Origin of the sequence: Marinobacter sp. MIT932201, from assembly GCF_047123295.1 — a bacterium.
GTDB lineage: Bacteria > Pseudomonadota > Gammaproteobacteria > Pseudomonadales > Oleiphilaceae > Marinobacter > Marinobacter salsuginis.
Genome location: NZ_CP138917.1, coordinates 57672 through 980417 on the forward strand (window position 1 = coordinate 57672; position 922746 = coordinate 980417).

A 922746-nucleotide genomic window follows, 5' to 3' on the forward strand; every position below is an offset into this window, starting at 1 on the left:
GCTGCTTCTCCAGCTTCTTGCGAATCCGGTTACGCTTGAGGGAGCTGAGGTAGTCAACGAACAGCTTCCCGTTCAGGTGATCCATCTCATGCTGGATGCAGACTGCCAGCAGGCCTTTCGCCTCCAGTTCAAACGGTTTGCCATCCCTGTCCAACGCCCGGATCATGCAGTGTTCGATCCGTTCGACGTCTTCGTAGAATCCCGGAACCGACAGGCAGCCCTCCTGCATGGCCTCTTTCTCGCCATCCAGCACGGTGACCTCCGGATTGATAAATACCCTCGGCTCGCTCTTGTCCTCCGACAGATCCATGACAATGATCTGCTTGTGAACGTTGACCTGGGTCGCCGCCAGGCCAATACCGGGCGCATCGTACATGGTCTCGAACATGTCGTCGATCAGCTTGCGGTCAGCGTCTGTCACCTCTTCTACCGGCTTGGCAATGGTGCGCAGACGGGGATCCGGGTATTCGAGAATCTCTAGTATCATAGGTCGATCTTTTGCCTGTATGTCGGGATGCCCGCAGTTTATAGGGCGGCACCCCTCATGACTTTGCTGCTGTTTGTAACAATGTGAAACCGATCTTCGAAATGCGACAGCGTACTGCGCAAATTTTCGCCCTGCCTCTACTATTATCGGGTCAAGGCCCCAGCTTTCAACGGCTGGAAGGGTTATCAGCGCCTATAGGCGTATTATCCAACAATTCGTCGATTGAGTACAAACTGATCAGTTAATAGTTAAAATCTTTCAGCGGCGGGATAGAATTTACTGGAAGAACAAAAGATAACATCACAATTTGCGAGACTTCTTCTATAGTAACTGGAATAACAACGTAATAAGCTGCAGGTAACTGACTGCATCCCAACAGAATGCAAAGAATCAAGGCACGCGATCAAGGACTTACACAATGAGGAAACTGCTGTACGCTCTGGCAGCAACTACGCTGCTTATAACCTCCTGGGCCCATGCTGCACCGGAGCTGCGGTCCGATCATCCCGAGCGTTACACCGTTGTGAAGGGTGACACCCTCTGGGACATCTCGGCCCGTTTTCTGAATAATCCCTGGTACTGGCCGGAAATATGGCATGTGAACCCGCAGGTCGCCAACCCTCACCTTATTTATCCTGGTGATCGCCTTGCCCTGGTTTACATCGACGGCAAACCCCGAATTACCAAGGTGGCCAGCAGCGATGTGGTGAAGCTCTCGCCGAAGGTTCGGTCCGAGCCCATCGACACGCCGATCCCGGCTATCCCGCTGGATGCCATTGGCAGCTTCCTCACCGACACCCGTATTGTCAGCCCGGAAGAAATCAATGGCGCCCCTTACGTTCTGGAAGGGGAAGATGGCCGGATTATTACCGGTGCCGGCGACAAACTCTATGCCCGTGGCGAGAAGCCTGCGGACAAAGTGGGTATCTTCCGCCGCAGCAAGGAGTTCCGCGACCCGGAAACTGGCGAATTCCTTGGTCTGGAGGCCCGGAGTATTGCCCGTGGTGACGTGGCCCGGGAAAACGGCGACGTGCTGACCGTAAATCTGACCAGCTCCAGCGAAGAAGTTCGCATTGGTGACCGGCTGATGGTGAGCGAAGACCGTCGTCTGACCACCAGCTTTGTGCCCAGCGCTCCTGACCAGGATGTGGAAGGACAGATGATCTCCGTCGACGGCGGTGTGAGCCAGATCGGTCAGTTCGATGTGGTGGCCATCAACCGAGGTACCCGCGAAGGGCTGGAAGCGGGCAACGTGATGGCCGTGCTGAAAAGCGGCAATCTGGTTCGCGATCCGGTAACCGGAGAAACCATCGAACTGCCCTCCGAGCGTGCCGGGCTGCTGATGGTGTTCCAGGCCTACGAAAAAATGAGCTACGGGCTGGTACTTCAGGCCACCCGTGCTTTGACAGTGGGTGACAAGGTTACCAACCCCTGATTGACTGATTACCGACAGATGCAACGGCCGGACCAGGAAGGTCCGGCCTCGCTTTTTCCAAGGACGATGCCGTGTTTTCCTCTGCCACAGCCCAATGGCTGTTTCTGACATGCCTGCCAGACGTTGGCCGTGCCCGTCGGCGTGAACTGCTGACAGAATTTCCTGACCTGCCCCGACTCCTCTCAATGAATGCCGCCACCTTGCGGGCCATGGGCATGACTGCAGACGCCACGGCGGCAATCCAGGCCTGGCAAAAGCAGGATGATGCCCATCCGGCGGTACGTGAGGTCCGGGCGATCAGGGACAATTGCTGCAAGCATGGCATCGGGATTCTGACCTGGCCGGATAGTCATTACCCGGAGCAGTTGCGGCACATCCACGACGCGCCCCTGGTGCTGTATACCCTCGGTGATACGGGGCTTATGGCCCGGGACCAGATCGGTATTATCGGCAGCCGGAAGGCCACGCCGGCCGGCCTGGACCATGCCCGACGGTTTGCTGCGGAACTCAGTTCCCGGGAGTTGCTGGTGACCAGTGGTCTGGCGCTTGGTGTTGATGGTGCTGCCCACGCCGGTGCGCTCGATGCCGGGTTTCCGACCATCGCGGTGGTTGGTCGCGGCCTCGACCGCATCTACCCCCATCAGCATCGACGGCTTGGTGAGCGGGTCATTCAGCATGGTCTGATGATTTCTGAGTATCCCCCCGGTACGCCGGCACGAGCCGCCCACTTTCCCCAGCGCAACCGTATTATCAGCGGCCTGAGCCGGGGCGTGCTGGTGGTGGAGGCGGGTCTGCGCAGTGGCTCCCTGATTACTGCGCGAATGGCGTTGGAACAGGGGCGTGAAGTTTTCGCTATTCCCGGGTCGGTGCACAGTCCGGTTGCCCGGGGCTGTCATCACTTGATCAAACAGGGTGCTCGATTGGTTGAGACGGTGGACGACATTCTCGAAGAATTGGGTGCCTGGTGGTCTCCGCCGCTTAAGGCCGGCCCTGACTCGGCGCCAGAGCCAAAGCCGCAGGGCAAAGGACTCCTGGCCGGATTGGACAGCCGGGAAATCGCGGTATTTGAGGCTTTAGGGTATGATCCACAATCAACCGATGCACTGAGTTCAGCGACCGGTCTTCCCGCCGACCAGCTCATGCAGTCCCTATTGCTTCTCGAGTTGCAGGGGCTCATCAGTTCGGCCCCGGGGGGCTATCAGAAAGTCGCGTGAAACCGGTGTGAACATCTACCCTGATCAACCCTGACAGAGGCGCATGCCCGATTCCCATCCCCTTTCTGACTGGCAACTGCATTGTGCCCGCCGCACGATTTTCAGTGGCGGTGTTATCGCCTATCCCACCGAGGCTGTCTGGGGCCTGGGTTGTGATCCCTGGGATCAGGAGGCGGTGGAGCGGATTCTGGAGCTGAAGCAGCGCCCGGTTGAGAAAGGCGTGATTCTGGTGGCTTCGTCTGTCGACCAGATCCGCTTCCTTCTGGAGCCCCTGTCTCAGGCGCTTCAAGACGAGGCAGAGCGCTACTGGCCGGGACCTGTGACCTGCCTCCTGCCCGATGTCGAGCGGCAGATCCCGGAATGGGTGCGCGGGAAGCACACCTCCATCGCGGTGCGGGTCAGCGAGCACCCCGTGGTGGGCGCCCTGTGTAAGGCGGCGGGAATGCCCCTGGTTTCCACCTCCTGCAACCCGGCAGGGCGCCAGCCGGCCCGGCATATCTGGCAAGTCCGGCGCTATTTCGGCGATCAGCTTGACTGGATCGTGCCCGGCGCATTGGGCGGTAATCGCAAACCCAGCCGTATTATTGATATTGTCAGCGGTCAGCAACTTCGTTAGGAGCGTTTATGCCACAGCAACCCGATAGCCAGGCGGTAAAGCAGTATCTGCTGGGATTGCAGGAGTCGATCTGTAGCCGGCTGGAGGCCCTCGATGAGGGCGCATCTTTCATTCGGGATGCCTGGGACCGACCGGAGGGTGGCGGTGGTATCAGCCGTGTTATTACAGAGGGTCGCGTGTTCGAGAAAGGCGGTGTCAATTTTTCCCACGTGATGGGTGACACCATGCCGGCCTCCGCCACCGCCCACCGCCCGCATCTGGCCGGTGCTCCCTGGCAGGCCATGGGGGTGTCGTTGGTTATCCACCCTAACAACCCTTTTGTGCCGACGTCCCACGCCAACGTCCGGTTTTTCATCGCCACACCGAAGGGCAGTGAGCCAGTGTACTGGTTTGGTGGTGGCTACGACCTCACGCCTTACTACGGTTTCGAAGAAGACTGTGTGCACTGGCACCAGACAGCCCGTGACGCCTGCGAGCCGTTTGGAGAGGGCACCTACAAGCGCTTCAAGGATTGGTGCGATGATTACTTTTATCTGAAACACCGGGATGAACCCCGCGGCGTTGGTGGTCTGTTTTTTGACGACCACAACACAGGCGACTTCGAGCAGGATTTCGGCCTGATGAAAGCGGTAGGTGACAGCTACATTGAAGCCTACGAGCCCATAGTCCGGCGCCGCATGGACCATCCATACGGTGACCGCGAGCGGGACTTCCAGCTCTATCGTCGAGGACGGTACGTGGAGTTCAATCTCGTCTATGACCGCGGTACGCTGTTTGGCCTGCAATCCGGCGGTCGGACGGAATCCATCCTGATGTCCCTGCCGCCCCTGGTGCGCTGGGATTACAACCGGACCGCGGAGCCTGGCTCGGAGGAAGCCCGGCTAACCGACTATTTCCTGACCGGCCGGGACTGGCTGGAGGCGCAGCATGACTAACGATCTATACGCTGTGGTTGGCAACCCCATCAGCCACAGCAAATCACCCAGGATTCACAGCCTGTTTGCCAGCGAGACCGGTGAGCCGGTTGAGTACACGGCGATACAGGCGCCGCGGGATGATTTCGCCGGCACCGTAAAACAGTTCTTCGAGCGGGGCGGGAAGGGCCTCAATGTGACCGTGCCTTTCAAGGAAGAAGCCTGGAAGCTGGCGGACCGTCGTACCGAGCGTGCCGAGAATGCCGGGGCCGCCAATACCCTGTACCTGGATGGTGATGGCGTGCTTGTCGCTGACAATACCGACGGGTGCGGTATTGTCCGTGACTTGCTCATAAACCACGGTGTCACCCTGAACGCAGCGCGGATTCTGGTGCTGGGTGCCGGAGGCGCCGTTCGGGGTGTTCTGGGTCCGATCCTGGCGGAGCATCCTGGCGCCATTACCATCGCCAACCGAACCGTTGCCAAGGCTGAGGCCCTGGTTGAACTGTTTACACCCGTGGCTGGCGAGACCAGGCTTTCTGCCTGCGGATTCGAACAGCCCTCTGAGCCGTTTGATTTGATCATCAACGGTACCAGCGCCAGCCTCCAGGGCGATTTGCCCCCGCTGTCACCGAAGGTGATTGCAGAGAAAACCGTGGTCTACGACATGATGTATTCTCTGCAGACCACCACCTTTAACCGGTGGGCACTTGAACAGGGCGCACAGATCGTTCACGACGGGCTTGGTATGCTGGTGGAGCAGGCAGCGGAATCGTTCCGGATCTGGCGCGGGGTGAGTCCTGCCACCCGCCCCGTCATCGATGAATTGCGTAACGACTGAGCCGCTGTGCCCGTGATGGGCTATGCTCATGGTCAACTTCCGTAGGGATTTTCGATGGACATTCTTACCCTTGTCGGGCTTGTCGCCGGTGTTCTTATCGTCATTCTGGCGATGCTGGCCAATGCCTCCTTCCTGACGTTCCTGAATCTTCCGGGGCTGGCCATCGTGTTGGGTGGCACCTTTGCGGTTACCCTGATCAAATTCCGCATGGCATCGGTGATGAGCGCTTTCCGGCTGGCCATGTCTGCTGCCTTTACCGACCGTATGGCGCGGCCAACGGAACTGATCCGGGAAGTGGGCTCGCTGGCCATGGTGGTGCGTAAAGAAGGCATTCTGGGCCTGGAGAACCACCAGACTGACAACGCGTTCCTTCAGAAGGCGATCAATCTGTGTGTCGACGGTCACCCGCCGGAACTGGTGGAAGAGGCGCTGGCCCAGGAAACCCAGCAGACTGCCGAGCGGTACGAAGTGGCCGAGCGGGTGTTCCGTGGTATCGGTGAATCCGCCCCGGCCATTGGCATGCTGGGCACTCTGGTGGGCCTGGTACAGATGCTTAATACCCTGGATGACCCATCCTCCATTGGTCCGGCCATGGCGATCGCCCTGCTCACTACCCTATACGGTGCGTTTATTGCCCAGCTGATTGCCCTGCCCCTGGCCGACAAGCTGCAACTGAAAGCCGAGGATGAGTCCCGGAACCAGATGCTTATCATCACTTCCATCAAGAACATCATGCGCGGCGAGAATCCCCGGGTGATGACCGAACTGCTGTCCTCGTTTGTCCACCCGGAACAGCGCACCGGCCTGGCGCCGGAGCGGGAGGCCTGAGGGTTTGGAACTGGTCCAGAAGAAAAACCGGAAGCGTTTGCAGAACCAGACGCCGGGCTGGATCGTAACCTTCGCCGATCTGGCCACCCTGCTGCTGACTTTTTTCATTCTGCTGCTGTCGTTTGCCGAAATGGACGTTGAGAAGTACCGTGCCATGGCGAATTCCATGGCGGTGGCTTTTGGCTCCAGCAACGTCCTGGCCGAGGATATCGGCGGCTCCCCACTGACCATGATCGAATCGGATACCGTCTCCCTGCCCGAGCCCACCGAGTCCCAGACCCGGGAGCCCGAATTCATCGATGAGCGGGCCGAGGGGGCCGCGCCCACGCAGATTCCCGGTGGTGTGATCGATCTGGCCAGCCGGATGATCCGGGAGCTGGAATCGGAGGTGGCCTCCGAAGCGTTGAGTGTCAATTACGACCAGAACCAGGTGGTGATCCGCTTTTCCGAGGAGGCTACTTTTCGATCCGGTGATGCCGCCATCAAACCGGAAATGATCCCGATCATCGAACGGGTGGTGAACGTGCTCTCGGCGTGTACCGGCGATGTGTTGGTGTCCGGTTACACCGATGACCGGCCGATTTCCAGCGACCGCTACCGCTCCAACTGGGATCTTTCCGCGGCCCGTGCCGTGTCGGTGGTGCACGAGCTGGTGATGAACCGTCAGGTACCGGCTGAGCGGGTGGTGGCGGCCGGGCGTGCCGAGACCAACCCGCTTGCGCCCAACGACACGCCGGAGAACCGGGCCCTGAACCGGCGAGTGGAAATCGCCATCCGCAACCCCGAATGCAGCGATGAGGTTCCCACTGGCGACCTGCCTGTCGAAATCATGCCCTGAGTCTTATAGCCGGTGCGTAGCTTCTCATGAGCAATCCATATAACTGTCCTGCTTTCAGGGCTTTATACTGTGCGACCGATAACTGACTGGCACAGCAAAGCGAGAGAGCAACCATGAGTGGACCGGACAAGCCGAAAGTGATTGGCGAAGAATGGAGCGACGAGCGGGTGAGGAGTTTTCTGGATATCCGCCCCTGGGATGCTGACGAGAATGCTGATTACCATGCCCTGTTGAAAGCCTACCAGGCCATGCGGGCGGAAGACTTTGAACGCTTTATCGGGTTTTTTGTTGCCGAAAATCGGGATCTGAACGCCCCTGGTCCGGACGGAGAGACCATTCTGGACCTGATCTCCCGGCATCGGCGCAGTGTGGATTACGCCAGTGCCCTTGAAAAGGCCGGCGCCAGAACAACGACCGCAGCCGGAAACTGAACCCGGTGCGGCCGTATGTCGCTGACTGAGATTTCCGGCGTTTACTGCACGTCGACCTCAATGGCCTTGGGCTCTTTGGGCTCGGCCTTCTGGAGCGTCAGGGTCAGCATACCGTCCTTGAAGTTCGCCTTCACGCTGTTTTCATCAACGTTCTCCGGCAGCGTGAAGCGACGCAGGAAGCTACCGTAGAAACGCTCAATCCGGTGATGCTTCTTGTCCTTGGTTTCATCTTCACTCTTGCGCTCACCCTGGATGCTCAGAACGCCCTCGTGCACTGTTACCTTCACGTCTTCCTTGGACATGCCCGGCAGCTCGGCCTCAATGGTGAAGGCTTCCGGAGTCTCCTTGATGTCCACGGCCGGAGCCCAGTCGCTGCGGCTGAACAGGTCCTTGCCTTCGCGCTCGCCGCCTGAGCGGGTCAGGCCGAACATGCGGTTATAGCGGTTCATCAGGTCTTCGAACTCATTGACCGGATTCCAGCGGGTAAGATTGCTCATAAGGCAGCCCTCCTTTTTTAAACGAAACGAATCTGAATAGTTGAGCATCAGCTTCGATCGCGGAACTGCTCCATGCCGGTGGCGCCAGCCGGATGGTTATCCGTGAACCTCTGCTATTTCCGAATGTAGGTGCATAGCGGATGTTTTCAAGGGTGAGGTTGATGGAATTTTGATCAGGGTCAAATCGGGTTCAGGGTTGACCGAAATGGCGGTGCAGAAAGGGTCGGAAACGGCTCATTGTGGCTCCGGGTGTTTCCGGATCGGGCCGGATACCGGGTCGAAATCCCGGCAATTCACCGGACAAAAACGGTTCCACCAGTTTCGGGTCTGCACTGACGACATGAACAATGACATCGCGGCTGGCGTCCTCACCCGTGATCAGGGGAGCTGGCTGATGGTCACCCAGGATGATCATCAGCGCGTTCTGGCTCAGATAGTGGGCGGCAAAGCCTCCGGCAACCTCCAGGGCATAGACAATGGCCTGTCCGTAATGCTTGCGGACCCGGTCCGGGTCGCGCCATAGCGAAACCGGTGCCTCGCCAGCGCCTTTCCAGCGCTGGAACACCTCTCCGTTGCCAATGCTTTGCCAGTCATCAAGCACCGGCAGGATTGGAACCCAGGGCGCGTGGCTGCTGATCAGGGCAAGTTCAGCGAACAAAGGACCCTTATGGCTGTCGCGAATTGCCTGGAACCGGTGCCAGGTATATTGATCGGGCATGGTGACCCAGTTGAACGGTGGCCCCTGGTAATCCAGGTCGTCGTGATCGTAGATCCGGTCATAGCGAAACAGTCGTCCCTCGGGCCAGGCCCGGGTGATCGCCGGCATCACGGCCAGGGTTGTGTGTCCGGTACTTCGGAAATCATCGATCAGGGTGGCGTAGCCGCTGCTGAGCAGGGTTTCGTAGGCGAGCTGGTTGTGAATCCACTGGCCACTGAGAACGGAAAGGTGGCCGAGCCAGGACTGGCCACCCTGGATTGGCGACTGCAGTCGGCCTGTGGCGACCGTGAGCCCGGCAGCGTCGAGCGACTGGCCCATCGCTTCGAGTCCCGGGCCGACCAGGGAGCGGTAGCGTTCGTCCGTAACAGTCGAGACGCCATAGGACTCAATGAACCCCAGAATCACATCCGTTTGCGCCAGCTTCGCCAGTGGTGAGGGTTGGCTCTGTCGACCGGGCCCGGCGTTCAGCTCTTTGGCAAAGTTCCGGGTGGTCTGGTGCGTATGAGTGATCAGGGAAGCCTGATTGGCAACGAAGGCCAGCGCCGGGCTGCCAATCCACGGGGTTACGGTCCCGGCCAGGAACAGACCGGATACCAGCCAGAGCGGTTTGCCAAGGCGAGCCGGAGAATGCTGGGCCAGCCCTTCCAGTCCGTACCGAAACAGGCGACCCACCCCGGTAAGTAAGACTGCCAGAATGATGAGGGCCAGCACCGCCAGACCGGCACCCAGGTTGGTATCCAGGAGGTTCCAGGCCGCGTCCAGCAGACCCAACTCCAGATAGAGGTTAAGACCTCGGCCCAGACTTTCCCGCACCAGGGCGTCTGCGAGCACCAGAAACACGAGCAGCCCATACAGGAACGCCAGGGCCTGGCCGACGCGATACTTTTGCTCTGGCTTCCTGAGTCCGCAAATGAGGGCCCAGACGATCAGGGCCTCCAGAGAAAACCAGGGCGTGTTGCCGGGCAAAGCCATGGAAGGCAACAGGAATAATCCGTTCAGAAGCAGCAGCCATACAAGTATCACGAAGCTGCCTCTGCCCATGTCAGGTCTGCTGGCTGGCGGGGCAAGGACACCGGTGCCGGAGGCCTTCGCTCAAGAGACTGGGCCATGCGGACCAGCACCTCCCGCCAGGGTGATTCGTGCAAGGCACGCCAGGCTCGGCAATGCAGCGCTTTCAGGGCTTCAGGATGGTTGCAGATCAGACTGAGTTCCCGGTGACTCAGGGCCTGTTTGCCTTCAATGGCGCAGCGATCAACCAGGCGCGCCAGCGCCCGTGCCTTTTTACCGGTGGCTGGCAGTGCGTCATAGTCTGAAATCCCGGTAAAGACAGGCGACACAACCACCTGTTCAAACCAGCTCAAACGACCCGGATCATGGCTAAGTGGGCCGGTGGTCTCGGCCAGCTCAATCACTCGGGTGGTTTGCTCATCCTCTGGCACTTGCAGCCACGTGCCCAAGCCTGGGGTTCGACCAAGCCAGCAGGCCAGGGCCGGTGCCAGCAACACCGGTGCCATGACCGGCAGGGCCCAGGGCGTCAGCGTTGGCGCATGCCAGTAAATGAGGGTCAGGCCTGCTGCCGCCGAGGCGAGGAGCAGGCCATAGTGCCGGAGACTGAGCCCCGGACTGAGTCCGCCGGACCTGTTTTGCCCCTGCCAGCCCACGTTGAGATTCAGTACAGCCTGAACCACATGGAGCGTGTGAACCAGCATCCTGATGGGCGCCAGTGCCAGGGCCGCGAGTGTTTCGAGGAAGGTATTGGCACAGAGCCTGAACAGACCACCGAATCTGACGGTTCTTCCAGCCAGCCACTGGTCCCCTACGGCCAGAAGTCGTGGCCCAAAGAGTAGCAGTGCGGTCACGGCGACCAGCAGTGCCCCTGCGCTTGAGTCCGCCTCCGTTGTGGCCATCACCCCCGGCAGTGCCGGCGTCGCTGACGGTCCGGCCAACGCCACAAATCCGGACAGGCCCAGGAAAACCAGCCAGAGTGGCGACGCCAGGTAAGAGAGAATGCCGGTTACTAGGGCCATCCGGTGGGCCAGCCGTAGTTTGCCCATGGTTGCCAGCAGCCAGAGGTGCTGGAGATTGCCACGACACCAGCGCCGGTCCCGGACCAGGTCGTCTTCCAGGGTTGGTGGTGATTCCTCAAAACTGCCGGCGATGGCAGGTTCCAGTCACACTTCGTAGCCTGCCCGGCCGAGGAGCGCAGCCTCGATAAAATCATGGCTGAGTACCGGCCCCCGGAACAGGCCCGGGCCCTGAAGCTTTCGCAGACCGCAGTGGGCCATGAACGGGGCTACCCTGATGATCGCATTGTGGCCCCAGTAGGTGGCCTCACCGAGTTGGATCGCGGCCAGCCCGGCGCTGTAGAGTCTGCCATAACATCGGTTGGCAAATTGTTGCAGACGGGCAAACCGGGTTTCTGCTCTGGCCAGGCGGGGTGCGGTCTGGATAATCCCGGCCTCAGGCCGGGCCTCCATCAGTTGAATAAGCCGGGTAATGCAATCGGCACTGAGCAGGCTGTCGGCGTCCAGAACCACCATGTAGCGGTAGCGGCGGCCCCATCGACGCAGGAAATCGGCAATATTGCCGCTCTTGTATTTCAGGTTGACGTTGCGACGCCGGTAGAACAAATGTTGATGGGGGCCAAGCTCCCGACGAATTTGCTCGCAGGTTGCCTGTTCCTCGAGCCAGATGTCCGGGTCCCGACTGTCCGATAGCACGTAGAAATCCACGGCGCGGGCTTGTCCCTTTTGCCCAAGGTCCTGGATGATCGCTTTCAAGCCACCGAGAGTATGTTGCACCGGTTCATGGCAGATGGGCATCACAACGGCGGTTGGGGCCGACAATAACTCCCTGCACCCTTCGGGCTCTACACGCCTGGAAAGGCTCCAGCCGTCCCCGCCGAAGCGCAGGGCGACGAACCCGAAAACCGCCGTCCAGAAACCCACCCCAATCCAGGCAAACAGAACCCCGAACACCGTCAGCAAGGCCGCGATTGATAAGGAACCGGCCTGCTCCGGCACAGTTTGGGAAAACAGCAACATGCCGAAAAGCGTCTGAGCGGCCACAAGGAAGGCAAGCAGCAAGCGCCGCCGCAGGGCAACGGGGCGCCAGGAATCGGAACTACTCACGGGGGTACCCGATACTGGCCCGGGTAATGGGTGGGAGATGATGACCCTGTCTACGCCCGGGCAAGGCGAACCACTGAGGCATCAGCTCCAGCATTTGCTTGGTACTCAGAGCCCGGCGTCCAGCCCCTCGAGCCTGCAGCATGCTCTGCAACCGTGCCCGGGTTTCCGGACCGGTATCGTGGCCTGCCGCGCGCAGGTACAGCAAAGCTCTATCAAAGGGTTCGTCCGACGTGTCCACAAGGGTCTCCGGGATGCGGGAATACCCCGAAACATACGGCTACAGCCCTGAGTTCAGACCACTGGCTTACTGATCGTTAAGGTATTCATCCTTCAGGCGGACGTAGTTGGCGGCGGTGTATTTGAAGAACCCCCGCTCCTTCTCGGTCAGTGCGCGGGCTTTCTTGCAGGGTGATCCCACATAAAGGTGCCCGGATTCCAGGGTCTTGCCCGGCGGCACCAGACAGCCCGCTGCAACAATCACCTCGTCCTCCACCACGGCACCATCCATAATGATGCAGCCCATGCCGACCAGAACACGACTGCCAATGGTGCAGCCATGCAGCAGCGCCTTGTGACCCACCGTCACATCGTCGCCCAGGGTGAGCGGATAACCACCGGGATTGTAGTCACTGGCGTGGGTAATATGCAGAACCGACCCATCCTGGATGCTGCACCGGTGCCCTATGCGGATCTTGTGCATGTCGCCACGCACCACGGTCATCGGCCAGATGGAAACATCATCGCCGGTTTCCACATCGCCAATCACCACGGCACTTGGATCTACCCATGCCCGTTCCCCAAAATGTGGCGTGATACCCTTGTGTGAACGTATATTCGTCATTACATATTACCTGCAAGATTGTTTTTACAAGCGTTAACCCGGAGGCCCGGGGCACTTGTGGGAGAGGTTCTTCCAAAACTGTCTGTCGCCATGGATGGCGACAGTCAAGCGCCACATGGATGTGCCGCCAGGAGCGAGTTTTGGAAGAATCTCTCCCACAAGTGCCTGCCCCGCAGATTTGATAAACCAAACTACCCAAGTTTCGACTAGCTGAGAAGGGGACCTATGAATAACCCGTTACTGACTGACGACCTGTTGCCGAAGTTCGACCATGTTCGCACCGAGCACATGGAAACGGCAATCGACCAGATTCTCAGTGAAAACCGGATGAAAATCAGCCAGCTTGCCGAGCAGGACGATCCCACCTGGGAGACCCTGGCACAGCCCATGCAGGCGCTGGACGACAAACTGAGCAATGCCTGGTCGGTGATTTCCCACCTGAACGGTGTGATGAACAACGACGAGCTGCGCAAGGTATACAAGAACTGCCTCGAAAAGCTTACCGAGTACAGCACCGAGGTGAGTCAGAACGCGGCACTCTGCAACGCCTGGAAGAGGCTTGCCGAACGGGACGATTTCAAGGATTTGAACGAAGCCCAGCGTAAGGCCGTTGAAAACACCCTGCGGGATTTCCACCTCGGCGGTGTCGACCTTCCGGAAGACAAGAAAAAGCAATACGCCGACTTGTCCCGGGAGCTGTCCGAGCTGTCCAACAAGTTCAGCGACAACGTGCTGGACGCCACCCAGCACTGGTACAAGCAGATCACTGACGTGGATGAACTGGCTGGCGTTCCCGAGACTGCCATTGAAAGCGCCAGGCAGACCGCCCGCCAGAAAGAGCTGGATGGCTATGTGATCACACTGGATTTCCCCAGCTTTTACCCCGTGATGACCTATTGCGACAACCGGGAGCTGCGTCGGGAAGTCTACGAGGCCTTTGTAACCCGTGCCTCTGACCAGGGCCCGGATGCCGGCCAGTGGGACAACACCCCGGTAATGGCGGAAATCCTCAAGCGCCGCCACGCCCAGGCCAAATTGCTCGGCTTCGACAACTACGCCGAGCGCTCCCTGGCCACCAAGATGGCCCGCAGCAGCGACGAAGTGCTGGGCTTCCTGAACCAGCTGGCGGCCAAGTCCAAGCCCCAAGCCGAGAAAGAGTTTGCCGAGCTCAAAGCGTTTGCCAAGGACGAGTACGGCGTGGAAGACCTGCAGGCGTGGGACATCGGCTACTACAGCGAAAAGCTCCGCCAGAAGCGCTATGACATCTCCCCGGAAACCCTGCGCCCCTGGTTCCCGGTGAACAAAGTGGTGCCCGGCCTATTCCGGGTGGCAGAGAAGCTCTTCGACGTACAGATCGAAGCGAAACCGGAAGTAGAAACCTGGCACGAGGACGCGACTGCCTACTGCATCAGCCGCAACGGCGAGCCACTGGCCTGGTTCTATCTCGACCTCTATGCCCGCCAGGGCAAGCGTGGCGGAGCCTGGATGGCCGATTGCCGGGTGCGCTGGCGCAACCTTCGTGGCCAGCTCCAGCTGCCGGTAGCCTTCCTGACCTGTAACTTCACCCCGCCGGTGAATGGAAAGCCGTCGCTGCTGACCCACGACGAGGTTACCACCCTGTTCCACGAATTCGGCCATGGCCTGCACCACATGCTGACCCAGGTGGATGTGCTGGATGTCTCCGGCATCAACGGCGTGGCCTGGGACGCTGTCGAATTGCCCAGCCAGTTCCTGGAAAACTGGTGCTGGAACCCGGAATCCCTGGCCCTGATCGCCTCGCACCACGAAACCGGCGAGCCGCTGCCGGAGGATCTGCTGCAGAAACTGCTGGCGGCCAAGAACTTCCAGTCAGGCATGGCCATGGTGCGCCAGCTTGAATTCTCCCTGTTTGATTTCCGCCTGCACGCGGAATTCACCGAAGAGGCGCCCACCAATCCGCTGGATATGCACCGAAAGGTACGCAGCGAGATCGCCGTGGTGGAAGCACCGGAATTCAATCGCTTCCCGAACGCCTTCTCCCATATTTTTGCCGGTGGCTATGCCGCAGGCTACTACAGCTACAAGTGGGCAGAAGTTCTGGCGGCGGACGCCTTCTCCCTGTTCGAGGAGAAAGGCATCTTCGACCCTGAAACCGGCAAGGCCTTCCTTCACAATATCCTGGAGAAAGGCGGCTCACAGGAGCCCATGGAACTGTTCAAGGCCTTCCGGGGTCGAGAACCGCAGGTGGATGCGCTGCTGAAACAAACCGGCATCACGGACGAAGCTGCCTGACCCAATCTGAGCCGGCAGTCGTAATGGCTGCCGGATGTTTTATCGGGAGTTCTACTATGGCGAGTCCAAAACGCTTTATCGCCGGCGCCGTCTGTCCCCGCTGCGCGGAGATGGACAAGATCATGATGTACACCACCGACGACGATGAGCAGATTCGCGAATGCGTCGCCTGTGGCTTCACCGATGCTATGTCGGACTCCGAGCAACCGGCCAATCCGGAACTCGAAACGCGGGTGAACAAGCGCAAGAACGAGGACGATCACACGGTCAAGCAGGTCGTGTTCTTCAAGTCTTCGGCCGACGACGAGTAAGCTGTTCTTCCTAGCCTGCAGGTTTGCGGGCGGAGAGGCCATGGGAATGCTTTTCTTCTGGGGAAAAGCAACTCGCTTCGCTCAGACATCTTTTCCCCGCCAGAAAAGCACACCCACACCCTCTCTACCTGACTCAAGAGATATTTCTTTAGGACAAGGTCTTTTCAGCGATATCCGTGAGTTCTTATGTGAGGGGGCCGGATTATTTTTCCCGCCGGAAATTGATGTCTGAGCGCAGCGAGTTGCCATTTCCAAGGGAAAAATAATCCGGCCCCCTCGCAACTCCCCTCAAACTGAAGGCTACAAAGCCACCTCCGAACTCAAAGAACCATAGCCGCCAACCACCCAAAGCCAAGCAATGGCAGGTTGTAGTGCAGGAACGTCGGCACCACGGTATCCCAGATGTGGTTGTGCTGGCCGTCGGCGTTCAGGCCGGCGGTGGGGCCGAGGGTGGAGTCGGAGGCCGGGGAGCCGGCATCTCCCAGGGCGCCGGCGGTGCCGACCAGCGCCACGATGGCCAGGGGGCTGAAGCCGAGTTGCAGGGCCAGGGGCACGTATAAGGCCGCGATGATGGGGATGGTGGAGAAGGACGAGCCGATACCCATGGTAATCAGCAGACCTACCACCAGCATCAGCAGTGCGGCCATGGCCTTGTTCTCGCCGATCACGCCCACGGAGCTGTCCACCAGGCTGGCGATTTCTCCGGTTTCCCGCATCACTTCGGCAAAGCCGGAGGCGGCGATCATGATGAAGCCGATCATGGCCAGCATCTTCATACCTTCGGTGAACAGGTCATCGGCTTCTTTCCAGCGCACCACACCGGACAGGTTGAAGAGCACGAAACCGGCCAGGGCGCCCAGGATCATGGAGCCCAGCCAGAGCTGCACCACGAAAGCGGTAACGATTGCCAACAGGGCCATAACCAGGGTGCGCGGGCTATAGCTGGTGTCTACCCGCTCGGCCTTGGTGATGGTTTCCAGGTTGTATGTGCGACCACTGCGGTAGCTGAAAAAGACCGCGATCAGCAAGCCGCACAACATGCCCAGTGCCGGCAGCGCCATGGCTTTCATGACGCTCAGGCCGGAGGCGTCGACGCCGTTGGCGTTGATCTTGGCGATCAGGATTTCATTCAGGTAGATACCACCGAAGCCCACGGGCAGGAACATGTAGGGGGTGATCAGGCCGAAGGCCAGCACGCAGGCGACCAGGCGGCGGTCCATGTTCAGTTTGGCCATCACGTACAGCAGTGGCGGAACCACCAGCGGGATGAAGGCGATGTGAATCGGCAGGATGTTCTGGGACGAGATGGCAATGGCCAGCAGCAGGCCGATGATCAGAAAGCGCATGCCATTCACGGCGGCGCCTTCTTCCTGGCGACCAACCAGGGCCAGGGCCTTGTCGGCCAGGGCGTGGGCCAGGCCGGATTTGCCGATGGCAACGGCAAAGGCACCGAGAGTCGCGTAGGACAGAGCCACGGTGGCACCGCCGCCCAGGCCATTATTGAAGGCTTCGATGGTGGCTTCCAGGGACATTCCGGCAATCAGGCCGCCGGATACGGCGCCGATGATCAGGGCAACAACAACGTGAATGCGGCACAAACTCAGGACGAGCATGATGGCAACCGCAGCTACAACGGCATTCATGGCAAAACTCCGGGTAGGAATTAATGGTTTTCCCGGCCCCTTGTGGGGGCCGGCATCATGAAAAGCGCGGTAATGTGCAGGAAATGATCGCGGTAGTCAAAGCGGTTGTGTAACCGTCAGGCTTCGTCGAGGCGGGCAAAGCGGGGTACCTGCTCGCCGGCTACTTCCACGGTTTCGCGGAACATGGTCAGCGGGCGCACCCAGAGGCTGTAGTCACCGTACAGGCAGCGATACACCACCATCTGCTCTTCGGTTTCACTGTGCCGGGCAACGCCAAGGACTTCATAATCCTTGCCCTTGTAGTGTCGGTATTTCCCCGGACGTATTTCGTTCTTGCGCTCGGTCATTATTGGCCTCAATGGATTCGGGCTATGCTGGCCCTGTCGTTACGGAGGACGTAGCATTCGCAACCGTCTAAACTGGAAAAAATTGCAGGGATGCGTACGACTCAGTCAGGGCCTGAAAGTGTAGATCACCAGGACGGGCCCGGAAACCGGAAACAGCTATGGTGCGGCAGTTATACTGCGTCCTTCTGATTATTTTCGCGCTGGCATGTCTGGCCAGCGTGCCTGTTCAGGCCGCTCCCGTTGCATTCGACTGGCTGGAAGCGCCCGCTGATGAATTGGCACTGGAAGACGTTCGCGCCCTGCCGCCCGGCGAATGGCAGAGATCCGGTTCCAGCGAGGTGTTCAATCGTGGTTTCAGTGATGGCAGTTTCTGGCTGAGAGTCGAGATTCCTCCCGAGCCGGCAAACCGGGTAATGGAGATCGGCTACCCGTTGCTGGATGAAGTGTCAGTGCACTGGGTGCTCAATGGCGAGCTGATCCAGACCCACCACACCGGCGACACCTTGCCGTTCGGCAGCCGCCCGATCCACCATCGCAACTTTGTCTTCCTGGTACCGTCAAACACTGAGCCGGTCACGGCTTTTGTTCGGGTAAAGACGCTTGGGTCTGTCCAGATTCCGCTTGAGGTTACGCCCTCGGCCGAATTCCTCGCCAATGAGCAGTTTTCCTACGGCTGGCAGACGGTGTTCCTGGGCATTATCATTGCGATGGCGCTCTATAACCTCTTTCTGTTCGTCATCGTACGCCACTCCACCTACCTCTGGTATGTGCTGACCGTTGTATTCACGGGGCTGGTTCAGCTCAACTTCAATGGTCTCCTGTTCCAGTGGCTCTGGCCTAATGCCCCGGGTATCAATCAGTATTTCACCATTCCGGTTATCTGTGCTGCCCTCTTCGCCGCCATTATTTTCGCCATACGCTTCCTGAACATTCGGCATTACAGCCTGAAAAGCTACCGGTTCCTGCAATGGGTTCTGACAGCGATTTTTGCCTGCTTGGTTTTCGGCCTTTTCGGCAGTTATCAGACTGGTATCGTACTGGTTAGCGGTCTTGCGGCTGTGGTCACGCCAGCGGCCTGGCTTATCGGTTTTCTTGTCTGGCGCAAGGGCCAGGTTCTTGGCGGCTTTTATGTGCTGGCCTGGACGCCGTTGTTGATTGGCCACCTGATTCTGGCAGTCAGCAAGCTCGGTATGATGCCGCGCAGTTTCCTTACCGAGTTCATGCCGCAAATCGGCGTGGCGCTGGAGGTGGTCCTGCTGTCCTTTGCCCTTGCTTACCGCATCAATCTGGAGCGTCGCAAACGCCACGAAGCTCAGGAACAGGCGCTGGCAATCCAGCAACAGGCAAACCTGACTCTTGAACTGCGGGTTCAGCAGCGTACCGACGAACTGGAACGGGCCAACGAGCAGCTCAAAGCAATCAGCCTCACCGATGGGCTGACCCATGTGGCCAACCGGCGACGGTTTGATGAAAAACTGCAGGATGAGTGGAAGCGGGCCCAGCGGCACGGTCATCCGTTGAGCCTGCTCCTGCTGGACATTGATCACTTCAAGCGGGTAAACGATGAGCTGGGCCACCTGGTCGGCGACGATTGCCTGACGGAGGTGGCCGCCCTGTGTGCCGCCGAGGTCCAGCGATCCGGGGATCTGCTGGCCCGCTACGGCGGTGAGGAATTCAGCATTCTGCTACCGGCCACCCCGGAAGAGGGAGCGGTTCGGGTTGCCGAGCGAGTGCGTCAGGCGGTGGCCCGTTTGCCAGTGCACTCACGCGAACGGGTAGCTCCGGTCAACCTTACCATCAGCGTGGGCGTTGCCTGCCTGGTACCAGATCCGGACACGGAGCCCCAGGAGCTGATCCGTCAGGCCGATGAGGCGCTGTACGCAGCCAAGGAGTCCGGCCGTAACCGGGTCATGGTAGCCCGGGACTTCAGGGCCGCGACTGTGCCCGGCACCTGACGTCCCTAGGATACTCAGTTCTTCAGCTTGTACCGCCCCGGCCCAAGGAAGATCACTGCCACCGCCGTGAACAGGAAGAAACCCTGTAGTTCCAGCGCCCATCCGCCGCTGCGCCCAAGGCTTAGGAGTTCGTTGCCATGGACCAGGATGATGGCAAACAGCATGTTGAAAATAATCAGCAACGCACCGATCCGGGTCTGATAGCCAAGAATGACCATCAGGGGCGCAATGATTTCGCCCACGTACACACCGTAGGCCAGGAAGGTCGGCAGGCCATGGCTGGCCAGTTCGCCCTCAATGAAGCCGACGCCGTTCAGCAGCTTCGCTATGCCATGGAACAGCATCAGCCCGCCCAGTGTCAGGCGGATAATCAGTTTTCCCAGATCAGCGTTTTCGAGCAAGGTAGGGTTCTCCGTTCTATAGATTGCGAATGTCAGGGTACAGCGGCAGCAGCCGTTTGATCAGCCGGTTCTGGGCGCCGGTGGGTATGTCGTTCTGTTCCATGGCCAGTATCAGGTTTTCCGCCAGGGCATTGAACTGGGTGTCGGTGATGGCCATGTCGGAATGCAGCTCCCGCATCTCCCGACCGGTATAGCTGCAGGGCCCGCCACTGAGCTCGCACAGCTGATCCGTCAGGTTGTGGTGGAACTGGGCGACATCCATGCCCTTGAACTGCTGGTTGATGCGGTCGTCCTCGACGATCAGGTACAGCAGGTCTTCCACCACGTCGGCAATGCCTTCTCGTTCACCGAGTTGCTGATACAGGGAGGCATCAGCTTGGCCGCTCATACTCTGGCAGCCAACCAGAACCATTGCTATCCCCAGCAACAGGGGGGCAATCAAGCGCTTGGGGTTCAGGTTTTTCATGATCAAAAGCTCCCCTGCAGCGAGAGATACAGACCTTGCTGGTCCTCCAGTGTGGCGACGTCACCAAGGTTGACCAGGGCCCCGGTGACCGCCAGGCGCCGGTCCGGCACCCAGGCCACGAACAGGTCCCACCAGTCATCCTCGGTGGCAAAGCCCAGATTGTCCGGCTTTTGCCGGTACTCCGCACCCACCAGCCACTGACGGTTCAGGAACAGTCCTACGCTGCCCTCCATCATCAGTTCGTGGCTGTTATTCCGGTCACCGCCAAAACCCAGAAGGCCGCCCTGGTTGGCCCTGGTTGCCCGGGCGGTCAGATTAACCAACAGGTTCCTCTCCATCACCGCCGCGAAGAACAGCTTGCTGCCGCTGACAAACACATCGGTGCCACTGTCATCCCGGGCGCCGATGGCCGAAGGAACGGTGAAATCCCGTTGGCGTTTATACTGAATGCCGGCAGACCATTGGCCCCAGGGAGTGTAAAGGACATCACCGGCGAGCCGAACCTTGGCACCGAAAATGTCCTGATTCAGTTCGTCCTGTTCAAGTCCGAAGCCGTCTTTGAGGGTAAACACCAGGCTGTCCAGATCCAGGGTCTGCCGTGCCACGGTGATTTCCAGACGGTTGTTCCAGTTCAGTCCCGCGCCGGTGACCGAGAGCGAGTAATCGTCCACTTCGGCCCGGCTGAGCGCCAGCGTGCCGCCCCACTCTTCATCGCTGGCGTAACTTCCCAGAAGGGCCCAGGGGACCAGGCCACCACCGGCAGTGCCTTCAATGGTAGTGACACCTCCGGTCGCCCAGATCCGGCTGCCGATGTCGGCCACGGCGGTCTGGGCTACCAGAAGCGCCAGGGTCACAGTTATGAAGGGTCTGGCTGTCATTCTGAATACTCCGGGTTGCGGTGGGTCAGTTCCCGTTCTCGGGCGGCCAGGGAGCGGGCAGTCTCTGGCAAATCCTCGGGGGCTACCGGCCGGCTCAGGTAGAAGCCCTGGCCCAGATTGCAGCCCCAGTGTTGCAATAGCCGCCAGGCCTCCAGATTCTCGATGCCCTCGGCGACGACCTTTAGCCCAAGGCCGTGGGCCATATCGATGGTGGAGCGCACGATGAGTTGGTCCTGGGGCTCGGAATCGAGTTTCAAGACGAAGGACTTGTCGATTTTCAGCTCCTGTACAGGCAGTTTGCGCAGTTGGGACAGCGAGGAATAGCCGGTGCCGAAGTCATCTACCGACAAGGTCACGCCCAGCTCACGGAGCCGGTTCAGGGTCGCCATGGCCTCTTCCGGATCTTCCATCAGGGCGCTCTCGGTGACTTCCAGGGTGATCCGCGCCAGATCGTGGTGCCAGTCCTTGAAGGTATCGCGGATGTATTGGATCAGGGCAGGCCAGGTCAGGTCCATGGCGGACAGGTTGATGGCCACACCCGCGTCAACACCCTGGTTATGCCATTGCCGCGCATCGCTGGCCACCCGTTGAAGGATATGGGCTGTCAGATCATGAATCTGCCCGGATTGCTCGGCGAGGAAGATGAACTCCTCCGGGGATATGAATCCGAGCTCCGGGTGAATCCACCGCACCAGGGCCTCTACCTGAACCAGCTCGCCGGTCTGGCTGTCGAGTTTCGGCTGATAGTTCATATGCAACCCGTTATTCAGGATTGCCGCGTGCAGATCGGTGATCAGCTTCAGTTCCCGGAGATGGCTTTCATCCTGGCCGGGCTTGTAGCGGGTGAAGGCATCGGGGTGGGCCTCGGCCTGCTCGAAGGTAAGATTGAGCCTGCGACGCAGGGCATCGGTATCCGAGGCATCTTCCGGCAGTTCCATGGTGACTATGGTGACCCTGAGGGAGAAGGGGGTCTGGTCCACCTGCAGAGGGGATTCAACCAGCTCGTGCAGTTGTCGGATTCGGTGACTGCTTTGCTCCTGGGGCAGTTGGGGAATTAGGGCCAGGAACTCACCGCCCCCGGTACGGGCGACGATACGCGCGTCTGGAAGCTCTTCCTGCAGGCGCCTGGCGATGCCAATAAGGACTTTGTCGCCGAATTCGAGGCCCAGGGTATCGTTTATGTCGGAGAGGTCGTTCAGCCGTATACCTACCAGCGTGCCCCGTTCACCCTGCTCAAAAAGCCTGGCGGCGTCTTGCATCAGGGCGTTTCGGTTTTTAAGCCCGGTGACATCATCATGGGTCGCCGCATACCGGATCTGGGCTTCCCGTTCCCGAAGACCGGACAGCATGTCCCTCAGGGCGTTCCGGAGCTGGGTCAGTTCGCCGCCGGCCCGGATGGCTGGTGCCTGGGGCGTATTGCCCTCACCGATGGCCCGCGCGTAGCTTGCCAGTTGCAACACCGGACGACCCAGATTCCGGGCAATAACCAGGGCAAGCAGGATGGCAAAAACAAGGATGGCGCTCACCAACAGGGCGATTTCCACGGCCCGCCGGTAATAATTCTGGAGCGTTGCATCGCGACTGATCAGCAGCACGGCCTGGATGGCTGCAGGTTCCGAGTCGCCAAGGTTGATGATGCGGGTGAAATAGCCAGCACTTTCGATGAACCTGGCGTTGCCAGGTGCCCCTTTGAGCTCTTGTTCTAGATTGTCGTCGATGCGGGTGGTCGCGGCAAAGCTGCTCAGGCCCTCTGTTTGATCGGATCGCGCCCGGAAAATCACCGAGGTCCCACTGAGACGGGCGATCACTTCCGCGAGGGATTGGTCCAGGGCAAAACCGGTGACCAGCCAGGCCCGAAGGCCTGGTGCCTCAATCGGGGTTATAAGAACCTCAAAGCCCATGCCGTCGATAGCGCGCAATGACCGGGTAAACCCGTTGCGCCGAGTATTGGCTAGCTGTTCGGATGTGATTTCAGGGAACGGGCGCTGTAAGGTCGAGGCCAGGGGCTGCCCCTGACTGTCCAGCAGGAGCGCGAAGTCGGCACCTACCCTTCGGCTGTGGTTCTCAAGAGCGCTGTCGATGGTGGCCGGGTCGCGGCTGGCAATGGCGGAGCGAAAGCCGAAATCCTGAACCACGACGCTGAGCCGGGACAGTTCCAGTTCGGTGCGCCGGTCAATGACTTCGTTGGTCAGCCGCTCACCGATGGCCAGTTGCTCCAGGGCCCGGCTTTTTTCATCCTCGAACAGGTACACCATCAGCAGGGCCACGATCACCAGACTGACCAGGGCCACCAGTGAAATCATGGCGGCAATCAGTCGGCCGCGGAATCCGAGACGAGACGCCAAACCCATCAAAGCTCCCGAAAGCGCTGCTGGAGTCGGTCCAGCGAACCTTCTGCGGCAGGCTCAGGTTCGAGGTTGAGCGTTACGATTGCTGACTCATCGCCAGCCTCGATTTCACGGGTGACCGGGCGGGTGTTGTCCGGCAGTCGTGGGTGCCAGATCTCCAGTGTCACCTTCTCAGGGCTGCCTTCGGTACCCTGCGACTCGATGGACAGGGTGACCTGGCCGGAGGCATCCGTCTGGCCGGTCGCGGCGGTATCAGTAACCACCACAAACCCTTGCATGTGATCGTGAATGTTGCAGCCCAGCTCAACGATGCCTGGTTTATCGAACACGATCGGAGCCGCCGGGCGGTCGGCGTAGAGTTCAATGTTGAAGGTTTTTGCCGGCGAGAAGGAGTAAACGTGGTGCTGGGTATTGTCGCGATTCGGGAAATCCACGCTGGAGCCAACGGGAACCACCAGCACATGAGGATGGAAGGCACGATCCTTCTGATAGATTTCGGCAGAAACCGGGGTGCCCTGACGGCCGCTGTCCACGGAAACCACGGCATTGGCCACGGGCTCGGTGCTGCCATCCAGGGTAACGGTTACAGACAACTCGTAGGCGTTGGCTGTCACTGCCATGGCAGACATCAAAAGGCCCGCCAGTACTGCAATCGCTGATACTCTCATTAATCCTCTGAACCTGTCAGGCCAGACCGGAACCGAGGGAAAATCGAATGTGGTTCCTTACCAGCAGATTTTCCCAGTAATGCCGCATCCAGTCCCAGGCGGCGTTGTTCACCTGCTCGACAAACGGGTCGAGGTTCAGTTCGTAATAGTCCGGCGTGCCTGCTATCTGCAACACGGTTACGGTGATGGAGTCGTCCAACTCATTGGCAAAGGGCTCGCCGATCAGCTGATGAGCCAGAAGGTTAGCACGAGTGGCTTCTATATCCACGATTTCACTGGCCCGGGTACACCGGTTATTTTCGTACATTTCTTCCATCAGCCTGTGGCACAGGTAGGCGCGAATCAGCAGGCCATCAAGGCCGTCATAGCGCACCAGAAGCGCCGACGGCTGGGTGAAATAGCGGATGGCGGCGTTCACGAATGGCTCAAACAGATCGGCTTTCCCCGCCTCACGGGCGCAGGCTTCGACGCACTCAATCAGCCTCGGCGCCATTTCAATGTATTCGACCACAAACTGGAACAGGCAGGTGGCAGGCTGGTAACCCTCGATGGTAACGGCAGACGGCAACACAGCAACCTTTTCATGAAGCTGCCGGAGGAAGGTTCCGGAGCGGGCTTCCTTGCGTCGCGCCTGGTCAATAATCTCTAGGACTACCTGTGGTGTCATTTCAGGAGAAGCCGATGTCTGAACGAATTGAGGTCGCAAGGCGCCTCCCGTTGTTAGCAACTGATAGCAACGAGTTCCCGGGCAGGAGAGGAGGGCTGGCTACCACATCTTGCCTGCCTGTTCAGACAAGTGTAGCCGAGATTTTTCCAACTGCTTTTATGCCATGGTGTAAATAGTGAGCCGTAATGTTACAGATTGAATCCGGGTCACTGGCTCTGGAACCACCGGCCATGACGCGTGTGGGACCAGCAGAGCCACCCCATACTCACGGCCCGTGCAATCATCAGGGAGATCAGTGCGAACCAGAGCCCGTGATTGCCCCAGCCTGTGGTCAGCCACCAGACCGGCGCGAAAACGGCGAGGGCGGAAAACAGCATGGTGTTCTGCATGTCCCGGGTCCGGGTTGCCCCGATAAACACGCCGTCCAGAAGAAAACTCCAGACTGCGGCAAACGGTAGCAGCCAGAGCCAGGGCAGGAAGCGCCAGGCGGTGGCCCTGACCTCTTCGATACCGGTAAGCAGCGAGATCAGCCAGTGCCCTCCGGCGACAAAAACAATGGTCAGTAGCAGGGCGCCCCAGAGTGACCATCTCAGGGCACTGCGGAAGACCACCCGGAACCGGCGCCGGCTGCCTTTGCCAATGGCTTCACCAATCAGCGCCTCGGCGGCATTGGCAAAACCGTCCAGGGCGTTGGAAATCAGCAACAGAAAAGTGATCAGAACTGCATTTGCCGCGAGGATGGTGTCTCCCTGTCGCGCGCCCTGGGCGGTAAAGAACGCCAGCACCAAAAGCAGGGCGATGGTACGAACCATGATGTAGCGGTTCACCCGGAGGATCTTCAGGTAATCCTCCAGCTTGCCAAACAGAGCCCGGGTGAGTGTCTGCCCCTCGGGCATCCGGCTCAGCACGATCAGGAATCCGATCGTGGCGGCACCGTACTCGGCAATCACCGTGGCGATGGCCACGCCTCTGCTGTTCCAGCCAAGCACGGTAACAAAGAGGATATCCAGCACGATGTTCAGGCCATTGGCGGCAATCAGCATGATCATGGGGCCCCGGGGAAACTGGGTGCCGATCAGCCAGCCAACCAGCGTGTACTGGCACAGAACGGCCGGCGCGCTCCAGATCCGGATAGCTGCATACTCGGCTGCCAGCTCGGTAACGCCCTGACTGGGATTCATCAAGGTCAGCCCGGTCTGGATCAGTGGCTGGTGACACAGAATCAGCAGCACGCCAATACCCGTTGCCAGCAGCACCGAGCGCAGCAGTAATGCCACCTGGCTGAAGCTGTCGCGCTTGCCCCATGCCTGGGCCGCCAGGCCGGTCGTGCCCATCCGCATGAAGCCAAAGGTCCAGTACAGGATACTGAACAGATTGGCACCAACGGCCACGGCGCCCAGGTATTCGGGACTTTCCAGATGTCCGAGCACGGCAGTATCCACCAGCCCCAGTAGAGGAACGGTGAGGTTGGTGAGCATCAGAGGCCATGCCAGAGCCCAAAGGCGTCGGTCGGTTGCCGGGAGGTGAAAAGTCATATTCTTTTTGATTCTTAAAATTCCGTGGTTAGCTTTTTTGGATTTAGCCGATTTTTTAGTCTTTTTTTGATCTGTGTCTATACTCGAATCTGAGGTATCCGTAAGCAGGCTTCCACTCTGGTTTTTCCGGTGTATGCGAGCGCCAGAGAGACCGGTGGGATAACGCAAAATCCGACAAGAATAACACTCTGTGGAGACACAGTATGCGCGTGCACGCTCAGCGGGCAGGTGCCCTTTTAGGCGGTCTGATGTTCCCCGCCTGGTCCATGGCGGACTGGACACTGAACATGACCCCGGGGGTGACCGGCACCAGTAATGAAATTTTCAGCCTTCACATGACCATACTCTGGATCTGCGTCGTCATTGGCGTCGTGGTCTTCGGAGTCATGTTCTGGTCTATATTTGCCCACCGAAAATCCCAGGGCGCCAAACCGGCGAACTTTCACGAGAACACCCTGGTAGAGATTCTCTGGACCATCATACCTTTTGTCATTCTGGTTGTTATGGCGATTCCTGCCACGGCAACCCTGGTCGATATGTATGACACCACCGAATCGGAGGTGGACATCAAGGTCACCGGCTACCAGTGGAAGTGGCAATACGAATACATCAATGAGGATTTTGGCTACTTCTCCAACCTTTCCACGCCACGGGAACAGATCGAGAACCGCCAGGCCAAAGGCGAGAATTACCTGCTGGAGGTGGATAACCCGCTGGTGATTCCGGTGGGCAAGAAGGTCCGCTTCTTGCTGACGGCCAACGATGTCATCCACTCCTGGTGGGTGCCGGATTTCGGCGTCAAGAAGGATGCCATTCCCGGCTTTATCAACGAGACCTGGACCCGTGTGGACGAGCCCGGTATCTATCGCGGTCAGTGCACCGAACTCTGCGGCAAGGATCATGGCTTCATGCCGGTGGTTGTCGAGGCGGTTCCCGAGGAGGAATACAACGCCTGGGTCGCCGAGAAGAAAGAGGCCGCGGAGCGTGAACGCCAGTTGACCCAGAAAGACTGGACCATGGCCGAGTTGATGGAGCGCGGCGAGAAAGCCTACCAGACCGCCTGCGCCGCCTGTCACCAGGCAGATGGCAGCGGTGCACCCCCGGCCTTCCCGGCGCTTAAAGGCAGCCAGGTAGTGTTGGAAGACATGGCCGCCCACATCGACATTGTGGTTAACGGTGTCTCCGGAACGGCCATGCAGGCCTTCGGTGGCCAACTCAGTGAAGTGGACCTCGCCGCGGTGATTACCTACGAGCGCAATGCCTGGGGTAACAACACCGGTGAAATGGTCACTCCGAAAGAAATTTTTGATTACAAGAACCAGCAGTAATCAACGCCAGATAACAGATATCACCAGCCACAATAAATGGCGGTAACGGGGGTTTTCATGAGTGCGGTTGCAGATACCCACGCCCAGGATCATCATCACGGCCCGGCCAAAGGCATCAGCCGCTGGCTGCTGACCACGAACCACAAGGATATCGGGACCATGTACCTGATATTCAGTTTCGCCATGTTCCTTCTGGGCGGAACCATGGCCATGGTCATTCGGGCAGAGCTGTTCCAGCCCGGCCTGCAGATTGTGCAGCCCGAGTTCTTCAACCAGATGACCACCATGCATGGCCTGATCATGGTCTTCGGTGCGGTCATGCCGGCCTTTGTCGGCCTGGCCAACTGGATGTTGCCTCTGATGATCGGGGCACCCGACATGGCGCTGCCACGGATGAACAACTGGAGCTTCTGGCTGCTGCCCTGTGCCTTCCTGATCCTGGTCTCCACGCTGTTCATGGAAGGTGGCGCGCCGAACTTCGGCTGGACCTTTTACGCGCCCCTGTCGACGACCTACGGGCCGCCGAGTACCACCTTCTTCATCTTCGCCGTCCACATCATGGGTATCTCCTCGATCATGGGCGCCATCAACGTGATCGCCACCATCCTGAACCTGCGGGCACCGGGCATGACCCTGATGAAGATGCCCCTGTTCGTCTGGACCTGGCTGATCACGGCGTTCCTGCTGATTGCGGTGATGCCGGTACTGGCCGGGGTGGTCACCATGATGCTGATGGACATCAACTTCGGCACCAGCTTCTTTGACGCCTCTGGCGGTGGTGATCCGGTGCTGTTCCAGCATGTGTTCTGGTTCTTCGGGCATCCCGAGGTGTACATCATGATCCTGCCGGCATTCGGGGCGGTGTCCCATATTATTCCGGCGTTCTCGCGCAAACCGCTGTTTGGCTATGCCTCCATGGTCTATGCGGTGGGTGCCATCGCCCTGCTTTCCTTCGTGGTCTGGGCGCACCATATGTTCACCGTGGGCATTCCCATCGTTGGCCAGCTGTTCTTCATGTACGCCACCATGCTGATTGCGGTACCCACCGGGGTGAAGGTGTTCAACTGGGTGGCCACCATGTTCCGGGGTTCCCTCACCTTCGAAGCGCCAATGCTGTTTGCGGTGGCGTTCGTGATCCTGTTCACCATCGGTGGTTTCTCTGGCCTGATGCTGGCCATTGCGCCGGCTGACTTCCAGTACCACGATACCTACTTCGTGGTTGCCCACTTCCACTATGTGCTGGTGCCGGGCGCCATCTTCGGGATCTTCGCTTCCGCCTACTTCTGGCTGCCCAAATGGACCGGCCATATGTATGACGAAACCCTGGCCAAGACCCATTTCTGGCTCTCGTTTATCGGTATGAACCTGGCGTTCTTCCCGATGCACTTCCTGGGCCTGGCCGGCATGCCGCGACGGATTCCGGACTATGCCCTTCAGTTTGCGGACTTCAATATGGTTTCCAGTGTTGGCGCGTTCATGTTCGGCGCGACTCAGCTGTTGTTCCTGCTGATTGTGGTCAAGTGCATCAAGGGTGGCAAAGAGGCTGCGGCCAAGCCATGGGATGGTGCTGAAGGTTTGGAGTGGACCGTGCCTTCGCCGGCGCCTTACCACACCTTCTCGACACCACCGGAAGTGAAGTAACCGGAGGCCGGTGCCATGTCGAACCAGCAGGCAAATAATGCAGGCTCTTCCCGTAGCACCAACCGGGTTGTCGGTTGGTGCCTGGCCGGGGTGGTTGGCATGTTTGCCTTCGGCTTTGCCATGGTGCCGCTCTACGACGTGTTCTGCGAGATTACCGGGATCAACGGCAAGACCGGTGGCCGGTACGAGTCCACCGAGGTGGCCGAAGCGGACATGACCCGCACGGTGAAAGTCCAGTTTCTGGCCTCCAATGGTCCGGGAATGACCTGGAAGTTTCGACCGGTTGTGCGTTCCGTGGAGGTACATCCCGGGGAGCCGACGACCGTGAACTTCTACGCCGAAAACCCGACAACCGAGGCCATGGTCGGGCAGGCGGTTCCGAGCCTTGCCCCGTCGGAAGGCACGTTGTACTTCCACAAGACCGAATGCTTCTGCTTCAACCAGCAACCGCTTGAAGCGGGTGAAAGCACCGAAATGCCGCTCATTTTCATCGTCGACAAGGACCTGCCCGAACACATCACCAAGCTTACGCTTTCATACACGCTGTATGACCAGGGCAAGCAGCCGGCGGTAACGCAAACTTCCCGGAAAGACACAACAACAAACGATAACGGATAAGCCATCGGAGACTGTCATGGCGGAAAACCAGACCTATTACGTTCCGGAACAAAGCAAGTGGCCCATCATCGCGACCGTTGGCCTCGGGGTGACCCTCTACGGGGTCGCCGCCATCATGGTCAACGGCAAGCAGGGCGAGAGCACGACCGGCGCCTGGATCATGTTCCTGATCGGCGCCCTGATCATGGCTTATATGCTGTTTGGCTGGTTCGGGAACGTCATTAAAGAAAGCCGCGCTGGGCTGTATAGCGAACAGATGGACCGCTCGTTCCGCTGGGGGATGAGTTGGTTCATCTTCTCGGAGGTGATGTTTTTCGCGGCGTTTTTCGGCGCCCTCTTCTACGTTCGCGTGTTTGTCGTGCCCTGGCTCGGCGGCGAGGGTGACAAAGGCAGTACCAACATGTTGTGGGAGGGGTTTTCCGCCAATTGGCCGCTGATCAACAACCCCAATCCGGAAGCTTACCCCGGCCCCAAGGAAGTGATCAGCGCCTGGGGTTTGCCGCTGATGAACACCATTTTGCTGGTCACCTCGTCATTCACGATTACGGTGGCTCACCATGCCCTGAAAGTGGGTAATCGGGCGAAAACCAAGCTCTGGCTGGCAATTACCATTGCTCTTGCACTGGTGTTCCTGTTCGTACAGGGCTATGAGTACATGCACGCCTATCAGGATCTGGACCTGACCCTCGCCTCCGGCATATATGGCAGCACCTTCTTTATGCTAACCGGGTTCCATGGTGCGCATGTAATGCTGGGTTCGTTGATGCTCATCATCATGCTTGTTCGCATCAACAAGGGGCACTTCACCGCCGAAAAGCATTTTGGCTTCGAGGCAGCGGCCTGGTACTGGCACTTCGTGGATGTTGTCTGGCTGGGCTTGTTCGTTTTCGTCTACATCATTTGAGGTTTGCGGGTCAGGGCGTCGGATTTAATGTCAGGGCGCCCTGCCACAGAGCGATCAGAATCACTGCCAGGAGCAGTATGCTAAGCGCGACCCGCACGGCAAGGGAGTTGACCACCCGATGGGTCTTGCCGCCATCCTTGATCAGAAAGAAAAGGCCGCTGAACAGGCTCACCACCACAGCAAGCATCAGGAAAACGATAAAGGCCTTGAGCATGAGAGTTCCTGTTTTTATTGGTGTTGTGAATGTACGGGGCGGAACAGGTTCCGGACTCGCTGAGGTCACTATAGCAGAGCATGTCTGATTCGCAGCGCACACACCGCCAATGGCACTTTGACTGGCGGTTGCTGGTGTTCAGCGGCGTATTTCTGCCTTTGCTGGTCAGCCTGGGTGTCTGGCAGCTGAACCGGGCCGAGGAAAAGCAGGTCCTGCTGGAGCAGTGGCAGCAGGAAGCAGAAAACCTGGCATGGCAGGACATGGTGTCCGGAGATCTGACCAGTGGCCGGCCAGTGTCCTTAACCGGCATGTACGGAAGCCGAAACTGGCTTCTGGACAACCGGACCCGGGAAGGAGCTCCCGGGTATGAGGTGCTTACAGAGTTTCGACCGCTTGAGGGGCCGCCGGTGGTCATCAATCGCGGTTGGGTACAGGCGCCGCGAACCCGGGCTGAGCTCCCGGACATCGCAACGCCCGAGGGCATTTTCACCCTGGAAGGGCGGATCAGCGATTACCCGGTACCTCCGGTGCTGGTGGACCAGCCGGCGGCCGAGGATCAATGGCCCCGGCGAGTGCAGAGTCTCTCCGAGCAGGCTGCGCGGCTGGAGATCCCGGAACTTCCCGACAGGATTGTGCGGCTTTCCGGGGAGGGCCAACCGGGCGCTTACCGCGCGGATTGGGAACCGGACCTGATGGGGCCGCAAACCCATTACGGATATGCCACGCAATGGTTTGCGCTGGCCGTGGCGCTGACTATATTGACGGTAGTGGCGAGCTATAGAAAGCGCGAGTTATCGAAAGACAGGAGCCAATAATGACAATGACAATGGCTAACCGGATATCCAACCAGGAACAGAACGAAGGGCCAACCCCGGAGCAGGCCCGTCGCGGCCGCCGCACAGCGTTCCTGCTGTTTGCATTGGGTTTTGGGCCGATGATTGTCGCAACCATCATGTTTTACACCGGCTGGCTGAACCCTGCCGGCCATACCAACAACGGCGTTCTGCTCCAGCCCGTGGCGCCGGTATCGACGCTCAACCTTGAAACCGCGTCCGGCACTCCGCTGGCAGAGCGCTTCGGTCCGGATAAAGCCGACCCGGACTGGCTGATGATCGTGGCTGCCGGACAGTGTGGCAGCCAGTGCGAGGAACTGCTCTATCTGGCCAGACAGGTGAATATTGCCCTTGGCAAGAACGCCAATCGTGTCTCCAGGGCGGCGGCACTGGGGAGTGTGCCTTCTGATCTTCAGGCGCGTTGGTCTTCCGAGTACAGCTCCATGGAACGCCTTGTGCCGGCCGCAGGTGCCCAGCCCAACTGGCCATCCGGTATCAACCCGGACGCCGAGCCCCGCATCCTGCTGGTCGATCCCTTCGGTAATGTGATGATGCATTACGGCTCCGAACATACCGGCAAGGATATGCTGGAGGATCTCAAGCATCTGCTCAAACTGTCGCAGATCGGTTAATGGTCACAGTGGGGATCCAGCCTTGAATCAGTCTCTTCAATCATCCTCCCAAGCCGCCCGGAAGATGGCCAAGTGGGCCACGTTCGCCGTTCTGCTGGCGGTTGTCGTCATCATGCTGGGTGCCTGGACCCGTCTGGTGCATGCCGGGCTCGGCTGTCCGGACTGGCCCGGATGCTATGGCTTTCTGACGGTACCCCAGAGCGAATCCAGCATTGCTATCGCCAATGCCCGTTTCCCGGATACGCCGGTGGACGTGGAAAAAGGCTGGCCGGAAATGATCCATCGCTATGCCGCCGGGACTCTCGGTCTGGTGGTCTTTGGGCTGGCGGCCTATGCCGTTCGCCACCGTCGCGACGGTGTTCCTGTGAAGCTGCCGCTGTTTATTGCCGGGTTTATCATACTTCAGGGTGCCTTCGGCATGTGGACCGTTACCCTGAAACTCTGGCCCCAGGTGGTGGCGTTACACCTCCTCGGTGGCTTTACCACCCTGAGTTTGCTGACACTGCTTACCTTCCGGTTGCGACGGCAGGCCAGCCAGAAGCGGGACCAGGAGCCGCCGCCGTCGACTGCACTGGCCGGTTTCCGGCCCTGGCTGTATGGCGGGCTCCTCCTGGTGGTGATGCAGATTGCACTGGGAGCCTGGACAGCGGCCAATTACGCCGCCGTTGCCTGTACCGACCTGCCTACCTGCCAGGGTCAGTGGTGGCCTGCGGGTATGGATTTCCGGCACGGCTTTGATGTCACCCAGCACGTTGGACCGAACTATCTCGGGGGGCAGCTTACGGCGGACGGGCGAGTCGCCATCCATGTCACCCACAGGCTAGGCGCCATGGTGGTGCTGGTTTATTTCACGGCATTGCTCGCACTGATGTGGCGTCGACGCGGCGACTCGAGACTCGACAACGCCATCAAGCTGGTGGCGGTGGTATTGGCGGCCCAGATCCTGTTAGGGCTGGCCAACGTTATCTTCCATATTCCCCTGTCCATTGCCGTGGCCCATAACGCCATGGGCGCAGGACTTCTTTTGTCAGTGATTCACCTGATCTGGCAGCATCAACTGTTGCCAAAAACGCACACCGCCACAGCACCAAACACAACAACAATGACCCAGGAGGTTACGGCATGAGCGAGCAAGTGGAAGCACTGCCGGCCCAGGCAATTGCGAGCGACTCCAACACATCCATTTCCTGGCGTGACTACCTGGAGCTGACCAAGCCCAGGGTGGTCGCGCTGATGATCCTCACCTCGGTGATCGGCATGCTGCTGGCGGCGCCGGGGGTGCCCGGTTGGGGCGTGCTGATATGGGGTAACCTGGGTATTGCCCTGCTGGCCGGCGCTGCCGCGGTGGTGAACCATGTGGTGGACCAGAAAATCGACACGGTGATGGCACGTACCCGCAAGCGGCCAGTGGCCACCGGCAAGATTGCGCCCATGGACGCGTTCCTGTTTGCGGCCATCCTGGCATGTGTCGGTATGGCGGTGCTGATGTGGCAGGTGAATCATCTCACTGCCTGGCTGACCCTCGCTTCCCTGGTGGGCTACGCCGGTGTCTATACCCTGTTCCTGAAGCGTGCTACGCCCCAGAACATCACCATCGGGGGTCTGGCCGGTGCCATGCCTCCGCTGCTGGGTTGGACCGCCGTGACCGGCCAGGTGGAGGGCCATGCCCTGTTGCTGGTGTTGATCATCTTTGCCTGGACGCCTCCGCATTTCTGGGCACTGGCCATCCACCGCAAGGAAGAATACGCGAAGGCGGGTATTCCGATGCTGCCGGTCACCCACGGCAACAAGTTCACGGAGCTTCACATTCTGCTCTACACGCTGATGTTGTTGGCGGTCAGCCTGCTGCCTTTTGTCACAGGCATGTCCGGCGGCATTTACCTGATGGGCGCCCTGGCCCTTGGCCTGCGCTTCCTGCAGTACGCGGTGCGGCTGTTGAAGGGGGATGACCGGCGCGTTGCCCTGAATACCTTCAAGTATTCCATCACTTACCTCATGGCGCTGTTTGTGGTATTGCTTGTGGATCATTTTGTATTCTTCTGAGTCAGACATTGTGCTGACGCAGGCGGGGATGGCTTTCCGAAACACGCTGTGAATACGTCCGTGTACGCTCGGCTCCGCCATCCCTGGCTCCGCACGGTTTCGGAAAGCCATCCCCGCCTGCTTATCTGATCAACGAAGTGGACCACGCATGAAAAGCTCCAGCTCTATTCGCCTTACCCTGTTCTGCCTTCTGCTAATCGTTGTTCTGATCTTTGGACTGGTTGTGGGTCGGCAGGTATTTCTGGTGGGTAACCAGGAACCGATTCCGGCGCCGGAGCTGACCGATTTCAATACGTATGTTTATGATCAGCCTCGGCAATTGGCAGAGTTCACGTTGACGGATGAGAACGGTGAAACGGTCACCCGGGAAAGCTTGAGGGGTCGCTGGACTTTTGCGTTTGTCGGCTACACCAATTGCCCGGATATCTGCCCGGCGGCCATGGCCAATCTGCGCCAGACCGACAAGCTGCTTTCAAAGGAACTGCCCCAGCCCGATTACCTACTGGTTAGCGCCGATCCCGAGCATGACACTCCGGAAAAACTCAAAGCCTACACCGGTTTCTTCGGTGAGAACTTCCACGGCCTGACCGGCGATCTCGACACCCTCCGGACATTGGCCAAAAGCCTGAGCGCTGTGTTCGTGCACCGGGAGGTGGACGGCGAGCTGCTGGTGGATCACAGCGGCCACTTCGCCCTGCTGAATCCTGATGGCGAACTGGCTGCGGTGATCCAGCCACCCCATAATCCGCACAACCTGGCCGAGGCCTTCGAGCGGATCTACCAGTGGGCGAAAGCCAATCGCGACCGGGTAAGCTCCTGACGCCATAGAACCCGGAACCGATGCTCCCGATTGATGCCATTCTCCCAGAGTTACAAGCAGCTCTGGAGCAGACCAGTACCGTGCTCCTGCAGGCCCCACCGGGCGCCGGCAAAACCACCCGTGTTCCCCTCGCGCTCCTCGATGCGTCCTGGCGTGGCGATGGCAGGATCCTCATGCTCGAGCCCCGTCGCCTGGCGGCGCGGTCTGCGGCCCGATTCATGGCCAGGCAACTCAGTGAAAAGCCAGGCCAGACGGTTGGCTATCGCACACGGCTGGATACACAGGTTTCTCCCGCGACCCGCATTGAAGTGGTGACCGAGGGCATCCTGACCCGGCTGATCCAGGCCGACCCGATGCTGGAGGACTACGCGGCGGTCATCTTCGACGAGTTCCACGAGCGCTCGCTTCAGGCGGATCTTGGCCTTGCCCTGGTGAGGGAGTCGCAGCAGGCGTTGCGGGAGGATCTGCGGCTGCTGGTGATGTCCGCGACCCTGGATACCGCACCCATCGCAAGGGTGCTGGGCGACGTGCCCGTTATTACCAGTGAGGGGCGCGCGTTTCCGGTGGAGGTCCATTACCGGCCGATGTCTCGCAACAGCCGCCCGGTGGACCAGGTTACGTCGGTGGTTCAGGAGGCCTTGAGGGATCAAACCGGCTCCCTGCTGGTGTTCCTGCCCGGTGCCGGAGAGATTCGCCGGGTCGAGCAGCAGCTGATTGGCAACCTGCCAGCCCGTGTGATGGTTGCACCGCTCTACGGCAACCTGAAATCGGAGCAGCAGGATCAGGCCATCTCTCCCGCGCCCGTGGGCCAACGTAAGGTGGTGCTGGCCACGGCCATCGCCGAAACCAGTCTGACGATTGAAGGCGTCCGGGTTGTGATCGACAGCGGCCAGCAGCGCCGGGCGGTGTTTGATCCCAACAGCGGCATGACGCGACTGGTGACCGGTCGGGTGTCGAAAGCGTCGGCGGAGCAGCGCAAGGGCCGGGCCGGTCGGGTCGAACCGGGGGTTTGTTATCGCCTTTGGAGCGAATCGGAACAGTTCGGTCTGGCCGACTACACGCCCCCTGAAATTCTGGAGGCCGATCTGGCGCCTCTTGTTCTGGAGCTGGCCCAATGGGGTGCCCGGGAGGCCGCGTCCGTTGCCTGGATCGATCAGCCACCGGCCGCTCACTGGCAACAGGCGGTGACACTGCTGCAATGGTTGGACATGCTCGAACCCAATGGGGCCATTACGGATCACGGCAAGGCGGCCCGTGACCTGGGAATACACCCGCGCCTGGCACATATGGTGTTGAAAGGCCGCGCTATCGGCCTTGAAGGGCCTGCTGCTGCACTGGCTGCCCTGCTGGAAGAGCGGGATCTTCTGGGCTCTGGTGCCGGGGCAGACATGCACGAGCGGATTCGTGTTTTCTATGGGGAGCGACGTGATCGCACGCTGGATGCTGCTCGCCTGAAGGCTTTGCGCCAGTCCGCCAGGCGTCTTGCAGGGCCTGCTGCGACGGATGCGCCCATGCAGTCCGAGACGGAGGTAGGGCGGTTGCTGGCCCTGGCCTATCCGGATCGTATCGCGCGACGACGCCCGGGCAAGGCGCCCAGGTATCAACTCAGCAATGGCAAAGGCGCCGCACTGAGAGAGGATGATCCCCTGGCGCGGCACGAGTGGCTGGTGGCTGCGGAGCTGGATGGCAGGGCCCGGGAAGCCACCATTTACCTTGCGGCGCCGGTGGATATCCCGGATCTGGAGTCGGATCTGGCTGACCATATCCGCGAGACCGAGGAGGCACTGTGGGACGAGGGCCAGGGCAAGATTATCGCCAGAGAGGTCCGTAAGCTGGGCGAACTGGTGCTGCAGGAAAAACCCATTGCGCAGGTTGACCCGGAGCTGGTTCAGCAGGGCCTGATCAATGCCATCCGGAAAAAGGGCCTGGCAAGCCTGCCCTGGACTGACGATAGCCGTCAGTGGCGGGCCCGTGTGCGGTTGCTCGCCGGGTCTTTCCCTGATGATGGCTGGCCGGACACAAGCGATGTGGCCTTGCTCGAGAATCTGGAGCACTGGCTTGGACCGTTTCTGGCCGGCATGAGCCGGTGGTCTGATCTGGCCCGGATCGACCTGCTGCAGGCCCTGAACAGTCTGCTTGATTATCCGGCCCAGCAGCAGCTTCAGGCCCTGGCGCCGACGCACCTGACCATCCCGACGGGACAGCGGGTGCGCCTGGACTATACCGCCGACAATGGTCCGGTTCTGGCGGCCAAGCTGCAGGCCCTTTTCGGCTGGACGGAGACTCCGACCGTGGCAGGCGGGCGGAAACCGGTGGTGATCCATCTGCTGTCACCGGCCCAGCGCCCCCTGGCGGTCACCGCGGATCTGGCCAGTTTCTGGTGCAACGCCTATCCCGAGGTGCGCAAGGACATGCGTGGACGGTACCCCAAGCATTCTTGGCCTGAAGATCCCCTTACCGCCGAGGCCCAGCAGGGTACGAAAAAACGCCCTGCTCGCTGATCCGATGGCTGACCAAGGCGTGCGGCACCCGCTCAAAATAGACGTTCCGGTGAGTTATCCACTCCCCTTCAGGTGCGTTGAGCTCGTCGGCTGGCATTTCCTCAAGCTCGACCAAACCGGGGTTCGCGTCGCTATTGCGGAAGCTGTCCGCGAGAACCCAGAAAGATTTGCCGGCGGCCCGTGCTGCCAGGGCCAGCAGGTAGGTTCCGCTTTTGTTGATAAAACAGCCATCGTCCAGCCAGGTATCACACCCGGTGATCACCACATCGGCTTCCGGGACAAAGAGGCCCATCTGCGCATCCGTAATCAGCGTGACAGGCACTGAGAGTTCATCCAGGGCACGGGCCAGGGAGTGACCCTCAAACCCCGGACTGCTCTGGGTACAGATAACGGAAAAGCTCTGCTGGTTCTCGGCCATGCTCCGGAACAGGGCCAGGACGACTGAGCTGGCACTGTGGGTCATGATCACGGGGGTTGTCGGCAAATGCTCGCGGGCGTGCCGGGCAATGGTGGTGGTGGCCTCCTGTAACTGATCGCGCGTATCGATGATGGCCGCTCGCGCGGCGTGTGGATCGCTGCTCAATCGCTGTTCGATCATGGCCAGCGCATTGCCGATCACGATCATGCTAGGCCGGGCCGTCCTCAGTTCCGCCAGCAGACGGGAAAGGATCTCGACGTCCGGTCCGACCTCGTCCAGATAGGACAAGAGTGCGTTGAGGGTATTCAGCGCCAGTTGGGTGGCGCCGGACTGAACGTCTGCTCGTAGCGCAGCCAGGATAGACTGTGCTCTGGAATCAAGTTCCTGCATTATGCCTGCCCCCTCACCTTGCATGATTCAAGGGTAGCACCAGTAAGGCTTTTTCCTGATGCCCGGCCGTGAAAATACCGCTTGCCTGAAGTGTATCCCTGTATAAAATACGCGCAATTCAATCCTCGAGTGCGCAGTATCCATGCACCTTGTTTCCTTCGATATTTTCCGGACCCTGGGCTTTCCCAACACCACCGTTCTGAAGCCGGACCAGTTTCTGCGCCATAAAGAATTGTTGCGGGAGGCTGACTGGGTCCTGTTCCCCGAATACTGGCAGCTGAACGCGCTGGTACATGGACTCAAATGCCGGGTATTTCCGAGTGTTGCAAGCTACCGTATCGGCCATGACAAGGTCGAGATGACTCGTGCATTCCAGGCAGTGGCCCCGGAACACACCCCCTGGACCATGATTGAGGCCAACGGACCGGTGGAACGGGATCTGATCTGGGATGCCATGGCTCACCCCTTCGTCGCAAAGCTGCCGAAGGCCAGCATGGGCGAAGGAGTTTGGTTGATCGAAACCCGTGAGGATTGGCGGCGCTATTGCGAGTGCACTGATGTTCTGTATGCCCAGGAATACCTGCCTTTGGACCGCGATGCCCGTGTTGTGGTGGTTGGTGATCGGGTGTTGACGGCCTACTGGAGAACCCAGGCGGACCAGGGTTTTTACAACAACGTGGCCCGGGGTGGCCGTATCGACAACAGCCCGGTACCCAAGGTGATGACCGATCTGGCGTTGAGGCTGGCCCGGGAGTTGGGTGTCGATCATGCAGGCTTTGATATTGCCCTGGTAGACGGTCACCCGTATGTCCTGGAATTCAACCGGCTGTTCGGAAACAAAGGGCTGGGTCAGGGCACGGAACTTCAGGAAGCGATCCTGGGCTATCTGAGGAATCAGACCGAGCCCAGAGATCCCGATGGACCCACCGAACCAACCCCCCTCTGGCCGATCGCTGTTTAAGCATTTTCCACCAGAATTCATGCCATTGGCGGTGCTGACGTCGTTCATTACTTATGGGTAGATATGCTCATATCCGGGCCTGAAAAAAAGCCCGATGATCGCGCCATCTTATGGGTGCTGCAGCCTTGCTGTGGCGCCTTTTTTTATGTCTGTTTGCCCTGTGGAGGGACACACCACCCATGACCGAAGCCGCTAACGCTAACATTGCCGATTACTACGAAGCTGAGACTTTCAAGCGCATCAAGGACTTTGCCGACGGCAAGGAAACCCCGTTTGTGGTGATTGATACCGCAACGATTGATCGTCAGTACGACGAGCTCATCGAGGGTTTTCCCTACGCCAAGGTCTACTACGCGGTGAAAGCCAACCCGGCGCCGCAGATACTGACCATGCTGCGTGATAAAGGTGCCTGTTTCGATATCGCATCGGTGTATGAGCTGGACAAGGTGATGGCCCTGGGCGTGACCGGTGAGCGGATCAGCTACGGCAATACCATAAAGAAGGCGAAGGACATTCGCACCTTTTACGAGAAGGGTGTTCGGATGTTCGCCACAGACTCGGAGGCAGACCTTCGCAATATCGCCAAGGCGGCCCCGGGCTCGAAGGTGTACGTGCGCATCCTGACCGAAGGCACCCTGACCGCCGACTGGCCGCTGTCCCGCAAGTTCGGTTGCCAGACTGACATGGCCATGGATCTGTTGATCCTGGCCCGTGACCTGGGTCTGGTACCTTACGGTGTGTCGTTCCACGTGGGTTCCCAGCAGCGGGAAATCGGCGCCTGGGACGCGGCCCTGAACAAGGTGAAGGTGATTTTCGAGCGCCTGAAGGAAGAGGACGGCATCGAGCTGAAGATGATCAACATGGGTGGCGGTTTTCCGGCCAATTACATCACCCGCACCAACGAGCTGAAGGTGTACGCGGAGGAGATCGCCCGCTTCCTGCACGAGGATTTTGGCGCTGAGCTGCCGGAGATCATCATCGAGCCGGGCCGTTCGCTGATTTCCAATGCCGGTGTGCTGGTGAGCGAGGTGGTGCTGATTTCCCGGAAATCCCGCACTGCCCTGCACCGCTGGGTGTTTACCGATGTGGGCAAGTTTTCAGGCCTGATCGAGACGCTGGATGAGGCGATCAAGTTTCCGATCTGGACCGAGAAGGTGGGCGAAGGCGAGGACTGTGTGATTGCCGGGCCGACCTGTGACAGTGCCGATATCATGTACGAGCACCACAAGTATCCGTTGCCGTTGAATCTGGCGATTGGGGATCGGATGTATTGGTTGTCTACCGGTGCTTATACCACGACGTATAGCGCCATTGAGTTTAACGGGTTTCCTCCGTTGAAGGACTATTACATCTGACCATGTATTAGTTCGGAGTCTGGCCGCGGGGCGGGGGTGTCCTTTCCTCTGGGAAAAACAACTCGCTTTGCTCAGACATTTTTTCCCGGCGGAAAGGACACCCCCGCCCCACGGCCGTTCCGGCTGGATACGGGGAGTCCGCGAAGGGAAAATTGGTATTCAGAGAAGGATCAGCTTTCGGGCTGGTCCTTTTTTCGTTCCAGATTCAGGGTAAAGGCTAGGGGCAATACCAGCAGGCCGTAGGTGATCATCAGCATCAGGGCGTGGCGGGCATCGCCTGTCCAGTCGGCGACGACACCGCCAAGCATGGGCACGCAAAAAGCGACGGTGTAACCGACCAGAAAGGTGCCGGCGGAGAGGCGGCCAGTTTCGGCGGCGGAGACCACCAGCGGAGGTATCGCGACAAGCAGGATCAGGAGCATGCCGGCGACCAAGCTCATGAGGGTGGCACTGACGATGGACCACCAGCCGTTGAGCATGACCGCGCCAATGGCGCCGAGCAGGCTGATGCTGGCCAGTGTGGCGATGACGCCACGACGGCCGACCCAGTAGCGCGCCATTTTCAGCATGATCAGGGAAGCGAAGACCTGGGCAAGGTTGTACCAGAACAGGGCGTCCGGCAGTTTGTCGAACTGGCCCTGATGCTGCAGAAGGTTGCCCATGTACGCGTTGAGGCCAAAAAACAATGAGCCGGAGAGGCCGAGCAGAAGACCGATTCTCAGGGTCAAGGGGTTATGCCAGTCCGGTAGCCAGGCCACTTTTCGCACCGGTTTGGCCCGGTCCCGTTTGGGTAGGAACAGGGCCGCAGCAATCAGCAGCCCCGGGAGTGACCAGGCCAATAGGGTGGCGCGCCAGCTGTTATCCAGCAGGGGCATGAGCACAGGCAGCGTGATGCCGGCACCGATGAACTCCCCCATCAGCATGCCGTTCATGTAGATCGCCGAGCCTAACGCGAGGTGGTGGGGTTCCAGCCATCGGGGCAGCAGTGCCGGCAGTGACGGTTGCATCATGGAGACGCCGATACCCATGACTGCACTGGCAATCATCAGGGTCAGGGTGTCGGGCATCAGGCCGCGCCCGGCGGAGCCGATCACCATGATCACCATGGCCAGAGCCAGGGTATTGCGGGGGCCAATCCGGGCAATGGCCAGTGAGCCGGGCATGGAGCCTATGGCCAGCATCAGGATGGGCAGGGTGGTCAGGGCGCCGGTGAGGGCCTGGGTTAATGCCAGTTCATCACCAATGAACGGCGCCAGGGGCGGTGCAACCAGTACGGGTATGCGCAGGTAAACTCCGGCCAGCCAAAGCAACACCGCCACCGGCAGCAGCCTGGCTGGCGGTGGCGGTGTGGTCGCGGCCTGGGGTTCAGCCACGCTCAAAACGAATCAGTCTTCGCCGGTATCTGGCAGGTAGGCGCCGTCTTCGTCGTGGACTTCACGGCCGGTTACCGGCGGGTTGAAGGCACAGATCAGGCGCATGTCCTCGGTGCCACCGTACAGGGTGTGCTGGTCATGCTTGTCGAGTGCGTAGAGCGTGCCGTCGGTGATCTCGTGAGTTTCACCAGTGGCTTTGTCCAGAATTTTGCCGTTACCGGCGACGCAGTAGACCGCTTCCAGGTGGTGTTTGTACCAGAGGTTCAGTTCGGCGCCTGCCGGGATAATGGTCTCGTGGAAGGAGAAGCCCATGCCGTCTTTCTTGAGCAGCATGCGGCGACTGGTCCAGCCGGGGCCGTGTACTTCGCGCTCGGTACCGATGATGTCTTGCACTCGTACGATTTTCATTCGCATTCCTCATTTTGTGATGGAATAGCCTTTAAGTATAAACATCGTTTTCAGTTGCGGTTCAACCGCCAATCGTCGAAAACAGCCATGGCCTGTTCGATCGAGTTGGCGAATTTTTCCCGCTGATGTTCATCCAGAGGGCGCCGTTTCCGGCTTTTATCGAAGGCTTTCTGAATCTGTTGCCGGCTCGATTTTTCCAGGCGTTCGAGCCAGTGATGGTCTGCCGGCTCGAGGTCCAACAGGTCGCGGCCAGCGTGATTGCGGTGGGAGATGTGCCACCAGTGATCCACTGCCCTTCCTAATACAACATAGCCGAACTGACTGTCCTGTACAGGGCCAAAGGTAGCTGTTTTCAAACCGTCCCGAAGTACCCCGATGTTCAGCGCCGGCAGGGCCAGCCGATCACCGTAGAAATAACTCCCGGCGGCACCGATGAGTCCGCCTACCAGAGCGCCGGTTCCGAGGGAGGAGCCGAAGGTCAGTGCGTCGATCCCGGCACCGCTGACGGCACCGGCGCCGAAGCCGGCGGTGGCCAGGTAGCGTTTGCTGACGGCCCAGGCTTTGCGGCTGTCTTCCGAGAACAGGTCGTGCTCACTGTGCCATTCCAGTTCGGCTTCCTGACGGCGGATGCGCTGGTGCTGATACAGGTGTTCGATATCCACACGCAGCGTCTGCTCCCGCTTCCGCTGATGGCGGTACCAGTTCCGGCGCAGCTGGTCTGCCAGTGAATCGTCACTGGTCCCGGCCGCCTGGCCAGCGGTCAGGGTGCGTTTTTCCTGGAACGACATCATGTCCTCGAGTGCCCTGGCGATCAGTGCAGCGGCTTGTTGGCGGCGCTGTTGGCGCTGGGCAGACAGAAAATGCGTGGCCTGCTCCAGAGGCGCTTCCCAGTCTGGCTCCAGTTGTCCGAATGCGCGTAAAAGGCCGAGATGTTGCTCGAAAGGAGCGCGAACGGCGTCGAAGCGGCGAACAACCTGGAAGAATTGGCCCAGTGCTGACTGCCAGGTGTCACTGTAATCGTCGGCGCCGATGCTGTTGATCAATGCCAGGCTGGGCCGGCCGGTCCAGCGCAGGATGGTCATTTCCGCCTCGTGTTCGGCGCTGTATGGTACCGAGCCATCCACCACGTAAATGATTCCGGCGCCCTCGATCAGGGGCGTCAGAAGCTCGCATTCATCGATGAAACGGCCATCCCCCTGATGTTGCGTCACAAAGGCTTTGACCGTGTCGGCGTGGTCTGACGCGGAGACACTGTGGGCTTCCAGCCATTCCAGTACCCGGCGCGGGCGCTGGAAACCGGGGGTGTCTACCAGTGTGTAGAGGATTTGCCCATCCACTTTCAGGGGATAGGCCTGGCGCTTGCGGGTGGTGCCGGGCTCCAGGGCAATGGCGATGGCATCATTCTGGGACAGAGTGGCAACCACGCTGGATTTGCCTTTGTTCGGGTGCCCAACGACGGCAAACGTAGGTGCCTTTGTCATAAATGCTCCCCGAGTGCTGAATAGGGATCCCGCATCTGGAGGGGCGGTAGCGACACCCGAACGAAATCGCTGCCAACCCGTTCGGCAAATCGGAGCCAGGGCTGAATCTGATGGGCATCAGGCTCCTGGCTGCTATCCGGGGCCAGGGGTACCAGAGCGACCCTGGATCCGTCGGGCCAGATGCCGCGGGCACTCTCCAGAAAGTCCGCCAGTTCACCCGTGGGGGGCTGCCAGCTGCGCACCAGCAGGATAACGGGTTTTGGGCGAGCTCTCAGATGCACAGCGATTGACTGCATGGCCTGATCATCGTCCGAGAGGCTCGCGGTGCCGCCGGCATGAAGTACAAGCTGTTTGCCTGAACGAAGCCCCTCTGGCAATTCCGGTTCGCCGGCGCCAGCCCAGCAAAGCAGGATGTCGCTGTCCGGCAGTGGCAGACAATCGCTTCGAGCGTTCGTATCCGGCAGGTCGTCGGCATCATGGTGGCTGTTTCCGGTGTCGAGGGCAGGCGTTTCCAGACGATACATTAGGGCATGCATGGCCGGGTGACTGGCGAGCAGCCGACGGGCCTTTTGTCGGGTCTGGGTGAGGGCGAATCCCCAGAGAAGCAAACGTGGTAGCAGAATCCAGGTTGTCCAGAGCATGGTAACAAAGGGCCACCACTGGCCCCAGAGGGCCGGGTCCGGATTTGTCGCAGGTTCTCCGGCCCGGAAAAAACGCGTTGCCTCGACCAGGCTGAGATCCGGGGCGGCCGCCGGCCAGAGCCAGGCCCAGGGCATTGCGACCGCGCTCACCAGTTCGTGGTAGCTCGCCGCAGCGGTGTCCAGGGTCGTGCTCCAGCCAAAGGCAAGATCCTGGACCACCACCATGGCCAGCAGGGTGATCAGCCCGGCACAGGCGAACGCGATGCCGCCCAGGTGAGCGGCCCTGGCCATCAGCAGTGGCTGGAGTCTGTTGAATTCCCCATGGCCAGGGTTGACCCCGAAACGCTGTAACAGCCAACGCCAGGGCTGCCATCCGGCCAGGGACTGCACGGTGGTAAACAGGGCAAGGACCAGATGCAGCAAAACGAAGGCCAGAAACACCGTGATGTTGATGCGCTGGCCGCCGTCGTAGAACAGCAGTCCGGCCATGGTCAGCATGCCGGCGATCAGCCCCATGGCCATAAAACCTGTGGCAATCCGGCGCCAGGACCGCAGAATCGGGTCGGCGGATGTCTGGGTTGTTCCGGGTCCGCTGAGCCGGTTCAGGTGGGCCAGCCAACGGGCAGCGTCCGGGGCCACGCCCTGCTCTTCGCACATCAGTGCGAACTTGCGGTCGCGGCGATGCAGGAAGGTGGGGGGCTGTGATCTGTCCCGTTGCGCCTGGTTTTCAAACTCCAGCAGTAATCGGAGGGAGCTGTCGGTCATTCAGAGTTCCGGTGTCGAATTCGGGCAGTCGGGCCCGGTCGGGCTTTAGTGCTAGGATATAGGGATACCCGCACCCGATACCAGACAGCGAGAGTCCATGCCCCACCATCTGATGAACCTGCGCCATGTACCCGATGACGAGGCCGATGAAATCCGGGCTCTGTTCGATGCCCACGAGGTGGCCTACTACGAGACACCACCCAGCCGCTGGGGCATCAGCATGGGCGGTTTCTGGGTTCATGATGACGATGAGGCAGCAAGGGCCCGGGCACTGCTGGATGAGTATCAGCGGCAACGCTACGAAACCCAGCGGCAGGCCTACGAGGAGCACCTGGCCCGGGGCGAATCCGGCGGTTTCTGGTTCATGCTCAGGCAGCGGCCAGTCCGGACCCTGGCCGCCTGCATTGCTATCCTGGTGATCATGGGCCTGAGTCTGCTTCCGTTCATCCGGATCGGGTAGCGGACAGGGTCTTAGCCCTCTTGCTGGCGGGCTTGCTGACCAGCGAGGAACCCGATCGCTGCGTCCACCGCTTCGCCTGCGGTCAGAAAGCTGGTGACGTGCCCCCGCAGGTGCATTTCATACAGTTCGCTGTAAACCTGATGATCCTCAAGCGCTTCCTGAAATCGCTTTGCCTGATCGAATGGCACCAGCATATCCATGGCACCGTGAAACAGGAAAAAGGGCGGTGAGTCGGCGGTCACATGGCTGATTGGTGATGCTTTGCGATAGATTTCCGGTATGTCCTGCTGCTCGCCACCCAGGAATTGCCGGATCAGCTTGCCCGAACCAAAGGCCATCAGATCGGAAGGCAGGCCTCCTGTGACGACCGCATGCAATCGGGTTTCCGGCCCGCCGTGGGGCTGGTTCAGGTCGCTGTCGGAGCTCGCTACCAGGGCGAGGAGCGCAATCAGATGGGCGCCGGAGGAAAAGCCAAAGCCGCTTACCCGACCTGCGTCCAGTTGATACTCGTCGGCGTGCCGGTTCAGCCACTGTCGGGCCAGTTGCAGATCATAGAGTTGGGCCGGGAAGGTGTGTGCCGGGGCAAACCGGTAGTCGATGTTCAGCACCGCGAAACCGTGGCTGGCCACTTCCTCCGCGATCCAGGCCATGTCTTCCCGGGATCGGCGTTGCCAGCCACCACCGTGGACCATCAGAACGACAGGGTGGCGAGCCTCTGAGACCTGCCCGGTCGGGAGGTAGAGGTCGGCGAACAGGGCTTCTGGCCAACCATCGGGAGAGAACCGCAAATCCTGTTCTACCCGGAAGGGTCCTTCATCCGGGAGGCTGGCGGTGGTTGACCCATTGTGATGGGTCGCGCAGCCTGCGAGGATCAGCAGACTCCCGATCAACCCGAATATCCCACCACGTCTCAGTCGTGTCTGGTAGACGGACAATGGAATCTCCTCTATGAAGCGGCTGAAAGCGTCTGTCTGATTTACGAAGCGGCAATGATGGTGGATGTTGGTCTGGCGACTGAGCCGGCCCAGACTCCATTGTCCGACATTCCATACAGCGTCCGGTTTTCAGGACAATCTGCTCAGAGTGCGCTCTCACAGTCTTTCATGCTCATCGATTGGCAAGAGACTGTCCGGAAATCCGGAACAATTGTTCGAAGAAAATCCGAAAGATGGATTAAAGGTATATAAATCAGAAGGATAGCTGGTTGGCACAGGATCCGCATGGCGTTCCCGGGGCCTGGCTTGAGGCCTGGTCTGTTCGTTTACAACAACAAACAAGGAACGATCATGAAACGAATAATGCTCTGCGCCCTCATCGGCGCCACGGGGATGACCCTCACTGCCTGCAAGGATAACCCTCCCTTCAACGAGATCCCTGGTTTTATCCAGGGCGACATAACCCAGACCAGTTACGACGGGATAACCGATGACCTGCTGACCGCCGGCCTCGGTGCCAGCGGCCTGGCCAGTACGCCCGCGCCGGCATTTGCAGATCCCTTGAACCCGACCGCAACGGAACTCCGCCGGTTGGCGATCTATAACAACTACCGTGCATTGGTGGATACCGCGCCCGGCGGAGGGTATGGCACCTTCTTTGGCCCCCAGGTGGGCGTCAGCGGTGAAGGGCTCATTCCGGGCGACGAATACATCGCCTACATGGCGGTTCCGGGTACCGACGTGCCGGTGACGGTCATGGCGCAGGTGCCCGATAGCTTTGATCCCGATCGCCCCTGCATGGTGACGGCGCCGTCGTCCGGCTCCCGTGGCATCTATGGCGCCATAGGTACCGCCGGCGAATGGGGACTGAAAAAGGGATGCGCCGTTGTCTACACCGATAAGGGTACCGGGACTGGCTCCCATAACCTGGCCACCAACACCGCCCAACGCATTGATGGCACGCTGACCTCTGCCGATGAGCAAGTGCAGTTCCGGGCTGATCTTACGGATGAGCAGCGCGCAGAGCTCGACAGCGTCTGGCCGGACCGTTTTGCCTACAAGCACGCACACTCAAAAGCCAACCCGGAAGCCGATTGGGGCCTGCATGTGTTGCAGTCCATTGAGTTCGGGTTCTATGTGCTGAACGAGAAGTTCGGTCGGGAATTGGGCAATGGCGAAACGCTGTTAACCATCAATCCCAAAAATACCGTGGTGATCGCCTCCAGCGTCTCCAATGGGGGTGGTTCTTCCGTTCGTGCGGCCGAGCAGGACACTCGCGGACTGATTGACGGCGTGGCGGTGTCCGAACCCAACTTGAATCCGGAAGTGGACCGCAGCTTTACCATTCGTCAGGGTGAAGGCCCGGTGATTACCGAGCACAGCCGGAGCCTGCTGGATTACACCACGGCCCTTGCCGTATATCAGGGCTGTGCCAATCAGGCGCCGGCGATCCGGGACGATGCGCCATTGAACGCCACCTTCAATCCCCCTCAGATTGGCGAGAACATCTGTAACTCGCTAGCCAACAAGGGGCTGGTAAGCGGCGCCACCCTGGATGACCGGGCCACCGACGCCCTGCGTATCCTTAATGAAGAGTTCGGTATTCAGCCAGAGCAGAATCTGCTGGCGCCCGTGCACTTCGGCCTGGCGGTTGCTCCGAGTATTTCCATGACCTATGCCAATGCCTATGGCCGGGCCGGTGTCGAGGATCGGGTCTGTGATCTCAGCCTGGCGGCCACCGATTCCGCCGGAGCGGTTACCCAGTTGGCGCCAGCTGCAGAGGCGGCCCTGTTTTCGGCCAGCAATGGCATTCCGCCATCGGCCGGGGTAAACATCGTCTACGACGGTGCCGACGGCCAGCCCACCAATCTGCCTGCCAGCGCGTCTCCCAGCACGAATCAGTTGGACTATGGCCTGGATGCACTGTTGTGCCTTCGTAGCCTTGCCCAGGGGAGCGACGCCATCAGCGGCGCTGATTTGCAGGGCTCCGACGCCGAGCTGGCAGCGGCCATTGCCGGCGGTATTGCCGAAGTCCGTGCCTCCGGTGATCTGCAGGGCAAGCCGACGGTCTTCGTTACCGGTCGTGCCGATGCGATTCTGCCAATCAACCACACGTCCAGACCCTATTTCGGCCTGAACCAGCGGGTAGAGGGGAAGAAAAGCAACCTTCGGTATTACGAAATCCTCAACGCCCATCACCTGGATGTGCTCAATGGTTTTCCGGGCGTTGCTGACCGTTATGTGCCGCTGCACCACTACTACTTCCAGGCGCTGGATCTGGTCTGGGCCAATCTGACCGAGAAGCAGGCGTTACCACCAAGCCAGGTGGTTCGGACCGTGCCCCGGGGCAACATCACGACACCGCTGGCAGAGGCCAACCTGCCGGCGATCAACCCCGCGCCGGATGCCGCAGACCGTATCGTCTTTGCTGATGACCAGGTCCGGATTCCGGAATAAAGCAGCCAGCGGCCGGCCCGGTATCGGGCCGGCTTCGTTTGCCCCCGATCCGGGGGCCCAATATACTTCCGTGACTGCACCCGGCCTGCCGGGTGCCAGGGTTAATACCATGAATGACATTCGACCCGTTGGTGCGCGGTACATGACAGAGCTGTTTTCCGACAAGAACAAGAGTGGACTGACCCGGGACCTGATCGAAGCCCTGTTCCCGATGTTTGAGGAAGCCAGTGCCGGAGCGATCGCTGTCGACCGGAGTGCCCGCATCACCTGGATCAACAGCAGTTATTCCCATCTTCTGGGTCTTGGTGATCCGTCTACAGTGATTGGCAAACCGGTGCGCCAACTGATCCCCCATACCCGAATGCCCGAGGTGGTTGAGTCTGGTAAACCCCTGCTGCTGGACATCATGGAACATAACCAGCAACAACTGGTGGTGACACGGCTGCCCTATTTTGACGATGGGGGCCAGATTGTCGGTGCCGTTGCGTTTGTGCTGTACGACGATCTGCAACCTTTGACACCGCTGGTTTCCAAGTACCGGCGACTGCACCAGGATCTGGCAGCGGCCCGCAAGGCTCTGGCCAGGAAATCCCGGGGCACCCGTTACAGTCTTGGCGATTTTGTCGGGGCCAGTCCGGCAGCGTTGGAGGTCAAGCGCAGGGCGCGGCTGGCGGCAGGCCGCGATATGCCGGTTCTGCTGCTGGGAGAAACCGGCACCGGCAAAGAAGTGCTTGCCCAGGCGATTCACACCGTCTCGGGTCGTGCAGAGAAGCCGTTCGTGGGTGTGAATGTTGCTGCGATTCCGGACAACCTGCTGGAGGCAGAATTCTTCGGTGTGGCTCCTGGCGCCTACACCGGCGCCGATCGCCGAACCCGGGATGGCAAGTTTCAGCTGGCCAACGGCGGCACGCTGTTCCTGGATGAAGTTGGCGACATGCCGCTGCCCCTCCAGGCCAAGCTCCTGCGTGCCTTACAGGAAGGCGAGATCGAGCCCCTCGGCTCCAACAAGGTAGTGTCGGTGGATGTGCGGGTTATTGCAGCCACCAGTCGAAACCTCGAGGTCATGATTGCCGAGGGCACCTTCCGCTCGGATCTCTACTACCGTCTGAATGTTCTGGAAATCCCCATTCCTCCGTTGCGGGATCGTCTGGCGGATCTCGGTGTGCTCTGCGAGGCACTACTTGAAGAGATCTGCGAAGGACTGGAGTTGCGCGGCGAGATTACTGACGCCGGCGTCTCGGCTCTGGGCAGTTACGACTGGCCAGGCAACATCCGCGAGCTGCGCAATGTTCTGGAGCGGGCAATGACCATGGGTGAAGAGGGCGGCCTGCTGGATGCCGACGCCATTTTCAAGGTTTTGCCCCGTGGAGGAACGCGCCCGGTTTCTTCGCTGGCTCCACAACCTGTCAGGCCTCTATCCCAGACCCTGGCCGAGGCCGAGGCCCAGGCCATTGAAGAGGCCCTCGTGGCGAGCCGCGGCAATCGCACCCGTGCCGCCAAGCTGCTGGGCATCTCCAGATCCGTCCTTTACGAAAAGCTGGCGAAGCTGTCCTGAATTCCGGACGGCTGTCTGGCAGTCCGTACAACTACCTACGACTGATGTCTAAGATTGTCTGGATATCCGGACATCTCGGTTCGTTTCGATTTCCTCTTCAGTATTTAACCTTCTGAATTATTTGAATAAATATAATCTGGCACGGTGTCTGCTAAATCCGTTACGCAGGACGTCAGAACAATGCAGAGAACAAGGCTGACGCTAACTGTTGGACCCCCAAGACTTACCCTGTCCGTCTGTTCCTGCGTTTTCTGACTATACTCAGATCAGGCCCCGGCTATCCGCGCCAGGCCAGATACAATAACAATGCTAGGAGACTTGCCAATGAAACTTCTCAAGGCTCTCACCGGTGTGGCCGGTGCGATCGCTCTCACCACGGGCTCTGCGTTTGCTGACGATCTGCGCTGGAAAATGCCCGTAGCCTTCGCTACCAACCTTCCGGGCCTCGGTTCTCCCGCTGCCTGGGTTGCAGACAACCTCACTACCGCCTCAGACGGCAGCATCCAGGTCCGTGTTTACGAGCCCGGCAAGCTGGTTCCGCCGTTCGACATTCTGCAGTCCGTATCTGACGGCAAGGTTTCGGCTGGCTACACATGGATCGGCTACGACCAGGGTAAAGTGCCTGCCATCCCTCTGTTTGCGGCAGTTCCCTTCGGTATGAAGCCCTGGGCCTATATCGGCTGGTACTACTACGGCGGTGGCCATGAAATGCTGCAGGAAACATACGCCAACAAGGGCTTCAACGTGCATGCCCAACTGTGCGGCATCATCGGGCCCGAAACAGCCGGTTGGTATGCCGAGCCGATTGAATCACTGGAAGACTATCAGGGTCTGAAGATCCGCTTTGCGGGTCTGGGTGGCAAGGTCCTCGAGAAGCTGGGCGCTTCCGTCACCATGATGCCAGGCGGTGAGCTTTACCAGGCGCTGGAGAAAGGTACCATCGATGCTACCGAGTTCTCCATGCCCGCCATCGACCAGATTCTGGGCTTCAATCAGGTGGTCAAGTACAACCTGTTCCCGGGCTGGCACCAGCAGTTCACCGCTCAGTACATGTTGATCAACCAGGACGAGTGGGATCGTGCCACCGATGCGCAGAAGGCTCTGGTTGAGGCTTCCTGCACCGCGGCCACAACCCGTGGTCTGGCTGAGGGCGAGTACAAGAACGGCAAGGTTCTGGCTGAGTTCCAGGACAAGGGCGTTCAGGCTGACCAGATCCCCCGTGACGTTCTGCTCAAGCTGAAAGACGTAACCCAGGAAGTGCTTGAGGAAGAAGCCGCCAAGGATGCTGACTTCAAGCGTGTCTATGAAAGCCAGCAGGAATTCATGGAATCCTACAAGGTGTGGGATACCCGCGCTTATGTACCGGCGGACCTGTAAGGTTCGGGGCTGACCCAGAGCACCGGATGCAAGTCCGGTGTTCACGTATCTAGTCTGGATGGCCCTGCGGGGCCATCCTTGTTTCATGGCAGGCTTTGTGAACGAGGAACTGTTGTATGACAGTGTCTGATAAAGGCTCACCGCCCGAGGTGCATGCGTCGGCGTCGGACGCCGGTCAATTTATTCATCATCACACCGAGTTCCCCACTACCCGGTTCAGCCGGATCCTGGACGGGGTCATTTCCGCGATTGGCAAGAGCGCTTCCTGGCTCTGGATTGTGGTCACGGGCGTGATTATCTACGCGGTGGTGGGGCGCTATGCCTTCGGCATGGGCTCGGTCACCCTGGAAGAAGTGCAATGGCACCTGGCCGGCGCGGGCTGGTTGCTGGGCCTCGGCTACACCCTGGTAACCGATGATCACGTCAGGGTCGATGTTATCCACGAACGCCTGTCGCTCAAGGGTCAGGCCTGGATTGAACTGTTGGGCCTTGTCTTCCTGTTGTTGCCTTTTCTGGTTCTGGCGGTGTACGAAATGGTTCCCTACGCGTTGAGCTCCTGGGAACAGGGCGAGACCAGTCAGGCACCCGCGGGGCTTCCCTACCGCTGGATTCTCAAGGGCATCCTGGCGCTGTCTTTTGCGCTTCTGATCGTTGCGGCCCTGTCCCGTCTGCTCAAAGTTACCGCTTTGCTTTTCGGCTTTCCAAAGCCAATCCGGGTCGAATCCGGTGAGAACAAGAAAGAGGATGCGTCCTGATGGAGCTTGAAACCCTTTTTGTAATCGGCATGTTCCTCACCTTCGGGGCGCTGTTGATGACCGGTTATCCGGTCGCGTGGGTATTGGGTGGCACCGCGGTTATCTGGACCGTCGTCGGTGTCGTCGCCGTTGAAAATTTTGGTGCCAATCTCTGGTTTGATTACCAGTCTTCAATGGGCCTTGTCCCTGAACGAATATGGAAGGTGGTCAGCAGCGAAACCCTTGTCGCCCTGCCCATGTTTATCTTCATGGGCATCATGCTTGACCAGTCCGGTGTGGCCGAGCGGCTGATGAACAGCATGGTTAAGCTGTTTGGCGCTGTTCGCGGCGGCTATGCCGTCACGGTAATCGTTATTGGCGTACTGCTGGCCGCGACCACTGGCATCATTGGTGCGTCCGTTGTACTCCTGGGCATGCTGTCCCTGCCGGTAATGATGGAGAACAAGTACGACAAGGGGTTTGCCGTGGGTACCGCCTGTGCCACCGGTACCCTGGGTATCCTGATTCCACCTTCCATCATGCTGGTCTTGATGGCTGACCGCCTGGCGGTTCCCGAGGCCTCGGTAGGTGACCTGTTCATGGGCGCGTTCTTTCCCGGTTTGATGCTGGGTGCCATGTATGTGGCCTACGCCATCATCCGTCCCATGCTGCAGCCGAACATTGCGCCGGTGCCGGCAGGCACCGAGAAAGTGAGCTGGGCCATCGTCTGGGAAGTGGCCAAGGCGGTTGTGCCAACGGCGGCCCTGATTCTCGGCGTACTGGGCTCCATTTTCGCCGGTGTGGCAACACCGACCGAGGCGTCTGGTGTGGGTGCTCTGGGGGCCCTGTTGTTGGCATTGATGTCTGGTCGACTGAACCTGAAGGTTCTGAATTCCTCCATGCAGCAGACCACCCGGACGGCTGCGTTCATTTTCGCCATTTTCCTGCGCGGACTGGGTGGCGATCAGGTGATTGAAGACGCCCTGCTGGGTCTGCCGTTCGGGCCTTATGGAGTGGTCCTCACCATTTTGCTTGGCGTTTTCCTGTTGGGCTTCTTCCTGGACTGGGTCGAGATCACCCTGATCATCCTGCCCCTGGTGGCGCCGGTCGTACAGCAGCTAGGTTTTGATCTGGTGTGGTTCACCATCCTGTTTGCCATGTGTCTGCAGACATCGTTCCTGACACCGCCGGTCGGCTTCGCGCTGTTCTACATCAAGGGCGTGGCGCCGCCGGAGATCGCCGTTACCGATATTTATCGTGGCGTTATCCCGTTCATCATTATTCAGCTGGTAGCTCTGGCCATTGTGTTTGTGGTGCCGGAAATCGCAACCTGGCTACCCAGCGTGGCTTACGATTAAGGAGAAAATATCAATGCGTCTGGAAAACCGGATTGCCCTGATTACCGGTGCCGGTCGCGGCATCGGCCGGGCCATTGCCGAAGCCTATGGCCGCGAAGGCGCCAAGGTTGCGGTGGCTGACCTTACCATGGAGGCGGCACAGGATACTGTGGCGGCCATCGAGCAGGCTGGCGGCACTGCGATTGCTCTCGCAATGGATGTGACTGACGAACATGCAGTTGACGTAAACGTCAACTCTGTGGTTAAACAGTGGGGTGGCCTGGATATCGCTATCGCGAATGCCGGCATCCAGCACATCGACCCGGTGCACAAACTTGCCTATTCCGACTGGAGCAAAGTCATGAATGTGCATCTCGATGGCGCCTTCCTGGTGACTCGCGCGGCACTCAAGCACATGTATGAGAGTGGCGGGGGCACCATGCTTTACATGGGGTCGGTGCATTCTCTGGAGGCCTCGCCCCTGAAAGCGCCCTACGTTGCTGCCAAGCACGGCATGTTGGGGCTGTGCAGAGCAGTGGCGAAGGAGGGCGCGGAACACGGGGTGCGAAGCAATATTATCTGCCCCGGATTCGTGCGCACGCCCCTTGTGGACAAGCAGATCCCGGAGCAGGCCAAGGAGCTGGGCATTTCCGAAGAGGAAGTGATCAGTAAAGTGATGCTCAAGAACACTGTGGACGGGGAGTTCACCACCCTGGAAGACGTGGCAGAGCTGGCCGTTCATCTGGCCGCATTCCCCTCTGCCGCCCTGACTGGCCAGTCTATCGTGGTCAGCCATGGCTGGCATATGCAGTAACATTCAGGAGATATGGATGAGCAATGAAGAACAGTCACCCGTAGTCTGGTCTCCGTCGGAAGACACCCTGGCCAATTCCCGCATGGGCCAGTTCAAGGCCTGGCTGGAGCAGCAGGGCTTCGGGCCCTTTGCCGATTACCATGCCTTGCACCAGTGGTCCATTGATGAGCTGGAAACCTTCTGGCAGAAAGTCTGGGACTACTGCGGCCTGGTCTGCGATACGCCGGCCGAGAGAGTACTGGGCAAGCGTGAAATGCCGGGCGCCGAATGGTTCCCGGGTATGAAGCTGAACTTTGCCGCCAACCTGCTTCGGCTAGCGGACGGCGAACACGCAGATCGAGAAGCCGTGGTAGCTTACTGCGAAACCCGTCCCGTGCTGCGTCGCACCTACGCCCAGATCAAGTCAGATGCAGGCGCGCTGGAAGCCTTTCTCCGTGACAAGGGGATTCGGCAGGGCGATCGGGTGGCCGGCGTTGTGACCAATGGCTACGAAGCCCTTGTTGGTATGCTGGCTGCGACAAGCATGGGTGCCATCTGGAGTTCTGCCTCCCCCGATTTTGGCATTGGGGCCATTCTTGACCGCTTTGGCCAGATTGAACCGTCAGCGCTGATCGTGGTGAATGGCTACGGCTATGGCGGCAAGGTATTCGCCCGTCAGCAGGACTTCGCAGAGCTGATTGCCGGGCTGCCCACGCTCAAATCGGTTGTCAGTGTCCAGCAATTGCCGGACGAGCCCCCGATTGCCGGTGACCTGGTGACCACCTGGGAAGACGTACTGGCCTACGGCAAAGGCAATGCGCCCTCATTCACGCCGCTGGCCCCGGACCACCCGGTCTATATCCTGTATTCCTCCGGTACCACTGGCAAACCCAAGTGCATCGTTCATGGCAACGCCGGACTGCTGGTCAATCATGCCAAAGAACTGATGCTCCATGGCGACGTTGGTCCTGAAGATCGGTTCCTGTACTTCACCACCTGTGGCTGGATGATGTGGAACTGGCAGGCCTCCGCCCTGATGACCGGCGCAGCCGTGATCACCGTGGATGGCTCCCCGGGTTACCCGAGCCTGAACTTCTTGTGGAACACTGTGGCGGAGGAAAAAGTCACCCACTTCGGCACCAGCGCAAGATTCATCGCCGGCTGCCGTAAAGGTGAACTTCAGCCCGCGAAAACCCTGGACCAGAGCAAGCTGCGAGTGGTGTTCTCCACCGGCTCCCCCCTGCTGCCGGAAGACTATGACTGGATCTACACCGACGGCGCCCCCGGCGCCCTGCTCGGTTCCATCGCAGGTGGCACTGACATCTGTGGCTGCTTCGTAGGCTCAACGCCGCTATTGCCCGTGCGTCGCGGCGAAATCCAGTGCCGCTTCCTGGGCGTGGACGCCGTGGCCTATGGCGACGACGGCCAGCCGGTCAGCGAGGGCCGCGGCGAACTGGTCTGCCGACAGCCACTGCCGTCCATGCCGGTCAGCTTCTGGCAGGACCCGGATGGCGAGCGTTACAAGGATGCCTACTTCAACACCTTCCCCGGCGTCTGGGCCCACGGCGATTTCATCGAATTCACCGAACACGGCGGCGCCATCATCTACGGCCGCTCAGACGCCACCCTGAACCCGGGCGGCGTCCGCATCGGCACCGCAGAAATCTACCGCCAGGTCGAAACTGTGGCCGAGGTCAAAGACAGCCTGGTAGTCGGACGCCAGATCGACGGTGACGTGGAAGTGGTTCTGCTGGTGGTTCCGGCCGATGGCCAGGAAATCACCGACGACCTGCTGAAACAGCTAAAGAGCCGAATCCGCGAAGGTGCCAGCCCACGGCACGTGCCCAAGCACATCGTGCAGGTGAACGACATTCCGTACACCCGTAGTGGCAAGAAGGTGGAGCTGGCGGTGGCCCGTTTGATCAACGGCTCCAAGAAGGCGGACAACCGGGACGCCCTCGGCAACCCGGAGGCGCTGGATCATATTCGGGAGCGGTTGGCTGAGGTTGGGTTGTTGCCGGGTTGAAGCTCGTTTTGTTGACAATCAATCACTGAAAACGGGCGAGATTCGGCTCGCGGAATCCCACTGAAAAGCTTGAATAGCGGGGCGGGTGGGGCCTCCCAAAACTGTGCGGAGCCATGGATGGCGGAGCCCAAGCGCCACAGGGATGTGTCGCCAGGAGCGTGTTTTGGAAGGCCTTACCCGCCCTGCGTCACCACCGAGTCAATGTTAGAAAGTTTCGTAAATTCCCGCCATTTCATCGTCTTGTAACCGAAGATCAGGCATTTTTAGTCCGTTCTTATACTAAGATCGTAACCAAAATTAACGAAAAAATGGTATCTTAGTAGGTCTATCAAAAGTTCTTAATCAGTCATTGCCCAGGTCGGACGTTCAAAAGACGCCTGACCCCGCCATGACCGTCCTGAACCCACCCATTAGCCTGAGGACGAAAATGACATCATCCAAAGCCAAGATTGTCTACACACTGACCGACGAGGCCCCAGCCCTCGCAACACGGTCGCTTCTTCCCATCCTGGAAACCTATGCCAAGCCGGCTGGTATTGAATTCGAAACCAGCGACATCTCTCTCGCGGCGCGTATTCTGGCGAACTTCCCGGATTATCTTGAGGAAGATCAGCGGGTTCCGGATGCGCTGGCTGAACTGGGTGAATACACCAAGGACCCGGACGCCAACATCATCAAGCTGCCGAACATTTCTGCGTCCATTCCCCAGCTCCGTGCCGCCATCAAGGAGTTGAACGAGCAGGGTTACAAGGTGCCCGAGTACCTCGAGCACCCGAAGACCGACGAAGAGAAAGAAATCCAGTCCCGCTACGCCAAGGTTCTGGGCAGTGCCGTTAACCCGGTACTCCGCGAAGGCAACTCCGACCGTCGTGCACCGACAGCGGTAAAAGCCTTCGCCCGAAAATACCCGCACTCCATGGGCGAGTGGAGCCCGGCTTCCCGTACCCACGTGGCACACATGCGTGGTGGCGACTTTTACTCCAGCGAGCAGTCGGTAACGCTGGACAAGGCCACCAAAGTCAACATCGTGTTCGAGAACAAGCAGGGCAAGCAGACCGTGCTGAAGTCCGACCTGCCCCTGCAGGAAGGCGAAGTGCTGGACGGCATGTTCATGAGCAAGAAGGCGCTGGTGAAGTTCTTCGAGGACGCTATTGCCGATTGCGAGAACACCGGTGTCATGTTCTCCCTGCACGTCAAAGCCACCATGATGAAAATCTCCCACCCGATCGTGTTTGGTCACGCGGTGAAGGTTTTCTACAAGGACCTGTTCGACAAGTACGGCGACCTGTTCGACGAGATCGGCGTGAACCCGAACAACGGTCTGTCCAGCGTGGTCGAGAAGATCAAGCAGCTGCCGGAATCCAAGCAGGAGCAGATTCAGGAAGACCTGCACGCCTGCTACGAGCACCGTCCGGAAATCGCCATGGTGGATTCGGTCAAGGGCATCACCAACCTGCACGTTCCCAGTGACGTTATCGTTGATGCGTCCATGCCGGCCATGATCCGTAACTCCGGCAAGATGTGGGCCCGGGACAACAAGCTCAAGGACACCAAGGCAGTTATGCCGGAGTCCACCTACGCCACCATCTACCAGGAAGTGATCAACTTCTGTAAGACCCACGGTGCCTTCGATCCCACCACCATGGGTACCGTGCCGAACGTTGGTCTGATGGCGCAGAAAGCCGAGGAATACGGCTCCCACGACAAGACCTTTGAAATCAAGGAAGACGGTGTTGTTCGCATCGTTGCCGAAGACGGCACTGTGCTGACCGAGCATAACGTCGAGCAAGGCGACATCTGGCGCGCCTGCCAGACCAAGGACCTGCCGATCCGTGACTGGGTCAAGCTGGCGGTTAATCGCGCCCGTGCCACTGGCATGCCGGCGGTGTTCTGGCTCGACGACGAGCGTGCCCACGATGCGCAGCTGATCAAAAAGGTGAATACTTACCTGAAAGATCACGACACCGAAGGCCTGGATATCCGCATCATGTCGCCGGTTCGCGCCATCCGCTGGACCATGGAGCGTCTGATCCGCGGTCTGGACACCATCTCCGTGACCGGTAACGTTCTGCGTGACTACCTCACCGACCTGTTCCCGATCCTGGAGCTGGGCACCAGCGCCAAGATGCTGTCCATCGTTCCGCTGCTCAACGGCGGCGGCCTGTACGAGACCGGTGCCGGCGGTTCCGCGCCCAAGCACGTGCAGCAGCTGATTCAGGAAAACCACCTGCGTTGGGATTCCCTGGGTGAGTTCCTGGCCACCGCGGTGTCCCTGGACGAACTGGGTGAGAAACAGGACAACGAGCGCGCGCGCCTGCTGGGGCAGACCCTGGACAAGGCCACCGAGCGTCTGCTGGAAAACAACCAGTCGCCGTCCCGCGTCACTGGCGAGCTGGACAACCGTGGCTCCCACTTCCACCTGGCCCGCTACTGGGCGGAAGAGCTGGCCAACCAGGACAGCGATAAGGAACTGAAGGAATTCTTCGCCAAGCTGTCGAAACAGTTGGAGGAGAACAAGGACAAGATCCTGGAGGAAATGACCGTGGTCCAGGGTCACCCCGCGGATATCGGTGGTTACTACCACCCGCCGATGGAAAAGGTCTGCGAAGTGATGCAGCCCAGTGCCACGCTGAACAAGATCCTTGAAGATGCCCGTGCATCCGTAAAGTAAGTCAGCGATAACGCATCCCGGGCAAGGCTCTGGGTGCAGGGAAAGCCGGACAACCCTGACGGGTTCTCCGGCTTTTTTGTGGCCAGCGCCAGGGTCAGTCTTCGTCCGGTTCGTCCTGGTAGCCTTTGCCGGTTTCGCCGGCACGCCGCAACTGGATCAGCGTGAGCGGTGGTCCCACCAGTTCGAAAATCACCGTGGCGCCAATCACCAGAGGCAAAATGTAAGTCAGCTCCGGCAGCCGCTCTGTGGCCAGAAGCGCCAGGCCAAGGGCAACGCCGGCCTGGGGCATCAGGCAGGCACCGATCCGTTTACGGGTATGGGGTTCGGAACCGGCCAGGTAGCCGCCGAACCTTCCGCCTGCCAGCCTGCCTGCAATCCGGGCGGCAACATAGGCCAGGCCCAGCGCACCAAGGGTTGGCAGCATAGCCCATTCAAGCTGGTAGCCGGCCATGAAAAAGAAAAGAGCCAGGAAGGGTTCGGAGATGCCTTCAATCGAGCGGAATGGCCGAACATGATGCCGTGCGCGGTTGGCGACAACGATGCCCAGGGTCATACAGGTAAGCAGATAGGAGAGGCCTAGAAACGACGCAATACCGGCGGCGACGAAGACAAAACCGGCAGACTCCAGCAACATGGGCTCACCGGGCCGCAGTCGGCCGGTGAGCCAGGCCATGGGCCGACCCAGGACCATGCCCAGAAAAACCGCGCCTCCGACATACAGAAATCCGATCCCGAGGGTCGAGAGCCCGGTATCGCCATTTCCAAGTAGCAGTTGGGCGCCGACCAGGGTGACACTGAACAGGATCGCGCCCCAGGCGTCGTCAATCGCGACGACCTGGAAGACCAGACGGGTCAGCGGACCGTTGGCGCCCGCTTCCTTCAACGTGTCCAGGGTTGCCGCCGGCGCCGTTGCCGTTGCGATGGAGCCAAGCAGCAGGGCAGCGGCAAGATTCCGGGTAACCAGCCAGACTGCGACGGCAACAAATGCCGCTGTTACAAGGGTGACGGCGAGGCTGACGATCACCGCCTCGCGCCCCTCGGCCAGGTTCTTCACCGCCATCCGTTCACCCAGCAGGAAGCCGACCATGGCCAGGGTTAACTGGGTAATGAATCCGAAGTGGGCGTCGGCGCCCGGTGGCAGAAGATCCAGCAGATCCGGTCCGGCAAGCGCGCCAAGCAACAGCAGCAGGGTGACTCTGGGCACATGAATGCGCTGGCCGATGCCGTGCGCGGCCAGGGCCAGCAGCAGGGTGCCGCCGATCAATAGCAGGTCCGTTGCGTGGTTCAAGGCTTACTCCTGGTGGAGTGGGAAAAAACCGCCGTTCACCAATGTGGCCAGATCCCGGGGTGCAAGCTCAATTTCCAGGCCCCGGCGCCCGGCGCTGACATAAATCGTGTCGAACTCCAGGGCTGAGTCGTCGATAAAGGTTTTCAGCTTCTTCTTCTGCCCCAGTGGGCTCACGCCACCCAGGACATAGCCGGTGGTGCGTTCAACCGCCTGCTTGTCAGCCATGGCGGCTTTTTTGCCTTGTGCGGCCCGGGCAATCAGTTTCATGTTGAGCATGGCGGTCACCGGCACGATGCCCACTACCAGTTCCTTGCCGTCGATAGACACAACGAGCGTTTTGAACACCCGCGCCGGCTCCACACCGGTTTTCTCGGCTGCCTCGATGCCATAACTCTCGCTGGCCGGATCGTGTTCATATTCATGAATCGTGTGGGGCACTGCGGCCTTGCGCGCCGCGTTAATGCCTGGCGTCATGCTCGACTCCTCCATGGGGGACAGAGATCGGGAATTAAAGCAGCTAAGCGGCACTGCAACAACTGCCAGGGGCCGGGGGGTAACGCACGATTTTACCGAGCATGACATTTGTCACTCGACTTAACGTTCTGTTGTGACTATTTTTCGTACATTATAAATGTTCAAACCCCCATGGCTGTGTGTTCATGGTACCTCAGCGGCCAGACTCTCAAGGAATGACAAGATTGAACGAAAACCGGACACCCCTGCGGCGAGCTGGGTGGGCTGCGCTGGTCTATCTGATTGCCGGCTTTGCATGGATTGCTTTTTCCGATACTGCTGCTGAGGCCTGGTTCCCCGACCCTCAAACCCTGTCCCTGGTTCAGACCTGGAAGGGTTTCCTCTTTGTCCTGACCACGGGCCTTGTGCTGTTTGTGGTCCTTTTGCGTCAGCTTACCAAGGACCGTGCCCTGCTTACTCTGTAGCACAATCAGCGCCAGGCCCTGCGCAAGCGAGAGCGTCAGCTACAGGTCCTGATGGATAACCTCCCCGGCATGGCATACCGGTGCCGGTATGATCCCCATTGGACCATGTTGTTTGTTTCCCAGGGGTGTGCCCGCCTCACTGGTTATGAGCCGGAAGATCTGATCAATAACCGGGTGGCCAGCTATGCCAGCCTGATGGATGACGGGGACAGTGAGCGGATTGTGGCTGAGGTGCAGGCGGCGCTGGACAAGGACGAATCTTTCTCACTGGAATATGCCCTTACCCGCCAGGATGGCAGCCGCATCTGGGTCTGGGAGCGTGGCCGCGGCGTCGAGGAGGAAGATGGCTCGGTTGTGCTCGAGGGTATCGTATTGGACATATCCGATCGCAAGACCCTTGAAAATGAGTTGGAGGAACTGGCCACACGGGATCCGTTGACCGAGCTGTTCAACCGCCGCGAAATGTCCAGGGTTTTGGAGGAGGAGCTGGAGCGGGCCAGGCGTTATCAGAGACCCATGGCTGTGCTCTGGGTTGATTTTGACCATTTCAAGGATGTGAACGACACCTTTGGCCATGCCGCCGGGGATTCGGTTCTCCGGTCCATCAGCCGCTTGTTGTTGGGGAGTGTGCGCAGCGTCGACACCATCGGCCGGTTCGGCGGTGAAGAGTTCGTTATCGTCTTGCCGGAGATGGATCTTGAAGAGGCCCGTGAGACGGCCGAGCGGCTCCGTCGCAGAGTGGCCGACGAGCCGCAGCCGCTTGGGAATGGCCAGACGGTGCCCCTGACCATCAGCGTCGGTATTGCGGTCTATCCCGATCACGGACAGACTGCCTCCGCGCTCTGTGCCGCGGCCGACACGGCCATGTATCTGGCCAAGGAACGCGGTCGCAATTGTGTTGCCATGGCGCACCTGCACGACCGGGTCCATAATCAATAATGAGACCTTCGTTCCGGATAAGATGGAGGTGCTGACGTCCGCCCGATTGCGTCCCGGCCAATGTACAACGGGTCGGTTTCTCTGAAGATAGAAAAACAACAAGTTACTGAAAAAGGTTTGAAAAAAATGAACCGACTTGCCCGCCGTGCCCTCCACACCAGCCAGATTCCCGAGGACCTTGAAACCGTCACTTTCCGTGACACCGCTGGTGAAAACCCGGCTGCTGCAGGCGTCAGCCAGGAAACCGTCGATGCCCTGTGGCGCAGCGTCCAGAGCCTTTACCGGACCGGCGTCCATCCGGGGATTCAGATCTCCATTCGTCACAGGGGCGAACATGTCCTGCACCGGGCCATCGGCCATGCCAGTGGTAACGGCCCTCATGATCCGCGAGATGCGGTTAAAGTCCCGATAACCACCGATACCCCGATCTGCTACTTCTCTGCCTCCAAAGCAGTTACCGCGCTGCTGATGCATATGCTGGCCGAGCAGGGGCTGGTGAACCTGATGGATCCGGTGTCCTACTACTGCCCGGAGTTCGGGGTGAACGGCAAACGGACGATCACCGTTCACCAGATTCTTTCCCACCGTGGTGGCATTCCCGCCATTCCGCGGGAAACGCCGATAGATGTGCTCTGGGACAACGACGAAATCTGGCGCCTGCTTTGTGCCGCGCGACCGGTGGAGGTTGATGGCGCCAAGGTGGCCTATCACGCGATCACCGGCGGCTTCGTACTTCAGCGGGTACTGGAACGCGTGACCGGCGATACCATCGAGCATTATCTCGACAAACACCTGCGTCGGCCCATGGGCATGAAGTGGTTTACCTACGGCATTACGCCCGAGCACCTGAATGATCTGGCATCCAACTACGCCACGGGTCCAACGCCCCGGTTCCCGGTGTCCTGGGTGGTCAACCGGGCACTTGGCGGCGATATCCGCACAGTGGCGCAGGTGACCAACGATCCACGGTTCCAGGAAGCGGTGATTCCGGCGGGAAACCTGTGCGGGACGGCAGAGGAAATGAGTCGTTTCTTCCAGATGATGCTGAACGGCGGGCTCTGGAACGGCCGGAGAATCTGCAGCGAAATCACCATTCGCCGGGCCATTCAGCAGTTCGGTTCCCTGCAGATCGACCGTACCATGATGGTGCCCATGCGTTTCAGTGCCGGCATGATGCTTGGTGGCAATCCGGTGGGGCTCTGGGGCCAGAATAGCCGGTTTGCCTTTGGGCACGTAGGTCTGATCAACAAGCTGTGCTGGGCAGACGCTGCCCGTGATATTTCGGTCAGCCTCCTCAACACGGGTATCCCGATTGTCGGTCACCATCTGCCGGCGCTCGCGAAGTTCGTTTATACCGTGGGTAACCGCTTCCCGCTGATACCGGAACACCGGCGGCCGTTGATCGCCGCCTGAGTCGTTTCGTTCAGAGGGTCCGGAGCTGGGCTTCCAGGATGCCCAGAACTGACGACAGGATGTCGCGGAAATCGGTCAGAGTCTGGGTGCGCTGGATCACGTCTTCGCGGTTTTCATCGAGTCGCTCCAGTTTCGGTACGACCCGGCGGATGCCCTCGGTAATGACCTCATAGGGGTAGTGGTGGTCCTGGATGCTGAGCTTGTTTATCTCGGCCACTTCCTGGCTGAAGATGCTGATGATGTCGTACAGCATGTCCTTGTGGTGAATGCTGCTGGCTTCCCAGTAGGCGTCGTCCAGAAGTTCCAGCAGCGACAGATATTCACGGAGGGTATCCGCCACGGATGTCTGGGTCATGAGAGCTCCTGTCGGTGGGCAATGTTGTATCTACAGGGAACTATAGCAGGGCTTCGGTCGTGTGAATGACAGGAAGACCATCACGACAGAAAACAAAAATGAAACTCTATTCATTTTAATTGCACTCTGTCAGACAGTTGTGCAAACTTGCGTGATGGGATAAGGATCTTTCACGACTCAATGGACGAGAAGCCGAATGGACAAGCCCGCACCCCCCAGCCACCAGCAAGCCTCCCGCGAGGTTAAACTGGACCACCACGACAGTGTCCGTCATCACGTGCATCAGCAGGTGCGCTCGGAAGTCGAACGGCTCGAACGCCGGATTGAAACCCTCCGTCTGGTCAAAGCGCCCCACGCGGCCATCATGATTTCCACCTATGAACGTATGATCGACCGCAAGAAAGGTTTCCTGCAAAACTGGGATCTCAGGGACGGGGGCGCCCGCTAGCGCCCGGCGACAGGCACCGTTGTCCAGCTGGTAATCGCGTCCGCGTCTTCCTGATAGGTGCAATTGTCCGGATTGGCAATGGTGTCCTGCTCGTCTGTTGAATCGGGATCGTCAATGCGGGCGGGCTCGCCATCCGAGGCAAAAATTCTCACCTGCTCCATGTTGTAGTCCAGCTCGATCCTCAGGCAGTCGGGATGGTTGTCCTCCCGCGTGTATCCCGGATAGCGGTCCAGCGCGATGACTTCGGCATCGTCGTTCTTGATAAACAGCGTGTCGGTGTTCTCGTCAATGAAATCCTGGCGCAATTCAATGCTGCCGTGATTCCGGCTCAGGAAGTCGGCCGTGGCGAACTCGGTTGGACTGTAGCCCAGAGTCATGAAACTGTTGGCATCAAACCGGCTTCCTGCCAGCACACTGACCAGTTCCGGCTGGGCCGCCTGTTCGTCTTCCGCCACGCTCCGGCTGACGTACTGGATTGTGCGATACACCTTGTTGTCGAGATCCGACCCCTCCGGGCCATCCGGCAGGTAGCGCCAGTCCAGGGTGGGATAGATCCAGAGTTGATCGTTCAGCGGCAGATCCGCAATCACCGCCGACTGGTCTGTGAACCGGATCTGGGCACCGTTGCCCCGGGTGTTGTAGGTGCCTGCGGCATCATCGGCAATGCGCTGGCTGATGTACCGCTTGCCCTCCTGGAAGTTGGTGACTTCGCCTGAGGCGAGCACCTGGTTCATCAGGTCCAGCGGATTGCGCACGCTGTCATAGCTGGTGCCGGAGTCGGTTGCCGTGGCGCGGGTAAAAATCTCGATGTGACCACGTATTTCGCTGGTGGTCGCCAGGTCGTCAGAGTCTTCTGCCGCGGGCTGGATGCCCCGGTAAAAGTCCCAGAAACGCGTGTAACTCAGGTTGTCCGGGGCCACCTCGGTGTTCTGGAGGTCGAAACTCGAGAAGGTCAGGTCGACATTGGTGGCCGGATTGAACGCGGAAGGGCCGGTATCCTCAAGTCCGCAGCCAGCCAGGGCAAGCGTGGTCATGGAAACAGCGGCGAAAATGCAGGAATGTCTCATTTCAGAAGGCCCCGGGGTGCGGAAAACGGTGTAAACGGCTAAAGTGAGTCACCAGGACGGGATTGCCCGGCGCGGTTACTGACAGTAAAACAAAAAACAGGTATCTACCCTCGCGGAGATCACATTTTGCGGCAATGGCTTGAATTGGCGCTCCCAGCGGTGACGTCTTTTATGGTGGCCCTGCTGCTTCTGGCCACGGCGATGATGCCGTCCCCGGCCAGTGCAGCCGTGCCCTGCCGTGATGGCGAGATTGTCCTTGATGAAGGCGTCGAGAGCATCCGCGATCTGGGCGGCTGTATCTGGTACCTGGAGGATCCCGGGCAGTCGCTCTCACTTGAGGAGGTGCGCCAACTCGAATCGGGTGCCTTTACCCGCCACGAAGGCGGGGTGTTGAACCTGGGCTACACCGAGTCGGCATACTGGGTGCGCCTCGACCTGCGTTCTGCCGGAAGCCTGGAGCAGAACGGCTGGATCCTGGAGCTTGCCCTGCCATTGGTGGATGAGGTCGCCCTGTTCATGATTCGTGACGGTGCCCTGGTCGAGCAACGCCAGGCCGGTTACGAGGACAACTGGCGGGAACGGGACCTGGCGGTGCCCAATCCCACATTCCGACTTTCCCTGGCACCCGATTCGCTGAGCCACGTCTATCTTCGGGTGGTTAACACCAACACCTTCCGTTTACCAATCAGTCTTTGGCACCCGGACAGCTATATTGAAAAAGTCTCTGTGGATGAGCTGGTTCGGGGCATCCTGCTCGGTGCGGTGCTCGCCATTCTCGCCTACAACCTTTTCGTCGCGGTTTCGGTGCGTGAGCGAAGCAATATCTATTACGTGCTCTATCTGATATTCGCGACCACCTTTATCTTCACCGAACAGGTCCACGGTATCCAGTTGCTGGATAGCCGCCCCGCCCTGTTCGACAAGCAGTTCCTGCACTTCCAGATCATCCTGACCTGGTTCTGGGGCCTGTTGATGGCACGGTCACTGCTGGAGACCCGGGAGCGGTCTGCCGACCTGGACCAGGTGATCCGCCTCTGTCTCTATTCGGTGGTTGCGACCTTTGTGCTGTCCCTGTTCCTGCCCTACCACGTGGCCATGGAATGGATTGTGGTTGGCTCCGTGCTGCTGAGCCTGATCCTGATTGTGGTCAGCTACCTGTCCTGGCGTTATTACAACCCGGCGGCCCGTTCCTACTTCTTTGCCTGGACACTGGCCCTGGTGGGCTTCGGTATCTACGCCCTGACGGTGATGGGTATCTTGCCGTTGAACACCTTCACTGCCTACTCGCCCCAGTTTGGTCTGACCGCACAGATTATTCTGTTCTCGTTTGCCCTGGCCGACCGGATCAAACAGGTTCAGGGCGAGGCGCTGGGCTGGAGCCAGCGGGCGTTGTCGAATCTTCAGCGCTACCAGTCGCTGTTCGACAATGCCATTGAGGGTGTCTTCCAGATGTCTCCGGACCGGCGATTTGTTACTGCCAATCCGGCCATGGCGCGCCTGCTGGGCTACAACAGCAGCCGCGAACTGCTCAAACGGAATCCGGACGTGCTGGAAACCTGCATCGCCGATGACCGCCTCCGGCGGCTGGTGATCGAACAGCTGGAGGCCCGGGGGACAGTCAAGGGCATAGAGGCCCGATACCTGACCCGGGACGGCGACGAGCGCTGGGCCACCATCTCGCTCCATACGGTTTATGACAGCGACGGCGATCCAACCCACCTGGAAGGCACCTGCATTGATGCTACGGAGAGTCACAACCGGCAGCGAATCGAGAGGGAGCGCGAGCAGGAGCGGCTCGAAAAGGAGCTGGCCCGAAACTCGGCCGAGGCAAAGAGTCAGTTCCTGGCGAATATGAGCCATGAGATACGCACACCGCTGGCGGCGATCATTGGTTACGGTGAAACCCTGCTTGATCCGGACCTCAGTGATCCGGAGAAACGGAGCAGCGCAGAGACCGTGGTGCGCAGTGGTCGTCATCTGCTGGACCTGGTCAACGACATCCTCGACCATTCGAAGATCGACGCCAACAAACTGGATGTGGATATCGTGTCGGTCAATCTGCCGGAACTCCTCGATGAAATCCGCGCCTTTTTCGCCCCCCGGGCCCGGGAAAAGGGTCTGGATTTCAGTATTATCTGCGAGTACCCCTTGCCGGAGCAGGTCCTCACCGACCCCACCAGGCTGCGCCAGATCATCATCAACCTGTGTGGTAATGCCCTGAAATTTACCGATAAGGGTTCCATCTCCCTTGTGGTCCGCTGCGATCGCGAGCAGGAACTGCTGGTGGCCAGGGTGGTGGATACCGGCATTGGCATGAAGCCGGAACAGCTGGGAAGGCTCTTCGATCCGTTTGCCCAGGGTAGCGCTGCCATTTCCAGACAGTATGGCGGTACCGGTCTCGGGCTCAGTATCTCGAGGCGTCTCGCGGAAATGCTCGGCGGCAGTATCCGGGTCAACAGTACCTATGGCGAGGGCAGTGAGTTTGAGCTGTCGATCCGGACCGGTCCACTGGATTCGGTGCATTTCCTGCGCGATGCGTCTGAGCTGAGCCAGCGCCGCAGGGCCATACCGATGGTGGTCGCTCCGAGACTGTCCGGGCGAATCCTGTGCGCCGAAGACAACGACGTGAACCGGCGTCTTGTGTCCCTGCTGGTGTCGCGAACCGGCGCCGAGCTGGTGCATGTAAGTAATGGCGCTGAAGCCCTGGAGCTTGCCATTCGCGAGCCTTTTGATCTGATCTTGATGGATATCCAGATGCCGGTGATGAACGGCCGCGATGCCACGGCGGCGTTGAGGGAGGCCGGGGTAAATACGCCGGTGATTGCCCTGACCGCGAATGTGATGTCTGAAGACATTGCCGATTATCGGCTGGCGGGCTGCAATGAGCATCTGGCCAAGCCCATCGACAAGCAAAGGTTCTATGAAGCCCTGGCCCGGTATCTCTCGGTTGCCCAGGAGCTTGTCGAGAGCCCCGCGCCGCGCTATCAGGGCAAGGTGCTGGTTGCCGAGGACAATACCGAGAACCGGCAGCTGGTGGAGCGCATGCTACGCCGCGCGGGTCTGGATGTGCTGTCGGTTACCACTGGCGACCAAGCGGTCCGGACGGCGCTGTCCGATACTGTTCATCTGGTTCTGATGGACCGTCACATGCCCGGGATGGATGGGGTCGTTGCAACCAGGTTGCTGCGCCAGGCCGGGTTCCGGCGGCCGGTGATTGCCTTTACGGCTGGTGATCAGCAGGAAACCGATGCCCTGCTCGATGCCGGTTGTGACGGGGTGCTGAACAAGCCCATTGATCAGTCCCACCTGACCTCCCTGCTGGATCGACTGCTTGGTGCTGGTGCGGTTGCCGCTGCGGACGCCAGCGAGGATGACGAAATTGCCCATCTGGTTGCACAGTTTCTTGACGGCCTTGCCGCACGCCGGGCGCGGATGGAAGACGCCCTGGCGACAGCGGATCGGGAAGCAATGAAAACCGAAGCCCACCAGATCAAGGGCACGGCGGGTGCCATGGGCTACCCGCTGATGACCCGACAGGCGGGTGTATTGGAAGACCTGGTGAAAGTCACCGAACCGGACTGGGACCGGGTTCGCAGCGAACTCCGGGGACTCGGTGAAATGATAGATCGTGCCGTCACTTCGGCAAAGGCCCCGGGCTGACGTGTCGAGACCAACCAACAGGAAGAACCCGATGAGTGAATTGCCGGAACGCCGAGAACACCATTCCCTGAGCATGATGTACGGAACCTACGCAGACATCCTGTTTGTGCTGTTTCCGTTTCTGATCATTGGCATGCAAAGGCTGTGGGAAGGTCGGCTGTATGAAACACTGCTTCGACCAGACCTGAGTATCGCCGCCGCCATTCTCGCGGGCCTTGCTATCGGAAAGTTCGTCCTCGGGCTGGTGACCAATCGGGATCTCGGGCGTTACAAGGAACGGATTGTTTTCTTCATCGCGCTGACCCTCTTTGTGGTACTGGGCCCGGCAATCATCCTGATATTGAGTATACTGGGGAGCGCAGATGTGCCCGGTTTCGTGACCTTTGTTCAGCCGATCCTTCTGATTATTGCCATTTCTCTGTACACAACGGCGGTGAGCATCAGCAATATCCTCACACGATTTGGCATGGAAGAGGCGAGAACCGTAAATAACGAGAACTCGGCCTGGTCTGGCGACAGCGAAATGGGTAAACCTCGCCCGGCGCCACTGGATCTGCCCCGGCGCACCGGCAACGACCCGACAGCTTGACAGGAGCAACCCCCATGACGGATCTGAGAGTACTGGTAGTGGAAGATGAGCCGGTGATGCGCGAGCGGCTGGTGGATATGCTCTACAAGGCTGGTGCAACCAAGGTGATCGAGTGTGTCGATGCGGCGTCAGCCAGGGCCGCCTTCAAGGCTGGGGAGTTTCAGATTATCCTGCTGGATCTGGGCCTGCCGGATGGCGACGGCCACGAGCTGATGCTGGAGTTCAAGGATGCCCGCGAGGAGCAGCACATTGTGCTGGTGACGGCGGACGATTCCATAGAGAGTATTCAACGGGCGATCAGTGCCGGCGCTAATGGCTACGTGGTCAAGCCCTATTCCCAGGAAAAGATCCACGATGTGGTGAATAACTACGCCATGGTTCACGGTGGCGACATGGCAATGATGCAGGGTCTGAACCGGCGCCACTGACCGGTTCAGACCTGCAGGAGTCGAATCAGGCGACCTGCTTTGCAATCCAGGAATTGTAGCGGGTAGCCAACGCTCTCACGTACCGTGCCTCTGCGTCGTTCAGGTTGCCCAGAACGCCTTTGAAGATCCAGCCCCGCTCGTAAACACCCAGCACCCGCTGTTCGTCGTCCAGGTTGACGCGCTGATTCAGTTTTTTACAAATTGCATCCAGCAGCGGCAGCTTTTCCGGGCGCTTGATCGGGCCCTGACGATTGTTCATGGGCTGGTTTGCTGCGCGAGTTGTCGGATGTCTTTTCATGATGTTCTCCTTGTCGTTTTGCGGCTGCAAAAACAAAAACCCCGGCGCCTGAAGCAACCGGGGTTTCGCGGAGAATCTGACCCGGTCGCTACGAAGGCTCCCGGGACTGACCGAAAGCCGTTAGATGTCTTTCACCATGGCGCGAACAGACTGCACTGCATGGCAACCTGCTGCTGGGTAAGCAATAAACTGTGGAATCATTCTGGTCATACCGGCTCTTATGTTTCGGTTCGACTACCAGTGTATAGGCTAACGGACGGTTTGCAATAGGTCTTACTCTTCGGCAAACCCCTACAGACGGCGCCAGAAGCGCTTGCCATAATTCGCAGCGTCACGTGTTTTACGTTGTGCAATCCTGACTGCCTGCCGCGCCAGGCAGTCAATGGATCTCTCCTTTCTACGCAGCCTTTATGGCTGCGTTTTTTTTGGGTAGTGGAATCTTCGTAGCCACTACTTCGTACAGATGTTTTTCTCTGTTCTGGCGATAATTTGCACACTATCTTTTAATTCATTGCCAGACAAAGACAGAGGTTGAAACCTAGCAAAATGTCCGACGACGCCGGATCTGCCAGTAAAAAATTCCGTTCGCACGCATTGATCGAGCTCGCCCTGATTGTTGCCCTGGGCCTTTACCTGTTCGCCGCCAAGGAGCAGGTTGTGGGTGAGAATCTGGTGTTTACAGTAACAGGGGCCGCGCTGATGGCGCTGGTCACCTACTGGACGCTGAATACCCTTCGGGACGGTCTTGAAGTCATCGCATTGCGGGTCCGCCACGTCAGGCACTGATCGCCTTAAACCGCCTCAGGCCTGGCGGCTTTGACCCGTTAACGGCACCATGGCTTCTTGGTCTAGGGCAATCCGTTCCCAGGTTTTGTGAAGGATCAGGGCGTCATTTGCCGCCCGGTGCACTGGCAAGCCAAGTTCGGTAATCACCTGCTGGCGAATCGCCGACCACTGGCGTACCTGTTGGGTATCCAACAGGGCCGAAATCGACTCCAGTTGAAATGCCGGAGTGATGCGGGCAGCCCTGAACAACCGGTGCAGCCAGAAGCTGTCGAACGTCCAGGCATCGCAAAAAACCTGCGCCGGCAACAGCTCATTGAGCGCCCTGGCCACTTCACCGACGGCAATGCCGTCCGTTTCCAGAGTCTGGCGGGTAATCCCGTGAATCTGCTCAGCGCTTTCCGACCAGTCCTGCCAGAGGACATGGGGGCAGATTAGCCAGCTATGAAGGGTGCCGTCTGGCATGCAGATCCCCACCTCGATGGGGTAGCTCGCGATCAGATCAAGGCTGGACGCCTCGAAATCGATGAATGCCGGCTGGATAGTGGTCATGGAGTCAGTGTAGCTGATGAGTTGTTTTTCGCTGAGTTTACCCGCCCCGCAACCGAGACGCGAACCCAACCTGTGCCTGCACTGTTACAATATGTCCATTCATTGTAAAAGCCCGATGACAGCAACAGGCAACGGGCGCGACAGTAAACCAGCCCAAACCCAATCGCACCATACGGGGAGCCCGAATGACAGACACCGTGGTTGTAATCTATTCCGGAGGCATGGACTCCTACACTCTGCTGCATCTGGTCAGGGAACGTGGACATAAGGTTCATGCGCTGTCGTTCAACTACGGGCAGCGTCACGTCCGGGAGCTGGAGTGCGCGCGTTCGGTGTGTGAGTCGCTGGGTATTCCCCACAAAGTGATCGACATCCGCGCCATGAGTGAGGTGATGGCCGGTTCATCGCTGACCTCGGATCTCGATGTACCGGAAGGTCACTATGAGGAAGACAGCATGAAAGCGACGGTGGTGCCGAACCGCAATATGATCCTCCTGTCGCTGGCAACCGGTTACGCCGTGACGGCGGGCGCCGGCGCTGTATGGTACGGCGCTCACGGTGGCGACCACGCCATCTACCCCGACTGTCGCCCGGAATTCGTCGAAAAAATGGACGCGGTCTGCCGGGTTGCCAACTACGAACCGGTGGCCATTGAGGCGCCCTTCATGGCCATGGACAAGGGCCAGATTCTGGCCGAAGGTCTCCGTCTGGGCCTGGATTATTCCCAGACCTGGACCTGTTACAACGGCCGTGAACAGGCCTGTGGTCGTTGTGGGTCGTGCGTTGAGCGGCTGGAAGCGTTTGCCACCAATGGTGTGGATGATCCTCTGGAATACGAGGCTGCCAGCTGATGTATCGGGTAAAGGAAGCCTTTTACACCCTCCAGGGCGAAGGTGCCCAGGCGGGGCGGGCAGCGGTGTTCTGTCGTTTCAGCAAGTGCAATCTCTGGACCGGGCGTGAGAAAGACCGTGCCAGTGCGGTCTGCAATTTCTGTGATACCGATTTTGTGGGCACGGATGGCCAGAATGGCGGCCGCTTTGAGACAGCGGAAGCCCTTGCCCGTCACATACGGAATCTCTGGCCGGACGCACCCGGCAAGCCCTACGTGGTCTGCACCGGTGGCGAGCCCCTGCTGCAGCTGGATGCTCCCCTGATTGAGGCATTTCATCGGGAAGGGTTCGAGGTCGGGGTAGAAACCAATGGCACCCTGCCAGCCCCCGAAGGCATTGACTGGCTCTGCGTCAGTCCCAAGGCCGATGCCCCTGTGGTTATCGAGGCCTGTGACGAGCTGAAGCTGGTTTATCCGCAGCCCCTGGCGATGCCGGAGCGATTCCTCGGCATCCGCGCGAGCCATTATTTCCTGTCGCCCATGGCCTCACCTTCAATGCCGGAAACGGCGGTGGATGAGATCAAGCAAAGCAACACCCGCCGCGCTACCGATTACTGTCTTGCTCACCCCCAGTGGCGTCTCACCCTGCAAATGCACAAGATTATCGGGATCGACTGATCACCCGGTGGCCAGTGAACGCTCCGCGGGCGTCGGGGCGGAGCGGGTGGGCGCGCTCCGGTAGTGGCTGGGGCTGGCCCCCGTCCAGCGCTTGAAGGCGCGGGTGAAGTTCGCCGCATCGGCGTAGCCCAGGGCATCTGCAATCTGGCTCAGATTCATGCCGGTGCTGCGGAGCAGATCCTGTGCCCGTTCCAGCCGAACCTGATCCACCAGCTGCTGGAAGCTGGCTTCTTCCTCCTGCAGCCGGCGTTTGAGCGTCCTTTCGGAGACGAACAAGGTGCCCGCAACCCTGGCCAGTTTCGGGGGGAAGGGGTGGCTGGTTTCGATCACCCGCCGAACCCGGCAGGCAAATCCGGCATCCTCGGTCAACTGCCGCAGGGCCTCCTCGCACTGGGCTTTGGATGAGGCCGCCAGTTGATCGTCGGTAAAGCGCACGGGCAGGTCCAGGCGCGCGGTGGGGATCACCAGGGCATTTTCCGTGGCACCAAACTCTACGGGTACCGGGATCTGTGGTCGGAACCGATGGAAATACGCCGGCTCCGGGCCCCGGCGGACAATTCGCAACCCATCAACCACCGAGCCAGTCAGTTGTGCGCCCATGGAAACGCATCCGAACAGCATGGCGTCCATGATAAATCCTTGCAGGGGGCCGAGATCGATGTCACAACTGACAATGTACCAGGCCAGTTTTCCGGTTTCCCGTTTGCAGACCTGAAGATGGGGTACCCGCAGTGTCAGGTACCGGGTCATCAGCTCCATGGCATCGCCAAGGGTCCGGCTGCTCATGACCGCCGTACCCAGGGCGCCGTGCAGTGGCAACTTCAGTTCCCGTGCCAGCATGATCCCGAGCCCCGGTTCGCCGCTTTCGATGATGGCCCGGGTAACAAATTCGCTGGCCTGGGTCTGACTGACCCGCAGATCGGTGGATTGCAGGCGGGCCGGGTCGAGTCCGACCCGAAGCAGAAGGTCCTGTTCATCAACGCCGATGGTATTCAGCAGTTCGGCCAAGAGGTGCAGATAAATGGCCGGCATGCCCAGGTCCTGTGCCGTTGAAACGGAGGCTCGCATGGGGGTTCCTCGTCTTATTCTGTTCTTGTTATGTCGCAGAGCGCGCAGTTTCAACGATTATGGCGGCTACCGGCCCGTTCCCCCATGACTCCACTGACGAAATAAATGGCCTGAAAGGCCAATCAATGGCTGGCAGGCACCTTTGGCCTGACCGGCTTACCGGCCATGGCGGTGGACGAATCGCTCAAGAGTCGCGGCGGATCGCGCGGGTGTCTCCAGCATGGGCAGGTGCCCCACGCCCCGGAATACGTGGATTTCCGCGTCTGGCGTGGCCGAGCCGAACCAGTCGATGCAGCGGGTGGGGGTGATCACGTCCCGATCACCCCACTGAACCTGCAGTGGCGGTGTGTCGGGGCCCAGGTAGCGCGCTGGTGCCAATGCGTCTGCCACCATGTCACTGAAGATGTGACGCAGCGCGTCGGTGCGGCCCAGCAGGTCCGGCCCCAGAAGACCGGCCATGGCCAGCCCGGAGACCGTGGGCTTGCCGGTGCCGACGCTGTTGAACATGCGGTAGACGCCTTTCCAGTCCTTTGGAATCAGGATGCCGTCCCGGTCGGACCTCAGGGGGGCGTGAATGTCGACATCCTTATGTTCCGGGATTCCAGCGCTGTTGAGCAGTGTTACCGAACGGGGCTTCGGATCCAGTGAGTGGGCGAGCACGGCGGCTATAGCACCGCCCATGGAACTGCCAGCCAGATGAATATCGTCGGTGTTAAAGCCCGCAAGCCATTGTTCCAGTCGCCGTGCCTGGGTCTCATAGCGGTAACAGGCGTGGAGCCGGTAATCACTCTCCCCGAAGCCAGGCAGATCCGGTACCAACAGATGCCAGTGTCTGGGCAGCCGTTGCAGCCACAGGGCCCAGTTTTCTTTCATGGCGGCAAAGCCGTGTATCAGCACGACGGTAGGGTTCCCCGAGCCGGAAGCGCCCCGCTCCAGGAAAACCATCTTGTGGTCATCCACGAGCGCTGTGCGGCGGCGAGCCTGGAGAAGAAAACGTTGTCCTGTGCGGGCAGCGGGCCAGAGGTTGGGGGCAGGGATTCTCATGGTTGTCAGCGATCACCGGTTTTGGGTCTTCTCGCCAGTCTACCGGTATCGGCTTCCCGAGCCTTGGCCAACATGCCCACAGGCTCCGGCGGATGGGCAACCAACCGATAGCCCCAATGGACAGGGGGCGGGGCTCAGAGCTCCAGGTCGACAATCACCGGGTTGTGGTCGCTTGATCGCCAGGGCCCTTGATCGTCAACCTCGTAGTCGCTCTGGTAACCGAAAACTCTGGGCTCATCGGCATTGACCAGCCAGGTTCGCGCGCCCACAACCCGTGGCTTCATTTTCTCGGAGGCCAGGGCGTAATCCAGAGACCCTTTCTCGCCACGGTATCGGTAGGTGTACTGGCGACAGCTGGTTTCGGTGCAGGGATGAAAGTGGTGCACCATGCTGACAAAACCCGCCCTTGCCAGCATCGTAATGGGATGCTCCCGGGCGTAGCTGTTCAGGTCACCGATAATCAGGGTGCCGGCGGAATCGAGGCCTTCGCTATCAATGCCGGTCCATTCGGCCAGTGCTTGTGCTTCGTCAGTTCGCCGGCTGGCGTAACAGCCCTGGCCATCCGCCTGATCCCGATTATCCCCCCTTGCACCCCGACAGGATTTTGATTTCAGGTGAGGCACGATCACCCGGACCGTTGTCTCACCATCGACACGACTGAAATTCTGCGCCAGCGGAGGTCGACCGGCGGATGCGAAAGGCCCACTGATAAGCCTTTCAGGCTCACCGATGGTGCGTACACGGTCGCCGCGATAGAGCAGGCCGGTCCGGATCTCGTCGTCGCCGTCCTGGCCCGGCGTGCTGACAAACCGCCAGGGGCTGCCCAGGGCATCGGCCAGGCTGGCGATGGAGCTGTGCGGACCGTAGCCGTCGTTCTCGAGTTCCGTGACTGCAAGAATGTCCGGGTCCGGTGCCAGTAGCGTTTGCACCAGCCGCTGTTGCTGGCGCTGGAACTCTGCCCATGTCTTGGCACCCCGGGTTGTTGGAAACTCGCCGCCGCGACCATCGCTGTTGAAAAAGTTGCCGAGATTCAGCGCCATGATCCGCACGGAATCACCGGGCGGCGACTCCGGCGCAGGTTCTCTCTCGTTGGTATCCAGAAAGACAGGTTCCCGGGCGGGCTGGATTCTCCAGGCATCGAAACGGTAGTCCAGCACCCCGGTGAGCCCCGTAATCTGGTCGCCAGCGCGTACAGATCCTGAGGACAAACCTTCGGGCGGCCAGGGTATGGGCCTGGGGTTTCTTATGGACCGATTGTCGTCCAGCAGTACGCGGTTCTGACGGTTGCGGAGGGATGCCCTGTGGGCGCTCTCGCCCGGCTTAAGGTACTCGGTGGGCTGGATCTGATCGGCGCCGGCCAGCGCCAGCTCGCCGTAGCGGTCGAGGTTGTAGTTGTCGACCACCGTCAGGGGCTGGCGGAAGGTCACTCTCATATTCTCCAGGTGTTCCGGATCCACCGTCCACGGCAGCGTCACCGGAATGGCGGCCGGCAGCGCTTCCTGTCCGCACATATCAATGGTCCGGACCGCTACCAGTTCAGTCAGTCCGTGGTATTCCTTCACCTTGCCGGTAACCCGCAGCCGCATGCCGGTTTTGCCGACCTTGCGGTCGGTATAGACAAACAGGGCCTCGGACGTGGTGGGATCATTGTCGGTCTGGTGGTCGGCCTGCTGAAGATAGAAGCCGCCAAACCCGCCTTCTGATCGGGAATCCTGGGTCAGAATACCCTCCACCGTGACCGTCTTGCCTGTCAGAGGTGAGGCCGGTCCGGTCCCTTGTGTTTCGGAAATTGGTGTTGCGGGTTTGCCACAGGCTGATTCTGCCGTTGCCGCCATAGGCAGGAACGGCAGAATCAGGAAGCAGAGAAAGGAATAGCGTCGAATTTTAGAATTCACATCGGCAGTTTAGCTGAGACCGGCAACGGCCTTCAGAGCCTGTTCACGTTTGCTGCCAAATCCCAGCTGGTCCGGATTGGCCAGTTCAAGCTGCTGTACCAGAGGATCCGGATGCTCGTTGTCGAATGTAATTCCGAGGCGGGACAGTACGTAGGGAGCCAGTGCAGCGCGGGTGGCGACCTCCAGGCGGCCATGTTCCATGCCATAGTCTCGGGCGATGATCTGTTGCTGGGCTTCGGTCAGGCGTCTGTCGGGCGTAACGACCAGGGTAACCTCACGGTTCCAGTGTTCGTCCTGCTCGCGGCTGTGCCTGGCACGCTGCCGCAACGCCTCGGGCGAGGTCCGGAAACGGCTCAGGGCGAAGTCCCGGAACTCCCGATTGGAGTCGCACCAGGCCCGCAAGTGCCAGCTGTTACCGGCACAAACCAGCGTGTGGGGCTCCAGAATGCTTTCCACCGCTTCAGGTCGACTCAGGGAGGCGTAGCTGGCGCGCAACTGTCTGCCCTGGCGTGTGGCGGTCACCACGGCACGCATGGTTTCCGGTGCAATCACCCGGTTCGGGCCCTGAACCACGGTGCTGTCCGGCAGGTCTATATTCAGTGATTCAAAGGTATTGCTCAGGTTCTGCTGGCGGGCCAGCAGGTCCAGATACTCGTTTACCACGCCACGGGTAACCACCGGACGAAATTTCTCGGCCGGCACGTAGCCTTTCAGATGGCGGTCATAAACCAGATTACCCGGCGCCAGTTCGCGCAGATAGGTGTTGATGTCCTTGGACGCCTGCTGGCGACCGATGCCGAAACTGTGGCAGATGTGGTTGGTGGTCAGGCGACCTTCCCACAGGGCAATGGTTTCGATCAGTCGGTAGCGAAGCAGCAGATCCCAGCGTATGGGCCAGTCCGTTTTTTTCATAACCAGGCGCTCACGGTCCAATGAATAGCTCGCTTTCATGTTACCTGCTCCGGCCCTTAGGGTCTGTTACGGCACATTAATGTAAAACCCTGTTAAACCGCTCTGCGGCGGCCTTTGCAGGTTTTTGTGACGCGGTTAACAGGTTTCGGGAAGTGCCTAGTGGTTTCGTTTTCCGCTCCTGATCTAATACGCGGCCGGCAGAGTCCGGTGCTTGCTGCTATTTTGTCTTTCATCGAAACGAAAATACCCTGTTACGCCCGGAGCTGCTGTAATGACCCGAATGGTCACCTCCCTGTCTGCCCTGATTCTGAGCATCATTCTGCTTGTCAGCGGTAATGCTTTCCTGATGACGCTCCTGGGCATACGTCTGAGTATAGAAGCGATATCACCGGACATAATCGGCTGGATTCTGGTCTGCTATTCCATCGGGTTTGTGCTGGGAACGCTGTATGTCCACAGGATTATAGGCCGGGTTGGTCATATCCGTGCCTTTGCCGTGTTCGCTGCGGGGGCAGCCATTACCTCACTGCTCTACCCAATGGCCGTATCCGAGATTTTCTGGGCGGTGTTGCGGGTGCTGTCCGGGTTCAGTATTGCCGGTGTGCTCGTGGTGATTGAAAGCTGGTTCTCAAGCCGGGCTACCAATGCCAATCGCGGTGCGTTGTTCGCGGTTTACCAGATTGTTTTTTATCTGTCCGCGGCCGGCGGACAGCTCATCGTGAACGTTGGCGACCCGGCCAACTTCATGCCGTTCTCGATTGCCGCGATCCTGCTGGCAATGGCCCTGATGCCGCTTGCACTAACCAAAATGGAGGCGCCTGTTATTGAGCAGGTCCAGCGTATCTCTATCTTCACTCTGGCCAGAGAATCCTTCAGCGGTGTGGCCGGGGCTCTCATTTGTGGTGTGATGATTGGCGGCTTCTATGCGCTGGGGCCTGTGTACGCAACCCTGGTGGGGCTGGACGTTGCCCGGACCTCCACGTTCATGGCCAGCGCCATTGTTGCCGCAATGATTCTTGCCTGGCCCCTCGGCCGGCTCTGCGACCGTTTTGATCGGCGCCGGGTAATGTTCTGGATTGCTCTGGTGGCGGCCTCCGCCGCAGGCGGTGTTGGCGTCCTTGGGGCTGGCAATGCGTGGCTGTTGACCCTTCTGGTTGGACTGTTTACCGGCCTGTCCGCGGCCCTCTACCCGGTTGCGGTCGCCATTACCAATGACCGTATGGAAAGTTCCCGCATCGTGGCTGCCAGCGCGACGCTGCTGCTCAGTTACGGGGTGGGCAGCGTCATCGGGCCGGTGGTCATGGCTGAACTGATCAACCTGCTCGGGCCCAAAGGCCTGTTCTTTGGCAATGCGGGCTTTCTGGTGCTGCTGGCGCTGATCACCAGCTATCGGATCAGTCACACCGAGGATGTCGCGGTTGCAGATCAGGAGCATTTCGTGCCGGCCATGCCCGAAGCGTCGCCGGTTCTCGCCGAGATCGATCCGCGAAATACCGAGTTCCACGAGTCTCCGGAAGTCGAGGAGATGCACGAAGAGCAGCGTCAGGCGAGCTGACGCTGCTTTCGGTTTTCCCCAATTTTGTTTTTACTTCCGTATCTGTTTTTATCACAATGGTTAGCATACTATTGGTGACTTTCCGATAATGTGATGAATTGGCCGAGTGCGCGGCAGCGCCCGGCCCGGGCCAGGCCCTTTTTTGAGATGGAGTGACGATAAATGAGAGACCAGTTTCCTTTTGCAGTAGCGCGGGTTACCCGACGCTGGAGAAAAATGCTCGATGAGCGCCTGAAGGATCTGGGCGTCACCCAGGCGCGGTGGAGCACCATGGTGTACCTGGAAAAAGGCGGCGAAGGCCTCACCCAGCGTGAACTGGCCAGCCTCATGGCGATCGAGAATCCGACCCTGGTTCGTCTGCTCGATAGCCTGGAGCAACAAGGTTTGATCGAGCGTCGGCCGTGCCCGCACGATCGCCGGGCCCGGCGCCTGCATCTGACCAGTGCCGGTCGGGCGTTCATGGACGACCTTTCCGAGCGCGCCGAGGTGCTGCGCGAGGAGATGCTTGAAGGCATCAGCGACAAAGAGATCGAGTGCACCGTGAAGGTCTTCCACAAGATCCTGGAAAACGCCGAAAAGCAGAAGTAATCCTTGGCTGATAACTCGGTTGAGGGCCTGAAGGCGCGCTACGGGGACCGCTGGCGCTGGCTGGCGGTGGCCACGGTGATGATCGGCACCATGGCCACCGTTCTCAGCGCCACCGTGGTCAACGTGGCGCTGCACGACATCATGGTGGAGTTCGGTATTCGTCAGGGCCAGGTCCACTGGCTGGCAACCGGCTTTATCGCGGCCATGACCACCACCATGCTCGCCTCCTCCTGGCTGCTGGATCACTTCGGGGTTCGCAAGACCCTTGCCGCAGCCATGTTTCTCTTTACCCTGATTTCCCTCGCCGGTGGCTTTGCCGAGACACCGGGACAGCTCATTGCTGCTCGTATAGGTCAGGGTGCCATGGCCGGCCTGATGCAGCCCATGGGTATGTACCTGGTGTTCCGGATTTTTCCACGTGATCGCCGCGGCCAGGCCATGGGGATTTATGGCATGGGGGTGATCCTGGCACCGGCCCTTGGCCCGGTATTGGGGGGCTTCCTGGTTGATCAACTGGACTGGCGCTATGTGATGTTCGCGCCGGCTCCTGTCACCCTGGTGGGTGTTTTCATGGCCTGGCGATTTCTGCCGTTGCCGGTTTCCCGGCTGGCACCCTATCGTTTCGATCTGCCTGGCCTGATCCTGCTCGGATTTACCATCGCCATGTCCCTCGATACTCTGAACCGGTTACAGCACGCGGCGGGCCAGGAAAACCGGATCCTCGCCGGAACAGTACTGGCGCTTGGCGGGTTGTTGCTCTTCGTGCTGCGCGAGCGACGAACAGCGCATCCGCTGGTAAACATGGCCCTGCTGCGCAAACCGGTCTTTGTCTTCGCCTGTCTCGGTGCCGTGGCCCTGGGGCTGGCGCTGTTCGGGTCCACCTACCTTATTCCTCTGTTCGTGCAAACAGCGCTCGGATTCAGCGCGACCGAAGCCGGTTTGCTGATGCTGCCGGCAGGGATTGTCCTGGGTATGACCTTTCCCCTGGCCGGTCGGCTGGCGGACAGGCATAGCGCCCGGGTTCTGGTGGTCTTCGGCATTGGCGCCTTTGCCCTTTCCGCCATGCTGTTTGCGCTGTCCGACCTTGAGCTGGCTTTCGGCTGGCTGGTGCTCTGGACGGTCCTCGGCCGAATCGGGATCGGCTTCATGCTTCCCGCCCTGTCCACCGGCGCCCTGAATCCCCTCGAGCCTCAGGAGCTGGGGGCCGGCTCCAGCACGCTCAACTTCATGCGCCAGCTCGGAGGCGCCTTTGGGGTCAATCTGGTGGCACTGACTGTGGAATTCGGCGAGCACTCTTCCGGGATGCCCACAATCAACGCGTTCCATTCCGCCTGGTGGCTGGTGGCGGTATTCGTGGCGGTGGCTGCGATTCCGGTATGGAGAATGCGAACCTAGGTTGCGGCCCTGCTCCGGATTCATTACTATGCCGACATCTCTTCAGGGGAGTAGCCTCCGCACCGGAACTGCCGGTCGGATGATAGTCAACATACTTGGGGCCAAATCCCCATGGCTATCATGTTTCACCGAGATTCCGGTGATATTGGCAAGACCTGAGGCGGTTTCACCTCCATTGGGCGGAAGGTGGGCTGCCTCATGTCTGGTTATCCGCCCTGGAGTTTTTCATGGACGCTTTCCTCGCCTCAACGGTTGCTGTTGCCATAGCGGAAATTGGTGACAAGACCCAACTGCTTTCGTTATTCCTGGTTGCCCGCTACGCTACGCGCCTGCCCATTATCCTCGGCATTTTTGTCGCAACGGTTCTCAATCATGCCCTGTCGGCCTGGCTTGGTGCCTGGGTTGCTTCCCTCATTCCACAAGCCTGGTTACCGTGGATTCTGGCTGTCAGTTTTGTTGCGATCGCGCTCTGGTTGCTGGTGCCGGACAAGGATGACAGCGAGGATTCAAAGTTCCTGGGCATGGGGGCGTTCATGGCCACCACCATCATGTTTTTCCTGGCGGAGATCGGCGACAAGACCCAGGTGGCGACTGTTGTTCTCGCCGCCCGCTTCACCGAGACTTTCTGGGTGATTCTGGGCACCACGGTGGGGATGCTGTTGGCCAACATACCGGTTATCATGGCAGGACGCTGGCTGATGGAGAGGTTGCCCCTCGCCACAGCGCGGATTGGTGCAAGTGTGCTGTTCGTTGCGCTTGCCGTTGTAACAGTATGGGCTACCTATGTGAACTCCTGAGGGTACTTGCTGTCACTGTACCCGGTTGCCTGATGCTTTCGGAACGTTTTCTATGTGGTTCAGATTTTTAGCGGTTTTTTCCCTGGCGCAGTTCCTCGTGTTCCCGACCGCGGGGTCGGCGGAGCCCCTGGACGCCGCCAGCGGCCCGGAAGCTCCGGAAGAGCCGGACAGAAGCCCCCGCGTGCCCACCTTCCCGGTTCAGGGTGATCTGGCCGGTGAACTTGGTGTTTTTGAAACCCGCTATGAAGACACCTTTGCCGGCATCGGTAACCGGTTGGCGATGGGCTATCTGGAGCTGGTGAAGGCCAACCCCGGTGTGGATCCGTGGCTACCCGGAGAAGGTACCACCATCACCCTGCCGCGCCAGTATGTGCTGCCGGATGCCCGGCGCGAAGGTATTGTCATCAACCTCGCCGAGTATCGTCTCTATTATTTCACCGATGAGGGTGTGCAAGTTTACCCCGTGGGCGTCGGTACGGCGGAGAACCCCTCCCCCCTGACCGACGCAGAGGTCACCATGCCACTGGAGTCTCCGGCCTGGTATCCGCCGGCGAGCATCCGGGCGGAATACGAGGCGTCTGGTGAGTACTTGCCCCGGATGATTCCCCCCGGTCCCGGCAATCCGCTTGGTACCCACGCCCTGTTGCTGAGTGAAAAAGGCTATCTGATCCACGGTACCAACAAGAAGTTTGGCGTGGGTATGCCGGTCAGCCATGGCTGTTTCCGGATGTACAACGAAGATATCTCCCGGTTCGTGTATCAGGTGGAGAAGGGTACGCCGGTTCAGGTTGTCCACGATGCGGTCAAGATCGGTTTTTCGAACGGTGAAGTCTGGCTTGAGGTGCATCGCCCCCACGAAGACTATCCCCGCGAGGATCGGGATCGGCTCTGGAACCAAGTGTTTGCCGAAGTCGAAGCCTTCCGCAGCCAGCACCCGGGAGTCGAGGTCAAGCGTGGCGCCATTGAGCTGGCAGTAGACCAGGCCGATGGCCTGCCAACCATGATTGGTGAACGTGTGACCCGAATGGCCGCCGACAAGACCGTGGAAGAGAAATCGCCGGAACCGACGGGCGAACCTGAGCAGCGGCTATACTTCTAAGGCAGGCGTCCGGGCACGGGTGCCGTCTTGCAGGGAAAAACCGCGGCCACTAAGCCACCGTATATCCAGGCATTGAAGTTGTTCCGGTCCAGGGAGGCATTATGCAGGCACATCATCCCGTGCGATCACCGAATCCTGCCCGTTTTCGGCTCTGGGCCCTGGTGCTGCTGACAGGCGTTATGCTCGCACTGGGTTCTCTGGCACATCAGGTCCTCGCCCAGCAAAAATCATCTCAAACGGCCCTGGTACTTACTGTCGAGGGCGCCATTGGCCCTGCCACCATGGACTACGTCACCCGCGGCATTCGCAGGGCTGAGTCCGAGGGCGCTGGTCTGGTGATCATCGAAATGGATACGCCGGGCGGTCTGATGGACTCCATGCGGGATATCATCAAGACGATTCTTGCCTCTGAGGTTCCCGTGGCTACCTATGTCTCTCCGCAGGGCGCGCGGGCGGCCAGCGCTGGCACCTATATTCTCTACGGAAGCCACATTGCCGCCATGGCTCCGGCGACCAACCTGGGCTCGGCGACACCGGTCCAGATGGGTGGTCTGCCGGGTAGCCCTGAACCGGAGAGCGATCCGGCCCCCGGCGAGCCAAAATCCAGGGAAGGTTCGGATTCAGACTCCGGTTCTTCATCGGACGGCGAACAGCAGGCCGGCGACGATGACGGCAAACGGCGCGGCGGCACCGCCATGGAGCGCAAGGTTCTGGAGGATGCGGTCAGTTACATTCGCGGGCTGGCCGAACGCCATGGCCGCAACGCCGACTGGGCTGAAGAAGCCGTCCGTGAGGCTGTGAATCTGGGTGCCGATGAGGCCCTTGAGAAGAACGTTATCGACGTGGTTTCGCCCAACATCCGGGATCTGCTCCAGCAGGTGGATGGCCGCACCGTTCGGATGGCGTCGGGCGACACGACCCTGAACACGGCCAGCCTGGAAATTGTCAGGTCCCAACCGGATTGGCGCACGCGCCTGCTTTCCGTGATCACCAATCCGAACGTCGCCTATTTCCTGATGATTATCGGCTTCTACGGCATCATCTTCGAGCTGGCGAACCCCGGTGCGGTGGTGCCGGGCGTGATTGGCGCCATCTCCCTGATCCTTGCGCTCTTCGCTTTCCAGGTCCTGTCGGTGAATTACGCCGGCCTGGCACTGATTCTGCTCGGACTGGCGTTCATTGTGGGCGAGGCCTTCGTGCCCAGCTTCGGGATACTGGGGGTTGGCGGAATAGTTGCCTTTGTTACCGGCTCGATCATCCTGATGGACGGCAGTCACCGGGATATTTCCCTGCCAACGATCGGAGGCACCGCCGTGGTGGCTGCCGGGTTTATCCTCTGGACGGTGACCCGGTTTATCGGTCTGCGTCGGCGGCATCCGGTCAGTGGCACCGAACAGTTGACCCATGAAGAGGGCGTGGCCCTGGATGAGTTCTCCGAAGAACATGGCCACTACCGGGGCCACGTGCGGCTCAGTGGTGAACGTTGGAATGCCATCAGCGAGGGAGCCGTCAAAGAGGGCGACCGGGTTCAAGTGACAGCGATTGAGGGCTTAACGGTAACTGTCAGGGTCATTCCGGACAACGACTGAACCGGCAGACAAAGTAACGGCAATACAAGGAGGCCGTATGATTGGCGATCTGATTCCCTATCTGGCACCTACGGTGGTGTTACTGCTCATTCTTGCTTCGGCGATCAAGATCCTGCCGGAGTATGAACGTGGCGTTGTGTTCTTTCTCGGGCGTTTCCAGGGCGTCAAAGGTCCGGGGCTGATCATTGTTATTCCGGGCATTCAGCAGATAGTCCGGGTAGACCTGCGGGTGATCACCCTGGATGTCCCCAGTCAGGACGTGATCTCCCGGGATAACGTGACTGTGCGGGTGAATGCCGTGCTGTACTTTCGAGTTGTGGATCCCGAGCGTGCCATTATCCGGGTGGAGGATTTCAATTCCGCAACCAGCCAGCTGGCCCAGACCACGCTGCGGTCGGTGCTCGGCAAACACGATCTCGACGAGATGCTGTCAGAGCGGGACAAGCTCAATTCCGATATCCAGGAGATCATCGATGCCCAGACCGAGGAATGGGGCATCAAGGTGGCCAATGTGGAAATCAAACATGTGGATCTCAATGAATCGATGATCCGTGCCATTGCCCGTCAGGCAGAGGCAGAGCGCGAACGTCGCGCCAAGGTCATCCACGCCGAGGGCGAATTGCAGGCGTCCAAAAAGCTGGTGGAAGCGGCGGATGTCATGTCCACGAATTCCGGTTCCATGCAGCTGCGTTACCTGCAGACGCTGGCGGATATGAGTAACACCAACTCATCCACCATTGTGTTCCCATTGCCAATGGAGCTGATTACCACGTTCCTCAAGGACAACAAACCTGCCAGCCCTGACAAGTCCGATCCGGACAAACCGGATACCGGTGCATAAAAAAGGCCGGCAATGCCGGCCTTTTCGTTACGTATCAGCCTTACTTCTGGCTGGCACGCTCGAGCATACGCTTGGCACGCTCGTTTGCCTCATCGGCAGCCTTCTGGGCTGCACGAGCAGCGGCCAGGGCTTCTTCCGCAGTCTGCTGGGCAGTGCGGGCAGAGCTGGCAGCGCTGTTAGCGGTGTTCAGTGCATTTTCTGCAGTGCGCTCAGCGGAGCTGGCGGTTGCATTTGCTTCGTCGATGGCGCCCTGGTCAGTGGTGGCACAACCTGCAGTCAGAGCAGTGGCCAGTGCAATCCCGGCGATCGTCAGTTTACGCATTGTAAATCCCCTTATTGGTCGAGTTATTTCCTGTGATCCGAAAGTCAGTATAGACGACTTCCTGTCAACCTGCGCAGCATCGCTTGTCAGGTAGTGACTACCGGAGTCGTAAAACAGTGTAAAACACTGTAAGCAGGAATGTTAACTAGAGATACGTAAATTTGCTAAGCATATGACAACAACTTAATGCTGCCGTCAGGTTTGCTTCAGGGATGAATGCTGATGGGCGTTCCGTTGGAGACCAGTTGCCAGATTTCGTCCATCTCTTCGTTGGTCACGGCGATACAGCCGTCGGTCCAGTCAAGACCGGCATAAGCAAAAGCCATATCGCCTACGTTATTGGGCAGGCCATGAATCATGATGCTGCCACCCGGGTCCAGGCCCCAGGCAGATGCCAGTTCGCGATCCCGCTCGCTGGGGTACGAGATATGGATGGATTTGTAGAAGTCGCTCTCGGCGTTGCGCCAGTCCAGCGTGTAATCGCCTTCCGGCGTGCGCTCGTCACCTTCGTACAGCTTGTGACCTTCCGGATTGTCGCCAAGGGAAATTCGGTAGCTGCGAATCACCTCCTCGCCATCCATCAGGTACAGGCGGCGCTCTCCCTTGCGAACGACCACCTTGCTGACACTCTCGATATCCGCGGGCTTGTACATGGTGGCAGCCGGCATACGGGTGTCGGCCTTGGCCAGCAGTTCGGTGGCCAAAGCGCTCGGAGCCAATGCCAGACAGAGCAGGGCAATGGTGGCTGGGAGGGCGCGGAAAATGCTCATGTCCTCAACTTACCAATGATTAATGTTTGTTCAGACGTTTTATACCATAGGCCAAAAGGGATCTGTTAAGGGGTTTTGTTAACTTTTTTGGCTATCTGGTTTGCTCTTCACACATTTTGTGAACTGTCCATCTTCAGGCCCACCTTGGTGACCTTGTCGGCGCTGGTAGCCCGGGCAACCAGTGTCACCGGGCCGAGGGTTACTACGTCACCAACAACCGGGTGCCCTTTTGTCCTTTTGGCAAAGCATTCGGCGAGGGAAAGCTCCGGCGGCAGGTCATCGAACTCAATGCCGTAGACTTGCTCCACGTCACCCAGAAGCGCATCGCCGTTGAGTACGAAATCCCCGAAAAACGCACGTTCGGCCAGGTACTTGGGTGCGTGTCTGCCACTCAGGGCCTTGCCGAGTTCAGGCAGAACACTGGGAGTTGCAAACATTGCGACCATGTCGCCACTGGATACTTCCAGGTCCGCTTTTGGCTGCAGACAGACCCGGTTGCGGAAGACCCCGGCCACAGCCGTGTTCTCCGGAAAGCGCAACTGGCCCAGCCGACGTGGCGTTTGCCAGGTTTCGCCGCGCAACGGGAACAGCATCAACTCGTGGTCTCCCGCCGCTGGAGCATCCAGAGGGAGTCTTCGATAGGGGTCCTCGCCGGCCGGCACCTCCAGGCGAAGCTTTCTGGCCAGAGGGGTCATGGTGGTGCCCTGAACCAGAAGAGAGACCAGGACGATAAAGAAAGCGGCGTGGAACACCAGCTGGGCTTCCGGCAAGTCTGCAATGATCGGAAACAGGGCCAGAACAATGGGGACAGCCCCTCGCAGGCCGACCCAACTGATAAACCCCATCTCGCGACGGTTAAAGGCAAAAGGCCAGAGGGTCAGCAAGACCGTCAGCGGGCGGATGACGAAGATCAGAGCCAGGGCCAGTATCAGCCCTCCGCCAGCCAGGGGGATCAGGTCTGACGGAGTGACCAGAAGCCCCAGCATCAGGAACAGGCACAACTGGGCCAGCCAGGCCAGGCCGTCGTGAACCTGCAGGATCATCGGCATCATCCGGACGTGACGGTTACCAATCACCACGCCAGTCAGGTAAATGGCCAGAAATCCGCTGCCGCCGAGAGCGTTGGTGGCGGAGAACACCGAGATGCCCGCGGCCGCCACCAGCAAAGGGTACAGAGAAGGGGTCAGGCGGATTCGATTGGCCAGCTCCACCACGGCAAAACCGCCAATAATCCCTGCAATAGCGCCGATGCCGAACTGCTGTACCAGCATGGAAAGAGCGGCCCAGCCCGCCTGGTCGCCGTCGTTGCCAATCAATGTAACCAGCATGAGCGTCAGGAAAATCGCCATAGGGTCGTTGCTGCCGGACTCAATTTCCAGGGTCGCACTGACTCGCTCGTTCAGGTGCAGCCCCCGTCCCTGCAGCAGGGAAAAAACGGCGGCGGCATCGGTAGAGGAAATGATGGCGCCAATCAGCAGGGCAGTCAGCCAGTGCAGATCGAACACCCACCAGGCCACAACCGCGGCGCCAGCGGCGGTCATGGCGACTCCGAGGGTGGCAAGTACCAGGGCAGGTTTCAGGCCTACCCTGAAAGTCTCCGCCCGGGTGCGCATGCCACCGTCGAGGAGAATCACGCCCAACGCGAGATTGGCAATCAGAAAGGCCAGTTCAAAGTCATCGAACTGGATGCCACCCGGGCCGTCCTCACCCATCATCATGCCCACCACCAGGAAGATCAGCAGCACAGGCATGCCCACCCGGCTGGAAAGCGGGCTGAGCACGATACTGATGACCAGCATCAGGGCGCCAATCAGGGTCAGGGTGGGGTCCATTGTTGCTCCAGACAGAATGCTTGCCCAATGCTGGGCTGACCGCTTATATTGCTTGCGCGGCCCTATTTTTGCGGGTGTAGTTCAATGGTAGAACGGCAGCTTCCCAAGCTGCATACGAGGGTTCGATTCCCTTCACCCGCTCCACTCCCTCGCTGGCCCGCTCTCCCTTTAGTGTAGTTTGAGTCGTGGCTGCATGGCACGGCTGATTTTATCCATCAACCATATGATGCCGGTGCGGAACATGCCGTGCAGGGCCACCTGGTGCATCCGGTAAAGGGACAGGTAGAACATGCGGGCCACTTTGCCTTCGACGTACATGCTGCGGCCGGAAAGATTGCCCATCAGGTTGCCGACGGTGGTGTAGCGGCTGAAGTTGATCAGCGAACCATGGTCGTTGTACACGAAGGGAACCGCCTCACCATTGTCCAGGCGATTGCACAGAGTCTTGAACAGCGTGTCGGCCTGCTGGTGCGCTGCCTGGGCCCGGGGCGGAACCGGCCGGTCGGAATCGGGTTGCGGGCAGGCCGCGCAGTCGCCAAAGGCAAAGATGTCCGCATCCTGGGTAGTTTGCAGGGTCTGCTCCACCACCAGCTGGTTGCCCCGGTTCACCTCCAGGCCCTCAAGCTCCGCCAGGAACGCCGGGGCCTTGATGCCCGCCGCCCAGATGGTCATTTCCGAGGATAGTTCGGTCCCGTCTTTCATCACGACCGTATTCGGTCGCACCTCGCTCACTGGCTGGCCGGTCAGTACCTTCACTCGCTGGTGTTCCAGTTCCTTGGTAGCCGCCGCAGACAGCCGACCGGGCAGAGCCGGGAGAATGCGGTCGGCGGCCTCAATCACGGTAATGGAAACGTCCGAGGGCTGGAGATGGTTCATACCGTAAACTGGCAGCTCGCGGGACGCCAGTCGCAGCTCTGCGGCGAGCTCCACGCCGGTGGCGCCAGCCCCGATGATGCTGATGTTCAGGGTGTGTTCGGCCCCCTGGAACGCCTCATGATTCTTGCGCAAAAAGGCGTTCAGCATCAGGTTGTGGAAGCGCCTCGCCTGATCCAGGCTGTCGAGGAACAGGCAGTTGTCCTGGGCGCCGGGGGTGCCGAAATCGTTTGCGGTGCTGCCTACCGCGATGACCAGTGTGTCATAGGGGATGTGTCGTTCGGGAACCACTTCTGTGCCGTCGACATCGTGAAACGGGGCTATAACCACGTGTTTGTTCTGACGGTCCAGACCGCTCATTCGGCCCAGCTGGAATTCGTAGTGGTGTTTGCGGGCATGGGCGCGGTAGTTGATCTCGTTCGCGCTGGCATCCAGGGAGCCAGAGGCCACCTCATGCAACAGAGGTTTCCAGACGTGGGTCAGGCCGGCATCCACCAGCGTGATCCGCGCCTTGCGTTTTTTCCCCAGTTTGTTGCCAAGGCTGGTAACCAGTTCGAGACCGCCGGCGCCACCGCCGACCACAACAATGTGATGAAGGTTATCCATAACAATCAGACCTGTAAGTGAAGAGAGCCAAGCACTCTTCAGGCAAGAATGCTTGGCTGTCCTCACTGTGGGGACCAGCCGTGTCGCCAGGACTCGGTCGGGAAACAGCGCAGGGTCTGAGCCGGGCGCTAATGTTAACGCGGCCCGGGCTGTGGGCACAATTCTACGGAAGTGCTCATACTTTCAGCCCCGGTGTGTGCTCTCTCACCGGGGTGCTGGAAGGGGAGGATCAGTGCTGGGTGCGGTATCCGTCCAGGATGGCTGCCATATCATCGCCCAGATCCTTCATGGCTTGGGGATCCAGGAGGCGTTCACCCATGGATCTCAGGCCCATGATCTGCGCCTGAATAAGCCGGGCAATACGCCGGCTGTCTGCAGACTGAACCAGCTCACCTTTTACCCGGGCCTGCTCAACCAGGTCCGCAATGGAGTGCTCAATGGCAGCAAGAATGCTGTCGGCCTGCTGGGCCAGCTCCGCGTGGGTGTTTTTCGATTCCAGCAGTGTTTTCACAATCATGCAGGCCCGGGCGGGTGTCGCGTTCTGGTTGCCGCAACTACATGCGATGCCGCGCAGATAGTCCTGGAGACCGTCAACGATCGAATCATAACCTTTGAGGTGCACGGCCAATTCTTTTCCACCCTGTTCGGCGTAGGTGGCCAGTGCTTCTGAAAACAGCCCGTCCTTGCTGCCGAACGTGGCGTAGATGCTACCGGGGCGCATGTCCAGGGCCTGCTCGATCTGTTTCATGGAGCTGCCGTGATAGCCCTTCTCCCAGAAGAGGCCAACGGCTTTTTCCAGGGCGGTCTTTCGGTCATAGCGTGCGTGTCTGGCCATAACAACGATTCACCATTGTCGTGTTTTGAATGACCACTCAATTATATCTTGAATGATCGCTCAATAACAGTTAGCCTGAAATTGTAATTGAGCATTCATTCAAAAATGGAGTTAGCAATGACAGACTTTACCCTTCACGACAAAGACACGGCACCGGAACAATCCAAACCCCTGCTGGACAATTCGCACAAGGCGTTCGGCATGATTCCCGGTTTGCATGCAGTTATGGCGGAAGCGCCGGGTCTTCTCGAGGGCTATCAGCAACTGCATCAACTGGTGTTGGACAGCAGCTTCGACAACGATGAGAAGACCGTGGTCTGGCAGACAATCAACGTGGAAAACGCCTGCCACTATTGCGTTCCCGCACACACGGGGATTGCCAAATCCATGAAAGTGTCTGATGACATTACCAATGCTCTGCGGGACGAAACGCCGCTGCCCAGTGACAAGCTGGAAGCGCTCAGAACCTTCACCCTCGCGGTCATGCGCAAACAGGGCAATGTCAGCAAGGAGGACCTGGATGCCTTCTATGGGGCAGGTTACCGGCATCGCCAAGTACTGGAAGTGATTCTGGTGTTGTCCCAGAAAGTGATGAGTAACTACGTCAACCACATCGCGGAGACGCCGGTGGATGAGCCGTTCAAGAAGTTTGAATGGCAGAAGAAGTAATCCGGGCTTTGCGGCAACGGAGCGGGTCAGCCCGCGTCCGTTGCCAGAATGTTCGCCTGTTTTGACCTCTTTTTACTCTCGAGGCGTTTATCGACGCACCGGCTGTCGTCTTCGAGAATAACCACGCACTCAAGGCACTGAATGCACTCGTCGTAATCGATCCGGCCATCCTTGCGAATGGCATTGATGCCGCATTCGTTTTTGCAGTGCTGGCAGGGGTTACCACAGAGCTCAACCCGGTCCAGCCAGCTGAACAATCGGAACCGGCCGAGCGCTGCGAGGCCGGCGCCCAGCGGGCACAGATAGCGGCAGTAGAATTTATGAATGAACATGCCCAGCACCAGCAGGCCGACGGCGTAGAGCACAAATGGCCAGGAGCGGACGAAAAACAGGGTGATACTGGTTTTGAAAGGCTCCACCTCCGCCAGTTTCTCGGCGATGGTCAGGGAGTAGAAGGCGGTGCCGACCAGACCGAGCAGAATCGGGTATTTGAGCAGAATCAGGCGCCGGTGCCATTGCTCGGGCACTTTGATCTGGCGGAACTTCAGTTTCTCGCCAAGCCAGGCGGCCATTTCCTGCAGGGCGCCAAACGGGCAGAGCCAGCCACAGAAAAGGCCACGGCCCCAGATGAACAGGGTTATGAACGTATAGACCCAGAGTATGAAGATGATCGGGTCCAGCAGGAAAACATTGAGAGAGAAACCTTCCCAGATCGCCAGGAACAGGGTGTAGATGTTAACCACCGAAAGCTGGCCCTGGGTGTAGAAACCGATAAAGAACAGGGTGAAGAACAGAAAACCCCAGCGGAACCGGTGCACCAGCTTCGGGTTTCGGCTAAAGGTTTTCTGGCGGGCGAAGAACACGGTCAGAACGGTCAGGCCGATTACCAGCAGTGAAATTTGCCACCAGCGTTCTTGCCAAAGGCCGATCCATACCGGTTGACGGGTGTCCTCCGGGTTGGGCGCAACCTCGACGGTCTCGAACAGTTCTTCGTTGAATCGAACCGGGATATTCAGGGACGTGCGGTCCACCATCAGGTGATTGCGTGCCAATTCGACGTTGAGCTTCAGATTGGCTTCCGCCCCGGGGTTGAAGCCGGCGTTACCACCCACGCGGAACAGGTTCCCTGCATCGAACGATGGGATGCCGGCGGCCCGGAAATCGATATTCTGGTCCAGCAGGTTCAGGTCGCGCATTTCCACGGCCAGGTTGTTCTGGGTCAGACCAACGCGGTCCGGAGAGCTGCCGGGGACGAACTCCCGGGAAACATGGGGAAAGGCGCCTCGGGACATGACGGCCAGGACCTGTGCGCCGTCATCTATCCGTTGCATGAGGCGCTGGTAACCATCGTCGCCGAGCAGGTTCCGTCCCACCATGGGCGAATTGATGTAGGCGAAGAAAAGCTCGGCAAAAGGTTCGCCGTCTGCGGGCTGAATGTCCATGGGGTAGTCGGAAAGAGGCCGCCCGAGCTCGGCCTCGATGGACTCGGCGGTAATCTGCCAGTGTCCGATGTAACCACGGTCCAGGAGCTGCTGCCAGGACAATGGCTGGTAGTAATCCGGTTTTGCCCTGGTGGGCGCGCTCTGGGCAAAGCCCTCGAGTTTCTTGCGGGCCACCTTGAGGGCGGAAGAAAGCACGGTGTCGTTAATGATCAGGACCGAAACCGTGGCCTTGCTGACACCGTCAAAGTGCACGACGTTGCCGTCGCTGGTTCGTCCGGAACGGCTGGAATTGGAGGTGCTGACAATGATTTGCTCTTGTAACGAATGCCCTTCGTATTGGTCTACAAACTCAAACAGGGGAGCTTCACCCAGGCCATGAAGAAAGACCGGCTCGTGGTGCTTAAGCACTTTGATACCGGTGAAACGGCCTTTGGTGTCCAGGCCAATCAGCATGCTGATCGGTTTGCCGGCAAAGCCCTGAAGGCGGCTGTGATCTATGGATTCGTAGGCATAGCCGAGCAGTTCCTGGAGTTGATACACCGGATACACCGGGAAATCCGGCAGCTTGTCTTCAATGATGGTTGCCGAGGGAAACAGCTCCTGGATCAGCGCCCGCTTGCTGTCTGACAGCTCGGCCTGGACCAGGGGCATAACAAACAGACAGGCAAGAAGGAGCACGATACGCCCTGCCATGGGGTACTCCTGTGGTTCTTTTTGTTTGATCTTCCATGCTAGAGTTTTCGGCCCCGGGCTCAATGCGACCTCGGAGCCAGCTGACTGCTACTTTGTGAGGAGAAATGCCATGACCGACGCTACCTACACGCCGCCCAAAGTCTGGAAATGGGACTCCGAGAGCGGGGGGCGGTTTGCCAGCATCAACCGCCCGATCGCCGGCCCGACCCACGACAAGGAGCTGCCGGTTGGCAAGCACCCGTTGCAGTTGTACTCGCTGGCCACCCCCAACGGCGTGAAAGTGACGGTGATGCTCGAGGAGCTGCTGGAGCTGGGTATCAAAGACGCCGAGTATGACGCCTGGCTGATCAAGATTACCGAGGGCGATCAGTTCGGCAGCGGCTTTGTGGAGGTGAACCCCAACTCCAAGATTCCGGCCATGGTGGACCACAGTGTCTCCCCGTCCATCCGTCTGTTCGAATCCGGGTCGATTCTGCTCTATCTGGCGGAGAAATTCGGGGCCTTCCTGCCCAAGGACGTTGCCGGGCGTGCCGAAACCATGAACTGGCTGTTCTGGCAAATGGGCAGCGCACCCATGCTTGGTGGCGGCTTCGGTCATTTCTACGCCTACGCGCCGGAATACTATGAGTACCCGATCAACCGTTACACCATGGAGGTCAAGCGTCAGCTCGATGTACTGGACCGTCAGTTGGCAAACAACCGATACATCGCGGGCGACGAATACACCATTGCCGATATGGCCATCTGGCCCTGGTACGGCGCCCTGGTGAAAAACAAGGTGTATGACGCGGCCGAGTTCCTGGAAGCCCACACTTACACCAACGTGATTCGCTGGGCCGATGAGATCGCTCAGCGCCCGGCGGTCAGACGAGGCCGGATGGTTAACAGGGCCTGGGGTGAGCCGAGCAGCCAGCTGCACGAGCGCCACGATGCCAGCGATTTCGAGACCCGGACCCAGGACAAAATCGGGGACGGTGAATGAAGGTCGCGGTCTATTGTGGCTCCCGGTCCGGCAACGATCCACTATACGCGGACAAAGCCCGGGAGCTGGGTGATTATCTCGGCCGTAACGGTATCGAGCTGGTGTTCGGCGGTGGTCACGTCGGCCTGATGGGTGTGGTGGCCGATGCCGTACTGGCGGCCGGTGGCCGGGTTCACGGGGTGATCCCGGAGCACCTGCGGGACCGGGAACTGGCCCATTCCGGCCTGACCGAATTGCATGTGGTCAAGAACATGCACGAGCGCAAGGCCCTGATGGCCGATCTGGCCGATGGTTTCGTGGCGCTGCCGGGCGGCATTGGCACGCTGGAAGAGCTGTTCGAGGCCTGGACCTGGGGCCAGCTGGGCCTGCATCACAAGCCTTGCGCCATCTACAACGTCAACGGGTTTTTCGATCCTCTGTTGGCGATGGCGCAAACCATGGAGCGGGCCGGGTTTCTCAAGCGGCAGTACATCGACATGCTGATCCAGACGGACCAACCTGAGGCTCTGCACCGGGCTTTCCTGGACTATCAGAGCCCGGGAGAAAAATGGTCGTGATCGCTCCAGGGCCCGGCGCAGTCGGGCCCTACTCCTCGTTTTCCTTGGCTTTGCGAATAGCTTCCAGCTTCTCGTGCAGCAGGGCTTCCAGTTTGATCAGCTTTTCCCGGTTTTTCTCATTGGGCCGGTTGGTGTAGAGATCGACGTAGGTCTTGGTGACCTCGCTCAGTACCGGATGAAGCTTTTTGTAGTCTTCCTCACTCATGGTCAGCACTCCTGATGAAAACAATGGACTCCATGACAGTAACTATGGATCATCCCCGGCAATCATCAAGGACCTGGATCAACTCCAGAACGGTTTTCCCCCTCATTCCATCCGGCTGACTTTGGCCATCAAGCGACGCCAGTCTATGGGCAGCCGGTTCTCCAGATCTGTCAGCACCGGGTCTTTCGGGTGTACGGACTGAAAGTGCTGTTTGCTGGCATAAACCACGGTGTTGTTGCTTTTGCTTCGAAAGCCCAGAAGCACCGCAAAATGCCTCCTCAGCCTTCGGAAGTAGGCGCCTTCGACATCCGGTGTTCTGTGGTAGTTCAGCACCAGCCAGCCGTCATCGGTTAACACACGGGCACATTCGTCCACGAACTGCTTCTGGGCCTGCGCCGGGCTCATCCGGTCTGCGTTGTACAGGTCAGCGAGAACCATATCGGTGCTTGCGTCCGCCAGCTTTTCCAGGGCATCCCGGGCATCGGCAATGGTGACCTCAAGGCGCTCGCTGTCTGGCAAGTCGAAAAACTCTCTGGCCGTATCCAGTACCGCCTGGCGAAGTTCCACAGCGTGTATTCGGCATTCGGGATAGAGATGGTGAAATGCACCGGCCATGACACCGCCGCCCAGGCCCAGAATGGTCACGTGGCAGGGGTTGGCAAACACCGCCGGCAGCATCATGGCCCGGTTGTACTCGTGTACCGGCAGGTAGGGATAACGACGGTCGATCTTGCTCTGCTCGAATACCGAATTGAAGGTGAGTACCCGATGCTTACGGTAATCGACCACCAGGATGCTGCCCAGGGCATCCCGGGTGTGATGGACAATCTCGCCTTTGTTGAACATGCCGGCTTACTGGCTGTGTTCTTCGAACAGACGTCGCACGCTGTCGTTTTTTGCCAGCGACCATGCAGTGTTACCGTTGCTGTCCTCTGCGTCGCGATCAGCACCTTTTTCGAGCAGCAGGCGCACGGTTTCCGGATGGCCGTGTTTGCTGGCCAGGATCAGCAGGGTCTCGCCCTCGCTGGTGCGCATGTTGACCGGGACTCCGGCATCAAGCATCACGCTGAGTGGCCCGGCTCCGCCGTTGCGGGCAAGCTCGAAAATACCCTGGGCAAAGGCAACCGCGTCCTCGTCTTTCTGGTTTGCGGGCTTTTGCGGCTTTCCAGGTTTCTGTTGGCTCATCGGGGCTCCGTGGTCAGTTGAATCGATTTTGTGTTAAAACCGTATTATCACAGAATGAGACTGTCCCAGACACAGTTAGTGAGCCAACGGCCCAAACGACAGGAGGCAACGCCGTGAAACTTCAGGTTCAAGGCATAGATGAAGGCCAGCCGATTCCCGAGAAATTCGCATTCGGGGTCTACAGTGAAGAAGACCATATGAGTTTTGGTCCCAATCGGAACCCCGAGATCGTCTGGGACGATGCGCCGGAGGGCACCAAGAGCTTCGTGGTGATGATGTTCGATCCGGACGTGCCCAGCGTCGCGGACGACGTGAACCAGGAGGGCAAGACGGTTTCAAAGGACATTCCGCGAGTCGACTTTTTCCACTGGCTGCTGGTGGACGTACCCGCCGGCACCAGTCGTATCCCGGAAGGCGAGGACAGTGATGGCGTCATCCCCAAGGGCAAGGCGCCGGGTCCCGGTCCCATCGGTATCCGTGGCGTGAACAACTACACCCAGTTCCTGGCTGGCAACCCCGACATGAACGGCACTTACGCGGGATACGATGGTCCCTGCCCGCCCTGGAACGATGAGATCATTCATCACTATCACTTCGAGGTGCACGCACTGGATGTGGATACGCTTGCCCTGGATGGTGAGTTCGATGGCAACGACGTGCGTGAGGCCATGGCAGGGCATGTGCTGGCCAGTGCCCGTGTAACGGGGACTTACACCCTGAACCCGGACCTGCGCTAACGGCTGTCCTTCCATGGTCCGGTAACCTGCGGGTTACCGGATTTCCCATTTCCTGCCAATGTTTCCCCTCTAAACGTCACAGAACTGTCTCTTCGTTGTCATTTCCCCGTCACCGGATCTTGCCAAGGTGTCAGCATCCGGACTGGTTGAAAGACGGGAGACACCATGCGGAGCTATCGGAGCGTTTTCATTTCCGACGTACACCTGGGCACGGCGGACTGCCAGGCGGAATACCTGCTGGATTTCCTGAGTCACGTACGCTGTGAAACGCTCTACCTGGTGGGCGACATCATTGACCTGGTCGCAATGCAACGACGGGTGCATTTCCCCGATGCCCACCAGGCCGTTATCCACAAACTCATCGAACTGGCGGCCAGTGGAACCCGCGTGGTTTACGTGCCCGGCAATCACGACGATTTTTTGCGCCGGTTCTGCGGCCAGACGATCGCCGGCATAGAGCTTCGATACAAGGCGGTGCATACCACCGCCGATGGTCGTCGGTTCATGGTCTGCCACGGCGACCAGTTTGATCAGGTGGTGCGCTGCAGCCCGTTGATGCTGCTGGTGGGTGACCGTGCCCATGGTCTCCTGCTGCGCCTGAACCGCTGGTTCAATGCCTGGCGTCGACTGAAGGGCAAGCCCTACTGGTCTCTGGCGGCCTGGGTGAAGAGCCGAATCGGCAAGGCCCGTACCTTTATCCGCCGGTTCGAGCTGGCAGCACTCACGGTGGCCGAGAAAGGAAACTACGACGGCTTCATCTGCGGCCACATCCACTCTGCCGGGTTCCTGCGCAGCGAAGATGGGCTTTATTGCAACGACGGGGACTGGGTGGAGCACTGCACGGCTCTGGTCGAACAGGAGAACGGCAAACTCGAATTGCTGCACTGGTCGGAGTCGCCGGTGGTGCTTGCAAAAGAGCCGGATGCTCCGAACCCGGATGTGTGCGGCGATGCCCGGCCGGTCATCGACACCCTGCCAACCGCGTTTGTTGAACAGGTGAACCGCCTGGCCAGCTAAAAAGACAAGCTGGGATCTCGCCTGCCTCTTTGTTTTCCTCTCTTCGGGGCGACTGTGCGTTCCTTCCAGGTGGCCATTTTTCATAACGCCGCCGTATCCCTTATACTCCCGTTCCCGACCCGCCCTTCATAGGCTCTATGGCTGAACATACGACATCACAAGCAAACGATTTGACAGGCTCCGGTCTTGCAACCGATGGCGCCGGTCGTCGCGCCCACCGTTTCAGCGCCTGGACGGTCAGCACCTTCCTTATTGCGTTGCTGGTGGCCCTGCCAGTGCTGGTTATACTGGCCCACGTGTTTTTCCCGTCCGGTGAGGTCTGGGACCATCTCGTCAGTACCGTTCTCGGCAGATATCTGAGCAACACAGTGGTTCTGAGTTTCTCGGTGGCTATTGGTACCACCCTGATCGGCACTGCCTGTGCCTGGCTGGTCGTCATGTGCCGGTTTCCCGGCAGGCGCCTGTTCGAGTGGGCGCTCTTGTTGCCGCTTGCCGTCCCGACCTATGTGATTGCCTATGCCTATACCGATTTCCTGCAGTTCGCAGGGCCCCTGCAGAGTGCTCTGCGTGACTGGTTTGGCTGGCAGTATGGTGACTATTATTTTCCGGATATCCGGTCACTGGGTGGCGCGTCACTGCTGATAACCATGGTGCTCTATCCCTACGTTTACCTGCTGGCCCGTGCCTCGTTCATGGAGCAGTCGGTGAGTGCCCTCGATGTCGGGCGCACTCTGGGCCTTGGCCCGTGGCGCATGTTCAAGCGCATTGCCCTGCCGCTGTCGCGTCCCGCCATTATCGGTGGGGTCTCGCTGGTACTGATGGAAACACTGAACGAGTTCGGGGCGGTCCAGTTCTTTGGTGTCGATACCTTCACCACCGGTATTTACCGGACCTGGTTTGGTCTGGGAGAGCCGGTTGCTGCTGCCCAACTGGCCGCCTGTCTACTGGTGTTCGTGGTGCTGGTGGTGGTTCTGGAGCGAGTGTCCCGCGGTGGCAGGCAATACCATACTTCGGCGCGCTACCAGGTCTTGCCGGAGTATTCGCTCACATCCGGACAGGCCACGCTGGCGTTTCTGGTCTGTTTCCTGCCCATTCTGATCGGGTTCATTGTGCCTGCGCTCATCCTGCTGGAAATGGCCATTACCACTGGCGATGCACTCTTCGGTACCCGTTTTCTGGAGTTTGCGTTCAACAGCTTTATCCTTGCGTCGAGCGCGGCGCTGGTGGCCGTTGGTCTTGCGGTTATGCTGAGCTATGGCGCACGCCTGAATCCCAGTGCCTGGGTCAGGGGCGCCAACAGGGTCGCGGCCATGGGGTATGCCATCCCTGGTTCGGTTGTTGCGGTTGGCATCATGATCCCCCTGGCCTGGGCAGATCAGCAGTTGAATCTTTTTCTCCGGGACAGCTTCGGATTCATGGTGGGACTGGTGCTCAGTGGCAGTGCATTTGTCCTGATCTACGCCTATACCGTGCGTTTCCTGGCGGTGTCGTTCAACACCGTCGAGGCCAGTCTCGGGAAAGTGACGCCGTCCATGGACGCAGCGGCCCGAACGCTTGGGCAAACGGCGGGTGGCACCCTGCGCAAGGTGCACACACCCATCATGCGCAGCAGCCTGTTGGCGGCCGGCATACTGGTGTTCGTGGATGTGATGAAGGAACTGCCGGCCACGATCATTCTCAGGCCGTTCAACTTTGATACGCTGGCGGTGCGTGCCTACAGCCTGGCTTCCGACGAGCGGCTGGCGGAATCCGCCATGTCCTCCCTGGCCATTGTTGCCGTGGGCATCATCCCCGTGGTGATTCTCAGCCTGGCGATGCGCCGATCCCGTCCGGGCAGTGACCGGGGTTAACGCCAGGTTTCTGCCTCAAACAGGAACACCTGGGACATATCCAGCTCCAGGGAGACGGCCTGGCCTTCCTCTGGCAGAAACACCCCCGGCACTTTGGCGTGCAAATGCATCTCCTGACCGTCTGGTCCATGGGCACAAATATGCAACAGGCTGGTGGGCCCCAGCAGGCGGGACATAATGACATGGCTGGTGCGATCATCAGCGACCTTCCCCTCCAGTGGCGTCACTTTGACGGCCTCAGGTCGAATCAGAATCCTGACATTCGCGCCTTCGTCGAATCGTGACGCGTCCAGTCGGCCCAGGGGCGTCGCTACCTGGCCGTCATGCACAATCCCGACGTGTTCATTCACCTGACCGAAGAAATTGACCACGAAGGGCTCCACGGGGTTGCAGTAGAGTTCCGTGGGCGAGCCGGTCTGCACAATTTCGCCGTCGCGCATCAGGGCGATCCGATCGGCCATGAACATGGCTTCCTCGGGGTCGTGGGTAACCAGCAGGGTTGCTGTGTTCAACTCTTTGAGTACATGAAGCGTGTCGTCGCGGATCTGATCACGCAGGCGAGCGTCCAGGCTGGAAAAGGGCTCATCCAGCAGCATGACCCTGGGCGATGGGGCAAGGGCCCTGGCCAGGGCAACCCTCTGCTGCTGGCCGCCGGACAGCGTGTGCGGGTAAACGTTGGCGGATCCAGCCATGCCCAGACGCTCCAGCAGATCCAGTGCGCGGGCCTGTTTCTGCTTCTTGGGCAGCGTGCTGATGCCAAAGCAGACGTTTTCCAGAACAGTCAGGTGAGGAAAGAGCGCAGACTCCTGGAAGGCAAGGCCGACATTTCGTTTTTCGGGTGGCACCTGGACGCCGCCGGGTGCCGAGACCAGCGACCGGCCCAGAAACACCTTGCCACTGGAGGGCATCTGAAGCCCTGCTGCAATGCGCAGCAGGGTGGTTTTGCCGCAGCCTGATGGCCCAAGCAGGCAAACCACCTCACCCGCTTCCAGGTGTAGACTGATGTCCCTGACAACGGTATCGCCATGGAACTGGCAATGAACACGGTCAAGCATGAGTGAAGGGCCCGACAGACCGTTTTCGAGTTGGTCATTGTAGGTGGGGCTTTGCTGATAAATGCTCATGTGCCGATCCAGCCTTCCGGTACAAACTTTGGTGACGACCACATTGTAATCTTGTTGCGTCTGATTGTGTATTGAATACGTAAAAGCGACTGATTCCTATTCATTGACTTCTACAGGAAAGTTGGGTCTAATCGCCGTAAATACAAATCGTTATCACCATTAATAACGCTCAACAACCAAGGAGATTGATCCCGTGGTATCTCATAAAGCGAAACTGGCGGCCTCTGCACTGGCGACAACCCTGGCGGCAACCAGTGTATCTGCGAGTGAAGTGAACCTGTACTCGGCACGGCATTACGATTCCGACCAGGCCATTTACAATGCCTTCACTGAGGAAACCGGCATCAAGGTTAACCTGATCGAAGGCAAGTCCGACGCACTCATCCAGCGGATCAAGCGCGAGGGCGTCGCCAGCCCCGCTGATATCCTGATCACGGTTGATGCGGGCAATCTCTGGCGTGCGGACCAGGAGGGCATTTTCCAGCCAGTTGATTCTGAAACCCTGAATAGCCGTCTTCCGGACTCCCTGCGTCATCCCGAAGGTCACTGGTTCGGTTTCAGCCAGCGCCTGCGCGTGATCTACTACGACCGCTCTGATTTCGATCCGTCCCAGATCAGCCAATATGAAGACCTGGCAAAGCCCGAGTTCAAGGGCGAGATCTGCATCCGCTCTTCCAGCAACATCTACAACCAGTCCCTGCTGGCCAGCCTGGTCGAGTACCACGGCACTGAAGGCGCACAGGAGTGGGCCCAGGGTGTTGTTGACAACATGGCCCGTGATCCCCAGGGCGGTGACACTGACCAGATTCGTGCCGTCGCTGCTGGTGAATGTAACCTGGCCGTGGGCAACCACTACTACTATGCGCGCCTGCTGAACTCCGACGATGTTGCCGATCGTGAAGTGGCCCGTAAGGTTGGCATTATCTTCCCGAACCAGGACGGCCGTGGCGTACACGCCAACATCGGTGGTGCGGGCGTCGTTGCCACAGCACCGAACAAGGACAACGCAGTTCGTTTCCTGGAGTTCCTGTCCTCCGATACTGCCCAGCAGATTTTTGCTGAAAGCAACCACGAGTTCCCGGCGGTAGAAGGCGTACTGAAGAACCCGGTACTGGACTCCTGGGGTAACCTGAACATTGATGACATCAATGTCAGCGTGCTGGGTACCAACAACCCGGAAGCGGTGAAGATCTTCGACCGTGTAGGCTGGCGTTAATTGTAATGCCGCAGCGCTGATTCGATAACAGTTTCTAACGGCTGCGTCCTGAAGGGCCGGGTGTCAGTATGGCATCCGGCCTTTTGCGTTCTGGAGGGCAATGGTATTGCTTACTGTTTTGGGTATAGCGCGTAGAATAGGCACATGACCCGTTCGCAGTTGGTTTTCCGTTTCTCCCTTCTGGCAATTATCGCGCTGCTGATGGCGGCGATCTGGTTTTTGCTGCGGAACCTCGGCATGCCCGCCAGTTTTACGCCGTCGGTGCTGTCCGACTGGTTTTCCAGCCAGGGCGCTCTTGGGCCGGTATTACTGACGCTTCTGATGATTCTCGCGGTGGTGGTCGGCCCGATCCCCACCTTGCCGATCAGTGCAGCCTCTGGCCTGGTTTACGGTATGTTCCATGGGACAGTGATTGCAGTGGTTGGCGCCCTGGCGGGTTCGCTTGTCGCATTTTATCTGGCCCGGGTGCTCGGGCGTGATGCTGTTCAGCAGAAGCTTGAAAACAATCCGGTATTCTCGGCTCGCGGTTCGCAGCGATTTCTGTTCATCGCCGTTTTCCTGACCCGTCTCATTCCGCTGTTCTCTTTTGCGCTGATCAGCTATGCAGCCGGCGTAACTGCCATACATCTGTGGCGGTATGCCCTGGCCACCTTGCTAGGCATGCTGCCGATGACGTTTGTCTTCGCCGGCCTCGGCCATACCTTCGAACTGAATCCCACCTTGACCGTCGTGGCTGCCGCCACGGTACTGTTGGTGATGAGCACATTGCCTCTGTATCTTCGCCGACGCCCGCAATCCAGGCTGTCCCGCTGGTTACAGCTGGACGGTCGAATATAAGGGTACGCGCCCCATCACTCGTATCCGCCTTCCAGGTCCCATCCGATAGTCACGTTGAGCAAAGAAGACTAGCACGAGCTAACCTTGTTGATATTGCCGAGTTAAACCCTCGATTTTCTCTGTAGGAGCCACTCTATGAGCAAGGTATGCGCAGTTCTCGGTGTAGGTCCCGGCAATGGTGAGGCGTTTGTTCGCCGGTTCAGTGAGGAGGGCTTTCAAGTGGCCATGTTGGCCCGCAGCGAGTCCTATCTCCTGGACCTGGAGGCGGCAATACCAGGCGCCAGTGCCTTTCCCTGTGACCTGATGCAACCGGAACAGATTAACTCTGTACTGGCGGCGATTGAGAGCGAGCTTGGACCGGTATCCGTGTTGCTCTACAACGCTGGCGGAGGCACTTTCAAAACCGTTGAGCAGGCGAGTCTTGAAGACTTCGAGGCGAACTGGCGGATCAATGTGCAGGGTCTGGTGGCCGCCACCAAGGCGGCGCTGCCCCAGCTCAGGCAGCACAAAGCGGCAAGCATCGTTGTAACCAGTGCCTCGGCGGCAACCCGGGGCCGGGCGAATACGGCCCCATTTGCATCAGCCAAGGCGGCACAGCGCAGCCTGGCGCAGTCCCTGGCCCGCCAGCTGGGGCCGGAGAAGATTCACGTGGCCAACGTGGTGATTGATGGCGTGGTGGACTTGCCACGAACGCGCGAAATGTTGCCGGATAAACCGGACGATTTCTTTGTGCAGCCTTCGGCCGTGGCGGAGGCAGTCTGGAGCCTTTGCCAGCAGAACCCCTCGGCCTGGACCCATGAACTTGATATCAGGCCGTTCGGGGAAAGCTGGTAGCAGAATTTACGAACCGTAGACCAGCGATTCGATATCCTGATACACGCTAGCGGCGTCCGTTAGCCTGGCAAGCCAACTGAGGGGAATGCCCGTCTCACCGCCCACCTCATGGGTGGCTGCCATGGCGGGGCCAATTAGCCACGCCCGTCCGCAGGAGTCACCGCCACAATGAATGTTGGCGCGAATGGCTTCGGTGTAGCTGCGGGCGTGGGTGAGTATATGGAAACTGACCGGCATGGCTTCATGCAGATAACAGGTTCGGCCGAAGCTTTCGCCGGCAGCTACACCATCCAGTTTTGAGGTCCTGCGGGCGCGCGCAAGGGAGTCCGGGTCCGGAGCCTCGGTCATGGCCGCATCCATTGACTCGGAAAGCCCCTCGCCCCGAAAGAGCCCATCCAAAAGCACCGCAGCGCACTTCGCCCAGGCGACGGCATCGTCGTTGTGATTGGTTACCCGCACCGCAGCATCCACGACCCCCAGAAGGTTGCTGGTTCCGCAGTAGGAGGCCACCAGTGGCGCCAGCTTGGACACCGCAGGCAACTGCATATCGTCGGCACCACTTTCACGCACCATATGGCGGTCAATGGTTTCTGCCAGGTGAACACCGGCCTCCTGCACTTCCGCGTCTTCATAGGTGAGGCTGATGGCCTCGCGTACCGGCTGGGCCAGTTGGTCGCCACTCAGCCGGCGGGTGTAGGGCATCACTTTCTGCACCAGCACCCGTTTCTGCTTGTCGGTGAGGCTTGCTGGCATGCTGGATTGTGCCTCTTCGACCGCCTTGCGCTCGATCGCATTGAAATTCTCAAGAGTGATCCGCGTCGGGTTATCTATGAAGCCCTGCCAGCGTCCGCCGGGCCCAAAAAAAGAACGGAACCGACGCTGGTAATCCCGGATGTCGAGGTTGCCCTTATTGGCCACTAGGCTATCCGTGAGCACGCCGGTTGCGGCGCCGTAGTGACTCACATCACCGACCTGTTTGCCCTCATGGGCAAAATAGCCAAATCCCTTGGTGTAATAGTCGGCCCGTGGAGGCAGGAACTCGGGTGTCTGGTCACCGATCTCCGCGATGCGTTCGCTGTTGTAGAGCCAGTGAAGGCCCAGGCTTGCGGCGTCGGCGACCCAGCCGCCCGCCAGGGCAGCGGTGATGGCGGCTTTTTTATCGTGCGGGAGGTTAGCGGCCATAGGAGATCCTTGATGTTCGGTGTATCAGTCCGACCTTGAGGCTTATTCGATAACTTCGCTGATCTGGACCGTTGGCTGAACGTTGGTGAAGTTCGGGATGTCGCCAAGAATTTCTTTGGCGTGCGGCCCGAAGGCGGTCTGGAAATCGCCAACTGAATCAAAATACATGTGCCCCATGGCCATATAGGTAGGGCCCTCTCCAGGCGCTCCGCCCGAGAGTCCAGACTCAATTGCAGTTCGCTTGCAGGCATCTCCCAGCTTTTCCCGGACCAGCGCCATGTGCGTATCACGGTAGTAGGAAAGGTCAAAGCTGCTTTCGGCGGTTTTGGGATACATAACACTGACTTTGATCATTTCGGCTCTCGGTTTGTAGAAGTTTGGGATCCTTCTTTTAGCGCCTCGCCCACTCGCTCGTCAATTCTGCGGATAAGCTCCTCATCTGCCTGTCCGGACGAAAGCGCTTTCATAAGCTCGGTACTCGCCCGCAGGTTGCCAATAAAGGTCCGGCAGTCCCTGCACATCAACAGGTGCATTTTCACCGACATTTTCTGGAAAACGGGCAGTTCGCCATCAATGTAATCGCTGGCGATAACCGCGAGATCCCTGCACATCAGCATTCGCCGGTCTCCTGAAAGGTTTCCACCATAAGAAAGATTTTTTGTCTGGCCCGGTGCAGAAGCACCCGCAAGTTAGAGGCACTGACATCGAGAATGTTACAGACATCATCGGATTTGTGCTGATGGGCTTCGTAGAGCATCAGGGCCGAGCGCTGGGCTTCCGGCAGAGCAGAGAGGTGTTTGTCCAGGCAATCACTGAGGGCGCCGTTTTCCATAAGGGTGTCGGCTGAGTCGTGAAACTGCAGTTTTGGGGGCAGATCCCATCGACCCTTGGCGTTAAACCGCTCCCCCAGTTCCGGCTCCAGGGCTTCTGAGAAATCCGTAGAGACCTCTCGTTTGGTTGAGCGAAGACGGTTCTTGCAGCGGTTGGCGACAATTCGATGTAGCCAGGTTTTCAGGCCGGACCGCCCCTCAAACTTTTGGACGGCATCAATAACTGTGACCCAACAATCCTGGACAATCTCTTCTGCACTGGAATTGTCCAGATAAAACCGGGCGACGGCGAGCATACCGGGAGTAAAAGTCCGCACTGCTTCTTTGTAGGACTGCTCGTTTCCGGTTTTCAGGCCCTCGATCAGGGCCTGCTCCTCGTTAAGAGCTGAATGGGCCATCGCTATTCCTTTAAGTGAGCAATTGTTCAAGAATAGCAGTAAGTTTCGAACGCGGCTGAAAAGTTCCCCACACTCGATGATTAGGATGCGTGATTAAATTGTTAGATATTCATGAGCAATCGTTGACACAATGCGTGGCTGAACGACGTACAACATCGTAAAGCAGGTAACGAAAACAGAACTGATGGCCTGATGTAACACTTTCAGAACTCGGGGGTCTCTTCGTTATCACGTTCAAGGTAGGAAGGACGATTTCATGACACTCAAGAAATGGATTCTGGTCGCGCTGATCGCGGCTGTGGTCACCGGGTTTATCGCCAGTGGCGGGAGTGAGCTGCTGACTCTCGAAAATCTGAAAGAAAACCAGCAGTCTCTCGGTAACTGGATTGATCAGAATCTGTTGGTTGCGGTGCTGGGTTTCGTCGCTGTTTATATCGTGGTAACGGCGCTTTCGCTGCCCGGCGCTACCATCATGACCCTGGCGGGTGGTGCCTTTTTTGGCAATCTCTACGGTCTGGCAGCAGTCTCGATTGCTTCAACCATCGGCGCCTCACTCGCGTTCCTCGTGGCCAGGTTCCTGATGCGGGATACCCTGCGCAAGCGCTACGGGGAGACGGTGGCCAAGATGGACCGGGGTATCGAAAAAGATGGTGCTTTCTACCTGGCAACCCTGCGCCTGGTGCCGGTATTCCCCTTCTTCCTGATCAACCTGGCCATGGGCCTTACGGCTATGAAACTCCGTACCTACGCTCTGGTAAGCTGGATTGCCATGCTGCCGGGTACGTTTGTTTACGTGAACGCAGGTACCCAGCTGGGCCAGATCCAGTCCACCGGCGACATCGTCTCGGCTGACCTCCTGTTGTCCTTTGCCCTGCTGGGTCTGTTCCCATTGATCGCCAAGTTCGTAGTGGGTTTTATCCGCCGCCGGAAAGTGTACGCCGGCTGGCAGAAGCCCGAGCATTTCGATTACAACCTGCTGGTCATCGGCGGTGGCTCTGCCGGTCTGGTTTCCGCCTACATTGCCGCAGCAGTAAAGGCCAAGGTGGCGCTGATCGAAAAGCACAAGATGGGGGGCGATTGCCTGAATACCGGCTGCGTGCCCTCCAAGGCTCTGATCCGCAGTGCCAAGGCGGCTGATACCCTCCGCCATGCCAACCGGTACGGCCTGGAATCAGTGCCCGTTAAAGGCTCATTCAAGAACATCATGAACCGGGTCAAGGATGTTATCGCGAAAGTGGAGCCGCACGATTCCCCGGAGCGCTACCGCAAGCTGGGTGTGGACTGCATTGCCGGCGAAGCCAGCTTTGTGTCGCCCTGGGAGCTTGAAGTCAGACACAACGATGGCCGCACCGAACGCCTGACCGCCCGCAGCATCGTTGTTGCTACCGGCGGCAAGCCGGCCGTACCTCCGATCCCCGGTCTCAAGGACATGCAGCCGCTGACGTCCGATAACCTGTGGGAGCTGGAAGAGCAGCCCGAGCGTCTGTTGGTGCTGGGCGGTGGTCCGATTGGCTCCGAACTCGCCCATGCGTTTGCCCGCCTGGGCAGCAAGGTGACTCAGGTGGAAATGGGCGAGCGCATTCTTGCCAGGGAAGATGAGGATGTCTCCGAACTGGTTCTGAAGCAGTTCCAGGCGGACGGCGTGGATGTCCGGCTGAAACATTCCGCCGCCGAGTTCCGTATAGAGGAAGGAGAGAAGGTTGCCTACTGCGAGCACGAAGGCGAGCGGGTACGTATCCCCTTCGACCAGGTTCTCGTGGCGGTTGGCCGTGCGGCCAACACCGCCGGCCTGAACCTCGAACGGATTGGTGTGGATACCCTGCCGAACGGCACCGTGCCGGTGGAGGAGGACATGAGCCTGCGTTACCCGAACGTATTCGCCTGCGGCGACGTGGCGGGACCCTACCAGTTTACCCACGCCGCGGCGCATCAGGCCTGGTACGCAGCGGTGAATGGGCTGTTTGGACAGTTCAAGCGGTTCAAGGTGGACTACCGCGTGATGCCGTGGGTTACTTTTACTTCGCCGGAAGTGGCGCGGGTAGGACTTAGCGAAGCCGAAGCAAAAGCGCAGGGTGTCGCCTACGAAGTGACCCGTTATGGTATCGACGACCTGGACCGGGCCATTGCGGAGAGTGAGGACCACGGCTTCATCAAGGTTCTCACCCCGCCGGGCAAGGACAAGATCCTGGGTGCTGTGGTGGTAGGCACACACGCAGGCGAAATCCTGGCCGAATTTACCCTGGCGATGAAACACGGCCTGGGCCTCAACAAGATTCTGGGCACCATTCATCCGTACCCGACCTGGAACGAGTCGGCCAAATACGCCGCCGGCGAATGGAAGCGCGCCCATGCTCCCGAAGGCATCCTGAAGCTTCTGGAGAAGCTCCATGGCTGGCGCCGGGGCAGGGGTGGAAACGAGCCGACAAAGCAAAAAGAAGTGACGACAAGCTGAGGCCATACGGCGATGACTGAACCAAACAGGCATCGCCCCTGTCTCTGCCCCTGGAATTCTGTACAAGCGAGGAGCATTCATGCCCCTGACTGAAGTTCGACCGGCCCGGAAAAATCGCATTCCGGCCGTGGAAGTCCTGGAACCCCGGGCCCGCGACAGCTGGACCCACACTCGCAACGGCGACCCCCGGGGTTACATCGATGCCGACAAGCTCAAAGAGCTGTGGATCCACACCGGCACCGCCTGCAACCTGGCCTGCCCGTTTTGCCTGGAGGGATCGCACCCCGGCGATGGCCGCATTCCGGGCATGAAACTGAGTGACGTAAAACCGTTTATCCACGAAGCCATTGAGATGGGCGTGGAGCAGTTTTCCTTCACCGGTGGCGAGCCCTTCGTGATCCGCGACTTCGTCAATATCCTGGACTACGCCAGCCAGCACCGGCCCTGCTTCGTGCTCACCAACGCCACCGAGCCACTGCATAAGCGTCAGCATCAGGTGTTGCCATTGTTGGACAACCCCTACCCGATCCATTTCCGGGTCAGCCTGGATTTCCCCGACCGGGCCCGGCACGACAAGGACCGCGGCGATGGCAGCTTTCATGAAGCCCTTCAGGGCATCCGTTGGCTGATTGAGCAGGGCTTCAAGGTGTCCATCGCCCGCCAGACCGACCCGGAGGAAATCCCTGCGGACGTCGAAGGCGCGTTCCGTGAGATCTTCCGGGAATGGGGCATTCCGGAGGACCTGGCGTTTACCGCGTTTCCGGATCTGGGGACGCCGGGCTCGGAAGACGGAAGCCCGGAGATTACCGAGACGTGTATGGAGAAGTATCCGACGAAGGAATCCCGGTCGCACTTTATGTGCACCTATACGCGGATGCTTGTGAAGAAGGGTGATCAGGTTCGGGTTTATGCCTGCACGCTGGTGGATGATGACCCGCAGTATGACCTGGGGGGGACGCTGGCTGAGAGTATGGATGAGCGCATTATGTTGCGGCATCACCGGTGTTTTTCCTGTTACCGCTTTGGGGCCAGCTGTTCGGCTCCGGCTTGATTCTGGTGTGGGGCCGCTCAGGACTGATGGCTAGTCATTGGCGGCCTGGGAGGTGAGATTAATTTCCCTTGGGAAAAACAACTCGCTTCGCTCAGACATCTTTTTCCTGGCGGGAAAATAATCTCACCACCCAGACCGCTGATAGGACTTTGCCATTCGTTTGTTTGGTGGGAAAAACGAGAGGAAAACAGGCTCGAGATAAGGATCTGGCTAAGTGGTTTGAAGGCTGACTCCTTCGCCGGGGAAGCCAAAACTTAGGTTAGACAAGGGGCAGGCCGGTAGGGGGTTCAAAAAATGTGGAGCGCCAGGGATGGCGCGACCAAGCCCCCCATGGATGGGTTTACGGGCGTTTTTTTGAACCCCCTACCGGCCTGACCCGAAAAGCACCAAACCAGAAACCACCGGAAAAATCCCGGAATAAAGAACCAAAGAACAAAGGAACGAAAACATGAACTTCACAGAGGCCTCCCTGTTCTGGGGTTTCCTGCTGGTCTACGGCGTGGTGATGTATGTGCTGTCGCCCAAGAGCAAGAACGCGAACTCTTTTTATAAGGGCGCCGATGACCAGGGTAACCCGGTGGGTCAGTGGTCGTTGACGGCGAGTATTTTTATCAGCTGGATCTTTGCCAAGTCGGTGACCAACGCGGCGAACCTGGGGGCGGCTTATGGCGTGGTCGGGGGTCTGGCTTATGCCAGTTACTGGCTGTCGATTCCGGTGGCGGGCTATGTCATCTACCTGATCCGGACGCAGACCGGGGCCAAGAGTCTGCAGGATTTCCTGACTTCCCGGTTTGGTCGGCTGGCGAGCCTGGCGTTTGCGGCGGCGATTCTGATCCGTTTGTATAACGAGGTCTGGAGTAACACTGCGGTGGTTGGCGGCTATTTCGGGCTGCCCGGTGAGTGGGAGTATTACGCGGCGGCGATGCTGTTTACAGTGTTTACCCTGGCCTACAGTTTGAAAGGTGGGCTGCGGTCGTCGATTTTCACCGATGTGATTCAGGCGTTCGTGTTTGTGTTCTTCGTTGGGGCGGTGTTGTTCCTCATTATTCCCGCCAACGATACCAGTGCCCTGCTGACCAACGGCGAGTTCCGGCTTAATGCCGGGTTTGATTTGCTGTTGGTGGCGTTGCTGCAGCTGTTCAGCTATCCGTTCCACGATCCGGTGCTGACCGACCGGGGCTTTGTGAACAAAGAAAAGACCATGCTCAAGAGCTTTGTGGTGGCCGGGCTGCTGGGCTTCGTGGCGGTGTTTATCTTCAGTCTTGTGGGTGTTCACGCCCGGCTTAACGGCATTGAGGCCATGGGCAACGCGCCTGCTGCAGTGGGCCAGTCTCTGGGGCTGGCGGCGTTGTTCTTCATGAGTGTGGTGATGATGACCTCGGCCGGTTCCACTCTGGATTCCACCTTTACCTCGCTGGCCAAGTCGCTGGCGGTCGATCTGCCCCGGCTGGCGCAACGTGCCTCTGACAAGCTGCCGAGTATGAGGGTGGGTGCTGTGGTGATGGTGATCTTTGCGTTCCTGGGTAACCTGCCGATGTTTGCCGGTACCGATATCCTCAAGGCCACCACTATCTCCGGGACGATGGTGATGGGCCTGGCGCCGGTGTTCCTGTTCTACGGTTTCACCAAGTGGTCGCCCTGGAGTTTCCATTTGAGTTTCTGGACCGGTCTGGGCCTGGGCGTGTTGCTGGCGGTTGGTCTGATTCCGGCAAGCTGGGCCATTGGCGATGGCAAGTACGCCATGTTGCTGGGCGTGAACGCCTATGGCTTTCTGATCTGTACGGCCGGCTTCTTTGCGCCCCTGTTGCTTCGACGGCTTGCCGGGCGCTCCCTGGCAGCGGGTGAGGCCTGAGATTATGAGCGAAGGTCGCAGCTGTCCACTGGCGTACCGCTATTCTGCCGAAGATCTGTGTCAGGAGCCGCGCACGGTCTCCGAGGACGTGCTCTATATCATCGGCGGGCTCTATGGGAATCCCTGGGCCCTGGATGAGATCGAACAGATGGCGCTGGCGGAGGAGCGGCAGGGACACCGGGTGAAGCTGGTGTTCAATGGCGATTTCAACTGGTTCAACGCCAGCGACAGCCTGTTCCGGGCCATCAATAATCGGGTGCTGGATCACACGGTTTCCCTTGGAAATGTGGATTACGAACTGGCGAACCCCAGCGCCGGTGCCGGCTGTGGCTGTGCCTATCCGGATTTTGTTGATCAAGGCATGGTGGAACGCTCGAACCGGATCATGGAACGGCTCCAGGGTATTGCCGTCGAGCATCCGGATATCCAGCGGCGATTGTCATTGTTACCAAGGTATCGCTGCCTGATCTTTGGAGGCCTAAAGGTTTTGGTGGTGCACGGGGACCTGGACTCTCTGGCCGGTTGGGGTCTGGCTCACGAATCCTTTACCGAGGGGAACGACGGCAAGCTTACCGAGTGGTTCCTGGCCTCGGAGGCCGATGTAATTGCCTCCACCCACACCTGCCTGCCGGTGCTCTGGTCCGGGCTGGTGGGTGAGCAGAGCCGGGTGGTGGTGAACAACGGCTCTGCGGGCATGGGCAACCTGCAGTCTGATCCGCGTGGGCTGATTACCCGGATCGGCTTCTCCAGCCCCGTCACTGAGCCTGTTGCCGGCATTGAGCGGCACGGGCTGAATGTGTCACTGCTGCCGGTGTGCTATTCCCTTGAGGCCTGGTTGCCGGAGTTTGACCGGTTATGGCCGGCCGGCTCGCCCGCCGCCGTGTCCTATCGGAACCGGATTCGGAATGGCACCTCCCTGCATGCCGACGATGTGATTTTCCCTTCATCAATTTAACGATTTTGTCACTGGCGAATGCTTCAATCCGGTCTATTCTGAAAGAGTGAGCTGGGGCCTTGCCATGGGCGGGTTCCGGGGCCAACTTGAAATATATTTTGTGGTCTATATAATTCACCACTAACTTTTGCCACGAACTGATCACGTTATGACATCAGAAGGATCGAATACCACCGCCATCACGCTTCGCACACCGGTGAAGGATGATGGCTACAGGCTCCACCAGCTGGTGGCCGAGTGCCCGCCGCTGGACCCCAACTCGATTTACTGCAACTTGTTGCAGTGCAGCCACTTTGCCGAAACCGGCGTGGCCGCGGAGAAGGAAGGCGATCTGGTCGGCTTTATCTCCGGATACATCCCTCCCCAACAGCCCGAAACCGTGTTTGTCTGGCAGGTGGCGGTTCACGAAAAAGGTCGTGGACAGGGCCTCGCCAAGCGGATGCTGAAAGAAATCGTTGGTCGTGATGCGTGCAAGAACGTCACCCATATGGAGACGACCATCACAGAAGACAACGAGGCCTCATGGGCGCTGTTCCGTTCATTCGCCCGTGATATGGGAGCCGAGCTCACCTACCACGAGCACTTCGAGAAAGAGACCCACTTCGGCGGAAACCATGATTCCGAGTTTCTGCTGCGTATCGGGCCTTTCACGAAGCCAGTCTGAGAGCCGCGGTCCAGGATCGGCCCCGTCATCTGATTGCGGGGCTGTGAACGACTGTAAAGCTGTGATTTGAATTAGCCGGCAGACCACTGAGGTAGGTCTGTCAAAAGGCTTTAATCAACGCACGGTGGGCCTTTTGCGAACGCATCCGTAAGTATTGCTAAGCCGCCGCGCATCTACCTCGAACCTGACATGCTAAGAGGCAAGACGATGGAAATTTTCAAGTCGACTGAATCCGAAGTACGTGTATACAGCCGTGCGTTTCCGGTTATCTTCAACCGCGCCAAGAACGCGCATCTGTATACCGAAGATGGCAAGGAATACCTGGACTTTCTCGCTGGCGCCGGTTCCCTGAACTACGGCCACAACAACGATACCCTGAAGAAAGCACTGCTTGAATACATCGAGGCAGATGGCGTAAGCCAGGGCCTGGACATGTTTACCACGGCCAAGCACGACTTCATGGAAGCCTATAAGAAGCACATCCTGGATCCCCGCGGCCTGGACTACAAAATGCAGTTTACCGGCCCCACCGGCACCAACTGTGTCGAAGCGGCCCTGAAACTGGCCCGTAAGGTGAAAGGCCGCAGTGGCATTATTTCCTTCACCAATGGTTTCCACGGCGTCACCATGGGTGCCGTTGCCACCACCGGTAACAAGCACCACCGGGGCGGTGTGGGCACACCGTTGGGTAATGTCGATTTCATGTTCTACGACGGCTACCTGGGTGACGATGTCGATACCCTGGCGATCATGGACAAACTGCTGAGCGACGGCTCTTCCGGTTTCGAACTGCCGGCGGCGGTGATTGTGGAAGCCGTCCAGGGCGAGGGTGGTCTGAACGCCTGTCGCGCGGAATGGCTGAAGGGTCTGTCTGAGCTTTGCAAGAAGCACGACATCCTGCTGATTCTGGATGACATCCAGGCGGGTAATGGCCGCACCGGTGAGTTCTTCAGTTTTGAATTCGCCGGCATCAAGCCGGACATCGTAACGGTTTCCAAGTCCCTCAGTGGCTATGGTCTGCCAATGGCGCTGGTGTTGTTCAAGCCGGAGCTGGATGTCTGGGATCCGGGCGAGCACAACGGTACCTTCCGTGGTAACAACATGGCCTTCATCACTGCCCGTGCCGCGGTTGAGAACTACTGGAAGGACGACGCCTTCGCCAACGAGGTCAAGGCCAAGACCAAGGTGCTGGGCGATGCGCTGCAGGCGATTTGCGACAAGTACCCCGGTCAGTTCAAAATGAAGGGGCGCGGTTTGATGCGTGGTATTGAAGCAACCCACGCGGACATCACAGGCCCGATTACCAAACGTGCCTTCGAGCACGGCCTGATCATCGAGACCAGTGGTCCGAATGATGAAGTCATCAAGTGCCTGATGCCGTTGACGACCAGCCAGGAAGACCTGAAGAAAGGGGCTGCCCTGCTGGCGAAAAGTGTGGACGAAATCATGCAGGAAGGGCTCAGCGAGGCGTCGTAAGGCGCCCGCACTTCCGGACATACATGCTGCAGGATAGCAAAGGCAAGATTATGACCAGCCAACTACATACCGTTGAAAAAATCGGCGGCACCTCGATGAGTAACTACGAGGCCGTCCGTGACAATATCATTATCGGTAATCGCAAGAAGGACAATCTGTACCAGCGCATTTTTGTGGTGTCTGCCTACGGTGGCGTGACGAACGAGTTGCTGGAACACAAGAAGACCGGTGAGCCGGGCGTCTATGCCCTGTTTGCGGATGCCGAGTCGGACTGGGCCTGGGGCGACGACCTCACCAAACTGGTCAAGTTTCTGACTGATATCAACGGTGAGTTGTTCGAAGACCCGATGCTCAAGCAGCAGGCGGACCAGTTCATCACCGACCGTATCGAGGGTGTGCGGGGCTGCCTGATCGACCTGCAGCGCCTGTGTTCCTACGGCCAGTTCCAGCTGGAAGAGCATCTGCTCACTGTACGTGAAATGCTGGCCGGCATCGGTGAGGCCCACAGTGCCTTCAACACCGCTCTGAAGCTCCAGCAGGAAGGCATCAATGCCCGCTTCGTGGATCTGACCGGCTGGCGCGACAACGAGCTGCTGCCGCTGGACGAGAAGCTCAAGCAGGCTTTCGATGCCGTGGACCTGAGCCGCGAACTGCCGATCGTGACCGGTTATGCCCAGTGTAAAGAAGGTCTGATGCGGACCTTCGACCGCGGCTACAGTGAGATGACCTTCAGCCGGGTGGCCGTGATCACCGAGGCCCGCGAGGCGATCATCCACAAGGAATACCATCTGAGCTCTGCCGATCCCAACATCGTTGGCGCGGACAAGGTGGTACCACTCGGCCGCACCAACTATGACGTGGCAGACCAGCTGGCCAACCTGGGCATGGAGGCGATCCATCCCCGTGCCGGCAAGGGCATGCGCCAGAACGAGATTCCGCTGCGGGTGATGAATACCTTTGAACCGGAGCACACCGGTACCCTGATCACCGGCGATTACGTCAGTGAGAAGCCCCAGGTGGAGATCATTGCAGGCGCCAAGGGTGTGTTCGCTGTGGAAGTGTTCGATCAGGACATGCAGGGCGAGCCGGGCTCCGACCGCCGTATCCTGGATGTGTTGAGCCGTTTCAAGGTTCGGTTCATGTCCAAGGACACCAACGCTAACACTATCACCCATTACGTGGGCAGCACGCTCAAACACGTCAAGCGGGTGGTCAAGGCGCTGAAGGAAGAGTTCCCCAATGCCGAGATCAACACTCGAAAAGTGGCTGTGGTTTCGGCTATCGGCAGCGATATGAAGGTTCCGGGCATTCTGTCCCGCTCCGTCAAGGCGCTGGCCGATGAGGAAATCAGCGTTCTGGCGTTGCACCAGTGCATGCGTCAGGTGGATATCCAGTTTGTGGTGGATGAGGATGACTACGAGAAGGCGATCGTTGCTCTGCACGGCGTTCTCATCGAGCCTCATAACCACGAGTACGCTATTGTCGCAGCCTGAGCTGCCATAGCTTTGCAGGCGATGCCCACAGGCCGACCGCTCGTGTCGCCTGTGGGTTTTTACTGACCCTCCCCCGGTAAATCCATCAGCTCCCCCACGTCGTATCTCCTGATGTAAATTTTGACCGGTGCCTTAGCCATGCGAACGACTGAAAGGCTGGGACCGTCTCCGACAACGCCCAACGATGGTGAAAGGGATTCCCTGGTCGGGCTGTACTTCAGGGATGCGTCCCGGTATGAACTGCTGACAGACGAGGCTGAACGTCGCCTCTCCCGCAAACTGACTCTGTGTTACCGTATCATCAGTACCGAACTGGCCCTGCCGAAGGACACCCCGCAGACGTTCCGGGAAGTGATTGGTAGCCTCGGAGATGCCTGTGCGTTTTCCTCCCGATGTCGCCGGGCGTTTCACCTCGCCACAGCCTGCCGGCGCAAGCTTATCCAGAGCAACCTGCGCCTGGCGGTGCATATTGCCCGTCGCTACGGGCAGCATGGCATCCCCATGTCAGACCTGATTCAGGATGCGAATGTGGGCTTGATCAAGGCCGTGGAGCGGTTTGATCCCACCAAAGGCTTCCGCTTCTCGACCTACGCCTACTGGTGGATCAGTGAGGAGGTCAAACGCTGCCTGCAGCGCGGCACCCGTCTGGTGCATACGCCGGAAAACGTGGTAGATGAAATCCGTCAACTGCAGAAGCTGTCTTTGAGGCTACATCAGAGCCTGGGCCGGACGCCGTCCCAGACCGAGCTGGCCCGCGAGATGGAAGCCAGCCCGTCCAGGATTGGCGAACTGAGAGCCCTGGCAACCAGGGAGCTGTCTACGGACGTTCCGCTTGTGGAGGACGGTTCGGTCACCCTTGGCGATAGTCTGGACGCCGGCGATCAGATGGCGCCCGACCATCCAATGTCTGATCGCGATCGTCGACGGACGCTCAAATCCATGCTCAGCGAGCTGAGTGATCGGGAGAAGGACATCCTGTCGCGTCGGTACGGTCTTGGACTGCCGGAGCCGGAAACCCTGCAGGTGATTTCCGATGATCTGGGTATCAGCCGGGAACGGGTGCGCCAGATTGAGAAGACCGCATTGAGGAAACTGCAAAGTCGCTACGAAACACCTGAAGACGCCTTTGGAGCCTGATAGGCCATCAGGCTCCGCACCTCCCGGAAAGACTCAGTGCGCCGTGTGGAGAAGGAAAAACCAGGCGGCCGCTGTAAGCTGACAAACCACAACCACCGAGGTAAGAAGAAGTCGAAGGCGCAAATACCAGGCGGGCCAGTAAACCCTCATCCAACGTACGTCCACCAGGTAGAGCGCCAGATAGGCGATGGTGTAAAGCACAATCTGACCAGTTACCGGCAACAGCAAGCCGAGGCCTGCTGAGACAAAAAATACCTGGCTAAGCAGCATGGTAACGATGGGCGACAAGGGATAGGAGCAGTTGTCCAACTGCATGGCAATGGGCCAGTAGACGCCAGCCATAAAGGCCAGGATTCCTGCACTATATAGATAGAAGTAGCCCAGCAGCGCCACGCTGTGCTGAGGCAGCAAAAACAACCCTGCGAGAAGGCCGATAAAAGGAACGAGGCCCGCGATGCCAACAAGGATGGCGAGTCTTGCTACTGCAATCACGGTTTCTGCCTCTGAACCCGGATTCTCATGGGTTCAACGTCCGAAGGTTCCATGCCAACCATTTCGTGGTAGGCGGAGGGATGCACAACCTGAGTTTCACGAATGTCAAACGAAGCCAGGGTATCCTGGACTTGCCAGGCGCTCCGGAAAAGTGAGGTAGTGCCATTTTTTTCAGAGAGCAGCAGAGGTTGGTCATCAATGCTGAGGCGGGCCATGTAATGCTGGCCTTCGAGCGAAAGGATCTCAAGCAGGTCGATAACTGGACTCTGCAGGCTTCTGAGTTGGTCAAGGGTGATTCGCACAGAAAAGCTCCGGGGTTTGGAACACACCAGAACTTACGACCCCTCAGCCTATTGAGATCATTGGCTCAGTAAATAGCACTCCCGGTGTTGTGGGCACGTCACCAGATGGTCGTTCACCATGCCCGTTGCCTGCATAAACGCGTAGACGATGGTAGGACCGACAAAGGTGAACCCGGCGCGTTTCAGGGCCTTCGACATGGCTTCGGATTCCGGCGTGGCCGTGGGAACCTCGGAAAAGGAGCGCCACCGGTTCTGGATTGGCTGGTGTTCAACAAAGGACCAGATAAAGTCACTGAAACCTTTGCCTTCATCACGTAAATCCAGATAACCCCGGGCATTTTTGATGATGGACTGAACCTTCAGGCGGTTGCGGATAATGCCCGGGTTGCTTAGCAGCGCCTCAACCATGCTCTCGTCGTATTGCACGATCTTTTCCGGATCGAAGTGATCGTAGGCCGCGCGATAGTTCTCCTGTTTTCGCAGGATGGTGATCCAGCTCAGGCCGGCCTGTTGACCGTCCAGGCAGAGTTTTTCGAACAAGGCGAGATCGTCGTATTCGGGGCGGCCCCACACGGTGTCGTGATAGTGCACGTAGAGTGGGTCGTCGCCACACCATGGGCAGCGTTCCGGGGTGTCCATAAACTGACCTGTTTTATTTGTGTCTGGCCCGAGTCACGGGGTTTTGCAACGGATAGTGCGCTGGAACAGTGGCTCCCAGGAGGCTTCGATGGGTTCCGCATCCACCAGTGAGAAATCGTGGGGCGGCGGTTCAAGCAAGGTAATTTCCGGCCATACCGGCTGGCTTCCCCGAAACACCACGGTTACCAGGTAGCCCTCAATGTAGCAGCAGGCGGCTTGCCAGTCCTGTTCTGGCTGGTCGCCGTAGATCTCGAAATTCTTGCGCACCTCCAGGGTCTGGAGGTTGCCGGCAATGCCGCGCCCGGTTGCCTTCAGCCAGGCTTCTTTGAGGGTCCATACCTTGAGGAAGGTATTCGAGTCGTCTTCCCGGAACAGCCACTCCTGTTCGACCGGGGAGAACCAGCGTTTGACCACTTTCTGCCACTGGGCATGGCGCTGGCAGGGCTCGAGATCCAGTCCGATGGGTGAGTCTGCCCGAGTGGCGCAGGCGGACAGACCCTGGCTATGGCTGAGAGACAACCGCCAGCCCTCGGGCGAACCGGAAGCGTTGGGGCGGCCGGCCACCGGGCAGCAATGGTTGGGCGGGACCATGGCGGATTTGCCAATGGCCTGGCGAATAAGCCAGCGACTGGACAGGTATTCCCGCTCCCGGGGGCCACTGAATTTGCCCACGGTCTCGCGTTCATAGTGGGTCAGCCAGGCCGGGTGGGCGATCTCGGGCCCATCTGTCTGGTGGCAAAGCCAGACAGATGGGCGGTCATCAGGGCTGAAGTCGTTGGATGAGCCAGCCATCGCCGTCCCTCACATATTCAAAGCGGTCATGGAGCCGGCTGGGCCGGCCCTGCCAGAACTCGATACGGTCGGGGACAATGCGATAACCACCCCAGAAACTTGGGAGTGGCACTTCGCCGTCACTGAATTTGCGTTTGATCTCAGCCACCTTCTGTTCAAGCAACCCCCGGGAGGTGATGGCCTTGCTCTGTTCGGATACCCAGGCGCCAATCTGACTGCCCCGGGGTCGTGATGCAAAATAGCGCAGGGATTCTGCTTTGCTTACCTTCTCAACGGCGCCCTGGATCCGTACCTGACGATTCAGTCCGATCCAGGGAAATAGCAGGGCTGCCTGGGGGTTCTCTTCCATTTCCCGCGCCTTCCGGCTGCCGTAGTTGGTGTAAAAGACAAAACCCTCGTCGTCGAAGTATTTCAGCAAGACCGTGCGCAGGTCCGGCATGCCATCCCGACCTGTGGTCGCCAGCGACATGGCGTTGGGCTCGAGAATGCCTGCCTCCCGGGCATCTTCAAACCAGACCTGGAACTGCCTGACCGGATTACTGTCCAGCGCATCGCGATCCAGCCCCTCACTCTCGAAATCACGACGCATATCGCCGATATCCATAATGCTCCCTCTCATTCGAGTTCTACTGGCCCGGGATAAATACGATTCCGAAGCATATCGGGTTCAGGCCTGTCTGTCAGCGATGCTTGTGTCGGAGACGGTTACATAAAGCCAACAATAGAATGAGACCCAATTCACACTTAGCCCGTATCTAACCGGACGTTGATGTAGGTCAGCATTGAGCAACCGGGAAATCTGACCCGTTCAAACACACCAATAAAAGGTCGAACGAGATGATGTCCGAATACGATTTGCCCCTTGTGGCTGCTTCCTTTCTGGTCGCTGTTCTGGCTGCATACGCTGCCCTGTTCTTCGGCGCCAGGTTGACCAACGCCAAAGACGGCGAGCGTCGAAAATGGCTGGCCGCTGGTGCCGTGTTGATGGGAACCGGCGTCTGGACCATGCACTTTGTCGGAATGCGTGCTATGCCGATGGATGTCGCCATGACGTTCGATGTCCTGATGACGACGGTTTCGTGGCTCGCGGCTGTGGTTGCCTCCGGCATTGCCCTGCATATTATCGGGCGGGAGCGATTGGGAGCGCCTCTGTTTGCTGGTGCGACGCTCTTCATGGCCGGCGGCATTGTTGTCATGCATTACCTGGGAATGTACGCGATGCGAATGTCTGCGCCGCCGACATTCAACATTGGATTTCTTGCCGTTTCCATCGTGATTGCCGTTGTCGCATCCGGTGTCGCGCTTGCCCTGTGCCGAAAGCTTCAGGGCATGGACGGAGCGGGATCCCTGGCCATTCAGTTTGTGGCAGCCCTGGTGATGGCTGCAGCAATCTGTGGCATGCACTACACCGGTATGATGGCGATGATTTTCCCTGAAGGCGCTGTCCCTGCCGCTGACAATGGCTTGCGCGGTGATTGGATGGGGATCCCTCTGGCCCTCTTCTGTGCAGCCCTGCTCGGCGTTGCATTGGTGGTGACTGTTCTCGATGTAAAACATCAGCGTGACGCCGCCGTACGCAAGGCGGAAGAGGATCAGCGAGTGGCAGAGTTGGCCTTTGTCGACACGGTGACCGGCCTGCCCAACCGTTCAGCACTGGAGGAACGTCTGCTGGATATCCTTGCCCGGGACAACGCCGGCGGTAACCCGTTTGCCCTGATTTATCTGGATATTGCCAACTTCCGAGAGCTTTCCAGCGGCATGGGTGAGGAATCGCTGAATACGGTGGTCAAGGAAATCAGTGCGGCGCTGCTTGACCAGATGTCGGACCCGGTCTATCTGGCCCGGTATTCAGCCAGCGCCTTCTTTGCCCTGGTGCCCGATCATGAGGACAGCCAGCACGCGTTCATGTACAAACGGCTCCGCCAGATCAATGAGCGTATTGGTACTCCGGCTATGCCGGTCACCTGGCGTGTCGGCCAGTCTGCTTACCCGGCAACCGGAAATTCAACGCGCAAGCTGGTCCGCGCTGCCATGGTACCAAGAGACCCCGAAGAGATTGGCCAGTTTTCCAACATGGTCACTGACCCGGAGCTGGTGTTACCGGGTCATAAGCTCCAGAGCTGACAAACCGGCACAAGGCCGACTATCCTTGTGGACAGGCAGGTGGGCAAGATTGCCCCGGGAATCCGCCGGTTATAAGGAGATGTCTGTGGCCCAGAGCCGTAAAAGCAGTCGCATGCCCAGGAATCTGTTGATCGGATTCCTGGCACTTCTGATTCTGTACACCCTGGCAGGGTTCCTGCTGCTTCCCTGGTGGCTGGAGCGGCTGGTGCCAGAGCAGCTGGACCAGCGCATGGGCTGGCAGGCAGAAATCACCGATATCCGTACCAATCCCTTTACCCTTCGGGTAGAAGCTCTGGGACTGTCTGCGGCCGATGCGGATGGCGAGCAGGTGGTTGGCTTTGACCGGCTCATGGTGGACATGAATTTTTTCCAGCTGATTCGCGGAATTGCCGGTTTTGAAGCCATTCAGCTGGACGAGCCTTACGTTCGGGTAGACCTCCTCGAGGACTACAGCGTTAATTTTGCCAGGGACTGGCAGGCGGCCAATCCGGAGGCCGTTCAGGACGAGCCCCCGTCCGCGCAAGCAGAGGAAACCGGCCCGCCCAGGCTCTATTTTGGTCAAATTGCGCTGAATGGCGGCGAAATGCTGCTCCGGGACTTCACCAAGCAGGAAATGGCGGAGTTTCGGATTACCCCGCTGGATCTGACACTGAACGACCTCGCCACCTGGCAACGGGAAGGGCAGGACAGCGATTACTCCCTGCTGGCGGCGTTGGGCAGCCAGACCGTCGAGTGGCAAGGGGATCTGAGTGTCGCGCCATTCTATTCCAACGGTACCCTCAAAGTGTCGGCGGTGGGCTATGAAACCCTGGCGCACTTTCTGGCGCCGTTTTTCCCCTACGACTTGCGTGGCGGCAGCGTTACTCTCAGCTCGGACTATGAAATCCAGGCCGGAGACGCCTTTTACCTGGAAACGACCAACGGTCAGCTGAAACTCGAGAATCTTGCCGTCGCCCTGGATGAGCAGAGTGATCAGGCCAGGCTGACGAACGCCCTGCTGTCGGTGGATGCCATCGGTTTCGACCTCAACCGGAGGGAGGTCCGTATCGGCCAGGTGTCCCTGGACAAGCTCGATCTCGCCCTGGCGCGAAGTGCAGCGGGGGAAATCGACTGGTTGGCGCCGCTGGCCTCCGAACAGGGAGAGGCTGAAAGCGCAGACGACGCATCGTCTGCCGGGCAGCCGTTCCGCTGGTCAGTCGCGGGCATTGCGCTCTCCGACGGGCGGGTTCTCTGGCAGGACAGTCAGCCGGAGACGGCGGCTGAAATTGCTCTTGAGCAACTCTCGGTTTCGGTAGGGCGGATAAGCCACGAGCTGGAGGAACCGGTTACTTACGAAGCCCGGGGAACCCTGGCCAGTGGTGGGCAGTTGTCGCTGAATGGCCAGGTTACGCCCGCCCCATTTACCCTGGAAGCGGCCATATCCGGGAGCGGTGTCGCGTTGGCGGCCTTCGAGCCATACGTGCAGGAGGGCGCCAACCTCGCCATAACCAACGGTACTCTGGGCCTCGATGGCAATCTGGACCTCGATGGCCAACAGGACCCGCTCACCGGCACCTTCAGCGGAACTGCGGAAGTGGCCGGCCTGGACCTGAAACTGCCTGACAGTTCCGGATCGCTGGTGTCATGGCAAACGTTGCGCCTGGCGCCGATTGAATATAACGTCCACCCTGCCCGGCTGGAAATCGGCACCGTGACCTTGGCCCAGCCGAGGATCAACATTGTCCGCAATACCGACAGCGTCCATAACGTGGAGCGCATTGCCAAGGGGGCCGGTTCCGCCGGGGAACAAGAACCGGCCCCGGAGGCCGCAGAGAGAACCGGCGACTCCGAGCCCGAATTCATTTTCCGCATTGGACAGCTGATGCTTGAGAACGGTGAGCTGGCCTACACCGATCGTACGCTGGATCCCGCCTTCACCACATCGTTTGGTGAGCTGAATGGCAGCGTAACCGGATTGAGCAACATTTCCCCGCAGCAGGGCAAGGTATCCATAAGGGGCCGGGTCGGCGGCGTGGCGGACCTGGATTTCGAAGGCACCATTGGGACCCTCGGCACCGAGGATGTCAGCGATCTCCGGTTGATCATGCAGGATCTGTCGCTACCGGCGCTGTCGCCCTATTTCGGGCGATACCTGGGCTACGGCGTGGACAGTGGCAAGCTGAATCTTAACCTGGATTACGAGATTGCCGGCTCACAAATCGATGCCTCCAACCTGGTGGTGATGGATCGGCTGGAACTGGGTTCCGCCATAGCCAGCGACGATGCCGTCAATGCGCCGGTCAAACTGGGTCTGGCCCTGCTCAGGGACAGCAAAGGGGTTATTGAAGTGGACCTGCCGATCAGCGGCGACCTGTCCGACCCGGACTTCAGTGTCGGCAAGGTGGTGATGCGGGCATTCGTAAACCTGTTGGCGAAGGCCGCGGCGTCACCGTTCAGTATGCTTGGTTCGATTGCGGAGCTGGCCGGGTTGAGCGGGGAAGAGTTGGGCAAGGTGAGCTTTGTTCCCGGCAGTATCCAGCTGGCCGAGGGTGAGGCCGAAAAGCTGGCGGCGTTGGCGGACGCCTTGCTGGAACGCCCGGACCTGTTGCTGAATATTCGGGGTAATGTTGAGCCCCAGGCTGACGGACTTGCGCTGTTGCGGGACGATCTGACCGCTGGTGGTGAACAGGAACTGTCCGAGGAGGAATGGCAGGCAGCCCGGGAAGCCTATCTGGCCGGTGAGCGGTCACTGGCGCCGGAAGCGTTGAGTAACCTGGCCTCCTCGCGCGGGGTAACCTTGCGGAATGTCCTGCAGCAAACGCACGGAGTACCGGCTGATCAGCTGTTCCTGCTCGATCCGGCCCGTAATGCGGAGATGGGTGGCGAGGGTAACGTGATCGTCGCCTTCAACCTGGATGTGCGTTGACCTCAGGGTGCCTCGAAGCTGGTCAGAAAGCCGGCTGGTAACTGGAGCCCCCAGTTTTCGACGAGTTGCCGGTATCGGCCATTGTCCACCAGCGGCGCCAACAGTTCGAGCATCTGGTCTGCACTGGCGGCGCCGCCCTTCCGGGCAATGATGCTGAGCTGGTAGCGCTGATCCGGCTCGTTCGATATTAGTAATTTGTCTCGGTCTTCTGGATGCCTGGCCAGGTGCCGCTGCAGGTAGGAGTGGCTGACTATGGCGACCTCCGCAACAGAGGGCCGGTCGACTTTGATCAAATTCATGTTGCGGGCGTGGCTGTCGGAAAACTCGATATTAAATTTTTGTTCGAGCACGGAGTTGTCAGTTTCATACCCGGCAAAACCATAGTAATAGCCGGAAATGGCCACAATAGATCGGTTGTGCAGGTCGTCAAAGAATGAGGAATCTCTGCCGGGTTTCTTGAGAGCGACATAAAGTTCTTCGTCGGCCAAGATCGGGTGGGTAATGTCCACATCCTTCTTTGTCCAACCCCAGTCAGGGCTTTGAAAGAAGATGACGTCGTAGAGACCGGCATCGAAATCCAGGTGGCGGCGTTTGGGGGAGGTGTGGATGATATGGAATGAGACGTCCGGGTGTATCTGCTCAAGCACCTCCAGCAGTTCCCCGAGGAAGCCCTCGACTTTGCCATCGGAATTGACACTGGCGATCGGGGGAAAGTGGTAAACGCCCACAGTGATTTCGGTTTCGTTTGCCCGAACCGGCGCCGTTGCCAGCATAATAGCCGCAACAAGAATGGCCATTAATCTTCGAAATTGGGCTTCAGCGGACACGATATCCCCGGTTATGTAACAATTGAATACGCATTCAGAATAGCACGGGGATTTTGTGCACCTGAAGCAAAAGATTATTAACTTATGCAAAACAGGTCAGTGATTAATGGGTAACGTTGTCAGCCACTTTTTCGCCTATGTCTCCCGCCTGCGTTGGATCAAGCGTTGGGGGCTGATGCGCAATGCCATTGAGGAGAATGTGGCTACCCATTCCTGGGAGGTGGCAACCCTGGCCCATGCGCTTGCCATCATCCGCAACCGGCATTTCGGTGGCCAGGTGAACGCCGACCGTATTGCCGCAGCAGCGCTTTACCATGATGCGACGGAGGTGATTACCGGTGATATGCCGACACCGGTGAAATACCATTCAAAGGTGATGCGAGAGGCATTCGGGGACATCGAGCATAAGGCAGAGGCGGAACTGTTGGCGCTGTTGCCAGAGGACCTGCGAGAGGATTTTTCACCTTATGTTCGGGAGTCTCGGCTACCGGCAGAAGACCGGGAACTGATCAAGGCCGCCGACAGGCTGTCGGCGTGGCTCAAGTGCCAGGCGGAGATCAGGGCCGGCAACAAGGAGTTCGAGCCGGCCGCCCAACAGATCCGCAACCGCCTGGAGGAAGACGGATTGCCAGAGGTTGCCTATTTCCTGAAGGTATTCGCCCCCAGTTACGACCAACCCCTGGACAATCTCCTGGGTTGACGGGTTCTCGGGGCTTAGCTGTTGCCTGCCGCGCCGACCATCCCGCCGCGCAGGCCATCGCGCTGCAGATGCTGGCGAACCGTGTCCTCGGGGCTGCCGGCCAGTTCGCGGAACATGCCCATGGAGCCGAGCAGCGCTGAGGATTCGTAGGGTACGAACACCCGCTCGCCCTCTTTCGCCATATTGGGCAGAACCTTGATATAGCTCTGGCCCAGAAGGTAGCCAATAACCGTCTGCTTGTTCTCTTCAGAGTCGCCCATTGCGCTGAGTACCAGACGGATGGACTCCTGCTCACCCTGGGCCCGGAGAATGGCCGACTCCTTGTCGCCCTGGGCATTCAGAATGGCGGATTCGCGCTGGCCCTGTGCCATGGCGATAGCCGCCGACTTTTCCCCCTCGGCTTCGGTGACCGTGGCCCGGCGCTTGCGCTCTGCAGCCATCTGCAACCGCATGGCTTCTTCCACTTCTTCCGGCATGCTGATGTCCTGGACTTCCACCCGGGTAAGCTTGACGCCCCACTTGGAAGCGGCCTCTTCCATCTCGGCCTGGATGGCGTTGTTCACCTCGCTGCGGGATTCAAACAGCTTGTCCAGCTCCATCTTGCCCACCACCGAGCGCAGGGTGGTTTTGGCCAGAACCTCCACCGCCTGGCTCATGTTGGCGACTTCGTAAACGGCCCGGCGCGGGTCAATGATCTGGTAATACAGGGCGCCGTTGATCTTCACCGTGACGTTGTCGGTGGTCACCACCGGCTGTCCAGGGAAGTCCATAACCGTTTCCCTGCGGTCAATCCGGACCTCATCGCTCATCACCGGATGGTAGTCTTCGCCCATGCGGACGTAGCGAATCATGGTGATTGGGCGTGGCCGCTCGATGAAGGGGATGATGATGTTCACGCCACTTTCAAGAATGCGATTGAAAGAACCCAGCCGCTCAATGACCATGACTTCGGATTGGCGAACGATGACCAGTCCCTTGGCAATGATGAAGATGCCAATAGCGACCAGGATCAGGCTGATGATCAGCCCGGGTGAAAGATACTGTTCCATGCTTACTGTTCCTTGTGTGTGATCGTCTCAACAACGGCGGTCGTGCCGTCAAACTGTTTGAAAATGACGTCGGTTCCTTCCGGAAGGTCGGTTTCTCCGGTGTCAGTGACCCGCAGGCGATAGAAATCGCCGTTGACCTTGATGCCCGTGGCACCATCGAAATCCCGTTTCTGGGTCTGGTAACGCCGGCCCTGCTCCACTCCGGTGCCGGTCGTGCCATAGGCCACGCCTTTGGGAGAGAAGCGCGGTCGTATCCAGCGAATGGCGACAGGCACCAGGATTCCCGAGAACACCCCCATGCCGGCGAGCTGCCACTCAAATGGTACGCCCAGAAAAGCCAGCAAGGCGGTCAGCGCCGCGGCAATGCCCAGGGCCAGAAGTAACAGGACACCCGAGGCCAGTTCAGCCAGGCTCAGCACCAGCGCCAGGATCAGCCAGAAATGCGTAAGACTCCATTCCATAAAGAAAATCCACAGGTTCGGGGAAGGGGGAGGCTCGGTGTCGCACACCGGCCGTCGGCATCGGATTGTACCGGAAACCGGATGCCGCGTCAGAGGGTGGCCGGAGTGCCATGTGGCCTGGTTCACTAAAGCCATATCCCCCGGACAGGCAATTGTTAGAGTATCTGCTTTAATTGCCAGAGCACACAACAAGAGGTCCGTGACCATGAAGAATCTGAAGAACAAAGTTGCCGTTGTTACCGGTGCCGGCTCGGGTATCGGGCGCGCGCTCGCCAAGTCCCTGGCGGACCGGGGCTCCCGGCTGGCGCTGTCTGACGTCAATGAGGCCGGCCTGGCGGAAACGGCGGAAGCGCTCGGGAATGCCGATGTGAGGACCTACCGGCTGGATGTCTCGGATCGGGATGCCATCTTTGCCCATGCCGAGGAGGTTGTAAAAGACTTTGGTCAGGTCAATCTGGTCATCAACAACGCGGGCGTGGCACTGTCTGCAACGGTGCGTGAGATGACCGACGAGGACTTCAAATGGGTCATGGACATTGACTTCTGGGGTGTTGCCCACGGCACCCGTGCCTTCCTGCCACATCTGATTGCCTCGGGCGATGGCCATGTGGTGAATGTGTCCAGCGTGTTCGGCCTGATCGGCGTGCCCAAACAGAGCGCCTACAACGCCGCCAAGTTTGCGGTACGCGGATTCACCGAAGCCCTCAGGCAGGAAATGAAGCTGGAAAACCAGCCGGTGGCGGTGAGCTGTGTGCACCCCGGTGGCATCCGCACCAACATTGCCAATGCCGCGCGTATGGGCAAGTCCGAGAATGCCGTCGCCCAGCGCAAGGGTTTCGACAAGCTCGCCATGACCACGCCCGAGAAAGCGGCGGAGACCATTGTAAAAGGCATACTCAAGAACGAGTCCCGCATCCTGGTAGGCCCGGACGCCTGGGGTATCGACGCCATCAACCGTCTGCTGGGTTCGGCTTATCAGCCCTTGGTGGAGCGCTTCTCCCGCAAGAACCTTTATGTCTGATGCGTGAGGCTGAGTGTCAGGGGCCCGTGAAGAACCGGGCCTGCTGTACATTTTACAAACAGTGTTTCGGGGCTATACTCGGAAGCTGATCCAAGGAAGAGTCAGCATGAATACGCCTCACCATTCCGACCTGGGGGCCACTCTGGAACAGAGCCGCTCAGGTCTGCGCGACAGCCATCGCCGCTCCTTGATGCGGCTGCTTTTTCTGATCACCGGCTCGGCACTGGTGGTTTTCGCATGCCTTCAGATTCTCAATGGTTTCCTCTGGGTGGGCATTGGTGAACTCTGTGCCAGCGCGTTGCTGTTTTTCGGCGTCTGGCGCCTGAAATCCACGCCCCACCTGCAGCAATGGGTTTATGCCTATCTGGTGCCTCTGTTCGCATTTTTCCTCGTGATAATGCTGCTGCCAGAAGCCTCGGTGTCCGCTTTCGTCTGGGTGCTGATGATGCCGGTTCTTGCCTACCTGCTGCTCGGCAAGAAAGAAGGCATGATTCTCAGCGCGCCCTTCATGATCGTCGGCGGTGTTATCTACTACATCCACCTTGGCCAGGTCGGCAGCCCCCACGCGATGATCGATCTGCTCAACATGGTGTTGTGCGGTGCCCTGATGCTGGCCTTCATTCACCTGTATGAGGGCCGCCGCGAAGAGGCCGAGCAGCGCCTGGTGGATATGGCCCAGACTGATGCGCTGACCGGCCTCGCCAATCGCAGCAACTTCCAGGGCACATTGAATCGGACCATCGCCGAGTGTGATCGCAGCGGAGCCGGTTTTGCTCTCGTGGTCATGGACATTGACCACTTCAAGCTTGTGAACGACACCCTGGGCCACGAGGCCGGAGACTATGTTCTCAAAAACATCAGCCGATGCCTGACCGAGCGCCTGAGAAGCACAGACTTTGTCGGCCGCCTCGGTGGCGAGGAGTTCGGCCTGATTCTGCGGGATGTGAAGCCGGCGGATGCGTTTGTCCTGATGGACGAGCTGCGCCAGCGGATTGCTGAACGCGATTTGCCCTATGGTGATGCCCGTATCCGGGTAACCGCCTCCTTCGGGATTGCCCAGTGGCCAGATCACGGCCGGGAAGCCGAAGGCCTGCTCCGGGTTGCGGACCGCTGGCTGTACAGTGGCAAGCGGGCCGGTCGAAATCGGGTGGTCGGCGCCGGCCATAACCCCCGCCAGCTTGAGATTCTGACTGTCGAAGCGAGCTGATTGCGGTATTCTTGGGGCAATCATTTCCCTGCAAGATTGACCTAGCCCATGTGTGAACTGCTGGCCATGAGCGCCAATACGCCCACTGACCTGTGTTTCAGCTTCACCGGCCTCACCCGCCGCGGCGGCCAGACCGGCCCCCACAAAGACGGTTGGGGAGTGGCCTTCTACGAGGGCAAAGGCGTCCGGGCCTTCCACGACGCTGATGCCAGCGCCAGTTCCCGAATCGCCGAAGTGGTCCAGACCCACCCGATCAAGAGCGAAGTAGCCATCTGCCACATCCGCCAGGCAAACGTCGGCGACATCTGCCTGGCCAATACCCATCCGTTCATGCGCGAACTCTGGGGCCGCTACTGGGTGTTCGCCCATAACGGCCAGTTGTCCGTCTTCAGTTCTACGCCGGGCTTCTACGAACCGGTCGGCACCACCGACAGCGAGGCCCTGTTCTGCGACATCCTCAACCACCTGCGCAGCCACTGCGACCGGAACACCCCGACCGACGACATCATTGAGCGCCTGGTGCGCCTGTCGAAGGCTTACGCCAGCCAGGGGGTGTTTAACCTCCTGCTGAGTAACGGCGACTGGCTGTTTACCTACTGCACCACCAAAATGGCCAGCATTACCCGGCGGGCACCGTTTGGTCCTGCCCGTCTGAAAGACGCGGACGTGACGGTAGACTTTGAATCGGAGACGACGCCGAACGATATCGTCAGCGTTGTTGTGACCGAACCGCTGACTACCGATGAAAAATGGGATGTTTATCAGCCCGGTGAGTGGCGGCTTTGGCTGAAAGGGGAAGTCATTCGATCTGGAGTTGCCAGAACGGGCGATTGACCTTGGCCAGATCAAGCGGATGAGTGGGTGGGGAGGCCTTTGTGCAGGGAAAAAGATGTCTGAGCGCAGCGAGTTGTTTTTCCCGGAACAAAGGCCTCCCCACCTGCTTGTCCGCGTAACTCCAAGGATTACTGAAGCGTTCTGCGATTACCTTTCTTGTACTGCGGTGCGATGTGCGACTGGATTTCTTCCTTGAAACGGGCAATCAGGTCGCTGTTGTCGTGATCCCAGGGGTGAAAACCGGGCTTGAAATACTCCAGCCATGTGGGAATCAGGCTGGAAAAGGTTCCGTTGAGGCCCCACAGGCGCCAAAGGCCTGAAGCGGTATCTTTCAGAGAGAAGTTCTTGCGGTCGTTCAGCATCATCCGGCTGGTGAAGTAGGTGCTCATCACACCCAGGGCGGCGGTGCTGAAGGCGAGATAAAAGGTTCTTTCGGCGTAGGTGCCGCCTGCTGCCTGGAATACGTCGTAGGCTACCGCCTTGTGCTCCGTTTCCTCGATTGCATGCCAAACCCATAGCGGGCGCATGGTCTCGTCCATGTCCTGGCGAACATCGTCACGTTCCAGCAGCATGTCGGCCATCATAGCGGTCAGGTGCTCCAGGGCACAGGTGATGGCCAGCTGATGCCGTTTGGGCAGTTTCTTGGCGATGCCCAGAACCACCTCCAGATGCTTTTCCAGCTCTTCCACCGGCATGCCCTGGTCTCGGACGTGCTGGTTCATAGCAATGTGCTCCAGGGAGTGCATGGCCTCCTGGCCAATGAACCCGCGTATCTCCTCTTTGAGCTTGGGATCGGAGATCTTGTCCCGGAACGCCCTTACCGAATCGACAAAGAACTGCTCGCCCTGGGGGAACAGCACCGAGAGCGCATTCATGATGTGGCTGATGGTGTAGCTGTTGTCGACCCAGTAACGGGGTACCTGCTCGCCAAACTCGAACCCCATGCGCTGGGCGGTGATGGTGACGTTGTCCGGGGTGTTTGAGGCCCGGGTAACGGGAGCCGCTTTGTTTTCTGCGGTTTTGTTGCTCAGCATGTGTGTACTCCTCGCTCTGGCTGATGTCATGGCTCCAGTGTGGGGCAGTCAACGTCGGGCAGGAATGCGCAAATGGGACGCCAGTCGATCAGGATGGGACACGGCCCGGGATTTGATTGGCCATGCTGACGGCGAGCATGGTGTACCGGGCCCCACTGTAGCGGCAAGAGGCATCTGATAGAGTCAGTTGAAGTGCTTCAGCCACCCCAATAATAAGGAATGCCAATGAGCCCAACTGGTCCGGACAAAGAACGGCAGATGCTGGGATTGTTCCTGGTGCCGGGCGCTTACCTGCGGGTCTTGGCCGAAACCGTCCGGCAACTGGGGTATAACGACCGGTCACTCTATGAAGGGCTCGAATTCTCCCCGGACGATCTCAAGTCCAACGACAGCCGGGTCTTTGTCACCGATGCCATCATCATGGCCAAGCGGGCCGTGAACCTGGCCGGGCAAGACGGTCTCAGTTTCATGCTGGCCCGCGAACTGCGCCTGACCATTCACGGCACCCTGGGCTTCGCGGCCCTTACCAGCCCCACCTTCGCAGATGCCCTGGATTCCGTGCGCCGTTACCTGCATTTGCGGGTGCCGTTCCTCAGTATGAGCCAGTCCGAAGCAGGGGATCAGGTGCTGGTAAAGCTGTGCACCGAATTCGAAGTGCCCGGCCTCTATCCGTTTCTCGCCGAGACCGTGAGCGCCACCCTGATCCTGCTGACCGAACAGCTCCTGGACCGGGAAGACGCTGCCAGACACGGCTTTGCTTTGGAAGACGGCAAGCTCCCGGGCGTCACCGTTCGCCTGAGCGCGCCGGAGCCGCCCTGCTACCGGCAGTTTGCGAACCAGCTACCGGTCCGATTCGAATACGGCCAGCCGGATGAAATGATGGTGTTCCCCCGGGAGCTTCTGGAAGTGCGCATGCGCCTGGCCGACGCCGAAGCCTCCCGCATGGCCCGAGATCAGTGTGAGTTCGAGCTCCAGAAGGCCCTGAAAGAGCAGGGTGACATTGTCCTGGCTATCCGCAACATGCTCCGGATGATGCCCGGCCCCTTGCCGTCCCTGGAAGCCATGGCCGAGCGTTTCTGCGTCTCGTCCCGAACCCTGAAACGCCGCCTGGCCGACCGCGATACCAGCTACCGTGAAATCCTCGAGTCGGTTCTGAAAGACCGGGCGATCCAGTTACTCCGCTATACCAACCAGTCCGTCAGCGAGATTGCCTATGAGTTGGGTTATGCGGACCTGTCCAACTTCAGCCGAGCTTTCCGAAAGTGGACCGGCAAGTCGGCCAGCGAGTTTCGTGAGGGTGGTCCGGATCCGGCTCCGGAGGTTGGTCCCTGATCTTTCCGGGCCTCTTAGTTTGGAGCGTGGTCGCAGGGTGGGGCATTATTTTTTCGGGTAAAAACAACTCGCTTCGCTCAGACATCTTTTTCCCCGAAAAAATAATGCCCCACCCCACGGCCAGCCCCCAAATCAACCAGGCTAGGGCCATAATTGAAACCAGACACCAACCCAAAAGGATGAAAACGAACATGACCCAAAGGCCAGACACTCACAGCAAACTGATCGGCTACCTGCTCTGGATCTTCGGATTCCTTGGTTCCCACAGGTTTTACTACGGCAAACCCGTTACCGGCACCATCTGGTTCTTTACCCTGGGGCTGTTGTTCATCGGCTGGATCATCGACCTGTTCCTGATCCCGGCCATGGACCGGGAGGCGGACCTGCGGTTCCGGGAAGGTGAAGTCAGTTACAACATCGGCTGGATCCTGCTGACCTTCCTGGGTGTGTTCGGGATTCACCGGATGTACATGGGCAAGTGGATTACCGGCATCATCTACCTGTTGACCGGCGGCCTGTTCCTGATTGGTGTGCTGTATGATTTCTGGACCCTGAACAACCAGATCTCCATCCGCAACGAAGAGCGCCGCTTCGGCTGATCGAGCTGCTTACAAGCCGGCGGCGGTCTCCAGTTCAACCAGGGCTTCCTCCAGGTAGTCGAGCATCCGCTGCAGGCTGGGTAGCGTTCGGCGGCAGCCGATGAGGCCGAATTCCACCTGGTCGCCGTAGCTGGTCAGGGTCATGTTCAGGGCCAGGCGATCCATGGCGATGGAGACCGGGTACATGCCGTCCAGGGTTGCGCCGTTCCAGTAGCAGGTCTCCCGTGGCCCAGGCACGTTGGAGATCACCACATTGAAGGTCTGCCATTTCGGAGCCATGCCGGTGAGCAGATGGAACGCTGCCGGCGCCAGGGTCAGGGCGGTGTAGTTGATGATTTCTTCCGGGGACATGTGGGCGTAGCGGTCCTTGGCGGCTTTCACATCCTCATGGATCTGCATCAGCCGGGTGACCGGGCTGGTGACATCGGTGTGCAGCGAGGCGAGGATCACACCCACCTGGTTACCGCCTGAGCTGTCATCCCGGCGCAGGGATACCGGGACCATAGCGATCAGCGGTTTCTCTGGCAGCGCGTCCCGGTTCATCAGATAGCTGCGCAGTGCAGTAGCACACATAGCCATCACCACGTCATTCACCGTGGTCCTGTAGATCTTACATACCGCCTTTATCCGACTGAGTTCATAGGATTGCGCCGCGAAGCGCCGGGAGCCGGTAATCTTCTGGTTCAGGATGCAGCGGGGTGCGTGGAAGATGGAGGAGTAGGCCGGGTCCTTGCGGGCGTTGTTGATGGTTCTAAGCAGTTCCCGGGCCACGGTGGGCACCGTGCCCAGTTGTTTGCCGGATTCACCCAGTAGATGGCCGACACTGCGCCACAGGGAGGGGCCACCATCCTCCTTTTCACGGGACGGGCGGGGTGGCATGGCCCAGATCGGCGGCATGTCCCGTTCGCCGGTATCCTGGCATAGCATCTGGGTGACCATCCGCATGGCCGATACGCCGTCCACCAGGGCATGATGTACCTTGATATAAACGGCAAACTGGCGCTCCCCCAGCCCTTCAATCAGATGGAACTCCCACAGTGGTCGCTCCCGGTCCATCAGGTGGGAATGTTCCGCCGAAACAAACGACAACAGCTCTCTTACCCGTCCCGGCGTCGGTAGCGCTTCGAAACGAAAGTGGTGCTCCAGATCCAGATGCTCGTCTTCCTCCCAGACTGGCTGGCCGAACCGGTAATCCAGGCGTTGGTTGAACGGCGGCGTTACTTTGGTGAATTGCCTGAGCCGGTCGGCGAGCTGGGCGACGTAGTCATCCGGTGCGTCCTCGGGAAAAGAAAACAGCTGAAGACCGCCCACATGCATGGGCTGCTGCCGCTTTTCCAGCCATAGAAAAAGCTGATCCGTCGGGCTGAGAGGTTTCACGGGGCGTCCTTGTAATTGGTGTTGCCACAATAGTAGCTCAGATAGCTGGCAACGGAATTGACCCCGGTTCGCATTCCCTCGCCCGGATGGGCCAAACCGTGTCCAAGGTCCGGACGGGGTTTTTCAACGTAAGCCATGAACTAAGGTTAGTAACTGCATCCATCAAAATGAATCTTGGAGAAAGGACGTGGGAACTCTCATCAAGAGCCTGCATGGCGTTCTCTTGTTTCTGTGCGGCCTGTTTCCGTTGTCTACCGCTGCCCAGGACCTGCCAGGTGTCCAGCTGGAAACCGTCTCGTCGGAAAATATCATCGAGGAAGTGACCCTCAACGGTACGGTAAATGCCCTGCGGGTCTCCGGTATGTCGGCGGCAGTGGCCGGCCTGTTGGAGGCGGTTCGGGTGGAAACCGGGGACCGTGTTTCCCGGGGCGATGTGCTGGTCGAGCTCGACGATGAGATGGTCACCTGGGAACTGGCGGCCGCGAGGGCCGATGCGGAAGAGGCGCGCAGCCGTCTTGATGAGGCGCAGCGCCGGCTGCGTGAGGCCAGGTCTGTGGGTGCAGGCCGTAATATTGCGGCTACCGAAGTCAGTGCCCGGGAAAGTGAAGTGGCGGCCAGCGAGGCGGCGCTTGCACGCCTGGAAGCTGTCCGCCGACAGGTGGAAGTCCGGGCCGATCGCCATCGCGTGACAGCACCCTTTGACGGTGTGGTCAGCGAACGCTCACGGGATATTGGTGAATGGGTCGCCCCAGGTGACCAACTGCTGACGCTGGTTGATACCGACAACCTGCGTCTGGATTTCCGGGTACCCCAGTCTTTCTACAAACGTATCGACGACAACAGCCGGCTTCTGGTGCAGAACGGGCAGGAGCTGGCCAGAGCAACCATCGATGTTCTGGTGCCGGTCAATGACCCCCAGTCCAGAACCTTTCTTCTCCGCGCGATAAAGCCCGAGTCGGTGAAGCTGTTACCGGGAATGTCGTCACAGGCGGTTCTGCGGGTGACGACCGGTGAACGTGGCCTGACGGTCTCGAGGGATGCCATCAATCGGTATCCCGAAGGGCGAACCACCGTATGGATCGCCGAACCGGAGGATGAAACTACCTGGACCGTGAGCGAAAAGCGGGTGCGTCTTGGTACCGCCTTTCAGGGCCGGGTAGAGGTCACCAGTGGCCTTGAGGCAGATCAGAAGGTGGTGGTCCGTGGCAACGAGTCCCTGAGCGAGGGCATCAGCGTACGTATTGCCGAACGGGAGAGCCGCTGATGTTTGCCGGCATTATCCGCCACGGCACTCTGGTCGCCGTGATTGCCCTGATTGTGGCCATCGTCGGAGCCGCCGCCGCACTTCGAATTCCGGTCCAGATGATTCCGGATCTGGAGGTGCGCACGGTGACGGTGGAAACCAGTTGGCCCGGCGCCACGCCCCAGGACATCGAGAAGGACATCCTGATCGAGCAGGAACGGTTCCTGCGCAATGTTCCCAATCTCAGTCGAATGACCTCCACCGCGTCCAGCGGTGCAGCCGAAATCGAGCTGGAGTTCCCGTTCGGCGTCGATATCACCGAGACGCTGATCCAGATTAACAATGCCCTGAGCCAGGTCCCGGATTATCCGAGAAACGTCGATGAGCCGCGCATCGTGGCGGCGTCTTTCTCCTCCAATGCGTTCATGTATTTCCGCATCGCCACCCTGGAGGGCAACCCCAGGGAACTGGATATCGAACTGATGCGCGATTTTATCGAAGACCGCGTTCGGCCAAGGATGGAGAGCGTGCCTGGGGTTTCCGAGGTCACCGTCGGCGGCGGTGCCGACCGGCAGATGCAGGTTATTGTGGACGAAGCCGCCCTGGCCCAGCGGGGCCTGAGCTTGCTCGATCTGCGTGATGCCATTGTCAGTCGCAACCAGGACATTTCCGGTGGCGAGATCGATGCTGGCAAGCGCCGGTACCTCCTGCGCACGGTTGGGCGCTTTGACGACGTTGAATCCCTGGAGCAACTGGTGGTTCGAAGGCAGGGTGACAGCGTGGTGCGCCTGGGTGAAGTTGCCCAGGTCCGGCAAGGGCATTCACGCATTCGGGAATTGTCCGTTGTTAACGGACAGCGGGTGATTGGCCTGCAGGTTCGTCGCGAGAGTGGGTCCAACGTCATCGATATCAAGCACGCGATGATGGATGAAGTGGCCGCGATCAACCGGGAGGTGCTTGAGCCGGCCGGCATGAGACTGGGCCTGACCGCAGACGATGCCCGTTATGTGGAAGCCTCTGTAGCCAACGTCTGGACCAACCTGGGCATTGGCGCCGCCTTCGCAACCCTGGTGATGTTCCTGTTTCTGCGATCCGGTAGAGCGACGTTTGCGGGGGTGGTGGGCATCCCGCTGTGCGCCATTGCCGCGTTTATCGGGCTGCTGATCACCGGTCGCACCATCAACGTGATTTCCCTGGCGGGCATCGCCTTTGCCATCGGCATGACCGTCGACAACAGCATCGTGGTGCTGGAGAACATCGAGCGACACCGGCGTCTCGGGCTGGACCGTTTCGAATCCGCTCTCAAGGGTGTGCGGGAAGTCTGGCCGGCGGTTCTGGCCTCCACCACCACAACCATCCTGGTGTTCCTGCCGATCCTGTTCATCGACGAAGAGGCCGGACAGCTGTATTCCGACGTGGCAATTGCGATCTCCGCCGCCATTCTGGCGTCCATGCTGGTGGCCATAACCATCATACCCACCCTTTGTGCCCGGCTGGATTTCGGCCGCCGGGGTGTGCAAACGGATGAATACGGCAATGAGACCTCGGGTCGCTGGAGTCGGGCCGCCATGGCGGCGGTGCGCTGGCTGGTGAATGGCGCGGTACGTCGTGTTCTGGTCATAGCGGCAACCGTGGGTGTCAGCCTCTGGGTGATCTTCGTGCTGACCCCGCCCGCCGAATACCTGCCGGAGGGTGAGGAACCCAAGACCTTTGCGGCCATGTCGGCACCACCGGGTTATAACCTGCAAGAAATGGAAGCCATTGCCCGACAGGTGGAAGACTACTTCCTGCCCCACGTGAACGCGGATGGCGAGGCCTATGCGGCTGGCGAAACCCGCGTGCCGCCCATGGCCTATCTCAACATGCAGGTAACGCCAACCCGGATCCGGATCATCGCGGAGACTCTGAACCCGAGGCACATTGAAGCGCTGATGGACGAGATCACCCGTTTCTACGAACAGTTCCCGGGCATGCGCGCCTTCGCGGCCAAAGGCTCCATCATCTCCAGCAACGACGGCGGCACCCGCAGCATCAACCTGGATATCTCCGGCCCGGATCTGGTCTCGGTATACAGCGCCGCGAATGCCGCCTACCAGCGGGCGGAGGAAATCTTCGACAATCCCCGCATCCAGAGCCAGCCCTCCACGCTGTCTCTGGCGCAACCGCTGATCCAGATCATGCCCAACTGGGATCGTGCAGCGGAACTTGGCCTGGGTGCCGAAGGCATTGGCTTCACCGTGGCCTCCCTGACCGAGGGCAGCTACGTGGATGATTTCTTCCTGGACGACGAAAAGATCGATATCTATGTGTATGGCAGCGAGGGTCGCAATCCGTCACTGGACAGTCTGCCCGATGTCATGGTGCACACGCCCCAGGGCGCGACCCTGCCCCTGTCCAGCCTCGCCACCATAGAGGAAACCGTGGATACCAGCACCGTCCGCCGGGTGGATGGTCGCCGCACCGTGACCCTGAACGTGATTCCCCCGGACGATGTGCCGCTTGAGGCCGGCGTTGAACGGGTACGCACGGAACTGCTTCAGTCCATGCGCGAAAGTGGTGCCTTGCCGGCGAATGTGGACGTCGATATCTCCGGTGCCAGCGACCAGTTGAACGCCACGCGGGAAGCGCTGACCGGCAATTTCATCATCGCCATCGCCATTGTCTACCTGCTGCTGGTGGCCATCTTCGCCCACTGGGGCTTCCCGCTGCTGATCATGACCGCCATCCCACTTGGTGTGGCTGGCGGCATCGTGGGCCTGGCCCTGATGAACCTGGTGGGTGGCCTGCTGCCCATGCTCGGCCTGCAGCCTCTGAGGCAGCCCTTCGACATGATCACCATGCTGGGCTTCCTGATCCTGATGGGCACGGTGGTGAACAACCCGATCCTGGTGGTGGACCAGGCCCGCCAGAACCTGCGCCAGAAAGGCGTTACCGTGGTGCAGGCCGTCACCAGCGCCGTACAGACCCGCCTGCGCCCCATCGCCATGACCACCCTCACCACCATCTGCGGCCTCTCGCCCCTGGTGTTCCTGCCCGGCGAAGGCACCGAGCTCTACCGGGGCGTGGGCTCCATCGTTCTATTCGGCCTGCTGGGGGCTGCCATCGTAACGGTGACCTTCCTGCCGTCACTGACCATCTTCGTGCTGGGCTGGCGCGAGCGGTGGCGGTTGCGCCGTTCTGGGGAGGTCTGACCTGGGAGTAGCGCCGTCACGCGCCGGCTTAAGCCGGCATTGTTAAGGGCTCAGGCCGCGATGGATTCTCGCTGGTTGGCCCGGACCTCCAAGCGGATCTGGTTGCCGTCCAGCAGGACAGGGTAGGTTTTGACCCTTACGGCATCGTCTTCCAGACAGACACCGGTGCGCAGGCTGAAATGTTGTTTGTATAGCGGCGAGGCCACCACCGGCTCCCCTTTCAGATCCCCGGTAATCCCCCGGGCCAGCACATTGGCGCCGCTGAACGGGTCCGTGTGGCTGATGGCAAACAGTGCGGGCAGCCGGTGCGGAAGATAAAACACCGCGACCGGTCCTTCGTCTGTCCAGACTGCAACGCCGGATTCCGGTACCAGGTCGTTTACCGTGCAAACTGCTTCCCAACGAGTGCGTGGTTTCATTGTGTTTCTCCTAATCCTTTTGCGTTTATCTCAATGATTTTCTGATGCGATACCACCAAAGCTTGGCGAGCGAGGTGGTATGGAGGTGCTTTTCTGGCGGGAAAAAGATGTCTGAGCGAAGCGAGTTGTTTTTCCCAGAAGAAAAGTATCCCCATGGCGCCTTGCTCAAAACGCCAAACCCGCAGGCTACGCAGACTCAGTCTCCAAAACAGGCCGACGCTGCCCCCGCTCAACAGTCCACTCCTGCACCGGATCGCTCTGCGAAGGCGCATTCACAAACTCCCGGAACCGCTTCCGCTTTTCCGGATCCTCGACGGCCGTCTTCCACTCACACTGGTAGGTACCGACAATCCCCTCCATGTGCTCCTCCAGCTCAGCGCAGATGCCCAGGCTGTCCTCCAGCACCACCTGCTTCAGGTACTCCAGGCCGCCTTCAAGGTTCTCCATCCAGACGCTGGTGCGCTGCAGCCTGTCGGCGGTGCGCACGTAGAACATCACCACCCGGTCAATGGTGCGGATCAATTCCTCGTCCGACAGATCCGTGGCAAACAGGTCGGCGTGGCGGGGCCGCATGCCGCCGTTGCCGCAGACGTACAGGTTCCAGCCGTTTTCCGTCGCAATCACGCCAAAGTCCTTGCTCTGGGCTTCGGCGCATTCCCGGGTGCAGCCGGACACCGCCATCTTCACCTTGTGGGGCGCCCGCAGGCCCTTGTAGCGGTCCTCCAGGCGAATCGCCATGCCCACGCTGTCCTGCACGCCGTAGCGGCACCAGGTGCTGCCGACGCAGGATTTCACGGTACGAAGTGACTTGCCGTAGGCGTGGCCGGTCTCGAAGCCGGCGGCGATCAGCTTTTCCCAGATCTCCGGCAACTGGCTCAGGGTGGCGCCAAACAGGTCCACCCGCTGGCCGCCGGTGATCTTGGTGTACAGGTCGTATTCCTTGGCCACTTCACCCAGCACGATGAGTTTGTCCGGCGTGATCTCACCACCCGGGATGCGCGGCACAATCGAGTAGGTGCCGTTCTTCTGCATATTGGCCATGAAGGTGTCGTTGGTGTCCTGCAGCGGCACGTGATCCGTGGCCAGGATGTGCTCGTTCCAGCAGGTGGCGAGGATCGAGGCCACCGCCGGCTTGCAGATATCGCAGCCGTGGCCCTTGCCATGCTGGCTGATCAGAGTGCGGAAGGTGCGAATGCCATTCACTTTCACAATGTGGAACAGCTCCTGGCGGCTGTACGGGAAGTGCTCGCACAGATCCTTGCACACTTCTACACCGCGTTTTTCCAGCTCGCTGTCCACCACGTTCTTCAGGAGCGCCGTACAGCCGCCGCAGCCGGTACTGGCCTTGGTCTCGGACTTGACGCTGCCAAGGTCTGAGCAGCCGGCGTCGATGGCGCCACAGATATCGCCCTTGGTGACGTTGTGACAGGAACAGATGGAGGCAGTCTCCGGCAGGGCGTCGGGGCCCAGGGCTGGTGCCCCGCCCTGGCTTTCCGGCAAGATCAGGGTTTCCGGATTCTCCGGCAGCGTGATGCCGTTAAGGGCGTATTGTAAAAGGGTGTCGTAGTGGCTGTTGTCGCCTACCAGAATGGCGCCCAACAGGGTTTTACCGTCTTCACTGATCACCATGCGGCGATAATGACCGGCCTGCTCATCGTTGAAGCGGATGTTGCGAGCGCCCGGGGTCTGGGCATGGGCGTCGCCAATGGAACCCACGTCCACGCCCAGCAACTTCAGTTTGGTGCTCATGTCGGCACCTGTGAAGGCCGTCTCGCGATCACCGTTCAGCGCAGCGGACAGGGTGCGGGCCATGGTATAGCCCGGGGCCACTAGGCCGAAAATCTTCTGTTCCCAGAGCGCGCACTCCCCAATGGCGTGCACATGGGGATCGGAAGTGGTGCAGTGATTGTTGATCACGATGCCGCCGCGTTCGCCGATCTCCAGGCCACTGGCCCGGGCCAGGGCATCCTGGGGACGAATGCCGGCAGAGAACACGATAAGGTCTGTTTCCAGGAAGGACTCGTCGCTGAAGTTCATGCGAAGGCGAGCGTCCTTGCCCTCGACAATGGCAGTGGTTGCCTTCTCTGTGTGCACCTGAACGCCCAGTTCCTCGATTTTGTGACGCAGCAGGGCGCCGCCGTCGGCATCAAGCTGAACCGGCATCAGCCGGGGGGCAAACTCCACCACGTGGGCTGCCAGTCCCAGGCTCTTGAGCGCGTTGGCTGCTTCAAGGCCCAGCAGGCCACCGCCGACGACCACACCGGTACGGGCACCTTCGGAGCTGGCGCGAATGGCATCCAGGTCATCAAGGGTGCGGTACACCAGGCAGTGGGGCCGGTCCTTGCCCTCAATCGGCGGCACGAACGGATAAGAGCCGGTGGCCAGCACCAGTTCGTCGTACCGGTAGCTGCTCCGGGGCGTTTCAAGTGTGCGATTTTCCCGGTCAATGCCGGTCACCTGCTCGTTAAGATGCAGTTGAATGCCTTGCTCGGTGTACCACTCCAATGTGCCCATCGCGAGATCGGCGTGGGTGGAACCACCGAAATACTCCGACAGATGAACCCGGTCATAGGCCAGCTGTTTCTCCTCGCCAAACACGATGATTTCGTAGTCGTCGGCCGCCGGACTGGCGCAGAACTGCTCCAGAAAGTGATGGCCGACCATACCGTTGCCGACGACGATCAGGGTTTTCTTGCTCATGGGTCTGTCCTCTTTCGGGGCAGCTGGCTGAAGGCTCATGCCGCTGCTTCGCAGTAGTTCTTGCCGAATGCTATGAAGTCCCGGTACCGGGAAATATCGTCCTGTTGCAGGATGCGCTGGCTGTACCAGGGTCCGTCCCGGGTATCACCAAGCAACACCGCGCCGGTGAGGCGCTGGTTGCGGATAAGTAGTCGGCAATAGTGACTCTGTTCGTGGTCCTGCCAGACCACCGATTCGGTGTCTCCATCGGGGCTGATCTGGCCGCAGGAAAAAATCGGAACGCCGCTGATTTTCAGGCGGGTTGGTGTATCCACCGGCCTGTATTCGGCGTCTGGAGTGTTTCCGCTGAGCACGCCTGCAAGCACCTCGGCCTGCTGGTACCCGGGTTCCACCAGCCCAAAGGTGATGTCTCCCAACTGGCAGCACTCGCCCAGCGCAGAGATTGCCGGGTCGCTGGTACGTAGTTGTCCGTCCACCAGAATGCCGCGATCGCATTCCAGGCCCGCAGCCCGGGCAAGCTCTGCAGACGGTGTGATGCCAGTGGCGAAGAGAACCAGATCGGTGCTGATCAGGGTTTCGTCGTCCAGTTGCACCGCCCTGACCATCGATCGTCCAAGCAGAGCCTTTGGAGCAACCGCGGTGCGAACACTCACGCCGCGTTCTTCCATGTGTTGTTGGAGGATTTGGCCGCCGATCTCGTCGAGTTGGCGGTTCAGGAGATGACTACTGCGGTGCAGGAGAGTGACGGCCATACCGCGTTGGCGCAGACCCTCAGCGGCCTCCAGGCCCAGGAAACCGCCGCCAATCACCACTGCTCGGCGGTGTCTGCGAGCGGCATCGATCAGGGTTCTGGCGTCATCCAGATCCCGAAAGGTCATCACGCCAGGGAGATCCTGGCCCGGCAGCCCCGGTTTCGCGGGACGCGAACCGGTCGCAAGCACCAGGTGGGTATAGCGCTGAACCCGACCGGTTGTGGTGGTCACCGTCCTATCTTCACGGTTGATCGAGACCACCGGTTCGCCAGTGCACACCTCAATGCCGTTGTCCCGAAACCAGTTGTCCTGCTGTAAGGTCAGAGCGGCTTCATCTGTTTCCCCGGCAAGCAGTCCGGAGAGTTGTATCCGGTTATAGGCAGCGGATGCCTCGCCATTGAACACGATGATGCGGGTAAACGGTCTGACTCGCTCACGGCAGAGAGTTTCCAGCAGGCGTTGCGAAACCATGCCGTGCCCGCAAATCACCAGTGTCGATTCAGTGTCTCCTGTCATTTCGCTCGAACCCGTACTTTTTCGACCAAACAAAAAAAGCCGGAGCATCTATTCCCACAAGGGAAATCGATGGTCCGGCGCCAATGCCAACAACAATGATCTGATGGTCCGGCCTGATCCTTGGCCGGGACGTTCGTCCTTGCTTCTTGCAAAGCGATCTTCGTGCCAGTTCTTGGAAGCCTTTAAAATCAGTTGGTTAGCTTTTTACGGGTTTGCTCCGGGCACTGTGATAAGGCGAAAGCTGCCCTGCGAAGGGGCGGATTGCACGGTTTTGGGCCAGATGCGGTGGCGCGGTAATTGCTGAGCAGGGGGTATGAGGCTGGTTACAAGGACAACCGGCCTGAACTCGATTGTCGTAATTGAGGCTGTCTGCCTCCGGAGTCTGTCATGAACACCAAGCGCGTCCCTGCCCCTAATTCGCCCTCGGCAGGTGATTACCTGATTGCCTCGAAAAGCTGCGAGTTGATGAATCTCCAGTACTTCCTGCAGATGGGCAAACTGGTGCAGTGCATCAGCAATCTGGTACATGCACTGCAGTGCGAGCGGGGTGCCTCTAACGTGTTTCTTGGTTCTTCCGGCGAAAAATTTGCCCAGGAGCGGAAACACCTGGTCGCGACGTCGGATCGGCTCCGCTCGGAGTTCGAGCAGGCCCTTGCCGAGATTCACGAGGAGCTGACGGCGCATCCAGTCAGTAGTCGCCTACTTAACCAGCTTGCCAGTGCCCTTCACGGCCTTGAGGGGCTGCCGGAACTGCGGCGGTGTGTGGTTGCCCGGAAAGTCACGGCGGCCTCTGCCACCGAGGATTACAGCACCCTGATCCACAACCTGATTGCGGTGGTCTTTGAGGCTGCGGATACCGCCGTTGACCCCACCATAGCCGGACTCCTGGTAGCCATGGTACACCTGATGAACGGCAAAGAGTTTTGTGGGCAGGAGCGGGCTGTCGGTTCGGCGGGGTTTTCCAGTGGCCGGTTTGATCGTGCACTGTCAGAGCGCATGGCGCACCTGATTGAGGCGCAAGAGCGCTGTTTTGAGGTGTTTAACAGCTTTGCCGATGACGGTTCCCTGGATCTATGGGAAAAACTGCGGGAAAACCCTCGTGAGGCGGAGATTGAAAGGCTTCGTCAGCGAGGCACTGCCATTGGTCGTTATAAAGATCTGGATCCGGCACTGGCCGATGAATGGTTCAGGCTCATGTCTGAGCGGATGGATGAACTCAAAACGATAGAGGATTCCGTAGAGGGCTGTTTTCACGCCCGCTGCACCGAGCGCTTTGCAGACGCCAGAAACTCGCTGGCCCACCAGGAAACCCTGGTTGCCTCCCTGGGTGCCCAGGAACCGTCGTCCCAACCCATGTTGGTGCTGTGCGATTCCGGAAGCGACCAACAGGCCGGCGAATCCTGGGCCAGCGATGGTGTCGGCCAGCAGTTTGGCCGTTCCATCTTCGACCTGGTTCAGGAGCAGACCCGGCGACTCCAACAGATGACCGATGAGCTGCAAAGTGCCAGAGAAGCGCTGGAAGACCGCAAAACCCAGGAAAAAGCGGTGCTGCTGCTGATGGAGCATCGCAGGATCAGCAACGACGAAGCTCACCGGGTATTGCGAAAACTCGCCATGGACCAGGGCCGGAAATTGCCCGAGGTAGCCCGGGCCTTGGTATCCATGGCTGACGTGCTGAAGTGATGGAACAGTCCTAGGCCCTGGCAGCCCGGGCCTTCGGTTGTTTGTCGTCTGAGGCTTCCGGCCTTTCCGGACGGCGTGAAGAGATGTGTTCCAGCTTGCGCTGTTTCTCGTAAAGGAAACGCAGTACCTCCTGCCGGTAATGAACGTACTCCGGGTTGTCCGCCAGAGTCACCCGGTTGCGCGGCCGGGGCAGATCAATGTAGAGATCCTCGCCCACGGTAGCCTCGGGCCCGTTGGTCATCATGATAATCCGGTCTGACAGCAATACCGCCTCGTCCACGTCGTGGGTGATCATGATGACGGTGTTGTTCAACTCCTGCTGAATCTCCATCAGTGAGTCCTGCAGGTGGGCCCGCGTCAGAGCATCCAGCGCGCCGAACGGCTCGTCCATCAGCAGCACACTGGGTTTCATGGCCAGCGCCCGGGCAATGCCCACCCGCTGGGCCATGCCACCGGATACCTCGCCCGGTCGCTTGTCTGCCGCGTGGGCCATGTTCACCAGTTCCAGATTGTGATGAATCCAGTCACGCCGCTCCTGCTTGCCCATGGATTTCCGAAACACTTGCTGCACTGCCAGCTCAACGTTCTCGTACACCGTCAGCCAGGGCATCAGCGCATGGTTCTGAAACACCACTGCCCGTTCCGGCCCGGGCGAATTCACTTCATGGCCATCCAGTACACAGCCGCCCTTGGTGGCCTGAAGCAGTCCGGCGACAATGTTCAGCACCGTGGACTTACCACAACCGGAGTGGCCAATCAGGGATACGAATTCGCCTTTCCGGATTTTCAGATTGATGTTGTCCAGGGCGATGAATGCCCCCTTGGGTGTATCGAACGCCATTTCGACGCCGGTCAGCTCCAAATGTGTTTTGCTCATGTCACTCTCCCATCCAGATATTTATTCGTTCCACGCAACTTTGCGTTGAATCAGGAGCATCACCCGGTCCAGCACAAACCCGATAAAACCGATGGCAAGGACCGCCACCATAATCCGGCTCAGGGACTGGCTGCTGCCGTTCTGGAATTCATCCCAGACGAACTTGCCCAACCCGGGACTCTGGGCCAGCATCTCGGCGGCGATCAGCACCATCCAGGCGATACCCAGCGATACACGCAAACCGGTGAAAATCATCGGTACCGAAGACGGCAACACCACCTTGCGGACATGGGTCCAAAAGGACAGTCGCAGAACTCGGGACACGTTCAGCAGGTCCGGATTGACCGCAGCCACACCAACGCTGGTATTGATCAGCGTGGGCCACAGGCTGCACAGGGTGACCGTGATCATGGAGGTCAGGAACGACTTCTCGAACATCGGGTCATCGCTCACGTAGGTTGCCGAGACCACCATGGTCACCAGAGGCAGCCAGGCCAGCGGCGAAACCGGTTTGAACACCTGGATCAGCGGGTTGACCGCCGCCTGGAAGTGGCGGTTCAGCCCCACCACGATGCCCAGGGGCACTGCGATGGCAGTGGCCACGACGAATCCGGCCAAAACCGTGATCAGGCTGGTTATGATCTGATCGGGAAAGGTTGGCGCACCCGGGTAGCTTCGGATCTTGACCTCAGCATCTGGATTGTCTGCCAGAATGCGGGCGTTCCGCTCTTCCTGCATGGCAATGAATTTGTCGGCCCGTTCGCGCTGGTTGGCATGCTCCTGCCAGAGTTGTCCCGCTTGTTCCCAGACCTGGGCCGGGCCGGGAAAGCTGCCCAGAGAGGTATCAACCTGCGGCGCGGCCAGATGCCAGAAGCCGACGAACACCAGGATCCCGATTAGTGGCAGCAGCATCTGGCGCCCGGTAGTGGCGAGCTGAGCGGGTGTCAGCGATGCACCGATGGACTTGAGTCTCTGGCCCAGCCAGCGCGGCGGCTGGGGTGTGTTTGTGGCCGAAGTGATCGTAGTCATGGTTAAAATCTCCTTGCTAACCCGCTTACGGGGTTTGCGAACCTTTCAGGCCGATGTTGAAACTGTCGATATAGGCGTTGGGTCTTCGGGGAGTGAAGGCGACACCGTCAATCAGCTCGCCCTGGTGCGGGCGCTGGAAGTTTTCGGTCTCGAAATCCGGAAAGTCGGAGGCCTTGAGCGTGCCGTCAGCAATCAGTGAACGGGCCGCCTGCTCGTAGATGTCCGCACGGTAAACCCGGGCTGCCGTCTCCATATACCAGTCGTCTGGCTTGGCCTCGGGTATCTGGCCCCAACGACGCATCTGGGTGAGGTACCAGATGGCATCGGACGGATAGGGGTAGGTGGCGTGATACCGGAAGAAGACATTGAAGTCCGGAACCTCGCGAATGTCGCCTTTTTCATACTCGAAGGTGCCGGTCATGGAGTTGGCGATCACCGCCTCATCGGCACCCACGTAGCTGGGCCGGGCCAGGATTTTTACGGCCTCTTCCCGGTTGGCGTTGTTGTTCTCATCGAGCCAATGTGCGGCCCGAATCATGGCGCGCAAAAGTCGCAGGTGGGTGTTGGGATAGTCTTCGGCCCACTGCCGGGTAACCCCAAAGACCTTTTCCGGGTTATTCGGCCAGATTTCGTAATCGGTGATCACCGGCACGCCGATGCCCATGAAAACCGCTTGCTGGTTCCAGGGCTCACCCACGCAGTAGCCCTGGATAGTGCCCGCCTCCATGGTGGCGGGCATCTGCGGCGGCGGAGTTACTGAAAGGTGCACGTCGGCTTCCAGGGTGCCGCTGGTGTCGCCTCGTTGGGGCGCGTAGTAGCCGGGATTCAGTCCACCGGCCGCCAGCCAGTAGCGAAGCTCGTAATTATGGGTGGACACGGGAAACACCATGCCCATCCGGAACCGTTCGCCCCGATCCCGGGCTGCTTCCACGACCGGCCGCAGCGCGCTGGCGCTAATGGGATGTTCAGGCTTGCCGTCGGCATTGTCGGGGATATGCTGGCTCATGGTGTCCCAGACATCGTTTGAAACCGTGATGCCATTGCCGTTCAGATCCATGCTGAAGGCCGTGATGATATCGGCCCGGGTGCCGTAGCCGATGGAGGCGCCAAGAGGCTGGCCAGCGAGCATATGGGCGCCATCCAGTTCTCCGGTAATGACCCGGTCCAGCAGCACCTTCCAGTTCGCCTGCGCTTCAAGTTCCACGAAAAGGCCTTCGTCCATAAAGAAGCCCTGTTCCCAAGCAATCGCCAGGGGCGCCATATCGGTCAGTTTGATAAAACCGAGCTTGAGGTCCGGCTTCTCGGCTGGACCAATCTCCGCCTGAGTCACCGTGCTGACCGTCCAGAAAGTGGCTGTTAGCAGAATTCGAGTCAGCCAGCGGGTGGTTTGTCGTGTAACTGTGGACATGGATATACCTCATTCTGTGTGGCCCAAACGCAAAAACGCCTGCCCTCCGTTGCCGGAAAGCAGGCGCCTGTGCCTGGGGATCAGTTTTCTGTTGAGTCGTAACGCGCGTCTCTGATTCAGGTCTTGCACGGGGCGTGCCAGATCGGAGTTGCACCTTAAATCAGTGAGTTAGAGGGGCGTTTTCACTGAGCGGCGGGAATGGGCTGTGGTTACAAGTCTGGTTTTAGTGCGTGGGAGAGCGGTTTTGCACCACTTTGATACCGGAGTTGTTGGTTGACCGGGAGCCTCTGTTACGTTGATGAGGGGGATGGAATCGTTGAGAGCCGCCTTATCCGGTATCTGACATCCGCCACCTTCCCCCGTGATCCGAATGGCCCTTTTATTGCAGTCGTAAATGCGACTGTTCACGACAACGTAATTCCATTGGCAAAGAAGCCCGCCCCAGATGCGCTTTCAAGGCATCCGGATTGGCGGGCTTTTTTTATGAAACGCGAGGAGATCCTGTGACCGGTATCAACCAGAGACCGGCGACGGTTAAAACCACCTGTCCATATTGTGGCGTGGGTTGTGGAGTGAATGCGGCGCCGTCTGCAACGCGGGGGGATGAGACTCATCCAGCGAACCTGGGCCGCCTGTGCGTGAAGGGCTCCGCATTGCATGAAACCCTGACTCCGGATGGAAGACTATTGAGGCCCGTTGTTTATGGTCAAGAAAGGACCTGGCCGGAGGCGGTGGCGGAAGTGGCCCGGCAGATTCGTGAATCCGTGGCTCTTCATGGGCCCGGTTCAGTGGCCTTCTATCTTTCCGGTCAGTTATTGACTGAGGACTATTACGTGGTCAACAAACTGGCCAAGGGGTTTATCCGAACGCCCAACGTGGATACCAATTCCCGCCTGTGTATGTCTTCTGCCGTTGCTGCTCATAAAAGGGCCTTTGGCGGGGATCTGGTTCCTGGCTGTTATGAAGACCTGGAGCTGGCCAACCTGTTGGTGCTGGCGGGCAGCAATGCCGCCTGGGCGCACCCTGTGCTTTATCAACGAATGCAGGCTTCGGCGCGCCCCGGTCGCCGGGTGGTGGTGATAGATCCGCGAAAGACTGCAACCAGTAACCTGGCGGATCTCCATCTGGCCCTGCGTCCAGGCACTGATACGGTCCTGTTCAACGGTCTGCTGGTCTGGCTGGCGGACCATCAGGCTCTCGATCAAGGTTACCTCGCGCACCACTGCGAAGGATTTGACGCTAGCCTCAGCGCTGCCAGATCTGAGGTGCCGTCGCCCGAGGAGGTGGCCCGGATCTGTGAACTGCCGGTCGAAGATGTCATTACCTTCTACCAATGGTTCGAGGCAGAGCAGCGCACGGTGACGGCGTTCTCCCAGGGCATCAACCAGTCCTCAGCCGGCACCGATAAAGGCAACGCCATTATCAACTGCCATCTGGCCACGGGCCGGGTGGGCAAGCCCGGCGCCAGCCCCTTTTCCTTGACCGGCCAACCCAATGCCATGGGAGGCCGGGAAGTGGGCGGGCTGGCCAATACCCTTGCCGCCCACATGGACTACGACAGTCCGGGTGCACGGGACCGCGTGGCCCGGTTCTGGGAGACCGAGGCGGTCGCGGATGGGCCGGGCATGAAAGCCGTTGACCTGTTCGATGCGGTTGAGCGGGGTGACATCAAGGTGTTGTGGATCATGGCCACCAACCCTGCGGTCAGTTTGCCGGAGACCCATCGTATCCGGCGGGCCCTGGACCTGTGTCCCACTGTCATTGTGTCTGACTGCGTCAGGAATACGGACACCGCCAGCCATGCGGACATCCTGTTGCCGGCAGCGGGTTGGGGTGAGAAAGACGGCACGGTTACCAACTCCGAACGCTGCATTTCCCGTCAACGGCGCTTTCTGCCGCTGCCCGGAGAGGCCCGGCCGGACTGGTGGATCGTCAGTGCGGTGGCCCGCGCCCTGGGACACCAGACGGGGTTTGACTATGAGTGTCCTGCGGACATTTTCCGGGAACATGCCCGGTTGTCGGGATTCGAGAACGCCGGTCAACGTTTCTTCAATATATCCGGATTGGCGGATCTGACCGACGAACAATACGAGGCCATGGAGCCTGTGCAATGGCCGGTTACCGGGTCAACCTCCGATTTCAGGCGACTGTTCACTGACGGTCGGTTTGCTACCGCCAAGGGTCGAGCCCTCCTGATCCCGATTGCCTCTCGATTACCGGCCGGTAATCCTGGTGAAGCGTTTCCGTTGATCGTGAATACGGGCCGTATCCGGGACCAGTGGCACACCATGACCCGGACAGCCCGATCCAGCCGGTTGCTGGCCCACCGCCCCGAACCGTTCATTGAGGTACATCCCGAGGATATTCGGGCGCTTTCCCTCAAGCCCGGGGCATTGGCGACACTGAACAGTGCCCATGGGCACTTTGTCGGCCGGGTGCGCAGTGCGCCGGAGCAGCGACGTGGCGAGGTGTTTGTGCCGATCCACTGGAACGATCAGTTTACAGGGCAGGGTCTGGCTACAGCGCTTACTGACAGCCTGGTGGACCCGATATCCGGGCAACCGGAGGCCAAGCACGGTCGTGCTACCCTCACCCACTGGCCCGCCCGCTGGCATGGACGTTTGCTGGTGCGACGGGATCGTCCGAAACGCTGGAAGGCAGATTACTGGGCCAAACAGGTCCTGCCCGATTGCGATAGCTGGATCGTTGCCGGGCAGTGCAGCATGGATTGGAAAGGTGCTGTGCCGGACTGGCTCGGCGGCCAGCCGCAGCTGGTGATGGAGGATGTCCGCGAAGGCCGCTTCCGGGCCGCTCGCCTGCGCAATGGCCAGTTGGAGGCGGTACTCATGGTGGATCGTGACCCGGACGCTCTGCCATCGGTGGACTGGCTGGTCAGCTGCTTTAGCCAGCCAGAGCTTGACGAGGCGAGTAGGCGTGGCCTGCTGGCGGCAAAGGCCGTGGATGGGGATGATGCTGGCAACCTGGTTTGCAGCTGTTTCCAGGTCGGGGACCGGCAGATTCAGCGGGCAATCGGGCGGGGAGCCAACAGCGTTGATGCTCTGGGTCGGGAGCTTCAGTGTGGCACCAACTGCGGTTCCTGTGTGCCGGAGATCCGGAGCCTCCTCGATTCGGCTACCGAGGCGGTGTAAGCGGGCTCAGCATCTGCACGGGCACCCTGTAACGAACACCTTTCGAGTGCCCGATACCGTCCACGGTGCAGGTCTTCCGATTGACCCTGATGATCTGCCCGTGCAGTTCCCGCCGGCCGGTACCGAATCGTACGGTATCGCCCACCTGCCAGTGGGCCATCTGTTGCCTTGTGTCGACAGGCTCGAAGGGCGTATCGGGTAACGCCAGACCCTGTTCCCGGGCCTGATCTGCCAGGGCCTTACGGGTCGTTTGCGCAGCCCCGCTCTCGTGCAACTCATCGAGAATGGTGTAGAAATGGCGGTTGTGCACTGATCCCCGATACCGCTGACCGGCACTTTGCTGCAGGAGATGGGCGAACTCATGGCAGCAGGTGTGCGCCAGTAGATTCAGTGTGCTCAGTTCACCATCAAAATACCCACGTTTCCGGATCTCCCGACCCGACAGCCAGCCGCTGGCAGTCTCCGGCTGGTGCTTGGCGGCAATCATGCGGGCGCCGTAGGTAATCACATGCTGTCGATCGCGAGAATCGTAACGGTGGTAGGTGGCTTGGCCTGACCCAACCCGGCAATGCAGGACGCTGCCCGGATTGCGTTCTTGGACCCACTGCTCCGCCGGTTGCCAGAGCCAGTCCCGGGTGACGGTGCACATGAGCTCACCAAGGCTGATGGCGGTCTGGGTTGGTAGGGGCGTTTTCTGCAAACTCGGGTACCTGGCTACTTCACGGATGCTTATGAACAGACAAGCTTAACGTTCGAATTTGGGGTTTGCTATGGTCTAGCTCGGCAATATTATGCGGTGGCACTGATTATCGACCTTGGGAAAGGTCAAGCTAAGTCGATACTTGAATGACATATTCCATTCAGACAAACTGTCACCATATATAAAAAAGTGGTGACGATTTGTCTGGCTCCGACTCCGCCCGATCTTCGAGGTCAGAACTCCAAAGCCTGTTCCGAGAGCACGGCGGCCAGCTCCGCCTGAGCGAGGCGCTGGCTCGCGGCTATAGTCGTTACCAGTTCTACCAGCTCCGGGACGAAGGGCTGATCGAGCCGTTCAGCCGTGGCCTCTACCGGCTGGCGGATCTGCCCCAGGTCGAAAACCCGGATCTGATGGCCGCCGCCACGCGTTTCCCCCATTCTGTACTTTGCCTGATTTCCGCGCTGGACTGGCACGGCATCACCACCCAGATTCCTCACCAGGTACATCTGGCTGTGGAACGGGATGCCCGCCTGCCGGTGCTGGACTATCCGCCGGTGGCAGGATACCGGTTCTCCGGGCGGGCTTTCAGTGCAGGCATTGACCGTGTGGACGTGGATGGCATCGTCCTCAACGTCTACAACCCTGAGAAAACCCTGGCGGACTGTTTCAAGTTCCGCAATCGCATCGGCATAGATGTTGTGCTGGAGGCCCTGGAGCTTTATCGCACCCGTAAAACCTTCCTACCGGGTAGACTAATGGAATACGCCAGAATCTGCCGGGTCGCCAATGTGATGGCGCCCTATCTGGAAGCCAAACGAGAGATGCCGGCCAAGGTCTTGTAGTAGTCTCTTGTCGATTGAGTAAAAAAGGAATATTTTATACTCATGGGCGTGTTTGAATTTGACGGAACCAAAAGCCAGGCCAACCTGGACAAGCACGGTATTGATTTCGTGGATGCCCAGCAGCTGTGGAAAGACCCGTATTTGCTGGAAGTAAAGGCAAAGTGCGTGGATGAGCCCCGATATCTGCTAATTGGCAAGATTGGGGACAAGCACTGGTCGGCCGTTGTGACTTACCGGGCGGGGCGTACTCGCCTGATTTCGGTCAGGCGTTCCCGCAAGAAAGAGGTTGAGCTTTATGAAAGCTAAAGATTTTGACAAGAAGTTTGATGAGGGCCAGGAAGATATTGTCGGGGATCTTGATCTGTCTTCTGCAAGGCGGGTGAATCAGGAACAAAAGCGAATCAATGTTGATTTTCCGGCCTGGGTCGTGGAGTCTCTGGACCGTGAGGCAGCACGTATTGGCGTTACCCGCCAATCGATTATCAAGGTCTGGCTGGTGGAGCGTTTACAGGCTGAGGCGGCTAATAAGCCGCTCAATTAAGACAATGCCAGTGGTGTTAACTAGCGGCAAATATTATTGGTGCCTCTCGTGAACCGTCAGTGTGGATAAAACTTCGTAGAAAACGTCATCATCGGTGCTAATCGTAATCCATGATGACGGGTGGCTCGACGTGGCGATAAACGCAGTGGTGTAGCCGTTTACAGTCGCAGAGAACCCATAGACTCCTTCGCCCAAATCCAGTTCTGTCACGTCACCAGAGGATTTTTGTGCTTCCTTGTAACCCTGTCTGACCTCCTCTAGTGCCGTTGAAAAGTCGGCGTTGGTTTCCATCGTCGCTACAGAGCCCACTAAATCCGAGCCGCGCCAAATCTGTGTTTCAGAAGGTTGGATATCGACAGTATCGAAATGTCTGCTATTGAACTCGAACGCAATACCATTGGAAGTGCGAAACTCGGTGGCTTGTTCATAAAGAGAAGCACAACCCGAGATCAGGCTGATCCAAAAAATCCCGCAAGCGATGAGCGCTTTCTTTGACTCGATGCCAAAGCAGTTCATAGGGCCGCCCCTGCTCTTCGTTCCTTGAAGCTCCAAAGCTGGTGCTCCGAGGACCCTCTGGTCTCCGGAGCACCTATTCCGCTCACTGCGAATACACTTACGCCTCGATTGGCGAACGCCAGTCATCAGCACCGGAAGTACCGGCAACGGCGTGCTCCCAGGTTACCTTGCGGTAGGACAGGGAAACGGTCACCAGCTGGGTGAAGTCGGCGTTGCCGGCATCCTGGCAGTGGGGCATGTTGCAGTTGATGTCGATGATGGTGGCATCTTCGAGGATGGTGGAGAAGAAGTGCTCCTGCTTGCCCTCAACGGAGGTGCGGTACCACTTCAGCTCGACCTTGGGCAGCATCTCGCCGGAGGCGAGGGCGTTGTACATCAGCGGGGTGGCCTTGTTCAGGGCGGAGGTGAACTTGAACGGCTTGTGCACGCGCTGACCGGATGGCTGACCGGACTGGGGATCGGTCGGTACGGTAACAACGTGGCTGAATTCCTGCACCAGCACTTCGTCTTCGTGGCCTTCCACGTAGATGTTACCGACAGAATCGGACGTGAATGCGCCGGCGGTGATGTTGCCCTGGGTCTGGCCTTCGATGCTGATATAACAAGGAGTTGGCATAGTCTGCTCCATGACTTGTGAATGAATAGTGTCCCCGGGTGTTCCCTGGACGCGGACTTTCATTACAAAGCCTGTGCCAGAAGAGGAAATAGTTTTTAAAACAGTGGGTTATCTTTTTTCTCGGAGATGTCCCCGGCGGGCCAGGCAACCGCGCGCCCGAACGCCGGGCGAAGGATTGCTGGTGGGGCAAAAACTTGCTCGGGCAATACCCGCTTCAGCCCAGGCCGAGGGCTGCCAGCAACGCCAGGAGCAATAACGCGGATACACCCTGCCAGAAGGCCACGGGATTGCGCTCCATTAACGGCGGCCGATGACGCTTGTGCCAGTCGACGGATGGGTGTCGCAGGTTGTACAGGTATTCCGAGAGCGCCGGGTAACGTCTGTGGGCCTGAGGGTGAACCGCTTTTTCAATTGTATCGTCGACCCAGGCGGGAAGATTCTCACGTAAGTGTCTCGCGGGCCGGTAGTTCAGCCCGCGAAGCTGGTTCCGGCTATGGATTTTCGGTACTTCCGCGCCATAGGGAAGCTGGCCGGTGAGCAACTGGTAGGTAATCACGCCCAGGGAGAACTGGTCTGATAGCCAGCTGCCGGGCTCGCCGAGAAAGGTCTCAGGGGCACTGTAAAGGGCGGCCCCCCGAGGAACCGCCTGTTCGCCGATCTCAGAGTCCTCAAGGCCGGCGACCCGGGTGGCACCGAAATCAATCAGCGTGACAGTGCCATGGGGATCCACCAGCACGTTTTCCGGCTTCAGGTCCTGGTGCACCATTTCAAGCCGGTGGAATGCCCTCAAGCCTTTACCAATCTGCTCAACGAGATCACGCACGGTATCAAGTGTCGGAGCCGGGTTGTCCAGCATCCATTGCCGCAAGGTACAGCCTTCCACGAACTCTGTGGCCTGGTAGAGAAAGCTGGGTCGTTGGCTGGACTGGAACGGTCTTGCGACATGAGCGCTGCTGATTCGCCTGGCAATCCACTGCTCGGTGGAAAACTGTTCCAGGTAGACCGGATCGTGTCTCTGTTCCAGTGAGGGCATCTTCAGCACCACCCGGGTATCGGTTTCCTCATCCACCGCCAGGTAGACATGGCTGCGGCTGCTGGCGTGAATCTGTCTCAGAATCCGGTAACCGTCCAGATGTTGGCCCGGCTGAAGTTCCGGCGCAAAGGGCAGCTGGGCCAGCTGGTGAAACAGCTCGCTGCTTTCCGGAACCGCGGGAACCGAGTTCACCCGGATGATCTGGGCGGTCAGGTTGTCATCACTGCCCTTTTCGAGGGCCTCGGCTGCCAACCGGCGGGCGGCAGCGTCCAGATCATCGCCAGATTCCCGGATGATACCGGCCACGGTTCGCTCATCCAGGTGCTCATGGATGCCGTCGGTCGTCAGCAAAAAGGTATCGCCGGGCTGGATCGGCAGGCTTCGATAATCGATATCCAGTTGATGGCCAATGCCCATGGCCCGGGTCAGGCAGCTCTCTTCCGGGGAGAGCCAGAGCCGGTGATCGGTGCTGAGCCGTTCAAGCTGGTCGTGGTGAACCCGGTAGATGCGGGTGTCGCCGATATGAAACAGATGTGCGGTGGCGGACCTGAGCACCATCACGCTCAGGGTACAGACATAGCCTCGGTCGCGGTCATAGCGGTATTGGCTTTGCCGGGTCTGGGCATGAAGCCAGGCATTGGTTGCGAGCAGCACCCGTTGGGCGGACTGTTTCACCGACCAGCTTTCCGGAGTGGAAAAGTAGTCGCTGAGGAAACCCGCGACGGCGGACTCGCTGGCAATCTGGCTGACATTGCTGGAGCTGATGCCGTCGGCGATGGCAACGGCGATGCCTTTGGTGATCAGCTGGTGGCCCTCTGGCGCCAGTAAACCGTGGAAGTCCTGGTTAACTGGTTTGACGCCAGCGTCGGAGTACTGGCCGGCGGAAATGGAAAGGGAGCTTGTCATTGAGAAGCGGCGTTTCCTCGATCAAAGAAAACGCAACTCCGGCTGGTGCGGCAGCCGGAGTTGCAGGAAGACCCGACTCAGTTGGTGCGGGCCAGGGCAGCGTCGTTGTAGGTTGCCGCAACCTTGCGCTTGGGCGCGGTGCGCACATGGGTGGTGTAGAGAGTCAGGCCGGTAAAGGCGAGGCCGCCCACCAGGTTACCCAGAACGGTGGGAATCTCGTTCCACCACAGGTAGTCCATCACCGAGAACTCGCCACCCATGATGATGGCAGACGGGAACAGGAACATGTTCACGATGGAGTGCTCGAAACCCATGAAGAAGAACAGCATGATAGGCATCCACATAGCCAGTACCTTGCCACTGACGCTGGTGGAAATCATGGCGCCAACCACGCCCATGGAGACCATCCAGTTGCACAGCATGCCGCGAATGAAAATGGTGGCCCAGCCGGCAGCACCGAACTCCGCGTAGCCAAGCGTGCGCGCTTCACCAACACTGGCGATCTTCGCGCCAACGGCACCGGGATCGGTATTGAAACCGTAGGTGAAGATAAACGCCATCATGAAGGCGACGGTCAGTGCGCCGCCCAGGTTGCCAAGGAATACCCAACCCCAGTTGCGCAGTATGGCTGCCGGGGTCACTCCGGGACGTTTATCAAGCAATGCAAGGGGCGTGAGCATGAACACGCCGGTCAGCAGGTCGAAGCCCATCAGGTAAAGCATGCAAAAGCCGATCGGGAACAGGATGGCGCCGATCAGGAACACGCCGGTCTCGACCGCTACGGTAATGGCAAACGCGGCAGCCAGCGCCAGAATGGCGCCCGCCATAAAGGCCCGAATCAGTGTGTCCCGCGTTGACATGTAGATCTTGGATTCGCCGGCGTCGACCATTTTGGTGACGAACTCCGAAGGCACGATGTAAGACATAATGTTTCCCCTGACTTCTCTCGGATGGCCGGACTTTTCAAGCGGCCAAAAAAAACGGCGGTACCCGGTGCCTGCAATTTGCAGGTGCGAGTAGACGCCGTCGTCTGAATGAATCTGTCGCTGTGAGCAGAACCGACATTGGTTCCGCTAACCGAGTGGTTGCAGAGACTGTGCCAGCTTGGCGGTCTTCCGGAAAAAATATTTGCAAATTAGAAGGTTAGCGTTCTGATAGGGGTGTCGCGCGAAGCGGGTGAGTAAGCGACTGTTGATTTCACGCACCCGATCGGTGCGTGAATGGTTAAGGCCGCTGCAACCTGGCGCAGCCATGGCGAGGCTCAGCGAAGGCTGAAGCGCACTGGCAAGGCGTAGCGGAATTTTTGTCCGGCAATCTCGTCGGGCACCTCAGGCAGAGGTGCTGCCTGCTCCAGCATGGCCAGTGCCGACTCGTCCAGAAGCTGGTGTCCGGAGCTGGTTCTCAGGCTGTGGGCGATCAGCGAGCCATCCCTCTGGAATTCGAACACTATGACAGGAGTGCCTTCCTGACCCAGGCGCCTTGCCCGTCGGGGATATTCATAATACCGGGCAAGGTGGCGGCTGAGTCTGGACAGGTAATTGTCCACTTCTGATTTGACGCCAGCGTTCTGCAATGGAACGGTCGCCTGCGATTGTTGCTCCGTTGCGGTTTCTGCCGGCTCACCGCTCGGTGCTTGCGCTTCGGCGGTCTCTGGCTCGGGCGTGGGTTCCGCTACCGGCTGAGGTTCCGGCGCTGGCTCAGGTTTCGGCTCAGGTTCAGGTTCAGGTTCAGGTTCAGGTTCTGGCTCTGGCTCTGGCTCCAGCTCTGGTTTTGGTTCTGGTTCTGGTTCTGGTACTGGTTTGGGTTCCGGTTGGGGTTCGGGTTCTGCCTTTGGCGCAGCCTCGGGTTTCGGCGCGGTTTCACCGGCCAGCTTTATGCGAATAGCGGGCGCCGTATTGACCGCGGATTCGCCCAAAGTGTTGAGCTCCACCGTCTTTTCGGGAGACGCGAACACCAGGGCGACAAGAGTGATCATGAATGCCAGCAGCAAGAGTGCCCACCGGAAGGGCGGTTGTTGCGGCATCATTGGCCAGGCTCCGTCAACAACAGAATATCCTTGTATCCGGCTTCCTCAAGCAACCGGAACAGTGTCTCCAGGTCCGCCATGGTGATTCGTTCTGCAGCGGCGATTTTCAGGGGCTGCTCTTCGCCAGGTTTTGGCAGTCTGGCAACCAGGGAGTCCCTGTCGAGTAGCTCGCCGTTCACTTTCCACTCGCCCTCGGCACTGACAATCATGTCTGCGTGGGGCGACTGCCGGTCCTCCGCCTGCTGCGTGGCAGGTAATTCCGGAAGTGGGTCATCGGTCAGTTGGCCGGCAACAATGAAAAACATGAGCAGCAGAAACACAAGGTTGATCAACGGCAGAAGTGCATCTTCCACACGTTCCATCAAGGTTTTGCCGGAGGTAAACGGAGGTGGAACCAGATCGCTCATGGTGTTGTTGCGTTCGTCCGCTTCCAGTGGCTGTCGATACCCTGGTCAACCAGGCTGCTGAGCACCCGGGTGAAGGCTCCCAGCGGTGTGTCGCCGGTTGTTGCGAGGTTTACTTCGGTAATACCGGCGTTGCCCAGCTCGGTCATGAGCTGGTCGAGGGCCATGGCCTGTCCCTGCCACTGCACCTTGCCATTGGCAGTCACTGTCAGCTCGGGCAGCGGCTCGCCAGTGATCGGGCTGCGGTTCGAGGTGTTGTTGGCCAGCTCCAGGTAATCCACGGGCAGTAGCCGGGTGGTCAGCATAAAGAACACCAGAAGTATGAACACCACATCAATCAGAGGCGTAATCCGGATCGGAATCGGACGACTTGGTCTCGGTTCAACCAGTTGCATGGGCGAATCGCTGACCCCGGACGGTTGAATAGCGATCAGGCTCCTCGCTGGCTGTCTCTGTATCAAGCTGTTGCGCCGGAGACTGGTACGACGTGTCTGCGGCCTCCAGAGTCTGCTCCGGCACGATATGCAGAACTGAAACCAGGGTGCTGTTGATGGTCTTGTGGATGCGGCGCAGACGGAACTCGATCCAGGCAGCCAGGGCGGCAAAGGGTATGGCGACAACCAGGCCCGCCGCCGTGGTGGTCAGCGCCTCATAGATGCCGCCACTGAGTTGAGTGGCGTTGGCCCGGCCTTCGGTAGCCGCCATGGCGCTGAAAGCTTCCATCATGCCGAGCACGGTTCCCAGCAGACCGAGCAGTGGCGCCAGGGCTGCGATGACTTCAATAATCTTGAGGGGTGCCTCGAACGGCTCGAGAGAATGTTGCGCATCCCGCGCGGCGGTTTCCCGAATCTGGCGATCATCCTGGCCGTTCTGAATGGCCTCAATCGTATCGGTGATGAGCCGCTGCAGCGGATTCATCTGCCGCCATCGTCCGGCCTGATGTCGAATCTCGGGCGGTCGGACTGACGCCGGATCCCTCTGCCAGTTCATTACGGTTTGTTTAAGCCGGCCAGACAAACGCGGTGCATAGAGGGCCCCGAGAAGCATCAGATACACGAAGGTAACGAAGCCAATGACGGCAAGCACCACCAGAACAATCATGACAGGGCCACCCATATCAATAAGTTGGGTGATCGGGCCGGCATTCAGGGGCAAAGCGAAGTCCGTCATGCGAAGAGTTCTCAATGTGCAAAAATGGAACTAAATAATAACGATTATCATTGAATTTGCAAGCATGTAACCTGACTTCGCAAAGCCCTCTGTTAGACTTGAGTTAAATGTAAGAGACGCAAAAGAAAGAGAAAACGGAGGTCAGATCATTACCGGTTGTCGAACCCGCTGCGGGGTCTGGAAGTCATGATGATCAGGAAATGGTTGGGTAGCCTGGCAAATCGGGCTGTTGCCCTGGTGGTTGTTGCGATCATCCTGACGGCCCTGCTGGTAACCGTTGCCGGTTTCCTGCTGAGCCGCTCCGAGCTGGAGCAGCAGGCCCGTAACCAGGTGGAAACGATTGCCACGCTTATTGCGGGGGAGCTGGACGACAAGCTGGCCCTGCGACTGGAGGCACTTAACCACGTAGCCCAGAATCTCACCATGTCCGGTGATGTTCTCAACACCAGGGCCCGGATCCTGATCCGCCGCCAAACCGCCCTGGAGCATCTGTTCGATGCGGTTTACCTGATCGATGAAAACGGTCTGGTCATAGCCGAGAATCCCGAAGATTACCGGCAGGCGGGACTGGATGTCAGTAACCGGGAGTATTTTCAGCGGATTTCCTCCACGCTCACCCCGGTGATCAGCGAGCCCTACATCTCTCACTATCAGGACAAGCCGGCGATCATGGTGGCTGCGCCGATTTTCGACCACCGCCAGCGTTTCATTGGTGTGATTGGTGGTGCCATCGCACTGGATGGCAACAATTTCCTGGATCAGTTCATCAATATCCGTATAGGAACGACCGGCTATCTCGGTGTGGCAACCCGCAGTGGTTTTGTGGTGGTTGACCAGCGGGACCACCAGCCCATGGCGCCGGTGAGGGTTGCGAATCCTGTACTTCGGGATGCGATGGAGGGGTTCGAGGGCACCTTGGAGACCCGTAACAGTAATGGTGAAAAAACCATCATGTCAGTGCAGCAGCTGACCCAGGTGCCCTGGTTTGTTTCCGCCTCCTGGCCTGCCCGGGAAGCCCTTGCGCCAATTACCCGCACGGTGGATGCCTTCGTTTGGATCCTGCTGCTGGTCATCTTGTTGATTGCGCCCGTGGCACTGTGGCGTTTCCGGCGACTGATGGCGCCGCTCAAGACACTGGGCATCCAGATCCGTGAGCGCCACCTGGGTATGCGTTCCGATCCGGTGGATGTCGCCGGGGGTAAGGAAATCCGCCAGGTTGCCGAGATCTTTAACACGGTGACCGATGAGCGTGATGAAGTTCTGGTGTCTCTGGCAGAAAGAGAGGCATTTTTCCGTTCCCTTACCCAAAGTGCGCCCATCGGTATTGTCCAGACCGACGTCTTGGGCCGTATCGAGTTTGCCAACCCGGCTTTCGAGGCGATCGTCGGCAAACCGGCGGAAGATCTCACATACAGTTACCTGGCCGATCGTGTGGACAATGCCGACCGGCAGGAGGCGATTGCCGGTTGGAAGAATGCGATCAGGAGCCAGAGCGTTTTCCGGGGCCGGTTGAGACTGGCGGCTCCGGATCGGGTGATCTGGGCCGATGTGATGACGGCGGCAATCCAGACGCCTGAAAAGGCTCTCGGCACCATCACGGTCGTTCGCGATATATCCCATGAGCTGGAAGTGGAAGAGGCACTCAAGACCGAGCAGCAGCGCGCGGAAACCATACTCCGCGTTCTTCAGGAAGGCGTCCTGATGGTCGATGTCGAGGGGGTTATCCGGTTTGCCAACGATGCTGCCTGCCGCCTGCTGGGCATTGAGGGCGAGTGCGTGCTTAGAAACTTCTTCCAGTTGGTTACCATCGAGACGGAAGAGCGGGAACTGACGGCACAGGAGTTCCTGTCCGGGGAGGACCTGGACAGCCTCTACGTCACCCTGCGGAACTCATTGGGCGTTCCCTTCCCCATAGACCTCACCATGCTGCACATTCGCCAGGGGCGAGAGGATGAGCGTCTGGTATTCGTGCTGAGGGACGACAGCGATCGCCGTCGTCAGGAAGAACGGCTGTCCTGGGAGGCGACCCACGACAGCCTGACCCATTTGCTGAATCGGCGCGCGTTCAATGCGTCGCTGGTCCGTTGCCTGGGCGAGGCCGGGCGCCAGGAAGTCCGTTCGGTATTGATGCTCATTGACCTGGACTACTTCAAACCGGTCAATGATGAGGGCGGCCACCTGCTCGGCGACGATCTGCTTAAACGGCTCGCCGAACTGTTCAAGGAATCGGTTCGCCAGTCCGATACCGTGGCCAGACTGGGTGGGGATGAGTTCGGTATTATTCTACCGGCTTGTGGCATGGCCAGGGCCCAGGCACTGGCGGAACGGATTCGCGCCGATGTTGAAGCGCTTCGGATCGAACATGACGGCCGGTCCTTCGGTGTTACCACGAGCATTGGGCTCACGGAACTGACACCGGAAGATAGCGGCCCGAGAGAGGTCATGGCACGGGCCGATGAGGGTAGCTACATCGCCAAATCCCGGGGGCGCAATACGGTTGTCGTCGTCCCGTCACCACCAGCCGGCTGAGACACTGGCCTGCCACAGCAGACGAATGGCCAGCGCGGTCAGCACGATATTAAAGATCAGTGTGAACTTATGGTTGCTCAGGGACTTCAGTACATGGAGTCCGAGCCAGGTGCCGGCAAAGCCGCAGATGATCATGGCAATTATGAATGGCAGCCATTCGAAGAAGATGAATCCGGCGGCTCCGAATACGAGCGCCTTGGGGGCGTGCTGCAGCGTCATGGCCGTGGCGAAGGTGGCCACCGTTTTGAATCTGTCGTTATGGATCTGCTTGATGAACGCAGCGACCAGAGGCCCGGTGGCGCCCACGAACAGGCTGACAAAACTGGTCAAGGCCGACGCCACAAACACGCCCGGAGCCCCGAACGCGCCTTTTGGCAGAGCCGGCCCCCAGCAAAGGTAGAGAACGAACAGGGCGATGGTCAGCTGCCAGATATGGGCCGGAAGATTCACCAGCAACCAGGCGCCCAGGGCCGCGCCTACCATGACGCCGGGCAGGAACGCGGCAATAACCCGCCAGTCCACGTGTCGCCAGGTCAGTGCTGCCCGACCAACATTGGAACCCAGCTGGATCATGCCGTGAACCGGAATAATGGCGGCGGGCGGCATCCAGCTGGCCATAAGTACCAGCAGCAGAACCCCGCCACCCGCGCCGAGACTGGCAGTGATCATCGAGGTGATGGTGGAACTGGCTAGCAGGAAAACGGCGACTGGAAGGCTCAGGCTTTCGGGTATCAGTTGGTGGAGTACTTCCATTCGCAGAATTCCGTTGATTTCAGTTTGGCCGTGCGACACAGGGCCTCGGTTGCCAGTTGAACGTCGGCCACATAGTAGAGCGACGCAAGACCGAGGCGGTCCCGCCCCAGATTGTGAAAAATCAGGCCGAAGGCAATATCGCCGGCGGTAAAGCGTTCATGGTTGGCGGCAAAATACTCTGCTGGTTGCGACAGCACTGGATCGTCCAACAACGCCTGAACCCGTCCGGCGCCGCCATGATACGCCTGAACCAATAGAAGGGTGAACAGACGGTCCCTCTTGGCTTCTGGCAGATGACCAAACCGTTGCTCGAAAACCGGTGCCAGATTGCGGGCATTCTGGTTCATCAGCCGCAGGGCGCAGTCGATCTGTGCCAGCCGATGCCAGAAATTGTTGGGGGCAATCTGGCAGTCGGACAGAGCTGCAGGTGACAGCTGCAGGATGCCCCTGGCGTTTGCCCGGGAATGGGCTCTTGCCTGTGCGCCACTCTCAATCAGGATCTGGCCCGCCAGGTAGCGGGGCAAGGCTTGTGGCAGAGTCAGGCGGTTCTGACTGCTGCGGTGCTCGTACACGTAGATCAGTGCATCATGAAGGCTTTCCGGAGCACTGCTGTCGGCAAAATTGAGGTCGTCCCAGGCGCCCCAGATCCGGTCCGCCGGCAGGGTGCCAAGATACCGCGCAACGGCCTCGTCGACGTTCACATGGGGTTGGTCGCAGGAAAGGGCGAACGGATAGCCGGTCTGGCCGGTCTCGCCGGCAACCCAGTCTTCCACCTTGTCATTCTCATACAGTGATTTTCGGGTGGTGTTCAGCAGGCGCTGGGTGGCCTCGCGGTCTTCGCCATCACTGATCCAGGCCAGAAAGCGCCCCCGCATATCGTAGAGGACGTGGCGCTCGGCACTGGCGCAATAGCCGGATTCTTTTAATACCCAGCGCCGGATGGTGAGGATGTTTTCAAATACCCCCTGGCTGACCCAGTAGGGCGAGGACCGGACCACGCGAGTCCAGTCGCTGTCTTCACTGGCCGCTGGCGGCGGGTCCTGGGCGGCAACGGCAACCGGCGCTGCCAGGATGAAAATCACGGCAAGCTGGCGTAAGCTCTTGAGAATTCTGACCATAGACGATATACCCGTGACCTTCCTCAAAACAGAATAACAAAGGGAACCTGCCGTGAAGCAATCTGAATATCTTCGTTACGATGCTACCGCACTCGCTGATCTTGTCCGTCGGGGTGAGGTCACTTCAAGGGAAGTATGCGAGGCAGCGGTTGAGCGGGCAACCCGCGTGAACAGCACACTTAATGCGATCTGCTATCCGCAGTTCTCCGAGGCGCCAGCACAGCACTTCCCCGAGCAGGCGGTTTTTGCCGGCGTGCCCCTGCTGCTCAAGGACCTCGCCCAGGAGCAGGCGGGTCACCCGTGTACCTACGGCAGCCGGGGGCTGATAAAGAATATTGCGCCCCAGGATTCGGAATTTGTCCGCCGGGCACGGGACGGTGGGCTGGTTTTCCTGGGGCGAACCGCCACGCCGGAGTTTGGTCTGAAAGCGGTGACCGAGTCTGAGCTCTGGGGGCCAACCCGCAACCCCTGGAACACGGAGCTGACCCCGGGTGGCTCAAGTGGCGGTTCCGGCGCGGCGGTGGCGGCCGGCATTGTACCCATGGCCGGCGCCAACGATGGCGGCGGCTCCATCCGCATTCCCGCAGCCTACAATGGCCTGTTTGGCCTCAAGCCGTCCCGGGGACGCATTTCCTCAGGCCCCTTTATGGGTGAAGCCTGGACCGGTGCGTCTACCGACCATGTGGTCAGCCGGACGGTGAGAGACAGTGCGGCGATGCTGGATGTGCTCAGTGGGCCGGCTCCGGGCGACCCGTTCGAGATTCCCGGGCCGTCTGCGGCCTACTCCGAGCTCATGCAGCGGTCTCCGGGCAAGCTAAGAATCGGCGTGTTCACGTCTTCACCCTACAATACGGAGGTAGCACCGGAGTGCGTTGCAGCCGTGGAGGAAACGGCCCGGGTTCTCGAGAATCTGGGTCACAGGGTTGAGTATGCTGCGCCGGAATTCGACGGCATGGCCCTGGCCCGCTGCTACCTCGGCCTGTATTTCGGTGAAGTGTCGGCGCTGATGGCGAAGGCGAAAGAGCAGTTCGGCGCCACCGACAGCGATTTCGAACTGGATACCCGGCTGATCGGCATGCTTGGTGAGACGATGCCGCTGTCCGACTATGTCCGGCGGCGCCAGCAGTGGAACGAGTTTGCCAGGGCGCTGGGTGCATTTTTCGGGAGTTACGATCTCTACCTCAGCCCGACCACCGGGCAGTTGCCGGCCGCCATCGGCGAACTGGAAACGCCGGCCCACCTCAAGTTCGCTGCCCGCCTGATGCTGAAATTGAAGGCCGGCAAACTGGTTCATCGTACTGGCCAGGTGGATCAGATGGCCCTGGAAAGCCTGGCCCGGACGCCGTTTACCCAGTTGGCAAACCTGACCGGGACACCTGCCATGTCGGTACCGATGCACTGGACTGCCGAAGGGTTACCGGTCGGGGTCCAGTTTGGCGGTCCCCACGGCGCAGAAGCGACTCTCCTTCAGTTGGCGGGCCAACTGGAAGAGGCCAATCCCTGGTTCAGCAACTACGAAAAGCTTGAGGGCGCGTTTTGAGTTATCCGGGGTTGTGATCCGGCTGGGGAAACTCCACGTTTATCTTTGTAGCCGGAACAGGCTATGCTGTTAGTCAGGAAGACCCCTTCTTCCTGAACGACCCTGATGGCATCGAGGAGGCGAGCGTATTATGAACCAACCGATGGCAATCGACGAACTGGTATCAGTAGCACAGGCCGAGGCCATGGGGGAGTTAGACGCCCCTATGATGGCCATCGTACTGTCCAGCGAACAAAGCTATGACTTGCCCATCAATTCCCTTGAAACCGATGCCGACAAGGCCCGCTGGGGGTTGATCCTCCGCGCCGCCCGCGAGCATGTTGAAGCGGATGCCGTGGCCGTGCTGTACCCGGCCTGGACTACCATCCGTCACAAGAAACCTGAAGTGGAAGCCGAAGCGGCCTCAGAGGCAGTCGAGGAAGAAACCGAGGGTGCAGACGATTCAGACGGCCCCATCGACACCCTGTTCGTGCAACTGCACACCCGGGATCACGTTTATTGGCGGGGTTTTGAACAGATTCGGGATCCCAAACATCAGCGTATCATCGGCTTCCGCCGGATCAAGGCGCTGTCCACCGATTATAAACGGGACGAAGCACCCTCCGTAGCCTCCTGGCTGAGCACCCTGTTCGAGCCGTTGCCGGAAGAAGGCGAAGAGACTAACGTAGATCGCGAGCTGGCCGACCTGCTGGAAGAGCCGGAAGTCAGCGCCGCACTTTACCCGCGCCAGATGCGGGCCCTGCACTGAAGAAGAACTGACAGCCGGAACCAGTGGCTCCGGCTGTCAGTGGGTGGACATCAGGGTCAAGCACAGCTGCGCGTTTTGAATAAAGTGGCCGAATGCTGACAGCTGCTCTTTCGAGGGCGTGTAGGTCCCGGCTGCATTGTCGGCGTAAAACAGACCGATAAGGCGTCCATTGGCCTTGATCGGGCCGATCAAGGCCGGCACTTTGCCGAGCCAGCGATCGTAGGGCACTCCCTCGGCGTTCGGTTTGGGCTCGAAGATGCTGCAGTGTGCATGGGGCAGAAGCGAACCCAATGGTCCGGTGCCGTCCTTCCGAATCACAAAGTGCTGGCGCCATTCCTCCGTGCCGCGACCGCCGAGTTTCCGGGGCACCAGTTCGTTGCCAGTGCGGTCACTCATTAACAGGGCGACCCGCTGCATACCAATTGCCCGGTGTATTCCTTCGATGACCAGCTGACAGACTTCGTTGATGTCCGGTTTCTCCGCCAGGCACTGGCTCAGTTCACGCAGGATCTCCAACTGAAGTTCCGGATCCATGTCCGGAGCCTGTGCTCCGGCGTCGCCTGATTTGCCGTCGGCGCCAGGCATCATGGCGGTGACCTGAGGGATGCCGAGAGAAACGGCCACCCGGGTGGCTTCCGAGGCGTTCACCTTGAGTTGATCGCGGACCACGGCCGGGCTCTCACCGATGTCCTTGCCCAGACGCTCCAATACCTTGTCCATGTCCGGGCCGCTCCAGCCCTGTTCGGACAACCGGGCCATCTCCACGGAATTCCGCACCAGGCTTGAGGCCGTGGAATTGGCCTGCCCCGGCGAGACAACATCCTTGATAAAGGGCCCCAGGGACCAGGCATCCACAAGCCCCCGGGTGATTTCCGTAAAGGTTGAGTGCAGCACGGCCTTCTGCGCCTCAACCGGTGGCTCATCAAGGCGCAGGCGTTCCTCCAGTTCTGTCGCCTGGTCGGTCTCGCAGGACCAGAACGCCAGCTCGCCAATGTTCATCAACAATGCTCCGATAAACACCTCTTCCAGCGCCGTCTCGTTGCGTCTGGGCATCAGGCACCGGGCCTGAACCGCGGCGTGGATCGCCCGGGCCAGGCAGCGCAACAGGTGGGGGCGGTCGTTGCGTTTCAGCAGAGCATCGACGATCAGTGAGGAGATGGCCATGGATTTCACCGCGTCAAAGCCGATCAGGGTGATTGCGCGGCTTACCGTGCTGACCTGGGTCCGGGTCTGGTTATAGAACACGGTATTGGACAGCCGCAGCACCTGGGAGGTGAGCTGAGCATCGTTGAGAATGACGTTGGCAAGCTCATTAACCGTGCTGTTCTTGCTGTCGGTCAGCTCATTGATGCGCCGAAGCGTATTGGCCAGTACCGGCAGCTCGACTTTGCTGAGGTAGGTAACCCATGCCTGGGTAGAGTTCATCCTTGAGGGCGTTGGTTGTTTTTCGTTGGTCACGTTAGTGAGTCTCTGGGCAGCGCGTCTCTGGAAGAGCTCCGGGGAAACGTAAGGTTCTTTTGCTTTCCAAGTTTAGTTCACCAGGCTGCGCGGTGTCAGGTAACCGTTTGTGTAAGGATATCTACCCACACTGAGAATCATTCCGGAATTCGGGTTTGCCGACCGTTTGGGCTATAATCGCCGGTTTTAACGCTGCACCCACAAGGCGCTGACCGTGATTGTATTTGACCAGGTACAGAAGTCGTATCAGGTAGGCGGCCGGGCGATCCCCGCGCTTCACCCCACTGATATGACCATTGAAACCGGCGAGGTGTTCGGCATCGTAGGCCATTCCGGCGCCGGTAAATCGACGCTGGTGCGTCTGATCAACCTGCTGGAACCACCCACTGGCGGCCGTATTCTGATCGACGGCGAGAACATCACCGACTACGACGCTGCCGAGCTTCGCGCCTTTCGCCGCAAAGTGGGAATGATCTTCCAGCACTTTAACCTGTTGTCGTCGAAAACCGTGGCGGACAACATTGCCTTCCCCATGAAGCTTGCGGGCATCTACTCGAAGGCCGAGATCCGGGATCGGGTTCAGGAGCTGCTGGCTCGGGTCAGCCTCACAGACCACGCTAACAAATACCCGTCGCAGCTCTCTGGCGGCCAGAAGCAGCGAGTGGGCATCGCACGGGCTCTCGCCTGTCGACCTACTATCCTTCTTTGCGACGAGGCTACCAGCGCCCTGGATCCGCAGACCACCCAGTCGGTGCTGAAGCTGCTGGCCGATATCAACCGGGAACTGGGCCTGACCATCGTACTGATCACCCATGAAATGGACGTGGTGCGCCGGGTCTGCGACCGCGTGGCCGTGATGGACGCTGGTGAAGTGGTTGAAATGGGCCCGGTCAGCGAAGTGTTCCTGCATCCGAAACACCCGACCACACGGGACTTCGTGTTCGAAAGCGAGAGCATTGACCGGGACGAACTTCAGGAAGACCTGAGCAAGGCCAACGGCCGGATCCTCCGCCTGACCTTCAAGGGCGAATCCACCTACAAGCCGCTGCTGGGCAGCGTCGCCCGGGAGTCTGGCGTGGATTTCAGCATCCTTTCCGGCCGTATCGACCACATTAAGGACACCCCCTACGGCCAGCTGACCCTGTCACTGGTGGGCGGTGATCTCGAGGTGGCCATGGAGGCGCTGAAAGCTGCCGACGTTCACGTGGAGGTACTGCGCTGATGGAAGCCCTGTTAAGCAATGTAGACTGGACCGAAATCGGCTGGGCCAGCTGGGATACCCTGGTGATGGTGGGCATGTCCCTGCTGTTCAGCGTCCTGATCGGTCTGCCCACCGGCGTGCTGCTGTTCCTCTTCGGCAAACGCCAGCTGCTGGAACAGCCGGTGGCCTATGCGGTGCTGTCGTTCGTGGTGAACGTACTCCGTTCCGTGCCGTTCATCATCCTGCTGATCGTTATGATTCCCTTTACCGTAATGCTGATCGGCACGTCGCTGGGCGTAGCCGGTGCGATTCCGCCCTTGGTGGCTGGCGGCGCGCCGTTCTTTGCGAGACTGGTCGAAACCTCTCTGCGGGAAGTGGACCGCGGCATCATCGAGGCCACACAGGCGATGGGTGCCAGCGTTAAACAGATCATCTTTGGTGCACTGTTACCGGAAGCGCTGCCAGGCATCATCGCGGGTATCACCGTTACCGCGATCACTCTGGTTTCCTACGCGGCCATGTCCGGCGTTATTGGTGGTGGTGGCCTTGGTGACCTGGCCATCCGCTTCGGCTATCAACGATTCCAGACCGACGTAATGGTTATTACGGTGGCTTTACTGGTCATTTTCGTACAGGTATTGCAGATGGTCGGTGACCGTCTGGTCCTGTACTTCAGCAGAAAGTAGAAAAGCTGATATAGGCCGGTGGTCAGTCGGAGTCCCCTTCCGAAAACGTGGAGCGCCAGGGATGGCGCGACCGAGCCCTACATGGACGTATTCACGGGCGTTTTTCGGAAGGGGACTCCGACTGACCACCGGCCGTACTGCATAGCTAAGTCCAATTTATTCAAAGCGTTTAATAGGAGAATCGATCTATGAATCTGAAGAAAACACTCGCAGCACTGGCTGTAGCAGCTACGTTCTCCGGCGCCGTTGCTGCCGAAGAACTCTCTGTAGCTGCCACACCGGTTCCCCACGCAGAAATCCTGGAATTCGTAAAGCCACAGCTGGCCGAGCAGGGCGTGGAGCTGGACGTGAAGGTATTCACCGATTACATCCAGCCGAACATCCAGGTCGACCAGAAGCGGATGGACGCCAACTTCTTCCAGCACCAGCCGTACCTGGATGAATTCAACGAAGGCCGTGGCACCAACCTGGTGACCGTGACCGGCGTTCATGTTGAGCCGTTTGGCGCCTACTCCAGCAAGATTGATTCCCTGGACGAGCTGGAAGAAGGTGCCGTGGTTGCCATTCCGAACGACCCCACCAACGGTGGCCGAGCGCTGCTGCTCCTGCAGAAGGCCGGCGTGATTACCCTGAAGGATGAAAGCAAGATCACAGCGACACCCCGTGATATTGCCGATAACCCGAAGAATCTGGACTTCAAGGAGCTGGAAGCAGCCACATTGCCGCGGATCCTTAATCAGGTAGACATTGCGCTGATCAATACCAACTATGCCTTGGAAGCGGGTCTTAACCCGACTGAAGATGCACTGGTGATTGAGGGTTCAGATTCGCCCTACGTAAACATCCTGGTAGCCCGTCCCGACAACAAGGACAGCGAAGCCATGCAGAAGCTGGCCGAGGCCCTGAAGTCTGATGCGGTTCGCGACTTCATCATGGAGAAGTATGAGGGTGCCGTTGTTCCGGCATTCTGATTACTGAGGTATCGGGGCCGGGTGAAAGCATTCATCTGACCCCAGTTCCACAAAAAAGGCCGGACAGCGTCAGCTGCCCGGCCTTTTTTTTTGCACTGGAAATTGGTGATCAGTCACCGCTCCAGTTGGCTTTCGGGTCCGGTGTCATCCGCAGGTAGGATTTCACCGCCTTGTAGCCTTTCGGGAAGCGTTGTTTGATTTCTTCCTCGTCCTGCAGGGACGGGACGATAACCACGTCGCCACCACGCTCCCAGTTGCCCGGTGTGGCAACCTTGTGCTCGTCGGTCAGCTGCAGCGAATCGATCACGCGCAGAACTTCGTTGAAGTTACGACCGGTGCTGGCCGGGTAGGTAATCATCAGGCGCACTTTCTTGTTCGGATCAATCACGAACAGCGAACGCACCGTGAGGCTGCTGTCGGCATTGGGGTGGATCATGTCGTACAGCTGCGACACTTTGCGATCATGGTCCGCGATGATCGGGAAGTTCACCGAGCAACCCTGGGTTTCGTTGATGTCCTTGATCCACTCGTGGTGGGAGTCAACGGGATCGACACTCAGGGCGATGGCCTTCACACCGCGCTTGGCGAACTCATCCTTCAGCTTGGCGGTCAGGCCCAGTTCCGTGGTGCAGACCGGGGTAAAATCCGCCGGGTGTGAAAACAGCACGCCCCAGCTGTCGCCCAGCCAGTCGTAAAACGAAATCTTCCCTTCACTGGAGTCCTGCTCAAAATCGGGTGCGGTATCTCCGAGACGTAAAGTCATGTGTACTCTCCTTCGATCATGGTAGTGACAATTTCGTTTGTTATACCGGCGAGAAAGCTGCCGGGTTGTATTCTGCTTGTATACGTCAAACCTTGGTGCCATATGAGGCAATTACAAGGGGCTCAAACCCCCAATGCCTTCTCTTTCTCAAAGTGCTCCCGGGTGAGCTTGAACACGACCGGGCTCAGCATCAGCAGCGCTATCAGGTTTGGCAGTGCCATCATGGCATTCAGGGTGTCTGCCACCAGCCAGACGAAGCCCAGGTTGAGGGTGGCGCCAACGGGGATGGCCAGAATCCATGCAACGCGGTAAGGCACAATCGCCTTTACGCCGAACAGGAACTCGATACAGCGTTCGCCGTAGAACGACCAGCCAAGGATGGTTGTAAAGGCAAAAACCGCCAGGGCGATAGCTACAAGATAGTTGCCAACGCCGGGTAGCGCCTCCTGGAAGGCCATGGACGTCAGGGCAGCCCCGGATTCCCCGGAGGTCCAGGTGCCGGAGGTAATAATCACCAGGCCGGTGATGGTGCAGATAATAATGGTGTCGATGAAGGTGCCAAGCATGGCCACCATACCCTGGTTGATCGGGTTACGGGTTTGCGCCGCGGCGTGGGCAATGGGCGCGGAGCCGAGGCCCGCTTCATTGGAAAAGATGCCTCGCGCCACACCGAAACGGATTGCGGCCCACACGGCTGCACCGGCAAATCCGCCCTCGGCGGCGATGGGGCTGAAGGCGTGCTTGATCACCAGGGAAAAGGCGGCAGGGATGTCGGCGGCGTTAATCGCCAGCACCACCAGCCCGGCAATCAGATAGGAAACCGCCATCAACGGCACCAGGGCACTGGCAACATGGCCGATCCTGCGGATGCCACCAATCAGGACCATGCCCACCAGGACCATGAGCACCAGGCCAGTCAGCCAGTGTGGCAGTCCGAAGTTGGTCTCCATGACATCCGCCACCGAATTGGCCTGAACCGTGTTGCCGATGCCGAAGCCGGCAATGGCGGCAAATACGGCGAACAGGACACCAAGCCAGGCCCACTTGCGGCCCAGCCCGTTGCGGATGTAGTACATGGGGCCACCTACGTGATCACCGCGCTCGTCCACCTCCCGGTAGCGCACGGCCAGCACCGCTTCGGAGTACTTGGTGGCCATGCCTACCAGGGCCGTGAGCCACATCCAGAAGAGGGCCCCGGGGCCCCCAAGGAACACCGCGGTTGCAACACCGGCAATGTTGCCGGTGCCCACAGTGGCAGAAAGGGCTGTCATCAACGCCTGGAACGGCGGGATTTCACCCTCGGATTCGGCTCCGGCGGCAGTACGACCTTTCCACATCAGCCGGAAGCCGGCGCCCAGCTTCAGCACCGGCATCAACTTGAGGCCGAGACTGAGGAACAGCCCGACGCCCAGTATCAGAACCAGCATGGGTGGGCCCCAGACCAGTCCGTTTATCTGTCCTACAAATTCTGAAATAGCTTCCATGGGATCTCCCTTTGTATGCCATGGATTGGTATGGATTTTTGACCCGGGTTGGGTATAACCGGTTGAGTTTAGTCAGATATCTTTCCGTGTAAACCGACGGCCCGGGAAAATTGGTGGATTCGGGTGTGATTGCCTATGCTCATAGCAATGGCGACTATCCAACAAGGGGAGGGAATCTGCCCATGCGTTCACTGAAAGTGTCAGATGTCATGTGGAACCACATCGAGCCGGTCCGCTGTGGCACGCAGCTCACCAAGGTGGTGAAGACGCTGCTCCACAATCACGTAACCGGCCTTCCGGTTGTTGATGACCAGCGCCATGTTATCGGATTCATCTCCGAGCAGGACTGTATCCATGCCCTGCTGGTCAGCGGCTATCACCGTGAGGGCGATCCACTTGTTGACGACGTCATGTTCCGGAAACCGGTGACGATTTCGGCAGAGATGGCCGTAGTGGATCTTGCCCAGAACCTCGGTGCGGGCAAGCCAAAGGTGTACCCTGTTGTGGATCACGGCAAACTGATTGGTATTGTCACCCGTACTGCTATCCTGGCCGAGCTGGCGCGCACCGGTTTCGGTCTCGAGCCGCCAAAGCACGCCAGTGCCCTGGACTGAAACACACCTATTTTCTGAATTGAGGACACTATGGAACTCCTATCCACGAACGTCTGTTTCGAAGGCGAGCACCGCCGCTACCGGCATACTTCCGCTACCCTCGAATGCGACATGGAGTTTGCGGTGTACCTGCCGCCCGTGGCAGTGAGCTCCAACCCAAAGAAGGTGCCGGTTCTCTACTGGCTATCAGGCCTGACCTGCACCGACCAGAACTTCATGCAGAAAGCCGGCGCCCAGAAGCGGGCTGCACAGCTCGGCATGGCGATTGTGTGCCCGGACACCAGCCCCCGTGGGGTAAACCTGCCGGGCGAGGACGACAGTTACGATTTTGGCTCCGGAGCCGGTTTCTACATCAACGCCACCGAGCAACCCTGGGCACCCCATTACCGGATGTATGATTATGTGGTGAAGGAATTGCCGCAGCTGATCGAGAACGAATTGCCGGTTACGGACAAACGATCTGTCAGCGGTCATTCCATGGGTGGCCATGGTGCCTTGATCTGCGCCCTGAAAAACCCCGGCCGCTATGCTTCGGTGTCTGCCTTTGCGCCCATTGCCAACCCCACCGAGTGCCCCTGGGGCCAGAAAGCCTTTAGAGGCTATCTGGGGGATGATCCACGCAGTTGGGAAGAGTGGGACGCCACCCTGTTGATCCCGACCGCCCGGGAGCGCCTGCCATTGCTGATTGATCAGGGCACGGCGGACGAGTTTCTGGACAGCCAGCTAAACCCGGATGTACTGGCAGATACCTGTGAGAAGTTCCACCATCACATCAACCTGCGCATGCATCGGGGCTATGACCACAGCTATTTCTTCATTGCCTCGTTTATTGATGATCACCTGGATCATCACGCCGAAGCGCTGGGGCTGTGAGCCGGCTCTATCGGAGAAGTAAGCAGGTCAGGAACGGAAACCCCAGACCAGACTGAAGTCCATGGAGGGCATGATTTCGGGCTCCTCGAGAGCCTGGATACCAAAGTCAGGCTCGCTGGTATCCCGCTCGAAAGTGCCGGTATAACGGTTGCCGCGAGGGCCGAAAATGGCTTTAACGAATGGCCCCCGGGCCCGCACTGGCCGGCGGGTTACCACGCCCACTTCGTTGTTTTCCAGCCGAACCAGAATGCCGGGCGGGAACTCGCCCAGAACCTGCAACAGGGCCTTGGGTATGGCCGGGCGATACTTGCCGTCTGCAAGATTGGCAATCAGCTTGCGGGCGTTGGCCACGTTCATGCGCTGCCGGTAGGCCCGTTTGGTGATCATGGCCACGTAGCGTTCTGCCAGTGCCAGGATTTCCGCTTCTGGCCGTATTTCGGTGCCACTGAGGCCTTTTGGATAGCCGCTGCCATCAGCCTGTTCGTGGTGTTGGGCGATGATGGTGAGCAGTAGCTTGTTGTCGATGCCTGCGGCCCTGAGGGCCTGGATGCTGCGTTGCGGGTGCTTGCGAATCACGCTCCGTTGCTCGTCGTTGAGGACCGTATTGGACGCATTCAGCTTGTCGGCAATGGGCACCAGTGCAAGATTGGCCGTCAGGGCCGCGGCAGTCAGTACGGCAACCCGGCTCTCCTCAAGGCCGAACTGACGGCCAATGAACTGGCACAGAATGGCATAGAACAGGATTTGCTCGTGAATGACCGGACCGATCGAGTAAAGATGAACCAGCGCCAGGGTTGCGTCGGGTGACTCGGTGCAGGTGCGCTCAATCATCCGGGCCAGGCCCAGCAGGCGTTTCTGTGCCGAGGGGTCGGATTCGGTGATGGCGTTCAGGGTTGCTTCAAGGGAATGCAGCAGATCCGGGTAATCGGCAAACGGGTTGCGATCCCGTGTATCCTCGAAGACCTCTTCCTGGGGACGCTCTATCTTGCGGGGTTTGAATCGGCCCCGTTCGAACAACTGTTCCAGCTGGGAGTTGGTCTGAATCACGTAGCCCTGGCGCAACAGGATATTCCCGTCGGTGTCATAGACATCCCAGGGCAGGGGGCGGCCGATGGTCAGCGCGCCTGGAGCGATTCGAACAAGTTCGGTCAAATCAGGTGTCTCGTGTACAGGTTAATTATTTAGCATGGTAAGTGTAACCCTGAATGCCTGTGGGGCTCCACTTAAGCAGCCACGACTGTGGCCATGGAAAGGCATGGTTTTACCTGATTTTACGGCCTGGCCTGTTCTTTGATAGAAAAAAATGAGCAGACGTTCACACTTTGTCTTTTTTGATAGAGAATGTGTAAAGAATCGTATTCCCGTAACGATCATTCAAGTTGCGTGGGCTATTCTGGAATTCAGGATAATACTTTTATTGGACGAATAAGCTAAATGCTCTACCGCCTAAGAACGGATTTCAGGCTATCCATTATTACCCTGCTCGGTGCCTCTGCCATTCTGGGCATTACGCCCTTTGCGGTCATGCGCTTCATGCAGGGTAATGTGTTGGCGGGACTAATGGATAGCTCGATTCTCCTCGGTATCCTGGCTGCCGTCGTCTATGCCTGGGTGACCGGAGATACCCGTAGAAGCGGTCTGGCGTCTGCGGTCATTGCCTGTTCCGGTGCGGTGGCGGTGGGGACTGTGGTGGGCGAGCCCGGGCTGTTCTGGCTCTATCCATGCCTGGTAACTACCTTCTTCCTTGCCAATCCCCGAATCGCCGTTGTTCTGAACATTTCTTCGGTTCTGGTGCTAATGGTTCATGGCGGTGCCTTCCGCTCTGACGTCCAGATGTGGTCCTTTGCCTCAACAGCCTTCGTGGTCAGCGCCTGCGCCTATGTGTTTGCCCACAGGAACCACGATCAGCGGGAGCGCCTGGAGCACCTGGCAACCATTGATCCGCTCACCGGCATCAAGAACCGGCGGTCAATGGATCAGGAGCTGGATCTGGCCGCAGCCAATGCCGAGCGTACCGGCCTGCCCTACGCCCTGGTTCTGCTGGATATCGATCATTTCAAGAGAATCAACGATGAGTATGGCCATGGTGTCGGCGATGATGTGCTGACCGATCTGGTTGCGCTGCTGAGACAGAACACGCGCAAATCGGATCAGCTGTTCCGGTACGGCGGTGAGGAGTTTGTACTGCTCCTGCCAGGGGTTGATGGCATTGGTCTCAAGGCCGTGATGAACAACCTGCAGCAAGTGTTGCGCAAATACATGAAGCACCCCGGTGGGGCGGTTACCGCTTCATTCGGTGTGGCGTTGCTCCGGCATGGGGAAAGTGTCGATAGCTGGCTGGCCCGGGCCGACACCGCGCTGTACGAAGCCAAGGAAACCGGTCGGGACCGGATCGTATTTGCGGATCTTCATGAGGCGCCGGAACCGGCAGCCGATGCCGTCTGACTGTTATCAGGCGCATAAAGGAACAGTCTCCAGCCCAACAGAATGCTGGCAGATGCCAGTCCACCAGTCAGGCCCACCCAGAAACCGGCAGCGCCCATGGCCGGCACCAGCCAGTCTGTGAACGTCAGCAGATATCCCAGTGGCAGGCCTACACCCCAGAATGAAAACAGCATGATGAACATCGGAATCCGGGTGTCCTTGTAGCCGCGCAACGCACTGATGCAGGTTACCTGGATAACATCGGCAATCTGGAACAGGGCCGCGAACATCAGAAGCCTCACGGTCACCGCCTGAACCTCTGTATCACTGGTGTAGAGTGCTGCGATTTCCCGGGAAAACGCAAACAGCAGTATTGCAAAAACCAGCGCCGTGGCGGCGGCGAGAATCAGGGAACTGCGGGAAATCAGCCTTGCAGTGGCAGGCGCCCGGGCACCCATCAGGAAGCTGACTCGCAGCGTCAGTGCCATGCCTATGCTCAGTGGCAGCATGAATAGCAAAGACACCACATTCAGCGCTATCTGATGGCCGGCCACCACCACCGGGCCAAGGGGAGCCAGAAACAGGGCGATCACCGAGAACAGACTGGCCTCGACGAAAATGGTAAAGCCGATGGGTACGCCGATGCCGAGGATATAGCGCATGCCTGCCAGATCCGGCTTGACCCAATCGGCAATCAGGTGGAACTGGCGGTACACCCGGCTGCGGTTCAGATACACCAGCAAGGCTACTGCCGCGACGCCGTTGGAAATGGAAGTGGCCCAGCCGCAGCCAACCCCACCAAACGCCGGCAGCCCCAGCTTGCCGTAGATGAAGATGTAGTTCATCGGCAGGTTGATCAGTGTACTGAGCACGGAGAAGGCCATGATCACGCGGGTGTGCCCGAGGCCATCGGTCAGGCCCCGAAGTGCTGTCAGTAACAGCAGGGCCGGAATACCCCAGGCAAAGGCATTGAGGTAGCCCTGGGTAATGCGTGCGGTGTTGGCCTCCAGGTTCAGAAGCGCCAGTACCGGATGCACATGGGTCAGCAGCCCTATCATGATCACGGATCCGGCGGCGGCCAGATACAGCCCCTGCCAGGTGGCGGGCATGATTTTCCCCACGTCCCGGGCACCGTTGTAGCCTGAAATAATGGGTTGCAGGGCTCCCAGCATGCCCATGAAAAACAGGAACAGGGGCATCCACAGGCTACTGCCAATACCCACCGCCGCCAGGTCCTCAGCACTGGCGTGGCCGGCCATGATGGTATCGATCACGCCGTTGGCCATCTGGGCGACCTGGGCAATCAGGATCGGCCCGCCCAGAATGGCGAGGGTTCGCCACTCGGTGAGAGTTCGGGCCACCAGCGGCTGTCTGGGTTCCGGTAATGGCTGGTGGATTTCATCCATTGGGTGCTATCCGGTGCTTCTGCACTGCAAGTTTCTCCCAAAACCGTTAAAGTACGCGCCTCGATCACAACAGATGGCAGTGGCGATGGGACTTCTGGTTTTTGTTACCGTTCTGTGGGCGTTTTCTTTCAGTCTGATCGGCGAATTTCTGGCCGGCCAGGTAGACAGCGATTTTGCGGTGCTCAGCCGTGTTCTGCTCGGTGCTCTGGTGTTTTTGCCGTTCACCCGCTGGCGTGGCGTGGCTCCGGGACAGAAGCTGGGCATCCTGGTAACCGGCATGTTGCAGTTCGGTATTACCTACCTGTGTCTTTACCGGTCTTTCAGCTACCTGACTGTTCCGGAAGTGCTGCTGTTCACGATTTTCACCCCGCTGTATGTGACCCTGCTGGATGACGCGCTGTTTCGCCGGTTTTCACCGGTGGCGCTCCTTGCGGCGGCCATCGCGACTGTTGGCGCGGGTATCATACGCTACGATGGGCTCAGTGAGGACTTTATCACTGGCTTCCTGTTGCTGCAGGTGGCGAATTTTACGTTTGCCGCCGGCCAGGTGGGATACAAGCATGTCATGCAGCATTACCCTACCGGCATGCCTGCTTACCGCACCTTCGGCTATTTTTTCTTCGGCGCCCTGATCATTGCGCTGCCATCCTTCCTCATTTTCGGTAACGCCGAGAAACTGCCCACCACCCCGGTGCAGTGGGGCATCCTGGCGTGGCTGGGGCTTGCTGCCTCGGGCCTCGGCCTTTTCCTCTGGAACCGCGGTGCCTGCGTGGTGGATGCCGGTACTCTGGCAATCATGAACAATGCCCTGGTGCCTGCGGGCCTGGTGGTCAACCTGCTAATCTGGAACCGTGATGCCGATTTACTGAGGCTGGCAATTGGCGGTGGCGTGATTGCTTTCTCGCTCTGGGTCAACGCCCGTTTTCATCCCCGGGCCAGGTTGGCCGCTGCAACATAAGTAGCTGCACGGACTAAGGTTCCGGCTGAGGCTGCCGTTACACTCCTCATACGCAGGGTAACCTTTGATGAATATCAATGATGTTCATCGGAGCTTACCCTTGTTCGCCTGTATTTATTCCCGTGGTCAGCTCCGAGTCAGAAGGTCTGTTTATGCGCAAGAATCTCCCGGTCACCCAGCGTGAAATCAAAATGCGGAAAGGCGGGCGTTTGATTACCACCACGGATTTGAAGGGCGTTATCACCTACTGCAATGACGAGTTTGTGGAAATCAGCGGCTTTTCACGGGATGAACTGGTTGGCCAGGCCCACAACATTATCCGCCACCCGGACATGCCCCAGGCCGTGTTCAAGAATATGTGGGATTACCTGAAGGCCGGCAAGGCCTGGATGGGAGTGGTAAAGAACCGGGCCAAGAGCGGCGACCATTACTGGGTCAGTGCTTACGTTACGCCGATCCGTGAGAACGGCCAGATGGTGGGCTACGAATCTGTGCGGGTAGAGCCGACCCGCGAGCAGATCGTCCGTGCCGAGCGACTTTATGCGAGGATCTCTGCCGGCAAGAGTCTTGCTGGTTTCGGAAGCGCGATTGGGTCGGTCGCGAAGTCGGGTTGGCCGTTCGTTGTGTCGCTGGTTGCCAGTCTCGTTGCCCTCTGCTTTGACCAGACATGGCTTGCCGCCAGTCTGGTTGTGCTCGGTCATCTTTTTGGCGCGACCTTTATTCTTCGCTCTGTCCGTTCCCGGATGTCGGGTCTGTTGGCGCTGTGCTCTGACGCCTTCAGGGACCCCATCGTGGCGCGGACCTACAGTGATGAGACCGGCGGGTTTGCGCAGCTCGCCATGGCGCTTCTGAGCGAACAGGCAAGGATTCGTACCGCGCTCGCACGCATCGAGGACCAGGCCGAGCTGCTTTATGACCAGGCCCGGGCCTCCCACGGGTATATCAGTGATGGCGCGTCGGCCATTGCCCGGCAGCGGGCGGAAACCGACCAGACGGCCTCGGCCATTAATGAAATGACGGCCTCGATTCAGGAAGTGGCCGAGTCGGTCACCAGCAATGCCCGGGAAGCCGAAGAGGCCAATCGTCTGGCCGGTGTTGGCAGCGACCGGAGTGCCGAGGCGCTGGTGGCAATCGAGGAACTGGTAACCCGTGTAAACGGGATTGGCGCAACCATCAGCAAGCTGGGTGAGTCCACCAACAGCATCGGTGAAGCCGCCAACCTGATTTCCGAGATTGCCGAGCAGACCAATCTGCTGGCCCTGAACGCGGCCATTGAAGCGGCCCGCGCGGGAGAACAGGGTCGCGGCTTCGCCGTGGTGGCCGACGAGGTGCGCTCTCTTGCTCGCCGCACGCGGGAATCCACCGTGCGCATCCAGAACGTCATCGACGACTTCCGACAGCAGGTGGACTCGGCGGTTCAGGCAACCCGGGACGGCGAAGCCGTGGCCGGCCAGGGGCTCGAGAAGGTGCGGGGAGCCGAGAGCTCCCTCAAGGATATTGTTACGTCCATCCAGACCATTTCCGACAGCTTTATCAGCATGTCCGCGGCCTTTGAGGAACAGAGCCAGGTGTCCGACGAGATCAATCGCCAGATTACCAACATCGCCGAGCTGGCCGATCACAGTGACGCCCAGGCGGACTCTGCCAAGCAGAGCAGCGACCGGCTGAGCGCCATGTCCCGTGGTCTGAAAGACCTGATCGCCAGGTTTATCAGCAAAAACGGCTAGTTAGCTTTTCCTGCCTTGCCCTCCCGCCGGATCTACCGGGTTCGAGAGGGCGCCAGCACTGGCATCGACGCGCCAGTGCTGGCAGAATCCCGCCCCAAATGCCCCGGCAACGCCGTGGCTATCCCTTTTTGAAGACATTCCTCAGCCAAAAGCACAGGAACACAACATGACTCAGTCCAACTCGGTTTCGGGCAACGGTTCAGGGGCCGCTCGTGGTCTCTGGTCCTCCCGGTTGGCGTTTATTCTGGCGGCAACCGGTTCGGCCGTCGGTCTCGGTAATATCTGGAAGTTCCCCTACGTTACCGGCGAAAACGGTGGTGGCGCCTTCGTGCTGGTTTATCTGCTGTGTATCGCAGTGATCGGTATCCCCATCATGATGGCGGAAGTGTTTATCGGCCGGAATGGTCGACATAACCCCATCACCAGCATGCGGCTGGTGGCAGAGCGCAACCTCAGCGCGCCGGGCTGGCGGATCTCGGCCATCATCGGGATGATCGCGGCCTTTGTGATCCTCTCTTTCTACTCGGTGATCGGCGGCTGGGCGGCGTCCTATGTGGGACATGCCGCCATGGGCGACTTTACCGGTGGCACCGCAGACTCCATCGGTGAGTTGTTCGGCGGCCTGCTGGCCAGCCCCGGGCAGCTGCTGCTCTGGCACACGATCTTCATGGCGCTGGTTATTCTGGTGGTGTCCCAGGGACTGAAAGGAGGCCTGGAACGGGCCGTTACCATCCTGATGCCGGCCCTGTTTCTGTTGCTGCTAGTGGCGGTAGGTTATGCCACCACAACAGGCCATTTTGGTGAGGCCGTCAGCTTCCTGTTTACGCCGGATTTTGGTGCCCTGACCATCAACGGGGTTCTGATTGCCCTTGGCCACGCCTTTTTTACCCTCAGCCTCGGTATGGCCATCATGATGGCCTACGGTTCCTATCTGGGTCGGGATGTGTCCATTGGTCGCACCGCTGTCAGCGTGGCCATCATGGATACCGTCGTCGCACTCCTGGCCGGCCTGGCCATTTTCCCGGTAGTGTTTGCCAACGGTCTGGAAGCCGGTGCCGGTCCCGGACTGATTTTCCAGACCCTGCCGCTGGCCTTTGGCAATATGCCCATGGGCGGCCTGTTTGGCACCCTGTTCTTTATCCTGCTGTTGTTCGCCGCCTGGACCTCCGGTATTTCCCTGCTGGAGCCGGTAGTTGAGTGGGTTGAGGAAAAAACCAGCCTGGCCCGTACAGGCAGTTCCATCCTTGTCGGTGTGCTCTGCTGGGCGCTGGGCATTGCTTCGATTCTGTCGCTGAATGTCTGGGCCGACGTCGCGCCGCTCGCTATGTTTGAGCGCTTCGAAGGCAAGACCATCTTTGACCTTCTGGACTTCTTCACAGCCAACGTACTGCTGCCGCTCTCCGGTTTGCTGACGGCAGTATTTGTCGGCTGGTTCGTGGCCAAAGAATCGCTGAAAACCGATCTGGCCCTTCAGGGTGGAGCCTTCACCCTGTGGTACAACCTGATCCGGTTCGTGACTCCCATCGCAGTTGCCATTGTGTTTGTTTATAACCTGATGTCGTGATGCCTGCCTGAGCGGCCTGATGGCTGCTCGCGCACAAAAAAAGCCCGGCGGGTTAAACCGTCGGGCTTTTTGTTTTTCGGCACTCAAGTATCAGTAGTTGCCAGCTTCCCGGAGGGCATCAACATGGGGGCGAACCGCTTTTATGTCCGCCGGAGGCGCATTGCTGGCGCTCTGAATCGCGCCCATGGCGCCCTCCATCATCGCCCGCATCTGGGCTTTTTGCTGGGCGGTCATATTAGGGTTGTTTTCAATCTCGGCCATGGCCGCGTTCATTTCTTGCTGGGCTGCCGGGCTCTGCTGCTCCATCTCGATGGCCATCCAGGCCTGGAAGATCCGGTCGCCGGTTGCCGCCCACTCTTCAAGGCTACCGAAGCCGTGGTCCTGAACCAGATCTTCAAGTTTGCCATAGGCCTGATGTCCTTCCAGCTCGCTCAGTGAGTCTGAAAACATGTTGGAGAAGTCAGGCATTGAGCCATCGTTTGGTGAGTCCATTTCATCGCCCAGATCATCAAATTCGGAGCTCAGTTGCTCTGCGGCTTTCAGGCTCTCGATAAACGATGAGATGGTCTGGTCGGACAGGCCCTGGGCCTGGGTGCCCGCGGAAAACAATGCGAACAGGGTAAACAGGGTTGTGATGACTGCAGTGTGTATGGATGCCGGTAATGGGCCGCGCATAAGCGTCTCTCCTTGTGTTGGGCCCCGGATTCCTTATGCCGGGAGCCCTATGAGAGTAGCGCTTTCACGGATTCACTGCCAAATTTTTGCTGTGCCCCGGTTCAGAAAAACAGATCCGGCAGCCATGTGGCAATTTCCGGGAAGATCATGATCAGGATGATGCCGATGATCTCCACAATCACGAAGGGAATGATCGACTTGTAGATATCCTTCATGGTGATCGACGGCGGCACGATGCCCTTCAGGTAGAACAGGTTGAAGCCGAAGGGTGGCGTCATGTAGCCGATTTCCATGTTGATCACGAACAGGATGCCGAACCAGATCGGATCGAAGCCCAGGGATTCCACGATCGGCATGAACACCGGCAGGGTGATCAGCATGATACCCACCGGATCCAGCACCATCGCCAGCAGGAACACGATTACCATCATGGCGATGATGATGCCCCAGGGCCCGCCGGGCACCATGTTCATCAGGCCCTCAATCAGTTCCTGGGCGCCCATGCTCTGGTAGGCGGCGCTGAAGGCATGGGCGGCAAACAGGATCCACATGATCATGCCGGTGAGCTTGAAGGTGCGGATTGCTGCTTCCTTCAGGATGCTCCACTTGAATTGTTTGTAGACGGCCGCTGAGATGAGAGCGCCCAGAACGCCCATGGCAGCGGCTTCGGTCGGGGTGGTGATACCGCCGATAATCGAGCCCAGAACCATGACGACAACGCCGATAGGCAACAGCACAGCTCGCAGAGCCCGCAATTTCTCTGGCCAGGTGCCTCGCTCTTCCTTGGGCAGCGCCGGCGCCAGCTCCGGCTGCAGGTGGCAACGCACAAGGATGTAGATGGCGGTCAGCACCATCAGCAGAATGCCCGGCATGATGCCGGCAGCAAACATCTGCCCAACGGAAACGCCGGTGATCAGGGCGTAGAGGATCATCAGGATGCTGGGCGGAATCAGTATGCCCCAGCCGCCGCCGGTATTGATCACGCCCAGGGCCATGTTTTTGTCATAGCCCCGTTCCAGCATCGACGGCAGGGCGATGGTGCCCATGGCCACCACCGCAGCACCGCTGATGCCGACCATGGCAGCAAACACCGCACAGATGCCAAGAGTGCCCAGAGCCAATCCGCCTCTCAGGCCCCCGCACCAGAGATGCATCATCCGGTAAAGATCCCGGGCGACACCGGTACGCTCCAGAATCATCGCCATGAAGACGAACAGAGGGATGGCAACCAGGGTGAAGCTTTCCATGGTGCCCCAGATCTGCGAGGCCACCATGTAAAAAGAGTCGAAGCCCCATGTGAAATACAAGAACACCACCGAGACGCCACCGAGAACAAACGCCAGCGGCAGGCCCAGCAGCAGGAAAAACAGTAGCGAACCGAAAAACAGGAGGGTCAGGGCTTCAATGCTCACAGCTGATCTCCTTCAGACTCGGCTTCTTCGGGCGTGTAGTAATCCAGGTTGAAGGCCACGGCGATGTCTTCAAGCAATTTGACCAGTCCCTGCAGAACCAGGAGAGCGGTGCCGACGGGAATGGCCAGCTTCACCGGCCAGATGGGGGGATTCCACGCCGAATAGGAGGTTTCCCAACTGGACATGGATTCCTGCGCCATGTCGATCCCGAACCACAGCAGAGCAAGCGTGAAAATGAAAAAGACCAGGGAGGTAACGATGTCCAGGGCCGCGCGCTTGCGGGGCTTAAGGTGCGAATGCAACAGATCCACGTTCACGTGGCCCCGATGGGCCATGATGTAGCCGCCGGACATCACCGCGTAGATGCCAAACAACATCTGGGTCAGCTCGTTGGTCCAGACCGTAGGGGAGTTGAGCAGATAACGGAAGCCAACTTCCAGAAGCAGGAACACGAACATCGCGAAAATGAGGAGGGCCACCCACCGGCCGATAAAATCATTGAGACGGGTAACCCCCCTCATGAATGCGGCGATCATCACACTCACGGCAATCTCCCACGGGATGCTGGTTTGGTTCGGGGAAAGAAAGGCCGGAGTCGAAGACCCCGGCCCTGGTCAGAACACTGGTCGATCAGAGATAGCCGAGGTCGGCCAGGTAACCTTTCAGCATGTCGAGTGCCTTCTTGGCGTTCTCGCTGCGCTTGCCTTCCTCATCCCACATGGCCTGGGCGGTGGCGACCAGTTTGTCCTGGACTTCGTCCGGCAGAACATTCAGCTGCACACCCTGCTCTTCGATAGCCTTGGCCAGGGTGATGCGCTCTTTGTACTGGTATTCGTTGGTGCGGATCCAGAACTGCTCGTTGAGGGCGTCCTTGACGATCTTCTGCATGTCTTCCGGCAGTTTGTCCAGAGCCTTCTGGCTGACGATGATCACGTCGGTGCCGGCAATGTTCAGGGCAGGCTGAACGTGGTGTTTGGCCACTTCATACAGGCCCATGCTGTAGGCGCCCTGGGCCGCACCCCAGTGGGCACCGTCGACAATGCCGGAATCCAGTGCCGAGTAGAGTTCACTGCCGGGAATGTAGGATGCCGCGGCGCCAGCCTCGGTCAGGAAGGTTTGCAGGGCGCCGGAGGAGCGGATCTTCAGGCTGTTGAAGTCTTCCACGCTTTCAATGGGTTCCTTGACCACCATTTCGGTCGGGTAGACCTTGTCGGTCGCCCAGTAAACTCCGTGCTCTGCGGCTTCGTCACGGAGCATCTGCTCGAACCCCAAGTTCTGGTGGAAATAGGCGGCTTCCCAGACATTACGGAACGCGAACGGCAGACCGGAGGCAATGCCCGCGAGTGAGACCTTGTCCTGGGCATAGGCCGGGGAAATGGTGCCCATTTCCAGGATGCCACGACTCACCGCGTTGAAGGTGTCCGTGGCCTTGAACAGTGCGCCGGCCTCGTAAAGTTGCAGTTTCAGGCGGCCATCGGTGCGCTCTTCGAGCACTCGTTTGATGCGGCCAAGGCTGTCAGTGTAGGAGCTGCTGGATCCGGGCCAGTGGGACTGAACCTTCCAGGTGAAGGTGTCCTGGGCCGCAGCGGGTGCTGCCGAGAGCGCGGCGGTAATACCGAGGGTAAAGGCTGACGCATACACCGTCAGAGTCTTGCGAGCAGTAGCAAAGAGTTTCATGAGCTTGCCTCGTTGATTGTTGTAGTGGCTTTGCTTTGTTTCACTGTGCAGAACTCACAACTGCATGGTGAATTGTATTCTCTGAATTTATCACATCATTCGGGCTTTGCAATAGGATGTTTGTCGTTCCGATTTGCAGCTGTGCGTGGTCGAAGAGTAGCTCAAAAGAACTGTTTTCACCGTCGCGGACCTGCGACATCAGCGCCTGACTCCTGATCATGGAAGGCTGTAAGCGGCTTTGATAGCCAAAAAGTTCCGCCCGCTACTTGTTGTACTTTTCATTTTTCGTCGATCTTTCTCTATTGTGTTTTGCTAGATGAAACAACCTTTCAAATATATTGACTCAAAACCGTAAGGCGTGACAAATTACAAAAACAACAGAACTACAAAGACAACATTAGCCGCCTGGCCCATCTGGAATGAATGTCTGATGAATGAGGAAAGCCGCCACATTACCCACGGGCAGGATCTGCCCGGTTTTCACAGTCTGCTTGGCTACCGTCAGGCGTCCTGGGAGGAAAATGAAGCGGTCATCGAGCTTGAGCTTCGGCCCGTGCATCTGAATCTTGGCGGCGTTATCCATGGTGGTGTGCTGACGTCGCTGTTGGACATAGCCATGGCTCAGGCCGGAACCTACTGTCCCTTTCCGGGCCGGATGCGCAAGGCAGTAACCCTGTCGCTTACCACCACGTTTACCGGCCAGTGTTCCGAGGGAGTTATTCGGGTAACCGGCAGAAAACGCGCCGGGGGGCGCCGGATCTTCAACAGCACCGGCGAAGTGCATGACGACAAAGGCAACCTGCTGGCCATTGGCGAGGGCACCTTTCGTATCCGCTCTGGCAGCGACAAGCCAGAAGGTGTTCCGATCTGACGGCCGGCCTGGCAGCTCGATGGCCGAAGAACCAATACCAACAAGAGGAAGCGGACATGTTCGATCTGTCTGATAAAGCGAAAGCGCTTCAATCGAAGCTCAGGGCCTTCATGGATGAGCACATCTATCCCAACGAGCACCTGCATCACGAGCAGATCGCGCAGGCCGAGAACCGCTGGGCTCCGGTTCCGATCATCGAAGAACTGAAAGCGAAAGCAAAGGCCGAGGGCCTCTGGAACCTCTTTCTTCCCGAGAGCGACTACGGTGCCGGGCTGAGTAATTACGAATACGCCCACCTGTGCGAAATCATGGGCCGCTCGGAGATGGCGCCGGAAGTGTTCAACTGTGCCGCACCTGATACCGGCAACATGGAAACCATTGCCCGCTTTGGCAACGCCGAACAGCAGGAACAGTGGCTCAAGCCGCTGTTGGCCGGGGAAATCCGTTCCTGCTTCTCGATGACCGAGCCCGATGTGGCTTCGTCCGATGCCACCAACATCGCCTGTGAGATCCGTCGCGAGGGCGATGAGTATGTGATCAATGGCCGGAAGTGGTGGTCCTCCGGCGCCATGACCACCACCTCGAAAATTGCCATTGTCATGGGCAAGACCGACCCCACCGCCGAGAAACACAAGCAGCAGTCGATGATCCTGGTGCCCCTGGATACGCCGGGTGTGAAGATGATCCGACCGCTGACCGTGTTCGGTTACGACCATGCGCCTCACGGCCACGCCGAGATTCACTACGACAACGTGCGGGTACCGGCCAGCAATATTCTGCTCGGCGAGGGCCGGGGCTTTGAGATTGCACAGGGCCGGCTCGGGCCGGGCCGGATCCATCACTGCATGCGCACCATCGGTGTTGCCGAACGGGCCCTGGAGTTGATGTGTCGGCGTGCCGGCGAGCGAGAGGCCTTCGGCAAGCCGCTGTCGAGTTTCGATTCCATCCGCAAGGACATCGCCCGCAGCCGCATCGAAATCGAGCAGGCGCGCCTGATGACACTCAAGGCGGCGCACATGATGGATACCGTGGGCAACAAGGTGGCGCGCCAGGAGATCGCCATGATCAAGGTGATCGCACCGAGTATGGCGCTGAAGGTACTCGATCGGGCGATCCAGGTTCATGGCGGTGCCGGAGTCAGCCAGGATACCTTCCTCGCTTCAGCCTGGGCCAAGGTACGGACCCTGCGACTGGCGGACGGCCCGGATGAGGTGCATCTGGACTCCGTGGCCAAGATGGAACTTCGTCAGTATCGCTAATCCACTGGCATGAGGATCGAACCATGACCAATTCGTTGTTTGATATGACCGGCAAGGTCGCTGTCATTACCGGCTCAACCAAGGGCATTGGCCGCGCTATCGCCGAGGAAATGGCACGTCTTGGCGCCCGGGTGGTGATTTCCAGCCGCAAGGCGGACGCCTGCGAGCAGGTGGCTGCCGAACTGAAAGCGCAGGGCTTTGATGCCATGGCCGTGCCCTGCCACGTGGGCCGGAAAGACGATTTGCAGAATCTGGTCGACCGGACCAACGAAGCCTGGGGCCTGATCGACGTGCTGGTGTGCAACGCGGCCACCAACCCGGTCTATGGCACCACCGCCGAGATGACCGATGAGGCCTGGGACAAGATCATGGACACCAACGTCAAGGGCACCTTCTGGCTCACCAACATGGTCCTGCCCCAGATGGCGGAGAAGGGAGAAGGGGCGGTGGTGCTGCTGTCCAGCATTGCCGGCCTTCGGGGTAACACCACAATCGGCACCTACGGGGTGTCGAAAGCCGCCGAGGCGGCCCTGGCCCGCAACCTGGCGGTGGAGTGGGGGCCAAAGGGAATCCGCGTTAACAGCATCGCCCCGGGCCTGATCAAGACCGACTTCGCGAAGGCCCTCTGGGAAGATCCGGTACGTGTCAAACGGGCGGAGGACAAGACCCCGCTGCGCCGGATCGGTGATCCGGTGGATATCGCCGGCCTGGCCGTGTTCCTGTCCACCAGGGCGAGTGCGTACATCACCGGCCAGGTCATCGTTGCCGACGGTGGCGAGACCATTTGCTAACGGAACTTATTGAGACGCTATGACAACAGCACCAGAGCTGGTGGACGTTCTGCCGGCACACAGGTTTGACGAGGAGCGACTGCTGGCCTGGCTTCAGACAGAGCTGCCGGAGGTGGGTGAACGCCTGGACGTTCGGCAGTTCCAGGGTGGGCAGTCCAACCCGACGTTCCTGCTGGATACCGATGGCGGGCAATACGTCCTGCGCAAGAAGCCGCCCGGAAAAAACCTTCCCTCGGCCCATATGGTGGAGCGCGAATACCGGGTTATGAAGGCCTTGGCAGACCACACCGGGGTACCGGTTCCCAGGGTGAGGGTGCTGTGCGAAGACAGCGCCGTTGTCGGGACACCGTTCTATGTCATGGACTTTCTGCACGGCCGGATCATCAGTCATTCGGCATTGCCTGACCTGGTCCGGGAGGACCGCCTGCTGGCCCACCGCTCGGCCGTCGATACGCTGGCGGCCCTGCACTCGGTGGACGTGAACGCGATCGGCCTCGGAGATTACGGCCGTCCGGAAGGTTACGTGGCACGACAGGTAGCCCGGTGGAGCAAGCAGTATCTGGCTTCGAAGACGAACGAGCTGCCCACCATGGACAAGCTCATGGCCTGGTTGCCGGAGAATATTCCTGCCGCGGACGAAACCGCCATCGCCCACGGCGACTACCGGTTCGGCAACCTCATGCTGGCGCCTGACAAGCCCGAGGTGATCGGGATCCTCGATTGGGAGCTGTCGACGCTGGGCCATCCACTGGCGGATCTGGCCTACTTCTGCCTGCCGTATTATCTGCCCTCCGATATGGAAGGCATGCGCGGTTTGCTGGGAGAGGATCTCGAGGCGCTGGGTATTCCGGACGAACAGGAGACCATCGCCCGCTACTGCGCGCAGACCGGGCGCGACGGTATTGATGACTGGCACGTGTTCCTGGCGTTTTCCCTGTTTCGGCTGGCTGCGATCCTGCAGGGGGTCTACAAGCGGGCGCTGGACGGTAACGCCGCCAACGCCAACGCGCTGAATGTCGGCAGGCGGGCCAGCCTGTTGGCGGACATCGGCTGGCAGATTGCCAGCGAGCACCAATGAATAATAGCTGGCTGCACCTGTGGCCGACTGACTGAACCCTGGAGAGCAACACGCATGTTCACACGCCATTTCAAGGTCTGGCCCCGAGAACTGCCCAAGACCATGACCCTGCCGGAAACCAGTGTTTTCAGGAACCTGGAAATATCTGCGCTCCGCTACCCGGACCATAACGCGATCATCTTCTACGATGCGCCCCTTACCTACCGACGTCTTCTGTCGGAAGTGGAAACCATGGCGGGCTACCTGCAGTCACAGGGCGTCGGGAAGGGGGATCGGGTGCTGCTCTACATGCAGAACTCGCCGCAGTACGTGATCGCCTACTACGCCATCCTGAGGGCGGACGCCGTGGTGATTCCGGTCAATCCGATGAACCGGGCCGCCGAGCTCGAGCATTTTATTGCCGACACGGGAGCCTCAATCTGCCTGGCCGGCCAGGAGCTGGCGGACTTCATCATTCCTCTGTTGCCGGAAACGGATCTGAAGCAGGTTGTGGTGGCCTCCTACAGCAGCTACATCAAACCGGATACCGATCTCGATCTGCCAGCAGAAGTTGCGGCCCCGGTCTGGTCCCGGGGTGTACGGGGTGTGGTGACCTGGGAGGCTGCCCTGGCGGCCGGGTACGAGCCGTCAGCCCACACGGCTGGACCTGCCGATCTGGCCGTCATCCCCTACAGCTCGGGTACGACCGGTGCGCCCAAGGGTTGCATGCACACCCATCGCTCGGTCATGGCAACGGCGATGCACCGTGCCTTCTGGAACCTGAGCACACCGGATACGGTGCAACTGTCCACACTGCCGTTCTTCCATGTAACCGGCATGACTGGCTCCATGAACAGTCCCATCTACAGCGGTTCGACGTCGGTGATCATGACACGCTGGGACCGCACTACGGCTGCCCGTCTGATCGAGCGTTACCGGGTGACCGGCTGGACCAACATCGTGACCATGGCGGTGGACTTCCTGTCGAATCCGGACATTGGCCAGTACGACCTCAGCAGCCTGAATACCATCGGCGGGGGAGGGGCGGCCATGCCGGCGGCGGTGGCGGAAAAACTGAAAACCATGACGGGGCTGGACTATATCGAGGGCTACGGCCTGTCCGAGACCATGGCGGCCACGCACATTAACCCGGTCAAGCAACCCAAGGCCCAGTGCCTGGGTATCCCTGTTTTCGATGTGGACAGCCGGATCATCGATGTGGATACCCTGGAGGAAAAGGGCCCCGGTGAAACCGGTGAAATTGTATCGTCTGGCCCGCAGGTCACCATCGGGTACTGGAACCGGCCGGCGGAAACCGAAGCCGCGTTCGTGGAGATCGACGGCAAGCGTTTCTTCCGTACCGGGGATCTCGGCTACTACGACGAGGACGGCTATTTCTTCATGGTGGATCGGGTCAAGCGCATGATCAACGCGTCCGGTTTCAAGGTCTGGCCCTCCGAGGTGGAGGGTCTGATGTACCGGCACCCGGCCATCCACGAAGTCTGCATCATCTCTGCACCAGATCCGAAACGGGGTGAAACGGTCAAGGCCTGCATTGTCCTGACACCCGAGGCGGAGGGTAAAACCTCGGCAGAAGACATCACCGGCTGGTGCCGTGAGCAGATGGCGGCTTACAAGATACCGACCATTGTGGAGTTTGTGGAGGCACTGCCGAAATCCCCTACTGGCAAGCTGATGTGGCGGGCCCTGCAGGAGGAGGAATGGAAGCAGAATGCCTGAACAGGCGGAGAGTCGAGCCTCGTTCGGGCTCCCGCCGATCCGGGCCCGTCAGGCTACATACATCATCAGAGTCTCTGCCACACAGGCAGGCCTGTCTTCACCCCTGATCTCAATAGTGGTCTTGTAGGTGGCTAGCTGTCGCTGATCATCCACCTGATCAACAGAGAGTAGTTCCACGCGGGTACGAATGTCCGAGCCGACTTTCACCGCCGATGGGAAGCGCAGCCGGTTCAATCCGTAATTGATGGTGGCGGACGGCCCGATCACTCGTATTGCCTGGGGGTTCAGTTTCGAGATGAGCGAGACCGTGAGGTAGCCATGGGCGATGGGGCTTTTCCAGGGTGATTCGCGCCTGGCCCGATCCACATCAACGTGAATCCATTGATGATCACCGGTCACATCGGCAAAGGCATTAACCATCTCCTGGGTGATGGTGAGCCAGGGGCTGTGGCTCTCCAGTTGCCCCGCCAGACCTGCCAGTTCCGTAAGATGTATCTCTTTCATGAGCGCTCCCTGGTGATCACCGTTGTCCGCCTCCGGATTAAAAAAGGGGTGGTCTGGCGACCACCCCTCGAAAAGGCCTCAAAATGACAAGGCCCCAGGCTCACTGATTAGGGGATTCTAGCTTGCCTGTAAAAGGGTGGCGTAAGCCTCCAGATGGAAGTCGTCATCGCCGAGCTGATGATTGATCATCACCAGGCGCTTGGCGTAGTGGGCGAAGTTGTACTCCCAGGTCATGCCGATACCGCCGTGGGACTGGACGCCCTGCTCGGAGATGAACTGGCCGCTACGGCCGATCACGTTCTTGGCGGCGGCCAGGATTCGACGGCGCTCGTCGCTCTGGGGCTCGTCGGCCACGCTAGCCGCCAGGATGGCCATGGAGCGGGCCTGTTCCAGCTCGGACATCATGTCCACCATCCGGTGCTGAAGCACCTGGAACCTGCCGATGGGCACGCCGAACTGCTTGCGCTGCTTGAGATACTCCAGGGTCAGGTCACAGGCCACTTCCATGGCGCCCACGGCTTCGCCGCACAGGGCCGAAATGGCGCGTCCGGTCTGGTATTCAATCACTTCGGCAGCCTTGCCTTGCTCGCCGAGCAGGGCTTCGGGACCCAGCTGAACGTTGTTCAGGAACAGGTCACAGCCTTTGGAACCGTCAATCGTCGGATAAGTCCGGCGTTCGAGGCCTTCGGCGTCAGCCGGAATCAGGAACAGGCTGATGCCATCGGCATCGCGGCTGTCACCGGAAGTTCGGGCAGATACCACCAGCACGTCGGCGCAATGCCCGCCGATCACGACCGCCTTGCGACCATTCAGCAGGTAACCGTCACTGGACTTCTCGGCGCGGGTTTCCACATCGTTCAGGTTGTAAAAGCTCTGGGGCTCCTGAAGTCCAACAGCAGCGCGAAGCTCACCGCTGGCAATGCCGCCAAGCCACCGTTCCTGTTGTTCGCTGTTGCCGGCCTGGCTGATCAGCCCGCCGCCCAGAACCACCGATTGCAGATAGGGCTCAACGCAAAGGCCGCGGCCCAACTCGGTCATCACGCTCTGTACTTCAACACCGGTTCCGCCAAAGCCCCCCAGCTCTTCCGGGAAGGGCACGGCCGTCAGCCCCAGTTCACCCAGCTGTTTCCAGAAATCGGCGCTGAAGCCCAGCTCCGATTCGCTGAACTCCAGGCGCTTTTCAAAACTGTATTCACCGCGTACCAGGCGGGCCACGGTGTCCTGCAGCATCTGCTGCTCTTCATTCAGTCGGAAATCCATGGTCGCCTCCTTAAAGCCCGAGAATCATTTTCGACACGATGTTCTTCTGGATCTCGTTGGACCCGCCGAAAATCGACAGCTTGCGGTTGTTAAAGTACTGGGGAGTAACCGGCGCGGCGTTTTCGTCCGACAGGAAGTCGCCCTCGTAATCCAGGTCCAGTTCCTCTTCCACGAAGGGAATGGCGTAGGGGCCAATGGCCCGGCGAGCCAGATCGTTGATGGTCTGGCGAATCTCGGTGCCGCGGACTTTCAGCATGGAGCTTTCCGCTCCCGGCATGCCGCCGCCCTCCACGGACGCGATGATCCGCAGGTTACTGATTGCCGCGGCCATCAGGTCAATCTCAACCTGGGCGATACGCTGGCTGAATGAAGGATCCTCAATCAGCGGGCGACCATTTTTGATCCGGCGGGTTGCCAGCTCCTTCAAGTGCTGCAGCGCAGCCTTGGAAATGCCGATGCCGGCCAGGCCGGTTCGCTCGTAGGTGAGCAGGTACTTGGCGTAGGTCCAGCCCTTGTCTTCCTCGCCCACCAGGTTTTCTACAGGAACCTTCACGTCCTCGAAGAACACTTCGTTGACTTCGTGCTCGCCGTCCAGAGTGATGATCGGGCGCACGGTAATGCCCGGGGTGTTCATGTCGATCAGCAGGAAGGAGATGCCCTCCTGGGCCTTCACTTCGGTGTTTGTGCGAACGAGGCAGAAAATCATGTTGGCGTGCTGGCCCAGGGTGGTCCAGGTTTTCTGGCCATTCACAATGTAGTGGTCGCCCTCGCGCACGGCCCGGGTCTTGAGTGAGGCCAGGTCCGAACCGGCGCCCGGCTCGGAGTAGCCCTGACACCACCAGTCTTCGCCGCTGAGGATTCTTGGCAGGTACCTCTGCTTCTGCTCTTCGGTTCCAAACTTGATAATCACCGGCGCCACCATGTTGACGCCGAAAGGCACGGAACGGGGCGCCCCATAACGAGAGGATTCCTCATCCCAGATGTGCTTCTGAACCGGGCTCCAATTTACACCGCCGTATTCTTCCGGCCAGTGAGTGGCGTACCAGCCCTGCTCGCTGAGTATTTTCTGCCAGCGCTGGTGGTCCTCCTTGGACAGCCGGCGGAACCCTTTTACCTTGGCGGAGATATCCCCCGGCAGCTTTTCATCCAGGAACGCGCGGACCTCATCACGGAAGGCGAGCTCCTCGGTAGTGTAATTCAAGTTCATGAATAGTCTCTCTTGCTTCAAAGCGAAAACATATACCGCGTGGCAGAATATCTACATATTCGGAGATGACAGCGGTACATGTCAATAGGAATGCAAAAGCCTGTACCGCTATGCGGAATATAAAAGCCGGCCATAACGGATGATTGTTCGAAAAAATCGAATCTTTCGGCCCAGAAAACCGTATTGAACCGATGCGGTAATCACGTGACACTCTCTACGACTTTAGTCACACCAAAGGACGCCCATGCAGGACGCCCAACAAAAATGCCGGATGCGAGTTCCAAGCCTCTTGATGATTCTGGCATTGGGCCTGATTTCACTGCCTGCCTATGCCTCTGACGCCAACCCTGCTCCCCTGTTCTGTGAGTCGGGTTTCTCCCCGCTATTGTCGGATGTCACAAGCGACGGAGGTCTGGAGGGCGGGCTCTGCGATGGCAACCGCTCACAGGGTTTCAGTCTTCACCAGAACGGCATTCTTTCAGGTATCAAAGGCTTCTCGGGACTGGTCCATTGCGCCAGTTTTCCGGTCTTGCCGCAGGCGCCACCTGCTACCTGAGCCCCCAAGTCCAGAGGGCATTCCTGCCCTTAGCAACAACCTTTCGACTTAAACGACTTCCATCACCTGGAGGATTTTCCATGGCTATACGGAAGCTGCTGATCGCCAATCGCGGAGAGATTGCGGTCAGGATTGCCCGGGCCTGCAGTGAACTGGGTATACGCTCAGTTGCCATTCATTCGGAGGCCGACGAGTACTCCCTGCACGTCAAGAAAGCCGACGAAGCCTATCAGATCAGCAAGGACCCTCTGTCGGGTTACCTGAACCCCCACCATATTGTGAATATGGCAGTGGAAACCGGCTGCGATGCCCTGCATCCCGGTTACGGATTTCTGTCCGAGAATGCCGAGCTTGCAGCTATCTGCGAGCAGCGGGGCATCACCTTTGTGGGGCCTTCTGCGAACGCGATTTCATCCATGGGTGACAAGACTCAGGCGCGCCAGACCGCCGTTGCTGCGGGCGTGCCGGTGACTCCAGGGTCGGAAGGCAACCTTGCTGATGTTGAGGATGCCGTGGCCCAGGCCGCCGATATCGGCTACCCGGTGATGCTGAAGGCTACCTCCGGTGGCGGCGGCCGGGGTATCCGCCGCTGCGACAACGAAAAGGAGCTTCGGCAGAACTACGAGCGAGTAATCTCCGAGGCCACCAAAGCGTTTGGTAGTGCCGAGGTGTTTCTCGAGAAATGCATCATCGAGCCCCGTCACATCGAGGTACAGATTCTGGCCGATACCCACGGCAACGTTGTCCACCTGTACGAGCGGGATTGCTCCATTCAGCGCCGCAACCAGAAACTGATTGAGCTGGCGCCGTCGCCGCAACTGGAGGAAAGCCAGCGCGAATACATCGGTGATCTGGCCAAGCGGGTAGCGAAGCAGTGCGGGTATGTGAATGCCGGCACCGTTGAGTTCCTGCTGGACCATGACGGCAGTTTCTACTTCATGGAGATGAACACCCGGGTGCAGGTGGAACACACCATCACCGAGGAAATTACCGGGGTGGATATCATCAAGGCCCAGATCCGGATCGCGGCCGGGGAACCGCTGGGCCTCGGGCAGGAAGACATCTCCTACCGGGGTTTTGCTGCCCAGTTCCGTATCAACGCCGAGGATCCTAAGAACGGCTTTCTGCCGAGTTTTGGCCGCATCAGCCGCTACTATTCAGCCGGCGGCCCGGGCGTGCGTACCGATGCCAATATGTACACCGGTTACGAGATTCCCCCTTATTACGATTCCATGTGCGCCAAGCTGATTGTCTGGGCCATGGATTGGGACGAGCTGATTGCCCGCTCCCGGCGTGCCCTCGGGGATATGGGCATCTATGGCGTCCAGACCACCATCCCCTACTACAAGCAGATTCTCGATCACCCGGATTTCCAGGCCGCCGACTTCAATACCGGCTTTGTTGAACGCAACCCCCAGTTGCTTGAGTACAGCACCAAGACCCGTCCGGAATCCATCGCCACAGCCATTGCCGCAGCCATCGCGGCGCAGGCGGGCCTGTAAAAGAACATCGGAGAGATCTCAATGACCAAGTGCAAGATTCACATTACCGACGTTATTCTCAGGGACGCGCACCAGTCTCTGATCGCCACCCGCATGCGTACCGAAGACATGCTCCCGGCCTGTGAGTGGCTGGACCAGGCCGGCTACTGGTCCCTGGAGTGCTGGGGCGGCGCCACGTTCGACGCCTGTGTACGTTTTCTGAAGGAAGATCCCTGGGAGCGCCTGCGGACCCTGAGAAAGGCCCTGCCGAACACCCGCCTGCAGATGTTGCTGCGCGGCCAGAACCTGCTGGGCTACCGCCATTATGGTGACGACGTGGTCGAGGCGTTCGTGGCCAAGGCCGCCGAAAATGGCATGGATGTGTTCCGCGTTTTTGATGCCCTGAACGATGTGCGCAATCTGGAGACCAGCATCAAGGCCGTCAAGAAGGCCGGAAAGCACGCCCAGGGCACCATCTGCTACACCGTCAGCCCGGTGCACAGCACCGATGCCTATCTGGATCAGGCCAAGGCCATGGCCGACATGGGCGCGGACAGCATCGCGATCAAGGACATGGCAGGTCTGCTGACGCCGGCGGTAACCGCCGAGCTGGTCGGACAACTGAAGCAGAGCCTGGATTTGCCGGTATTCCTGCACTCCCACGCTACTTCGGGCATGGCGCCCATGTGCCAGTGGGCGGCCATGGAAGCCGGCGTCGACCATATTGATACCGCCCTGTCGGCCTTTGCCGGCGGCACCAGCCATCCGCCCACGGAATCCCTGGTGGCTGCACTGCATGATGCGGGTCTGGAGACCGGGCTGAACCTGGAGCTTCTGGACAAGGCCACGCGCCACTTCCGAGAAGTGCGCAAGAAGTATCACCAGTTCGAGAGCGCCTATAACGGTGTTGATACCTCGGTGCTCCTGTCCCAGGTGCCGGGTGGCATGATGTCCAATCTGGCCAACCAGTTGAAGGAGCAGGGCGCGCTGGATCGTATTCAGGACGTATTCGAGGAAATTCCATGGGTGCGGAAGGATCTCGGTTACCCGCCGCTGGTAACACCCACCTCCCAGATCGTGGGTACCCAGGCGGTGATCAACGTGCTGGCCGGGAAGCGTTACGAGTCCATCACCAACGAGGTGAAGAAATACCTCCAGGGCTGGTATGGTCAGGCGCCGGCGCCGGTCGACAAATCGCTCCAGCAGCGCGCCGTGGGCAAGGAAGAGCTGATCGAAGAGCGCCCTGCCAACCTGATTCCCCGGGAGCTGGACGAGCTGCGCAAACAGGTGGGCGATCTGGCCACCAGCGAGGAGGATGTCCTTACCTACGCCATGTTCCCGGACCAGGCCAAGGCGTATCTTGAGCAACGGCGTGACGGCACGCTGCAGCCGGAGCCCCTGGAGCCGATTCCCACCGGTTCTTCGGGCGGCTCGGTCTCCAGCAAATTCAAGATCACGGTTCATGGCGAGAGCTACGATATCCACGTCACCGGCGCCAACCCTTCCGGTGAGAATGAGCGTCGTTTCTATATGACCGTTGACGGCGTACCTGAGGAAATCCACCTTGCGTCATTGGGAGAAGATGGCGAGGGCGCCCGCTCCAGCGGTGGCCGGGCGACCGCCACCAAGGAAGGTCACGTGACCACGAGCATGCCGGGCAACATCGTGGATGTGCTGGTGAAGGAGGGCGACGAGGTTCAGGCTGGCGACCCGGTGCTGATCATCGAGGCAATGAAGATGGAAACGGAAGTGAAAGCCACCATCTTTGGCACCGTGCAGAGCGTCGCCATCAAGAAGGGAGACCGGGTTGTTCCCGGCGAAGTGCTGGTGGATATCGCATAGTAGTCGTGCGATTACAGCCGGACGGACACGCCAAGAGTGGCCGTCCGGCGATCGTAATCGTACCGGGCAATGTTGCTGTTGTTCTGCGCCTGCTCGAGTTTCAGTCGCACAGAAACAGTGTTGGTTGCCTGATACTCGCCCTCCAGTCCCAGAGTGAGTCGGTTGTCTTCCCGACGCACAATGAATAATCCCTCCGGCACTTCCAGGCGGTGGGGTGTGCGGTAGTAATTGAATCTATAGCTGGCTGATGTGCCGAGTTCGAGTTTCGGTGTAACTGAGTAGCCAAGCCCCACGGTGAGAGTCTGCCCCAGTGGTGAAACGCTGAAGTATTCCGCGCCGGTATCCAGGTTTTCCCGATCATCGTAGTCAACTCGATAACGGAACTCGCCCCGCCAACGCTCATGCCGGGCCTTGTATCGGCTGTCAATCCGGTAATGCTGCCCGTCGTAGGCCTTGAACCGGTTGCCAGCAAACACCTGCTCAGCATGGAGTGTGATGGAGCAGCTGGCGGACTCCGAACCAACAGCACATTGCCCGGTACTGAGCGCACTGATCAATCGGGCACGCCTCTCCCTGGAGGAATTGCCCTGCCAAAGCTGATCCGCGCCAAGGCCCAGTTTGAACGTGTACAGGTTGCCGGAATGCTTCCATGCGGTTTCAGCACGGGCAAGGTGACTGTTGAAGTCGGTCTCTTCCAGATACTCGCGTCCATAAAGCAGGAGCTTGGCCTGGAGCGCATTGTTGCCTTTACGGATCGGGTACCCCGAAATAGCGTTCACCGATTCCAGAAAACCTCCATCAAGGGCACTTGGAGCAGAGTCGGGAAACAGCGCGATGTTTTCCTGAAAGCCTGCATACAGTGACATCAATGCCTGCCAGCGGGCTGGTGGTGCCGCGCCGATTTTTTCCAACTGTCCGAGCGCCAGTTTTGTCAGATTGTCTTCTGTGCTTTCATTGGCGACTGCCACGAAGGCCTCGCGGGCCCGTGATTCCTGATTCGTGGCGAGGGCGATCAGCCCGAGATTGTAGAGGGCAAGAGCTCGCTGTTTCGTCGACAGCAGCTTGCTGAACATTCGCTCGGCTGAGTCATACTCACCGAGGCGGTAGTAGAGAACGCCAAGATTGTAAGTCAACGCGCGGGAGTCCAGCTGTGTGGCGGCGGCCTCCAAATGCTTGCGCGCCTGTTCAAGTTCGTTCTTTTGAAAGGCGGCAATACCGGCTTTGAACTGTGCCCGGGCATTAGCGAGTGAGTCAGCCTGCAAGGGCGCCGATGCGACCATGAAAAGCGCTACGAAAATCGGCAAGAGTCGACGAGACGGCAAAACGCGTTTCCCTAACCTGGAGAGCTTACAGAGAATCCGGTTCTGTACTCAGGACCAGAACCCGACACCGCGTAAAATGCAGTGCTGGAAGCTTAACCCAGATCAGGTAGGGAAATCATCAAACCAGAGCACGACGCTCCCCGTAAAAAATGCTTTTACGTTTGCGTGCGTCCCAATGTTGCCTATTCGGTCGAACTTTCTAGCGTGGAGGATGGGTTGTCCAACAGGTCGACGTCGGTATCCGGGGTCCCGATATCTGGCAGTTCCGTATTTGGAAGGTCGGGCTCCGGTAAGTCTGTGTCCGGGCGATCAGGCTCTGGTAGGCCCGTGTCGGGAAGATCGCCAGCCGGTGAATCCAAAAGGTTTTCGCCCGGCAGTTCCGTGTCCAATGCGTTCCGCGTTTCTCTGGCCTGCGAGGAAAGGGTCTCAATAAGCTCTTGTGACTCCGCCGAGAGCTCTCCGGCGTCCAGATCATCGAGTTGAGCTGCTCGATCGAGTTCTTCGAGTGACTCTGGAATCTGCATTTCCTGTACAAACGATGAGTCTAGCTCTTCTTCGTCGACGACCATTCTCATGGTAACGTCGTAATCAGTCTCGGCGGCCGCAAAGGTCGGAAAACAGATGCCCACCAACAATATGGCAGGGATGAGACCCGGTGCCCGGCTTTTCAGTACTGTCATGACGATGGCTCCGTTAATTTGCCAATGTCAGTTCTAAAGGTTTTCCGTTTCTCTCCTTCCCCGAGGTGAGCTACCAGACTGCCTTGGCCGGGGAACAGTACGTTTACAGGTAAGGCCAACAGGTTATCTCCGGGTTTCAGACTCACTTTCCAGCTTACTTTATGTCTTCCTGGGAAAGGGGTCAGCTCGAGATTTGGGGGAAGTTCAAGAGTCAAAGTCACGTTTTCCACAGCGTCAGTGGACGTGAACGCCAGTCTCACGGTTTTTTGGGTTATGGCAGGAGGCTGGGAGCCCTCCGCAACCGTCTGAGCAGAAAGCACGTCTTGTTCCGGTTGATTCCACTTTCCGCCAAGAAACACGCCGACAACAAGAGCTGCTGCTACGGCACCAATCCAGGCAGGTGTCTTCCAGTGCTTCGTGGCTGACGGTGAGGAGCCGGCAAGGGCTCGACCCAGAATTCTGGATTCATAATCCGCATCCGGTTCCGGCGCGCGATCCTTGGCTGTCTGTCTGGCAATGAATTTGGCAGTGGCTAGATTTGCAGCGCAGTCTTCGCAGGAGGCAGCATGTTCCTCCATTGCCTGCTTGGCAATGTCTGGAAGCTCGCCTCTCGCCAGCGCGTCCACGTCTTTTTTAAATTCGCTGCATTGCATTCCATTCACCTCATTGGCAGCCACGTTGTTCCGTTTCAGAAGGTTCCATTTCTTCCTGAAGTTTTGTTCGAAGAAGTGCTCTTACCCGATGAAGTCTCGATTTTACAGTACCTAGCGGTATATCGAGAACTTCGGAAATCTCCTCCAATCGCCATCCCTCGGAATCGTGCATCAGTAATAGTGTGCGCTGATCGGGTTTGAGGTCGCTTATCAAGCGCCGCAGAACTATTGCCTGCTGACCATCTTCGGTGTGAGAGAGCGGGTCCGGCGACGCCCCGGGCAGGGTGTCGAGAAATGGCGTTTGCTGGTCGGCTCGATCCAGAGCGCTGGCACTTGTTTCCCGGCCAACAGGCCGTTTACGGATGTTATCGACAAATTGGCGGTAGGTTACCCGGTGCAGCCAAGGGCGTAGCTCATCAACCCGCTCCAGCTCATCGACTTTGGGGACGAGCTTGGTAATTACATCCTGCACGAGGTCTTCCGCATCATGTTGACTGCCGGTCAAGCGATACGCAAAACCATGCAGTGCCCTGAGGTGAGGGCGAACAAGGCTCTCAAATCGTTTTGACTTTGATTGGCGGAATGGAAGCAAGGCCAAATGGACCCCCTGTTGGTCACCTTGCACTTGGCATGTGCATAAAACTTCATGGTTTTTATAGGCAGACCAGAGTCTAACAGTGCCAGTCGTGTAAAGGTATTCCGGTATTGTAAAAAAAGAACGAAAGAAAACCCATTTAAAACATACAGATAAGTAGGGATCTGGGTGGTTCTTGAAGAAAAACTCGAAGACCTTTGGAACTTTTGCAATTAGACCTCCGTGGTGGGCAGCTAAAGGCGACGGATTCGCCGAATACAAGAAACCCAGAGGTGACAGAGTATGTTTATCCGCAATCTTTTAGTTACTGCTGTCTCGGCAGCCACCTTCACGCTCTCTGGTTGTCTGGACAGTTCCAGTCAGACCCAGACCAACGCCGATCCCGACTACCAGATAAAGGGTGGCCAGATTGAACGCGGTACCCACCCCCTATTCGATCCGCTTGAGACGCAATTCGTCATTCCAAGTGATGCGCTTTTTTACCTGAGTGATATCGATGACGGAACCATGCTCAACGGGACCGATCCTGCTAATCCGGTAACGCAGGGTATCGGATTCCTCGATGGCGCTTCTGTGCTGGCGCCAATCGACCTCAAGATCAGTGGTAGTCTGGATAGTCAACAGGTGCTTGACGCTCGCCAGTTCGTTGATATTGACGGAAGTGTGGTTCCCAACCCGGACCAGAATGTCTTTTTGATACCCGTCGACTATGCCGGTGGCGATCCTTTGCAACCACTTGAAAATGAGGCGCCAGGCCTTGCATCGGCGGCGCAGTATCGGCAGGCGCTGCGACTGCAGGAGCAGGGTAATACAGAGGAGGCTGACCGCCTTTTCAGTGAATTGCTGGAAGAAAGAGTACGCGTGGAGTTGCTGGACATTGATGGTGGCCAGAACAACCTTGTGCGGATTTTGCCGCTGAAACCGCTGGCGCCAAAGACTCAGTATATTGTGGCCCTGACCGACGAGATCGTGGACGCAAACGGCGAGCGACTGGTTGGCTCTCCCACTTACCAGTCCGTCGCGGACGGTGAGCGGACTCTGTCGAATCCGCTGTTCCAGCCGTTCCGTCAGGCGATGTTGCCCGCACGAAAGCTTGTGGCCGACTATTTAGACTTCAAGCGTGAGTATCCCGCCTCTGCAGATTTTCCCTCCCGGTTCGAAGACATTACCTATGCAACAGCAATCACCACCACGGCTGTAGAGGATGTTTTATTGGCCAATGCGGCACCGATAACGTTTTACCGTGCCTTGCTGGGCTCGGCGCAGCGCCGGCAGGAACTCCGCAAGCTTTTCGAAGGCTTCTACAACCTGAGCGATCAACCCCTCGGCGAAGGCGTCAGTGCCGCAGAAGCTGATATCAACTCCGCCATCTACAATACACTGACGGATCCGGCGTTTCGTCTGTATGACCCGGAGTTGGCGACCATCCTGATGGATGCCAACTCCAACGGGACGGTTGTTCTCTACGGTGACGTTGTAGCCGATTCCGAGGCGGACCGGCGTCTGGCTCATACGATTCAGGTCGCAACTGCAATGGCCTCGGATACCAACATTGATGTGGAAGCAGACGCTCAAGCTCTGGCCGGCGCGGCGGATGCGGTGCTGGACACCCCGAAACCCCGGCCGGTGAGAATATTCAGTCAAAAGGAAGGTGGCGATGTGAATCCCGCGCTCCGACAGAGTGTTGGTCTGGGAGGTTTACAGGCGGATCTGGATATCAGGGTGTATGAGGGTGAGATTACGCTGCCTTATTTCCAAGCGCTGCCTGAGACCGGCAATGGAACCCCGTTAACGAGCGAAAACTGGAAGGCTGCCGATTTCACGGATCAAGAGTCCCTGGATGCGGCATCATCGGATCGAGTCAGCTATCGCTTTCCGTTTGCTGAAAAGACAGGCGATATCACCATCCCTATAGTCGTTACCGCCCCTGAAGAGGCGCAGGCTACGGAATACCCCTCCGGCTTCCCGGTGATCATCTATCAACATGCAGTGACAACCGATCGGTCTGCCATCCTGCCCATGGCTACGGCGGCAGGCCTGACGTGCCTGGCCGAAACGGCGGATGACTGTTTCGTGACTATCGGCATTGATCAGCCTCTCCATGGTATTTTTGATACGGGGATTGTCGGGCTCGAACCTATTTCGGCCCAGAGTGGCGCTTCGGAGAGTGCCACAGAGCGTCATTTTGGCTTCGCAGCCGATGACAATCTGAACCCGGTTGATGCTACAGCACTGGAAGCTCCGGAGTCTGGCAGCCTGTTCCTGAATTTTGCCAACTATGCCAACACTCGGGACAACATGCGCCAGGGGGCACTGGACCTGCTGAACGTCAATGCCTCGTTGCAGGCGATCGAGGATGCGGTTAATGCGTGTTCCAGTTGTCCTGCAGGCCTGCAGATCGACACCAGCCGCGTTTATTTCATAACGCATTCATTGAGTGGTATGGGTGGTGCTGCCGTGCCCCACATCACGAATGCTGCCATGGACGCTGGCAATACCAACCTGAACCGGATTACGGCCTCCAATTTCTTCAATACCGGTGGTGCTTTCACCAGGCTGGTTGAAAACTCACAGTCTGTTGCGCCGCGGGTATTGCCAGGCCTGGATGAGGCGTCTGATGGCATTCTGGCGCAGGGCAAGACGGAGTTGAACATCTACTTCAATGTGTTTCAGGGGTTGCTGGACTCCGCCGATCCGACAGCATTTGCACCGTTCTATGCCGGTGAGCCTGTCTTGCTGACAGAGATCGCGGGGGTTCCGGCTGACCCAGACCGTCCCACCGACGACACAATCCCCAACGCTGCCGATGATGTTCGGTATGAACTGGGGCCACTGACAACCACCATTCCTGAAACCGGCTTCGTCATAGAGGGTGAGAACATGCCACTGGCCGGCACAGATCCGCTGGCAGCTACCATGACGGCTGAGTCAACACCTCTGGGCTCCAGTCTCCCGCTCATCACTCGCTACCTGGAAGGGTCCCATGGCAATCCCATCTCGGCGGGACAAAAAGAAGCGGATGCGTTCTCGTCCAGCGCGGTCTTCTCCGAGATGACCGCCCAGATGCTGGAGCTGTTCAGCCTCGGCTCGGTGAGCGTGACGAATCCCTGTGTGGTTGAAGATGCCGACACATCTGGCACCGACTGCTCTGCTGACGGCAACTCTGATGCCGGCGATGAGCCAGGTGGTGGCGGTGACACTGGCGGAAACGACTCCGGTGGCCTTCTGGGAGGGGGGCTCGGCCTCTGATCTCAACGGCGGCGGCCCAGAAAATCGGACTGTCGCCGGAAACATCCCTGAAACCAGAAAAATCATGGCGTTAGCCTCGCCATACGGGGAGGCTTTGTCCAAAAAACATGCGGAGCAAACGCAATGACAACAAAAAACACCATTTTCGCAAAACCAGTTCGACTTGCGGTGGCGGTGCACCTGGCGTGTCTTTCCAGTGCCGCAGTGGCGTTCGATTTCGACATCTATGAGATCGATGCATCCTTGAGCACCACGCTCACAGCGGGCATCGGGGTGCGGCTTGAGGATCAGGACAAATCCCTGATCAGCCAGGGTAACCTCGGTCCGGAATTCGCTTACAGTAATGTTGGTGCGTCGTCCAATAACTTTGATGACGGCAACCTGAACTTCGAGAAAAACGAGCCCTATTCGCAGATTCTGCGGGGCCGATCCGAACTCTTTCTGGACTATGCACCGGACAGTGACACCCTGACACGTGTCGGTGCGCTGGTACGTGGCACCTACTACTACGACTACGAGCTCAAGAATAACCCGAGGGCTGTTGATCCCGTGGGCCAGCAGCGCGAGCTCAACCCGGAGGCCAAAGACAATGCAGCCGGGGCCGACCTGTTAGACGCCTATGTGTTCACCGACTGGTACTTTGGCGACACCCCGGTTTCGGTTCGCTACGGTCGCCAAGTCGTCAACTGGGGCGAGAGTACCTTTATTCTGGGTGGTATCAACGCAATCAACCCGATCGACGTGCCCGCCTTCCGGGCGCCCGGTGCGGAGCTCAAGGACGTCCTGCTGCCGGTCGAAATGCTCTATACCTCAGTGGGGGTTACCCCGGAAATCAACCTGGAAGCCTTTGTACAAACGGACTGGGAGCCCTTCCGGATTGACGACTGCGGTACCTTCTTTTCGACGGCCGACGTGGCGGCTGATGGCTGCGGACCCGTTCTCCTGGCTGGACAGGTGCCCGACTCTCAAGCCCTGGCTGAGGGTTTTGTGTCACCGAGATTGGGAGACAAAGAGCCGGGAGACAAGGATCAATTTGGTGTGGCCGCCCGCTGGTTTGTGACCGATCTGGATGCCGAACTCGGTTTTTATTACACGCGGTATCATAGCCGACTGCCCTACATCAGCGGCGTGGTGAATAACCCGTCCGATGCGGATGAGACCCAGCAGTACGATCCCAGTAAGCCCGATGCCCGGTTTCCGAGTTATTTCATTGAATACCCGAAAGGTATCGACCTTTACGGTATCAGCATTAATACGACCCTGCCGACTGGCACATCGCTGGGCGCCGAGTATAGCTATCGCCCGAACCTTCCCATTCAGTGGAACACCTTCGAGCTGATCTACGGTGGCCTTCAACAGCGTGGGCCGGATGGGCAGATAGTTAGCAATCTCGAGCGGCGCCGGGCGGAAAAGGGCGGCACCTATGCAGGCACAGCCGTTGAAGGATACGACCGTTATGGCGTATCCCAGGCCCAGGCGACAGCAATCCATTTTATTGATCGAGTGATGGGGGCGGCACGTTTCATTATTGTTGGTGAAATCGGTGCAACCTATGTCCATGACCTGCCGGGCAAATCCGAGGCGCGGTACGGACGCTCGGGTATCTATGGGTCGGGTCCCGTTCCACTGGATGGTGAGAACTTCACAGGGGATTTCTGCAGCCAGAGCCCGGATCCCAACGACCCGAACAAGCGGCTGAACATCAACCCCACCAACTGCCGCGGTGACGGGTTCACGACATCATTCTCCTGGGGCTACCGCACCCTGTTCGTATGGGATTACCCCAGTGCCTTTGCAGGAGTAAATCTTCGACCAAAGCTCTTCCTGACCCACGACGTTAAGGGCTACGCGCCGGACCCGGGGGGCAACTTCAAGGAAGGCAACAAGTCCGTTGGTCTCGGCCTCGAGGCCACCTATCAGAACGCCTACAAGGCCAACATCAGTTACACCAATTACTTTGGTGGTGACTTCAATGAAACCAATGACCGGGATTTCGTCGCTGCTTCCGTTTCTTATTCCTTCTAACGAACCCAAAAACTGAACAGGAGATGTATTCAATGAACATCATGAGAAATTTGCTATATGGCGCTTTCGCGGGGGCTTTTTTGAGCTCGGGCATGGCTCTGGCTGCTGTTTCCCAGGAAGAGGCGGCCAAACTGGGCGCGAGCCTCACTCCCATGGGTGCTGAAAAAGCTGGTAACGGTGACGAAATACCTTCCTGGGACGGTGGGCTCACCAAAGCGCCCGCTGACTATAAAGACGATGGTCGATACGTAAACCCTTTTCCCGGCGACAAGGAGCTGTTTCGAATCGATCAAAGCAACGTAGAGCAGTACGCGGACCATTTGAGCCCCGGCCAGGTGGCCATGATCGACAGGTATGAGAGTTACTTCATTCCGGTCTATCAAAGTCGCCGGACCGCCACCTATCCGGATGCTGTCCAGAAGCAGACAGTCGAGAACGCCACGAAGGTCGAACTGGTCGAAAGTGGCAATGGGCTGAGGAACTACCAGACGGCAACGCCGTTCCCGATTCCTCAGAATGGTCTGGAAGCCATTTTCAACCACATTACACGGTACCGTGGGGGGTCGTTTACCCGGAATGTGGCTCAGGTTACGCCCCAGCCAAACGGCGATTTCAGCCCGGTAAAGTTCACGGAGTACTTTACTGAGCGGGTCGCTCTGGACGACTACGACCCCGCTGAAGATCCGAATGTGATGTTCTACTTCAAGCAGGCGATCACGGCGCCTTCTCGCCTCGCCGGTAATGTCCTGCTAGTTCATGAAACCATCAATCAGGTAAAGGAGCCTCGTCGCGCCTGGCTGTATAACTCTGGGCAGCGTCGGGTGCGCCGAGCACCGAACGTGGCCTATGACGGCCCGGGTACCGCTGCCGATGGACAGCGTACATCCGATAATCTCGACCTCTATAACGGAGCGCCTGACCGGTATAACTGGGAGCTGATTGGAAAGAAGGAGATGTATATACCGTACAACTCATACCGGCTGGCGGGAGCGGATCTGAGTTATGACGATATCATCCAGCCGGGCCATATTGACCAGAGTCTCGCGAGGTACGAACTGCACAGGGTTTGGCATGTAAGGGCCACCCTCAAGGATGGCGAGCGCCATGTTTATGAAGTGCGGGATTTCTATATTGATGAAGATACCTGGCAGATTGCAGTGGCTGATCACTACGACGGCCGTGGAAATCTGTGGCGAGTTGCAGAGGCACATGCGATGCAGATTTATGATGCCAACATTCCCGCGTACGCTTTTGAAACTCTTTATGACCTGCTTTCGGGGCGGTACCTCGTTATGGGACTGACAAACGAGGAGGATACGCCTTACGAATATGGAACTGAGCGAAGCTCTCGGGAATACACCCCTGCTGCGCTGCGCAGAGCCGGCGTTCGGTAAGCGTCGGGGAGCAAATGTGGCCCCCGGAGCATAAAAGCTCTGGGGGCAATACAAGAAAGGGAGATGCAATCATGTTTGCAGTTCTTCGCACCGGCCCATTATTCGACGTTAAAAGCCGACTGGTCTTCCGTAGCGGGCAATGGCTGGTCCGAACCCGTGAAATAGCTGAACTTGGTCCCTATCCATCGCGTCTTCAAGCCATCGAAGCATTGTACCGCCACGTCGCCATTTGCTCGGGCAAGCTAAACGATGCCGAACCAGAAGTGGCCCGAGAATTTGTCGGGCACAGCGTGACCCAATGCACCACTTCCGACTGTGGTATGTGTGCCGATATGCTCTCGGTTGTACCCCAGTGACCGGATTTTCAGCTGAACGCCTGAATCCCGGTCTGGCCCCGGCCGAGGATAAGCGCGTGGACATCGTGAGTGCCTTCATACGTGTTCACGGCTTCCAGGTTCATCACGTGGCGAATCACGTGGTATTCGTCGGAAATGCCGTTTCCACCATGCATGTCGCGGGCAACGCGGGCAATATCCAGCGCCTTGCCACAGTTGTTGCGCTTGAGCAGCGAGATGGCATCCGGCGTGACGGTGCCGGCATCCATCATGCGGCCCAGTTGCAGTGCGGCCTGCAGGCCGATGGTGATTTCGGTCTGCATATCTACCAGCTTCTTCTGGATCAGCTGGTTGGCGGCCAGGGGTTTGCCGAACTGCACCCGCTCCAGGGTGTAGTTCCGGGCGGCGTGCCAGCAGAATTCAGCCGCACCCAATGAACCCCAGCTAATGCCGAAACGGGCCTTGTTAAGGCAACTGAACGGGCCTTTCAGGCCTTCCACCTCAAGGTGGTTCTCCTCCGGAACGAACACCTCGTCCATGAAGATGGAGCCGGTTTCCGAGGCCCGCAGGGAAAACTTGCCTTCAATCTTCGGGGTGTCGAGGCCCTTGGCGCCCTCACGCTCGATCACAAACCCGTTTACCTTGCCGTCCAGCTTGGCCCAGACCACGCAGACATCGGCAATCGGGGAGTTGGTGATCCAGGTTTTGGAACCGCTCAGCAGGTAGCCGCCGTCCACTTTCTTGGCCCGGGTTTCCATGCCGCCGGGGTCGGACCCGTGATTGGGTTCGGTCAGGCCGAAACAGCCGACGTACTCGCCGGAAGCCAGCTTGGGCAGGATGCGTTTTTTCATCGCTTCCTTGCCGTAGGAATAGATCGGATACATGACCAGAGAGGATTGAACGCTCAGGGCCGAGCGGTAGGCTGAATCCACCCGTTCCACTTCCCGCGCGATCAGGCCGTAGCAGACATGGTTCAGCCCCGGGCCACCGTACTCTTCAGGCAGGGTCGCGCCCAGCATGCCGAGTTCCCCCATCTGGTTGAAGATGGAGCGGTCGAACTTTTCGTGCCGGTTGGCCTCGGTGATACCGGGCATCAGTTGCTCATCACAGAAGCTGCGGATGCTGTCTCGGACCTGACGCTCCGTTTCGTCCAGTTGACCGTCGAAATCGAGCAAATCATTCCAGGGTGCGGAAGCCATTGTGTACTCTCCTGAAAGCGAATATCGAAAGTCCGACGCTAGGGGCGAGGGACCAATCTGTGCTATCTTTGTATCAACGGTGTTTCATTAAGCGAAACACAGTTTTGTAATTTGATGTTGAAAGACTAATCCGGGTGTTATGGAAATGCAAGCAGTGTTCAAGGCTGACCAGGTGCCTCTGTGCTGAACGGCATGCTGCAGTGGTTGGTATCCCTGGCTGTTGTTACAGAGCTGGTGGCCATCTGTCTCGATAGCCGCGAGCTCAGTGCTGTGGCGGGCGTGGCGTTCGTTACTGCCTTTCTGGCAGGGGTCGGGCGCCTGCAGGGGTACGCCCGTATGTTACTGGTTATGGCCCTTCTGATTCTGGGAGGGCTTGCCTGGCGCGGGTCGCTGAACAGCGGGCAGGTGTTGAAGGCGGCATCTGACGCCGCGTTCTATTCCGCGTTTCTGGGCAGCCTGGGCCTGATGCAGTGCCTGGTGCGCCGGTTCGAAGTGTTGCGCCGGATTCACGATGTTCTGCTGGGCGGAAGGCCCATGCTGCTCTATCCCAAGTACGCCCTGGTCAGCTGTGGTGTTGCCACGGTTTTGAGTTTCGGCATGATGAACCTGCTGTGCGGAAGCCTTTCCGACACCCTCCGGGAGCGTGGTATCTTCGGTGAATCCCGCCTGCAGTGGTTGCGCAGTGTTCTGATCAGTGCCCTCAGGGGCTTTGCCCTGGTGCCGCTGGTAGCACCCACCAGTGTGGCCGTGGCCATTCTTACCCGGGAGTTGCCGCAGCTGAGCTGGTCGCAACTGTTACCCTTCGGTGTGGTCGCGGCGCTGGTTATGGTGTTGATTGGCTGGGTGCTGGAGCAGCGCCGGTTCCGCAAGGTCAGCAGCGAGCGTGTTGCTGTTGACGGTTGGCTCCCCGGTACCGGTCGCCTCCTGTTTCTCATCCTGCTGGTATTCACGGTGATGGCGGGCCTGGTGGCCATAACCGGTTTCAAGGTGTCGGTGGCGGCCATGTTGTCGGTGCCGACCGTGACGCTGCTCTACATGTTCTGGCAGGAACAGGGGCTGATGCCGGTTCTCAAGGAGGGTGCCGGCCAGGTTTGGGCCATGCAGAATGAAATGGCCATCTTCGCCGCGTCCGCCATCCTCGGTGTTGCCCTGTCTGCGGTCATTCCGGCGGATGCTTTGGCCGGTCTGGTCGCCACTGGTGGCGGCGTTTTCCTGGTCGCGATGGTTGGCATGCTGATGCTGCCCATGTTCTCCATGGTCGGAATCATCCCCATCACGGTCCTGAGTGTTCAGGCCGGTTTGTTGCCCCAGCTGGTGGCGGAAGGGATGGATTTGCTGCCAGTTGCCGTGGCTCTGGTGATTGGCTTCTCCCTGGCCATGATGCTGTCGCCTTTTGGTCCATCGGTCATGCTGCTGTCCCGGTTCGGGCAGATCTCCCGCTGGGTCGTGGCGTTTCGGTGGAATGGTTTGTTTGCATTGATAGCGCTGCCGGCTCTCCTGGTGCTGACAGCGCTGGTCGCCTGGCTGATACCTGGTCAGTAACCCCGGTCGGTATCCACAATCCCCGAAATGGCGCGCCCGTCGGCGTGATCCCGGATCTTGCCGGTGATCTGTTCAAGGGTGGCATCCCGAAGGGTTCGGGCTGAGATGTGTGGGGTAATGGTGATTTCTTTCCGCTGCCAGAATGGATGGCCTTCGGGCAGTGGCTCCTTCCGGAACACATCGAGCGAGGCACGAAGCAGTTTGCCCTCGTCCAGGGCCCGAAGCAGGTCCTCTTCCACCAGATGTTCACCCCGGCCAACATTGATCAGCACGGCGCCAGGCTGGAGCTGGCTCAGCAGATTATAGTTGATGATGTTACGGGTCTCGTCGGTCAGGGGGAGGGTGTTGACCAGAACCCGGGTGGCTTTCAGGAAGTCGCCAAGCTGGTCCGGGCCGGCAAAAGTATTAACGCCTTCAACGCTATGCTCCCCACGTGCCCAGCCACTCACCTGATAGTCCAGGTTGGCCAGAGTGCGGGCCACTCGCTTGCCGATATGGCCCAGCCCCATGACACCCACTGGCCACTCGCTGCGTTTGATCGGGCGATGAATCTTCCAGAGACTTTGGCGCTGCTGCTCCCGGTAGGTTTCCATCCCGCGACTGGCTTCCAGCAGCTGGTGCAGCACGTACTCCGCCATTTGCACCGACATGCCTGCGTCTTCCAGGCGCACGACCGTTAGGGCTTCAGGCAGGTTGGCAACCTTGAGCAGCCCATCAATCCCGGCACCCAGATTGAATACGGCTTTCAGGTGCGTTTCCCGCTCGAACAGGGCCTCGGGTGGCTGCCACACGATGGCGTAATCCGCGCCAACGGCGGGCCCTTCCGGATCCCAGACGTAAACCTCGGCTTCCGGCAGCAGTTCCTTGATAGGCACTGTCCAGCGCTCGGGTTTCGGGTCGCCTGCCACAAAAAGAATCTTCATTTTGCCTCCAGGGGGTCGCCACAGGGTTTGATGGCTGCTAGTTTGTTTTGCAATGCAGAATTCAGAAACGGCGAAATCTGAAAAACACGGCATGAAATACCGCCATGCGGTTCCTGATTTGAAAAATAAGTGCCAAGTGTTTCATATTTGGTACGAATTTTGACAAGACTTTCTGGTACTTGATTTCTGCAGCGATTAAAATGATGGATTCGCAACTATTCACCATATTAATACACCGGTTACCGGAGCGGGCGACGCGGTTGGAGGACGTCCCATTATGGCAGGAAAAAAGCAGATCTCACCCGAGCTGAAAGTGGCATCCACTGACGGTGAGCCGGTGAAGCCGGAAAAAGACCGCAAGTTCGTCGAAGCCCTGTCCCGGGGGCTGGACGTGCTACGCGCCTTCAGCCAGGGGCCTGTCATCCTGGGTAACCAGGACATTGCACGGATAACCGGGCTGCCAAAGCCCACTGTGTCGCGGATGACCTACACCCTCACCAAGCTTGGATACCTCAGCTACAACACCCAGTTGGAGAAGTATCAGCTGAGCTCCGGCGTTCTGGCACTGGGTTACGCCTATGTCTCCAACCTCAAGGTGCGTCAGCTCGCCAAGCCCTACATGGACGAGTTCGCCCGCCAGACCAATATGTCGGTGGGCCTTACCTGCCGCGATCGCCTGCACATGATTTATGTGGAAAACCGCTTGCCCCCGGAAGCCTCCCTGCTGCGCATGGACATCGGCCTGAAACTCCCCATGGCCACCACCTCGGCCGGCCGCGCCTACTACTGTGCTATCAGCGACAAGGCCCGCCTGGTCATCGACGACGCCATGGCTGCCAAATTCGGAGACGACTGGCCCGAGAAAAAGGCCGGCCTCGACCAGGCCATGAAGGATTACAAGGAGCACGGCTTCTGCCTGTCCATTGGCGAGTGGGACCGCAACATCAACTCCGCCGGCGTACCCATCCACCTGCAGGACGGCACCATCATGGCCCTGACCTGCGCTGCACCGTCTTACCTGGTACCGGCAGAAAAGCTTCGGGGTTCCATTGCTCATCAGCTGGCGATGTTGGCGGGCGATATCGAATCTTTGGGTGTTTGATGACACCGGTGAAGTTACGAAGGGAGGTGGCGAGTAGGCCCTACAGAAACCGTGCGGAGCCATGGATGGCGGAGCCGAGCGTACAAGGACGTATTCACAGCGTGTTTCTGTAGGGCCTACTCGCTGCCTCCCGACAAACTCCAAACCAAAAAACCGCAGAGGAACCCCTGCGGTTTTTTTGTGCCTGTAGTTTAATGGTAGGTTGAAACCACCAACGAACTTCTATTAAATCGTACGAATGTTTCGCTAGTTAAAACCACATTTCAGAAAGAATGCGAGGAGAAATCATGTCTGAGGTCGTTAGCTATAACCGGGAAGGCAACATCGGCGTTATTACCGTGAACTACCCGCCGGTCAATGCCCTCGGCCAGGCTGTTCGTTCCGGTCTGCTCGCAGCCCTGGAACAGGGCCAGAAAGATACCGAGGCTAAGGCACTGCTGCTGGTTTGCGAAGGGCGCACCTTTATCGCCGGCGCCGACATTCGCGAATTTGGCAAACCCATGCAGGAGCCCACGCTGCCGACGCTGGTCAACACCTTTGAAAACAGCGACAAGCCGCTGGTTGCAGCGATCCACGGCACGGCACTGGGCGGTGGTCTGGAAACCGCTTTGAGTTGCCACTACCGGGTTGCCGTCAGCAGGGCCAAGGTGGGTCTGCCGGAAGTGAAGCTGGGCCTGCTGCCCGGTGCAGGCGGCACCCAGCGGCTGCCGCGCCTGACCGGTGCCCAAAAAGCGCTGGAAATGATCACCACCGGTGAATTTGTCGGCGCCAACGACGCGCTGGCCCTGGGCATTCTGGATGCCGTGGAGGACGGAGACGACATCCGCGCTGTCGGCATGGCCTATGCGCAGAAAGTGGTCGACGAAGGCAAGCCTGTGCGTCGTGTTCGCGATATCACCGACAAGATCGAGGCGGACAAAGGCAGCGATGTCTTTGACCAGTTCCGTGACGAACTGAAGAAAAAGGCCCGAGGCCTTTTCTCACCGTTCAAGTGCGTTGATGCCGTGGAAGCGGCCTTCAACCTGCCCTTCGAGGAAGGCATGAAGCGCGAGCGGGAATTGTTCATGGAGTGCATGGAATCACCCCAACGCGCCGGTCTGATCCACTCGTTCTTCGGCGAGCGTGAGGTTTCCAAGGTCAAGGGACTGCCCAAGGATACGCCGGTTCGTGACGTGAAGAGCGTGGGCATTATTGGTGCCGGCACCATGGGTGGCGGTATCGCCATGAACTTCGTCAACGTGGGCATTCCGGTCACCATCGTCGAGGTAAAACAGGAGGCTCTCGACAAGGGCCTGGCGATTATCCGCCGTAACTACGAGAGCTCCGCGAAGAAGGGCAAGCTGACCCAGGAGCAGGTGGAGCAGCGCATGGCGCTGATCACCCCGAGCCTCACCTACGACGATTTCCGGGATGCTGATCTGGTGATCGAGGCGGTGTTCGAGAACATGGCTATCAAGAAGGAAATCTTCGCTAAGCTCGACAAGGTGTGCAAGCCGGGTGCGATTCTGGCTTCCAACACCTCAACCCTGGATATCGACGAGATTGCGTCCGCCACCAAGCGCCCGGAAGACGTGGTGGGTATGCACTTCTTCAGCCCGGCCAATGTGATGAAGCTGCTGGAGAACGTGCGTGGCAGCAAGACCTCAGACGAGGTCAAAGCCACGGTGATGGCGGTTGCCAAGAAGATCAAGAAAGTGGGCGTCATGGTGGGCAACTGTTACGGCTTTGTCGGCAACCGGATGCTCCACAAGCGCGGCACCGAGGCCATGTCCCTGGTGGACGAGGGCGCCACACCGCAGCAGGTGGACAAGGTGCTGACGGATCTGGGCTTCCCCATGGGGCAGTTCGCCATGTCCGATCTGGCCGGGATTGATGTTGGGTACCGCATTCGCGAAGAGCGTCGCAAGTCGGGCGAGAACATTCCTGCAAGCTGGATGGACAAACTCGCCGAACAGGGCCGTCTTGGTCAGAAGACCCAGGCAGGTGTATACAAGTATGAGGAAGGCAGCCGCAAGCCGATCCCGGATCCGGAGGTGGAGCAGCTGATCGAGGAGTTCCGCAAGGAGCAGGGAATCACGCCGCGAGAGATCACCGACCAGGAAATCCTGGAGCGCTGCATGTATGTGATGATCAACGAAGGCGCCAAGATCCTTGAGGAAGGCATTGCCGATCGTCCGCTGGATATCGACATCGTCTGGATCTACGGTTACGGCTTCCCGGCTTATCGCGGTGGTCCCATGTTCTGGGCCGATCAGGAAGGTCTGGACTCCATTCTTTCGGCGGTGAAGAAGTACCAGGATACCGTTGGTGGCGAGCAGTGGGAGCCGGCGGCTCTGCTCGAGAAGCTGGTTGCTGACGGTCGTAAATTTGCTGACTTGTAACATCTGACATAGGGGCTGGTCTGGGGGCGGGGTGCCTTTTCCTCTGGGAAAAGCAACTCGCTTCGCTCAGACATCTTTTCCCGGCGGAAAAGGCACCCCGCCCCCAGACCGGCTTAGCTGAGTGCTTGGCCTGATCTCAACTACAATTTCTCAAATCGAGGGCATTATCATGTCTGAAGCCGTTATCGTTTCCACCGCCCGCACCGGCCTTGCCAAATCCTACCGGGGCTCTTTGAACAACACTCACAGCGTGGATATGGCAGGTCACGTTATCAAACACGCTGTTGAACGCGCGGGCATTGATCCGGCCATCGTTGAAGATGTGATCATGGGTGCAGCTTTCCAGGAAGGCGCGCAGGGCCGGAATATTGCCCGTCTGGCGGCCATTCGCGCTGGTCTACCGGTGACCACCGCCGGTTTTTCCATCAACCGGTTCTGCAGCTCGGGGTTGCAGTCTATTGCCCTGGCCGCCCAACGGGTGGTTTCCGAGAAGGTGCCGGCCATGGTAGCTGGTGGCGTTGAATCCATTTCACTCGTGCAGAACGAGAAGATTAACAGTTTCCACGCCACCAACGAGTGGCTGATGAAGAACAAGCCGGAACTGTACCTTTCCATGATCGAAACGGCGGATATTGTGGCCAAACGCTACAACGTCAGCCGTGAAGCCCAGGATGAGTATTCGCTGATTTCCCAGCAGCGCACGGCGGCGGCCCAGCAGGCTGGCAAGTTTGACGATGAGATTGTGCCTTTCGATGCCACCATGCTGGTGAAGGACAAGGAAACCGGTGAGGTCAGTGAAAAGCAGGTGACCCTGACCGGGGACGAATGCAATCGCCCGAGCACCACGCTTGAGGGCTTGGCGGGTCTGGAGCCGGTGCGCGGCCCGGAGCAGTTCATCACGGCGGGCAATGCCAGCCAGCTGTCGGACGGCGCCTCGGTATGCACCGTAATGAACAGCACCTACGCCGAGAAGCACAACATCGAACCCATGGGGATTTTCCGGGGCTTTGCTGTTGCAGGCTGCGAGCCGGATGAGATGGGCATCGGCCCGGTGTATGCGATCCCGCGCCTGCTCGAGCGCAACGGTCTGACCATGGACGACATCGATCTGTGGGAGCTGAACGAAGCCTTCGCGTCCCAGGTGATTTACTGCCGTGACCGCCTGGGCATTCCCATGGAGAAGCTGAACGTAAACGGTGGTTCGATCTCTATCGGTCATCCCTTCGGTGTCACCGGCGCCCGCCAAACAGGCCACGCGCTGATTGAAGGCAAGCGCCGGGGCGCGAAATACGTGGTGATTACCATGTGCATCGGCGGCGGTCAGGGTGCTGCCGGCTTGTTCGAAGTGGTTTGAAGCCGACCTGTATGAAATCGGGGCCAGAAAAAGCGTTTTTCTGACCCCTTGTTCACCTAAAGGGGAGAAACATGGACAGACAAGCAAAAGCCGTCGTCTGCAGGGAATGGGGCCAGCCTGTTCAGGTGGAGACGATTACGGTGGAAGGCCCCAAGCGGGATGAAATCACCATCAAGATCGCGGCCTGCGGCGTCTGCCACAGCGATCTGTCTGCCACGACGGGCAAGATTCCCTACCCGCCTCCCCTGGTATTAGGGCACGAAGCCGCCGGTGTGGTTGTCGAAGTCGGTGAGGGCGTCACGGCCTTCAAGGAAGGCGACCATGTGGTGAGCACTTTCATCTCCATGTGCGGCAAATGCAGCCAGTGTGCCCGTGGCCGCCCGGTTCTCTGCGAAAACGCCCGCAAGGCCATGTTCAACCTGCCGGATGGGACGGTGCGAACCAAAGGCGCGGACGGCGAGCCCCTGAACGTCTTTGGCGCCTGCGGCGTGATGGCGGAGTTCGCCACCATGCACGTGGACAACTGCGTCAAAGTGGATGAGACCGTGCCGATGCAGAACGCCGCCCTGGTAGGCTGTGCCGTGATGACCGGTGTCGGTGCTGTTTTCAACACCGCAAAACTGGAACCTGGTTCCCGGGCGGCTGTGTTTGGCATCGGCGGCGTTGGCCTTAACGCCATTCAGGGCTGCGTGACCGCTGGCGCCGAGATGATCGTGGCGGTGGACAGCAACCCCGCCAAGCTGGCGATGGCCAAAGAGTTCGGCGCCACGCATACCGTGAATATCAACGAGGTGGAAGACGCAGCAAAGGCCGTGAAAAAAATGACCGGTGGCGTCGACTACGCCTTCGAATGCGTGGGTGCCGGGCCGGTGGTGGAACAGGCGTACAAGAGTCTCGGCCGTGGTGGTACCGCCGTGGTGGTGGGCGTAGCAGATCCGAAGGACAAGACCTCGCTGACCACGCTCACTCTGCCCGCCGATGAGCGCACCCTGAAAGGCAGCTGGCTGGGTTCGGCCCGTCCACAGCACGACTTCCCCAGAATCCTGGGTCTTTACAAGGCTGGTAAACTCAAGCTGGACGAACTGGTTACCCGAACCTACCCCATAGAGGACGCCGTGCAGGCGTTCGATGATATGGTGGCAGGAAAGAACGCCCGAGGCGTTATCGTATTTGAATGAAGGGGGAAGCATGAACGAGCTGAACAGGAACTACATCAACGGCCAATGGGTGAGCTGGGCCGGTGACATGATCGACGTTCACGAAGCGGGCACAGGCGACGTGATTGCTCGCGTTCCCGCCGCTGGCGCGGATGAAATGGAACAGGCCATTGCCGCCGCGGATGCCGCTTTCGAAAGCTGGTCGGAAAGCTCCCTGGACGAGCGGATCAAGGTGCTGGAGCAGCTGCACGCGGGCCTGAAAGAGCGCGCGCCGGAAATTGCCGAGACCGTCTGCCGGGAAGTGGGCATGCCCATCAAACTGGCCACGCCGATCCAGGCCGGCATGCCGGCTGCAGTGACCAAGAGCTACCTGAAACTGCTGCCCGACTATCCGTTTACCGAACAGTCCGGCAACTCCGAGGTGCAGTACACCCCGGTGGGTGTGGTTGGCTGCATTACCCCCTGGAACTACCCGCTGCACCAGGTGATCCTGAAAATCGTCCCGGCGATTGCCGCCGGTTGCACCGTAGTGCTCAAGCCTTCCGAGATCGCTCCCCAGACGGCGTTTATCCTCGCCGAGATCCTCGATGGCACCGACTTGCCCAAGGGCGTCTTCAACATGGTGTGCGGCTATGGCCACACCGCGGGCGATACCCTGATCAAACACCCGGATGTGCGCATGGTGTCCTTCACTGGTTCCACACGCACCGGCAACCTGATTGCCCATGCCGCTGCCGATGACTTCAAGCGTTATGCCCTGGAAATGGGTGGTAAATCGGCCTCTGTGATCCTCCCGGACGCGGACCTCGCGGCAGCTGTCAAAGGCACCATCAACAACTGCCTGCTGAATTCCGGTCAGACCTGCACCGCACTCACCCGCATGCTGGTTCCGGCCGACAAGCACGACGAGGCCTGTGAGCTGGCCGCCGCTGCCGTGGCCAAAATGCCCCCGGGTAACCCGCTGGAAGAAACCACACGGTTGGGCCCGCTGTCGTCTGCCCAGCAGCGTGACAAGGTGATCGATTACATCAAGCTGGGTATCGAGGAGGGCGCCAAGCTGGTCGCCGGTGGCCCGGAAGCGCCCGAGGGATGCGAGAAAGGTTACTTCGTCAAGGCGACCGTCTTTGGTAACGTCAAGCCGGACAGCCGCATCGCCCAGGAGGAAATCTTCGGGCCGGTGCTGTGCGTTATTCCCTACAACGATGAAGCCGAAGCGGTGAAAATTGCCAACGGCACCCAGTACGGGCTATCCGGTGCGGTCTGGTCTGGCGACGATGCCAAAGCCAAGAAAATCGCCAGCAAACTGCGCACTGGTCAGGTATTCGTCAATGGTGGCGCGTTCAACCCGATGGCACCGTTCGGCGGCTTCGGTCATTCCGGTATCGGCCGCGAGTTCGGTAAATGGGGTCTGGAGGAGTTTCTGGAAGTTCGCTCGCTTCAGCTTTAAACGCTAAGTGCCTGGCCTGCTGAGATGCGGGCTGGGCCCGAGGTGGGGTACCTTTTCTTCTGGGAAAAACAACTCGCTGCGCTCAGACATTTTTTCCCGCCAGAAAAGGTACCCCACCCCGGACCTGAGCGAGTTCTGAGTGATCCGCTCTATGCTTTTCCTCCCAGTAGAATCCGCACAGCCGTGCAGGCATCCTCCAGTTCTGCCTCCCTGGGTTCCCGCCCGGCGATTATGTCGCTGTACAGGCAGGACTCCGCCAATCGGATCATGAAGTAGGACAGACTGAAAATGTTCATCGGCGGCTTAATATGTCCGGCCGCAACTTGGTCTTTCAACATGCGCGTGTTGGTCTCCACTGTGCGCGTGTGCAGGATCGACTGAGATGAGGTGAGGATCTTGAGGGCGTATTCCGGGTCCTGGTTGATGAAGCGACGCAGGGGTTCAAAGTTGAGGATGGTAGAATTAGTGCGCCGGTACACTCCGACGATGTAATCCACGCCTACGCCGGAGGTTTCTGCCATGGCCTGGCGCCAGAGGGGTTCATAGAGGGACCAGAGAATCTCGCCGATTAGCAGATCCTTGTTGCCTACCCAGCGAAACAGGGTGGCCCGGCCAATTCCGAGTTCATCGGCCAGCGGCGCCAGGTGAATGCGTTCACCCTTTAGCCACATGCGACGTGCCCGCTTGAACGCCTCGGCCGGTGTTGCCCTGATTACGGTTTTGTCTGCCACTGAAACCTCATGCCCGAATTTGGATTCATTTTAACGGCTAAACCCGGAGCCGGCTATGTGGGCGGTTTCCAAAGGTCGTGATGGTTTTGTGAACTTTTCCGCCTACACTCTGCTCTGAACGCAACGAACGATACAGGGAAGGCAGTGAGCCCCTTACGATGACACGAACGGTACTGATTATTGAAGACAATCCCGGCATCGGTGAGCTGGTGCGTATGCAGGTGTCGGATCTGGGTATGAAGGCGGTTCTGATGGACCGGGGTGATACCGGTCTGGAGCGGTTCCGTGAGGGTGGCATCGATCTGGTGATCCTGGATCTGATGCTGCCCGGCCTGGATGGTCTCGCCGTGTGCCGGGAGATTCGTGCCAGCCCGGGCTACGTACCAGTTCTGATGCTGACGGCAAAAAGCACGGAACTGGATCGGGTTCTGGGCCTGGAAATGGGCGCGGACGATTACCTGACGAAACCTTTCAGCGTGGCGGAGCTGGCAGCCCGCATCAAAGCGCTTTTCCGACGGGTAGACGCACTCTCTCAGGGCTCGTCCGCAAGCAAGGAAGTTGAAGAGATTCAGGTGGATGGGCTAAAAATCGACCCGGTTCGCCGGCGGGTCTTTGTCGATGAGAAGGAGGTGGACCTGACCGCCCGCGAGTTCGACCTACTCTGGCACTTTGCCTCCCATCGGGGCCGGGTTTTCAGCCGGGCCCAGTTGCTTGATGCCGTCTGGGGCTACAACCATGAGGGCTACGAGCACACCGTGAACACCCATATCAACCGCCTTCGCAACAAGATTGAAGCCGACCCCGCCGAGCCCCGATATGTCCAGACGGTCTGGGGCGTTGGCTATCGGTTCATGGATTGATCATGGCGCTGTCTGTCTTCAGGACCCTCTATGCCCGGCTGGCCATTGGTCTGTTCCTGTTGTTGCTGGTGGTAGGAGGCCTCTTCACCTTTCTGAGCCTGTCTTCGGTGCGGGAATACTCGGCCGCGGTGAACCAGCAACTGAACCGGGATCTTGCCCGTAATCTGGTGTCGGACCGCAACCTGGTCACCGACGGCGAGCTCAATCGGGACGCCCTGAAGCAGCTGTTCGAGCTGTACATGACGATCAATCCGAGCATCGAGATCTATCTGCTGGATACTGACGGCAACATCCTTTCCTACTCTGCGGATCCGGCCAGGATCAAGCGCAACCGTGTGTCCCTGGAACCAATCCGGACCCTGATCGAAAACCCTGACGCCTATCCGCTTCCCGGTGATGACCCGCGCAGCCACGACCGGCGAAAGGTCTTTTCGGTAACGCCCGTTCCATCGGCTGAAAACCCGTCAGGCTACCTCTATGTGGTTCTGCGGGGAGAGGAATACGATCTGGCCGAGAGCATGGTGCACAGTAACCGCCTCCTGCAGATGGGCGCAGGCGCGCTGGCGGTGAGCCTGTTCGTCGGTTTGCTGGCCGGCCTGGTGTTTTTCCGGCTGCTGACGCGTCGGCTGTCTCGGTTGACCGAAAGGGTAGAATCCTTCGAGCGGGAAATGTCTCCAGAGAGCACGTCTGCGGTTGCTGGCAAGGGCGATGACATTGATTACCTGGCCGCCCGGTTTGATCAGATGGCGCAGCGGATTGTTGCCCAGCTGGATCTACTGAAGCACAAGGATGCCCAGCGCCGCCAACTGGTTGCCCAGGTCTCCCATGATTTGCGAACGCCCCTGGCGTCCATTCAGGGTTATATCGAAGCCTTGCGGCTGAAACAGGATACGCTTGGCGCCGGTGAGCGTGCCCGGTTCCTGGATGTGGCCCTGGCCGAGAGTCACAGGCTCGGTCGCCTGGTGGAGGAACTGTTCGAGCTTGCGGCGTTGGATGCCCGGGAAAAGCAGCCGACGACGGAACCGTTTGTGGTTGCCGAACTCCTACATGATGTGGTGCAGAAACATCAGCCTGAGGCGGAGCGCGCGGGTGTTGAGCTCTCGATTGTCTCCGTGGCGCCGGTCCAGGTGCTGGCGGACATTGCCATGACCGAGCGAGTGTTGGATAACCTGATCAGCAACGCCATCAGCCATTCGCCAAAGAACTCGGCGATTACGCTGGGCGTTGTCGAAGGGGAGGGCGGTGCCGCGATCACTGTCGCGGACGCCGGACCCGGCATCAATGATGAGGACCTGGAACACATCTTCGAACCTTTCTATCAGGCTACTGGTGCTTCCCGAACAGGACATGCCGGTCTTGGCTTGGCCATCGCCCAGAGAATGGTGTCACTGCAGCAGGGAAAACTCTCTGTTCGCAACGCCGGTGGGGCCGTGTTCACGGTCTGGCTCCCCCTGGCCGCCGAAAAATCCACAACGTTATGAATTCGTAACACCTGATGAACGTTTTCGTGAATCCGCGACCTTACGCTTTAGGAATGGAATCACGTAAAGGAGAAGTCTGATGAAACGTAAAATTGTGGGTATATTTTCGGCACTGGCGCTGGTCTCTGTCGCCGGGTTGCTCACCACCAACGCGGTTGCCGAAAAGTCGGAGTCGCAGATGAGCAAGTATGCACCGGATCAGCCAGGCCTGGCGGTGGCAACTTTCGCTGGTGGCTGTTTCTGGTGTGTCGAAGCCGGGTACGAGAAACGGGTGCCGGGCGTGGTGGAAGCTGTCTCCGGCTATGCCGGTGGCGACGAGGCAAATCCTTCCTACAAGCAGGTTGCCTCGGGGCAGACTGGCCACACCGAAGCGGTACAAGTCTATTACGACCCGAACGAAATGACCTACGAGGGACTGTTGCAAGCGCTTTGGCGGATGATGGACCCGACCGATAATCAGGGCCAGTTCGTGGACCGAGGCCAGCAGTACCGGCCCGCTATTTTCTACCATAACGCCGAGCAGAAGCGCCTGGCCGAGGAAGCCGTTGCAGAGTTAGAGGCTTCCGGCGTTTACGAGAAGCCCGTGGTGATTGAAATCGTGCCATTTGAGAAGTTCTATGAGGCCGAGGAATACCACCAGGATTACTACGACAAGAACCCGGTGCGCTACAACTTCTACACCTTCAACTCTGGCCGCTACCAGTTTATCGAGAAGGTGTATGGTGAAGACTACGAGCTTGATTACACCCGTTTCCAGGAGAACGCCACGGTGGATGCCAGTGACAACCTGGTGGGCAGTGACAGCGGCAATAAACAATCCGGCCAGATGGGCAGTGGCTTTGACCCGGAAAGCTTTGAAAAGCCGAGCCAGGAGGCGCTGAAACAGCGCCTGACCGATATGCAGTACGAGGTTACCCAGGAAGACGGCACCGAGCCTGCGTTCAATAACAAGTACTGGGACAACAAGAAGCCAGGGCTTTACGTGGATATTGTCTCGGGCGAACCCCTGTTCTCATCCCGCGACAAGTACAAATCCGGCACCGGCTGGCCCAGCTTTACCCGGCCGATCACCCCTGATGCAGTGGTGGAACGTGAAGACAATTCGTTCTTCATGACCCGCACGGAAATCCGTAGCGTTCACGCGGACTCCCACCTTGGGCATGTGTTCAATGATGGTCCCGCGCCAACCGGGCTGCGCTACTGCATGAATTCCGCGGCAATGGACTTCATCCCGCTGGAAAACATGGAAGAGGCCGGCTATGGCAAGTGGATTGACGACGTCAAACCGGCATCATAGCCAGAGATCCCCGATACGGGTCTCCCGGCTGAAATGGTGCAACACCTGGGCCTGCAAGAGCTCGGCCGTTGCCACCGCATCAATCAGGGCGTTATGGGCAGCATAATGAGGCAGCCCATAACGCAGCCGGCTGTCTGCCAGTCGAATGGATACGGGCTTTTTACCCAGCAATCGTTGCCAGCGTGACGGATTACGGTCCGGGTGCAGGTGAGCCTCGATGGCCATGGTATCGATTAACGGAAACCGGATGCCTTCCCCGAGTCGCCATCGCAGTGCGACGTCAAAGAACGATCTCTCGATGTTGCGGTAGTGGACCACGGGAATACGACCGTTCAGGCAGGCAAACAGGTCCTTCAGGATATCTTTCATATCGGGTGCCTGGTCGATATCACTGTGGGTAATGCCGTGAATCGTGATTGAGGTCTGGTGCAACGGGAGCTTGGGCCGCACGATCCAGTGCCGGGCCTTGCCCAGCTGGATGCCATCAAGCGTAAACGGCACCAGGCCGATACTGACAATCGAATGCTGACTGGCGTCCAGGCCGGTCGTCTCGAAATCGAGCGCGACAAAAGGCACCTCGGATAAGGGCGTCTCCGGCGACACACAGCCGCTCTCGTAAAAGGCTTTCAAAATCGGTGACTTGCTTTGCTCCGCCAGGGCTTCGAACTGCTCCGGCCATGGCAGGCGTGTAACAGAATTCCCGGCCTGGTCCTCACTAGACATTACGAGCCACCGTGGCGTGATACCGGAATTTCAGGAACTTCTGGGCACCGCTGACCACCTGGAAGGCGTCTTTCAGATGGCTGCGCTCAAACGGTGAAAGGTCCTCGGGCCGAACGTTGTTGTCCGGCTGCCGGCCAGCCTCGATGGCCAGGGCCTGGTGGCGGATGCGAACGATGGAGATGAACTCCAGGGCGTCCCTAAGGTTGCCCAGATCATCCTCCAGCAGCAGCTTGGTGTTGCCGATGGCTTTCAAACGCTCGAACGAGTTCTGTGCGCGGGAGCCGCAGGCCAGGGCGTGGACCCGGATCAGGTCCGACAGGGGCGCCGTACCCCGACGTTTCAGGTTGAAGGTCTTCTGGTGCTTGCCATCTTCTTCCAGCACGAAGGTTCTGAAAAAGCCGATCGGGGGCGTGCGGTTCAGGGCATTGCGGGCCAGCATTGCCAGGAACCGCTGGCTGTTGCTGGCCTTTTCGGCCACCAGAGTTTTCAGTTGTTCGGCAAAGTCGGTTTCCCCGTAGATACCGTCCAGATCAAAGAAGATGTTGCTGTTCAGAAGGGCTTCGGCCTTCGGGTTATCAATCCAGTCGGTGAAGTAGTCCTTCCAGACCCGCAGTGGCTGCCGCCATTTCTGGTTGGTGGCCATGATGTCGCCGGTGCAGTAGGTGTAGCCGCACTCCGCAAGGCCATCGCTGACAAATTTCGCCAGTGCCAGGAAGTACTCATCGTGCTCTTCCGGCACGAAGCTGTCATCCAGAATCATGGCGTTATCCTGGTCGGTAACAACCAGCTGTTCGTCCCGCGCCATGGACCCCAGCGCCATAAAACAATAGGGCACGGGTGGCGGCCCGAGTTTCTCCTCGCCCAGGGCCAGCAGGCGCTGGGTAAAGCTGCGCCCGATCCCGGCCATGGCACTGCCAATCATGTGGGAGTTGGCGTCTTCGTTCACCATGCGAACAAAGCTGTCCCGCACATCCAGGCTGATTTTCTTCAGGCCTTTCACATCCTGCTGGTGGTAGATGTTGCTGACCAGGTAAAGGCTGCTCTGGCTCTCGTACTTCACGATGTCAGACAGCGCAATGACGCCGCGAACCTCATCACCATCCATCACCGGCAGGTGGTGCACATTGTTGTGCAGCATGGTGAGCATGGCCTCGAAGATGAATATGTTCGAACGGATGGTGATCAGATCCTCCGACATGATCTCGCTGATAGGCGTTTCGGAGGCTAATGCCTCGCTGAGGGCCCGGGTGCGCAGGTCGCGGTCGGTGATGATGCCCTTGAGCAAGGGCTTGTCGCCCTCCTCGTCCATCAGCAGCAGTGCCGAGACGCCGTGCTCGGTCATAATCCGCGCTGCTTCCTGCAGTCGGACGGTGTGGGGGGCGGACACCGGCTCCCGGGAAATCAGCCGGGTGACCTTGGAGGTCATGAGCTGGTTGGATTTTTCCCGCCGGGATACAGCGGAGCGCAGGCGGCTTCGGTCCTCGATCTCAACGAAATCGGCAAAGTTGTCGTCGTTTTCCCAGAGGTACTGGAACGTATCGTAAGGAATCTTGTACAGCAGAACGTCTTCGAGGGCTTTGGCGGGAAAGCGAACTTTCCGGTTCATCAGCAGGCCAAACTGGCCGAAGACTTCACCCTCGCTGATCCGGTTGTAGAGTTCTCCGGTGCGCCGATAGATCTCCACTGCACCACTGCGTACGTAGAACAGCCAGCTGCTGGGATCACCCAGTTCCAGAATCTGGCTCCCGGCCTTGAAGTAAACAACCTCTATGTCGCCAACCACCCGGTCGAGCAGTTCCTCGGTCATCTCGTCGAACGGCGGGTATTGAGCCATGTGATTGCGGATGTCGACCAGCTCGGCCTGCATAAAACTCCCTGTTCTGGCGAAGAAAAAGTGATTGTCAGTCAAGGAATATAGCAGTGGCAGAAGCCTGCGACCATGTCGACCTTTGATGGATTTCATTGACCGGTTACCCCGGTGTTGCTAGCCTTGCCACACTTTTTTCAGGTGTCCGTCGCAAAGCGCGACGGGTGAAACGGGAAATCGGTGAGCCTGGCACAGCCAGTGCAAGTCCGATGCTGCCCCCGCAACGGTAAGCAGGACAACGGCAATCTATGCGCCACTGTGTCGCCACGACATGGGAAGGTGATTGCCCGGGAACCCCAGGTTCCGCCTGCCAGCCCGGAGACCGGCCTGGAAAAACACCCGATGTTGCGGTGGGCAACCTGGGTGGGTGATATGCCGGTTCCGCTTTTCTGTTGCCAGTCTACCGCCTGCCCCTACTCCCTGTTCCGCAACGAAAACCAGATTCCCGTGCGGGTGCGCGCGGAGTGCGGAGCAAGCTCTATGTTCAGAATTCAATGCCCTGTTTTGTTGGCCGGCGTTTCCCTGGCCGCCCTGCCTCTGGCCGTTTCGGCCCAGTCTTCTCCAGAATCCGATGCCCTGGATCCGATCGTGGTTACCGCGACACTGGGCCCCAAGACCGTTGGCGAGAGCCTGTCTTCAGTGACGGTCATCGAGAAAGAGGATATTGATCGGCAACAGCCCGCGGAATTCCGCGACCTGCTGCGCGCCCAGCCCGGGATCAACGTGGTGTCGGACGGCAGCTACGGAAAGACTACCAGCGTATTCCTGCGTGGCGCGGGCAGCTCAGGAACCGTGCTGCTTCTCGATGGTATCCGCCTGCGCTCTGCCTCCGCGGGTATCCCACCCTGGCAGTTTTTGCCTCCCGAATTGATGGAGCGGGTTGAGCTGGTGCGGGGCGCGAAGAGCTCCCTCTACGGTGCCGATGCGGTGGGTGGTGTCATCCAGGCGTTCACCCTGGAACCGGAGGCCGGGCGCCAGGGTTGGGGCGAGCTGAAAGGCGGTTCCCATGAAACCCGTGAGGTAACGGCCGGACTGGCTGGCCGGGAAGGCCGTTCGTCGTTCCTGGCCGGTGGCGTTTATTCGGATACCGATGGCACGAACCTGCGTGCTGGCGGCGAAGACAAAGGATTCCGGAACGCTGGGGGCCTGGCCAAACTGAGCCACAGTTTTGACCAGGGCGGCGGCGCAGGGCTGACGGTGTTCCAGTCTGAAGGTAATACCGAGTTTGAAGGCGGTGATACCGATTTCCTGATCCGTGCCATGGGGCTGCATCTGGAAGCGGTTGCCAGTGACTACTGGCGCACACGTATCCAGTTCTCGGAAGCCCGTGACGAACAGGATACCTTCGGAGCCAATCCCAGCACGTTCGACACCCTGTCTCGCTCCGCGCGCTGGGAAAACACCCTGACGGCCGGTGTTCATGAACTGGTTCTGGGTACGGAGGTCATGCTTGACGAAGTGGATGGCACCAGCAACTTCACAGAAGACAGCCGGACCAACAGCGCGGTTTTCGGTCAGGGCCGTTTGAACTTTGATGCCACCGATCTGATGCTCAGTCTGCGTCTGGATGACAACGAGGCCTATGGCAAAGAGGAAACTGGCGGTGTGGCCTTCGGTCACCAGCTGGACCGCGCCCATCGCTTTCGCCTCAGCTATGCGACATCGTTCCGGGCACCCACCTTTAATGACCTTTACCTGACGGTGCCGTTCTACACCGGTAATCCTGACCTCGATGCGGAAGAGGGGCAGATGGTCGAAGCCGGTTTCTCCGGGCGATATGACCAGTGGTACTGGGACATTGCGCTTTATCAGAACGACGTGAAAGACCTGATTACCTACGTGTCGGACCCGGTGACCTTTGAGGGCACCATGGAAAACGTCGAGACGGCCAGAATTCGTGGCGTTGAGGTTTCTTCCGGTATCGAGACGGCTGACTGGAATCTGGCGGCAGCAGTAACCTACGCGGATACCGAGAACCGCGATACCGGCGAGCGCCTACCGCGCCGTGCAGAAAAGAACCTGCGTCTGGATATTGATCGCCTGTTCTCACAGTGGTCTGTGGGCGCCAGCTTTATTGCCGAGAGTGACCGCTATAACGATGCGGCAAATACCAGTCTGCTCCCGGGCTATGGCACGGTAGACCTGAGAGCGGCCTGGAATTTCCAGCCTGGCTGGTCGGCCTCGTTCAAGGTCGATAACGTGCTGGATCGTCGGTATGCCACCAGCATCGGATATGACAGTGCGACCTTCGCGCCCTTTGATTATCTGGCCGCCGGACGAACCTTCATGGCCTCGGTGCGCTATGATTTCCAGCAGTAAATTCATTGATATGAGAGGCTTCCGCCCTCTATGAGGCACCTCTGGCTCGCTGCACTGTGTGTACTGTCTCTGCTTGCGCCCTCGTTGGCGCTGGCCGAGGGACCCTGCGCACGCGATGTACTGAACCAGAAGGTATGCCTGGCCGAGCCAGCGCAGCGTATTGTTTCTCTGTCACCGGGCGCCACGGAGCTGTTGTTCTCCGCCGGTGCCGGCGAAAAGGTCGTGGCGGCGAGTGCCTGGAGCGACTACCCGCCAGAGGCCGAGTACTTACCGCAGGTGGGTGACAGCAATCGTCTGGACCTCGAAGCGATCGTTTCGATGGCACCGGACCTGGTGGTGGCCTGGGTGGATGGCAATTCCCGCAGCCAGCTGGAAAGGCTGTCGGGTCTTGGTATTCCGGTTCTCTGGCTTGCTCCGCGAACCTTCGACGACATTGCGATGGCAGTATCGGATCTGGCATTGCTGACGGGTTCACCCGAACTCGGCAACGAGCGGGCCGAAGCGTTTCGCGCAGAGATGGCCGAACTGAAAGCCCGGTATGCCGATGCCAGACCGGTCAGGGTGTTCTATCAGATATGGGACCAGCCCTTGATGACCGTGAACCGGGACGAACTGATCAGCAAGGCCATAACCCTATGCGGCGGCGTGAATGTGTTTGGCGAGCTGCCACGGCTGGTGCCCCGGATCAGTCGGGAAGCGGTTATGGAAGCCAACCCCGAAGCCATCATCACGGCCGGCTCGTCGGATGACAGGCAATGGCTGGAGGCCTGGCGAGAGTTCCCGGGCCTTGCCGCGGTAGCCGCAGGCAACCTCTTCCTGGAACCACCCGATCTGCTGGCGCGCCCCACGCTACGTATGGCAGACGGCGCCAGGCACCTGTGCCAGACCCTGGAGCAGGCCCGTGCCAATCTCTAGCCCGTACAAACCGCTTTTTGTTCTGCTGCTGGCCGGGTTTATGGCGGCTCTGCTTTCCGTCAGTATCGGCAGCACCGCCATCGGTTTTGAAGACACTTTGCGAGTGATAACCGGCAGTGGCACTGAACTTCAGCAAACGCTGATTCTTGAATTGCGTCTGCCCCGCACCCTGAGTGCCTTTGCAACAGGCGGTTTGCTGGCCGTAGCCGGGGCTTTGATGCAGGTGTTGTTGCGAAATCCCCTGGCCGATCCTTACGTGCTCGGGTTGTCTGGCGGTGCCGCCGTGGGCGCGTTATTGGCCATGCTGGCCGGCGCTGCCGGTTTCCTGGTGTCCGGCTCCGCGTTTGCCGGTGCCATGCTGGCCACCTTGCTGGTGTTTGGTCTGGCCCACGGCAGTGGCAGCTGGACGCCCTCGCGGCTGTTGCTCACCGGCGTGGTGGTTGCCGCCGGCTGGGGCGCCATCATTACCCTGATCCTCTCGATGACCCCGGCCAGTCGATTACCGGGCATGCTGTACTGGCTGATGGGCGATCTTTCCAACGCAGCCACGCCCTGGCCGGGACTGACTATTCTTTTGCTCGTGTGCCTGATGGTGTTTCCGCTGGGCCGGGCCCTGAACGTGTTGGCCCGGGGTTCCCTTCAGGCGGCGGCGCTGGGCGTTTCGGTGCGGCCACTGGAATGGTCGATTTACCTGATGGCCAGCCTGCTGACCGCATCCGCCGTCACCATGGCCGGTTCGGTTGGCTTTGTCGGCCTGGTGGTGCCCCACATGTTGCGGCTGGCGCTGGGGAACGACCAGCGGCTGATTCTGCCGGCCTGCGCACTGGCCGGCGGCACGCTGCTGGTGCTGGCAGACACGCTGGCGCGGGTAATGGTTGCACCGGAGCAATTGCCGGTGGGCGTGATCACCGCACTGATCGGTGTGCCAACCTTCCTTTACCTGCTGTATCGGAGCCGATGATGACACGCCTGGCCACCGAAGCGCTGATCATCGATATTCCCGGGCGAGCCTCAGGCTCCCCCCTGAATCTGGCCATAGAGCCTGGGCAGGTCTGGGGCGTTCTTGGCCCTAACGGTGTGGGTAAAACCACCTTGTTGCATACCCTGGCAGGATTGCGGGAGCCCAGAAGCGGGCAGCTGCTACTCGACGACACCCCGCTGCACGACATCCGCCGCAAGACCGTCTCGCAGCAGATGGGCCTGGTATTCCAGGACCGGCAGGATGGATTCCCGGCCACGGTCCTTGAGACCGCCCTGATCGGCCGCCACCCCTGGTTATCCCCCTGGCAGATGGAGAGTGGCGAGGATCTCGCGATTGCGGAAAAAGCACTGGAAGCGCTGGACGTCATCCACCTGAAGGATCGCCTGGTGAACACCCTCTCCGGCGGCGAACGCCAGCGGGTTGCCATTGCCACCCTGATGACCCAAAGCCCGGAAATCTGGCTCCTCGACGAGCCGACCAATCACCTGGATTTACAACACCAGACCGCCGTTATGAAGCTGCTTCGCCAACAAGCGGCGGAGGGCAAGGCAATCTTTATGTGCCTGCACGACCTGAACCTGGCCGCCCGATGGTGCGACCAGATCCTCCTCCTGTACCCCGACGGCCAGGCCTGCTGGGGCCCGGCGCGCGACATGCTGGTAACCTCTGCACTTGAGAGCCTGTTTGGTCAGCGTTTGCTATCTGCCGAACTGGATGGCTTTCCGGTGTTTGTGCCGGGCTAAAGGCCAAAATCACAGACCACAAAGAGCTTGGGAATAAATGATTAGGGGGCGGGCGAAAAGTCGAAAATTGACGCCTATCCCCGGCCCGTCTACGGTTTAAGATTGGTAATTTTTCGATACACCGTGGAAATCTAGTGCTGTCGAGTGGTGCAAAGGTGACATTTAGACCGATTTTATTTTTCGTCGAATTAGCTGTTAGGCATCAAGGAGGAAATTCATACCATGGACGTTTTTGCGAAATTCAACAGAAAAAACATCCAAGACCGTCAAATCGACACGCTTATAGGTTTGAGCAAGGGTGTTATAGCTGACGGAACTGTAAACCAAGCCGAAGCTGAGTTTCTGATGAGCTGGCTGGTTCAGAACCGCCAATCCAGTGACAACCCAATAATTATCAATCTACTCGAAAAAGTCTCCGCTATCCTTGAGGACGGTGTGCTCGATAAAGAAGAGTCCGAGGAGTTGTTGGGAATACTTCGTAAAATTACGGGCGATTCGGCTGAGATCGGTGAATTAGCGAAGACTTCCTCACTGCCGATCAATGATCCTCTTCCCGAAATAGGGTTTGAGGGAGCATCTTTTCTATTCACGGGAACCTGCGCATTTGGGACTCGGAAGCAATGCCACGAAGCAACCGAGGCTCTCGGAGGAGCTATCGCGAAAAGCGTCAACAAGAATCTTAACTATCTTGTTTTGGGTACCTATGTGACTGACAGCTGGGTCCACGAGACATTTGGTCGAAAGATTGAGAAGGCGATTGAATACAGAGATAGCGGTGTGCCTATCGTTATATTAACTGAGGAGCATTGGGCCCAATCAGGCAAGCTGACCTAAGTACTGCTTACCGGTCAGCCGCTGCTGATTTAGGCGTTCGATATTACGAGGTGCAACTTTGGTTGAAGCCGCAATATTTAACCACGACTGGGTGGACTACCTTTCAGCACTGCTGACCCCGACTATAGCAATAGCAGGGGTAACGATTGGTTTGCTTCAATGGAGAACCAACCGAAATCGGTTGAAGCATGAACTTTTTGATCGTCGCTATGAACAGTTTGAGGCTGTCAGAGACTTCTTGGGCTCAATCATGGGGTCAGGGCGAGCTCTTGATAACAAACAGGCGGATTTCCTTTTCAAAACCAGAGGGCTACAGTTCATTTACGACAAAAAATTGGCCGACTATATCGATAAGAATATTTGGATACCCGCAGTCGATTTGGCGTGCCTTCATTCTGAGCTGGAGGGCGTTCCTGTCGGTGAAGAGAGAACTAGGAATGTGCATAAGCAATCGGAAATCAAGAAAAATCTTTATAGAGAGTTTCAAAACCTAGATCGCTTGTTTTCCAGGTATTTGTAGTTAAGGCACTAGGTTTTTCTAACAATCACAGGCACGGCTAATGCATTGCGGCTTCGTCTCCATTCTGTAACCGCGCGTGCTGCTGGCGCTGTGTTTTCTGGAGTGATCAGTGGCGTCAGCAGAGCACTTAAAGTATCGGAAAATTGAGTTTCATCCTAATGTGCCCGATACACTTTTCTCCGAGGACGAGGTCGAGCTGCTAATCACATATGGCTCTTGGCTGGCAGCTCTCATGCGCGGGGCAATTGCTCCCGAAACACCAGCCCAAGAGCGCTTCGTTGAGGTTTGTAACGGAATCAAAAGCCCGGAAAGTCAGTTCGAAAAGGTCTGGGCAAAGTACGTCAAACGCAAAATCTGGGAGTCAGAAAATCCAGATTATGTGGGCAAGCAAGAGGCTGACTTGCTGGTAAATTTGGGCATAACTGGCCGTGGATGGGGCGTTTACGGCCACTTCAAGTAAAACATAACAAGTGCTCGAGGACGAGCGAGTGGTGAAAGTTCTCAGGCTCTGGAGTCACTACGAATAATGCATAACCAGTAGCTATTGCCGGACAATTTTTCCACTGCCTCGCGGCTCAAATATTGTCGCAAAGCTCCATGTTAGAGGCGGTGCGGCCCAGCCCCCGGTTATAGTTACTAAAATCCCCAACAAGGCCAAAAACATGACCATTGAACGCATTGCGACCAACAGCCGCATGAGCAAGATCGTAAAATACAACGGCACCGCTTACCTGTGTGGTCAGGTTGCCAAGGACCGTAATGGTGACATTCATACCCAGGTAACCGGGATGCTTGAGAAGGTGGACGAGCTGCTCGAGACCGCCGGCTCCAGCCGTGATCGAATCCTGTCGGCAACTATCTACCTGGCAGACATGGCTGATTTCAAGGCCCTGAACGAGGTGTGGGACAACTGGGTGCCTGAAGGCACGGCGCCGGCCCGGGCCTGCGTTCAGGCTCAGATGGCGTCGCCGGAGCTGCTGGTGGAAATCTCGGTGATTGCCGCGACGTCCTGAGGTCAGTCGGAAAGATCTGGCGATTCGGCTGGCTGTGCAGTCTGCCGTTTATTTCTGACAGGAAAAGGAGCACACCATGGCTTCCACACTTGTAACCACCGACTGGCTGCAGGAAAACCTCGATAACGACCGTTTGGTTTTGATCGACGCGAGTATGGCTACGGTGATTGGCAAGGAGCCGATCGTTTACGACCATCCGGTTTGGATACCGGGGAGTTTACAGATCGACCTTGAAGGAACGCTCTGCAATAAGGAATCGTCCCAGCTCCATGCGTTTCCAACCGAAGACCAGTTCACGCAGGAAGTGCGCAGACTGGGGATAACGCCCGAAAGCATGGTGGTGCTTTACGACAACCAGGGAATCTACTCAGCGCCCCGGGCCTGGTGGATTCTGCGGTCGATGGGCCTGGACAATGTTTTCATGCTGGATGGTGGCCTGCCTCTGTGGCTGGCGGAGGGGCGTGAAACGGTGTCGGCTCCGGTTCAAGAAGCGGCTTCTTCCGGCTCCTTGTCGGGCCGTCTGGATCGTGAACGGGTTCGGGATTCCGCGTTCGTGTATCAGCACCTCGACGACGAGCAAGTCTCGGTAATTGATGCGAGATCCCGGGCGCGGTTCCTGGCCCAGGCGCCGGAACCGCGTCCGGGTGTGCGCGGCGGCCATATACCGAACTCTCTCAACCTGCCGTTTACCGAGGTGCTGGATGGTTACCGGTTCAAACCGGTCAGTGAGCTGAAAACAACGTTCAACCAGCTTGCGCCGAATCTTCAGCCTGGAAACGGGCATCAACTGGTGTTTTCCTGCGGCTCCGGCATCACCGCCTGCATCATTCTGCTGGCGGCGGAGCTGGCCGGGTATGACCAGCTCTCTCTATACGATGGTTCCTGGGCGGACTGGGGCAGCGACGAATCGCTGCCGGTGGCTTGAGCCAGGAGGGTTTCCGTTTATTCCGGGCTGTCAGGCCATGCGCTTAATGATCCGGTCGCCCAGCAGGTACTGATGCACCAAAGCGGCCACCACGTGTACGCCGATCATGAGCCACAGCACGTTGGCCAGTACCTCATGGACGTCTTCGCCGCTCTCTTCCAGCCATTCCACTTCCGGGCCGTAGCCAAAGACTGTCCAGCCGAAAAAGGTAACCGGATCGCCCTCGCCGAGGGACGTCGCCAGGCCTGACAGCGGCATCAGAATCATCAGGGCATAAAGCGCCAGGTGTCCCAGTTTGGCCATGGTTGCCCAGTGGGCCGGTGGTGACAGTCGTGCGCGGTTGAGCCAGCGCCAGAGACCGCGAAAGATCACCAGCCCGAAGATGGTCAGGCCCAGGCTCTGGTGCCAGGCCATCAACGACGCCTCGGAGAGGGAATGTTCCAAAGCCTCAAACCAGACTTCGCTGGCAAGCATGACCAGCAGCAGAACCGCCATGATCCAGTGCACAGCCCGGGAAACGGCACCATAGCGGTCGTCAGCGTCCATCAATGTCATCGTGATTCTCCTTGATCAAATGATGGCGGGGCACCCTCCGGGCCCCGCGCCTGCTGATGGTGATCAGCTCCGGTGTCCGCCGCGAACCGGGGCGCCGTACTGGTTGAACTCATGCTCCCGGATCAGATTCTGCTCGGCATCTCGCAGCTGAACCCGGTAGGTGCCATCGGTTGTTTCCTCAACGGACACTTCCACGCCCGGGCCGAAGCGTCTCAATGCCTGGCCATAGGCCATGATGCGCATTTCTTCGGTGCTGTACTGTTTGAGATCGGAACCCATGGCTTTGCCGTGGTGGCGATTCTCGTAACGATCGTCACAGTCACCCCGCCCGTAGTCGTCATCGGCAGACGCAAGTAGTGGCGTGGCGCTGAGCAGTGCAGCGATGGAGAGAGCTGCAATGGTGGTAGTTTTCTTCATGGTCGAACTCCCTGGTTGGTGAAACCCATGACGGAATGTCATCGTTGGTCGGGAGTTATTGCACCAAGGAAACGTCGCAGAATTGTCTCGGTGACCCATCGAGTTTGTCGCAATTTGTCGCAAGGCCGGGATTTGCGACGGTTTTTGACAAGATCACGCCCAAGCGCGAAGTTGACTCCCCTATAATCAGGGCAGACGGTAATTCAACGGAGTAACGAGTGAGCGACTCTCCCACCATTCTGGTCGTCGATGACCATCGAGACATTCGCGATCTGGTCGGCCGCTATCTGCAGGAGCATGGTCTGCGGGTGCTGCTGGCGGATGGCGGTGATGCCATGAAGCGTCAGTTGCGACAGCAGTCCGTCGATCTGGTTGTGCTGGACATCATGATGCCCGGCGACGATGGCCTCACCCTCTGCCGTTACCTTCGCGAGCACACCGAATTGCCGGTGATACTGCTCACTGCCATGAGCGAGGAAACCGATCGCATCGTCGGCCTGGAAATGGGCGCAGACGATTACCTCACCAAACCCTTCAACCCCCGGGAGTTATTGGCGCGCATAAAAGCGGTTTTGCGCCGGACCACAGCGCTGCCACCGCAACGCAGTCCAATGGCCGGGCAGTGTCTGACGTTCGAAGGCTGGAAGCTGGACGTCGACCGCCATCAACTGGTCGATCCGGAAGGTGTTGAAGTTTCACTGAGTACCGCTGAATACAAACTTTTGCTCGCCTTCCTGGAGCACGCCGGTCGCGTGTTATCCCGGGATCAATTGATGGATCTGACCCTCGGTAGAGAGGCGGATGCCTTCGACCGCAGCATTGATAACCATGTAAGTCGCCTGCGCCGCAAGATCGATCCGGACGCCCGCAGCCCCAGGCTGATCAAGACGATCTGGGGCGGTGGCTACCAGTGGATCGCACCGGTCGAAGGGGCAGAGCAATGAGACTCTGGCCAAGGCGCGCCGGTGGGCAGCTGGCGCTGTTGCTGATTCTGGTGCTGCTGGTGGCCCAGGTTATCACCATCGTTATTCTGGCGGGTGAACGCCAGGGTGCGCTGCGCAGTGCGGGCCTGGAACACGTCCTCCAACGGGTTTCTGATGGCTACACCCTGGCTGATACCACGGATCCGGAACGTCAGGAGCGTATCCTGCGGGCACTCTCCAGCCCGACCCTGCGGCTTTCCATCGATTCTGAGCCCTATCTGACCGAGGACCAGGCCTCCGGCATGACGCGCCGGCTGGCCGGGGAGCTGGGGTTGCCCGTTGAGCAGGTTCGAACGGCCATGGAGGCGGACGAGGATGACTGCCGGCCCGATCGCGATGACCACCGGAAACGTGAGCGGCATGACGATGAGGATGATGAGCACCATGAATATGAAGAACATCGTGATGATGACGACCATCGGGATGAACGGCATGAATGCCCCCCGGTCCTGGGGGTTTCCCTGGCCATGTCCTCTGGCCAGTGGTTCAACGCCCAAGCGAGGCCACCAGCGCCTTCCTGGCTCTGGCTAAAGGCCACGCTCACCAGCGTCGGGATTACCGCCGTGCTGCTTACGCTGACCCTGTTGCTGGCGGTCCGTCGAATTCTGAGGCCAATGAATGAGCTGAGCCGGGCCGCCCACGCGTTTGGACGTGGGGAGAAAGTCCGGATTTCTGAAAAGGGGCCAGAGGATGTTCGTGAGGTAACCCGTGCCTTCAACCAGATGCAGGATCAGGTTGGCCGGGCCCAGGAAGACCGGGCAAGACTGCTGGCTGCCCTGGCCCATGATCTCAGGACACCCATCACTTCCATGCGGCTGCGGGTGGAAATGCTGCCGGAAGGCGAGGACAGGGATCGCCTTCTGGATGCCCTCCGGGAGATGCAGCATCTGGCCGAGGCCACCCTCGATTTTATCCGGGGCAGCACCACCGAGCAGCACCGCCGCTATGATCTGGCCACCCTTCTGGACAGTCTGTGCGGTGATCTTCAGGAAATGGGACTGGCGGTCCACTGCGAAGACAGTCCGAGGTGTGTGCTCCAGGGGCAGCCCGAAGCCGTCAAACGCGCCCTGCGTAACCTGATTGAGAACGCGGTGAATTATGGCGAAAAGGCGGAAGTAACGCTGGCAACGACAGACACAGAAGCCGTTGTCACGATCATTGATCAGGGGCCGGGTATTCCGGAAGACGAACGGGAACGGGTTTTCGAACCCTTCTACCGGCTGGAACACTCACGCAGTCGGGAAACCGGTGGCGCTGGCCTCGGTCTGGCCATCGCCCGCACGCTGATCCGGGGTATGGGCGGCGACATCCATTTTGACGCCGGCCCAGACGGCAAAGGCCTCAAGGTGTCAGTCACTTTGCCGCTTTAATCGAGCCATCTGCCTGGGCGGGGCGTGGTAAAGCGTTTGATCCTGTCCGGCGGCGTGCAGCCGGGTTTCATTTGTTCATCGGAAAGCAAAAGGTAGTTGTCACGGTGAGCCGTGCCCACGGGAATGGCACCGTCTTTCGTGAAGCAGGGCAGCTCAATTTGATCGGCCACGAGCAGGTAGCTATCCGGTGTTTCCTTCATCCACAACCAGGCATTGCGGTTCTCCTGTTCCCGACCGGTGAAGAAACTGAAATGGGTGAAATCGCGCTTTGAAAACAGCAGGAACTGTTCCCGGAAGTCGATCATACCGAGCTGACCGCCGGCCGGGATATGCTGTTCTGCGGCGGCCAGAACGTTGCGGGGGGTTCGAAGTGGCTCAAGAATTCGATAGCCCCAGGTGCCCAGCAGCAGCCAGGTGATCATCATGGCCAGGAACAGGCGCCCGATGGCACGGGAGCGCCAGAACCCGAACAGGGTGATCAGCCACGCCAGTCCTATGACGAAGATGAACGTCCCCGCCTCGTGCAGTTTGTCCGGGTCGGTGCTGTAGTCGGCCACCTTTTCAACCAGCTTGGGGTGGTCGGTCCAGGCCAGTATGCCAACTGCCATCAACGCAACACCGAGCAAGAACTGTAAACCCGTCAGGATGGGCGGAAACCAGCGTGCTGGCTTCTGGGCACTGAGAAGCGGGGCGAGAATCAGCGCGAGCATGGGCAATGCGGGCAACAGGTAAACACCGCGCTTGCCGGGGCTGAGGCTGAAAAACACGATAACCAGGGCAATCCAGCCCAGAAGCACCGGAATAATCGGGCGGTACCGGGCGGTTTCAGACAGGGGCCGGATCAAGGCCAGCAGCAACAGCGGAAGCGGAAACCACAGCGAGGGGATTACGCTGGTGAGGTAATAGTACCAGGGCTGGATATGGCCCCATGAGTCGGCATAGCGTTCGCCGGTCTGCTTGAACAGGATATTGTTCCGATAGGCCAGGGCCTCTTCGGTGCCGAGATTGTTAACGTAAAGCACCATGGGAATCAGCCAGGCGGCAACCACTGCCAGCATGGCCAGCGGGCCCAGTGCGCAGCGCCACGTGAGCGTGCCACGGAACAGTGCGCGATCGCGAAGCTTCATGATCAAGATCGGAATGAGCATCAGCGCCGGCAGGAAGCCAACCCCTTTGGTGATGATTCCGAGCCCCATAAACGCCCAGCCAACGAAGTACCAGCCCCAGGCAGGCCCGGTGAAAAAGTGTCGGATCAGGCCGTAGCAGGCAACCGCAATCCAGCAGGCGACCATGGCGTCGATCTGGGCTTTCTGGGCCTGGATCACGAACTGGGGCGCAAGCATCAGCAACATGACGGCAATGGCACCGGTCCGCTGGTTCCACAGGCGGGTGCCCAGATCAAAGACCAGTCCCAGTGTCAGCAGGCTACACAGCGCATTGGGCAGAAGGAATGCAATCTTCAGGTTGCCGGTCAGCCAGTAAAAGAAGGCAATACTCCACATGAACACCGGTGGTTTGTCCGGGTAGAACTCACCACCCCGCATGGGGATAAGCCACTGCCCGGAGGCGACCATTTCACGGGCCACTTCCGCAAACCGCGGTTCGTCGGCAGGCCAGGGGGAGCGCAGTCCGATCCCGGTAAAAAACACGACTGCAGCAATGGCGAGCAGTAACAGCAGGAGTTGATTGCGGGACAGATTGAACAGGGTGTCCGGCAGGTGGCGGACGAAGGGGGATGCAGGCATGGGTCGGTCTCAGAGAGAGTCGGAAACGGAATCGGCCAGCGTCCTGGCCCTCTGGTTGTGGTAGAGAAAGGCACCAATCAGCGAGGCAATAATGAAAAAGCCGATGCTGACGGCAAGCTGATAGGCATTGGCATTGCCGATACCGGCACCGGCCAGGGCGAACACCAGCATCTGGGGCAGGTAGCCCAGTGTGCTGCCAAAGAGAAACGGTGAGAAACGGATCCCGGAGCAGCCGGCGACAAGGTTGGTCACCAGGTTACTGCCCACGGGCAGCAAGCGGACCATGAGAACTTTCAGCAGGGTCTGCTCCCGGAACAGGCGATCAAACTGCTGCATCCGGTGGCTGAACCGCCGGCTCAACGGCGTCCGCAGCAGCCAGCGGGCGGTCATGAAGCAGCCGGTGGCCCCGATGGCGGCGGCCAGAGTCGACAGCAGCGTTCCATTGAGCCCGCCCAGGGCAAAGCCCAGCACGAAGGCGAGCAACTGGCGGGGAGCCCCAAGGCCGGTAAACAACGAACCGGCCAGGGTAATCGCTACCAATCCGCCGACACCATGGCTGTGGAGATAGTTCGCTACTTGATCCTGATCGGCAATGAAGTCGAGCCATCCGTTATGGATGGTCAGATAGCCAACCAGCACAAGGGCGGCGAAGGCCAGCCAGCGGGAACCGTTGATCATGTCAGGAGCGCTCCGCCACCGACCCCTGTGGATCGGCCTGACCGGCACTGCTGATGACAGGAACGCGGGTGCGGTGCAGCAACCACAGCACACCGAGCAGGTCCAGAATGCCGGCCCAGGTCCGGTTCCAGGCGTTGTATTTGGAGATGCCGGCAGTCCGTGGGCGGTGGTTGACCTCCACGATGGCAATGTCACCGCCAATTCCCCGTACCAGAGCCGGGATGAAACGGTGGCCGTGGTCGAACCAGGGCAGTTTGAGGAAGGTTTCCCGTGGAAACAGCTTCAGGCCGCAGCCGGTATCGGGCACGCCATCATGAAGCAGCGCATCCCGCACGCGGTTCGCAAGGCGGGACTGGAAGCGTTTCCAGGCGGTGTCCTTGCGATTCTTGCGATAGCCGGCAATACAGAAATCCGGGTTGCGCAGGGTGTTGGCTTTCTGGAGCATGGCGGGGATGTCGGCCGGATCGTTCTGGCCATCGCCATCCATGGTAACGATGAGCCTGCTCCTTGCCTGCCGGATACCCGATGCCAGGGCACCGCTCTGGCCGATGCTGCGCTCGTGACGAATGGTCAACAAGCGGCCACCGAGGGCCCGGGCGGTTCTCACGGCTGTGTCCAGCGTGCTGTCGGTGCTGCCATCATCCACCAGCACCACCTCGAAGCCGTGATAGTCACGCATCACCCCGTAGGCCTCGGTTAGCAGGGTAGCGATGTTGGCTTCTTCATCCTTGGCAGGGATAACCAGCGACAGTGTTCTTTCCTGACCCATGTAGAGACATCCTCGAAAACGGAATATCAACCGGGCCGTCTGGCGGCCCTGTTCACTTGGGCAGGAGTATCCTCTTCAAACCTTAAACCAACCTTAAGTCTGCCTGCGACGGGAAGCCGCACGGGCCGGCAGCCAGATGCTGACGCACAGGCCCGAGTTGCCATCCGGCCGGTCGCCGAGGGTGAGCTGGCCACCATGAAGTTCCGCAATACGCCGGGCGATGGCCAGCCCGAGACCGGCGCCGCCGCCGAGGCGCTGGTCCAGTCGGACAAAGCGGCTGAGCGCCCGTTCGCGCTCCTCGGCAGGAATGCCGGGGCCCTGGTCGCACACGGTGATGTGGTATCCCTCGCCGGAAGGCGTCAGGTGTGTCTCAATGGTGGTGTGTTCGGGGCTGTACTGGATGGCGTTGGCCAGCAGGGAGCGCATGAGGGTGTTGATCAGTGCGCTGTGGCAGGAGACCAGGGCCTGACCAGCATCGTCCTGGAGTACCGGGTCGATGTGCTTTTTCAGGGCCAGGGGTGCCACATCGGCAATGCTCTGCTCAACGATGGCAGACAGGTTGTGGTATTCCGGCGTGAAATCGGCACCGGAGTCGACGCGGTTGAGCAATAACATCTGTTCAACCAGGTGCACCATGCGGTCCACGGACTGGATCAGGTCACCGTATTGTTCCGGATCCTTCTCGTAGACTTTTTCCAGGTTCAGTCGCAGGGCCGTCAGTGGCGTTCGCAGCTCATGGGCGGCATCGGCAGAGAACCGCCGTTCCCGTTCCAGGGCCTGGTTGAGGCGTCTGAGCAGGCCATTCACCGCCTGCACCAGACCGGCGACCTCCTTCGGTGCCTGGCGGTCGTCCAGGGGATGAATGTTTTCCGGAGCCATGTTCCGTACCGGCTTCTCAAGCTTTCTCAGCGGCTGGAAGCCCACCTGAATTGAGACCAGAACCGCCAGAGCCAGCACGGGCAGCACGATCAGGAAAGGCAGTACGTTGCCAAGCGCGATTTCCTGGCTGAGTTCGTCCCGGACGTCCTCGCGCTGGGCTGTACGGATCCAGAAGCCGGTGGCAGGATCTTCAATGGTGAAGGTTCGCCACTGGAACCCGGCCACTTCCTGCCAGCCGAAGCCGCGTTCAAGGCCCTGGGAATCATTGGCGCGCAGGGTGTCCAGAATCGGTTTCCGGTCCGGCGACCAGACCTCAAACGCAAGCTTCCGCTCGTATTTGTGACCCGCGCCGTCGGGCAGGATTTCGTTCTCCTCCTCCTCGCCCTGATATACGCTGTCTGGCAGTTGGAGGGTCGTTTCCAGGGTATGAGTGATCTGGTCTATCGACTGTGTCGATGAGAGGTGCTCAACCAGGCCCTGGACGATGCGGGTGCTCTGGGCCAGCTCCGCGTCAAAAAGCTCCTCCAGTTGATGGTCGCTGACGTAAAAGCCCCAGCCGGCGGCAATCAGGGTAATGAAAAACACCGTGCTGGTGATCAGAAGGATCAGTTTTCGGGTCAGGCTCATTCGGGAGATACCTCTGCGGCAGCTTTGCTGTCCAGCATGTAGCCAACGCCGCGGACGGTGCGGATGGTCTGTTTGCCAACGCGCCGGCGCAGGTGATGGACGTGTACCTCAAGGGCATTGCTTTCTGCGCCCTGCTCCCAGCCATACAGCTGTTCTTCCAGCCGACGGCGGGTCGCCACCTGGTCCGGGTGGCGCATCAGATAGTACAGAATCTGAAATTCGCTGCGCGGCAGGGTTGCGTTGTCATCGCCAATCTGAAGCTGACCCGAGTCAGGGTCGAGAGTGAGCCTGCCCACTTGCAGTCCGCCGGTTCGGACCCCCGAGCCCCGGCGCGTGACGGCCCGGATTCGGGCTTTCAGTTCCGCCATGGCGAAGGGTTTGGTCAGGTAGTCGTCAGCACCCGCATTAAGCCCCTGAAGTTTTTCGTCGAGATCTCCGCGCGCGGTGAGGATGATGACCGGGGTGTCAATACCCTCGTTCCGGATCTTTTTGACGATATCCAGCCCGTCCACCCGGGGCAGCGTCAGATCCAGGATCGCCAGATCGAAGCTGTCGTTCAGGAGTGCATTGAGCGCCTGCTGGCCATCGTCCAGCCAGTCAACGGTATTCTGTTCGTCGCGCAGCATTCCCAACATGGTGTTGGCGAGCAAATGATCGTCTTCAATCAGCAATATTCGCATGTAGCAGGAATCCGATAGGTGTTCAGCTTAGCGGATGATCGTTGGATGCATTGTAATCGATACCGCCGTTTTTGCTTTTGTCCTGGAAGCTGTTTGCGTTAGTTGTAGCTGACGGTGTCAAGAGAAACAGCTGAAAGCGACGATTCTCAGCAATCGGTGTGGTGACGCCCTCAAGGCGCCGGAGCATCGCTTTGTTGCCTTTCTCGACGGCCAGCGCCATGGGCTTCTCCAGGTTGCTCGATTCAAGTCGATCAATAACAGTAGTCTGCTCCACTGCATGGGCCTCGCCACGGCTGTAAAACCGCGCGGAGAAGGGCGCCTTTCCCAGGTAAAACAGATTGTCTGCACTCATGCCGGGGAGTTGTTCGACTTGCGCGACCAGATCCCGCTCGGTTTTCAGTTGCTCCGGGTGCAGGCTAAGCCAGCCGGCGGCGGCAATTCCCAACATGGGAATCATCAACACTGCGGCCAGGCTGGACGCGGGCATCCGACCGCAAAGTTCCTTCGGCCAGAGGCTGGATGCCAGCACGGCGAGAAATGGTAACCCCGGAAGCACGTAGGTCCATAGAATGTTGCCGGACAGGGTAAAAAAGATGGCCGGACTAAGCGCGGACGCAAGAATCAGTCCGCCCACGCCTTTCTCGAGAGACAGCCACTCCTGCTGTGCCGGTTGGCGGCGCCAGCGGCTGACGCCAAAAGCAGCAACTGCGATCAGGCCCCAGGGAAAACTGGCAGCCAGCAGATAGAGCCAGATGGTACCTCGAGTAAATTCATGTGCGTTGCCATACAGGTCGCCCTGCCAGCTACTGACCAGGAAACGTTTGAAGTGTTCTCCCACGATGAAGTAATCCAGAAACCCGGGGGTCTTCAGTTCGGCGAGGACATACCAGGGAGCAGCAACCACCATCATCAACAGTAAACCGCGGAGCCAGGGCAATTGCTGCCACAGGGTCAGCCACCGCCGGGTCGTCGCCACCCAGAGGAAAACCGGCAGTCCGGTCAGAACCAGAATCAGGGGGCCTTTGGCGAGCAGGCCGATGGCAAGGCCGATGAAGAAGAGCCAGCCCCACACTATCGGGCCGCCCTGAAGACGAATAACAAGGCTGGTCAGCACCAGCGTCGAGCCAAGGGCAAGGAACGAATCGGTCATCACCGTACCGGCCGTCAGAAAGCCCAGTGCCGTGGTGGCATAAATCAGGGCTGCCCAGAGGCCGGCCGACTTGGCCGCTTCGCTGTTGCGTTCCGGGTGCAGGTAACGACGCAGGGTGAAGACAAGATAAACGATGACAACATTGGCCAGCCAGGAAGGCAGCCTGCCGGCGAATTCAGACACACCCAGCAGTTTGAACGACAGTGCCTGCGTCCAGAAAGATAGGGGTGGCTTGCCCCAGAAGGGCACGTCGTAGTCAAACCAGGGGGTGATCCAGTCGCCGGTTTCCGCCATTATGCGGGCAATCTCGGCGTAGCGCGGTTCCGTGGTATCTGCCAGAGGCAGTATCGCCGTCAGTCCGAGGCGTGCGGCAAGCACAGCAAACAGGAGCCAGAGCAGGGTGTTAATGTTTCTGGTCATTTCCGGCTACTCGCAGTTGGGGGAGAACCGGCTGGGCAGTATCGTTGCTGTCTTCCGAAACAATGAAGACCGGGCGCTGTTTGGTCTCCATGTAGATGCGACCCACGTATTCCCCCAACAGGCCAACACACAGAAGCTGAACCCCGGAAAGGAACGTGATCACGACGATCATGGAGGCGTAACCCGGTGTGGAAATGCCGAAAACCAGCGCCCGGATAACTTCCCAGGTGCCGAAAAGGCCACCTGCGCCGGCCGCAAGCAGGCCCAGGATCAGGGCAATCCGCAGGGGGCGAGTGGAAAACGAGGTAATTCCTTCCATGGCCAGGTGCATGAGCTTCAGGTAATTCCACTTGGTTTGGCCTGCCAGGCGGGGATCACGATCGAATTCGAGTGTCACCGTTGGCATGCCGACCCAGGCGAACATGCCCTTCAGGTAGCGGTTGCGCTCGGGTAGCCGGTTGAGGGCATCCACAGTGCGTCGGCTCATTAGTCTGAAATCTCCGGTGTCGACTGGTATCGGTGCATCACTGATGTGGTTGATCAGGCGATAGAAAATGCTGGCAGTGGTGCGCTTCAGCCAGCTTTCACCGGCCCTGGACCGCCGCTTCATCAGCACCACGTCTGCCCCCTTTTGCCATGCTGCGACCATTCTTGGGATTAACTCCGGCGGATCCTGAAGATCGGCGTCCATCAGTACCACGGCATCGCCGCGTGCACTCTCCAGGCCCGCGGTAACGGCCGCTTCCTTGCCAAAGTTCCGGGAGAGCTGAACCACCCGGATTCCGGCGTAGCGGTCCCTGGCCCGAAGTAGCTGGGCAACAGAGTCGTCCCGGCTGCCATCGTCCACGAACAGCAGCTCAACCTGGCCCGGCAGTTGGCGGCAGACCAGACCCAGCCGTTTCAACAGGGTTGGAATCACATCGGCTTCGTTGTGAACCGGGATAATAATGCTCAGCATCGGGTTACTGAACGTTGATTGTCTGTTCTTCATGGAAAACAAACCTCTGTGCAAAGAGATAGTTGGCAAAGGCAACCAGCCCGGTCGTGATTAGTTGCGAGGAGGTGACGCCGAGACCCGCAACCAGGAGTAGCGAAAAGCCCGTTAAATTGAGAACCCAGCCCAATGCAGCCGCGGTGAGATATCGCGGGAACGCAATTCTATGGGGCAGGTTGGAATAAAAAGCGTAGCGATGCTGGCCAACATAATTTGCCAGCAATCCAGCCGTGGCACCGGTGGCGGTTGCGAGAACGGCGTTCAGTCCCCAACCGATCAAGACCAGCATGGTCAGCCAATGCAGCAGGGTGGCGACGCCACCGGCCAGCAGGAAACGTGGCAATCTGCCCCAGCCGGTTAACCGCAATAACGGGAATCTCATACAGCCTCACTTCAGAACCCGGCGTTATCGGAAGAATCCGAATGATGGCCGGCACCTTACCCGACCATTCTTAAGCAAGCCTTAACCGCACCCTCTGAAAAACCTTAAGCCCGCCTTAAGGTTTCTCCTCGCGCTCCTTAAGCCTGGTTTAAGGCTTGGCTCCTAATCTGGCATTCGTGATGAAAGCGCCCAAAGGGAGCCAAACTGGAGAGCCTATATGACAGACCCGCTGATGATGTCCACGTGTTGTCCCCCGGATTCCGGGGAGGTGGTTCCGGTCATCCGTTGTGCCGGTCGCTGGTTTAACGAGATCCGTCCTGACACGGCCATGGCCGAGACGGTTGCGGGTTTTATTCGCCGCCGCTTCCTGCATGCCTATGGCGCTGAACCTTCTTTGCGCATACCTGCGCTCCTGGCCCTGACCACGGCCCAGGGCACACTTCTGGCAGCGGTCGGTGTTCGAAACGCCGCGCTGGAAAAACTGTTTCTGGAAGACTACTTGTCGGTGTCGGTGGAATCGGTGATGCCGGTTGCGGGTGTCGAGCGCCATCGGATTGCCGAGATTGCCCATCTGGCCGGCGTTGAAGCCGGCGTCAGCCGGTTTCTGTTTGCCTCGCTGTCGGTGTGGCTGGATGGGGCCGGCTATGACTGGGTGGTGTGCACCGGCACGGATCAGCTGCGCAACAGTTTTCACCGCCTGGGTATTGCCACCGAGGTTCTGGCGACGGCGGATCCGGCCCGGTTGCCCGATGGGGGAGCCGGCTGGGGGCGTTATTACGACCATCATCCGGTGGTCATGGCCATCCGGGTGGCCGATGGCATGTCCGCCCTCCGGAGTGCGGGTCTGCTCAGGCTGATTCAGCCCGTTGAGTCTGAAGCCGCCGGGAGCGAGGCGATGGCAGGAGGTTCCTATGGCCACATTGCCTGAACTTCTGCAACGCCAGGCCGATAAGCAACCCTCAGGCATCGCGCTTCAGGGGCCCGATTCAGCGTTTAGCTATGCCCAGATGATGCAGGCGGCCGCTGCCCTGGCCGATCAGCTGACACGGTTGGGTGTCCGCCGGGCCGGTTTGTGTGGTGACAATTCCGTGGCCTGGATTCTTGCGGATCTGGCCTGCTTGCTTGCCAGCGTGGTGTGTGTACCGGTGCCGGTTTTTTTCTCCAGAACACAGACTCAGCATCTGACTGAACGTGCTGACCTTGATTGCCTGCTGTCTGCGGACACAATCGATGGCGGCGAACACATCGGCCATGGCGTCTGGTTAAAGCATCTGCCTGTGTCTGCTGCCGGGGCCTGGATGCCGGAGCAGACCGCAAAGATCACCTTCACCTCTGGCAGCACCGGCAACCCCAAGGGCGTTTGCCTGTCGGTGGCACAGATGACAGCCACCACGCTGGCTTTGCAGGAGCGCCTTGAAGGCGTCGAACTTGAGCGGCACCTGTGCATCCTGCCGCTGGCCACACTGCTGGAGAACATTGCCGGTGTTTACCTGCCCCTGCTGATGGGCAGCACGGTGATGGTCGCTCCCTTGCAGGATCTGGGCATGACCGGCAGCAGTGGCCTGGAATTCGGGCGGCTGGTGCAGGGCATCAACAGGCACCAGCCACACTCGCTGATCCTGGTGCCAGAACTGGCCGTGGCGCTGGTGTCCGCCGCCGAACAACAGCATCTTGAGAGTGAGTCTTTCCGGTTCTTGGCGGTTGGTGGCGGACGGGTTTCATCCGACCTGCTTGCCAGGGGCCGAGCGGTCGGTCTGCCGCTTTACGAAGGCTACGGACTTTCCGAGTGCAGCTCGGTGGTTGCATTGAACACCCCCCGGACAGAGCGCGAAGGAACGGTGGGCCAACCACTCAGCCATGTGCAGGTTCGGGTGGACGAGCGGGGCCACATTCTGGTGGCGGGCAATACCCATCTTGGCTACCTGGGGGATGAACCGGCAGGCGATGAATGGCTGGATACCGGTGATCTGGGTGCCCGGGATGACGAGGGCTTCCTGTCAGTCAGTGGTCGCGCGAAGAATCTTCTTATCACCAGCTTCGGCCGCAACATCAGCCCCGAATGGCTGGAAAGTGAGCTGATCCAGGCAATCGGCGCGCGCCAGGCGGTGGTGTTCGGTGATGGCGACCCCCGGCCTTCCGCCCTCGTGATGGTGCAGGATGGCCGCTCACCGGACGCGTTGCGTTCCCAGCTGGAATCCCTGAACGACACCTTGCCCGACTACGCCCGTTTGTCCGGTGTCTATATCCGCCGTCAGCCTCTGAGTCAGGCCGACGGTTATCTGACCGCAAACGGACGGCCTGTACGCCAGCAGATTCAGGACGACCTGCCGAGCCTGCTGGCCGGCGCGTTTCCGGTTTTCATGAATCTTTCCATCTCAACCCCTGATTTTCCAAACACGCCAGGAGGATCTTTCATGGCATTTTTCGATCGACTGCAGTCCGAAACCGCACAAGCCCGCGCCCACGTAACCGGCGCACCCGTTATTGCAGCCATCCGCGAGGGTCGGTTTGATCTGACGGGCTATACCTGGTTCCTGACCCAGGCCTATCACCACGTCAAACACACGGTGCCTCTGATGATGGCCTGCGGCGGCCGTCTGCCCGAGCGTCTGGAATTTGTGCGCAAGGCGCTGGTGGAGTACATCGAGGAAGAGTACGGCCACCACGAGTGGATTCTCAACGATCTTGAGGCCTGCGGAGAAGACAAGGAAGCCATCCGTCATGGCAGTCCGGATACCTCCATCGAGCTGATGGTTGCCTACCTTTATGACCGCATCAACCGCGGCAACCCGGCGGCGTTCTTCGGCATGGTCCAGGTGCTTGAAGGTACGTCGATTGAGTTGGCGACACCGCTTGGTGAGGCCATTCAGAAGCAGCTCGGGCTGCCGGATGAGGCCTTCAGCTATCTGTACTCTCACGGAGCCCTGGACCAGGAGCATTTCGAGTTTTTCCGGAACCTGATGAACGACATCACCGATCCGGAAGACCAGCAGGCCATCATTGAGGCGGCGCGCATGGTCTATCGGCTTTATGGCGACATGCTGCACAGCATTCCCCTGCCCGAAAGCCGGAAGGAGCAACAACATGAGGCTGCATGACCGCGTTTTCCTGCTGCTGGGTGGTACAGGAGGCATCGGCAAGGCGCTGGTCGAACCTCTGGTAAGAGCGGGTGCCCGGGTGATCATTGCTTCCCGGCACCCGGAAAAGCTTGAGCATCGTGAGGGCGTCTCGCTTGCTCACCTGGACCTGTCAGCGCCGGACCTAGACCAGCAGCTGGACCGCCTTGGCGATGCCTATCCGGACATTGATGGCGTTATCCACTGTGCCGGGCAGAACCGGTTTGCCAGCCTGGGCAATATGGCCGTCAGTGACCTGGACGCACAGATCGCCGTCAATCTCCGGTCAGCGATGATTGTAGCCAGGCATTTTGCGCCACGGTTTGAAAGAGCTGGGCAGGGGGCGCTGGTGTTCGTGGGTTCTACCTTTGGCAGCATCGGTTTCCCGGGTTACACCGCCTACTGCGCCAGCAAGTTCGGTCTGCGGGGCTTCACCGAGGCGCTGCGCCGGGAGCTGGCCGATACCCCGGTTCAGGTGATCTATGTAGCGCCGCGCGCCACCGCCACGGATATGAATCCGGAAGCCGTAAATGAGCTTAACCGGGCACTGGGCAATGCCATGGACGCGCCTGAAGCGGTGGCGTCACAGATTCTTGCCGCCATGGAAAACGACGATCGCCGGCGCTTCCTGGGCTGGCCGGAAAAGCTGTTTGTGGTGATCAACGGCATCCTGCCGAGAATTGTCGACAAGGCGATGCTGAAGCAATTGCCGGTCATCCGGCGGTTTCTGAATCCGGGAGTGTTGTCATGAAACGAGTGCTATTGGTGATTCTGTGCCTGGCGGCCCAGCCACTCTGGGCGGCGGCTCTGGAGACCGAACTGGCAGGTATCCAGCATCGCTGGGCGGAGATTCAGTATCAGGTACCGGCGGACGAGAAAGAGAAAGCCTTTGAGGGTTTGGCTGATGAGGCAGAACAGTTCGTCGCCCATTATCCGGGCCGGGCAGAGCCTCTGATCTGGCAGGGTATAGTGTTGAGCACCTACGCCGGCGCCAAAGGTGGCCTGGGGGCCCTGGGGCTGGTGAAGGAGGCCCGTAAATCATTGGAAGCGGCCCTTGAGATTGATCCGGACGCGCTGGATGGTTCAGCCTACACCTCTCTTGGCAGCCTTTATTACCAGGTCCCTGGCTGGCCCCTGGGCTTTGGTGATGATGATAAGGCCCGGCAGTATCTGCAGAAAGCATTGGCCATCAATCCTGATGGCATGGATGCCAATTTCTTCTTTGGCGATTTCCTGCTGGACCAGGGCGAGCCGGAACGCGCCCGGAGTTATCTGCAGAAAGTCCTCGATGCACCCGACAGGGCCGGACGAGACGTCGCCGACGCCGGTCGGCGGGAAGAAGCCAGGAGCCGCCTGGACTCGCTCTGATTCGTCCTCTTCAGAACGGGTTTGCTTCCTGTCAGCGTGGGCTACACTCTTTAATGGAGAGGGGTGAATCGTCCGTCAGGAGGACGTGTTGTCCATGGCGTCAAGGTCCGGTAACGGGCAGCAAACTGCTTTATCTGCCCGTTTTTTTCAGAAGCTGGCCTCAGGGGTTCCTGGAGTCCTCTTCATATATTGGGTGAGTTCGGAAGGAGATTCCCACCGCTGTCCTTTTATCAGCGAACATGTGCAGTCGCTCTTTGGCATTGATCCCGCAGATCTGAGTGATAACGCGGATGCGATTTTCGCCATGATCCATCCGGAGGATGTTGATGCCGTTATGGCCAGTATCCGTGCCTCGGCAGACAGGTTGAATACCTGGAGCTATCGGGCCCGGCTCAGGCTTGAGCATGGCGGTTACGAGTGGTTCGAGGTTAATGCGGAGCCCGAGCGCCAGCCTGATGGCGGCACGCTCTGGTACGGCCAATTCCACAACATCCAGCACTACAAGAACCTGGAGCAGAGCCTGCGCGAAAGTGAGGCGGAGTTTTCCTTCCAGGCCGGGTTCCAGCGACTGATTGCCCGTCTCTCCACCGAATTCATCAATCTGGGATTTGGCACCATTGATCAGTGTATTGATGAACTTCTGAGATCCATCGGAACGTTTTTCAAGGTAGACAGGGCCTACCTGTACTGCTTTTCCGATGACTATTCCGTGATGACCAATACCCATGAGTGGTGCAGGGACGGTGTGCCCGCTCTGATCGACACACAGCAGGAGGTGTCGATCGACAGTTTTCACTGGTGGCAGGAACAGATCGAGGGGATGGTGAGTGGTAGCCGGGTGGTGTTTATTGAAGATGTCGACCGACTGCCCCGGGAAGCTGCTCCCGAGCGGGCACTGCTTCAGGAGCAGGGGGTGTCGTCGATGTTCTGCGTGCCTATCCGGGTACGCGGACGGGTAACGGGCTTTTTCGGCGTTGACTCCCTTCGCCGAAGAACCTGGCGTCTGGACCAGGCCGACCTGTTGATTATTGTTTCCGGCCTGTTATCGGGTGCCCTGGAGCGCAACCGCCTGGAAGAAGAGCTGCTGAACCAGTCCATTCGGGACCCGCTGACCGGCCTGCACAATCGCCGTTACCTGATGCCGAGGCTGGATGAAATGCTCGGCCGGAGCAACCGCCGGGGTGAGCGCTTCGCCCTGGCGATCTTCGACATCGATCACTTCAAAAAGATTAACGACTCCATCGGACACCTCGGCGGGGATTATATCCTGCAGCGGTTTGCCGACATTCTGATCAGCCAGACACGCTCCATGGATGTGGTTGCCCGCTTCGGCGGGGAAGAATTCATTGTTGTCTTCAGCGCTGTAGAGCACGGCGATGTACGACAGCTCGTCCAGCGAATTCTCGAAGCTGTGCATGAGGAGCGTTTTGTCTTTGATGACGATGAGATACCGGTGACCGTCAGCGCAGGTGTGGCCGGAATAGAGGAGTTCGTTGACCGCCCAGCCTCGCCGGACGCTCTCATTGCCGGGGCGGATCACAGGCTTTATCTGGCCAAGCAGGCAGGGCGGGACTGTCTTGTTGATGTATCAGGAACATTGCGCATATAAAAAAAGATCATTTCACCTCATATTACTAAATAGTATATCCTTAGATTAAAAGTGATATTTGGATTGTCTAGAGGTGACTGTCATGAGCAACCCGATCGTTCAGCATTTTTTTGATGAACCCACCAATACGTTCAGTTACGTGGTGCGTGACCCGGACAGCCAGGCCTGCGCCATTCTCGATTCGGTCCTGGATTTTGATTACGCCGCGGGCAAAACCGATGTGCGTTCTGCCGATGAAATTATCGAGTACATCCGCAGCAACGATCTGAAGGTCGAGTGGATCCTGGAAACCCACGTCCACGCGGATCACCTGTCTGCCGCGCCCTACCTGCATGAGAAGCTGGGTGGCAAGACCGGCATTGGTGCGCACATTCGCGACGTACAGGAAATTTTCGGCAAGGCGTTCAATGCCGGTACCGAATTCCAGCGCGACGGAAGCCAGTTCGACAAGCTGTTCAAAGAGGGCGACACTTTTGCTATTGGCGGTCTGGAAGGACGCGTTCTGCATACGCCGGGGCATACCCCTGCCTGTCTCACTTATGTGATTGGCGATGCGGCTTTCGTCGGGGACACCCTGTTCATGCCGGACTTTGGCACAGCTCGCTGCGATTTCCCCGGTGGCGATGCCCGCACCCTGTACCAGTCCATCCAGAAGGTGCTGTCCCTGCCTGCGGAAACCCGAATTTTCCTGTGCCACGATTACAAGGCGCCCGGCCGCGATGAGTACCAGCACATGACCACCGTTGCGGAGCAGCGCGCCGCAAACATTCACGTCCATGAAGGTGTCTCCGAGGAAGAGTTCGTGAAAATGCGCACCGAGCGGGATGCGACCCTGGATATGCCACGGCTGATTCTGCCGTCCGTTCAGGTGAACATGCGGGCAGGCCACATGCCGCCGGCCGAGGACAATGGCCAGGTTTACCTGAAAGTACCGGTTAACCTGTTCTGAGATTCCTGATGAATCTTAAACGTTATCTGCCGATTCTGGACTGGGCGCCAACATACGGCCGTGATCAGGCCACCAGTGACCTGGTGGCCGCGATCATCGTCACCGTCATGCTCATTCCCCAGTCGCTGGCCTATGCTCTGCTGGCCGGGTTGCCCGCCCAGGTGGGGCTGTACGCCAGTATCCTGCCCCTAGTGATTTACGCCGTCTTCGGCACCAGTCGGACCTTGTCCGTCGGGCCTGTGGCCGTGGCCTCGCTGATGACGGCGGCGGCCCTGGCACCGCTGGCCGAGGCGGGAACTCCGGAATACGTGGCCGGTGCCGTTCTGCTGGCCGTTATGTCGGGGCTGATGCTGACGCTGATGGGGGTGCTTCGGCTCGGGTTCCTGGCCAATTTTCTGAGTCACCCTGTGATTTCCGGCTTTATCACGGCCTCTGGCATTGTGATTGCGGCCAGCCAGTTGAAGCATATATTCGGAATTCAGGCCTCCGGCCATAACCTGTTGGAAATCGGTCAGTCACTGTTCCAGTCCATTGGCGATACCAACCTGGCCACCCTGTCTGTTGGCGCCGGGGCGCTGTTGTTTCTGGTGCTGGCCCGCAAACGCTTGAAGCCACTTCTTATGGCGATGGGCCTGGCACCGAGAATGGCCGACATTCTGACCAAAACCGCGCCCATTCTGGCGGTTCTGGTGACCACCCTGGTGGCCTGGCAATTCCAGCTTGATGGCCAGGGTGTGCGACTGGTCGGGAATGTACCCCAGGGGCTCCCGGAGTTCACCATGCCGAGCCTGGACATGGGCTTGTGGCAGCAACTGGCGGTCAGCGCCTTGCTGATCAGCGTTGTCGGTTTCGTGGAGTCGGTGTCCGTGGGCCAGACTTTGGCGGCCAAACGGCGCCAGCGCATCGATCCTGACCAGGAGCTGATCGGCCTGGGGACCGCCAACCTGGGTGCCGGCTTTTCCGGGGGTATGCCGGTTACCGGTGGTTTCTCCCGTTCCGTGGTCAACTTTGATGCCGGGGCCGAGACCCCGGCCGCTGGCGCCTACGCCGCGGTCGGTATTGCCATGGCGACGCTGTTTCTGACACCGGCCATCGCGTATCTGCCACAGGCGACGCTCGCCGCCACTATTATTGTTGCGGTAGCCACACTGATTGATCTTCCGGCCCTGGGTCGAACCTGGCGCTATTCCCGCACCGACTTTGGAGCCATGCTCGCAACCATCGTGCTGACCCTGGTGCACAGTGTCGAGGCCGGTATTATCGCCGGGGTGGCGCTGTCCATCGGGCTGTTCCTGTATCGAACCAGTCGGCCCCACAGTGCGGTTGTTGGCCGTGTGCCCGGTACCGAGCATTTCCGCAATGTGCTTCGTCACGATGTTGAACTGTGCCCGAAGGTGACCTTCCTCCGTGTAGATGAGAGCCTGTACTTTGCCAATGCCCGGTTTCTCGAGGAAACCGTGATGGATCTGATGATCCGGGAGCCAGAGCTCAAGGACCTGGTGCTGGTGTGTCCGGCAGTGAACCTGGTGGATGCCTCTGCGCTCGAAAGTCTGGAGGCCATCAACGAGCGTATGAAAGATGCAGGGGTCAGATTGCATCTGGCGGAAGTGAAAGGCCCGGTAATGGACAAGTTGAAAGGGACGGAACTGCTTTCCCATCTGGGTGGCGAGGTTTTCCTGAGTACTTATGAAGCCTGGCAGCGCCTGACCGACCTCGGCAAACTCGAAAAACAGGTCGCCTGATCAATCTGGGCTCGCTTGCACCGGGGGTGGGGCGAGCCGCTAAGATGTCATTCCCGACCCCGTTGCTGCGGTAAGTTCACTATGGGCATGACTGAAAACCTGCTATCCACCAGCCAGTGGATCATCACGCTTCTGCTCTTTCTGGTGATTCTGGTCCGGGCGCTGCGCTCGATTGACTGGCAGGCCTTTCGCAAGGACAACGCACTCCAGCACTCGTTCTTCGGTGCTGCCGTGGTGCTGGGTTTTGTCTGGCAGTTGCGGGCCGGCATTTCACCCGGCCTCGCCATCCACGTTTTTGGTATCACGGTGATCACGCTGATGCTGGGGTGGGCCCTGGCAGTGCTGGCGGGCCTTATGGCACTGGTGATCACGGTGATCACCGGTCGCGAGCCTCTGATCATGTTTGCCGCCAACGGGCTGATCACGGTGATGGTGCCTGCCATTGTCAGCCACGGCATCATGCTGTGGGAGCGCCGTCGGGATTTTCGGAACTTCTTCGCCTACATCTTCTTCTGCGGGTTCTTCGGTGCGGGCATTTCTGTAGCGGCGGCCGGCACGGTCATGTGTCTGATGCTATGGACCAGCGGCGTCTACACGTTTGATGAACTGGTGCACGAGTACATCCGTTACCTGCCACTGTTCATGATTCCTGAGGGATTTGTGAACGGCACCTTTGTAACCGGCCTGATGGTGTTTCATCCCGACCGGCTGACCACGCTGGACCAGAGACGGTATCGCTAGGGTGATCCGCCCTAGCGACCCTCGCCCCGGGCCACAACGGGATTGAGCATGTCACCGCTCTTGCCGGACTCTGCCTGTGCCCGCCAGTGACGGGTCCAGTCCAGCACTTCACCGGAAGGCATGGGGCGGGCAATGCCGTAACCCTGAACGAAATTGCAGCCCATCCGGCGCAGTGCCCGGGCATGCTCCATGGTTTCCACGCCCTCGGCCAGAACCGGGTGGGCGAACCGCTGGGCCAGGAAGATTACGCTCTCCACAATGGCATGGTCGCTGGCATCCTCAAGCATGTTCCGAACAAAACTCTGGTCGATCTTGATAATGTCCACCGGCAGGGTGCGCAAATAGGTCAGCGATGAGAAGCCGGTGCCAAAATCGTCCAGCGCCACCTGAAGGCCAAGGCTCTGGCAATGCGCCAGAACATTGCTGGCCCGTTGGGTATCCTCCAGGGCGGTTGATTCCAGAACCTCCAGGGTGATCTGGCCGGGCGCTATCTCGGGATGGCTGTGCAGATAACTCTCAAGATAGTCGGCAAAGGAGCGGTCCATCAGGTGCGGAGCGCTGATGTTGATGCTGACCGCCAGATCCTCGCCAGCCTCTTTCCAGGTGTTCATCTGGTGAATTGCTTCTTTCAATACCCACTGTCCCAGTGGTACTTCCAGATGACTGTTCTCCACAATCGGCAGAAACTCGCCCGGTGAGACAAGCCCTTTCTGGGGATGATTCCAGCGGATCAGCGCCTCGAAACCGAACAGCTGGCAATCGGTCACGCGGATCTGGGGCTGGAAAAACAGTTCGAACTCCTCGTTTTCCAGAGCACGTGTGAGTTCCATCAACTGGTTGCGTCGCTTCCGGCGATGTTCGTCCAGCCCGGGATCGAAAAAGTGATACTGGTTGCGGCCTTTTTCCTTGGCGGAATACATGGCCTGGTCGGCGTGACGAATAAGGCCTTCTGCCTCTGATCCGTCTTCCGGGTAGCGGGTGATGCCAAGACTGGCTGTGAGGGTGACGGTTTGATCGCCCACGGCCACGGGGTCGCCTACAGTGGCCAGGATCCGCTGATACACCGCATCGTGGTTGTCGTCCCCCTGCAGAAGGAGGACGAATTCGTCGCCACCGATGCGAGCCACGGTGTCGCCGCTCCTTAGAGCACGGGTCAGTCGCTCGGCAAGGGTTCTGAGGGCCTGGTCGCCCGCCAGATGGCCCCATTTGTCATTGATAGCCTTGAAGCCATCCAGGTCCAGATAGCACACGGACACAGTGCGATGTTGCCGGTCGGCGTGATTACGGGCCGTGCGCAGGCGCTCTTCCAGCAACTGGCGGTTGGGCAGGCCGGTCAGGTCGTCGTAGTTGGCTGCCCGGTCCAGCTCACGCGCATGGTTCTTGAGCGCCGTGATATCAGAGAACGCTGCCACGTGGTAATACTGCCCCGGTTCCTCCAGATGGACACGGCTGATGGAAAGCAGTTCAACATACTCTTCACCGTTTTTCCGCCGGTTCCAGATTTCGCCCCGCCAGTGGTCGGTTTTCTCGATGGTGCGCCACATGGACCGGTAGTATTCTCCGGAGTGGCGACCAGAGCTGAGGATCGCCGGGTTCAGTCCCAGCACTTCCTGCCGGCTGTAGCCGGTGATCCGTGAAAACGCGGGATTCACATCCAGGATCCGATTGGACTGGTCGGTGATCAGGATGGCTTCGTGGCTGCGATCGAACACGCTGGCCGCGATGCGCAGGCCCCGTTCGCCGTGCTTCCGGTCCGAGATATTGTTCTGAATGGCGATAAAGCCGGGTGCGACGCCCTGTTCGTTGCCGATTGGAACGCAATAGGTATGCACCCAGTAAGGTTCGCCGGCCCGGGTGTAATGGAGGATGTCTTCCTCAATGACCTCGGCCTTGTGCAGCTTCTGGTTGATGCGTTTGATGGTGTCAGGGTCTGTGTCCGGCCCGTACAGCACTTCCTTTGGCAGACGTCCGCGCACCTCCTCAAGCTGATACCCCGTGTGCTCCTCAAAACTGGGGTTTACCCATTCAATGCGACCGGCATCATCCAGCATCACCAGAAAATTGGGTGTGACCGACGCAATCATTGCCAGGCGATTGGGGTCGATGTCTGCGGGCGGTGCAATCGTGGTGGGGGATCTGGGCATGAGAGTCAGTAATGTGTGCTCCGGTGTGTCAATTTACGAACTCCCCTCCCTGTGAGACCTGTCGTAAGTGTCAGGGCATGCTACCGGAATAGACCTGAAAAGCCATGGGTAAATGGTCTGGATGAGTTGATAGATGTCAGTTTTGCGCCAATTACCTATCGGTCAGCGCCAGCGCGAGTGTTTCTGGAGTTTGCGTTGCAGGGTGCGGCGGTGCATGTTCAGAGCCCGGGCCGTGGCAGAGACGTTGCCCTCGTTCTCGTTGAGAACCCGCTGGATATGCTCCCACTCCATTTCCTCGACTGAAGGCGGCTCCGCCCGGAGATCGGGTGGTGCATCGATCGGCTCGAATCCGGCCAGCAACTGGTTGACCGTTACAGGTTTGCACAGATAGTTCACCGCGCCCCGGCGCATGGCCTCGACCGCCGTGGCGATACTGCCGTAACCGGTGAGCACCAGTATTTCGAGATCCGGATGCAGGTCCAGCAATTCCGGTAGCAGTTGCAGTCCGCTCTCACCGGCCAGGTTCAGATCCAGAACGCAGCGGTGAAACGTTCCGTTCAGCAGAGCGTTTTTTGCCTCCTGGTGCCCGTGGGCAAGCTGGGCCTCAATACCCTGGCGGGCAAGTGAACGCTGAAGCACTTGCAAAAAAGCGTCGTCGTCATCAATCAGTAGCCAAGCCTGTTGTTTGCTCACGCCTGTTCTCCCCATGGGCTGTTGGTCGCTGACGCTATTGGCAGCTCAATGATGACGGTGGTGCCTTCGGCGCTGCCGCGGGCTTTCAGGTTACCGCCAAGACGCTGGATGGTAGCGTTGGAGAGGAAAAGGCCAACTCCCAGCCCGTTCTCTGAACTGACCACCCTCTCCCCGAGCGTACCTTCCGGGGTGGATTCCAGACCGTCGCCGTGGTCCTCGACAACCAGTTCCATCAGGCCGTCGGCACTTTCCCGGGCGGACACGGCGACCCAGGACGGGCTGGCTGTCACCGCGTTGGCCAACACATTGAGCACGGCCTGATCGAGGGTGGCGTCCACGGCAACCGGGGCGTCCAGTACCGGCTGTCGCCATTGAATGGGGGCACCCGGCCAGAGGAGAGTGGCTGATTCCCGAAGGCGTGCGACCCAGTCCCGGGCGGGGAGGGTTTCCAGTTGCGCGGTCTTGGCCTCAACGGCAGCTCTCGACAGTTGTTGCAGGTGGGCACTGCAAAGACCCAGTTGACTCTCCATCAGCGCAAGATCGTCTGCCATTGGCGCACCCCCCGGAACTGAGGATTTCATTTCCTCCACCAGCAGCGTCATGGTGTTCAGCGGTGTGCCCAGGCGATGGGCGACGGCCGCGGCGGAAAGCCCCAGGGCGATGATCTGCTCATCCCTAAGCCGTGTCTCCCGTATCTGCGCAAGCTGGGCCTGTTGCTGGCGCAAACGTCGGGCGAGAGCGCCGACAACCAGGAGCAGGATGGCGGCGGTTGTGGCGAAGGTGACCCACATGCCTACCAGGTGCAACTGGGCGAGGTTGGCGCTGTGATGTTCATGGGTCACCGGCGTATGCCAGATCACCAGTGAGGTATAGACCGCCACCCCGGCAACGGTGACGGCAATACTCTGGCCCATTGGCACCAGCACAATGGCAACGGCGATGGGCAACAACAGCAGGGAGACCAGAGGATTGGTGTAGCCGCCCGTCAGGTAAAGCCAGGCTCCGATCATCAGCAGATCGACGATGAGCACCAGGCTGACGACCCGGGTCGAGCGGGGCGGGCGTCGGGTAAACCAGAGCCAGGCCAGGGTTGCCAGAACGCCGTATGCCATTAGCAGGATAACCGCTTCGGCACGATGGGCCAACGTGACCATGGTTTCTGCCACGGCGATCGAAATCAGCTGCAGCGCAACAATAGTCAAACGCATGCCCAGCAGATAGCGGGCAGTTTGTTGAAATCCGGTCTGTGAGTGGGTCAGCCATTCCATACCGGGCATTCTAGCCGTTTTTTACGCCGGGATACGCGGTAATACCTCCGAGGGGATGCGGCATTTGGTCTCAGGCGCAAGCGCCGGCTGACCTTTATGATTGGCGCCAACTATCTGAGCTGGTCAGGACAAGGTTGTATGGCGACGGTAATTGGAGCGCGTTTTATCGGATTGTGTGCTGCGGGATTGGTTTCACTGCCCGCCGGGGTGATGGCCCAGGAAATTTCACCCGAGCTACCCGTGATCCGGGTGACCGAAGGGCAAAGCATTGAAGAGGCGTCGAGCCAGTTGGCTCCAGAACCGGTCGAACGTTTGTCTGCCAATCCCTCAGTGTCTCTTTCCCGAATGGGTGGACGCGGGCTGGAGCCGGTTATCCGGGGCCAGAGTCAGGAGCGGGTGGATGTGCTTCTGGATGGCGTTCGCGTTGAAGGCGCCTGCCCGAATCGCATGGACCCGCCCACCAGTCGTCTGAGTTCGGCGCTGGCGCCCTTGCTGGAAGTGCGCACCAGTAACCAGACCCTGCGCTGGGGCCCTATTTCCGGCGGCCAGGTGGTTGCGACCACGGTCGCGCCCGTGTTTGACGGTTCAGGCGCGACGGGTCATCTCACCGTGGGTGGTACAGACAACGGCAATGGCAAGCTGGTCAATGGCAGTGTCGCAGTGGGTAGCGACAGTGCCTGGCTTCGCCTCGCAGGGGGATACGACGAGGCGGACGATTACGAGGACGGCGACGGAAACGAGGTCCGCAGCGCCTACAAGAACTCCGAGGCTCGCCTGGATGCGGCGTGGAAGGCGGATAATGGTTTCTTCATCAAGGGTCTGGTGAGCCGGCAGGAAGAGCGGGATGTCAAATACGCCGGCTCCGGCATGGATGCGCCAAAAACCGATACCGACATCATGCGCCTGGAGCTTGGTTCTCCGGTGGCGAACGGCAACTGGAACCTGCTGGCCTGGCAGGCGGATGTCGACCACATCATGGATAACTTCAGTCTCCGTGAATCCATGATGAAAATGCTGACGGATTCCGAGACCGAAACCCGGGGCTTGCGTCTGACCCTGGATCAGAGCCCGGATGCCCGAACAGACTGGGCCATTGGCGCCGATATTGAGACCAATAACTGGTACGCCGAACGGTTCGGGGGAGCCAATCTTGATGTGCTCACCTCCGTACTCTGGCCCGACGTGGATCGAGACCGCTTCGGCCTCTTTGCCGAGCGCTTCTACCGGGTAACTCCCGAATTGAAGCTTGGCGGTGGCGTGCGCTACGACCGCGTGGAAATGTCTGCAGCGGCAGCCGATGATGTGTTCGGCAGTGGCATGATGGCCATGTCCGCGGCCGACGCCTACGAGTCGATCTACGGCACCACGAACACCGATGTTGCCGATGATAATTTCAGCGGTTTTGTCAGCAGCGATTGGCGATTCTCTCCGGTCCAGTCGATGGTGGTTACGGCCAGCCACAGCGTCCGCAGCCCGGGCGTGACGGAGCGTTACATTGCCAGCTGGAACAACATGGACCCGTCCAGGCGCTGGGTGGGCAACCCTGCCCTGGACCCTGAGACCCACCGCAAGCTGGAACTGGCGATGCCCGGCCAGAGTAACGGCTGGAACTGGCGCCCGGCTGTGTGGGTGGATCAGGTGGATGATTTTGTCCTGCGTACCCGCAATGCTGACCAGGTCAGCGTCTACCGCAATATTGATGCGCGCCTGATGGGCGTTGAAGCACAGCTTGGGTGGAACAACGGCACCTGGAACACCAACAGCAGTCTGGCATCGGTACGGGGTGAAAATCGCGACGATAACCAACCGCTGCCGCAGATTCCGCCGGTGCAGTTTATTCAGACCCTCGGCTGGCAGCACATGGGCCATGCCCTTGAACTGGAGTGGGTGCTGGCCCGCCGCCAGGATCGCGTGGATCTGGAATCCGGTCAGGATCCCGGCACGTCACCGGGTTATGGCGTGCTGAACCTGTCCGGCAGTCACCCTCTTGCAGGCTATCTGAGTGTCACCTGGGCCGTGGATAACGTGTTCGACAATACCTGGGCACCTCACGTCAGTCGGGCCAACACTGATCCATTTAATCCCGAAGCCGTAAGAGTTAATGAGCCTGGCCGGACCCTGCGTGCCGCACTGACAGCCAGGTGGTAAGACCTTGTATGGCGGTTACCCGTTTCTCATAGCTGGCGGGTGACATTGATGCCCCGGGTGGATCCAACTCCTCCACCCGGGGCTTTTTTATGGCTGGTCAAAAATTGCGCTACCTCAATTCCGGAAATGGAATCCTGCACTATGCTGTTTTCATGCAGATCTGGACCAGTAGCGCTTGGCTGCTGAGGATGTGTTCGGCTTCTTGAGGTTCCCGGGCGGGACCTGTCTGCATCATGCGATTGCACTATGCGATTAAGGAAAGGAGACGCATCGTGACTGAAGATGAACAGTTGCCAGAAAACCTCGAGAACGACCTCGCCTCGCGATTCCCCACGGCTTACACCATTCTTTTCGGCCTGATTATTCTTGTTGCCGCGCTGACCTGGATAATTCCCGCCGGGCAGTACGAGCGCGCCATGAATGAAGAAGTCGGACGGGAAGTGGCGGTGCCGGGAACCTACCAGACCGTCGAACCAAACCCGCAGGGCTTCGTTGATGTGATGCTGGCACCGACAGCCGGGTTCTACGACCCCGACAGTTACGTCGCCAATGCCATCGATGTTGCCATGTTCATCCTGTTTCTGGGCGGTTTTCTCGGTGTGATGAATGCGACCGGGGCCATCGATACCGGCATCCGAAGCGCGATGCGGCACCTGAAGGGCCATGAGATCTGGATGATACCGATCCTGATGGTGCTCTTCGCCATCGGTGGCACCACCTACGGGATGGCAGAGGAAACCCTGGCGTTTTACGCCATTCTGATACCCGTGATACTTGCGGCCGGCTACGATGCCGTGACCGGGGTCGCCATCATCCTGATCGGCGCCGGCATTGGTGTGCTGGGTTCCACCATTAACCCCTTTGCCACCGTGATTGCAGCCAATGCCGCGGGCATTCCGTTCACTGACGGTATCTTCCTGCGATTTGTTCTGCTGATTGGTGGCCTGTTGATCTGTATCGGCTACGTGATGCGATACGCGCACAGGGTAAAAACCGATCCGTCGCGATCGGTGGTCGCCAGGCAATGGCCGGCGCACAAGAAACTCTTTCTGCAAGGCGATGATCAGGAGATTCACAGTGCCACCCTGACAACCACCCAGATTGTTGCCCTGGTGATCTTTGCCCTGACCTTCGCCGTGATGATCTGGGGTGTGTCTTCCCAGGGCTGGTGGATGGCCCGGATGGGTTCCCTGTTCTTTGGTGCGGCCATTGTGATCGGCATTATTGCCCGCCTCGGTGAAAAGAAACTGACCGGCAGCTTTGTCGATGGCGCCCGGGATCTGCTCGGGGTTGCTTTGGTGGTTGGCCTGGCACGCGGCATCGTGGTGATCATGGAGCAGGGCATGATTGCCGATACCATACTGCACAGCGCTGAAACCTCCCTGGGCGGCCTGCCGGAACTGGCCTTTATCAACCTGATGTTCTGGATCGAGGTGGGCATGAGCTTCTTCGTGCCCTCGTCCTCAGGCCTGGCCGTGCTGTCCATGCCGATCCTCGCGCCACTGGCGGATTTTGCCAACGTGGGGCGGGATCTGGTGGTGACCGCCTATCAGTCTGCCAATGGCCTGGTAAACCTGATCAACCCGACCTTTGCGGTGGTGGTTGGGGGGCTCGCGATCGGGCGGGTGTCCTACGATCGCTGGCTCGCCTTCATCTGGCCTTTGCTGCTTATCCTGACCGTGTTTATCACGGTAGTCATAAGCCTGGGCGCCATGCTGTGAGCATTCGGCAAAAGGAGCTTTGTCATGTCTGAACACACACTTGGAGTGCACTCTGAAACCGGGAAATTGCGCCAGGTCATCATCTGCCGGCCCGGGCTGGCGCACCGACGTTTGACCCCATCCAACTGCGATGCCCTGTTGTTTGATGATGTCTTTTGGGTCAAACAGGCCCAGAAAGATCATGACGTGTTTGCCAGCGTGATGCGTGGTCGGGGCGTTGAGGTTCTGGACGTCAACGAGTTGCTGGCGGAAACGCTTGCCATTCCCGAAGGCCGTGCCTGGATTCTCGACCACCGGATCAACTGGAACCACATAGGCGTGGGCATGGTGTCGGATTTGCGGGCCTGGATGGATGAACTGCCAGAGAAGGCACTTGCTGAATTCCTGATCGGTGGTCTGGAGGTGGGGGATCTGCCGTTTGATCCGGTCGGTCTGTTCGGCAACCATCTGGGGCGCTTCGGGTTCGTATTGCCACCGCTGCCCAACTTCCTGTTCACCCGGGACAACAGCGCCTGGGTGTATGGTGGGGTGACTCTCAACCCGATGTACTGGGCTGCCCGCAAGCCGGAAACCCTGCTGATGGCTGCCATCTACCGATTCCACCCGAAATTCGCGGGCAAGGTTAAGGTGCATTGGGGCGATCCTCTGGCGGATCACGGTCTGGCCACGCTTGAGGGTGGGGATGTCATGCCGCTGGGCAACAGAACGGTGCTGGTGGGCATGGGCGAGCGAACCTCGCCTCAGGCCATCGGCCAGCTGTCAAAAGCCCTGTTTGATGGCGGCATGGTGGATCGGGTGATTGCCTGCCAGTTGCCCAAAACCCGTTCGGCCATGCATCTGGATACCGTGTTTACCTTCTGTGGCGGCAACGTGGTCACCGCCTTCAAGGAAGTGGCAGATGCCGTGATCTGCTACGACCTGCGCCCCGGCGAGGGAGCGAAAACACTGGCCTTCAATCAGGATTCCCGGCATCTGTTCGAGGTGGTCGCGGAGATTCTGGGCTACCCGGCTCTGGAGGTCGTGGCAACGGGTGGCGACACGCCCGAAGAGCGTGAGCGGGAGCAGTGGAACGACGGCAACAACGTGCTGGCCCTGAGCCCCGGTGTGGTTGTCGGCTACGATCGTAACGACGATACCAATGCGGCCCTGGCGGCTGCGGGCATCGAGGTTCTGGCAATACCCGGTGCGGAGCTGGGCCGGGGTCGGGGCGGCGGTCGGTGTATGAGTTGCCCGACCATCCGGGATGCTGTCTGATAGCCAAGGAGAAACGTTATGGCATTCAATCTTAAGAACCGGCATTTTCTGACGCTGCGGGATTTCACACCGAAGGAAATCGGTTTTCTGCTGAAGTTGTCTGCGGATCTGAAGACCGCCAAGTATGCAGGCACGGAGGTCCCCAAGCTCGAGGGTAAGGACATCGCGTTGATCTTCGAGAAAAACTCCACGCGTACCCGGGTCGGGTTTGAAGTTGCCGCCTTCGATCAGGGCGCGCGGGTCACTTACCTCGGGCCAACCGGCACTCACATCGGCCACAAGGAATCGGTGAGGGACACGGCGCGGGTACTTGGCCGGGTCTACGATGCCATCGAGTATCGGGGCTTTGGACAATCCGTTGTCGAGGAACTGGCGCAGTACGCCGGCGTGCCGGTCTATAACGGGCTTACCAACGAATTTCACCCCACCCAGATACTGGCGGACTTCCTGACCATGCAAGAGCATGTGGAAAAGCCGCTGCGTGACGTGGCGTATGTGTTCATCGGCGATGCTGCCAACAACATGGGCGACAGCCTGCTGATCGGCGGCGCCAAAATGGGCATGGACGTGCGCCTCTGCGCACCAAAAGCCTGCTGGCCTGGCCAGGCCGTTCAGGAGGAGGCCCAGGCGCTGGCGGCTGAAACCGGAGCCCGCATCACCATCACGGAGGATGTTGACGCCGCCGTTGCGGGGGTCGATTTCGTGTACACCGATGTCTGGGTGTCGATGGGTGAGCCAAAGGAAAAATGGGCGGAACGCATAAAACTGTTGATGCCTTACCAGGTCAATGCCGCCCTTATGGCAAAAACCGGCAATCCCCGGGTTCGATTCATGCATTGTCTGCCGGCCTTTCACAACACCGAAACCGTGGTGGGGAAGGAGATTCAGGAGACCTATGGCATCGACGCCATGGAGGTGACGGAAGAAGTCTTCGAAAGCCCCGCTTCGATTGTTTTCGATCAGGCCGAGAACCGCATGCACACCATCAAGGCCGTTCTCGTGGCGACCCTGGGAGGCTGACATGCTGGTTGTGGCAGCTTTGGGGGGTAATGCCCTGCTGAAACGCGGAGAACCGCTGACGGCAGAGGTCCAGCGTAAAAATGTGCAGATTGCAGCCCGATCGCTGGCTGCGGTCGTTCGGGCCGGTCACGATCTTGTGGTGACCCATGGCAATGGGCCACAGGTCGGGCTGCTGGCTCTGCAGGGCGCTTCCTACAAACCGGATGAGGCTTACCCGCTGGATGTCCTGGGCGCGGAAACCGAGGGCATGATCGGCTATATGATCGAGCAGGAACTGGAAAATGCTCTCGGCCATGACCGGCCGGTCGCGACCTTGTTGACTCAGGTCCTGGTGGATCCGAAGGACCCTGCCTTCGAAAAACCGACCAAGTTTGTCGGACCCGTCTATGACCGCGAGGAGGCTGAGCGCCGGGCAGCCGGTGCGGGCTGGAGCATTGCGCCGGACGGTGACAAATGGCGCCGGGTGGTGCCCTCGCCGAAACCGCTGGAAATACCGGACATGCGGGTACTGAAACTGTTGCTCGATCAGGGCGTGGTTGTGGTTTGCGCCGGCGGCGGTGGAATACCGGTGCTGCGTCGTGACGACGGCAGCATGGTCGGCATTGAAGCGGTTATCGACAAGGATGCTGCCAGTGCGTTGCTTGCCCGGCAACTGGGAGCGGATGCATTGCTCCTGTTAACGGATGTGGATGCTGTTCATCGCGATTTTGGTACCGACCAGTCGACGCCGCTTGCCGAGCTGACCGTGGCCGAGGCGCAGGCGCTGGAAATGCCCGCCGGCTCCATGGGCCCGAAACTGCAGGCCGCCTGCGATTTTGCCGAGGCCGGCGGAGTCAGTGGCATTGGCCGGCTGCAGGACGCCGTGGCCATCCTTGACGGCTCCGCGGGCACCCGCGTATCGGCCGGCTAGCTGTTCCTGCCGTGTTTTCCGGGTGCGATCCCTGATAATATCTGGTTATTACCTAATAGCCAGAATTTCCCGGAGGTGCCCCATGTCGCGAATGGCTGCCGCAGGATTGATCGTGACCCTGGGCCTGCTGGCCCAGACGGCGCTCGGCCAGCAGGCGTCGCCTTCCCGACCGGCGACGACAACGGTCGTCGAGCGCAACGAGCTGCACGAAACCGTGCACCTCGATGGCATCATCGAAGCCGTTCAGCAGAGCACCGTCTCAGCCCAGACCAGCGGCACCGTTCAGAGCCTGCCCTTTGATGTGGATGATTCCGTGGCTGCCGGCGACCTGATTGTCCAGCTGGAGGACAGTGAGCAGCGATCCCGTTTGCGCCAGGCACAAGCCGGGCTGGAAGAGGCCGAGGCAGCACTGGTGGACGCACGCCAGCGGTTTAACCGGATTGAGGCAGTCCACGAACGGGGGCTGGTATCCCGGCAGGAGTTCGATCAGGCCCGCAACAACCTGGCCGCTGCCCGGGCCCGGGTAGAGCGCGCCAGTGCCGCCGTTTCCGAGGCGCAGGAGCAGCTTTCCTATACCCGTGTGGTGGCGCCCTATGGCGGCATCCTGACCGAACGCCACGTTGAGGTTGGCGAAGCGGTCAATCCCGGCCAGCCGCTGCTCAGTGGCTTGTCTCTGGAACAGCTTCGGGTTGTCGTCGATCTGCCCCAGAAATACGCCGAACTGGCGCGTACGGAGCGTCAGGCCCAGGTTACCCTGGCCGACGGCCGGGTGCTGGAAACCGGTGAAATGACTTTCTATCCCTATGCGAATCCGCAAACCCATACTTTCCGCCTGCGCATGCGCCTGAGTGAGCCCAACGGTTCCCTGTTTCCCGGCATGCTGGTGAAAGTCAGCGTGCCGGTTGCCACCCGGGAGGCCCTGTGGGTGCCGGCCAGCAGCCTGATTCAACGCAGTGAACTCAGGGCGGTATTTGTGCTCGATGATCAGGATCAGCCCAGGCTGAGGCAGGTTCGCACTGGGGTGCGGGACAATGGCCGGCTGGAGATTCTTGCGGGCCTGAGCGAGGGCGAGCGGGTAGTCACAAACCCGTCTGTACTGGTGGGCAGCGAGCGCCTGAATCCGCTTGAAAGAACGGGCGAGGAGTCGAACCCGTGAGCCGTAATTTGCCGCCCGTTGGTCCATCCGGTGCCATCGCCCGGGTTTTCCAGAACAACCATCTGACACCGCTGCTGGCCATTCTGGCAATTATTCTGGGCATCCTGGCCGTGGTGGTCACGCCCAAAGAAGAAGAGCCCCAGATTGACGTCACCATGGCCGATATCATGGTGGCCTTTCCCGGCGCCAGCACCCGGGAGGTGGAAAGCGCGATTGCCACGCCCGCCGAACAGGTGATGAGTGAGATCAAAGGCGTCGAACACGTCTATTCGGTATCCCGCCAGGGCCAGGCCGTGATCACGGTGCAGTTCGAGGTGGGTATTCCACGGCAGGAAGCCCTGGTGCGGCTGTACAACCAGGTGTACTCCAACCAGGACTGGTTGCCGCCCGATCTGGGCGCGACCCAGCCGGTGATCAAGCCCAAGGGCATCGATGATGTGCCGGTGATGACCCTGACCCTCTACGATCCGGTCAACGGCCACACGGGTGAGGAGCTGACCCGTCTGGCGCACATGCTGGAAGTCGCCCTGAAACGGGTTCCCGGTACCCGGGATGTCTATACCACCGGTGGCATTCCGGATCGCGTGGATATCCGGTTCGATCCGGCGTTGCTGGCGGGGTTCAATCTCACCATCGACGATGTCCGTAACGCCCTGGCGGCGGCCAACACCAGCAGCCAGGAGGCCCGGATTACCCGGGATAACCTGTCGATACCGGTCCAGGCCGGAACGCTTCTGGAAACCGTGGAGGATGTCCGGCGCCTGGTGGTGGGTATGCACAACGGCGCAGCGGTGTACCTGGAAGATGTGGCGGATGTCAGCCGCGGTGGCACCGTGGTGGACCAGAGTGTGATGACCGGATTCGGGCCGGCCCACAAGGACGGCCAGGCCGGCCGGCCCGGTGAGGTTTACCCCGCGGTGACCCTGGCCATTGCCAAGAAGCCGGGCGAGAACGCCATCAACATCACCACGGCCATTGAAGAGCGTCTGGAGCAATTACGCAACCGGGCACTGCCGGAATCTGTGGAGGTTCTGGTGACCCGTGACTATGGTGTGACCGCCTCCCAGAAAGCCCGCAAACTGATAACCGATCTGATCTCCGCCACCCTCTGCGTTGTGTTGCTGGTGCTGGCGGCCATGGGCTGGCGCCAGGCGCTGATTGTCGGCATTGCGGTGCTGATCACTCTGCTGCTGACCCTGGTGTTTTCCTGGGCCTGGGGCTTCACCCTGAACCGCGTCTCCCTGTTTGCGCTGATCTTCTCCATCGGCATTCTGGTGGACGACGGCATCGTGATCACCGAGAACATCAACCGGCGGATCCAGAACACCCGGCGGGCGGTGAAGGACATTATTCCCGTTGCAGTGGACGAGGTGGGCACCCCCACCATTATGGCCAGCCTCACCATCATGGCGGCCCTGATTCCGATGGCCTTTGTCAGTGGCCTGATGGGCCCCTACATGAGCCCGATTCCGATCAACGCCTCGGCCGGTATGGTGCTGTCCCAGATTGTTGCCTTTGTGGTGGCGCCCTGGCTGGCGTTCCGGTTGCTCAAGCACAAGAAGGGTGAGCAGGCCGCCGAAGCCGAGGAGGCTTCCAGCTCTGCCGATGGCGTCAGCCCGGTGTCCCTGCGGATTTTCCGGACCGTGCTCGGGCCGTTCCTGGGGGATCATCCCTGGCGGCGTCGTGTGCTGGCGCTGGGTGTGGTGGGTCTGACTCTCGCTGCAACCTCGCTGCCGGTGTTCCAGGCGGTGATCCTGAAGATGCTGCCGTTCGACAACAAGTCCGAGTTGCAGGTGGTAGTGGATATGCCCGAGCGCACGCCCATGGAGCAGACCCAGCGGGTGTTGATGGAAATGGGCAGCTACCTGGAAACGGTGGATGAGGTGGCCAACTGGCAGACCTACGCCGGCACCGCGTCGCCGATCAATTTCAACGGTCTGGTCAGGCAATACTACTTGCGTGGCGACCCTTACCATGGCGATATCCAGGTCAATCTGATTCATGAGGAGGACCGGGAACGGCAGTCCCACGCCATTGCCCAATCCCTGCGGGGGCCGCTGACCGAGATCGGTAAGCAGTACGGTGCCAGCGTCAAGATTGTTGAGGTTCCGCCTGGCCCGCCAGTACTGTCACCCGTGGTGGCGGAAATCTACGCGGTGGATGAAACCCGCCGGGCGGAACTGGCCCGCCAGGTGGCCGAGGGCATGACCGAGGTGGATGGCCTGGTGGATATCGATACCACGCTGGAAGCGCCCACACGACAATGGGAAGTGGTTGTGGATCGGGACCGCGCGGCAAGGCTTGGCGTGTCCCAGGCCCAGGTGGTCGGTGCCCTCCAGACGGCCCTGGGCGGTACCAGTGTCAGCTTCCTGCACGATGACCATGCCAAGTACCCTGTTCCAATTCGTGTGATTCTGAGCGAAGGTGACAAGGCCCAGCCCTCGGTATTGTTATCCCTGAACGTGCGAAGTCGTGATGGCAACCTCGTCCCGCTGGCGAGTATTGCCGACGTTCGCGAGGCCGACTGGATGGGCGCGATTTACCACAAGGATTTGCTGCCGGTGACCTACGTGACGGCGGATATGGCAGGAGAGGTCGATTCGCCGCTGTACGGCATGTTTGCCATGGTGGAGCGCCTGAACCAGCAGGAGGGAGCGCCAGAGCAGTATTTCATCGATCAGCCCCCGTTGCCGGAAAAAGGCACCCTGAAATGGGACGGTGAATGGCAGATTACTTACGAGACCTTCCGGGATATGGGCGCCGCCTACAGCGTGGGCGTGTTCATGATCTTCGTGTTGCTGGTGGCCCAGTTCCGCTCCTATATTCTGCCGCTGGTGATCATGGCGCCCATTCCCCTGACGATGATCGGCATCATGCCCGGCCATGCCCTTCTGGGGCGGGAATTTACCGCCACCAGCATGATCGGCATGATTGCCCTGGCCGGCATCATCGTGCGCAATTCCATCCTGTTGGTGGTGTTTATTCGGCAGTTGATCGAGGAGGGTGTCGAACTGGACGAAGCGGTGGTCCTGGCCGGCGCGGTGCGCATCAAGCCCATCGCCCTGACGGCGATTTCGGCGATGGTGGGGGCTTACTTCATCCTGAACGATCCGATTTTCAACGGCCTGGCGATATCCCTGGTGTTCGGTCTGGCCATGTCCACGTTACTGACCGTGCTGGTGGTGCCCCTGCTGTATTACACCCTGGCGCGCTGCAAGTGGGTGTGACGCGGGGTGTTTACGCCTGGCATGGCACCAGGACGCTGTCGGAACTGATGATCCGGTTCCGCCCCGCGTCCTTGGCGTTATAGAGGTACTCGTCGGCACGGCCGATCAGGCTGCGAAGGTCGGCGCCGTCCGGACCAAACTGGGCAATGCCGCCGCTGATGGTGAGCCTGATGGCCTGGTCCTGATAGGACACGGGGTTTGACTCGATCTCATTCCGGATCTTTTCGGCCACCCGATGAGCCTGGTCTGCGGTGGTGTTGGTGAGCAGAATGGCGAACTCTTCACCGCCCAGTCGTGTGGCAAGATCGGTTGCTCTCAGCGATGCCCGCAGTGTGCCGGCAACATGCCTGAGCGCCCGGTCGCCCGCCTCGTGACCATGCTGATCATTGACCTGTTTGAAGTGGTCCAGGTCCAGCACCAGCATGGACAGCGGGGTTCCGTTGCGGAGGCTGCGCTTGCGCTCCTGCTCGAAAACGTCGCTCAGGCGTGCGCGGTTGGCGAGACCTGTCAGCGCATCGGTCTGGGCCATTTTCAGCAGGCGCGATTCGGATTGCTCCCGGGTGATCTCGTAAATATGGGAGAAGGCCAGAATGGTCAGGGACATCAGCCCCATGTTGGCAATCGGAAGCGGCTGCATCAGCTCCGGCGCATCGTGGAATTTGAAGAAGAAAATCACTGCCGCCGTAACCATGAACACGGCTGATACCAGAAGACCCAGCCGCCGCCCCATCAGAAGGTGAGAAAGGATGGGAATTAACAGAACCCAGGCGAATACGGTTGTTGTCGCCCGGGGAGACGTGAGCGCGAACATCATGGTGATGCAAAAGGGCAGGATAAACGCCAGGATCCATCGTTCCAGGTGTTTGGTGTTTCCGATTGCCCAGAAAATGAAAACCGAGTAGCACGCCATGCCAATCTCGGCAAAGGCCAGGGGGTAGTTCCCTCTCTGCATGTTGAGCATAAAGAAAAGCAGGCCACTGACGGCGGTCAGTATCAGCAGCGTTTTTAACACCGCTTTGCGGTACGGACGGGCAAGGTGCTTCTGTGATTCCGTATAGCTTTCCATGGGTCTGGTCTGGGCATCCGGTGCACTGGAGTGATGTGTACAAAGTGGTTGCACATGCTGCAAGCTCCGGCCATTAGATCAGAAATCCGGCAATGTAGCCGTCTACCTTAGACTAAAGTCTAGGGTGCAGGGGGTCCTCAACGAGTCGGCCAGTAGCGCTGCATTTCCACGAACAGGAAAGAGGCGCTCCAGGTGATCAGAACCAGTCCGGCCAGCGCCTCTATGCCGGTGAGAAAGCGCAGAATACCGAAAGGTTCGATATCGCCGTAGCCAAGAGTCGTGAAGGTGGTGAAGGAAAAGTAGGCGCAGTCCAGGATGCTGCCGCTGAAATTGCCGGTTAAATGGCCCCAGCCCTCGGCGTGGTGCATGAAATAGAAGGCACTGGCAAAGATCCAGACCTGGAGGGTGTGAGCGGCAAGAATGCCGAAGACGGCAGCGATCAGTCGGAAACGGTGGCTCTGGCGCATTCTCGACAGAAGGCTGCTTAAATTCAGGAGCACTTCGTGATGGATCAGCACCACAACGGCAACGATCAGCCCGTTAATGAGCGTTGCGTTGAGAAGATTGACATGGTGTTCTGCTGCCAACAATGATGCTCTCCGTTGCCATGACTGAAAAAACACTGCGTAAAATTGACGCAGGAATTCGGCTTGTCCGATCCGAAAACGAGCCCTGATTGTATAGTAGTCTGAACCCGACAGCCCAATGGGCTTTATTTACCTTAGCTGGCCTGCAAGTAATGTCCAAAAGACTGATTCCCCTGTTGATTCTCGCCGTCGGTATCGCCGGTTTCATGATTCTCAAAATGACCCGCCCGGAGCCTGCAGAGGTCAGTGCCACCGAGCGCAGTTGGCGTGTCCAGGTTCAGGAAATTGAGCCGGGCACGCATACCCCGGTGCTGCCCCTGTATGGCGAAGTACTGGCCCCGGAGCAACTGACGGTGACAGCAACCCTGGCCGGTCGAATCGGTACGCGGCCCGTGACCGAGGGGCGGCGGGTCAAGGAGGGCGAGCTTCTGGTGGCACTGGACGATGCCGATATCCAGCCTGCGCTGGCCCAGGCCGAAGCACAGGTCAAAGACCTTGAAGCCCAGATCCGATCGGAGCAGGTCCGGTACCGGAATGATCAGACGGCGCTGGCCAGCGAACAGGCCATTCTGGAAAACGCCCGGCGGAAGCTGGAGCGTACCCGGTCGTTGGTGAATCGCAACCTGGCTTCCCGCGAGGCACTGGAAGCGGCCACGGACGCCGCGGCCAGAGCAGAGCTGACGGTAAATGCCAGGCAACGGGCAATCGAAGAGCATCCGGCGCGGCTGCAGAGCCTTCAGGCGAAACTCGCCCAGGCAGAGGCAAACCTGCTCAGCACCCGACGGGATGCCGAACGGGCCCGTATGACGGCGCCTTTTGACGGCATGGCGACCGACATCCGCGTGGCCGAAGGTGACCAGGTCAGCCGTAATGAACCTCTGTTGTCGCTCTACCCCGTTGATGGTCTGGAACTCAGGGCCAGGGTGCCGGAGATGTTCCGGGGCGAACTTCTGGATGCCCTGCAGCGGGGAGAAACACTGATTGCCACCAGTGCCGGAGATCAGCACCGGTTTCAGCTTGCCCGGTTTGCCGGAACCAGTGATCCGTCCGGAACCGAAGCCATTCTCGAACTGCAGGGGGATCCCCGTGGGATCCGTCCGGGCGGTTTAATGCCCGTCACGCTTGAACGGGCGGCACGGAGCAATACCGTGTCGATTCCGTTCAGTGCTCTTTATGGCGCCGACAGCGTTTACCTGATGTCTTCAGACGGCCGGATGCAGCGCGCCCGAATAGAACGTATTGGCGAGGCCCGGGGCAGCAATGGTGAGCGCCGTCTGCTGGTATCCGGTGAAGCCCTGGTATCTGGCGCGCAACTGATTACGACGCATCTGCCCAACGCTGTCACCGGCCTCAAGGTGGATGTGGCAGATTCCGGAGTGGCATCTCAATGAGGCGGAAAAAGGGCGTCATCGGCTTTTTCGTTCATCACCGGGTTGCTGCCAACCTGGTCATGCTGGTGATGCTGCTCGGTGGTGTGCTGGCTCTGACCCGCATGAACATCCAGTTCTTCCCCACCTTTGCCCTGGACGTGGTCAGTGTCCGGGTGGTCTGGAGTGGTGCGTCCGCCGAAGACGTGGAGCAGGGCATTACCAACCCTCTGGAGCAGCGCCTGCGCAGCGTCGATGGCCTGAAAAAAATGACCTCCACCTCGGCCCAGGGGGTTTCCTCCATAACCCTCGAATTCGAGGAAGGCACCAATCCGATCCAGGCCCTGGACGACGTACGCCAGCAGGTGGATGAATTCACCAATTTCCCGGCGGAGGCGGAGGAACCCCAGGTAACCCGCATTGAACGCTACGAGCCGGTGGCCCGGTTGCTGGTGTACGGCGATGTAGACCGCAGTGAGCTGCGGCAGATGACCTACCGTTTTGAAGATGAACTGCTCCAGCGTGGCATTGACCGGGTTTCGATCCGCGGCCTGCCGGAGCAGCAGATCAGCATTGATGTGCCGGTTGAGCGGCTGGAAGCACTGGGGCTGTCACTGGAGCAGATTGCCGAGCGCGTGGCCGCCATCTCCCGGGATCTGCCTGCCGGCATGATGGCGCAGCAGGATGCGACCCGGGAACTTCGGGCCGTGGAACAGCGCCGAAGCCCCCAGGAATTCGAGAACATTCCGGTGCTCAGTGGTGAGCGGATCCAGCTCAATCTGGGCGATGTGGCGATTATCCGGCAGGAGGCCCGCGAGAGCCAGGTGACCCTCGAGAAGGACGGCAAGCCGGCCGTTGAACTCCAGCTGCAGCGATCGGAAAACGGCAATTCGCTGGCAGCGGCCCAGGTACTGGAAACCTGGCTGGCCGATACCCGGCCGGTGCTGCCGCCGACGGTAAAGCTGGAGGTGTATGATGAGACCTGGCAGCTTCTGGATGATCGTATCTCCCTACTGGTGAACAACGGGCTGGGTGGCCTGGTTCTGGTGGTATGCCTGCTTTACCTGTTTCTCCCCGGTCGGGTTGCCATGTGGGTGGCTGTGGGTATTCCGACGGCGTTCCTGGCGGCCATGGCGGTTCTCTGGCTGATTGGGGGTTCCATCAACATGATCTCCCTGTTCGCCCTGATCATGGCGTTGGGGGTGATCGTCGACGATGCCATTGTGGTGGGCGAGGATGCCGACGCCCACTCCCGCATGGGCGAGGAATCCATCTACGCCTCGGAAGGGGCTGCCAAACGTATGGTGTGGCCCGTGCTGGCCTCGTCTCTCACGACGGTTGCGGCCTTTATGCCCCTGCTCGTGGTGGGCGGTGTCATTGGCAACATTCTGGGCGATATTCCGCTGGTGATGATCTGCGTTCTGGTCGCGTCCCTGCTTGAGTGTTTCATCGTATTGCCGGCGCACTTGCGTCATGCCTTCGTGCCCAGACGTAAGAAAAAAGCGGGAGAGGCAGAACCCGAGCCAAAAGCACCGGGTCCCGTGGAGCGCTTCCGGCGGGGGTTCGAGCAGCGTTTCGACCGTTTCCGGGAAGGCCGGTTTCGCCGGTTCTCTCGGTATAGCCTGGAACACCGGGGGGCTACCGTGGCGAGCGCGGTGGCCCTGGCAATCGTAACGGTCGGTCTGCTGGCCGGTGGCCGGCTCGGATTCAACTTTTTCCCAACACCGGAGCCTTCGGTCTTCTACGCCAATGCCAGCTTTGTGGCCGGAACGGATCGCGGCACCGTTGAGGAGTTCCTGACCCAGATGCAGCGAACGCTCAATGAGACCGAAGAGGCGCTTGGTGGTGATTTCATTTTGCATGCAGTCACTACCCGGGGCGCAACCCAGGGTGCCGAGGGCAGTTCCCGTAGCGGCGATGAACTGGGTTCGATGATGATCGAACTGGTGCCCTCCGATCGCCGTTCGGTTCGTAATCCGGAATTTATCACGGAGTGGCGCAGCCGTCTGGAGACACCGGCCGGGCTGGACAATCTGACGATTTCCGAACGTCAGGCCGGGCCGCCGGGCCGGGATGTGAATGTGCGTTTGACCGGCGACAACGCGGAGAATCTGAAGCGTGCCGCGGATGAACTGGGGCAGGCGCTCTCGACGCTGCCCGGTGTGCTGGACGTTGAGGATGACATGCCGTGGGGCAGGGAGCAGCTGCTTTACCAGGTCAGCGCCTATGGCGAGGCACTCGGATTGACCACCTCCGATCTCGGGCGCCAGCTCAGGGCTGCCTTCGACGGCCGGATCGCCCAGATCTACCAGGATGGCCGGGATGAAGTCGAAGTTCGCGTGCAACTGCCCAAGGATCAGCGGGAGCGCTTGTCGACGCTCTCCCGAATCACCGTGCGGGTGCCGGACGGTCGCTTTGTTCCCCTGACCCAGGTCATGAACCTGGACCACCGTCAGGGCTTCCAGGCCCTGCGACACGCCGAGGGCCGGTTGGCGGTTGAAGTCACCTCTGGGCTGAACACCCGGGTCAGCACCACCGACCAGATTCTGACCAGCCTTGAAGCAGACGCACTGCCGGATATCGCCAGTCGCTACAATGTGCGTTACAGCTTCGAGGGCCGTGCGGCCGACCAGAGGGAGACCCTGGGAGACATGCAAACCGGACTGGTTATCGGGTTGGCGCTGATGTACGTGGTGCTTGCGTGGGTGTTTGCCTCCTGGAGCCTGCCGCTGATCGTTATGGCCATCATCCCGTTCGCCCTGGTGGGCGCGTTGCTGGGGCACTGGCTGATGGGGCTGCAACTGACCATTCTTTCCCTCTTCGGGTTGTTTGGTCTTTCCGGGATTGTGGTCAATAACGCCATCATCCTCGTAGCTTTCTACAACCAGCAGCGGAAAAAGGGCCTGGGAATCACCGATGCGCTTAACGAGGCCGCGGTACAGCGGGTTCGTGCGGTTATGTTGACTTCCCTGACCACCATCGGCGGGCTATTGCCGCTGATGTTCGAAACGTCCCTGCAGGCCCAGTTCCTGATCCCCATGGCCACCTCAATTGCCTTTGGCCTCGGGCTATCGACTTTGCTGGTCCTGTTGGTCATACCGGCGTTGCTGTCCTGGCTGGAGCAGTTCCGCGAGTGGCGTGCGCGCCGGCACGGAACCTATGCTGATCCTATCGGGGCGGCGGATTGACCACCTGGTTCTGATTGACCCGGGCAAAGCCGTCGCCTCAACTCGTCAGACAAGGAAACTATGGTGGACTCTCTGCTTTCGGCCCGTGGCCTGAACAAGCAATTCCGCAGCGGTAATGAACCGGTGCCCGTGCTCAGGGGGCTCTCCCTGGGTCTGGAGCGGGGCCAGTCACTGGCGCTGACCGGTCGATCCGGATCCGGCAAGAGTACCTTGCTGAACATTTTCTGTGGTCTGGAGAAACCGGATTCAGGGGTGGTTCAGGTGCTCGGCGAGACATTTGATGCCCGGTCAACGGAGGCCGAGAGCAAGTCTGAACGTCGCTGGGGGACGCTTCGCCGACAACAGATCGGGGTAGTCTTTCAGGAAGCCAACCTGATGCCGGCCCTGTCTTTGCTGGACAACGTCCGTTTTCGTGCCCGGCTTGCCGGCCAATCCGAGGATGGATGTCAGGACTGGCTCGAGCGCCTGGGGATCGGCGAGCTTGCCGACCGATACCCGGATCAGGTGTCCGGGGGACAACGCCAGCGCGCGGCACTGGCCATGGTGTTTGCCATGAAGCCGGCCCTGGTTCTTGCTGACGAACCCACAGGCAGCCTGGACCGGCACACGGCAGAGGCCGTGATCGGGCAGCTTTTCGAATTGCAGGCCCGCCATGGCTGCGGACTGATCCTCGCCACCCACGATCCGGAACTGGCCGCCCGCTGCAGCCAGCATCTGGATCTTGGCCACGTGCCGGAAACCTGAGCCCGACATGACCCTGTTGGCCGCCCTGTTCAGTCATTACCGCCGCCATCCGCTTCAGCTGCTGGCATTGGCTGCCATGATTGTGCTCGCCACCATGCTCTGGACGGGCGTGCACCATCTCACCAGCCAGGCCCGGGCCAGTCTTGATCAGAGCGAATCGGCGGTGGCCGAACGCCAGCAGATAGTCCGCCAGGACGGTAAGCCCCTGACTGTGGATGATTTTGTCGAGCTGCGCCGAGCAGGGCTCTGCGTGATGCCCTGGTGGGAAGTGCCTTCGCCGCAAGGCGGTCGTGTGGTGGGTATCGCCCCTTTGGCGGCCGGATGCTTTGAGAGTCCTGACAGCGAAGAGGCGCCCTGGCAGGGTGAACTGGATGGTCGTCCCTTTGTTGATATCAGTGAAGCGGCTGAACTTGCCGGAAAGAACGAAGGTGGGTTGTCGTTGCTGATCTCCGATGCCCACACTGACGGGTCACTTCCTGACGGGTATCGATTGGCGCCGTTTCGGGTTGGCCCGGATACCGGAGAGCTGGGCGACAGTTTTCTGCTGAATCTTGACGCGCTGGGCGTGCTGGTTTTGCTGATTACCGCCTTGCTGGTTCGCAGCGTGTATCTGCTGGGGATGGCGCAACGTCGAGACAGCTTCGCTTTGCTGCACCGGTTTGGTGTCCCCCAAGCCCGACTCAACCGGCTGCTGGTCGTGGAGATTCTCTTGTTGGCCCTGCTGTGTATCGTACCTGGTATATGGCTGGGTCGCTGGCTGGCGACCGGGCTGGGTAGCGGATTCGGGCGCGCCCTCGAGGGGCTGTTCGATCAGCCGTTGTACGCGGGCCAGGGTGGCAACTGGCTGGTTCCGCTTGCAACCATGCTGACGGTGGTTCTGGTGGCTTGCCTGGCCGATTTTCTCCGTCCATGGGCCCGAGCGTTTGCGGGAAGTAGCCGCCGGTCCGGCGGTTTGGTGGTGTTGGTGCTTATCGCTGGCCTGGCCTTGTCAGCCTGGGTTACGGATCTGCTCTGGCTTTTTGTCGCCGTGGCCCTCGTGTTTGTGGCTGCCGGGATCCTTGCACCGAGATTGATTGCCTGGCTTGCGGATTGGCGGTCCGGGCACGACCGGAATCTGCAGGCCCGCTGGCGCCATCGGGAGCTATCAGTGCTGGCGCGGCGTCTGGCACTGCCATTGGTCGCTCTGCAGTTCGCCATGGCCATGGTTCTGGCGGTTCAGGCTCTGGTGACGACCTTTGAAAGTACATTTGATCGATGGCTCGCGCAGAGACTGGAGGCGGATTATTACATTGAAGTTCCTGAGTCAGCGGATGCGACCCTCGCGGTGGACTGGCTCGCTGAGCAACCGGAACTCGCAGCGTCTGGCCTGTGGCACCGGGTGATTCGCGGCCGTGCAACTTTGCCGGGCAACGGGGATGAGGCAGGCACAGAGGTGGACGTCTTTGCCATCGGCCCTGTAGGCCCACTGGTGACCGATTGGCAGTTGCTTGAGTCAGCGTCACGGCCCTGGCAGCGACTGCAGCAGGGCCAGGGAGTGATGGTGAATGAACAGCTGGCGCGCAGGCAGAATGTACAGGTCGGCCAGTCCCTGGAGGTAACCCTCGGAAGCGGTTCGTTCGAGTTTCCCGTGCTGGCCACCTACCCGGACTACGGTCGCCCCGCTGGCGAAATCCTGATTCATCCTTCGGTGCTTCCTGAAGACTTCGCAACCGGTTTCCAGAGCCTGTCGGTATCGCCCGGAAATCTCGACATCGAGGAAGTGACCGGTGGATTAAAGCGGGTATGGCAGGTGGATGAGCTGACGGTCCGGGACAACCGGGCTATTGAAGAACTCGCCACGGCCATCTTTGACCAGACCTTCCTGCTGACCCGGGCCATGACTACCCTGACCCTGATACTGGCGGCCATTGCACTGTTGATGATGGGCTGGGTCTTCTTCTCCACCCGGGCCTGGTATTTCCGGCTTTTGGTCGTCTGGGGACTATCCGTGCGACAAGCATCGGCCCAACTGATCCGGCTGTCAGTGTCGTTGACCGCTGCAATTACCCTGCTGGCCCTGCCGCTTGGCATCTGGCTGACCTTGGTTCTGGTGCATCGCATCAACCCCATCGCGTTCGGCTGGTCCCTGCCCATGGCGGTCTATCCCCGGTTCTGGCTGGAGCTTGGGGTGCTGAGTCTGCTGATTGGCCTCAGCATCGGCCTGCTGATGATGCGCCAGTTGAAATCACCAACGGTTGCCCCTGTGAACGCCAACGCGCTGGCGGGAGGTGAGCGATGAGACGCTGGATACTGATGTTGTCCATCGTGGTTCTGGCCGGTTGTTCGGAGTCACAACAAGAAGCAGGGTTCGCCGGACTGGCGGGTGTCGCAGAAAACGACGCCGAAGTGCCCTTCCTTCAGCCCGGGCCGGGCGACCGCCTGATATTTCCCGATGATTTCGGCCCGCACCCGCAACACCGGATCGAATGGTGGTATCTGACCGCCAATTTGAGGACTGAAGAAGGTGAGCCGTTGGGCCTGCAATGGACCCAGTTCCGCCAAGCCATTACGCCCAGACCGGCAGATGCTGAACCTCCTGAGGCAGCCGACTGGCCCCTGGAAGCGGCCTGGATGGCCCATGCCGCGGTGAGCTTTGATGCCCGGCACTACTTTGCAGAGAAACTGGCCCGGGGCGATGTCGGCCATGCCGGCGCACAGGCGCAGCCACTGGCCGTCTGGCTGGACGACTGGCAGCTTGAGGCAACATCCGAAAGCGAGTCATGGCGGTTGCAGCTGGCGGCGGATGGCTGGTCCTACGACTTGTCCCTCTCGATCAATGGCAAGCCTGTTGCGCACGGTGATAACGGCTTCAGTGCCAAATCCGCCGATGGTGAGGGTTCGATGTATTTCAGTCTGGTGGACCTGCACATCGAGGGTACTGTCACGCTGGGTAATGAGACACTTGAGGTTGCGGGCAAGGGCTGGTTCGACCGGGAGTGGAGTAGTCAGTTTCTCAAATCGGGCCAGCAGGGCTGGGACTGGTTTGCGCTGCACCTGGAGTCGGGTGACAAATTGATGGCTTTCCAGCTCCGCGAGGAGGACGGCGGTTTTCGTTCCGGAACCTGGATTCCGGAGGATGGCGAGCCCGTAGCGCTTCAGCCCAGTCAGCTTCGCATTCGCCCGGAGGAACCAGACGCCCGGGGCTTTCCCCGCCTTTGGCGTCTGGAGGTTCCGGATTATGGGGTGAGCCTTGAAATTTCGGCTCCCCCTGGAAACTACCTGAATGACGGGCTTTACCCTTATTGGGAAAGCCCTGTCACCGTCGCCGGCAGCCACTCTGGCGAGGGCTACATGGAATTGACCGGCTACGGCGACTGAACACTCAGTGCTTATTCGACCGCGGTTGCCCCGATCCGGTGGATGCTCAGGTCCGCCCCGTTGAACTCTTCTTCTTCGGTCAGACGCAGTCCGGAAATGGCGTTGATAACCCCATAGACAATCAGACCGCCCACAAAGGCCACCACCACGCCGGCCACCGAGCCGATGATCTGGGACATCAGGCTGACGCCGCCGAGACCACCGAGTGCCTCCTGGCCAAAGATGCCGCAGGCAATCGCGCCCCAGACACCACAGACACCGTGCAGGGGCCAGACACCGAGCACATCGTCCAGGCGCTCGATCTTGGCCTGGGCCCACTCGAACAAATACACGAAGATGGCGCCGGCGACGCCGCCCGTTACCAGGGCACCCACCGGGTGCATCAGATCAGAGCCGGCACATACCGCCACCAGCCCTGCTAGCGGACCGTTGTGGATAAAGCCCGGGTCCTTGCGGCCCAGCAGCATGGACACCAGGATGCCGCCGACCATGGCCATCAGGCTGTTTACGGCCACCAGGCCGCTGATGCCGTCCAGGGTCTGGGCGGACATGACGTTGAAGCCGAACCAGCCGACGGTCAGGATCCAGGCGCCCAGGGCCAGGAAGGGAATGTTGGAGGGGGCAAAAGCCACCACCTTGCCGTTACGGTAGCGCCCATTTCGTGCACCGAGGACCAGAACGGCCGCCAGGGCTATCCAGCCGCCCACTGCATGCACTACAACGGAGCCGGCGAAGTCGTGAAAGGACGCACCAAACTGGTTCTCCAGCCAGCCCTGGAAGCCATAGTTGCCGTTCCAGATCAGCCCCTCAAAGAAGGGATAGATAAAGGCAACAATCAGGCCAGAGGCAATCAGCATCGGATAGAACTTTGCCCGTTCAGCGATACCACCGGAGACAATCGCGGGAATGGCTGCGGCGAAGGTCATCAGGAAGAAAAACTTCACCAGATCATAGCCGTTGGCGGCGGTGAGCTCGGCGGCACCGCTCATGAAATGGCTGCCGTAGGCAATGTAGTAGCCGATGAAGAAATAGGCCACGGCAGAGATGCCAAAGTCGGTCATGATCTTCACCAGGGCGTTGACCTGGTTCTTGTGGCGAACGGTGCCTACTTCCAGAAAAGCAAAGCCGGCATGCATGGCCAGCACCATAATGGCGCCGATGAGGATGAACAGCGTGTTGGCGCTTTCAGTCAGGGTGTGTACTGCACTCGTGATGTCCACGGGTTTTCGCTCCTGATGTTGTGTGTCCGGCCTCTAGCGGGCCGCTTTACGTTGAAATGTGCATTGATGAGGTGCAGCTAAAGCAAGAGCTGTTCCAAAATAATGCATTTCAAGCGCGGAAGGGCAGTTGGGTGGTTCTGGACAGATGTGGGAGACGTGTTTTAGAGCCAAAGTGCACTAGCATTGTGCGTTTTGGTGTCGGGCGCACCAAAATAGAGTGCGCTTACCAGCTGATTTCGTTTGATGTCGAGCTGTCGGATTCGATCCCGAGTGCCGACTGGTCATCGTCCGATTCGGACTGGATCAGTTCCCGGAGGCGAACCTCCTGTTCCTGCATCGGGCCGGAGAGATCAATGATGATTTCCACGCGCCGGTTCTTGGCCCGGTTTTCTGCTGAGCTATTCGGAACTCTGGGTTCGGTATCCGCCAGTCCGGTGACGGAAAGTCGCGTGGGTTCAACCTGGTCCCGGGCGACCAGCACGTTGGCCACCGCGGCGGCCCGGGCAGCCGACAGATCCCAGTTGCTGTAGAAGCGGTCGGTACGGATAGGCACGTTGTCGGTGTGGCCCTCAATGGTCAGGTCGCCGGGGATGCCCTCAATAACCTCGGCCATGTCCAGCAACAGGCCCTCAAATTCCCAGGTCAGCTGAGCCGAACCTGAGGGAAACGAACCTTTTTCTTCCACCCGGATCACGATCCGCCGCTGATCCTCGCTTACATTGATGCGCCCATCGGCGATCGCCGGCTCCAGCACCTTGAGGATTTCGTCCATGGTTTCCTGCAGCTGCTCTTCCATGGCAGCCTCCACGGCCATGTCGGTGGGGCTTTTCAGGGTCTGCAGCTCGGGGGCTTCCTCTGTGGTGGTCTGTTTGACCTCGTTGACCACGGTAGGCTCGGGCGGTGCGGGAGAAAACTTGTCGAAAATGGGGCTGGTACCCTTGGGTATTTCCAGGGCCGGCACGTCCCGCTGAACGCCGAAGGCTTTGGAGAGTTCACCGGCGATCTGCTTGAACTTCTGGGCATCAATCTCCGAGAAGGACAGCAGCAACACGAAGAAGCACATCAGCAGGGACATGAGATCGGCGAAGGTAACTACCCACGCCGGAATCCCCGGTTTTTCCTCTTCAGGCAATTCATCCATGGTCAGGCGCCTTCAGCTGCAGCCGCTTTCTCGCGTTCCTTGGGGGGCAGGTAGCTCGACAGCATCTGCTCGATGATCCGGGGATTGGTGCCTTCCTGAATGGCCACCAGGGCATCAATGTACAGCGACTGCATGCGCGCTTCCTCGGTCATCCGCAGGGAGAGCTTGTCGGCAATCGGAGTCGCGATCATGGTGGCAATCATGGCGCCATACAGTGTGGTCAACAGTGCGACCGCCATGGCCGGGCCGATGGACTTCGGGTCTTCCATGTTCGACAGCATCTGAACCAGACCAATCAGCGTGCCGATCATGCCCATGGCCGGCGCCACATCGGCCATGGCCGTGAATACCTTGGCGCCAGAACGGTTGTGGTCGAGGGTCATCAGGCGCTCCTTGTTCAAGAGCTCCTTGATGGTCTTGCCGTCCTGACCGTCCACCAGCATCTGTATACCCTGGGCCAGGAACGGGCTGCTGATCTCTCTATCCTCCAGCCCAAGAACGCCCTCTTTGCGGGCCACGTTGGCGATATCCACCAACTCTTCAATGCTGGCCTGGGTTTCCGGCAGCTTGAACTTGAAGGCCCGGGCGGCCGCTTTGAAGGCGCCAAGAAACTGGGCGACGCTGAACTTGGCCAACACCACGAACATGGTGCCACCCACGACAATCAGCAACGAGGCAGGGTTGATAAATACAGAAGGTGAAACACCAAGAATAACGGCGGATGCAATCAGCAGAATAGCGCCGGCAAGACCGATGAGAGTGGCTAAATCCACGACAACTCCAGATTTGATTCAGGTGTTCCTACAGCAGGGGCGGGAGAATACCGTCAGTTCAGAAATTAATCAATTCGCACTGACCCGGTTTTCAGATTCTTCCTGATGTTCCTTCCACGCAGCGTAGCGGAGCAGATCGGATTCTACCAGTTTCAGACACAGGGCCACGACGCCGGCATCGTCGATAAATCCGAAGCCGAACAAAAGGTCGGGAATGACATCCAGCGGGTTCAGCACGTACAGGAGTGCCCCTGCCACTGCCGCGATTGTCTTCCAGGGTACGCTCCGGTAATTGCCGTACCAGTAGTCGCGGATCATGGAAAACATCAGCTTGATGTCGCCGCTGAAGCGTGCCAGCTTGCCGCTACCCTTCACCTTTTCTTCAATCGCGCGCTGTCTTTCAAGCAGAGTCTCAAGGTCGGACCGGTGTACCTTGCTGGCCTCGGCATCGAGTTGCTCCCGGGCATCTTTCTGGTTGAACACTGCCATTGCGTTGGTTCCTTGCTTGTTACCTGAGTGTTCATGATCGCGCAGCCATGCCGGCAATGCCAATGGTGCGACGCTTACCGATGCTTGTACTGGGTCGGGCAATAGCCCCGACTCACCCCTTCGGGCCGCAACTGGCGGTGTTTGGTGCTGCGTCCGGTTACCCGCTTGCGCCAGAGCCGGAAGCTTGAAGTCTTCAGCTCACGTCGCATCAGGCGGATGACGTCTTTCTCCTGAAGGCCATAGAGGGCTTCGATGGCCTCGAAGGGTGTGCGATCTTCCCAGGCCATCTCGATAATGCGGGAGAGGTCTGCAGAGTCGAATTGCGCGGACATGGGGTGCTCTCGGTTTTGTTCAGGTTTCCGGAGATTACGTCCGCATCGGCCGCTCGTCTCACCCGCATCGGTTTATTGATAATGCTTGTGCAGCCGGGCCGGGATCTGGGCGAGCTGTTTGTCCACCAGTGAGCGCACGGCTCTGGAAATGGGCCGGGTATCCAGGCCCGGCTCGACCACGTTCAGCAGATAGGCAACCGCCTCTGCTGTGGCCAGGTGTTGCTTGCCCGGGGCCTTTCGGATGGCGTAGGCAGACGCCGGAGGTTCCGCCAAATGGAAGCGGGGCAGCGCCGCCAGGGCAGGATTCTGATGCAGGATCTTTGCGGCCTTACGCCAGGTTCCGTCCAGAATGATCCAGTGATGGATGTCATGGAGGTTTGCGCATTCGAGCGTGTCGCTGCCGGGACCGGGGAACAGCAGCGCGGAATGTCCGGCTTCTGTGTGTGGATTGAAGCCGGCCTGGTCAAAATCGTCTGGCGTCTCGCCCTGGAAAACGTCGACTCTGGCGAGGCATTGGGCCAGTATGCGCACGGTACCCTTGGGGTGACCCACCTCGGTTGGGTGTTGAAGGACCGAAACCCGGGTACTGTTCGGCACCGGGGCACAGGCTTCACAGACACAGATATTCAGGTGCATGCCGCAATCGGCACAGATCGGCCTGGGCAACGCCTGTTACCCCACAAAAATACGTTTTGCCAACCCGGCGCCGCGCCAGCCCTGGATGGCCAGGGTGCTGACCAGCCCACCAATCATCGCGCCCACCACGCCGCAGGTAAGGATGTCCTGGCCGGTGAGATAGAGCCCGGGAATGTCGGTTTTTCGGTTTCAGCCAGTCCTGTTCGAAGCGCTCAGGGTTGTGGTCCAGACCGTAGAGCTCGCCCCGACCATAGCGGCAGAACCAGGCGGTAGACAGCGGCGTGGAGGTCTCCACGTAATCCACTTTGCCCCGAAGCTGCGGGAGTTTCTCGTACATCACTTCCAGCAATTGGTCGGTAATTTTCTGCTTAAGGACCTCATAGTCTTCCCCGCGCTTGCCCCAGGTAGTGTCCTGCCAGGGCTCGAACATCTCCCAGGTGGTTGGTGCGACAATCTCTATGGTGGAGGTGCCAGGCCAGCGGTTCTGGTAGTCCGGGTCCTTGGCTGCCGGGAAGGAAATATACACCACCGGAAACTCGGTGTTTTCCGGATCATCCAGGAACTGTTGCACGTTGCTGTCGTGATCGGCGCTCGGGTAGATCCAGAAATTGGTGCGCGGCAGCCCGAGCGCTTCCGGAGTTCCTTTCAGGCCGATGTAGAGCCCGATATGGGGCATGGAGGGAATAATGTGCCGGCGTTTGCGCTTGTAGCCGATTTTTTCTGCGGCCTCAGCCGGCAGCAATTTTTTCAAAGGTGTTGATCACCCCGGCGTTGCTGATGACCATTGGTGCCCGGATTTCCTCACCGTCGGCCATGCGCACGCCGGTTGCCTTGCCCTTCTCGACCAGGATGTCAGTCACATCGGCGTAGGTGAATACCTCACCACCGGGCTGCTGGATGACGGGGATGATGGTTTTTGCGATCTCCGACGCGCCGCCAACCGGATAGAAGCCACCGTAAAGGTAGTGCTTGGCGATCAGCGCATGAACCATAAAGCTGGATTGCTTCGGTGTGACGCCGCAATCGCCCCACTGGCCGGTGATCGCACCGATCAGTTCCTGGTTGTCGGTCAGTTCGCTCAAAACGTCCCAGGTGGTCTTGTTGAAGTAATCCGGTAAGGCCATATCCAGGCCTTTATGAACGAGCGGGCTCAGAAGTCCGGGCGTGAGCTTGGAAAGCGTATACCACTGCATGCCGTCGGCTACCTTCCCCAGCAGTTTTACATACTGGTCGATGGCTCCCTGTTCATCCGGGAAGGCATCCAGCAAGGAGAGCCGAAGGCCCTCCTTGCCGGCACGCAGATTGACGACCTTGTCTCCCAGAAAGAAACGGTCGTAATTCTCATCCATGGGTGCCCATTCCAGTTTGCCGTCGGTAATGTAATCGAACAGTCGCCGGCCCAGGGTATTGGGTGAGCCCATATCGCCAATATAGTGAACGCCCACGTCCCACTCGTAACCGTTGCGGGCGTAGCTGTGGGTGTAGCCGCCGGCGGTGTAATGCTGTTCGAGTACCAGCACCTTCTTGCCGACCTTGGCCAGGCAAGCGGCCGTTGTCAGGCCGCCAATGCCGGAGCCGATTACAATGGCGTCGTAAGGGCCTTTCAGTCGGTTGGCCCGGTAACGGGTACCGATCCGGATCGTACTGGGTTTGAGTTTTCGGGAAGACGGACTGCTCACTTCTGCGCTTTCTACCACCATGCTTTGCCCCACATTTCCGGATTGGCCCAGTTCTCTGGATTGTTCCAGGCCCGCTTGTGGTTGTAAGTATCCAGATTGTAGGTGTACAGCGTCAGTGCACCGTTATCATTTTCCAGTTCGGCATGGCGACGGAAGCCAAGGCCGATGAAGTCCGTAAACGCCCAGTCGGGAGCCTCTCCCACAAGAACCGCAATCTGATGGGTGCCATAGTTCCTGAGTTGTCCCAGCAGAAGGGCGCCTTCGTCGTGGGGCAGATGTTCGAGGGTTTCGGTAACCAGGGCCAAGTCTGCCACCCGGTCCAGGAGCAGGTGGGCATTGGGGTCGATGGTGTCCAGTGTGTGAACGTCAACGCCCTTCTGATATTTCTGCCAGATCCGTGAGACTTCGGTCGCGAGGTTGCCGCAACTGAGCAAGGTAGAGGGAGAGCTGGTATCGATGATGCGAGCCAGGGTCTCACGTGCCGTATTGCCGTTGTCCTTCCTATCCGTCATGGCTGTTCGCCTTATTGCTACAAGGGCCAGTCTGCCGCATCCACTGTGTGTAAACCTACAGGCTGTTCCGCGTGTCCGCCCCAGCGGTCAATGAAGGTGCCGGTGGGATCGTACTGCTGCGTCTGTTTTTCCAGATTGAATTGCCGCAGGCCTCTCGGGTCCGCCCCCACGCCAGCCAGGTACTGCCAGTTGCCGTAGTTGCTCCCTACATCATAGTCGATCAACTGCTCTTCAAACCATGCCGCTCCGTATCGCCAGTCGAGGCCCAGTTCGTTGATGAAACAGCTTGCTACCAGTTGCCGGGCCCGATTGCTCATGTAACCGGTTTCACGCAGCTGATTCATGGCCGCGTTTACGATTGGGTATTCTGTGTTGCCCTGGCACCAGGCCTTGAAACGGTGGCCATAGAAGGTGCCGTGTCGACGCTTGCGCTGGACGCCATCCCGGCGGAACAGGTTGGCGCCGTGTTTCAGGGCGTACCAGTAGAAGTATTCCCGCCAGAGCAGTTCGAACCAGAGCCAATAGGTGGATTCGTTTTTGGTCTCACTGGCTTCGTACTCTGTGATGGTTTCCGCCACTTCGCGAACCGAGAGACTGCCGTTGGCCAGCCAGGGCGAGAATTTTGAGGAGGCGTCCCAGGAGTCCAGGGCGTTGCGGGTCTCCTTGTAGCGGTCAATGTTGTGGTTGCCGTACAGGAATTCCCGAAGCCGCTCCACGCCAGCTGTTTCACCCCCCATAAACTGCAATGGATGCATCGGCTCTGGTATCGGCGGGCAGTCGCCGCGATTGTCCTCCGGGAACCCTGGTGGCGGAGGCAGGGCTGTCAGAGTGCGGATACGCAAACGCTCGGTACAGCGTTCTCCGGTTTTCTCAACCTGCTTGCGGAACTGGGAAAAGGTGTCCGGCAGATCCTGCAGGGTCATGGGCAGGGAGCCCTCGGTAAACAGGCTCAGGGTTTCGAATTGCTGGAACAGGGTCTGTGGCAGTTTGTCCTTGATCGCGCGCCACTGGCCAGCTTCCCGGGTGCCCGGCAACCGCGACCGGACAACCCGGGCAATACGGTGGGCATGCACCAGCTCGGGGACCACGGCTTCCGGCTCGCCATAGGCAATATGCAGGCGCTGGCCAAGCGTCCGCAGGGTTCGCTCCAGCGCCATCAGGCTCTGCCAGAGGAAGCGCCAGCGATGATCGCCCATGGCTTTGCTTTGCAGTGGCCCCGGTGCGAACCAGCGGGGATCAACAACGTAGACACATAAAAGCACGTCGGACTTCGAGGCCGCCAGCAACGCGGCGTTGTCGTGCAGGCGAAGATCCCGGGTAAACCAGTAAAGCGTATGCAAGGTGGATGCTCCTTGGCCTTTTGATTCAACCCTTCAGATACGTACCAGATTCGGAAAAGTTTTTGGGGGCGCAACAATGATATGTGATGTGCGTGGGAACTTCGCAGGTAGGTGGTGATCTTTCGAGGATTTTGATGAGACTGGCCGTGGATCTTTTGCACCAACGCTGCCCTTGCGGGGCAGCATGGTGCAGGGTTCGAGGATCGAGAGAAGTTCTACAGCTCCTGAGCCGTCGGCCGCAGGATGATTTCATTGATATCGACATCCGCCGGCTGCTCGATGGCATAGACAACTGCCCGGGCCACGGCATCGGAATCAATGGCGACTTCGTAGAGCTCATCCGCCGCCTTTTTCGCGTCGGGATCAGTGATGGTGCTGGTGAGCTCGGTGGCGACGGCTCCCGGCGAGATGTTGGTGCTGCGGATCTCGTCGCCGCCTTCCATACGAACGCCTTCGGACAGCGCCTTCACCGCATATTTGGTGGCGCAGTAGACGGCGGCACCGGGGAAGACCTTGTGCCCGGCGACCGACGACAGGTTGAGGATGTGCCCGCTGTGCTGTTCCCGCATGGTCGGCAGTACAGCGGCGATACCATACATCACGCCCTTGATGTTGACGTCTACCATCTGTTCCCACTCATCAACCTTGAGGGCGTCCAGCGGTGCCAGGGGCATCAGCCCGGCGTTGTTGACCAGCACATCGATCCTGCCAAACGCCTCTTTTGCCGCAGCGGCCAGAGACTCAACCTGATTGCGGTCGGTCACGTCGGTGACCTGCCAGATGGCTTCGGCGCCCCGGGATTTGAGATCTTCCGTCAGGTCTTTCAGGCGGTCCTCCCGGCGTGCTGCGAGTACCAGCTTGGCGCCCCGGTCTGCCAGGCGGCGGGCCGTGGCTTCACCGAGACCACTGCTGGCGCCGGTAATAATCACTACTTTGCTGTTGATCGGGTCATTGGTGTTGCTCATGGTTTGTCTCCTTTGGGAATGAAAGCGCTGTTCAGGCGCTTTTTTCGAGTTCTATCAGTGTCGGGTAGTCGGTGTAACCGTGTTCATCACCGCCATAGAAGGTGCTGTCGTCCCAGTCGTTCAGGGGCGCGTTCTGGCGGAAGCGCTCCGGCAGATCCGGGTTGGCGATAAACGGGCGGCCGAAGGTGACCAGATCGCACCGGCCTTCGTCGATACGCTTTCGGGCCTCGTCGGCGGTGTAGGCGCCATTGGCAATGTAGGTGCCCTTGAAGCCGGCGCGGATCGCGTCGATGACTTCTTCCGGGCGGCCGTTCGCGTGATTGCCCTGGAAGGAGTCTTCCACCACTTCGATGTAGGCAATGCCCAGGTCGTTCAGGTGCCGGGCGAAGGTACCGAAGGTTTCGGCCGGGTTGTCGTCGTCCATGGCATTGAAACTACCCGTGGGGCTGACGCGGACGCCGACCTTGTCCTTGCCCCAGACGTCGATAACCGCTTCGACGACCATCAATGGCAGGCGCAGACGGTTTTCCACCGAGCCACCGTATTCGTCAGTGCGATGGTTACTGCCGCTCTTGATGAACTGGTCCAGCAGATAGCCGTTGGCCGCATGGACTTCAACGCCGTCAAAGCCGGCTTCTTTTGCGTTCAGCGCACCCTGGCGGTACTGCTCGACAATGTCGGTCATTTCCGCGGTTTCCAGGGCCCGGGGCTCCGGGATATCCACCATGCCGGAGTCGGCACTGATGAAGGTCTTGGCACCTTCGGGCTTGATGGCAGAAGGCGCAACGGGCTTTTCACCGTTCGGTTGCAGGTCCGGATGGGAAATCCGGCCCACGTGCCACAGTTGCATGTGAATTCGGCCGCCGGCCATGTGCACCGCCCCGGTTACCTTCTTCCAGCCTTCAATCTGTTCCTGCGAATGAATGCCGGGGGTAAAGGCATAGCCCTTGCCTTGCGGCGAAACCTGGGTGGCTTCACTGAGAATCAGGCCAGCGCTGGCCCGCTGCTGATAGTAGCGGGCGTTCATGTCGTTGGGGATATCCCCGGGCTGGCTTGAGCGGGAACGTGTCAGTGGTGACATCAGAATCCGGTTGGGCAGGGCCAGTTCGCCCAGATGGTGCGGTTGAAAAAGTGGATCGTTCTGGTTGCTCATCGGGCATCCTCCTTCAGGATCAAATGATATTAATTAGACCAGTCTACTAGTCGGCAATCGAAAAAAATTTCAGCCGATGTTCAGGCAGTGTTTGAAAAAGACTCGCACGAACCTCTCCATGGGTTCGGTGGACTTGAGGACCTTCGAACGCAGGATGGCGCCTTCCCAGCCGGACAGAAGAAAACTGGCGGCGTCTGCCGCGTCGATGTCGGCGCTGATGTCTCCGGCCTGCTGGGCAGCACGGATGCAATGCTCAAAGCGTCTTTCCCAGCTGGCGAAGACCGAGTCCAGCCTCTGCCGGAAGGCTTCGTTCTGTCCCGCCAGTTCCTGGCCCAGGTTGCCGATCAGACAGCCCCGGGTGTACTCGCAGCTGGTCATGGTTTCAAAGCCGGTGTCGAAGTAGGCGCGCAGCCGGTCGACGCAGGAGCGGCTGGTGTCATTGAGAATCCGATCCAGTTTGGCGTCGTATTCCTCCGCGAAGGTATCAATGACCGCCAGGCCGAAATCATTCTTGCTGCTAAAGTAGTGGTAGAACGACCCCTTGGGTACGCCAGCTGCGGTCAGCACGGCGTTGATGCCTGTCGCACCAAAGCCTTTATGGCCGATCAGGTCGGCGCCGGTGTGAATAATGTGAGTGCGGGTGTCGGTTGACGTCATATTTGCTATAGTAGACCAGTCGTCTAGTAATCGTCAAACCGTCAATCTGTCAATTCATCATACAAAGGGAATCAGCAATGCCCGAGATTCCTGACAGAACCAGAGGAGCATGCCAGTGATCAAATCCCGTGCCGCGGTGGCCTTTGAAGCCAACAAGCCGCTGGAAATCGTTGAAGTGGATGTCGCCCCGCCGCAAAAAGGTGAAGTGCTGGTGCGCATCGTTGCCACCGGCGTCTGCCATACTGATGCCTACACCCTGTCGGGCGCCGACCCGGAAGGCCTGTTTCCGACCATCCTCGGCCACGAAGGCGGTGGTATTGTGGAGGCCGTGGGCCCGGGCGTGAAAAACCTGGAAGTGGGTGACCACGTGATTCCGCTTTACACCGCCGAGTGTGGCGAGTGCAAGTTCTGCACCTCCGGCAAGACCAACCTGTGCGGCGCCGTTCGGGCCACCCAGGGCAAGGGCGTGATGCCGGACGGCACCTCCCGCTTCTCCTACCAGGGCAAGCCGCTGTACCACTACATGGGTTGCTCCACCTTCTCCGAGTACACCGTGTTGCCCGAGATCTCCCTGGCCAAGATTCCCAAGGAAGCGCCCCTTGAGAAGGTGTGTCTGCTCGGTTGCGGCGTGACCACCGGCATCGGTGCGGTGATGAACACGGCCAAGGTGGAAGAAGGGGCAACGGTAGCCATCTTCGGCCTGGGTGGTATCGGCCTGGCGGCTATCATCGGTGCCACCATGGCCAAGGCCAGTCGCATCATTGCCATCGACATCAACCCGGGAAAGTTCGACATCGCCAAACAGCTGGGTGCGACCGATGTGGTCAATCCCAACGACTACGACAAGCCGATCCAGGAAGTGATCGTTGAAATGACCGACGGCGGCGTGGACTATTCCTTCGAGTGTATCGGTAACGTCAAGGTGATGCGCGCCGCCCTGGAGTGCTGCCACAAGGGGTGGGGCGAATCCGTCATCATCGGCGTCGCCGGCGCCGGCGAGGAAATCAGCACCCGTCCGTTCCAGCTGGTCACCGGCCGGGTCTGGAAAGGCTCAGCGTTTGGCGGCGTGAAAGGCCGTACCGAGTTGCCGGGCTACGTGGAAAAAGCCGAAAAGGGCGAGATTCCGCTGGATGTGTTCATTACCCACAACATGCCGCTGGAAGACATTAACAAGGCGTTTGACTTGATGCACGAGGGTAAGAGCATCCGGTCGGTTATTCATTTCTGAGTCGGTCGGGAGCGGGTCAGCGCGGCCTGGCTTGCTCCCTGACTTTGCTCTTGTCAGGCATCCATGAATCGTTCGCTCAACGGGAGGGTCCCTTCTGTCGGGGAAACAACCAGAAGGCGAACCATTTCGTCATTCTGGGCATCAACACATAACTCATTAACCCCATCACCACGATTGTGACGATCATCGTCCGCAGCAATAGTGGCACCTGGGCCAGCAGGTCTCCGAAAATGACGAACACCAGGGTCACAGCGGGGTAAAGTGCCAGCCAACTGACAATAGTCATCTTCCATTTGGGTGGTGGTTGCACCGGGTTCTGGCCGGGCAGGGTGAACCAGGTCACGATGCCGGAGGTGACTTCCCGTTCGCTGGGCTGCACCAGCAGGCTTTCGATCTGTTCCAGCAGCTCGGCGCGTTCTTCCGATTCCTCCCAGGTGGTCAGGGTTTCCCGGTCCCGGAACTTGAAGACAATCCGGTACTCGGGATCGTCAGGGGAAGCTGGCCGGAACATGGCCGTGCCCAGGTAACCTGGAAAACGGGATGCCCGCTCGGTCATCTGGCTACTTAACGCTTCAAACGCTTCTTGCTGGCCCTTCCTGACCCTCCGCGAAACAACTACGGTGAGGGGCGCCGTTGAATCCTGTTCGCCAATGGCAGACTGATTATCGGTCATGTTCGATATCCTCCATAGTCCAAAAAAGGGGCCCGCCGAAGCGGGCCCGAAAGAGGAGCAACAATGATGCCCGGTTAACTGCCCGTGGCGCGCAGGTACTGAACGTTGAACATGTTGGGCGGCGACATTTCAGGATCCACCTGGCCCTTGAACTGGCCAGTGGTGCAGTGGCTGGCCTGCACGTCGATCATGCTGAAGCTGTCGTCGATGGAAACACCGGTGCCCTTGTTCTTGGCCAGGTGATGGTCCGGATGGGCCTGGCCAATGGTGAAGGTTTTCCAGAGGCTGCCTTTACGGTCATAGGAGACGGTGCGCGGAATGGTGAAGGTCTGGGCGTCCATAAAGTGCACGCGCTTGGACAGCGGATGGCTCTCATCGACCGGCACAGACTCGACCTCATAGACCTTGCGAAGCTGCCAGGTGATATCCGGGAAGCATCCGCCCTGGCCGCTGAAGGCAACCACCTGGTAGCCGTCGCTGTCACTGTGGGTTTCAGAGTCCAGCTTGAGCTCATTGTGGTTGTAGAACGGCATCAGCATGTAACGGGTACCCTTGTAGGTCCAATCCATGTCGGAAATCCTGCCGTTGTAGCCTTCGAAGTCCTCGATCATCAGGTCGGAGCCCAGGAAGGCGTCGGTGACCTGACCGGTGGCCAAACGACGGACGCGACGTTGAAAACCGAGGTACAGCCAGGAGTTGTCGCGCTTGAGGTCATCCGCAGCCCGGTGAATGAGCAACTGGGTGTCGCGTACGTCAGCCGGATCCAGTACCTGCACGTAAATTGCACGGAAAAGATCAGATGGGTTCGGTGTAATTTCCGGAGTGGGTTCCTGGTTTACACGGCCTTTATAGTTGAGGAAGTGGAAGTTGAATTTGATCGTCCGTTCCACATCGCCCGAGTTCATGTCACGGTATTTCCAGTAGAACGGAGAGATAGCGGCGCTATCGCCCCAGTTGTAGCCGTATTTGTAGTTCCAGGCCAGCTTTTCACCGGCACGGGGGTCCTCTGAACTGGGTTCTTCCGGAAATGGCCGCCCTGCCTGCCAGCCATTTATTTCGCCGACCTTCTCGCCCAAGGTGACCTGGTCCATGGCCAGCCTTGTAGCTTCCACGTAGCTTGGATGAAGGTCGAACGAGGTGGTCTCGCCCACAACAATGGTGGTCCAGCCCTGCTCAATGAAGCCGTAGAAGGCCGGATCAATGATTTCTTTGAACTGGGCTACGTTGCTCTGGTCGATCACCATGCCTGGTTCGAGCCCCTCAAAGCCTGGTGTCTCGGTCTTGTAGGGGTAAAAAGACTCGGTAATTGTCGCCTCGTCCGCGAACGCGGCGGTGGCCATCAGGCTGGCAGTGCAGCCCGCAACTAGTGTGCGTTTGAAGGTATTCATTGTTTTTTGTCTCATGGTGTTACCTCGTGATCAGAAGCTGTAGCGAACGGTCAGCTGAACTTCGTCTTCTTCCTGGGCCATGCCGATCGGACCGGACTTGAAGCGGCCGAGGGGTTCATAGCCGCCCAGACCGGCGGACTCACCTGGTTGGTGATTGACCACACCCGGTGTCTGGGTGAACGGATCCCAGGGGTTACAGGAACGGCAGTCGTCGAATTTGCGGGCACCGTCCCCGACTTTCACGTTGGCGCCGGCGGTCACCCGGAACCGGTCCGTCACGATCCAGTCAACACTCGGGGCTAGCGTGGTGGCCTGGGCGCGGAAGTCGTGAGCCGTAATCAGTTTCGGGATAAGACGGTTGTTCATGTAGAAGCCCTGAATCAGCAGGGTGCCAATCCAGTTGTGCTCCCAGTCCGGAATGCCGGCCTCACCATAGGTTCTCTGCTCACGCTCGTGATCAAGAATGTGCTGGCCGAAGATCTGGCCGGAGAACAGGAACGACTGGTTTTCGTTCAGGAAGGGAATGAACACGTTCTTGTCTGCGCCAATAACGTAACGTGCCACGTCAGACTCGGAATAGAGTCTCTCGCGCAGGGTGTTGGCAAACTCCTCGCCCGAGGTGTAGGCGGTCTCGAACCGGAATACGGTGTCGATGCCCTGGGAGTAGTAGTCGAGGGAGCCACCCACCAGGTTGACCCGCGGGAAGTGGATATCAAAGGCGATCAGGGACGGATAAACGTCTGTTGTACCGTCAAACGGGTTCTGGGCTGGAATGCCGCCACGAAGCGAGGGCAACTGGGAACGGTAGGTCAGGGCGTTCAGGGAGAAACCCAGGTCGCCATAGACACCTTCCAGTTTCAGGCCCAGCTGGGTATTGGACAGCTTCCAGCTCGGCATATTGGCGCGGCGGATACCGATCTGGCCGGGGCCGAAGTCGGTGGCCAGACCACCATCGGGTGTGGCGCCTGCAAAGTTGGCCACGGTGCTGCCATTTTCCCAGAGGTTGTTCATGCCCCGGAAGAAACAGCCGGCGTCGAGGATCACGTTGGGCTGGCCGCACTGGCCGATGTCGTGGGGACGGAACTCGTCGAAGTTCCACACCACCTGGAAGTTCAGGTCGTCAAAGGCAAAGCCTTCGAACACTTCCGTCGGGCCCATACGGTAGTCCGTTTTCAGGATCCACATGGGAATCCGGATATCTTCCAGCTCGTCGTAGATGTTGTTGCGGGAATAGTCCACCGGGTTGATCACATCCAGGACCCGGAACAGATCGGTGCGGCCCCAGATGACCTGCTGTTTACCCAGACGGGTGCTGAGTACGTTGCCACTGTCGAAGTTAAGATCGAAATCAACATAGAGTTCCCGGATGAAATCCAGACGGTCATTGAACTCCTGGAAACGCAGCTCATCTTCGTCCTTGTCGAGGTAGTCATCGATACAGCCGCGGCTGTCGACGTCACAGGGACGTACGGGTACGCCAAAAGCAACGCCGTTGTCCTGATCATGCAGGTGCTCGCCGAGAACTACCATGCCGTCGTTGGGGTTCTCATTGATGTCGAAACCGAAGAGCGGTGTGGGCGCAATACCGCCTCCGTGAGGAACCGAGCCCTGGGCAATGTCCTGGAGCTGAACCGGCCCGCCGGCTTCACTGCCGTATTCGTCATCATTGAGGTCGTAGACACCGTCGTAAGTACCGCGAAGCGTGCCGTTTACGGAGACATTGCTGAAAATGCCCACGTTCCCTATCCGTTTTTCCCCCTCGAGCTGAATGGTGTTCCGGAATTTGGAGAGCCCCACTCCGTCACGTGCGTAGGTTGCGTTCTCATAGAAGCCATTGATCCTGGTGTCCTCCGCGGCAACAGTGCCGGGCAGCGCAGCCAGGGTGAGTGCAGTGGTGCTGGAGAATACAGCGCACCACAGACTCAGGCCTTTTATTTTTGTTTGCATGGCAGATCCTCGTTTGGGTTGTTATGGAGGCTTGCCCCGGGTCAGGCCCGGGACGTTGCTCCGGCTACGTATCCTTCACCGTCCTGACGGTTGCTGGCCGGTGATGGAGTCGGTTCGGGACGTTGACGGTCGGCATGGAGAATGCCGTCTTCGTCTGCGTAGACGTTGGTAATGAAGCGGGGTTTGAACACCAGCACCCAGGAGGGCACCAGCAGCATGGCGGCGATGCCGTTGATCACGATCATCACGCACAGCAGCATGGCGGCGTCGGACTGGAAGCGCAGGTCAGAGAAAATTACCCACATGATGATGCCGGCCATCAGGGTGAGCGCGGTGAAACTGATGGCCATGCCGGTAGTGGCGATGGCCCGGCGTACCGCTTCGCGCAGCTCGCCACACTTGGCCATCTCCTCGCGTATGCGATCCATCATGTAGATGGAGTAATCAATGCCGACGCCTATGCCGACGGCAATCACGGGCACGGTATTGATGTCGATACTGAGTCCGTACAGGCCCATGTAGGCATAGGTCAGGGTGGTGGCGAACAGCATTGCCAACAGCATCATCAGGCCGGCGTGCCAGGAGGTATAAAACAGCATCACGAAGGCGAAAATGAGCAGGAACACTAGCGGCAGCACGATCATGTTGGTGTCGAACGCCGATTCGTTCATGGCTGCGGCAACGCCGAGCGTTCCGCCGGCCAGCCGGATGGTCAGTCCCTCGACGCTGTCACCGTTTTCGGCGATCCATTCCTTGGCCATGTGAATGGCCCGGCGGATGGTTTCGCCCTGGCGGTCCTTGTAGAAGAACACCAGATTGGCGACACGGTCGTCGGTGTCATTGAACTCATCCAGGGCGCCGGGAATCGGGCTTGATGCCATGTAGGTGAACATCAGGCCGCCCACATAGCGCTGATCGTGGGGAATCTGATACCAGCGTGGATCGTCGTTATGCATCAGCCGGTTTACCTGCTTTACCAGGTCGGGCAGACCCTTGGATCCGCCAACACCGGGATCGGTGAGCATGTGGGCCTGGAAATCTGACAGTGCCTTGAGGACTTCCGGCCGCTTGAGGCCGCCTTTCTCGTCGGTTTCGGCGATCACATACAGCTCCTCGGAGCCGGGGAAGCGGTCATTCACCACGCGGGAGGAGATGTTGTAATCGTGGTCCGGGTACAGGATCGGAGAACCGGGTTCGGAGTCGCCGATCTGGACGTTGGACGCCGCAAGGACGCCGGCACCCATCAAGACTGCCGCCGCTGCCAGTACAATTTTTGCCCGTCCGGGGCGAGTCACGGTTCGTGAGCAGCTGCTGCCGATATAGCGCAGGGCGGTCTCGCGCATCTCGGCATTCTTTGGTGTGGGCAGGATCGAAAGCAGCAGGGGAACACCGATCAGAACCGTGAAGACAACGGTGATGGCCCAGAGAGAGGCATAGATCCCCAGGTGGGTGTTCAGGGGAATCGAGCCAATGGCGATCAGTGACAGGCCGATGGCGTCAGACACCACGCCCAGGGAGCCGGGGCGGAACAGGCTGTCAAAGGTAGCCTTGGCGGCCTTTGGGCCCTCGCCCAGCTCGCGGGTTTCTGCGTAATAACGTTCTACCAGCTGAACACCGTGGCTCATGGCCCGGGCAGCAATCAAAAAGGGGATGACCAGCCCGAGCGGGTCCAGGTTGTACCCGAGCAGGCTGATGATCCCAAGGCCCCAGATCGTGGAGATCAGAACGCCGCCCAGGGGAATCAGCACCCCATAGGCTTTGCGGAAATGGAAAACCAGCAGTGCCAGCATGGCCAGAACGGTGAAGATGAAGATCTGCAGAATCTGGTCCATGTAGGTGTAGGCCCAGCCAACAAGTACGGGCTGGCCTGTGGCGTAGATGGTGACGTCGTCACCGGCCTCCTGCTCGCGGAGCTGCTGCAGTTGCGCGAATGTCTTCTCGTAGTCGAGCTTGCCTTCGATCAATTGTGCTTTGACTAGAGCCATTCTGAAATCCGGAGACACCAGAGGCCCATAGACTCTTGGGTTTGCGGCCACTGCAGCCTTCATTTCACTCAGGGCCTGTTCGGAATACTCGCCTCGGGTGGAGTCGTAGTAGGGCTCGGAGTTAATGCTGCCTACTTCAGTCAGCCAGATCTCCCGGGAATTGCGGTGCGTAACGCTCGCAACCAGGTTGTGGTTCACGCCGGGCAGGTTATCGACCGCCTGTGTTACCCGGTCGATGGTTGCCAGGTTCTCATTGGAAAAGATGTCGCCTTCGGCGAATTCAACACCGACCACCAGAACGTTGGCGCCGCCAAAATCGTCCTTGATGCTGTTGTGCAGCTCGATGTAAGGATGCTGCTGGGGCAACAGATCGGCGAAGTCCGTGAAGATTTTCAGCCCCGGAATCCGTAGCGCGAAAAACAGCGTCAGGATGGCGATCAGCGACAGGACCTTCCGAGGATTCCTGAAAATCCAGAGTTCCAGCTGGTGCAGGAAGTGCGTGAATCTGTGCAGTCCGGCCATGATCAGTTACCTCGGTTGTTGCTGGCCACTGAGGCCACGGGAATGTCGAGTTGAAGGAGCAGACCGCGGCCTCCGGCTACCAGGAGCTGGTTGTCTGCGAGAACCACGCCGTCGCGCAGGTAAAGGGGCTGGTTGGGTGTTTCAAGACCTGTCCAGCTGCCTCCGGACAACGCCAGAACCGTGGCGTTATCACCCAGGGCAAACAGGGCATTGCCGGCCTTGACGAAGCCAAACACCGGCATGCTGGTGTCGGTAGGCTGGCGGTCCCAGGTTTCTCCGCCGTCGGTGGTGTGGTAGATAAAACCGTTCAGGCCACCAACCCAGCCTTCGTCTGCTGATTCGAAGTAAGCTGCATGGGGATAGAATTCGTCCGGTAGATAGCCGGCGTAATCCCAGGTCTCGCCACCATCCAGGGTTTTCAGAACCAGGCCATATTCTCCGGTCGCAAGTGCCGTTTCCGGATCGAGGAACTGGAGGTTGGTCAGAATGGCGTCCTCATTCAGGGAAGTTTCCTGCCAGGTCGTACCCTGATCCGATGAGCTCTGCAGCGTGGTGAAACTGCCGCCCGCCCACCAGGTGCCGTCGGGCGCGCAATCGGCGGTCATCATCTGCTCCTGGCTCGGAAGCTCATGGGCAGTCCACTGGGTACCGGCAGGGTTCCCGTGCCAGAGCTGATTGTTGAAGGTCAGGGCGATGAAACTGCCGTCCGGGCAGGCATCAAGGGAAAGAAAACTCTCGGTGGTTTGCACCGGGACCCGTTGCCAGTCCGAACCGCCGTTCTCGCTCACAAGCAACGCGCCGTTGTTGCCGGCGATGGCGACAATTTGATCGTTCCGGGCGACGGACTGGAAAAAATCGGTTCGCTGAATGGCTTGCTGGGACTGTTGTCGTACCGCTTCAAGATTCAGCGGCGCCTCGCAACCGGTCAGCAGCGCGGACGCACTCGCAAGAGCGAGCGTGACTGGAACTTTGCCGCGAGGATATTCCATGGGGTATGGCATGTTATGTCACCGTCTTTGTTTTTGTGGAAAAGCGACTGACGGTGGTTCAGCAACGGCTGTGCCAGAACGGATTTAAACGATCTAAGCTTTTGAAAATAAAATTAAAAATGCTTTGTGCTTGGCAGGTTTTGATTTTCGATAACGTGGGATTACAGCGTTGATTTTTATCAAATGATCAAGCGCTGGGCTGGGTTGTCCATTTCGTCATAGTCGGTGTGAAGGAGGTGTAACTTCCATGTCGCAGATACTCTTTGAAGAATCAGCTTTCATCGAGAATGCCAGTTTTTTTAAGGCGATAGGCGAGAGCGGGACGGGTCAGCCCCAGAATTCGAGCAGCCCCTGAGACATTCTGATTCGCCTGTTCCATGGCCTGCCGCATCAGCGTTTCTTCCACTTCCTCCAGGCTGATTCCGCTGTTGATGATATGATCAGACCAGCTTTCCTCCTTGCCGGCAGCCTGGCCGACGCAGACATTACCGTCTGCATCAATTCGTTCTATGGGCATTGGCTCCGATGGAGGAGGCGAGACGAACAGGGCATCCTGACTGATGGATTCGTTGTTGTCAGTTAGGATGACACCGCGCTCGATGACATTCTCAAGCTCCCGTATATTGCCCGGCCACTGATAGTTCATGCACAGCGCCAGGGCTTTGTCCGATAACCCCAGAGTGCGTTTTTCATACTGGGCGTGGAATTTTTCCAGGAAGTGGCCGACCAGCAAAGGCAAATCTTCAAGTCGTTCCCGCAAAGGTGGGATTCTCACCGGGAAAACGTTCAGGCGATAAAATAGGTCGGCTCTGAAGCGGCCGTCCTCGACTGCCTGTTCAAGGCTCTCGTTGGTGGCGGCGATCACTCGAACGTTGACCTTTCGGGTGCGATTGTCGCCCACTCTTTCAAGTTCACTTTCCTGTAATACTCTGAGCAGGGTGGCCTGGGCTCGGGGAGTGAGCTCCACAACCTCGTCCAGAAAGATGGTTCCACCGTTGGCGCGTTCGAAACGCCCTTCTCTCGACTGGTTCGCACCCGTGTAGGCGCCTTTTTCAACGCCGAAAAGTTCCGCCTCAATCAGATCCGGCGGAATGGCCGCGCAATTCACGGCGATGAAGGGCCCATCAGCCCTTGCGCTTCGCAAATGGACGCTGCGAGCTATTACTTCCTTGCCGACGCCTGTCTCGCCCAGGAGAAGTACCGATACCTTTCCCTGTGCGGCCTTGTCAATCATCCGGCACACCTTGTTATAGGATGCGGACTGGCCAATGCCGTAATACTGGCCTTCTTGCCGCTGAAAGGAGCTTCGCAAGGAGTTTAATTGTGCCTGAAGATCGTAAAGCTCTTCGATGATCGGATCCGCTTTGAAGTAGCGGGAGAACTCTTTCCCGTCCTTCCATTGCTCCGCAGGTTTACCCTCGATCATGCATTTCTCATCGCCACAGCCCCGGCAGCTGACTTCCCGGAAGATGATTTCCCGGCCCATGAACGATGAGGTATAGGCGCAGGCATACCCCAGCAGTACCCAGCAGGCCGGTTCTTTCATAAGACCCAGCTCGGTCTTGCAGATCTCCACTTCCCAGGAGTCGATCCATTCAAGGCGTCCGTAAAAATCTCCGGTTTCCTGGTCCAGATCGATCTCCAGTGGAACGACTTTCACCATACCCTTCAGCGAGTGAAGTTGCGGACCGGCCAGAAAAATATCCAGCTCACTGCAATGAGGCCTCAGCTTGCGGGCCAGCTCAGCATCCTTGAGCCCAGAGAGATAGCCAAGCCTTAGGAAGAATCCCTTGGCTCTCTCAATGCCCATGCTATTAACGATCTCGCGACGGAATGCTGCCAATGAACTGAGATTCATCAACAGCATACGCTGTTCGCCAAACCAGATTTTGCCCTCCGTGGATTGAAACTGGATCTGGTCCGTGAGATCCCTGAAGTCTGAATAACTCAGCTGTGGCTTGTAGCTTGCAGCCATGGTGTTCACCCCTTTTGTTGTTGTCGGCGGGGACTGCTCTTTTCGGAGAGCCTGTTGGCATTTCGCTTAAATAGTTAATACCTGATCGATGTCACAAATCAACCAAATGATAAAAAACTGCTTGCAGCAGGGCGAGATCAGAGCGTCTCAGCATTTGGTTATTCGGGCGGGGGAAATTGATCATTTAGTAAAAAGATAGCCGCGGAAGCAGCAGGTATTCTCCAAGAACTATTCACGCTGATTCATTTCGAATGACTGATAACTGTTTGAAAAACAGTTGGATGGATATTTGCGCTCGGCTTTTTGACGGGTTTGGCACACGCGTTGCTCGTCCCCTCCCAGACAACAACAAACCCAGTGGTGCAAATCATGACCAGCGAGACACGAGCCAAATCCTTTGACGAGATGACCCGCTATATCCGGGTTCGCAGCGAGCCGGGCGACAAGTTCGTGGAATTCGACTTTGCCATCGGTCACCCGGAGCTGTTCGTCGAACTGGTTCTACCCAGGGAGGCGTTCGAAATCTTCTGCAAGCACAACAACGTGGTCCACATGGACTCCGACATGATCCGCCAAATCGACGAAGACATGGTCAAGTGGCGGTTCGGGGAGCGCGGCCAGCGTTAATGAGCAACATCCATCAACGTTCTGTTCCACAAAAACAACACGGTAAGGTTGATATGACTATCGAAATAAAGACCAACTCGGTGGAGCCCATCCGTCAGACCTACGGCCACATCGCACGCCGTTTCGGAGACAAACCCGCCACCCGCTACCAGGAAGCCAGTTACGACCTGGAGGCGAAAACCAATTTCCACTACCGCCCCCAGTGGGATCCGAATTACGAGCTCAACGACGAGCGGCGTACCGCGATTCGCATGGAAGACTGGTATGCGGTGACTGATCCGCGCCAGTTCTACTACGGGGCATACGTCGGCAATCGCGCCAAGATGCAGGAGGCCGCCGAGACCAGCTATGGCTTCTGCGACAAGCGTAACCTGCTGACCCGTCTGCCGGAAGAAACCCGCACCATGCTGCTGCGTCTGTTGGTTCCCCTGCGTCACCTGGAGCTGGGCGCCAACATGAACAACAGCAAAATCGCAGGTGAGGCCACCGCAACCACGGTATCCCAGATGCATATCTACCAGGCCATGGACCGTCTCGGTATCGGCCAGTATCTCTCGCGAATTGCCCTGATGATTGACGGGACCACCGGTGCCGGGCTCGACGAGTCCAAGGGTTACTGGATGGACGATGCGCTCTGGCAACCCATGCGCAAGCTGGTGGAAGACACCCTGGTTGTCCAGGACTGGTTCGAGCTGACCCTCATTCAGAACGTGCTGATGGACGGCCTGCTGTTCCCGCTGGTTTACGAAAAGATGGACCAGTGGTGGGAAGAGCAGGGTGCCGAAGACGTTTCCATGCTCACCGAGTTCATGCGCGACTGGTACAAGGATTCCCAACGCTGGACCAACGCCATGGTCAAGGTGGTTGCCGGCGAAAGCGAAGCCAACCTCCAGCAGCTCCAGACCTGGGCCGACCAGTGGGAGCCGGAAATCTACAACGCCCTGAAGCCGCTGGCGGAAGCATCCGTTGGCGTGGAAGCCCTCGATGAGGTCAGGGCGCAACTCGCCACCCGTCTCAAGAAGTTCGGGCTCAACACCCAGGGAGTATCGGCATGAGCCAGCTCGTATTCATCGCATTCCAGGACAACGACAACGCCCGCTACATGGTGGAAGCCATTCAGGAAGACAACCCTGAAGCGGAGGTTCAGCACCAGCCGGCAATGATCCGGATCCAGGCCGAAAAGCGCCTGGTGATCAACCGGGAGACCATGGAAGAAAAGCTGGGCCGCGACTGGGATGTCCAGGAAATGCTTATCGATGTCATCAGTATTGGCGGCAACGTCGACGAAGACGATGACCACTTCATCCTTGAGTGGAAATAATCGGGAGACACATCATGGCTGTTAAAAACAAAAAGTTGAACCTGAAAGACAAGTACCAGTACCTGACTCGGGACATGGCCTGGGAGCCCAGCTACCAGAAGAAAGAGGACATCTTCCCGGACGAGCAGTTCGAGGGTATCAAGATCACTGACTGGTCCCAGTGGGAAGACCCGTTCCGTCTGACCATGGATGCCTATTGGAAGTACCAGGCGGAAAAAGAGAAGAAGCTGTACGCAATTTTTGATGCCTTTGCCCAGAACAACGGCCATCAGAACATTTCCGATGCCCGCTATGTCAACGCCCTGAAACTGTTCCTGACCGGCGTATCACCGCTTGAACATGCGGCGTTCCAGGGTTATGCCAAAGTAGGCAGACAGTTCAGTGGTGCCGGTGCACGCGTGGCCTGCCAGATGCAGGCCATTGACGAGCTGCGTCATTCCCAGACCCAGCAGCACGCCATGAGCCACTACAACAAGCACTTCAATGGCCTGCACGATGCTGCCTACATGCACGACCGGGTTTGGTTCCTGTCGGTGCCCAAGTCGTTCTTTGACGATGCTCGCTCGGCCGGCCCGTTCGAGTTCCTGACCGCTATCTCGTTCTCCTTCGAGTATGTGCTGACCAACCTTCTGTTCGTGCCCTTTATGTCCGGCGCCGCCTACAACGGCGACATGGCCACGGTGACCTTTGGTTTCTCGGCTCAGTCTGATGAGGCGCGGCACATGACCCTGGGCCTTGAGGTGATCAAGTTCATCCTGGAGCAGCACGAGGACAACGTGCCCATCGTTCAGCGCTGGATCGACAAGTGGTTCTGGCGCGGGTTCCGCCTGCTCAGCCTGGTCAGCATGATGATGGACTACATGCTGCCGAACAAGGTTATGAGCTGGGCCGAGGCCTGGGAAGTCTATTACGAGCAGAATGGCGGTGCCCTGTTCAAGGATCTGGAACGCTATGGTATCCGTCCGCCCAAATACCAGGACGTGGCCAACGATGCCAAGCATCACCTGAGCCATCAGCTGTGGACCACCTTCTACCAGTACAGCCAGGCCACCAACTTCCACACCTGGATTCCGGAAAAGGAAGAAATGGACTGGATGTCCGAGAAGTACCCGGAGACTTTCGACAAGTACTACCGTCCCCGCTACGAGTACCTGGCGAAAGAAGCCGCCGCTGGCCGGCGCTTCTACAACAACACCCTGCCGCAGCTATGCCAGGTGTGTCAGGTACCCACCCTGTTTACCGAGATGGGTGCGCCCACCAAGCTGAGCCATCGTCAGCTGGTGCATGAAGGCGAGCGCTACCACTTCTGCTCCGAAGCCTGCTGCGACATTTTCAAGGATGAACCGGAGAAGTACGTCCAGGCCTGGTTGCCGGTGCACCAGATCTACCAGGGCAACTGTGAGGGTGCCGACGTCGAGACAGTGGTGCAGAAGTACTACCACATCAATATCGGCGAGGACAATTTCGAGTACGTAGGGTCCCCAGACCACAAGCATTGGCTTTCCATCAAGGGCCAGAAACCGGCTGACCAGAGTAAAGACGCAGCCTGACAGTGACCCGGGAATCGCCCGGCTGCCTGGGGCGTCGGGCGAACCACGCACAAAAACAACAAGGTGACCACCATGAGTGTTAACGCGTTATACGACTACAAGTTCGAACCGAAAGACAAGGTTGAGAACTTCAATGGCATGCAACTGCTGTATGTCTACTGGCCCAATCACTTGCTGTTCTGCGCGCCGTTTGCGTTGCTGGTGCAGCCGGATATGACGTTCGGCGATCTCGTCGAGACCGTTATCAAACCGGCAGCTGCCGCCCATCCGGATGCCGCCAAAGCCGACTTCCTGAATGCCGAGTGGCTGCTGAACGATGAACCGTTCACGCCGCGGGCTGACGCCAGCCTGAAAGACAACGGCATTGATCACAAAAGCATGCTCACGGTCACCACGCCGGGGCTGAACGGCATTGCCGACGTCGGTTACTGAGCGGGGAGAAGTGCCATGAGTCATACCGTGACTATCGAGCCTATCGGCGAGCAGATTGAAGTGGAGGACGGCCAGACCATCCTCCAGGCCGCGCTCCGCCAGGGTGTCTGGCTGCCCTTCGCCTGCGGTCATGGCACCTGCGCAACGTGCAAGGTCCAGGTGTTGGAAGGCGACGTGGAGATTGGCGACGCCTCGCCCTTTGCCCTGATGGACATTGAGCGGGACGAGGGCAAGGTGCTTGCCTGCTGTGCCACCGTTGAAAGTGACGTGACCATCGAAGCAGATATCGATGTCGATCCGGATTTCGAGGGATACCCGGTGGAGGACTACACCGCTACCGTGACAGACATCGTCGACCTGTCGCCCACCATCAAGGGTGTTCATCTGAAGCTGGACCGCCCCATGACGTTCCAGGCCGGCCAGTACATCAATATCGAATTGCCGGATGTGGACGGCCCCCGGGCTTTCTCACTGGCCAACCCGCCCAGCAAGTCCGACGAAGTGGAACTGCACGTTCGCCTGGTGCCTGGCGGTGCTGCCACCACCTACATCCATGAACAGCTCAAGGTCGGCGAAGAGCTGAACCTGTCCGGCCCCTACGGGCAATTTTTTGTCCGCAGCTCCCAGCCGGGCGATCTGATCTTCATTGCCGGCGGCTCCGGCCTTTCCAGCCCGCAGTCCATGATTCTGGACCTGCTGGAGCAGAACGACGAGCGCAAGATCACCCTGTTCCAGGGTGCCCGGAACCAGGCCGAGCTTTACAACCGCGAGTTGTTCGAGGCGCTGGCCAGGGATCATGAGCACTTTACTTACGTGCCCGCACTGAGTGATGCCGACGACGACACCGATTGGCAGGGCTTTCGGGGCTATGTCCATGAAGCCGCCAAGGAGCACTACGACGGGCGGTTTGCTGGCAACAAGGCCTACATGTGTGGACCGCCCCCGATGATTGATTCCGCAATTACCGCGTTGATGCAGGGACGGTTGTTCGAGCGGGACATTTTCATGGAGAAGTTCCTGACGGCTGCAGATGGTGCGGAAGACAACCAGCGTTCGGCGCTTTTCAAGAAGATCTGATGCGGAGGAAGCATGGCGGTATTCCATGTGGTCAACCGCACGACCGGCGACCGGTTCCGGTGTGAGGAGGACCAGAGTGTTCTCAAGGCCATGGAGCTGGTTGGCAAGAAGTGTGTCCCGGTGGGTTGCCGGGGCGGTGGCTGCGGGTTTTGCAAGATCCGCGTTGTTGAAGGCGAGTTCCGGTGCGGAAAGATGAGCAAGGCCCACTGCCCCCCGGAGGCTCTTGATAAAGGGGAAGTCCTGGCCTGCCGGATCTACCCGAGAACCGATTTGATGATCGAGTGTATGCCGCAACCTGCAGCGCCACTCGCCGAACAGACAAAAACAAAACCGTAGAGGTAATCGTCATGAAAAAAGGTGTTATGCGTCCTGGTCACGTTCAGATTCGCGTTCTGGACATTGAAGAAGCGGTAAAACATTACACAGACCTGATGGGCCTGATTGAGACAGACCGCGACGAACAGGGTCGGGTTTATCTGAAGGCCTGGACCGAAGTGGACAAGTTCTCCGTGGTACTGGTTGAGGCCGACGAGCCCGGTTGTGATTTCATGGGCTTCAAGGTTGTGGATGAGGCAGCGCTTGTTCAGCTGGAAAAAGACCTGGTGGCTTACGGGCTGGATGTAGAGCAGATTCCCGAAGGCGAGCTGAAAGACTGCGGCCGCCGGATCCGCTTTACCGTGCCTTCGGGCCACGCGTTCGAGCTATACGCCGACAAACTCTACACCGGCAAATGGGGTGTTACCGAGGTTAATCCCGAGGCCTGGCCCCGTGGCCTTTCCGGCATGAAGGCGGTGCGATTTGACCATTGCCTGTTCTACGGGCCGGAACTGGCGGCTGTGTATGACATCTTCGTGAACGTGCTCGGGTTCCATCTGGCCGAGCAGGTGCTGGACCCGGAAGGCACCCGGATTGCCCAGTTCCTGACCGTGTCCATGAAGGAGCACGACATTGCTTTCATTCACCATGAAGAGAAAGGCAAGTTCCACCACGCGTCCTTCTTCCTCGAAACCTGGGAAGACGTCCTGCGGGCCGCAGACCTGATTTCCATGACCGATACCTCTATTGATATCGGGCCCACACGGCACGGCCTGACCCACGGCAAAACCATCTATTTCTTCGATCCGTCGGGCAATCGCAACGAAGTCTTCTGTGGCGGTGACTACACCTATCCGGACCACAAACCGGTGACCTGGCAGGCGGAGCAGCTCGGCAAGGCCATCTTCTATCACGATCGCCAGTTGAACGAGCGGTTCCTGACAGTTCTGACCTGACACCATCCAGCAACAGGATTTAGCAGCAATGAAAGAGATCAAACACTACATCAACGGTCAGTACGTGGGCTCCGCCAGCGGCAAGCTGTTCGACAACGTGAACCCCGCCAACGGCAAGGTCATTGCCAAGGTGCACGAGGGTGGTCGAGACGAAGTCGACGCCGCTGTGAGGGCAGCCCGGGCGGCCTTGAAAGGCCCCTGGGGCAAGATGACTCTGGACGAGCGCACCCGCATTCTGCATCGGGTGGCCGATGGCATCAACGAACGCTTTGAGGAATTCCTGGAAGCCGAGTGCCTGGATACCGGTAAGCCGAAATCCCTGGCTAGCCACATCGACATCCCCCGGGGTGCGGCCAACTTCAAGGTGTTCGCGGACATGATCAAGAACGTGCCCACGGAATCCTTCGAAATGGCCACGCCGGACGGCGCGGGTGCCCTGAACTACGCCGTTCGCCGTCCCAAGGGTGTGATCGGTGTGATCAGCCCCTGGAACCTGCCGCTGCTGCTGATGACCTGGAAGGTCGGGCCGGCCCTGGCCTGTGGCAATACCGTCGTCGTCAAACCGTCGGAAGAGACACCGACCACCACCGCCCTTCTGGGCGAGGTGATGAGGGAAGCCGGTGTGCCGGATGGCGTCTACAACGTTGTTCATGGCTTCGGTGGTGATTCCGCTGGCGCCTATCTGACCGAGCACCCGCAGGTTGACGGGTTCACCTTCACCGGTGAGACCGGCACGGGTGAAGTCATTATGAAGGCGGCTGCCAAAGGTATCCGGGATATTTCCCTGGAGCTGGGCGGCAAGAATGCCGGCCTGGTATTCGCCGATTGCGACATGGACAAGGCCATCGAGGGCACCATGCGCTCTGCTTTTGCCAACTGTGGCCAAGTCTGCCTGGGTACCGAGCGAGTTTACGTTGAGCGGTCGGTTTTCGACGAGTTTGTCGGTCGCCTCAAGGAAGCCGCGGAAGGTCTGAAGATTGGCCCGCCTGATGATGCAGAAGCCAACCTGGGGCCGCTTGTCAGCCTCGAACACCGCGAAAAGGTGCTCTCTTACTACCAGAAAGCCGTCGATGACGGAGCAACCGTTGTGACCGGTGGTGGTGTTCCTGAGATGCCTTCCGAGCTGGCGGGCGGAGCCTGGGTCGAGCCCACCATCTGGACCGGCCTGCCGGACGATTCGGCGGTCGTTACGGACGAGATCTTTGGACCCTGCTGCCATATCCGCCCGTTCGATACCGAAGAAGAGGCAATCGAGCTGGCCAACAGTCTCCCCTACGGCCTGGCATCAGCAATCTGGAGCGAAAACATCACCCGCGCCCATCGCGTCGCGGGCCAGATTGAAGCCGGCATTATCTGGGTAAACAGCTGGTTCCTGAGAGACCTGCGGACACCGTTCGGTGGCAGTAAGCAGTCAGGGGTCGGTCGTGAAGGTGGTGTGCACTCCCTCGAGTTCTACACCGAAATGAAAAACATCTGCGTCAAATTGTGAGGGCGTCATGAATGCACCTGTAGACAGCCCTGAAATCGGGCGTGAAATTGTTGCCGCAGGCTACCGCACCAACGTGCACGACCATGGCGAAGGCGGTTTCCCCGTGATGATGATTCATGGCTCCGGCCCCGGTGTGACGGCCTGGGCAAACTGGCGCCTGGTGATTCCGGAACTGGCCAAACACCGTCGCGTTGTGGCGCCGGATATGCTGGGCTTCGGCTACAGCGAGCGCCCGGAAGACCAGATCTACAACCGGGAGCGCTGGGTCAAGCACGCCCTGGGCGTGATGGATGAGCTGGGCCTGGAACAGGTCGACCTAGTGGGGAATTCCTTCGGGGGAGGTTTGGCCCTGGCGCTCGCCATTGAGCATCCAGAGCGGGTACGCCGCCTGGTGCTGATGGGCTCAGCAGGGGTCAGCTTCCCGATTACCAAAGGCCTGGACGAGGTGTGGGGGTACGAACCTTCGCTTGAGACCATGCGCCGTTTGATGGACGTGTTTGCCTTCAACAAGGGCCTGCTGACCAGCGAGCTGGCGGAGATGCGCTATCAGGCCAGCATCCGGCCCGGTTTCCAGGAGTCGTTTTCGGCCATGTTCCCGGCTCCTCGTCAACGTTGGGTCGATAACCTGGCTAGTAACGAAGACGACATCCGGGCGCTTCCCCATGAAACCCTGATCCTCCATGGCCGGGAAGATGAAGTCATTCCTCTCGACGCCTCTTATCGACTGGCTGAACTGATCGACCGCGCCCAGCTGCATGTATTCGGTCGCTGTGGCCATTGGACCCAGATTGAGCATGCCGGCCGGTTTGCCCGGTTGGTCAATGATTTCCTGAACGAGGCCGATCAGGCCGCTGCCGGAGGTAACTAATGGAACAGACGAAAATTCACGCCTTTGGCGACGAGCTCTACCAGGCAATGATGAAAAGGGAAGCGGTCAGCCCGCTGACCAGCCGTGGTGAGGATATCACCATTGATGATGCCTACCACATTTCCCTGCGCATGCTGGAACGTCGTCTGGCGGATGGCGCCTCGATTATTGGCAAGAAGATTGGCGTGACCAGCAAAGCCGTACAGAACATGCTCAACGTCCATCAACCGGATTTTGGCTATCTCACCGACGACATGGTGTTCAACAGCGGTGAGGTCATGCCCATCAGCGACCGGCTGATCGCGCCGCGCGCAGAGGGCGAAATTGCCTTCATCCTGAAAAAGGACCTGACCGGTCCGGGCGTGACCAACGCCGACGTTCTGGCGGCCACGGAATGCGTGATGCCCTGCTTCGAGATTGTCGATTCCCGCATCCAGGACTGGAAGATCGCCATTCAGGACACCATTGCTGACAACGCTTCCTGCGGTCTGTTTGTGCTCGGGGACCAGGCGGTATCGCCTCGCAAGGTGGATCTGGTTACCTGCGGCATGGTGGTCGAGAAGAACGGCAGTGTGATCAGTGCGGGCGCCGGGGCAGCGGCCCTGGGTTCGCCAGTGAATTGTGTCACCTGGCTGGCGAACACGCTGGGTGAGTTCGGTATTTCCCTTAAGGCCGGCGAAGTCATTCTTTCCGGCTCGCTGGTACCCCTTGAGCCGGTCAAGGCCGGTGATTACATGCGGGTCGACATCGGCGGCATCGGTAGCGCATCCGTGCGCTTCGCATGACCGAAAAGAACAATGAGGAACAGGCTATGAGCAAGAAAATCAAGGCAGCGATCATCGGCTCGGGCAACATCGGCACCGATCTGATGATCAAGATCCTGCGCAATGGCAAGCACATTGAAATGGGCGCCATGGTCGGTATCGATCCGGAATCGGACGGTCTGGCCCGGGCTGCCCGCATGGGCGTGGCCACCACCCACGAAGGCGTCGACGGACTGGTAAAGATGCCGGAATTCGCCGACATCGATATCGTATTCGATGCCACCTCCGCCAAGGCCCATATGCACAACGAAGTGTTCCTGCGCGGCCACAAAGAGAACATCAAGATCATTGATATGACCCCGGCAGCGATCGGTCCCTACTGTGTGCCGGTGGTGAACCTTGAGCAGCAGCTCCAGGAAGGCAACGTCAACATGGTCACCTGTGGCGGCCAGGCCACCATTCCGATGGTGGCCGCGGTATCACGAGTCGCCAAGGCCCACTACGCGGAGATTGTCGCGTCGATTTCCTCGAAGTCCGCCGGCCCTGGCACTCGCGCCAACATCGATGAGTTTACCGAAACCACCTCCCGGGCTATCGAAGTGGTGGGTGGTGCCCAGAAGGGCAAGGCCATCATCATCCTGAATCCGGCCGAGCCGCCCCTGCTGATGCGGGACACCGTATACGTGCTCTCGGATGCGGCCGACAAGGCCCAGGTGGAAGCTTCCGTGGAAGAGATGGTCAAGGCCGTGAACAGCTACGTGCCGGGCTACCGCCTGAAGCAGAAAGTGCAGTTCGACGACATCCCCGAAGACCAGCCCATGAATGTCCCGGGCCTGGGCCGCTTCAGCGGCCTGAAGACCTCCATCTTCCTGGAAGTGGAGGGCGCCGCCCACTACCTGCCGGCCTATGCCGGTAACCTGGACATCATGACCTCCGCCGCTCTCGGTACCGCCGAGCGCATCGCCGAATCGCTGGTCAACTGAGGAGGGTATTCCCATGACATTCAATCCCGGCAAAAAACTCTACATCTCCGACGTGACCCTGCGAGACGGCAGCCACGCCATTCGTCATCAGTACTCCATCAAGAACGTGCAGGATATTGCCCGTGCGCTGGATAAGGCCAAGGTGGACTCCATCGAAGTGGCCCACGGCGACGGACTGCAGGGCTCCAGCTTCAACTACGGCTTTGGTGCCCACACCGACCTGGAGTGGATCGAGGCGGTGGCCGAAGTGGTTACCCATTCGAAGATTGCCACCCTGCTGCTGCCCGGCATCGGCACCGTCCATGATCTGGACAACGCCTACAACGCCGGCGCCCGGATTGTGCGCGTGGCTACCCACTGCACCGAGGCGGATGTGTCCAAGCAGCACATCGAACACGCCCGGAAGCTGGGCATGGATACCGTCGGCTTCCTGATGATGAGCCACATGCAGACCCCGCAGGGTCTGGCTGAGCAGGCCAAGCTGATGGAAGACTACGGCGCCACTTGCCTGTACGTGGTCGATTCCGGCGGCGCCATGAACATGAACGACATCCGCGACCGGTTCCGGGCTCTAAAAGACGTGCTGAAACCCGAAACCCAGACCGGCATTCACGCCCACCACAACCTCGCCCTGGGTGTAGCCAACTCCATCGTGGCGGTGGAAGAGGGCTGTGACCGGGTGGATGCCTCCCTTTCCGGTATGGGCGCCGGCGCTGGCAACGCGCCGCTGGAAGTCTGCATCGCCGCCTTCCACAAGATGGGCTGGGAGCACGGCACCGACGTGTACGCCCTGATGGACGCCGCCGACGACATCGTGCGTCCGTTGCAGGACCGCCCGGTTCGTGTGGACCGTGAAACCCTGGCGCTGGGCTATGCCGGTGTGTACTCAAGCTTCCTGCGCCATTCCGAAGTGGCGGCGCAGAAGTACGGCCTGAAGACCGTGGATATTCTGGTGGAGCTGGGCAAACGCCGCATGGTGGGTGGCCAGGAAGACATGATTGTGGATGTGGCGCTGGATCTGCTGGCGGCACAGAAGGAGCAGAACGCATGAGCAAGACATTGAGCCGTGAGCAGGTTCTGGCCCTGGCGGAACACGTGGAAAACGCCGAATTGCAGGCCCATGACATCACCAAGGTCACCAACGACTTTCCGGACATGACCTTCGAAGATGCCTACGACGTGCAGTGGGAGATCCGCCGTCGCAAGGAAGCCCGTGGCAACAAAGTCGTTGGCATGAAAATGGGCCTTACCTCCTGGGCCAAGATGGCCCAGATGGGAGTGGAGACGCCGATCTACGGATTCCTGGCGGATTACTTCAGCGTGCCCGACGGTGGAGTGGTGAACACCAAAGAACTGATCCACCCGAAGATCGAGGCCGAGATCGCCTTTGTCACCAAGGAGCCGCTGAAGGGCCCTGGCTGCCACATTGGCCAGGTTCTGGCCGCCACCGATTTCGTGATCCCCGCGGTGGAAGTGATCGATTCGCGCTACGAAAACTTCAAGTTTGATCTGGTGAGTGTGGTGGCAGACAACGCCTCCTCGACCCGCTTTATTACCGGTGGCCAGATGGCTGATGTCGCTGATGTGGATCTGAAAACCCTGGGCGTGGTGGTCGAGAAGAATGGCGAAGTGGTAGACGTTGGGGCCGGTGCCGCGGTTCTGGGCCATCCGGCTTCCAGTGTCGCCATGCTGGCCAATTTGCTGGCAGAGCGCGGTGAACACATCCCGGCTGGCACCTTCATCATGACCGGCGGTATTACCGCAGCCATCACGGTTGAGCCCGGTGACAACATCACGGTCCGATACCAGGGCCTGGGTACGGTATCCGCACGATTCGAATAAGGAGGTTTTATGCCTGTCGCCCAGATCAACATCCTGGAAGGCCGGTCTGATGAGCAAAAGGAAGCGCTCATCAGAGAGGTCACCGATGCGCTTTGCCGGTCGCTAGGGGCGCCTGTAGAGAGTGTCCGGATCATCATCAATGAAATGCCGAAGCAGCATTTCGGTATCGGTGGTCAATCCGCGAAGAAGCTGGGGCGCTGAGTCCCAGCTTCTGGACAGGCCCGTTTTGGAGGAAATCGTGGACAAGCTGCCGGTATTATTTGTCTCATGTGATGCACGAAGCCTGGAGGCTCAGCGACAAGCTGGTTCCGGACCAGCGAGGATGATCTGGGGGCAAAGTGTCAGGAGTGTCTTGCTGTTAAGCACGGACACAAGTCTCCAGGCGCCGGAGGTCACCCACCTGAAAGGGGATCATGAGCGTTCGGAGCGTGTCTTTTCTCTGCTCAGTTCCCGGGGCTTTGCTCCGGGTTTTCAGGATGAAACGTGTGAGGGTAGAGAGAATTTTCTTCGGGCGTTGCTTTCCGAAGAACCGGCGGACCTCTGTGAGCTCCGACTTAATACCGGGATGAGTGAAGGAGAGTACCGGCTTGTCGGGCAATGTCTGGAAACCATTCGGGAGCAGGGTGTCCTCGTGATCTGTCTGGATGACAAGCGCGAAAGCCAGGTATCGCTGCATGACCGGCACCTGCGTGAGATGATCAACGGCTGGGTTCAGGACCAGCAGTGGGGTGCCGCGATCTCGGTCAAGGGCGGCCTGTCCGGTAACAGGCATAACCGTAAACTGGAAGATCCAACCGTGTGCCTCCTCAACGCCGCGTTTACGCTTGGCGGATGTAAATTCCCTCAGCGGATGTTCAGCAGCGGTATGAATAATGCTGGCCAGATGCTGTCCGGATTTGGCTGGATGCGGTAATCCCAATGGCCGGGAAACAGTTGCTGTCGATGCCATTGCGCGATCTTGCTGATGGGCTCCGATCCCGGGACATGACAGCGGAGTCTCTGGTTGAAGCCTCGATAGAAGCCAGCAAGGACTGTGATAACCGAGCCTATATCAGCTGGCGCCCCGAGCCGGCATTGGAACTTGCCCGCGCCGCTGATCAAGTCAGGGCTGCCGGTGGTTCCACCGGGCCTTTGATGGGTATACCGGTATCGGTAAAGGACATGTTCGGGGTGTCGGGTTTTCCCACCTACGCCGGTTGTGCGAGAGCCTTGCCGAAAAGCTGGGAGGCTGAAGGGCCTCTGGTTCGAGCCTTGCAATCCCAACTTGCTCCGGTGGTGGGTAAAACCCACTGCGTGGAGTTCGCTTTCGGGGGGCTGGGAACAAACGCCCATTGGCCAACCCCCCAAAACCCCTGGTGCAAGAATGAGCATCGGGTGCCTGGCGGGTCGAGTTCAGGTGCCGGAGTGTCTTTGATCAATGGAACCGCGGCGCTGGCTCTGGGCACTGATACCGCCGGCTCTGTGCGTGTTCCTGCAGCAATGACGGGTGTGGCCGGCCTCAAGACCACAGGCGGGCGCTGGTCCACCCGCGGAATTGTTCCGCTGTCGAGCACCCTGGATACACCCGGTTTGCTGGCCCGTCGTGTTGAGGATCTGGCCTTTGCGTTCGAGGCGCTTGACCCGATGTTAGCTCGCAGAGGCGCCGGGATACCTGCCAGCCCGGACCTGTCCCATTTGACCCTGGGGGTTCCGGATGGTTTTTTTTGGGAGAATTGCAGTCCCGGCATTGCGGAAACTGTCGAAGCATCCCTTAAACAGCTTGAAGCTGCCGGCGCCCGGCTGGTGAAGTTTGAGTTGTCCGGTCTGGCAACGGTTCATTCAATGTTCCTCAAGGGCGGCGTGGCAGCACCGGAACTGGCGGCTTTAATCAGGGAAGAGCTACCGGATTACAGATCGTCGCTTGATCCCGATGTGGCGGCCAGGCTTCACAAAGCCGAGGGATTACCCGCGTGGGAGTACATTCAACGCCGTACCCTGATTGATCGTTTGTCTGCTCAGGCGGCCGAAGAACTATCAACAGTGGATGCTCTTCTGACACCGACGGTTACGCTTACGCCGCCAACCGTGAGCAGTCTGGCGGACCCTGATGCCTATGTAGCGGCCAATATGCAGGTTCTGCGCAACACAGCCGTGGCGAATTATCTGGGCCTGTGTGGGCTGAGTTTGCCGGTCGGTTTCGATTCGATGGGTTTGCCGGTAGGGCTTCAATTGTTGATGGGGCCCTGGCGGGAAGAGCGGCTGCTGGCAGTCGGTCAGGCCGTTGAGCGCTGCCTCGGCACAGGTCCTGATATAATGGGCCTGGCGCCTGCAGACTAACGGCTTGTCTGCTTCCTCTGGGTGTCAAATTCGGCGGGCATTTTCTGAGCGGTGAGGTTCCCTTGGCAGGTCTGAAGATTTTAATGATGGGTGCCGGTGGCATTGGTGGATATTACGCGGCAAGACTCGCCCAGGCGGGACACGAGCTGGTCCTGACCGCGCGTGGTGATCATCTCAAGGCGTTGAAAACCGGTGGCCTGACTGTGGATTATGAAGGCGAGATTCTGCATCAGGCACTGCCGGCCTTTTCCCACACAGAGCTGATGCAGAAGCATGAACCCGATGACTTTGATCTGATCGTCATCGCCCTGAAGTCCACGGCGACAGCGCCGGTCATGGATGAGATTTCCGATTGGCTGGAGAACGCGTCTGTTCCGATACTGTCGCTCCAGAACGGGGTCGACAACGAGCTGGTGATTGCCGGGGTGGTTGGTGAGGATCGGGTACTGGGTGGGCTTGCGGTGCGCATTGGCGGCCACATTACCGAACCCGGGCATGTGTTCGCCGAGGGCGTTGCCCAGGTTGTGATGGGTGCCTGGCCCAGGCAGCGACCTGACGATCCCCGCGTTTCCCTGCTCAGACGGTTGGAAGCATTGTTCAACGCGGCCGGCATTCCAACCACCGTCTCTGAAAACATCCGTTACGAACTCTGGCGCAAGCTGGTGATCAACAACGGTGTGAATCCGCTGTCCGCCCTGACCGGTCTTGATACCCGGAGCCTCACACACCACCCAGAATTCCGGAAGATTGTCCATGGAATGATGGCGGAAACAGTGGCTGCATCGGAGGCCGACGACGTCAACCTCGGGCCGGAGGATCTGGCCGAGATGTTCGACCTGATCAGCAACTTCAACGCCATCAAGACATCCATGCTGGTCGACAAGGAAAAAGGGCGGCCCCTGGAGCTTGACAGTATTGCCGGCGCGGTCCTGCGACGCTGCGAGCGACTGGGCATTGAGGCGCCCTACACCATGACGGTCAGCGCCCTGCTGAGCCATTCCCAGGGCTAGCGATCCGTCAGCTTGAGCTCGATTCTCCGGTTTCTCTGAAGCGCTTCCGGTGAGGTGCCTTCCGCCACCGGGAAGAACTCGCCAAAGCCGGCAGCCGCCATGCGCCGTTCCGGTACACCCTGCGCTGCAAGGTAGCGCACGACTGCAACCGCCCGCGCGGTGGACAGCTCCCAGTTCGATGGAAAGCGCGGTGTATTGATGGGCAGGATATCGGTGTGGCCGTCGATGCGCAGTATCCAGTCCACGTCCTCGGGTATTCGTTCGGCCACATCCAGCAGCAAATCCGCAAGCTTGTCCAGCTCCTGCCGGCCTTCCTCGCCCAGTTCCGCCGAGGCGGAGGCAAACAGCAGTTCCGAGGGCAGCAGGAAGCGGTCGCCGACAATCCGCACGTTCTCGTTACCCGCCAGAATATCCCGGAGCCGGGCAAAGAATTCCGACTGGTACTGTTCCAGCTGGCTGACCCGCTCGGCGAGCAGGGTGTTCAGCCGTCGGCTCACCTGTTCCAGCTCCTGCTCTTTCTCCGCCGTCATCTGTTCCTGCAGCTCCAGGGCCGAGGCAATCTGTCTGAGTTGTTCCCTCAGTGAGGCGATCTGATTGGATAGCCGCAGGATCATGGCCTGCTGGCTTGCGGACATCTCGTCTTTTTCGTCAATGGATTCTTCCATGCCGGCCAGTCGTTCTGATTGCGCATCGGCGATGGCGGTCTGCTGCATCAGCCGCTCACGGGTAGATTCCAGCTGGTCGACCAGGCTGTTGTTGCGGTCCTGAACGCTGGTCAATTGAGCTTCCAGTGCCTCACTCCGGCTTTCTTCCAGGCCAAGCATCTCCGAGAGTTCGTTCAACTGGGCATTCAGGCGGGCCAGCTGGGTATCCCGGTCAGACAGCGTCTGGGACAGATAGAGCTGGCTGACCACATATACCAGCAGCATGAAGATCACCAGCATCAGCAGTGCCGACAGGGCATCCACATACCCCGGCCAGACGTTGGTGGTGCTTCGGCTTCGGCGCCTGGATCCGATCATGACAGGTCTTTCTCGCTGTCTACGCGGTCTACAAGATTGGTCACGCCGGTCAGCCACTCCTCAAGGCCGTCATAGAAGCGGTTCTGGGCATGGCCGGCCTGGATATCGAGAAAACCAAGAATCAGCGAGCCGCCAAGGCCCAGCAGGGAGGAACTGAAGGCCGTGCCCATGCCCTCAAGCGGTGTGAGCAGGCCTTCCTGCAGTTCGGCAAACACCTTGCCGAAATCCTCCTGGCTCATATCAAGGCCGGTGATCACCTGGCCGACCGAGTTGATGGTGCCGAGCAGGCCCCAGAAGGTACCCAGCAGACCGAGGAAAACCAGAAGACTGATGAAGTAACGGGTGATCTCGCGCTGCTCATCCATACGCGAGTGAATACCATCAAGCACGGTCCGCAGGGAGAGCGTAGACAGAGTGAACCGGTCCTTGGTTGCATCTTCTCCGAGCTGTCTTGCCAGTGGCTTCAGCAGTTTAGGCTCCTGAACCACCGACAGTCCGGCATGCCCGGTCCGGAACTGTGCAATCCACTTCAATTCCGGAAAAAGGACAAATACCTGCCGGTAGGTGAGGGCGATACCGACGATCAATACTCCGAAAATCAGCAGGTTGAAAACCCAGTTGGCCATGAAGGCCGAGATCAGAGGTTTGTGGATCAGGGCGCCGACGATGACGACCACGCCGAGGAACAGCGTCATCCAGAAAAGGGTGTGCTTCGGGTTGCTCATAGCGCTGGCCAGCTTTTTTGAGATATTCCTCAAAACGTTAGCACAGATATGAGAAGCTGTTGGCGTCAGTAACTGAACTTTAATCGGAGCGCTTCATGACTGGTGATCTGCCTTTCCGTTTTCGCTTCCGGGTTCGCTATGGCGAGTGCGATGCCCAGGGTGTGGTATTCAATGCCCGTTATGCGGATTTCGTTGATATTTCAGTGAACGAATACATCCGTACGCTGTTTGGCGATTACCAGCATCTACTGGATCAGGACCTGGATATTCAGGTTGTGAGTCTCACCGTAAACTGGAAAGCCCCGGCAAAGTTCGATGATGTGCTGGAGGCGCGTGTTCGGGCGGGGCGAATCGGCAACACTTCGTTCACGTTGCATCTTGAATTCTTCAGGTATGGGGATGAGGCGTTTATCGCCGATGCCGATGTGACTTACGTGGTGATTCAGCCTTCAGTGATGGGAAAAGTGACGATACCGGATCATATTCGTGAACTGCTGGAGCAGGGCGCTCCTGGCCAGTTGATCAGTCACGCGGGGGAATGAACTCGAAGCGTAAGAAAAAGGCCAGATGAGAATCTCACCTGGCCTTGGGTTCATCTTCCGGTCTTTACCGGATCAGGCCTCCTGCAAAGCCTGCACAACGGCTTTCGCGGCGCCCTCGGAGGATGCCGGGTTCTGCCCGGTGATCAGCTTGCCGTCCACCACGATGTGCGGAGCCCAGTCGTCACCGCGGGTGTAGGTGGCGGTATTTTCCTTCAGCATGTCCTCGAGCAGGAAAGGCACCACACCGCTGAGGCCTACTGCTTCTTCCTCGCTGTTGGTGAAGCCCGTTACTTCCCGGCCGCCAACGATGTTCTGGCCCGGTTTGACTTCCACGTTCTTGAACACGGCCGGCGCGTGGCAAACCGCACCAATGACCTTGTCCTGCTCGTAGGCGGTCTTGATCAGGGCAATGGACTTGTCGTCGTTGACCAGATCCCAGAGCGGGCCGTGGCCACCCGGATAGAAAATCGCGTCGTACTCGTTCATGTCCACATCACTCAGCTTCTTGGTGCTGGCAAGGGATTCCTTGGCGTGGGCATCCTGCTGGAAACGACGGGTGGTTTCCGTGAGTGCCTCTTCCGCCTCGCTGTTGGGGTCCACTGGCGGCTGGCCGCCTTTCGGCGAGGCGATGGTGATGTCTGCACCGGCATCCCGGAAAACATAGTAGGGCGCGGTGAATTCTTCGAGCCAGAAGCCGGTCTTGTGGCCGGTGTCGCCCATCTGGTCGTGTGAGGTGAGAACCATCAGAATCTTCATGGTGTCCGTCCTTATATGTTGACGAATGAATGGCACTTCGACAGCTATTGGTAAATAACGTGTAGCCGGTTTGGTGAACCGCTTCTTAACTGATCTGGTAATCGACCTTGTGCCATGGGTGGTTGATTTCAACCGTGATTACGTAAATCCGACGTTCCCGGATCTTGAACCGTCTATACTGGACACAGATGACCAGACTGCATAAGAACCTGAAAGGCTCACAGGCAAGGACGACAGGAATGCGAGTGCTAACAGCCGCCCTTCTGATGGTGTTGGTGTTTCACGCTTGGGCCCAGCAGGGCACAGAAACTGTGGAACCTCTTACCATCACCGTGGGTGCCAACCATGCACCCCCATACCGGATTCTCGAGGGTGGGGAGAGAACCGGCCTCTACGTGGAGATCTTCGAGGAGATTGCCGAGCGGCTCGGCTGGGAAGTGCACTACCGGGAAGCCCCGTTCAGGCGCGTGTTGAGAATGGTCCAGCAGGGCGAGGTTGATGTCATGCTTGGTCCTCTGGAAACCGAGGAACGGGCCGAATTGATGGAATTTGTGGCGCCGGCGTTTCCGCCAGAACGGCGATTGTTCTTTTATCTGAACAAAGAGCACCGCATTGAACGCTACGCCGATCTTTATGGCAGGGCCATTGGCGTGCTGGAAGGCGCGTCGTATTTCCCGAGGTTTGATGATGATGAGGACCTGCTCAAAGAGCCGGCGCCCCGATATGAAAACCTGATGCTGATGCTGCAGAAGGGCCGGGTGGATGTGGTGATTGCGCCAGAACTGGTGGGTTTGTACGCGGTTGAGAAACTGGGTCTGGATATTGAGGTCTCGCCGTTCTTTGTGCCCGGAGAGCGCTCTTACATCGCCGTTGCGAAAAACTCGCCGGTGATTCAGTACGCCGACGATATCCGGGCGGCGCTGAAACTGATTGAAATGGAAGGCATACACGAGGACCTGGTGTTGAAGTATCTGGACCGAGCCGCCGAATGATTCCTGCGCAGTCTGATCTGTGGTTTCTGCCCCTGGGAGGGACCGGCGAAATTGGCATGAACCTCAACCTCTATGGCCACGACGGTGCCTGGTTGATGGTGGATTGCGGCGTCACCTTTCCAAAGCCTGGCCGTATTGCCGCTGACGGAACCGTGCACCACCGGGGGGAGCCGCCGGTACAAATGGCGGATCCCGCTTTCATCGCTGACCGCCGTGACCGCTTGGCAGGCCTGATTATTACCCATGCCCATGAGGATCACGTTGGAGCCGTACCCTATCTCTGGCCGCTGTTGCAGTGTCCGATCTACACCAGTCGGTTCACTGCGGAAATTCTGCGACGAAAACTGGCGGAGTTCGATCTGCTGCACCGGGTTCCGATCATTGAAGTGGAGACCGGCCAGAGCAAACAGATCGGGCCTTTCAGCGTGCAATGGCTGGCGCTGACGCATTCCATCCCGGACCCCAACGCCCTGATGATTAGAACCGCCGCAGGTAACATCTTTCACAGCGGTGACTGGAAGCTGGATGAGCAGCCGCTGGTCGGCCATGGCTATTCGCCACAGACCTTTAGCGATCTGGCGAAAGAGGGTGTGAACGCCATGGTATGCGACTCCACCAACGCAACGGTGTCAGGTCACTCGGTGTCCGAGGCGGCCTTGCATACCGGATTGTTGCAGGCTATACGATCCGCTGAGGGGCGCGTTGTAGTGACCTGCTTCGGCAGCAATATTGCCCGCCTGCATACGCTCTCTTCGATTGCGCGGGAAACAGGGCGCTATATGGGGCTGTTGGGCCGTTCGCTGATCAATATGAGTGGCGCCGCCAGAGCCGCCGGCCTGTGGGATTCGGCTGACCAGTTGATCAATCCCGCTCATCTTGGCTATCTGCCCCGGGATGAAGTCCTGGCCGTGGCCACCGGCAGTCAGGGTGAACCCAGAACGGCCCTGCGCAGACTGGCTGCTGGTACGCATCCGGATTTCGAGCTGGAAACCGGCGATACAGTTATCTTCAGCGCCCGTGCTATTCCCGGCAATGAAGAAGCCATCGAGGCGCTCGTGGCGAGACTGAAAGAGTTGGGTGTCCGGGTAATCACCGCCGAAGATGCGGATTTGCCAATTCATGCTTCAGGTCATCCTGCGCAGGAAGAACTGGAGTTAATGTACAAATGGGTCAGGCCTGCCATTGCCATTCCGGTGCATGGTGAGGCTGAACACATGGAAACGCACGCTGACATAGCCAAAGCAACTGGTGTACCCCGAGCCATGGTGGGCAGAAACGGCGATCTTTTCATGATCCGGCCAGTGCCGGGGATACGTCGCCAGGTTGTCGAAACCGGCCGTCTGGGCTGGCACAAAGAAGGTCTTGTCAGAGTTGAATAAGCTATTGTTTTCTGTTGTTGGTAAGTCACTTGTCTTTTTTGCAGCCGCGATGATTCTTTCGCCGACTAATGCCACGGCAGTAACCCCGTGCGACACACTCACCGTGAGTGGTAATCCGGAGTATCCGCCCCTGCTCTGGCGAGACGAGCAAAATCCTGGTTTCCTGAATGGCGCCGTACCTGCTTTGCTCCGGGAAATTACCCAACCCCTCGGCGTAACTGTGGAAGTGAAAGATATCGGTTCCTGGGCCCGGGTCCAACGGATGGCGCGCGAGGGGGAGATTGATATGGTAGCCGGGGCGTTCATCACGTCGGAACGCATTCGCTACATGGATTATCTGCTTCCTCCGGTCACGCACTTGCCAACAGCGGTCTGGGTGCCCATCGGGCGGGAGTTCGTCTATCGCCACTGGCCAGACCTGAAGGGCAAGCGCGGCAGTACCCTGATCAACAACAGCTTTGGCCAGAACTTCGACCGGTATGCAGAGCAGAATCTGCGCATTGAAGGTGTCCGGTCCATTGAGCAATCCTTCCAGATGGCGTTGGTTGATCGTGTTGATTATGTGCTCTATGAAGTCCTTCAGGGAGAGGTGAAACTTGAATACATGGGCATTGCTGACGATTTCGTTCCGCTGGAAACGCCGGTTAGCCGTGAGGGCCTGTTTCTGACTTTTTCCAAGGCTTCGCCGTGTAATTCCTTTGAACTAAGAGAGCGCATTGCGGACCGGCTTTATGAGCTTGTGAACTCTGGCAGGGTGCAGTATAAAGCTCGTTATACAAAAGCGAGTTGAGAGGCTACCGTTAGTGCTAGCACATGAACTTTTGAGGCGCACCCGTCGTAACTCAGTACAGGTACTCCCGGTATAAAATAAAATTCATGGGCAGTATTGCTGGGAAGGAGTCCGTAGCAATGGCAAAGGCAGTTACCTCGGGCCACAGGGATTTCGTGTACAGGTTGTCGCTCAACCTTGCCCGCTCGAAGATTGACGAACTGGATGGTTGCATCCACGGGGTTATTGCTGAGCTTGGCGATTGGCTTGGATCTGATCGCGCCTACCTGATCAATTTCGAAGAAGCCACCCAGACAATTTCAATCTCCCATGAAACCTGCAGAGACGGCGTCACACCCCAACGGGATGCCATTCAAAATGTTCCGAAGGACCGATATCCCTGGCTTATGGAGCAGCTTCAGATCCTTCCGGTTCTGGTGATCCCCGAAGTCGAACAACTTCCCCCGGATGCAAAAGAAGAGAAACTGGAATTCCTTCTTGAAAGTATCCGGAGTCTGGTTCTCGTTGGTTTGAAGCTGGAGGGACAAGTCAGCGGTATTCTGGGGTTCGATTTTCTTGACCATTCCTGTGCACTGGATCCGGGTACAGAGGAATTTCTGCTCCAGGTAGGCGAAGTTCTGGGGGCTTCGGTGCACCGACAGATATTGGCCAGTCGCAATGTGCGATTCGAAAACAGCCTCTATCGGTATTCCGACCAGTTTCCGGGGGTTATTTTCCAGTTCAGGATGTACCCCGACGGGCAAACCACGTTTCCCTTCATCAGTGAAAAAGTGAAGGAGCTGTTCGGACTCCCGGCCGATGCACTCAGCCTGGATGCGAAGCCCCTTTTAGACCTCATTGATCCAGAAGACAAGAAATCCTTCGACGAAGATGTAGATGAATCAAGGCGGCAAATGACGCCGTTTGAAACAAACTTCCGGGCCAGGAAACAGGACGGAACAACGGCTTGGATGGAAGCGCGGTCGGTTCCTGCCCGGTTGGCCGATGACAGCATGATCTGGCACGGGTACTTCTACGATGTGAGTGACCGCAAGCAATCGGAATCAGAGATAGAGAAACTGGCGTTCTACGACGCGTTGACGGGCCTTCCAAACCGGCGCCTGTTGCGGGATCGCCTGGCCCAGGCGTTAACTGGAAGCACCCGGGATCATAGCCACGGCGCCCTGGTCTTTATCGATCTGGATCACTTCAAGAACATCAATGACTCGGCGGGCCATATGACAGGAGATGAGCTGTTGATTCAGGTCGGCAAAAGGCTCAAGCAGACAGTCAGGGAGTGGGATACCGTCGCAAGGCTTGGTGGCGATGAGTTTGTTCTCATTCTGAAGGGGTTTCCGGCCGATGCTTCCAGCGCTGCCGCCCGCGTGGAAAAGGTCTGTGAGAAAGTCCGGGAAGCACTGAACGAACCCTATGAACTGAATGGCTTTGAGTACACCGGTACGCCAAGTATTGGTGTCACCCTGTTTTTTGATCACGATGATTCCCTCGAAGAGCTCCTTGGTCAGGCCGACATGGCCATGTTTCGTGCCAAGGAAGACGGTCGCAACTGCATCCGTTTCTACGATGCCATGATGCAGAAAAAGGTGTCCGAACGCCTGGCCATGGAATCCGACCTTCGACTGGCCATTCGGAAGAACCAGTTGGCAGTGCACTACCAGGTTCTTGTTGACGAGAAAGGTAAGCCGATAGGTGCCGAGGCGTTGCTTCGATGGCGTTGTCCGGGCCGTGGCATGGTGTCTCCCGCCGAGTTCATTCCGCTGGCAGAGGAAACGGGCCTCATTGAATCGGTTGGCTACTGGGTACTCGAAGAGGTCATGTCCACGATAGCCAGTTGGAAAAAACGGGGCGGTGTTCTGGCACGGCTCCAGGTGTCGGTAAACGTGAGTGCGAGGCAGTTCCATCTGCCGTCTTTTTGCTCAACTGTGATGGCATTGCTCAGAAAAACGGGGGCATCCCCCAGAAACCTGAAAGTGGAAATCACCGAGAGTGCACTGGCTTACGATCTTGAGTTGGTGGAAGAAACACTGCGAACCCTGAGAAGCATGGGCATACGCATTTCCCTGGACGATTTCGGCACGGGCTATTCATCCCTTGGTTACCTGAAACGGCTCTCGCTGGATGAGCTTAAAATTGACCAGGGATTTGTGCGAGACATCCTCGATGATCCCAATGATGCTGCCATCGCAGAGACCATTCTGGCCCTCGCTTCGTCACTGAAACTATCGGCGGTGGCGGAAGGCGTGGAAACGAAAGGGCAGCTGGAACGCCTTGTTATGATGGGGTGCAACCGGTTTCAGGGCTATTATTTCAGCAGGCCGGTGCCTGTGCGGGAGTTTGAGGGATTGATCGAAAAGGCAGGCGTGGGACACAGAAGAAGGGCTTGGTAGTTCGCATCCTATCTGTATACACTAGCCTTTCCGAGATTTCTTTTCAAACAACATCGAGAGTAATTCCCCCATGGCAATCTGGTCCCGTACCCCGAACCTCGAACAACTTGTCCAGTCCAGTCAGAACACGGCCGTTAGTCACATGGGTATCGAATACCTGGAAATTGGCGATGATTATGTGAAGGGCCGTATGCCCGTGGATGAACGCACAGTCCAGCCGTTTGGCATTCTCCATGGAGGAGCGTCGGTGTTGCTGGCGGAAACCCTGGGAAGCATGGCGGCCAATTGCTGTCTGAAGGATTCGGAAACCGTTGCGGTTGGGTTGGATATCAACGCCAACCACATCCGTCCGGTTACCAAAGGCTGGGTGTATGGCACGGCCAGGGCCATCCATATTGGTAGCGCCACTCAGGTATGGGAAATTCTGCTTGAGAACGAAGAAGGTAAAACCACCTGTATTTCCCGGCTGACCATGGCGGTTACCAGGCGTCCCGGTTGAATTGCCCGGGTGCGTTCAGGGCTTGATTCGCACCCTTCCCCTGCCAAACGCTTTGGATTCGTACATTGCGTTATCGGCCCTGGCCAGAAGATTCTTCAGGCCTGGCTCCTCGGGGTGTAGTTCTGAAATGCCGAAACTGGCCGCTGGCAGGAGACGGACATCACGATACTGGACTGGCATTCCCTGCATGAGCCCCAGCAGTCGTTCTGCCATTTCTGAGGCCTCAGCTGCATGAGCATCGGCGAGAAGGATTGCGAACTCCTCTCCGCCAATGCGCGCGGCAATGTCGGCCTCCCGGACGTTGCGACGGACCAGATTCCCGATGGCCCGCAACACTTCATCCCCGGCCTCGTGGCCATGGTTGTCGTTGATCTGCTTGAAGTGGTCCAGGTCAAACATGATGATGCCCAGAGGCGAGTTGTTGCGGCGGGACTGTTTCAAAAGCTGGTTTCCCAGTTCGAAAAAGGCTCTTCTGTTTCGAAGTCCGGTAAGGTCGTCCTCCAAGGCAGCAGCCCGGGCTTTCTCATGGGCTTCCTTGAGTGCCAGCTCCATTTCTTTTCGTTCGGTGATGTCGGTAGCGATCTCCAGGCGGACCAGCCGGCCATCTATCCAGGGAATCGCCTGGTCCCGGCACTGGTACCAGCGTTGGTCCAGTCGGTTCTGGAATTCCCAGATGTGCGGGGGGGAAGGACTGCCTGCTGAGTCAATCAGCAGGTGGTTGGTGCAGAAGTCGCAGGGGCTGGCGCTATCCTGCAGGACTTCCCAGCACTTTCTGCCATCTATGGACCCCCAGATTTTCCGGCCATAAGCATTCATGTACAGAAGCTCATGGGTTTCAAAGTCTGATACGTAAACCAGGGCGTCCAGGTTGTCGAGCACGGCTCTAAGCCCCTCGACGGGGGTGCCCCCCAGAAGCTCCACGTCTTCTGGTGTGGCGGGAATGTTGAGGGACGGTATGCCGGAATCCATGTCTTTTGTGCCGGAGTCTGTTTGGCCAGCAGTATAGCAAGGCGTTTCGGATTGAAAAGTAACCGACTGTCGCTTTTATGTGGTTTTGGAACCGAGGTGGGGCTTTGGCTTGGTGACAATCAGGTCCTGATCGACAAACTCCTGAAGAACGATCTCATAGGTTCCGTCCGGGACTTCCCGGGCGATACGATACACCTCACCAGCGCCATCTTCCGCGCTGGCCTTCAGGTCGACCGTGCGATAGGGGTTCATCCGGCTTTTATCAGCTTCTCTGACCAACAGAACGCAGGGCTTGAGTTTATGATCTGGCCGGCTCTCGATAACGATGCCAACCTCGCCGTTGACCATTTCCACAATGGAGCCGGGCGGATAAATGCCAATGAGCTGAATGAATTGATCCGCAAGTTCCGCGTCAAACTGGGTGCCCCGGTGTTTGTGGATGATATCCAGCGCCTGCATGGACGCCCTGCCTTTGTCGTAGACTCGATCACTGGTAATCGCATCGTAGGTATCGACCAGCCCCACGATCTTCGCGAAATAGGGAATCTGATGGTCGCTGAGGCCCCTGGGGTACCCTGAACCGTCCATCCTTTCATGATGACTGAACGCAACATCGACAGCCGTATTCAGTGAATGACTGGTGCCCATAAGAATGGTTCTTCCGTGAGTCGTATGGTGCCTCATCAGCTCAAATTCTTTAGGAGTCAGGGCGCCCGGTTTGTTCAGGATTTCGTCCGGGATTTTTGTTTTGCCAACATCATGCAACAGGCCGCAGAGCGCCAGGCTCTCGATTTCCCCATGCAGTAATCCGAGGTGTTTCCCGAATGCCGCGCAAAGAATCGAAACATTGATGCAGTGCTCGGCCGTGTAGGCGTCCTGATGCTTGATCTTGGTAAGGAGCATCAGGGCATTCTCGTTTCTCAGCACGCTCTCAACGCACCCTTTGACAACTTTGCGCGCGTTGTTGATGTCCAGCGTGCGTCCCACGCGCAATCCAGACATGATCGACTTGGCCGTGTCCTGGGCGTCCTTGAACCGGATCCTGGCCGTGGCCATTTCAGTGCCCGCGTCGACCTTATTGATATAGGTGACTCGCTTGCGCGGCACAGGCGGGGTTTTGGGTGTCGGTTCGGGGGCGGACTTGCGTTTGAACAGTCCCAGCAGTCCTGATCGCTGACCGTTCCGCGAGCCGGCCTCCTGGGGAGCGCGCGCTTTTTGGACCCGCCCCTCAATGAAAACGAACGCGCACTGGGCCCGTAGGGCGTCAATGTCCGCCTGGTCCTTGATCACAAAGCCCTGAATCAGAAAATCGGTCTCCTCCCACGGGCGGTCCAGCCGAGTAACATGCATGCCAATGGCAAGCTCGGCGACATCCACCTGTGTTTCAACAATTTCCTGATGGCTTTTGTTCATGGCTCGGTCCGATTACCTACTTTAGCCATTTTGACGGAATGAGTTGGTAAATGAAGAGACTGAATTGCAAAATTTGGTCAAATAGTGTTCGCTAATCATGCTGGGGTCAAGCGCCTGAGCATCGTCGATATTCGTTTCTCGATACCTGAACGGGAATCGTCCATCATGTCGGATCACCGCTTTTTCCACCTCTGGTGGCTTGCACTGGCTGCGGCTCTCATTCCGCTGGTTACGATCCATGTCACCTTTGTTGTTTCGGTGCTGGAGGGCCACGTTGAGCTATGCATTCCCTACTGGGATAGTTGCACCAGCATCAGTCGTACCGGCCGTCACGGAACATCTTACTTCATTTTCAAAGGTACCATGCTGCCGGCGGCCTTGCTCGGGATTCTGTTCTGGTGGCTCAACGGCCGGTGGTTGCGCCAGCTCGGCGTACATTCGTCCGGGGTTGCCTGGATCCCGTGGCTGGGTATGGTGGCCAGTGTGTCGCTTGCCGCCTATACCCTGGCGCTGGGCCATGCCGGCGACGGCTTCAATCTGGTCCGCCGTGTTGGTGTGGTTCTGTATTTTTCGCTCACCTTCATCTGTGAGTTGCTGGTTAGCGCCGGCTTGCGCAGCCATCCACTTTGGAAACACACGGGCATGAGGCTGTTGAATCTCTGCCAACTGACCCTCGCTGTGGGGATTCTTTCAGTGATCCTGAATGGCGTGGCCCCGGAGTTCTATAGCCGCAAGGACGATGCTTTCGAGTGGATCCTGGCTTTCCTGATCAACGCCAATGCCATCTGGCTGGCGCTGCTCTGGCGCAAGAATCGGTTCCGTGTCCGGCTCTGGGCCGATTCCTAGAGCGGGAGCAGGCCGCGAATGAGGGCTGCGGTTCCGGCGATGGCCGCGATGCCGAGAATGACCGGGCGAAGGCCTTCAAAGGGCATGCGGTTGACGAGTTTGCCGGAAAGCCAGAAGCCCAGGAATACGCCCGGGAAGGTCACTGCGAACAGGAACAGCTCCCGCGTTCCCAGGTAGCCGGAAGCGAGCAGGCCTGACAGGCTCAGGACGCTGGCCGCCAGAAAGAACGCGGACATATTGGCCCTGACCAGAGGCCCCTTTTCATTCTGGTAGATCAAGGCGATCGGTGGCCCACCCACTGCGGTAATCGTGCCCATATAGGTCGAGGCGGCTCCGGCCATCACGCTGTTGCGGGCGTTCAGCGCAGGCTTTAGCCCACCAATGCTGAGCGCTACCCCGGCGAGAATCAGCACACCAAAAATCAGCTCGAAGCCCGCCGTCGAGATCACCAGCAATGTCAGAGCCGCCAGAATTGCGCCGACAACTCCGCCCACAATGGCAAAGCGCACTTCCCGGACCTGCAATGCGCCTCGATTGCGTATCAGCATGAAGACAGTAAGCAGAGTGGCATTCAGTATCAGGGGGCCGGGGACCAACACCGGGCTGATAAGAAAAAGCAATGGCGCAGCCAGTGTACCAATGCCATAGCCGGCCACGCCCTGCAGGCAGGCCCCGGCGAGAATGGCAAGGTTGGCCAGAAGAATCTGTAACAGCGATACATCCGTCAAAGGAAATCACCAGGAAGTCGTTGGAAAAGGCCGGAGCAGTACCGGTCAGATATTGATACACTGCGGGGCCAGGAGCAAAGTCGAAAAGAATGATCCCCGATGACCCAGCAGCCTGAACACCAAAGTTGCCCCTGTGGCAGCGGCAAATCCTACCCCGAATGCTGCCAGCCGTTCCATCAGGATAAACCGGCTCCGTCGCCGGAGGCATTGATGCGGTCCCGTTACGCAGCGTTCGTTCTCGATCTTCCGGATTACCTGCGAGCCACCTGGCACCAGAGCACACGACCACAGACGCTCACTCTGGCAGACTCGCCGGAATGGACCGGTTTGCAGATCCTGGACACCAGTGAGTCGGGCAATCGCGGCAGGGTTCATTTCCGAGCGCTCTACCGCCTGGGTAAGGGCTGGGGCTTTCTCGAAGAGAATTCCGATTTCGTTCAGGAGCAGGGCCGCTGGTATTACCTTCGGGGAGACACCAGCGAGGGCCAGTTGAAGCCCGGTCGGAACGACCCCTGCCCCTGTGGCAGTGGCCGGAAGTACAAGGCCTGCTGCCTGTAGGTATCCATTACTCGAACGAGGGCAGTTCCGGCTTGGCGACCGGTTTGCCTGCTTCCTGCCAGGCATCGAATCCACCGGCGATGGACTGCACATGCATGTAGCCCATTTCCTTCAGGGCCTTGGCGCTCAGGGCGGCTCGCCCGGATGTTTTGCAGTAGCAGACAATGTTCATGTCGCGGCTCTCAAACGCCGGATCGTTGGTAAACTTGAACTCCAGCAAGCCGCGGGAAATGTTCACCGCGCCCGGTATATGGCCAGCCCGGTATTCATCCGCATCACGCACATCCAGCAGAAGATCGGCATTCTTGATGGCATCGTCCGCCTGATCCAGGGGCACTTCCTGGATTTCTTTCTTGGCGGCTTCTACAAGGTCATGGGCAGTTTTCATAGCTGAGCTCCTCAAACTGATGGAATAAGGTTATGCCTCAGGATAAGGGTTCGACCGCCGAGCGTCACTCCGCATATGTACGATTAAGCCGCCTCGTTGTTACCGAAGGCGCAGGCGTACTTACGTTCAAAGCGCTTATCTGCCCATCTCCCGTAGATACGCGAGGCAATCTGGAAAATGCCGGGCCACAGCAGGGGCTTGAACAGAAAGCCAAAGGGCGTGTGGGACCAGGCCCGAACGTTTGCAGGCAAGCCGATGACCCATTCCCCGGTCCAGGTCATCAGGTGCAGGCGTCGCAGCAGAGTTTCATGGCTCGGCAAATTGCCGCTGCCATCACGCTGTTCGTGGATGTCTGCGAAGATGAGATTGCCACGCTGCAGTTTGCGCAAGATGCGAATCTCCTTGGCACACAGTGGGCATTGTCCGTCGTAAAACAGGGTGTCATAACGGGGCTCCATCAAGTCCTCCAAGGGTCAGAATCTGTTTCCGGGCGTCCGCTTTACACTCTTCCAGGGTTTCCAGGATCCCGTCGAGGGCAGCGGGTAAGACCTCCGGGGCCGCCTTGCGGAACTGGTCAAGCAGTTCGATCTGAACATGTAGATCCTGGAAGCGGCCATACAGCTTTTGGCGTGCTTTCATCGTTTTCAGCTCGGACTTCCAGGTTTTCGAGTCCAGCTCCATCAGGTAACGGATTCGCTTGAGTTGCTTGCGAAGCCGATGAATATCCTCATCCGGGGAGGTATGCATCAGCTCAGCGGTCAATTTGTTGAACCCTTTTATACGGCTCTCCACCGCCTTTCGGATGTCTTTTGCCCTCAGCGTCTCCGCCAAATTCTGGAACTTTCGGGACTCAATGAGGTTCAGCCAGTGCTCCATGCTGTCGTGATAGCGCTTGCTCTGCAGGCGCTTGACCAGTTTTTTGTGGCGGTTGGCGGCTTCCTGTTCGAACCAGATCTGCAGGGCTGTCCGGATTTCCGAGTTGTCGCCACATAATTCGGGTAAGTCCCGGAGAAATACGTGCAGATCACGTAACGGTCCCGTCGCCCGGGCATGCCGTTTCAGGCTTTTAACGGCCTTCGCTAGCGCCTTGTCACCGGCCACTTCCTGCACCGATTCGGCAACCGCGCGGCTGCGTCGGATGGCAATGCGGTACTGGTGTAGGAATTCGTCATCCAGGCCCAGGATCACACCACGCTCCAGTTGCCGGAGTCTGTTCAGCTGATGGTGAAGGGCCTCGGGAATGTCTTTTGCCGGGTCATCTCCCGCGGTTTTGGCCTTCTTTTTCAGTTTTCGCTGGAAGTGGGTGTAGCTGTAATCCTGTGGCGTCATCAGCGCTACCAGTTTGCCCTTACCCCGGTCTAGCTGATGCCAGTCTTTGATCGAGAGGCGGATGTGAATGAAGCTGGCGGTGGGTAGCTGTTCGGGAGGTTGTTTTAACAGCCACTGGGCCAGTTCCAGCAGGGCCGGATTGTGACCTACAAGCATAACCTGGGAGTCTTCTTCCCGCTCTTTCAGCCAGGCAATCAACCGACGGTAGTCAAACGTATAGAGCTCGCTTTGAGTGTGCCAGTGCTCGGGCATAACAGGCTCGGGCATGGCCCCCTCGAGGGTCGCCAGGGCACGGGTGGCGTTACTGCAGTAAATCTCACCGTGCAGTGCGCCGGCGGCCTCCAGTGCCTTGCCCAGCGGAGCCAGCTGGCTTTCACCCCGGGCATTAAGAGGTCGCTCACGGTCGCACAGAGACTCATCGGCCCAGCTGGATTTGGCGTGGCGTACCAGAAACAGGTGCTTCATTGGCCTACCTTCGTGGTGGTCCTTTAGTCTAACCCTTGCTCAAGACATTTTCGTTACTGCCGATACTCTACTTGTCTGATAACAATGGCGGAAGATCAGTTTGTCCAGAAAGCCGAACGCGCCATGCGTCGGTCTCTGAAACCTCTTTTTACAAACTGGAACAGAGCACCTGAGTGGGTCTGTGGATAATCCGCATCAATAGAAAGTTCCCGGGAGTCTGGAAGCATGAATGTTCTGAGTCGGTTAAAAATCCGAAGCCGCTTACTTATCGCCACACTGCTGCCCGTACTGTTAACGGCGGCAACCCTCGCTTGGATCACCGCCAACCAGATTCAGGCGAACGGCGAAGCAGAGCTCAAACGCCTGGAGACCAGTCTTCTCGAGGCACGCAAGACCGGGCTGCAGAACCTGATTGATGCTGCTGAGGCAGTGGTGTTGGAGGCCAAGAACGACCCCTCAATGACAGAAGCAGAGGCGAAGGAAGCGGCTGCCGCGCGTCTGCGTTCTATCCGTTTTGATGAAACCAATTATGTATTCGCCTACACCAGGGATGTTTTCAATCTGGCGTATGCCCCGGATCCCTCGAAAGAAGGCCCCACGACAAACCCGGTTGTCAGGAAACTGGTTGGCAATCTTTTCAACGCGGCCCGCGGTGAGGGCTTCTATGGCTATGACTGGATGAATCCGGCCTCTGGCAATGAAGAACCCAAGATGTCCTACTCCACGATCATCCCGGACTGGGACTGGATGATCGGTGCCGGCGTCTACATTACCGACATTGATCGCCAGGTGGCAGCGGCTCGAGAAAAAAATCGAAGCCGGCATGGCCGAAACCCTGGGCTTTATCCTGCTGGTGACAGTGCTGGTGGTTGTGATTGCCCTGGTAATCGGCATCTTCGTGGGTCGTAGTGTGACCCGGCCACTGAAGAGTGTCAGCAGCATGATGCAGGAAATCGCCGACGGTGAGGGTGACCTGCGCCAGCGCCTGCCAGATGAAGGCGTTGACGAACTGGCCGAGCTGGGTCGGCGCTTTAACGCCTTCGTGATCAAGATCCAGGACACCATGCGTGAGGTGGGCGCGACCACCGATCAGGTAGCGTCCGCAGCCGAGGAGTTGAGCCGGGTGGCTAATGAAACCCGGGCTTCGGTTCAGGAGCAGGGCTCCGAGACTGACCAGATCGCCTCAGCCATCAACGAAATGGCCGCCACCATCCAGCAGATTTCCGGTAATGCCAATGAGGTTGAGAGCTCTGCCTCAGACGCCGATCGCATGGCCCGGGAAGGTGGCGAAACCATCAGCAGTGCTCAGGGCGCCGTGAACAAACTGTCCGAGGAGATCGAAGATACCGCCCGAAGCATCAACGCTCTGGCGGAAAAGTCCGATGAGATCCAGCAGGTGCTGGATGTCATTCATGCTGTGACTGAGCAGACCAATCTGCTGGCCCTTAATGCCGCCATCGAGGCTGCACGGGCTGGTGAGCATGGGCGTGGTTTCTCAGTGGTTGCGGATGAGGTTCGCCAGCTGGCGAAACGCAGCGCCGAGTCTGCTGATCAGATTCGCACCATGATTGACGGCTTTGTTACCGAATCCAAGGCATCGGTTGAGCAGATGAACAAGTCACGCAACCGCTCGACAGAAACCGTCGAAAGGATCAACCATGCAACCAGCGCGTTGCGAACCATCGAGACCTCGGTCGGCAAGATTCATGATCAGGTGACTCAGATCGCCACAGCCTCAGAGCAGCAGAGCCAGGTTGCCGAAGAGATTAACCAGAACGTCGTCCGCATTGTCGATGCTGCCCAGCGCAGTGATACCGGCGTAAACCAGACCAACGAAGCCAGCCACGAACTGGCGCGCCTGGGTGAGAGCCTTCGGGAGCTAGTTGGTCAGTTCAAGGTCTGATCAGCGGCTGTCGGTCGCGTTGATGAGCTCGCGCAACCTTCGGGAGCGTTTGGCTCGGGCGCGGACCGTGGCCGTCAGGTAGTCGGCGTCGAACGGCTTAAGGACGTAGTCGTCGCCTCCGAGCGCAACACTCAGGGTTTTCTCATCCTGATGAGACTGTGACGTCAGGAAGACGATGGGAGTGGCATCGAATTCACGGTCCTCCCTGAGGATGGCAGCGAGTTCTGTCCCGGAGACGTTGGGCATCACAATATCCAGAATGATGACATCTGGCCTGATCGCCCGCGCAACCGTCAATGCCTGCAGAGGTTCCTCGCAGGCATGTACCTCAAGCCCAACATATTCCAGCTGTATTTTTGCGGCCTGCAGGGCGGTTTGATCATCATCTACCAGCAGTACGCGGTAGGTTGTCGTGTGCTTGCGCTCGGCGAATTCATGGGCGAGGTCCATAAGGCGGTCTTTGGTGACCGGTTTGACCAGATAGCGCGAGGCACCCGCCCGGAGTGCTGCAAGCCTGGCGGGCATTTCGTCATGGATAGAAAGAAAGATAACCGCCGGCATTCTCCCCAGCCGGTTGCGAAGCTGTCGAATGATGTCCGGCCCCGCGCTCATGTCCTCGCCAAAGGCGACGTCCATAATAATCATGTCTGGCCGGGCAAGCGTTTCAAATATATCCAGATAAACCGACGAAGACAGGAAAACTTCCGCATCAAATCCGGCCTCAATAAGCCAGGTAAGCATTTCCTGAGCCACCAACTCGTCATCGTCCACAATGTGGATTTTCCGAGAGCCGCGTTTACTGGGTCCAGGGCTTTCCTCAACCGGCTTCAGGTCGCAATTTCGCATGGTCTCGACCAGCGTATCCATCATTTCTCTTTTCGAGAGAGCGTCGAGAGGATGCGTGTGCCAGTTTTCGGCAAGAGACAGTAACTGCCTTGCTGCTGTCGAAACACACTCAAGACCGAGAGAACCGGAAGTGCCAGCGAGCTTGTGGGCCTCCTGATATAGCAGTCCGAGTGAGGCGTTCAGGTTGTCGAGCCCGACAGCATCATTCGGGTCCGTCGGTATCGCGTCGATGAGCGCTTCGAGACGTTCAAACGTCTCGGGCAACTTTTCCACGTAGGCGGCCCGGAGGGCCTCTAACTGTGCCCGATGTCTGGAAAGCTCGTTGTCTGGCATGGACTGTATCCCGGATCCCTGGAATTACTGCAATCAGTGGTATTCAACATAGCCAATAAACGCCCGGATGACCAGATTTTGGCCTTTTTTAAACTCTCAGGTTACTATCTCCGAGGCATCAAAAATCACAACATAACAATGAAATAGAGGTTCAACGACAATGACCCACCTGCTGAAAGCAACGGTAGCGTCGGCGCTGCTTCTCGCAAGCAGCATCGGCCTCGCCGAGGAAAACTATACTCTGCGCCTTGCGCAAACCTGGGGGCCCAACTCTCCGGTACTGGGAGAGACAGTTCAGCATATGGCGGACATGGCAGAAACCATGTCGGACGGCCGTTTGCAGATCCGCATAGATCCGTCCAACAAGCACAAGGCGCCGTTCGGCATCTTTGATCTGGTGCGCAATGGCCAGTACGACATGGGTCACACCGCGTCCTACTACTACAAGGGCACCATCCCGAACGCCATGTACTTCACCACCATCCCATTCGGGCTGATTGCGCCTGAAATGTACGCCTGGTTCTACCACGGCGAGGGCATGGAACTGATGCAGAAGGTCTACGAGCCGTACGGCATGCTGTCTTTCCCGGGCGGTAATACCGGTAACCAGATGGGTGGCTGGTTCCGCGAGGAAATCAACTCGCTGGAAGACCTGAAGGGGCTGAAGATGCGTACTCCGGGCTTTGCTGGCGAAGTGATGTCCGAGCTGGGGGTTGCCGTGACCAACCTGCCGCCGGGTGAACTCTATACCGCACTTGAGCGTGGCACCGTGGATGCCGTTGAATGGGTCGGTCCTGCCCTGGATTTCCAGATGGGCTTCCATCAGATCGCCAAGTACTACTATTCGGGTTGGCAGGAGCCGGGCGCGGAAGTCCAGTTCCTGATCAACAAGAAGACCTGGGAAGAGCTGCCAAAGGATCTTCAGGAGATCCTGCGGGTCGCCATGCGCACCGCAGCCTATGACATGTACATCCAGAGCACCCACCAGAGTGGCGTAGCCTGGGATCGCATGAAGGAAGACTACCCGGATGTCACCCACAAGGTGTTCCCGCCGGAAGTCATTGATGCCCTGCGCAGCACCACCAACCGGCTGCTGGCCGAGGCGGCAGAGAACGATCCGCTGGCGAAGGAAATCATCGAGTCCCAGCGCGACTACCTTAAGCAGGTTCGTCAGTGGACCAACATTTCGGACAAGGCCTACCTGAACAGTGTGGCTGAGGACTGAAGCCTGACAATACCTGAGAGCCAGCCAAAGGCTTGAGGGCTTTGTCAGTCAAAGGGGCGCCGGGGCTGTAATACCCCAGCGCCCCTTTTTGTTTGCGTCGGTTTCTGGAAAAATAGGCCGCTCATTCTTTGGGCAGCGCCGATGAAACAGACACTGCTATCCCTGAGCAATCTTTCCAAGCAATTCGGTGGCAAAACGGTGCTCGACGGTCTGGATCTTGAGATCTACGACGGCGAGTTCATTACCCTGCTGGGCCCTTCCGGGTGCGGAAAAACCACCCTGCTGCGGCTGATGGCCGGTTTCGAACATCCCGATGAGGGCAGCATCACCCTGGCGGGACAAGATCTCACCCACACTGCCCCGGAAAACCGTCCGCTCAATACCGTATTCCAGCATTATGCGCTGTTTCCCCACATGTCGGTGTTCGACAACGTGGCCTATGGCCTGAAGATGGAAAAGCGCCCGAAGGACGAGATTCGCCAGCGAGTCGATGAAGCGCTGGCCATGGTCCAGTTGCAGGATTTTGCCCGTCGCAAGCCGCATCAGCTGTCCGGCGGCCAGCAGCAACGGGTTGCCATCGCCCGGGCGGTGGTCAAGCGGCCGAGACTGCTACTGCTGGATGAACCGCTCTCGGCCCTGGATTACAAGCTTCGCCGTACCATGCAGGTGGAGCTTAAGCGCCTGCAGCGGGAGCTGGGTATAACCTTCGTGTTCGTGACCCACGATCAGGAAGAGGCCCTATCCATGTCGGATCGGGTGGTGGTTCTCAAGGATGGACTGGTGCAGCAGCTCGGCACTCCACGGGAGGTCTACGAGCGACCGGCCAACCTCTTTACCGCGCGGTTTGTAGGGGAAACCAATTTTTTCCCTGGCACGGTCGAGTCGGTCCAGGACGGCTCCATTACTGTGGATGTCTTTGGTCTCAAACGAACCCTGCGTCGACCGGACTTTTCGGTACGAGAAGGCCAACCCTTGAGCGTGCTGCTGCGGCCTGAAGACATCCGGGTGCTGGATCCTGCCGATGAGCAGGGTGTCGCGGGCAAAATTGTTGAGCGCAACTACAAAGGCAGCACCCTGGATTCTGTCATTCATCTGGACGATGGCACCGAGGTGTTGGCCAGCGAATTCTTCGATGAGGACGATCCCGCATTCGACTACCGCCTGGGCGAGCCGGTCAAGGTCAGTTGGGTGGATGGCTGGGAATGGCTGCTGCCCGGCGAAACCGCAACCGAAGAGGAACTTGCGGCCGATGCATAGCGTTATGCAGCAGCCGTTCAAAACCGCCGTCCTGATCCTGGTCTGGGGTTGGCTCCTGTTTCTGGTGTTGGCGCCGAATCTCCTGGTGGTTGGCGCCAGTGTCATGACCCGGGACCCGGTCTCTTTTCTGTCCCTGCCCCTGAATCTGGATGCCTATCGCCAGCTGTTTGACCCGCTGTATCTGGAGGTTTTTCTCCACTCCCTGTACATGGCGGCGATGACCACCCTGGTGTGCCTGCTGATTGGTTACCCGTTTGCGTGGGCCTTGTCCAAAGTGGGCAAGCAGCGACAACTGATCCTGATCTTCCTGCTGATCGTGCCCTTCTGGACCAATTCCCTGGTGCGCACCTACGCCCTGAAGCTGATCCTGGCTACCAACGGTCTGCTGAACAGCGCCCTGATGTCGATCGGGCTGATTGATGAGCCCCTGCAGCTCCTCTATACCGAGGGCGCGGTGATCATCGGGCTGGTGTATCTGCTGCTGCCGTTTATGATCCTGCCGCTGTATTCGGTGTTCGAAGACCTGAAGCAGGAGTTGCTGCTGGCCTCCCACGATCTGGGCGCGGGTCGGCTGTCCACCTTTATCCATGTGATTGTGCCGCTCACCCTGCCGGGGGTTCTGGCCGGCGTGATGCTGGTCCTGCTGCCCGCCATGGGGCTTTTCTTCGTGCCGGATATTCTTGGCGGTTCGCGCAATCTGCTGGTGGGTAACGTGATCAAGAACCAGTTCCTCGATGCCCGCAACTGGCCCTTCGGGGCGGCGGCCAGCATTGTACTGACCCTGACCATGGCGTTCCTCATGTTCGCCCATCGCCTGAGTAAACGGCGAATTGGCGAGGAGGGTGCCTGATGACACGATGGTTGCCCCGCACCTATCTGACCCTCGTCTACATTTTGCTCTACGTGCCCATCGTGGTGCTGGTGGTGTTCTCGTTCAATGAATCCCGTACCGGTTATGCCTGGGGCGGGCTCAGCCTTCGCTGGTACGAGGCGCTTTTCAATAACCGGGCCATGGTCAATGCCATGTGGAATTCCCTCTGGCTGGCGCTGTCTGCCGCCACCGTGTCCACAGTAATCGGCGCCCTGACAGCCCTGGCCCTGCATCGTTATCGGTTCCGGGGCAAAAAGCTGCTCAACGGCATGCTGTTTGTGGTGATGATGTCACCGGAGATTGTCCTGGCGATTTCGTTGCTGGCCCTGTTTCTGTTGGTGGGGCTGCAGCTGGGCTATGTGTCGCTGCTATTGGCTCATGTCACCTTCTGTCTTCCGTTTGTGGTAATTACAGTGATGGCGCGGTTGAGCGGCTTCGACGAGAGCCTTCCAGAGGCCGCCCGGGATCTTGGTGCTTCTGATTTCACCATGACCCGTACCGTGCTGATCCCGGTGATCATGCCGGCATTACTGGCAGGCTGGTTGCTAGGGTTTACACTGTCCCTCGATGATGTGGTAGTGAGTACTTTTGTGAGTGGCCCGAGCTACGAGATTCTGCCCCTGCGCATTTACTCCATGGTGCGTGTGGGCCTGAAACCCGAGGTGAATGCCCTGGGCACACTGTTGCTGGTGTTTTCACTGATTATGCTGATGTTGTCTCAATGGATTCTGATAAGGAGCAAACGATGAAGAAACTGGCACTGGCCGGCTTGCTGGCAGTGGGATTGACGGGGTGCAGTTCCGAGGAGCCCCAGGTTCTCAACCTCTATAACTGGTCCGAGTATATGCCCCAGGAAGTGCTCGACCGCTTCACTGAGGAAACCGGTATCCAGGTGGTCTACACCACCTACGACAGCAACGAGGCCATGTATGCCCGCTTGAAATTGCTGGATGACAGTGCAGCCTACGACCTGGCGGTACCTTCTACTTACTACGTCAGCAAGATGCGTCAGGAAGACCTGCTGCTGCCGATCGATCGCAGCAAGATCGAGGGCTTCGATAATCTGGACCCGGAACTGGTGAACCTGGATATTGATCCGGAGAACAAATTATCCGTCCCGTACCTCTGGGGTACCACGGGGCTGGCCGTGGACACCGCAGACATCGAAGGTGAGCCTGTCACTGCCTGGGAAGACCTGTGGGAAGACCGTTTCGATGGCCGGGTGATGCTGACCAACGACATGCGGGAGGTTTTCCACGTTGGCCTGCGGGTATTGGGCTATTCCGGCAACAGCACCAATCCGAATGAAATCAAGGCGGCCTATGAAAAGCTGTCCGAGCTCATGCCCTCGGTTCGTACTTTCAATTCCGATGCGCCCCGCATGCCTTACCTGGAGGGTGAGACCGACGTGGGTATGATCTGGAACGGCGAAGCCGTGATGGGCAAGGGCACCATGGAGTCGCTGGAGTACGTCTATCCGGAAGAAGGCATTATCGCCTGGCTGGACAGTTTCGTGATTCCGAAGAACGCGAAGAATCCGGAAGCGGCCCACCAGTTCATCAGTTTCGTGTTGCAGCCGGAAATCTCCGCTTTGATCAGTAAGGAGATCGGTTATGCCACTCCGAACCTGGCAGCGCGGGACTTGCTGCCGGACGAAGTGGCGAATAACCGGGCAAGCTATCCGAACGCCACCGATATGATCAATGCGGAGTTCCAGACCGACATCGGCGACGACGCCCTGCAGGTCTACGCCAAGTACTGGGAAATGTTGAAGTCTGGCCGCTAAGCGCGCGGATTGTTAATGGTCCTGAAAAAGCGGAGGCTGCGGCCTCCGTTTTTTTGCATCGGGTTTCACAAAACTGCAATACATGGTCTATAACTTCCTGATAACAAATGGTTAGCAAACTTCTGAACTTGCCATCAGTAAGGACACGTTATGATCATGCCCTCTCGCTCGACACGGAACCGTGCTTTTTTGCTGTCTGCAGCCCTTGCCACCACAGGTTTTTCTGGCAGTACCCTGGCTGAAGAGCTGCGCCTGATTACCTGGGGTGGCTACGCCCCGGATGATGTGGTCGCCCAGTTTGAGGAGGAGACCGGCATTGATGTGAAGGTGACTCTCTCCAACAACGAAGACATGATTTCCAAGCTCCGTGCCACGGGCGGTGCCGGGTTTGACCTGGCCCAGCCGAGCCAGGACCGGATTGTTGGTGTGCAGCGCCAGTTCAATATCTACAAGCCGATCGATTTCAGCCGGGTGAACACGGATCAGTTGCAGCCGTCCATGGTCAAGGCGACCCAGGATTCCACCGAACTGGATGGCCAGTTTTATGGAGTGCCCTCGGTGTGGGGAACCAGTGGTCTGATCGTGCACAGCTCGGTAGCGGATACCGTGTCTGACTATACCGACCTGTGTGATCCTGCTGTCGAAGGACAGGTCAGCTACCGCCTCAAGCGACCCACACTGATCGGTTTTGCCTTTGCGATGGGTTTGGATCCGTTCGCAGCCTACGATGACCGGGACCAGTACGAGTCGATCATGGCAAAGGTTGAGGACAAACTGATCGACTGCAAAAGCAATGTGAAAACCTACTGGACCGGTGGCGACCAGTTGCTGGCCCTGCTGCGTACCGGTGAAGTGAAAGCGGCCATGGCCTGGGATGCCGGCGGCTGGAAGCTCAATGCCGAGAACCCGGACATCCGGTTTGTGGCCCCCGAATCCGGTGCCCTGGGCTGGATCGATACCTTCGCGATTCCTCGCCGAAGCGAGAACGAAGAAGCCGCCTACAAGTGGATCAATTTCGTGATGCAGCCGGAGATTGCGGCCCGTATTACCAATGCGTCAGGCAACTTCACCGCCTCAAAAGGTGCGGATGAGTTTGTCAAAGCTGATCTGAGGGACGCTTATCGCGAAAGCTTTGATGAAGCCGCCATCAACAATATCAAGTGGTATCCGCCGGTTCCCCCGGGACTGGAAACCATGGAAGGCCAGGTGCTGGATCGAGTCCAGGCCGCGAACTGATCCCTATGGGAATGGATTCGGATCTGTTCTGTGAGGGACTGGTCCGCCGCTTTGGCAGCAATGCCGCGGTGGACCATGTGTCCCTGGACGTGCCTGCGGGCACGTTTTTCTCCATTCTTGGCCCCTCCGGTTGCGGCAAAACCACTCTCCTGCGACTGCTGGCCGGTTTTGACAAGCCCGATGCAGGTGACATCCACATCCGTGGCCAGCGCATGAACGATGTGCCACCAAACCGGCGGCCCGTGAACATGGTGTTCCAGCATCTGGCCCTGTTCCCCACCATGACCGTGGGCGACAACATCGGTTACGGGCTCAAGCGCCGGAAGATGCCACTGGCAGAACGTCGAAAGCGCATTGCCCGGGTGCTGGAGCAGGTTGGCCTGCCGGATCTTGAGCACCGAAATCCACAGGAGCTATCCGGCGGACAACGACAGCGGGTGGCGCTGGCGCGCTGCCTGGTACTGGAGCCCACGCTTCTGCTGCTGGACGAACCCCTCGGCGCCCTCGATCTGAAACTCCGTGAGCAGATGAAGGTGGAGCTCAAGCACCTGCAGAAGCAGTTCGGCACCACCTTCGTGTACATCACCCACGACCAGTCGGAAGCCATGGTGATGTCGGATCAGGTGGCCGTCATGCGGGACGGGCGGTTTGATCAGGTGGCGCCACCGGAGGAACTTTACCGGGAACCGGCCACACCCTTCGTAGCCGGGTTCGTCGGCGATAACAATCGCCTGTCCGGTGAGCTGGTAGCGGTGCGGGATAATCTGGCAGACATCCGTCTGGATGACGGTGTTCTGGTTCAGGGACGGGTGGCATCGGACAACCTCAGAACCGGCCATCGGGCCGAACTGTATATCCGGCCCGAATCGCTGGTGCTGTCAGGTGATGCCCTCAGTGCCGGTTTCTCCTCGATGCAGGCGAAAGTGCGAACCACCCTGTTCGATGGTGCCAACAGTCGGATTGAGGCAGAGAGCTGTGGCCAGCCGGTGTATGCCCGCCTGCCCCAGGATGGCTCGGCACCGAGGCTGTCTTCCGACAGCTCCATCCGGCTGGCATGGAATCCGGCTTTGGCCAGGGTCTTTGGAGCCGACAGTCCGTGAAGTCATCGGTCAGTCGCTTATCCCTCTGGTTGCTGCTTACCCCGTTCCTGCTCTGGATCGTGTTGCTGGTGTTGTTGCCTCACCTCCAGATGTTACGGGTGTCGTTCCAGGTGCGGGAAAGCTGGGACACCATTGCCTGGGGCATTGAGCAGTATCGAAACTTCTTTACCGAGTCCTATTACTGGCGAACGTTCGTGCGTACCGGGGTGATGTCGTTGTTCACTACCTTTTTGACGCTGATCATCGCCTTCCCCATTGCCTGGTACATAGCCCGTCTTGCGAGGGGGCGCTCCAAGGGCATTCTGTTTCTGGCCTGCCTGATTCCGTTCTGGGCGAGTGAGTTGGTACGTACTTACGGTTGGATGATCCTGCTGCGTGAAAGTGGCCTGTTCAGTTCCTGGCTACAGGCCCTGGGCTGGGTGGATGGTCCGGTGGAAATGCTCTATAACGACGTGGCGGTCATTATCGGTCTGGTCTACAACGGGCTTCTGTTCATGGTGGTGCCACTGGTAACCACCCTCGATGGCATGGATGAGAACCTGGTGGAAGCCGGCTACGACCTGGGTGGCGGCCACGGTACCGTATTGCGCGAAATCGTTGTGCCCTGGGCCATGCCCGGCATTGTTTCCGGCTGCATCGTCGTGTTCATGCTCACCCTTGGCAGCTATCTGACTCCGGTGCTCATGGGCGGGAAGGATAGCGCCTGGTTTACCGAGCAGATCTTCACCCAGTTCATTACCCGCTTTAACTGGGAGCAGGGCGCCGCACTGGGTGTTCTGCTGCTGGTACTGTCGTCGGTCATCGTCTGGCTCGGGCTGAAAATCTCCGGCCAGTCGTTGCGGAAGGTGATGGGATGAAGGTGAGGGTGAAGCCATGATCCGTTCCGTCCCCCGGTCCCGTCTGTTCGATTGCCTCTACCTGGCGTACCTGGTGGCGTTTTTCGTTTACCTGGCCTTGCCGCTGCTGGTGACCGCCGTGTTTGCCTTCAATGACGCGCCTTTCCCGTCTCTGCCATGGAAAGGCTTCACCCTGGACTGGTATTTCGCCGACGGCAGCGAGGGCCGTACCGGACTCTTCCACGATGATGGGCTGCTCACGGCGCTCTGGGTCAGTGCTAAAATTGCGTTCTGGGTAACGCTGGTGAGCGTTGCCCTGGGGTGTGTTAACGCCGTGTTGTTCGAACGGGTACAGTTCCGGGGCAAGGAGTTCCTGTACCTGCTCATGCTGCTGCCTTTAGTGATTCCCGGGGTCATTCTGGGGGTGTCGATACTGGTGTTTTACAGCGGCATGGCCAATGATATGTCGGCCGCCTGGGGCATCGAACTGGATCTGTTCCGCCCCGGGATGACTCTGGTGGTAATGGGGCAAGTGACCTTCATCGCGACTCTGAGTACCCTGGTGATTGCCGCACGCCTGCGCAAGTTTGATCCCCAGCTGGAAGAAGCCGCCCTGAACCTGGGCGCCACGCCCCTGGTGGCCTGGTTTACCGTTACCCTGCCATGGCTGTTGCCATCCATTTTCGGAGCGGCCGCAATGGCCTTCCTGATGTCATTTGAAAACTTCAATACCACCGTTATGCTGACAGGTAGCGATACACCGTTGACGGTGGCCCTCTTCAATCGCCTTCGGGAAGGGTCGACGCCCGTGCTCAATGCGGTGGCACTGTTGCTGATGGTGGGCTCTGCGCTCCTGGCCTTGCTGGTGATGGGCCGCTCCTCACGTTAACGGTGTTCGCCGCCATCATGGGATAACGCGACCCGATTGAGCCGGCAGTCACCGGGAGGTCTCATGAAGTTTATTTTCGAAGTGCATATCCGGGAAGGCCATACTGCCGAGGAATATGCGGATGCCTGGGTAAGAGCGAGCGAAATTATCCAGCAGGCGCAGGGGGCCCGCGGCACCGAGCTGCACCGCAAGATTGGCGACCCCAATACGCTGATTGCGATTGCTTCCTGGGAGAGCAAGGAACAGCGGGATGCCATGGAAGGGCAGCATAACCCCGAGGTGGCCGCGATCATCCGCAGCGCTGCGCCTTTCGTGGATATCACACCCATCGGTGAGTTTGAGGACCCGGAATGGGTGGTGGAGCCGCCTCGATCATCGCATAGTCACGAATCACCTTGAGCGCACCGGTCGTATGCCCCGAAAGAGTGCTCCGGATTTGCGGGGACTGGACTATAATCAGATCTGATCGCCCCACAACTCAGGTTTGCCTTCCTGATGCCACAGATTAGCCTGCTTCGTCTGGTTACCGCGTTTCTGGCCTTGATACTGCCTGCACTTACCTATGGAGCGTCTCAGCCGGTAGCCGAAGGTTGGGAGTATCGCTGGGGTGATTCTCCCTTTACCGAGGACGGTGTTCCGGAGTGGGTGGTGCAGGATGCACCCGAAAAATGGCAAAGCATTGGTTTTCCCTCCAATCCACCCGGCCGTGAAGGGCGTGAGAATGTCTGGTTCCGGGTCACCCTGCCAACCGGCGAGTGGCAGGAGCCCGTCCTTTACATCTTCAGTGTCGATCTGATCGTTCAGGTCTGGGTTGAGGGTGAAAAAATCTACCAGTATGGCGAGTTTGATGACCAGGGCCGGGGCCGGTTTGAGGGCTGGCCGTGGCATGAAATCGTGCTGCCGGAGAACTATGAAGGCAAGCCGGTGTATTTCCGGATTTTCTCCAATTACACGGATATTGGGCTGTGGGGCGAAGTCTCCATCATGGATCATCCGGATCTGGTTCTCTACATTCTCAAGAATTCCCTCGAAGCACTGGTCATTGCGGGTTTCGCCACCTTGATTGCGTTGTTGGCGATCATCTTTGCGCTGTTGCAGGCGGAAAAGAAAACTTTTGCGACTATCTCTCTGTTCACTCTCTCATCTGCCCTGATGCTGGTTTCTGAGAGCCAGGCCAGTCTACTGATTGCTTACCAGCCGTTGATGTGGGATTACCTGGCTGCCGGCTCCTATTACATGCTGCCGGTGGCCCTGGCACTGCTGCTGGAGCAATGGCTGACCAATCATCGCCCCTGGGTGATAAATCTGATCTGGAAAGTTCATCTTGGTTACCTGGTGGGTGCATTGCTGGGCGCGCTGACGGGCGTGTTTGATCTCTCGTCTACGTTCCCGCCATTTGATGCCATGTTTCTCGTTTCTCTGGTTATTATTTTTGCCGTCGTGCTTCGTCGTATCGGTAAAATGTTGCGCGAGCAACAGGTACTGCTTTTGGCCTTCGGCTTTTTCTGCGCGTTGCTGATTGTGGATATGGCAGTGGCCCATGGTGTGCTTCCCTGGGGCCGAGTCCCGGTCAGTTGGGGAATGCTCCTCTTCTCTCTGGCGGTGGTGATTATTTCACTGTGGCATTACGCAGGCACCCAGGAGGCGTTGAAGCGGCTGAACGTGTCACTGGAAGAAAAGGTTGCCGAACGTACCGCCAAGGCGGAGGCTCTGGCCCGGCGCGAGCAGGCGCGGGTCCGGATGCTGACCTTTGAAAATGAGAAAAACCGGATTCTGGGCGACGTGATTACCGAGCTGCAGGACTGTCTGGGCCTGAAGCAGGCGTTCGGGTTGCTTGTCCGGGCGCTCCCGGATATTTGCAGCCCGCTTAAAGGCGCCTTTTATCAGCGGGGCTCGGGAGAGCGGTATGATCGGGTTGCCGTCTGGGGATTCAGTCGCCCGGTTCCGCTTCCGGTGATCCTGGATGCCCGCAAAGGCCTCCCGGAGCCCTCCAGGCTGCCGCAACTGAAACAGTGGCAGGGCGCCGATGGGGAGGGGAGAGAGGCCGAGAGCGGTACCTTGTGTTTCTGGGTAAATGTGGAGTCGGCCAGTGCCGGCAATGTGACTGAAGGTGTGCTTCTGCTCGAGGGCGATGGCGTTTTCGGAAAGGCAGAGAGCGAGTATGGTTCGGCACGTCTGCTTACGGCGCTGGATCAGGCCATCCAGAGAATCGGTATCACCCTCTCAAGCATTGCCCTGCGGGAAGAGTTGCAGAAGTTTTCCTACGAGGATGCACTCACCGGTCTGAAAAACCGCCGCTACTTTGATCAGCTTTTCGAACATGAAAGCGCCGTCGCGCAGCGTAACGATTTGTCGCTATCCCTGTTGATTGTCGACATCGATCACTTCAAACGGTTCAACGATACCCACGGCCACGAAGCGGGAGACCATGCCCTGAAGATCGTCGCTGGCATTCTTCAAAAGCAGTTCCGGGAGAGTGACATAGTTTGCCGGTACGGCGGTGAAGAGTTTGTGGTGCTCATGCCGGGAGCAACCTCCGAAGCAGCCCGGGATAAAGCGAACCAGCTGTGCGAAGCCGTTCGCAAGGTAGCTATTATTCATCGGGAGCAGGATCTTGGGGCACTGACGGTCTCGGTGGGTGTTGCCAGCTGGCCTGACGATGCTGAAAAGCCACTACAGATTCTGACCCTGGCCGACAAGGCGCTGTATCGCGCCAAGGAAGCCGGCCGTAATCGGGTCGAAATCTCGGTTTAGACGGTCACACCACCAGAACCGGGCACTCGGCGTGGGATGCAACCCGGTGGGAAACGCTGCCAAGGAACATGCCATCCTTGTCGCTGTGCGTTCCTTTGGTGCCCACGACAATCAGGTCTGCGCCCTTGTCTTTGGCAAAGTCGATGATAACTCTCGACGGCCTGCCCGCCTTCACGAAGCCCCGAACGTGGGTGGCGCCACGTTCCTTGGCAAGTTCCTTTGCGTGATTAACGACTTCCTTGGCGTATTCCGACAGCACCTTGTCCGGAATATCCATGTCGTCCGGGCGTCCTATCGACAGCGACGCCTCAAACAGGCTGTGGTGTTTGTAGACGCATAGGAGAAAAATCTCTGCGTCGGTCAGTTTTTGCAATTCGATGGCCTTGTTCAGAGCATCGAAGGAGGTCATCGAGCCATCGACTGCCACCAGAATCCGTTTGAACATCTTGCTCTCCTTTGTATTCACCCTTCAGGGTGATCAGATCACCTGAAGGCCAGGTCGCGCAGGAACAACGCAATTTGCGGGAACGCAATCAATAACCCGGCAGCGGCTATCAGCATGATTACGAACGGCGGTGTGCCGCGAATAACCTCCAGATAGGGGCGCTTGAATATCGCGATGGCGGTAAAGATGTCACAACCAAACGGCGGCGTTGCCGAGCCGATGGCTACCTGCAGGGTAATGAGCACGCCGACCAGTACCGGGTCGATGCCAGAGGCCTCGATGGCCGGTGCAAAGATTGGCGTCAAAACCAGGATCACCACAATCGGGTCAACGAACATGCAGGCAATAAAGAAGGCGATACAGATGGTAATCATCACGCCAATCGGGCCCATGTCACTGATTCCGACCGCGTCCAGAATAGCCTGGGGGATTTGGGCAAAGGAAATAATCCAGGAGAAGCCGGTGCCCACGGCTACCAGAATAAATACGACAGCGGTGATCAAGCCTGTGGACTTCGCGATTCGATAGATATCAGCAAGCTTGAGTGATCGGAACACCACGAACTCAAGCAGGAAGGCGTAGAGTACGCAAACTGCTGCAGCCTCTGTCGGACTGAAGATACCTCCGTAAATGCCGCCTACGATAATGACCGGGAAGAACAGCGGCCACAAAGCCTCGCGCATGGCTACGGCTCTCTGGCTCCAGGTGGACTTCTCCTCGGTCGGAAGGTTGTTGACGCGAGCATAGATCAGGCAGTAGATCGAAAACATTATCAGAATCATCAAGCCTGGCCCGATACCGGCAATGAACAGCTCGGCAATGGAGGTCTCGGAAATAACCCCGTAGATAATGAAGCCGATGCTCGGGGGTATCAGAAACGCAATGTCACTGGAGTTGATAATCAGCGCGAGCGAGAACGGATCCGAATAGCCGGCCTTGAGCAGCTTGGGCCGCAATGGCGAGCCAACCGCCACAACCGTTGCCTGGGTAGAACCTGATACGGCACCGAAAAGGGTGCAGGAGGTGGCGGTACTGATTGCCAGCCCACCCTTAACGTGGCCAATGAAGGCCATAACCATATTGATCAGGCGGTCGGCAGACTGCCCGCGCGTCATGATGTCCGCAGCCAGGATAAACATCGGAACAGCAATCAGTGAGGCTGGCCGGATACCCCCCATCATCTGCTGGACGAAGGTGCCCATCTGGCCGAAGCCATCAAACATCATTACAAAGCCGACCACAGCGCCGGTGATCAGGGGAATCATCATCGGGAAGCCCAGCAGCAATAGCCCGATCATGATCAACATCATTATAGTTGCCATGATTTCTTATCCTTCCTTTATGTCAGCTGCAGGGTTCATACTTCCGATTCGGTATCCGCGTAACCGTCTACCACCCCGGTAGAGAGGTACACGTCCTTGCTGGTGAAGTTCTTGATGGCCGTGAGGAGGTACTGAATTCCCGTAATGGCAAAACCGATGGGCACCCAGATATAGATCCACCAGATTTCAAAACCCAGCGCAGGCAGAATGCGGCCTCGGCTGTACAGGGTCTGGATATATTCGAACGAGTGGTAGCAAAGGAAGAACATAACCACAGAGGTGAACAAAGCGATGATGATCATCAGCACTTTTCGCCCCTTGACCGGAATGGCGTCGTAAATTGCAGACATCCGGATATGCCTGCCATGGCGGGCCGCATAGCCAATGCCGGCAAAGGTGATCAGGATAATGAGAATCCGGTTGATTTCACCGGAGAAGAAAAGGCCTTCGCCGAACACATACCGCGCAATAACATTCACACAGGTATTGATGGCCATCAGGATGACGCCAACGGCCAGCATGAACGCCTCGACCTTGGCAATTATTTCATCGATGGTTCCAAGAAATCCGGGCAGGCCGGACTCGTAGATGCCGGTATCGTCTTCAAGATCCGGGGAATTCTCGGACATGGGGTCTGCTCCAGAGAATGTCGCTCCCGGCCGGTAGGAAGTCCCCGGCGGGGCGGGGTTAGTACAGCTACCCGCCGGCCGGAGCCGGCGGGAGTAGTTCCATCAGGTTCAGTTGTTCTGAACTTCTTCCAGGTCTTCCTTGAACTGGTTCAGCAGTTCTTTGCCGCTCTCGCCAGTCATTTCGATGAACTTCTCTTCAACCTGGGGCGCACGGGCCTTGAAGGCTTCGATCTGCTCATCGGTCAGACGGGTAACGGTGACCTCATCGCTGGCTTTCTGGATCTTGGCCAGGGCTTCATCGGCGAGACCGTCGATGTGCACGATGATCTCTTCAAAGGCATAGTCAGCGGCGTCTTGCACCAGTTTCTTGTCTGCATCAGACAGGCCGTTGTAGAAATCCTGGTTGGCCATCATGGCGGTGGTGAACCAACCGTGCTTGGTGAATACCAGGTTCGGAGACACTTCGTACAGACCGCCGGACTCGATCCAGAAAATAGGGTTCTCCTGACCCTGGATCATGTTGGTCTGCAGTGCGCCATACACTTCACCCCAGGGCAGCGGGGTCGGTGTGGCGCCAAAGGCAGAATAGGTCTCGGACAGAAGCGGGTTAGTCATGACCCGGATCTTCTTGTTGTTAAAGTCCGCAGGTTCAGTGACCGGCTCGTCCACGGTCACAACCATTTCACCTTCCGGGTACATCTTCAGAAGCTCAAGGCCCTTCTCTGCGTAGAGCTCCGGGAAGTCTTCGTTGATGGCTTCACTCGTGCGGAAGAACTCGATAACCGTATCCATGTCGGTCGGCATCAGGTAAGGAATGAAGAAGATCTGGGCTTCAGGAATCAGGGAACCGGTAAAGCCGGGCGACTGGTTAACGAAGTTGAGGATGCCCGCCTGGGTCTGCTCCATGATGTCGTCGGACTCACCCAGCTCGCCAAAACGGTAAACCTGCAGGGTGTGGTCGGAATTTTCCTCAATGTATTCTTTGAACTTGTAGGCGAACACATCCTGTACGTCGCCCTCGTATTCCTCGTGCGCGTACCGCCAGTTTGCGGCGTTTACAGAATTCGCCATGGTCATCGCAGCGAACGCGAACGCTGAAATTCCGGCCAGTTTTTTGAACTTGCTCATGCTGCTCATCGGGTTTTCTCCGTTCGTTTTTTTGCTGAAATTTATTGTTACATTAATAAAGACTGGCAAAACAAAGAGGTTTTCGCAAGAAAATGGCCAAAACAATAAATTCCGAGGCGGTCGTTTTCGCGATTTCGCAAGTTCATGAAATCACGGCTGATTCACATCTGAAAGGCAGGTTTGGAGGAATCCGCGGAACTCGCTGACAACCCGATCGAGACTGTTTTCCAGCCTGTGGCCATCGGGCACAACCAGTATGGGAAGGCCCTGGTCCCGTGCCAGGTCTAGCACCGGCGCGACCGGTACCACGTCGTCCTCCCAGCCGTGGATGATCTGGCAGTGGCGGGCCCGGATGATCGGGCTGGACTGGGGGTACCTGGCCATGGCAAGGGCTGGCGCCAGGATAAAGCAGCCCCGAACCGGGGTGTCGGAGCTGGTTTGAGCGCACACCCAGCCGCCCATGCTGGATCCGGCCAGTATGGTGTTTGCCGGATTGGCGCCGCTCTGAGCCATGGCCGCCTGCATTTGTTTCAGGCGGGTAGAAGGATCCTTGGTACTCCTGTGATCAATCGCATGGGCCTTGATGTTCGGGAAGGTTTCGGCTTCGGCTTTCATGGCCTGGATTTTCGTGCTGCCCGGGCCGCTTTCCAGGCCGTGGGAGAGGAACACATGGATCGGGGTATCGGTCATGATGAAAATGGCTCCTGCTTTGAACACTGTTTACCCAGGATGATGAGCAGCCAAACCCTTTCTGTCCACTTTGCAGGCTGAGCCAGCCGTCCGATCGGCGCGTATAAAAAAATCAGCGAAGCGAACAGGGAAACGGGATCCATGAAACACCTTAAAAGCCTTCTGATGATGCCGGTATTGATTGCCAGCCTTGTGGGCGCGCCTGTGGCGCAAGCCGATAGCTGCCCGGCGTTTCTCGATCATGAAATGCGCAAACTGCACTCCTCCGACACCGTTAATCTCTGCGACCTGGCGGCCGGCAAGCCGATGCTGGTGGTCAATACCGCCAGCCGTTGCGGTTACACCGGCCAGTTTGAGGGGCTCGAGGCCCTGCACAAGCAATACGCGAAGGATGGGTTGGTGGTGGTCGGTTTTGCCAGCGACGATTTCCGGCAGGAGGCAGATTCGGAAGCCGAAGCAGCGACTGTCTGTTTCAAGAACTTCGGTGTGACCTTCACCATGATTGCCCCGGGTGCTGTTACCGGACCCGAGGCAAACCCTGTGTTCCAGGCCATTAACGAGCAGAGTCAGCCCCCGCGCTGGAATTTCACCAAGTATGTGATTGATCGATCAGGCACGGTGGTGGAGAGCTTTCCAAGCCGGGTGCGTCCCCAGGATCCGGAGCTGATCGATGCGGTGGAGTCTGTGCTCTAGGAGAGTGCCTGCGGGGCCTTTCTGGTTTGAGCAAGGATATCGAGCGCATGCCTGCGCTTCGCGGGATCGTAAATGTCCACGGTAAACATCAATTCATCGACCTCAATGCCTGAAAGGATCTGTTCAAGCTGGCGCTGGATGATGTTGGCATCGCCGAGCAGCTGGAGCCCGAGAAAATCCTTTACGCTGGCTTTTTCGCCGGCGTTCCACAATCCCTCCATGGTGTCCACGGGAGGCTTCATCCAGAGTGGCTGGCCCCGGAACAGCGCGAGAATACGCTGGTAGCTGGTTGTGGCCAGATGCTCGGCTTCCTGCACCGAGTCCGCCGGAATGGCCGGCAGTGCGAGCATGGCGTAGGGCTTTTCGAGCCGCTCCGAAGGTTGGAAGTTGTCGCGGTAGACTCGCAGGGCTTCCCGATACAGTCTGGGGGCAAAATGCCCGGCGAAGGCATAGGGCAAGCCTCGCATGGCGGCAAGCTGGGCACTGTAAAGACTTGAACCCAGCAGCCACAGAGGCACGTTGGTGCCGGCCCCCGGTATCGCCTTCGCGGGCTGGCCAGGCTGCAGAGGGCCAAGCAGCGACTGAAGCCGTGCGACATCCTCCGGAAACTGTTCTGCCCCCAGGCCATCACGCCTGAGAGCCCGTGCGGTTACCGGGTCAGTGCCAGGTGCGCGGCCGAGTCCGAGATCAATCCGGCCCGGATACAGACTTTCCAGCGTTCCGAACTGCTCGGCGATCACCAATGGGGGATGGTTTGGGAGCATGACGCCGCCAGAACCGACCCGGATAGCTTCCGTCTTGCCCGCGATGTGCCCGATCAACACTGAAGTAGCGGAGCTGCTGATGCCCTCCATGTTGTGATGTTCGGCCAGCCAGAAGCGCTTGAAGCCGAGTTTCTCAGCCCGTTGGGCATAGGCCACACTGTTGGCAAGCGTGGTGCCGACCGAATCGCCTTCGCGGACGGAGGCCAGTTCGAGCAGTGAGTATTCAGGACAGTCAGGCATGGAGCTCCCGTTGCAGAAAAGTCATTCGCGAGCTTGCAACCATGGTGCCTGTGGGCGCTTGTTTCAAGATTAGCCCCAATAGGTGCTACAGATCGATCACAATCGGCGGGTTCAGAGGCTTGAAGCTCCCGTTACAGGTGCTGGCGTTCACGTAGAGGCAGTCACCGATCTGTTCCCGACCGTGGTCTTCGTGAATATGGCCGAAAATGTGCAGTTTCAGAGTCAAGCTGGCTACGCGTTCGGCCAGTGCCTCGCAGCCGGGACGAATAATACCCGTGGGCGAATCGATTTTGTCCCGGATACCCGCCGGAGGACCGTGGGTGATCAACACGTCGGTGTCTTCGGGAATACGGGCCCAGCGCTCGGCAAGAGCATCGCCCCGTTCAAGGTTGAACGCCCAGTTGAAGAACACTGGCGTCCATGGGCTTCCCCAGAACTTCAGGCCTTCCAGTTCCACCGGGCTGTCCTGCAAATAATGAGCATGGCGTATCAGTTCGCGAGCTTCGGCCGGCTCATCCTGGAAACACCAGTCGTGATTGCCGGCAATCAGGATTTTGTTTCTGTGGGGTAACTCGGAAAACCACCGGTCGAGATCCTCCAGTTCATCCAGGGTCCCGACGCCGAGGCAGTCGCCGGCGTGAATCAGCAGGTCGCCGTCAGGCACCTGGATCTGGCGATGCATGCTGTGGGTGTCGGAGATGCAGACTATTCTCATGGTGTTGAAGGTTCCGATCGGTGGCATTCGCGCATTATTGTTGAAACTACGATAGCATTTACGGCCCGTTCAGCCCTCATGATTTTCCAGTGATGCCATGCGATTGATTCTGAGCCGGAAGGGGTTCGATTCTTCTGCCGGTGGTTGTCCCAGCCCGGTTTTACCGGACGGTTCCCTGTGTGTACTGCCCATTCCGGATGCCCAATCCCGAATTCGCTATGCCGAAGTCGTTTTCGAAGAACGCCGTCTGGGCAAAATCGCCCGGGATCTCACCGGCGGCAGAATTCGAGGCGGGCATGGCGCCCACCTGGACCCGGACCTGGTGGCCGATGCCTACCCACGTGAGAATGGCTGGCGACCTTTATTAGGGCAAACCGGTTCTGCCCAGGGGCATTTGCGTAATCAGGGGGTTGAGCCCGGTGACTTGTTCCTGTTCTTCGGGGTCTTCCGGCACGCTGAGCTGCATAACCGGCGCTGGCGCTTTGTGCCTGGTTCACGCCCGTTTCATGCCATCTGGGGCTGGCTGCAGATTGGCCAGATACACGTTATTGATGAACTGGCACCCGATGCGTTGCACTGGGCCCGATATCATCCCCACTTCCACGGCCAGCCGGACGCTGGCAACACGCTCTATGAGTCTTCTGATGCCTGCCAATTGGCAACCGGGACAGCGGTCTTTCCCGGCAGTGGCGTGTTCCCGATGTTGCGGGATGATCTTGTTCTCACGGACCCGCAAAGCCGGCTGCCGACCCGATGGCGTCTGCCGGCTGCATTTTTTCCGGGCGAGGACCGCCCGCCCCTGAGCTATCACGCCAGAGCGGACCGCTGGCAGCCCGGGTCACCCTGGTGCTACCTGAATTGCGCAGCCCGCGGACAGGAATTTGTGCTGGATCTGGATGCCTATCCGGATCTGATCGACTGGCTTGCGAGCCTGCTCAGAACTGGCCGTGGCGGCCAGCCCCCTCTTTGAATTTCCGGGCCCCGGCAATGGCCTCTTCGAAAACTACCGGGTAGCCCGCGCCCCCCTCGGCTTCCAGGGCTTCCCGGGTATCCAGATCCCATTGATGAATGGCAGACGCCCTGTCTGCCCGCATGCAGCGTTGCGGGAACCCGGCAATGGTTGCTGCCAGTTCCTGGGCCGCTTGCAGTGCCCTCCCGTCCGGAACGACCCGGTTTGCCAGTCCCATCCCCAGGGCCTCCTCTGCGTTGACGGGGCGCCCGGTCAGTATCATGTCCATGGCTCGCCCATGGCCGACAATGCGGGGCAGGCGGACGGTGCCACCATCAATCAGGGGAACGCCCCAGCGCCGGCAGAAAACGCCAAATACCGAAGAGGCTTCCACAACCCGCAGGTCGCACATCAGGGCCAGCTCCAGACCTCCGGCCACGGCATAACCGGAGACGGCAGCGATCACCGGTTTGGAAAAGTGCATGCGGGTCGGGCCCATGGGGCCATGGCCGGTGCCGTGGGGGTCAATCCGGTTGCGCCGCTGCTCATCGCCGATCGCTTCCAGGTCGGCGCCGGAGCAGAAATTTCCCCCGGTGCCGCACAGCACCGCAACCTTCAGGGCATCGTTTTCCTCAAACTCGATGAATGCCCTGCGTAGCGCATCGGCTGTCGGGCCGTCCACGGCGTTGCGTTTGTCGGGCCGGTTGAGCGTGATGGTGCAGATGCCGTCATTGCTACTGGTCAGAACCGCGTGCTCGGTCATTGCGTTACCCTGCAGTTGATCTGTCTGTGTGATCTTCACCTAAGATAGTAGAACAAGGCGTCTCAGGGAGAGGGATATGTATCGGTACAGTCTGGGTGACCGGCGCTGGCAGTTCGCAACGCTGGCGGAATTGATGGCCAGGGCCACGCCGGCGCGTTCCGGTGATCGCCTGGCAGGCGTCATCGCGCATACGGCGGAGGAAAGGGTGGTGGCCCAGATGGCTCTGGCGGACCTGCCTCTGAAAACCTTCCTGAGCGAAGCGCTTATTCCCTATGAGCAGGATGAAGTCACCCGACTGATTTTGGATGACCATGATCCTGTGGCGTTCGAGCCGGTGTCGCATCTGACCGTTGGCGATTTCCGCAACTGGCTTCTCAGCGACCACGCCACTCCGGAGATGCTCGCAAGCATCCGGGCGGGTATCACACCGGAGATGGCAGCGGCGGTCTCCAAGATCATGCGCAACCAGGATCTGATCCTGGCGGCGGGCAAATGCCGAGTCCAGACTGCCTTTCGCAGCACCATCGGTTTACCCGGGCGAATGTCCACACGACTCCAGCCCAACCATCCAACGGACGACATGACCGGTATAGCGGCCAGCATCCTGGATGGATTGCTTTACGGCAGTGGCGATGCCGTTATCGGGATCAACCCCGCGACTGACAGCGTGTCCCAGAGTGTTCGGCTGTTGCAGATGATGGATGAGGTGATCCGACAGTACGAGATTCCCACCCAGTCCTGCGTCCTCACTCATGTTACCAACACCCTGGAAGCCATCGAACAGAAGGCGCCTGTGGATCTGGTGTTCCAGTCCATCGGCGGTACCGAGGCGACTAACCGCAGCTTCGGATTTGATCTGGCGACTCTGGCCGAGGCCCGGGAGGCGGCGCTCTCGCTGAACCGAGGCACGGTGGGCAACAATGTGATGTATTTCGAGACCGGCCAGGGCAGTGCGCTGTCCGCTGATGCTCATCACGGTGTGGACCAGCAGACCTGCGAGGCCCGGGCGTACGCTGTGGCCCGCAAATTCCAGCCGCTTCTGGTGAACACGGTGGTTGGATTCATCGGCCCCGAATACCTGTTTGACGGCAAGGAGATTACCCGGGCCGGCCTGGAAGATCATTTCTGTGGCAAGTTGCTGGGCCTGCCCATGGGGTGTGATATCTGTTACACCAATCATGCAGAGGCCGACCAGAACGACATGGACAACCTGCTCACGCTGCTGGGCGTAGCCGGCTGTAACTTCATCATGGGCATACCCGGCTCGGACGATATCATGCTGAATTATCAGACCACGTCGTTTCACGATGCCCTGTACCTGCGACGGGTTCTGGACAAGCGACCGGCGCCGGAGTTCGAGCAGTGGCTGACCAGGATGCAGATCTTCCGCGATACCGAAGGCAAGGTGCCCTCAGAGGGCTTGCCAGAGTCCTTCCGGGAGAGCCTGGGCCGGTTGCCCGAGGGGCAGGGCCATGACTGAGCGCAAACCGGTAGTTATTGAGAACCCGTGGCGCCGGCTGTCAGCCTGGACCGATGCCCGGATTGGTCTGGGTCGCGCAGGTGTGAGCCTGCCCACCCGGGAGATGCTGGCGTTTCAGTTGGCTCATGCCCAGGCCAGGGACGCGGTACATCTGCCATTGGACACGGCTGCGTTAATGACGCAACTGGCGGAACTGAGCGAACCAGGAAAATCACTGCTGCCACATCAGCCGGTTCATCTGCACAGTCAGGCCGACGACCGGGTAACCTACCTGCAGCGCCCGGACCTTGGTCGCAGGCTCAGCGCTCAGTCCTGTGAGGAGCTGGATCGGTTGGGCCACACCGGCGACTCTCCCGTCGACCTGGCACTGGTGATCGCAGACGGCCTGTCTTCCTTCGGTGTGCAGCAAAATGCCCTCGGCCTTCTCGATGCGCTACTGACTGATCTTGAAGCCGACGATCAGACCTGGGAACTGGCGCCTCTGATCGTTGTCTCTCAAGGACGGGTCGCGATCGGGGACGATGTGGGTCACCGGCTCAACGCCCGCTGTGTGGTGGTGCTGATTGGCGAGCGTCCCGGCCTGAGTTCTCCGGACAGCCTCGGGCTTTACCTGACCTGGGCGCCTGAGCCCGGGCTGACCGAGGCCAGCCGGAACTGCATATCGAACATTCGGCCGGCGGGGCTGTCGTGCGCAGAGGCGAGCCGGCGGCTGATGTATCTGCTCAAAGAGGCCCGCCGACAGCAGGTTTCGGGGGTGCCGCTCAAGGATCGCTCGGAAGAGACGGTTATTGATCAGGGCATTGGCAACTTCCTGTTAGGCTAGCGATAACCGTTGAACCATTCAGGGTAGGAGAATTCCCTTGCAGCAAGCCGCGTACTATGAAAACGACACCACCCTCGCCCAATACCTGGAATTTCACTTTGGCGAACGGTGGCATGGTGAGGCCAACTTTCCCAAGGCCCTGGCCGACGCTGCCATGCATGTCATGGATGGCCGCCCGCTTGAACGCGCACTGGATATTGGTTGCGCCGTTGGTCGCACCAGCTTCGAGTTGGCCCGGCATTTCCGGCACGTGGACGGCATTGATTTCTCCAACGCCTTCGTTAACAAAGGTCAGGAAGTGGCCCGAGATAAACGAGTGCGCTATGCCCGTCCGGAAGAAGGTGAGCTGGTGAGTTTTCAGGATCAGAGCCTGGCATCCCTCGGGCTGGAGGAGGCCGCCGACCGTGTGTCTTTTCACCAGGGCGATGCCTGCGATCTGCCATCGCAGTTCACGGGGTATGATCTGGTGCTCGCGGGCAACCTGATCGATCGGCTGTACCAGCCATCGCTGTTTCTGGAAACGATCCACGAACGGATTAACGAGCTCGGGCTTCTGGTGATTGCCTCACCCTACACCTGGCTCGAGGAATACACGCCCAGGGAACACTGGGTCGGTGGTTTCAAAAAGGATGGTGAGGACTTCTCGACGTTCGACGGCCTGAGGGAGATGCTGGCGCCACATTTTCGACTGCTGTTCGAGCCCTGGAGTCTGCCGTTTGTTATACGGGAAACGAGAAACAAGTTTCAGCACAGCTTCTCCGAGCTGACCGTCTGGGAGAAGGTAAGTCAGTGAACAGGGAAAGTTTGACGATGGCCTGCAGGCTGTCATCAAACTGTCACCGGAAAAGCCTAACCTGAGATCTCATCAGGACGACATGCATTGTGTTGTGCATCGTGTGAATGCTTTAACCGGGGACTTCCCCGGTTTTTTTATGCCTGGATAAAAGGATCTGACAGGATGAGGACCATTGCGTTTTACAGTCTGAAGGGCGGTGTTGGCAAAACCGCCGCTGCCGTGAACATCGCTTATCTGGCCAGCCAGGCCGGGTATTCGACACTGTTGTGGGATCTGGACCCCCAGGGCGCCTCCAGCTGGTACCTGGCCGGTGCCGACAAGATCAAAGGCCACAAGCTCTCGCACTTGCTCAAAGGCAAAACCCCCATCGCTGAATTTATTCACGAGAGCGACTATGAAAACCTGGACTTTATCCCGTCCCACACGAGTTTCCGTAATCTCGACGTCAAACTGGACCAGGAGGATGGCAGTAACCTGATCAAACAGTGGCTGGCGCCGCTATCAGAGGAGACCAGCCTGGTAATTCTGGACTGTCCGCCGTCGCTGTCCCGGCTTTCGGAGCAGGTGCTGAAAGCGGCGGACGAGGTGTTTGTGCCGGTGATTCCCACCTGGTTGTCCTTGAATAGCTGGAAGCAGCTGGCGGAGTTTGCCAAGGACAAGAAACTGAAGCCGGGTAAGCTGCACCCGTTTTATTCCATGGCCGATCGGCGCAAAGGCCTGCACCGGGAACTGATCAATGCCCAGGATGAGATCCTGCCCAAAGGCCTGAAAACCATCATTCCCAATGCCAGCGTGGTGGAGAAAATGGGCGAGGAGGGCACGCCGGTGGAACTGCTCGCGCCCAGCTCCGTGGCTGCCGATGCCTATCGCAGACTGTGGAAAGAGATCAATCGAATGCTCTGAACACCGGCTGGGGGTTGTTCAGGTTCGCGCCAGTTTGTCCCGCCGCAGGGACCTCTCCAGCCGACGGTTATTCTCGCTCCGTTCCGAGAGCACCTGCTGAACGTACAGAATGTGCTTGCCGGCCAGTTCCCGGGCTTCGTCGGCCCTACCTTCCGTGATGGCCTCGTACAGCATTCGATGCTGCTCCACCAGGCCCTGACGGGTCTCCGCCTCCCTCTGGTACATGCCGCCAATGTTGGTCACCACATTGCTCTTCAGCATGTTGAAGAGGTTGCGAATGGTATGCAGAAGGATCACGTTGTGGCTGGCCTCGGCAATGGCCAGGTGAAAGCGTGCGTCCGCCGCGCCTTCGGCTTCCAGATCCCGCTCCTTTTCGGTGCTGTAGCAGGCTTGCAGCGCCTCATAGGCGGTTTTCAGGTGGGCGCGGTCCACCTCGGTGGCCCGCAATGCCGCGTAGTAGGCGCAGTCCGCTTCCAGGGTGCGTCGGAACTCCAGCAAATCCCGTTGTGCATCCGGCCGGTTTTCCAGCAAGGGAATCAGCGGGTCACTAAAACTGCCACCCAGGGACTCGGTGACATAGTTGCCGCCGCCCTGGCGGCTTACCAGCAGGCCCCTGGCCGTCAGTCGCTGAATGGCTTCGCGCAGCGACGGTCGAGACACGCCGAATTGCTCCGACAACACCCGTTCTGGCGGCAGTCGCTCGCCCGGCTGCAAGGTGCCCTCCAGAATCATGGTTTCCAGCTGTTCAACAATGGTGTCTGCGAGTCTTTTCGGCGCGATCTGTCCGATGGCCATTCCTGATGTACCCGAATCGAAAATTTATTGGTAATACCAATATCACAAGTGACTCTCTCGGCCAAGGGTTAGCCTGAAGATGTCCTTAAAAGTGTGCCTTTTGCATCAAAAACTTTTGACATTTGCGGTCTTTTTCTCATACCTTGGTTAACTATTAATGTCAATTGGTATTACCAATTTCTAAATCGGTTAGTTTGAGAGTGTATTGAGGCACCAGCCAATGAGCGACCTGTTTTACGATGCCGCCCCCAATGCCACCCGGGTAGCCCCTGAGCGGGAACCGGATAGGCATTACCCGGAAAAGCCCGAGGCCGTCACCCTGTTTGGCACCTGCGTGGTGGATCTGTTCTTCCCGGAAGCCGGGCTGGACGCCATTCGTTTGCTGGAACATGAAGGCGTTCGCGTGCATTTCCCTCAGGAGCAGAGCTGTTGTGGGCAGCCCGCCTGGACTTCCGGGTATAGGGACGAGGCCAAGGCAGTGGCCCGTGCCCAGCTGGATATCCTAGATCGATCAGGCCTGCCTGTGGTGGTGCCGTCCGGTTCCTGCGCGGGCATGTTCCGTCATCACTACCGGGCGCTATTCGCCGATGAGCCCGAGACGCTCAAGAGGGTGGAAGCGCTGGCTGAGCGTACTTTTGAGCTGACCGAATTCCTGCTGAAAGTCTGCAGGGTACAACTGTCGGACCGGGGTGCGCCCAGCAAGATCGCCCTGCACACTTCCTGCTCGGCCCGGCGGGAAATGAACACACACCTCCATGCGCGCGAGCTTCTCCAGCAGCTCGAAGGGGTCGAGCGTGTCGATCATGACCATGAGAGTGAATGCTGCGGGTTCGGCGGCACCTTCTCGGTTCGGATGCCGGAAGTCTCGGGTGCCATGGTCAAGGACAAGACGCGCTCGCTGATGGATTCCGGCGCGGTGGAAATGGTTACCGCCGATGGCGGCTGCCTGATGAACATCAATGGTTCCCTCGAAAAACAGAAAGAGCGCTTCCGGGGACGGCATCTGGCCAGCTTCCTGTGGGAGCGAATCAATGGCGCCAGCGAAGGGGAGGTGGCATGAGCCAGCGTATTCCGGTGACCGAGCTGACTCCGGACTTCCGGGGCCGTGCCGAAGAAGCCCTGGCGGATGGGCAGCTGCGCAACAATTTCCGGGTGGCCATGGACTCGCTGATGACCAAACGGGCCAACGCGTTTCCCGATGCCGATGAGCGTGAGGGGCTAAGGGAGCTGGGCAATCGTCTCAAGGCCGGGGCCCTGTCGCGGCTACCGGACCTGCTGGAGCAGCTGGAACAGAAACTCACTGAAAACGGCGTCAAGGTTCACTGGGCGGAGACCGTCGAGGAAGCCAACGACCTGGTGCATGGCATTATTGAAGCCCGCAAGGGCAATCAGGTGGTGAAAGGCAAGTCGATGGTCAGCGAAGAGATGGAGATGAACGACTACCTGGCGGAGCGGGGCATCGAATGCCTGGAATCCGACATGGGCGAGTACATTGTCCAGCTCGATAATGAAAAGCCGTCACACATTATCATGCCGGCGATTCACAAGAATGCCAGACAGGTGTCCAAACTGTTTCACGACAAGCTGGGGGAACCGGAGACTGAAGACGTCAATCAACTGATCCAGATCGGCCGGCGGACCCTGCGTCGGAAATTCATGGACGCGGATGTGGGTGTATCCGGAGTGAACTTCGCCATCGCCGAAACTGGCACCCTGTTGCTGGTGGAAAACGAGGGCAACGGTCGCATGAGCACCACGGCACCGCCGGTTCACATTGCGGTAACGGGCATTGAAAAAGTGGTGCCGAACCTGAGGGATGTGGTGCCGCTGGTTTCCCTGCTCACCCGTTCGGCCCTGGGGCAGCCCATTACCACCTATGTGAACCTGATATCCGGTCCCCGCAAACCGGACGAACTGGACGGCCCGGAGGAAGTGCACCTGGTGCTGCTGGATAACGGCCGCACCGGCGCTTTTGCCGATGCCCAGATGCGTCAGACCCTGAACTGCATCCGCTGCGGCGCCTGTATGAACCACTGCCCGGTGTATACCCGGGTGGGCGGCCACACCTACGGTGAGGTATACCCCGGCCCCATCGGCAAGATCATCACACCGCATATGGCTGGCCTCGACAAGGTGCCAGACCACCCCAGCGCCTCCTCCCTGTGCGGGGCCTGCGGTGAGGTCTGCCCGGTCAAGATTCCGATTCCCGAGCTGCTTCAGCGTTTACGGCAGGAAAATGTGAAGGATCCGGAGCAGCCGCAGCAGGTGAAAGGTGGCGGCGCCAAGTATTCCCGGATGGAGCGCTGGATCTGGCGCGGCTGGCAGATGCTGAATACCCGGCCGGCGCTGTATCGCAGTTTCCTCTGGGCCGCGACCCGCTTCCGGGCGCTGGCTCCGAAAAAGGCCGGCCCCTGGACCGAGAATCACAGTGCACCGGTGCCCGCCCGTCGTTCCCTGCACGATCTTGCGGCTCAACATCTTGACCAGAAGGGAGGCCGGCCATCATGACCGCCCGCGCGAATATCCTTGGTAAATTGAGAAACAGCCTTGCCGGCACGACACCCCGCCCGGACGAATTCGACGAGGGGCTGGTAACCCGGCCCTGGCGCTACGCGCCGGAAGACCGCGTGACCCGGTTGCGCAGCCTGATGGAGGCGGTCCACACGGAAGTGCACCAGTGCCATTCTGACAGCTGGCCGGACCTGGTGACGCAGCTGCTGAACAAACGCAATCTCCGAAATCTGTTGTGCGCACCCGGCACAGACCACGGCCGCGCCTTGCAAGCTCACTTTGAGGCCACGGAGCAGACGATCGAGTTACTGGCCTACGATAAGCCGGTGGAGGCCTGGAAGGAAGAGCTGTTCTGGAATGTGGATGCCAGCCTGACCGGCACCCTGGGTGGTATTGCTGCCACTGGCACAGTCGTGCTCTGGCCGGATCGCCACGAACCACGACTGATGAGCCTGGTACCACCGGTGCACATTGCCCTGCTTAAGGCCAGCGAGATTCACGACAATCTGTATGACATGATGGTGTCTCAGGACTGGGCGGCCGGGCTGCCCACCAATGTCCTGTTGGTGTCCGGCCCGTCCAAGACCGCGGACATCGAACAGGTGCTGGCTTATGGCGCTCACGGGCCTCGTGAGCTCATCGTGCTGGTTCTAGAGGATCTATGAGCTTTTCCGCAGCCACATTGGCCGATATCCGGCAACGGATTCCGGAAAACCGGGTGTTCAACGATCCGGTGTCCACCCTCGCGTTCGGAACCGACGCCAGTTTCTACCGGCTGATCCCCAAGGTGGTGGTGCGGGTTCAGGAAGAGGCCGAGGTGGTCGATCTTCTGGCGATTGCCCGCAACCACAAGGTGCCGGTGACTTTCCGGGCCGCCGGTACGAGCCTTTCCGGGCAGGCCATCAGCGACTCCATCCTGATTGTCCTTGGCGACCAGTGGAACGGCCACGACATCCGCGCTGAAGGCCGCCAGATTCGCCTGCAGCCGGGTGTGATCGGCGCCCAGGCAAACGCCTGGCTTGCGCCCAGGGGCTACAAGATCGGCCCCGATCCTGCTTCCATCAATGCCTGCAAGATCGGCGGCATTGTTGCCAATAACGCCAGTGGCATGTGCTGTGGCACGGCCCAGAACAGCTACCACACCCTGGCTGGCATGCGCCTGGTGCTGGCAGACGGCGCCGTGCTGGATACCGAGGACCCCGCGAGTGTGGCGGCGTTCCACGACAGTCATGGCGAGTTGCTGGCGGCCCTGAAAAAACTGGCTATCAATACCCGGGAGAATCCGGAGCTGGCGGAACGAATCCGCCACAAATACCGCCTGAAAAACACCACAGGGTTGTCCCTGAACTCCCTGGTGGACTTTGAGGATCCCATCGACATTCTCACCCATCTGATGGTGGGCTCCGAAGGCACCCTGGGTTTCGTGAGTGCTGTCACCTACAACACCGTGCCGGAATACCCCGACAAGGCCACGGCGCTGCTGGTGTTCCGTAATGCCGAGACCTGCTGCCGGGCGGCGTCGGCGTTGCGGTCGCAGCCTGTGGCGGCGGTGGAGCTGCTGGATCGCCGCAGCCTTCGCTCGGTGCAGGACAAGCCCGGCCTGCCTGACTGGATTCATGATCTGTCGGAGGATGCCTGCGCGCTGCTGGTGGAGACCCGGGCGCCCTCCTCGGAGAGTCTGGATGAACAGCTGGCCCGGATCAGTGCGTCCCTGGCGGATTTTCCGCTTGAGCAACAGGTGGATTTCACCCGCGATGCCAAAGTCTCTGACCAGCTCTGGGCCATTCGGAAGGGCACTTTCCCCGCTGTGGGCGCGGTGCGACCGAACGGTACCACCGTGATCATCGAGGATGTGACCTTCCCGATCGATCAGCTATCTGAGGGTGTTACCCGTCTCCAGGAGCTGTTTGTTAAGCATGGCTATGACGACGCGATCATCTTTGGCCATGCTCTTGAAGGTAACCTGCACTTCGTGTTCCCCCAGGGCTTTGACGACCCCGCGGAAGTCGCACGCTACGAGGCCTTCATGCAGGATGTGGCGCAGCTGGTGGCGGTGGAATTTGGTGGTTCGCTGAAGGCGGAACACGGTACCGGCCGCAACATGGCGCCGTTTGTGGAGCTGGAGTGGGGGTATGATGCCTGCCAGCTGATGTGGCAGATCAAGCGGCTGCTGGACCCGGAGAATCTGCTCAATCCGGATGTTGTGCTCTCGGAAGACACGCAGATCCACCTCAAGAATCTGAAGCCCCTGCCGGAGGCCGATCCTCTAGTTGATAAATGCATTGAATGCGGTTTCTGCGAGCCGGTGTGTCCCTCGGAAGGGCTCACCCTTTCGCCTCGCCAGCGCATCGTGATCTGGCGGGATATCCAGGCCCGCCGCCGTGCCGGTGAAGATACGGCTGAACTGGAGAAGGCCTACCAGTATCACGGCCTGGATACCTGCGCCGCCACCGGTCTGTGTGCCCAGCGCTGTCCGGTGGGTATCAATACCGGTGATCTGGTGCGTAAGCTGCGTAGCGAGAAAGCCGGCGGCCTGTCCGTGGCCAATCAGTTGGCAAGACACTTTGCCGGCGCGCTGAAAGCCACCCGTTTTGTCCTTGCCAGCGCCTCCATGGCCGAAAGGCTGATGGGCGCGCCAATGCTGACCCGTCTCAGTGCGGGCGTGCGCAAGGCCTCCGGAGGCAAGGTCGCCCAATGGGATCCGAGTCTGCCCCAACCGGTGCGGTTTGTGTCGCCGGCAGCACAGGAGGATCCGGCCGATGGTCGGCCCCGGGTGGTGTATCTGGCCGCCTGTGTGTCCCGGACCATGGGCCCGGCCCGTAGCGATAAGGCGCAGGAGCCGTTGATCAGCGTGACCCGGAGGCTGCTGGAGAAAGGTGGCTACCAGGTGGTGTATCCGGAGGCGCTGGACAGTCTGTGCTGCGGCCAGCCTTTCGCCTCCAAGGGCTATCCGGAGCAGGCCGCGACCAAAAAAGATGAGCTGATTTCGGCGCTGCTGCGGGCCAGCCGCAACGGCGTCGATCCGATCTATTGCGACACCAGCCCCTGCACCCTGCAGATCCGTGAAGCTGCCGAAGAGGCCGGGCTCACTCTGTTCGACCCGGTCCGGTTTATTCGTGATCATCTATACGAGCGCCTGGATTTCGAGCCGGAGCAGACCCCGCGAGTTATTGTCAAATCTGGTGTATGACCATCAGGCAGCGCTCCTGTCAGATTGATCCTCCACCGGTATTCCATCCTGAAACTGCACGTTGTCCACGACCAGCTTCAGTTGGTTGAACCCCTTGATCCGCTTCCAGCGTTTCTGGGCGGATTGGAGCAACTTGAACACCATCGATAACGTGGTGTCGCGATTGCCACAAGACCGGCTCCGCTTGGTTCTCAGCCGTACTGTGGCGAAGGTGGATTCAATCGGATTGGTGGTCCGTAAGTGAATCCAGTGAATCGCCGGGAAATCGTAGAAGGCCAGCAGCTCATCCCGGTCCTTCTCCAGGTTTTCCATGGCCTTCGGGTACTTGTCCCGGAACCGCCGCAAAGCGCTGTCAAACGCCTTGTGGGCGCTGTCACGAGTCTCTGCCAGGTAGATCTCATGCAAGGCTGACTTCACCTTCGGTTGCACCGACTTGGGCAGCTTGTCCAGCACATTGGCCGTCTTGTGCACCCAGCACCGCTGGTGCCGGGTGTCCGGAAACACTTTGCTCAGAGCCTTCCAGAAGCCCAGTGCGCCGTCACCCACAGCCAGCCTGGGCGACGGCTCCAGACCACGTTCCCGCAAGTCCGTGAGCAGCTCTCGCCAACTGGCCTCGGACTCCCGGTGGCCATCCTCGACAGCCACCAATTCCTTGTGGCCATGCTCAGTCACGCCGATGATTACCAGCAGACAGAGTCGATCGTCCAGCCGGACGTTGCTGTACACGCCGTCGGCCCACCAGTACACATAGCGTTTCTGGCTCAAGTCCCGGCGCTGCCAGTCCTTGTGCTCATCCAGCCACTTCGCCTTGAGCCGGGAGACCGTGTTCGCCGACAACCCGTTGGCCTGCTCGCCGACCAGCGCGCTCAGGGCCTCCTGGAAGTCACCGGAGGAGACGCCCCGCAGGTAGAGCCAGGGAATCAGTTCCTCCAGACTCCGGGCACGCTTCAGGTAGGGTGGCAGCAGGTGGCTGTTGAAGCGAATGCCAGAGCCACTGCGGTCCCGGACTTTGGGAACCTGGACTTCTACGTCGCCGACGCCGGTCTGAACAGTGCGTTTGGGAAGGTGCCCATTGCGCACCACAGCACGGCGGCCATCCGGTGTCTTGACGTCTGCGCACTGCTTCAACAGGCTCTCCAGCTCCGTCTCGACAGCCTGTGCAATCAGATCACGGGCACCCTGACGGATTAACCCGTGCAAGGGATCGTTGCCGGCTACCTCTGGTTGTGAAAGAGCATGCAGGTTAGACTTGGACATGGCGTATCATTCCTCTGTTGGTTGTGATCGTCGCGGTGATCAACCAACAGGATACGCCACCCCTTCAACCTGCTTCCATACACCAGAAATCACCATAACTCAGACCCCGCTGGCCGTGCACGTCACCTGCAGTACCCAGCATCTTGGGGAATCACAGGGTCTTATCGATATCGCTCGCCGCTGCAGTAGTAATGTGGTGATCCCCGAGGGCATCCACTGCTGTGGCTTTGCCGGGGATAAAGGCTTCAACGTGCCGGAGCTGAACGCCCATTCCCTGAAAACCCTGGCTGAACAGACGGCCGGCTGCGAGGAGGGTATCTCCACCAGCCGCACCTGCGAGATCGGCCTTAGCCGACACAGCGGCATCGACTACCACGGCCTGGTGTATCTGGTGGATCGGGTCACCCGGCCAAAAGCCACTGCCTAGCGGCTATTTCATCTCGAAGCCGCATTTGCGCAGGAAATCGCGCATATGCGGCCGCAGTTTCGAGGTGAACAGCGGCTTGAGCTGCTCGGACCAGGTGGTGTCCTTGTTGCCTCCGGTCCGCTCCCGGTAGTACTCGTTCATGGTGCGATCAAAGCCGGCCACCAGTTCTTCGTCACGGGCATCGGAGTAGTAGTCTTCCCTCAGGATGGCCTCCACCGGCAGCCGGGGTTTCACCTCCGGGTTCTGGTCCGGGTAGCCCAGACACATGCCGAACACCGGATAAACGTGTTCCGGAAGCCTGAGAATCTCGCTGATTTGGGCCGGGTTGTTGCGGATGCCACCGATATAGCACAGCCCGAGCCCTTCGGATTCCGCGGCAATCGCCACGTTCTGGGCCATCAGACTGGTGTCGATGGTGGCAACCAGTAACTGTTCCGTCATCCCTCGCACCACGTCAGCCCCGGCCCGTCCTGCGGCATCGGTTGAGCGCCGCATATCGGCACAGAACACCAGAAAGTCCGAGCAGTCAGCAATGTAGCTCTGGCCCCCGGCAAGTTCCGCGATTTTCCGGCGGTTGTCGGGGTTGATCACGTGAATGATCGAATAGGCCTGCACATGATTCGAGGTGGCGGCGCACTGGCCGGCCCGAATCAGTTCCCTGAGCAGGTCAGGCGGGATCTTTTCACCGGTGAATTTGCGGATGGAGCGGTGGGATTTGAGCAGTTCTATGGTTGGATTCATGGGGTCTCGCAGTGAGTTCATGGATGTCGCGCCAGTCTGTGACAATTATCATACCAAACGCTACACATTACTCGCGCATGTGCGGAAGCCAAACTGATACGCTGACAGATCATACCGTCTAGCCTGGAACGCTTTGCCTTTATGGACCTGAACCTGCATCTGCCAACACTGCTGGTCACTTCGGTCATGATCAACCTCCTGATCGGCGGCATGCTCTGGGCGATCTATCACCTCCGCCATCGGGAGCGCTGTTTTCTGCTCTGGGCCCTAGCCTGCCTGACCTTTGTGTTGGGTACCGCATTCGCAGTAGCCAATGAGTGGCCCGGCGCTCCAGGGGGGCTGATATTCGTCGCCCACCTGTTTCTTGGTGCTTCACCGCTGTTGGTCCTTGCGGGTATCCACGCACTGATGGGGTTGCCAATAGCGGGCAAGAGACGGTCATCCCGTCTTATCCATGGCGCCTTGCTACTCTATCTGTCTGGCCTGGCTGTCAGCGCGGGTTGGGATCCGGTGGTGGCCAGATTCCTGACTGCGCTGTTCTCGGCATTGATCTTCAGCCTGGCGATCTACCGGCTGGGCTCAATTGGGCACAGGCCCAGACTGCCCCTTCGCATTCTGCAAACACTGTTCGGCATCCACGGGACGCTGATGATGACCCAGGTACTGGTAATCGCAGTCTCCATGAGCGGAAGCGTACAGCTGGATCTTCAGGGGCTGTTGAAACTCATTCTGATGAACCACCTGCTGCTGGTGAGTGCCACGGCCATGGCGCTTCCGTTATTGGCATTCACCCGTTCCGAACAGGCTCTGGTGGTGCTGGCGGAGCGGGATGGGCTTACCCAGCTGTACAATCGCCGGGCGTTCTACCGGGAAGGTGAGCTGGCATTTGAAAAAGCCCGGCGGGCCGGGGACCTTGTCACCGTGCTCATGATCGATCTGGATCACTTCAAGCAGATCAACGACCGCTGGGGGCATGCCACCGGCGATGAGGTATTGAAGGTCGTTGCCAGTCTGATGAAAGCCGAACTCAGGGATGACGACATCGTTGGCCGCGTTGGCGGTGAAGAGTTCGCAGCCGTGCTTCGCAACAATAATCGCGAAGCGATCGAGGCGATAACCGGGCGCCTGTTGCAAAGAATCGTTGAGACTGGCCGGGAGGTCCATGGTGTTCCGGTGCATCTTTCGGCCAGCATCGGTGGTGCGACTCTTACCCGGGACCATGGCTCTTTTGAGGACGTTATGGCGTCGGCGGACAAGGCGCTTTACCGGGCCAAGCACAATGGCCGCAACCGGGCCGAATTTGTTCCGACGTCAACGGCCGCGAAACTCTGACGGCCGTTTGGCCAGAAACGCCGAAACACCTTCCGCGAAGTCTTCAGTACGGGTCATTTCGAGGAACGCAGCACGTTCCGCTTCCAGATGGTTGGCCAGCCGGTCACCGTTGGCCTGATCGACCAGTTTACGAAAGGCGCCATAGGCTCGGGTTGGTCCCTGGGCGACTTTGTCGATCATCCGGTTCAGCCGGTTGTCGAATTCGCTGTCGGGGGCCACTTCGTTGACTATGCCCCAGTCCCGGGCTTCAGCAGCGCCCAGTGTGCGGCCCAGCAGCATCAGTTCGGCCGCCCGGCCGGCGCCCAGTTTGTGGGCCAGGGCCCAGCTGCCGCCACAGTCGGGAACCGCGCCAATGCCGTTGTAGGCCACCAGGAATTTTGCCTCTTCATCGGCGATCACCAGATCGGCCATCAGGGTGAGACTCAGCCCTGCGCCGGCCGCCACGCCCCTGACTGCGGCAATCACAGGCGCATCCATACTGCGCAGAAGCAGGATGGCGGGGTTGACCGCCTCCAGGATGGCGCTGATGGCAGCGCCAGCCTGCTCAGAGGTGCCCGCCATACTGGATACATCTCCGCCTGCCATAAAGGCTCGCCCCGCGCCTGTCAGAACGATGCAACGAACACCGGAAAGATCGCGGATCTCCCGCACCGCCGCAAGGAAGGCCTCTGCCAGGGGCACATTGATGGCGTTGAGGGCCTTCGGGCGATTGAAGGTCAATCTGGCGACCCCTGTTTCGGCATCAAATGCGGTGGTTACCAGTGAATCTGCCATGGTCACATGCCCTCCCGGTAATGCAGGTCTCACGGTCAGAAACCTGCGTACTGATTTCGTGGTCTTTGGGATAACAAGATAGAGCGGTTTGCCTAAAGTTGCCCGAATGGACTACTTTAAATCTGAATCGGGGTTCACCCCGACGACAAGAAAAAACAAAAAATTACAATCATCTTCGGGCGTGGGATGGGTACTGTCAGGGCGTGATCGCGTGCCTGTGTGCCCGGCGCCAGGGGTGCCGGGAGGAAGTTTGAGCATCCTTGAAATCAGTAACCTGTCTCTGTCGTTTGGTGGTGTGAAGGCGCTGCAGGACGTGAGTTTCCGGGTGCCTGAGAACACCGTAACCACCATTATCGGCCCTAACGGCGCTGGCAAGACGTCGCTGTTCAACTGCATCTCCGGGTTCTACAAACCCCAGCAGGGCACGATTCACTATCAGGGGCAGCCACTGCCGGGCAGCATCAAGCCACCGAAGCGAGCCGCAATGGGGCTGGCCCGAACCTTCCAGAACATTGCCCTGTTCCGGGGCATGACCGTGCTCGACAACATCAAACTGGGCGCCCACGTGCATATGAAGAGCGGTCTGCTCAGCGCCCTGGCCTATTTCGGCCCGGCCCGACGCGAGGAAATGGCCGTTCGTAAAGATGTGGAAGAGCGGATTATCGATTTCCTGGAGATAGACCATATTCGCCGCCAGCCTGTGGCAAGTCTTTCCTATGGTCTACAAAAGCGCGTTGAGCTGGCCCGGGCGCTGGCCATGCAGCCGAAAGTACTGATGCTGGATGAGCCGGTGGCGGGCATGAACCGGGAAGAAAAGGAAGACATGGCCCGCTTTATTCTCGACATCCGGGAAGAGTGGGGTGTCACCGTGCTGATGGTGGAACACGACATGGGTATGGTGATGGATATTTCCGACCACATCGCGGTGCTCAACTTTGGTCAGGTCATCACCGAAGGCATGCCCGCGGAGGTTCAGAACAACCCGGAGGTGATCAAGGCCTACCTGGGCAACAGTGATATCGAGAGCCTCCGCAAGAAGCTCAACGCCGAGGGGGAGGCCGCCTGATGGATTGGTTGTTCTTCGGCGAAATCAGCCTGGCGGGCCTGGCCATGGGCGGCCTTTATGCCCTGATCGCTCTGGGTTTCGTGATCATCTATAAAGCCACGAGGGTCATCAATTTCGCCATCGGCGAGATCATGATGTTCGCGGCCTACCTGTTTCTGGCATTCGCCGGCGGCATGGAGCTGTCGCCCTGGCTTGCTCTGCCGATGGCGGTGATCGGCGGTAGTATTCTCGGCGGTGTCATAGAGAAAACCATGATCCGGCCGATGCTGGGGGAATCGCCGATTTCCGTGGTGATGGTCACCATCGGTATTGCCAGCATTCTGGTGGGTCTGGTGGAGTTTATCTGGACCGCTGATCCGCAACTGCTGCCCAACTTCCTGCCCCGGGAGCCGGTGTTTATCGGGGAACTGTATCTGGCACCCAAGATCGCTTACGGCTTTCTCATTGGTTCCGCCCTACTGATCATTTACCTGCTGTATTTCCGGTTCTCCCGGGGTGGTGTAGCCCTGCGAGCCACGGCCTCGGATCAGGCGGCAGCCTATTCAATGGGTATCAACGTGCGCCGTGTCTTCAACATGGCCTGGGTGTTCGGTTCGCTTGCGGCGTCCCTGGCCGGCGTGCTGGTGGCGGCCACCGGTGGGCTGAGCCCGCAATTCGGGATCATCGGCCTCAGTGTACTGGTAGTGGTGATCGTGGGCGGCCTGGACAGCATTCTCGGCGCCCTGGTGGCCGGCGTATTCATCGGCTGGCTGGAAACCGTGGCGGGCGCCTATCTGGGCGGCGAGTACCGGATGCCGGCAACCTTCCTGGTGCTGGCGATCATCCTGGTGATCCGCCCCTACGGCCTGTTCGGCACCCACGAAATAGAGCGAGTGTAAGATGCGCATCGGTGACGCGAAACAGAGTTACGAGGCCGATGAGGCAATCTGGACCAGCCAGACCCAGAAGCTGTGGTTGGGGCTGTTCCTGCTGATTCTGCTGGTTTTCCCGTTTGTGGTGAATTCTTACCTGCTTTACCTGGGGTGCCTCGTGGGGATTGCCGTGATCAGCACCACCGGCCTGAACATCCTGACCGGTTTTACCGGCCTGATTTCCCTCGGGCAGGCCGGCTTCATGGGCGTGGGCGCCTATACCGTGGCCTGGTTATCCCTCAATACCGCCCTGCCGTTTCCGGTTACGCTTCTGATGGCCGGGCTGATGGCCGCCGCCGTGGGCATTCTGGTGGGCCTGCCCTCGCTTCGGGTCAAGGGCCTGTACCTGGCCATCGCCACCCTGGCGGCGAGCGTGTTCCTGCATTTCATTTTCGCCGAGTGGGAATCGGTGACCGGCGGGATGGGCGGTTTGAGCCTGGAGCCGGCGCACCTGTTCGGACTGACTTTCCAGAGCGATTTCAGGATGTATTTCATCATTGTGCCGCTGGCGGTGCTGATGGTGCTGGCGGCCCGCAATGTGTTCAGGACCCGGATTGGCCGGGCGTTTATCGCCATTCGCGACCGGGATATTTCCGCCGAGATTCTCGGGATCAACTTGCTGCGTTACAAGCTGATGTCGTTTGCCCTCAGCTCGTTCTATGCCGGGATCGCCGGTGGCCTGTTCGCCTATTTCTATCGGGTGGTGACGCCGGAAAGCTTCCCGCTTTCCATGTCGATTTTCTATCTGGCGGCGGTGATCGTCGGGGGCATGGGCAACCTGCTGGGGGGCATTCTCGGCGCCGCCTTCATGACTTTGGTGCCGGAAGCCCTGAAACTGCTGACCGCTGCGCTGACGCCTTTTTATCCCAACGCCCCGGTGTTCATGTCGCCGATGCTGGAAATTATCTTCGGTGCCCTGATCGTGGGCTTTCTGATCTTTGAACCCCATGGCCTGGCGGAGATCTGGCACCGCATCCGCCGGTTTTTCCGGCTGTGGCCATTCAGGAATTAACCGTGTTTCAACGGGCCTGGTACACAGAGCCCATGCACCACCAACAACAAGAAGCAGCAAGGAGAAGAAACATGTTCAGAAACATCCTCGAAAAAGGTCGCCGGCTTGCCGGGCTTGGTAGCCTGGTCGCTGCGCTGACCGTTGCTGCCCCGGCGATGGCTCAGGACAAAGAGCCCATCGTGTTCGGTGGCTCGATCCCGCTCTCTGGTGTTTTCGCCTTTGCAGGCATTCACCTGCACGCCGGCCTGACGGATTACACCGACTGGATCAACAGCCAGGGCGGTATCAATGGTCATCCGGTGGAATACGTGATGGAAGACACCGCCTATGAGGTGGACAGGTCAGTCGCAGCCTTCAAGAAGATTTCCGGCAGCAGCTCCCCGGCCACCTACTACGGCGACAGCACCGGTTTCATGAAAGCCATTGCCTCGGAGCTCAACAGCCAGGGCAATACGCTGATGAGCGGCGCGTCTTTCGCCACCGTACTGACCGACAATGAAACCTATCCGTACCAGTTTATCCCGGGCCCTAACTACAGCCAGATGTTCGGGATCATCCTGGAGTACATCGCCTCCCAGGGTGAGGATGGCGAGATGCCAAACGTGGCGTTTGTCTACAGCGATACCGAATTTGGCAAGGACCCGATCGAGAATGGCAAAGCCCGCGCGGCTGAGCTGGGTATCGAAGTGGTGGAAGAGATCGTCACCAAGCCGGGTAGCGTCGATGTCTCGGCCGAGGTGCTGAAGTTGCGCCGGGTGCGCCCGGATTACGTGGTATTCCACGGCTATGTGCTGTCACCGATCAACGAGTTCATGGTGCAGATGCGCCAGATGGGCCTGGACACCCAGTTCATGGGCACCTTCTGGTCCTCCGACAAGCTGATCATCGACAAGATGGGCGCGGATGCCGACGGCTACATGGGTGTGATGCCTTACAACTACTACGACAGCGAGGAAAGCGGTCCGATGCTTGATGCCCTGAGGGCTCAGGCAGAGAAAAGTGATCCGGAGGCTGGCTATCGTCCGACCGGCTATATTCAGGGCTGGTTCAACGCCATGGTCTGGACGGAGGTGATCAAGCGCACCCTGGATGCCGGGAAAGAGCTCAACGCGGACAACATGGCCGAAGCCCTGGCTTCCATTGAGGACTGGGACACGGGAGGCATCATAGGCATTCCGGTCACGGTGAAGGATATGTCGTTCCCGGTGGGCCGTATCTGGCGTGTGAACGCCGAGGCGGGCCGTTATGAGCCGGTATCGGACTGGATCCACCTCGACTGAGGGGCTGTATGGAAGCCTTACTGGAAATCGATAATATCGAGGTGGTCTACAACAAGTCAGTGCAGGTCCTCCGGGGCCTGTCACTGCGGGTGCCGGAGGGGGCCATTGTGGCGCTCCTCGGCTCCAATGGTGCTGGTAAATCCACCACCCTCAAAAGCGTCTCGGGGCTGCTGACCCTGGAAGACGGGGAGGTCACGGCCGGCGAAGTACGCTTCAGGGGTAAGGATGTAAAAGGCGTTCCGCCGGAGCGGCTTGTGCGCGACGGACTCTTCCATGTCATGGAGGGTCGACGAGTCTTCGAGGACCTCACGGTGGAGGAAAATCTCATCGCCGCCACCTACGCGCTCAGTGGCAGTAAGCCTTCCCTGAGTGACAGCTACGAGTTGGTTTATAACTATTTCCCGAGATTGAAGGAGCGCCGTAAGCAGCTGGCCGGTTATCTCTCAGGCGGCGAGCAGCAGATGCTGGCCCTGGGTCGGGCGCTGATTGCACAGCCGGACCTGATCATGCTGGATGAGCCCTCGCTTGGTCTGGCGCCGCTGCTGGTGGAAGAGATATTTACCATCGTGGCCAGAATCAACCGGGAGCAGGGCACTGCCATCCTTCTGGTGGAACAGAACGCCGCAGTGTCACTGGCAATCGCATCCTACGGTTACATCATGGAAAACGGCAAGATCGTGATCGACGGCCCGGCGGACAAACTCACGGCCAATGAAGATGTTCAGGAATTCTATCTGGGTGTGGGTGGCAAGGAAGGTGAGGCCCGCAGTTATCGAGACATCAAGCACTACAAACGCCGTAAACGGTGGCTTTCATGACAATGCCTTCCATCCCTGACCTGACGCTGACCCAGATGCTACGGGCCCATGCCCGGGAGCGCCCGGACGCCCTGGCCCTGCGCCAGAAGGACTTCGGTATCTGGCAGGCCTATTCCTGGCAGGATTATTACCGGCGGGCCCGGCACTTTGGGCTGGGGCTTCGTGCCATGGGGCTCGAGCCAGGTGGCCATGTGGCCATTATCTCGGAAAACCGGGTGGAGTGGGTCATCGGCCAGATGGGCATCGGCCTGGTGCAGGGCATCTGTGTCGGGGTCTATCCCACCAGTCCCTGGAACGAGGTGGCCTATGTTCTTGAGCACAGCGACGCGGAGTTCGTGATCTGCGAAGACCAGGAACAGACTGACAAGGTGCTGGAAGCCTGGCCAGAACTTCCCAAACTGAAGCACTGCATTGCCATCGATATGAAAGGCCTGCGCTACTACCCGGAGCCGCCGGCAGCGTTCGAGGATATCGAGGCCAGGGGCCGGGAATTCGAAAAGCAACATCCCGGGTTGGTGGATGAACTGCTGGACAGCCAGCAAATGGATGACACCGCCCTGATGATCTATACATCCGGATCCACTGGTCGACCGAAAGGGGCGATGATCAGTTGGCACAATCTGCACGCCGCGGCGCCGGGGCTCATCAAGCTTTTACAGGCCGATGAACATGGGTCCACTCTTTCTTACCTGCCCCTGTGCCATGTGGCCGAACAGGCATTTACCAATATTGCTCCGGTTTATGTGGGCAGTACGGTCAGCTTCGGTGAGAGCCTGCGGACCATTCAGGAGGATCTGCGCGAGATAGCCCCGACCTTTTTCCTGGGCGTGCCGAGGATCTGGGAGAAACTGCACTCGTCCATCTACATCAAGATTCAGGAGACAGGGCGATTGCGGCAGGCATTGTTCAACTGGGCGATTAGGGTGTGTTCACCCATGGCCACCAAACCTCGCTCAGCGTGGAGCCTGAAGGAGAAATGCCTGTACGGCATCAGCTACTGGCTGGTGTTGCGTGCATTGCAGAATTTTATCGGCCTGCGCCGATGCAGCATTGCCCTCACCGGGGCGGCTCCTATATCAACGGGCATACTGGAGTTCTTCCGGACCATCGGCATTCCCCTGGTAGAGGTTTATGGCCAGACGGAGAGCACCGGCGTTGCCACGGCGCAACCCGTTGATGACGTGCGCTTGGGAACGGTGGGTGTCGCTGTGTCCGGGGTTGAGGTAAAACTCGGCGAACACAACGAGATCATCATGCGTGGTGGCAGCATGTTCAAAGGCTATTACAAGAACGACGAGGCCACCGCCTCAACCCTGAAAGACGGCTGGCTGCACACCGGCGACGTGGGTGAATGGCGGGATGGCCAGCTCAAGATTGTCGACCGCCTGAAAGACATCATGATTACCGCCGGCGGCAAGAACCTGTCACCGACGGAAATCGAGAACACCATCAAGGCCAGCCCCTACATCAAGGAATGCATTGTGATCGGTGAGGCCAGAAAGTACGTGTCTGCGCTGATCCAGATTGATTTCGATACGGTGGCCAAGTGGGCAGAGCAGGAGCGGATTGCCTACACCACCTTCCGGAGCCTGACCGAACAGCCACAGGTGAATGAACTCATACAGGCCGAGGTGAACAAGGGCAACGAGCAGTTACCGCAGGTGGCGCAGATCAAGCGTTTCCATTTGCTGACCAAGGAGTTGGACCACGACGACGACGAGGTGACAGCGACCATGAAAGTCCGCCGCAGCAATATCTACGAGAAATACACCGAAGTAATCGAGTCGCTTTACGCCTGATGGGAAGGCGCCTAGAAACGGGCGCCTTCTTCCACCCGGATACGTTCCATGTGCTGGGTCAGGGCGGCATTGAGTACCGCCAGAACCAGGAACAGCAGGATGCCCTTGGGGACCAGAGCATGGATTTCAGGGTTGGGTGCGGTGCTGGCGGTTACCAGGATCAGGCCCAGGATATTGCGGGCCAGACGCAGGGTGAGCATGGCGCACAGATACCCGGACTGAAACGCCGATTGCGCGCCCTTGAGCAAACGGCCGAAAGCCGGCATCAGGTGCACGGTGTTGAGCAACAGAACAGAAAAGATGATTAACTGAACAACACTTAAAATGGTCATGACCAGAGACTACCAAACGACTCAGCTGGTTAAAAAACGGGCCGAATTATCCCCGATTGGGCAAATTTAATCCAGTTCAGGGTCCGGTTGCTTAATAACTGCTGTTCAGAAGGTCGTGATAGTCGCTTCGAAATCGTTGGAAACTCAGATAGTTATTTCGGTGGTCCACCAAACCTGCAGAATTGAACGCTTCCACAAAGGCCCGGGACTCTCCGGTGCTGACCTCGCCGTAGAAACCGCCGTCCCAGTCCAGCAACTGCACCATTTCCAGCAATACCGTCATCGCCAGGGCGCCGTTGGCTTTTTCCAGGTACCGGTACGCCAGTCCGTAATGCTCGAAGCGATACGGTGTGTTTGCAGCGTCGGCGGCGGAGATATCCCAGAGGGGGTCGTAGTCATAGTGCTGATACACCGGAGCAACGGTCTCCCCTGCTGCAACGACGGCCTGTCCCTCCGCGAACCAGTAGGGCAAAAGGCTGTAACCCGCATCATACCGGGACAGGTTTTCCTGGACGAAATGGGCCAGCTCGTGGGCAACAAACTGGCCGGTCTCATGGGGCCACTGACCGTAATACGGGTTGAACGCCACGGCGGCCATTGAGGCCGACACAAACTCAGTGTGTGGCACCTCTGGGCTGAGGCAGCCGATAACCTGTCTGGGATAGGGAACTGCCGCGCTGCGGTCCTCGACAAAATCGGGCCAACGCAACTGGAACCGACTCAGCACACCGTCGACCCTGCGTTCAAGCTCCGACGCGGCAGCCCGGAACGAGGTCTCGCTGTAGGCCGGTGAGCCATAGACCCGCACCCGGCCGCTGTGGGTTTCGAAATACAGAGGTTCGTTCCGACAGGCCTCAGTGTCTCTGCCCAGTGCCCAGGAGCTCGTGGGGTAGTGCCGGCCGGTATCCCGTGCGTCATAGAAGAGCCCGGATACAAAGCCATCGGAATCCGGGTAATGGAGACTGTCAGAGGTAGTGACCTTGCAACCGGTCAACGTCAGCACAAGAACACTGAGTACCAGCGTGGCTTTACTGGTTGTCATAAGAGACTCCCGAAACGATCCTGTTGTCCAGAATGATCGCAGGGTTTTCGTGGAGGCTCCGTCAACGGGGTGTAAAAATCAGGTAAAGCGAGCTAGCTCCTGGGTCGTCGCAGCGAAGAAAGTCATAGCGATTAACTGTTCGACGACATCACCGGCGTTGAGATCCGGGCAGCTTGCGTTTCCGGGCTCATTTCTTGAGGATGTGCCGTGACACTCGCCAACGAAGCAAAGGAGGCATTACATGTCATTGAAAGACGAACTGATCAGAAAGGCGGAAACGCAGCTGGAGGAATGGGAAAAGCAAGCCGATTCCCTGAAAGCCAAGGCGAAAGCGAAGGAAGCCGAAGCCGAGAACGAGAAGGCGAGCGCCGATATCCAGCAGAGTGCATCGGACGCGCTGCGCTCGGTAGAGAACAAGATCTCGGATGGCCGTAAAAAACTGGATGAGCTCAAGCAGAGCGGTGAAGACAACATCGACAGCCTGCGCAAGCAGCTCTCCGATCTGGTTGGGCCTGACGATAAACGCTAGGCCGCCCCTCTGCGGAACGCCGGGCTGCTTTTACTGGAATTGGGTATAGCAGCGCTGCCGTTTCGTCTGCCAGTCCCGCCATTGGGGCTCCCGGTGGTGGAGCTGGTAACGTTCCATCACCGCCATAAACCTGCCCATGTAGTCGCATTGACCGGATGTCGGCAGCCACTCGCCGGGACCACGTCCGTTCCGCAGAACACTGTCAGGCTGACTCAATCTGATCTGGTTCTCCGGGTCGCTCAGAAAGCGTTCTTTCTGCGAGGTTGGCCACTTATCGGCTCCACGCTTTTCGGCAAATGCCAGGGGTACCACCTGAGTCGAGGCCCAGCTTTCCGAAGCAGCCGGGTCCTCCCGTGTCACCGCAGCCAACACAATCAGGATCGCTGCGATCAGTAATGCCAGCCTGGTGTCCTTCATGCCTCACCTTGTTCGTGCGTTAAATACACCAGAACCTACGAGCAGGATGGGCAAAGGGCTTACCTCGATCCGGGCAAAACTTTGTGACCAGGCAACTCTGAATCGCCGGTCTCAACGTACGGTTAAGCTCACCTGTGATGCACACAGACCGGTCAGCAGCGGAGACGAGTATGCCCGAGGGTCCTGAAATACGGCGCATGGTGGATGACATTCACAAGGCCGTTGGCGGCAAGGCAGCGCAATCGGTATTTTTTGCCTTTGAACACCTGAAGCCTTTCGAAAGCGCTCTTCGGGGGCGCAGAGTTGAGAGGGTGGAAGCGCGAAGTAAAGCCGTGTTGGTGTTCTTTGAGGCCACGGACGAAGACGGCCCATGGTGCGTTTACAGCCATAACCAGCTGTATGGCAAGTGGCGCATGGGCAAATCCGATCGGGAGCCGAGCACCAATCGGCAACTGAGATTTGCGATTATAGGATCGAAGAAAGCCGCCCGGTTATACAGTGCGTCCGATATCCAGCTGGTTCGGCCCGACGAATTAAGTGCGGTGCCCTATCTGTCCCGACTTGGACCAGACCCTCTCAATCAGGATGTCAGTGTCGATCAGCTTCTGGCGGTGTTTGACGACAGGCGTTTCCGGGGCCGCAACCTGGGTGGCTTGCTGCTGGACCAGGGCTTCGTTGCCGGTATTGGTAATTACCTTCGCTCGGAAATCCTCTTTGAGGCTCGTATCTCACCGAAGGCCCGCCCTCGCGATCTCGATGTCGATCAGCAGGTGAGATTGGCCGAGGCGTTTTTGACACTGGTGCAGCGGACCTACCGGTTGAAGGGCGTCACCAATTCGCCCGAGCGGGCAGAGCGGCTAAAACAGGAAGGATGGACGTTCGGTCAGCGCCGGCACATGGTGTTTAACCGCGATGGCCAACGCTGCCACGATTGCGCGTCGCCGCTTGTCAAAACCATGATGGCCAGCCGGCGGCTGTACTATTGCCCCGGGTGCCAGGGTGTGCCCGCTTAACCGAACTGTTCGGTACAGGCCCGTCCCAGCCGATCGTGGACGGCCAGCCACCGGCTTTCCCTTGGCGGAAGCTCGATGACGATTCGATCGACATTCGCCTGGTCCATTGAGTGCATCGCGGTGTAGAGCATGCGGGCATACTCGTTCGGATCGGCGCTGAGCATGATGGACTCGGAGGCCAACTCGCCCGGTGCTGACTGCCACCAGATCACGCCAATCCTTTCGCCTGACGGCGTGATTTCTGGTAGAAGCCGCGCGAATTGATCCGTTGCTACGCCAACGGTGTGCGTGACCGGCTGGTAGTGGCGCTTTACGCTTCCCGGTACCACCTGGCTGGCGCCTTTGCCCGGTGCCAGTGTGATTCCGAGGCAGGCTTCGATGTCGCTCTGGCTGATCTGCCCCGGTCGCGCGATGACCGGGGTTTCGCCGGTCAGGTCGACAATGGTGGATTCAATGCCCACCGAACAGTCGCCACCATCCAGAACCGCCGCGATTTTCCCGGATAACCCCCCGAGCACGTGCTCTGCGGTAGTCGGACTGATCCGGCCATAGGGATTGGCGGATGGGGCTACCAGATCCCGACCAAGCTTCTCCATGGTTGCCACCGTGGCCGGGTGCGCCGGCATCCTGACCGCCACGCCGGGATTGCCGCCGGTGATGAAATCGCTGACGTCGCTTTTCTTTGGAAGTAGCAACGTGAGCGGCCCTGGCCAGAAGGTGTTGATCAGCTTTTCGGCCGCCTCTGGCACCCGATCGACCCAGTATCTGATGCGTTCGGGCGAGGCTACGTGCACGATCAGCGGATGTCCGACAGGGCGCTGCTTCGCCTCAAACACTTTTCTGACCGCCTGTTCGTTGCTGGCATCGGCCGCCAGTCCATACACAGTTTCGGTTGGCATAGCCACGAGGTGGCCGGCAAGAAGCAGCGAGGCGGCTTTCTCGATGTCAGTCGTTTGTGTTGCGTCTAGTTTGATGGTTTCGGGCATAGGGTCTCACGGGTTGCTGGTCGGGCTGACCGCAATGGCTTGCCATTGATTCTTGTAAAAACGCTCGATCGAGGTTTGCTCATCGTCAATCCGGAACAGATACAGCCAGTCGTTGTCGATGAGGTCCTGAACGACCTGGTGCTTCTGGGCAATCTCGGCAATGGCTTCTTTCGGTGCGGCCAGATACACGCTCAAGCGGAGGGGTTCGTGAACCCAGCGTTCGCCATCGTGTACGGACTGCAGCGGCAAACCGATCCGCAGATCACCGCCGTTTCCTTCAAACACACCCAGGTGACCGCCAACCACGTTGTGCAGCACTTTATTGCCGCTGCCGTAATGCAGGTTGTCGGTGACCGACATGAAGTACTGCAGGTTGATCCAGTGGGTGACCACCATGGGCGCCGTCATGATCAGCTCGAGAATCTTGAATCCTTCATCGTTCTGCCAGCGATAATCGTGCAGGAAGCTGCGTCCACCAAGATCCAGGTGCCGGGTGGCCGAGCGAGGCGCCACGATAAAGCTGGCGTTGCCGGCCAGGCCCCATTCCGGGCGTACTTCGGACCAGTCCTGGCTGCGTTTTCTGATGGCGCTGTCTACGTCGTTCTCGCTTGCGACCCCCAGACGAACGGCGCGTTCGCGACGGGCCTGGGCTCCAGCCTTGGCCAGGAATTTCCGGATGTCGTCGGGAACCTCACCGGCGCACTCGACCTCGTCGGTGGTGGTGTTATGCAGTGCTCCCACGAAGCGGGTTTCGGGAGGAATCGAGAGGCCCTGTTCCGCCAGGGCCGCACGCACGTTCTTGTCGTTCAGTATGTCGGCAAGCACACGAACATTCACCGAGCCGGTCTGGCCGCCGCAGGCGCCACAGTCCAGGCCGGCGGCGTGGGGGTTGTTGCGGGTGCTGCTGCCGTGCCCAACCAGCAATACTGTGGGGGCAAACCGGTCGGTCAGGGTCATGGCCCTGAGGATACCGCCAGCCAGTTCCGCTTTCTCTTCAGCTCCCAAAAGGGCGCCATTCTGGCGGATCTCGAAGTTGGTATGTCCTTTATGGAGCTGGTCCACCGGCTTGGCTGATGATTTGCCGAAGAAGGTCTTGCGCACCATGCGTCCCAGACCGGCCAGCCCCATGCTCTCGATAAAGCTGAAACTGGCCGGCCCCGCGTTGGAAAACTGTGACCAGTGGGTATGGTTAGCCAACGATTGCTGGCTGAAGCGGCCGGAGGATTCGGCCTCTGTGACCTCAAGCGCGGGTGCCAGCAGTCCCGGCAGTTGGGGCCGGGAAAATTCAGTGCCCTTGGGGCGATACGAAATCGGCAGCCCGAAGAAACCGGCGAACCCGAGTGTCTGGATCGCAGGGTCCTGGGCTTCCAGTGCACGGCGAAAGACCTCCGAGCGAACATCAATGCAGAATGCGGCCTGCAGTTTGAGGGGCTCGTCGTCCGGCAACGGTTTTTCCGGCTTTGACAGAAGCTTGTCAGCCAGCTGTGACTGATAGGCGGCCTCCGCTTCTCTCAGTTGGTGCCAACCTGTGGTTTGAGACTGCTCATGGATTTCCTGCATTTCCGGCCAGGCGTCCCACTGTTTCAGCCAGTCCCGTTTCAGCTCAGCGAAGATGGCGCCGCCAACGTGCTGGACATGCCGCCAGATGGCCAGCTCCCAGGCCAGCCGGATGGCCAGAAGGCCCGGGAGAAGGTCCTCCTCGCTGCCACGCAGCCGTGCCTGCCAGCGCAGGTAAGCGGCCCAGGATGACCACCCGTTGATATCCAACAGCAGCGCGTGGGCATAATCGGCAGTGTAGGAGGGTTGCGCCGCGAGAGCGTTGAAAGCGTCGGTGATCAGTTTTTCATGATCATCGGGCAGAACCTGAAATTGGGAAGGCAGGGATGGTTCTTCCATAACAATGGCAATGCCACGGTCCGCGCGGGTCATCTCCAGCCAGCTGTGATACAGATCCTGTGCATCCGCTTTGAAATCTCCCGCATCGAGGCGCTGGAAGTAGTCGCCGCAGAACTGGCTGATCTGGTGTACAACCTCATCCTGCCAACCCACGTGATGAGCGGTATCGCGGTTGCGATCCAGTTGCGCGCTGAGGTTCTGCCAGTGCTCCGGCATGCTGGCGGTCTCGGCGGCGACTACGCCATTACCCTGATGATCAAGCGCTGCCTGATTCTGGCAGCAGGTGCCATTGAGTGCCGCCATACGAGAGGCGACTCTGGAAAAGGGCAAGTCCCGCATTTCCCAGAACGGGTTGACCGCGATCATCTGGTCCAGGGGCCAGGACGGTGCGATTCGCCGGCAGGCATCCGAGACAGCTGCCTGCCAATCCGGTGTCTGTCTGTTCTGTTCAATCGATGGATCGAGTTGCCTTGCTTGCATTATGCAGACTCCCTGGAACCGGAAGTTGAAGAAACGCTGACCATGGCCCTGGGACGCACCACATCAGGCAGTTTTGCTGGCCAGATTTTCAGGGTCAGGCGTGTGGACCACTCATCAAGGTAGCCCGCGGCAAACAGAAATCGGTAGAGCCTGGCGCCTGCGGAGGTGAACCGGTGATAGCGGATCTGGTAATAGCCGCGCACGAGCAGAGCGATAAGAACAGCGACAAACCCCACGGCTTCCAGGCCCGCCTGACTATCGGGTGGTGTCAGCACCAGACCAAAGAAGGTTTTCTGCAGCCAGTACAACGCCCAGAAAACCGCTCCAAGGAGTAAGCCCCTGCCAAGGGTAAGAACGCCGCCTGATGCAGACAGGAACTCTGAAAGCAGAATCGTCAACGCGATGCCCGGCACGACCCATGAAAACAGATCCGCCGGCGCTGACTCGTTGGCCAGGAAAATCGTCGGCAGCATAAACAGGGCCGCAAAAGAAGCAGCTGTTAGCCACTGCCGCGGCCCGGGCTCGTTGATCGCAACCAGTCGTTTCTTCATCGACAACTCAACCGTGTTGCCGGCATTGAGGAAGGTGTGGGCTTTGTAGGCGGAATGGGCCACCAGGTGCAGGAGTGCCAGCTCGTATAGACCCAGAGCGCATTCAACCAGCATCCAGCCCATCTGGGCGCAAGTCGACCAGGCCAGTTTCACCTTGATGGAAATGCGCGTCATCATGACAAGGCTGGCAAAGACCGCCGTGGGGCCCGCTACCAACAGCAAAAGCCATTGTGCAGCGCTTGCCTGGACAATCAGAGGCGCCATCAGAATCATCAGGAAACCACCCAGGTTCACAACGCCAGCGTGAAGCAGGGCGGAGACCGGCGTGGGCGATTCAACCACCTGGATCAACCAACCGTGGAAAGGCATTTGCGCGCATTTGAAGAGGGCCGCCGCCGCCATCAGGATCGCGGCAGCGTGCGCTGCGGCGGGCAATTCTGGTGACGCTGAAACCTGTGCCAGGATTCGATCAATGAACGGCGTGTCGTACTGAACATAAAGCAGTAGGAACCCCGCGCCCAGGCAGAGCTCCGCAATGCGCGCAAAAATGAACTTCTTGTGGGCGGCGAGGGCGGCACGCGGACGATCGGGGAAAAACATCAACAACTGATGCAGGCTGATGCTGATGGCGATCCAACTGATGAGGAACACCAGCAAATGGTTGGTGATCGCGATGAAGGCAACACTGGCAAGGATCACCTGCAGCCAGACCATAAAGCTGCGCTGGCCCGGATCCCCCGCAAGATACCGTTCCGAGAAACGCCCCAGCACCATTCCCAGCAGAGTGATCAGCAACAACATGATAGAGGCCAGTGGCCCGTGGCTGAACCAGACGCCAGCTACGGGCCACAACCAACTTGTAATGGCGGCGGCCACAGCGGAAACGAAGGCGAGTTTGAAGGTCAGCGATCGTACGAGAAGGTTGTTCGGTTTGGTTGCAAACCCCGTCGCCACGGCCCCGGCGCCGTAAAGCAGCGGGACCAGCAGGTAGAACAAGGATTCGATCGCCTGAACGTCGAACATGTGAGGGCCTCGGAATCAAACGTGTGTGTACGCGTAGTATCCGAAAGTTTTTATGTGAACAAAAATATATATATCCGATCGAAGCGTTCTAAAATTAAGAACAGTTTGCCTGCGGTTTGTAAAACCTTTCTTCAAACACCATCTTTTGGCCTCGTTAAAAGAGACAGCCACCGGGGGTTGGCGGCAGTAACCCGGTCGCCGTTCCTCGAAAAGGCGTTTTAGCAGTGAAAACCGGAAAAGACCGAGGCAAAAGAAGTGGATCGTGAAAACAAGGGGGCATTCCTGGCTCGAAGGAAAAAGCACTCCACATTGACGGCCGGGCTATACCATCCCACGCCCGAAGCCATGATGACCGAATACTGGGGTGTGTTCGTGGATAATACGCCATACATCCTACTGCTATCTGACAACCAGCGGAGCGCTCGCGAGAAAGCTGAGCGGCTGGCCAAATCTGCCAATTTCCGGACGCTCCTTGAAGCAACGCTGACAGCCTGCAAGGCAATCGAAGCGAGGGCCGTCGACGGACGCACGGTGAATTGGGGGGAGCAACTCACCGTGATCAGCGCCAGTCGCTCTGGCGATGTGGAAACGGGGACCAGGGAAATCGGCGAGATCAGGGCAATCCTGATGCCCGGTTGTCATCAGGCCATAGCGGATACCCTCTGCATAGACACCACCCTCGCGACCATCATTGATGCGGATTTTCCCCAGGTGTCAGATTTTGAAGAGTTGCCAGAACTGTCCGAGCGTGATGTGCAGATGTCGCTGGGGAATCTGGAGGCCCGCAAACATCCCCGTGGGGGCCATTAAAGATGCGTTCTTTCTACGAGCTTGAGGTGTCTTCCGAAATCGGCCATCAGGCGAGGCGAATTCGATAGCGGGTAACGCCGTGGCTTTCTTCCCGAGTCCACTCAATCCGGTGGCCAGTGATCTTACACAGGGCTTGCAGGTCTTTGCGGCCGGTGGGGTCGTCCGCCAGAAAATCTACCTGTGTACCGCTGGGCAGGTCTTTGATCCGTTTTTTGAAGCGCAGGACGGGAAGGGGGCATACCAGACCGACGGCGTCGATCTGGTATACCTCAGACTGATCAGTCAAGGCGAACGCTCTCGGCGCTGGTTTGTGCGGCCGACGACCAGCCAAACTGGTTAAGCACCAGCGGTGCCGCCGTAGCAATCAGCAGAGCTGCGACAAACGCGGAAATCATGACCTTCACGATGATCCTCCTTTGCCTTGTTTGGCCTCAACTTCAGCTACCCACAGGTCGTGGTGCTGGCGAGCCCACTCGAGATCAACCTGCCCGTTGCCCATGGCGTCGAACGCGCCTTCCATACCGACGGAGCCGATGTAGATATGGGCAATGATGGCCAGCATCATCACAAACGCCACAATCGAGTGCCAGATGTTCGCGTATTGCATCTCTTCATGGGGCGCGAGATCGGTCGGGAAGCTGGTTCCCAGAACGCTGTTGATCACCGCGAATGTGTCGGCAAACATCGGCATCTGGAACGGAAACAGAAGGGACAGTCCGGACAGGGAAACCGAGAAACCCAGCACCATGACGGCCCAGAAGACGATTTTCTGACCGGCGTTGAATTTCTTCGCTGATGGATGGGACTTGGTGAATATACCGCCACCCGCCTTGAGCCACTGCCAATCCAGCTTGTTAGGGATGTTGTGGACCACCCACATGCAGAAGGTCAGTACCAGCCCCAGCATAAAGGCCCAGGCGATATTGTTGTGAAGCCATTTGGAGCCGGTGGCCAGCGTCGAAAAGGCGTCCAGTCCGATCACCGGGATCAGAAACGTTCGCCCCATCAGGGTGATCAGCCCAGTCAGAGCCAGTGCGATGAACGAGCCGGCCAGCAACCAGTGACCAAAGCGCTCGACAGCCTTGAACCGCTCAATGGTGGTACCCGCAGGCCCGCCATCAATCATGATTCTGCCTCGAACGAAATAGAACACCACCAGTAGGCCGATGATCACGAGCAGTGCGCCACCACCATAGGTGATCACGGGACCTTCGCGCAGCTTGTACCAGGCAATGCCTTCATCCTGAATCATCACGCCATTGGCGGGACCGGGTGACTGAACGGTGGGATCGATCTTGTTGTAGCGAACCGAGCGCCAGATGTCTGCGTCAGAGCGCCCTCCCAGGGTACCCAACGCTCCGGTGATCGGCGCCGCATTGGCGGGATTGCCCAGGTTTTCGGACCGAAAGGATTCGTCGACCTTCAATTGTTCCTGACGGCGCATGATGTCTTCGAGGGTTTGAGCGCCACCTGTCGAGGAGCGATCAACGGTCGGGGCCTCTTGCGCCCAGACAGGATTGAACAACAGAGCTGCCAGTGCGAGGACGGCGACACTCAATAGTCTTGCTTTCATGAGAGCACTCCAACGGAATAAACAAGAAGGAATCGTTGCCGCAAAGCATTCCGGGACCCCCGAAAGGCCCCGGAACCCTCATGCGAACTCACGCACCCTTCTTCTCGTAAGCTGTGCCCCACCCCCAGGCGCCGGAACCGAATCCCCGGTTCACCACGCGCTGGCGATAGATGTCCGCCACCTCGTTGCCGTCACCGGCCAACAAGGCTTTGGTCGAGCACATTTCCGCACAGAGTGGCAATTTGCCCTCTGCAATACGGTTGCGGCCGTACTTCTGGAATTCGGCCTGGGAATTGTCTTCTTCCGGACCGCCCGCACAGAATGTGCATTTGTCCATCTTGCCCCGGCTGCCGAAGTTGCCCGCCTGCGGGAACTGGGGCGCGCCGAATGGGCAGGCATAGAAGCAGTATCCACAACCGATACACAGATCCTTGGAGTGCAATACGATCCCGTCCTCGGTCTGGTAGAAGACATCCACCGGACAGACGGCCATGCAAGGCGCGTCTGAGCAGTGCATGCAGGCTACCGAGATCGAACGCTCGCCGGGGGTACCATCTTCGATGGTCACCACGCGGCGACGGTTAATGCCCCAGGGAACCTCATTCTCGTTCTTACAGGCCGTTACGCAGGCATTGCATTCGATGCAGCGTTCGGCGTCGCAAAGAAATTTTGCGCGTGCTTGTCCTTCAAGTGCCATGGTCTACACCTCTTGTTATGCCGGCTTAATCGCACACAGGGTTGCCTTGGTCTCTTGCATCTGCGTGACCGAGTCATACCCGTATGTCTGAACCGTGTTAGTGGATTCACCCAGAACGATTGGGTCGGCGCCCTTGGGATACTTGTCCCTCAGGTCTTTGCCCTGGTAGTGCCCGCCGAAGTGGAAGGGCATAAAGGCAACGCCTTCACCCACACGTTCCGTCACCATGGCCTTGACCTTGATCTTGGCTCCTTCTGGACCATGAACCCAGACGTCGTGACCGTCACGGATGTTCAGATTGTTGGCGTCGCGGGGGTTTACCTCGATGAACATCTCCTGCTGAAGTTCCGCCAGCCAGGGGTTCGAGCGGGTTTCGTCACCACCACCCTCGTACTCAACCAGACGGCCGGAGGTGAGGATCATCGGGAACTCCTTGCTGAAGTCCTTCTGCTGGATTGACTCATAAAGGGTCGGCACCCGCCAGAAGGTCTTGTCTTCGTAGGTCGGATAGTCGGGGACCAGATCACGGCGGCTGGTGTACAGCGGTTCGCGATGCAGCGGTATCGGATCCGGGAAGTTCCAGACAACGGCGCGCGCTTTGGCGTTACCGAACGGAGCGCACTCGTGCTTGATTGCCACTCGCTGGATGCCGCCGGAGAGATCGGTTTTCCAGTTGGTGGAGGGGCCCGCCACTGCTTCGATGCTGGCTCGCTCCTCGGCGGTGAGGTCACCATCCCAGCCCAGATCCATCAGCATCTGCATGGTGAATTCGGGGTAGCCGTCCTTGATCTCGGAGTTCTTCGAGTAGACGCCTTCCGCCAGCAGGTTTTCGCCATCACGTTCGACACCAAAGCGGGCCCGGAACGTAAGGCCGCCTTGGGAAACCGGCAACGACATATCATACAGATTGGCGGTGCCCGGATGGTTCATCTCCGGTGTCCCCCAGGAAGGCCATGGCAGGCCATAGAAATCCCCATCACAAGGTCCACCAACTGCACGCAGGGTAGTCTTGTCGAAGTGGTGCTGGTACTTCATGTGTTTCTTGAGGCGTTCCGGGGACTGGCCGGTGTAACCGATGGTCCACATACCCCTGTTGAACTCGCGGGTAATGTCTTCAATCGACGGCTCATCGCCGTTGATGGCGATGTTGCGGAACATACGATCGGTGAAACCGAACTTGTCCGCGAACAGCTTAATGATTTCATGGTCGACCTTGGAGTCGAACAGCGGTTCAATCACCTTTTCCCGCCACTGAAGTGAGCGGTTGGAAGCGGTTACCGAGCCGTAAGTCTCGAACTGGGTCGTGGTGGGCAGCAGGTAAGCGCCCTCCTTACGATCATGCAGCACCGCAGAGACGGTCGGGAAGGGATCGACAACGACCAGCAGGTCGAGCTTTTCCATGGCTTCCTTCATTTCCGTCATCCGGGTCTGGGAGTTGGGCGCGTGGCCCCACAGCACCATGGCACGGGTGTTATCGGGCTGCTCGAGGTTTTCCTTGGCTTCCAGAACACCGTCGATCCAGCGGGAGACCGGAATGCCCTTCTCGTTCATCATGGCCCGGGACTTGCCGTCTTTATCCCAAACTGCAAAGCGGCCCTTCAGCCAGTCGAGGTCCTCTTCCCAGACTCGAGCCCAGTGGGCCCAGGAACCAGCAGACAGTCCGTAATAGCCCGGCAGTGTATCGGCGAGCACGCCGAGGTCGGTAGCGCCCTGAACGTTGTCGTGACCGCGGAAGATGTTGGTGCCGCCGCCGGCTACGCCCATGTTGCCGAGTGCCAGCTGCAAAATGCAGTAAGCGCGCGTATTGTTGTTACCATTAGAGTGCTGGGTGCCCCCCATGCACCAGATGACGGTGCCCGGGCGGTTATTCGCCAGGGTGCGGGCGACGCGCTCAAGCTGTCCGCCCGGCGCACCGGTGACCCGCTCGACCTCTTCCGGGTTCCAGCGTTTCACTTCTTCACGGATATCGTCCATGCCCCATACCCGGGTGCGGATGAACTCCTTGTCTTCCCAGCCGTTCTCGAAGATGTGCCAGAGAATGCCCCACACCAGCGCAACGTCTGAGCCCGGACGGAAACGTACAAATTCGTCGGCATGGGCTGCTGTGCGGGTGAAGCGCGGATCGCAGACGATCAGCGGAGCGTTATTCTCTTCCTTCGCCTTCAGCACGTGCAACAGCGATACCGGGTGCGCTTCCGCGGGGTTGCCTCCAATGATGAAAATCGCCTTGGACTTGTGGATGTCGTTGTAGGAGTTGGTCATCGCACCGTAGCCCCAGGTGTTGGCTACGCCGGCAACCGTGGTCGAGTGACAGATACGGGCCTGGTGATCAACGTTGTTGGTGCCCCAGTAGCCGGCAAACTTCCGGAACAGGTAAGCCTGCTCGTTGTTGAACTTGGCGCTGCCGAGCCAGTAAACGGAATCGGGACCACTCTCCTCACGGATTTGCAGCATCTTGTCGCCGATTTCGTTGATGGCCTGGTCCCAGGGAATCTTCTGCCACTGGCCGTTGACCATCTTCATGGGGCTCTTCAGACGGCGCTCGCCGTGAGCGTGCTCCCGAACGGATGCGCCCTTGGCGCAGTGGGCGCCCATGTTGAAGGGGCTGTCCCAGCCGGGTTCCTGGCCGGTCCAGACGCCATTTTGTACTTCCGCTTCGACGGTACAGCCGACCGAGCAGTGCGTACAGACGGATTTCTTGACGACTACTTCACCGCCACCGGTGGCTGGAGCTGCAGCTTCAACCCGACCCGATGTCAGCGACAGTGCCGCCAGACCACCCACTGCCACGCCAGACGTTGTCAGGAATTGACGACGATCCAGAGTCTTGGCAGCGAGCGAAGAAAGCAAAGAGCCTGCACGGGGGCCTTTCGCTACCCCGTTGGTCTTCTTCCTTAACATGTCGTATACCTCTCTCTTTTATTATTCTCGTTTTTCCGGAAAGCTCAGTCTCTCAAGGGCCTTTCGCAACCTTGATCAACTCAGACCACCGTTAAAAGCGAGCCGATTCGAAATATTTACGTGTGTGTTCGGTATCACGTAATCCGCGGCTTTTCGGCGCGTCTGTTCTGACGACCTCGGCTGCGGCGTTCGGTGCAACCGTCACTGCCACCGCAGCTGGAGCTGCGAAAGCGGCCATTTTCAGGAAATGGCGACGGCTGTTTTCACGCTTCGGGTTGTCCATTGGACACCTCCCCCTGGGTTAAGGAACCTGTCGGTCCCGGTTACTGAATTGCAAAGGCTTCGGCTTCCACTGCCATGAAGGCCCGGCCAAGCGAGCCCACCGGCGCATAGAAGATGGCACTTTGCGCTTCTTCCAAGTCGGTAAAAAACAGTTCAGCCCACTTCGCCAAATGGGCATCAAAAAAAGCTTTCTGAGAGGCCACACCGCTGTCGCAGGGAAATTCGCCGGTGATAATCCCGGCCATGATTTCGCACAGGGTGCAGATGTGGTCTTCCGGTTCCTTGACGTCGCTGCGGGCTTTAATACCACGTGACCTCAAATCGCTCCTGAGCTCGGCCAGGGGCTTTTCGTTGAGGAAGCCGGTGAGGTAGTAGCTGGCATAGGGAAGGAGCTCACCGCGGCCCAGACCGACGAACAGGTTGTTGAACTCCCGCTCGAGATCGTAGGGGTTGGTGCGCTCTGCGAGCTTGGCCAGGTTCTTCGAGGCGGTGCCCAGTGGCGTGTCGTCGCCCTGCAGCGAGGACAGGCCTTGCAGCAATTCCGCCGAGGGTGGTCGGTCAAGCAGGACACCCAGCAGCTGATAGATTTGGGCCCGCGCTCTATCTTCGTCAGTGATTGAGCGCGGGCACTGGATTTCGGCCGTGTCAGTCAAGTCGTTTTCCTTCTAATTATTATGTGCGCTCTCTCACACTATCTTAGTACACAATCAAGAATAGTGGGGTAAGCCACGTTTATTTCGCCAATAGGTGAAATGTATTCTGCTAATCGTCAAAACGCATGCGAGGGCGGAATCGCGGTTCCGGCACCTCTTCTGATTGACTGTTCTCCGGTTGTGCGGGCACTCGGTTGGTCAGCTCCGCCTGCTCGGTATGGTCGTCCTGCTCAATGGCTGCCTGTTCATCCTCATGCCCGTCAGCTTGCGCCTGCCCGGTGACCGTGGATTCGGCATCGGTCGGGGAGGGTTGGGCCAACGACTGTACAGGTTCATCAATGACATCCGCCGCCTTCTTGGCTTTATCCACCAGCCCTTCGCCGACCCGATAGAGTGATTTCACGGTTTGCCCGGCCGTCGACGCCAGGGTGTAATCCTCGTCGTAGTCATTCAGCCCATCGAGTACCGCCAGCACCGGGTTGGATTTCCAGAGGCTTCTCAGGGCCTTTCGGCGCAGGAACTCCGGTATTTCCTTGCGCATGAAACCGGTGATGTCCGTTCCGATCTCAATGGACGACGGATCAGGCAGTCCGTACTTCTCCAGAAGCTCCGGTTCTGACAGGCCCTCGTTAATGGCGAGTTCCTGTTCCTCCGGGGCCGGTTCGATTTGCTCCGGCACCGGAGGCGGCGTGGGTTCTACCGTTCTGTTGGCTTCGGCCTTTTTGCGCGCCCAGCGCTGCCAGCGTGATTCGACCATTACTGTAACCTGGGTTTCTTGATGTTGGCGGGAGCCCGGTATACGTCGCTTTCCTGCCGGATTCGTGGATCACCCTTGGCGTCTTCCACCGCGTCCACGCGCACCTCATCCCGGCGCCGTTTCTTGAACGGCTCCTCGATGTAATGCATGTCGACAAATTCCTTGATCCAGGCGGCCAGGGATTCCGGGATGGGGACGGCTTCAACAATGCTTTCGCCGCTGTCCAGGGAATCCAGAGCCTCGTGGGCGCTGGCGGTAACGGTGCTGACCGCCCAGCCTGAGGGCGACTGGCCGGTGACGTCACGGTCCAGGATGATCCAGACGGAAGGCGTGCTCATGTTGAGGGAGACGAGATAACCTTCGACATCGGCACGGAACAGCTCCATAGTGACCGTGCCGGCGTGGTAATCGACCACCTCGCCCTCGCGTACCAGTTCTTTCCAGAAGGCGTCCGGTGCCCCGGGGATGACAGCAACAGGTTTCCAGACGTGTTTCGCCCACCGCGTTACCCCCGGCGATCGGCGAACAACGGCACCCACCTGCAATGCTCGTTTCCAGTGATCGGTTCTACTGCTCATGATGTGTCTCTTTTTGTTATAGATAAAAGCTAGCAGGGCTCCAACAATTATCCAATTGTCCGAAAGTAGATGGCTGTGGCATGCTCGAAATAAGAGAGTGATTCGTATATGTATAACAACAACGAACAGAGTAAAGTTCCTGATGACATCAAAAAAATCTCTATTGCTGTGCACCTGCGACAAGAGCCAGGGCTTCAATTCCGAGGCCCTTCAGGCGGTTGCGGGTGCCGAGCAGGTCGTCGCGGTAGACCAGCTGTGCGGCAACGATATGAAAGTCGCAGCCGAGCACCTGGGCGCCAGCAACGACGTGCTTATCGCCTGTGGCCAGCAGGCAGCGCTGTTCGAGCGCCTGGCCGAGGACATTCACGCCGAGATCCAGCATGTAGCGCCACTGCACACCATCGATATACGTGACCGGGCGGGTTGGAGTTCTGCCGATGCCAACCCCAAGCGGTTGGAAGCCAAACAGGCGGCCCTGGTGGCCGCAGCCCAGTTGCCGGGGCCCACCGCCCCGGCTAAAACCATCCAGTCCAACGGCGTCTGTTGCATCGTGGGCCCCACCGAGCAAGCCATCCGCATGGCCGGGTTGGTACAGGATGAGCTGGGCGTTACCTGTGTGGTCAACGATGCCGGCCCCATCCAGTTGCCATCGGCCGCCTACGACGTGGCCAAGGGTCAACTGACTAGCGCTTATGGCGCCCTCGGCAACTTCAAGCTGGAGTTCGCCGGGTTGCAGACCCTGCATCCGGCCGGTCGGGGTGAGCTGGGTTACACGCCGGCGCAGACAACGGCTCGCAGTGAGTGCGACGTGTTTATTGATCTGCGCGGTGGCGCGCCGGCCTTCCCCAGCCACGAGAAGCGCAATGGGTATTTCTGGGCCGATCCGAACAAAGCCGGCGAGCTGGAACGCATTGCCCTCACAGCCAGGGAAATGGTGGGCGAGTTCGAAAAAACCGTCTTTTTCCGGCTGGAAGAGTCCCTGTGTGCCCATTCCCGGGCTAACAAGCCGGGCTGTACCCGGTGCCTGGACGTTTGCCCCACGGAAGCGATCTTCTCTGCCGGCGACCACATCCAGATCGATTCTGACATCTGCGCAGGTTGTGGCTCATGCGCGGCGGTTTGCCCCACATCCGCAGTCACCATGAACGAAACGCCCTACGAGGCTATAGTCAAAGTCATGGACGTGATGGCGAAGACCTATCGCGAGCAGACCCACGAATCGCCACGCCTGGTATTCCATACCTTGGGCGCCGGCTCGGAAGCCATCACCTACCTGGCTCGCTACGACGATGGCCTGGCCGACGATCTGATCCCACTCGGACTGGAACATGTGGACCGTATTGGCCACGCCGAGATCATGGCGGCGTTCGGTGCCGGTTATGCCGAAGTGCTGATTCTGGCAGACAACGAACTGGATCGTCGGGCCCTGGCGGCCGAAGTAGAACTGGCCCAGGCCATGCTCAAAGGCACCCATAACTCGCCAAGCCGGGTTCGGGTGATTGATGCCATCGAGTTGTCCGCGCCGGGCGACAACGCGGGACGGGTCAGCGAGCCGGTGCTGCTGGTGGGCGGCCGTCGCGACATTACCCGGGTGACCGCCACAGCCATGGCGGAGAAGGTGGACGAGCCGATCCCGCTGCCGAAGGGTGCGCCATACGGTGCCATCGAGATTGATTCAGACAAATGCACTCTGTGCCTTGCCTGCGTTTCCCTGTGCCCCACCGGCGCACTGGGGGATCATCCGGACCGGCCGGAAGTGCAGTTCACCGAGAACGCCTGTGTGCAGTGTGGTATCTGCGACAGCACCTGCCCCGAAACGGCGATTACGCTCAAGCCGCAGCTGGATCTGTCAAAGGCCGCGCTCAGCCCGAGGGCTTTGCATGGCGAAGAACCGTTCGAGTGCATCCAGTGCGGCAAACCGTTTGGTGTGGCCAGTACCATCAACCGGATTGTAGCCAAGCTGGAAAATCAGCACTGGATGTACACCAAATCTGATAATGTCCAGCTCATCAAGATGTGCGACGACTGTCGGGTGAAAGCGCAGTTCCATGGCGACACGGCGCCCATGGCTGGCGCCGCCAGACCCAGGGTTCGTACCAGTGATGACTACCGGGACAATTGATTGATAGACAGGAATTTCCATGGTCCAGTACACCGAAGTAGGAAAAAGTAACCTGATTGGCACCGATGCGCCCCGGCCACAGGACAAGAACCCCAGGGGCGTGGATCGTATTATTGCGGTTGCCTCAGGCAAGGGCGGGGTGGGGAAATCCACCGTGTCCTCCAATCTGGCCGTGGCCATGGCGTCCAAGGGCCTGAAAGTCGGCCTGCTGGATGCCGACGTCTATGGCCCCAGCCAGCCGAGGATGCTGGGTGTGTCGGGCCGACCTTCCAGCCCGGACGGCAACACCATCCTTCCGCTTCGCAACCACGGCGTGACCCTTATGTCACTCGGGCTGATGACCTCCGAAGAGGAAGCCATTGTCTGGCGCGGACCCATGCTGATGGGCGCTCTGCAGCAAATGATGAACCAGGTGGACTGGGGAAGGCTGGACGTGTTGCTGGTGGATCTGCCGCCGGGCACGGGCGATGTCCAGATGACCCTGAGCCAGAAGTTTTTCGTGGCCGGCGCCATCGTGGTGTCGACGCCCCAGGACATTGCCCTGATGGATGCACGCAAAGGCATCGACATGTTCAAGCGCATGGACGTGCCATTGTTCGGCTTGGTGGAGAACATGGCTTCTTTCATCTGCGATGGCTGCGGCAAGGAGCATCATCCCTTCGGCCACGGTGGTGCCCGGGCTGAGGCCGAGAAGCTGGGGGCACCGTTCCTCGGTGAAATTCCTCTGGATCTCGATATCAGGATCGGCTCCGATGGCGGGGTGCCCATTGTGGTGTCCAAGCCCGACAGTCCGCAGGCCCAGGCTTTCCAAAGACTGGCCGATGAAATCATTGCCTCTGAACAATACGCCCGGGCCGTCCAATGATCATCGAGTCTCCCCGTTTCCCACCGCTACTGAGCGGCGAGGTTGTGCCCCCGCATACGGATCCTTTCGATAAGGCCGTCAGCCGCGCCATCGCCGGCGTGGATTCCGGCACCATTTTCTATTCCGAGGCCGTGGATACTCTACGGGCGGCACTGGTGCTGGCGCCCGAGACGCCGTTGGAAGAGGCCATTCAGGCGGTGTACGTGGCCCAGATTGGCCTCGCCGAGAGCCTCGGGGCCCTGGCGCCGCCCGAGGTGCCGGTGCAGTTCCAGTGGCCTGACCGCATCAAGGTCAACGGGGCCCTGTGTGGCAGCGTCAGGTTTGCGGCCGATGTGTCCGACCCCAAAGAAACGCCGAACTGGCTGGTGATCGGTATCGTGGTGCCCTTCACCCATCCTGGCGGCGAGCCGGGTGAAATGCCGGATCAGACATGTCTGTACGAAGAGGGCTGTGTAGAGATAATGCCCATGGCGTTGCTGGAGAGCTGGTCCAAACATACGCTGTTATGGCTGACTTATTTTCTGGACAGCGGGTTCGAGCGGGTCCACAACGAATGGCGTCCGCGCTGCGACACCATTGGAAAGCGCATTGAGGAACCCAGAGCCGGCCTGTTCGTGGGTCTGGATGAAAAGGGGCGCATGCTGTTGCGCCAGGATGTGATGACCGAAACTGTTAGCCTGATTGATTATGCGGAGCACCTATGAAACTGGCCCGAACCCTGAGACTGGACATTTCCGATGAAAACGTCTTCGAGCGGCCGGCACCCAGTGGGGAGTGGGCCATTTCCGGCGGCTTCGAGTTTTCCAACTGGACGGAGGCGGACCTGACAGGCAAAGCCCGGCAAGCCTTCACCAATGGGTGGTACAGCATTGAGTCGGGTGGTCGTGCCAGCTTTGTTGGCGTGTGCGACATTACCGAGCCGGAGCTGGAGCGGCTTCGCCAGACGCTCGCGCAGACTTTTGTGGAGATCTATGGCGCGCCGGATATCGAGGCGGCTTACCCGGTGGCCTGTGAAGAAATCGACCAGATGCGCAGTATGTGCGAGGACTTTGAGGACAACACCCTGCTGATGGTCAGCCGCACACTGACCGATCTGGGCGTTGAGGAAACCTACCGCTCCCGTGGCCCGCAGGATGCCTCACTGGAGGCCTTTGCGGTCCACGGCAGCGTTGACTGATTACAGGCCGAAGCTACCGTAGGGAATAAACCGGACGGGGGTGCCGGGCTCGATCTGCTGGGCGCTCTCATCCAGTTCCACCAGACCCTCGGACCAGGCCAGACCGGTCACCCGGCCAGAGCCTTCCGACCCGAATACCTCGACCTTCCCATCGCGAACCCGTGCCCGCAGCATCTCGCTGCGCCCGGGTTTTTTGTTCTTCGAGAAGTCAGCCGGCATGGTATACGCTTGGGGCTCGAACCATTCGGCCCCTGCCAACAATGCCATGGCAGGCGCACCAAACCTCAGCGCACAGACCCAGGCTGCCACCGGATTACCCGGCAGACCGACTACCGGCGTGCCCCGGAACATGGCAAGCGCCAGAGGACGGCCGGGTTTGATGGCAATGCGCCAGTTACTGATGTCACCGTGTTCTTTCAGGGTTTTCGACACATGATCCTCGTCGCCGGCGGACACGCCGCCGCTGGTCAGGATCAGGTCACACTGCTCCGCGCCCCGCTCCAAGGCTGCCTTGACCTCCTCGGCCCGGTCCAGCACATGGCCAAGATCCACGAGTTCGTAGCCGAGTTGTGATACCAGGGCACTGAGCATAGGGCGATTGGCGTCATAGATCTGCCAGTCTGTGACGGGTGCGCCCACCGGCTTTACCTCATCACCGGTGGACAGCACGCCCACCCTTAGCCGCTGATAAACATCAACGGCTTCCACGCCCACGCTGGCAAGCACTGAAATCTGGGTCGGACTGAGCCGCGTTCCGGCAGTGAGGATCCGGTCCTCGACTTTGATGTCTTCACCGGCTTTGCGGGCATTGGCGCCTGCTTTTAGCGTACCGTTCAGATGCAACCGGCCATCCCGGACTTCGCAGTCTTCCTCCAGAACCACAGTATCCGTGCCGGCGGGAATAACCGCGCCTGTCAGAATCCGGATTGCGTATCCCTTGGGTACCTGCCCCATGTAAGGCTCACCGGCGGCGCTGCGGCCATCCACCAGAGGCAGGGTGCAGGGCACGTCCGTTAACGGCCCGGCAAGAGCATAGCCATCCACGGCGGAATTGGTGCTTGGGGGATGAGCCCGAGGCGCATAGACATCACTTGCCAGGATTCGGTCGTTCACCTGTGACAGCGGAACCTCACGCTCCACCTCCACCACGGGATGCAACCTTGAACGCAACCGCTCAAGGGCTTCTTCGACCGGCGTCCAGTTCACGCCCGGGGGAAGGGCAAAACAGTCATTGCGAAGCGGCTTCATGACTCTCTCGCTGGTGGCTGTACATGATCAATAATAAAATCGGCAATGCCGGTGACGTCATTGATATCGAACAAAGGCCCGGAAAAATCGGCGGCATAGTCGCTGGCAACGGCGATGATGTTGGCGTCTTCCCGGTAAAGGGGCGATCGGCCCGATTCCTGCCGGTGTACTTCAATCTTCGGGTGCGCGTGGGTTTTGTAACCCTCTACCACGACCCAGTCGCAGGGCGACAGGCGGGCCAGCAAATCCTCCAGTGAGGGCTCACCTGCGCCCCGCAGCTCGTGCATGATGGCAATGCGCTGGCCCCCGGCCAGAATCACTTCGCGGGCACCGGCTTCACGGTGTTTGTAACTGTCCGTTCCGGGCTGATCCACGTCCACCATGTGGTGGGCGTGCTTGATCGAGCTGACCGTTAAACCCCGGCCGGAAAGTTCGCGAATCAGAGCGGCTGCCAGTGTGGTCTTGCCGGAGTTTTTCCAGCCTACGATGCCTATAACGTTCACTTCAGATGCTGCTCCGCCCAGGCCAGATCGTCCGGGGTGTTGATGTTGAAAAAATCGCCCTCGTCAAAAACCACCAGAGTTTCGCCCTGGGCCTGTGTCCACTGGCGGATCTTGCGTACGCCCTCGTTCAGGGCGGCTCTCAGATCGTCCCTCAAAGCGACCCGCCAGCGCCCGAAGGTCGGCTGTGGCAGTCGGCCGCGCTCTGGGTCTGGCGTGGCTGCCAGCACCACCGGGGTATCATGTTCCGCCAGTCTGGCAGCCAGATCCCTGGGAAAGGACGGTGTGTCGGCGGCCACGCTGATGAGCCATTCGTGGCCCTGTTCGGCGGCCCAGTCCATGCCCGCGAGTACGCCGGCAAGCGGGCCGGGGAAGCCTTCGATGGAGTCCGCCACCACCGGCAGATCCAGGTCGTCGAACCGGCTTAAATCCCCGTTGGCATTCAATACCACGGCATCGACCTGCGGGGTGATCCGTTCGATTACCCGCTGGATCAACGACTGGTCGCCGAGCATGAGCCTGCCTTTGTCGCCACCACCCATGCGGGTTGCCTGGCCGCCGGCCAGGATAACTGCACATTGGCTCATGCAGTGCCTCCGTCAATCATGTTGAGCGCCTTTTCGACGTAGCTTCTTGTCTTCATCGGGTACCTGCGACAAGTCCTGATCGAACACCAGGCGGTGCTGGCCGCTCAGGCAGGTGAATTTCTTGCCACGCATCCGGCCGATCAGGGTCAACCCGACCTGGCGGGCAATGTCGACACCCCAGGCGGTGAAGCCCGAGCGGCTGATCAGAGTGGGAATGCCCATCAGGGATGTTTTAATCACCATCTCTGAGGTCAGGCGGCCGGTGGTATACAGAACCTTGTCTGCGGCCGAAATGTTGTTCAGGTGCATCCAGCCGGCAATTTTATCGACCGCGTTGTGCCTTCCAACATCCTCCATGTACGCCAGGATTGTTTGTCCCTGGCAAAGCGCGGTGCCGTGGATGGCGCCGGTTTCCATGTACAGGCTCGGCGTGTGGTTGATCTGATAGGAAAGATCGTAAAAGGTGCTGGTGTGCACCGGCGTATCCGGCAGTGACAGGCCTTCCAGCCCGGCCATCATGTCACCGAACACCGTACCCACGGCGCAACCGGAGGTGCGGGTTTTCCTTTCCAGCTTGTCCTCGACATCGGTAACGCCTGACGTGCGCACCACCGCAACCTCGAGTTCTTCGTCAAAATCGATCCCGGTGACCGTGTCTGTTTCTTTCAGCATGCCCTGGTTGAGCAGGAAGCCGAGGGCCAGATACTCCGGATGGTCGCCGATGGTCATGGCTGTGACGATCTCCTGGCTGTTCAGGTAGATGGTCAGGGGGCGTTCCTCGATCACGCTGATCGATTTGGCCTCGCCGTTCTCGTCCACGCCCTCCACTGGGCGGGACAGACGGGGATCCTTGGGATCGGGAAGTATGGGATCAATCGTCATTTTTGTTATAGCCGTTTCCTGGTCGTACTGGAATGGATGTTGTACGGAGATTGCCAGAGATTAGCCTATTTGGCATTGAGGAAAAACAGCTGCTTTTTGCCAATAAAAAACCCCGGCAATGCCGGGGTTCGATCTGGGCAGGGTAAACAGACGCTCAGTTCAGTCGCACTAGATCCTTTTGCCTCACTGGGCGTTCGGGAAGAACAGTTGCTGCCCGTCCACTTTGAAGTCGGCAATCGCCTGCTGGCCTTCTTCCGACAGAAGCCAGTTGTGCCACTGGGCTGCCAGGTCGTGTTTGAGGTGTGGGTGCTTTTCTTCGGAGAGCAGCAAGCTGCCGTACTGGTTAAAAAGTACTTTGTCGCCCGAGAACAGCAGCTCGAGATTCTGGCGATTTTCGAACGCGACCCAGGTAGCACGGTCGGACATCACATAGGCGTCCATGCCGGCGGCGGTGTTCAGGGTCGGACCCATGCCGCTACCCAGTTCCCGGTACCAGCTGCCGCCCGGCTCCACGCCGGCGTTTTCCCAAAGCCTGAGCTCGGCCCGGTTGGTGCCGCTGTCATCGCCTCGCGATGCAAACGGTGCCTCTGCTTCGGCGATGGCAGAGAAGGCTTCGGCGGCGCTTTCCGCGTTACGGATTTTGGCGGGATCGTCTTTCGGGCCGATCAGCACGAAGTCGTTGTACATAACGTCTGCCCGCTCGGTGGCAAAGCCGTTCTCGACAAACCGTTTTTCCCCGGCGGTGTCATGCACCAGCAGGCTGTCGGCGTCGCCCCGGCGGGCGAGCTCAAACGCCTGGCCGGTGCCGACGGCTACAACGCGAACTTCAATACCGGTCGCCTCCTCAAACTTGGGCAGGATCGAGTCGAATAGGCCGGAGTTCTGGGTGGACGTGGTTGAGGCCAGCGTAATGTAGTCGTCGGCCTGGGCACTGAAGGTCAGGCCCATGGTCGTTACGGCTGCCAGAACCAGATTCAGGGTTTTTTTCATCTTGTTCTCTCCTTTGTCGTGTCTTATTCGTAGAGCGAGCGATGGTTCGGTACGTTTATTTTCTTGGTGGGTGATCAGGCCACGAGCTCTCCGCTCAGGAAGGCTTGTGCCTGGCGCGAAGCAGGGGCGCTGAAAAAGATGTCGGCAGGCGTGTGCTCCTGCACTTTTCCGCCGGCGAGAAACAGCACGTCCCCGGCCAGCCTCCGGGCCTGATGCAGGTCATGGGTTGTCATTACGATGCGTGTTCCTCTCTCGTGAAATTCCTGAACGGCGGCTTCCACGTCCTTTATGGCAGCAGGGTCCAGTGCAGAGGTGGGCTCGTCCAGAAACAGTACCGAGGGTGAAAGTGCCCAGGCCCGGGCCAGTGCCAAGCGTTGCTTCTCGCCACCCGATAACACCCGGGCGGGCGTGTCGGCACAGGCGGACAGGCCGAAGCGTGCCAAGGCTTCCCGTGCCAGTTCTGCACGCCGCTTGCGTGGGATGTTATTGACAGCCAGCGCGTGGGTGAGGTTGGCCAGTGCGGAACGGCGCAGAAGAACCGGGGTCTGGAATACCATGGCCTGGCGGGGTGTTTCGTCACCGGACCAGGTTATGGCTCCCTCCGTTGCCGCGAGCAGCCCGTGAGCCAGGCGGAGCATCAGGCTCTTGCCCGCGCCATTGGGGCCCATCACCAGTGTGGGGCCGGGGCCGTCCAGCGTGAATGAGCAGGGGCCAAAAAGCTGGTGGCCGAGAAGGTTGAACTCGACGTTGTCAAAGCGCAGCGACGGCGGTGCACTGAGTTCGATTGGTCTGTTAACGGGCACGTTCAACGATGTCATCCCATGCGCCTCTTGGCCGTTTCACTCAAAATGTACGCAGTAGCGTTGATCGCCATGACAAGCGTCAGCAGGACAATGCCGAGGCCTAACGCCAGGGGCAGGGCGCCCTTGCTGGTCTCAAGCACAATGGCCGTTGTCATGACCCGGGTGACGCCGTCGATGTTGCCGCCAACCATCATGACCGCGCCGACTTCCGCGCTGGCCCGGCCAAACCCTGCGAGCAGAACGGTCAATAGGGCAAAGCGGGCGTCCCACAGCAGTGTGGGCATCATGCGAGCCTTCGACATGCCTAGCGAGACGAATTGCTCGCGATATTCGCCCAGCAACTCCTCCACTTTTTGCCGCGAGAGCGCGGCGAGAATCGGCAACACCAGTATCACCTGCGCAATTACCATGGCCCCGGGCGTGAACAGAAGACCCAGTTCGCCAAGCGGTCCGGCCCTCGACAGCAGCAAATAAACGCCTAGCCCTGCCACAACCGGCGGCAGTCCCATCAGCGCATTCAGCGCGACAATAACCCCGCCGCGTCCGGGGAACTGCCATAACGCAACCGCAGCGCCCAGTGGAAAACCCAAAAGCGCCGCTATCAGGACCGCAACGAGCGAAACCTGCAGCGATAGCACCACGATCTGGTACAGCGAAGCATCGAGATTCACCAGTAGCGAGAGCGCCACGTAAAGCGCGTTTTCTTCCACAGCTGCGTCTCCTTAGTCTTGAGCATCGTGGCGTTTTTAACTACGCTTTGCGATGCTTGCCGTAAATAATGCAGCTAAAAACAGCATTATGCGTATCAATTGACTCCGGAGGTTCGATGTCTCTGCCTGACTATCTCACTACGGCCGAGGCTGCCGAGTATCTGCGCCTGAAAGAACGCAAGGTCTACGATCTGGTGGGCCAGGGCGTGATCCCCTGCGTGCGGGTGACGGGAAAGCTTTTATTTCCGCGCCAGCGTATAGATCTCTGGTTGATGAATCATCTGGAGGGTGACGAGGGCGTCAGCGCGCCAACGCCACCTGTGCTGGTGGGTAGCCAGGATCCGCTGCTGGAGTGGGCGGTGAAGGAGAGTAATGCCGAGCTGGCGATGCTGTGCCAGGGCAGCGGAGACGGGGTGCAGCGCCTGGTTGACGGTCGCGCCATGGTTGCTGGCATGCATATCTGGCACGCGCAGACTGAGCGTTACAACGACCCGGTGACCCTGGGCTTGAGCGGCATGCGTGACCTGGTACTGATCCGCTGGGCCAAACGCCGGCAGGGCCTGCTTCTTGCGCCGGATAATCCCCACGGAATCGTGCAGCTGGAAGACATCGCCCGGCCGGGCCTGCGTCTGGCCCGCCGCCAGCCCGAGGCCGGTGTCAGTCATCTGCTGCAGAGCCTGCTCGCCAGCTACCGAATTGATGGCAGCAAGCTTGCCTGGGCCGAACATCCCTCGCTCAGCGAGGACGATCTGGCATTGGCTGTTCGTCAGGGGGAAGCGGATGTGGGTGTGGGTATCGAGGCGGCGGCCAGGCGCCAGGGCTTGGCGTTTATCCCCCTGCAGCAGGAGCACTTCGACCTGGCCATGCGCCGGCGCCATTATTTCGAGTCGGCCATGCAGCGTTTGCTGGCCTTTGCCGGTAGCGAACGATTCGCGCACCGGGCCGAGACATTGGGCGGGTATGATGTCAGTGAACTTGGTAAAGTAGTGTATAACGCTTGAACGACAACAATAAGCAGACCATTCAGGCAGGAGCCCTAATGGGTTCGACAATGAAGAAGGTGATCAGTGAAAGCAGCGGCGCGCTGGGTGATATTGGCACATTGCTGCCCTTGACTCTCGGTGCCATTGGCGTGGCCGGACTTGCTCCAGTACCGGTACTCCTGGGTTTTGCCGTGTTTTACATCGTGACAGGCCTGTATTACCGCCTTCCTGTTCCGGTACAGCCCATGAAAGCCGTGGCCGCGTTGCTGTTGACCACCCAGGTCAGTGCCCAGAGCCTGATCGCCAGTGGCGTTCTGATCGGTGCCATCCTGTTGCTTCTGGGGTCAACCGGATGGATCAACCGGGCGGCCCGCCTGGTGCCAGGGTCGGTATTGAGCGGCCTGCAACTGGGGCTGGGGTTGTTGCTGGCCAGCATGAGCCTGGAATTGATGGCTACATCCCTGCCGCTGGGCCTGGTTGTGCTGGGGTTGCTGGCGGTCACCCTGAAACTGTTCCCCAGTTGGCCGGCGGCGCTCATGGGACTGGCGCTGGCCATGGTCCTCGGTGCGCTGCTGGGTTCACCCGGGCTGCCATTGCCGGCGGATCCTGCCATCTTCTCGATGCCCACCTTGCCCTCGATGGATGAATGGCAGCAGGGGTTCTCTATCCTGGTGCTGCCGCAACTGGCGCTGACCATCACCAACGCCATCGTTCTGACGGCTCTGGTGGTGGGGGATTATTTCGGAGAGCAGTCCCACCGGGTCTCACCGGCAAGGCTGTCCGTCACAACCGGCCTGGCCAACCTGTTCCTGGTACCGTTCGGTGCCTTGCCCATGTGCCACGGCGCAGGTGGTGTTGCGGCCCATTATCGCTTTGGCGCCCGCACTGGTCTGGCTCCAGTCCTTCTGGGTGCAGGGTTACTCCTGGTGGCGATCGTGCCCGGTGGTCTCTCGTTCATTGCCGCCGTGCCCGCGGCGGGTCTTGGCGCTCTGCTCATGGTTGCTGCTGTTGAGCTGGGCCTCACCAAACGTCTCTGGTCCGCCAAACCCTCCTGCTGGCCGGTGATTGGCATCACGGCTCTGATCACCTTCTGGGCCGACCCGTTTTTCGGATTCCTCGTCGGGGTGGCCGCGGAGACGTTCCGGTCAGCCTGGTTGCGTGGACGTTTCAACGGTGTGCATCAGGATTGAGGATATCGTCCGATTCGACTGATACACTCCCCACACCACACCCAGTGAGGGTTCAGCACCCGTTATTCTGAACACTTCATCTTTTGAAATGATATTCTCGTACACCGCTATGAGGGACGCACATCAATCCTGAATGCCGACCTCTTCGAAGCAATCGTTAACTGGAAACCCGGAGCTTTAACCGTACCCATGAGAGTTGTTATCCGTTATTTTTTCCGAACGCTGCGCCTGATACTGACACCATTCATGCTGCTCAGTGAAAAACTCAGCACGCCGGAAAGCGTCAGCCGTAGCGCTGATGAGCAGGCCCGCGCTAACGAGGCCAGCAAGGATCTGGCTCTTTACCAGTTCAAAGCCTGCCCGTTCTGTATCAAGGTAAGGAAGGAAATCGCCCGGCTGGGCCTCAACATCGAAACCCGCGACGCCCAGCATAACCCGGAGCATCGTGCAGAGCTGGAGGCCGGCGGCGGTCAGGTCAAAGTGCCCTGTCTGAAGATTCAGCAAGAGGATGGCAGTGTCCGCTGGCTGTATGAGTCTGACGATATCAAGGCGTGGCTGCAGGAGCGGTTTGAGCCGGCCTGATCGCCGGTACTGGTTGGATCGTCCTCGTCATTTATCCCGCATTATTTCTCTGGGGTGGCAGAGTCCAGGGAAATATCGATAAGTTCATGCTGCAGCTTTTTCAGAAGGTGCAGCAGGCTTACGCTGTCATCAAAACTCATCCCCTGCATGGCCTGCCGGTAAAACTCGGCAATCGAGTCCTGCAGCCGATCCCAGAAAGTCCGGCCAGATTCGGTCAATACCACCAGTCTGGCCCGCCGATCCTGGGGATCCGGTACCCGAACAACGTGCCCGTCCCGTTCCATTCGTTTGAGCACGCCGTCGAGGTTCTGGCGACTGACGTACAGGTACTCTTTGAGCTGGTTGAACGAGGTGCCTTCCTCGAAACCCTCCCGTGACAGCGCCCCGAGCACCGCCCACTGGACGGCGCTGATGCCCATTTCATTCTGAACCTGACGCTGGAGAATGTTTCCGGTCTGGAACAGGCGGAAAAACAGGCGGTTGGGAATGCCTCCGGATTCGTTGACGATCATCTGTGCTCCTTTGGTGCCCCGCTGGCGGTTGGGCCGGCGAGGGCGGTTCTCGGCGTCCTGAATCACGGAAGGCATGGGACGCGTCACTTCGGCAGGTACTCGCGGGCGATAATGTTCTTCATGATCTGCGCTGTACCGTCACCAATCTGCAGCCCCAGGACATCCCGTAAGCGCTGGGCGAACGGTAAATCCTCTCCCCACCCGGTGTGGCCATGGGCCAGCAGGCACTGTTTCACCACATCGAAAGCGAGCCTCGGGCCCCACCACTTGTTCATGGCCGCCTCGGCATTATGGGGCAGGTTGTTGTCCTTGAGCCAGAGCGCATGGTAGCACTGCATGCGCGCGGCATGAACGTAGGTCTGGTATTCCGCCAGCGGATGAGTCAGGCCCTGGAAGGCGGACAGGTTCTGGCCAAAGGCAGTACGCTCGGTCAGCCACTGCCAGGTTTCTTCCAGGGACTGCTGGGCCACCGCCAGGCACTGCAGGCCGATCAGGGCGCGGCTGTAATCAAAGCCCTGCATGACCTGTTTGAAGCCTTTACCCTCGTCGCCCATCATGTGGCTGGCGGGCACCTCCACGTTGTCGAAGAAGATCGAACCGCGGCCGATGGCACGCTGACCGTTGTCCTCGAACCGGGTGGTGGTGATGCCCGGGCTGTCCATGGGCACCAGGAACGCGCTGATGCCGGAGGCCCGTTGCTCCACCGTGCCGGTGCGGGCGAACACCACCGCCACGTCAGCCTGGTCGGCCATGGAGATGGAGGTTTTCTCGCCGTTGAGCACATAGACGTCGCCCTTTTTCTCGGCTTTCAGGCGCAGGTTGGCAGCGTCCGAGCCACCATGGGGTTCGGTCAGGGCAATGCAGGCCACCTTCTGGCCGGAGGTCATGCCGTGCAGCCATTCCTTTGCCAGGTCCGGCGCGGCGTGGCTGGCGATGATCTGGCCGTTCAGGGAGGTCAGTAGAGGAATGTAACCCACGTTGAAATCCCCTTTCGAGATCTCCTCGATGATCAGGCCGCTGGTGACGCAATCCATGCCGCTGCCACCGAACTCCTCAGGCAGTTCACCACCGAGCAGGCCCATCTCGCCGAGCTGGCGGATCACGTCCCGCTCGATCACGCCTTCCTGGTCCCGCTTGCGATAGCCCGGGGCCAGCACCTCGGCGCTGAAGCGGGCCACAACCTCGCGGATCGCGTTTTGTTCTTCATTGAATGCGAAATTCATGGTGTTCTCCGGGCTATCGGGCCGTTACTTGTAGTACTTGCGGAATTCCGGCTTGCGCTTTTCCTTGAAGGCGTTGACGCCCTCTTTGGACTCGTCGGTGTCGTAGTACAGGCTCAGGGCCTGCATGCCCAGGGCACCGATGCCGGCGATGTTGTCGCTGTCGGCGTTGAACGAGCGCTTGGCGATGGAAATGGCGGTCGGACTCTTATCGAGGATCTCGTCACACCACTTGCGCACTTCCTCGTCCAGCTGCTCCGGGGGTACAACGGCGTTTACCAGGCCCCATTCCAGTGCCTGTTGGGCGGAATACTTGCGGCACAGGTACCAGATTTCCCGGGCCCGTTTCTCGCCCACAACCCGCGCCAGGTAGGCGGTGCCGAAACCGGGATCGACGGAGCCGACCTTGGGGCCAACCTGACCGAAAATGGCGGTTTCCGAGGCGATGCTCAGGTCACAGATCACGTGCAGCACGTGGCCGCCGCCGATGGCGAAGCCGTTGACCCGGGCAATCACCGGCTTGGGTACTTCCCGGATCAGGCGCTGCAGTTCTTCCACCGGCAGGCCGATCAGGCCGCGACCGTCGTACTGGCCCTCGTGGGCGCCCTGGTCGCCACCGGTGCAGAAGGCCTTCTCGCCGGCGCCGGTGAACACGATCACGCCGATGTCCTTGTTCCAGCCGGCACGGTGGAAGGCGTCGATCAGTTCCATGCAGGTCTGGCCGCGGAAGGCGTTGTAGCGGTCCGGGCGGTTGATGGTGATGGTGGCGACGCCATCGGTTTCGTCGTACAGGATGTCTTCGTAATTCATGCTGTGTTCTCCGTGTTCGTGAAAGTGGGCGTTAGCCGGCCATGGTCAGGCCGCCGGACACACTGATGACCTGGCCGGTGATGAAGTTGGCGTCGTCACTGGCGAGCAGGGCGATGATGCCGGGGTAGTCCTCCGGTTGGGCCAGGCGCTTCATGGGCACCGCGTTGCGGAAGGCTTCCAGCAGCTTTTCCGGGTTGGGCGCGGATTCCGCGACACCCTTGAGCAGGGCGGTGTCGGTGGGGCCGGGACAGACCACGTTCAGGCACACGTTTTTGGTGGCCAGTTCCCGGGCCACGGTCTTGCTGAAGCCCACCAGCCCGGCCTTGCACGCGGCGTAGACGGATTCACCGGAGGAACCGACCCGTGCGGCATCGGAAGCCACATTGATGACCTTGCCGCCACCGGCGGCCACCATCTTCGGCAGCACCACGTGGTGCATGTTCAGGGCGCCGGTGAGGTTCACTGCGATCAGCTGGTCCCACAGTTTTGGTTCGGTCTTGAGGAACGGCATGAAGCGGTCGAAACCGGCGTTGTTCACCAGCACCGTGGGCACGCCAAGATCGCTCTCGATGGCCGCCACGGTCTCGGTGATGGCGGCGTAGTCGGTAATATCCGCGGCATAGGCGCGGGCAGTGCCTCCGGCTTCGGTAATAAGGTCAGCCGTGGCCCGCGCGGCATTTTCGTCCCGGTCCAGGACGGCCACCAGGCTGCCTTCCCCGGCAAAGCGCTGGCATACGGCGCGGCCGATGCCGCCCCCGCCGCCGGTCACGATGACTGTTTTTCCATTAAGGCCTCTCATGTGGACTTGCTCCTGTTGTTGTTCAATCAATGGGATCAACCGCGCCTTGCCGGTTCCAGGCGAACCTCTTTGGCCTGTTCGCGCAGCTTGAATTTCTGGATCTTGCCGGAGGCGGTGCGAGGCATGGCCTCAATCACTTCCAGGTATTCCGGCAGGTAGTTTTTGGACAGTTGCTGTTCGGTCAGGTAGGCCTTGACCTGGTCCAGGGTCAGGTCGGTGGCGTTCTCGTCGAGGGTCACGTAGGCACACAGGCGCTCACCCAGGCGTTCGTCGGGGCAGCCCACCAGGGCAACATCGACGATGCCCGGGTACTTGTAGAGCAGGTTTTCTACCTCCACCACCGGGATGTTCTCGCCACCACGAATCACCACGTCTTTGGTGCGACCGGTGATGCGGATGTAACCGTCCTTGTCCATGCGGGCGAGGTCACCGGTGTTGAACCAGCCGTCCTCGTCCACGCCATAGAGTTCCGGGCGCTTCAGGTAACCGATAAACAGGCTGGAGCCGCGAACCAGCAGGCTGCCCTCTTCTCCGGCCGGCAGTTCGTTGCCCTGGAAGTCGGTGACTTTCACTTCCATCCAGGGCAGGGCCTTGCCGTCGGACTGGCTGGCCCGCTCGGCCGGATCTTCCGGGCAGGTCATGGTGACGGCGCCGTTTTCAGTCATGCCCCAGGCTGAGACAATTTTGGCTTTCAGCACCTTGCCGGCCTGCTCGACCACAGCGCTGGGGATGGGGGCGCCGGCGGAAACGAAGATGCGCAGCGAATCCAGTTCGCCCTCGTGCTTGGGCGCGGTCTTGACCAGGTCGGCCAGGAAAGGTGTGGCCGCCATGGTGAAGGCCGGTTTCTCGGCACCTATTACCTTGCAGACGTAGTCCGCGTCCCAGATGTCCTGCAGGATGGCGGTCGTGCCCAGGTAAATGGGCATCATGATGCCGTACATGAAGCCGGTCTGGTGGGCCAGCGGGGAGGCCATCAGTACCTTGTCATCCGGGGTCAGGTGCAGGCGCTCGGCGTAGGGTCGCACATTGGAAAAAAGTGTGTTGGAGCTGTGCATGACGCCTTTAGGCTCACCGGTGGTGCCGGAGGTGTAGAGGATCTGAATGGCGTCGTCGGCGGTGAGCTGGCGCTCGGCAAACAGGGCCCGGGTGTCCTGCTGTTCTTCCCAGGCGGTCTCCATCAGGCGCTGCTCGAAGCTGCGTTCGCCTTCGCCGCCGATCACCAGCAGGGTTTCAAGATTGGGCAGTTCGTTGAGGATTCCGTCGATCATGGCCTCGTAGTCAAAGTCCCGGAAGACCTTTGGAATCACCAGCAGTTTGGCTTCGCCATGCTTGAGCATGAAGCGCAGTTCCCGCTCCCGGAAGATCGGCATGAGGGGGTTCAGTATGGCGCCGATGCGCATGCAGGCCAGGTGCAGGGCTGTGGTCTGCCACCAGTTCGGCAACTGGCAGGCCACAACCTCGCCTTTCCCGATGCCCATGGCTGCCAGGCCCGCTGCCATGCGGGTGACCTTGTCATTGAGCTGGCGATAGGTGAGAGCGGTGCGGGTGTCACCGGTGACCTGGTAACCGACGATGGCTTCCCGGTCTGGGGTGCTGGCCACGGCCTGGTCCAGATAGTCGGTAATGAGCTTGTTGTTCCATGCGCCAATCTCGACCATGGCGGCGCGGCGTTCCGGATTGAGAGTGATGCCTGTATCCATCTGATTCACCTGTTGTGTCCGGTTTGTTTTTGTTAGGAGGGCTGGCCATGAGCTGACGCAGTATCCAGCCGTATCAGTTTAAAAAATACGCTTTTCCAAAATAATATGTCAACATATTGCTTTATAAATTTTTATGCGGAACTTCAGGGTTTGAGAAGATTGTATTGGGTTGTTTGGGATCGTAAGGCGGGCCTGGGAGGCAGCTCTATCGATATTTGACAATATGTTGTTTTAAAGGTGGTGGGTCGCAGCAGGCTCAATGGCCAGTTTTTCTGAGCAATCTACTATCTTGGCTGGGAGGCGGGTGCCACGTTGGCGGGTCATTCCAGGTTTGCCAATTCCAGAACCATGGAACGCAGTTCAACTGCTGCAGGGGAAAGGGGTCTCCCGCTGCGCTGCAGGAGACCATACCGGGTCTGTAGAGTCTCAATCCCTGTTACCGGAAGGGTTTTCACCTTTCCGCTATCGAGTAAGCCGGCCACGATCGGTCTGGGTGCGATACTGATGGCCTCGCTGCCAGAAACAATGGCCGCGAGCATGGCAATATTGTCGCACTCGATTCGCCGTTTCAGCCCCCCTTGTTGCGCACTCATGGTCTGAACCTTTCTTTCCATATCTTCAGGCAGACGAGTCATGGCCAATGGATAATCCAGCAAATCTCCCCATACCACCCCCTCCTCCCGAGTCAGCGGATGGTCGTGGCGACAAAACACAACAACCTCGGGCTGTGGCAAGTGGGTTATTTCCAGGTCCGGATCGCCCGACAATTCGCCGGTATCGGCCACAAACAGTTCTATCTCATGATCCAGCATCGCAAGGCGTAGTTCCTGCCAGTTATCTGTTCGAATATTGAGGCGAATGGCCGGGTACCGATCAACAAATCTGGCACAGACCCTGTCCATCAGGGCGAGCGCCGGATAAGGCCCGGTGCCGATATTCAGCTCCCCTGTCTCAAGCTCATCGATGGCTTCAACTTCTTGTCGCAAAGACTCTGCCGCGGCCAGCAGGCCTCGGACATGAGGCAGGGCTGCTCGCCCGTGCGCGGTCAAAACCACACCGAAGCGCCCCCGATCGAACAGCCTTGCACCGAGTTGGCGCTCCAGCTCCTGGATGCTGCGGCTCAGGGCAGGCTGGGACAGGTGCACGACTTCACAAGCGCGGGCGAAACTGCCGCACTCAACCAACGCCATGAAATGCCGAATGTGTCTTGTATCCATAACCTGAACTATGCGTCAGGCGCATGGAAAGTCAATAAACATTGCATTGGATAAGCTCAAAATCCCGCTTCAAACTGCAGTTACCTGGCGCGCCATGCACAACCAATAAAACCCGGATGCCGCCAAAAACAGGAGATTTCGCATGTTACCCCTACTCAAGAAGGCCGCGCTGTCGGCGTTAAGTGCCGGTTTGCTGTTCCCGATGATTGCTCATGCCGACATGTCCAAGCCGGCTACCGAGGCGACGGTGCAGTTCAATCAGGCGGTGCTGAATGCACTGCCATTTTCTGACACTCAATCGTTTGAAGATGCGCGCCGGGGTTTTATGGGGGCGTTGCCCAATGGCAGGGCTCTAGATAAAGAGGCACATGTGGCTTGGGATATGGCGCCCTATGCTTTTCTGGAGGCCGATGCAGCTCCGGATTCGGTCAATCCGAGCCTTTGGCGCATGGCACAACTGAATGCTATTCATGGGCTGTTCGAAGTGGTCGAGGGCATGTACCAGATCCGAAACATGGACCTGTCAAACATGACCATCATCGAGGGCGACAGCGGACTGATTGTTATCGATCCCCTTCTGACACCTGCCACGGCCCGCGCGGCTCTGGAACTCTATTACCAGCACCGAAGCAGGAAGCCGGTCGTGGCCGTGCTTTATACACACAACCATGCGGATCATTTCGGGGGTGTGAAAGGGGTGGTAAGTGAGGAGGATGTCCGGGCCGGGAAGGTTCGGGTCTACGCTCCGGAAGGGTTCATGGAGCATGCCATTGCCGAGAACGTGATTGCCGGCAATGCCATGACCCGTCGCGCCACCTATCAGTTTGGTGCCGGCCTGACGCCGGGTGTGAGAGGTCATGTCGATACCGGGCTCGGCAAGGCGCTGGGTAGTGGACCGCTGAGTTTGATTGCGCCCACAGATACGGTGCCGGACGACGCCACCCTGACCATCGATGGTATCGAAATCGAATTCCAGATGGCCCATGGCACCGAGGCGGAATCGGAAATGATGATGTATTTCCCCCAGTTCCGGGTGCTCAACACCGCCGAGATCACCAGCCAGCAATTGCATAACATCTACACTATCCGCGGAGCCGCTATCCGGGACGCCAGCGCCTGGTCCCAGTTCATCGACAGGGTACTGGTACGCTTTGGTGATCGTGCGGATATTCTGGTGGCCCAGCACCACTGGCCGATCTGGAAGCCGCAGGAGATCACGCACTTCCTCGAAGTTCAAAGGGACCTGTACAAGCACATTCACGATCAGACGGTTCGTATGATGAACCGTGGCATGTTGCCCGGCGATATTGCCGAAAACCTGCAGTTGCCAGAAAGCCTGAACCAGGAATGGTCGGCGCGCGGCTATTACGGCACCGTCAGCCACAATGCCCGCGGCGTGTATCAGCGCTATATGGGCTGGTACGACGCCAATCCCGCCAATCTCAACCCGCTGCCGCCGCGTGAAGAATCCAGGCGCACCATCGACTACATGGGCGGTGAGGCAGAAGTGCTCCGCAAGGCCCGCAAAGACTTCGCCAACGGCGACTACCGCTGGGTTGCATCGGTCATGCGAGATCTAGTGTATGCCAACCCCGAGAACCGCGAAGCGCGAGAGCTGGGGGCGGACGCTCTGGAGCAGCTTGGCTACCAGGCTGAGGCGGGAACCTGGCGTAGCGCCTACCTGGTTGGCGCGCACGAGCTTCGCCACGGAGTGATTACGCCAAAACATGTGGGTCTGCAGCCGGATCTGATGCAGGCACTGGAAACCAGCATGTTTTTCGATGCGATGGCGGTCAAGGTCGACCCGGAAAAAGCGGCTGGAAAGCACCTGGTTATCAACTGGTCGATCACTGACCAGGGTGAGGATTTCCGGCTCAACCTGCAGAATGCCACGCTGACTCACCGGTCAGGGGAACTGGACGAAGGAGCGCACGCCAGTGTAAGCATGCCCAGGGCGGTACTCGATAAGATCCTTTTGCAGAGAACCAGTTTCCCGGAGGCAGTGCAGGCAGGTGAAATAAAGGTTGAAGGCTCGGTAGATGCCTTCTTTGGCATGCTGCAAATGCTAGAACAGCCGCAGGCAAACTTCGCCATCATTGAACCGGTGGAGCAGCAATGATGAACGAGAGCTTCGATTACATCGTGGTCGGTGCCGGCTCTGCCGGCTGCGTACTGGCGGATCGTTTGTCAGCTGATGGTCGATATTCGGTTTGTGTGCTGGAGGCAGGGTCGGGCAAGGGTTCGTTCACCATCAGCACACCCGGCGCATTTGCCGCCCACATGTTTCTCAAAACCTACAACTGGGCATTCAACGCCAGGCCCGACCAGAAACTGCGCGGTGGTCAGCCTCTGTTTACCCCCAGGGGAAAAGGGCTGGGTGGCAGTTCGTCAATCAACGGTATGCTCTACGTGCGCGGCCAGCAAGAAGACTACGACGAGTGGCAGGCGCTTGGCAATGAAGGCTGGTGTTATCGTGATATGTTGCCCTACTTCATTAGATCGGAACACCACGAGACGCTGGCTGGAACTCCCTACCACGGCAAAGGTGGCAACCTTCATATCAGTGCCCCGGAATCGGCCGAATACCCGATGTCTGAGGCTTTCGTGGACGCGGCGCGGCAGGCCGGTTTTGTCTACAGCAGCGATTTTAACGGCGCCAACCAGGAAGGCGTGGGCTATTTCCATCTGAACATCAAGAATGGCCGCCGGTTTGGTGCGGCCGATGCCTATCTGAAGCCGGCCATGAATCGCCAGAACCTGACCGTGCTTACGGACGCACACGTCAAAAAAGTGGTGTTCGAGGGCAAGCGCGCTGTTGCAGTGGAGCTACGCCACAAAGGCCAGGACCGGGTGTTGCGCGCAGATCGGGAAATCATTCTTAGCGGTGGCGCCATCAACTCGCCCCAGTTGCTTCAGCTTTCCGGAATCGGCGAGAGAGAGGCGCTGGAGGGCCTCGGCATTAGGTGCCTGCACAAATTACCGGGCGTGGGCAAGAATCTCCAGGAGCATGTAGACGCCTGCGTGCTGGTCTCAAGCCGAAAGAACAATGGCTTCACCGCCTCGGTGTTGGGCCTGCTGAAAATGCTCCCCGATACGATCCGGTACATGGTTAATAAACAGGGCAAACTGGCCAAGTCCATCACCGAGGCCGGCGGGTTTATTCGATCCCGCGAAACCCTTGATCGCCCGGATGTTCAGCTTCACATGCTACCGCTGTTGTTCGATGACAGCGGCCGTAACCTGAAACTTATGTCCAAACCCGGTTACTCGGTGCATGTCTGTGTGCTGCGGCCCAAGAGCACAGGCACCGTTAGCATCACCTCAGCCAACCCCTTTGCAGCGCCGGAAATTGACTACAACTTCTTTGCCGAACCCGATGACTGCAAAGTGATGGTGGACGGTATCCACCAGGCGCGCCGGATCCTTTCCGCCAAAGCCTTTGACGAGTACCGGGGTGAGGAAATCCACCCCGGCTCAGATTGCCAATCGGACGAGCAGATTATTGAAAAGGTAAAGGAAAAAGTAGGCCTCGTTTACCACCCGGTGGGTACCTGCAAAATGGGCACCGACAGGATGGCAGTGGTCGACCCGCAGCTCAGAGTGCACGGGCTCGAAGGGCTGCGGGTAGTGGACGCGTCCATTATGCCGCGGCTGATCAGTGGCAATACCAACGCACCGACGATCGCCATTGCTGAAAAGGCGGCCGACCTGATTCTTGAGGCGGCGGAGGGCTGCTACATCTGATTGTCAGCTTTAAACAAAAGCGAACATTCGAGTCAGAGCTTTCCTCCACAGCCTCTAGGCTCATCACCGCCATTTCATCCAGTATGATTATCGGGGCAAATTGCAGACGCTGAATGATTACATGGCAGAGATGGCCATGCTCAGCTAAGCTATTGTTTTATCGATTTATGTGCAGCGCGATTGATGATTCAGAGTCATTAATAATGACGCAGTCAAATTTTTGCAATGATAAAGCGCGCTGCCTAATTGCTGTAAAGGGTCAGGGAGAACCATGAACAACATTATGGAGATTGATCTCAGCAAACGGCTAGAGATCAAGATAAATAACAAAAAACCGGTTGGCCTTGAAGACCTATCTCTGTCCCTTTTGGCCTTTAATCATCAGTTTCACAAGTTTGTTGAATCTGAAGCAAATAAAGAAACTGACATCAGTTCCGAGCTGCTTATCAAGGAAGTTCGGAGCGGCTCAATCATTGTCGAATTGATATCTCATGCCGCTCCTATAGTCCCGTTACTTTGGGAAGGCGGCTCACTAGCGCAGTGGTCGAAAATCGCACAAGAAATTTGTGGGTGGTTGCTAGGAAAAACCGAGAAGCCACCGAAGGAACTAACGAAGCAGGACCTTCAAGATTGGAACAAGTTTGTTGAGCCGGTGGCCAAGGACAACGGCTCGCAAATGAATATCAACGTTTCTGACAACGGAAAGGTAATCCAGCAATTCATAATTAACTCAACAGAAGCGAATGCTATGCAGAATCGAATCGGGAATCTAATTTCCGATTTGGATACGCCGGAAGGGAATGTCCATACCAGAAAGGTGATGTACTGGTACCAGGCGAAATTCGATCAGAACTCAGATACTGGAAATCGGGCAATCATTGATGATCTGTCAAAATCTGCCTTGAAAGTCATCTTTGATAATAACGCCGTGAAAGATGAGATGCTTCATCCTGATCCAAAATTCGGGAAGCCCTGGCATGAACTTGCCTATGTTGTAGATGTGGAGGTTGAGACTGTTAGAGGTAAGCCGAAAATGTACAAAGTCTTGCGATATTACCCTGAATACACCTTCGACCCCGAGGCAGAATGACCTTTAACCAATGCGTCAACGGGACCGTGGACTTCCCCCACTTCAGTAGACACGCATCGATAACTCCGAAGAGGGAGAAGAACGATGCCTGCAATGAACACGGGGAAGAAGACCCAAAGGTACAGCATTGAGTTCAAGGTCAAAGCGGTGGAATGGAGCTACCAGGCGCACCGGAGCGTGAAAGGCGTAGCGGAAGCGCTGGATATACACCCCTTCATGCTGTCACGCTGGCGAAAGGAATACCGAGAGGGAAAGTTCGCCATGAAACGGGTCAAGAAAGCGCCTGATGAAGCCAAAAAGCTGATGAAAGAGAGGGATGAAATCAACCGTCTGAAACGCCGGATAGCGGAGCTTCAGGAGGAAAATGACATCCTAAAAAAGTTTCAACGTTTTCAGGCAGAGGAACGACGGAAGCGTTCAGATTCGTCTGGAAACACCGAGGACAACACGGAGTAAAGGCGCTGTGTCGTCACCTGAACATCTCTCGGTCTGGCTACTACGCCTGGGCAAACCGCAAGCCCAGTCAGAGAGCTGCTGAGAATGCTGATTTACTGTTGAAGGTTCGAAGAGTCTACAACGACAGCAAAGGCCGCTATGGCAGTCCACGGGTCTACCAGGCTCTGCGTCGAGAGGGGCTGGTTGTCGGCGAGAACCGGGTTGCGAGGGTCATGCGGGAATGGGGAATGAAAGCCCGTGTTGCTCGCGTGTATCGCCGAATGAGGAAGCTGAGGGAAGACCTGAAAGCCTTGCCCAATCATCGACTGGAGGCCGACAAACCGGTCGCAGCGAATTTGCAGTGGAGCAGCGATGTCACCTACATCAAGCTGGGCAAGAAATATGTGTTCCTGGCGGTTGTGCTGGATCTGTATTCCCGACGCATCATCAGTTGGCGGCTTGGTGAGAATCTGAGCGCAGATTTTGCCAGGGCAACGCTCAGGGAAGCCTTCGCGAGCCGGAAACCGTCCCCGGGCCTATTGTTCCATACGGATCGTGGTATCGAATATCGCGCTCATAAGACCCAAGCTCTGCTGAATCGATACTTGGTACGGCACAGCATGAACCGCCCAGGACAGTGTACGGATAATGCTGAGGTGGAGTCCTTCTTCAAGACACTGAAGGGCGAGTTGCTGCACGCCACTAGCTTCGTGACGATGCGGCAATTACGGAAACATATAAGTAACTATATTGAGAGCTTTTATAACAGCCAAAGGCTGCACAGTGGTCTTGGTTACCGGACTCCGATAGAGTTCGAAGGAATCAATTGATGGGGCGTGTCCATTTTATTGGGGGAAGTCCACCGGCTTTCCGCTGGCGCTCCAAACCGGCCCGTTATGCCAGCGGTAGGAATTTATGAGACTAGATCAAGCATTAGCCCAAAAGTTTAGAGAAAGCCCTATCACCGATATTTCGTCGGGGGTTATCTACTATGTGCACACGGGGCGAAACGCATGGCACAGTACTTGGATCACGCGGTATTCCAATGGATGCATGCATACGACTATGGAGTCAGCGACAGATTACGCTGAAGGGATGAGGACTAAAGGCACTGTCTTCTATATCAAACAACTGCCGTGTCTCGTTTTCCGGACTAACAATTGGTCGTTACTTGTGACTGAGATTAACTCCCGGAATCCGCTGTCAGGTTACTCGCCTGATGCTACCTCCAAAGAGACTCCTTCTGGTGCTACCAGGATAAATGGCGCAATAGACAACTATATGGTCATCGGTGCTCCACTCAATGGAGTAGCTCTCTCGTTTATGCCGAATAGCCGATTTTGGAACGTAAGGCCGGCACCTAAGAACTCCGTTATTTTGCTCTCATGTTTTGATTCTGGTTTACAAGTTGAAGCGCTCCCCTCAGGAGGCTTGAAAGCCTTCAAGTCGTTTTCAAATGGAGGAAATTACTACTTGGGCTGGGCCAAGAAAGAGTCTGACATTAAAAGTGTGGGCATTTTAAGCTTGGCAAAAAAAGTACAGCCTAACCAATAGTTGCCGTTCATTCCGTGCCTATGGCCCTACACCGGACGCACTAACGTGCGCCTCGTTATGCACGAATATGGAAGGTACTGATGTTTAAGAAGCTGAAAAATTTAATCTTTGGTCGCTCTTCCTATGATGTGAGTGCAGCAAGGGGCGAGTCAGCGCAGAAACAAGTTCGCTTCACCATGCGAGCTGGAAAACTCGTTGAGACCGATGCGGTGTTCGACGCCTGGACGTCCGGTGATATAGCCCGCATGCAAGCGGCTTTGGCGGAGAAAACGAACCTTGTAGATAGGCACTTTCTATTGATGAGCCTGGTTGATCAATCCTACAAGTATCGTAAAGATGACCCGGAACTGGAAAAGCTCTGCGCAGAAATATCGGAGCAACATATCCAAGAATTCCCAGAGATCAAGCCGGCGCTTGTCAAGAGCCTTGACGGGCTACTCCCAAGGGTTACAACCTTTCAAAAATATGCAACTTTGCTCACGGAGCAAAATAATTTCGACCGTGCTGTCGAGGTATGTGATATAGCTATTTCTCACGGCCTCCATGATGGAACGAAAGGCGGTTTCGAAGGGCGTATAGAGAGGATTAAGAGAAAGGCGGCGAAGCATAGTGCATAACCCGCGCAGGAGCGGCAATGCCCACTGAATTGCGCCCTCGGCTTCATTTAATGGGTAGGGCCAGCAAGCGATTAGTCCGATAATTTAGGGAAATACTAAAATGTACGAAGATGTTTGTTACAAGAGCCCTTTTCTCAAAGAGGTCATTTTTAAGGCGGACTTCCCAACCCGAGTGCAAGGTGTTGAGAAAGGGCTGTCGGCAAAGTTAAGCAACCTGATTCTGAGAAAGTTCCCGTTATCTGAACCTCAAAAGGCCCATGCGCAAGAATTTCAATTCTCTGGTGGAACAAACTTCCAAGCAAAAAGCACTGAAATAATGCAATGGCTTTTTCACAGTCAAAAACGTGATAAAACCTTGGCGGTAACTCAAGATTCTTTTTCGTACACCAATAGAGCATATAAATCTTACGAAAATCTATTAGAGGATATCGATGAGCCATTGAAAGCTTTCTATGGCGACTACAAGGGAATTACTGCCGGGCGGCTTGGGCTACGTTATGTGAACGTAATCGATATCCCTAATGAAGATCCACTTGAGTGGCGGGATTATCTACATGAAGATATGCTCGGGATTATCGATTTCAATCAGGATAAAGACTATCTAACGAGAATGTTTCACATCCTTGAGTATAACTATGATGGCTTGGCCATTAAGTTCCAGTTCGGCATCGCTAATCCGGATTATCCAGCAACTATAAGAAAGAAACAGTTTGTTTTAGATATTGATGCATATTCGCATGGGGTGCGTAAACCGCTGAAGGTTGCCACCCATTCCACGTGAAGCCTGCCACCCGGACCGGAGCAAGGCTGCCACCCATCGGAGCGTAGCGACGCGGGGTTTCTCTTCTTACTCCGAAGTCTCAGTGCCCGTCAACTTTGCCTGCTGTTTTCGCATGGATTCGCCCCGCAGATTGATCTTGTAGGCGTTGTGTACGAGCCGGTCCAGGATGGCATCTGCCAGAGTGGCGTCACCGATGATGCCGTGCCATTCCTCGATGGGTAATTGGCTAGTGGCGATGGTGGAGCGCCGGCCATGTCGGTCTTCCAGCACCTCCAGCAAGTCCCGCCGGTTCTCCGCGCTCAGCTTCATCAGCCCCCAGTCATCCAGGATCAGCACGTCGACCTTGGCCAGGCTGGTCAGGAGCTTTGAGTATTGGCCATCGCCCTTGGCGATGGTCAGCTCTCGTAGCAGCCGGGTCAGGCGGACGTACTGGGCGGTGTAACCCTCCCGGCAGGCCTTGTGTGCCAGAGCACAGGCCAACCAGGTTTTCCCGACGCCAGTCGGGCCGGTGATGAGCACGTTCAGGTGTTCCTTCACCCACTGGCAGCTGGCCAGACTCTGGACAAGCCCTTTATCCAGGCCCCGTGAGTTCCGGTAATCAATGTCTTCGAGGATGGCGGCGTGTCGCAGCTTGGCCCGGCGCAGGCGGCTGCTCATGCGTCGGTTGTCCCGTTCCGTCATTTCCCGGTCGACCAGCAGGCCAAGGCGCTCCTCGAAGCTCAGGTCGGTAATGTCGGGGGTGGCCGATTGATCCGCCAGGGCGGCGGCCATGCCGGTCAGTTTGAGGGCGTGGAGCTTATCCAGCGTGGGATGTTTCAGCATGTCAGGTTCCTTCAGTGGTAGTAGGCGGGGCCACGGATGTTGTCGTGTGTGTCGGGTAAGGCCAGTTCTTGTTGCTCTTCCAGGGGCTGCTCATCCAGGCGGTGCTTGAGGATGGATTCGATGCTCTTGTATCGGCAACTGCCCAGCATCAGGGCGCGTTGGCAGGCACGTTCTAATCGTGCCTCGCCGTAGCTCTGGCCCAGCCGGAGAATGCCCAGACAGGACCGATAGGCCTGTTGCGGATGCTTTCTTGCCCCCAGCGCGGTACGGATAAGCTTTTCAGTTGCCGGTCCAGTCTTGGCTGCCCAGGCGGTCAGTCGCTCTGGGGTCCACTCGCCGGCTTGGCGATGGGACTCCGGCATGTGAGCGGCGATGGTGCTATGCCGACCCTTCTGATCCGAACGCCGGTGGCTGGCGATCCGGTTGCCCCGGTGGAAGCATTCGATGGTGTTGTGGGTGATCCGGACCTCCACCTCTTTCTTGATCAGGGTGTAGGGCACCGAGTAGTAGTGCCCATCGATGGCCACGTGGTAGTCGATGTGTACCCGGGCTTTTTTCCACTCGGCGTAGACATACGGCTCGGCGGGTAGCGGTTGTAGAACCGGCTGGTCCAGCTGTTTGAAGTGATCAAGCCGGCACCCGGGCAACTTGCGGAAGGGGCGGCTATTGAGCTTCTCCAACAGCTCACGGATGGTGGCGTTGAGCTGCCCCAGGGAGAAGTGCTGACGATGGCGCAGGGCCGCCAGGATCCAGCGCTCAACGATCAATACGCCACCTTCCACCTTGGCCTTGTCACGGGGCTTGCGAACCCGTGTGGGGACAACGGCCACGCCATAATGGCTAGCCATATCCTGATAGGTCGGATTGAGATCCGGCTCGTAGCGATGGGCCTTGCTGACGCCGGAACGGAGGTTATCCGGAACCACCAGTTCCGGCACGCCGCCCAGGAACTCGAAGGCTCGGATGTGAGAGCCGATCCAGTCCGGCAGGGTCTGGCTCCAGGTGGCCTCGGCGTAGGTGTAATTGGACGCACCCATCACCGCCACAAAGACTTGCGCCTCATGGATCTCACCGGTGGTGCGATCAATGACGGGCACCGTGTGCCCAGCATAGTCCACGAACAGCTTTTCACCGGCTCGGTGGTCCTGACGCATCACCAGATCCAGCTTGCCCTGCCAGGCCCGGTAGTGCTCGCAGAACCAGCTGTACTGGTAGCCATCCGGATTGGCTTCCCGGTACTCCTGCCAGAGCAGGAACAGGGTGACGTTCTTGCCCCGGAGTTCATCGTGGATTCGCTTCCAATCCGGAATGCCTCGGGCCTGTGCCGGCAGATCCGGTGGTGGCGGGAACAGCCGTTGCTCCAGCTGGGCTTCACTCAGATCCTCTGGCAGCGGCCAGCCAAGCTCCGCCTCAGCAGCACGCCGCAGATACTCGCTCACAGTGGGGCGACTGATGCCGCAGGCTGCGGCAACCTGCCGGTTACTCAGCCCTCGCTCCCACTTGAGGCGAAGGACTTCTTTGATTTTACGCATGGATAACCTCATCGCTGGCATCTGGCCCTCTCCGGATGAAAAGGAGCAGAGTACCGTTAGTTATCCCGCGCCGGACGTTTTGATGGGGAAATCAGGCAGCCTGCCAGGGTGGCAGCTTTGCCGTGGAATCAGTGGCAGCTTTCGCGTGGAATGGGTGGCAGGCTTCGTCTGGAATCAGTGGCAACCTTGGTCTGGAATACGCACATGGGGCATTTGAATATTCAGATTTCCACGATTTTATTGAGCAGGCCCATAGTAAAATACAATCACTTTTCGAGAGCAGCATTACAGATAAAACAAGAGAGCTGATGAGGCCAGTTGAAAATGGCTGATGATATTTTTGATTCTTCTTATGTCGGAGAGAAGACCGACACTAAATCGGATAGGCAAGGTTCCTCGGTCAAACGCTTTTTGAAGGAGCCCGTGGACAAGAAAGACATGGATAAATATGGTACTTCTAAGCCTAGGCGCGTAGTTATCAAGGCTAGGATTAAAAATGGTTAAAATAAAAACTGGGAAAGAGTCCAGGGTTTGTCAGGGGGACATTGTAAGAGATGTTGAATACATTGAGTATTTTTCAGAAAAAGACGGAAATATAGAGGTTTCTAAAATAATCTTTCCTTTATCGATTGTCTTGACTCAAGATTGCGATCTGTCTCAGGATTACAAATTTAGATGGTCTAAAGCAAGTACGCCAAACGAAGACAAATGGCTAATGTCAGTGATCGTGGCCCCAATATACAACTTGGAACACGTCTTTTCAGGTGAGCACTTGTCTGAGCTAGAAATGACCATGGCTCAGATTAGTCGAAATAAAACTCCAGGAAAGAACCTAAGAAATAACGAAACGCCACGGTATCATTTCTTGGAATTTCCTGATCGGCTGACTTTGCCTCCTTCTGTTATTGACTTCAAACACTATTTTTCTGTTAATGTGGCTTATCTAAAAAAGCACAAAAGAAATAATTTCGTTTGCCAAGTATCAGATTTATATCGCGAGGATATTTCTCATCGCTTTGCATCATATTTGTCTAGAATAGGGCTTCCTTAAACGAATAATATTCAGTTGCACAGTGATATGCACTTGCCCCAATGCGTATGGTATCCCCATAAAATAAAAAGAGTCCACATCATGTGCACTTGAATGTTCGCTTTGCGACCGGGCCGATCTCCCCAACCTCCTAAACAAAAGCGAAAATTGGCGGGCCAGCTGGAGAGATGCACGTTTCCAATGGATATGGGTAGTGGGATACCGAAACCTACCTGAGGCAAAGGAGATATTGGTGACTATCTAATGGACTGTTCCTAACGGCAGCGACCTCACACTTTCAACAACGGCATTTGGCCTAATGTAGCTGAGGGGTACCTTAAAATACTGTCCGGAATTAGTTGACCACTACACTGGCGTGGTCATTAGCCTGTTTTTTACGAGAAATTAGTCGACAAGCCAGTTAAACTAGAAATTTGACCTGCAACGTATTCAACTAATGAAATACCAATGTCACCCGAATAAGCCTTGAACTCTTCCCACTCATTATCAAAGTCTTCATCTTCTTCGTAATACTCGAAATTGCACTCTATTTCAAGATCGTAAAAGGTAAATCGACTTTTCCCACCAGGAAAGGAAACGTCAACGATCTTCCCTTCGGCTGAGTCAATAAGAGATGGGGAATAGTGCTCTGGAAAAAGGCTAATAATGTCCAAACCATCGATCCAACTGGACTCCTCTGCATCTATTTTTATAAATAAAATGTCAGTCATCCTTTAACACCTATTTAGCAAATCTACTTTTAGCGTTAGCAATATAAGCAATTTCTTTACCCGGAAGATTAGACTCATCTTCGAGAAGTTTTATATCTTGCTTTTGAACTTGAAATATCGATTTTATTGCGCTGGACCATTTAAACTTTACTAGATCTTCAGCAACAGAGGCTGTAGTAGTCACAACAACTTCAAATGTGCCGGTCTGTTGTTTCAGCTTATGCAGGCTCATACTTTTATCGTAATCATTAATTAGTCCGCGAAGCTCATCTTGAACTTCGTACTGCTTAAGGCCTGACTTTCCAGCCTTGTTCATCCATTTCTTAAGTTCCCAAAATCGATCTCTCGCTTCTTTATCCGCTCTAAATTCCTGAATACCCTCCCAAGGAGTAAGATCAGACGGAACAGGAAATTCTCTGAGCGTTAGTCTCACGGCAGAATCTCTAGTGATGTCAGAATCTATATCAAGATCTTCATATGGATTACTAATGGGGACTGCATCAATGCCCTTCGATCTTAATTTTTTTGCATTGAACCTCTCTGGTGTTACAACATTTGAGTCCAACGTTTGTCTCGCATTTAGCATTGAACTCTCAGAGGGGATTAACTCGTTCGATGCAAGTAGGCCGGACAACAAAGTGAGCATCTCTTCTTTCATTAAATACGATATCTCTGGCATCATTTCTCTAACTATCTCGTTCTCGCGTGGACTGAGCCCGGAGCCCCCTAAATTAATTGCTATAGCATCAAACATGAGCAAAAGCTGTTTTGGATAGGATAGATTTTCGAAAGCAAGAGCTGGAACCACTCCAACAAATTGCCCAACATAGTTTTTGTTCATTTTTTTCCAAATCCATAATTTATTTAGCGATTCTGAAAAGCACGGCAACAACTAGAGCAATATCCACGGAACTGACGCAATTTGACTAGCTGAGATCGCGATTTCCAGATCACTAGTAACCCATCGAATGTGCTTTAAATTAGTAGCTTAGCGCATCAATCAAACCCCCGCCACGTATTCATTTGAGCCTTACGGTTCCACAATCAAAGATCTTGATGCTTCATCTGGAGCCAGATTTAATCGGCTACTCGTTTAAACAGCAGGCGGGGCTTTTCGATCATATCAAATACCAAGGCGGGTAAATCTGTAACTTGAGCTTCCGAATCAAGGCCCCCGCCTTAAGGACGATGCCCCACTTCGTTTAGAAACAGAATCTGCGAGCCTGAAGGGCGGCGGACGGACCTCGAAGAAAAGGTGCGCTTGAGGACAATAGGCTACGGGTGCCCAGTGTACAGAGGTAATTCCAGGCTGATTTTATCCAATGGCAAGTCGTGGTCTATCCTCCTGACTGTTCGCTTTGCGACCAGGGCATACTCCGGACCCAGCTAAACAAAAGCGGACATTCGAGTCAGGGCTTTTCTGCAGGGCCTCCAAGCTAATCACAGCCATTGCGTCCAATGTGATTGGCAGAAAGGATGCTAGCGAATCGCCAGCAGATGCCGGATGGCATCCTGCACGTGAAAAGCACTGTATTACAGCCTTATGCAGTAGGAACCGTTGACGAGCAACCCGAACGGGCATCATCCCTATGGCCGACCGAAGGATGTACTTACTAACCTGTCGACTCCGAAAACCACGATTTTTTGATAATACGATGAGTTAGAATCCGCTTTCCCGGATCAGCACAGCAGCCGCATATCGAAAAAAACGACCCAGAAGGCTTTCTGCCGGCGCTTCTATGCTAGCCCTCCCTGAGAGCTGCCAAGCAGTAGCTATATGGCGCTCAGTTGCGACCAGACGTACCCGATAGACACCTTCCTCAAGCGCCGGAGCACCTTCGGCACCATTCTGCTTTACAGCCAGCGGCCCGCCATAAGTACTTGCCAATGATAGATGCGAAAGGCGATCGGAGCCCATTTCTTCAACGGCCACCACCTTTACGTTCACAGCTTGGTGTGTACCGTCGTCTGAAATAAATCGGCCCTCGGCACCCACTTGAATTCGTGAGCGTTGCTGTTCAGAAACGTACGCAGTGACCTGAATACCTGTCTGACCTATCACCTCGGCCAGCAACTGATCGCGTCCCATCCACTGGCCCGGACTCAAATCAGCCAGACTTGCGACTTTGCCTGCCAAAGGGCTCCTTACAACCAGAGCGGCAATACGCTCCTGGAGACCAGAAAGGCGCACGCGCTGTTCTGCTAACTGGCGTCGCAAGGTTCCCTCTGAAGCAAGGTCTTGGAAAGATCCAGCCCTGCGATCAAGCCGCGCTTGGATAACGGCGATACGATGTCTAGCCTTCTCTACTTCCATGGTAAGGGAGGGTTTTTCAAGATCCACGAGAACATCACCCTTGGCGACATCGTCTCCTGACGAAACCGATACAGAAACAATCCGGGCTGGTTCTGGCGGATGTACCCGTGAATACGAGGAAGCCTCAAGGACAGCCGGCAGGGGTAAAGTCGAGCGCCATGGGACCAGCAACAGCCCCAGAATGAAAGCGGATACGAGTATCGTGCGCACAACACGTTTATTCCAGCCCCATTGGTGACGGATCACTGTAGACATCTCCTGAAGAACCGGCCGGACAATAAACCATCCGATTTCAATGAAAAAAAGAACAATGCCGAGTGCCTTGAATGCAAAATGGTAAATCAGTAACGCAATGCCCAGGAAAAGGAAAAAACGGTAGATCCAGGTAGCGACCGCGTAGGTCACTAGAAGCCGCCGCCGACGGGGTCGAAAAATTTCTGGCGGTGCCTCACCAAACCCGAAAAGGGTCTCCCGCAATTGCCAGCGTGCCAACTCGAAGGCACGTGGTTGCAGATTGTGAATGCCCCAGACATCGCTTAACGCATGATACCCATCGAAGCGCATGAATGGGCTGATATTAATGAGTAGCGACGTAACCCAGCTTGTCGTCGCAAGAAAAAAAACCGCATCACGCAAGCCACCGGAAGGCAGAAAGCTCCAGGCAAAGGTGGCCAGCAGGGCTATCGCCAGTTCTGTTTTAACACCTGCGAGGGCAACCTGAAGACGATCCCGGGGGTTGGCAATGCGCCAGGTATCCGTGGCATCGGTGTACAAAACCGGGAATAGAACCAGAAACGCCACACCCATCGAAGGAACTCTACAACCAAAATGGCGGGCAACAAAAGCATGACCCAGCTCGTGAGCAGTTTTGACGCCAATCAGGGCCAGCGCAAACCAGGCAACGCCCTCCCAGTTCAGAAAACGCATAAACGTACCCGTGAACGCGTCCCACTGACGGAGCGCCAGAATAATCCCGATCAACCCAAGCAGTAACGTCAGCTTTGCGAACAGACGGCTACCTATAAAACGCACTCGATTCAGGTTACGGGCAAGGAAAGGGTCGGGACGAACCAAAGGCACCCGAATGAAAAGGTAACGGTGCAACAGCCATTGATACCAGTGGGTACGATTCTGGGACCACTGTTCTTCCAGTCGAGCGCTATCTGCAGAGGTTCGTGCTTCAGTCAGACCGTTTGAGACCAGAAACCGCGCAACGCCCGTGACATCCTCGGCATCAACTTCAACACCATGATCGGAAGCAGACTCAGCAATCTCTTCCGGGGTTGCACCTGTGCGCCAGTGACGAAGCACGCGAAGCCCGCGTACATGAAGATGGAAATAACGGTTGCGAACAGGATCGAAAAGCATCCACATAGGGCTGCCGTCAGCTTCACCACTGCCTTTGAAAAGACGTAAGTCTGCCCGCATTGCCGGTAGCATAATCTGATCCATTGTGCTTTCACCACCGATCACTCTCTAGCCGTCTGTTGCATCGTCAGATCCCTACCATCTGGCGTAATGCCGTGATCGGGCGACGGAACAGGTAGAACGCAAGGGATACGCGCGGACCATCGAGCCTCGCGGTTCCACTCAGCCCCACCCGCAGATAAGGGCGCTCTTCGGTAAGCTTTGCCGTAACCCGGTAAACCAGCTCGCCCTGTTCACTCACAACTGGCTGATAGGCTGCTCGTAGTACTTCTCCGGGCACGGGTTCAAGAGGATGCGCATCCAGAAAGAGCTTCAAAGGTGCTCCAGGCTCTAAGACGACCGCGTCACTTACCGGTAGAGTCACACTCAACTCGAAGCTGGTCGGGTCAGCCAACAGCATGACTCGCTCGCCGGTCTGGACCGGCTTACCGGCCCACTTGCTGCGATCATCGAAAACTGCGATACCAGAATGCTCCGCCTTGATGACGACCTTTTCAAGTCGACGCTCTGCGAACTGCAATTCCGTGCGTCTCAGCATTGCTTCAGCCTCAAGAGTCGCCAGCGCTGCACGGCTTTCGGCACTATCGAAGGACTCCTGTTGCGCACGACGATAGCGGGCCTGCGCCACTTCCAACGCCTCTCTGGCTACTTCAAACCGATTGCGCGCTTCTAGGTCCTCAAACCGGACCAATGGTTGGCCCGCTTCAACCCTCGCGTTTGGTTCGACCAGTACACTCTTGACCACCCCCTGCATCGGGGCGGCAACAACTGTGGGATTCAGGGCGACAACTTCTGCCGGTGCGAGCGCCGTTAGTTTAACCGGCAGCGACAGCACAAGGGCAATCAATAGCATGACAGAAAACCAGAGTGACCGGCGTTTCAGCCAGCGTCTTGCATCACCACGCTTGCGCTTCGGATTGAGTGCGCCAAGTGCATGTCCGTAGACTTCGCCCAGGTGTTCAAACAGGTAGCGTTCGTTCTGGGAAAAAGCCGCTTCACGAGCCACCCATAGCCATCCGACCGTATCGCCATCGGGTGGCGCCAGGGGCACAAGGATCGCTGTGGGCGGGCTGAGATCCGACCAGGCATCCCGATCCCAGTCAGAAAGATCATCGGGAACGACCGGCACTGAGCCATGATGGTCTACTGGCAAACTTTGTGCCACCCGCTCCAGCCACTGAACATAGGGTGTACTGCGATCCACCGCAGGGACATCTGAAATCGCTGAAACGTGAAGGCCTCGGAGATCCGGCTCAAGTATCGCGGCGTGACGATAGTCAACAACGCTTCGAGTTTCATTAACAGCTACAAACCGTAGGCCGGCCAAGGAATCAGCTGCCCGAGCCCGCCGTTCAACGTCGAAAAGAGCCGACAGACTTGCGGAGCTAAGCGGCAACTCACTTGCCATCAGGAACTCCATTCATGGGCGATTCGATCATTGCGATTCTTCCCCCGGTCGTCCCGGAAAACGGGCAGTACCACTCATGCCGGGGCGTAAATCCCCATTGTCGCTACTCAAACGAGTCCAGACAGGCAAGGTATGACTGACAGGGTCTACCGCCGCTCCGATGCGGACAACCTGACCTTCAACCATAGTGCCGGTTTCCTCCACTGAGAAAACGACTTTCTCACCGTTTTCGAGCCATGTCAGCCACGTAGCCGGAATGATTATTCTTGCCTCAAGTTGCTGCCCAACAACTTCCAACAACTTTTGTTGAGGCTGGACGCTCTGATATTCGCTGATATGTTGCTTAACAACTCGACCATCAAAAGGGGCTTTTACAAGGCAACGATCGGTGTTAAGACGGGCGATTTCTAACTCTGCAGCTTTTTCCTGGACCGCCAGATCCGCCAAATTAACCTCAAGCGTGCCAACGGCATCAAGGTTCGACAGCCGCTGCTTATTGTCCAGAACACGCTCTGCTTGCCTCAAACGGATAGCCACCTTTTGCCGCTCTGCTTCGTACAGTGCGCAACCTATCTGCGCCAGTGTCTCGCCTTTACTAAAGCTGTCACCCTCTCGCTTGGGCAACGATGCCACCAGACCACTCAGCTCACTGGACAGAACAGTGCGCTGAGCCGCCTCAACGACGCCTCGGGGCAACTCGGCAAAAGCAGTACCACTGGTCAGCGACACAAGGGTCAGCAGAAAAAGCAATCGGGCGCAGAGGCTCATCTGGACTCCATCTAATTGATCAAACGGTGAAAATTGCTTAACGACATCCAGTGGGCATGAACAGCCTCAAGCAAACCACTCCGGGCCCAGTTGGCCAACGTGGCATCATTGAGACTGGTAAGCCGGTCCCGGTTAACCAGGCAAACACCGGTTATGCGCCTGGCAACTTTGCCATCCTTTCTGAGGTCGAGATGACGTTCAATCAGAACACCAGAATCGGTGAGCGCCTGGAAGTGTCCTGGAACGGCATTGGCCTCTTTCTGAAAACGCTTCAAAAATGCGATAGCCTCTGCGACAGAGCCTTGCGTCACCACGCTCTGACCATCAAAAAGAGGCTCGCCTTCTTCGACACTGAAATGGGGGGCCTTCGGATCAATCAATACAGCGTGTTGTCCATCCCGGGCCTCCTGGGGAGCGAGTGCAAAGGGATATTTGCGAATAAAAGCCGGCAGATAACCGGCTGTCCAACGCCCGGACTCGTCTACAAACCGATTGATTCCATCGCTGTCACCAAGAATGGCCACCGGGCGCTGGGGCGAGGCCGCCGGAAAAACAATGGGGAAGTGCCTGGATGCTTCCCGCATTTCGCTGAACATCAGTGGCACCTGGCTGATCGCGCCTGCAAACCGGTAGTCCGCGACCTTTCTCAGACACAAACGGCCGTGGCGGCTTGCGCTCATGGTCTCAAGTTGCTGGAACAAACATAACTCCTGCCGTGAGGCTAGTCATTACCGGCATGTCCGGGTTATTGACGCCCCAGAACACGAAGCTCAACCCGACGATTCCGCTCACGTCCAGTCTCCGTATCATTGGCCGCCCGGGGTTCACTCTCGCCATATCCCTGTACGGTCAATCGAGCTGGATCGATGCCATTGTCCACGAAAAAATCACGCACAGTGCGTGCCCGTCGCAGGGACAGATTACGATTGTATTCACTTGCACCCTGAGAGTCCGTATGGCCACCAATTTCTACCCGCAGGTCCCCACGGCGAAGAATGCCCAACTGATTTTCCAAAGCCTGCTCCGCCCCCGGAAGTAGGTCGGCGCTATCGAGAGCAAACACCACACCCTTGAGCTCAACCTGCTCACAACCATTGGACAATACATCAGCGCCTGCTGGAGAGTCAGGGCATTCATCCAGGCTGTCAATGACGCCGTCATTGTCTGAATCGTTTGGCTCCGGTTCCGGTCTGGGCTCACTTCGTTCGCTTGCCTCGACCCCGGGTCGCACGCCGTCAAGTCCACAACGCCGGGGCTCGCCCGGAGCCGCAAAATGCACGTTCTCACAGGTACGACAATCGTCGCCCATATAGGCTGTCAGCCCTGACAGTTCCGATGTGCAGGCTCTGGGCACGGGCAGATCCTCACTACTACCGGTTGCACAGCCGGCAGTGACGCCTGCCACTCCAACGATAACGAAGGCGAATAACGTCCGATGAATCCTAAGGGTCTTACCCGGCATCATATTGAGGCTCCCGTTTGAAGCGTAAAGAAGTCACGGGCAAAGACGCCGCTGTCGTGTTGTGCACGAACCATGAGACTGACGGGCTCAGCATTCGATGAGTCCTCTGCACGGAAAGTCCGCGTGTCCGGGTCAAAGCTGAGCCACTCCGGCAACGCATCGCCGTTGGCCAGCTGGGCCGTGTATTGAACGGTTCCCTCAACAGAGAAGGTGTCTTCGGCAAAGCGAAATGAGGCCGCACCCTGGTCATCGGCAACTAACCGGGGGTTTTGATCATCAATAGGCAGTACAACCGCTGCGATATGCCCCTGCTGCCACTGTAATTGGCGCTCCTCAATCGCTTCAGCCAGACGCGCGGGCGTCTTGGCCTCGGCCGGATACGGATCAAGCCCCATGCTCTTGAAGATGCGAGCAAAGGCATTCTGGATCTGGGCGTAGGCCAGGTCCCTGCGCAATTCTGCAACCAGGGCGTTGAGGCGCTCTTTGATGACCTGCAATTGTCCGCTGCTGTTTGACTGCTCCTCACGCTGAACGAGATCGGAAATTCCACGGGATACATCGAGATAGGTTTCCGCCGTTTCCAGCTTGCGCCTGGAACTTTCGAACTCCAGCAACGCCAGATGCAGCTGCGTCAAAACGGCGATTGAGGCGGCAAGACGCTTTTCGCGAGCCACTTCAACACCCATTTCAGCCGCCTTACTTTCGCTGTTGGCCTTGAAAATGTTGAGCAGGTCCCAGCTCACTGCAGCGCCAACGCTACCCCATTCATTGAAGCGCAGAAACCGGTTGCTATCGTATTCATACCCGGCGCTGAGGCTGAGGTTCGGGAACATTTTCAGGAAGGCTGCTCTCACTTCCTTACGGGAGATTCTTTGTTCGTATTCTGCAGTCCGGATTTCAGGACGTAACAGAAAAGCGGTCCGCTCCATGGTGGGCAAATGCATTGGCAGCGATGGGGCAGCAATGTCATCGGTGTCATAATCCGGAAGCGGGATTTCCGTGCTTGGCGGCAAGCCCATCAATCGGGCCAGACGCTTTTCAGCACCAATCAGCTCCTCCTGCAGACTTGCCAGCGATCGTTTAATATCAAGCAGGCCGCGCTGGTAAGACAGCGTATCCATGGGGTTTGCCAGGCGCTCTCGCTGGATCTGGCGACTGCGCTCAAGCGCGGCATCGACTTCATCCATGAGCGGACCGACCTTGCCCAGCAAACGCTCGGCTGACACCGCTTTCCAGTAGGCAGTACGTACATCCTGAGCGAGATTCTGAACCGCTTTACGTTCCTGCTCCTGGGCAATCAGGTACTGATCAGCCTTTTGCTGGGCGCGCACGTAGGACAGGCCAAAGTCGAGAACGCTCCAGGTAAAGTCGACACCGTAGGTGGTGCGCTCCTTTTCCTGCGATACCGAAAAGGTCTGACCGCCGCCACCGCCTTGGGGTTCTCCGTTGATAAACGGCACGCTCTCTGTTGCGGCGTATTCGGTGCGCTCGGTATACCCAGCCCGAGCCGTGAGGGAGGGCAGCATGTCGAAATTGGCCACATCAAGCTGACGGTATCTCAAGGCCGCACGCATCGCGCTGACGCGCCGGTCCCGATTATGCAGTAGAGCCCTCGCGATGGCTTCTGAGGGTCGCAGGTCGTGCTCGATCCTGTTCTGGGATTTCTCAAGAGCGATGCGATCACTTCTCGCCTGATCGTCAAGCTCAACGCGCTGAACCGGACTCGGTGTCACCGCGCAACCTGCCAAAAGGATCACAGGCACGATCATCCCTGCTCGGGCGGAGCGTTTCTTGGCATGGGTTTTCATTTGGTCAGACAACCGTTTTCTCCCTTTTACTCTGATAACCACTGTTTGGTGTTGCCGGGCAGCCATGGTCAACGCTCCCAAGCATTCAAAAGGCCAACGTTTTCAATGACTTATACCTAGGGCGGCCAGCATTTTATGGCCGTGTGGCGCTTCATAAGCATCGCCTGTGGCGGCCAACGCAGATCGAACCTGATGCTCAAACGGCTGCCAGTCACCGCTGTTTGCTTCGGCAGGCCTATCCAGATTCAGGTCGATCTGAAGTGTTCGGTTTTCTCCATCAGACTGTTCGGCAATGATCTGAATGGACAGCTCTTCAGTTCCCTCGGGCACGGTACCGGTAATCTGGCCAGTGGCTGGATCAACCGTCAGACCCTGGGGCAGAGGCTCACCGTCAGACAGACGCCCGACATAGCGAGTCACCTCTGCCGCGTTAGTGTCCGCAATCGTAATATCAATCCGCCTTGCCGCAACTTCCATGGATTCCGCTATCAAGCCAATCCCTGACTCCTGGCCGGAATTGACCGTGACCTGCCCGTCAATGCCAACCGAGACTTCCATGCGATGATAACCCGAGCCAGCGTCAGGCAATCTTTGGCTCTGGGGATCGACCACATTGCCCTGTTGATCAATGATCACTTCCCGGGTCAACGTATTACCGTCCTGATCCACTCCGATAACACGAATCTGGGCCCTGTCAGTCCCCGGCGGCAGCTGACCTTTGATCTCACCCGTGTCCGGATCAACGGTCAGTCCTTCCGGCAGAGGACTGCCATCCGCCTGGGTTGCCTGGTAACGAAGCTGACCGACTATCTGGTCCGTACCGTCAGTGAACGGCGATAAGCCTGTGTCCAACGCATCCCTGAATAGCATGGGGCCTGCGCCGGTTTCGAGACCTGTATCGCTAATCACCCCCGCTGCTGGCGGTGTCTCGGTGATACTGATAAATACATCGTCACCACCGGCTGGTGGCTCGCCACCGCTGTCACCCGGAACTACCGGGGCATCCGGTATGGATGCTGGAGGCGTCACCGAAAGCTCAAACGGCTCGCTGACGGTTTCCCCCGTCAGATCCGTTGCAGTAATCGTCACGCCAAATGCGCCAGACTCCAGTGGTCTACCGCTGATTTCCCCGGTTTCAGGATCAATCGAAAGCCCCTCAGGAAGCCCTTCAGCCGAGTAGGTCAGCTCATCACCCTCGTCGATGTCATCGAAGGAGCCGGACACATTATTGGTGTAGTCGGCACCAAATGGTGTCCGATCATCGGGTATATCGATGGCCGTCGGCGCGTCGTTCTGACCGTTGACGGTCACTTCCAGCGTCGCCGTGTCGGTGCCGCCGTTACCATCGCTGACCCGGTAGGTCACTGAGGTGGTGCGGCTTTCGCCCGCTGCCAGGTCATCAAACTCACCGTTGGGGTCAAAGTCGTAAGAGCCATCGGGATTGAGGGTGAACTGGCCGCCATTGCTACCAGTGACCGCCGAACCGACGTTGCCCGGTACACCGTCAACCTGGTCAACGGTCAGGTCATCACCGTCTGGCCCGGTATCATTGTCATTGGCCAGCACATCGCCGGAGACTGGCGCATTCTCGGTCGAGCTGTTGGTATCGTCCGCTGCCACTGGCGGCGGATTACTGACCGTCCAGGTGAAGGTGGCGTCTTCGGTGCCACCGTTGCCATCGTCAACGGTCACCGTGACGTTGTACGGGCCACCCTGTGACGCGTTGAAATCAATGGTGCCGGTGATTTCACCGGTGGCCGGATCAATCGACAGGCCCGGCGGCAGATCCGTCGCCGAGTAGGTCAGGGTGTCGTTGGTGTCAGGGTCCGAGAAGGCTGTGGAGGTATCCAGAGCAACGGTTTCGCCGTCATCTGCGCTCTGATCCCCCAGGCCGGTGGTGACCGGCGAGTCGTTTTGACCGTTCACGGTCACTTCCAGCGTTGCCGTGTCCGTGCCGCCGTTGCCGTCGCTGATGCGATAAGTGATGGACGTCGAACGGGTCTCTCCCGCCGCCAGATCGTTAAAGTCGCCGTTGGGATCGAAGTCGTACGAACCGTCCGCATTGACGGTGAACTGGCCGCCGTTACTGCCGGACACAACCGCGCCCACATTGGCTCCTGACCCTTCGACCTGATCCAGCGTCAAGTCATCTCCATCCGGTGCCCCGTCGCTGTCGTTGGGAATGAGAACACCATTGGTGGCATCGCGGCTGATCGCGGTTTCTTCATCGGTGGCGTCAGTATCGTCAACCGCGACAGGCACCGGGTTATTCACCGTCCAGGTGAAGGTGGCGTCTTCGGTGCCACCGTTGCCGTCGTCAACAGTTACGGTGACGTTGTACGGACCACCCTGTGACGCGTTGAAATCAATGGTGCCGGTGATTTCACCGGTGGCCGGATCAATCGACAGGCCCGGCGGCAGATCCGTCGCCGAGTAGGTCAGGGTGTCGTTGGTGTCAGGGTCCGAGAAGGCTGTGGAGGTATCCAGAGCAACGGTTTCGCCGTCATCTGCGCTCTGATCCCCCAGGCCGGTGGTGACCGGCGAGTCGTTTTGACCGTTCACGGTCACTTCCAGCGTTGCCGTGTCCGTGCCGCCGTTGCCGTCGCTGATGCGATAAGTGATGGACGTCGAACGGGTCTCTCCCGCCGCCAGATCGTTAAAGTCGCCGTTGGGATCGAAGTCGTACGAACCGTCCGCATTGACGGTGAACTGGCCGCCGTTACTGCCGGACACAACCGCGCCCACATTGGCTCCTGACCCTTCGACCTGATCCAGCGTCAAGTCATCTCCATCCGGTGCCCCGTCGCTGTCGTTGGGAATGAGAACACCATTGGTGGCATCGCGGCTGATCGCGGTTTCTTCATCGGTGGCGTCAGTATCGTCAACCGCGACGGGCACCGGGTTATTCACCGTCCAGGTGAAGGTGGCGTCTTCGGTGCCACCGTTGCCGTCGTCAACAGTTACGGTGACGTTGTACGGACCACCCTGTGACGCGTTGAAATCAATGGTGCCGGTGATTTCACCGGTGGCCGGATCAATCGACAGGCCCGGCGGCAGATCCGTCGCCGAGTAGGTCAGGGTGTCGTTGGTGTCAGGGTCCGAGAAGGCTGTGGAGGTATCCAGAGCAACGGTTTCGCCATCATCCCCGGTCTGGTTGTCCAGCCCCGTGGTCACTGGCGCATCGTTCTGGCCGTTCACCGTCACTTCCAGCGTCGCCGTGTCGGTGCCGCCGTTGCCATCGCTGACCCGGTAGGTCACTGAGGTGGTGCGGCTTTCGCCCGCTGCCAGGTCATCAAACTCACCGTTGGGGTCAAAGTCGTAAGAGCCATCGGGATTGAGGGTGAACTGGCCGCCATTGCTACCAGTGACCGCCGAACCGACGTTGCCCGGTACACCGTCAACCTGGTCAACGGTCAGGTCATCACCGTCTGGCCCGGTATCATTGTCATTGGCCAGCACATCGCCGGAGACTGGCGCATTCTCGGTCGAGCTGTTGGTATCGTCCGCTGCCACTGGCGGCGGATTACTGACCGTCCAGGTGAAGGTGGCGTCTTCGGTGCCACCGTTGCCGTCGTCAACAGTTACGGTGACGTTGTACGGACCACCCTGTGACGCGTCGAAATCAATGGTGCCGGTGATTTCACCGGTGGCCGGATCAATCGACAGGCCCGGCGGCAGATCCGTCGCCGAGTAGGTCAGGGTGTCGTTGGTGTCAGGGTCCGAGAAGGCTGTGGAGGTATCCAGAGCAACGGTTTCGCCGTCATCTGCGCTCTGATCCCCCAGGCCGGTGGTGACCGGCGAGTCGTTTTGACCGTTCACGGTCACTTCCAGCGTCGCCGTGTCGGTGCCGCCGTTGCCATCGCTGGCCCGGTAGGTCACTGAGGTGGTGCGGCTTTCGCCCGCTGCCAGGTCATCAAACTCACCGTTGGGGTCAAAGTCGTAAGAGCCATCGGGATTGAGGGTGAACTGGCCGCCATTGCTACCAGTGACCGCCGAACCGACGTTGCCCGGTACACCGTCAACCTGGTCAACGGTCAGGTCATCACCGTCTGGCCCGGTATCATTGTCATTGGCCAGCACATCGCCGGAGACTGGCGCATTCTCGGTCGAGCTGTTGGTATCGTCCGCTGCCACTGGCGGCGGATTACTGACCGTCCAGGTGAAGGTGGCGTCTTCGGTGCCACCGTTGCCGTCGTCAACAGTTACGGTGACGTTGTACGGACCACCCTGTGACGCGTTGAAATCAATGGTGCCGGTGATTTCACCGGTGGCCGGATCAATCGACAGGCCCGGCGGCAGATCCGTCGCCGAGTAGGTCAGCGTGTCGTTCGTGTCCGCGTCCGAAAAGGCGGTGGAGGTATCCAGGGAAACGGTTTCGCCGTCATCTGCGCTCTGATCCCCCAGGCCGGTGGTGACCGGCGAGTCGTTTTGACCGTTCACGGTCACTTCCAGCGTCGCCGTGTCGGTGCCGCCGTTGCCATCGCTGACCCGGTAGGTCACTGAGGTGGTGCGGCTTTCGCCCGCTGCCAGGTCATCAAACTCACCGTTGGGGTCAAAGTCGTAAGAGCCATCGGGATTGAGGGTGAACTGGCCGCCATTGCTACCAGTGACCGCCGAACCGACGTTGCCCGGTACACCGTCAACCTGGTCAACGGTCAGGTCATCACCGTCTGGCCCGGTATCATTGTCATTGGCCAGCACATCGCCGGAGACTGGCGCATTCTCGGTCGAGCTGTTGGTATCGTCCGCTGCCACTGGCGGCGGATTACTGACCGTCCAGGTGAAGGTGGCGTCTTCGGTGCCACCGTTGCCGTCGTCAACAGTTACGGTGACGTTGTACGGACCACCCTGTGACGCGTTGAAATCAATGGTGCCGGTGATTTCACCGGTGGCCGGATCAATCGACAGGCCCGGCGGCAGATCCGTTGCCGAGTAGGTCAGCGTGTCGTTCGTGTCCGCGTCCGAAAAGGCGGTGGAGGTATCCAGGGAAACGGTTTCGCCGTCATCTGCGCTCTGATCCCCCAGGCCGGTGGTGACCGGCGAGTCGTTTTGACCGTTCACGGTCACTTCCAGCGTCGCCGTGTCGGTGCCGCCGTTGCCATCGCTGGCCCGGTAGGTCACTGAGGTGGTGCGGCTTTCGCCCGCTGCCAGGTCATCAAACTCACCGTTGGGGTCAAAGTCGTAAGAGCCATCGGGATTGAGGGTGAACTGGCCGCCATTGCTACCAGTGACCGCCGAACCGACGTTGCCCGGTACACCGTCAACCTGATCGACAGTCAACACATCGCTGCCATCGGGGTCCGTGTCATTAGGGTCAACAAGACCGTTGGGTGCATCACGGCTGACGACCGTGTTCTGATCGGTGGTATCAACATCGTCAGTTGCTGTCGGCGCATCGTTGGCACCGTTGATCGTAATCGTGAATGTCTGGTCACTTCCGGTGTCACTGCCACCGTTAGCGGTACCGCCATTGTCTGTGACACCAACGGTTAAGGTGACGGTTTCGGATTCACCTGCCGCAAGAATGTCGCTAGGTGTGAAGGAACGCGTGTTATTGCCATCCGTTGCCACCGTGAAGGCGGGCAGGCTATCGAACAACTCAGCAGCGGTGTATGTCGCGCCGTCGGAGATATTCGACACATTAAACGTAATGGTCTGAACATCTTCATCAGATCCACCACCCTGCTCCAACGACTCCATGAAACCGACGACCGTCTGGGTGCCATCATCTTCACCAACCGTGAAGTTCTGGGATGACGTAGCCGATGGTGCATCGTTAACAGGGTTTACGTCGGTTGACAGCTCACTGACTGTCGACCAGGTCGAGTCGTTACCAAGGTCGCCGGACAAATCCTGGCCCGTCGCCTCCACTTGCGCCGTATCGGCGAGGCGTACGTCCAGGCCTCCCGGCAAACTGATGTCGCTGTTGTAATCGCCGTCCACCGGCACAAATCGCAGGCGTGTATCGGCATCGTTTGCGAGTGTGACCGCATCGCTGTCGCTGACACTCGTTGAAATATCATTCCAGTTAGCGCCGCCATCAGAGCTGTACTGCCAGGTTCCCTGGGCAGCGGTCGCGTCGTTACCGACAATGGCAATGCCGCCAAGGGCGGTCGAGCTGTTACCGCCACCGGGAATCGCGCTCTGGTCATCCGTGGCATCGTCAAAAACACCACCGAACAGGTTGCCAATTGTCTCACCGGACGGGGCGAGGTTGCCCTCATCAATGGGGGCGAGCTGTGCATCATCGCTTTCCGGCCGGTCATTCACCGGGTCCACCGACGTCTGGATCGTCACAGTATCGGCCGACCAACGGCCCGTCTCCCCGGTACCGCCCTCGCTCGACAGGTCTTTCAGGTCGCCAGCGCCGGTACTTTCAGTGATCGCATCGATACTATCGCCATCGGCCAGACGCACGTCCAGCGTGCCCGGCGTACCGTGGAAATCCGGGGCCGGATCAAAGCGAATCTCGCGGCCCGCGTCGATAACCAGTGCATTGTCCGCGTCCAGACCCGTCGCCGGTACGTCTATCCAGCCTCCCGCACCATCACTGACCTGCCAGGTACCTTGGGCAGGGTCATAGTTGTTGGAGCCGGTAATGGCAATAAAGCTGAGCGCCGTCGAACTATCGCCGCCGTCAGTGATTGCTGTCTGGTCGTCGGTGTCATCAGAATAATTGCTTCCAAGCAGCGAGGAGAGCATCTGGCCCGCGCCAGTCTGATCTTCGTCCGTCGCGTTGACAGTGACGGGGCCGCCCGTGGCGTCCGGTTGATCATTGATCGGGTTGACCGTGATGTCGGCAGTCTGGGTGTCTTCTTTGGCACCCCCCGTACCTGTATTGCCATCGTCGTTCAGCGTCACCGAAATCTGATCGGAACCATGAAAATCTGCACCGGGTGTGTAGATCAGTCCGTCAAGCGCAGCGTTGATTTCCGCTTCACTGCCGGTGATGGTCAGAGTCGCGGTGTCATTGCCAGAAAGCGAGGCACCAGAGCCTGTGGCAGCCGAGACCGTGCCATGCTGAACGTCAACGGTGGCGATCATATCGGCGCCGAAATCATCCGGATCGGAAACCGTAAAGTTATTACCGTCGCCGCTGTTGAATGAAAGACTGGCATCCTCGTCAACGTCTTGCTGGCCAGGCGCTACGACAGTGGGGCCTTCGTTGACGCCTGAAATCTGGACATCAATGGTCCCGGTTGTGGTTTCGGCGGCGCCGACACCTTCAGCCAGTTGGGTTCCGCCGTTGGCAAGATCATTCAGCTCGACCGTAATCGTGACGACCCTATCCGCGTTGGGGTCTGTCGGCGTGAACACCAGGCCATCCAGAGCGTCATTCAGATCGCTGAAGTCTCCTTCCAGCACCAGCACTTCATCGTTGCCATCCAAGTCTGTCAAGCCTGTCGACCCAGACGCTGTCAGCGTTCCCTCACCCGGCTGGACGCTGACTGTCACTCGCTGGTTGTCATTGAACGGCGCATTATCGGCGTCGAGGTCATCTGCCAACGTTATGGCATTGCCGTTAGCGACGCTGAACGTCACGGAATTGCCACTATCCAGCGTCTGAGTTCCCGGCACCCCGACATCTGGCGCATCATTAACGGGATTAATGGCAATGCTGGTAGACGTTCCCGCAATATCAGTACCGCCGCCGCTGCCACTGTTGCCACCATCGTTGATGGTGATGGAAACGGTGTCATCATCCGCCAGGTCACTGGTGCTGCCATCCCGGCTGTGGAAATTCTCGTTGGCAATGTAGGTCAGGTTGTCCAGTTGGCTGTTGATCTCAGCGATTGAGCCGGTCAGAACCAGCTCGGCAGGGTCACTCGTTGAAGCATTGCCGTCGACGCTCAGATGGCCGTTGTTAACCGACACGGTGACCGTGACGTCCTCACCAAACGCATCCACATCCTCAAACTGATAGCCGGAAAGATCGAGCACCGTGTCTTCGTTGACCTTTTTGTTACCAGGGCTGGCTGTTTCAGTCGGATCATCGTTGTTGTTAGACGCCCGGAAATCCACGGTAACGGAAGACGTATTGTTGGCCTCGTTGATCGGCGTTCCGTCTTCGTTTTCGGTACCGCCATTGGCGCCACCCGTAAGATTGCCGCTAGCATCACGCGACCGATCATCGATGGTGACGTCCAGAGAAACGGTATCGTTGTAATCCTGATTGGCCAGCTCGATCTCAAGATTGGTCAGCGCAGCCTGTACATCGGCAAACGTACCCTGAATAATCAACGAACCATCGCTGTCGTCACCATCGACCTGGTTCAGCCCACTGGTGCTGCCGAGCGTAATCCCGCCGCTGGCAGAAAGGTTAAGCGCCGTGCCGTCGCTGTCTGTCAGCGCAATGGTGGCCTGGATAAAATCGGTTTCGCCGGCTGCCGCATCTACGTTGCCATCATCCACATCGGCATCGGCGATGGTCAGGGAATTACCGAAATTATGGGTAAAGGTCCCGAAAAGGTCGATGATTCCGTCGCCGTTGTTATCGATCTCCGGGGCATCGTTTCGGGCGGAGTCGACATTAATATTAAATGTCGATTCCCCGCCAGTTCCACCTTCGCTGTAGACATGGCTGTTAACCGAATCACTGATCTCGAATTTGAACTGGTCAGCAGACGATTCCGAGCCGTCTTGCTCATAACTCAGCGAACCGTTGTTGATGTCTGCCTGGGTAAACGTCGAACCGACGCCAAGACGACTGCCATTCAGTGTCAGGAACCCGTTTTCTGGCGCCTGTGTCAACCGGTACTGAAGTACTTCCGGGTCCGTATTGTCCGGGTCGACCGCCCTCAGCAGCGTGTCATCGATGACACCGGTACCACCTTCTGCGACGCTGAGCGGATTGTTGGCCGTGGTCTGTTCATCACCGTTCTCATCGGTAATCGTAGTATCAGCACCGGACTCATCTTGCGGAAGAATGGGCGCATCGTTCTGCGGCGCAACCGTAATATTCAATGTCTCGATACCGCTGACATTACCGACCGACGCCGAGCCCTGACCACTCTCGCTCAACGAGCCAAAAGTACCGGGAGACGTCAAATCGTCCCTGACTTCAACACTGAAACTGTCGGCGAAATTTTCGGTGCCATCGTGGGTATACCGAAGGCCACCAGCGCCCCCGTCCGCGGTTGCTGTCAGCAGGTCTGCCGACAGCAAATCGTCCGTTGTGACGCTAACCCAGTCACTGCCATTGAAGCGCTCCAGCAAACCGTTTGTTGGCAGGTCCGTGATCCGGAACATCAAATCATCCGCAACGGCTTCTTCGTTCGGATCATTCACGTCCCCGTTTTCGCCCGTCTCGTTGTCCACATCAACGTCGTTCAGGGCGATTTGGGCGTCCGTAATCCGGGTTGTACCGCCCTCAGGAAGCAGTGGCAGGTCATTCGCGTTGACCATGGGCGCGTCGTTGGTTGGAATGGCTTCCAGGGCGAAAGTCCGATCGAAGGTGTCGTTGGTGCCCGCCGATACGCTAAATCCGAAGCTGTCCTGGTGGTTCTCCGAACCATCATGGAAAAAGCTGAGCTTGCCGTCGTTGATATCCTGCTGGGTAAAGGTGTCAAACAGCCCAAGATCGGTACCATCCAGCTGCAGGGTTCCGTTGCCCGGCAACTGTGTCAGCCGGTAAATCGTTTCCTCCGCCGGAACTGCAATTGAATTCCCACCGCCGCCAGCGGTCCGCAGCTCGAAGGCAAGCTCACTGTCGGTAATAATTCGCGTGTCGTCACCACCGGCCAAGCCGTCATTTTCTTCAACCGCAGTGCCATCGTCACCAGTCAGGCCATTAACGGTTTCTGAGCCAACGACCACAGGGCCAACCAGCGACGGATCAGGCGCCCCAGGGCCGGTCCCACCCGACTCATCTCCGGAGAAATTGATCGTGAAAGTGTTGGTCTTGATGGAGCCATCCGGGTTTCGGACGGCTCCGTCCTTGCCTGGCTCGTTGAATGCCTTCTGAGTGGAATCGCGAACCTCGAAGTCAAAAGTATCGGTGTCACCGTCTGAAAAACTGTCTGTCTGGCGATAGTCCACGCGCCCGGCATTGATATCGGCCTGAGTAAAGCGGCCGCCAACGCCAAGGATCTGACCGTCAAGGCGCAACTCTCCCAGGGCCGGAATATCGGTAACCGTATAGACCACCCGATTCGCAGCGGTATCAATATCTGACGCATTGAGTTCACCGCTGGTGATCGGGATGACGTCGTCACCACCCGCGACGACGGTCACCGGCGAATTGTTGGCCAGCTCAGGGTCATCGTTGTTGGGCTTGACCTGAATATCAATGGTCTGCGGCCCGGAGCTCTCAGCATTTGCGCCACCAGCGCCGCCGCCAGCGTCCGTCACTTCGATATCAAAACTGGGGTTGGTCGCGTCGACTTCGTCGCCGTCATGGGCGAAACGCAGCCGCCCCGCCGCCAGCTCGCTGGCCGCAAACGTTTCGCCGCCCGTCAGCGCCTCACCGGCGTCCAGCTTGCCATTATCGTTTGCATCCCGGAAAAGGGTTCCTTCACCCGCATTGTCGATGTTGGTGATGGTAACCATCGAGTCGGCGATTGCGTCATCCGGGTCAGTGATGCTGAGACTGCCGCCAATGTCTGCCGAATCCATTACGGTGCCAGGGTTGCCGAATTCAGCTTCCGTTCCCTGACCTTCAAATACCTCGGGCGACCCGCCGATGGAAGGCGCGTCGTTCACCGGTTGAAGACCCACGACAATGTCGGTTGGACCAACATCCCCACTGCCGCCGCCATCATTGACGGTGACGCTGAAAGCATCCGTATCGCCTGGCGACACCTGACTGCCACTATGGGAATAGGCCAGACGGCCGTCACGCACATCCTGCAAGGAGAAGGTACTGCCTGACAGTAAAGTGTTGCCATCGAGTTGCAGAACGCCTTCGGATGGCAAAGTACTGCCATCGAGCCTGAACACTATTTGCTTCGCAAGCTGGGGGTTGGCGTTGCCCGGGTCAAGATCGGGATCCGTTATCCCGAAATCTGCTTCGGTCAGCGTGGTTGTACCGCCTTCATCGGCAGTCGGATTTCCCGGCGACAATGTCGGGGCGTCGTTGACAGAAGCAACCTCAATTCCGACGTTTTCACTGGTTGTGCTTTGACCATCGTCGGCCGAAATTGTCAGCGTGTCAGAACCGTTAAAATCACTGTCGGCCCTGTAAGTCAGTCCAGTCAAAGCATTATTGATGTCGGCTGCGCTACCACTGACGGAAACCGACCCGGTTCCGTCGCCCGATACCGTAAGGTTCGTCGTCTGCGCCAGCGTGATCGTGCCGCTACTGACATCAAGCGTTACATCAAGGTTATCCCCGTCAGCGTCGTCGACCGACACATCATTAATGACCAGATCCGTATCTTCAGAGGCACTCAACGCATCTTCAGGCACAATGACTTCCGGAGGGGCGAGGAGTCCGCCAAAAGCCTGTGCACTGAGGCTCGCGGCCTCGATATCGCCCGAGGTAACTTCCAGTATCCAGTCACCACCAAATTCTGCTGAGCCGGTCGCATCGACCGACGCAGCAACATCAATGCCTCCTGCAGCCTCTGACAGCTCATCAACAAAGGCACGACCTGCTGGCCCCTCGGCGACATCGCAGCCATAGAGCAAAAGGTCACCGTCCGGCCCAAGCGCGTCACCAATCGAGTTCAGGCTGTCGGCGTGCTGTTCCATGTTTTCGCTGCCAAGCGACGATGCTCCCAGCGTGATCTGCCCCGAATCGCCGTGGCCAAGAATATGAACACTGCCGTAGTCTCCTCCCTGGACTGTCTCCGCGATGCGGGCGAAACCGTCCTCGGCGGCATCAATCATGTAGACATCGGCGTCGGCGATGCCCATGGCCGCATCAACCAGTGCCTCGTGATCTTCTACACCGGAATCGATAAAAAATGCAGAGCGCTGATTTTCAGCTTTCGAGGATTCAGCTGCTGCACGTGCTGCATCAAGCGCACGACTTATGGGAGATCTTGCGGCAGGCGGTGTATCGTTGTTCGCAGGCGGCGTTGCGTCAGATGACTGACCAGAGAACGACTGATCGGTGGCGGCGTCAGCCGCCACACCAACGGCGGCGCCATCGAAAAGGATACGGGGCTCAAGAGCGCGAATAAGGGGCTGGCGGGGCGATTTGTCTTTTTTTAACATTAGGCTTAAATCTCGAGTCAGGAACTACTTCAGGGTCAACGAAACATTAATCAAACCCGAATCAACTAAATCTTTAGCCGAATACAAGAATGCTGAAGGACCGCTAATCGCGGCCCATCTCAAGCGTAGCGTTACCCGCCTTATTTGAATTCAACGTTGAGCCCTGCCGTGCTTTTCCCTGAGGCTTATAAAAGCAGTGTAACAGGGGCATTCAGCGGAGGTACTTAGGCAGCTCTATTCTCAACATACGCTCGAATTAAGTCAACCCGAAACGGAGCCTGTTTGAATGAGTCTCGGAACCTATGCCAAGACCAGTAAATATTTAAAGGGCAGTTGCCCCTTCTCCGGACGATTCTTTTGATGCGCGGCCAATGGCTGGCGTCATGATGCTCATATGAACGTTCGCTTTGCGACCCCTGGTCACATTCCGGGCTCTGAACAAAAGCGAACGTTCACCATCCTCCACTGCGAAGCGGTTTTTAATCTAGTCCTGAAGAACAATGAGCCGCTTCAATCGTTCGGCAATGCAAAACCATTAGTTAACGAAATGGCAGCCCCATTTGTTCATGAAACCTGTTTATACGCAGTATTTGAGTATGAAGCCATGGACCGCTCCCTGTAGTTTGGCTGTAGGAAGCTCAACCAAGCCTTCCGAGAACCGGAAACGTCGACAACATCCACGACGCAAAGAGTGTCATCCGACCGGTGAGCACCATTACTCCCATTACAACGAGCACCAAGCCAGCAAGCGCTCTCAGTAGTCTACTCCAGCGACTGAGCCAGCGTACTCGTTGCCGAAAGTGTTCAATAAACAGGGCAGTTCCGAGAAAAGGGAGAGCTAACCCGAACGAATACGCCGCCAGATACAGCATGCCAGCCTCAGCATTGGCATGGGTGGAGCTGAGCGCCAATATGGCCCCGAGTATGGGGCCTATACAGGGTGTCCAGCCGATGGCAAACGCGATGCCCAGGAGGAAGGCGGCAGTGGGGCGCCCGCCTTCAAGAGACTGCCCAATGCGCCAGTCCCGCTGTAACGCCGGCATGCTCCACCAACCCAACATAAACAGGCCCATTAACACGATGAGCACGCCAGCCACCAGGTTGGCCTCTTCACGATAAGCCATCAGCCATTGCCCAAGAACACTGGCGCTTGCTCCCAGGGCAACGAATACGAGACTGAACCCCATCACGAAACAAAGACTCAGCCAGAACGCCTTCAACCGATTTGAAGCCTCAGTCAGAGCGCCTCCGGTAACAACCGACAGGTAGCCGGGAACCAAGGGTAAAGTACAGGGTGAGAAAAACGACACGAGACCTCCGGCAAACGCGGCGGCAATTCGCCAGGTTGCAAGATCAGGCATTCAGCCCCCTAAGTTTTGTTAGTTCGTTAAACCGCCCAGAAATCAAATTTGATGCCTTCCTTGGACGTGCCGTTGTCAATGATGGCCCGTGCGCGCCATAGCATTTTGCCGGTACCGCATTCCGGCAGGGTAATGGTTCCCTGGTAAACACCCTGGGTATGCGGTAACAGCTGGGTGCGGACCACGCCCATGTACATTTCAAGCCCTTCGAAATCCACGATCAGGGAGTCGGCTGTCACGTTGCCGAGATACACACGGATGGGAATCTCTGTCATCGATTCGATGGCTTCATTACCTAAGCCGACTGTGATGGTTTGATCGCCCTTTCGCCCGATACACTGACCTTTGAAAGGTGCGCATCCCTCGGTGGCGTAAAAGGTAACACCGGCATCCAGATCAGGCTTCAGGTACTGTGGCAGCACGAAGATTGCTGTGACCACAATGCTGAAACCGATGAGGCCGAATAACCATGACCACTTCTTAAAAAGCTGTTTCAATGCCATTTTCCAGTTACCAAAGACTTGAGGGAGGGTTGTTCGTTATTCCTGACTTTCGTTAGGTTGATAGCGGCGCTGGTCCTCGGTCCAGAGTGTTTTCAGGTAGTTGATCACCGACTGAATTTCCTGGTCGGTGAGGGTGTCCTCAAATGCTGGCATGGTCAGGCGGTCTGTTTTGTTGAAGGGATGCCGCCATCCCTCGGCAATCATCCTGAACAGCATGGCATCACTGTGGCGCCAGGTGTGGCCTGTCTCATCGTGAGGCGGTGGCGGCATTTCGCCTTTCTCATCCGGTTTGTTCCAGTCGGCCGCACCTTCACCCTGCCATCCGTGGCAAGCGGCGCAGTATTGCTCATAAATCTGGCGGCCCTCGGTTACTCCGGCCGGCACGCTGCCACTGTCTGTTGGCGCGCCCCCCGCCATCACAAGGGCCGGGGCAACGAGCAAGACCAGCGGGAAAGACCACTTATTCATAAACAGGAACCCATTCGCCAGAGGCGTTCTGCGAAAGCAACTCTCCGTTTTCAGTGCCGACCACGAGTCTTTCCGTGGGCGAGAACGTCAGAGCGGTCACCGCTTGGGGTATCTCAAGGCCAGCCCAGGTTTCGCCACCGTCAGAACTGCGGTGAAGTTCCCCCTCGATCACGGCGTAGACGTTTTCCGGGGCCCAAGGATCGTAATCAATGGCGGAAACAGTTCCTCGCAATTCGCCGGCATCGCCCCAGAAGCAGAAACAGTCCATGGATCGGGCCACACCGCGGGTGGTGCCGGCGAACAGCCAGCCACTTTCCATGCTGCCTGGCATATCGGAGTGCAGGAAGGCCTGCACCGGCTCCCGAGGGCCATTGTCTACCTTCACCCATTCGGCACCGTCGTCCCTGGATCGGAACATGCCGCCGTCACCGAGATAGGCGTAGAGCGTATCCGGTTGGGTGGCGTGGGCGGCAATCGCCGTGACACCCAGGTCCGGCAGGGTGTCATTGAGGGATTGCCAACGCTTGCTGGCCTCGTCATAGCGCCAGATGCCAAGGCCAGGCCCTGCCAGGTACAGGCTTTCGTCTCCGCCCTTTGCCATGGACCGGGGCTGGGCGCCGGAATCGGACGGTGGCAGGGGGATCTCGGTAGTGTTCTGGCTATCCAGGGCAAACAGACCGCTCTGCCGAAGCACCAGCAAAGCGCCAGATGAGTCCGTCGTCAGCGCTCTCACTGCTTGGCCCTCATTCACAGACTGGGCTTGAACCAGGGTCGGCATGACAGCCACGAACGCGAACAGAAAAAGTCTGGAGACTGCTGAATTCAGGCGGGAAACCATTGCTCTCATAGGGCTGACCTCAGTAATCCTTGTGCTCACGGAAAACCTGTTGCTGGCCATTGGCGTTAAAGGCAATGACCTGGTAATCGTCCTTCCGGCCGGTTTCCATGCCAGGGGTGCCATGGGGCATTCCGGGTACAGACAAGCCGGCCGTGTTGAATTGCGGATCCTCAAGGTAGGCCAGGATGTCATTGGCCGGCACATGCCCCTCAATCACCAGATCATCAACCAGTGCGGTGTGGCAGGACGCCATATCGCGTGGCACGCCATGCTGCTGTTTAATTTCATTAAGGTTGTCGGTTTCAACGATTCGGGTGTCAAAGCCATTGGTCGCGAGGTGCTCGGCCCAGGACTGGCAGCAACCGCAATTGGGGCTCTTGTAGATGGTGATGGTTTGGCCTGCCTCTTCACTCTCGGTTAGAGAAGCCGACGGCTGGGCGGATTCGTCGGCCTGGAGGGCCAATGTGGTGGCGCCAGCGCCGATAACGATAGCGGCTATACCCGTATACAGGGCGAGTTTCTTGGTCTTCATGGGAAATCCTCGTTTGTAATCGCTTATGGGCAGTGCAGGGCTCGGGGGTGCACATGCATCCCCGGCCCAGAGCTTCAGTTCATGAGGGTGCCCAAATGGTTATTTGGCGCCGGTGTCTTTGTCTTTCATGCCACCAGGCATGCCATCGTCGCTATGAGCCTGCATCATCTTCATGCAAGCCTCGGTCATGGCTTTACGGTCTTCCGGGGACATATCTGACATCATGTTCATCATCCCCATCATGCCGCCCATACCCTCCATACCGTGCGAGGACATCATGCGGCTGTGTTCGGAATGACCAGCCATCATGCCGGCGCCTTCGCCATGGGCAAGGGCAGAGAAAAGGGCGACGCTGCCGGCCAGAACGGCGGCGGTTACGGTGAGCTTGAGATTTGAATTACGCATTTGATTCACTCCAGTTAAAGCCTCGTTACGGATGAACGGAAGTACGAGACTTTGTTGCAAGAATTAACTTCAAAGAGCTTGCCGCGATGGGCAAAAACCCGGGTTAAAACTCAGGAGTGATGTTCTGGAGGGGGTGTAATAGAGGCCAGGAACGGATTCTGGTAAAGGGCCGCTCGGCCGATCAACACCGTTTGGGAACCGGTGTCGGTAAAACCGATAGAATGCCCCGGTAGTAGGGCAAAGCTTACGTTGACGCCGCATTTGACCGGCCCAGTGGCGCTTGGACAGGCCATTTCCGGGGCGGAAACACAATCCGGTTCTGTGTCTGAGGAGTAAGCGGTGTCTTCAGTCTGGTCCATCATCATGGTGCCGCAATCCGCCATCGCTGGCTCCGCCTGGCCGCCTGCTACTTTTGACAAAGCAAACGCCGGCGCGCTGATCACAAGAAGCAGTGATAGCAATAGGGAGATGATTGGGCGGTTCTTTGCGGACATCCTGATCTTTAGCACCAAGCTTTGAGGACATGAGCTCTGACATGCAATTACTCTGTCAGTTCCGAAGATCTTAGCACTTTTCTATTCCCAAAACACACTCGCCCGGTCGGAAAGGGAGTGGACTTTCCGATGACTAGCTGAACGTCTTATTTTGGCGCGGAGGAGGACTGGCAACAGTGGCGTTTGGCTAATCGGGCGAATACGACGGAGTGTCATCTCGCAGACATTCAAAGGCTCGACGAAGGATTACGCGTGGTTGAAGGGATGGGGGACAGAATGGGGTCAGCTCACGAAACGGAAAAAATCGTACGCTAAGACCTCTGCAGTGTTCGTAACGATCGGTACTTTCCTTGTTCGACCTGTTTGTCCTGCTGCCAGATATAGTCGCCGGTCAGGTTGATGTGCTCCCAGCCCAAGGGAGAAAGATGCCGCAGAAGCGTCTCGTCGATATCCCGGCCGTCTTCGCGCAGTGCTTGAACCGCCCGCTCCATATAAACCGTATTCCAAAGGATAATAGCGCTGACGACGAGATTGAGTCCGCTTGCACGGTAGCGTTGATTCTCGTAACTGCGATCGCGGAGTTCACCGAGCCGGTTCAGGAAGACGGCACGAGCCAGCGCGTTCTTAGCCTCGCCCTTATTCAAACCAACCTGCACGCGGCGACGCAGTTCGACGTTTGCAAAAATTGCCACGACTATTGAAATCGTTTTTTGGCCATCCGGATTTGGCTTATATCTCCGGGTAATGTTCGCTTACTTTATTTCGAATTAGTAAGTGCAAGGCTGTCCTTGCCCACCCTTAAGGCCACACCTTGAATTGCTGCCCGTTTCCAGATCCACCCCACCATAGTCAGCACCTGGAAGCGCGACCTATTGGAGAGCGCGTCCGACCTCCTCGAAGGCAAGAGTATAGTCGGTAAGCAATTCGATGAACTCAGCACGGACGAACTGTACCGTGAGATTCGCCGACTGACGGTGGAACGCAATTTTTGTTGCTTAAGCTCCTGGGTGGCTCGTTCCACTTTGGCTGAGCTCCATGTATTTCACAGAGCCCTTCGGAAAATCCTTGCGAACCAAAAGCACTTCATCAACCTGTCACGTCAGTGACACGACAGTGTCATCTCTCAGCTTTACCGTTCAATTGTAACTCGCAATACGGCGAGCTTATTTATTGCAAAAGGTGATCCTGTGGCGCCAACTCAATCAACCAATGTGATGCTTCGAGTCGAGAGTATGGGCGTAACCTACCCGGGAAACGTCCTCGCGCTCAAACCCACCAACGTTCACTTTCACAAGGGCGAATTCACCGTGCTACTGGGACTTTCAGGCGCGGGTAAATCCACTCTGCTTCGTTCACTGAATCACCTGGTTAAGCCCACAACCGGGAAGGTTGTGTCTGGCGAGTTTGGTGAACTGACCAACCGTAGAATCCTGCGACAGCACCGCAGCCGCACCGCCATGGTGTTCCAGCATCACCAGCTGATCGAACGATACACCGCGTTACAGAATGTGCTGACAGGCAGACTTGCGTATCACGGTACTTGGCGAAGCCTGCTTCCCCTGCCCCGGCAGGACCTGGAGTTGGCTCTGCAATGCCTCGACCGCGTAGGTCTGGCTGACAAAGCGCTTTCCCGAGTAGATCAGTTGTCCGGCGGCCAGCAGCAGCGGGTTGGAATCGCCAGAGCATTGGTGCAGCAACCATCCATGATTCTTGCCGATGAGCCCGTTGCCAGCCTGGATCCGGCCACTTCTGAAAAGGTACTCGGCCTACTGCGCGATATTTGTCAGGAAGATGGAATCACCGCGGTTATTTCCTTGCACCAATTGGAATACGCCCAGCGTTTTGCAGACCGGATCATCGGCCTTTCGAACGCTCATATCGTTTTTGACGATGCTCCTGAAAACCTGAAATCGAAACACCTGGACGAGATTTACCACCGTTCACCCAGCGTGGTAGCTGCGGAAGGCAAACCAGCCATCCATAAACCTAAGACCACCCCGATAACGACAGACGTACTGGAGATAGCACAATGAAGACAATGATTCACTCTTTGCTGGCTCTGATAATGATGCTCGGCATCCATTGGTCAGCCCATGCCGCAGATACAGACCCTGATCTTTTGAAAGTTGCCTTGCTGCCGGATGAGAACGCGTCAGAACTGATCAAGCGAAACCAACCTTTGAAGGATTACCTGGAAACCACTCTTGGTAAGGAAGTAGAACTGATTGTTACCACCGATTACTCCTCCATGATCGAAGCCATGCGTTTTGGCCGAATTGACCTGGCTTACTTTGGTCCGTTGTCCTATGTGATGGCCAAGAGTAAGAGTGACATTGAACCCTTTGCCGCCATGGTGGTAGACGGGAAGCCGACTTATCGCTCCATCATTATTGCCAATGCGGACTCTGGCGTTGGCTCCTTCGCGGATATCAAAGGCAAGAAAATGGCCTACGGTGACCGCGCATCCACTTCCAGCCACCTGATCCCCAAGACCGTACTCCTTGAGAAGGCAGAGCTCGAAGCCGGAAAGGACTATGAGGCTCATTTCGTCGGTAGCCATGACGCTGTTGCGGTTAACGTCGCCAATGGCAATGCCGACGCCGGAGGGTTGTCCGAAGTTATCTTCGAGCATGTGATGGACCGCGGTTTGATTGATCGGAGCAAGGTCAAAGTGCTGGGCTACAGCGGTGACTTTCCTCAATACCCCTGGGCCATGCGTTCGAACCTGGCCCCTGAGCTGAAGAGCAACATTCAGAAAGCCTTTCTGCAGATCGATGACCCGGAGATTCTCGACAACCTGAAGGCTGAGGGATTCGCGGCAATTACCGACGAAGATTACGATGTCATCCGCGCTATGGGTGGCCTGCTCAATCTTGATTTCGCAAAAATGTGAGGAGTGCCCCATGAACTATACAACGACGGAACCGGCGACTCTGTCGCCGGCCCCGTCGGCCTCCGTGCTGGATGAGCACGCGAAAGGCTGGCGGAAAAAACTCGGACAGTCGCTGTTAGTGCTGCTCATCATTTTTGTCGCAAGTTGGTACGTAGGGCTGCTCAATTTCAATACACTTGCCAATGGCGTGCCAGCCATAGGCACACTCATTGGCGAATCTCTTCCACCTGACTTCACCAATGTGGCCAGCTGGGTGTCGCCGTTAATCGACACGCTTGCGATGAGCATTGCCGGTACTGCCATTGCAGTAACCTTGTCTGTGCCACTGGCATTCCTGGCTGCGCGCAACACCTCTCCACATCCGGTGGTGTTCCAAGTAACTCGAACCCTTTTAAACGGTTTGCGTTCAGTCCCGGAACTGATCATGGGCATCATCTTCGTGGCTGCTGTTGGTTTTGGGGCGTTGCCTGGCGTACTGGCGCTCGGTCTTCACTCCATTGGCATGGTTGGAAAGTTTTTTGCCGAAGCGATTGAGCATGTAGATGAGGCGCCAGTGGAAGCGGCCGATGCTGCCGGCGCTACTCGCTTGCAGGTGCTCTATCACGCCGTGCTGCCACAAGCACTTCCTCAATTCGCGGACGTGTCCATTTATCGCTGGGAATACAATTTCCGTGCCTCGACCGTAATGGGCATGGTGGGTGCCGGTGGTATTGGCTTCGAATTGATGGGCTCGCTGAGAATCATGCAGTATCAGGAAGTCAGCGCCATTCTCATTGTCATCTTGTTGATGGTCACCGTCGTGGACAGTCTCAGTGGCCGCCTTCGTAAGAAATTCAAATAAGGAACGTCGATGAAACCCAAGGTTGTGATAACCCATAAGATCCATGACAGTGTTCTGGATGAACTTGCCCAAGATTGCGAGCTGGTCACCAACCAATCCGGCGCCACGTTGCCCCAGGAGGAAGTGGCTGCGCGCGTTGCAGACGCTGATGCGATGATGGCGTTCATGCCAGACCGAGTTGGAGTGGAGTTCCTACAGGGGTGTCCGCGCTTGAAGGTGATTGGTGCAGCCCTGAAAGGCTATGACAACTTTGATGTGGATGCCTGCACGCGTCATGGGGTTTGGCTGACATTTGTACCGGATTTGCTAACCGTGCCTACTGCAGAGCTAACGGTCGGGCTGACGATCAGTCTCACCCGACAAGTCAAGGCGGCGGACCACTTCGTTCGATCCGGTGAATTTACTGGCTGGACACCACGCTTCTATGGGCAGGGGATCGAAGGCTCACGGATTGGTATTGTGGGTATGGGGGCCATCGGCCAAGCGGTGGCGCAGCGCCTGAACGGATGGGGAGCGGATTTAATCTATTCCCAGCCGGAACGTTTACCCGTGCAGCATGAGCAGGCACTGGGTTTGTCCCATACTCCCCTCAAGATGCTGCTGGCCCAGTCAGATATTGTGATCCTGGCACTGGCGCTCAATGAGCAAACCCTCCACACCATTAATCGCGAAACGCTAACAGGAATGAAACCGGGCGCATTCCTTATCAATCCCTGCCGTGGATCTGTGGTGGATGAGGGTAGTGTTCTGCAAGCGCTTCAATCCGGTCAGTTGGGGGGGTACGCCGCTGATGTGTTTGAGATGGAAGATTGGGCGAGAGAAGATCGTCCGAGGGAGATCGCCCAGGGGCTCAGGGCCCACCCCAACACGCTGTTTACTGCTCACATCGGATCGGCAGTCAGCCAGGTGCGTCTGGCTATCGAGCAACGCGCTGCTCGGAACATTCTGCAAGTGCTTCGGGGTGAGCGGCCGGGTGATGCGATCAATGATCCCAGTGGCCGCGAGAGCGGCCCATGCTGAATCTTGTCTGGCTGAAGAGTTTCGTGGCGGTGCTGGACCACAACGGGTTTCAGGCCGCAGCCCGCCAGTTGGACATCGCACAACCCACACTGTCCCAGCACCTTCAAAAACTCGAAAACCAACTTGGCGTTTTATTGGTCCACAGGGGGCGCTCTGGCTGTGAGCCAACCCGGGCTGCCTTAACCTTGTTGCCTTTTGCCCGAAGTCTGCTCCGGCTGGAGGAGCAGGCGAGATCTTCCATTATGGAGGCTCGACTTCGCGTTGGGGCGAGCTCCAATATTGGGATTTATATGCTCCAGCCCTACATCCGTCGTTACAAGGAGCTGGGCGTAGGGCCCGAGGTGGATGTGGTAATAGATTCCAATCCGACTATTGCACGGCATTTATCGGACGGTGAGCTGGACGTGGCGATTATGGAGTGGTGGCATGATCTACCCGGATTCCATGCTCAGGCGTGGCGTAACGAGCCCGTTGTTCTAATCGTTCCGCCTGGTCACCCGTTAGCCCGTCGAACCGATATCGACCGCGATACGCTGTCTAACATGGCTCTGATCGGCGGCGAACCCGGCACCGGCACTGGCCGGCTTTTGGCGACCTACTTCGGTGAGCATGGGCCATTTCCGACGGTATCTATGCAGCTGGGTAGCACCGAAGCCGTCAAGCAAGCGGTTAAGGTCGGACTTGGCGCATCGTTGGTGCTTGAAAGTTCTGTACGGGAGGAGGTCCAAAATGGAAGTCTGGTGGCTATTCCCGTGAGTGAGCCTGGCCTTAGCAAGGAGCTGATGGTGATTTATCCGAGCAGCCTGGACAAACACAGGCCAGTATACTCGTTTGTTGGGCATCTCTGTGAATAGCTATTGGGTCCACCTCACGCATATCTAGCTGGGAATGCAGATACTGAGCCTCACGCTCACTTCGACAACGCAGTATTCCGTCATCTGCATATCGGCAGAATGGGATATCCGGATGACGAACGGTCAGCCAACGATCCAATGCATAATGCAGAAACAGGTTTGCCAGAACTGGCGATAACGGGCCACCTTGTGGTGTGCCAACGTTCCGTCGTTCCTGCTTACCATCTTTCGTCTGCATCGGTGCCGTTAGCCAGCGCCTCACATACAGCAGCACCCAGGATTCAGAGCAATGGTGGTCAAGAGCCTTGAGCAATAGCTCATGATCAATATGATCAAACAAGCCACGGATGTCATACTCCAGCACCCAGTCCCTTTCCCAGCACCGCTTTCGCGTGATCACAAGCGCATCATGCGCGGATTTCCCGCACCGATACCCGTACGAGTCCACATGAAAGACAGGTTCCAGGATAGGTTCCAGCGTCATAGTAACCACAGTTTACGCTATACGATCGCTAACCGTGGGTACCCCGAGCAATCTTTCTCCTCCACTTTTCTTCGGAATTGGAACTGCTTTGACGGACGGTGGGAAATAGCTGCCGGAGGACATCCGATTCCAAATTAGATAGAGGTTCTTACTCAAGTCTCGATCAAAGTCCTGAATCGTCTGGCCATCTACACCGGCCGCACCTCGATTTGATTTAACGCGCTGATACGCCTTCCATACCTGGCGCTTGGAATTTTTTTCTCTAATTGCGGAAATACCGAAATTAGATAAAACACAGCACGCCCCTCAGTTAGTAATATGGCTGCCCGATATCCCGGAATGATTATGAAGCGGAGATTGGTGTTGGCTTCATTTATGTTTTTTGATGCGCCTTAATAGAATGATGGTACCAATTCAGCCGAAGGCGAAACTGGAAATGAATACAACGGCAAAGCAGGCCGTCAGCCTGCTTTGCGTCTGCGTGAAGATAGGAATTAGTGCCCCTGCCCTCCAGCAGCGCCATGCACGCCCTCTATATAGTGAATGTAATTGACGTAGTCAGCGACAAAGGCACGCCCCTTATCGCTGCTTTGATCAGCCATGGCCCTTGCACGCTGAGCCTCATGATAACGCTCACGAATACCGTTCTCGATCTTGCGGGTTATATTTGCCACGAGGCGATCAATTTGCCCGTTTTCCAACGCCGCATCCGCCGCCATTAAACCCGGATCAATCTGTCCGGAAGGCTTGATGCCGGTAAAGGGTGCGCCTTCGGAGGCACGATGAACCTCAACGAGCGTCGAGAACAGATGCTGATCGGCAATGTTTTTCGCAGTTTCGCTTTGCCCGCGGACTTGGCGCACATCGGCGAATACCCTTTTGATTTCGGCCTCATCCTTTGCCGGCACCCATTTGAGCAAGGGCTTAACATTGCCTGACTCCAGTGCCGCACGGGCTTCGGTAATCACGGGACCGTCCAGAGCATCACAATGAGCTTGGGCGCTACCGGCAAACATCAGGCTGAAGATTGCTGCGGCCACTGCGGGAACAGCGGTTTTGCGTAATTTGGTTTTCATACATGACCTCTTCATATTGCGTTGAGCTTCACGAGCACCGGGTTTGGTGTCGCTTGGCAATCAGAGTACGGAAGGGAGGTCAAAGAAGCGTTCTCAGGTACGAAACCGAACCGATTCCATGGTTTGGAAATAAAATATATAATTCAAAAGGATAGAGGTTTCAGTATCGGGTGAGAGCGTACTCGAACGCCGGGTAGCCAGGTTCAGGATCGTGGCTAGGGTCGGATATCGCCCTGCAGGGCTCGTCGGCGATATTCACTGGGGGTAAATCCTGTCTCTTTCTTGAAAGCAGTGTTGAATACGGACTTCGAGTTGAAGCCAGAGTCATACATAGTTTGCAGAATATTTGCCTGATTGGCTGCATCGGCCAGGCGCGATTTCGCCTCGTCGATGCGATAGCGACTGACGAACTCAAAGAAATTGCAGCCAAAGCCTTGGTTAATGGCCCGTGAAACCTCTCTTGAAGGGGCGCCCAATTTCCGTGAAAGTTGTTCCAGGGTCAGGTTGGGGTGCAAGTGGGGCTTTTCCTGGTGCATTAACTGTTGGAGCCTGACCTTTAAAGTTTGATCAAACTGCGGCGTGGGCTCTTCTTCCAGCAAGGCGGCCTGGTCTGCTGCCAATCCAGAGAAAACAACGGGTTGGCGAAGAGAGTTTATCATCAGAAAATTGATGAAAATGAAGCCCGTTACAGCGCCAGCGCCGGCCACCCACTCGGTTCCAGGCACGCTTCTAAACACATGCGCTGTAAGGCAGTACATCATGCTCACGGTCCAAGCCACTGCATAGCCGATCAGAAGCGTCCGTAACCACGCAAGTTGTTTGTTTTCAATACTCGAGAAAATCTGTCGAATACCAAGGCCGAAACGGTTAATCGCACGAATCGTCGCGTACAGGTAGCCCAGAAAGACCGCGTGAATAGCGACTGCAAGAAGGGGAGAGGTAAGTACGCCCGGGTGGTCCCGTTCAAGCAGAATCTGAACTTTGGTCTCGCTTGGCTGTAAATAATATTCAATCAGAAAAATTGCGCCGACCACCCAGAAGAGCAACGTGTGCACGAGATGCTTCCCGCGTAACTGGAAATTCTGATACATCAGCGATTGCGCATATAGATAGAGCGAGCCGGCTTGTAGAAGTCCGATGAGTGTTCCGAGGTAGGCGAAGTTTGGGTACTGGAGCGCAAGCCCGCTGCCATAGAGGAAGATCTCTCCCAGCCCGGCGGCGAAGAACACCAGAGTGGCAACCAGGAGTCGGTTAGATATGAGCCCACTGTTGGATGGAAGTAGGAGAAAAACGGCAAGAGCCAGCGATTGAATGATGCTCGTCAGCAGCACAATGTCGGTGAGTGTCAGATACATGCCAGATTCAGCTCCGCTTCAAAACCATCCTGCCGTCCTGTTGCCGGCGATCTGAGATGCAGGGTCATGCCGGCACCTTTAGCAATCGCATCGGCAATCGCGAGGCCCAGGCCAGAACCTGCAGCGTCCGTTTTGGCGCGTGCAAACCGGTTTCTTAAAAGAGCGAGCTGTTCCGGTGGCACTCTTGCACCGCCATTGCAGACCCTTAAAACCCCATTATCGTTCAGGTTGATCTTCACCGGCTCGCTACGGGAACCATGCTTAAGGGCATTCTCGATCAGGTTACGCACCAGGATGGCGAAGGCATCGGGATCAAGAAAGGAGTTCACTTCGCGCTCCGGCAGGGATAAAACAACTCGCCCGGGTGCCTGGGCCTCAAAATCCCGGGCAATCATCGCGAGGATGGGCACAAGATCCTGCTGACTTTGTGAGAGTGCACCGCCACCTTCTGCTTTTGCCAACTCGAGCAGTTTTCCGGACAGCACCGAGAGACTGCGTAACGCTTCTTCAATTTCTGCAACATCATTCTTGAGATAATCATCGGGCATTCTGGTTTTCAGTCGCTGCACTTTGGCAAGCGCTGTTGCCAGGGGAGTTCGCAGTTCATGGGCACTGTTGGCGGTAAAGCTGCGTTCTGATTCGAGAGCACGATGCAAACGCTCAAGCAGCCGGTTGATGGCACCGGCGATTGGTTCAAATTCACGGGGTAACTGCTCTTCTACAACAGGGGACAGATCTCCCGCGCCGCGGGATTCAATGTCTTGCTGAAAATCGACCACCTTACGAAGGGAAAGCCGGACAATCCACCAGACACCCAACAGGCTGACCGGAATCAGCACCAGTAAAGGCAACAGTAAGGCTAATCCCGCCTCCAGAGCGGATTCACGCCGGTGCGCCAAGGGTTCGGCCACTTCAAGATAGATGGTATAGCTGACTGCAGATACGCCATATAGCCGGTGGGTCAGAGTATCTGAAAACCCTTCCGCGGGGGTCCTGCTAAACACGCCAGGGTCGGCATCGTGGGACTGGAGCAGAATATTTCCAGCTTCGTCCCGTACCAGATAGGTCAGGTATTCGTCATGGTCTTTCAGGGCTGGGGCCTTTTGATTGCCCGCGCCGTTCTCACGGTTCAGGATGTCGGTGACCGCCAGTGGCAGTATGCGCTGGGCGGTTTCTTCCAGGGCACTGTCGAAGACCTCGTTCATTTCATGCTGTGCCACCAGTCCCGAAGCGGTCACGCCCAACAGCCAGAGTAGGGTGACACCGAGTGTCAGGCCGATACCGAGTGTTTTTTGCAGGCTGGTTCTAGTGGTCATGTGTTTCCAGGCGATAGCCCATTCCCCTGACGGTTACGATAGCGTCCCGCCCCAGCTTTTTACGCAGACGGCTGACATAAACTTCGATGGTGTTACTTTCGATTTCGGCCCCGAAAGCGTATAGACGATCCTCCAGTTGCGATCGCGATAACAGCATTCCGGGTCGCTGGATAAAGCCCTCAAACAATGCCCACTCCCGTGCCGTAAGTTCTACCGGCAGGCCGTTGCGACTGATGCGGTGATCGCCAAGATCAATCATCAGCTCGCCCACTTGTATGATCGGGCTTGGATTGCCGCGATATCGGCGAGCCACCGCGGCCACGCGGGCCGACAACTCCGAAAGATCAAAGGGTTTGACCAGGTAGTCGTCAGCACCGGCATTCAATCCTTCAATCCGGTCAGACACCTGATCCCTGGCGGTCAGAATGATCACCGGTGTTGTTATTCCGGTAGCCCGGATCGTTCGCAAAAAGCCGAAGCCATGGCCGTCGGGCAGCATCAGGTCCAGCAGAATCAGGTCGTAGGCTGTGGTCCTGATACTCGCCTCAGCAAAGCGCAGAGTTTGCACCCAGTCCACGGCGTGGCCGTCGTCCGCAATCTGATCCCGGACCGCCTCGCCCAATCCCGCCGTATCCTCCACCAAAAGAACCCGCATTGTTCACCTCTGACCCAGCCCTGAAATCAAGATACTACAGCTCGAACCTGACAACAGCCTGAATGGTCAATAACGCTTCGATCTCTCTTCACCGACCTTCAGCTGGCTGTCAGGTTTGGGCGCTAGCCTTCGGGGGAATATTCCAGGTACCGATCGCAGGAGATGTGATGATGCGGATGATTTTTCCTTTCGTTGTGTTGGTTTTGGGCCTATGGGCCTGGAACCTCTTTGCAGGTCCTGGGGCCGGTTCTCCCTGGGCAGTCTATGACCAGAGCCTGCTGCTCAGTGGGCTGTTATCCATTGCTCTGATGTCACTAGCCATGATGTTGGCACTGCGCCCAGCCTGGTTGGAGAGACCGCTGGGCGGGTTGGATCAGATCTATCGCACCCACAAATGGGCGGGCATTCTGGCAGTGGTATTCGCCGCCGCCCATTGGCTGATTGAAATGGGTGACGATGTAATAGAGTCGGTGTTCGGAAAAGCCGGCAAGCTGCACGATCAGGATTATTCCGGGTTCATCGACACCATGCGCGATGCGGCGGAAGAGGTAGGGGAGTTCGCCATCTATCTGCTGTTCGCCATGCTGCTGATCACCTTGTTGCGCAAGTTCCCCTACAAATACTGGCGCTATTTGCATCGCGGCATGCCGGTGCTTTATCTGTTGCTCGCTTTCCACGCGGCGTGGCTTACTCCGCTGCAATGGTGGCAGCAGCCAATCGGTGTGCTGATGGCCATTTTGCTCTTTGGCGGCAGCATCGCCAGCGGGCTATCCCTGACCGGCAGAGTTGGTCGTCGTCGCCAGGTTCGCGGCATGGTCACCGCGATCAAAACACCAGACCGGGACGTCACCGAAGTTACCTGCCACATGGGGCCGGCATGGCCCGGTCACCGTGCGGGGCAATTCGCCTTTGTGACCTTCGACCGACTAGAGGGCGCGCACCCGTTCACGATTGCCAGTGCCGATAGGGAAAATGGCACGGTTACGTTCATCATTAAATCGCTCGGCGACTTCACCCGCAATCTGAGCCAAAAAATCAGCGTGGGGCAAACCGTAAATATAGAAGGCCCTTACGGCTGTTTTAACTTCGATCGCCGCAACCGCAAATCCCACCAGATCTGGATAGCCGGTGGCATCGGGATCACGCCGTTTCTGGCCTGGCTCGAAGCTCTAAGCAGCGCCACCGACGCCACCGTGCCTGAAGCCGATCTGCATTACTGCACGCGCAACGCCGGCCAGGATCCCATGGTGGATCGACTTCGGGCGCTTTGCGATGGCTTTCCCGGGATACACCTCGAGATTCATGACAGCAGCAAGGGGCAGAGGTTGTCTGCCGAGACGTTGTCTACCAACGGACGCTCGGCAGCAGGCGCAGAGGTCTGGTTCTGCGGCCCGGCAGGGCTGGGGGAAGCCATTAGAAACGGCTTGCGGGCAGCACCCTTCCGCCTGACTCGCTTCCATAAAGAAGCTTTTCAGTTCCGCTGAAATGGCCTCGTTTGTTCAGGTCGTTGTCAGGTTAGCGCCTTAGAGTGGATTTAACACAACCAGCAGGAGAGACACCATGAAGACCAAACCCATTATTCTGAGCCTGTCTTTGTTACTTCTGAGCGGTACCGCAGTGGCCGATGACGACTGCGATGATCCGGTGGCGAGTTGGCAGCCCCGTGAAAATCTGCGTGAAAAGCTGGAAGCCGAAGGCTGGACAGTTCACCGAATAAAGGTTGACGACGGTTGTTATGAAGTCCGGGGCCTCGATGCCGATGGGGTCAGGGCAGAAGCCTCTTTCGCGCCCGCTTCATTGACCATGATGAAATGGGAGCGTGAAGACAGTGACGATGAGGAGAGGGACCGCGGCAACAGGAAAAATGGACAGGACAATCCCAAAAGTCAGGCGCCACGCAACGGCATCGTCAAGGGGCGTCCCACGGTTACCGTTGAGTAACTCAGCGAATTTGCCCTGTTCCTTTAACGTTCATCAGGTTTTTGGAGACCATTTATGAAAACGTTTGTTCTCACTTGCAGCCTTTTCGCCGCCTTGGCTTTACCGGTATTCGCCCAGGCCCGTGACGTGACCTTCACTACGGAACTACAGAATTACGGCGGCGATGGAGCCTATCTGGCGCTGTATCTTACCGATGCCGCCGGAGAGTATCAGGGTACCCTTTGGGTTTCCGGGAAGAAATCTAAATACTACAAACACCTGGGAGGCTGGGCCCGGGGCAGTGGGCTTGATCCTGCAGAGTATGACGGCTTGACTGGCGCCAGTGTTACCAGTGGCCGCACGCTGAAAGTGACTCTGAACCTCGATGATTCGCTGATCGACAACGGCTATGAGGTTCGAGTCGACTCTGCTGTTGAAGATATGCGCGATATCAGAGCCGATGTGATAGCCCCCCTGACCACCGAAGGGTCCGGAAAGCCGGTTTCAGGACGTGGTTACGTGCGCGCTCTGACCTACGAGCTTCAATAATTCACCAGGAGCATCGACTATTATGTTGCGCAAGTTCCACAGTTTACCGGGTTTGCTTGCAGGCGTGTTCCTGATCGTTCTCTCGGTCACGGGAGCTGTGTTGGCTTTGGCTCCGACGCTGGATAGAGTGTCAGCGGTCATTCCGGCTTCCGGTGAAGTCAGTATTGCCGAGCTGGCAGACCGGGTCGTTGCTCACTATCCCGGGACTGAGCAGATCGTGCGAGAGCCTTCTGGCAAGGTCATTGTCTATTACAGCCGTGACGGCCAGGCCGGTGCGGATCTGGTGAATCCGGTAACAGGTGAGGGCACCGCACCCTACGAACCTTCCGCATTTTTTGGCTGGGTCAAGGACCTGCACCGTGCGTTTATGCTGGATGATGCCGGTAGAGCGCTGGCCGGCGTATTAGCTGCTTTGATGGTACTTCTGTGTCTTTCGGGAATATTGTTGATAGCCCGGCGTACCGGGGGTTGGAAGAATATACTAAGACCGCTTTCCGGCTCAGGCGGGAAACGAATCCATGCCGAGCTGGCCCGGTTTGCCGTGCTCGGCCTACTGTTATCCGCACTGACCGGTAGCTATATGTCGGCACAGCGCTTTGGTTTGCTGCCGGAAGCGCCTGACACAGGGCCAGGGTTTCCGGCTGAGGTCTCGGGCGGGCAACCATCGCCTGTGGGCACCTTAAAAGCGCTAGGCAATTTCGATCTTGGCGAACTCCGGGAACTGGTGTTTCCCTATCCCGGTGATCCGCAGGACGTCTATTCGCTGTCAACCGCCGGCGGCTCCGGATTCGTGGACCAGGCTACGGGCGAGTTGCTGCAGTTCCAGCCGCGCTCTGACAGCGGCGTATTGCAGGACTGGATTGTACGTTTGCACACCGGTGAAGGCCTATGGTGGCTTGGCCTGATTCTTGGCGCTGCGGCACTGACTGTGCCAGCTCTCTCGATAACAGGTGCAACCATCTGGTGGCAGCGTCGCCGGTCTTCAGGGCAGCTTCCTGACAACGCCGATGCCGCTCAGGCGGATACAATTATTCTGGTCGGCTCCGAAGGTAATGCCACCTGGGGATTTGCCCAGGAACTCCATAGCAGCCTGAATAAGGCCGGTTTCCGCGTGCATTGCAGCGAGATGAATGCCCTGGCTAAGCAGTATCCGCAGGCTTCCAGGCTGTTCGTGCTGACTTCGACATACGGTGATGGTGATGCACCCGCATCGGCCCGGCAGTTTATGGCCAGGCTCAAAGAATTCCGGGCTGAGAAGAACCTGCGATACACGGTACTGGGTTTTGGTGACCGGCAGTTTCCGAACTTCTGTCAGTTTGCCTTGTCGGTGGATGCTGCGCTCGCCGGTAAAGGCGTCAGCCGTTTGCACGCCATTGAACTGATTGATCGGTGTTCTGCCTCGCAATTCAGTGAGTGGGGAAACCGGGTTGGTGAGGTTATCGGTACTCCGCTTTTCTTGAACTACTGTGCATTGCAGCCAGCAACGGTCAAACTGGAACTGGTAGAAAGGGCGGATTACGGGATTGCGGTTCAGGCGCCCACCAGTATCTTCCGGTTCAAACCGGCGGAGCAGGGCGGATGGCTAACGGCTTCTCCAAGAAGATTTAAAGCGCTGCCACCGTTCGAGGCGGGAGACCTTTTGGGGGTTATTCCCCCACACGGTCAACCCCCGCGGTTCTACTCGCTCGCGTCCTCGGCAAATGACGAAATTGTTGAGATATGCGTCCGTAAGCAGGCCGGCGGTCTTTGCTCCGGTTATTTGCATGACCTCAAGCCGGGTGATTGTATCGATGGCTTCATCCGCCCCAATCCAGGCTTTCGGCCAGCTACCGGTAACCGACCAGTGATTCTTGTCGGTGCAGGTGCCGGGATTGGTCCGTTAACCGGTTTCATCAGAAACAATACCAGTTGCAACCCTATGTATCTGTACTGGGGCGGTCGCGATGCCAGGTCAGATTTTCTCTACCAACCTGAGCTTGGGCGCTATCTTGAGGATCATCGACTGAGCGGGCTGAACACAGCCTTCTCAAGAACAGACGAGCGCGCCTACGTGCAGGATAAGCTCAAACAGGATGAATTAGCCGTGCGACAGATGGTTAACACCGGTGCGCAGATACTGGTCTGTGGTGGCCGGGATATGGCGGCGGCTGTGCGGCAGGTTATAGAAGACATTATCAAACCCTTGCACATCGATATTGAAACTCTGAGAGGCCAGGGACGTTATCTTGAAGATGTATATTGACAGATAAAGTGACAAGGTCGAACTGAGCCTATAATCCCAAAGCACCAAATCGCGTCCTGAACAGGAAGCTGAAAGATGCCATCCACAGAAAATGAAAGACTGCTCAGCGAGCACCAGCCTAATGCCGTTCGTGCACGGCTTGCTGGTCCCGTTAAGGCCTCGACGCTACCAGATGCTGTGCTTGGCGGCATCGATGGCTGCGTTACAACGTTTGCGGTTGTATCGGGTGCGTTCGGCGCAGGTTTCTCGCCACAGGTTGCGTTGGTACTCGGCTTTGCAAACCTGATTGCAGACGGCTTCAGCATGGCGGTAAGTAATTACGAAGCGGGCCAGGCGCAGTTGAATCAGATCAAATTTGCTGAACGCACAGAACGTGAACATATCCGTGCTGTGCCAGAAGGTGAACGTGAGGAAATTCGCCAGCTGTTTCAGGCGAAGGGATTCGACGGCGAATTGCTGGAGCAAGTAGTGGAGGCTATCAGTCGTAATCCCGATGTGTGGGTAGCAACCATGTTGCGAGAAGAGTACGGACTCTCGGGTGCCGGACTCAGCCCACGCCGAGCCGCGTTGACTACCTTCGCCGCATTTTTGTCGGTTGGTGCTTTACCTTTACTGCCTTATGCCATCCCGGGTATGGAGAGTCAGATTCAGTTCCTGACGAGTCTTGGTTTGGCAGGCGTCGTCTTCTTGGGTATCGGAATGCTTAAAAGTATCGTCTATGGCTTACCAGCAATGCGATCAGGACTCCGGACTTTGATCATGGGTACGGCCGCAGCGGGGCTGGCGTTTGCTACTGGGCATTTTGCGCAGGGGTTATTGGGGGGTTAGTTCTTCAGCGGTGAATAGACAATTTAACATAATATTCCCCTAAGAGCTGATATTCATTCGCGTACCCGCTATTGGAATTAACGGCGGATTTCTCGCTCTGTTCGCCCAATGAGTGTAGTTGCAGAATTGAATTTTTAAAGCACAACTCATGCTGAAATGAAAATTATTTAGCAAGGGCCAGTCGTCGACTAATTACTGCGCAACTTTATGAATTGTGGAAAAAATGGTGTCGATATCATTGATGCCAAAGGCTTAGCGTACAATTTTTTCCGTTTCGTGAACTGACCCCAGAATGTTCGCTTTGCGACCAGCACCTAAACAAAAGCGGACATTCAGAAACAATCGAATTGACCAAAAAGCGGTATACGTCCGGTGATCCCATCTTGAGCCGCGCGCTGAAAAGGTCTTTCTGGTTTTCAATTACTGCACCGGGGTAAGTCCACGGACGTTTTAAAGCCGTCCTTGGAAACCGGGTAGAACCCAAGAGGTTGATTGGTTCAGAAGCTAACCCTTTTGGCCTCTTGTCCCAATACCTCCCTCATGTAACGAAGCAATGAGCGGGCACGAGATGCTGTCCGGCTGTGCGTGGCATTGACTGACCATATCGCTCAGAGCCATCTCAATTTTGACCAGCCTTTCGATCTTTTCACGCACATCCTTCAGCTTGTGCTCGGCGAGCGCACTGGCTTCCTCACAGTGGGTGCCATCTTCCAGCCGTAGGAGGTCGCTTATCTCATCGAGACTGAAACCCAGGTGCTGCGCCGTTTTCACAAAGGTCAACCGATCAATATCGGCGAAACCGTAGCGTCGAATGCCACCCGGAGGCCGCTTGGGTTCCGATAACAGACCACGCCGCTGGTAATAGCGGATCGTCTCTACATTTACGTTGGCCGCCCTGGCCAAGCCGCCAATAGTCAGTGAATTAGCTTTATCCAACATGATGCTTGACTCCGTACTTGACTACGGAAGTAACCTTATCTCATCAAGTCCATGGGCAACAGGTGTAAACGTCATGTCGAAATTCAAATCTAAATCCGGAGGTGCTTCTCTCGCTGTCGGGGGGGTTGCTGGAATTCTCGCCTCGGCTTGCTGTCTCGGGCCATTGGTACTTATCACTCTGGGCGTTTCCGGTGCCTGGATCGGCAATCTGACAGCTTTGGAGCCCTATCGACCGCTGTTCATTGGCGCGGCCATCGTCGCCATGTACCTCGCCTGGCGACGAATCTATCGCCCTGTAGAGCAATGCTCACCCGGTGAAACGTGTGCGATCCCTCAAGTCCGAAAGACCTATAAGATGATCTTTTGGGTAGTTACGGCTCTGGTACTGGTCGCTTTAGTGTTCCCTTACATTTTGCCCCTATTCTACTAAACGGAGATTTTCCTCATGCGTAAACAGCTTGTACTTGCCATGTTCCTCACTTTGCTCAGCATGTCCACCTGGGCTGCGTCTCAAAAAGTGACTCTCTCGGTGCCTGACATGACCTGTTCTGCGTGTCCGATCACCGTCAAGCTGGCCTTAAGTAAGGTGGAAGGGGTGTCGCAAGTTTCCGTGAGCTACCCTGATCGAGAAGCCGTCGTCACCTTTGACGATGCGCTCACTTCCATAGAGGCGCTCACCGAGGCCACGAGCGACGCTGGTTACCCCTCCACTCCCACGGCCTCAGAGGCGACCCCGGAGGGGCAATGAAGAATCCGAAGAACCTGCTCAGAGTTGGCATAGTAGGCACTATTCTGGTTGCACTATGCTGCTTCACACCGATTCTGGTCATTCTTATGTCCACCGTGGGACTGGCCGCCCTGACGGGCTATCTCGACTATGTGCTTCTTCCGGCACTGGCGGTATTCATCGGCCTTACGGTCTATGCGTTCTGGCGGAAAAAACACTATGACGCCAGCTACGAGAGCAATTCCAAAGCTCCAAGGAGTTTCCCGAGTGAAAAATGACCAAAAACTGCATATTGCTGTAATCGGCAGTGGCGGAGCCGCCATGGCGGCTGCCTTGAAGGCAACAGAGCGCGGTGCCCGCGTCACCCTGATTGAACGTGGGACCGTCGGCGGCACCTGCGTAAATGTTGGCTGCGTGCCCTCGAAGATTATGATTCGTGCAGCACATATCGCGCATCTTCGAAAAGAAAGCCCTTTTGACGCGGGCATCAGTGCTGCGGCTCCTGAGGTAGACCGAGCGAAACTGCTTCAGCAACAGCTGGCACGAGTGGAGGAGCTGCGTGACACCAAGTACGAAAAGATACTTCGAGAACACAAGGACATCACAGTCCTGAACGGTGAGGCCCGGTTTCTCGACACCAATAGCCTGTTAGTCACGTTGGCTGAGGGTGGTGAAAAACCGGTTCATTTTGATCGCGCCTTTATTGGAACCGGAGCCAGACCGGCAGAACCGCCAATAACGGGGCTGGCAGACACTCCTTACCTGACATCAACCAGTGCCTTGGCGCTGGATACCGTTCCCAAACGGCTGATCGTGATTGGTGCCGGTTTCGTTGCCCTGGAATTGGCTCAGGCATTCGCCAGACTGGCCAGCAAGGTTACCGTTTTGGCCCGGAGCCGTTTGTTGTCCAGTGAGGACCCCGCAATCGGGGAAGCTATGGATGCAGCGTTCAAGCGCGAAGGTATTGAGGTGCTTAGCCAGACCCTGCCCAGCAACGTGGACTATAGCGACAACGAGTTCATCGTCGAGACGCCTGCCGGCACCTTGCGAGCCGATCAACTGCTGGTGGCGACCGGTCGAACTCCCAATACCGAGGACCTGAACCTGGCGAGCATTGGCGTGGAAACCTCACGCGACGCAATTCAGGTGGATGAGCATCTGCAAACCACGGTCCCCGGAATATACGCTGCCGGAGACTGCACCAATCAACCGCAGTTTGTCTATGTGGCCGCTGCCGGGGGCAGCCGGGCCGCCATCAACATGACGGAAGGCGAGGCCAAACTCGACCTCAGTGCCATGCCCGGGGTCATGTTTACCGATCCTCAAGTCGCCACCGTTGGCCTCTCTGAAGCCGAAGCAGTTGCTCGGGGTTATAGCGTGGACACCAGGCTGCTCGACTTGGAAAACGTGCCGCGTGCGCTAGTAAACTTTGACACCCAAGGATTTATTAAAATGGTGGCAGAGCGCAACTCAGGCCGTTTGCTTGGGGTGCAGATTGTCGCAGCGGAAGGCGGTGAAATTATCCAAACGGCAGTGATGGCGTTACGAGCAGGTTTGACCGTTCAGGAAATCGGCGATGACTTGTTCCCTTATTTGACCATGGTTGAAGGACTCAAGCTCTGTGCGCAAACGTTCACCAAGGATGTAAAACAGTTGTCCTGCTGTGCCGGATAAATGATGTGAGCACGGCTTTAAGCTCTGGTGATGGGTTCCTAATGACCAATCGTTCCGATGCCATATCTTGCACGACCATCATTGAAAGAGCCTCATGGCCGAGCACGTGGATCATTACCTGACTGCCCAGGTTGTCCTTTGCTGTGGCAGCCAGTTGGCTACTTCCACTTGGTGTAAGTTTCAGCCAAATAGCCCCCTCAGAGATAACCGCAGCTTCAATGGCCTCGCTGGTTAAATTAACCGTCAGGCCTTCGCTCTCTTGAGCGTTCACGGGTTGCGATTGGACACTGCAAGCAGCCCCGATAATCACCAGGGTGAAAACACACAGTCTTAGTAACATGGATTGGGTGGCATCCCTTCAGTCCAAGTTGATTCGACACCATATGAAACGATGAATGCATCAGATTTTGTTGATACTTCACCTGCTTGAACTCATTTTCAACTTGTTTAGAACCAGACCGGTCTAATGGTTCAACGATTCTGGGCAGGCCAGCAGTTTGATTAAATGCTTGGGACCGGTTAGAGAATGAGCAATAGTTGGCGAATCTCTAACAATTGATTATGGTTTTGCGCTCCGACTGAACGTTCGCTTTGCGACCTTACCGAACGATGAATTGTTGACCAAAGAAGGGAGGGAAAGCCGGGGCTAGATCAGATTAATTTTCGCGGTTTCGTTGAAAATTCAGAGCTAACCAAAGCTGAAAATGTCTGCTTGAATGGCGCAGCGCGGCTGTGCCATGAAGAGAGTCAGGTGAAAACAGTGCGAAGGTCACATCGGTAGGTTGCGATGCATTCACCTAAATTAACTGGGCACTGCCAGGGCACCATTTGGGCACAGGCGCAATAATCGAGACAAATTCCCGCTTTTAGTCTTCCCGTGCAAAGGTCACTGATTGAATCGGAGGTGTTCGGACTGGTCAGGCGAGAGCGATACAGGTGAGGGTGTTGCCTTGGTGATAACTTATTGATTTGCCATGTAAATGGCCCGCCCGTCAGGATTCGAACCTGAGACCTTCGCCTCCGGAGGGCGACGCTCTATCCAGCTGAGCTACGGGCGGAAAGAAAGCCGGCAGCGGTGTGCCGATTTCGAGTGCGCAATCTTACGTGCGAAGCGGGTCGCTGTCCAGCCCCTGCGGGCAAGTCCCGGCGTCAGCTTTGGATGAGTCGCTGCTCCGGGGTGATTGTCACCAGATTGCTGTCGTTGCTGAAGGTGACTTCGCCGTCCTGAATGGTTACCTGGAAGCTCATGGAACGGTTGGCGAGCTTGGCCAGGGCTTCGGTGCTGTCGCCGGGCAGTTGAAAGATGGTGAGGTTGTCGAAACGCTCCAGCTTGCCATGATGTTTGTCCCACCAGACGGGGAAAGCCCGATCGCCATAGGTGTACAGGATCACTTTGCCGGCGCGGTTACAGGCCTTTCTCAGTCGATCCTCTTCTGGCAGCCCCAGCTCAATCCACACTTCAATCTCGCCGGTCAGGTCTTTCTGCCAAAGCTCGGGTTCGTCATCGGTGCTCAGCCCCTTGGTGAATTCCGGGGTCTCGCTGGCGTTCAGGGCAAAGGCGAGCAGCCGGATCATCATTCGCTGGTCGGTTTCTGACGGATGTTGGGCCACAGTCAGATGATGATCCGCGTAGTAGTGACGGTCCATGTCGGCAATGTTGAGCGTCGCCTTGTGGATGGTTGCTTTGAGCGCCATGGGCTTCCTGCATTGGTATCTATGTGGTGGTTTGGGCTAGTGTAATGCAATTCTTTCCCGGGTGAGTGTAAGCGCATGCCGATGTTGCGTGGTTTTCTGGTTCTGGTGCTGTTTTTTATTCTTGGCGAGTCTGTGCGCCTGCTTCTGGCGTTGCCGGTGAGTGGCGGCGTGCTGGGTATGGTGGTCATTACGTTTACCCTGATGGTTAAAGGCAGTGTCAGTGATGATCTGGCCCGGGCCAGCCAGGGGCTGATTGCGGTGCTTGTACTCCTGATCATGCCGGGGGTTGTGGGGGTGTTTTTCACGGCGGACCAGTTCTCGGGCCAGTGGCTGGCGGTTGCGGCGGCGCTGTTGGTGGGCACCTTCCTGAGTGTTCTGACGACTTTGCTGTTAATGAAGGCTGTGACCGCCAGGGGAGTGAGCGATCGTGAGTGAATTTTTTGCCCGCTTCCAGGCGTTACCGGACACGCTTGCCGCCACTCCAATCCTGGCGATCGGTTTGACGCTTGGTGCCTTCTTCGCCGGCAACTGGCTTTTTTCCCGCATCGGGCGGCCCCTGTGGTTGCCGCCGGTGGTCCTCTCTGCGTGCCTGTTGTCCGGTGTTATCGCAGCGTTGGCGGTGGATTACCAGGATTACCAGCAGGGCGCGCGCTGGCTGACGGTATTGCTTGGGCCGGCCACCGTGGCGTTGGGGATTCCGCTGTACCAACAGATGCACCATATCCGTGCCATGTGGCGCCCGATTGTGGTCACCCTGCCGATTGCCGCCACCATGGCCGCCGTGTATGCGGTTGTGATTGGCTGGGCGCTGGGGGCCACGCCGGAGGTGCTGGCGTCACTGGCGCCCAAGTCGGTAACAGCGCCTATCGCCATCGGAATAACGGAGCAATTGGGTGGTTCCGTGCCCCTCATGATGGGTGGGCTTCTGATTACCGGTGTGGTGGCAACCCTCTTCGTTGACCTGCTTGCGCGGCTTTTGCCGGTTAAAGACGAGCGTATCCTCGGGTTTGCCCTGGGTTTGAATGGTCATGCGATTGGCACGGCGCGGGCGTTTGAAATCAGTCACGCCGCCGGTGCCTTTGCCTCGCTCGGGATGGGGCTCACTGGCGTGTTTACGGCCCTGATCCTGCCTCTGGTTTTCCGGCTGTAAGTCTGCGCGAAATCAGGTCATTCACCTGGCGTATAGCCCCTTGTCGTAATTTCGATTGCCCTAAGTGTTTTCCGAGACTAGCTTGTTGGCCAGGCATTCGGCGCCGTTCTGCGCCGATGTTCCGTGAAAATTCCTAAAACAGCGACGGAAAACGCGATGAAAAAACTGATTGCAGCATTTGTCGGTTCCATGGCCCTGGCATCGGCACCGGTAGCCCTCTCTGCCGAGGCGACCAAGGAACTGAAAATGGCGTACGACGCCGACCCCGTGACCCTCGATATTCATGAGCAGCTGTCTGGCGGCATCCTTCAACTGTCCCATATGACCTTCGATCCGCTGCTGCGCTGGACCAAGGATCTTGGCTTTGAGCCGCGACTGGCAGAGAGCTGGGAGCGGATTGACGAAAACACCATGCGCTTCAAACTGCGTGAGGGCGTTAAGTTCCATTCCGGCAACGAGCTGACGACCGCCGATGTGAAGTTCACCTTCGATCGCCTGAAGCAGAGCCAGGATTTCAAGGCCATCTTCAAGCCTTTCAGCAGCATTAACATCATCGATGATTACACCTTCGAGCTGGTGACCAGCGAGCCGTATCCGCTGCTGCTGAATACCGCCACCTATATTTTCCCGTTCGACAGCGAGTTCTACACCGGCCAGACCGAAGACGGCAAGGACAAGAGTGCCATCCTCAAGCATGGCAACTCCTTCGCGTCCGAGAATCTGTCGGGTACCGGTCCGTATACCGTGACTGAGCGCAAGCAGGGTGTGCGCGTTGAATTCGAACGCTTTGACGACTACTGGGACACCGAGTCTCCGGGTAACGTCGGCAAGATCGTGCTGACTCCGATCAAGGAGAACAACACCCGCGTTTCTGCCCTGCTGTCTGGTGGCGTCGACTTCATCGCGCCGGTTCCGCCCAATGATCTGGAGCGTATCCGCAACGACAAGAACGCCAACCTGGTCACCATGAGCGGTACCCGCATCATCCTGTTCCACATGAACCAGGAGCGTGTGGAAGCCTTCAAGAACCCGAAGGTTCGCCAGGCAATCGCCTATGCCGTCAATCAGGAAGGCATTGCAGCCAAGATCATGAAGGGTTTCGCAACCCCGGCCGCCCAGATGTCCCCAGAAGGCTACCAGGGTTATAACGAGTCCCTGAAACCGCGTTTCGATGTGGCCAAGGCCCAGCAACTGATGAAGGAAGCCGGTTATGAGGATGGCTTCACCATCACCATGATGGCGCCGAACAACCGCTACGTGAACGACGACAAGATCGCTCAGGCAGTGGCCGCCATGCTGGCGCGCATCAACATCAAGGTGGATCTGAAAACCCTGCCGAAGGCCCAGTACTGGCCGGAGTACGACAACCGTGCGGCGGACATGATGATGATCGGCTGGCATGCGGATACCGAGGACTCCGCCAACTTCTACGAGTTCCTGACCTTCTGCCCGGATGCCGACAGCGGCGCTGGCCAGTACAACGCCGGCAACTACTGCAACCCGGAAATCGACGCCCTGGTACAGAAGGCCAACGTCGAGACCGACCTGGACAAGCGCGCGGCCATGTTGCAGGAAGTGGAGCAGCGTCTGTATGACGACGCCGCCTTTGTTCCGCTGCACTGGCAGGACCTGGCCTGGGCTTCGAAGAAGAATGTGAAGATTGAGCCGGTGCTCAACGTCATGAACTTCCCGTACCTGGGTGACCTGGTTATCGAGTAATCGCCTCTAACGGCAGGCCGGTGCTGGAGTGATCCGGTGCCGGCCTTTTGTTTGCAAGCCTTATCCGGAAGCTTTCCATGTTAGCGTTTTTGGTTCAGCGGATTTCCCAGGCGTTTCTGGTCATGTTTGTGATCAGTGTGATTGCCTTTGCCATTCAGGATGGCCTCGGGGACCCGCTTCAGGAAATGGTGGGGATGTCCGTCTCCGAGGAGGAGCGGGAAGCCATTCGAGACGAGCTTGGCCTAAATGACCCGATGGTGGTGCAGTACCTGCGGTTTGCGGGCAATGCGCTTCAGGGTGACCTGGGCAACTCCTACTTCTACAGCAAACCGACCCTGGAAGTGATTGCCGAGCACCTGCCGGCAACACTGGAACTGGTCATCGGTGCCAGCCTGATTATTGTGTTTCTCTCTGTGCCGATCGGTGTCTATGCCGCGATCCGGCCCCAGGCATGGCTATCCAAATTCTTTATGGGCGTCAGTACCGTGGGTATCTCCATCCCGGTGTTCCTGACGGCTATTGTGCTGATTCAGCTGTTCTCCATTGGTGTTACCGTGAACTGGTTTCCGTCAGAGACCGGCTGGGGCCAGTGGCTGAACGAGTTCTTTTCCACCGAGGGCGGGTTGCCTTCCTATGGTCGTGGTGATGAGCTGACGCACCTGTTCGGCACCTGGGAATCGGGCTTCTTTTCAAGCGGTGGCCTGATGCACCTGATCCTGCCATCGGTGTCGCTGGCCTCGATCATGCTGCCGCTGTTTATCCGGCTGATCCGGGCCGAAATGATGGAAGTGCTGCAGAGCGACTACGTCCGCTACGCTCGGGCCAAAGGCCTCAGCGCCGGCCGCATCAACTTCCTGCATGCACTCAAGAACACCATGCTGCCGGTGATCACCGTCGGCGGTGTGCAGATCGGCATCATGGTGGCTTACACCATCCTTACAGAAACCGTGTTCCAGTGGCCGGGCGTGGGCCTGATGTTCCTGGAGGCGATTACCCGCAGCGACATTCCGCTGATCGTGGCTTACCTCATGGTGGTGGGCCTGATCTTCGTGATTACCAATACCCTGGTGGATCTGATCTACGGACTGGTGAACCCCACCGTCAAACTGACAGGAAAGAAAGCATGACAACGGCAACGGTTTCCCGCTGGGACCGCTTCCGCGAGTCCTTCTTCTGGTACAGCTTCAAGCGCGACAAGGTGGCGATTGTCAGCTTTGCCGTGCTGCTGCTGATGGTGCTGGCGGCGGTGTTCGCGCCCCTGCTGGCGCCCGCCGATCCCTACGATCTGGCGCAGATCAACATTATGAATTCCGAACTGCCCCCAGTGGGCATGAGCGGTGCCGATCCGGCCTTTCCGCTGGGTACCGATGCCCAGGGTCGGGATCTGCTGTCCACTATTCTGTACGGCACCCGGGTGTCGCTGATGATCGGCTTCGGGGCAGTGGTTCTGCAGGCGTTTCTGGGCATTCTTTTTGGCCTGCTGGCAGGCTACCTGGGCGGCAAGGTGGATGCGGTGCTGATGCGCATTGCCGATGTTCAGCTGTCGTTCTCCACTCTGATGGTTGCCATCATCGTGGGCGCGGTGTTCAAGGCCAGTTTCGGCAACCTGATGTTTGGTGAGATTGCCATCTATATGCTGATCTTCATCATCGGTGTTGCCGAGTGGCCGCAGATTGCGCGGACCGTTCGCGCCTCGGTGCTGGCGGAGAAGAAAAAAGAGTATGTGGATGCGGCCAAGGTGATGGGCTTCGGGACACGTCGGATCATGTTCCGGCATATCCTGCCCAACACCCTGTCGCCAATCTTCGTTATTGCCACGGTCCAGATTGCCAACGCGATCATTTCCGAGGCGGCGCTGTCGTTCCTGGGCCTTGGTATGCCGGAGACCCAGCCGTCCCTGGGATCGCTGATCAAGTCCGGCTTTGACTACATCCAGAGCGGTTCCTGGTGGATCACCCTGATCCCGGGCCTGGTGCTGGTGGTGCTCGTTCTGGTCATCAACCTGTTGGGTGACTGGTTGCGGGATGTGATGAACCCACGGCTGTACAAGGGGTAACACCATGGCATTGTTGGAAGTAAAAGATCTTGATGTGCGCTTTGCAGTGCGTGGCGGCGACCTGACGGCCCTGCGAGGCATCAGTTTTAACCTGGACAAGGGGGAGCGACTGGGCCTGGTTGGTGAATCCGGTGCCGGCAAGTCGGTGGCTGCTTTTTCCATCCTCAATCTGATTGCCAAGCCGGGCTACATTGCCGGCGGCCAGATCCTGTTCGAAGGCAAGGATCTGGCGGCCATGAGCGAGCGGGAACTGCGGAAAATCCGCGGCAACCGCATTGCCATGATCTTTCAGGATCCGATGATGACCCTGAACCCGGTGCTTACCATTGGAACCCAGATGGTCGAGGCCATCCTGGCGCATCGGAAGATCAGTAAAAAAGAAGCCCGCGCCATTTCCCTGGACCGGCTTCAGAAGGTGCAGATTCCTTCTCCGGAGAAGCGTCTCGATCAATACCCCCATGAGCTGTCAGGGGGTATGCGCCAGCGGGTGATCATTGCCATTGCCCTGCTGCTGAACCTGTGCGAGCAGGAGAATGTGGCGCTGATGCTGATTACCCACGATCTGGGCGTGGTCTCCCAGGTGACCCAGCGGATGCTGGTCATGTATTCCGGCCGGATCATCGAGCAGGGCCCGACCCGGGAAATTATTAACGATGCCCAGCACCCCTACACCCAGGGGCTGATCAACGCGTTGCCCCAGATGGGCGAGCCCGGCGAGCGTCTGTTCCAGATTCCAGGTTCCATGCCGTCCCTGAAGAACGTGCCCTCGGGCTGTCCGTTCCATCCCCGCTGCAAGTTCGCCACCGAACAGTGCAAGCAGGCGATGCCCGAGTATGTCCGCTCTGGCAATGTGAATGTGGCCTGTTACGAAGTCGCCAACCTGATTGAGCAGGAGAAACGCATGCAGGAGGCCGAATCATGACCTCCCCGTTGGTAAGTATCCGCGGTCTTGAGAAACGCTTTGACCTGTCCGGCAGCCTGCTGGAGCAGATCACCTTCGAGGGTGGCCGTTTCCGCCGCAAACAGGAAGCCGTCCATGCTATCAACGGCGTGGACCTGGAAGTGCAGAAGGGCGAGGCTCTCTGCGTTGTGGGCGAATCCGGCTGTGGCAAATCCACCGTGGCCCGTACAGTTATGGGCCTGCTCTCGCCCAGCGCCGGTGAAATCCACTACGACGGTCAGCGCATCGACAATCTGGAGCAAAAGGATTCTCTGTCCTACCGTCGCAAGATGCAGATGGTCTTCCAGAACCCCTACGCTTCACTAAACCCGCGTATGACCATCCAGCAGACTCTGGAGGAGCCGATTCGGTTCCACCATCCGGACTGGTCGCCGGTGCAGGTGCGGGACAAGATTCACGAAGTGATGCATTCGGTGGGCATTGATCCGGACTGGGGTAGCCGCTTCGGCCATGAGTTTTCCGGTGGCCAGCGCCAGCGGATCGCCATTGCCCGGGCCCTGGCGGTGGATCCCGAATTCATTGTGGCGGACGAGCCCATCTCGGCTCTGGACGTGTCCATCCAGGCCCAGGTGCTGAATCTGCTCATGGACGCCCAGGAAAGCCGCGGGCTGACCTAACTGTTCATTACCCATGATCTGGCGGTGGTGGAGCATTTCGGCACCCGGGTGGCGGTGATGTATCTGGGGCGTGTTTGCGAGCTGGCGGATACAAAAACACTGTTCTCCGCCCCCCGGCATCCATATACTCAGGCGCTGCTTTCTGCGATTCCGAAACTGGAGGACGACCGTCCCAACCACATCCGGCTGAAAGGGGAAGTGCCCACTCCCGTGAATCTGCCGTCGGGCTGCGTGTTCCATGGGCGCTGCCCCTATGCCAACGAGCGATGCCGGCAGGAAATTCCGCAGCTGATCACCACGGATGGCGGTACCCAGGTTGCCTGCCACGCGGTGGAAGAGGGCCGGTTGTAACGGCGCCGCTGCGATAGGCTATGATGCCAGCAGCAGAACTCGCATCGATACAACGACATACCCTCAGGGGACTCCATGGAAGTACGCTGGTTGGAAGATTTTCTGGCGCTGGCCCGAACGCGCCATTTCTCACGTGCTGCCGAATTGCAGCACGTGAGCCAGCCTACGTTCACCCGACGGATCAAGCTGCTGGAAGAGGCCATGTGTAGCACGCTGATCAATCGTCAGACGCTGCCCCTCTCATTGACGCCTGCCGGAGAGATATTCCGGGAACTGTGCGAGCGGATTACCCGGGATGTACGGGATACCCGTGATCGCATTACCGCCCTTGAAGCCGAGGTGTCTGCCAGGATCAGTGTGGGCTCCACCCAGGGCCTGTTTTCCCATTTCTACCAGAGCTGGGCCCAGGACGCTGGCATCGCTGAACGTCTGCAGCTAAACCTGAACGCTACCAGTTGGGTGGGGGAGCAGTTCCTGGAGGCGCTGGACAGTGGTGAGTGTGATCTGGTCCTGTGTTACTGGCATCCGGATCTGCCCTGGGGCGGCAGGCTGACTGCCGATAGTTACGATTGGCTGGTGCTGGCACGTGAACACCTGGTCCCGGTCAGCGTTTCTGACGATCAGGGGCATCCCCGATTTGCCCTGCCGGGTAGTGCTGAACAACCGGTACCGCTGATTGCCTACCACAGTCGCGGTTTCCTGCAATCGGCGATTGAAGGCCATCTTGTTCGCAGCAGGCTAACCGCCAACCTGTTGCCACTCAATGAGAATACCCAGTCCGCCAGTATCAAGGCTCTGGTCAAACAGGGTTTCGGCATGGGCTGGTTGCCGAGGCGCATGACCGAAAAAAGCGAACAATTCGGCAGTCTGGTGCGTGCTGGTGATGAGAGCTGGGACGTGCCCCTGGAAAGCCGCCTGATCCGTCTCCGGGATACCCGCTCGGAGGATCTGTTAACCCTCTGGAAAACACTGGAAGATGGCTATGCCTGATGATGCCCCGTTGCACCTGCAGATCGATCACCTCAAAGAACTGCAGGCCCGATACGAATCGGCGCTGGCGGAGCATGGTTACGACAGCCTGCTCATCTCATCCGGCGCCGCGCCATACCGCTATGGTGATGATCAGGCGTGGCATTTTCAGGGTTACGGTCCGTTCCTTCACTGGACCGGCCTGGCCGGTCGCGAACACTGCTGGCTCTGGATTCGGGCGGGGCACAAACCCGTCCTGTGGCTGTATGAGCCGGTGGATTTCTGGCACGCCAATTCGCCTCTGGCGGAAGAACCCTGGCAGCAGTTTATCGAGGTTCGCAGCAGCGACTCACCTGAGGCGCCGTTGTTGGATGATCCCGACAGCCTGGCGGTGATCGGCGACCCCGCACTGATCAGTAATATTCCCGGAGACACAAACCCGGACGATCTGCTCCGGGAATTGGACGAAACCCGGGTGCGCAAGACTCAATATGAAATCGAGTGTCTGGCGCAGGCCAATGGGCTGGCTCTGGAAGGCCATGCCGCCGCCAGGGAGGCGTTCCTGGCCGGTGAAAGCGAGTTTGGCATCAACCTGGCCTACCAGCAGGCGACCCGTCAACGGGAAGCTGAGGCGCCGTATCACAGCATTATCGGGCTGAACGAGCACGCCGGTACGTTGCACTACCAGTATTTCGATACGCAGCCGCCGGGGCAGCCCCGCAGCCTGTTGATCGATGCTGGCGTCCGTTTTCGGGGCTACTGCTCCGATATCACCCGTACCACGGCAGGTCTGGAAGAGTCGCACTTCGCAGCGCTGATCCACGGTCTCGACCGGCTTCAGGTCAGGCTCTGCGACATGGTCGCGCCCGGGGTGGACTACATCGACATCCATCGCAAGGCGCATCAGGGGCTTGCCGCCCTGCTGTCGGCCACCGGTCTGGTTACCGGCCTGGATGACGAGGACATTGTCGAAAAGGGCATTACCCGTGTGTTCTTCCCCCATGGCATCGGTCATTTCCTGGGCGTACAGGTTCACGATGTGGCTGGTAAACCAACGCCGCCTCCGGAAGACGCGCCGTTTCTCCGCCTCACCCGCAGGCTGGAACCCGGTATGGTGGTCACTATCGAACCGGGTCTCTATTTTATTCCTTCCCTGATGGATCCCTTGCTGGAAGGGGAGTTGGGGCAGTACCTGAACCGCGAGTTGATTAGCCGTTTGAGGGAATGCGGGGGCATTCGTATCGAGGACAACGTGGTGGTCACCGAAAACGGCTCCCGGAATCTGACCCGAGGCTCATGAGCCTCGCAACACAAAAAGTTGCACAAAATTAAGCCAGAAGGCTTGCATTTCGAGATGCCAATGACAATAATTATCACTAACTTTTATTGTCATTGGTGATTCACTGCTATGTACGTTTGCCTTTGCCACGGCGTAACCGACCGGGAAATTCGCGAAGCTGCCGATAACGGCGTGTCATCCATGCGTCAGCTTGGCAAAGAGCTGGGTGTTGGCACGCAATGTGGACGCTGTGCGTGCACCGCCCGCGAAATCTTGCGCGAGAGCCGTACGCCCGACTACCTGGCCATGGCCAATATGCTCGCCCAGCCTGCCTGACCGGCACGATTGTCCGGTTCTATTTTTCTCTTGTCCGATAAGGGGCTATCCTAAGAGACTGATACATTCGGCCATCAGGGAGCCCTATCATGAAAGGCGATAAAAAGGTCATCCAGCACTTGAACAAGGTCCTCGGAAACGAGCTGACCGCGATCAACCAGTACTTTCTCCATTCCCGCATGTACAAGGATTGGGGTATCACCAAGCTGGCCGCCAAGGAATACGAAGAATCCATCGACGAAATGAAGCATGCGGACCAGCTCATTGAGCGGATCCTGTTTCTCGAAGGGCTGCCCAACCTCCAGGATCTCAACAAGCTGTTAATCGGCGAGAACGTCGAGGAAATGATCTCCTGCGATCTGAAGCTGGAAGAAATTGCTCACAGCGATCTGAAAGAAGCGATCCTCTATTGCGAGGAAGTTCAGGACTTTACCAGCCGTGAGCTGTTCCGCAGCATTCTCGATAGCGAAGAAGAACACATCGACTGGCTGGAAACCCAGCTGGAAATGATTTCCCAGATGGGCGTCCAGAACTACATCCAGCTTCAATCATCCGCCGCGGAGTAATTCCAGACAATGGACTTGTCATGTTTTAAGGCCTACGACCTGCGAGGCCGGGTGCCGGATCAACTGAATCCGATCCTGGCTGAGAAAATTGGCCGCGCCTACGTGGAAATAACCGGCGCGAAGAAAGTGATCGTCGGCTACGACATTCGTCTCTCAAGCCCGGACATTGCTGAAGCGCTTAGCTCCGGCTTGATGGCCGCAGGGGCGGATGTGTTCGATATCGGCCTGTGCGGCACCGAACAGGTGTATTTCGCCACCAGCCACTACAAGATGGACGGCGGTATCATGGTGACCGCCAGCCACAACCCCAAAGATCACAACGGCATGAAAATGGTCGGCCCCGAATCCCGGCCCATCAGTTCCGATAATGGGCTGAATGAGATCCGAGATCGGGTGCTGGAACCTTTTGCTGATGCTGCAGAACAGGGCCGGTACGAGCCCCTGGAAGTGATGAGCGCCTACGTTGATCACCTTCTGGGGTACATCGATGCCGGTTCTCTCAGCCCGCTGACCATTGTCTGCAACGCCGGTAATGGCGGTGCCGGCCTGGTTATCGACGAACTCGAACAGTACCTGCCTTTTGAATTCGTCAAAGTGCACCATCAGCCAGACGGCCATTTCCCGAACGGCGTACCTAACCCGATCCTCCCGGAAAACAGGGCGGCCACGGCCGACGCGGTTATCGCAGAAGGTGCCGCCATGGGCATCGCCTGGGACGGCGACTACGACCGCTGCTTCTTCTTCGACGAAAACGGCCGCTTTATCGAGGGCTACTACATCGTCGGCCTGCTGGCGGACCAGTTCCTGCGCAAAACCGGCGGCGGCAAAGTCATCCATGACCCCCGCCTGACCTGGAACACCCTGGATCTGGTGAAAGCCGCCGGCGGCGAAGCCATCGAAAGCAAAACCGGCCACGCCTTCATCAAACAGAGAATGCGTGACGAGGACGCCGTGTACGGTGGCGAAATGAGTGCCCACCACTACTTCCGCGACTTCGCCTACTGCGACAGCGGCATGATCCCCTGGTTGCTGGTTGCCGAACGCCTCTGCCAATCCGGTCAGACCCTGTCATCACTCATCGATGCCCGAATCGAGGCGTACCCTGCCAGCGGCGAAATCAACCGCACCATCAATGATCCCCCCAAGGTTATTGCCGCGATTGAAGCTAAATACAGCGTTGGCGCCAAAAGCGTCAGCCACGTGGACGGCGTCAGCATCGAATTCGACGACTGGCGTTTTAACCTCCGGATGTCCAACACCGAGCCGGTTGTCCGTCTGAATGTGGAATCGCGGGCAGATATTCCGTTGATGGAAAAGAAAACCGAAGAATTATTGGCTGAAATGGATCGGTTGAACAAAGAAGGCTGAACCAATGGCTCGCTCTGACCGTCGCTTAACCAGAGCGGTCAGAGCCAGTCATTCAGCATAATCCCGATACCAAACCGCTGAATTCGATGGTTGTAGTCAATCAGGCTCTCCCCATACCCGTTGTAGTACTGGAAAAACCCCTTAATCGTATCCCCCATCGGAAAGCTGTACCCGAACTCCACCGACGTCTTGTTGTTCTCGGATCTCAGGTTATTCATCAGCCGTAACGAAAACGTGCGGTCTTCTGACAGCTTGTACACCGCGTAATAATTCGCATGGCCCAAATAGCTTTCGATATCGGCGTTATCATCGTCACTGCTCTCCGGAATCCGGTACCAGGGCTGAACCATAAACAGCCATCGATCATAGCTGTAGGCGGCAGACCCCATGATGCGGTTCCAACTCCGGGAGCGCGGCTCTGACTGGCCGTTTGACTGGTGGTTGAACCCCAGAGTCACGCCATTGAGCCGGCCCGGTCCAATATCCCAGTCAGTCTGGTATCGGGCGAATATCTCTGGCTCGTAATTGGTCTCCCGGAATGGCGCCGAATCATCCTGGTTATATACCTGCCAGAACGAGGTCTGGGTATAGCCGAACCAGAGCGTTGTACGGTCATCCAGAATGCCCGTCAGCAGCGGCACCTTGAAGCTGATCTGGTACTTGGCTTCTTCCCGTTCCAGATCATAATCATAGCCGATGGACCCCAGCCTGGGGCTGGAAGGGGATTCGTTCGGGTTTTTCACCCAGCTTACGGGCAGGATATAGGTGGGGCGGTGGCCCACAAAACTGCCAGAGAACGAAAATACGGCCTTTTCAGCCGCCACATATCGGTCCACCAGGGCCGCCATGACGCCCGCATCGGAATCGCCTTCCAGCCCATTGCCGGCTACGGCATCGAGATCTTCGCCATTCGGTGCCAGTTGCTCTGCACTTTTCTCGGCCTGCTCTTTGGCGCTTTCGGGGGCCTGGGCCTGACGCTCCTTTGGCTTGTAGAGGCTGTCAAAGCAGGCCAGGCGCTTGATTCCGTCGTCAATCAGCGCGCATTGCTCCGGTGAGTCAATCGAGGGTCTCTCTTCAGTCTGCGCCTGTACGATAGTGGGCGCTGACAGCAATGCGAGAGCAATGAAAGCCGACGATCGCGTCAACAGGTAGGCGGGTGTCATGGGGCGGTCTCCTAGCTGGCAGTCAGGCTGAACCAGGTGTTGGCAATGCCGTAGATCCAGACGCCGATCAGGGTGACGGCCAGAAGCGAGAAAACAAGCTTGTGCCTGAACCGGTTGCCACTGTTTGCCGAGGCAACCCAACGAAGGTACATCAGACCGATAAAGCTTATGAAAACCCCCAGACTGGCAAAGGCCGGGATGAGCAGCCAGGCGGCGCTGATTGTCTGGCCGCTACTGGTCTGGCTGGAAAACCACCCCATGGATCCAAGCAAAACCGCCAGCGCCGTGAATTCGGCGATCAGCAGTGGTTTGCGCAAGGGGTGGGGCGAAGTCGGTTCCGTATTGGTCATGAACACAGGTCCTGGATGGTAGAACGTCGGCGAACACCATGGTAACCGGATTGCTCGCGAAACACCCCCAGACTTACGAAATCGCAATTAAAATGGTTGAAATCAATTTATGATTTTGCTGTTTGGTTTTTTTGCCAGGTTTCAGTCGCTATAATGCGGCGACCGAAGATTATAACGCTCAAATGCGAGGTGCATTGTGAAGATGAAGAGAGTCCTGGCTGCTGTATTGGTCGTTGCAGGCCTGACAGCTAGCGCCGTAATGGCAAGCGTCGAAGATGAAATCCGCGCACGTATCAGCCCGGTCGGTGAAGTATGTCTGCAGGGTGAAGAATGTGGCGAGGCTGCGGCGGCCACCGAAACTGCCAGCTCTGGCCCTCGCTCCGGCAGCGAAGTGTATGATGCTGTGTGCATGGCCTGCCACACTACCGGCGCCGCTGGTGCACCTGTGATCGGTGATGCCGATGCCTGGGCTCCCCGTATCGACAAGGGTTTGGAAACCCTGGTGAGTCACGCAATCAATGGTTTTAATGCCATGCCGGCGAAAGGCGGCTGTGCCAGCTGCCCAGACGAAGAAATTCAGGCAGCCGTTGAACACCTTGTCGAGCAAAGCCAGTAAGCACCGCGGTTTTGTTTGTTGAAAAAGCCCCGTAAAGGGGCTTTTTTGCATCTGGGTATCCGGGCATCTGGATAGAAACTAGAGGCCCAGGTCACCCAACAGGGCGCTGAGGGTCGCCTTACCTTTTTTCTGGTTCGCCTCCGCATCCAGGTCACCCATGCCTTCCCACTTCAGATCTTCTTCGGGCAGTTCATCCAGGAATCGGCTCGGGATGGTTTCCAGCTTTTCGCCATACTGCTTCCGGGTCGCCGCATAGGTCAGCGTCAATGTCTCCCGGGCGCGGGTAATGCCCACGTACATCAGTCGCCGCTCCTCCTCGATGTTGCCTTCCTCGATGCTGCTGCGGTGCGGCAGGATTTCTTCTTCAAGCCCCATGATGAAGACGTGCGGGAACTCCAGGCCCTTGGAGGCGTGCAGGGTAAGCAGCTGGACCTTGTCGCTGTCGTCCTCTTCCTCCCGCTGCTCCATCATGTCCCTCAGGATCAGTTTGGTAATGGCATCTTCGATACCCAGTTCGTCGGCGGTCCCCTTACCGTCATCAAGCATGCGCTGGATGGATTCCACCAGGTACCAGATGTTTTCCATCCGGCGCTCGGCCTGCTTGGGTGTCCCGGAATGCTGATGAAGCCACTCTTCGTATTCGATGTCCGTGAACAGCTGCTTGATGACGGGAACCGGGTTCTCGCTGTGCAGTCGCTCGCAGGTGGCATCCACCCAGTGGGCAAAGCGCCGGAGCCGATCCAGCCCCTTTTCCGTCACATGGGTTTCTGCCCCCATGTCGCCCAGAGCCTTGAACAGGCTCACGTTGCGTGAGCGGGCGTAGTGGCTAAGCTGTTCCAGGGTGCGCGGACCGATTTCCCGGCGCGGCACGTTGACCACTCGCAGGAACGCCGCATCGTCATCCGGGTTGATCAGCAGGCGCAGGTAAGACATGGCATCCTTGATTTCGTTTTTCGAGAAAAACGACTGGCCGCCTGAGATCCGATAGGGAATCTGGTAAGCCTGCAATTTCATTTCCAGCAGTCGAGCCTGGTGGTTGCCGCGGTACAGCACCGCAAAGTCCCGGAAATCGAGGCCTTTCTTGAGCTTCTGGTCGAGAATTTCCGTGGCGACCCGGTCGGTTTCCGCGTCCTCGTTGCGGCACCGGACAATCCGGATTTCCTCGCCGATGGTGTGATCACTCCACAGTGCTTTCTCGAACACGTGGGGGTTGTTGGCGATCACCGTGTTGGCACTGCGCAGGATCCGTGCCGTTGAACGATAGTTCTGCTCCAGCTTGACGATTTTCAGGCTCGGAAAGTCTTCTTTGAGCTGGGCCAGGTTCTCCGGCCGGGCGCCGCGCCAGGCGTAGATTGACTGGTCGTCGTCGCCGACCACCGTAAACGCGGCCCGCTCGGCTACGAGGAGTTTGACCAGTTCGTACTGGCAGACGTTCGTGTCCTGGTATTCATCCACCAACATGTAGCGGATTTTCCGGCGCCACTTGGCCAGCACGTCCGGGTGTGAGCGGAACAGCATTACCGGCAGCAGGATAAGGTCGTCGAAGTCCACTGCGTTGTAGGCTTTCAGGTATTCGTTGTATTTCTTGTAGATTATGGCGATACGCTGTTCCCGCTCATCGGTAGCCTTGCTAAGGGCCTCTGCCGGGCCGCGCATGGCATTCTTCCAGGACGAGATGGTCATCTGGATGTCGTTGAGCTCGTCGCCGGCCTCGGCACTGGCCTCCCGGAGCATCAGATCCTGTAACAGGGCTTTGGCATCTTCGGCGTCGAAGATGGAAAAGCCGGGGTGGTAGCCGAGGTGCGTGTGCTCCTCCCGGATCATGTTGAGGCCAAGATTGTGAAAAGTGGATACAATCAGACCCCGGGTCAGCTTTCGGTCAACGATCCGGCCAACCCGCTCCTTCATTTCCCGGGCGGCCTTGTTGGTGAAGGTGACTGCGGCAATATGACGCCCCGGAATTCCGAGCTGCTCGATCAGGTAGGCGATCTTGCGGGTGATCACGCTGGTCTTGCCGCTGCCTGCGCCGGCCAGCACCAGCATGGGGCCGTCGGCATAGCGCACTGCTTCGCTTTGTCTCGGGTTGAGCTTGTTCACAAATACATGGCCAGAATGGAACGAAATGGGGATAACGGACGTGGGCTTATTCTACACCAGTCAGAGTTCCTGTACCTTGGGGATCTATAGACTATGATTAATAGAATGGACTCGGTTGTTCACGCATAAATGGATCCTGCTTGATGACATTGCCACTGGAAACCATGAGGCCCGGACAGTTGCGCCTGTTGGTTCTGACACCAGATTATTCTGATTTTCTCTGGCTGAATGCTCTTCTGGCGGGCGACGTCGAAATCAGTGCGGACGCAACCTGGTGCCCGGATCTGGTGGATTGCGATGATCTGATCCGCAACGCCAGTTTTGATGTTATCGTCTGGGATTGCGTGTTCCACAGTGGGTCTGAGGCCTCCTTCCTGCAGTACCTGGCGGTCGCCAGCAATGAAAAGCCCGTACTTGCCCTGAGTGCCGAACCTCCCGGGGAGCGGGCGCCCGAATTGCTTGCTGCCGGCGCCGCTGACTACCTTTGCCGCCAGAATCTGGACCACTGGAATTTCCGTCGGGCCCTGAAATGCCTCTGGTACCGCGATCAGTTATCCGAATCTGCCCACGGACAACTGGGCCGTGAGGTGGCCACCGGTTTCATCAATCGGGATCTGTTCTTCGATCGCCTTCAGCAGGCCTTGCTGCGGGCCGAGCGGGCAGGCCATCGGCTGGCTTTGCTGCACCTCAACATTGATGACTTCCGCAGCATCAACGAATCGTTTGGCTATCAAAAAAGTGACCAGTTGATGATGAAGCTGGCAGAACGGCTTCGTCATTCGCTGCGGCGCGTGGATTCGCTGATGCGAATCGGCGGCGACGAGCTCGCCATCATTGTCGAGAAGGTTGAGGACTCCCTGGATATCACCCAGATCATCCGCAAGGTGGTTAACGCCCTTGACGAGCCGGTCACCATAGACGGCCAGACGGTCGTGGTCAGTGCCAGCCTTGGCGTGGCAACCTACCCGGAAGCCGGCGACACCGCCGAGAACCTGTTGCGTCGGGCCAATCGTGCCATGTTCGAAGCCAAGCGTGACCCTGGCACCAGCTACCGCTTCTACGACCGCCAACTGCACATTTCCGCCGGTTACCAGCTCCGCCTGGAAGCAGATCTTCGCAATGCTTTACGAGGCAAGGAGCTGGAGCTGTACTACCAGCCGAGGATTGACCTGGCCACAGAGGAAGTCCGGGGTGTGGAATGCCTGCTGCGCTGGAATCATCCGGAGCGGGGGCTTGTAGGGCCGGACGAATTCATCCCGGTGGCCGAGCGCAGTGGGCTGATCGTGCCCATCGGTTACTGGGTGATCGAACAGGCCTGCAAGCGTTTGCAGGAGTCGGCCGAGATGGGCTTCCCGGGCCTGGTGTTCGCCGTCAATCTGTCGTTCCGGCAGTTCCACGACCGCAAGATGACCGAGACCATTTTCCGCATCATCTTCAATGCCAATGTGGATACCAGCCTTCTGGAACTGGAGCTGACGGAGAGCGCCATGATGCACGATCCGGAATACGCCCAGCGCTGCCTGCGGGAGCTTAATCAGCTGGGTATCAGTTTTGCCCTTGACGACTTTGGAACCGGCTTTTCGTCCCTGAGCAATCTTCAGCACTTGCCGATTTCCCTGGTGAAAATCGACAAGTCGTTTGTACAGGAGCTGGGTAACTCGGCAGACGCCGAACACATCATTCGGGCCATCATCAGTCTGGCCCACAGTCTGCAGATCAGCGTGGTGGCCGAGGGAGTGGAAACCGAAGGCCAGTTGGAGTTCCTGCGCCAGCAGCATTGCGATGAAATCCAGGGCTATTACTACGCCCGGCCCATGCCCTGGGCCGATCTTGTGCAATTCCTGAACAAGCGGGGCCAGGCCGCTTGCCTGCAGCAGTAAGCCGCTGTACCTTTGCTGGTTTATTGGCAAAGCATCAGACAGAGGTTGCATGAACAGTATCTCCAGGCGCATCGCCGAGGAACTCGGTGTCCGCGAGCAGCAGGTTAATGCCACCGTCGAACTGCTCGACGAGGGCGCGACCGTTCCGTTTATCGCCCGCTACCGGAAAGAGATCACAGGCTCACTGGATGACAGCCAGCTGAGGAACCTGGAAGAACGTCTGCGCTATCTGCGGGAACTGGAAGACCGTCGTGCCACCATCCTCAAAAGCATTGAGGAGCAGGGCAAACTGACCGACGAACTCAAGGCCACCATCCAGGAGGCCGACACCAAGAACCGTTTGGAAGATCTTTACCTGCCCTACAAGCCCAAGCGCCGGACCAAGGCCCAGATCGCCCGGGAGGCGGGTCTGGAACCGCTGGCTGATGCGCTCTACGACGATCCGACTCTGGATCCTGAAACGACGGCCCAGGGCTACCTGAATAAAGAAGCCGGTGTGGAAGACACCAAGGCCGCTCTGGATGGCGCGCGCTATATACTCATGGAGCGCTTTGCCGAGGATGCCGAGCTGTTGGGCAGCCTGCGGGACTTTATCTGGCAGGAAGGCCAGCTGAAAGTGACCGTGGTGGAAGGCAAGGAGAACGAGGGCGCCAAGTTCCGGGATTACTTCGATCATGTCGAGCCCCTGAAAAAGGTTCCGTCCCACCGGGCCCTGGCCATCCTTCGGGGCCGGAACGAAGGCGTTCTCGGCTACACCATCGTGGTCGGCGATACCGATGACGACCGCCGCGCACCCCATCCGGCCGAGCAGCGTATTGCCGCACGCTGGAACATTCGTGACAACGGTCGCGCCGCCGATAAATGGCTTTCGGAAGTCGTTCGCTGGACCTGGCGGGTGAAGCTATCCACCCAGATTGAAACCGATCTCATGGCGCAGGTGCGGGAGGCCGCCGAAACCGAAGCCATCAACGTCTTTGCTGCTAACCTCAAGGATCTTCTGCTGCTGGCGCCGGCCGGCCCCCGACCCACCCTGGGCCTGGACCCCGGGTTGCGTACCGGGGTGAAGGTGGCTGTTATTGATGGCACCGGCCAGGTGGCCGGCCACGGCGCCATTTTCCCCCACGCACCACAGAACCAGTGGGACCGTTCCATTGAGCAACTGGCGGCCTGGTGTCGGGAGTACAAGATCGAGCTGGTGGCCATTGGCAACGGCACTGCCTCCCGGGAGACCGAGAAGCTGGTCGCCGATCTCAGCAAGCGTTATCCCGAATTGAAGCTGGCACGGATAGTGGTCAGTGAGTCTGGCGCGTCGGTTTACTCTGCGTCCGAGTTCGCCTCTAAAGAACTGCCTGATCTGGATGTCACCATCCGTGGCGCGGTATCCATTGCCCGGCGGTTGCAGGATCCGCTGGCAGAGCTGGTAAAAATCGAGCCGAAATCCATCGGGGTAGGGCAGTACCAGCACGATGTCTCCCAGGTGCAGCTGTCCCGCAGCCTGGATGCGGTAGTGGAAGACTGTGTGAACGGCGTGGGCGTGGACCTGAATACCGCCTCAGCGCCATTGCTTGCACGAGTTTCGGGCCTGAACCAGACCATCGCCCAGAACATCATCGAGTTCCGCAATCAGAACGGCATGTTCCGCAACCGGAAACAGCTGCTGAAGGTCACCCGGCTGGGCGACCGCACGTTCGAGCAGGCGGCGGGCTTTCTGCGTATTGCCGGCGGCGAGAATCCCCTGGACCGGTCGTCGGTTCACCCCGAAGCCTATGGCGTGGTCGAGGCCATCGCGAAGAAGAATGGCCGCAAGGTGGACGATATTATCGGCGATTCTGCCTTCCTGCGTGGTCTGAATCCCCAGGATTACGTAACAGAACAGTTCGGTTTGCCGACTATCAAGGACATTATCTCGGAACTGGAGAAGCCGGGGCGGGATCCTCGGCCTGAATTCCGCTTTGCCAGCTTCGAGGAAGGGGTTGAGACCCTGGGTGATCTAAAGCCGGGTATGGTGCTGGAAGGCTCGGTGACCAACGTTACCAATTTTGGCGCGTTCGTGGACATTGGCGTGCACCAGGACGGACTCGTGCATATCTCCGCGCTGTCACACACGTTTGTCAAAGATCCCCGCGAAGTGGTCAAGGCCGGGGATATCGTCAAGGTCAAGGTGATGGATGTGGATATCCCGCGCAAACGAATTGCCCTGACCATGCGCATGGATGACCAGCCCGGCGAGAAGAACGAGGGCAAGCCGATGGCCGCCAATCGCTCCGGGGCCAGCCGTAAAGGCGGTAATCGGAACACCAGCAACGGTGGTTCCGGTCAGAAATCCCCGCAGGGCGCCATGGCTGGCGCGCTGGCCCAGGCGCTTGCCTCGGCGCGCAAGGACAGCTGACGGGTTTACAATCTTTTCATCGGCCGGTTGTTCAGAAGAGCAAGCCGGCCGCAGCAGGAGTCGACCATGGCTGAATCCCGCCATTCCGTATTTCGTCAGTTCGCTGCCAGCGACTGGGATGGTTTTCTCAAGGGTGTCGAAAAAGAAGGGCTGCGGGTGGATCGCAATGGCTTCATCGCCCAGACCCCGCATCCCGAAGCCCTGGGTTCGGCACTGACCCACCCGAGAATTACCACCGATTATTCAGAGGCCTTGCTGGAGCTGATCACGCCTGTGTTCAACAGCACCGGGGGTATGCTGAAGTCGCTGCGTGACATCCACACCTTCGTGCAGCAGAACCTCGGTGATGAGGTCTTCTGGGCAGCGAGCATGCCCTGTGAACTGGTTGGCGATCCGAGCATCCCCATCGCCGAATACGGCAGTTCCAACATTGGCCAGCTCAAGCACGTTTACCGGCAGGGGCTGGCGGTAAGGTATGGGCGGATGATGCAGAGCATCGCCGGCGCCCACTACAACCTGTCGCTACCCGATAGTTTCTGGCAAAAGTGGCAGGAATTGCTGGGCAACGAACAAAGCTTGAAAGACTTCAAGTCAGACCAGTATTTCTGGCTCATCCGCAACTTCCGCCGCCGTAGCTGGCTGCTGATGTTGCTGTTCGGAGCCTCGCCAGCGCTGGATGCCAGCTTTGTTGCCGGCGTAAACCATGATCTCTCGCGATTTGACCAACGCACCTGGTACGGTGAGCACGCCACCTCCTTGCGGATGGGCGATCTGGGCTACCACAACAATGCCCAGGCCTCCCTGAATATCTGTTTCAATGAGCTGAGCACCTATACCCAGACTCTGGACCGTGCTATCCACACCACCTGGCCGGCCTATGAAGCCATCGGCACCCGCCGGGGCGACCAGTTCATCCAGATCAATACCAGCGTCCTGCAGATCGAAAACGAGTATTACAGCGCCGTGCGCCCCAAACGCACCACGCAGCGGGAAGAAAAACCCATCCAGGCTCTGGAAGCCCGGGGTGTGGAATACATCGAGGTACGGTGTCTGGACCTTGATCCTTTCTCACCGGTGGGCGTGAACGAGGCCCAGATCGATTTCCTCGATCTGTTCCTCCTTGATTGCCTGCTGTCAGACTCGCCCCGTATCGGCGATGAAGAGTGCGAGCGTCTTGATGACAATTACAAGGATGTGGTGGCCAGCGGACGTTACCGGGAATTGAAGCTTTGCCGAGGTGGATCACGTACCCCGGTGGCAGAGGCCGCTAACGACATTCTGGCACAACTGGAACCGCTGGCCGAGTTGCTGGATAGCTGGCGGGGGGATGATACCTACCGTCGCGCCCTGGCTGCCCAGCGCGAGACCTTAAGCGGTGAATGGACGGTACCCTCTGCCCGGGTGCTGGACGCCATGCGCTCCTCAGGCCTGGGCCACCGGGAGTGGGGCATGGAAATGGCCCAGCAGCATCAGCAAACCCTCCGGCAGGAAGGCCTGGACGACAGTGTGCGCCAGGCCTTTGAGGCCATGACGGCGGAGTCCCTGGCCGAACAGGCGCAGATGGAGCGTGCCGATACCCTGCCGTTCAGCGAGTTTCTGGAACAGTACCTGAGTTCCTGAGCAGTTAGCTGGTGCGCCGTCTCACAAGTCTGCGGACCTGACGCACAGAAACCGAACAAAGATTTGTCTCCTCCCGATCCGGCTGTTAATTTTTGTAACATCAGGATCGGGAGAAGCAGCTATGGCAAGGGATATCAAACTCGGCTGGGATGTGGAAGCGCTCAACAAGGCGTACCGTCAGGGCTACATGGCTGCGACCATGGGCATGGATAAAGCCCGCTGCCCCTATCGGGGTGAGGTTGTCATCGCCGCCTGGGAAGCCGGCTGGGACGATGCCGATCAGGTGGCCCGGGATGACCGGGACCAGGCAGACGATCTGTTTTCACGGATCGCCTGATTCACTGGCCGGGCCCGGCCTTACTTCTGCACCACGAATTCTGTAAACAGCACACCGGCTATGCTCTCGCCGGTTTGTTGTTCCTCCAGCACCGCATTGATTCTCTGTTTGGCTTCTTCACGCAACGCTTCCTGCCCTTCCATAGATGTAAGACGATCCGTATTGGTTTGTTCACCAAACAGCATGACCAGTTCGTGTCTCAACCGTGGCATATGCGCTTCCAGCGCGGGCCGGGTGCTGGTACTCCGGGCCCTCAGTGTAACCGCAGCTTTCAGGTAGGTTGGCTTGCTACCGGGAGTGCCCACATGGGTCACGAACGGTGGATCCATGCTGATGTAATCGGTAACGCCGCTTTCCTCTTCAGCCACTTCCTCTTCGGTATTTTCCTCATCCTGGGAAACGGCGGGTAAGGGCATCATGACAAACAACAGAAACAGAAGTGTCAGAACGGATTTTGGCTGGCGAGTCATAGGCTTGAAGTTGATCGTGGTTTAGGGTTAAGTGACGAGAATAACAGGCCCTGTGGCCGCTTGCAGTTTCAATTCACGATTCGAGGTGTTCTTTTGACCAGCAGATGGGTGTTCGGGCTTGTTTTCCTTGTTTGTGCCGTGCTTCTGGGTGTGGCGTTCTATATGGAGCACGTGATGGGCCTGGAGCCCTGCCCGCTTTGCTGGCTGCAGCGCTTTGGCTTCATGGGTGCCGGCCTGGTGAGTTTCCTGGCGTTGCTCCAGGGGCCCACCGGGTTCGGTGTTCGCATTTACGGCTTTCTTCTGGTGCTGACTTCCGGAGCCGGGCTGGGTATCGCAGGGCGGCAATTGTGGCTGCAGAGTCTTCCGGCGGACCAGGTGCCTGCGTGTGGCCCTTCTGTTGACTACATGCTTGATGTCCTGCCCTGGTTTGAAGTCCTGTCTACCGCTCTCCGGGGTACCGGGGACTGTGCCGAGGTGGTTTGGCGCTTCCTGGGGTTGAGCATCCCCGGCTGGACGGCGGTGTTTTTCTCACTGCTGGTCATCACTGGTCTGGTGTTGATGTTTCGCCGGCAAAAAGCCCGGGAATGGATTCGGAGCTGAAACGGTTGCGGGCGACCGCAGCCATGGGGTAACTTGATCCAAACCTAATAAAAATCAAAACCGACACAGAAGTACCGAAGACAAGTGGAGAACAGGCGTCATGTTGGAAAATTGCAGAAATGCCAGGGAGCGCTGGGGTGGCGTCAGCGAACTGATTGATCGCTGGCTCAAGGAACGTCAGGAGCTGTTGGTGCATTACTGCGACCTGTCCGGGGAGAATGACTTCTCGCAGACAGAAGCGCTGAAAGAAAAGTTCGTGCGCCTGTGTGAAGTGTTGGTGGATTATGTCTCCACCGGCCACTTCGAAATTTATGAGCAGCTGGTCCGCGAAGCCCGGGAATTCAACGATGGTGGCCTTGAACTGGCTGCCAAAGTTTACCCCCGGATTGAGCAGACCACCGAGGTGGCCCTCAACTTCAACGATCGTCTGGATGGCCGGGACTTGTCGGAAGAAGATGTCAAAGAGTTGTTTGGCGAGCTGTCGAAGCTGGGTGAAACCCTGGAGACCCGGTTCGAGATGGAGGATTTCCTGATCGAGCACCTTCACAATGCCCATGCCGGCAAAGTGGCCTCTGCCTGAGAAATCTCGGAATCTAAAAAAGCCCCAGCCGGTCATGCCGGTCTGGGGCTTTTTTGGTGCGCCCGGCATGGGCGCACTCCTGGAGGTGCAAGTCCTCCCGTGAGCTGGCCACAGCGAACGAAGTGAAGCGCAACTGCGGAAGGGTGACCGACCGTGGGGAGGAAGCGTGGAGCGTAAACCGTGAGCCGATGAACAAGAATCGGATATGAGGCACTGCCAAGCAGGGCGAGCGGGCCAAAAGCCGCGAAGCTCTTGTGGCCAAGGCGAAGTGGTGTAAATCCGGCGGTTGTGCGGCGAAGGAGTGTGTTCTTACCCGGGGAGATCTCGCCTCATGCCTGAAAGGGCGACGTGGCAACACGGAGCGAGAAGTCAGCAGAGGCCATAGTAACCGCTAACACAGGGCGAAGGGCCGAACGAGAAGGAGCGTCAAACGCCTTGTCGATGAGCACTGTACGGCATCAGATGCCCGCGCCAGCGGGGCGGATCGCGCAACGGACAGGTGAAGCCTTGCCGAAGGCGATGAGCGATGAAGCAGGACTCCCGCGACAAGAACCGGAAGGCGCAGGGCGAAGCCTGCTTGAGCAGGCGTTCGCACGAGAGAATATGCAGCGGGCATGGAAGCGCGTGAAGGCCAACAAGGGAGCGGCAGGTGTGGACGGGTTGGACATTGCCCAAACCGCGGAACACCTGCGATGGGCGTGGCCTGAGCTTCGCCAGCACCTGCTGAGCGGCGCCTACCAACCACAGCCCGTCCGTCGGGTAGGCATCCCGAAGCCGGACGGCAGTGAGCGGGAACTGGGCATCCCCACCGTCACTGATCGTCTGATTCAACAGGCACTGTTGCAAGTGCTGCAACCTCTGATTGATCCCACCTTCAGCGAGCACAGCTACGGCTTCCGCCCGGGCCGTCGGGCCCACGACGCCGTGTTGGCTGCGCAGCGTTACGCCCAACAGGGCCGCCATATCGTGGTGGACGTCGACCTGTCGAAGTTCTTCGACCGGGTCAACCACGACATCCTGATCGACCGCCTGAAGAAACGCATAAACGACCCCGGCGTTATCCGGCTGGTTCGTGCGTACCTGAACGCGGGCATCATGGACGGTGGTGTGGTCATGGATCGGCACGAGGGCACGCCGCAAGGCGGGCCATTGTCGCCGTTGTTGGCCAACGTTCTGCTGGACGAGGTGGATAAAGTGCTGGAACGCCGGGGGCACTGCTTCGCCCGTTACGCCGATGACTGCAACGTCTACGTTCGCAGCCACAAGGCGGGAGAACGGGTCATGCAGTTACTCCGCCGCTGTTATGGAAAGTTGCGTCTGGTGATTAACGAAGCCAAGAGCGCGGTGACCAGCGTGTTCGGGCGCAAGTTCCTCGGCTATGCCCTGTGGCAAGGGAGGAACGCTGAGGTTCGACGCGCGGTATCCACCAGGGCGTTACAGGCGTTCAAGCTCCGGATCCGGCAACTGACCCGGGGATCAGGGGGTCGCAGTATTGAACAGGTGGTAGAGCAACTCCGCCGATACCTGCTCGGCTGGAAAGGGTACTTCAGGCTGGCGCAAACGCCACGCATCTGGCGATCACTGGATGAGTGGATACGTCGTCGTCTGAGAATGCTCCACCTCCGGCAGTGGCGGCGGGGTAAGACGATCTACCGGGAGCTGGTCCGGTTGGGTGCCAGTTCCTGGGTGGCTGAATCTGTGGCGGCTCTGAGTCGCCGCTGGTGGCACAACAGTCGCTCTGCCATCCACAATGTCCTGACGATTGCCTACTTCGACCGGTTGGGAGTGCCGAGACTCTCGTGAACCCTCAACGTCTCGAACCGCCCGGTGCGGACCCGCATGCCGGGTGGTGTGGGAGGGGTGGAGCCTCATGGCTCCCCCCTATCCCGATTGGCAGGGCCAGAACTGACCGCTGCCTGTCCGGAACTTAGACTTAGTCTCCTGAGCCCGGGTTGATCTCCAGCAGCTCGACATCGAACACCAGGGTTTCGTTGGGACCGATCGCCCGGTTGCCGCCCGGACCGTAAGCCAGATCTGATGGAATGTAGAGCTTGTAGCGGGCACCCTCGTTCATCAGCTGAAGACCCTCGGTCCAGCCGGGAATGACCTGGTTCAGGGCGAAGGTAACTGGCTCACCACGCTCGCGGGAGCTGTCAAACACTTCGCCAGACAACAGTTCGCCGGTGTAGTGCACCTGAACCGTATCGGTCGCTGCGGGCTTTTCGCCGTCACCCTGTTCAAGGATCTCGTACTGGAGGCCGGACTCGGTGGTTTCTACGCCATCACGCTCGGCATTTTCTGCCAGGAAGGCCTCACCCGCTTCAAGATTCTTCTGGGCCAGTTCTTCCATCTGCTTGCCCTGTTCTTCCTGCAGCTGCTGCTGATAGGTCATCAGAGCCTGCTGGATTTCCTCGCGGCTCATACGCTTGGCTTCCTCGTCGCCGGCGTGGCCATGCTGGATGCCCTGAAGGAACTGGTCCATCTGCAGGTTCGGCAGGTCGTTGCCCATGCGCTCACCCAGAACCAGGCCCATGCCATAGCTAACCTTCTGGTCCGTTGAATCCAGTTTCGGTTGTTCCGGGGCTTCGGGCGGTGTGGAACAGCCGGCAACAAGGCCGGTCACTGCCAGTGCAAGGAGTGTTTTCTTCATTGCATTATCCTTTAACGTCGGTGCTCGGGGTGTGGCCCCGCGATGTGTTTATCAGAACGCAGAAGGTAACGGGTTCCGGCGCCAGATGCCACTGAACATGTGTTAAGAAACCGTACGCGTCAGCTCAGCTGCCGTTGGTTCCGGCGGCGGATGGTCCCAGAGAGAAAGGGGCGCTATAGGGGGATCGCCAGTCTGTTTCCGGCTCCGGGGATTGGAGGCGCGGGAAAGCCTTGTCGCGCCGCTCAATGGCGAGGGTGTTCCAGCGGCCCTGCTCCGGCGGCTGGTCAGCATAGTGCCAGTTGCCATCGGTGTCCTGCCATTTGAACACGATCTCGGGGCCCTCGGTGGGAATCGGTGAGGGTACCAGACCCTCGAAAGCAGGAATTTCCGGTTGTTCCTCTTCGGCCACTGGTTCGGAGACCTGCTCTGGATCGTTCAGGCCGAAGAAAATCAGCAATAACAGTAATCCGAGAGCCGGAAACGAGAGCCGTATTAGCCATTTCATGATCATGGCTGGTGGTCTCCCTTGGGGAAGTGGGCCAGGGTGTCGGCCAGTGTATTCAGCAGGAGCCTGGCACTGTCATCAACCGGTGATGTCGGTGCCGCCGCAACGAGATTGGATATGATCAGCGTGTCGCGTCCCTGCATGTCATTGTGTTCCGGGTTGTTGGTCATTAGCGTTCGCCAGCTCAAGGCCAGTTCGATCTGTTCGGCTTCAAGCTCCAGGCTGGCGATGCCGGTTCGGAGCTTCTGACAATTGTCGGCGTCTCGGGGCAGTGACTTCCTCGCCCTGCGCAGCGCACCGGTTACACGGTCGCGCCACTCTGTTACCGTAGCGTCCTCGACCCCGGTGAAGGCCCTTTCAGAGAGAGCCAGCCAGGCCGCACTGAGAATGCGCGTTACGCTCCAGCCCTGATCCTGAAGCGCCAGGCAGCTGGTCTGAACGTCCGGGTATTTCCAGAACGCCAATGCAAAACGCCAGAGCGGGTTCTCCGGTTCCAGGTCTTCCGGCAACTCAAGCGGCGATGTCGAAAAATCCGGGATGGTAGCCGAGCCGACCGACATAGGCGCTGTGCCTTCCCTGAACACTATACGTTGATAAAATGAAAACATGTTAACGATAACCGATCTCAGTTTACAACGGGGTGGCGTCTGGTTGCTAGAATCCGTCGACCTTACCGTGCAGCCCGGACAGCGTGTCGCGATCGTCGGTGCCAATGGTGCCGGCAAGTCCAGTCTTTTTCAGCTCTTGCTGGGCCAGTTGGCCCCGGAGCAGGGAACAGTCTCACTGCCCGGTGGTTGCCGCATTGCCCACATGGCACAGGAAGTCGAGGCAACCGACCGGAGTGCCCGGGATTTTGTCCTGGATGGCGATCTGGATCTGCGCCGCCTGGAAGCCGAGCTTGCCAGGGCGGAAACGGCGGGGGATGACCATGCCATTGCCCGCATACACGGAGAGCTAGATGTGCACGAAGCCTGGTCTGCAGCACGCCGGGCGGAGGCGTTGCTGCGTGGGCTGGGCTTTTCGGACGAGGACGCCGACCGACCGGTGTCGGCGTTTTCCGGTGGCTGGCGGATCCGGTTGAATCTGGCCCAGGCCCTGATGAGACCGTCCGATCTATTGCTGCTGGATGAGCCCACCAACCACCTGGATCTTGATGCCTGCCTGTGGCTGGAGAACTGGCTGCGTCGCTACCCCGGCACCTTGCTGTTCATCTCTCACGACCGTGATTTCATGGATCGGGTTGCCACCCATGTGGTGCATTTCGATCAGCGCAAGCTGGAGTTGTATACGGGTAATTACTCAGCCTTTGAAGGCCAGCGCAGTGAACGTCTTGCCCAGCAGCAGGCCGGTTTCGAACGCCAACAGGCCAGAATTGCCGAAATCCAGCGTTTCATAGACCGGTTCAAGGCCAAGGCTACCAAGGCCCGCCAGGCCCAGAGCCGGGTCAAGGCGCTGGAGCGGATGGAGCGCATCGCCCCAGCTCATATTGATTCGCCCTTCAGCTTCGAGTTTCCAGTGGCGGAAAAGGTCTCCAACCCGCTGTTGTCGATACGCAATGGCAAGGCCGGCCACGGTAATACCCCGGTCCTCGATGGTATCAATCTGACCTTGTTGCCCGGCAGCCGGATTGGCCTGCTGGGTCCCAATGGCGCCGGCAAATCCACGTTGATGGATGCGCTTCGGGGTGAGGGTACCTTGTTATCCGGGGATCGCACCTGTGGCGAACATCTGGCCATTGGTTACTTTGCCCAGCATCAGCTGGAGTCGCTGGATCTTGATGCCAGCCCTTTCCTGCACCTGCAGCGGCTGTCGCCAAAGGCGTCAGAGCAGAGTATCCGGAACTTTCTCGGCGGTTTCGATTTCCATGGCGATGAGGCCCTGAGTGCCATCCGCTCGTTCTCCGGCGGTGAAAAGGCCAGGGTGGCGCTTGCCGTGATTGCCTGGCAGAAACCGAACCTCCTCCTGCTCGACGAGCCGACCAACCACCTGGATCTGGAAATGCGCCAGGCCCTGACCATGGCGCTGCAGAACTTTGAAGGCGCCATTGTGGTGGTTTCACACGATCGCCATCTGCTGAGAAACACGGTGGACGAGTTCTGGCTGGTCAATGATGGCCGGGTGACGGAATACCAGGGCGATCTGGAAGACTATGAGCGTTGGCTGGCGGACCGCCGGAAAGACGACACCGAAGCACCGAAACGAATACCTGCCGGGCAGCAGACTGCCGAAGAGTCCTCCGAGGCAGTGGGGGCAGTAGGAGAGAGCGCCGAGGATCGAAAGGCCCGCAAGCGGGCAGAGGCGGCCCTGCGCCAGAAACTGAGTCCCTATCGCAAGAAGCAGGGTGCGCTGGAAAAGGAAATGGAGCAGCTTCAGCAAACGCTGTCGGCTCTGGAGGAGCAACTGTCTGATCCGGGTCTGTATGACGACGGCGGCAAGGCGCGCCTGAAAGAACTGCTGGGCGAGCAGGCCGCTGCAACCGCGCGCCTGGAAGAGGTGGAGGCCCAGTGGCTTGAAGTCAGTGAAGAGGTGGAATCCCTGGAGGCGGAGCTGGCTGGCTGAATGCCGTCAGCCGCCGTTCAGCTCCAGGACAAAATCCTGTTTGGCGAGGTAGTCTCGCTCGTTCTCCAGGTCGGCCAGGGTCAGTGGCCTGTCGTCGAGCCAGCCTTCTGGAAACTCCAGCACCAGCTTGTCCTTGTGGGCAGTCAGGGTAAAGGCCGGAGGTAGTTCCATATTGCGCGGGTGTTGGATCAGAACGGCCAGACGGACCAATACGCACAGGTAGCGCAGCCTTGCGATGTCTTCCGGGTCCAGGCCTTCGAAGATAGCCGAAGCGAACTTGCGTCGGTGGCCACGCACCAGGGTGGCCAGGTCCCGCTGGAACTGTTGGGTGAAGCCGGGCAGGTCCGAGTAGCGCAACAGGTAGGCGCCGTGCTTGTGATACTGGCTGTGGGAGATGGTCAACCCGATTTCGTGCAGGCGGCAGGCCCAGCGCAGGACCTCTTCATCGGCCGCCGTGTTCAGGCCCCAGGCGTCGGCCACCTGCTGCCAGGCGGCGACGGCGGTTTCCTCAACGGCGGCACCGTGTTCCTGGTCCACATGGTAACGCTCCTGTAGCGCGGATATGGTCCGCTCCCGTACGTCCTCATGCTGGATGCGCCCGACAATGTCGTAGAGCAGGCCTTCCCGCAGTGCTCCGTCGGCGAACGCCATATCCCGGATGCCAAGAGACTGGAATGCCCCCATCAGTATGGCAAATCCCGCCGGGAAAATGCTCTGGCGGTCCGAGCGTACACCCAGGTCTCCCAGTTTTTCCGTCTTACCCATATCCACCAGCCGCTTGCGAAGCTCCTGCATGGCCGCGAGCGTAATGGTGCCGTCAGTGATTTTCAGGGTCGCCAGGACGCTGGCAATGGCCTTGATCGAACCGGACGAGCCCACCGCGCTCTGCCAGCCCACCGAACGGTAGTGCTGTCGGATGTTGAGCAGCTCCTGTTCGGCATGGGTCACGGCCTTGTCCATCTGCCGCTTGGTGATCTTTCCGTCCGGGAAGTACCGGTTGCGGAATGACACGCAGCCCATGTGCAGGCTTTCAAGCTCCTGGGGTTCGAACCGTTGCCCGATGATGAATTCGGTGCTGCCACCGCCAATGTCGATCACCAGTCGGCGGCCGATATCGTCAGACAGTGTGTGGGAAACGCCCAGGTAAATCAGGCGTGCTTCTTCGCGACCGGCAATGATCTCCACCGGATAACCCAGGACCTCTTCAGCCCGGGTCATGAACTGATGGGCGTTTCGGGCAACGCGGAGCGCGTTGGTACCCACAATCTGTACCGCCTCCGGTGGCATGCCCTTGAGCCGCTGTGCGAAGCGTCCGAGGCACGCCAGGGCTCGCTCCTGAGCCTCTTCCGTGAGCCGATTGTATTGATCCAGCCCGGCCCCGAGTTGAACCTTTTCACCCATCTTTTCGAGGGTCCGGATTTCCCCATGCACTAGTCGGGCAACCACCATGTGGAAGCTGTTCGAGCCCATGTCGATGGCTGCCAGTACCTCGGGTGAGGCGGCAGCGTTTTCGGCGGTGGATGCGGCCGTCACGTGGTCGGAATCCTTTTAAGGTGAACGTGCGAGGTACTATAAGCGAAATCCCTCAGGGCTGTCAGTAACCGGAAAACCGCGTATTTGACCAGGGTCAGGCGCGGATCGTTTCTTACCGCTTCACATCCGGCTGATCAATCGCGTAAAGTATGTCTTACCGTGATTTGGGTGAAAGGCTGCTTGCAACACCGGGCGGCCTTCAACGACAGTCAACAGCACCTGTGCCCCGGTATGGTTATCCCGGAAGAAAATACCGTTGTGCAGCAGTAGTGCATGAATCAGGAAAAGGTAATGAGCGGAAATATCGTAAATGTAACCGACGCTTCTTTTGAGCAGGATGTACTGCAGTCAGACGTTCCCGTACTGGTGGACTACTGGGCTGAGTGGTGCGGTCCCTGCAAGATGATTGCGCCGGTGCTTGAAGAGATTGCCGACGAATACGACGGCAAACTGAAAGTCTGCAAGCTCAACATTGACGAAAACGAGCAGACCCCGCCGAAGTTCAACATCCGTGGTATCCCTACTCTGATGCTGTTCAAGAACGGCAATGTGGACGCCACCAAAGTCGGCGCCCTTTCCAAGTCCCAGCTGGCGGCTTTCCTGGACAGCAATCTCTGATTGCCGTCGGGTCACCAGAAAAACCGCCTCTGAGCCAAGGCTCACGGGCGGTTTTTTTATGGCACTTACTCCCAGTCCCGGGATCGCGCCAAATCCGAGTCTTTCTGTTCCACCCAGTGTTCTCCGCCTGAAGTAATCTCTTTTTTCCAGAACGGCGCCGATGTTTTCAGGGCGTCCATGATGAACTGGCAGGCTGCGAACGCGTCTCCGCGGTGAGCGCTGCACACACCGACAAAGACAATCTGGTCGCACAATGCCAGCCGCCCCACCCGGTGGATCACGCGGGCCTTGCGCACGTCCCAGCGTTTCGAGGCGTCATCGATAAGCCCCTGAATGACCTGTTCGGTCATGCCGGGGTAGTGCTCAAGATAGAGACCCGTGACGCCCTCCAGGTCACCGCTGTCGCGAACCAGGCCGGTAAACGTGGCAATGGCACCGGTGCCGGCACCGCTGTCACGGAGGGCGGCGTATTCGGCGGCTACATCAAAATCCTCAGACTGGACCGAAATCATCTCAACCTCCGGTTACCGGCGGGAAGAAGGCCAGTTCATCACCCGGTTTGACCTCAGAGCCCGGCTTCGCCATGGCCTGGTTGATCGCAATCATCACCGGCTGGTCGCCCTGTAACTGGCTCCAGGCCCCGCCCTGATTCGCCAGCTCGGCCAGCACATCGCCGGCCGTCAGGCCCGGTTTGGCTTCGATGGCCAACTGTTCGGTTTTCAGTTCCTCGCGCAGGCGGGCAAAAAAAACGCACCGTAATCGTGTTATCACTCATGCTCAGCTCAACAGTTCCGCAAACGAATAGTAGGTTAGCAGGTCGCCGGGGTTCACCGTGGTGTTTTCGGGCACTACGGCCAGACCATCTGCCCAGCAGGTAGAGCTCAGGATACCGGAGCTCTGATTGGGGAAGGCGGCGACCACAGGCTCCGATCCCCGGATTTCCTTTCGGGCCCGGACAAACTCCCGGCGCACCGATGGCGACGAGACGGAAAAGTCTGCCGGTATCCGCTCGCCCGAGAGAGGTTTGGGGCTGCGGCCCTGGCGTTTCCGTATGTAGGGCATGCCCACCATCAGGAAAGTGACCAGCACAGATCCGGGATTGCCAGGCAACCCCAGTACGGGCGTGCCGCCGATCGCACCAAACGCCACGGGTTTACCGGGCTTGATCGCCATTTTCCAGAGTGACAGGCCGCCGGATTCCTCCAGCACCGCGCGCACATGGTCTTCTTCACCAACGGACACGCCCCCACTGGTGATGATCAGATCGGCCGACTCCGCCGCACGCAGCAGCGTTTCCCGGGTCGCCTCGCGTTTGTCTTTGAGGGTCTCGCACAACACCACCTCGCAGCCGGCCTCGGCAAGTAGTCCCATCAGGGTGAAGCGGTTACTGTTGTAGATCTGTCCCGGCCCGAGGGGCGTTCCGGGGTCTACAAGCTCGTCGCCGGTGGACAGAATGGCGACTCTCAGCCGCGCCAGAACATCGACCCGGGCAACGCCCATGGAGGCCAGCAGACCCATCTCATTGGGGCGCACCTTTGTACCTTTTGCCAGCGCAAGGTCGCCCCGTGCCAGATCCTGGCCCCGGCGACGTATATTCTGGCCCTCTTCCACCTCCGCCTGCACAACGATGCCGGCGTCAGTCACCTGGACCCGTTCCTGCATCACCACCGAGTCTGCCCCTTCGGGAATCTCCGAACCGGTGAAAATTCGGGCGGCGGTGCCGGGCGCAAGGGCGTTTGGCGCCGCACCAGCCGGAATCCGTGCCGATACGGGTACGGGTTGGTCGCCACTCAGGTCCTGCTTCCGCAGGGCGTAGCCGTCCACGGCACTGTTGTCCGCCGGCGGAACGTCCGCTGGAACATAGTGGTTTTCTGCAAGTACCCGGCCCAGGGCGTCGGCCAGGGCGACGGTTTCAGTTTGCGCAACCACCGGCGCTTTCGACAACAGGTGTTCCAGGGCATCTTCCAGGGGCGTGAGGTTTGGGTTGGCCATCAAATCTGAGCTCCGGTCGGTATGTCTTCTCGCCTCAGCGCTTGGCGCGCTGTCCAATCACTTCGTTGAGTCGCTCCGTGGGCTTCTCGGGTTTGCGCAACACGAGCCCGGAAAAATTGCACGGTGTGTGACGGCTGTCCAGTTGACTGAGAAGAATGCCTTCCCAGCCGGTGCGGCAGGCACCGGTCGAGCCGGGTAGGCAGAAAATCACCGTATGGTTAGCCATTCCCGCCATCGCCCGCGATTGCACGGTAGAAGATCCGATCTCGGCGGCAGAAAGGCGACGGAATTCCTCGCCAAAGCCTTCTACGGTTTTGTCCAGCAATGGCCTGACGGCTTCCGGCGTACTGTCCCGTTCAAGCAGGCCGGTGCCACCGGTAATGATCACCACATGCACCTGGGAATCGGCGATCCAGTTCGATATCAATGCCCGCACCAGATACACATCGTCAGGCAGGATCCGGCGGGCCACCAGGTTGTGGCCGGTCTCGACCACGCTGTCCTCCAGAAACTGCCCGGAGGTGTCCTGTTCAGGCCCACGAGTATCGGACACGGTCAGCAGGGCAATGTTAAGGGGTTTCATCTCGGTGCTGGGTACACTGCTCATGGAAGGGCTCCAGATTCATTGAAAAGTGGTTATACGCCAGTATCGCCATCACAGCCTTTCAATGGAAGGGAGTAACCAATCAGGGGGAGGTGCCAAAGGCCTGTTGTGGCCGGTTTGGCGTGAAATTGCCGTTAATTTGTGCAGTGCACTTGACATTCGCCAGTCAGGTGGCCGATGATCGCTCTTGCCCGGCGAACGGTTGTTCCCACTCTCTGGCTAAAGTACCTTATTCCGGACTCCATCTACACCGGTTGCTCCAACTGGCCAGCACCAAGTTCAGCGTTTTACTACGATCAATACGTTCAGGGGCACCCCTGTCATTCCAATATTCGTTTACTTCCATTCCTGAAAATCCAACAAACTATGAATCTTACTGAACTCAAGCAGAAATCCGTGCCCGAATTGCTCGATATTGCGCAAGAGATGGGCCTCGATAACCTGGCTCGTTCGCGCAAACAGGATGTGATCTTCACCATTCTGAAGAAGCACGCAAAAAGCGGCGAAGACATCTACGGCGACGGCGTACTGGAAATTCTGCAGGACGGCTTCGGCTTCCTCCGTTCCGCCGATGCCTCCTACCTGGCAGGACCTGACGACATCTACGTGTCTCCCAGCCAGATCCGCCGTTTCAACCTGCGCACAGGCGATACGGTTGCCGGCAAGATTCGCCCGCCCAAAGACGGCGAGCGCTATTTTGCCTTGCTGAAGGTCAGCGAGATCAATTTCGACAAGCCGGACAACGCCCGCAGCAAGATTCTCTTCGAGAACCTCACGCCGCTGTTTCCGGACGAGCGCCTGAAGCTCGAGGCCGGTAATGGCAGCACCGAGGACCTCTCCTCCCGAGTACTGGATCTGGTGGCGCCGATCGGTAAAGGCCAGCGCGGCCTAATCGTGTCTCCGCCCAAGGCCGGTAAGACGCTGCTGATGCAGAGCATCGCCCAGTCCATCACACGCAACAACCCCGAGTGCCACGTGATGGTGCTGCTGATTGATGAGCGGCCCGAGGAAGTGACCGAGATGCAGCGCACCGTGCGCGGCGAAGTCATCGCCTCCACCTTCGACGAGCCGCCCGCCCGTCACGTTCAGGTGGCCGAAATGGTGATTGAGAAAGCCAAGCGTCTGGTCGAGCACAAGAAAGACGTGGTTATCCTGCTGGATTCCATCACCCGCCTGGCTCGTGCCTACAACACGGTAATCCCGTCATCTGGCAAGGTCCTGACCGGTGGTGTTGACGCCCACGCCCTGGAAAAGCCCAAGCGCTTCTTCGGTGCCGCGCGTAACGTGGAAGAGGGCGGAAGCCTGACTATTCTCGCCACGGCGCTTGTCAACACCGGCTCCAAGATGGACGAGGTGATCTACGAGGAGTTCAAGGGCACCGGCAACATGGAGATCCACCTGGATCGCAAGATTGCCGAGAAGCGGACTTATCCGGCCATCAACATCCGCAGCTCCGGCACGCGTCGCGAGGATCTGCTGATGAGCGAGGCGGATATCCAGCGGGTCTGGATCCTGCGCAAGCTCCTGCACTCCATGGACGACGATACCGCGGCCATCGAGTTCCTGCTGGACAAGCTCAAGGACACCAAGACCAACGACGAGTTCTTCCAGTCCATGAAGCGTCGTTGATGTCTTCCCAGTCAGAGCGCCTTGTGAATAACTGGTGATCTGCTGAACGAGGTGGGGACCTGCTTTCCCAGACTGTGTCTTGCCATGGATGGCAAGACCAAGCCCCCAGGGATGGGTTCACGGCGTGTCTGGGAAAGCAGGTCCCCACCTTGTTCTAACTCCGAAAAAAGCAGTCCAGCGAACAAAGACCTCCGTAGTACTGGCATATCTGAACGGAGTACCCGATGAAATACAACGACCTGCGAGACTTCATCGACCAGTTGGAAAAGCTGGGCGAGCTGAAACGGATCAGCGTTGAGGTCGACCCCCACCTGGAAATGACCGAGATCTGCGACCGCACCCTGCGAGCAGGTGGTCCTGCGTTGTTGTTTGAGAATCCCAAGGGCTATGACATGCCGGTGCTGGCCAACCTGTTCGGAACACCGAAACGGGTGGCGCTGGGCATGGGGCAGGATAACGTCACAGCGCTTCGGGATATCGGGAAGCTGCTGGCGTTTCTCAAGGAACCGGATCCTCCCAAGGGTTTCCGCGATGCCATCGAGAAGTTGCCGCTGTTCCGGCAGGTGATGCGCATGAGTCCGAAGGTGCTCCGGTCTGCGCCCTGTCAGGACGTGGTGATCGAGAAAGACCAGGTGGACCTGTACCAGATTCCGGTTCAGCACTGCTGGCCCGGCGATGCCGGCCCCCTGGTAACCTGGCCACTGGTGATTACCCGTGGGCCCCATAAAGAACGCCAGAATCTTGGCATCTATCGGCAGCAGGTCATCGGCCGCAACCGTCTGATCATGCGCTGGCTGAGCCATCGCGGCGGTGCGCTGGATTTCCAGGAATTCCAGAAGGCCAATCCGGGGCAGCCCTATCCGGTGGCGGTGGCTCTCGGCGCCGATCCCGCGACGATCCTCGGGGCCGTAACGCCCGTACCCGATACCTTGTCGGAGTACGCGTTTGCCGGGCTGCTGCGAGGCAGTCGGACCGAGCTGGTGAAGGCAGGTCTGAGTGATCTGCAGGTGCCGGCGAGCGCGGAGATTGTGCTGGAAGGCTTTATCTATCCTGACGACATGGCGCCGGAAGGGCCGTTTGGCGATCACACCGGTTATTACAACGAAGTGGATCATTTCCCGGTGTTTACCGTGGAACGGATCACCCATCGCAGGGACCCGATCTATCACAGTACCTACACCGGTCGCCCGCCGGATGAGCCGGCAATTCTCGGGGTGGCTCTGAACGAGGTGTTTATTCCGATTCTGCAGAAGCAGTTCCCGGAAATCGTGGATTTTTACCTGCCACCGGAAGGCTGTTCCTATCGCCTTGCAGTGGTGACCATGAAGAAACAGTACCCCGGCCATGCCAAACGGGTGATGATGGGCGTATGGTCATTCCTGCGGCAGTTCATGTACACCAAGTTTGTGATTGTCACGGATGACGATGTGGATGCCCGTAACTGGGAAGACGTGATATGGGCGATTACCACCCGGATGGATCCCACCCGTGATACCACCCTGGTGGACAACACGCCCATCGATTATCTGGATTTTGCCTCGCCGGTCTCCGGCCTGGGTTCCAAGATGGGGATGGATGCCACCAACAAGTGGCCCGGTGAGACAACCCGTGAATGGGGTGAGCCCATCACCATGACGGATGACGTCAAAAAGCGCGTCGATGAGTTGTGGGATACCCTGGGCATTGAAAGTCCGGCATCCCGCCCCGACTGATATGGGCAGTGAACACAGGGCAGTGCGGATTTTGCCCTCTGGTATCGCTTTCACAGCAGCACCGGAGGCAGATTTGCTCAGCGCTGCCGCGCAGGCTGGCATTGCAGTGCCGGCGGCCTGCCGCAATGGGGTATGTGAAATCTGCGAGGCCCGATTGCTGGCTGGCAGCGTACTGAATACCCGAAACCAACAGATTATAGAGGTCGGCGAGCGCTTGATGATGTGCCGAAGCGTCGCGCTCACGGACCTGGAACTGGAGATATCCGCCGTTATGGCAGCTGGAAACAATCAGCCTGGCAAGTTTCAGGCAAAGGTCGTGGACGTACGTTCCATCAGTCACGATGTCTATCGCGTTGAGCTGCAGCTCCCGCGGCGTCGGGAACTGTCGTTTCACGCCGGGCAGTATCTGTCGGTCAATCTACCGGATGCCGACCCCTGCTACTTTTCCATCGCCAGCAGCCCATCGGCCCAGAACATCGAATTGCACATTCAGGCGACCCCGGAGTGGGTGTCGGCACAGAAAGTCATTGATGCCCTGACGTCGGGCGGTGAAGTGACGGTGGAACTCCCCCACGGCAAGGCATGCCTGGCTTCGGCGCCAACGAAACCTTTGCTGCTGGTGGCCGCGGGTACCGGTTTTGCCCAGATGAAAAGCCTGGTGGATTACCTGCGGGGAACGTCCTACGATCAGCCGGTCAAGCTCTACTGGGGAGTGCGCCGGCACGAGGATATGTACCTTCGCGCCCTGGCACAGCAGTGGCAGGAGGAGTGGCCCCGTTTCACGTTCCTGCCGGTGGTAGGGGACGATGAAGACAACGATTGGGCAGGCCATCACGACCAGCTGGTTCGGGCTGTTCTGGCTTCCGGAATGGACTGGAACAATGTCGAAGTCCATGCCAGCGGTTCGCCCACCATGGTGTACACACTGATGGATGCGCTGGTGGATGCGGGTCTGCCTGAAGAGGCGTTCTTCTCTGACGTGCTGGAATACGCGCCAAGGACCTGAATCAGGCCCTTGGCATCGGCAGTTCCGGCAATCCGTTATCCTTGGCCAGTCCCTGCATAAGCAGTTTGACGCTGGCCTCTTCCTCGCCCATGTGGGCATTCAGACGGCTCAGCTCAGCCAGAGCCTCCCGGCTGCGCTTCAGCCGCAGGCTGGTTTCGAAATATTCCCGGGCCTTGCCCCAGAGTTCGTTGCGCAGGCTCAGCCGGCCCAGGGCCAGCAGAAGCTCGGGGTTGTTCGGCCGGTCTTTCAGCCATTGTTCTGCCAGCAATAACTGTTCATCTGGCTTCTGGCCTTTTACCCGCCCATAGAGGTTGATCAGCTCGTCACTCCAGTGGTTGCGCAGCACCTTGCGCAACAGCGTTTCGGTCTGAACCTCGTCGCCAAGGCCGGCCAGCAGGCGGGCATAATCCCGAATAGTGTATTCGTCGCGGCGCAGGAAGCCCGGTAGTTCGTCCCAGAGGCGGGTTAGCGGTTCCAGCGACGCATCGGGGTCCTGTTGCTGCTGGCGCCGACAATCCTCGGCACCACGCTCCAGCAGGTTGTGCCATACCTGACGCTCGAGATCATTGAGTTCGGCTTCCGACAGCACGCTGCGTTTGCGCAGCTCGGGCAGTAGCCGGGACAGTTCGCGCCAATCCTCCAGGCGCAAATAGGTGTTTTTCAGCAGCTTGAGCACAAAGGGGTGATGGGGTGACTGTTTACGCAGGCGAACCAGCGTGGCCAGGGCCTGCTCCAGCCGGTTGCCGGCCAGCTGCAGTTGGGCCTGGGTAATGCCAACCGCCATGTCGGAGCCGGGGGTGCTGTCGAAGGCTTTGCGCAATAATTCATCCACCGCCTCGTGATCACCGGATTCGAACGATGCCTGGGCCGCGGCCAGATAATTGATCAGGGGCGTATCGGCATGGCTGGCGGAGGATGTCAGCAGTTTTCGGGCTCTGGGCCAGTTGCCTTCGGCCAATGCCAGAAGCCCCTGGGTGGTCCGCCGCCGGGCGCGGCGTTCGTTGCCTCGGGCAATCCAGCCAGCTACCAGGCCGGTACTGGTTCTGAGTCGGCGGATAAGGTTGATGGTCAGCACGGTCAGCACGATGAGGGCCACGATCAGCCCCAGCCCCACCCAGAAGTTGGTCTCAATCAGGTAATGGCCCAGGCTGATTCGGATGTAGCCCAGATCGTATTGCAACCCGAGGGACAGGCCGGTGCCGATCAACAGCGCCAGCAGGATGATGAGTAACAGGCGAATCATGAATCGTCGCCTCCATTGCCACCGCCGGTATTATCCTCGCCGTCGCCGTTGTTGGCGTTCAGGCGCCCGGCCAGCCGTTCCTTGAGGAGGTCCAGGGACTGACTGATGTCGGGCAGCTCGGGATCCACGTTTTTCTGCGCCAGCTCAGCCAGGGTGTCACTCAGTGCTGCTACCCGGGGATTGCTGGCGTTGTACCAATCATCAATGGTGGTCCGGGCTTTGGTCAGCGCCCGCTCATACAGGGGCTGATTGCCCCGCAGGACCGCCATCTCGGCCTCTTCCAGCATCAGCTGCAGGTTGAGGCGGGCATAGGCGCTCTGGTCCGGCGACAACAGGGGTTTTACCGGCTCGTCCATGCGACGCACAACCACCACTTGCATCAGGGTGGCTTTCACCTTGTTCCAGGCCTGGAGAAGGGCACCCGGCTTGCCGCCGGCGTCAGCTTCCTGTTCCGCGCCGGCGTTGACAATAAAGCCGGGGGCGTTTTCGCTGATCAGGGCCTGGTCGGTGAGCTGGTGAATGCTGTCGATGGCGGCTTCCAGTTTCAGGTAAAGACCGGTCCGATCCACGCCGGTAAGGCCCTTGAGCGCCAGGATTTCACGGGCGAGCTGCTGGCGCACCGGGTAAACACCGATGTCATCGGATTCCGCCAGTACTTCATCGGCCGCTTCCAGGGCCGACATGGCGCCGCGAATGTCTTTTTCGATCATCAACCGTTGATTGGCAATGCGCAGCAGGTATTCCGCCTCTGCCAGTAGCCAGTCTGTGCGTGTGCGGTTGCCGGCTTCCAGCAGTTCACGGGCGTTGTGGTCGATCTGGCGCTGCTGGGTGGCAATCAGCTCCCGCTGGCTTGCCAGTTTCTCTTCCAGGGACTGCAGACGCTGGCTCTGCTGGCTGCCGCGGTCGCCATATCGGTCTTCAAGCTGGGCGGTGTCCTGTTGCAGGCTCTGAAGTTTCTGCATCACGGCCTGGTGATTGTTCCACTGCTGCCAGCTCCAGAGGGCCAGGGCGACAGCGATAATCAGCGCAATGATGGCGACGAGCCCTATTGGCCAAAGTTTCTGGCGGGCGGATGGTTCCTTGGAAACGGTTGCGGGCAGTTGATTCGTAGTGTCTGTCACGGGCGTCCTTACTTGGCTTTTCCGGAGCCACCGTCCCGGCCGGCAAGTTGCGCTGCAACCGTGGCCACGATGTCGTTATCGGCAAGGCTTCCTGGTATACACGGATTTGTGAATCCCGCGGCCCGGGCCTGTTCGGCAACCCGATCTGCGGGAACAATCAATAACCTATCGTATAGATTATGGCTGCTATTCGCACATAGTGCGATGAGATTGTTCAAGGTTTCTCCGGACAGGGCGACGATGGCCTCCGGAGCAAAGGTGCCGAGAGTGGCCCGGATCTGCTCCGGCGAGTGGTCCGGGCGAAAGCGGCGATACAGAGGCAGGAGGGTGACCCTGGCGCCCCGGGATTCGAGTGTTTCCCGGATCAGTTCCCGGCCGGTTTCACCGCGGGCGAGCAAAACCCGTTCGCCTTCGAGGTTTTGCAGTGACGGAAGTGCCAGAAGCGCCTCGCTGGTCCAGCCCTCTGGCGGTCTGCGCGGACTAAGGCCGTGCTCGGCAAGCACCGATGCGGTGCCAGCGCCAACGCCATACCAGCGGATGCCCATGGGCAGCTGGGGCCACCAGGTGTCAACCTCCTCAAGCAGAAGGCGGGCGGCAAACGGGCTCACGGCGATCACATGGGAGAATTCATCCAGACTCAGGATAAGCGTCCGCCGCTCGGGTGTTTCCGGCAGAGGTTCCCGGTCAATCAGGGGCAGAATCTGTACGTCGGCACCTGCGGAACGAAATCGGCTGGCCAGGCGCGAGGCCTCGGGTTCAGGCCGGCAGATCAGAATCCGCCGGCCGTTCAGGTCAGGCTCAGGTTGGTGTGTGGCCATAGATTTCAGCCAGCACCTTGTCGGCACCGAGAGCCAGAAGGTCCTCGGCCAGTTCCCGGCCCAGGCGCTCGCCTTCGGCCCTTGGTGCGCGGCCCTCGACCCGGAAGATCAGGGTGCCATCAACGGCGCCCACCAGGCCCCGCAGCCAGATCGTGTCATCATCCTCAAGCAGCGCATAGGCGGCGATTGGAACCTGGCAGCCGCCCTCAAGGCGACGGTTCAGGGCCCGCTCGGCAGTGACACGATCCCAGGTGTCTTTGTGCTTCAGGGGTTCAAGCATGGCCAGGAGGTCCTGATCATCCACCCGGCATTCGATCCCGAGCGCCCCCTGGCCGACCGCCGGCAGCGAGACGGTGTCCGGCAGGCAATACCGGATGCGCTCGTGAAAGCCCAGACGCTTCAGACCTGAGCTGGCCAGCACAATGGCTTCGTATTCGCCGGCATCAAGCTTGGCCAGCCGGGTGTTGACGTTGCCGCGCAACACGCGGATTTTCAGATCCGGGCGATAGGCCCTGAGTTGGGCCTCACGGCGCAGGCTCGCCGTACCGACCACGGCACCCTCGGGCAGGGCGTCAACGTTGTCGTAGTGGTTGCTGACGAAAGCGTCGGTCGGGTCTTCGCGCTCACAGATCGCCACCAGTCCCAGGCCTTCCGGAAACTCCATGGGCACGTCTTTCATGGAGTGCACAGCCAGATCGGCGCGGCCGTCGAGCATGGCTTCTTCCAGTTCCTTGACGAACAGGCCCTTGCCGCCGATTTTGGCCAGTGGCACGTCCAGTATCTTGTCACCCTGAGTCTTGATCTTGACCAGTTCCACGGTGATGTTGTCGTGCAGCCTTTCCAGCTCGGCCTTGATGAATTCCGCCTGCCACAGCGCCAGTGCGCTGCTGCGGGTTGCAATGCGAAGGGTACGTTTGGACATGACACTCACTGTCGGTTCGAAAAAAATGTCCGCCAAGGTTACCTTGTGGCGGCAGAAAAGTCCCGCGGCGACCAACTCTGGCGAGCGCTACGGATTCACCCCGGCTGGTGTTCCTGAAGCCACTGGCGCACGTTGCTTGTATGGCGGCGGCTTACCGGCAGCTCGCCCTGACCATCCCTGAGCACGACCAGGTTGTGGCCATCCGGTGTCCGTTTCAGTGCTTGGATAAACCGGACACCCACCAGCGTGTTCCGATGGATTCGCAGCAGGATGCTCGGGTAACTGTTTTCCAGCTCCTTCAGGGTATAGTCGCATACGGTTTCACCCCGAGTGTGGTGGATGGTGACGTACTTCTGATCCGCCTCGCAGTAGAGGATTTCCGACAGATCGATCAGCTCGGTGCCCCGGTGGGTGCGCACCGCCAGCTGCTCCTGGTTCTGTGCCGCCTGTCCGTTCAAGGCCTGCAGTTGTACCCGGTTGATCCTGCCGGCCCGGGCCAGGGCATCCGCCAAGGCCTCCTTGCGAACCGGTTTGAGCAGGTAGGCGATGGCCTGCACGTCAAACGCCTGGATGGCGTAATGGTCGTAGGCCGTGCAGAAAATCAGGGCAGGCGGATTGGCCAACTGGCTCAGGCGGCTGGCAGCCTCCATACCGTCCATGCCGGGCATTCGAATGTCCAGCAACAGTATATCCGGCTCAAGTTCCGCCACCTGCTTCAGAGAACTGTCACCGTCGGCAGCTTCGCCACAGACCCGATAACCCGGGAGCGCCTCCACCAACCGGCGGATTCGCTCGCGGGCCAGGGGTTCGTCATCGGCGATCAGGACACTGCGGGTATCAGGCATGACTGGTCTCAATTCCCTTGTTCATGAACTCATGTCTTTGGGGCTTTCTGTTCGCCGGCCTTTTGCCGGGGCAATCTCAGGGTAACGGTATACACGTCGTTCTGGTGGCTGTGTTTCAACACCGCCGGTTCGCCGAACAGCGCCCGCAGCCGGGACTGTATATTCGCCAGCGCCATTCGGTTGCCTTCGTGTTGCCGGTTATTCTGGTCCGGCTTGGGATTCTGTACCAGCAAATAGACAAACTCGCCTTTGGCCTGGGCTTCAATTCGCACGGTGCCACCTTCCGGCCGGGGTTGAATGCCGTGGTAGATGGCGTTTTCCACCAAGGGCTGCAGCGTGAGTGGGGGAATGGCCTGTTGCTCCAGACCCCCTTCAATTTGCCACTCCAGCCTCAGGCGGTCGCCCAGGCGCAGTGCCTCGATGGCCAGGTAGCGTTGGCACAGTGCCAGTTCCCTGGACAGCGGGATCAGCTGGTCGCCGGTGCGGAGGCTGGCGCGAAACAGTTCCGACAGATCCAGGACCGCCTCTTCCGCCCGTTCCGGGTTGGTGGCAATCAGGCTGGCAATGGTATTCATGCTGTTGAACAGGAAATGGGGCTGAATGCGGGCCTGAAGAGATGCCAGATGCGCCTGCATTTCCGCTTCACGCTGCTGTTGCCACTGGTGCTGCAGGTAAAAATAACGCAGCACCATGAGCACGATCAGTAGTGCCAACAGCATTTTTTTGGCCACGCCCTGCCACACGGCCACGCCATCCTGAGGGTGCAGTACGCTGTCGGCAAACAGGCTGAACGCCAGCACATCCAGCAAAACAATGGCAACAATGGTGGTGGTCGCCCCAGAGACGGACATCCGCGCAAGCCGTGCGCGCAGGAGGCAGATCAGGGCAGCACTGGTGAGGGTGGTCCACTGCACGAACAGCGACAACAGCCCGAAGTAATTCCAGTCGATCCAGCCCCGCTCTGCCTGCACGATGGCGAGCACCAGAACCAGCAGTTCACTGGTGACCAGCAACAGAAACACGGCCCTCACCCGGCACAGGTCCGGAACGAAGAACTCGCTCTCTGTCACACCTTTGTCCCCGTTACGGGGTGTCTCCTTTACCCGGGTCAGAATGGTATACTCCCGCCATGTTCAATGTACCCAGTTCCCGCCAGATGATGCCGGGCTGTCAGCAGGAAAGATAGACCATGACGGATCAGAAAAAGTCTGACCAGACCACAAGCTCTGAAAAACCCTGGGGCGGACGCTTCAGTGAACCCACCGATGCTTTCGTTGAAAAATTTACCGCATCAGTGGGATTTGACCAGCGCCTGTACCATCACGACATCACCGGCTCCATTGCCCATGCCACCATGCTGGCCGAGGTTGGCGTGCTCACCAATGAGGAGCGGGACCAGATCATCGAGGGCCTGAAAGGGGTCAAGGCAGATATCGAGGCCGGCAATTTCCAGTGGTCCGTGAGTCTGGAAGACGTGCACATGAACATCGAGGCACGCCTTACCGACCGTATTGGCATCACCGGCAAGAAACTCCACACCGGCCGCAGCCGCAACGATCAGGTGGCCACCGACATCCGTCTGTACCTGCGGGACGAAATCGATGTCATCGCCGAGGAACTGAAACGCCTGCAAACAGGTCTGCTGGACCTGGCCGAGCGCGAGGCGGACACCATCATGCCCGGCTTCACCCATCTGCAGACTGCCCAGCCGGTGACCTTCGGGCATCACCTGCTCGCCTGGTATGAAATGTTGGTGCGGGATGCCGAGCGCCTGCAGGACTGTCGCAAGCGGGTGAACGTAATGCCCCTTGGCGCGGCTGCGCTGGCTGGCACCACCTATCCAATTGATCGGGCAATGACTGCCCGGCTGCTTGGCTTTGACCGGCCCACCGAGAACAGCCTGGACTCCGTCAGCGACCGGGATTTCGCCATCGAGTTCTGTAGCTTTGCGGCGCTGCTGATGACGCATCTGTCACGGTTCAGCGAGGAATTGGTGCTCTGGACTTCCGCCCAGTTCGATTTCATTGATCTGCCCGATCGCTTCTGCACCGGCTCGTCCATCATGCCCCAGAAAAAGAACCCGGATGTTCCGGAACTGGTCCGGGGCAAGACCGGTCGCGTTAACGGCCATCTGATCAGTCTGCTGACCTTGATGAAGAGCCAGCCCCTGGCCTACAACAAGGACAACCAGGAAGACAAGGAGCCCCTGTTTGATACCGTGGATACCATCAAGGGTTGCCTGAAAGCCTACGCCGACATGATTCCGGCCATTCGCTCCAAGGCCGACAACATGCGAGTGGCGGCCAAGCGCGGTTTCTCGACCGCTACCGATCTGGCGGATTACCTGGTGAAGAAAGGCGTGCCCTTCCGGGACGCCCATGAAATCGTTGGCAAGTCTGTGGCGTTCGGGGTGGCTGAAGGCCGGGATCTGTCTGATATGGCCCTCGAAGAGCTGCAGCAGTTCTCTGATCACATTGGTGCTGATGTCTTTGATGTGCTCACCCTGGAAGGCTCGGTCCAGGCCCGTGACCATCTGGGTGGCACTGCCCCGGACCAGGTACGCGCGGCGGTCGGTAGAGCCCGCGCTCAACTGGGCTGAAGCGTTTCCCCGGGGCGGAGCGGCTAGCCGCCGATTCGCCCCGTTGTCAGGTCTACGGCCGCGGGGGTTAGTTCGTCAAGCGGTTGTGGGCGGAACAGCCGGTACCCCTGCCCGTAATGTATGCCCAGGGTCCGGACCTTGCGCAGGGCGTCGTCGCTCTCGATAAAGGTGGCCACGGTGATTTTGCCGGCGGCCTCGGCAATCCGGTGCAGGGCTTCAAGCATCACCTGTTGCACCGGGTCCTCCTCCAGCTGCTGAACCATCCTCCGGTCCAGTTTGATGATGTCCACCGGCAATCTGGCGGCCAGGCTATAGCTTTCAACCGACGCACCGGCGCCGTCCAGGGCGACACGGAAACCGGCCCGATGCAATGCGTCGCACAGAACGGCCACGTCATCGGGGTACTGGGTGGCATGGGCTTCCCTGATTTCCAGGCAGAAACAGCCGGGGTCAAACGCTGATTCACTGAGCACATCGGTCATAAAGTCAGCGAAGGTATCGTCCAGAACGCTGGCCAGGGACAGGTTGAAGCCGCAGTACTTCAAGCGTGGTTCCAGCAACGGCTGATTGCCCAGCCAATCCAGGGTTTGTCGGATCACCTGGCGATCCAGTCGTTTGGCCAGGTCAAAACGTTCCGCGATCGGCAGGAAGTCGTCGGGCTTCAGTGCTGCTTCATTGTCTGCGGTCGTCGGAATCCGGCAAAGGATCTCAATATGGTCGCCCCAGGTGGGGCTGGCCACCGGTCGCATTGCCTGGTATTCAAGAATCAGGTTGTGATTATCCAGCGCGTCGCGGATCTGCTCGACCCGTTTGCTGGCAGTTGATTCGTCGGTCTGTCGGGCAATGGCCCTGGCGGCGTGCACCCGGTTTCGCCCGGATGTCTTGGCGGTATGGCACAGATCGGCGGCCTGGCTCAGAAGCTGCTCCGGGTCTCCGGGAAGGTCCCTGTCCAGAATCAGAAGACCCCCTGAAGCGGTGGTCTGGAGCTTGTGCCCCTGCCAGTCGAAAACAAAGTCGCCGATCAGATTGAGGGTTTCCTGGGCAATCTTGCGGGCCCGCGCTTCCGGACAATTCTCGATCAGAAGTGCGAAGGTGTCGCCGGCAAGCCGGGCGAGGGCGTCTCGTTGTCGAACCCGTACGCCCAGGTTGCCGGCCAGTTCCCGGAGATAGCGGTCACAGGTTCCGCTGCCGGCCAGATCGTTGAAACGCTCGAATTCGTCAAGATCCAGGTAGAGCAGACTGTCGCAGGATTCCCGATGGGTCTTCTGCTCCAGGGTTCTCAGCAATCGGGCGATGAATGCCTTGCGGTTCATCAGGCCGGTAACCGGATCGTGGCGTATCCGGTATTCCTCGCTGGAGGCATGATTCAGCTTCGGTTCTATGCGACGGGCCACGTGCACGGCGCCGGTGACGTCGCCCTGGTCGTTGGTCAGACGCTGGTAGTGGAATTCATGCACCGGCAACTCACGGGATTGCTGGGCCATGGGCATCTCAACCACAAAGCTGTCGCGTTCGAAGGCCCGGTGCCAGAGCCGCTCCATCAGCCTTCGTTCGTTCGGGAATTCGTTCAGAAGGTCGCTCAGATTATCGCCCACTTCGGGGTGCCGGCCGAAGGTCTCGTAAAACTGCCTGGCCCAGGGAGTATTGAAATGGAGCAGGTTGAATGAAGCATCGACGGCAACAACCAGATCCGGGGTGGCGCTGGTGGTGGCTGCGAGCATGGTGTTCGCATGCTGGCGGGCTTTGTCGAGTTGCATGTCGGCGGTCCGGTCCACCAGGGTGCCGCCGAGCCGGGGAATCCTGCCACCCTGCTTCAGTGCCCGACAACTGAGCGTCACCCGCCGCTGGTTCTGCCGCGAGGTGACGATATCAAGATCGAGGGAAAACGCCTCTCCCGTTCGGAGGCAGCGACGGAACATGGCTCGCACCCGGGGCTGTCCGGTCTGGCAGTAGAACAGCGCCTGCTCGGGGGTGATCTCGGCGCCAGGTCTCAGTTCCAGAAGCTGGAACATACCCTCGGTCCAGGTCATCTCATTGCTTCGGGTGTCCAGTTCCCAGATCCCGAAACCGGCACTGCTCTCGGCGATGCGCAACAGCCGGGAATCCCTGTTGGAGCTGTCGCACAGAGTTATCGTGGCGCTGGCCGCCTTGTCGGAGTCTCGCATGTCGAGCCGCAGGGTCAGGCTGGCGGTATAGAAAAAGCCCTCCTTGTGCCGGAAGGTCACCAGAACATTCTGGCCTCTCTCGATTCGATGGCGGTTGGCGGGTGCGAAGGGGTCGTCCTGGCGTGATGCCAGTATGCGGTGCACCGGCTGTCCCTCCAGTTCGCTGGCGTCATAGCCGAGAACCGCCTCGGCCTGATGGTCGGCGAACAGCACTTTGCCTTCATCGTCGATGCGTAAAACAGTCTGGCGCTCAGACGCCGGGGACTGTTCCGAACGGTAGCGGCGGATGATGAATTCTTTCACAGCGGATGAGCCTCGCGCGTTCTCCAGCTTTTATTTTTCTAAAGGTTTTGCCACGATGCCGACATCATACTCATACTGATGCTGAAAAGAACCTCTCTGCGGAGCCGCCTTGACCGCCCATGTTGCCCCGATTTCCCTCGACTTTGAGGAGGGAATAGATCGCAAGACCCTCCGTCGTCTGAAGGACCGGTTTCTACTGGTCAATCAGCAGCGCTGGAATCGCGCCCATTCGGCGTTGTCCTATCGCCAGCAAATGGTGCTGGAGATTCTGCCCCTGGCGTTTCATCTCAACCATCCCGCATTGCCCGGTTATCTGGACAGCGATTGCCCTTATGGTTTCAGTAATTACAAACCTTCGCCGGCTACGATCAATGCGGCGCGGCGGCTGGCCCGAACCTTTTCGCTGAAGGATGAGGGCAAGCGCAAGCCGGATCTGGATGCCGTATTCCTGATGGGCAGCCCGGGAACCCTGGGCCACTCCGTGGCCAGTGATCTCGATGTCTGGCTCTGCCACCGCAGCGATTTGCCGGAGCGGGGCATCCGCTGTCTTGAACGCAAGGCCACCAAGCTGACCCGCTGGGCCGAATCGTTTGGTGTGGAACTGCATGTTTTCGTTTTCTGTGCCTCGGACTGGCGGGCCGGCCGACAGCGGGCAGAAGTAACCGGCGAGAACTGTGGCAGCGCCCAGCATTTCCTGCTTCTGGATGAGTTCTACCGGACCAGCATCCATCTGGCCGGCGCGTGGCCCATGTGGTGGCTGATTCCCCCGGAACAGGAGCAAAACTACGACGACTGCATGCGCAAGCTGGTCGATTTCCGGTTTGTGCGCGCCGAGGATTACATCGATTTTGGCCCGGTACCGGGGATCCCCGAGGCAGAATTTCTTGGTGCCGGTGTCTGGCAGCTGTACAAGGGAATTGACGCGCCCTGGAAGTCGATCCTCAAGCTGCTTCTGATCGAATGCTACGCGCACACCACCGGCGAGGTCTTGTTGTCCGCCGAGTTCAAGCGCGCCGTGTTCCGGGGAGAGACCGATGCCGACAGCCTCGACCCTTACGTCATGCTTTACAGCCGCCTTGAAGGCTGGCTTGCCGGGCCAGAAGTGGCCTCGAGACTGGACCTGATCCGTCGGAGCCTGTACCTGAAAGCCGGTTTGCCGCTGACCCGGTCCGAGGCTTCAGGGGAGCAGTGGCGCGCTCGCCTGTTGCGCCAGCTAGTGACAGATTGGGGCTGGTCCGAGAGTACGCTGTCAGAGCTGGACGAGCGTCAGCGCTGGCGGGCGGAGGATGTCACCACCTTGCGCCGAACCATTGTCAACGAATTGACTCATAGTTACCGGTTGCTGTCGAAAATGGCCAGGGAGCATGGCCAGCGTGCCGCCATCAGCGCCAACGATATCAACCTCTTGGGCCGCAAACTCTATGCGGCATTTCAGCGCAAAGCCGGCAAAATTGAGCAGATCAACCCCGGACTGGCCCCTTCACTGGCCGAGGAAAACCTGGCGTTCCATCATCAATCGGAGCAGGGTGGCGATTCCAATGGCTGGCTCCTGTATCGGGATCTGGAAGATCCGGCCGATGCGTTCTGGCAACCTGTTATTCGTCGCTCGGGTAATCTGGCGGAGCTGATGGTCTGGTGCTACTGCAATGGTCTGCTGACAAGGTCGACGCGACTGAACGTGCGTTCGGGAACCAGCATTGCCTCGGTCAGCGAATTGCGGGAAATGCTGGATGCGCTCTCCGCGTTCCTGCCGTTTCCGGTTCCGCCGGCCGAGCGGGAGGCGCTGTCCCGGGGTGTTCGCCCCCTGAGAAACCTGCTGCTGGTGAACGTGGGTGTCGATCCCCAGGCGCACCTCACGGAAAAGGGGCTCCACAAGCTCAGCTCACGACATGATTCTCTCGGTTTCAGCGGTGGTCGTGAGAATCTGGTGATCAGTATCGACCAGATCACCTTCAACAGCTGGCACGAGGTGAGTCTGCAACACTACGCGGCCGGCGATACCCTGATCCAGTGCCTGAAGAATATCCTCGCCTCGGTGGCAGCAAATCCGGCTGAACTGCCCGGCGTTCAGGTGCACTGTCACAACCGGGGCCACGGCTCTGCGATTGCCCGCCGGGTTCAGGAACTGTTTGCCGATGTGCTCAGACCCTTCTTCGCTGGCGGTGCCGGCCCGCATCCGCTGCGTTATGTCATCGAGATGGATCGACGCTACTTCCTGCTCCAGTTCAATGGCCTGGAGCCGGGATTCGTGGCCCTGGAGAGTTTTGAAGCGCTGATGGAGCACCTGGCAATGCCCCAGGAACGCTACCTGCCGGTGGTGTTCGATCGCTATGCGCTGCAGGAGGAGCCGGCCCTGCGGGCGGTTTGCCTGGCCAGCGAACCGGATAATATCCAGGTGTTCTACCGGATTATGGGCGAACGGGCGCGGCTCTGGGTGGTTGATGAGCTGGGTTCGGTGTTCAGCTGGGAGCAGGCGGTGACCAGCCGCCGGCACCTTCTAGTACCGGTTCTGCGGTTTCTGGATAACCTGATTGAGCGGCGGCTGCTGCGCCACACCGACTCGGCCGGAGTAGTTGCAGGCGTTCAGTGTTACGAAATTATCCGGCGTGACGGGACCTGGCGCGCCGAATACCGTCCCGAATCGGATTCGGGCGTACCCCTGCCCGGGTTTGAGGTTCAGGCCGTGGGTATCCATGAGGGGGACAGTCGGCTGCGCTTCGACATCTTTTGCGGTGACCAGGAATTCAGCGTACAGGAATATGGTGACCAACTGATTCCGGCGGTGGCCCACTACATCCGCTCCCTGCGCCAGAGTGGCGAGGTTTACCCGGTGTACCTGACCGACGTCCATTTGCCTCACGACCTCGACCCACGGGTGTATCAGCAGGACATCCAGACCAGTCAGTACCTCTACTACCGGTCTGTACTTGAGGACTCTTTGAACCGGCACCTTGCAAACGCGCGCTGACCTCGCGGCCCGGGGCGGGTGTCAGGTATACTGCGTCCATAGTGAACTCAGGGGTAGGAAGCCGATATGCGAGCGTGGACTCTGCCGATCATGGTGCTGATGCTGGCTCTGATTGTGAGCGGTTGCGGCCAGAAAGGTCCGTTGTACCGTGACAGTCAGACCGCATCTGCTGATTCCGGGGTGGACTCCGCCCAGGACCCGTCAGACAGGGAAGAAAACCGCGAGTAGCACGCCGGCCTCCCGACCCCGTACAACGAATCAGGAAACTCATGGATCATTTCAACTACCGCGACGGCGAGCTCTACGCCGAGGATGTCCCTGTCTCTGCCATTGCCGATCGTTTTGGCACTCCGGCTTATGTCTACTCCCGCGCGACGCTCGAACGGCACTATCGGGCCTACGACGATGCCCTTCGGGATCATCCGCATCTGGTGTGCTACGCGGTAAAAGCCAACAGCAATCTGGCCGTGCTGAATGTTCTGGCCCGGCTCGGTGCCGGCTTCGATATTGTTTCGGCCGGTGAGCTGGAGCGGGTGTTGAAAGCCGGTGGCGACCCATCCCGGGTGGTCTTCTCCGGCGTCGGCAAACAGGAGTGGGAAATGAAGCGGGCGCTCGAGGTGGGCGTGCGCTGTTTCAATGTCGAATCCGACACCGAACTGGACCGGCTCAATGCCGTGGCGGGCGAGCTCGGCGTGAAGGCGCCGGTTTCTCTGAGGGTGAACCCGGATGTTGATGCCGGTACCCATCCCTATATTTCTACGGGTCTGAAAGAGAACAAGTTCGGCATCGACATTGCCGAAGCCCCACAGGTGTATGCCCGTGCCGCCGGTATGCCGAATCTCGAAGTGAAGGGAGTTGACTGCCACATTGGTTCCCAGTTGACCAGTGTGTCACCGTTCCTGGACGCCCTTGATCGTGTGCTGGCCCTGATTGATTCCCTGGCGGAGCAGGGCATTCACATCCATCATCTGGATATGGGCGGTGGCCTGGGTGTTACCTACAATCAGGAGCAGCCGCCGCAGCCATCGGACTATGTGAAAGCGTTGGCCGAGCGCCTGGGTGACCGGAGGCTGGAGCTGATTCTCGAGCCGGGCCGTTCCATTGCCGCCAATGCCGGCATTCTGTTGACCAGGGTCGAGTTCCTGAAGTGCACCGAGCATCGGAACTTTGCCATCATTGATGCCGCGATGAATGATCTGATTCGTCCGGCTCTGTACAGCGCCTGGCAGGCGATCATTCCGGTCAGGCCGCATCAGGAAGGCGAGGAAAAGGCCTGGGATCTGGTCGGCCCGGTGTGTGAAACCGGCGACTTCCTGGGCAAGGATCGTCATCTGCGCCTCCAGGCGGGGGATCTGCTGGCAGTTCGCTCTGCCGGTGCCTACGGCTTCGTCATGAGTTCCAATTACAACACGCGGAACCGGCCGCCGGAACTGATGGTCGATGGCGACCAGGTGCATGTGGTTCGTCGCCGTGAAACTCTCGAAGACCAGCTCGCACCCGAGAGCTGCCTTCCTGAATGAGCGGGGGCGAGGAGATGACACAGCAACGCCGGAATCAGGGCCCCACGCTTCGGTTCACCAAGATGCATGGGCTGGGCAACGATTTTATGGTGGTGGATGCCATCAGCCAGCCGTTCCGTCTGCGGCCGGAGATGATCCGGGAACTCGCCAACCGGAATTTCGGGATTGGCTTCGACCAGCTGCTGGTGGTGGAGCCGCCTGGTCTGCCGGATGTTGATTTCCGTTATCGAATTTTCAATGCGGACGGATCCGAGGTGGAGCAGTGCGGCAATGGGGCCCGGTGTTTCGCGCGATTCGTTCGCGACCAGCGCCTGACCAATAAAAAAGTCATCCGGGTTCAGACCGCGAAAGGCGTGATTGAGCTTCGCGTGGGGCGCGAAGGCATGGTCATGGTTAACATGGGTGTGCCCGAGTTCAATCCGCCGGCGATTCCGTTTGCCGCCGACCGCCGCAAGGACGTCTACACCGTGGATGTCGATGGCCAGACAGTGGAACTGAGCGCCCTGTCTATGGGTAATCCCCATGGCGTATTGCTGGTTGAGGATGTGGAACAGGCGCCGGTGGAAACGCTGGGGCCCAAGCTCGAGCGCCATCCCCGATTCCCGGCCAGGGCCAATATAGGGTTCTTGCAGATCCTCGACCGCACTCATGCTCGCCTCCGGGTATTTGAGCGGGGCTCCGGCGAGACCCTGGCCTGTGGCAGCGGCGCCTGTGCAGCGGTTGTTGCCGGCTGCTTGCGTGGTCTGTTGGACTCCCGCGTGGAGGTGGAGTTGAGGGGTGGCAAGCTGGTCATCGAATGGCAGGGTGAGGGGTCCCCTGTTATGATGGAAGGGCCTGCAACCAGTGTATTTGAGGGGCAGTTGAGGCTGCCGGGTGAATCTGGTGGTCGCCGCCGCAGGAGCGGTCGCCCCCATAAACAAAGATCCTGACAGCCAGGAGTACTCCATGACAGAACAAACGGCCCGACAGAAGGCCGGTGAGCTCACGCGGGAAGAGGTGGCGGACTACCTGCGAGCCAACCCCGATTTCTTTATTGATCAGGACGAACTGCTGCGCAGTCTTACCCTGCCACACGACAGTGGTCGGGCGATTTCCCTTGTGGAGCGCCAGGTGCATCTGTTTCGGGAGCAACGGGACACTCTGCGCAGGGAGCTGGTGGAGCTGGTGTCCATCGCCCGCCACAATGACCGGTTGTTCGAGAAGAGCAAGCGCTTACTGATGCAGGTGATTGAGGCGCGGACCCTCAACGACATGGCCTCGGCCATTGACGACAGCATCCGCGGCGATTTCGGCCTCGACGCTGCCTCCGTACTGTTGTTCACCGATGTCGAACTGCCCGAGGCCTCCCAGGGTGCATTGCATGTGGTGAGTCCCTCCGTGGCCCGTGAGCGACTGGGTAGCCTGCTGGAAGGCGAGAGGGCCGTATGCGGCCAGTTCCGTGAGAGCGAGCGGGAGTTTCTGTTCCCGGACCGGGAAGAACCGATTGCCTCCGTGGCGCTGGTACCGCTCAGACATGATGAGCTGGTAGGTGTGTTTGCGGTCGGCAGCTGCCAGCCGGGCTATTTTGACCAGAGCATGGGATCGCTGTTTCTGAGTTACATCAGTGATACGCTCAGCCGCCTCCTGCCCCCCATGGTGCAGCGCCACACCATGGCTGCGCCGGTCACCGATATGGCGACGGAGTCCCGCTAAGGTGTCAGCGGTTCCGGAGCGTCCTTCGGTGCCCCAGGAGCTTGTCGGGCCGCTGACGGAATTTATCCGGCATCTGGCTTCTGAAAAACGTCATTCCCCCAGAACCTGCGAAAGCTACCAGCGCGATCTGCAACGTCTGGCAAGCTGGCTGAGCCAGAGCGGGTTAACCGCCTGGCACCGGGTGACCAATCACGATCTGCGCCGCTATGTGGCAACGCTCAGCCGGGAGGGTCTGTCAGGCCGGAGCATTGCCCGGCACCTTTCCGCGACCCGACGTTTTTACCAGTTCCTGCTCAGGGAGAAACTTGCCTCGGATAATCCGGCGCTGGATATCCGTGCCCCCAAGAGTGGTCGGCGCTTGCCTCGAGTGGCAGACGTGGATCAACTGCATCATCTGCTTGACTGTCAACCGGACGACCCTCTGGAGGTCCGCGACCTGTGCATGTTCGAGCTGATGTACTCCTCTGGGCTGCGGCTGGCGGAGCTGGCAAGCCTGGACCTCGATACCGTCGATCTGCGCGGTGGAGAAGTCCGTGTGCTGGGTAAGGGCGGCAAGGAGCGGCTGCTGCCCGTGGGGCATAAGGCAATTGCCGCCATTCAGGCCTGGCTGCAGCACAGAGCCGCGCTGGCCAGTGACGGTGAAGCCGCGTTGTTTGTCAGCCAGCGGGGCGAGAGGCTCAGCCACCGCAGTATCCAGGCCCGCCTGAGCCGCTGGGGGATCAGCCGCGGTGCCGACCAGAAACTCCATCCCCACATGCTGCGACACTCCTTTGCCAGCCACATGCTTGAATCCAGTGGCGACCTGCGGGCCGTACAAGAGTTACTGGGGCACGCCGACATTGCCACAACCCAGGTCTATACTCATCTTGATTTTCAACATTTGGCACGGGTTTATGACCAGAGTCACCCCAGGGCGCGTCGCGATAAGTATCATGGCAAGACCAGTGACGAGAGTTCCTGAAACCGGCAACAGGCAGTTCAGGCGTTTTCAAACATCAACAGTACAGCAAGGATAAGCGGGAGCGCTTCATGGCATCGGATCAGTCCTGGAAGGATAAATACCTTCGGGAACTCGAGTCTGCAGAAAACCGGGAAAAGCAGTGGAAGGCCGAGCGTAATACCCTTGAGCGCATGTTGGTTCGAACCAGTCTGGCATCGGAAGGCCAAACGCCGGAATTGGACCGCCTGTTGGTGCGAATTCGCAAGGACCTGCGGAAGAACCGGGTGGATGTGGAAGCCTGGAAGGAATTGCAGGATCAGATTGACCGTCAGGTCGCCCTGCTCGACGAGCGTCAGACGGCCAACGACAGGAAGCCTTCCTTTTTCACCCGCAAGGCCCGGGAGCCAGAGCCACAGCAGCAGCAACAACAGACGGTCCCCGAATCTCAGCCCGAGAGCCCTGAACAGGCTGAGGCAGTGCCGGGCAATGCCCGGGATATCGAGGACAATGCCCAGCGATTGCGCATTGCCCGCCGGGTAGGCCAGCTGTTGGGTCAGATGCTGACCCAGGTCTCTCTGGAGCCCGCAGCCGAGTCACGGGCTCGCGCTCTGCAGCAGTCTCTGCTGGCCAGTAATGATTGGGATGAGCTGCGGGAAGGCCTGAACCAGGTGGCAGAGCTGGTGATAGCCGCCGTTACCCGCAGTAAGCGTGAATTCGAGGCCTTCCTCAAGCGCCTGGATGAACGACTGGAGCTGCTAAGGGAGCACTTCTCTGCCCAGTCTTCGGCCCAGTCCGGTCGGCTGGATGCCTCCGAGCATTTGGATCGGGAAATCCGTGAGGAAATCGAGCGGGTAGGTCAGCGGTTGCAGGAAAGTGATGATCTGCAGGATCTCAAACAGTCGGTCAGCCGTCACCTTGAATCCATCGGTCAGGCCGTCGGTCGCTTTCGAACCCAGGAGTCAGAGCGCGAGCGTGCGCTCTCCGAGCAGCTTGAGGCGATGCAGGAAAAGGTGGCGGCCATGGAGGCCCATTCCGAGCAGATGCAGGAGCAGGTACGCAAGGAGCGATTGCGCGCCATGACCGATCTGCTCACCGAGTTACCCAATCGCGAAGCCTGGCAGGAACGCCTCTCATTCGAGTACAACCGCTGGCAACGGTACAGCCATCCGCTGACCGTGGGTGTGCTGGATATTGATCTGTTCAAACGGATCAACGACTCCTACGGCCATAAGGCTGGAGACCGGGTATTGCAACTGGTGGCGCGGGAGGTCAGGGAGCGATTACGCACCACAGACTTTGTGGCCCGGTTTGGCGGCGAGGAGTTCGTGGTGCTGTTTCCGGAAACCGAGCCGGCAGACGCCAGCGTGGTCGTAGATAAATTGCGGGAGCATGTCCGCAAGCTGCCGTTCCATTTCCGGGGCGAACCGGTGAGCGTGACCTTCTCTGCCGGTCTGGCCGGGTTCGTTGCCGGCGATACCGAGGAATCAGTGTTTGACCGAGCAGACCGCGCCCTCTATCAGGCCAAGGACGCGGGCCGCGATCAGGTCATGATCGGCAAAAGTGCCGCCGGTCAGTGACGCATCATCGCGTCCAGTTCATCGATAACCTCTGCCCAGTCACTGTCTTCCTCTAGCCCCTCTTCAAGGAAGTGAGACTGGCTTTCGGACCAGATTGGGGCGTCCTGGATGGCGACCTCGCTTGGCAGGGGTGAGTATTTGGCGACGAAATCCTCAATGCTTTTGGCGTCAGACGCCAAGCCAAGTTGTTCGAACAGAGTGCTTAGGGTGTGTTTGCTGGTATCCATGGAATTCGTCTCCCGTTGGCCGTTTGCTTGAATGAAATCAATGGCGTTTGCAGGTATTGTTCCCTGAAATGTAGCGGAACCCCTAAGGATATCCAGTGAAGGTTACCCTTGCCTTTGTACTATGCTGCCTGTTGGCGCTGTTTCAATCCCCGGTGCGGGCGGAACCGCCGCAAGTGTCGCCCGCACCAGTTCTGGGCACAGAGGAGCTGACCTGGCTGGAAGAGCAGGAGCGGTTTCGCATTGGCCTGCGGAGTGACCAGGTTCCGCTGGTTTTTGATACCGGTAACGGTGTCCTGGCCGGAACTTACATTGATTACCTCGCCCGGCTGTCGGATAAGCTTGGTGTCTCCATGGAGCCTGTCGTTCTGGGATCCGTGCAGGAAACCGGCCCGGTTCAGAGCGAGCTGGCAACCGATGCGGTTCTGACCACCAGGATGCCCGGAATGCCAGTGGTGCCCGGAAAACGTTTTACAGATCCGTTGATGTCGCTCACTTACGGCCTGTTCGTCAGTGCTGGCGATGCTGCCATTCGAACCCTGGCCGATCTGGAAGGCAGCCGGGTTGCCGTGATCTCCGGTGACCCCAATCAGTACCCCATGCTGGATCCGGTTGAAGAGTTCACGCCGGTTCCGGTTGGCAATGTCAGCGAAGCCGTCGGGCGGATTCTTTCGGGGCAGGCTGACGCCTTTCTCGCGCCAGTGCCATTGGTTTCCGATTACTTGCAGTCGGCCATGGTGAACGGCATTGGTCTGTCGGTCCTGCTCGATAGCAGCCCGGTGGATGTGGTGCTGCAGGTGGATACTGATCGGGATCGTCTTTATCAGGTGCTGAACAAAGCCATTGCTGCGATCAGTCATAATGAGCATCGAACTATCCGCCAGTCCTGGCTTCAGGCAGATCAGCCGGCGATGGAGCGAAGCGGGCTGGAGCTTTCCGAATCGGACATCGACTGGCTCAAGCGCCACCCTGATCTGAAAGTCGCTTTCCGCTCGGACTGGCCCCCGTTTGAATATACCCAGGATGGCAGGCCTACCGGCCTGGTTCCGGACCTGCTGACACGGCTCGAAACCGAGCTGAATGTCCGGTTTACCCGTGCAGTGGCGGGGAGCCGCATGGAGGCTGAAGAACAGCTCCGATCAGGTGAAGTGGATATACTCCCGGGATTGTCCCGAACACCGCGGACGGAAGACGCCTTTTTGTTCACCCGGGCCTACCTCACAGTGCCCATTGCTCTGGCCATCCGGGATGACGGACGCTTTATCGGGGACCTTCGCGAACTCCGTAGCGAACGGGTGGGTGTGGTGAACCGGCATGCAGCCCATGACTATCTGCTGATTAACCATCCAAACCTGGACCTGTATCCGATGGATAGCGTGGAGGAAGGTCTTCTGGCGCTGTCCAATGGCGATCTGGACGTCATGGTTACTCACATTCCGGCGGTCAGTTACACCGTTGCAAGGCTGGGGTTGTCGAATCTCAGAATCACGAGTATCACGCCCTACCAGTACGATTTGAGGCTGGCCGTGCGCAAGGACAGTCCGGAACTCCACCGGGTGCTGAACAAGGCGCTGGGCAGTCTCGAGGCCAGCGAAACAGAGTCCATCTACAATCGCTGGATCCACCTGGATATCGAGCAGGAAACGGATTACACCGTGGTTCGGCGGGTGGTGCTGATTGCCATTCTGGTGGTGCTGATTTTCCTGTATTGGAACCGGAAACTTTCACGGGAGGTGGATGAGCGTATCCGTTCCGAGAATGCTCTGCGCCGGAGCGAAGACGAACTGCGCGCCGCCAAACTGGAAGCCGAACGACTGGCCCGGGAAGCGGAGGCGGCCAGCCTGGCAAAGAGTGAGTTCCTGGCCAACATGTCCCACGAAATCCGCACGCCGATGAACGCGGTGATTGGCTACAGCGATCTGCTCAGCAACAGTGTTACCGACCCGCAGCAACGGAACTACCTGGATGCTATCCGGGCGGGAAGCCGGAGCCTGCTGATGCTGATCAATGACATTCTGGACCTGTCCCGGATCGAAGCAGGAAAGATGAGGCTCGACTATTCGGCGGTGTCGGTGCGTCGTCTCCTGGACGATGTTCGCCATATCTTCGATCTGCGGGCCCGCGAGCAGGGCATCACTCTGGAAGTGAGTGTCGACTCACGTATGCCCGCTGCCATGATGCTGGACGAGACCCGTCTTCGGCAGGTCCTGTTCAACCTGGTCGGCAATGCGATCAAGTTTACCCATGATGGTGGTGTGACGGTTCGAGCCACCGCGAAGCCGCTCAAAAAACGATCCGACAGCGTGGAACAGAGCACAGAGGCCCCGGAACGCCAGTTCTACAAACTGGTGGTCACGGTCAGCGATACCGGTATTGGCATTCCACCGGACCAGGTTGACCGGATCTTTGATGCCTTTGAGCAGCAGGAGGGGCAGAATACCCGGCGCTATGGTGGTACCGGTCTCGGATTGGCCATCAGCCGGAAACTGGCCCGGATGATGGGCGGGGAGCTGGAGGTGGAGAGTGAACCGGGTACAGGGTCGGTCTTTACGGTAACGCTGCCACGGGTAGAAGCGACGGTGGAGCAGGCGGAAGACGAGGGAGCGCCGAAGGAGTCCGAACGACTGCTGGCCCAGACCCTCAGCATGCAGGAACGGGGTTGGCTCAGAGAACAGCTGGCGGCTGACTTCGGTGATGAGTGGGAGTCCGTCAGGGAAAGTGGCGATCCGGAACAGATGAAAGACTTTGCCCGACGGGTGCTGGCCTGGGGCCAGCGGTTCCGCTCAAGGTCGGTGACACGATACGGGGAAAAGCTGCTGGCGGACGTTGAAGCGTTCAACCTGGATGCGGTCAACAACGCCCTGGAAGCCTTCCCGAAACTGCTCGGCCGGGAAGAATGAGCTACCGGGCGCCTCAGAGGCAGTCGAACTGCGAACGACGATCGAAAGCGACAGAGACCATGTCATAGCCGGAATCCGACAGCTGTCGGATCAGCTCGCGGTCCTTGAGCAGGGTCATGCAGACCTTGTGTACACTGGCCTGAAGTTGTTCCGATTCCATCTCATTCGACGCCAGTCGGAAATCGACAATCAGGTACTTCCGGTCAACCGCGGCGCTGGCAGGGATATCCTGTCGTTCAACGCTCTCGTAACCGATATAAGTCGCCTGGGCTTCCGGGAACACCCGGCTCATGAGCACGTCGAGGTTTTCACCATGAGCGAGAGGTGCCGACAGCAACAGGGCTGCGACGACGAGGCGAAGCGAATGTTTTATAGTCATTGGAGGCCACTCCCTGGTGACAATCCGGTCAGTCTGTAACCAAGTGTAAAGTTTGGTTACTGATGATTATTGCAGAGTCTGTCGCATTTTGCGTGATATGTGACATAAATTTTTCAATTGTTTGCACTCTCGATACAGTGATGGAGGGGGGCTCGGGCTCCCTGTGCGCGACACGATCAACTATGATGTAAAAAAGAAGGACGTTAAGAGGAAAACGCATGTTTCAGCTTGTCTTTAAAGGGGAATGCGTTCCCGGAACGGATCTGGAAACCGCGCGCAATAACGCCCGCACGCTGTTCAAGGCCTCGCTTGAGCAGGTCGACCGTATGTTCAGTGGTCAGCCGGTGGTTATTCGTAACAAGCTGGAAGAGGTTCAGGCCGAAAAGTACCGTGCGGTTCTGAGGAAGCACGGCATGGTTGCTTACGTCCAGCCGATGGCTGACGCCCGCCCTGCCTCCAATACTGCACCCAAGCCCAGACCTGCGGCGCCGGCGGACCAGCCCAATCAGCAACAGGAGTCTGTAGCTCCGTCGACGGAAGCAAAGCGCGGTGGAGTCCCCGAAACCGAACCCGGTGATCGCCTGCCGGTGGCGGGCGAAAAGGTGGATACCATTCTCACCGGCTCCGGCCTGAGCCTGGATCCGGTCGGAGTCACCCTGGCAGAGAGTACCGAAGTGGAACCTCCCATGTTCCAGCATCTGGACGAGTGGAGTCTGGCGCCGCCCGGCAGTGACCTGGGCGTAGACCGTGATCTGCCCCCGCCTGTGGTACCCGATGTGTCCCATCTCTCGCTGGCGGACGACGATTCCCCCGAGCGGAAATGAGCCAGCTGTGAATCGGCGCAACCGTTGGGCAACGATTGCGCCCTGGCTACTGACCGCGATCCTGCTTCTTCTGGCACCATTGGCGCCGGCTGAGGAACGGCCCCGGGTGGGGCTGGTGCTCAGCGGCGGTGGCGCCAAGGGGATGGCCCATGTGGGCGTGCTCAGGGTGCTGGAGGAAATGCGGATTCCCGTTGACCTTGTGGTAGGCACCAGTGCCGGTTCTGCGGTGGGCGCCCTTTATGCCAGTGGTATGCCGGTCAGTGACATCGAGCAGCGCTTTATCGAGATGGACTGGCTTTCCAGCTTTCGAGACGACCCTGGTCGAGTCTACAAACCGGTTCGGCGAAAGCAGGATGACTGGCGGTTTCCGGTGGTACCGGGAATTGGTGTTCGCGCCGATGGCCTGCATGTCGGTGGTGGGCTGATCGCCGGCCAGAACCTCGGGTTCATCCTCAACGAGTTGACGCGCAACGCTGCCCTGGTTGAGGATTTTGACCGGCTTCCCATTCCATTCCGGGCCGTTGCCACGGACCTGGAAACCGGCGAGCAGGTGGTTATCGGTGAGGGCAACCTGTCCGAGGCCATTCGGGCCAGCATGAGCATTCCAGGCGTTTATTCGCCAGTGGAGCGTAATGGCCAGCTGCTGGTGGACGGTGGCGTCGCCAATAACCTGCCAGTCAGCGTTGCACGGGAAATGGGCGCTGACGTCATCATCGCCATAGATATTACCGACAGCCTGATGCAGACCGACGAACTGCGGGGCGCCTTTTCCGTGGTCGGTCAGCTCACAACCATCATGACCCGACGAAACACCGATCAGCAGCTGGATTTGCTGGCTGAAGGTGATGTTCTGATACGACCGGACCTGGAAGGTTACACCTCTGCCGATTTCTACGATGCGCCGGTACTGTTTGAGCTGGGTGCCAGCACCGCCAGGGAGCATGGGGTCGAATTGCGGCCATTATCCGTCTCCCGCAAGGCGTGGGCAGCCTGGCGAGATAGCATAGCGGCGCAGGACGCCGGCGTAGAGATTATTTCACGCATCGAGATCGAAGACAGTCGTCGGCTGGCTCGCGACTTTCTCAAAGAGCGAATCCGACAGAGAACCGGCGAGCCCCTGAATACCGCGCAGCTGGAGGCCGATCTCAAACGAATCTATGGCCTCGGCTACTACGAAATCGTGTCGTACTCCACGTCCTCGTCGCCCGACGGTACGGTTCTGAGCATCCGTGTCCAGGAAAAAAGCTGGGGGCCGAACTATCTGTCTTTCGGGCTTAACTATGAGGATAACTTCGACGGTGAAACCCGTTTCAATCTGGCCTCGTCGCTTCGCATGACCGAGTTGAACGCGCTGGGTGGGGAGTGGCAGACCGGTGTTCAGCTCGGCACCGAACCCTGGCTCCGCACTCAGTGGTATCAGCCCCTGGATTACGGCTATGAACGATTCCTGGTGCTCGGTGGCGAATATTCCCGGGATACCTTCAGCCAGTTCGACGCCTCGGGCACGCGAATAGCAGAGGTGGACGTGACCTTCCGAAAAGCGGATCTGGCTCTGGGTATGGAAATCGGCGGCAATGCCGAGATCCGGCTGATCTATGCCCGGGGCTATGCCACGGTGGATGAGCAGATCGGCCAGCGGGTGGCCCCGGAGGGGTCCGTGCATCAGGGTGGAATGGCCCTGCAACTGGTTCATGATTCGCTGGACGATACCTTTTTCCCGCGGGCCGGTGCCTTCGCCGGCCTTCGGGGGCGTTTTGAGCGAGAGGGTCTGGGATCCGACCGGGAATTCGATTCGGTAACCGGTCTGGCGTTGGGTACCGAGAGTTGGAAGGGGCTGACGTTGACCGGGCTGGTGTATGCCCATGCGGTAACCAAGGGTACGCCAGGCATTGAAAACGCGGTTCGCCTGGGAGGTTTTCGCCGCTTGTCGGCGTACGCGCCCGGCGAAATTACCGGAGACAATGCCCTGATGGTCTCCGCCTATGCCAGCCAGACGTTTGGTGGGCCACTTCTGCCCTGGTTTGTGGGTGCCGGATTCGAGGCGGGCAATGCCTGGTCTTCGCTGGATGCTGCCAGCTGGGACAGCTCGGTTAAATCCTCCAGTGTGTTTGCCGGTGTGGATACCTTCCTAGGTCCGGTACAACTGGCCGCCGCCTACAACAACGAGGACAATTGGACGGCCTACCTCAATATCGGTTTCTCGTTCACCCAGCTGTTTTACTGAAGCCCATCACGCGGTCTTGTTGCCGGTCTTTTCGATGGCGGTGAGAACCTGCTGACACTGTTGCAGAGCGAAGCGGTGCAGTATTTCCGCCAGGCGGTCTTCATCCCGGTCCTTGATAGCGCTGATGGATTGCTCCATGTGCGACAGGTTGTCTTCAAGCACCTGGTTGCCTCCCTGTTGGAAGGCGACGAAGGCACAGCGCTTGGCCGACGGCCAGAGGTCATCAATGGCGGAGACAATAAAGTAGTTGTCGGCATAGGCCAGCGATGCCTTGGTGTATTCAATGCCCAGTTCCAGGAAGGCCATCAGATCGTTTTTATCGTAGCAGGCCTTCATCTGGTCATAGAGACTTTCCAGCCTGGCCATATCATCAGCCTGCCAGCTGCGAACCAGCTTGCGGCCAGTGTGGGTGAGATACAGTTCCAGGGTTTCGTAGAGGCTGCGAACGAAAAACTCGTCCAGGGGTGTCACGAACGCGCCCTTGCGCGGAACGTTCCGGACGAGGTGCCGCTTCTCCAGCAGCAACAGCCCTTCCCGGATGGATCCGTGGCTGACATCCATCTGCTTGGCCATGGCGCCCTCGTAGATCCGTTCTCCGGATCGGAGCTGGCCAAAGGCAATCAGGTTCTCAATGTGGCGGGCGACCTGTTCGGTCAGTGTTTCTCTGGGTTTGAAGGCATTCATGGTGATCTGTCGCTACTGCGTACTGGCTGAATCGTGTAGGCATAGTCGCACATCGGGTATTCCGGAGCCAGTGATCAGAAAGTCTAGAGCAACGGTGCCAGCAGGCGGACTGCACGGCAAGCCAGGCGGAACAGTATGGAGCGGTCCTTGTAATCCCTTTCGGTCATCAGCCGGGAGCTGTCGAGATCCTGTTCCAGCATGGATTCGACGCTGCGAATGAAATGCCGTGCTGTGGTAATGGCGGTGATCTCGAAATTCAGTCGCATGGAGCGGTTATCCATATTGGCCGTTCCTACTGCCGCATAGCGATCATCCACCAGGATCACTTTCTGGTGCATGAAGCCCGGCTGGTAGCGATAGATGCCGATTCCGGTCTTGCAGGCCTGGACCAGGTAGGAGTAGGCGGCCAGACCGATCAGGCGGCTGTCTGATTTCTCCGGAATCAGGATCCTCACGTCTATGCCCCGAAGCGCCGCCAGTTGCAGCGCATTCATGATCTGGAAGTCCGGCACGAAGTAGGGCGAGGCGATCCAGAGCCGGGATCGGGCGTTGTTGATGCAGTTCAGGAAGAACAGGGTACAGGTTTCCCAGGTGTCGGCCGGGCCGGTTGGTAGCATCAGCACCTCGTCATTCCCGGGCTGATTGGCGACCGGCTCCCAGTCAAGGCTGGGAAAATCGTTGCTGGCCCAATTCCAGTCCTCCAACCACGCCAGCTGCAAGCCGGTAACGGCCGGACCTTCAATCCGGCAATGGGTGTCGCGCCAGGGCTCCTGATCCATGGCGGTGCCAAGGTACTCGTCTCCCAGGTTGATGCCGCCCACAAAGCCGACCTTACCGTCGCAGACCAGCAGTTTGCGGTGGTTCCGGAAATTGATCTGGAATCGTCGCCTGCGGATGTTACCGTCCCCGAACGAGGCAATCCGGGTGCCGGCGGCGGCGAGCTGCTTCAGGTAGTTCCTCGGTAGCCAGACGCTGCCAATATCGTCATACAGGAACCAGACCTCCACACCCTGGGCCAGTTTGCGTTCAAGAATCGATTTGATTCGACGGCCAACCCGGTCTGACCGCACGATGTAGAATTCCAGCAGGATGTAGTGCTCGGCGTCTTCCATGGCTTCGAACAGGGCGTCGAAGGTGGCTTCGCCGTCCCGCAACAGCGTGCATCGATTGCCGTCGGTAAACGGTTGGCGTCCCAGCCGGCAGAGCACCTGGAGTTCGTCTGTGAAACGGTCGCTGGTAGGGACCGGGATGGAGGTGGTCTGTTGCTCGAACCGGTTCAGCAGGTTGGTCAGTGACCGGTCTCCGAGACGACGAGCCTTCACGTAGCCACCGAAACGATTACGTCCGAACAGGACGAACATGGGGACCGCAACGTAAGGGACTGCGATCAGGCCAATGATCCAGGCGATGGCACCCTGGGTAGTGCGATAGGTCAGCAGAATGCGGTAGACGCAGGCGAATGCGCCCAGGTAAAGAATGCCAACGGCAATCGCAACCAGAGACAGGTCGTCCACTATCGCTCTCCTTTGCTGGTGTCCGGCTCCTGGTGTTCTGCCTCTGGGCTTGCCAGGTGTCTCGCACGGTACTCGGCCGGCGAGGTGCCGGTCCAGCGTTTGAACGCCCGGCTGAAGGCGCTGAGTTCAGAGAAACCGAGCAGGAAGGCAATCTCGCCGAGGGCATACTGATCCCCCGCCACATACCTGAGCGCCTTGTCTTGCCGGACCTGTTCCACCAGGCCCTGAAAGCTCAGACCCTCCTTTTTGAGTTTTCGGTACAGAGTCTGTCGGCTCATGTGGCACTGCCGGGCCAGCGTGTCGGCATCAATCTTTTCGGTTGCCATCTGCTTTGATATCAGCCGGTGAATCTTGCGGCCAAAGGAGCGACGGCTCTGCAGCCTGGCCAGCAGGGAATTGACCTGTTTCAGCACAGCTGAATAGACATACGGGTTACGGCGGGGAATCGGATGCCCCAGGTGCCGGCTGTTGAAGGCGAGTCTGGTGATGCCGCAGTCAAACCGGACTGGCCCGCCGAGAAGCTTTTCGTATTCGTGCGCGTACACGGGCGCCGGGTGGGCAATTTCCACCCATTCGGCCTGAATGCCCGGGTGGATGAAATGACGGGTGCGGGTGATAGACGCGGCGAGGGTGCGGTCCATATCCTGCCGGCAGTAATGTTCGGCCCTGTCTGGCTGCCAGCATAGGATGGCCTGGTCAGCGGTCTGCTCAAAGCTCAGGAATACCGACTCATTAATCAGCCGATGCAGGCGGACATATTGGGTAACAGCCTCACCCAGTGTGTCGCAGTTGAAGAATACATGCCCCACCAGTCCCATCCGTTCCGGATCCACAACCTTGCCGGCATGCAGTCCAACGCCAGGGTCGCCCGTAACATACTCTGCGTGCTCCCAGAGCCGGTAGTGGGCATCCGCGGGGACTCGACGGTCCGGGTCGGTAAGTTCCGACATCGTCAGCCCGGTCAGTTGTTCAACGTGTGGGGCATTGAACACGCCCTGTCGCTCAAGGTAATGAACCAGTGCCAGCGTGCTTGAGGCAGCGACCAGGGGAGTGCTGGTGGAATCCGGTTGGGCAGATGTCACGGTATACGGCCTGATAGTTAACGAGCTGTCATGAGGACTGATACAAAATGTCAAGTGTATGCAACCGCCTGTCAACGGTCACCCGTGGCTTGAACGATAACATCAGGGTATCAGGTTGAAGCAATGGAAAGGCAATCAGGAGGTGTTTTATGGAACAGGAAATCTTTGTACCCCATACCGAGCTTGAGCGGAAAAACGTCATCGAGCTTGCAGAGTACCTGAACAGCATCTTCTATTGCTGATTTCTCAGGCTTAACGTCTATGACCTTCATGCCGGGCTTTGCCCGGCTTTTTTTCGTCTTCGGAAAATGATCGTCAATACCGGTACTTGCTCGCAAGGCTGGCAGTGGTAATGTATCCGGTTTGAGAACGCAGACCAATCCGGAGACTGACTGCCCATGACTGTTGAGCTGAATCACCGTATTACCGGCGAAGGCCCGCCCCTGGTCCTGTTGCATGGGCTGTTCGGATCCCTCGACAATCTTGGTGGCATCGCCCGCCGTCTCGAAGATCAGTGGCAGATCCACGCGTTGGACGAGCGGAACCACGGCAGCTCACCGCACACCGACACCATGGATTATCCGGCCATGGCGGCAGATGTACTTGCCTATATGGATGCACAGGGGCTGGATAAGGTCAGTCTGCTGGGTCACTCCATGGGCGGCAAGGTGGCTATGCAGGTCGCCTTGCAGGCTCCTGAGCGTGTGGACAGGCTGATCGTGGCGGACATTGCCCCGGTTAACTACAAGCCACGGCATGATGCCATTCTGGAAGGGTTGACCAGCATGGATCTGACTGACGTACGTTCCCGACAGGATGCCGACAGACTGATGGCCGACTTCGTTGAAGAGCCGGGTGTGCGTCAGTTTCTCCTGAAGAACCTCGAGCGGATTCCCCGGGAAGAGCAGCAGGAGGGTGGGCCGGTGTTTCACTGGCGGCTGAACCTGCCGGTTATTGATGCGTGCTACGGGAATCTGGCCAGAGCGCCCGAGGGCGCTGGCCCCTTCGAGGGCCCTGTGCTGTTTCTCAAGGGAGCCGACTCCGCCTACATCCAGGAAAAACACAGGGATGATATTCAGCGACTGTTTCCGCGGGCGCAGTTGCGTATTATCCAGGGTACCGGCCACTGGCTTCACGCAGAAAAGGCCGACTCGTTTGCTGCCCTGTGCCGCCGTTTCCTCAGTGCCGAAGACTGACAGCGCTCGTGTCAGGTATTTTCCTGCCCACCGGCCGGTCTGCTAAGGTAACTCAAACGCTGACACACGGAATTGATAGAACAACAGGCGGGCAGAGTGTATGAAATGGATGGTGGGGTTGCTGGTTGTTTTCCTGCTATTGGGCAGCTTCCTGCTGACACCTTCGCCTGTTGACAGTAAAGCGTGGAGTCCGCCCTCACCGCCGCCCCTCACCGGACCCATTGCGCCGAACGAGAGATTGAGGTTGGCGGACCTGCTGGCCCGCGGCCAGGTGTACGGTCCCGAGGATACGGCCGTCAGTGAGGATGGTGTGCTCTACACCGGCACCCAGGATGGTTACATCGTGCGGGTGTTCCCGGATGGTCGGGTTGAAAACTGGTTGTCCACCGATGGCCGGCCGTTGGGCATGGTGTTTGATAAGCAGGGTAACCTGATTGTGGCGGATTCCTGGCGGGGGCTGCTTTCGATCACTCCTGAAGGGGAGATTACCGTATTGGCCCGGGAAGCAGAGGGTACGTTGTTCCGGTTTACCGATGATGTCGATATTGCCGATGACGGACGAATTTACTTCACCGACGCCAGCTCGAAATTCCGTCAGCCGGAATACCTGCTGGATCTGCTGGAAATGCGCCCCCACGGCCGTTTGCTGCGTTACTCCCCGAAAACCGGCAAGGCCGAAGTCCTCCTGGCCAACCTGCATTTTGCCAATGGCGTTGCGGTGTCTCCTGAAGGTGACTACGTGCTGGTTAACGAAACCTGGAAATATCGCATCCTGAGGTACTGGATTCACGGACCCAAAGCCGGGCAGGCAGAGGTGTTTGCCGACAATCTGCCCGGTTTTCCCGATAACCTGGCGGTGGATGAGCAGGGCCGCTACTGGGTCGCATTTCCTACCCTGCGCAATCATAAAGTGGATGCCATGCACCCACGGCCCTGGCTCAAGGATCTGGTGGCAAAGCTGCCTGACAGCCTGAAGCCCACCCCGCAGGAATATGGTCTGGTGATCGCCTTCGACCGGGACGGCAAGGTTATTACCAGCCTCCATGACACCCGGGGAACCCATTTGCAGGAGATTACTTCGGTGAACCCCCACGATGGCAACCTGTACTTTGGTTCACTTCACAATGATCGTATTGGCCGGCTACCGTTGCAGGCCATTCCCGGTCTTGGAGAAAGCAACTGATGCAGCAGCACGACATTGCCTGGGATCTGCCCGCGCCTTTCACCATTGATATTACGGTGCGCGCTGAGGATACCGACAGGCTCGGACATGCCAATAACGTTGTCTATGTGCGCTGGCTTGAAGACGTCAGTTGGGCCCACATAGAGAGTCTGGGAATGACCTGGGCCCTGCATGAGAAAACCGGCAAGGCGATGGCCATCACCCGCACGGAGATCGATTACCTGGCCTCGGCCAATACCGGGGACCAACTGGTGTTGGGAACCTGGCTGACCGACTACGACGGTCGTTTCCGGTCTGCCCGGCAGTTCCAGCTGGTGCGTCCGTCGGATGGCAAAACCCTGGTCAGGGCGGTGTCCACTCACGCCTGTGTTGATATGAAAAGCCAGCGGCCCGCCCGCGCGCCGAAAGAATTTGCCGAGATCCTCGGCTCTGCTGTTGTGGCCGGAGGCAAGGGGCTCTAGGTCCCCCGAGCACTTTTGTGCTTTACTTCAGCTAGTCTTGTTCAAAGCCAATCCCGTTTAACCTGTTGTCCGGAGATCCCCATGGAAAATACTGCTGATCAGAATGCTGAAGCCACAATGCGCCATGTGATCTACGATCGATTTGGGGAGCGTGATGTCCTGCAGGTGGTAGAGGCTGACGTACCCGTTCCCGGAGACGAACAGGTGCTGGTCCGGGTGCACGGAGCCGGTCTCAATCCCATTGACTGGAAAACCCGGAAGGGGTTGGGGTTTGCGGCCAGGCAGATCGAGAATTCGTTGCCCTGGACACCAGGATACGACGTGGCCGGTGAGGTTGTCGGGGTTGGTGCCAACGTGACCACCCTTGCGCCCGGCGATCGGGTCATGGGGATGGTGGGATTTCCGGCCGGCGGTGGCGGTTATGCGCAGTACGCCCTGGCGGCGGCCGATGAGTTGGCTATCGTGCCGGAAGAGTTGGACCTGGTGTCTGCCGGTGCCTTGCCCCTCGCGGCGCTGACGGCTTGGCAGGCGCTGTTTGAAATGGCGAAACTGGAGTCTGGCCAAAAGATTCTGATCCACGCCGGCGCCGGTGGCGTTGGGCATTTTGCGGTTCAGTTTGCACTGGAGCGCGGTGCCCATGTCATCGCCACCGCTTCGGCCGGCAACCGGGATTTCCTGGCGGAACTCGGGGTGCACGAAGTGATTGACTACCGCACCACGGATATCGGCGAGGAATGCTATGGCCTGGACGTGGTGCTGGATCTGGTGGGCGGCGATACGGGTAAGCGCTCACTACACACCCTGGGTGAGCACGGAGTCCTTGTTACCATCCCCACCGTTACCGCCGATGACATCATCAGTGCGGCGGAGGAAATGGGATTACGCGCTCACGGAATGACGGTGCGTCCCGACATTTTTCACCTGGATGAGATTGCCGAGCTGATCGAGGACGGTGACGTCAAGGTGCACATCGAGAAGGCCTTTTCGCTTGAGGATGTTGCGCAGGCCCACGAACTGCTTGAAGGTGGGCACGTGCGCGGCAAACTGGTGCTAGATTGTCGATGAAGGATTTTCCCCGGCCGGTGCATCCTCGCCGGCTGATGGCTGTTCGGCTTCTTTCTCCTTGCGTTCCTTCCTGGCCTGGGGTGGTACCAGGCTGATCAGGATCCAGTCGTTTTCCGGCTTAAGGTCTTTCATGCTGCAAACCGGAGCGACGTGCTCCTTGCTGTCGAAGGTGAACAGTACCAGGGCCTGGTTCTGGTACTTGTTCAGGAACTCCTCGTAACCAAACTCTTCACTCAGTTGCGTGGTCTTCACCGTGAAGCCCTGACTCACCAGACTGGCTAGCTTGGCGTAGCTGACGCCGTCAAACAGGCCTCTGGTCATCTGGATCTTTTCAGCCGTCTGGTGGCGCGCCTTCTGATCCTGATCACCCTCTGCCAGACTGAACACACACTTGTTTCCGAACCAGTCCAGGAAGTGGTAGGTGGCCAGGGAATTCATGTGCTTGTAGGGGGAGATGACCAGCAGCTTGCCGATGCCTGTCAGGTCCAGATGAGTTGATGCATGCTCAGACACGGGGTTGCCGAAGTAAACCTGCAGGTTTTCCATGCGGGCCTGGCGTACGTTCTCCCAGTTGGTATCGGCCAGGGTCACCGGCACCTCATACTTTTTCAGGGCCGTGCCAATCATCCGGGCCACCGGGTTTGCACCTAGAATCAGGAAGCCGTATTCCGCCGGTTCCGCGACTCTCAGCAGGCGGGCTATCGGCCGGGCTGTCAGGCTTTGCAGGGTGACGGTGGCGATGATCAGCATGAAGACCAGGGGTACCAGAGCACCGGCGCTTTCATAGCCAAGCTTTTGCAACTGGAATGCGAACAGCGCCGACACCGCCGCGGCAACAATGCCCCGAGGGGCAATCCAGCTAAGGAAGAGCTTTTCGCGCCAGTTCAGGCTTGTACCGATGGCAGACAGGAAAATGCTCAGCGGACGGGCTACCAGCATCAGCAGGGCCAGCACGGCCACCAGGCCCCAGCCCAGCTCGGCAATGGCGGCAAACTCAACCCGTGCTGCCAGGATGATGAACAGGGCGGATATCAGCAGAACGCTCAGGGATTCCTTGAACTCCAGAATGCTCTCGATGGGCACCTGCTTCATGTTTGCCATCCAGATGCCCATTACAGTGACCGTCAACAGGCCTGACTCATGGGCCAATTCGTTGGAGATGGCGTAAACGCCGAGCATAAAGGTGAGGGTGCCGGCGTTATGCAGATACTGGGGAATCCAGTGCTTGCGCAACACGATGCCATTGAGATACCCGGCAATGGCACCAATCAGGAAACCCACCGCCAGGGTCTTGCCGAAGATATAGAGCGAGTGGCCAAACACGTTGCCCTGTCCCCAGGAGACAATCCCTTCGAACACCAGAACCGCCAGCAGAGCCCCGACGGGGTCAATGATGATCCCTTCCCAGCGAAGGATGTTGGCCAGTTTCGAATCCGGCCGAACCGAGCGCAGCAGCGGTGCGATTACGGTGGGCCCGGTAACGATGGAAATTGCGCCAAATAGCAGGGCAACAGCCCAGGAAACGTCCAGAAGCCAGCGTGCAGCCAGGGTGCCGATGATGCAGGTGACAATCGAGCCCACAGGAATCAGGTTGCGGACCATCTTGCCGTGGCCGCGTATTTCTTCGTAACGCAGGGTCAGGCTGCCCTCGAACAGGATGATGGCAACCGCCAGGGAAATAACCGGGAACAGCAGGTCGCCAAAAACCACTTCCGGGGCCAAAAAGCCCAGGACAGGCCCGGCGGCAATGCCACCTGCCAGCAGGAACAGGATCGCCGGCATGCGGACGCGCCAGGCAAGCCACTGGCAGAAAAGTGAGAGAACGCCAATGCTGGCAAGAAGCAGGACAGTACTGACTGGCATATTGGTTTCAGTTCCGTTGATCTATTGGTTGGCGCGTCTGGCGATCCGATTCAGAAGTCGGGAGGCCGCAAAAAAACCGAAGCTGGCGGTTACCGGACTGGCGGCGCCAAAGCCTGAGGCGCAATCCAGTCTTACCGGGCCGTCGGTGGCCGGTTTCTGAAGGCAGACTTCACCGTCACCGGCAGGATACGTCAGCTGCTCCAGGGAGTATACGGCCTCAATACCAAAGCGACGCTTCGGGTTCCGGGAAAAACCGTATTCCCGGCGCAGCAGGTTGCGTACTTTGGCCAAAAGTGGGTCTTGGGTGGTTTTGCTCAGATCCGCCACCTGAATCTGGGTTGGGTCGATCTGCCCGCCAGCGCCGCCGGCACAGACCAGCGGAATCTTCCGGCGCTGGCAGTGGGCAATCAGGGCAGCCTTGGCCTTGACGCTGTCGATGGCGTCGACCACCCCGGTCATGTCCTCGGTGATCAGCTCGCTGACATTCTTGGTGGTCAGGAAGCCGAAATGCACCTGAATGTTTGCCGCCGGGTTGATCGCCCGCAACCGGTCTGCCATGGCATCGGTCTTGGTGCGCCCGTATTGGCCTTCAAGGGCATGGAGCTGGCGGTTGGCGTTGGATACACAGACATCGTCCATGTCGATCAGCGTGATTGTGCCAATGCCGCTTCTGGCCAGGGCTTCCGCGGCCCACGACCCGACACCACCAAGCCCGACCACGGTCACATGGCTGCTACGAAAGGCTTCCAGGGCACGGCGCCCGTAGAGTCGTTCGATACCGCCAAAGCGGAAAGCGTAATCGTCGGCGTTCATGGTGTCCCCGTGTTGGTCCGTTCAAAAGCCGGACAAAATCAAAGACCGCAATTGTAACCCAGTGACCGCACAGACAAAAAAGTGGCCATAAAAAAAGCCACGCAGGGCGTGGCTTTCAAAATACCCAGTCCGACGGGGAGCTGGGCAGGACTAGTTCAGAGACACTAATCAACGTAATCATTATCAAGTCTCGGAGTGTCGCGCTGAAGGTCACAAGCTGTCATTGATCGGTCATTTCCGGCCAGAGTGTCTGGTCTCTGGCCGGAATCGGGATCACGCTGCCCAGTGATCGTCCGAGAACGCCATCAGGCTGTCCTTGCCGCTCTGGATATCACCCAGCAGCCAGTCCACTTCCGGCAGCAGCTTTTCAAAGTAGAAGCGTGCAGACACTACCTTGCTTTCCAGCAGCGGCTTGTTGCCCTCGCCCGCGGCAAGCTGTTCGTTGGCCACGTTGGCCATCCGGGACCAGAGGTAGCCGATCACGGTCAGTGCCATAAGGCGCAGATACGGCGTGGCGGCAGCGCCCGCCTGCTCCGGATCCTTCGGTGCATTGGTGGCCAGCCACATGGTGGCGGTTTCCAGCGCTTTCATGGCGTTTTTCAGTTCTTCCCGGTGCGGCGCCTCCGGATTGTCCTTGAGGTATCCGCTCAGGGTTCCGAACAGGGTGCGCACCAGTTGACCGCCTTTCAGGCTCAGCTTACGGCCCACGAGGTCCATGGCCTGAATGCCGTTGGTGCCCTCGTAGATCCTGGCAATCCGACCATCCCGTACCAGCTGTTCCAGCGGCCAGTCGGTGGTGAAGCCGGAACCACCCAGTACCTGTAGACCGGTGTTGGCGTTGTTGAAGCCCTCGTCCGTAAGGAAGGATTTCACGACCGGTGTAAGCAATTGAACCAGGTCATCGGCGGATTCCCGGACGGTTTCGTCCGGATGGGCAACCGACAGATCCAGCTGGTGTCCTGCGAACAGGGCCAGGGCGCGCATGCCCTCGTTAAGAACTTTCTGCCGCATCAGCATACGGCGCACATCCGGGTGTACGATGATCGGGTCAGCGGGGCCGTCCGGGTTCTTCGGGCCGCTCAATGAACGGCTCTGCAAACGCTCACGGGCAAAGCCAAGACTTTCCTGGTAAGCCATTTCCGCCAGGCCGAGACCCTGCATGCCCACCATCAGGCGTGCTTCGTTCATCATGGTGAACATGGCACGCATTCCGTCGTTCGGCTCGCCGACGAGCCAGCCCTTGGCGCCTTCAAAGTTCATGACGCAGGTGGCGGAGCCCTTGATACCCATCTTGTGCTCAAGGCCGCCGCAGAACGCCGGGTTGCGCTCACCGGATTCGGGCAGGAACTTGGGCACCACAAACAGCGAAATGCCTTTGGTGGTATCAGGTGCCCCAGGTAGTTTGGCCAGCACCAGATGCACGATGTTGTCCACCAGGTCGTGCTCGCCACCGGTAATCCAGATCTTGGTACCTTCTATGGCGTAGCTGCCGTCATCGTTCGGCGTCGCGCGGGTGCGAATCAGACCCAGATCAGTGCCGCACTGGGGTTCGGTCAGGCACATGGTGCCGGTCCACTCGCCGGAGATCAGTTTTTCCAGGTAGACCTTTTTCAGTTCGTCGGAGCCGTGCGCATGCAGGGCACTGATGGCGCCGTGGGTCAGGCCGGGGTACATGCCCAGCGAAAGATTGGTGGAACAGACCATCTCGTCCACCACAAACTTCAGGGTGTGGGGCAGGCCTTGGCCGCCGTATTCAAGTGGCGCGTCCAGCGCGGTCCAGCCGCCCTCAACGAATTTTTTGTAGGCGTCCTTGAAGCAGTCCGGAGTTGTCACTGAGCGGGTTTCCGGGTCGTAGGTGCAGCCCTCCCGGTCGCCTGCCTGGTTGGTGGGCTGGATGACTTCCGCAGCGAGTTTGCCGGCCTCGTCAATAACCGCAGAAATCAGATCCGGAGTGGCATCGGCGTATTTTTCCAGCTCATGCAGCCGGTCTGCGCCCAATACATCAAACAACAGAAAGCGAAGGTCATTCGCCGGAGCCTGGTATTGCATGGATACTCTCCTACGTGCGCTTTTTAATGGGGTTCTGCGCGGAATGGCAGGACCCCGAAGATGATTTGAACACTGGTTTCATACGGTTGTTTTAATTTGCTGGTTCACCGTTTTGCAGTCTGGATGACAGAATTTTCGTATGTCCTCCGGAACGCAGGAGGTTTTTCATGAAACGAGTAGTGATAGCTGGGGTTTCCGGCGCCATTGGGGGCGCTCTGGCCGCGCAATTGATCGAACGGGATTCGCAGATCCGTGTGATCGGCTTGTGTCGTGAGCCGGAGAGGGCGCCGGAGGTTTTGCGGGCCCATGAGCGAAGTACAGTGTTGCCATGGGATGCGCAGGATGCGGAATCGCCAGCGGCTGTTGCAAAGGCACTGGACTCGTTGCTGGACCGAAAGGAAGGTATTGATGGTTTCATCTATGCCGCCGGCTTGCTCCACGGGCCGGAGATGTTCCCGGAGAAGCGGCTTGAGGATCTGGACGCCGGGAGCATGGCGCGAGCGTTTGCCGTGAACGCAACCGGGTTCGGGTTACTCTCTCAGGCACTGTTGCCGTGGCTCCGTCACCGGGAGTTCAAGCGGGTGGCGGCGATTTCCGCGAAAGTCGGATCGATTACCGATAACGGATTCGGAGGCTGGTACGCCTATCGCAGCTCGAAGGCGGCACTGAACATGCTGGTGCGAAACCTGTCCATCGAGTTGCCCCGACGGTGCAAACCGCTCGCCTGCGTGTCCCTGCATCCGGGCACCACCGAATCGGCGTTAAGCGAACCGTTCAGTCAATCCCTTGCAAAGCTGAAAGTGCATACTCCTGACGAAACGGCCGCCAACCTGCTGGCGGTGCTCGACGGCGTTGAGGAGAAAGATAACGGACGATTTCTTAGTTGGGATGGTTCGGAATTGCCTTGGTAATCGGGGGTACTGCTGATTCAGCCAAGAAAAAAGGGGCGATGATCAATCGCCCCTTTTTTGCGTTCTGTAAAAGTCGGTGCAGCATCACCGGATGAACGGGTTGAGCATCCGCGTAAACGTGCCAGTGAGCTTGACCGGGGCACTGAGCACAGACAGGGTAATACAGTCTTCACAGCCAACCGCTACCGGCTTGTGCTCGTCTTCGTCGGTCAATACCACGAAGTCCCACTGATTGAACACACCTTTCTGGTCAGCAAATGCGCCCTGCAGAACGATGGTTGTTTCCTCGCCACGATGGGTGTGTGCCGGAGCTTTCCCGCCTGCAGCGAGTTTTTGGAGAACAACCTGCTCTTTCTGCCCGGGGAACCGGTCCGTAATGTCCAGCACACTCACATCCCCAAGCTGACGTTTCCACGGCAAACTGTTGAGGTCTTCGCCAAGAAGCTTCTGAAGCGCGCTTACCCTTGGGACGGCAGGTGCTGCAGGCTCAACTGACGGCTCACTGTCGATCTTTGAAAGGATGTTGTCGAACATGCTCTCAGAGACAGTGACCTTCGGTTGCTGTTCCATCATCACAGCACCCAGACTGTCCAGCGTGTCCACACGGCTGCGGCAGTGGGAACACTTGTCCAGGTGGAGCTTGATGCACAGAGCATGGGGCTCGCTCAGGTTACCTGCGCTGTACTCCATCAGGCTCAGGCTGTCGGGGTGGTGCCGTGTCATACGTTCTGGTCCTGCAGTATCACTTTCAGTTTGTTCAATGCCAGCCGCACCCGGCTTTTGACGGTGCCGAGTGGGATGTCCAGCTCGTCCGCCACCATCTGGTGCGACTTGTTTTCCATGTACACCTTGGCGATCACCGTGATCTGTTCTTCCGGCAGGTGACTCAGTGATTCCCTGATGCGCCTCTCCGACATAAGACGGTGCAATGACGTGACCGGCTCGTTCTCGTTTTCACCAGGAATCTGCCAAAGGTCTTCTGTCTCAACCGGCATTTCGGCGCTGGTGCGTTGCATCTTTCTCAACATGTCGATGCGCTGGTTACGAGCGATGGTGAAAATCCAGGTGGAAGCAGCGGCCTTGCGCCAATCGTAGAGGCACGAACGCCTCCAGATGGATACAAATACCTCTTGCACGAGCTCTTCCGCGTGACTTGCCAGGCCGTTGGCCATGGCGTAGTACTTGATTTGCGGGCCAAAATGCTCGAACAGCGCGTGATATGCTTCGCGATCCTGGTTCTTACCCACTTTCTGCAGCATCTGGCTCCAGGGGTCTTTTCGGCCCTCAGAACTGGCTGGCTTTTGATCCAGTGTGGTCACCGGACGCTCCTTGACAGTCGCATGATTTGAGCTTGTTCTGGTCATCATTCTATGCACTCGTCCCGGGTTTGTCAGTGTCAATGTTTACGGATCGGTTTGCCCGGTGGATCAGCCAGTTTGAAAAAAATCAGAAATCTGGCGCCAGCGACGGTCACCGGTCGTCTCGTCGGTGATTGCCGGAACCTGAAGGGCGGTCTAGTCTGGACAAGACACCGATACCGGAAGACCATCTCCCATGAATGCACCCGGCATTACCGGAAACCTGCCCGTTATCCGGGCCCACTATGCGGACATTCTCTGCCAGTTGGCGGAGGACCGTGGGCTGCAACGGTCCCGGTTATTGGCGGCCTCCGGAATCCGGCCTTCCATGCTTGGTCACCCGGAGAATTTCATTACCGTTGATCAGTTCAGCGCCCTGTGTCGTGAAAGCCTGGTCCAAAGCCGCGATCCGGCCCTCGGGCTTGAATATGGCAAACGACTGAAATTCACCACCCACGGCTCCCTTGCCCAGGCCGCCATCAGTTGCGACACCCTCGAGCAGGCGCTGACGGTGTTGATCAAATATTTCCAGATCCGTTTTGTTTACATGAAGCTGTCTTTCTTCGTGGAGGGCCGCGAGGCGGTGATACAGCTGGATCTTGCCCACAGCATCGAAGACCTGTACCGGTTCAATGTTGATGTGGTGATGGCGTCGTTGATGGACGTTAATCTTTTGCTGTTCGGACACCGGCTTCTGGATGGCGGGCGCTGCCTTCTGGATTTCCCGGAGCCTGAAAATGCAGCCGCCTATCGCCAACTGTTCGGCAGTCAGATCTCCTTCGCCAGCGGCGTGAATCAGCTTCGGTTCAAGCGGGTTTTTCTTGATTCGCCCATGTCCCTGTCGAACCCGGTGACCCGTCGGATTGCCGAGGCCCAATGTGAAGAGGAAATGCGGTTCATAGAGGGCGCCACGTCGGTCTCGGACCGGGTAATACGCCTGCTCGAAACCGGGCGGAGCCAGCGTTTACCAGCGCTGGAGGAAGTGGCCGCGCACCTGAAGATGTCCACAAGGACGCTGCGCCGACAGCTGGCAGCCGAAGGGGTTCGGTTCCAACAACTGCAGGACTCGCTCCGACATCGCCGTGCCCTGGACCTGCTGCGGCGTAATGAGTTGACGATCGACGAGATTGCCGAGGCTCTCGGCTACAGTGATCCCTCCAACTTTGGCCGGGCCTTTCGCAAGTGGGAAGGCGTTGCCCCGAGCGCCTGGCGTCGCGGACATCAGAAACTCTGATTCTGGCTATTCTTCCAGGTAGGTGTAGCCATCCAGACCTGCGGCGAGCTCAGTCATGAGCGCTGACTGGGTCTCAGGTGCCATGCCAGAGGTGGCGAACTTGCGTCGATAGGCATCCATCAACGTATCCGGCTCGAAGTTCACATAGCGCAATGCCTTGGCCACGGTATCGCCGTTGATGGGGGCGCTGATCTGGTAGCCACTATCTGCCGTCAGGCGCACATCTACAGAATGGGTGTCGCCAAACAGGTTGTGCATGTCGCCCAGAATCTCCTGATAGGCGCCGGTCATGAAAAAGCCCATAAGCAACGGCTCACCGGCCTTTTCCTCGGGCAGGGGCAGGGTGGTCTCGGTACCCTGGCCATCCACGTATCGGTCGATGCGTCCGTCAGAATCGCAGGTGATGTCCTGGATGACTGCCCGTCGGTTCAGGGGGCGGTCGAGGCCATTGATCGGCATAACCGGGAAGATCTGGTCGATGCCCCAGACGTCGGGCAGTGACTGGAACAGGGAGAAGTTCACGAACAGCTTCTCCGCCAGTTTCTCGTTGAGCTCGTCGATGATTTCCCGGTGGGCGCGATTGCTGCTGTCCAGTTGATCCCGCAGCAGTCGGCAACAGCGGGTGTACAGCGTTTCGGCATCGGCCCGTTCCTGCAGCGAGAGCACCCCGTGGGCAAACTGGACATGAACATCGGCCATGGCGTGCAGCACGTCATGGTAGATCTCTGCCAGCGAGCGCGGCGTGCTGGCATCCTGCAGGCTTTCAAGGTCGCGCCAGAGGTCGTGCAATGGTGCCGACGCCGCATCGTCCGGCTGCTCCGGCGACCGGTTTTCCGGCGCTTCGCGGTCAATCACGTTGGTCACCAGCACCGAATGGTGGGCGGTCAAGGCGCGCCCGGATTCGCTGATCAGGTCCGGATGGGGAATGCCATGGCGATCGCATTCGGCCTGGAGTACGTGCACGACATTGTAGGCGTACTCGTACACGCTGTAGTTCATGGAGCAGCTGCTGCGGGAGCGAGTGCCCTCGTAGTCTACGCCCAGGCCACCGCCGATATCCACGGTGCCCACGGGGGCGCCCATCTGACGCAATTCGCTGTAAAAGCGGGCGCATTCCCTGAGCCCGGTCTGGATATCCCGGATATTGGCGATCTGGGAGCCAAGGTGGAAATGCAGCAACTGCAGGGTATGGAGCGCTCCTGCGTGACGCAGTGTGTTGACGACATCCAGCACCTGGCTGGCAGACAGGCCGAATTTGGACTTCTCACCACCCGTGTTCTGCCAGTTGCCTTTGCCGATGGTCGCAAGTCGCGCGCGCACCCCGATCAACGGCGATACGCCGAGGCGCTCCGCTTCCTCCAGGATCAGTGGCAGTTCCGACTTTTTCTCAACGACGATGAACACCCGGTGGCCCAGGGTCTGGCCAATCAGGGCCAGGCGAATATACTCCCGATCCTTGTAGCCGTTGCAGACGATCACCGATCCTGGTTGCTGTGACATCGCCAGCACCGCCATCAACTCCGGTTTGCTGCCTGCTTCGAGGCCGATCTGGCCTTTCGTGGCGGCCGGCTCGGTGGCCAGCAGTTCCTCGACGACGCGTCGCTGCTGGTTAACCTTGATCGGATAAACCGCCGTGTAGCGTCCCTGGTAGGCGTGCTCCCCAGCGACCTTGTTAAAGGCATTGCACAGTTTGTTAACCCGGTCGTGCAGGATATCAACGAAGCGAACCAGCACCGGCAGTTGAACGCCGGAGTCGGTGAGGGCCCGGGTCAACTCCGGCAGGTTGATTCGGGCGTCGCTGTGGCCGCGATCCGGGCGGATCAATACCTCGCCCTGATCATTGACACCGATATAGCCATCGCTCCAGTGGGCAATGTTGTAGACCTTGTGGGCCGGGGTGGCGCTGGCTTCGTTCATGCTTGCTATCCTGTCAGGAAACACTGGCCGCCATTGTATGGATTCCCACTCCGGGCTAAAAGCACCCGGTGCGGAAAAAACCTGGCCATTCACCGCGATTATCGCTTTAGCTCACGAGGGGGCACCCCTACAATACGCCCTTTCAATTCAGCCCATGGCCCACAGCGGGAGGCAAGACATGACAGCACTCAACGACGGCTGGTTTACTGAGGTATTCCAGGACCAGGGGACGGCGTTTTCCCTGCAGGTGAAAAGGAAGCTTCATGAGGAGCAGACACCGTTCCAGAAACTGGAAATCTACGAGACCGAGACCTTCGGTAACCTGATGGTTCTGGATGGCTGCGTGATGCTGACCACCCGCGATAATTTCCTGTACCACGAGATGATGACCCATCCGGCCCTGTTCACTCATCGGGATCCCAGAAAGGTGGTCATTGTCGGCGGCGGTGACTGCGGCACCCTGAAAGAGGTGCTCAAACATCCGGGCGTCGAAGAAGCCTGGCAGGTGGAAATCGACGAGCGCGTCACCCGTATGTCAGAGGAGTATTTCCCGGAGCTGTGCGAAGCGAACAGTGATCCGCGCGCCAATTTCTTCTTCGGGGATGGCATCCAGTGGATGCGGGACATTGAGCCGAACAGTGTCGACCTGATCATCATCGACAGCACCGATCCGGTCGGTCCCGCCGAAGGCCTGTTTGCCCTGGATTTCTACCGGGATGCCATGCTGGCGCTTCGTGAAGGTGGCATCATTGTCCAGCAGAGCGAATCACCGCTGTTGCACACCGACAGCATCATCAAAGGCATTCACGAGGACATGCGCAAGGCAGGATTCGAGCACGTGCAGACCTTGCCATTCCCGCAGCCGGTCTATCCGACCGGCTGGTGGAGTTGCACCATGGCCAGCAAGGAGAACCCGGTCAAATACTTCCGTGAGGAAGATGCCAACAATCGGCCATTCGTCACCCGCTATTACAATGCCGGCGTGCATCGGGGTGCGTTGGCAATGCCTCAGTTCATGGTGGACGCACTGGAAGATGAGGTTCGACCGGAAGAAGGCTGAGTAAGGTCTGCAAAGAAAAAAAGGGGCGCCAGATGGCGCCCCTTTTATTCGTGCTTTGTGTCAGGGCTTACTGCTTGCCGCTGACAAACTCCGGATAGGCTTCCATACCGCACTCGGACAGATCCACACCTTCGTACTCGTCTTCTTCGCTGACCCGAATGCCCATGACGGCTTTCAGGATGCTCCAGACGATCAGGCTGGTAACGAATACCCAGACGAAGATGGTGAGCATGCCGACCAGCTGACCCATGAAGGTAGCGTCTGCGTCGGACAGGAGAACCGCGAAGATACCCCAGATACCAACCACGCCGTGCACAGAGATGGCACCGACCGGGTCGTCAATGCGCAGCTTGTCCATGGTCACGATGGAGAACACAACCAGGGTGCCACCGATGGCGCCAATGATGGTGGCGAGCAGGGGAGACGGGTCCGCCGGCTCGGCAGTGATGGCAACCAGACCAGCCAGGGCGCCGTTCAGGGCCATGGTCAGGTCAGCCTTGCCGAACATCAGGCGAGCTACGATCAGGGCAGCAATCAGGCCACCGGCTGCAGCCGCGTTGGTGTTCAGGAACACGTTGGCAACTTCGTTGGCAACACCGATACCACCCAGCTTCAGGGTAGAGCCACCGTTGAACCCGAACCAGCCCATCCACAGGATGAAGGTACCAAGCGTTGCCAGGGGCAGGTTGGCACCCGGGAAGGCGCGGATCTCGCCTTTGGCGCCGTACTTGCCTTTACGGGCGCCGAGGAGGATAACGCCAGCCAGGGCTGCAGCTGCGCCGGCCATGTGAACGATACCGGAACCGGCGTAGTCGCTGTAGCTCAGCTCGTACATGCCGAATACCGCGTCGCCGTTCCAGGTCCAGGAACCCTGCATCGGGTAGATGAAACCACACATAACAACCGCGAAAGCAAGGAAAGCCCAGAGCTTCATGCGCTCGGCCACGGCACCGGAAACGATGGACATGGCGGTCGCAACGAAGACAACCTGGAAGAAGAAGTCGGAAGCGCCACTGTACTCACCCATGTCGCTGAAACCAGCTTCGGTAGAGGCTGCAATGACACCGGCAATGGCTGCGTCGTCCATCTCGGCCACAGTTGTGACGCCGCTCAGGAAGATGCCACCGTCGTACATGATGTCGTAGCCGACAATCAGGTACATGGTACAGGCGACCGCAAACAGGGCCACGTTTTTGGTCAGGATTTCGGTGGTGTTCTTGGCACGCACCAGGCCAGCTTCCAGCATGGCAAAGCCGGCGGCCATCCACATGACCAGGGCACCGCAAATCAGGAAGTAAAAGGTATCCAGCGCATACTGGAGTTCAAAAATGTGATTTAGATTGCTTTCCATATGAAGCCCTCCGCACGAGGCTTTTCAGGTTATAAAAATTTTTTGCGTTGGCTGTTCGAATTATCAGAGCTGGTTCAGACCGCTTCTTCGCCGGTTTCGCCAGTCCGGATCCGGATGGCTTGAGCCAGTTCAGTCACAAAGATCTTGCCGTCGCCTATCTTGCCGGTGTTGGCTGCCTTGGTGATGGACTCGATGACCTGGTCCAGCAGGTTGTCGCCAATGGCAACTTCCACCTTCACTTTGGGCAGGAAGTCCACTACATATTCCGCGCCACGATAGAGTTCTGTATGGCCTTTTTGCCGACCGAAGCCTTTGACTTCAGTGACGGTTACGCCTTGTACGCCAATCTCGGATAGTGCCTCACGGACATCATCCAACTTGAAAGGCTTGATGATCGCTGTCACAAGTTTCATTGCTTTCTCCTTGGTAAAGCCGTCCCAACAGTGAGGGCCCGTCGGCCGATTGTTGAGTTCGGGATGCTGCCACCTCGCACACCAATTGTGCGGATTGCGTACGAGAGCTTTAGCATCGGGTATGCCAACGCAAAAAATTACAATAAAAACAATTATATATGATATCCGCGTACCAGAATGGCGCAAAGTTGTGCACCAAAATAGAGCGGGTAGCTGACCAGTGAGCCAAATTGGAGCGGGCTCTCTGGCCGGGCAGCCCCCATTATAGGGTCCGCAACCTACAGTATGGCAGGGGCTGCGATGTGATACACTCCCGCAGACCGGCAACAGGCCCTGTCTTTTAGTCGAAGCCGGACATTTCAGTGATTCGTGAGGTGATGTGTGAAAGGTCCACAGGATATTTTTGCTCAGCTGCAGGGCCAGTTTGGCCAGTTCGTACCCGACATGGCCCGCGCTGCACGGGAAGATTTTGAAACCCAGGCCCGGGCGACTGTGATGGCTGTACTGTCCCGCCTTGAGCTGGTGACACGAGAGGAATTCGATGCCCAGCAGGCCGTCTTGCTGAAGACCCGTGAAAAGGTGGACGCGCTCGAGAAGCGGGTGGCCGAACTGGAAAATTCCCTGCCAAAACAGTAAACCACGGACACGCCCGGCAGGACGCCGGGCCAGCAGTTCCGCTCATTACCATGGAAGGTTGTCATGCTTGCTATCGTTCATTCCCGCGCCTCAATTGGCGTGTCAGCGCCGGCCGTTACCGTCGAGGTCCATCTTTCCGGCGGTCTGCCGGCGCTATCGATCGTGGGCCTGCCGGAAACCGGTGTCCGAGAAAGCAAGGAGCGCGTTCGGAGCGCTCTCCTGAACGCCGGCTTCGAGTTTCCTGCCCGCAGAATCACCATTAATCTTGCGCCTGCCGATCTTCCCAAGGAGGGAGGTCGGTTCGATTTGCCCATCGCTCTGGGCATTCTGGCAGCCTCGGGACAGATCCCGGTGGAGAGTCTTTCCGATTGCGAATTTCTGGGCGAATTGTCCCTTGATGGTGCATTGAGGCCGCTCAAGGGTGTATTGCCGGCTGTGCTGGCGGCCCGGCAAGATCAGCGGAGTTTGCTGGTTCCGCATGGCAATGCCGAGGAGGCTGCCCTGGCCAGCCAGGGTGACGTTCTGGCGGCCGGCCACCTGCTGGCGGTGTGCGAGCATTTGAGTGGCCGCGCCCGCCTGGTGCCAGTGCCGCGATCCTCGCTGGAACAGCCGCCGGCCACTCAGGGTGAGGTGCCGGATCTGTCGGATGTGCGTGGCCAGCGGGTACCCCGAAGGGCTCTGGAGGTCGCGGCGGCTGGCAACCACAATCTTTTGTTCTTCGGTCCACCGGGAACCGGCAAGAGTATGCTCGCCAGTCGGTTGCCCGGCATTCTTCCGGGGCTGGAGGATGCAGCGGCCATGGAAGTGGCCAGCGTCCATTCGGTGGCCGGGCTTCCGATTCGTTCCGGGGGCTGGCGGGAGCCGCCGTTCCGATCGCCTCACCACACCGCATCGGCCGTCGCTCTGGTGGGCGGTGGAAGCAGCCCGAGGCCCGGTGAAATCTCCCTCGCGCATCGGGGCGTACTGTTTCTCGACGAGTTGCCAGAATTCGAGCGTCGAGTGCTCGAGGTGTTGCGGGAACCGATGGAAACCGGCGAGATTTCGATCAGTCGCGCGGCGCGGCAGGTGAATTTTCCGGCCCGATTTCAGGTGGTGGGTGCAATGAATCCTTGTCCCTGTGGTTATAGCGGTCATCCCACCATCGAGTGTCAGTGTACGCCACAACAGGTCGCGCGGTACCGGTCGAAAATCTCCGGGCCGCTTCTGGACAGGTTCGATCTCCACGTTGAAGTGCCTGTGCAGGGTGGGGACGTACTGATGCGGCAGGGCGGCGACGGCGAAACCAGTGCCACCGTCCGGGAGCGTGTACTGGCTGCGAGGGCCCGGCAAGCAGAGCGGGGTTGCCTGAATGCCGCACTGTCCGGGCGTGATCTGCAGTCCGCATGCCGACTTGATGGCACCGGTGAACGACTGCTCACCGGTGCGATGGAAAAGCTGGGCCTCTCTGCCCGGGCGTTGCACCGCATATTGCGGGTTGCCAGAACGCTTGCGGATCTGGAGGGCTCTGAAGAGCTAGGCCAGAGCCATCTGGTTGAAGCGCTGGGTTACCGGCAACTGGACCGACAACAGGGCCGCAACTCGGTGGTATCCGCCTGAGCGACGACACTCTGGTAAACTGTTGGCAAATACCGTTAAACAGACCCGCTGCCTGCGGTTAAGGATTGCAGATGACAGACCAGAAAGAACCGCAAGATCCCAAAGATTCCGCCGATTCCCCGGTCACGACCCGTCGCGGTGTGCGTAGCTTCGTTCTGCGCCAGGGCCGCATGACGGAAGGCCAGAAAAAGGCGTTTGAACGGAGTTGGCCGAAGTACGGCCTGACCCGCGAGAACGGAATGATCGACCCTCGTGAGGTTTTTGGCCGGGACAACATGCTTAACCTGGAAATCGGTTTTGGCATGGGACGGTCCCTGGCAGAGATGGCCGAAGCGGCTCCCGAGCAGGATTTTATCGGGGTTGAAGTTCATCAGCCCGGTGTCGGTGCGCTGCTCAAAGAGATCGAGGATCGGGGCCTTGAAAATGTCCGGATCTACAGTATCGATGCCAACGATGTCATTGATCTTTGCCTGCCGGACGCCTGTCTTGATCGCGTGATGGTGTTCTTCCCGGACCCCTGGCACAAGAAAAAGCATCACAAGCGTCGCCTGATTCAGCACGAGTTCGTCCAGCGGGTCCGTCACAAGCTGAGGGTCGGTGGCATCCTGCACCTGGCGACCGATTGGGAGAACTACGCGGAGCACATGCTTGAGGTAATGAACGAGTCCGAAGGCTTTGCCAACACCCAGGAGTCCGGTGGTTATTCACCGCGCCCTGAGGACCGCCCTATTACCAAGTTTGAAAAGCGTGGCGAAACCCTGGGTCACGGAGTCTGGGATCTGTTGTTCTACCGGACCAATTGATGTCCGGTAAACGGGGCTTCAGTGGTGCGCCAGCGGATGGCGCCGGGATGCCCGGATAATCACCAGGCCTGCAATGCCAAGAGTCAGCGCCGTGAACTTGATCAGCGCACACAGCGTCGCAGACAGACTCACCTCATCGGTGGGTGGGTTGAAATTGTTCAGCAACAGGATGTTTTCCGCGCCATCGCTCAGCCCGGCGGTTGCAAACAGGGCCCTTACCCAGCGGGCTCCCACGCGTTCGCGAATGCCGGGGCGATCGCGGGTAAAGTGTCGGGTGAGATGGATCAGAGCGAGCATATAGGCGGGGATGAAGAGGAAGTCCAGCCACAATGAAACCTTAGCCCAGGCAACGCCCTCACTGCCCCAGCTGCGAAAAATGGCGTGGGCCTGATCTGCGGTGCCGGCCAATTGGTAGCTCACGATGCCCTGGGGTGCTGATGCGGTCTGCAATGGCTGGTTGACCATCAGCAGGGCGAACAGCAGCACGGCAGCCACCAACAGGCTGGCTTTCAGGCTTTTCGGAAAGGCTGCCACTCCGTGTGCAGGGTCCATTACAGAAAACGCTCCAGCAGGCTGTTCAGGTATCGCTGGCCCAGGTCCGTTGCCTGCAACCGATCGCTTACCAGCAGCTTTTCATTTCGCAGTTGTTCAAGTTTTACCCCAACTGTAGTCAGGGGTAAACCCGTCCGGCCTGAAAAAAGGCTTTCATCCACTCCTTCTTTCAGCCTCAGGGCATTCATCATGAATTCCAGAGGCAGATCTTCCCTGGCGATGAGATCGGTGCCGGCAGTGCGGCTGCCGATCCGGTTCAGATAGGCGTCCGGCTGGCGCGTCTTCCAGTATCGCCGGATACTGCCGTCGGCGAGGCTTATCTTGCCATGGGCGCCGGCCCCCAGGGCCAGATAGTCCCCGAAGGTCCAGTAGTTCAGATTATGTCGAGAGGCTTTTCCGCGAAGGCTCCAGGCCGAGACTTCGTAATCCTGGTATCCCCGTTTGTGCAGCAGCTCAACCCCCTGGCGATAGATGTCCCACAGGTGGTCGTCGTCTGGCAGGTCCGGAGGTCGGCTGTAAAACTCGGTATTGGGTTCCAGGGTCAGCTGGTACCAGGACAGGTGGGGTGGCTCATACTGCAGAGCAGTCTGGATGTCGTCCAGGGCCTGCTCCGGGGTCTGTCCCGGCAAACCATGCATCAGGTCGATGTTGAAATTGTCGAAGCCGGCCCGCCGTGCAGCGTCTATCGCCCGATGGGCGGCATCGGTGTCGTGAATGCGCCCGAGGTTTCTGAGATGGTCGGGGTTGAAGCTCTGGACTCCGATGGAGAGACGGTTTATCCCCGCTTCTCGAAACGCTTCGAAGCGGCCGGCTTCAAGCGTGCCCGGGTTGGCTTCCAGGGTGATTTCGGCATCCTCCTTGAAGGTAAGTCTTGCCCGTAGTTCCCGGAACAGGCGGTCGTAGAATTCGCCACTCATCAGGGACGGGGTGCCACCGCCAATGAACACGGTTTCTATCGGTCGCTCGGCTGCAAAGGCCAGATCCTGGTCGAGATCTTCGAGCAGGGCCTCCAGATAGGCAGACTCGGGTATGGTCCCGGTAAAGGCATGGGAATTGAAATCGCAGTAGGGGCACTTTCGCACGCACCACGGCACGTGGATATAAAGGCTCAGGGGCGGCCTGACCGCAGTTGGCTGCTGATCTTCCCCAGGGTTGGTATTGCTCAACTGTCTCAGGCCTCGGCCTTGAGTTGATCCAGCAGAATCGTCAGGGCTCGTCCGCGGTGGCTGATGCTGCTTTTCTCGGATCGGGACAGTTCGGCTGCACTGCAGCCATGCTCCGGTGCGAGGAACACCGGGTCATAACCAAAGCCGCCGCTGCCTCGAGGTGATCTGAGGATCGAGCCCGGCCAGCGGCCATGACAGATGATGGGCGTGGGGTCATCGGCGTGACGCAGGTATACCAGTACGCAATGAAACTGGGCGTTCCTCTGGTCGTCTGGCACGTCGGCCATGGCGTCCAGTAGGGCGTTTACGTTGTCCTGATCGGTCGCATCCGCGCCGGCAAAGCGGGCGGAACGGACCCCGGGACGGCCTCCCAGGGCATCCACCGCCAGGCCACTGTCGTCTGCCAGGGCCGGAAGGCCGGTTTCCCGAGCGGCGTGGCGGGCCTTGAGGATGGCGTTTTCAACAAAGGTAACCGCCGGCTCCTCGGTTTCGTCGACACCCAGGTCGCCTTGGGCAACCGGCGTCATGCCCAGAGGCGACAGCAGCTCCGTCAATTCGGCGATTTTCCCTTTGTTATTGCTGGCGATGACAAGTCTGTTGGTCATATAGCATTAATCGCTGAACAGTGTGTGAGCAAACCGCACCGCCAGGTCCTGCTGGTGTCCGGTAGGGCGGGCCGTGACATTGAAGGTCATCAGCTCACCGGATGAGTACTGGTACTCGGCGATAAAGTACACAGAGTCGCCTTCCTGGATGCGGCGGAACGCCAGGAAACGAACCTGCTGGACATCATTGGTGACCTTGCCTTCCACCTGGCCACTGACCGGGGACATGGATCCGTCCTCGTTTTCCTCCATGATGGAAATATTGACGATGCCGATGCCCTTGCTGCGTTGGAGATTGTTCGCCTTGGCAACTTCAGGGGCGAGGAACGTGCTGGGCAGGACACTCCAGAGCACCGTGTACTCCCCGAAATCTTTCGAGCCAGCGTGTGCCTGCAGGCTGAACAGGCCAATCAGGGCAATTCCCAGAAGGTTACGGAATGTGGAGAAGGTTTTCGCAATCATCGCTATGTCTCCCGTGTGATTCGGTAAATGGCGATTTCACCCAACAAATTCGGCCACAGCCGCGCGAGCCAGCTGTTTTGGTGCTGGCCGTCGACCACCCTCCGGCTTTTGATTCTGATGCCTTTCTGCCGGCACAGGGCCTCAAAATCCTTGAAAGTGCACAGCCTTATGTTGGGCGTGTTGTACCATTTATACGGCAGTGCTTCGGATTCGGGCATACGTCCGCTCAAAGTCAGTCCCCAACGCAGTCGCCAGTGGGCAAAGTTCGGGAAGGTAACGATGCCTTCTTTGCCAACCCGGAGCATCTCATCCAGCACCTTGTCGGGGCGCCGCACCGCCTGGAGCGCCTGGGTCATCAGAACAACATCGAAACTGCCATCATCAAAGTTGCCCAGCCCCTGAGTGTCCAGGTTCTGTTCGATGACCGCCACTCCCCGGCCCATACAGGTGGTGATGTGGTCCGGGTTGATTTCCAGGCCGAAGCCACTGGCCCCGCGCTCCCTCTGGAGGAAGTCGAGCAGGGTGCCGTCGCCGCAGCCCAGGTCCAGGACATGGTGGCCCGGCTGAACCCATTGCTGGATGATTTCGAGATCCGGTCTCATGCGCCGACCTCCCGTGCAACCCGGTCCATGTAGGCGTTGAATATGTCAGTGTACCTCGGGGTCGGAATCAGGAATGCGTCATGGCCCCAGGGAGCATCCACCTCGGCGTAGCTGACCTTCCGGCGGGCGGCTATCATGGCGTTGACCATTTCCTCGGAGCGGGCGGGCGTGAAACGCCAGTCGGTGCTGAACGACAACACCAGGTATTCACAACTGGCCCCCGACAGTGCTTTCGAAAGGTCACCGCCAAACTCGTAGGCCGGGTCAAAATAATCCAGCGCCCGGGTCATCAGCAGATAGGTATTGGCATCGAAAGACTCTGAAAACCGCTCGCCCTGGTAACGAAGGTAGCTTTCTACCTGAAATTCCGCGTCGTAACCAAACTTGTAGGCCTGGTCACGTAGTTCGCGGCCAAATTTTTCGCCCATGGAGGCATCTGACAGGTAGGTGATGTGCCCCACCATTCGAGCCAGCATCAGGCCACGCCTTGGAACAGTCTCAAAGTCGTAGTAGCGACCGTCGTGAAACTCCCGGTCGGTGGTGATGGCCTGGCGTGCCACCTCGTTGAACGCAATATTCTGCGCCGTGAGTCTGGGCGTGGAGGCAATCACCACGGCGTGCCTCAGCCGGTCGGGATAATCCAGGCTCCACTGCAGGGCCTGCATGCCGCCGAGGGAGCCGCCAACAACTGCCGCCCAGCATTGAATGCCAAGCCGGTCGGCCAGCAATGCCTGGCTCTTGACCCAGTCGCCCACGGTGATGACCGGAAACTCCGGGCCGAAAGGTTTTCCGGTTTCCGGGTTGATACTGTTTGGCCCTGTGCTGCCGTGACAGCCGCCCAGGTTGTTCAGGCTGACAACAAAAAAACGGTCGGTATCGATCGGTTTGCCTGGGCCAATGCAACTGTCCCACCAGCCCGGTTTCCGGTCGTCAGCGGAATGATAGCCGGCGGCATGATGGTGGCCACTCAAGGCATGGCAGATAAGAACGGCGTTGCTGGCATCGGCATTCAGGGTGCCGTAGGTTTCCACGACCAGGTCGTAGTTTTCCAGGGTCTGACCACAGGCCAGATCGATGGGAGCGTCGAAATGATAGGTCTGCGGGGTGACAATCCCGACAGAATCCGCAGGCAGGGTATCAGGCATCGGCGCGATTGGTTCCTGGTTCGATCCGTAAGTGTCTGGAAACGCAATGGCAAAGCCATCGCCAGCCCAGCAGTTTAAAGCCGGGGCGTGATGGCTGCAACCGCCTGAATAGTTGCTATCGCGGGGCTCAGACGGCCCCGGAGATATTCACCACTTTTTGCTGGATCAGGGTAGGGGCCGGTTTGCGAATCTGGCGCTGCATGGCATCGGCCAGTTCCAGCTGTTTGCGCAGATCAGCAATGGTGTTGGTGAGGCGCTGGCGCTCGGTTCGGCTGTCCCGGTCATTGCGCACCATGTCGCGAAGGCGCCGGATCTGGTGCTCCAGCAGCTGTTTCTGCTCCATGGAGTACTGCATGATCGGCAAGAGTGCCTCTGACGGCCAGCGTTCAACGTCGTGGCGAACGCGAGCGTGCAGGGTGCGGGCTTCCCCCACCATGACGTTGAAGAAACGGCGAACCAGAACCGACTGTTCGGTCAGAAGGTTCTTCGGGCTGATACGGAAGCGTCGGGCCTTCTTGCGCAATTCACGAATGGCGATGACGTGGCGCCCTGCGCGGAGCGGGATGGGCTCGAGATGACGGGCCCGGTTGTCCTCGTTGTAGCGACGGTAAATGGCGCCAACCATCTTCTCGGCCAGGTGCCCTTCGCTCAACAGGTTTGTCAGGTCGCTTTCAAGCAATTCGAAGAACTGGTCCATGGCGCGGTTCATGCCGGCGGTGGTCCAGCTTTTCGACATACTGGTGCGGACACGTTCAGCATGTTCTTCGAAACGGTCTTCGCTGACCAGTTTCTTCAGCAAGTCACCCTGGGAGTCCATCAGGCGCCGGCTGGAGCGCAGTGTAATCAGCTTCTTGTAATAAAAGTCGTAGTCTTTCTGGGCGCGCTCTGCCAGCCGGCCCAGCGCTGCCTTGTCCATGGTAACGCCTGCGCACGCCTGGAGTTCTTCCTCCAGGGATTCCAGCCGGTACTGCATCGCTGCCTGGCTGTTCTGGAGCATGCCCAGGAGGTCGTTGATCAGGCTCTGGGTGATCAACTGTTCCTTGTGCATCAGGATGCGCTGGATAATCAGTTGCTCAAGCTGGCCGATATTGGATCGGTCAAACAGGTCGCTGTCTTTCCTGACCCTGGCCACCAGACCCTGTTTGGCGGAAACGGGGATAACATCATGCTGCCGCATGCCGAGGTGATCGGCGGTGTAGCCACGCACCCGCTCGATTGCCTCGTTGGTGTGGCGTTCACCCTGCAGGTCGTCCCAGAGCACATCGATCTTGTTCAGGACGGCAAAACGACCGGCGCGGTGATCGGCGTGTTGAGTGTCGATATGCTCCTTCCAGATGGTCATATCGCTGGCGGTCACACCGGTGTCGGCGCTGAGCACAAAGATGACCGCATGGGCCCGGGGCAGCATGCTGATGGTCAGTTCCGGCTCTGAACCCAGGGCATTCAGGCCTGGAGTGTCGAGGATGCGCAAACCGCGTTCGAACAGAGGGTGACGGATACTGATCTGGGCATTACGCCAGGCCGGCACGAGGACGTTGCCGGGGTTGTTGCGGTCGTGCTCCAGCATATCCTCGTCGAAGCCCAGTTTCCGGGCTTCATCCGGTGATACGCTTTTCACCCGGGCAACTTCGGCCAGCACTTCCCGCATGATTTCCGGGTCACGCTCATCAAGCTCATGCTTTACCCACCGTTCCGGCTGTTTGCGCAGTTGCTGCAGGGACAGGTCTCCGTTTCGGGTTTCAATGGGCAGCAGGAGCAGGTAGTTCTCGTTGGCGCTGCGATCAAAAAACAGCTCGGTGGGGCACATGGTCGTACGCCCTGCCTGCGAAGGCAGCATGCGCTGGCCATATTCCGAGAAGAACAGGGCGTTGATCAGCTCGGTTTTCCCGCGGGAGTACTCGCCGACAAAGGCAATGGTAAGCTCATCCTCAATCAGCAGTTCCAGTCCATGGCGGATGCGGGTGCTGACATCGTCGGAAAACAGATTGTTATCCTGCAGCCACAACCGGTATCGGCCGATCTGTCGGATCAGCTCTTTTTTCCAGTTGTGATAAGCCTCTACCTGCTGCGACAGAGTTCCCTGTTGGTTCATCGGATTTTCCTTCTGCGCGACTTCCGGGTATCCCGGTTCAAACGGGGTGCTCACGGGTGACGGATTAATTACCGTTAATACTATCCTGTTCTATCTATGTTTGCGGCAGAGCGGCACGGAGAGGATTGGAGGAAGTTGGAGGGTTTTGAGATAAAGGACTGCAAAATCAGTCGCTTGACGTTGCAGTCCGGAGATTATGGATTTCGTGGCTAAGTGTTACAAAGTGTATATTTGAGACGGGGTTTACATACCCAGCCCGATAGAGCCAAGGCCTGCGGCCATTTTCATATGCTCAATCACCACCGAAATTACGTTCAGAATCAGGAACACAATAATGGGTGACAGGTCCAGACCGCCCATGGAGGGCATGATATTGCGCACTGGGCGCATCACCGGTTCCGTGATCTGGGCGACCAGCTGAATCGCCGGGTGGCCGCTGCCGGGAGCTATCCAGCTGACGACCACCACCGCAATCACTGACCAGAAGTAGATCTTTACGATCAGGTCAAGAACGTTCAGCACGGCCCATACGAGCAGAGTGATCGGATTCACGGCGGGGATGCCGCCATTCAGGGCAACCAGTATCAGGAAGAAAGTGATGCCCTGGATGATGACCGCAAGCACCAGCGAAGCGCCATCCACACCGCCCCAGCCGGGAATGAAGCGGCGCAGCGGACGCAGCGGCGGATTGGTGGCCTTGACCACGAATTGTGAGATCGGATTATAGAAGTCTGCCCGGGCCAGTTGCAGCAGGAACCGGAGCAGCACAATGGTCATGTAGAAGGTGGATGCGATCAGCAGGATGGTAATCAGAATGTCTGCCAGCATGAAGCCGTGTCTCCGTTATCGGTTACTGTTTGCCTGCCAGTTCTTTGGCCATTTCTTCCGAGCGTTTGAACGCCGCTTTGTAGGCTTTGGATACCAGCTCGCGCATCCCACCTTCCTCAAAGGTGTTGATTGCCTGCTCGGTCGTTCCGCCGGGAGACATCACGTTGCGCTTGAGTTGGCCGGGGTCGTGCTCGCTTCTCGCGGCCATTTCGGCGGCTCCTGCCATGGTCTGGATGGCCAGTTCTCGCGCGGTTCCGGCAGCAATGCCTGCTTCGGTGGCAGTCTCTTCAAGCGCCTCGAGCATCAGGAAAAAATAGGCCGGGCCGCTACCGGAGAGAGCGGTAACCGCATGGAGCAGGTTCTCGTCCTCAACCCAGAGCGCTGAACCGATGCTTTCGAACACCGATTCCACCATTTTCTTCTGTTTGTCTTTCACCTCTGCGTTGGCGAACAGGCCCGCGGCCCCTTTGCCAACGAGGGAGGGTGTGTTGGGCATGACACGGACCAACGGCAGCCCGCCTCCCAGCCAGCCGTCCAGTGTGTCAGCTGTCAGTCCGGCGGCAATGGATACCATGAGGGGGCGGGTATTTTGAACGACCGGCGCGATATCGCGACAGACATCCGCCATTACCTGAGGTTTTACCGCGAGAACCACCATGTCGGCCTGCTGGGCGCAGTAGCGGTTGTCTGTCGTTACGCTCACGCCGAAGCGCTTGCGGATTGTTTGAAGGTGCGCGTCATCCGGCGCGCTCACCCAGATATTGCCGGCCTGATAGCCGTTATCCAGCATACCGCCAATGATGGCGCTGGCCATGTTGCCGGCACCAATAAAAGAAATGGTTGGTGATGTGCTCAAGGTTAACTCCCCGGTTGATCGTTTTAACGTCCGGCCCTGATCATAGCAGGAACCGGCAGATTCAGCGCTTTACTGGGCGTTGGCCGAAAAGTGCGGTGCCGACCCGTACCCAGGTGGCGCCCTCCGCAATAGCAACTTCCAGGTCGCCGGACATTCCCATGGACAGCGTGTCAAGCGGCCCGGCGTCGGGATGATCTGCCCTCAGTTGCTTCAGGGTATTGGCCAGCTTCCGGAAGCTGGCTCTCAACCCGGATTCGGGCTGATCCGGATCCGGAATGGCCATCAACCCTCTCAATGTAAGGTTTGGCAGTTCGCCGATCTCAGCCACCAGGTCCGGCAACTCCCCAAGCGTGCACCCGGATTTGCTGTCCTCTTCATTAATATTGACCTGAAGGCAGATATTCAATGGTGGCAGTGCAGGGTCACGCTGTTCGCTGAGGCGACGGGCAATCTTGAGGCGGTCGACGCTGTGCACCCAACTGAAGGCAGAAGCCATCTGCCGGGTTTTGTTGGACTGGATCGGGCCGATGAAATGCCACTCGAGGCCATTAAGGTCAGACAGCGCCTCGATCTTTTTCAGGGCTTCCTGCAGGTAGTTCTCCCCAAAGGCATGCTGACCGGCCGCGAAGGCTTCCCGCAGATCTTCCGGCGGTCGGGTTTTACTCACGGCGAGCAAATGCACAGCCCCCGGCTCGCGCCCAGCCTGCAATGTTGCTTTTTGTATGCGTCGGGTTACGCTCCCGATGTTGTCTGCTATGCTGCTCATAGTGTGAGATTGCCACGCTCGGTCTGTCACTTGTACGGTGACACGTTACCCGCAGGTCACTGAAATGCCAAGTGAACCGCGCCGGGGCCCCGCCGGGCGGAAGCTACCAGGATAAAAGAAAAAGCCTTCCGAGGATTCCTATGGATATTACTGAACTGCTTGCCTTTTCGGCGAAACAGGGCGCGTCTGACTTGCACCTCTCTGCCGGCCTCCCCCCTATGATTCGTGTTGATGGTGATGTGCGTCGCATCAATCTGCCGCCCATGGAGCACAAAGAGGTCCACGGGCTGATCTACGACATCATGAACGACAAGCAGCGCAAGGACTACGAGGAATTCCTGGAAACCGACTTTTCCTTCGAAGTGCCCGGTGTTGCCCGTTTCCGTGTTAACGCCTTTAATCAGAACCGTGGCGCCGGTGCCGTGTTCCGGACCATCCCTTCCAAGGTGCTGACCATGGAAGACCTGGGTATGGGGCAGGTGTTCAAGGATATTTCGTCGGTGCCTCGCGGCCTGGTGCTGGTAACCGGCCCTACGGGTTCCGGTAAGTCCACCACCCTTGCGGCGATGATGGACTACATCAACGACACCCGGTACGAGCACATCCTCACCATCGAGGACCCCATCGAATTCGTGCACGACTCCAAGAAGTGCCTGGTCAACCAGCGGGAAGTTCACAGGGATACCCTCGGCTTCAACGAAGCACTGCGTTCAGCCCTGCGGGAAGACCCCGACATCATCCTGGTTGGTGAGCTTCGGGATCTGGAAACCATCCGCCTGGCACTGACGGCCGCGGAAACCGGCCACCTCGTATTCGGCACCCTGCACACCACCTCTGCTGCCAAGACCATCGACCGTGTGGTCGACGTGTTCCCGGCGGAGGAAAAGTCCATGGTTCGGTCGATGCTGTCCGAATCCCTGCAGGCGGTTATCTCCCAGACCCTGATGAAGAAAATGGGCGGCGGTCGGATTGCGGCTCACGAGATCATGATTGGCACCTCGGCGATCCGGAACCTGATCCGGGAAGACAAGATCGCCCAGATGTATTCGTCGATCCAGACCGGCGGTTCTCTGGGTATGCAGACCCTCGACCAGTGCCTGGAGCGGCTGCTGCAGAAGGGCCTTATTTCCCGTGAAGCAGCGCGGGCCAAGGCCAAGATGCCTGATAACTTTTAATTGGATTGCTCCCGGCCGTGTCGTTGGTGCCAGGAGCAGACGGGGAATTCATAAGACTCCCCGAATACAGTTTGACGGGTGGGGCGGGTTCCGCTTCCCGGGACTGTCTGCAGCATGGATGCTGCAGTCAAGCGTACATGGACGTATTCACAGCGTGTCCCGGGAAGCGGAACCCGCCCCACCCAAGCACCAAACGATGAAGATTGGGTACAAAAAATGGAATTCGAAAAACTGTTACGGCTGATGGTGGAAAAGGGCGGCTCGGACCTGTTTATTACGGCGGGCGTTCCCCCAAGCATGAAGGTGAACGGGAAAGTGCTCCCGGTCACCAAGAACGCGCTGACGCCGGAGCAGACGAGGGAGTTTGTCTACGGCGCCATGAACGACAAGCAGCGCGCCGAGTTTGAGGAAACCCACGAGTGCAACTTTGCCATCAGTGCCCGGGGCATTGGCCGGTTCCGGGTGTCTGCGTTCTTCCAGCGGAACCTCTGTGGCATGGTGCTGCGTCGGATCGAGGTGAAGATTCCGCAGATTGACGACCTGTCGCTGCCGGAGGTGATCAAGGAACTCGCCATGACCAAGCGTGGTCTGATCATGTTCGTGGGCGCCACCGGTACCGGTAAGTCTACGTCCCTGGCGGCCATGCTGGGGCACCGGAATCGCAACAGCCGGGGCCACATCATTTCCATCGAAGACCCGATCGAATTCGTGCACCAGCACCAGGGCTGTATCGTCACCCAGCGTGAGGTGGGTATCGATACCGAGAGCTTCGAGGTGGCCCTGAAGAACACGCTGCGTCAGGCGCCCGACGTTATCCTGATCGGCGAGGTGCGGACCCGGCAGACCATGGAGTATTCCGTGCAGTTCGCCGAGACCGGTCACCTGTGTCTGGCCACCCTGCACGCCAACAACGCCAACCAGGCGCTGGACCGGATTATCCAGTTCTTCCCTCCGGAACAGCACAACCAGATCTGGATGGACCTGTCCCTGAACCTCAAGGCCATTGTGGCCCAGCAACTGGTGCCAACGCCCGATGGCAAGGGACGCAAAGCGGTAATCGAAGTGCTGATCAATACCCCGCTGGTGGCGGATCTGATCCGCAAGGGCGAGGTGCATCGTCTGAAGGAGCTGATGTCGAAATCCAACGAGTCTGGCATGCAGACCTTTGACCAGGCCCTGTATCAGTTGTACGCAGAGGGCTCCATTACCTACGAAGATGCCCTGGCCCATGCGGACTCTGCCAACGACCTGCGCCTGATGATCAAGCTGGGTGCCGACGCTCAGGGGGCGGACAAGCTGTCTTCCTCTGTGGACAAGCTCTCGATACAGGACGACTGATACGATCAGGTTCTTTTTAGACTTTAGTTGTAGAAAGGTAGGCTCCTGAACCGTTAGGGATGGCATTTGAGGCCAGTAAGGGGTGGTGCGTATACTCCGGGCGATTCAATAAGGAGATACCATGCACCACCGATCTTCAATGCTTGCACGAGCCGTACGTTTTGCCACCCTCGCGGCGCTCGCCGCACCTGCCAGCACTCTCGCAGGCGGTTTTTCCCTCAATGAACAGAGCGCCAGCGCGATGGGTACCGCCAATGCAGGTGCCGCTGCCAATCCCGAGAACGCGACCACGGTTTTGTTCAATCCCGCCGGGATGAGCCAACTGTCCGGCACCAATATTTCTTTTGGTGCGGCGGTTCTGGATATTGATGCCGAGGCCAAGGAAGCTGAAGCGCGCCGCAATCTGCCGGGTCAGAGTCCGATTATGGCCGATGGCTCGCTGGGCGGTGATATTGCTGGTCCAGCCGTTTTGCCGAATTTTTACATGACTCACGAAGTCAATGAATCCATAGACGTGGGGTTTGGAATCCATGCGCCGTATGGCCTGGCTGCGGACTACAACGATGACTTTGTCGGGCGTTTTTTTGCTGACGAAACCGAATTGACAGCCATTGCCTTCACTCCGTCAATCTCAGTAAATAATGGGAATGGCCTTTCAATGGGGGCGGGCATCAACCTTATTTATGCAGAGGGGCGCCTGACCCGTTATCAGGACTTGGCAGCCCAGGTCTACCCAAATGCTTTTGCTGCAGCCATTGGCCAAGGCGCAAGTCCCGCACAGGCTGATCAGGCAGCACGACAAGCAGTGAGTGGATATCAGGATCCTTACGCTGACATTGAGGGTGATGATATCGGGGCGACGTTCAGAGTTGGTTTCCTGTATGAGCTCTCGGATAAGACCCAAATTGGGTTGAGTGCCCAGACTGGAACCGAACTTGATTTGAAAGGCAATGCGACGATTTCCGACTTCCCGGTTCCCGGAGTGCCCGGTCAGACCACTACTCTGTCGGAAAAAGTCAGAGTGCCACTAGCTATCCCAGAGAGTGCAACCTTTGGCATTCGGCATAATCTTTCCAATCAAGTGACGCTTCTCGCAGGTGCGACTTACGCTAAATGGAGTCGTTTTGAGGAATTGGACATTGTCAGTAGAGAAGCGAATGGTCAGATTACAGCGGCACCACAGGAGGGCGCCATTCTCAGTCATGTGACTGAAAAGTGGCAAAATACCTGGCAATTCAATCTAGGTGGGATTTGGCAGGCAACGCCGGAATGGGCTCTAAAAGCAGGCTATGCGTGGGACGAGTCGCCTGTCGATGAGTATCTTACCGCACGTATCCCGTCCAGCGATCGGCATTGGCTGACATTAGGTGCTCAGTGGAAGGATGCCCAGAGTGGCTGGACGCTTGACGCGGCAGTAGGAACACTGCTTTTTACGGATGATCCAGCTTTTACAGAACGCAACTACCAGCACAGTAATCCGGATGAAGTAGCCGATCTGGCGCCGGGTGTCGAAGACCCGAGCTATTTCAAAGGTAAATATGAGCTCAGTGCCTGGAGTGCGTCCATTGAGGTAAGCAAGTCCTTCTGATCTCTCGTGAATCTGGTTGGCCAGCCCAAGGGCTGGTCAGCCAATAACCTGTCCTCGGTAAATCACCTTCTTCTTCCGTGGCGGGTCCAGCTTCCTTTCTTCCTGGTCGTCCGCCGATGCCGATGGGGCATCCGCTATCACCTGACCCCGATAGTTACGCTTGAAGCCGTCATCTTCCTCCTCGGGTTCGATGTTCAGCTGTGGAACCTGTTCCTTGAGAGTTTCCCAGGTACGGGTCAACTGGCTTGAGCGGGTTTTTCGCGCGTAATCGGCCAGTTGTTGTTCCAGGTGCTCTTCCGTGAGGTGCAGTTTCACGCCGAATTCCGTGTGAATCAGGCGGCGGCACTGGTGAACCAGTTTCAGCACGCTGGGGTCCAGCAGCCAGCTACGTTCAGATGCCAGAGAAGTCATGGTTTGAGCCTCGGAGATGGATGTCACAACATGGCGCTGCCCGGATAATGTGGCAGGGCAGGGCGCCGACTCTACTCAAGTAGCGAATTTCGTGCCGTGACGGTGTCGATTCCGAAGAGAAGGCGTGTTTACGGCCTGCCGTGGAGTCCGGAGACTCACAGGCAGGTTCGGGGGGTGGTACTGCGGTTGATTTCGGTGCGTTTTTGGCTTCCATGCCCTGTTCTGGGGCGAATCAGTGTGCTTCGTCCCAGTTGTCACCGGCGCCGGCTTCTACCAGCAGGGGAACGTCCAGTTCGGCTGCTGCCGACATGCGCTTCTCGAGTCCCGAACGGATCTTGTCGAGGGCCGACTCCTTCACTTCCAGAATCAATTCGTCGTGAACCTGCATGGTCATGCGGGCCTCATCAGCGTGATCCTTGAGTAGCCAGTTCTCCACATCCACCATGGCCCGTTTGATGATGTCCGCGGCTGTGCCCTGCATGGGCGCGTTGATAGCCGTTCGCTCGGCAGCCTGCTGCAGCTGTTTGTTGCGGGCGTTGATTTCAGGCAGGTACAGGCGCCGGCCAAAGAGCGTCTCGACGAAACCGTCGTCATGAGCCTGCTTGCGGATGTTGTCCATGTATTTCAGGACGCCGGGGTAGCGCTCGAAGTAGCGGTCGATGTACTGCTGGGCGACCTTGCGCTCAACGTCCAGTTGCCGGGACAGTCCAAAGGCAGACATGCCATAGATCAGGCCGAAGTTGATGGCCTTTGCGCTGCGCCGCTGATCTGAGGATACTTCCTCCAGGCTGACGCCGAAGACTTCCGAGGCTGTCGCCTTGTGGATGTCTTCCCCTTTTTCAAAGGCCTTCAGCAGCCCCTTGTCGCCGGAGAGGTGGGCCATGATCCGCAGCTCGATCTGGGAATAATCGGCCGCCACCAGTTTGTAACCCTCAGGCGCGATAAAGGCCTGCCGTATGCGGCGTCCCTGCTCGCTGCGAATGGGTATGTTCTGCAGGTTGGGCTCGGAAGACGACAATCGGCCGGTGGCGGTGACAGCCTGATGGTAGGAGGTGTGAACACGGCCGGTGCGGTGGTGAATCAATTCCGGCAGGGTGTCGGTGTAGGTGGACTTCAGCTTGCTAAGGCTGCGGTGCTCAAGAATCAGGCGCGGCAACTCATGCTCGTGGGCCAGTTCCTGCAGCACCGGTTCCGCCGTTGATGGTGCGCCCTTGGGGGTTTTCTTGATGACCGGCAGCCCCATCTTGTCATAGAAGATTGCCTGCAACTGTTTGGTAGAGCCCAGATTGAAGGTCTCGCCGGCAACATCGTGAGCCTCTTTTTCCAGTTCCGCCATGCGCTCGGCCAGTTCCTGGCTATGCTGGCGCAGCGTACTGGCGCTGATCAGGGTGCCCCGCTGCTCCATGCGTGAGAGCACCGGCACCAGTGGCAGATCGATTTCTTCGTAGACCGAAGCCAGTTTCCCGGTTGCTTTCAGCTGTGGCCTCAGGGTCTGGTGCAGGCGCAGGGTTATGTCTGCATCCTCGGCGGCGTAGGGAGCGGCTTTTTCCAGCTCGATCTGGTTGAACGTGAGCTGTTTGGCGCCTTTGCCAGCAATGGATTCGAAGCTGATGGTCTTCTCGCCGAGGTAGTGCATGGCGAGGCTGTCCATGTCGTGGCGGGTAGCGACAGAGTTCAGAACGTAGGATTCCAGCATAGTGTCCTCGGCAATGCCCTCCAGGGTGATGCCGTGGTTAGCCAGTACGTTCTTGTCGTATTTCAGGTTCTGCCCGACCTTGGCCAGTTGGGGATCCTCCAGCAACGGCTTGAGCTGCTCGAGAACCTGGTCACGATCCAGCTGTTCGGGGGCACCCATGTAGTCGTGGCCCAGGGGGACGTAGGCGGCTTCGCCCGGGTTGATCGCGAAGGAGACACCCACTATTTCAGCGTCGATATAGCGAAGACTGGTGGTTTCCGTGTCGAAGGCAAACAGATCGGCCGATTTCAGGCGCTCCAGCCATTGATCCAGCTCTTGCTGGTCGGTGATGACGCTGTAGTCTTTTTTACTGGTCTCTTTCTCGGGTTTGTCTTCTCTGGATTGGGTGTTGCTGGAGGATGAAGTCTCTCCCTGCTCCAGTTCGGCAATCCAGGTGCGGAACTCATATTCCTTGAACAGTTCGAGCAGCTGCTCGTCATCCTGCTCCCGAAGCTTCAGGTCTTCCAGGCCAAAATCCAGTTCCACGTCCGTGCGGATGGTGGCCAGTTCGCGACTCAGGGGCAGTGTTTCTGTGGCCTCGCGCAGGTATTCCCCGATCTTGCCCTTGATCTCGTCCGCGTGCTCGATGACGTTGTCCAGGTTTTCGTAGCTTTGCAGCCATTTGACCGCGGTTTTCGGGCCACACTTGTTCACCCCGGGGATGTTGTCCACCTTGTCGCCCACCAGGGCGAGGTAATCGACAATCTGCTCCGGGGTCACGCCGAATTTTTCCACCACGCCGTCCCGATCCATCCGCGTCTCGGTCATGGTATTGATCAGGGTGACGTGATCACTCACCAGCTGTGCCATGTCCTTGTCACCGGTAGACACCACCACATCAATGCCCTTGCTGGTCGCTTCGTTGGCAAGGGTGCCGATCACATCGTCGGCCTCAACGCCAGTCACTGTCAGCAGCGGCAGTCCCATGGCCTTGACGATCTCGTGAATGGGCTCGATCTGGCAGGCGAGATCCTCAGGCATGGGCGGCCGGTTAGCCTTGTAGTCTTCATACAGGTCGTGCCGGAAGGTCTTGCCCTTGGCGTCGAAGACCACCACCATTTTTGAGCCGGGGAAATCCTGCTCCAGGCGTCGGATCATACTGATAACGCCCTTGATGGCACCGGTCGGATGGTTCTTGCTTGTGGTCAGTGGCGGAAGTGCATGATAAGCGCGAAAAAGATAGGACGATCCGTCCACAAGAACCACGGGTGGGGTGTTTTTGCTGGTCATGTCAAAACAGGTCCGGAATCTGATTGAAGCGTGGGTTGGCTTGTGCAACTCTGTACTGAAATCGATGGACGAAAGGGTATCACGAAAATGAAACGAATCGCCTGCCCGGCTTTGTTGCTCGCCTGCCTGCCTCTGGCTGCCCTGGCGCAGGAGCAAGGCGCCCTGGATGAGACGCCGGTGGCAACCCCCAAGGAGCCGGTGGTGATCTCGGATTACCAGCCGGCGAGCGAGGGCCCGGAGATTGTTATCCGGCCGGGTGAAAAGGAAGTGTTCTACGAATACCGGGTTAATGGACAACTCATGGAAATCAAGGTCGTGCCGGAGGCCGGACCGGAGTATTACCTGGTGCCGGCAGACGGTGGCGGCTGGATCCGGGAAACCGAGTCCGACATGCTGGTGCCCAGCTGGGTGATTTTCCGCTGGTAAACCGCAATCAGATCAGGTCGATGGTGACCGGCGATGAACGTCGGCTCTCCAGCCCCTCGATATCCACGGTGGTAATTGCAAACTCGTAAGCACCCGGGGCCATCTTCGCCAGAGAGAGACTCGTCGTAGCGGGGCTTTCAATGCGGATTACCTTGAAGTTTTCCTGATGCCTCAGGCGGTAGTAAATTCTGAATTCGGCGATTTCTCCGGGTTTCAATGAGGAGCCATCTTCGCGCGTCAGCGGAGCCGTCCACCTTAGCTCTCTCCCCTCGGTCGCCGAGTATCCGGATCCTTGGGAATCTCCTCTGCAGCCAGCAAGAAGGAAAAGCGTGGCCAACAAGGGCAGAAGAATGCGGGCCAATGGCAGATGTCTTGGTCTACAGGTGATCATCGTTACTCACATACGTGCCGGAAATCGGCCTGATTTTGGGAAAAGCGTATGGAGCCAGAATAAAACGGGGAGACGGGCTTCTTTAACAGCCCGGCATTATGCCAGTCCGGTTTTCAGGATCAAGTGAATAATCCGTAAAACCCCTTATCCGTGCACCTCCTGCTTTTAGTATGAACATTCTAATTTTAGGGCGTAACTTTGATTGTGAGATTAAAGAAAGGCCCTCGTTGCACTGGTTTCGACAGGGTCTTGAAACCTTCAGGAAACCAAGGAGATTCATCATGGGTAAACTCAAGTCCTATCAGGAACAGCTTCAGGAAATCGTCGACAAAGGCATCAATGCCGCTGAAGAGCAGCAGAAAAAACTGGCTGCCAAGCCGTTCGACTACGCAGAAAAGCTGGAGTCCGAAGCGCGTGAATACAGCGTGAAGACCCTGCGCAAGCGCTACAACGGCTACAGCGATAGCCTGTTCGAGCAACTTCGCAACCTGAACAGTCGTTTCGGCAGCTTCGCTGGTGACCTGGTCGCCAAGCTGGAGAAAGAAGCCGCAGAAGGCGCGGATGCCGTGGCAGAAGCCGCTGAAGACGTATCTGACGCTGCCAAGGATGCCAAGAAATCAGTTGAGCCGAAGAAGCCGGCTGCCCGCAAGACCACTGCGCGCAAGACCACTTCTACTGCCAAGAAGAGCACCGCTTCCGCCTGAGCTGCGGATAGCGTCTCACCGACAGGTGAGTGAAATGAAAAAGGCCGCCGGGTAAAACCGGCGGCCTTTTTGTTGTGCGCCAGGCATGGCGCGTAGCGCCTCGACGGCGCTGTTCCGGTCCAGGTGGTGCTGACCGGATGACTTGGGGGTGTAAGTCCCCTGTGGACCCGGCAAGGGGAACCACTAGCCGGACGGCAAGGGTGTCCACCGCGAGGTGGAATCTGAAGGAAGCCGCAGGCAAAGCACTGGCCTGACGAACAGGAATCGCATAGGAGGCGGTCACACCGGGTGAGACGGCAACGATCGTCAAAGCCCCATACTTGCACGGACGGTGTGGACGTAAATGCGGCAGGCATAAGTGTGAAGGTCACGCGTCTTACCCTGGGAAGTCTGGCTCTCTGCCACTGTGCTACCTGCCCCGTGAGGGGTGGGGATGGGGCGCCAGAACTCAGCAGAGGCCATAGTAGATGCGTCACCGCGTACTGAAGGGCCGAACATGGTTAGCCGTTAGTAGGCGATGAGTTCTCGTGATGTGCTTATGAAGACAGAAGCGACCCGAATGGGTCAGGGTATTCAGGGAGGCGCCGGACAGTATCCGGCAGAGACTGAAGCCCGTGTCGAGGCAGGCGCGGGGGCTCACTCGTGGACGAACGCGGAGCCGAATACGCTGATGGAACAGGTGCTTGAGCGCCCGAACCTGATGCATGCGTATCAGCGGGTGGTGTCCAACAGGGGCGCCGCCGGCGTCGATCAGATGCCGGTCACTGCCCTGAAGGGCCACCTGCAACAGCATTGGCCAACGCTGCGCGAGCGGCTGTTGGCCGGAGACTACTACCCTCAGCCGGTACGCAGGGTCAGTATTCCCAAGCCGCAAGGCGGCGAACGGGTGCTGGGTATTCCGACGGTACAGGATCGCTTGATTCAACAGGCACTACACCAAACGCTGAGCCCGATGCTGGAGCCGACCTTCTCGGACCACAGCTACGGGTTCCGCCCCGGCCGGAGTGCTCATCAGGCGGTCAAGGCGATGCAACGGCATATCAACGACGGCCATCGTTGGGTGGTCGATCTGGATTTGGCCCAGTTCTTTGACCGGGTCAACCACGATGTGCTGATGGGCCTGCTGGCCCGTCGCATCACCGACCGACGGATACTCACTCTGATCCGACGGTACCTGCGAGCCGGCATGCTCGAAGGTGGGCTGGTCAGCCCGAGAAGGGAAGGGACGCCGCAAGGTGGCCCTCTCTCACCCTTGCTCTCCAACGTGCTTCTGACCGAACTGGACCGGGAGCTGGAGCAGCGGGGACACCGGTTCTGCCGCTACGCGGACGACTGTAATATCTACGTTCGCAGTAAAAGAGCCGGTGACCGGGTGATGGCCAGCATGACCCAGTTCCTGGCAACGCGCCTGCGCCTAACCGTGAACACAGACAAAAGTGCTGTGGATCGCCCATGGCGTCGGAGCTTCCTGGGGTACAGCGTAAGCTGGCATAAAAGGCAGGTACGGTTGAGGGTTGCACCGAAGAGCCTGAAGGCCTTCATGACCAAGCTGCGTCCGCTGCTTAAGCGATCTCGCGGGCAGTCGCTGACGACGACTATCCAGAAGCTGAACCCGGTCCTACGGGGCTGGGCGAATTACTATCGCCTCACCGCCTCGAAGCGCCCGGTGGCAGCGCTGGATGGCTGGATACGCCGACGGCTCCGCTTGATCTTGTGGCAGCAATGGAAACGGCCCCGCACGCGGGCACGCTGTCTAATGCGGTTGGGTCTGCCAGCACCGAGGGCCTGGATGGGTGCCACGAATGGTCGTGGGCCTTGGTGGAACAGTGGCGCCTCTCACATGAATACGGCGCTGCCCAAGAGGGTGTTCAACGGTCTGTCTCTGGTAAGCTTGCTGGATACGATGAATCGGCTTCCGAGCCAACCATGAACCGCCGTGGTACGGAACCGTATGCCCGGTGGTGTGAGAGGACGGGGGAGGTAACTCCCCCTCCTACTCGATTTGCAGGGGCGTTCCTGTGAAAAATCAGTCTTCGGTTTCGTTGTGATCGAGTGGTACGGTCCGCGCCTCGCCAGTGACCTCTTCCAGGCGCTCTATGTCGGCCTCGAAGGCCTTGCGCAGCTCTTCGATTTCCTGGGTTTGTGAGGTGATTTCCCGCTCAATATCCCGTATCTGGGATTCCAGGCGCCGGATTTTTTCCAGCGTGGCCTCTGGAATCTCGCGACCGGCCCGCTCCATGTTGGCGGCGCGGCTTTGTTCGCTATCCAGCTGGCTGGATATCACCGAGATGTTGCCTCGCTTGAGTTGTATCAAGCCCTCAAGCTCCCGGATTTTCCGATGCATGGCTTTTACCGCCTGATCCGGATGGCTGAAGCGCTTCAGTAGCGCGCGGTCCTTCTCGCGTTGCTCCGCGAGTTCCTTCTGGCGCTGCTTTTCCGCTTCCCGGGCGGCAATCTCTTCCTCGGTTGGCGCTGGCGGAATGGTCTCAATGACGCGGCCATTGTTGCTCAAAATGTCATAGCCACGTTTGGTGGCTTCCTGGGGAATGGTGCTGCTGATGACGATCTGGCCGTTTTCATCCGTGTAACGGTACATATTGGCCGCGACCTGGGCAGAGAAACCCAGGGCAAGCGCCAATGCCGTAGCTTTGACAGATATTGCGGTCAGACGATTGGCCATCAATCAGACTCCGTAACGATCCCGATAACTGGCCACCTTTTCGGCATGCCCGGCGAACTCCGGGTTGGCTTTGAGGTAGTCCAGCACTTGCTCAAGACGAATGATGCTCACCACCGGGATGCCGAATTCCTTTTCCACTTCCTGGATGGCGGACAGTTCGCCATTACCTTTTTCCTGACGATCGAGGGCAATAAGCACGCCTGCCGGTTCGGCCCCGGCAGCCCGGATGATGTCGATGGATTCCCGGATCGCTGTTCCGGCAGTGATTACATCATCAACAATCAGTACCTTGCCCTGTAACGGTGCGCCAACAATGTTGCCGCCCTCACCATGATCTTTCTTTTCCTTGCGGTTAAACGCAAAGGGTTTGCTGTTACCGTCTGTAGCCAAGGCCATGGCGGTAACGGTGGCCAACGGAATGCCCTTATAGGCAGGGCCGAAAATAATGTCATAATCCAGCCCGCTGCGTGCTATCGCGGCGGCATAAGCCTTGCTTAACTGAAGCAGGTCGTCCCCGGTATTGAACAGACCGGCGTTAAAAAAGTAGGGGCTGGTTCGGCCCGACTTGAGCGTGAACTCACCAAAGCGTAGTACATTCCGGCGGATGGCAAATTCGATAAATGTTTGCTGATAGTCGTGCATGACAAGGCTTCTGGCGGGTGTTGATCTTTAATTAGCGCGTAAAAACGGTATCATACACACAAACCGAATCAGGGAACACGTATGCGGGTAGTATCAATCAGCGTCAATGGCCTCGCCCAGGCTGTTGAAAAAGGCTTTTTCGACTGGCTGGCAGAGCAGGACGCTGACGTGGTCTGTGTCCAGGATCACCGCATGCGCGCCTACGAGATTGAAGACTACAACCTGATTCCGGAAGGGTACGAAGCCTATTTCATCGATGGTGAAAAAAACGAGGATGGCGGTGTCGGTATCTACACCCGCCATTTCCCGAAAGCCATCATGTACGGGTTCGCCAATGAACAGGCAGATCGCGAAGGCCGTTTCATTCAGGCCGATTTTGACAAGGTGTCTGTCGCCTGCGTGCTGGCGCCCTGCGCCCTTGGCCGAGAAGAAGAGCTGATCGGCGAGGACGACCTCACTGTGCTGGATCACAAGGACGAGTTCATGGAGTCCTTCGGCCTGCACATGCAGAAAACACTGCGCAAGCGTCGGCAGTTCATCTTCTGCGCCAACCTTCAGACCGCCCATCACGTAACCGATGCCAGCCCGCTTTACCACAAACTGGATTTCTCCGGCTTTCTGCCCCACGAGCGTGCGTGGCTGGATCGCCTGTTCGATGAAATGGGCTGCGTTGACGGTTTCCGTGAGATCAACAAGCAGAGCAACCAGTTCACCTGGTGGCCCGAGCAGGCCGAGGGTTCCCGCAAGAATGCCGGCATCCGTGTGGATTACCAGCTACTGACACCTGGCATCCGCAAGACCATCGAAGATGGCTGGATTGACGACTCGACCCGCTTCTCCGATCACGCCCCAGTGATCATGGATTACGACATCGAAATCGGCTTCTAAGTCTGGGGGAAGGCGCCTGCGCGGCAACGCTTTCCCAGACACGCTACAAGCACTTCCCTGTGCGCTTGAATCGGGCCATCCATGGCCCTCAACAGTATGGGAAAGCGTCACCACGCAGGCGCCCCATGCTTGTGAGGTTTTTCGAACAGTAGCGTGTTCCGGAAAGGTTTCCCCCTCCGGACACGCGGGCTGCTTAATCAGCAGTCGTCAGGCCTCCAGAGCAGCCTTTTGAATCTCAAACAACTGCTCGATACCTTGTTTGGCCAGAGTCAGCATGCTGTCCAGCTCTGACTGGTCGAACGGAGCTCCTTCCGCTGTTCCCTGAATCTCAATGAAGCCGCCCTGGTCAGTCATGATCACGTTCATATCGGTCTCGGCTTCGGAATCTTCCGGGTAGTCCAGATCCACCACTGGGGTGCCTTTGTAAACACCGACTGATAGTGCAGCGACCATCTGCTTGAGGGGCGATTTCTTCAGGCGCTTCTCGGCGACCAGGTGGTTCAGGGCGTCCACCAGCGCCACGCAGCCGCCGGTGATCGCCGCGGTGCGGGTGCCGCCATCGGCCTGGATGACGTCGCAATCGATGGTAATGGAGTGTTCGCCAAGGGCGGTCAGATCCACCGCAGCACGCAGGGAGCGACCAATCAGGCGCTGGATTTCGACGGTGCGACCACCCTGTTTGCCGCGGGCAGCCTCCCGACCCATTCGGCTGCCCGTGGAGCGGGGCAGCATGCCGTATTCGGCGGTGATCCAGCCCTTGCCTTCGCCCCTGAGAAATGGGGGAACCTTGTTTTCGACGGAGGCGGTGCAGATGACTTTGGTATCCCCGAATTCCACCAGCACCGAGCCTTCGGCATGACGGGTGTAGTTGCGGGTGATTCGAACATCTCTGGGTTGCTCGGGCGTTCTGCCGCTTGGACGCATAGTATTTCCTGAAATCATTATTGAATGTCCGGGCGCGTGTCCCGGTCGAACGTTTGTCGAAAAGGCCGGTCAGTATAACACGTTGGTGTTGGGCTTTTGTCCGGTTCGCCGACGCTGTTAAGAGCCTGTTAGACTAGGTTTATCATTATCTATCGAAGCGGAGCCAACATGATCCGAAGTATGACCGCATTTGCCCGCAAGGATGTCCAGGGAGACTGGGGTACGCTGACCTGTGAAATCCGGACCGTCAACCATCGATATCTGGAGCCCTCATTCCGGTTGCCGGAGGCTTTCAGGGAACTGGAAAACCGGTTTCGGGAAGAGCTGAGAAAACAGCTGAAACGGGGCAAGGTGGATGTGTCCATGCGCCTGCAGTCTGCAGAGAAGGCGTCCCAGAGCTTCGAGATCAGCGAAGACATGGCCCAGGCGGTGAATGAGGCGGCCAACCACATCAACCGGATGCTGGATAATCCGGCCCACATCAATGCCCTGGATATCCTCAGATGGCCGGGCGTGCTGTCCGTGCCGGAGCAGGATTACAGCCCTGCAAAAGAGGCTGCCGTAGGACTCTTCGAACAGACCGTGTCCGACCTGGCCTCGGTACGCGAGCGTGAGGGGGAGCGCCTGCGGCCTCTGTTCGAGGATCGCCTCAATACCATGGGCAGTCTTGTCGCCGATGTGCGTAAACGCATGCCGGAATTGCTGGATGCCCAGGAAAAAACGCTTCGGGAGCGGTTTGAAAAAGCCAAAGTGGAGCTGGATGCCGAGCGGGTGGCTCAGGAGATGGTCATGCTGGCCCAGAAGAGCGATGTTGCCGAAGAATTGGATCGGTTGGACGCGCATATTGGCGAGGTGACGGATACCCTCAAAAGCGACGACGCTATAGGCCGGCGGCTCGACTTCCTGATGCAGGAGCTGAACCGGGAGGCCAATACCCTGAGCAGCAAGAGCATCGATGCCGGCGTCACACGCATCGCGGTGGATCTCAAGGTGCTCATCGAGCAGATGAGGGAGCAGGTGCAGAACCTGGAATAGCCCGGGCTTCTGTTTTAGTGGTCAGCTCTGGTTCTGTCCCAGGGTGTCCAGCTCTGCGGGCAGTTCGAACACCATCTTGCGTTTGTTGAGGGGGCAGTCGAATTCGAGATAGAAGGCCAGGAGCTGCAAGGGAACGCCCGCGGCCCGACCATACAGGCGATCACCGAGTATCGGGTGCCCGAGGCCAGCCAGATGGCGGCGGATCTGGTGCTTCCGACCGGTCTCGATACTGACCTGGAGCAGGGAAGTCTGCTCAGCCTCATTGGTCGCCAGTGTCGAAACATGACTGACCGCCGGTTTTCCCTCAACGGGCGCATCAACCACCTGGTCTTGCGTCTCCATCACGCCACACACTCGCGCTTTGTAACGCTTGGTCATGGTTCTGCCTGAAAAGCGCTGGGAAAGGGCGCCTGCGGCTTTCGGGTCATGGGCAATCAGCATCAGCCCGGCGGCATCGGCATCAAGTCGGTGGATCAGGTGGCAGGGGCGCTGGAGCTGAAGTTCCGCCAGGCGAAGCAGGCTGCAATGGTCACCCCACTGTGAGCCCTGGGCCAGCAGGCCGTGAGGCTTGAACCACACTGTGTAGCGCTCCAGATCCTCCAGTAGAACCGGACCCTCCGGTTTTCTCGCCAACACCTTTTCATCGTAGTAAAGCTGCAGCCGGATGCCCGGCTTGAGTTCCTTGGTGGCGCGGCGCAGTCGAAGGCGTTTGCCCTTGTGCGTCCACCAGCAAGCACCCTTCGCCATGGCATCCTTGATTTTCTGTCGGGAGAGCCCCGGCGCCGCCTCACTCAGGGCGTCTATGGCTTTGCTGGTTTGTTTCAGGGTGATATCGATGGTGGTTCGCATGGGATTTTGCAGTCACTGAGCGGATGTATAGGCAAATGGTATCAGCTGGCTCGCCTCTGGGGTGCGGTGTTTTGGCAAAGTCCGTATAATTCCCGGCTTTACCGGTCGAAACAGGCGGCCGTCGCGTTCAGGTTTGGAGTTCTCGGGTTATGAGTCAGGCAGTTGAGCAGGGTACTCTGTACGTTATCTCCGCGCCATCCGGTGCCGGCAAGACCAGCCTTGTGGCGGAAATGCTCCGCAATGACGAGAAACTCGGCGTGTCCGTTTCCCATACCACGCGCACTATGCGAGAAGGTGAGCAGGACGGGGTGAATTATCATTTCGTGGGCAGGGTCGAGTTTGAGGCGATGATCGCCCGGGGCGATTTTCTTGAGCACGCCGACGTCTTTGGTAACTACTACGGTACCTCTCAGGTCTGGGTTCGGGAAACCCTGTCAAAGGGCCAGGATGTGATCCTGGAGATTGACTGGCAGGGCGCCGCCCAGGTGCGCCGACTGATTCCCGAGTGTGTCAGCATTTTCATCGTTCCTCCTTCGCCTGAAGTGTTGCGCCAGCGACTGGTCGGCCGTGGCACCGATGCGCCGGAAGTGGTGGAGCGTCGTTTGGCAGAGGCTGAGGAGGAGTGCCGTCACGCGGTGGAGTTCGATTACCTGGTGGTCAACGATGACTTCGCCGCTGCGCTCGCTGATCTGCTGGCCATTGTTCGCGCCCAGCGCCTGCGCATGGAGGTTCAGCAGCCCAGGCACCGGGCGCTCCTGGCGGGGTTGTCGGGCCCGCGCTGATACGGGGGTTTCCTGTATACAAATTGAACCGGTCACAGTAAACTGTGCGGTCTGCTGAAAACAGTCATTTTATGAGTCGGGGAAGTTATGGCACGAGTTACCGTTGAAGATTGTCTGGAAAACGTTGATAACCGCTTCCAGCTGGTAATGCTGGCAACCAAGCGTGCCCGTCAGCTCGCTACCAAGGGTGCCGAGCCGATGGTGGCTGAAGAGAATGATAAGCCTACGGTAATTGCTCTGCGCGAAATTGCCGAAGGCAAGGTTACTCGTGATCTGCTCAAGGAAGACGACGACGAGTAAGGCACCTGCGGCCAGGTATATAAGTATCTGTCCGCAAGTGAGAAGCATTGAAATCTGTCCCCGCGGTTTTATAGTGTAACTATAGAACGTTGCTGGAAGGACTATGGAAGGACCCGGATGCGTGCATTCGGGTTTTTTTGTCCCTGAATTTCATGGAATTGTGGAGGCGCGGTGTCGGCAGAGGCTACGGTTGAAGGACTGGCTCGAGAGCTCAGCTCCTATCTTGATACCAATCGCATCAACCAGGTGCGACGGGCCTACTATTACGCCGAGCAGGCCCATGAGGGCCAGATGCGCAAGAGCGGCGACCGCTACATTACCCATCCCCTGGCTGTTGCCCATATTCTCGCCGACCTGCGGCTGGATCATCAGAGTCTGATGGCGGCCATGCTCCATGATGTGATTGAAGACACCGGTATTCCCAAGGACGCTCTGGCGGAACAGTTTGGCGAGGACGTTGCGGAACTGGTGGATGGGGTCAGCAAACTGACCCAGATCGAGTTCCGCTCCAGGGCGGAAGCCCAGGCCGAAAACTTCCAGAAAATGACCCTGGCCATGGCGCGGGACATCCGGGTCATTCTGGTGAAACTGGCGGACCGGTTGCACAACATGCGCACGCTCGGCCCGATGCCCTACGAAAAGCGCCAACGCATCGCCACCGAAACACTCGACATCTATGCCCCCATCGCGAACCGCCTGGGCATGCACTCCATCTGCACCGAGCTTGAGGACCTGGGCTTTACCTCCCTGTACCCCATGCGCTCCAAGTACATTTCCAAGGCCGTGGACAAACTCCGGGGCAGTCATCGGGAAATTATCGAGGATATCCGCGGGAAGCTGCAGGAAAAGCTGGAGGAGCGAGGCCTGCCGGGCCGGATTCTGGGCCGGGAAAAACACCTGAACAGCATCTATAACAAGATGAAGTTCAAGCAGAAGTCCTTCCATGAAATCATGGATGTGTATGCCTTCCGGATCATCACCGACACCGAAGATGACTGCTACCGCATCCTTGGCGCCGTTCACAGCCTGTACAAGCCGCTGCCTGGCCGGTTCAAGGACTACATTGCCATGCCCAAGGCCAATGGCTATCAGTCGCTCCATACCACTCTGTTCGGTATGCATGTGAACATCGAGATCCAGATCCGTACGGAGGAGATGGAGCACATCGCCAATAACGGTATCGCGGCTCACTGGATGTACAAGAACGAGCCCAGCAGCGTAACCAGCGTGAATCAGGCGCGGGTGGACCGCTGGGTGAAGGGGCTGATGGAAATGCGGGAGCGGGCCGATGACTCCATGGAGTTCATCGAACACGTGAAAGTGGATCTGTTCCCGGATGAAATCTACGTGTTCACGCCCAAGGGCCGCATCATGGAGTTGCCCAGCGGGGCAACGCCGGTGGACTTCGCCTACGCCATCCATACCGATATTGGTAACGCTACCGTCGCGTGTCGAATCAACCGCAACCTGGGCTCATTGAGTCAGCCTCTGCAGAGTGGCCAGACCGTTGAGATCATTACCGCACCCGGGGCCCGGCCTAACCCTGCGTGGCTGAGTTTTGTGGTGACCGGCAAGGCGCGCAGCAGTATCCGTCATGTGCTCAAGAGCCAGAAGCGGGCGGAATCGCTGGAGCTGGGCCGCACATTGCTCAAGAAGTCCCTCAAAGGCTTTGGCGCGAAACTGTCAGAGATAAGCGACGCCCAGAAGCAGGCGGTCGTGAATCATAATCAGGTGAACAGTTTTGATGATCTGATCAGTGACATCGGCCTGGGCAATCGTATGGCCTACCTGGTTGCCCGTCAGCTAGTCAGCGGCTCCGAAGAAACTGAGGCAGCTGAGGGGCCTCGCGATATCGAGGGTGGCAATCACAGCCCCGTGACCATCCGTGGCACCGAAGGTTTGCTGGTCCGGTTCGCCAGCTGTTGTAAGCCGATTCCGGGAGATCCGGTGGTTGGGGTGATGGATTCCGGCAAAGGCATGGTGATTCACTCTGATACCTGCTCCCGCTTGCCGGAGGATGACGAGGGCCGGGCCCGCCTGACCCACCTGAAGTGGGCCAAGGACATTACCGATGAGTTTTCCGTTGAACTGCGGGTAGAGCTGGAGCGCCAGCGTGGTGTGATTGCCGAGATGGCCAACGCGGTAGCCATGGCTGACGGAAACATCGAGCGCATTAATGTGGAAGAGCAGAATGCCCGCTTTGGCGTTGTCAGCCTGGTGGTGCACGTCAATGGTCGGCGGCACCTGGCTCGGGTAATGCGTCGAATCCGCAACATTCGTGCAATTACCCACATCAGCCGCGTACGGCACTGAACCCGACCAAAGCCCGGTTGACAGGCGCGCGGCGCAAGGGCGACGATTGGCGTTTTGGATGAGAGGAAACCAAGGGTCATGACCAACAAATCTGTAATTCAGACCGAGAATGCGCCCCAGGCGATCGGTACCTACTCCCAGGCGGTCAAGGCAGGGGACACCGTGTACCTGTCTGGCCAGATTCCGCTGGTACCGGAAACCATGGAAGTGGTCGCCGGCGATTTTTCTGCCAAGACCCGCCAGGTGTTTGATAACCTCAAGGCTGTCTGCGAGGCCGCCGGTGGCGAGCTGAAGGACATCGTGAAGCTGAATATCTACATGACTGATCTGGCGAATTTCGCCACGGTCAACGAGATCATGGCCACCTATTTCCAGGAACCCTATCCGGCCCGTGCGGCGGTGGGTGTCGCGGCGCTGCCCAAGGGTGTGCCCATTGAAATGGAAGCGGTGATGGTGCTCAGCTGAGACCTGATGACAGCAGAATTCAGAAAAGGCGGCCTCGGGCCGCCTTTCTTATTTAAATGCTGAGGGCTCAGCTCAGCCCTGGTCGATCATGGCACGGTAGCCGGCCCGGAAATCCGGATAGCGGAACTGAAAGCCGGTGCTCAGCAATCTTTTGTTGCAGCAGCGTTTACTGCCGGCCCGCCCGCCTTTTCGGGCATCGGGCTTTGGCTCGGCACAGGGTGTTTGCTGCCGGACCCAGTCCACCACCTCATCAAGCCGCACCGGCTCGCAGTCGCTGGCAAGGTAGCAGGTTTGAAGAGCCGCTCCCGAAAGTGCCAGATTCACCAGATGGGCCGCCGCGTCTGCGGCATCGTCTTCATGAATCCGGTTGCTGAACGGTGCTGGCTTGGTCGGATTCATCCGTCCCGCCTGAACCTCCTCAAGAAAACGCCGCCGGGAGGGCCCATAAATGCCGCTGTAACGAATGATCGTTGCCGGATGGCCGCTTTCCAGCGCGGTCTGCTCACCGGCCAGAACCTGCTCGCCGCTGAACCGGGCGGGTTTGGCAGGGCTGAGTTCATCGACCCAGCTATCGTCATCCTGTGAATAGACACTGCTGCTACTGACAAAGAACAGGTGCTTCAGCGATTGACCGCCCAGGGCTTCCAACAAGTTTGCCAGGCCGGTCACGTAGGCGTCCCGATAACCCTGCTCATCGTAGCTGGAGGGCGTCAGGCAATAGAGAACGATGTCGAGCCCTTCCGGCAGTTTACCGCTGAGGGTTTCCGGTTGGGTCAGGTCGGCGCCGATGCCTTGAATGCCCTCGGGAACCCGGTCGGGGTTTCGGCGCAGGCCGTACACGGTGGCCGAGGTTTCCAGGCGGCTGGCAATGGCACCCCCGAGTTTGCCGCAACCGGCCACCAGAATTCGGGGCGCCTTACTACCTTCGGTGATTGCCATAGACAATTTCAATCCTTATGCTTGACCTCATAAATTCGTGAAACTTCGACCCGCATCTTTCTGACCGGAGCTCACCATGACTCTCACCGAGTTACGATACGTCGTTACGCTGGCCCGCGAAAGGCATTTTGGCCGGGCCGCAGAGCGTTGCCATGTCAGTCAGCCAACGCTCAGTGTTGCCGTTAAAAAGTTGGAGGATGAGCTCGGAATCCCTCTGTTCGAGCGAAGCAAAAGCAGCATCCGTGTCACCGAAACCGGCCTACGCATTATTGAGCAGGCACAGCGTGTCCTTGATCAGGTAGGCCTGATCAAGGACATGGCGCAGGATGGCAAGAACCAGCTCAACTCACCTTTGAAAGTGGGTGCCATCTATACCATTGGTCCCTATCTGTTCCCGCACCTGCTGCCGGAACTGCGGCGTGCTGCTCCGGAAATGCCGCTTTACATTGAAGAGAATTACACTGCCAACCTGAGGCAGAAACTCCGGCAGTCCGAGCTGGACGCCATTATTATTGCCCTGCCGTTTGAAGAGCCGGAAGTGGTTACCCTGCCGCTGTACGACGAGCCGTTTGTTGTCCTGCTGCCTGCCGGACACCCGCTGGCAAGCAAGGAGCAGTTGACGGCCGATGAACTGGCTAAAGAGCAATTGCTATTGCTGGGGCCAGGCCACTGTTTCCGGGATCAGGTGCTGGAGTCCTGTCCACCCCTGGTGGAGGCGGTAACGCATCGGGCCAACAACGGCTCACCGGCTCTGGTCACCGAAGGCAGTTCCCTGGAAACCATTCGCCATATGGTCGCCTCCGGTCTGGGCATCACGGTACTGCCACTCTCGGCCGCCACGGCCATGCAGTACCATGAGGACATTCTGGCCGTTCGGCCGTTCGCGCCGCCGGTGCCGTTCCGCACGGTGGCTCTGGCCTGGCGGGTTACCTTCCCCCGGCCCAAGGCTATTGATGTGCTGTCCCTGGCTGCCAGTCAGTGCCGGGTCATTGAAAAGGCGAAAACGGATACGCCGGCTGTGGCCGAAAGCGCCTGAGCCTGACTATGACGTCACTGGATGACATACCGGTCACCCAGCTCAAGGGCGTAGGGAACGCCCTGGCGGAGAAACTCGCCAAGCTGGGTATCACCTCCCTGCAGGATCTGTTGTTCCATTTGCCCCATCGGTACGAAGACCGCACCCGTATCGTACCCATGGGAAGCCTTCGCATTGGCGATGTGGCGGTGGTTGAAGGGGAGGTGATGAAAGCCGATCTCGTGATGGGGCGCAGGCGCAGCCTGCAGGTGACTCTGCGGGATAACAGCGGCTTCCTGGTGATGCGTTTTTTTCATTTCAACGCCGCCCAGAAGAACCAGCTGAGCGAGGGCGCCAGGGTTCGCTGCTTTGGCGAGGTTCGTCCGGGCCGTGCAGGTTATGAGTTTTACCACCCGGAATACCAGGTTAATCCACCGCCTATGCCAGCTGAAGGTGAGGCTACCCTGACGCCGGTTTACCCACTGACCGAGGGGATTCAGCAGCCCCGGGTGCGCTCGCTGTGCCAGCAGGCCCTGGGCTATCTCCAGCGGTTCCCGATTCGCGACTGGCTGCCGGAGAATCTGCTGGCCGAGTACCAGTTGCCCGGAATCACCGACGCCGTGCAGCTTGTGCATTCCCCTCCTGCGAGCGCACCGGTAAATCTCCTGATGGAGGGGCGTCACCCGGCTCAGCAGCGCCTGGTAATGGAGGAGTTGCTGGCGCACCAACTTAGCTTGCTTCAGGTACGCGAACAAATCCAGGCCAGGGAGGCGCTGCCACTTTTGCCCACGGGGGATCTGCCCGACCGTTTCCTGGATTCCCTGCCTTTCACGCTCACCGGTGCCCAGCGTCATGTGCTGGCCGACATCCGTCAGGACCTGAGTCAGCCGCTGCCAATGCTCCGGCTTGTCCAGGGGGATGTTGGCTCCGGCAAGACCGTGGTGGCGGCGCTAGCCGCCTTGCAGGCCATTGGTGCCGGTGCCCAGGTGGCATTGATGGCGCCCACCGAAATCCTCGCTGAACAGCATTTCCAGAATTTCCGGGCCTGGCTGGAGCCACTCGGTATTCGCCTCGCCTGGCTATCCGGGAAGGTCAAGGGTAAGGCCCGGGCTGAAACACTGGACGCGGTCCAATCCGGCAATGCCACCGTGGTGATAGGCACCCATGCCTTGTTCCAGGAAGACGTCGAGTTTCACCGCCTTGCCCTGGTGATCGTGGACGAACAGCATCGTTTCGGCGTACACCAGAGGCTGGCCTTGCGGGAAAAGGGCGTGGGTGGGTCGCTGGCACCCCACCAGCTGATCATGACGGCAACGCCGATTCCCCGAACGCTGGCCATGAGCGCCTATGCAGACCTGGATACCTCAGTTATTGACGAACTTCCGCCGGGCAGAAAGCCGATAGAAACCATCGTGATTCCCGACAGCCGCAGGGAAGATGTGATTGAACGGGTTCGCAGCGCTTGCCATGAAGGGCGACAGGCCTACTGGGTCTGCACTCTCATAGAAGAATCCGAAGCCCTGCAGTGTCAGGCGGCAGAGGTCACCGCTCAGGAGTTGGCCGAGCGATTGCCGGATCTGAAGGTGGGGCTGGTGCACGGGCGGCTAAAGGCTCAGGAAAAGGCGGCGGTGATGGAGCAGTTCAAGGTAGGCGAATTGGATCTGCTGGTTGCAACCACGGTTATTGAGGTCGGCGTGGACGTACCGAACGCCTCGCTGATTATCATTGAAAACCCTGAACGGCTTGGGCTGGCACAGCTGCATCAGCTTCGCGGTCGTGTTGGCAGGGGCGAGCAGGCCAGTTTCTGTGTGCTGATGTATCACCCGCCGTTGTCTGTGAATGGCAAGGCACGACTACAGGCCCTGAGGGACAGTCAGGATGGCTTCTTCATCGCCGAGAAAGACCTGGAAATCAGGGGGCCGGGAGAGGTGTTGGGGACCCGGCAAACCGGTATGATGCAGTTTCGGCTGGCGGACTTTGAACGGGACAAGGGCTGGATCGAGCCGGTTCGGGAAATGGCGCCAGGCCTGATGGCTCACCCGGAGATTGTCGGCGCTCTGGTTCGACGTTGGCTTGGTGAAAGAATCCGTTACGGGGATGTATAAAACGTCCATTCGGTCGCTGAGTGCGTATGAAAGCGGTCTGGAAATAGAGTTCGGTCAACGTCAGGGTAATTTCTTTGCCCTATACTGAGTTTAGTGTGAATTTCAGGCTCGGCGTATACGACGGAAAACAGGAATATTCGGGAGAGATTTATGGAATTACCTGTCGCAGTTCAGCAGGCTCTGGGGGAGACAGCAGCTGGTGTATCCCTCAGGGATGCAGGCCAGGCGAGCCAGAAAGAACTGTTGCGAATGGTTCTGCTCAGTGATGAGCAAGGGAATCTGCAGGTAATCTGCCGGCGCGACGATCTGATTGATCTGGAACAGCTGAACAAGCAGCTTGGCCGCGATCTTTGCCTGATGAAACGGCGTGAACAGTTGCGGGTTCGGGAAAGGGCCGGTCTCAAGGCGCTTCCGGCTCTGCCGTCTCTGACAGGCTGGCCAACCGTGGTCGATGAACGCGTGGATGACCTGCCGGCGGTTGCCCTGGAACTGGGCGAGCAGAATCTGGCGATGGTCATGCCAGCAGAGGATTTCCGGGCCCTGACCGCCAAGGCGGATCGGCGTTCCTTCGCCGTTGCTCCGGAATCCATCAACGTGAATCTTGATGACCACGGCAGGGATCGGGACCAGTTCCATTCCGCCATCAAGAAATTCACCGGCCTGAGAATACAGCAGCGACTGGAAGACACTCTGGAGCTGCCGCCGCTGCCGGAAACGGCCCAGCGGATTATCCATCTCAGGGTCAATCCCAACGCCGTCATGGGTGACCTCGTTGATATTGTCGAGAGTGACCCGAGCCTCGCGGCACAGGTGGTCAGCTGGGCATCCTCTTCCTTCTATGCGGCGGCAGGCCAGGTAAAGTCAGTGCACGACGCCGTTTCCCGGGTACTCGGTTTCGATCTGGTCATGAACCTGGCGATGGGCCTTTCACTCGGGCGGGCACTAAAACAGCCCCAGGATCACCCGGAGGGCTACGTTGATTACTGGCAGCAGGCAATCTGGCAGGCTCAGTCAGCGGGCATCCTGGCCAGCATGATGCCTCGTGGTGAGCGACCAGTGTTCGGCCTTGCCTACCTCGGCGGACTGCTCCATAACTTCGGTCATCTGGTTCTTGCACAGGTGTTCCCACCCCATTTCAAGCTGGTGTGCCGGTCACTGGAAGTAAATCCCGATATTGATTCTTCGGTTATCGAGCACTATCTGCTTGGCATTACCCGGGAACAGATCGCCGCCCAGTTGATGGAGAACTGGGGCATGCCGGATGAGGTCACCCTGGCGATCCGCTACCAGAAGAACCCCTCCTTCGATGGAACTCACAGCGTCTATGCCAGGTTGCTGTGGTTGGGCCGTCAGTTGCTAACGGCCAGGGGCGTGGCTCTGGGCGCGGGAGAGGAAGTCAGTCAGGGGTTCTATGATGGGCTCGGGCTCGATCGGGCGCAGGTTGAAGAACAGTTTGATGAACTGGTTAACAGCAAGGACAGTGTGATGGCCATGGCCGGCATGATGAGCCAGTAACAAGCGATCTCTTCCAGATTCATACCAAAAAAAGCCGGCCCCAAGGCCGGCAAGCTCACCCGCTTTATTGCAGTGTCGTCCAAACTTATCAGGAGAAAACAACGTTAGGTGGCACCTTCCGCAGATGATAGGTGCGTCCCTGATTTCAATTTAGACCCTGATAGAAAAAAGAAAAGTCAACAGTTGTAACTGTGAAGGAATGAGCAGGGTGTCAGTTTTTCGAATCTACAGAACCTTTTGATTTGCTGAACTAAAATATCTGTTTTACCACTATTCAAGTTACAAAATGTTACAAAAATGAGGTCTGACCAGTTGCTGCGAGCGCGTAACTGCGGTCAAAAAGAATGGTGTCGGACAGCCGTTGCCGCTCTGCGAATCTCGTCGGCGTGTTTCTGCTCAACCTCGAATCGTTCCTTGTCCATTTTATCCACGAACTTCGTTTCCGTTGCCTGACGGGCCCGATGGGTGGGCATGTGCTGCAGTTGGTCGTGTACTTCCTGAAAAATCCTGAAAGGCGCCTGATCCAACAACTCCGGGGCAATGTGGTCGAGGAGGCCCTTTAGCCTGAGGCAGGCTTCCGAGTATTCGATCTGGTCCTCTTCAACGGCCATAGCTATGACCCGGATACTGCGGATCATGTCTTTTCTGCGGTTGGTCTGGAACTCCTCGGCCTTGGCCTGCCGCTTGCGATTTTCCGAGAGCAATCCTATTTGACGGCGGATAAACACCAGCAAAAGGATGATGGCGACCAGGCCAGCGATGATCAGACTCCATTGCAGCCACTGGGGCATTATCGACTCCTTTTTTGAATCAAGCCCGTTTGCGTTGGCGCTCCGGGCGCCAGACTTTGACACTGACGGGTTGCCCATTCAATACGGAAGTACCGGAGAGCGGATCAATATCGCCGTCGCTGAGCACGTCGTTGATGCTGGCGCCAGCGTGGGCTGTAGCCACCGACTGGCCGGTGCCGTCCCGGTCATGGCCCCAGCCATGGGGAATGGACACCACGCCCGGCATGAGATCCTCGGTAATCTCGACCGGTAAAACAATCTGCCCGGATTCGGATGCAATCTCGGCGGAGTCAGCCGCCTGCAAACCCAGGCGACTGGCATCCCTGGGGTGGATCATCAAAGTGCAACGGTCCTTGCCTTTTACCAGCCGCTGACTGTTGTGCATCCACGAGTTGTTGCTTCGGACATGGCGCCGGCCGATCAGTTGTAGGGAATCTCCTCCGGGAGCTGCCAGGGTATCGCGCAGCCTCCCTAGATCGTCAAGGTAGCGCCTGGGGGCAAGGTTGATCTTGCCGTCGCGTGTAAACAGCCGCTCTGGCAGGGATGATCGCAGCGGCCCTAGATCGACCCCATTTGGATTATCCTTCAGGGCGCTCAAGGACAGTCCTTTGGGTAGTTCGTCCCAGTGGCGGTTCAGGGGGCTGAGTTTGGCCAGGCCACGAAGCGGGTTTCGCTTCGGCAGGATGTCAATGGCGAGATCAACTGCGGGCTGCACAAAGCCCCGGGCGCGTCCGGCATCAGCGCCATAGGGACCTGAGCGCAACAGCAGATCAAGAACGGGATCGGGGCCAATCTGTTTGAAAGCGCGCCAGCCCAGCTCCGTGCGCATGGGGAGCTTCCCGCCCTTCTGGAGCTTTTCCAGCCGATGGGCCAGTTCCAGCAAGATCTGCCAGTCATGGCGGGTGTCCGGGCCGGCATCGAACAGTGCTTCGCTGTATTTGGCGAAATTGCGCACCGCAAACATGCTGAAAATCAGGTCGTAGTGGCTGCGTTCCAATGCCGCTGTTGGCGGCAGAATGATATCGGCATGACGGGTAGTTTCGTTCAGGTAATAGTCCACCGATACCATGAAGTCGAGGCCGGCGAGAGCCTCTTCCAGGCGTCGCCCGTTAGGGCTGGAAAGCACCGGGTTGCCGGCAACGGTGACAAAGGCCCGGATCTGCCCTTCACCGGGTGTCAGCATCTCATCGGCCATTGTGCTGGCCGGGTATTCGCCGGCAAACTCAGGCAACCCCTTAACGCGGCTGTAGCGCTTGCCGAAGTGGCCTTTTTGACCGGCCATGGCGCCGAGTTCCACCAGATCGATCGCCGGTTGCGAAAACAGAACTCCGCCCGGCAGATCCAGTTTCCCGGTCAGGATATTAAGGCAGTAGGCCAGCCAGGTAGCCACACCGCCAAACGTCTGGGTGCTGGTGCCCATCCTGGTATACAGGGCTGCCTTCCGGGTATTGGCCAGTTGCCTGGCCAGCGCCCGGATGTCCTCTGCGGAGATGCCGGTGGGCTCGCTGACGGCCTCTGGGGTGAAGCTGAGGGCGGCCAGACGCAGAAGGTCTACGTCCTTCACCAAGCGCTCGGCCGGTCCAGGATCCACCAACCCTTCTTCAAACAATGTGTGCACCATGGCCATCAGCATCAGGGCATCGCTTCCGGGCCGGATGAAATGGAACTCGTCGGCCAGCTTCGCGGTCTCGGTGCGGCGCGGGTCAACCACGATCATCCTGCCACCGCGCTGTTTCAGGGCCTTCAGCCGTCCACGAAAGTCCGGAACGGTCATCAGGCTACCATTGGATGCCATGGGATTGGCGCCAATGCAGATAAACAGATCCGTGTGATCGATATCGGGAATGGGAAACAGAACCTGGTGCCCGAACATCTCCAGGCTGGCCAGCATGTGAGGTAGTTGATCGTTCGAGGTTGCCGAGAACCGGTTCTGGGTTCCGATTGCCCGCAGCAACGGCATGGTGGCAACCAGAGAGCCGTGGTTGTGGACATTCGGGTTGCCCAGATAGACGCCGATGCTGTTGCGACCGTGGTCCTGACGGGTCTGGTGGAGTTTTTCGGCAACCAGATCAAACGCCTCGGCCCATTCCATTTCCTGCCAGCCGCTCTGGGTCTTCCGGACCGGCTTTTTCAAGCGGTCCGGATCCTCGTGCAGGTCTTGCAACGCAACCGCCTTCGGGCAGATATGTCCCCGGCTCAGTGGATCATTTTCATCACCCTTGATGGATGCGATCCGACCGTCCTTCAGTTCGATTGCGACACCGCACATGGCCTCGCAAAGGTGACAGGTACGATAGTGGGTGCCGTTTTCCATGAGGAGGTGCTCCTGGCGGGTTGTTATTGTGTTATCGCGGTTTCAATGTGAAACCAGATTAGCAGCAAATGACTGAGAGGGGGAATGGCCATGGGGTATCCTCCTTTGCAAAAAGGGCCAACCCGAAGGCTGACCCTTTGTGCGGACTCCAGAGCTCTTCAGTGGTCCACCGGTATCTCTTTGACCGGGTTGGAGATGAAGTTGAGGTAGACGCCCTGTTCGGGAATCTGAAGAGGCAGATCAATCGTCACAATTTCACCGCCGGGAACGCCCAGGGCTCGCGCCCGAACGTTGATGTCCACCAGATTGGAGTTGCGTTGCTCAATCTGCATCCGGCCGTCATCGAAAAAGGTGATATTGCCTTCGAGTTCAAGCACAAATTCCCTGCCATAAAGATCGTGACGGCCCCCGAGAGGAATTTCCATGTCCGGTGCATCCAGCATAAGTTCCGCCCGGGTCTTGAATACCGGTTGGCCATTGTCGCCTTCGGTGATCACCCCGGGTATCAGGCTGGAACGGCTGCAGGCTGGGCCCGAACACGCCGGATCGTCCTTGGCGTAGCGCATGCGGAGAACCTGGGTATTGGTAATGGATTCCTCCTGAAGTGGGATAAATCCAAAAACCCTGAGTTCTGTGAACACGCTGATCGAAGTGGTCGCCAATTGCGTGGGATACAGGTTCACCAGAATCCCTTCATCGCCGGTTGGTTCATACACGCCAGGGCCAACCACCTCCGTGTTCAGGGCATAGGTCTGATAGATGAACTTGTCTTTCGGGCAACGCTCGCCGGTTTCGCAGCCGACCCGGGCATCGGCAGTACTGGCGACAATAACAGGCGGAGAAGCGGAGGCCTCGTTATTGCGCACCCTCAGTTTGGTTGAATTGGCTGAAGCGGCCCAACCGTCATTGTCGCTGCCCTCGTGGGCGAAAGGCTCAAGACACTCCGGATTGGTATTTGAGTCGCAATCCACCAGGAAGTTTGCGTTGGTATCGCGAACGGGCAGGTTCCGCAGCGGTGTGAACACGCTGTCCAGCGGCTCTGTTCCAGTGAAATAGATCACCATGTCATCGGGACCGTTGTTGCTGCCGCCGTCATCCAGCCCTTCAAGCAGGTCGGTTTTCAGGGCTAATCCATCGCTGTCGCAAATCGAACCGTAGTTTCCGGCTGTGCAGGTACCGGCGTCTTCGGATGATTTCAGGGTGTAGCGGTAGTGTGCGCCAGGCTCCCAGGGCTGGTCCGGGTAGAAGCGGATCCGCTGAAGGTTTTTCTCAAGCCGACCAGGCACATCGCTTTCCAGGACTGTCACCGAGCCATTCGGTTCCTGACTCACTTTTTCAACCATAAACGTGTCGCCGGGAACAATCGAATCCAGATCCATGGACTTTGAGAAGACCACGGTGATGGGGCGATCTGACGGCATGGTACTGACTGGTAGAATGTCTCCGACACCGCCATCCGAATAGCACTGCCCAAGTACGCCAGCGGAGAGGTCCAGAAGGCTGTGGTCGGTTTCGCATGGGTAGCCCGGATAGGTGGTCAGGGCCAGGGCAGGGCGTCTGGTTACGGAGGAGTCCCCGATGTCTTCCAGTGAAAACTGCAAGGGAGCGGTGGTGGCCGGGTTGCCGGCGAGATCGGTCAAACCATCAACAACGACTTCATAGTCGACTCCATGGCGAAGGCCACCGTCGGGATTGAGGATGATCGCCGTTCCGTCCAGCTTGGTCTCAAGTGCCTCGACGGGAACACCATCAGCGAACAGCGAGACGCCGGAATCAATGGAGTCCTTGGACAGGGGCTCATCAAAGAAGAGAATGACCGGATCCCCCGGCCGCTGCATGGACTGGCGCGTGTCTGGAATGGCATTGTCGGGGCCGGGCATCCAGCTGACCAGGCTCGGTGGCGTGCTGTCCAATTCACGGAGCATTTCTGCATCCAGTACCGAGTCGGCATCGGTCGCCGCCTGCAGGTGGAACGCGATGGTCGAGTCAGTGTACTCCTGCCCCAGAAGATTGGGCTCCACCATGCCGATGGCGTCGATGGTCAGTACACCATCCTGCACCAGGGCAATGCCGCGCAGTTCCACACCCATCAAATCCTGAGACAGCGCCGCATTGGGCTGTGCGTTTTCGGTGTTCATGGAGACATCCATAAACAACGTAATGTGCCTTGGTGCGTTGATGTCGTCGGTATAGGGGTTAGGGCTCAGGTAGCCCGAGGCATCTGAGAGCATGGTGACCTTGATGTTGCCGGTTGTCTGGAGTTGGCCGGTGGCGGCATCCAGAACCGGCACCTCCCCGCCCACTAGAACATCAAGACTGGTGCTGTTCAGCACGCTGCCGCGGGCAATGCGCAACGGCAGTGCTTCATCGGCCCCGAACGCTGGTGCATAGGCCAGCTCCGCAAACAGGTCGCCGGTCTGTTGGGATGGGCCGGCTTCACCTTGCAGTACGGAATTGAGAGTTACGCCGTTGATGACCTGTCCGTTCAGAACTGACCGGGTTGCGTTCTCTTCCACTGCACCTGACGCCAGGCCGGAGTCAACAGCCGATTGCTGCAGCACCACGGTGGGTCCGGTTTCTGTAGGCGTGAATGTAAACTCGTGACTGAACGGATCGGTCTGCGGGGAGTTGAGGCTGGCCAGGTTTTCGAGTTGTAGCGTGTAGGTCTGGTTGGTATCTAGAACATCGTCCTTGCTGCCACATTCCCGGGGATCCTCGACCACGCAGGGATCCACGGTTATCCGGTTGCCTTTTACCCGAACCATCGCCGGGACTTCATCGCCGTTGCCATCGCGAAGCTGGATCGACCCGCCCAGGGCCTCCCACTCTGGGTGGACGGGATGGGTCATGGCCAACCGGAAGGTAGAGAAGATCATGGCCTTGAACGGACCATCATTTGCCGGCACCTGCCAGGCAATACCAAAATCCTCGGCTGAGTTGGTTGTGCTCGCCGGCCCGGAGAAGCCGCCCCGGGTCTCGAACTGGATGCCGGCGTCGCCCACCGCGTTGGGTGTGACTATTTGTCGACCGCCTTCGGCCACCAGGGGCTCGCTAAAGGTCACCGTGTACGCGCCGAGTTGGTCGAGCTCTGAGGTAGGGGACAGCTTCAGGCTCTTGCCCCCGTCCACCCGGCTGATCGAGAAGGGCACAGGTTGGCCCTGGGATTCCACCAGGATCTTTTCTTGCAGGCCCGCATCCTCGTCGGTCAAGGCGTGGCTGAAGCGAAGAACGATGTCTGCCTTCGGGCTGACCCCCGCCTGCCCGTCGGTCGGATAGGAATAGATCACAGAGCCGGGAGAGACTGTCTCTTTCATGGTCTGTTCGTCGCCGCCACAGGCAGCCAGTAACAGGGCGGGAACCAGTGCCAGTGTTTTGTTGTACTTCATGGCGTGCCCTCCTTAAAACTTCAGGGTAATGGAGCCGCTGACAACGTGAACGTCGCCGTCTGCCGTAACCGGTGTTTCGTTGCCATCAAAATCCACCAGCGTAAAATCCCGTTCCTGAAGCTGCTGGTACTGATAACCAATGTCCAGGCGGACGGGGTAGGCCAGCAGACGGGTGCGGTCGTATGTGGCGCTCAGGCCCAGGCCGACGACGATCTTGTCGGTATCGAGATAATTGATCTCCGGATTGCGAGTGGACTTGAGGGGGGATTCCTCGTACGCCACGCCGCCACGGACGGAGAAGTTCTTGTTGAGCGCGTACTCGGCGCCGATTCGGGGAATCAGCACGTCGTCGAACTGAATCCGGCTGCCCGCTGGCACCGACTGCTGGTCCTTGATGGTGTCGGAAGAAAACTCGTTCTCCAACTCTGACCAGTTCTGCTGCTCCACGCTGCCACCGATCCGCCAGTTTTCGCCCCTGAACTGGGCACCAACACCAAAGGTTTCCGGCTGGAAGGAGTCAATGGTAGAGACCGCCAGACTCAGGCCGGGATCCGGTATGGTCTGGGTAACAATAATGTTGGAGTCCACCGATGTAGAAGCAGCTGACTTGGTGCGATAGGTAAATGCGGTTTCCCATCCGTTCAGGAAACAGTCGCTGTCAGGGCAAAGCGTGCTTCCCAGGTCGATGTTGGTGCCCAGGATCGTTTTCAGTGAGGGTTCAGCGTTGACTGCCAGTCGCTCGCGGCTGGTTTCGCCACCAAGGGTCGAGACCGCATCAAGGTTTGCCTGGGCATCCAGGGTAACGCGCACCGAGGCTCCGGCGGAGATGCCGCGCCAGATCGGCGTAGCGCCCCCGATATTCAGGAACAGGGGTTCTTTACCGTACTGCAGGAACTGGCCGTTCTCCGTGGTTTGCGAATCGAAGGCCAGCATTTCCTTGCCGTATTTCTCGACGCCGGCAATAAAGCCCAGATAGATTGGATGCTTGAAGCGAGTCAAAGAACCCAGATTGGTTTTCATGCCAATAAGAACGTGCTGGCTTGGCGAGTTGGCCAGGATATCGCCACTGGCATTCGGGTTGGCAGAACGAAGCTCCTGCTCGGCGTGCAGAATGCCGGCGGTCAGCTCACCACGCTCATCTTTGGTCAAGTAAGCGGGGTTGTAATAGGTGGCGGATACCTGATCGTTAAACATCGACAGGGACTGGGCCGTGGCGACATCCACCGGCATGACACCGTAGGTGGTGCCAAGGTTGCCCATGCTGGCATTAACCGGAAGAGAAAAACCGACAGAGGCGGTGGCGATGGCAAGAGACAGTGCCCTTGACCGGGAAAGGGAGGAAAAAGCCATTGATACACTCCATTACTTCGTTGTTTTTATACTCGTGCCGTGAGGTGTCCTTGCACGGCTGGTATTTTTGTTCAGGAGCTAGTGTATTCGGCTTGTCTTTTGGGGACGTTGGCTTTTTTGACAAAAATTAAGGGCGGGAGAACCATGTATCGATAAACGATTGACACTTCGTATGGATATTCTTTGTCATTGCGGATACAGGAAGTGGTGGGCCCAGCTGGACTCGAACCAGCGACCAAGGGATTATGAGTCCCCTGCTCTAACCAACTGAGCTATAGGCCCGTTCAGCGAATGCTGTTTTGAAAGGTGTTTCCTGGGGGGAAACAAAGCGGGCGCCATTATACCGGTGAGGTAAGGCGCCCGCTACTGTTGTAGTGCTTATCCGTTGCCCTGGTCGTCGATAAAGCCGCGCAGGTGGTCGGAGCGTGACGGGTGACGCAGTTTGCGCAGGGCCTTGGCTTCGATCTGACGGATCCGCTCCCGGGTTACGTCGAACTGTTTGCCGACTTCTTCCAGGGTGTGGTCAGTGTTCATCTCGATACCAAAACGCATCCGCAGTACCTTGGACTCGCGGGCGGTAAGGCCAGCCAGTACCGAGCGCGTGGCTTCGCGCAAGCCTTCGGCGGTGGCAGAATCCACCGGGGAGAGAGCCTGGATATCTTCGATGAAGTCGCCCAGATGGCTGTCTTCGTCGTCGCCGATCGGGGTTTCCATGGAAATAGGCTCTTTGGCGATCTTCAGTACCTTGCGGATCTTGTCCTCGGGCATTTCCATGCGCTCGCCCAGCTCTTCCGGCGTCGGCTCGCGGCCCATCTCCTGCAGCATCTGGCGGGAGATACGGTTGAGCTTGTTGATGGTTTCGATCATGTGCACCGGAATACGGATGGTGCGGGCCTGGTCCGCGATGGAGCGGGTGATAGCCTGACGGATCCACCAGGTCGCGTAGGTCGAGAACTTGTAACCCCGACGGTATTCGAACTTGTCGACAGCCTTCATCAGGCCTATGTTGCCCTCCTGGATCAGGTCCAGGAACTGCAGGCCACGGTTGGTGTACTTCTTGGCGATAGAAATAACCAGACGCAGGTTGGCTTCAACCATTTCTTTCTTGGCACGGCGAGCCTTGGCTTCACCGATGGAGACGCGACGGTTGATTTCCTTGATATCGGCAACGTCCAGATCCACTTCAGTCTGCACGTTCTGGATGCGCTTCTGCAGGCGAACAATCTCGTCAATACGCTCGGCCATCGGCGCTGCGTAAGGCTTCTTGCTCTTGGCGATCTTGTCGGCCCAATCCAGGTTGGTTTCATTGCCCGGGAATGACTTGATGAAGTCCTTGCGGGGCATTTTGCACTCGCGAACACAGATCTGCATGATCGCGCGCTCGTTCTCGCGAACCAGATCATTGGTGGAACGAACCACGTTGACCAGTTCGTCAAATGCCTTGTTGGCGAGCTTGAACGGAGCGAATACCTGGCCCAGCTCGTTCAGGGCTTCCTGGGTTTTCTTGTCGGAACGACCGTGCTTGGCCAAAGCCTTGTTGGCTGCATCCAGCTTTTCGTTGAGCAGTTCGAAACGAAGCCGGGTCTCTTCCGGATCCGGGCCGTTATCGGTTTCTTCTTCCGAGGAGTCGTCGTCATCGTCTGAATCAGAGTCGGAATCATCAGAGCTTTCGGGGGTGGTGTCCTCACCCATGAACGGCTCGGCATCGTCCGGATCCAGGAAGCCGGTTACGATGTCGCTGATACGGCCTTCGTTTTCAAGAATGCGGTCGTAGGCCTGGATAACGGTGCCAGCGGTGCCTGGGAAGTGGGCAACGGCGGCCATCACATCACGAATGCCTTCCTCGATGCGCTTGGCAATGACGATTTCGCCCTCGCGAGTAAGTAGCTCGACGGTGCCCATTTCGCGCATGTACATGCGAACTGGATCCGTAGTGCGGCCGGCGTCGGTTTCAACAGCGGCCAGAGCAGCGGCGGCTTCTGCGGCGGCGGCTTCGTCAGCGGTGGAATCACCCTCGGTCATGAGCAGGGTATCGGCGTCGGGTGTTTCTTCGCACACCTGGATACCCATGTCGTTGATCATGCGGATAATGTCTTCGACCTGATCCGGGTCGGCGATGTCTTCCGGGAGGTGGTCGTTTACCTCGGCGTAAGTCAGGTAACCTTGTTCCTTGCCTCGTGCAATGAGGTCTTTCAAACGTGATTTTTGCGAATTGCCTGACATAGACACCCTGTGAACTCGCTTTTAGACGGAAAAAAGTTAAACAGCCATTATAGCTGTCGCTCGGTTGCTCTGCCACCGAATGGTTAGATGGTGATCAGAGCGTCAAGTTTCAAGTGCTGCTAGTCCCCGGTGCCACCACTCAGGGCTCTCAGCTCCTGTCGTTCCTCGCTCGTGAGGTTGGACAGGTTTCTCAATAGTGTGGCAAGCCTTTGCTGGCGGGCAGCCTCTTCATTCGGGCTCAGCAGCTCTCGGGCGGCGGCCAAGGTGCTTTCCCTTGCCGGAATGTGCTCGATCCCGTCAAACAGGTGGTAAAACCGCGCGCGAGCGGCTGAATCAAGCGCCATCCCGCGCACCAACGTTTTCCGGTCCCGAATGTCGCTTGCCAGAATCCACTCGGCAAAATTCCGGGCCTTATTGAACAGCCGGGAGCTGCGGGCCAATTCGGTCACCTCGGTGGCCAGGTCCGGTGCTTCCAGCAGGGCAAGGCACAGAATGCTGTCCTTGCTGAGCTTTACATCAATCCGATCTTCGGAAACCCGGTCCCGTCGCTCGCCGTTCCACCGGCCTTTCTGTCCCTGCTGGCGGTTCTGCCACTGGTTCCGGCCGCCGCACAGGCGCAGCATTTCGTGCCACATGGCATCCCGGAGGGTGCTTCTGGGCATTTTGTTCAGCAGGGGTTCAACCCTGGCTCGCAGTTCGCCCCGGTGCTCCGGTAGCTGCAGGTCCAGTCCTTCACTCTGCCGGTCGAACAGGTACCGTGACAGAGGTGTTGCGCCTTCAATGCGCTTCTGGAAGGCCTGCGCTCCCTCCTCGCGCACCAGGGTGTCCGGATCCTCGCCCTGAGGCAGCATCAGAAACTGCAGGTGCAGGCCGTCGGCCATCAGTTCCAGCGCGTTTTCCATGGCCTTGTCGGCGGCCCGGAAGCCGGCCTGGTCGCCGTCGAAGCAGAACACTATGTGCCTGACCTGCTTTAACAGTGCCTGCAGACTGTCCTGATTCGTCGCGGTGCCCAGTGTCGCAACTGCATAGTGAATGCCGTGTTGGGCGAGGGCGATCACGTCCATGTAACCCTCAACCACCAGCAGCTTGTCTAACTGCCGGATGGCCTGCTTGGCTTCGAAAAGCCCGTAAATCTCGCGACTCTTGTGGAATACATCTGACTCCGGAGAGTTGATGTATTTTGCCTTGTCGTCACCAAGCGTGCGCCCACCAAAGGCAACGGTTCTGCCGCGGGTGTTACGGATCGGGAACATGACCCGGTTGCGGAACAGATCTCTTGGCCTGCCGTATTTGTCAGACACCGTTCCGGTCTCAATCAGCGGGCCTTGCAGGTCCTTGCTGGCGGCATCAAACAGGGCGGTACCGGTTGAGGGGGCATACCCCACCTGATACTGCTCAATGATGGCGTTATCCAGTCCCCGTTGTTTCAGATAGTCCCGGGCGTAGGCGCCTTGCTGACCCTTGAGCGCCGATTGATAGAAACGGGTGGCAAAGTCCAGCGCGTCGGTTAAAGTCCGCGCCTGCTGCATTTCCTGCTTTGCCGCCCGGTCATAGGGGACTTCAAGCCCCACTCGTTTGGCCAGCTCCTCAACCGCTTCGGTAAATCCCAGGCCTTCAAACTCCCTGACGAAGCTGATGGCATCGCCGTGGGCGCCGCATCCGAAACAATGGTAAAAGCCTTTGTCTGGCCGGACGTTGAACGAGGGCGTTTTCTCGTCGTGGAACGGGCAGCAGGCCTTGTAGTTGGCCCCGGCTTTCTTGAGCGTAATGCGGGAACCGATCAGCTCCGCCAGATCGATACGATCCAGCAGGTTTTCAACAAACTGTTGAGGGATCAGTCCGCTCATGGGGGCTCCACATCAGGCCGTCATCGGAGTTGGCCAATAGCCAAAAATGCCGCCGAAGCCAGGCCTCGGCGGCATTTTTGAGTCGCTCTGTGCAGCCTGCGGCTGGACAGGCAATCAGTGCTTTGCAGTCAAGCGGCGTCAGGTAAAACTCAGTACAGACGCTCGAACTTGCGCTGTTCCCGCTGAAGCTTCTTGAGATGACGCTTAACGGCAGCGGCTGCTTTGCGCTTACGAACAGCGGTCGGCTTCTCGTAGTGCTCGCGACGACGTACTTCAGAAAGTACACCCGCTTTTTCGCAGGAACGCTTGAAGCGACGCAGTGCTACGTCAAACGGCTCATTCTCTTTCACTTTAACAGCTGGCATTCGGAAATCACCTACCTGATAGATTCGGTTTCAATTTTGTCCGTCTGGCGTGGCCAGATCGGTTCTCGATCCCTGGTCAGATTGGCTAAAACTCGACCAGTGCATATTTTAGGGCGGCAATGATAGCGCCTGCGTTATAGCAAGGTCAATGTTTGTTCGATGAATCTGCCAGTGGGTTTCGGGTTTCTGCTAAAATGCGCGTCGTTTTCATTTCTGCCAACCAACATGGCCCGACATTATGCTGATTCTAGGTATCGAAACGTCCTGTGATGAGACCGGCGTGGCGCTGTATGACACCGAAGCGGGATTGCTGGGACATGCCCTGTTCAGTCAGATCGACATGCACGCCGATTACGGGGGGGTCGTGCCTGAGCTGGCGTCCCGGGATCACGTTCGAAAGCTGCTGCCCCTGTGCGACCAGGTACTTTCAGATGCGGGCAAACGTCGGTCAAATATAGAGGGTATTGCCTACACTGCAGGCCCTGGGTTGGTGGGCGCCCTGATGGTGGGCGGCTCGGTGGCCCATGCCCTGGGTTTTGCCCTGGGTGTTCCTGTTCTGGGCGTGCACCACATGGAAGGGCACCTGCTGGCGCCCATGTTGGAAGACAACCCGCCCGGATTTCCGTTCGTCGCATTGCTGGTCTCGGGTGGTCACACCCAACTGGTCAGGGTTGATGGCATTGGTGAGTACGAGATGCTGGGCGAATCGGTGGACGATGCTGCCGGTGAAGCCTTTGACAAGACCGCCAAGATGCTTGGCCTGGATTATCCGGGTGGTCCCCGGGTGGCGGCGCTCGCGGAAAAGGGAACAGAAGGCCGTTTCCGGTTCCCCAGGCCAATGACCGACCGGCCCGGGTTGGATTTCAGCTTCAGCGGGCTGAAAACCTTCACCCTCAACACCGTCAATGCTGCACGGGGGGCAGGCGGGCTGGATGAGCAGACCCGGGCGGATATCGCCCTGGCGTTTGAAGCTGCTGTGGTTGATACACTGACTATCAAGTGCCGTCGGGCCCTGGAGCAGACAGGTTGCAAGCGTCTGGTCATTGCCGGGGGTGTCAGTGCCAACAAACGCCTTCGGGCGGGCCTGGAGAAAATGACCGCCAAGCTAAAGGCCCACGTGTTCTATGCCCGGCCGGAATTCTGCACGGATAACGGTGCAATGATCGCCTACGCTGGCGCCCAGCGCATGAGGGCTGGCCAGCAGGATGGTGAGCGGATTGTGGCTGTGCCCCGATGGCCAATGAGCACGCTGCCACCGATCAACGAACCGCGATCCAGCGGTCTGGTGGACTGATCGCTAGAGCCCGGCTTCGCGTCCCTGGGCCAGCCGGATCAGATTGTTCCGATGGCGAACCACAATCAGCAGGGCGAGCAGCCCGAACAGGGGCAGGGTTTCCGGTTCAAGGAAGGCGCTGATCAACGGGCCACTGATAATCGCCACCAGGGAGGCGAGAGCTGAGATGCGCCAGCGCCAGATCACCAGCATCCAGATAGCGGCCATCATCAACGTTGTAACCGGAGCGAGGGCAAGGCCGGCTCCGAGTGCGGTTGCAACCCCTTTTCCACCCTTGAAACGATAGAACATCGGGATCATGTGGCCGGTGACGGCGCAAAGGGCAACGACGGCCTGAACCATTACCGAAAGGCCGGCGGCATGAGCCAGCCATACGGGCAGCCAGCCTTTGGCCGCATCCAGTGCCAGAGTCAGCAGTGCTGGCGGCCAACCGCCTGTGCGGTAGACGTTGGTGGCACCGGGGTTGCCGGAGCCCTGGGCCCGCGGGTCTGGCAGTTTCCAGAGTTGACATACCGGCAGCGCAAACAGCACCGAGCCTGCCACATACGCGGCGGCGCAGAGTAAAACCGTTAACACCGGGTCACTGAGAAGCATGCTGTGGGCTCGGAAGCAAAGACGACTATGGCCAATATGTGCGAAAATGCCCGCCCTGAAAACGCAGGTGGGCTTGATCACAGTATCCCCTGGCTGTGCGTTATTCAATCACCAAAGAGTGGAAGAACCCGGGAGCACCCTTGGCAGACACCGTATTGATCGAAGGCCTGGTTGTGGAGACTGTGGTCGGAGTTTACGACTGGGAGCGGGAAGTCACCCAGAGCCTGGTGATTGATCTGGAAATGGCCTGGGATAACCGGGTACCGGGCAAGACCGACGATGTTGCTGACGCCCTGGATTACGCGGCTGTGAGTACCCGGGTCGAGTCCTGCCTGCAGGCGCTCAGGCCGAAACTGCTTGAGTATGGGGCGGAAGTTCTGGCCAAAACCCTGCAGGATGAATTCGATATAAGCTGGCTGCGACTGGCTATCCGCAAGCCTGGCGCCGTTCCCGCAGCAAAGGCGGTGGGCGTGCGGATCGAACGGGGAGAGAAAACTGAGACAGGAGCACGTTAATGGCAGCGGCCGCCCGGGTATACATCAGCATTGGCAGCAATGTGGACAGGGAGCGCTACGTCACTGCGGCACTTGATGCCCTGTCTGGGTGGTTTGGCGAGCTGATTATCTCCCCGGTCTACGACAGCGAGGCTGTCGGATTTGACGGGTCTCCGTTCTTGAACCTCGTGGTGGGTGTAGAGACGTCCTTGTCGGTTGCCGAGCTGTCACAGCGTTTTAAACGGTTGGAAGCCGACAACGGCCGGCGGCGGGATGTCCCGAAATTCAGCGCGCGGACCCTTGATCTGGATATTCTCACCTATGGTAACGCGGTCGGTCGGATAGACGGCGTCGAGCTGCCCAGAGGGGAAATCCTGAAAAACGCTTTCGTGCTGCGGCCGCTCGCCGACATCGCGCCGAAGGAGGTGCATCCGGTGTGCGGTAAATCCTACGGGGAGTTGTGGCGGGAATACAGCACCGGCCAGCGGCTCTGGCCGGTGGATTTCAACTGGCAAGGCCGGCAGATCTCAAGCGCTGCCGGCTGAGCGGAACCGTTCAATAAGGTGATCGGTCGAGCTGTCGCTGCCCTGGTTGCCTCCTTCATCCCCAAGCAGTCGCGGCAAAATACCCTTGCCCAGTTGTTTGCCGAGTTCCACGCCCCACTGGTCGAATGAATCCACATCCCAGATTACCCCCTGAACAAAGGTGCGGTGTTCGTAGAGCGCGATCAGGGCACCCACGGTCTCCGGGGTAACCTTTTCCATGGTCAGGGTATTGCTCGGCTTATTGCCGGGGATGACCTTGTGGGGTGCGAGCTGGTCGATTTCGGTTTCGTCCCGTCCTTCGGCTTTCAGCTCTGCTCTGGCTTCTTCCAGTGATTTTCCGGCCATCATGGCCCGGGACTGGCTCAGGCAGTTGGCAAACAGGTCTGCGTGATGGGTGGCCACTGGATTGTGGGTTTTCAGGGGGATGATGAAATCCGCCGGAATCAGTCGGGTGCCCTGGTGGATCAGCTGATGATAGGCGTGTTGGCCATTGGCGCCGACCCCACCCCAGATGACCGGTCCGGATTGCCATGTCAGAGCTGTGCCGGCCTGGGTCACGCTCTTGCCGTTGCTTTCCATGTCCAGCTGCTGGAGGTGGTCCGGCAGGCTGCGAAGGTAATGATCGTAGGGCAGGATTGCGTGGGTTTCGGCACCCCAGAAGTTGTTGTACCAGACGCCAAGCATGGCCATGACGACAGGCATATTTTCTGCCAGTGGCGCTTCACGAAAGTGCTGGTCCATGGCATGGGCGCCGGCCAGAAGAGCCCGGAAGTTGGCCATGCCAACGCTGAAGGCTATGGGAAGTCCGATGGCAGACCAGAGCGAGTAACGCCCGCCCACCCAGTCCCACATCGGGAAGACGTTGTCCGGATCAATGCCGAAGTCCTGGGCCGCCGGTACATTGGCGGTCACTGCCATGAAGTGCCGCGAGACAGCCTGCTCATCACCGCAGCGGTCCAGAAACCACTGTCGCGCCACCTTGCTGTTTTCCAGGGTTTCCTGTGTACGGAAGGACTTCGACTGGATCAGGAAAAGGGTGGTTTCCGGGTTTACCTGGCGAAGCGTCTCACAAATCTCTGTGCCGTCGATGTTGGCCACGTAATGGCAGCGGATACCGGCCCGGGCGTAGGGCTGAAGGGCTTCGCCCACCAGCTTCGGGCCCAGATAGGAGCCGCCGATACCGATGCTGACCACATCGGTGAAAGGCTTGCCGGTGTATCCGGTGCGACGTTGGTGCAGAACGTCGTTTACCAGTGTTTCCATGCGATCGAGAGTGCTCTGTACCACGGCGACCACGTCCTCGCCGTCAACCGTGATGGCCTCATTTCCCGGATGGCGCAGGGCGGTATGCAGGGCAGGGCGATCCTCGGTAATGTTGACCCGCTCCCCCCGCAACAGGGCCTCCCGCCTGGCTTCCAGGTTGCAGCTGCTGGCCAGAGCCAGCAGTGCCTCCAGCACCTCATCCGTAAGCCGATTCTTGGAAAAATCCAGTGACAGACCTGCGCCCTCGATAAAGTAGCGCTTTGCCCGCCCCGGATCTTTTTCGAACAGATCCTTCATCAAAACGCCTTCCAGGCGTTCCCTGTGCTCCTTCAGTGTCTGCCATTCGGGTTTCGAGGTCAGTACTGCAGGATGTGCGGGCATCAGAGGTTCCTTTTCTGTTGGCTTATCGGGTGAGGGACAGGTTGTCGATCAAGCGGGTTTTGCCCAGGAAGGCTGCTGCCAGAATGGTAATCTCCCTGTCCTCCGGTGTGGCCGGTTTAAGGGTCTGGCTGTTGACGATGTTGAAGTAGTCCGGCCTGAGACCAGCATCCCCGAGACTCTGCTCAGCTTCGCTTTCCAGTGCCTGGAAATCTGTACGACCTTCGTTGATCTTGGTCGCTGTGGCCTGCAGGGTCTGGTGGACCGCTGGCGCAATCTGCCGCTCCTGGGGTGTCAGGTAACCATTGCGTGAGCTTTTGGCCAGCCCATCGTCCTCTCTCACCGTGGGGGCGCCCACCACGTCCACCGGAATCATCAGGTCTCGGACCATTTTCCGGATCACAGCGAGTTGCTGGAAATCCTTCTCGCCAAATACGGCAAAGTCTGGCTGAACCATGTTGAACAGCATGGTAACCACCGTGGCTACGCCCTCAAAGTGACCTGGCCGGCTGGCACCGCAGTGGCCATCGCTGACATCAGGCACAATAACCTGGGTCTGCTTTGCCAAGCCTTCCGGGTAGATTTCTTCGGCGGCCGGCGCGAATACCAGGGTGTTTCCGGCGGAAGCAAGCTTTTCCTGGTCTTCGGCCAGTGTTCTCGGGTAGGTATCCAGGTCCTCGCCGGCTCCGAACTGCATAGGGTTCACGAAGATGCTGGTTACCACCACATCCGCCATTTCAGCCGCCTTGCGAACCAGTGAAATATGACCTTCGTGCAGGTTGCCCATGGTGGGTACCAGGCCGATGGTTTTGCCCTGCTGCCGGTAGCCGCGAAGGATGGTTCTCAATTCTTTCAGGGAATGTACGGTTCTCATGCCTTGAACGTGTGCTCCTCAGCAGGGAATGTGCGCTCGCCCACGGCTTTCACGTAGGCCTGCAGGGCTTCCTGTATTGAATCTGTCTCTGCCAGGAAGTTCTTCACGAACCGCGGCTTGCGGCCAGTGGTAATGCCCAGCATGTCGTGCAGGACAAGAATCTGGCCGTCAGTGTCCGGGCCTGCGCCTATTCCAATGACCGGTGCTTTGACGGCCTGGGCGATTCGCGCCGCCAGAGGCGCGGGGACGCATTCCAGAAGGATGACATCGGCGCCGGCTGCCTCCAGTTCGCAGGCATGCTCGATCATCATTTCGGCCGCCTTTTCGTCGCGGCCCTGCACCTTGTAGCCGCCAAATTTATTGACGAACTGCGGCGTCAGGCCAAGATGCGCGCACACGGGGACGGCCCGTTCGGTCAGGGCGGTAATGGTCTCTTTCATCCAGTCCGTGCCCTCAAGTTTTACCATGTGGGCGCCTGCCCGCATCAGTTCGGCGGCATTTTCCAGGGCAGATTCAACGGTGCCGTAACTCATAAAGGGCATATCTGCCATGATCAGGGACCCGCGGTTGCCTTTGGCCACGCAGCTGACGTGATACACCATTTGATCCATGGTGACCGGCAGAGTGCTGTCGTGTCCCTGGAGTACCATACCCAGGGAATCGCCAATCAGGATGACGTGAACGCCCGCTTCGCTGACCACCTGGGAGAAGGTGGCGTCGTAGGAGGTAAGGGCAGCGAAGGCTTCGCCCTTCTGCTTGAACTCACGCAGGGTATTGATGGTAACAGCCATAGAATCCTTGCCTTTTGGGTGGATGGGCCTGGGCGTGCCGGGGTATCGGCGTTGAAGTGTTAAGGGTAATCCGCCGGCGGAAGCTTGCGCAAGCCGTTGTCGGGGCATTGGCTGCGCAGCGCGGAAATGGCGGTGCCATCCGGCAGAGCGAGGTTGGCCTTCAGGTCCAGTAGGGGTTGGAGTACAAAGTCCCGGTTCCGCAACTCTCGATGAGGGATGGTGAGGCGATCATCGTCGAGTACCTGGTTGCCGAACAGCAGTATGTCCAGATCGAGCGTGCGGGGTCCCCAGTGCCGGAGCCGCTCCCGGCCGTGCTGTTGTTCGACGTTTTGCAGCTCGTCAAGCAACTGGTGTGGCGCCAGGGATGTCCTCAACCACGCGGCCCCATTAACAAAGTCGGGCTGGTCCTGGGGCCCCACCGGGCGGCTGGCATAAAAGGGCGATTGGGCCACCAGAACTGTCTCTGGAAGGCTGGCCAGGGCAGAGACTGCCCGGGCCAGTTGGGCTGCAGGGTCTTTCAGATTGCTGCCAAGACCGATAAAGACGTCTGTCATCATTACTGGGCGGGGCGTTTGACCGGCTTGCGGCGACGCCGACGCTTTTTGGGCGCATCGCTGCTTAATTGTGACAGCATCCGTTCCTGGCCACGTTCGTCTTCTTGCTGGAACTCGGTCCACCATTGGCCCAGTCCCGGTTCAATCTCGCCCGACGCCTCTCGAACCAGCAGGAAATCGTAAGCCGCGCGAAACCGCGGGTGGCTCATGGTGGCAAAAGCCCGCTTGCCCTGGCGGCGGGGCAGGCGCATCTGGAGTTCCCAGATTTCCTTCATGGGGCCGGAGAAGCGCTTGGGAATCGATGTCGCCTGAACCTGGCGGCCAATCACCTTGCCAATGGCACCGTGCAGGGCGGGCTGGACCGGGTCACCGTTATCCTGCCTGCGGTGCCATTCTGCTTGCAGCGCCGGCCAGAGCATGGCGGCAAACAGGAAGTAGGGTGTGACCGACTTGCCCTGGGCAATCCGGGCATCGGTGTTTCTCAGGGCCTGGCGAATAAGCTCATCCGGCTCTCCGGCCTGAATGGCTCTGACCGTCTCCGGAAACAGGGGCTCCAGCAGGTTGTAACGGGTCAGTAGATCGTAAGTGGCTTCACCATGGCCTGCGGAGAACAGTTTGAGTACTTCATCAAACAGGCGCGCGGGCGGGATATGGGTTAACAGAGGGGCTAACTCACCGATTGGCGCTTCGGTTTCCGGTTCAATATCGAAGCCCAGTTTGGCGGCAAAGCGAATAGCACGAAGCATACGCACCGGGTCCTCCCGGTAGCGGGTTTCCGGGTCGCCAATCAGGCGCAGTTGCCGGTTGCGCAGATCTTCGATGCCGTTGGCAAAGTCGATAACGGTGAAGTCGCGGATGCAGTAGTACAGGGCATTGACGGTAAAGTCGCGCCGCAGGGCATCCTCTTCCTGGTTGCCGTAGACATTGTCGCGCAGCAGCAGACCGTGTTCATTGGTCCTGCGATCGTCATCATCTGTGTCGGTATCCGCTTCCGTGGCGTTGCCCCGGAAGGTCGTTACCTCAATTACCTCGCGGCCAAACACCACGTGGACAATCCGGAACCGGCGTCCGATCAGCCGGGAATTGCGGAACAGGTCGTGAACTTCCTCCGGCGTGGCATTGGTGGCAATGTCGAAATCCTTGGGCTTTCCACCCAGCAGGATATCCCTGACGCCGCCGCCTACAAGGTAGGCTTCATAGCCCGATTTGTTCAGACGATGCAGGACTTTCTTTGCAGGCTCGCTGATCACCGAGCGTGAGACATTGTGTTGGTCCCGGGGAATTTCCCGTCGCTGGTAGGTGCGGGCTTTCTTCTTTCCGTTGCCGGGCATAAAGGAACGGAGTTTTTCGACGAGTCGTTTAGGCATTGAAATCCGTGGTTGCGATGAGCAAAAACCGAGAGTTTAACGGTTTGAGCAGGATTTGCACACGTTTGCCGTGGATTACCGTTCCGGGGCCCAGAAAATCAAAAGGCGGATCCGATTTCACGAATCCGCCCTCAAAGCGTTGACGATCTGCATTGTTTTTGTTTTTGCCGGGATTTTTCTTGGTTTTTGTACCCCACTGCATATCCCCATTGAGGGGCATCTCAGCAGCGCAAACGGAAAGCTTTGAATACACAGAGCGGTCAGAGACATCGGGCGGGTCTGGGGTAGCTGCAGCGTCACCTCAAAGGCGATTCTTCTCTACATCTACAACTCGCACGTGCCGTGGGACCACTAAAAAGCAAAGTACCCAAAACACTCAGTTCGCTCACGTTCTGTTGTTGTTTTTGTTACCGAACGTTTCCCGCAGCTTTTTGTTCTTGTTGTTGGCGCTGCTTTGTCACTCTTGTTTTTGTTGTTGTGCGCCGAATAGATTGCAGTCCGTGTGCCAGTTTTTGAATGTTCTTTATTAACAGTGCCTTACGATTTTGTAGGCCATAAGTGTTACCCCGTATTCAACCTAAGTGTTACCCAGATCACGTTACTTTAGTGGGGAGTGTTACCGACAGGAACATGGGGTAACAACTGAGTGCCGGTTCACACTTTGGCGAGCTCAGTTGCCCGAGGATTTTTTCCGGGGGATGCCGAGCCGCTGCCGACGTTCCCAGAGGGATTTTCGGCTGATGCCCAATTTTTGAGCCAGCTCTGTCTCGCTCATGCGATCCTGGTTCTCCAGGACAAAATGCTGGAAGTAGTCTTCCAAAGAGAGATCGTTGGAGGAATCCACCTCGCGGGTGTGAGTCTGCTCGTTGTTGCCTTCCACGAGGGTCTCAGGGATGTATTCGTCGTTGCCTTCGCTATCAAGGTCCAGCAATGACGGCGTTATCACATCCCCGTCGCAGAGGATGGTGGCGCGCTCAATGGCGTTTTCCAGCTCCCGTACGTTACCCGGCCAGCGATGGCGTTCCAGGGCGCGCATGGCCTCGGGGCTGAGGTTGAGATCGGGTTTGCCCATTCTCTCCCCCTGGCGTTTGAGGAAGCGGCGAGCCAGTCCCAGAATATCGCTCTGGCGCTCGCGTAAAGGCGGTATCCGGATCTGCATAACATTCAACCGGTAATACAGGTCTTCCCGGAATTCCCCGGTTCGGGTCATGGCCTTCAGGTTGCGATGGGTGGCCGCAATCATTCGCACATTTACGGTGCGGCTCTGGGTTGAACCCACTTTCCGGATCTCGCTCTCCTGCAGCACGCGAAGCAGGCGGGCCTGGGCTTCAGCCGGCAGTTCGCCGATCTCGTCCAGAAACAGGCTACCGCCATCAGCCGCCTCAATCAGACCCGTTCTTGCCGAAACCGCACCGGTGAAGGCGCCTTTCTCATGGCCGAACAGTTCCGATTCAATCAGGCTTTCCGGGATGGCCGCGCAGTTTACCGAAATCAGCGGTTTCGCGGCGCGGGGGCTCAGCAGGTGCAGGGCGCGCGCGGCCAACTCTTTGCCGGTACCGGATTCGCCCTGGATCAGTACGGTGGTTTCTGTCGGAGCCACCTTCCGGATCAGGGTAAATACCCTCTGCATAGGCTCGCACTGGCCGAACATGATATTGGCCGGATCGCTACTCTCGGGCGTTTCCGAGGGTGCCGCCGAGTCATCACCCGCATTGCGGGCAGAGGGCTGGCGGGCCAGGATATTCTCCACCGCAGCAAGCATTTCATCATGGTCGAACGGTTTTGCGATGTACTCAACGGCCCCCATTTTCATGGAATCCACGGCTGACCGGAGGCTGGCATAGCTGGTCATGATCAGCACCGGTGTATTGGGTGCGCGGTTGATCAGTTCCGTGCCTGCTGCTCCTGGCAAGCGCAGATCCGATATGATCAGGTCAAACTGATCCGGCTCGTGGTGCTGTTCGGCTTCCTCCACGGAAGCCGCATCGGCGACTTCATAGCCGGCATGCAGCAGCAGCTTGCGAACTGCCGAGCGAATAATGTCTTCGTCTTCCACGATCAGAATGCGAGGCATAGGAGTCTCAAGACCTTTGGTTCTGGCTGATGGCAATGTTGCCGGTTTCCGGTTCGTAGGCTGGCAATCTCAGCCTCACACAGGTTCCCCGGCCAGTGTCGGCGTCCGCCGGGCTGTCTACCTGAACGTTGCCATAGTGCTCTTCAATAATGCTGTACACCAGCGACAGGCCAAGACCGGTTCCCTGGTTGGGGGCCTTGGTGGTGTAAAACGGCTCGAAGATATGATCGAGCTGATCCCCGGGGATTCCGGAGCCCTCATCAACGACTTCGATGATAGCGGAGTAGCCATCGCCCTTTCCACTGACCCGGATGGTGCCTCCTTCGGGCGAGGCATCCCGGGCGTTGGCAAGAAGGTTAACAAACACCTGCACCAGGCGCTGCTCATCGCCCAGCACCTGCAAGGAGGGTGGGCAGTCGTTTATGTAGTGAATGCCCAGGCCCTTGTCGCTCAGGGAGAGCAGGTTGATAGACTCTTCCACGCAACGATGTATCGTCACCGGTTCGTACCGGTTGGCCTGGGCGTGGTTGCCGGTGCGGGCAAAGTTCATCAGCGACTGCAGTATGGTGGAGATGCGCCGCGTCTGTTGCTGGATCTGGTCTGCCGTATCAAGAATATCGGGGTTATCGGTTTCCAGTTTCAGGTTCTGGGCCAGCGATGAGATGCCGGTTACCGGGTTCCCGATCTCGTGGGCGACGCCGGCCGCCAGTCTACCCACCGACGCCAACCGTTCGCTGTGCATCAGCTCATCTTCCAGCAATCGGGTTTCGGTCTGGTCTTCCACCAGGATGATGCTGCCACCTTCGGTGTGGTCCGGCCCACTCAGGGCGGCTTTGTGAAGGTTCAGCCAATGGGGCTTGCCACGCAGATCCAGCCGGTGCTTGTAGCGATGCAGGTCGGGCCCGCGGTTGAAATCCTCGAGCAGCAGATGCCAGTGCTCCGGCAGTGCCATCAGCCGGGCGCCGACCACATCATCGGCGGTAATGCCGGTGAGCGCCTCCATGGCGTGGTTCCACATCAGGATTTCACCGTCCTCGCCCACGGAGCAGGCGGGAATCGGCAGGTTTTGCAGTGTCTGGCGGTAATGTCGTCGCAGGTTGTCCAGCTCGCCGGCCAGGCCGGTAAGGCGGTTCTGGTAGTCGCCGAGGGCCCGCTCGACATAGCGAATGTCCTGGGCGGTGCCACCCTGGGCCATAGGCTTGAAGCCGAGATGGCGTTTGACCATGTCCCGGGCGACAGAGGGTCCGAGCAGACCCGACAGATTGATCTCCACCTGATCCCGCAGTCGTCTGAGCTGGTAAGGCCGGTATTCCACGTTGGGTAGCTTCAACTGGCTCAGTGCCCGCTCCACTTCCCGCCGTGCGACGCCATAGCCCAAAGGCTCCGCCAGTTGCCGCACAAAATCACTGGAGGATGTCGCCAGCAGTTCACGGCGTTGAGGGCGGGACAGCGCACCCAGCGAGCAGGCCTGGGCGGCACTGTTCTCTTCACTGGTACTGGTGCTGAGGATGGAAATCAGCGCGAACACAGTAATGTTGGCGGTCAGGCTGACGAACGTGAAAATATGCCAGTTGGTGTAATCCGGTATCAGCGGCGCGTCTATCCAGGCCAGCAGATTGGCCGTATGGGAGAAGGGTAGTACCAGGGTAACCACCCAGATGGTCAAACCGACAATCAGGCCGGCAATCAGGCCGCGGCGGTTGCCCTCCGGCCAGTAAATCACGCCCAGGGCGCCCGGGAGAAGCTGCAATGTGCCTGACAGGGAAATGGCGCCGAGAATGGAAAGGTCAAGGTTCTTGCCAACGGCCTCGTGAAACAGCAATGCCAGGAAAATGATCACGGCGATGAGCAGACGTTTGATCCACTGCAGCCAGCGATAGATGTCGCCCTGGTCTTTCGGGGTTTTCAGCGGCAGGACCACGTGGTTCAGGGCCATGCCCGCCAGTGCCAGCGTGCTGACGATCATCAGGCCGCTGGCTGCGGACAGGCCGGCAATGTACATGAACAGCGTCAGTACAGGGCTCTCCAGCGCTTGGGCAGCGCCGATAGCGAAGAACCCGGGGCCGGTAGTGACGGCCAACTCCTGCCCGCCCCACAGAATCAGGGGGACCGGCAGGCCCAGCAGTAACAGGTACAGTGGCAGGCCCCAGCTGGCCTTGGCCAGTGCCTTCGGGGAAGGGTTCTCGCTGAAGGTCATGTGATACATGTGCGGCAGCACTAGTGCGGCGGCAAAGGACATCAGCATCAATGCCCGCCAGCTGCCGTCGTCAATGCTCAGAGTCATGGTGGTGGCTGGCGAGGTTCGGTTGTCCAGCCAGCGCTCCAGACCGTTCATGCCATCGAAGACCCCGAACAGGATCACGCCCCCGAGCACCAGCAGCGCCGCCAGTTTGACCAGAGAATCAAAGGCAATGGCCAGTACCAGGCCCTGGTGGTTATCGGAATTCTGGTTACGGCGTGCTCCGAACAGCATGGCAAACAACACCACGATCATACTGAACATCACACTGATCAGCTTGGGAGAGGTGTCCGGCGCCAGGATACTGGCGGAGGTGGCGACGGCCTGGATCTGCATGCTCAGCAGCGCCAGTATGGCGCCGCCGGAACACAGGGTGACCAGGGTTCCTGCCCACTGGCTCCGGTAGCGGTAGGCGAACAGGTCGGCCAGGGAGGTTAACTGATAGGCGCGGCCAATCCTCATGACCGGGTTCAGAAGTACCGGTGCCAGCAAAAAGGCGCCACTGATGCCCAGGTAGTAGGCGAGGAAGCCGTAGCCGGATTCGGCGGCCATGCCAACGGCGCCGTAGACCGCCCAGATGCCCGCGTATACCCCCAGGCTGAGCACGTAAACCAGCGGGTGGCGAACCCAGCGCCTCGGCACCATGCCCCGCTCGGTAAACCAGGCAATGCCGAACAGCAGAATCAGGTACAGCAGGCTGGCGAGCAGCAGACCGGAGGCACTAAAACTCATTGGGGTCCCGCCGCCATTCCAGCCAGAAACCGATGGCAATCAGCCCGGCCCAGATAATGTAGGGGCTGTACCAGACGTTTCCCGGCGAAGTCCACCAGTCAAGGATGTTGGGCGAAAAGATATAGATGGCCAGTACCAACAGGAAGACCAGACGGTAGATATACATCAGGCATGCTATCCGCGCTGAGGTGTGAGAAAGGCTTTATACCATGTCCCTCACCGGGATGTCAGGTGGATGGCGCCCCGGTGCCAGTTCTCCCGGCCCCATTCCAGCAAGGATTCCGGGGAACCGGTTGCCAGTTCCGAAGGAGGATTCTGACCAAGGGCAACGAGGGCTGCGAACAGGTTGTCGACAGGCACTTCGTCGTTTAGCGCCGGGGCGTGGGTCTGCTTGCTGAGTTTCTGGCCGTGTTCGTTCAGTATGACCGGGATGTGTAGCCAACGGGGAGGGCGGGCGCCCAGAGCCCGGTAGATCTGCTGCTGTTGCGCTGTCATATCCAGCAGATCCGACCCGCGCACCACGTCCGTGATGCCCTGATCAATGTCATCAACAACCACCGCCAGTTGATAGGCGTAGAACCCCTCTTTACGGAGGATCACGGGATCATCAAGCTCAGCCCGCACGGTTTGATGCTGTGGGCCCAGGAGTTGATCCTGCCAGTGGCAGTCCTCATCTTCCAGGGCAAAACGGATGGCGTATGGGCGGTCACTGTCCAGGGCTTTGCGGCTGCGGCAGTGATTGGGGTGGCGCCCCTCGTTGGCTTGCAGTTCTTTCCGTGAGCATTGGCAGCGATAGGCGTAGCCGCTTTCGAGTAATTGATCGATGGCGGCCTGATAGGCGTCGTGACGTCTGGATTGAAACCGTACCGGTTCGTCGGGGAACAGGCCATGGGCGTCCAGGCTGGCAAGAATCTGGCCGGTCGCTTCCGGCGGCTCTCTCAGCGGATCGAGATCTTCCAGGCGAATAAACCATTGGCCGCCCTGGCTGCGGGCTTCCAGGAAGCTGGCAAGCGCAGTAACCAGTGAGCCGAAATGTAGCGGGCCGGTCGGAGAGGGCGCAAAGCGGCCCCGATAGGAAGAGTTGTTCATGATCGTCAGTCAGCCGGCGGGGCAGGAATAGCCCGCGGCCGGCAGCTGTTGAAGGTTCGGCTCAGATGCCGGTCTGGCGTTCGCGAATCTCGGCCAGAGTCTTGCAGTCGATGCACAGGGTCGCAGTCGGGCGCGCTTCGAGACGGCGGATACCGATTTCCACGCCGCACTGATCGCAGAAGCCGTAGTCGTCCTTGTCGATGCGGTCGATGGTCTGGTCAATTTTCTTGATCAGTTTCCGCTCCCGGTCTCGGGTACGCAGTTCCAGGCTGAATTCTTCTTCCTGGGTTGCGCGATCGCTGGGATCCGCGTAATTTGCGGCGTCTTCCTGCATGTGGTGCATGGTGCGGTCAACTTCTTCCATCAGCTCCTGCTTCCATTGCAGCAGCAGATCCTTGAAGTGCTGAAGCATTTCCGCACTCATATACTCTTCACCCTTCTTCATTTCATAGGGGGTGAAGTTGGTAAAGCGTTCGCGTGGTTGTTCTGCAGTCGTTGCCATTGAACCCGGCCTCTTGTTTGTACTTCACAAGAACGGTTGCTTCCCTCCGCGTGAGCCCCCGTGGCTGTGCGGTTATACCCTGGATGAAGCATTCGTCCTGAAACGGGAATTTGCGGAAAATAGCAGATTAGTCACGGGGGTGCCAGCCTTGTGACATCGACTTTTGTACGGAGATCACATGAAGTTTCCAGAACCTTTGGTTGAAGGCCGGCTTATCCGCCGCTACAAACGCTTCCTGGCAGACGTGCGGCTGCCGGATGGCTCGGAGGTAACCGCCCACTGCCCGAACACCGGCTCCATGCTGGGCTGTCAGCCAGAGAATGCCCGGGTTTGGCTCAGCCGCAGCAATAATCCCAAGCGCAAACTCCAATACACCTGGGAGCTGGTGGAAACCTCGCCGGGACAGCTGGCATGCGTGAACACGGCCCGGCCGAACAGCCAGGCCAGGGAAGCGGTTCAGGCCGGCACCGTGGTGGAGTTGGCCGGTTATCGCGAGTGCCGCGCCGAGGTGAAATACGGTGCGGAGAAAAGCCGGATCGATCTGTTGCTGTCTGGTCACGAGTCCGCGGCCGATGCCTGGGTGGAGGTCAAGAACGTTACCCTGGCCGAGGATGACCAGGGCTTTTTCCCGGATGCGGTAACCGAGCGTGGCCAGAAACACCTTCGTGAGCTGATGGCCCAGGTTCAGCAGGGTGATCGGGCGGTGCTGTTTTTCGTGGTCAATCACACCGGCATTCAGACCGTTCGCCCGGCGAACCACATCGACCGCAAATACGGGGAGTTGCTGCGCGAAGCCTGTGATGCGGGTGTGGAAGTGGTCGCCTACCGGGCCGACCTGAGTGAGAGTGATGGTACTCCCACGGGGGTGCTGACACTGACCGAGTCGGTGCCGGTTATTCTGGAAGTCTGATCTCTATCTGGCCGTCGTGCTCTCTCAGATCCAGCTGGGTAAGCGCATCGCCCTGGCAGGGACCGGCAATGCATTCGCCGTCGCCAGGCTTGAACAGGGCGCCGTGGGTGGAGCACTGGATGAACAGATTGTCGGAATCCATAAACCGGCCCGGCATCCAGTTCAGCTCAACACCGAGATGCGGGCAGATATTCAGGTAGGCGCGGGGCGTGGTGCCGTCGAGGAACAGGAAGCCGGTAAGCGGCATGCCTGCAGGCTCCCGGGCCTTCTCCCGGAGCCGAAACTCGACGAATTGGCCCGGTGTCAGCTCGGACGCGGGACACACGGGCTGCCAGGAATGCGGGTTGTTGCTCATTTCGGCAATATGGCGTAGCGCATGCGGGTCCCGTGGTTCAGGGACATGACGATCTCATCGGCGTGCAGGCGGTGTGGGAAGTAACAGCCTGAAATCTTCGCGCTGGCGATGCTTGAGCCTTCCATTCTGGACTTCGAAAAGTCCACGCCTCTCAGGTCGGCACCGCGGAAGTAGGCATGGCGGAAATCCAGCCCCTTGGCGTCCATCCCTCTCAGATCCAGGCCCCGGAAATCGCCATGGGCGAAACTGGGGAACTCTGTAAGCTTTGCCTTCTCGGCATTGAACGCCTGCATATCCTCGCTCCGAAGAATATCGTAGAGCGGGTGGCTGATCTGATGTACTTCGTGTTCGCTTTTATCGTCCATATCTAACCTCGCGCTCGCCAGTGGGAGCCAGATGTTGTTCTTACCCGGCCTTGCCGCCGGGGATACCCAGATGTTGACGGATACGGTCGGCCACGGCTTCGGCCACATGCTCCTGATCGGTGTGCAGATGAATGGTGTGGGTCTTCTCTTCGGCCGTTAACGGTTCAAACCAGGTTTGCTGGGCGTCCAGAAGCTCCTCGGTGGCCTCGGAGGCATCGCCCTTGCGATTGCGGATCCATTCCCGGCGCAGATCTTCGGGCGCCTCGCAATGGATCAGGGCAAAGGGCACGCCCTGGGCTTCGGCGACGGATGCCAGCAGGGACCGCTCCTTTTCTTTCAGGCTGGCGGCGTCCACGATCACCGGGAACCCGGCCGCCAGAACCTGACCGGCCAGCTCGGCCAGCCGCTGATAGGTTTTCTCGGTCGCGTCCTCGGTGTACAGGTTGCCACCGGTCGGTGAGCGCGAGCTTTCCAGCGGCGCCAGACCGTGTAGGCGCTTGCGCTCGACATCGGACCGCAGGCGTATCAGCCCCAGCTCGTTGGCCATCGCGGCGCTGACGCACGTTTTGCCGCTGGCAGAAAGGCCAGTGGTAGCCAGCAAGTAGTGGTTAGGAATGGAGCCGTAATCCTCGGCCAGTTGTGCGTAGCCGCGATAGCGCTGCATAAGGTCGGCTTTTTCGGTGTCCGTGATGCCGGGATTGCCCATGGTGAATAGCGCAATCTTGGCGCGGACCATGGCGCGATAGGCCTTGTAGAGTGGCAGCAATGGCAGCGCTTCGAAGTCGTCCCGATATTCCAGATAAGTATTGAGCACCTGATTGGCAAGAGCGCTCTCCCCGCGAGACTCCAGATCCATCAATAGGAAAGCGAGGTCGTTGATAACATCAATCCAGCGAAACGGCTCGTTGAATTCGATGCAATCGAATACGGTGACCTCGCCGTCGAAGCGGGTGATATTTGCCAGATGGAGATCGCCGTGGCATTCCCGGACCATGCCGTTGGCCCGGCGGTGGGCAATCAGGTCCCGGTGCCGCTCGAAGGTGGATTCGGTCCAGGCCTGAAGGTTGTCCAGCTGCATGAGCAGATCCGGATCGTCAATCAGTGGACGGATCTGGTCAAAATTCTCTTGCATGGCTGCAAACACAGCCTCTGGTGTTCCTAACGGCTTGTCATCCGGCACGGGCGGCAACTGATCGTGGAAGCCGGCGACCTGGCCGGCAAGGTCGGTCAACAAGTCCGAGGGCAGTTTACCCTGCTCCTGCAGGCGATCGAAAAGCTGGTCCTGGCCAAACTGGCGCATCTTGATGGCGTATTCAAAAGCCTCGCCCTCGCCGCCGAGGATCGGGGCATCCGGTGTTCCGGTAATGGGTACCACTTCCAGATACAGCTTTTCTGCCAGCCGTCGGTTGAGTCTCAGCTCCTCTTCGCAGAAATGCTTCCGGCGATCGAGAGTGGAGAAGTTCAGGAAGCCGAAATCCATGGGCTTCTTGATCTTGTAAGCGTAGTCACCGGTCAGGATCACCTGTGAGATGTGAGTTTCGATAACCTGAAAGCCATCCACCGGATGGTCGTACAGGTCCGGATTCTGCATGGCCAGAATCAGATTGCCTGGGGATGTCTCACTCACCGTGTTCTCCTCGCGTTCCCTGAACCCATTGATTTTTCTTGCCCTATCATAACGGGCAGATTACAGAAATAACACATGGATGGCCTGCCTTCCTTACCGCTCCCTTCGTTATAATCGCGCCATGAAAAAATCCAAAGCATCTTCCAGTCCCAAGCGAAAGCCCTCCAGGCGTTCTTCGAACAACGGCCGTCGGCCGTGGTTCTGGCGTTTCATGTTCCGGTTATGTGCCATTGGTCTCGTTTTATTGGCCGGCTGGATGGTGTATCTGGATGCCGTTGTAACGTCACGTTTTGAGGGGCGGCGCTTTGAAGTACCTTCCCGCGTCTATGCCCGCCCGCTTGAGCTTTTCGATGGGGCCAGTGTCAGTGCCAGCGCGCTCGAGCGAGAACTGAGCCTCTCTGGTTTCCGAAAAGGGGACGGCGAGAAAGCGGGTAGTTACCAGCGCAGTGGCCATCGCTTCGTCATCAGTACCCGGGGCTTCTCGTTCCCGGACGGTGATGAGCCCCGGCGCCGGATCTCTTTGTCGGTCTCGGGCGATCGCGTTCAGGGCTTTTCGGTGATTCAGGGAGAAAGCGCCCCGATCGTCCGGCTGGAGCCAGCGCAGATTGGCGGTATTTATCCAGCCCACAAGGAAGATCGGGTGCTGGTTCAGCTGGACGAGGTGCCGGCGTTGCTCCCCACTACACTGATGGCGGTGGAAGATCGCAATTTCTACGACCATTTCGGTATCGCGCCTCTCTCCATCGGCCGGGCCATGCTGGCCAACATCCAGGCCGGGCGCATCGTCCAGGGTGGCAGCACCTTGACCCAGCAGCTGGTGAAGAACTTCTTCCTGACTCGCGAGCAGACACTGGTGAGAAAGGCCAATGAAGCCCTGATGTCGGTATTGCTGGAGTTGCACTATGAAAAAGACGACATCCTGGAAACCTATCTGAACGAGGTCTACCTCGGGCAGGCCGGCACACGCAGCATTCATGGTTTTGGCCTGGCCAGTCAGTTCTATTTTGGCGAATCCCTGAAGGATCTGGATGTGCACCAGATCGCTTTGCTGGTGGGCATGGTCAAAGGCCCCAGTTATTACAATCCGCGCCGTCATCCCGAGCGTGCAACCGAGCGACGGAATCTGGTTATCTCTGAAATGGAAGAGGCGGGCCTGATTGAACCCGGCCGCGCGGCGAGGGCCCGCGGCCTGCCCCTTGGGGTCAGTGAGCGCCCATCCTACTCAGAAAACCGCTACCCCGCGTACATTGATCTTGTGCGGCGGCACCTGGCCCGTGACTACAAGGAAGAGGATCTGCGCAGTGAAGGACTGCGAATCTTCACCACTCTGAACCCCGCTATCCAGTACGCGGCAGAGTACGCAGTAACTGAGACCCTCCCGAGGCTGGGCAGCGGCCAGAGTTCGGAAGCCCTGGAGGCGACACTTGTGGTTACCGCGAAGGATTCCGGCGAGGTGCTGGCCCTTGTCGGTGGCCGGGATCCGCAATTCGCCGGATTCAACCGGGCGCTGGATGCCAATCGCCCCATCGGATCTCTGATCAAGCCGTTTATCTATCTGTCTGCTTTGCAGGAACCGGAAAGATACACCCTGAGCACACCGGTGCTGGACAAGAGCTTCACTCTGGAGTTCGACGACGGTAAACGTTGGCAACCCAAGAACTACGATGGCGAGGAGCGGGGTGAAGTGCCTTTGCATAAGGCTCTGTCTCGTTCCTACAACCTGCCGACCGTTCGCGTGGGGCTGGATATCGGCGTGGACGTAGTGCGGGAGACTCTGACCGCCTTCGGCGTGGATACCCCCATTTCCCGTTACCCGTCCATGCTCCTGGGGTCGGTGTCTATGAGCCCGGTGACGGTCGCCCAGATATACCAGGGACTGGCGACCTCGGGCTTCAATACCCCGTTGCGCACGATACGGGAAGTAACGGATGCCGGCGGTGAGGCGTTATCCCGTTACAGTCTTGAGGTTGAACAGGTGGCTGATCCCGCAGCCGTGCACCTGGTGCAATACGCCATGCAGGAAACCATGCAGGAGGGGACGGGACGCTCGGCTTACTACACCGTTCCCCAGGAACTCACCCTTGCCGGAAAAACAGGCACCACCGACGATGGCCGGGATTCCTGGTTTGCCGGCTTTAGTGGCGATCTGCTTGCGGTCGCCTGGGTTGGGCGCGATGATAATGGCCCCACATCGCTGACCGGGGCGAGTGGCGCCCTGCCGGTGTGGTCGAGGTTTATGGCTCAGGTTCCCCAGCATGGTTTTTCGCCCGTGGTGCCAGACGGTGTCAACTATCACTGGGTGAATTCGGAACGGCAGGCACTGACGGACGAATACTGTGACAATGCACGGCTGTTGCCTTACATTGCCGGCAGCGAACCCACGCAAACAATTTCCTGCTCCGGAAATCTGGAACGTCGGATCCGGGGCTGGTTTGAAGGACTGTTTCAATGATTGACCGATTTTCATTCAAGGCCGCCCTGATGACCGCACTGCTGTCACTGGCCGGCTGTGTCTCCGGACCGGGCGGGGGAATCTATGTGCCCGTCGGTGGTGAGCCGGCCAAGGCGCCCGAGCCACCAAGAACCAGTACGGACATCGAGGAGAGCGAACCCCCGGTCTGGCGCAAAAGTGAACAGCCGGAGGCGGCGCAGGAATCCCGTGAGCCTTCCCGCTCCAGTTCCCCAAGCTATCGTGAAACCGGTGATGGCCTCTCGCCGGCCGCGCTCAGCCTGGTGCGTGAAGCCGAGCAGCTGCTGGCCCAGGGTAACGTATCCGGCGCCATCGCCCGTTTGGAGCGTGCACAACGTATTGCGCCTCGATCGGCCGAGGTGTATTTCAAGCTGTCGGAAGCCTATGTGGCTGGCAATCAGCTGGGCTCTGCCGAACAGTTCACGCTGAAAGGGCTGTCGCTGGCGGGCAGTGATATCCGGCTGCAGCGAGCGGGATGGTTGCTGCTGGCGGATATCCGCCGGGCTCGCGGGAATGTCGCTGGTGCGGACCAGGCGGAGGCTAGGGCTGCGGCGTTATAAATGCGGTGATGAAAAAAGAGGGGCTGATGCCCCTCTTTTTTGGTGCGCCCGGCATGGGCGCACTCCTGGAGGTGCAAGTCCTCCCGTGAGCTGGCCACAGCGAACGAAGTGAAGCGCAACTGCGGAAGGGTGACCGACCGTGGGGAGGAAGCGTGGAGCGTAAACCGTGAGCCGATGAACAAGAATCGGATATGAGGCACTGCCAAGCAGGGCGAGCGGGCCAAAAGCCGCGAAGCTCTTGTGGCCAAGGCGAAGTGGTGTAAATCCGGCGGTTGTGCGGCGAAGGAGTGTGTTCTTACCCGGGGAGATCTCGCCTCATGCCTGAAAGGGCGACGTGGCAACACGGAGCGAGAAGTCAGCAGAGGCCATAGTAACCGCTAACACAGGGCGAAGGGCCGAACGAGAAGGAGCGTCAAACGCCTTGTCGATGAGCACTGTACGGCATCAGATGCCCGCGCCAGCGGGGCGGATCGCGCAACGGACAGGTGAAGCCTTGCCGAAGGCGATGAGCGATGAAGCAGGACTCCCGCGACAAGAACCGGAAGGCGCAGGGCGAAGCCTGCTTGAGCAGGCGTTCGCACGAGAGAATATGCAGCGGGCATGGAAGCGCGTGAAGGCCAACAAGGGAGCGGCAGGTGTGGACGGGTTGGACATTGCCCAAACCGCGGAACACCTGCGATGGGCGTGGCCTGAGCTTCGCCAGCACCTGCTGAGCGGCGCCTACCAACCACAGCCCGTCCGTCGGGTAGGCATCCCGAAGCCGGACGGCAGTGAGCGGGAACTGGGCATCCCCACCGTCACTGATCGTCTGATTCAACAGGCACTGTTGCAAGTGCTGCAACCTCTGATTGATCCCACCTTCAGCGAGCACAGCTACGGCTTCCGCCCGGGCCGTCGGGCCCACGACGCCGTGTTGGCTGCGCAGCGTTACGCCCAACAGGGCCGCCATATCGTGGTGGACGTCGACCTGTCGAAGTTCTTCGACCGGGTCAACCACGACATCCTGATCGACCGCCTGAAGAAACGCATAAACGACCCCGGCGTTATCCGGCTGGTTCGTGCGTACCTGAACGCGGGCATCATGGACGGTGGTGTGGTCATGGATCGGCACGAGGGCACGCCGCAAGGCGGGCCATTGTCGCCGTTGTTGGCCAACGTTCTGCTGGACGAGGTGGATAAAGTGCTGGAACGCCGGGGGCACTGCTTCGCCCGTTACGCCGATGACTGCAACGTCTACGTTCGCAGCCACAAGGCGGGAGAACGGGTCATGCAGTTACTCCGCCGCTGTTATGGAAAGTTGCGTCTGGTGATTAACGAAGCCAAGAGCGCGGTGACCAGCGTGTTCGGGCGCAAGTTCCTCGGCTATGCCCTGTGGCAAGGGAGGAACGCTGAGGTTCGACGCGCGGTATCCACCAGGGCGTTACAGGCGTTCAAGCTCCGGATCCGGCAACTGACCCGGGGATCAGGGGGTCGCAGTATTGAACAGGTGGTAGAGCAACTCCGCCGATACCTGCTCGGCTGGAAAGGGTACTTCAGGCTGGCGCAAACGCCACGCATCTGGCGATCACTGGATGAGTGGATACGTCGTCGTCTGAGAATGCTCCACCTCCGGCAGTGGCGGCGGGGTAAGACGATCTACCGGGAGCTGGTCCGGTTGGGTGCCAGTTCCTGGGTGGCTGAATCTGTGGCGGCTCTGAGTCGCCGCTGGTGGCACAACAGTCGCTCTGCCATCCACAATGTCCTGACGATTGCCTACTTCGACCGGTTGGGAGTGCCGAGACTCTCGTGAACCCTCAACGTCTCGAACCGCCCGGTGCGGACCCGCATGCCGGGTGGTGTGGGAGGGGTGGAGCCTCATGGCTCCCCCCTATCCCGATTCTGGTCATTAGGGAGTTGAGGCTTCGAAATTGACTGTATAGGTCTCGCCGCTCTCTACAGTCGCCTGACTGTCACCAATGATGAAGGTGAGGTCGTCATCGGAAGGTTCGCCCTCTGCCGTTTCGATCTGATCGTCTCCACAGGTATACGAGACTGTATATTCACCTTCCGGTATGAACGCAGCAGTGTAAACATATTGGTCGTTCTCGTAGTTCACCGGTACGGCAACCAGCGGTTCCTGGTCGCTGCCAATGTCATCAGGCTCAACATCAAAGCCTTCGTTGATATACACGCTGCCATTGAAGGTGTCGGTTGACCCCGCGTTTTCTTCGCTGCACTGATTGGTGATAACTTCTCCAGCAACCGTGCCGGCAATGGTGCCTACCTCGGAGTTGTCCACCAGACGAATTACAGGTTTGAGTCTGTAAACGTCAGGATTGTTCTGGGGATTCACTATCGATTTCCTGACGTCGAAGTCGATGGTGAGATTGATCTCGCCGCCTGCAGGCACAATGAAGCCACTCGTTTGGACGCCTCGTGCTGAGGGGGTTGTCAGGTCATATACGCCACCGTCAATCACAATGGTATTTCCATCACCGAGCTCCAGGCGCATCCAGGAATAATCGCCCGCAGCTACCTCTTCATCGGCCAGCAGGGACATTACTGTTCCACCGGTGAGGGTCAACAAGTTCACAGGCTCGGCCATGTCGAACTCGAACCGGCTTCGTTCACCATTGGAGTGTTGCAGCACCAATGCATCGACCTCTATGTTCACCTCTTGTGCGCTATCGACCGGCGCATCGGTTAAGCCTACGTTAACTGTACCTGTAGAGTCGGCGGTACCAGTGCCGTCACTACCCCCGCCACACGCGGCAATACCGGCAGCCAGAGCGGACACGGTGAAAAGACGGATCGAACGTTTCATATAAACCTCCAAGGCTTATTTGTATTTTCGTAGCGGCTTGAAACGCTACCCAACACTCCTATCACGAGCAGGCAAGCGGCATCGTTCCAGACTTTTTGTTAACGTGTCTTAATGACGCAGATCGAACTGGCGAAGCACTTTGAGAAACGGACAAATGCATCGGCCCGGCAACTTGATATAGACTGCGCCGCTGGCATGAACCCACGCAGGTAAACAACGGCTTTGGCAATCTTTCCTTTCAAGCCCTCCAAGTCCCGGCGGTTTGACGCCCTGGTGCAGCCTCATCTGGACGCCATGTACCGGTTTGCTTACCGTTTGGCCGGCCAACAACAGGATGCTGAGGATCTGGTTCAGGATGTTGTGGTCAAGCTATTCCCAAAGCTTGATGAGCTGGAAAGCGTTGATCAGCTGCGGCCCTGGCTGAACCGGGTGGTATACAGACAGTTTATTGACCAGGTTCGGCGCAAGAACCGTCAGGGTGATCGCCCGTTGACGGAGCTGATCGGCTCTGAGGGCCAGGCTGACTGGCTGGACAGTCTGGAATCGGACAGCGTTGGCCCGGACCTGCAGCTCGATCACTCGCGCCTGGGACCGGCATTGGACCGGGTGATGATGACCCTGACGCCCGATCAGCGAACCCTTCTGTTGCTGCATGACGTGGATGGTTGGCGCCAGGAGGACATCGCGGAGGTGCTGGACATTCCATTGGGAACCGTGAAATCGCGGTTGCACAGGTGTCGGGCCGCGCTGCGAAAGAAATTGCAGCGTGAGCTGGAACCAACCGAGCCGGCCGGACGTGTGGGGGAGTGAGGTGAAGACAATGTCCTGCAACGAAATCCGGGTGAACCTGCCCGCCTACATTAATGATGAGCTTACCGCCGCTGCCAGTGAGCGGGTGCAGAAGCATGTTGCTGCCTGCCCGGCGTGCAGTAAGAGGCTTGTCTCAGAGCGTACCCTGAAACGGGAGTTGCAGGAGCAATTCAGCGTTCCTTTGCCTTCCCCGGACTTTCACAGCCGTGTTTTGAGCTCTGCCCGAGGAACCGTCAGTTCTGGTTCTGGATGGAGTCACAGTGCGTTGGGTGGTGCCATCGCGGCGGCACTGGCGCTGGGCATCGGCCTTGGTATCTTTTTGAATCCGGGCAGCGTTATTGACGAAGATGCTCCTGTCGTCGCGTTGTCGCAAAGCGATGCGAATGAGTCCGAAACAGGGATTGCCGAGCCGGTTGAGAAAACCGTGCGTCTGGCCTTCCATTCCGGCGAAGCCCTGGAAAATGTAACGCTGACTCTGGAACTGCCGCCCAATGTCGAGGTGGCCTCCTGGCCGGGGCAGCACCAGCTTAGTTGGCAGGTAAGCCTCGATGCGGGCGAGAACGTTCTTTCGTTGCCGTTGAAATTGCTTTTCCCGGGTTCTGGCGAGCTGGTGGCTCGACTGGAGACCGGAGATCGCCAGAAAACGTTCCGAGCCCCGATTCCAGACTACCCACAGCAGACCGCCGAGGATCCAGAGTCATGATCAGAGAGAGACTTGCATTGAGCGCCAAGCTGGTCGGATTTCTGATGGTCGGATTATTAATGCCGGTAACAGCGCTGGCCAACGAGGATCTGGATGTTACCATGCGTATGGTAACTGACGACGCAGAGCTCACCGATTCCGTGGTGCGGGAAATCGAGTTGCCCCGCGCTATCGAAAGCCCCGAGAATCCAGGCAATGCTGGCTCCCGGGGTCTGGATGCGGCGAGTGAGGCCCGAGAAAGGGGGCGCGAGTTTGGTGAGTCCATGTCTGAAAAAGCCAGGCAGTCCCGGGAGTTGATCGAGGGCAAGCCTGAGTTGCCGGAGCGGCCGGAACGCCCAGAGCTGCCGGATGCACCAGGACTGGATCGCTGAAGCCGGATACGTAACCGGTCCTCCGCTGCGTGGATTAATCCGGAGAGACCTGTTTGCTGGTATTTTGGCGCGCGCTGTATCTGAGTTTATTGTTATTTCCCACAGAGATTCTCCTGGCGGCTGAAGCAGAAGTCGGTATGGAGGATTTTCGTGCCGGCGTCGAAGCCTTCGAAGCAGGTAAACTGAACGTTGCCAAACAGCACTTTCAGAGTGCTGTTGATGCTGGTCTGGAATCGTCCTCTCTTTTCTACAATCTCGGTGTTGTTTGTTATCAGTTGGGCGATTATGCAGCCGCCGAAGCGGCCTTTCGTACATTGCTGGACGGCTCCAATGGCGCTCTTGCGCGCTATAATCTCGGCCTGGTTGCGCTTGCCAGGGAGAAACCTCTGGACGCCCGTCACTGGTTCGAACAGGCCTCGGCCGGGAGCGCCCCAGCCAAAATCCGGACATTGGCCCTGACCCAGCTGGATAAACTCGATAGCGGAGTTCCGGCGTCGGCCAGTGACTCTCTCGTTCGCGGCTATCTGGCCATTTCCGGTGGTTACGATTCCAATATTGCAGGCTTGCCCGAGGATACAGTGTCCACCGAGGGTGGAGGCTTTCTCGAAGCACTGGCCGCTGGAACCTACGAAAGGCCGGTCGATTCCCGATCCCGGATCACTCTCGACGTAGCCGTTTATTCTCGTGAACACCCGTCCCACGAAGAATACGATACTCAGATCATACAGGGACGCCTGGGCTGGTCCGAGAGCAGGGTTGGCGGGGAGCGTGGTGCATTCGTGTCGTTGGTAAAATCCTGGTTCGACAATGAATCTCTTGAAACCCGATACGGTATTGAAGGTTTTTATCGTTGGAGGACGTGTTTGCCAGGGTTTGCCCCGGACCAGTGTGAAATATCCCTGGCAGCGGCGACGGTGAATGGTGGCTCCGGGTTCGAAGCCTATGACGGCCAATGGTATCGGGCACGCGTTCACGCAAGGAAGTACTTAGGGGGCTGGCAGTTCGACGGTGAATACTCGCTGGAAATCAATGACCGGCGGGATCTGCAAACTGCCGATGAGTTTGTCAGTGTTTCTCCTACCCATCACACCTTGGAGTTTGCCGGTCGCTACCGCTGGCATCCTGACCTGGTTCTTGGCACGACTGGCACGGTTCGCCATAGTCGATACCAGGATGCCCACCAAGTGGTCTCCACCTCGGGTGAGAGTGGTCGTAGGGAGGATAACCGTCTGGAAGTCGGATTGCTGGTGGAAAAAAACCTGGACAGCCGTTGGCTGGTCCGTGGCGAGTGGCTGGTTCGGGATAACAGGAGCAGCCTTTCGCAGTATGATTATCAGCGCCAGACGCTGATGTTGACCTTGGAAGGGGCCTTCTAGCTCTGCAACGCAAAGCCAGAAGGCGGGCTACCCATTACAGTCCGGCGTTCCTCAAACGATTGGCGTGTTGTTTGAAAACCGCTTTCGGGTCCGTCTCGAACAGGCTGTGCAGTCCCAGGGCCTGATTCACTTCGTCCAGATGGTTCATGAAGTAATTGTCTCGGATTACCTTGCCAAACCGGCTACTGCAGCGGCCCACCAGGCCGTCATTCTGGCTGAATCCGAAAGCGAGGCTGGTGGTGCCCAGAAGCGCGTCGGAGGGATCCAGTACGTTGGTCAGAACCCCGGTTCCACCCCAGGAGTAGAAGCGGACGCCGTTAGCCGAGTAGGCACCTTCGCCACAGGCGGTGGTGGGAATGCCGGCCGGGGCAAAATTGTTGAACTCGGCGCTGCCCTGGGTGGTCAGAGACTGCAGGCTCGAGCGCAGATCCTGGTTGTAACCGCCACCGGACAGCAGGTCGATCAGCCCACCCAGCGCATTACCCAGACTGGCTGCGAGGCTTTCGGCCGGGGAACCGTAGATAAGGTCGGCGACCGGCGACCCTTTATGGGGCGAGCCAACGGACGTCACCGAGGCGACCAGATCCGGCCGTACCCTGGCAATGTAACGGGCCGTGGGGCCACCGTGGCTGTGGCCAATCAGATTGACCTTGCCGTGCACTGCGGCAATGGCCTGCACCTGAGGTAGCAGGGCTTCACCGCGAGCGATGGTGCTGTCCAGGGCCGGTACCTGGGTGGTGTAGACATCGGCGCCGTATTTACGAAGATCTTCTGCAACACCGTACCAGTAATCCACGCCGGCAATGGAGTCAAAGCCGAACATTCCGTGCACCAGTACAACGGGGTAACGGGTATCTGTGTAGTTTGAAGGAGTAGAGTCCCACCACCAGGCGGCAGAGGGGGCAGACCAGGCCACGGTGAGGGCCAGGGCCAGTGCTTGGATCCAGAGTTTCATTGTCGTTCCTACAGTTTGATGTTGTGTTTGTTATTCAAACTGCGGCTCAACCTAACGGGTTGCTCCAGAGACTGTCTTCTCGTACTGCATCTGCAAGGTGGCAGATCGAGTGCTTCCGTGCGCTGACTAGGTTCTTGTCATTGTTAGATTGGTGCCGTCAGAGCATCTCGGTAGAGATTAGATCAACATTTGATCAGTAGGGCTGGGAAGTCAACGGCGCAAGAGGCCAGGTAGGTGTGTTCGCTGTGGAAGTGTGATGCCTGTCACGTGGATGGCCCCGCAGGACATGTTGCGCCTGCGGGAACATCCGTCAGATGAGCAGAAAGATCAGAGCGTGGCCATGACCTTTTTTGCCGCTGCGATGGTGTCGGTGATGTCCTGCTCTGACAGCGCGGCCGTGGTGAAGCCGGCCTCAAACGCCGAGGGTGCGAGGTACACACCTTCCTTCAGCATGCCCTGGAAGAACTTCTTGAAGCGCTCGACATCACAGGCCATTACCTGGTCAAAGCGGGTGACAGAACTTTCCTCTGTGAAGAAGAACCCGAACATCGCGCCGGCACTCTGTACGGTCAGCGGGATGCCGGAGGCATCGGCGGCTTCTTTCAGGCCATCGCGAACGGCATTGGTTTTCTCGGTCAGTCGGTCATGGAAGCCGGGTTCGGAGATCGCATTCAGCGTGGTCAGGCCGGCACACATGGCCAGGGGATTGCCGCTCAGGGTACCTGCCTGATAGACCGGGCCGAGTGGCGAGATGTGCTCCATGATTTCCCGCTTTCCGCCAAAGGCGCCAACCGGAAGGCCGCCACCGATCACCTTGCCAAGTGCTGTGAGGTCCGGGGTAACGCCGTAGAGCCCCTGGGCACCACCGAGGGAAACCCGGAACCCGGTCATTACCTCGTCGAAGATCAATACAGTGCCGTGTTCGTCGCAGACTTCCCGCAGTCCTTCCAGAAAGCCCGGAACCGGCGGGATGCAGTTCATGTTACCTGCCACTGGCTCAACGATAATCGCGGCGATCTGGTCGCCCATCTCCCGGAAGCACTCCCGGACACTGTCCATGTCGTTATAGGTAAGCGTAATGGTGTGCTCGGCCAGGCTGGCGGGAATGCCCGGGGAGTTCGGCACGCCGAGGGTGAGAGCGCCGGAACCGGCCTTTACCAACAGTGAGTCCACGTGGCCATGGTAACAGCCCTCGAATTTTACAATCTTGTCGCGACCGGTGTAGCCCCGGGCGAGCCGAACGGTGCTCATGGTGGCCTCGGTGCCTGAATTCACCATGCGGACCAGTTCGATGGAGGGCACCAGTTCGCAAACCTTCTTGGCCATTTCGGTCTCGAGGGCTGTGGGTGCGCCATAGCCAACGCCAAGATCCACTTGAGCGTGCAGGGCATCCTTGATGCGCTGGTCACCGTGGCCAAGAATCATGGGGCCCCAGGAACCGATGTAATCGATGTAGCGCTGATCGTCTTCGTCGTACAGGTAGGCGCCCTGAGCGTGCTTGAAGAAAATGGGCGTACCACCGACACCGCGAAACGCCCGGACCGGAGAATTCACGCCACCGGGGATGTATTTCTGGGCCTGTTCAAACAGGGTTTCGGAGTGCGTCATGGATCTGGGCTCCTGTTATTCGGGAATTGAAAAAAGTGGGTGATGGCTTGCGAACAAGCGCTCGAAGGCTTTGGCTCGCAGCTCAATCTCGTCGGCAGTACCGCCAAACAGGCCACCAACCACGGCAAGCATATCGGCCCCGGCGCGGATCAGTGGTTCTGCGTTTTCTGCAGTGACGCCGCCAATGGCCGTCAGTGGGCGACCGAAACTCTTGGCTTCGGTTAACACGCTTGGGGCTGCAGCCGGTGCTCCGGGTTTGGTCGAAGACGTATAAAAGCGCCCGAAGGCCAGGTAGTCGGCGCCTGCTTCCAGCCCGGCGCGCGCCAAAGCCAGATCGGCGTGGCACGTTATGCCGATAATCGCCTCCTCGCCGAGAAGCGCGCGGGCAGCTGCCAGTGAGCCGTCGGTTTGCCCCATATGGACGCCGGCAGCGCCCACACGTTTTGCCAGATCCGGGTCGTCGTTGATCAGCAAAGGCACACCGGCATTCCGGCAAACAGCTTGCAGGTCATTTGCCTGGGCAAGTCGTACCGCCATTGGCGCGTGTTTCTCGCGATATTGTACCATGACGGCACCGCCGCGAAGCGCTGCCTCGACCGATTCGATCAGTGTTTCGGGTGGTGTGAGCACGCTGTCGGTGATTGCGTAGAGGCCCGGACGAAGCCCTTTGCTCATCGTTCCCACAGAATCCCTCGGTCCGGTACCGGTTGGCCTTTGCCTACGTCCAGCGCGTGGAGTATGGCGCGATGGACGTAGTTCTGGGCCTGCGAGATGGCCGCGCGTGGAGAGAGGCCCGAGGCCCTTCCGGCCGCAATGGCCGCGGCCAGCGTGCAGCCCGTGCCATGGTACTCGCCGCCGATACGTTCGACCTCCCATCGCATGGGGTCAGGTGCGTGATTGTAGAGGGTGTTGATAATGTGAACACCGGTGCCGTGCCCGCCGGTGGCCAATACCGATTCGCACCCGCTTTCCAACAGGTTGTTGGCAGCCTGGTCCGGGTTATCGCTGCCCCCGAGCATCGCCAGTTCAATACCGTTTGGCGTAATCATTTCTGCCAGGGGAAACAGCTTCTCTTTCATGGCGCTAACCAGCTCGTCATCGGCCAGGTCGCCGCCACCCGCAGCTTTGATCACCGGATCGGTAATCACGGGTACGCCTGGGTGTTCACGGATGAAATCCACCAGCACATCCACCACTGCCGCATTGCCCAGGGCGCCGGTTTTGATGGCGTGAATGGGGGTATCGTCAGCAAGGCACCGGAGCTGCTGGCGAATCAGCTCGGCGGAGACCGGCTCGGCGCCATAAACGTTGCGCGTATCCTGAACCGTGAGGCAGGACAGAACGGGCAAGGGGTGGCAGCCCAGCGAGGTGACTGCCTGAATGTCGGCCTGGATGCCGGCGCCGCCGGAGGGGTCGAGGCCGGAAAGAATCAGAACCTGGGGTCGGGTATAGCGTTTAATGACTCAGCTCCTCAAAACGGTTTGACAACAGCCAGGATGACGACGGCCAGAAGGATCAGGACCGGCAATTCATTGAACCAGCGGTAAAACACATGGCTTCTGGTGTTCTGGTCGTCCCGGAAGACCTTTACAAGGTGCCCGCAGTAAAAATGGTAAATGATCAGAATGGCCACCAGAAACAGCTTCGCATGCATCCAGCCCTGGCTGAAATAGCCGGTTGCATTGTAACTGATCAGCCAGACACCGAAGACGACGGTTGCGATCATCGAAGGTGTGGTAATGCCCCGGTACAGCTTCCGCTCCATGATCTTGAAGCGCTCACGGCCGGGCTCGTCCTCGCAAGCCGCATGGTAGACGAACAGTCTGGGCAGATAGAAGATGCCGGCGAACCAGCACACCAGTGAAATAATATGGAAGGCTTTCACCCACAGCATTCGTCAGCTCCGTCGGTATTGGTAGTAACTCTCGATATCGGCTTTCAGAACCACGCCATAAACGCGTTGGATCATTGGCGCCACGTGACGTTGTACGTAAAGGGCCTCGGCATTGGTTGCATCGAACTGGTCCAGGGCCTCCTCCAGAGTGGCCTGGTACTGCACCGGGGCAACGTCGCGACGATTGGCGGGAATGTCCACCAGGTCAATGGACTCCGGTGGTTCGATTTCCTCGTCGGCCACCAGTTTTTCCGTGTCTTCCAGATATCTCGCCAGGTCGACTGCCGGCAACAGTGCCGTGGGTCCGCTGCTGCCCTCAACCACCAGCCACTTTGGTTCCGATTTCAGGACCTTACGCGCCTCTTCCACCGTCAAGTGTCGTTCAGTACGCAGGATGCTGCGATCCATGATGGCGCCGACCGACACCCGGCGCAGGGCCTGTATGACGGGAGAATTCTGGTAGCTCAGCCCCTGGTTCTTGAGAATGGTGAGGAACAGCGATTTCTTGCCGAAGGCCTCGCTGGTCACCAGGCTCGACGTGGTAATAATAAGCATGCCCGGAAGGATGATGTTGGGGTTCCGCGTGAGTTCCATGAGTGCCATCAGGGCTGCGAGTGGCGCCTGGAGCACGGCCCCCATCATGGCGCCCATTCCGAGCATCGCGTAAAAGCCAACCGACGAGGCGTGTTCCGGCAAAATCTGTGCGCCGATCAGGCCCATGGCGCCGCCCAGGGTTGCCCCCATGAACAGCGTCGGGCCAATCACGCCGCTTGGCATGCCCAGGCCGATGGAAAGCGAGGTAATGACAAGCTTGGCGGCGCCAGCACCCAGCAATAGCCAGAACGCCAGCTCACCGTTAATGGTTTCGTTGACGGTGTCGTACCCGATACCCATGGTTTCCGGAATGAAAATGGCGAAGGGCACCATCAGAAGGCCCGCAATGGTAATGCGCAACAAAACCGGACGGTGGTGGTGCTTGCCCATGGTGTCGACCAACTGGATAAACAGCGCGGCGGCGATGCCGATAATGACGGCAATGGCCAGTATCCAGGGGATCTCCATCAGCGAGTTCATGGTCAGCGCCGGCACGCTGAAGGCCGGTTCCGCGCCATACACTGCCTGAGTCACAATCGCTGCGCTCACGGCCGCCAGAATGATTGGCGTGAAACCCGCAATGGTGTATTCCATCATCACCACTTCCATGGCGAAAATAACCCCGGAGATCGGCGTGTTGAACGACGCTGAAATGGCCGCCGCACAGCCGCAGGCCACGAGTGTCCGGATGCTGTTGTTCGGCAGGCGCATCCATTGTCCCATCAGGCTCGAGAAGGCGGCACCCAGGTGCACTGCCGGCCCCTCGCGCCCCGCCGATTGGCCGCTGACCACCGTGGCCACCCCCGAGATAAACTGCACCAGGGCGCTACGCATGGAAATGTAGCCCTGGTGGTAGTTCAAACGCTCCATAACGTGAACGATCCCGACCTTGCGGTCGTGGGTAGCCAGCCGATGCATCAGCAAGCCCAGCCCCAGGGCGCCGGCCAGGGGGAGAAGCCCCCGGGTCAGCAGGTCCAGTTCCTCGAAGGATTCGGAACCCTCTCCCGGCAGGAAATGTTCGAGCGGCCACTCGATGGCCAGGCGGAATACGAGTATGACGCCTCCGGTAAACAGCCCGGAGAGAAGGCCGAGCACGGCCAGTTGCGGCAATGCATCAACACCGGACAATCGGCGCCGGAAAACGGGAATCAGATGCTCGGTAATCTGGTGCCAGATTTTCTGCATGAGGCCAGAGTTCCCGTGGATTTGGATGGACGGTCAGAAAGATTCTGACAACATTGTAACGGTCGCCTTGAGGGCTGCAATAAGTCATTGGTTTATCATGGTAGACTACGGCGTCAAAGCTATTAATTCTGATACGACGTCGCTGGAGAAGATGGTGATTAAAGTAGGCATCGTTGGTGGCACCGGTTACACCGGTGTGGAACTGCTGAGAATCCTCGCGGTTCACCCTGAAGTTTCGGTCAGCTGTATTACCTCCCGGTCTGAGGCGGGCATGCCGGTAGCGGACATGTACCCGAATTTGCGTGGCCACTATGACCTGGCGTTTTCTGAGCCGGATGTAGCCGTGCTTGGAGCCTGCGACCTGGTTTTCTTCGCCACGCCTCATGGTGTGGCCATGCGAATGGTTCCGGAACTGATGTCGGCCGGCGTGCGTGTGGTGGATCTTTCTGCGGATTTCCGGCTTAAGGATCTTGATGTTTGGGCCAACTGGTATGGGATGGCTCATGAAAGTCCGGAATGGGCTGAAAAGGCGGTTTATGGTTTGCCGGAAGTGGTGCGAGATGAAATCCGGACAGCCCAGTTGGTTGCCAACCCCGGTTGTTATCCTACAGCGGTTCAGCTGGGCTTCCTCCCATTGCTGGAAAAGGGGCTGGTGGATCCTGCCCGGCTGATCGCGGACGCCAAATCCGGCGCCAGCGGCGCAGGCCGGCAGGGCAAGATTGGTATGCTGCATGGTGAGATTGGTGAAAGCTTCAAGGCCTATGGCGCCTCAGGGCATCGCCATCTGCCAGAGATTCGCCAGGGTCTGTCCGGGGCGGCCGGAAGTGATGTGGGCGTGACCTTCGTTCCCCATCTGATTCCAATGATCCGCGGTATTGAGGCGACGCTGTACGCGGAGCTGAAGAACCCGGCCGATTTTGATCGGCTGCAGACGTTGTTCGAGGAGCGCTTTGCGGACGAGCCGTTTGTCGATGTCATGCCGTTTGGTAGCCATCCGGAGACCCGAAGTGTGCGCGGGGCAAACCAGTGTCGTATGGCGCTGCACAGACAGGAGCATAGCAACATCGTGATTGTCTCTTCTGTCATCGATAATCTGGTGAAAGGCGCGGCAGGGCAGGCGGTTCAGAATATGAACATCATGTTCGGCCTTAAAGAAACCATGGGGCTTGAAGCCCCGGCGCTGCTGCCTTGATGCCCAGGGAAAGATCGTGAGCGAACAGCGAAAGCCGGCTGAAGAGTATGTCGTTATTCGCCATCGTCCCGGGTATCGCCTGCGCAGAACGGCCATCCTGCTGATTTTTACCGTTGTTGCGGCAATCGCTGGATATGCAACCGGCCTGGCTCAGGGTGGTTTCCGGTTTTCCAGCGCTGAGGAGTCAAACCAGGTGTTGGAGGATGAAGTCGAGGCCTTGCGAGAGGATTATCGCAAGGCCCGGCAACAGCTGATCAACCTGGAGCGAGGACGTGTCATAGATGAGCAGGCCCTGAATCAGGCTCGCAAAACCATTGTCGAGCTGGAAACCCGGATTGTGTCACTGCAATCGGACCTGACATTTTATAAAAATATCATGGCGCCATCGGAGACCAGCAAAGGCCTCCAGGTTGACAGTTTCACGCTGGTTCCGACCCGTAATCAGGATAGCTACGACTTCAAGTTGGTGCTGACTCAGGTCGGCAACAACAAGAGCTACATTTCAGGTGTCGTAGCGGTCAATGTCATCGGTTTGCGTGATGAAGAGAAAGAGGTCATCGCTCTGCGCGACCTTTCGGAGGACATAGCCGATCTCGGCGTGAAATTCCGTTTCCGGTATTTTCAGGACGTCGAAGGTTCCCTGAAACTGCCGGAAGAATTTGAGCCGCTGGAAATCCAGGTGGTAGCCCAGGCGGAAGGAAGAAAATCCTCGCAAGCCGAGCGCACCTTTAACTGGGACGATTTAACGGAGAACTGACATGCTTGGCAAGAAAAAGCAGAAGCCGCGCCGGCCCACTGGCCACTTTGACACACTTATTTCCTCACGAACGACTGTGGAAGGCGATGTGCATTTCAGCGGTGGGCTTCATGTGGATGGCCGAATTCGCGGGAAGGTGGTTGCCGATGAGGGCACAGATGCAGTACTGAGGGTCTCGGAGGTGGGCGAAGTTACGGGCGACATCAACGCGCCTCACGTCATCATTAACGGTACGGTAAATGGTGATGTCTACGCATCGGCACATCTTGAACTGGCGGAAAAAGCGGCCATCAATGGCAGCGTTTACTACAACCTGATCGAGATGGCGATGGGCGCCTCGGTGAACGGCAACCTGGTTCATCAGCGGGAGCCCGTCGGGCTGCTCTCCCAGGATGCCAAATCTGCCGGTGCCGGCCCTAAACAGGCTCCTGCCGGTGATCAAACAGCGGAGCCCGAGGCATCGGGCGATGGTGGAAAGTCCGAATAGTTGATTGTTTTAGTCGGGAATACCATAATCGCATAGTCGTTCACGAATATCCGGAGGCGAACTTGAGCGCAGTTCAGCAACAAATGGCGACACCGCTGTTCTTCAGTGACAATGCCGTTGCCAAAGTACGTGAGTTGATCGAGGAAGAGGAAAACCCCGAACTGAAACTTCGCGTCTTTGTCACAGGTGGTGGCTGCTCCGGATTTCAGTACGGCTTCTCGTTTGATGAAAACCAGGATGAAGAAGACACCGTGATCGAGCGTGATGGCGTGTTCCTGCTGGTTGATCCGATGAGTTACCAGTATCTGGTGGGCGCCACGATTGATTATCAGGAAGGCCTGCAAGGGTCACAGTTCGTGGTCCAGAACCCTAATGCCAGCTCCACTTGCGGCTGTGGCAGTTCCTTCTCCATTTGATCCGGAAAACGTCAGGCGGGGTAGATGGCGCCCAGAATGCGTGGCCCGGCTGCTCCGGTGACTTCCGGGAGATTCCCGGGTTTTCCTTCCAGCGCCTGTTTTGCCAGCCATGCAAATGCCACAGGCTCTACCATCTGCGGGTCTAGCCCCAGTTCCGAGGTCAGTGAAAGTTGGGCCTCGGGCAGTGCCTTACCCAGCTCTTCCATCAAAAGCGGATTTCGCGCCCCGCCTCCGCAAACGTAAACCCGAAGGCCCCTGGTCACAGGCAGTTGGTCTACGACGCTCGTAACGGTCAGTTGCAGCAATGTCCTTTGAATATCTTCCGCTGGAATCTCCGGATGGCGACCTACCAGTGTTCTGACCCAATCAAGATTGAACCTTTCTTTCCCGGTGCTCTTCGGGGGCGTCTTCGAAAAGTAGGCATCAGAGAGCATGTCTTCGAGAAGTTCCTGGTTGACCGAGCCCTCGAAGGCCCAATGGCCATCGCTGTCAAAAGGAAGTCCTGTCTGGTCCAGGCACCATGCGTCCATCAGTGCATTGGCCGGGCCGGTGTCGAAGCCGGTGGCCGACGTGTTTTCACTGGCGGGGAGCCAGGTGATGTTGGCGATGCCACCGAGATTCAGAATGCAGCGGTTTTCCGTATTCGAGCTGAAAAAGGCCTTGTGGAAGGCAGGAACCAAGGGTGCCCCCTGGCCTTTCGCCGCCATATCCCTACGCCGGAAGTCGGCGACCGTCGTGACATTCGTAGCTTCGGCAACCACGGAGGGATTCCCAATCTGGATTGAAAAAGGAGCCGTGCCGGAGGGTTGGTGCCGTATGGTTTGTCCATGGCTGCCAATGGCGCGAATCGCGGTTGGGTCAAAACCTGACTTTTGGATGACTTCGTTCGCGGCCTCGGAAAACAGCGTCCCGACGAGGGTGTCCAGCTCACCGACCTCGTCCGGTGCAGCCTGATTCTGGCTGGCAGCAAGCAGGCGATGGCGAATCTGGTCGGGGTAGGGAGTGGTATGCGAGGCGTGAATCGTTACGGTGTTGTTCTGGAAAGACACCAGCACGGCATCAATGCCATCCATGCTGGTGCCCGACATCAACCCTATCCAGGCTTCCATTCTGCGTTCAGTCGTCTGAAGCCAGTGCGAGTTGCTGGTAGCTCTCGCGGAAAACGTCAAATTGGGCGATGCGTTGCTCTGTGAACTGCTTGAATCGGGCCATTTCGGAGGACGGAATGGGTTTGGCATCCGGCAGCTTGACGGTGCGCGAGTTGCGCGGCGACCCGTTCAGCCTGAACTCGTAGTGCAGGTGCGGACCAGTGACCATGCCGGAGGAGCCGACGTGGCCGATAGTCTGGCCCTGCTTGACCCGTGTACCGTTCTTGATACCTTTGCCCAGGCGGCTCATGTGGGCATACAGGGTGGTGATGTTGTCACCATGCTGGAGGATAACGGTTCGCCCGTAGCCACCTTTCCAGCCGGCAAATTTAACCCGCCCTGAACCTGCAGCCTTGATGGGCGTTCCGGGAGGCGCCGCGTAGTCGGTGCCTTCGTGCGGGCGGACAACGTCCAGCACTGGATGTCGGCGCTGCAGATTAAAGGGAGAGGAAACCCGGGCATTAATCGGGGTCCGCAGGAAGGCTTTGCGCATGCTTTTGCCGTCCGGCGCGTAGTAATCGGCATCGCCATTGCTGTCGGTGTAGAGCAGGGCGAGGTTTTCTTCGCCACGGTTAACAAATCGGGCAGACAGGATTCGACCGGTATCGAATTTCTCGCCGTCCAGGTAGAGTTCTTCGTAAACCACTTCGAACTGGTCGCCCTTGCGGACATCGTAGACGAAGTCGATATCCCAGCCGAAGATACCGGCCAGCTCCATGGTCAAACGGTCATTTAGGCCGGCTTCCCGTGCAGCCAGATAAAGAGAGCCGTCAATGGTGCCTGATGCGAAAGCCGGTCGTGCCTCCGGTTTGCGAATTTCGGTCTCGCCGGTAAAGCTCTCACCGTTCTTTTTAATCTTCAGGGTTTCCAGGCGATTTCTTTGCAGATCAATCGCTGCAAGTGAGCCGTCATCGGTTGTTGCAAAGCGAATAGTCTCGCCCGCGTAGAGGCGCTGCAGCTTGTCTGCCTCGCCATCACCGTGAATAACAGAAAGCATGATGCCGTCATTGAAGCCCGCCTTCTTGAACAGGGAAGAAAGGGTATCGCCGGACTTGATCGCGAAGGTTTGCCAGTCGAATTCGGGCTGCTTCGGAGCGGCAGTCTGTTCCGGCTCTGCAACGCTTACCTGTTTGCTGGCTTCTACAGCCATTTCTGGCGCGGATGCTTCCGGCTGGGTTTCTTTGGCTGCACCGGCTGGCGGTGTTGCTTCCACAGTTGCTGCGCCGGTTTCGGAAACAGTGCCCTGCTCCAGATCCAGGGAGTAGGACATCCGCTTTGCTTCAACGTTGCTGCTGGGGCTCATAAGAATGGCAGCGGTAACAACAACCGTGGCCGCAGCAGCAATGGTAATGTGAGTTTTGGGAAACATTTTCAGCACGTATCGCACCCGTTTTAATCGGCATTACGGCAGCTTGTACTACCTAATTAAAGCTGTTGTTCAAGTATAGTCCAACAGATTACCGTATAAAATGCATGCGGGACAGCGTGGAACATTACGGTTACTGTTCCATCCTCCGGATTTCTTTCGACAGCGTTGTTATAATACGCCGCCCTGTAAACTCGGTGTTGGTCAATTTCTGGTCAGCTAACTTTAGCAGGGGAACAGGTAACTCACAGATTTCTTTTGTTGAACTCTGTAACTGACAGAATTTTTTCAGAATCAAAGCGGGGACGTGTTGTTCATGGCATCCATTGATGAAGCGTTGGCGATAATCAAGCGAGGCGTAGACGAGCTCATTCCGGAAGATGAGCTTATCGAGAAATTGAAAGAAGGTCGTCCGCTCCGGATCAAGGCCGGTTTCGATCCCACTGCGCCGGATCTTCATCTTGGGCACACGGTTCTTATTAACAAACTTCGTCAGTTCCAGGATCTGGGGCACGAAGTGATGTTTCTGATCGGTGATTTCACCGGGATGATCGGTGATCCGACCGGCAAGAGTGCAACGCGTCCTCCTTTAACAGAGCAGCAGGTCGCCGAGAACGCGGTTAGCTATAAAGAGCAGGTGTTCAAAATCCTGGATCCTGAAAAAACGCGCGTCATGTTCAATTCCGATTGGATGAGCAAGATGAGCGCTGCAGATATGATTAAGCTGGCGGGCCAGTATACCGTCGCCCGCATGCTTGAGCGGGATGATTTCACCAAGCGCTACCGGGCTGAGCAGGCGATCGCAATTCACGAGTTCCTCTACCCTTTGGTGCAGGGTTACGACTCAGTTGCCATGGAAGCTGATGTTGAATTGGGGGGTACCGATCAGAAGTTCAACCTCCTTATGGGTCGTATCCTGCAGAAGCACTATGGGCAGTCGCCTCAAGTGATCCTTACCATGCCAATTCTGGAAGGGCTTGATGGTGTTCAGAAGATGTCCAAGTCTCTGGGGAACTATGTGGGCGTTAACGACTCACCTGGCGAAATGTATACCAAGCTGCTCTCCATGCCGGATGATCTCCTGTGGCGCTACTTTGAACTTTTGAGTTTCCGGCCGCTTGCCGAAGTGGAAGGCTTTCGTGAGGCTGTTGCTGGCGGAGCGAATCCCCAGGACTATAAAAAGCTGCTCGCGGAAGAGATCATTACCCGCTTTCACGATGAGGAGGCAGCCCGAACTGCTCACAAGTCCGCCGGTAACCGGGTGGCGCTCGGCGAGATCCCTGATAATGTGCCGACTGTTGAGGTGTCTTTGGAGGGGCAGGCCGAGATTCCGATGGCGGCAGTGCTTCGCCTCGCCGGTTTGGTAAAGAACGGGGCGGCGGCCCGGGATGTCCTGGGGCGCGGAGCGGTATTTGTCGACGGCCAACAATTCGAAGGCGATCGGATGTTTGTAGAGGGTGATGATTGCGTAATCCAGGCGGGCAAGAAGAAGATCGCCCGTGTTCTGATTACTGCGTGACCGATTTTGGGCGATTTTGAGTTTTTTTCAGAATCGCCGTTGACACCCCCGGGCAGGTCTGTAGAATGCGCATCTCCTTCGAGGGGCAAGCCACTTAAGCGGCTCCAAATTTGAAGGGCAACTGCTTGAAAGTGTTGAAGAAATTGAGTTTAAAAATTCTTCAGAAAGCAGTTGACAGGCAAGCAATTCGCTGTAGAATGCGCGCCTCGAAATAAGCAGTAAGCCGGGTGATTTTTCGGCGCTTTCCGGGGACGGAAAACATCGAAAAATAAACGGTTGACAAGGCAGCGGAACGATGTAGAATACGCGGCCTTGATTGAGCAACAGCTCAAACGCTCTTTAAAAAGTTAACCAAGTAATTCGTGTGGGCGCTGGCCGAGGTATTTCGGATATGAAATATCAGGACAGTGACTCGTCGAAATTGAGTTTTGTCTTGAGCATGATTTTTGAAACCTTCGGGTTTCAGTATGATTTAAACTGAAGAGTTTGATCATGGCTCAGATTGAACGCTGGCGGCAGGCTTAACACATGCAAGTCGAGCGGTAACAGGGGGTGCTTGCACTCCGCTGACGAGCGGCGGACGGGTGAGTAATGCATAGGAAACTGCCCAGTAGTGGGGGATAGCCCGGGGAAACCCGGATTAATACCGCGTACGCCCTTCGGGGGAAAGCAGGGGATCTTCGGACCTTGCGCTATTGGATGTGCCTATGTCGGATTAGCTAGTTGGTGGGGTAAAGGCCTACCAAGGCGACGATCCGTAGCTGGTCTGAGAGGATGATCAGCCACATCGGGACTGAGACACGGCCCGAACTCCTACGGGAGGCAGCAGTGGGGAATATTGGACAATGGGGGCAACCCTGATCCAGCCATGCCGCGTGTGTGAAGAAGGCTTTCGGGTTGTAAAGCACTTTCAGTGAGGAGGAAAAGTTGGTCGTTAATACCGGCCAGCCTTGACGTTACTCACAGAAGAAGCACCGGCTAACTCCGTGCCAGCAGCCGCGGTAATACGGAGGGTGCAAGCGTTAATCGGAATTACTGGGCGTAAAGCGCGCGTAGGTGGTTTGATAAGCGAGATGTGAAAGCCCCGGGCTTAACCTGGGAACGGCATTTCGAACTGTCAGGCTAGAGTATGGTAGAGGAGTGTGGAATTTCCTGTGTAGCGGTGAAATGCGTAGATATAGGAAGGAACACCAGTGGCGAAGGCGGCACTCTGGACCAATACTGACACTGAGGTGCGAAAGCGTGGGGAGCAAACAGGATTAGATACCCTGGTAGTCCACGCCGTAAACGATGTCTACTAGCCGTTGGGACTCTTGAAGTCTTAGTGGCGCAGCTAACGCACTAAGTAGACCGCCTGGGGAGTACGGCCGCAAGGTTAAAACTCAAATGAATTGACGGGGGCCCGCACAAGCGGTGGAGCATGTGGTTTAATTCGACGCAACGCGAAGAACCTTACCTGGCCTTGACATGCAGAGAACTTTCCAGAGATGGATTGGTGCCTTCGGGAACTCTGACACAGGTGCTGCATGGCCGTCGTCAGCTCGTGTCGTGAGATGTTGGGTTAAGTCCCGTAACGAGCGCAACCCCTATCCCTAGTTGCTAGCAGTTCGGCTGAGAACTCTAGGGAGACTGCCGGTGACAAACCGGAGGAAGGTGGGGATGACGTCAGGTCATCATGGCCCTTACGGCCAGGGCTACACACGTGCTACAATGGCGCGCACAGAGGGCTGCAAACCCGCGAGGGGGAGCCAATCTCACAAAACGCGTCGTAGTCCGGATCGCAGTCTGCAACTCGACTGCGTGAAGTCGGAATCGCTAGTAATCGTGAATCAGAATGTCACGGTGAATACGTTCCCGGGCCTTGTACACACCGCCCGTCACACCATGGGAGTGGATTGCACCAGAAGTGGTTAGTCTAACCTTCGGGAGGACGATCACCACGGTGTGGTTCATGACTGGGGTGAAGTCGTAACAAGGTAGCCGTAGGGGAACCTGCGGCTGGATCACCTCCTTAAACGAAGCCGAATGCTTCGGTCAGAGTCCACACGAATTACTTGGTTGGCTGAATAAAGAGAGCAGATGGGTCGTTGCAGGCCCGTGTTTTTGGGTCTGTAGCTCAGGTGGTTAGAGCGCACCCCTGATAAGGGTGAGGTCGGTGGTTCAAGTCCACCCAGACCCACCAGAATTATCCAGCTCGGCGTTATCGAATGACTTGCATAGCAGGCTATGCGGCGCCCTTCGATGCCTTGATCTGAATAATTCTTGTAATAGCTTTTATGGGGCTATAGCTCAGCTGGGAGAGCGCCTGCCTTGCACGCAGGAGGTCGGCAGTTCGATCCTGCCTAGCTCCACCAAATTACTGACTAACTTCGGTTAGCAGTGTGCAGAAACAAGTGTTTCAACTTGATGAACAAGTTCGAAGCCCTTCTTTCTGATCACTGGGTCAGATTTGCTCTTTAACAAATTGGACGAGATAGAACACAGATTTTTTTCTCTCATTATCTCCGAGAGAAAAGTTCAAAAGTGATAGCGATTTCAAGCGTTATCCGGTGTTGTCGTTGAAGTGGTTGTTATATCGCTTCAAGGAACTGTCTCCACTTATTGATGCCCTGGTTTGCCAGGTTGTCGATGGATGGAACACAGTTGTCTTGGGGTTATATAGTCAAGCAACTAAGCGCATACGGTGGATGCCTTGGCAGTCAGAGGCGATGAAAGACGTGGAAGCCTGCGATAAGGCTCGGGGAGCTGGCAAACAAGCTGTGATCCGGGCATCTCTGAATGGGGAAACCCACCGACTTTCGGGTCGGTACCTTACACTGAATCCATAGGTGTAAGGGGCGAACCGGGGGAACTGAAACATCTAAGTACCCCGAGGAAAAGAAATCAACCGAGATTCCCTAAGTAGCGGCGAGCGAACGGGGACTAGCCCTTAAGCTAGACAACTGGTAGGAGAAGGCTCTGGAAAGTGCCGCCATAGTGGGTGATAGCCCCGTATCCGAAACCTGAGTCTGGTGAAATCGAGTAGGACGGGACACGTGATATCCTGTCTGAACATGGGGGGACCATCCTCCAAGGCTAAATACTCCTGACTGACCGATAGTGAACCAGTACCGTGAGGGAAAGGCGAAAAGAACCCCTGTGAGGGGAGTGAAATAGATCCTGAAACCGTATGCGTACAAGCAGTCGGAGCGGACTTGTTCCGTGACGGCGTACCTTTTGTATAATGGGTCAGCGACTTATGTTCAGTGGCGAGGTTAACCGTTTAGGGGAGCCGTAGGGAAACCGAGTCTGAATAGGGCGATTTAGTCGCTGGGCATAGACCCGAAACCGGGCGATCTATCCATGAGCAGGTTGAAGGTGCCGTAACAGGCACTGGAGGACCGAACCCACTGTCGTTGAAAAGCCAGGGGATGACTTGTGGATCGGAGTGAAAGGCTAATCAAGCCCGGAGATAGCTGGTTCTCCCCGAAAGCTATTTAGGTAGCGCCTCGGACGAATACCACAGGGGGTAGAGCACTGTTTCGGCTAGGGGGTCATCCCGACTTACCAACCCGATGCAAACTCCGAATACCTGTGAGTACTATCCGGGAGACACACGGCGGGTGCTAACGTCCGTCGTGAAGAGGGAAACAACCCAGACCGCCAGCTAAGGTCCCCAAGTACCAGTTAAGTGGGAAACGATGTGGGAAGGCTCAGACAGCTAGGAGGTTGGCTTAGAAGCAGCCATCCTTTAAAGAAAGCGTAATAGCTCACTAGTCGAGTCGGCCTGCGCGGAAGATGTAACGGGGCTCAAACTGGTCACCGAAGCTGCGGCTGCATACGTTGTATGCGGGGTAGGGGAGCGTTCTGTAAGCCTGCGAAGGTGTGTTGAGAAGCATGCTGGAGGTATCAGAAGTGCGAATGCTGACATGAGTAACGACAATGCGGGTGAAAAACCCGCACGCCGGAAGACCAAGGGTTCCTGCGCAACGCTAATCGGCGCAGGGTGAGTCGGCCCCTAAGGCGAGACCGAAAGGTGTAGTCGATGGGAAACGGGTTAATATTCCCGTACCTTGGATAGCTGCGATGGAGAGACGGAGAAGGCTAGGTGAGCCGGGCGACGGTTGTCCCGGTTTAAGCGAGTAGGGAGTGGACTTAGGCAAATCCGGGTCCACAATCCCGAGACGTGACGACGACTGCTCATAGAGCGGGAAGTCATTGATGCCATGCTTCCAGGAAAATCTTCTAAGCTTCAGGCTATTCGAGACCGTACCCCAAACCGACACAGGTGGTCAGGTAGAGAATACCAAGGCGCTTGAGAGAACTCGGGTAAAGGAACTAGGCAAAATGGTGCCGTAACTTCGGGAGAAGGCACGCTGGCAGTAAGTGAAGCCCCTGCGGGTGGAGCTGAGACCAGTCGAAGATACCAGGCCCCTGCGACTGTTTATTAAAAACACAGCACTGTGCAAACACGAAAGTGGACGTATACGGTGTGACGCCTGCCCGGTGCCGGAAGGTTAATTGATGGGGTTAGCGCTTGCGCGAAGCTCTTGATCGAAGCCCCGGTAAACGGCGGCCGTAACTATAACGGTCCTAAGGTAGCGAAATTCCTTGTCGGGTAAGTTCCGACCTGCACGAATGGCGTAACGATGGGGGCGCTGTCTCTACCCGAGACTCAGTGAAATTGAAATCGCCGTGAAGATGCGGTGTATCCGCGGCTAGACGGAAAGACCCCGTGAACCTTTACTATAGCTTCACAGTGAACTTTGAGCATGTTTGTGTAGGATAGCTGGGAGGCTTTGAAGTGGGAACGCCAGTTCTCATGGAGCCAACCTTGAAATACCAGCCTGACATGTTTGAGGTTCTAACTTGGTCCCCTTATCGGGGATGAGGACACTGTGTGGTGGGTAGTTTGACTGGGGCGGTCTCCTCCCAAAGCGTAACGGAGGAGCACAAAGGTGGGCTAAGCATGGTCGGACATCATGCGGTTAGTGTAATGGCACAAGCCCGCTTAACTGCGAGACAGACACGTCGAGCAGGTACGAAAGTAGGTCATAGTGATCCGGTGGTTCTGTATGGAAGGGCCATCGCTCAACGGATAAAAGGTACTCCGGGGATAACAGGCTGATACCGCCCAAGAGTTCACATCGACGGCGGTGTTTGGCACCTCGATGTCGGCTCATCACATCCTGGGGCTGAAGCCGGTCCCAAGGGTATGGCTGTTCGCCATTTAAAGTGGTACGCGAGCTGGGTTTAGAACGTCGTGAGACAGTTCGGTCCCTATCTGCCGTGGACGTTGGAGATTTGAGGAAAGCTGCTCCTAGTACGAGAGGACCGGAGTGGACGAACCTCTGGTGTTCGGGTTGTGACGCCAGTCGCATTGCCCGGTAGCTATGTTCGGACAGGATAACCGCTGAAAGCATCTAAGCGGGAAGCCCCTTCCAAGATGAGATCTCCCTGGACCCTCGAGGTCCCTGAAGAGCCGTTCAAGACCAGGACGTTGATAGGTCGGGTGTGTAAGCGCTGCGAGGCGTTGAGCTAACCGATACTAATTGCTCGTGCGGCTTGACTATATAACACCCAAGACAATTGCGGATAACGCAGAGCGCAAGCTCAAACGAAATCAAACATCACTGTCAGTCCAACTGACCGTTCTATCCCGTCCCCCAGTGATCAACCGTTTTGCCTGACGACCATAGCGGTCTGGAACCACCTGATCCCATCCCGAACTCAGAAGTGAAACAGACCAGCGCCGATGGTAGTGTGGCGTTGCCCATGTGAGAGTAGGTCATCGTCAGGCTCCTAATACCAAAACCCCAGCATCTTCGGTGCTGGGGTTTTTTATTGGTGCGCCAGGCATGGCGCGTAGCGCCTTGACGGCGCTGTTCCGGTACAGGTGGTGCTGGCCGGATGACTTGGGGGTGCAAGTCCCCTGTGGGCCCGGCAAGGGGAACCACTAGCCGGACGGCAAGGGTGTCCATTGCGAGGTGGAATCTGAAGGAAGCCGCAGGCAAAGCACTGGCCCGACGAACAGGAATCGTATAAGGCGGTCACACCGGGCAAGGCGGCCAATATCGTCAAAGCCCAGTACTTGCACGGAAGGTGTGGACGTAGATGCGGCGAGCATAAGTGTGAAGGTCACGCGTCTTACCCTGGGAAGTCTGGTTCTCTGCCACTGTGCTACCTGCCCCGTGAGGGGCTGGGATGGGGAGCCAGAACTCAGCCGAGGCCATAGTAGGTGCGTTACCGCGTACTGAAGGGCCGAACATGGTTGGCCGCCAGTAGGCGGTGAGTTCTCGTGATGTGCTTATGAAGACAGAAGCGACCCGGATGGGTCAGGGCATTCAGGGAGAGGCCGGACAGTATCCGGTCGAGACTGAAGTCCGTGTCGAGGCAGACGCGGGGGCTCACTCGTGGACGAACGCGGAGCCGAACACGCTGATGGAACAGGTGCTTGAGCGCCAGAACCTGATGCGTGCGTATCAGCGGGTGGTGTCCAACAAGGGAGCTGCCGGTGTCGATCAGATGCCGGTGGCAGCCCTGAAAGGCCACCTGCAACAGCACTGGCCAACGCTGCGTCAGCGGCTGTTGGCCGGAGACTACCATCCTCAACTGGTACGCCGGGTCAGCATCCCCAAGCCGCAAGGCGGCGAACGGACGTTGGGCATCCCGACGGTACAGGATCGCCTGATCCAACAAGCGCTTCACCAAACACTGAGCCCGATGCTGGAGCCGACGTTCTCGGATCACAGTTACGGGTTCCGTCCCGGTCGGAGTGCCCATCAGGCGGTTAAGGCGATGCGGCAACACATCAATGATGGCCACCGTTGGGTGGTCGATCTGGACCTGGCTCAGTTCTTTGACCGGGTCAATCACGATGTGCTGATGAGCCTATTGGCTCGTCGCATCCCCGACCGGCGGGTTCTTGCCCTGGTCCGGCGTTACCTGCAAGCCGGCATGCTCGAAGGTGGGTTGGTCAGCCCGAAGCGGGAGGGGACGCCTCAAGGCGGCCCCCTGTCACCCCTGCTCTCCAATGTGCTCCTGACCGAACTGGATCGGGAGCTGGAGCGGCGGGGACACCGGTTCTGCCGTTACGCTGACGACTGTAATATCTACGTCCGAAGCGAAAGGGCTGGCCACCGGGTCATGGCCAGTATTACCCGCTTCCTGGAAACGCGCCTTCGCCTGAAGGTGAACACGACGAAAAGCGACGTGGATCGCCCCTGGCGTCGGAACTTCCTGGGATACAGCGTAAGCTGGCACAAACGGCAGGTGCAGTTGAGGGTCGCTCCTAAGAGCTTGAAGGCCTTCATGACCAAGCTGCGTCCGCTGTTCAAGCGGTCACGGGGCCAATCACTGGCCACGACCATCCGGACGCTGAACCCGATGCTCAGAGGCTGGGCGAACTACTACCGCCTGACCGCTTCGAAGCGCCCGGTGGAGGCCCTGGACGGCTGGATAAGAAGGCGACTCCGTCTGATCCTGTGGCGACAGTGGAAGCGAGCCAGTACGCGGGCTCGCTACCTGATACGGCTGGGTCTTACCGAGCTGAGAGCATGGGCGAGTGCCACTAACGGTCGCGGTCCCTGGTGGAACAGTGGTGCACCACACATGAATGCGGCGCTGCCCAGGAAGGTATTCGACCGTCTGTCCCTGGTCAGCTTGCTGGATACGATGACCCGGTGTCAGCAACAGTGCTAAAGGTCCGTAAAGGGGTCAATACTCACCGTTGTTGACACCGGCTTCAGAGCCATCCATGAACCGCCGTGGTACGGAACCGTATGCCCGGTGGTGTGAGAGGACGGGGGAGGTAACTCCCCCTCCTACTCGATCCTGAAATCTGAGAAATCCCAAAATCATGACGCCGCGCACAGTGACAACGTGTAACCAGCGTTAAACTTCTGTAAAAGAACTGGCGAAAACAACACCAAAAACCGAAGCCAGCCTCAGAGACGCTCATCAGTCATCTTTTAATCAGCCGCCAACAATAAGAAGCGGCAGCGGTGAGATGTGACTATGAGTAAAACAATTTCCTCGCTTCTCCTCCTGCCTTTACTGGCCTCGGGGGTCAATGCCGATTTGCGCCCGATTTCGGACCAACAGATGTCTGAAGTTACAGGGCAGGCTTTTATATCGGTTGATCGCCAGTACCATCCTGATGCCAACGACAATACCGCCTATACCCGGGTCAATCTTGGAATGGATATTGAAATCCAGACCAACGTAGATGTCCTGGAAATGGGTCGTTACGACCGGGAAGGTGAAAAGCCGGGCACCTCGGACGTCTATATTGAAGATTTTGCCCTTGGTTATATCAATAATCAGGCCTATTTTGACGCGAATCCCGAAGCCCCCAGGCAGCGAAAGGCTAACGGCAGTGCTTATGGCGAGGGTGAGATAGTCCCTTTCCACATCCAGAATCCCTTCCTGGAATTCGCCTTTGATGAAGACACCGACGAGGTGGTCGGCTTTCGGCTTGGGTTCGGCGAATCCATGGGCGTTCTCTCAGGGAAGATCGAAACCCTGACCGGCAATGTGAATGTGGATATCATTGATCGAGGTGAGGGGCTCTCAGAGGCAAATTCCTCCGGGAATCTGTTTGATCAACTGATTGTTCTCCTGACGCCACTCCTTGAGGGTGGTAGTCCGCTCTCCACCAAAGCCGAGCTGGTTTATGGTGCGGAGGGTGATCCAAACATTGGCGAGCTGGATCCCATAAGAGCCGAATATATTGGCATTCCGAACGGTGAGCGATTCGTGCTTGAAGGCGCCAGTGGATTTACCCGTTGGTCGGTACAGAACCTGATCGGCTGGGGATCGAGCTCCCGGATTGAGGTTCCTGACTGTTCCTTTTTCAGCTGTTCCGGCGGTGACATTTATGTCTATGCCCAAGATTGCCTTGTCCTGGGGATCGACTCTTGCTTCGACCTGGATATCTACAACAGCTTCCCCGTGGGCGAAGTCGGTGAGGTGAACGGCGAGAGGCGAATCACTGGCCCGGCTGATGGCGCCTTCATTTCCTTCCAGACCAAGGATCTGGACTGGTTGAAGGATGTAAAGAAAACAGACTTCACGCCCGAGGATTTCATCAGGGCAACCTCGGGTGCATTCTTCAATATCCCAAACGGAGCGACTGAGGTGAATCTCAACGAGGCGCTCTATGGCACCCAGCGTTACCGTACCGAGTACATCGACCGCGGCAAAGGCCTGTTCTGAGGAGCGCTTTATGACATGGTTCAGTTCCAGACAGCTTCTTGTTTCCGTATTTCCTCTTCTTACAGTTTGGAGCGTACTGGTCATGCCTGGTTATGCCGAGGCAGAGCTTCAGGGCCTCTCGGAAACGGAAATGGCTGGAATTGACGGTGCTGGTATCGGCCTGGTCTTGGAGAATTTTAAATTTTCCCACGGAACAGACGAGCCGGATGCATCGGGTGGGCAGGCACGCATTTTTCGGATCGGAGGCATCAAGAGCACTGATGGTCGTGATGTCGATATAACGGTGAACCACCTCTATATCTCTGGCGCCAATAGCAACTATGGCCAGGCCTTGGGTCCGGTGAACCTTGGGCGGCTTCTTAACCCTTGGCGAATCGATGTTGTAGATGGCAACGAAATCGGCATCGCCAACAAGGCGGTTCTGGAGTTTGCGGCCAGTTCCAGGGTTTCTGCCGGCCAGGGCTACGATTGCATGGATTCCAGTGCCGGTTTAGGCAGCGGCACCTGTTCCAGTCGCCCGGCCACTGTGGATTACATTGGGGAACGTGCGGATATTGGTATGCAGATGAACGTCGCGGTGGGTGACGACCGGTCTGCCAACATCAATATTCACGCCAAGAGCGCTGTTATCGACGGAAGTTATCTGCGTCTCTGGGGAGACGACGATCGGCGCCAAATGGTTGGACAGTTCAAGCTCAATTTTTATTCTCCGGAATTGTCGATAAACGCCTGCGCACAGGATGGCTCCAGCTGTGGCTCACGAATTCTGATGAGTAATTTTGCGCTTGAGCTTGCGATTGGTAATCAGCTTCAGCCGGTGTTCTTCGATGTTGATGGTAGTGGAAACTTTGTGGTGGAGGTGGCCGCGATTCGGCGTCCTCAACCGGGCGAGATCGGTGCGGACGGCCTGAGAAGTAGCAGCGATGGTGAAGCCTGGGATTTCTACGAGTCCTATTACACCAATCCGGAATTCCGCAGCAATCTGAAGATCGGGAATTTCAGTGTAGGCGACCGTGATTTTGGCTCAGCCCGAGTCCAGGGCATGCTCATACAGCATCTGAATATAAAAACGAGGGATCTGAGCCAATGAAAGCCATCCTGTGCAGAACGTCTCTAGCCCTGGCTATTTTGCTGCTTGCTCCGCCGACCCTCGCGGAGCTCTCCCGACTTGGTGATGAAGCCCTTTCAGACATCTCGGGCCAAGGCGGGATCTATCTGTCCGGCGACATCAGTATCAACGAGATGGGTGGTCCCGTTGAGAACAGCTATTTCGGACGCTGTGACGATGCCGACAAAAAGTGCGGTGCCCGCTTTGCCTACCGCCTTAAAGAAAATGGGGGGTGGATGGTCCTTGATGATATTCGCGGTAATTTCGCGTTTGAGGGGCTGACACTACGGGTCCGCACCGTTGATTCCGGGTTCGGGGGTGATGGAGGGCAGTTCAACCGGGATGTTCTGGAACTGGGTTTGCCAAACACCGTCCGGTTCAATGACGTCCAATTCAAGATCTCCGCCAGCAGTACAGCGCGGCCAACCGACCCGGGGTTTCAACAGACCGACATATTCTCAGTGGATATGCGAGGAGAAGTTGTCATGGAAGGCAACCTGCTTGTGTTTCCTGCCGGTAATCCGTAATGGGCAAGAGGATGATGATTATGTGGGCTCCGGACAGTGGCAGGCCATTTACCTCGACGGCTATCGGGCTGGCGTGCCTGATCAACGCCTCCTGGGTGTTTGCCGATATGAAAAGCCTCGACGACACCGCGTTGGCCAACATCAGCGGTCAGAGTGGCTTGACCATGGAGCTGGACCTTGCCTTGACAGCAGATCGTTTGTCCTACTATGACGATGACAAAGGCATTCATCTGGAAGGCTTCCGGGTTGGTTCAGCCATCGATTCGGCAGGTCAGGCGTTTCATCTGGTTCGGATCGACATCGAGGACGATGCGTCCCTGAACCTTGATTACCTGGTCGAGGATCGGAGAGTGGAGTTTGGAGATATCCGCCTCGCCGGGGCGCCGGGAGTCAGTATGGGTGGCGTCTTTTTCGACCATGCCCTGGAGGGATATCTGAACATCAGCCAGGGTGGTTCCGTTGGCGGGGCGGGCTATACGTTCGACTCGGCCTACACCATGACCGGCGGCCGCCTGGGTTATCGCACCAACGGTAATGAAGTGTTCCTGGATGATATCACCATGAACGTGGAGGCACTGGGGGTAACCTTGGAGTTGGTTGGCGACACTCTGGCCCTGAATGCCCCCAGGGTTACCGGGGATTGGGAAGTCGGCGCAATTCGCTACAGCAGTAACCCTCTGAATCATGGCGTATCGCTCGATTCCGGCACCGGCCAGCCGTTGCCCAGTTATGGCAGTCTTGCCGGTAGCTACGACCTCTCATCCAGTACTGGCATTACCGCCGGCGGGCGCTCCGGGGAAGGCCTTCGCATCGATAACGAGACGGTTATTCACTCGGCGACCTTCCTCTATATGGATGACGGCAAGGCTCTGGCCCTCAGGGACATCACCGGAAGCTATCGAATCAACGACCTCAGGCTTGATGTGACAACCGACTGGAGGAATCGTCCGGCCCTTGCCCTGACCCTTGGCTCCCTGGACGGGCAGTTTAATATCGGTGCCATTGAGGTTGGCGGCAGTGGGAGAAGCATCGGAGAGGTGAACGTCAGCTTTCTGCTTAAGGACCAGGTGTTCAATGGACGCAACTATTCCAATGCGGTCTATCTCCAGGGCGGTGGTCATCGGGATGCCGGCCCCCAGGGCTTGCGGCTCGCTACGGAATGGAGCTTGCGGCTTGCCGATTTCAGCTACACGGAAGACGGGAACAGGGTGATCTTCAGCGGCCTTCAGTCGTGGGGGCAGGGTGATGTTACGGTTAACGTGACTCGCAATGAGATGATCAATGGCACCCAGTTTTTCGATGGCCTGCGCATCGGGTTTGAGGATGTCCGGGCTGGATACCGGATCAACGGTCTGCGGGTGGGCAGTGAGGATGCTCCCTTGCAGGGTGGCACTGAGCTGCTGCTGGCGCTGGGCTTTTATCCTGCCTATGAGTTTGAACTGGATGGCCATATGACGCTTGGCCCCGGTGGTGCCTCGGGTGAGGGGATTACCATCAACTCGGATGTCCGGATTCATGATGGCAAGGCCGCCATTATCGCGGTGCCCTACGATCAGGGTAACGGCGAGGTTCCGCAGAAGGGGCTCTGGATCACCGAGCTGGATTATGATTCCCACGTTCGGGGCATGACAGTCGACGTCACGCAGGAGGGGCTTGCGATTGTCAAAAGCGAAGCCTGGAGCACCATGGACATCGGCAACCTGAGGATTGGTGACAAGGAATCAGGCCGGAGTTTTGGGCGATTCGTGGTCCAGAAATATGAAACCGGGAGCAGTATGACGATCGTGCCGGGAGGCGCCGGTAATGTCTGCGCCGGTGGCGTTGGTGACAGTCCATCGTCCTGTGCCAGCTCTGGAGGTGTCTGGGAAGCCCGGGGTGAGGAAGGGCTGACTGTGCGCCTGAAGCAGGTGTTTGCAAAGGCCGCCGGTGAGGACCGAAAAAACGCGCTGACCTGGGAAACCAACCGGGAAACCAATGGCGTTGGCGAAGCTGTGAATGGAACGGGCACGCGTCTGGTTCTGAACGATATCCATACCAGCGATGGCGGTGACTTCGATGGTGATGGCGTGGAAGACAATTCGTTTGGCCTGCGCACCGACCTTTCCGTGGATGTCTACCAGACCCGGGTCGTAAAAAAGACGGACGGTCCTGACGCTCTGGGCGTGGTTGGCAACCGGGGTGACGAGAAAATCATGGATGGCGCATCAGCTTCGGGTTATCGCTATGTGGCCAATCCGACCCTGCAGGAAGCCGAAAATCGCCCGCTGGGTTTTGCCGTGAAAGCGAGAAGTCAGTTCAAGGAGCTCTCCATCAATAATATTGATCTGGTCCACCCCGTTGGCGGAGCACAAACCGCGGTATACGGTGTGAAAATGCAGAACTTCGATATCAAGGCGAACCTCACCGCGACACCGATTCCCTGATCTGTCGGCAGCCAATTCGCAAAGGCAGGCTGCCGACTTTGTCTTTTTCCTTCCCCTGGTGTTTAATCCGGCCTTACCCACTCTCATGGCTGGATGCGTGTAATGAAATCCAAGGCACTTATAGAGCTGCTCAGTGACGGACAGGTCCATTCGGGAGCTGCGTTGGCCGAAAAACTCGGGGTCAGTCGCACGGCAATCTGGAAACAGATCCGTCGCGCAATGGACGAAGGTGCGGATATTGCCACGATCCGTGGGCGCGGCTACCAACTGGTGTCCCGGGTCGACTTGCTCGACCCTGCGGCAGTGCTTGATGGAATTGCCTCCGGGCGGGAAGAGGAACTGGCGCTGACCGTGCTTGATGAAGTGGATTCGACCAATGCCGAAGTGATCCGACAGATCACGGCCGGTACCCGGGGTATTCCGGTGGTCATGGCCGACTGCCAGACCTCCGGGCGCGGGCGACGTGGACGTGTGTGGCAGAGCCCTCGGGGTGAAAACCTGTATCTGAGCATGGGCCTGACGTTTCACGGTGGTTTCGGGGTACTGGACGGGTTGAGTCTCGTACTGGGGGTTGCGGTGGCCAATGCCCTGGAGCGACTGGGAGTGCCCGAGGTGGGGCTCAAATGGCCGAACGATATTTTTCTGCCCGACGGAAAGCTTGGCGGCATTCTCGTGGAGCTGCAGGGCGAACTCGAAGAGGGCGTTGTGCAAGTGATTGCCGGCATTGGTCTGAACGTTCACATGTCCCGGGCCGAGGGTGTCGATCAGCCCTGGAGCAGTCTTGCCAGGGTATGCCCGAACGTCGACTGGTCGCGGAATCAGATTGCCGGCGCCATTATCGATGCGGTTCTGGATGCGGTGCCCCTGTTTTCGGATGTCGGTTTCGCGGATTTCCGCGAGCCCTGGCAGCGAAGGGATATCTTTATGGGGAAGCCGCTTCAGGCTCGGGGTGGTGATGTTGAAGGCGTCGGCTGTGGTATCGATGACGCCGGAAACTACCAGATACGGACCCAAACCGGGACTGTTCCGGTACGCGCAGGGGAAATCAGTCTGCGAGTGGTGTCATGAAGCTTTTTATTGATGCAGGCAATACCCGGTTGAAGTGGTGTCTGGATGACCAGGATTGCACTCTGGCAACAGGCACCGGATCACTGGAAGATGAGAACCCTTTGAGCTCAGCAGGAGAGCTCATAAGGCAGGTAAGGGGTGTTGCCATATCCACCGTTGCTTCCGAAGAAAGGCGCACTCATCTGATGGATTCGCTCGCAAAGCTCTGTCCGGCGCCGGTGAAGTTCTACTGGTCCGAGCAGTCCCGTAACGGACTTGTAAACGCCTACCAGGATGTATCGAGAATGGGGGCAGATCGTTGGCACGCAATGTATGGCGCCTGGCTCGATCACAAGCAGGGCTTCGTGGTGGTGGATGCCGGCAGTGCGGTTACCATCGACTATGTGGATACGAGTGGCCAGCATCTCGGTGGGTATATCCTTCCGGGGTTGCAAATGATGCTGCGGAGTCTCAGGACGGACGCGGCGCGAATCTGGTTCGACCCTGATCAGGGATTGGCGACAGACCCGGGACGGAATACCGGGGAATGCGTGAACCATGGTCTTGCCTGGCTTTCCGGTGCCATGATCGAGCGTGTTATCGCTGACGCCCAAAAGTACGGGCTGTCTGATCTGTTGGTGACTGGCGGTGATGCGAATCGCCTGCTTGGCCTTGGGCTGCCTGGTACCCATCGGCCCGACCTGGTGTTGAGCGGCCTGCGTGCGATTCATGCCGAGGACTCGTCAGAATGAGGTGGTTGGCACTGGTGCTGGTGCTGGTCAGTATTGGCATCTATTACCTGCCAGGCTTCGTCGGTCCATCCGGCGGAATGGCCAAAGTTGCCAGTGGTAGCTTGCCGCGGGTGGCCAGCCTGAAGTCTCCGGATCCTCGTAATGATGCGGTGGCGATACCGTCAGGGCGCTATGACTCGTCTTGTGTGCGCCTTGGATGGATCGAAACCGCGGAGCGTGCGCGAAGGCTAGTGGCCAAGCAGCCCCTTGCCGAGGAAGCCGGCTTCAAGGTCGAGGAAGTCGAGCGAGAGTTGCCGCCCTTGCACTGGGTCCTCATCCCGCCCCAACCTGAAGCCGTGGCGTTGCGCCAGTTCCGTGACATTCAGCGCCAGGGGATTGATTCCTATCTGGTCACCGAGGGCGAGAACCGCAATGCGATCTCCCTGGGGCTATTCGAGTCCAGGGAATCTGCAATATCCGTGCTGGAAGAAAAAAAACGTCAGAATCTTAATGCGGTACTGGTCAACTTCCCCCGAAATCAGATAAGCTACGCGCTCTCTTTTGAGGCGGAACCGGAACTCGCTGAAGAACTGGTTCAGGCGGTGAAAGCGGATTACGGCAGCAATTTCGATTTCGTTGAAATCAGGCCTTGTGAAGGTGTTGCAACGCCAGAAAAAAATCCGTAGTATACCGCCCTCGCTGACGAGGCGAATGTGAGCTGGCGTAGCTCAGTTGGTAGAGCAGCTGACTTGTAATCAGCAGGTCGGGGGTTCGATTCCGTCCGCCAGCTCCACTTTAAGTTTTGACGGATTTGCGTAAGCAGGTCCGACTCGGAGGGGTTCCCGAGTGGCCAAAGGGATCAGACTGTAAATCTGACGGCATCGCCTTCGCAGGTTCGAATCCTGCCCCCTCCACCACTAAATTGCTCGCGGGCATCGTATAGTGGCTATTACCTCAGCCTTCCAAGCTGATGACGCGGGTTCGATTCCCGCTGCCCGCTCCAATTTGTTTTGTAATGCTCATGTAGCTCAGTTGGTAGAGCACACCCTTGGTAAGGGTGAGGTCGGCGGTTCAAATCCGCCCATGAGCTCCATTATTTATCCGGTCAACGTCACGATCCTGGTTGATTAGGGAGATTGGTCAAATGTCTAAGTCTAAGTTTGAACGTAATAAGCCGCACTTGAACGTGGGCACCATTGGTCACGTTGACCATGGTAAGACCACTCTGACCGCAGCGCTGACTCGTGTATGTCACGAAGTGTTCGGTACCGGTGAGAGTCGTGCCTTTGACCAGATCGATAACGCACCGGAAGAGCGTGCGCGTGGTATCACCATCGCCACCTCTCACGTTGAGTACGATTCACCGACCCGTCACTACGCTCACGTAGACTGCCCGGGCCACGCTGACTATGTTAAGAACATGATCACTGGTGCGGCACAGATGGACGGCGCGATCCTGGTTTGCTCCGCAGCTGACGGCCCCATGCCGCAGACCCGTGAGCACATCCTGCTGTCCCGTCAGGTTGGCGTACCTTACATCGTTGTGTTCCTGAACAAAGCGGACATGGTAGACGATGAAGAGCTGCTCGAGCTGGTCGAGATGGAAGTTCGTGATCTGCTGAGCCAGTACGACTTCCCGGGCGACGACACTCCGATCATCACTGGTTCCGCGCTGATGGCGCTGGAAGGCAAGGATGACAACGAGATGGGTACTACCGCTGTCAAGAAGCTGGTAGAAGCTCTGGATGACTACATCCCTGAGCCGGAGCGTGCGATCGATCAGCCGTTCCTGATGCCGATCGAGGACGTCTTCTCCATCTCCGGTCGTGGTACTGTTGTAACAGGCCGTGTTGAGCGTGGCATCCTGAAGACCGGTGATGAAGTTGAGATCGTTGGTATTCGTGATACCCAGAAGACCACCTGCACCGGTGTTGAGATGTTCCGTAAGCTGCTGGACGAAGGTCGTGCTGGTGAGAACATTGGTGCGCTGCTGCGTGGTACCAAGCGTGACGACGTTGAGCGTGGTCAGGTTCTGGCGGTTCCGGGTTCCATCACTCCGCACACCAAGTTCGAGTGCGAAGTGTACGTACTGTCCAAAGAAGAAGGTGGTCGTCATACCCCGTTCTTCAAGGGCTACCGTCCGCAGTTCTACTTCCGTACTACCGACGTAACCGGTTCTTGCGAGCTGCCGGAAGGTGTGGAAATGGTTATGCCGGGTGACAACGTCAAGATGAGTGTTACCCTGATTGCTCCGATCGCCATGGAAGATGGTCTGCGCTTCGCGATTCGTGAAGGCGGCCGTACCGTTGGTGCCGGTGTAGTCTCCAAGATCATCGAGTAATTGACTCGAGAGTAAGTGCGCTGAGTTGTTTCGGTGCAGGCCAGTAGCTCAATTGGCAGAGCAGCGGTCTCCAAAACCGCAGGTTGGGGGTTCGATTCCCTCCTGGCCTGCCATTTTTTAACATCCGGATACATAAGTTGATTCCTATGGAGTCAAAAGCCGTTCAGTCAGCCAGCCGTTTCGATTTCCTGAAGTGGCTGGTTGTTTTCGTTCTGATCGCCATCGGTGTGGTGGGGAATCAGTATTTTAGTGCCGAGTCTCTGCTGTATCGGGTTCTGGCTCTTGTAGGTCTCGCCATTGTGGCGGCGCTTGTTGCCCTCCAGACCGACCGCGGTCGTCGTTTCGCGACGCTGCTGAAGGAAGCGAGAGTAGAGATCCGGAAAGTGGTATGGCCCACCAGGCCCGAGCTCGTGCAGACGACAGCGATTGTTGTGGTGTTTGTGCTGGTTGTGGCGCTTTTGTTGTGGGGTATGGACTCGCTGATCAGCTGGCTGGTCGCCGGGTTTATCGGTTAACAGGAGTGGGCAATGGCTAAGCGCTGGTACGTCGTTCATGCGTATTCTGGCTTCGAAAAGCAGGTAATGCGCACTCTCAAGGAGCGCGTTGCGCTGCACGAGATGGAAGACCGTTTCGGCGAAATCCTGGTTCCGACCGAGGAAGTCGTTGAGATGCGAGAGGGAAAGAAGCGCAAGAGTGAGCGCAAGTTCTATCCCGGGTACGTACTGGTCCAGATGGAAATGGACGACGCGACGTGGCACCTTGTAAAGAATACTCCGCGCGTCCTTGGCTTCATTGGTGGTACCAAGGATAAGCCTGCGCCAATCACCGAAAAGGAAGCGGAAGCAATCCTGCGTCGGGTAGAGAGTGGCGCTGACAAGCCCAAGCCGAAGACTCTATTCGAGCCGGGTGAGATTGTTCGTGTTATTGAAGGGCCGTTTGCGGACTTCAATGGCGTGGTTGAAGAAGTTGACTACGACAAGAGTCGAGTCAAAGTTGCTGTTCTGATTTTCGGGCGTTCAACTCCGGTAGAGCTGGAGTTTGGGCAGGTCGAGAAGGACTGACCGGCAACGAGGAATCTGAAAGCTCGCGCGCTCAAGCGACGCGGGCTTTTTGTGTCTGCTCTTGGCAGTTGTAATAACCGGGGAGCCGAAAGGCGTTTGAACCCATAGGAGATCTATCATGGCAAAGAAAATTGAAGCGTACATCAAGCTTCAGGTTGCTGCCGGTAAGGCCAACCCGAGTCCCCCCGTTGGTCCTGCACTGGGTCAGCGCGGCGTAAACATCATGGAATTCTGTAAGGCGTTCAACGCCCAGACCCAGGACATGGAGCCTGGTCTGCCGATTCCAACTGTGATCACCGTCTACAGTGATCGTAGCTTTACCTTTATTACCAAGACCCCGCCTGCACCGGTTCTTCTTTTGAAGGCTGCTGGTATCAAGAGCGGCTCTGGTCGTCCGAACACCGAGAAAGTCGGTACCGTGACCCGCGAGCAGCTTGAAGAGATCGCCAAGACCAAAGAGCCGGATCTGACTGCTGCCGATATGGACGCAGCGGTGCGTACCATTGCAGGAACCGCCCGCAGCATGGGCCTGAACGTGGAGGGCCTGTAACATGGCAAAGCTGAGCAAGCGTCAGAAGCTTATTCGTGAAAAGGTAGACTCTACTCGCTCTTACTCGGTTGACGAGGCAGTTGCACTGCTGGTCGAACTGGGCCAGAACGTGAAATTCAAAGAGTCTGTCGACGTGGCCGTCAACCTGGGCGTTGACGCGCGTAAATCCGATCAGGTTGTTCGTAGCAGCACCGTGCTGCCGCACGGTACCGGCAAAACCGTTCGTGTTGCTGTGTTCACCCAGGGTGCCAATGCCGAAAAAGCAACCGCTGCTGGTGCAGACGTTGTCGGTATGGACGATCTGGCGGATGAAGTGAAAAAAGGCAACATGGATTTCGACGTGGTTATCGCCACTCCGGATGCCATGCGTGTTGTTGGTCAGCTGGGCCAGATCCTTGGTCCCCGTGGCCTGATGCCGAACCCGAAGGTCGGCACCGTGACCCCTGACGTTGAGACCGCGGTCAAAAACGCCAAGGCTGGTCAGGTTCGTTACCGTACCGACAAAAACGGCATTATCCACGCTCCGCTGGGTAACGTTGAATTCTCTGCCCAGAACATCAAGGAAAACCTTGAGGCTCTGGTGGCAGATCTGAAAAAGGCCAAGCCCTCGTCGGCGAAAGGTGTGTATCTCAAGAAGATCACCATTTCCTCGACTATGGGTCCTGGCCTGACTATCGATCAGAGCGGTCTCGCTATTTGATCCTTTGATTGGTGGTTGCTTTGTAGTCTGGGCGGAAGCCAAGGCTGTCAAAGACCGCAGGCCCCCGAGACCCTCTGCGTGCAGAGGGTCACAAGGGTTAAAGCAACGCCTGCGCAGACGGTGTGAAGACGTTCTCTCTGAACCCAAACACCGTTAGGAGCCCCGCGAGGGGTATATGTGGGTTTGCCGGGAAGACCCGGCGAAATCGAGGAGAAATCCAGTGGCAATTAGACTCGAAGACAAGAAAGCGATCGTCGCTGAAGTCAACGAGACTGCCGGTGGTGCTCTGTCTGTGGTTATGGCTGACTACCGTGGTGTTACCTCTGGTGACATGACGGCGCTTCGTGCCAAGGCTCGTGCCGAAAACGTGCGTCTGAAGGTTGTTCGTAACAACCTCGCCAAGATCGCGATTCGTGGTACCGAGTTCGAGTGCATCGACGAAGCCCTGGTTGGTCCGACCATTCTGGCATTCTCTATGGAAGATCCGGGCGCGGCAGCGCGTCTGCTGAAGGATTTTGCCAAAGAGAAAGAAGCGTTCGAGATTAAAGGCCTGGCCGTCGGCGGAGAGCTGATGGGTGCAGACCAGATCGACCGTCTTGCCAAGCTGCCAACACGTCACGAAGCGCTGACAATGCTGGCCGCTGTAACACAGGCACCGATCACCAAGCTGGCACGGACACTGAACGAAGTTCCTTCGAAAGTGACTCGTGCTGTAGCGGCAGTTCGCGACCAGAAGCAAGAAGCTGCTTGATTCTGTTGAACACCATTTTTTATATTTTTGGGAGAAAGTCATGGCTCTGTCTAACGAAGACATTTTGAACGCAATTGCTGAAATGAGCGTAATGGACGTTGTTGCGCTGGTTGAAGCAATGGAAGAAAAATTCGGTGTATCCGCCGCTGCAGCCGTTGCCGCTGCTCCGGCCGCTGCTGGTGGTGGCGAAGCCGCTGCTGAAGAGCAGACCGAGTTTGACGTTGTACTTACCGGTCCTGGTGAGAAGAAAGTAAACGTAATCAAGGCCGTTCGTGAACTGACCGGCCTGGGTCTGAAAGAAGCTAAGGAAATGGTCGACAGCGCTCCTTCCGTTATCAAGGAAGGCGCTAGCAAAGACGACGCTGAAGAAGCCAAGAAGAAGCTTGAGGAAGCAGGCGCTTCTGTTGAGCTCAAGTAAGAGTCGGCTGTTGATCGAAACCGTGCAATAAGCATGGACAGGCTGGTGGCTTTGGGCCACCGGCCTTTTTCTGTTGTATATGCTATAGAGTCTGGTGAGCAATTGCAGGTTGATGTCAGATCTATAACCTACAGCCAGAGTCTTGTTCAAGACGGCGCGACAAGCCGAGCAATTCGGCCCCGAAGCAGAACATTGGTTGCTTCTTGATACCAGGTATCAGGTCTAAAGCTGGGGAATGCAGATGACTTACTCCTACACTGAGAAAAAGCGGATTCGCAAAGATTTTAGTAAATTGCCTTCCGTGATGGACGTCCCCTATTTGCTGTCTATTCAGCTGGATTCGTTCCGGGACTTCCTCCAAATGGAAGCCGCTCCTGAAGACCGCCGGGAAACCGGTCTTCACGCAGCATTCAAATCCGTATTCCCGATTGTCAGTTACTCTGGCAATGCCGCGCTCGAATACGTCAGTTATCGTATTGGCGAGCCGGTTTTTGATGTCAAGGAATGCCAGCTTAGGGGCGTAACCTATGCAGCGCCGCTGCGGGTGAAGGTCCGCCTTATCATTTACGATAAGGAATCGTCCAACAAGGCGATCAAGGACATTAAAGAGCAGGAAGTCTACATGGGCGAAATGCCCCTGATGACCGAGAACGGTACCTTCGTTATCAATGGTACCGAGCGTGTTATTGTTTCCCAGCTCCACCGTTCTCCAGGTGTGTTCTTCGATCACGACAAGGGCAAGACCCATTCCTCAGGCAAGCTTCTGTACTCGGCTCGGGTGATTCCTTACCGTGGTTCCTGGCTGGACTTCGAGTTCGACCCGAAGGACTCCGTGTTCGTTCGTATCGACCGTCGCCGTAAGCTTCCGGCGTCGATATTGCTTCGTGCCCTGGGCTATACCTCCGAGCAGATGCTCGATATGTTCTTCGAAACCAGTAAGTTCAGCCTGGGCGCGGAAGTGTGCAAGCTGGAGCTGGTGCCGAGCCGTCTGCGTGGTGACATTGCGACCTTCGATATCAAAGACAATGACGGCAACGTGATTGTTGAGGAAGGCCGCCGGATTACTGCTCGCCACATCAAGCAGTTGGAAAAAGCCGGTATCAACGAGCTCGAGGTGCCAACCGAGTACCTGTACGGCCGTGTACTGGCCAAAGACATGATCGATCAGGCTTCTGGGGAAGTGCTGGTTGAGTGTAACTCCGAGCTGACCGAAGAGCTGGTTACCAAGATCCTCGACGCTGGCGTGAAGGAAATCGAAACCCTTTACACCAACGACCTGGACTGCGGACCCTTCATGTCCGACACCCTGCGTATCGATCCGACCCGCACGCCGCTGGAAGCGCTGGTTGAGATCTACCGTATGATGCGCCCGGGTGAGCCGCCCACCAAGGAGTCGGCTGAGAATCTGTTCAACAACCTGTTTTTCTCTGAAGAGCGGTACGATCTGTCTGCGGTTGGCCGGATGAAGCTCAACCGTCGTCTGCGCCGTGAAGAGAGCACCGGTGAAGGCACGCTGACTCACGAAGACATCATCGATGTTCTGAAGACTCTGATCGATATCCGTAACGGCCAGGGCAATGTGGACGACATCGATAACCTGGGTAACCGTCGTGTTCGCTGTGTTGGCGAAATGGCCGAAAACCAGTTCCGTGTCGGGCTTGTGCGCGTTGAGCGCGCGGTTCGTGAGCGTCTGAGCCTTGCTGAAAGTGAAGGCCTGATGCCGCAGGATCTGATTAACGCCAAGCCGGTGGCTGCCGCGGTTAAAGAATTCTTCGGCTCCAGCCAGTTGTCCCAGTTCATGGACCAGAACAACCCGCTCTCCGAGGTCACGCACAAGCGTCGTATCTCTGCGTTGGGCCCTGGCGGTCTGACCCGTGAGCGTGCAGGCTTTGAGGTTCGTGACGTACACCCGACCCACTACGGTCGTGTATGCCCGATCGAGACGCCGGAAGGTCCGAACATCGGTCTGATCAACTCGCTGGCGACTTACGCGCGGTCCAACTCCTACGGTTTTCTCGAGAGCCCGTACCGGAAGGTCGAAAATGGCGTGGTCACCGATGAAGTGGTTTACCTTTCCGCTATCGAGGAGAGCAACTACGTCATTGCCCAGGCCAGCGCAGCCATGGACGAGAAGACCAAGCGTCTGACTGACGAGCTGGTTACCGTTCGCCATCAGAACGAATTTACCGTTACTCCGCCGGAAAGCGTCAACTTCATGGACGTCTCTCCGCGCCAGGTAGTTTCGGTGGCTGCGTCTCTGATTCCGTTCCTCGAGCACGACGACGCCAACCGGGCACTGATGGGTGCCAACATGCAGCGTCAGGCGGTTCCGACCCTGCGTTCCCAGGTACCTCTCGTAGGTACGGGTGTAGAGCGTACGGTGGCGCAGGACTCCGGTGTCTGTGTCACGGCCCGTCGTGGCGGTGTGATTGAGAGTGTCGACGCGGCCCGTATCGTAGTTCGTGTCAATAACGAGGAAACCGAAGCGGGTGATGCAGGTGTGGATATCTACAACCTGACCAAGTACACCCGTTCAAACCAGAACACCTGTATCAACCAGCGTTCCATCGTGCGTCAGGGTGACGTGATTGCCCGTGGCGACGTGCTGGCCGACGGTCCGTCCGTGGATCTGGGTGAACTGGCCCTGGGGCAGAACATGCGCATCGCGTTCATGCCCTGGAACGGTTACAACTTTGAGGACTCCATCCTCATCTCCGAGAAAGTGGTGCAGGAAGATCGCCTGACCACCATCCACATCCAGGAACTGACGTGTGTGGCTCGGGATACCAAGCTGGGTAGCGAAGAAATCACCGCGGATATTCCGAACGTTGGTGAAAGTGCGCTGTCCAAGCTGGATGAGTCCGGTATTGTTTACATCGGTGCTGAAGTGGGCCCCGGTGACATTCTGGTAGGCAAGGTCACACCGAAGGGTGAGACCCAGCTGACGCCGGAAGAGAAGCTGCTGCGTGCCATCTTCGGTGAGAAGGCGTCCGATGTTAAGGACACCTCCTCCCGCGTGCCGACCGGCACCCGCGGCACCGTTATCGACGTGCAGGTCTTTACCCGCGACGGTATCGAGAAGGATCAGCGTGCCCAGTCCATCGAGAAAGAGCAGTTGGACCAGTACCGCAAGGATCTGAAGGACGAGTACCGGATTGTCGAAGGTGCCACATTCGAGCGTCTGATGAGTGCTCTGAAAGGGCAGGAAGTGATCAGTGGGCCGGGCCTGAAAAAGGGCGCTACCCTGGAAGAGAGCTACCTGGCCGAGTTGCCGCGTTCCGACTGGTTCAAGCTCCGGATGAAAGACGAGGGTTTGAACGAACTGCTGGAGAAATCCGAGCAGGGTCTGGAAGACCGCAAGAAGGAGCACGAAGCGCGCTTTGACGACAAGAAAGGCAAGCTTCAGCAGGGCGACGATCTCGCACCGGGCGTACTGAAAATCGTCAAGGTATACCTGGCTATCAAGCGTCGTATCCAGCCGGGTGACAAGATGGCCGGTCGTCACGGTAACAAGGGTGTTATTTCCTCGGTTATGCCGATCGAAGACATGCCTTACGACGAGCACGGCAACACGGTTGACGTAGTTCTGAACCCGCTGGGTGTTCCCTCGCGGATGAACGTAGGTCAGGTGCTTGAGACTCACCTGGGCGCGGCAGCGAAGGGTCTGGGTGAGCGTATCAGCCAGATGCTGGACGAGCAGCGCAAGGTAGCTGAATTACGCAAGCTCCTGGATGAGATCTACAATCACTCAGACGAAGTGTTCAAGGTGGATCTGGATTCCCTGTCCGACAAGGAAATCCTGGAGATGTGCCACAACCTTCGGGGCGGCGTGCCCATGGCAACGCCGGTATTCGACGGCGCCAAGGAAGCCGAGGTCAAGCGTATGCTTGAGCTGGCGGGTATGAGCACAACGGGGCAGACCAAGCTTTATGATGGTCGCACCGGTGACGCGTTCGACCGCCCGGTGACGGTTGGCTACATGTACATCCTGAAGCTGAACCACCTGATCGACGACAAGATGCACGCTCGTTCCACCGGTTCTTACAGCCTGGTTACCCAGCAGCCGCTGGGTGGTAAGGCGCAGTTCGGTGGCCAGCGCTTCGGTGAGATGGAAGTGTGGGCCCTTGAGGCCTACGGCGCAGCTTACACGCTGCAGGAGATGCTCACCGTCAAGTCTGATGACGTGAACGGTCGGACCAAGATGTACAAGAACATTGTCGATGGCGATCATCGGATGGAGCCGGGCATGCCCGAATCCTTCAACGTTCTTGTCAAGGAAATCCGCTCGCTGGGTATCGACATCGAGCTGGAATCCGAGTGAGCCGAATAGTTTTTGGCAGCGTGAGCGGGCACGCGAAGTGCCCGCCCGAGATTAACGCCATCCGGAGCTTTTACTGATGAAAGATTTGCTGAATCTTCTCAAGAGCCAGAACCAAAGCAAGGAATTCGACGCCATCCGCATTGGCCTGGCGTCGCCTGACATGATTCGTTCCTGGTCCTTTGGCGAAGTGAAGAAGCCTGAGACCATTAACTACCGTACCTTCAAGCCGGAGCGCGACGGTCTTTTCTGTGCCAAGATCTTCGGCCCGATCAAGGACTACGAGTGCCTGTGCGGTAAGTACAAGCGCCTCAAGCACCGCGGCGTCATCTGCGAGAAGTGTGGTGTTGAGGTTGCACTGGCCAGCGTGCGTCGTGAGCGCATGGGCCATATCGAGCTGGCCAGCCCGGTCGCCCACATCTGGTTCCTGAAGTCACTGCCGTCCCGCATTGGCCTGATGCTGGACATGACCCTGCGTGATATCGAGCGGGTCCTGTACTTCGAATCCTTTATAGTGATCGATCCGGGGATGACCACCCTGGAGAAAGGGCAGCTGCTGAACGACGAGCAGTATTACGAAGCCCTGGAAGAATTCGGTGACGAGTTCGACGCCCGCATGGGTGCCGAAGCGGTCAAGGAGCTCCTCGAAGGTATCGATCTGCAGGAAGAGGTTGATGCACTGCGTGAGGAAATCCCGCAGACCAACTCCGAAACCAAGATCAAGAAGTTCAGCAAGCGTCTGAAGATTCTTGAGGCGTTCCTGTACTCCGGCAACAAGCCGGGCGACATGGTGATGACCGTGCTGCCGGTTCTGCCGCCGGATCTGCGCCCGCTGGTACCGCTGGACGGTGGCCGCTTCGCGACTTCTGATCTGAACGATCTTTACCGTCGGGTGATCAACCGGAACAACCGTCTCAAGCGCCTGCTGGAGCTGAACGCGCCGGACATCATCGTGCGCAACGAGAAGCGGATGCTTCAGGAAGCGGTTGATGCGCTGCTGGACAACGGTCGTCGTGGCCGTGCCATCACCGGCACTAACAAGCGCCCCCTGAAGTCCCTGGCCGACATGATCAAGGGTAAGCAGGGTCGTTTCCGTCAGAACCTGCTGGGTAAACGTGTGGACTACTCCGGTCGTTCGGTGATCGTGGTAGGTCCCTACCTGCGCCTGCACCAGTGTGGTCTGCCCAAGAAGATGGCTCTGGAACTGTTCAAGCCGTTTATCTTCTCCAAGCTCGAGCACCGCGGCCTGGCGACCACCATCAAGGCCGCCAAGAAGATGGTTGAGCGTGAGGAAGGCGTGGTCTGGGATATCCTGGACGAAGTCATCCGTGAGCACCCCATCATGCTGAACCGTGCGCCGACCCTGCACCGTCTGGGTATCCAGGCGTTCGAGCCGGTTCTGATCGAAGGTAAGGCCATCCAGTTGCACCCGCTGGTGTGTGCTGCCTACAACGCCGACTTTGACGGTGACCAGATGGCGGTGCACGTACCGCTGACCCTGGAAGCCCAGCTCGAAGCCCGTGCGTTGATGATGTCCACCAACAACGTACTGTCGCCGGCTAACGGCGAGCCGATCATCGTGCCGTCCCAGGACGTGGTACTCGGGCTGTACTACATGACCCGTGAGCGCAAGAGCGCCCTGGGCGAGGGTATGGTGTTTGCCGACGTCAAAGAGGCGCATCGTGCCTACGGCGCTGGCAAGGTCGACCTTCAGGCGATCGTCAAGGTTCGTGTGAAGGAAGTGGCGATTGCTGAAGATGGCTCTCGCACCGAAGAATACAAGATTGTTGATACCACGGTTGGTCGGGCGCTGTTGTTCGATATCGTGCCGGATGGCCTGTCCTACGAGCTGATCAACAAGCCGATGGTCAAGAAGGCGATCTCCAACCTGATCAACACCTGCTATCGCGATGCGGGTTTGAAAGACACCGTCATCTTCGCGGATCAGCTGATGTACATGGGTTATCACTACGCCACCGTTTCCGGCATCTCGATCGGTTTCAACGATTTCGAGATTCCGCCGGAGAAGTACGAGCTGGTAGACGCCGCCTCTGCAGAGGTGAAGGACATCGAGACCCAGTACGCGTCCGGTCTTCTGACCCAGGGCGAGAAGTACAACAAGGTGATCGATATCTGGTCCCGGGCCAACGACAAGGTCTCCAAGGCCATGATGGAGCGTTTGTCCAAGGAGCAGGTGATTGGTCCGGACGGCCAGCCGGTGAAAGGTGAGGACGGCGAGGATCTCATGCAGGAGTCGTTCAACTCCGTGTACATGATGGCGGACTCCGGTGCCCGGGGTTCCGCTGCCCAGATCCGTCAGCTTTCTGGTATGCGTGGCCTGATGGCCAAGCCGGACGGCTCCATCATTGAGACGCCGATTACCGCGAACTTCCGTGAAGGTCTGAACGTACTGCAGTACTTCATTTCCACGCACGGTGCCCGTAAGGGTCTGGCGGATACCGCCCTGAAGACCGCGAACTCCGGTTACCTGACCCGTCGTCTGGTCGACGTGTCCCAGGATCTGGTGGTTACCGAGCCTGACTGTGGCACCGATGAAGGTCTGCTGATGACGCCGCACATCGAGGGTGGCGACGTTGTTGTGCCCCTGGGTGACCGGGTTCTGGGTCGAGTGACCGCGCGTGACGTGTTTACACCGACCGACAAGGACAATGCTGTTGTGCCTGCCGGTACCCTGCTCGACGAGAAAACCGTCGAGATGGTGGAGCGCGCGGGTGTTGACGAAATCTGGGTCCGCTCTGCCATTACCTGTGAGACCCGCCACGGCATCTGTTCCAAGTGCTATGGCCGCGACCTCGCCCGTGGCCATGAGGTCAACGTGGGTGAAGCTGTTGGTGTTATCGCGGCTCAGTCCATCGGTGAGCCGGGTACCCAGCTGACCATGCGGACCTTCCACATCGGTGGTGCCGCGAGCCGGGCTTCCGCTGTAGATAACATCCAGGTCAAGCACGGCGGTACCGTGCGCCTGCACAACCTGAAGTCCATCGAGAAGATCGATGGCTCCCTGGTGGTGGTTTCCCGTTCTTCTGCCCTGGCCATTGCGGACGAGCAGGGTCGTGAGCGCGAGTGGTATAAGCTGCCGTACGGCGCTGTGCTCTCCGTGAAGAATGGCGATCAGGTAGAGGCGGGCGTTGTAGTTGCCAAGTGGGATCCGCATACGCACCCGATCATCGCGGAAGCCAAGGGTACAGCCAAGTTCGTCAACATGGAGGAGGGCATCACTGTCCGTACCCAGGCGGACGAGCTCACCGGTCTGTCCACTATGGAGGTTATTGACTCCAAAGAACGTCCAGCCGCTGGTAAGGACATTCGTCCGGCCATCCAGCTGGTGGACGACAAGGGCGAAGAGGTTGAGCTGCCGGGCGGCGGCACGGCGATCTTCTTCCTGCCGGCGAACGCCTTGGTCACCATGGCCAACGGCGCCAATGTCGAGCTGGGTGATGTGGTAGCCCGGATCCCGCAGGAAAGCTCCAAGACCCGGGATATCACCGGTGGTCTTCCGCGGGTTGCCGACCTGTTCGAAGCCCGTCGTCCGAAGGAATCGTCCATTCTTGCTGAAATCAGCGGCGTGGTGTCCTTCGGCAAGGAAACCAAGGGCAAGAAGCGCCTGGTGATCACGCCGAAAGACGGCGACGCTTACGAAGTGCTGATTCCGAAGCACCGTCAGCTCAACGTCTTCGAAGGTGAAACGGTTGAGAAGGGCGAGGTGATTTCTGACGGCCCGTCCAACCCGCACGACATTCTGCGTCTGCTGGGTGTGGTCGAGCTGGCCAAGTACATCACCAACGAGATCCAGGACGTTTACCGTCTGCAGGGCGTTGTCATCAACGATAAACACATCGAGGTTATCGTTCGACAGATGCTGCGCAAGGTCGAAATCACCGATCCGGGTGATACGACCCTGCTTTCCGGTGATCAGGTGGAAATCACCCAGGTGCTGGAAGAGAACGAGAAGGCCGATGCAGCCGACAAAGAACCGGCACGGTTCGAGCGTCTGTTGCTGGGTATCACCAAGGCTTCCCTGGCCACCGAGTCGTTCATTTCTGCGGCTTCGTTCCAGGAAACCACCCGGGTGCTCACCGAAGGTGCGGTTACCGGTAAGCGTGATTACCTGCGCGGCCTGAAGGAAAACGTTGTGGTTGGTCGACTGATTCCGGCCGGTACCGGTCTGGCATACCACAACGAGCGTCGTCGCAAGCGCGATCTGGAAGAGCAGGGCGTGACTGCGGCCGACGTGGAAGAAGCTCTGAGTGCCGAGCTCAACCGCGAAAGCTGAGTTGGGCCGGCGCACTGCCTCCGGGTAGTTACCTACCCGGGAGGTGGTCAAAAAGAGACCAGTCATCTTGACTGTCCGGGGGCGCAGGCTTACACTTGCGTCCCTTAAATTTTACCCCCTGCACAGGGGGTAAGTTTCATTGATATGGTTTTTTGGAGTTTGCTTACATGGCAACGATTAATCAGTTGGTGCGTAAGCCTCGTAAGCGCAAGGTAGCCAAGAGCGACGTTCCTGCTCTCCAGGCCTGCCCTCAGCGCCGTGGTGTGTGCACTCGTGTATACACCACAACGCCGAAGAAGCCGAACTCAGCACTGCGTAAAGTGTGCCGTGTTCGTCTGACCAACGGCTACGAGGTTTCCTCATACATTGGTGGTGAAGGTCACAACCTTCAGGAGCACAGTGTTGTGCTGATCCGTGGTGGTCGAGTAAAAGACCTTCCCGGTGTGCGCTATCACACTGTTCGCGGAACGCTGGACACCCAGGGTGTGCAGAACCGTAAGCAGGGCCGCTCCAAGTACGGTGCAAAACGACCCAAGTCCTGATGTCCCGAGCGGGTGTCTTTTATCGTTGCTTGTCAGAACGGTAAGAGTAAGGCTGAGTAGCATTTGCTATCTCAGGGGTTCCTGAAGACCTTTTAGATATATAAGGGCTTATCGATGCCTAGAAGAAGAGTTGCAGCTAAACGGGAAATTATCCCGGATCCGAAATTCGGCAGTGCACGTCTTGCCAAGTTCATCAACCACGTGATGGAAAGTGGCAAGAAGTCTACCGCAGAGCGCATTGTTTACGGCGCTCTGGATATTGTTGCCGAGAAATCCAAGGAAGAGCCGATCGACATGTTCGAGAAGGCCCTGGAGAACATCCAGCCGATGGTTGAGGTTAAGTCCCGTCGTGTGGGTGGTGCTACTTACCAGGTGCCTGTCGAAGTACGGCCTTCCCGTCAGAACGCGCTGGCCATGCGCTGGCTCGTCGAATATTCACGGAAGCGCGGTGAGAAGTCCATGGCTCAGCGTCTGGCTGGTGAAATCCTGGACGCCGCTGACAGCAAAGGCTCCGCTGTTAAGAAGCGTGAAGATGTTCACCGCATGGCAGAAGCCAACAAGGCGTTCTCTCACTTCCGTTTCTAATCAGCCGAGGTTTATACAGTGGCACGCAAGACTCCTATCAAGCGTTACAGAAACATTGGTATTTGTGCGCACGTTGATGCGGGCAAAACCACAACCACCGAGCGGGTCCTGTTCTATACAGGTATTTCCCACAAGATCGGTGAGGTCCATGATGGTGCAGCTACCATGGACTGGATGGAGCAGGAGCAGGAGCGTGGTATTACCATCACCTCTGCTGCGACTACGACATTCTGGCAGGGTATGGACAAGCAGTACCCTGAGCACCGGATCAACATCATCGACACCCCGGGGCACGTTGACTTCACTATCGAAGTAGAGCGCTCCCTGCGTGTGCTTGATGGTGCGGTTGTTGTGTTCTGTGGTTCCTCCGGTGTTGAGCCCCAGTCCGAGACCGTATGGCGCCAGGCCAACAAATACGAAGTTCCCCGCATGGTGTTCGTCAACAAGATGGACCGTGCCGGTGCCAACTTCCTGCGCGTTGTTGAGCAGATCAAGAAGCGTCTGGGCGCAAACTGTGTTCCCATTCAGCTGCCGATCGGTGCTGAGGACAACTTTGCCGGTATCGTGGACCTGATCCGTAACAAGGCCATCTACTGGAACGAAGCTGACTCCGGTGCGACCTACGAGCAGAAAGATGTTCCCGCGGAAATGGCAGACGAAGTCGCCATGTACCGCGAGCAGATGGTTGAAGCGGCCGCAGAAGCCAACGAAGAGCTGATGGAGAAGTACCTCGAAGAAGGTGAGCTGTCCATCGACGATATCAAGAAGGGTCTGCGCATGCGCACCCTGGCCAACGAAATCGTTGTTGCTACCTGTGGTTCTGCGTTCAAGAACAAGGGTGTTCAGGCGGTTCTGGACTCTGTTATCGAGTTCCTGCCTGCGCCGGACGAAGTCAAGGCCATTCGTGGTGAAGTTGACGACGAAGGCACCGAGGAAACCCGTCCGGTTGACGACGATGCACCGTTCGCCGCTCTGGCGTTCAAGATTGCTACCGACCCGTTCGTAGGTACTCTGACCTTCTTCCGGGTTTACTCCGGTAAGCTTGAGTCCGGTAATGCCGTCTACAACTCGGTGAAGGGCAAGAAAGAGCGCGTCGGCCGTATGGTTCAGATGCACTCGAAGGATCGTCAGGAAATCAAAGAAGTTCTGGCGGGCGACATTGCCGCAGCTATCGGTCTGAAGAGTGTGACCACTGGTGACACCCTGTGCGACGAGAATCACAAGATCATTCTCGAGCGCATGGAATTCCCGGAGCCGGTAATTTCCGTTGCGGTTGAGCCGAAGTCCAAGGCCGACCAGGAAAAGATGGGCGTTGCTCTCGGTAAACTGGCTCAGGAAGATCCGTCTTTCCGTGTCCGTACCGACGAGGAGTCCGGTCAGACCATCATCTCCGGTATGGGTGAGCTTCACCTGGACATCATCGTTGACCGTATGCGTCGCGAGTTCAAGGTAGAGGCCAACATCGGTAAGCCGCAGGTTGCCTACCGTGAGTGCATCCGCAAGCCGGTAGACGTCGAAGGCAAATTCGTACGTCAGTCCGGTGGTCGTGGTCAGTACGGTCACGTCAAGCTGAAGCTTGAGCCGCTGCCGCTGGATGATGAAGATGGCGAAAACTTTATCTTCGTGAATGAGATTGTTGGTGGTGTTGTTCCCAAGGAATACATCCCGGCAGTTCAACAGGGTATTGAAGAGCAGATGCAGAACGGCTGTCTGGCCGGGTATCCGCTGCTGCGTATCAAGGCAACCCTGTATGACGGTTCCTATCACGACGTCGACTCCAACGAGATGGCCTTTAAGGTCGCCGGTTCCATGGCAATGAAGAAGGGTGCCCTTGAGGCGAACCCGGCACTGCTCGAGCCGATCATGCGTGTTGAAGTTGTGACGCCGGAAGACTACATGGGTGATGTTGTTGGCGATCTGAACCGTCGTCGTGGTGTCATCCAGGGCATGGACGAAGGTCCTGCCGGTAAGGTCATCCGTGCAGAGGTTCCGTTGTCGGAAATGTTCGGTTACGCCACCGACCTGCGTTCTGCAACGCAAGGCCGGGCGTCCTACGCGATGGAGTTCTCTGGCTATTCAGAGGCGCCTTCGAACATTGCCGAAGCGATCATTAAAAAGGGTTGATCCCCAGGACTTAAGAAACAGGAAGAGGTGTAACCGTGTCTAAAGAAAAATTTGAGCGTAGTAAACCGCACTTGAACGTAGGCACCATCGGTCACGTTGACCATGGTAAGACCACCCTGACCGCAGCGCTGACCCGCGTATGTCACGAAGTTTGGGGTACAGGTACCGCCAGCGCATTCGATCAGATCGATAACGCGCCGGAAGAGCGTGCGCGTGGTATCACCATCGCCACCTCCCACGTTGAGTACGATTCACCGACCCGTCACTACGCTCACGTAGACTGCCCGGGCCACGCTGACTATGTTAAGAACATGATCACTGGTGCGGCGCAGATGGACGGCGCGATCCTGGTTTGCTCCGCAGCTGACGGCCCCATGCCGCAGACCCGTGAGCACATCCTGCTGTCCCGTCAGGTTGGCGTACCTTACATCGTTGTGTTCCTGAACAAAGCGGACATGGTAGACGATGAAGAGCTGCTTGAGCTGGTCGAGATGGAAGTTCGTGATCTGCTGAGCCAGTACGACTTCCCGGGCGACGACACACCGATCATCACTGGTTCCGCGCTGATGGCGCTGGAAGGCAAGGATGACAACGAGATGGGTACTACCGCTGTCAAGAAGCTGGTAGAAGCTCTGGATGACTACATCCCTGAGCCGGAGCGTGCGATCGATCAGCCGTTCCTGATGCCGATCGAGGACGTTTTCTCCATCTCCGGTCGTGGTACCGTAGTAACTGGTCGTGTTGAGCGTGGCATCCTGAAGACTGGCGATGAAGTTGAAATCGTTGGTATTCGTGACACCCAGAAGACCACTTGTACTGGTGTCGAGATGTTCCGTAAGCTGCTGGACGAAGGCCGTGCCGGTGAGAACATTGGTGCGCTGCTGCGTGGTACCAAGCGTGACGACGTTGAGCGTGGTCAGGTTCTGTGTGTGCCGGGCTCCATCAAGCCGCACACCAGGTTCGAGTGCGAAGTGTACGTACTGTCCAAAGAAGAAGGTGGTCGTCATACTCCGTTCTTCAAGGGCTACCGTCCGCAGTTCTACTTCCGTACTACTGACGTAACTGGTTCTTGCGAGCTGCCGGAAGGTGTGGAAATGGTTATGCCGGGTGACAACGTCAAGATGAGTGTTACCCTGATTGCTCCGATCGCCATGGAAGATGGCCTGCGCTTCGCGATTCGTGAAGGCGGCCGTACCGTTGGTGCCGGCGTAGTCTCCAAGATCATCGAGTAATCTCCTCGTTTGATCAGGAAAAAGGGGCTGATTCTTCAGCCCCTTTTTCTGTTTCAGTCGCAAAGCCTGCCTGACCTGGTCAACCAGCATTGTTGTTGACAGGGTTGGGTATTATGCATACAATGCGGCTCCTTTTTTTGAAGGTCGGCTAACAAGTAGCTGCTACGAGTGGAGTTTGGTGCATCATGCAAAGCCAAAAAATTCGAATCCGGTTGAAGGCGTTTGATTATCGCCTGATCGACCAGTCCACGCAGGAGATCGTCGATACCGCCAAGCGGACCGGCGCTCAGGTGCGTGGCCCTATCCCTCTGCCGACGCGGAAGGAAAAGTACACCGTATTGATCTCTCCGCACGTCAACAAAGACGCGCGTGATCAGTATGAAATTCGTACGCATAAGCGTTTGCTCGACATCGTTGAGCCGACGGAAAAGACAGTAGATGCTCTGATGAAACTGGACCTGGCAGCAGGTGTAGACGTTCAGATCAGCCTCGGCTAATACCGCCCGGTATTAGTCTGTGTAACTGTCATAAGGCCATAGAGGGTGAGAGCCCCGTACACTTAAGAGGTGAAACATGGCAATTGGTGTTGTCGGTCGTAAGGCCGGTATGACCCGTATTTTTACGGAAGATGGGCAGGCGCTGCCCGTAACGGTAATCGAGGTTGAGCCCAACCGCATTACCCAACTGAAAACTCTTGAAAGCGATGGCTACCGCGCCGTACAGGTGACAGTCGGTACTCGTCGATCCTCTCGTGTTACCAAGAGCGAAGCGGGCCATTTTGCCAAGGCTGGCGTTGAAGCCGGTCGTGGTATGTGGGAATTCCGTCTTGCTGATGGCGAAGGCGAAGACCTGGCCGCCGGTGGCGAAATTACAGCTTCTGTATTTGAGGACGGTCAGGTGGTTGATGCCATCGGTCAGTCCAAGGGTAAAGGCTTCCAGGGCGGCGTAAAGCGCTGGAACTTCTCAATGCAGGACGCCACTCACGGTAACTCTCTGTCTCACCGTGCTCCGGGTTCCATTGGTCAGAACCAGACTCCGGGCAAGGTATTCAAGGGCAAAAAGATGGCGGGCCAGATGGGTAACGCTCAGGTAACTGTGCAGAACCTGAAGATCGTCCGTGTCGACGCCGAGCGCAACCTGCTGCTGGTAAGTGGTGCCGTTCCCGGCGCAACTGGCGGCGATGTTGTCATCAAGCCTGCAGTTAAAGCCTGAGGAGCGGTGCGATGGAATTGACTATTACAGGTAGCGGCAAAGGAATTTCTGTTTCCGACGCCGCATTCGCCAAAGATTTTAACGAGTCGCTGGTTCACCAGGTTGTGACTGCCTACATGGCAGGCGCCCGCCAGGGTACCAAGGCTCAGAAGACGCGTTCTGAAGTAAGCGGTGGCGGTAAGAAGCCATGGCGTCAGAAGGGCACCGGTCGTGCCCGAGCTGGTACCATCCGCAGCCCGATCTGGCGCTCCGGTGGCGTTACCTTCGCTGCCAAGCCCCGTGGCTTCGAGCAGAAGGTTAACCGCAAAATGTACCGCGCAGCGATGCGCTCCATTTTTTCCGAGCTGGTTCGCCAGGAGCGTCTGGTTGTTGTTGACGACATGAACGTTGACAGCCCGAAGACCAAGGCATTCAACGCCAAGCTGAAGGACATCGGTGTGACCAATGCGCTGATTCTGTCCGACAACGTCGAGCAGAACCTGCACCTGGCCTCACGCAACATCCCGCACGTTGATGTGCGTGATATTGCTGGCCTGGATCCGGTTAGCCTGGTTGCCTTCGAGAAGGTCGTTGTGACCGTTCCCGCTCTGAAGAAGATCGAGGAGATGCTGGGATGAATCAGGAACGTATTTACAAGGTCCTGCTTGGACCGCACGTATCGGAAAAAGCGTCTCTGGCAGCAGAGCGTGGTCAGGTTGTGTTTCGTGTAGCACCCGATGCCACCAAGCCCGAGATCAAGAAAGCCGTTGAGCAGCTGTTCAACGTCACCGTAGAAGGTGTTCAGGTTCTGAACCGTAAGGGTAAGCTCAAGCGCACTATCCGCGGGTTCGGCAAGCGTAATGACATTCGTAAGGCTTACGTCAAGCTGGCAGAAGGTCAGGACATCGATTTTCTGGATGTGGAATAAGGTAAAGGGGTCGTAATATGCCGATCGTCAAAACCAAACCAACATCTGCCGGACGCCGTCACGTTGTAAAGCTTTACAACCCGGATCTCCATACTGGGCGCCCCTACGAGCCGTTGGTAGAAAGAAAGAACAAGACGGGTGGTCGTAACAATGTAGGCCGCATCACAACCCGTCACACGGGTGGTGGCCACAAGAAGCACTACCGTGTCATCGATTTCAAGCGGACCAAAGATGGTATCCCGGCGGTCATTGAGCGCCTGGAGTACGATCCGAACCGCTCTGCGCACATTGCACTGCTGAAGTATGCCGATGGCGAGCGTCGCTACATTATCGCTCCCAAGGGTATGCAGATCGGTGATCCTGTGCGCTCTGGTATCGACGCGCCAATCAAGGTGGGTAGCACTCTGCCGCTCCGGAACATTCCGGTCGGTTCTGTGATCCACTGCGTCGAACTCAAGCCTGGCAAAGGTGCACAGCTGGCTCGCTCTGCGGGCGCATCCGTACAGCTGGTTGCCCGGGAAGGTGCATATGCCACCATCCGCCTGCGCTCAGGTGAAATGCGTAAGGTGCTTGTAGATTGCCGTGCAACGCTGGGTGAAGTATCCAACAGCGAGCACAGCCTCAAGCAGCTTGGTAAAGCGGGTGCATCACGTTGGCGCGGCAAACGGCCAACAGTACGTGGTGTTGCTATGAACCCAGTTGACCACCCGCATGGTGGTGGTGAAGGGCGTACCTCTGGCGGGCGTCACCCGGTTACTCCGTGGGGTGTTCCGACCAAAGGGCATAAGACTCGTAAGAACAAGCGTACTGACAAGATGATAGTACGTCGTCGTTCGGCCAAGTAAACGACTACATAGAGGTAATTGCTGTGCCACGTTCTTTGAAGAAAGGTCCTTTTATAGACCTGCATCTGTTGAAGAAGGTCGAGGCAGCTCTGGAAGCTAACGACAAGCGGCCGATCAAAACCTGGTCCCGCCGGTCAACAGTCTTTCCAGAGATGGTAGGCCTGACCATTGCAGTCCACAACGGCAAGCAGCACGTGCCGGTTTATGTCACCGAAGATATGGTTGGACATAAGCTGGGTGAGTTCGCGGCAACGCGTACTTATCGTGGTCATGCGGCCGACAAGAAAGCTAAACGCTGATTCTGAGGTAATCGAAATGGAAGTAGCAGCCAAGTACAAGGGCGCTCGCCTCTCAGCTCAGAAAGCACGTCTTGTCGCTGACCAAGTACGCGGCAAGGCTGTTGAGGACGCCCTGAACATTCTGACTTTCAGCCCGAAGAAGGCGGCGGTCGTGATCAAGAAAGCTCTTGAGTCCGCCATCGCCAACGCTGAGCACAACGAAGGTCTGGACGTTGACGAACTGCGGGTTTCCACCGTCATGGTGGATGAGGGTCCGACGCTCAAGCGAATCAAAGCTCGAGCCAAGGGGCGCGCTGACCGTATTTTCAAGCGCACCTGCCATATCACCGTCAAGGTCGCCGACAAGTAGGAGATGCTCAGATGGGTCATAAAGTAAATCCAACCGGCATTCGCCTGGGTGTGATCAAAGAGCACAACTCAGTCTGGTATGCCGACAAAAAGGAATACTCCAAGAACCTGCTGAATGACATTCAGGTTCGTGAGTTCCTCGACAAGCGTCTGGTTAAGGCGTCTGTCAGCAAGATTGTGATCGAGCGCCCTGCTCAGAACGCCCGTATCACGATCCATACTGCCCGTCCCGGTATTGTTATCGGTAAGAAGGGTGAAGATGTTGATCGTCTGCGTCGCGAAGTCAGCGACATGATGGGTGTGCCTGTGCACATCAACATCGAAGAAGTCCGCAAGCCGGACCTCGATGCCCGCCTGGTAGCGCAAAACGTTGCCGGCCAGCTGGAGCGTCGTGTGATGTTCCGTCGCGCTATGAAGCGTGCGGTACAGAACGCCATGCGCCAGGGTGCCAAGGGTATCAAGATCCAGGTAGGCGGTCGTCTCGGGGGTGCTGAAATCGCGCGTTCCGAGTGGTATCGCGAAGGTCGTGTTCCTCTGCACACTCTGCGTGCAGATATTGATTACGCAACCTACGAAGCGCATACCACTTACGGCGTAATCGGCGTCAAGGTATGGATCTTCAAAGGTGAGATTCTTGGTGGTATGGAGCAGGTCCGTGCTGACAAGAAAGCCTCTGGGAAGAAAGGTTCTAAGTAAAGGGGCACTCTTATGCTGCAACCAAAACGCACCAAATTCCGCAAGGTAATGAAAGGCCGTAACACCGGTCTTGCTCACCGCGCCAACAAGGTGAGCTTCGGTGAATACGGATTGAAGGCGACCAGTCGTGGGCGTATAACTGCGCGCCAGATTGAGGCGGCACGTCGTACCATGACTCGCCGCATCAAGCGGGGCGGAAAGATCTGGATCCGGATTTTCCCGGACAAGCCGATCTCCAGCAAGCCGCTTGAAGTTCGAATGGGTAAAGGTAAAGGTTCTGTCGAGTATTGGGTGGCTGAAATCCAGCCAGGCCGCATGCTCTACGAGATGGAAGGCGTTGCTGAAGACGTAGCACGCGATGCGTTCACTCTCGCCGCGGCCAAACTGCCGGTACAGACCACCTTTGTAACGAGGACGGTGATGTGATGAAAGCAACAGAGCTGCGTGAAAAGTCAGTCGAGGAGCTGAACAAAGAGCTGATCGACCTCCTGAAGGAGCAGTTCAACCTGCGCATGCGTAAGGCGACAGGTCAGCTGAATCAGTCTCACCTTCTCGGCAAGGTGAAGCGCGACATCGCTCGCGTGAAAACAGTATTGAACGAAAAGGCAGGACAGTGACATGACCGAAGCTACCCAAACTGCCAGAACTCTGAGCGGCAAGGTCGTGAGCAACAAGATGGAGAAATCCATCGTGGTGCTGGTCGAGCGTCAGGTGAAACACCCGCTGTACGGTAAGTACATGAAGCGTTCAACCAAGATCCACGCTCACGATGAGAGCAATCAGTGCAACATCGGTGACACTGTGACCATTCAGGAAACCCGTCCGGTCTCCAAGACCAAGAGCTGGGCCCTGGTGGAAGTCACTGAACGTGCATCCAAGGTGTAATTCGCCCGGAGAACAACCATGATTCAGACTCAAACAATGCTTGAAGTCGCGGATAACAGCGGTGCGCGTCAGGTGATGTGCATCAAGGTCCTGGGCGGTTCACACCGGCGTTATGCCAGCGTTGGGGATATCATCAAGGTGACCGTCAAGGAAGCCATCCCCCGCGGTAAGGTGAAGAAAGGCCAGGTCCTGAAAGCTGTCGTGGTGCGCACTCGCAAGGGTGTTCGCCGTCCCGACGGTTCGCTGATCCGTTTCGACGGAAACGCGGCAGTACTTCTGAACAATCAGGACGCTCCTATCGGTACCCGTATCTTCGGACCGGTTACCCGTGAACTGCGTAATGAGAAGTTCATGAAAATTATCTCACTGGCACCCGAAGTACTTTAAAGGACCAGAGGCCGGTTATGAAAAAGATCAAACGAGATGACGAAGTAATCGTCACCACGGGGAAAGACAAAGGCAAACGTGGTAAAGTCCTGAAGGTTCAGGACGATGGCCGCATGGTTGTTTCAGGGATCAATATGATCAAGAAGCACACCAAGCCGAACCCGATGCTGGGCACCCCAGGTGGCATCGTCGAAAAAGAAGCACCTATCCAGGCTTCCAACGTGGCTATTTTTAATCCGCAGACCGGCAAAGCCGATCGCGTAGGCTTCCAGACCAAGGAAGACGGCGCGAAAGTGCGGATCTTCAAGTCCACGAATGAAGCTGTCGATAACCAGTAAGCGGTGGTGGTTACGATGCTTAACATGAAAGAGCAGTACAGTAAGGAAGTGGTACCCGCCCTGCAGAAAGAGTTCAGCTACAAGAACATCATGCAGGTGCCGCGTATCGAAAAGATCACCCTTAACATGGGTGTCGGCGAAGCGGTTGGTGACAAGAAGCTGATTGAAAATGCCGTGGCGGATCTTGAGCGCCTGGCAGGTCAGAAAGCCGTTGTTACCAAGGCACGTAAATCCGTTGCGGGTTTCAAGATCCGTGAAGGTTGGCCTATCGGCTGTAAGGTTACCCTGCGCGGCGAGCGTATGTGGGATTTCTTTGATCGCCTGGTTCACATTGCGGTTCCCCGCATTCGTGACTTCCGGGGTCTGAATCCCAAGTCGTTCGACGGTCGTGGTAACTACAGCATGGGTGTGCGTGAGCAGATCATTTTCCCCGAGATCGAGTACGACAAGGTCGACAAGATCCGTGGTCTGGACATCACCATTACCACCACTGCCGGTACCGACGATGAAGGTCGCGAACTGTTGAAAGCCTTCGGCTTTCCGTTCAAGAAATAAGGAACGAGTGTAATGGCTAAGGTTTCCATGAAAAACCGTGAGCTCAAGCGCGAAAAGACCGTTGCAAAGTTTGCAGCGAAGCGTGCCGAGCTCAAGGCGATTATCAAGAACCCGAATACCAGCGATGAAGAGCGTTGGGATGCACAGATGAAGCTTCAGCAGCTTCCTCGCGATGCTTCTCCCTCACGTCTTCGTAATCGTTGCCAGGTGACTGGTCGTCCCCACGGCGTTCTGCGCAAGTTCGAGCTGTCACGGATCAAGCTCCGTGAATACGGCATGCGCGGTGACGTTCCGGGCCTGACCAAGGCAAGCTGGTAAGATAGGCATCCTGACTTCGGTCAGGTGCCTGTTGGTAAGCGGTGCGGCAAGCCGCTGCACAACTAAAAAGATCAGGAGCCTCATACCAATGAGTATGCAAGACACGCTTGCGGATATGTTTACCCGTATCCGTAATGCACAGATGGCATCAAAAGCAGACGTTACGATGCCGTCTTCAAAGATGAAGATCTCCGTAGCCCAGGTCCTCAAGGACGAAGGTTACGTTGACGATTTCTCCGTTTCAGCCGACGCGAAGCCCGAGCTGACGATTACTCTGAAGTACTTCGGCGGCAAGCCGGTTATTGAAGAGATCAAGCGGGTCAGCCGTCCGAGTCTGCGCCAGTACAAAGGCGCTGGGGAACTGCCGAAAGTATCCGGTGGTCTGGGAGTCGCGATTGTCTCAACGTCCAAGGGCGTTATGACAGACCGCGCCGCACGAGCTGCTGGCGTGGGTGGCGAAGTCATCTGCACCGTATTCTAGGAGATACACATGTCCAGGGTTGCCAATAATCCTGTCGTGCTGCCTTCCGGTGTTGAGGTTAAGCTGAACGGACAGGAAATTAGTGTGAAGGGTTCCAAGGGGGCGCTTCAAATCACCATTCACCAAGCGGTTGAAGTAAAGCAGGAAGAGAATGTTCTGCGCTTTGCGGCCCGCGATGGTGCTACAAAGTCCCGCGCTCTTGCTGGTACTACTCGTGCACTGGTCAACAACATGGTGACCGGTGTTTCCACAGGCTGGGAACGTAAACTCCAGCTGACGGGCGTAGGTTACCGTGCCCAGGCGCAAGGTAAGAAGCTCAATCTGACACTGGGTTTTTCCCACCCGGTCGAGTACGAGCTGCCCGAGGGGATTACCGCAGAAACTCCGTCCAATACGGAAGTTGTAATTCGCGGTATCGACAAGCAACAGGTTGGCCAGGTCGCTGCGGAAGTCCGCGCGTTCCGTCCGCCCGAGCCTTATAAGGGTAAGGGTGTTCGTTATGCGGATGAGCAGGTCAGACGCAAAGAAGCCAAGAAGAAATAAGGCGGGACTATGAGCGCGAATAACGAAAGATTGCGTCGCGCACGCAAAGTGCGCATGAAGATCCGTGAACTGGGTACCAATCGTCTGTGCGTTCACCGCACACCGCGTCACATGTATGCCCAGGTCACGACTGCAGACGGCAGCAAAGTGCTGGCTTCTGCCTCCACGTTGGATAAGGAACTGCGCCAGGGTGCAACCGGTAACGTGGACGCTGCCAAGAAGGTTGGTCAGCTGATTGCTGAGCGTGCCAAGGCAGCAGGTGTTGAGCAGGTTGCTTTTGACCGCTCCGGTTACCGTTATCACGGCCGTATTCAGGCTCTGGCCGACGCAGCCCGTGAAGCTGGCTTGCAATTCTAAGAGGTGGAGAAGATGAGCGTTAACGAACAGAAGGCGCCTGAGCTCCAGGAAAAGCTGGTTCAGGTCAATCGTGTCGCCAAGGTTGTTAAAGGTGGCCGTATTTTCGCCTTCACCGCACTGACAGTAGTGGGTGATGGTAAAGGTCGCGTTGGTTTCGGTCGTGGCAAGGCGCGTGAAGTGCCGGTCGCCATCCAGAAGGCCATGGAAGCTGCACGCAAGAACATGGTAGAAGTTCCGCTTGACGGCACTACCCTGCAATACCCGGTCAAGGCTCAGCATGGCGGCTCCAAGGTCTACATGCAGCCAGCTTCTGAAGGTACTGGTATCATCGCCGGCGGTGCGATGCGTGCGGTACTGGAAGTGGCGGGTGTTCAGAACGTACTGTCCAAGTGTTACGGGTCTACCAACCCGGTGAACGTGGTACGTTCCACCATCAAGGGTCTCCAGGCAACTCAAGCGCCTGAAGATATTGCAGCCAAGCGCGGTAAGACCGTGGAAGAGATTCTGGGTTGAAGTCATGGCGAACGCAAAAACGATCAAAGTAACTCTGACCCGCAGCCCCATCGGCTGCCAGCCCAAGCACAAGCTGTGCGTCAAGGGCCTGGGTCTTCGTAAAATCGGTCACACCGTGGAAGTGGAAGATACTCCGTCTATCCGCGGCATGATCAACCGGGTTGATTACCTGGTTCGGGTTGAGGAGAACTAAGATGCGTCTGAACGAACTTAGTCCGGAACCCGGTTCACGCCAGGCACCCAAGCGTGTCGGTCGTGGTATCGGTAGCGGTCTCGGTAAAACCGGCGGTCGTGGTCACAAAGGCCTGAAATCCCGTTCCGGCGGCAGCGTAGCGCCCGGTTTCGAGGGTGGTCAGCAGCCGTTGGCCCGTCGTCTGCCGAAGTTTGGTTTCACCTCCCGTCAGCAGCGTTACGTTGCAGAAATTCGCCTGAACGAATTGGCGAAGGTTGAAGGCGATGTGGTGGATCTGGAAGCCCTGAAGAAGGCGGACATCATTCGCGGGGAAATTCGCGAAGCCAAGGTTATCCTGTCTGGTGAATTGAGCCGGCCGGTAACCGTGAAGGGACTTCGGGTAACCAAAGGCGCGCGCGAGGCAATTTCTGCCGCGGGTGGTAAAGTCGAAGACTAAGGCGAGTCGAGGACTAAATGGCCAAGAACGCATCATTGCCTGCGGGCGCGGGTAAAGGACTGGCAGAGCTGCGATCGCGGCTCTGGTTTGTCTTCCTGGCATTGCTGGTGTACCGGATCGGTGCCCACATCCCTGTGCCGGGTATCAACCCCGACCGTCTGGCGGCACTGTTTGAACAGAACCAGGGCACAATCCTGAGCATGTTCAACATGTTTTCCGGTGGTGCGCTTGAGCGCATGAGTATCTTCGCTCTCGGTATCATGCCGTATATTTCGGCCTCTATTATCATGCAGCTCATGACTGCGGTCAGCCCGCAGCTTGAGCAGCTGAAAAAAGAAGGCGAAGCTGGTCGTCGTAAGATCAGCCAGTACACGCGGTATGGTACGGTTATCCTGGCCCTGGTTCAGGGTTTTGGTATTTCTGTCGGCCTGGCATCACAGGGTGTCACCTTCAATGACAGCTTCAGCTTCCACTTCGTGGCAGTTGTGTCGTTCGTAAGTGGCGCCGTGTTCATGATGTGGCTTGGCGAGCAGATCACCGAGCGGGGTGTCGGTAACGGCATTTCTCTCCTGATCTTCGCCGGTATTGTTGCCGGGTTGCCCGGCGCTATCGGTCAGACGCTCGAGCAGGCCCGTAATGGTGAGATGAGCCTGCTGGTCGTCCTGGGTATTGGCGTTCTTGCGGTTGCTGTAATTGGCTTCGTGGTGTTCATGGAGCGCGGTCAGCGCCGGTTGACGATCAACTACGCCAAGCGGCAACAGGGGCGCCGGGTGTTTGCTCAGCAGTCCAGCCATTTGCCTTTGAAGGTGAACATGGCGGGTGTCATTCCGCCGATCTTCGCTTCATCCATTCTGCTGTTCCCTGCATCTCTGGGTCAGTGGTTCGGCCAGGGCGAGGGTATGGAATGGTTGAGTGATATCTCCCAGGCCCTGGCGCCAAGCCAGCCGTTGTACATTATCTTGTTTGCGGCAGCAGTGGTTTTCTTCTGCTTCTTCTACACAGCGCTGATGTACAACCCGAAAGAAGTTGCGGATAACCTCAAGCGCTCTGGAGCGTTTATTCCGGGCATTCGTCCTGGTGATCAGACTGCCAAGTATATCGATGGTGTTCTGACCCGTCTGACGCTGTTCGGTGCAATGTACATTGCAGCAGTTTCCCTGTTCCCTCAGTTCCTGATGGTGGCCGGGAATGTTCCGTTCTATCTGGGCGGTACCTCACTGCTGATTGTTGTAGTCGTGGTGATGGATTTCATGGCGCAGGTTCAGTCGCACCTGATGTCCCATCAGTATGAATCACTGATGAAGAAGTCCAATCTCAAGGGCTATGGTCGGAACGGTTAACCCCGTTCCCCTTGAAAACTGGAGTCGACAATGAAAGTACGCGCTTCGGTAAAGAAAATTTGCCGTAACTGCAAAGTAATTCGTCGCAATGGCTCGGTACGAGTCATTTGCTCGGAGCCTCGTCACAAGCAACGCCAGGGCTGATTCCTGAAGGAATCCTTCCTGACATTGTAGGGTTTCGAAATGATGGCGCTTGACTCCATGCGGGGTCAGGCGCTATTATTTCGCGCCCTTTTTGTGGCGGAAAATTCACACAGCAAAGCTTTGAACGCGGAGTAATTTGGATGGCACGTATAGCCGGTGTCAATATACCCGATCACAAACATGCTGTTGTCTCGCTGACCTACATCTTTGGTGTTGGCAAGACCACAGCCCAGAAGCTTTGCGATGCAACCGGCGTCAAGCCGGACGTCAAGGTCAAAGACCTTAGCGATGAGCAGCTTGAAGCACTTCGTACCGAAGTGGGCAAGGTGTCTGTCGAAGGCGATCTGCGTCGTGAAGTACAGATGAACATCAAGCGTTTGAAGGATCTCGGATGCCACCGTGGTCTGCGTCATCGTCATGGCCTTCCGGTCCGTGGCCAGCGCACCAAGACCAACGCACGCACCCGTAAAGGTCCACGCAAACCTATTCGTAAGTAACAGGTAGGCAAACATGGCAAAGCCAGGTACACGTACCCGTAAAAAGGTGAAAAAGACGGTTGTTGATGGCGTCGCGCACATTCACGCGTCCTTCAACAACACTATCGTGACCATTTCTGACCGTCAGGGCAACGTCCTGTCCTGGGCCACCTCCGGTGGTTCCGGTTTCCGTGGGTCACGCAAGAGTACACCTTTTGCTGCGCAGGTAGCAGCTGAAAGAGCCGGTAATGCGGCTGCTGAATACGGCCTTAAAAACCTGGACGTAGAGGTTAAGGGTCCTGGGCCCGGACGTGAATCTGCAGTTCGCGCGCTGAACGCGTGTGGCTACAAGATCACCAACATCACAGATGTGACGCCGATTCCCCACAACGGCTGTCGTCCGCCCAAGAAGCGCCGCGTCTAACACAGGAGACAGTGAATTATGGCTCGTTATATAGGCCCGAAGTGCAAGCTGTCTCGTCGTGAAGGGACAGATCTTTTTCTGAAGAGCGGTGTTCGCGCGCTCGATTCAAAGTGCAACATCGAGACTCCGCCGGGTATGCACGGCGCGCGTCGCGGTCGTCTGTCCGAGTACGGCGTACAGCTTCGTGAAAAACAGAAAGTTCGTCGTATCTACGGCGTTCTCGAGAAGCAGTTCCGCAACTATTACAAAGAGGCCGCCCGAGGCAAGGGTGCAACTGGTGAAAACCTGCTGCAACTTTTGGAAGGCCGTCTTGATAACGTTGTATACCGCATGGGCTTTGGTTCCACCCGTGCAGAAGCCCGTCAGCTCGTCTCTCACAAGGCGATCCTGGTTAACGACAAGTCGGTGAACATCCCGTCTTACCAGGTCCGTCCGGGTGATGTTGTGAGCGTGCGTGAGAAGGCGAAGAACCAGCTGCGTGTTAAAGGCGCACTGGATCTGTCTGCAAGCCGTGCACCGGTGAGCTGGGTAGAGGTCGACGCCAACAAGATGTCCGGCGTTTACAAGTCAGTACCTGAGCGTACTGAACTGCCGGCCGACATCAACGAGAACCTCATCGTCGAGCTTTACTCCAAGTAAAGCCCAGTTAGCAACGATAGCAGATAGGGGCGTCTATGCAGCGTTCAGTACATGAGTTATTGACACCTCGTACCATTGACGTGAAGGAATCAAGCGCCACGCGTGCCAAGGTTACGCTTGAGCCTCTGGAAAGAGGCTTTGGTCATACCCTGGGCAGTGCACTGCGCCGGATTCTCTTGTCTTCGATGCCGGGCTGCGCCGTGACTGAAGCGCAGATCGACGGTGTCCTGCACGAGTACAGCGCCATTGAGGGTGTCCAGGAAGACGTCATCGAGATTCTTCTGAATCTCAAAGGCGTAGCCGTAAAAATGAACGGTCGGGACGATGCCGAGCTTACGCTCAGCAAGAAAGGCCCGGGCGTTGTGACAGCAGGTGATATCAAGCTGGATCATGACGTCGAGATTGCCAACCCGGAGCACGTGATCTGTCACCTTAGCGAGAATGGTGAAGTGAACATGCGTCTCCGTGTGGCTCGCGGTCGCGGCTATGAGCCGGCAGACCAGCGTGGTCTCGACGAGGACGAAACTCGCGCCATCGGACGTCTGCAGCTGGATGCAACATTCAGCCCGGTTCGTCGCGTGGCTTACGCCGTGGAAAGCGCACGGGTAGAGCAGCGGACCGATCTGGACAAGCTGGTTATCGACCTGGAGACCAATGGCACCATCGACCCGGAGGAAGCGATTCGTCGGGCGGCCACCATCCTCCAGCAGCAACTGGCGGTGTTTGTTGATTTCGATCATGAGAAAGAGCCTGAGCGCGTTGAGGAAGAGGAAGAAATCGATCCTATCCTGCTGCGCCCGGTTGATGATCTGGAATTGACAGTGCGTTCAGCTAACTGCTTGAAGGCTGAGAACATTTACTACATCGGCGATCTTATCCAGCGCACAGAAGTTGAGCTGTTGAAGACGCCTAACCTTGGTAAAAAGTCGCTGACCGAGATCAAGGACGTTTTGGCGTCCCGTGGTCTGTCACTGGGTATGCGTCTTGATAACTGGCCGCCGGCTAGCCTTCGTGGCGACGACCGGGTTCTGGGCGGTTAATCGCCGATTAGTTTAAGGTAAGGAATAAGAGCAATGCGTCATCGTAAGAGTGGTCGTAAGTTCAGCAGGACCAGTGCGCATCGCAAGGCCATGTTCCGTAACATGACTGCGTCACTGGTTGAACACGAGCTGATCAAAACAACGCTGCCGAAAGCCAAAGAGCTTCGTCGGGTAGCTGAGCCTTTGATCACGCTTTCCAAGAATGATTCGGTCGCGAATCGTCGTCTGGCGTTCTCACGCCTGCGTGACGATGCAGCGGTTGCCAAGCTGTTTGATGAGCTGGGCCCCCGTTACAGCGAGCGTCCGGGTGGATACCTTCGTATCCTGAAGTGTGGCTTCCGTGCCGGCGACAATGCCCCGATGGCATTTGTTGAGCTGGTTGGTCGTCCGCTGGATATTGAAGCGGAAGAGGTGGACGAAGACGAGGATTAATTTCTTCGGCTTTGGCCAACCACGAAGAAACCGGGTTCCGTGAGGTTCCCGGTTTTTTTGTGTCTGGGTTTTATATGTGACTGGCAGTCTGAGAGCTTGGGTGGCTGGCGCGGGGGTGAGGGTGTATTTTCTTTGGGAAAACAACTCGCTTCGCTCAGACATCTTTTCCCGGCAGAAAATACACCCTCACCCCCTCGCCGACAGAGCTCTTAGTTGCCCGCCAATTATTTGGTCAGCATTGGTTTGAGATAACGTCCTGTGTGGGAAGCAGGGTTCTTGGCAACCTCCTCCGGGGTTCCCTCAGCAATGATCTGCCCGCCGCCAGACCCACCTTCGGGGCCCAGATCGACGATCCAGTCTGCGGTCTTGATGACGTCCAGGTTGTGCTCGATCACCACGATGGTGTTGCCGTGGTCGCGGAGCCTCTCCAGGACATTCAGAAGCTGCTGGATGTCGTAGAAGTGCAGGCCGGTGGTGGGCTCGTCCAGAATGTACAGCGTTTTGCCGGTGTCTCGTTTGGACAGTTCCTTAGCCAGTTTTACCCTTTGGGCTTCGCCGCCGGAGAGGGTCACGGCGCTCTGACCGAGGCGGATGTAGGACAGGCCGACGTCGATCAGGGTTTGGAGTTTGCGGGCGATGAAGGGGACCGCATCGAAGAACTCACGTCCCTCTTCCACGGTCATTTCCAGCACTTCGTTGATGTTCTTGCCCTTGTACCGGACTTCCAAGGTTTCGCGGTTGTAGCGTTTGCCCTTGCAAACATCGCAGGGTACGTAGACGTCTGGCAGGAAGTGCATTTCTACCTTGATCACGCCGTCGCCCTGGCAGGCTTCGCAGCGGCCGCCCTTGACGTTGAAGGAGAATCGGCCGGGCTTGTAACCCCGTGAGCGGGCTTCCTGGGTTCCGGCGAACAGTTCCCTGATCGGCGTGAACAGTCCTGTGTAGGTCGCGGGGTTGGAACGCGGTGTGCGGCCGATGGGGCTCTGGTCGATATCGATGACCTTGTCCAGATGGTCGAGCCCCTTGAGTGACTGGTAGGGCGCGTGGTTCAGACTGGTGGCCTTGTTGAGTTTCGCGGCGGCGACCGGATACAGGGTGCTGTTGATCAGCGTGGACTTGCCGGACCCGGACACGCCGGTGATGCAGGTCATGATGCCCAGAGGCAGGTTCAGGGTTACATCTTTCAGGTTGTTACCGGTAGCACCAGCAAGGGTCAGTGATTTTCCGCCGCCTTTGTTCCGCGTACTGGGTACGGCTATCTCCCGGCTGCCTTTGAGGTATTGGCCGGTCAGAGAATCCGGGTTGTCGATAATCTGTTGAGGCGTGCCCTGGCCGATGATGTGGCCGCCGTGGACGCCGGCGCCCGGGCCGATATCAATCACATGGTCGGCGGCTCGAATGGCGTCTTCATCGTGCTCGACGACAATTACCGTGTTGCCCAGATCACGCAGGTGGGTGAGGGTGGCCAGCAGGCGGTCATTGTCCCGCTGGTGGAGCCCGATGGAGGGTTCGTCGAGAATGTACATGACACCAACCAGTCCGGCCCCGATTTGGCTTGCCAGGCGAATACGCTGGGCTTCGCCCCCGGAGAGGGTGTCGGCGCTTCGCTCCAGGGTGAGGTACTCCAACCCCACGTTCACCAGGAACTGGAGCCTTTGACGGACTTCTTTCAGAATTTTCTCGGCAATTTCGCCCTTCCGGCCCGGTAGGGCGAGGGTTTCGAAGTAATCATGGGCCTCGCCAACCGGCAGATGGGTAACGTCCGAAATATTGTGTTCTTCAATAAACACATGGCGGGCGCTACGGCGCAGACGGGAACCCCCGCACTCCTTGCAGGGCTGTGTGCTGAGGTTACGAGCCAGTTCCTCTCGCATACTTTGAGAGTCAGTTTCGCGGTAGCGCCGCTCAAGGTTGGGGAGAATGCCTTCGAACGGATGGGCCTTTTCCATGATGTGGCCACGGGAATTCACGTAGCGAAAAGGAATGTCTTCTTTCCCCGAGCCGAACAGCAGTACATTTCGGAAATCCTCGGGAAGGTCCACCCAGGCCGTTTCCAGATCAATGCCGTAGTGATCTGCCACGCTGCCCAGCATCTGGAAGTAATAGACCGCCCGGCGATCCCAGCCCTTGATGGCGCCCGATGCCAGAGTGGCCTCTGGGTGCTGGACGATTTTCTCTGGATCGAAGAATTGTTTGACGCCAAGCCCGTCGCAGGTAGGGCAGGCGCCTGCGGGATTGTTAAATGAAAACAGTTTTGGCTCGAGTTCGCTCAGGGCGTAGCCGCATTGGGTGCAAGCGTAACGGGCGGAGAATGTGTGTTCTTCGCCTTCACCGGTCATCGGCGCTACCAGGGCGATTCCGTCCGCGAGGTGCAGCGCCGTTTCAAAGCTTTCTGCCAGGCGCTGTTCAAGGCCCGGCTTCACCTTGAATCGATCAACGACCACATCAATCTGGTGCTTGCGTTTCTTGTCCAGGGCCGGCACATCGTCAATGTCGTAAACCGTGCCATCCACCCTCAGGCGGATGAAGCCCTGGCTGCGCATGGTTTCGATAACCTGCAGGTGTTCGCCCTTCCGGTCCCGTATCACCGGCGCGAGGATCATCAATTTGCTGTCCTCTGGCATGGCCACCACCTGATCCACCATCTGGCTTATGGTCTGAGCTTCCAGGGGCTGGCCATGGTCTGGGCATCGAGGCTCACCGGCACGGGCAAAGAGCAGGCGCAGGTAATCGTATATTTCGGTGATGGTGCCAACGGTCGAGCGCGGGTTGTGGGAGGTGGATTTCTGCTCAATGGAGATGGCGGGCGACAGACCTTCGATGTGGTCTACGTCCGGCTTTTCCATCATCGAAAGAAACTGGCGGGCATAGGTGGAAAGCGATTCTACATAGCGGCGCTGTCCTTCCGCATAAAGCGTATCGAACGCAAGGGACGATTTCCCGGAGCCGGAAAGGCCGGTGATCACGATCAGCTTGTCCCGTGGCATATCCAGGTCGATGTTTTTCAGGTTGTGGGTCCGCGCCCCTTTGATCTGGATATGGTCCATAACACCTCGCTCGGATAAAAAACGAAAATTATACCGCGTTGGGTCGGCTGCGGCGAAAATGATCCCCGGATCAGCATCACGCGACCTGTCCCCCGTCAGCGCCCCTTCTGCTACAATGCGCCGCCTGCGAAGGGTATTTGCCCTCAATCTGACCGCTTTCAACCCCGGCTGAGGTACGTAATTGCCATGAACGCGCTGGAAAAACGCTCCGTACTCGCACTGGCGTCCGTCTACGCCATGCGCATGCTCGGACTGTTCATGGTGCTGCCGGTGTTCATGCTGCTTGGTGAAGATCTCAAAGATGCGACGCCGGCCCTGCTCGGTTTTGCCATAGGGGCATACGGCCTCAGCCAGGCCCTGTTGCAGATTCCCTTTGGCATGCTGTCTGATCGGGTCGGTCGTAAGCGCATGATCTACATCGGGCTCGTACTGTTTGCCGCGGGCAGTTTGCTGGCCGGGGCCACGGACTCCATATACGTTGTGATTGCCGGTCGGATTCTTCAGGGTGCCGGCGCTATCGCCAGTGTTCTGATGGCGTTGCTCAGTGACCTGACCCGTGAAGAGGAGCGGACCAAGGCCATGGCGACCGTTGGTATCACGATTGGTCTGTCGTTCTCGGTCTCCCTGGTGCTTGGCCCCCTTCTTGGGGCCTGGTGGGGGCTGTCCGGAATCTTCTACGCGACCGCAGCGCTGGCAATTGTGGCGCTGGTGATCGTCAACCGCCTGGTCCCGACGCCCCATCAGCACAAGACGAGCCCCGACACCCATCCTGCCAGGGACATGCTGGGCCGTGTGCTTTCAGACGGTCGTCTTCTCCGGTTGGATTTCGGCATCTTTGCCCTGCACCTGGTGCTCACCGCCCTGTTCCTGGTCTTTCCCTCCATGCTGCAGGAGCAGTTTGGTCTTGCCAGCAGGTCACACTGGTGGTTCTACCTGAGCGTGATGATCACGTCTTTCTTTGCCATGGTGCCCTTCATCATCATCGGTGAGAAAAAGCGTCGGATGAAGCCGGTGCTGTGCGGGGCGATTGCGTTACTGACGTTGGCCACTGCCGGGTTTACTGGTGTGTCCGGCAGCCTGGTTGCGGCCTGGGCCGTGCTGTTTTTCTTCTTCATGGCCTTCAATCTGCTTGAAGCCAGCCTGCCGTCACTGATCAGCAAAGAGGCACCGGCGGCAAGCAAAGGAACAGCGATGGGGGTCTATTCCACCTCCCAGTTCATGGGTGCGTTTCTGGGCGGCGCCCTGGGCGGCTATCTGCTGGAGAGTGGCGGAATCCAGGGTGTGCTCTGGTTCATGGTGGTGGTGCTTGGCCTCTGGTTACTGGTAGCGCTTACTATGCCAGCGCCCGGCCACACCACCAGTTTCGTGGTACAGTTGCAGCAGGTAATGAACAACCAGTACGACGATATCGATGACAATCTCCGTCGCCTTCCCGGCGTTCAGGACGTGGTGATTGTTGAAGAGGCTGCCACTGCCTATCTTAAGGTGGATCGTCAGCAATTTGATGAGGCGTTACTTGCGGACTTTTCCTTTGTCCGGCAGGCTAAACATTCTTGAAATCCGGAGGCCCGCACGGAACGCGGGAGTCCCTGAAAAAAGAGTCAGGAGCAGAGCATGGCACGAGGCGTAAACAAAGTAATTCTGATCGGTAACCTGGGACAGGACCCGGATACCCGCTACACCCCTAACGGTAATGCCGTTGTGAACCTGAATCTGGCAACAGACGAAAGCTACAAGGATCGTCAGACCGGGCAATTGGTGCCGAAAACCGAATGGCACCGGGTTGTCATGTTCGGCAAGATCGCCGAAGTGGCGGGCCAGTATCTGCGCAAGGGCTCGAAGGTCTACATTGAGGGCAAGCTGCAGACGCGCAAATGGCAGAACAAGGAAGGTCAGGATGTCTACACCACCGAGGTTGTGGTGGATATCAACGGCCAGATGCAGATGCTCGACAGCCGTGGCGGCGAAGGCGGTATGAATCAGGGCGCCCCGGCAGGGCGGCCTCAGCAGTCCGGCTATAATGCCCCGGCGGGCCAACAGAACAACCCGCCACCGCAGTCTGGTGGTTACAGCAATCAGCCGTCGCAGGGCAGCATGCCGGAGCCGGTAGACGACTTTGACGATGACATTCCGTTCTAGACACCACTTTTTGCAAAAGTGTTCAAAGGTAAACGAGAGGCCCTGTATTTCGGGGCCTTCTTGTTTTATCGGAAAAAATTACTGTCCAAATTGCGCGACAAGTAAATTAACTTAAAAATTGTCCAAAAACTGCAAAGTTTGCTTCTGAAACGTTGCCCCCCATCGTTCTGAGATGACCGCCTCAGGTCTGCTCGAACTCCGAACGAGTTTGTTCCTGCAGTTACAAGATCACCCTCGACTAGACTCTTACTAAACCCAGAGCTTGCAAAACGCCCCGAAAAAAGTGCCACCGTTTGTCCAAAAAAATGAAAATTTATAGGTTCTAATAGATCTATGGGGGCAGAAGTTCCCGTTAGAACTTATATATTTGGTGAAGAATGAAGACGGTTAATGCAAAACTTTCCAGTGGAGAGCGATTTCCTTTATTAATCGATGATTCCGGAATCCCGGATTTGTGGGTTACCACCTATACCGTGGTTAAATGCAGACCAAACCACGACTTCAATACTATGAGAAACATTGTATGTCGTTTGCGTAGCTTCCGTTATTTTGAGCAAATTTCTAACAGAAACATTGAGGCTGAGTTCTCCAGAGGCATATTTCTCTCAGAATCAGATTGCGAGAAACTCCGCAGTTTTAGCTGGGTTAATCAGTCTACGGTGAATATTAATAAAGGGAGTAATGATCTTACAAAACTATTTTCCGGCGCACGGTATGTCTCAGCGGAAGTTTGCGCTCAACGACTACGTGACATTCGGAAGTTTCTCGTATTCATCGCTGAATCCATAAATAAAAATAATGTCCATAAGAGTGAGGTACGTCAGTCAATAAAAGATATGGATAAAAAGTTGTGCGCAATTACTCCGAAAACTAGCCCTTCCCGGGGCTCCGTCGACCCCTCTCAAAAAGCACCGAGTCCAGAGATTTTTCTTAAGATTTTGGAATTGGCTGATCCGGATAACCCCAGAGTCCCATTTCGAAAGGCTGTTCGAAAAAGGAACTCTTTAATGTTCAAAATCCTTTTTTCAACTGGTATGCGGTTAGGAGAGCTCTTATGTCTTAGAACAGACAGCAAGCATCTGGATCTCACTGCGGAACCGCCAATGATTCATATCAGGAAGCCAAGTGCTGGAGAAATCCATGTTGATGAGCGTTATCTACCACCTTCTCAAAAAACTATTGAGCGTTCGATATTCATTAGCCGAGAACTTGCTTTAGAGATCGAAGAGTACATTAAAATTCATAGAAGGAAAGTACTGCCAGCAAGAAAACATAGTTGGTTATTTGTAAATCACAGGAAGGGTGATCATTGGGGAAGCCCGATCTCACTGAACAACTGGATAAATTCTGTAGACAGGTTAAGGAAAGTTGACCCGGACCTTTATCATGGAGTGAAAAGTCACGGTTTTAGGCATACATTCGCGTACCTCTGGAACGAAAAGGTAGATGAACACAATTTAAAAGCAGCTGCTAGACCTGAATTAAAAATGAAAATCATTGGTGATAAAGAGCGCCAAGACGCTTTCATGAATATCATGGGATGGACCAGTATAAATAGTGCTAAGCCATATGAGCTAAGGCGTATAAAGAAGATCGTTGACTCGGTGACTCTGGAGGGAGTTCAAGATTTATCTAAATATATTGATGTTTCGATAATCGGTGGAGGTTAAGTCAGCGATGCTTGCTAAAGATATTAGAAAATCAGGACCCTACTTAACGCAAGAGGGCTTAAGGACAACAAAGCTTGGATACCAATACGACCTATCTTCTGACGTCTGGGAGGTTGATGCAGAATGTTTTATCTCTTTTAAGTCGGAAGCATGGAATATATTTAAAAACAAAACTAGCTTTAAACGCTGCCTTGCAGGGTATTTAGAGACGCACTCAGTAAGTTATGCCGTAAATATCCATAGTTTTTTTTCAAGGTACTTGGAGGATCAAAAGGTTGAAAGTATAAGTATTAAAACCCTAGCATCTTGGAGAAAGGTTCTTGGCCAAAAACGAGAGTATCAATTGGGTGCAATCAGAGGTTTTATATATCAATGGGAACAACTTGGATTGCCGGGAGTTGGTAGCAATGTTGCGTCTTGGTTAGAGGAGCAAATAATAACCGGAAATGAGAAGGGCCGCGCAGTAAGGCAATGGTGCCCCTATAGTGGGCCATACTCAAAAACTGAGCTAGGGAGTATTCTTGAGTGGACAACTGATGCTTTTCGTGATGGTTTCATAGATTACGAAGTGCACGCGCTCATATATCTCCTTGCGACAACCGGTCAGAGGGGGATTCAGTTGCAGAAGTTGCGTGCGAAAGATTTAATTGCATCATCCACCAAAAAAGAAAATCGAAAGGAAGAAAATTTTGTTTTAAATATACCTATGGCTAAAGAGCGTCTTGCCGCTAGTTTTCGGGGTGAATTCATAGCCAAGCCAGTGACTAGAGCGATATATCTTGTTGCTGCAAATTTGCGAGATCAGACAAGGCGGCGAATAAGTGGAATGCTTGGTAAGGAGCTCTCTGATGAAGAGGCAAGCGAGCTTCCTTTGTTTCCGAGTTGGATTCGAATCAAAAGATTTCTACGAAAGGAAGGTAAGTCCAAGAAAAAATTCCTGCGGGAGCATGCAGATCGTCCGAATACATTTCATGTTACAAGGTATGAACTAAGAAAGCTTCTTACCTACGAGTTTAACCGAACATGTCCCTTGGTTTGTGAAGTGACAGGTGAACCACTTATGCTCTCGGCCCGCCGATTCCGTTACACCTACGGAACCAACTGCGCTCGTCAGGGCTTAGTTGGTAGATATTTAGCGAGAGCTCTCGGACATCGGGATGATCAAAATATCCATTGTTATGTTGAGACTTCCCCAGAAATTGGGGACCGGATAAATCAGCTAATGTCCGGCCCTCTTGTGACAGTCAGCCAGGCACTGGCCGGCCAGTTGGTTTCCTCCGAAAGAGATGCAGTAAGAGGTGATGATCCTCGATCCAGGATAAAGAACGACGTAATGCAGAACGTCGGTACCTGCGGAAGTTACGAATTTTGCCCTAGTGGATGGCGGTCTTGCTATACCTGCAGTCGCTTTCAGCCTTGGTTAGATGCCCCTCATGCACATGCGTTGGAAAATCTTTTGGAGGAGCGGCAGACAATGGTCTCGGCGGGGTGTAGTGATCTGGTGATCCAAACAAGCGACAGGCTAATTAACGCGATAAAAAAAGTTATCGAGTTATGTGACGCTGAGAATGAGAATAGATCGACAATTGATATGCCCAATAAATAAGTGAGGATTTATGACGAATATTGCAAACTTCACTTCTAGGGCTGATCTCTCGGCTCAGGAAAATATGAAATTATTTGTGTCGCACTGCCGAGATGAGCTTGCACTGTATGATTGGTCGAAATTTCAGTGGAAGCATACTCGCACAGGAAAGAATGTCGCGACATTCACTCGATATGATGTGTGGGCGGCCAACTATCCATCACCCAACGACGTTTTCCTAGAGCCCTTCCTGTCTCAAATCAAGGCATATGTCCGTTACAAGCAAACCATAAGTGAATCGACGGCTATGGGCGGGGCCTCGAGTGCTGCGATTAAAATTCTCTACGATGCTATCCAAGTTGTGCATGAACACAGGGCACCCGACTTATTGGCTCTCGATGGCACAGTTCAGCAGAAATCAAGCGAAATTCTTGTTGAGCGTTATGGCGAACCATCGGCGAGATATAGAGTTGGCGCTGCGCTTGCGCGAATTTATGACTTTTTTCGAGGTAAAGGTATTTTGCCTTCCTTGCCTCACTGGGGTAACCCACACCCAAGGGATAAACCAAAAGCTACTCGCACGGATCCGGACTCTCTCGAGTGGCAGAGCCAAAGACTTCCGACGCTGGACCAAATCACAGCTTTGGCGGATTGTTTTGCCCGGGCCGAGTCTTTAGAAGACCAGTTTTGGTCATCGGTAATAGTACTGTTGATGTTTGCGCCCAGTCGGGCAGGTGAACTGCCATCCCTGGCAATAGACTGCCTTATCGAACGTGATGGTCACCTATATGTGCGGTGGTATGGCAAAAAAGGGTTTGGTGCTTATCAGAAACTTGTTCCGAAACCAATGGAGGCCGCGGTGCGTTTGGCCGTTGAGCGTCTGACTTTAATTGGAGAGCCGGCTCGAGCGGCGGCAAGATTTGCATGGGAAAGCCCAGGTATATTCATGCATCACCCGGGGTGTGCGACAGCAGTTGACTATGCTCCTCAACAGCGTCTCAATTCAACCCAGGTTGCTGCCGCAATGGGGTATAAGACGAATGGGCGACCAGTTGATTCGCAGGGAGCGTGGGGGCCGCTTAAGACAATAGTGAAGAACGCATCCACTAGCAAAGGTGACGTAACCTACGAATCGCTGGCTATTTATACGAGTCGCAAATATGGCCGACAAGGCTTGATACCCTCTGAAAAAGGTGGGCAGACGTATCAGAGAGCCGGAGATTCGGATCGGCCAATATGGGACTCCCTGATTTTGATACGTGATCGTGAGTTTCATAGGCAGCAAGGACTCGTTCCATTCTCTTGGATGACTATTTCTGTAGATGATCTGAATACCCAACTCGCCGGACGCAAAACTGATACTGGTAAGGTTTCTTCAATCTTTGAGCGAATGGGACTCTCCAATATAGATGGGAGCCCGATAGAGCTTACTTCGCATCAGATTAGAGTTTGGCTTTCGACCGTCGCAGAGCGCGCGGGTATGGACGATTGGACAATTGCCCATTGGGCCGCCAGAACTGATATGCAGCATAACGAACATTATGACCTGCGGACTGCAGAAGAAATCCGAAACCCATCCAAGACCATCATGGCTCCGGAGTTCAGCAATGACCCGGGTGTCGCATTAGCCGCCCTGAAAGAACGTCCATCCGCGCTAGAACTCGTGCGGATGAATCAGCCCGTGGCCTATGTCGACTTGGGCAAAAATATGATTGGTGCAGCACAATCGACTTTATACGGGTTTTGCACAACTGACTGGGCGCAGAATCCTTGTTCCAAGGCGCATCAATGCATCACCTGTCGAGAACACAAGTGCATAAAGGGCGATGATGCAAAGCTCCAGAACCTTCGGCGCCATAGGGACTTTCTTGAGAAGCAATTAAGTCTAGCCAGAGACGCGGTCGCTGAAGAGTATTACGGCTCCGCAAAATGGGTAGAGCGCCATCAGGAAGATTTCGCGGAAGTGGCAAAGAAAATTCAGGAACTCACTCTTAAACTATCCACTGCGGAGACTGTTGTGCAGATTTTGGAGGACCCGGCTGTGCCTGAAGGTGCTGTGATTTCAGTCCCGTCAGAATTTGATCCTGATCCGGTTGAGAGAGCCTTAGTATCACAAGGAGCTTCGACTACGGTTCGCAATGAGGACCTTACAGAAAAAGCTGATATTTTTGATTTGGTTGGGATACCGCATGGGTAAGATCACGAAGAATGACATTAAGGTTATAGAGCGTGTGCTCGATCAATGGGAAGGCAAGGTCAGTGTTGCCGCTGTGGTGTCGGAAGCGAAAAAGATTTTGGGAGCACGGGGATTTAGCCGTGGTACTTTTTATAATCTTTGCGAACAACATGCTAGCCTTAAGCAACGTCTCGAATCTGCTCGTGAGAGGTATCGGGAGTCAAAATCCGGCCCTCTGAACCAGAGTACCGGTGATAGGCAGCTTGATGATGCACTGAAGAAGATTGAAGCTCAAAAAGTTGAAATAGCCTCTTTAAAAAAGGACATAGAGACGCTTCGGGAAGGCTACCTCAAGGTGGCTTACAACGCGTACTATGGAAACCTTCGGATTGAGGAACTATCTAGATCAGTCTCGCAGCAGGACCTGCAAGATACTCTCCATCGAAGTGATTTTGGGGACCGAGTCGCGTTTCTTAAACGGCCATTACCGCCCGGAAAGCTCCCATAGGCTTTTAAAGTTGGGTGCAGGTCACTTCAGGCCTATGTAACTCCTATAAGTTGAGATTTCTCTCACCTGCTTAAGTCAATAGAATGGCTAACGGTCAGCGAAAGGAAGAATCAAAATGATTGCCTCTGTATGGCTAATGCTCTAGAGTAGGTTGTTGTCTTCCATCGCACTCGGGTGCCTCTTTGTGTCCGTTGAGCACGCATCGAAACTAGAAAACTACGCCTATGCTCAACGAGAGCGTCTGGCCTTTATTGATTTCCGGCTCCAGTATCAAGGCTCCATTGCTCGTGGTGAGTTGATGGAGCATTTCGGAACGGCAGTAGCTTCTAGTACCCGAGATTTCACTCTGTACCGCGAGCTGGCCCCTGACAACCTGGTGTTACGCCACGAAAACAAGCGATATTACCGAACAGAGCAGTTCGAAGCCTTGTTTCATCATGACACCTCTGCGGCTCTCAATACGTTGGCTCATGGCTTCGGCGATGGTGTGACATCACCCCGAGAAGTGTGCGGATTCTGTGAGGATGCCCCTGACCTTATTGTACCGCCGCGAGACATCCTGGCGACGTTGAGTAGGGCCATTAGTCAGGGGAAAGCCGTTACGCTTACCTACCTGTCTCTCAGTTCTGGTTGCAGCCAGAGAGTGATCGTACCGCATAGTATGGTCAATAATGGCCAGCGCTGGCACGTGCGAGGTTACTGCCGCAAACACAGGCAGTTTCGCGATTTTGTTTGTACCCGCATAACTGACAGTTGCATCGTCAATTCAGATGTAGCTGAGAACGAATTGCAAACCGCAGATACCGAGTGGAGCAAACATCTCACGTTGGAGTTGGTACCCCATCCGGGGCACGATCACCCGGAGGCCATTGCACTTGACTTCAGTATGTCCCGAATGGGCACTTTATCAAAGAATGCGCAGCCAGTGCGGCGAGTAACCATCCGTGCTGCTCGCGCGGGCTATCTCTTGAAACACTGGAGTGTGGATTGTAGCTCCGATTACCGGTTACCAGCCAACGAGTATCATTTGTGGCTGCGTAACCACGAAATACTTAAGCACTGCTCAAACGCCATCCTCGCCCCTGGTTATGCCCCAGAGCCCAAAGGCAGTCCGAAAAATTCTAAGGTTTCACGATGAAATTGACGCTTTCCCATCTCGAATCCCTGCTCTTGCGCGCATGCGACGATCTGCGCGGCAGCATGGATGCCAGCGAATACAAGGAATACATCTTCGGCATGCTGTTCCTCAAGCGCGCCAGCGACTTGTTTGATGAACGGCGGGATGAACTGCGGAAAAAGTTCAAGGCTCAGGGTTTGTCTGATGAGGACATCGCCATAGAGTTGGACGATCCAGATCATTACTCTGGCAAGTACTTCTATGTGCCGCCCCGTGCTCGCTGGAACGACGCCTGGGAGGAGGAGATTGTTGAGGGCGGTCGAAAACAGACTATTCAGCGCCCAGCGCTCAAGCACATCAAAGAGAACGTAGGTTCAGCCCTCAACAAAGCACTTGGTGAGATTGAAGATTACAATCCGGACGCCCTCCAGGACGTGCTCAGCGGCATCAACTTCAACCGCAAGATTGGCCAGCGCACTCTGGATGATGACACTCTTGCAGACTTTGTTCAGAACTTTGAGAAAATCCCCCTTCGTGATGAGGATTTCGAGTTCCCGGATCTTCTCGGTGCCGCCTATGAATGGCTGATCAAATACTTTGCCGATTCCGCCGGTAAAAAAGCCGGTGAGTTTTACACTCCCTGGGAAGTGGTTCGACTGTGCGCTGAAATCTGCGATCCGGAAGAAGGCATGAGCGTCTACGACCCGACCGTTGGGTCCGGCGGCATGCTGATCCAGATGCGCGACTTTCTGCGGGAAAAAGGTGGCGATGCTCGAGAGTTGGCGCTGTATGGCCAGGAAAAGATCGGCACCACCTGGTCGATCTGCAAGATGAACATGCTGCTGCATGGCATTTCCCACGCTGATATCCGCCAGGAAGATACCATTCGCGAGCCACAGCACCTGGACGAGAACAACGAACTAAAGCGGTTCGATCGGGTGGTCGCGAATCCTCCCTTTAGCCAGAACTACATCAAGAAAGATCTCAAGTTCACGGGGCGCTTTCCGGTCATGATGCCAGATAAGGGCAAGAAAGCTGATCTGATGTTCGTTCAGCACATGCTCTCTGTGCTCAAGCACGATGGCCGTATGGCGACGGTGATGCCTCACGGTGTGCTATTCCGTGGCGGTGAGGAGCGAGAGGCGCGTAAGTACTTCATCGAGCAGGGCTACTTGGAGGCCGTGATCGGCCTGCCCGGCAACCTTTTCTACGGCACCGGCATTCCCGCCTGTATTTTGGTACTGAACAAGGCCGGTGCCCGGGAGCGTGACTCAGTTTTATTCATAAATGCCGATCGCGAATACCGTGAAGGCAAAGCCCAGAATCATCTGCGTCCCGAAGATATCGATAAAATAATCTACGCCTATCGTCAGGGGCAGGAGATTCCGGGCTACGCCCGCCCGGTACCTTTCGCTGAGCTGCGTGAGGAAGAATACAACTGCAACATCCGCCGGTACGTCGACAATGCTCCGCCACCCGAGCCTCATGACGTGCGCGCACACCTCCACGGCGGCGTGCCAATTGTGGAAATCGACAGTCTCGATAACTACTGGCGCAATTACATTGATCTCAAGGGTGCTCTGTTCATTCCACGAGACACCGACTACATGGACTTTGCGCTGGCTTTGACAGACAAGCGAGAGATTGCCGGGCTTATCAACCAACATCCGGGCGTAGCCGCTGCTAACAAGCGAGTAATGGACGTGCTGGAGGCCTGGTGGGATGACAACTTACCAGTGGTCGAGGCGCTGGCACCGGATGCCGCCAATCAGCAGGCCAGGCCGCGCAATGTCTATGTGATGCGCAGCCAGTTGTTGCGAGGCATTGAAGCGGCCCTGGCGGATAACGGCTTGCTCACGCCCTTCCAGGTGCGTGGTGCTCTCGCCAGCTATTTCGATAGTCTCAAATCTGACTTCAAATCTATCGCAGCCAGTGGCTGGGGACCGGAATTAATTCCGGACGACGAAATTCTGGAGAGTCAGTTCCCCGAGGTTCTTACTGAACAGGAACAGGCTCAATCCCGTCTGGCCGAACTTCAGGAATTGTTTGCCGCCGCCAGTGAGGAAGAATTTGAAGACAACGACGATACCGGTGTCATGCCCGTTGACGAAGTCAAAATCAAAAAGGACGAACTCAAAGCCTTTACCGCAGACTTGAAGGCCCAGCTCAAAGTCATCAAGAGCCTGGCCGCCAACCTGTTCGCGGAACTGAAAGTGGCTGATAAACTGCCGCCCGGCAGCAAGAAGGGCTATTACTGCACCGAAGGTCTGGCTGGAAAAGATCCCACCTTCGAAAACGGCCTGCGTATTGTCGAATTGGCCGAGCAGCAGGGCTTATTTAGTGAATGGATTGCACCACTGCGTGATGCCGTAAACCAGGGCCGCCACGCCTGGAACAGCGCTCAGCGAATCGAAACCAGCCTGGCCCGCCATAAGGCACTGGAGGATGAGGTTAAGGCGCTGAAAGCTACCCTCAGAGGAATAGAAAGCAAACGTGATGAGCTCGTTGACAGTGCTCGAAAGAAGATTTCTATCGATGAGGCCCGCACTGTGATTATTGCCCGTCTCAAGGCGCGACTGCTGGGCATCTACAGTGCCTATCTGCGTGCCGAGCAACAGGCCTGTACTAAGGCCATCGAAAATCTCTGGACCAAGTACGCCATTACAGCTCTTCAGATCGAAACAGAGAGAGAAGAGGCGTCGAAGCAGCTGCGAGCGTATTTGGTGGAGTTGGGTTATGAGTGAGTGGATCGAATGCCCTTTGGAGACGCTCGCAGACATTTCCAGTGGCGGCACACCGTCACGAGCTAACCCCAGTTTTTGGAATGGACATATCCCTTGGGTGACTCCGACTGATATAACCGCTTGCCAGACGAATTACTTGTTCGACACAAGGGATACAGTGACAGAGACCGGTGTCTCCTCCTCATCAGCTAAGTTGTTGCCGGAAGGAACACTCTTGCTTACCTCGAGAGCCACCATTGGTGAGTTAAAGATAGCGGCGAGGCCGTTGACAACCAACCAAGGCTTCAAGAACCTTGTTCCGAGGCCTGCCGTTGATGGCGGCTTTCTTTTCTATCAGTTGTCTCGCAGCAAGGCGAAATTTGAACGCTACGCAGCAGGTAGTACCTTTCTGGAAATCAATCGCCGAGATGTAGGACGGGTGACGATAATGTTGCCTAGGTCTACTGAGGTGCAACAAAAAATCGCTAGAATTCTACAAACCATCGATCAAGCCATCGAGAAGACCCAAGCCCTGATCGATAAGTACAAGCAGATCAGGGCCGGACTGATGCACGACCTTTTTACCCGTGGCATCGGCCCGGATGGCAAACTGCGACCGCCTCGCGAGCAGGCCCCGGAGTTGTATCAGGAAACTCCGATGGGGTGGATACCCAAGGAATGGGATCTCCTGAGCATTGGAGACTTATGTTCACAAATAGCTGATTGTCCACACTCGACTCCGAAATATAGAGATTCGGGAATACCTTGTATCCGGACAGCCGATATGTTGCCCGGTAAACTCATGTTGGATAAAGCCTACTACGTGGACGAGCATGATTATATAAATCGGATACAGCGACTGAAACCGCGCGAGGGAGATATTATTTATTCACGGGAAGGTGAGCGGCTTGGAATTGCCTCGCCGGTAGGGAGTGAGCCAGTTTGTTTAGGGCAGAGAGTAATGATTTTGCGCCCTTCCGAACATGTGGATCCTGATTTTCTGCTTTGGATGATGAATCATATTGATTTTTATCGCAGGGTGACAAAAGGACTTGGTGCAACAACCTCTCCTCACATAAATGTTGGTGACATTCAGCGTACACATGTGTTTGTCCCTAATCTAAGCGAGCAAGTTGCAATAGGAGGTAAACTAAAATCAGTGCAAGCTCGATTAGATAATGAAGAAGCTTTTAAAGCTAAGGTGGACAGGAAAAAATCCGGCCTAGTGCACGATCTCCTGACCGGCGAGGTTCTTGTACATGTTGAGTCCAAGGAAGAGCGTGCTGTCGAAACCGCCTAGCTATCGAGGAGCGATAATCCGTGACAGCAATTAAAGAACAAAAGCTGCTTTATCACCTGACAAGCCTGAATAATATTGGGTCGATCTTGGACAATGGCCTACAGCCACGAGCTGGCTTGGAAGAGTTCCATGATGTGGCTGATGCGGAAATTTTAGTCGGGCGAGGCGAGCATGGACTGGAGAACTATGTCCCTTTTCACTGGTTTTCGCGAAACCCCTTTGATGGGAGGGTTCAAAAAGACCGGTCAAACGAAGATTTTGCCTTGATAACCGTTCGGCGGGCCCTCGCCGTTGGGAACAACTGGAAAATACTGCCAAGGCACCCTTTGTCCAAGCAGGAGTTCAGACTTTACGACTATCAAGAGGGCTTCGATCTGATTGACTGGAAACTGATGGAGTCGCGGGACTACAAAGACAATGAATGTAAGAGTGTCTGTATGGCTGAGTGTTTGTCACCTGGACCGGTCAGCGCTTCTGATTTTTTCAAGATCTTTGTTCCAACAGAGCAAGTGAGAGATATCGTGCTTGGTGAAGTTACAGCACGCGGACTACCTCTTGAAGTGACCGTGAACCAGTACATGTTTTGCTAATGGTCTATACGAATCTGAACCCCAATAAGGCTCTGATCTGGCGGATAACCCACCGCCGGAACCTGCCGTGGATTCTGGTTAATGGTCTGCATGCGGGCAACAGCACTGCACGTTCATCAGACTGGGTGACCATCGGTAACCAGGAACTGATCGACCGTCGAGCACATCGTGTGGTGCCGCTGCCACCGGGAGGCATGCTGAACGACTACGTGCCCTTTTACTTCACGCCGTTTTCGCCAATGTTGTACAACATCTATACCGGTCGGGGCGGAGTCGCCCGCGTAGTGAATGCGGATATCGTGATTCTGGTTTCCAGCTTGCACCGCGTTGCGGAGTTGGGGCTGCCTTATGTGTTTACCGACCGCCATGCATACACCGTGACGGCAAATTACTACAATGACCGTATAAACCTGAATGCCATCGACTGGCCGTTGTTGCAGCAGCGCAACTTCCAGCGCGACCCGAACGACCCAGAGAAGGTCGAACGCTATCAGTCCGAGGCTCTGGTTCATGGGCAGATGCCGATTGAGGCGCTATTGGGCGCAGTGTGCTATACCCCGCAGGTACAGAAGGAATTGCAAGAACAGGCGGCCAGATTAGGTGTCCAATTGGATATCCACTGTATGCCTCAGTGGTACTTTTGAGTCGAACGGTCATTCTTGGGAGAGTGCAATGATTAGTTACACCACCGGCAACCTGCTCGACGCCGACGTAGAGGCGCTGGTGAACACCGTCAATACGGTTGGTGTGATGGGTAAGGGCATCGCACTGATGTTCAAGGAGCGTTTTCCAGCCAACATGGCTGCCTACGCTAAAGCGTGTAAAGACGGAGAAGTTCAGACTGGACGGATGTTTGTCACTGAAACCGGCGAACTGATGGGTCCACGCTGGATTGTTAACTTCCCGACCAAGCAGCATTGGCGCGCCAAGTCCCGGATGGAATGGATCATCGACGGTCTTGCTGACCTGCGTCGTTTCATCGAAGACAATCAAGTACGCTCCATCGCCATTCCTCCCCTGGGCGCCGGTAACGGCGGCCTGAAATGGGCAGATGTGAAACCTCATATCGATCAGGCACTCGGTGATCTCGAAGATGTGGAGATTGTCGTTTATGAGCCGACCAGCCGATATCAGAATGTCGCCAAAAAAAGAGGTGTGGAAAAACTGACGCCGGCCCGCGCCCTGATTGCTGAGTTGGTACGCCGTTACTGGGTGCTGGGGATGGAGTGCAGCTTTCTGGAAATTCAAAAACTGGCCTGGTTCTTGGAACGGGCCATTGAGGCCGAAGGCCTAGATAACCCCCTGGATTTACGTTTTGAGGCCAAACATTACGGCCCTTACGCCGACCGGTTGCGCCATCTTCTGGACGCACTGGACGGCAGCTATCTCAAAAGCGAAAAGCGCATCAGCGACAGTGACCCTTTGGATACGATCTGGTTCAACGATATCAAGCGTGACAAGGTGGCGCTGTATCTGAAAACGGAAGCCAGCGCCTACTTACCAGCGCTGGAAAAGACCACACGTTTGATTGATGGCTTTGAGTCGCCATTCGGGTTGGAGCTCTTATCCACGGTGGACTGGCTGTTAGCGCAAGAGCATGTCGAGCCGGAGCCGAAGGCGCTACTTAAGGGTGTAAGCCACTGGTCAGAGGGAGAATTTGCTGCCCAGCGCAAGCTTAAATTGTTTGACCTTCCGAAACTTGAACTAGCCCTGAACCGTCTGCAACAGGTTCCGTTGCAGCAAGCCGTGTGAAGAATGTATCGGAAGAACAATAATGAGTGAGTACACGGAGGTTGAGCAGCCGTTTCTGCAGCAATTAAAAGCACTTGGTTGGGAGATCATCGACCAGGGCCAGGAGATTCCGTCCGAACCGACCCGTAGTCACCGAGCAAGCTTTCGCCAGTGGTTGCTACCCGATGTATTCACCAAGGCTGTGGCATCGCTGAATCCCGGGGCCAGCGGCCATACCTGGCTGACCGACAAACAGCTTGTGGACTTGCAGGAGCAGATCCTGCGACAGCCGAGCCGCACCTTGCTTGAAGCCAACGAAGCGGTACAGAAGCTGCTATTCAAGGCCCAGGTGGATACCAACGAAGAAACCGGTGAGCAGGATCCAGTCGTCAGATTGATTGATTTCGATACACCGGCGAACAATCACTTTCTGGCTATCAATCAATTTCGTACAGACACTCCTGGTTGCGTTAAGCAGTTCATCATCCCTGACATCGTATTGTTCGTGAACGGGATTCCGCTGGCCGTTGTAGAGTGCAAGAAGGGTGGGCCCACCTGCGCCAATCCTATGGCCGAAGCCTTTGCTCAGTTGCAGCGCTATATGAATCGGCGCGAAGAAACCGCACGCCAGGGCCTGAAGGAAGGCGAGCCACGCCTGTTTCACAGTAATCTCCTGTTGATTCGATCCAGTGGTGTGGAGGCCGACTATGGCACCATCACCTCTGGCGAAGAGCACTTCTACCCGTGGAAAACTCTATGGCCCCGCGATGACTCCGACGCTGAGGGGATGAATGCCCAGCATCGGCTGATCGAGGGGATGCTCAATAAAACGAACCTGCTGCGCATTCTGCGTACATCGTCGGTGTATATGGATACTGACGGAGGGCCGCGAATCAAGGTGGTATGCCGCTATCAGCAATTCCGCGCCGCCAATAGAATTATTGAGCGCCTGCGCCACGGCGAGACAGCAGAAGACAGGAGCGGGGTGGTCTGGCACACGCAGGGTTCGGGTAAGAGTCTGACCATGGTGTTTGTAGCGCGCATGCTGCGGGCGTCGAAAGACCTGAATGACTACAAATTGGTGCTGATCAATGATCGTACCGACCTCGAAGAACAGCTGGCCAAAACGGCGACGCTTATCGGCGGGCGCGTCAACGTGATTGAAAGTCGGCAGGCGCTCCGCTGGGACCTGGCGTCGGACCAGTCCGACATCAACATGGTGATGGCACACAAGTTCCAGATTGCCGACCAGAGCCTGCCGATTTCCGTAGCTGAGGCCTTGGGTACCTATCAGGCGATTCCGGGTAAGGAGACCTTTGGTGTGGTCAATCGCACCTCCCGCATCGTTCTGATGATCGATGAAGCCCATCGTACCCAGAGCTCTGAGTTGGGGGAGAATATCTTCGAGGCCTTCCCCAATGCCGCTCGCATTGCGTTCACCGGCACGCCGCTGATCACTGAACGCCACGGTGAAAAGCGCACGGTGAAGCGCTTCGGTGAGTACATCGATAAGTACAAACTGATGGACGCTGTTGAAGATGGCACCACGTTGCAGATTCTCTATGAGGGTCGAACGTCAGATGCCGCGTTGAACGAGAAACATGCCTTCGATACAAAGTTTGAAAACCTCTTCAGAGATCGCTCTGAAGAGGAACTGTTGGCTATCAAGAAAAAATACGGTGCCACCGGCGACATTTTGGAGGCCGAACAGCGTATCGAGGCTGTTGCCCGGGACTTGGTGGCTCACTACCTGGCTCATATCTTTCCTAATGGTTTTAAGGCGCAGGTAGTTTGCCACTCCAAACTGGCAGCGGTGCGCTACCAGAAAGCTATTCATCAGGCCTTGGCCGATACGCTTGAGGTGATGAGAGCAGAGTCGGCACCGGATGAAGAGCGAATTCGCCGTATCGAGGTTCTGAAGGCAGCAGTGGTGATTTCCGGGGATGGCACGAACGAGGCAGCCTATATCACTGAGGCCCGTAGACAAGCTCGTGCTTGGAATGCGGTCGATAATTTCTGCAAACCCTTTGCCTTTGATGACCCCGACAAACCCTACACTGGCATCGCATTTTTGGTGGTCTGTGACATGCTGCTTACTGGCTTTGATGCGCCCGTTGAGCAGGTAATGTATCTGGACAAAAAGATCCGTGAGCACACCCTACTGCAAGCCATTGCGCGCACCAATCGGGTGAAAAAGGGCAAGCAACGAGGCTATGTAGTTGATTACGTTGGCCTGACGCATAAGCTCACTGAGGCTTTGACGCTGTACGCTGCTACGGATGAACAGCAGGAACTGGCCAGTGGGCTGAAGAACATTACCTCTGAGGTTCCGGTGCTGCAGGAGCGGTACCAGCGGCTTCTAAACCTGTTCACCGATAACAAGGTCCGGCAGATTCAGGCGTTCGTTGAGGGGGAGCTACCTTCAGTTGAAGATGATGCGGCTGTGGTCCATGGGGCAGTGAAGCTGCTAAAGGACGAAAAGCTTCGGGCGGACTTTGACGTTTACCTCAAAAAGTTCCTGAGCAGCCTGGATATCATTCTGCCCCATACCGCGGGCCAGCCATATCGGGTTCCCGCAAAGCGAATGGGTTACATCCAGCGGGTGGCAAAGGAACGCTACAAAGACGATACGTTGAGCTTAGGCGATGCCGGACAGAAGGTGCGGGATCTGATCAACGAACACCTGATCAGCCTTGGGATCAACCCTAAAGTGCCGCCGGTGGAGTTGTTGTCAGAGGATTTTCTCGATCAGCTCAATGCGCACGCCGGGGGAAATGCCGAAGCCAAGGCCAGCGAGATGGAGCACGCAATCCGCAAGCACTGCACCGTGCACCATGACGAAGACCCAGCCTTCTATAAAAGCCTTTCTGAAAAGGTCGAGCAGCTGATCGATCGCTATCAAGGGGAATGGGAAAAGCTGGCTGAAGAGCTGCAGAACCTTCGTAAAATAGCCGTAGAAGGCCGTCAACAGGGCGAAGCTGGCATGAGTAAAGAAGCGACGACCTTCTATGAGCATATCGCCAATGAAGCCTTCGAGGATGGTGTTGTTCCTCAGGAAGCGAACGCTAAGATGAAAGCCCTGATGGAAGCAATTGTCGATACGCTTCAGCACAGCATCGGCAGCATCGACTTTTGGAACAATGCCGATAAGCAGAAGAGGACACGTAGCGAGATCAAGACCGCGCTTACCCTCACCGGAATCTCCGAGCTAAAATCCCGCCGGGAACGCATCGCTGTCGAGATCATGAAGCTGGCTAAGAACCGTCACGATGCCCTGCTGAAAACCTCAGAGAATCAATAAGGAAACCGATGACACCAAGACGCGTCCGAGACATTGAGTATCAATTATTGCCAGGAAGCCAGCGTAAAACGACGGATATCGTTATTGAGCGTAATGGGCAAATAGTCGTACGCCCGCCAGTGGGCTACACACCGGAACAAGTGGACTCGCTGGTAGAAAGTAAACGCCTTTGGATCTACCGAAATTTGGCCGAGTGGAAGGATTTGAACGCCACGGCGGTGGCGCGAGAGTGGGTCAATGGCGAAACCTTTCTCTACCTGGGTGGTGCGTATCGGCTGAGTCTGGTGTCTAGTCAGGACGAATCTCTGAAGCTGAAAGATGGACGTTTCTGCCTCAATCGTGACTTGATTGAGCAAGGTGGCACACAAGCGGCACGAACCGCTTTTGAACAGTTCTATGCCGACAAGGGACAACAACGGTTTGCCGACCGGGTAGCTTATTTCGCCCCGAAAGTGGGTGTTGAAATCAGCTCAATCCGGGTTAAGGACATGGGCTACCGTTGGGCCAGCTGCGGGCGCAGCGGCTCCTTGAATTTCCACTGGAAGTGCATGATGGCACCGCCGAAGATCATTGATTACTTTGTTGTTCATGAGCTTTGTCACTTCCACTATCGCAACCACACTGATGCCTTCTGGAATGAGGTGGACAAGGTCCTATCGGACTGGCGCGAGCGAAAGGAATGGCTGCGAAAGCGGGGTGCCAGCCTCGACATTTAAGGCGTCATTATGGGTCATAGTTGTTGATGCAAACCAAACAGGAGTTTTCACAGGATCCCGAAGTCAAGGTCCGAGTTTACCGCGGTAAACTCGGACCACCTCAAGCTCAATAAAGCCTGTTATGAACCTTTCCCAGCAACCAAAATTGGTCAGTTAGACCGCTTCTGCGACAATTTAATTTAATACTCAAACGTTGTTCCGCTGAGGTTGCCGTAAACGTAAAGGAAGGATTAGCTGAAATCTCCGTATTCAATCTTACGTAGAGTTTGCATAACCCATCGTCGACCCTCAAAAGTATCCATCAAGTTAAGCGGGCTGTTGTCTGCCAGCGCTGGGACTGAGCTGACTAACCACTCGATAGACTTCTCTTGCGAACCCCAAGTGGCTTCTCCCGCTTTTAGTACTCTAGCTACGTCGAGCATACTCTCCGTTGTTCTTCGGCTTAATGCGTCCGATTGGCAAGCCAAAACTAATTGATCTGGATTCATTGCAAGCGCATTGCCTATACCTTCTTGTAGACCAGTCGACTGGATCATAGAAGCTAACCATTGTCCGGGTGCGCCGGAGCGCACTGCTGAGATGAAAGCTTCTGGGTTTGAAAAAAGCTCGTCGGGGATGCAGCCAAATAAAAGCTTCCGCGTCATTAAAGGAGTCCGCGCAGGAGATGGTTCAACGGCTGGGCGTGACGACCTCGAACCATCGTTATCGTTGATACGTTCATCCTATCTATATTTAGGAGATTTCTCATCATCAGGGGGAATTGAATTGCCCTCCGTGCTACGTTCAGCCGAAGATGAAAAATCTGGCTCCAGTTTTTCTGTTTTCGTCGGGAAACTGCATGTTTCCTAGTAGTAAGGCAGTTATAGGGCGTGGGCCGCTTCTACGGAGAGTGGGGTCGGAATTGGTTGTAGAAGATCCTCCGCGCTTCAAGCCCCCTCTGCGAACAGATTTTGAGTGACCTCCAAATGCGATCGTTGCAAGAATTCAACTGGCTGAAGATGAATCAAAAAAACTGGGTGCAGGACGGCGATTTTAAACCCAGTTGCCCCAATGACCGCATTTGGAGGTCACTCAAAATCTGTTCACTTGGCTTTCCGGCCTACACCAAACGACCCGCCCAGATTTAAGCCAAAAATGGGAACCGCAACCGGATTGGCGCCATATCGATGGGTGCAGGGTAGGTCGATTCTTGGCGTCAGCGTGGATGGTCCAGCGAGGCGCTACACCTTTCATGACCATCAATTCGATTGAATCACCACACCCGCAAGGACACAGCATGGCAACTGCATAAGGACCATCATCTTCAAGCAGAATTAGACGCCTCTTCGGTATCTTGTTGGGGAACAGATCATCGTTGATTACCACCATTTTGATTGGGAAAAAATCCAAAAAGCGTTGCCTTAGGGCCACAAAAAAACGTTCTAGGCAGCGCATTTAATGTCTCCGAGCATTGGCAGTCCTAATAACGGCGAGGATAGCCCCGCTGCATATCGTTCACAGCGAACTGGCTGAAATTCATCCTCACCAAAATATTCTGTTTCCTCGATCGCTAGAGCAAACATGGTTCGTGCATAAGGACGGTTACCGTCCAGTCGGTACCGAAATGTTCGCGCAATAAACTCCTGAACAACCATACTTGCAGCGCGCATGTTGACACTAATTACCGAGGGCGCCTCCTCGGTGCTGCCTGGCATATAACCTTCTTGGACTTGCCTGCTGAATCTCTTGGGGTCGGTGAGCCGCAACTCCTCGGCAGCAATATCTTCTGCTGAATATACGCCTCGAGTAAGTAGAGTTGATCCGCCGGGTTGCAGATAATCTATACGCCCCTGGATATCCTGAATAACATTCTCGCCTTGGCGATTCTGTCGCACCGGGATGACTACTCCGACATCGAAAAGTGGCAGAAGCAATGACGATGCAAGGCGTTGACATATATCTCGACCTATAACTGAATCAACGCAGCAAAAGAGAACGTCAACTTTTGATAGTGCCTCAATAGCCTCACGGGAACCGACCTCATGGCAGACGGCATTGACAACGGTTTTTGGAGATATTGCTGAGGCTGCTCGTTGAAATAACTCAACCTTAGGTAGCGCAGATTCTGCATCATGTAAGGTAGAGTTGAGTATTCGATTTAGGTTTTTCGGCTCAAGGGTGTCATGGTCGACCACGGTCATTTCATCCAATCCCAGCCTGAGTAGCTGTTCGGCAACAATGCTGCCCGTGCCCGATACGCCCACGACTCCAACATGAAGCCGCTCAAGCTCGCTGCGCATGCCAGCAGAAAATGCCATCGGAACTGAGTTTCGCGGATTGTTGGCCCAGTAAAGTGAGATATCATCCCCGATTACAGTTACCAAGGATAAGTCGCTCGACTTCTGTTTAAGGTTATAGACTCGCGCACGGATCCAGCCATTAGGCAACATGATGGCAGATCCATGCAGCATTTCCCCGGACCTGCCAGAAGGTCTTGCCAAAAAGAGGGAGTCCAGCAACTCCAAATCCGAGTCATTATCGGTTTGAGAAAACTCGCTTCCTCCTTGAGGGTGGGAATGCACTAGGATCAAGGAAAGGTCATCCTTTTCAGCTTTTTCTAAGCAATCCTCGATATGTTGTCCCGGCCACGTAACCCAGTTCTGCAACCGCTCACATTCACTGTGTGGTACGCAGTGCACTTCTTTGACCATAATGCGCACACGAGCTCCCATAACCCTAGAACACAAAAGTATAGCTGCGGCCTCCAGACCATCGCCGGGAAATAGGTGGTTCTGTAGTTTCGTGTAGTCGGTGGCAGACATCCCAAGCGTTGAATTCGATTGACTCATTGCTCGACCTCCCGACAGATTGACTCATCAACAAGCGCCATATGAGTACGAATCGAGTCGCTGTCGGCATTCCATGGTGCCGTCGGGTGACGAGACCAGCGCTGGTATGCGTTGCCCTCAATAGTTTGCCGGGACTGGGTTTGAGGGATTTCTTGATTGTCTTTCCTCTCCAACCACGGCGAACAGTAGAACATGTCCAGCTTTGCCGCCGGATAATTCTGAGGAATGCCAATTGCGATTGTGCAGAAAGCCAGCTTGTAACCTTTAGGTAACGGATAGCCGCGCAACAGAAGCCAACGCCCTGAATCCTCCTGCACCGTTTCCCACTTTATTCCCAGTCCATCAAGATAAGGGTAGTCTTTAGGCAATAAATCGAACTCCCGCCTCAAGACTCCAGAATCTCCGTTGTTGACCTGTCCCTTCAGCACCCGAAGGCGCTCCAGGCCTGGATGACAGAGGTTGATCGTGCTTTCCAGCTCAACAGGCTTCTTCTTTTCACCCGCAACTTTTACGGTAAGGATCCATTTCTGATTCAGATCGTATCCAGCGCGCTCCAATGCTTCCCGGACAGTAATTTCAGGTTTGTCCCATTCAAAGCGCTCTCCTTGAACATCCAAGATCCAAGGCTTCTCAGAGGGCTTGCCATTCTGTTTCTTGCTATCGGTCATAACAATCACCATATTCAGTAACGTTTGTGTTCGGTACACCGAACGATAATTGAAGCTTCACACAGCAGAGCTATACTGTCAACAGGTACTAAAGTGTTCGGTAGGGAGGTACAATCCTGCACCCCACAATTGAGAGGTGTTAAATGACGTCACCACTAGGCAAAAAAATCCGGGCTCGCCGAAATGAACTTAAGATGAGCCTAGAAACTCTCGCGACGCAGACTGATTCGAGCAAAAGTTACATCTGGGAACTTGAGAACAGGGATAACCCGAAGCCCTCTGTTGAAAAGCTCAATCGAATTGCTGAGGCATTGAAGGTTACGATTGAGTATCTTTGGAATGCAGAAGAAGAATCTCCTGATGAGTCGGTTAAAGATCGAGCATTTTTCCGCAAGTACCAAAACCTGTCCTCTGATGACAAAAAAAGGCTTCAGAGGATGCTAGATGCCTGGGATGAAGATTAATGAGTGCTGCCCCCAAAGCAGAAGCTAACCGCATCTCCACACTTCTAAACCACGCCTTCGGACCTAACCGATTTCCTGTTGATGTCGAACAAGTAGCGCGCGATTATTCAAAACAGATATCGCCGGAGTCTTACATAACTGACATCAAGCCTATCCCTATGGATGGATTTGAGGGGTGCCTGAAAGCCAAGCCAGATCGAAGCAAATGGATGATAGCCTACAATCCTGACCAAGGCTCTCAGGGTAGATCACGTTTTACCTTGGGGCACGAACTCGGCCATTTTGTTTTACACAGGAATCTGCAGCAGACCTTTGAGTGCACCGAAAGAGACCTTTACGACTGGGATTCACCATTCCGGCAAATGGAATCTGAGGCGGATATTTTTGCATCTTACCTATTGATGCCTCTGGACGATTTTCGTGCGCAACTTGCTCCTGGCAATGAATTGGATGTAGAGGTGCTCAGACACTGTCGCGACCGCTATGGGGTATCGTCAATGGCTGCAGCCTTAAAATGGATTGAAATAGCACCAAGACGTACGGTTGTTGTCGCGGTGCGGGATGGTCACTTGCTATGGGCTCGTTCTAATGACAGGGCTCTCAAGAGCAGATGCTACTTTGCAGCCAGTAAACAAACCATTGCTGTACCACCTGAATCCTTGTTGGCCAAGAGTGAAGAATGCGGCCAGTCTGGTCAATGGACTACCCACGCAAGGATTTGGTTTCCAAATGAGCCCCACGACATGCCGATGAGTGAAACGGCAATCTGTATTGATAACCCTGCATTTCCATATGTACTCGGCATTCTTCAGATGCCAGAAGCAGAGTTTCACTGGACGAGTAGCAGCGAGGAGGATGAAGCAATGTTTCCTCTTACCGGAATGCAATGGTGACCACAATGCCAAGAACACCGGGGAAATAAAACGAAGACGCAATTTGGCGGGCTTCGTAGTGCCTGTACTGATTATTTGATGCTTCTGCGCTGAACTACGGTTTTATTGGTGATTCGTCGATTGATCTTTTGCTTCCAAGCGATTTGCTTGGGAGACAGTTTACGCTTTGGTCGCAAAGCGAACGTTCAGATGGTGCGATAACGCCGGCGCACACTAAGCGTCCGGTGATCCCAAATTGATTCGATGACCACCATCGGGCCAATTAAACCCAGTCAGTAACTTGTAGGTACTCCTCGCACCTTTTGACTGAGAGCGGCTTAGCATATAGATAGCCTTGTCCCGCATCACAGCCAAGGATTCGGAGATGGTTTTCTTGCTCTTTGGTCTCAATTCCCTCGGCCAGTACATCGAGTCCTAGGCTATGTCCCATCTGAATAATCGCTTTGGCAATTGCTCCACTTTCCTGGTCGTTAGGTAAGCCCCGGGTGAATGACTGGTCACTGTGGCCATCACAGCTGGGCTGGGCGATTCTGTATCTCCTGCTCTACAGCAGAGCTTGTGGGAGGGCCAGAATCCCCCTGCAGCTGGATATGCTCAGTCACGAGGCTCGACACATAGAAATCTCAGAGATGAGAATGAGCTGCATCCCATCTCGCTTACACTTACCCGGAGAGAGCTTTAGATAGCTTGGCTTGCCGGGTGGGAAGATTGACCGTTTCAGCTGCGATCATCCGGTCTCCGGAAAAGAGCCAGAATTCACAGGCATTGTCACTCTCTGTGGGACGCCGCTGAATTCGGTCGTATCCAGTGGCGATTCCAATACACTGGACTTTCATGCCGTTGAGATCTGACCAAAAACGAGGAGGAGAGGCAGGCGGAGACGGTTTACCACAAATATGAGCCGCCGCAATTTGTGCTTGAAGCATGGCATTGTGAATAGTTTCTATTCGGATGGGTGTATTGGTGGAAACGTTGACGGCTTTAGCGCAATCTCCGATCGCAAATATGTCAGGGTCGGAGCTACGCATGCCGCTGTCTACTATAATACCACCGTCGCAATCCAGGTTTGCGTCTTGCGCAAGTTCGGCATTGGGGATGGCTCCTATACCGATAACAACGACGTCTGCGGGTTTGGTAGTGCCGTCGGACAAACGGATACCGGAAACTCGGTCTCCCTCAGTGAGAATCTGGTTGACGCTAGCATTGAAGTAGAACATTACGCCGGCGGAGGCCATGCGGTTTCTGACAAAATTACTTGTTAATGGTGACGCTACTCGACACATCGCTCGGCTGTTGGCCTCAAACACAGAGACTTGTTTTCCCTGTAGATTGGCAGCGGAGGCGACTTCAAGCCCGATAACACCCGCGCCGAGAATGGCCACCTTCTCGCATTCCGGGGCTAACAGGGCATTACGTAATGCGGTGGAGTGGTCAAGATTCCTGAGATAGAAAACATTTTTTGCGCTCTCACCAGGTAAATCAATAGGACGTGGCCTCGCTCCTGTTGCCAAAATCAGCGTGTCGTATTTAATTTTCCTGCCGCCTTGAATCACTACTTGCTTTGCCGATCGTTCAAGCGCTATTACTTTACCGCCTTGTTCAAATTCAACTTTGTTGTCCCGAAAGAAATTAGGAGAACGGATCGGAGTTGGCGAGGGCAACTCATCTGAGGTCAAATAGGCTTTGGACAACGGGGGACGCTGGTAAGGCAGCGTGTTTTCCTCGCCCAAAATGGTAATCGTTCCGTCGAATCCATTCTGGCGGAGAGCCTCTGCGGCGGTCAGGCTGGCTATTCCAGCGCCAATGATAACTATTTTTTGCATATTCGCTCGATTCCTCTTTTGTTTTTGTAGCACTATAAAAGTCCGCGCAGTCGAGCTTCAGTGACTGCCTGAACCCGGTTGGTTACTTTAAGTTCGCTGAAAATCTTCTTCATATGCCATTTGACGGTATCCTCCGTCACAAGAAGCCGTTCAGCGATTTCTCTGTTGGTCATTCCGTTGCTTACGCATTTCAACAGAGAAATCTGCTTTATCGTGATGGTTGAGTGGGCATTGCCGGGCACAGGTGGCACGCTGGAGTCTTCTATTCTGACATCGGGATCCTTCGTAGCTTTAGCTTCAGAGTCGTCTGGCAGATCGTTAAAAAGATCCTGAGCAAGGGGGCTAAGAGAAAGTAGCGCTTCTTTGATCCAGAGCCGTGTGAAGTGACAGTTCAAATGTTCCGAAAGTAGGTTTGCATCAAGAATCATGCGCTTCGCCGATTTTGATGAACCGAGGGCAAACGCTGCCAGGGCCTGACAATAGTGGGCGGCGATCCTGGTTCTAGCGTCTGAAATTGCGCTGGCGCTTTGTAGTGCTTGTTTGGCATATTTTTCGGCGACACCAAACTGTTTCCCAAGCCGTAGTCTATACATTGAGGTTACCAGGGCCATACGTGCTTGAATGGCCTGGTTTTGATTTGGCAGGAACGTCAGCTCACATTCATCGGGGAGTATAGGTGGACCCAATTCCTCGTTGTTCAGGAGAGTAAACTCAGCTAACTGAACTTTAGTCAGGATATTTAGACGAGAGAGCTCTCGCTCGCAGGAGGCTAAGCGGGATTGTTCCAACAAGGCCATGGCTCTATCTCGGAACCCTTGGTGGTACAGAAAACGGCTGTAGGCCTGTGTACACCCCCACAGAATATCTGTAACGCCATAGTTCAAAGCGAAATCGAACGAAGCCTGTGCAGATTCCTGGGTAACCAGGTGATGGTTCTGTTCGTGCAGGATTTGTAACTCAAGGGTGCCAAACATTTTATTTAAAAAAGTTTTTGGCACCTGAATCTTTTCTGCTGTTTTATTCGCTTGAAGCAACACACTCCTTGCTCGGGCGATGTCCCCCTTGAACAGTTCACCCTGAATTTCTGCAGTTTTAAGCCAAATAAAAGCGTAATGTTGATTGGATGACTGGATGGCCACAGCCGCTCGATGGGACAATCGCTCCAACTCTTCAAAATGGCGTCCACTGGAGGCAATGAATGCCTGGCAAGTAAGTGCTGCGCCTTTGCCAACCATGTTACGGTCGCCAAAGGCGTCTATCCATTTTTGACAGAGAACCTGACTCTCCAGTAATTTATCCTGTGTAGCTTTGCCTATCGCATTAACCAATTCCCGCCATCCTTCCTCATCAAGATCGCCCACCCCCCTGGAGCTCGGATGAAGCGAACTAACCAGTATTTCCTCTGCTTGACGAGCTTGTTGGCTGAAATACAAAATCCACGCGTAACCTATGCTCAAGGCAGCGATTTTTTTTATCGTACGAGCCGGTACTTTTCCAAACCAGGTACGAAGTACTTCGATTTCACCCTGTCTGAGTGCCACGTCCAGGATAATGCTGTCACTTACGACGCGAGCCCATCGATGGTCACTGGCTTCCAGAGCTGCATTGATTGAATGGAGGTACTCTCCCCTACGCCAATGCCAGAACGCGACCCGTTTCAGTACATACGAGCGACGTTCTCGTTGGGTGGTGTTAAATAAACTACGCAAATACTCTCGCAGCACAGGGTGCATATCCATACGATCAGCAGAAGTCCCGGTGGGAGCTGCGTAAACCGCTGAAGGTTGCCACCCATTCCACGTGAAGCCTGCCACCCGGACCGGAGCAAGGCTGCCACCCATCGGAGCGTAGCGACGCGGGGTTTCTCTTCTTACTCCGAAGTCTCAGTGCCCGTCAACTTTGCCTGCTGTTTTCGCATGGATTCGCCCCGCAGATTGATCTTGTAGGCGTTGTGTACGAGCCGGTCCAGGATGGCATCTGCCAGAGTGGCGTCACCGATGATGCCGTGCCATTCCTCGATGGGTAATTGGCTAGTGGCGATGGTGGAGCGCCGGCCATGTCGGTCTTCCAGCACCTCCAGCAAGTCCCGCCGGTTCTCCGCGCTCAGCTTCATCAGCCCCCAGTCATCCAGGATCAGCACGTCGACCTTGGCCAGGCTGGTCAGGAGCTTTGAGTATTGGCCATCGCCCTTGGCGATGGTCAGCTCTCGTAGCAGCCGGGTCAGGCGGACGTACTGGGCGGTGTAACCCTCCCGGCAGGCCTTGTGTGCCAGAGCACAGGCCAACCAGGTTTTCCCGACGCCAGTCGGGCCGGTGATGAGCACGTTCAGGTGTTCCTTCACCCACTGGCAGCTGGCCAGACTCTGGACAAGCCCTTTATCCAGGCCCCGTGAGTTCCGGTAATCAATGTCTTCGAGGATGGCGGCGTGTCGCAGCTTGGCCCGGCGCAGGCGGCTGCTCATGCGTCGGTTGTCCCGTTCCGTCATTTCCCGGTCGACCAGCAGGCCAAGGCGCTCCTCGAAGCTCAGGTCGGTAATGTCGGGGGTGGCCGATTGATCCGCCAGGGCGGCGGCCATGCCGGTCAGTTTGAGGGCGTGGAGCTTATCCAGCGTGGGATGTTTCAGCATGTCAGGTTCCTTCAGTGGTAGTAGGCGGGGCCACGGATGTTGTCGTGTGTGTCGGGTAAGGCCAGTTCTTGTTGCTCTTCCAGGGGCTGCTCATCCAGGCGGTGCTTGAGGATGGATTCGATGCTCTTGTATCGGCAACTGCCCAGCATCAGGGCGCGTTGGCAGGCACGTTCTAATCGTGCCTCGCCGTAGCTCTGGCCCAGCCGGAGAATGCCCAGACAGGACCGATAGGCCTGTTGCGGATGCTTTCTTGCCCCCAGCGCGGTACGGATAAGCTTTTCAGTTGCCGGTCCAGTCTTGGCTGCCCAGGCGGTCAGTCGCTCTGGGGTCCACTCGCCGGCTTGGCGATGGGACTCCGGCATGTGAGCGGCGATGGTGCTATGCCGACCCTTCTGATCCGAACGCCGGTGGCTGGCGATCCGGTTGCCCCGGTGGAAGCATTCGATGGTGTTGTGGGTGATCCGGACCTCCACCTCTTTCTTGATCAGGGTGTAGGGCACCGAGTAGTAGTGCCCATCGATGGCCACGTGGTAGTCGATGTGTACCCGGGCTTTTTTCCACTCGGCGTAGACATACGGCTCGGCGGGTAGCGGTTGTAGAACCGGCTGGTCCAGCTGTTTGAAGTGATCAAGCCGGCACCCGGGCAACTTGCGGAAGGGGCGGCTATTGAGCTTCTCCAACAGCTCACGGATGGTGGCGTTGAGCTGCCCCAGGGAGAAGTGCTGACGATGGCGCAGGGCCGCCAGGATCCAGCGCTCAACGATCAATACGCCACCTTCCACCTTGGCCTTGTCACGGGGCTTGCGAACCCGTGTGGGGACAACGGCCACGCCATAATGGCTAGCCATATCCTGATAGGTCGGATTGAGATCCGGCTCGTAGCGATGGGCCTTGCTGACGCCGGAACGGAGGTTATCCGGAACCACCAGTTCCGGCACGCCGCCCAGGAACTCGAAGGCTCGGATGTGAGAGCCGATCCAGTCCGGCAGGGTCTGGCTCCAGGTGGCCTCGGCGTAGGTGTAATTGGACGCACCCATCACCGCCACAAAGACTTGCGCCTCATGGATCTCACCGGTGGTGCGATCAATGACGGGCACCGTGTGCCCAGCATAGTCCACGAACAGCTTTTCACCGGCTCGGTGGTCCTGACGCATCACCAGATCCAGCTTGCCCTGCCAGGCCCGGTAGTGCTCGCAGAACCAGCTGTACTGGTAGCCATCCGGATTGGCTTCCCGGTACTCCTGCCAGAGCAGGAACAGGGTGACGTTCTTGCCCCGGAGTTCATCGTGGATTCGCTTCCAATCCGGAATGCCTCGGGCCTGTGCCGGCAGATCCGGTGGTGGCGGGAACAGCCGTTGCTCCAGCTGGGCTTCACTCAGATCCTCTGGCAGCGGCCAGCCAAGCTCCGCCTCAGCAGCACGCCGCAGATACTCGCTCACAGTGGGGCGACTGATGCCGCAGGCTGCGGCAACCTGCCGGTTACTCAGCCCTCGCTCCCACTTGAGGCGAAGGACTTCTTTGATTTTACGCATGGATAACCTCATCGCTGGCATCTGGCCCTCTCCGGATGAAAAGGAGCAGAGTACCGTTAGTTATCCCGCGCCGGACGTTTTGATGGGGAAATCAGGCAGCCTGCCAGGGTGGCAGCTTTGCCGTGGAATCAGTGGCAGCTTTCGCGTGGAATGGGTGGCAGGCTTCGTCTGGAATCAGTGGCAACCTTGGTCTGGAATACGCAGGGAGCTAAAAGAGCATAATGTTCGTTAAGAAACGTAATTTCCCGGTCGGCCTCTTCTGTCTTATAGACATAGCCATAGCATTCAGCGCTGATTACTTCGAGCATCGCTGCATTGCAAAGAAAGGTCCTCGTACTATTGGGTAACGCAGTTAAGAGGTTGTCCCTGAAATACGAGCGAGTTTCCGGCCAAGTCGCTGCGGGGAGATTTGGGTTTGGGGTTCGGCACATAAGCCTGACAAGTGCTGGCCATCCACCGGTCGCTTTTATGATGTTGCTGGCTTCGGGGCCACCCATACCCGATAATTCACTAACCTCCTCTTCTGTAAATACAAGTTCATCAGCACCATACGTTACAACACCCGCCATCATAGACAAACGTGGCAACGCCCCGACGCGACTCGGTGCAATGAAAAATTTCACATTGCTCGGTGTTTCACAGATTAAATCCTCAATCAAATCCGCGGTATGTTTAGCCTCGCCAACCCCATCAAGGCAAATTCTTATCGTCTTTTTTGCATTACACAGTGCGTTTCGAAGAACTTCGATGGTGTCGATGTCACTTTTTATCGTGCGCCAGGATTCAACTCCTTCGAGTTGATATAAAACTAACGCTGCAAACAAACTGCCATTAACGTCACATGAGTCAGGGCACGACCGGGTATTGATATAAACGGCGCTCTCAAGTTCCAGTTCGCGAGTGTTTGCTGCCAAGGCCACTTGTACAGATTTTCCATAGCCTGGCGGGGCCCGATACAGAACTACCTTTGATTCAGGCGTAGCAGAAGCGCTCAGGCAATAGCGGTCTAAACACCCTTGAGTAATGAAACACTGACGAGCCCACATCCTTTCAGACATCCTCCGACACCAGTCTTCCAAGCTATGGCGGGTCATGACAATCCGATCTCCTGCTTCGTCTCCCCGAAACGCGAGGGCGCTATGGGGTGAAAGCATATTGATAGATGTCTAGTGCGAAAACTACCCCTTAGAGTAGTTGTTTGATCTCCGGTTCTGGCCAAACCTGTTCATGCCTACAACTTGTCCGTTCACCTGAGGGACTCGGTGTTCGCACAATGTAGAAAAATGATCAAGCTGAAAAACAATAAGGTGATCCTAATGTCAATGTCAGAAAATGTCTTAACAACAGAGTCTCTTCAGAGAGACCCTGATGCCGAAGGTTATGTGGACAGAAAACGCCACCTGTGGGTCCTTTCTGTGCTGTGGCCAGCGACGCCTCTTATTGGCCTTTATTTGGTATCCCAAACTGGATGGAGCATTTGGTACGGATTGGTGTTGATCCTTTGGTATGGCGCAGTTCCCTTGATTGATGCCATGTTTGGAGAGGATTTTTCCAACCCCCCCGAGTCGGCCGTGCCTCGGCTTGAACAGGATCGTTACTACCGGGTACTGACCTACTTAACTGTTCCTATTCATTATGCGGCCTTGATTGTCAGTGCCTGGTGGGTATCCACGCAACCAATGAATGTTTTCGAGTTTCTGGCATTGGCCCTTTCCCTGGGAATCGTGAATGGTCTGGCTCTGAACACAGGCCACGAACTTGGCCATAAAAAAGAAACGTTTGACCGTTGGATGGCGAAGCTTGTCCTCGCCGTGGTCGGATATGGTCATTTCTTCATTGAGCACAATAAGGGGCATCACCGTGATGTGGCTACGCCGATGGACCCGGCGACATCCCGCATGGGTGAGTCCATTTACTCATTCTCACTGCGTGAAATTCCCGGTGCTTTCAAGCGGGCATGGGATTTAGAGGAACAGCGCCTCAGTCGTTGTGGAAAAAGTGTCTGGAGCCTGGAGAACGAAGTTCTTCAGCCTATGATTTTGACCGCTGTGCTTTATGCGGGATTGCTGGCGTTTTTTGGTCCCTTAATGCTGATCTTTTTGCCCATTCAAATGGCCTTTGGCTGGTGGCAGCTGACCAGCGCCAACTACATTGAGCATTACGGATTGCTGCGCGAGAAGATGTCGGATGGACGTTATGAGCGTCAACAACCGCACCACTCATGGAACTCAAACCATATTATGTCGAACCTGATTCTGTTTCATTTGCAACGACATTCCGACCATCACGCCCATCCTACAAGGTCCTATCAATCGCTTCGCGACTTCAAAGACCTGCCTTCCTTACCATCGGGATATCCCGGGATGTTCCTGGCCGCAATGTTTCCCTCATGGTTTCGTTCGATAATGGACCACCGGGTGCTGGATTGGGCTAAAGGAGATCTCGATAAGATTCAGATTCAACCCGGCAAGCGTGAATTCTATGAGCGTAAATTTGGTGGGACTGATTCTGAATCAGTCGATACCGCCGCGGCTAAATGATCGGCTAATCGGAACTTATATACCTCGTTTACTTTATTTACGTTGCAGAAAAAGAGCCTCTGACGTGCACCTGAAAGAGGGTGCGCGTCGGGCGCTACCAAAACAAAGACAATAATATCGTTTGAAAGGTGCTCTAAATGGCTAAGTATCAATGCCCTGATTGTGGTTATGTATACGACGAAGTGGTTGGTGATCCGCACGAAGGCTTTCCTGCAGGAACGACATGGGAAAAAATTCCTGAAGACTGGTCCTGTCCAGACTGTGCCGTCAGGGATAAGGTTGACTTCGTTGCGCTTCAAGAAGCGAACCCGGAACTTTCGGTGTCCGCAACCAATACAGCGGTCCGCCCTGCCAGCCAAGCTAAGACCGAGGGAGCATCGCAGAAAGCAACGGGCGCATCTACTCCTTCAGCTAAAAATAAAACAAAGCCCAAAGCGAAACCCAAGCCTAACTCTTCAAAATCGCCGAAAGACTCGACTCAAAAAGATACCTATCGGAAGTGGGTCTGCATCACTTGCGGCCATATCTACGATGAAGCTCTCGGAGATGAAGCCGAAGGCTTCCCTGCCGGCACTCGTTTTGAAGATATTCCAGACGATTGGTGCTGTCCGGACTGTGGTGCCACAAAAGAGGACTATGTCCTCTATGAAGACTAGTAATCCGATGGAAAATAACAACAGTCTCGTTCGGCAAGAGGTGATTTTATAATGCAGATTGCTAGTCTGGCGAAGGTTGGGCTGCCCAATGTGTCAACCAGCGATACGATTGATTCAACGTTCGCGGCCCTACAGCGGGCACAACTTGCGCGTCGCGGAAGTTTTACCTTGGAGGCTCGAATAGCGCAGCTCGACCAGCTGCGGGATTCAATTAAACGCTACGAATCAAACATCATTGCGGCTTGCGCGGCGGACTTTCGAAAACCCGCTCCAGAAGTCAAATTAACTGAACTCCTGCCGGTGCTTCAGGAAATTCGACACACTAAAAAACACTTGCGTAAATGGATGCGTCCGAAGCGAGTGGCTGCATCCGTTGGTGTTCTGGGCACGAAATCTTATGTTCGGCCAGAACCAAAGGGAGTGTGCCTGATTATTGCACCGTGGAATTATCCGCTCAATCTTGCGCTCGGACCTCTCGTCTCAGCGTTGGCTGCAGGGAACGGAGCCATCATTAAACCCTCGGAAATGACACCACATACCTCAAAGGTGATTGCCAACATTGTCGCCGAAACCTTCCCTCCCGATCTGGTTTCCGTGATTGAGGGTGATGCCGCGGTAGCGCAGAAACTGTTGGCCTTACCCTTCGACCACATATTCTTCACGGGCAGTCCTGCGGTAGGCAAGGTGGTCATGGAGGCTGCCGCCAAGAACCTTTCCTCAGTGACACTGGAATTGGGGGGTAAGTCCCCGACCATTGTTGGCCCAGATGCCAACATAAAGAGGGCTGCGAGAAACATTGTCTGGGGTAAGTTTGCCAATAATGGACAGACCTGTATCGCCCCAGATCATGTTTTTGTGCACGTTAATATCGCAGATCAATTCAATGAAGCACTTAAAACGGAAATTGGGCGAGTCTATGGAAAAACACCAGAAGCCCAGAAATCGACCGCCGACTATTGCCGGATTGTAAATCGACGTCATTTCCAGCGAGTTTCAAACCTGATAGATGATGCCAAAAACAAAGGTGCAAGAGTCTTTGAAGGCGGTGTTACAGATGCTGAAGAGAATTTTATTGCTCCGACGTTGATTTCAAATGTATCGAGCGACATGGATATTTCACGTGAGGAGTTATTCGGCCCGATCTTACCCGTTATTGAATTCGACGATATTGATCTGGTTATCAAGAAAATCAACGATAACCCTAAACCGCTTGCGCTTTACATATTCGACAAAAACGAGGCTTTTGCCACGGATATTATCGAGCGAACGAGCTCCGGCGCTGTAGGAGTCAACCTTACAGTTGTGCATTTTCTACATCCGGGCCTGCCGTTTGGTGGAGTTAATAATTCCGGGATAGGGGCGGCACACGGTGAATACGGTTTCCGCGCTTTTTCGCATGAAAAGGCGTTGATGGAGGATAAACATTCTCTTATGCATCTTCTTTTTCCACCCTATACAGCCTGGGTCCGGCGTCTTATAGAGGCTGCTGTTCGTATTCTGGGCTGAGTATAATCAAATAATAAGAGAGTTATTATGTACGATTACATTATTGTCGGTGCGGGATCGGCGGGCTGTGTATTGGCCAATCGGCTTACGGCGGACTCTTCAAAGCGAGTAGCGTTGCTAGAAGCGGGCCCAAAGGATAAAAATCCACTCATACATATGCCTATAGGTATAGCACTCCTTTCCAATAGTAAAAAGCTGAATTGGGCTCTTGAAACCGAACCTCAAGAACATCTGAAGGAGCGCCGCCTGTTTTGGCCTCGTGGGAAAACACTTGGCGGGTCCTCTTCTATCAACGCTATGGTCTATATCAGAGGTCACAAAGCCGATTATGACCACTGGGGTCAAGTTGCCGGGACCGACCTCTGGGGATGGGATCGCGCTTTAAAATTGTTTCGTCGACTGGAAGATAATAAACGTTTTGGCGCAGATTCTTACCATGGGGAGGGCGGTGAGCTCACCGTAAGTGAACTCAAATCAGTCAATCCGTTGAGTCGAGATTTTGTTCGAGCGGCACCTCATGTAGAGCTCCCGATAAACACGGACTTTAATGGAGAGACGCAAGAGGGATTGGGACTCTACCAGGTGACACAAAAAAATGGTCGCCGTTGGAGTTCAGCGCAGGCATTTCTGCGTGTCGCGGAGAACCGGCCTAATCTTGATGTGCTAACGGACGCGCGGGTAACCCGGGTGGTAATGGACGGTAAGCGGGCAGTCGGCGTGACACTGAACCAGGGGGGCGAATATCGCCAGCTTAGACTCAATAACGGCGGTGAAGTCATATTGTCTGGTGGTGCGGTTAATTCACCACAACTACTTATGCTTTCGGGAATCGGTGATAGCGAAGAGCTTGGAAAACACGGGATCCCCCTTGTGCATCATCTTCCTGAGGTCGGCCAGAATCTGGTTGATCATTTGGATATTACGATCATGCACGCGGCAAACTCACGTTTGCCCATTGGCGTTGCTCCCAGTTTCCTGTTTCGGGGCGTGAGCGCATTATTCTCATATATCTTTGCGCGACGTGGATTTCTTACCAGTAATGTTGCCGAGTCCGGAGGCTTTGTTAAATCCGAGCGCTCGTGCGAACGGCCAAATGTGCAATTCCACTTTTTGCCAACTTACCTGAAGGATCATGGACGAAAAGTGATGGCCGGGTATGGGTACACCTTGCATATTTGCGATCTAATGCCCAGAAGCCGCGGTTTTATTGGTCTCAAAAGCCCTGACCCATTGGCCGACCCGTTGATTCAACCCAATTATCTCAGTAACCCCGAAGACATCAAAACAATGATCTCGGCCGTTAAATTTGGACGACGGATACTCGGGGCACCAACAATGGCTTTACATAGTAAACGAGAAATTAAGCCCGGAAACTCGGTGTCTTCGGACAGTCAGATTGCGGACTTTATCCGGGAAAATGCAGAGACTATTTACCACCCCGTTGGCACTTGTCGTATGGGCGCGGATCCGGATTCAGTCGTTGATCCGGAATTAAAAGTCAGAGGGATTGAAGGGCTAAGAGTTGTCGATGCCTCGATAATGCCCAGTTTGGTTGCCGGTAACACCAACGCACCCACCATGATGATTGCCGAAAATGCAGCCGACATCCTCTTGGGAAATGTTTAGGTTCAAACCCGGATTATGCCTTCTACATTGGACCTTAATGACGCCAGATACTCGCGTCAACCAACTACAAAAACGACAGGAGATAAACGTGCTTGGCCAAATGATGAACATGGAGCTCACCGTGAATTCCTTGATCGACCATGCTGCTCGCTACCATGGAGACGCTGAGATTGTGTCGATAGGAACGGATGGAAATCCCAGTCGATCTGACTGGGCAACTGTTTCGGAGCGGTCGCGACAACTTGCGTCAGCGCTTCGAACGGCAGGCTATGTCCAGGGGGATCGGTGCGCGACCATTTGTTGGAATAACGTGGGGCACCTGGAATGTTACCTTGGCATCTCTGGTGGCGGGATGGTGTGTCACACCATTAACCCGCGACTGTTTCCAGAACAACTCGTTTACGTTATCAACAATGCTCAAGACAAAGTCATATTCTTTGACAAAACGTTCCTTACCATTGTTTCAAATATCCGAGACCGACTGGAGACGGTTGAGAAATTTGTATTGATGTCCGAACCGGACGAAGAAATTGCAGCGCAATTTCCAGGCTTGTTGTTTTATGAAGAGTTTCTCCAGCGAGGAACGCCTAACGCGAATTGGCCTGAAATCGCCGAAAACCAGGCCTCAAGCCTCTGCTATACATCGGGCACCACCGGAAATCCCAAAGGGGTGCTCTATTCACACCGCTCCACCGTTCTGCACGCGCTGGTAGCTGCTCAACCCGACGCACTGAATTTATCGGCACGGGACGTGGTGATGCCGGTTGTTCCTATGTTTCACGTAAATGCGTGGGGGGTACCCTACATTACGGCGATGGTTGGAGCCAAACTGGTGTTGCCTGGTCCTGGCCTGGATGGGCAAAGTTTGGTCAAGCTGATCGATTCAGAAAGCGTAACGATTGCGCTGGGTGTGCCTACGATTTGGCAGGGACTTCTCTCGGCTTTGGACGAGCTTGGCTCCTCGGCACAGTCGCTTAAACGGACGGTGATAGGGGGTAGCGCTTGTCCGCCCTCAATGATGTCGGAGTTTCGTGGTAAGTATGGCGTAGAAGTTGTCCATGCATGGGGAATGACAGAAACATCACCGATCGGGACCGTCAACGCACTGCTGTCGAAACACAATACTCTTTCGGAGGAAGGAAGAAACAAAATCCGTGAAAGCCAGGGACGGCCTCCCTACGGGGTGCAGCTCAAAATTGTAGGAGAAGACGGTCATCAACTGCCCGAAGATGGCATTGCTCAGGGAAATCTCCGCATCCGTGGTCATTGGGTGGTAGCCGATTACTTCGGTGTTGAACCAAATCAGACTCTTGAGGAAGACGGTTGGTTCGAGACAGGTGATGTTGCTTCGATCAATGATGATGGATTTATGACAATACGTGACCGCTCAAAAGATATTATTAAATCTGGTGGTGAATGGATATCTACAGTCGAATTGGAGGGAATCGCAATGGGCCATTCTGCCATCAATGAAGCTGCCGTAGTGGCGGCCTCCCATGATAAATGGGACGAACGACCGATCCTGTTGGCAGTAAAAATACCCGACGCAAATATTACTGAGGAGGAACTTCTTGCTCATTATCAGGGGAAAGTCGCCAAGTGGCAGATCCCGGATCGCGCGATCTTTGTGGAAGGATTGCCACGCAATGCCACTGGGAAAGTATTAAAAAACAAGCTGCGTTCTGAGTATGGGGAAGTATTAGTCAGTAAACCGGCAAGCTAGCATCAATGAGTGACATTTGTGTTACGAAAAATTGCAGTTTTACCTAAAGCCAATTTGTTTTAATACCAAAAAGGATAATAAAAAAATGAAACCTAAAATAATTAGTAAAGTCTCGTTAGTGGCGTTCCTTTTACTTTCACTTGCTGCGAGCCTGGCCAACGCTCAATCTGAGCCGGTTTACAGTAGAGGCGACTGGGTGGTTGGGCTGAATGCCACTAGAGTTCTAACCGATGAAGATTTGCGATCAGCCTCTGCGGGGGGTGCCCCCGTTCCAAATTCCAACCTGTCTATTAACAACGATACGACCATATCATTCGACGTGTCGTATTTTCTGAGTAATCAGCTGGCATTCAACATTTTTGGCGGCATTCCCGCTAGTGCGGACCTCCAGGGCGAAGAGTCTCTCTCCGGTCTTTTTCTTGGTCAAACAGATTATGGTCCGGTAATTCTTTCGCTTCAGTATCATGTCTTGACGGGTAGCAACTTCTCTCCGTACTTTGGAGCGGGTGTAGGACGGATTCTCTTTTTAGATGAAAAGGATCGCGCACTAACCGACTTCGACGTCGAAGATACATGGGCCCCTGCGGTTCAGGCTGGTTTTCGCTGGAAGATACACAATAACTGGTCGGCAAATTTTGACGTTAGATATGCACCCTTCAAGGCGGATATCACCGGTAACCTGGGCCCGGCCCCTGTTCAGGCAGAAGTGGAAGTGGACCCCACTATCGTGAGCATCGGAGTCGCATATCGCTTTTAAATGCCAAGTATACCAACCGTCTGCATTTGCTGGTCGCTTTCAGCAACCTGCTGATTGATAAAAAACCTGCAGCGTAAGACCAATGCGCCCCTTTTCCGCCAAGATTGCGGAAAAGGGGCAAAAACCAGCGGTTATTCAGATCTTCCTTAGGTATATAGCCCCAGCCTTATACATCATTTAAAGGTCTCGTATCGTTTAGTCGAGTAGTATATAGCCATCAGGACCGGCACGTCCTTACTATAGAAAACCTTTTCAGTAGTCCCGCAAGTTTCATTTAATCGAGCAAGTGTCTTAACATTAATACCGCTCGTAACTATCGGTTCTTGATGTCCACCATCAATAAGCCGGAATCTTACTGTGTTTGATTTACACACCGCTTGAAGCTTGCAGTCTGAAAAGCCCTGTCTTGGCTGCCACCACCCATCCGCATGAAAAAGCATATGCTCAGATGAACCAAAACAAGAGGTCGACACCGAATGGGCGATGTTGCTTATGAAGGATTGAGTGATCGGAACCTCTACCCATAATGGCCGATAGAGACTTCGCTTTATCTTTGTGGATAAAATCAAGTTCATATTTTCGTCGGTAATTGCAAGGTGAGGTTATTAGTGGGATATATAGAGAATTATTTCACCGCTATGGTGCTCTCGGTTTACCAGAGCAACAGTAATGTGTCTGGCTACGGGAAATTCCGCCGGTTGTGGCTCACGCATTCTTTGCGCTCACTGAAAGCTGTCGGTCGTAGGATATGATATCCATAGGCCGTATGAGTTGTGCATTGCTTTCGCAATTTTGGGCAAACTAAGGGCACAGCTCTACTCGGTCGTCAATTTCAATTTATGGACTGACCGCTCACCAAGGACTTCAGTTCAATATCCGGATCCTTCAACATTTCAGGATTGACCTGCCTGCGTTGTTGAACGAGGGTCTTGCCGACCATAAAAGCGATGGGCAGGTTAACCGCATCAACAGCAATGACACAGCCGTCGCGGAGATAAAACACCGCAAATCCCTTGTCTTCCGGGCTTCCGCGCAGCACACGCTGATCATGATATTGCGACAACCCCACCATCTGCAGACGCACGTCATACTGGTTCGACCAGAACCATGGAGCGCTATTATAGGGTTTCTTCTCGCCCATCAGGGTTGCCGCCACTGTCCGGGCCTGATCAACCGCGTTGGCGACAGATTCAAGGCGCTGCATCTTCTCGAAGAAAAGATTCCGGTGGCGGGTACAGTCGCCGATCGCCAGGATGGCTGGATCTTCTGTGCGGGTAAACTCGTCAACAATAATGCCGTCATCACAGGGCAGGCCGGCGGCCTCAGCCAGGGCGGTTTCTGGCGCCACACCCACTGAAACGAGCACTATGTCGGCCGGTACAGTGCCGCCGCTCGCCAATGTCACGCCAGCCACATGCCCCTGATCGCTAGCTTCGAAACCGGTTACCGCCGTGTTCAGGCGTAGATCCACGCCAGCGTTACTGTGTTTGGTGTAAAAAAACTCCGACATTTCCGGGCCTGTTACACGCTGCATAAGACGCTCGGCCGCTTCCAGTACCGTGACATCAACGCCTTTTTTGGTAGCGCTGGATGCCACTTCAAGGCCAATGTAACCACCACCCACGATGACCAAGCGTTTCCCCGGAACCAGTTGTTCACGCAGGGCATCCGAGTCAGCTATGTCATGTAGGTAATGAATGCCCTTCAAGTCAGCCCCGGGTGCGTTCAGGCGTCGAACGTGTGACCCCGTGGCCAGGACCAGTCGATCGTATTTCAATGTGCTCTGGTCCGACAAACTGATGGTCTTGTTGTCCCGATCAATTTGTTCGGCACGTACACCGAGCCGCAACTGATGGCCGGCGTTCTCGTACACCGAGCGCGGCTTGAGGTACAGCGACTCCTGATCCACCTCGCCTGCCAGGTAGTTCTTGGACAGGGGCGGCCGCTGATAGGGTGGATGTGGCTCTTCGCCCACCAGGACCACTTCATGTTGATATTTCTTTTGCAGCAAGGTTGTCAGGAGCGCACCTGCTGCGTGCCCGCCGCCAACGATGACTGTCGTCTCTTTCTGTTGGTTTGCCATAGCCTGTCTCTTTCTACTGTTCTTTGGAATCAGATTGATCAGAAGTCCAGATGCCAACTGAGCCCTGTGACGCCCGCGCGCGCGGAGCTCAGCCGACCATCTCCCCGGCATCCTCAAGTATCATCGCGGCACCTTTCTCGCCGATCATGGTTGCCGGCTGATTGGTGTTTCCGCCGACCAGCGTCGGCATGATGGAGGCATCGACCACCCGCAGGCATTGCAGGCCATGCACGCGCAGGCGCGGATCGACCACCGCCATCGGATCAACACCCATCTTGCAGGTGCCAACCGGGTGGTACGCTGATTCACCGCTGCGCCGTACCCATGCGGCGAGATCGTCGTCATTCTGCAGCGCCGGCCCGGGCAAGACCTCAACCTCGTGGTGCGGGGCAAACGCCGCCTGCGCCAGGATCTTGCGCACCAGGTGGACACCGCGCACCAGTCGCTCGACATCGGCGGACTCGGCCATGTAGTTGGGGTCGATCAGCGGCGCGGCAAACGGGTCGGCACTGTGCAGACCGACGCGCCCGCGCGACGACGGCCTGAGCCCGTAGATCATCACCGCGTAGCCATAACCGCTCATCGCGGTCTTCAGGTCTCGCCCGTGATCGTCGTACAGCATTGGCGCGAAGTGCAGCTGCAGGTCGGGTACCGGCTCCTCGGGCCGGGAGCGGATGAACCCGCCGGCCTCGGCGCCGTTGCTCGACAGCACGCCCCGCCGGCCGCTCAGATACGTCAGAGCGCCCCACAGCCCCTTGAGCCAGTAACTCGGATGCATCGAGATGCTTTGGCGGCTGCGGGCGCTGACGCGCACGAACACGTCGATATGATCCTGAAGATTCTGCCCGACGCCCCCCAACGCATGGCGCAGTTCTATGCCATGCCGGGACAGTTCCTCCCGCGGACCGATCCCGGACAGCATCAGCAGTTGCGGCGAGTTGAACGCGCCGCCGCAGAGCACAACTTCGCGCCCGGCACGGACCTGCGTCAGCCCCTTTGTATCGCGGTATTCGACACCGGTGGCGCGGGTGTCTTCGAGTAGCACCCGGGTGACATACGCGCCGCTGCAAACCGTCAGGTTGGAACGCGCCGTGGCGGGTTCGAGATAGGCCCGCGCGTTGCTACAGCGTGTGCCGTCTTTCTGGTAGGCGTAGTAGAAGCCCACGCCCTCCTGCTCACTGCCGTTGAAATCTGTATTGAGCCGGTACTTTGCCTGGGTCGCCGCCTCGACAAACGCCGTGCTCAGCGGATTGGTATAGCGGCGCTCGGCAACGTTCAGCGGACCACCCTGACCATGAAATTCTGCCTCATTCGGCGTAAGTTTGGGCTCGAAATGTTCCGATCGGCGGAAGTAGGGTAACACCTCGGCGTATGACCACCCTTTGCACCCCAGCCGTGCCCACTCGTCGTAGTCCCGGGCATGCCCGCGAATATAGACCTGCGCGTTCATGCCGCTGGAACCGCCAAGCATCTTGCCCCGCGGCTGAAAAAGCGCCCGGTCGTGCATGTGACGCTGCGGTTCGGTATTGAACTGCCAGTTGTAGCGGCGGCTGAACATTAGCTGCAGGAAACCCAGCGGCATGTTCACGAAAGGGTTGCGGCGGCTCTCCGGACCGGCTTCAAGCAGCAGCACAGAATGGCGACCGCTCTCCGACAGGCGGCTGGCGACAGCACATCCGGCCGAGCCCGCGCCAACCACGACATAGTCAAATTGTTCGGTCGTCATCCTGGTTAGCCTGTTCATTAACTTTTTGGTGTCAGCTGGACCATCAGCTCCGAATAGCCCCGCACGAAGTTGGACTGCACGCGCTCCGGCTCGCCGACGACTTCGATCTTGTCAAAGCGTTTGAGAATCTCTTCCCATAGGATACGCAGTTGCAATTCGGCCAGGCGGTTGCCCATGCAACGGTGAACACCGTAGCCAAATGACATATGGTTTCGTGCGTCCTTGCGATCGATAATGAAGTGATCGGGGTCCTCGAACTTGCGCTCGTCACGGTTGCCCGAGGCGTACCACATCACAACGCGATCGCCCTTTTTGATGGTCTGGCCGCCCAGCTCAACATCTTGCTTGGCGACTCGGCGCATATAGGCCAGCGGCGTTTGCCAGCGGATGATTTCCGACACCATGTTCGGAATCAGTTCCGGTTTTGCCTTCAGTTTTTCGAACTCCTTTGGGAATTCGTTCATGGCCACCAGGCCACCACTCATTGAGTTGCGAGTGGTATCATTGCCGCCAACGATAAGCAGCGTCAGATTGCCGATAAACTCCATCGGGCGATTGATCAGATCTTTGGTGTCGTCGTTGCTCTGTAGCAGGCTGATCAAATCGAAACCGGGCTCTTCGCCCGCCGCGCGGCGCGCTTCCTTATCCCTCCAGAGCCTGGAGAAGGACCAGGCCATGTCAGCCGCGTCGTCAAACATGATCTCTTCTTCGGCATACTCGCCGCCGGTTGCCGATGCTGCCCCGGCCATCCGATCCGACCACTCAACCAGCTTGTGACGTTCCTCGTAAGGAAAATCCAGAAGGGTTGCGAGCATGCGACCGGTGAGTTCCTTCGATACAGTGGGCACCCAGTTGAAGGGCTGGCCCAGAGGCAGGCTGTCAAGCACATCGCCGGTACGCGATCGGATCAGCTCCTCCATTTCCTTCAGGTTCTTCGGTGCCACCACGCCTTGAACCGAGCTGCGCTGCACATCGTGTTTTGGCGGATCCATGGCTATGAACATTTCCACCGACAGCCCCTCTGGAGGGTCGCCTAATATGATTTGCGGCTCGGCGGAAAACAGGTCGTGACTCTTGTCTACGAACATGATGTCCTCAAAGCGAGTCACCGACCAAAAGGGGCCGAAGGGGCTGTTCTTCTGGTAATGCGCCGGAGCCTCATCGCGCAACCGTTTGAAATAGGCGCGCCACTGATCCTGCCGATACAAAAATGGATTGCTGACATCGATGTCCTCAAGGGCCAGCGTGTTAACGTCCGGGATGACTGATTCAACAAATTCGGGCACCGGCCGGCGTGGGCCGAAGGCCTTCTTCTTGGCGCTCATTAACAGTTTCAGCCCCTGGATCTGCCTGTGCATCGGTACCACCCTGGAGGTAGCATTGATCACTCGGGATTGAATGTCGTCAAATGTTTTAGACAGTGTTGGCATGCGTCCTCCTATGTTCACATCTGGAACTCGGGTAAATGCACGGTCATGCCGTCCATTTCATCAGTAATGACCACCTGGCAGCCCAGGCGCGAAGTGCTCTCCCGCTCCGGGGTCATTGACAGCATTTGCTCTTCCTCACCACCAGGCGTACCTGTCTTTCTGAACCAATCGTCCGAGACGATGACGTGGCAGGTGCCACAGGCACATTCCCCCCCGCAGTCCCCGTCAATACCGGGGATCAGATTGTCAACGGCGATTTGCATTACCGAGGAACCAGTTTTGAACTCAGCGACATGTTTAGTTTGATCATGTTCTATAAAAGTAATCTTACCCATTGTTGTTCTCCTGCCCGTAGTATTCACCGATAGATATTGGCTGTCTGGCGATACTTCTGTCAGGTCATTTCTTGACAACATAGAGTCATTTAAAGACAAAATAGTGGTCGTTCAGGACGGAGATGATCAATGATGACGACGCAGAAGGCGGGTGATTTGCAAAAAACCGGTCCAGGTATTCCATCGAATTACTCACGGCTAATTGCGCGTGAGCTTGATTTAACAGCCAAACAACTGCCACGTCTGCTGCTCGGCACCGGGCTTGGTGTGGCGCAATTATTGAGTGAGGAAAGCCTGCTTACCGCAGCTCAGCAGATGCGGATTCTGCGCAACGCACTGGACTTGTCCGGCCTGCCGGAATTCGGGTTGCGGCTCGGCAAGCGACTGACACCGGCAACCCATGGAGCAATGGGGTTCGTTGCTTACAGCAGCCCCGACTTTCTCACTGCGCTGCAGGCGATTCATACTTTTCTGCCCACGCGTGCTAGCTTCATCCACCTGCATTTGCAGCAAGTCAACGAGCGCCTGGAGTGTATTCTGGACTATCAGGAGTCGCTGGACGATGACATACAGCAGTGCCTGTCGGATGCGATGATTAAGGCCCTTTTTGAATTTGGCGAATTTATAATTGGTCGCCCTTTGCATGAGGCTGAAATATACTTCGCTCATCCTGAACCAAAGTATAAGGCAATGTATGCCGATTTTTTATCCGGGCAGATTCACTATGATTGCGATCAGGTAAAACTTACGTTGCCGATGTCATTGTGTCGGGAACCGAATGCGTCCGCCAATCACGAAAACTATCGTCTGGCCTTGCAACAGTGTGAATCGATGCTTGTGCAACTTCAGTCGGATCAACCGAGCTATCAGACCCAGCTGAAGATGATGATGTTGTCCCGACCGCCCGGAACGCTCAGTGAAGACGAAGCAGCGGCCTCGTTGTTCATGAGCAAACGCACTCTGGCACGCAAACTCAAGCAGGAACGCAGCGGTTTTCGGAAAGTTCGCGACGAGATTCTGTCCCAGCAGGCAGCGACCTATTTGCGTGAAAGCCAACTGTCAATCGAGGCCATTTCCGCGTTGATGAACTATCACGACATTGCCAATTTCAGACGCGCCTTCAAGCGCTGGTTTGACCAGTCGCCTGAGCAGTTCAGGCAAAATGTCAGATGACAAACCGTGCATCCGCATGATTAGCGATCATAAACAGAGGCTACTTGCTTGCGTTTGTGAAGCCAGAACCTATGCCTGCCCCCCTTTATTGATCACACCGTCCATCGCGATCTGCCAGATCAAGTCGCCAATGGCGTCGAGTGAATGAGCCCCGTTCGGGTCGAACCAGGTTGCAACCCAGTTGAGCGCCCCAAGGCCGATCAGGCGGAGCAAACGGCCGTCAACATTCTTCCGGATCACGCCCTGTGCAATCATCGTTTCGAGGATATCGGCCCACAAGGACTCGTACTGGTCACGCAGTTCGATGATTTCCTCGCGGGCCTCCGGGCCCAGCGCTCGCCATTCAAACAGCAGCACGTAAACCGCGTCCGAATCGACCAACAGGGCTCGCAGATGCGCGTTGATACAAAGACGCAACCGTTCAACCGGGTCATCCGAACTGGCGTAAGCCGACTCGACCTCTGCGGTAACCAGGTCCACCCCCCGGCGCATCAGCTCGACAAGCAGCGCTTCCTTGCTGTTGTAACGATAATACAGACTTCCGGGCAGCATATTGCAGGCCTCGGCAATCTCCTTGAGCGACGTCCTTTCAAAGCCTTTCTCACGAAAAAGCCGGGCTGCGTTAGACAAAACGTCGCCCTGGTCGCCCAGTTTGCTTGCAGGAGTCATCTGTCTGTTAACCATGGCTTAAACATCTCCTCAGCAAGCCAGCTATTTGTTCATCAGAGCGGCAACCACCTGACTCATTGCATTGGTGGTGCGCCATCGCACGGGTGGCGTGCCATTTGCCACAACAGATTCTTGACATTTGGTTGGTTAACCAACCAAAATCCAGCAACAATGTTATTCGGAAGAAACTGACATGGCAATGACCTATCAAAATCAGCTGTTTCCCCCCACTTCCACCCCTGCGCGAAATGCAAACCGGGGTGGGCAGATCTGATGACGGAGTCGAACAGAGCTCAGCACAGTGACGCTGTGACGACGGCGTGGCAGTTCACCGAACAGGTTCCCCACGGCAGGGATCTGGGTATGCAGGTTGTCTCTGTCGATAAGGGCCAGGTCTGTATGCGCCTGACCCCACAGCCATGGATGTTCGCCGAAGAGGATACAAAAGAAATCTGCACCAGCGTGCTCTACTCACTGGCAGACTCCGCCGGAGGCCTGGCGGTATTTGCGGGGGCCCTGGAGCTGATGCCCATTGCCACGCTGGATCTGCGCATGGATTATCTGCGGCCTGCCAGCGGCGACCGTGCCCTGGTAGCGGTGGCCACCTGTCGTCATTTAACGGACGAGGTCGCGTTCATCCATTGCGACATCCTCAGCGAGAGTGACAGTGAGCTGTTAGCGACGGCAAGCGCCACCTTCATGCGCAACACCCAGGGCCAGCAATTTCAGGCCGGTGGACGAAAAAAGGAGGGCGCATGAGTACGACTGGCGATTCGGCACAACCCATCTCAGGCCCTTCCGAAAGCGGGCAAGAAAGCGGGAAAGAATGTTCCGACTGGCAGGCCCTGCTGGAGCGCACTCCCTACGCACGGCACCTTGGTCTTGAGGTTCAACGCGACGATGTAGGTCTAGTGGTTCATATGCCGTGTCGTGAAGCGCTGATTGGCAACTTTATGCTACCTGCTCTCCATGGCGGCGTGCTTGGCGCCCTGATGGAGCTTACCGCGCGGGTCGCTGCGCAACGCCAGGATACAGACAAACGTTGCCCACGCATTCTCGACAGCCACATTAACTACCTCCGCTCCGCGCAGGCCCGATCGACGTTCGCCAGCGCCGAAATTGTCCGGCAAGGCAGGCGGAGCAGCCTGGTCCGGGTGACCTGCTGGCAGGGCGATAAGCGCAAGCCGATCGCCAGCGGTCAGGTTCAGTTGTTGCTCCCGACAATGGCGGCCAAAGAAGCAGATCTTCATGGACAATAAGCACAACAACCCTGAACGCGACCAATTCCAGGCGCCGGATGGCGCGGAGATCGCCCTGTGGCGCTGGCCGCAATCCAAAGCGCGCCCCACGTTGCACTGGGCGCATGCAACGGGTTTCCATGGCCGCCTGTACCGCCCCCTCCTTGATGAGCTTGCCACGGACGTCAATGTCCTGGCCTGGGACATGCGGGGGCACGGGGCCAGCGCCGGTGCGGCGAACTTTTCGACATTCCGGGGCTGGGAAACCTACTATCGCGACATGACCGCTCTGCTGGATAGCCTGGATGAGCCGGTCTGGCTTGCCGGCCACTCCATTGGGGCCACCACCAGCATCATGGCCGCTGCCCGACGGCCAGACAAAGTGCTGGGCCTGATTCTGGCGGAACCCGTAATCATGGATCCGGGGCAGGGCCTGAGGTTGTGGCTGGCCAAGCTGCTACGCCAGTCACATCGGTTGTCACTGGCCGCCGGAGCCGCACGTCGGCGCCCGGTATTCGACTCGCACGCTGCTGCGTTGGACAACTATCGGGGCCGCGGTGGCTTCAAGACCTGGCCCGAAGCATGGCTGGAAGCCTATATCCAGCACGCCTTCGAACCGCAGGAAGATCAAGTTCAGTTGGCGTGTGCGCCGGAGTGGGAGAGCACCACTTTTGCCCATACCGAACACAACCCCTGGCCCGGTATTCGTCAGTTGCGGTGCCCGGTTATCGTGCTGGCGGCGGAACGCGGGTCAACCTTCTCGCCGGCCGCGCGAAAACGCCTGCAGATCCTGCTGCCTGAGGCTGACGTAAATGTCCTCGGCGAGGCGACTCATTTTCTGCCTATGGAGCGGAGGGAAACCGTTCGCGATGCCATCCTGCAACTTGTTTTGTCCGGCTACCGTGAGAGCTGATACTCAAATCTGGATTTTGCCAATCGGGACACCTGCCATGCGCTGTATGCTGACCCTGTTTATCTCGCTGCTCATGCTGTCTGGTTGTCAGCAGTCTTCGGAACCGCCCCCAGATGCCCGCGCCCCTATCCCCTGGGTAAAAACAGTTGAACTAAAGGACGCCGGCCCAACAGCGCAGAGATTTTCAGGAACCCTGCGAGGCCGCCACGAAGTTCCTCAGGCCTTTCAGATCGCCGGTCGGATTCAGCATCGTTATATCGATGCCGGTCAGCGCGTGGAAAAAGGCGACTTACTGTTCAAGCTCGATACACGGGACCTGGTGGCAGCCGCAGGGGTCGCCGCCGTGGATCTTAAGCGTGCAAAAGCGGCCCTGGCAATTGCCACCAATGAACTCCAGCGCCAGCAGCAACTTGTGGCGCATCAGTTTGTCAGCGAACAAACCCTGCAACGCCTTGAGTTGGCAGAGCGTGAGGCGCGCAGCCAGGTGCAAACCGCTTCTGCACGCAATCAGCAGGCTCAGAATGCCCTGGGGTATGCGGAACTGAAAGCCGCCCATGCAGGCGTGGTCACTGAGGTCATCGTTGAACCTGGCCAGGTTGTGGGTGTCGGACAAACCCTTGCCGTTCTGGCCGAAGATCAATCGCTGGAAGTCGAGGTTTTTTTACCAGAGGGCAGTAACCCGTCCATGCGCGGTTATGTCCCTTTACCCAATGGCGAACAGCTTGCTGTGAGCTTGAGAGAGATTGCCGGGGCTGCCGACCCCGCAAGCCGGAGCTGGCGTGCCCGATACAGCCTGGAGGGGCCCTACCCCTCGTCTTTAACCCTGGGGTCGGTGGTGAGTGTGCGGTTAGCGCAGAAGCAAACCGCCCCCAGCCATCGCGTACCGCTGGGTGCCCTGGATGAGAGAGGGCAAACGCCGCAGATCTGGTTGGTTTCCGACGGCACGGTAACGCCCCTGGCGGTCGAGGTGATCGATCTGGGTGAGGAGTATGCGAAGATCAAGGTCGACATCAAGGCGGGAACGCCCATCGTCGCGTTGGGGACACACCTGCTCACGCCTGGCATGGCAGTGCGGGAGCTGGTTCAATGAGCTTACCGAATCTTTCCGCGCTGGCAGTGCGCGAGCGTTCGGTCACCCTCTTTTTTCTTTTGCTGTCCGTTGTTGCCGGTTTCTACGCGTTCTCGTCCCTGGGTCGGGCGGAAGACCCTGCGTTCACCGTCCGGGCGATGGTGGTTTCTGTCGTCTGGCCAGGGGCAACCCCCGAGGTGCTGCAGAACCAGGTCGTGGATCGTTTGGAAAAGCGAATCCAGGAGGTGGTGTATTTCGATAATATTGAGACAACCATTCGGCCCGGGCAGGCCGCCATGGTTATCCGATTCCTGGATTCTACTCCGAGTGAAAAAGTGTCGGACCTCTTCTATCAAGTCCGCAAGCGCATGCTCGATGAGCGACCCAACCTCCCCCAGGGTGTGATCGGCCCCATCGTCAACGATGATTTCGCGGATGTGTATTTCTCCCTGCTGGCGCTGACGGCACCCGGGATGCCAATGCGTGAACTGACCCGCGAGGCAGAATCGATACGGGATCGCCTGCAACGGCTGCCCGGCTTGCAAAAAGCACAGCTCCTGGCGGAGCGTCCTGAGCGGGTGTATCTCGAATTTGATCAGGACCGGCTCAACAACCTCGGTTTGTCGGCAGAAGAGGTGTTGCAGGCGATAGAGGCCAACAACCGTCTTCAGCCTCTTGGCTTTGTTGATCTTGCCGGCCCGCGGGTTTATGTCCGCAGCAACATCGACCTGTCTGACCTTGAGCGCCTCACCTCAGTACCTCTCCGTATCGGCGACCAGCTTATTACCGTATCTGATCTGGCCGAGGTGCGTTTAGGGTATGAAGATCCTTTGAGCTACATCGTCCGCTCCAACGGTGAGGATGCGATCCTCCTGGGTGTGGTCATGCGTGCGGGTGAAAATGGCCTGGAATTTGGCGCGCGGCTGCGCGAGTTTGTCAGTACCGAACAGGGCAGGCTGCCGCTGGGAATGTCAATACAGACCCTGACCGATCAGGCGGAAGCCATCACTCAGGCGGTTGATCTTTTTCAGGTCAAGTTTCTGGTTGCGTTGGTCGTGGTGATGGGGGTTAGCATACTGGCGATCGGTCTGCGCGCGGGTTTGGTGGTGGGCATTGCGATTCCTGTGACCCTCGGCCTGACTTTCTTGTTGATGAAAATGGCGGGCATAAACCTGGACCGCATCACCCTGGGTGCGTTGATTATCGCACTGGGTCTGTTAGTGGACGATGCGATCATCGCCATTGAAATGATGATCGTGAAGATGGAGAGCGGCTGGGACCGGGTACGGGCAGCCAGTCATGCCTGGAGCGTAACCGCCGCGCCCATGCTGTTCGGTACGCTGGTGACGGTGGCCGGATTTGTCCCCATCGGATTTGCCCAGTCCGGAGTGGGAGAATACACCGGCAACATCTTCTGGGTGCTGGCTTTTTCGTTGTTGATTTCCTGGGTGGTGGCGGTAACTTTTACGCCTTATTTGGGCGTCAAGCTCTTGCCCGATTACACCGGGCATATGGGCCAGGACCTTTACCAAAGCGCGTTTTATCAGCGGTTGCGTGGGGTGATCACAGCGTGTGTTCAGTACCGGAAAACCGTCGTTTTTATCACAGTGGGTTTGCTGGCGATCAGTGCTTTCGGGATGGCAACCCAGGTGCAGAAGCAATTTTTTCCCAGTTCTGATCGCCCCGAAGTTCTGATCAGTGTCTACGCTCCGCAGGGGAGCGCTATTGCCACCACGGATCAAAGTGTCAGACGCCTGGAAGCGATTCTGATGGACATGCCGGAGGTGAAAAGCCTTTCCGCTTACATCGGTGCCGGTGCGCCCCGATTCTTCGTATCGGCCAACCCCGAGCAGCCGGACCCGGCATTTGCCAAGTTGATTGCCATTGGGCAGGACGTTAAAGGGCGCGATCGCATCATCTCGGCGCTGGAAACCAGAATCGCGGCGGGTGAATTTCCGGAGGCACGAGTGCGGGTGACGCGTTTGCTGTACGGTCCCCCGGTGGTCTGGCCGGTCAGTTTTCGTGTGCTGGGTCCGGAATCCGATCAACTCAGAGAGATCGCGCACCAGATCCGCACTCTCATGACCGGGCATCCGAACATCGTCATGCCGCATCTCGAATGGGATGAGCGTGTGCCCACTCTCTATCTTGATATGGATCCGGAAAATCTGGGTTGGATGGGCCTGACTCCGGCAGAGGTTGCCCGGCAACTGCAGTTCCAACTCCGCGGAGTGGCCGTCACCGAACTGCGCCAGGGCATAAGGAGCGTTCAACTGGTGGCGCGTAATGCACGTGGCGAAGTGATCATGCCGGAAGATCTTGAGATCAAAACCCGCGACGGCCGCAAACTTTCCGTACAGCAACTGGGCAAGTGGCAGGTTCGTTACGAGGACCCCGTCATAAAGCGTTACAACCGTGACCCCTTCCTGGCCGTTCAGGCCGATGTAGAAGGTGCCCAGCCACCGGATGTCACCAAGGAGATATGGAGTGCGATGACGGGCCTGCGCGAACAGTTGTCGGAGGGTTACCGTATTGAAATCGGCGGTACGGTGGAACAATCAGCCAAAGCCAATGCTTCAATCCAGACATTACAACCGGTGATGTTGGCGTTGATGCTGATCTTTATCATGCTTCAGATGCGTTCCTTTATCGGCACATTGACTGTTCTTGCCACCGCGCCACTGGGGCTGATTGGGGCTGTGCTGGCTTTGCTGCTGTTTAATCAACCCTTTGGCTTTACCGCGCTGCTGGGGCTGATTGGCCTGGGCGGCATCCTGATGCGAAATACCATGATTCTGACGCAGCAGGTGCAGGACAACTTCAAAGCAGGAATGGCTGCCCGGGAAGCCGTTGTCGAAGCGGCAGTCCAACGTGCCCGCCCCGTGGTACTCACCGCCCTGGCGGCCGTTCTGGCGTTTGTACCTCTGACCTTTGACCTGTTCTGGGGGCCGCTGGCTTATGTCCTTATCGGTGGCGTGGCGGTCGGCACTCTGATCACGCTATTGTTTGTGCCGGCGCTTTATGCCCTTTGGTTTCGATTAAAGAACGAACGCTGAGATTAGATCGGCCCCACAGTTTAGACTGGTTCAGGCATCCCAAAGCTAGCTGAAACCCCTGACCTGCACCCAGCTTCCTTTCCATGTGATCGTCTGGCGTCCGTGATTTGCTCCATCAATTAGGCTGTATGAAGCATAAGTGATTTGCTCGTCGGCCCTGAGCGGAGGCTAACTTGAATGTCCGCTTTTGTTTAGAAACCTGGGAAGGCAGCACGGGTCGCAAAGCGAACATTGGCAGCACCAGAACTGAGTGCTTTTTGGGCAAAGGACTGTCTAGGTCCGAGACCCATTTAATCGAGCAAGATAATCACCGACATCCACTGATCAGCGAACCTTCCTACCTACGGACTGAAAATTAATACAACGTAAACGAAAAAGACGACTAGGTGTACCGCCCCCTCAAGAACCGTAGTGCGTGGTCCTGAAAACGTGAGCAAGCTGAGCACTAGTGTCAGAGCCAGCAGGGTCATGCCAGTCGGATCCAGGCCCAGAACCATGGTTTTGCCGGTTACCAGTCCCACCCCGAGAATTGCTGGTACGGTAAGTCCAATTGTTGAAGCCGAAGCCCCGAGGCACAGGTTAATTGATTTTTGTAACTGATTCGAAAGCGCCGCACGCAGAGCAGTTACGGCCTCTGGCGCAAAGACAATCAAGGCTATAAGCACCCCGCCCAACGCTGGGGGAGCCCCGAGTACTACGATTCCATGGTCAATCAGCGTGGCGAGCTTCTTTGCCAGGAGGACGATGGGAAGCATCGTAATGACGAGCAAGAACGTGTGCATACCGATTGCACCGGCTTTTGACCCGTGCTCCCCTTCTTGTGCACTTTCCGATCCGGTCGGTTGAGTCGCTTGCTCGGATATTACGAAAAAGTCCCGGTGCCGCCCCGTCTGTATGGCGAGGAAGATGCCATACAGCGCCACCGTAAACAGAGAGAAAAAGACAGCTTGTGCGGTCGTTAGGCTGCCGATGGGCTCGGCCGTGGTGAAGTTCGGCAGGATGAGTGCAATCACCGCCAGAGGTATGATGACTGCAAGATAGGCGACGGCACCCTGAAGATTGTAAGACTGCTCGTGGTGGCGCAAGCCTCCCAGAACCAACGCCAACCCCACAACCCCATTCAGAACGATCATCAAGACGGCAAACATCGTATCCCGCCCCAACGTCGAGGCAGATTCAGTCCCAAAGATCACCGCGGCGATCAATACGACCTCGACAATGACAATTGAAAGCGTAAGAACGAGCGTGCCGAGAGGCTCACCAAGGATCTCTGCCAAGTGGTCTGCTTCTTCGACGACCCCGGAGGCGCACCACACAATGACAGCCAAAAGCCAGATGAAGAGCGCGGTTGCAATAAGAGGGGAGCTGAGATCAGACAGCCAGGATTCGCCGAAAATCAGGAACAACGCCACCGTTGCCCATGCAATTGCCAAACGTACGATAACAGCCATCATTCTCACCCCGCTACCAGCTGCGATGCCCGACTTTGCGGGCGAGATAAAAGCGTAGCAGAGCATTCGGCGGATCTGGGACTTCTTGCCCAATCTGCCTCAAGAAAAACCGCAAAGACGGGACCCAAGAAATTCATAACGACTCCTTTGTGAGGGGCCGTCCCCGGGCAATTTCGCAATCTCAGGGTCGTCCCCGAGAAGTTTCCTAATACTGACACATTGGAGATCTTCAGGACAAGCAGCTCCGAAGGGAAGACGAGGCCCCTTGGTGCAGTTCGAATGTTCGCTTGTGTTTAAAAGTTTGGGAAGCTCGGCCTGGTCGCAAAGCAGACATTGAGGTGGCTATGTAACCATCCCCCACACGTCGGTGCATGCGTAATTAGAGTTCTCCGGCCTACAATGAGGTAAACGTAGGACTGGATGAAAAAGTCACGATACAACATGGTTTGCACTGCGCTCCAAGAAACCTCAGCTGTTTCCCGCTCGCGTTTTTCTAAATACTAGGCATACAGGCTCCAAGCAGTTAATAGCCCGACGCAACTAATACCGATTTCCCTGGCTCGAAAAGAGCACTTTTTATCGATGAGCTCTTCTCCTCATGCAGGGCCATCCAAACTGTTAATGGAAGATAGCGCTGTGCAAAATCCGGGGTACATTCGCAACCATTATGGAATGCCGTTGCTAGTGTGCTGTATCACTTTGACCCAAGCCACTTGGAACTCCCGCCTGCCTGCACGGGCATGAGTTGAAAAATGGTTTGCACATCGCTTTGAATATATTGGTGGGACTCTGCAACTGGATACCTCGGGTCGGCCTTTGCGCTTCGCTATGGTTGGGGAGGGTATCAGTAGGAGGCTTTTAACGGGGCAATGAGTGATTTCTTCGGTCGGTTGATAGTCGACGTATCCTATGCCTACAATAGAAACTCATAATGAGGCGCTGCCTCGAAAATGGTCGCTGGCCGAAAACAGCACAGAAATGGCAAGTTGCCGGATAGCAACAGTCGACTGGCTTAGTATATCTCTGCGCCAACAAGTTTTGCTCCTGAGTACGCCATATGGCGCTCCAGCAGTACCGACCGATTTCTCTTACGTATATCGTGTTCCCGACATTTACACAGTTTGGCGGCCACAGCTTAATTAGCTAGTAGGTTACAACCCTTTGGGTTACGTCGGCGGAGTAAATGATCAGGGTGCTGATGCGTGATGGTAGAACCCGCCTTAAGGCAGGTTGATGAACAGAAATTTCTATGGAAGCAATCCGCCAGTGTCCAAAGAATTGGATAAGTCCTTGGGGCGTCGGGGATTGAACAGTTTCTATGGATTGGTCAGAAACGGGATAAGTGGTTACTCCCGTTCTAAATTTCCCGTGAACAGAAACGGAATCTGAGCATCCAAAGTGACTTAAGCCCCCGCCTCGCGGGGGTTTTTTGGTGCGCCCGGCATGGGCGCACTCCTGGAGGTGCAAGTCCTCCCGTGAGCTGGCCACAGCGAACGAAGTGAAGCGCAACTGCGGAAGGGTGACCGACCGTGGGGAGGAAGCGTGGAGCGTAAACCGTGAGCCGATGAACAAGAATCGGATATGAGGCACTGCCAAGCAGGGCGAGCGGGCCAAAAGCCGCGAAGCTCTTGTGGCCAAGGCGAAGTGGTGTAAATCCGGCGGTTGTGCGGCGAAGGAGTGTGTTCTTACCCGGGGAGATCTCGCCTCATGCCTGAAAGGGCGACGTGGCAACACGGAGCGAGAAGTCAGCAGAGGCCATAGTAACCGCTAACACAGGGCGAAGGGCCGAACGAGAAGGAGCGTCAAACGCCTTGTCGATGAGCACTGTACGGCATCAGATGCCCGCGCCAGCGGGGCGGATCGCGCAACGGACAGGTGAAGCCTTGCCGAAGGCGATGAGCGATGAAGCAGGACTCCCGCGACAAGAACCGGAAGGCGCAGGGCGAAGCCTGCTTGAGCAGGCGTTCGCACGAGAGAATATGCAGCGGGCATGGAAGCGCGTGAAGGCCAACAAGGGAGCGGCAGGTGTGGACGGGTTGGACATTGCCCAAACCGCGGAACACCTGCGATGGGCGTGGCCTGAGCTTCGCCAGCACCTGCTGAGCGGCGCCTACCAACCACAGCCCGTCCGTCGGGTAGGCATCCCGAAGCCGGACGGCAGTGAGCGGGAACTGGGCATCCCCACCGTCACTGATCGTCTGATTCAACAGGCACTGTTGCAAGTGCTGCAACCTCTGATTGATCCCACCTTCAGCGAGCACAGCTACGGCTTCCGCCCGGGCCGTCGGGCCCACGACGCCGTGTTGGCTGCGCAGCGTTACGCCCAACAGGGCCGCCATATCGTGGTGGACGTCGACCTGTCGAAGTTCTTCGACCGGGTCAACCACGACATCCTGATCGACCGCCTGAAGAAACGCATAAACGACCCCGGCGTTATCCGGCTGGTTCGTGCGTACCTGAACGCGGGCATCATGGACGGTGGTGTGGTCATGGATCGGCACGAGGGCACGCCGCAAGGCGGGCCATTGTCGCCGTTGTTGGCCAACGTTCTGCTGGACGAGGTGGATAAAGTGCTGGAACGCCGGGGGCACTGCTTCGCCCGTTACGCCGATGACTGCAACGTCTACGTTCGCAGCCACAAGGCGGGAGAACGGGTCATGCAGTTACTCCGCCGCTGTTATGGAAAGTTGCGTCTGGTGATTAACGAAGCCAAGAGCGCGGTGACCAGCGTGTTCGGGCGCAAGTTCCTCGGCTATGCCCTGTGGCAAGGGAGGAACGCTGAGGTTCGACGCGCGGTATCCACCAGGGCGTTACAGGCGTTCAAGCTCCGGATCCGGCAACTGACCCGGGGATCAGGGGGTCGCAGTATTGAACAGGTGGTAGAGCAACTCCGCCGATACCTGCTCGGCTGGAAAGGGTACTTCAGGCTGGCGCAAACGCCACGCATCTGGCGATCACTGGATGAGTGGATACGTCGTCGTCTGAGAATGCTCCACCTCCGGCAGTGGCGGCGGGGTAAGACGATCTACCGGGAGCTGGTCCGGTTGGGTGCCAGTTCCTGGGTGGCTGAATCTGTGGCGGCTCTGAGTCGCCGCTGGTGGCACAACAGTCGCTCTGCCATCCACAATGTCCTGACGATTGCCTACTTCGACCGGTTGGGAGTGCCGAGACTCTCGTGAACCCTCAACGTCTCGAACCGCCCGGTGCGGACCCGCATGCCGGGTGGTGTGGGAGGGGTGGAGCCTCATGGCTCCCCCCTATCCCGATTTACTGGTTTGCAAAAACGGTGTGAAATTGGCCAAAAAAACGTGGAGTTACGTTCGCTTTCTCATCTATCATGTCATTCGATGTAAAAAGCGCCTGTTTTTTAGGCAGCATAATAATAGCTTGATGCTGGCGAGTTGGCTTCGGATCCTTTTTTAACGGACTCCATGACAAAGATACCAATCTTCAAAAGACTGACGGGTCTGTTCGGACGTTCCGGGGCTCGCCTGCGGGTAAGTCTTGAAATTCGTCCCGACGGTATTGCCTGGGCGGAATCGGGGCGGCCGGATGCCGGTAGGTGGGGGTTCATTGATTGCCTCCCTGCGAGGCGTCAGGCGGCACTGGTTGAATTAGTCGACAAGCACGGCTGGTCGGGTGCAGCGACAACGCTCGTGCTGCCCCTGGACCAGTATCAGGTTTTCCAGATGGATCGCCCGGAAGGCGTCGAGGAATCGGAGCTGGGGGATGCCCTCAAGTGGAAACTTAAGGATTTTCTCGATTTCAGCCCGTCCGAGGCGGTTTCTGATGTTTTCCCGTTTCCGAAAGACGCATCCCGGGGCCGTGGCGAACTGGTCAACGTGGTCGCCGCCAGAAAAGTTCTGGTCTCTGAACTGGTTCGGCTGGTTCAGGAAGCCGGCCTGGAACTGGAGCGCATTGATATCGCCGAGCTCGCGTTGCGAAATCTGGTATGCAGGCTGGATGAAAACCGGCGTGGTGCCGCGCTGGTCCACCTGAAAGAAAACTACGGCCAGATGGTGATCTGCAAGGACAACACGCTGTATTTGTCCCGCCGGCTTGATGTGACTTCCGACGATCTTCGAGATGCCGCCCGGCAGGAGTCGGCGGTGCAATCACTGGCCCTGGAGATGCAGCGTTCACTGGACTATTACGAAAGCCAGTTGGGCCAGGTGCCGCCGGCAATGATCCACCTCGTTGCCCATGACAGCGTGCTACCTCTTGCCTCGATGCTTTCTTCCTATGTGGCCGCCGGCCTTGAAACCCTCGATTGGCGTGCCTTGGGCTTTGAGTCCGATCTGGACAGTCGTTGCCTGCCGGCCTGGAGTGCAGGCTTGCCATTGCCGGAGGACGGGCGTCCATGATCCAACAGGTCAATCTCTACACAGACGAGCTGCGTCCGAGAAAGGAAAGACTCCAGGCGGGAACGGCGGTTGGTTTTCTGGTTGTCGGATTGGTGCTGGTTGCGTTCGTGGCTGGTTTCCTGACCTACGAGAATTCGGTGATGGCAAACAAGGCCTCACGCCTTGATCAGCAGAACCAGCAGCTTGAACAGGCTGTGGCGCAGCTTTCTGCCGCGGTTCAAGCCCGACAGCCGGATGCCGAAGTGAAGGAGGCTCTGGAGCGCGTCACCCAGACCCTCGCGCGCCGCCAGCGATTACTGGAACGGGTGGAAAGCCTGGTGCTTTCCGAGGACCGCAATTTCTCGCCACAGCTGGCAGCATTGGCCCGACAGATCCCGGAAGATGTCTGGCTGACAGGCGTTATCCTGGAGTCAGGCCCGGACAGAGTCACTATCGAAGGGCGTAGCCGCGAAGGCGCTCTGGTGCCTCTGTACCTTGAAAACCTGGGCGAGGAACCAGCGTTTACGGGACGAACCTTTGGTGTGTTCCGATTGTCGCGCCCGGAGGAAGGCCGCTGGATTGACTTTCATGTTTCAAGCGAGCGTGACGGGGAGGGTAACTGATGGCGGACGCACCCAACACTTCCCTTGCCCGGGCTGCGCAGTGGTATAACCTGCGACCGATTCGTGAGCGGGCCCTGATTCTGCTGACTGCACTCGTGCTGGTTGTGGTGCTGGTCTGGGAGCTTGGGGTTACGCCATTACAGCAACGACACCAGAGTCTGGAGAATCGGATCCAGGCGCTTTCCGCTAGCCGGGACGACCTGCTGGCGCAGCAGCAGACGCTCAATCAGCAGCTTGCCACCGATCCCTCCCGGGAAATGCGGGATCAGTTAAATGCCCGGCAGCAGAGACTGGAACGGCTCAATCAGCAGATTGCGGAGACCACCGGACAACTGATCGCGCCCAGGGCGATGGTGGCGCTGTTGCGGGATATCCTGGCCGCCCAGGATGCACTGAAGCTGCAGGCTCTGGAGCTACAGACTCCGACCCCGGTTTTCGCTCCGGATGCCCCCGATCAATCCTCACAGGAGCAGTCAGAGGCGTCGCAACCACTGCTTTATGCCCATGATGTCGAGCTCCGGATCATGGGAAGCTATCTTGATGTGCTGAACTATCTCGAGCGGCTTGAGGCACTGGATGAGCGTCTCGGGTGGATAAAGCTGGAGTACAGTGCGGGCGACTGGCCCTCCGGTGAAGCGATCATCAGGGTGCAAACACTGAGCCTGGATCAGGCGTGGCTGGGGGTGTGAAGTGAGCAGGAACTTGGGTGCCTCAATAATCCGGTGGTCTTGTGTGGCAATCGGTTCGCTGTTGCTGGTGGTGGGAAAAACCCATGCACTGCAGGATCCGACCCGGCCACCGGGCCCGCAGACAACTGTGGCCAAGCCGGCCCCAGAGCGGGCTCTTGCTCTGGATTCCATACTTTTCAGCAAGGACAGGCGTGTCGCCGTCATCGAAGGTGAGGCCCTCAGGGAAGGCCAGGGTTTTGACAACGTGCGGGTTATCCGGATTTTTGCCAACCGGGTTCTGGTAACGGATAACGGCCGCGAACGGGTGTTGTACCTGGAGAGACTTCCGCAGGTTCGGGGAACTCAATGACAGATAATCGGATACTCATGACCACGATCAAAACAACCAGTGCACTGATTCTGAGCCTGGTATTGGCGGCCTGCAGCAACAATCCGTTGATGCGCTCAGCAACGGCCACCTCAACCGATGCTGCCGATGCCATTGATCGAAGCCTTGAAGAGGCTTCGCAGGCAGAACCGGCAGCGCCGACCGCGAGTCAGGCAACTGCAACTCTGCCGGCTGACGTTAGCGCAGCACTGCTGCCGCCACTCTCCAACGAGGCTGATCTGGACGAACGTTTTGACGTCAATGCCCGGGGCGTGCCGGCAGCAAGCTTCTTCGAATCTCTGGTGGAAGGAACCCGCTATAACGTGGTGGTTCATCCCGATGTAAATACCAGTATCGATCTTCGGCTGGGGGACGTCACTGTACCGGAAGTGATGGATATCGCAGGCGACCTGTACGGGCTGGATATTCGACGCAGTAGCCGACTGTTCCGCGTTCAGCCGGATCAGATCCAGACCCGGCTGTTCCCGATTGATTACTTGCACTTCAAGCGTAAGGGCGGCTCGGAGACCAGGGTAAGCTCCGGTCAGGTTACCGGTGCTCGCAGTGGCGGCGCTGGTAGCGCTGACAATAATGGCGACAGCACTGGTTCCGGCGAAATCCGCAACCTGGTTGGTACAACCATTTCCACAGAAACAGCCTCGGATTTCTGGCAGGACATCCAGAGCGCACTGAGCATGATTGTCGGTGGCAGTGATGGCCAGCAGGTGATCGTGAATCCTGGCGCAGGGCTGGTAATGGTTCGTGCCGGTTCCGAGGATTTGCGGATGGTTGAGGAGTATCTGCGCCGCACCGAGCTGATCATGCAGCGTCAGGTCATTCTGGAAGCCAAGATCCTGGAGATCGCGCTCAACGAGGGCTACCAGCAGGGCATCAACTGGTCGGATATCCAGAGTGCGTCCAGCATCACGGCCTCGGATGGTCTGCCCGAAGATTTCACCGCGCAGGCGTTGGCCGGCCAGGCCATTCAGACCTCCGATATCGGAGGTCTGTTCTCCGCCAGCGTGCGGGCCGGCGACTTTACCGGCCTGATTGAGCTGCTCGGGGAACAGGGCAATGTGCAGATTCTTTCCAGCCCACGTATTTCGACCGTGAATAATCAGAAAGCCGTGATCAAGGTCGGTACCGATGAGTTCTTTGTGACCGACATTGATTTCGACGACAACAACTCGGCCGTTACGGCCACGGATTCGACCTCTACCTCAGTGGAACTGACCCCGTTTTTCTCTGGCATTTCACTGGATGTGACGCCTCAGATTTCCGAAAACGGCGTCATCACCCTGCACGTGCATCCGTCGGTCAGTGAGGTTAACGATCAGGAGAAGGTGATCACCATTGGCGAGCGTGACGTCACGCTGCCTCTGGCCAGCAGCACCGTTCGTGAAACCGACAGCGTTATCCGTGCCGAAAGCGGGCAGATCGTGGTTATCGGTGGTCTGATCCAGAACTCCAGCGAAGACAACAATTCCGCGGTTCCCTTCTTCAGCGAGATTCCGCTGGTGGGTGAACTGTTCAAGCAGCGGAGGTTCCAGTCCCGCAAGAGCGAGCTGGTTATCCTCCTGCGCCCGGTTGTCGCCGGAATGCCCGAGATGAATGCGGATGTTTCTGCCAGCCGTGAACGCATGAATGTGCTGCGTGAGTTGCTGCAATCGTCTGAATCCGTCACCCCGGAACCGGAGAAAGCCGTTCGATAGCATGTACGAAGCCCATTTCGGACTGCAGGAAGCACCGTTCGCATTGACGCCCAACACCCGCTATTTCCTGCGGGTGCCCAGCCATGGTGATGCGCTGGAATTATTGCTGGTGGCGTTGAAAGAGCGGGAGGGCTTTATCAAGATCTCCGGAGAGGTGGGCACGGGCAAATCCCTGCTGTGCCGGCTCCTGCTGAACGAACTTGAGCCGATTGCGCACACCGCCTATATTCCGAACCCGCACCTGACCCCGGATACCCTGTACGAAGCCGTGGCTGAAGAGCTGGGCGTGGAACTGTCCGGATGCACCAACGCGCATCAGGTGCTCAAGGCCATCAACGAAAAATTGATTGCCCATGCCATGGAGCAAAAGCCGGTTGTCCTCGTGATTGATGAGGCCCAGGCGATGCCGGAAGAGACCATCGAGGCGTTGCGACTGCTCACCAATCTGGAAACCGAGAGCGTCCGGCTGCTGCAGGTGGTCCTGTTTGGCCAGCCGGAACTGGATGTGCTGCTTCAAAAGCAGAGCCTGCGCCAGCTAAACCAGCGCATAACGTTCCACTATCGCCTCGCCCCCCTGGACCGCCATTCGGTTGCCCAGTATCTGCGCCATCGCCTGGCCCAGGCCGGCTACAACGGCGCCGATCTTTTTGCACCGGGTGCGCTTCGGCTGATTACCCGGGCCTCCGGTGGCATTCCGAGGCTGGTTAATATTCTGGCTCACAAGTCCATGTTGGCGGCCTGGGGCAGGGGTGACCGTCTTATTGAGCGGGGCCATGCCATGCAGGCCATTCGCGACACCGAGAGCGTTCGCTTGCCGGGACTGATCGGGAGGTGGTTATGAGCCTGCTGAACGATGCCCTGCGTGCGGCAGAGCAGCGACAGAGTCGGCCGGAAGTGGCCGCGGCCTATGCAGGACAGTCGCAATCCCGACCTCGTCCGCGTTACGGGCTCTGGGTCGTCATCGTTTTCCTGGTAGCAGGCGCAGTGGGCGCATCTGCCTTCTGGTTGATGACCGGAACCGGTAATGAAGACATACCTGTGCACGTGAGTGCCCCTCCGGCGCAAGAGGCCGGAACAGAACTGCAACTCGAGAGCGTTGCCGAAAACGACAACACCGCAGAGGCCTCGCAGCCCGCCCCCGAGCCCCCGGTTGTGGTTCAGTCGGAACCGGAAGCCAGGGAAGTAGCCGAGGCGGTTGAGCCACAGAAGCCGGAGCCTGAACCTGAACCGGTTAGAGCCGAAGCCCCAGAGCCTGAACCCGCCGTCACTACACCGGTGGTGGCCGAAGCCGAGACTGCCCAGGAATCCGAAGCGCCAACGCCACCCATAAAACAGGTTCGTGAGACGCCCGAAGCCATCGATCGTCGAGTCAGCCGGGAGTTGGCCTCGCTGCTGAGGAGTGGTGAAACCCGTCAAGCTGAGCAGACGTTGCAGGAGCTGGCTAGTGCTCAGGCGGCGACTGCCAGCCGCGAAGTTTTCGCGCGTCAGATGCTGGTGCAGGAAATGCCTGACAGGGCTCTGGCCTGGCTTCCGGAATCGGTGACGAGCGGCGATGCCGGTCTGCGACTTCTCAGGGCCCGGGCACTCCACGCCAAGGGCAGTCTGCCCGAAGCACTCGCCACCCTTGAGAGTAGCGTGCCTGCAGTGCGCCAGGCCGTTGAGTATCGGGTAACCCTGGCGACCTTGCTGCAGCAGGCAGGCCGCACCACCGACGCGGCCCGACACTGGTCGGCCCTTATTGCCGAGGACGACAGCCGCGCGGCCTGGTGGGTGGGCCTTGCGATTGCCCTGGAGACAGGCGGCGAGACCAACAGCGCGGTCCGGGCCTACAGCCAGGCCGCCCAGTTACCCGGGCTTTCGCCGTCCCTGGCGAATTACGTTCGCGAACGACTGAAAGCTTTGCAGGCGGGATGATGACGACAGAGCCGAAAAAGAAAGTCCGGTTAGGCGACCTGCTGGTCCAGAATGATGTCATCACTGAACAGCAGCTGATGACGGCCCTGCGCGAGCAGAAAAGCACCGGGCGTAAGCTTGGTAAAACGCTCACAGACCTTGGTTATGTGGACGAGGACAGTCTGCTCAATATCCTGTCCCGCCAGCTGGATGTTCCCTTTGTGCAGCTGCGTCACTACCAGTTCAACAACGAACTGGTGAAAAAGCTACCGGAGGCCATGGCCCGACGGTTCCGCAGTATCGTGCTGGCGGAGCATAGTGGCGAGCTGCTGGTGGGGATGGCCGATCCTCTGGATATCTTTGCCTACGATGAGTTGGTTCGCATTCTGAAGCAGCCCATCAAACAGGCGGTGGTGCGTGAGAGCGAGCTGCTGAGCACCCTGGACCTGGTCTATCGGCGTACCGATGAAATTGCCTCGCTGGCGGAAGAGCTGGAAGACGAGCTGGGTGAGGATGCCTTCGACCTTGCGGACCTCTCGGCCGAATCCGAAAGCGCTGAGGCGCCGGTGGTCAAGCTTCTGCAAACGCTGTTCGAGGATGCAGTTCAGGCCCGCAGCTCGGACATCCACATCGAGCCGGACGAGACCGTTGTTCGTATCCGGCAGCGGGTGGATGGCGTGCTTCAGGAGCAGGTGATGAAGGAGAAGCGGGTCAATTCCGCGCTGGTCCTGCGCCTGAAGCTGATGGCCGGCCTGAACATCTCCGAGAAGCGGATGCCCCAGGACGGGCGCTTCAACGTCCGGGTGAAGGGCCGCAGTATCGATGTGCGGGTATCCACCATGCCCGTTCAGTATGGCGAATCGGTAGTCATGCGTCTGCTGGACCAGAGCCAGGGCATGTTGAACCTCGATGGCACCGGGATGCCGGCGCAGCTGTTGGAACGATTCCGCGGGATGATCAAGAAACCCCACGGGATGATTCTGGTGACCGGTCCCACCGGTAGCGGTAAAACCACCACGCTCTATGGCGCCTTGACGGAACTGAACCGCCCGGAAGTGAAGATCATCACCGCCGAGGACCCGGTGGAATACCGCCTACCCCGGATTACCCAGGTGCAGGTGAACCCTAAAATCGGTCTGGAATTCGCCAATGTACTTCGGGCCGCCCTGCGTCAGGATCCCGACGTGATCCTGGTGGGCGAGATGCGGGATCGCGAGACCGTGGAAATCGGTCTGCGGGCGGCGATGACTGGTCACCTCGTGCTTTCCACCCTGCACACCAACGACTCCATCAGCAGCGCCATGCGACTGATCGATATGGGTGCCGAACCCTTTCTCGTGGCCAGCTCGTTGCTCGGCGTGGTTGCGCAGCGCCTGGTCAGGCGGGTCTGCGATAACTGTGCCGAGGCCTACAAGCCGACGGAACAGGAAATGGTGTGGCTGCGCAGCTTTGATCTGGATCCTCTGGATATGGAAGCCGGGTTCGTGCATGGCCGAGGTTGCTACCAGTGCAGCAACACTGGCTACAAGGGCCGGGTTGGCGTTTACGAGATGCTTGAAATGAACGAGGCCATGCTGGACGCTTTGCGGCGCCAGGATGTCTCGGAGTTCACCAAAGCGGCTCGCCTGAGCGCCCTGTACCGACCGCTCGGACAGTGCGCCATGGATTTTGCGTTACAGGGCACCACCACGTTGGACGAAGTGGCCCGGGTGGCGGCGACCTCCGAGGGTGATTTCTCGCCCGACGACGAGATTCCCTTGCCGGATGACCCTGTTGGTGGAGGTACCTGATGCAGTTCAGCTACCGGGGCAAGGATAATCGTGGCAGTGTCCAGCAGGGTTTGCTGGGCGCTCCCAATGCCGATGCTGCTGCTACTGAGCTGATGCGCCGGGGGATAACCCCGCTTTCCATCCGGGAGGCGGAGGACACGGAGTCGGTTGTTGATCGATTGAACCGGCTGCCGATATTCCGGAAGAAGGTCACCCTCGATGAGCTGATTGTTTTCTGTCGCCAGATGCATGCCCTGACCAAGGCGGGCATCCCCCTGATCCGCACCATGCGCGGCCTGGCCGAAACCACCCGTTCACCGGTGCTGGCGGAAGTGCTGGAGGATGTCACCACCCGACTGGAGGGCGGCACAACCATGGCTACGGCCATGCAGGCACACCCGAAGGTTTTCTCGGAGCTGTTCATCGCCATGATCCACGTGGGCGAGAACACCGGAATGCTCGACGACGCTTTCCGGCGCCTGTCAGAAATCCTCGAGTTGGAGCGGGATACCAAGCGGCGCCTCAAACAGGCCATGCGCTATCCGATGTTCGTCATCATTGCCTTGTTATCGGCCTTGATGATCGTGAACTTTCTGGTTATCCCGAAATTCGCGTCGGTGTTCGATAAGCTGGGAGCGGACCTGCCGTTCCTGACCCAGGTATTGGTTGGAACCTCCAACTTCCTTCTGGCTTACTGGTACGTGATGCTCTTTGTGGTCGCTGCTGGCGGCCTCATGCTGCGGCAATGGAAACAGACGGAACAGGGCCGGCTGACCTGGGATCGTTATAAACTCCGGTTGCCAATTATCGGACCATTGCTGGAATTGATCACGCTCAGTCGGTTCGCGAGGAACTTTGCTACCATGCTGTCCGCCGGCATGCCGGTAACGACGGCGTTAACCGTTGTGGCCGACACCACGGACAATGCCTGGATCTCGACCCACATCAAGGATATGCGCGGCGGTATCGAGCGGGGTGAAAGCCTGCTCCGAACCGCCAGACACAGCGAAATGTTCACGCCGTTGATTCTACAGATGATTGCGGTGGGCGAGGAAACCGGTTCCGTGGACGACATGCTCAACAATGTCGCGGATTTTTACGATGAGGATGTGGACTACGGCCTCAAGCGGTTGGCAGAGTCGATTGAACCGATACTGATTGTGGCCATGGGCATCCTGGTATTGATTCTGGCGCTGGGCGTGTTCCTCCCGATCTGGGACCTGGGGGCCGCCGCCATGGGGCGGGGCTGAGTGCCAGCGGCACGGGTTTCAGACGCCAGCGGACTGGCGATGTCGCGCAGGTTCCGCTTCGCGGTGGTGTTGGCCGTGCTGGGAGTGCTCTGGTGGTTTTTGCTGGGCGTGCTGGAACGAGAAAGCCGAAATGCCGAAGAACGGGCCGCCAACATGGTGATCGGCCAGCTCAGATCGGCCCTGGTGGTCAAGGGTGCAGAGGTAATGCTGAGCCGTGACGGCCGTCTTGCCGAGCACAGGAACATCAACCCATTTGAGCTGGTGGAGCACCAGTGGGGTAATTACGCTGGGCGATGCCAGGCCGAAGAACTGGCGCCGGCAACCTGGTGTTTCCGGGTAAGCGAACAAAAAGAAACAGAATACGGGCCTAAAGGCTGGTTAATTTATAAACCGGGGCAGCCGATAACCATAGACAGTCGGCAAGCCAACCAGGAGCAGCCTCTGGCCTGGGCAGTGACAACGGAATTTGCAGACCGCAACGGGAATGGCACGCGGGAGCAGGAAGAACGGCTGACGGGGCTAAAACTGGCCCCGGTGTCGTTGACAGAAGACGCAGCGCAAACGCAGGATGCCCAACGCTGACCAGACGGACGAATGAAACCGTAAAGAGGTCGATGTAATGAAACGGGATTGCAGGCAGAACAAACAACAGGGGTTCACCCTGATCGAGCTGGTGGTCGTTATTGCCATACTCGCGATCTTGGCGGCGTTCGCATTGCCACGGTTCGCCCAGCTGTCCGAGCAGGCGCATCAGTCCAGCATTCGCGCAACTGCTGGGGCCTTGGCAGCGGGTGTGGCGTTGGCCAAAACCCAGTGGGTATCCAACGGCTTCACCGCAGCAGAAACGGATGTGGTGGGCTTTGGCAACGACAATGTCGATGTCAGTGATGACGGCTGGCCGACTTCCGTTGCTTCAGACGACACGGGTACTACGATGGATGCCACCAAGTGCGGGGAAGTCTGGCTGGGTGTTCTGCAATCCAACGCACCCACCGTGAACGGCACCAATCCTGAATATGCGATATCGATCAGCAGCGGAGACTGCGTATTCACCTATCAAGCAGACAACCAGGGCAGCACCATTGCGTATGATGCGGACACTGGCGAAATAACCACAACCATTAACTGATAAACCTCGAAGCCAACGGGCGATAAAAACGGAGTAATACCATGAAAGCGATGACAGCTATTGCGGCAAGAAAAGAAAAGGGCTTCACCCTGATCGAACTGGTTATGGTGATTGTAATTCTGGGTATTTTGGCGGCGTTTGCTTTGCCAAGATTTGCGGATTTGGGTGGTGAAGCAAGGCAAGCCTCACTTGAGGGAGCGCGGGGCAGCATTAAATCTGCCTCCGCCATTGCACATTCAGCGTTTTTAGCAAATGGCAACAATCCAGTCAGTCTGGAGGGGACAGACATCACACTTGTAAATGGTTATCCGCAGGCTGATGGTGCGGTAGTTACTGCCTCAGCAACGACAAATGGTATTGCAGCCGCTGCGCAGCTTGACGCAAACGATTTCGGACTAACCGTTTCTGGGGCAACACCCAATGTACTGACGGTCACGAATGGTGCTTGCTCTTTCACTTACACTGAGGCTACCGCTTCGGCAGCATCACAAATAAGCGCAATAACGGTGCCTTCAACCGGTTGTTAATTCATCTTTTGTAGGGAAGTCTGGGTATTCCCCAAATTGCCTAGTCTTGAGTGAGGTGGAAGGCATGCGAGTTGTCATCGCCCCTGACGCATCGGGCTTCACCCTCGTTGAGCTGGTAATGGTCATCATCCTGATCGGATTGCTCTCCGCTCTGGGCATTGGCCTGTTTGCCAGCCGCTCGGCCTTCTCCCCCTTGCTGGCTACCCAGCAAATTGCCTCCGCCACGCTGCTTGCTCAACAGGCAGCGCTGGCGGGGAATCCCGCCAACACCCTCACTATCGAGCAGGGTGGAGATAATTTCCGATTTATCGTGGGTGCCGGTTCCGGCAATCCGCGTACCTTCGAGATACCCCGGGAGGGCACCAGCCTTTCAGCACCGGGCGGGTTGCCATTGACGCTGACCTTTGACAGCAAAGGAGCGCCTTCAACCGGCACCAATCTGCAGTTCACTTTTTCGGGCGACAGTACCTTCCAGACGTGTCTCAGTTCATTGGGCGCGGTATACGCCGGGAGCTGCCAGTCATGAGGCCTACTCAAACCGGCGCAACCCTAGTGGAGCTGGTGATCACAATCGTGATTATCAGTGTGGCCATTGCCGGTGTGGTTGGTGCGTTCGCGCTTATCACTGGGCGCAGCGCGGATCCGTTGAATCAGACCCGGGCCGTGGCCCTCGCGCAGCTCTATATGGATGAAATTCTCAGCCGAAAATACGATGACAATACACCCGTCGGGGGCGTTCCGAAGCAAGCCGGCTGTACGATCAACACAGAGGAAGCCAGTCGGGCTGACTATGATGATGTCGACGATTACAACGCCATCGACGATGCTGCGCCCGAAAATGCTGAAGGCGTCCCTCTGACATCGGATTATTCCGGCTTCCGGATTTCGATCACGGTGCAATGTGCTGGTGGAGAGGTGGGGCTGGCCCAGGCGGATGCCAAACGTGTCGACCTGACAGTTACCGATCCGGGCGGCCAGGGTTACAGTTTCTCTGTCTACAGGGCGAATTTCTGATGCACCAGCGAGCCGGTTTTACCCTGATCGAGCTGCTGGTGGTCATCGTATTGCTGGGCATTGTTGCCACGGTCTCTGTCCGATTCGTGAGCCTCTCGACACAGGGCGCTCTAGATGTCAGCGCTCGCCAACTGCGGGCGTTTCAGGGCGTGGTGGTTTCGGAGCAAATCACGCGCGAACTGAGGGAGGCGTTCCCTCTGTCCGTTCGGACTTCAGGTGATTGCATCGAGTGGTTGCCCTTGGAGGCAGGTACCAACTACGTCAGGCTTACCCGTGGCCCGGCATTTGACGGGATAGAGGTCGCCGCGTTTGCTAACCTTCCAGCCGTGGGAACGACCCGTGCTGTGGTTTATGGTTATGGAACGAGTACCGCCGATCTTTATAGTGGCGCGAATCCTGGACCCGTTTCGTCTTTGATTTCCTCAATTGACAACACCGGCTCGCCGGCCAGTATCGAACTCTCCTCTGGCCATCGGTTTACCTCAACATCACCCGCCCGCCGATTGTTCGTGGTAGGTCAGCCCGTCAGTTTGTGCCAGAGCGGTCGATTTCTTTATAGGTATGATGATTATTCGCCGAGCTCCACCCAACCATCACCTCCAACGGGGGACAGGGAGGTGTTGGCTGCCAATCTGTCTGGCAATGTCGATTTCCGGTTTTTGCCGGCAACTCTGCAGCGGGCGGCAGTCGTTCAGTTCTCGTTCACTTTGATTAGTGAGGATGGTTCTGAAACAACGACTGTCAGCCAGGAGGTGCAAATCCGAAATGTACCCTGAACAAGGCATCAAGCAGCAAAGGGGGGCGGGGCTTCCGGTAGCGCTGTTCATCATCACCGTTTTGGCACTCATTGTTACCAGCATGGCGCAGCAGCAGGAGAGCGCGGGCGCTTCGGTCAGCCAGCAGATTCTTTCCCAGAGGGCCTTTTACGCAGCAGAAAGTGGTGCCCAGGTTGCCGTGACGGAGGCACTATCTGGCGGCAGCTGTGGAGCTGTTTCTTCTTCGATCAATTTTTCCAGCGGCGGCCTCTCAAGCTGCTCCGCAGGTATTACCTGTACGTCGGTGCAAGCCGATATCGATGGCAGTCCAGCGCCCGAAACTGTGTTTACTTTACTCAGTAATGGTCGATGTGGCAGCGGGCCTGAAGCTGCGTCCCGAACGATTGAGGTGCGAGTGCGATGAGGCAGTTCACGGCGCTGACAAGGTTAATCCTGTTTGTGATCCTGCTGGCCCCGTGCCTGGCCCATGCCTGGAAGATGGAAGCTGGCACTTTGGATCTACCGGCCACATCGGGGGAAAATGAGTTGTTCTCTTTCAGCTTCAGGCAAACCTATGCCTCCCCTCCTATCGTTGTAGCCTTGCCAACCGATGATGGCCCCAATGCTTCTGCTTTACGGATCAGAAACGTTACTGCAACGGGCTTTGAGATAGCGCAGGTAGAGCCATTTTCTGAGGATGGCCCGCACACCAATATGACCGTAAGTTATGTGGCCGTAGAGCCGGGTGTGCACCAACTGCCCGATGGCACTCGCATTGAAGCTGGCCTGCTCAGTACCCGGGAGACCGGGTCCGGTAACAACAAGGATTTTGTCCAGTTTGGCGGTAACCCTCCCGGCCAGAAGCGTTGGGGAAACCACGCATTTACAGCAGGGTTTTCAGGCGCTCCGGTAGTCATTGGTGACATCCAGACGATGACCAATGAGAGAAATGCGAATGTGCCAGATGACGTTTCGGAGCCATGGTTGACTACGGTTTTCGATGCCGTGACGGCGTCAGGTTTGAACTATGCTCTGGAATTCAGTGAGGCCTATGATGCGTCTGACAATAAGTTCTACGAACTGGCAAGCCCTGAGCAAATCGGTTTTATCGCGATAAGTGCAACGGCGACCAGCACATTTAATGCGATCGGTAATCTGAATGTGCGCTATGAAGCTCAGAGTATCAATAACGGGCCTCGTGGTTGGGATGACGGGTGCGACACATTTAGCTTTAGCAGTGTGTTTGGAACCAGCCCGATCGCGCTTGCCAGTAAAACCAGCCGACGGGAAGACGACGGTGGTTGGCTGAGACAGTGCCAACTTTCCAGTTCCGGCATCGGATTGTTAATTGACGAGGACACCGCCCAGGATAACGAGCGGAATCACGGCAGAGAGAGTGTGGGGCTAGTCGCTTTTTCTGAGGCTTTTGCCTACGACTCTGAGGTCCGCCCGCCCGAGCCTGAGCCCTTGATGATGGAATCGCGCTCAGTCACCGTCAGTCCTGGCACATTTACCAGGGTTTCCTTCCAGCAGGTATACCCATCACCTCCAGCCGTATTTGTTCTGAGCGACGACAACAATCCGGAACCATCGGCAGTTCGGATTCGCCAGATCACTGAAGATGGCTTCGATATTGTGCCGCTGGAACCGCCCACCCGCTACAGTGATGTAGGCGATCAGACTACAACGGTGCATTATCTTGCGGTGACCTACGGAGAGCATGCCTTCCCAGATGGAACAAGGCTTGAGGTTGGCCAGGTACCGCTGCAATCGGAGCAGGGCCGGTTTGTATCCGGCTCGAATTGGTCACGCCTGAACTTTCTGACCGCATTCGGCGGAACACCGGTCTTCATAAGTAACATTCAAACCCTGGAAAACGAAACGTCTTCTCCCGGTGAACGATCGGTTCCCTGGTTGACGATGGCGCACAACCGCCTGGGAGTCTCGGGAATAGATCTTGCCCTGGAACGTGCAGAGACGAGGTCTGGGGCTGTTGTACGACCGGAGTCGGTCGCATACCTGGCAGTCGAACCGGGCGTTATCGGTCGTTTTGTTGATAATGACGGTAGAACGGTTCTGTCTGAAGCCCAGGTTACGTCGGACAACATTTCTGGAACGAACAGCTGTGACAGAGCTGCGTTTCTGCAATCGTATCCCTCTCCGCCCCGGGTTGTCGGGTCCCAGCTGACCCGCGATGGTGGCGACGGGGGTTGGCTGCGCCGTTGCTCGGTGTCCAACGATGCTGTTGAGCTGAAGATTGAAGAGGACTGGGCAAATGACCGGGATCTGAGCCACACCACGGAGCGGGCAGGGTTTCTGGCATTTTCCGGTGATTTTGTTGTCGACTTCTCTCTGCGGGCAGTCTACGGCCTCGAGGGGCCTCGATGGCAAGGTGATCCTGGAGAGGTTGTTGAGCTCCGCGGCACGGGGCTGGATGGACGAGCCGTCAATGGAGCGAGGGCGGAGCCAGCCAAAGTCTGCTATGGCGCCACCCTTTCGGGCGGCTCGTTCATAGACATCCCCCATGATGATGACTTGTCCAGCGCCGATGAGCTTACCGTCATGGCCTGGATAAATGTCGATGCTTTTCCAACTGGCGGTGGCATCAAAACCATCGTGTCGAAAGACGAAAACTATGAGTACCACGTTGACAGCAACCGCGAGATCTACTGGTGGTGGACGAACGAATCTGGTGTTTCGCGATCCTTTACCTCGGGCTATCAACTGCCATTGAACACCTGGGTTCACACAGCCATCACCTACTCGAAACGAGATGGGATACAGCGCATCGTTGTTGACGGTGTGGAACGGGCAAGGCAGTCGTTTGCCGATGAGTCGTTGCTCCTGAACGCTGATCCATTTCAGATAGGCGCCGATCAGGGGTTCGGCGGCCGAGAGTTTGAAGGCCAGATCGATGAGGTTCGCCTCTATGCCCGGGCGCTATCCGATGCGGCCATTCTTCGCGAAGCAAATCGCAGTCGTCCATGTGCCCAGGTACTTGATCATTTCCGTATAACTGTGCCTGCGACTGCCAGCGTTTGCGCACCGGTCGATGTCAGAATTCAGGCAGAGGATGCCGGCGACAACGTGCTGACTGGGTATCAAGGTTCCGTGCGGATCACAACAAGTGCGGGCCATGGCAACTGGCAGAGGGTCGCAGCGTCGGGCCCCCTGTCGCCCAATCCGGATGTTGATGATAATGGTCAGGCCATCTACGAGTTTGTTGTCGCAGATAACGGGGACATCACCCTGGGACTGGAAAACACCCGCGCCGATCGACTGACCATCCGTGCCGAGGACACAACCGGTGGGCAGTTTGGAGTTTCCAGTGTGGTCGAATTTCGGGAGAACGCCCTGGTCATCAGTCTGGCTGATAGCCTGGGCAATGATGTCATAGCCGGGCGACCACACGGCTTGCAGGCCGAGGTATTGAGGCGAGATCCGTCTACTGGTGAGTGCGGTCGCGTTGAAGCCTACGATGGTGCAGTGGATCTCAGAGCCTGGCTGAATCGGGAATCAGACGATCCCGGTGGCGCTTCACCCGGCGTTGACGCCGGCGCTGGGGTCCTATCGCCGCCATCGTCCCGGCCAGCCACTCCCAACCTAACGGTCGACTTTAACCTTGGCCTTGCGGACCTTGCGCTCAGTCCTACTGATGTCGGTCATTATGCCCTAGAGCTGGAAGACTCCGAGTCCGGGCTCATCCTGGACGAAAATGACAATCCCATCGCCATCGCAGGCACCGGCCCTGAATTAACGGTCAGGCCTTTTGCTTTTGCCGTGACAGTGGCTGGCAACCCAGCGACGGAGTCGCCCAGCGGAGCCGCCTTCAGGGCGGCGGGGCGACCGTTCGATGTTTCGGTTCGGGCCGTTCAGTACGACAGCGCTGACGATGCAGATGCAGACGGCCAACCGGATGGTCACGGAGATACTGATGCCGGCAATAACTCCGATCTCACGGATAACGCATCCGCAGACAGCTTTGATGCGGCCGTTAGTGTCGCCAGTTACCTGGTTGCGGGGCCCACCGGCGCAGCTGATCCGGGGCTTACAGGTCTGAGTGGCGTGAGCGGCTTCAGCTCTGGGTTGGCCACTGGCTCAGCATCCTTTAGCGAGGTTGGCTCGGTAGAGGTCACGACAGGTCTCAGCGGCACTTTCCTTGGACGCTCTGTTGCGGTGGTCGGGGATTCCGGGCCCGTAGGCAGGTTCCACCCTGAGACGTTCACTCTCGAAAGTGCTATGGACGGAGTACTTGATCCTGTCTGCAATGGTTTCAGTTACACCGGTCAGGGCTTCGGCTACAGTCTTTCGCCAGAGTTTACCCTTGCTGCAAGAGCATACAGTGTGAGCGGTTCTGGGCCTGTTACCCGAAATTATCGAGACAGCTGGCAGAAGCTGACAGTCGCGGACATCGCCCGGACTGATCCGGCAACAGACGCCGATGAGATTGGCGCTCAGAGCACCGCAATTGATGTGACCACTATTGCTGGTACACCAACTCTTACAGCGAATGGCAATGGCACGCTCATTTATCAGGCGGGACCGGATAACTTTACATATGACCGCAATGCAAACTCCCTGGTTGGTCCGTTTGATGCCAGACTCGAGACTGTGTTCACGAATATTTCCGATTCAGATGGGGTATCAATGCCGGCGGCGGAGCTGCCTACGCTGTCTTCCGCTGGCGCCTCGATTCGTTATGGTCGAATGATTCTAGAGAACGCCTACGGACCTGAAAACCTCGATCTGGAGATGCCGTTTGAAGTCCAGATCTGGACCGGGGCTGATTTCGAGCTGCATGGTGATGAGACATGTTGGGCCTATAATACCGCCGATGCAGTGATAACAGGCACGCCCCCGAACACCTCGGTGAGTGCCAATTCCGGAACTATTAGCGGTGGTCGGCCGGAGCCGGCAGCACTGCTGGTGCTCGCTGCGCCGGGCGAGGGCAATACTGGCAGTGTACAGGTTGAATACCCGGTACCGCTCTACTGGCAGTATGATTTCGATGGCGACGGTGTTGAGGAGAATCCGAAATCAACCGCGACATTCGGCGTCTATCGCGGCCACGACCGCGTGATCTACTGGCAGGAACGATAAAAAAAGGGCAGGACGCGAGTCCTGCCCCAAAACATCAACGAACCCCGGTGGTTCGCCAATCGTCAGTCTTCCTCGTGTTCCGGATGATCCATCCCCAGCTCGTTGATTTTCCGGGTGAGCGTGTTCCGGCCCCATCCCAGCAGTATGGAGGCATCCCGTCGACGGCCACCCGTGTGCTTCAAGGCCGTTTCAATCATGATTTTCTCGAACTCGGGCACGGCCGTATCGAGAATTCCCCTCTTGCCACGCTTCAGTTCCTGTTCGGCCCAGTTTTTCAGGCCTTCCTGCCAGGTTGCTCCGGTGGTTGGTGTCTCGGCCTGGTGTAATAACTCGGGTGGCAGGTCATCAATGTGGATCTCGCGACCGCTGGCCATCACTGTCAGCCATCGGCAGGTGTTCTCCAGCTGGCGGACGTTGCCGGGCCAGGGCAGGGTGGTCAGGTATTCTTCGGCCTCTTCGCGCAGGATCTTGGGCTCGACGGCCAGCTCTTTGGCCGCCCGTTTCAGGAAGTGCTGCATCAGGCGGGGGATGTCTTCCCGGCGCTCGGCGAGCTTGGGCAAGTGCACGCGAATGACGTTCAGGCGGTGGAACAGGTCTTCCCGGAACGTGCCTGCCTGCACCAGTTTTTTCCAGGTCCTGGTGGGTTGCCGCGATGATGCGCACATCCACCTTGATCGGGGTTGTGCCTCCTACCCGGTAGAATTCGCCATCGGCCAGAACCCGCAGGAGGCGGGTCTGAGTGTCAGCGGGCATATCACCGATTTCGTCCAGGAACAGGGTGCCACCGTTGGCCTGTTCGAACCGGCCCTGGCGAGCGGCGCCAGCGCCGGTGAAGGCACCCTTTTCGTGGCCGAAGAGTTCGGATTCAATCAGGTCTTTGGGAATTGCAGCCATGTTCAGGGCAATGAAGGGATGGTTCGCCCGGGGGCTGTGGTTGTGCAGCGCCTGGGCCACCAGTTCCTTACCCGTGCCGCTTTCGCCGTTGATGAGGACCGTGATGTTGGAGTGCGAAAGCCGGCCAATAGCCCGGAAGACTTCCTGCATGGCAGGCGCTTCACCGATGATTTCGGCGTTGCGCTGGGACATTTCGGCCTGGGGTTCACCACTGGCACGCTTCTCATGGCTGTGGGCCACGGCGCGCTTGACCAGTGCGACCGCGTCATCCACATCGAACGGCTTGGGAAGGTATTCGAAGGCACCGGTCTGGTAGCTGGTTACGGCGCTCTCCAGATCCGAGTGCGCGGTCATGATGATGACAGGCACGTCTGGGTGAACGTCCACAATCTGGGACAGCAGGGTGATGCCGTCGACGCCCGGCATTCGGATATCGCTCACGATGGCATCGGGCTGTTCGTGTTCCAGCCGCATCATGATGCTTTCACCACTGTCAAAAACTCGGGGCTGCATACCGGCCTGGTTAAGGGCGCGCTCCAGCACCCAGCGAATACTGCGGTCGTCGTCTATGATCCAGACGTTCGCCGGTTGGCTCATGGGGTGTCCTCCAGAGGCAGGAAGATGATGAAGTCGGTTCGGCCTGGTTCGCTCTCGCATTCAACCAGTCCACGGTGTTGGCCGATGATGCTCTGGGTAATGGAAAGGCCCAGGCCGGTGCCACTGGCACGGCCACTGATCATCGGATAGAAAATGTTCTGCACCAGCTCCGGCGGAATGCCGGGGCCGTTGTCGATAACGTCTACCCGGCACACGAGCCTGTGGCGTCGGTTGCCAATGGTGAACTGGCGCAGGGTGCGGGTACGGAAAGTAATGGTCGGCGGCTCATCGGAACTGTGGCTCGCCTGGTTTTCGAAGGCTGCTTCCATGGCGTTCCGTGCGATGTTCAGGAACGCCTGAATCAGTTGTTCCTTGTCACCCTTGAACTCGGGAATGCTGGGGTCGTAATCCCGTTCGAAATTCAGTCGTCCCTTGCTTTCGGCCTCAAGCAAGGTGCCTACCCGTTCGAGGATTTCATGAATATTGGTCGGCGCCAGCTTCAATGCCTTGTTCGGGCCCAGCATCCGGTCCACAAGGCTCCGGAGCCGATCCGCCTCGTCGATGATGACCCGTGTGTATTCCCGTTGATCCTCACTGTTGAGTTCCCGATCAAGAAGCTGCGCCGCACCACGGATACCGCCAAGCGGGTTCTTGATCTCGTGGGCCATGCCGCGGACCAGAATGCGAGTGGTCTCCTGCTGGGAGATGATGTCTTCCTCACGGCTAATCCGCATCAGCCTGTCTCTCGGCTGGATCTCGATCAGGAGTTCCGTCGGTTCCAGGCTGATGGGGGTGACGGAATAATCGACCGTAAGCCGGGAACCGCTGGTGAGGAGGAACTCGGCCTCGCGGCGAGTATAGGATTGTCCGTTCCGTACAGCGGCAAAAAGCGTTTTCAGGGCGTCTTCGGATTCCACCAGAATGTCCTGGAAGGGTTGGCCCTGACTGCGGGTCATGCTGGTTTCGAACAGGCTTTCGGCGGCGGGGTTGAGATACCGGATGCTGAGATTGTCCTCGAGCACCAGGACAGCGGTAGTGAGGCTGTCGAGAATGCTCTTGTATCCGGTTTGATGGGCCGAAGGCAGTGCCATGCGTGAATCCCGTTGGTTCGACATAGTGTGACCTCCGGAGTTTTGCAAAAAGCGAACCACTTTGAACCCGGTTCACGAATGAGTGGGCAAAGTGCGGGCAGAGGGGCTTATTGGCGCTGAAAAGTGCCGTAAGCTGGTGCAAATGGGAGAAATCCCTCTGACCAGTCCGGAAAATGCGCCCCGTTGCTGATCAGAGTATGGCTTTTTTCTGGTGCGTGCGCACCAAAATAGTGCGGATTGTTAGGCAGGTTTGGTTAGTTCAATGCGGAAGGGCGGTGAACGGTGAAGGTGATCGGAGAGCCGGTTTTCACCTGAACTCCGTTTTCATCCACGATGTGGACGCGGGCTTCATGGGTTCCACGGAAGACGTTGTTGACGGTGATCGAGCCAGAAGTACTCTGGCCGACTGGCTGCCCGTCCAGCGTAACTTCGTATTTGTGACCAGGCTGGAGCCCGGGTGTGCTACGGACCTCGAACTGTACGTCGCCACTGCCACTATGGAACGCCTGATTGTTGTCCGGATAGGCGAACGAGACGCTGTCGTAAGCTGCGCCTTCCCGCTGCACTTCTTCGCGCAGCTTTTCGGTTTCCTGAACAACTTCTGGCTTGGGCAATGTGATGGTCGTGACTGGCTTGACCTGGACCGCTTCAGAGCCCTCGCTCGGCTCGTCAGAGTATGTGACGTTGCCGTAGGCATCGACATTTCGGTAAACCTCGGCAGAGACGGGAACCGCAAGCAAAAAGAAAAGGCCGGCAACCAATCCAGACTTTGGACTCATAAGCTCACCTGTTATTGGGTTTCCTCGATTATCGGCGGCGCCCGGAGTCTTTTCAACGCCTGCAGAGCCTGATGTTGGTTACATATCGTTAAGGGCTCCAGGCACTGTGCGGCTGCTCACAAAAAAGCCCCGCACGAAGGCGGGGCTTGTCTGCTTTCCTCTAAAGCGAGGTGTTAGCAGGAGTAGTACAGGTCGAACTCGATCGGGTGAGTGGTCATGTTCAGTTTCTCGACTTCACCGCGCTTCAGATCAACGTAGCCTGCGATCATGTCTTCGGTGAATACGCCACCACGAGTCAGGAACTCGTGATCTGCTTCCAGGCAGTCCAGGGCTTCGGACAGAGTCTCGGCCACGGTCGGAATGCTCAGGGCTTCTTCTTTCGGCAGGTCGTACAGATCCTTGTCCATGGCATCGCCAGGGTGGATCTTGTTCTGAATGCCGTCGAGGCCAGCCATCATCAGCGCTGCAAACGCCAGGTACGGGTTGGCAGACGGATCAGGGAAGCGAACTTCGATACGACGCGCTTTCGGGCTGTTCACATACGGGATACGGATAGAGGCTGAACGGTTACGGGCAGAGTAGGCCAGCATAACCGGAGCTTCAAAGCCCGGAACCAGACGCTTGTAAGAGTTGGTAGAGCTGTTGGTGAAGGCGTTGATGGCCTTGGCGTGCTTGATCACACCGCCGATGTAGTACAGAGCGGTTTCGCTCAGGCCAGCGTAGCTGTCACCGGCAAACAGGTTCTTGCCGTCTTTGCTCAGGGACATGTGAACGTGCATGCCGGAACCGTTATCGCCAACCACCGGCTTGGGCATGAAAGTGGCGGTCTTGCCGTAGGCGTGGGCCACGTTGTGCACGCAGTACTTCAGGATCTGAACTTCGTCTGCTTTGCGGGTCAGAGTGTTGGCGCCAACGCCGATTTCACACTGGCCAGCGGTGCCCACTTCGTGGTGGTGCACTTCGATTTCCAGTCCCATGGACTCCATGGCCGCACACATGGCGCCACGCAGGTCGTGGAGGCTGTCAACCGGCGGAACCGGGAAGTAACCGCCTTTTACGCCCGGGCGGTGACCGATGTTGTTGCGATCGAAATCTTCGCCAGAAACCCAGGCAGCTTCTTCAGAATGGATGTGGTACATCGCACCCTGCATGTCGACGTTCCATTTTACGGAGTCAAACACGAAGAACTCGGGCTCGGGACCGAACAGGGCGCCGTCTGCGATGCCGGTAGACTTGAGGTATTCCTCTGCGCGACGGGCAACGGAGCGTGGGTCACGCTCGTAACCCTGCATGGTAGAAGGCTCTACGATGTTGCAGGTGATGTTTACTGTGGTCTCTTCGGTGAACGGATCGAGTACGGAAGTCTCGTCGTCCGGCATCAGGATCATGTCGGATTCGTTGATGCCTTTCCAGCCCGCGATGGAGGAGCCGTCAAACATCTTGCCGTCTGCGAAAAAGTCTTCATCTACTTCGGTGGCAGGCAGTGTAACGTGCTGCTCTTTACCGCGGCTGTCAGTGAAGCGCAGGTCAACCCATTTGACTTCGTGTTCTTTGATCAAATCAACTGTCTTGGACATTGTGCATGCTCCGTAAGTTATACCGCACAGGCGGCTGTATTCATGTTCGTGGCGCCGGATCGCCCGGGTTACCGGGTTCCGATCTGTTTCTCAGGTTTGCGCAGCTTAGCAAATGCCGTTGCGTCTTACCTGTAAATTTCGGCTGATTTCGATAAAGCAAGGCGCTTGCCAATTTTTAGGGCATGCTCCAGAACGGCGCAACTGCAAGGGTTTGGGGCATATTAGAAGGAAATGATGCGCCCTCCACCGAAAACCTGCACTCAAATGGTGCACCTTGTTGGTGCATTTATGGGGTGGTCGCCCCAATGAGGTGCGAGCCCCCTGTATGAAGAATAGGCGTTTTTCTTCATATTAACGACACAGACTTTTCGCTATACTGCGCGCCGCTTCATTTTTTACCCTGTCTTTCCGGATCAATGATCGGAAAACACCATGCAGGGTGCCGGGCAGCCAGCTCCGGTGAATGAGTTCATTTTACGGATTTGAGACGGCATGTGCTGGGATTCCCCTGCGAACGACCTTCTCAGGTCATTGAGTGCATGCCGCAGGAATATTTTTGTGATTGAGAAACTTCGTAATATCGCCATCATCGCCCACGTTGACCATGGAAAAACCACGCTTGTCGACCAGCTTTTGCGCCAGTCAGGTACGTTGGAGCGCAAAGAGCTCGATAGCGAGCGGGTCATGGATTCCAATGATCAGGAAAAAGAGCGTGGCATTACCATTCTCGCAAAGAACACTGCTCTGAAATGGAATGGCTACGACATCAATATTGTAGACACGCCGGGCCACGCTGATTTCGGTGGTGAGGTTGAGCGGGTTATGAGTATGGTGGATTGCGTGCTGCTGGTGGTTGATTCCATCGACGGCCCCATGCCCCAGACCCGTTTCGTTACCCAGAAGGCATTTGCGGCGGGTCTGCGCCCGATCGTGGTGGTTAACAAGATCGACCGTCCTGGCGCCCGTCCGGACTGGGTTGTAGATCAGGTATTCGACCTGTTTGACAACCTGGGCGCGACCGATGAGCAATTGGACTTCCCGATTGTCTACGCCAGTGCCCTGAACGGCATTGCCGGCATGGATCACGAAAAGCTCGATGACAACATGGATTCCGTATTCCAGGCGATTGTTGATCACGTGCCAGCTCCGAACGTTGATCCGGACGGCCCGTTCCAGATGCAGATTTCCCAGCTGGATTACAACAGCTTCCTTGGTGTGATAGGCATCGGTCGAATCATGCGCGGCAAGATCAAGACCAACTCGCCGGTAACCGCCATTGGCGCCAACGGCAAAAAGCGCAACGGCCGAATCCTAAAGATCATGGGGCATTCCGGTCTGCAGCGGGTCGAGGTGGACGAAGCCCAGGCTGGAGACATTGTCTGTGTCAGCGGTATGGATGAGCTGTTCATCTCCGACACCCTTTGTGACCAGGCCAACGTTGAAGCGCTGCCGGCACTGACGGTGGATGAGCCGACCGTATCCATGACCTTCCAGGTCAACGATTCGCCGTTTGCCGGCAAGGAAGGCAAGTACGTTACCAGCCGGAACATCAAGGAGCGTCTGGAAAAAGAACTGCTGCATAACGTTGCGCTGCGTGTTGAGGAAGGCGACTCTGCCGACAAGTTCAAGGTGTCCGGTCGTGGCGAATTGCACCTCTCAGTTCTGATCGAGAACATGCGACGCGAAAACTTTGAGCTGGCCGTTGGCCGCCCCGAAGTGGTTATCAAGGAAGTGGATGGCGAAAAGCAGGAGCCGTACGAGAACGTCATCGTGGATATCGAAGAGCAGCACCAGGGTGCCGTCATGGAGCAAATGGGGCTGCGCAAGGGCGACCTGACCAACATGGTGCCGGATGGCAAGGGCCGCATGCGTCTGGATTACACCATTCCCGCTCGCGGCCTGATTGGTTTCCGGAATACCTTCCTGACCATGACCTCAGGTACTGGCATCCTTACGTCCACGTTCAGCCACTATGGCCCGATCAAGGTTGGGGACGTTACCAGCCGCCAGAACGGCGTCATTGTGTCGATGGCTACGGGTACCGCGCTGACCTACTCGCTGGAAACCCTGCAGAGCCGCGGCAAGCTGTTCCTGGATCCGGGGCAGGAGATCTATGAAGGGCAACTGTGTGGTATTCATAGTCGGGACAATGACCTGGTGGTGAACCCCACCAAGGCCAAAAAGCTCGACAACATGCGTGCCTCCGGCAAGGATGAAGTCATCGGCCTGGTGCCCCCCATCAAGTTCACGCTTGAGCAGGCGCTGGAGTTTATTGACGACGATGAGCTGGTGGAAGTGACGCCGAAGTCCATCCGGCTGCGCAAGAAGCTTCTGACCGAGAACGAGCGTAAGCGCGCCAGCAAGAAGTAACGTCAGTAAGGGGTCAGATGAACGCTTTCATCTGACCCCGATTTCATTTGCCCCCACTCTATGCCCCTTTCTTTTCGCTTAAGCTAAACTCCCGGTAAATCCTGTAAACGGAGCGTTCCATGCTCACCCTATACCCGGAAATCAAACCCAACGCCCAGCACCGCATTGCGGTTGATCCGCCTCATGAGCTCTACGTTGAAGAAAGTGGGAATCCTGACGGGATACCGGTTCTCGTCGTTCATGGTGGTCCAGGTGGCGGCTGTGAAGACTATCACCGACGTTTCTTCGACGCTGAACGATTCCGGATCATCCTGATGGATCAACGCGGTGCCGGGCGATCTACCCCGCTGGCAGAGCTTGAGGGCAACAGCACGGACAAGCTGGTTGCGGATATGGAAACGGTGCGTTCGTTTCTTGGCATCGACAAGTGGCTTCTGTTCGGCGGAAGTTGGGGATCAACGCTGAGCCTGGTCTACGCCCAAACGCACCCGGAGCGAGTCTCCGGGCTTGTGCTGCGAGGTATCTTCCTTTGCCGTCCCCGGGATATTCACTGGTTTTACCAGGACGGTGCCAGCCGGGTTTTCCCGGACTACTGGGAGGACTTTGAAGCTCAGATTCCGGAAGCTGAACGGGATAATTTGGTCGCAGCCTATTACCGCAAACTGACCAGCACCAATGAACTGGAGCAGATCCAGGCTGCCAAGGCCTGGTCGATCTGGGAGGGCCGGTGCGCGACGTTGCACCCGAACCCCAGGGTGATAGAGCACTTTGGCCATCCCCATGTCGCCATCGCTCTCGCTCGTATCGAATGCCATTATTTCATGAATTCTTCTTTTCTTGAGCCAGACCAGATTCTGCGTGATGCCCACCGCCTGGCGGACATTCCCGGAATAATCGTCCACGGCAGATACGATATGGTCTGCCCTCTGGAGAATGCGCTGGCACTCAGCAAGGCCTGGCCGGAAGCGGAATTCCAGATCATTCGCGACGCCGGCCACTCGGCTTCCGAGCCGGCGATTGTTGATGCCCTCATTCGCGGTGTTGAGTCCGTTGTCGCGAAAACTGAAAAAAGTGCTGGCTGAATCCCGTTTTCAGGGTTGCGGCCCGTAATGGCCACGGATACACTCTTGCCCGACCTTAATGTTCGCCTGTTCAAACGTCCTCAAGGCAGTTGATGAAAGGATTGATCCAGCGAGTTTCGCAAGCCAGTGTTACCGTGGGCGGTGAGCAGATAGCCTCGATCGACAAAGGCCTTTTGCTGTTGCTGGGCGTCGAGAAAGGAGATAGCGAGCGTGAGGCAAGGGAACTTTGCCGAAAAATCCTCACTTACCGTGTGTTTCCCGATGATGCCGGGCGGATGAATCGCAGTCTGCTGGATATCGGTGGTTCCCTCCTTGTTGTTCCACAGTTCACTTTGGCGGCTGATACGTCTTCCGGAACCAGGCCCGGTTTTTCCCTGGCTGCGGAGCCGGATGACGCCAACAGGCTTTACGAATCGTTTGTGGCAGACGCAAGTTCACGCCTGGGGCCGGATAGAGTAGGGGATGGAAGGTTTGGCGCGGATATGAAGGTTGGGTTAACGAATGACGGGCCTGTAACCTTCATGCTTGAGAATAGACAAAGGCGTGAATAGGTCGCTGCACTAGTATCGAGCGCAGGCCGTCATGCTGGCCTGCAATGGTGCCAAAAGAGCTAAAAATGCAGCGCAGTTAATTTGCAAAATGAGAATGATTGTTTAAAAAACCTCCATTATTCAGCACTTTAGGAAGGTCCTGTAAGTGATTGAGCTGTATGGTCCTGGAGTGTTTCAGATTTATTCGAAGAAGAAGAAAAGTTACTTGTGTGTCATCAAGCTGACGCAGGGGTAATGCAGAAACGGCCTCATCCAGCCTGACTGGTGAAGCCTTACAAAATCGGGATAAGAACCCGTCGCTAAAACCTGAGTTAACTCAAAAAGGAAGACGCAACATGAAAAAACGCTCATCGCATCTGCTATTGCAGCCGCCACCTTCTCTGGCAGTGTTTTCGCACAGGCTGAAATGTCAGCGTCCGAGCTGGCGGCCAAGATGGACTCCATGCCTTCTGTATACGGCAACATCCAGTACGTGCTGAAGCACACCAACGTTGATGGCGGTGGCTCCGAGGTTGAGCACGCTGACAACGGTTCCACTCTGGGCGTTAAGCACGACCACCAAATTGCTCCGGGCATCACCGGCTTCTTCAAGTTGGAGCTGGAAGGCATCAATGCTGACGACAAGTCCAGCAGCAGCGGTATCGACTCTCTGGATGAAGCTTATATCGGTGTTAGGGGCGACCACTTTGGTCAAATCTGGGTTGGCTCTGACGACTCCGTTTATGAAAGTGCCATCGTCAAGATCGGCAATTTCCACGAAGTGGGTTCAGATATCTTCGGCAACTACGAGACCGGCGAAGGCGATCTGGTTCAGTACATGTCTCCGTCTTTCGGCGGGGTGACTCTGTCGGCAGCGGTTCAGGTTAATGGTGACGGTGAATCCGCTACTTCTACAGCGCTTGTCGCTGATCCTAACTCACCTTCTGGTTTTGCACTTGAAGAGCAATCAACTAGCGGTGAAAAATCTTACCCCTACCAGCTGGTTGCAACCTATGCTGTAGATGCGCTTGAAGTATCAGTCGGTATGGATAGTAACGACGGCTCTGCTGGTAACAACGAAAACAGCTACGGTCTGACTGCGACCTACAGTGCTGGCGACTTCAGCGTGATTGGCGAATATCAGACCCGCAAAGACGTAAACGACATCGTTGGCGTAATGGGTGTGTACACCATGGGCGCGAACCAGTTCGCTCTGTCTTACCAGATGCTGGAGGACGATGCTTCTGGCGACAAGAAAGACACCGTAATCCTGCAGGCTCTGCACAGCGTGTCTGATCATATGTACGTTTACTTCGAAGGCTACCTGTCTGGTTCAGACGCAGCTAACGAGTACAGCCTGGAAGGCGCCTCTGGCGACGAGCAGTCTATTGCAGCAGTTGGTGCTGTCTACTATTTCTGATCAGCCAACCGGCTAATCCTGTAGTATGAAAACCGGCGACCTCAGGGTCGCCGGTTCTTGCGATTATGAACATGAGAAAAGGTCGTGGAAATGGCAACCGAACTGGAAATCAAGCTCAGTGTTTCTGAAGCTGCCCAGGCGCAGGCTTTGCAGTGGCTTTCAGCCCGCCCCGAGGTTCGACCTGGAAAAAACAAATCCCTGGTCAATCGCTATTTCGACACCCCCAAAGCCGACTTGAATCGCGCCAAAGCCACTTTGAGAATCCGCAAAGCCGGTAATGACTACATCCAGACTCTGAAAACCCGGGGTGAATTTGTCGATGGCGCCCACCGGCGCGAAGAGTGGGAGTGGCCGGTATCAGGTCCGGATCTGGATTTGTCGCTTCTGGAAGACACACCGCTGAATACCGATCTGGATCTCGGCAGTCTGCGGGTGGTGTTTGAAACCAACTTCCAGCGTAACGTGCTCTGGTTGGAAGAGGGGCAGAGTGTCATCGAGATCGCCGTCGATTCTGGCAGTGTGGCTGGCAATGAAGCCAGGTGGCCACTGCACGAGGTGGAGTTTGAGCTGAAAAGCGGTGAAGGCAGGCATTTGGTCGCTCGGGCACTTGAACTGGCCCGGGAAGTTCCCGTTTTTCTGAATCTCGTCAGTAAGGCCGAGCAGGGGTATTTTCTTGCGGGCCTCTACCGCCCGGAGATTGTTTGCAAGACTGAACCGCTAACCGTAACCGAGTTCCTTCAGGCGTTGGGGAGCTGTTGGCTGCTTGACGAGCCCTTCCCAGTCGACCGTTTGGATCTTTCGCAAGTAGCAAATGTAGCTGCTGCCGCGGGGTGCGAGGAGCTTTGGGAGCGTGTGGTCGCTGAGCTGGCTCGCGGATCGACGGTTCGTGATCTTTCCGAAAACGCTATAGAGCTGGGTGTTCTCCAGTTGCAGCTGGCCAGTGCGGGGCAGTAGCTGGCGGATTGTGGAGCCCGGTGGTTTCTAGCCGGGAGACTTGTTTTTTTCTGGCTCTGCTTCGCCCGTTTCCTGAGCGGCGGAGTGGGCTCGCCACTGCTTCAGGAAAACCCGGTATCGCTCCAGGGCTTCCTCCACTACTGACACCTCTGGTGTGTCAGTGGATTTAACAAGCACAATCAATCCCTTGCCTTCAATTTCCTCGTTGGTCGGCGGATGACATATGACTTCATTGTCGTCATCAATGTAAGCGAGCGCAGTCCCTATGCCATGACGCACCAGGGCGCTGACTATGTCCGCCCAGTTCAGGTCGTCCAGCTTCAGCTCGTACCTATGGGGATGGTCGTGCTCGTAGTTGAAAAGATCCTCCAGAACCTTTTCCGAGCCGGGCGCAACCACGGAACGCACCATGATTTCCGGATAAGTTCGAACAGGGCGGATGATGGTCCTCACACCGAGCGCCTTGAAGCGTCCCCGGTTCTGGTCGTTGACGCATTCGACAATGGTGTGACTGCCGAGATTCAACTCCGTCAATCGATGAGCGATGTCGAAAGTCAGGCTATCTGAATAGGGGTCTGCTTCGTCTGCTGCGAGCACGATGATATGTCTGGCACTGCCGGCGTGAACTGCTTTTAGCGCCTCGGGGTCGAACCCTGCACCGTGATGGTGCACGACTCCAATGTCGGAGAGTTCTGTGGGCAGTCCCATCGGAAACTGGCGAGTCAGTATCATGATAGGAATGGTTTCATAGCCCGGGATTTCCCGAATCTGGGAAGCAAACCTCATGAAATACTGCTCGCCCCCGCACTGGGGCGTGTTAACAATAATGATGTGGTCATTCATTTTATAGATCCACCTTCCTGTCAGAATCCGTTCCCGTCGATAGAACCGGTACTCGATATAGTCGCTGACGATCAGGGTCAGCAACGTAATGGAGGTAATAAACATCAGCACAATCGTGCTGAACCGACCGATCATGGTCTGGGGTGCATAATCGCCATAGCCAACGGTGACCAGTGTGGTCATTGTCAGCCAGGCAGCTTCAAATAATGAAAGGTCTTCGGCTGCCCAGATGATCAGAATCTGTACCGAAAGCAGCACGCCCAGTATTGCGAACAGGCGCTTCATTCGGCTCCGAATCAGGCCGCCCATGGGCAGATGGGTTTCCTGATGTTCCGGATTCAATGGGCGGCGGTTTCGTTGCATCCGTGTCGGCGGCCTGTTCAGTTGCGGGGAAGTTCGTTATACAGTACCGGAAATATAACAGAGAGACAGGGGTTTGCATTATGTCCGAGCCGTGGCACAGCCTTCCGAAACCGCTGGCGGATGATGTCGCAGGGTGCTGGAAATCGGTGTTTCCGGAGGGAGTTCCGGCCTGGTTAACCTCAGCGGAAGGTATGGATGACGCGGTGGTGGCTACGGCAATCTCCCGCAGCCTTTTCCTGCGCCAGACACTGGAGCGCCATGCCGGGCAGATTCAGGCCCTGGTGGTTTCCCGTTCGCTGTCGGAGCCGACCACCCCTGAATACCTGCAAGATCGTTGGCAGGATTATCTCTCCGAGGTCGATAGCGAATCGGCGCTGCATTCGGCCCTCAGGCAGTTCCGCATGGAGTCCCAGTTCCGGATTATCTGGCGGGATCTGATGCGGTGGGCGGATCTGGCAGAAACCATGGCGGCGACCAGCGCCTTCGCCGATATCTGTATTGATGGCGCCCTCAGCTGGCTTTACAGCGACGCCTGCCAGCAATATGGCACACCTCGCGGGGCTGATCCGGTGACCGGCAAGGAAGCAGACCAGAAAATGGTGGTCCTTGGCATGGGTAAACTGGGTGGCCGGGAGTTGAACGTTTCCTCGGACATCGACCTCATTTTCGCCTTTCCAAGCAAGGGGGAGACTGTTGGCGGGCGTCGCTCACTGGATAATCAGCAGTTTTTTGTGCGGTTGGGGCAGCGGCTGATCCAGGCACTGGATCAGATAACGGCGGACGGCTTTGTCTTCCGTGTGGACATGCGGCTTCGGCCCTATGGCCAGAGCGGTGCTCTGGCTCTGAGTTTCGCGGCACTGGAGACCTATTACCAGGACCAGGGCCGTGACTGGGAGCGCTATGCCATGGTCAAGGCCCGTGTGGTGGCGGGCGACCAGAGGGCCGGCCAGGTTCTGATGGAGAGCCTGCGTCCTTTTGTCTATCGCAAGTACATCGATTTCAGCGCCTTCGAGTCCCTCCGGAGCATGAAAGCCATGATCGGTCGGGAGGTGCGCCGAAAGGGACTCGAAAATAACATCAAGCTTGGTAGCGGCGGTATCCGCGAAATTGAGTTTGTGGTCCAGGCATTCCAGCTCATTCGTGGTGGGCGGGATCGGGAGCTTCAGCAGCGGGAACTGCTGGTCATCCTGAAGGAACTCGAGGAATTGGAGCTGTTGCCTTCATCGGTGGTGCGTGAGCTGCGCGAAGCCTATGTGTTCCTGAGGAACCTGGAGCATGCGCTTCAGGGTATGGAAGACAAGCAGACTCAACTTCTGCCGGAGGATGAGCTGTCCAGGGCACGGGTTGCCACAATCATGGGGTTCGAGACCTGGCAGGCGTGTGAGCAAAGTCTCACCGAGCACAGGGCACGCGTGGCCACCCATTTTGCCAATATCATCGCCACCGAGGATGAAGAGGATGACGGTGAGAAGTCGCTTGAAGAAGGCTGGTTCGAACTCTGGCTCGCTGAAATGGAAGAGGGCGCAGCCGTCGACTGGCTGAAATCCCGTGGCTATGAAGCCCCCGAGAATACGTTGGCGGAACTGGCGGATCTACGTGACAACCGGACCGTACAGAACCTTCAGACCCAGGGGAGAAGACGGCTCAATCAGTTCATGCCTATGCTGCTTGAGGCGCTTACCCAGGTCGATAACCCCTCCGAAACTCTGTCGAGGGTGTTGCAGCTGGTCGAGGCCATCCTCCGTCGAACCGCCTATATGGTGTTGCTGATTGAGAACCCGGGCGCCTGTACCCAGTTGGTCCGGTTGTGCAGTGAGAGCCCCTGGATCGCCCGGCAGCTCGCAGAAACGCCGCTGTTGCTGGATGAACTCCTTAACGCCGAGAGCCTTTACAGTCCGCCTGCAAAGGCAGAGTTGCAGGATGATCTGCGCCAGCAGATGTTGCGGATTCCGTTTGAGGATCTGGAAGAGCAGATGGAGTCGCTGCGGCATTTCAAGAAGGCCCACATTCTGCGGGTAGCGGCATCGGAGCTAAAAGGCACGTTGCCGTTGATGAAGGTCAGTGATTATCTGACCTGGATCGCAGAGGTGGTTCTGGACCACGTCGTGGACGTGGCCTTCGCCAATCTGGTCAGCCGCCATGGCTACCCAAGAAGGAAAGATGGTTCCGCCTGTGAGACCGATTTCGCCATCATTGGTTATGGCAAGTTGGGTGGGATTGAACTTGGCTACACCTCCGACCTTGATCTGGTATTTGTGCATCAGGCTGATCCGGAGCTGGCGACCGATGGCGAAAAGCCCATCGATAACGCGGTCTTCTACACCCGGTTGGGTCAACGGATTGTTCACATCCTCAATACTCAGACTCCGTCAGGCCAACTCTACGAGGTTGATATGCGCTTGCGGCCCTCTGGCAACTCGGGGCTTCTGGTAAGCACATTACAGGCGTTTGAAAAATATCAGCGGGAAGATGCCTGGACCTGGGAGCATCAGGCGCTGGCACGCGCCCGGGGTGTCGCTGGCTGCAGTGAAACTCTCGAAGCCTTTGAATCCATCCGCCACGATATTCTTTGCCAATCCCGCGACCGTGAAAAGCTTCGCAAAGAGGTGGTCGACATGCGTGAGAAAATGCGCGCCAGCCTCGCCACACCAGAGAACCGGCAGGCCGAGGTGTTCCATATCAAGCATGATACCGGTGGTATCGTTGATATCGAGTTCATGGTTCAGTATCTGATGCTGGCCTGGTGTGCCGAGCATCCGGAGCTGACCCAGTGGTCCGACAATATTCGGCAGATGGAAGAACTCGGCCGCGCCGGTGTGATGGCTGTGGAAGATGCCGAGAAGCTCCGGGAAACCTTCATCGCGCTTCGCTCGACCATCCATCGACGGGCGCTTCAGAATCTCAATAGCCAGGTGGAAGGCGATGCCTTTGCCGAGGAGCGTGACTACATCCGCGCCATGTGGAAAAAAGTGATGATTGATGCCTGAGGCAAATTCAATTCCGGCAGATTTTCCTGCTAGAATGCCGGTTCCCCGAAAAAACGCTTTTTTAGGAGCAATGAAGAATGTCGATGGCTGATCGCGATGGCGTTATCTGGCTGGATGGTGAAATGGTTCCCTGGCGGGAAGCCAAGACGCACGTCCTGACTCACACCCTGCATTACGGCCTCGGCTGTTTTGAAGGTGTGCGGGCCTACAATACCGCGAACGGCCCGGCCATTTTCCGCCTGAAGGAGCACACCGATCGTCTTTTCCGGTCTGCCCACATCCTGAACATGAAAATGCCGTTCAGCAAGGACGAGATCAACGAGGCGCAACGCGCCGCTGTCCGTGAAAACAACCTCGACGAGGCTTACCTTCGCCCGATGGTGTTTCTCGGCTCTGAAGGCATGGGACTGCGAGCAGATAACCTGAAAGTGCACGTGATGGTTGCAGCCTGGAGCTGGCCCTCCTACATGTCCCCGGAAGCAAAAGAAATGGGCATCAAGGTGCGCACATCGTCTTACACGCGCCACCATGTGAATATCACCATGTGTAAGGCCAAGGCCAACGGCAACTACATCAATTCCATGCTGGCGCTGAATGAGGCCATTTCCGGCGGGGCCGAGGAAGCGCTGCTGCTGGACAACGAAGGCTACGTTGCCGAGGGCTCCGGGGAAAACATCTTTATCATGCGTGATGGTGTGCTGCACACGCCTGAACTCACCTCTTGCCTGGAAGGTATCACCCGCGCCACCATCCTGGACTTCGCCCGCGAGCTGAACATTCCGGTCAAGGAGCGCAGGATCACCCGTGATGAGGTCTATATCGCAGACGAAGCCTTCTTTACGGGCACCGCGGCCGAGGTATTGCCGATCCGCGAGCTGGATGGCCGAGTGATCGGCGCCGGCAAACGTGGCCCGGTGACCGAGAAGCTGCAGGGCATGTACTTTGATGCGGTCAAGGGCAAGCTGGCTGAGCACAGTGGCTGGCTGACTCACGTAAAAGGCTGATTCCAGAAAAAGTCGCAAGCCGCCGTTGACTGTTTCAGCCCGGCGGCTTTGTTATTTAACACACCCTGTTTACTGGCGGGACGAGCACATGGCAGACGTTATCAAGGTACCGGTGTCTTTCGGCGAGGTGCTGGACAAAATCACCATCCTCGAAATCAAATCCGAGCGCATCAAGGATGAAGCGAAGGTCAAGAACGTTCGTCTCGAACTGGACGAACTGAGCGCCACCTGGGATGAGGCGGTAAAGGACAAGGCTGCTGAAATTTCCGATCTTCGCAAGCAGCTGAAGGCGGTGAACGAAGAGCTGTGGGTGATTGAAGACGACATTCGTGATCAGGAGGCCGCCCAGGATTTTGGCCCGAAATTTATTGAACTGGCCCGCGCAGTGTACGTCACCAACGACAAGCGTGCTGCCATAAAGAAAGAGGTCAACCTGGCCCTGGGATCACGTTTCGTGGAAGAGAAGTCCTACCAGGACTACACCGCCCGTAAGTGAAGCCCGGGGCAGATTAGCGCTCAAAAACGGCGCCCGCGTCAGGTAGACTCGGGCCCCGTTTCTGGATTGGGCGTTACGTGCGCTTCAACCCACCGATCCAGCATCTCCGTTGCATCCGCCACCGTAATCAGTTCCATTGCCCCCTCGAACTCTGCTTTGGCCCCCCATCGAGCCTGTTCCACCGTTTTATCAGTGAACTTTTCAAGTGCTTCTGGATACCGGTTCACACACCACTCAAGAGAATTGTAGGGGCCTGACCGGTACGGATTGCTGGCGGCAAACAACCCAAGCACATCGGTACCCACTGCACTGGCGATATGTGCCGGTCCGGTATCGGGGGCCACCACCAGGTCGGCGTGAGTCATCAGCGCTGTGAGCTGTTTGAGGGTGTCCTTGCCGCAGATGTTGTGGGCTTTCTCCTTCATCGCGGCTTCAATAGCAGCGCAATACTCGGCCTCGAACGGGGCAGGGCTTCCGACCAGGATCACCTTCATACCGTGCTTTTGAACTGCGTGATCGGCCAGCTGCGCGTAACGCTCGGCAGGCCAGTTACGAAGGGTGTGGCTGGCACAGGGGCTGATCACAAGGTTTCTGCGATCAGGCGCCAGTTGATCGCTGGCAAACTCGTGGTCTGATTCACTCAAGGGAATCTGCCAGCGCGGTGGTGCCGGGTCTAGCCCCAAAGGCTCCAGGAAGCTGGCCAGGCAGTCGCGAACATGCTGTTGCGGAGCCGGTTTGATCCGGCGGTTTATAAACAGACTGTGAAGATCCTTGCTGCGGGCCTTGTCATAACCAATTCTGGTGCGAGCGGGAATACACGCGGCAGCGAGGTTGGCTCTGAATGCCACCTGCATATGCAGCAGTGCGTCGAATTTGCGACCCTGCATCTGCCTGCGAAGCTCGGCGTAGCCTTTGCGTCCGGCCCTCTTGTCGAAAACAATGAACTCAACACCGGGCAGATCACCGATCAGCTTGGCTTCGATCTTGCCGATAACCCAGGTGATCTTTACCCCGGGAAGCTGCTCCTGCAGGCTCAGCACAACAGGTATCACGTGGGTTACGTCACCGATGGCGGACAGGCGAAGAATGCAGATGGAGTTCATCAGATATTGATCCGGTTCAGGTTGTGGCCTGGGGCTGTGGAGCTTAGTCGGCAATCATTGGTAAACTGGCCGCCATTCTAACGCACTCGCGCGTGTCCGTCCTGGCGTGAGCGCGTAAGGTGTGTGTTCTTTCAGTTTCGGTGGCCGGGGACCCAGCATGGTGGAGTCTGAAATCTGTATTCGGGAAAGGGCTTCGGCAATGCTGATTCATCCCGATTATGAGGGCAGGGTTACCCAGGACTGGTTCAATGCCGCCACCTGGGGCGATCAGGCGAGGCCGGTGAGTAGCGGCGGTCGCGGCGGCGCCTGGTTCTTGCAGGCCGGAGAAGACAAGCTGGTGCTTCGCGAATATCGCAGGGGTGGTTTGGTGGCGAAATTTGCCCGATATGCCTATGCCTTCACTCGTGAGGCCGATGTGCGATCCTTTGCTGAATTCCGCCTGCTGAATGCAATGCTCAGCAAGGGGCTTCCCGTACCCCGTCCGGTGGCAGCCTGGTATCGGAAACTGTCACCGATTCAATACCGGGCCGCCATCATCATTGAGCGACTGGAGAACACTTCACCATTAGCTGATCTTATTGCCGAACTGGACGGTGATGCCTGGGAGTCCATCGGAGAAACGATTCGTCGATTTCACGACGCGGGTGTCATGCATGCTGACCTTAACTGCTTCAATGTACTGGTTCGGGGCGACGAATACTTTCTGATTGATTTCGACAAGAGCCGACTTACTGCAGACAGTGCGCCAGCCCGCTGGAAAGAGGCGAATCTTGATCGCTTCTCGCGGTCACTGGTGAAAGTGGCCGGAGAACACGCCCGGGCGAAGGTCTGGAGTTATTTCATGAACGGATATAACAGGGGAATGGCCGCTTGACCAATCCACGACAGGGCGGATCGCTTCCGTCAATACTTTGCCTTACGGATGCCTGCGATCGTCCGGAAACTGAACTTTTTATCGGACTCAGAAAAGCCGGATTTGACCTCGACGTCATGTGTAACCCCAAGGGCAGGAATTATCAGCGTCTTGTCGACGAGGGCATGGTTGCCAGTCCCATGGCCCTGAAGAGTCGCTTCGACAAAGAAGGCACCGAGGCCATCCGCCAACAACTGGCCAAGAAAAATTACGAGGTCATTCATGCCTATAATCCCCGGGCCCTGGCCTGCGGATTACGGGCTTCCCGGGGCACCGATATCAAGATCGTCGCCTATCGCGGTGTGATCGGTAATATCAGCTTTCTCAATCCGGAGTCCTGGATTACCTTCTTGCACCCACGCGTCAGCAAGATTGTCTGTGTCGCCGATGCCATCAAGGATTATCTGGCGAGCCTCCGGCTTTTGTGGATGCACATCCCTGAGCGCAAGCTTCAAAGAATCTACAAGGGGCACGATCTGGACTGGTATCAGTCGCCCAAGGCCGATCTCACCCAGTTTGGTGTTCCCGAAGGTGCCTTCGTGGTGTGCTGCACCGGACGGAATACCCCACGAAAAGGCTTCGATGACCTGATAGAAGCAGTCGACAAGCTGCCTGCGGATGTGAACGTACATTTGCTGCTGGTCGGAGACGTCATTGATAACGAAGAGATTCAGGCGCAGGCCGCTGCCACCTCTCACCCCGAGCGGATCCACTTTACAGGCTACCGCACCGATGCCCCGGCCATCGCCGCCGCCAGTGACGTCTTTGTGCTTCCCTCCAAAGAAAGAGAAGGGCTGCCCCGGGCCGTTATTGAGGCCATGGTCTATGGTGTGACGCCGGTGGTGACCAGTGTCGGCGGCATGCCGGAACTGGTGGAAGACGGTGTCAGCGGTATTGTGGTTCCACCGAAAAATGCCACCGAGCTGTCGGCAGCTATCGAGCGGCTTTACCGCGACAGAGAGCTGTCGGCCAAGCTTGGGCAGGCAGCGCGGCAAAGGATCGCCCAGAATTTTCACACCTCACAGACCGTCAGCGAGACGGGTGAGCTATACAAAACACTCACGGGCAGGGCTTGAATGCGGCGGTATCTGTTTTTTGTCAATCAACCCTATTCCTATTCGATTCTGCGACCGCTGCAGGAAGAGATACTGCGCCGGGGTGACGAAGCGGCCTGGTTTGTCGCGGGTTGCTCAACGGCGCCGCTTCGGTCCGATGAGCGTCGTCTTGGCAGCGTAAAAGAGGTTATGGAATACAACGCCGATGCTACCTTTGTCCCCGGGGACTGGGTGCCCTATTTCTTCCCGGGGATCAAGGTCGAGGTATTCCATGGCATGGCTCGCAACAAGCGCGGCCATAGCAGCGAGGACGAAAGTGATCATTATCGCATTCGCGGATGGTTTGATCTCTACTGCACCCATGCCATGAAAGATACGGAAAAGTTCCGTGAGCTGGCGGCCCAATACCAGCATTTCGGGGTTGCCCACACTGGCTGGCCAAAGCTGGATCCTCTGCTATCGCAGCCTGGTGAGGGGAAGAGAAAGCGCTCGGAAAATGAGCTGCCTGTCGTATTTTTCGCCTCCACGTTCAGCCGCTCCGTTACGTCCGCTCCGGATCTGGTGGAGAAAATCGGCGAACTGTCCCGGAATGGTCGGTGGAAGTTCATTGTAACCCTGCACCCAAAGATGGATCCTGCGGTAGTGGATCAGTATCGCGAGCTGAGCGGCGATAACCTCCGTTTTGTCGAAAGCGATGAGGATCTGTTACCCCTGCTTCCGCAGGCAGATGTGATGCTGTGCGATACCTCGTCCATCATGTTCGAATTCATGTTCCTGGATCGCCCGGTGGTTACCTTCAGGACGAAAATGCCGGGCCCCTATCTGATCGACGTCCACGAAGTTGAGGACGTCGAGTCAGCCCTGGAAGAAGCAGTGCAGTATCCCGACACCCTGATGCAAGAAACACGAGCCCTTTGCGACCAGTTGCACAGCTTCAGGGATGGTCGCTCCAGCGGACGGGTACTGGATGCGGTTGAGGATTTCCTGATCAACAAGCGAGGCGAATTGAAACGCAAGCCGATGAATCTGTTGCGCAAACTGAAAGTCAGACGCCGTTTGCGCAAGGAACTTGCACGCATGGCACCGGAAAGCTCAGGATAGATTCTTCGAAGGTCCAAACCGGGAAACGAGTGATTTGAACTGCGCCGCCAGTCCTATTAACGTCTTTGTTGCGAGCACGCCCCTCCAACTGATCAGTTGCTCCGAGGCTCGCTACCATTATGGCTGCAGCGCTGAAACCACGCTTCTTGTCATTGCCAGGCCTGATAACCGGGAGACCGAGGGGCAAATGGCTTTTCTCGCCGAGGCCCTGGGCTGGCAGGGCATCGAAACCATCTATCTTAAGAAAAGTTCGTTTTATCTGCGTCTGGGGGCGGTCGCCAAGGGTCTTTCGCGACGCAAAATCGAAAGGTTGTTCATCGGGAACAAATCCAGCTGGATCCACGAAGTGTTCTATCGGGGATTCGACAGCGAGCAGCTGATTTTTGTGGATGATGGCCTGGCGACAGTAACCTACTACCATGCCATTCATGATGAGGGGATCGCCTCCCGGATCTCACCGGCCAAGAAACGGCTCCTCAGAACCATGGGTATCCGGATTCACCGCGTTGTTCCGGATGTGATCGCCTTCTTTACCTTCTTTCCGTTACCGAGCTCCGGGCTCGTTCAGGTGCAGGTTCACGATTTTCCGGTGTTTCGTAGAACCTTTAAAACATCAGCCCGTGACAGCAGCCAGACGCCCATGGTGGGGTTCCTTGGCCAGCCCTTTGGTGGTGAGGATCGGCTTGCGCAACTGAAATTGCAAATTCAGCATATGGTGGAACGTCATCCTGATAGCCGCGTCGTGTACTTTATGCATCGAAAGGAAAGCCGGGAAGAGTTGGAGGCCTTGCTGGCGGAATTTCCGCTCGAGATACGGCAGGCCGGTCGTCCGATAGAAGTGGAGGTAGCCCTGTCCGGAGAAACGTATCTGGCGTTCTACAGCTTTGCTTCGACCGCTCTGTTTACCCTGAAAAAGATTTTTCCGGAGATCCGGGTGTTCCAGATTGATGACGCCGCACTGGGCGCGCGGCTACCCTATTACGAGGAAATACGGTGTATGTTCAGGAGCATCGGTGTGGAAACGACGCTCCTCCGGGGATCACGAGTCTTCAAAGCGGGCCGGCCGGTCCAGAGTCCATAACCCCGCATACTTATTGAAGGTTACCTGCGCATAGGTCACGGCCGTCAGATAACCCACAGCGCCATCCAGAAAACCGAACCGAATAAAGTACACCTGCACAAACGTCATGAGGCCCCGCAAAGTAGGGTAGATCATGGTTCGGGTTTTCTTGCCTTTACGATGCTTCTCCAGAGAGCCAAGCCAGGCGTATTTCGCGCTTTTCTCCAGCGAATGGCCGAAATCCCGGTGTGTGTAGTGCGTCAGGCGGCCTCTAAGGGTTTTGGTCTTGCGCCCCGATGGAATCAGTATCCGCTCATGTACCAGAGCGTCTGAAAAGCTGACGCCTTCCCTACGGAACAGCCGGAGCGGGGCTCGACCGCTGCGGCCGAAATCCAGGCGGCTGCCGTAAATCGTTACCGCCCAGGGAAGCTTGTAGGCGTCCGCGTCAGGATCTGCCAGGTGATCGTTGATCTCCCGTGCCAGCTCCGGTGTGACACGTTCATCGGCATCCAGTGACAGCACCCACTCTCCGGTCGCTTTCTCGAGAGCGCGCTGTTTCTGGATGCCAAACCCCGGCCAGTCAGTCACTTCAACCACATCGGCCAACTCTCTGGCCAGTTCCACCGTCCGGTCAGTACTGCCGCTGTCCAGAACAATAATTTCGTCGGCAACCAGCCTTGCGGATTTCAGACAGTCGGTAATATGGTCTTCTTCGTTTTTCGTGATGATGGTCGCTGAAACCTTGCGGGCCCTGTTTCGAACGTATGAGGCGCTTAACTCTGTGAACATGGCCGAGGCGATTGACGCATTAGCCAGTAGGTAGAAGGTCAGGAACAGGGTTCGATTGAACGTGGCTTCTGTAAGCCCGAACAGGAAGTAGCCGATGGAGACCATGCAACCAGCCGCCGCAAGGTGGGCTGTGGCTGAGTGTCTGCTAGTCAGGTTACGGGCAAAGATGGCCAAAGGAATGAAAATCAGCAGGGCCCAGCTGAGAATGCCCGGAATACCGCTGGTGGCAGCATTATTGAGCAGGTCGTTGTGAGCGTGCCCGGTGCAACAGTCGAGGAAGTGCGCTGGCAGATTGCCGGCCGCGACTTCTGCCTCAATGCGGTGGGTATACCCCCCCAGACCTGCCCCGGACCAGGGGCTTTCTCCAAGCATGTTCAGTGCCTGTTCCCAGACCTCCAGACGGATTTCCATTCCTGAGTCCAGGTGGCCGTCATGGAGCAAGCCATTGAGCGAATTCGACATGCGGTCGCTGGTAATAATTGCGCCGGCGACGAGAGCTGGCACAACGATCAGTCCGGCAACGCGAAGCCTTTTTCTGAGTAGTGGTACTAGCGCAACCAGAAGAAATGGTAAGGCGACCAGGTTGCTGCGGGTCTCCGACAGCATCGAAATCAGGACGGCAGCCGTTCCACCGATAAAAAACAGTATCGCCAGCCCCAGCCGTTTGTCGCGGACAAAAAACATGGCGCCAACGATGGTTAACATCCCCCCCAGAAGAGCAAGATTTCCAAAGCTGATGGGGTTAATTCCGCCACCAAAACGGGAGTTCATCACCTGACCAAGGGCACCCTGGCGGGCAGCGATGGTCACGAGAAATATCCCGATGACAGATACGGAAACCAGTCCTATGGCCGCAAACGTCGTGCGTGCGCCGACCCGCGCATAGCTGATGGCAATGATCAGAGGCCAGAACAGGATAAACCGGGCGTGCGTACCAAACGTTTTTCCACCCTCGTAGTCAAAGCCTTCCAGGGCCCAGGACAGAAAGCTCACCAGTACGAAGAACCAGAAGGAAAAGTGCAGCAACCTGAGCTCTTTGGGCTTGTCCCAACCGGTTTTGTACAGAGATTTCCTGGCACTGAGCACCATTCCGGCAATGGCGAGCAACAGAGTGGCGCCGGCCAGGATGCTCGACGACAGGAGCGCGCCGCCAAGCCCGATGATCAGCAGTGCATGGAGGGCCAGTGTCGGGTTCAACATACGCGATCCGGGTTATAGGGATTGATTTCGCCGGGCGGTCGATGGCGCATGCGTTTGTATTCCCACTGATATTGCTCAGGGATTTCCCGCACGCATTGCTCGATGGCGTGATTCATTGCTGTGGTTGCGGCAACAGGGTCTTTGTCTTCGAGGCCCGGGCCAGTCTCCCGAACGACAATCCGGAACCCGGAGGCATCGGGCAGGCGCTCGGCGTAGGTGATCAGCACGTTGGCGCCGGTACGCTGGATCAGCTTGGATACCAGCGTCATGGTTTTCACTTCCATGCCGAAGAAAGGCGCGAAGGCATTGCCTTTGCCCCGGGGTGACTGATCCGGCAGGATCCCTGCGACACCGCCTTCCCGCAGAATAGAGGCGAGCCGGGCCAGACCCCGACGGTCGCCCCTGACCAGTTCCGAGCCAAGGCGCCCACGCACCTTGATCATGTAATCTTCGAACTCGGGCATATTCGGCGGGCTATAAAGGGCTGCCATTTTGTAGCGGGATGAGAAAAACAAACCCGCCAGTTCCCAGTTGCCGAGGTGCGGTGCAAGGAGAATCAGGCCCTTGTCTCCAGCCATGGCCTCGTCGATCAGGTCCAGCCCCTCGGTTTCCCGGATCAGACCCAGGCATTTCTCTACCGGCCACTCCCACATCAGGGGGACCTCGAGCATGGTCATGCCGGTCTGGGCCAGCGAACTTTTTGACATAGCCGCGCGTTCGGTGTCTGAAAGCTCTGGGAGGCAGATGGACAGGTTAATATCGGTGACCTGACGCGACTTGGTGGGCAGTCGCCATACCAGATAACCCACGAACCGACCCACCCGCTGGGCGCCGGCAAGAGATAACCAGCCGGCAATCCTGAGCAGCCCGGCAATGACGAAATACTTGAGCTTGCTCATTTGCGGCCGTACCGATCCTCGTAGCGGACGATGTCATCCTCACCCAGGTAGGAACCCGACTGGACTTCGATCAGTTCCAGATCGATGACCCCCGGATTCTCCAGCGAATGCACCTGGCCAACCGGAATGTAGGTGGACTGGTTTTCGGTGACCAGATAGGTTTTCTCACCGTTGGTGACCCGGGCGGTGCCACTGACCACGATCCAGTGCTCGGCGCGATGATGATGCATCTGCACGGAGAGCTTGGCTCCGGGTTTTACCGTGATGCGTTTGACCTGATAGCGGGCGCCGTTGTCGATGGAATCGTAAACACCCCAGGGCCGGTAGACTTCCCGATGGTTCATGTGTTCGTGGCGGCCATCGGTTTTGATTCGTTCCACTACGGTTTTGACGTCCTGGACACTGTCTTTGTGGGCAACCAGCAGGGCATCCTTGGTTTCGATAACTACCAGGTTGTCCACGCCAACGGTGGCCACCAGCCGGCTATCGGCACGGACCAGGGTGTTGGCTGTGTTGTGGGTAATCACGTCGCCAGTCAGGCTGTTGCCGTCGGCGTCCTTGTCACTGACTTCCCAGAGCGCGGACCAGGAGCCGATATCGCTCCAGCCGGCATCCAGGGAAACCACCGCGGCCTTGTTCGTCTTCTCCATGACGGCGTAGTCCACCGAGTCCGACGGGCATTCCGCGAAGCGCTCGGCATTGATCCGGGTGAAGTGAAGGTCATCGGCTGTATCTGCGATGGCGGTACGGCATGCGGCGAGGATATCCGGGCGATGGGTTTCCAGTTCCTCAAGGTACTGGCGGGCACCAAACAGGAACATCCCGCTGTTCCAGAGGTACTCGCCGGAATCCAGGTAGCCATTGGCGGTCGCCTGGTCCGGCTTTTCGACAAATTTGTCCACCAGGTAGCTGTCAGGGCCCAGTTCGGTGCCCCGGTGGATATAGCCGTAGCCGGTTTCCGGATGGTTCGGGACAATGCCGAAGGTGACCAGTTTTCCTTCCCGCGCCAGCGGAATAGCCTTCTTCACCCCTTCCTGAAAGGCGGTAACGTCCTTGATGAGGTGGTCCGCTGCCAGCACTAGCATTAGGGGATCGTCGGCGCCGTTTTCTGTTGCCTCTGCCAGCTGTAACGCAGCCAATGCGATTGCCGGGGCTGTATTGCGGCCGCAGGGCTCCAGAATGATCCGCGTCTCTTCGTGGCCGGATTGCCGCATTTGTTCAGCAGCCAGGAACCGGTGTTCCTCGTTGCAAATCAGAAGAGGGTTTGCTGCATCCATGCCCTCAAGCCGCGCAACGGTGGCCTGCAGCATCGACAGGGGGCCGTTGGTCAGTTTCAGGAACTGTTTCGGATTCAGCTGGCGCGACATTGGCCAAAGGCGTGAGCCGGTACCGCCAGCCATAATGACGGGGTGAATCATCTGTACACTCCGGGCTTGAGTTAAAGAATGCCAAGAAAAACATCAAAATCAGGCGCGTCATCTTATCATAAGGCAACCATGATATTGTTCTGACCAGTCCGTAAACCGATTGCCTCGACACCAGGAATTTTGATGAAGCTACCGTTATCCGTTTATTACATCACCCAGGATGAAGAGCTCCGATTGCCGGAATCCCTCGCAAAGGTTTCCGGCTGGGTTGATGAGATTATCGTAGTCGATTCCGGGAGCACTGACCGAACCCGCGAAATCGCTGAAGCGGCCGGTGCAAGGTTCGTGCATAACGACTGGCAGGGATTTGCTTGCCAGAAGGCGTTTGCCGCCAGCCTTTGCCGGAATGACTGGGTGTTGGATCTGGATGCAGATGAGGTGTTGTCAGACGAACTTGTCGCCAACATCAAGGCCCTTTTTTCAAAGCCGGTTGACCCGGACATTGCGGGATTCCGTATGCGCTGGGTTCTGTCGCAGCCGGACCCACGGCATCCATTCCGCCATGATAAATCGAAGAAGATCCTCAGGCTCTACAATCGCAACAAGGCGGTGATCGAGCCCGAAAAAGACAGCAACAATGACCGGCCGCAGGTGAAAGCTGGACGGGTTGTTGAGCTCAAGGGCGATGTGTTGCATCGCACGCTGATTTCCCTGGAGCAGATGGAGCGCAAGTACTGCCAGTTGTCGACGGAGCAGGCCCGCTTTCTGGCCGCAAAGGGGCGACGAATTTCCAGTGCCCGCCTGTTCGCCGAGTTTCCCGTGAAGTTCCTGAAATATTATCTGCTTCATCGCCAGATCCTGAACGGCTGGTTCGGGCTTAGCGTTTCCATTACTGCAGCCAACAGGAACTTCATGCGCCTGGCCAAGGCTCGGGAGATGCAGATGCTGTCTGAATTCGAGAAGGAAAATACCCGCTAGGTCGCCACCGGGCATAGCCGCCATCAGTTCGCCCGGCGCTCGCCCATCGCCCTCAGGTAGAGCGCTTCCGTTTGCTCTGCCATGGCAGTGATCGTGAGTTTTTCGCGGGCAAATGCCATGGCCGGTTGCTGGCTCCGCTTCAGTGCCTCCAGATCAGCGAGCGCTTGTGCCATTAAATCGGCGAGGTCCCGATCTCGATAACCTGCGCTGAGAGCCGTTTCCGGAAGAATATCCCGTGGTCCAGATACCGGAGTTGAGACAACAGGGCAACCACCAAGAAGGGACTCCGCCAGCACATAGGGAAAACCTTCCCGCTCGGAACTGATTACCGTCAATTGGGCCTCTTCGTAGATGGGTGCCAGATTTTCCTGGAAACCTGCCAGAGTGATCGAGTTTTCCAGTTTCAGCTGGCGAATCAACTGTTCAAGCTGTGACTGCTGGCTGCCCTCGCCAAAAATGGTCAGATGACAGTGATCTGCGGTGCTGCCGAGCATGGCCCAGGCTCTGATCAGCGCATCAAAGCCTTTGACGGTTTCGAGTCGTCCCACGGCGATGACATTGGTGACTCCCGAGGGGAGCTTTGGGCCAGCGACGGTTGCCATTCGTTGGTCCCCGGGCGCCACACCGTTGTAGATCAGGTGTTTTCTGGGGTGTCGCAGGGACGCCAGAATCCGGGGGCTTACGGCAATGACTTCGTCGAGTCGATCAAATGCCTTGTGACTGGACTTGGTGCCGTGCACTGTACCCACCCGTGCGCTGGCAAGTTTTCCGGTTTTGGCTACCAGTTGCGCAGCCTTGTTGCCCTGGGCGTGAACAATATCGGGTGACAGTTCGCGAAGGCGCCGTCGGAGGGCAAGCTGAAGCCAGAGATTCCGTCGCCCGAGTTGAACCGGCAGTGGATGAAACTGGACGCCGGCAGGGAATCTGTCCCGATAGGTTTTATGGCCGATCACATGGACGCTATGCCCACGGTTGGCCAGCGCTTTCGCCAGATCTGCAGTGTGCTTTTCCATGCCGCCCCAGGTTGTGCCGGGCGTGGCAATCAGCAGGGCAATCGTTAATCGGCGTGGTGACGTCATGATCGACCGGCGCCGCTCTTCAGAACCATCTCATAAACTTTCAGGCTCGCTTCGGTCTGTGCTTCCAGACGGAACCGGTAGGGAATCTCGATGACCGGAGGCTCGGTATCCAGCATGCGCAAAACGGCCTGAGCGAATTCTTCGACGTTGTCTGGCGTCACCAGTCCATCCCTGAAGCACGCCTGCAGGGTTTCCGCCGCGCCGCCCCGGTTGTAGGCCACAACTGGTGTTCCTGAGGCCAGGGCTTCGGTCACTGTCCGGCCAAAGGGCTCGGGCTTGGTGCTCATATGGCAGACTACGTCGGAGAGCAGGTACAGGTTGGTCATGTCATTGCGCTGGCCCAGAAAGCTGACATTTTCGGTCAGGCCCAGGCGCGACCGTTCCTTCTCCAGTTCATCCAGGAAATGCTCTTTGCCGGGTTCTGCGCCACCCACAATAATGCCGTGGCAATCAGGCCGCGCCTTCACCAGCTTCGCCATCATGGCAAGGAAGTCCAGCTGGCCTTTCCAGCGGGAAATCCGCCCCGGCATCATGATGATTTTTTTGCCGGCAAGCTGCGGATACTGACGGAACCAGCGGTCCAGCCATTGCTGTGGAAGCTCCCGCTGATGAAAGGCATCCACATCCACACCTCTCTGGATGACCGTCAGTTTTTCCTCGGGAACCGGGTAATTGTTCATCACGTAATCCCGCACGCACTGGGAGACTGCGATTATGTGATCGGCGCGGGTCATGATGGCGCTGTAGGGTGTTACCGAGTACATGCCGTGGAAGGTTGAGACAACCGCCGGTCGCTCGTGCCTCGGGATGCTTTTCAGGGCCAGGAAGATAATCCAGGCGGGCATGCGCGAACGAACATGAATGATGTCTGGCTTCAGTTCGAGGAGCAGTTTTCGCATCGGCAGGATTTGCCCGAAGGAGGCGGGATTCTTCCTGTGGATCGGCATGAAAATATGCTTCGAACCTTGCCCCCGCAGTTGCTCGGCCATGGGGCCACCCTTGGAGACAACAAAGGATTCGTGGCCACGTTTGACAAGATCGGCGGCAAACTCAACGGTGCCTCGCTCCACCCCGCCACTGTAAAGTGCCGGAAGTGCCTGAAGAATTCTCAAGGTTGGTTCCCCTTGTGCAGGCGTTGACTGGTTTTCTGGTTCTTTGCGAGCAATCCGTTTTCAATGACCCAACGCGCCGCGCAGTTGGCTTCCCAGAGCGACCGGTCGTGGTCGGCCCGGCCTGCCATAACGCTGGCGTGGTCGGTCCACTGGGCAACATACCCGCTCCGTACCAACCGTTCCACACCTTCCACAACGCGGCTCCCGGATCTCGCAGGCAACTCGAAAAGGCCCGTTGGCACCCCGGAGGTTGCCGCCTCACAAACCATGGACATGCTGTCCGGGGTGACCCAGACCGCTCGCGAGGCCGACAATTGATGGCTCAGCCAGTCCTCGTGGGTCTGGTCCGGATGAACAACGGTAATCCGCAGCCCGGCCATTTCGTCAAGGCGTTCCTGCATGGGCTCTGGTGTTCTGCGGGAGGTGCCGATGGTCCACCGCCAGTCGGGGTAATGACCGATCAGGTGGGATATCTGGCCGAGGACAACATCGTCGTCCCAATCGAAATGGGGGGAAGGCCCGCCAATCAGGAGCAGTGCTTCCCGTTTCTCGGTGATTCTGGCCAGTGGGGTGATGGTATTCAGAACGCCCTCGGTTAGCAGGACCCGCGGGCCTGGATGGACGCGATCATGGGCCGGAATAATTGCGCCGCTGACCAGAGACAGCGGGAATGTGGGCTTCATGATGACCAGTGACCGGCTTCCACGAAGTTTTCGCAGCGCAAGCAGCAGTCGATGCGTGCCCGATCCTGCTGCGACGACAAGATCGGGGCGCGGCAATGACTCCTCCATTCGCGGTGGGGATCCCAGAACGGCTCGCCAGAGCGGAATTTTCATGGCGGAGGTTTCGACCCAGTAGGTGCTTGCGCCGGTCAGGACGCGAAGTCGGTTGCCAAGCCCCTTCAGTTGGTTCCTGTGGCCAGGTTTGCTGTCTGTCAGAAGCCACACCACCGGTGTGGATGCATCCTGCGTTCTGGACTCTGATTTGGCCATGGTGTTCCGGCATACACTGCCGGCCTCCGTATTGCCAGGGTTCTGGGTTACCGGCGTTTGTAGAAGCCAGGGTCGTTCTCGTCCGGACGGGTCTTGAATCGTCGATGCATCCAGAGATACTGATCAGGCGCTCGCCGCACCTCTCGCTCGATAGTCTGGTTGATCAGTGTTGCATCCTGAAGATCATCCCCACTGGGGAAGTTCTCAAGGGCCGGGTGGAAATATATGTCGTAACCCGGTCCATCGTCGCGCCGGAAATGGCTGAACGGAACCACTTTGCATCCGCTGCGCTCCGCAATTCTGGATGTGGCGGTAATAGTGCCCGCCGGTATACCGAAGAATGGAGCAAAAACAATATCCTTACGGCCATAATCCTGATCGGTGGCATACCAGACCGCACGGTTCTTCTTGAGGCTGCGGAACAACCCTCGGAGGTCTCTCGCGCCCAGCACAGTTCCGTATCGGCGTTCCCGGGCCCTCGTCATGACCGCGTTCATCAGCGGATTGTTGTGATCCCGTTGCATAACGTCTGCTTCAATGAATTCGGTTACCAGGCTGCCGCCGAGATCCAGGGTGCTGTAATGCCCCCCCAGTAACAAAACGCCTTTGCCATGGGCCAGGGCTTCCTCGAAGTGTTCAAGGCCATGGACCCGGGTGATGCCCGTGAGTTTCGCCGGATCACGAAACCAGGCGATGCCAAGTTCCAGCAGGCCGATGCCATTGGCAATAAAGGCATTGCGAACCAGCGCTGATTGCTGGGCGGCTGTAAGTTCCGGGAAGCACAGACGGATATTCACCTGGGCGATGTGCCGACGACTGCCGGCAAGGCGGAGTGCCAACAGTCCCGCCAGTTTGCCCAGCCACCACTGAACGCGGATCGGGAGCCGGGACACACACCACATGAGGGATACGGCTATCCACGTAGGCCACCATCGGGGATGACGGTAGGCGGAGTAATCTGTGTTTCGCGGCAATTTGCGGTATTTCTTTTTCACGTAAAGAGGGTCCTGCCAGGTCTCAGTCGATCAACGGTGACACAATGGCCCAAGCGATCAATCGGAAGCAAATCAATAGGTTTTGCGCTATGATAGCGCACTGTTTTGCCCGGAGTCCTGTGTGCTGCAATTTATCTATTCCCAGCTTATTCGGCTGATTCTGCCGTTCATCCTGCTACGCCTGTGGTGGAACGGACGTCGAGCTCCGGATCTCAGGCGCAACTGGTACCAGCGCCTGGGCATTGTGCCCAAGGCAAGCGGCACGGTGGTTTGGGTTCATGCCGTCTCGGTGGGTGAAACCATCGCGGCTGCGCCAATGGTCCGACGTTTGCTGATCCGGAACCCGGGCATCACCATCCTCATGACAGCCATGACTGACACGGGCCTGGCCCAGGCGCGCAAGATGTTCGGTGATCAGGTGCAGTACGCCTACGCACCCTATGACACGCCCGGTTCCATCCGACGCTTCCTCGACCGTGCCAATCCCCGAATTCTGGTGATCATGGAGACCGAAATCTGGCCGAACATGATTCGCCAGTGCCGGGCCCGACGGGTTCCAGTGTTCCTCATCAATGCCCGCCTTTCAGAGCGATCCGCGCGGGGATACGAGCGTATTCGCGGCCTTGCCGCTCCTATCATGCGCAGTATCAGTTGGGTGGCGGCTCAGGCGGAGAAAGACGCTGAGCGATTCCGGCGGATCGGCGTTGCACCTGCCAAAGTGGCTGTCACCGGTAGCGTGAAGTTTGACGTTGATATCCCGGAGGACGTGCGGGCAGCTGCCACGGCGCTCCGGCAGAAGCTGGCGGGTAGACCGGTCTGGATTGCCGGCAGCACCCATGGCAACGAAAATGATCAACTGATTGCCGCCCATGTGAAGGTGTTGGAAAAGCATCCGGACGCGCTGCTTATCCTGGTCCCCAGGCATCCCGACCGTTTTGAGCCGGTGGCTGAAAAGACCTTGAAGGAAGGACTGGTGCTGGCCCGGCGGTCGATGGGAGAAGATCCGGCCGGGGCTCAGGTCTACCTCGGTGATACCATGGGGGAGTTGATGATGCTCTACGGCGCCAGCGACCTGGCGTTTGTTGGCGGCTCGCTGATCGAGCGCGGTGGCCATAATCCACTGGAACCCGCCGGTTGGGGAATTCCCGTGTTTTCAGGCCCTCACTTCTTCAATTTCGAGACAATCTACCAGCGTCTGCTGGATGACCGGGGCGTAAAACTGGTTTCCGATGCAGACGATCTGGCCGCTCATGTGTCGTCGCTGTTTAGTGATCACCGGGAGCGCGAGGCGATTGGTCTTCGGGCATTGGAGGTTGTTAACAAAAACCGTGGGGCGCTCGACAAAGTGGTGGATGGTATTATCGAGCGGGTCTGACCCGTATGTCTGGAAGGGAACGAGCCCGCAGGCTCGCCCTGAGGGTCACTGGGTTGGGTCGTTCAGGGTTTCTTCCTCATTTGCCAGGGCTTCGATCCCGGGTGCGGCCGCGCTCAGCCAGTTGTTCAGCTCGATCAGATCACGAGGGGTCAGGATTCCGGCGACCTGTTTGAGCTGAAGCGAGTTGATCACATAGTCGTAGCGCGCGTTGGCATAGTCCTGAAGCGCAACGTAATAGGCCCGTTCCGCATCCAGCACTTCCACGATATTGCGCGTTCCAACCTCATAGCCTGCGCGGGTAGCATCGAGTGCGCTACGGCGGGAGATGATAGTCTGTTCCAGCGCGGAAGCGGTTTCTATATTGTTGTTAATCGTTAGGAACAGACTCCGGGTGTTCACCCGGACGTCCCGGCGCACCGTGTTCAGGTCCTGTTCAGAGGTGGTGAGCAGCGAACGCTGTTCCCGGACGCCAGCCTGGGTGCCGCCACCCGTGTATAGCGGGACAGTCAATGACAAAGAGGCAATGGCTTGGCTGCCTTCTTGCTGAGTAAAGAGGGCATTCTCCAGGCTGGTCTCTTGGTATGAGGCGCTTAACTCAAGGGTTGGTAAATGTCGAGACTTTGCCGCTTTGAGGGCCGCTTCGCTGGCATTGAACTGGCTCAGGGCTGCCTGAATAGACCAGTTTTGCTTCACGGCGGTTGTTTCCCAGGATGTCGGATCCATGGGCTCTGGGTGTCCGAGCGGGAAATTTTGCCTGAGGTTTTCCATGAGAACCGGGTATTCTCCGGTTAACCGGGCCAGTCGTTCTCTCGCGACATTTAAATCGTTGTCAGCGGTGATGCGCTTGCTCCTGGCATCGTCGTAACTGGCCCTTGCTTCATAGACCTCGGTGATGGCAATCAGCCCCACGTCAAACCGTTCCCGGGCCTGCTCATACTGGCGTTGAATGGCCGTTTCAGTCGCTTTTGCAGTTGTGACGGTATCTTTAGCGCGCAAGACATCGAAATAGGCGGTTGCCACATTCAGAATCAACTGTTGCTGGGCCAGGTTGTATTGGGCCTCGGCCGCATCGGTCTGAAACTGGCTGGCCTCGTAGCTGAACCAGTCCTGCGCCCGGAACAGTGGCTGAGTCAGTTCGACGCCGTAGCGGTATGTTCGATAACTATCTCCTGAGAAGAGTTGCCGTGTCAGATCATCAGCGTTTGCCCCCCCGGGTACATTCCCGGGCTCGAAATCTGTATGGCTTGCTGTCCCAAACGCGGCGATTTGGGGCAATAGAGAGCTCTTGCTGACATTGCTAGTTGCCTGCTGCGCCTGGAACTGTGCCAGGGATGAAGCAATACCGGAATCGTAGGAAAGCGCCTTCTCATACGCCTCTATCAGATTCATGGACAGCACCGGCTGTGCCGCCAGAAGGCCAACGAGTCCGGAAAGCAGTCGTTTTTTCATTGTTTCTCCTCAGTACCTGTTCGCGTTCGTCTCTAGCTTCGGCGCGCTGTCTTGGCAGCCGGACCACATGACCTGGGTGGAGTATGCAGTCGACGGGGCGTTGAAATGCCATTATGGACAATAAATGCCCGCAGCTCTACACTTGCAAATGGCACCCATTCTGGGTGTCATGCTTTACAGATTCGCGTCTTGACGGGGTGCTGGTCTGCTTTCCGAAGAATTGAAAGCAACCGGCTGAGATTGCATCGCAGAACCCGCGACCTGATCCGGATAATACCGGCGTAGGGATTTAAGACCACAGTGCTGACCGACCTTAATTCCTCCGGGGAGGAAGAGTGTCCACGGCTCCGTCATACGCGACCCGAAATCCAAAAATTGTTCCGGGAGCGAATGATGACCAACTTGCCCGATTACCTCAGCGATTCTGCCCAGGTGGATTCCGCAGCGATCAAACCCCTGCCCAGTTCCCGTAAAATCTACGTACAGGGTAGCCGACCCGATCTACGGGTGCCCATGCGGGAAATTACCGTGCAGGACACGCCCACTGAAATGGGCGGTGAAAAGAATCCGCCGGTGGTGGTGTACGACACCTCAGGCCCCTACACCGATCCGGAAGCCACCATTGACCTGCGCAAGGGCCTCAAGCCTCTGAGGGCCGAGTGGATTGCCGAACGGAGTGATGTGGAGCAACTGCCCGGCTATTCTTCAGAATTCACCCGCCGCCGCATGAAAGATCCGCAGCTCGACCCGCTGCGGTTTATGGATGAGCGCAAACCGCTGCGTGCCAAACCCGGCCGGAACGTCTCCCAGATGCATTACGCCCGCCAGGGCATTATCACCCCGGAGATGGAGTACATCGCCATCCGGGAGAATATGAAACTGCAGGAAGCCCGGGAACAGGGGTTGCTGAAAGATCAGCATCCCGGTCAGTCCTTCGGCGCCAATCTGCCGCCGGAAATTACGCCTGAGTTTGTCCGCGACGAAGTGGCCAGAGGGCGCGCGATTATCCCCGCCAATATCAACCACCCGGAAATCGAACCGATGATCATCGGCCGCAATTTCCTGGTGAAGATCAACGGTAATATCGGCAACTCCGCCGTCAGTTCTTCCATCGAAGAGGAAGTGGAGAAGCTGACCTGGGGCATCCGCTGGGGCGCCGACACCATCATGGATCTGTCCACCGGCAAGAATATCCACGAAACCCGGGAATGGATCATCCGCAACTCCCCGGTGCCCATCGGCACCGTGCCGATTTACCAGGCTCTGGAAAAAGTTGGCGGCGTGGCTGAAGACCTGACCTGGGAAATCTTCCGGGATACGCTGATTGAACAAGCGGAGCAGGGGGTGGATTACTTCACCATCCACGCGGGCGTACGCCTTCACCATGTGCCCATGACTGCAAAACGCACGACCGGCATCGTCTCCCGGGGCGGCTCTATCATGGCCAAGTGGTGCCTGGCTCACCACAAGGAAAGCTTCCTCTACGAGCACTTCGAAGACATCTGCGAAATTATGAAGGCCTACGATGTGTCATTCAGCCTTGGCGACGGTCTGCGGCCCGGCTCCATTGCCGATGCCAACGATGCGGCCCAGTTCGGCGAACTGGAAACTCTGGGTGAACTCACCAAAATCGCCTGGAAACACGATGTGCAGTGCATGATTGAAGGGCCGGGGCACGTGCCGATGCATCTGGTGAAGGAGAACATGGACAAGCAGCTCGAATGCTGCGACGAAGCGCCTTTCTACACCCTGGGGCCGCTGATCACTGACATCGCCCCCGGATACGACCACATCACCTCCGGCATCGGCGCCGCCATGATCGGTTGGTACGGCTGTGCCATGCTCTGCTATGTCACACCCAAGGAGCACCTGGGCCTGCCGAACAAGGACGACGTGAAAACCGGCATCATTACCTACAAGATCGCCGCCCACGCGGCTGACCTCGCCAAAGGGCATCCAGGCGCCCAGATTCGCGACAATGCCCTGTCCAAGGCCCGCTTCGAGTTCCGCTGGGAAGACCAGTTCAATCTGGGGCTGGATCCGGACACCGCCCGCGCCTACCACGACGAAACCTTGCCGAAGGAATCCGCCAAGGTGGCGCATTTCTGTTCCATGTGTGGTCCGAAGTTCTGCTCCATGCAGATTTCCCAGGAAGTCCGGGATTATGCGAAGGAACATGGACTGGATGAAGTGTCCGCGGTGGATGCCGGTATGCAGGAGAAATCCCGCGAGTTCGTGGAGTCCGGGAGCAAGCTGTACGATAAGGTTTGAACTTGAAGTAATACCCAACTAAAGGCTATCGTTCCAAATCGATTCAACGACCGGACGAAAAATGGCCAAACCGTTCCAGTTCACCGCCAACGACGTCAACGTCGAGAAACGTGAAACCGTCTTCCAGGGCTTCTTCCGCATGGATAAGCTCTGGTTGACCCATCCGCGTTTTGACGGGCGGGACATGCCGGTGTTTACCCGAGAACTCTTCATTCGTGGCGATGCCACCTGCGTGCTTCCCTTCGATCCGGAGCGGGATGAAGTGGTTCTGCTGGAACAGTTTCGCCTGGGTGCCCTGGGCCGCGACCAGTCGCCATGGCTTCTGGAGCTCGTAGCCGGGATGAACGAAGATGGTGAGAGTCCGGAAGAAGTGGCGCAGAGGGAAGGTCAGGAAGAGGCCGGGCTTACCTTTGAACCGCTGGAAAAAATCTGCGATTACCTGGTGTCCCCGGGCGGCAGCACCGAGATGATTCACCTTTACTGTGGCCGAGTGAGCACAGAAGACGCTGGCGGGCTCTATGGTATGGAGCATGAGCACGAGGACATACGCGCCCATGTGGTATCTTCGGACGAAGCTATAGCGATGATCCACGATGGCCGTATCAACAACGCGGCCGCCATTATTGCTCTCCAGTGGCTCGAACTGAATCGGGCCCGTTTGAGGAAAGGGTGGCAGTAATGGGTGAATGGACCATGAAGCCCAAGCGGTACGTTCCGGATCTGAGGCAGCTTGGCGCCCTGTGTGACGGGAACTATCAGCGGCTCCAGAAATTGCGGCAGCTGGAGGTAGACGGTAAGCCCGTCTGCGAGTTCGAGCTGCATCGGGAAAACCACTATCTGGGACGAGTCCGGATTCAGGTGCTCCAGACTGCAAGATTTACGGAAACTCTGTTGCTTGAGCAGGTTCACAATTCCGGGCGCTGGCTCAATAACCCTCAAATGACCGTGCGGGTCTACCACGATGCCAACATGGCCGAAGTGATCAGCTGTTACCGTGATCGTCAGATTGCCCCCGTCAATGATTACCCCAATCGCTTCATGCACCATCCCGACGAGAAGGTGCAGGTCAACGGTTTCCTGGCCGATTGGCTGGATTACTGTCTTCGGTTTGGACACCTGCCCATGGAACATGCCGCCTGGTCCGCCGGTGAAGGCGTCGACTGAGACGGTCTCAGTGCCTTATCCCGTACTAAAGTGGTGTGGCTATGGCGCGCCGATGTGCCATAGTTGTCAAAAATTGCAATATTTCGCCAAAGTCTGGCCAGAATGTGACTCCGGTTCGATTCCAATGTGATAAATCCGCCAACCGGCGTCGTACACTTGGGTGAATCCCACGCATTGCCAGTGAGTAGATCCAGAAAGCCATGACCACAAAGGAAGAAGCCCGGCCACTGCGGGTGCTGCAGCTGACTGATCCACACCTTATGGCGCGTGCCGATGGAGATCTGTTGGGCGTCAGAACCCGTGAAAGCCTGCAGGCGGTTATCGCGGAAGTGCTGAAGGTACACGGTCAGCCGGATCTGATTCTGGCTACCGGGGATCTTGCCCAGGATGGGTCGGTGGAGGCGTACCGCGAATTTGGCGAAAGCCTGAAGGTATTTTCCTGTCCATCAGTCTGGATCGCCGGTAATCATGATCATGCGGATAACCTGCTCACAGTTGCTGGAGAATATGATGCCAGCGACCGGCAAGTGATCCTTGGGGGATGGCAGTTTGTCATGCTGGATTCCTCCGTGCCTGGCAAAGTTTTCGGAGCCCTGGCCGATTCAGAGCTGGAATTCCTGGCCGAAGCCCTGGAGCAGCACCCGGATCTTCCGGCAGTCGTTGCCTTGCATCACCACCCGGTAGATATCGGTTCTGACTGGATGGAAAAAATAGGGCTTACCAACCGGGATGCCTTTTGGCAGGTGGTTGATCGTTTTCCTCAGGTTCGGATCGTGCTGTGGGGGCATATTCATCAGGAACATGAGCGCGAACGCAATGGCGTGCAACTGTTGGCCACGCCGTCTACGTGTATCCAGTTTACCTCCGGTTCCAGCAAGTTCTCCGTCGAGGATATTCCCCCCGGGTACCGTTGGTTCGAATTTCACGAATCAGGGAACTTCTCTTCGGAAGTTCGCCGGGCAAAGGATTTCCAGTTCGAACTGGATCAGAACAGTACCGGCTACTGAGTACCTTCAGCCAATTCCCAGGCGGCAGCGACGGTGCCCGTCAAGGCAGGAAAGCCTCTTCCTGTTGGCCATATATGGAGTATTTATGATCGAGCGGAGCCACCTGGAGATTCTCAGGGCGGTCAATCAGCAGGGTTCGCTGACTGCGGCGGCGGAGAGCCTGCATCTTACCCAGTCTGCACTCAGCCATTCCATTCGTAAGCTGGAGCAGCAGCTGGGTACCGATATCTGGGTGCGGGAAGGGCGGCAGTTACGACTGACCCAGTCGGGAGAATACTTGCTGTCACTCGCCAACAGGCTGTTGCCGCAGATGGAACATGCGGAGATGCTGATTGGTCAGTTTGCCAAGGGACAAAGGGGGACGCTGCGTATCGGGATGGAATGCCACCCCTGCTACCAATGGCTGCTGAAGGTGGTCGGGCCCTATCTTGAGAGCTGGCCGGGCGTGGATGTGGACGTCAAACAGAAATTCCAGTTCGGTGGCATTGGAGCACTGTTTGGTCACGACATCGATATGCTGGTAACTCCGGACCCTCTGCATCGTCCGGGTCTGGTCTTCGAACCGGTGTTCGACTATGAGCAGGTGCTGGTGGTGGCTGAGGACCATGCTCTGGCGGGCAAGGCATGGGCGGAACCTTGGGATCTGGAGAAAGAAACCCTGATTACCTACCCGGTTGAGATCGAGCGTCTGGATATCTACACCCGGTTCCTGTTGCCGGCGCATGCCAGTCCGGCGCGGCATAAAACCATTGAGACCACCGACATCATGCTGCAGATGGTCGCCGCAGGCCGCGGTGTAGCGGCGCTTCCGCGGTGGCTGGTTGAAGATTACGGTGCCCGGATCCCGGTTCGAGCGGTACAACTGGGCGAGGCTGGAATTCCCAAGCAGATTTTCCTTGGGCTTCGGGAGCGTGATAGGGAGGTGGATTACCTGAATTCGTTCATGAAGCTGGCACGTGAGGTTCGCTGGAGTTAACGTCTTCAGTTAAACTGCGCAAAAAATTCGTTCAGGAAACCAGATTATGAGTGAGATACCCGCAGACCTGAAATACATTGAGACTCATCAATGGGTTCGCGTGTCTGATGACGGCACGGCGACGGTTGGCATTACCGATTTTGCCCAGGAGCAACTGGGTGATGTGGTCTATATCGGTGTTCCGGATGTGGGCGTCACCGTTAACGGTGGAGAGGAAGCTGGCGTAGCGGAGTCTGTGAAGTCGGCTTCGGACGTGTTCAGCCCGGTGACCGGAGAGGTGATCGAAGTGAATGAGAGCCTGGAAGATGAGCCGGAGAAGGTCAATGAGGATCCTTATGGCGACGGGTGGTTGTACAAGGTGAAGCTGGCGGATGCGGGCGAGCTGGATGGTCTGATGGACTCCGCCGCTTACGCGGAGCATGTGGCTGCCGAGGAATAATCCCTCGTTAATTCTTTCCCAGGTCATCTCTATGAATTTTCCGGTTCTGTATCTTCGAAAAGGCGCGGAGCGCCGTCTCCGTGCTGGCCATCTCTGGGTATACAGTAATGAAGTGGACACCCGTCGCAGCCCGCTGACGGATTTCGAGGCTGGTGTCCAGGCGGAGCTTCGGGCCTCCAATGACAAGCCTTTGGGGACGGTGTTCGTGAATCCCCATGCGCTGATTTGCGGCCGGCTGATCAGTCGGGACCCGGGCCATGGTATGACGCCGCAGCGGTTAACCCAGCGGATGGAAGCTGCGCTTGAGCTGCGGGAGCGGCTTTTCGACAAGCCATACTATCGCTGGGTGTTTGGCGACAGTGATGGTCTTTCAGGGCTGGTGGTCGACCGTTTTGATTCCACGGTGGTGGTTCAGATCTCCACGGCTGGTATGGAGGCGATGAAAGACGCTGTTGTTCGGGCTATTCAGCGCTTGGCGCATCCGGAGGCGATCATCCTTAAAAACGACGGCAAGATGCGCAAGGTCGAGGGGCTGGATACCTACGTGGAGCAGGCCCATGGTGCTGAAGTCAGTCTTCTGGAAGTGGAGGAGAACGGTGTCCGGTTCGAGGTACCTTTGGAAGGTGGCCAGAAAACGGGGTGGTTCTATGACCACCGGATGAATCGCGCCCGTCTGCAGGCCTACGCGCCGGGTAAGCGGGTTCTGGATGTGTTCAGCTATGTCGGTGGCTGGGGCATCCAGGCAGCCTGTGCCGGGGCCGCCCAGGTGACCTGTGTGGACAGCTCCGCCGGTGCCATTGATTCGGTGCACCACAACGCCAGGCTCAATGGCCTGGACAATGTGGAAACCATTGAGGGCGATGCCTTCGAGGCGCTGAAGGCGCTGGCTGATGAGAAAGAAAAGTTTGATGTGGTGGTTCTTGATCCGCCGGCACTGATCCCCCGGCGCAGGGACCAGAAGGCAGGGGAAGAGGCTTATGCCCGCCTGAACCAGTTGGGGCTGCGTTTGCTGGAGCGCGATGGAATTCTGGTAAGTGCCTCCTGCTCGATGCACCTGTCACAGGAAAAACTGATCGATATCATCCGGGGCAGCGGCCGGAAGATCGACCGCTTCGTCCAGTTGCTGGAGCAGGGGCATCAGGCGCCGGATCATCCCGTGATTCCGGGCATTCCCGAAACCGATTACATCAAATCCTGCTTTGTACGCTCCCTGACCGGATTTTTCTGAGGCAGTTGAAGTCGGGGTGAGATGAACGCTTTCATCTGAGCCTCTGTTTACGTCTCAACCCCGCAGAGACATCACTTTCCAGCCGGCATCCCGGGCATATTGCTCCAGGGTCGGGTCCGGGTCTACGGCTACCGGATTGTCCACTTTCTTCAGCAGCGGCAGGTCGTTGTGGGAGTCGCTGTAGAACCAGGCTCCCTCGAGTGTCCTGTTGTGTGCAGCGAGCCAGTCATCCAGCCGCGTGACCTTGCCACCCTGAAAGCTAGGGGTACCGGCCACTTCGCCTGTATAACGGCCATTGACAAGCTCGGGCTCGGTGGCGATCAGATGTTCGATGCCGAGGGCCTCGGCAATGGGTTCAGTCACAAAACGGTTGGTGGCGGTAATGATCATCAGGGTGTGACCCTGTTCCCGGTGGCTGTCCAGCAGCTTATCTGCAGTGGCCTGCATCATGGGGCGCACTTTTTTCTCCATAAAGGCTTCCCGCCACGCGAGTAGCTCTTCCATGTTGTGACTGGCCAACGGCTGAAGGGCAAACCCGAGGTAGTGCAGGATGTCCAGCTCGCCGTTCAGGTATTCCTGATAAAACCGGTCGTTCGCCCGGCGGTATTCCTCGGCATCAACAATGCCTTCCTCTACCAGAAATTCGCCCCAGGCGTGGTCGCTGTCGCCGGCCAGAAGGGTGTTGTCCAGATCAAAAATTGCGAGCGTCAAGCGGTTACCTCCGGTGATCACAGGGCTTGCGGTAAAGGGACAAGTCTATCATGACCTGTCCCCAACGGCTCCGTTTGCCGAACCCTTGGGATTCTGTAAGAATGAGAGCAACTTGGACAATTCCGACCGGTGAATTTTTGACCGGTCCACCGACTTTTGAGAGGACTGTGCCGTGATCGATTCAGACGGTTTCAGACCCAACGTCGGAATCATTCTGGCCAATCACAGAGGAGAAGTTCTCTGGGCAAGGCGAATAGGGCAGGACTCCTGGCAGTTTCCCCAGGGAGGCATCAAACATGATGAATCCCCCGAGGACGCACTGTACCGGGAGCTTGGAGAGGAAATCGGCCTGTGTGCAAACGATGTGGAAATCATCAGTTGTACCCGAGGCTGGCTGAGGTATCGACTCCCGAGGAGGATGGTACGCCAAAACTCCCACCCCGTCTGTGTGGGCCAAAAACAGAAATGGTTCCTGCTGAGGATGTTATCGCCGGACGCGCAGGTTTGCGTGGACGGTACGGATTCACCGGAGTTTGATGGCTGGCAATGGGTAAGTTACTGGTATCCATTGGGCCAGGTGGTCTCATTCAAGCGAGAAGTGTATCGACGCGCGCTGAGAGAGCTTGCCCCGCGGCTGTTCTATAACATGGAGCAGTGGCACAAAGCAGAGCAAAACCAGCGTTTACAGGAACACCAGAAATGACGGACGGACACCGCCATGCTGAGCATTCTGCGAAGTCTAGTACAAGAGGTAAACAGCGCCCGCGATCTGCAGGAGGCGCTGGATATCATTGTATCGCGGGTGCAGAAGGCCATGGGCACCGAGGTCTGTTCCGTTTACCTGTTGGATCCAGCCACCAACCGCTACATTCTGATGGCCACCGAGGGCCTTTACCGCAAGGCGGTTGGCCAGGTGAGCCTGGCCTATTCCGAGGGTCTTGTTGGCCTGGTTGGCTCCCGTGAGGAGCCCATCAATCTGGAAGACGCTCCGTCTCATCCACGCTATCGCTATTTCCCGGAGACAGGGGAGGAGCGGTTTCGTTCTTTCCTCGGTGTTCCGATCATTCACCATCGCCGGGTACTGGGCGTTCTCGTTGTTCAGCAGCGGGAGAGTTCCCGGTGTTTTGATGAGGGTGAAGAGGCCTTCCTGGTAACCGTTTCCGCGCAGCTGGCAGGAGTTATCGCCCACAGTGAAGCCACCGGTGCCATCAGCGGTCTCTCCCTGACCGGTGAGGAGGCTCATGATGTCAGCTTCAATGGCGTTCCGGGTGCACCGGGGGTAGCCATTGGCAGTGGTGTTGTCGTTTATCCATCTGCGGACCTTGATGTGGTGCCCGAAAAGCCCACCGACGATATTGATCAGGAGCTGGCGCTTTTTGAAGCTTCCGTCAAAGCGGTCAGGGGGGATATTGAGCGGGTGGCAAAGCGTCTGGCTTCACAGCTACGTCCCGAAGAGCAGGCCCTGTTCGATGTCTACCTGAGAATGCTGGGTGACGATGCGATGCCCGGTGAGGTGGCAAACAAGATCCGGGAAGGTATCTGGGCCCAGGGTGCGCTGAAGCAGGTGGTTCAGCAATATATCCGTCACTTCGAAATGATGGATGATCATTACCTCCAGGAACGCGCTGTTGATATCCGGGATCTCGGCCGTCGCCTTCTGTCTCACCTGCAAGAAGGTGAACAGAAACACCTGAATTATCCTGAGCGCACAGTTCTGGTCAGCGAGGAGCTGACGCCCGCCATGCTTGGTGAGGTTCCAAAAGGGCAACTCGTTGGTCTGGTGTCGGTCAAGGGGTCCAGTAACTCCCACGTGGCCATCCTTGCCAGGGCCATGGGTGTTCCTACGGTTATGGGGCTGGTGGACATTCCGGTAAACCAGCTCGACAGCAAGGAACTGGTTGTCGACGGCTTTGAGGGCCAGATATTTGCATCACCGTCTGCTGATCTCCGCTCTTATTACCAGGCGATCTGCGATGAAGAAGACGAGCTGATTCGGGGGCTTGAGGTACTCAAGGACAAGCCCTGTGAAACGACCGATCACCATCGGGTTTCACTTCTGGTGAACACCGGGCTGATGACCGACGTTGTCCGCTCACTTTCCCACGGCGCTGAGGGTATCGGTCTGTATCGGACTGAAGTGCCTTTCATGATCAAGGATCGGTTTCCCTCCGAGCAGGAGCAGCGGGAGTATTACCGTGAGCAGCTCGAGGCCTTCGCTCCCAGCCCGGTGACCATGCGCACGCTGGATATTGGCGGCGACAAGGCGCTGACTTATTTCCCCATCCAGGAGGAGAACCCGTTCCTCGGCTGGCGCGGGATACGGGTTACCCTGGACCATCCGGAAATCTTCCTGGTGCAGGTCCGGGCCATGCTCAAGGCCAGCGAGGGGCTGAACAATCTACAGATCATGCTGCCGATGATCTCGAATATCTCGGAAGTGGAGGAGTCCCTGCACCTTATATATCGGGTGTACCACGAGGTTCGCGAAGAAGGCTACGACATTCATATGCCCAAAGTGGGTGTGATGGTTGAGATCCCAGCTGCCGTTTACCAGATTCGGGAGCTGGCGGACCGGGTGGACTTCCTCTCGGTTGGCTCCAACGACCTGACCCAATATTTGCTCGCGGTGGATCGTAACAATCCGCGGGTAGCTCAGCTCTATCACTCGTATCACCCGGCGGTGCTTCAGGCGTTGGTCCGTATTGCCCAGGATGCGCATTCGGTCGGTAAACCAGTTGGCATCTGTGGCGAGTTGGCGGGTGATCCCGGTGGCGCGCTGCTGCTGATGGCCATGGGCTACGATTCCCTGTCCATGAACGCGGCCAGTCTGCCCAAGGTCAAGTCGGTGATTCGCAGTGTCAGTCGGGAGTGGGCCATCCAGTTGCTGGAAGATGTGCTATTGCTGGATTCGCCTCACGTTATCAAGAGCTGCGTTGATCTGGCGTTGAGGAATGCCGGTTTCGGCCGCTATCTGCGACCGGGGAAGTCGACGGCCATGGCGGTGTCGGAGGCCGCCGTCTCCTGATACAGGGGCAGGCTTCAGCAATATAGGGTGTGTACTCTAAATACCGTTGTTATCTTGAGTACTGAAGTATCCGGCGGTCCACATAACGGGCCCGCATTCTTTATCCGTAAAAGGGAAGTCTATGAGCTCGCCAGCTGATCATAAACCCGCTCCCCGCATAGGGCTTGCCCTTGGTGGCGGTGGTCCTCTGGGCGGCATTTATGAAATCGGAGCGCTCCGGGCGCTGGATGAGGCGCTCGATGGTCTCGATTTCAACAACATCGATGTCTATGTCGGCGTTAACGGCGGCTCTTTTGTGGCGGCGAATCTCGCCAACCAGATGACCACGGCGCAACTTTGCCGGATTTTCGTGCGCAACGAGGCGGAAGTACACCCGTTCCATCCGGAAGTATTCTATCGCCCGGCTTTCCGGGAGATTGGCAGTCGATTGCTGGCAATTCCCGGGCTGGTTTCGACCGCAGTGAGTCGCTTCGTCAACAACCCCTACGATCAGAGTCTGCTGGAAGCCATGACCATCCTGGCCCAGGTAGCGCCGGCTGGATTGTTTGATAACGAGGGCTTGCACGAGTATCTCAAGCGGGCCTTCACCATGCTTGGGCGCACCAATGATTTCCGTCAGCTCAAGCGCAGCCTCTACATCGTGGCTGCCGATGTTGAGAGTACCGAAGCGGTCTGCTTTGGCGCTCCGGGTTTTGATCATGTGCCCATTTCCAAGGCTATTCAGGCCAGCACTGCCTCGCCGGGGTTGTATGTGCCAGTGGAAATCGATGGGCGGTATTATGTGGACGGTACACTGCGTAAGGGTTTGCACGCCTCTGTGGCTTTTGAAGACGGTGCCGACCTGGTTTTCGCCGTGAATCCCCAGGTGCCGATCGATGCCAGTGCGGCGGTCCGGGCCGGTTCCATGAAGCCGGGCGAACTGACCCGCTCAGGTATGCCAAACCTTCTGTCTCAGACCTTCAGGACCATGGTGTATTCCCGGATGCAGTCCGGCATTGCCCAGTATGCCCGGGACTATCCGGACAAGGATATTCTGCTGTTTGAACCCACCCGAGACGACGCCAAGCTGTTTTTCTCCAACGTATTCAGCTTCCAGTCCCGCAGGATGGTGTGTGAGCACGCTTATCAGATGACACGGCGGGATCTTTTGAATCGCGCAGACCAGTTGGAGCCCAAGCTGGCGAAATATGGCATCAAGCTTCGCCGGGATCGCCTTGAAGACGAGCAGAGGACGATTAGCACCAGTCTATACGGCGAAATGCTGCCGCTGTATGTGGCCAAGGGCAGAAAGAAAAAATCGGAGAAGGGCCGGCTGGCAGCCGGTCTGGACAACGTGTCACACCTCTTTTCGAAGGCGCAGTAATATTGAGGGGCTGGATAGGGGTCAGATGATCGTTTCATCTGAACCCTTATTCACACTTACAGGATATACCGGCTCAGATCCTCGTCTTCGGACAACTCTCCAAGCTTTTCATCCACGTATTCGGCGGTTACCTCAAAGCCATCGGTAACCTTGTCGCCGGCATCGAAGGACAGTGTCTCCAGCAACCGCTCAAGGACGGTATGCAGCCGACGGGCACCGATGTTTTCTGTGCTCTCGTTTACTTTCCAGGCAACCTCGGCAATTCGGGCAATGGCATCTTCCCGGAAGGTCAGTTTTACGCCTTCCGTCAGCATCAACGCCTCGTACTGCTGCACCAGGGAGGCATCCGGCTCGGTCAGGATGCGTTTGAAGTCCTCCGGTGTCAGTGCCTGGAGTTCAACGCGGATCGGCAAGCGGCCCTGCAGCTCCGGAATGAGATCCGAGGGCTTGGATAGGTGGAACGCGCCGGAAGCGATAAACAGAATATGATCGGTGCGCACAGACCCGTATTTCGTGCTCACGGTGCTGCCCTCGATTAATGGGAGCAGATCACGCTGGACGCCCTCCCGAGAGACATCCGACGAGGTGTTCTCCGATCGCTTGGCGACCTTGTCGATCTCGTCCACGAATACGATCCCATTCTGCTCGACGGCCTGAATGGCTTTCTGTTTGATCTCTTCTTCGTTGACCAGCTTGGCAGCCTCTTCTTCTTTGGCCCGCTTGAGGGCGTCTGAAACCTTCATCTTCCGTGTTTTTCGCTTGTCGGAGGACAGGTTTGAGAACATGCTCTGGAGCTGGTTGGTCATCTCCTCCATTCCCGGGGGCGCCATGATTTCCACCCCGGCGCTGGAGTTGCGCAGGTCGATCTCGATTTCCTTGTCATCCAGCTCGCCCTCGCGGAGTTTCTTGCGGAATAGCTGGCGAGTAGAGGAATCGGAGCTGCGCTGGCTGTCCTCGCCGAAATCCCTGGGCGGCGGGATCAATGCGTCCAGAATACGCTCTTCCGCGGCATCCAGTGCCCGCTCCTCGTGGCGTTTCATCTCTGCTTCGCGCAGCATTTTGACGGCCATATCCGCCAAATCACGAATGATGGATTCCACGTCACGGCCGACGTAGCCGACTTCGGTGAATTTGGTAGCCTCCACTTTCAGAAACGGGGCATCGGCCAATTTTGCGAGGCGCCGGGCAATCTCGGTCTTGCCCACACCCGTGGGACCGATCATCAGAATGTTCTTGGGTGTGATCTCATCGCGCAGGCTACTGTCGAGCTGCATCCGGCGCCAGCGATTTCTCAGGGCGATAGCCACCGCCCGCTTGGCTTCTTCCTGGCCCACGATGTGTTTGTTGAGCTCGTGGACAATCTCACGGGGAGTCATTGCAGACATGGTCGCTCCGGATCAGTCGTTTTTGGAGAGCACTTCAAGGGTGCGATTGTGGTTGGTGTAGATACAAATATCGGCGGCGATATCCAGACCTTTTTCAACAATCTCGTGTGCTGACAGGTCGGTGTTTTCCAGCAGGGCCCGGGCTGAGGCCTGGGCAAAGGGACCACCCGAACCGATGGCAATCAGTCCCTGCTCCGGCTCGATCACATCGCCGTTGCCGGTGATGATCAGTGAGGCGGTTTTGTCCGCAACGGCCAGCAGGGCCTCGAGCCTTCGCAACGCCCGGTCTGTTCGCCAGTCTTTCGCCAACTCCACAGCGGCTCGGGTCAAGTTGCCCTGGTGCTTCTCAAGCTGGGCTTCAAAGCGCTCAAAAAGGGTAAACGCATCGGCGGTGCCGCCCGCAAAACCGGCGATCACCTTGCCGTTGTATAGGCGGCGTACCTTCCGGGCATTGCCTTTCATTACGGTGTTGCCGAGGGAAACCTGGCCGTCGCCACCCATGGCAACTTCGTCATCGCGCCTGACGGAAAGAATGGTAGTCATTTGGGCTCCAATTGCCTGATTGAAATTGGTATCCCGTTGTTATGGTGGCTTGCGTGGCGAATTCAAGGTGTTCGTGCGCGGCCCGGAAAGATCAGCCTTCCTTGGGGATCTTCCGGACCAGTGGCTGGATATTCAGGGAGACCAGTTTGTCGATAGCGGAGTTCATCTGGCTTCGGGAGGTGAAGGGGCCAACATTGACGCGATACCAGACGGAGCCATTGTCCAGGTCAATCCTCTGGGTGCTTGCCCGCAAACCCTGGAAAGCGATCTGGGCCCGCTGTCGTTCCGCGTCTTCCTTGCTGCGGAAGGAGCCGGATTGAAGCAGATAATTGAAATCTGTTTGCGTTGGTCCGGGCGTGTATTCTTCGACTTTGGGCGGCACAACCTCGGATTCCGGCAGCATTTCGTAGAAGCGGAACCCGGGTTTATCTTCTGCTTTCGCGGTCTCTGCAGGCGTTTTCGCCGGTTTCTGGGCCGGCTTTTCGGTGACTGCCGGCTGCTGGGAATGCGGGCTCGTTGGCAAAGAGTTCAGGTAGACGATAAACCCGATAAAGCCGCCCACGGCTGCGAGGGACAGTATCCACTTGAGTGACAGGCCGCCGTGCTGGGAGCGGGCACTGGCCGCTGGCTTTGGCCGGGCGGCCTTCGGCTTTGCCTGTCTCGCGGGCTTTTTGCGCGAAGTGGCCGAGGCCTTGGAAGGTCTGTCCTTGCGGGCGTAATCTCGGGACATTCGTTTTACATCTCTTCCGGTGCGCTGACGCCCAGCAGGTCCAGACCGTTGGCGATGACCTGCCGGATGGCAAGGTAGAGGCTGACCCTGGCATCACGAACGGCGGTATCTTCAATCAATACCTTGTGGGCGTTGTAATACGTGTGGAACTGGCCTGCCAGATCTCGCAGGTAGTGCGTGAGGTGGTGTGGCTCACGTTGGGCGGCGGAGTTGGCAATGAGCTCCGGATACTTGGCAAGCTGATTGGCCAGGTCCTTCTCCTCATCAAGCGTCAACAGTGAGAGATCGCCGAGGCATTCGTTTCGGTCACGCTCCACGCCTTCCTCTGCCAGTTTTCGAAGCACGCTGCAGATTCGGGCGTGGGCATACTGGACGTAATAGACCGGGTTTTCATTGGTCTGGGAGCGAGCCAGATCGATATCGAAGGTCAACTGGGAATCCACCCGACGCGCGGCCAGGAAGAACCGGGTTGCATCGCGGCCAACTTCATCAATCAGGTCCCGAACGGTCACGTAACTGCCAGCGCGTTTGGAGATTTTTACCTCCTGGCCTGAGCGGGTCACCATGACCATTTGGTGCAGTACGTAGTCCGGCCAGCCTTCCGGAATGCCGGCATTCAGCGCCTGCAAGCCGGCGCGAACGCGGGTAACGGTAGAGTGGTGATCGGCACCTTGTTCGTTGATAACGGTGGTAAAACCCCGTTGCCACTTGTCCAGGTGATAGGCAACATCCGGCAGGAAGTAGGTGTAGCCACCGTCCTTCTTGCGCATGACCCGGTCTTTGTCATCGCCAAACTCGGTGGTTTTCAGCCACATGGCGCCATCCTGCTCATAGGTGTAGCCATTTTCCTGCAGCCGCTTGACCGTGGCTTCAACCTTGCCGTCCTCATACAGGGAGGATTCCAGGAAATAGACGTCGAACTGAACACCAAAGGCTTTCAGATCCAGGTCCTGCTCCCGGCGCAGGTAGGCGACAGCGAATTCGCGGATGGCATCGCGGTCTTCCGGGTCCGCCTTGGCGGTCACTTCCCGGTCGTCCGCGGTAACGGTGTCGGCCGCAAGGTAGGCATTGGCAACATCGACGATGTAATCGCCCCGGTAGCCATCGGCCGGCCAGCTCTCGTCGTCCGGCGTCAGACCTTTCACACGAGCCTGGACGGAGAGCGCCAGGTTATCAATCTGGGCGCCGGCGTCGTTGTAATAGAACTCCCGGGTGACATCGTACCCGTTGGCTTCCAGCAGTCGGCACAGGCAGTCACCGATCGCCGCGCCACGGCCGTGACCAACATGAAGGGGGCCTGTGGGGTTGGCCGAAACAAACTCCACCTGAACCTTCTCACCCTGACCCTGATTGTTGCGGCCGAAACGGTCGCCTTCATCCAATATGGTGTTGACCACTTCAAAAGCACTGGCAGTGCTCATAAAGAAGTTGATGAAACCGGGCCCGGCAATTTCCACTTTTTCCACCGCATTGCTCTCGGGCAGTTTCCCGATGAGCGCCTCCGCCAGCTTTCGAGGCGGGCAGCCGGCGGCCTTAGAGGCAACCAGAGCAATATTGCAGGCATAGTCGCCATGGGACTTGTCCTTGGTATTGCCCACCTGTGGAGTGAAGGATTGGTCCGCAGGCAGGGTGCCATCGGCTTGGAGTGCTGCCAGTGCGGACTGGAGCAGATCGGAAACGGTCTCTTTCATGCTGTCAGATGACTCGGTTTACAGAAGAATTGGGTTCGGGGCAGGAGGCCCTTTGAAAACAGAAGGCGGCTATTATCGCGGAAAGTTTGGCTGCAAGCAAAAAGCCCGGCGGGTGCCGGGCTTGGTTGGATTTAGAACAAGGGAGTAAATGCTTCTACGACGTCTCCGCCGGGAGGCGTAACCACCACATTGAGCCTCGGCGGCTCAGCTGGATCGTTATTTGCCTCTGCAATAATGCAGGTCCGGAATTCGGAATCGAATACCAGAGCTGATCCCGTTCCGATGGTTTTGGATGCCTGGCTTTCGTTGATAATGGTGCCCTCTGTCGCGCTGAAGTCGATGGTTGTTCCAGAGGGCGGGACAACTTGCGAAGTCGAAGATCCGTCCCTGACTTCTACGAACGTTGTTGCGCAATACTCGTTGCCGCCAGTGTTAGAGATTGACACATTTACTCCGTCAGAACTGGATTGGACGATGGTTGCCAATTGTTCAACAGTTGCCTGTTCATAAGTGCAATTGCTGGTTGGTAGGTAACAATCAGTGCCGGAGACGACTTTTTCACCCTGTGTGTAAGCATAAATTTTTGGGCGCGCCTCCCTGGTGGCAAGGCTGCTCCAGGTTACGTTGCATTTGCCGGCATCATCAAGCACGCAATCGGGTGTGATCGAGCCATTGGAGGTGGTGAAGTTGACTATAGTGTTACCCCTGATCGCGTCTCCATATCGGTCGGCAGCTGCAATGCTGACACCTACCGTGACTCCGTCAATATTCATGGCGTTTGGCAGGAAGTTGTCGATGCTCAAGGAGAAATTGGCGTCAGTCGGGATGTAAGAGTTTACTGCGATAGGAGCTGACGTGGTTGAGATAGATTCTCCAGAGGCGCTGGTAGTCGTTGCAACTACACGAATCACCGCATTGGTTGTGCCGGCTTCTACGCTGGCTACCACTTGGCCCGAATCGTCTGTTTCACCCGATGTTTGAGTGAGTGTTACATCCGAGTCCGCTGGGAAAAGAGAAAACTCGACGATTGAGCCAAGGACACCATTTTCGGACTCGTCTTCTAGTGTGAACGTAACCTTGGCAACGCTTTTCCTGCCCTCTATTGACTGTCCTTTCGGAGCAATGGAATTTGGTTGAGGCTGAGATGCAACTAAATCTACTGCCTCAGGGGGCGCGATGTTAAGAAGCACGTTGGCTTCAGCTCCATTACCGGCAACCGAGGCCGTTATCAGGTCTTGCGGAGCGCAACCCAGTGCGGTGTAGGTTGTCCGAGCGACGCCTGACGATACAGTCACTGGGTTTGCAGAAAGAGAGGCTCTCGAATTGTCCAGACAAGAGGAGCTAAAACTTATCTCTACATTTTCTCCGGTCACCAACCCGTTTGCGCTGTTTTGGTCAACGACAGACACCTCCAGGTAGGACTTTCCGCCGGAGCCAAGATTTTCGGTCGAAGCGGATATTTGGCCATCAATAAAGGAACTGCCTGAGCTAGTGCCGATCGCAATGGATCGGCTTGGCGTGTTGCTGTCATTAGTCGAGTCGCCACCTGTGTTGGTGTTGCCTGTTGGGCTCGAGCTGTCACCTGTTCCGACGTTTACGATTGGTGCGGATGCGTCATCGCCGCCACAGGCGGCAAGTGTTAAAACCATCGACAAAGTCGATACCCGTGCAAGGAATTTCCCTGACATTTCCAATCTCCATGTTTTCCATTTTGGTGTAGAAGCTATCCATAAAGCGGATTCCCTGCACGAGAACCGCATATATGATTTCTGCAATTAAAAATCATTTAATAGATCGAATGGATCTTAGCACAGGGCATACAAATGCAAATTGAGAGAGCCCGGATTTGTGTAAAAAACTGTGAAATGATGGAGGGTTACGTCGCAAATTAGCCGGTTTCCTGAGGATCAACATCAATCATCCATTTTGTGCCGGCAGGTAGCTTTCTCTGGTCCAGCTCCTGGCAGATTCCGGTTAACAATTGATTCAGTTTTTTCCTGTTTCGGGCGTTGAGGACAAGCTGGGCCCGGTGCTTGTCGGCACGCCGGGCAATCATGGCGGGCAGTGGTCCCCAGGTTTCGATGCCTGCAGCGTTGGTGAGAGGTTTTATCGTGTCCAGTACCTGAAGGCTCTTCTCCATGGTATCGGCTTCTGCCCTGAAGATAGCCATAGCCCGGAACGGCGGAAACTGACCTTCTTCCCGCTCTTTCAGGAGTTGGTCGGCGATATCGAGATACCGGCCTTCGCAAAGCGTCCGCAGTAAGGGGTGGTCGCTGTGGCAGGTTTGTACCAGGACTTTGCCGGGCTTTGTGCCGCGGCCGGCGCGGCCGCTGACTTGCAAAAGGGTCTGGATAAGCTGTTCGGGTGCGCGAAAATCCACGCTGAAAAGTCCGCCGTCGGCGTTGACCACGACCACGAGTGTGACGTTCGGGAAGTCGTGTCCTTTGGCCAGCATCTGGGTACCGACGAGCACGCAGGGTTTACCGCTGTTCACCTGCTTCAGAATGCCCTGAATGCTGCCTTTGCGCTGAGTGCTGTCGCGATCCACCCGTACCACAGGAGTGTCCGGGAAAGCGCTGGCGAGTATGTCTTCGGTCCTTTCTGTGCCCTGGCCGACAGGTTTGAAGGCATCGCTGTGGCATTTTGGGCAGTGTTCTGTGGCAGCCGTTTGGTAGTCGCAGTGGTGGCACCGCATGGCCCGGTCCCGGCGGTGGTAGGTCAAGCGGGTATCGCACCGGGGGCACTCGACCATGTGGCCGCAGTCGAAGCACATCATCACCGGGGCAAAGCCCCGTCGATTGACAAAGACCAGCGCCTGCTCGCCTTTTGTAAGGGTCTGCTCTATGGCGGTCAGGGCGGGCCGGGACAGGCCGCCCTCCAGGGGGCGGCTGCGAATGTCCAGCAGACTGATGTCGGGTGGAGCTGCATTGCCGGCCCGTTCCTCAAGCCTCACCAGATGATATTTCTTCTGCTCCGCGTTATGTACGGATTCCAGTGACGGAGTCGCCGATCCGAGGATGATCGGGCAGTTGTTCAAGTGCGCCCGATAAACCGCCAGGTCGCGGCCCGAATACCGGAAACCTTCGCCCTGCTTGTAGGAACTGTCGTGTTCCTCATCGACAATGATGGTGCGAAGGCTGGTGAAGGGGAGTAACACAGCTGATCGGGTGCCCACCAGGATGACCGGCTCACCGTTGCGGACTTTTAGCCAGGTAGACAGGCGCTCTCCGTCGTTCAGGGCTGAGTGCCAGACAACGATTCTCTCGCCGAAATAGTGCTGGAAGCGGGCAACGGTCTGCGGCGTGAGATTGATCTCTGGAACCAGCACAAGGGCCTGATCCTTGGCCCCGAGATGTTGTTTCAGATAGTGCAGGTAGATCTCGGTTTTTCCGCTGCCGGTGATGCCGTATAAGAGTGAAACGCCAAACCTTTCACCGGGAACAGCCAGCTCTTCTGCGGCTGAAGCCTGGGCCGCGGACAGTTCGGGTCTTCGAGCATCAAGCTCAGAATCTTCTGCAAGTGAATTCGGCTGGGGCGGCAAAATCGGCTCAATCAGCTGCTTCTCGCGTAGTGCATTGAGCTGCGCCCGGGCGAAACCGGCCTGCAGGATATCCTTTGTCGGGGCACCCCTCGGCTGTTGGCGTAGCCAATCGAAAAGCGCCTTCTGTTTATAGGCTTTCGCAGGCAAGGTCGCAGTGTTGTCACGTGTATACCACCACTGCTCCGTTTTCTCTTCGGCGATTCGCCCCCGCCTGAGGGCGGGGGGCAGGGCGGTGAACAGGCATTCGCCCAAGGGGTGCTGATAATAGCCGCTCGCCCAGCTGAGAAGTTTGAACGTTTCTTGCGGTAATGCCGGCCACTCCTCCATAGCCGAGGATAGCGGCTTGAGCTTTATGCCAGGGGGCGGCTCAACGCCCCACCTCTACAACCAGACCCGTTGTCTGCTGTCGCCCAAAGGGGATTCGCACTCTCTGGCCCGGCGTCAACTCAAGGTCTTCTGGAATAATGTAATCAAAGAGTCGACGCAGAGGACGATTCAGGGCGATGCGTGCAATCAATGGCACTGAGTGCTCCACTGGATGAGAGGTGTCACGGTTTTTTTCCTTATCCTGTTTTCAGTCGGCGCTCAGCCGCGAAATCCGGAATGGGCGGGTCCGGAAGTCAGGGTGGTGCTTGCCTGCGACACTAATTGCAAGTAAGATTCGCGGTCTGTTTTCCGGCTGGGCATGATTGTGCCCCGTCTTCTCAATTGATTCAAACGTGCGGTGCCTGGCGCCTGGGTAATCAAGATGCCCCGCGATCAGGTAGCGGCATGACCTAACGAGGTTCACCATGAAAGAAGGTATCCACCCCAAGTACGAAGAGATTACCGCCACCTGTTTCCTGCGGTAACACGTTCAAGACTCGCTCTACCTACACCCATGATCTGCAGCTGGACGTATGTTTCCCAGTGCCACCCGTTCTATACTGGCAAGCAGAAAGTTATGGATACCGGTGGTCGTATCGACCGTTTCCAGAAGCGTTTCGGTGGCCGCATCGGCGGCAAAAAAGACTGATCGCACTGGATGTAAGAGAAAGCGCCTTCGGGCGCTTTTTTTTGGTGCGCCCGGCATGGGCGCACTCCTGGAGGTGCAAGTCCTCCCGTGAGCTGGCCACAGCGAACGAAGTGAAGCGCAACTGCGGAAGGGTGACCGACCGTGGGGAGGAAGCGTGGAGCGTAAACCGTGAGCCGATGAACAAGAATCGGATATGAGGCACTGCCAAGCAGGGCGAGCGGGCCAAAAGCCGCGAAGCTCTTGTGGCCAAGGCGAAGTGGTGTAAATCCGGCGGTTGTGCGGCGAAGGAGTGTGTTCTTACCCGGGGAGATCTCGCCTCATGCCTGAAAGGGCGACGTGGCAACACGGAGCGAGAAGTCAGCAGAGGCCATAGTAACCGCTAACACAGGGCGAAGGGCCGAACGAGAAGGAGCGTCAAACGCCTTGTCGATGAGCACTGTACGGCATCAGATGCCCGCGCCAGCGGGGCGGATCGCGCAACGGACAGGTGAAGCCTTGCCGAAGGCGATGAGCGATGAAGCAGGACTCCCGCGACAAGAACCGGAAGGCGCAGGGCGAAGCCTGCTTGAGCAGGCGTTCGCACGAGAGAATATGCAGCGGGCATGGAAGCGCGTGAAGGCCAACAAGGGAGCGGCAGGTGTGGACGGGTTGGACATTGCCCAAACCGCGGAACACCTGCGATGGGCGTGGCCTGAGCTTCGCCAGCACCTGCTGAGCGGCGCCTACCAACCACAGCCCGTCCGTCGGGTAGGCATCCCGAAGCCGGACGGCAGTGAGCGGGAACTGGGCATCCCCACCGTCACTGATCGTCTGATTCAACAGGCACTGTTGCAAGTGCTGCAACCTCTGATTGATCCCACCTTCAGCGAGCACAGCTACGGCTTCCGCCCGGGCCGTCGGGCCCACGACGCCGTGTTGGCTGCGCAGCGTTACGCCCAACAGGGCCGCCATATCGTGGTGGACGTCGACCTGTCGAAGTTCTTCGACCGGGTCAACCACGACATCCTGATCGACCGCCTGAAGAAACGCATAAACGACCCCGGCGTTATCCGGCTGGTTCGTGCGTACCTGAACGCGGGCATCATGGACGGTGGTGTGGTCATGGATCGGCACGAGGGCACGCCGCAAGGCGGGCCATTGTCGCCGTTGTTGGCCAACGTTCTGCTGGACGAGGTGGATAAAGTGCTGGAACGCCGGGGGCACTGCTTCGCCCGTTACGCCGATGACTGCAACGTCTACGTTCGCAGCCACAAGGCGGGAGAACGGGTCATGCAGTTACTCCGCCGCTGTTATGGAAAGTTGCGTCTGGTGATTAACGAAGCCAAGAGCGCGGTGACCAGCGTGTTCGGGCGCAAGTTCCTCGGCTATGCCCTGTGGCAAGGGAGGAACGCTGAGGTTCGACGCGCGGTATCCACCAGGGCGTTACAGGCGTTCAAGCTCCGGATCCGGCAACTGACCCGGGGATCAGGGGGTCGCAGTATTGAACAGGTGGTAGAGCAACTCCGCCGATACCTGCTCGGCTGGAAAGGGTACTTCAGGCTGGCGCAAACGCCACGCATCTGGCGATCACTGGATGAGTGGATACGTCGTCGTCTGAGAATGCTCCACCTCCGGCAGTGGCGGCGGGGTAAGACGATCTACCGGGAGCTGGTCCGGTTGGGTGCCAGTTCCTGGGTGGCTGAATCTGTGGCGGCTCTGAGTCGCCGCTGGTGGCACAACAGTCGCTCTGCCATCCACAATGTCCTGACGATTGCCTACTTCGACCGGTTGGGAGTGCCGAGACTCTCGTGAACCCTCAACGTCTCGAACCGCCCGGTGCGGACCCGCATGCCGGGTGGTGTGGGAGGGGTGGAGCCTCATGGCTCCCCCCTATCCCGATTGCCCGAAGATCATACTGTATTGATTGCATACATACGCAATTAGCACTATTGACTGTTCACAAAATGTTCATGAGCCACTTGTCGTTTCGGGTCTGGCGGGCCATAATGGCGCGCTCCGCTGGATGGGGAGGTTCCCTGGCTCCGGCGGTTCATTACCTTTAAACGTGACAAACGGAACAGTGGCAATGTCTCAAGATCTGAAAGAAGCAGCCCTTGAATATCACGCCAAGCCGCGGCCTGGTAAGCTGAGTGTTGAAATCACCAAGCCAACCAAAACTTCCCGCGACCTTTCCCTGGCGTATAGCCCCGGGGTTGCCGAACCGGTCCGCGAGATCGCAAAGGACCCGGAGAACGCATACAAGTACACCGCCAAGGGCAACCTGGTGGCTGTTATCTCCGACGGTTCTGCGATTCTTGGTCTGGGTAACCTGGGTCCGCTGGCAAGCAAGCCGGTTATGGAAGGCAAGGGCGTACTGTTCAAGCGCTTTGCCGGAATTGATGTTTTCGATATTGAGGTCAATTCCGAAAGCCCGCAGGCGTTTATTGAAACAGTTGAGCGGATTGCAGACACCTTTGGTGGCATCAATCTGGAAGACATCAAGGCGCCTGAGTGTTTCGAGGTCGAGCGCGCGCTCATCGAGAAGTGCAACGTGCCGATCTTCCACGATGATCAACATGGTACTGCTATCGTAACTGCAGCCGGCATGATCAATGCCCTAGAGCTGCAGGGTAAAAAAATTGAAGAGGCGAAAGTGGTGTGCCTGGGTGCTGGTGCCGCCGCTATTGCCTGCATGAAGCTGCTGATCAGCTGCGGTATTCGCTCTGAGAACATCTTCATGCTCGACCGCAAGGGTGTGATCCACTCTGGTCGTGATGATCTGAATCAGTACAAGGCGATGTTCGCCAACGACACTGACAGGCGTACCCTTGATGATGCTATTGATGGTGCTGATGTATTCCTTGGCCTGTCTGGCCCGGATCTGCTGACTGCCGACCAGCTCAAGAAAATGGCTCCGAAGCCTATCGTGTTTGCCTGCTCCAACCCTGATCCGGAAATCAGTCCGGAAGTTGCCCTGGCAACCCGCGATGACCTGATCATGGCTACAGGCCGGTCCGATTATCCGAACCAGGTTAACAACGTATTGGGCTTCCCATTCATTTTCCGTGGCGCGTTGGACGTTCGTGCAACTGCCATCAATGAGGAGATGAAGGTGGCGGCTGTCAATGCGATTCGTGAGCTTGCAAAAGAGCCGGTGCCTCAGGAAATCTGTGAGGCCTATGGCGTGGATAGCTTTGAGTTCGGAAAAGAGTACATCATTCCCAAGCCGATGGATGTGCGCTTGCTTGAAGTGGTGCCCGCAGCCGTTGCTCGCGCTGCTGTAGATTCCGGGGTTGCCCGCAATGCCTACCCTGCGCACTACCCGCTCAAATCCATGGACGACATTATCTGATCTGTTCCTCTGGATAATAAAAAAACCGGCGGTGATCCCGCCGGTTTTTTTGTGCCGGTTTGCAAATCAGAAGATTCTGCGTGACAGATCGTCTTCCTCAGAACCTCCGTTCCGATCACCGTCGGTGTCTGACGTCAGCGGCGGTGGTGCGTCCGCTTCCCGGAAGACCTCAAAGACACCGTCCTCGCCAGGTCTGGCGCGCTGCCCAGTCTCGGGATTGATGCGGATATTTACGATCCCGTTCGGGCGGGGCATAAAGGAAGAGGGCGCCCCTTCGAGTGCAACTTCCATGTAGTCCAGCCAGATCGGTAGCGCAGTGCTGGCGCCGAATTCACGTCTGCCAAGCGGTGCCGGTTGGTCGAATCCAACCCAGGTTGTCGTGGCGATATCGTGATTGAAGCCGGCGAACCAGGTGTCCTTCTGCTCGTTGGTGGTGCCGGTTTTGCCGGCGATGTCGTCCCGGCCCAGGGCCAGCGCACGCCGGCCAGTACCGCGGCGAATTACATCCTGCATCATCGAGTGCAGAATGAAGACGGCGCGCTCGTCCGCCAGTCTGGGCATCACGCGAATCTCCGGCGGCTCTTCGTTGCCTTGCGATGCATTTGCCGGCGTAGCGGCGTCGCTTTCGTCCGTTTCCGGGATCGCTTGTTCTGCAACCTCATTGCAGTTTTCATCGCACAGGATGGTTTTCGGGGCCTGGTAGATGATCTCGCCGCTGAAGTCGCTGATCGTCTCGATCAGGTAAGGTTCGACGTCATAACCGCCGTTGGCAATTACAGCCATGCCTCTGGCCAGTTCCATTGGCGTCAACTGGCCGCTGCCGAGCGACAATGACAGGTTGTCGGGCATGTTTTCGGTAGGGATTTCCAGTTGTGCGAGGTAATTGAGCGTTTTTTCAATACCCAAGTCTCGCAGGAGTCTGATAGAAACCAGGTTTCGTGAGCGATAGAGCGCTTCGCGAAGCCGGGTCGGGCCATAAAACTGTCCGGAGGAGTTCTGCGGCCGCCATGCGGTCTCCAGTTCGGAGTCGTCGAACACGATGGGCGCATCGTTATAAATAGTGGCTGGCGTCATGCCGCTTTCAAGGGCGCTCAGGTAGAGAAACGGCTTGAAAGTCGAGCCCGGCTGTCTGCGCGCCTGAATGGCCCGGTTGTATTTGCTTTGACCGAAGCTGTAGCCCCCTGCCAGTGCCTGTATAGCACCGGTTTTGGCTTCCAGTGAAATCAGTGCGCCTTCTACCCTCGGGATCTGGGCAAGTGCCACGGTCGCAGCAGTCGGCTGCTCCGGATCGTCAACCTGCGGACTGCTCTCGTCGGCATCAGCTTCTGAGGAAGCCTGGACTGGCTCCTGAGCGCGCACATAGACCACGTCGCCAGGCGAAACAACATCCGAAGGTTTCTCGGGTTCTGGTCCGGTCAGATTTTCGGTTTTGTAGCGCCTCGCCCAAGTCATGGTTTCGAACGGCATAATGGCGGGGCCGACGACGCGTGCGTAAACACGTACTTTGCCCGATTCGTCGTCAACCTCCTCGACGATTGCCGGCAGCAAGGACTCGACCCTGGGGTAATTCAGGATGACGTCGGATAATTCGCTCGTAGCGAGAGTGTCCTCTTCGATCTGCCCGATTGGGCCGCGAAAACCGTGGCGTCGATCATAGGCTTCCAGGCCGTTCCTGAGCGCTTTGGTGGCAATCTGTTGCTTTTCGCCGTCAACCGTCAGAGTGACGGTATAGCCATCAGTGTAGGCGTCTTCGCCAAACCGCCGAACCATTTCAGATCGTGCCATCTCAGCAACATAGTCGGCGTCGACTTCCGTTTCCGTGCTGTTATAGCTGGCGGTGATGGGGGCCGAAACGGCAAGTCCATGGGCGTCCGGAGTGATGTACCCCAGGTCTCTCATGCGCCCGAGGATCCAGTTCCGGCGAATCATTGCACGGTCCGGGTTGGCCAGCGGGTTGAAGGCCGAGGGCGCCTTGGGTAGGCCGGCCAGCATAGCCATCTGGGCCAGCGACAGTTCGGATACTGGCTTGTTGTAATAAACCTGTGCAGCGGCAGCTATGCCATAGGCTCGATTGCCCAGATAGATCTTGTTCAGGTAAAGCTCGAGAATGCGGTTTTTGTCCAGTTCACGTTCAATCTGAAGAGCCAGAAGTATCTCGTTGAACTTCCGGATAAAGGTTCTGTCCCGTGACAAAAAGTAATTTTTTGCAACCTGCATTGTGATGGTGCTGCCCCCGGACTGGATCTCGCCGGTTGAGACCAGTTCGATGGCAGCCCGCGCCAGGCCTTTGATGTCGACCCCAAAGTGCTCATAAAAACGCGCGTCTTCAGCTGCCATAAAGGCTTGTAACTGAATTGTTGGGATCTGTTCGATTGTGATGGGTGCCCTTCTCTTTTCACCGAATTCTGCTATTAATCTGTTGTCTTTGCTATAGACCCGTAATGGAGTCTGAAGCTTGATGTCCAGAAGCTGATGTACCGGCGGAAGGCCAGGGCGAAGGTAAAGATAAAAGCCTGAGGTTACGATAACGGCGACACTCAGTCCGGTAAGAAACAACCAGGCAAAAAGGCGAGATGTGCGCAACAAATGAGACATTTTTTTCTGACAACTGTTGGATATAGGTCTATCATTTGAGAAATTGCTTTAGGAAGGAAGAGTCGCTTCACCGTCGCAATGGTTCTCAATTAAAGAAGAACAGGCATTGTAGACGGAATGGTGAAGAAATTCTCTTAAATAAAAAACACATAAGTTACGTAACCGGGTGCATCTAACCAGGTATAGGGTGAGCGCGTGTTTGGATTAGGAAAGAAATCCAGTGCAGTGCTGGGCGTGGATATAAGCTCCAGCTCGGTCAAACTTCTGGAGCTGTCGAAGCAGGGCGACCGTTATAAGGTCGAGAGCTACGCGGTTGAGCCATTGCCGGCCAATGCCGTGGTGGAAAAGAACATTACCGACGTGGAAGCCGTGGGCGAAGTGATGAAGCGCGTGGCTTCCAAGTCCCGTTCCGGCGTAAAGCAGGTAGCAGTTGCGGTATCAGGTTCGGCGGTAATCACCAAGGTCATCCAGATGGATGGTGGCCTCAACGAATTCGAGATGGAAGATCAGATTGCCCTCGAGGCCGATCAGTATATTCCATACCCGCTGGATGAAGTGGCCATCGATTTTGAGGTTCAGGGACCTTCCGAAAGTAACCCCGACCAGGTAGATGTGCTTCTGGCAGCATGCCGAAAGGAAAATGTCGACATTCGGGAAGATGCACTCGAGATTGCTTCACTCACCACCAAGGTGGTTGATGTTGAGGCCTATGCCCTTGAGCGCGCCTACGCTTTGATCGAGCCGCAGCTGGACTCTCAGGGCGAAGAATTGGTGGTGGCGATTGTTGATATCGGCGCCACGATGACCACGCTGAGCGTTTTGGCCGGCGGCAAAACCGTTTACACCCGCGAACAGATTTTTGGTGGCAAGCAACTGACCGAGGAAATTCAGCGTCGCTATGGTCTGTCTCTGGAAGAAGCTGGACTTGCCAAAAAGCAGGGCGGACTGCCCGATGACTACGAATCCGAAGTGCTGACCCCGTTTCGCGAGGCCGTGGTGCAGCAAGTGGCCCGAGCGCTTCAGTTCTTCTTTGGTGCCAGTCAGTACAATGCAGTCGACTATGTGGTTTTGGCAGGTGGTACTGCCTCGATTCAGGGCCTGACGGAGATGGTCGAAGAAAAAACGGGAACACCGACTATGGTCGCGAATCCTTTTGCAGACATGGCGGTCGGGTCACGGGTCAACGCATCGGCACTCAGTAACGATGCGCCGTCTCTGATGATTGCCTGCGGCCTGGCAATGAGGAGCTTCGACTGATGGCAAAGATTAACCTTCGACCGTGGCGCGAGGAACTTCGTGCCGAGAAACAGAAGCAGTTTGTGGTTATGATTCTTGGCGCCGCCATTATCGCCGGTGGTTTGGTTTTCCTCTGGAAAACCGACATGGACAGCCGGATTGCGTACCAGCAATCCCGGAATGCCTATATCGAAACGGCCACGAAAAAGCTTGATCAGCAGATCAAGGAAATCGAGAACCTTAAACGCAAGCGTGATGAGCTTCTAGCCAGGATGCAGGTCATTCAGGATCTCCAGGGTAAGCGCCCCGTGATCGTGCGCGTGTTTGATGAGTTGGTGAGAACTTTGCCTGATGGTCTCTTCTATACGGACCTCAAGCGAACTGGTGAGCGCGTCGCCATCGTTGGGATGGCTGAGTCTAATAGTCGGGTTTCTACGCTGATGCGTCAGTTTGAAGAGTCCGAATGGTTTACCGATCCCAACCTCTCCAATGTGTCAGCTGCTGACAGTCGCCGGGCCGGTTATAGCCAGTTCAATCTGTCGGTTAAACAGAAAACGCCCGAGCCCGAAGGGGAGGATAAGTAATGAGCCTCGCGGACTCTCTCAAAAGTCTCAATGAATTTGATATCAACGACCTTGATGTCAACAACGCGGGTATATGGCCTGCGCCCATTAAATTCATCGTAATCCTGATTATCTTCGGGCTTATCGCTGGCGGTGGGTACTGGTTCTTTATCAAGGATCAGTACGCTCAGCTTGAGCGTGTCGAGCGCACTGAGCAGGATCTGCGCAAGACCTATGAAGAAAAGGCCTACCAGGTGGCTAATCTTGAGGTCTTCAAGGCCCAGATGGCTGAAATGGAAGAAACCTTTGGTGCTCTGGTAAGGCAGCTTCCGAGTGAGACCGAAGTGCCGGGCTTATTGGAAGACATTACGAATACGGCGCTGGGCAATGGCTTGGCGCTTCAGGAAGTGAAGCTGCAGTCGGAGCAGCGGCGGGACTTCTATTCCGAGCTCCCAATCAACATCCGGGTGTCTGGTTCCTACCACGAGCTGGCATCTTTCGTCAGCAGTGTGGCGAGCCTTCCTCGGATCGTGACACTGCACGACTTGACCATAAAACCAACTGGCGGAGACGGAGAACGGCTTGATATGCAGGTTGTAGCTCGTACTTACCGCTACCGGGCTGGAGAATGAGCATGACAGGAAAGCATGCGGTAAAAGCCTGGCTGGGTGTTTGTCTGGTGTCGCTCCTGACAGCCTGCTCCCAGGGCAGCGGATTTTCAGATCTTGATCAATTCATGGCCGAGACCAGGGCAAAACCGAGAGGGTATGTTGAACCCTTGCCGGAGTTCAAAGCTTACGAGGCATTCAGTTACTCCGCGGCAGACCGGCGGGCGCCATTCGAGCCGCCTATCGACGTACAGCTCACTATGGTTGACGAGCAGCCGATCAGTGATGTTGAGCCGGATCTGGATCGGCCTAAGGAAGTTCTCGAGAACTTTGATCTGAAAACGCTTGAAATGGTCGGTACGCTTCAGGGGGCATCGGGTAACCTTTTCGCCCTTATCGAAGACGATACCGGTGGAATTCACAGAGTCCGTACCGGAAATTACATGGGGCAGAACTACGGTCGCATTGTGGGCGTCAGTGAAACCCGTGTCGAGCTTATTGAAATCGTTCCCAATGGCCGGGGTGGCTGGGTTGAGCGTCCTCGCTCCCTGACCCTGGAAGAGGGCGCAGGCTAAGGAGCGGCTGGATGAAAGTTGAAAGAAACATGCACGTACAAAAAAGTTTAGGGTCGAGGCTAGCGATGTTCAGAAAACTCAATGTATACGTCAGCGTGATTGCTTTTGGGTTGTTATCCGGCCTGGCCAACGCGGTCACGCTGGAAGACGTGTCGTTTTCCTCGCTACCGGGCGAGCGGCTTGAAGTCACACTGCAATTTGATGGGGCGCCACCGGAACCCTCTGGGTATACCATTGAGCGTCCTGCTCGCATTGCGGTTGACCTTCGAGACACGACCAGTGGCCTTAACAGCCGGAGCGTTCCGCTCGGCTCAGGCAACGCCCAGAGTATGACCGTAGTAGAAACCAAGGATCGCACACGGTTGATTTTCAATCTGGTTGAGTTGGTGCCTTACGAAACGGTCCGTTCGGGCAACTCCCTGGTTATGACGATTGGCGGGCAAGCCGGGGCTGTTGCTACTACGTCCACCTCTTCTTCGGCTCAAAGCAGCTCAGCTACGGGCACGGTGTCCTCCGACGCTCTTGCCGGGGTGGATTTTCGCCGTGGCAAGGATGGTGAAGGTCGGGTTCTTGTCGAGCTGGGCAGCTCCAGCACACCGGTGGATCTGACCGAACGCGCTGGCAAGATCCGCTTGACGATGGATGGGCTTGAAGTTCCATCGAACCTGCGTCGCCGGCTCGATGTGACTGATTTCGCCACCCCGGTTACCCGTATCGACACCTTTGTCGAGGATGGCAATGCCGTGGTCGAGATCACCTCAGAGGGCAATTACGACTACATTGCTTACCAGTCCGGCAGCCAGTTTACTGTGAGTGTCGAGGAGCTGAGCCAGGAAGAGGCGGAGTCTCGCAGGGAAGAGAAGTTCCCGTACACCGGTGACAAGTTGTCCCTGAACTTCCAGGATATTGAAGTCCGGTCGGTCCTGCAGTTGATTGCCGACTTCACCGGTCTGAACCTCGTGGCAAGTGACACTGTCGGCGGTAGTATCACTCTACGCTTGCAGAATGTTCCCTGGGATCAGGCCCTGGATCTGATTCTCAAGACTAAAGGCCTCGATAAACGTCAGATTGGCAACGTATTGCTGGTAGCGCCTGCCGATGAAATCGCGGCTCGCGAGAAGCTTGAGCTTGAGACGAACAAGCAAATCGCTGAACTGGCACCGGTCCGTCTCGACATTATTCAGGTTAATTACGCCAAGGCGGCTGATATTGTTGCGTTGATCAAGGAAGACGAAGAGCTGATTTCCGATCGCGGCTTTGTCTCCTCGGATGTGCGAACAAACACCATCAGCGTTCGTGAAACGGCCGAGAAACTTGACGAAATTCGCCGTCTGGTATCGACATGGGACGTTCCGGTACGGCAGGTTTCTATCGAGGCCCGTATTGTGCGTGCGCAAACCAACGTTGCCGAGAACCTCGGTGTTCGCTGGGGTGGCGCCGCTTACGATGTGAGTGGAGATAATGTATTTACCGTAGGTGGTTCGCAGCAATCTCTGCAGGAAGCGCGGGACGCGGCTGCCGGAAACAGCAACACCATCACCTTCCCGGGCGCCCTGGCGGTTGACCTCGGCGTGACAGGTGAGGGCGCATCGTCCTTCGCCATCGGCTGGGGCAGCGATGACTTCCTGGTGGACCTCGAGCTGTCGGCTCTCGAGAGCGATGGTCAGGCCGAAGTTGTCTCCCAACCCCGCGTTGTGACTGCTGATCGCCAGACGGCGTCTATCAAGTCTGGTGAGGAAATTCCCTATCAGGAAGCGTCTTCGAGCGGTGCTACTTCTGTTTCTTTCAAGGAGGCCGTGCTCTCCCTTGAAGTCACTCCGCAGATTACGCCGGATGACAAGATCATCATGGATCTTGTGGTCAACCAGGACTCTCGTGGTGAGGTGACTGCTGGTATTCCATCAATCAATACCAATGAAGTGACCACCCAGGTTCTGGTTGGCAATGGTGAGACGGTTGTTCTGGGCGGCATTTTCCAGTCGGAAGTGGCGACTCAGACTACCAAGACGCCGTTCCTTGGAGATATTCCCTACCTGGGTCGTATTTTCAAGCGTACCGAGCATATTGATGAGCGCAGCGAATTGTTGATCTTCATTACTCCGAAGATCATCAAGAACGACCTGCTTCGTTAAACGGTGCAGTTCAAAAGCCGCCGCTTAATACCGGCGGCTTTTTTGGTGCGCCCGGCACGGGCGCACTCCTGGAGGTGCAAGTCCTCCCGTGAGCTGGCCACAGCGAACGAAGTGAAGCGCAACTGCGGAAGGGTGACCGACCGTGGGGAGGAAGCGTGGAGCGTAAACCGTGAGCCGATGAACAAGAATCGGATATGAGGCACTGCCAAGCAGGGCGAGCGGGCCAAAAGCCGCGAAGCTCTTGTGGCCAAGGCGAAGTGGTGTAAATCCGGCGGTTGTGCGGCGAAGGAGTGTGTTCTTACCCGGGGAGATCTCGCCTCATGCCTGAAAGGGCGACGTGGCAACACGGAGCGAGAAGTCAGCAGAGGCCATAGTAACCGCTAACACAGGGCGAAGGGCCGAACGAGAAGGAGCGTCAAACGCCTTGTCGATGAGCACTGTACGGCATCAGATGCCCGCGCCAGCGGGGCGGATCGCGCAACGGACAGGTGAAGCCTTGCCGAAGGCGATGAGCGATGAAGCAGGACTCCCGCGACAAGAACCGGAAGGCGCAGGGCGAAGCCTGCTTGAGCAGGCGTTCGCACGAGAGAATATGCAGCGGGCATGGAAGCGCGTGAAGGCCAACAAGGGAGCGGCAGGTGTGGACGGGTTGGACATTGCCCAAACCGCGGAACACCTGCGATGGGCGTGGCCTGAGCTTCGCCAGCACCTGCTGAGCGGCGCCTACCAACCACAGCCCGTCCGTCGGGTAGGCATCCCGAAGCCGGACGGCAGTGAGCGGGAACTGGGCATCCCCACCGTCACTGATCGTCTGATTCAACAGGCACTGTTGCAAGTGCTGCAACCTCTGATTGATCCCACCTTCAGCGAGCACAGCTACGGCTTCCGCCCGGGCCGTCGGGCCCACGACGCCGTGTTGGCTGCGCAGCGTTACGCCCAACAGGGCCGCCATATCGTGGTGGACGTCGACCTGTCGAAGTTCTTCGACCGGGTCAACCACGACATCCTGATCGACCGCCTGAAGAAACGCATAAACGACCCCGGCGTTATCCGGCTGGTTCGTGCGTACCTGAACGCGGGCATCATGGACGGTGGTGTGGTCATGGATCGGCACGAGGGCACGCCGCAAGGCGGGCCATTGTCGCCGTTGTTGGCCAACGTTCTGCTGGACGAGGTGGATAAAGTGCTGGAACGCCGGGGGCACTGCTTCGCCCGTTACGCCGATGACTGCAACGTCTACGTTCGCAGCCACAAGGCGGGAGAACGGGTCATGCAGTTACTCCGCCGCTGTTATGGAAAGTTGCGTCTGGTGATTAACGAAGCCAAGAGCGCGGTGACCAGCGTGTTCGGGCGCAAGTTCCTCGGCTATGCCCTGTGGCAAGGGAGGAACGCTGAGGTTCGACGCGCGGTATCCACCAGGGCGTTACAGGCGTTCAAGCTCCGGATCCGGCAACTGACCCGGGGATCAGGGGGTCGCAGTATTGAACAGGTGGTAGAGCAACTCCGCCGATACCTGCTCGGCTGGAAAGGGTACTTCAGGCTGGCGCAAACGCCACGCATCTGGCGATCACTGGATGAGTGGATACGTCGTCGTCTGAGAATGCTCCACCTCCGGCAGTGGCGGCGGGGTAAGACGATCTACCGGGAGCTGGTCCGGTTGGGTGCCAGTTCCTGGGTGGCTGAATCTGTGGCGGCTCTGAGTCGCCGCTGGTGGCACAACAGTCGCTCTGCCATCCACAATGTCCTGACGATTGCCTACTTCGACCGGTTGGGAGTGCCGAGACTCTCGTGAACCCTCAACGTCTCGAACCGCCCGGTGCGGACCCGCATGCCGGGTGGTGTGGGAGGGGTGGAGCCTCATGGCTCCCCCCTATCCCGATTGCCTGAAACAGACTCGGGGCGGTCCTGAACTTATGCAATCACGGGGCCTGTGATATTCTCACCCGCCTGAACAAAACTGAGCGGAAGTTATGTCTTTGCCGAAACGCGTTGTCCTGGTTGGCCCAATGGGAGCAGGGAAAAGCACGATTGGCCGTATGCTCGCCAAAGAGCTCGGCTATCGTTTTCTTGATTCTGATCGCATCATTGAAGAGCGATGCGGGGCCAATATCCCGTGGATTTTCGACGTTGAGGGGGAGGATGGCTTTCGTTTGCGGGAAACGGCCATGCTGGACGAGTTGTCCCATGAGGATCATACCGTGCTGGCCACGGGCGGCGGCGCGGTCATGCGCGAGGAAAACCATCCTATCCTGAAAAGGGATGCGACGGTGATCTATCTGAAGACCTCGATAGAGCAGCAGGTGGAGCGAACACGTAAGGACCGAAATCGCCCTTTGCTCCAGAACGATAACCCGGAGGCGGTTCTGCGGAAACTGTTCTCGATCCGGGATCCCCTGTATTCCAGTCTGGCAGACATCATCATGTTCACGGACAGGAAGAGCCCTAGGCTGGTCGTTCGCCAGTTGGTTAACCGGCTGAACCCGAAAACACCCCGTCATAAAAGGCAGGTCCGGAAGGAGGGGCGCAATCATGTCTAATCGGTATCGCGAACTCTCGGTGGAGCTCGGCGAACGCAGCTATCCCATTTTTATCGGCCAGGACCTTCTCGGTACTCAGGATCTGTCATCCTACGTCTCCGGTGCGCAGGTCATGATTGTCACCAATGAGACGGTTGCACCGCTCTATCTTGATCGGGCGAAAGCCTGTTTTCCCGGGAAGCGAGTCGATACCGTCGTTCTTCCTGATGGCGAGAAGTTCAAGGACTGGCAGACTCTCAATATGATCTTCGATTGTCTCCTTGAGCAACGACACACCCGGAAAACTACTCTGGTTGCGCTCGGCGGAGGCGTCGTTGGTGATATGGCCGGTTTTGCCGCAGCCTGCTATCAGCGGGGGGTTCCATTCATCCAGATTCCAACTACCCTGCTTTCCCAGGTGGACTCTTCCGTCGGGGGTAAAACCGGCATCAATCACCCGCTTGGCAAGAACATGATTGGCGCATTCCACCAGCCGCAGGCGGTTCTTATAGATACTGCCAGCCTGCAAACCCTTCCTCCTCGTGAGGTTTCAGCGGGGCTGGCCGAGGTTATCAAATATGGGCTGATTCGTGACGAGGACTTTCTCGCCTGGCTTGAAGATCACATGGATTCTCTGGTCAGCCTTGATCCGGAGGCACTGGCAGAAGCTATCTTCCGCTCCTGTGCATGCAAGGCCGAAGTTGTAGCTCTGGACGAGCGCGAAGGAGGTCTGAGGGCGATACTGAACCTTGGTCACACTTTCGGACATGCGATCGAAACCTTTGCAGGTTACGGCAACTGGCTCCACGGAGAGGCGGTAGGCACTGGTATGCTCATGGCCGCCGAACTGTCTGCGCTTGAAGGTATGATCAGCCGTGAGGATTGCGCCCGGATTAATCGACTTATCCTGCGGGCCGTATTGCCGGACAAACCTCCGGTCGGAATGACCGCAGACGACTTTATGAGCTTGATGGCTGTCGACAAGAAAAACGTGGATGGCCTGCTCAGGCTCGTCCTGCTTCGTTCGATTGGCGATGCAGTCGTCACATCCCAGGCAAAGCCTGAAAACCTGGCACTCACGTTTGCCCGTTTTTGCCGCTCAACATGATGTTGGCCCGAAGGCTTCAATAATTTGGTAACGGACCAGCAACCAAGGAAGACCCGTGACTGAAGAAAGCTTGAACAGTCTTGATGGCGGCGGCCTGTTTCCCAGGCTGCAACAACGCTACAGCCTCCGTGCCAACCCCCTGGAGATGGAAACACCGTTTTTCCCGGACGCAATGCGTCATCACGCCCTGGAGGCATTGCGCCATCTTTGCGGCTTTGGTGACATGGCTCTGCTGTTGACCGGTGCTGCGGGTGCGGGCAAAACCCGGATACTGGCGGAGCTGGTCCGCAGCGAGTCGTCCAGGCTTGATTTTCACCGGATACCGGCTGCAGCGTTGACCAGCGCCCAGGCGCTTGCCCGGGACCTGAAAGCCGTCGCCCGCTCCAGTCTCGGCCAGGAAGCCAGCCCGCGAGACCTGGTTTATCAGTTCTTCAGATGGTCGGAGTCCAGGGTTCGCAAGGGGCAGCGCATGGTCCTTTTGATTGACGATGCGGATAGAGCGCCGACGGAGTTGCTCAGACTGATTTTGTCTGCTTATCTGGCTTCTGAGCGCGGGTCTTCTGCGGTTCCGGTGTTTGCGGGTACCGATAACCTGGTGCAGATGCTGGGTCTGGATAATTCAAGCACCAGCGTGCACCAGATTCATCTCCGCCCACTGACAAAAGACGAAATTGTGGCTTACCTTGAGCCAAGAGTTCATGCAGCTGGTGGTAAGACAGGCGAGCTACTCAGTCCGGCGCGGGTTTCGAAAATTCATGCCTTGAGCCAGGGTAGTTTTTCGAGGCTTAAGCGGGTAACGCCAGGCGTCTGGTTGGATATGGTATCCGCGCCAAGCAGTGCCGGCTCTCGGGCATTGCCCTGGAAAAGGCTTCTCTGGCCGGGGTTCGCTCTGGTTCTGCTCGCGGGCTCGTGGTGGTTCGTGTCTCGCCAGTACGATGAGTCGGTTGCCGAGGAGGTCGTGAAAGCGCCGGAGCCGGTGCGAAAGAGCATTACCATTGGCCCTGAAACGGAGGAATCCGAGCCCGTCTCCGATGAGCCGCTCGTGGCGGCTGAGCCCCTGTTGACAGGGCCGGTAACCGAGCCCGACCCTGTAGAGCCAGAGCCAGAGCCAGAGCCAGAGCCAGAGCCAGAGCCAGAGCCAGAGCCAGAGCCAGAGCCAGAGCCAGAGCCAGAGCCAGAGCCAGAGCCAGAGCCAGAGCCAGAAGCCGCGCCGGAGTTCGTTCCTGCCGATCCGCAGTATTTTGCAGCCATCGACAAAGTTCGCGCGCGAGGAGGCTGGACCATACAGCTGGTTGCCGGCAACCTGGAGCAGACCGCATTAAATGTCATATCCAGCTATTCAGAGCTTGATGATCTGGTGTATACCCGAGGGGAAAGGCAGGGCCAGCCATGGTTTATGGTATTCTATGGCGAGTTCCCTACCCGGGAGGCGGCGAACGCCGCAGCATCTGGTTTGCCGGAAGAACTGGCTTCCCGGTCGCACTGGGTGCGTCCAGTCGACAATTTATAGCGCCGCTCTTTTCGGCTCTAACTTGTTGTTCCGTAACCTTGTCGATTGGTAATTCCGGTTTCGGCTTCCCACAATAACTCCACGCCGATTTGAGTACGTATTTCTACGTGTGTAAAATAGCCAGCCCCCATTTTCAGTGTCAAAGGGTGGTTGTATGGCTGTGCGCCAATTAACTCTTTGATTGAAAAGCATTTCTACGTGAGAGAACGCTTATGATGACAGGTTTGTATCATCCCGATGAATTCAGGGACAACTGTGGATTCGGTCTGATTGCCCACATGAAGGGCGAGGCCAGTCATAAGTTGTTGCAAACTGCCATCGAGTCTCTGACCTGCATGACCCACCGAGGTGGTATCGCTGCAGACGGAAAGACCGGCGATGGTTGTGGCCTGCTGATCCAAAGCCCGGATGGCTTTCTGAAGAAAGCTGCCAAGGCGGCGTTTGGCAAGGAGCCAGGCGACCTCTTTGCCGTGGGTCAAGTGTTCCTTAACCCCGACGAGAACAAGGCTGCCGCCGGTCGTACAGCGATTGAAAAACGGCTGACCGAACAGGGTCTGGAAATCCTTGGCTGGCGTGAAGTGCCGGTGGATGACAGCTGCCTGGGCCCGATGGCGCTGGATTGCCTGCCTCGCATTGAGCAGGTTTTCGTGGTGCCAGCCGGCAAGGAAGAGCGTGACTTTGCAATCAGTCTGTTCGTGGGTCGCCGGCATGCTGAAAGCGACATGGCCGAAGATCCGGAATTCTATATCTGTAGCCTGTCTCACCGTACTTTGGCCTATAAGGGCCTCATGATGCCGGCGGACCTGGCCAACTTCTACAAGGATCTCGGTGATCCGGATCTTGAGACCGCTATCTGTGTATTCCACCAGCGGTTTTCCACTAACACCATGCCCCGGTGGCCGCTGGCACAGCCGTTCCGGTATCTGGCTCATAACGGTGAGATCAACACCATCGACGGCAACCGCAACTGGGCCATCGCCCGGGCCGCCAAATTCAGCTCCCCGGAACTGCCCGATCTGCAGACCCTTCAGCCACTGGTCAATCTCACTGGTTCCGACTCCTCGAGCATGGACAACATGCTGGAAGTCCTGCTTGCCGGTGGTGTAGACCTTTTCCGTGCCGTTCGCATGATGATTCCGCCGGCCTGGCAGAATGTCGACAGCATGGACTCCGAGTTGCGGGCGTTCTATGAGTACAACTCCATGCACATGGAGCCCTGGGATGGTCCCGCAGGTCTGGTGATGTCGGACGGTCGTTATGCGGTCTGTATGCTCGATCGAAACGGGCTGCGTCCTGCCCGGTGGGTTATCACCAAAGATGATTTCATCACGCTGGCTTCAGAGATCGGTACCTACGGGTACCAGCCCAACGACGTGGTTGCGAAAGGCCGTGTCGGGCCGGGGCAGATGCTGGCTATCGACACCGAATCTGGTGAGGTCCTGCATACCAAAGACATTGATCAGCGTCTGAAGACCGCGCAGCCCTACAAGCGCTGGCTGCGCGAGAACGCCTTGCGCGTGGAAACCACGCTGAACCAGGACACACCTGACTTCAGGCTGATGGACTCCGACGAGCTTCTGGTGCATCAAAAAATGTTCATGGTCTCCTTCGAAGAGCGTGACCAGGTGTTGCGTCCGCTGGCAGAGAACGGCCAGGAAGCGGTTGGGTCCATGGGTGACGATACCCCGATGGCCGTGCTCTCCAGCAAAGTGCGCCACGTAGCGGATTATTTCCGGCAGAAGTTCGCTCAGGTGACCAACCCGGCGATAGACCCCCTGCGTGAGGCGATCGTTATGTCTCTGGAGACCTGTCTGGGGGCCGAGCGTAACGTGTTCGAGGAAACCGCCGATCACGCGGATCGAATCATCCTGACCACGCCGGTACTCTCGCCGGCCAAGTTCCTGAAGATCGCCAACAACGAGCGTCCCGGGTTCGAGGTGGCGCGGATCTCCATGAGCTACCGCCCGGAGCAGGGTCTGGAGCAGGCGATTCACCAGGTTTGCGAGGAGGCGGAGCAGGCTGTCCGGAATGGTAAGGTGCTTCTGATCCTCACAGACAAGGATTTGAAGGAAGGAGAGCTGCCGGTCAACGCCCTGATGGCAACCGGTGCCGTTCACCATCATCTGGTCCAGAAAGGGTTGCGCTGCGATTCCAACATCATTGTTGAAACCGGTTGGGCTCGTGATCCCCACCATTTTGCGGTGCTTTTCGGTTTTGGTGCGACAGCGGTGTACCCGTACCTCGCTTACCAGGTCCTGAACGATCTGATCCGCACCGGCGAATTGCTGATGGATCCGATTGACGCCAAGAACAACTACCGGAAGGGCATCAACAAGGGGCTGCTGAAGATCCTCTCCAAAATGGGGATCTCGACCATCACCTCCTACCGGGGCGCCCAGCTGTTCGAGGCGATCGGGCTGGCTGACGACGTCGTTGACCTGTGTTTCAAAGGTGTGCCCAGCCGTATTCAGGGGGCTGGCTTCTACGACTTCCAGCAGGACCAGGAGCAACTGGCTTCCGTGGCCTGGAAGCCGCGCAAGCCGATTGTCCAGGGTGGCTTGCTGAAGTACGTCCACGGCCAGGAGTACCACGCTTTCAACCCGGATGTCGTCGGCAAGCTGCAAGAAGCAGTAACCAGTGGCGACTACGGCCACTACAAGGAATACGCCGGTCTGGTCAATGAACGGCCGGTGGCAACCCTGCGTGATCTCCTTGGCTTCCGCAAGGACCTCAAACCGATTGATCTCTCGGAAGTTGAGCCGGTTGAGAATATTTTCCCGCGCTTCGATTCCGCGGCCATGTCGCTCGGTGCGCTGTCACCAGAGGCCCACGAGGCCCTGGCGGTCGCTATGAACACACTGGGTGGTCGCTCGAACTCTGGCGAGGGCGGTGAAGATCCTGCCCGCTATGGCACCGAGAAACGGTCAAAGATCAAGCAGGTGGCTTCCGGACGTTTCGGCGTGACGGCTGAGTATCTGCGTAGCGCTGATGTCATGCAGATCAAGGTGGCTCAGGGCGCGAAGCCTGGTGAGGGGGGCCAGCTGCCCGGTGGCAAGGTCAATGATCTGATTGCACGTTTGCGTTATTCCGTGCCCGGAGTGACCTTGATTTCGCCGCCGCCCCATCACGATATCTACTCTATCGAGGATCTGGCCCAGCTGATTTTTGATCTCAAGCAGGTCAACCCCCAGGCCCTGGTGTCAGTGAAGCTGGTTTCCGAGCCGGGTGTGGGTACTATCGCGGCCGGTGTTGCCAAGGCCTACGCCGACCTGATCACCGTCTCCGGTTACGATGGCGGTACGGCAGCAAGTCCGTTGACGTCCATCCGCTACGCGGGTTCTCCCTGGGAGCTCGGCTTGACGGAAACCCAACAGGCCCTGCGGGCCAACGATCTGCGTGGCAAGATTCGCCTGCAGACCGATGGCGGTATCAAGACCGGTCTGGATGTTGTGAAAGGTGCGATCCTGGGTGCAGAGAGTTTTGGTTTCGGTACCACGCCGATGGTGGCTTTGGGCTGTAAATATCTCCGAATCTGCCACCTGAACAACTGCGCGACCGGAGTTGCTACCCAGAATGATCACCTCCGTGAAGAGCACTTCAAAGGCACGGTGGAAATGGCCATGAACTTCTTCCGTTTTGTGGCTGAAGAAACCCGTGAGTGGATGGCGAAGCTGGGCGTGCGCAGTCTGGAAGAACTGGTTGGTCGCGTTGATCTTCTGGAGCGGCTGCCGGGCGATACCGAGCGCCAGAAGAAGCTGGATCTCAGTCGCCTGTTGTCTAATGACCATATTCCGGCGGACAAGCCTCAGACCTGTCAGGTGGAGCGGAACCATCCGTTCGACGAGGGCAAACTGGCGGAACAGATGGTTCAGGATACCGCTGCAGCCATCAAGGAAAAGAGTGGTGGCGCCTGGTCGTACCGGGTCACCAACTGTGACCGCTCCATCGGTGCCCGTTTGTCTGGCGAAATCGCTCAGCTGCATGGCAATCAGGGTATGGTCGATGCGCCCATTACCCTGGATCTAACCGGTACCGCGGGCCAGAGTTTTGGTGTCTGGAACGTGGGCGGTCTCAACCTGATCCTTGAAGGGGATGCCAACGACTACGTGGGTAAAGGTATGACCGGTGGCAAGCTGGTCGTGAAGCCGCCCCGCGGTAGCGCCTTCAAGACCCAGGAAACCTCCATCGTCGGTAACACCTGCCTCTATGGAGCGACGGGCGGCAAACTCTTCGCTGCTGGTACTGCAGGTGAGCGTTTCGCGGTTCGTAATTCTGGCGCCCACGCGGTTGTGGAAGGCGCTGGCGATCACTGCTGTGAATACATGACCGGCGGCCTGGTGACGGTACTCGGATCAACCGGGCACAACTTCGGTGCGGGTATGACCGGTGGCTTTGCCTACGTTATGGACCTCAACAATACCTTCGTGGACAAGTACAACCACGAGCTGGTCGAGATCCAGCGCATTTCCAGCGAAGACATGGAGTCCTACCGCAATCATCTGCGTGGTGTGATTCGGGAGCACATTTCCGAGACCGGCAGTGAGTGGGCTGAGCACATTCTTGAGAATTTCGACGACTACATCGGCCGCTTCTGGCTGGTGAAACCCAAGGCTGCCAACCTGCGCAGTCTACTGGCCAGCACCCGGGCGCGCCCGGAATAAGAAGCTGAGAGGGTTCGGGGCGAGTGGCCTGGCTGCCGCCCTTGTCGAAATTGAGTTGATGAGAGCATCCAGATGAAAGAACGACTGAGTAACGACTTCCAGTTTGTTGAAGTAGGGCGGGTCGACCCCAAGAAGGTCCCGGCCAAGAAGCGGAAGAAAGAGTTTGGCGAAATCTACCACCCCTTCACGGCAGATAGTGCGGCGTCCCAGTCTCACCGTTGTCTTGAGTGTGGTAACCCCTACTGCGAGTGGAAGTGCCCGGTACACAATTACATCCCGAACTGGCTCAAGCTGGTTTCCGAAGGCAATATCATGCGGGCCGTCGAATTGTGTCATCAGACCAACTCCCTTCCAGAGGTCTGCGGTCGAGTGTGTCCGCAGGATCGTCTCTGTGAGGGTGCCTGTACGCTGAACGACGGCTATGGTGCGGTTACCATTGGGTCTGTCGAGAAATACATTACTGACACCGCTTTTGCCCTCGGCTGGAAACCGGACATGTCCGCCGTGAAGTGGACAGACAAGAAGGTTGCTGTCATCGGTGCCGGTCCAGCCGGGCTGGGTTGTGCGGACGTCCTGGTTCGCAACGGCGTCAAGCCGGTTGTCTTCGATATCTATCCGGAAATCGGCGGTCTGCTGACCTTCGGCATTCCAGAGTTCAAGCTGGAAAAATCCGTCATGACCCGCCGCCGCAAGGTGTTCGAGGAGATGGGTGTGGAATTTCGCCTGTCCACCGAGGTGGGCAAGGACGTTCAGCTGCAGGACATCATTGACGAATACGATGCCGTCTTCATGGGAATGGGCACCTACACCTATATGAAGGGCGGCTTCCCGGGTGAGAACCTGCCGGGCGTGTACGATGCACTGCCGTTCCTCGTTTCCAACGTCAATCGTCGTCTCGGCTTTGAGAAAGACGAAGCCGATTTCATCGACATGAAAGGTAAGCGGGTTGTTGTTCTCGGCGGTGGTGACACGGCTATGGACTGTAACCGCACCTCAATCCGTCAACAGGCCGAGAGCGTCACCTGTGCCTACCGCCGGGACGAAGCCAATATGCCGGGTTCCCGCCGTGAAGTGGCCAACGCCAAGGAAGAGGGCGTCAAGTTCCTCTTCAATCGTCAGCCCATCGCCATTATTGGTGAAGACCGGGTTGAGGGTGTGAAGGTGGTTCAGACTCGCCTGGGCGATCCTGATGAAAATGGTCGTCGCCGTCCGGAAGTAGTCCCGGGTAGTGAGGAGGTTATTCCTGCTGACGCGGTTCTGGTCGCCTTCGGTTTCCGCCCGAGCCCGGCCGACTGGTTCGATGAGCTGAAGGTTAATACCGACGATTCGGGCCGGGTAACCGCGCCGGAAGAGTCCGAGTTCATGTTCCAGACCAGCAACGAGAAAATCTTTGCCGGCGGGGACATGGTCCGCGGTTCGGATCTGGTCGTAACCGCTATCTGGGAAGGCCGTCAGGCTGCCGAAGGTATCATGGATTACCTGGATATCTGATTGCAGGATTGATCCTGATCAGAAGGGCGGTTTCCTAAGGGAAAGCCGCCCTTTTTTATTCCCGCAAACCGGGTATTATGGCCTCCATCCAATTTTCCCCTTTGTACAGAACACGCTGGATTTTCTATGACCGAGCTGAAGAATGATCGTTTCCTGCGCGCCCTGATGCGCCAGCCCGTGGACCGCACACCGGTCTGGATGATGCGTCAGGCCGGGCGATACCTGCCGGAGTACCGTGCGACCAGGGCCAAGGCGGGGGATTTTCTCAGCTTGTGCAAGAACACGCCGCTGGCCTGTGAAGTCACACTCCAGCCCCTGGAGCGCTTCCCGCTGGATGCGGCCATCCTGTTTTCAGACATCCTGACCATTCCCGATGCATTGGGTCTGGGCCTGTACTTCGAAACCGGTGAAGGCCCGAAATTCCGGAATACGATTCGCTCCGAGGCCGATGTAGCGGCTCTGCCCAAAATTAACGCTGAGGTGGATCTGGATTACGTGATGAACGCGGTTTCCACCATTCGCGGAGCCCTGATCGGCAGCGTTCCCCTGATCGGCTTCTCCGGCAGCCCGTGGACCCTGGCGACCTACATGATTGAGGGCGGCTCTTCCAAGGATTTCAGGGAGGCGAAGAAGCTCATGTACGGCCAGCCGGAGGTTATGCACCGCTTGCTGGACCATCTGGCGGATTCGGTTATTGATTACCTCAACGGCCAGATCAAGGCTGGTGCCCAGGCTGTCCAGATTTTCGATACCTGGGGTGGCGTTTTGAGCAGCTGGGCCTATGAGGAGTTCTCCCTTCGCTACATGAAGAAGATCGTCGACGGCCTGATTCGCGAGAACGATGGTCGCAGGGTGCCGGTGATTCTGTTCACCAAGAACGGCGGTCAGTGGTTGGAATCCATTGCCGGTTCCGGTGCCGATGCCGTCGGCCTCGACTGGACCACCGATATCGGCAATGCCCGGGCCCGCATTGGTGACCGGGTGGCCCTTCAGGGCAATATGGATCCGGCAATGCTGTATGCGCCACCTGAGCGGATTCGCCAGGAAGTGGCCGATATCCTCCGGCGCTTTGGTTCCGGTACTGGCCATATCTTCAATCTTGGCCACGGGATTACGCCGGATGTCGATCCGGAGCATGCCAAGGCGTTCATCGAGGCCGTGGTGGAACTTAGCCCCGAGTATCATCGCTGAGTATTAGAGTTCGTTTTTTCCAGCCTGCTGATCATGTTGGCTGGGCCGTGATGGGGCCCTTTCCAAAAACCGCTACGAGCACATCCATGTGCGCTTGTCCTCGGCCATCCTTGGCCTCCGACATTTTTGGAAAGGGCCCCACCACGGCCCGAGTCTTACCTCAGGGATATATCCTTTCGAGAGTCCCGTAGGTCGGATTAGGCGCGCAATGCGCACCGTAATCCGACAACCGAAGCTCCCTCAAAAACTCCTCTGGATGCAATCTCCTGTCCGGTCTATAGTCAGGTAAAACAAGACCGGTTAACAGGAGTAACCCGTTGCCCGCTAAAACCCCCGAAAAACGCAGGTTCCACCGAATCGAATTCGATGCGCCCTGTGAACTCCACTGCCAGGAATCCGTCTGGACGACGGAGGTGCTGGATATTTCGCTAAAAGGTGTTCTGGTCAAGCGGCCGGAGGGTTGGCAGGTCCCGTTAAAGCAGCCCTGTGAGGTGATTGTACATTTGGACGACCATGAGGCTGGTATTGTCATGGCCGTTGAGTTGAGGCACGTGGAACCGCACCGGCTGGGCTTCAAATGTCAGTACATTGATCTTGATAGCGCCACCCACCTTAAACGCCTAGTGGAACTGAACCTGGGCGACCAGGCGCTGTTGGAAAGAGAGTTTGCACATCTGATTGATTAAAGCCGTTTGACGTCCGAGTCTTGCAACTTCGTTTGCAGGACAGTCTGTTATCGGTGTTTCCAAAAATGTCGGAGGCCAAGGATGGCCGAGGACAAGCGCACATGGATGTGCTCGTAGCGGTTTTTGGAAATACCGATAACAGACTGGCCGTCGACTCCAGAAAACTCAGGCTTAGAGTTCTTCGAGGGCAGTAAGCGCATCACTCAGTTTGGTAACGGGAATCACCTTCATGCCATCGATGGCCTTCCTTGGTGCATTGGATTTCGGCACTAGTGCCCGGGTAAAGCCGTGCTTCGCAGCTTCGTAGATTCGTTCCTGGCCGCTAGGTACCGGGCGGATCTCGCCGGACAGGCCGACTTCGCCGAAGATGACCAGGTCCTGGGGCAGGGCGCGGTCTCGGAAGGAGGAGACGATGGCGGCCAGCAGTGCCAGGTCGGCACTGGTTTCGTTGACCTTTACGCCGCCAACCACGTTTACGAACACGTCCTGATCGGACACGTGCATGCCTCCATGGCGGTGCAGTACGGCCAAAAGCATGGCTAGCCGGTTCTGGTCCAGGCCAACGGCAACACGCCTTGGGTAGCCGCCCTGGGCCATATCCACCAGTGCCTGGATTTCCACCAGCATGGGGCGGGTGCCTTCCCAGACCACCATCACCACGCTTCCCGGGGCGGCGTCTTCGCCGCGGTTCAGGAAGATCGCGCTGGGGTTCTTCACTTCCTTCAGGCCCTGTTCCAGCATCGCGAACACGCCCAGCTCATTGACTGCGCCAAACCGGTTCTTGATCCCGCGTAGTGTGCGATAGCGACTGTCGCTGGAGCCTTCCAGGAGGATAGAGCAGTCAATCATGTGTTCCAGGACTTTAGGGCCTGCCAGGCTGCCGTCTTTGGTCACATGGCCAACCAGGAACAGGATGGTGCCAGTCTGCTTGGCGAACCGGGTCAGGTAGGCTGCGCTTTCCCGCACCTGGGAGACACTGCCGGGGGCGGACTCGATATCCGCCATGTGCATCACCTGAATACTGTCTACCACAAGAATCCGGGGCTTTTCTGCCTCGGCCACCTGCATGACGCGCTCGACGCTGGTTTCGGACAGCATCTTCAGGTCTTTGGTGGGCAACCCCAGGCGTTTGGCGCGCATGGCGACCTGTTGCAGGGATTCCTCACCAGTCACATACAAGGCGGGGACCGATGCGGCCAGATGGCAGACCGCCTGGAGTAGAAGGGTGCTCTTGCCTGCACCTGGATGGCCGCCCATCAGAACAGCTGAGCCCTCCACGAGCCCGCCGCCCAGAACCCGATCGAACTCCTGCATGCCGGAGCTGATACGGGGCTGCTCGGCCAGGCTGACGTCGTCCAGGCTCTGAACCTCCGAAAGGCTGCCGGCGAATCCCTCAAAGCGGGCGCCGCGGGCGCCTTTGGCATTGCTGCTGACGCCGCGAACTTCGCTGATGGTGTTCCAGGCCTGGCAGGCTGTGCACTGGCCCTGCCATTTGGAATAGTCTGCACCGCATTCGGTGCAGACGTAGGCGGTCTTGGCTTTTGCCATCAGGCCAGCTTCTTGTACTTCATGCGCTGGGGCTGCATGGCAGAATCGCCTTTGCGCTTCTTGAAGTCCTCATCGTACTCCGTGAAGTTACCCTCGAAGTAAACGACCTCGCCATCATCCTCGAACGCCAGGATATGGCTTGCCACACGGTCGAGGAACCAGCGGTCGTGCGAGATAACCAGGGCAGAACCCGGGAAGTTCAGAAGGGCTTCTTCCAGGGCGCGGAGGGTTTCCACGTCGAGGTCGTTGGTCGGCTCGTCCAGCAGCAGCACGTTGCCGCCCTGTTTCAGTAGTTTGGCCAGGTGCAGGCGGTTGCGCTCACCACCGGATAGGTCGCCAACCCGCTTCTGCTGGTCGCTGCCCTTGAAGTTGAAGCGGCCAACGTAGGCTCGCGAAGGCGTCTCGTAGTTGCCCACCTTGATGATATCGTTGCCGTCCGAGAGTTCCTCCCAGACGGTTTTGCTGCCGTCCAGATCTCGCATCTGGTCCACGTAGGCCAGTTCCACGGTTTCGCCGACGGTGATGTCGCCAGAATCCGGTTTGTCGAAACCGGCGATCATCTTGAACAGGGTGGATTTACCAGCACCGTTGCCGCCGATGATGCCCACGATGGCACCGGGCGGTACGCTGAAGGACACGTTTTCATACAGCAGTCGGTCACCGAAGGACTTGCTGATACCGTCCACCTCGATCACCTTGTTGCCCAGCCGTGGACCAGGCGGAATGTAGAGTTCGTTGGTTTCGTTGCGCTTCTGGAATTCCTGGGAGCTCATCTCCTCAAAGCGGGCCAGACGAGCCTTGCTCTTCGACTGGCGCCCTTTCGCGTTGCTGCGCACCCACTCCAGTTCCTGCTTGATGGCTTTCTGGTGAGAGGCTTCCTGCTTGGATTCCATCTCCAGACGCTTTTCCTTGTTCTCCAGCCACTGGCTGTAGTTGCCTTCAAACGGAATGCCATGGCCACGGTCCAGTTCCAGGATCCAGCCAGCGACGTTGTCCAGGAAGTAGCGGTCGTGGGTGATGGCAACGACGGTGCCTTCGTAGTCGTGGAGAAAGCGCTCGAGCCAGGCCACGGATTCGGCATCCAGGTGGTTGGTGGGTTCGTCCAACAGCAGCATGTCCGGCCCCGACAAGAGCAGGCGGCACAGGGCTACCCGGCGGCGCTCACCACCGGAAAGAACGCTGACTTTCTGGTCCCATGGTGGAAGGCGCAGTGCATCGGCCGCAACTTCCATCTTGCGTTCAATGTCGTGGCCATCGGTGGCCTGGATGTAGGCTTCCAGTTCGCCCTGCTTCTTGGCCAATGCGTCGAAATCGGCGTCCGGTTCGGCATAGGCTGCGTAAACCTGATCCAGTTCGGCAAGGGCGTCGTGGACGCCGGAAACCGCCTCGTCGACGATCTCCTTGACCGTTTTGTCCTCGTCCAGCTCCGGCTCCTGGGGCAGATAGCCCACGTTGATGCCGGGCTGCGGGCGGGCTTCACCGATGTAATCCTGGTCCACGCCCGCCATAATGCGGAGCAGGGTGGATTTACCGGCACCGTTGAGGCCCAGTACGCCGATCTTGGCGCCGGGGAAGAAGCTTAACGAGATGTCTTTCAGAATCTCGCGCTTGGGCGGGACTACTTTGCCCACCCGGTTCATGGTGTATACGTATTGGGCCATACTGGCGTAAACCTCTTGATATAACAGGTTCGTGAATTCGAATACTGGTGACTCGGGCGGCGGGGCTGGCCTTCCGGGATACGCTGTAAATACGTCCATGTACGCTCGGCAAAATCATCCCTGATTTTGACGATCCCGGAAGGCCAGCCCCGCCCCCCTTGATCGGAGCTCGTGTTATTGATCCGGTAAGGTAACGAAACGCACCAGTGATAGCAATTGAGCAGAAACCGGAGGTGGCCGTATGCCGGTATCTGCGGACGGTATAAAGGGTGATTTTTCACCCCTTTGTAAGATAGAATAGCGGCCCAATTTTTCAGGGGGGCTGCGGAGTGCCAAAGCTCTCCGGGCCAGCCAAGCACACAGAGGCAGCGCATCCATGTTTAATCGTGAAATGAAAATCGCCGGCTTTGACGACGAACTCTGGAACGCCATGCAGGCGGAAGAGAAGCGCCAGGAAGCTCACATCGAGCTGATCGCATCCGAGAACTACACCAGCCCTCGGGTGATGGAAGCCCAGGGCAGCGTGCTGACCAACAAGTACGCGGAAGGCTATCCGGGCAAGCGCTATTACGGCGGCTGCGAATTCGTGGATATTGCCGAAGATCTGGCGATTGAGCGTGCCAAGGAGCTATTTGGTGCTGCCTACGCTAACGTGCAGCCGCATTCCGGTTCCCAGGCCAACTCTGCTGTCTTCATGGCCCTGCTCAAGCCCGGTGACACTGTTCTTGGTATGAGCCTTGCCCACGGTGGTCACCTCACCCACGGGGCTAGCGTGAACTTTTCCGGCAAGATCTACCACGCCGTGCAGTACGGCCTGAACCCGGAAACCGGCCTGATCGATTACGACGAAGTGGAAGCGCTGGCTGTTGAGCACAAGCCGAAAATGATCATTGCCGGCTTCTCCGCGTATTCACAGGAGCTGGATTTTGCCCGTTTTCGCGAGATTGCGGACAAGGTTGGTGCCTACCTGTTTGTGGACATGGCCCACGTAGCTGGTCTTGTTGCCGCTGGTGTTTATCCGGATCCCGTTCCCCACGCTCACGTGGTTGCAACCACGACGCACAAGACTCTGCGCGGTCCCCGTGGTGGTCTGATCCTGGCCTGCGACGACGCCGATCTGCAGAAAAAACTGAACTCTGCTGTCTTCCCGGGTGGCCAGGGCGGTCCGCTGATGCACGTGATTGCCGCCAAGGCCGTGTGCTTCAAGGAAGCCATGAGCGATGAGTTCAAGGCCTACCAGCAGCAGGTTGTTAAGAACGCTTCTGCCATGGCCCAGGTTTTTGTGGATCGCGGGTACGACGTGGTTTCCGGTGGCACGAAGAATCACCTGTTCCTGGTCAGCCTGATCAAGCAGGACATTACCGGTAAAGATGCTGATGCGGCGCTGGGTCGTGCTCACATTACCGTGAACAAGAACGCGGTTCCCAATGATCCCCGGTCACCGTTCGTCACTTCCGGTCTGCGTATTGGCACCCCGGCGATCACAACCCGCGGATTCGGTGAGTCCGAGTGTCGTGATCTGGCCGGCTGGATCTGCGATATCCTCGATAACCTGGACGACGAGGCGGTCAACAGCCGTGTTCGCGAGCAGGTCGGTGCGCTTTGCGCCCGTTTCCCCGTCTACGGCTGATCGTTTTATAGCTAGACTACAGGCATGACCCGCCGGGCCGACATGTTGGCCCGGCTTCCTCTTCGGAGTTCCTGATTATGCATTGTCCCTTCTGTGGTGAAGCAGATACCAAGGTGATCGACTCCCGGCTGGTGGCTGAGGGTGATCAGGTGCGTCGCCGCAGGGAATGCCTGTCTTGTCGGGAACGGTTTACGACCTTTGAGTCCGCCGAACTGGTGATGCCACGGGTGGTCAAGCAGGATGGCACCCGGCAGCCGTTTGATGAGGAAAAGCTGCGCGCGGGGCTGATGAAAGCGCTCGAAAAGCGGCCTGTAAGCATTGAACAGATTGATGCGGCCCTGAACCGGATCAAATACCGGTTGCGGGCGACCGGCGAGAGGGAAGTGAAATCCATGCAGCTGGGCGAGGAGGTCATGACCGAATTGCGCCAGTTGGACAAAGTTGCCTATGTCCGCTTCGCTTCGGTGTATCGCAGCTTCCAGGATATCAACGAGTTCAAGGAAGAAATCGAGAGGTTATCGGCAAGCAATGGCGAGGCTGCTGTTGATGTCGCCAAAGCACTGGCGGATAACCACGCCCCCAAAGGCAAGGCATGATCGAGAACCGCGACAGGGCCATGATGGCACGGGCTGTCCAGCTTGCCTGGCGCGGTCGGTACTCCACCCATCCTAATCCCAGAGTTGGCTGTGTCATTGCCCGGGGAGATCTGGTGCTTGGTGAGGGCTGGCATGAGCGCGCCGGAGAGGCCCATGCCGAGACTCGTGCTCTGAGTCAGGCAGGCACTGACGCCCGAGGCGCGACGGCGTACGTAACACTGGAGCCCTGCAGCCATTTCGGTCGCACGCCGCCCTGTGCCAGAGCGCTGATCGATGCCGGGATTGCTCATGTGTACGCCGCAACCAAGGATCCGAATCCGTCGGTGTCAGGTCGTGGGCTGGACATGCTCAGGGAAGCGGGTGTCCGGGTTACCGAAGGCTTGCTGGCGGAAGAAGCTGCGCGCCTGAATCCGGGGTTCATGAAGCGGATGAACACCGGGCGGCCCTGGGTGCGCCTGAAAATGGCCGCGAGCCTTGATGGCCGTACTGCGATGGCTTCCGGTGAGAGCCAGTGGATAACCGGTACAGAGGCCCGTCGCGACGTTCAGCGCTTGAGAGCGATCAGTGATGCGATTCTGACAGGTGTGGGTACGGTGCTGGCCGATGACCCGTCCCTGACAGTCCGGCGCGAAGATCTGGGGGATATTGGCGACGCGACGGAACCGTCCAGGCAGCCACTTCGGGTGATTGCAGACCGGGATGCGCGCACGCCGTGTTCGGCGAAGATCCTTCATGGCGGTAACGTGCAGGTGTTCTGTGCGTCATCAACACTGGCGACCGCGCCGGCACAGGATCTGGCGGCGCTGGGCATCAGTCTTACCGGCGTTGCCTGGAAGGACAACGGCATCGACCTGGCTGAGCTGCTGGATTCGCTAGGCGAGCTTGGTATCAACGAACTGCTGGTTGAAGCGGGGCCCACTCTGGCTGGCACATTTATCAGCGAAAACCTGGTCGATGAACTCTGGCTCTACCAGGCGCCGGTTTTCCTCGGCAGCACGGGGCGTCCGACCGCACATCTGCCGCTGGAGACCATGGCAGATAAAGTACAATGGAAAGTTCTGGACCGACGTCAGGTAGGTGAGGATCAGCGTTTGATCCTGGCCCGCCAGTAATCCATAAACTCAGGACGTTCTGCAAGCCAACACTTGCCGGAACGCCGCAAGGGTGCAAAACCATATGGCACTGAACAGCATTGAAGACATCATTGAAGATATCCGTCAGGGCAAAATGGTCATACTGATGGATGACGAGGATCGCGAGAATGAGGGCGATCTCGTGATGGCTGCTGAGCATTGCACGGCCGAGGCCATCAATTTTATGGCCCGTTTTGGGCGCGGCCTGATCTGTATGCCCATGACCCGGAACCGCTGCGAACAATTGGGTTTGCCGCTGATGGTCCAGCAGAACGCCTCCGGTTTCGGGACCAAGTTTACCCTTTCCATCGAAGCCGCAGAGGGCGTGACGACTGGTATCTCAGCGGCAGATCGGGCTCGCACGGTTCAGGCAGCGGTGGCCCGAAATGCCAAGGCCAGTGATCTGGTCCAGCCTGGCCATATTTTCCCGTTGATGTCTGATCCCGGCGGCGTGCTTAGCCGTGCGGGGCACACGGAAGCATCCTGTGACCTTGCGGCACTGGCCGGTTGCGAGCCGGCGGGTGTGATCTGCGAGATTATGAATGACGACGGCTCCATGGCCCGCCGGGAAGATCTGGAGCGGTTTGCCGAAGAGCACGATCTGAAGATCGGAACGATTGCCGACCTGATTCATTACCGCACCATGAACGAGCGCACTGTAGAGTGTGTGGAAGAGAATGACCTGGATACCGAGTACGGCGTATTCAAGCTTCGAACCTATAGAGACAACATCCAGGGAGCCACTCATCTGGCCATGTTGATGGGGGATATTTCTCCTGACGAGCCAGCGTTTGTTCGTGTTCACATCACCGATACCCTTCGGGATCTTCTGGGCGCCCGCCGTAAGGACTCCCGTAGCTGGCCTCTGCACCACGCCCTGGAGAAAGTTGCTGAGGAAGGCAAGGGTGTGGTTGTTCTCCTGAACAGCGCAGAGGACAGCTACAACCTGGAAGACCGGATCCAGGAATTCTTTGATGAGGGTAAGGGTTCCTCCGGCAAGGGCAGCTCGGGCGTCTACTTTACCGTAGGCACCGGTTCCCAGATTCTCCGGGATATCGGTGTTGGAAAGATGCGTCTTTTGAGTCCGCCGATCAAATTCTCGGCGATCTCCGGTTTTGATCTGGAAGTTGTTGAATACGTTCCCTATACCCCTGAATGATTAACCCGGTCGTGGCCTCGATGCCGCGACACGTGAAGGAGCCATCAATGGCAGATATCAGAGTAATTGAAGGTGATTTTACCGAGTGCAGCGGACGTTATGCGCTGGTCGTGGGCCGTTTTAACGGCTTTGTTGTGGAAAGCCTGGTTGAAGGTGCACTGGACACACTTCGCCGCCACGGGATTTCCGATGACGATGTCACCATTGTGCGTGTTCCGGGGGCCTATGAAATGCCCCTCGCCGTCAAACGCGTTGCCGAAACCGGCGACTACGATGCGATTATTGCCCTGGGTGCGGTCATCCGTGGTGGCACGCCCCATTTCGAGTATGTTGCCGGCGAGGCCTCCAGCGGGCTCGGCGCTGTCAGCCTTGATACCGATGTACCGGTAACTTTCGGGGTGCTGACGGTGGATTCCATCGAACAGGCCATCGAGCGTTCCGGAACCAAGGCTGGTAACAAGGGTGCGGAAGCCGCGATCACTGCCCTTGAAATGGTCAGTCTGTTCAAGAAGCTGGGTGAGTAATGAGCGAAACTGAAGGTACATCACCGCAGCCGGCTCCGTCCGGCCAACCGAAAGCCGGTGATCGACGCCGTGCCCGGGCCCTTGCCATGCAGGGGCTCTATCAGCGTCATTTCAGCAAAACGGCGATTTCTGACATTGAAGCCGAGTTCATGGTCGACAATGATATGAGCAAGGTCGATCTGCTGTATTTCCGTGATCTGCTTCGCGGTGTGCATCGCGAACAGGGTGAACTGGACAAGCTGATCGAGCCTTTCCTTGATCGTCCTATCAACGAGGTTGACCCGGTGGAACTGGCGATTGTTCGTCTGGGAGCCTATGAGCTCAAGCATCGGCTTGATGTGCCCTACAAGGTGGTGATCAACGAAGGCATTGAAATGGCCAAACGCTTCGGTGGCACCGAGGGCCATAAATTCGTCAACAGCATCCTCGACAAGCTCAGCGGCCGACTCCGCCTTGCCGAGACTCGCGCCCGCTAGGCGATGGGCGAGTTCGAGCTGATCCGGCGCTTCTTCCTGCCGCTCGGCGAGCGGCAGGAAGCCGGTTCTCTGATACTGGGGCCCGGAGATGATTGCGCGATTCAGCGGATTCCCGCTGGCCGGGATCTTGTCTTTTCCGTGGATGCTCTCGTGGAGGGTGTCCATTTTCCCCGAAATTATCGCCCGGATTACCTGGGTTGGCGTGCTCTCGCTGTCGCAGCCAGTGATCTTGCTGCCATGGGCGCCGACCCGGAGTGCTTCACGCTTGCGCTGACGCTGCCAGCCGTGGATGAGCAGTGGCTTGAAGATTTCTCGGCCGGGTTGAGACGAGCCAGCGAGGCGTTCGGTCTCCAATTGGCTGGCGGGGATACAACCTCCGGGCCACTCACTCTGAGCCTGCAGGTGCATGGCACTGTAGAGCAGGGGGGCGGGGTCCGACGCTCAGGCGCCCGTGCGGGGGATCTGATTGCCGTGTCGGGCACCCTGGGTAACGCGGGGGCTGCCCTCGATTATCTCTCTGAACCTGCCCCTTCTGCTGACATCCTCGCAGTGCTTGAGCATTACCATCGGCCCTGGCCAAGGCTAGATCTGGCAGGGGAGGTGCGCCGGTATGCCAGCGCCGCGATTGATATCTCCGACGGTTTGTTGGCTGATCTCGGCCATATTCTTGCCGCATCGAGGGTCGGTGCCAGGATCGCGAGTGATCGAGTACCTCTTTCGGCCGCGCTCTCGCGGCTCAAAGGTAGCAAGGCCCTAAACTACGCGTTGCGTTCGGGGGACGATTACGAACTCTGCGTCTGTTTTGCCCCGGAAAGCTGGGAGTCTGCACCGGAATCACTGAAGAGCCAGCTTACCGTGATTGGGGCTGTTACCGCCGAGTCGGGCCTGTATCTCGATGGCGTTGATTGCGGTCTGGAAGCGGTGCCAGCGGGGTATGACCATTTCAGGAGTCAATCATGAGTCAGGAAGGTCAAACTCCGGAGCCCGACGCGCCGGCAGTGATACTGCCACCCGGTTTTTTGCGAAACCCCGTGCACCTTTTGGCCTTTGGGTTTGGCAGCGGCGCAACCGCGAGGGCACCCGGTACATGGGGGAGTCTGGCAGCCATACCACTCTGGTACGGTTTTGCCTGGTTACCGCCGGTGGGTTATTGGCTGGTGATCCTGGTTGCGTTTATCGTAGGTATCTGGCTTTGCGGAAAGACGGCCCAAGACCTGAAGGTCCATGACCATGGCGGTATTGTCTGGGATGAATTCGTCGGGATGTGGATTGCCCTGGGACTGTTTCCCGACAATATTTACGGGGTTCTGGGCGCCTTCGCTCTGTTCCGGCTCTTCGACATCGCCAAACCCTGGCCCATAAACTGGCTGGACCAGCACCTGCCGGGCGGGCTGGGAATTATGGTCGACGACGTGATCGCCGGTTTAATGGCCCTGGCCTGCCTGTGGGCAGTGGACGTGTGGCTCGTTCCCGTAATGGTCTAGCGAGCCAGCACTGACCCCGTCAGTGAAGCTGCTGCTCTTCCGGCAACAGCCGGACAACGTGCAGAAACCGCTTCAGGCCTGTCTCCGCTCGCTCCCGGGAAGCAAACGGGCCACTATCAAACCCCTCCCGGGTAGTGAAGTACCATTTGCTCCCTACGCAGAAGAATCGACTGCTGCGAAAGGGAACCGGCCCTTCTTCTCCGGTCCTGCGTTGGGTGTCCATGGCATCTCCTGTACTGCCCGCTTTTCGCTCTTGCTTTTCGGGCGCCGCGTTAATATCTGCCGATCTGTTTAAAATTAACCCAATCCAGGGCGAATTCAACATTTTTTTACAATTTTACGGGTTGCGTCTCACTCGGGATCATCAGTGAAAAATACAGAATGCGGTGGTAAAGCCCGCCGTTGTCTTGCCCTTGTCAGATGCACTCGTCAGAATGCTAAAAAACTGGCGCCAGCCTGATGTTATATCCATCCTCATGCCAAGGAGACTTAATGAACATTTCTTATCTGATCCGTGTTTTCCAATCCACAGGACAGCGCTGTCGTCGAGGCGTAACTTGTTTGCGTGCCGGGCTGGCTGCCGTGCTCGTAGTGTCTCTGGTGGGATGTGCTTCCAGTGTCAGCGTCGTTGAAACCTGGGAAGGCAATCCTGCGGCCGCGTCTAACGCCGCTACTTTGCAAACACCCGGTGAAATCCGCGTGACCCGGGTGAACGGCCGCGTCATGACCAACTTCCTGATGGATGACCTGGCCCTAGACTATGCCTTGCTTCCAGGCGAAAACGAGGTTGTGTTTGTCTACAAGACCATCTGGGCGAAAAGCACTGTGGTCAGAAACGGGGAATCGAAAGTTCACGTGATTGAGAGCGAGCCCCAGGTTGCTCGCTTCGAGGCCGCAGCCGGTGAGACTTATCGGTTCAAGTTCGATCAGCCGGAGTCACGCCAGGAAGCTGAAGAAGAAATGCCGGAATTTTCCGCCCAGATTGTCTCTTCGGCGGGAGCAGCCGTGGCGACTTCCACCGTTTGGGATCCGAAAGAGCAGATGACAACCTCCCGTACGCCGATCCCGGCGTCTACTTCCGAGATCGCTCCGGCAACCGGCGAAAATGCACTTGAACAGCTCAAATCCATTTGGGAAACAGCGAGTGACGAGGAAAAGAAGGCGTTTCTTCGTTGGGCCTTCGAATAATCGAATCCTTGCCTGAACGTTTCCGGGCCTGCCTGTTCAGGCCCGGAAGCGTTTAAAGGCCTTCTTCAGAAGTCCCTCCATCGCGTTCATCGCATCATCCGCCAAAGTCTGTGTTGGCGAGGCGGCAATGGGCTCTTTGGCATCCTCGGCCCCGAGCTGTTGCATGGCCGATTCGATGGCGCTGAGGCTTTCAGTCACGTGAGCTTGCAGGGACTCCCCATGTGCCACCACGTCTGGACAACTGGTGAAATTGAGGGTCAGTCTCCCTTCATAGCTTACCGCAACAATAACCAGCCCCATGCTGTCGAACAGCGGCGCCGTGTTGTACTGCTGAACCAGCCTTGCGCCCTGCAGGTAAAGTGGCACCTGCGGCCCCGGAACGTTGGTGATGGGGAGGTTGAATACTGGCTGGTAACGCTGGGCAATCTGCAATTCCGAGTAAAGTCTCGCTGATAGTGCCAGCATGGTGGATGGCAGGAGCTCCGTCAGCCGATCGGCGGCAATGGCCTCCCGGTAAGGTTCGGAGGCAACCGCATTCCAGTGTATCCGTCGAATCCGGCGAGCAGGATTGGTTTCATTGGTTGCCAGATCCAGCAGCATCGCGGACATCTGGTTTCCGGTTGCCCGACGCAAACTGTTGGAACGCACCGAAATCGGTGTCATCGCCACCAGCGACTTTTCGGCGTTGGCGCCTTCGCTGATCAGATAGCGTTTCAGGGCTTCGGCACACAAACCCAGAACAACATCGTTCAGGGTTACATCACCGAGGAATGCTTTGATCGCTTTCAGCCTGGAAAGCTCCACGCTGGCCGCAACGATCTGTCGGTTTGCTGTAATCTGGCGGTTGAAAGGGCTGTGTGGGGCCGAGAACAGCGGCAAAGGGAGCGGTAGTTTGCGCAGTTGTTTCTGGACCAGACCGCGGGCTGTGGCCTCGGCGGCGTTGAAGGCCAGAGAGGTGAATTGCAGAGGTGTTCGTATGATGTTCGCGCCGGCCTGCAGTACCACCCGCTCTTCGGACGGTTCAGGTCTCGGCTGCCAGGGCCGCGGCGGAGCGATCGGGCTGGGCTGGGGGGTGTACTCAAGAAGCTTGCCGATTATTTCTTCGCCGCTGAAGGCGTCAATGGCGGCGTGATGCAGTTTGACGATCAGTGCAAAGCCTTCGCTGCCGGTGTTTTCATCGTCCAGTTTGAAGCCGTCTACGAAGGTGATGTGCCAGAGGGGGCGGTCCCTCTTTAAGGGCTCTTCCAGAATCCGGGAGGCCAGGGTCATCAGGCTTGCCTTACGGCCATGTTCGCCCAGATTGACGTAGGCAAGGTGGCGTTCAATGCTGAAATCCGGGTCGTCAATCCAGTAAGGCCGGCCCAGGCGAAAGGGAATCTCTTTCAGGCGCTGACGAAATACCGGCACGACATGCAGGCGGCTTCGAAGGTAAGCGACAAAGGTACTGAAGGCCAGTGGCTTTTCCCGCTCGCTGGCATCGAAGAGATAGATGCCGCCGATGTGCATCGGTGTTGTTTCAGATTCCAGGTACAGGAAAGAGGCATCCAGTTCCGACAGTTGCCGCATCAGAGAGCTCCCTTCGGCGTTGGTTTCAGCTGCAGTATAAACGAAGTGTGCTGGCAAGCGGTTGACTCATTTGCCTGACTTTATTCCAAGTTTAAGTCATATCATTTTCTTTATTTTCAGCCTGTTAGCCAGTTTACGATGGCGTCATTCGCGCTGAGCCGCTCCCAGAACCACATCAAAGCCTTGCCCTGATCCTCGGCATGCCTGGCTATGTGGAGCGTTATCGGCTGGCGTGATTCCTGGACCTCTTTAATGATCAGTTTCCCTTCTTCCAGCTCTTTACTGATTCTTGCCCTCGGTAACCATCCCACGCCAAGACCGGCCACCTGAATGGCGATCTTCTGATCAATGTTGGCGACGGTCAGGGTCCGTTGCCTGTGAAATATGCCGGCATGTCCCGGTGGTAATGAGCGTGAAGTGTCTGCCGCCACGGCTGCGGGAAAACGTGAGATGTCTTCCTCGGAAAGCGGTGTGTCGGCATCAGCCAGGGGATGATCCGTGGCAACCGCAAAGACAAAGGGCATGTCTCCCAGCGGCTTTGTAGTGTAGTTTCCGGCAGGCTTGCTGAAATTATCGGCACCAATGATCAGGTCCACTCTTCGGCTCTGTAGCGCATCCCAGGTGCCGGCGAAAACCTCCTCCACGATTTGAACATCCACCGGCACGCCCAGCTCATAGAATTCCTGGATTGTCGGAAACAGGCATTCTGCTGGCAGCAGCGAGTTGAACCCGATTCGTAGACGCGTTTCCCAGCCCTGGGCGACCTGGCGCGTGGTGTGAGCCAGGTTTTCTGCCGCTTCCAGCAGGGTGCGGCCCTCCTCCAGAAGGTACCGGCCGGCCGGCGTCAGTCGGGCGCGATGTCCGGTGCGGTCGTAGATGGCCACGTTCAGGTCTTCTTCCAGTTTCTGCACGGTGTAGCTGATGGCGGAGGGAACCCGGAACAGTTCGTTAGCGGCCCCGGCGAAACTGCCTTTGCGGTCAATGGCGTCAAGGACTTTGAGGGCGTCTATGGTGATGGCTGTATGCATGTTCGAATTATCTGAGGTTGTTGGCCAGAAATGCTTGTTTGAGAGCGTAGCAGGGTCCCCGGTATTCTGCCCGTATTGATTTCATCATGTTCAGGAATTTTAACGGGAGGGCTATATGGGCCTGCTGATTGATGGCAAATGGCACGACAAGTGGTATGACACCGACAAGACCGGTGGCAAATTTGAACGGGAGGCGGCCCGCTTCCGTAACTGGGTGACCGCCGACGGCTCGCCGGGGCCGGAAGGCGAGGGTGGCTTCAAGGCCGAGTCCGGTCGTTATCACCTGTACGTATCCATGGCCTGTCCCTGGGCGCATCGCACATTGATCTTCCGAAAGCTCAAGGGGCTGGAAAAGCACATTTCAGTTTCCGTGGTGCACCCGGACATGGTGGAAAACGGCTGGGAGTTTCGGCCGGACAGCGAGCAGCATCGGGATCATCTGCATGACTTCCGCTTCATGCACCAGGTTTATACCAAGGCGGCCCCAGAGTATACCGGGCGGGTGACGGTGCCAACGCTGTGGGACAAAAAGAAGCAGACAATTGCGAGCAATGAATCCGCCGAGATTATCCGCATGTTTAATTCGGCGTTTGATGGTCTCGAAGATGTTCGCGCTGACTTGGATTTCTACCCCAGGGAGTTACAAGGGGAGATTGATGAGGTAAATACCCGGGTGTATGACTCGGTTAACAATGGCGTTTACAAGGCGGGCTTTGCTACAGCGCAGGATAAATACGAGGAAGCCTACAACGCGTTGTTCGATTCCCTCGACTGGCTTGAAGAGCGATTGTCTGGAAAGCGGTATCTCGTGGGTGGCCGTTTAACGGAGGCAGACTGGCGTCTGTTCACTACGTTGATCCGGTTCGATGCGGTGTATTACAGCCACTTCAAGTGTAACCGACAGCGTATCAGTGATTTCCCGGCGCTTTCTGCCTACGTTCGGGATCTCTACCAGGTGCCGGGTGTGGCGGAGACTGTCGATATCGATCAGATCAAACGCCATTACTATGTGAGCCAGAGAACCATCAACCCGACTCAGATCGTGCCGGTCGGGCCGAAACTGGACTTCGATTCACCTCACGGTCGTGAGTCGCTCAGCTAACCCTGGCAACGGCGACTTCGGTCAGCAGTTCCATGGCCATTTTATGGCCGGAGTCGGGTAGGGATTGAAGGCAGGCCTTCGCCAGGTCTGCCTGCTCCCGGGCCTTGCTCATGGTGTATTCGATGGCGCCTGAGCGCTCAACGATCTCGAGGATGCGTGGCAGATTGTCCAGGCCGCCCTTGCGAATCGCCTGGCGGATCAACTGCCGCTCATCCTCTGTTCCATGGGCCATGGCGTGGATCAGCGGCAAGGTCGTTTTGCCTTCCGCCAGATCGTCGCCAACGTTTTTGCCCATGGCTTCGGCGTCGCCCCGGTAATCCAGGACATCGTCTACTAGCTGGAACGCCAGGCCCAGGTACTTGCCGTAGTTTTTCAGGCTTAGTTCCTGCTCGTCACTGGCCTCGGCAAGCAACGCGCCGGTGTGAGAGGCGGCTTCGAACAGCATGGCGGTCTTGTTGTGGATGACCTTCATGTACTGCTCTTCGGTCAGATCCGGGTTTTTCACGTTCATTAGCTGCATGACCTCGCCTTCGGCGATTACCGCCGTGGCGTGGGACAATACGTCCATAATTCGCAGGCTTTTTAGCTCCACCATCATCTCGAACGCCCGGGCATAGAGGAAATCACCTACCAGTACACTTGGCGCGTTGCCCCAGCGGGCGTTGGCGGTGCTCCGGCCCCGGCGCATGTCCGAGGTGTCCACCACATCGTCGTGCAGCAGGGTGGCGGTGTGCAGGAATTCAATCACGGCGGCAAGTTTCAGATGATCGTCTTTATTGTAGCCGGCGGCCTGGCTGGAAAGCAGAACCAGTAATGGTCTCAGGCGCTTACCGCCGCTTTCGATGATGTACTGGGCTATTTTCTCTACCAGAGGAACATCGGAGGAAAGCCGCTGGATGATCAGGTCATTAACGCGGCTGAAGTCGTCGGCCACGGTGTCGTAAATGCGCTGGGCTGTCATGCGGCTTTTGGATCCCTTGCTGGTGTTGTCGCCGTTGCGATCATTGATATTAAAGGCAGGTCGCGGCAATGCTAGGTATTGCCGAAGGTAGTGTCAACTTGGCTTGTGTTGCGGTGCGTCTTTTCGTACAATCACGCGCCCAACTCATCCCAACCTGCGCTCCCTGCTATAGGGTCGCCAGAGCGCCTCCCTTAGAACCAGGTGGATAAGAGCAGGGATGGGTCAATCGTGGAGAGCGAGTGAATGTACGCAGTTATTGTTAGCGGTGGTAAGCAGCACCGTGTAAAAGAAGGCGAAACCCTGAAGCTGGAAAAGCTGGAAGTTGAAACCGGTGGCAACGTTGAGTTTGATCGCGTTCTGCTGATCGCCGATGGCGACAAGGTTCAGGTAGGCGCGCCGGTAGTTGATGGTGCCAAAGTGACTGCAGAAGTGGTTAGCCACGGCCGTCACGACAAGGTCCAGATCATCAAGTTCCGTCGTCGTAAGCATCACATGAAGCGTCAGGGCCACCGTCAGTGGTTTACTGAAGTCAAGATCACGGGTATCAAGGGCTGAGGCTCTCGAATTACCCCTTAAATAAGGAGGCTGGTAATGGCTCATAAAAAGGCAGCAGGTAGTACCCGTAACGGTCGCGATTCCGAGTCGAAACGACTTGGTGTGAAGCGCTTTGGCGGCGAGACTGTATCTGCAGGCAGCATCATCATCCGTCAGCGTGGCACCCGTTTCCACGCTGGTAGCAATGTTGGCATTGGTAAGGACCACACCCTGTTTGCGAAAGCAGACGGCCAGGTGAAGTTCGAAACCAAAGGCCCGCAGAGCCGCAAGTTCGTGAGCATCGTTCCGGCTGCGTAAGCAGCGGCGATCCGGTTCTGTCGAACCTTGGGTGGCGCTGATATCCTGATATCATCAGGGAGTCATAGCCGTCCGGAGCCCCGCAAAGCTTCCTAGAGGCTGCGGGGCTTTTTAGTTTATGCGCATGGCGCAAAGGGTTGATTCATGAAATTCGTAGACGAAGCCACCATCATTGTGGAAGCCGGCAAGGGCGGTCACGGCTGTCTGAGCTTTCGACGTGAAAAATACGTTCCCAAGGGTGGCCCCGACGGCGGCGACGGGGGCGATGGTGGTTCCGTATATCTGGAAGCCGAGGAGTCGCTGAACACGCTGATCGACTATCGGTTCCAGCGCAAGCACAAGGCCCAGAATGGTGAGCCGGGCGCCGGTCGTAACTGCACTGGCAACAAGGGGCAGGATCTGGTTTTGCCGGTTCCCGTTGGTACCACGGTTGTTGATATGGATACCCATGAGGTCCTGGGAGATCTGACTCACGCCGGCCAGCGCCTTAAGGTGGCCCAGGGCGGGTTTCATGGTCTTGGCAACACCCGCTTCAAATCCTCAGTGAATCGCGCCCCCCGCCAGACTACCAAAGGCTCTGAGGGCGAGCTGCGCAACCTGAGGCTGGAGCTGAAGGTGCTGGCAGACGTGGGTTTGCTGGGCATGCCCAATGCCGGCAAGTCTACGTTTATCCGCTCGGTGTCGGCGGCCCGCCCGAAAGTGGCAGATTACCCGTTCACTACGCTGGTGCCCAATCTTGGTGTCGTCAGCGTGCAGGCGCACCAGAGTTTCGTGATTGCCGATATTCCGGGTCTGATTGAAGGTGCCGCCGAAGGTGCCGGCCTGGGTATCCGCTTCCTGAAGCATCTCGTGCGCACCCGGCTACTGCTGCACCTTGTGGATGTGGCGCCGTACGATGGCTCGTCGCCCGCCGATGCGGTTAGAGCAATCGAGCATGAGCTTGAGAAGTTCAGCGAAACCCTGGCCAACCGTCCGAGATGGCTTGTGCTGAACAAAGTCGACATGGTGGCCGAAGAAGATCGCGATGCTCATTGTCAGGCCATTGTCGATGAGCTCGGATGGGAAGGGCCGGTTTTCTGGATCTCTGCGCTCAGTGGCGAGGGCACCAAGTCCCTGGCTCAGGCCGTTATGCGCTGGATCGAAGAGCAGGCTGAGGAAGAGGCCCAGAATCCGGAATTTGCCGAGCGGGAAGCTGAGCGGCGCAGGCAGATGGACGACGAAGCTCGCGCCCGCATTGAAGCTGAGCGCAAGGCACGCCGCGCGGCCCGCGAAGAGGACGATGACGACGACTTTGACGATGATGATTACGATGTCGAAGTGGTCTACGCCCCGGAGTAAACGAAGGACTGATACCAGAGAGATCACTCAAGCACCATGACTGAACGCCTACAGCTGCGCCAGGCCCGTCGCCTGGTTATCAAGATCGGAAGCGCTTTGCTGACCAACGATGGCCGTGGCCTGGATGTGGCGGCCCTGGGTTTGTGGGTGGATCAAATTGCAGAGCTGATTGAAGACGGCGTGGAGGTGGTGATTGTTTCCTCTGGTTCCGTGGCGGAAGGGATGAGTCGTCTGGGCTGGACGGTTCGGCCTGAGCAGCTTCATGAGCTTCAAGCCGCTGCAGCTGTTGGTCAGATGGGGCTGGTGCAGACGTGGGAAGCCCAGTTCAAGCGGCACGACATCCATACTGCGCAGATTCTGCTGACCCATGATGATTTGTCCGACCGAAAGCGATATCTGAACGGCCGAGGCACACTGCGGGCCTTGCTGAACTTTGGTGTGGTACCAATCGTTAATGAAAACGATACCGTTGTTACAGATGAGATTCGGTTTGGCGACAACGACACCCTTGGGGCATTGGTTGCCAATCTGATTGAGGCGGACGGCCTGATTATCCTGACCGACCAGCTGGGCCTGTTTGACAAGGATCCCAGGAAGCATTCGGACGCCCGCCTGGTGACGGAGCGGCGGGCCGAAGACCGCGAACTGGACGCCATGGCCGGTGGTGGCGCTGGAGTTCTTGGTCGTGGTGGCATGCAGACCAAGTTGCGGGCGGCACGGCTTGCGGCAAGGTCCGGGGCTTTTACTGTGATCGTCGGTGGCCGAATCGAGGGTGTGATTGGCCGGTTGAGGCAAGGCGATGTAATCGGCACCTTGTTGTTGCCGGAGCAGGGCCGGATTGCTGCCCGAAAGCAATGGCTCGCCAGTCATTTGCAGACCCGTGGCAGGCTGACCCTGGATGATGGTGCTGTGAAAGTGCTCTGTCTGGGAGGCCGCAGTCTTCTGCCGGTTGGGGTCAAGGGCGTGGCAGGGCAGTTCCGGCGTGGGGAGATGGTGTCTTGCTTCGATCAGAGTGGCCGTGAAGTTGCCCGGGGTCTGGTGAATTACGATGCCGATGAGGCCAGGGCCATTGCCGGCCGGTCCAGTGATCGGATTACCGAAATCCTTGGCTATATGTCAGGCGAGGAGATGATCCACCGGGACAATCTGGTGATTGTTTGAGCGTAATTATCGCTTGCCCATAAAAAAACCGGCCGTCTGGCCGGTTTTTTGTACCTGCATCGAGCGAATCAGGCGCTCTTCAGGGCCTTGATCTTGGCGCTCAGGCGGCTCTTGCTACGAGCGACCTTGTTCTTCGCGAAGATGCCTTTGTTGACCATGCTGTCCAGAATCGGCTGAGCCTGCTGGAAAGCGGCCTGGGCTTCTTCGTAGTTGCCGGCTTCGATCTTGGATTGGATCTTTTTCACATAAGTACGAGCCATGGAGCGCAGGCTTGCATTGTGCTTGCGGTTCTTCTCGTTCTGACGTGCGCGCTTCTTGGCTTGCGGGGAATTTGCCACCGTAAAACTCCTGAAAATCTCAAATTCGTTGCTGAATGATTCGTTACATCGCGGGCGCGCCAAAACCAGCGCGTCGAAATAAATGACGCGGAACTATGCCGCTCAAACCTTCAAATGTCAAGGCTAAAACCCATTTCATGCCCCGACACAGAAGGCCTGTGGTAAACTCGCGGCTCACTGAACGCGGGCTTGACCGGGAAGCAGGTAATTCCCGAAATACGAGCGCCAAAAGGATATTCAGAATGCCAAGCAAGGGCCTGCATGTCGTCGGAACCTGAATCAACGCCTGAACAGAAGCAATTACCCAAGCCGCCAGGACTGCTCAGATCGTCGGGGCTCGTCGGTATTATGACCATGCTGTCCCGGGTGCTGGGTCTGGTTCGGGATATGGTCATCGCTCGCTATTTCGGTGCCGGTGCCGGTGCCGATGCTTTTTTTGTGGCTTTCAAGATTCCGAATTTCCTGCGTCGGCTATTTGCAGAAGGCGCCTTCTCCCAGGCGTTCGTGCCGGTATTGTCCTCCTACCGGGAGAATCAGTCACTATCGGACGTTCAGCGGCTGGTCAATGCGGTGGCTGGCTCCCTCGGCTTGGTGCTGTTGGGCGTCACGCTGGTGGCCATTCTCGGGGCGCCGGTGCTGACGGCGGTCTTTGCCCCTGGTTTCCTGGATGATGAGGTGAAATTTGCGCTGACCAGCGATATGTTGCGCATCACCTTTCCGTACCTGTTGCTGATATCCCTGACAGCCTTCGCCGGCGGCATCCTCAACAGTTACGATCGCTTTGCGGTACCCGCGTTTACCCCGGTTCTTCTCAATCTGGCGATGATTGCGGCAGCCATCTGGTTGACGCCGTTGATGGATGAGCCCGTGATGGCCCTGGCCTGGGGCGTTTTCATTGCCGGGGCTCTGCAGCTCTTTTTCCAGTTGCCATTTCTGATGCGTCTGGGCCTGTTGCCAAGGCCTCGAGTGGACTATCGCCATGAAGGCGTCAGCCGGATTCTTAAGCTGATGGCGCCGGCGCTGTTTGGGGTGTCAGTCAGCCAGATCAACCTGCTGCTCGACACGGTTCTGGCGTCCTTTCTCCAGACCGGCAGCGTTTCCTGGTTGTACTACTCCGATCGGCTCTCGGAATTGCCCCTCGGCGTGTTCGGTATAGCCATTGCCACGGTGATCCTGCCGAGCCTCTCACGTAAACATGCTGCAGCATCAGCGGACCAGTTTGCGGCCACTCTGGACTGGGCAGTCAGGGCGGTTCTGCTGATTGGTTTGCCAGCGGCGCTGGCGCTGGCGCTGCTGGCCGAGCCGCTGATTGCGACCCTGTTTCACTATGGGGCGGTAACGGACCGGGATGTTGCCATGTCGGCCCAGAGCTTGCGGGCCTATTCCGCCGGGTTGCTGGCGTTCATGCTCATCAAGGTTCTGGCGCCGGGGTTTTTCGCAAGAGAAGACACCAAAACCCCGGTCAAGATCGGCATCATTGCCATGGTGGCAAACATGGTGTTCAACCTGATTCTCATTTTCCCGCTGGCCCACGCCGGTCTCGCGCTGGCTACCTCAATATCGGCCTGGTTGAATGGCTACCTTCTTTGGCGCGGACTGCGTAAGGAAGGGGCCTGGCAGAGCCAGCCCGGCTGGCCCCGGTTTCTGCTACAGCTGCTATTTGCCAACGGTGCCCTGGCGGCCGTCATTGTCTGGCTCAACGCCCCGGTGTCGGTGTGGCTGGCAAACGAAGGCTATCAGCGTGCAGCGGACATGGCGATGCTGGTAGGGGCGGGTGTCGCCGTGTACTTCGTTGCACTGGCGCTGGCCGGGGTTCGGGTAAGACATTTCCGCCACAGGTAAGGTATAATCGCGCGTTTTCTCACCAGCGTTGCGGTAAAAGTGAGCGCTGAAAGCTAGCTGGCAATTGAAGGTTCGCATTGCATGCGTCTGATCCGGGGCCTGACCAACCTGAAAATGCTTTCCCGTCGGGAGGATTCACCGCTCGCCAACGGGTGTGTCGCCACCATCGGTAACTTCGACGGTGTGCACCTTGGGCACAAGACCATTATTGATCAGGTCAAAAGTAAGGCCAAGGCCCTGGGCGTGCCCTCGGTGGTGATGATTTTCGAGCCCCAACCCCGGGAGTTTTTTCAGGGCAGGGAAGCGCCGCCGAGGCTGATGGGATTTCGTCAGAAGTTCGAGGCCCTGCTGGCGGAAGGCATTGATATTGTGCTGTGCCTGCGCTTCAACCAGGCGTTCCGTAGTTATTCGGCCATGGGCTTTATAGACGATGTTCTGATCCATGGATTGGCGGTTCGTCACCTTGTGGTCGGCGATGATTTCCGTTTTGGCTGTGATCGGGCGGGCGATTTCGCGCTTCTCGAGAAAGTTGGATACGACGCCGGATTTTCCGTCGAGAATACCCTGACAGTAACCGTCGACGGCGAGCGAGTAAGCAGTACACGTGTCAGGGATTTACTCACGGTGAATGGGCTCGAGAAAGCCGAATCGCTGCTGGGCCACCCCTATCGAATCCGGGGGAGGGTCGTGTATGGCCGCCAACTGGGGCGCCAGATTGGTGCGCCAACCGCGAATATTTTGTTACATCGGACACCCGCCCTGCGCGGTGTCTATGTGGTTGCCGCCACCCTTGACGATGGCGCCCGATTCGATGGCGTTGCCAATATTGGTGTGCGTCCGACCGTTGACGGCAAGCGGCCCTCACTGGAAGTGCACCTGTTTGACTTTGCTGGCACACTTTATGGTCAGCACCTGGAGGTTGTGTTCCGGCATGGCCTGCGGGACGAGGAAAAATTCGGTTCTGTGGATGAGCTGAAAGATCAGATTGCCCGGGATTTTGACCAGGCTCGAGCGTGGATTGCCGAAAACGGCTCTGTGAAAAGCGCGGATTGAAACGCCCGGCTGCGCCCCAACGAATAAATGACCGACCCAAACTGACCAAGACCAAAAGAGTACGCACACAAACCATGAGCGACTACAAGCACACCCTGAATCTGCCGGAAACCGCCTTCCCCATGCGCGGCAACCTGGCCAAGCGCGAGCCGGAAATGCTCAAGCGCTGGCAGGATCTCGACGTCTACGGCAACCTGCGCAAGCAGCGTGAAGGGCGGGAAAAGTTCATCCTTCATGATGGCCCTCCTTACGCCAACGGCAGCATTCACATTGGTCACGCGGTCAACAAGATTCTCAAGGACATGATCGTCAAGTCCCGCAGCTTCATGGGCTATGACGCGCCTTACGTGCCGGGCTGGGACTGTCATGGTCTGCCGATCGAGCACAAGGTGGAGCAGGAGATTGGCAAGGCCGGTGTGAAGGTGGATTACAAGACCTTCCGCCAGGCCTGTCGCGACTACGCCACCAAGCAGATTGCCGGTCAGAAAACCGATTTCATTCGCCTGGGCGTGATGGGGGAGTGGGACAAACCCTACCTGACCATGGATCCCAAAGTTGAGGCGGGTATTGTTCGTGCCCTGGGCAAGATTGTCGCCAAGGGCCACCTCGTGCGTGGTTACAAGCCGGTTTACTGGAGTGTGGTGGGTCAGTCCGCACTGGCAGAGGCCGAGGTTGAATACCAGGACAAGACCTCGACCCAGATCGATGTGCGCTTTACCGCGGTTGACCAGGCAAAAGCCCTGTCACTGTTCGGCACCGATAATGGCAATGGCGATGTGTCCGTGGTTATCTGGACCACCACGCCCTGGACCATTCCGGCTAACCAGGCCGTTTCCCTTAATGCCGATCTGGACTATGCATTGGTACAGACCGATGTCGGGCACGGCCCGGAGCGGATGATCCTGGCTGCCGACATGGTCGATGGCATCATGGCCCGCTGGCAGGTTGAGAGCTACGAAGTGCTGGCAACCTGTGCTGGCGCGGCTCTTGAGAATCTGATTCTCCAGCACCCGATCTACGACAAGCAGGTGCCGGTGATCCTGGGTGATCACGTGTCCACCGATGCCGGTACCGGCGCGGTTCATACCGCGCCTGACCACGGTATGGAAGACTTTGAGGTGGGCAAGGCCTACAACATCGGCACTATCAACCTGGTTCAGGCGGATGGCACCTACACTTCGGCCGCCGGTGAGCTGGCCGGTGTACACGTTTACAAGGCCGATGAGCCGGTTTGCAGCGCCCTCGAGCGCGAGGGCAAGCTGGTCCGCTCCGAGAAGTTCCGTCACAGCTATCCCCACTGCTGGCGTACCAAGACCCCGCTGATCTACCGGGCCACACCCCAGTGGTTTATCAGCATGGATAAGGAAAACCTGCGCGCTGATGCCCTTGAAGCGATCCAGGGTGTACGTTGGGTGCCGTCCTGGGGTAAGAACCGTATCGAAGCCATGTTCAACCAGTCGCCGGACTGGTGCATCTCCCGTCAGCGGACCTGGGGCGTGCCCATCACCCTGTTTATCCACAAGGAAACCCAGGAGCTGCACCCGGACACCCAGAACCTGATTGAGCAGGTGGCCCAGCAGATCGAAGAGGGCGGTATCGATGCCTGGTACGAGCTGGATGCGTCGTCCCTGCTGGGTAGTGATGCCGAGCAATACGAGAAGGTAACGGATACCCTGGATGTCTGGTTCGATTCCGGTGTCACCCACGAGTCTGTCCTGCGGGTTCGCGAGGAGCTGGGCCAGTTCCCGGCGGATATGTACCTCGAAGGCTCAGACCAGCACCGTGGCTGGTTCCAGTCGTCCTTGAAAACCTCCATCGCCATGAATGGCGTGGCGCCTTACAGGCAGGTTCTGACCCACGGCTTTACCGTCGATGGCAAGGGCCACAAGATGTCCAAATCCCTGGGCAACGTGATCGCGCCCCAGGAAGTCATGAACGAGCTGGGCGCCGACATCCTGCGCCTGTGGGTGGCCGCAACCGACTACAGCGGCGAAATGACCGTGTCCAAGGACATCCTGCGCCAGACCGCCGATGGTTACCGCCGGATCCGGAACACCTCCCGCTTCCTGCTGAGCAACCTGACCGGATTCGATCCGGAGCAGCATATGGTCGCGCCGGAAGACATGATCGCGCTGGATCGCTGGATGGTGGACCGTGCCCTGCAATTGCAGGAAGAGCTGCATGAGGACTATGGCAACTACGCCTTCCTTCGGATTTACCAGAAGGTGTACAACTTCTGTGAAGCCACCCTGGGCGGCTTCTATCTGGATATCATCAAGGATCGCCAGTACACCACCCAGGCTGACAGTCTGGCTCGTCGTTCCTGCCAGACAGCCCTGTACCATGTGGCCGAAGCGCTCGTTCGCTGGATTGCCCCGATTCTCAGTTTCACCGCTGATGAAATCTGGCAGCACCTGCCTGGCAAGCGCAGCGATACCGTGTTCTATGAAACCTGGTATGAAGGCCTTACTGCGTTGCCGGATAACGCCGAGCTTGGCCGCGACTACTGGCGCGAGATGTACAGTGTGAAAGAGGCCGTCAACAAGTGCCTGGAGGAAGCCAGGGCACGGGGTGAAATCAAAGGCTCTTTGAGTGCCGAAGTCACCCTGTTCTGTGAAGGCGATCTGGCAGCTGATCTGAAGCACCTCGGTGAAGAGCTGCGCTTTGTTCTGATCACTTCAGAGGCCAGCGTTAAGCCAGTTTCAGAAGCCGGCGATGCGGAAATGACTTCCCACGAGGGTCTTCGAGTCAACGTAGCACCGGCTGCCCATACCAAGTGCGAGCGCTGCTGGCACCACCGGGAAGACGTCGGCCGCAATGCCAAGTACGACGACCTCTGTGGTCGCTGTGTGACCAACGTGGAAGGGCCCGGCGAAGCCCGCGCCTACGCCTGATGGAGGCGACCATGGCTGAGCAGGTCACCGGGAGCAAATTGAAGTGGCTTTGGCTGGCGGTACTGGTGATCGCTCTGGATCTCGGCACCAAGGCCATGGCCACCGCCATGCTGACTTACGGCAACCCGGTTCCGGTGATTCCGATGTTCAACCTGACGCTGCTGCATAACACTGGAGCAGCGTTCAGCTTCCTGGCCGGCGCTTCTGGTTGGCAGCGCTGGTTCTTCGTAACCCTGGCGCTGGTGGTCAGTGTGGTACTGATCTACTGGCTGAAAAATCTACAGCGCCATGAGACCTGGACCGCTGTTGCCATCGTACTGATACTCGGCGGCGCCTTGGGCAACGTCTACGATCGGGTGGTGCACGGCTACGTGGTCGACTTCCTGCACTTTTACTGGCAGGACTGGCACTTTCCCGCCTTTAACCTGGCCGACACCGCGATCACTATCGGTGCCGCCATGATGATACTTGATATGTTCCGCAAACCCGCCGATTCGGACGGGGATGCGTAAAGGAGTGAGTAACTCTTATGAATGAACTGCCTGTCGACAAGGGTACCCGGGTAAAACTGCACTTCGCCCTGAAGTTCCCGGATGGCGAAGTGATTGATTCGACCTTTGAGAAAGAGCCGGCGTCCCTGGAAATCGGCGATGACAACCTGCCGGAGAATTTCGAGGCCTACCTGATGGGTATGAAAGCTGGTGATAAAGGCAGCTTCCAGGTGCCGCCCGAGAAAGCCTTTGGCCAGCACAACCCGAATAACGTACAGACGTTCAAGCGCCATGAGTTCAGCCCCGATATGGTGCTGGAACCCGGCGTAATGATTTCCTTTGCCGACGCGCGCCAGAGCGAGTTGCCCGGTGTTGTCAGCCGTGTAGAAGGTGACGAAGTGGAGGTGGATTTCAATCACCCCCTGGCAGGGCGTACACTGACGTTTGAAGTAGAAATCATCGACGTGGAACCGGCAGGCCCGGCCCACTAACCAGAATAGCAGGTTGATATGCAGATCCGACTCGCCAATCCCCGAGGTTTTTGTGCCGGCGTGGACCGCGCCATCGAAATTGTAAACCGGGCGCTGGACGTGTTCGGGGCGCCTATCTACGTTAGGCACGAGGTGGTCCACAATAAATTCGTGGTGGATAACCTGCGCAACCGTGGCGCCATTTTCGTGGACGAGCTGGACGAAGTGCCGGACGACAAGCTTGTTATCTTCAGCGCCCACGGCGTCTCCCAGGCAGTGCAGAATGAAGCAGCGCGCCGTGGCCTGAAGGTCTTTGACGCGACTTGCCCGCTGGTCACCAAGGTTCACCTGGAAGTCATGCGCTACAGCCGCGACGGCCGGGAATGCGTACTGATCGGCCACCATGGCCACCCGGAAGTGGAAGGCACCATGGGGCAGTACGACCACAGCAATGGCGGTGAGATTTACCTCGTGGAAAACGAGGAGGATGTTGCCAACCTCGAAGTTAAAGACCCCGGCAAGCTCTCCTACGTTACCCAGACCACCCTGTCCATGGACGATACCGCCCGCGTCATTGACGCGCTCCGCGCAAAGTTCCCGGAGATCCAGGGCCCTCGCAAGGACGATATCTGCTACGCAACCCAGAACCGCCAGGATGCTGTGAAGCAGTTAGCGGGCGATTGTGATTTGATGCTGGTGGTAGGCTCGCCGAACAGCTCTAATTCAAATCGTCTGCGTGAGCTGGCGGAGCGGATGGGCACGCCGGCCTATCTGATTGATGAGGCCTCCCAGATCAATGCTGCCTGGCTGGAAGGTAAGACTTCGATTGGGGTTACTGCGGGAGCTTCTGCCCCCGAGGTTCTGGTGAACGAAGTTATTACCCGTCTGCGAGAGCTTGGCGGCAGCGTTCCGGAGGAAATTGCCGGGCGTGAGGAGAATATTGTGTTTTCTATGCCGCGGGAACTCAGAATCGATGCAGTCGATCTTAGCTGAACTCTCCAGCATCGATCCCGAGTTTGCACTGCTACCAGCAATTAGCTATCGCTGCCCCCCGATTGCCCTGCTCATCCAGTGTTAGTGTGCCACAGTCGTCATTGGCTTGCGCGGCAGTAGGTGCTGCTTGGAGTGTGTACGTATCCCTGGTTGCGTTCCCAACGAAACTTATGTCGTAGAAGGCCGTTCCCTCCTGGGGTGATTGGGTAAAGGGAAGCACAGGATTGGCGCCAGCGTCCCGGTAATCGAACCCGTTCGAGTAGCGTCGTTCCATCCACTGACTCAACTCCAGCAGGTCGGCTTGGGCCGTGGTTCGCCGGGTTTGCTCTACCTGATTTTGATACAGTGGAAACGCGACTACTGCGATAATGCCAATGATCGCGACCACGATCACTAACTCAATGAGGGTGAAGCCGCGATTTGCGCTGGGTGAAATTGTACTGACATCCTGTATACGTAGCATTAACAAGCCTCGTTCATTCGAAAAAAGTCGTCAATCTCGGGACCGAATTGAGATGATGCGTAGAGTTCTCCCTTTGGCCTCAGGATCCACCTCAAAATAGATCTTCAGCCCTTCATCCAGCTCCTTGACCAATCTCTCTCTGGACCAGGAGGCGCCGTTGAACCTTACTACAGCGGCGAGCTCAACAAGCTGGTCGTCGATAACTACAGCTCGCCCATCTTCTGAAACTCGGTTTACCACCCCGGCCAGTTCCCCAGAATTATCCTCGCCCGCCCCGACTACGAGAGGGGTTTGAATCGTCCTCTCAGCACTGGAAGAAGGTCCCGTGAAAAGCAGGGATGCCAGAGCCATGGACAGCACCAGCACAAATTTGTTGCGTTTGGATTCTGAATCACGCATAGCAATTCCCTTTAAGTAAGAGGGGGCAGCTCCTAGCGGAGCTGCTCCCAGGTTTGCCTACCAATGTTGTTTTCTAAGGCCTTGCCACAGAGTGCTGTCGTGCAGGGATCATCGCTGTCTATCTTGTTGGGATCAGTGATGAATGCTTCTGTATCGCCCTCGGTTATAGTCCGGACTTCTGCGCCTTGACCAATGTTTATACCGCTGGGAGCGTCGCCGCCGCCGCCGCCGCCGCCGCCGCCGCCGCCGCCGCCGCCGCCGCCGCCGCCACCGCCGGAACCGCCGCCGGAACCACCAGATCCGACTAGATCTCCCGTAGTGAACTCGCCATCACTGTCGAGATCGAAGACTGGATCAGTCGGAGCCGCGCCGGAAATGAGGTTAAGATCCATAATGAAGCCGGTCCGGCCACTCCCGCAAGGGTTTGAATCTGGTATCAGGGTGCTGAATCGAACCCGATCCGGGAAAATGCCGAACGGATAACTGGATCGACTGACTACTCGTTCACCCGTTTTCTGAGAGTTGTAGATTAGGTCGAGATACCAGCCTTGCTCGGATGTCAGCACGTTACTGGAGGTTTCCCGAACGATATAGCTGTTGTTGCCCGTTCCATCAGTACGAGCGACCTGCACACCGTTTTGAGAGGTGATGGTTTGTTCGAGTAAGTCGCCGCGATCAAGCCCAGACTGATTGAGGTCGTCCCTGATTGCGTAAAGGCTCTGAACCTGGTCTGTTGTATCATCGCCAGTTTGTATAAAACTGCCCGTTCCGAAGGTAAGAATCAGTTCGTCAAGATCAGACGGGTTTACGGTCAGTCGAGGCGCTGAGGTAATAGGTTGAGGGGTTCCGGATTGATCAGTAGCTGTGAACAGCTTCGTAACTGACCAGGAACTGACTTGCTTCTCAACGAAGCTGAACCGCCAGATGTTACCTTTCAGGTCGCCGGCATACGCATACTGGGAAATGGCGCCGCCGTCGGGAAAGCTGGTCAGGACCGGTGCCGCGAGGCCGTTTGAATTGCCGCTCCCCCCTACACCGGTCTCAAACTGCTTGAGAAGCGCTCCATCCGAAAGGCGAACGACGAATAGGCTGGCAGAATCGTCAGTACCGTTGTAGCCATTGCCGAAGACAGCCGCCCATTCGCCGTTGGGAAGGCGTGCTATTTCAGCATTACTGACGCCATACCCTAAATCTGGATGACTGAATTCCCAAAGGACGCTATTTTCGGTTACAGCGGTTGGGTCCGTGATATCAATGGCGAAGACACTGCGTCCACCGGCACCCATGGTCCCTACCAGGATTGTTCTCCATTGACTTGAGCCATTAATATCAACGTAGGCATCGAGGGCCGTCGGCGTACCATCTACGAAGTAGCGGTGGTCGTAATCCGATTCGATAAGGGAGGAAATTTGTGCGTGGGTTTTGCCCGGTCCCGGGCGTAAGAGCTCACCCGGCATGAAGGCAAACAGCTCGTCACCGGTTTCACTGTCGAAAGCATGCAGCATGCCGTCGTTTGCGGCGACGTACAGTGCTTTGGTTCGGCTTTGATAGTCTGTAGAGGAACGGAACGCCCCATAACTTGTACCCTCATTGCCAGGTAAGCGACGGAATCCATAGTTGGGGTTGCCGACGAACAGCGGATTTGCGTTCACTATATCGCCGAGCAAGCGGCGGACCGTTGTGCCGGATTCGTTAGTGAAGCTGCGATCGCGGAAAGTCGGGTGAACGTTGGCGGCACCTCGAAGCCAATTGATTCTGTCGCTGCCAAGGTTGTCTAGCTGGCCAGGATTCTCTGGGTCTGCATTCAGCGCCGCGATCTGGGCCGCCGCAAGATCCTGAATATCCTTGAGCTGGACCGCGTTACTGCCATTGAAAGTAAAGATGTTGCGGTTGGCTGGCAGAGTCTGGCGCAACTGCTCTTCAGCATCCCAGATCTGGGATCCCGAATCGAAGTTGAAGCCAATTAGGGTGCCTGACCAATCCTCGCTGCGGAACCCTGCGAAGAAGCCAGCGGAGTCGGTTCTCAATACCGCAGAGCTCACCGCAGCAGCGGATGATGAGGTTTCTGCTCGCGCGATTACCGTGTCAAGAAACCCGGAGATTTCTCTCGAGAACTCATCAGGATTTTGGGCACTTGCGAATCCTCCACGTCCATTAACCGCAGCGTGGAGCAAATCATCAATGTTCTGTGAGCCAGCGTTTGAAGAGGGCTCTGGCCAGTTAATGGTGTTCCCGTTGCTGATTGCAGCGAAAGCATCTGATTCGCTGACGGAGCCCTCGACACCCAAGCCGATGGTGAAGGTGGTCATGTGCTGCCAAAAGGCTTCATCAATCCCGGCCGTCGGTACCTTATCGTCGAGATCGGGGCGGAGGTCGTTTTTCCAGTACTCCATGGCAACGTCTGCCAGAGTGTTAGAGTGGCCATCGCTGAATGGGGACACGGCTTTATAGTCGAAATCGTCCCCGGTGGGGTCTGGATTGGTATGGGAAGGCCCGGGTGTCCCGTCGGAGTTTCCGACAGAGGGGCTGCTTCCGTTCCAGATGCCGTCCGTCATCAAAATGGCGTAGCTCGGACGACATTCCACATGCGAATTGGTGTCGTTGGTACCTGGTGTATTCCCCCAGGGCCCGGGATTGTCTGTTCGCGAGTAGTATGTGCCCACATCTTTAAGAGCCGTCCGCAGCGGTGTTCCACCCGATACGTTCTTGGTTTGCAGCCAATCCAGGAATTGTTCCCGGCGGTTTGTGTTAAACGGCCGAACGCCACTGATGAGTGTGTTACCGGTAACTCCATCAATCGTGTTGTTGTTGGAGTTTATTGCACCGTATCCAACCCGGATATTTTCGGGGAGATCAAAGAATGCCTCACTGATACCGGCACGTGATGCAAAGTATCGGAGCCGGTAGTACGAAAACCAGTTTGCAAAGTTCTGTTGTTGTTCAGCGCTTTCGTTCGCCAGGAAAACCAGAGAGTAGCAACTGTTGTTCTTTGGGTTGGTGTCGCAGGAGGCGGACGAATTGAACTGGTAGTAAAATGCGCCATTCCGAAAATCGAAACGTGATGTCTGGTACCTGTTGGCCAAGTCGACCGAACCGGTTTGGGAGTACCCATTGACCCAGGCACTAGTGAAGTTCGAATCTGGCCGTCGACCAGTTCCGTCCGGTTTGAACGGTGGGCGGTAGGCTATGTTCGGATCGTAATAGACGGTATTAACAGCGCTACTATAGTACCAGTAATTCCGAACACTAATGGATCGGAAGTTACCGTTTCCATCGCGGTAGGTAAACGGGCCGTTGTTATCGATGTAAAGGCCCAAATCGGACCCGACGCTGTCAGGCATATACTCCCAACCCATCGACCCAGAATCATCGAAAACGAAAACCAGGTTCGGGTCCACGGATTCTTTGAGAAAAACCGGCGCGGAAGCAAGGTTCACATTTGCGACGGCGGCATTCATTGTCCCTGCAGACAGTGCGAAGGCCAGAGCGGCATGTCCAATCTTGCTGGCGCGCCGCGAAAAACGAGGGCTGGTAATTTTCATAACATCTCCTCCTGTTGGGAGAAATAAATCAAAAAATGCCTATTGGTTCGCTCCCGCGAAACGGTCATTCTGGAGGCAGCAGCGCGGTTGACTGAAGAACTGTAACCGCTTCTGCGCTACCACCTTCAGCCCGGCTCGTAATCTGGAAGCGCTCAAAACACGGTTCCGTTGGATCGATGGAGCAAACATCTGCCAAGCGTGCCTGGTGGTAAACTGGCTCAGAATTCACTTGAACGCCGACATTGCCATTGCCTGATGGGGCTGGGTTTGCACCATCCCAGTCCCAGGCCGTTGTCAGCCTTGCGGTTACAGTCGCTGCCTGACGAGTTGCCAAGGTGTTCAGAATATCGGCCTCACCCTGTCTCAAGGCAGTTTCTGCGGCCTGGAAGGAAATTGATCCATCGTGGGCATTGCTCGCCATGCGCTCCTGCATGATCGAACCTTGCATACCGCCGACAGCCAGCAATGAGATCAGAAGCAGCATAACCAGTGCCACTATGAGCGTGGCTCCACGCTCACGATGAGATGGGTGGTTAACTTTGGGTGCACTGGAAAGGTTCTGGAAACTAGCCATTACATTCTCCCCCGGATCGCGGTTGTTCCGACGGACACCAGTCTCACACGACGATCCCCGTTGTTAGCTTGCGCAACTTGGCTCCCAAGCATGTCGAAGTTCCGATTATTTGGTTCGTCCAGTACCTCATCCTGGCTCCGGGTCATTACCGAGAAACGCACGCTCACGACCGTGTTCCAGTTGGCGATCTGGTCGGCAGGAAGGTAGTCGTCGGCTGCATTAGTTCCGGCGGTGTCGACGCCGTAGAGGATCTGCAGTGTTTCGACGCCTGAAACCATTTCCTGTGGCGCCTCAAGCGGCGTGAGTAGCCGACGGAACAGCGCAGGCTCCCCGTTCGTGCCCTGACCTATGTAGTAAGCGGTTGAAGTGAATTCGTAAACTCGGGTTTGAGGTTCGTATGTTAGGTTAAAGTTATTTCCGTTATTGCCCGGGTTTACGTTTCCGCCTGCCATGGTGATTGAGCTGGAGTTTGCGTTGTTGGACTTTTGGAAAAGCTCTCCCGCAGAGCAGTCTCCGAGTGTTGCCAGTACCACCCTGTTGACGGGGACTCCTGAATTGTCGACCAAGTTGATACTGTTGCCATTCTGTGGATTTGCGGCATTGACTGGTACTCCGAGCGGGGTCATCGCGTTGACCACGAGGACATCCGAATTCGTCACCACAGAACCAGCAAGATTGGCAGGCAAGTTCGCTCCTGCCGTCCCTGATGCCCAGTTGCCCGCACCTGGTGTCGCCATCGCGTCCGCCAGAGTTACATTATCGCCCGGTCCAGTATTATTGTACTCCCATCCTTGAAGGGCCTGCGCAAGCGGAACTGTCAAGCCGCCGTTGAGGCGGTTGTCAACAACCTGGTCCAGGGGCCTCCCCATCTCAGCCAGACAGCCAAAACTACCCGCTGACCGAAGGTCCGGTGCCATGATAGCTGACACGAATCGTGTGCTTTCCTGGGCATGAGCTAAGCCCTGAGTCTGGCGATAGGTTTCATTCCCGCTCAGGTATATCTGGGTAACTCCGAGTGTCAGGATAAGGCCAAGGGCCGTTGCGATCAGAAGCTCAACCAGGGAGAGGCCAGATTGCGCCGACACGAATAGCTGCTGAGACTGGGTTGATGATGAAGTGATCAAATCTGGGTCCTCACTACAACAGGATTCATGTTCGCGTCGTTCTGGTCCCAATCAATGGTGACCGTGACAACGTTGCCGTTGACTGTAACCGCGCGAGTAGCTTCCGGCAGCAGGCAGGCCAGGCTGTTTTCCCAGGCAGCAATGTCATTGGCTGCTACCGTTGCGTTCGCGGGGACGAAGGAAGTGGCACATCCGCCATTGTTTGCCCCTTGTGCATCGCCCTGTGCCAGTGCGTAGTCATTCGGCGTGTCAGGATTAGCTCGAATACGGTCGAACAGATCTTCTGCCAACAGAACCGCCTGGCTTCTGCTCTGTGATTGGGTGTTCATCTGGAGAGAAACGACCTGTGTCGATGCCACGCCGAGAATGCCAATACCCAGAATGAGCACGGTAATCAGGATTTCAATCAAACCCAGTCCGCACTGGCTAGTAATGCAAAATGGATGTTGTTGCCGTTTCAGCATCATCAAGGGTGTTACTGGTGTCACGGGCATACTCCATCTTCTATTTCAGTTCTTCCGACAGGGCTGATACGTAAGGTACGGAACGTTATGTCGCCAGAGGCGCAGCCATTCGGGGCCACTGTGAAGGTCTGGGCATTTTGGGGAACTAAAAAACCACGTCTGTCGAAGACCAGGTCGCCAGTTGTCTCTGTAAAGGTAAGGTCAGCAGGAGCCTCGAAGCGACGGATCTGGTCGTTCGCACAGTCCCCCGCCGCATCGCCGGCATGCACGCACCATCCCGTCTCAAGTCCGCCATCGGTACTAAATGTGACATTGGTGCCGCGTTTGATTGCCTCGGCTCGTGCAAGCTTTATCGAAGAGGCAAGAAGGTTAGTGCCCGTCATCAGCCTGTTGCTTTCAATCAAACGACCAAAGCCCGGAATCGCGACCGTTGCAATAATCACGAGGATGACCATCGTGATCAACAGTTCGATAAGCGTAAAACCCTCATCTTTCTTCAACATGCCATGTCCTGTCAGTGAGCTCCACTCTAGTTAATCAAAGGCCTTGGTTACATTCACTACCCGCGCGACGAGCGGTCCAAGATCTGGATTAAGCGGTCTTCTGCTGACAGTGTTGTGATAAGGGTCACGTTTCTGGGGGTTCATGGATTGCCCTGGTAGGCGCTTACGGATTCGGGCAAGCGACACTTGCACCCCAAGGAAGGCGGATTTTTCCGTCGCCGTCATCGTCATGGACCACGCGAATTCTGCCCCCGATATTCAGGGCTAGATAACTCATCTGAGTCCGCCCGTCGGCTCTCCGGGAGCATGCGATCAAACTGCCCATAGTGCCGTGACTCATAGCATCTGCTGCCAGCTGAAAGTAGCCTCTTCCGGCGGTCCGGGAATATATATTGGAATGCCCGTTGTTTAGCTTGAAGATTTGGTGGATGTGGTCGTCGTCAGGGCGCTTGTCGTTGTTGCGATCCGGGAATACCGCGACCGGTAACGTCCAATCGTCGGTGCATCTGCGCTCTGGGGACAGCGGGCATATAGTCGTCAGCGTTTTGCTGTGAATGGCATGCGATCTAGCCGTGGCAAACATGCGCTGAATGTCTTGAGTAAGATCCCTATGGCGGTTTGAAACCAGCAATTGAGTCCAGGATGTCTGGGCAAGACCTGCCAGTAGGGTAACCAGACTGAGGGTGACGACTAGCTCGACCAGAGTAAATCCTCTGGTTTTGATATGGTTGTACATGTTCTGACTTCCGTGTCGGTTTGCAAACACTTTTCACTTCCTGTGAAAAGCAGAATGTTGCCTTTTAGTGCTGAAACCTTATCAGGTTTGGGTCCACTATGCCGATGAAATGCTATTTATTCCATTCCAAGCTTTTTTAGTCGATAACGAAGTGCCCTGAAGCTGATTCCCAGCCGTTTAGCAGCCGCCGTCTTGTTCCACCGGGTAGCTTCAAGCGCCTTCTCAATCGCTTGTCGTTCAATCTTCTCCAGGTATCCCTCCAGGTCGATTTCCCCATCAGGCACAGCAACACCCTCTCGCTCACCAGCCTCTCCCTCGGCAATAATCTGCGTGGCGGAGGCCGCGTGCTGCACGCCATTCCCCAGATGGAGATCGTTAGCATCAATCAGGTCGGCGTCGCAGAGGGTAAAGGCCCGCTCCAATACGTTTTCTAGCTCCCTGACGTTGCCGGGGAAATTATATTCTCGCAGTCGTTCCACGGCCTTTGGCGTTAACGAAGCGGGGTCGCATTCATATTCTTTCGCAATCCTCTCAAGGATGTGATTGGCAAGCAGGGGAATATCATCCGGTCGCTCTCTTAAAGGAGGTACCGCCAGTTCGATTACGTTAATCCGGTAGAAAAGATCCTGGCGGAAGCTGCCTTCCTGAACAAGTTCCGGCAGGTTCTTATGGGTAGCGCTCAGTACCCGGATGTCCACGGGCACCTCTTTGGTATCGCCAACCGGACGAACTGCCTTTTCCTGGATAGCCCGGAGCAGCTTTACCTGCATGGCGAGGGGCAGGTCTGCCACCTCATCAAGGAATAAGGTGCCGCCGTTGGCCGAACGGAATAAGCCGTCTTTATTCTCCACGGCCCCGGTAAAGCTGCCTTTTTTGTGGCCAAAAAATTCGCTTTCCATCAGCTCTGAGGGAATTGCGCCGCAGTTAACCGCGATGAATGGTCCCTCGCGGCGGGGGCCCTGCAGATGGATCATTCTGGCAACCAGTTCCTTGCCGCTGCCGGACTCGCCGCTGATAAAAACGGGCGCTTGGCTTCTGGCCAGTTTTCGGGTCTGGTTACGGAGTTTGCGTATCTCTGGCGATTTACCCAGCAACAGGCCTGGCTCGTCGGCTGTATCTTCTGTGTCTGCCTTTGGCTCGGCTAATTTGAGGGCGCTATTGACCAACTCCCTTAAACGGGGCAGTTCCACCGGCTTGGATACGAAATCAAAAGCCCCGGCTTTGAGAGACTCGATCGCGGTATCCATGTTGCCGTAGGCTGTAATCACAGCAACAGGCGTGGCGGGAGAATGCTTCTGAATCCACTGCACGAGTTCGATGCCATTACCGTCTGGCAGGTTCATGTCGGTCAGGCAGAGGTGGGTGGTGTTCTGTTCCAGCAATTTCCGGGCGCTGGTGAGGTCGGGTGCCGTGAGGGTTGTTATGCCCATCCGGGTGAGGGTGATCTCAAGTAACTCCCGGATGTCCGGTTCATCATCAACGATCAGCGCTGTGTATGTGGTCATCTTGTGTCGTCGGTTCCATGTCGTTGTTCAAGCGCCCGATATCCGCCGGCGCCGGTTCAGATCATTCGCCCCGGGTGAGCAAATGTAATGCGAAAACAGCAGCCGGGCTTGTTATCTTCTACCAGGGAAAGATGGGCCTGATTAGCCTCGCACAGTTCCCGGGCCAGATAAAGCCCGAGCCCGGTCCCGGTCTTGTCTGTGGTAAAAAAGGGTTCGAACACAGAGTTTCTGTGCTCGGGTGCAATGCCTGGCCCCTGGTCACGGACATCGATATAGGCCCGCTCGCCATCTTCGGTTGCACCGGCATGAATGCCGATCTTTCGCTGTCCCGAGTGCTGTTCACTGTAGCGTAAACCGTTGTCACAAAGATTCACCATCACCTGTTCAATCTGGCTTTTGTCGAAGCGCGCCGGAGGCAGTTGCGGATCGATTTTCAGAACGATATTCGCCGTGGTGCAGTCCTCGTCCTGCGTTTGCAGGAAGTCTTCCCGAAATTCCTGGAGCCAGGGTGCCACTTCGATCAGATCGGCATTTGCGGCCCGGCGCCTGGAAAGATCCAGTACATTCTCTATGATGCCATTCACCCGTCGGGAGTGGCGTCGGATGATCTCCAGCATCTGGCGGTCGCCGGGTTCGAGGTTGGGGGATTCTTCCATCAGTTGGGCCGCGTGGCTGATCGCGCCCAGTGGATTGCGGATTTCATGGGCGATGCCGGCCGTCAGTCGGCCCAGCGATGCCAGTTTCATCTGCTGGGCCTGTTGGGTGACTTTGCTCATGTCCTCAATGAACACAAGAATCTGGTCGCCCCGCTCCTGGTCCAGCTGTGTGAAATTGGCTTGCAGCAGCGGCGAGGTCGGTGAGGGCTGAAACGGTTCAATGCGCTGTGTTGGGTCCTTCAGCCACACGTCCAGGCCCTGCTTGAGCGGCTTGGGCAGCACGGTTGCGCGTTCCTGAATCGGTAATGAGGTTTTTGGCGCGCCATATAAAAGCTCCTCGGCAGCAGCGTTGGCAAGACGGATCTGGCCGAAACGGTCCAGCACCAGAATGCCGGTTCGCATGCGCTGAATAATCTGCTGGTTGATCTTCTCCAGCTCGGCAATGCTGCGCGCCCGGCTGCTGGCCAGTGCCTCGCTGCGCATCATTCGGCGGGAGATGCTTTGCAGGACGAAAGCCGCGGCAAAGTAAAGGATGCCCAGGGAGCCGGCCCGGACGATATCATCGGCGGACTCACCCAGCGCCAGCACGGCCCATCCGGAGATGCCCAGGGAGCAGATCGCTGCCAGAGCCGCGTAGAAGGTTCCCATGCGACTCGGGGTCAGGATGTTGCCCGCCGCAACAGATACAATCACAAGGTTGGCCAGGCCGTTGGTAATGCCTGTACTGGCAAGCAGCAGGCCGTGCATGATGAGGATATCCAGCAGGATCGAAAGCGTTATATGGCGCTGGCTGGGGTGAAAGCCGGCCACAAGAAGCAGGGCGATGAAGGCATTCAGGCCCAGGTAAGCGGAGACGCCTGCCTGGTAGTAATCCAGCAGCCGGAAACGCATGTCAAAGTTGACTGGGTCCACGAATAACAGCGCCACCAGCATCAGGCTCACCACCAGGCGGTAGTGGTTGTAGATCCTGAATAGCTTTGCCTGCTGCACACCGGACGGTGTTGAAGGGGGGTGGCCGAGCGTTTCGGTCGATTGTGCTGGTGTATCTGCTGCCATGATTCACAGGAATCCGCTGTTGGTCGGAAGAAATCCACGCCTATGCGGGGTTATAATAGCCTTTTCATGGCAATGAGTTACAGGAGCCGATTTATGTCCGTGTCCGGAAATCAGGCAGCGACCGGGGTGTCTGCCAGAAAACTGCGGGTGGTGATGGCCCAGCTGGATTTTCTGGTGGGGGACATACCCGGCAATACCGAGCTTATCCTTGAGGCTGCCCGCCGGGCATCGTCCGAGCATCAGGCGGACATTGTGGTTTTTCCCGAGCTTTGCCTGACCGGCTATCCGCCGGAGGATCTGCTGTTGCGCCCGAGCCTGGAAGTGCGGGTCAACGAAGCGCTGGAAAGGTTGCAGGCGGAACGGCTGGACCCGGTGATCGTTATCGGTGCTCCCCTTCGTCATGGCCCGCTGTTGTATAACGCGGCGGTTGTGATTGACGGTGGCGAGATTACCGGCCGGTATTTCAAGCGCTTCCCGCCCAACTACCAGGTGTTTGACGAGAAGCGTTACTTTGCCGAAGGCCAGGATGTTCTGACTCTGGATATCCGGGGCGTTCCTGTAGGTATCACCGTGTGTGAAGATCTTTGGAAGGAGGGGCCGGTAGAAGACTGTGCGGCCGCAGGCGCCCGTCTGATTCTGAATCTCAATGCGTCACCGTACGATATCGACAAGCAGGCACGTCGCAAGGCCCTGTTGGAGCGAAAGTCCCGGGAGAATATGGTCAGTATCGTGTACGTGAATCTTGTGGGTGGCCAGGACGAACTGGTTTTCGATGGGGGCTCCATGGTGTTCGACCATTCGGGTGTGCTTATGGCGGAGGCTCCTCAATTTGGCGAGGGCCTGTACCCGGTTGACTTCCTCTGCGAGCACCATTGCCAGCCGGTATCCCGGCCGCTGCCGGAAGAACCGTCGTTGGAGGCCAATGTCTATAGCGCCCTGGTGACCGGTGTTCGGGATTACGTCAACAAGAATGGATTCAAGTCGGTGGTTCTGGGGCTCTCAGGCGGAATCGACTCGGCCGTTACGCTGGCGGTCGCAGTCGATGCCCTGGGCAAGGATCGGGTTCGGGCGGTGATGATGCCGTTCCGTTACACCTCCAGCATGAGCCTTGAGGATGCCGAGGCTGAAGCCGTTGCCCTGGGCGTGCAGTACGATGTGTTTTCCATTGAACCCATGTACGACGCCTTCATGGAAACTCTGGCAGCGCCTTTTGAGGGCACCAAACCGGATACAACCGAGGAAAACCTGCAGGCGCGTCTCCGGGGTGTTCTGCTGATGTCGCTTTCCAACAAGTTTGGTTCCCTGGTGCTGACCACTGGTAACAAGAGCGAGATGGCGGTGGGCTATTCAACGCTTTATGGCGATATGGCTGGCGGCTTTGATGTGCTCAAGGATGTGCCCAAAACCCTGGTATTCCGCCTGGCCAAATACCGCAACACGCTTTCGGAGGGAGAAGTGATCCCCGAGCGTGTGATCACCCGGCCGCCATCGGCAGAACTGGCGCCGGACCAGAAAGATGAAGACAGCCTGCCCGGTTACGATGTACTGGATCAGATTTTGAATCTGTATGTAGAGCGGGATTTCAGTGCCGATGCGATCGTTGCGGAAGGTTTCGAGCGAGTCGACGTTGAGCGGGTTATTCGTCTTGTAGATATCAACGAATACAAACGTCGGCAGGCGCCGATTGGTGTTCGAATTACCGAGCGAGGATTTGGCAAGGACCGGCGTTATCCGATCACCAACGGCTGGAAGAGTGGCAAATAGTTGAAGTATTCGGGGTCAGATGAACTTTTCATCTGGCCCCAAATTCAGCTGTTTGAGCCCTTACTCGTCGCCCATCAAACCGAAGGTAACAACGTTCGTCAGTGAACGGTTTTCACCCTCCAGCAGATCCACCTCAAAATCGCCGTCGGCATTGAATGCCTCACTTTCCGGGAAATTGGTACGGAGCATGGCGATTGCGTCCTGTGAACCTTTTTTCAGATCCAGGAAGCGAAAGGTTTCTGCCAGGATAATCAGAGCCTCTTCAGTAACCGTTGCGGTCGGATAATTCTCGATGATGTACCGCGCCCGGTTGTTGGCCGCCACATAGGCCTGGCGTTTGACGTAATAGCGGGCAGCGTAAAGTTCCAGCTCAGCCATGCGATTGCGCACTGCGATCATTCGCTGTCGGGCATCTGCGACGTACTGGCTTTCCGGGTAGCGGCTCAGCAGTTCCGAAAAATCCCGGAAAGACTGCAGCTGCTCGCCTGGATCCCGGGCCGCAACGTCGATCGGAAAGTAACGGGCAGCAAGGCCGATATCCAGGTTGTAGGAGGCGAGGCCACGCATATAGAGCGCATAATCCCCGTGGTCACTTTGCGGGTTCAGACGCAAAAAACGGTCGGCAGCTGCGCGGGAACCTTCCAGGTCCAGGTTCTGGTAGCGGGCATAAATCAGATCAAGCTGGGCCTGTTCGGCGTAGCGACCGAAGGGATAGTAGGTTTCCAGGGCATCCAGGTTCTCCTCTGCCTCGTTGAAATTCCCGGAGGTCATGGCCTGGCGTGCATTCTCATAGTAGGTCTTCTCCGGAAGTACTTCCTCCTGCTTGTTGGAGGCGCAGGCACTGACCAGAACAACCAGTGTGGAAAGTAACAGCAAACGAAGACCTGATCTCATTCCGGAATCCCGTATAATGTCGATTAATTCAAGGGCAGTCATTGTAGCGGGGAAGTGGCTCCATGTGCAGAGCAATGCCTCGCTGTTTCCAATAATCTGACCGAAACGTAACACACACAGGCCCTGGGGGCTTAATGTCATCTGAAAAACGAATCATCGCCAACTTTGTCGTGCCGCCGGAACTGAGTGATCGGCGCCTTGACCAGGCCGCGGCAGAACTGATGCCCGAACATTCCCGTTCCCGCCTGCAGTCCTGGATCAAAAGCGGCGCGTTGACGGTGAATGGTGAGACGCGAAAGCCTCGGGACAAAGTGATGCTGGATGATCGCCTGGCGCTGGATGCCGAGCCGGAAGCCCAGGTGAGCTGGCAGGCCGAGGAAATCTCCCTCGATATTGTCTATGAGGACGAGCACTTGCTGGTCATCAACAAGCCCGCGGGCCTAGTAGTGCACCCGGCGGCCGGCCATGCCGATGGAACCCTGGTCAATGCCCTGCTGAACTACGCACCGGAGGTCGAGAATCTGCCCAGGGCGGGTATCGTACACCGCCTCGACAAAGACACCTCGGGCATTATGGTCGTTGCCCGTAGCCTGATTGCGCACACGTCCCTGGTCGACCAGCTACAAACCCGAACCATGGGCCGCGAGTACGAGGCCGTCGTCGTTGGCACCCTCACCGGCGGCGCAACGGTTGATGCGCCCATCGGCCGGCATCCTCGGGAGCGCAAGAAAATGGCGGTCGTCGCCTCCGGCAAACCGGCGGTCACCCATTATCGTCTGGTGGAACGTTTTGCCGCCCACACTCACGTCCGCTGCAAACTGGAAAGCGGCCGAACCCATCAGATCCGGGTTCATATGGCCCATGTAAAACACCCGCTGGTCGGAGATCCGCTCTATGGAGGTCGGCTGAGACTGCCCAAGGGAACCACTGACGAGCTTAGAGAGGCCCTCTCGGCGTTCAACCGTCAGGCCCTCCACGCCCGGCAATTGACCCTGGAACACCCGGAAACCGGTGAAATCCTGACCTGGGAGGTTCCCTTGCCTGAGGATATGGTTGCGTTGATTGAAGCTCTGCGCAAACACGCCCGGGAGCTGGAAACCCGTGACTATTGAAGGTAACGCCCTGAAACCGGACTGGCCTGCGCCCGATAGAGTGCGGGCGGTCAGCACAACTCGCGTCGGGGGTGTCAGCGTTCCACCCTGGAGCAGTCTTAACCTCGGTAGTCACGTCGAAGACAACCCGGAACACGTCCAAGAGAATCGGCGAAGACTCGCCGAGTCCTTGAAGCTGGATAGCGCCCGTATTGGTTGGCTCAACCAGGTACACGGTACCGCGGTCGTTGAGCTAACCCCGAACAACGTCGGACAAACGGCCGAGGCTGACGCCAGCTACACCTGTCATCCGGGCATCGCCTGCGCCATCCTTACCGCCGACTGCCTGCCCGTTATCCTTGCCGATCGCGAAGGAACGGTTGTTGGCGCCGCCCACTGTGGCTGGCGAAGCCTGTGTGGCGGTGTTATCGAGAATCTGGTGAGCGAGATGGCGGTTGCGCCCGAAACCCTGCAAGCCTGGCTCGGCCCGGCCATCGGTCCGGACAGCTTCGAGGTCGGCCCGGAAGTGCGTGACGCCTTCCTTGATCATGGTCCCAAAGCGGTCCTCGCCTTTAGAGCCGAAGGCGCTCGGCCGGGTCATTTCATGGCAGATATCTATGCCCTTGCCACTCTGAGGTTAAATCATCTCGGTGTTTCCAGCGTGACTGGCGGTGCCCTGTGTACCGTTCAGGATTCAGATCGGTTTTTTTCATACCGCAGGGATGGCCAAACAGGGCGGATGGCCACGCTGGTCTGGCTAACAAGCTAAGTGGCCAACTTGAAGTGGCCGTGGCAAGGCGGTTGCTGAAAAGTCCGGTGGCTGGTGCGAGGCTGCTTTCCAGAACTGTCTGCAGCATGGATGCTGCAGCCAAGCCTACAGGGATGTATTCACGGCGTGTTCTGGAAAGCAGCCTCGCGCCAGCCTTGCACCCAGCACCAAACTCAAACCTGACGGCCGTCAATTTTCTGACGAATACACCGCCGCCCCGCTTGAAGTCCCTCTACTTGCCCCTACATTAACTGTCAAAGCAATCGAATATCCGCCACCCAAGGCACCATGGTATTCGCAGAAATTTGGGGAAAGTACACATGAGAATCGACAAGCTGACCAGCAAGCTGCAGACCGCCCTCGCGGACGCACAGTCCATCGCGGTCGGAAAGGATCACAACTTCATTGAGCCGGTGCACCTGATGCAGGCACTGCTTGATCAGGAAGGCAGCGCCATCAAACCCTTGCTCAAGCAGGCCGGCGCAGAGCCCGGACGCATTCGCCAGGCGATCGCCCGGGAGATCGAAAACCTGCCCGAAGTGCAGGGATCGGCCGGCGACGTCTCCATGTCCAATGACATGGGCCGGCTGTTCAACATTGCCGACAAGCTCGCCCAGAAACGCAAAGACCAGTACATCTCCAGTGAGCTCATGTTGCTGGCCGCCCTGGAAGATCGGGGTACTTTGGGTCGCGTACTTCGGGAGCAGGGTGTTGATAAAGCTGCCCTGGAAAAAGCGATTGACGACGTTCGCGGCGGTGAAGCCGTCAACGACGCCAGCGCCGAAGAAAACCGTCAGGCTCTGTCCAAATACACCATCGACCTTACCGAGCGAGCCGAGGCCGGCAAGCTGGACCCGGTAATCGGCCGCGATGATGAAATTCGCCGTACCATTCAGGTATTGCAGCGCCGCCGGAAGAACAACCCGGTTCTCATCGGTGAGCCCGGCGTTGGTAAAACCGCCATCGTCGAAGGGCTGGCCCAGCGTATCGTCAACGGCGAGGTGCCCGATGGCCTCAAGGACAAGAAGGTTCTGTCACTCGATATGGGTGCCCTTATTGCCGGCGCCAAGTTCCGGGGTGAGTTTGAAGAACGCCTGAAAGCTGTTCTGAACGAACTGTCCAAACAGGAAGGTCAGATCATCCTGTTCATCGACGAGATTCACACCATGGTTGGTGCCGGCAAGGCCGAAGGCTCCATGGATGCCGGTAATATGCTCAAGCCGGCGCTCGCTCGTGGCGAGCTGCACTGCGTGGGCGCGACTACCCTGGACGAATACCGTGAAAACATCGAAAAAGACGCCGCTCTTGAGCGTCGCTTCCAGAAAGTACTGGTCAGCGAACCCAGTGAGGAAGATACCATCGCCATCCTGCGGGGCCTGAAAGAGCGTTATGAAGTTCACCACGGGGTTGAGGTGACAGATGGCGCCATTATCGCCGCCGCCAAACTGTCGCATCGTTACATTGCCGACCGTCAGCTGCCGGACAAGGCCATTGACCTGGTGGACGAGGCCGCTTCCCAGATCCGGATGGAAATGGATTCGAAGCCCGAGGCCCTGGATCGTCTCGAACGTCGTCTGATTCAGTTGAAAATCGAGCGTGAGGCGCTCAAGAAAGAGACCGATGCTGCCTCGAAAAAACGCCTGTCGGAACTGTCCGATGTGATCACCGGTGTCGAGCGTGAGTACGCCGATCTGGAAGAAGTCTGGAATACCGAAAAGGCGGCATTGCACGGGTCCCAGAAGATCAAGAGCCGGTTGGAACAGGCCCGCATTGATCTGGAGAATGCCCGTCGTGCCGGTGACCTCGGCAAGATGTCTGAGCTCCAGTACGGGCAGATTCCTGAGCTTGAGCGCCAGCTGGATATGGCCAGCCAGGCAGAAATGATGGAAATGAAGCTGCTTCGCAACCGGGTAACCGACGAGGAAATCGCCGAGATTGTCTCCAAGTGGACCGGCATCCCGGTGTCCAAGATGCTCGAAGGTGAGCGCGATAAGCTCATGCGCATGGAAGAGGCGCTTCATGGTCGGGTTATCGGCCAGGATGAGGCGGTTGAAGCTGTTTCTAACGCGGTGCGTCGTTCCCGGGCCGGATTGTCCGACCCCAATCGTCCAAACGGTTCGTTCCTGTTTCTCGGCCCGACGGGTGTGGGTAAGACCGAGCTGTGTAAGGCGCTGGCGTCCTTCCTGTTCGATACCGAGGAAGCCATGGTTCGCATCGATATGTCCGAGTTCATGGAGAAGCATTCCGTGGCTCGCCTGATTGGTGCGCCCCCGGGCTACGTCGGCTACGAGGAAGGTGGCTACCTGACCGAAGCGGTCCGCCGTCGGCCGTATTCCGTGTTGCTGCTGGATGAGGTGGAAAAAGCCCATCCGGATGTGTTCAACATACTTTTGCAGGTACTTGAGGATGGTCGCCTGACTGACGGGCAGGGCAGGACCGTCGACTTCCGGAACACGGTCATTGTCATGACCTCAAACCTCGGCTCGGACATCATCCAGCAGAAAGCCGGCGAGGAGAGCTACGAGGTCATGAAGAATGCCGTCATGGAAGTCGTCGGCACTCATTTCCGCCCCGAGTTCATCAACCGCGTGGATGAAGTGGTGGTGTTCCACCCGCTGGCGGAGAGTCAAATCCAGGGCATTGCCCGGATTCAGATCGAGTCTCTGAGCAAGCGCCTGAAAGAGCAGGATATGAAGCTGGAGCTGGATGATGCTGCCATGGAGTTGTTGGCGGAAGTGGGCTATGACCCGGTCTACGGTGCCCGGCCGCTGAAGCGGGCCATCCAGCGGATGATCGAGAACCCGCTGGCCCAGAGGCTGCTAAAGGGAGAGTTTGTGTCGGGTGATGTCATTCGTGGCACAGTGAAGGACCACCACCTGGATTTCACCAAAGCCTGACCCGAGAGTCGGAGCTGAAGTCGGGGTCAGATGAAAGCTTTCATCTGACCCCATTTTTACATGTTCACATCGGTTCGCAATTATCTTCCGCCATTCGCTCAAGTTCTGCCCGTTTCTCGGCAAGCTCTTCCGGAGTCAGATAGCGCAGTTCGCCGTTTTCCTCAATCCGGATGCGGGCGTGGTTGGCAATTACCTCCAAGTTGGACCGGGCTGTCGCGCAATTTGCGTCGCGCTGTTTCCGGCGGGCCTCCTCAACGGCGGTCTCCTGGCGCTGCCTTGCCTCATCTTCCTGGTGTTCCTGCATATTCTGCAGACGCTCCTGGGGGCTCTGCCTGTTGCCAGACGCGTCGGAAGAGGTGCCGGAGCGAACATTGACTCGTTCGGCCTTTGAGCCCGTAGGCTGCCGGTCCCCAAAATGGGTAACCCCGTTTTCATCGGTCCATTTATAGACAGAGGCGCTCATGGCGACACCTGGTACAACGGCCAGTAATAAGGTCAGCGTCAGGATTTTTCTGTTCATGGCTCTACTCGCGTGTGTTCACTGCTCCCGGGCAGGCAGACAACCTGGATAAACCGGGCCCGTTTTTTCTCAGCTTATTATTCCCTATCATGCCACCAGTGTTGCGGATTTTCTTCTGTCTGGTTCAAATCTTTGTATCGGATTTGTGTCAAGTATGGCAGACCTTCGGCCAGTATAGGCACAGAAACCTGCAGCGGCTATTGACAGGGAGTTTCGCGCTGTCAGAATTACCGATTGCCTGAAGACTGGGGTCAATACGGCAGGCAATCCCGAGCGAGTATCCCCCATCAATTACCACACTGAACGCGCCGCGTATCCGTCGCGGGATGGTTGTTGCTTACGTGCAACCCGTTGATTGGCCGTTCTCCGCAACCCTCAGGAGGGCGGCTGGCCAGGAGACAACCTCTTAACAAGGTGTGGAGGAGCAGCCGGTTCCGCTTTCAAAAGAAGCATGGACACCGTGAATCCAGGCAACCGGGAGCCTTCCCGGCTCATTCACTCGTAGAAGAGGGTAGAAAATCGTGGAGTTATTGTCTGGCGCCGATATGCTGATCCGGTCCCTTCAAGATGAAGGTATCGAATACATATACGGCTATCCGGGTGGTGCAGCCCTTCATATTTATGATGCGCTGTTCAGGCAGGACAAAGTCAAGCACATTCTGGTAAGGCACGAGCAGGCGGCGGTCCACATGGCCGACGGTTATGCCCGTGCGACCGGAAAACCAGGTACCGTACTGGTGACCTCGGGTCCTGGAGCCACCAACACCATCACTGGCATTGCCACCGCATTCATGGATTCCATCCCCATGGTGGTTCTGTGCGGCCAGGTTGCGTCCACCCTCATCGGCGAGGACGCGTTCCAGGAAACCGATATGATGGGTGTCTCCCGTCCGGTGGTTAAGCACAATCTCAGTGTCCGTCATCCCGAGGAAATCCCGGAGATTATCCGTAAGGCGTATTATATTGCCGCGACCGGTCGCCCCGGTCCTGTGGTCGTGGATATTCCCAAGGATATGACCACGCCGAACGAGCGTTACGAGTACGCCTATCCCAAGAAGGTCAAACTGCGCTCCTACAACCCCGCTATTCGCGGCCATGCCGGTCAGATCAAGAAAGCGGTCGACATGATGCTGGCGGCGAAGCGCCCAATTATCTACGCAGGCGGTGGGGTTGTTCTGGGCAAGGCATCGGATCAGCTGACTGAGTTGGTACGGCTGCTGGGCTATCCGATCACCAATACCCTGATGGGCATTGGTTGTTACCCGGCCAGCGATAAACAGCACCTGGGCTGGCTTGGCATGCACGGCACGTACGAAGCCAACATGGCCATGCACCACTCGGATCTCATTCTCTGCGTGGGAGCCCGTTTTGATGATCGGGTGACCAATGCTACCGAGAAGTTCTGTCCGGGCGCGCGCATCATCCATATCGACATCGACCCGGCCTCGATTTCCAAAACCGTGGATGCCGATGTGCCCATCGTTGGCCCGGTTGACGCTGTGCTCAAGGAAATGCTGTCGCTGGTGAAGGAAGCCAAGGAAAAGCCGGACGCGGACGCAATTGCTTCCTGGTGGAAGCAGATTGACGAGTGGCGAGCATTCCATGGCATGCGCTATGAGACCAGCCCGGATGTGATCAAGCCCCAGGAAGTCATCGAAATGCTGTGTCGCTTGACCAACGGCGAAGCCTTCGTGACTTCCGATGTTGGTCAGCATCAGATGTTCGCGGCCCAGTACTACAAGTTCGATAAGCCCAACCGCTGGATCAATTCCGGTGGTCTCGGCACCATGGGCTTCGGCCTGCCGGCGGCCATGGGGGTAAAACTGACCCATCCGGACGACGAAGTGCTGTGCATTACCGGTGAGGGCAGTATCCAGATGAACATCCAGGAGCTGTCGACCTGCAAGCAGTACAACCTGCCGGTTAAGATCATTAATCTGAATAACCAGGCTCTGGGTATGGTCAAGCAATGGCAGGACATGAACTACGAGTCCCGTCATGCCGAGTCCTACATGGAATCACTCCCAGATTTCATCAAGCTGGCGGAAGCCTATGGGCACAAGGGTGTCCGGATTGAGAAGAAAGAAGATCTGGAAACCAAGCTGAAAGAAGTGCTGGCAATGAAGGACGATCTGGTGTTCGTGGATATTTACGTGGACCGCTTTGAGCACGTGTATCCGATGCAGGTTGCCCGGGGCTCCATGAAGGATATGTGGCTCAGCAAGACGGAGAGGGTCTGATCATGCGTCGAATCATTTCTGTTTTGCTTGAAAACGAGCCCGGCGCCCTGTCACGTGTTGTTGGTCTGTTTTCCCAGCGCAACTACAACATCGAAACGCTCACCGTGGCGCCAACCGAGGACGAGACCTTGTCCCGTCTTACCGTGACCACGACGGGTTCGGACAAGGTGATCGAGCAGATCACCAAGCAACTGAACAAGCTGATCGAAGTTGTCAAGCTGGTAGATCTGACCGAAGGTGCCCACATCGAGCGTGAGCTGATGCTGGTCAAACTGAAGGCCACTGGTTCCCAGCGTGCCGAGATCAAGCGTACGGTAGACATTTTCCGCGGCCAGATTGTAGATGTGACGAGTTCGGTCTACACGGTTCAGCTGGCAGGTGACAGCGAAAAGCTGGACGGCTTCATTCAGGCCGTTGGCACGTCGGGCGTTCTTGAAGTAGTCCGCAGCGGTGTATCCGGTATCGCCCGAGGCGAGAAGGTGCTCAGCCTTTAAGAATTTCAAACACGTTTTGAACATTATGGCCCCTCGGGGTCATCACAAATAACAGAGGTTTCTCATGCAGGTTTATTACGATAAGGATTGTGATCTTTCCATCATCCAGGGCAAGAAAGTTGCCATCATCGGCTTCGGTTCCCAGGGCCACGCGCACGCGTGCAACCTGAAAGAGTCTGGCGTTGACGTAACCGTGGGTCTGCGCCCGGGTTCCTCCTCCATCGCCAAAGCCGAAGCCTATGGCCTGAAGACCAGCGACGTGCCGTCTGCGGTTGCCGCGGCTGACGTTGTTATGGTTCTGACCCCGGACGAGTACCAGGCTCAGCTGTACAAGGCTGAAATCGAGCCGAATCTGCAGCAAGGCGCCACTCTGGCATTCGCCCACGGCTTTGCGATCCACTACAACCAGATCGTTCCGCGCAAGGATCTGGACGTCATCATGGTTGCTCCAAAGGCGCCGGGTCACACGGTTCGCACTGAATTCGCCAACGGCGGCGGTATTCCCGATTTGATCGCCATCTTCCAGGATGCCTCCGGCAATGCCAAGAATCTGGCCCTCTCCTATGCCAGCGGTATCGGTGGCGGTCGTACTGGAATCATCGAAACCAGCTTTAAAGACGAGACTGAAACCGATCTGTTCGGTGAGCAAGCCGTTCTGTGTGGCGGCACGGTGGAGCTGGTCAAGGCAGGTTTTGAAACTCTGGTTGAAGCCGGGTACGCACCGGAAATGGCCTATTTCGAATGTCTGCACGAGCTGAAGCTGATCGTAGACCTGATGTACGAGGGCGGCATTGCCAACATGAACTACTCCATCTCCAACAATGCGGAGTATGGTGAGTACGTGACTGGTCCGGAAATCATCAACGAGCAGTCTCGCGAAGCCATGCGCAACGCCCTGAAGCGTATCCAGAGCGGCGAGTATGCCAAGATGTTCATTTCTGAAGGCGCTCTGAACTACCCGTCCATGACTGCACGTCGCCGCCAGAACGCTGCCCACGATATCGAAGTGGTTGGTGAGAAGCTGCGTGGTATGATGCCGTGGATCTCCGCGAACAAGATCGTGGATAAGGACAAAAACTAAGCGGAATTCCGCCTGGTTTTGAAAAACGCGGCCCGTGAGGCCGCGTTTTTCGTATATACTCCGCCCAAACGCTTTCCGGAGTAATGGAGATGACTGAAGAAAGAAAAACCGCCGACGGCAAGCAGAACCCGGACTACGAAGTCGAGGCCGGGGAAGTGGTTGAAGAAGAGCTGGTTGAGGGTGCACCGGTTCGCCGAAAAGGTATCTATCTGCTCCCCAATGCGCTGACAACGGCTTCGCTGTTTTCAGGTTTCTACGCCATAGTCTCTGCCGCAAACGGCGTGTTTGATAACGCCGCGATTGCCATTTTTGTCTCTATGATTCTGGATGGACTGGATGGCCGTGTTGCCCGGATGACCAACACCCAGAGCAAATTCGGAGAAGAGTACGACAGCCTGGCCGACATGGTGGCCTTTGGTGTTGCCCCTGGCCTTGTTGCCTTCTTCTGGTCGCTGAACGCCTTTGATAAGGTCGGTTGGGCCGTTACTTTTATCTACGTGGCTGGCGCTGCACTTCGTCTGGCCCGCTTCAACACTCAGATTGGTTCAGTTGACAAGAAGTTCTTTGTTGGGTTGCCCAGCCCCGCAGCCGCGGCGTGCGTTGCTGGCCTGGTCTGGTGCTTCCATCTCTTTGAACCAGCTGCCTGGCTCACGTTGCTTACCATGGTGGTGGTTGCCGGTACGGGCGTGCTGATGGTCAGCAATATTCTCTATCGCAGTTTCAAGGATCTGGATCTGCGTGGTCGGGTGCCTTTTGCTGCGATTCTGCTTGTGGTCCTGGTGTTTGTAGTGATCGCGCTGGATCCGGCTACCGTACTCTTTACCGGATTTCTGATATACGCGTTGTCCGGCCCTGTTCGTGCGCTGTTTCGTGGTAAGCCCCGAAAAGCTTCAGGCGCCGCTGACTGAGTTCTTGCTGCCCGGGCCTTCTCATCGAGGCCCGGGAATTTTCACCACAGTCTCCGGTCAACGCCTTAGCTGGCTGACGCCCTGACGGAGACTTTCCATGTTTATCAAGAATCGCCCATCCTGGGTGTTGCCCCACTCAGAAGTTACCCCCGAAGCTGTTTTTCTCAATCGAAGGAAATTCATGTCTGGAGCTGCGGCCGTCGCCGCGGGCCTTTCAGTGCCGGGTCTTTTATCCGCTGCGAAGCTGCCGGTGCCTGGGGAGGCGCTGGATTACGTTGCAATGCCCGGCTTTTCTACCGATGAAGAGAAAACACCGTTCGAGGATGTGACCCGCTATAACAACTTCTACGAATTTGGCACCGGAAAAGGCGATCCGGCCAAGTACGCCGACGAAATGAGCGTTGATCCCTGGTCCATAGTGGTTGAAGGTGAATGTGGGCGGCCCGGTAAATATGCCTTGGAAGACCTGCTAAAACCTCATGAATACCAGGAGCGGGTGTATCGCCTGCGTTGTGTCGAGGCCTGGTCCATGGTTATTCCCTGGATTGGCATTCCACTCGCCGACGTTATAAAACGGCTTGAACCCAATTCCGGAGCGAAATACGTCTATTTCGAGACCCTGTATGATCCGGATCAGATGCGGGGTCAGCGCTCATTGTTCAGCACCATCGACTGGCCCTACCAGGAGGGCTTAAGGATGGATGAGGCCATGAACGAGTTAAGCTTCCTGGCGGTCGGGCTTTATGGCAAAACCATGCCCAATCAGAATGGTGCGCCTATCCGGCTGGTTGTTCCCTGGAAATACGGATTCAAGAGCATCAAGTCGATCGTCAAGATGCGTTTCCAGGAGGAGCGCCCGAAAACCACCTGGGAAATGCTCGCGCCCCAGGAGTACGGATTCTATGCCAATGTTAACCCGGAGGTGGACCATCCAAGGTGGAGTCAGAAGCGTGAACGTAGACTGCCTTCCGGTTTGCTTTCGCCTAACTGGATGGAGACGGTCAAGTTCAATGGTTATGGGGAGCAGGTGGCCCACCTGTACAAGGGTATGGACCTGAGCAAGTTCTATTGATGAATGGTCCTCGAATAGTGGATCGACCTGGCTTTGTCTTGGCTTTTCGCCTTCTTGCAGCCTTTCTTGCCTGCGTTCCACTACTGATATTGGCCATCAGCATCGCAACGCAGTCTCTGGGGCCTGACCCGGGCCAGGAGGTGACGGAGTCACTCGGCCTTGCGGCGTTCCAGTTGTTAATCGTGACCTTGGCGATGACTCCCCTCAAGCGCTGGTCTGGTTGGGCAGGCTGGATCCGGGTTCGCCGAATGCTCGGCCTGTTTGCATTCTTTTATGCTGTACTGCATGTGTTGGCGTTTCTGCAATTCATACTCGGGTGGAGTGATCTTTGGGCGACGTTCACCAAGCGGCCCTATATTGTTGCGGGCGCACTTTCCTTCCTTATGCTCGTGCCTCTGGCTGTGACCTCAACCAGGGGGATGGTGAAGCGGCTGGGTAAAAGCTGGAAGCCGCTGCACAAGCTGATCTACCTGATCGCCATCGCTGCTTGGGTCCATTTTATTTGGCAGGCAAGAAGCGATGTTGGCGAAATGGTCGCTTACGGCCTGGTCATCGTGGGTTTGCTGGCATTGCGCTGGAAATGGAACGGCGTTCGAGGGTTGATTCCCTTTGCCAGGGGCTGATTTTGGTCTAAGGATTGATCAAAGTGATCGATTGGTGATCAGCTCACTACGTGGAAACCGAAACCGCTAGAAATTAATTCAAAAACCTCGTTGACAGTTTTCCTGACGCCTGTAGAATGCGCACCACTTCTGAGGGACAAGCCACTCACGGCGGTCTTCCGAAGCGATGCAACTGTTTGAAAGTATTGAAGAAAACGAGTTTTAAAATTCTTCAAATAAACGGTTGACAAGGCAGCGGAACGATGTAGAATACGCGGCCTTGATTGAGCAACAGCTCAAACGCTCTTTAAAAAGTTGACCAAGTAATTCGTGTGGGCGCTGGCCGAGGTGTTTCGGATATGAAATATCAGGACAGTGACTCGTCGAAATTGAGTTTTGTCTTGAGCATGATTTTGAAACCTTCGGGTTTCAGTATGATTTAAACTGAAGAGTTTGATCATGGCTCAGATTGAACGCTGGCGGCAGGCTTAACACATGCAAGTCGAGCGGTAACAGGGGGTGCTTGCACCCCGCTGACGAGCGGCGGACGGGTGAGTAATGCATAGGAAACTGCCCAGTAGTGGGGGATAGCCCGGGGAAACCCGGATTAATACCGCGTACGCCCTTCGGGGGAAAGCAGGGGATCTTCGGACCTTGCGCTATTGGATGTGCCTATGTCGGATTAGCTAGTTGGTGGGGTAAAGGCCTACCAAGGCGACGATCCGTAGCTGGTCTGAGAGGATGATCAGCCACATCGGGACTGAGACACGGCCCGAACTCCTACGGGAGGCAGCAGTGGGGAATATTGGACAATGGGGGCAACCCTGATCCAGCCATGCCGCGTGTGTGAAGAAGGCTTTCGGGTTGTAAAGCACTTTCAGTGAGGAGGAAAAGTTGGTCGTTAATACCGGCCAGCCTTGACGTTACTCACAGAAGAAGCACCGGCTAACTCCGTGCCAGCAGCCGCGGTAATACGGAGGGTGCAAGCGTTAATCGGAATTACTGGGCGTAAAGCGCGCGTAGGTGGTTTGATAAGCGAGATGTGAAAGCCCCGGGCTTAACCTGGGAACGGCATTTCGAACTGTCAGGCTAGAGTATGGTAGAGGAGTGTGGAATTTCCTGTGTAGCGGTGAAATGCGTAGATATAGGAAGGAACACCAGTGGCGAAGGCGGCACTCTGGACCAATACTGACACTGAGGTGCGAAAGCGTGGGGAGCAAACAGGATTAGATACCCTGGTAGTCCACGCCGTAAACGATGTCTACTAGCCGTTGGGACTCTTGAAGTCTTAGTGGCGCAGCTAACGCACTAAGTAGACCGCCTGGGGAGTACGGCCGCAAGGTTAAAACTCAAATGAATTGACGGGGGCCCGCACAAGCGGTGGAGCATGTGGTTTAATTCGACGCAACGCGAAGAACCTTACCTGGCCTTGACATGCAGAGAACTTTCCAGAGATGGATTGGTGCCTTCGGGAACTCTGACACAGGTGCTGCATGGCCGTCGTCAGCTCGTGTCGTGAGATGTTGGGTTAAGTCCCGTAACGAGCGCAACCCCTATCCCTAGTTGCTAGCAGTTCGGCTGAGAACTCTAGGGAGACTGCCGGTGACAAACCGGAGGAAGGTGGGGATGACGTCAGGTCATCATGGCCCTTACGGCCAGGGCTACACACGTGCTACAATGGCGCGCACAGAGGGCTGCAAACCCGCGAGGGGGAGCCAATCTCACAAAACGCGTCGTAGTCCGGATCGCAGTCTGCAACTCGACTGCGTGAAGTCGGAATCGCTAGTAATCGTGAATCAGAATGTCACGGTGAATACGTTCCCGGGCCTTGTACACACCGCCCGTCACACCATGGGAGTGGATTGCACCAGAAGTGGTTAGTCTAACCTTCGGGAGGACGATCACCACGGTGTGGTTCATGACTGGGGTGAAGTCGTAACAAGGTAGCCGTAGGGGAACCTGCGGCTGGATCACCTCCTTAAACGAAGCCGAACGCTTCGGTCAGAGTCCACACGAATTACTTGGTTGGCTGAATAAAGAGAGCAGATGGGTCGTTGCAGGCCCGTGTTTTTGGGTCTGTAGCTCAGGTGGTTAGAGCGCACCCCTGATAAGGGTGAGGTCGGTGGTTCAAGTCCACCCAGACCCACCAGAATTTCACTGCTCGTCGTTGTCAAAGCACTTGCATAGCAGGCTATGCGGCGCACTTTGACGCCTAGATCAGCAAAATCCTGGTCTTGGAGACGATAGCAGAGCGCAGGACAGATTACGTTAATCTAGGCGCAGCTTGAATGAGTGAAGGAGTGACCCTCGATGGGTCATGACTGATGCGAATGAATGCTGCAACGACGAGTAACGGAAGCTGGACAAGTTCTGGGGCTATAGCTCAGCTGGGAGAGCGCCTGCCTTGCACGCAGGAGGTCGGCAGTTCGATCCTGCCTAGCTCCACCAAATTACTGACTAACTTCGGTTAGCAGTGTGCAGAAACAAGTGTTTCAACTTGATGAAGTTCGAAGCCCTTCTTTCTGATCACTGGGTCAGATTTGCTCTTTAACAAATTGGACGAGATAGAACACGACTTACTGATTCCATTATCTCCGGAATCAGTGGTCAAAGTGATAGCGATTTCAAGCGTTATCCGGTGTTGTCGTTGAAGTGGTTGTTATATCGCTTCAAGGAACTGTCTCCACTTATTGATGCCCTGGTTTACCAGGTTATCGATGGATGGAACACAGTTGTCTTGGGGTTATATAGTCAAGCAACTAAGCGCATACGGTGGATGCCTTGGCAGTCAGAGGCGATGAAAGACGTGGAAGCCTGCGATAAGGCTCGGGGAGCTGGCAAACAAGCTGTGATCCGGGCATTTCTGAATGGGGAAACCCACCGACTTTCGGGTCGGTACCTTACACTGAATCCATAGGTGTAAGGGGCGAACCGGGGGAACTGAAACATCTAAGTACCCCGAGGAAAAGAAATCAACCGAGATTCCCTAAGTAGCGGCGAGCGAACGGGGACTAGCCCTTAAGCTAGACAACTGGTAGGAGAAGGCTCTGGAAAGTGCCGCCATAGTGGGTGATAGCCCCGTATCCGAAACCTGAGTCTGGTGAAATCGAGTAGGACGGGACACGTGATATCCTGTCTGAACATGGGGGGACCATCCTCCAAGGCTAAATACTCCTGACTGACCGATAGTGAACCAGTACCGTGAGGGAAAGGCGAAAAGAACCCCTGTGAGGGGAGTGAAATAGATCCTGAAACCGTATGCGTACAAGCAGTCGGAGCGGACTTGTTCCGTGACGGCGTACCTTTTGTATAATGGGTCAGCGACTTATGTTCAGTGGCGAGGTTAACCGTTTAGGGGAGCCGTAGGGAAACCGAGTCTGAATAGGGCGATTTAGTCGCTGGGCATAGACCCGAAACCGGGCGATCTATCCATGAGCAGGTTGAAGGTGCCGTAACAGGCACTGGAGGACCGAACCCACTGTCGTTGAAAAGCCAGGGGATGACTTGTGGATCGGAGTGAAAGGCTAATCAAGCCCGGAGATAGCTGGTTCTCCCCGAAAGCTATTTAGGTAGCGCCTCGGACGAATACCACAGGGGGTAGAGCACTGTTTCGGCTAGGGGGTCATCCCGACTTACCAACCCGATGCAAACTCCGAATACCTGTGAGTACTATCCGGGAGACACACGGCGGGTGCTAACGTCCGTCGTGAAGAGGGAAACAACCCAGACCGCCAGCTAAGGTCCCCAAGTACCAGTTAAGTGGGAAACGATGTGGGAAGGCTCAGACAGCTAGGAGGTTGGCTTAGAAGCAGCCATCCTTTAAAGAAAGCGTAATAGCTCACTAGTCGAGTCGGCCTGCGCGGAAGATGTAACGGGGCTCAAACTGGTCACCGAAGCTGCGGCTGCATACGTTGTATGCGGGGTAGGGGAGCGTTCTGTAAGCCTGCGAAGGTGTGTTGAGAAGCATGCTGGAGGTATCAGAAGTGCGAATGCTGACATGAGTAACGACAATGCGGGTGAAAAACCCGCACGCCGGAAGACCAAGGGTTCCTGCGCAACGCTAATCGGCGCAGGGTGAGTCGGCCCCTAAGGCGAGACCGAAAGGTGTAGTCGATGGGAAACGGGTTAATATTCCCGTACCTTGGATAGCTGCGATGGAGAGACGGAGAAGGCTAGGTGAGCCGGGCGACGGTTGTCCCGGTTTAAGCGAGTAGGGAGTGGACTTAGGCAAATCCGGGTCCACAATCCCGAGACGTGACGACGACTGCTCATAGAGCGGGAAGTCATTGATGCCATGCTTCCAGGAAAATCTTCTAAGCTTCAGGCTATTCGAGACCGTACCCCAAACCGACACAGGTGGTCAGGTAGAGAATACCAAGGCGCTTGAGAGAACTCGGGTAAAGGAACTAGGCAAAATGGTGCCGTAACTTCGGGAGAAGGCACGCTGGCAGTAAGTGAAGCCCCTGCGGGTGGAGCTGAGACCAGTCGAAGATACCAGGCCCCTGCGACTGTTTATTAAAAACACAGCACTGTGCAAACACGAAAGTGGACGTATACGGTGTGACGCCTGCCCGGTGCCGGAAGGTTAATTGATGGGGTTAGCGCTTGCGCGAAGCTCTTGATCGAAGCCCCGGTAAACGGCGGCCGTAACTATAACGGTCCTAAGGTAGCGAAATTCCTTGTCGGGTAAGTTCCGACCTGCACGAATGGCGTAACGATGGGGGCGCTGTCTCTACCCGAGACTCAGTGAAATTGAAATCGCCGTGAAGATGCGGTGTATCCGCGGCTAGACGGAAAGACCCCGTGAACCTTTACTATAGCTTCACAGTGAACTTTGAGCATGTTTGTGTAGGATAGCTGGGAGGCTTTGAAGTGGGAACGCCAGTTCTCATGGAGCCAACCTTGAAATACCAGCCTGACATGTTTGAGGTTCTAACTTGGTCCCCTTATCGGGGATGAGGACACTGTGTGGTGGGTAGTTTGACTGGGGCGGTCTCCTCCCAAAGCGTAACGGAGGAGCACAAAGGTGGGCTAAGCATGGTCGGACATCATGCGGTTAGTGTAATGGCACAAGCCCGCTTAACTGCGAGACAGACACGTCGAGCAGGTACGAAAGTAGGTCATAGTGATCCGGTGGTTCTGTATGGAAGGGCCATCGCTCAACGGATAAAAGGTACTCCGGGGATAACAGGCTGATACCGCCCAAGAGTTCACATCGACGGCGGTGTTTGGCACCTCGATGTCGGCTCATCACATCCTGGGGCTGAAGCCGGTCCCAAGGGTATGGCTGTTCGCCATTTAAAGTGGTACGCGAGCTGGGTTTAGAACGTCGTGAGACAGTTCGGTCCCTATCTGCCGTGGACGTTGGAGATTTGAGGAAAGCTGCTCCTAGTACGAGAGGACCGGAGTGGACGAACCTCTGGTGTTCGGGTTGTGACGCCAGTCGCATTGCCCGGTAGCTATGTTCGGACAGGATAACCGCTGAAAGCATCTAAGCGGGAAGCCCCTTCCAAGATGAGATCTCCCTGGACCCTCGAGGTCCCTGAAGAGCCGTTCAAGACCAGGACGTTGATAGGTCGGGTGTGTAAGCGCTGCGAGGCGTTGAGCTAACCGATACTAATTGCTCGTGCGGCTTGACTATATAACACCCAAGACAATTGCGGATAACGCAGAGCCTAACCGCTCAAACGAAATCAACTTCACTCCGTTCTATCCCGTCCCCCAGTGATCAACCGTTTTGCCTGACGACCATAGCGGTCTGGAACCACCTGATCCCATCCCGAACTCAGAAGTGAAACAGACCAGCGCCGATGGTAGTGTGGCGTTGCCCATGTGAGAGTAGGTCATCGTCAGGCTCCTAACACCAAAAACCCCAGCATCCTCGATGCTGGGGTTTTTTATTGCCTGAAAATCACGCCCTCACTCACCACAACCCGGTGATATACTTCCTCCACAAAGAACAAACTCTGACAATGGAGTCACCCAATGCCTGCCACTGATCATCTGGTCATCTTTGATACAACGCTCCGCGATGGTGAGCAAAGCCCCGGTGCCACAATGAATAAAGCGGAGAAGCTCCGCATTGCGAAAGCGCTGGAAAAGCTTCGGGTCGACGTTATCGAGGCAGGATTCGCGATTGCGAGCCAGGGTGATTTCGAGGCGGTGAAAGGGATAGCAGAAACCATTAAGGATTCCACGATCTGCAGTCTCGCCAGAGCGCTTGATAAGGATATCGACCGCGCAGCGGAAGCTATCCGGCCGGCACAACGCGGTCGTATACATACGTTCATCGCCACGTCGCCTATTCACATGAAGCACAAGTTGCAGATGCAGCCGGATGAAGTGATTGAGCAGGCGGTTCGATCAGTAAAGCGTGCTAGAAGCCATGTGGATGACGTTGAGTTTTCGTGCGAAGACGCAGGGCGCTCGGAGTTGGACTTCCTGTGCCGGATCATTGAGGCAGCCATTGATGCAGGCGCCACCACGATCAACATTCCCGATACCGTGGGCTACGCGATCCCAGAGCAGTTCGGTGAAACCATCCGTCAGCTCATGAACCGGATCCCCAACGCCGATAAAGCCATTTTTTCGGTACATTGCCATAACGATCTGGGTCTGGCTGTCTCAAATTCACTAGCGGCGGTCTCCCAGGGCGCTCGCCAGGTTGAGTGCACCATCAATGGGTTAGGTGAGCGAGCCGGTAATGCGGCGCTTGAGGAAATCGTGATGGCGGTCCGTACCCGTCAGGACCTGTTCAACATCGACACTCGCATTGATACCCAGCACATCGTGCCCGCGTCGCGGCTGGTTTCCACCATCACCGGGTTTCCTGTTCAGCCCAACAAGGCGATCGTGGGTGCCAATGCCTTCGCCCATGAATCGGGCATTCACCAGGATGGGGTACTGAAGCACAGGGAAACCTACGAGATCATGCGGGCGCAGGATGTGGGCTGGCACACCAACAGTCTTGTGTTGGGTAAACATTCGGGGCGTAACGCGTTCCGTACCCGTTTGCTAGAACTCGGGATCCAGTTTGAGACCGAAACCGAACTGAATGAAGCGTTCACACGGTTCAAGGCACTCGCTGATCTCAAGCACGAAATTTTCGACGAGGATCTGCAGGCGATTGCCAGCGATACTCGCCAGAAAGAGGAAGACGGCCGGTATGGGCTGGTCTGCATGCAGGTATGCTCTGAGACCGGTGTCGTGCCCAAGGCCAATCTGACGCTCACTGTGGACGGCAAAGAACATAAGGTCGAGGCGGAAGGTAGCGGTCCGGTCGATGCGACCTTCAAGGCAATCGAATCTCTGGTGGATTCAGGCTGCAATCTCCAACTGTATTCCGTAAACAACATCACCAGCGGCACCGATGCCCAGGGCGAAGTGACTGTGCGCCTGGAACGCGGTGGTCGGATCGTTAACGGCGTGGGTGCGGATACTGATATCATCATTGCGTCCGCCAAAGCCTACATAGAGGCTCTGAACCTGATTAGTAAGGGCGGAATTCGACAGCATCCCCAGGTTGCTGATGTGTGAGCGTTTGAATTCGGTGAGTTCCGACAGGCGAAGTGAATGATTGGATCGGAAGCAGAGCGTCAGTTTTACCTGGGAGCGGCGGGGATACGGATGTGGTATGCCCGGCAGCCGCTCCCGGGTGCGGCGCCCAGTCCAGGCTTTGTGTATCCAGAGGAGGACGCAGCTCCTGAGACAGTTCCAGGGCAGCCAGAGCCGGTAGCCCGTCGGGCAAGTGGTTCGGGCCGCGCTGGCATGGAGAAGCCGACTGTTCCGGATCGCACCGAAGGCGTCGCCCGAATAGCCGATCTGCAGGCATTGATGGGTGGTAACGCTGGCGTTCCGGAAAAGGCGCCGCCGCAGTCCCCCGCAACGCCCTCTTTGCCAGAGGTGCCAACCGAAGCTCCGAATTCAGGGTTTTCTGAGGAAGTGTCGGTGCGACCGTCCCGAATCCCAACCGTGAGTGCCAATCTCATGATCTGGGCGGGGAGCAATGTGGTTCTTATCGGAGGCATGTCCGAGGATGCCAGCGGTCGTCTGCAGGAGACCCTTGCGATGAATATTCTCAAGAGCTTGGGAGAGCATAAGCCCCGGGTTCTGGGCCGTGTGGTCTGGCCCATCTTCAACAATCTGCTGGTCCCCGGGAACTCCGGTCATGACCTTGTTGAGGTGATTCGCCACATTCTGTCGGGTCTGGAGCGTAAGCCTGTTGTTGTTCTGCAGGCCGGAGAAGATTCGGAGCAGGGCTGGGTGGAAGCAGCTCTCGGCCGTGATGCGGCAGTTCGGTTTCCGCACACCCTCGCGGAGATTGCCGGTAACCCGACGCTCAAGCGATCCCTGTGGCAACAAATACGGCCTATGGTCGCCCGTTAATGCCCTATCCGGAAGCCTACCAAAAAGTTCTCAACGCCGATCTGCTCATGCGTCCTCTGGCGCCTGAGGATGTGCCGGCAGTGCTTGATATAGAGCGCCAGGGGTATTCCCATCCCTGGAGCGAATCGGTGTTTCTGGATTGTTTCAAGGACAACTATCGGGTCTGGGGTGCCTGCCATGGCGGCGATCTTGTTGGCTACGCTGTCCTGGCTTACATCGTTGATGAAGCGCATTTGCTGAATATTTGCGTGCACCCGAGAGCCCGCGGCGAGGGCGTGGGACGCTATCTCCTGAGGTACGTTCTGGCAACCGCAGCCCATGAGGGGATGTCCCAGCTGTTGCTCGAGGTCAGGGTCAGCAATCATGCCGCTATCGCGTTGTACCAGGATGAGGGTTTTCGCGAAATCGGTCTGCGCCCCGGGTATTATCCGGCCGCCAATGGACGGGAGGATGCACGCGTTATGATGCGTGCTCTCGGCCAGTGAGTGCTCAAGAGCGAGTTAGCGTCACAGAGGCATAGGGCCTATAATGGCCGCCTTTTCCAGAACATCAGATTCAGGTTGCTTTTCGATTATGTCTAACCTTTCCCAGGAAGTGGCCAAGCGCCGCACCTTTGCCATTATTTCGCACCCGGATGCCGGTAAGACTACGATTACCGAGAAGGTGCTGTTATTCGGCCAGGCCATTCAGAAGGCTGGTACCGTCAAGGGAAAGAAATCCGGTCAGCATGCCAAGTCTGACTGGATGGAAATGGAAAAAGAGCGGGGTATCTCGGTTACCACCTCCGTAATGCAGTTCCCCTATGGTGGCAAGCTGGTGAACCTGCTGGATACGCCGGGCCACGAGGATTTCTCCGAGGATACCTACCGGACCCTGACAGCGGTCGACTCCTGCCTGATGGTGATTGACAGCGCCAAGGGTGTCGAGGAGCGAACCATCAAGCTGATGGAAGTTACCCGCTTGCGGGATACCCCCATTCTCACCTTCATGAACAAGCTGGACCGGGATACCCGGGATCCAGTGGAGCTGATGGATGAGGTTGAAGAGGTCCTGAAGATCGCCTGCGCGCCGATCACCTGGCCTATTGGTATGGGCAAGAGCTTCAAGGGTGTGTATCACCTGCTGCGGGATGAAGTCATCCTCTATCAGTCCGGTCAGGGACACATGATTCAGGACAAGCGAATTATCTCGGGGCTCGATAACCCGGAGCTGGACGAGGCGATTGGCGCCTATGCTGACGACCTGCGCGATGAGATTGAGCTTGTAAAGGGCGCTTCCCACGAATTCGATCAGGAAGCCTTTCTTGCTGGCGAGTTGACGCCGGTGTTCTTTGGTACCGCACTGGGCAATTTCGGTGTCGACCACATGCTGGATGGACTGGTGGAGTGGGCTCCGGCGCCACAGCCCCGCGAAACCGACCAGAGACTGGTCCAGCCTGCAGAGGACGCCTTTTCGGGCTTCGTATTCAAGATCCAGGCAAATATGGACCCGCAACACCGTGATCGCGTTGCGTTCCTCCGAATCGTCTCTGGCAGTTACAACCAGGGCATGAAGGCCCGTCATGTTCGTATTGGAAAAGAGGTCCGCTTTTCAGATGCACTGACCTTTATGGCCGGCGACCGTGAGCATGCCGAGCAGGCCTTTGCTGGCGATATTATTGGCTTGCATAACCACGGGACCATTCAGTTGGGGGATACCTTTACCGCGGGTGAGGATATGAAATTCACCGGCATCCCGAACTTCGCTCCGGAACTGTTTCGCCGGATTCGCCTGAAAGACCCACTCAAGGCCAAGCAGCTCCAGAAAGGCCTTATCCAGTTGTCAGAGGAAGGGGCTGTTCAGGTGTTCAGGCCTCTGCGTAACAATGACCTGATTGTCGGGGCCGTGGGTGTTCTGCAGTTCGACGTGGTGGTCAGTCGCCTGAAAAGTGAGTACAAGGTAGAGGCGATTTATGAGCCGATCAATGTGGCCACAGCTCGTTGGGTGACCTGCAGCGATGAGCGCAAGTTGGACGAGTTCCAGCGCAAGAACAACGACAACCTGGCTCTTGATGGCAGTGACCGGCTCGCCTACATCGCTCCGACCATGGTAAACCTGAATCTGGCTCAGGAAAGGTATCCGGACATCCAGTTCCACAAGACCCGGGAGCATTAAACGTTCCGGGCGGAGGTGACCGTGCAGCTGATCGACGCCCATTGCCATTTTGATTTCCCTCAGTTCGATGGCCGGCGCGAAGCGGAGCTCGAGCAGGCCCGATCGCTCGGACTCCGCCGACTGGTCATACCCGGTGTCCGGCGGCCAGACTGGGACAGTGTCCGTGACACAGCGCTTGCCCATAATGGCCTGTTCTACTGTCTCGGGATTCATCCCTGGTTTGTTGACGAGCATTCCGAAGAGGATCTGACGGAGCTTCGCAGGCGACTTGCGGCACGGCCCGAGCGCTGCGTCGCCCTAGGGGAGTGTGGACTCGACCGCCTCAAAGGCAGTCTTGAAGTACAATGGCCCTGGTTTGACAGCCAGGTGGCATTAGCGAACGAGTTCGGCATGCCGCTGGTGATCCATTCCGTTAAGGCCCATGACGAAGTACACAGTCTGCTCAACCGTAGGCAGTGGACGGGACGGGCCCTGATTCACGGCTTCAGTGGCAGTTTTCAGCAGGGCGAAAAGCTGGTCGATCTGGGGTGCTTCATCGGCGTGGGAGGCGTAATTACTCACCCCCGGGCCCGAAAGACCCGCGATGCAATCGCAAAGTTGCCACTGGAGGCGCTGGTGCTTGAGACGGATGCGCCGGACATGGCGCCGGAGGGTGTACCGCAGGGGCAGAATTCTTCCCGGTATTTGCCGGATATTCTGAAGGCGCTTGCAGAGATTCGTGGCGACACGCCAGAGCAGCTGGCGCCGGTGTTGCTGGATAATGTGTCCCGGCTTTATGGTTGGTCCGTCGCGGATATAGGGGAATAACGAAACGAGCCGACACAGGGTTGGCTTTCCCGGGTGGTTCGAGTATACTTCGCGCCCTGGCTTTTCAAGGCGATGTCATTATCTCAGCCCCGAATGATGGCAGCGCAACACAGGTATGGAACCTCCTCCGGATGCCTTGCATTTACCGGTGGTGGTTTTTAACGTTTCTTATATAGCGTTCAAGGCGGAATCAATGAAGACTCTGAGTGCGAAACCAGAAACAGTAAAACGTGACTGGTACGTTGTAGACGCAGCCGGCAAGACGCTGGGTCGTCTGTCAACCGAAATCGCCCTACGTCTGCGGGGCAAGCATAAGCCTGAGTACACCCCTCACGTAGACACCGGCGATTACATTGTTGTGATCAACGCGAGCCAGGTGCGGGTTACCGGCAAGAAGGCATCTGACAAGATGTACTACAGTCATACCGGCTTTCCGGGTGGAATCAAGTCCATCAACTTCGAGAAGCTG

General features: G+C 57.8%; 817 protein-coding genes, 12 tRNA genes, 6 rRNA genes, 11 pseudogenes and 3 riboswitches (2 of these 849 running past the window's edge). Of the genes and pseudogenes, 499 read left to right on the top strand and 347 right to left on the bottom strand.

What is annotated here, in order from left to right:
* A protein-coding gene (gene def, locus SIC15_RS00215) for a peptide deformylase (protein WP_069182443.1) crosses the window boundary here: on the bottom strand, positions 1–487 show its 5' portion. Its footprint begins 17 nt before the window's first position; 487 of the gene's 504 nt are visible here — the first part of the coding sequence; its start codon is at positions 485–487; its stop codon lies beyond the left edge, outside the window.
* A 418-nt stretch (positions 488–905) separates the two neighbouring features.
* Here def and SIC15_RS00220 point away from each other — a divergent pair, with 418 nt between their 5' ends.
* The 8 genes from SIC15_RS00220 to SIC15_RS00255 all read left to right on the top strand — a co-directional run bounded on the left by SIC15_RS00220 (position 906) and on the right by SIC15_RS00255 (position 7604).
* Positions 906–1922 carry a LysM peptidoglycan-binding domain-containing protein gene (locus SIC15_RS00220; protein WP_069182444.1) on the top strand — a complete coding sequence of 339 codons (1017 nt, stop codon included), beginning with the start codon at positions 906–908 and terminating at the stop codon, positions 1920–1922.
* 71 nt (positions 1923–1993) lie between these two features.
* Positions 1994–3136: a DNA-processing protein DprA gene (gene dprA, locus SIC15_RS00225; protein WP_412536815.1), complete on the top strand. Its 1143-nt coding sequence runs from the start codon at positions 1994–1996 to the stop codon at positions 3134–3136.
* Between the two features lie 43 nt (positions 3137–3179).
* Positions 3180–3752 (top strand): L-threonylcarbamoyladenylate synthase, encoded by a 573-nt coding sequence (locus SIC15_RS00230; RefSeq protein ID WP_069182446.1) that lies wholly within the window; start codon positions 3180–3182, stop codon positions 3750–3752.
* A gap of 8 nt (positions 3753–3760) precedes the next feature.
* Positions 3761–4687 (top strand): oxygen-dependent coproporphyrinogen oxidase, encoded by a 927-nt coding sequence (gene hemF, locus SIC15_RS00235; RefSeq protein ID WP_291904977.1) that lies wholly within the window; start codon positions 3761–3763, stop codon positions 4685–4687.
* Positions 4680–5507 (top strand): shikimate dehydrogenase, encoded by an 828-nt coding sequence (gene aroE / locus SIC15_RS00240; protein ID WP_412536816.1) that lies wholly within the window; start codon positions 4680–4682, stop codon positions 5505–5507. Before hemF ends, aroE begins: the two co-directional genes overlap by 8 nt.
* 54 nt (positions 5508–5561) lie before the next feature.
* The gene (locus SIC15_RS00245; RefSeq protein ID WP_069182449.1) at positions 5562–6335 is read left to right on the top strand and encodes a motility protein A; all 774 of its coding nucleotides are present in this window, start codon (positions 5562–5564) and stop codon (positions 6333–6335) included.
* Between the two features lie 4 nt (positions 6336–6339).
* Positions 6340–7173 carry a flagellar motor protein MotB gene (locus SIC15_RS00250; protein WP_069182450.1) on the top strand — a complete coding sequence of 278 codons (834 nt, stop codon included), beginning with the start codon at positions 6340–6342 and terminating at the stop codon, positions 7171–7173.
* Positions 7174–7286: 113 nt separating this feature from the next.
* Positions 7287–7604, top strand: coding sequence for a PA4642 family protein (locus SIC15_RS00255; protein WP_412536817.1), 318 nt, complete (start codon positions 7287–7289; stop codon positions 7602–7604).
* Positions 7605–7645: 41 nt separating this feature from the next.
* On the opposite strand, the gene SIC15_RS00260 is transcribed toward SIC15_RS00255, so the two are convergent.
* The 6 genes from SIC15_RS00260 to SIC15_RS00285 all read right to left on the bottom strand — a co-directional run bounded on the left by SIC15_RS00260 (position 7646) and on the right by SIC15_RS00285 (position 12791).
* The gene (locus SIC15_RS00260) at positions 7646–8101 is read right to left on the bottom strand and encodes an Hsp20/alpha crystallin family protein (RefSeq protein ID WP_069182452.1); all 456 of its coding nucleotides are present in this window, start codon (positions 8099–8101) and stop codon (positions 7646–7648) included.
* A 190-nt stretch (positions 8102–8291) separates the two neighbouring features.
* On the bottom strand, positions 8292–9860 hold the full coding sequence (locus SIC15_RS00265) for a sulfatase (protein WP_412536818.1): 1569 nt from the start codon (positions 9858–9860) through the stop codon (positions 8292–8294).
* Positions 9839–10873: a hypothetical protein gene (locus tag SIC15_RS00270; RefSeq protein WP_412536819.1), complete on the bottom strand. Its 1035-nt coding sequence runs from the start codon at positions 10871–10873 to the stop codon at positions 9839–9841. The genes SIC15_RS00265 and SIC15_RS00270 overlap by 22 nt, the downstream gene beginning before the upstream one ends.
* A 117-nt stretch (positions 10874–10990) precedes the next feature.
* Positions 10991–11950 carry a glucans biosynthesis glucosyltransferase MdoH gene (mdoH, locus tag SIC15_RS00275; protein ID WP_412536820.1) on the bottom strand — a complete coding sequence of 320 codons (960 nt, stop codon included), beginning with the start codon at positions 11948–11950 and terminating at the stop codon, positions 10991–10993.
* Positions 11943–12188 (bottom strand): hypothetical protein, encoded by a 246-nt coding sequence (locus tag SIC15_RS00280; RefSeq protein WP_305965400.1) that lies wholly within the window; start codon positions 12186–12188, stop codon positions 11943–11945. Before SIC15_RS00280 ends, mdoH begins: the two co-directional genes overlap by 8 nt.
* A 66-nt stretch (positions 12189–12254) precedes the next feature.
* Complete coding sequence (locus tag SIC15_RS00285) at positions 12255–12791, bottom strand: gamma carbonic anhydrase family protein (RefSeq protein WP_209399356.1); 537 nt, start codon at positions 12789–12791, stop codon at positions 12255–12257.
* Between the two features lie 225 nt (positions 12792–13016).
* On the opposite strand from SIC15_RS00285, the gene prlC reads away from it, so the two are divergent.
* From prlC to SIC15_RS00300, 3 genes are read left to right on the top strand one after another with little or no spacing between them, the layout of a single operon-like run.
* Complete coding sequence (gene prlC / locus SIC15_RS00290) at positions 13017–15062, top strand: oligopeptidase A (protein WP_412536821.1); 2046 nt, start codon at positions 13017–13019, stop codon at positions 15060–15062.
* A 56-nt stretch (positions 15063–15118) separates the two neighbouring features.
* Complete coding sequence (locus SIC15_RS00295) at positions 15119–15373, top strand: YheV family putative zinc ribbon protein (protein ID WP_136630982.1); 255 nt, start codon at positions 15119–15121, stop codon at positions 15371–15373.
* Positions 15374–15413: 40 nt separating this feature from the next.
* Complete coding sequence (locus SIC15_RS00300; protein WP_136630981.1) at positions 15414–15605, top strand: hypothetical protein; 192 nt, start codon at positions 15414–15416, stop codon at positions 15603–15605.
* Positions 15606–15693: 88 nt separating this feature from the next.
* Here the strand turns inward: SIC15_RS00300 and SIC15_RS00305 are convergent, their stop codons facing one another.
* Both SIC15_RS00305 and SIC15_RS00310 read right to left on the bottom strand, forming a co-directional pair.
* The gene (locus tag SIC15_RS00305; RefSeq protein ID WP_412536822.1) at positions 15694–17016 is read right to left on the bottom strand and encodes a Na+/H+ antiporter family protein; all 1323 of its coding nucleotides are present in this window, start codon (positions 17014–17016) and stop codon (positions 15694–15696) included.
* A gap of 116 nt (positions 17017–17132) precedes the next feature.
* On the bottom strand, positions 17133–17363 hold the full coding sequence (locus tag SIC15_RS00310) for a DUF1653 domain-containing protein (RefSeq protein ID WP_069182458.1): 231 nt from the start codon (positions 17361–17363) through the stop codon (positions 17133–17135).
* 158 nt (positions 17364–17521) lie between these two features.
* Between SIC15_RS00310 and SIC15_RS00315 the strand changes: the two genes are divergently transcribed.
* On the top strand, positions 17522–19318 hold the full coding sequence (locus SIC15_RS00315; RefSeq protein WP_412536823.1) for a diguanylate cyclase: 1797 nt from the start codon (positions 17522–17524) through the stop codon (positions 19316–19318).
* 14 nt (positions 19319–19332) lie between these two features.
* Here SIC15_RS00315 and SIC15_RS00320 read toward each other — a convergent pair whose 3' ends face one another.
* The 7 genes from SIC15_RS00320 to SIC15_RS00350 all read right to left on the bottom strand — a co-directional run bounded on the left by SIC15_RS00320 (position 19333) and on the right by SIC15_RS00350 (position 26281).
* Entirely contained in the window at positions 19333–19719 is a 387-nt protein-coding gene (locus SIC15_RS00320) for a DoxX family protein (RefSeq protein ID WP_136630979.1), read from the bottom strand.
* A gap of 16 nt (positions 19720–19735) precedes the next feature.
* A complete protein-coding gene (locus tag SIC15_RS00325; protein WP_136630978.1) occupies positions 19736–20185 on the bottom strand; it encodes a group I truncated hemoglobin in 450 nt (149 codons plus the stop codon).
* A 2-nt stretch (positions 20186–20187) separates the two neighbouring features.
* Positions 20188–21063 carry a DUF3034 family protein gene (locus tag SIC15_RS00330; RefSeq protein ID WP_412536824.1) on the bottom strand — a complete coding sequence of 292 codons (876 nt, stop codon included), beginning with the start codon at positions 21061–21063 and terminating at the stop codon, positions 20188–20190.
* The gene (locus SIC15_RS00335; RefSeq protein ID WP_291905017.1) at positions 21060–23414 is read right to left on the bottom strand and encodes a putative bifunctional diguanylate cyclase/phosphodiesterase; all 2355 of its coding nucleotides are present in this window, start codon (positions 23412–23414) and stop codon (positions 21060–21062) included. Before SIC15_RS00335 ends, SIC15_RS00330 begins: the two co-directional genes overlap by 4 nt.
* Positions 23414–24079: a methylamine utilization protein gene (locus SIC15_RS00340; protein WP_291905018.1), complete on the bottom strand. Its 666-nt coding sequence runs from the start codon at positions 24077–24079 to the stop codon at positions 23414–23416. The genes SIC15_RS00335 and SIC15_RS00340 overlap by 1 nt, the downstream gene beginning before the upstream one ends.
* Positions 24080–24095: 16 nt before the next feature.
* A complete protein-coding gene (locus SIC15_RS00345) occupies positions 24096–24746 on the bottom strand; it encodes a hypothetical protein (RefSeq protein WP_291905804.1) in 651 nt (216 codons plus the stop codon).
* Between the two features lie 206 nt (positions 24747–24952).
* A complete protein-coding gene (locus tag SIC15_RS00350; RefSeq protein ID WP_291905020.1) occupies positions 24953–26281 on the bottom strand; it encodes an MATE family efflux transporter in 1329 nt (442 codons plus the stop codon).
* 203 nt (positions 26282–26484) lie between these two features.
* Between SIC15_RS00350 and coxB the strand changes: the two genes are divergently transcribed.
* Genes coxB through SIC15_RS00370 form a run of 4 tightly spaced genes read left to right on the top strand, consistent with a single transcriptional unit; the run spans position 26485 to position 30772 of the window.
* On the top strand, positions 26485–27609 hold the full coding sequence (coxB, locus tag SIC15_RS00355; protein WP_153637109.1) for a cytochrome c oxidase subunit II: 1125 nt from the start codon (positions 26485–26487) through the stop codon (positions 27607–27609).
* A gap of 57 nt (positions 27610–27666) precedes the next feature.
* The gene (ctaD, locus tag SIC15_RS00360; RefSeq protein ID WP_069182467.1) at positions 27667–29250 is read left to right on the top strand and encodes a cytochrome c oxidase subunit I; all 1584 of its coding nucleotides are present in this window, start codon (positions 27667–27669) and stop codon (positions 29248–29250) included.
* A 15-nt stretch (positions 29251–29265) separates the two neighbouring features.
* Positions 29266–29868, top strand: a complete 603-nt coding sequence (locus SIC15_RS00365; RefSeq protein ID WP_153634174.1) for a cytochrome c oxidase assembly protein — start codon at positions 29266–29268, stop codon at positions 29866–29868.
* 16 nt (positions 29869–29884) lie between these two features.
* The gene (locus tag SIC15_RS00370) at positions 29885–30772 is read left to right on the top strand and encodes a cytochrome c oxidase subunit 3 (protein WP_069182469.1); all 888 of its coding nucleotides are present in this window, start codon (positions 29885–29887) and stop codon (positions 30770–30772) included.
* Between the two features lie 10 nt (positions 30773–30782).
* Here the strand turns inward: SIC15_RS00370 and SIC15_RS00375 are convergent, their stop codons facing one another.
* Positions 30783–30986: a twin transmembrane helix small protein gene (locus SIC15_RS00375; protein WP_069182470.1), complete on the bottom strand. Its 204-nt coding sequence runs from the start codon at positions 30984–30986 to the stop codon at positions 30783–30785.
* 80 nt (positions 30987–31066) lie between these two features.
* Between SIC15_RS00375 and SIC15_RS00380 the strand changes: the two genes are divergently transcribed.
* From SIC15_RS00380 to hrpB, 6 genes are all read left to right on the top strand, one after another.
* Positions 31067–31801 carry an SURF1 family protein gene (locus tag SIC15_RS00380; RefSeq protein ID WP_291905028.1) on the top strand — a complete coding sequence of 245 codons (735 nt, stop codon included), beginning with the start codon at positions 31067–31069 and terminating at the stop codon, positions 31799–31801.
* Between the two features lie 11 nt (positions 31802–31812).
* Positions 31813–32451: a hypothetical protein gene (locus tag SIC15_RS00385; protein WP_069182828.1), complete on the top strand. Its 639-nt coding sequence runs from the start codon at positions 31813–31815 to the stop codon at positions 32449–32451.
* A 64-nt stretch (positions 32452–32515) separates the two neighbouring features.
* The gene (locus SIC15_RS00390; RefSeq protein WP_412537644.1) at positions 32516–33577 is read left to right on the top strand and encodes a COX15/CtaA family protein; all 1062 of its coding nucleotides are present in this window, start codon (positions 32516–32518) and stop codon (positions 33575–33577) included.
* Entirely contained in the window at positions 33574–34494 is a 921-nt protein-coding gene (cyoE, locus tag SIC15_RS00395; RefSeq protein WP_412536825.1) for a heme o synthase, read from the top strand. Before SIC15_RS00390 ends, cyoE begins: the two co-directional genes overlap by 4 nt.
* A gap of 148 nt (positions 34495–34642) precedes the next feature.
* Positions 34643–35314, top strand: a complete 672-nt coding sequence (locus tag SIC15_RS00400; protein ID WP_412536826.1) for an SCO family protein — start codon at positions 34643–34645, stop codon at positions 35312–35314.
* A gap of 20 nt (positions 35315–35334) precedes the next feature.
* Positions 35335–37815, top strand: a complete 2481-nt coding sequence (gene hrpB, locus SIC15_RS00405) for an ATP-dependent helicase HrpB (protein ID WP_412536827.1) — start codon at positions 35335–35337, stop codon at positions 37813–37815.
* Here the strand turns inward: hrpB and SIC15_RS00410 are convergent.
* Entirely contained in the window at positions 37769–38623 is an 855-nt protein-coding gene (locus tag SIC15_RS00410) for a translation initiation factor eIF-2B (protein ID WP_291905036.1), read from the bottom strand. The two genes, hrpB and SIC15_RS00410, sit on opposite strands and share 47 nt — an antisense overlap.
* Before the next feature lie 142 nt (positions 38624–38765).
* Here SIC15_RS00410 and SIC15_RS00415 point away from each other — a divergent pair, with 142 nt between their 5' ends.
* Both SIC15_RS00415 and SIC15_RS00420 read left to right on the top strand, forming a co-directional pair.
* Positions 38766–39584: an ATP-grasp domain-containing protein gene (locus SIC15_RS00415; protein ID WP_412536828.1), complete on the top strand. Its 819-nt coding sequence runs from the start codon at positions 38766–38768 to the stop codon at positions 39582–39584.
* A 179-nt stretch (positions 39585–39763) separates the two neighbouring features.
* Positions 39764–40939 (top strand): type III PLP-dependent enzyme, encoded by a 1176-nt coding sequence (locus tag SIC15_RS00420; protein ID WP_069182477.1) that lies wholly within the window; start codon positions 39764–39766, stop codon positions 40937–40939.
* A gap of 170 nt (positions 40940–41109) precedes the next feature.
* Here SIC15_RS00420 and SIC15_RS00425 read toward each other — a convergent pair whose 3' ends face one another.
* From SIC15_RS00425 to SIC15_RS00440, 4 genes are read right to left on the bottom strand one after another with little or no spacing between them, the layout of a single operon-like run.
* Positions 41110–42312 (bottom strand): CynX/NimT family MFS transporter, encoded by a 1203-nt coding sequence (locus SIC15_RS00425; protein ID WP_136630970.1) that lies wholly within the window; start codon positions 42310–42312, stop codon positions 41110–41112.
* Between the two features lie 12 nt (positions 42313–42324).
* Positions 42325–42720 (bottom strand): ectoine synthase, encoded by a 396-nt coding sequence (locus SIC15_RS00430; RefSeq protein ID WP_069182478.1) that lies wholly within the window; start codon positions 42718–42720, stop codon positions 42325–42327.
* 50 nt (positions 42721–42770) lie between these two features.
* Positions 42771–44201 carry a GTPase/DUF3482 domain-containing protein gene (locus SIC15_RS00435; protein ID WP_412536829.1) on the bottom strand — a complete coding sequence of 477 codons (1431 nt, stop codon included), beginning with the start codon at positions 44199–44201 and terminating at the stop codon, positions 42771–42773.
* Positions 44198–45607 (bottom strand): DUF2868 domain-containing protein, encoded by a 1410-nt coding sequence (locus SIC15_RS00440; protein WP_412536830.1) that lies wholly within the window; start codon positions 45605–45607, stop codon positions 44198–44200. Before SIC15_RS00440 ends, SIC15_RS00435 begins: the two co-directional genes overlap by 4 nt.
* A gap of 97 nt (positions 45608–45704) precedes the next feature.
* Here SIC15_RS00440 and SIC15_RS00445 point away from each other — a divergent pair, with 97 nt between their 5' ends.
* A complete protein-coding gene (locus SIC15_RS00445) occupies positions 45705–46067 on the top strand; it encodes a DUF6164 family protein (protein ID WP_069182481.1) in 363 nt (120 codons plus the stop codon).
* Positions 46068–46078: 11 nt separating this feature from the next.
* On the opposite strand, the gene SIC15_RS00450 is transcribed toward SIC15_RS00445, so the two are convergent.
* Complete coding sequence (locus SIC15_RS00450; protein ID WP_412536831.1) at positions 46079–47002, bottom strand: alpha/beta hydrolase fold domain-containing protein; 924 nt, start codon at positions 47000–47002, stop codon at positions 46079–46081.
* Positions 47003–47353: 351 nt separating this feature from the next.
* Between SIC15_RS00450 and SIC15_RS00455 the strand changes: the two genes are divergently transcribed.
* The 8 genes from SIC15_RS00455 to SIC15_RS00490 all read left to right on the top strand — a co-directional run bounded on the left by SIC15_RS00455 (position 47354) and on the right by SIC15_RS00490 (position 59952).
* Complete coding sequence (locus SIC15_RS00455; protein ID WP_412536832.1) at positions 47354–49459, top strand: 3-hydroxybutyrate oligomer hydrolase family protein; 2106 nt, start codon at positions 47354–47356, stop codon at positions 49457–49459.
* Between the two features lie 142 nt (positions 49460–49601).
* Positions 49602–51014, top strand: a complete 1413-nt coding sequence (locus SIC15_RS00460; RefSeq protein ID WP_069182832.1) for a sigma-54 interaction domain-containing protein — start codon at positions 49602–49604, stop codon at positions 51012–51014.
* A 324-nt stretch (positions 51015–51338) separates the two neighbouring features.
* On the top strand, positions 51339–52391 hold the full coding sequence (locus SIC15_RS00465) for a TRAP transporter substrate-binding protein (RefSeq protein WP_136630966.1): 1053 nt from the start codon (positions 51339–51341) through the stop codon (positions 52389–52391).
* Positions 52392–52507: 116 nt separating this feature from the next.
* On the top strand, positions 52508–53146 hold the full coding sequence (locus SIC15_RS00470) for a TRAP transporter small permease subunit (RefSeq protein ID WP_412536833.1): 639 nt from the start codon (positions 52508–52510) through the stop codon (positions 53144–53146).
* Positions 53146–54483: a TRAP transporter large permease gene (locus SIC15_RS00475; protein WP_412536834.1), complete on the top strand. Its 1338-nt coding sequence runs from the start codon at positions 53146–53148 to the stop codon at positions 54481–54483. Before SIC15_RS00470 ends, SIC15_RS00475 begins: the two co-directional genes overlap by 1 nt.
* A gap of 13 nt (positions 54484–54496) precedes the next feature.
* Complete coding sequence (locus SIC15_RS00480; RefSeq protein WP_136630965.1) at positions 54497–55276, top strand: 3-hydroxybutyrate dehydrogenase; 780 nt, start codon at positions 54497–54499, stop codon at positions 55274–55276.
* A gap of 16 nt (positions 55277–55292) precedes the next feature.
* The gene (locus SIC15_RS00485) at positions 55293–57281 is read left to right on the top strand and encodes an acetoacetate--CoA ligase (protein ID WP_153637104.1); all 1989 of its coding nucleotides are present in this window, start codon (positions 55293–55295) and stop codon (positions 57279–57281) included.
* Between the two features lie 427 nt (positions 57282–57708).
* On the top strand, positions 57709–59952 hold the full coding sequence (locus SIC15_RS00490) for an NADP-dependent isocitrate dehydrogenase (RefSeq protein ID WP_136630964.1): 2244 nt from the start codon (positions 57709–57711) through the stop codon (positions 59950–59952).
* Positions 59953–60046: 94 nt separating this feature from the next.
* Here the strand turns inward: SIC15_RS00490 and SIC15_RS00495 are convergent, their stop codons facing one another.
* Together SIC15_RS00495 and ybaK are read right to left on the bottom strand one after the other, a co-directional pair.
* Positions 60047–61240 carry a cation:proton antiporter gene (locus SIC15_RS00495; RefSeq protein WP_153637103.1) on the bottom strand — a complete coding sequence of 398 codons (1194 nt, stop codon included), beginning with the start codon at positions 61238–61240 and terminating at the stop codon, positions 60047–60049.
* A 3-nt stretch (positions 61241–61243) separates the two neighbouring features.
* A complete protein-coding gene (gene ybaK, locus SIC15_RS00500) occupies positions 61244–61714 on the bottom strand; it encodes a Cys-tRNA(Pro) deacylase (protein ID WP_069182490.1) in 471 nt (156 codons plus the stop codon).
* Between the two features lie 215 nt (positions 61715–61929).
* On the opposite strand from ybaK, the gene SIC15_RS00505 reads away from it, so the two are divergent.
* The 3 genes from SIC15_RS00505 to SIC15_RS00515 all read left to right on the top strand — a co-directional run bounded on the left by SIC15_RS00505 (position 61930) and on the right by SIC15_RS00515 (position 64530).
* On the top strand, positions 61930–62178 hold the full coding sequence (locus tag SIC15_RS00505; RefSeq protein ID WP_227549332.1) for a hypothetical protein: 249 nt from the start codon (positions 61930–61932) through the stop codon (positions 62176–62178).
* A 51-nt stretch (positions 62179–62229) separates the two neighbouring features.
* On the top strand, positions 62230–63117 hold the full coding sequence (locus SIC15_RS00510) for a GGDEF domain-containing protein (protein ID WP_412536835.1): 888 nt from the start codon (positions 62230–62232) through the stop codon (positions 63115–63117).
* A gap of 126 nt (positions 63118–63243) precedes the next feature.
* Positions 63244–64530: a serine hydrolase domain-containing protein gene (locus SIC15_RS00515; protein ID WP_136630963.1), complete on the top strand. Its 1287-nt coding sequence runs from the start codon at positions 63244–63246 to the stop codon at positions 64528–64530.
* A gap of 10 nt (positions 64531–64540) precedes the next feature.
* Here the strand turns inward: SIC15_RS00515 and SIC15_RS00520 are convergent, their stop codons facing one another.
* Complete coding sequence (locus SIC15_RS00520; protein ID WP_008176786.1) at positions 64541–64885, bottom strand: hypothetical protein; 345 nt, start codon at positions 64883–64885, stop codon at positions 64541–64543.
* A 196-nt stretch (positions 64886–65081) separates the two neighbouring features.
* On the opposite strand from SIC15_RS00520, the gene SIC15_RS00525 reads away from it, so the two are divergent.
* On the top strand, positions 65082–65333 hold the full coding sequence (locus SIC15_RS00525) for a hypothetical protein (RefSeq protein ID WP_069182493.1): 252 nt from the start codon (positions 65082–65084) through the stop codon (positions 65331–65333).
* On the opposite strand, the gene SIC15_RS00530 is transcribed toward SIC15_RS00525, so the two are convergent.
* On the bottom strand, positions 65330–66400 hold the full coding sequence (locus tag SIC15_RS00530) for a hypothetical protein (protein ID WP_069182494.1): 1071 nt from the start codon (positions 66398–66400) through the stop codon (positions 65330–65332). The two genes, SIC15_RS00525 and SIC15_RS00530, sit on opposite strands and share 4 nt — an antisense overlap.
* Before the next feature lie 171 nt (positions 66401–66571).
* On the opposite strand from SIC15_RS00530, the gene SIC15_RS00535 reads away from it, so the two are divergent.
* The 3 genes from SIC15_RS00535 to SIC15_RS00545 are packed head-to-tail and all read left to right on the top strand — an operon-like array spanning position 66572 to position 71077.
* On the top strand, positions 66572–70060 hold the full coding sequence (locus tag SIC15_RS00535; protein ID WP_412536836.1) for a response regulator: 3489 nt from the start codon (positions 66572–66574) through the stop codon (positions 70058–70060).
* Between the two features lie 31 nt (positions 70061–70091).
* Positions 70092–70649, top strand: coding sequence for a hypothetical protein (locus SIC15_RS00540; protein ID WP_412536837.1), 558 nt, complete (start codon positions 70092–70094; stop codon positions 70647–70649).
* A 14-nt stretch (positions 70650–70663) separates the two neighbouring features.
* Positions 70664–71077 (top strand): response regulator, encoded by a 414-nt coding sequence (locus SIC15_RS00545; protein WP_069182497.1) that lies wholly within the window; start codon positions 70664–70666, stop codon positions 71075–71077.
* Between the two features lie 25 nt (positions 71078–71102).
* On the opposite strand, the gene SIC15_RS00550 is transcribed toward SIC15_RS00545, so the two are convergent.
* Positions 71103–71375, bottom strand: a complete 273-nt coding sequence (locus SIC15_RS00550; RefSeq protein WP_069182498.1) for a hypothetical protein — start codon at positions 71373–71375, stop codon at positions 71103–71105.
* 531 nt (positions 71376–71906) lie between these two features.
* Between SIC15_RS00550 and SIC15_RS00555 the strand changes: the two genes are divergently transcribed.
* Entirely contained in the window at positions 71907–72161 is a 255-nt protein-coding gene (locus SIC15_RS00555) for a hypothetical protein (RefSeq protein ID WP_412536838.1), read from the top strand.
* Between the two features lie 15 nt (positions 72162–72176).
* On the opposite strand, the gene SIC15_RS00560 is transcribed toward SIC15_RS00555, so the two are convergent.
* The gene (locus SIC15_RS00560; protein ID WP_412536839.1) at positions 72177–72710 is read right to left on the bottom strand and encodes a hypothetical protein; all 534 of its coding nucleotides are present in this window, start codon (positions 72708–72710) and stop codon (positions 72177–72179) included.
* Positions 72711–72895: 185 nt separating this feature from the next.
* Here SIC15_RS00560 and queC point away from each other — a divergent pair, with 185 nt between their 5' ends.
* Positions 72896–73561 (top strand): 7-cyano-7-deazaguanine synthase QueC, encoded by a 666-nt coding sequence (gene queC / locus SIC15_RS00565; protein ID WP_412536840.1) that lies wholly within the window; start codon positions 72896–72898, stop codon positions 73559–73561.
* On the top strand, positions 73561–74217 hold the full coding sequence (gene queE, locus SIC15_RS00570; protein WP_412536841.1) for a 7-carboxy-7-deazaguanine synthase: 657 nt from the start codon (positions 73561–73563) through the stop codon (positions 74215–74217). Before queC ends, queE begins: the two co-directional genes overlap by 1 nt.
* On the opposite strand, the gene SIC15_RS00575 is transcribed toward queE, so the two are convergent.
* The 4 genes from SIC15_RS00575 to SIC15_RS00590 all read right to left on the bottom strand — a co-directional run bounded on the left by SIC15_RS00575 (position 74218) and on the right by SIC15_RS00590 (position 79175).
* A complete protein-coding gene (locus tag SIC15_RS00575) occupies positions 74218–75285 on the bottom strand; it encodes an AraC family transcriptional regulator (RefSeq protein ID WP_412536842.1) in 1068 nt (355 codons plus the stop codon).
* A 156-nt stretch (positions 75286–75441) separates the two neighbouring features.
* Complete coding sequence (locus SIC15_RS00580; RefSeq protein WP_412536843.1) at positions 75442–76329, bottom strand: alpha/beta fold hydrolase; 888 nt, start codon at positions 76327–76329, stop codon at positions 75442–75444.
* Between the two features lie 134 nt (positions 76330–76463).
* Positions 76464–78224 (bottom strand): ExeM/NucH family extracellular endonuclease, encoded by a 1761-nt coding sequence (locus SIC15_RS00585; RefSeq protein ID WP_412536844.1) that lies wholly within the window; start codon positions 78222–78224, stop codon positions 76464–76466.
* 9 nt (positions 78225–78233) lie between these two features.
* A complete protein-coding gene (locus SIC15_RS00590) occupies positions 78234–79175 on the bottom strand; it encodes a helix-turn-helix transcriptional regulator (RefSeq protein ID WP_069182504.1) in 942 nt (313 codons plus the stop codon).
* 232 nt (positions 79176–79407) lie between these two features.
* Between SIC15_RS00590 and SIC15_RS00595 the strand changes: the two genes are divergently transcribed.
* The 7 genes from SIC15_RS00595 to SIC15_RS00625 all read left to right on the top strand — a co-directional run bounded on the left by SIC15_RS00595 (position 79408) and on the right by SIC15_RS00625 (position 87000).
* Positions 79408–80691, top strand: coding sequence for an MFS transporter (locus SIC15_RS00595; RefSeq protein WP_069182505.1), 1284 nt, complete (start codon positions 79408–79410; stop codon positions 80689–80691).
* Positions 80692–80853: 162 nt separating this feature from the next.
* On the top strand, positions 80854–81279 hold the full coding sequence (locus SIC15_RS00600) for a MarR family transcriptional regulator (RefSeq protein ID WP_305965430.1): 426 nt from the start codon (positions 80854–80856) through the stop codon (positions 81277–81279).
* Positions 81280–81282: 3 nt separating this feature from the next.
* Positions 81283–82674 (top strand): DHA2 family efflux MFS transporter permease subunit, encoded by a 1392-nt coding sequence (locus SIC15_RS00605; RefSeq protein ID WP_412536845.1) that lies wholly within the window; start codon positions 81283–81285, stop codon positions 82672–82674.
* A 35-nt stretch (positions 82675–82709) separates the two neighbouring features.
* Positions 82710–82896: riboswitch (yybP-ykoY riboswitch) on the top strand.
* 5 nt (positions 82897–82901) lie between these two features.
* Complete coding sequence (locus SIC15_RS00610; protein ID WP_412536846.1) at positions 82902–83471, top strand: TMEM165/GDT1 family protein; 570 nt, start codon at positions 82902–82904, stop codon at positions 83469–83471.
* A gap of 52 nt (positions 83472–83523) precedes the next feature.
* Positions 83524–84570 carry a L,D-transpeptidase family protein gene (locus tag SIC15_RS00615; RefSeq protein ID WP_412536847.1) on the top strand — a complete coding sequence of 349 codons (1047 nt, stop codon included), beginning with the start codon at positions 83524–83526 and terminating at the stop codon, positions 84568–84570.
* Between the two features lie 101 nt (positions 84571–84671).
* Complete coding sequence (locus SIC15_RS00620; protein WP_412536848.1) at positions 84672–86159, top strand: NfeD family protein; 1488 nt, start codon at positions 84672–84674, stop codon at positions 86157–86159.
* Between the two features lie 37 nt (positions 86160–86196).
* Complete coding sequence (locus SIC15_RS00625; RefSeq protein WP_153634198.1) at positions 86197–87000, top strand: slipin family protein; 804 nt, start codon at positions 86197–86199, stop codon at positions 86998–87000.
* A gap of 40 nt (positions 87001–87040) precedes the next feature.
* On the opposite strand, the gene SIC15_RS00630 is transcribed toward SIC15_RS00625, so the two are convergent.
* The 3 genes from SIC15_RS00630 to SIC15_RS00640 form a co-directional block, all read right to left on the bottom strand.
* Positions 87041–87322 carry an Lpp/OprI family alanine-zipper lipoprotein gene (locus SIC15_RS00630; RefSeq protein ID WP_064229359.1) on the bottom strand — a complete coding sequence of 94 codons (282 nt, stop codon included), beginning with the start codon at positions 87320–87322 and terminating at the stop codon, positions 87041–87043.
* A gap of 206 nt (positions 87323–87528) precedes the next feature.
* Positions 87529–88092 (bottom strand): L,D-transpeptidase family protein, encoded by a 564-nt coding sequence (locus SIC15_RS00635; RefSeq protein WP_209399329.1) that lies wholly within the window; start codon positions 88090–88092, stop codon positions 87529–87531.
* A 107-nt stretch (positions 88093–88199) separates the two neighbouring features.
* Positions 88200–89924, bottom strand: a complete 1725-nt coding sequence (locus SIC15_RS00640) for a potassium/proton antiporter (protein WP_069182513.1) — start codon at positions 89922–89924, stop codon at positions 88200–88202.
* A 70-nt stretch (positions 89925–89994) separates the two neighbouring features.
* Here SIC15_RS00640 and SIC15_RS00645 point away from each other — a divergent pair.
* A tRNA-Gly gene (locus tag SIC15_RS00645) sits at positions 89995–90068 on the top strand.
* A 24-nt stretch (positions 90069–90092) separates the two neighbouring features.
* Here the strand turns inward: SIC15_RS00645 and SIC15_RS00650 are convergent.
* Positions 90093–91403 (bottom strand): NAD(P)/FAD-dependent oxidoreductase, encoded by a 1311-nt coding sequence (locus SIC15_RS00650; protein WP_412536849.1) that lies wholly within the window; start codon positions 91401–91403, stop codon positions 90093–90095.
* Between the two features lie 229 nt (positions 91404–91632).
* On the bottom strand, positions 91633–92238 hold the full coding sequence (locus SIC15_RS00655) for a TetR/AcrR family transcriptional regulator (RefSeq protein ID WP_412536850.1): 606 nt from the start codon (positions 92236–92238) through the stop codon (positions 91633–91635).
* A 117-nt stretch (positions 92239–92355) separates the two neighbouring features.
* On the opposite strand from SIC15_RS00655, the gene SIC15_RS00660 reads away from it, so the two are divergent.
* Complete coding sequence (locus SIC15_RS00660) at positions 92356–92907, top strand: carboxymuconolactone decarboxylase family protein (RefSeq protein ID WP_412536851.1); 552 nt, start codon at positions 92356–92358, stop codon at positions 92905–92907.
* Positions 92908–92933: 26 nt separating this feature from the next.
* Here the strand turns inward: SIC15_RS00660 and SIC15_RS00665 are convergent, their stop codons facing one another.
* Positions 92934–95042, bottom strand: coding sequence for a 4Fe-4S binding protein (locus tag SIC15_RS00665; protein ID WP_412536852.1), 2109 nt, complete (start codon positions 95040–95042; stop codon positions 92934–92936).
* 109 nt (positions 95043–95151) lie between these two features.
* Here SIC15_RS00665 and yghU point away from each other — a divergent pair, with 109 nt between their 5' ends.
* Both yghU and SIC15_RS00675 read left to right on the top strand, forming a co-directional pair.
* Positions 95152–96024, top strand: a complete 873-nt coding sequence (gene yghU, locus SIC15_RS00670; protein WP_412536853.1) for a glutathione-dependent disulfide-bond oxidoreductase — start codon at positions 95152–95154, stop codon at positions 96022–96024.
* Positions 96021–96581 carry a TIGR00730 family Rossman fold protein gene (locus tag SIC15_RS00675; RefSeq protein ID WP_412536854.1) on the top strand — a complete coding sequence of 187 codons (561 nt, stop codon included), beginning with the start codon at positions 96021–96023 and terminating at the stop codon, positions 96579–96581. Before yghU ends, SIC15_RS00675 begins: the two co-directional genes overlap by 4 nt.
* A 28-nt stretch (positions 96582–96609) precedes the next feature.
* On the opposite strand, the gene SIC15_RS00680 is transcribed toward SIC15_RS00675, so the two are convergent.
* The 3 genes from SIC15_RS00680 to SIC15_RS00690 form a co-directional block, all read right to left on the bottom strand.
* Positions 96610–96786, bottom strand: coding sequence for a hypothetical protein (locus SIC15_RS00680; protein ID WP_228290042.1), 177 nt, complete (start codon positions 96784–96786; stop codon positions 96610–96612).
* Positions 96787–96888: 102 nt separating this feature from the next.
* Positions 96889–97632, bottom strand: coding sequence for a spermidine synthase (locus SIC15_RS00685; protein WP_412536855.1), 744 nt, complete (start codon positions 97630–97632; stop codon positions 96889–96891).
* Positions 97633–97638: 6 nt separating this feature from the next.
* Positions 97639–97971 (bottom strand): ankyrin repeat domain-containing protein, encoded by a 333-nt coding sequence (locus SIC15_RS00690; RefSeq protein ID WP_209399322.1) that lies wholly within the window; start codon positions 97969–97971, stop codon positions 97639–97641.
* Positions 97972–98084: 113 nt separating this feature from the next.
* Between SIC15_RS00690 and SIC15_RS00695 the strand changes: the two genes are divergently transcribed.
* From SIC15_RS00695 to SIC15_RS00705, 3 genes are all read left to right on the top strand, one after another.
* Positions 98085–98708, top strand: coding sequence for a YbhB/YbcL family Raf kinase inhibitor-like protein (locus tag SIC15_RS00695; RefSeq protein WP_136631454.1), 624 nt, complete (start codon positions 98085–98087; stop codon positions 98706–98708).
* Between the two features lie 165 nt (positions 98709–98873).
* Positions 98874–99725, top strand: a complete 852-nt coding sequence (locus SIC15_RS00700; protein ID WP_412536856.1) for a UDP-2,3-diacylglucosamine diphosphatase — start codon at positions 98874–98876, stop codon at positions 99723–99725.
* 170 nt (positions 99726–99895) lie between these two features.
* A complete protein-coding gene (locus tag SIC15_RS00705) occupies positions 99896–101575 on the top strand; it encodes an ABC transporter permease (RefSeq protein ID WP_412536857.1) in 1680 nt (559 codons plus the stop codon).
* Here SIC15_RS00705 and SIC15_RS00710 read toward each other — a convergent pair.
* Positions 101572–102699, bottom strand: coding sequence for an ABC transporter ATP-binding protein (locus tag SIC15_RS00710; protein ID WP_069182525.1), 1128 nt, complete (start codon positions 102697–102699; stop codon positions 101572–101574). The genes SIC15_RS00705 and SIC15_RS00710 overlap by 4 nt on opposite strands.
* 193 nt (positions 102700–102892) lie before the next feature.
* Between SIC15_RS00710 and SIC15_RS00715 the strand changes: the two genes are divergently transcribed.
* The 3 genes from SIC15_RS00715 (at position 102893) to SIC15_RS00725 (ending at position 105586) form a co-directional block, all read left to right on the top strand.
* Positions 102893–103915 carry a Fe(3+) ABC transporter substrate-binding protein gene (locus SIC15_RS00715; RefSeq protein ID WP_349342069.1) on the top strand — a complete coding sequence of 341 codons (1023 nt, stop codon included), beginning with the start codon at positions 102893–102895 and terminating at the stop codon, positions 103913–103915.
* A gap of 144 nt (positions 103916–104059) precedes the next feature.
* The gene (locus SIC15_RS00720; protein ID WP_412536858.1) at positions 104060–104752 is read left to right on the top strand and encodes a TVP38/TMEM64 family protein; all 693 of its coding nucleotides are present in this window, start codon (positions 104060–104062) and stop codon (positions 104750–104752) included.
* A gap of 135 nt (positions 104753–104887) precedes the next feature.
* Positions 104888–105586 carry an SDR family NAD(P)-dependent oxidoreductase gene (locus SIC15_RS00725; protein WP_412536859.1) on the top strand — a complete coding sequence of 233 codons (699 nt, stop codon included), beginning with the start codon at positions 104888–104890 and terminating at the stop codon, positions 105584–105586.
* Positions 105587–105592: 6 nt separating this feature from the next.
* Here SIC15_RS00725 and SIC15_RS00730 read toward each other — a convergent pair whose 3' ends face one another.
* Genes SIC15_RS00730 through SIC15_RS00745 form a run of 4 tightly spaced genes read right to left on the bottom strand, consistent with a single transcriptional unit; the run spans position 105593 to position 107996 of the window.
* Positions 105593–106768: an ADP-ribosylglycohydrolase family protein gene (locus tag SIC15_RS00730; RefSeq protein WP_412536860.1), complete on the bottom strand. Its 1176-nt coding sequence runs from the start codon at positions 106766–106768 to the stop codon at positions 105593–105595.
* Between the two features lie 42 nt (positions 106769–106810).
* Positions 106811–107122 carry an EthD family reductase gene (locus SIC15_RS00735; RefSeq protein ID WP_412536861.1) on the bottom strand — a complete coding sequence of 104 codons (312 nt, stop codon included), beginning with the start codon at positions 107120–107122 and terminating at the stop codon, positions 106811–106813.
* Complete coding sequence (locus SIC15_RS00740; protein WP_412536862.1) at positions 107119–107385, bottom strand: anti-sigma factor family protein; 267 nt, start codon at positions 107383–107385, stop codon at positions 107119–107121. The genes SIC15_RS00735 and SIC15_RS00740 overlap by 4 nt, the downstream gene beginning before the upstream one ends.
* Entirely contained in the window at positions 107379–107996 is a 618-nt protein-coding gene (locus SIC15_RS00745) for an RNA polymerase sigma factor (protein WP_209399311.1), read from the bottom strand. Before SIC15_RS00745 ends, SIC15_RS00740 begins: the two co-directional genes overlap by 7 nt.
* A gap of 256 nt (positions 107997–108252) precedes the next feature.
* Between SIC15_RS00745 and SIC15_RS00750 the strand changes: the two genes are divergently transcribed.
* From SIC15_RS00750 to SIC15_RS00785, 8 genes are all read left to right on the top strand, one after another.
* Positions 108253–110448 (top strand): FAD-dependent oxidoreductase, encoded by a 2196-nt coding sequence (locus SIC15_RS00750; protein ID WP_412536863.1) that lies wholly within the window; start codon positions 108253–108255, stop codon positions 110446–110448.
* 79 nt (positions 110449–110527) lie between these two features.
* The gene (locus SIC15_RS00755; RefSeq protein WP_412536864.1) at positions 110528–111499 is read left to right on the top strand and encodes a radical SAM protein; all 972 of its coding nucleotides are present in this window, start codon (positions 110528–110530) and stop codon (positions 111497–111499) included.
* Between the two features lie 448 nt (positions 111500–111947).
* Positions 111948–113351 (top strand): sodium:solute symporter family transporter, encoded by a 1404-nt coding sequence (locus SIC15_RS00760; protein ID WP_153634210.1) that lies wholly within the window; start codon positions 111948–111950, stop codon positions 113349–113351.
* Between the two features lie 4 nt (positions 113352–113355).
* Complete coding sequence (locus tag SIC15_RS00765; RefSeq protein ID WP_209399307.1) at positions 113356–114306, top strand: hypothetical protein; 951 nt, start codon at positions 113356–113358, stop codon at positions 114304–114306.
* A gap of 148 nt (positions 114307–114454) precedes the next feature.
* Positions 114455–114970, top strand: a complete 516-nt coding sequence (gene ectA / locus SIC15_RS00770; protein WP_069182533.1) for a diaminobutyrate acetyltransferase — start codon at positions 114455–114457, stop codon at positions 114968–114970.
* Between the two features lie 207 nt (positions 114971–115177).
* A complete protein-coding gene (gene ectB / locus SIC15_RS00775) occupies positions 115178–116446 on the top strand; it encodes a diaminobutyrate--2-oxoglutarate transaminase (protein WP_412536865.1) in 1269 nt (422 codons plus the stop codon).
* Between the two features lie 50 nt (positions 116447–116496).
* On the top strand, positions 116497–117939 hold the full coding sequence (locus SIC15_RS00780) for an aspartate kinase (RefSeq protein ID WP_069182836.1): 1443 nt from the start codon (positions 116497–116499) through the stop codon (positions 117937–117939).
* A gap of 138 nt (positions 117940–118077) precedes the next feature.
* On the top strand, positions 118078–119076 hold the full coding sequence (locus tag SIC15_RS00785; protein WP_412536866.1) for an RNA polymerase sigma factor RpoD/SigA: 999 nt from the start codon (positions 118078–118080) through the stop codon (positions 119074–119076).
* Between the two features lie 33 nt (positions 119077–119109).
* On the opposite strand, the gene SIC15_RS00790 is transcribed toward SIC15_RS00785, so the two are convergent.
* From SIC15_RS00790 to pdxH, 5 genes are read right to left on the bottom strand one after another with little or no spacing between them, the layout of a single operon-like run.
* On the bottom strand, positions 119110–119568 hold the full coding sequence (locus SIC15_RS00790; RefSeq protein WP_209399306.1) for a DUF3429 domain-containing protein: 459 nt from the start codon (positions 119566–119568) through the stop codon (positions 119110–119112).
* Positions 119565–119870 (bottom strand): DUF6482 family protein, encoded by a 306-nt coding sequence (locus tag SIC15_RS00795; RefSeq protein ID WP_412536867.1) that lies wholly within the window; start codon positions 119868–119870, stop codon positions 119565–119567. Before SIC15_RS00795 ends, SIC15_RS00790 begins: the two co-directional genes overlap by 4 nt.
* Positions 119871–119927: 57 nt before the next feature.
* Positions 119928–120509, bottom strand: a complete 582-nt coding sequence (locus SIC15_RS00800; RefSeq protein ID WP_412536868.1) for a DNA-3-methyladenine glycosylase I — start codon at positions 120507–120509, stop codon at positions 119928–119930.
* 33 nt (positions 120510–120542) lie between these two features.
* Positions 120543–121301: a 4'-phosphopantetheinyl transferase family protein gene (locus SIC15_RS00805; protein WP_412536869.1), complete on the bottom strand. Its 759-nt coding sequence runs from the start codon at positions 121299–121301 to the stop codon at positions 120543–120545.
* Complete coding sequence (gene pdxH, locus SIC15_RS00810) at positions 121270–121905, bottom strand: pyridoxamine 5'-phosphate oxidase (protein ID WP_153637125.1); 636 nt, start codon at positions 121903–121905, stop codon at positions 121270–121272. The genes SIC15_RS00805 and pdxH overlap by 32 nt, the downstream gene beginning before the upstream one ends.
* A 233-nt stretch (positions 121906–122138) precedes the next feature.
* Here pdxH and SIC15_RS00815 point away from each other — a divergent pair, with 233 nt between their 5' ends.
* Positions 122139–123425: an MHYT domain-containing protein gene (locus tag SIC15_RS00815; protein ID WP_412536870.1), complete on the top strand. Its 1287-nt coding sequence runs from the start codon at positions 122139–122141 to the stop codon at positions 123423–123425.
* A gap of 79 nt (positions 123426–123504) precedes the next feature.
* Entirely contained in the window at positions 123505–126330 is a 2826-nt protein-coding gene (locus SIC15_RS00820) for a DUF748 domain-containing protein (RefSeq protein ID WP_412537577.1), read from the top strand.
* Positions 126331–126332: 2 nt separating this feature from the next.
* Here SIC15_RS00820 and SIC15_RS00825 read toward each other — a convergent pair whose 3' ends face one another.
* Positions 126333–127127 (bottom strand): substrate-binding periplasmic protein, encoded by a 795-nt coding sequence (locus SIC15_RS00825; protein ID WP_412536871.1) that lies wholly within the window; start codon positions 127125–127127, stop codon positions 126333–126335.
* A gap of 136 nt (positions 127128–127263) precedes the next feature.
* On the opposite strand from SIC15_RS00825, the gene yfbR reads away from it, so the two are divergent.
* Positions 127264–127857 carry a 5'-deoxynucleotidase gene (yfbR, locus tag SIC15_RS00830; protein ID WP_412536872.1) on the top strand — a complete coding sequence of 198 codons (594 nt, stop codon included), beginning with the start codon at positions 127264–127266 and terminating at the stop codon, positions 127855–127857.
* A 14-nt stretch (positions 127858–127871) separates the two neighbouring features.
* Here yfbR and SIC15_RS00835 read toward each other — a convergent pair whose 3' ends face one another.
* Together SIC15_RS00835 and SIC15_RS00840 are read right to left on the bottom strand one after the other, a co-directional pair.
* The gene (locus tag SIC15_RS00835) at positions 127872–128906 is read right to left on the bottom strand and encodes an SPFH domain-containing protein (RefSeq protein ID WP_136630425.1); all 1035 of its coding nucleotides are present in this window, start codon (positions 128904–128906) and stop codon (positions 127872–127874) included.
* Positions 128907–128908: 2 nt separating this feature from the next.
* A complete protein-coding gene (locus SIC15_RS00840) occupies positions 128909–129367 on the bottom strand; it encodes an NfeD family protein (RefSeq protein WP_069182545.1) in 459 nt (152 codons plus the stop codon).
* A 205-nt stretch (positions 129368–129572) separates the two neighbouring features.
* Here SIC15_RS00840 and SIC15_RS00845 point away from each other — a divergent pair, with 205 nt between their 5' ends.
* From SIC15_RS00845 to SIC15_RS00855, 3 genes are all read left to right on the top strand, one after another.
* A complete protein-coding gene (locus SIC15_RS00845) occupies positions 129573–130388 on the top strand; it encodes an SDR family NAD(P)-dependent oxidoreductase (RefSeq protein ID WP_412536873.1) in 816 nt (271 codons plus the stop codon).
* Positions 130389–130494: 106 nt separating this feature from the next.
* The gene (locus tag SIC15_RS00850) at positions 130495–131595 is read left to right on the top strand and encodes a GGDEF domain-containing protein (RefSeq protein WP_136630423.1); all 1101 of its coding nucleotides are present in this window, start codon (positions 130495–130497) and stop codon (positions 131593–131595) included.
* Positions 131596–131643: 48 nt separating this feature from the next.
* The gene (locus tag SIC15_RS00855) at positions 131644–132429 is read left to right on the top strand and encodes a class II glutamine amidotransferase (protein WP_412536874.1); all 786 of its coding nucleotides are present in this window, start codon (positions 131644–131646) and stop codon (positions 132427–132429) included.
* Positions 132430–132557: 128 nt separating this feature from the next.
* Here the strand turns inward: SIC15_RS00855 and SIC15_RS00860 are convergent, their stop codons facing one another.
* Positions 132558–133463, bottom strand: a complete 906-nt coding sequence (locus SIC15_RS00860) for a metal-dependent hydrolase (RefSeq protein WP_412536875.1) — start codon at positions 133461–133463, stop codon at positions 132558–132560.
* Positions 133464–133688: 225 nt separating this feature from the next.
* Here SIC15_RS00860 and SIC15_RS00865 point away from each other — a divergent pair, with 225 nt between their 5' ends.
* Together SIC15_RS00865 and SIC15_RS00870 are read left to right on the top strand one after the other, a co-directional pair.
* On the top strand, positions 133689–134795 hold the full coding sequence (locus tag SIC15_RS00865; RefSeq protein ID WP_136630420.1) for a helix-turn-helix domain-containing protein: 1107 nt from the start codon (positions 133689–133691) through the stop codon (positions 134793–134795).
* Positions 134796–134986: 191 nt separating this feature from the next.
* Positions 134987–135394, top strand: coding sequence for an NINE protein (locus SIC15_RS00870; protein WP_069182551.1), 408 nt, complete (start codon positions 134987–134989; stop codon positions 135392–135394).
* 9 nt (positions 135395–135403) lie between these two features.
* Here SIC15_RS00870 and SIC15_RS00875 read toward each other — a convergent pair whose 3' ends face one another.
* The gene (locus SIC15_RS00875) at positions 135404–136771 is read right to left on the bottom strand and encodes a WS/DGAT/MGAT family O-acyltransferase (protein WP_412536876.1); all 1368 of its coding nucleotides are present in this window, start codon (positions 136769–136771) and stop codon (positions 135404–135406) included.
* 187 nt (positions 136772–136958) lie between these two features.
* Here SIC15_RS00875 and SIC15_RS00880 point away from each other — a divergent pair, with 187 nt between their 5' ends.
* Together SIC15_RS00880 and SIC15_RS00885 are read left to right on the top strand one after the other, a co-directional pair.
* The gene (locus SIC15_RS00880; protein WP_412536877.1) at positions 136959–138035 is read left to right on the top strand and encodes an efflux RND transporter periplasmic adaptor subunit; all 1077 of its coding nucleotides are present in this window, start codon (positions 136959–136961) and stop codon (positions 138033–138035) included.
* Positions 138035–141205 (top strand): efflux RND transporter permease subunit, encoded by a 3171-nt coding sequence (locus SIC15_RS00885; RefSeq protein ID WP_412536878.1) that lies wholly within the window; start codon positions 138035–138037, stop codon positions 141203–141205. The genes SIC15_RS00880 and SIC15_RS00885 overlap by 1 nt, the downstream gene beginning before the upstream one ends.
* Before the next feature lie 50 nt (positions 141206–141255).
* On the opposite strand, the gene nirD is transcribed toward SIC15_RS00885, so the two are convergent.
* From nirD to SIC15_RS00900, 3 genes are all read right to left on the bottom strand, one after another.
* On the bottom strand, positions 141256–141624 hold the full coding sequence (gene nirD, locus SIC15_RS00890; RefSeq protein WP_069182555.1) for a nitrite reductase small subunit NirD: 369 nt from the start codon (positions 141622–141624) through the stop codon (positions 141256–141258).
* 186 nt (positions 141625–141810) lie between these two features.
* Entirely contained in the window at positions 141811–144324 is a 2514-nt protein-coding gene (nirB, locus tag SIC15_RS00895; protein WP_412536879.1) for a nitrite reductase large subunit NirB, read from the bottom strand.
* A 35-nt stretch (positions 144325–144359) separates the two neighbouring features.
* Entirely contained in the window at positions 144360–145592 is a 1233-nt protein-coding gene (locus SIC15_RS00900) for an NAD(P)/FAD-dependent oxidoreductase (RefSeq protein WP_412536880.1), read from the bottom strand.
* Positions 145593–145979: 387 nt separating this feature from the next.
* Here SIC15_RS00900 and SIC15_RS00905 point away from each other — a divergent pair, with 387 nt between their 5' ends.
* Positions 145980–147275: a nitrate- and nitrite sensing domain-containing protein gene (locus tag SIC15_RS00905; RefSeq protein ID WP_412536881.1), complete on the top strand. Its 1296-nt coding sequence runs from the start codon at positions 145980–145982 to the stop codon at positions 147273–147275.
* A 10-nt stretch (positions 147276–147285) separates the two neighbouring features.
* On the opposite strand, the gene SIC15_RS00910 is transcribed toward SIC15_RS00905, so the two are convergent.
* From SIC15_RS00910 to SIC15_RS00920, 3 genes are read right to left on the bottom strand one after another with little or no spacing between them, the layout of a single operon-like run.
* Positions 147286–148152 carry an ABC transporter ATP-binding protein gene (locus tag SIC15_RS00910; RefSeq protein ID WP_069182558.1) on the bottom strand — a complete coding sequence of 289 codons (867 nt, stop codon included), beginning with the start codon at positions 148150–148152 and terminating at the stop codon, positions 147286–147288.
* 21 nt (positions 148153–148173) lie between these two features.
* Positions 148174–149181 carry an ABC transporter permease gene (locus tag SIC15_RS00915; RefSeq protein WP_412536882.1) on the bottom strand — a complete coding sequence of 336 codons (1008 nt, stop codon included), beginning with the start codon at positions 149179–149181 and terminating at the stop codon, positions 148174–148176.
* 25 nt (positions 149182–149206) lie between these two features.
* Entirely contained in the window at positions 149207–150589 is a 1383-nt protein-coding gene (locus SIC15_RS00920; RefSeq protein ID WP_412536883.1) for a CmpA/NrtA family ABC transporter substrate-binding protein, read from the bottom strand.
* A gap of 503 nt (positions 150590–151092) precedes the next feature.
* Here SIC15_RS00920 and SIC15_RS00925 point away from each other — a divergent pair.
* Positions 151093–153738, top strand: a complete 2646-nt coding sequence (locus tag SIC15_RS00925) for a molybdopterin-dependent oxidoreductase (RefSeq protein WP_412536884.1) — start codon at positions 151093–151095, stop codon at positions 153736–153738.
* Here SIC15_RS00925 and SIC15_RS00930 read toward each other — a convergent pair.
* Positions 153722–154387, bottom strand: coding sequence for a hypothetical protein (locus SIC15_RS00930; protein ID WP_412537578.1), 666 nt, complete (start codon positions 154385–154387; stop codon positions 153722–153724). The two genes, SIC15_RS00925 and SIC15_RS00930, sit on opposite strands and share 17 nt — an antisense overlap.
* 251 nt (positions 154388–154638) lie before the next feature.
* Between SIC15_RS00930 and SIC15_RS00935 the strand changes: the two genes are divergently transcribed.
* The 3 genes from SIC15_RS00935 to brnA are packed head-to-tail and all read left to right on the top strand — an operon-like array spanning position 154639 to position 155821.
* Positions 154639–155280, top strand: coding sequence for a type IV toxin-antitoxin system AbiEi family antitoxin domain-containing protein (locus tag SIC15_RS00935; protein ID WP_291905238.1), 642 nt, complete (start codon positions 154639–154641; stop codon positions 155278–155280).
* A 42-nt stretch (positions 155281–155322) separates the two neighbouring features.
* On the top strand, positions 155323–155586 hold the full coding sequence (locus tag SIC15_RS00940) for a BrnT family toxin (RefSeq protein WP_412536885.1): 264 nt from the start codon (positions 155323–155325) through the stop codon (positions 155584–155586).
* A complete protein-coding gene (gene brnA / locus SIC15_RS00945) occupies positions 155576–155821 on the top strand; it encodes a type II toxin-antitoxin system BrnA family antitoxin (protein ID WP_136630415.1) in 246 nt (81 codons plus the stop codon). The genes SIC15_RS00940 and brnA overlap by 11 nt, the downstream gene beginning before the upstream one ends.
* Positions 155822–155854: 33 nt before the next feature.
* Here the strand turns inward: brnA and SIC15_RS00950 are convergent, their stop codons facing one another.
* From SIC15_RS00950 to SIC15_RS00985, 8 genes are all read right to left on the bottom strand, one after another.
* Positions 155855–156337, bottom strand: a complete 483-nt coding sequence (locus tag SIC15_RS00950; protein WP_412536886.1) for a hypothetical protein — start codon at positions 156335–156337, stop codon at positions 155855–155857.
* A gap of 97 nt (positions 156338–156434) precedes the next feature.
* Positions 156435–156953, bottom strand: a complete 519-nt coding sequence (locus SIC15_RS00955; RefSeq protein ID WP_008176957.1) for an Hcp family type VI secretion system effector — start codon at positions 156951–156953, stop codon at positions 156435–156437.
* Between the two features lie 214 nt (positions 156954–157167).
* The gene (locus tag SIC15_RS00960) at positions 157168–158892 is read right to left on the bottom strand and encodes a bifunctional protein-serine/threonine kinase/phosphatase (RefSeq protein WP_136630413.1); all 1725 of its coding nucleotides are present in this window, start codon (positions 158890–158892) and stop codon (positions 157168–157170) included.
* 77 nt (positions 158893–158969) lie between these two features.
* On the bottom strand, positions 158970–159818 hold the full coding sequence (locus SIC15_RS00965; RefSeq protein ID WP_412536887.1) for a formate/nitrite transporter family protein: 849 nt from the start codon (positions 159816–159818) through the stop codon (positions 158970–158972).
* A 335-nt stretch (positions 159819–160153) separates the two neighbouring features.
* Positions 160154–160918: an energy transducer TonB gene (locus SIC15_RS00970; protein ID WP_153634232.1), complete on the bottom strand. Its 765-nt coding sequence runs from the start codon at positions 160916–160918 to the stop codon at positions 160154–160156.
* On the bottom strand, positions 160915–161325 hold the full coding sequence (locus SIC15_RS00975) for an ExbD/TolR family protein (protein ID WP_136630411.1): 411 nt from the start codon (positions 161323–161325) through the stop codon (positions 160915–160917). The genes SIC15_RS00970 and SIC15_RS00975 overlap by 4 nt, the downstream gene beginning before the upstream one ends.
* Positions 161322–161717 (bottom strand): ExbD/TolR family protein, encoded by a 396-nt coding sequence (locus tag SIC15_RS00980; RefSeq protein ID WP_008176970.1) that lies wholly within the window; start codon positions 161715–161717, stop codon positions 161322–161324. The genes SIC15_RS00975 and SIC15_RS00980 overlap by 4 nt, the downstream gene beginning before the upstream one ends.
* Entirely contained in the window at positions 161704–162492 is a 789-nt protein-coding gene (locus tag SIC15_RS00985; protein WP_291905261.1) for a MotA/TolQ/ExbB proton channel family protein, read from the bottom strand. Before SIC15_RS00985 ends, SIC15_RS00980 begins: the two co-directional genes overlap by 14 nt.
* Positions 162493–162678: 186 nt before the next feature.
* On the opposite strand from SIC15_RS00985, the gene SIC15_RS00990 reads away from it, so the two are divergent.
* Positions 162679–165021, top strand: a complete 2343-nt coding sequence (locus SIC15_RS00990) for a GGDEF domain-containing protein (RefSeq protein WP_412536888.1) — start codon at positions 162679–162681, stop codon at positions 165019–165021.
* Here SIC15_RS00990 and SIC15_RS00995 read toward each other — a convergent pair.
* Together SIC15_RS00995 and SIC15_RS01000 are read right to left on the bottom strand one after the other, a co-directional pair.
* Positions 165004–165774, bottom strand: coding sequence for a sulfite exporter TauE/SafE family protein (locus tag SIC15_RS00995; protein WP_053113583.1), 771 nt, complete (start codon positions 165772–165774; stop codon positions 165004–165006). The genes SIC15_RS00990 and SIC15_RS00995 overlap by 18 nt on opposite strands.
* Complete coding sequence (locus SIC15_RS01000) at positions 165753–166892, bottom strand: hypothetical protein (RefSeq protein WP_069182571.1); 1140 nt, start codon at positions 166890–166892, stop codon at positions 165753–165755. The genes SIC15_RS00995 and SIC15_RS01000 overlap by 22 nt, the downstream gene beginning before the upstream one ends.
* A gap of 52 nt (positions 166893–166944) precedes the next feature.
* Between SIC15_RS01000 and SIC15_RS01005 the strand changes: the two genes are divergently transcribed.
* A complete protein-coding gene (locus SIC15_RS01005) occupies positions 166945–168432 on the top strand; it encodes an amidase (protein WP_412536889.1) in 1488 nt (495 codons plus the stop codon).
* Positions 168433–168562: 130 nt separating this feature from the next.
* The gene (locus SIC15_RS01010) at positions 168563–169180 is read left to right on the top strand and encodes a hypothetical protein (protein WP_412536890.1); all 618 of its coding nucleotides are present in this window, start codon (positions 168563–168565) and stop codon (positions 169178–169180) included.
* A gap of 36 nt (positions 169181–169216) precedes the next feature.
* Here the strand turns inward: SIC15_RS01010 and SIC15_RS01015 are convergent, their stop codons facing one another.
* Positions 169217–170638: an HDOD domain-containing protein gene (locus SIC15_RS01015; RefSeq protein ID WP_153634239.1), complete on the bottom strand. Its 1422-nt coding sequence runs from the start codon at positions 170636–170638 to the stop codon at positions 169217–169219.
* A 214-nt stretch (positions 170639–170852) separates the two neighbouring features.
* On the opposite strand from SIC15_RS01015, the gene SIC15_RS01020 reads away from it, so the two are divergent.
* The 3 genes from SIC15_RS01020 to SIC15_RS01030 all read left to right on the top strand — a co-directional run bounded on the left by SIC15_RS01020 (position 170853) and on the right by SIC15_RS01030 (position 173496).
* Entirely contained in the window at positions 170853–171860 is a 1008-nt protein-coding gene (locus SIC15_RS01020) for a methionine ABC transporter ATP-binding protein (protein WP_291905293.1), read from the top strand.
* On the top strand, positions 171860–172525 hold the full coding sequence (locus SIC15_RS01025; protein WP_412536891.1) for a methionine ABC transporter permease: 666 nt from the start codon (positions 171860–171862) through the stop codon (positions 172523–172525). Before SIC15_RS01020 ends, SIC15_RS01025 begins: the two co-directional genes overlap by 1 nt.
* Positions 172526–172713: 188 nt before the next feature.
* Positions 172714–173496: a MetQ/NlpA family ABC transporter substrate-binding protein gene (locus tag SIC15_RS01030; RefSeq protein ID WP_412536892.1), complete on the top strand. Its 783-nt coding sequence runs from the start codon at positions 172714–172716 to the stop codon at positions 173494–173496.
* Positions 173497–173605: 109 nt separating this feature from the next.
* Here SIC15_RS01030 and SIC15_RS01035 read toward each other — a convergent pair whose 3' ends face one another.
* On the bottom strand, positions 173606–174259 hold the full coding sequence (locus tag SIC15_RS01035; RefSeq protein WP_069182577.1) for a peroxiredoxin: 654 nt from the start codon (positions 174257–174259) through the stop codon (positions 173606–173608).
* Positions 174260–174381: 122 nt separating this feature from the next.
* Complete coding sequence (locus SIC15_RS01040) at positions 174382–175743, bottom strand: alanine/glycine:cation symporter family protein (RefSeq protein WP_064229278.1); 1362 nt, start codon at positions 175741–175743, stop codon at positions 174382–174384.
* A 182-nt stretch (positions 175744–175925) separates the two neighbouring features.
* Here SIC15_RS01040 and SIC15_RS01045 point away from each other — a divergent pair, with 182 nt between their 5' ends.
* Positions 175926–176357 carry a CBS domain-containing protein gene (locus tag SIC15_RS01045; RefSeq protein WP_008176998.1) on the top strand — a complete coding sequence of 144 codons (432 nt, stop codon included), beginning with the start codon at positions 175926–175928 and terminating at the stop codon, positions 176355–176357.
* A 30-nt stretch (positions 176358–176387) separates the two neighbouring features.
* Positions 176388–177230 carry an S-formylglutathione hydrolase gene (gene fghA / locus SIC15_RS01050; protein WP_412536893.1) on the top strand — a complete coding sequence of 281 codons (843 nt, stop codon included), beginning with the start codon at positions 176388–176390 and terminating at the stop codon, positions 177228–177230.
* Positions 177231–177257: 27 nt separating this feature from the next.
* Here the strand turns inward: fghA and SIC15_RS01055 are convergent, their stop codons facing one another.
* On the bottom strand, positions 177258–178382 hold the full coding sequence (locus SIC15_RS01055; RefSeq protein ID WP_412536894.1) for an HD-GYP domain-containing protein: 1125 nt from the start codon (positions 178380–178382) through the stop codon (positions 177258–177260).
* Between the two features lie 282 nt (positions 178383–178664).
* Between SIC15_RS01055 and SIC15_RS01060 the strand changes: the two genes are divergently transcribed.
* Positions 178665–179675, top strand: a complete 1011-nt coding sequence (locus SIC15_RS01060) for a GGDEF domain-containing protein (RefSeq protein WP_412536895.1) — start codon at positions 178665–178667, stop codon at positions 179673–179675.
* Here SIC15_RS01060 and SIC15_RS01065 read toward each other — a convergent pair.
* Positions 179639–181060 carry an MATE family efflux transporter gene (locus tag SIC15_RS01065; RefSeq protein ID WP_412536896.1) on the bottom strand — a complete coding sequence of 474 codons (1422 nt, stop codon included), beginning with the start codon at positions 181058–181060 and terminating at the stop codon, positions 179639–179641. The genes SIC15_RS01060 and SIC15_RS01065 overlap by 37 nt on opposite strands.
* 85 nt (positions 181061–181145) lie before the next feature.
* Between SIC15_RS01065 and SIC15_RS01070 the strand changes: the two genes are divergently transcribed.
* From SIC15_RS01070 to SIC15_RS01080, 3 genes are all read left to right on the top strand, one after another.
* Positions 181146–182018 (top strand): carboxylate/amino acid/amine transporter, encoded by an 873-nt coding sequence (locus tag SIC15_RS01070; RefSeq protein WP_412536897.1) that lies wholly within the window; start codon positions 181146–181148, stop codon positions 182016–182018.
* A gap of 152 nt (positions 182019–182170) precedes the next feature.
* Positions 182171–183745, top strand: a complete 1575-nt coding sequence (locus tag SIC15_RS01075) for a PAS domain-containing methyl-accepting chemotaxis protein (RefSeq protein WP_412536898.1) — start codon at positions 182171–182173, stop codon at positions 183743–183745.
* Between the two features lie 166 nt (positions 183746–183911).
* The gene (locus SIC15_RS01080; RefSeq protein WP_412536899.1) at positions 183912–185309 is read left to right on the top strand and encodes a sodium-dependent transporter; all 1398 of its coding nucleotides are present in this window, start codon (positions 183912–183914) and stop codon (positions 185307–185309) included.
* A 90-nt stretch (positions 185310–185399) separates the two neighbouring features.
* Here the strand turns inward: SIC15_RS01080 and SIC15_RS01085 are convergent, their stop codons facing one another.
* From SIC15_RS01085 to dctP (SIC15_RS01100), 4 genes are all read right to left on the bottom strand, one after another.
* Positions 185400–185984, bottom strand: coding sequence for a hypothetical protein (locus SIC15_RS01085; protein ID WP_273095741.1), 585 nt, complete (start codon positions 185982–185984; stop codon positions 185400–185402).
* Between the two features lie 101 nt (positions 185985–186085).
* Entirely contained in the window at positions 186086–187396 is a 1311-nt protein-coding gene (locus SIC15_RS01090; RefSeq protein WP_412536900.1) for a TRAP transporter large permease, read from the bottom strand.
* Positions 187393–187932, bottom strand: a complete 540-nt coding sequence (locus SIC15_RS01095; RefSeq protein ID WP_153634439.1) for a TRAP transporter small permease subunit — start codon at positions 187930–187932, stop codon at positions 187393–187395. The genes SIC15_RS01090 and SIC15_RS01095 overlap by 4 nt, the downstream gene beginning before the upstream one ends.
* Before the next feature lie 94 nt (positions 187933–188026).
* The gene (gene dctP / locus SIC15_RS01100; RefSeq protein WP_069182587.1) at positions 188027–189073 is read right to left on the bottom strand and encodes a TRAP transporter substrate-binding protein DctP; all 1047 of its coding nucleotides are present in this window, start codon (positions 189071–189073) and stop codon (positions 188027–188029) included.
* 430 nt (positions 189074–189503) lie between these two features.
* On the opposite strand from dctP (SIC15_RS01100), the gene SIC15_RS01105 reads away from it, so the two are divergent.
* The 5 genes from SIC15_RS01105 to SIC15_RS01125 are packed head-to-tail and all read left to right on the top strand — an operon-like array spanning position 189504 to position 194791.
* Positions 189504–189944: a PaaI family thioesterase gene (locus tag SIC15_RS01105; protein ID WP_153634249.1), complete on the top strand. Its 441-nt coding sequence runs from the start codon at positions 189504–189506 to the stop codon at positions 189942–189944.
* Positions 189945–190000: 56 nt separating this feature from the next.
* Positions 190001–191203, top strand: coding sequence for an acyl-CoA dehydrogenase family protein (locus SIC15_RS01110; protein ID WP_412536901.1), 1203 nt, complete (start codon positions 190001–190003; stop codon positions 191201–191203).
* A 23-nt stretch (positions 191204–191226) separates the two neighbouring features.
* Complete coding sequence (locus tag SIC15_RS01115) at positions 191227–191994, top strand: SDR family NAD(P)-dependent oxidoreductase (protein WP_412536902.1); 768 nt, start codon at positions 191227–191229, stop codon at positions 191992–191994.
* Positions 191995–192013: 19 nt separating this feature from the next.
* Complete coding sequence (locus SIC15_RS01120; protein ID WP_412536903.1) at positions 192014–193072, top strand: phosphotransferase; 1059 nt, start codon at positions 192014–192016, stop codon at positions 193070–193072.
* A gap of 54 nt (positions 193073–193126) precedes the next feature.
* Complete coding sequence (locus SIC15_RS01125) at positions 193127–194791, top strand: long-chain fatty acid--CoA ligase (protein ID WP_412536904.1); 1665 nt, start codon at positions 193127–193129, stop codon at positions 194789–194791.
* 48 nt (positions 194792–194839) lie between these two features.
* Here the strand turns inward: SIC15_RS01125 and SIC15_RS01130 are convergent, their stop codons facing one another.
* From SIC15_RS01130 to SIC15_RS01140, 3 genes are all read right to left on the bottom strand, one after another.
* Complete coding sequence (locus tag SIC15_RS01130) at positions 194840–195295, bottom strand: MaoC family dehydratase (RefSeq protein WP_412536905.1); 456 nt, start codon at positions 195293–195295, stop codon at positions 194840–194842.
* Positions 195296–195412: 117 nt separating this feature from the next.
* A complete protein-coding gene (locus SIC15_RS01135; protein ID WP_412536906.1) occupies positions 195413–196555 on the bottom strand; it encodes an acyl-CoA dehydrogenase family protein in 1143 nt (380 codons plus the stop codon).
* Between the two features lie 10 nt (positions 196556–196565).
* Positions 196566–197762: an acyl-CoA dehydrogenase family protein gene (locus SIC15_RS01140; RefSeq protein ID WP_412536907.1), complete on the bottom strand. Its 1197-nt coding sequence runs from the start codon at positions 197760–197762 to the stop codon at positions 196566–196568.
* Positions 197763–198006: 244 nt separating this feature from the next.
* On the opposite strand from SIC15_RS01140, the gene SIC15_RS01145 reads away from it, so the two are divergent.
* From SIC15_RS01145 to oadA, 3 genes are all read left to right on the top strand, one after another.
* A complete protein-coding gene (locus SIC15_RS01145; RefSeq protein WP_412536908.1) occupies positions 198007–198318 on the top strand; it encodes a hypothetical protein in 312 nt (103 codons plus the stop codon).
* A gap of 80 nt (positions 198319–198398) precedes the next feature.
* Positions 198399–199820 carry an acetyl-CoA carboxylase biotin carboxylase subunit gene (locus tag SIC15_RS01150; RefSeq protein ID WP_412536909.1) on the top strand — a complete coding sequence of 474 codons (1422 nt, stop codon included), beginning with the start codon at positions 198399–198401 and terminating at the stop codon, positions 199818–199820.
* A gap of 21 nt (positions 199821–199841) precedes the next feature.
* Positions 199842–201641 (top strand): sodium-extruding oxaloacetate decarboxylase subunit alpha, encoded by a 1800-nt coding sequence (gene oadA / locus SIC15_RS01155; protein WP_412536910.1) that lies wholly within the window; start codon positions 199842–199844, stop codon positions 201639–201641.
* Positions 201642–201652: 11 nt separating this feature from the next.
* On the opposite strand, the gene SIC15_RS01160 is transcribed toward oadA, so the two are convergent.
* The 4 genes from SIC15_RS01160 to SIC15_RS01175 all read right to left on the bottom strand — a co-directional run bounded on the left by SIC15_RS01160 (position 201653) and on the right by SIC15_RS01175 (position 204894).
* Positions 201653–202963, bottom strand: a complete 1311-nt coding sequence (locus tag SIC15_RS01160) for a tetratricopeptide repeat protein (protein ID WP_412536911.1) — start codon at positions 202961–202963, stop codon at positions 201653–201655.
* A 182-nt stretch (positions 202964–203145) separates the two neighbouring features.
* Positions 203146–203643: a hypothetical protein gene (locus tag SIC15_RS01165; protein WP_412536912.1), complete on the bottom strand. Its 498-nt coding sequence runs from the start codon at positions 203641–203643 to the stop codon at positions 203146–203148.
* Positions 203640–204320 carry a zf-HC2 domain-containing protein gene (locus SIC15_RS01170; protein WP_412536913.1) on the bottom strand — a complete coding sequence of 227 codons (681 nt, stop codon included), beginning with the start codon at positions 204318–204320 and terminating at the stop codon, positions 203640–203642. Before SIC15_RS01170 ends, SIC15_RS01165 begins: the two co-directional genes overlap by 4 nt.
* Positions 204307–204894, bottom strand: a complete 588-nt coding sequence (locus SIC15_RS01175) for an RNA polymerase sigma factor (protein WP_412536914.1) — start codon at positions 204892–204894, stop codon at positions 204307–204309. Before SIC15_RS01175 ends, SIC15_RS01170 begins: the two co-directional genes overlap by 14 nt.
* A 279-nt stretch (positions 204895–205173) precedes the next feature.
* Here SIC15_RS01175 and SIC15_RS01180 point away from each other — a divergent pair, with 279 nt between their 5' ends.
* From SIC15_RS01180 to SIC15_RS01195, 4 genes are all read left to right on the top strand, one after another.
* Positions 205174–208140, top strand: coding sequence for a hypothetical protein (locus tag SIC15_RS01180; protein WP_412536915.1), 2967 nt, complete (start codon positions 205174–205176; stop codon positions 208138–208140).
* A gap of 123 nt (positions 208141–208263) precedes the next feature.
* Positions 208264–210165: a DUF1302 domain-containing protein gene (locus tag SIC15_RS01185; protein WP_291905356.1), complete on the top strand. Its 1902-nt coding sequence runs from the start codon at positions 208264–208266 to the stop codon at positions 210163–210165.
* A 41-nt stretch (positions 210166–210206) separates the two neighbouring features.
* Entirely contained in the window at positions 210207–211559 is a 1353-nt protein-coding gene (locus SIC15_RS01190) for a DUF1329 domain-containing protein (protein ID WP_412537579.1), read from the top strand.
* A 71-nt stretch (positions 211560–211630) separates the two neighbouring features.
* A complete protein-coding gene (locus tag SIC15_RS01195) occupies positions 211631–211915 on the top strand; it encodes a hypothetical protein (protein WP_412536916.1) in 285 nt (94 codons plus the stop codon).
* An 8-nt stretch (positions 211916–211923) separates the two neighbouring features.
* Here the strand turns inward: SIC15_RS01195 and SIC15_RS01200 are convergent, their stop codons facing one another.
* Positions 211924–213093 carry an acyl-CoA dehydrogenase gene (locus tag SIC15_RS01200; RefSeq protein ID WP_412536917.1) on the bottom strand — a complete coding sequence of 390 codons (1170 nt, stop codon included), beginning with the start codon at positions 213091–213093 and terminating at the stop codon, positions 211924–211926.
* A gap of 183 nt (positions 213094–213276) precedes the next feature.
* Between SIC15_RS01200 and SIC15_RS01205 the strand changes: the two genes are divergently transcribed.
* The gene (locus SIC15_RS01205; protein WP_412537580.1) at positions 213277–214635 is read left to right on the top strand and encodes a hypothetical protein; all 1359 of its coding nucleotides are present in this window, start codon (positions 213277–213279) and stop codon (positions 214633–214635) included.
* Here SIC15_RS01205 and SIC15_RS01210 read toward each other — a convergent pair.
* Positions 214629–215558 (bottom strand): 2-hydroxyacid dehydrogenase, encoded by a 930-nt coding sequence (locus tag SIC15_RS01210; RefSeq protein WP_412536918.1) that lies wholly within the window; start codon positions 215556–215558, stop codon positions 214629–214631. The genes SIC15_RS01205 and SIC15_RS01210 overlap by 7 nt on opposite strands.
* Positions 215559–215835: 277 nt before the next feature.
* Here SIC15_RS01210 and SIC15_RS01215 point away from each other — a divergent pair, with 277 nt between their 5' ends.
* From SIC15_RS01215 to SIC15_RS01235, 5 genes are all read left to right on the top strand, one after another.
* Positions 215836–216660 (top strand): IclR family transcriptional regulator, encoded by an 825-nt coding sequence (locus SIC15_RS01215; RefSeq protein ID WP_014579059.1) that lies wholly within the window; start codon positions 215836–215838, stop codon positions 216658–216660.
* 287 nt (positions 216661–216947) lie between these two features.
* The gene (locus SIC15_RS01220) at positions 216948–219041 is read left to right on the top strand and encodes a 3-hydroxyacyl-CoA dehydrogenase NAD-binding domain-containing protein (RefSeq protein ID WP_412536919.1); all 2094 of its coding nucleotides are present in this window, start codon (positions 216948–216950) and stop codon (positions 219039–219041) included.
* Between the two features lie 169 nt (positions 219042–219210).
* Positions 219211–220395: an acetyl-CoA C-acyltransferase gene (locus SIC15_RS01225; RefSeq protein WP_136630645.1), complete on the top strand. Its 1185-nt coding sequence runs from the start codon at positions 219211–219213 to the stop codon at positions 220393–220395.
* Positions 220396–220466: 71 nt separating this feature from the next.
* Positions 220467–221573 carry a zinc-binding dehydrogenase gene (locus SIC15_RS01230; RefSeq protein ID WP_153634261.1) on the top strand — a complete coding sequence of 369 codons (1107 nt, stop codon included), beginning with the start codon at positions 220467–220469 and terminating at the stop codon, positions 221571–221573.
* A 10-nt stretch (positions 221574–221583) separates the two neighbouring features.
* Complete coding sequence (locus tag SIC15_RS01235) at positions 221584–222999, top strand: aldehyde dehydrogenase family protein (RefSeq protein WP_291905371.1); 1416 nt, start codon at positions 221584–221586, stop codon at positions 222997–222999.
* Between the two features lie 149 nt (positions 223000–223148).
* Here the strand turns inward: SIC15_RS01235 and SIC15_RS01240 are convergent, their stop codons facing one another.
* Positions 223149–223730 carry a QsdR family transcriptional regulator gene (locus SIC15_RS01240; protein WP_412536920.1) on the bottom strand — a complete coding sequence of 194 codons (582 nt, stop codon included), beginning with the start codon at positions 223728–223730 and terminating at the stop codon, positions 223149–223151.
* Between the two features lie 158 nt (positions 223731–223888).
* Between SIC15_RS01240 and SIC15_RS01245 the strand changes: the two genes are divergently transcribed.
* The 3 genes from SIC15_RS01245 (at position 223889) to msrB (ending at position 227368) form a co-directional block, all read left to right on the top strand.
* The gene (locus SIC15_RS01245) at positions 223889–224590 is read left to right on the top strand and encodes a response regulator transcription factor (RefSeq protein WP_412536921.1); all 702 of its coding nucleotides are present in this window, start codon (positions 223889–223891) and stop codon (positions 224588–224590) included.
* Positions 224591–224592: 2 nt separating this feature from the next.
* A complete protein-coding gene (locus tag SIC15_RS01250; RefSeq protein ID WP_412536922.1) occupies positions 224593–226071 on the top strand; it encodes an ATP-binding protein in 1479 nt (492 codons plus the stop codon).
* 79 nt (positions 226072–226150) lie between these two features.
* The gene (gene msrB / locus SIC15_RS01255; RefSeq protein WP_412536923.1) at positions 226151–227368 is read left to right on the top strand and encodes a peptide-methionine (R)-S-oxide reductase MsrB; all 1218 of its coding nucleotides are present in this window, start codon (positions 226151–226153) and stop codon (positions 227366–227368) included.
* Here msrB and SIC15_RS01260 read toward each other — a convergent pair.
* Positions 227363–228091 (bottom strand): 3'-5' exonuclease, encoded by a 729-nt coding sequence (locus tag SIC15_RS01260; RefSeq protein ID WP_412536924.1) that lies wholly within the window; start codon positions 228089–228091, stop codon positions 227363–227365. The genes msrB and SIC15_RS01260 overlap by 6 nt on opposite strands.
* On the bottom strand, positions 228084–229958 hold the full coding sequence (locus tag SIC15_RS01265; RefSeq protein WP_349344027.1) for a putative nucleotidyltransferase substrate binding domain-containing protein: 1875 nt from the start codon (positions 229956–229958) through the stop codon (positions 228084–228086). Before SIC15_RS01265 ends, SIC15_RS01260 begins: the two co-directional genes overlap by 8 nt.
* 122 nt (positions 229959–230080) lie before the next feature.
* Positions 230081–230304, top strand: a riboswitch (cobalamin riboswitch).
* A gap of 134 nt (positions 230305–230438) precedes the next feature.
* Here SIC15_RS01265 and SIC15_RS01270 point away from each other — a divergent pair.
* The 9 genes from SIC15_RS01270 to SIC15_RS01310 all read left to right on the top strand — a co-directional run bounded on the left by SIC15_RS01270 (position 230439) and on the right by SIC15_RS01310 (position 238209).
* On the top strand, positions 230439–232277 hold the full coding sequence (locus SIC15_RS01270; protein WP_412536925.1) for a TonB-dependent receptor plug domain-containing protein: 1839 nt from the start codon (positions 230439–230441) through the stop codon (positions 232275–232277).
* A 30-nt stretch (positions 232278–232307) separates the two neighbouring features.
* The gene (locus SIC15_RS01275) at positions 232308–233192 is read left to right on the top strand and encodes a cobalamin-binding protein (RefSeq protein ID WP_069182613.1); all 885 of its coding nucleotides are present in this window, start codon (positions 232308–232310) and stop codon (positions 233190–233192) included.
* Entirely contained in the window at positions 233179–234153 is a 975-nt protein-coding gene (locus SIC15_RS01280; RefSeq protein ID WP_412536926.1) for a FecCD family ABC transporter permease, read from the top strand. Before SIC15_RS01275 ends, SIC15_RS01280 begins: the two co-directional genes overlap by 14 nt.
* Complete coding sequence (locus SIC15_RS01285; protein WP_305965518.1) at positions 234153–234917, top strand: ABC transporter ATP-binding protein; 765 nt, start codon at positions 234153–234155, stop codon at positions 234915–234917. The genes SIC15_RS01280 and SIC15_RS01285 overlap by 1 nt, the downstream gene beginning before the upstream one ends.
* A gap of 222 nt (positions 234918–235139) precedes the next feature.
* Positions 235140–235751, top strand: a complete 612-nt coding sequence (locus SIC15_RS01290; protein ID WP_412536927.1) for a BRCT domain-containing protein — start codon at positions 235140–235142, stop codon at positions 235749–235751.
* Positions 235752–235809: 58 nt separating this feature from the next.
* The gene (locus SIC15_RS01295; protein WP_412536928.1) at positions 235810–236271 is read left to right on the top strand and encodes a hypothetical protein; all 462 of its coding nucleotides are present in this window, start codon (positions 235810–235812) and stop codon (positions 236269–236271) included.
* Between the two features lie 109 nt (positions 236272–236380).
* Positions 236381–236731 carry a DUF413 domain-containing protein gene (gene maoP, locus SIC15_RS01300; protein ID WP_412536929.1) on the top strand — a complete coding sequence of 117 codons (351 nt, stop codon included), beginning with the start codon at positions 236381–236383 and terminating at the stop codon, positions 236729–236731.
* A gap of 202 nt (positions 236732–236933) precedes the next feature.
* Complete coding sequence (locus SIC15_RS01305) at positions 236934–237284, top strand: RidA family protein (RefSeq protein WP_412536930.1); 351 nt, start codon at positions 236934–236936, stop codon at positions 237282–237284.
* Positions 237285–237360: 76 nt separating this feature from the next.
* A complete protein-coding gene (locus SIC15_RS01310) occupies positions 237361–238209 on the top strand; it encodes a sulfurtransferase (RefSeq protein WP_412536931.1) in 849 nt (282 codons plus the stop codon).
* A gap of 30 nt (positions 238210–238239) precedes the next feature.
* On the opposite strand, the gene SIC15_RS01315 is transcribed toward SIC15_RS01310, so the two are convergent.
* Positions 238240–238764 (bottom strand): cytochrome b, encoded by a 525-nt coding sequence (locus SIC15_RS01315; protein ID WP_412536932.1) that lies wholly within the window; start codon positions 238762–238764, stop codon positions 238240–238242.
* A 63-nt stretch (positions 238765–238827) separates the two neighbouring features.
* Positions 238828–239181, bottom strand: a complete 354-nt coding sequence (locus SIC15_RS01320) for a hypothetical protein (protein ID WP_069182618.1) — start codon at positions 239179–239181, stop codon at positions 238828–238830.
* A gap of 218 nt (positions 239182–239399) precedes the next feature.
* Here SIC15_RS01320 and SIC15_RS01325 point away from each other — a divergent pair, with 218 nt between their 5' ends.
* Both SIC15_RS01325 and SIC15_RS01330 read left to right on the top strand, forming a co-directional pair.
* The gene (locus SIC15_RS01325; RefSeq protein ID WP_136630662.1) at positions 239400–240125 is read left to right on the top strand and encodes a response regulator; all 726 of its coding nucleotides are present in this window, start codon (positions 239400–239402) and stop codon (positions 240123–240125) included.
* A complete protein-coding gene (locus tag SIC15_RS01330) occupies positions 240122–241534 on the top strand; it encodes an ATP-binding protein (RefSeq protein WP_412536933.1) in 1413 nt (470 codons plus the stop codon). Before SIC15_RS01325 ends, SIC15_RS01330 begins: the two co-directional genes overlap by 4 nt.
* Here SIC15_RS01330 and SIC15_RS01335 read toward each other — a convergent pair.
* From SIC15_RS01335 to SIC15_RS01370, 8 genes are all read right to left on the bottom strand, one after another.
* A complete protein-coding gene (locus SIC15_RS01335; protein ID WP_412536934.1) occupies positions 241531–243279 on the bottom strand; it encodes an ArnT family glycosyltransferase in 1749 nt (582 codons plus the stop codon). The genes SIC15_RS01330 and SIC15_RS01335 overlap by 4 nt on opposite strands.
* Positions 243280–243288: 9 nt before the next feature.
* The gene (locus tag SIC15_RS01340; protein WP_136630665.1) at positions 243289–243957 is read right to left on the bottom strand and encodes a TVP38/TMEM64 family protein; all 669 of its coding nucleotides are present in this window, start codon (positions 243955–243957) and stop codon (positions 243289–243291) included.
* Between the two features lies 1 nt (position 243958).
* Positions 243959–244726 carry a glycosyltransferase family 2 protein gene (locus SIC15_RS01345; RefSeq protein ID WP_136630666.1) on the bottom strand — a complete coding sequence of 256 codons (768 nt, stop codon included), beginning with the start codon at positions 244724–244726 and terminating at the stop codon, positions 243959–243961.
* A gap of 93 nt (positions 244727–244819) precedes the next feature.
* Entirely contained in the window at positions 244820–246232 is a 1413-nt protein-coding gene (locus tag SIC15_RS01350) for an ATP-binding protein (RefSeq protein WP_412536935.1), read from the bottom strand.
* The gene (locus SIC15_RS01355) at positions 246229–246912 is read right to left on the bottom strand and encodes a response regulator transcription factor (protein ID WP_069182625.1); all 684 of its coding nucleotides are present in this window, start codon (positions 246910–246912) and stop codon (positions 246229–246231) included. Before SIC15_RS01355 ends, SIC15_RS01350 begins: the two co-directional genes overlap by 4 nt.
* Positions 246913–246934: 22 nt before the next feature.
* The gene (locus tag SIC15_RS01360) at positions 246935–248482 is read right to left on the bottom strand and encodes an ArnT family glycosyltransferase (protein WP_412536936.1); all 1548 of its coding nucleotides are present in this window, start codon (positions 248480–248482) and stop codon (positions 246935–246937) included.
* Positions 248466–249440 (bottom strand): glycosyltransferase family 2 protein, encoded by a 975-nt coding sequence (locus tag SIC15_RS01365; protein WP_083231744.1) that lies wholly within the window; start codon positions 249438–249440, stop codon positions 248466–248468. Before SIC15_RS01365 ends, SIC15_RS01360 begins: the two co-directional genes overlap by 17 nt.
* 4 nt (positions 249441–249444) lie before the next feature.
* The gene (locus tag SIC15_RS01370) at positions 249445–249819 is read right to left on the bottom strand and encodes a GtrA family protein (protein ID WP_412536937.1); all 375 of its coding nucleotides are present in this window, start codon (positions 249817–249819) and stop codon (positions 249445–249447) included.
* A gap of 256 nt (positions 249820–250075) precedes the next feature.
* Between SIC15_RS01370 and SIC15_RS01375 the strand changes: the two genes are divergently transcribed.
* From SIC15_RS01375 to SIC15_RS01410, 8 genes are all read left to right on the top strand, one after another.
* Positions 250076–250786, top strand: a complete 711-nt coding sequence (locus SIC15_RS01375; protein WP_194838957.1) for a thermostable hemolysin — start codon at positions 250076–250078, stop codon at positions 250784–250786.
* A complete protein-coding gene (locus SIC15_RS01380; RefSeq protein WP_069182629.1) occupies positions 250770–252956 on the top strand; it encodes an AMP-binding protein in 2187 nt (728 codons plus the stop codon). Before SIC15_RS01375 ends, SIC15_RS01380 begins: the two co-directional genes overlap by 17 nt.
* On the top strand, positions 252943–253725 hold the full coding sequence (locus SIC15_RS01385) for an SDR family oxidoreductase (RefSeq protein WP_136630669.1): 783 nt from the start codon (positions 252943–252945) through the stop codon (positions 253723–253725). The genes SIC15_RS01380 and SIC15_RS01385 overlap by 14 nt, the downstream gene beginning before the upstream one ends.
* Positions 253722–254342, top strand: a complete 621-nt coding sequence (locus SIC15_RS01390; protein ID WP_136630670.1) for a tetratricopeptide repeat protein — start codon at positions 253722–253724, stop codon at positions 254340–254342. Before SIC15_RS01385 ends, SIC15_RS01390 begins: the two co-directional genes overlap by 4 nt.
* Positions 254343–254583: 241 nt before the next feature.
* Positions 254584–255951, top strand: coding sequence for a diguanylate cyclase (locus tag SIC15_RS01395; protein ID WP_412536938.1), 1368 nt, complete (start codon positions 254584–254586; stop codon positions 255949–255951).
* 82 nt (positions 255952–256033) lie between these two features.
* On the top strand, positions 256034–256900 hold the full coding sequence (locus SIC15_RS01400) for an MBL fold metallo-hydrolase (protein WP_069182633.1): 867 nt from the start codon (positions 256034–256036) through the stop codon (positions 256898–256900).
* Positions 256901–256908: 8 nt separating this feature from the next.
* Positions 256909–258642 (top strand): SulP family inorganic anion transporter, encoded by a 1734-nt coding sequence (locus SIC15_RS01405; protein WP_069182634.1) that lies wholly within the window; start codon positions 256909–256911, stop codon positions 258640–258642.
* Between the two features lie 81 nt (positions 258643–258723).
* Positions 258724–259383 (top strand): energy-coupling factor ABC transporter permease, encoded by a 660-nt coding sequence (locus SIC15_RS01410; RefSeq protein WP_069182635.1) that lies wholly within the window; start codon positions 258724–258726, stop codon positions 259381–259383.
* Positions 259384–259394: 11 nt separating this feature from the next.
* Here SIC15_RS01410 and SIC15_RS01415 read toward each other — a convergent pair whose 3' ends face one another.
* The 3 genes from SIC15_RS01415 to SIC15_RS01425 form a co-directional block, all read right to left on the bottom strand.
* Positions 259395–261527 (bottom strand): EAL domain-containing protein, encoded by a 2133-nt coding sequence (locus tag SIC15_RS01415; RefSeq protein ID WP_412536939.1) that lies wholly within the window; start codon positions 261525–261527, stop codon positions 259395–259397.
* Positions 261528–261689: 162 nt separating this feature from the next.
* On the bottom strand, positions 261690–262220 hold the full coding sequence (locus SIC15_RS01420; protein ID WP_069182637.1) for a response regulator transcription factor: 531 nt from the start codon (positions 262218–262220) through the stop codon (positions 261690–261692).
* A complete protein-coding gene (locus SIC15_RS01425; protein WP_412536940.1) occupies positions 262217–263488 on the bottom strand; it encodes a sensor histidine kinase in 1272 nt (423 codons plus the stop codon). Before SIC15_RS01425 ends, SIC15_RS01420 begins: the two co-directional genes overlap by 4 nt.
* A 138-nt stretch (positions 263489–263626) precedes the next feature.
* On the opposite strand from SIC15_RS01425, the gene SIC15_RS01430 reads away from it, so the two are divergent.
* The 7 genes from SIC15_RS01430 to SIC15_RS01460 all read left to right on the top strand — a co-directional run bounded on the left by SIC15_RS01430 (position 263627) and on the right by SIC15_RS01460 (position 274924).
* The gene (locus SIC15_RS01430; RefSeq protein WP_412536941.1) at positions 263627–265636 is read left to right on the top strand and encodes a TonB-dependent receptor domain-containing protein; all 2010 of its coding nucleotides are present in this window, start codon (positions 263627–263629) and stop codon (positions 265634–265636) included.
* A 272-nt stretch (positions 265637–265908) separates the two neighbouring features.
* Positions 265909–267357, top strand: a complete 1449-nt coding sequence (locus SIC15_RS01435; protein WP_136630676.1) for a YfcC family protein — start codon at positions 265909–265911, stop codon at positions 267355–267357.
* A 24-nt stretch (positions 267358–267381) separates the two neighbouring features.
* Positions 267382–268611, top strand: a complete 1230-nt coding sequence (locus SIC15_RS01440; RefSeq protein ID WP_136630677.1) for an arginine deiminase — start codon at positions 267382–267384, stop codon at positions 268609–268611.
* Between the two features lie 18 nt (positions 268612–268629).
* Entirely contained in the window at positions 268630–269631 is a 1002-nt protein-coding gene (locus SIC15_RS01445) for an ornithine carbamoyltransferase (RefSeq protein ID WP_136630678.1), read from the top strand.
* A 1-nt stretch (position 269632) separates the two neighbouring features.
* On the top strand, positions 269633–270541 hold the full coding sequence (arcC, locus tag SIC15_RS01450) for a carbamate kinase (RefSeq protein WP_153637089.1): 909 nt from the start codon (positions 269633–269635) through the stop codon (positions 270539–270541).
* Between the two features lie 82 nt (positions 270542–270623).
* Positions 270624–271697: an efflux RND transporter periplasmic adaptor subunit gene (locus tag SIC15_RS01455; RefSeq protein ID WP_405417954.1), complete on the top strand. Its 1074-nt coding sequence runs from the start codon at positions 270624–270626 to the stop codon at positions 271695–271697.
* A complete protein-coding gene (locus SIC15_RS01460) occupies positions 271694–274924 on the top strand; it encodes an efflux RND transporter permease subunit (RefSeq protein ID WP_405417956.1) in 3231 nt (1076 codons plus the stop codon). Before SIC15_RS01455 ends, SIC15_RS01460 begins: the two co-directional genes overlap by 4 nt.
* 10 nt (positions 274925–274934) lie before the next feature.
* Here SIC15_RS01460 and SIC15_RS01465 read toward each other — a convergent pair whose 3' ends face one another.
* Together SIC15_RS01465 and SIC15_RS01470 are read right to left on the bottom strand one after the other, a co-directional pair.
* Positions 274935–275990 (bottom strand): GGDEF domain-containing protein, encoded by a 1056-nt coding sequence (locus tag SIC15_RS01465; RefSeq protein WP_069182641.1) that lies wholly within the window; start codon positions 275988–275990, stop codon positions 274935–274937.
* Between the two features lie 137 nt (positions 275991–276127).
* Entirely contained in the window at positions 276128–276577 is a 450-nt protein-coding gene (locus SIC15_RS01470; protein WP_136630730.1) for a potassium channel family protein, read from the bottom strand.
* Between the two features lie 152 nt (positions 276578–276729).
* Here SIC15_RS01470 and SIC15_RS01475 point away from each other — a divergent pair, with 152 nt between their 5' ends.
* Genes SIC15_RS01475 through SIC15_RS01495 form a run of 5 tightly spaced genes read left to right on the top strand, consistent with a single transcriptional unit; the run spans position 276730 to position 285233 of the window.
* Positions 276730–277968, top strand: a complete 1239-nt coding sequence (locus SIC15_RS01475; protein ID WP_412536942.1) for an efflux RND transporter periplasmic adaptor subunit — start codon at positions 276730–276732, stop codon at positions 277966–277968.
* Positions 277965–281132, top strand: coding sequence for an efflux RND transporter permease subunit (locus SIC15_RS01480; RefSeq protein WP_136630681.1), 3168 nt, complete (start codon positions 277965–277967; stop codon positions 281130–281132). Before SIC15_RS01475 ends, SIC15_RS01480 begins: the two co-directional genes overlap by 4 nt.
* Before the next feature lie 60 nt (positions 281133–281192).
* Positions 281193–281876, top strand: coding sequence for an ABC transporter ATP-binding protein (locus SIC15_RS01485; protein WP_136630682.1), 684 nt, complete (start codon positions 281193–281195; stop codon positions 281874–281876).
* Positions 281877–281883: 7 nt separating this feature from the next.
* Positions 281884–284154, top strand: a complete 2271-nt coding sequence (locus tag SIC15_RS01490) for an ABC transporter permease (RefSeq protein ID WP_136630683.1) — start codon at positions 281884–281886, stop codon at positions 284152–284154.
* A complete protein-coding gene (locus SIC15_RS01495) occupies positions 284151–285233 on the top strand; it encodes a lipocalin-like domain-containing protein (protein WP_136630684.1) in 1083 nt (360 codons plus the stop codon). The genes SIC15_RS01490 and SIC15_RS01495 overlap by 4 nt, the downstream gene beginning before the upstream one ends.
* Before the next feature lie 11 nt (positions 285234–285244).
* On the opposite strand, the gene SIC15_RS01500 is transcribed toward SIC15_RS01495, so the two are convergent.
* The 12 genes and pseudogenes from SIC15_RS01500 to SIC15_RS01555 all read right to left on the bottom strand — a co-directional run bounded on the left by SIC15_RS01500 (position 285245) and on the right by SIC15_RS01555 (position 296130).
* On the bottom strand, positions 285245–286453 hold the full coding sequence (locus SIC15_RS01500; protein ID WP_069182647.1) for an ammonium transporter: 1209 nt from the start codon (positions 286451–286453) through the stop codon (positions 285245–285247).
* 223 nt (positions 286454–286676) lie between these two features.
* Complete coding sequence (locus SIC15_RS01505) at positions 286677–287594, bottom strand: flagellar motor protein MotB (protein WP_069182648.1); 918 nt, start codon at positions 287592–287594, stop codon at positions 286677–286679.
* Positions 287595–287596: 2 nt separating this feature from the next.
* On the bottom strand, positions 287597–288367 hold the full coding sequence (gene pomA / locus SIC15_RS01510; protein WP_069182649.1) for a flagellar motor protein PomA: 771 nt from the start codon (positions 288365–288367) through the stop codon (positions 287597–287599).
* 69 nt (positions 288368–288436) lie between these two features.
* A complete protein-coding gene (locus SIC15_RS01515; RefSeq protein ID WP_069182650.1) occupies positions 288437–288856 on the bottom strand; it encodes a YkvA family protein in 420 nt (139 codons plus the stop codon).
* Positions 288857–288930: 74 nt separating this feature from the next.
* The gene (locus SIC15_RS01520; protein WP_136630685.1) at positions 288931–289188 is read right to left on the bottom strand and encodes a TIGR03643 family protein; all 258 of its coding nucleotides are present in this window, start codon (positions 289186–289188) and stop codon (positions 288931–288933) included.
* Positions 289189–289260: 72 nt separating this feature from the next.
* On the bottom strand, positions 289261–289824 hold the full coding sequence (locus SIC15_RS01525) for a tRNA-uridine aminocarboxypropyltransferase (protein WP_083231745.1): 564 nt from the start codon (positions 289822–289824) through the stop codon (positions 289261–289263).
* Between the two features lie 36 nt (positions 289825–289860).
* Positions 289861–291524 (bottom strand): annotated as a pseudogene (locus SIC15_RS01530) (phytoene desaturase family protein).
* Entirely contained in the window at positions 291515–292015 is a 501-nt protein-coding gene (locus SIC15_RS01535) for a DUF6231 family protein (protein ID WP_069182653.1), read from the bottom strand. The pseudogene SIC15_RS01530 and the gene SIC15_RS01535 overlap by 10 nt, the downstream one beginning before the upstream one ends.
* 17 nt (positions 292016–292032) lie before the next feature.
* The gene (locus SIC15_RS01540) at positions 292033–293355 is read right to left on the bottom strand and encodes a DASH family cryptochrome (RefSeq protein ID WP_069182654.1); all 1323 of its coding nucleotides are present in this window, start codon (positions 293353–293355) and stop codon (positions 292033–292035) included.
* Between the two features lie 215 nt (positions 293356–293570).
* The gene (locus tag SIC15_RS01545; RefSeq protein WP_069182655.1) at positions 293571–294320 is read right to left on the bottom strand and encodes an SDR family oxidoreductase; all 750 of its coding nucleotides are present in this window, start codon (positions 294318–294320) and stop codon (positions 293571–293573) included.
* Between the two features lie 31 nt (positions 294321–294351).
* The gene (locus SIC15_RS01550; protein ID WP_069182656.1) at positions 294352–295473 is read right to left on the bottom strand and encodes an alkene reductase; all 1122 of its coding nucleotides are present in this window, start codon (positions 295471–295473) and stop codon (positions 294352–294354) included.
* 69 nt (positions 295474–295542) lie between these two features.
* On the bottom strand, positions 295543–296130 hold the full coding sequence (locus tag SIC15_RS01555; RefSeq protein WP_069182657.1) for a TetR/AcrR family transcriptional regulator: 588 nt from the start codon (positions 296128–296130) through the stop codon (positions 295543–295545).
* A gap of 115 nt (positions 296131–296245) precedes the next feature.
* Here SIC15_RS01555 and SIC15_RS01560 point away from each other — a divergent pair, with 115 nt between their 5' ends.
* Positions 296246–297358, top strand: coding sequence for an S-(hydroxymethyl)glutathione dehydrogenase/class III alcohol dehydrogenase (locus SIC15_RS01560; RefSeq protein WP_069182658.1), 1113 nt, complete (start codon positions 296246–296248; stop codon positions 297356–297358).
* A gap of 76 nt (positions 297359–297434) precedes the next feature.
* On the opposite strand, the gene SIC15_RS01565 is transcribed toward SIC15_RS01560, so the two are convergent.
* The 6 genes from SIC15_RS01565 to SIC15_RS01590 form a co-directional block, all read right to left on the bottom strand.
* Positions 297435–298031, bottom strand: coding sequence for an antibiotic biosynthesis monooxygenase (locus tag SIC15_RS01565; protein WP_069182659.1), 597 nt, complete (start codon positions 298029–298031; stop codon positions 297435–297437).
* Between the two features lie 74 nt (positions 298032–298105).
* Positions 298106–299434: a DUF1329 domain-containing protein gene (locus SIC15_RS01570; protein WP_069182660.1), complete on the bottom strand. Its 1329-nt coding sequence runs from the start codon at positions 299432–299434 to the stop codon at positions 298106–298108.
* Positions 299435–299449: 15 nt separating this feature from the next.
* Positions 299450–301366 (bottom strand): DUF1302 family protein, encoded by a 1917-nt coding sequence (locus tag SIC15_RS01575; RefSeq protein ID WP_136630686.1) that lies wholly within the window; start codon positions 301364–301366, stop codon positions 299450–299452.
* 41 nt (positions 301367–301407) lie between these two features.
* Complete coding sequence (locus tag SIC15_RS01580) at positions 301408–303873, bottom strand: efflux RND transporter permease subunit (RefSeq protein ID WP_069182662.1); 2466 nt, start codon at positions 303871–303873, stop codon at positions 301408–301410.
* Positions 303874–303875: 2 nt separating this feature from the next.
* Positions 303876–304874, bottom strand: a complete 999-nt coding sequence (locus tag SIC15_RS01585; RefSeq protein WP_083231746.1) for a WD40/YVTN/BNR-like repeat-containing protein — start codon at positions 304872–304874, stop codon at positions 303876–303878.
* Between the two features lie 259 nt (positions 304875–305133).
* The gene (locus SIC15_RS01590) at positions 305134–306837 is read right to left on the bottom strand and encodes a sigma-54-dependent Fis family transcriptional regulator (protein ID WP_136630687.1); all 1704 of its coding nucleotides are present in this window, start codon (positions 306835–306837) and stop codon (positions 305134–305136) included.
* 369 nt (positions 306838–307206) lie between these two features.
* Between SIC15_RS01590 and SIC15_RS01595 the strand changes: the two genes are divergently transcribed.
* The 18 genes from SIC15_RS01595 to SIC15_RS01680 all read left to right on the top strand — a co-directional run bounded on the left by SIC15_RS01595 (position 307207) and on the right by SIC15_RS01680 (position 322387).
* Complete coding sequence (locus SIC15_RS01595; protein WP_136630688.1) at positions 307207–307464, top strand: phenol hydroxylase subunit; 258 nt, start codon at positions 307207–307209, stop codon at positions 307462–307464.
* A gap of 53 nt (positions 307465–307517) precedes the next feature.
* Positions 307518–308519 (top strand): aromatic/alkene monooxygenase hydroxylase subunit beta, encoded by a 1002-nt coding sequence (locus tag SIC15_RS01600; protein WP_069182665.1) that lies wholly within the window; start codon positions 307518–307520, stop codon positions 308517–308519.
* Entirely contained in the window at positions 308516–308785 is a 270-nt protein-coding gene (locus SIC15_RS01605; protein ID WP_069182666.1) for an MmoB/DmpM family protein, read from the top strand. Before SIC15_RS01600 ends, SIC15_RS01605 begins: the two co-directional genes overlap by 4 nt.
* A 14-nt stretch (positions 308786–308799) precedes the next feature.
* Positions 308800–310335, top strand: coding sequence for an aromatic/alkene/methane monooxygenase hydroxylase/oxygenase subunit alpha (locus SIC15_RS01610; protein ID WP_136630689.1), 1536 nt, complete (start codon positions 308800–308802; stop codon positions 310333–310335).
* 72 nt (positions 310336–310407) lie between these two features.
* Entirely contained in the window at positions 310408–310767 is a 360-nt protein-coding gene (locus SIC15_RS01615; protein ID WP_069182668.1) for a phenol hydroxylase subunit P4, read from the top strand.
* Positions 310768–310782: 15 nt separating this feature from the next.
* Positions 310783–311844 carry an NADH:ubiquinone reductase (Na(+)-transporting) subunit F gene (locus SIC15_RS01620; RefSeq protein ID WP_136631159.1) on the top strand — a complete coding sequence of 354 codons (1062 nt, stop codon included), beginning with the start codon at positions 310783–310785 and terminating at the stop codon, positions 311842–311844.
* Positions 311845–311856: 12 nt separating this feature from the next.
* A complete protein-coding gene (locus SIC15_RS01625) occupies positions 311857–312180 on the top strand; it encodes a 2Fe-2S iron-sulfur cluster-binding protein (protein ID WP_136630691.1) in 324 nt (107 codons plus the stop codon).
* A gap of 11 nt (positions 312181–312191) precedes the next feature.
* A complete protein-coding gene (locus tag SIC15_RS01630; RefSeq protein WP_136630692.1) occupies positions 312192–313115 on the top strand; it encodes a catechol 2,3-dioxygenase in 924 nt (307 codons plus the stop codon).
* 28 nt (positions 313116–313143) lie between these two features.
* Positions 313144–314604 carry a 2-hydroxymuconic semialdehyde dehydrogenase gene (locus SIC15_RS01635; RefSeq protein WP_069182671.1) on the top strand — a complete coding sequence of 487 codons (1461 nt, stop codon included), beginning with the start codon at positions 313144–313146 and terminating at the stop codon, positions 314602–314604.
* Between the two features lie 7 nt (positions 314605–314611).
* Entirely contained in the window at positions 314612–315472 is an 861-nt protein-coding gene (locus SIC15_RS01640; protein WP_136630693.1) for an alpha/beta fold hydrolase, read from the top strand.
* Positions 315472–316257 (top strand): 2-oxopent-4-enoate hydratase, encoded by a 786-nt coding sequence (gene dmpE, locus SIC15_RS01645; protein WP_069182673.1) that lies wholly within the window; start codon positions 315472–315474, stop codon positions 316255–316257. The genes SIC15_RS01640 and dmpE overlap by 1 nt, the downstream gene beginning before the upstream one ends.
* Before the next feature lie 26 nt (positions 316258–316283).
* Positions 316284–317219 carry an acetaldehyde dehydrogenase (acetylating) gene (locus SIC15_RS01650; protein ID WP_069182852.1) on the top strand — a complete coding sequence of 312 codons (936 nt, stop codon included), beginning with the start codon at positions 316284–316286 and terminating at the stop codon, positions 317217–317219.
* Positions 317220–317232: 13 nt separating this feature from the next.
* Positions 317233–318270: a 4-hydroxy-2-oxovalerate aldolase gene (gene dmpG, locus SIC15_RS01655; protein WP_136630695.1), complete on the top strand. Its 1038-nt coding sequence runs from the start codon at positions 317233–317235 to the stop codon at positions 318268–318270.
* Complete coding sequence (dmpH, locus tag SIC15_RS01660; protein ID WP_069182675.1) at positions 318267–319061, top strand: 2-oxo-3-hexenedioate decarboxylase; 795 nt, start codon at positions 318267–318269, stop codon at positions 319059–319061. The genes dmpG and dmpH overlap by 4 nt, the downstream gene beginning before the upstream one ends.
* A gap of 9 nt (positions 319062–319070) precedes the next feature.
* Positions 319071–319262 (top strand): 2-hydroxymuconate tautomerase, encoded by a 192-nt coding sequence (locus tag SIC15_RS01665; RefSeq protein ID WP_069182676.1) that lies wholly within the window; start codon positions 319071–319073, stop codon positions 319260–319262.
* Between the two features lie 151 nt (positions 319263–319413).
* Positions 319414–319974, top strand: coding sequence for a hypothetical protein (locus SIC15_RS01670; RefSeq protein ID WP_069182677.1), 561 nt, complete (start codon positions 319414–319416; stop codon positions 319972–319974).
* A gap of 5 nt (positions 319975–319979) precedes the next feature.
* Positions 319980–321377: an amidase gene (locus tag SIC15_RS01675; RefSeq protein WP_069182678.1), complete on the top strand. Its 1398-nt coding sequence runs from the start codon at positions 319980–319982 to the stop codon at positions 321375–321377.
* 62 nt (positions 321378–321439) lie between these two features.
* On the top strand, positions 321440–322387 hold the full coding sequence (locus SIC15_RS01680; RefSeq protein ID WP_227549319.1) for a ketopantoate reductase family protein: 948 nt from the start codon (positions 321440–321442) through the stop codon (positions 322385–322387).
* Here the strand turns inward: SIC15_RS01680 and SIC15_RS01685 are convergent.
* Complete coding sequence (locus SIC15_RS01685; protein WP_136630696.1) at positions 322384–323409, bottom strand: peptidoglycan -binding protein; 1026 nt, start codon at positions 323407–323409, stop codon at positions 322384–322386. The two genes, SIC15_RS01680 and SIC15_RS01685, sit on opposite strands and share 4 nt — an antisense overlap.
* On the bottom strand, positions 323406–324134 hold the full coding sequence (locus tag SIC15_RS01690; RefSeq protein WP_136630697.1) for a MotA/TolQ/ExbB proton channel family protein: 729 nt from the start codon (positions 324132–324134) through the stop codon (positions 323406–323408). Before SIC15_RS01690 ends, SIC15_RS01685 begins: the two co-directional genes overlap by 4 nt.
* 95 nt (positions 324135–324229) lie before the next feature.
* On the opposite strand from SIC15_RS01690, the gene SIC15_RS01695 reads away from it, so the two are divergent.
* On the top strand, positions 324230–324676 hold the full coding sequence (locus SIC15_RS01695; RefSeq protein WP_305965565.1) for an acyl-CoA thioesterase: 447 nt from the start codon (positions 324230–324232) through the stop codon (positions 324674–324676).
* A gap of 72 nt (positions 324677–324748) precedes the next feature.
* Here SIC15_RS01695 and SIC15_RS01700 read toward each other — a convergent pair whose 3' ends face one another.
* Positions 324749–325432 (bottom strand): type 1 glutamine amidotransferase domain-containing protein, encoded by a 684-nt coding sequence (locus tag SIC15_RS01700; protein WP_041645947.1) that lies wholly within the window; start codon positions 325430–325432, stop codon positions 324749–324751.
* 239 nt (positions 325433–325671) lie between these two features.
* Here SIC15_RS01700 and SIC15_RS01705 point away from each other — a divergent pair, with 239 nt between their 5' ends.
* From SIC15_RS01705 to SIC15_RS01725, 5 genes are all read left to right on the top strand, one after another.
* Positions 325672–326424: a substrate-binding periplasmic protein gene (locus tag SIC15_RS01705; RefSeq protein ID WP_136630733.1), complete on the top strand. Its 753-nt coding sequence runs from the start codon at positions 325672–325674 to the stop codon at positions 326422–326424.
* Positions 326421–327803, top strand: a complete 1383-nt coding sequence (locus tag SIC15_RS01710) for a ribonuclease J (protein WP_136630699.1) — start codon at positions 326421–326423, stop codon at positions 327801–327803. The genes SIC15_RS01705 and SIC15_RS01710 overlap by 4 nt, the downstream gene beginning before the upstream one ends.
* Positions 327796–328593: a substrate-binding periplasmic protein gene (locus SIC15_RS01715; RefSeq protein WP_412536943.1), complete on the top strand. Its 798-nt coding sequence runs from the start codon at positions 327796–327798 to the stop codon at positions 328591–328593. The genes SIC15_RS01710 and SIC15_RS01715 overlap by 8 nt, the downstream gene beginning before the upstream one ends.
* A 119-nt stretch (positions 328594–328712) precedes the next feature.
* Positions 328713–330980 carry a putative bifunctional diguanylate cyclase/phosphodiesterase gene (locus tag SIC15_RS01720; RefSeq protein ID WP_405417984.1) on the top strand — a complete coding sequence of 756 codons (2268 nt, stop codon included), beginning with the start codon at positions 328713–328715 and terminating at the stop codon, positions 330978–330980.
* A gap of 70 nt (positions 330981–331050) precedes the next feature.
* Positions 331051–331479, top strand: a complete 429-nt coding sequence (locus SIC15_RS01725) for a hotdog fold thioesterase (RefSeq protein ID WP_405417987.1) — start codon at positions 331051–331053, stop codon at positions 331477–331479.
* Between the two features lie 15 nt (positions 331480–331494).
* Here SIC15_RS01725 and SIC15_RS01730 read toward each other — a convergent pair whose 3' ends face one another.
* Together SIC15_RS01730 and SIC15_RS01735 are read right to left on the bottom strand one after the other, a co-directional pair.
* Positions 331495–332448 carry a GGDEF domain-containing protein gene (locus SIC15_RS01730; protein WP_412536944.1) on the bottom strand — a complete coding sequence of 318 codons (954 nt, stop codon included), beginning with the start codon at positions 332446–332448 and terminating at the stop codon, positions 331495–331497.
* Between the two features lie 75 nt (positions 332449–332523).
* Positions 332524–333861, bottom strand: coding sequence for an HD-GYP domain-containing protein (locus tag SIC15_RS01735; RefSeq protein ID WP_412536945.1), 1338 nt, complete (start codon positions 333859–333861; stop codon positions 332524–332526).
* Between the two features lie 165 nt (positions 333862–334026).
* On the opposite strand from SIC15_RS01735, the gene SIC15_RS01740 reads away from it, so the two are divergent.
* Complete coding sequence (locus SIC15_RS01740; RefSeq protein ID WP_412536946.1) at positions 334027–334707, top strand: hypothetical protein; 681 nt, start codon at positions 334027–334029, stop codon at positions 334705–334707.
* Here the strand turns inward: SIC15_RS01740 and SIC15_RS01745 are convergent.
* Positions 334704–335435, bottom strand: a complete 732-nt coding sequence (locus tag SIC15_RS01745) for a sulfite exporter TauE/SafE family protein (RefSeq protein ID WP_136630705.1) — start codon at positions 335433–335435, stop codon at positions 334704–334706. The genes SIC15_RS01740 and SIC15_RS01745 overlap by 4 nt on opposite strands.
* A gap of 99 nt (positions 335436–335534) precedes the next feature.
* Here SIC15_RS01745 and SIC15_RS01750 point away from each other — a divergent pair, with 99 nt between their 5' ends.
* Positions 335535–335993 (top strand): YchJ family protein, encoded by a 459-nt coding sequence (locus tag SIC15_RS01750; RefSeq protein ID WP_227549318.1) that lies wholly within the window; start codon positions 335535–335537, stop codon positions 335991–335993.
* A gap of 7 nt (positions 335994–336000) precedes the next feature.
* Here the strand turns inward: SIC15_RS01750 and SIC15_RS01755 are convergent, their stop codons facing one another.
* From SIC15_RS01755 to SIC15_RS01765, 3 genes are all read right to left on the bottom strand, one after another.
* Positions 336001–336381, bottom strand: coding sequence for a rhodanese-like domain-containing protein (locus SIC15_RS01755; protein WP_136630706.1), 381 nt, complete (start codon positions 336379–336381; stop codon positions 336001–336003).
* Between the two features lie 83 nt (positions 336382–336464).
* A complete protein-coding gene (locus SIC15_RS01760) occupies positions 336465–336839 on the bottom strand; it encodes a thiol-disulfide oxidoreductase DCC family protein (protein ID WP_153637086.1) in 375 nt (124 codons plus the stop codon).
* Positions 336823–338175 carry a CHAD domain-containing protein gene (locus SIC15_RS01765; protein WP_412536947.1) on the bottom strand — a complete coding sequence of 451 codons (1353 nt, stop codon included), beginning with the start codon at positions 338173–338175 and terminating at the stop codon, positions 336823–336825. The genes SIC15_RS01760 and SIC15_RS01765 overlap by 17 nt, the downstream gene beginning before the upstream one ends.
* A gap of 225 nt (positions 338176–338400) precedes the next feature.
* Here SIC15_RS01765 and SIC15_RS01770 point away from each other — a divergent pair.
* Positions 338401–340078 (top strand): annotated as a pseudogene (locus tag SIC15_RS01770) (methyl-accepting chemotaxis protein).
* On the opposite strand, the gene SIC15_RS01775 reads toward SIC15_RS01770, so the two are convergent.
* Positions 340079–341257, bottom strand: coding sequence for a response regulator (locus tag SIC15_RS01775; RefSeq protein ID WP_412536948.1), 1179 nt, complete (start codon positions 341255–341257; stop codon positions 340079–340081).
* Between the two features lie 160 nt (positions 341258–341417).
* On the opposite strand from SIC15_RS01775, the gene SIC15_RS01780 reads away from it, so the two are divergent.
* From SIC15_RS01780 to SIC15_RS01830, 11 genes are all read left to right on the top strand, one after another.
* Entirely contained in the window at positions 341418–342482 is a 1065-nt protein-coding gene (locus tag SIC15_RS01780; RefSeq protein ID WP_136630709.1) for a TRAP transporter substrate-binding protein, read from the top strand.
* 141 nt (positions 342483–342623) lie between these two features.
* The gene (gene potA, locus SIC15_RS01785; RefSeq protein WP_412536949.1) at positions 342624–343739 is read left to right on the top strand and encodes a spermidine/putrescine ABC transporter ATP-binding protein PotA; all 1116 of its coding nucleotides are present in this window, start codon (positions 342624–342626) and stop codon (positions 343737–343739) included.
* Positions 343732–344589: a spermidine/putrescine ABC transporter permease PotB gene (gene potB / locus SIC15_RS01790; RefSeq protein ID WP_209399189.1), complete on the top strand. Its 858-nt coding sequence runs from the start codon at positions 343732–343734 to the stop codon at positions 344587–344589. Before potA ends, potB begins: the two co-directional genes overlap by 8 nt.
* Positions 344589–345359 (top strand): spermidine/putrescine ABC transporter permease PotC, encoded by a 771-nt coding sequence (potC, locus tag SIC15_RS01795; RefSeq protein ID WP_412536950.1) that lies wholly within the window; start codon positions 344589–344591, stop codon positions 345357–345359. The genes potB and potC overlap by 1 nt, the downstream gene beginning before the upstream one ends.
* Positions 345356–346396 carry an extracellular solute-binding protein gene (locus tag SIC15_RS01800; RefSeq protein ID WP_412536951.1) on the top strand — a complete coding sequence of 347 codons (1041 nt, stop codon included), beginning with the start codon at positions 345356–345358 and terminating at the stop codon, positions 346394–346396. The genes potC and SIC15_RS01800 overlap by 4 nt, the downstream gene beginning before the upstream one ends.
* A gap of 156 nt (positions 346397–346552) precedes the next feature.
* Positions 346553–347632: an extracellular solute-binding protein gene (locus SIC15_RS01805; RefSeq protein WP_370686230.1), complete on the top strand. Its 1080-nt coding sequence runs from the start codon at positions 346553–346555 to the stop codon at positions 347630–347632.
* Positions 347633–347637: 5 nt separating this feature from the next.
* Positions 347638–348732, top strand: a complete 1095-nt coding sequence (locus SIC15_RS01810; protein ID WP_412536952.1) for an ABC transporter ATP-binding protein — start codon at positions 347638–347640, stop codon at positions 348730–348732.
* On the top strand, positions 348729–349589 hold the full coding sequence (locus SIC15_RS01815; RefSeq protein WP_412536953.1) for an ABC transporter permease: 861 nt from the start codon (positions 348729–348731) through the stop codon (positions 349587–349589). Before SIC15_RS01810 ends, SIC15_RS01815 begins: the two co-directional genes overlap by 4 nt.
* A gap of 16 nt (positions 349590–349605) precedes the next feature.
* Entirely contained in the window at positions 349606–350457 is an 852-nt protein-coding gene (locus SIC15_RS01820; protein WP_136630714.1) for an ABC transporter permease, read from the top strand.
* A gap of 63 nt (positions 350458–350520) precedes the next feature.
* Entirely contained in the window at positions 350521–350856 is a 336-nt protein-coding gene (locus SIC15_RS01825; RefSeq protein WP_412536954.1) for an antibiotic biosynthesis monooxygenase family protein, read from the top strand.
* Positions 350857–350952: 96 nt separating this feature from the next.
* The gene (locus SIC15_RS01830; RefSeq protein ID WP_412536955.1) at positions 350953–353211 is read left to right on the top strand and encodes a diguanylate cyclase; all 2259 of its coding nucleotides are present in this window, start codon (positions 350953–350955) and stop codon (positions 353209–353211) included.
* 4 nt (positions 353212–353215) lie between these two features.
* Here SIC15_RS01830 and SIC15_RS01835 read toward each other — a convergent pair whose 3' ends face one another.
* The 5 genes from SIC15_RS01835 to SIC15_RS01855 form a co-directional block, all read right to left on the bottom strand.
* Positions 353216–353656, bottom strand: coding sequence for a universal stress protein (locus SIC15_RS01835; protein WP_412536956.1), 441 nt, complete (start codon positions 353654–353656; stop codon positions 353216–353218).
* A 38-nt stretch (positions 353657–353694) separates the two neighbouring features.
* On the bottom strand, positions 353695–354978 hold the full coding sequence (locus SIC15_RS01840) for a TRAP transporter large permease (protein ID WP_069182709.1): 1284 nt from the start codon (positions 354976–354978) through the stop codon (positions 353695–353697).
* Positions 354979–355013: 35 nt separating this feature from the next.
* Positions 355014–355607, bottom strand: coding sequence for a TRAP transporter small permease (locus tag SIC15_RS01845; RefSeq protein WP_069182710.1), 594 nt, complete (start codon positions 355605–355607; stop codon positions 355014–355016).
* Between the two features lie 108 nt (positions 355608–355715).
* Entirely contained in the window at positions 355716–356744 is a 1029-nt protein-coding gene (gene dctP, locus SIC15_RS01850) for a TRAP transporter substrate-binding protein DctP (RefSeq protein ID WP_136630718.1), read from the bottom strand.
* Positions 356745–356885: 141 nt separating this feature from the next.
* A complete protein-coding gene (locus tag SIC15_RS01855) occupies positions 356886–357425 on the bottom strand; it encodes a YqiA/YcfP family alpha/beta fold hydrolase (protein WP_136630719.1) in 540 nt (179 codons plus the stop codon).
* 141 nt (positions 357426–357566) lie between these two features.
* Here SIC15_RS01855 and SIC15_RS01860 point away from each other — a divergent pair, with 141 nt between their 5' ends.
* On the top strand, positions 357567–358118 hold the full coding sequence (locus SIC15_RS01860) for a glutathione peroxidase (protein ID WP_412536957.1): 552 nt from the start codon (positions 357567–357569) through the stop codon (positions 358116–358118).
* On the opposite strand, the gene SIC15_RS01865 is transcribed toward SIC15_RS01860, so the two are convergent.
* Both SIC15_RS01865 and SIC15_RS01870 read right to left on the bottom strand, forming a co-directional pair.
* Positions 358115–359122 (bottom strand): LLM class flavin-dependent oxidoreductase, encoded by a 1008-nt coding sequence (locus SIC15_RS01865; RefSeq protein WP_412536958.1) that lies wholly within the window; start codon positions 359120–359122, stop codon positions 358115–358117. The genes SIC15_RS01860 and SIC15_RS01865 overlap by 4 nt on opposite strands.
* 85 nt (positions 359123–359207) lie before the next feature.
* Entirely contained in the window at positions 359208–359837 is a 630-nt protein-coding gene (locus SIC15_RS01870; RefSeq protein WP_194838955.1) for a metallophosphatase domain-containing protein, read from the bottom strand.
* Between the two features lie 97 nt (positions 359838–359934).
* Between SIC15_RS01870 and SIC15_RS01875 the strand changes: the two genes are divergently transcribed.
* Complete coding sequence (locus SIC15_RS01875; protein ID WP_153637084.1) at positions 359935–360807, top strand: hypothetical protein; 873 nt, start codon at positions 359935–359937, stop codon at positions 360805–360807.
* Here SIC15_RS01875 and SIC15_RS01880 read toward each other — a convergent pair.
* The gene (locus SIC15_RS01880) at positions 360773–361549 is read right to left on the bottom strand and encodes a crotonase/enoyl-CoA hydratase family protein (protein WP_136630722.1); all 777 of its coding nucleotides are present in this window, start codon (positions 361547–361549) and stop codon (positions 360773–360775) included. The two genes, SIC15_RS01875 and SIC15_RS01880, sit on opposite strands and share 35 nt — an antisense overlap.
* 76 nt (positions 361550–361625) lie before the next feature.
* Between SIC15_RS01880 and SIC15_RS01885 the strand changes: the two genes are divergently transcribed.
* The 4 genes from SIC15_RS01885 (at position 361626) to SIC15_RS01900 (ending at position 365551) form a co-directional block, all read left to right on the top strand.
* On the top strand, positions 361626–363029 hold the full coding sequence (locus SIC15_RS01885; RefSeq protein WP_136630723.1) for an ethanolamine ammonia-lyase subunit EutB: 1404 nt from the start codon (positions 361626–361628) through the stop codon (positions 363027–363029).
* Positions 363022–363852: an ethanolamine ammonia-lyase subunit EutC gene (gene eutC / locus SIC15_RS01890; RefSeq protein WP_412536959.1), complete on the top strand. Its 831-nt coding sequence runs from the start codon at positions 363022–363024 to the stop codon at positions 363850–363852. Before SIC15_RS01885 ends, eutC begins: the two co-directional genes overlap by 8 nt.
* 37 nt (positions 363853–363889) lie before the next feature.
* On the top strand, positions 363890–364645 hold the full coding sequence (locus tag SIC15_RS01895; RefSeq protein WP_136630725.1) for a putative 4-mercaptohistidine N1-methyltransferase: 756 nt from the start codon (positions 363890–363892) through the stop codon (positions 364643–364645).
* 165 nt (positions 364646–364810) lie between these two features.
* Entirely contained in the window at positions 364811–365551 is a 741-nt protein-coding gene (locus tag SIC15_RS01900; RefSeq protein ID WP_412536960.1) for a ParA family protein, read from the top strand.
* An 18-nt stretch (positions 365552–365569) separates the two neighbouring features.
* Here the strand turns inward: SIC15_RS01900 and SIC15_RS01905 are convergent, their stop codons facing one another.
* Positions 365570–366346, bottom strand: a complete 777-nt coding sequence (locus SIC15_RS01905) for a GntR family transcriptional regulator (RefSeq protein WP_069182721.1) — start codon at positions 366344–366346, stop codon at positions 365570–365572.
* A gap of 220 nt (positions 366347–366566) precedes the next feature.
* Here SIC15_RS01905 and SIC15_RS01910 point away from each other — a divergent pair, with 220 nt between their 5' ends.
* From SIC15_RS01910 to SIC15_RS01925, 4 genes and pseudogenes are all read left to right on the top strand, one after another.
* On the top strand, positions 366567–367406 hold the full coding sequence (locus SIC15_RS01910) for a (Fe-S)-binding protein (protein ID WP_412536961.1): 840 nt from the start codon (positions 366567–366569) through the stop codon (positions 367404–367406).
* Positions 367403–368854, top strand: coding sequence for a LutB/LldF family L-lactate oxidation iron-sulfur protein (locus SIC15_RS01915; protein WP_412536962.1), 1452 nt, complete (start codon positions 367403–367405; stop codon positions 368852–368854). The genes SIC15_RS01910 and SIC15_RS01915 overlap by 4 nt, the downstream gene beginning before the upstream one ends.
* Complete coding sequence (locus tag SIC15_RS01920) at positions 368851–369522, top strand: LutC/YkgG family protein (protein ID WP_136629998.1); 672 nt, start codon at positions 368851–368853, stop codon at positions 369520–369522. Before SIC15_RS01915 ends, SIC15_RS01920 begins: the two co-directional genes overlap by 4 nt.
* Positions 369519–372020, top strand: a pseudogene (locus SIC15_RS01925) (FAD-binding and (Fe-S)-binding domain-containing protein); the annotation flags it as partial. The gene SIC15_RS01920 and the pseudogene SIC15_RS01925, both read left to right, overlap by 4 nt.
* Before the next feature lie 30 nt (positions 372021–372050).
* Here the strand turns inward: SIC15_RS01925 and SIC15_RS01930 are convergent.
* Positions 372051–373304, bottom strand: a complete 1254-nt coding sequence (locus tag SIC15_RS01930; protein WP_412535857.1) for an IS256 family transposase — start codon at positions 373302–373304, stop codon at positions 372051–372053.
* 106 nt (positions 373305–373410) lie between these two features.
* Here SIC15_RS01930 and SIC15_RS01935 point away from each other — a divergent pair.
* Positions 373411–373731, top strand: a pseudogene (locus tag SIC15_RS01935) (4Fe-4S ferredoxin); the annotation flags it as partial.
* Positions 373732–373734: 3 nt separating this feature from the next.
* On the opposite strand, the gene nfsA reads toward SIC15_RS01935, so the two are convergent.
* Positions 373735–374472 (bottom strand): oxygen-insensitive NADPH nitroreductase, encoded by a 738-nt coding sequence (gene nfsA / locus SIC15_RS01940; RefSeq protein ID WP_222466180.1) that lies wholly within the window; start codon positions 374470–374472, stop codon positions 373735–373737.
* A gap of 141 nt (positions 374473–374613) precedes the next feature.
* Here nfsA and SIC15_RS01945 point away from each other — a divergent pair, with 141 nt between their 5' ends.
* The gene (locus tag SIC15_RS01945; RefSeq protein ID WP_412536963.1) at positions 374614–375804 is read left to right on the top strand and encodes a diguanylate cyclase; all 1191 of its coding nucleotides are present in this window, start codon (positions 374614–374616) and stop codon (positions 375802–375804) included.
* On the opposite strand, the gene SIC15_RS01950 is transcribed toward SIC15_RS01945, so the two are convergent.
* Entirely contained in the window at positions 375784–376578 is a 795-nt protein-coding gene (locus SIC15_RS01950; protein ID WP_222465982.1) for an enoyl-CoA hydratase/isomerase family protein, read from the bottom strand. The genes SIC15_RS01945 and SIC15_RS01950 overlap by 21 nt on opposite strands.
* A gap of 250 nt (positions 376579–376828) precedes the next feature.
* On the opposite strand from SIC15_RS01950, the gene SIC15_RS01955 reads away from it, so the two are divergent.
* From SIC15_RS01955 to SIC15_RS01980, 6 genes are all read left to right on the top strand, one after another.
* Positions 376829–377644 (top strand): ABC transporter ATP-binding protein, encoded by an 816-nt coding sequence (locus tag SIC15_RS01955; protein ID WP_412536964.1) that lies wholly within the window; start codon positions 376829–376831, stop codon positions 377642–377644.
* The gene (locus SIC15_RS01960) at positions 377644–378522 is read left to right on the top strand and encodes a branched-chain amino acid ABC transporter permease (protein WP_305965593.1); all 879 of its coding nucleotides are present in this window, start codon (positions 377644–377646) and stop codon (positions 378520–378522) included. The genes SIC15_RS01955 and SIC15_RS01960 overlap by 1 nt, the downstream gene beginning before the upstream one ends.
* A gap of 1 nt (position 378523) precedes the next feature.
* On the top strand, positions 378524–379567 hold the full coding sequence (locus SIC15_RS01965) for a branched-chain amino acid ABC transporter permease (RefSeq protein ID WP_069182730.1): 1044 nt from the start codon (positions 378524–378526) through the stop codon (positions 379565–379567).
* Between the two features lie 71 nt (positions 379568–379638).
* A complete protein-coding gene (locus SIC15_RS01970; RefSeq protein WP_069182731.1) occupies positions 379639–380847 on the top strand; it encodes an ABC transporter substrate-binding protein in 1209 nt (402 codons plus the stop codon).
* 8 nt (positions 380848–380855) lie between these two features.
* Positions 380856–381665, top strand: a complete 810-nt coding sequence (locus SIC15_RS01975) for an ABC transporter ATP-binding protein (protein ID WP_069182732.1) — start codon at positions 380856–380858, stop codon at positions 381663–381665.
* A complete protein-coding gene (locus tag SIC15_RS01980; protein WP_412536965.1) occupies positions 381662–383464 on the top strand; it encodes an AMP-dependent synthetase/ligase in 1803 nt (600 codons plus the stop codon). The genes SIC15_RS01975 and SIC15_RS01980 overlap by 4 nt, the downstream gene beginning before the upstream one ends.
* A gap of 11 nt (positions 383465–383475) precedes the next feature.
* Here the strand turns inward: SIC15_RS01980 and SIC15_RS01985 are convergent, their stop codons facing one another.
* Both SIC15_RS01985 and SIC15_RS01990 read right to left on the bottom strand, forming a co-directional pair.
* On the bottom strand, positions 383476–383796 hold the full coding sequence (locus tag SIC15_RS01985) for a hypothetical protein (RefSeq protein WP_412536966.1): 321 nt from the start codon (positions 383794–383796) through the stop codon (positions 383476–383478).
* Positions 383797–383887: 91 nt separating this feature from the next.
* Positions 383888–384838, bottom strand: a complete 951-nt coding sequence (locus SIC15_RS01990) for a hypothetical protein (protein ID WP_412536967.1) — start codon at positions 384836–384838, stop codon at positions 383888–383890.
* A gap of 241 nt (positions 384839–385079) precedes the next feature.
* On the opposite strand from SIC15_RS01990, the gene SIC15_RS01995 reads away from it, so the two are divergent.
* A complete protein-coding gene (locus tag SIC15_RS01995) occupies positions 385080–385367 on the top strand; it encodes a hypothetical protein (RefSeq protein WP_136629978.1) in 288 nt (95 codons plus the stop codon).
* Positions 385368–385397: 30 nt separating this feature from the next.
* On the opposite strand, the gene SIC15_RS02000 is transcribed toward SIC15_RS01995, so the two are convergent.
* Positions 385398–385784 (bottom strand): hypothetical protein, encoded by a 387-nt coding sequence (locus SIC15_RS02000; RefSeq protein WP_069182738.1) that lies wholly within the window; start codon positions 385782–385784, stop codon positions 385398–385400.
* A gap of 170 nt (positions 385785–385954) precedes the next feature.
* On the opposite strand from SIC15_RS02000, the gene nei reads away from it, so the two are divergent.
* Positions 385955–386797: an endonuclease VIII gene (gene nei, locus SIC15_RS02005; RefSeq protein ID WP_412536968.1), complete on the top strand. Its 843-nt coding sequence runs from the start codon at positions 385955–385957 to the stop codon at positions 386795–386797.
* On the opposite strand, the gene SIC15_RS02010 is transcribed toward nei, so the two are convergent.
* Genes SIC15_RS02010 through SIC15_RS02020 form a run of 3 tightly spaced genes read right to left on the bottom strand, consistent with a single transcriptional unit; the run spans position 386794 to position 391733 of the window.
* Positions 386794–387783, bottom strand: a complete 990-nt coding sequence (locus tag SIC15_RS02010) for an L-threonylcarbamoyladenylate synthase (protein ID WP_412536969.1) — start codon at positions 387781–387783, stop codon at positions 386794–386796. The two genes, nei and SIC15_RS02010, sit on opposite strands and share 4 nt — an antisense overlap.
* A gap of 6 nt (positions 387784–387789) precedes the next feature.
* Positions 387790–390159: a YbcC family protein gene (locus SIC15_RS02015; RefSeq protein WP_412536970.1), complete on the bottom strand. Its 2370-nt coding sequence runs from the start codon at positions 390157–390159 to the stop codon at positions 387790–387792.
* A complete protein-coding gene (locus SIC15_RS02020) occupies positions 390159–391733 on the bottom strand; it encodes an NADH-quinone oxidoreductase subunit L (RefSeq protein WP_349343938.1) in 1575 nt (524 codons plus the stop codon). The genes SIC15_RS02015 and SIC15_RS02020 overlap by 1 nt, the downstream gene beginning before the upstream one ends.
* A 255-nt stretch (positions 391734–391988) precedes the next feature.
* On the opposite strand from SIC15_RS02020, the gene SIC15_RS02025 reads away from it, so the two are divergent.
* Complete coding sequence (locus SIC15_RS02025) at positions 391989–392543, top strand: hypothetical protein (RefSeq protein WP_412536971.1); 555 nt, start codon at positions 391989–391991, stop codon at positions 392541–392543.
* A gap of 46 nt (positions 392544–392589) precedes the next feature.
* On the opposite strand, the gene SIC15_RS02030 is transcribed toward SIC15_RS02025, so the two are convergent.
* The 9 genes from SIC15_RS02030 to SIC15_RS02070 all read right to left on the bottom strand — a co-directional run bounded on the left by SIC15_RS02030 (position 392590) and on the right by SIC15_RS02070 (position 399984).
* Positions 392590–392829, bottom strand: coding sequence for a sulfurtransferase TusA family protein (locus tag SIC15_RS02030; protein WP_412536972.1), 240 nt, complete (start codon positions 392827–392829; stop codon positions 392590–392592).
* Positions 392822–392947, bottom strand: coding sequence for a hypothetical protein (locus SIC15_RS02035; RefSeq protein ID WP_264754179.1), 126 nt, complete (start codon positions 392945–392947; stop codon positions 392822–392824). Before SIC15_RS02035 ends, SIC15_RS02030 begins: the two co-directional genes overlap by 8 nt.
* The gene (locus SIC15_RS02040) at positions 392944–394116 is read right to left on the bottom strand and encodes a formate dehydrogenase subunit gamma (protein WP_412536973.1); all 1173 of its coding nucleotides are present in this window, start codon (positions 394114–394116) and stop codon (positions 392944–392946) included. The genes SIC15_RS02035 and SIC15_RS02040 overlap by 4 nt, the downstream gene beginning before the upstream one ends.
* An 88-nt stretch (positions 394117–394204) precedes the next feature.
* Complete coding sequence (fdh3B, locus tag SIC15_RS02045; RefSeq protein WP_136629273.1) at positions 394205–394813, bottom strand: formate dehydrogenase FDH3 subunit beta; 609 nt, start codon at positions 394811–394813, stop codon at positions 394205–394207.
* Between the two features lie 15 nt (positions 394814–394828).
* A complete protein-coding gene (locus SIC15_RS02050) occupies positions 394829–397714 on the bottom strand; it encodes a formate dehydrogenase subunit alpha (protein WP_412536974.1) in 2886 nt (961 codons plus the stop codon).
* 91 nt (positions 397715–397805) lie between these two features.
* On the bottom strand, positions 397806–397997 hold the full coding sequence (locus tag SIC15_RS02055) for a twin-arginine translocation signal domain-containing protein (protein WP_069182751.1): 192 nt from the start codon (positions 397995–397997) through the stop codon (positions 397806–397808).
* 40 nt (positions 397998–398037) lie between these two features.
* Positions 398038–398649 carry a molecular chaperone gene (locus SIC15_RS02060; RefSeq protein WP_136629270.1) on the bottom strand — a complete coding sequence of 204 codons (612 nt, stop codon included), beginning with the start codon at positions 398647–398649 and terminating at the stop codon, positions 398038–398040.
* Positions 398650–398758: 109 nt separating this feature from the next.
* Positions 398759–399406 carry a DUF3306 domain-containing protein gene (locus SIC15_RS02065; RefSeq protein WP_412536975.1) on the bottom strand — a complete coding sequence of 216 codons (648 nt, stop codon included), beginning with the start codon at positions 399404–399406 and terminating at the stop codon, positions 398759–398761.
* Positions 399406–399984, bottom strand: a complete 579-nt coding sequence (locus SIC15_RS02070; RefSeq protein ID WP_069182754.1) for a DUF3305 domain-containing protein — start codon at positions 399982–399984, stop codon at positions 399406–399408. The genes SIC15_RS02065 and SIC15_RS02070 overlap by 1 nt, the downstream gene beginning before the upstream one ends.
* Before the next feature lie 142 nt (positions 399985–400126).
* Between SIC15_RS02070 and SIC15_RS02075 the strand changes: the two genes are divergently transcribed.
* From SIC15_RS02075 to SIC15_RS02090, 4 genes are read left to right on the top strand one after another with little or no spacing between them, the layout of a single operon-like run.
* Positions 400127–402106, top strand: a complete 1980-nt coding sequence (locus tag SIC15_RS02075; RefSeq protein ID WP_412536976.1) for a 4Fe-4S binding protein — start codon at positions 400127–400129, stop codon at positions 402104–402106.
* A 19-nt stretch (positions 402107–402125) separates the two neighbouring features.
* The gene (locus tag SIC15_RS02080) at positions 402126–402971 is read left to right on the top strand and encodes an Mrp/NBP35 family ATP-binding protein (protein WP_136629940.1); all 846 of its coding nucleotides are present in this window, start codon (positions 402126–402128) and stop codon (positions 402969–402971) included.
* A complete protein-coding gene (locus SIC15_RS02085; RefSeq protein WP_412536977.1) occupies positions 402968–403675 on the top strand; it encodes a biotin/lipoate--protein ligase family protein in 708 nt (235 codons plus the stop codon). The genes SIC15_RS02080 and SIC15_RS02085 overlap by 4 nt, the downstream gene beginning before the upstream one ends.
* Positions 403672–404148 carry a DUF6505 family protein gene (locus SIC15_RS02090; RefSeq protein WP_136629941.1) on the top strand — a complete coding sequence of 159 codons (477 nt, stop codon included), beginning with the start codon at positions 403672–403674 and terminating at the stop codon, positions 404146–404148. The genes SIC15_RS02085 and SIC15_RS02090 overlap by 4 nt, the downstream gene beginning before the upstream one ends.
* Here the strand turns inward: SIC15_RS02090 and SIC15_RS02095 are convergent, their stop codons facing one another.
* From SIC15_RS02095 to SIC15_RS02125, 7 genes are all read right to left on the bottom strand, one after another.
* Positions 404149–405396 carry a molybdopterin-binding protein gene (locus SIC15_RS02095; protein ID WP_412536978.1) on the bottom strand — a complete coding sequence of 416 codons (1248 nt, stop codon included), beginning with the start codon at positions 405394–405396 and terminating at the stop codon, positions 404149–404151. It lies immediately after the preceding gene.
* Positions 405393–405899, bottom strand: coding sequence for a molybdopterin-guanine dinucleotide biosynthesis protein B (gene mobB, locus SIC15_RS02100; RefSeq protein WP_069182758.1), 507 nt, complete (start codon positions 405897–405899; stop codon positions 405393–405395). Before mobB ends, SIC15_RS02095 begins: the two co-directional genes overlap by 4 nt.
* Positions 405896–406483, bottom strand: a complete 588-nt coding sequence (mobA, locus tag SIC15_RS02105) for a molybdenum cofactor guanylyltransferase MobA (protein WP_412536979.1) — start codon at positions 406481–406483, stop codon at positions 405896–405898. Before mobA ends, mobB begins: the two co-directional genes overlap by 4 nt.
* Before the next feature lie 12 nt (positions 406484–406495).
* Positions 406496–407365: a formate dehydrogenase accessory sulfurtransferase FdhD gene (locus tag SIC15_RS02110; protein WP_069182760.1), complete on the bottom strand. Its 870-nt coding sequence runs from the start codon at positions 407363–407365 to the stop codon at positions 406496–406498.
* 183 nt (positions 407366–407548) lie between these two features.
* Entirely contained in the window at positions 407549–408355 is an 807-nt protein-coding gene (locus tag SIC15_RS02115) for a substrate-binding domain-containing protein (protein WP_136629944.1), read from the bottom strand.
* 74 nt (positions 408356–408429) lie between these two features.
* Positions 408430–409173, bottom strand: coding sequence for an ATP-binding cassette domain-containing protein (locus SIC15_RS02120; RefSeq protein WP_412536980.1), 744 nt, complete (start codon positions 409171–409173; stop codon positions 408430–408432).
* Positions 409170–409868, bottom strand: a complete 699-nt coding sequence (locus tag SIC15_RS02125) for an ABC transporter permease (protein ID WP_412536981.1) — start codon at positions 409866–409868, stop codon at positions 409170–409172. The genes SIC15_RS02120 and SIC15_RS02125 overlap by 4 nt, the downstream gene beginning before the upstream one ends.
* Positions 409869–409984: 116 nt before the next feature.
* Between SIC15_RS02125 and SIC15_RS02130 the strand changes: the two genes are divergently transcribed.
* The 3 genes from SIC15_RS02130 (at position 409985) to SIC15_RS02140 (ending at position 412623) form a co-directional block, all read left to right on the top strand.
* Positions 409985–410869, top strand: a complete 885-nt coding sequence (locus SIC15_RS02130; protein ID WP_412536982.1) for a substrate-binding domain-containing protein — start codon at positions 409985–409987, stop codon at positions 410867–410869.
* A 38-nt stretch (positions 410870–410907) separates the two neighbouring features.
* Positions 410908–412041 (top strand): putative sulfate/molybdate transporter, encoded by a 1134-nt coding sequence (locus SIC15_RS02135; RefSeq protein WP_412536983.1) that lies wholly within the window; start codon positions 410908–410910, stop codon positions 412039–412041.
* Positions 412042–412230: 189 nt separating this feature from the next.
* Positions 412231–412623, top strand: a complete 393-nt coding sequence (locus SIC15_RS02140; protein WP_153634363.1) for a glutaredoxin family protein — start codon at positions 412231–412233, stop codon at positions 412621–412623.
* 41 nt (positions 412624–412664) lie between these two features.
* Here SIC15_RS02140 and SIC15_RS02145 read toward each other — a convergent pair whose 3' ends face one another.
* The 6 genes from SIC15_RS02145 to SIC15_RS02170 form a co-directional block, all read right to left on the bottom strand.
* Positions 412665–413135, bottom strand: a complete 471-nt coding sequence (locus tag SIC15_RS02145) for a MarR family winged helix-turn-helix transcriptional regulator (RefSeq protein ID WP_136629948.1) — start codon at positions 413133–413135, stop codon at positions 412665–412667.
* A gap of 83 nt (positions 413136–413218) precedes the next feature.
* Entirely contained in the window at positions 413219–414358 is a 1140-nt protein-coding gene (aliB, locus tag SIC15_RS02150; protein ID WP_412536984.1) for a cyclohexanecarboxyl-CoA dehydrogenase, read from the bottom strand.
* A 24-nt stretch (positions 414359–414382) separates the two neighbouring features.
* Complete coding sequence (locus tag SIC15_RS02155) at positions 414383–415165, bottom strand: enoyl-CoA hydratase-related protein (protein WP_412536985.1); 783 nt, start codon at positions 415163–415165, stop codon at positions 414383–414385.
* A gap of 31 nt (positions 415166–415196) precedes the next feature.
* Positions 415197–415964, bottom strand: a complete 768-nt coding sequence (locus SIC15_RS02160) for an SDR family NAD(P)-dependent oxidoreductase (protein WP_222466001.1) — start codon at positions 415962–415964, stop codon at positions 415197–415199.
* Positions 415965–415999: 35 nt separating this feature from the next.
* Positions 416000–417664 carry an AMP-binding protein gene (locus SIC15_RS02165; RefSeq protein ID WP_412536986.1) on the bottom strand — a complete coding sequence of 555 codons (1665 nt, stop codon included), beginning with the start codon at positions 417662–417664 and terminating at the stop codon, positions 416000–416002.
* A gap of 320 nt (positions 417665–417984) precedes the next feature.
* On the bottom strand, positions 417985–418881 hold the full coding sequence (locus SIC15_RS02170) for a LysR family transcriptional regulator (RefSeq protein WP_412536987.1): 897 nt from the start codon (positions 418879–418881) through the stop codon (positions 417985–417987).
* Positions 418882–419023: 142 nt separating this feature from the next.
* On the opposite strand from SIC15_RS02170, the gene SIC15_RS02175 reads away from it, so the two are divergent.
* From SIC15_RS02175 to SIC15_RS02200, 6 genes are all read left to right on the top strand, one after another.
* The gene (locus SIC15_RS02175) at positions 419024–421000 is read left to right on the top strand and encodes an alkyl/aryl-sulfatase (protein WP_069182773.1); all 1977 of its coding nucleotides are present in this window, start codon (positions 419024–419026) and stop codon (positions 420998–421000) included.
* The gene (locus SIC15_RS02180) at positions 420997–422625 is read left to right on the top strand and encodes a GMC family oxidoreductase (protein ID WP_083231751.1); all 1629 of its coding nucleotides are present in this window, start codon (positions 420997–420999) and stop codon (positions 422623–422625) included. Before SIC15_RS02175 ends, SIC15_RS02180 begins: the two co-directional genes overlap by 4 nt.
* 271 nt (positions 422626–422896) lie before the next feature.
* A complete protein-coding gene (locus SIC15_RS02185) occupies positions 422897–423715 on the top strand; it encodes a hypothetical protein (protein ID WP_374816124.1) in 819 nt (272 codons plus the stop codon).
* An 84-nt stretch (positions 423716–423799) separates the two neighbouring features.
* Positions 423800–424980, top strand: a protein-coding gene (locus tag SIC15_RS02190; protein ID WP_412536988.1) for an IS3 family transposase whose coding sequence is annotated in 2 segments (ribosomal slippage) — positions 423800–424096 and positions 424099–424980 — 1179 coding nt in all. Because the reading frame shifts where the segments join, the coding sequence is not laid out codon by codon here.
* An 804-nt stretch (positions 424981–425784) separates the two neighbouring features.
* Entirely contained in the window at positions 425785–426321 is a 537-nt protein-coding gene (locus SIC15_RS02195) for a hypothetical protein (protein ID WP_412536989.1), read from the top strand.
* Positions 426322–426421: 100 nt separating this feature from the next.
* On the top strand, positions 426422–427102 hold the full coding sequence (locus SIC15_RS02200) for a TIGR04255 family protein (protein ID WP_412536990.1): 681 nt from the start codon (positions 426422–426424) through the stop codon (positions 427100–427102).
* 66 nt (positions 427103–427168) lie between these two features.
* On the opposite strand, the gene istB (SIC15_RS02205) is transcribed toward SIC15_RS02200, so the two are convergent.
* Both istB (SIC15_RS02205) and istA (SIC15_RS02210) read right to left on the bottom strand, forming a co-directional pair.
* Complete coding sequence (gene istB, locus SIC15_RS02205; protein WP_008170042.1) at positions 427169–427924, bottom strand: IS21-like element ISSpu5 family helper ATPase IstB; 756 nt, start codon at positions 427922–427924, stop codon at positions 427169–427171.
* Positions 427925–427935: 11 nt separating this feature from the next.
* Positions 427936–429477, bottom strand: coding sequence for an IS21-like element ISSpu5 family transposase (gene istA, locus SIC15_RS02210; protein WP_053114397.1), 1542 nt, complete (start codon positions 429475–429477; stop codon positions 427936–427938).
* A gap of 475 nt (positions 429478–429952) precedes the next feature.
* On the opposite strand from istA (SIC15_RS02210), the gene SIC15_RS02215 reads away from it, so the two are divergent.
* The gene (locus SIC15_RS02215) at positions 429953–430507 is read left to right on the top strand and encodes a hypothetical protein (RefSeq protein ID WP_412536991.1); all 555 of its coding nucleotides are present in this window, start codon (positions 429953–429955) and stop codon (positions 430505–430507) included.
* A 374-nt stretch (positions 430508–430881) separates the two neighbouring features.
* Here SIC15_RS02215 and SIC15_RS02220 read toward each other — a convergent pair whose 3' ends face one another.
* The 17 genes and pseudogenes from SIC15_RS02220 to SIC15_RS02300 all read right to left on the bottom strand — a co-directional run.
* Positions 430882–431217, bottom strand: a complete 336-nt coding sequence (locus SIC15_RS02220) for a hypothetical protein (RefSeq protein ID WP_412536992.1) — start codon at positions 431215–431217, stop codon at positions 430882–430884.
* 10 nt (positions 431218–431227) lie between these two features.
* Complete coding sequence (locus SIC15_RS02225; protein ID WP_412536993.1) at positions 431228–432058, bottom strand: hypothetical protein; 831 nt, start codon at positions 432056–432058, stop codon at positions 431228–431230.
* Positions 432059–432877: 819 nt separating this feature from the next.
* Positions 432878–434458 (bottom strand): HlyD family efflux transporter periplasmic adaptor subunit, encoded by a 1581-nt coding sequence (locus SIC15_RS02230; protein WP_412536994.1) that lies wholly within the window; start codon positions 434456–434458, stop codon positions 432878–432880.
* A 568-nt stretch (positions 434459–435026) separates the two neighbouring features.
* Positions 435027–436367 (bottom strand): efflux RND transporter periplasmic adaptor subunit, encoded by a 1341-nt coding sequence (locus SIC15_RS02235; RefSeq protein WP_412536995.1) that lies wholly within the window; start codon positions 436365–436367, stop codon positions 435027–435029.
* A 27-nt stretch (positions 436368–436394) separates the two neighbouring features.
* Positions 436395–437135: an efflux RND transporter periplasmic adaptor subunit gene (locus SIC15_RS02240; RefSeq protein WP_412536996.1), complete on the bottom strand. Its 741-nt coding sequence runs from the start codon at positions 437133–437135 to the stop codon at positions 436395–436397.
* An 11-nt stretch (positions 437136–437146) separates the two neighbouring features.
* Positions 437147–437836, bottom strand: a complete 690-nt coding sequence (locus tag SIC15_RS02245; RefSeq protein ID WP_412536997.1) for a SapC family protein — start codon at positions 437834–437836, stop codon at positions 437147–437149.
* 44 nt (positions 437837–437880) lie between these two features.
* On the bottom strand, positions 437881–438600 hold the full coding sequence (locus SIC15_RS02250) for an OmpA family protein (RefSeq protein ID WP_412536998.1): 720 nt from the start codon (positions 438598–438600) through the stop codon (positions 437881–437883).
* Complete coding sequence (locus SIC15_RS02255; protein WP_412536999.1) at positions 438597–440417, bottom strand: TolC family protein; 1821 nt, start codon at positions 440415–440417, stop codon at positions 438597–438599. The genes SIC15_RS02250 and SIC15_RS02255 overlap by 4 nt, the downstream gene beginning before the upstream one ends.
* A 90-nt stretch (positions 440418–440507) precedes the next feature.
* Complete coding sequence (locus SIC15_RS02260; protein WP_412537000.1) at positions 440508–452564, bottom strand: Ig-like domain-containing protein; 12057 nt, start codon at positions 452562–452564, stop codon at positions 440508–440510.
* Between the two features lie 638 nt (positions 452565–453202).
* On the bottom strand, positions 453203–453925 hold the full coding sequence (locus SIC15_RS02265; protein WP_303293666.1) for a cytochrome c biogenesis CcdA family protein: 723 nt from the start codon (positions 453923–453925) through the stop codon (positions 453203–453205).
* A gap of 26 nt (positions 453926–453951) precedes the next feature.
* Complete coding sequence (locus SIC15_RS02270; RefSeq protein WP_011784773.1) at positions 453952–454428, bottom strand: hypothetical protein; 477 nt, start codon at positions 454426–454428, stop codon at positions 453952–453954.
* Between the two features lie 36 nt (positions 454429–454464).
* Positions 454465–454896, bottom strand: a complete 432-nt coding sequence (locus tag SIC15_RS02275) for a c-type cytochrome (RefSeq protein ID WP_011784774.1) — start codon at positions 454894–454896, stop codon at positions 454465–454467.
* Complete coding sequence (locus SIC15_RS02280) at positions 454889–455743, bottom strand: WD40/YVTN/BNR-like repeat-containing protein (protein ID WP_011786664.1); 855 nt, start codon at positions 455741–455743, stop codon at positions 454889–454891. Before SIC15_RS02280 ends, SIC15_RS02275 begins: the two co-directional genes overlap by 8 nt.
* Before the next feature lie 10 nt (positions 455744–455753).
* Positions 455754–456266 (bottom strand): DUF411 domain-containing protein, encoded by a 513-nt coding sequence (locus SIC15_RS02285; RefSeq protein WP_011786663.1) that lies wholly within the window; start codon positions 456264–456266, stop codon positions 455754–455756.
* A 99-nt stretch (positions 456267–456365) separates the two neighbouring features.
* On the bottom strand, positions 456366–456671 hold the full coding sequence (locus tag SIC15_RS02290; RefSeq protein ID WP_011784777.1) for a hypothetical protein: 306 nt from the start codon (positions 456669–456671) through the stop codon (positions 456366–456368).
* 110 nt (positions 456672–456781) lie between these two features.
* Positions 456782–457090, bottom strand: coding sequence for a hypothetical protein (locus tag SIC15_RS02295; protein ID WP_223268882.1), 309 nt, complete (start codon positions 457088–457090; stop codon positions 456782–456784).
* A 386-nt stretch (positions 457091–457476) separates the two neighbouring features.
* A pseudogene (locus tag SIC15_RS02300) lies at positions 457477–457842 on the bottom strand (Tn3 family transposase); the annotation flags it as partial.
* Between the two features lie 510 nt (positions 457843–458352).
* Between SIC15_RS02300 and phnC the strand changes: the two are divergent.
* Genes phnC through SIC15_RS02325 form a run of 5 tightly spaced genes read left to right on the top strand, consistent with a single transcriptional unit; the run spans position 458353 to position 462773 of the window.
* Positions 458353–459198 (top strand): phosphonate ABC transporter ATP-binding protein, encoded by an 846-nt coding sequence (gene phnC, locus SIC15_RS02305; protein ID WP_011784779.1) that lies wholly within the window; start codon positions 458353–458355, stop codon positions 459196–459198.
* The gene (gene phnD / locus SIC15_RS02310) at positions 459195–460058 is read left to right on the top strand and encodes a phosphate/phosphite/phosphonate ABC transporter substrate-binding protein (RefSeq protein WP_011784780.1); all 864 of its coding nucleotides are present in this window, start codon (positions 459195–459197) and stop codon (positions 460056–460058) included. Before phnC ends, phnD begins: the two co-directional genes overlap by 4 nt.
* A 10-nt stretch (positions 460059–460068) precedes the next feature.
* The gene (phnE, locus tag SIC15_RS02315) at positions 460069–460899 is read left to right on the top strand and encodes a phosphonate ABC transporter, permease protein PhnE (protein ID WP_011784781.1); all 831 of its coding nucleotides are present in this window, start codon (positions 460069–460071) and stop codon (positions 460897–460899) included.
* Between the two features lie 9 nt (positions 460900–460908).
* The gene (locus tag SIC15_RS02320) at positions 460909–461919 is read left to right on the top strand and encodes a phosphonate dehydrogenase (RefSeq protein WP_011783502.1); all 1011 of its coding nucleotides are present in this window, start codon (positions 460909–460911) and stop codon (positions 461917–461919) included.
* Positions 461913–462773 carry a LysR family transcriptional regulator gene (locus SIC15_RS02325; protein ID WP_011783503.1) on the top strand — a complete coding sequence of 287 codons (861 nt, stop codon included), beginning with the start codon at positions 461913–461915 and terminating at the stop codon, positions 462771–462773. Before SIC15_RS02320 ends, SIC15_RS02325 begins: the two co-directional genes overlap by 7 nt.
* Here SIC15_RS02325 and SIC15_RS02330 read toward each other — a convergent pair.
* From SIC15_RS02330 to SIC15_RS02350, 5 genes are all read right to left on the bottom strand, one after another.
* On the bottom strand, positions 462688–463257 hold the full coding sequence (locus SIC15_RS02330) for a reverse transcriptase domain-containing protein (RefSeq protein ID WP_081432065.1): 570 nt from the start codon (positions 463255–463257) through the stop codon (positions 462688–462690). The two genes, SIC15_RS02325 and SIC15_RS02330, sit on opposite strands and share 86 nt — an antisense overlap.
* Positions 463258–463751: 494 nt before the next feature.
* A complete protein-coding gene (locus SIC15_RS02335) occupies positions 463752–464333 on the bottom strand; it encodes a DUF6448 family protein (RefSeq protein ID WP_011784782.1) in 582 nt (193 codons plus the stop codon).
* A 215-nt stretch (positions 464334–464548) separates the two neighbouring features.
* Entirely contained in the window at positions 464549–465688 is a 1140-nt protein-coding gene (locus tag SIC15_RS02340) for a helix-turn-helix domain-containing protein (protein WP_011784783.1), read from the bottom strand.
* On the bottom strand, positions 465679–467004 hold the full coding sequence (locus tag SIC15_RS02345) for an ATP-binding protein (RefSeq protein WP_019677803.1): 1326 nt from the start codon (positions 467002–467004) through the stop codon (positions 465679–465681). The genes SIC15_RS02340 and SIC15_RS02345 overlap by 10 nt, the downstream gene beginning before the upstream one ends.
* On the bottom strand, positions 466994–467659 hold the full coding sequence (locus SIC15_RS02350) for a response regulator transcription factor (protein WP_011786648.1): 666 nt from the start codon (positions 467657–467659) through the stop codon (positions 466994–466996). The genes SIC15_RS02345 and SIC15_RS02350 overlap by 11 nt, the downstream gene beginning before the upstream one ends.
* A gap of 167 nt (positions 467660–467826) precedes the next feature.
* On the opposite strand from SIC15_RS02350, the gene SIC15_RS02355 reads away from it, so the two are divergent.
* The 5 genes from SIC15_RS02355 to SIC15_RS02375 all read left to right on the top strand — a co-directional run bounded on the left by SIC15_RS02355 (position 467827) and on the right by SIC15_RS02375 (position 473198).
* On the top strand, positions 467827–469143 hold the full coding sequence (locus SIC15_RS02355; RefSeq protein ID WP_011784786.1) for a ferric reductase-like transmembrane domain-containing protein: 1317 nt from the start codon (positions 467827–467829) through the stop codon (positions 469141–469143).
* Between the two features lie 76 nt (positions 469144–469219).
* On the top strand, positions 469220–469600 hold the full coding sequence (locus tag SIC15_RS02360) for a PepSY domain-containing protein (RefSeq protein WP_011784787.1): 381 nt from the start codon (positions 469220–469222) through the stop codon (positions 469598–469600).
* Positions 469601–469654: 54 nt separating this feature from the next.
* Positions 469655–470128 (top strand): DUF2271 domain-containing protein, encoded by a 474-nt coding sequence (locus SIC15_RS02365; protein WP_011784788.1) that lies wholly within the window; start codon positions 469655–469657, stop codon positions 470126–470128.
* A 22-nt stretch (positions 470129–470150) separates the two neighbouring features.
* Positions 470151–472370 carry a PepSY domain-containing protein gene (locus SIC15_RS02370; RefSeq protein WP_011784789.1) on the top strand — a complete coding sequence of 740 codons (2220 nt, stop codon included), beginning with the start codon at positions 470151–470153 and terminating at the stop codon, positions 472368–472370.
* A 75-nt stretch (positions 472371–472445) separates the two neighbouring features.
* The gene (locus tag SIC15_RS02375; protein WP_011784790.1) at positions 472446–473198 is read left to right on the top strand and encodes a VIT1/CCC1 transporter family protein; all 753 of its coding nucleotides are present in this window, start codon (positions 472446–472448) and stop codon (positions 473196–473198) included.
* 504 nt (positions 473199–473702) lie between these two features.
* Here the strand turns inward: SIC15_RS02375 and merR are convergent.
* Positions 473703–474137: an Hg(II)-responsive transcriptional regulator gene (gene merR, locus SIC15_RS02380; protein ID WP_412537001.1), complete on the bottom strand. Its 435-nt coding sequence runs from the start codon at positions 474135–474137 to the stop codon at positions 473703–473705.
* 73 nt (positions 474138–474210) lie between these two features.
* Here merR and merT point away from each other — a divergent pair, with 73 nt between their 5' ends.
* Genes merT through merA form a run of 4 tightly spaced genes read left to right on the top strand, consistent with a single transcriptional unit; the run spans position 474211 to position 476538 of the window.
* Positions 474211–474567 carry a mercuric ion transporter MerT gene (merT, locus tag SIC15_RS02385; protein WP_273167695.1) on the top strand — a complete coding sequence of 119 codons (357 nt, stop codon included), beginning with the start codon at positions 474211–474213 and terminating at the stop codon, positions 474565–474567.
* Between the two features lie 15 nt (positions 474568–474582).
* Positions 474583–474885 (top strand): mercury resistance system periplasmic binding protein MerP, encoded by a 303-nt coding sequence (gene merP / locus SIC15_RS02390; RefSeq protein WP_062785075.1) that lies wholly within the window; start codon positions 474583–474585, stop codon positions 474883–474885.
* Entirely contained in the window at positions 474882–475142 is a 261-nt protein-coding gene (gene merF / locus SIC15_RS02395) for a mercury resistance system transport protein MerF (RefSeq protein WP_014575810.1), read from the top strand. The genes merP and merF overlap by 4 nt, the downstream gene beginning before the upstream one ends.
* Positions 475084–476538, top strand: a complete 1455-nt coding sequence (merA, locus tag SIC15_RS02400; RefSeq protein ID WP_412537002.1) for a mercury(II) reductase — start codon at positions 475084–475086, stop codon at positions 476536–476538. Before merF ends, merA begins: the two co-directional genes overlap by 59 nt.
* Here the strand turns inward: merA and SIC15_RS02405 are convergent.
* The 3 genes from SIC15_RS02405 to SIC15_RS02415 form a co-directional block, all read right to left on the bottom strand.
* Positions 476498–476878: a hypothetical protein gene (locus SIC15_RS02405; protein WP_273167690.1), complete on the bottom strand. Its 381-nt coding sequence runs from the start codon at positions 476876–476878 to the stop codon at positions 476498–476500. The two genes, merA and SIC15_RS02405, sit on opposite strands and share 41 nt — an antisense overlap.
* 641 nt (positions 476879–477519) lie before the next feature.
* A tRNA-Arg gene (locus SIC15_RS02410) sits at positions 477520–477596 on the bottom strand.
* Between the two features lie 91 nt (positions 477597–477687).
* On the bottom strand, positions 477688–478233 hold the full coding sequence (locus tag SIC15_RS02415; RefSeq protein WP_412537003.1) for a YaeQ family protein: 546 nt from the start codon (positions 478231–478233) through the stop codon (positions 477688–477690).
* 75 nt (positions 478234–478308) lie between these two features.
* On the opposite strand from SIC15_RS02415, the gene SIC15_RS02420 reads away from it, so the two are divergent.
* From SIC15_RS02420 to SIC15_RS02475, 12 genes and pseudogenes are all read left to right on the top strand, one after another.
* On the top strand, positions 478309–478668 hold the full coding sequence (locus tag SIC15_RS02420; protein ID WP_412537004.1) for a CidA/LrgA family protein: 360 nt from the start codon (positions 478309–478311) through the stop codon (positions 478666–478668).
* Positions 478658–479383, top strand: coding sequence for an LrgB family protein (locus SIC15_RS02425; RefSeq protein ID WP_136630869.1), 726 nt, complete (start codon positions 478658–478660; stop codon positions 479381–479383). Before SIC15_RS02420 ends, SIC15_RS02425 begins: the two co-directional genes overlap by 11 nt.
* Before the next feature lie 156 nt (positions 479384–479539).
* Positions 479540–481102: an ABC transporter substrate-binding protein gene (locus SIC15_RS02430; RefSeq protein ID WP_222466015.1), complete on the top strand. Its 1563-nt coding sequence runs from the start codon at positions 479540–479542 to the stop codon at positions 481100–481102.
* Between the two features lie 77 nt (positions 481103–481179).
* Complete coding sequence (locus SIC15_RS02435; RefSeq protein ID WP_412537005.1) at positions 481180–482229, top strand: ABC transporter permease; 1050 nt, start codon at positions 481180–481182, stop codon at positions 482227–482229.
* Positions 482226–483158, top strand: a complete 933-nt coding sequence (locus tag SIC15_RS02440; protein WP_014575818.1) for an ABC transporter permease — start codon at positions 482226–482228, stop codon at positions 483156–483158. The genes SIC15_RS02435 and SIC15_RS02440 overlap by 4 nt, the downstream gene beginning before the upstream one ends.
* A gap of 4 nt (positions 483159–483162) precedes the next feature.
* Positions 483163–484080 (top strand): ABC transporter ATP-binding protein, encoded by a 918-nt coding sequence (locus SIC15_RS02445; protein ID WP_412537006.1) that lies wholly within the window; start codon positions 483163–483165, stop codon positions 484078–484080.
* Positions 484077–485087 (top strand): annotated as a pseudogene (locus tag SIC15_RS02450) (ABC transporter ATP-binding protein). The gene SIC15_RS02445 and the pseudogene SIC15_RS02450 overlap by 4 nt, the downstream one beginning before the upstream one ends.
* A gap of 75 nt (positions 485088–485162) precedes the next feature.
* A complete protein-coding gene (locus SIC15_RS02455; protein ID WP_412537007.1) occupies positions 485163–486077 on the top strand; it encodes a LysR family transcriptional regulator in 915 nt (304 codons plus the stop codon).
* Positions 486070–487356 (top strand): Xaa-Pro dipeptidase, encoded by a 1287-nt coding sequence (gene pepQ / locus SIC15_RS02460; protein WP_412537008.1) that lies wholly within the window; start codon positions 486070–486072, stop codon positions 487354–487356. The genes SIC15_RS02455 and pepQ overlap by 8 nt, the downstream gene beginning before the upstream one ends.
* A 108-nt stretch (positions 487357–487464) precedes the next feature.
* Positions 487465–487671, top strand: a complete 207-nt coding sequence (locus SIC15_RS02465; RefSeq protein WP_012139146.1) for a bacterioferritin-associated ferredoxin — start codon at positions 487465–487467, stop codon at positions 487669–487671.
* A gap of 89 nt (positions 487672–487760) precedes the next feature.
* Positions 487761–488237 (top strand): bacterioferritin, encoded by a 477-nt coding sequence (gene bfr, locus SIC15_RS02470; protein WP_209399074.1) that lies wholly within the window; start codon positions 487761–487763, stop codon positions 488235–488237.
* A 9-nt stretch (positions 488238–488246) separates the two neighbouring features.
* Positions 488247–489605 carry a phosphomannomutase gene (locus SIC15_RS02475; protein ID WP_412537009.1) on the top strand — a complete coding sequence of 453 codons (1359 nt, stop codon included), beginning with the start codon at positions 488247–488249 and terminating at the stop codon, positions 489603–489605.
* Positions 489606–489643: 38 nt separating this feature from the next.
* Here SIC15_RS02475 and SIC15_RS02480 read toward each other — a convergent pair whose 3' ends face one another.
* Both SIC15_RS02480 and SIC15_RS02485 read right to left on the bottom strand, forming a co-directional pair.
* Positions 489644–490768, bottom strand: coding sequence for a phospholipase A (locus SIC15_RS02480; RefSeq protein WP_412537010.1), 1125 nt, complete (start codon positions 490766–490768; stop codon positions 489644–489646).
* An 11-nt stretch (positions 490769–490779) separates the two neighbouring features.
* Positions 490780–491118 carry a hypothetical protein gene (locus SIC15_RS02485; protein WP_412537011.1) on the bottom strand — a complete coding sequence of 113 codons (339 nt, stop codon included), beginning with the start codon at positions 491116–491118 and terminating at the stop codon, positions 490780–490782.
* 202 nt (positions 491119–491320) lie between these two features.
* On the opposite strand from SIC15_RS02485, the gene SIC15_RS02490 reads away from it, so the two are divergent.
* Complete coding sequence (locus SIC15_RS02490; RefSeq protein WP_069184706.1) at positions 491321–491734, top strand: c-type cytochrome; 414 nt, start codon at positions 491321–491323, stop codon at positions 491732–491734.
* A 78-nt stretch (positions 491735–491812) separates the two neighbouring features.
* Here SIC15_RS02490 and rep read toward each other — a convergent pair whose 3' ends face one another.
* Positions 491813–493831 carry a DNA helicase Rep gene (rep, locus tag SIC15_RS02495; protein ID WP_412537012.1) on the bottom strand — a complete coding sequence of 673 codons (2019 nt, stop codon included), beginning with the start codon at positions 493829–493831 and terminating at the stop codon, positions 491813–491815.
* A 143-nt stretch (positions 493832–493974) separates the two neighbouring features.
* On the opposite strand from rep, the gene SIC15_RS02500 reads away from it, so the two are divergent.
* From SIC15_RS02500 to rmf, 4 genes are all read left to right on the top strand, one after another.
* Positions 493975–495711 (top strand): putative bifunctional diguanylate cyclase/phosphodiesterase, encoded by a 1737-nt coding sequence (locus SIC15_RS02500; RefSeq protein WP_069184708.1) that lies wholly within the window; start codon positions 493975–493977, stop codon positions 495709–495711.
* Positions 495712–495760: 49 nt separating this feature from the next.
* Complete coding sequence (locus SIC15_RS02505) at positions 495761–498100, top strand: Tex family protein (protein WP_412537013.1); 2340 nt, start codon at positions 495761–495763, stop codon at positions 498098–498100.
* A 66-nt stretch (positions 498101–498166) separates the two neighbouring features.
* Positions 498167–499720 (top strand): glutamate--cysteine ligase, encoded by a 1554-nt coding sequence (gene gshA / locus SIC15_RS02510; protein WP_412537014.1) that lies wholly within the window; start codon positions 498167–498169, stop codon positions 499718–499720.
* A 121-nt stretch (positions 499721–499841) separates the two neighbouring features.
* On the top strand, positions 499842–500057 hold the full coding sequence (gene rmf, locus SIC15_RS02515) for a ribosome modulation factor (RefSeq protein ID WP_069184711.1): 216 nt from the start codon (positions 499842–499844) through the stop codon (positions 500055–500057).
* A gap of 20 nt (positions 500058–500077) precedes the next feature.
* Here the strand turns inward: rmf and fliL are convergent, their stop codons facing one another.
* Positions 500078–500527: a flagellar basal body-associated protein FliL gene (fliL, locus tag SIC15_RS02520; RefSeq protein ID WP_412537015.1), complete on the bottom strand. Its 450-nt coding sequence runs from the start codon at positions 500525–500527 to the stop codon at positions 500078–500080.
* 93 nt (positions 500528–500620) lie between these two features.
* Between fliL and SIC15_RS02525 the strand changes: the two genes are divergently transcribed.
* The 3 genes from SIC15_RS02525 to ltrA (SIC15_RS02535) all read left to right on the top strand — a co-directional run bounded on the left by SIC15_RS02525 (position 500621) and on the right by ltrA (SIC15_RS02535) (position 503510).
* Entirely contained in the window at positions 500621–501127 is a 507-nt protein-coding gene (locus tag SIC15_RS02525; RefSeq protein ID WP_412537016.1) for a disulfide bond formation protein B, read from the top strand.
* A gap of 100 nt (positions 501128–501227) precedes the next feature.
* The gene (locus tag SIC15_RS02530; RefSeq protein ID WP_069184714.1) at positions 501228–501707 is read left to right on the top strand and encodes an Rsd/AlgQ family anti-sigma factor; all 480 of its coding nucleotides are present in this window, start codon (positions 501228–501230) and stop codon (positions 501705–501707) included.
* 435 nt (positions 501708–502142) lie between these two features.
* Positions 502143–503510, top strand: coding sequence for a group II intron reverse transcriptase/maturase (ltrA, locus tag SIC15_RS02535; RefSeq protein ID WP_053115127.1), 1368 nt, complete (start codon positions 502143–502145; stop codon positions 503508–503510).
* A gap of 130 nt (positions 503511–503640) precedes the next feature.
* Here ltrA (SIC15_RS02535) and SIC15_RS02540 read toward each other — a convergent pair whose 3' ends face one another.
* The 3 genes from SIC15_RS02540 to SIC15_RS02550 form a co-directional block, all read right to left on the bottom strand.
* Entirely contained in the window at positions 503641–504357 is a 717-nt protein-coding gene (locus SIC15_RS02540) for an FKBP-type peptidyl-prolyl cis-trans isomerase (RefSeq protein ID WP_153634841.1), read from the bottom strand.
* A 124-nt stretch (positions 504358–504481) separates the two neighbouring features.
* The gene (locus tag SIC15_RS02545) at positions 504482–504868 is read right to left on the bottom strand and encodes a DUF4124 domain-containing protein (RefSeq protein ID WP_069184716.1); all 387 of its coding nucleotides are present in this window, start codon (positions 504866–504868) and stop codon (positions 504482–504484) included.
* Positions 504865–505422, bottom strand: coding sequence for a TIGR02444 family protein (locus SIC15_RS02550; RefSeq protein WP_153634842.1), 558 nt, complete (start codon positions 505420–505422; stop codon positions 504865–504867). The genes SIC15_RS02545 and SIC15_RS02550 overlap by 4 nt, the downstream gene beginning before the upstream one ends.
* 46 nt (positions 505423–505468) lie before the next feature.
* On the opposite strand from SIC15_RS02550, the gene SIC15_RS02555 reads away from it, so the two are divergent.
* Entirely contained in the window at positions 505469–507421 is a 1953-nt protein-coding gene (locus SIC15_RS02555; protein WP_412537017.1) for an ATP-binding cassette domain-containing protein, read from the top strand.
* A 6-nt stretch (positions 507422–507427) separates the two neighbouring features.
* Here the strand turns inward: SIC15_RS02555 and ppx are convergent, their stop codons facing one another.
* Complete coding sequence (ppx, locus tag SIC15_RS02560) at positions 507428–508954, bottom strand: exopolyphosphatase (protein ID WP_305965686.1); 1527 nt, start codon at positions 508952–508954, stop codon at positions 507428–507430.
* 291 nt (positions 508955–509245) lie between these two features.
* On the opposite strand from ppx, the gene trxA reads away from it, so the two are divergent.
* Positions 509246–509572: a thioredoxin TrxA gene (gene trxA, locus SIC15_RS02565; RefSeq protein ID WP_008169901.1), complete on the top strand. Its 327-nt coding sequence runs from the start codon at positions 509246–509248 to the stop codon at positions 509570–509572.
* A 65-nt stretch (positions 509573–509637) separates the two neighbouring features.
* Here the strand turns inward: trxA and SIC15_RS02570 are convergent, their stop codons facing one another.
* From SIC15_RS02570 to moaB, 4 genes and pseudogenes are all read right to left on the bottom strand, one after another.
* Entirely contained in the window at positions 509638–510084 is a 447-nt protein-coding gene (locus SIC15_RS02570) for a molybdenum cofactor biosynthesis protein MoaE (protein WP_412537018.1), read from the bottom strand.
* Position 510085: 1 nt separating this feature from the next.
* Positions 510086–510347, bottom strand: a pseudogene (locus SIC15_RS02575) (MoaD/ThiS family protein).
* A gap of 2 nt (positions 510348–510349) precedes the next feature.
* On the bottom strand, positions 510350–511564 hold the full coding sequence (glp, locus tag SIC15_RS02580; protein WP_412537019.1) for a gephyrin-like molybdotransferase Glp: 1215 nt from the start codon (positions 511562–511564) through the stop codon (positions 510350–510352).
* 34 nt (positions 511565–511598) lie between these two features.
* Positions 511599–512171: a molybdenum cofactor biosynthesis protein B gene (gene moaB, locus SIC15_RS02585; protein ID WP_136630849.1), complete on the bottom strand. Its 573-nt coding sequence runs from the start codon at positions 512169–512171 to the stop codon at positions 511599–511601.
* 363 nt (positions 512172–512534) lie between these two features.
* Here moaB and rho point away from each other — a divergent pair, with 363 nt between their 5' ends.
* The 3 genes from rho to SIC15_RS02600 all read left to right on the top strand — a co-directional run bounded on the left by rho (position 512535) and on the right by SIC15_RS02600 (position 516515).
* Positions 512535–513797, top strand: coding sequence for a transcription termination factor Rho (rho, locus tag SIC15_RS02590; RefSeq protein WP_069184724.1), 1263 nt, complete (start codon positions 512535–512537; stop codon positions 513795–513797).
* Positions 513798–514021: 224 nt separating this feature from the next.
* Positions 514022–515509 carry a 4-hydroxy-3-polyprenylbenzoate decarboxylase gene (gene ubiD / locus SIC15_RS02595; RefSeq protein ID WP_412537020.1) on the top strand — a complete coding sequence of 496 codons (1488 nt, stop codon included), beginning with the start codon at positions 514022–514024 and terminating at the stop codon, positions 515507–515509.
* 1 nt (position 515510) lies between these two features.
* Positions 515511–516515, top strand: a complete 1005-nt coding sequence (locus SIC15_RS02600; RefSeq protein ID WP_412537021.1) for a 2Fe-2S iron-sulfur cluster-binding protein — start codon at positions 515511–515513, stop codon at positions 516513–516515.
* A gap of 1 nt (position 516516) precedes the next feature.
* Here SIC15_RS02600 and SIC15_RS02605 read toward each other — a convergent pair whose 3' ends face one another.
* From SIC15_RS02605 to SIC15_RS02630, 6 genes are all read right to left on the bottom strand, one after another.
* A complete protein-coding gene (locus SIC15_RS02605; RefSeq protein WP_412537022.1) occupies positions 516517–517758 on the bottom strand; it encodes a heme biosynthesis HemY N-terminal domain-containing protein in 1242 nt (413 codons plus the stop codon).
* Positions 517755–518879: a uroporphyrinogen-III C-methyltransferase gene (locus SIC15_RS02610; RefSeq protein ID WP_412537023.1), complete on the bottom strand. Its 1125-nt coding sequence runs from the start codon at positions 518877–518879 to the stop codon at positions 517755–517757. Before SIC15_RS02610 ends, SIC15_RS02605 begins: the two co-directional genes overlap by 4 nt.
* Before the next feature lie 8 nt (positions 518880–518887).
* On the bottom strand, positions 518888–519697 hold the full coding sequence (locus SIC15_RS02615) for a uroporphyrinogen-III synthase (RefSeq protein ID WP_412537024.1): 810 nt from the start codon (positions 519695–519697) through the stop codon (positions 518888–518890).
* Positions 519678–520619, bottom strand: a complete 942-nt coding sequence (hemC, locus tag SIC15_RS02620) for a hydroxymethylbilane synthase (RefSeq protein WP_412537025.1) — start codon at positions 520617–520619, stop codon at positions 519678–519680. The genes SIC15_RS02615 and hemC overlap by 20 nt, the downstream gene beginning before the upstream one ends.
* 95 nt (positions 520620–520714) lie before the next feature.
* Entirely contained in the window at positions 520715–521464 is a 750-nt protein-coding gene (locus SIC15_RS02625) for a LytR/AlgR family response regulator transcription factor (protein ID WP_412537026.1), read from the bottom strand.
* Between the two features lie 29 nt (positions 521465–521493).
* Positions 521494–522534 (bottom strand): sensor histidine kinase, encoded by a 1041-nt coding sequence (locus SIC15_RS02630; protein ID WP_412537027.1) that lies wholly within the window; start codon positions 522532–522534, stop codon positions 521494–521496.
* Between the two features lie 119 nt (positions 522535–522653).
* Here SIC15_RS02630 and argH point away from each other — a divergent pair, with 119 nt between their 5' ends.
* The gene (argH, locus tag SIC15_RS02635) at positions 522654–524063 is read left to right on the top strand and encodes an argininosuccinate lyase (RefSeq protein ID WP_412537028.1); all 1410 of its coding nucleotides are present in this window, start codon (positions 522654–522656) and stop codon (positions 524061–524063) included.
* Positions 524064–524086: 23 nt separating this feature from the next.
* Here argH and SIC15_RS02640 read toward each other — a convergent pair whose 3' ends face one another.
* A complete protein-coding gene (locus SIC15_RS02640; RefSeq protein ID WP_412537581.1) occupies positions 524087–524812 on the bottom strand; it encodes an EAL domain-containing protein in 726 nt (241 codons plus the stop codon).
* Between the two features lie 165 nt (positions 524813–524977).
* A pseudogene (locus tag SIC15_RS02645) lies at positions 524978–526405 on the bottom strand (diguanylate cyclase domain-containing protein); the annotation flags it as partial.
* On the opposite strand from SIC15_RS02645, the gene SIC15_RS02650 reads away from it, so the two are divergent.
* The 8 genes from SIC15_RS02650 (at position 526354) to SIC15_RS02685 (ending at position 535228) form a co-directional block, all read left to right on the top strand.
* A complete protein-coding gene (locus SIC15_RS02650; RefSeq protein ID WP_412537582.1) occupies positions 526354–526518 on the top strand; it encodes a flagellar protein FlhE in 165 nt (54 codons plus the stop codon). The pseudogene SIC15_RS02645 and the gene SIC15_RS02650 overlap by 52 nt on opposite strands.
* Before the next feature lie 122 nt (positions 526519–526640).
* Positions 526641–529499 (top strand): class I adenylate cyclase, encoded by a 2859-nt coding sequence (locus tag SIC15_RS02655; RefSeq protein WP_412537029.1) that lies wholly within the window; start codon positions 526641–526643, stop codon positions 529497–529499.
* Between the two features lie 66 nt (positions 529500–529565).
* Positions 529566–529727, top strand: a complete 162-nt coding sequence (gene lptM, locus SIC15_RS02660) for an LPS translocon maturation chaperone LptM (RefSeq protein WP_412537030.1) — start codon at positions 529566–529568, stop codon at positions 529725–529727.
* Positions 529728–529768: 41 nt separating this feature from the next.
* The gene (gene lysA, locus SIC15_RS02665) at positions 529769–531019 is read left to right on the top strand and encodes a diaminopimelate decarboxylase (RefSeq protein WP_412537031.1); all 1251 of its coding nucleotides are present in this window, start codon (positions 529769–529771) and stop codon (positions 531017–531019) included.
* 14 nt (positions 531020–531033) lie between these two features.
* Entirely contained in the window at positions 531034–531948 is a 915-nt protein-coding gene (dapF, locus tag SIC15_RS02670) for a diaminopimelate epimerase (protein WP_136630843.1), read from the top strand.
* Between the two features lie 16 nt (positions 531949–531964).
* On the top strand, positions 531965–532711 hold the full coding sequence (locus SIC15_RS02675; RefSeq protein ID WP_069184736.1) for a DUF484 family protein: 747 nt from the start codon (positions 531965–531967) through the stop codon (positions 532709–532711).
* A 28-nt stretch (positions 532712–532739) separates the two neighbouring features.
* A complete protein-coding gene (xerC, locus tag SIC15_RS02680) occupies positions 532740–533672 on the top strand; it encodes a tyrosine recombinase XerC (protein ID WP_136630868.1) in 933 nt (310 codons plus the stop codon).
* Between the two features lie 68 nt (positions 533673–533740).
* On the top strand, positions 533741–535228 hold the full coding sequence (locus tag SIC15_RS02685) for a GGDEF domain-containing protein (RefSeq protein WP_136630842.1): 1488 nt from the start codon (positions 533741–533743) through the stop codon (positions 535226–535228).
* On the opposite strand, the gene SIC15_RS02690 is transcribed toward SIC15_RS02685, so the two are convergent.
* Entirely contained in the window at positions 535222–535455 is a 234-nt protein-coding gene (locus SIC15_RS02690) for a DUF2789 domain-containing protein (protein WP_069184830.1), read from the bottom strand. The two genes, SIC15_RS02685 and SIC15_RS02690, sit on opposite strands and share 7 nt — an antisense overlap.
* Positions 535456–535550: 95 nt before the next feature.
* Here SIC15_RS02690 and SIC15_RS02695 point away from each other — a divergent pair, with 95 nt between their 5' ends.
* Entirely contained in the window at positions 535551–538352 is a 2802-nt protein-coding gene (locus tag SIC15_RS02695; RefSeq protein WP_412537032.1) for an ATP-binding protein, read from the top strand.
* Between the two features lie 13 nt (positions 538353–538365).
* On the opposite strand, the gene SIC15_RS02700 is transcribed toward SIC15_RS02695, so the two are convergent.
* Positions 538366–538731: a hypothetical protein gene (locus SIC15_RS02700; protein ID WP_136630840.1), complete on the bottom strand. Its 366-nt coding sequence runs from the start codon at positions 538729–538731 to the stop codon at positions 538366–538368.
* Between the two features lie 218 nt (positions 538732–538949).
* On the opposite strand from SIC15_RS02700, the gene SIC15_RS02705 reads away from it, so the two are divergent.
* Positions 538950–539555, top strand: a complete 606-nt coding sequence (locus SIC15_RS02705) for a hypothetical protein (protein WP_136630839.1) — start codon at positions 538950–538952, stop codon at positions 539553–539555.
* A gap of 142 nt (positions 539556–539697) precedes the next feature.
* Positions 539698–541779 carry a patatin-like phospholipase family protein gene (locus SIC15_RS02710; RefSeq protein WP_412537583.1) on the top strand — a complete coding sequence of 694 codons (2082 nt, stop codon included), beginning with the start codon at positions 539698–539700 and terminating at the stop codon, positions 541777–541779.
* Between the two features lie 6 nt (positions 541780–541785).
* Here the strand turns inward: SIC15_RS02710 and SIC15_RS02715 are convergent, their stop codons facing one another.
* The 3 genes from SIC15_RS02715 to SIC15_RS02725 form a co-directional block, all read right to left on the bottom strand.
* Complete coding sequence (locus SIC15_RS02715; RefSeq protein ID WP_136630838.1) at positions 541786–542463, bottom strand: GntR family transcriptional regulator; 678 nt, start codon at positions 542461–542463, stop codon at positions 541786–541788.
* Positions 542464–542546: 83 nt separating this feature from the next.
* Positions 542547–543977, bottom strand: a complete 1431-nt coding sequence (cls, locus tag SIC15_RS02720) for a cardiolipin synthase (protein ID WP_136630837.1) — start codon at positions 543975–543977, stop codon at positions 542547–542549.
* On the bottom strand, positions 543977–545059 hold the full coding sequence (locus tag SIC15_RS02725) for an AraC family transcriptional regulator (RefSeq protein ID WP_291905748.1): 1083 nt from the start codon (positions 545057–545059) through the stop codon (positions 543977–543979). Before SIC15_RS02725 ends, cls begins: the two co-directional genes overlap by 1 nt.
* A gap of 398 nt (positions 545060–545457) precedes the next feature.
* On the opposite strand from SIC15_RS02725, the gene SIC15_RS02730 reads away from it, so the two are divergent.
* The 4 genes from SIC15_RS02730 to SIC15_RS02745 all read left to right on the top strand — a co-directional run bounded on the left by SIC15_RS02730 (position 545458) and on the right by SIC15_RS02745 (position 548964).
* Positions 545458–546255, top strand: a complete 798-nt coding sequence (locus SIC15_RS02730; protein ID WP_136630835.1) for an alpha/beta fold hydrolase — start codon at positions 545458–545460, stop codon at positions 546253–546255.
* A gap of 100 nt (positions 546256–546355) precedes the next feature.
* Positions 546356–547438 carry an SMP-30/gluconolactonase/LRE family protein gene (locus SIC15_RS02735; protein WP_136630834.1) on the top strand — a complete coding sequence of 361 codons (1083 nt, stop codon included), beginning with the start codon at positions 546356–546358 and terminating at the stop codon, positions 547436–547438.
* Positions 547438–547899, top strand: a complete 462-nt coding sequence (locus SIC15_RS02740) for an acyl-CoA thioesterase (RefSeq protein WP_069184746.1) — start codon at positions 547438–547440, stop codon at positions 547897–547899. Before SIC15_RS02735 ends, SIC15_RS02740 begins: the two co-directional genes overlap by 1 nt.
* Before the next feature lie 81 nt (positions 547900–547980).
* Positions 547981–548964: an NADP-dependent oxidoreductase gene (locus SIC15_RS02745; protein ID WP_069184747.1), complete on the top strand. Its 984-nt coding sequence runs from the start codon at positions 547981–547983 to the stop codon at positions 548962–548964.
* Here SIC15_RS02745 and SIC15_RS02750 read toward each other — a convergent pair.
* The 3 genes from SIC15_RS02750 to SIC15_RS02760 all read right to left on the bottom strand — a co-directional run bounded on the left by SIC15_RS02750 (position 548950) and on the right by SIC15_RS02760 (position 553689).
* Positions 548950–550827, bottom strand: coding sequence for a cation:proton antiporter (locus tag SIC15_RS02750; RefSeq protein WP_069184748.1), 1878 nt, complete (start codon positions 550825–550827; stop codon positions 548950–548952). The two genes, SIC15_RS02745 and SIC15_RS02750, sit on opposite strands and share 15 nt — an antisense overlap.
* 21 nt (positions 550828–550848) lie before the next feature.
* Positions 550849–551640 (bottom strand): tRNA cyclic N6-threonylcarbamoyladenosine(37) synthase TcdA, encoded by a 792-nt coding sequence (gene tcdA / locus SIC15_RS02755; protein WP_136630833.1) that lies wholly within the window; start codon positions 551638–551640, stop codon positions 550849–550851.
* 273 nt (positions 551641–551913) lie between these two features.
* On the bottom strand, positions 551914–553689 hold the full coding sequence (locus tag SIC15_RS02760) for an acyl-CoA dehydrogenase C-terminal domain-containing protein (protein WP_069184750.1): 1776 nt from the start codon (positions 553687–553689) through the stop codon (positions 551914–551916).
* Between the two features lie 167 nt (positions 553690–553856).
* On the opposite strand from SIC15_RS02760, the gene SIC15_RS02765 reads away from it, so the two are divergent.
* Positions 553857–554600: an SDR family oxidoreductase gene (locus tag SIC15_RS02765; protein ID WP_412537033.1), complete on the top strand. Its 744-nt coding sequence runs from the start codon at positions 553857–553859 to the stop codon at positions 554598–554600.
* Between the two features lie 84 nt (positions 554601–554684).
* Here SIC15_RS02765 and SIC15_RS02770 read toward each other — a convergent pair whose 3' ends face one another.
* The gene (locus tag SIC15_RS02770) at positions 554685–555323 is read right to left on the bottom strand and encodes a ChrR family anti-sigma-E factor (protein WP_069184752.1); all 639 of its coding nucleotides are present in this window, start codon (positions 555321–555323) and stop codon (positions 554685–554687) included.
* On the bottom strand, positions 555320–555919 hold the full coding sequence (locus tag SIC15_RS02775) for a sigma-70 family RNA polymerase sigma factor (RefSeq protein ID WP_064228420.1): 600 nt from the start codon (positions 555917–555919) through the stop codon (positions 555320–555322). Before SIC15_RS02775 ends, SIC15_RS02770 begins: the two co-directional genes overlap by 4 nt.
* 235 nt (positions 555920–556154) lie before the next feature.
* On the opposite strand from SIC15_RS02775, the gene SIC15_RS02780 reads away from it, so the two are divergent.
* Positions 556155–557192 carry an AraC family transcriptional regulator gene (locus tag SIC15_RS02780; RefSeq protein ID WP_136630831.1) on the top strand — a complete coding sequence of 346 codons (1038 nt, stop codon included), beginning with the start codon at positions 556155–556157 and terminating at the stop codon, positions 557190–557192.
* Between the two features lie 6 nt (positions 557193–557198).
* On the opposite strand, the gene speA is transcribed toward SIC15_RS02780, so the two are convergent.
* Positions 557199–559109 carry a biosynthetic arginine decarboxylase gene (gene speA / locus SIC15_RS02785; protein ID WP_412537034.1) on the bottom strand — a complete coding sequence of 637 codons (1911 nt, stop codon included), beginning with the start codon at positions 559107–559109 and terminating at the stop codon, positions 557199–557201.
* A 178-nt stretch (positions 559110–559287) separates the two neighbouring features.
* Between speA and speE the strand changes: the two genes are divergently transcribed.
* Complete coding sequence (speE, locus tag SIC15_RS02790) at positions 559288–560169, top strand: polyamine aminopropyltransferase (RefSeq protein ID WP_412537035.1); 882 nt, start codon at positions 559288–559290, stop codon at positions 560167–560169.
* A gap of 67 nt (positions 560170–560236) precedes the next feature.
* On the opposite strand, the gene SIC15_RS02795 is transcribed toward speE, so the two are convergent.
* Positions 560237–561520 (bottom strand): ammonium transporter, encoded by a 1284-nt coding sequence (locus SIC15_RS02795; protein ID WP_069184756.1) that lies wholly within the window; start codon positions 561518–561520, stop codon positions 560237–560239.
* A gap of 74 nt (positions 561521–561594) precedes the next feature.
* Positions 561595–561933, bottom strand: a complete 339-nt coding sequence (glnK, locus tag SIC15_RS02800; protein ID WP_008173268.1) for a P-II family nitrogen regulator — start codon at positions 561931–561933, stop codon at positions 561595–561597.
* A gap of 381 nt (positions 561934–562314) precedes the next feature.
* On the opposite strand from glnK, the gene SIC15_RS02805 reads away from it, so the two are divergent.
* From SIC15_RS02805 to trmB, 3 genes are all read left to right on the top strand, one after another.
* The gene (locus SIC15_RS02805) at positions 562315–562569 is read left to right on the top strand and encodes an accessory factor UbiK family protein (RefSeq protein WP_069184757.1); all 255 of its coding nucleotides are present in this window, start codon (positions 562315–562317) and stop codon (positions 562567–562569) included.
* A gap of 63 nt (positions 562570–562632) precedes the next feature.
* Positions 562633–564165 (top strand): YifB family Mg chelatase-like AAA ATPase, encoded by a 1533-nt coding sequence (locus SIC15_RS02810; RefSeq protein ID WP_412537036.1) that lies wholly within the window; start codon positions 562633–562635, stop codon positions 564163–564165.
* Between the two features lie 71 nt (positions 564166–564236).
* Positions 564237–564968 carry a tRNA (guanosine(46)-N7)-methyltransferase TrmB gene (gene trmB, locus SIC15_RS02815; RefSeq protein WP_136630829.1) on the top strand — a complete coding sequence of 244 codons (732 nt, stop codon included), beginning with the start codon at positions 564237–564239 and terminating at the stop codon, positions 564966–564968.
* 18 nt (positions 564969–564986) lie between these two features.
* Here the strand turns inward: trmB and SIC15_RS02820 are convergent, their stop codons facing one another.
* The 10 genes from SIC15_RS02820 to SIC15_RS02865 form a co-directional block, all read right to left on the bottom strand.
* Entirely contained in the window at positions 564987–565520 is a 534-nt protein-coding gene (locus SIC15_RS02820) for a hypothetical protein (protein WP_412537037.1), read from the bottom strand.
* Positions 565520–566686, bottom strand: coding sequence for a radical SAM family heme chaperone HemW (hemW, locus tag SIC15_RS02825; RefSeq protein ID WP_412537038.1), 1167 nt, complete (start codon positions 566684–566686; stop codon positions 565520–565522). Before hemW ends, SIC15_RS02820 begins: the two co-directional genes overlap by 1 nt.
* Positions 566687–566691: 5 nt before the next feature.
* Complete coding sequence (gene rdgB / locus SIC15_RS02830; protein WP_291910114.1) at positions 566692–567291, bottom strand: RdgB/HAM1 family non-canonical purine NTP pyrophosphatase; 600 nt, start codon at positions 567289–567291, stop codon at positions 566692–566694.
* 6 nt (positions 567292–567297) lie between these two features.
* The gene (locus SIC15_RS02835) at positions 567298–567753 is read right to left on the bottom strand and encodes a DUF4426 domain-containing protein (protein ID WP_412537039.1); all 456 of its coding nucleotides are present in this window, start codon (positions 567751–567753) and stop codon (positions 567298–567300) included.
* Positions 567754–567755: 2 nt separating this feature from the next.
* Positions 567756–568355, bottom strand: a complete 600-nt coding sequence (gene metW, locus SIC15_RS02840; RefSeq protein WP_069184764.1) for a methionine biosynthesis protein MetW — start codon at positions 568353–568355, stop codon at positions 567756–567758.
* Positions 568352–569500: a homoserine O-succinyltransferase MetX gene (gene metX, locus SIC15_RS02845; RefSeq protein ID WP_136630824.1), complete on the bottom strand. Its 1149-nt coding sequence runs from the start codon at positions 569498–569500 to the stop codon at positions 568352–568354. Before metX ends, metW begins: the two co-directional genes overlap by 4 nt.
* 127 nt (positions 569501–569627) lie before the next feature.
* On the bottom strand, positions 569628–571592 hold the full coding sequence (locus SIC15_RS02850) for a dynamin family protein (protein WP_136630823.1): 1965 nt from the start codon (positions 571590–571592) through the stop codon (positions 569628–569630).
* Positions 571593–571835: 243 nt separating this feature from the next.
* A complete protein-coding gene (locus SIC15_RS02855) occupies positions 571836–572420 on the bottom strand; it encodes a YggT family protein (RefSeq protein ID WP_064228405.1) in 585 nt (194 codons plus the stop codon).
* A 22-nt stretch (positions 572421–572442) separates the two neighbouring features.
* On the bottom strand, positions 572443–573276 hold the full coding sequence (gene proC, locus SIC15_RS02860) for a pyrroline-5-carboxylate reductase (protein ID WP_069184767.1): 834 nt from the start codon (positions 573274–573276) through the stop codon (positions 572443–572445).
* Positions 573277–573337: 61 nt separating this feature from the next.
* Positions 573338–574042 carry a YggS family pyridoxal phosphate-dependent enzyme gene (locus SIC15_RS02865; RefSeq protein WP_412537040.1) on the bottom strand — a complete coding sequence of 235 codons (705 nt, stop codon included), beginning with the start codon at positions 574040–574042 and terminating at the stop codon, positions 573338–573340.
* Positions 574043–574182: 140 nt separating this feature from the next.
* Between SIC15_RS02865 and SIC15_RS02870 the strand changes: the two genes are divergently transcribed.
* The 3 genes from SIC15_RS02870 to SIC15_RS02880 all read left to right on the top strand — a co-directional run bounded on the left by SIC15_RS02870 (position 574183) and on the right by SIC15_RS02880 (position 578143).
* Positions 574183–575217 (top strand): type IV pilus twitching motility protein PilT, encoded by a 1035-nt coding sequence (locus tag SIC15_RS02870; protein ID WP_058091364.1) that lies wholly within the window; start codon positions 574183–574185, stop codon positions 575215–575217.
* Positions 575218–575433: 216 nt separating this feature from the next.
* Positions 575434–576555 (top strand): PilT/PilU family type 4a pilus ATPase, encoded by a 1122-nt coding sequence (locus tag SIC15_RS02875; protein ID WP_069184769.1) that lies wholly within the window; start codon positions 575434–575436, stop codon positions 576553–576555.
* A gap of 121 nt (positions 576556–576676) precedes the next feature.
* Positions 576677–578143 carry an OmpP1/FadL family transporter gene (locus tag SIC15_RS02880; protein ID WP_412537041.1) on the top strand — a complete coding sequence of 489 codons (1467 nt, stop codon included), beginning with the start codon at positions 576677–576679 and terminating at the stop codon, positions 578141–578143.
* 36 nt (positions 578144–578179) lie between these two features.
* Here SIC15_RS02880 and SIC15_RS02885 read toward each other — a convergent pair whose 3' ends face one another.
* Both SIC15_RS02885 and polA read right to left on the bottom strand, forming a co-directional pair.
* Positions 578180–578554, bottom strand: coding sequence for a hypothetical protein (locus SIC15_RS02885; protein WP_412537042.1), 375 nt, complete (start codon positions 578552–578554; stop codon positions 578180–578182).
* A gap of 232 nt (positions 578555–578786) precedes the next feature.
* Positions 578787–581519, bottom strand: coding sequence for a DNA polymerase I (polA, locus tag SIC15_RS02890; RefSeq protein ID WP_412537043.1), 2733 nt, complete (start codon positions 581517–581519; stop codon positions 578787–578789).
* A gap of 87 nt (positions 581520–581606) precedes the next feature.
* Here polA and SIC15_RS02895 point away from each other — a divergent pair, with 87 nt between their 5' ends.
* The gene (locus SIC15_RS02895) at positions 581607–581945 is read left to right on the top strand and encodes a DUF2782 domain-containing protein (RefSeq protein WP_136630818.1); all 339 of its coding nucleotides are present in this window, start codon (positions 581607–581609) and stop codon (positions 581943–581945) included.
* A gap of 7 nt (positions 581946–581952) precedes the next feature.
* Here the strand turns inward: SIC15_RS02895 and SIC15_RS02900 are convergent, their stop codons facing one another.
* Positions 581953–582162, bottom strand: a complete 210-nt coding sequence (locus SIC15_RS02900) for a fibronectin type III domain-containing protein (RefSeq protein WP_412537044.1) — start codon at positions 582160–582162, stop codon at positions 581953–581955.
* Between the two features lie 455 nt (positions 582163–582617).
* Here SIC15_RS02900 and SIC15_RS02905 point away from each other — a divergent pair, with 455 nt between their 5' ends.
* Both SIC15_RS02905 and ltrA (SIC15_RS02910) read left to right on the top strand, forming a co-directional pair.
* Positions 582618–583040 carry a hypothetical protein gene (locus tag SIC15_RS02905; protein WP_136630816.1) on the top strand — a complete coding sequence of 141 codons (423 nt, stop codon included), beginning with the start codon at positions 582618–582620 and terminating at the stop codon, positions 583038–583040.
* 538 nt (positions 583041–583578) lie between these two features.
* On the top strand, positions 583579–584970 hold the full coding sequence (ltrA, locus tag SIC15_RS02910; RefSeq protein WP_412536508.1) for a group II intron reverse transcriptase/maturase: 1392 nt from the start codon (positions 583579–583581) through the stop codon (positions 584968–584970).
* Between the two features lie 96 nt (positions 584971–585066).
* Here the strand turns inward: ltrA (SIC15_RS02910) and SIC15_RS02915 are convergent, their stop codons facing one another.
* Both SIC15_RS02915 and pyrE read right to left on the bottom strand, forming a co-directional pair.
* The gene (locus SIC15_RS02915; RefSeq protein ID WP_412537045.1) at positions 585067–585720 is read right to left on the bottom strand and encodes a DUF4124 domain-containing protein; all 654 of its coding nucleotides are present in this window, start codon (positions 585718–585720) and stop codon (positions 585067–585069) included.
* 3 nt (positions 585721–585723) lie between these two features.
* Positions 585724–586362, bottom strand: a complete 639-nt coding sequence (gene pyrE, locus SIC15_RS02920; RefSeq protein ID WP_069184776.1) for an orotate phosphoribosyltransferase — start codon at positions 586360–586362, stop codon at positions 585724–585726.
* Between the two features lie 81 nt (positions 586363–586443).
* Between pyrE and SIC15_RS02925 the strand changes: the two genes are divergently transcribed.
* Positions 586444–587250: an exodeoxyribonuclease III gene (locus SIC15_RS02925; RefSeq protein WP_209399032.1), complete on the top strand. Its 807-nt coding sequence runs from the start codon at positions 586444–586446 to the stop codon at positions 587248–587250.
* Between the two features lie 207 nt (positions 587251–587457).
* Here SIC15_RS02925 and rph read toward each other — a convergent pair whose 3' ends face one another.
* Positions 587458–588174 (bottom strand): ribonuclease PH, encoded by a 717-nt coding sequence (rph, locus tag SIC15_RS02930; protein ID WP_136630813.1) that lies wholly within the window; start codon positions 588172–588174, stop codon positions 587458–587460.
* A gap of 168 nt (positions 588175–588342) precedes the next feature.
* Between rph and SIC15_RS02935 the strand changes: the two genes are divergently transcribed.
* Entirely contained in the window at positions 588343–589209 is an 867-nt protein-coding gene (locus tag SIC15_RS02935; protein WP_412537046.1) for a YicC/YloC family endoribonuclease, read from the top strand.
* Positions 589210–589230: 21 nt separating this feature from the next.
* On the opposite strand, the gene SIC15_RS02940 is transcribed toward SIC15_RS02935, so the two are convergent.
* Positions 589231–590058 (bottom strand): RluA family pseudouridine synthase, encoded by an 828-nt coding sequence (locus tag SIC15_RS02940; RefSeq protein WP_412537047.1) that lies wholly within the window; start codon positions 590056–590058, stop codon positions 589231–589233.
* Positions 590059–590207: 149 nt separating this feature from the next.
* On the opposite strand from SIC15_RS02940, the gene gmk reads away from it, so the two are divergent.
* The 4 genes from gmk to SIC15_RS02960 all read left to right on the top strand — a co-directional run bounded on the left by gmk (position 590208) and on the right by SIC15_RS02960 (position 593918).
* A complete protein-coding gene (gene gmk, locus SIC15_RS02945; RefSeq protein ID WP_136630810.1) occupies positions 590208–590840 on the top strand; it encodes a guanylate kinase in 633 nt (210 codons plus the stop codon).
* A gap of 87 nt (positions 590841–590927) precedes the next feature.
* On the top strand, positions 590928–591140 hold the full coding sequence (gene rpoZ, locus SIC15_RS02950; protein ID WP_069184782.1) for a DNA-directed RNA polymerase subunit omega: 213 nt from the start codon (positions 590928–590930) through the stop codon (positions 591138–591140).
* Between the two features lie 171 nt (positions 591141–591311).
* A complete protein-coding gene (locus SIC15_RS02955; protein WP_136631405.1) occupies positions 591312–593453 on the top strand; it encodes a RelA/SpoT family protein in 2142 nt (713 codons plus the stop codon).
* Positions 593454–593531: 78 nt separating this feature from the next.
* Positions 593532–593918, top strand: a complete 387-nt coding sequence (locus tag SIC15_RS02960) for a RidA family protein (RefSeq protein WP_008169589.1) — start codon at positions 593532–593534, stop codon at positions 593916–593918.
* A gap of 72 nt (positions 593919–593990) precedes the next feature.
* On the opposite strand, the gene SIC15_RS02965 is transcribed toward SIC15_RS02960, so the two are convergent.
* Entirely contained in the window at positions 593991–594857 is an 867-nt protein-coding gene (locus SIC15_RS02965; protein ID WP_412537048.1) for an NAD-dependent epimerase/dehydratase family protein, read from the bottom strand.
* Positions 594858–594933: 76 nt separating this feature from the next.
* Here SIC15_RS02965 and SIC15_RS02970 point away from each other — a divergent pair, with 76 nt between their 5' ends.
* The 3 genes from SIC15_RS02970 (at position 594934) to SIC15_RS02980 (ending at position 599492) form a co-directional block, all read left to right on the top strand.
* The gene (locus SIC15_RS02970) at positions 594934–595893 is read left to right on the top strand and encodes a hydrogen peroxide-inducible genes activator (protein ID WP_069184785.1); all 960 of its coding nucleotides are present in this window, start codon (positions 594934–594936) and stop codon (positions 595891–595893) included.
* An 8-nt stretch (positions 595894–595901) separates the two neighbouring features.
* Positions 595902–597977, top strand: coding sequence for an ATP-dependent DNA helicase RecG (recG, locus tag SIC15_RS02975; RefSeq protein ID WP_349343865.1), 2076 nt, complete (start codon positions 595902–595904; stop codon positions 597975–597977).
* A 150-nt stretch (positions 597978–598127) separates the two neighbouring features.
* Positions 598128–599492 (top strand): HDOD domain-containing protein, encoded by a 1365-nt coding sequence (locus SIC15_RS02980; protein ID WP_412537049.1) that lies wholly within the window; start codon positions 598128–598130, stop codon positions 599490–599492.
* Positions 599493–599827: 335 nt separating this feature from the next.
* Here SIC15_RS02980 and SIC15_RS02985 read toward each other — a convergent pair whose 3' ends face one another.
* The 8 genes from SIC15_RS02985 to rpsU all read right to left on the bottom strand — a co-directional run bounded on the left by SIC15_RS02985 (position 599828) and on the right by rpsU (position 611768).
* The gene (locus tag SIC15_RS02985) at positions 599828–600283 is read right to left on the bottom strand and encodes a DUF2489 domain-containing protein (protein ID WP_136631303.1); all 456 of its coding nucleotides are present in this window, start codon (positions 600281–600283) and stop codon (positions 599828–599830) included.
* A gap of 19 nt (positions 600284–600302) precedes the next feature.
* The gene (locus SIC15_RS02990) at positions 600303–602597 is read right to left on the bottom strand and encodes a molybdopterin oxidoreductase family protein (protein WP_412537050.1); all 2295 of its coding nucleotides are present in this window, start codon (positions 602595–602597) and stop codon (positions 600303–600305) included.
* A gap of 158 nt (positions 602598–602755) precedes the next feature.
* Positions 602756–605983, bottom strand: a complete 3228-nt coding sequence (locus tag SIC15_RS02995) for an Ig-like domain-containing protein (RefSeq protein ID WP_412537051.1) — start codon at positions 605981–605983, stop codon at positions 602756–602758.
* Positions 605984–605995: 12 nt separating this feature from the next.
* Positions 605996–607333, bottom strand: coding sequence for an alkane uptake protein AupA (aupA, locus tag SIC15_RS03000; protein WP_412537052.1), 1338 nt, complete (start codon positions 607331–607333; stop codon positions 605996–605998).
* Between the two features lie 205 nt (positions 607334–607538).
* Positions 607539–607615: transfer RNA gene (locus SIC15_RS03005), tRNA-Ile, on the bottom strand.
* A 96-nt stretch (positions 607616–607711) separates the two neighbouring features.
* Positions 607712–609556, bottom strand: coding sequence for an RNA polymerase sigma factor RpoD (rpoD, locus tag SIC15_RS03010; protein ID WP_069184791.1), 1845 nt, complete (start codon positions 609554–609556; stop codon positions 607712–607714).
* A 119-nt stretch (positions 609557–609675) separates the two neighbouring features.
* Entirely contained in the window at positions 609676–611403 is a 1728-nt protein-coding gene (dnaG, locus tag SIC15_RS03015; RefSeq protein ID WP_412537053.1) for a DNA primase, read from the bottom strand.
* 149 nt (positions 611404–611552) lie between these two features.
* Positions 611553–611768 carry a 30S ribosomal protein S21 gene (gene rpsU / locus SIC15_RS03020; protein ID WP_007153483.1) on the bottom strand — a complete coding sequence of 72 codons (216 nt, stop codon included), beginning with the start codon at positions 611766–611768 and terminating at the stop codon, positions 611553–611555.
* Positions 611769–612006: 238 nt separating this feature from the next.
* Between rpsU and tsaD the strand changes: the two genes are divergently transcribed.
* The gene (tsaD, locus tag SIC15_RS03025) at positions 612007–613062 is read left to right on the top strand and encodes a tRNA (adenosine(37)-N6)-threonylcarbamoyltransferase complex transferase subunit TsaD (RefSeq protein WP_412537054.1); all 1056 of its coding nucleotides are present in this window, start codon (positions 612007–612009) and stop codon (positions 613060–613062) included.
* A gap of 3 nt (positions 613063–613065) precedes the next feature.
* On the opposite strand, the gene plsY is transcribed toward tsaD, so the two are convergent.
* Positions 613066–613656: a glycerol-3-phosphate 1-O-acyltransferase PlsY gene (gene plsY, locus SIC15_RS03030; protein WP_153634891.1), complete on the bottom strand. Its 591-nt coding sequence runs from the start codon at positions 613654–613656 to the stop codon at positions 613066–613068.
* Positions 613657–613796: 140 nt separating this feature from the next.
* On the opposite strand from plsY, the gene folB reads away from it, so the two are divergent.
* The gene (folB, locus tag SIC15_RS03035; protein WP_412537055.1) at positions 613797–614171 is read left to right on the top strand and encodes a dihydroneopterin aldolase; all 375 of its coding nucleotides are present in this window, start codon (positions 613797–613799) and stop codon (positions 614169–614171) included.
* Complete coding sequence (folK, locus tag SIC15_RS03040) at positions 614171–614695, top strand: 2-amino-4-hydroxy-6-hydroxymethyldihydropteridine diphosphokinase (protein WP_412537056.1); 525 nt, start codon at positions 614171–614173, stop codon at positions 614693–614695. The genes folB and folK (SIC15_RS03040) overlap by 1 nt, the downstream gene beginning before the upstream one ends.
* On the opposite strand, the gene pgi is transcribed toward folK (SIC15_RS03040), so the two are convergent.
* The 11 genes from pgi to dksA all read right to left on the bottom strand — a co-directional run bounded on the left by pgi (position 614678) and on the right by dksA (position 626558).
* A complete protein-coding gene (gene pgi / locus SIC15_RS03045) occupies positions 614678–616339 on the bottom strand; it encodes a glucose-6-phosphate isomerase (protein WP_412537057.1) in 1662 nt (553 codons plus the stop codon). The two genes, folK (SIC15_RS03040) and pgi, sit on opposite strands and share 18 nt — an antisense overlap.
* A gap of 22 nt (positions 616340–616361) precedes the next feature.
* Positions 616362–617210, bottom strand: coding sequence for a pantoate--beta-alanine ligase (gene panC / locus SIC15_RS03050; protein WP_412537058.1), 849 nt, complete (start codon positions 617208–617210; stop codon positions 616362–616364).
* A complete protein-coding gene (panB, locus tag SIC15_RS03055; RefSeq protein WP_412537059.1) occupies positions 617207–618001 on the bottom strand; it encodes a 3-methyl-2-oxobutanoate hydroxymethyltransferase in 795 nt (264 codons plus the stop codon). The genes panC and panB overlap by 4 nt, the downstream gene beginning before the upstream one ends.
* 59 nt (positions 618002–618060) lie before the next feature.
* Positions 618061–618558 carry a 2-amino-4-hydroxy-6-hydroxymethyldihydropteridine diphosphokinase gene (gene folK / locus SIC15_RS03060; protein ID WP_412537060.1) on the bottom strand — a complete coding sequence of 166 codons (498 nt, stop codon included), beginning with the start codon at positions 618556–618558 and terminating at the stop codon, positions 618061–618063.
* The gene (pcnB, locus tag SIC15_RS03065) at positions 618558–619922 is read right to left on the bottom strand and encodes a polynucleotide adenylyltransferase PcnB (RefSeq protein ID WP_069184801.1); all 1365 of its coding nucleotides are present in this window, start codon (positions 619920–619922) and stop codon (positions 618558–618560) included. The genes folK (SIC15_RS03060) and pcnB overlap by 1 nt, the downstream gene beginning before the upstream one ends.
* On the bottom strand, positions 619915–620175 hold the full coding sequence (locus SIC15_RS03070) for a hypothetical protein (protein ID WP_412537061.1): 261 nt from the start codon (positions 620173–620175) through the stop codon (positions 619915–619917). The genes pcnB and SIC15_RS03070 overlap by 8 nt, the downstream gene beginning before the upstream one ends.
* A 417-nt stretch (positions 620176–620592) precedes the next feature.
* Positions 620593–621996, bottom strand: a complete 1404-nt coding sequence (locus SIC15_RS03075) for a sigma-54-dependent transcriptional regulator (RefSeq protein WP_069184803.1) — start codon at positions 621994–621996, stop codon at positions 620593–620595.
* Positions 621997–622003: 7 nt separating this feature from the next.
* Positions 622004–624967, bottom strand: coding sequence for an ATP-binding protein (locus tag SIC15_RS03080; RefSeq protein ID WP_153634897.1), 2964 nt, complete (start codon positions 624965–624967; stop codon positions 622004–622006).
* Positions 624957–625133, bottom strand: coding sequence for a hypothetical protein (locus SIC15_RS03085; protein WP_048497702.1), 177 nt, complete (start codon positions 625131–625133; stop codon positions 624957–624959). Before SIC15_RS03085 ends, SIC15_RS03080 begins: the two co-directional genes overlap by 11 nt.
* Before the next feature lie 50 nt (positions 625134–625183).
* Positions 625184–626056 carry a tRNA glutamyl-Q(34) synthetase GluQRS gene (gene gluQRS, locus SIC15_RS03090; RefSeq protein ID WP_412537062.1) on the bottom strand — a complete coding sequence of 291 codons (873 nt, stop codon included), beginning with the start codon at positions 626054–626056 and terminating at the stop codon, positions 625184–625186.
* 61 nt (positions 626057–626117) lie between these two features.
* Complete coding sequence (dksA, locus tag SIC15_RS03095; RefSeq protein ID WP_008173182.1) at positions 626118–626558, bottom strand: RNA polymerase-binding protein DksA; 441 nt, start codon at positions 626556–626558, stop codon at positions 626118–626120.
* A 178-nt stretch (positions 626559–626736) separates the two neighbouring features.
* On the opposite strand from dksA, the gene sfsA reads away from it, so the two are divergent.
* Complete coding sequence (gene sfsA, locus SIC15_RS03100) at positions 626737–627468, top strand: DNA/RNA nuclease SfsA (protein ID WP_412537063.1); 732 nt, start codon at positions 626737–626739, stop codon at positions 627466–627468.
* On the opposite strand, the gene SIC15_RS03105 is transcribed toward sfsA, so the two are convergent.
* Genes SIC15_RS03105 through SIC15_RS03115 form a run of 3 tightly spaced genes read right to left on the bottom strand, consistent with a single transcriptional unit; the run spans position 627452 to position 629779 of the window.
* A complete protein-coding gene (locus tag SIC15_RS03105) occupies positions 627452–627823 on the bottom strand; it encodes a Rieske (2Fe-2S) protein (protein WP_153634900.1) in 372 nt (123 codons plus the stop codon). The two genes, sfsA and SIC15_RS03105, sit on opposite strands and share 17 nt — an antisense overlap.
* On the bottom strand, positions 627820–628188 hold the full coding sequence (locus tag SIC15_RS03110) for a pentapeptide repeat-containing protein (RefSeq protein ID WP_069184808.1): 369 nt from the start codon (positions 628186–628188) through the stop codon (positions 627820–627822). Before SIC15_RS03110 ends, SIC15_RS03105 begins: the two co-directional genes overlap by 4 nt.
* 40 nt (positions 628189–628228) lie before the next feature.
* A complete protein-coding gene (locus tag SIC15_RS03115) occupies positions 628229–629779 on the bottom strand; it encodes an AAA family ATPase (protein WP_412537584.1) in 1551 nt (516 codons plus the stop codon).
* 247 nt (positions 629780–630026) lie between these two features.
* Here SIC15_RS03115 and mrcB point away from each other — a divergent pair, with 247 nt between their 5' ends.
* The 3 genes from mrcB (at position 630027) to ltrA (SIC15_RS03130) (ending at position 634634) form a co-directional block, all read left to right on the top strand.
* Positions 630027–632267, top strand: a complete 2241-nt coding sequence (mrcB, locus tag SIC15_RS03120) for a penicillin-binding protein 1B (protein ID WP_412537064.1) — start codon at positions 630027–630029, stop codon at positions 632265–632267.
* Complete coding sequence (locus SIC15_RS03125; RefSeq protein ID WP_412537065.1) at positions 632264–632845, top strand: tetratricopeptide repeat protein; 582 nt, start codon at positions 632264–632266, stop codon at positions 632843–632845. The genes mrcB and SIC15_RS03125 overlap by 4 nt, the downstream gene beginning before the upstream one ends.
* 421 nt (positions 632846–633266) lie before the next feature.
* Positions 633267–634634 (top strand): group II intron reverse transcriptase/maturase, encoded by a 1368-nt coding sequence (gene ltrA, locus SIC15_RS03130; RefSeq protein WP_053115127.1) that lies wholly within the window; start codon positions 633267–633269, stop codon positions 634632–634634.
* Positions 634635–634730: 96 nt separating this feature from the next.
* Here the strand turns inward: ltrA (SIC15_RS03130) and SIC15_RS03135 are convergent, their stop codons facing one another.
* Positions 634731–635648, bottom strand: a complete 918-nt coding sequence (locus SIC15_RS03135) for a DUF4382 domain-containing protein (RefSeq protein ID WP_412537066.1) — start codon at positions 635646–635648, stop codon at positions 634731–634733.
* 222 nt (positions 635649–635870) lie between these two features.
* On the opposite strand from SIC15_RS03135, the gene SIC15_RS03140 reads away from it, so the two are divergent.
* The 4 genes from SIC15_RS03140 (at position 635871) to SIC15_RS03155 (ending at position 638908) form a co-directional block, all read left to right on the top strand.
* A complete protein-coding gene (locus SIC15_RS03140) occupies positions 635871–636458 on the top strand; it encodes an RNA polymerase sigma factor (protein ID WP_412537067.1) in 588 nt (195 codons plus the stop codon).
* A 10-nt stretch (positions 636459–636468) separates the two neighbouring features.
* Entirely contained in the window at positions 636469–637161 is a 693-nt protein-coding gene (locus SIC15_RS03145) for an anti-sigma factor family protein (protein WP_412537068.1), read from the top strand.
* Complete coding sequence (locus SIC15_RS03150) at positions 637158–637532, top strand: hypothetical protein (protein ID WP_227549547.1); 375 nt, start codon at positions 637158–637160, stop codon at positions 637530–637532. Before SIC15_RS03145 ends, SIC15_RS03150 begins: the two co-directional genes overlap by 4 nt.
* A 137-nt stretch (positions 637533–637669) precedes the next feature.
* Complete coding sequence (locus tag SIC15_RS03155; RefSeq protein WP_412537069.1) at positions 637670–638908, top strand: tetratricopeptide repeat protein; 1239 nt, start codon at positions 637670–637672, stop codon at positions 638906–638908.
* A gap of 34 nt (positions 638909–638942) precedes the next feature.
* On the opposite strand, the gene SIC15_RS03160 is transcribed toward SIC15_RS03155, so the two are convergent.
* The 6 genes from SIC15_RS03160 to SIC15_RS03185 form a co-directional block, all read right to left on the bottom strand.
* Positions 638943–639863, bottom strand: coding sequence for a lipase family alpha/beta hydrolase (locus tag SIC15_RS03160; RefSeq protein WP_064228558.1), 921 nt, complete (start codon positions 639861–639863; stop codon positions 638943–638945).
* Between the two features lie 327 nt (positions 639864–640190).
* Positions 640191–641471 (bottom strand): glutamate-1-semialdehyde 2,1-aminomutase, encoded by a 1281-nt coding sequence (hemL, locus tag SIC15_RS03165; RefSeq protein WP_209398996.1) that lies wholly within the window; start codon positions 641469–641471, stop codon positions 640191–640193.
* A 15-nt stretch (positions 641472–641486) separates the two neighbouring features.
* The gene (thiE, locus tag SIC15_RS03170; protein ID WP_153634908.1) at positions 641487–642146 is read right to left on the bottom strand and encodes a thiamine phosphate synthase; all 660 of its coding nucleotides are present in this window, start codon (positions 642144–642146) and stop codon (positions 641487–641489) included.
* Positions 642143–642901 (bottom strand): bifunctional hydroxymethylpyrimidine kinase/phosphomethylpyrimidine kinase, encoded by a 759-nt coding sequence (gene thiD, locus SIC15_RS03175; protein ID WP_153634909.1) that lies wholly within the window; start codon positions 642899–642901, stop codon positions 642143–642145. The genes thiE and thiD overlap by 4 nt, the downstream gene beginning before the upstream one ends.
* A gap of 41 nt (positions 642902–642942) precedes the next feature.
* Complete coding sequence (gene hemJ / locus SIC15_RS03180; RefSeq protein ID WP_136631325.1) at positions 642943–643365, bottom strand: protoporphyrinogen oxidase HemJ; 423 nt, start codon at positions 643363–643365, stop codon at positions 642943–642945.
* 3 nt (positions 643366–643368) lie between these two features.
* On the bottom strand, positions 643369–645144 hold the full coding sequence (locus SIC15_RS03185; RefSeq protein WP_412537070.1) for a chloride channel protein: 1776 nt from the start codon (positions 645142–645144) through the stop codon (positions 643369–643371).
* Positions 645145–645298: 154 nt separating this feature from the next.
* Here SIC15_RS03185 and argC point away from each other — a divergent pair, with 154 nt between their 5' ends.
* From argC to erpA, 4 genes are all read left to right on the top strand, one after another.
* The gene (argC, locus tag SIC15_RS03190) at positions 645299–646336 is read left to right on the top strand and encodes an N-acetyl-gamma-glutamyl-phosphate reductase (protein WP_209400845.1); all 1038 of its coding nucleotides are present in this window, start codon (positions 645299–645301) and stop codon (positions 646334–646336) included.
* Between the two features lie 16 nt (positions 646337–646352).
* Positions 646353–647093, top strand: coding sequence for a DUF6776 family protein (locus tag SIC15_RS03195; protein ID WP_069184836.1), 741 nt, complete (start codon positions 646353–646355; stop codon positions 647091–647093).
* A gap of 1 nt (position 647094) precedes the next feature.
* Positions 647095–647580, top strand: a complete 486-nt coding sequence (locus SIC15_RS03200) for a bactofilin family protein (RefSeq protein ID WP_305967289.1) — start codon at positions 647095–647097, stop codon at positions 647578–647580.
* An 83-nt stretch (positions 647581–647663) separates the two neighbouring features.
* Positions 647664–647996 carry an iron-sulfur cluster insertion protein ErpA gene (gene erpA / locus SIC15_RS03205; protein WP_205632679.1) on the top strand — a complete coding sequence of 111 codons (333 nt, stop codon included), beginning with the start codon at positions 647664–647666 and terminating at the stop codon, positions 647994–647996.
* 11 nt (positions 647997–648007) lie between these two features.
* Here erpA and SIC15_RS03210 read toward each other — a convergent pair whose 3' ends face one another.
* A complete protein-coding gene (locus tag SIC15_RS03210; RefSeq protein WP_412537071.1) occupies positions 648008–649105 on the bottom strand; it encodes an anhydro-N-acetylmuramic acid kinase in 1098 nt (365 codons plus the stop codon).
* 7 nt (positions 649106–649112) lie between these two features.
* Positions 649113–650522 carry a peptidoglycan DD-metalloendopeptidase family protein gene (locus SIC15_RS03215; RefSeq protein ID WP_069184824.1) on the bottom strand — a complete coding sequence of 470 codons (1410 nt, stop codon included), beginning with the start codon at positions 650520–650522 and terminating at the stop codon, positions 649113–649115.
* A gap of 304 nt (positions 650523–650826) precedes the next feature.
* Between SIC15_RS03215 and tyrS the strand changes: the two genes are divergently transcribed.
* From tyrS to rplQ, 60 genes are all read left to right on the top strand, one after another.
* Positions 650827–652029, top strand: coding sequence for a tyrosine--tRNA ligase (gene tyrS / locus SIC15_RS03220; RefSeq protein WP_069184837.1), 1203 nt, complete (start codon positions 650827–650829; stop codon positions 652027–652029).
* 474 nt (positions 652030–652503) lie between these two features.
* A 16S ribosomal RNA gene (locus SIC15_RS03225) occupies positions 652504–654043 on the top strand.
* A gap of 91 nt (positions 654044–654134) precedes the next feature.
* A tRNA-Ile gene (locus SIC15_RS03230) sits at positions 654135–654211 on the top strand.
* A gap of 96 nt (positions 654212–654307) precedes the next feature.
* Positions 654308–654383: transfer RNA gene (locus tag SIC15_RS03235), tRNA-Ala, on the top strand.
* 306 nt (positions 654384–654689) lie between these two features.
* Positions 654690–657581, top strand: a 23S ribosomal RNA gene (locus SIC15_RS03240).
* A 112-nt stretch (positions 657582–657693) separates the two neighbouring features.
* Positions 657694–657808, top strand: a 5S ribosomal RNA gene (gene rrf / locus SIC15_RS03245).
* The 16S, 23S and 5S rRNA genes sit together here with 2 tRNA genes alongside, the layout of an rRNA operon.
* 509 nt (positions 657809–658317) lie before the next feature.
* Positions 658318–659709 (top strand): group II intron reverse transcriptase/maturase, encoded by a 1392-nt coding sequence (gene ltrA / locus SIC15_RS03250; protein WP_374964994.1) that lies wholly within the window; start codon positions 658318–658320, stop codon positions 659707–659709.
* A gap of 402 nt (positions 659710–660111) precedes the next feature.
* A complete protein-coding gene (locus SIC15_RS03255) occupies positions 660112–661224 on the top strand; it encodes a hypothetical protein (protein ID WP_227514547.1) in 1113 nt (370 codons plus the stop codon).
* Positions 661225–661234: 10 nt separating this feature from the next.
* Positions 661235–662314 carry a hypothetical protein gene (locus SIC15_RS03260; RefSeq protein ID WP_412537072.1) on the top strand — a complete coding sequence of 360 codons (1080 nt, stop codon included), beginning with the start codon at positions 661235–661237 and terminating at the stop codon, positions 662312–662314.
* Positions 662311–662859, top strand: coding sequence for a hypothetical protein (locus SIC15_RS03265; RefSeq protein ID WP_412537073.1), 549 nt, complete (start codon positions 662311–662313; stop codon positions 662857–662859). The genes SIC15_RS03260 and SIC15_RS03265 overlap by 4 nt, the downstream gene beginning before the upstream one ends.
* Before the next feature lie 20 nt (positions 662860–662879).
* On the top strand, positions 662880–665282 hold the full coding sequence (locus SIC15_RS03270; RefSeq protein WP_412537074.1) for a DUF6160 family protein: 2403 nt from the start codon (positions 662880–662882) through the stop codon (positions 665280–665282).
* 102 nt (positions 665283–665384) lie between these two features.
* A complete protein-coding gene (locus SIC15_RS03275; protein WP_069184026.1) occupies positions 665385–666350 on the top strand; it encodes a biotin--[acetyl-CoA-carboxylase] ligase in 966 nt (321 codons plus the stop codon).
* On the top strand, positions 666347–667081 hold the full coding sequence (locus SIC15_RS03280; protein WP_412537075.1) for a type III pantothenate kinase: 735 nt from the start codon (positions 666347–666349) through the stop codon (positions 667079–667081). Before SIC15_RS03275 ends, SIC15_RS03280 begins: the two co-directional genes overlap by 4 nt.
* The gene (locus SIC15_RS03285; RefSeq protein WP_412537076.1) at positions 667078–667746 is read left to right on the top strand and encodes a hypothetical protein; all 669 of its coding nucleotides are present in this window, start codon (positions 667078–667080) and stop codon (positions 667744–667746) included. The genes SIC15_RS03280 and SIC15_RS03285 overlap by 4 nt, the downstream gene beginning before the upstream one ends.
* Positions 667747–667777: 31 nt before the next feature.
* Positions 667778–667853 (top strand) — tRNA-Thr (locus SIC15_RS03290).
* 39 nt (positions 667854–667892) lie between these two features.
* Positions 667893–667977 (top strand) — tRNA-Tyr (locus tag SIC15_RS03295).
* 11 nt (positions 667978–667988) lie between these two features.
* A tRNA-Gly gene (locus SIC15_RS03300) sits at positions 667989–668063 on the top strand.
* Between the two features lie 14 nt (positions 668064–668077).
* Positions 668078–668153 (top strand) — tRNA-Thr (locus SIC15_RS03305).
* Between the two features lie 51 nt (positions 668154–668204).
* Positions 668205–669401, top strand: coding sequence for an elongation factor Tu (gene tuf / locus SIC15_RS03310; protein ID WP_136629937.1), 1197 nt, complete (start codon positions 668205–668207; stop codon positions 669399–669401).
* A 37-nt stretch (positions 669402–669438) separates the two neighbouring features.
* Positions 669439–669514: transfer RNA gene (locus tag SIC15_RS03315), tRNA-Trp, on the top strand.
* 33 nt (positions 669515–669547) lie between these two features.
* On the top strand, positions 669548–669916 hold the full coding sequence (gene secE / locus SIC15_RS03320; protein WP_064228582.1) for a preprotein translocase subunit SecE: 369 nt from the start codon (positions 669548–669550) through the stop codon (positions 669914–669916).
* Between the two features lie 12 nt (positions 669917–669928).
* Positions 669929–670462, top strand: a complete 534-nt coding sequence (gene nusG, locus SIC15_RS03325) for a transcription termination/antitermination protein NusG (protein ID WP_069184020.1) — start codon at positions 669929–669931, stop codon at positions 670460–670462.
* 118 nt (positions 670463–670580) lie between these two features.
* Positions 670581–671012, top strand: coding sequence for a 50S ribosomal protein L11 (rplK, locus tag SIC15_RS03330; protein WP_008174831.1), 432 nt, complete (start codon positions 670581–670583; stop codon positions 671010–671012).
* 1 nt (position 671013) lies between these two features.
* Positions 671014–671712, top strand: coding sequence for a 50S ribosomal protein L1 (gene rplA, locus SIC15_RS03335; RefSeq protein ID WP_008174833.1), 699 nt, complete (start codon positions 671014–671016; stop codon positions 671710–671712).
* 220 nt (positions 671713–671932) lie between these two features.
* On the top strand, positions 671933–672463 hold the full coding sequence (rplJ, locus tag SIC15_RS03340; protein ID WP_064228578.1) for a 50S ribosomal protein L10: 531 nt from the start codon (positions 671933–671935) through the stop codon (positions 672461–672463).
* Between the two features lie 40 nt (positions 672464–672503).
* Positions 672504–672881 carry a 50S ribosomal protein L7/L12 gene (rplL, locus tag SIC15_RS03345; RefSeq protein ID WP_069184021.1) on the top strand — a complete coding sequence of 126 codons (378 nt, stop codon included), beginning with the start codon at positions 672504–672506 and terminating at the stop codon, positions 672879–672881.
* A 241-nt stretch (positions 672882–673122) separates the two neighbouring features.
* Positions 673123–677202 carry a DNA-directed RNA polymerase subunit beta gene (rpoB, locus tag SIC15_RS03350; protein ID WP_069184023.1) on the top strand — a complete coding sequence of 1360 codons (4080 nt, stop codon included), beginning with the start codon at positions 673123–673125 and terminating at the stop codon, positions 677200–677202.
* 76 nt (positions 677203–677278) lie between these two features.
* Positions 677279–681493: a DNA-directed RNA polymerase subunit beta' gene (gene rpoC / locus SIC15_RS03355; protein WP_069184022.1), complete on the top strand. Its 4215-nt coding sequence runs from the start codon at positions 677279–677281 to the stop codon at positions 681491–681493.
* Between the two features lie 167 nt (positions 681494–681660).
* Positions 681661–682035, top strand: coding sequence for a 30S ribosomal protein S12 (gene rpsL / locus SIC15_RS03360; protein ID WP_008174844.1), 375 nt, complete (start codon positions 681661–681663; stop codon positions 682033–682035).
* Positions 682036–682149: 114 nt separating this feature from the next.
* Entirely contained in the window at positions 682150–682620 is a 471-nt protein-coding gene (gene rpsG / locus SIC15_RS03365) for a 30S ribosomal protein S7 (protein ID WP_008174847.1), read from the top strand.
* 18 nt (positions 682621–682638) lie between these two features.
* The gene (fusA, locus tag SIC15_RS03370) at positions 682639–684744 is read left to right on the top strand and encodes an elongation factor G (protein WP_153634814.1); all 2106 of its coding nucleotides are present in this window, start codon (positions 682639–682641) and stop codon (positions 684742–684744) included.
* Positions 684745–684779: 35 nt separating this feature from the next.
* Positions 684780–685976 (top strand): elongation factor Tu, encoded by a 1197-nt coding sequence (tuf, locus tag SIC15_RS03375; RefSeq protein ID WP_412537077.1) that lies wholly within the window; start codon positions 684780–684782, stop codon positions 685974–685976.
* A gap of 185 nt (positions 685977–686161) precedes the next feature.
* On the top strand, positions 686162–686473 hold the full coding sequence (gene rpsJ, locus SIC15_RS03380; protein WP_004580743.1) for a 30S ribosomal protein S10: 312 nt from the start codon (positions 686162–686164) through the stop codon (positions 686471–686473).
* A gap of 76 nt (positions 686474–686549) precedes the next feature.
* Complete coding sequence (gene rplC, locus SIC15_RS03385) at positions 686550–687188, top strand: 50S ribosomal protein L3 (RefSeq protein ID WP_008174858.1); 639 nt, start codon at positions 686550–686552, stop codon at positions 687186–687188.
* An 11-nt stretch (positions 687189–687199) separates the two neighbouring features.
* Entirely contained in the window at positions 687200–687805 is a 606-nt protein-coding gene (rplD, locus tag SIC15_RS03390; RefSeq protein ID WP_008174860.1) for a 50S ribosomal protein L4, read from the top strand.
* Positions 687802–688095, top strand: a complete 294-nt coding sequence (rplW, locus tag SIC15_RS03395; RefSeq protein WP_008174862.1) for a 50S ribosomal protein L23 — start codon at positions 687802–687804, stop codon at positions 688093–688095. Before rplD ends, rplW begins: the two co-directional genes overlap by 4 nt.
* A gap of 17 nt (positions 688096–688112) precedes the next feature.
* Positions 688113–688940 carry a 50S ribosomal protein L2 gene (gene rplB / locus SIC15_RS03400; protein ID WP_069185080.1) on the top strand — a complete coding sequence of 276 codons (828 nt, stop codon included), beginning with the start codon at positions 688113–688115 and terminating at the stop codon, positions 688938–688940.
* Positions 688941–688963: 23 nt separating this feature from the next.
* The gene (rpsS, locus tag SIC15_RS03405; RefSeq protein ID WP_007154011.1) at positions 688964–689239 is read left to right on the top strand and encodes a 30S ribosomal protein S19; all 276 of its coding nucleotides are present in this window, start codon (positions 688964–688966) and stop codon (positions 689237–689239) included.
* 16 nt (positions 689240–689255) lie between these two features.
* A complete protein-coding gene (gene rplV, locus SIC15_RS03410) occupies positions 689256–689588 on the top strand; it encodes a 50S ribosomal protein L22 (RefSeq protein WP_069185081.1) in 333 nt (110 codons plus the stop codon).
* A gap of 11 nt (positions 689589–689599) precedes the next feature.
* Positions 689600–690283, top strand: a complete 684-nt coding sequence (gene rpsC / locus SIC15_RS03415) for a 30S ribosomal protein S3 (protein WP_008174872.1) — start codon at positions 689600–689602, stop codon at positions 690281–690283.
* 12 nt (positions 690284–690295) lie between these two features.
* Positions 690296–690709, top strand: coding sequence for a 50S ribosomal protein L16 (rplP, locus tag SIC15_RS03420; RefSeq protein WP_069185082.1), 414 nt, complete (start codon positions 690296–690298; stop codon positions 690707–690709).
* Positions 690709–690900, top strand: a complete 192-nt coding sequence (gene rpmC, locus SIC15_RS03425) for a 50S ribosomal protein L29 (RefSeq protein WP_008174877.1) — start codon at positions 690709–690711, stop codon at positions 690898–690900. The genes rplP and rpmC overlap by 1 nt, the downstream gene beginning before the upstream one ends.
* 1 nt (position 690901) lies before the next feature.
* A complete protein-coding gene (rpsQ, locus tag SIC15_RS03430; RefSeq protein ID WP_008174879.1) occupies positions 690902–691168 on the top strand; it encodes a 30S ribosomal protein S17 in 267 nt (88 codons plus the stop codon).
* Positions 691169–691186: 18 nt separating this feature from the next.
* Positions 691187–691555: a 50S ribosomal protein L14 gene (gene rplN / locus SIC15_RS03435; RefSeq protein ID WP_007154005.1), complete on the top strand. Its 369-nt coding sequence runs from the start codon at positions 691187–691189 to the stop codon at positions 691553–691555.
* 17 nt (positions 691556–691572) lie between these two features.
* On the top strand, positions 691573–691893 hold the full coding sequence (gene rplX, locus SIC15_RS03440; protein WP_273209622.1) for a 50S ribosomal protein L24: 321 nt from the start codon (positions 691573–691575) through the stop codon (positions 691891–691893).
* A gap of 15 nt (positions 691894–691908) precedes the next feature.
* Positions 691909–692448, top strand: a complete 540-nt coding sequence (gene rplE, locus SIC15_RS03445) for a 50S ribosomal protein L5 (protein ID WP_008174883.1) — start codon at positions 691909–691911, stop codon at positions 692446–692448.
* Positions 692449–692460: 12 nt separating this feature from the next.
* Entirely contained in the window at positions 692461–692766 is a 306-nt protein-coding gene (gene rpsN / locus SIC15_RS03450; protein WP_012139779.1) for a 30S ribosomal protein S14, read from the top strand.
* A gap of 88 nt (positions 692767–692854) precedes the next feature.
* Entirely contained in the window at positions 692855–693247 is a 393-nt protein-coding gene (rpsH, locus tag SIC15_RS03455; protein ID WP_069185084.1) for a 30S ribosomal protein S8, read from the top strand.
* 9 nt (positions 693248–693256) lie between these two features.
* Complete coding sequence (gene rplF / locus SIC15_RS03460; protein ID WP_008174888.1) at positions 693257–693790, top strand: 50S ribosomal protein L6; 534 nt, start codon at positions 693257–693259, stop codon at positions 693788–693790.
* 9 nt (positions 693791–693799) lie between these two features.
* Positions 693800–694147 (top strand): 50S ribosomal protein L18, encoded by a 348-nt coding sequence (rplR, locus tag SIC15_RS03465; protein ID WP_041341459.1) that lies wholly within the window; start codon positions 693800–693802, stop codon positions 694145–694147.
* 12 nt (positions 694148–694159) lie between these two features.
* Positions 694160–694660 carry a 30S ribosomal protein S5 gene (gene rpsE, locus SIC15_RS03470; RefSeq protein WP_008174892.1) on the top strand — a complete coding sequence of 167 codons (501 nt, stop codon included), beginning with the start codon at positions 694160–694162 and terminating at the stop codon, positions 694658–694660.
* 4 nt (positions 694661–694664) lie between these two features.
* Complete coding sequence (gene rpmD, locus SIC15_RS03475; protein WP_012139786.1) at positions 694665–694853, top strand: 50S ribosomal protein L30; 189 nt, start codon at positions 694665–694667, stop codon at positions 694851–694853.
* Position 694854: 1 nt separating this feature from the next.
* A complete protein-coding gene (rplO, locus tag SIC15_RS03480; protein ID WP_069185085.1) occupies positions 694855–695289 on the top strand; it encodes a 50S ribosomal protein L15 in 435 nt (144 codons plus the stop codon).
* Positions 695290–695306: 17 nt separating this feature from the next.
* Entirely contained in the window at positions 695307–696629 is a 1323-nt protein-coding gene (gene secY / locus SIC15_RS03485) for a preprotein translocase subunit SecY (RefSeq protein WP_064230335.1), read from the top strand.
* A 30-nt stretch (positions 696630–696659) separates the two neighbouring features.
* Positions 696660–696773 carry a 50S ribosomal protein L36 gene (gene rpmJ, locus SIC15_RS03490; protein ID WP_008174902.1) on the top strand — a complete coding sequence of 38 codons (114 nt, stop codon included), beginning with the start codon at positions 696660–696662 and terminating at the stop codon, positions 696771–696773.
* Positions 696774–696913: 140 nt separating this feature from the next.
* Complete coding sequence (gene rpsM, locus SIC15_RS03495; protein WP_014575963.1) at positions 696914–697270, top strand: 30S ribosomal protein S13; 357 nt, start codon at positions 696914–696916, stop codon at positions 697268–697270.
* Positions 697271–697283: 13 nt separating this feature from the next.
* Entirely contained in the window at positions 697284–697673 is a 390-nt protein-coding gene (gene rpsK / locus SIC15_RS03500) for a 30S ribosomal protein S11 (protein ID WP_007153992.1), read from the top strand.
* A gap of 18 nt (positions 697674–697691) precedes the next feature.
* Positions 697692–698312, top strand: a complete 621-nt coding sequence (rpsD, locus tag SIC15_RS03505) for a 30S ribosomal protein S4 (protein ID WP_069185086.1) — start codon at positions 697692–697694, stop codon at positions 698310–698312.
* A gap of 35 nt (positions 698313–698347) precedes the next feature.
* A complete protein-coding gene (locus SIC15_RS03510) occupies positions 698348–699352 on the top strand; it encodes a DNA-directed RNA polymerase subunit alpha (RefSeq protein ID WP_008174911.1) in 1005 nt (334 codons plus the stop codon).
* Between the two features lie 33 nt (positions 699353–699385).
* On the top strand, positions 699386–699784 hold the full coding sequence (gene rplQ, locus SIC15_RS03515) for a 50S ribosomal protein L17 (RefSeq protein ID WP_064230334.1): 399 nt from the start codon (positions 699386–699388) through the stop codon (positions 699782–699784).
* 224 nt (positions 699785–700008) lie between these two features.
* On the opposite strand, the gene uvrA is transcribed toward rplQ, so the two are convergent.
* Complete coding sequence (gene uvrA, locus SIC15_RS03520; protein WP_349343837.1) at positions 700009–702831, bottom strand: excinuclease ABC subunit UvrA; 2823 nt, start codon at positions 702829–702831, stop codon at positions 700009–700011.
* Positions 702832–703017: 186 nt separating this feature from the next.
* Between uvrA and SIC15_RS03525 the strand changes: the two genes are divergently transcribed.
* From SIC15_RS03525 to SIC15_RS03590, 14 genes are all read left to right on the top strand, one after another.
* Positions 703018–704388 (top strand): MFS transporter, encoded by a 1371-nt coding sequence (locus tag SIC15_RS03525; RefSeq protein WP_069185088.1) that lies wholly within the window; start codon positions 703018–703020, stop codon positions 704386–704388.
* Between the two features lie 57 nt (positions 704389–704445).
* On the top strand, positions 704446–704970 hold the full coding sequence (gene ssb / locus SIC15_RS03530) for a single-stranded DNA-binding protein (protein WP_069185089.1): 525 nt from the start codon (positions 704446–704448) through the stop codon (positions 704968–704970).
* 377 nt (positions 704971–705347) lie between these two features.
* Complete coding sequence (locus SIC15_RS03535) at positions 705348–706640, top strand: site-specific integrase (RefSeq protein ID WP_153637398.1); 1293 nt, start codon at positions 705348–705350, stop codon at positions 706638–706640.
* Positions 706641–706647: 7 nt separating this feature from the next.
* Positions 706648–708246 carry a site-specific integrase gene (locus SIC15_RS03540; protein WP_412537078.1) on the top strand — a complete coding sequence of 533 codons (1599 nt, stop codon included), beginning with the start codon at positions 706648–706650 and terminating at the stop codon, positions 708244–708246.
* A gap of 10 nt (positions 708247–708256) precedes the next feature.
* Positions 708257–710422 (top strand): hypothetical protein, encoded by a 2166-nt coding sequence (locus tag SIC15_RS03545; RefSeq protein ID WP_136631812.1) that lies wholly within the window; start codon positions 708257–708259, stop codon positions 710420–710422.
* Positions 710415–710909: a hypothetical protein gene (locus SIC15_RS03550; RefSeq protein ID WP_136631811.1), complete on the top strand. Its 495-nt coding sequence runs from the start codon at positions 710415–710417 to the stop codon at positions 710907–710909. Before SIC15_RS03545 ends, SIC15_RS03550 begins: the two co-directional genes overlap by 8 nt.
* Before the next feature lie 184 nt (positions 710910–711093).
* Complete coding sequence (locus SIC15_RS03555) at positions 711094–712047, top strand: transcriptional regulator (protein WP_136631810.1); 954 nt, start codon at positions 711094–711096, stop codon at positions 712045–712047.
* Positions 712044–714770, top strand: coding sequence for a type I restriction-modification system subunit M (locus SIC15_RS03560; RefSeq protein WP_153637512.1), 2727 nt, complete (start codon positions 712044–712046; stop codon positions 714768–714770). Before SIC15_RS03555 ends, SIC15_RS03560 begins: the two co-directional genes overlap by 4 nt.
* Positions 714763–716049 carry a restriction endonuclease subunit S gene (locus SIC15_RS03565; protein WP_153637511.1) on the top strand — a complete coding sequence of 429 codons (1287 nt, stop codon included), beginning with the start codon at positions 714763–714765 and terminating at the stop codon, positions 716047–716049. Before SIC15_RS03560 ends, SIC15_RS03565 begins: the two co-directional genes overlap by 8 nt.
* Positions 716050–716069: 20 nt before the next feature.
* Entirely contained in the window at positions 716070–716639 is a 570-nt protein-coding gene (locus tag SIC15_RS03570) for a DarT ssDNA thymidine ADP-ribosyltransferase family protein (protein ID WP_136632028.1), read from the top strand.
* Positions 716639–717283 carry a DUF4433 domain-containing protein gene (locus SIC15_RS03575; RefSeq protein WP_136632027.1) on the top strand — a complete coding sequence of 215 codons (645 nt, stop codon included), beginning with the start codon at positions 716639–716641 and terminating at the stop codon, positions 717281–717283. The genes SIC15_RS03570 and SIC15_RS03575 overlap by 1 nt, the downstream gene beginning before the upstream one ends.
* Positions 717284–717311: 28 nt before the next feature.
* Positions 717312–718391 carry a macro domain-containing protein gene (locus SIC15_RS03580; protein ID WP_136632026.1) on the top strand — a complete coding sequence of 360 codons (1080 nt, stop codon included), beginning with the start codon at positions 717312–717314 and terminating at the stop codon, positions 718389–718391.
* A 22-nt stretch (positions 718392–718413) separates the two neighbouring features.
* Positions 718414–721671, top strand: a complete 3258-nt coding sequence (locus tag SIC15_RS03585; RefSeq protein ID WP_136632025.1) for a type I restriction endonuclease subunit R — start codon at positions 718414–718416, stop codon at positions 721669–721671.
* A gap of 8 nt (positions 721672–721679) precedes the next feature.
* The gene (locus SIC15_RS03590; protein ID WP_136632024.1) at positions 721680–722387 is read left to right on the top strand and encodes a M48 family metallopeptidase; all 708 of its coding nucleotides are present in this window, start codon (positions 721680–721682) and stop codon (positions 722385–722387) included.
* Positions 722388–722617: 230 nt separating this feature from the next.
* Here SIC15_RS03590 and SIC15_RS03595 read toward each other — a convergent pair whose 3' ends face one another.
* The 4 genes from SIC15_RS03595 to SIC15_RS03610 form a co-directional block, all read right to left on the bottom strand.
* Positions 722618–723031, bottom strand: coding sequence for an antitoxin Xre/MbcA/ParS toxin-binding domain-containing protein (locus tag SIC15_RS03595; RefSeq protein WP_412537079.1), 414 nt, complete (start codon positions 723029–723031; stop codon positions 722618–722620).
* A gap of 427 nt (positions 723032–723458) precedes the next feature.
* Complete coding sequence (locus tag SIC15_RS03600; protein WP_412537080.1) at positions 723459–723821, bottom strand: DUF6527 family protein; 363 nt, start codon at positions 723819–723821, stop codon at positions 723459–723461.
* A complete protein-coding gene (locus tag SIC15_RS03605) occupies positions 723809–725215 on the bottom strand; it encodes a ThiF family adenylyltransferase (RefSeq protein WP_227549580.1) in 1407 nt (468 codons plus the stop codon). Before SIC15_RS03605 ends, SIC15_RS03600 begins: the two co-directional genes overlap by 13 nt.
* Positions 725212–725883 carry an E2/UBC family protein gene (locus tag SIC15_RS03610; protein WP_412537081.1) on the bottom strand — a complete coding sequence of 224 codons (672 nt, stop codon included), beginning with the start codon at positions 725881–725883 and terminating at the stop codon, positions 725212–725214. The genes SIC15_RS03605 and SIC15_RS03610 overlap by 4 nt, the downstream gene beginning before the upstream one ends.
* A 143-nt stretch (positions 725884–726026) precedes the next feature.
* On the opposite strand from SIC15_RS03610, the gene SIC15_RS03615 reads away from it, so the two are divergent.
* Both SIC15_RS03615 and SIC15_RS03620 read left to right on the top strand, forming a co-directional pair.
* On the top strand, positions 726027–726347 hold the full coding sequence (locus SIC15_RS03615) for a helix-turn-helix domain-containing protein (protein WP_136630350.1): 321 nt from the start codon (positions 726027–726029) through the stop codon (positions 726345–726347).
* Complete coding sequence (locus SIC15_RS03620; RefSeq protein WP_412537082.1) at positions 726347–727240, top strand: ImmA/IrrE family metallo-endopeptidase; 894 nt, start codon at positions 726347–726349, stop codon at positions 727238–727240. Before SIC15_RS03615 ends, SIC15_RS03620 begins: the two co-directional genes overlap by 1 nt.
* 262 nt (positions 727241–727502) lie before the next feature.
* Here SIC15_RS03620 and SIC15_RS03625 read toward each other — a convergent pair whose 3' ends face one another.
* From SIC15_RS03625 to SIC15_RS03650, 6 genes are all read right to left on the bottom strand, one after another.
* Positions 727503–727769 (bottom strand): EAL domain-containing protein, encoded by a 267-nt coding sequence (locus SIC15_RS03625; protein ID WP_081496573.1) that lies wholly within the window; start codon positions 727767–727769, stop codon positions 727503–727505.
* 133 nt (positions 727770–727902) lie between these two features.
* Complete coding sequence (locus SIC15_RS03630; protein WP_053115264.1) at positions 727903–729063, bottom strand: NAD(P)/FAD-dependent oxidoreductase; 1161 nt, start codon at positions 729061–729063, stop codon at positions 727903–727905.
* Between the two features lie 32 nt (positions 729064–729095).
* On the bottom strand, positions 729096–730604 hold the full coding sequence (locus SIC15_RS03635; RefSeq protein ID WP_412537083.1) for a helix-turn-helix transcriptional regulator: 1509 nt from the start codon (positions 730602–730604) through the stop codon (positions 729096–729098).
* Between the two features lie 329 nt (positions 730605–730933).
* Complete coding sequence (gene istB, locus SIC15_RS03640; protein WP_008170042.1) at positions 730934–731689, bottom strand: IS21-like element ISSpu5 family helper ATPase IstB; 756 nt, start codon at positions 731687–731689, stop codon at positions 730934–730936.
* Between the two features lie 11 nt (positions 731690–731700).
* Positions 731701–733242 carry an IS21-like element ISSpu5 family transposase gene (istA, locus tag SIC15_RS03645; protein ID WP_053114397.1) on the bottom strand — a complete coding sequence of 514 codons (1542 nt, stop codon included), beginning with the start codon at positions 733240–733242 and terminating at the stop codon, positions 731701–731703.
* 107 nt (positions 733243–733349) lie between these two features.
* A complete protein-coding gene (locus SIC15_RS03650; RefSeq protein ID WP_412537084.1) occupies positions 733350–734279 on the bottom strand; it encodes a hypothetical protein in 930 nt (309 codons plus the stop codon).
* A gap of 258 nt (positions 734280–734537) precedes the next feature.
* Between SIC15_RS03650 and SIC15_RS03655 the strand changes: the two genes are divergently transcribed.
* The 6 genes from SIC15_RS03655 to SIC15_RS03680 all read left to right on the top strand — a co-directional run bounded on the left by SIC15_RS03655 (position 734538) and on the right by SIC15_RS03680 (position 742029).
* A complete protein-coding gene (locus SIC15_RS03655) occupies positions 734538–735761 on the top strand; it encodes an alkane 1-monooxygenase (RefSeq protein WP_199185490.1) in 1224 nt (407 codons plus the stop codon).
* Positions 735762–735898: 137 nt separating this feature from the next.
* Entirely contained in the window at positions 735899–736417 is a 519-nt protein-coding gene (locus tag SIC15_RS03660) for a rubredoxin (RefSeq protein WP_011783984.1), read from the top strand.
* 51 nt (positions 736418–736468) lie between these two features.
* Positions 736469–737923, top strand: a complete 1455-nt coding sequence (locus SIC15_RS03665; protein ID WP_011783983.1) for an aldehyde dehydrogenase family protein — start codon at positions 736469–736471, stop codon at positions 737921–737923.
* A gap of 27 nt (positions 737924–737950) precedes the next feature.
* A complete protein-coding gene (locus SIC15_RS03670) occupies positions 737951–739549 on the top strand; it encodes a GMC family oxidoreductase (protein ID WP_091642703.1) in 1599 nt (532 codons plus the stop codon).
* Positions 739550–739649: 100 nt separating this feature from the next.
* Positions 739650–741272, top strand: coding sequence for a long-chain fatty acid--CoA ligase (locus SIC15_RS03675; protein WP_172972330.1), 1623 nt, complete (start codon positions 739650–739652; stop codon positions 741270–741272).
* A gap of 85 nt (positions 741273–741357) precedes the next feature.
* Positions 741358–742029 carry an OmpW/AlkL family protein gene (locus tag SIC15_RS03680; RefSeq protein WP_091642699.1) on the top strand — a complete coding sequence of 224 codons (672 nt, stop codon included), beginning with the start codon at positions 741358–741360 and terminating at the stop codon, positions 742027–742029.
* A gap of 832 nt (positions 742030–742861) precedes the next feature.
* Here SIC15_RS03680 and SIC15_RS03685 read toward each other — a convergent pair.
* From SIC15_RS03685 to SIC15_RS03700, 4 genes are all read right to left on the bottom strand, one after another.
* Positions 742862–744112: an NAD(P)/FAD-dependent oxidoreductase gene (locus SIC15_RS03685; RefSeq protein ID WP_091642696.1), complete on the bottom strand. Its 1251-nt coding sequence runs from the start codon at positions 744110–744112 to the stop codon at positions 742862–742864.
* An 88-nt stretch (positions 744113–744200) separates the two neighbouring features.
* Positions 744201–745838, bottom strand: coding sequence for a GMC family oxidoreductase (locus SIC15_RS03690; RefSeq protein WP_227663913.1), 1638 nt, complete (start codon positions 745836–745838; stop codon positions 744201–744203).
* Between the two features lie 17 nt (positions 745839–745855).
* Complete coding sequence (locus SIC15_RS03695; protein WP_091642690.1) at positions 745856–747268, bottom strand: cytochrome P450; 1413 nt, start codon at positions 747266–747268, stop codon at positions 745856–745858.
* Between the two features lie 14 nt (positions 747269–747282).
* A complete protein-coding gene (locus SIC15_RS03700; protein ID WP_091642688.1) occupies positions 747283–747603 on the bottom strand; it encodes a 2Fe-2S iron-sulfur cluster-binding protein in 321 nt (106 codons plus the stop codon).
* A 129-nt stretch (positions 747604–747732) separates the two neighbouring features.
* Between SIC15_RS03700 and SIC15_RS03705 the strand changes: the two genes are divergently transcribed.
* Positions 747733–748776 (top strand): AraC family transcriptional regulator, encoded by a 1044-nt coding sequence (locus tag SIC15_RS03705; protein ID WP_091642684.1) that lies wholly within the window; start codon positions 747733–747735, stop codon positions 748774–748776.
* Between the two features lie 69 nt (positions 748777–748845).
* Here SIC15_RS03705 and SIC15_RS03710 read toward each other — a convergent pair whose 3' ends face one another.
* Positions 748846–749460, bottom strand: coding sequence for a TetR/AcrR family transcriptional regulator (locus SIC15_RS03710; protein ID WP_091642682.1), 615 nt, complete (start codon positions 749458–749460; stop codon positions 748846–748848).
* Between the two features lie 258 nt (positions 749461–749718).
* Here SIC15_RS03710 and SIC15_RS03715 point away from each other — a divergent pair, with 258 nt between their 5' ends.
* Genes SIC15_RS03715 through SIC15_RS03735 form a run of 5 tightly spaced genes read left to right on the top strand, consistent with a single transcriptional unit; the run spans position 749719 to position 755721 of the window.
* Positions 749719–750204: a PaaI family thioesterase gene (locus SIC15_RS03715; RefSeq protein ID WP_091642679.1), complete on the top strand. Its 486-nt coding sequence runs from the start codon at positions 749719–749721 to the stop codon at positions 750202–750204.
* Complete coding sequence (locus SIC15_RS03720; RefSeq protein ID WP_091642677.1) at positions 750201–750704, top strand: PaaI family thioesterase; 504 nt, start codon at positions 750201–750203, stop codon at positions 750702–750704. The genes SIC15_RS03715 and SIC15_RS03720 overlap by 4 nt, the downstream gene beginning before the upstream one ends.
* Complete coding sequence (locus tag SIC15_RS03725; protein WP_091642674.1) at positions 750694–751596, top strand: alpha/beta fold hydrolase; 903 nt, start codon at positions 750694–750696, stop codon at positions 751594–751596. The genes SIC15_RS03720 and SIC15_RS03725 overlap by 11 nt, the downstream gene beginning before the upstream one ends.
* Before the next feature lie 37 nt (positions 751597–751633).
* A complete protein-coding gene (locus SIC15_RS03730) occupies positions 751634–752686 on the top strand; it encodes an efflux RND transporter periplasmic adaptor subunit (protein ID WP_072678647.1) in 1053 nt (350 codons plus the stop codon).
* On the top strand, positions 752683–755721 hold the full coding sequence (locus tag SIC15_RS03735) for an efflux RND transporter permease subunit (RefSeq protein ID WP_072678648.1): 3039 nt from the start codon (positions 752683–752685) through the stop codon (positions 755719–755721). Before SIC15_RS03730 ends, SIC15_RS03735 begins: the two co-directional genes overlap by 4 nt.
* A 341-nt stretch (positions 755722–756062) precedes the next feature.
* Here the strand turns inward: SIC15_RS03735 and SIC15_RS03740 are convergent, their stop codons facing one another.
* Positions 756063–757265, bottom strand: coding sequence for a calcium:proton antiporter (locus tag SIC15_RS03740; protein ID WP_412537085.1), 1203 nt, complete (start codon positions 757263–757265; stop codon positions 756063–756065).
* Positions 757266–758983: 1718 nt separating this feature from the next.
* Between SIC15_RS03740 and ltrA (SIC15_RS03745) the strand changes: the two genes are divergently transcribed.
* The 18 genes from ltrA (SIC15_RS03745) to SIC15_RS03830 all read left to right on the top strand — a co-directional run bounded on the left by ltrA (SIC15_RS03745) (position 758984) and on the right by SIC15_RS03830 (position 778343).
* A complete protein-coding gene (gene ltrA, locus SIC15_RS03745; protein WP_053115127.1) occupies positions 758984–760351 on the top strand; it encodes a group II intron reverse transcriptase/maturase in 1368 nt (455 codons plus the stop codon).
* Positions 760352–760603: 252 nt separating this feature from the next.
* The gene (locus SIC15_RS03750) at positions 760604–761536 is read left to right on the top strand and encodes a biogenesis protein MshI (RefSeq protein ID WP_412537086.1); all 933 of its coding nucleotides are present in this window, start codon (positions 760604–760606) and stop codon (positions 761534–761536) included.
* A complete protein-coding gene (locus tag SIC15_RS03755; RefSeq protein ID WP_412537087.1) occupies positions 761533–762138 on the top strand; it encodes a PilN domain-containing protein in 606 nt (201 codons plus the stop codon). Before SIC15_RS03750 ends, SIC15_RS03755 begins: the two co-directional genes overlap by 4 nt.
* On the top strand, positions 762138–762827 hold the full coding sequence (gspM, locus tag SIC15_RS03760) for a type II secretion system protein GspM (RefSeq protein ID WP_412537088.1): 690 nt from the start codon (positions 762138–762140) through the stop codon (positions 762825–762827). Before SIC15_RS03755 ends, gspM begins: the two co-directional genes overlap by 1 nt.
* 43 nt (positions 762828–762870) lie before the next feature.
* Positions 762871–763176, top strand: a complete 306-nt coding sequence (locus tag SIC15_RS03765) for a hypothetical protein (RefSeq protein WP_227514620.1) — start codon at positions 762871–762873, stop codon at positions 763174–763176.
* A 17-nt stretch (positions 763177–763193) separates the two neighbouring features.
* Positions 763194–764906, top strand: coding sequence for a pilus (MSHA type) biogenesis protein MshL (gene mshL, locus SIC15_RS03770; RefSeq protein ID WP_412537089.1), 1713 nt, complete (start codon positions 763194–763196; stop codon positions 764904–764906).
* Between the two features lies 1 nt (position 764907).
* Positions 764908–765747: an ExeA family protein gene (locus SIC15_RS03775; RefSeq protein WP_136630013.1), complete on the top strand. Its 840-nt coding sequence runs from the start codon at positions 764908–764910 to the stop codon at positions 765745–765747.
* Entirely contained in the window at positions 765744–766820 is a 1077-nt protein-coding gene (locus SIC15_RS03780; protein WP_136630012.1) for a tetratricopeptide repeat protein, read from the top strand. The genes SIC15_RS03775 and SIC15_RS03780 overlap by 4 nt, the downstream gene beginning before the upstream one ends.
* Complete coding sequence (locus SIC15_RS03785) at positions 766820–768589, top strand: GspE/PulE family protein (RefSeq protein ID WP_412537090.1); 1770 nt, start codon at positions 766820–766822, stop codon at positions 768587–768589. The genes SIC15_RS03780 and SIC15_RS03785 overlap by 1 nt, the downstream gene beginning before the upstream one ends.
* Entirely contained in the window at positions 768589–769818 is a 1230-nt protein-coding gene (locus tag SIC15_RS03790) for a type II secretion system F family protein (protein ID WP_412537091.1), read from the top strand. The genes SIC15_RS03785 and SIC15_RS03790 overlap by 1 nt, the downstream gene beginning before the upstream one ends.
* A gap of 39 nt (positions 769819–769857) precedes the next feature.
* On the top strand, positions 769858–770400 hold the full coding sequence (locus SIC15_RS03795) for a hypothetical protein (RefSeq protein ID WP_412537092.1): 543 nt from the start codon (positions 769858–769860) through the stop codon (positions 770398–770400).
* A 37-nt stretch (positions 770401–770437) separates the two neighbouring features.
* Positions 770438–770947, top strand: a complete 510-nt coding sequence (locus tag SIC15_RS03800; RefSeq protein WP_412537093.1) for a prepilin-type N-terminal cleavage/methylation domain-containing protein — start codon at positions 770438–770440, stop codon at positions 770945–770947.
* Positions 770948–770988: 41 nt separating this feature from the next.
* A complete protein-coding gene (locus tag SIC15_RS03805) occupies positions 770989–771474 on the top strand; it encodes a type II secretion system protein (RefSeq protein WP_412537094.1) in 486 nt (161 codons plus the stop codon).
* Positions 771475–771538: 64 nt separating this feature from the next.
* Positions 771539–772000: a Tfp pilus assembly protein FimT/FimU gene (locus SIC15_RS03810; protein WP_412537095.1), complete on the top strand. Its 462-nt coding sequence runs from the start codon at positions 771539–771541 to the stop codon at positions 771998–772000.
* A complete protein-coding gene (locus SIC15_RS03815; RefSeq protein WP_209398972.1) occupies positions 771997–772488 on the top strand; it encodes a prepilin-type N-terminal cleavage/methylation domain-containing protein in 492 nt (163 codons plus the stop codon). The genes SIC15_RS03810 and SIC15_RS03815 overlap by 4 nt, the downstream gene beginning before the upstream one ends.
* Positions 772488–773264 (top strand): type II secretion system protein, encoded by a 777-nt coding sequence (locus SIC15_RS03820; RefSeq protein ID WP_209398970.1) that lies wholly within the window; start codon positions 772488–772490, stop codon positions 773262–773264. Before SIC15_RS03815 ends, SIC15_RS03820 begins: the two co-directional genes overlap by 1 nt.
* Positions 773254–773667 carry a hypothetical protein gene (locus SIC15_RS03825; RefSeq protein WP_209398969.1) on the top strand — a complete coding sequence of 138 codons (414 nt, stop codon included), beginning with the start codon at positions 773254–773256 and terminating at the stop codon, positions 773665–773667. The genes SIC15_RS03820 and SIC15_RS03825 overlap by 11 nt, the downstream gene beginning before the upstream one ends.
* Positions 773664–778343 (top strand): DUF6701 domain-containing protein, encoded by a 4680-nt coding sequence (locus tag SIC15_RS03830; protein ID WP_412537096.1) that lies wholly within the window; start codon positions 773664–773666, stop codon positions 778341–778343. The genes SIC15_RS03825 and SIC15_RS03830 overlap by 4 nt, the downstream gene beginning before the upstream one ends.
* A gap of 62 nt (positions 778344–778405) precedes the next feature.
* Here SIC15_RS03830 and ntrC read toward each other — a convergent pair.
* From ntrC to glnA, 4 genes and pseudogenes are all read right to left on the bottom strand, one after another.
* Positions 778406–779834: pseudogene (gene ntrC, locus SIC15_RS03835) on the bottom strand (nitrogen regulation protein NR(I)).
* Entirely contained in the window at positions 779831–780925 is a 1095-nt protein-coding gene (glnL, locus tag SIC15_RS03840) for a nitrogen regulation protein NR(II) (RefSeq protein WP_069185105.1), read from the bottom strand. Before glnL ends, ntrC begins: the two are co-directional and overlap by 4 nt.
* A gap of 254 nt (positions 780926–781179) precedes the next feature.
* Positions 781180–781704 carry a DUF4124 domain-containing protein gene (locus tag SIC15_RS03845; protein WP_412537097.1) on the bottom strand — a complete coding sequence of 175 codons (525 nt, stop codon included), beginning with the start codon at positions 781702–781704 and terminating at the stop codon, positions 781180–781182.
* Positions 781705–781877: 173 nt separating this feature from the next.
* Complete coding sequence (glnA, locus tag SIC15_RS03850) at positions 781878–783281, bottom strand: glutamate--ammonia ligase (RefSeq protein WP_069185107.1); 1404 nt, start codon at positions 783279–783281, stop codon at positions 781878–781880.
* Positions 783282–783839: 558 nt separating this feature from the next.
* On the opposite strand from glnA, the gene typA reads away from it, so the two are divergent.
* From typA to SIC15_RS03875, 5 genes are all read left to right on the top strand, one after another.
* On the top strand, positions 783840–785651 hold the full coding sequence (gene typA / locus SIC15_RS03855) for a translational GTPase TypA (RefSeq protein WP_412537098.1): 1812 nt from the start codon (positions 783840–783842) through the stop codon (positions 785649–785651).
* 119 nt (positions 785652–785770) lie between these two features.
* On the top strand, positions 785771–786733 hold the full coding sequence (gene pip, locus SIC15_RS03860; RefSeq protein WP_273085656.1) for a prolyl aminopeptidase: 963 nt from the start codon (positions 785771–785773) through the stop codon (positions 786731–786733).
* Between the two features lie 92 nt (positions 786734–786825).
* Positions 786826–787284 carry a D-aminoacyl-tRNA deacylase gene (gene dtd, locus SIC15_RS03865; RefSeq protein ID WP_136630002.1) on the top strand — a complete coding sequence of 153 codons (459 nt, stop codon included), beginning with the start codon at positions 786826–786828 and terminating at the stop codon, positions 787282–787284.
* Between the two features lie 406 nt (positions 787285–787690).
* On the top strand, positions 787691–788683 hold the full coding sequence (locus tag SIC15_RS03870) for a porin (RefSeq protein ID WP_412537099.1): 993 nt from the start codon (positions 787691–787693) through the stop codon (positions 788681–788683).
* A 90-nt stretch (positions 788684–788773) separates the two neighbouring features.
* Positions 788774–789637, top strand: a complete 864-nt coding sequence (locus SIC15_RS03875) for a CYTH domain-containing protein (protein ID WP_136631263.1) — start codon at positions 788774–788776, stop codon at positions 789635–789637.
* Between the two features lie 27 nt (positions 789638–789664).
* On the opposite strand, the gene SIC15_RS03880 is transcribed toward SIC15_RS03875, so the two are convergent.
* The gene (locus SIC15_RS03880) at positions 789665–790843 is read right to left on the bottom strand and encodes a potassium channel family protein (protein ID WP_136631262.1); all 1179 of its coding nucleotides are present in this window, start codon (positions 790841–790843) and stop codon (positions 789665–789667) included.
* An 80-nt stretch (positions 790844–790923) separates the two neighbouring features.
* On the opposite strand from SIC15_RS03880, the gene glnE reads away from it, so the two are divergent.
* The 3 genes from glnE to SIC15_RS03895 all read left to right on the top strand — a co-directional run bounded on the left by glnE (position 790924) and on the right by SIC15_RS03895 (position 795330).
* Positions 790924–793830: a bifunctional [glutamate--ammonia ligase]-adenylyl-L-tyrosine phosphorylase/[glutamate--ammonia-ligase] adenylyltransferase gene (gene glnE / locus SIC15_RS03885; protein WP_412537100.1), complete on the top strand. Its 2907-nt coding sequence runs from the start codon at positions 790924–790926 to the stop codon at positions 793828–793830.
* A gap of 77 nt (positions 793831–793907) precedes the next feature.
* Positions 793908–794834: a branched-chain amino acid transaminase gene (locus tag SIC15_RS03890; RefSeq protein WP_069185114.1), complete on the top strand. Its 927-nt coding sequence runs from the start codon at positions 793908–793910 to the stop codon at positions 794832–794834.
* A gap of 88 nt (positions 794835–794922) precedes the next feature.
* Positions 794923–795330, top strand: a complete 408-nt coding sequence (locus tag SIC15_RS03895) for a DUF6165 family protein (protein ID WP_069185115.1) — start codon at positions 794923–794925, stop codon at positions 795328–795330.
* Positions 795331–795368: 38 nt separating this feature from the next.
* Here the strand turns inward: SIC15_RS03895 and SIC15_RS03900 are convergent, their stop codons facing one another.
* Entirely contained in the window at positions 795369–796433 is a 1065-nt protein-coding gene (locus tag SIC15_RS03900; protein ID WP_136631260.1) for a glycosyltransferase family 9 protein, read from the bottom strand.
* Positions 796434–796590: 157 nt separating this feature from the next.
* Here SIC15_RS03900 and SIC15_RS03905 point away from each other — a divergent pair, with 157 nt between their 5' ends.
* The 4 genes from SIC15_RS03905 to SIC15_RS03920 all read left to right on the top strand — a co-directional run bounded on the left by SIC15_RS03905 (position 796591) and on the right by SIC15_RS03920 (position 800583).
* Positions 796591–797307, top strand: coding sequence for a 3-deoxy-D-manno-octulosonic acid kinase (locus tag SIC15_RS03905; protein WP_305967117.1), 717 nt, complete (start codon positions 796591–796593; stop codon positions 797305–797307).
* A gap of 116 nt (positions 797308–797423) precedes the next feature.
* Positions 797424–798422, top strand: a complete 999-nt coding sequence (locus SIC15_RS03910; RefSeq protein WP_412537101.1) for a glycosyltransferase family 4 protein — start codon at positions 797424–797426, stop codon at positions 798420–798422.
* Positions 798423–799502, top strand: a complete 1080-nt coding sequence (locus SIC15_RS03915) for a CDP-glycerol glycerophosphotransferase family protein (protein WP_349343823.1) — start codon at positions 798423–798425, stop codon at positions 799500–799502.
* A 34-nt stretch (positions 799503–799536) separates the two neighbouring features.
* A complete protein-coding gene (locus SIC15_RS03920) occupies positions 799537–800583 on the top strand; it encodes a hypothetical protein (protein WP_412537102.1) in 1047 nt (348 codons plus the stop codon).
* Here SIC15_RS03920 and SIC15_RS03925 read toward each other — a convergent pair.
* Genes SIC15_RS03925 through SIC15_RS03935 form a run of 3 tightly spaced genes read right to left on the bottom strand, consistent with a single transcriptional unit; the run spans position 800542 to position 804868 of the window.
* The gene (locus SIC15_RS03925; RefSeq protein WP_412537103.1) at positions 800542–802551 is read right to left on the bottom strand and encodes a glycosyltransferase; all 2010 of its coding nucleotides are present in this window, start codon (positions 802549–802551) and stop codon (positions 800542–800544) included. The genes SIC15_RS03920 and SIC15_RS03925 overlap by 42 nt on opposite strands.
* Positions 802545–803450 (bottom strand): lysophospholipid acyltransferase family protein, encoded by a 906-nt coding sequence (locus tag SIC15_RS03930; protein WP_412537104.1) that lies wholly within the window; start codon positions 803448–803450, stop codon positions 802545–802547. The genes SIC15_RS03925 and SIC15_RS03930 overlap by 7 nt, the downstream gene beginning before the upstream one ends.
* Entirely contained in the window at positions 803447–804868 is a 1422-nt protein-coding gene (locus tag SIC15_RS03935; RefSeq protein ID WP_412537105.1) for a mannose-1-phosphate guanylyltransferase/mannose-6-phosphate isomerase, read from the bottom strand. The genes SIC15_RS03930 and SIC15_RS03935 overlap by 4 nt, the downstream gene beginning before the upstream one ends.
* A 132-nt stretch (positions 804869–805000) precedes the next feature.
* Here SIC15_RS03935 and SIC15_RS03940 point away from each other — a divergent pair, with 132 nt between their 5' ends.
* Positions 805001–805795, top strand: coding sequence for a glycosyltransferase family 2 protein (locus tag SIC15_RS03940; protein ID WP_412537106.1), 795 nt, complete (start codon positions 805001–805003; stop codon positions 805793–805795).
* 23 nt (positions 805796–805818) lie between these two features.
* Here SIC15_RS03940 and SIC15_RS03945 read toward each other — a convergent pair whose 3' ends face one another.
* From SIC15_RS03945 to lpxL, 4 genes are read right to left on the bottom strand one after another with little or no spacing between them, the layout of a single operon-like run.
* Entirely contained in the window at positions 805819–806874 is a 1056-nt protein-coding gene (locus SIC15_RS03945) for a glycosyltransferase (RefSeq protein WP_412537107.1), read from the bottom strand.
* Complete coding sequence (locus tag SIC15_RS03950; RefSeq protein ID WP_412537108.1) at positions 806871–807986, bottom strand: glycosyltransferase family 4 protein; 1116 nt, start codon at positions 807984–807986, stop codon at positions 806871–806873. Before SIC15_RS03950 ends, SIC15_RS03945 begins: the two co-directional genes overlap by 4 nt.
* Positions 807983–808978, bottom strand: a complete 996-nt coding sequence (locus SIC15_RS03955; protein WP_412537109.1) for a mitochondrial fission ELM1 family protein — start codon at positions 808976–808978, stop codon at positions 807983–807985. The genes SIC15_RS03950 and SIC15_RS03955 overlap by 4 nt, the downstream gene beginning before the upstream one ends.
* A 47-nt stretch (positions 808979–809025) precedes the next feature.
* Positions 809026–809973 (bottom strand): LpxL/LpxP family Kdo(2)-lipid IV(A) lauroyl/palmitoleoyl acyltransferase, encoded by a 948-nt coding sequence (lpxL, locus tag SIC15_RS03960; protein ID WP_209398944.1) that lies wholly within the window; start codon positions 809971–809973, stop codon positions 809026–809028.
* Between the two features lie 121 nt (positions 809974–810094).
* Between lpxL and waaA the strand changes: the two genes are divergently transcribed.
* Positions 810095–811348: a lipid IV(A) 3-deoxy-D-manno-octulosonic acid transferase gene (waaA, locus tag SIC15_RS03965; RefSeq protein WP_412537110.1), complete on the top strand. Its 1254-nt coding sequence runs from the start codon at positions 810095–810097 to the stop codon at positions 811346–811348.
* Positions 811349–811393: 45 nt separating this feature from the next.
* Here the strand turns inward: waaA and SIC15_RS03970 are convergent, their stop codons facing one another.
* Complete coding sequence (locus tag SIC15_RS03970; RefSeq protein ID WP_412537111.1) at positions 811394–812797, bottom strand: TolC family outer membrane protein; 1404 nt, start codon at positions 812795–812797, stop codon at positions 811394–811396.
* A 183-nt stretch (positions 812798–812980) separates the two neighbouring features.
* A riboswitch (TPP riboswitch) is annotated at positions 812981–813103 on the top strand.
* An 87-nt stretch (positions 813104–813190) separates the two neighbouring features.
* Between SIC15_RS03970 and thiC the strand changes: the two genes are divergently transcribed.
* The 7 genes from thiC to SIC15_RS04005 all read left to right on the top strand — a co-directional run bounded on the left by thiC (position 813191) and on the right by SIC15_RS04005 (position 819882).
* Complete coding sequence (gene thiC, locus SIC15_RS03975; protein ID WP_412537585.1) at positions 813191–815068, top strand: phosphomethylpyrimidine synthase ThiC; 1878 nt, start codon at positions 813191–813193, stop codon at positions 815066–815068.
* 61 nt (positions 815069–815129) lie between these two features.
* The gene (locus tag SIC15_RS03980; protein ID WP_412537112.1) at positions 815130–815747 is read left to right on the top strand and encodes an NUDIX domain-containing protein; all 618 of its coding nucleotides are present in this window, start codon (positions 815130–815132) and stop codon (positions 815745–815747) included.
* Positions 815747–816232, top strand: coding sequence for a DUF1249 domain-containing protein (locus SIC15_RS03985; protein WP_069185133.1), 486 nt, complete (start codon positions 815747–815749; stop codon positions 816230–816232). The genes SIC15_RS03980 and SIC15_RS03985 overlap by 1 nt, the downstream gene beginning before the upstream one ends.
* A gap of 200 nt (positions 816233–816432) precedes the next feature.
* Positions 816433–817239 (top strand): 3',5'-cyclic-AMP phosphodiesterase, encoded by an 807-nt coding sequence (cpdA, locus tag SIC15_RS03990; protein ID WP_412537113.1) that lies wholly within the window; start codon positions 816433–816435, stop codon positions 817237–817239.
* An 85-nt stretch (positions 817240–817324) separates the two neighbouring features.
* Positions 817325–818215, top strand: coding sequence for a LysR family transcriptional regulator (locus SIC15_RS03995; protein WP_412537114.1), 891 nt, complete (start codon positions 817325–817327; stop codon positions 818213–818215).
* A gap of 46 nt (positions 818216–818261) precedes the next feature.
* On the top strand, positions 818262–818654 hold the full coding sequence (gene gcvH / locus SIC15_RS04000) for a glycine cleavage system protein GcvH (protein ID WP_069185136.1): 393 nt from the start codon (positions 818262–818264) through the stop codon (positions 818652–818654).
* 31 nt (positions 818655–818685) lie between these two features.
* Positions 818686–819882: a class I SAM-dependent rRNA methyltransferase gene (locus tag SIC15_RS04005; RefSeq protein WP_412537115.1), complete on the top strand. Its 1197-nt coding sequence runs from the start codon at positions 818686–818688 to the stop codon at positions 819880–819882.
* A gap of 54 nt (positions 819883–819936) precedes the next feature.
* Here SIC15_RS04005 and SIC15_RS04010 read toward each other — a convergent pair whose 3' ends face one another.
* Entirely contained in the window at positions 819937–820593 is a 657-nt protein-coding gene (locus SIC15_RS04010) for an HAD family hydrolase (RefSeq protein WP_412537116.1), read from the bottom strand.
* Positions 820594–820765: 172 nt separating this feature from the next.
* Between SIC15_RS04010 and SIC15_RS04015 the strand changes: the two genes are divergently transcribed.
* The 3 genes from SIC15_RS04015 to SIC15_RS04025 all read left to right on the top strand — a co-directional run bounded on the left by SIC15_RS04015 (position 820766) and on the right by SIC15_RS04025 (position 824981).
* Positions 820766–821296, top strand: coding sequence for an RNA pyrophosphohydrolase (locus SIC15_RS04015; protein ID WP_069185139.1), 531 nt, complete (start codon positions 820766–820768; stop codon positions 821294–821296).
* A gap of 15 nt (positions 821297–821311) precedes the next feature.
* Complete coding sequence (ptsP, locus tag SIC15_RS04020; protein ID WP_412537117.1) at positions 821312–823618, top strand: phosphoenolpyruvate--protein phosphotransferase; 2307 nt, start codon at positions 821312–821314, stop codon at positions 823616–823618.
* A gap of 121 nt (positions 823619–823739) precedes the next feature.
* Positions 823740–824981, top strand: coding sequence for a patatin-like phospholipase family protein (locus SIC15_RS04025; RefSeq protein ID WP_291909341.1), 1242 nt, complete (start codon positions 823740–823742; stop codon positions 824979–824981).
* 56 nt (positions 824982–825037) lie between these two features.
* Here the strand turns inward: SIC15_RS04025 and hslU are convergent, their stop codons facing one another.
* The 6 genes and pseudogenes from hslU to SIC15_RS04055 form a co-directional block, all read right to left on the bottom strand.
* On the bottom strand, positions 825038–826366 hold the full coding sequence (gene hslU, locus SIC15_RS04030; RefSeq protein WP_008170812.1) for an HslU--HslV peptidase ATPase subunit: 1329 nt from the start codon (positions 826364–826366) through the stop codon (positions 825038–825040).
* Between the two features lie 12 nt (positions 826367–826378).
* Complete coding sequence (gene hslV / locus SIC15_RS04035; protein WP_048497819.1) at positions 826379–826909, bottom strand: ATP-dependent protease subunit HslV; 531 nt, start codon at positions 826907–826909, stop codon at positions 826379–826381.
* A gap of 91 nt (positions 826910–827000) precedes the next feature.
* On the bottom strand, positions 827001–827639 hold the full coding sequence (locus SIC15_RS04040; RefSeq protein WP_412537118.1) for an SPOR domain-containing protein: 639 nt from the start codon (positions 827637–827639) through the stop codon (positions 827001–827003).
* A 5-nt stretch (positions 827640–827644) separates the two neighbouring features.
* Positions 827645–829330 (bottom strand): arginine--tRNA ligase, encoded by a 1686-nt coding sequence (gene argS, locus SIC15_RS04045; RefSeq protein WP_412537119.1) that lies wholly within the window; start codon positions 829328–829330, stop codon positions 827645–827647.
* A 131-nt stretch (positions 829331–829461) separates the two neighbouring features.
* The gene (locus SIC15_RS04050; RefSeq protein WP_412537120.1) at positions 829462–831018 is read right to left on the bottom strand and encodes a hypothetical protein; all 1557 of its coding nucleotides are present in this window, start codon (positions 831016–831018) and stop codon (positions 829462–829464) included.
* 200 nt (positions 831019–831218) lie between these two features.
* Positions 831219–833406: pseudogene (locus SIC15_RS04055) on the bottom strand (primosomal protein N').
* A gap of 256 nt (positions 833407–833662) precedes the next feature.
* Between SIC15_RS04055 and rpmE the strand changes: the two are divergent.
* The 3 genes and pseudogenes from rpmE to SIC15_RS04070 all read left to right on the top strand — a co-directional run bounded on the left by rpmE (position 833663) and on the right by SIC15_RS04070 (position 837217).
* Positions 833663–833886: pseudogene (gene rpmE, locus SIC15_RS04060) on the top strand (50S ribosomal protein L31).
* A gap of 423 nt (positions 833887–834309) precedes the next feature.
* Complete coding sequence (ltrA, locus tag SIC15_RS04065; RefSeq protein WP_053115127.1) at positions 834310–835677, top strand: group II intron reverse transcriptase/maturase; 1368 nt, start codon at positions 834310–834312, stop codon at positions 835675–835677.
* A 274-nt stretch (positions 835678–835951) separates the two neighbouring features.
* Entirely contained in the window at positions 835952–837217 is a 1266-nt protein-coding gene (locus tag SIC15_RS04070) for a malic enzyme-like NAD(P)-binding protein (protein WP_069185147.1), read from the top strand.
* A 66-nt stretch (positions 837218–837283) separates the two neighbouring features.
* On the opposite strand, the gene SIC15_RS04075 is transcribed toward SIC15_RS04070, so the two are convergent.
* Entirely contained in the window at positions 837284–839812 is a 2529-nt protein-coding gene (locus SIC15_RS04075; protein ID WP_412537121.1) for a penicillin-binding protein 1A, read from the bottom strand.
* A gap of 195 nt (positions 839813–840007) precedes the next feature.
* Here SIC15_RS04075 and SIC15_RS04080 point away from each other — a divergent pair, with 195 nt between their 5' ends.
* The 13 genes from SIC15_RS04080 to SIC15_RS04140 all read left to right on the top strand — a co-directional run bounded on the left by SIC15_RS04080 (position 840008) and on the right by SIC15_RS04140 (position 858089).
* Positions 840008–841069, top strand: a complete 1062-nt coding sequence (locus SIC15_RS04080; RefSeq protein ID WP_008170799.1) for a pilus assembly protein PilM — start codon at positions 840008–840010, stop codon at positions 841067–841069.
* On the top strand, positions 841069–841632 hold the full coding sequence (locus SIC15_RS04085) for a PilN domain-containing protein (RefSeq protein ID WP_412537122.1): 564 nt from the start codon (positions 841069–841071) through the stop codon (positions 841630–841632). Before SIC15_RS04080 ends, SIC15_RS04085 begins: the two co-directional genes overlap by 1 nt.
* Positions 841632–842243: a type 4a pilus biogenesis protein PilO gene (locus SIC15_RS04090; RefSeq protein ID WP_412537123.1), complete on the top strand. Its 612-nt coding sequence runs from the start codon at positions 841632–841634 to the stop codon at positions 842241–842243. Before SIC15_RS04085 ends, SIC15_RS04090 begins: the two co-directional genes overlap by 1 nt.
* Before the next feature lie 2 nt (positions 842244–842245).
* Entirely contained in the window at positions 842246–842794 is a 549-nt protein-coding gene (locus tag SIC15_RS04095) for a pilus assembly protein PilP (protein ID WP_412537124.1), read from the top strand.
* A 65-nt stretch (positions 842795–842859) separates the two neighbouring features.
* Complete coding sequence (gene pilQ / locus SIC15_RS04100; protein WP_412537125.1) at positions 842860–844926, top strand: type IV pilus secretin PilQ; 2067 nt, start codon at positions 842860–842862, stop codon at positions 844924–844926.
* A 424-nt stretch (positions 844927–845350) separates the two neighbouring features.
* Positions 845351–846718, top strand: a complete 1368-nt coding sequence (ltrA, locus tag SIC15_RS04105) for a group II intron reverse transcriptase/maturase (RefSeq protein WP_053115127.1) — start codon at positions 845351–845353, stop codon at positions 846716–846718.
* 178 nt (positions 846719–846896) lie between these two features.
* On the top strand, positions 846897–847463 hold the full coding sequence (gene aroK / locus SIC15_RS04110) for a shikimate kinase AroK (RefSeq protein WP_412537126.1): 567 nt from the start codon (positions 846897–846899) through the stop codon (positions 847461–847463).
* Entirely contained in the window at positions 847456–848550 is a 1095-nt protein-coding gene (aroB, locus tag SIC15_RS04115) for a 3-dehydroquinate synthase (RefSeq protein ID WP_412537127.1), read from the top strand. The genes aroK and aroB overlap by 8 nt, the downstream gene beginning before the upstream one ends.
* A 55-nt stretch (positions 848551–848605) precedes the next feature.
* Complete coding sequence (locus SIC15_RS04120) at positions 848606–850060, top strand: AAA family ATPase (protein ID WP_412537128.1); 1455 nt, start codon at positions 848606–848608, stop codon at positions 850058–850060.
* Positions 850061–850272: 212 nt separating this feature from the next.
* A complete protein-coding gene (gltB, locus tag SIC15_RS04125; RefSeq protein ID WP_412537129.1) occupies positions 850273–854721 on the top strand; it encodes a glutamate synthase large subunit in 4449 nt (1482 codons plus the stop codon).
* Between the two features lie 72 nt (positions 854722–854793).
* Entirely contained in the window at positions 854794–856212 is a 1419-nt protein-coding gene (locus tag SIC15_RS04130; protein WP_069185158.1) for an FAD-dependent oxidoreductase, read from the top strand.
* A 126-nt stretch (positions 856213–856338) separates the two neighbouring features.
* Positions 856339–857403 (top strand): uroporphyrinogen decarboxylase, encoded by a 1065-nt coding sequence (gene hemE, locus SIC15_RS04135; RefSeq protein WP_412537130.1) that lies wholly within the window; start codon positions 856339–856341, stop codon positions 857401–857403.
* A 317-nt stretch (positions 857404–857720) separates the two neighbouring features.
* On the top strand, positions 857721–858089 hold the full coding sequence (locus tag SIC15_RS04140; protein WP_069185160.1) for a PilZ domain-containing protein: 369 nt from the start codon (positions 857721–857723) through the stop codon (positions 858087–858089).
* Between the two features lie 171 nt (positions 858090–858260).
* On the opposite strand, the gene radA is transcribed toward SIC15_RS04140, so the two are convergent.
* On the bottom strand, positions 858261–859637 hold the full coding sequence (gene radA / locus SIC15_RS04145; RefSeq protein ID WP_412537131.1) for a DNA repair protein RadA: 1377 nt from the start codon (positions 859635–859637) through the stop codon (positions 858261–858263).
* Positions 859637–861298, bottom strand: coding sequence for an energy-dependent translational throttle protein EttA (gene ettA, locus SIC15_RS04150; RefSeq protein WP_153634760.1), 1662 nt, complete (start codon positions 861296–861298; stop codon positions 859637–859639). Before ettA ends, radA begins: the two co-directional genes overlap by 1 nt.
* Before the next feature lie 376 nt (positions 861299–861674).
* Here ettA and glyA point away from each other — a divergent pair, with 376 nt between their 5' ends.
* The 8 genes from glyA to SIC15_RS04190 all read left to right on the top strand — a co-directional run bounded on the left by glyA (position 861675) and on the right by SIC15_RS04190 (position 868300).
* Positions 861675–862928 carry a serine hydroxymethyltransferase gene (gene glyA, locus SIC15_RS04155; protein ID WP_069185163.1) on the top strand — a complete coding sequence of 418 codons (1254 nt, stop codon included), beginning with the start codon at positions 861675–861677 and terminating at the stop codon, positions 862926–862928.
* A 77-nt stretch (positions 862929–863005) separates the two neighbouring features.
* Positions 863006–863524, top strand: a complete 519-nt coding sequence (nrdR, locus tag SIC15_RS04160; RefSeq protein WP_008170769.1) for a transcriptional regulator NrdR — start codon at positions 863006–863008, stop codon at positions 863522–863524.
* On the top strand, positions 863521–864636 hold the full coding sequence (gene ribD / locus SIC15_RS04165; protein WP_153634759.1) for a bifunctional diaminohydroxyphosphoribosylaminopyrimidine deaminase/5-amino-6-(5-phosphoribosylamino)uracil reductase RibD: 1116 nt from the start codon (positions 863521–863523) through the stop codon (positions 864634–864636). The genes nrdR and ribD overlap by 4 nt, the downstream gene beginning before the upstream one ends.
* A 64-nt stretch (positions 864637–864700) precedes the next feature.
* Positions 864701–865816, top strand: a complete 1116-nt coding sequence (gene ribBA, locus SIC15_RS04170) for a bifunctional 3,4-dihydroxy-2-butanone-4-phosphate synthase/GTP cyclohydrolase II (protein ID WP_069185165.1) — start codon at positions 864701–864703, stop codon at positions 865814–865816.
* Between the two features lie 47 nt (positions 865817–865863).
* Complete coding sequence (gene ribE, locus SIC15_RS04175) at positions 865864–866340, top strand: 6,7-dimethyl-8-ribityllumazine synthase (RefSeq protein WP_296935052.1); 477 nt, start codon at positions 865864–865866, stop codon at positions 866338–866340.
* Positions 866340–866816, top strand: a complete 477-nt coding sequence (gene nusB, locus SIC15_RS04180; RefSeq protein ID WP_104323162.1) for a transcription antitermination factor NusB — start codon at positions 866340–866342, stop codon at positions 866814–866816. The genes ribE and nusB overlap by 1 nt, the downstream gene beginning before the upstream one ends.
* 3 nt (positions 866817–866819) lie before the next feature.
* Positions 866820–867776: a thiamine-phosphate kinase gene (gene thiL / locus SIC15_RS04185; protein ID WP_412537132.1), complete on the top strand. Its 957-nt coding sequence runs from the start codon at positions 866820–866822 to the stop codon at positions 867774–867776.
* A complete protein-coding gene (locus SIC15_RS04190) occupies positions 867773–868300 on the top strand; it encodes a phosphatidylglycerophosphatase A (RefSeq protein ID WP_412537133.1) in 528 nt (175 codons plus the stop codon). Before thiL ends, SIC15_RS04190 begins: the two co-directional genes overlap by 4 nt.
* A 19-nt stretch (positions 868301–868319) precedes the next feature.
* On the opposite strand, the gene SIC15_RS04195 is transcribed toward SIC15_RS04190, so the two are convergent.
* Complete coding sequence (locus SIC15_RS04195; protein WP_069185170.1) at positions 868320–868523, bottom strand: DUF6316 family protein; 204 nt, start codon at positions 868521–868523, stop codon at positions 868320–868322.
* Between the two features lie 269 nt (positions 868524–868792).
* Between SIC15_RS04195 and SIC15_RS04200 the strand changes: the two genes are divergently transcribed.
* Positions 868793–869488, top strand: a complete 696-nt coding sequence (locus SIC15_RS04200; protein WP_412537134.1) for a DUF2057 family protein — start codon at positions 868793–868795, stop codon at positions 869486–869488.
* A gap of 36 nt (positions 869489–869524) precedes the next feature.
* Here the strand turns inward: SIC15_RS04200 and SIC15_RS04205 are convergent, their stop codons facing one another.
* Positions 869525–871054, bottom strand: coding sequence for a WS/DGAT/MGAT family O-acyltransferase (locus SIC15_RS04205; protein ID WP_412537135.1), 1530 nt, complete (start codon positions 871052–871054; stop codon positions 869525–869527).
* A gap of 116 nt (positions 871055–871170) precedes the next feature.
* Positions 871171–872082 (bottom strand): LysR family transcriptional regulator, encoded by a 912-nt coding sequence (locus tag SIC15_RS04210; RefSeq protein WP_412537136.1) that lies wholly within the window; start codon positions 872080–872082, stop codon positions 871171–871173.
* Positions 872083–872197: 115 nt separating this feature from the next.
* Here SIC15_RS04210 and SIC15_RS04215 point away from each other — a divergent pair, with 115 nt between their 5' ends.
* Positions 872198–873184, top strand: a complete 987-nt coding sequence (locus SIC15_RS04215; protein ID WP_412537137.1) for a glutathione S-transferase family protein — start codon at positions 872198–872200, stop codon at positions 873182–873184.
* Here the strand turns inward: SIC15_RS04215 and ispB are convergent.
* Positions 873177–874145 (bottom strand): octaprenyl diphosphate synthase, encoded by a 969-nt coding sequence (gene ispB / locus SIC15_RS04220; RefSeq protein ID WP_412537138.1) that lies wholly within the window; start codon positions 874143–874145, stop codon positions 873177–873179. The genes SIC15_RS04215 and ispB overlap by 8 nt on opposite strands.
* Positions 874146–874388: 243 nt before the next feature.
* On the opposite strand from ispB, the gene rplU reads away from it, so the two are divergent.
* The 4 genes from rplU (at position 874389) to proB (ending at position 877496) form a co-directional block, all read left to right on the top strand.
* A complete protein-coding gene (gene rplU, locus SIC15_RS04225; protein ID WP_008170744.1) occupies positions 874389–874700 on the top strand; it encodes a 50S ribosomal protein L21 in 312 nt (103 codons plus the stop codon).
* 36 nt (positions 874701–874736) lie between these two features.
* Positions 874737–874997, top strand: a complete 261-nt coding sequence (gene rpmA / locus SIC15_RS04230; RefSeq protein ID WP_008170742.1) for a 50S ribosomal protein L27 — start codon at positions 874737–874739, stop codon at positions 874995–874997.
* Positions 874998–875141: 144 nt separating this feature from the next.
* Entirely contained in the window at positions 875142–876335 is a 1194-nt protein-coding gene (cgtA, locus tag SIC15_RS04235; RefSeq protein ID WP_153634751.1) for an Obg family GTPase CgtA, read from the top strand.
* Between the two features lie 36 nt (positions 876336–876371).
* Entirely contained in the window at positions 876372–877496 is a 1125-nt protein-coding gene (gene proB / locus SIC15_RS04240; RefSeq protein WP_412537139.1) for a glutamate 5-kinase, read from the top strand.
* Positions 877497–877564: 68 nt separating this feature from the next.
* Here the strand turns inward: proB and rpsT are convergent, their stop codons facing one another.
* Positions 877565–877834: a 30S ribosomal protein S20 gene (gene rpsT / locus SIC15_RS04245; RefSeq protein ID WP_008170735.1), complete on the bottom strand. Its 270-nt coding sequence runs from the start codon at positions 877832–877834 to the stop codon at positions 877565–877567.
* Positions 877835–878095: 261 nt separating this feature from the next.
* Here rpsT and murJ point away from each other — a divergent pair, with 261 nt between their 5' ends.
* The 6 genes from murJ (at position 878096) to ispH (ending at position 885577) form a co-directional block, all read left to right on the top strand.
* Positions 878096–879676, top strand: coding sequence for a murein biosynthesis integral membrane protein MurJ (gene murJ / locus SIC15_RS04250; RefSeq protein WP_081467504.1), 1581 nt, complete (start codon positions 878096–878098; stop codon positions 879674–879676).
* A gap of 81 nt (positions 879677–879757) precedes the next feature.
* Positions 879758–880729 carry a bifunctional riboflavin kinase/FAD synthetase gene (gene ribF / locus SIC15_RS04255; protein WP_008170730.1) on the top strand — a complete coding sequence of 324 codons (972 nt, stop codon included), beginning with the start codon at positions 879758–879760 and terminating at the stop codon, positions 880727–880729.
* A gap of 74 nt (positions 880730–880803) precedes the next feature.
* The gene (gene ileS, locus SIC15_RS04260; RefSeq protein WP_092033001.1) at positions 880804–883623 is read left to right on the top strand and encodes an isoleucine--tRNA ligase; all 2820 of its coding nucleotides are present in this window, start codon (positions 880804–880806) and stop codon (positions 883621–883623) included.
* A complete protein-coding gene (gene lspA, locus SIC15_RS04265; RefSeq protein ID WP_092033003.1) occupies positions 883623–884135 on the top strand; it encodes a signal peptidase II in 513 nt (170 codons plus the stop codon). The genes ileS and lspA overlap by 1 nt, the downstream gene beginning before the upstream one ends.
* 17 nt (positions 884136–884152) lie before the next feature.
* Positions 884153–884605, top strand: a complete 453-nt coding sequence (gene fkpB / locus SIC15_RS04270) for an FKBP-type peptidyl-prolyl cis-trans isomerase (RefSeq protein ID WP_008170725.1) — start codon at positions 884153–884155, stop codon at positions 884603–884605.
* 18 nt (positions 884606–884623) lie between these two features.
* Entirely contained in the window at positions 884624–885577 is a 954-nt protein-coding gene (ispH, locus tag SIC15_RS04275) for a 4-hydroxy-3-methylbut-2-enyl diphosphate reductase (RefSeq protein ID WP_092033006.1), read from the top strand.
* A 31-nt stretch (positions 885578–885608) separates the two neighbouring features.
* Here the strand turns inward: ispH and SIC15_RS04280 are convergent, their stop codons facing one another.
* From SIC15_RS04280 to SIC15_RS04325, 10 genes are all read right to left on the bottom strand, one after another.
* Positions 885609–886040, bottom strand: a complete 432-nt coding sequence (locus SIC15_RS04280) for a type IV pilin protein (RefSeq protein ID WP_169054489.1) — start codon at positions 886038–886040, stop codon at positions 885609–885611.
* 30 nt (positions 886041–886070) lie between these two features.
* Positions 886071–886439 carry a hypothetical protein gene (locus tag SIC15_RS04285; protein WP_092033008.1) on the bottom strand — a complete coding sequence of 123 codons (369 nt, stop codon included), beginning with the start codon at positions 886437–886439 and terminating at the stop codon, positions 886071–886073.
* 32 nt (positions 886440–886471) lie between these two features.
* Positions 886472–889981, bottom strand: a complete 3510-nt coding sequence (locus SIC15_RS04290; protein ID WP_412537140.1) for a pilus assembly protein — start codon at positions 889979–889981, stop codon at positions 886472–886474.
* Positions 889982–890045: 64 nt separating this feature from the next.
* A complete protein-coding gene (locus SIC15_RS04295; RefSeq protein ID WP_092033013.1) occupies positions 890046–890555 on the bottom strand; it encodes a PilX N-terminal domain-containing pilus assembly protein in 510 nt (169 codons plus the stop codon).
* Positions 890555–891679: a PilW family protein gene (locus tag SIC15_RS04300; RefSeq protein WP_092033016.1), complete on the bottom strand. Its 1125-nt coding sequence runs from the start codon at positions 891677–891679 to the stop codon at positions 890555–890557. Before SIC15_RS04300 ends, SIC15_RS04295 begins: the two co-directional genes overlap by 1 nt.
* A complete protein-coding gene (pilV, locus tag SIC15_RS04305) occupies positions 891676–892167 on the bottom strand; it encodes a type IV pilus modification protein PilV (RefSeq protein ID WP_194838985.1) in 492 nt (163 codons plus the stop codon). The genes SIC15_RS04300 and pilV overlap by 4 nt, the downstream gene beginning before the upstream one ends.
* Positions 892164–892646 carry a GspH/FimT family pseudopilin gene (locus SIC15_RS04310; protein WP_092034276.1) on the bottom strand — a complete coding sequence of 161 codons (483 nt, stop codon included), beginning with the start codon at positions 892644–892646 and terminating at the stop codon, positions 892164–892166. The genes pilV and SIC15_RS04310 overlap by 4 nt, the downstream gene beginning before the upstream one ends.
* A 163-nt stretch (positions 892647–892809) precedes the next feature.
* Positions 892810–893382, bottom strand: coding sequence for a GspH/FimT family pseudopilin (locus tag SIC15_RS04315; protein WP_092034274.1), 573 nt, complete (start codon positions 893380–893382; stop codon positions 892810–892812).
* 116 nt (positions 893383–893498) lie between these two features.
* Positions 893499–894887: a sigma-54-dependent transcriptional regulator gene (locus tag SIC15_RS04320; RefSeq protein ID WP_092034272.1), complete on the bottom strand. Its 1389-nt coding sequence runs from the start codon at positions 894885–894887 to the stop codon at positions 893499–893501.
* Between the two features lie 56 nt (positions 894888–894943).
* A complete protein-coding gene (locus SIC15_RS04325) occupies positions 894944–896599 on the bottom strand; it encodes a sensor histidine kinase (protein ID WP_092034270.1) in 1656 nt (551 codons plus the stop codon).
* Between the two features lie 93 nt (positions 896600–896692).
* Here SIC15_RS04325 and SIC15_RS04330 point away from each other — a divergent pair, with 93 nt between their 5' ends.
* Positions 896693–898363 carry an NAD+ synthase gene (locus SIC15_RS04330; RefSeq protein ID WP_092034268.1) on the top strand — a complete coding sequence of 557 codons (1671 nt, stop codon included), beginning with the start codon at positions 896693–896695 and terminating at the stop codon, positions 898361–898363.
* 60 nt (positions 898364–898423) lie between these two features.
* Here the strand turns inward: SIC15_RS04330 and SIC15_RS04335 are convergent, their stop codons facing one another.
* Positions 898424–899257, bottom strand: a complete 834-nt coding sequence (locus SIC15_RS04335) for an outer membrane protein assembly factor BamD (RefSeq protein ID WP_008170703.1) — start codon at positions 899255–899257, stop codon at positions 898424–898426.
* A gap of 134 nt (positions 899258–899391) precedes the next feature.
* Here SIC15_RS04335 and rluD point away from each other — a divergent pair, with 134 nt between their 5' ends.
* From rluD to clpB, 3 genes are all read left to right on the top strand, one after another.
* A complete protein-coding gene (rluD, locus tag SIC15_RS04340) occupies positions 899392–900369 on the top strand; it encodes a 23S rRNA pseudouridine(1911/1915/1917) synthase RluD (protein ID WP_008170702.1) in 978 nt (325 codons plus the stop codon).
* Positions 900359–901117, top strand: coding sequence for a peptidoglycan editing factor PgeF (gene pgeF / locus SIC15_RS04345; protein ID WP_092034266.1), 759 nt, complete (start codon positions 900359–900361; stop codon positions 901115–901117). Before rluD ends, pgeF begins: the two co-directional genes overlap by 11 nt.
* Positions 901118–901437: 320 nt before the next feature.
* Positions 901438–904014 (top strand): ATP-dependent chaperone ClpB, encoded by a 2577-nt coding sequence (clpB, locus tag SIC15_RS04350; protein WP_008170699.1) that lies wholly within the window; start codon positions 901438–901440, stop codon positions 904012–904014.
* 64 nt (positions 904015–904078) lie between these two features.
* On the opposite strand, the gene SIC15_RS04355 is transcribed toward clpB, so the two are convergent.
* Positions 904079–904534: a DUF4124 domain-containing protein gene (locus tag SIC15_RS04355; protein ID WP_092034264.1), complete on the bottom strand. Its 456-nt coding sequence runs from the start codon at positions 904532–904534 to the stop codon at positions 904079–904081.
* A 521-nt stretch (positions 904535–905055) separates the two neighbouring features.
* Between SIC15_RS04355 and SIC15_RS04360 the strand changes: the two genes are divergently transcribed.
* The 17 genes from SIC15_RS04360 to rplM all read left to right on the top strand — a co-directional run.
* A complete protein-coding gene (locus tag SIC15_RS04360) occupies positions 905056–906774 on the top strand; it encodes an acetolactate synthase 3 large subunit (protein WP_136630115.1) in 1719 nt (572 codons plus the stop codon).
* Between the two features lie 2 nt (positions 906775–906776).
* Positions 906777–907268: an acetolactate synthase small subunit gene (ilvN, locus tag SIC15_RS04365; RefSeq protein WP_008170692.1), complete on the top strand. Its 492-nt coding sequence runs from the start codon at positions 906777–906779 to the stop codon at positions 907266–907268.
* 64 nt (positions 907269–907332) lie between these two features.
* The gene (gene ilvC / locus SIC15_RS04370; RefSeq protein ID WP_069185199.1) at positions 907333–908349 is read left to right on the top strand and encodes a ketol-acid reductoisomerase; all 1017 of its coding nucleotides are present in this window, start codon (positions 907333–907335) and stop codon (positions 908347–908349) included.
* 89 nt (positions 908350–908438) lie between these two features.
* Positions 908439–909257, top strand: coding sequence for a CDP-diacylglycerol--serine O-phosphatidyltransferase (pssA, locus tag SIC15_RS04375; protein ID WP_153637182.1), 819 nt, complete (start codon positions 908439–908441; stop codon positions 909255–909257).
* 97 nt (positions 909258–909354) lie between these two features.
* On the top strand, positions 909355–910329 hold the full coding sequence (gene msrP / locus SIC15_RS04380; protein WP_412537141.1) for a protein-methionine-sulfoxide reductase catalytic subunit MsrP: 975 nt from the start codon (positions 909355–909357) through the stop codon (positions 910327–910329).
* Positions 910330–910523: 194 nt separating this feature from the next.
* Positions 910524–910952, top strand: a complete 429-nt coding sequence (locus tag SIC15_RS04385) for a sulfite oxidase heme-binding subunit YedZ (protein WP_412537586.1) — start codon at positions 910524–910526, stop codon at positions 910950–910952.
* A 420-nt stretch (positions 910953–911372) separates the two neighbouring features.
* Positions 911373–912912: ribosomal RNA gene (locus tag SIC15_RS04390) — 16S ribosomal RNA — on the top strand.
* A 91-nt stretch (positions 912913–913003) separates the two neighbouring features.
* Positions 913004–913080, top strand: a tRNA-Ile gene (locus tag SIC15_RS04395).
* Positions 913081–913303: 223 nt separating this feature from the next.
* A tRNA-Ala gene (locus SIC15_RS04400) sits at positions 913304–913379 on the top strand.
* A 301-nt stretch (positions 913380–913680) separates the two neighbouring features.
* Positions 913681–916572: ribosomal RNA gene (locus SIC15_RS04405) — 23S ribosomal RNA — on the top strand.
* 99 nt (positions 916573–916671) lie between these two features.
* Positions 916672–916786 (top strand): 5S ribosomal RNA (gene rrf, locus SIC15_RS04410).
* 130 nt (positions 916787–916916) lie between these two features.
* Positions 916917–918467: a 2-isopropylmalate synthase gene (locus tag SIC15_RS04415; RefSeq protein WP_412537142.1), complete on the top strand. Its 1551-nt coding sequence runs from the start codon at positions 916917–916919 to the stop codon at positions 918465–918467.
* 36 nt (positions 918468–918503) lie between these two features.
* The gene (locus tag SIC15_RS04420) at positions 918504–919316 is read left to right on the top strand and encodes a 2-isopropylmalate synthase (RefSeq protein ID WP_412537143.1); all 813 of its coding nucleotides are present in this window, start codon (positions 918504–918506) and stop codon (positions 919314–919316) included.
* A complete protein-coding gene (gene rimI, locus SIC15_RS04425) occupies positions 919316–919801 on the top strand; it encodes a ribosomal protein S18-alanine N-acetyltransferase (protein ID WP_069184014.1) in 486 nt (161 codons plus the stop codon). Before SIC15_RS04420 ends, rimI begins: the two co-directional genes overlap by 1 nt.
* Positions 919802–919889: 88 nt before the next feature.
* Entirely contained in the window at positions 919890–921470 is a 1581-nt protein-coding gene (gene prfC, locus SIC15_RS04430) for a peptide chain release factor 3 (protein ID WP_069184013.1), read from the top strand.
* A 21-nt stretch (positions 921471–921491) separates the two neighbouring features.
* Positions 921492–922277, top strand: coding sequence for a TatD family hydrolase (locus tag SIC15_RS04435; protein WP_412537144.1), 786 nt, complete (start codon positions 921492–921494; stop codon positions 922275–922277).
* A 193-nt stretch (positions 922278–922470) separates the two neighbouring features.
* Positions 922471–922746: the 5' portion of a 50S ribosomal protein L13 gene (gene rplM / locus SIC15_RS04440; protein WP_008176556.1), read on the top strand. It continues 153 nt past the right edge of the window; 276 of the gene's 429 nt are visible here — the first part of the coding sequence; the start codon lies at positions 922471–922473; the stop codon falls past the right edge of the window.

Coding starts and splice junctions, on each gene's coding strand:
- SIC15_RS02085 (WP_412536977.1), top strand. CDS start 402,968: ATGATCATCGAGTCTCCCCGTTTCCCACCGCTACTGAGCGGCGAGGTT.
- SIC15_RS03125 (WP_412537065.1), top strand. CDS start 632,264: ATGATTGACCGATTTTCATTCAAGGCCGCCCTGATGACCGCACTGCTG.
- SIC15_RS00540 (WP_412536837.1), top strand. CDS start 70,092: ATGAGTGAATTGCCGGAACGCCGAGAACACCATTCCCTGAGCATGATG.
- istA (WP_053114397.1), bottom strand. CDS start 733,242: ATGCCAGCGATGAGGTTATCCATGCGTAAAATCAAAGAAGTCCTTCGC.
- SIC15_RS01545 (WP_069182655.1), bottom strand. CDS start 294,320: ATGAGCAACACCAATGACCCGATCAACAGCAAAGTAGTGATTATTACC.
- SIC15_RS00520 (WP_008176786.1), bottom strand. CDS start 64,885: ATGACCCAGACATCCGTGGCGGATACCCTCCGTGAATATCTGTCGCTG.
- SIC15_RS00780 (WP_069182836.1), top strand. CDS start 116,497: ATGACCAGCCAACTACATACCGTTGAAAAAATCGGCGGCACCTCGATG.
- SIC15_RS04315 (WP_092034274.1), bottom strand. CDS start 893,382: ATGTACAACCATATCAAAACCAGAGGATTTACTCTGGTCGAGCTAGTC.
- rmf (WP_069184711.1), top strand. CDS start 499,842: ATGGCAAGGGATATCAAACTCGGCTGGGATGTGGAAGCGCTCAACAAG.
- erpA (WP_205632679.1), top strand. CDS start 647,664: ATGGCGACACCGCTGTTCTTCAGTGACAATGCCGTTGCCAAAGTACGT.
- ribE (WP_296935052.1), top strand. CDS start 865,864: ATGGCAGATATCAGAGTAATTGAAGGTGATTTTACCGAGTGCAGCGGA.
- rplL (WP_069184021.1), top strand. CDS start 672,504: ATGGCTCTGTCTAACGAAGACATTTTGAACGCAATTGCTGAAATGAGC.
- dmpG (WP_136630695.1), top strand. CDS start 317,233: ATGACATTCAATCCCGGCAAAAAACTCTACATCTCCGACGTGACCCTG.
- SIC15_RS01480 (WP_136630681.1), top strand. CDS start 277,965: ATGAGGCGGAAAAAGGGCGTCATCGGCTTTTTCGTTCATCACCGGGTT.
- SIC15_RS01700 (WP_041645947.1), bottom strand. CDS start 325,432: ATGAAGATTCTGATGGTTCTCACCTCACACGACCAGATGGGCGACACC.
- SIC15_RS03650 (WP_412537084.1), bottom strand. CDS start 734,279: ATGTCTGAAAGGATGTGGGCTCGTCAGTGTTTCATTACTCAAGGGTGT.
- SIC15_RS00420 (WP_069182477.1), top strand. CDS start 39,764: ATGACCGAAGCCGCTAACGCTAACATTGCCGATTACTACGAAGCTGAG.
- SIC15_RS03525 (WP_069185088.1), top strand. CDS start 703,018: ATGAACGCGCTGGAAAAACGCTCCGTACTCGCACTGGCGTCCGTCTAC.
- SIC15_RS03200 (WP_305967289.1), top strand. CDS start 647,095: ATGCTTGGCAAGAAAAAGCAGAAGCCGCGCCGGCCCACTGGCCACTTT.
- rplE (WP_008174883.1), top strand. CDS start 691,909: ATGCTTAACATGAAAGAGCAGTACAGTAAGGAAGTGGTACCCGCCCTG.
- SIC15_RS02625 (WP_412537026.1), bottom strand. CDS start 521,464: ATGCCTGATACCCGCAGTGTCCTGATCGCCGATGACGAACCCCTGGCC.
- SIC15_RS04215 (WP_412537137.1), top strand. CDS start 872,198: ATGGGCCTGCTGATTGATGGCAAATGGCACGACAAGTGGTATGACACC.
- rpsU (WP_007153483.1), bottom strand. CDS start 611,768: ATGCCAGCTGTTAAAGTGAAAGAGAATGAGCCGTTTGACGTAGCACTG.
- gluQRS (WP_412537062.1), bottom strand. CDS start 626,056: ATGAACAACTCTTCCTATCGGGGCCGCTTTGCGCCCTCTCCGACCGGC.
- SIC15_RS01035 (WP_069182577.1), bottom strand. CDS start 174,259: ATGACTTTACGTCTCGGAGATACCGCACCCGATTTTGAGCAGGACTCC.
- SIC15_RS01065 (WP_412536896.1), bottom strand. CDS start 181,060: ATGGATGAAATCCACCAGCCATTACCGGAACCCAGACAGCCGCTGGTG.
- SIC15_RS02855 (WP_064228405.1), bottom strand. CDS start 572,420: ATGCTGGCAGACATTCTGATTACCATCCTGCTGATCGCATCCACCTTC.
- SIC15_RS00930 (WP_412537578.1), bottom strand. CDS start 154,387: ATGTGCACCGTCACCCGGGACTGGCTCTGGCAACCGGCGGAGCAGTGG.
- SIC15_RS01825 (WP_412536954.1), top strand. CDS start 350,521: ATGAAGTTTATTTTCGAAGTGCATATCCGGGAAGGCCATACTGCCGAG.
- SIC15_RS02335 (WP_011784782.1), bottom strand. CDS start 464,333: ATGAAAACCAAATTACGCAAAACCGCTGTTCCCGCAGTGGCCGCAGCA.
- dtd (WP_136630002.1), top strand. CDS start 786,826: ATGAAAGGATTGATCCAGCGAGTTTCGCAAGCCAGTGTTACCGTGGGC.
- SIC15_RS00465 (WP_136630966.1), top strand. CDS start 51,339: ATGAAACTTCTCAAGGCTCTCACCGGTGTGGCCGGTGCGATCGCTCTC.
- SIC15_RS03630 (WP_053115264.1), bottom strand. CDS start 729,063: ATGCAAAAAATAGTTATCATTGGCGCTGGAATAGCCAGCCTGACCGCC.
- SIC15_RS01045 (WP_008176998.1), top strand. CDS start 175,926: ATGCGTTCACTGAAAGTGTCAGATGTCATGTGGAACCACATCGAGCCG.
- rpsD (WP_069185086.1), top strand. CDS start 697,692: ATGGCTCGTTATATAGGCCCGAAGTGCAAGCTGTCTCGTCGTGAAGGG.
- nusG (WP_069184020.1), top strand. CDS start 669,929: ATGGCTAAGCGCTGGTACGTCGTTCATGCGTATTCTGGCTTCGAAAAG.
- lptM (WP_412537030.1), top strand. CDS start 529,566: ATGCGAGCGTGGACTCTGCCGATCATGGTGCTGATGCTGGCTCTGATT.
- SIC15_RS04200 (WP_412537134.1), top strand. CDS start 868,793: ATGAACATTTCTTATCTGATCCGTGTTTTCCAATCCACAGGACAGCGC.
- prlC (WP_412536821.1), top strand. CDS start 13,017: ATGAATAACCCGTTACTGACTGACGACCTGTTGCCGAAGTTCGACCAT.
- SIC15_RS00710 (WP_069182525.1), bottom strand. CDS start 102,699: ATGAGCATTTATCAGCAAAGCCCCACCTACAATGACCAACTCGAAAAC.
- SIC15_RS02850 (WP_136630823.1), bottom strand. CDS start 571,592: ATGAACCAACAGGGAACTCTGTCGCAGCAGGTAGAGGCTTATCACAAC.
- SIC15_RS00950 (WP_412536886.1), bottom strand. CDS start 156,337: ATGAACTGCTTTGGCATCGAGTCAAAGAAAGCGCTCATCGCTTGCGGG.
- hslU (WP_008170812.1), bottom strand. CDS start 826,366: ATGTCTGCAATGACTCCCCGTGAGATTGTCCACGAGCTCAACAAACAC.
- SIC15_RS00720 (WP_412536858.1), top strand. CDS start 104,060: ATGACCCGTTCGCAGTTGGTTTTCCGTTTCTCCCTTCTGGCAATTATC.
- SIC15_RS02455 (WP_412537007.1), top strand. CDS start 485,163: ATGGAAGTACGCTGGTTGGAAGATTTTCTGGCGCTGGCCCGAACGCGC.
- rpoB (WP_069184023.1), top strand. CDS start 673,123: ATGACTTACTCCTACACTGAGAAAAAGCGGATTCGCAAAGATTTTAGT.
- SIC15_RS03660 (WP_011783984.1), top strand. CDS start 735,899: ATGGCTAAGTATCAATGCCCTGATTGTGGTTATGTATACGACGAAGTG.
- SIC15_RS01810 (WP_412536952.1), top strand. CDS start 347,638: ATGGGAATGGATTCGGATCTGTTCTGTGAGGGACTGGTCCGCCGCTTT.
- rpsK (WP_007153992.1), top strand. CDS start 697,284: ATGGCAAAGCCAGGTACACGTACCCGTAAAAAGGTGAAAAAGACGGTT.
- SIC15_RS00255 (WP_412536817.1), top strand. CDS start 7,287: ATGAGTGGACCGGACAAGCCGAAAGTGATTGGCGAAGAATGGAGCGAC.
- SIC15_RS00815 (WP_412536870.1), top strand. CDS start 122,139: ATGATGTCCGAATACGATTTGCCCCTTGTGGCTGCTTCCTTTCTGGTC.
- rplO (WP_069185085.1), top strand. CDS start 694,855: ATGCGTCTGAACGAACTTAGTCCGGAACCCGGTTCACGCCAGGCACCC.
- SIC15_RS01580 (WP_069182662.1), bottom strand. CDS start 303,873: ATGGCCGGACTGCACAGATTCACGCACTTCCTGCACCAGCTGGAACTC.
- SIC15_RS00955 (WP_008176957.1), bottom strand. CDS start 156,953: ATGCCAACTCCTTGTTATATCAGCATCGAAGGCCAGACCCAGGGCAAC.
- ribF (WP_008170730.1), top strand. CDS start 879,758: ATGCGTCTGATCCGGGGCCTGACCAACCTGAAAATGCTTTCCCGTCGG.
- SIC15_RS00270 (WP_412536819.1), bottom strand. CDS start 10,873: ATGGGCAAACTACGGCTGGCCCACCGGATGGCCCTAGTAACCGGCATT.
- merT (WP_273167695.1), top strand. CDS start 474,211: ATGTCGAAATTCAAATCTAAATCCGGAGGTGCTTCTCTCGCTGTCGGG.
- SIC15_RS03775 (WP_136630013.1), top strand. CDS start 764,908: ATGTACGAAGCCCATTTCGGACTGCAGGAAGCACCGTTCGCATTGACG.
- SIC15_RS02485 (WP_412537011.1), bottom strand. CDS start 491,118: ATGACCAATACGGAACCGACTTCGCCCCACCCCTTGCGCAAACCACTG.
- dnaG (WP_412537053.1), bottom strand. CDS start 611,403: ATGAGCGGACTGATCCCTCAACAGTTTGTTGAAAACCTGCTGGATCGT.
- SIC15_RS01040 (WP_064229278.1), bottom strand. CDS start 175,743: ATGGAAGCTATTTCAGAATTTGTAGGACAGATAAACGGACTGGTCTGG.
- SIC15_RS02430 (WP_222466015.1), top strand. CDS start 479,540: ATGAAAAAACTGATTGCAGCATTTGTCGGTTCCATGGCCCTGGCATCG.
- SIC15_RS01145 (WP_412536908.1), top strand. CDS start 198,007: ATGCAGGACGCCCAACAAAAATGCCGGATGCGAGTTCCAAGCCTCTTG.
- SIC15_RS03285 (WP_412537076.1), top strand. CDS start 667,078: ATGAGGTGGTTGGCACTGGTGCTGGTGCTGGTCAGTATTGGCATCTAT.
- dksA (WP_008173182.1), bottom strand. CDS start 626,558: ATGGCAACGACTGCAGAACAACCACGCGAACGCTTTACCAACTTCACC.
- SIC15_RS01990 (WP_412536967.1), bottom strand. CDS start 384,838: ATGACAACCAGTAAAGCCACGCTGGTACTCAGTGTTCTTGTGCTGACG.
- rpmA (WP_008170742.1), top strand. CDS start 874,737: ATGGCTCATAAAAAGGCAGCAGGTAGTACCCGTAACGGTCGCGATTCC.
- SIC15_RS01355 (WP_069182625.1), bottom strand. CDS start 246,912: ATGCGAATATTGCTGATTGAAGACGATCATTTGCTCGCCAACACCATG.
- yghU (WP_412536853.1), top strand. CDS start 95,152: ATGACCGACGCTACCTACACGCCGCCCAAAGTCTGGAAATGGGACTCC.
- ilvC (WP_069185199.1), top strand. CDS start 907,333: ATGCAGGTTTATTACGATAAGGATTGTGATCTTTCCATCATCCAGGGC.
- SIC15_RS03700 (WP_091642688.1), bottom strand. CDS start 747,603: ATGGGTAAGATTACTTTTATAGAACATGATCAAACTAAACATGTCGCT.
- SIC15_RS01805 (WP_370686230.1), top strand. CDS start 346,553: ATGCCCTCTCGCTCGACACGGAACCGTGCTTTTTTGCTGTCTGCAGCC.
- oadA (WP_412536910.1), top strand. CDS start 199,842: ATGACCAAGTGCAAGATTCACATTACCGACGTTATTCTCAGGGACGCG.
- cyoE (WP_412536825.1), top strand. CDS start 33,574: ATGAGCGAGCAAGTGGAAGCACTGCCGGCCCAGGCAATTGCGAGCGAC.
- SIC15_RS01375 (WP_194838957.1), top strand. CDS start 250,076: ATGACAGACCCGCTGATGATGTCCACGTGTTGTCCCCCGGATTCCGGG.
- SIC15_RS01695 (WP_305965565.1), top strand. CDS start 324,230: ATGACTGGTGATCTGCCTTTCCGTTTTCGCTTCCGGGTTCGCTATGGC.
- SIC15_RS00315 (WP_412536823.1), top strand. CDS start 17,522: ATGGTGCGGCAGTTATACTGCGTCCTTCTGATTATTTTCGCGCTGGCA.
- SIC15_RS03830 (WP_412537096.1), top strand. CDS start 773,664: ATGAGGCAGTTCACGGCGCTGACAAGGTTAATCCTGTTTGTGATCCTG.
- SIC15_RS01820 (WP_136630714.1), top strand. CDS start 349,606: ATGATCCGTTCCGTCCCCCGGTCCCGTCTGTTCGATTGCCTCTACCTG.
- SIC15_RS00980 (WP_008176970.1), bottom strand. CDS start 161,717: ATGCAACTGGTTGAACCGAGACCAAGTCGTCCGATTCCGATCCGGATT.
- SIC15_RS00995 (WP_053113583.1), bottom strand. CDS start 165,774: ATGGAAGTACTCCACCAACTGATACCCGAAAGCCTGAGCCTTCCAGTC.
- SIC15_RS03795 (WP_412537092.1), top strand. CDS start 769,858: ATGTCGCGCAGGTTCCGCTTCGCGGTGGTGTTGGCCGTGCTGGGAGTG.
- hemC (WP_412537025.1), bottom strand. CDS start 520,619: ATGTCCAAACGTACCCTTCGCATTGCAACCCGCAGCAGCGCACTGGCG.
- SIC15_RS01800 (WP_412536951.1), top strand. CDS start 345,356: ATGAAGAAACTGGCACTGGCCGGCTTGCTGGCAGTGGGATTGACGGGG.
- SIC15_RS02230 (WP_412536994.1), bottom strand. CDS start 434,458: ATGCGTTTTCTGAACTGGGAGGGCGTTGCCTGGTTTGCGCTGGCCCTG.
- SIC15_RS02780 (WP_136630831.1), top strand. CDS start 556,155: ATGAATGCACCCGGCATTACCGGAAACCTGCCCGTTATCCGGGCCCAC.
- SIC15_RS01970 (WP_069182731.1), top strand. CDS start 379,639: ATGTTCAGAAACATCCTCGAAAAAGGTCGCCGGCTTGCCGGGCTTGGT.
- SIC15_RS03750 (WP_412537086.1), top strand. CDS start 760,604: ATGACAAAGATACCAATCTTCAAAAGACTGACGGGTCTGTTCGGACGT.
- glnA (WP_069185107.1), bottom strand. CDS start 783,281: ATGTCCAAGACAGTTGATTTGATCAAAGAACACGAAGTCAAATGGGTT.
- SIC15_RS00470 (WP_412536833.1), top strand. CDS start 52,508: ATGACAGTGTCTGATAAAGGCTCACCGCCCGAGGTGCATGCGTCGGCG.
- SIC15_RS03580 (WP_136632026.1), top strand. CDS start 717,312: ATGATTAGTTACACCACCGGCAACCTGCTCGACGCCGACGTAGAGGCG.
- SIC15_RS03160 (WP_064228558.1), bottom strand. CDS start 639,863: ATGAAACTCTGGATCCAAGCACTGGCCCTGGCCCTCACCGTGGCCTGG.
- SIC15_RS00600 (WP_305965430.1), top strand. CDS start 80,854: ATGAGAGACCAGTTTCCTTTTGCAGTAGCGCGGGTTACCCGACGCTGG.
- SIC15_RS03270 (WP_412537074.1), top strand. CDS start 662,880: ATGTGGGCTCCGGACAGTGGCAGGCCATTTACCTCGACGGCTATCGGG.
- SIC15_RS01150 (WP_412536909.1), top strand. CDS start 198,399: ATGGCTATACGGAAGCTGCTGATCGCCAATCGCGGAGAGATTGCGGTC.
- glyA (WP_069185163.1), top strand. CDS start 861,675: ATGTTTAATCGTGAAATGAAAATCGCCGGCTTTGACGACGAACTCTGG.
- SIC15_RS00550 (WP_069182498.1), bottom strand. CDS start 71,375: ATGAAAAGACATCCGACAACTCGCGCAGCAAACCAGCCCATGAACAAT.
- SIC15_RS01180 (WP_412536915.1), top strand. CDS start 205,174: ATGTTTATCCGCAATCTTTTAGTTACTGCTGTCTCGGCAGCCACCTTC.
- brnA (WP_136630415.1), top strand. CDS start 155,576: ATGAAAGCTAAAGATTTTGACAAGAAGTTTGATGAGGGCCAGGAAGAT.
- SIC15_RS00265 (WP_412536818.1), bottom strand. CDS start 9,860: ATGGGCAGAGGCAGCTTCGTGATACTTGTATGGCTGCTGCTTCTGAAC.
- SIC15_RS04415 (WP_412537142.1), top strand. CDS start 916,917: ATGCCTGCCACTGATCATCTGGTCATCTTTGATACAACGCTCCGCGAT.
- rluD (WP_008170702.1), top strand. CDS start 899,392: ATGTCATCTGAAAAACGAATCATCGCCAACTTTGTCGTGCCGCCGGAA.
- SIC15_RS01070 (WP_412536897.1), top strand. CDS start 181,146: ATGGGACTTCTGGTTTTTGTTACCGTTCTGTGGGCGTTTTCTTTCAGT.
- SIC15_RS02685 (WP_136630842.1), top strand. CDS start 533,741: ATGGCATCGGATCAGTCCTGGAAGGATAAATACCTTCGGGAACTCGAG.
- SIC15_RS01900 (WP_412536960.1), top strand. CDS start 364,811: ATGAGGACCATTGCGTTTTACAGTCTGAAGGGCGGTGTTGGCAAAACC.
- SIC15_RS00515 (WP_136630963.1), top strand. CDS start 63,244: ATGAACCGACTTGCCCGCCGTGCCCTCCACACCAGCCAGATTCCCGAG.
- bfr (WP_209399074.1), top strand. CDS start 487,761: ATGAAAGGCGATAAAAAGGTCATCCAGCACTTGAACAAGGTCCTCGGA.
- SIC15_RS00365 (WP_153634174.1), top strand. CDS start 29,266: ATGTCGAACCAGCAGGCAAATAATGCAGGCTCTTCCCGTAGCACCAAC.
- SIC15_RS02010 (WP_412536969.1), bottom strand. CDS start 387,783: ATGCCCGAAACCATCAAACTAGACGCAACACAAACGACTGACATCGAG.
- rplP (WP_069185082.1), top strand. CDS start 690,296: ATGCTGCAACCAAAACGCACCAAATTCCGCAAGGTAATGAAAGGCCGT.
- SIC15_RS01260 (WP_412536924.1), bottom strand. CDS start 228,091: ATGTCTAGTGAGGACCAGGCCGGGAATTCTGTTACACGCCTGCCATGG.
- SIC15_RS04090 (WP_412537123.1), top strand. CDS start 841,632: ATGAGCCTCGCGGACTCTCTCAAAAGTCTCAATGAATTTGATATCAAC.
- SIC15_RS00345 (WP_291905804.1), bottom strand. CDS start 24,746: ATGACACCACAGGTAGTCCTAGAGATTATTGACCAGGCGCGACGCAAG.
- SIC15_RS01740 (WP_412536946.1), top strand. CDS start 334,027: ATGTCGGATCACCGCTTTTTCCACCTCTGGTGGCTTGCACTGGCTGCG.
- SIC15_RS02440 (WP_014575818.1), top strand. CDS start 482,226: ATGACAACGGCAACGGTTTCCCGCTGGGACCGCTTCCGCGAGTCCTTC.
- SIC15_RS00805 (WP_412536869.1), bottom strand. CDS start 121,301: ATGGCTGGCTCATCCAACGACTTCAGCCCTGATGACCGCCCATCTGTC.
- SIC15_RS02375 (WP_011784790.1), top strand. CDS start 472,446: ATGCCATCCACAGAAAATGAAAGACTGCTCAGCGAGCACCAGCCTAAT.
- SIC15_RS02925 (WP_209399032.1), top strand. CDS start 586,444: ATGCGGGTAGTATCAATCAGCGTCAATGGCCTCGCCCAGGCTGTTGAA.
- SIC15_RS02960 (WP_008169589.1), top strand. CDS start 593,532: ATGACCAACAAATCTGTAATTCAGACCGAGAATGCGCCCCAGGCGATC.
- SIC15_RS00595 (WP_069182505.1), top strand. CDS start 79,408: ATGACCCGAATGGTCACCTCCCTGTCTGCCCTGATTCTGAGCATCATT.
- SIC15_RS01570 (WP_069182660.1), bottom strand. CDS start 299,434: ATGAGACAAAAAACAATGAATACCTTCAAACGCACACTAGTTGCGGGC.
- SIC15_RS04095 (WP_412537124.1), top strand. CDS start 842,246: ATGACAGGAAAGCATGCGGTAAAAGCCTGGCTGGGTGTTTGTCTGGTG.
- SIC15_RS02285 (WP_011786663.1), bottom strand. CDS start 456,266: ATGAAGACCAAGAAACTCGCCCTGTATACGGGTATAGCCGCTATCGTT.
- SIC15_RS02530 (WP_069184714.1), top strand. CDS start 501,228: ATGTTGGAAAATTGCAGAAATGCCAGGGAGCGCTGGGGTGGCGTCAGC.
- SIC15_RS01630 (WP_136630692.1), top strand. CDS start 312,192: ATGAAAAAAGGTGTTATGCGTCCTGGTCACGTTCAGATTCGCGTTCTG.
- SIC15_RS04335 (WP_008170703.1), bottom strand. CDS start 899,257: ATGAGATCAGGTCTTCGTTTGCTGTTACTTTCCACACTGGTTGTTCTG.
- SIC15_RS03755 (WP_412537087.1), top strand. CDS start 761,533: ATGATCCAACAGGTCAATCTCTACACAGACGAGCTGCGTCCGAGAAAG.
- dctP (WP_136630718.1), bottom strand. CDS start 356,744: ATGAGCAGCATGAGCAAGTTCAAAAAACTGGCCGGAATTTCAGCGTTC.
- SIC15_RS01635 (WP_069182671.1), top strand. CDS start 313,144: ATGAAAGAGATCAAACACTACATCAACGGTCAGTACGTGGGCTCCGCC.
- SIC15_RS04190 (WP_412537133.1), top strand. CDS start 867,773: ATGAGTCAGGAAGGTCAAACTCCGGAGCCCGACGCGCCGGCAGTGATA.
- SIC15_RS01430 (WP_412536941.1), top strand. CDS start 263,627: ATGGCGACGGTAATTGGAGCGCGTTTTATCGGATTGTGTGCTGCGGGA.
- merA (WP_412537002.1), top strand. CDS start 475,084: ATGACGCCAGCTACGAGAGCAATTCCAAAGCTCCAAGGAGTTTCCCGA.
- SIC15_RS01165 (WP_412536912.1), bottom strand. CDS start 203,643: ATGACAGTACTGAAAAGCCGGGCACCGGGTCTCATCCCTGCCATATTG.
- coxB (WP_153637109.1), top strand. CDS start 26,485: ATGCGCGTGCACGCTCAGCGGGCAGGTGCCCTTTTAGGCGGTCTGATG.
- SIC15_RS03695 (WP_091642690.1), bottom strand. CDS start 747,268: ATGCCAACACTGTCTAAAACATTTGACGACATTCAATCCCGAGTGATC.
- SIC15_RS03105 (WP_153634900.1), bottom strand. CDS start 627,823: ATGAGCAACAACCCGCATTCCTGGCAGCCCGTGTGTCCCGCGTCCGAG.
- nei (WP_412536968.1), top strand. CDS start 385,955: ATGCCCGAGGGTCCTGAAATACGGCGCATGGTGGATGACATTCACAAG.
- SIC15_RS02095 (WP_412536978.1), bottom strand. CDS start 405,396: ATGAAGCCGCTTCGCAATGACTGTTTTGCCCTTCCCCCGGGCGTGAAC.
- SIC15_RS02880 (WP_412537041.1), top strand. CDS start 576,677: ATGCACCACCGATCTTCAATGCTTGCACGAGCCGTACGTTTTGCCACC.
- SIC15_RS04310 (WP_092034276.1), bottom strand. CDS start 892,646: ATGTTGAAGAAAGATGAGGGTTTTACGCTTATCGAACTGTTGATCACG.
- SIC15_RS01585 (WP_083231746.1), bottom strand. CDS start 304,874: ATGCCATACCCCATGGAATATCCTCGCGGCAAAGTTCCAGTCACGCTC.
- SIC15_RS00850 (WP_136630423.1), top strand. CDS start 130,495: ATGAATACGCCTCACCATTCCGACCTGGGGGCCACTCTGGAACAGAGC.
- hemJ (WP_136631325.1), bottom strand. CDS start 643,365: ATGCTGTGGGTGAAAGCCTTCCATATTATTTCACTGGTGTGCTGGTTC.
- lysA (WP_412537031.1), top strand. CDS start 529,769: ATGGATCATTTCAACTACCGCGACGGCGAGCTCTACGCCGAGGATGTC.
- proB (WP_412537139.1), top strand. CDS start 876,372: ATGACTGAACGCCTACAGCTGCGCCAGGCCCGTCGCCTGGTTATCAAG.
- SIC15_RS02020 (WP_349343938.1), bottom strand. CDS start 391,733: ATGTTCGACGTTCAGGCGATCGAATCCTTGTTCTACCTGCTGGTCCCG.
- SIC15_RS01110 (WP_412536901.1), top strand. CDS start 190,001: ATGTTCGATCTGTCTGATAAAGCGAAAGCGCTTCAATCGAAGCTCAGG.
- SIC15_RS01125 (WP_412536904.1), top strand. CDS start 193,127: ATGTTCACACGCCATTTCAAGGTCTGGCCCCGAGAACTGCCCAAGACC.
- SIC15_RS01975 (WP_069182732.1), top strand. CDS start 380,856: ATGGAAGCCTTACTGGAAATCGATAATATCGAGGTGGTCTACAACAAG.
- SIC15_RS02715 (WP_136630838.1), bottom strand. CDS start 542,463: ATGAATGCCTTCAAACCCAGAGAAACACTGACCGAACAGGTCGCCCGC.
- SIC15_RS00985 (WP_291905261.1), bottom strand. CDS start 162,492: ATGACGGACTTCGCTTTGCCCCTGAATGCCGGCCCGATCACCCAACTT.
- SIC15_RS00400 (WP_412536826.1), top strand. CDS start 34,643: ATGAAAAGCTCCAGCTCTATTCGCCTTACCCTGTTCTGCCTTCTGCTA.
- SIC15_RS03280 (WP_412537075.1), top strand. CDS start 666,347: ATGAAGCTTTTTATTGATGCAGGCAATACCCGGTTGAAGTGGTGTCTG.
- SIC15_RS01425 (WP_412536940.1), bottom strand. CDS start 263,488: ATGGAATGGCTGACCCACTCACAGACCGGATTTCAACAAACTGCCCGC.
- SIC15_RS02235 (WP_412536995.1), bottom strand. CDS start 436,367: ATGGCAAGTGAGTTGCCGCTTAGCTCCGCAAGTCTGTCGGCTCTTTTC.
- SIC15_RS02600 (WP_412537021.1), top strand. CDS start 515,511: ATGGGCAGTGAACACAGGGCAGTGCGGATTTTGCCCTCTGGTATCGCT.
- SIC15_RS01210 (WP_412536918.1), bottom strand. CDS start 215,558: ATGAAGATTCTTTTTGTGGCAGGCGACCCGAAACCCGAGCGCTGGACA.
- SIC15_RS03655 (WP_199185490.1), top strand. CDS start 734,538: ATGTCAATGTCAGAAAATGTCTTAACAACAGAGTCTCTTCAGAGAGAC.
- SIC15_RS01405 (WP_069182634.1), top strand. CDS start 256,909: ATGAATCTTAAACGTTATCTGCCGATTCTGGACTGGGCGCCAACATAC.
- hslV (WP_048497819.1), bottom strand. CDS start 826,909: ATGACTACCATTCTTTCCGTCAGGCGCGATGACGAAGTTGCCATGGGT.
- SIC15_RS00445 (WP_069182481.1), top strand. CDS start 45,705: ATGCCCCACCATCTGATGAACCTGCGCCATGTACCCGATGACGAGGCC.
- SIC15_RS03940 (WP_412537106.1), top strand. CDS start 805,001: ATGAAGCTACCGTTATCCGTTTATTACATCACCCAGGATGAAGAGCTC.
- rpoZ (WP_069184782.1), top strand. CDS start 590,928: ATGGCACGAGTTACCGTTGAAGATTGTCTGGAAAACGTTGATAACCGC.
- rplR (WP_041341459.1), top strand. CDS start 693,800: ATGAGCGCGAATAACGAAAGATTGCGTCGCGCACGCAAAGTGCGCATG.
- SIC15_RS00765 (WP_209399307.1), top strand. CDS start 113,356: ATGAGCGAAGGTCGCAGCTGTCCACTGGCGTACCGCTATTCTGCCGAA.
- SIC15_RS01620 (WP_136631159.1), top strand. CDS start 310,783: ATGAGTCATACCGTGACTATCGAGCCTATCGGCGAGCAGATTGAAGTG.
- SIC15_RS03925 (WP_412537103.1), bottom strand. CDS start 802,551: ATGTTGAACCCGACACTGGCCCTCCATGCACTGCTGATCATCGGGCTT.
- pgi (WP_412537057.1), bottom strand. CDS start 616,339: ATGCCCGCACATCCTGCAGTACTGACCTCGAAACCCGAATGGCAGACA.
- nrdR (WP_008170769.1), top strand. CDS start 863,006: ATGCATTGTCCCTTCTGTGGTGAAGCAGATACCAAGGTGATCGACTCC.
- lspA (WP_092033003.1), top strand. CDS start 883,623: ATGGAGGCGACCATGGCTGAGCAGGTCACCGGGAGCAAATTGAAGTGG.
- glnL (WP_069185105.1), bottom strand. CDS start 780,925: ATGGCACTGCCTTCGGCCCATCAAACCGGATACAAGAGCATTCTCGAC.
- SIC15_RS01730 (WP_412536944.1), bottom strand. CDS start 332,448: ATGGATTCCGGCATACCGTCCCTCAACATTCCCGCCACACCAGAAGAC.
- SIC15_RS00295 (WP_136630982.1), top strand. CDS start 15,119: ATGGCGAGTCCAAAACGCTTTATCGCCGGCGCCGTCTGTCCCCGCTGC.
- SIC15_RS00960 (WP_136630413.1), bottom strand. CDS start 158,892: ATGACAAGCTCCCTTTCCATTTCCGCCGGCCAGTACTCCGACGCTGGC.
- SIC15_RS01380 (WP_069182629.1), top strand. CDS start 250,770: ATGGCCACATTGCCTGAACTTCTGCAACGCCAGGCCGATAAGCAACCC.
- potB (WP_209399189.1), top strand. CDS start 343,732: ATGCATAGCGTTATGCAGCAGCCGTTCAAAACCGCCGTCCTGATCCTG.
- recG (WP_349343865.1), top strand. CDS start 595,902: ATGACGTCACTGGATGACATACCGGTCACCCAGCTCAAGGGCGTAGGG.
- SIC15_RS03895 (WP_069185115.1), top strand. CDS start 794,923: ATGGCAGACGTTATCAAGGTACCGGTGTCTTTCGGCGAGGTGCTGGAC.
- folK (WP_412537060.1), bottom strand. CDS start 618,558: ATGATGACAGACGTCTTTATCGGTCTTGGCAGCAATCTGAAAGACCCT.
- SIC15_RS02490 (WP_069184706.1), top strand. CDS start 491,321: ATGAAGAGAGTCCTGGCTGCTGTATTGGTCGTTGCAGGCCTGACAGCT.
- SIC15_RS01575 (WP_136630686.1), bottom strand. CDS start 301,366: ATGCAAACAAAAATAAAAGGCCTGAGTCTGTGGTGCGCTGTATTCTCC.
- glp (WP_412537019.1), bottom strand. CDS start 511,564: ATGGCCAACCCAAACCTCACGCCCCTGGAAGATGCCCTGGAACACCTG.
- SIC15_RS01845 (WP_069182710.1), bottom strand. CDS start 355,607: ATGTCCGAGAATTCCCCGGATCTTGAAGACGATACCGGCATCTACGAG.
- SIC15_RS02115 (WP_136629944.1), bottom strand. CDS start 408,355: ATGAAAAAAACCCTGAATCTGGTTCTGGCAGCCGTAACGACCATGGGC.
- SIC15_RS00970 (WP_153634232.1), bottom strand. CDS start 160,918: ATGATGCCGCAACAACCGCCCTTCCGGTGGGCACTCTTGCTGCTGGCA.
- SIC15_RS00760 (WP_153634210.1), top strand. CDS start 111,948: ATGAACTTCACAGAGGCCTCCCTGTTCTGGGGTTTCCTGCTGGTCTAC.
- SIC15_RS00385 (WP_069182828.1), top strand. CDS start 31,813: ATGGCTAACCGGATATCCAACCAGGAACAGAACGAAGGGCCAACCCCG.
- SIC15_RS00665 (WP_412536852.1), bottom strand. CDS start 95,042: ATGGCAGGGCGTATCGTGCTCCTTCTTGCCTGTCTGTTTGTTATGCCC.
- SIC15_RS00335 (WP_291905017.1), bottom strand. CDS start 23,414: ATGGGTTTGGCGTCTCGTCTCGGATTCCGCGGCCGACTGATTGCCGCC.
- rplX (WP_273209622.1), top strand. CDS start 691,573: ATGAAAAAGATCAAACGAGATGACGAAGTAATCGTCACCACGGGGAAA.
- hemE (WP_412537130.1), top strand. CDS start 856,339: ATGACCGAGCTGAAGAATGATCGTTTCCTGCGCGCCCTGATGCGCCAG.
- SIC15_RS03265 (WP_412537073.1), top strand. CDS start 662,311: ATGAAAGCCATCCTGTGCAGAACGTCTCTAGCCCTGGCTATTTTGCTG.
- rpsH (WP_069185084.1), top strand. CDS start 692,855: ATGAGTATGCAAGACACGCTTGCGGATATGTTTACCCGTATCCGTAAT.
- SIC15_RS00535 (WP_412536836.1), top strand. CDS start 66,572: ATGGTGGCCCTGCTGCTTCTGGCCACGGCGATGATGCCGTCCCCGGCC.
- SIC15_RS01245 (WP_412536921.1), top strand. CDS start 223,889: ATGACACGAACGGTACTGATTATTGAAGACAATCCCGGCATCGGTGAG.
- SIC15_RS00680 (WP_228290042.1), bottom strand. CDS start 96,786: ATGAGTGAGGAAGACTACAAAAAGCTTCATCCGGTACTGAGCGAGGTC.
- SIC15_RS03900 (WP_136631260.1), bottom strand. CDS start 796,433: ATGAACTCCATCTGCATTCTTCGCCTGTCCGCCATCGGTGACGTAACC.
- trxA (WP_008169901.1), top strand. CDS start 509,246: ATGAGCGGAAATATCGTAAATGTAACCGACGCTTCTTTTGAGCAGGAT.
- SIC15_RS00725 (WP_412536859.1), top strand. CDS start 104,888: ATGAGCAAGGTATGCGCAGTTCTCGGTGTAGGTCCCGGCAATGGTGAG.
- SIC15_RS02405 (WP_273167690.1), bottom strand. CDS start 476,878: ATGTTACTAAGACTGTGTGTTTTCACCCTGGTGATTATCGGGGCTGCT.
- SIC15_RS03995 (WP_412537114.1), top strand. CDS start 817,325: ATGATCGAGCGGAGCCACCTGGAGATTCTCAGGGCGGTCAATCAGCAG.
- SIC15_RS02225 (WP_412536993.1), bottom strand. CDS start 432,058: ATGAACAAAAACTATGTTGGGCAATTTGTTGGAGTGGTTCCAGCTCTT.
- SIC15_RS02895 (WP_136630818.1), top strand. CDS start 581,607: ATGAAACGAATCGCCTGCCCGGCTTTGTTGCTCGCCTGCCTGCCTCTG.
- SIC15_RS02505 (WP_412537013.1), top strand. CDS start 495,761: ATGAACAGTATCTCCAGGCGCATCGCCGAGGAACTCGGTGTCCGCGAG.
- SIC15_RS04040 (WP_412537118.1), bottom strand. CDS start 827,639: ATGTCCCGAGATTACGCCCGCAAGGACAGACCTTCCAAGGCCTCGGCC.
- SIC15_RS01495 (WP_136630684.1), top strand. CDS start 284,151: ATGAGACGCTGGATACTGATGTTGTCCATCGTGGTTCTGGCCGGTTGT.
- SIC15_RS02820 (WP_412537037.1), bottom strand. CDS start 565,520: ATGGACCCTGCACACGGAGTGGCAGCCTTTCCGAAAAGCCTGAAAGCC.
- SIC15_RS00580 (WP_412536843.1), bottom strand. CDS start 76,329: ATGAGAATCCCTGCCCCCAACCTCTGGCCCGCTGCCCGCACAGGACAA.
- SIC15_RS04050 (WP_412537120.1), bottom strand. CDS start 831,018: ATGTCAGGGAAATTCCTTGCACGGGTATCGACTTTGTCGATGGTTTTA.
- SIC15_RS00330 (WP_412536824.1), bottom strand. CDS start 21,063: ATGACAGCCAGACCCTTCATAACTGTGACCCTGGCGCTTCTGGTAGCC.
- SIC15_RS03730 (WP_072678647.1), top strand. CDS start 751,634: ATGCGCTGTATGCTGACCCTGTTTATCTCGCTGCTCATGCTGTCTGGT.
- SIC15_RS00370 (WP_069182469.1), top strand. CDS start 29,885: ATGGCGGAAAACCAGACCTATTACGTTCCGGAACAAAGCAAGTGGCCC.
- gltB (WP_412537129.1), top strand. CDS start 850,273: ATGATGACAGGTTTGTATCATCCCGATGAATTCAGGGACAACTGTGGA.
- SIC15_RS03805 (WP_412537094.1), top strand. CDS start 770,989: ATGAAAGCGATGACAGCTATTGCGGCAAGAAAAGAAAAGGGCTTCACC.
- SIC15_RS01140 (WP_412536907.1), bottom strand. CDS start 197,762: ATGAACTTGAATTACACTACCGAGGAGCTCGCCTTCCGTGATGAGGTC.
- SIC15_RS01600 (WP_069182665.1), top strand. CDS start 307,518: ATGACTATCGAAATAAAGACCAACTCGGTGGAGCCCATCCGTCAGACC.
- SIC15_RS01385 (WP_136630669.1), top strand. CDS start 252,943: ATGAGGCTGCATGACCGCGTTTTCCTGCTGCTGGGTGGTACAGGAGGC.
- rpsG (WP_008174847.1), top strand. CDS start 682,150: ATGCCTAGAAGAAGAGTTGCAGCTAAACGGGAAATTATCCCGGATCCG.
- istA (WP_053114397.1), bottom strand. CDS start 429,477: ATGCCAGCGATGAGGTTATCCATGCGTAAAATCAAAGAAGTCCTTCGC.
- SIC15_RS01130 (WP_412536905.1), bottom strand. CDS start 195,295: ATGAAAGAGATACATCTTACGGAACTGGCAGGTCTGGCGGGGCAACTG.
- SIC15_RS02675 (WP_069184736.1), top strand. CDS start 531,965: ATGACAGAACAAACGGCCCGACAGAAGGCCGGTGAGCTCACGCGGGAA.
- SIC15_RS01275 (WP_069182613.1), top strand. CDS start 232,308: ATGAGGCACCTCTGGCTCGCTGCACTGTGTGTACTGTCTCTGCTTGCG.
- SIC15_RS02795 (WP_069184756.1), bottom strand. CDS start 561,520: ATGGAAAGCAATCTAAATCACATTTTTGAACTCCAGTATGCGCTGGAT.
- fdh3B (WP_136629273.1), bottom strand. CDS start 394,813: ATGGCACTTGAAGGACAAGCACGCGCAAAATTTCTTTGCGACGCCGAA.
- SIC15_RS00885 (WP_412536878.1), top strand. CDS start 138,035: ATGTTTGCCGGCATTATCCGCCACGGCACTCTGGTCGCCGTGATTGCC.
- ispH (WP_092033006.1), top strand. CDS start 884,624: ATGCAGATCCGACTCGCCAATCCCCGAGGTTTTTGTGCCGGCGTGGAC.
- SIC15_RS02330 (WP_081432065.1), bottom strand. CDS start 463,257: ATGACGCTGGAACCTATCCTGGAACCTGTCTTTCATGTGGACTCGTAC.
- SIC15_RS00485 (WP_153637104.1), top strand. CDS start 55,293: ATGAGCAATGAAGAACAGTCACCCGTAGTCTGGTCTCCGTCGGAAGAC.
- ptsP (WP_412537117.1), top strand. CDS start 821,312: ATGCTGAGCATTCTGCGAAGTCTAGTACAAGAGGTAAACAGCGCCCGC.
- SIC15_RS03115 (WP_412537584.1), bottom strand. CDS start 629,779: ATGCAGAATCCGGACCTGTACGACCATCCGGTGGATGGCTTTCAGGTT.
- cpdA (WP_412537113.1), top strand. CDS start 816,433: ATGACCACAAAGGAAGAAGCCCGGCCACTGCGGGTGCTGCAGCTGACT.
- SIC15_RS03710 (WP_091642682.1), bottom strand. CDS start 749,460: ATGGTTAACAGACAGATGACTCCTGCAAGCAAACTGGGCGACCAGGGC.
- rpsL (WP_008174844.1), top strand. CDS start 681,661: ATGGCAACGATTAATCAGTTGGTGCGTAAGCCTCGTAAGCGCAAGGTA.
- rpsN (WP_012139779.1), top strand. CDS start 692,461: ATGGCTAAGGTTTCCATGAAAAACCGTGAGCTCAAGCGCGAAAAGACC.
- SIC15_RS01830 (WP_412536955.1), top strand. CDS start 350,953: ATGCCACAGATTAGCCTGCTTCGTCTGGTTACCGCGTTTCTGGCCTTG.
- SIC15_RS00835 (WP_136630425.1), bottom strand. CDS start 128,906: ATGGAACAGTATCTTTCACCCGGGCTGATCATCAGCCTGATCCTGGTC.
- aroK (WP_412537126.1), top strand. CDS start 846,897: ATGTCTTTGCCGAAACGCGTTGTCCTGGTTGGCCCAATGGGAGCAGGG.
- SIC15_RS01980 (WP_412536965.1), top strand. CDS start 381,662: ATGACAATGCCTTCCATCCCTGACCTGACGCTGACCCAGATGCTACGG.
- mobA (WP_412536979.1), bottom strand. CDS start 406,483: ATGAGCCAATGTGCAGTTATCCTGGCCGGCGGCCAGGCAACCCGCATG.
- potA (WP_412536949.1), top strand. CDS start 342,624: ATGAAACAGACACTGCTATCCCTGAGCAATCTTTCCAAGCAATTCGGT.
- SIC15_RS04075 (WP_412537121.1), bottom strand. CDS start 839,812: ATGTCTCATTTGTTGCGCACATCTCGCCTTTTTGCCTGGTTGTTTCTT.
- ribD (WP_153634759.1), top strand. CDS start 863,521: ATGATCGAGAACCGCGACAGGGCCATGATGGCACGGGCTGTCCAGCTT.
- tuf (WP_136629937.1), top strand. CDS start 668,205: ATGTCTAAGTCTAAGTTTGAACGTAATAAGCCGCACTTGAACGTGGGC.
- SIC15_RS04285 (WP_092033008.1), bottom strand. CDS start 886,439: ATGCGTGATTCAGAATCCAAACGCAACAAATTTGTGCTGGTGCTGTCC.
- SIC15_RS02170 (WP_412536987.1), bottom strand. CDS start 418,881: ATGGATACAAGACACATTCGGCATTTCATGGCGTTGGTTGAGTGCGGC.
- SIC15_RS02885 (WP_412537042.1), bottom strand. CDS start 578,554: ATGACTTCTCTGGCATCTGAACGTAGCTGGCTGCTGGACCCCAGCGTG.
- SIC15_RS02240 (WP_412536996.1), bottom strand. CDS start 437,135: ATGAGCCTCTGCGCCCGATTGCTTTTTCTGCTGACCCTTGTGTCGCTG.
- rpsQ (WP_008174879.1), top strand. CDS start 690,902: ATGACCGAAGCTACCCAAACTGCCAGAACTCTGAGCGGCAAGGTCGTG.
- SIC15_RS02550 (WP_153634842.1), bottom strand. CDS start 505,422: ATGTCGGTCGGCTCGGCTACCATCCCGGATTTTTCGACATCGCCGCTT.
- rpsE (WP_008174892.1), top strand. CDS start 694,160: ATGAGCGTTAACGAACAGAAGGCGCCTGAGCTCCAGGAAAAGCTGGTT.
- merR (WP_412537001.1), bottom strand. CDS start 474,137: ATGTTGGATAAAGCTAATTCACTGACTATTGGCGGCTTGGCCAGGGCG.
- hrpB (WP_412536827.1), top strand. CDS start 35,335: ATGCTCCCGATTGATGCCATTCTCCCAGAGTTACAAGCAGCTCTGGAG.
- SIC15_RS02055 (WP_069182751.1), bottom strand. CDS start 397,997: ATGGACAACCCGAAGCGTGAAAACAGCCGTCGCCATTTCCTGAAAATG.
- ltrA (WP_374964994.1), top strand. CDS start 658,318: ATGAAGACAGAAGCGACCCGGATGGGTCAGGGCATTCAGGGAGAGGCC.
- SIC15_RS02120 (WP_412536980.1), bottom strand. CDS start 409,173: ATGACATCGTTGAACGTGCCCGTTAACAGACCAATCGAACTCAGTGCA.
- SIC15_RS01195 (WP_412536916.1), top strand. CDS start 211,631: ATGTTTGCAGTTCTTCGCACCGGCCCATTATTCGACGTTAAAAGCCGA.
- SIC15_RS04355 (WP_092034264.1), bottom strand. CDS start 904,534: ATGAACAGAAAAATCCTGACGCTGACCTTATTACTGGCCGTTGTACCA.
- SIC15_RS01775 (WP_412536948.1), bottom strand. CDS start 341,257: ATGCCAGACAACGAGCTTTCCAGACATCGGGCACAGTTAGAGGCCCTC.
- SIC15_RS00375 (WP_069182470.1), bottom strand. CDS start 30,986: ATGCTCAAGGCCTTTATCGTTTTCCTGATGCTTGCTGTGGTGGTGAGC.
- merP (WP_062785075.1), top strand. CDS start 474,583: ATGCGTAAACAGCTTGTACTTGCCATGTTCCTCACTTTGCTCAGCATG.
- aliB (WP_412536984.1), bottom strand. CDS start 414,358: ATGAATTTCGCATTCAATGAAGAACAAAACGCGATCCGCGAGGTTGTG.
- SIC15_RS00435 (WP_412536829.1), bottom strand. CDS start 44,201: ATGACAAAGGCACCTACGTTTGCCGTCGTTGGGCACCCGAACAAAGGC.
- ettA (WP_153634760.1), bottom strand. CDS start 861,298: ATGGCCCAATACGTATACACCATGAACCGGGTGGGCAAAGTAGTCCCG.
- SIC15_RS02260 (WP_412537000.1), bottom strand. CDS start 452,564: ATGTTAAAAAAAGACAAATCGCCCCGCCAGCCCCTTATTCGCGCTCTT.
- ctaD (WP_069182467.1), top strand. CDS start 27,667: ATGAGTGCGGTTGCAGATACCCACGCCCAGGATCATCATCACGGCCCG.
- SIC15_RS01490 (WP_136630683.1), top strand. CDS start 281,884: ATGACCCTGTTGGCCGCCCTGTTCAGTCATTACCGCCGCCATCCGCTT.
- SIC15_RS02015 (WP_412536970.1), bottom strand. CDS start 390,159: ATGCAAGCAAGGCAACTCGATCCATCGATTGAACAGAACAGACAGACA.
- rplK (WP_008174831.1), top strand. CDS start 670,581: ATGGCAAAGAAAATTGAAGCGTACATCAAGCTTCAGGTTGCTGCCGGT.
- SIC15_RS01995 (WP_136629978.1), top strand. CDS start 385,080: ATGTCATTGAAAGACGAACTGATCAGAAAGGCGGAAACGCAGCTGGAG.
- SIC15_RS01445 (WP_136630678.1), top strand. CDS start 268,630: ATGGCATTCAATCTTAAGAACCGGCATTTTCTGACGCTGCGGGATTTC.
- ltrA (WP_412536508.1), top strand. CDS start 583,579: ATGAAGACAGAAGCGACCCGAATGGGTCAGGGTATTCAGGGAGGCGCC.
- SIC15_RS01840 (WP_069182709.1), bottom strand. CDS start 354,978: ATGGCAACTATAATGATGTTGATCATGATCGGGCTATTGCTGCTGGGC.
- SIC15_RS03155 (WP_412537069.1), top strand. CDS start 637,670: ATGGAGGATTTTCGTGCCGGCGTCGAAGCCTTCGAAGCAGGTAAACTG.
- SIC15_RS02200 (WP_412536990.1), top strand. CDS start 426,422: ATGTACGAAGATGTTTGTTACAAGAGCCCTTTTCTCAAAGAGGTCATT.
- SIC15_RS01400 (WP_069182633.1), top strand. CDS start 256,034: ATGAGCAACCCGATCGTTCAGCATTTTTTTGATGAACCCACCAATACG.
- SIC15_RS01780 (WP_136630709.1), top strand. CDS start 341,418: ATGACCCACCTGCTGAAAGCAACGGTAGCGTCGGCGCTGCTTCTCGCA.
- tcdA (WP_136630833.1), bottom strand. CDS start 551,640: ATGAACGCCGACGATTACGCTTTCCGCTTTGGCGGTATCGAACGACTC.
- SIC15_RS01030 (WP_412536892.1), top strand. CDS start 172,714: ATGAATCTGAAGAAAACACTCGCAGCACTGGCTGTAGCAGCTACGTTC.
- rplU (WP_008170744.1), top strand. CDS start 874,389: ATGTACGCAGTTATTGTTAGCGGTGGTAAGCAGCACCGTGTAAAAGAA.
- SIC15_RS00460 (WP_069182832.1), top strand. CDS start 49,602: ATGACAGAGCTGTTTTCCGACAAGAACAAGAGTGGACTGACCCGGGAC.
- SIC15_RS01085 (WP_273095741.1), bottom strand. CDS start 185,984: ATGCGCGGCCCATTACCGGCATCCATACACACTGCAGTCATCACAACC.
- SIC15_RS00750 (WP_412536863.1), top strand. CDS start 108,253: ATGACACTCAAGAAATGGATTCTGGTCGCGCTGATCGCGGCTGTGGTC.
- SIC15_RS00905 (WP_412536881.1), top strand. CDS start 145,980: ATGAACACCAAGCGCGTCCCTGCCCCTAATTCGCCCTCGGCAGGTGAT.
- cgtA (WP_153634751.1), top strand. CDS start 875,142: ATGAAATTCGTAGACGAAGCCACCATCATTGTGGAAGCCGGCAAGGGC.
- SIC15_RS01515 (WP_069182650.1), bottom strand. CDS start 288,856: ATGGCAGTGTTCAACCAGAAAGATGCCCGGGAGCAACTCGATGCCGAG.
- SIC15_RS02165 (WP_412536986.1), bottom strand. CDS start 417,664: ATGGATACAGGCATCACTCTCAATCCGGAACGCCGCGCCGCCATGGTC.
- SIC15_RS04330 (WP_092034268.1), top strand. CDS start 896,693: ATGTCCGTGTCCGGAAATCAGGCAGCGACCGGGGTGTCTGCCAGAAAA.
- SIC15_RS03785 (WP_412537090.1), top strand. CDS start 766,820: ATGACGACAGAGCCGAAAAAGAAAGTCCGGTTAGGCGACCTGCTGGTC.
- SIC15_RS02935 (WP_412537046.1), top strand. CDS start 588,343: ATGATCCGAAGTATGACCGCATTTGCCCGCAAGGATGTCCAGGGAGAC.
- SIC15_RS03720 (WP_091642677.1), top strand. CDS start 750,201: ATGAGTACGACTGGCGATTCGGCACAACCCATCTCAGGCCCTTCCGAA.
- SIC15_RS01960 (WP_305965593.1), top strand. CDS start 377,644: ATGGATTGGTTGTTCTTCGGCGAAATCAGCCTGGCGGGCCTGGCCATG.
- SIC15_RS02185 (WP_374816124.1), top strand. CDS start 422,897: ATGAACAACATTATGGAGATTGATCTCAGCAAACGGCTAGAGATCAAG.
- SIC15_RS03080 (WP_153634897.1), bottom strand. CDS start 624,967: ATGAGTTTTAGTGCCTCCGGTCTGCTGCTCGCCAGCCTGCTGTACCTG.
- phnD (WP_011784780.1), top strand. CDS start 459,195: ATGAAGACAATGATTCACTCTTTGCTGGCTCTGATAATGATGCTCGGC.
- SIC15_RS02320 (WP_011783502.1), top strand. CDS start 460,909: ATGAAACCCAAGGTTGTGATAACCCATAAGATCCATGACAGTGTTCTG.
- SIC15_RS00305 (WP_412536822.1), bottom strand. CDS start 17,016: ATGAATGCCGTTGTAGCTGCGGTTGCCATCATGCTCGTCCTGAGTTTG.
- SIC15_RS01760 (WP_153637086.1), bottom strand. CDS start 336,839: ATGGAGCCCCGTTATGACACCCTGTTTTACGACGGACAATGCCCACTG.
- arcC (WP_153637089.1), top strand. CDS start 269,633: ATGCTGGTTGTGGCAGCTTTGGGGGGTAATGCCCTGCTGAAACGCGGA.
- metW (WP_069184764.1), bottom strand. CDS start 568,355: ATGAGACCGGATCTCGAAATCATCCAGCAATGGGTTCAGCCGGGCCAC.
- SIC15_RS01075 (WP_412536898.1), top strand. CDS start 182,171: ATGCGCAAGAATCTCCCGGTCACCCAGCGTGAAATCAAAATGCGGAAA.
- SIC15_RS01230 (WP_153634261.1), top strand. CDS start 220,467: ATGGACAGACAAGCAAAAGCCGTCGTCTGCAGGGAATGGGGCCAGCCT.
- SIC15_RS01335 (WP_412536934.1), bottom strand. CDS start 243,279: ATGCCTGCATCCCCCTTCGTCCGCCACCTGCCGGACACCCTGTTCAAT.
- SIC15_RS03595 (WP_412537079.1), bottom strand. CDS start 723,031: ATGACGCGGAAGCTTTTATTTGGCTGCATCCCCGACGAGCTTTTTTCA.
- dapF (WP_136630843.1), top strand. CDS start 531,034: ATGACACAGCAACGCCGGAATCAGGGCCCCACGCTTCGGTTCACCAAG.
- SIC15_RS03670 (WP_091642703.1), top strand. CDS start 737,951: ATGTACGATTACATTATTGTCGGTGCGGGATCGGCGGGCTGTGTATTG.
- SIC15_RS00755 (WP_412536864.1), top strand. CDS start 110,528: ATGCCCCTGACTGAAGTTCGACCGGCCCGGAAAAATCGCATTCCGGCC.
- nfsA (WP_222466180.1), bottom strand. CDS start 374,472: ATGAATCCAACCATAGAACTGCTCAAATCCCACCGCTCCATCCGCAAA.
- istB (WP_008170042.1), bottom strand. CDS start 731,689: ATGCTGAAACATCCCACGCTGGATAAGCTCCACGCCCTCAAACTGACC.
- SIC15_RS00560 (WP_412536839.1), bottom strand. CDS start 72,710: ATGACCACTATCCAGCCGGCATTCATCGATTTCGAGGCGTCCAGCCTT.
- SIC15_RS00740 (WP_412536862.1), bottom strand. CDS start 107,385: ATGCTGATGTGCAGGGATCTCGCGGTTATCGCCAGCGATTACATTGAT.
- glnK (WP_008173268.1), bottom strand. CDS start 561,933: ATGAAACTTGTGACAGCGATCATCAAGCCTTTCAAGTTGGATGATGTC.
- aupA (WP_412537052.1), bottom strand. CDS start 607,333: ATGGCTTTTTCCTCCCTTTCCCGGTCAAGGGCACTGTCTCTTGCCATC.
- SIC15_RS00350 (WP_291905020.1), bottom strand. CDS start 26,281: ATGACTTTTCACCTCCCGGCAACCGACCGACGCCTTTGGGCTCTGGCA.
- argH (WP_412537028.1), top strand. CDS start 522,654: ATGACGGATCAGAAAAAGTCTGACCAGACCACAAGCTCTGAAAAACCC.
- SIC15_RS04070 (WP_069185147.1), top strand. CDS start 835,952: ATGTCTCAAGATCTGAAAGAAGCAGCCCTTGAATATCACGCCAAGCCG.
- polA (WP_412537043.1), bottom strand. CDS start 581,519: ATGACCAGCAAAAACACCCCACCCGTGGTTCTTGTGGACGGATCGTCC.
- SIC15_RS02090 (WP_136629941.1), top strand. CDS start 403,672: ATGAAACTGGCCCGAACCCTGAGACTGGACATTTCCGATGAAAACGTC.
- SIC15_RS02650 (WP_412537582.1), top strand. CDS start 526,354: ATGCCAGTATGCGGTGCACCGGCTGTCCCTCCAGTTCGCTGGCGTCAT.
- SIC15_RS00860 (WP_412536875.1), bottom strand. CDS start 133,463: ATGCTGAGCAACAAAACCGCAGAAAACAAAGCGGCTCCCGTTACCCGG.
- rplW (WP_008174862.1), top strand. CDS start 687,802: ATGAATCAGGAACGTATTTACAAGGTCCTGCTTGGACCGCACGTATCG.
- SIC15_RS02080 (WP_136629940.1), top strand. CDS start 402,126: ATGGTCCAGTACACCGAAGTAGGAAAAAGTAACCTGATTGGCACCGAT.
- SIC15_RS01225 (WP_136630645.1), top strand. CDS start 219,211: ATGTCTGAAGCCGTTATCGTTTCCACCGCCCGCACCGGCCTTGCCAAA.
- SIC15_RS01615 (WP_069182668.1), top strand. CDS start 310,408: ATGAGTGTTAACGCGTTATACGACTACAAGTTCGAACCGAAAGACAAG.
- SIC15_RS03545 (WP_136631812.1), top strand. CDS start 708,257: ATGACGAATATTGCAAACTTCACTTCTAGGGCTGATCTCTCGGCTCAG.
- SIC15_RS03585 (WP_136632025.1), top strand. CDS start 718,414: ATGAGTGAGTACACGGAGGTTGAGCAGCCGTTTCTGCAGCAATTAAAA.
- SIC15_RS01265 (WP_349344027.1), bottom strand. CDS start 229,958: ATGCAGGCCGAGCTGGTCGACATCCGCAATCACATGGCTCAATACCCG.
- SIC15_RS03810 (WP_412537095.1), top strand. CDS start 771,539: ATGCGAGTTGTCATCGCCCCTGACGCATCGGGCTTCACCCTCGTTGAG.
- SIC15_RS02545 (WP_069184716.1), bottom strand. CDS start 504,868: ATGATCATGAAATGGCTAATACGGCTCTCGTTTCCGGCTCTCGGATTA.
- SIC15_RS01320 (WP_069182618.1), bottom strand. CDS start 239,181: ATGAAGAAAACTACCACCATTGCAGCTCTCTCCATCGCTGCACTGCTC.
- SIC15_RS02770 (WP_069184752.1), bottom strand. CDS start 555,323: ATGACACGGCACCACCCCGACAGCCTGAGCCTGATGGAGTACAGCGCA.
- SIC15_RS03135 (WP_412537066.1), bottom strand. CDS start 635,648: ATGAAACGTTCGATCCGTCTTTTCACCGTGTCCGCTCTGGCTGCCGGT.
- SIC15_RS00525 (WP_069182493.1), top strand. CDS start 65,082: ATGGACAAGCCCGCACCCCCCAGCCACCAGCAAGCCTCCCGCGAGGTT.
- SIC15_RS01860 (WP_412536957.1), top strand. CDS start 357,567: ATGAAACACCTTAAAAGCCTTCTGATGATGCCGGTATTGATTGCCAGC.
- rplD (WP_008174860.1), top strand. CDS start 687,200: ATGGAATTGACTATTACAGGTAGCGGCAAAGGAATTTCTGTTTCCGAC.
- SIC15_RS02965 (WP_412537048.1), bottom strand. CDS start 594,857: ATGGCAATCACCGAAGGTAGTAAGGCGCCCCGAATTCTGGTGGCCGGT.
- gspM (WP_412537088.1), top strand. CDS start 762,138: ATGGCGGACGCACCCAACACTTCCCTTGCCCGGGCTGCGCAGTGGTAT.
- SIC15_RS02835 (WP_412537039.1), bottom strand. CDS start 567,753: ATGATTGCGAAAACCTTCTCCACATTCCGTAACCTTCTGGGAATTGCC.
- SIC15_RS03820 (WP_209398970.1), top strand. CDS start 772,488: ATGCACCAGCGAGCCGGTTTTACCCTGATCGAGCTGCTGGTGGTCATC.
- SIC15_RS01010 (WP_412536890.1), top strand. CDS start 168,563: ATGAACCAACCGATGGCAATCGACGAACTGGTATCAGTAGCACAGGCC.
- aroE (WP_412536816.1), top strand. CDS start 4,680: ATGACTAACGATCTATACGCTGTGGTTGGCAACCCCATCAGCCACAGC.
- SIC15_RS04295 (WP_092033013.1), bottom strand. CDS start 890,555: ATGGCTAGTTTCCAGAACCTTTCCAGTGCACCCAAAGTTAACCACCCA.
- SIC15_RS01855 (WP_136630719.1), bottom strand. CDS start 357,425: ATGACCGATACCCCGATCCATGTGTTCCTCTCCCACGGCCTGGAAAGC.
- SIC15_RS00575 (WP_412536842.1), bottom strand. CDS start 75,285: ATGCGAGCCTCCGTTTCAACGGCACAGGACCTGGGCATGCCGGCCATT.
- SIC15_RS03255 (WP_227514547.1), top strand. CDS start 660,112: ATGTCTGAAGTTACAGGGCAGGCTTTTATATCGGTTGATCGCCAGTAC.
- prfC (WP_069184013.1), top strand. CDS start 919,890: ATGTCTAACCTTTCCCAGGAAGTGGCCAAGCGCCGCACCTTTGCCATT.
- SIC15_RS03605 (WP_227549580.1), bottom strand. CDS start 725,215: ATGAGTCAATCGAATTCAACGCTTGGGATGTCTGCCACCGACTACACG.
- aroB (WP_412537127.1), top strand. CDS start 847,456: ATGTCTAATCGGTATCGCGAACTCTCGGTGGAGCTCGGCGAACGCAGC.
- SIC15_RS02065 (WP_412536975.1), bottom strand. CDS start 399,406: ATGGTCGAATCACGCTGGCAGCGCTGGGCGCGCAAAAAGGCCGAAGCC.
- ribBA (WP_069185165.1), top strand. CDS start 864,701: ATGGCACTGAACAGCATTGAAGACATCATTGAAGATATCCGTCAGGGC.
- SIC15_RS01765 (WP_412536947.1), bottom strand. CDS start 338,175: ATGAAGCACCTGTTTCTGGTACGCCACGCCAAATCCAGCTGGGCCGAT.
- hemL (WP_209398996.1), bottom strand. CDS start 641,471: ATGACGCACTCCGAAACCCTGTTTGAACAGGCCCAGAAATACATCCCC.
- SIC15_RS00640 (WP_069182513.1), bottom strand. CDS start 89,924: ATGGACCCCACCCTGACCCTGATTGGCGCCCTGATGCTGGTCATCAGT.
- SIC15_RS03590 (WP_136632024.1), top strand. CDS start 721,680: ATGACACCAAGACGCGTCCGAGACATTGAGTATCAATTATTGCCAGGA.
- SIC15_RS03680 (WP_091642699.1), top strand. CDS start 741,358: ATGAAACCTAAAATAATTAGTAAAGTCTCGTTAGTGGCGTTCCTTTTA.
- SIC15_RS01220 (WP_412536919.1), top strand. CDS start 216,948: ATGTCTGAGGTCGTTAGCTATAACCGGGAAGGCAACATCGGCGTTATT.
- SIC15_RS02370 (WP_011784789.1), top strand. CDS start 470,151: ATGTTGCGCAAGTTCCACAGTTTACCGGGTTTGCTTGCAGGCGTGTTC.
- panC (WP_412537058.1), bottom strand. CDS start 617,210: ATGAGAACCGTACATTCCCTGAAAGAATTGAGAACCATCCTTCGCGGC.
- SIC15_RS00310 (WP_069182458.1), bottom strand. CDS start 17,363: ATGACCGAGCGCAAGAACGAAATACGTCCGGGGAAATACCGACACTAC.
- SIC15_RS02995 (WP_412537051.1), bottom strand. CDS start 605,983: ATGAAGTACAACAAAACACTGGCACTGGTTCCCGCCCTGTTACTGGCT.
- SIC15_RS00260 (WP_069182452.1), bottom strand. CDS start 8,101: ATGAGCAATCTTACCCGCTGGAATCCGGTCAATGAGTTCGAAGACCTG.
- SIC15_RS00655 (WP_412536850.1), bottom strand. CDS start 92,238: ATGGCCAGACACGCACGCTATGACCGAAAGACCGCCCTGGAAAAAGCC.
- SIC15_RS00840 (WP_069182545.1), bottom strand. CDS start 129,367: ATGGAATGGAGTCTTACGCATTTCTGGCTGATCCTGGCGCTGGTGCTG.
- SIC15_RS01685 (WP_136630696.1), bottom strand. CDS start 323,409: ATGATCGGATCCAGGCGCCGAAGCCGAAGCACCACCAACGTCTGGCCG.
- SIC15_RS01625 (WP_136630691.1), top strand. CDS start 311,857: ATGGCGGTATTCCATGTGGTCAACCGCACGACCGGCGACCGGTTCCGG.
- SIC15_RS01705 (WP_136630733.1), top strand. CDS start 325,672: ATGCGAGTGCTAACAGCCGCCCTTCTGATGGTGTTGGTGTTTCACGCT.
- SIC15_RS02145 (WP_136629948.1), bottom strand. CDS start 413,135: ATGATCGTCAACGAATCCGGAGGCATTCCCAACCGCCTGTTTTTCCGC.
- msrB (WP_412536923.1), top strand. CDS start 226,151: ATGAAACGTAAAATTGTGGGTATATTTTCGGCACTGGCGCTGGTCTCT.
- nirB (WP_412536879.1), bottom strand. CDS start 144,324: ATGAGCAAGAAAACCCTGATCGTCGTCGGCAACGGTATGGTCGGCCAT.
- SIC15_RS01885 (WP_136630723.1), top strand. CDS start 361,626: ATGTATCGGTACAGTCTGGGTGACCGGCGCTGGCAGTTCGCAACGCTG.
- SIC15_RS03985 (WP_069185133.1), top strand. CDS start 815,747: ATGGGTGAATGGACCATGAAGCCCAAGCGGTACGTTCCGGATCTGAGG.
- SIC15_RS01550 (WP_069182656.1), bottom strand. CDS start 295,473: ATGAGCAACCAGAACGATCCACTTTTTCAACCGCACCATCTGGGCGAA.
- SIC15_RS01920 (WP_136629998.1), top strand. CDS start 368,851: ATGACCGCCCGCGCGAATATCCTTGGTAAATTGAGAAACAGCCTTGCC.
- folK (WP_412537056.1), top strand. CDS start 614,171: ATGGCAGCGGCCGCCCGGGTATACATCAGCATTGGCAGCAATGTGGAC.
- SIC15_RS02340 (WP_011784783.1), bottom strand. CDS start 465,688: ATGTATCTGACACTCACCGACATTGTGCTGCTGACGAGCATCATTCAA.
- SIC15_RS00845 (WP_412536873.1), top strand. CDS start 129,573: ATGAAGAATCTGAAGAACAAAGTTGCCGTTGTTACCGGTGCCGGCTCG.
- fkpB (WP_008170725.1), top strand. CDS start 884,153: ATGAATGAACTGCCTGTCGACAAGGGTACCCGGGTAAAACTGCACTTC.
- SIC15_RS03665 (WP_011783983.1), top strand. CDS start 736,469: ATGCAGATTGCTAGTCTGGCGAAGGTTGGGCTGCCCAATGTGTCAACC.
- pyrE (WP_069184776.1), bottom strand. CDS start 586,362: ATGCACGACTATCAGCAAACATTTATCGAATTTGCCATCCGCCGGAAT.
- SIC15_RS00785 (WP_412536866.1), top strand. CDS start 118,078: ATGCGAACGACTGAAAGGCTGGGACCGTCTCCGACAACGCCCAACGAT.
- SIC15_RS02415 (WP_412537003.1), bottom strand. CDS start 478,233: ATGGCGCTCAAAGCAACCATCCACAAGGCGACGCTCAACATTGCCGAC.
- SIC15_RS02705 (WP_136630839.1), top strand. CDS start 538,950: ATGTTTCAGCTTGTCTTTAAAGGGGAATGCGTTCCCGGAACGGATCTG.
- moaB (WP_136630849.1), bottom strand. CDS start 512,171: ATGAGCAGTGTACCCAGCACCGAGATGAAACCCCTTAACATTGCCCTG.
- SIC15_RS03510 (WP_008174911.1), top strand. CDS start 698,348: ATGCAGCGTTCAGTACATGAGTTATTGACACCTCGTACCATTGACGTG.
- SIC15_RS02110 (WP_069182760.1), bottom strand. CDS start 407,365: ATGACGATTGATCCCATACTTCCCGATCCCAAGGATCCCCGTCTGTCC.
- SIC15_RS02155 (WP_412536985.1), bottom strand. CDS start 415,165: ATGAATTACGAAGACATCCTGTACGACGAAACCGATGGCGTCGCCACC.
- SIC15_RS01060 (WP_412536895.1), top strand. CDS start 178,665: ATGCTCTACCGCCTAAGAACGGATTTCAGGCTATCCATTATTACCCTG.
- SIC15_RS03800 (WP_412537093.1), top strand. CDS start 770,438: ATGAAACGGGATTGCAGGCAGAACAAACAACAGGGGTTCACCCTGATC.
- SIC15_RS00920 (WP_412536883.1), bottom strand. CDS start 150,589: ATGTCCACAGTTACACGACAAACCACCCGCTGGCTGACTCGAATTCTG.
- trmB (WP_136630829.1), top strand. CDS start 564,237: ATGACAGACCAGAAAGAACCGCAAGATCCCAAAGATTCCGCCGATTCC.
- SIC15_RS02730 (WP_136630835.1), top strand. CDS start 545,458: ATGACTGTTGAGCTGAATCACCGTATTACCGGCGAAGGCCCGCCCCTG.
- SIC15_RS00900 (WP_412536880.1), bottom strand. CDS start 145,592: ATGACAGGAGACACTGAATCGACACTGGTGATTTGCGGGCACGGCATG.
- SIC15_RS01505 (WP_069182648.1), bottom strand. CDS start 287,594: ATGGATGAATTGCCTGAAGAGGAAAAACCGGGGATTCCGGCGTGGGTA.
- SIC15_RS01410 (WP_069182635.1), top strand. CDS start 258,724: ATGGGCATGACTGAAAACCTGCTATCCACCAGCCAGTGGATCATCACG.
- SIC15_RS04325 (WP_092034270.1), bottom strand. CDS start 896,599: ATGGCAGCAGATACACCAGCACAATCGACCGAAACGCTCGGCCACCCC.
- SIC15_RS00870 (WP_069182551.1), top strand. CDS start 134,987: ATGACCCAAAGGCCAGACACTCACAGCAAACTGATCGGCTACCTGCTC.
- SIC15_RS03955 (WP_412537109.1), bottom strand. CDS start 808,978: ATGGCCAAATCAGAGTCCAGAACGCAGGATGCATCCACACCGGTGGTG.
- SIC15_RS01755 (WP_136630706.1), bottom strand. CDS start 336,381: ATGAAAACTGCCCATGACCTTGTAGAAGCCGCCAAGAAAGAAATCCAG.
- SIC15_RS01105 (WP_153634249.1), top strand. CDS start 189,504: ATGAATGAGGAAAGCCGCCACATTACCCACGGGCAGGATCTGCCCGGT.
- SIC15_RS02985 (WP_136631303.1), bottom strand. CDS start 600,283: ATGCCCCAGTGGCTGCAATGGAGTCTGATCATCGCTGGCCTGGTCGCC.
- murJ (WP_081467504.1), top strand. CDS start 878,096: ATGTCGTCGGAACCTGAATCAACGCCTGAACAGAAGCAATTACCCAAG.
- SIC15_RS03615 (WP_136630350.1), top strand. CDS start 726,027: ATGACGTCACCACTAGGCAAAAAAATCCGGGCTCGCCGAAATGAACTT.
- SIC15_RS00825 (WP_412536871.1), bottom strand. CDS start 127,127: ATGGCCATTCTTGTTGCGGCTATTATGCTGGCAACGGCGCCGGTTCGG.
- SIC15_RS01095 (WP_153634439.1), bottom strand. CDS start 187,932: ATGATCGCCGCATTCATGAGGGGGGTTACCCGTCTCAATGATTTTATC.
- rplC (WP_008174858.1), top strand. CDS start 686,550: ATGGCAATTGGTGTTGTCGGTCGTAAGGCCGGTATGACCCGTATTTTT.
- SIC15_RS03550 (WP_136631811.1), top strand. CDS start 710,415: ATGGGTAAGATCACGAAGAATGACATTAAGGTTATAGAGCGTGTGCTC.
- SIC15_RS03890 (WP_069185114.1), top strand. CDS start 793,908: ATGTCGATGGCTGATCGCGATGGCGTTATCTGGCTGGATGGTGAAATG.
- SIC15_RS02570 (WP_412537018.1), bottom strand. CDS start 510,084: ATGATTTCGGTCCAGTCTGAGGATTTTGATGTAGCCGCCGAATACGCC.
- pcnB (WP_069184801.1), bottom strand. CDS start 619,922: ATGCCTAAACGACTCGTCGAAAAACTCCGTTCCTTTATGCCCGGCAAC.
- SIC15_RS03945 (WP_412537107.1), bottom strand. CDS start 806,874: ATGACGTCACCACGCCGATTAACGATTGCCCTGCTGATTGCCACGCCC.
- SIC15_RS00700 (WP_412536856.1), top strand. CDS start 98,874: ATGCGGAGCTATCGGAGCGTTTTCATTTCCGACGTACACCTGGGCACG.
- SIC15_RS01875 (WP_153637084.1), top strand. CDS start 359,935: ATGCGATTGATTCTGAGCCGGAAGGGGTTCGATTCTTCTGCCGGTGGT.
- SIC15_RS02750 (WP_069184748.1), bottom strand. CDS start 550,827: ATGCCAGTCAGTACTGTCCTGCTTCTTGCCAGCATTGGCGTTCTCTCA.
- ubiD (WP_412537020.1), top strand. CDS start 514,022: ATGAAATACAACGACCTGCGAGACTTCATCGACCAGTTGGAAAAGCTG.
- SIC15_RS04130 (WP_069185158.1), top strand. CDS start 854,794: ATGAAAGAACGACTGAGTAACGACTTCCAGTTTGTTGAAGTAGGGCGG.
- msrP (WP_412537141.1), top strand. CDS start 909,355: ATGTTTATCAAGAATCGCCCATCCTGGGTGTTGCCCCACTCAGAAGTT.
- SIC15_RS00245 (WP_069182449.1), top strand. CDS start 5,562: ATGGACATTCTTACCCTTGTCGGGCTTGTCGCCGGTGTTCTTATCGTC.
- SIC15_RS04085 (WP_412537122.1), top strand. CDS start 841,069: ATGGCAAAGATTAACCTTCGACCGTGGCGCGAGGAACTTCGTGCCGAG.
- SIC15_RS04005 (WP_412537115.1), top strand. CDS start 818,686: ATGAATTTTCCGGTTCTGTATCTTCGAAAAGGCGCGGAGCGCCGTCTC.
- SIC15_RS03725 (WP_091642674.1), top strand. CDS start 750,694: ATGGACAATAAGCACAACAACCCTGAACGCGACCAATTCCAGGCGCCG.
- rpsC (WP_008174872.1), top strand. CDS start 689,600: ATGGGTCATAAAGTAAATCCAACCGGCATTCGCCTGGGTGTGATCAAA.
- SIC15_RS00650 (WP_412536849.1), bottom strand. CDS start 91,403: ATGGATAACCTTCATCACATTGTTGTGGTCGGCGGTGGCGCCGGCGGT.
- SIC15_RS02500 (WP_069184708.1), top strand. CDS start 493,975: ATGACATTGCCACTGGAAACCATGAGGCCCGGACAGTTGCGCCTGTTG.
- SIC15_RS03145 (WP_412537068.1), top strand. CDS start 636,469: ATGTCCTGCAACGAAATCCGGGTGAACCTGCCCGCCTACATTAATGAT.
- SIC15_RS03275 (WP_069184026.1), top strand. CDS start 665,385: ATGAAATCCAAGGCACTTATAGAGCTGCTCAGTGACGGACAGGTCCAT.
- SIC15_RS02870 (WP_058091364.1), top strand. CDS start 574,183: ATGGATATTACTGAACTGCTTGCCTTTTCGGCGAAACAGGGCGCGTCT.
- SIC15_RS01465 (WP_069182641.1), bottom strand. CDS start 275,990: ATGGAAAGCTATACGGAATCACAGAAGCACCTTGCCCGTCCGTACCGC.
- SIC15_RS02540 (WP_153634841.1), bottom strand. CDS start 504,357: ATGAAGAAAACACTCCTTGCACTGGCAGTGACCGGCCTTGTTGCCGGC.
- SIC15_RS01725 (WP_405417987.1), top strand. CDS start 331,051: ATGGCAATCTGGTCCCGTACCCCGAACCTCGAACAACTTGTCCAGTCC.
- rpoD (WP_069184791.1), bottom strand. CDS start 609,556: ATGTCAGGCAATTCGCAAAAATCACGTTTGAAAGACCTCATTGCACGA.
- SIC15_RS01565 (WP_069182659.1), bottom strand. CDS start 298,031: ATGACCGATAATCAGTCTGCCATTGGCGAACAGGATTCAACGGCGCCC.
- SIC15_RS01025 (WP_412536891.1), top strand. CDS start 171,860: ATGGAAGCCCTGTTAAGCAATGTAGACTGGACCGAAATCGGCTGGGCC.
- argS (WP_412537119.1), bottom strand. CDS start 829,330: ATGAAAGAGACCGTTTCCGATCTGCTCCAGTCCGCACTGGCAGCACTC.
- SIC15_RS00220 (WP_069182444.1), top strand. CDS start 906: ATGAGGAAACTGCTGTACGCTCTGGCAGCAACTACGCTGCTTATAACC.
- SIC15_RS01915 (WP_412536962.1), top strand. CDS start 367,403: ATGAGCCAGCGTATTCCGGTGACCGAGCTGACTCCGGACTTCCGGGGC.
- potC (WP_412536950.1), top strand. CDS start 344,589: ATGACACGATGGTTGCCCCGCACCTATCTGACCCTCGTCTACATTTTG.
- SIC15_RS00415 (WP_412536828.1), top strand. CDS start 38,766: ATGCACCTTGTTTCCTTCGATATTTTCCGGACCCTGGGCTTTCCCAAC.
- SIC15_RS03185 (WP_412537070.1), bottom strand. CDS start 645,144: ATGCAGAAAATCTGGCACCAGATTACCGAGCATCTGATTCCCGTTTTC.
- SIC15_RS02435 (WP_412537005.1), top strand. CDS start 481,180: ATGTTAGCGTTTTTGGTTCAGCGGATTTCCCAGGCGTTTCTGGTCATG.
- SIC15_RS01520 (WP_136630685.1), bottom strand. CDS start 289,188: ATGTCCGCGCAATTCGACTCTGCAGACCTCTCCCGCATTATCGAGATG.
- SIC15_RS01605 (WP_069182666.1), top strand. CDS start 308,516: ATGAGCCAGCTCGTATTCATCGCATTCCAGGACAACGACAACGCCCGC.
- speE (WP_412537035.1), top strand. CDS start 559,288: ATGACAGCACTCAACGACGGCTGGTTTACTGAGGTATTCCAGGACCAG.
- pilQ (WP_412537125.1), top strand. CDS start 842,860: ATGTTCAGAAAACTCAATGTATACGTCAGCGTGATTGCTTTTGGGTTG.
- SIC15_RS01365 (WP_083231744.1), bottom strand. CDS start 249,440: ATGCTGAGCATTATTATCCCGGTTCACAACGAAGCCGATGTGATTCCA.
- ilvN (WP_008170692.1), top strand. CDS start 906,777: ATGCGTCGAATCATTTCTGTTTTGCTTGAAAACGAGCCCGGCGCCCTG.
- SIC15_RS02465 (WP_012139146.1), top strand. CDS start 487,465: ATGTACGTTTGCCTTTGCCACGGCGTAACCGACCGGGAAATTCGCGAA.
- SIC15_RS02350 (WP_011786648.1), bottom strand. CDS start 467,659: ATGCGGGTTCTTTTGGTGGAGGATACGGCGGGATTGGGCGAGGCGGTC.
- SIC15_RS02970 (WP_069184785.1), top strand. CDS start 594,934: ATGACTCTCACCGAGTTACGATACGTCGTTACGCTGGCCCGCGAAAGG.
- SIC15_RS02990 (WP_412537050.1), bottom strand. CDS start 602,597: ATGGAAAACGGCACCCACTATCGTACCTGTCACCTTTGCGAGGCCATG.
- SIC15_RS00590 (WP_069182504.1), bottom strand. CDS start 79,175: ATGAAAGCGAGCTATTCATTGGACCGTGAGCGCCTGGTTATGAAAAAA.
- SIC15_RS02365 (WP_011784788.1), top strand. CDS start 469,655: ATGAAAACGTTTGTTCTCACTTGCAGCCTTTTCGCCGCCTTGGCTTTA.
- pssA (WP_153637182.1), top strand. CDS start 908,439: ATGACTGAAGAAAGAAAAACCGCCGACGGCAAGCAGAACCCGGACTAC.
- SIC15_RS01350 (WP_412536935.1), bottom strand. CDS start 246,232: ATGAGCCTGACCCGAAAACTGATCCTTCTGATCACCAGCACGGTGTTT.
- SIC15_RS02735 (WP_136630834.1), top strand. CDS start 546,356: ATGAAATGGATGGTGGGGTTGCTGGTTGTTTTCCTGCTATTGGGCAGC.
- SIC15_RS01475 (WP_412536942.1), top strand. CDS start 276,730: ATGTCCAAAAGACTGATTCCCCTGTTGATTCTCGCCGTCGGTATCGCC.
- secE (WP_064228582.1), top strand. CDS start 669,548: ATGGAGTCAAAAGCCGTTCAGTCAGCCAGCCGTTTCGATTTCCTGAAG.
- SIC15_RS02220 (WP_412536992.1), bottom strand. CDS start 431,217: ATGACTGACATTTTATTTATAAAAATAGATGCAGAGGAGTCCAGTTGG.
- SIC15_RS02605 (WP_412537022.1), bottom strand. CDS start 517,758: ATGATTCGCCTGTTACTCATCATCCTGCTGGCGCTGTTGATCGGCACC.
- SIC15_RS03620 (WP_412537082.1), top strand. CDS start 726,347: ATGAGTGCTGCCCCCAAAGCAGAAGCTAACCGCATCTCCACACTTCTA.
- pip (WP_273085656.1), top strand. CDS start 785,771: ATGCTCACCCTATACCCGGAAATCAAACCCAACGCCCAGCACCGCATT.
- rplN (WP_007154005.1), top strand. CDS start 691,187: ATGATTCAGACTCAAACAATGCTTGAAGTCGCGGATAACAGCGGTGCG.
- SIC15_RS02250 (WP_412536998.1), bottom strand. CDS start 438,600: ATGATGCCGGGTAAGACCCTTAGGATTCATCGGACGTTATTCGCCTTC.
- SIC15_RS04385 (WP_412537586.1), top strand. CDS start 910,524: ATGACTCCCCTCAAGCGCTGGTCTGGTTGGGCAGGCTGGATCCGGGTT.
- SIC15_RS02070 (WP_069182754.1), bottom strand. CDS start 399,984: ATGAGCAGTAGAACCGATCACTGGAAACGAGCATTGCAGGTGGGTGCC.
- SIC15_RS00675 (WP_412536854.1), top strand. CDS start 96,021: ATGAAGGTCGCGGTCTATTGTGGCTCCCGGTCCGGCAACGATCCACTA.
- SIC15_RS04195 (WP_069185170.1), bottom strand. CDS start 868,523: ATGGACACCCAACGCAGGACCGGAGAAGAAGGGCCGGTTCCCTTTCGC.
- SIC15_RS04320 (WP_092034272.1), bottom strand. CDS start 894,887: ATGACCACATACACAGCGCTGATCGTTGATGATGAACCGGACATCCGG.
- fghA (WP_412536893.1), top strand. CDS start 176,388: ATGGAACTCCTATCCACGAACGTCTGTTTCGAAGGCGAGCACCGCCGC.
- SIC15_RS01590 (WP_136630687.1), bottom strand. CDS start 306,837: ATGGCTGCAAGCTACAAGCCACAGCTGAGTTATTCAGACTTCAGGGAT.
- SIC15_RS03905 (WP_305967117.1), top strand. CDS start 796,591: ATGGTGGAGTCTGAAATCTGTATTCGGGAAAGGGCTTCGGCAATGCTG.
- rho (WP_069184724.1), top strand. CDS start 512,535: ATGAATCTTACTGAACTCAAGCAGAAATCCGTGCCCGAATTGCTCGAT.
- SIC15_RS01750 (WP_227549318.1), top strand. CDS start 335,535: ATGACCCAGCAGCCTGAACACCAAAGTTGCCCCTGTGGCAGCGGCAAA.
- gcvH (WP_069185136.1), top strand. CDS start 818,262: ATGAGTGAGATACCCGCAGACCTGAAATACATTGAGACTCATCAATGG.
- SIC15_RS01270 (WP_412536925.1), top strand. CDS start 230,439: ATGTTCAGAATTCAATGCCCTGTTTTGTTGGCCGGCGTTTCCCTGGCC.
- ileS (WP_092033001.1), top strand. CDS start 880,804: ATGAGCGACTACAAGCACACCCTGAATCTGCCGGAAACCGCCTTCCCC.
- SIC15_RS03715 (WP_091642679.1), top strand. CDS start 749,719: ATGACGGAGTCGAACAGAGCTCAGCACAGTGACGCTGTGACGACGGCG.
- SIC15_RS01115 (WP_412536902.1), top strand. CDS start 191,227: ATGACCAATTCGTTGTTTGATATGACCGGCAAGGTCGCTGTCATTACC.
- fliL (WP_412537015.1), bottom strand. CDS start 500,527: ATGACTCGCCAGCCAAAATCCGTTCTGACACTTCTGTTTCTGTTGTTT.
- SIC15_RS02215 (WP_412536991.1), top strand. CDS start 429,953: ATGGTTAAAATAAAAACTGGGAAAGAGTCCAGGGTTTGTCAGGGGGAC.
- rdgB (WP_291910114.1), bottom strand. CDS start 567,291: ATGACCAACAGACTTGTCATCGCCAGCAATAACAAAGGGAAAATCGCC.
- ybaK (WP_069182490.1), bottom strand. CDS start 61,714: ATGACGCCAGGCATTAACGCGGCGCGCAAGGCCGCAGTGCCCCACACG.
- SIC15_RS00635 (WP_209399329.1), bottom strand. CDS start 88,092: ATGAGCATTTTCCGCGCCCTCCCAGCCACCATTGCCCTGCTCTGTCTG.
- queE (WP_412536841.1), top strand. CDS start 73,561: ATGTATCGGGTAAAGGAAGCCTTTTACACCCTCCAGGGCGAAGGTGCC.
- SIC15_RS03675 (WP_172972330.1), top strand. CDS start 739,650: ATGATGAACATGGAGCTCACCGTGAATTCCTTGATCGACCATGCTGCT.
- tsaD (WP_412537054.1), top strand. CDS start 612,007: ATGCTGATTCTAGGTATCGAAACGTCCTGTGATGAGACCGGCGTGGCG.
- SIC15_RS01870 (WP_194838955.1), bottom strand. CDS start 359,837: ATGAGAATAGTCTGCATCTCCGACACCCACAGCATGCATCGCCAGATC.
- SIC15_RS02265 (WP_303293666.1), bottom strand. CDS start 453,925: ATGCCTGATCTTGCAACCTGGCGAATTGCCGCCGCGTTTGCCGGAGGT.
- SIC15_RS03600 (WP_412537080.1), bottom strand. CDS start 723,821: ATGCGCTGCCTAGAACGTTTTTTTGTGGCCCTAAGGCAACGCTTTTTG.
- SIC15_RS03110 (WP_069184808.1), bottom strand. CDS start 628,188: ATGGACGATAAAAGCGAACACGAAGTACATCAGATCAGCCACCCGCTC.
- SIC15_RS01000 (WP_069182571.1), bottom strand. CDS start 166,892: ATGGTCAGAATTCTCAAGAGCTTACGCCAGCTTGCCGTGATTTTCATC.
- SIC15_RS02905 (WP_136630816.1), top strand. CDS start 582,618: ATGGGTAAACTCAAGTCCTATCAGGAACAGCTTCAGGAAATCGTCGAC.
- SIC15_RS02810 (WP_412537036.1), top strand. CDS start 562,633: ATGCTTGCTATCGTTCATTCCCGCGCCTCAATTGGCGTGTCAGCGCCG.
- thiC (WP_412537585.1), top strand. CDS start 813,191: ATGACCAACTTGCCCGATTACCTCAGCGATTCTGCCCAGGTGGATTCC.
- SIC15_RS01945 (WP_412536963.1), top strand. CDS start 374,614: ATGGACCTGAACCTGCATCTGCCAACACTGCTGGTCACTTCGGTCATG.
- SIC15_RS03685 (WP_091642696.1), bottom strand. CDS start 744,112: ATGGCAAACCAACAGAAAGAGACGACAGTCATCGTTGGCGGCGGGCAC.
- SIC15_RS02940 (WP_412537047.1), bottom strand. CDS start 590,058: ATGCGAACCACCATCGATATCACCCTGAAACAAACCAGCAAAGCCATA.
- thiL (WP_412537132.1), top strand. CDS start 866,820: ATGGGCGAGTTCGAGCTGATCCGGCGCTTCTTCCTGCCGCTCGGCGAG.
- SIC15_RS01735 (WP_412536945.1), bottom strand. CDS start 333,861: ATGAACAAAAGCCATCAGGAAATTGTTGAAACACAGGTGGATGTCGCC.
- SIC15_RS01610 (WP_136630689.1), top strand. CDS start 308,800: ATGGCTGTTAAAAACAAAAAGTTGAACCTGAAAGACAAGTACCAGTAC.
- SIC15_RS02040 (WP_412536973.1), bottom strand. CDS start 394,116: ATGAAAGCAAGACTATTGAGTGTCGCCGTCCTCGCACTGGCAGCTCTG.
- SIC15_RS02420 (WP_412537004.1), top strand. CDS start 478,309: ATGCCGATGTTGCGTGGTTTTCTGGTTCTGGTGCTGTTTTTTATTCTT.
- SIC15_RS04290 (WP_412537140.1), bottom strand. CDS start 889,981: ATGAAAATTACCAGCCCTCGTTTTTCGCGGCGCGCCAGCAAGATTGGA.
- speA (WP_412537034.1), bottom strand. CDS start 559,109: ATGAACGAAGCCAGCGCCACCCCGGCCCACAAGGTCTACAACATTGCC.
- SIC15_RS03880 (WP_136631262.1), bottom strand. CDS start 790,843: ATGCAACGAAACCGCCGCCCATTGAATCCGGAACATCAGGAAACCCAT.
- rplF (WP_008174888.1), top strand. CDS start 693,257: ATGTCCAGGGTTGCCAATAATCCTGTCGTGCTGCCTTCCGGTGTTGAG.
- SIC15_RS00325 (WP_136630978.1), bottom strand. CDS start 20,185: ATGAAAAACCTGAACCCCAAGCGCTTGATTGCCCCCCTGTTGCTGGGG.
- uvrA (WP_349343837.1), bottom strand. CDS start 702,831: ATGGACCATATCCAGATCAAAGGGGCGCGGACCCACAACCTGAAAAAC.
- SIC15_RS03610 (WP_412537081.1), bottom strand. CDS start 725,883: ATGACCGATAGCAAGAAACAGAATGGCAAGCCCTCTGAGAAGCCTTGG.
- SIC15_RS03980 (WP_412537112.1), top strand. CDS start 815,130: ATGGCCAAACCGTTCCAGTTCACCGCCAACGACGTCAACGTCGAGAAA.
- SIC15_RS01835 (WP_412536956.1), bottom strand. CDS start 353,656: ATGTTCAAACGGATTCTGGTGGCAGTCGATGGCTCGATGACCTCCTTC.
- SIC15_RS02180 (WP_083231751.1), top strand. CDS start 420,997: ATGATGAACGAGAGCTTCGATTACATCGTGGTCGGTGCCGGCTCTGCC.
- SIC15_RS00940 (WP_412536885.1), top strand. CDS start 155,323: ATGGGCGTGTTTGAATTTGACGGAACCAAAAGCCAGGCCAACCTGGAC.
- mshL (WP_412537089.1), top strand. CDS start 763,194: ATGACCACGATCAAAACAACCAGTGCACTGATTCTGAGCCTGGTATTG.
- SIC15_RS03825 (WP_209398969.1), top strand. CDS start 773,254: ATGTACCCTGAACAAGGCATCAAGCAGCAAAGGGGGGCGGGGCTTCCG.
- rplQ (WP_064230334.1), top strand. CDS start 699,386: ATGCGTCATCGTAAGAGTGGTCGTAAGTTCAGCAGGACCAGTGCGCAT.
- SIC15_RS03575 (WP_136632027.1), top strand. CDS start 716,639: ATGGTCTATACGAATCTGAACCCCAATAAGGCTCTGATCTGGCGGATA.
- rpsJ (WP_004580743.1), top strand. CDS start 686,162: ATGCAAAGCCAAAAAATTCGAATCCGGTTGAAGGCGTTTGATTATCGC.
- rplB (WP_069185080.1), top strand. CDS start 688,113: ATGCCGATCGTCAAAACCAAACCAACATCTGCCGGACGCCGTCACGTT.
- SIC15_RS00300 (WP_136630981.1), top strand. CDS start 15,414: ATGGGAATGCTTTTCTTCTGGGGAAAAGCAACTCGCTTCGCTCAGACA.
- SIC15_RS02640 (WP_412537581.1), bottom strand. CDS start 524,812: ATGCGACCGGTGGCCAGCCCCACCTGGGGCGACCATATTGAGATCCTT.
- SIC15_RS03815 (WP_209398972.1), top strand. CDS start 771,997: ATGAGGCCTACTCAAACCGGCGCAACCCTAGTGGAGCTGGTGATCACA.
- SIC15_RS01215 (WP_014579059.1), top strand. CDS start 215,836: ATGGCAGGAAAAAAGCAGATCTCACCCGAGCTGAAAGTGGCATCCACT.
- SIC15_RS00975 (WP_136630411.1), bottom strand. CDS start 161,325: ATGAGCGATCTGGTTCCACCTCCGTTTACCTCCGGCAAAACCTTGATG.
- SIC15_RS02130 (WP_412536982.1), top strand. CDS start 409,985: ATGTCTCTGCCTGACTATCTCACTACGGCCGAGGCTGCCGAGTATCTG.
- queC (WP_412536840.1), top strand. CDS start 72,896: ATGACAGACACCGTGGTTGTAATCTATTCCGGAGGCATGGACTCCTAC.
- SIC15_RS02290 (WP_011784777.1), bottom strand. CDS start 456,671: ATGCGTAATTCAAATCTCAAGCTCACCGTAACCGCCGCCGTTCTGGCC.
- SIC15_RS02740 (WP_069184746.1), top strand. CDS start 547,438: ATGCAGCAGCACGACATTGCCTGGGATCTGCCCGCGCCTTTCACCATT.
- plsY (WP_153634891.1), bottom strand. CDS start 613,656: ATGCTTCTCAGTGACCCGGTGTTAACGGTTTTACTCTGCGCCGCCGCG.
- SIC15_RS01440 (WP_136630677.1), top strand. CDS start 267,382: ATGTCTGAACACACACTTGGAGTGCACTCTGAAACCGGGAAATTGCGC.
- SIC15_RS03565 (WP_153637511.1), top strand. CDS start 714,763: ATGAGTGAGTGGATCGAATGCCCTTTGGAGACGCTCGCAGACATTTCC.
- SIC15_RS00440 (WP_412536830.1), bottom strand. CDS start 45,607: ATGACCGACAGCTCCCTCCGATTACTGCTGGAGTTTGAAAACCAGGCG.
- SIC15_RS01310 (WP_412536931.1), top strand. CDS start 237,361: ATGGCTTCCACACTTGTAACCACCGACTGGCTGCAGGAAAACCTCGAT.
- SIC15_RS01535 (WP_069182653.1), bottom strand. CDS start 292,015: ATGACGGATAGGAAGGACAACGGCAATACGGCACGTGAGACCCTGGCT.
- SIC15_RS02865 (WP_412537040.1), bottom strand. CDS start 574,042: ATGAGCAGCATAGCAGACAACATCGGGAGCGTAACCCGACGCATACAA.
- SIC15_RS01525 (WP_083231745.1), bottom strand. CDS start 289,824: ATGCACCTGAATATCTGTGTCTGTGAAGCCTGTGCCCCGGTGCCGAAC.
- rplV (WP_069185081.1), top strand. CDS start 689,256: ATGGAAGTAGCAGCCAAGTACAAGGGCGCTCGCCTCTCAGCTCAGAAA.
- eutC (WP_412536959.1), top strand. CDS start 363,022: ATGACTGAGCGCAAACCGGTAGTTATTGAGAACCCGTGGCGCCGGCTG.
- SIC15_RS02980 (WP_412537049.1), top strand. CDS start 598,128: ATGGAATTACCTGTCGCAGTTCAGCAGGCTCTGGGGGAGACAGCAGCT.
- thiE (WP_153634908.1), bottom strand. CDS start 642,146: ATGAGCAAAGGGCTTCGTCCGGGCCTCTACGCAATCACCGACAGCGTG.
- SIC15_RS00285 (WP_209399356.1), bottom strand. CDS start 12,791: ATGACGAATATACGTTCACACAAGGGTATCACGCCACATTTTGGGGAA.
- SIC15_RS00820 (WP_412537577.1), top strand. CDS start 123,505: ATGTCTGTGGCCCAGAGCCGTAAAAGCAGTCGCATGCCCAGGAATCTG.
- SIC15_RS02050 (WP_412536974.1), bottom strand. CDS start 397,714: ATGTTAAGGAAGAAGACCAACGGGGTAGCGAAAGGCCCCCGTGCAGGC.
- SIC15_RS01120 (WP_412536903.1), top strand. CDS start 192,014: ATGACAACAGCACCAGAGCTGGTGGACGTTCTGCCGGCACACAGGTTT.
- SIC15_RS03780 (WP_136630012.1), top strand. CDS start 765,744: ATGAGCCTGCTGAACGATGCCCTGCGTGCGGCAGAGCAGCGACAGAGT.
- SIC15_RS00865 (WP_136630420.1), top strand. CDS start 133,689: ATGAGCCCAACTGGTCCGGACAAAGAACGGCAGATGCTGGGATTGTTC.
- SIC15_RS01640 (WP_136630693.1), top strand. CDS start 314,612: ATGAATGCACCTGTAGACAGCCCTGAAATCGGGCGTGAAATTGTTGCC.
- SIC15_RS01135 (WP_412536906.1), bottom strand. CDS start 196,555: ATGGATTTCCGACTGAATGAAGAGCAGCAGATGCTGCAGGACACCGTG.
- SIC15_RS02615 (WP_412537024.1), bottom strand. CDS start 519,697: ATGGCCACACACCAACCTGAGCCTGACCTGAACGGCCGGCGGATTCTG.
- SIC15_RS00855 (WP_412536874.1), top strand. CDS start 131,644: ATGTGTGAACTGCTGGCCATGAGCGCCAATACGCCCACTGACCTGTGT.
- SIC15_RS01690 (WP_136630697.1), bottom strand. CDS start 324,134: ATGAGCAACCCGAAGCACACCCTTTTCTGGATGACGCTGTTCCTCGGC.
- SIC15_RS00745 (WP_209399311.1), bottom strand. CDS start 107,996: ATGGCCCATTCAGCTCTTAACGAGGAGCAGGCCCTGATCGAGGGCCTG.
- SIC15_RS02000 (WP_069182738.1), bottom strand. CDS start 385,784: ATGAAGGACACCAGGCTGGCATTACTGATCGCAGCGATCCTGATTGTG.
- SIC15_RS00730 (WP_412536860.1), bottom strand. CDS start 106,768: ATGGCCGCTAACCTCCCGCACGATAAAAAAGCCGCCATCACCGCTGCC.
- SIC15_RS00965 (WP_412536887.1), bottom strand. CDS start 159,818: ATGTCTTACATCGTGCCTTCGGAGTTCGTCACCAAAATGGTCGACGCC.
- SIC15_RS01650 (WP_069182852.1), top strand. CDS start 316,284: ATGAGCAAGAAAATCAAGGCAGCGATCATCGGCTCGGGCAACATCGGC.
- SIC15_RS01880 (WP_136630722.1), bottom strand. CDS start 361,549: ATGACCGAGCACGCGGTTCTGACCAGTAGCAATGACGGCATCTGCACC.
- SIC15_RS02280 (WP_011786664.1), bottom strand. CDS start 455,743: ATGAGAGCAATGGTTTCCCGCCTGAATTCAGCAGTCTCCAGACTTTTT.
- SIC15_RS01950 (WP_222465982.1), bottom strand. CDS start 376,578: ATGGCAGATTCACTGGTAACCACCGCATTTGATGCCGAAACAGGGGTC.
- SIC15_RS01080 (WP_412536899.1), top strand. CDS start 183,912: ATGACTCAGTCCAACTCGGTTTCGGGCAACGGTTCAGGGGCCGCTCGT.
- tyrS (WP_069184837.1), top strand. CDS start 650,827: ATGGCATCCATTGATGAAGCGTTGGCGATAATCAAGCGAGGCGTAGAC.
- SIC15_RS01200 (WP_412536917.1), bottom strand. CDS start 213,093: ATGGCTTCCGCACCCTGGAATGATTTGCTCGATTTCGACGGTCAACTG.
- SIC15_RS03930 (WP_412537104.1), bottom strand. CDS start 803,450: ATGAGCAAGCTCAAGTATTTCGTCATTGCCGGGCTGCTCAGGATTGCC.
- SIC15_RS03910 (WP_412537101.1), top strand. CDS start 797,424: ATGTGTAACCCCAAGGGCAGGAATTATCAGCGTCTTGTCGACGAGGGC.
- SIC15_RS00390 (WP_412537644.1), top strand. CDS start 32,516: ATGGCCAAGTGGGCCACGTTCGCCGTTCTGCTGGCGGTTGTCGTCATC.
- panB (WP_412537059.1), bottom strand. CDS start 618,001: ATGGCTGTTACCATCAATACCCTGCGTGAGTTCAAGCAGAAGGGCGAA.
- SIC15_RS03085 (WP_048497702.1), bottom strand. CDS start 625,133: ATGTATATCTACCGTCTGGTCTTCCTGTTGGTACTGGCCATCTATATC.
- SIC15_RS02195 (WP_412536989.1), top strand. CDS start 425,785: ATGTTTAAGAAGCTGAAAAATTTAATCTTTGGTCGCTCTTCCTATGAT.
- SIC15_RS03210 (WP_412537071.1), bottom strand. CDS start 649,105: ATGGAAGCCTGGATAGGGTTGATGTCGGGCACCAGCATGGATGGCATT.
- SIC15_RS03535 (WP_153637398.1), top strand. CDS start 705,348: ATGAAGACGGTTAATGCAAAACTTTCCAGTGGAGAGCGATTTCCTTTA.
- SIC15_RS01250 (WP_412536922.1), top strand. CDS start 224,593: ATGGCGCTGTCTGTCTTCAGGACCCTCTATGCCCGGCTGGCCATTGGT.
- SIC15_RS00475 (WP_412536834.1), top strand. CDS start 53,146: ATGGAGCTTGAAACCCTTTTTGTAATCGGCATGTTCCTCACCTTCGGG.
- SIC15_RS01360 (WP_412536936.1), bottom strand. CDS start 248,482: ATGACCAGAAACATTAACACCCTGCTCTGGCTCCTGTTTGCTGTGCTT.
- SIC15_RS00430 (WP_069182478.1), bottom strand. CDS start 42,720: ATGAAAATCGTACGAGTGCAAGACATCATCGGTACCGAGCGCGAAGTA.
- SIC15_RS04205 (WP_412537135.1), bottom strand. CDS start 871,054: ATGCGGCAACTGTCGGAACTGGATGCCTCTTTCCTGTACCTGGAATCT.
- SIC15_RS01390 (WP_136630670.1), top strand. CDS start 253,722: ATGAAACGAGTGCTATTGGTGATTCTGTGCCTGGCGGCCCAGCCACTC.
- SIC15_RS00380 (WP_291905028.1), top strand. CDS start 31,067: ATGTCTGATTCGCAGCGCACACACCGCCAATGGCACTTTGACTGGCGG.
- SIC15_RS01455 (WP_405417954.1), top strand. CDS start 270,624: ATGTCGCGAATGGCTGCCGCAGGATTGATCGTGACCCTGGGCCTGCTG.
- SIC15_RS02710 (WP_412537583.1), top strand. CDS start 539,698: ATGGCCCATGTGGGCGTGCTCAGGGTGCTGGAGGAAATGCGGATTCCC.
- SIC15_RS02075 (WP_412536976.1), top strand. CDS start 400,127: ATGACATCAAAAAAATCTCTATTGCTGTGCACCTGCGACAAGAGCCAG.
- SIC15_RS01665 (WP_069182676.1), top strand. CDS start 319,071: ATGCCTGTCGCCCAGATCAACATCCTGGAAGGCCGGTCTGATGAGCAA.
- SIC15_RS02140 (WP_153634363.1), top strand. CDS start 412,231: ATGAGAGTTGTTATCCGTTATTTTTTCCGAACGCTGCGCCTGATACTG.
- gshA (WP_412537014.1), top strand. CDS start 498,167: ATGGCTGAATCCCGCCATTCCGTATTTCGTCAGTTCGCTGCCAGCGAC.
- SIC15_RS00410 (WP_291905036.1), bottom strand. CDS start 38,623: ATGCAGGAACTTGATTCCAGAGCACAGTCTATCCTGGCTGCGCTACGA.
- sfsA (WP_412537063.1), top strand. CDS start 626,737: ATGAAGTTTCCAGAACCTTTGGTTGAAGGCCGGCTTATCCGCCGCTAC.
- SIC15_RS03875 (WP_136631263.1), top strand. CDS start 788,774: ATGGCAACCGAACTGGAAATCAAGCTCAGTGTTTCTGAAGCTGCCCAG.
- SIC15_RS01305 (WP_412536930.1), top strand. CDS start 236,934: ATGACCATTGAACGCATTGCGACCAACAGCCGCATGAGCAAGATCGTA.
- SIC15_RS02345 (WP_019677803.1), bottom strand. CDS start 467,004: ATGACCACTAGAACCAGCCTGCAAAAAACACTCGGTATCGGCCTGACA.
- SIC15_RS02745 (WP_069184747.1), top strand. CDS start 547,981: ATGGAAAATACTGCTGATCAGAATGCTGAAGCCACAATGCGCCATGTG.
- SIC15_RS00735 (WP_412536861.1), bottom strand. CDS start 107,122: ATGATCAAAGTCAGTGTTATGTATCCCAAAACCGCCGAAAGCAGCTTT.
- rph (WP_136630813.1), bottom strand. CDS start 588,174: ATGCGTCCAAGCGGCAGAACGCCCGAGCAACCCAGAGATGTTCGAATC.
- SIC15_RS00660 (WP_412536851.1), top strand. CDS start 92,356: ATGACAGACTTTACCCTTCACGACAAAGACACGGCACCGGAACAATCC.
- SIC15_RS02915 (WP_412537045.1), bottom strand. CDS start 585,720: ATGGCCAATCGTCTGACCGCAATATCTGTCAAAGCTACGGCATTGGCG.
- SIC15_RS00620 (WP_412536848.1), top strand. CDS start 84,672: ATGCAGGCACATCATCCCGTGCGATCACCGAATCCTGCCCGTTTTCGG.
- SIC15_RS01285 (WP_305965518.1), top strand. CDS start 234,153: ATGACACGCCTGGCCACCGAAGCGCTGATCATCGATATTCCCGGGCGA.
- SIC15_RS03150 (WP_227549547.1), top strand. CDS start 637,158: ATGATCAGAGAGAGACTTGCATTGAGCGCCAAGCTGGTCGGATTTCTG.
- SIC15_RS03260 (WP_412537072.1), top strand. CDS start 661,235: ATGACATGGTTCAGTTCCAGACAGCTTCTTGTTTCCGTATTTCCTCTT.
- SIC15_RS02690 (WP_069184830.1), bottom strand. CDS start 535,455: ATGGATACCAGCAAACACACCCTAAGCACTCTGTTCGAACAACTTGGC.
- SIC15_RS02475 (WP_412537009.1), top strand. CDS start 488,247: ATGGACTTGTCATGTTTTAAGGCCTACGACCTGCGAGGCCGGGTGCCG.
- SIC15_RS00480 (WP_136630965.1), top strand. CDS start 54,497: ATGCGTCTGGAAAACCGGATTGCCCTGATTACCGGTGCCGGTCGCGGC.
- merF (WP_014575810.1), top strand. CDS start 474,882: ATGAAGAATCCGAAGAACCTGCTCAGAGTTGGCATAGTAGGCACTATT.
- istB (WP_008170042.1), bottom strand. CDS start 427,924: ATGCTGAAACATCCCACGCTGGATAAGCTCCACGCCCTCAAACTGACC.
- gmk (WP_136630810.1), top strand. CDS start 590,208: ATGAGTCAGGCAGTTGAGCAGGGTACTCTGTACGTTATCTCCGCGCCA.
- SIC15_RS00490 (WP_136630964.1), top strand. CDS start 57,709: ATGACATCATCCAAAGCCAAGATTGTCTACACACTGACCGACGAGGCC.
- glnE (WP_412537100.1), top strand. CDS start 790,924: ATGTCCGAGCCGTGGCACAGCCTTCCGAAACCGCTGGCGGATGATGTC.
- SIC15_RS03870 (WP_412537099.1), top strand. CDS start 787,691: ATGTCAGCGTCCGAGCTGGCGGCCAAGATGGACTCCATGCCTTCTGTA.
- SIC15_RS01865 (WP_412536958.1), bottom strand. CDS start 359,122: ATGCCTGACTGTCCTGAATACTCACTGCTCGAACTGGCCTCCGTCCGC.
- SIC15_RS01985 (WP_412536966.1), bottom strand. CDS start 383,796: ATGACCATTTTAAGTGTTGTTCAGTTAATCATCTTTTCTGTTCTGTTG.
- SIC15_RS01290 (WP_412536927.1), top strand. CDS start 235,140: ATGGACGTTTTTGCGAAATTCAACAGAAAAAACATCCAAGACCGTCAA.
- pepQ (WP_412537008.1), top strand. CDS start 486,070: ATGCCTGATGATGCCCCGTTGCACCTGCAGATCGATCACCTCAAAGAA.
- nirD (WP_069182555.1), bottom strand. CDS start 141,624: ATGAAACCACGCACTCGTTGGGAAGCAGTTTGCACGGTAAACGACCTG.
- SIC15_RS01190 (WP_412537579.1), top strand. CDS start 210,207: ATGAGAAATTTGCTATATGGCGCTTTCGCGGGGGCTTTTTTGAGCTCG.
- ectB (WP_412536865.1), top strand. CDS start 115,178: ATGGAAATTTTCAAGTCGACTGAATCCGAAGTACGTGTATACAGCCGT.
- SIC15_RS04280 (WP_169054489.1), bottom strand. CDS start 886,040: ATGCTACGTATACAGGATGTCAGTACAATTTCACCCAGCGCAAATCGC.
- SIC15_RS00530 (WP_069182494.1), bottom strand. CDS start 66,400: ATGAGACATTCCTGCATTTTCGCCGCTGTTTCCATGACCACGCTTGCC.
- dctP (WP_069182587.1), bottom strand. CDS start 189,073: ATGAAACTCTTTGCTACTGCTCGCAAGACTCTGACGGTGTATGCGTCA.
- SIC15_RS01415 (WP_412536939.1), bottom strand. CDS start 261,527: ATGCCCAGATCCCCCACCACGATTGCACCGCCCGCAGACATCGACCCC.
- SIC15_RS00230 (WP_069182446.1), top strand. CDS start 3,180: ATGCCCGATTCCCATCCCCTTTCTGACTGGCAACTGCATTGTGCCCGC.
- SIC15_RS04420 (WP_412537143.1), top strand. CDS start 918,504: ATGATTGGATCGGAAGCAGAGCGTCAGTTTTACCTGGGAGCGGCGGGG.
- SIC15_RS01720 (WP_405417984.1), top strand. CDS start 328,713: ATGGCAAAGGCAGTTACCTCGGGCCACAGGGATTTCGTGTACAGGTTG.
- mrcB (WP_412537064.1), top strand. CDS start 630,027: ATGTTCCGGTTATGTGCCATTGGTCTCGTTTTATTGGCCGGCTGGATG.
- SIC15_RS03540 (WP_412537078.1), top strand. CDS start 706,648: ATGCTTGCTAAAGATATTAGAAAATCAGGACCCTACTTAACGCAAGAG.
- SIC15_RS02765 (WP_412537033.1), top strand. CDS start 553,857: ATGAAACGAGTAGTGATAGCTGGGGTTTCCGGCGCCATTGGGGGCGCT.
- SIC15_RS00340 (WP_291905018.1), bottom strand. CDS start 24,079: ATGAGAGTATCAGCGATTGCAGTACTGGCGGGCCTTTTGATGTCTGCC.
- SIC15_RS00690 (WP_209399322.1), bottom strand. CDS start 97,971: ATGAGCCAACAGAAACCTGGAAAGCCGCAAAAGCCCGCAAACCAGAAA.
- phnE (WP_011784781.1), top strand. CDS start 460,069: ATGAACTATACAACGACGGAACCGGCGACTCTGTCGCCGGCCCCGTCG.
- rpmD (WP_012139786.1), top strand. CDS start 694,665: ATGGCGAACGCAAAAACGATCAAAGTAACTCTGACCCGCAGCCCCATC.
- SIC15_RS00510 (WP_412536835.1), top strand. CDS start 62,230: ATGGATAACCTCCCCGGCATGGCATACCGGTGCCGGTATGATCCCCAT.
- radA (WP_412537131.1), bottom strand. CDS start 859,637: ATGGCAAAAGCCAAGACCGCCTACGTCTGCACCGAATGCGGTGCAGAC.
- SIC15_RS02555 (WP_412537017.1), top strand. CDS start 505,469: ATGTTAACGATAACCGATCTCAGTTTACAACGGGGTGGCGTCTGGTTG.
- SIC15_RS02175 (WP_069182773.1), top strand. CDS start 419,024: ATGTTACCCCTACTCAAGAAGGCCGCGCTGTCGGCGTTAAGTGCCGGT.
- SIC15_RS01930 (WP_412535857.1), bottom strand. CDS start 373,304: ATGTCCAAGTCTAACCTGCATGCTCTTTCACAACCAGAGGTAGCCGGC.
- hemF (WP_291904977.1), top strand. CDS start 3,761: ATGCCACAGCAACCCGATAGCCAGGCGGTAAAGCAGTATCTGCTGGGA.
- SIC15_RS01905 (WP_069182721.1), bottom strand. CDS start 366,346: ATGGCCATCGGACAGATCGCGCCGAAAAGACTCGCAGACACCATTGTT.
- SIC15_RS02275 (WP_011784774.1), bottom strand. CDS start 454,896: ATGAATAAGTGGTCTTTCCCGCTGGTCTTGCTCGTTGCCCCGGCCCTT.
- SIC15_RS01315 (WP_412536932.1), bottom strand. CDS start 238,764: ATGACATTGATGGACGCTGACGACCGCTATGGTGCCGTTTCCCGGGCT.
- ectA (WP_069182533.1), top strand. CDS start 114,455: ATGACATCAGAAGGATCGAATACCACCGCCATCACGCTTCGCACACCG.
- SIC15_RS02360 (WP_011784787.1), top strand. CDS start 469,220: ATGAAGACCAAACCCATTATTCTGAGCCTGTCTTTGTTACTTCTGAGC.
- dmpE (WP_069182673.1), top strand. CDS start 315,472: ATGGAACAGACGAAAATTCACGCCTTTGGCGACGAGCTCTACCAGGCA.
- SIC15_RS00625 (WP_153634198.1), top strand. CDS start 86,197: ATGATTGGCGATCTGATTCCCTATCTGGCACCTACGGTGGTGTTACTG.
- SIC15_RS03690 (WP_227663913.1), bottom strand. CDS start 745,838: ATGACGACCGAACAATTTGACTATGTCGTGGTTGGCGCGGGCTCGGCC.
- SIC15_RS00990 (WP_412536888.1), top strand. CDS start 162,679: ATGATGATCAGGAAATGGTTGGGTAGCCTGGCAAATCGGGCTGTTGCC.
- pdxH (WP_153637125.1), bottom strand. CDS start 121,905: ATGGATATCGGCGATATGCGTCGTGATTTCGAGAGTGAGGGGCTGGAT.
- rimI (WP_069184014.1), top strand. CDS start 919,316: ATGCCCTATCCGGAAGCCTACCAAAAAGTTCTCAACGCCGATCTGCTC.
- SIC15_RS04025 (WP_291909341.1), top strand. CDS start 823,740: ATGAGCTCGCCAGCTGATCATAAACCCGCTCCCCGCATAGGGCTTGCC.
- SIC15_RS02355 (WP_011784786.1), top strand. CDS start 467,827: ATGATGCGGATGATTTTTCCTTTCGTTGTGTTGGTTTTGGGCCTATGG.
- rpsM (WP_014575963.1), top strand. CDS start 696,914: ATGGCACGTATAGCCGGTGTCAATATACCCGATCACAAACATGCTGTT.
- nusB (WP_104323162.1), top strand. CDS start 866,340: ATGAGCGAAACTGAAGGTACATCACCGCAGCCGGCTCCGTCCGGCCAA.
- ssb (WP_069185089.1), top strand. CDS start 704,446: ATGGCACGAGGCGTAAACAAAGTAATTCTGATCGGTAACCTGGGACAG.
- SIC15_RS02270 (WP_011784773.1), bottom strand. CDS start 454,428: ATGGCATTGAAACAGCTTTTTAAGAAGTGGTCATGGTTATTCGGCCTC.
- SIC15_RS02480 (WP_412537010.1), bottom strand. CDS start 490,768: ATGACACCCGCCTACCTGTTGACGCGATCGTCGGCTTTCATTGCTCTC.
- clpB (WP_008170699.1), top strand. CDS start 901,438: ATGAGAATCGACAAGCTGACCAGCAAGCTGCAGACCGCCCTCGCGGAC.
- SIC15_RS01330 (WP_412536933.1), top strand. CDS start 240,122: ATGAGACTCTGGCCAAGGCGCGCCGGTGGGCAGCTGGCGCTGTTGCTG.
- SIC15_RS00455 (WP_412536832.1), top strand. CDS start 47,354: ATGAAACGAATAATGCTCTGCGCCCTCATCGGCGCCACGGGGATGACC.
- SIC15_RS01910 (WP_412536961.1), top strand. CDS start 366,567: ATGAGCGACCTGTTTTACGATGCCGCCCCCAATGCCACCCGGGTAGCC.
- SIC15_RS00545 (WP_069182497.1), top strand. CDS start 70,664: ATGACGGATCTGAGAGTACTGGTAGTGGAAGATGAGCCGGTGATGCGC.
- SIC15_RS02760 (WP_069184750.1), bottom strand. CDS start 553,689: ATGCAATACCAGGCTCCGGCGAATGACCTTCGCTTTCTGTTGTTTGAT.
- SIC15_RS03560 (WP_153637512.1), top strand. CDS start 712,044: ATGAAATTGACGCTTTCCCATCTCGAATCCCTGCTCTTGCGCGCATGC.
- SIC15_RS03075 (WP_069184803.1), bottom strand. CDS start 621,996: ATGCCTCGCATTCTGATCGTGGAAGACGAAGACATTATTCGCTCGGCA.
- SIC15_RS01965 (WP_069182730.1), top strand. CDS start 378,524: ATGCGCATCGGTGACGCGAAACAGAGTTACGAGGCCGATGAGGCAATC.
- SIC15_RS00610 (WP_412536846.1), top strand. CDS start 82,902: ATGGACGCTTTCCTCGCCTCAACGGTTGCTGTTGCCATAGCGGAAATT.
- SIC15_RS00505 (WP_227549332.1), top strand. CDS start 61,930: ATGACAAGATTGAACGAAAACCGGACACCCCTGCGGCGAGCTGGGTGG.
- SIC15_RS03915 (WP_349343823.1), top strand. CDS start 798,423: ATGCGGCGGTATCTGTTTTTTGTCAATCAACCCTATTCCTATTCGATT.
- SIC15_RS02700 (WP_136630840.1), bottom strand. CDS start 538,731: ATGACTATAAAACATTCGCTTCGCCTCGTCGTCGCAGCCCTGTTGCTG.
- SIC15_RS02445 (WP_412537006.1), top strand. CDS start 483,163: ATGGCATTGTTGGAAGTAAAAGATCTTGATGTGCGCTTTGCAGTGCGT.
- SIC15_RS03790 (WP_412537091.1), top strand. CDS start 768,589: ATGCAGTTCAGCTACCGGGGCAAGGATAATCGTGGCAGTGTCCAGCAG.
- SIC15_RS00910 (WP_069182558.1), bottom strand. CDS start 148,152: ATGAGCAAAACACATTTGGAGCTGACCGGCGTCGAAATGGCGTTCGAT.
- SIC15_RS01710 (WP_136630699.1), top strand. CDS start 326,421: ATGATTCCTGCGCAGTCTGATCTGTGGTTTCTGCCCCTGGGAGGGACC.
- SIC15_RS03935 (WP_412537105.1), bottom strand. CDS start 804,868: ATGATTCACCCCGTCATTATGGCTGGCGGTACCGGCTCACGCCTTTGG.
- SIC15_RS00800 (WP_412536868.1), bottom strand. CDS start 120,509: ATGGACACCCCGGAACGCTGCCCATGGTGTGGCGACGACCCACTCTAC.
- SIC15_RS01675 (WP_069182678.1), top strand. CDS start 319,980: ATGGCCGGGAAACAGTTGCTGTCGATGCCATTGCGCGATCTTGCTGAT.
- SIC15_RS01555 (WP_069182657.1), bottom strand. CDS start 296,130: ATGACGTCAACCGACACCCGCACTCACATTATTCACACCGGCGCCGAC.
- dmpH (WP_069182675.1), top strand. CDS start 318,267: ATGAGCAAGACATTGAGCCGTGAGCAGGTTCTGGCCCTGGCGGAACAC.
- rpoC (WP_069184022.1), top strand. CDS start 677,279: ATGAAAGATTTGCTGAATCTTCTCAAGAGCCAGAACCAAAGCAAGGAA.
- SIC15_RS02875 (WP_069184769.1), top strand. CDS start 575,434: ATGGAATTCGAAAAACTGTTACGGCTGATGGTGGAAAAGGGCGGCTCG.
- SIC15_RS01485 (WP_136630682.1), top strand. CDS start 281,193: ATGGTGGACTCTCTGCTTTCGGCCCGTGGCCTGAACAAGCAATTCCGC.
- SIC15_RS04210 (WP_412537136.1), bottom strand. CDS start 872,082: ATGCATACAGCCATCACCATAGACGCCCTCAAAGTCCTTGACGCCATT.
- rpmJ (WP_008174902.1), top strand. CDS start 696,660: ATGAAAGTACGCGCTTCGGTAAAGAAAATTTGCCGTAACTGCAAAGTA.
- SIC15_RS01185 (WP_291905356.1), top strand. CDS start 208,264: ATGACAACAAAAAACACCATTTTCGCAAAACCAGTTCGACTTGCGGTG.
- SIC15_RS03970 (WP_412537111.1), bottom strand. CDS start 812,797: ATGAAAAAACGACTGCTTTCCGGACTCGTTGGCCTTCTGGCGGCACAG.
- yfbR (WP_412536872.1), top strand. CDS start 127,264: ATGGGTAACGTTGTCAGCCACTTTTTCGCCTATGTCTCCCGCCTGCGT.
- SIC15_RS00685 (WP_412536855.1), bottom strand. CDS start 97,632: ATGTTCAACAAAGGCGAGATTGTCCATCACACCCGGGATGCCCTGGGC.
- SIC15_RS03845 (WP_412537097.1), bottom strand. CDS start 781,704: ATGAGTCCAAAGTCTGGATTGGTTGCCGGCCTTTTCTTTTTGCTTGCG.
- metX (WP_136630824.1), bottom strand. CDS start 569,500: ATGCCTGATACCCTGCCTGCGGATTCTGTCGGGATTGTCACCCCGCAG.
- SIC15_RS00615 (WP_412536847.1), top strand. CDS start 83,524: ATGTGGTTCAGATTTTTAGCGGTTTTTTCCCTGGCGCAGTTCCTCGTG.
- SIC15_RS02160 (WP_222466001.1), bottom strand. CDS start 415,964: ATGAGAGGCCTTAATGGAAAAACAGTCATCGTGACCGGCGGCGGGGGC.
- SIC15_RS01345 (WP_136630666.1), bottom strand. CDS start 244,726: ATGGGTCAGGAAAGAACACTGTCGCTGGTTATCCCTGCCAAGGATGAA.
- SIC15_RS01340 (WP_136630665.1), bottom strand. CDS start 243,957: ATGATCAACGGTTCCCGCTGGCTGGCCTTCGCCGCCCTTGTGCTGGTT.
- SIC15_RS02135 (WP_412536983.1), top strand. CDS start 410,908: ATGGGTTCGACAATGAAGAAGGTGATCAGTGAAAGCAGCGGCGCGCTG.
- SIC15_RS00630 (WP_064229359.1), bottom strand. CDS start 87,322: ATGCGTAAACTGACGATCGCCGGGATTGCACTGGCCACTGCTCTGACT.
- SIC15_RS00915 (WP_412536882.1), bottom strand. CDS start 149,181: ATGACTACGATCACTTCGGCCACAAACACACCCCAGCCGCCGCGCTGG.
- SIC15_RS01235 (WP_291905371.1), top strand. CDS start 221,584: ATGAACGAGCTGAACAGGAACTACATCAACGGCCAATGGGTGAGCTGG.
- ispB (WP_412537138.1), bottom strand. CDS start 874,145: ATGACAGCCCAGCGCATTTACGACACCGTGGCCGACGACTTCAGCCGC.
- SIC15_RS03705 (WP_091642684.1), top strand. CDS start 747,733: ATGATGACGACGCAGAAGGCGGGTGATTTGCAAAAAACCGGTCCAGGT.
- secY (WP_064230335.1), top strand. CDS start 695,307: ATGGCCAAGAACGCATCATTGCCTGCGGGCGCGGGTAAAGGACTGGCA.
- SIC15_RS02325 (WP_011783503.1), top strand. CDS start 461,913: ATGCTGAATCTTGTCTGGCTGAAGAGTTTCGTGGCGGTGCTGGACCAC.
- SIC15_RS01595 (WP_136630688.1), top strand. CDS start 307,207: ATGACCAGCGAGACACGAGCCAAATCCTTTGACGAGATGACCCGCTAT.
- rpmC (WP_008174877.1), top strand. CDS start 690,709: ATGAAAGCAACAGAGCTGCGTGAAAAGTCAGTCGAGGAGCTGAACAAA.
- SIC15_RS03735 (WP_072678648.1), top strand. CDS start 752,683: ATGAGCTTACCGAATCTTTCCGCGCTGGCAGTGCGCGAGCGTTCGGTC.
- rplA (WP_008174833.1), top strand. CDS start 671,014: ATGGCAAAGCTGAGCAAGCGTCAGAAGCTTATTCGTGAAAAGGTAGAC.